Genomic DNA, 922,746 nt, shown 5'->3' with positions numbered 1-922,746 from the left:
TGATCATGGACCATGCGGTAGTCGTATTATTGGGCAGTCCAGACTGCGATACCCAGTCTTTTCATAAGACACTGTATTCGTTAACGGAGAAGCTGCAGCAAGAAATAAATAATTATCTAAAGGTGCAGGTGAGTATTGGGCTGAGCCTGCCCTTCAACGCCTTCGATAAACTAGCCATCGCCTACAGAGAAGGTCTTGAAGCACTGAAACATCGCATTAAGCTTGGCAAAGGCGTTATTATTCAATATGAGAACATTAACTCCGGCAAACATTATCTGAACTTGAACTACCCTACGCATAAAGAAAACGATCTAATGGATGCTATCAAGCTGGCTGAAACGGATAAAGCCAAGGAACTGATTCATTTGCTTTTTAAATCTATCTTTGCCCTAGAGCTTTCACCACAGGAATATCAAATCCCGTTGACCCGCTTACTCAATAACTTGCTCATTATGATGCAGGAATCGGGCATTAGCTTAAATCAGATCTATCATGCTAATGGCTCAATTTTTGAGGAATTACATGACCTTCATACCGTGGCTGAGATTGAGGATTGGTTCTGGAGCATGGTCATTTACCCGATGATCAAAATTTTTATCAGCAGGCAAAATGCCCAATACCAAAACATCTCTGAGAAAATCATTGATCTGATCCAACATGAATATGATACGGATCTAACCTTGGAAGAATGCGCTTCACGGCTGCATTACAACGCCAACTATATCAGCAGTGTCTTCCGTAAGGAGACCCAATACTATTTCAGCGAATATTTAACGATGTACCGATTTAAAATGGCAAAAAAATGGCTGCAGGAAACCGATATGCCGATCAAAGATATTGCAGCCAAATTAAGATACAACAATTCTCAAAATTTCATTCGATCTTTCCGTAAACAGGAAGGGATGACCCCTGGACAGTACCGGGATAACAATACAGGCACTAAATCCAAACCAACATTTGACGAATCTATGTAAAAATCACAAAAAAATCGTTCAAGGCCGAATCTAAAAAAAAAAAGAGTCTCTCTTTTTTTCGGAAAATATGTTAACGTGTGCATATAACCATTTAGGGAGGAATTTGAACGCAATGTTGAACTTTCGTCTAAATACTAACCGTGTAGAACAAGATGCGATTTCTCAGGAAACCTCACTACTCACCCTCTATCCGCTCGAGACGGATCACCCCCGTCCTTTTATATTGGTATTGCCTGGTGGAGGTTATCAGCACTTAGCCAAACATGAAGGAGAACCTGTAGCTCAATGGCTAAACAGTCTAGGTATTCATGCAGGTGTACTAGATTATCAGGTCGGAGATTTCAACGTCTCTTCTTTGTTAAATGATGTTGAGGAAGCTCTCAAATGGATTAGGGAAGCACCCAAAGCTTGGAATGTGATCTCAGACAAAGTAGGGATGATTGGATTCTCGGCAGGAGGACACTTAGCTTCTATCTTTTCTACCACTAGAGCAGAGAAACCAAACCTTCTTCTATTAGGTTACCCTGTAATCACTTTCCAAGAGCCCCATTCGCACAAGGGAAGCCGGCTACATTTTCTTGGAGACGACCCATCACAAGCGGAGCTTGACTCCTTTTCCTCAGAAGCCCAGGTGGATTCACTCACACCTCCAACCTTTATCTGGACAACAGCGAACGATGCCAGCGTTCCCGTGGAGAATAGTCTGTTGTTCGCCTCTGCCCTGTCTAATCAGGGAATTCCTTTTGAATTACATATCTTTGAAGAAGGGCGGCATGGTTTAGGGCTTGCAAAAGAACACCCTCATTGCCAGCAATGGCTTTCCCTTGCTGAGAATTGGTTAAGAGAACGCCAATACGTTAAAGGAGAAGAAGACCTTATGAGACAACAACTATTTATTGCAGGCGATTCCACTGCGGCCATTAAAGGCGCTGGAGAAAAACCTATGACCGGCTGGGGAGAATACCTGCAAAGTTATTTTCGGACTTCTATTCAAATCCAGAATCGTGCAATTAATGGTCGAAGCACCAAATCGTTCATAACAGACGGCCGCCTCGATGCTATCAGAAAAGACTTCCAACCCGGCGACTACCTGTTTATTCAATTTGGACATAACGATGAGAAAAAAGAGGATCCATTACGTTACACCGATCCTGAAACCGAATATCGCCATAATCTCATTCAATATATAGATGCTGCTAGGCAGCTAGGGGGGACTCCGGTTCTGTTAACCTCTGTAAGTCGCCGCCGCTTTAACGCCGATGGAGAGCTGGACCCGTTTGCTGTAGGTGCTTATCCCGAGGTAATGAGACAAGTGGCTGAAGAAACGCACACTCCGCTACTTGATATTTTCCCAGCCTCGCAAGCGCTCTATCGTTCATTAGGCGAAGAGGAATCCAAGAAGTTATTCATGCATTTGCCAGCGAAAACACATCCCAATTACCCAAATGGGGTTACGGATGATACTCATTTCTCAGATGAAGGTGCCCGGGAAATTGCTAAACTTGTGGTTCAAGCTCTTAAACAAAATACAGCCTCATCTCTATCAAACTTACAACAACTTTTATAAGGAGTGATCAAAGATGTCTCTAATTAAAGAAGTTATTACGGAATACTATCGTATCCCTTTGCCAGAAATCATGGAGGATGCTAAACATGGCTTGCATACTCATTTTGAAGTTCCCATTGTCAAAATTAGAACGGATGACGGTCGTGAAGGTGTAGGTTATACCTATACTGGCGGATTTGGCGGCAAAGCGATCTGCTCACTAATTGCTAATGAATTAACACATATCTTAGTTGGCAAAGACGCCAGCTGTGTGGAAAGTATCTGGGAGCAGATGAACTGGGGAATACATTATGTTGCTCGCGGGGGCTTGGCTAGCTTCGCCATTGCGGCATGTGACATTGCGTTATGGGATTTACGTGCAAAGAAAGCAGATGAACCTCTCTACAAACTTCTGGGTGGCGCAAGCAATGAGGTCAAATGTTATGGTGGAGCGATTGATTTAAACTTCCCATTAGAAAAGCTCCTGCGCAACAATCAAAAATACTTAGATATGGGCCTCCAGGCTGTCAAAATTAAACTAGGCCAAAAAACATTAGCTGAAGATGTGGAACGAGTGGCTGCGGTACGCCAATTGGTCGGCCCGGATGTAGCCTTTATGGTCGATGCCAATATGAGCTGGAGTGTGGAAAAAGCGATAAAAGCCGCACGTGAATTTTTGAAATACGACATTCTCTTTTTAGAAGAACCAACGATTCCGGAAGATTATGCCGGCTATGCACGGATTGCTGAAGAAACAGGAATGGCCGTTGCAGGCGGAGAGAACTTGCGCACATTAACCGAATTCCATCACATGCTGCAATATGGTCATGTTGATTTTCCTCAACCTGATGCTTCCAATATAGGCGGAATTACGGGCTGGTTAAAGGTAGCTCACTTAACACAAGCCTATAACCTTTCCGTTTCCACACATGGAATGCAGGAATTGCACGTTAGTTTGTTAGCAGCTATGCCAAATGCAGGTTATCTCGAAATGCATAGCTTCCCTATCGATCAATACACTACACGTCCGCTAGTGATTAATAAAGACAATGGGATGGCAGTTGCGCCAGAAGTAACGGGCACTGGTGTTACCTTTGACTGGGACAAATTAGCACCTCACAAACAACAATACTAATAGGAGCGATCGGTCATATGAGCATTCCCCTTCAACTAGGTGTTCGAGCACATGATTTCACACAAGTTCCATTGCAAGAGTTAATTGAGAAGATTAAGTCCTATCATTTCACTCATATCCAGTTCGCACTTAAGAAATCTTTTCCTGATAGTGCCCCTAGCCTGACGGCTATAAGCCCTGGAACAGCCAGCTATTATGGCAATGCCTTTAGACAGGCAGGTATTCAGATTGCGGTTCTGGGCTGCTATGTAAATATTGTAGACACCGATCCTCACAAACGGGCGCAAGCGTTAGCCGCGTTTAATACCCATCTGCGCTTGGCCAGAGATTTCGGCGCTAGTCTGGTAGGTACGGAAACCGGAAGCGTGGGACTTGGGTATACCATAGATAATTTTACAGAAGAAGCCTTCCAAGAGGTGGTGGCATCAGTTAAGGCCATGGTGGCGGGGGCCGAACGTTTTGGTGTGACGATAGGAATCGAAGCAGGACTTCATCATCCGCTGTACACCGCGCCCTTAACCCGCCGACTTCTGGATGAAGTCCCTTCTAACAATCTTCAGGTCATATTGGATTGCGCAAATCTAATGTCGCCTACAAATTACTTGCATCAAGAAGCTATTATTACGGAGGCTTTGAAGCTTCTAGGAAATCGAATTGCTGTCATTCATTTAAAAGACTTTATCGTCCAAGAAGGAGCCATAAAAATAGTCCCTGTAGGTCAAGGGTGGCTAGAGTTTGAGCCGATCCTTCGTTATATGAAATATGAACGTCCTCATATTCAAGGAATCCTGGAAAGCACTCCTGAGTCACATTTAGGAGAAAGCATTACCTTTTTGCAACAGATATACGAATCCTTGTAGGGCTTCATCCCATTAAAACTAATAAATCCACTGCACACCTCTTTATCTTACCTGGCGCAGTGGATTTTTATATTCTGTTTAACATCCGTTTGACCTCCATCAAATAATCGCCTGTTATGATCAGGGCATCAAGAGTACCTGGGAGGGGTTCCATGCGTCTTGCTTTATTCACGGACACATTTCTTCCGCAAACCAACGGAGTTTCACGTACGCTTCAACGATTAACCACCCATTTGAAAGAGCGCGGTATTGAACATCTGCTTTTCTCACCAAAATCTGCTCCTGAAGACAGTTATGCCGATCCCATACGTCCCATTACCAGCATCCCCTTTTTCTTATACCCTGAATGTAGACTCGCACTGCCCAATATGTCCTCTATCCAATCAGAGCTGAAAGCTTTTCGTCCCGATCTGCTTCATATGGCAACTCCGTTCAATATCGGTCTCTGCGGCCTTCGTTATGCGCGCAAACATGATCTGCCCCATGTCGCCTCCTATCATACCCATTTTGACCGCTATCTTGAATATTACCGGATGAAAAAAATCGCTCCGCTCTATTGGAAATACATGAAATGGTTTCACCGCTCCTGTGATGCCACCTTTGCACCATCCTATGAAACCCTCGATTCCCTCCAAACTCAAGGCTTTCCTCGCCTGAAGCTATGGTCCAGAGGCATCGACTGCCAGCAGTATACCCCCAAAAAACGCAACCATGCGGTCCGTGAGCGCTACGGAATTACCGCACCGTTACTGCTTCTATATGTGGGAAGGATCGCCCCTGAAAAAGATATACAGACGCTTGCTCTCGCCATGCAGCAATTGCCCGAATCTATGCAATCTCAGGTTCATTGGCTGGTCGTTGGAGACGGTCCCCTTCTGCCGGAAATGCGGGCACAGGCGCCGCATAATGTCACGTTTACAGGCTATAAACATGGTGACGAGCTTGCCCAATTATATGCCTCAGCAGATCTATTCGTCTTCCCTTCCAGTACGGAAACCTTCGGTAATGTTGTCCTTGAGGCTATGGCCTCGGGACTGCCTGTCCTCGCAGTAAATGAAGGTGGGGTGAAGGATCTGGTCAAACCCGGCCGCACAGGAATGATTGTCGAGCCCCGCTGCCCGGATGCTTTTATTCGTGAGATTTGTGCTTGTGTAGAGCACCCTCAAAAGCTAGCTGCTATGGGGCATGAAGGCCGACAGCTGGCACTCGGCCGCTCTTGGGAGAATATTTTTGATGGACTCATCCGCGATTATGAAGAGATCATTGAGAATAGGCGTTATGATCTTATACCGGCTTTACTACCATTAATATAATAATGACGATAGTAAGTACATGAACCGCCGCTTCTAGCGGAGCGATCTTGTTCATAGCGGTAGTATAACCATCAGGAATTTCTTCCCCTTCGCTGGTCATTACGAGCTGGGTTAGCTTTTTCAATCGGGGCTCAACCATTCCAATAATAATCACTTCGATCACGATAAAAAATAATAACGACAGATTTAACCACAACACCGACAAGCCCATTTTATCTATGATCATTAACAAAATACCTGTAACGATCAGGGTGATCCCACCTGTCTTAGGGAATCTGTTTATTTTCTTCATAAGACCAAATACAAAACGAAGCTGACTGCCTGTCTTGGCTGAGCTTGTCAGTATTGGCAGCACAAAAGCTGGTCCAATTCCCACTATGGATGCTATAACATGTATAACTACCACAAGCTTTGAGATCATATGCGTCAAATCCATATTTACAATCCCCCCTATCATTCGTTGTTTAGATTCATATGAGGCTGATAGGAGAATTAGTCTTGCAGAATCCTTTAAATCTTAGATAATCTTAAAAAAGCGCCTAGCCGGATATCACCGACTTAGGCGCTTTTTTAACAAATATTCAGTTATTTTACCGTAACTTTCATGATCGCACTCTCATTTACCCCTTGATCATTCAACAGTTCAGCCCGGTATTCATAGACGCCTGGAGAACGGTTAGTGATAGAAGTAGAAGCCGTTTGTGCGTTTGGGGTGCCCGCTGTTAAAGTCTGAGTATCGATCAGTATTCCGTTCTCATACAAGCGATACTCATTGCCGTTCATCCCCCACCATAAATTCATGGTCACTTTATACTCTCCATCGCCATCCCAGTTGTCATTGGACAACACCGGCTTAGCTGGTGCAGCATCCTTCACGATAACCACATGAGCAGCAGACACCGTTGTGCCAAAAGAATTGGTTAGCTCAGCCGTATAGGTGTAGGTTCCGTTTTCTTTTCCGGTAATATTAGTCACTGCAGTCTGTGCAGCTGGGGAATCATCACGTAAGGTTTGCGTGTCGATTAAGGCACCGTTCTCATATAGCTTGTAGACCGTACCATTATTGCCCCACCACATATTCATTGTGATTTGGTAATCCCCGTCCAAAAGTCCTGTATCCTGCCCATTATTATTGGATAGAACCCATTGCCCCGGAACACCTGTAGCCTTCTGAGGTCCACTTACGAACACAATCACTTGTTCTGTCGTCGAAAGTCCAGCGTTATTAATGGCTGTTGCGATGAACGTATGCGCTCCCGCAAGCCCTGTGAGTGGAATCTCATCTCCATAAACGACAGGTTTACCATCAAAAGTAATATCCAGACTGCGAATACCAGACTCTGGATCTTCCGCTACGACCTGCACCTTCAATACATCCGTTTCACTCATTTGAGCAGAAGGTAAACCAGAAATCGTAGGTGGTGTAGTATCTTCAGTTTCTCCCGGTGAGCCTACATATTGAATTTTTGGAGCCGCTGGTTGTTCCATCCCTTCACCAAGAAAGAATCCAGAGTGCGGAGGTTGATTATAGCCTACATTTTGCCAAGCTACTGCCAGGCGGTAGATCGGATCATGCATCAATGTGCGAATACGATAATCTGTCATATCCGTTGTTGTGTAGATCCGTAGTTCAGAACTGTCCGTTGCCCGCCAGATCACTTCTTCACGCCAATCCCCGAACAGATCTGCCTGCAAGCTTGGATTCGCCTTGGTGCCATTATTTGAAGAAGCACCTACAGCCGTCAATAAGTTAACCGTTGTCTGATTGGTATAGTCCCACTTATCCACTCGATTCGCATCCAGTAATTCACGTAAAAGATCACCATCCCACCAAATACCAAAATTCGTGGAGGAAGGCAGTTTTTTAGTGATTAGTTCCCCTTGCGCACTGTATAGGCCCGTAACAGGTATATGCTCCTCATTGGTGATCGTTGCAGCCCATACCTCTTCGCCAGCATATCGCGGATCAATATCTGCTGACATTCCCCGTCCAGTATCAATCCCCGTGAATACACCCCATAATATTTCTCCTGTAGCTGCATCACGCATTTCAATCCCATACTTCGAATCGGTATGCTCATGAACATCAAAGACTTCCAGCCCGGGTCTGGTAGGATCAAGGTCCCCGAAATGAATTGCATCACCATGGCCAAGCTTTGTATTATACAGCGGCAATCCGTCATCGTCGATTGCCATCGCGCCGAAGGTTATTTCGTCCTTGCCGTCGCCGTCCACATCGCCTACAGAAAGATTGTGGTTTCCTTGACCAACATAGTCTCCATATCCTTCATCATTAGAATCGAAACGCCATACTTTCTCGAGCTTGCCCTCGCGATAATTGTAAGCTGCAAGTACGGTTCTAGTATAATAACCGCGGCTAAAAATCACGCTTGGCTGCTCGCCGTCTAAATAAGCTACAGCTGCCAAAAAGCGGTCTACACGGTTACCATAGGTATCCCCCCAAGCGCCAACATCTCCACGTGGCGGATCATAATCAACGGTATCCAATGCCCGGCCTGTTGCCCCTTCGAACACCGTTAAATATTCATTGCCCAGCAGCACATAACCCGAACTGTTACGATAGTCTGCACTGGCATTGCCGATGACTTTTCCTTGACCGTCCACTGTGCCATCTGCCGTCTTGATCATAATTTCGGCACGTCCATCACTATCCAGATCATATACCAGGAATGGAGAATAGTGTGCGCCGGCACGAATATTAGGCCCTAAATTAATCCGCCATAAGCGAGTTCCATCTAATTTATAAGCGTCCATATAGACAAGTCCAGTATACCCTGCTTGAGAGTTATCCTTGCTGTTCGAAGGTGACCACAACATGATGATTTCATATACACCATCACCGTCCAAATCACCTACACTTGCATCTCCCGCACTATACGTATACGGTTGACCATCCTTGGTGTAATCATCTGCTGGCTTCTGCAAAGGGATCGATAGATATTGCTTCCGCCATACGCTGAATGGTTCCGAAGCAGATTTCTCGATTCCATTGATTACTGATGTGATTCTATATTTGGCATCCTCCGTGCCTGTAATATCGAGATAGTTCGTGTTTTGAGTAATCAACGAATCATTTAGTTTCTTATCGCCACGATACAGATTGAATCCTATCGTTTCCGGATCCAGACCTAACATCCGCCAGCTGATATACACACCTTCATCTGTCTTAACCGCTACAGGCGCACGATCCAGCGCCTCCATCTTCCGGTATAATGTTGTCACCGCTGAGGTTTCCAACGTAGCGGATAGATCAGAGATGCCGCCTGCATTTACCGAGGCTACTTTGTAATAGTAAGGAATCGTAGTCAGAATGGTCGTGTCTGTGTACGAAGCTTCGAATGATTTGCCGATCAGGATGAACTCACCGTCCGCGGATTTCGCACGATAAATGTTGAACATCCGTGCATCCGGTACCTCATTCCAAGTAAAGGTCACATCATTTTTGTTCGTAGATTGTACAGCTAGACCACTAGGTACGGGTGCTTTTGCTACGGAGGGATCAATCATAGACACTTTTAGCGCATTAGAGCCTACGGATTCCAGTCCCGTGCTGTCGACCGAAGTTACCGTATAGATATATTCCATACCAATATCCGCAGTGGTATCTGTGTAGAGCGGCTCTATTGTCTCGCCCAGCAGCTCTGCACTATTCGCAACCGTAGCCTGACGATATACACGGTATTTCAGCGCACCCTCCATACTATCCCAAGAAAGATTAGCAGTGATAGGCTCACTGTTTAAATCCAGGCTACCCAGTTTCAGATTCGTTGGGGCTAATAATAACGGTGTGATCTCCAGCCCATTGAGATGAGCGGTTGTGCCACTAAAGACAAGATTCATCTGCCCGTCTTTGACAGCAATCTGGTTATACAGCTTCTCAGCAATATTTTCCTTACCTGAGGAGACTGTTCCGTAATCTTTGCCTTCAATGGCTACATTCGTCTTGGCAGATCCAATCCAATCTCCTGTATAGGTCTTAACAGAATAATAACCATTGGGTAAATCAACTTTGAATTCATACGATCCTCCAAAATAAATCACAAAATCTCTGCGCAGATCGTCCGTCGCATTTCCCCGATCCCGATCAATCATCCCTGCACTCGAGGTCAAACCATATCCACGTTCTGGGGTATACAGGACATTCACATTCACTTCCGTATAACCCGCAGCAACGGGTGAACCAACAGGTCCAAAATCATAACGATACTGAGCGGATTTCGTAGTCAGCTTCACTTCATCTGAAGGCTCAGACTCTCCTAGCCCGTTCACTGCAGTCACTCTTACCGAGTAGCTTTGACCTTCAACCAACCCGCTTAATGTCAATGAAGGGACAGTTGAAGTTCCCGCTAATGTATAAGCAGATTCGGCTTCTGCCGCTAGCTTACGATAGATTTTATAGATATCTGTACCTTCTACTTTATTCCATTTCAATACTGCACCTGCATTACTGATACTCCCAGCTACAAGACCTTCAGGCTTCACAGGCACCGTTTCCGGCTGTTTGATGTCCTGCACAAAGCTGGAGAGTGGAATATTTAATTCCCCTATTCCTTTGGCCAGCAGACGGGCCATTTGAATGGCTCCGTATTCTTGAAAGTGAGTATCGTCTGTCGAGCCATTTGGGAAAGCACCATATATCCCTGCATCGAGGTGAAGGAATACAGAGCGTGTAGCTGCAAAACCGATAGAATTGTAAAAAGCTACACTGAGTGCGCTAAGATCGACCAAATCAACATCAAGTTCACTTGCTACCTCTTTCATAGCCTGCACATATTCTGGAAAGCTCACATTGAATTTTTCGCTCGCAGCATTATAATCTCTGCGCCCCATGGGGGTCACCAGAATCGGAGTTGCTCCTCTTTGCCTAGCTCCATTGACATATGTTTTTAAATAAACTTTGTAATCGGCTGGAGAAGCATATCGGTCTGGAACACTAATCGTTGCGTCATTATGACCAAACTGGATCAGGAAATAATCACCCGGTTGGATCTTACGCAGCACTTCATCCAGCCTTCCCTCGACAATAAATGACTTAGAGCTGCGTCCTCCGATAGCGTGATTCTTAAACGTTACTTCCTCGCTAAAGAAATCAGGAATCATTTGTCCCCAGCCTGCCTGTGGTATCCAATAAGGATCATAAGTCTGCACGGTTGAATCACCCGCAATATAAACTGTTGGCAATTCATTAGCAGGACGGTCTGGCTGCTTAGTAATCACCAGTGCATTGATATTTGGCTTAGTGCCAGAGAACACCAAGTTCATTTGTCCATCCACCAAAGCGATGTCAAAGCTCATTTCCAAATACTGGCCTGCTGTTTTGCTCGTCTGTTGAACTTTTTGAATGGATTCGACTTTGATGCCAATCTCTGTATCTCCGGCGCTGTCACCAGCGATAAGTGACACTGTATAATCGCCATTCGGTAAATCTACATTAAAAGTTGCATCCTTAGGGACCACAAAATCTGATCGCAAAGGATCTGAGGTTCCTCGGTCTACCCCAGTTACTTTCGATATATCTGTAAATCCATATTTAACCTCAGAGGAATAAGATACCCCTGCATCTACCTTAAGATAACCTTCAGCCACAGCACCCGGGCCAAAATCAAAGGAATAAACATCCCCTTCTGGCAAAGTTCCAGGAGGCGAATACACAGCGCTTTCCACCATGTTAGATAGCTCTGATTCGCCTTGGTCATTGGCTGCCTTCACCCCATAATATTGCCGTTTTGAGGTGTCCGCTGAGGCATCCGTAAATGTCGTCTTCTCTGACTGACCAATCTCATGGAATGTTCCATCTGCTGAATCAGACCTTAAGATCGTATAGCGGCTAGCTCCAGCCACACTGTTCCAATTCAGTTGAACAGAACTTACACCAACACTGACAATTGAAAGACCGGTTGGTGCTGTGGGAACCTCTACCCCCGGAATTTTGTCTACGGTCACAGATGCGCTCAAAGCAGACTCCTCACCCTTTCCATTTACTGCTGACACATTGTAAATGTAACCACTGCCTTCATTTACATCTGAATCCACGTAGCTGTTAGCAGCAGCTTGACCTATGGCTTGAAGGCTTCCACTAGGAAGAACCGTTCGATAAATATTGTAATAGACTGCTTCGGTCACGCTGCTCCACCCTAGAGATACCTCAGTGGGAGTGATATTATGAACCACTAATCCCTCAGGGGCTTTCAATGGACCTGGTACAATCTGCTGAATAATTAGTCCATTTAAATATCCGCCAACCCCTGTACCCGTAATGCCGACGGTCAGTTGACCATCTTGAACAGTCGTCCGATAGGTAGCTTGATTTACAGCTTGCTTGCTGCTTATCGACCCAGCCGTGCTACCTTCCAAAGTAATCGTAGTTTTGGTTGTACTTGTACCCGCTAGTAAATCTCCTGAGTATACAGTCACATCGTAATCCCCATTAGGAAGATCCACTAAAAAAGAATAGGACAGTCCCAATACAAAATCGTTGGTCATATCGTCTCCACCCGAGCGATTCCTCGAAGCAACCGCCTGATCTAAACCATACCCTAGCTCATTCGTATATAATTCAGATTCATGCACGCCTGTATAACCACTCATAACAGGACTTGTTGCTGTTCCAAAATCATATTGCAAGGTTATTGGGCCTGAAGCTGCACTGGCCTGTTGCCCCCCAAATGTTGTAGATGGAAGTATTGATGAACAAATGAAGATCCACGACAATAACACCATAAATATTTTATTTCCAAGTTTATTCCTCTTCATCTTCCGTGCTTCACCCGCTTTCTTATGATTGAAAGAACTTAGTACGCATCTAGCCCCGTTGTAGTAAACGCTTACAATAAGCTTCGTTGTCATTCGTTCTTCAAATATAAGTTCACTTCGTGCGCGTATCCCCTCCTCTTTGCTCAGGAAGCTGGATGGTAGCTGATTCCAGTTTCACTCATATCCAACACGATACTACCACCTAAGTGTCACTCTGAACATTTAAAAAACAGATTTTATCATACACTAAACCGTTCAATTTCTTCGCCTATAGTTATAAAAACCTACGATTTGGGAAGAAGTTAGGACAGAAGAATCAGTGAGGGGACACCCGCTTTTGAGATTACGACAACAGTTTTGCTATTCCTTCATCCTTAACCATTCGCTTCTGAGCAATCCATAGGAATAAGTATCATGCCAGATTGGCTCTCCATTACTATCGTATTTAAAATAACCCGTCTGCAAAAAATGTCCTTCTCGACGAAGCTTCAATCGTTCGAGCAGTTTCCATGAGTGTGTATTTTCGGGATCACAGTTCGCAATCACACGTCTCATTTTCAGATTATCAAAGCCATAGTTTAACAATTGATTACAAGCCTCTGTAGCATAACCTTTTCCCTGAAAATCAGGGTTAAAAACATATCCAAATTCCCAAACGCCAAAAACCTTTGGTTCGCTCGCTTGAAAATATAAGTTGCCGATCATTTTTGTCGTAGATTTAAGACAGACTGCCCAAAAAGCCCGGTCCGATGACCGTCTGAGCGCCTCAGTGCGAGATTCATCTGCATTAAACACGGAATAGGGCTCATATTTCACAACACTTTCTTGCGACAAATATTCATGAAGGTCTTTCCAATCCTCTGCTGAGAACCTTCTAATCCATAAACGTTCGGTTTCCATAATTTCCATCAGAACAACACTTCCCCAATATTAATAGTAAATATATACCATACACCCCATAATACCCCTATTCCTTTTTTATTTCATATGAGCAAAATCATTTCACAAACAGCAAATAGGCCTCCTTGGATTCCCAAGAAGGCCTATGAATGTTTCTCTATATCTTAACTCTGCTTAAACTGCCACCTGACGCAAATAATCGTTCGATATGCTTCTGAACGGTTGGGTCCGGGATCAGTGGCGGGGCTTGATGGGGTTTTACCCGAGCATCAATAATCACGTTATCACAGGACCAATGTTTATACTCAGTAGAACTGTTCACTCCATAGATATCATGAGATGGATTACTGCGGGTGAACGTCGCCCATAGGAAGTTATCGATCTTTTCACTCAAAAACTCGCTATCATCACACAAAATAATCATTGGGCAAGAAGGAAGTGACCCTTGCTCCTGAATAGCTTCACTAAGCTTGTTCATTTCCAGTGCTGCTTCAGCGTAGCTTGTGAATTTAGCACCTTGAAGGGCAACAAGACCAGGCATCACCATTCGTGCATGTTCAAATCCCTGTAATTCTTTCAGCAGGCCTGGCACCTCTGTACATAGCTCTCTTTTCTTATCCCCTACTGCTGCAAAGATCACTTTACTTCCGCTGTTTAATCCTGTGCCGGAATAATCAAGCGTATCAATCGTGGTATTGGTATAGAAATGAATATCTCTATGAAGATTAATCCGCTCTAAGATATACGTCAAGAAATCCTCGATATTATGTGTGCTGATAGGCTGATTCTCTTCTGCTGTAATAAACAAAAACTTAGCTAAACTAAGCTGACCCGTCCCTAAAATCCGGTTAGCAATGGTCAGAATTTCCGCTGGCTGCTTTACTTGCTGATAAGGCGTATAACGTTCACTGCCAATGGCGAACAACAGGGGATGAACACCCGCAGCATCGACTGCATGAACTTCTTTGACGCCCGGAATTTCTTGGCGGATAGCCCCACCTGTCAGCTCGTGAATTAACTCCCCAAACGCGGTATCCTCCTGTGGTGGCCGGCCGACAACCGTAAATGGAAAGATTGCATTTTTTCTGGCGTACACTTTATGTACTCTCATTACTGGGAAAGGGTGCACCAAGCTATAATAGCCTAAATGATCGCCAAAAGGCCCCTCCGGCTTCGTCTCACCAGGGTGAATTTCACCTGTTATCACAAAGTCCGCATCATTGCTGATACAATAACCATCCACATAGCTATAGCTGAAATGACGTCCTGAAAGTAATCCTGCAACGATCATCTCACTCATTCCCTCAGGCAAAGGCATAACCGCCGATAAGGAGTGAGCAGGTGGTCCACCGATAAAACAACTCACTTTAAGCGGTTGTCCTTGGCGGTTCGCTTTTTCCTGATGTACGCCAATGCCGCGATGAATTTGATAATGAATGCCCACTTCTTTATTTAATTCATACTCATTTCCAGTCAGCTGCACACGGTACATTCCCAGATTGGAGTTCATAATGCCCGGCTTGTCCGGATCTTCTGAATACACCTGCGGCAAGGTTACAAAAGCACCACCATCTCCCGGCCAATGTGTGATTAGCGGAAGATCAGAGATACTAATTTCCTGAAAACCGCTTGGCAGACCCCCTGGCTTTTTAATAGGCAATGCTTTTCTCGCGGATAATCCGGTACCAACATATTTAAATGGATTTTTGAGTGCTTTTACGGGATCGTTGCGAAGGGCAATTACGTTATGTGTGGAGTCCCAAGTACGCCGAAAGATAAACTTACTGCGCTCTAACGTTCCAAAAAGGTTAGATACGGCCCGAAACTTCGAGCCTTTTACATTTTCAAATAATAATGCAGGTCCGCCAGCCTCATAAACCTTTAGGTGAATCGCCGCCATCTCTAGATAAGGGTCCACTTCTTCATGAATACGAACTAAATGTCCGTGTTTCTCTAAATCATTAACACACTCTTCTAAATTGCTATATTTCATTTCATTACTCCGATCTCTAGAAGGTTATTACAAGATTACTTGGATGCTTTAATTATACCCTGTAAGATATTAAAATAAAGCGCACGCGTACCCTATGTACTAGAACCTAACGTCTTTATCTTGTATTCTCTGGTTTCGGTTCACTCCGCAATATATTTTTAGCAGGAATACCTACAGCCGAAGCGTTATCCGGCACATCCTTTACCACGACAGACATGGCCCCGATATTAACATCGTTACCAATGACAACCGGTCCAAGAATCTTGGAGCCTACTCCAATAAAAGCTCTGTCTCCAATCACTGGCTCTCCTAAGTTATTTCTCCCGCCAATAGTCACTTGATGAAAAATAGTAGCATGGCTTCCAAGCACCGCTTTAGGACTAATGATAATCCCATTTAAACCATGCGGTAAATGAAGCGCGTCACCAATTTGAGCTTGAGCGTGAAGCTCGCCATTCGCAAGAATACGGACAAAAAGCACATCCATTATCCGATACAAAAGCCACAAAGGTTTTCGCACGATGCCATTCTTCACTCGATAATACACCCAATTTCCATAACGATAAGTAAACAAGGCCATAATCGTTTGAGGATTTTTCAGATTTGCTTTCCAGTCCGTTTTGAATGATTTCATCATTTTATCGTTCTCCTTTTTAGGGGCTAGGGTATGCACTGTATTCTGGAGTAATGAAGGCAACTGTGGATAAAACATCTGGGAGGATCGCGGGCTGGAGGGTCAGTCGGTGATTGTACTTTCACCAGTGTAAGATAGATTCTGAGATTCATCAAGCAAGTGGGCAGTTCTCTCTATATAATCATCAACCGATTTAGAGGCTTGTTAAACAACAACACGCGCCGAACAAAAAGATCGGCGCGTGTTGAACAGCATATTCTCTATTAAATCAGATCCAGAACAATCACATTCACGGAATTGGCAGCTAGCTTCACAATTGCCGTGTCTTTATCAATTACGATTTCCGTTTCAACTGGTGTAACCTTCTCATCATTTTTTCTGTTCACATTAGGTGTGTGAACCAGCGAGGCGTCTCCGGTTAAGGTAATCCGTTTACCCGTAGCAGCTACTTTTAAGCCTTTTAGATCAAGCTTCGTTGCTTTTTCTACACCATCCGCATTTACAAGCTTCACATAGAGATGCTTATCATCTTTAGTTATGGAATTGTATACCTCTCTGTTATAAGCCTCAAGCTTATAATCCAGTACTTTGCTTGTTACCTTGCCATCTGTATAAGAGCAAATCAAATGTTTGCCATCTGCTCCGCCATAATTAACGGTGATGGTATATTCCGTATGATCCGCAAGCTCTTCATAGCAACTGGCTCTAAGGTTACCAGCAGCGGTACTAGAGGAATAATCGCCGAGAGTATAAGCCTCAATCCCTTGCTTGTACACCTTGACTCCTGTGGCATCGCCATTATAGCCAATTGCATATTCGATAACATCTTTATTTTCCGGTGAGATTTCTGTCAGACCTGCGCCTACATAGAAGCCATCTTCGCCAGAAGCTTTTTCAGCTACAACCTCTACTTTATAATTAGTCCACGCATCATTAAGGATATACAATCCATTCAATCCGCCATTCTGCGCTTTCAATACCAGACCTTTGGAAGGATCCATCGTATATCCGGCAGAGCCAGGAATCACTTTCCAAGCTTCATCCAGCGGCTGCGTGAAATCTTGATCCAACCATACACTGCCATCTACATTCGAAGTCACTTTCACCCGTTTCACGATCACAGCTGATTTCCCGGCAGCCACTTCAATTCCTCCATGAGGAATGAGGTCTACCTTCTCCCCGTTGCGATAAGTCGAAAATGAGGTGCCAACCACTTTGGTTCCCAGGTATTTAGCATACAGCTGCTGAACATAATAGTTCGGTGTGTACCATACGGTTTCATCATCGAACCAGATGCAATCCGGTGTCCATCTATAGGTGCCATCTGTCAGAACCTTGTTGAACAACGGTGCCGTTGCCGCCAATCTAATCACATCAGAGTTATTCTCGAAGCTGGACATAATCGCCGCCTCAGCAACAGCTCCTGCCAATGTGTTTTTATCTGTGGAAGCATATTCACCCACAAAAACCTTTGAAGTTTCAGCCTCATCCAAGCTGCCGTCTTCCTTATAGGCTCTGTAATAGTAGTTGTAACGATCAGCATTCTCTAACAAATATTCATTGGAACGGTAGTAATGCTCATCCGCAATGGTATCCATGTAGTTCTTTTGTTTTTCGTACCAGGTAACAGTCTCTTCGATGCTCGATGTACCATCCGTAAAGCTGATTTTTTCCGAGCCCTGTAAATTTCCGCTTAGGAATTTCCAACCTTGCTGGTAAGCATCATCATCTGCCTGTGCACCCACGGTAGAGAGAATAGTCAATTCATGATCAGGATAGTTCTTCACCATATACTCATCAATCACTGTTTTAAAATATTCGAAGTTGGCGAAAAACTCTGTACCCCAGTTTTCATTCCCCACACCCAAATAACGCAGATCAAACGCTGCTTCATGGCCCATCTTTTTACGCAATGCAGCCCACTCATTATTGTCAAAATCCATGCTAATCGCAAAATCAATCAGATCCGTAAAGTTCTTCACATAATAATCTCTTAACGCACCGCCAGCTGGATTCGCATAATCCGAACGAGCTTGACAGAGTACGCCGCAGGCCATAACCGGAAGTGGTGTTGCGTTCAAATCCTCGGCTAATTGGAAATACTCCATATATCCAAGACCCATGGTCATCATGTAGCCCCATACGTTATAGTTCTCTTTGCGCAATTCGATATCGTTGACGGACTCTTTCCAATCGTACACGTTCTCCCAAATGTGAGAACCTTCAGAAATACAACCCCCAGGGAAACGCAGGAAGGTAGGATGAAGATCAACGAGTGCATTCACTAAGTCTTTTCGCAATCTATAGTTTGAATTTCCTTTATAGTTAGCATGAGCTGTAGCAGAACGTTCCTCTTCACCAGCGCCCCAAACGTCATCAGGAATTAAGGAAACCATATCAATGGAGATCTCACCGTTAAAGGTTAAAGCCAGCTGACCAAGCACAGTTTCAGATCCTGTTAATACAAGCTTTGAATCGACACCATACTTCTTCCAGCTGCCGTCACCGTTTACTTCAACAACTGCAGTATCGCTGATGGCTTTACCGTCTTTGTCGAGCAATTGCAAGGTAATTGTGCCCGCTGCTTCTGCCTTCGCCCAAATCGTGAAGTTGTACTTGGCATCTTCCTGAATAAACATCGAGCAGTGCTGATTGGAATCGGCAAAACCTCTATTATTAATCGTCGCGCCATCCGCTACCGTCACATAATGCGCATTCATATCTTTATCATCGATGCCGAAGAAATCGTTTAATCCGCCTGTATTATGGACAGTCATTTGGTCTGTATCCCCAGACCATGCGTGAAGAGGTGTATAATTTCTTCCAGTGGAAGCACCATGTACACCACATACATGCGAATAGCTGTCAAAAGCAAAAGATTCGAAGGAGCGATTCTGCACTAGCTCTGCATAGATCCCACCGTCTGCTGCATTGTTAATGTCCTCATAGAATAAACCATATAGAATTTGGCTAACATCCAAAATCTCCTGATTGCCGTCAATCGTTAAGGTGTAAGGTGGCAAATCTTCCGGAAGCACAGACACAGTGAAGCACTTTTCTACTGTACTAGCTCCCTTTTTCAAATGTGCTGTAAGTGTTACGCCTTGAGCAGATTGAACTCCTTTATTCACAACGCCTTCATTAGAAATGACTTTGGTATCGCTGGATACCCAAGATACGTCAACTTTCTCGCCCATCAGCGAAGCTGGCAATTCGATATCTTTGGTAATAATCGAGCTTGGGAAGGTTAAGTATTTATCTTTTGCAAGCTTAACGATATCTTCATCCGTCAAAGATTCGCACATAATTTCAATCACTTCATCTTGAGTTAAGCCTGCTTTATATACACGGAAGTCCGAAATATAGCCGCCAAAATCAACATCTGCCGCGTACTGGGATTTCCCGATTGTATTATTGCTATAATTCAGTTGGTCTTCAAAAGTAGCAAACCATGTGCGCAGCTTAGCATATGTGCCACTCGAGGTTTGGCTGATCATTCCATCCGCAACTACTTCACCATTTACATACATCACAGGACCTGCACTGCTTAGTGTTCCACCTTTTGTGCCTGTAACTGCAAAGGAAACGTGTACCCATTCATCAGTCGCAAAGGATTTCCCTGGATCTGCAATTAAGTCTTCCCCTGCAAAACAAGTGCCCCGTAAATTGCGGGTTACAAAAAGATAAGGTCCTGTTTCACCTTTACCAAAATCAAAAATTCTTTCCCATAAGCTTGAAGCTTTGCTTACATACATCCAGGTCGAAATCGTAATTCCTGTATGGTCACTGACCTCTTTAAGCAGATCGTTAGGTAATGAAATATAGGATGTGCCATGTTCTCCCCCAGCAAGCGCAACAGCTTGTCTACCTGCTACGGATTTAATAGCCGGCAGCTTCGTACCTGAAGCGGTTCCATCATTGCCGTTCCCCGAGAAATCTTGACCTACATCCTCTGGATTATCAAACTTATAATGCGCAATTAGACTACCATTAATAAATTTGTTACCGTTGTCATTTTTCATAGAAGATCACCTGTTATCTTTATAGTAGAAATCTTAAAAACCTAACCAAATTAGTTCATTGCCGTTTATACGAAACATAATAACATATTTTATAGTCAATTAATATATTAACCAATTAATATTTATGTGAAATAAAAGAAAACAATTTTTATAATCAAATATTACCAAATCAATCATTTGTTTCATGGTAAAATATCTGTTAGTTAATAAAGGAGTGGTACAAGTTGAGCGAGGTTGCGAATGATAAGGCCAATTCTAGTGATTTATTTACGATTGATTGTAAAGATATTTTTCTGCGGGAGTATAGCGTGGAGGATTTAGAGGAGTTTCATGCACTTACTCTACAGCCTGAAATTATTGAATTCTTGCCGGATTGGAATGTTCCTAAAGAACAACGGTTGGACTGGTTAATAAACTATGAAATAAAAGAGAACCAGCAGTTTCTTCAAGCGATCTCAGCGGGCGGAGATATCGGAGAGCTTCGTCTTCGTTTAGGCATTATTTTAAAAGAGTCCGGTGAGTTCATTGGTTGGTGTTGTACAGGAATTAAGGATGAATTGCCCGTTCCCAACAGAGAGATTATGTATGCCATATCCAAGGATCATCGCGGTAAAGGCTACACTACTCAAGCTGCCAAGGGATTAATTAAGTATTTGTTTGATAATAGCTCTACCGATGTATTAAACGCCATTGCTCTGAAGCACAATATCCCGTCTAATAGAGTCATTCAAAAATGTGGTTTCGAGCTTCTTGACGAGATTACGATTGAACATGAAGACTATAATTATTACCGCCTTTCCCAGCAACAGTAGAATGAACAGGTAGGATGTAAATAGCGCCCCACACTAAAAAACCTCTGTATGGGAAATGGAGATTCGGTCCATTTACCAAAACAGAGGTTTTATTGTGAATTCATGACTGTTGCTTCATGCGAAGCATTTGATCCAAAAGCTCTTTCACATCTTTTTCTGGAAAAGCTGCAAGCAGGGTCTCTTGAAAGGTATCTTGTGCACGGAGGAGCTTGTCTTCGCCAATGGCAGTCAAGGCAGTATAGATACTTCTGCGATCAGCATCACACGCTTTTCTTTCTAAAGCGCCACAGCCTTTGGCCTCAAACCGACTAACCAGTCGGGAAACTGCACTCTGGCTTAAACCCACCATAGCTTCGAGTTTCTGCAATTTCAGTTTCTTCTCCGGCGCTTCCGACAAAAATAACAGCAAATAAAATTCTTTTAAGGATAAGCCATGTTTGACTTGTAGATTAGCTTCCAATTCATTCGTCACATTCATTTGTATATGCGTTAACGTCAACCAACTCGTTATAAGGTCATTGTTAAGAATGTCGCCCATTTTATTATTCATCTCCCGGGTGTATGGCTTTTCATGATCTTTTCCTTCTATATAATAGTACTACAATCCACAACCATACATAAAGTATAGGTTCGATACTTATACTTTATTTTATTTTAAAAAAGAGGAGAGACCGTTTCTCCAAGAAGCCGGCCCCTCCACACTTTACAATTATTTTGTTTAGACTTCACACTATTTAAATTAGTCTTTACCCATTAATTCTTGGAAACCCGAAAGAATATTGTCTGGGAATACCCGCATCTTTCTGAAGCTCGACCCCTGCTTCCAGCGTCCAGTATGGATTTCTCAACATGCCCCGGCCCACGGCAACAAGATCTGCTTCCTCATTCCCAATCACGGCATTAGCAAGTACAGGCTCATCCAATCTGCCAACAGCAATAACCGGAACATTCAAGCCATATTTGATTTCTCTGGCCAAAGGAACCTGATAAGCTGCATGCGTCCCTGGTTTCCCGGCAGCTGCGATAGGACCTTCACCACCTGCACTGATATGGAAAATATCTGCGCCTGCTTCTTTGTAAGCTTTACTAAATTCCAAGCTTTCTTTGATACCGTACCCGCCCTCAACATATTCTTGAGCGGAGATACGCATAATCAATGGCATTCCTTCCGGCATTTCACTTTTTGCTGCGCGAATGACTTCTGTACCAAACAGTGTTAAATCCTTGCCATATTCATCTGTTCTTTGATTGGTTAGAGGGGAATGGAACTGATGAATAAGGTAACCATGCGCTCCATGAAGCTCGATAACATCAAATCCCGCTTGTATCGCCCGCTTCACGCCCAACCGGAATTTCTCAACCATAGCTTTCACTTCTTCAGTTGTTAAGGCACGTGGTGTTTTGGAGTCAGCATCAAAAGGAACGTTAGAGGAGGATACAGGAACTGCTGCATCTTCTGCTTTACGTCCGGCGTGTGCAATTTGAATACCTACTTTAGCGCCATAAGAATGACAAGCTTCAACGATTCTAGCCAGTGCAGGAATTTGCTCATCAGACCAAATACCAAGATCAAAATCAGTAATCCGGCCATCAGGCTCCACGTCCGTCATTTCAATAATAATTAATCCGGTTCCGCCAACAGCGCGGCTTACGTAATGATTATAATGCCAATCCGTAGCAATTCCGTCTTTGTTAGACACTGAATACTGACACATTGGAGGCATAACCACGCGGTTCTTCAGCTTCAAATCCTTCAATTCATACGGGGTGAATAAGTCCTTCATGATATCTCTCCTCTTTATAAAAAACTAAGTATAGTATGATCAATGCTTCCAGTGAACATGAGTTTCTAAGTTCATCTTATATAAAATATTTATAAATGCATGCTCATGCATGTATATTATTATAGAATAGCGATGATGTCAACCGTGAATAATCTTCTGCTAAATGGAAACTCCGTGTATTGTTGAAACTTCTATCTTAAGGTAATATATGGATATCTATTTTTTCTTTGAAAGGATGACCTCACTCGTGGACAAAAAGCTCTTACAATCACATAGTATTTTCCCTACGTTGAATATTGAGCAAACCGCTGCCTTCTACAGCCAGTACTTAGGTTTTAAAGCTGTACCCTATTTAGATACACAAGAACCACATCTTTGTTTGTATCGTGACGATACAGAGATTATCCTTACGCAATCCCATGGACAAAAGGTCATTCCCAATCGAGAGTTGTACGGTTATGGATACGATGCCTATTTTATTACGAAGCAGCAACAAGAGTTGGAGAAGGAGTTCGAAGCCGCCGGTGTTCATATTGTTCGTTCTTTATCAAACACCGATTATAATAACAAGGAATTTGTGATCGAAGATGTGGATGGTCGCTGGATTGCTTTTGGAATCAAAAAATAAAAAAAACGGCTCTCAGCCGTTTTTTCTTGTATTTAAAAGAGTCCCCATAACTTTTTACAACTATTTTTACGGGAAGGATCCAAAACATCCGTAACCCCAATCTTATTTAACTTGTGTAGTAACTCTTCCTCGCTATGCTTGATTTTATAATCTAACTCCTCCCCATAGAGCGGAATTAACGTATAAAAGTGCACCACTTTCTCATGGCTCATTTCTAAATTAAAGAAACCGGCTTTATCTTTTACATCTGGAACCCAAACGAACATCCCTTGAAATCCTGTATCCTCACTATAAGGCTGGACGGGATTCCCGTTCACAAGCGTATGCCCCATATAAAGCCATGTATTATATTCATGCGGAAACCTAGCCATTGTTTTCAGGGCTCGAATCGGCCAATAATTCCGTTCATCCTTAAAAGCCTCATCCGACAGCTTCCAGGTAGGAGGGAGACAAATCATTAGCTCAGCATATTGATATTCTTCTGCACCTTCTGGCACCGTCATCGGTAATTCGCTCATTCCAGAGGTAATTAAAGTATAGAAGTTCCGCTCAGGCGTCGGATCAAGAATTAGAATATCTATCGACAGAACACCTGAAATAATTTCTTTAAAAACATTATCAATAACACCTATGTATTTTTCAATATGATTACATATTTTCTCATTAGACTGAGCAGAATGCATTCATAATTCCCTCCCTTATATATGTTTATCGGTATAAACAAAGGAGAGTTTATTGCTAATTTACAGAATTTCTTCTCCACTACCATGGATCTCGCAAAAATCTTTATGAACCCTACTAATTAATACCGAATAACCTTGCCCCTGATCTAAAAGATGCTCCAAAAGGAACTTACTTATAAGCTCATTTAGGCAAGTATGAATTTCACAGGTTCTTTGTTTTAAAGTCTCTCCTTCCTCATAAAGGGGCAGATCGCTAAATGACATATGTGTAGCCTTTCGTATTTTTAGAAAAGATTTATGTCCCTTCCAATTCTGAAAAAGCGCCTCTTGTCCTTTGATGAAATCATTTGCCAGTTCCTCCTGTAATATATTACTTAAGGATTTTAAGGTCGAGGCCTTTTGCCTTAATACAAGAAGCGGCACAGTATTGTTCTTCTCTTCATTCTCAATATATAAGTGCATGCTTGCATCTAATAAAATAGCAGCTTTAATTCTATCGTCTTCCATAGTTAAATCTAATGCAGTAGCACCGCCGATGGAATGGCCGATAATACCAATCTTATTCATATCAAATAAGCCCTTCACATCTTTATCCATAGAATTAAGCGTGGACAGGTGATCCAGAACGTATTGAATATCTTTTTTTCGAATGGAAATTAAGTTATGTAAATCGGTATACTCCGCAGCTTTTATTTGCCTCATAGCTTCGGATTGATTAATAAATTCTCCACTAGGGCAAACAGTAAACATAGCTTCGTACGCAGCACTGACCGTTACCACTATGAAACCTTGCTTGGCCAGCGCTTCTATATTATAAATATACATATCTCTATCTAAACCTAATGCAGGTGAGTAGATGATGACTGGATAGGAGCGTTTGGATTTGCTTTGAAAGGTCCGATCGCTGATTGAGGTAGATAATGTATTTATGATTTCCATGTTCATTCCAATATCTTGTAGAAGCTCTCTCGCCTGTTGTTGACAGGGCCCGAAAAGCTCCATATATTTCATTGCAGATGCGTTTTTATTTAATACACCCTCTGTATCCGGATAATAAATACTTATAACTATTTTCCTTCCCTCTGACTCTTCTTGGAACGTTTCCGTGCGTGTGTAATCCTTCAATAATTCAACTTTTCGAAAAACTCCCATTGCCCCACCCCATTTTTCCTAATATTCTATATTTTAATTGATTTTCCCATTTACTGAAATACAATCTCCTTAATGTCCATAATAATGTCGATTACAATGAATGGAATGAAGCTGTATGAACGGTTATAATACCTAAGTGCATAAGAAATCTCTAAAAACTTCAGGGATGTGGAAAATTTAATGGTGAATAATTCAGCATATACACTTTATTTACGTGAGGATTGGAAAAAACTAAGCGATTTCACCGCTATCCAATTATCAGAAGAAGAACTTATGGAAGTCCAAAGTATTAATGAAAAAATCTCCAGCGAGGATGTTAACGAGGTCTATCTTCCTCTGTCCAATTTGCTAAATCTGCAACTTCTATCTGCTCATAAATTTAATGAATCTATAAATCACTTTCTGAATAATGATCTAAAAAAAGGTCCATTTATCATAGGTATCGCGGGAAGTGTCGCTGTTGGTAAAAGCACTACGGCCAGACTCCTACAAAAACTCCTCTCACAATTACCTTCCCATCCAAAGGTGGATTTAGTTACGACTGATGGTTTTCTACATCCCAACGCAGAGCTGGAAAAGCGCGGTATAATGACGAAAAAGGGCTTTCCTGAAAGCTACGACACGCGTAGTTTAATTTCTTTTTTAACGGATGTGAAGTCTGGGGTGCCGCGGGTCCAAAGCCCTGTATACTCTCACTTAACTTATGATATTGTGCCAGATGAATATATTACGATTGAGAATCCGGATATTCTAATTGTTGAGGGCTTAAATGTTCTTCAGACTGCGATTACAAATAAACATAATATGCCTAACTATTTTGTATCTGATTTCTTTGATTTTTCTATTTATGTGGATGCCGATGTGAACGATATCGAGACATGGTACATTGATCGGTTTATTAAACTCAGAGATACTGCCTTCCAAGATGAACAATCTTATTTCAAAAAATATGCACAGCTGTCTCTAGAGGAATCTATTGAAATCTCAAAGCGGATCTGGAAAGAAATAAACTACGTTAATTTGCAGCAAAATATTCTGCCCACCCGAAATCGTGCGGATCTTATAATGCATAAGGACAACAATCATCACGTAGATCAAATTAAGCTGCGAAAATAAAGATTGAAGTCCTTAGCCGACCAAGTTGCTGAGATTCAGCACTTGGTTTTTTGGTGTTCACATGAAATTGGGTGAATATTCTGGGTTTAATGTCTCTGTCCTCTGATCAAGGCGAACGTATACTGTGGTACATTCGTACACAAACGTGAAGAGAGGATAAATCAAATGATCGATATCGCCTTGGCTTTTCAAGATAAGGATGGGAAATATGCTGAACATGCCGGAGTCGTTCTAGCGTCAATTTTTCATCATACGAGTTCCCCAATTCATATTCATATTTTACATGATGTTTCTTTAAGTGAAACTAATAAGCGCAGGCTTAGCGCATTAACTACAAAACATAATCATACCCTTAGCTTTTATTCAATCACTATGCCCGATGATCTAACTCAGGTGCTAGCCAATGTTAACTCCATTAATGTATGGACGCAGGCATGTATGTATCGATTGCTTCTTCCTGCACTAATACCCGTGGACAAAATCATCTATCTGGACTGCGATGTATTAGTGAATATGGACATTACTGAATTATGGCAGGTTGAACTGAATGACAAGTATTTGGCTGCAATTTGGGACCAGGGAATTAGAGAGGTTGCTCATATTGTGAGCGCTAAGGGATTAAATCCTGATCTTTATTTTAATTCCGGAGTGATTTTATTTTCTTTGCATAATATCCGCCAGAATACCAACTGGTACGAAGAAATGCTAACCTTCCTACGTACCTTTCCTGATGTCACCATGCCAGATCAGGATGTTCTGAATGCAGTTTTTGGTGGGAATTACCTCCCCCTTGATATCCGTTTTAATTCGTTCAACACAAACATTCCGGACCATGATTTCACTAACAAAATCATCCATTTTGCCGGAGATGATAAATGCTGGAATAAAGATTCCGCGGGTTCATCCCTATATCAGCAATTCCTAAAGCTAACCCCTTGGAGAATCACCAGAGCCAAAATCAGACGAAGAAAACGGAAAAGCAGCCCTTTAAAACCACACCTCACCCGAAAAAGAAACAAGCAGAAAATAAAAATTGTTCAGTTGAACTTAACCCCTATTCTTTTAGCCGATTTAAAACAAATTAGACCGATTAGACCGATTAGAAAAAGCCCCATTTGATATGGGGCGGCATTTCTTTAGTTCACTTTCGTAAAAAACCATTTCTGAGCATCACTCCCGTTATCCGTCCACTGCTGAACTGCTGCACCATCGGCTGTTGATGCTCCGGATACATCCATGGCTAATCCGCTCACTTTTGAAATAAGCTTATAATAGCCCCCTCCAACATCAATAATGCTCCATCGCTGAGCGTTGGTACCATTGTCATCCCATTGCTGCAGCTGTACACCGCTCGCGGTTGATGAGTTCGGCACATCCAACACTTTTCCACTATGCACCGCCGTAAGCTTGTAATAACCGTCGCCTGTACTCTCCACTTTAAATTTCTGATTATTGGCAGTGTAATTGGTCCATTGCTGCATTTTCGCCCCGCTTGCTGTGGATACATCCACTACGTCCAGAACCTTGCCACTAGCCTTGTCAGCTAAAGTGTAAATCCCACCACTAACGATGCTTGAGGTAGGCGCAGCCTGATACACACGTACGTAATCAACCAGCATTTGAGCTGGGAAAGCAGTTGAAGCATTTGGACTTCCCGGCCAATTTCCACCCACGGCAAGGTTTAGCAGGATGAAGAAAGGTTTCTGGAACTCCTCCGTATTTCCGGTTCCGTTCTCAATATAAAAAGCATTAAATGGGTTGCCGTCTACAAACCATCTTATATAATTCGCATCCCATTCCACGCTGTACACATGGTACTGTGAGAAATCGAGGTTACCAGACACCTGACCGTACTCGGCATGACCGTTGGCATCCCAATGTACCGTTCCATTAACAAAAGCATTATTGTTCACACGCTCCATAATGTCCGTTTCCCCAGATTTCGGCCAACCCACTGAATCAATATTCGCCCCAAGCATCCAAAATGCTGGCCAGAGTCCCTGTCCTGAAGGCAATTTGATTCTAGCTTCGATTTTTCCGTAGGTGAAGCTTTTGAGTCCCTGTGTTTTGATCCGTGCAGAGGTATAATTCATCCCCCCGTACGACTCCTTTTGTGCAGTAATCACTAAATTCCCACCCGTTACCTGCAGGTTCTGCGGACGACTGGTATAATACTGCAGCTCATTGTTTCCCCACCCCCCGCTACCCGTACCTATTTCCGCCGACCAATTATTAGTGTTCAGAGAATTCCCATCAAATTCATCGCTCCATGCCAGATTCCAGCTTGATGCCGCGCTTGAACTCCCTGTAGGTACCCAAGCAATTAAGAGGGTGAACAGCAGAAATAGACTTAACATTTTTCCTTTTCGTAACATCGTCTTTTCCTCCTACTGATTTCATTGCGCGGCGCGCTCGCACATTTGAAACCGGTTTCGAATAATGGATAAAACAAAACGTTATCCCATAAACAGCTATAACAGCCAGAGTCAGGTTAACGCCTCGCTTCATTTGATGTGTACGTCTTTTCTAAACGCAATATGCCAACATTTCGATTAAAGGGACCATTTTCCATAGTTCTGCATGCTTAATGTCCAGGTTTTCTCTGCGTATTTTACCGTCGCCATACTCTCTGAGAGCGTCCATGCGATACCAGCATACTGATCCTTATGATGGTCAAGGAATGATTTCCAATGTTGTCCCCCGTCTATCGTTATATATAACAATGTATGTTCATTTTCAGCAGGCCGAGTAATTAAGATTCCTTGATCCTTCGTAAGAAAGAGGGGAGGATAAGCATAGATTTGCGAGTTTACTAACTCATCCGGCACTGTGACAGTCTGTTCACTCCATGTAACTCCACCATCCATTGTTTTATATAAACCAACCTTTCCCTGCCAAGGCGCATTCGTTGTAATCCAGCCTTCTTTTTCGTTAACAAAAGTAATTCCCGATTTCACCCCGCTAGGAAGAGTACTTCCTGCTTGTAAGCTATCCCCAATCTCCTTCCAAGTCTCTCCCCCATCACTAGTTGTATAAAGCTCCATATCTTCACGTGACATTCCTTGAAAATGATAGACTGCTTTCCAACCTATATTTTTGTTGAGGAACACAGTATCTTCTCTGCGGTTATCTGAAGGATCAGGAGAAGGAGAAGTTTCCTGATTAGAGGTTGGATGAGGAATTGGAGTGGAATTGGAACAACCAGATGCTATCACTGCAGCAATTAGTAGTATTGAAACTAGCTATTTCATCTTGTTACCACGCCTTCGTTTATTTTTCTAAAAAAGTATAGTGGTGCTGTACATATAGCTTGGTCCGCAAACGTATTCCTTAAATGAAATTTTATCCTAAACTATCTGAAAAGTATTGACAGTTTCTTTATATAAACCAGCAACACCAAGGCCTATCGGACCGAGGAGACGTTATTGGTTCATTTTCAAGAGAATTCTTGTGTTAACGGACTGAGATGCAACTATTTGGCTAATCCTCCTACTTTTATAGGCAATAAACAGACAATAAGGGCTATACGGTCCGCGAGTTCGGTAAATGGAGCTAAAAAGCAAAGATAAGCGCTATACAGTCCGTAGATGATGTGAACGAAACCTTCAAGCAGCAGGTTATCAGCTTAAAGCTATCAGCTCAAAGTAAATATGAATGAATTCATCAAGCAAGGATCTACTCTTTGAATGTCAAAAGAAAAAGAAACGGCATTTCTGCCGTTTCTTTGGGTTATGGATGGTCAGGGCTCAGAGCCTGTTTTACTCCAATCCATGTTCTTTGCGGATGTTATACATGCCTTGAACAAGCAGTTCGGATGGATCCCGGTTCAATTGCAAATGAGTCAGCAACAGATGAAGCGGGAATGCGCATACGTTATTCCCATCGGTGATCGCTGGAAATCCAGCCTCGAAGACTGGTCCCAATTTCTCGTTCCAAGCTAGCCCGACATGCACTTTTTCTGGAGCAAATTCTTGGGTAATTTCCTTAATACAAAGCGGAACTAACACATTGTCAATGATCCCTTTTGCTTCTTCTTCACTTGCTGGTGGTTTTGGAAGTGTTTTGCCTCCCTCAATTTTCATCAGCTCAACGAAGAATGAGGCCATCCATGCTGCCGGATCCTTACCCGACTGGAATCTTGCAATTAACTCGCGCAGAAAAAATCCGCAGGAATACACCTGATCTAATTCAGTTTTCACGTGAAAAACAAAAACAGGGCCGTAGGCTTCCATGTTCAATACTTGTCCTTCAACATCTTTAAAGTGTACTCTCAATGCTACAAGGCCGTTATGGTGAACAGCCTTTAGCAGCTGCGCCATATCCTCTTCAGACATTTCTGTATTATCATTTACTTCCTCATTCTCATTTGTTATTTCATTTTCATTAGTCGTCTCATTGTTCATTTTATAATTCCCTCCCATACCTATCATACCATCTAGCGAATTGAAGGAACACTTTATAATAGAACAATTTCTACCAGATTGCAGAGAAAACAAAAAAAACGGCAGCTTTGCCGTTTCTCTGTTCGTCTCGCTGGAGCTTAAAAGCTAGATCATATCCCTTACTTTCTTCACTATTTTTCCAGTTAATTGATTAATATCGCCCTCATTTAACTTATAAGCTGAGGTATCTTTACGTGCAGGCTTGTGATCTGCTGATATCAGATCTGCGATATGCTGCTCGATGAATACAACAGGGTCTGCTCCAGTTCTTTTTCTGAGCTCCCCTGGCACCTTCGGATTTGGACCGTCAGCTCCACCATTGATTGAAAGATAACCATACTTTTGCGGATTTTTCTTCAAGTACTTTAAATAGGCACGGAGCGGTGTGGCCACTTTCCCCATCCAAACCGGTCCAAAAAATAGGATAATATCATATTTTCCTATTTGCTCAGGCTTCGGTTGAACCAACGGTATCCTGTCAAAAATCATATCAAAGGTAATCCTACCGAGTGTTCGGGGTTTAGCTTCCGAGATTCGTATATATTCAGCCGACAATGCTTTCGCCACACTCCTTGCTAATGCTTCATTATTACCTGTGAATGAATACGAAATGACTGCAATGTTCATATAAATTCTCCTTAAAATGAATTATTTCGTCTCCGCTTGCAGTAGGGCATTTTCAAGTGCCTTAAGATGTGTTTTAGAGGTAAGCGTTGCCCCGCTGATAACGTCCACCTGAAGAGACTGCGATTCAATCACATGACCAAACAAATCACCAATGCTTAGCCCACCCTTCAGTTCAGCAGGGTTCCCTGTTTTGTCCAAGGCACCTTTGAGTATTTTGATATCTGACAGCCGTCCAGCAGATATTGTGGCCTTCACCTTGGTATCTCTGGAATGATCTTTGATGCCAATGTATTCCCCCACATAGCTGCCCTCCCGCAGTTTCTGTATATCTATGGCGTGGATAGTAAGCTGCTGAACTTCATGCCTTCCCGGAGCAGATAAGAGAATACCACCTATCCAACCTATGACTGTAATCCCGCATAGAATGCTGAGAACAATAATCCATTTATTGAATTTTCGCTTTTTTCCTCTTCTCTTACTCACCTACTTGCCTCCTTCCTTTTGATTTAAAATTTGAATGAATATTTAATAATTCATTCATTTCACTAAAAAAAAAACTGCACCATAAGTGTATTAGGGGCAGTCATTCAAACCCTTCATAATTAGTTCCAGCATATTGTCCAAAAGTTGTGGAAAATACTCCAGCCCGATTTCTTCCTTGTGGGTTTCCACATTAATCATTGCGCCGAAGATCATCATAATCATTTTACTATCCATATCGCTGCGCATTTTACCATCGGCTTGCCACTGCTTAATGATTTCATGGAAGCTATCATACAAGAAGTCGTTTACCTGAATGTTGGTTTCTTCCCGGTACAACTGTTCGATTTTTGCGAAAACACTTTTGTTATACCATTCCTTAAGAATGGGGTTGGCTATCATACCTTCCAAATTAAGCACCATCATCTGCCGTATTAGTGCTAATGGGCTTTGGCTCATATCCAGCGATTGCATACAGCTTTTTTTGAGCTTTTCGTTTTCCTCTAAAAAAATATCCATAAAAAGCTTTTCCTTAGAGGGATAATAGTTGTAAAAACTTCCTACAGCTATTCCAGCCATTGTGGTAATGCCAGAAACATTCGTGTCTTTAAAGCCTTTATTGCTAAATAGCTCTTTCGCACATTGGTATATCTTTGTTTTTTTGTCTTCCACTTTTCGTCTCTCCGTGAATGAATAATTATTTTTTCATTCATATCATAGTGTTAACAGCAGAATATGTCAATGCACAAATAGATCACCAAAAGCATCAACATCCTTAGCCGAACCAATGCCGCTGTTATATTCCACCCAGCCCTTGCGCCCCTCACCATCATTGTCATTGACCAATAACGAAAATTTCAGCTTCATTCCTGGCTTCACCTGTACATCGTCGGATTTCAGTTCACGCCAGGGAATGGCTAGTTCATAGCTGGTTTTTGAATCTTTACGTTCCACCGCATACTGTAATTCTATAGCATCACCCAAATTAACCCCCTTGGGTGCCAACCAGCACCATTTGAGTAATTCGCCCGTATCTCCGCGAGCCACACCGAGTTCATGGTACTCAGAAGGCACCGTTCCATCCCCGTTGGCAATGCCAATTCCAATCTGGATGCTGTCCCCACTCCAGACGGCATCTCCTGATGCTGACTGTGCATGATGATCATCGATAACTTCTACCCCAAGGTAAAGATTGTCGGCATCCCATGCTAAGGAACCCTTGGCGCTGAGATCCTGCTCTCCTTGCCAGCCCATGATTTTGACATCCTTCACATCAAAGGGAGCTTGATTCCCCCAGTCCGACAAGTTGCCATCGATTTGGACAGGCGGACTGAGTTTCGGCAACAGAAGCACGTTAGAAGAATCAACTGCCGATTGCAATAAGGTACCTATATCATTAAAAACTTTAAGCGAACGCTGGCCTCTTGCCAGCTCAGGAATCTCAAGACGAACGCTCTTACCCGGCTCCAGATTTTCCACAGTTGAAGTATAAGTACCTCGGGTAGATCGTCCCGTCTCATAATCAGCTTCCACTGAACCGCTGAAATTGCTTGTAGATTGATTGGTAACATCCATATGGGTTTTTATCTCTTTGGCAGACTCCTCATAAAAAGTCTCGTAATACACTGCCAGCGGGTCGATTACGTTGATATTCATAGTGAAGCTTGATGCCGCTGTAGGCTCTGCACCCCGAGAGACGAACAGCGAATCGTTTCCGCGCACCAAGCTTTCCGGAACCTGTATCCACAGCGAACCTTCTTCTTCTCCACTAAGCAGCCATCCCTCTGGCAAATCGATATTAAGCGGCTCCTTCGATGCGCTGCGATAAGCTTCAGGCAGCTTAATATCAAAAGCAGAACCAGAAGCAACCGTGATCCCCGAATTTTCCGGAAGACTCGCAAGGTCCGAACTGTTCATGACATTCCACAGAAAATGTGCTGTCGTCTCCATAATTTCATCGATGTATTTTTCATTTTTATAATCATGTCCGACTCCCTCCAGCGTGAGCAGATTATGATAAATACCTTTCTCTTTCAATTGAGCGGCTAGGTCAACACTTTGCTGGTACGGCACCATTTTATCTATCGTTCCATGAATAATTAGGACAGGCGGCAGCTTGCTGTCAGCACTTCTTGTCAGTTCACCACCATAAATATCTATAATGGAAAATACAGACTTAACTAGGGAGGGATCTCTTGCTAAGGATAGATTCACAAAGTTCATGGCCAGATGACCTCCTGCTGAATCTCCGCCAATAACTATACGTTCCTTGTTCAATCCATAAGTCTCCGCATGCTCATTAATCCATTTGATCACATCGTTTATATCCTCATTCGCATCGTTAAGTGTGCGAGTGAAATTGAAAAACGGATCTTTTTTTAGCCTATAATCAATAGTGAGAACAGCATACCCCCGTTTCGCCAGGCCTTCGGAAAAATCTGCTGCATCAGACTTATCCCCTCCGGTATAACCTCCGCCATGAATAAAAATAAATACTGGCCTCTGCTTGGTTTCATCTCCAATGGGCTGGTACAAATCGAGCTTCAGCGGTTCTTCAGCATCCGTCTCGTTTTTCTTACTTGCATACAAAATATCGTGTTTCACTGTAACTTTATATGCGGGATCCAAGTACTGCACCGGAGTTTCTCTGTTATTTACAGTAACGTTAGCCATTGTTGTGTTAGTATCAACAGTACTCGTAGGCAGCACTTCCTGCACTTGCTTCTCCGAGGCGCTGTTATTTTCCCGGTGATTCAGCAGCAACCATGAACCAAATACAATAAACAGAATAAGAACAACATAAATAGGCCTTCGCTTCATTAGGACAACCTCCCAGAATGATTTTGAAACCAAAAAAGTAACGTGATGCCAATAACATCATTCTAGAATTCAAGATAGCGTTTAACAATTATGTATTCCTTCGTGAATTAGGTTTAATATTACGTACTTATAATAAAAAAAGAGGACATCCATAGGTTGGAGTGCCCTCTTATTGCGCAAGAATTAGAAAAACTCTGTCTATTCATTCTAATCTTTGCCAAAATGCTTAATTACAACATTATTAAAAATCGCGGTGCCACCTTCAGAAAACAAGGTAATGCCTTGATCATTTATTTCCGGGAAGATTTCATTAGAAAATACAATTTCACCATCATCTATAAAAACTTCAATACTTGTTCTATCCACAAGGATCTTCAGATGCACTTTTTTCTTGTTCACATCAAAGGGGGCCTTGCTTTCAAGATATCTGTCACTCTCATCAGGTTGTCCAGTGAAGGCTCTATTAACATAAGAATATTGTCCTTCAACAAACACTCCTACGTCCACGTGGCGCGTCTTATCTGCGGATTCACGAAGTCTTAAGCCTACATTGGTACTCTCTGACCAAGTTAGATCTGCATCGAGCTGGTAATTTTCGCCTGTGATATCAAGTGTTGACGAGCCGTTCACTTTTATTTGTTGCAAGGAATCCGTTGAAGTTACCATTTGATCTAATGCTTCGATGGGCTGTGATACTAACTGATACGACTGCTCTTCATCTCGTTTTAATTTTATTTGACGTACGATTGAATCCATTCCGTTAAAACCTTCGTTAAGATTGGGGGTAACATGAGGGTAATCCCAATTATTCATCCAGGCCAAAGCATATCGATGATTGTATTGATCCTTGTCCTTTCCCTCTTCAAAAGTCACAGCACCATACCAATCAAATCCATAATCTAGCCACTGTGGTTCATGATGATCCGTGATAAATTCATTCCCATTAAAATCTCCAGTCCAGTAGGCATACGTGTTGGGTTTACCTATCGAATTACCATTTGCACTGACCCCAAGAACCCATTTATAAGTGCCATCATTCGCCCGCATCATATAGAAGTCAGGACACTCCACAATTCCGATATTTTCTGTTTCGAAGCCGCTTGTGTAGTGCCAATCCTTTAAATTGTCAGACTCGTAAAAGCCCACTTTCGTACCTTCAGCTAGTGTCATCACCCATTTATGAGAATGTTGATCCCATATTACCTTCGGGTCTCTGAAATCTTCTGTGCCCGGATTTGGCAAAATAGGATCATCACTATAAGATTTAAACGTCAGCCCACGATCCGTACTGAACCATAAATATTGTTCTTGCTTCCCCGTCTCTGCAGAGGGCTGTGTTAAAATCGCCACAATAGCCCCTTCGCCAAAACCTGCTGTATTGCTATCGTCAACAACAACAGATCCTGACCAGGGATCACCATTGGGTGTTGTATATTTTGGAATCGCAACGCCTTCATCTGCCCAGCTCACCAAATCCGTTGATGTGGCATGTCTCCATTCTGTACCATTTCCATCCGGGTAATCAGCATTATAGAGATAATAATAATGATATTTACCATCAAAATAAATGGGTTTTTGCGGATCGTTTTTCCAATGCTCAGGTACAGTGAAATGATAGCTAGCCCGAGTGGTAGGTTTATGATCAGGAACGTCGGTCCCCGGCTTCTTCTTCTCTCCAGTGTCATAAGTTACTAATACTATCGTCACAATACAAATTAAACAAAGGATTAATATAGTGATTCCTATCATTTTTTTCTTATTCAAAATATACCTCGCTTTTTTCACATTGCTAATCTTAGCTTATAAAAAGAAAAGTAAACGCCAACTACATTGGCATTTACTTTGTAAATGATTAATACGGTTTGTTACCTTTAAGCGTCAATTGCCCTTGTTCCAAAATGCTGTTCGGTACAACTGAAGTCTTGGAGCCTTTAATATTCAGCACAAAGCTTGGGGCAAAAGTGGAATGATGATCCCCAAAGTAACCTCTATTCGTCATGTAACTTGTGATGACTACATTATTACCTTTCACTTGCGGAATCGCAAAGTGAGCATAAGTCCAGGTAATATCATAAGGATTAAGATCTTGATGGAGGACAAGTCCTGTACCATTTAATGGTTTATACGGTCCGGTTAAAGAATTAGATACGTACCCGAGCATATAGATGTCTTCATCATCAATGCCATCAATGAACATTTTAGAACCTCTTGAGCTTGTGAACAGATACCACTTGCCATTCAATTTAAATATGTTCGCACGTTCAATTTCATCTGTCACGGTGTTGGAGGCAAGTAGCGGCTTCATTTCTTTTTTGAATGTATAATCATTATTTAATTCAATGATACCGAGCGCACCATTCGCGGTTTCCGCAGATGTTTTGTCAGCACTGCTTAGTAATTTCTTTTTCTCCGCTTGGAAGAAGGCATTGCTATTACCATAATAAGCTTTGTTAAAGAGAGCTTCTTCACCCTGGTAACCCGTAGTTGTCCCTGTATTTGCTTCAAACACAAGATACTTGTGGCCTTTATCCTCCACATAGTGAGGATCTCTTAAGGTATGATTATCGTCGTAATCGCCTTTGCTAAAACCGGTGATATCAACACTTTGATAAATTTCACCTTGATTACCGTCATAGATGGATTTCATATCTTCTACGCCATCAATCTTAAGGGTATCCCCATCCGGGGCAGAGACATTAATTTGAGCTGTAGTTAAAGTTTGTTTCCCGTAAAATCCGCGATCTGGATCCCAAGGATGACGATTAGTGTAAAACAAGCGAACTTTGCCATCAGATGTCATGGTTGCTGAACCGGACCATTCTTCGGCTTGATTGTTTAAAACATAATCATCAGGAACAAGTTTGTCACTATCCTTAAACACTCTGCCGGCATTCTTCCAGCTGCTGATAGAGTTGTCTCCTTCTTTCTTATAGAACAAATAAATAAATGTGTCTGATCCATTATTAGGGTCGCCCGCCAGACCAAAAACAATTTGATACCCCTTATAACTGGCTACAGTTCCATCTGCATTTTGCAGCGGCCAAGTATCCCAAACATCCATTTCAATTTTGTTTCCATTCTCATCGAACTTAATGGCTGCAGGAATGTTCTCAATCGTTGAAGCATCAAATTTTGGGACTTGGAATTGTTTACTATTTTGTTGTTTGGGTAATTTCAACATGTCAGCGCGAGTGATATGAGAGAAACCATAGTCATTGTACTCCGGCTTGTTCGGCTTGTTATTTCCTTTCGCAAAGGTTTGAGTAGCTCCACCTAACATTAAAGCAGCTGTAAAGGTTAGGATTGTTGTTTGTTTAATCATTTTCTTGAAATTCATCATCTAACTCCTCTTATACTTTAAATTTGGGTTTCGATCTTCCTTTGTGCTGTTCCCCTTTTAAATTCTAATGAAGAGTAGACGTTATGAGTATGTCGTAAATTGATGCATTTACAGGGTTATATTGATTTGGTTTTATTACTTCACATGGGTATCCCACGATTTTTGAAGCTCTTGAAGCAATTGATCCCGATTAATTTGCTCTCCTACATAAGCTTGCATAAGATAGCCAAACTCCTCTCTTACTCTGGGAGGGAATTTGAACCAATTCCAAGATAAAGTTTTCTGTTCATCGACGTATCGCATAAGATCTTTTACAAGCGCTCCCGAACGGTCCGTCTCTATATTTTTAAAAGCTGAAATAAAATGAAAGCGATCCTTCATGAACTTTTTCCCTGTTTCCGAGGAAACCATCCAATTCAAAAACTTTTTGGCTTCCTTCTTCTTTTCTGGCGAAGATTCTTTATTAACAGCCCAATTATTAGATACCCCTACTGGCAACGCATTGTTTTCGGAACCATCATTAATAGGCATGGGTAAAAAACCGATATTCATATTCGGCGATATTTGATCAATTTTAGACTGAACCCAATTCCCTTGTTTAAGAATCGCCGTTCTCCCTGTTGCAAATAACTCAACTTCCGAATTATAATCTGTTGTCAAAAAATTTTCGTTACCATATTGTACGGTCAAATCCAGCATCCGAATGACATCTTTAACTTCCTTATTCTCTCGAAAAGATTGTGTTCCGTTGTTTAACCCTTGAATAAAAGCATCCGGGTCCTCCTGTTGTGCAATAGCAATATTCAACAGGAGGACAAAGAACCAATGATCGGAATACCCAACAGAAAAAGGAGTCACACCTATAGCCTTCAGCTTTTTCGCCGCCTCTTTTAATTCCGTAAACGTTGTTGGGAGAGGAGTAATCCCAGCCTTTGCGAATAAATCCTTATTATAAATAAAACCGTAGCCTTCAAAATTGATCGGCATCCCGTATATTTTCCCGTCCATCTTCATCGGTTCTAGCGCCTCGTCATAAGCCTGTTCCACCCAAGGTTGATCTGATAAATCCTCAAGATATCTACTCCATGCCTTCGCTTCTTCATAACCGCCATTTGGAAAAATATCCGGACCAACATTGGCCGCAAACCTCGCCTTTAGCTCATCAAGGTAGTTAGCTCCCCCGCCAAAGGTTAGAATTTCTACGTTAATATTCGGGTTTTCCTTTTCATATTCCTTAACCATCTGCTCGAATTCTATAGAGATTTCCACTTTAGGATTCAGTACCTCCAAAGTGACTGCCTTATCCGCTACCTTCAAATCCGCTTCCTTCAGTGGACGTGTATGCGCACCACATGAAGAAAGCGTTAGCGTAATCAACCCCACGATAATCATTTGAACCCTTTTTATTTTCATAATTCCCCCAGATGCATTCAACAATGAACTTATGTATTGGCTATCCTGACTTCCGCGTCTATTTCTCTTGCTCCCTGTGAATTACGATATTCAGCAGGCGTCATACCGACGTTTTTTTTGAACAGCTTAGAGAAATAAATCTCATCTTGATACCCTAGCTTTAAGGCAATCGAGTACATCTTTTCATCCGATTCTAGTAACCACTGTTTCGCTTGATTTATTCGTAAATGAATGACGTAGTTCGTAAGAGTCATCCCTACTTCTTGCTTAAATCTCCGCGAGATATGTTCTCGGCTCAGAAAAAAACGGGTGGATAATTTGTCCAAACTTAGCTCTTCCATATAATGCTCATCAACAAATGCGACAATATCATTCATACGCCTAACATCATCTAAATCCGCCAAACGATGGATTGCTCTAAAATTTTGTTCAGCCATAGACCTTTGTGCAGATTGAAAAGATAACGATATCTCTGCGAGCGATTGGATGGAGGGGCCACTAACCAAACGAACAGGTATATCAAAATGCTGGGTAATCCATTCCTCTATCGGGAAAAACTGTCCATGAAGGGACAGAATCACACAGACATTAGGATCATTTTGAAGTGTAAATGCATTTCCCCACTCCCGTGTAGCCAGTTCTTCGGTCAAAAGCTGAATGTATGGCTCCGAATAATGAGATTGGTAAAAATACATCATGGTGAAGTCGTATACGTCTGCCTGTGGGAGAGCCGAGGCAATTTCGCCTGCATCAAAAGCTTCACCGTTACAAGCAGCAGTAATCTCCCTGTTTAAGCGAAACATTTTTACCTCTTCATAAAATCCGGACTCCATATTGCGACGTTCTCCCTCTTCTTTTTCCCAGGCTCTCAACGCCCCTTCTAAAGTTTCATTCAGCATTTTCTCTTCAATTGGCTTCATCAAATAATCAAAGCATCCCAGCTTAAACGCTTTACGCATAAAACAATAATCGTCAAACCCTGAAATCATAATCACTTTTCCCGGGTAGTCTTTAGCAGCCAACCACTCGATTAACTCCATCCCGCTATTTTTGGGCATTTTGACATCTGTCATTATGATCTCTGGAGATTTCTGCTCAATTAACGCCTTAGCCTCGAGACCATTTCTGGCTTCCAGCACTTCGGTAATCCCGTATTGTTCCCACCGTCCCAAAAAACGGATGATTTTTCTAACATTAGACTCATCATCTACAATAAGAGCTTTCATAAACGTTACTTCTCCTTTAGGTAGAGTGGAATTACTAGCCGTACAGTGAACCCTTGTCCCTGCATCGAATCTAGTTTGATTCCCGCTGTCTGATCGAAATGAAGAACCAAGCGATCATGAATGTTTTTTAACCCGATATGTGCAAAAGAAGGATTGCCTTCGTTAACCGATGTGTAGAGATTATTTTTTAATGCCTCAAGTTCATCATCCGTCACGCTGTTTCCGTTATTTTCTACGACTAGATTCAAATATTCACCTTGTATTTCACCATAAATATGGATGTAAGCTTGTTCATAGCCCTCGTCATAACAGTGCTTAAAAAAGTTCTCAACGAGCGGCTGCAAGATCATACTAGGAACCGGAATATCAAGAATATCTTTAGGTACATCAATGGAATAGCTAAAATCAGTCTGAAAACGTTCCGCTTGAAGATTCAAATAAGCCTGGACATAATCCACTTCGCTTTGAACCGTCGCCTTCTGATCCACACGAATCGAGTACCGCATCATTTTGGATAAAGAGGTAATCAGTTGATATACTTTTGGAGATTCAGAGAGTAGGGCAACAGCAGCAATGGATTGTAAAGAATTAAATAAAAAGTGCGGATTGATCTGCGACTTTAGCGCCCTATGCTGATTTTTCCTGTTCTCTATCTCAAGCTTATACTCCCGGTCAATATGACGGTTGATCCGATTCATCATCTCCTTGATATGTCTTTCTAGAATACCGATTTCGTCCTCCCGCATATCATCGAATGGGGCATTCATATTCCTCCCCTCGATACGCTGGACTTTTTGACTAAGCAGTTTTATCGGCCGTGTAAATCCATAAGAAATGATTGTTATCATTATCAAGCCCAGTCCACCTACAACCACACCTACGATGATGTTTGTATAGGCAGTTTTCCTTACATCTTCAAATAAAAAAGAGCTCGGGGTTACCTTAGCAAAATGCCACTCTTTTATCGGTTCCTGCAATGTTCTAGTAAACACAATATCTCCTTCTGGAGAATTAGCAGCTGCCTGTGCTGGACTTATTTTCCTTTGCAGTTCATCGGGAACGGTTTTGCCTATCCATGTTTCATCACTTGCGTAAATGACATGATTCTCCGCATCGGAAAGCCATACGCTCTCTTTATTTTTCTGTAGAAAATGATTAGCGATATGAGCAATCTTGTCCAAATCAATATCTATAGTGATGACGCCCAGAAATTCCTGTGTTAGGACATCCACAATTTTGTGATGAACCGTCAAGACCATCGTTTTATCCGAAGGAGGCATAATGGAGGTATCGTTATAGTTCTCAATCGGATGCGGAGCTTCAATAAGATCATTGCTATTAGAGCTCATCAGCTTCTGAATGGAAGCTTGCTGTAATAAATCCGGATTCCTTTTACGGGAACTTAACATGGCATTATAAACTGTAAATGAGCTTTTCCCTTCATTTATGAATAAACGGATCTGACGAATTTCACTCCTCATGAGATAGAAGTTAGTCATACCCTTATTAATTTCAAGCTGCTTGTAATAAAAATCTTCTTCTAACCCTTCTTCAAACACCCTGAATAAGTCTGGATTTCGGTATAAAATATATGGAAGATTAATGATTTCATCAAAATATTGCTCTAGATCGGCTGACGCCTGCTGAATTTGCTCTTGGCTGTTCTCAAGTTCATGTCGTTCCACATTCTCTTTCGTCTGCCGATAGATCAACAACACGGATAAAAAATACGGTAGAATTATAAACACAAGCAGCAAGAATAATAAGCGCTTATGAATGCTTTTCAAATAAATACTCCTCTGTAAAAATTTCGGTTTTCAGCAAAACATCTAATATCAGGTTTTATATTTTCACAAATATCCAACACAAAATCAAAATACTTGTTGCTGAGCAACAAGTATTTTTGCCGGATCAATATATGACAAACGCCAATCGTTTATTACCCAAATTATATCCATATGAAACAACCGTAAAGAAATTTCCGCAAATTAATCAGCTATTTGAAGATTGAAATAATTCCCTGCACAATGGGCTTCCAAAGATGTGGATATTCTTGCTGAATTAACTTTCTTACCTCCTCCCCCTTGATATCGTTGAAATTATTATCTTGAGTAATAAAGGTATAAGCACCTTTTACGGTATCCCCTATAGCTATATGCCCGCTTGCATATCCACCCATTGCAATATGGGAAGCGATAGAGAGACCACCCAAGGAGAACATACCTACAGCTAAACCTCCAACAGCAAATATCCCCAATGCTATTCCACCAACGGCCATTGTACCCGCCGCAATGCCCCCAACGGCTAACAAAAGCCCTAGAGCCAGACCTGCAAAACTGATGAGTCCTAAAGCAAGCGCACCTAAACATAATCCGCCCAAAGCAACAATACCAATGGATACCGCACCAATCGCAACATTACCTATGGCAATAACCCCTTTGGCAACGTATAGCCCCCGCCCGATATGGATATGAACCAGAGGAATTCCAAAGCATGTTCTCTTACTTTTGTACTCATAATGAAACAAGGAATTCAGATCTACATATACGGGGCTTGCGACATGCTCTGCTTTGGTATCGCTTGAAGCATCCTTCACCAGATGATCCAAACTTACGTGAAATAATTCACTTAAACTAATCATCTTATCCATTTCGGGATAGGATTGACCTGATTCCCACTTAGACACGGCTTGCCGCGAAACACCAATCACCTCCGCTAAGTTCTCCTGGGACATTCCTCTCTGTTTCCTATAGCTTTGCAATTTATTTGCAAAGTCCATTCGCCATCACCTCATGCTCATCATATTATAACGTTCTGTAATTGACTACCTATCTACCCTTACATACTGTCAACCACTGGTTGCACAGCTGATTTTGCGGGCTTTTATCCTCATTAAACGTTCTTGATTTCCTATTCTCCCTGTTTCCGGGCAAGATGATAGCGTATAATATACGATATAGAATATTCATCAGAGGAGACTATAAAACCATGAAATTGAGTATGAATTGGATTACGCTTCGGGTCCGCGATCTGGAGGCTTCCCTTCATTTTTATAACCGGATACTGGGGCTACCCATTGAGCGTAGATTTGAGAGCAGTGGAAAACAGATCGTCATGTTAGGTCTGGAGGGGCAACCCAAGATCGAGCTTATTCAGGGAAGTGACCCGGCTTTGAAGCCGGAATGTGGCGTTTCTGTGGGTTTCGAAGTGGAGTCACTTGATGAAGCGATGGAGAGTTTAAAAAGCCAAGGTATCCCAGTAGCGCGCGGACCAATCGCACCCAATCCCCACCTGCGGTTCTTTTATATCCTGGACCCGGACGGGTTTGAGGTGCAGTTAGCAGAGCATAACTAACGTTTATCAAGCGTTATTACCTCAAAAAGAAATAGACCGCCCTAACCAAAGGTAGCGGTCTATTCTGCCGTAAGCCTAACCCCCACTCTTAAAGCAAGGATTTATTCAACAGCTTTAGTTGATCTTTTTTCAGTGAAAAAGTAAACCAAAGCCAATAGCGGCAGGATCACTCCGATGAGTGAGGCGAAGGTCCATCCCCCATAGGCATAAGCCCAACCACCCAAAGATGATCCAACGGCTCCACCCACGAAGAAAATCGCCATAAAGATCCCATTAAGACGTCCCCTCGCTTCACTTCCCAATGAATAAATCACACGCTGTCCGAGTACAAGATTTCCGGATACGGCCATATCCAATGTAATCGCGGAAATAAAGAGCAGGATGAGAGCAAAAGTTGAGTGGCTATGGAAAAGATGAATTAGTAAAAAAGACAAGGTGGCAATGATCATGGCCAGCCCGGTTAACCATTTGCTCCAACCTTTATCTGCCAGTCTTCCAGCAATCGGCGCGGCTACAGCCCCACCAACACCTACTAAAGCAAACCATGCGATACCTTGCTGCGACATTCCAAAATCATCCGCCAACCGCAACGGAACCACCGTCCAAAAGAGACTAAAAGCTCCAAATAAACAAGCTTGATATAAGGCACGTCGGCGCAATATAGGCGTTTGTTTTAAAAGGGTGCCTAAAGAGACAATTAATTTACTATAGCTTACCGAAGGTGCAGGTTTACGTTCAGGAAGAAATCGCGACAGCAGAATGGCTAACAACGTGATGACGACCGCTGAAAAAATAAAAACGGCTTGCCATCCCCAGATGCTGGTGATAAAGCTTGCCACGGGCCGGGCAAACATAATACCAAGTAAGAGTCCACTCATAACATTACCAACCACACGCCCACGCTGCTCTTCAGACGCTAAATAGGTGGCATAAGGCACCAGGATTTGAGCTACCACAGAACCGGTTCCTATAAACAAAGATGCTGTCAGGAACAAAGGCGCATTAGCTGCGAAAGCTGCAACCAGCAATGCACCCACTGCAACCATTAACGTGATTATCGTGAGACGCCGATTCTCAACAATGTCACTCAGCGGCACGATAAATAACAAACCTACAACATAACCGATTTGAGTTAAAGTGACGATCAAGCCTGCGGCTGTAGAAGAAAGTCCTGTCGAGACACTGATAGGTCCGACAAGGGTTTGAGCATAATAAAGATTGGCCACGATAAGCCCGCATGCCGCTGCTAACATAAACATCATCCAACTTGATATGTGGTTCTCTTTCGCCGCTTGTTCTTTTTGCATGTGAATCCTCCTCAGATGATCATAATAATTTAAATACTATACGTTCAGTTCACTAATTCATGTTTAAATAATATACTGAACGTATCGTTTTGTAAATAGGCGATGGTCATTTATTTTTCCGGATTTTTTTAGTATACTGAACGTATAGTTTATATTTTGATTGGAGACAGATTAACGAAAGGGTGATTTCAGATGGAGAGTAAACGAGGACGTCCGCGTAATGTTGAGACGGAGAAGTCTATTCTTTCCGCTTCCTATGATTTGTTATTGGAAAATGGTTTTGGAGCAGTTACGGTGGAAAAAATAGCGGATCGTGCCAAGGTCAGCAAAGCTACGATATATAAATGGTGGCCTAACAAGGCTGCCGTGGTGATGGATGGATTCCTATCCTCGGCTGCGGACAGACTGCCCGTACCTGACACAGGTTCAGTATTCGATGATATTCTCATGCATGCAACGAACTTATCCCGGTTCCTGATTAGTCGAGAGGGTAAAATCATTACGGAGATCATTGGCGAAGGACAGATGGATTCAGGCTTGGCGGAAGCTTATCGGACCCGATATTTCCAGCCTCGCCGGCTTGAGGCACGGCTGCTTATGGAACGAGGTGTTCAGCGGGGGGAATTGAAGGATAATCTCGATATTGAAGTTGTTACCGATCTTATTTACGGGCCGATATTCTACCGCTTGCTGGTGACCGGCCAACCCATAGACGATGCTTATGTGCAGCAGTTGGTGAGATACGCTTTTGAAGGAATACGGTAACTAACGGTAACTGTAAAATAGACCGCCCTCTCTCACAAGGGATCGGTCTATTTCTGATCGTAGTACTAAAAAATGTCGGACTGGCGGAAGGTTGAGATACAACGGACCGAGGTGCTCTTATTTTCTCATTATGGGGCATTTTCCCAAGCTATCGGACTCCTACGCACTTATCTAGTCTTTTCAAAGCAAAATACTGCTACTGGAGAGGAAATAAGTGCGCTACGGTCCGATCACTCGACTAATTTCACTAAATAAAGAAAATAAGAGCTATACAGTCCGCAGGATCATGAATGGGTGATTCGAACGGACATGAGGTTAGTTTCACTAATTAAATCAGTTTCCAAAGAAACCTTTCTGCTGCAAAATGTCTCGCGTATCGTTCCATAATTTATTTTCCATTACCTTATCTCCTCCCGGTTGTACGGGTACAATGGGATTGCCTGTCCCAACGTTAAAATATCCCCCACTGCTCTCTTGATACTTAGGATCGGTCATTAAACGAATAATGATCTCCGCTCCTTTACGAGGATCGCCAATACGAAAGAAATTCAATAAGTGCTTAAGCATCGAAGAAAACCAAAGTTCACGCCCGAGACCTGTAACGTTAAAACCCGGATTCAATGCACGAACACTGATTCCCGTTCCCGCCCAGCGGCGTGCAAGCTCACTGGTAAACATAATATTTAACAGTTTGGTTTTCCCATAAATCTCAGAAGATCCTCTGGAAGTAAAAGAAGCTGTATTGAGCAAATCTTCTGGCAACTTTAGCACTCCATGACGGCGTGAAGATTCTGAAGCAACATTTATGATTTTTGCACTTCCTGCTGCTCTCAAAGAACGTTCTAAGGTTTGCGTCAATAACCATATTAGTGCTCTCATTAGCGCTTCGCATGCCCTAAATGTCAGAACTGCTGCCGCTTTCGATTCATCTATACAGCCTGCTGCTTTCCATATAGTCCGTTGGCTGTACTCCTATGGACCAACAAGCGCCTCTGTGTTGGCAGAATCAACGGCTATGGATCGTAGTTCAGTCAGCCGTCTCATCAAGCAACTCGAGAATTTGGGTTATGTTAGAAGAGAAGACTCTCCTAATGATCGTCGAGCGATCCTTCTTACTCTCACTGATCTTGGACGACAAAAAACCTTTGACGCGTTACAGGATAAGGAGTTCATATTTTATGAGCGCATAGCCCAATGGGATAATCAACAGCTTGAAACCTTTATCCAAATGCTTCAGGAGTTTAATGGATTTAATGATAATTAATAAATGGGAACAAAAAAAGAAACAGCATCTTCCTGTTTCTTTAGATATGGATTGTCTGTAATTGGAGTCAGCAATTGTCACTGATGTTCATGTTCGGCATGTTCATTATTGCACTGCTCAACTACCTCAAAAAGAAATAGACCGCCCTCTCGCAAAGGAATGCGGTCTATTTCCTGACTAAACTTCCGAAGCCGCCGCCCTTAAAAGCGGCTATTGCACCGGGAGTCGTGTTTCCGCACTACTCTCTTTGCATTGTACGTTTTATCTACCCAAACTATACCACGATCAAAACCAAATAAAAAGTCACTCTTCCCCAAACAACAAAAAAACGGCATTTCTGCCGTTTCTTTAGGATGGACTCTCAGGGGCTCGAACCCTGGACAAATAGATTAAGAGTCTACTGCTCTACCAACTGAGCTAAGAGTCCATATGATGTTTGGTGGAGCCAAGGGGGATCGAACCCCTGACCTCATCGCTGCCAGCGATGCGCTCTCCCAGCTGAGCTATGGCCCCAAACTGAAATTTCAGATGTATGAAATCACACATTTTTTAATTTTAGTTTGGTCGTAATTGAGTTGTTCCGATAAACTCAAGCGTCGTAGGCGACTTCTATATAATATAAAAAATCGCCCTCTATGTCAACACTTTTTTTAAAAATCATTTTTCCACTCAAATTCCCCGCTCAAAACTCAGAGGAAACAAACCAGTACAAGCACTCCTAACAGACCCTAAGATTTGCTGTACGCCCTAACTGGACAAAACCCTATAATCCCTCTAATTCTCCCGTACTCTTGGATAGCAGCCCCTTGAGTTCCTTCATGAACATATTAATATCCTTGAACTGGCGATATACGGACGCAAAACGAACGTAAGCCACTTCATCTACTGGGTAGAGCTGCTCCATCACGAATTCACCAATCTGTTGGCTTTCCACTTCCGCAACGGCGATGCCGCGCAGAGATTTCTCAACCTCGGACACGATCTTTTCTAGACGTTCCACAGAAACCGGCCGTTTCTCACAAGCACGGATGAGACCACGGAGTATTTTATCACGACTGAATTCCTCACGGCTGCCGTCTTTTTTAATTACAATGAGTGGCGTTTCTTCAATCATTTCAAAAGTAGTGAAACGTTTGCTGCAACGCTCACATTCACGCCTACGACGGATTGACTTATTTTCATTCGCTGGTCGCGAGTCCAGCACTTTAGTATTTGTGTGATCACAGTAAGGGCATTTCATAAGCTTCATCACTTCCTATTACATAATGGTATGGGTCCCGGCACGTTATAAATCCGGCTTTTGAACGGCTTTTTTATTATTTCCAGAAATCACCGTTTTTTTCTTGTAATGATAATGGCAAGTCCGGCACATAATACAGTTACCAACAGAGGAGGTGAACAGCAATGAGCCAAAGCAACAACTCCAATAACCTTGTAGCTCCAAATTCCCGCGGTGCCTTGGAACAACTTAAATACGAAGTTGCCCAAGAACTAGGAATCACGCTTTCCCCAGATGGTTACCAAGGCAATAAAACTTCTTATGAAAATGGTTCGATCGGTGGTTACATCACTAAACGTCTTGTAACCCTGGCAGAACAACAACTGGCAGGTCAATACAAATAACCTGACCAACATAAGCTTTTTGAAGAAGTATTAAACGACCTACAGGTCGTTTAATACTTCTTTTTATACATAACACGGTAGAAATTAAAATTCTTTGTAAATGTCCGTGTACTGATCATAGTAATAATTAACGCGCTGTACATAATGCCTGGTTTCACCAATGGGAATATCTTTAATGGTTGCATCTGTCCCATCCCAGACCCCTTCGTCCAACCAGCGTTGAACTTTTCCGGGCCCAGCATTATAGGCTGCGATAATTGCTGTACGTTTACCTTCGAACTGACGGGATAAAGTTGAAAGATACCATGTACCCAGTTCAATATTAGCCGAAGGCTCATGCTTGAGTTCTTCCATAGATACGTTTGGAAGCTTGGCCTTTTCCAGCGCCCACTTCGCGGTATCCGGCATAAGCTGCATCAGCCCTAGTGCGCCTTTTTTGGATTCTCGTCCAGTTTTAAAGTTCGTTTCTACACGAATAATCGCGGTTACAAGAAACGGGTCTATCTCATAAGTGATGCTGTGCTTGCGAATCTCATCTTTAAAATGGATGGGATAAAACCACGACATCCAGTTAGTACTCAGAAACAATATTGCCGTAAAACCCACAAATAGCAGAAGCAGTACTCTTTTTTTACGTAGCCATTTCATGATAAACCCAGCCTGTCCCAAAAAACAGCAACCTGTTGCTCAGTGTACGCAAGATCGCCACTGTTGTCGATGATGTAGTCCGCTTTATTACGTTTCTGTTCAATATCCATCTGTGCATTCAATCGCGCTTCTGCTTCTTCTAAAGAGAGCCTATTACGTTCCATTAATCGAGCAATTTGCATTTCACGGGGAACGTACACTACTACAATCTCATGGAACAGGGTCTCAAGCCCTGATTCAAAAAGAAGCGGAATATCCACAATAATAAGCCGCTTCGGCTCTTCCTGCTCCATGCTGTACATACGGTCTTTGATTTCCTGCCGGATAGCAGGATGCGTCAAATTGTTCAAGGTTTGCAGGGCCACAGGATCTTGAAAGACGATTTCACCTAATTTGGCCCTATTCAGTGTTCCATCCGGAAAAAGGATCTCTTTTCCGAATTGCTTAGCAGCAGCAGCCAACACTTCATGCCCGGGAAGCATAACTTCTCTGGCGATCACATCGGCATCAACCAGCCTCGCTCCCTTGTTCACAAGCAGTGCAGACACTGTGCTTTTTCCGGATGCGATTCCTCCGGTTAAGCCTATAATCATGTACTCACCTCATAATAGCTTCAGTATTCCCATTGCAATTAATAATAACGCTGGTAATGCGGCAGCATGCTTCATCCAGTAGTTCCCGGCAAATCTAAGTCCAGTCTTCATACCCAGCAATAGAAATGTACCACTAAACAAAGCTATTGTAAGTGATGTCCATATCGGATTGAAGCCAAGCAGCGCTGCGCCAAGTCCAGCCCCAAAAGCATCCAGAGAGAGCGCAATCCCCAGTATCATCGCTTCCATCGAAGAGATGCTTCCTGAGGCATCCATATCCGCAGAAGACGGGGTACGCAAGATCTGTACTACAATTCCCAAACGGCGAAGCTCAAGTGAAAAAACAGCTGATTTCAACGGTTCATCATTCATAACAGGTTCTGTACCCGCTTCAGAATCAGCAGCTACCTCTGCCCAAGCCTGCTCGGAAAATGAGCCCTTATCTACCGTTTCAGCTTTACGTCCGCCATCTGCATCTTTCTCTTTTTGCATCAGCATCTGAACAAGCGACCAGCATCCCATTAGCACAAGTATAACCGCACCAACTATAGAAGCTGCATTCGGAGACACTACCTTGGCAAGCAAAACCCCAACCTGCATCGATACACAGATAACTACCCCCGAACAGAGCGAGATAATCAGAACGGAGAGCAGTGGTATTTTCATTTTACGCAGCCCATATGTAATTCCTACACCAAAACCATCCAAACTCAAGGCAAACGCTAGCAATAGCAGTGAAAATAATGGGCTGAGCACCCGCAATCCCTCCTGTGAAGAACCGGAAAACTGAAATTTTATCGTTTCAGCTTCCGTTCTCTATTAAGCATTCTTCACACAGTATATGGGCGGGACAAGTAGTGGGTGCCAACCTTATTATTTCAACAAATTCAGTGAACAGTCGGACGCTGGCAATTTGGACAATAATGCGTGCCACGACCGCCTACAACCGTCTTCTCAATCATCGTTCCGCAGTTACTACACGGCTGATCCTTACGACCGTAAATCAATAGCTGCTGCTGATACGTACCGCTCTCACCTTGGCCATTAACATATGACTTAACAGATGAACCTCCGGCGTTAACCGCTTCGGCCAGCGTGCTTACAATAGCATGATGCAGCTTGTCCAATTGATTGTCCGTGAGCGCTTTGGCGCTGTCTTCAGGATGGATACCCGCACGGTGCAACGACTCATCTACATAAATATTGCCGATGCCGACGATATATTCCTGATTAAGCAGCAGCGATTTAATTTTGGTGCTTTTACCGGACACGATCTGCTTAAACCTCTCCGGTGTAAAAGAAGGCTCCAGCGGCTCCTGCCCCAGCTTATTTAAAGGCGGCAGCTGAAGATCTTCTCCCATCTGAAAAAGATGCATTGTCCCAAATTGGCGAACATCCGTGTAACGCAGCTCAGTTCCATCCGTAAAATGAAAAATCACATGTGTATGCTTGTCCAGTGGGTCATCATTTGAAAAAAGTCCGTAACGGCCTTCCATCCGTAAATGTGACACAAGCACCAGACCATCCAGCACAATACGCAAAAACTTTCCTCTTCGTTCAACTTTTACAATGCTATGACCTGCCAGCAGGTGGGCAAAAGCCTGAATATCATCCGGACGCTGAATAATCCGCGCCAACCGGACGGTTACATTCTCTATCTGCTTTCCATTAACTAACTCATTAAGTGTTCTCTTGACTGTCTCTACTTCCGGTAATTCCGGCATGATGTCTTCACCTCAACTACATTATAGCTGATATGCACACCTTAAAGGGAGTCTATTTCGCCTCGTACCAGTTACTTCCAAAGCTGACCTCTGCCTTAAGCGGCACAGATAACTTTAGGGCTCCACCCATTACTTCCGGCAAAAGCGTCTTCATAAGCTCCATTTCATCCTCTGGCACCTCGAATACAAGCTCATCGTGTACTTGAAGCAGCATACGGCTCTTAAACCCACGATCAAATAACGCCTTGTCCATATGCACCATCGCCAGCTTGATTATATCCGCTGCTGTTCCCTGTATAGGTGTATTCATTGCTGTCCGCTCCGCAAAAGAGCGCAGATTAAAGTTCTTCGCATTAATCTCCGGCAGATAACGGCGACGTTCGAGCAATGTGGTCACATAACCATACTTCCGTGCCTCCACTACAATATCGTCCATATAGCGGCGTACACCCTGATAAACCTCAAAATACTGTTCAATAAATTGCGCGGCTTCCTTACGCGGAATATTCAGATTCTGCGAGAGACCGTAATCACTGATCCCGTAGACGATCCCAAAGTTAACGGCTTTTGCGGCACGGCGCATATTACTGTCCACCTGTTCTGCGGTCACACCGAACACATCCATCGCTGTCTTCGTGTGAATATCAATATCATGCAGAAAGGCTTCCTTCATCCGCTCATCGCCGGAAATATGTGCCAGCACACGCAGTTCGATCTGCGAATAGTCGGCTGCCAGGATGGACCAGCCCGGTTCGGACGGAACGAATACCTTGCGGATTTTGCGTCCTTCCTCTAGACGAATCGGGATATTTTGCAAGTTCGGGAATTGGCTGCTAAGCCGTCCTGTAGCGGCAATTGTCTGCCGATAGAATGTATGCACCTTCCCTGTGTTCGGGGAAATTTCTTTAAGCAGCCCCTCTACGTAGGTAGATTGCAGCTTTGCAATTGTGCGATATTGCAGAATCAAACGCACCACATCGTGGTATGGCGCCAGTTTCTCAAGCACTTCGGCATCCGTGGAATAACCCGTCTTCGTCTTCTTGACGACAGGCAGACCTAGCTTTACAAACAAGATTTCACCCAGCTGCTTTGGTGAGTTCAAATTAAACTCAGTGCCACAAATCTCGTATATTTCACTGACCAATTTAGAAATTTGCGCCTCGAATTCTTTTCCAAGCTCTTTAAGATCACCAGCATTGACTGCAATCCCCTGTTTCTCCATATCCGCCAAAATCCGTGACAAAGGCATTTCCAGATCCTCGAATAGCCCTGTCATTGCGGTCTCCACCAGCTCCTGCTGTTGCTTCTGTGCGATTCCAAGAACCGTTGCACTCTTTCGTGCAACGTGATTTCCTAAAACTTCAAGCTCAGGGATTTTGTATTTGGCACCTTTACCAAATACCTCTTCATCAGGAGAGAGCCGCGGCAAGCCGTATTTAGCAGTGAGATCATTTAGATTCTGATTAGCCTCCGTAGGATCAAGCAAATAAGCCGCCAGCTGCACATCATGGGCAGCACCTGCAAAAGCAATTCCCTGCCAGTGTAGAGCCAAATCAGCGCGGTGAAGATCATATCCACTTTTCGGAGCCTTTTCATCTCCTAGCCAATCACGCAGCTTCGCAGCGGCCGGTTTATGCAGTAATTCAAACGGCACATAGTAATGCCGCTCCAGAGAGGACAATCCTATTCCGATTACCTCGGCACGATGCGGATTATCTCCATTCGATTCCACATGCAGCGCCGAAATACCAGCCAGGGCTTCACTAAGCTCCTTAAGTTCTTCTTCACTTACGATCGTAATATCAAGTGCCGCAGCTTCTACTTCAGCTGCACTCTCCTCACCCTCGGTAACAGGAGCATAAGCACTAAGCGACAAACGGTCCAACAATGATTTAAATTCCAGCTTAGCAAGCGCTGGTCCGGCTGTATCCGCTGAAATTCCATTGAAGACCATGTCTTCCCACGAATGCTCAAGCGGTACTTCACGATAGATGGTCGCTAATTTTTTACTCATCACCGCATCTTCCGCATGGGTTTCCAGTTTCTCTTTCATTTTACCCTTTAGCTCACCGGTTCCAGCTAAGACACCTTCCACTGATCCAAATTGATGCAGCAGCTTCAAAGCTGTCTTCTCACCTACGCCGGGTACTCCCGGGATGTTATCACTTGCATCGCCCATCAGCCCTTTAAGATCAATGATCTGCTCAGGGGTTAGGTCATATTTCTCCCGGATTTGTTCCGGCCCATAAAGCTCAACTTCGGTGACCCCTTTGCGGATTAAGGCAACGGTCGTATGTTCAGAGGCCAGCTGCAACATATCCTTGTCTCCCGACACGATCATAACCTGCCGTCCCGCTTCATCCGCCTGGCGTGAAATGGTGCCAATAATATCATCAGCCTCATAATTGCCAATTTCAAACTGCGGTACACCTAAATTAGTCAGCAATTCCTTCAACAAAGGGAACTGCTCGGAGAGTTCCGGCGGTGTTTTTTGCCGGCCGCCCTTATAATCTTGATAACCTTCATGCCGAAAAGTAACTTTCCCTGCATCGAAAGCGACAATCATATGTGTCGGTTTATGTTCTTCGATTAAACGAAGCAGCATCGTTGTAAATCCGTACACCGCATTTGTCTGTTGCCCTGCTGTATTCGTCAGCGGGGGCATCGCAAAAAAAGCACGGTAAATAATATTGTTTCCATCTATAAGTATCAACTTGTCCATAGTGCACCTCGCCTTTTTCATGCTTACTCCTTACATCTTACCATATGCCCTGTACAAGTAGAAACGGCTTTACCAACCTAAACAGTGGGATAAGCTGATATGTTAAGGATATACAACAAGTAGCCGCCCTTTTAAAAGGGCGGCTACTTAGTTTAACTAAAGATATAACAAAAGCTGTGTAAGTGCAAATTACTGATTCAAGTCCGGACGGCTGCCTGTGACCAGATAAACAACACTCTCACCTATGTTAGTCGCATGATCGGCAATCCGTTCAATATAACGGCCTACCAGCGTTAATAACATAGCTTGGGATACAGAATCCGGTTTTGCCACCATATAACTATATAGCTCATTGATCATCGAACCATATAATTGATCGACCTGATCATCATCTTGTGCCATTCTATAAGCCAGATCCGTGTTCTCATCCAGATAAGACTGGATAGCCTCATCAATCATGGTCGTCACAATTTCCGCCATACGTGGAATGTCTACAAGCGGCTTGATCAGCTGCTGTCCATGGATGCGCATAGTTGCTTTCGCAACATCAATAGCCAAGTCACCCATACGTTCCAAATCGCTAGATATTTTGAAAGCAACGATAATGCGGCGCAAATCTTTTGCTACAGGCTGCTGTGTAATAATTAGCCGTGAGCCAATTTCCATGATTTTATCTTCCATGGCATTCAGCTGCAAATCTGCTTTAATGATTTCCTGAGCGCGCACAGTATCAAGATTCTGTAAAGCAACAATTGCTCCACCAAGAGCATCTATTACATGTTCACCCATCTGCTGCAGCAGACTGCGCAGCTCTTCCAAATCTTTATCAAATTCTTTTCTGCGAATCATAGTAAGAGCGATCCTCCTCATTAATGTATGGTCAGCTTGCCATTTTCAAGGACGAGCGCCCTTGTAGCCCGTATCAGCCGAAACGTCCAGAAATATAATCTTCGGTGCGGGAATCCTTAGGAGTCGAGAACAACACCTCTGTATCCGCCGCCTCTACAATTACACCATTCAAGAAAAACACGGTTCGACCAGATACACGTGCCGCCTGATGCATGTTATGAGTAACCATAACGATTGTATACTTACTTCTTAATTCCTGTACAAGCTCCTCTATCTTGAGCGTAGACACAGGATCAAGTGCAGACGTTGCCTCATCCATGAGCAGAATATCCGGCTGTACTGCCAAAGCTCGGGCGATACACAGCCGTTGCTGCTGTCCGCCGGACAAGCTAAGGGCAGATTTTTTCAGAAAATCTTTAACTTCCTCCCACAGCGCGGAATGACGCAGACTTTGCTCTACAATCTCATCCAGTTCGCTCTTTGAACGAATACCGTGCAGGCGAGGACCATAAGCAACATTGTCGTAAATCGACTTTGGAAAAGGATTTGGCTGTTGGAATACCATGCCCACCTGCTTACGCAGGCTTTCTACCTCTACCTCGTCACTATAAATATTTTTGCCGCCGATGTTTACAGTTCCTTCAATACGTGTACCAGGAATCATATCATTCATACGATTCAGCGTGCGCAACAGAGTGGATTTTCCGCAACCGGAAGGTCCAATAAAAGCAGTAACCTGTTTCTCCGGAATTTGCAGATTCACATTCTTCAGTGCGTGAAATGACTCATAGTAGAGATCAAGTTTCTCTATGTCAATGATGGATTTCATTAGTATTTACGTCTCCTTCTCATCATCTTCGTTCTCCATAATAAGCTTTTAATGTAAATACAGTTGGAGAGAAATGTTAACGCAATGTAAAATTGGTGAAGATGAATTAGTCCACGTGATAGTATTCCCTACAATTCGGCGTGTAATCTCACCTGAATCTTGTTTATGAACGGGATAAAGAAGAAAACTCCAGTCATGCTAAATGACCGGAGCTCTCTTTTTGTTAACAACTAATTTATAACCTACACCTCGAATGGAATCGATATGGACGGATTCTGGATCTAGCTCAAGCTTTTTACGAAGTGAACTTACGTGCACATCAACGGTGCGCTGTCCACCAATATAATCAAAGCCCCATACAGCGTTCATAAGATCATCTCTTGTCAGCACTACCCCTGGTTTACGAGCCAAATATAACAATACCTCGAACTCTTTCGGTCGCAGGTTAATGCTATGTCCACCTAAGGAAACTTCATACCGCTCAGGATAGATTTCTAGTTGTCCCAGAATGATCGTAGAAGCAGATATAGGTGTCTCTTGTGGAGCCTCCTCAGCAAGACCGGAAATCCGTCGTAAAACAGCGCTCACTCTTGCAAGCAATTCGGATACTCCAAAAGGTTTGGTTATATAATCATCAGCACCAGATTTCAGCCCTCTAACCACATCTTCTTCAGCATTTTTAGCAGTCAATACGATAATAGGTGTGCGGATACCTTGTCCACGCAATTTATCAAGGATGTCAATGCCATTCATTCCTGGCAGCATCAGATCCAATACGATCAAGTCAAAAGGTTCCCTCGTCGCACGATCATATCCTGCCGTTCCATGATCCTCTACCGTCACCTCGTAACCTTCCTGCGTTAAGTTATAGGACAGCAGCCGGGCTAGTGTCGGTTCGTCTTCAATGACAAGCAATCGTTGAGCCATAGGTTCCCCCGTCTTCCATATAGTTTGATTTTTACAAAACAGCAACAAAACCATCATATCACCGTAATGTTAACTTAGTGTAAAATTGAAAAAGTGAATTTACAAAAATCTAATCGGTCTTTTCTTCCTGCAGTAAAGGCAATTCAATCACAAAGGAACTTCCGATTCCCAAATCACTTTCAACTGAAATCACTCCATGGTGCATATCTACCAAATGCTTTACAATAGACAGCCCCAATCCGGTTCCACCGGAGCTTCTGGATCTTGCCTTATCCACCCGGTAAAAACGTTCAAAAATACGCGGAAGATCTTTTTTAGGAATCCCCATACCTGTATCGCTAACAGTAAATTGAACATTTTCGGAGCCGTCTGGTTTCAGTAGACTCTTAACGTAGACCTTTACGTTTCCGCCTTCATGTGTGTAATTAATCGCATTAGAGAACAGATTCATAAAGATTTGACGCAGCTTATCCTCATCCGCCTCAATGAATAGCTCCTCAGGAACCTCTACATTAAGACTAATGTTTTTCTTCTCAGCGACTTTACTGATGGTTCCCAGCACGGAATCAAAGAATTCAATGATATGAACCGGTGAGCAATCGAGCTGCACCCGTTTAGATTCGATTTTAGATAATTCCAGAATATCTCCAATCAAGCGATTTAAACGCTCGTTCTCATCATAAATAATTTGCAGGAAGGATCTCGCCGTCTTCTCATCTTTAACTCCGCCACCCAGTAAGGTCTCGGCAAACCCTTTGACCGCTGCAACCGGAGTCTTGAGTTCATGCGATACATTAGCTACAAATTCACTACGCATCCGCTCCAAACGGCGAATTTCCGTAACCTCTTGCAATAGGAAAAGCATACCTCTGTACGTACCATCCTGGATCATCGGAACCGCGTCCATCCGTACAATTCGCTCTCTTGGGTTATAAATACTTCGTTCTTCATGAATCGGCTCCCGGCTTAACACCCCTTCTTCAAGCAGACGGGTTAGCTCATAATGCCGTTTTAACTCTTTGTACGAATGACCCGCCATTTCACCGTTACTGACATCAAGCATTCGCTCTGAAGCTCGATTAAGCAGCGCAATCTCTTCTTCCGCATTGATCATTATGATGCCGCCCGTCATATTATCCAGCACGCTTTGCAGCAGATCCTCATTATCACGAATCGTCTTAAGCTGGTCTTGAAGACTGTCTGCCATTGCATTAATCGCTGTAGCCAGCTGTCCAACTTCATCTTTACGCTTCAAATGAACTCTGGCATCATAATCCAGATCGGTAATCCGCCGGGCGACTCTTGTGATTTGCTCCAGCGGGGAAGTCATGCTTGAAGCTACTTTATAGCTCACAATAGTTGCTGACAAGAACAAGATAATTAGACCTGCAGCCATGATCATCCAAGCATGCTTAAGACCTTGCGTTACAGCATCAAGTCCCATTGAGACCCGAATATAGCCGTCAAATCCCTGATCAGAAGTTACCTTTCCAGCCACATATAACATCTCATGCTTTAGAGTTTCGCTGTAACGGATTGCCCGTCCAGTTCCCTCTTTCGCAGCCCCTATCTCTTCTTCACGATTGGAGTGGTTGTCCATTTCCAAGGGGTTTTTCTCAGAATCGCCAATTACTTTACCCGACTTTGTAATAAACGTTATCCGAGAATCTAAAAGTTTAGAAATATGCTCCGCCTGTTCAGTGTAATACGGGATCGCATTTGAAGAATTCATATCTACAAATTCCAGTGTTCCTGAGAGCAAACTTATTTCCCGGGACATATTCTCTTCCAGAGCAGTTATATGGGAGCTCTTAAACAGATGAGCCATCGTAAATCCAGTACCAATCATGGAAATACCGATTAAGGCCATAAGTATAAACGTAAGACGAGCACGAAACGGTTTCATCTGAAATTTGCCTCTCCCTTTATCATTGTATCTTTTATCCTAACTTCATTTTCTTCAAAATACCAGTACGACTATGACCGTGACATAAGCCCCCCAGAGTAGATTATATAAAAATAACAGCCCGAGTTGATTAACTCTGGACTGTTACTTTGTATTACTTTTGTAAAAACACATGAGTTTATTCTGTACGGGTGGCAAGAAACCACTGATTACCCTGACGGTCTCTAACCCCTGCTCCTCTTTCTCCATAGGATTTATCCAGTGGTTCTTCAATAATAGAAGCCCCGGCATCCAGGCACTTGCGGTAGGTCTCATCAACATTTCTTACATAAAGATGAATGGCAAGCTGTACCGGTGAATACTTTTCATTCGCTTCGGAAATCTCAATGATGGAATCACCGATTCTGACCTCGGCATGCCTAATCCTTCCCTCATCATTTCGCAGCATATCAATAATTTTGGCATCAAAGCAGTGCACAACAAAATCTATCAATTGGTCTGCATCTTCCGCAATAAAATACGGCGTAACGTTAAGAAACCCATTTCTAATATAATGTGGTGCCATTCGTTGTCCTCCTTTAGACAGGCAAAAACGCCTTCGGCGTTCCTTAAGGATCATTTATAGTCTGGACATATAAATCCTTATAATTTGATTAAAACCCATGGAAAAGCCATTCAGAGAATCTGCCCTCCTCATGACTTATCCACCGGTTGTAACCCCATTTATTTAAACACTGGCTCCTTGAATTGAGTCAATTTAGCTGCAGAATCTTTTTCCACATCCGCATGCAGACTGTTGCCGTGAGCATCCATCGTCACAATCGCTGCAAAACCCTCCACATCGAGATGCCACATCGCCTCAGGAATACCAAATTCCATAAAATCAACAGCGTTGACCTTCTTAATACACTCAGCATAATACTGGGCGGCTCCACCAATCGCATTGAGGTATACCCCGCCGTGCTCCTGCAACGCTTTTAACGTTTTTGGACCCATACCACCTTTTCCGATGACTGCACGGATTCCAAATTTTTTGATGATATCGCCTTGATAAGGCTCTTCACGAATGCTCGTAGTTGGGCCCGCAGCTTTTACATGCCAGCCTTCCTCATCTTTCATCATCACAGGACCACAATGATAAATCACAGCCCCTTCCAGATCTACCGGAGACTCATGATCCATTAAATATTTGTGCAAAGCATCACGGCCTGTATGCATTTCACCGGATAAAATAACCACGTCTCCAACACGCAGACTACGGATATCCTCTTCACTTATCGGCGTTGTAAGACGTACTTCCCGCGACTCAGAGGCCGGGCTGTTAGCTCCCTCAGCAACTACTGCTTCAGATTCATGTGCCCCTTCATCATCTACAGATATCCCTGTACCACTCTCATACAACCAATCCTCTATATTGCCTGTGGATGGATCAACCAGCACCCCTTGGCGGCGGAAGGCCCAACAGTTATAAGCAACGGATACGAAAAAGCTAGCTGGCAGACGATTCATTACGCCAACCTTACAGCCCAGCAGCGATACTTCACCACCAAAGCCCATCGTGCCAATTCCAAGCTTGTTAGCATTCTCCATAATATAGTCTTCCAGCTTACTAAGGTCTTCTATTGGATTAACATCCTCCACTTTGCGGAACAGCTGCTTCTTAGCCAGCTCGTAGCCAGTCGTACGGTCACCGCCGATACCCACGCCAATAAAACCGGCACTACATCCTTGTCCCTGCGCCTGATATACCGCGTGTAAAATACATTTACGGATTCCGTCAAGATCCCGACCCGCTTTGCCGAGTCCTTCTAATTCTGCCGGGAGACTGTATTGAATATTTTTATTCTCGCAGCCTCCACCCTTCAGAATAAGTCTAACGTCTATTTTATCCTCTTCCCATTGTTCGAAATGAATGACTGGTGTGCCTGCACCCAAGTTATCTCCGCTATTCTCACCTGTTAATGAATCTACAGAATTGGGACGAAGTTTACCATTCTTGGTCGCTCGTACAATGGCATTATGAATATCTTTTTTCATCTCAATCTGATTGATTCCCACAGGGGTGTGAATGATAAATGTAGGCATTCCCGTATCCTGACAGATCGGAGACACTTGCTGCTCAGCCATTCCGATATTTTGCGCAATCGTGGTTAAAGCAAGACCGGACCGGGTAGCCCTGTCTTCCAGCGCGCGACCTTTTGCAACTGCCCGGCGTACATCTCCCGGCAAATTCGTGGAAGTTTCTACGATAAGGTTATAAATACTGTCTTCAAAATGCTGCATCTTCATTCAAGCTCCTCTCGGCAGTTCCAGGTTATCTAAAGTTTGATACAATTAGTATAATAATATCATACCTAGCACCGCATGAAAGGGGTTACTTTAAAATTGAGCTACCATTTTTCTGCCTATCTATATCGTCTTCAGTATATTCAGCGCTGGAGCTTGATGCGCAGCACCGCACCGGAGAACGTCGCTGAGCATTCTTTTCATGTTGCATTGCTCACACATATGCTCTGTTCCATCGGTAATGTTCATTTTGGACGTTCACTAAACGCGGAACGAGCAGCAACCATAGCTCTGTTCCATGATGCCAGCGAAGTGTTCACAGGTGACATCGCCACGCCGGTAAAATACAACAATCCTAGCTTGCTCACCAGCTTCCGCGAAATGGAGAAAGTTGCGGCTGATCGCTTAACTGGAATGATTCCATCAGAGCTGAAAAGCATCTACACTCAGCTTATACGACCGGAAGACAGCCCTCCCGATTCGGAGGACATTCTGCTGCACAGCTATGTGAAAGCCGCTGATCGGCTGGATGCTTATTTGAAATGCGTATGGGAAGTTGCTGCAGGAAACCGAGAATTTGCCGCCGCGAAGGAGCAGACAGCAGCAAAACTTCGTGGGCTTGACCTGCAGGAAGTGGATTATTTTCTGACTCATATGGCACCGAGTTTCGAAATGTCTCTCGATGAGCTCTCTGCCGGAAACTAAACACCCTCTATACAAAAAAAATGGACCTCCGCATGAATCTCGCAGGGGTCCATTAGTGATTAATAATTGATAATACAAGCGTTACGTTGTTGATTCGGTCAGGATATCCCAGTCTTTAAAAATGGGCTGCAAACCCTTCGTATATAGCATTTCCGTAATCTCCTGCACACTACGGCCATCGGATATTTCGAATTGCGGAGTTCCCCCTGCATTAGTGTGACCGCCCACCTCAGTAGTGACCCCGGCTGACATCTTAGTTATTCCTAGATGAATTAAATGATCGCGTAGAGAGGCAGGCTCTCGTGTAGATAAAGTAATGCCCGAACGGGGTAAAAATAACCGGTATGCCAAAATAATCTGCACTAGCGATCGGTCGGTAACATCACACTCCGGGTTAAATTCCCCTAAATAAGGCCGAAACCGCGGAGGTGACAGACTGATCTCGCAATCTGGATACCGATCCTGCAAATAGCGGGCATGCATGGCACTTTGGAATGCTTCTTGCCGCCAATCATACATCCCGAGCAACGTACCAATATTCACAGAACGAAAACCTGCCTGACAGCCGCGTTCAGGTGCATCCAGGCGATTCCGGTAGTTTCTTTTAGGCCCTTTAACATGCAGCTTTCTGTAAGTCTCCTGGTGGTACACCTCTTGGTATAGTGTTAATCCATCCACCCCTGCTTGAAGAAGCTCTTTATATTCTGCAGTTGATAGAGGATTTATCTCAATACTGACAGAGGAAAAAAATTCCCTGAGTACATCTACGCAATCCTTAATATATGAGACAGGATTCTCCCGGCGCGATTCACCAGTCAAAATGAGGATATGCCGCAGACCTGTAGCTGCAATCTTCTCAGCCTCCCTGCGAACCTCCTCCAAGGACAGCTTTTTGCGCGGAAAATCATAAATGGAGCTGAAGCTGCAGTAGGTACAATGATTCACACAAAAATCCGCAAGATACATCGGTGTGAACAGCTGCATCGAATAACCAAAATGTGCACGGGTCAGTCGCTGTGCAGCCAACGCCATCTCCTCTAGCAGCGGCGTTGCTGCCGGAGAGAGCAATGCCAGCAAATCATTTTCGTTCAGCTTGTCTTTTCCAAGCGCCCGCTTAACGTCATCCTCCCGGAACTCCTTCCACAGTTGCTCATAAGGATACTGCTCCAAGCGGGCCAGTGTGTCAAAAAAGCTCATGCTAATCTTCCCTCCTTTCGTGACCTATCAAATTCAGTTCAAAAATCCAGTCAACGGTGACGAAGCAAAAGCAACTTCTTCTACAGGACCGAGTCCTGCCAAATAAGCTTTGCGGCCAGCGGATATCGCCTCGCGGAACGCTTCCGCCATGACGAGCGGATTACGTGCCGTTGCAATAGCCGTATTAAGCAGAACAGCAGCGGCCCCCATCTCCATTGCTTCCGCCGCTTCCGAGGGCTTGCCAATCCCGGCGTCTACAATAATCGGCAAATTCACTTCTTCAATAAGAATACGCACAAGCTCCTTAGTGCGCAGGCCGCGATTCGTCCCGATCGGCGCACCAAGCGGCATCACAGCAGCAGCACCGGCATCTCTCAGACGTAAAGCAGCCGAAAGGTCCGGACTCATATATGGCAATACTACAAAACCCTCCGCTGCTAAAATCTCTGTAGCTCGTATGGTCTCCAGATTATCTGGAAGCAGGTATTTCTGATCATTGATCACTTCGATCTTGACCCAGTTCCCCAGTCCCGCAGCTCTTGCTAATCTTGCAATACGGACTGCCTCTTCCGCTGTACGCGCTCCTGAGGTATTAGGCAGAAGAGTCATGTGGCCGGGAATGTGGTTCATGATATTTTCTGCTCCACCTTGCGGGTCCACTCGGCGAAGCGCTACAGTAATCACCTGAGAACCAGAGCTTGCGATCACTTCGGGGATCAACGTATTCCGGCTATATTTTCCGGTTCCGATAAATAATCTACTGGTTAATTCGATGCCGCCAATATGTAACGGGTCATGCATGAAATTACCTCCCTTTGGTTCGTATAAATTTCTCAAAATTCTATACCGCTCCATCTCAACCCCCACCAACAAAGTGCACCAGTTCCAAACGATCATCCTCGCTCAGAGCAGTACTTTCATAATTCTCCTTACTGACAATTTCTCCATTCAGCTCAATGATCATCAGACGACCCGACCACTCAGGAAGACTGATCAAATCAGCTATAGTTTGAATACCACCAGAACACTCTGCGGATTTCCCGTTAATCAACAGCTTCATTCTGAATCACCCCCTTCGCCCATGCTGTTACCTCCAGGCTATGAATGAACCGCCTTATGAATAGCTTTGGCGGCCTCATAAGGATCATCCGCTCCGCAAATACCGGACATCACAGCAACTCCTGCCGCACCTTTCCTGATGATCTGCGCCGCATTAGCGGGGCTAATTCCGCCAATCGCAATTACAGGAATAGAGCTGGTCTTCACCGTTTCTGCAAGCAGCTCTAACCCACGTGCGGGCAGCCCTAACTTGCTATCCGAGGGAAATACATGACCAAACAAGCAATAATCAGCTCCCTGCTCTGAGGCATTCGCCGCTTCTTCCGGAGAATGAACCGATCTCCCCAGCCGAAGCTGAGGTGCAATTCGCCGGGCTGTAACCGGACTCAGACTGTGCCAAGCCAACTGAACCCCCGCGGCACCAGCTGCCAATGCTACATCTATCCGGTCGTTGATTATCAGTTTGGTAGCGGGCATACCGGCAGCCAACAGCTGCTGTGCCGCAGCGAGCAGTTCGCATGCAGGACATTGCTTATCTCTCAGGTGAATATAATCGACCCATGTCTGCACCGTGCCAGCTAGTTCAACAAAATGTCTCAGTTGTAGCTTGCCGTCTGATATTAGATGGATCTCAGCTTGCAACATCACGATCTCCTCTCTCACTTCCCTGTAGGTCAGTAAAAAACAAAAAAACTGCCCCCCGTAAGGAAGGCAGTCAGAATCTGTATATAGACGGCACTACAAATAGCCCGACAACAGAAATTCGTTCTCCACTTCCCTACGCTGGTCTTAACCAGATCAGGTTCAAAGGGTCCGGAAATCCATTCCGTCTCAGCCAATCGGCACCCCTAGTGACATAAATATACAATTTTAAAATGCTAACGTGGTTTATAGTAACATATTTTTTTATTGAAATACACCCATTTATTCACATTAGCTGTACTGATCTAACCGTTTACTACCTCGCCACCATTTACATGAATAACCTGTCCAGTCACATAACTGGAATCGTCAGAGGCCAGATATACATAGGCTGGTGCCAGCTCTTCTGGTTGTCCAGGCCGTTTCATAGGCTGTGTACCTCCAAACTCGCTAACCTGTTTTGCATCAAAGGTAGAGGGAATCAGCGGTGTCCAGATTGGACCTGGTGCAACACCGTTTACCCGTATGCCCTTCTCTGCCAGATTCGTGGACAAGGATCGTGTGAAGCTAAGAATAGCTCCTTTAGTTGATGAATAGTCCAGCAGCTGCGGGCTTCCGCGATAAGCGGTAATTGAAGTTGTATTTATAATTGTAGATCCTGCTTTTAAATGAGGCATAGCTGCTTTTGTTAAATAGAACATCGCAAATATATTCGTACGGAAAGTACGCTCAAGCTGCTCGGAAGTAATATCCTCGATCTTAGCTTGCGGATGTTGCTCTGCCGCGTTATTGATGAGAATATCAAGCTTTCCTAAGCCCTCCACCGTCTGTTTAATAAGATCCTTACAGAATTTCTCGTCACCGATATCACCTGGAATTAGGATACATTTGCGGCCTTCCTGCTCGACCTGACGTTTAGTTTCCTCTGCATCTGAGTGTTCATTAAGATATGAAATGACCACATCAGCGCCTTCTTTAGCAAAAAGCACAGCAACTGCACGCCCAATTCCGCTGTCTCCACCGGTAATTAACGCCGCCTTGTCTTGCAGTTTACCTGCTGCTTTATAATTTGCCGGCTCGTATTTGGGCAGCGGTGTCATTTCACTCTCAATCCCTGGCTGATGATGCTGCTCCTGTGGGGGTAAGGTTTTTGTAGCTTGTTTATTGTTGCCTGACATCTTCCCTATCTCCTCTCGTTAAGCAAATTGATAGTTAACTGATCGTCTTAGGATGGCACAACTATGCACGTTTATACGCTGGGTTTGTCATTTTCTTAAATCGCTTTACGAATCTTACTTACCACAATGAAAGTAGATATAAACAACCGTGAGAGATATACTGCTGTAAGTGGAGAGGAATTCACTGCATACAAATAGACACAGCATCGCTGCTGTGCCTTGAATTGTTCACCCTAACTATTTTAGAGAAGAAACATGATTTTCTGCATTCACTTCATGTTCCAGCACCCACATAAAGTACAGAGCTTTGGCCGCTTTCTCCCGGGTCACTATAGCTTTAGGTTCTAGTTCTGTCCCATTGACCATTTCGCCTCTGGCAATCCCCACTTCAGATCTAATGAGTCCTAATTCATATGCACTTTTCACTTTTGAAATTAAATAAGGAGAAATGTCCGCTGTATCAACAAGCTGCGTCCAGGATACAAGAGGATAGTACATCGCACCCCTAGCTCCTGGCTCCAGATTCGAATCATAGCCAGGAGCTCCTGGCACTACTGCTGTGCCGTTATAATCAGTCATGTACTTAGGTTTATTAGCAAACTTTATTTGGTAAACGTCATAGAGAATAGCACCCATCGTTTCACGTGACAGCTTACCTTTCGGATAATAGGCAAGATCTGATCTTTCCACTTTCATTAACTTAGAAATACTGCGTGTGAATTCAGCAACTGTCATCTCCGTATCCGGATTAAAATTCCCTTGACGGTCTTTGTCCATTACTCCCAGCTGGATTAATTTTTCAATTTGATTACGGTAATATGCAGCTTCCCCAGTCGTCGTATCATTCGTTATTTCCGGAAAAATCTTACCCCAGTTCCCTGTTAGTGCCGCATGCTTAACGTTCCCTTTAAGGTAAGGAGTAATGGAGGCAGCAGTAGAATCGCCAGTAGCACCTTTCTTTACAAGCTCCGTGACAATCATCCGTGAAAATTGTTTGGAGAGCGCTTCTTTAAAATGAGTCCCATCGACTTTCTTTGAAGGATGCCCGTTAGCGTAACTTCCGTCATTTGTTTTGCCTGGCGTTTCTCCGGCTTCAATTGACATGAAGAGGGATGTTATTGCTTCTACACCGATCTCGTTATAATATTTCAGACTTTCCGAGTTAAGGTCAATAAGTGTAACTCCAGATTCATCTGCGACCCGTTTAAGAATATCTACAAACTTTCTTGATTTAAAAGAATTTTCATAGATATATCCCGGACTTGCATTCCCTTTAATTCTGGACATTGGGGTTACCAGTACTGGTATCATGCCCCGGGCTTGAATCGCAGGGAGATAAACTTCTTTAAGATAATTTTCATACATTGCTTCTGTCGAACCTCTGCCGTAACGTCTGAACTCATCTGCGCTCTCATCATTGTGTCCGAATTGAATAAACACATAATCCCCAATGCTGCCATTCAGTAAAATGTCGTTCAGTCGACCTTCTGTATAGGCATTTTTAAACGAGCGTCCTCCCATGGAATAGTTAGTTACACTCAATTTATGTTGATTAAACATACTGCCAATAATCTGGCCCCAACCACTCATTGGTGCTTCGTCGAAGGTGTAGGACTTGACCGTGGAATCTCCAAGTATAAATAAATTCGGAAGAGCACCAACTGCTCTATGCTGTGGCAAAATCGGTTCCAGTATGATCTCCTCAATCCCCACAGCTGTGTTCACTTTGTTCGGTTCGATCTCAATATCTATATGGTCACGGCCGTTTACATACGTATAAGTCCACTCTTTCCCTTTGGCTACAGCCGTATGCTTGACGGGTACAAGCTTTGCAGCGTCCCAATGTCCACTTTTCAACAAGCGGCTGGTCTGCATTCCGGATACTGACACGATCCCATCCTCTGCGTCAGAAGTCGTTTTTACATATACGTTGTAGGTTCCAGGGGGAGCATCCATTCGAAACGCCATTCCGTAGTTGTTATAATTATCTTTCTCAGATTTAGGTTCAGCAAAAAAAATAGGTTCTGTGATGAAAAAACCTGTTCCATCGGATGTAATTGAGTCGGTGTGCACTTCTCTGGCGGGTAAAGCGTTGGTCTCTTGTACAAAACCATAACCTAAAGATGAGTCATACAATTGTGCACCGCGATTAGGATCATACCTAACGGATTGATATCCTGTTTTAACTTGGTTTGTAAAATTGAACTTGTATACGCTTGCAATTTGGGTTGGAGGTTGCCTCTCTGCCCCATCTTTTAATAGGGATGCCTCTGTTTTACCGTGAGTAAGAGTCAATGAAGCCATAAGTAAAGAAGATAAGATTAGTATATTCCTACACAGCTTTCCCACTTCATTACACTTCCTTCCGTTTCTCGAAATACTTACCTAGGTCCCTCCATTATCCCTGTTCTCTAAAGTGATTCAAATGATGATTTCATTCTTTTTTTTGACCTTTTGTAACGAAAACCATGGAATGATCAACGGCTCACACTGCAAAATGGTCATATGTATAGGTATCCTTGATATAATTAAGAACATCCCTATTGATCCTAAGGAGGAGAACTCCTATCGCTTACAAAGTCAGCTTTCCGAACATTATAAGTACACTGCAGCTGATCGGTGTTCATTATCGTGTAGCAGAACCTGGGTGGACATACCCTGATCATCATCACAAAATCTTCGAACTATTGTATTGCTACGACGGCAACTCCCATCAATATGTAGAAGGAAGCTCCATTGCCTTTGGTAAAGGAGATTGGTTAATTATTCCGCCTGGCTTACGTCATTATGTAGTTAATTCTGGCCTAAGCAACTATATCTACCTCTCCTTTCATTTCGATATTGACGATTTAAAGTTTCGTGATTGGTTTCAGTCTCAAGCTGTACAGAAATGGAATAACCAGCAAATGCAGCATTCGGGATTAAATCACCAACTGGAACATTTGGATGAATTTATTAAGAACAATATTCTCGCCACGACGGCCTCCACTGGATTTCCCGAGGAAATTGAAGAAATGATCCTTGTAAAAGAAAGGCTTCGTTTGCAAGCGATCATCCTGATGATTTTGACTGAACTCATTGATGTACAGCTCTCGAATTCGGAGAATTCCAACGCAGCGCGACAAGCAAACTCTTTGTACGAGGTGGAAACTGCTCATCAGATCGAAAAATATATTGCAGCCAATATTCATTTGCCGGAGCTCACGGTTAATTTGATTGCTGAGCAGCTTTGCTTAAGTCGGGTGCAGTGCCATAAGTTGTTTACAAAGGTATATAAGATATCTCCTAGGCAGTACATAACTAATCTAAGATTAAAGAAGTCAAAACATTTGCTGCTTCATACCGATTTAAAAATACAGATGATTTCTGAACAACTCGGGTTTGCTTCCCAGAGCCACTTCAGCCGACAATTCAAACGATGGACGGGTGTTTCTCCGTTAAATTACCGGCCGAAGTCTTATACGGATCCTATCAGGGATTAACGTTTTATGAAGATAAATTACCGGAACATACGAAAAACCCGCTCTCCATTACGGAGGCGGGTATAATTCGCTATAGATTAAACTATATCGTTAAACACCATGAAGAATACCATTAGTAGCAATGACACCGTAAGCAGTGCACTAAGTGTGCGCAATTTTCCAGTCTCTGCGCTAACGTCGCGGTTCTCACGAATTCCAGCTGCTGCAAGACGCAAAGGCTTGCTCATAATACCGCCAAGTGCAAACATCGCTAGCAATAACACAACAACAATAATCATCCACGCTACTGAATAATCACCTTTGGTCATCATATAACCGCCTGTAAGGAGTTGGATCACCAATCCATACTGCGCAAAACGATTAAATCCGGTTACTGCACTTAACGTTCCTTCTTTAGCCCCAGACGACAGTTTCTCTGCACGTCCTAGGATGAAGGGTAGCACAAGGTAGAAGCCAAGTGCCAAGGTTCCGATCATATGTAAGAAAAACAACACGTTCCAATCCATAACATATCTCCTCCGATTTAACTGTGATAATAGTTACATTTAATTATACCCATTATTGCTTGAGAAGAAAAGGAAACCCCCATTTTAAGTGAACAAAATGGGGGTTTCTTCATACCTCTGTCACAATCTATACAGTTAGCACAGCTGTTACGCTACGCACGGATTCAGCAGACTTATCTAAAGCCGCTTTTTCCTCAGCTGTAAGCTCGAGTTCAAAAATTTTCTCAATACCATTGGCACCAAGTAACGCCGGAACACCCATGAACAGGTTATCGTAGCCATATTCTCCTTCGAGCAAAGCGATAACCGGAATGATCCGTTTTTTGTCCTTCAAGATAGCTTCCGCCATCTGAACTAAAGAAGCCGCTGGTGCATAATAAGCACTACCATTTCCTAAGAGGTTAACAATCTCTCCGCCACCTACACGTGTACGTTGCACAATCTCATCAATACGCTCCGCAGATATCAATGTATCAATTGGAATGCCACCGACACTGGAATACCTTACGAGCGGTACCATATCATCGCCGTGTCCGCCTAATACGAAACCACGTACATCTTCAACAGATACCTTCAGCTCTTGTGCAATAAACGTGTTATAACGGGCTGTATCCAGCACTCCGGATTGTCCAATTACGCGACTCTTCGGAAAACCCAGCGCATTAAATGCCGCATAGGTCATAGCGTCAACTGGATTGCTCAGAATGATTACAATGGAATCTGGTGCTACACGTTTTATGTTCTCGCATACCGACTTCACAATACCTGCATTGGTGTTCACGAGATCATCGCGACTCATTCCAGGTTTACGGGCAATCCCTGCAGTGATGATTACAATATCTGAATCCGCAGCATCTTCATAGCTTGAGGTTCCTGTAATTTGACTGTCAAATTTCTGTACAGGACCTGCTTCCAGCATATCTAGTGCCTTCCCCTTGGTTGTGTTCTCCATTTGTGGGATATCAAGCAGCACAACGTCACCAAGCTCCTTTTGAGCAAGCATAAGAGCTGTAGTAGCCCCAGTAAAACCGGCACCTACAACTGTAATTTTATAACGTTTGATTGCCAAGGATTCTCCTCCTAGAACGGTGTCGGTATAGCTTGTATTAGCTAAACTTCAATATATTCAGTTGGTTGAGCCAGCCTATCTTAGAGGTGATTAATAATCTCGTCGGCAAATGCAGAGCATTTCAGTTCAGTTGCGCCTTCCATCAGGCGGGCAAAGTCATAAGTCACGGTTTTGTTATTAATAGCTGTTTCCATACCTTTATAAATCAGATCTGCTGCTTCCTGCCAACCCAGATGCTCCAGCAACATTACGCCGGACAGAATCACGGAACCAGGGTTCACAACATCTTTGTCTGCATATTTAGGTGCGGTGCCATGAGTGGCTTCAAAAATCGCATGTCCAGAAATATAGTTAATGTTCGCTCCAGGAGCGATACCGATACCGCCGATTTGCGCAGCAAGCGCGTCAGACAGGTAATCCCCATTCAGGTTCAAGGTAGCAATAACATCAAAATCAGTCGGACGAGTCAGAACTTGTTGCAATGCGATATCCGCAATGGCATCCTTGATGATAATTTTGCCCGCAGCTTCAGCATCCTTCTGAGCAGCATTGGCAGCAGCTTCACCTTCACGTTCTTTAATCACATCGTATTGATTCCAAGTGAAGACCTTATCTCCGAACTCTTGCTCAGCAACTTCATAACCCCAGTTTTTGAAGGCACCTTCAGTGAACTTCATGATGTTTCCTTTGTGCACAAGCGTTACGCTCTTGCGTCCGTGTTTGATCGCATATTCAATAGCAGCACGCACTAAACGTTTCGAACCTTCGGAGGATACTGGTTTGATACCAATACCAGAAGTTTCAGGGAAACGGATTTTGTTAACTCCCATCTCTTTTTGCAGGAATTCGATGACTTTCTTCACTTCAGCAGAACCTTCTTGATATTCAATCCCTGCATAAATATCCTCCGTATTCTCACGGAAAATAACCATATCCACCAGCTCAGGACGTTTAACAGGAGAAGGAACCCCTTCGAAATAACGAACTGGACGCAGACATACGTACAAATCCAACTCTTGACGCAAAGCTACGTTCAATGAACGAATACCGCCTCCGATTGGAGTCGTAAGTGGACCTTTAATAGCTACAAAATATTCACGGATTGCCTCCAAAGTATCATTTGGCAGCCATTCGCCATATGTATTGAAGGCTTTTTCGCCAGCAAAAACTTCATACCAAGCGATTTGCTTTGTGCCGCCATAAGCTTTAGTTACTGCTGCATCAAGTACGCGTTTGGAAGCCTTCCAAATATCACGGCCTGTGCCGTCACCCTCGATAAAAGGAATGATTGGATGATTAGGAACCTGCAGTTTACCATCTTTAATTGTGATTTGTTCGCCTTCTGTTGGCAGATCGAATTTTTCTAGTTTCAACATTTGAGTGTATTCCTCCTAAAGTTTTGTGGGATTTAATTTCTCATGGACAAGCCTCGAACAAAACTCTCTACGTATGAATATGCATTATTGCATATATTCTAGGGTTCATTCTACTAAACTTTAGGAGCAGCCCGCAAGGCTGCCCTTCTATCTTTCGTCTACTGGAACGTATTTCTGTTCAATCATACCTGTGTATTCTGCACGTGGCCGGATAATACGGTTATCTGTATATTGCTCCAGAATATGTGCAGTCCAGCCTGAAGTCCGGCTAATTGCAAAGATAGGAGTGAACAGCTCACGTTCAATACCCAGCTGTGTATAAACTGATGCCGAATAGAAATCAACATTCGGTTTAAGTCCCTTTTGTCCGGTAATCAATTCCTCGATATTTACGGACATATCATACAGCGTAGTATCATTTTTCATTGTGCCAAGTTCAAGTGACATTTTCATCAGGTGTTTAGCACGTGGATCACCATTTTTGTATACTCTATGGCCGAAGCCCATGATCTTCTCGCGGTTATCCAGCTTCTTACGAATATAAGGTTCAACCGCTTCCAAACTTCCGATCTCTTCAAGCATCTTCATAACGGCTTCATTCGCCCCACCGTGAAGTGGACCCTTTAGTGCGCCGATAGCGGAGGTCACGCCGGAATAAATATCGGACAAGGTTGCAACCGTAACTCTGCCTGCAAAAGTTGAAGCATTCAGCTCATGGTCCGCATGAAGCACAAGTGCGGTATCAAGCGCTTTAACAGATACACTGTCAGGCTCTTTTCCCCATAACATATACAGGAAGTTCTCGGCAATCGAGACGCCTTCTTTAGGAGCCACAGGTTCCAGACCTTTGCGAATACGCGATAGGGCCGCCACAACCGTCGGGAGCTGTGCCTGTAGTTTTACTGCTTTAATCTCGTTAGCTTCTCTGCTCATATCGTCAGCCGCTTCATCATAGAGAGCAAGGCTTGATACAGCAGTCCGCAATGCTGCCATGGTGTTGGTGTCTTTTGGATAGAGCTTCATTTGCTCGATGACTGGCTCAGGAATCCGTGCGAAAGCACTGAAATCCCGTTTGAGCGCTTCCAGCTCTGGTGTTGTTGGTAGACTGCCAAACCACAATAAATAAGCGGTTTCTTCGAAGGTAGCATTTTCTGCGAGATCATCAATATCATAACCACGGTAAGTGAGTACCCCATCCACAATAGAGCTAATGGATGAAGTTGTTGCAACGATACCTTCCAAGCCTTTGGTAGCTGTCATAGCATATCTCTCCTTTGCCAACAAGGTATAAAAAGCATTCTCGGTTTCATGTAAACATTTCCAATTTAAAGCATTGAAAAATCTAAGGAGTGCAGTTCAAGGACATATCCGGCGAGGATGTTGTCTGACTTTCGTAATCGAATCTTTATTCATCATACTGGATTTTGTCGGTTATGTGAACAATGTGGAAGCTTTGCAGCGCATCAAATGATTTTATCACAGAGATAGAAAAAAACTTCTAAACCCTTGATTCACAGTTGAGATTTTAGTTTATAGCATCCGGTTCAGCCCAATATTTATCCCGTTTCCTAGTCTTTAAATAGGTTCTATGAATATATATGAAGACGAGCTTTTATTCCCCTGCATCCGCAGGAATGAAGGAGGTGTAGATCTTCGTATGGACCGATTAGCATTAAAAAGACTGCTGCGCGGCCTGTGGGTCGTTCTGGCTACCTCTATCCTCCTGCTGGCAATCTATTTATTGCTTCCGCTGTTATACCCCCTCCTGCTCGCTTGGTTGCTCGCTTATATCATGCATCCACTAGTGTTGATTCTTAAAGGCCTTAAGCTCCCAGCGTGGCTGGCGGTGTCGCTCTCGCTGCTATTTTACATAGGCGGAACCGCACTAGTACTGACCGCGATGATTACAAGGCTAGTGAAAGAATTGATCGTGCTGCTGCAGACCTTTAATCTTCATACGGACCAATGGAGAGAGCTTCTGCTGTCCTTGAGCCAGAATGCAAGCATACAGAATATCATTAACCAGATAAATCAGTTCTACCGCGACAATCCTGACTATCACGCCACCATTGACAGCAATATCAGCAGAACAACGGAAACCGTTGGTTACGCAGTTACGCAAGTGGTGACCGGATTTTTTAATGTGATCTTAAAGCTGATCTCCGCTCTACCCAGTATGGGTACAATTCTTATCGTGGTCGTTCTCGCTGCCTTTTTTATTAGTACTAGCTGGGAAAGACATAATGCCAAACTCACAGGCTGGCTGCCAGCCCCATTCTTAAAGCCGGTATCGGGTATCTGGCGGGATCTGCGAAAAGCTCTCTTCGGCTATCTCCGGGCTCAGCTAATCCTGATCTCCATTACAGCGGTCATTGTAGTGATCGGGTTGCTGCTCTTGGGTGTAAAATCTGCTTTCGCTATTGGCTTAATGATTGGTTTTGTGGATCTGTTGCCTTATTTAGGGGTTGGAATCGTAATGATTCCGTGGGCGTTATACTCTTACATGACAGACAATCTGGCACTGGGGATCGGACTTACTATCCTATATGCCGTTATCCTTGTAACCCGCCAAGTGCTTGAGCCGAAAGTGCTCGCCAGCAGCATTGGGCTTGATCCCCTTGCTATGCTGGTCGGTATGTTTGCAGGTTTGCAGCTGTTCGGTATGCTTGGGCTGATCATCGGTCCCGTTATTCTAGTTATTCTTGTAGCCTTTAACCGAGCAGGTGTATTTCACGCATTACACAGCTATATTGTCAGCGGAAGACTAAGATAATAAACAATACCCTACAATTCTTGGAATAGCAAAACAGAGCGGGCTCCTATCAATGACAGGGGCCCGCTCTGTTTTTGTTTTGATTATGACTAGCGGCGGTAAAAGGTGAAGGTGCCGTTTTTCATCTTTTTCTCAATCCACTTCAGCAAAAATATACGATACAAAGGCCGAGTCAACGGAAACACCAAGGAGAAACCTACAATATCCGTTATGAAGCCAGGTAAGATCAGCAGTAAGCCACCGAAAAAAATGCATAGGCCATCCAGCATCGTCCGGCCAGGAACGCGTCCCTCCTGCATATGTGTTCTGCTGTCTTGCAGCACTTTATTCCCTTCGAAACGCATCATCAATAGTCCGATAACCGAGGTCGTCAACATAAGCAGCAGCGTTTTGAATGCTCCAAGTTGATCTGCTACAAAGATAAAGCCGAATAATTCCACGGCAGGAATGATAAATAATGCAGCCCACAACCATTTGCTTCTAATCATACAGAACCCCTTTCTTCCCGCAGCGCTCCTTTAATCGCGTGAAACAGCTCCGGAAGGGCTCTATCCAGCCTGGCAGGCTTCCATTCTCGATTCACCCAAACATGATTTGTCGAGCCGGTAACCAGCAGTTCCCCGGGGAGGTCCATCGACCGCAATTGTCCCAAAGTAGCCGCTGAACCCTCTAAATTCCTACCTTCTGCTTCCGAGAGCCTCCGCACCTGATACTCAAATGCGACTCTTAACGCCGAAAAGGTAGTCATTCGCGCATACACGGAGATAAGATCATCATATCGCGCCGGACTTTTAAATTGCAAATCGGCTGAGGTAACAGGCAGCAGCACTCCCTGATTCTCAAGCTCACGATAAGTAAAGCCAAGCTGACGTAACAACTCCGTACGGCCAGACTCAAACCAGTTCAAATAATTCGCATGATACACTACGCCCATCTGATCACTTTCCTGGTATCGAACACGCAGGGTAGACTCATACCACCGGCTTCGCAAGCCGTCTTGCTGTAATTCCATTTATAAATACTCCTTTCGGCATAGGCAGCAGGGAGAGCTTTAGGCCCGGGCCCCGTCTGAAGATAGCTTTGTCGTCGATAGTTTGCTTCGGGAGCTTCTGGCGACATAAAATAGCAGCATCGCTCCTGCAATTGAACTCAACATACAAGACAGGTTCATCACTTCTACGCCGCCTTGATTGAGCAAGAATCCATTTAATAAATTGCCAACAACACCGGCAAAACCCGAGAACACCATATTAAAAACACTTTGCCCAGTCGCCTGCATCTCGTTAGAGGTGATCTGAGATACATATTCAACGGCAGCAATATAAAAGAACCCGAATGACAGACCATGCAGTACCTGCACTCCAATCATTACGGATGGATAAGGGAAAGCCACCTGAATACCCCACCGCAAGACATAAATAAGTGCGCCAAGGAGCAGCGTCCGCTCGCGCCCCAGCTTTTTGATTACCTTGGAAGCAAACAGCATGGAGGGCACGTTCGTTACAGATGCGAGGAAAAGCGCAATTCCTGCATAACGAGTTGAACCTCCAACCGACTGAAACGCAATGACGAAGTAGGTTCCAAAAGCAGTCATCGTCTGGTTCACAAGAAAACTGCCACCCAAAAACGCTAGGAACACCCGATTCCCCAGCAGCTTTTTAACCCCCTGAGAAAACGATTGCCGCATCATATGATTCTCTTCTGCCTGCTTCGGCAGCGTCAATGCAATAAGAACCGCAATCAGATTAAACATAAGAAAGGGCAGCCATATCGTGGATACAGAGAAGGAAGATACGTACAATCCGCCTAAATAGGCTCCCACAGCCGCTCCAATGCTCATCATAAGCCTTATACTGCCATAAGTAGCCCCAGCCCTCTTCGCCGCTGAAATCGCGTAAGAATCGGCTATAGGCGCCTGTGTCGAGGAAAAGATTGTAGAGAGGGTATACACCAGCAGTAACACTATAAAATATTCCGAACGGTAAAAGACGGCTAATAAAGCCGGTATCGCCACACTTAGGATTAGTACCAAACGCGTCTGATTATACCGATCCGAGACAATTCCCCATATTGGCTGAATCGTGATCGCAATTAGCGTGCCTGTTGCCATTAGTATACCTATCTGCCCGCTATCAAGTCCATTGTGGACAAACAGCAGCGTTAGATATGAGCCAAATGAACCGCCGGCCAATCCTAAAAACAGATAAAAGCCACGCAGCTTCGATAATTTTTCCATTTTAAGCTACAAATCCTCTCCAGCTTCTTAATCAAGCATTGCACTCTCTTATATTTTAGCAGAACACCCGTACTTCCTATGTAATCACCGCATTTAATATAGCAGTACTATAAAGGCGGTGGACAAGTTGAATGATAAGCAAAATTCTAATCGGGTCAATCATCCATGTCTAAAAGACAAATCTAATTCGAACAAATTTCAAAGCTCCGGCTTCGGCTGGTCTTCAACAAACTGGAGCGGATATACGATCACTGGAAAAAAGGGGGCTTTTAACCGCATTGCCGGTGAATGGATCGTTCCATATGTAAAACCAACCTCTAAACCTTCCTATTCCTCTGCTTGGATTGGTATTGACGGTTTCAAGAACAGCAGCCTGATCCAAACGGGTACAGGCCATGAATTCGTAAATGGCCGTGCCCGGTATTACGCTTGGTGGGAAATCCTACCTGATGTCGAAACGGTAATTCCCCTTCCAGTGAGCCCTGGAGACCATATAAAAGCGAACATCACGAAGGTAGGCCGCAACAAATGGACGATTACGCTCCGCAATTTGAGCCGAAATTGGATTTTTCGAACATTACAGCGATATACCGGACCACAAACCTCTGGTGAATGGATTATGGAGGCTCCCGAGGTAGACGGCTCGATCGCAAAGCTGGCGCGTGTCTCCCCTACTTGCTTCTATTGCTGTCGAATTAATGGCAAAAGTCCGAGGCTCACTCTCAATATGGGAGGAATCATGGTGCAAAATAACGCTACTATCGCCGTTCCTTCTTGTCCAAACCATCGTGGGGATTCTTTTACTGTCAAACGAACATACCCCAAATAAAAATACTCGAACCTATCATTCAAGATTTGTTACTAACAGCATAAATGGATTTAACATAATCTTCAATCGAATATGTTGATAAACACGAAAAAAAGGGCTGCCTCGCTTGTAGATTTTCACTACAGTTGAGACAACCCTTTAATTAAGCTTTATGGAACCTGTTAAACAGGTGAAGCCAATCGAGAACTACTCGATTGTGCTTACTTTTACCAAGTTAGTGGAACCAGAACGTCCAAGTGGAATTCCTGCAGTAATCACAACTAGGTCACCAGTTTGAACCAGACCGGAATCCTTACCACCTTTGATTGCTGTTTCCAGCAGCTCATCTGTGGAAGATGCAACTTGTCCGAACACTGGCGTTACGCCCCAAACGAGGGACAATTGACGCATAGTTCTTTCTTGTGTTGTAACGGCAATGATTGGTGCTTTAGGACGGTATTTGGAAACAACGCGTGCAGTATGACCTGTTACAGTCGAAGAAATGATAGCCTTAGCGTTCAGATCCAAAGCAGAAATTGCAACGGATTGGCTGATTGCTTCTGTAACTGTAGTTTCTTGTGCAGTTTGTTGTTTCATGAAGATTTCATGGTGGTTCAGAGCGGATTCCGCTTTCTCAGCAATGCGGGACATTGTAAGTACGGATTCTACTGGATATTTACCAGCAGCAGTTTCTCCGGAAAGCATGATTGCATCTGTACCATCTAAAATAGCGTTTGCTACGTCACTTGCTTCAGCGCGAGTAGGACGTGGGTTGCGTTGCATGGAATCCAACATTTGTGTAGCTGTGATTACTGGTTTACCAGCAACGTTACATTTTTGAATCATCAATTTTTGAGCCAAAGGTACATCTTCAGCTGGGATTTCAACACCAAGGTCACCACGAGCAACCATCAGGCCGTCAGAAGCTTCTAAAATTTCATCAAGGTTGTCAACACCTTGTTGGTTTTCGATTTTGGAAATGATTTGGATGTGAGAAGCGTTGTTTTTCTCAAGCAGCTCACGAATTTCCTGAACGTCGCTAGCTTTGCGAACGAAGGAAGCGGCGATAAAATCGATGTCCTGTTCGATACCAAAAAGAATATCGTTGGTGTCTTTTTCCGTAATACCCGGCAAGGAGATGTTTACTCCTGGTACGTTAACGCCTTTCTTGCTCTTAATCGTACCACCGTTTACAATACGGGTCTTGATTTCTGTACCTTGAATGTCGACAACTGTCAAACCAATCAGACCGTCATCAATAAGGATTGTGGATCCTACTTGAACATCGTTAGGAAGTTCGCTGTACGTGATGGAAATACGATCTTGATTACCAAGGATCTCTTCCGTAGTCAGTGTCAGGTACTCGTCCTGAACAAGTTCAATCGGTTCTACTTCCAGCTTGCCTGTGCGAATCTCCGGTCCTTTAGTATCGAGCAGGATAGCAACTGTTTTGTTCAGTTCCTTAGATGCTTGACGGATCGTATTGATCCGAGCACCGTGCTCTTCGAAATCGCCGTGGGAGAAATTCAGACGGGCCACATTCATACCAGCCAAAATCAATTTTTTGATATTCTCCAACGATTCACTCGCAGGTCCGATCGTACATACAATTTTACTTTTCCGCATTAGGTTTTCCTCCGTTTTTTCGTTCTCTCTGTCTCACTTTTTCCAACTACAAAATCTACTACAAGGCTAACTAATAAAATAGGAACTTTGTCACATGTGCCTTTAAGTACGCCCTTATGAATATTACTGCAAACCAGACACAAAATCAATGTTGTAGGCACTTTTGGGTGTAACTTTAAGTCGAATTTTCTGTAAACATAAAAAAAATTAAAATAATCCCGTTAGTGGATCGAGATTATTTTAATTCCAATAAATTGTATATTTTACACTATATCCAAAAGACCCACTAAGTATAGCTATATGTCTTAAAGTGCAAATGATTTTGCACTTTTACACTTCTGACTTCACTTCTTCTTCAATAAAAATTTGTTCCTGCTGAGCCTCTGCAAACTCACCAATTTTACGGAATTTACGGTATCGATCATCCTTCAATTCCACTGAGTTCATCTGGGTTAGCTCCTGCAGATGCCGCCATAATGCATCCTTAATCGCCGCTGCCGTTGCTTCGTAATCCCGATGAGCGCCGCCTTTAGGCTCTGGTACGATCTCTTCTATAACTTCCATCTCAAGCAGATCAGCAGCCGTTATCTTCATGGCTTCTGCCGCTTGATCAGCCTTCGAAGCATCCTTCCACAGAATAGAGGCCGCTCCGTTAGGAGATATCGCCGAATAAATGGCATGTTCCAGCATGAGCACTCTATTTCCAACCGCCAATGCGAGGGCGCCACCGCTTCCGCCTTCACCGATGACCACACAGATTACAGGGACACCAAACTGAGACATCTCGCGTAAATTGCGGGCAATCGCTTCGGATTGACCTCTTTCCTCGGCTGTGTTGCCTGGGTATGCACCTTTCGTATCCACGAAGGTAATAATGGGACGTTTGAACTTGTCCGCTTGCTGCATCAGACGCAGCGCTTTACGGAAGCCCTCAGGGTGTGCACTGCCGAAGAATCGTAAAATATTCTCTTTGGTGTCTTTACCGCGCTGCTGGCCAATAACTGTAACCGGCAACCCATTTAGTTTACCGATGCCGCCTACAATAGCAAGATCATCCCCAAACATCCGATCACCGTGGAGTTCAATAAAATCAGTGAAGATCTGCCCCATAAGATCAAGGGAAGTCGGACGTCCTTGATGTCTAGCCAAATGCATTTTTTGCGAAGGAGAAATATTAGAATATATCTCTTCCTCCAGCACACGGTATCGTTCTTCCAGCCTAGCTACCTCGTCCGTAAAATCAATACCCTTCTCTTCGCCAAACTGCTTCAGTTCAGCAATCTTCTTGCGCATTTCTACCAGAGGCATTTCAAAAGGCAACTCTCCTGCCAACCTAAAATCCCCCTTTCACGTCATGCAGCTCCAAAATTTTAGTCAATGTAGCGCGCATTTCTTTGCGGTGCACGACCATATCAAGCAACCCATGCTGAAGATTAAATTCAGCGGTCTGGAAATCATCCGGAAGCTTCTGGCGAATGGTCTGCTCAATGACTATACGTCCTGCGAAACCAAATACCGCTCCAGGCTCTGCAATAATTATATCACCAAGGCTGGCAAAACTCGCAGATACTCCACCGGTAGTAGGATCCGTAATTATCGAGATGTAAAGACCTCCAACCTCGTTAAAACGAGCCAGCGCAGCGCTGGTCTTCGCCATTTGCATTAGACTAAGAATACTCTCCTGCATTCTCGCTCCACCTGAAGTAGAGAAAATAAGGAGTGGAAGCTGTTGCTCTGTGGCCTCTTCTATCGCACGGGTGATCTTCTCCCCTACTACAGAGCCCATGCTGCCTGAGAAAAATTCAAAATTCATCACAGCTACGATGACTGGATGGCCACCAATGGAACCCTGACCCGTAATTACGGCTTCAGTTTGTCCAGATTTCAGCTGCTGTTGCTCCACTTTGGAAGCGTAACCCGGAAATTTCAGCGGGTCGATAGAATACATTTCACTGTCAAACTCAATAAAGCCCTCAGGGTCTAATGTCATTGCAATGCGCTCCACAGCATTTAGGCGCAAGTGGTGACCACAATTAGGACATACCTTTAGGTTCTTCTCTAATTCCTTACTATACTGGATCGTTCCGCATTTATTACATTTGCTCATTAATCCTTCAGGGATTTCACGTTTGGGGCGTTCGCCTTCCGCAGGCCCGCCGCTCCGCTCCAGACGTTCTGAAGGAATAGTCGCGTACTTCCGTTTCTTCTGAAATAAATCTTTGAACACACCCGCACCTCTTCAGCCGTTTATTTGCGTTATGCAGCTTGCCGCTGTCATGACTTTTGTCTTGTAAGAAACTCAGGGATGCAGAATAAGATTAAGGACTTCCTGTACTTCCTCCAGCTCACCTGAAGGAACCAATATCTCAAACTGCTGCTTGGACATATTGATTGGACGGCATTCTACCAAAAAACCTTCTTCTGTCAGCTTACTCTTAATCATATCCGCCACTCTGGCGGTCGGCGCGATATATATTACCGTCCACATGCCCTGCAAGGCCTCCCCAATCTTAATTCCCAGCCGTATCCCGTATAATGGAATTATGATAACACAGTTTTCTTTTTTCCCGCAACAGGAGTAGGGCATAGGAAGCAAGACTGAGGAACTTGTTCAAACGAAATAAAGGGGCTCAATTATTCCTTGTCCGTGCCTAAAGGATATACTTTTGCCCCTTCATGCCGATGAGCAATTCTGGCGGAAGCGGCGGCAGCAATGCCGGCAACAAGGTCATCCAAGAATACATGAATCCTACCTTTATCATCGTTCAGTTCACCAATGATTCCAAGCTTTATTTTGTCCAAATACCCAAAACCTGTCAGTCCGATCATCCCATATACCCCTGTAATACCAAGTGCCAGAGTCTCGTCCGCTCCGTAGAGGGATTCATCAGCCTCCATTACCGCCTGCAGCGGCTGTGGAAGCAGTTTTTTCTCGGCTAATTCATCAAGAGCAACACCTGTCATTAAAGTATACTGCACTTCTCTTTTGCCCAAAACAGACTTGACGCTGGACAGACATTCATCCTTGGTTAAACCAGGATAATAAACCGATTGTAAAATATATACGATTTCAGCAATGGAGGAAAGTGATACACCTCTGCGTTCCAACAGATCTACTGCCATTTGATAGGACATGCTGCGACTCCCCTTTCCGTACAGGGATGTGCCCTGTGGTTTCCTAATGTATGCGGAAAAGGGGAGAATTGTTCTTATTTTATTCTTACCGTACCTGCACCCAGCATAACCTCGATCGCCGCGAAAAGTTCCTCGGACGGCTTAATTCGATAATTATCGCTAAGAGCTAGGAGCTTCTGATCCTGTTCATAGAACAGAAGCGTCGCAGCTGGACCGGGATGATTCTGCAGCAGCTCTTTCAGGCGCGACAGCAACGCTGCATTCTCTGAGGCCGGCGTGATCTTGATAAAGACACGCTGGCCTGAGGTCGCCGCTGTTGCTGGCGCGGCCTGTGCAGGTGTTGCAGGCGGCGTTGTGCCGCCTGCTGGCCTGGCAGCCGGACCAGTGGCGGCACCGCTGGTCCGGGAAGCAGGAGCTGCGCCGCGTGGCGGCGCTCCTGCCGAGGCCGAGCGTCCCGCGCTGTACGAGCGGGACGCGGCGGCACTGCGGCGCTGCAACAGCCCGCGGAGAGCCTCCGCAGACAGCAGCGCCACTTCCTCGGCCAGCAGCTTGAAGCCTTCGTCTTCCTGCTGAACCTTAGCGCGCAAGGCCAGCAGCGCGCCCTTGGCAATCAAGCTGCGGCTTCGCTTCCACACCTCAGGGAAGAGTACGACCTCGCAGCGCTCGATCTGATCTTCCCATTCGACGAAGGCCATCGATTTTCCTTGCTTCGTCGTAATTTCCTTAACGGATACTACCATTCCGGCCGTAACCGTCTGGCTCTCATCCGCGGCTTCACCAAGATCCATCAGCCGCTGCATGCCGGGCTCCTCAAGCAGTTCCGCGCTATCATCAAGCGGATGGCCCGAAAGATATAACCCCAGCAGCTCACGTTCCATCTCCAGCTGCTGGCCAATGGTGAACTTAGGGATATCCGGATAGCGGATTTCCCAGTTCGGTGTCTCCACCAAATCGTCGAACAGCTGGATTTGCAGTTCATCCCGCTCCTTGCGCCATTTCAGCGCAGCGTCAACCGTCTCGTCCAGCATAGCCAGCAGCTGGGCGCGATGACCCGGCAGACAGTCAAAAGCTCCCGCCTGCAGCAAAGATTCCACTACCCGCTTATTGCAGACCCGCAGGTCCACACGTCGACAGAAATCTAGCAGACTGTCGAACGGCCGCTCCTTGCGGACCGCCATAATGTTCTCCACTGCCAGCGTGCCGACGTTCTTAATGGCTGCGAGTCCAAAGCGGATATGCCCGGTTCCGGTTCCTTCGCCTGGAACCGGAGTAAACAATACGCCGCTCTCGTTCACATCCGGCGGCAACACGCCGATGCCTGTGCGGCGGCAGTCCAGCACATACTCCGCTACCTTGCGGTGAGTGCCCATTACAGCGGTCAACATAGACGCCATAAACTGCACCGGATAATGTGCCTTGAGATAGGCTGTCTGGAAAGCCAGTACTCCATAAGCCGCGGCATGAGCACGCGGGAAGCCGTAATCAGCAAAGCGCACGATCATGTCATAAACAGCATTTGCATCCGTTTCATTATACCCCTGCTGTAAGCTGCCTTGAACAAAATGGCTCCGTTCCTTATCCAGCGTCTCACGTTTTTTCTTTGAGACCGCTCGACGGAGCAGATCCGCTTCTCCTAACGAGAAGCCCGCCATCAGAGAAGCAATCTGCATGATCTGTTCCTGATACACAATGATCCCATAGGTGTCCGCTAAAATAGCCTTCAAATCAGAATGTGGATACTCTACTTCAATCTCACCGTGTTTGCCTGCTATATATTTCGGGATAAATTCCATCGGACCGGGACGATACAGCGCTAGAACCGATACAATATCTTCAAAGCCGTTAGGCTTCAGATCTTTAAGTACTCGTCTAACGCCCGCCGACTCCAGCTGGAAGACCCCTGTTGTCTCACCAGCCCCAAGCATTTCATACGTAGCTGGATCATGATCTGGGATAACACGGAAATCCGGAACACTTCCGCTCATTTCTTTAATCGAATTCATGCAGCGTTCGATAATCGACAACGTGCGCAAACCCAGAAAATCCATTTTCAACAGCCCGACGCTCTCCAAATGCTCCATAGAGTATTGGGTTAACGCCGTACTTTCGTTACCTTCCTGAAGTGGGACTGCATCGGTCAACGGACCCTTCGAGATAACAACCCCCGCTGCATGTGTCGAAGCATGGCGGGGCATGCCCTCCACCTTCATAGCCATATCCAGCAGCCCTTTTATCTTTGGATTGCTATCATACAGTGCTTTAAGATCTGGTGTACTCTCCAGCGCTCTGGCAAGGCTGATCCCTAGTTGACCAGGTATAAGCTTGGCAGCTTTGTCTACCTCGTTATAAGGCAAGTTCAGCACCCTGCCTACATCACGAACGGCAGCCCGTGCAGCCATAGTTCCGAAAGTAATAATTTGTGCCACATGTTCTTTGCCGTATTTCTCCACTACATAACCAATAACCTCATCACGCCGTTCATCACTAAAATCGATATCAATATCCGGCATGGTGATCCGTTCTGGATTTAGAAAACGTTCAAAGAGCAAGTTATATTTCAATGGGTCCACGTCAGTTATTCGCAAAGAGTATGCGGTGAGACTACCCGCGGAGGATCCCCGTCCGGGTCCCGTAGCAATTCCCTGACGATGACAATAAGCAATAAAATCCCACACAATTAGAAAATAATCGCTGAAGCCCATACTCTCGATAACGCCCAGCTCATAGGTGAGACGCTTCTCAGCCGTCTCTCTTTGCTCAGGTGTAGTCCATTGCGGTGTATCTATATATCGTTCCTCCATCCCCTTCCAGCACAGCTCACGCAAATAAGCAGCGGAATCCATGCCTTCAGGGAGCGGAGAATAGGCAGGCAGAATATGATTGCCGAAGGTCAGCTCCAAGTTACATTTTTCTGCGATGAATAAGGTATTGGCGATAGCCTGCGGCACATGCGGAAACAAGGCCGCCATTTGCTCGTTGCTTTTTAGAAACAGCTGATCTGTTCCGATCTTGAGACGTTCCTCATCATCCACCGTTTTGCCTGTTCCGATGCAGATCAGCACATCCTGAACCTCAGCATCTTCCTTCGCTAAATAATGGACATCATTCGTCACCACAAGTGGAATTTCACAGTCCTCGGCAAGGGCGATCAGCTTGGGATTGACTCTCTTTTGCTCGGAGATCCCGTGGTCTTGCAGCTCCAGATAGAAATCTTCGCCAAAAATCGCCTTATATCGCAGCGCAGCCTTGCGCGCCTCCTCATCACGTCCATGCAGCAGATGCTGCGGCACTTCTCCGCCAAGACAAGCACTAAGACAAATAATCCCCTCTGAATGAGCTGCCAGCACTTCCATATCGATCCGGGGTTTATAATGATGGCCTTCCAGATGGCCGATAGAGATCAGCTTCATCAGGTTCTTGTAGCCGGTTTCATTCTTGACGAGCAGAATCAAGTGGTAGATCGGTTGATCTTTTCGACTGCCCCGCTCACGGCGTGAACCCGCGGTTAAATAAGCTTCACAGCCAATAATCGGCTTGATTCCATTCTCTTTACACGCTTTATAAAAGGGGATGGCCCCGTACATCACTCCATGATCCGTAAGCGCCAGCGACTTCATGCCGTATTCGCTGGCCCGGCGCACGAGATCGGTAATGCGCGCCGCCCCGTCCAGTAAACTGTATTCGCTGTGCACATGCAAATGCACGAAAGGGCTCATAACCCCACTTCCTCTCTACTGCAAAAATCAAACATAAGATGAAACTATTTTATCATATTAAAGGGGGACCCGCCCATAGAATGGATTAAGAGCATAAGGACAGGCAAAGCTTGTAAATGCCTCGTCCGGGAAGGGGCCTGTATGAGCATTTTTATGAGCAAAGCTATCCTCGACTTCTTTATCGCCTTCGGCATCGTGCTTGGCGGAGCTATGCTCGGCGGAATCGGCGCCGTTGTATCCCTGCAACCGCCGACGCAAACGATGCTGGATGTGGCAGATCGGATTAAAATATGGGCACTAGCAGCCGCTGTAGGAGGTACTATGGACCCCTTACGGGTCATTGAAAGCAACATGATTGGAGGCAACCTCTCCCCCGCCATCAAACAAATCATGTATCTTGCCTTCGCTTTTCTAGGAGCCCATATGGGCAGTGAGCTAGTAAAATGGGTGTGCGGCAGGGGGTAACGCCAGTGAGAGTTCCACCATTCAGTCGTTTTCGCAGATTCACCCAGATCTCCGCTATATTCATGCTAGGGATCGTCGTAGGAGCTGTCATATACAATGCTATTTACCATGTAGGATATAACGTATTATGGCTGCATAATCAAGATCTGCGTGTACAGATCGAGCAATATCAAAAAGATATTCAGACACTCAAAAAATACAATAATACCTCAACCGTGATCAGAGAAATCAAAATTCGATCGGAGGAAAGCAAATCCAAAGAAGATACCCCACTTGACCCCGTAACTGTAAAATTAATCATAAGCCAAATGGGTTCAGATCTGGAACCGATGCGCGGCCGCAGCATGTTCGATATTGATACAGACAGCAAACTGGTTAGACTGCTGTTGGATGGTAAGCTATACATTGTGCGTGACAAGGAATACTCTGTCAAAATCCGAACCATGCTCGTCATGGAAGGCGTCCTGCAAATCTGGGTAGAAATCAGTCCTTTTAAGCGCAGCTGACAGCCATCGTGTGATACAATAATGGACAGACGTGGAAATTACTTCTTGGCTACTGCAAGACACGATAAAGGAGCTGGCTGTCCATGGTTTTATTTATCAAGTATTTATTGTTTATCCTGCTGGTGATCTTTGTAATCGGTGCCGCTGTGTTCAGCATATCCTCCCGCCGTGCCTTAAATCCCCAAGATAAAGGGCTGAAACGCTCCGTCATGAATGTGATGCTCGGTGCTATGCTCGTAACGCTGTCCTTGATATCCATGTTTTTGTTTCGCGGCTCTACCGTTAATATCATTGTTGAAGCTGCCTTTCTGCTGATTGGTGCGTTCAACATCTTCTCGGGGCTACGCAGCTATAGTTTTTACAGCCGTAGTCGCAGCCGCAGCCAGGAACAACACTAGTCGAAAGCTTAGCTGCTGTTCTGACGGAATAGAAAGAATAAAATAGACTCCCCTCTCTTTCAATGATGAGGGCAGTCTATTTAGCATGTATACGATCCTATTTACCGTATGCTATCCAGCTAGCAAACCATTTTTTAGCCATGATCAATGGATTGCAGCATCAGAACAGCTTTGGCTACCAGAGTATCCGAGTGGCTGATCTCAATTTCAAGCTTACAGGTACGGCGGCTGATTTCGAGCAGTCTCGGCATTACAATGATCGCATGCTCGATCTGTACCGGTCGGATAAAATAAGTGGACATATTATCTAGTACATAATCATTTCCTGTGATGTCCTTAGCTGCTTTAAATGCCGAGAGCGTCATAAGCGTAGACAATATCCCTTCAGAAATCGTCCCAAGATCCGTGGCCATCTGCGGCGTAATAAAGCCATGGAAGAACAATCGTCCCTCTTCGTCCCGCTCATCCGCAAAACCATTCCAAATGAGATGATCAAAAGTCTCTCCCAGCTGAGGTTGATTCCGGACATCGCGTAAGCTTTGCAGCACTTCTTTACGGGTTAGGGAGCCTACCAGTTTACGGTTACGGTCCACTATGGGCAGAAAATCCACGCCTTCCCACATCATGATCTGGGCCGCGGAGGCTAGTGAGGTTTGCAGTGCAGCCGTAACCGGACTGCGAATCATCGCTTTTTCAATGATCTGGCCTTCCGTCAATTCCTCTACATCGCGGCGACCGATAATGCCGATGACTCGGTTCCATTCATCCGTAACGGGAAAGCGCTGCTCTCCAGTTTCCTCAGAAACCTGTCGTAGCTCGCCGACGGTACTAGAGATTTTCAACGTATTCAGGCGCGGTTTGCTGTCGATAATATCCTCTACCAGCATAATTTTTTTCTTTATCAATCTATCAAAAATGGCACGGTTAATCATTGAAGCGACGGTAAACGTGTCATGTCTCGAAGAAATAATGGGAAGATCAAGCTCGTCTGCCAATGCCTTCACTTCACGGCTCGTCCCAAAGCCCCCTGTCACCAGAACCCCCGCACCCTGCTCCAGCGCTAGAGAGTGAACATCATCGCGGTTACCTACAATCAACAGACTGTCAGCGTCTATATAACGGATCATCGCATCGACCTTCATCGCCCCGATCACGTATTTATGCAGATGTTTATTTAGTCCACTTGCCCCGCCGAGCACATGCCCTTCAACAATATCAACTACATCGCCAAACGTCAGCTGCTCTGAAATGTTCCGAGGTTTCTTTTCTACACGAACTGTACCAATCCGTTCCTTCGTGATGACTATCCCGAGATTCTCAGCTTCCTTCACTGCACGGTAAGCAGTCCCTTCGCTGACTAACATTTCTTTGGCGAGCTTGCGAACAGATATTTTGGTGCCTACCTTAAGACCTTCAATATGCTGCAGCAGTTGCTCGTGTTTAGTAATCGCATCGCCTTGACCTTCCAACTGTTACACCCCCATGCTCCGATCTGTACTATACTGTACCTATTATACACGGATAGAATGGCTCAGTACAACCGATTCATAAGCTTCGAATTCGAATTTCACTCTCCTTACACAATCTACGATTAAGGTAGGTATTGCCACATAGTAAGTTTGAAAACCACCTTAAAATCGAATTTTTTGAAACTGAATATCTCTGATGCGTTTTAAGCTGACCTTAAAAATTCACTTCCTTTATTTAGCAACCTTTTCCTCTTTTTTATAGTCTGAGAATTAAAGAATGTGTAAAGGAGCATTGAAGAGATGAACAAGACCGCTTTATTACTACTTACTATTACTTTGCTTTTTATAGGACTGGTCGGCTGTGGAAATACGGGAAACGAAGTAAAACAAGCAGGCCAGATTGAGTTGGATGCAAATAATATAGTGTCTATTAACTTAATTGAAAAAAAACAGCCCATGGACACTATTTCGGATCCATCCTCGTTTGAACGTTTTGTTCAAGCCATAACTACTGCTGAATATGATAGAGGACAACTAGATATTGCTCCCAGCGATTACAGCACCACTGTGAACATGAAGGATGGCATAAGTTATGAGTTCTCTTTTTGGATCGGCGGAAGTAACAGTGGGTTACTTATTAAATCCGGACAAATGGGCCACTATCGTCTGTCAGATACCAGCAAAAAAGATCTATTGGACTTGTTTCAATCAACTTTTAAAGATAAGATTTCATCAGAAGACACTGCTAACCCACAGCCCCCAAGTGTTCAAGTTACTGTTGGCGGTGAGCGGTTCGAGGCTATTCAAGGCTCTTATTGCTGGAACGACAATGGCAAAGGCGTATGTGTGGATAAGGCTTCTTACGATGAATTGGTTTCCAAACAAAAGGTACATCCTAAAGCCATCAGCGGTGATCGGGTAGAACTCGAGTTCTCATATGCACCCAAAGAGATAGAGGTTATGGCTTCATTTCCCCGTGAGGAACGACCGGACGAAACCCTTTCTGTGGACAAAAATAGTTTTCAACTCGCAACAGGTAGCGGCAGACATCTGTATATCATCCATGCAAGATGGCCTCAGGGAAGCGCCAGTTATGTATTTGAAGTAGAATGCTCGGTCAGTAAAAAGTAATCGGTTTGTTTTTGCTCAACAATTGGCGGGATGGTCGCATGATGGTAGGATGGGAGGATCATATCCATCCTCTCTACGATCAGGAAAAAAGTTTATACTATCGACGTGAAAGGAGCTGAGCTTATGCAATTTCTTGTTATACTCGCGGTTCTCGTTCCTGCAGTGTGGTATTACGCAGCTCTCGGTAAACGGATATCTGCAGAAGAAAAGAAGGCTGGAAGAGATCTCACGAATGAGATCAATCCTTTTACGGGTGGAAAATAACATTTAGCCCCCTGCTAGCAATGCAGGAACATATTAAAGCCCACTGGCTTAGGCTAGTGGGCTTTTTCGTATGAGTGTGTCTTTTGGCGCGGCAGTCTACGTTATTTGTGTCTCTCTTTTCGCCACTTCTGTGCTTTCCGCAGCATTCTAAAGCATTTTTGCCTCTCTTCGCACCATTGCCGCGCTTTCCGCAACTTTCTGAGGCACTTATGCCTCTCTTCGCACCATTGCCGCGCTTTCCGCACATTCTAAGGCATTTCCGCCCCTTTTTGCGTCACTCCTACGCTTTCCGCAGCATTCTAAGGCATTTTTACCTCTCTTTTCGCGACTTCTACGCTTTCGGCGGCATTCTGAGGCACTTATGCCTCTCTTTGCGCCACTTCTACGCTTTCCGCAGCATTATAAGGCATTTTTGCCTCTCTTTTCTCTACTTCTGCAATTTCCGCAGCATTCTGAGGCACTTATGCCTCTCTTTTGGCTACTTGCGCGTTTTGCGCGGCATTCTACGGTATTTATACTTCTCTTTTCCCCACTTTTACGCTTTCCGCGGCATTCTAAGGCATTTTCACCTCTCTTTTCGCGACTTCTACGCTTTCGGCGGCATTCTGAGGCACTTATGCCTCTCTTCGCGCCACTTCTACGCTTTCCGCAGCATTCTAAGGCATTTTTGCTTCTCTTTGCGCCACTTCTACGCTTTGCGCAATATTCTAAGGCATTTTTGCCTCTCTTTGCACGACTGCCGCGCTTATTCGAGAGACCTGAAGCTAATCTAGCTTTTTAGTATCCGATGCCAACTCTATTATCTTTGCGAAACTCTAGTTTCTTCATTCCACTTTGTCTGCCATTGCTCCAGCTTTGCTTTTCGCACAGCTTCCAAACGTTTGGTCTTTTCTTCATCAACCCCGATAATAAAATGCAAATGTGCCGCAATGACCATAAACGCAAAAAGTGACCAGACGACTCCAAAACCAAACACCCAGCTCGGTCCATTCGCAAGCGAAAGCTTCGGCAGTGCATACAAAAGCATGGCCAACGCCAGCAACAAATAGATACCATGTTTGAACTTGTTTCTTTTTCTCATTAATAACAGCTCCTTCGTAGACAGGATATTCGATTGAATCTATATCTCTACTCTATGAACATGAGGCCCGTAATATGAGACAAGTCCATTAAAAAATATATACCTTTTCAAAATTATGTATAAAAGGTTAGCATTTATATAGCAAGAGATGCTTATATATGAGATGATGATTTCATTTAGGGAGGCGTTTTTGAATTGAATGCAGCTTATAATCATACCGAATACATAATTCGCAAAAAAGTATTTTCGATCATGGGTGCGAAACTTCATATTTTTGATAGCTCTGAGCAGCTTGTGCTCTATTCGCAAATGAAAGCGTTCAAGCTTAAAGAAGACATTGCACTTTATACGGATGAGTCCATGCAGAAGGAGCTTCTGCGCATAAAAGCCCGCAACGTGGTCGATTTTAGTGCTACTTATGATGTACACGATACAGAGTCCGGTGAGCATATTGGTGCTTTTCGACGTAAGGGTCTCAAATCTATTTTGAAGGATGAATGGATTATTCTTGACCGTCATGATCAGGAAATCGGAAAAATCAAGGAAGACAGCACCGCGATGGCTCTACTGCGCCGCTTCATCGCTATTATTCCGCAGAAATATAATATCGAGATGGATGATACTACGATCCCTGCATTCAAGCAAAATTTCAATCCATTTGTCACCAAAATTATGGCTGACTTCTCGGAGGATCGAAAAGGCAAGCTTGATCGCCGCTTAGGTTTGGCAGCTGGTATTCTTCTCTGCGCAGTCGAAGGTAAACAAGATTAGGTTGAGGTTGGGGTTGGGTTGAGATTGGGTCGAGCTTGAACTTAAGCTAGCCCTATAGTCACAGCCACAAGAAAGAGGGTGTTTCCAGAGCCACCGGCTTCGGGAACACCCTCTTTTGATTTTCATTGTTGAAATTTATTCGCCGTACAATTGAGACAAACTCTCGGTGATAATTTTATTTACATCCTCGATTACAACGCTCAGACGGCGTTCCGCATCGAACAGACGACGAATGCCAAGATTCAAGTTAAGCACCTCGAACAGCTTCTCCATCTTTTCCATTTCTTCCTGTGGAGGCATTTCTCCGCTCATCATCCGTTGTTGCAGCTCCATCTGACCTTGGCGGAAATTGTCCAGCATCGCTTTCGCTTCAGGATCTGTTTCTACGACCTTCATGGCATTTCTGATATCCGATACCTCGCTGCTCTCTTTAATGGCTTTCGCCAGTTCATGTGCTTTGTCGTGAATGCTCATTATGATTCCTCCTAAAAGTTTTGTTAGCGTACACTCCTCAGATCGTCTTCGTACAAAACTCACTTCGAAAGCTTACGCTTAAGTTTTGTTAGCGTACACTTCCTATCGTCTTCTTACAGAACTCACTTCGAAAGCTTACGCTTAGGTTTTGTTAACAGCCGCTTCCTGAATCTACTCTGCTCTAAAAACTCACTCCGAAAACATACGCTTAAGTTTTGTTAGCAGCCGCTTCCTGAATTCACGCTGCTTTAGTTTCCAATATTCGCTCATTCCATACTTGTTTCGCTTCTTGGGCCGAGCTTATGAAATGACTGGGCAAGGTTTTTAGCGGTTAGGTCAATCACCAAGGGTCATCTGTCTCCATATGATGAATGATATGTAACCCTTAGCTACCAAATTGCCGGCATCATGCTGCCTACCGGAAGGAGATCCACGATGTCCCAATTCAAGATCCCGGTCCATACGGTCAACTCGGGCATCCTGCAGGAAAACGCTATAATGCTTGGCGAAAAATCCATGAAAAGACTCAAAATCCCGTCTCACGGAACACTCCAGCTGGCATTCGGCTCTTTCCGGCAGGAGGTTACCATTATCTCAGCTCCCAAATCCGACATCCTGCGTGTAAGCGAAGGACTGGCGCGGCGGACCGGATGGAAACACCGACAAACCCTCAACGTTTCTTACAGCTCTGTAAGCCGCACCTTGCGGCTTGGACCGTTGATCGGCGTGCTCGTCAGTCGTGACCATCCAGATAATCTCGACAGGTTGTTTGGACCCATTACCATGTTCTGCCGGGAATTGACAAATGCCTGCCACACACAAGGCGCCTATGTATATTTCTTTACCCCGGAAGCGCTGGAAACACGCAGTTCTTCCATTCAGGGCTGGGTATACAACGAGGGTTGGAGAAAAATGAGTCTGCCCATTGCCGATGTAATCAACAATCGGTTAACGACGCGAAAGGTGGAGAATAAACCTAGCGTACAGCATTTTTTGGCGGATGTAAAATCACGATATGGAACGCATTTCTTCAACGAAAAATTTCTTGACAAGACAGAGGTATTTGAAGCTTTAGCGCAAGACCCTTCCCTGCAGCGGTATTTACCTGAGTCGCATGCGTTGAACGGCTTTGCCGTAATGAAGAAGATGTGCAGCCATTACCCAAGTGTATTTTTGAAACCTGTACGAGGCAGTCTCGGCAAAGGCATACTTCGTATCTCTAAAGAAGAAGGCGGAGGTTACCGTCTGTTGTCTACTACCTCCATAGGTACACGCAAGCAAAGCTACACCACTCTCGCTAAATTGTACCAGTCCATCGCTCCCAAAATGAAGACTACTCGATACCAGATTCAGCAGGGATTGCCTTTGATGGAGCTAGGAAGGCGGCCTGTAGATTTCCGGGCACTTGTTCAGAAGAATGGCAGCGGAAAATGGGGGGTTACCTCCATTGTCGCCCGCACCGCCGGAAGCAATCACTTCGTGTCTAATTTAGCTAGAGGTGGCAGTCTCAGCACTGTAAAAGAAGCGGTTAGCAAGAGCAGTCTTCCTCCGAGCGCAAAAGAAAACGTTCAGCTTCAGCTGCCCAGAGCAGCACTTGCCATTGCAAGAGGGGTCGAAACCTTTATCCCCGCTCATTTCGGAGAGCTCGGAATCGATCTGGCACTGGATCAATCAGGACGAATATGGCTCTTAGAGGTTAACTCCAAGCCCTCCAAGAACGATAATACACCGTTAAACGATCAAAAAATAAGACCGTCCGTCAAGCAAATGATTTTATATTGCCGCTACTTGGCCGGTTTATAAGGAGGACACGATGACTGAAACAGAAGTGGGGTTCCTCGGCATTATGACAGGCCGCCGCAACGGGAATCCACCGATCGCCGAGCCAGAGTTTTGCAGTCATTTATGCCGGGCAGCTCCTCTATACAACCTAAAAGTCCTCGTATTTCATCCAGACGGAGTAGCGGCAGACGGTTCCTCCATTACCGGCTATACCTGGAAAGATGGAAGCTGGCAGAATACTACTTCTTCACCGCCAGATATTGTCTATAATCGCTGCTTTTACGAAGGTCCTAAAGAAAGAAAAGAAGCTTCCGCTGCTCTCTCTACTCTTCATCGTTCCCTGCCTTGGTCTCGAGGTTTGCCAGATAAATGGGGTGTACATGAGATATTGAAGCGCGACCGGAGAGCAGCGGCAATACTGCCGGAAACTGTACTCTATACCGGTACCCGCAGGTTAAGTACAATGCTTGCTGAAAGAGAATATGGAGTCTTTCTAAAGCCCAAGGCCGGCACCCATGGCAAACGTACATTACATGCCATACTGCAGAACAGAGGCATGAGAGTTCGAGGGCGTGACGGAACAAATACACCCTTTCAATATGTTTTCGACTCACAGGCTGAAGGACTGAATTGGATTCATGAATTTATCGGCTCACGCCGCTATATTATACAGCCTTTCCTGCACCTAACGAATAGTAAGGGGCAACCGTTCGATGTGCGTGTATTGATGCAAAAGAATGGCCTTGGCCGCTGGACTCTTACCGGCATGGCCGTACGGCTGGGTAACCAAGGTTCGCTGACTTCGAACCTGCATGGCGGCGGAACAGCTGTTTCTCCCCTGCCTTTTTTGCTTGCTGAATATGGTCAGGGTGGAAAAGACATCATGCGTGAGCTTGCTGCAGAAGGTGCATACTTGCCTCCCCTACTGGAGGCTGCATGCGGCAGGCTTGGAGAACTCGGCCTTGATTTCGGTATTGATTCGAGCGGTCGGATTCATTTACTAGAAGCAAATTCCAAGCCAGGGCGCACGGTATTCCGGCTGACGGGCGACCGCCGGGCTGCTAAGCTCGCCGCCGAGAATCCACTGTCTTATGCGCGCCATCTACTGCTCACACAACGACGGATACCATCCCTATCTACGGGCAGCTCCGTTACAAACGGGAGAATGATAACAATGGTTCCTAAGGAGGATTCATAAATGAGTCTCACTTTTTGCAATGTGCATTTCACTAAGCAGCCCCAAAGAGTTGTATATGTATCAGGTGCACTGATGAAAAGCTTGAAGTTAACGGGGAAAAAAAATATACGCTTAAGGCTCGGTAAAGATGCCACCCCGACCATGATCAAGCCCATCAAGCGCGCCGGAAATCACCTATATCTCGCCTCAGGCGTAAAAAGCGCTATCAAGGTTCCGAAATCAGGTGGTGTCTATTTACGCAATCTACAGAATGACGAGGTGCAGCTAGGACCTTTAGTTGGCATATTGTCCGATGGTCCTGCTTCCTCGTCTCAGCCCTTCGGTTCTCGCACAGGGTTCATCAAGCAATTACTGCGGGAAGGCAGCAACAAATGTTATATATTTGCCTTTATGCCGCGTGACATCAACTGGCAACAGGAACAGGTCTATGGATATTTTTTGACTTCAAGCGGTAAGTTTGAACGAAAAATGGTCCCTCTACCTGATGTTGTCTATAATCGATTGCCCAGTCGGAGAGCTGAGACCTCACCCTATATCAACCAACTTCGCGAACGATTTATGCGGAAAAGAATTCCATACTTTAACTGGAGCTTTTTCAATAAATCCGATATCTATAAGCTTTTAGAAAATGATGGGGCGGCAAATCGATATGTACCTGAAACCCACAGCAATCCGTCCACGGAAAAAATGAGAGAAATGCTGGATCACCATCATTTTGTATACTATAAACCTTCTGCGGGAAGTCTGGGTCACGGCATTTACCGGCTTACCTATCTCCCGAAAAAGGGGTATTTTGCCCGCTACCGCCGCGGTGGAAAAAACGTTCTTTTACGCTTTACCACCTTTGAAGCCCTTATGCGTATGCTTCGTTCGCGTCACGGTCAAAATCTGCAAAATTATATAGTTCAGCAGGGAATACGTCTCATTGAAATAGATGGCTGCCCGATTGATTTCCGGTTCCATATGCATAAAAACGGCAGTAATCAGTGGATTGTAGTCGGCATAGGCGCTAAAAAAGCCGGCCGTGGCAGTGTCACCACTCACCTTAAAAATGGAGGAGCATTGCTTACACCTCAGCAAGCACTCGGACGTGTATTCGGCGCAAGAGCTGATGAAGTACTGCAGCGTGCAAAGACTACAGCCATCAAGCTGGCAGAATCACTAGAAGTCCAGCATCGTCATTTGCTCGGTGAAATTGGCTTTGATCTCGGAATTGATCAGGATGAAGACATCTGGATGTTCGAGGCCAACGCCAAACCAGGTCGTTCCATCTTCCGTCACCCTTCCCTGCGCGCTGAGGGCAAAGCTTCCATCGAGCACATTCTGGAGCATTGTCTATACCTCAGCAAATTCCGCAGGAGGGATGAGATGTGAGCACCCATAATCCGGAAGATACAAAACCTGTTATTGCCATACTGACAACCAGCGATAAAGTACGGCAATTTAATGGCAACCGCAGCAACTTCCGGGACATTATTCGCACAGGCAAAGAAATGGGATTTCTTGTCTACGTCGTCACTGTCCGTGACCTCAAGCTTGAGGAACGGATGGTGAACGGATATGTCCCATCGTCCAGCGGTAAAATCTGGTACAGCATTCCTGTACCTCTTCCACAAATCATTTATAACCGAATTCCCACCCGTGAGGATGAGGAAAAACCTGCTGTGGTACGTAAAATAGCTCAATGCCTGGAACATCCAGGCATTAAGCTATATAATCCATATTTTTTCAATAAATGGAGTCTCTTCGAATGGTTGAGGGGTTCGCACTCCACCTCAAAGCATGTTCCAAAAACGAGACGATTACGCAGTGCAAACACCCTTACTGCCATGCTGAACCAGCATACCAGCCTCTACCTTAAACCAGAGAATGGCAAAGCAGGAAAAGGAATTATGCGCCTAAAATATCGTGCAGATACCGCTTTGCCTTACCGGCTCCAAATTCAAAGCGGCAAAAAAAATGTGACGTACAAAGCAGCTTCCATGGACCGGCTCTGGGCAAGAATCGGAAAAGAAAAAGGAATCTCTCGTTATATTGTGCAGCAGGCTATTGAACTGGCGACTCATCGGGGAAGACCGTTTGATCTGCGGGTGCTGCTGCAAAAAAACAGCAGAGGCGGCTGGGGAGTCACCGGAATAGGTGCACGCCTCGCCGGTGCCCGAAGTATAACGACACATGTACCACGCGGCGGTAGTATTGAAGAGCCTGCCAGCATGCTGGAAAGTACATTTGGAACCGAAAGAGCAGCCATGATCCTGAAGAGTGTGCCTACAACCGCCCTTCTTATCGCTAGACAAATTGAAAGAGCTTCTGATTCTATGCTCGGAGAGATGTCGATGGATCTGGGTGTAGATGAGAATGGGGGACTCTGGTTCTTTGAGGCCAACTCCCGGCCGATGAAATTTGATGAACCCGCGATCCGCAAGCTGTCCCTAGAGCGAATCTTTCACTACGGCCAGCATTTAGCGCGCCAGTTTAAATAGAAATCATTAAAAGGATGTGACACAGCATGCAGATATCCTCCATCTATGACACAAATGCCAAACAGTGGAAATCACGGCTGGCTGGACTGCTTGAGTTTATAAGAGCGCATGGGGAGAAGCGAATCACAAACCAAGCTTGCAAAGTACTGGCCCGATTAACACCGGATCAGTTGTCAGAGCCGGGTATCTCGCTGCTTGTCGCCACCGTACGCGGTCAGAATGGGCGCCAGCTCGCAGGAGTCAGCTTCGTATCCGGATTCGGTGCAGAAGCCTGTCTTGTCGCTGTGCACCCCTTCTACCGGAATAGACATACCGGCACTGCCTTAATGGCTGCCCAGCTGAAACGCCTCGGGCATCTGCAATGCAGTGTTGCCTGCGACAATACTGCTAGCCTAAAGATGTGCTTCAATATCGGCCTTGCTGCCGACACACTTACCACTGGTCCTACCGGCAAGCCAACATTACTGCTCCGGTCACCCCATCATACCGGCAGCACTACTATTTCTCCACAAGAAGGTGAACTCCTGTGCCAGAGCCCGTCTTAGGCATTCTTACTTTATATATTAACGAAGCTAAGCAGCTTGAAGAAAAGGCCGTGTACCGGAGAATGATCGTCGAGGGCAAACGAATTGGCTTGGATGTCTTTGTGTTTACCCCCATGGATGTTCATCCCAGCAAAGAGCAGATCCATGCCCTTGTCTTTGATCCCAAGAGCGGAAAATGGTCACGCAAATGGCGTTCTTTTCCGAATATGATTTATGACCGTTGCCGTATTCAGCGCAGCTCACGCTTTCAGCAACTGCTTCGTTTCCGAGAACGCTACAATCATCTGTTATTTCTGAATCGTCCACTGCGCAACAAATGGACCATTCACCAAACATTTTCACAAAAAAGCCGTTTCCGGCAGCATATGCCAGAAACTTTACTCTATCAGTCCTCTGCCGACCTGCGCCGGATGCTGAAAACCAATTCAGTAGTCTATATCAAGCCGGCAAACGGCACAGGCGGACGTGGCATCCTCAGAATTGAGAGAATGAAGGATGGGCGTGGGGTATATGATATTCAAGGCCGTCGCCAGGATCGCCGAATCATTCCCACCCGTAAAGTCTCTTCTACTCGGCTGGATTCCATCGTACGGCAATGGTGTATCGGCGGACGTTTCCTTATCCAACAGGGGATCCCATTACGTCTGCCGGGCGGACGTTTCCATGATTACCGGATGCTCGTTCAAAAGAATGGGCAAGGTGTCTGGGAACTGACAGGTATGGCAGCACGGGTCGGTGCAGCGCGGAGTGTAACCTCCAATCTTCATGGCGGTGGTCATGCCGTTCGAGCGGAAACGCTGCTGAAGGAATGGCTGGGCAGTCAGGATAAAACCGATAAGGTCATGAAGACTGCCGAGAGGTTGGGCCTTGATGCCGCAGCCTTCTTGGAAGAAAGTTACGGAGCCTTATGTGAGCTTGCATTGGACCTCGCCATTGATCGCGAAGGTAAAATTTACGTGCTGGAGGTTAATCCCAAGCCCGCCCGTGAAGTGTTCGCAAGATCAGGTGACGGAACCACATACCGCAAAGCCCTGATTCGCCCTCTAGAATACGCGCTGTGGCTCTACAATAACAAAGGAACCCCGAGCACAGCTAAAACGACTGAGGAATAAAAATTATCATAGTAGTCATCAAAAAAAGACGCCACTAGCTCGTATTAATACGGAGCCTAAGAGGCGTCTTTTTCGATTTATTTGGCCAATGATCCCTGCAGGGAACCTGCATTGAAGTCCGGCTGTGCTTCGATATCGGTGTCACCTGCGGCTTTGGCTTTTTCAAGTGCCGCATTATAGCGAGTATTCAAGTCCTGAAGCTCTTTATCTAAATCTCCACCACCAAAAATGTATCTATTGAAGACATCAACCTTCTTTAGTCCTTCCAGACGTCCCTCACTGATAACCATCGGAGTCGCTGGATAAATCCCGTCTAACTTCGTAGGCAGAAAATCTTCAATTCCTGCAATGTCTGGTGCCTTGGCAACAGTAGCAACCGATGGGATAACCGAAACCCCATACCCTGCTTCCTGGTAAGCAATCTGCACATCATCACTGTACATCCATTCAATAAACTTCCAAGCTTCTTCCTTATGCTTCGAATCCTTGCTCATAGCCAAATAACTTCCTGCAATAACTTGGCTGACACCCTTCTGCTCCCCGTCAATGGTTGGAGGAATCGCAGCTGCCCAGCGAATTTCAGTTGGGAATTGGGTTTTGTAGACCGTCGGCTCAACGGAATGGTTGAAATACATACCGATCTTGCCTTGAGCAAATTGCGCACGCAGCGGGTCGATATCAAGCGATTCCGATCCTGGCATCATGCTTCCATCCACCTTAATCTGCCGCAGCGCCTCAGCAACCTCTTTATAGACGCTAAAATCAAATTGCCCGGTCTGGAAGTCGAAGCCCTCTGTGCCCTTAGTCTTGCTAAGTGTTGTTATTGGATAAGCGATACGCTCAAATCCGCTGGTACTTTTGAAATTACCCGCGAAGCCGTAAGCGCCTATATCTTTTCCCGCTGCCGTAATTTTCTTGGCATCCTCGACCATCTCTGCGAGTGTGGTAGGCGGCTCTGTAATGCCAGCCTTCTCGAACAAATCTACGTTATAGATGAGGCGCCAGAACTGACCGATATTGGGAAGGCTATATATTTTGCCGTCAACGGTATTTTTCTCGTTGATAAGTACGTTCTCGAACCGGCTCTTCATCTCTGGTGAAATGTAGCTATCAAAAGATTCCAGATACCCTCTTTTGACCCATGTTGGCACGTTATAAGTATCCACCCGGAGAATATCAGGCGCCTGCATGCTGGAGAAGGCAATATCCACCGACTGGGTATAGTTCTCTGCCATAACCTTCATTTCAATCTCGATATTGGGATTAAGACCTTCATACTCACTGATCTTTTGCTCAATAAAATCAGAATCATGACGATCAATGGTCCAGTAGACCAATTTTGTTTTTTCGGAGTTTGTATTGCTGCTGCTTACCTCCGTATTAGATTCGGATGATGAACAGGCGGCCAACGAGCCAGCCAGCATCAGCGAAACCCCAGCTAATATCCATTTATTTCTTTTCATCTAAAATGCCTCCCTTTTCTTTTGAAATCGCATTCATTTCTTAAGAAAATTATAATTCCACTGCCCTTTTATCAGTGAAGGAGAAAACAACTGTCAATGGGAGACGAAATCACTGTTTCCCTCCACTTTAGGCAAGCTATATTTTGCACGAAAGTCAGTCGGCGTCATTCCGGTGTATTTTTTGAACTGCTCTGTAAAATAGGGTCGATCCTCATAGCCCAAAGAGATGGCAATATCCTGAACCTGTATGCCTTCCAACACTAGCTCCTTGGCTTTGTCCATTCGTCTTCCGATAATATATTGGGCGAGTGTCATCCCCGTCTCCTTTTTAAAAAGATTGGAGAAGTAGCTAGGACTAAGATGCACCTCCCGTGCACAGTCGGCGACGGATAGATTTCGATGCAGATTTCCATTGATATGAGTGATGGCCCGATCCACAAGCATACGCGCGTCACTGCATTGGCGTTGTTGCAAATACGTACAGCCCAAACGGCAAAATTCCCGAATCTGGCGGCTAAGATCTTCAAAAGAGACTGCACTGCTCATGTCTGCAAGCTTATTTTCCAGAGTTTTAACTTCCGAATCCGTTGCTTTTTCCGAAAAAATCCGATGGATAGAATGAGCCAGTTCAAGACATAGCGTCTTAACGATGGACGGGTTAGGCGTTGCCGGTGCAGTAATCCAATCATGCCAAATATGATCCAGCTGCTCCTCTGCTTTGGACAAATTCGCCGAACGCAGACAATAAAGCAATTCTTTCTCCTTGTCATATGAGTATCTGGGTAGCGCGGCATTCACGACTGCATCTTCAACATAGGTGTACACGCTGTTCCCACCGTTCAGAAAGGTGTTCGCAAGTGCAGACAGCGCCTGCGCATAGGAAGCAGAAAGCTGCCCTACCTCCTCCACCTCTCCACCCAGTCCAATGGATACCGTCTGGTACGTATACCGATGTACATTTTCCCGGCATTTCTCTGCAAGTTGCTCCATATTCGGCTCCGCCAGAGGGTTCATCACAATAACGAACTGATTCACATTTTCCCGGAACACAATGCCCCGAGTGTATTCGGATATTGTATTTTCCAAAATATTCTGTACGGCAAAGCGGATTAATTCCACCTCGGAAACCGTAAGTTCTGATGTACGTTCCACAAAAAAATCCACTTCCGCTACCATCACGCAAAAGTTATGGTTATTCATCTCGATATTGTAAAAATCCCACTGCTGGCTCAAGTGCTGCTGCCTAGTTCCGTAACGGATGAGCAGACGCATATATTCCTGACGCAAATAAGGTAAGCTCTCGCGCAGCTTTTGTTCCATGCCCATCATCTGCTCAGCTTGACTGCGTTCCCGCTCCAACACTTCTTTGGCCTTCAACACGGATTCAAGCACTTGAACCTTGGTATACGGTTTTACAATCAGATCAAAGGCACCCAGCTTAACTGCTTCCTGGGCATAGGTGAAATCAGAATAACCCGTCAAAAAAATCAGTTTGATGCCTGGCTGCTCGGCTTGGATGCTCCGCATCATCTCTAAACCATCCTTAAAAGGCATTCGGATATCCGTCAATACAATGTCAGGACGATGCTTGCGGATCTGCTCCAGACCTTCTTCCCCGTCTGCCGCGGTGGCCGCGATCACAATCCCATGTTCCTCCCAAGGAATCCGCTGCGACAATCCGCGGACCACTGCAGGAATATCATCAACAATACATATTTTAATTGAATGGGCGCTCAGGATTTATTCCCCCTTCCACAGGAATGGATAGAACAGCTTCGGTTTCAACACGCGGACTGCTTCGAAAGACCAATCCGGCTTCTTTGCCGTAGTACAGCTGCAGTCGGCTACATATATTAGACAGAGCATAACCTCCACTGCCGTTCGGCTCCTTCAGCCAGGCATTGAGTTTCTCCGCATTCATGCCGGTTCCGTTATCGGTAACCCGGATGAGCAGTGTGTTTTTGGCTACTTCTACAGAGATCCGGATCACTCCCCCTCCCCTTAATTCCTTAAGGCCGTGCAGGATTGAGTTCTCCACCAAGGGCTGAATAATAATTTTCAATACAGGAAGCTCCAGCAGTTCCACTCCGGCATCAATTGTATAGTCAAACAACCCTTCATAACATTGCTGCTGAAGGTTTAGATACTGGCGGACATGTTCCAGTTCCTTGCCTAAGGTCGTAATTTCCTGCCCGTTGTTCAGTCCCAGCTGAAACAGTGCAGACAGCGAAATGACCATCTGTTTCACATCTTCATATTCATCCATCTCACATTTCCAGAAAATCGTGTTTAATGTGTTATATAAAAAATGAGGCTCGATCTGCGCCTGAAGCGCCTTGATCTCCGCTTTTCTCTTTTCTTTTTCTGTATCCTTGACTTCAGCAATCAACTCACCAATCCGGTCCAACATCTGGTTAAATTTGCGTCCCGCCTCCCCAATCTCATCCTGGAAAGGACTCTGGAAGCGTGCACTGAGATCCTCTTGCTCAACACGAGACATCGTCCGTTGCAGTTTCAGCAGCGGTCCCAGTAGCAAAGCGGACAGATACCTTGCAAGGAAAAGCGCGATGACGATACATGCCGCCATGATCATCAACACCAGCCATTGAATACTCCGAACAGGTTGCAGCAGTTCCTTTTTGGACAGGTAGCTGACCAACACCCAGTCTTTTGCGTACCCTGAACTGGCATAGCTGAGCAGCATTGGCCCATCCCCAGCAGAATATTCAAAATTACCCCGGTCTGCTTCCCTCAGTTTGTCCAAAAACACAGAGTCCCGAGACCATTCCGGACGTCTCCCGTCTCCGAAGACGCTTGTTCCCTCTTTATTGATCAGTAAAAAACGTGCGGAGCCAAGACTCCCGCCTCCACTTACAGTATCTTCAAGAATGTCCTCTTTTACATTAACGATCAAAAATAGATCAGGGACATAATTGTCTGTAAGCGGCTGCAAGACTAGGGAAATAACATGGTGTTTCCCGGCAAATAGCTCGTCCCGATGACTCTCCACCCAATTGGTTTCAGGTTTCTCCTTAATCCGTTGATACAGCGAAGATTCTAGAAATGGGGTCAAGGTTCTGCGCTGATTGCTGGTAGAGTAGAAATCCCCGTCCGGCGTACTGATCAAGATAGATTCAATGGAGTTTTCCGTCAACTCTACCTGCGTGAAGGGCGCTTGCAGCATAGAAAAATTGGCAAAAAAACGTTCCATATTATGAGCTTTAATATCCCGGATGGTCTGCTGATAAGCTTCGCTCAACATCATCGTGGAGGAAGCCACAATGATTTGCTTTAACTTCTGGTCCAGAACATTGATTGACTGAGTCAGCACATTTTGATTTAACTCGACAGAGTTACGCTCCATCGCCCGAGAAGCGATGGAGTAAGCCAATAAACCGGTGACAGAAATACAGAATACCGTCAGTGCGGTAAAAGATAGCCATATTCTTTTCTTCAAAGAGGTACGATAAACCCAGGCCTTCAGCATGTATTCACATCCTTCTTGAATAACTGTCCGAAGCCCGCCCCGAATTTAGCCCTTTACAGAGCCAGCTGTCATCTGCATGAACGATTTATTAGCGAAAATATAGACAACAATCATTGGCAACATGGACAGACATGCACCCGCGAGCATCAATTGAGGTTGCGCCGCATCGCCGATACCATATTTTAGCCCCGCCAATCCTACGGTGAGTGTCTGTAATTTTGGCTGTGTCATGGTAAAAACCAGCGGCAGAATATATTCGTTCCATGCTCCGCGGAAGGTCCAAAGCGCCGTGACTCCAAGGGCGGGTGTCAGAAGCGGTAAGATAACTCGAAAGTATACGCTATAGAAATTACAGCCGTCAATAAAAGCAGCCTCATCCAGATCCTTCGGAATCGCTCGTACAAAACCAATCAACATAAAAAATGCCGTGGCATGCGCACTAATCAGAATAATAATGACACCCCATAACGATTTCTGTAGATTAAGCGCTACCATAAGGTCAAATTGCGGCCGAAGCACCACAGCACCGATCGAGATGAACAGCGTGCAGGACTGAATTACAACATATATACGTTTCCCGTAAAAATCGACTCTCGCTACCGCATATGCGGCCATCGTTCCAATGAATAGAGTGCCTAAGGTGGTAAAGATACTGATAAACACACTGTTCCATGTAAAGCGGGCAAAGTTAGCCGAATTCCAAGCCTGCGCGTAGTTTCCAATCTGCCATGACTTAGGCAGCAAGGTGGTTCCTGTCGTCAACTCCAGATTGGTCTTAAGGGATCCGAAAAAAGCCAGAATAATCGGAAACAACGCAAAAGCCGCCACTATAAGTAGAAAAATCCACAGCAAGGTCCGGGACAGCACCGCTCGGGTCTTGAAGGACCGGACAGGCTGGACCGAAGTGTTCTTCGTCTCCGCATGTAATGTACTCACTGTTCATTCTCCTCTCTTTTAATAGATATCATTTAGCTTTTTAGATACATAAAAGTAGACTAAGGTAATCAGACCTACAATAACTGCTGTGGCAAAACCAACCGCACTACCGTAGCCAAATTGCTGAATGCTTGTACCTCCACTGGATACAGGGAAGAACAGCTTATACAGGTACAGGTACATAACTTCCGTCTTGCCATAAGGACCGCCTTCGGTAAGCACCATAATACTCTCGTAGCCTTTTAGGGAGGCGGTAATAGCGAGCATAATGATCATTTGCAATACAGGTCCGAGCATGGGAACGGTGATGTTCCACATTTTTCTGAAAGGTCCAGCTCCATCTATAGATGCCGCCTCATAGAGATCCTCAGGAATGTTCTGTAAACCAGCGATAAAGAGCAGCATATAGTTACCGATAGCCCCCCATATCGCAATCATAATAGCGGTTAGTAAGGCATATTTCGGCCCTAACCAATCTATCGGAGCGGAAATAATTCCAGAGCCGACCAATAGCTGGTTAACCATCCCGTTGTATGAATTAAAGATAACGTAGAATACGATGGCCATAACCGAAGCACTGATTACGGTCGGCATAAAGTAAATCGCTCTTAGCAGCTGCCGCCCTTTCAAAGCACGATTGAGGACAACCGCCAGTAAAAATGATAATGGCAAGGTGATGAGCAGCTTGCCTCCAGCGTAGATAAAGGTGTTGACCACTGACTTCCAGAATTCCTTATCCCTTAATAAGCGCTCGAAATTCTCCAGTCCGATAAACAGGGGTTCGCCGAAACCCTGGTAATCATAGAACATGTACTTCAGAGCCCAAAAGATCGGATATACTCCAAAAACCAGCGTCAGAATCAAACTGGGAGCAACGAAGGTCCAGGCGTTAATTTGACGTTTTGATAAATTCATTTATTGTTCCTCCTGTCCATTGGACTAAGCTTATGTCCTTAATGATAATTCTATCCGTTCGTAACGGTTAGGGAGAAAGCGACTGCGCTTGGGGGAGAATTTCACTTTTTCAGTTGCTTTGTCCCCTTTCCTTCATTTGTTTATCTATCCCGTCCTTCGTAAAGCCACGTTTATACTAATTAAGAGAAAGCTCACCCACGAACCATGACTACTTTACAAGGAGGTTAGAACTACCGATGATTTCAGCATATGGTGGCGGTACACGCCCCTTCGGATGTTATACCGAAGGAGAGCTTGAGGGCATACGCCTTAGAATCGAACAGCTTCCCAAGGTCCGGCAAGAGTACGAAAGACAACAACAGCTGTCTGAACAATTTGCCAGCCGAGAAGCTGCTGCGCCCCTCCATAAACTCGGGGTGTTCCGGGTAGAACCCTTTGTTTTTAAAACCCCTCCCAGAACGGCCTTCCTCAAGCTTTCTGTACAGATTCGGGGAAAGGGCACGGCGTGCATCGGGGGCTTGCGTCTGACTCATTCGCAGCTTGGCTTGCCGGTTGAACTAGCGAATGGCGGTCTAGAATCTGGGATGCTGGGGTGGAGTCAAGACCGAGAAAACGGAAGCACAGTATATCTAGAGAAATTGGCCAGCTGGCAGCAAGGTCTCCAGCCATCTGGTGTAACCCCATCTGGCGCTAGTCTGGCAGACGATTTGCAATGTATCTGCATCAGTAATGAGGAAGTGAAAGGATTGACAATCCTTCATTATGGAGAGACCATACCTGTATATGAAGGTGATCATTACAGCGTGCAGACGGCGCTCAGTCTGGAAGCTCCTCTAGGCGAAGGAATCTGCATCGGGGTCCATTTTCTAAATGCTGCGGGGCAGCCGTTAGGAACTGAGCTGCTCTCCCCGCTTTTTAATCGGCCGACACTTACCAATTGGGCCTACCTGCTGGAGGCTACGGGAGCGGACGCCAATATGTATATGATCACGGGTGAAAGTGAATTTGCGGTTCGAGCCAAGCAAAAGCTCCAGTACATGCTTGCCGATATACGGGTAGGCATGGATATTTTCCGTAGAGACGGCTGGCATGACGATGATACTTACGGCGCGGTGCATATCGGGAGGGGGCTCGCTGCTGCTTCGGTAATCTACGATCAGATTGCTGGCAGCAGTGTATTCCTCACTGGAGAAGAAACCGAACTTCTCGCTCATTTCCGCTATATCGCAGACATGATGATGGATACCCACTACTACCGGTTTGATCTAGAGACCTTCCCAGATGAAAAGGGAGGAAAACGCAGTAATTGGAATGCCGACCGGGCAACCGGACTGGGTGTATATGCCCTCCTCTTTCCCAATGAAAAACAAAGTGAGGCATATCTTGATCATGCCCTCTCTGTCATCAACTGGCAGCTGGCAGAAGTGGTTGATTCAGACGGCGCATGGCCAGAAAATATTCGCTACCATGGCGCAGTATTGCATCGCTATTTTCTCTTCTTCGTCCTATTAAAGCGTTTGAAGGGCATTGATTATTTCAAGCATGAGAAGGTAAAGGGCATGTACCGTTTCCTAATCGGAACAGTGACTGCACCAGATATTATTCAAGGCGGCTCTTCTGGCTCCCCCATCCTGCTTACACCAGCGGTCGGCGATGCCAATGTGCAGGAAAAATGGTTTCGCCTGCTTGGATATGCGGCCCCATTCTATATGGACGAAGACCCCCAGCTTGCCGGGGAAATGCTCTGGACGTGGAAGCACGGCGGAGAACCGATTGAGGATAGTGGCGCATTTCCTCTGCCTCTGGTCGCGCTGTTATATCCACAGCCCGATTTAGCAGAACAAAGGCCTGCACTCGACTCCGTACATTATCCCGATATCGGTTATGTCATCTTCCGCAACGGAGAACAGAACCTTCAGCATTATGCAATCTACGAGGCGTCTCCGCTGACTTATCACGCTCATCATGATGAAGGGCACTTCTCCATCTGGGCAGATGGTGTTCCAGTAACCCTTGATTCTGGAACGGGAGGTTATTATAACGGGGATCGGCATTGGTATGTGTCCAGCGCAGCTCATAATGTTGTTCAATTTACCGATTCATTCGGAAATTTTGCCAATGGGCCACTGCAAAGCACATGCAAGGAAGTACGCTTTTCAGAAGAGTTAGATCATGCCAGCAGTCTTATTCCAGAGGCTAACGCCAGGGAATATGAGCGGAATTTCTTGTTCATTAAAGCAGGCTTTAACGTCTACTTGATATGGGATCGAATTGAGGGAGCATCGAACAGCGTCTGGAATCTGCATACACTCAGTACTGATGCAAGTATAATGGAGCAATCCATTGATGCAGCTTGCCTGAACGGCAAGCACCTAAGCGCTTATATCGCCGAACCAGAACTTCCAGTGATTACAATGGGAGAAGGCGCTGTAGCCGGGAATTATCCGCTGGCAGAGCAGCAACATTTTCGTGTTTATGGTGGTAAAAGCGATTACGTCATTCTGCTTCATCCCCGGACAGAAGATGCTTCTTCACTACAGCTTGAACAGCTTGATTTTGAAGAGGCTATCGAAGGAGTACGCTTGTACAGAATATCCCGTACGGATGGGAAATGGTTTATCGCCGCCATCAACGGCACCAAGGAGGAACACCTTGTTACTGTTCCGGGTCTCGGACCGCTTAGGCTGCTCGGAGAACCTGAGTCAACATCCGGGCAACCTGAAGCAACCCAATTAAGAATTGAGGCAGGCAGAATTCACATCGCCATGCCCCGATAACTATATACAAGGAGGAAGATTAGAACATGAGCAATCTTGGAGTATGGGAACCAGCAGAACCGGGAGTTAAACGCTGTATCTTGAACGCTGCAGCCAGTCTGATGATGATGGAGGTTCATTTCGAAAAGGGAGCCGAGGGCTATGAGCATAGCCATCCTCACGAGCAGATGAGCTACTGTCTGCGTGGAAGCTTTGAATTTCGTATTGACGGCGAGAAGCATAAGGTAACCGCGGGGCAAAGTATTGCCATACCGCCAGATGCAAAGCACGGTGTAACCGCATTGGAAGCAGATTCTGCGCTGCTCGATGTCTTCACACCTATCCGCGAGGATCTGCTGAAACGCTAATAAATATATATCTGGCAGCAAAAAAAGGCCCAATCATTCCATTTCAGAGGGAATGATTGGGCTTCTGTTATTTTTCAGCTTGGTACCGTTCCACCTCAAGTGATGCTAATAACAATGGAGCGACGCCCATAGGCACATCCGACAATACGTCCTCAGAGATATAGTAATCGTATGAGCCATTACGGTCTTTGCTCAGACCCGCTCCATGACAGATCTGGTGCAAGTGCACACCTTGTTCATCCTCTTCAGTCAAATGCGTCAAAATGCCTTCATACCCTTGCAACATCGCCTCTATAAAAGAGGATTCCAGATAACCTAATCTTAGTCCCTTAGCCATCGCATAAACAAACATGCACGAGCCGGAAGCTTCAAGATAATTGCCTTTTCTCCCCGCTTGATCTAACACCTGGTACCAGAGGCCAGTCTCCTTGTCTTGAACCTCCAGAAGCGCGCCGCACATCCGCTGGAAAATGCCAATGATCGTCCCCCGCTGCGGATGAGTGAGCGGAAAATGCTCCAGGCAATCAACCACAGCCATCGCATACCAGCCCATCGCCCGGCTCCAAAAATGAGAGGACAATCCGGTAGAAGAGTCAGCCCATTCCTGCTCTTTGGATTCATCCCAGCCATGATAGAGCAAACCGGTCCGTGGATCACGGGTCCGCCGCTCAACCAGCAGCAGCTGATGCGCCGCTTCGTCAATCAGTTCAGGTCGTTGAAAAACCTTGCCGTATTCCGCTAGGAATGGCGATGCCATGTACAGCCCGTCCAGCCACATCTGGAAAGGGTATACCTTCTTATGCCAGAATCCCCCTTCGGAGGTGCGGGGATGTCCAATAAGCTGTGCGGCCAGCAAATGGGCTGCTTCAGCATACCGTTCTTCTCCGGTTTTCTGGTATAGCAAGAACAGGTTTTTCCCCTCGTTAATCTGGTCCAGATTGTATTCTTCCAGCCTGTAGGTACGGATGGAACCATCCTCTCCAATAAATGTGTCCATATGCCGCTCCATAAAGGAGACATACTCAGGCTGGTCGAGCTGAACACCCGCCCGGGCCATTGCCATCAGCAGCATGCCCGGAACATAAGCCCATCTTTCCAGCACATATTCATGCTCTCCCTGCTTGTTGCACCCTCCAAGAATCGTACTCGCGATTTTACTGGACAAGTGAACGGTTGTTGCTTCAGTTATAGACATCCTTATTCCTCCTTCGTTTGTCATCCATATGAAGTCTAATCTTATGCTCAAGTGAGCTGCTTGCGCAGCCAGGCAAAGGCTGGTTCACCATGAATCTCATGACCTCCGGTGAAGAAGTCCGCTTCTACCTGTCCGATATGATTCGCCGACCTGTAAATCGTCTGCAACTGGGTTAAAGCTAATTTTGTTCCGCGCGGGCCAAACAGATGATCGGCATCTCCCGATTCGAGGAACAGGCCACGAGGGGCAATGAGGCCCAGTAGGTCAGGCATCTCCGCTTCCAGCAAAATCCCTGGAATATAATTATCAAGGCAATGATTGCGTGTCAGAATACTGTCTGCGAAAGTATTGGCATACCCGCTTACGACCGCACAAGCGATTCGTTCGTCAAGTGCAGCTGTGAAGCCAGCCACCAGTCCCCCGCCGGAAATACCCATAATTCCAATTCGTTCATCCTTAACTTCTTTTCTTGTCTGCAAATAATCCAGTGCCCGCATGGTTTCGTAGATACGGTAGCCGGCCATCGTCTTCCCAACCATCAACAATGCGGATGACAGGCGGAAGCAGGAATTACGTCCAGGCTCCCCGCTTGTTAGGTCTTCTTCCAATCGTCTGTCCCCAAAGCCGAGCAGCTCCGGGGCTGCCACTACAAAGCCCTGTTTTACCAGTGAAACAGCGAAGTCTTTGTGCAGCCCGGGATCTCCCTGCCGATCCGATCCGTCCGGGTTCAAGCCTACGATCTCCCGGCTTCCATAGCCATGTCCATGAATGGCAAGAACGGCAGGAACAGGGGTAGAGAACGGCTGATCCGGGATCAGAAGATACAGCGGCATGCGCAACCCTTCATAGGTAGTTATCTCTATACGTTCACGGGTATACCCGGAGCAGACGGTTCGTTCCAGCAGAACCGGTTGCAGCTCCTCAGCTATTTCTGGAAAGCCACCTAACCGCTTCGTAAATGCTGCGCTAAGCTCATCACGCCATTGCTGAAAGGGTATGTCTTTGCTGAAAGCCGAGTTACGTTGTGCTGAACCAGCTAGTTCTTTCATGTATTGTTCCAGAGGCTCCATCCGAAGTGCTCCTTCCTTAATATCCTTCAGGATGCCAGCCATCAAGCACGGTCAGCACCCTATACTCCGCAGCTTCCTGTGGAATCAGCTGCCGCGACCATGCAGCTCTGGCTTCGGGATTGGCTCCCGGTCCACTGCTGCCATATTCTTCATAGCGGCTAGTTTCCTCCCTGTCCGGCTGCCCCCAATTATGCCAGCCTTCGCCGATAATCGAACTGTCTATGACCGTGCGGATAAAAGCCACATGTGCATAAGGGCGCCAAGGTCGGCCAAGATACACTTCACTTACACCTTGACCGCCAGTAATTTCACAATCGAGGAATACATAACCAAACGGTGCGCCTTCAGGCGTTGATGCGGCTGTAATATATCCTCTGGAACGTTTGTTATGCAGCCGGCAACGTTCAAACAAAGCCGTAGCCGCGCCAAAAATATAATCCACATCGCCTTCAATGTAACATTCGTTATAATATTGCTTTCCTTGCCCTGTATACAAAGTATCCTGATCACCCAGCAGGCGTACACGCCGGAATACAGCATGACCAGCATCAACAAAAGCAGCCACCGCCTGACCAGTGCCGGGACCTGATGCATTTCGAATGGTCAGATTTTCAGCGGTGAAATGCTCAGCGAATACATTCAGGGTACCGGATTTGAACGTGCCAATCGGCTCTCCGTCCGGACCTAAAGTGTGCGCGTTGTCTGACCAGGTAATGATGGTGGAATTCGTGTCTTCCCCCAGTAGCAGAACCGGAGGCGTTCCCTGTTTCACTGTAATTTTTTCCTCGTAAATGCCGGGTTTGATACGAATCGTCACTTCTTCCTTGTGTTCCTGTGGAATTGAATCCAACGCTGCCTGTAGACTACTGAATCCTTCGTCGACACTCTTAGAGACTGTAATTAACATCTGCGGCTCCTTTCCTATCAACCTGAGTTTATTCTATAATAACCGTAACGCTTCGTAAGAGAAGAGGAGAATTATGACTAGCCTGACTAGCCCCAATCACAAATATCATATTGAAGAAGACCGCTACAGCATCCAGCATATGAAACGTAAAGGCATCACTGCTATGCCACGTCCCCACAGCCATGACTTAGCCGAGCTGTACTATCTGATACAAGGGGAGCGGGTATACTTTGTGGACGACCGAGTCATTACGGTTCATAAGGGTGAGCTTATTCTTATCTCCGGCCGGGAGCTTCATTCCACAGCAAGCTCGGAAGTAGCCGAGTTCGAGCGGATTCTGATCAACTATGATCCTGCTCTTCTACCGCCATCCCTGCAGAATGAAGCCATCTGGTTTCATGACCGCGGGTACCGCTTGTTCAAGCTGACCCTGCGCGAGCAGGACGAAGCGGAAATCCTAATGAACCGGATGCTGGAAGAATGCCGGTTGCAGCGCCCGTATTACGAAACCAGCGTAATCGCTTTATTCTCCGAGCTGATGATTCTCCTCCAGCGTTCAGAGAGTATCTCACAAGCTGGAGGGACGAAACATCCGCTCCATCATCTAGTAACGGATGTAGCCACCTATATCCGTGATCACTACCGTGAGGCCCTTACTCTGGAAGAGACTGCGAGTAATTTTTACATTAGTCCTTCATACTTGAGCCGGGTATTTCACCGATTGACGGGTTTTCACTTTCGGGAATACATCGTTCATGTCCGCGTAAGGGAAGCCGAACGGCTGCTTGTCGGATCTACAGGCAAAATCCAGGAGATCGCCTCCGCTGTCGGATTTGAACATCTTTCCCATTTCAATAAAACATTCAAAAAATCAACCGGTCTGACCCCGCTCCAATACCGAAAAGAAGCAAGGTCACACCCACGGAAGTTCAAGACGGATTTCCATCATCCATAGAATTTTTTATCTATCTGTAATCGTCAAATCTTCGGAATGAGTGAGCGTGACGTGGCTGCATCTATGCGCTGTTATCTTCGGCATTTGCGAAGTCTGCAACCGGATACGATCCAACGTGAGCCCCGTGGCATGCCGCAGCACAATTCCCCGATCACTCACTGCGTGGAATTTTTCGATGGTTAGATCAGCAAGCGGCATCTCCGGCAGCCCGTTAACCAGTAGAGCGGTTGCCGCACCATGGCACACAATATTCTTCAGGGTAATCTTCCGAAATTGCGGAGTTTCCTCTGTAACCGAAAATAACTGCTCGTCATACCCTTCCGATCCTTCAACCCCTGCATAGAACATATGAAAGGATACAGCCTCGTGGATGATGCCGGTCATGTTGATATTCTCCATTACAATATCCTCCACCACACCGCCTCTTCCCCGGGTGCTTTTGAACCGCAGGCCGATGTCCGTGCCGATGAACAGGCAGTCACTAACTCGAACTGCATGTACACCTCCGGACATCTCGCTGCCGATCACAACGCCTCCATGTCCGTGATATACCGTGCAATTCCGGATGGTAATATACTGGCAGGGCATTCCCCACTTACGGCCTTCCTCATCCTTGCCTGACTTGAGACAGATGGCGTCATCACCCACATCAAAGCTGCTGTACTCAACTAGAGCATGCGTGCAGGATTCCAAATCAAGGCCATCCCCGTTCTGCGAATACCAAGGATTACGTACCTGAACATTTCGTACGGTAATCTGCTCGCAACCAATGGGATGAAGACACCAAGCAGGTGAATTCTGGAAGGTCGGCCCTTCCAGCAGCACCCGCCGGCAATTGCGCAGGCTAAGCAACGTCGGACGAAGATACGTACGAGCAGGCAGATAAGCCTCCATACTAGTTTCTCCCTTGTCCCACAGCTTCCGGCAGAAGTCCTCACCTTCCATGGCTTCCCGGGAAGGCCACCATACTTCGCCCTGCGGATCAAGCACTCCTCCAGATTCGATCAAACGCTCCCATTGCTTCTCGGTCATCTTAAACCGCTTCACTGGGCGCCAGCCTTCGCCACTGCCGTCGAATATTCCCTCACCGGTTATTGCCACATCGCTTAAACCTTCTCCATCGAGCGGAGCCTGACAGCGCCAGCCGGCATTCCCCTCATAATGGGAAGAAAGTAACGGATACAAGGTATGATCAGGGTCAAACTGCACCAACGCTCCCTTGTCTACATACAGATTAATTCGACTACGTAAAGTAAGGGGTCCTGTACGCCAGATGCCAGCGGGAATAACAACTTTTCCGCCTCCCGCCGCAGTGCAGGCATCCAGTGCAGCCTGAATAGCAGAGGTACATAGCGTTAATCCCCCCTCTTCTGCCCCATAATCCGTGATTGCAAAAGTCCGTTCGGGAATCTGGGGAAGCTCGGGAATCGGATACGTGTTAGTTACAAGATTGCTGCTCATTGAATTTCACCTCCTCCTATTATTCAAGTCCTTCATAGCTAAACCAGTCGAAATCGGCATAGCTTTCGCTCTTTGCGCCTTGAGAGCTTGTGTACATCCCGAGGTATGCTCCTGTGAATCCTCCGGCCAGATCGGTGCTGAGCACTCTGCCATCCGTCCGTTCACAGAAGGCTGTCCACTTGGCGGCTTCAGAAGCTCTGTAATAGAAGCTATACTCTTGTCCTCTGGCTTCCACCTTAAGCTGTACCTGATCCTGTAGATAGGGCACTGACGCCAGCAGCTGCTCGCTGCCACCCATCCGATGAATCAGCTGTAATACACGTTCGCCTGCCTCTAGCCCCAGTTCATAACGGAAGTGGTGATCCGCATTTTGGAGGAGAACAAGACCAGCTACTTCCCCTTCTGCAGCGGGACTAAACGTCATGTCAGTCGCCGCTCTGAAGCTCAAATGCTGCTGGCGTCTACCGATATAAGATGGATTGGCAATCTCCGAGAGCCGTTCTGGCTTCAGGCGAAGCCGCAGAACTCCAGACTTGTCGGTAAGACTCCAGAATTCACCCCGCGGTGTCCGCAGGAAATTCCAGATCGGTGCCAGCTCATTACCTATAAACTCATCGCGCGCAGGCAATTCCGGCCATTTTGTCTCTGGCAAATCCGGAGCCTCCGTCTCAAATTCCAGCACTCCTTTGCCAGGATTGACCACAGGCCATTCATTCTCCCAGATTACCGGTGTCAGGAAGGTTTCACGTCCCAGATTGCGGTAATAACCACCGCTGGTTCGTGAAGCCAAGCAGAACATCCACCAGTCACCATGCTGAGTCTCCACTAGCTCTCCATGACCCACATTAACAATAGGATACGCTCTGCCAAGATGGCGATGCGTCAGAATCGGATTGGCTTTATGGCCCTCATAAGGACCGGTCACACTCTTGCTTCTGGCAATCGTAATCGCATGAGTATGCCCGGTTCCGCCCTCGGCAATCAGCACGTAATACCAAGCGCCGATCTTATAAATATGCGGTCCCTCTTGCGCATGAGCTACCTTGAGTGCGCCTTGCCAAATACTCTGCTTCGGGCCGATTAGCTTCCCTTGGCTGAGATCAATCTCCTGCAGCCAGATATCCATATGCTTCGGATAAGCCTGCCCTTCCGGCGGAACACGGTTGCCGGTATAATACACCTTGCCGTCTTCATCGAAGAACAAAGAGGAGTCAATACCGGGTGCATCCTCCAGCCATACAGGGTCAGACCAGTCTCCGGCCGGATCGGTTGTTGTTACATAAAAATTATGCTGGTTCTTGTCATTGTCAATAAAAGTGGTAATCATATAGAAAACTCCCTCATGATAGCGGAGCGTCGGTGCCCAAATGCCCATGGAGGGAATCGAGTGATCCAGATTGAGCTGGGACGGGCGGTCCAGTACATGGCCAAGCTGGCGCCAATTGACCAGATCCTTGCTGTGGAAGATAGGAACGCCTGGGAAAAATTCAAAGCTTGAAGTCACAAGATAATAATCTTCACCAACACGGATAGCGGAAGGGTCAGGATAAAATCCCGGCAGCACTGGATTGCGGAATGTTCTCATTAAAAGTAATCCTCCTCAAAACAATTCAAATGTAAGCACCACCAATTATAGTTCGTATAAGTTTAACTTTCTTGTATTTTCTATGTTCTATTTCTTCATTTTTATACTTTCATGCTATATTGCCCATATTTCACTCCTTGTCAGCGAATAGCCTTTCCCTCTAGAATGGGTGTAATAGGATTTACCTGAAGGGGTGAGCAGCTTGGGAAAAAGAAAGAAATTGTACTCCCGCTTTTTTATGAGCCTAACCGCGATTTCAGTTTGCTGTATTCTAGTACTGGCTGTAGTGATCTTTTATTGGTACCGGAATATTACGATAGATAATGTCAACAAGGCGAACCAAAATGTACTGGTGAATACTGAAACCGTTTTTACAAACTATGAAGAGATCGTCCAGAACTACGCTATGGACTTCTATAGGAATCCAAACATCAACGCGCTCATGATGAATGGCGATACCAGCTGGAGCGACCAGTTGTACAGTGCCTTAAGCCAAATCCGCGGAGCATTGGTTGTGAACCAATATATGGAGAACGCCTACATCATGGGAGTGGATGAGCCTGTTGCCATGTTCGAAAACCTTCCGCTAAGCCCTGAATCCAAGCTGGAGCTATTCTCGAGAATGCGGGATAACATCATTGTTGAATCACCGTTTCTGTGGGAGGCAACCTTGAATAACGGTACCCCCATTACCCTGCTCACCGTGTTTTATAATGACCGGGCGTTTGCGGATAGCGAATATAATGGTGCGGTAGCACTGACCGTCAATTTGGGAAAGCTGCAGAATAATCTGTTTACGCAAAAAGAAGGCGAAGCCACCCGTTACGCTGTGCTTGACGGAAAAGCATCTGTGCTCATGCACAGTGCATTATCTGACATCCCTCTGGAAGAGGGCATGTTAAAGCAGGTGGTGTCCTCCACCTCAGAAAGAGGCTCTTTTGTCTATAAGGGAGGTGAAGAGCCACAGCTGATTACCTATGTATATTCTGCAGCGGACAAGCTGTGGTTTGTGTCGGAGACTTCCTACAAGGATAGCATCCGTGATATCTCCAATGCCCGTAATCTGATGACTGGCCTGTGCTTGGCCTTGATTGCCGCCGCATCTATAACCGCCAACCTGATCTCGCGGCGGATGTATAAGCCAATCGGCCGGCTCTTCGGCAATATCGCTCATCTATCTGGCAATGAAGAAGCGCTGAAAACCGGTGGCGATTTCGATACCGTAAGCCAGGAGCTCGAACAGATTGGCGTTAAGCTGGAGCAGCTAAAAAAAGAAAGCGATGATAGCGCCTTGATGCGGTGGTTGCTTTCCCCGCAGAGAACACCAGAGAACAGCGGGACACCCCTGATGAGCATAGCCGCTTCTGGGGGAGCATATTGTGTATGCGTGCTGACCGCTCTGGAGCCCGAACAACCTGAAGACTCCGACTTCCGGCATACTTTTGAGGAAAACATACAACAGATTGAACATGCCTTCTGTGAACTTGCAGCCATTCAATCCTTCCGCCCGCATCAAGGCACTGCTGTACTTATTCTGAGCGAGCTTCACAGCGGCAGCTTCGGCGATTACGCTTTGTACCGCGGCAAATGGGAAGAAACCGCCGCTCAGCTACAGCTTTCCGGAGCCTGCTGCGCCTTCGGAATCAGCGGGCTGACGGATGATTTAAACCTACTGAGGGCTAAATACAATGAGGCTGCGGACAGTCTGCAATATATTAAATTTCATGTGCAGCAGAACATCATCTTTGCCGATGATACGATCCACCTGAACAGCAGCCCAATGCCCGACAGTGCCCTTGAACCGGTACTGCAAGCCGTTAAGCAGACGGAACTCTCGAACCATATTCCGCAGGCAGTGGAGAGATTGCTGGCAGTAGCCTGCAGTTACCGCGTCGAGCCTGCCACCATCGCTTTATCGAGACTGGTCTTTGAACTCAGTCGCACGGCTGAGCTTAATGCAGACGTCCAGCATTCCGGCTTTCTAGATAATTACCAGCATATCTGGCAGATCCAAAGCTATGACAAGCTATGGAATTGGATTGTAGACAGCTGTTATACCGCCCACGAGCGTATTGCCAGCATGAGCGCTGTACAGACCAAGAGCATTGCTGGTGAAGCCATTTGTTATATCAGAGATCATTATGATGACTCCAGGCTCTCCCTTAATGCCCTTGCTGACAAGCTATCGCTAAGTCCCGCTTATCTCAGTAGACTTATTGCCGACGAAGTAAACTGCAGCTTTCCCGATTTCGTTAACCTGCTGCGTCTGGAGCAGGCGCAGATGTTATTAGTCACTGAGCTTGACTTGGATATCCGGGAAATTGCCGAGAAAGTGGGCTACAACAGCAGCACCTATTTTACAACCCAGTTCAAAAAGCGTTATGGGGTTACACCTTCTAAATGGAGAATGAATCATATTCTACAGAAACAGAATCTTCCTGATTGACCCGCTAAAAGTAAGGAACAAAGGGGATGTCCCGGCAGCATTTTCATAGCCGGAGACATCCCCTTTTTGACTTTCAATGAATAACCCTCGCGCCGGCCTATACTATAAAATCCCCCTTTAAATCAGGCTTTTGAGCACCCTAAAAACAAAAAAGTTCTGTCTTTTTCGTTTTTTTAAGCTGCCCTTTTCCGCTTTTTTTAACTTTTTTCCGTTTATTATGATAGCGTTTACATTCCGGGTGGATTTATGATTTTCATGTAAAGCGTTCTCCTAAAACAAGGGACGGAAATGACAACGCTAGTATAAAGGAGTGGACTGTTAATGATGCAAGAGGCTACATCGGAGACACAAGGAATGCCAAGTCCGGGAATCAGGACGGCCAAAGCCAAGAGCTTCCGTAAATCCCTAAGGAAGGACAGCTCGCTTTATTTGCTCGCTCTTCCGGGAATCGTCATTCTAATTCTTTTTGCTTATCTGCCGATGAGTGGTCTGATTCTCGTCTTTAAAAATTACAACTTCAACGACGGAATCTTCGGCAGCCCGTGGGCCGGCTTCTCTAATTTCGAGTTTTTCTTCTCTAGTATGGAAGATTCTCTTAGGGCTACACGCAACACGGTGATGTTAAATGCGCTGTATATGCTAACCGGCACGTTTTTTTCAGTGGCCATCGCCATTATTCTAAATGAGCTGCGCAGCAAATGGTTTATCAAAATCACGCAGAGCGTCATGTTTTTCCCGTATTTTATTTCCTGGATTATTATCGGAGCCATTCTGTTCTCCCTGCTGGATTACGACAAAGGCATTATGAACCAGTTGCTCCAGACATTCGGCTTCTCCCAGGTTGACTGGTATTCCAGCCCTTGGCTGTTCGTAATCATTCTCGTGCTAGCGAATATCTGGAAAAGCGCTGGTTACGGTGCCATCATCTATTATGCGGTGCTGCAAGGCATCGACACTTCCTATTATGAAGCTGCAAGAATCGATGGTGCCTCCAGATGGCAGATTATCACCAAAATTACGGTGCCCATGCTGATTCCGTCGATCATTCTGATGACGCTGCTGGGCATCGGGGGCATGCTGAAAGGCGATCTCAGTATGATTATGGGGGTAACGTTCCTGAATCCGTTGCTTCTGCCGACTACCGACATTATCGATGTGTATGTATACCGCACAGCCATCCGTTCCGGAGAATTCGGCTTTGCTTCAGCCATCACGCTCTATCAATCCGTCTTTGGTTTCATTCTGGTGCTGGTGGCCAACAAATTAGCCGGCTGGTATGACAAAGACAGCAAACTATTTTAGGAGACTGATAAGATGCAAACTACCGAAAACAAAGGCCTGCTCTTTTTCTTTTACATCTGTATTGCCGTATTTTCAGTAATCTGTCTAGCGCCGTTTATTCTGGCAGTATCCGGCTCATTATCTACCGAATCCAGAATCGCCGCGGAAGGCTATTCGTTCTGGCCCAGAGGCTTTACCTTTGAAACCTACGAATTCCTGTTTGGCTCGAAGGCACAGCAGATTCTGCGGGCGTATTCCATGTCGGTGATCGTTACGGTGCTGGGTACCATATCGGCCGTATTGGTGACCACCGCTTACGCTTATGTCATTTCCGTTAAAAGCTTCCGGCTCAAAAATTTCTTCGCCTTCTTCGCCTATTTTACAATGCTGTTCAGCGGAGGAACGCTGCCATGGTATCTGCTTAGCACCAAATATTATCATTTGGGCGATACGCTCATCGGCCTGTTCATCCCTTATGTGCTAAGCGTCTTTCTGATGTTTCTCATGGCTAACTATTTCCGCAGCATCCCGCATGAAATCGTGGAATCTGCGCAAATCGATGGTGCCGGACATCTGCGGATCTTCTTCAGCATTATGATTCCGCTGGGCCGCGTCGGACTGGTCACCATTTCGCTCTTTTACGCACTGCAATTCTGGAATGACTTCTATTTGCCACTAATGCTGGTAACCGATCAGGATCTCTATACGATCCAATATTTGATGTACAACATGATGGCGAACATTCAGTTCCTGGCTTCCGGCAATGCTGCTCAAGTTGGTGGAGCTATCATTGCACCGCCACTGGAGACAGCCAAAATGGCAATGACCTGTCTGACCGTTTTGCCAATCGCCATATTATATCCTTTTCTCCAGCGCTTTTTTGTCAAAGGCATTATCGTAGGTTCAGTCAAAGGCTAATTTCCAGCAAGGATGCCATATTATGTTCGGTTGCACCGGGTTTATGCTCCCCTACTTCTTGATGTACAATGGGACTTAAGGGAGCATGGCCTTTGCAATAGTGCCTCAAACATTATGATTCTATTTCAGGAGGGTTCATCATGAAAAAGAAAAAAGGTTGGTTAAGTTTGCTCCTCGCTGCGGTGTTCTTGGTAAGTGGCTGTGCTCAGGGCAACAATGAAAGCGCTCCCCCTAGTTCTGGAACTGGAAATGAAGGTACCTCTTCCTCTACGGATAGCGGTAGTAAAGACGGCAGCGCCTTGGCTCCTGCCAAATTGAAAATTGTGCTGTACGGGGATGAGTCCAACCGGATGAAGGAACTAGCGAAGACATCGTTCTACGACACTATTAAGAAAGAAATCAATGCTGAGGTTGAATTCCAGTTTCTTCCTTGGACCGAATATGGCGGCGGTAAAACTGATTTAATGCTGTCTACGGGAGAAGACTTCGCAACTTATACAGATGCCAATTACATGGTAAAATCTGTGGCAAAGGGGCTTTATGCCGACCTCACTCCGTATGCCGATGCAGCCGCTGATTTGAGTAAAAATGTGGACGAGGCCTCCTTCAAAGCCTTTCAGCTGGAAGGCAAGCAGTATGCGATCCCCGTCGGCAACAAACCGAATTCTGCGGAATTCTACAGTGCGCTAGTTAGACAGGATTTGCTTGAAGAAGCCGGCATGACACAGGTCACTTCACTGGGAGAACTAGAGCAGTTCTATGATAAGGTCCATGCCATTCATCCCGAACTGATCGGGTACGCCAACACCGATGCGCGCAGACTCCTACAATATGATTACACGGACAAAAACCTCTATTGGCAAAATGATTTTATTGCCCTGAATGAGTCTGTGAAGGATGATCAAATTATTAGCTGGTTTGAAACCGAAGAGTTCAAGAGTTATGCGAACCTAATGCACGGCTGGTATGAAAAAGGAATCATTCCGAAATATGCCGCCACCAATGTCCCACAGCTGCAGTCTGACTGGAACTCCGGAAAAGCGATGTTCTGGGCCGGCACAGCAGCACGCCCATTCGAAGGTGCGGCAACCATCTCACAAGCAGTGCCTGATGCCAAACTGGTCAATTATTTCCTCGGCAGCGGCCGTCCAAAAATCAGCCGCGGCACTTACAGCACCGCCTTTTTCGTCTCCACCGCAGCTAAAGACCCTGAACGTTACGTCATGTTCTTCAATCTGCTGCAAAAAAACCAGGAGCTGTACGACTTGTTCGCCTACGGGATAGAAGGAACAGACTATACGCTGGATGAAAAAGGGCGTTTGACCAAAATAACCACTGATTCGCTGATTCCTGACTGGCTGCTGATGAACAAAAACTTCATGCGTTTCGATAACACGGTACCGGATGAGTTTATTGCAGAATATAAAGCTTGGGACGATGGAGCCATCATTTCCAAAGGTGCCGGCTTCAACTTTGACAATACACCCGTCAAGAATGAAGAAACGAAGCTGAACGGTGTATTCACTGAATACCTCGCTCCGATCGGCAGTGGCTTCAGTGATTATGACACCGCCTTTCCCAAAGCGCTAGACAGACTAAAAGCAGCGGGAATAGACAAATATATCGCTGAATACCAAAAACAATTTTCCGAATGGTACGCTAAGCAGCAGTAAGCACCGCCGCGGCAATTATCATACAGCTCAAGAAGCGTGTCTCCATTAAGGAGCACGCTTTTTGGCCTTCGAACGCCGTGGTGAAAGCGGTATAATGGCCAACCTTGAATCAATACGACGGCGAGCAGGATAATTCAATCAAAATGATTACGTTTGGGGAATTTTCGTTGCTGATACTCTTAGAATTATTTTCAAAGTAACTTGAAGGATAAGAGGGAAACTGCTCATTGGTTAAAAGCGCAAAAATAAAAATTTAAGCGGCATTTTATACTGGAGATATACTCGTTATAGTTTAATACTATAAACATTATTCTTATTATATATTAGACCAATAAACGCCAATAGCGCTATTATGTGATTTATAATAATAACGTGGAGGGATGGTCTGATGTCTATTTATGATTTTCAAGCAAAGTCAATTCATGATGAGCCTGTTGAATTGTCCATTTATCGCGGGAAAGTTCTGCTTATTCTGAACACTGCCAGTAGGTGCAGCTATTCTCGCCAATTACCTGATCTCCAAAAAATTTACGAAATTCACCATGAGCAAGGGTTTGAAATACTTGGTTTTCCTTGTAACCAATTCAACGAGAAAGAGCCAGAAAGCAACTCGGAAGTACATAAATATTGTGAGAGCAACTTTGGAGTTAAGTTTCCATTATTTGAGAAAGCTGAGGTTAGGGGACCGTCTGCCCATCCTTTATTTCAATATCTAACACAGCAAGCACCATTTCAAGGATTCGATACTGAGACATCAGGCGGTAAATGGATGCAGGATTTTCTGCAGGAAAAGTATCCGGACATATATGCCGGAGATGGGGTTAAGTGGAATTTTTCAAAGTTTTTAATCGATAGAAACGGTCATGTATACGGTAGATACGAAACAACGACTGAACCCTTTGACATAGAGCCATTTATTAAATCACTTCTTTTAAAGTAAATGAATCCGATTGGTAATTTAACCAACAGAGAACGATAGTTTAACATAAAGGGTTTACATATTAGGCATGCAAAACATTTAGAACCCTTTATGTTATTTAAATTTCATTTCTTACTTTGATTAAATAATATAAAGTCAGAATAAATTGTATTAATAAGATAAGATATAAGCCAATAACCAGTAGTACATAAAGAATTGCCTGTCCTCCCCCCATATGATTAGTTAAGCCAACCTGTAAGGAAAAAAAAGAGCATTGTGGTACCCACACAGATAAGGAGTAATAGTTCCAATTTTTTTTCAAATAGATGTTTTATAAACCATAGATAACTTACAATACACAACAAAAGAACAGCACTATAAAAAAACAAGGAATCATAATGAGTTACAAATAGGCTCCCTCCACCAATAGAAAAGACTATACCTATAACTAAAAACCACATCCCCACTCCAATCGCAGCACTTAAAGCAATAAAAAAGAAACTCATTATCATATTTATGCTCCCTTGGCCCACTTCTCGCTTCTCGGTTTCTACATTTTTCCTCTCCATTTTTTATCGGATTACTCCCTTTATTTATGTATATCTTTGACATTAGACTGACCGCTCCTGCATCTGCATTTGGAGTATTGAAAATAAAAAGGCACCCTTCTTCAAGGATGCCTTTTTTTGATCAAGCGCTTGCTTGTAAGCTAAGCAAACTCCCCATCGTAAGTTCTTATTCACTAATCGTTGCGTTGTCGTATAAGTCAACCAATTCGTCGAAGGAGGTAATAATGACATCAGAGCCCTTCAGCTCATCCTGACGTCCGAAGCCTGCATAGGCGCAGCCGATTACGGTCTGGCCATTCCCTTTACCTGCCTGAACATCAGAAGAACGATCCCCAACCATCCAGGCACTGCTGACACCATGATTATCCAAAAGAATGCGTAGCAGCTCGGTCTTAGTCGCAGTGCCTTGACCTCCCGCACTATACAAGCCTTCGAATAACGCCTTAAGCTCATGCACCACAACGATGCTGTGAATATAATCCTCCAGCCCGTTGCTAGCCACAAACAGCTTCACTCCGCGCTCTTTAAGCGCTGTCAGTGTCTCAACCACCTGTGGATACAGTAGTGTGCCTCCGGCTTCAAGCCCTTCAATCTCCAGCTGCAGGAGCAATTCATCCGCCCGGCGGTGCACGGCTTCATCTGCTTCAGGCATAACATTCTTCCAAATGTCTGCCAGCAACATCCCTAAGCAGCCTAGAATACGTTCTTCTGGTGGTGTAGGTCCTACGTATAGTCCCTCTTCCCGTAAAATATCGAACATTTTATGATATGCAGGCAATAAAAGACTTTCAGTCTGGAACAATGTTCCATCCATATCAAATACAATCGCTTCTGGCTTGTTCAGTTTCGCATGAACCACGTTTTGTTCCGTTCCATGTACTTCGTTACTCATCTGTTGTTCCTCCCCATTCTGTTCAGCTTCAGGTAAGACATTCATCTGTGCGATATTTCCAGTACATGCCCTATGATATATGAAATCGCTTTGTAATGTCCATGCTCTTAACTTTTTCTGTTGCAGTTTATATTTCGTTATGCTATATTTCAATCTGTAATATTACAACTTGAAATATAAAGGAGAAATAACCATGTCAAATCAATTAATCATGCGCTTCCTCAAGCAGCCTGCTACCATCATTGGAATTATAACTGCACTGTTGTTCCAAGTTTTTTTCAGCTTAATTTGGATTACAGGATACGATCATGTAACGGATCGGGTAGATCAGTTGCCCATTGCAATTGTTAATGAGGATGGTCTAAATGCCCAGCCTATAGTCGATGGGATTGCAGGATCACTTCAGTTCGTAACCAAACAGGATCTCCAACTAGAAAATGCAAAAAAAGCACTTGAGCATAGAGAAATCCGTATGATTATCAATATTCCCCAAGGGTTCACTGGACAGATCAGTAATCCATCTGCAAAGACTGAACTCCACTACTTCTTAAATGAATCTAATCCGCAGATGGTCAGCAATGTGATGCAGTCGGTAGCACTTAAAGTCACGGCAGCAATGAACACTCAAAGCAGTAATTCAGCACTAAGCCACACCTTGGAAGCTATGAATCTGCCGCAAGCACAAGCGGAGATCATCAAAAGTGCTGCAAGCAGCCGCATTTCCGCCAACGTCGAAATCATTAACCCTACAACTAATTTTGCACAAACTATGGTTCCCTTAATGATCGTTACCGCCTCATTTACCGGTGCTATGTTACTCGCGATGAATCTCCATAAAGCTTCCTCCAACTTGTCTGGACAATTTAGTAAATGGAATCGCTTTGCAGCCCGATTTGTCATAATGGGTGGAACGGCTGTGCTTATCTCACTAGTGGGAACTATCATGGTTAACTCACTCGGTATCCACTCTAATCGTGGCTTTCTGCTTATGTGGCTGTTCGAGTTCACGGTAATTCTCTCCTGTATGATCCTTGCTCAGTTTAGTCTGCTGCTCCTCGGGGATGCTGGCGGCTGGCTAAATATTGCGCTTCTCTCCATGCAAATGTTAGCGTCCGGAGCAACTATTCCACGCGATGTGCTGTCACCTTTTTATAACTGGATCGGTCCCTTTTCGCCCGCTTACTATGCAGTTAATGGTATGCTCGACCTGGTTATCGGGGGTAACGGGGTATGGAAGGATATGTTCTATTTACTCTGTATTGGGGCAACAATTGCTGTATTAAGCGTACTTGTCACTTTCCTCCGTAAAGAAACTCGGATCTCACGAGAACAAGAGCCCGTGCCAGTAAATGCGTAATTATACAGTTTGCCACTCCGGCTATGCCATTTCAAATTGAGAGCGATATGCAGTTGTGATATGGTAGGAAGTGAAAGAAAGGAGCGGCAATGATTTATGAACATACAAGATGTTATTCTGGGGATTTTAAGCGAAAAACCTCATTCTGGTTACGAGATAAAACGACATTTCGAGGAATACTTCTCATTTTTCTTCGATGCCAGCTATGGCACGATCTATCCTACCCTAAGCAAGATGGAAAAGCTGAATCTGATCACTAAAGAATCTGTGCGACAGGAAGGCAAACCCGACAAAAATGTATTCACCATTACCTCTGCCGGCTTGGATCAGTTCCACGCTTATCTACAATCACCAGCCGAAAAAGATGTTCTGCGTTCTGACTTTTTTATGCACCTGTATTTTGGGGAAAAGACGGACAAAGAGAACATAGATAATCTGCTTCGGCAAGCATTGATAGAAAAGCAGGCAATGTACGACGATCTGGAACAGAAGTTGAACCAGCTAGATTACAAGTTATCTTCCTACCAGAAGTTGTGCATGGAGCTAGGCCTCGTACAATATGATGCTTTTATCAAAAAAATCCAAAGTGTGCTAGAGTCTAAATAAAACCCGCTTTCGAAAGTACACCATAAAAAAAGAACCAGTATTACATGCACATCTTGTGCTTGTAATACCGGTTCTTTTTTTTGAAATCATATGTGGTATATGGATTATGCTCTATCAAAGCTTGCAATAAGTTCATCAAGAACATCTTTGCTTACCATTTTACCTTTGAAATTGATCAGGTTTTCTGAGCTTCCGGAGAAGATACAAGTTGGCTCATATTTTCTAAGGATAATCTTTTCAGCGTCTACAAAAATCTCGAGCGGGTCTTTTATGTCGATTCCCATTGTTCTACGCAGTTCAATAGGAATTACGATACGTCCCAATTCATCCACTTTTCTTACTATGCCTGTTGCTTTCATCATCGTACATCCTCCCTTGAAGTCACATTTATAATCATTCTTGCTAAAAGCTATGTACGCTTCTATATGATAGTAATGATTACGCTACTACCTAATTCTAAAGTTCTATTCATTTCCTGTCAATTATTTTTCTACATTATATGATATTATTCGACAAAATTTCGACAATGTATGATATCTGTTGAGCACCAAGATTTGAAGCCATGTCAGAACACAAAAAAATAGGGGCTTCTCTGGAATGTCGAAATTCACCCAGAATGTAACCCTACTTGATGACAATTCTACCCTAAAATACCTTCGTTAATCTATTTGTAAATCTTGTCACTCCGCTTATCCGCAATCACAGTAAGTAGGAAATTGTCGAAAACTAGCAAGAACGCTACTCCGTCATTTACCCAGATGTTTAGTAGGTCAAACTTAAATAGGATCTATCATTGGAATAATAAATTCGCTATGAGTAGTGTGTGTATCGAATCCTCATGTAAATACAAGGCTGATGATATCACTGTAGTGTAAATACGATGAATCCGGAAGTCGACTAACGAGGGGCTAGCAAAGAAGTTATTAATGGAGAGTATTCTAAGTGTTTGATGATTTTTGTCCCCCATTAAGAGAGTAAATAAATTATAGAATTATATAGTTCTCTGATAAAGGTTTCATCAATCTGTTTAATATTGATAATACGTTCCTGGCATAAGCCATTTACAGCAAAAGTTGCTTGAAAGTAACCGTTTAATGGTTCAATGTCTATTTCAATATCCGTTTCTATTTTATCCGAAATATCATAGCCATATAAGACATATATCGCGATATCGTAAGATTTCTTATTTAGAATTAAGGAAAAATAGGAAGATGTCTGCGCTGAGTTTGTCTCAGGAACATAGTCTATTCCGTATAAAACTCCGATAGGGTGATTCGATGCAAAATAACTGTTATAGTTATTATTTTTAAATTGCCCTTTTAACCAGAGAATAACTTCAAAGTCAGTGTCAGCAGGGATGTAAATAGAAACCATTGGCTCTTCGATCAGCAACGGGGTGCTGTTAAGTGTGTAAATGTTGTGTATTTTGAATAAGCTATGCCATAACTTAATGTTAGTACACTGATTGTTAACTATCTTGTTCATATCTTTTCCTTGGTAATTGTCAATAAACACTACATTTTTATTGTATTTCGAAGCAATCCACTGTAATTCAACATAAGCATCAGGGTAAAGATCTCTGCTGATCACAACGAGAGTCTCAATATTTTCATTGTAAGCCAATAGGGCTGCATCAACAGCATCATAAACCGACTCAGCGGGAACGACAATTTCACCGTGTATGTTAACGCAAAGATTCAGATTGTCCAATTTGCATTTTCCGTTCACATAGCATACTAATATATCACTTATCCAATCAGGGTCAGCATAGCAAATAAACAAGTGTTTATCGTCCCTATAGTTATTTGCCATTTTCGACAACATGAGTTTTATTTGCTGCAAGTTAGTTAGGTGAGATTTACCAATGAGTTCACATACTTTGGCTGTAATCATGGGCGCGGCAAAGCTGTTCGAGTTGCTGCACTCTTTACCATTCAAATGATGTCTAGCAAAAGCCGTAAATTCTATACCGTCGATGATATTATCATTGAGATAAAACTCCCCTTCGTGCAGCGTGTTGCTTACCTCTCTCTTAACGCCTATAACGTTTGAAAAAGAAGCTGGATATGTAATATAATTATGATTACTTGCGGCACTTACAATAACTAAGCCTTGACCAGCAACCTTGTTTATAACTCTCTGCGTTTCTAATAAATCCGCTGAGCAATGGCTTCCCAAGCTGATATTTACAACTTGGATATCATTTTGAACGCACCATTCTAGTGCACTATACAACTTCTGGATATTTCCCCTTAAGGTAGAAGACAATATCTTCAAGCTATACATATAGATTTCCGGATAATAGTGCTTAATTATGCCTGCGCAGATGGTGCCGTGAGTTATTCTTTCGGGACTGTCTATTGTATAAGCGTCTATTGTGAAATCTTCATTGAAGATCAACTGTTGAACAACCGGTTCACCTAGCAAATATTCGTTGATACCATCATCAATCACGGCAATTTTCACTTTAGCTTCGATGTTCATCATCTCCTTTTACAGATCGACAAAAATAAAACCGCCTCATTGGTCACAAATCCATTGACCCAGGCGGTAGTCATGATTAAAAAAGTGATTAATCATTTAATTAAACAGGTTCTTTTTTCGCAGCATCGAATCCAGACTGGCTTGTAGCACACTATTTAAATACATGCTATCTTCTTCACCATTATTGGAGTTGTCAATAAATAACCCGAATTGTGATAGGCTAGAGCTGCTACTTAATTTACTCAACGAGTCTAACTGCTCCGCCTTTTTCTTTTTATCTGCCTCTACTTCTTTATTAATCTTCTCCCGCTCGGCAGGTGTTAAATAATCACCAATCACCCAAAAAGTAGCTGTTCCATCCGGATGTATAATGACGCCACTGGCATCACCGGGTTTATCATTAGCGCTGGAATCAAAATGATCCTGAATAATTGCTTCTACCCTTTTTTGCATTTGTGGATCTGTTGCCGACTGATTCAGTATATTTGGAGCAATGGTTACATTCCCTTTGCCAACACTACCAGAGTATACACTTTTCACTGCTTCATTGTTCTTTGGTATGGCTTGAACGTTGATTTTAATGTCGAATTTTTTTTCCAATTCCATCAAAACCGCTTCCGAACTCGATGTCGATAGCGCGTCTTGAAATGAAATCTCTGAACTCTTATTTTTCTGGATTACCATTGCAGCCCCCGCACGATTCAGGCTACTGAGTGAAGCTACATTCAACAACTTAAACCAACTCCCTTATTCTTTTTTCCTGTAGAATGCGGCAAACTGTATTATTAATTCGATCTAGGCTGTTGAAGCATCCATTTAATATATCGGTTTCCGGAATTTGTATTTTTAGTTTTTCCTCAATATGTACAAATAGAACCAACAAATCCCGTGGTGAGAACTGCATCGCCTCGCCCAATAAATCTTCATAGAAGTAGTTTTCATTAAGCTTGATCTTGTCCATTCCCATTACGTCGAATAATATTTCGTTTATCTGTTCACGCACTTGATCCAGATCCATAAATATCACCCTTCTTTTATACGATTTGCATATTTTCCTGTAACAATAGAGCTTCACAGCATTCTGCTAATTTCAAAGTGTCTGTCCCATTTAACGAATTAAACAGAGGAACCACTGACTCTAGCGATATTTTTGCAATTTTTTCATCAACCAACTTAGAATCAACCGTAAAAAACTTCAATTCTTTATCCTGTTTGCTTCTGCCCGTATCAAATTTATGATTTGACATATTAAAACAATCAATATCAAAACCTAATTTATGCTTTGTTGACACACATATCTTATCGAGAAACTCTCCATTAAAATCATCATAGGTCAAGTTCATAATACCGACATCCGGATGGATTGCACTAGCCGCCTCGAATGCAGTAATACCAAATCTATTGGTAAACAGATTATTATATACCATTGTCCCGCCTGGAATTCCGATAATCATTACATCAGGTCGTTCGTTCAATTCAATATATTTACAGAAGTGATTAAAAAGAAATATTTTATCTATCTCCGCTTCTTTATGATTAAACATAAAATCAGGAAAAGAATGAAATCCCATAATCTCACAGTAAGATTTTGTCCCAATTTGACTTACTTTGTACCCTTCTTTCAAGAAATAATCCCTTAGGCTAAGCTGAACATCAAATTTATTGGATTTTTCCATAAGACTCGCCACGCAGATTATCGGAACATTAATATCCAGCAGTATTTTCTCAACGAGTTCTACTTTCGTTCTGTCAATGTCAATTCCAAAAAAACTTGTGAGTTCCACATTATTTTTCAGGCATACCTTCTTTACCATTTCAACTTCATGATCAGCACATCTGTTAAGCAGAACAATATCTTTTCCCATCTCTGCGGCTTTGATAATTGTCGGGAACACCACTTTTTCAAAACTGCATTCAAATTCACAAATCATTAACACATCAAATTCATCATCTGAAAAAGAATCTTTAACTTTTATACCCACATCCTCACCATAATAGCTGTACGCTGCATCTTTTTCATTCAGTCCAAAACCTAAAGGTGCCATTAATGAAACAAGCTCATAGTTGCCCAGTAAATTGGAGAATCTGACGACCGGACCGAAATCTGCATGATATGGATAAACAATTGCTCTTTTTTTCACCATTGTCTCCCCCATTACACTTTTTCTTTATCAAAGTCGTAGCCTAACTCTCTTAGTACGCAATAATCTTTAAACAAACTCTCAGTGTTTTCTTTAACTTTATTGCAGATACTTAATTTTTTGGCAGCAGAAAACTCACTGATATCATCGGCGGCCATTGCACAAGAAGTGCAATATCTAAAGGCCCAGCACTCTTTGCATTCTTTCTCCGTTATTGTTCCAATGTTTAGTATGTTCCGGATATTATCCAATTCAAAGCCTGTATCTATATGCCCAATCCTCATTACACTAGATGCTTCACTAACTCTTTCACAGGGATACAGAGCACCGTCAGCATTCACAAACAATCGTTGTACTCCTGGAACACACGGTCCGGAATGATGGTCTTTTTTTACATCATAGAAAGAGATTCTAAGCCTGTTATGGACATTCTCCTGGATTTGATCAAAGCTTTCCATCACCAGCTTGGATACATCATTTTTCTTAAGCCTATCAAATTTATAAAGAAATAATTTGAAAACTTCGTAATTATACATCTTGATAAAACTGTCATTGATTAAGGACTCACTTTTTTTGTAGCTACTTGCTATATCACTTGCCATAACAGCAAAGTCTTTTACGGTCTCATAGTTTGAAAAAAAGTTTGTGGAACAGCTAAAATCTGAATTTGGATCAATTACTGCATTGAACATCACTTTATCAACATAGTCTGGTGTTTTGTTTTTGATATTTTCAATATTATCCATAATAGTCTGAAAACTACCTTTATTATTTACCGCAAAAACTCGGTTTCTATCATGCGCGACTTCATCGCCGTCCAGGCTGATCGTTAAATTAAAATCATTAGAAGATAAGAACTCTAAGGTTTCGTCGGTAATTAAAGTTGCATTTGTAGTAAGGTTAAACGTTAGTTCTTTGCCCGCACTTTGTTCTCTGGCATAAGCAACACAAGCTTTTATTAAGTCCATTTCCAGTAAGGGCTCTCCTCCATAAAATCCAATATTAATAATTGGAGAATCAACGGAGTGCTCAATCAAAAACTTAATTGCTTTCAAAGCAACCTCTTTTTTCATTCTCTTATTGGTATGTACTCTGTGTAAGTAGCTCCCTGAATACGCGCAATAGCTGCATCTTAAATTACAGTTTTGCGTGACCTGCAAAGTTATCGAGCCAACGCTTCTGCTTAAATTGTGCTGCAAAGAGTCGCTCATGGGATGAATCATCTCAAAATCCTGTTTCTCCGCCAAAAAACCGGAATCAAATAAGTTTTGAATCTCCGGTTCCACTTGTTCAAAGTTTGAATTTCTATAGTTCAACAAAGCCTGATAAGATCTTTCATTTAATTTAAGAAATGTATTTGCATTCGCATCGAACATATATTTTCCCGTTACCGTTTCAAATAAATGAAATACTGGCACCTGAACTCCCCCCACTCTAAAAGTGAAGCAGGACAGCTTTTTTAATAAAGCCATTTAGCCATCCTGCTCTTAGCTATACTTAAGATTGCACTTACTACCCGATTCCAATAGCAGTCATCTTCATGGAGTTACCAGTATAGGTTACTTGTTTCATGGCTGCTTTGTTTGATCCGCTGGCATTGCATGTACATGCATAACAAGGACATGCACTGCAAGCTGCATATGCCTCCAACGTTTCATAATTTGCATTTGTTCTTTTTACAAGTTGTTTCATATGCCTATTCCTCCTTTCAAATCGTATTTATCTAAATATCAATATTTGATATTTAAATCACTCGAAGGGTAAACCCATTAAACGAATTGATGCTGTTGAGTGATGAGCCGATACCTTTCATTTGTATAGGACAACTCCTCATGAAGTCCAATATCGGATACCCGACCTTTTTCTAAAAAGATTACTCTATCCACATGCTTCAGAATTTCCGGCCTATGACTGACTATAATCACTGTATTGTTACTGAGTACTGTATCTAATAGATGGTTAATTGCTTGTTCAGAGTGAAGATCAAGGTTGGAGGTCGCTTCATCAAAAATCACCATGGGCCTGCTTTTTACTAATGCTCTGGCTATCGCGATTTTTTGTTTTTGTCCACCGGACAACTTGTTCCCATTAGAACCTACGACATAATTCTTAAACTGGCTTGTATTCTTCTCTAATAATTGGGTAGCCTCAATAGCCTGTCTATACTGCTCCTCATGGGTTTCACTGTAAAGTTTTATGTTATTTTCGATGGTTGTGTCAAAAAGATATACCTCTTGACTAACGGTCGAAATTAATTCCCGATATTCATTCAAATTAATAGCCTTAATATCCACTCCATCGAATAAAATTCGTCCTGCAAGTGGTTCGTAAAACCTCTGGATTAAATTTAGGATTGTAGACTTCCCCGAACCATTCATTCCTACAATGGCCACTTTCTCATGGCTGCCAATCGTGAAATTCACATTTGACAAGATCAGTTCAGTATCATAAGCAAAGCTTACATTTTCAAACTGAATGCTCCCAAAAGGATTGAGTCGCTTCATACCAATGTTGTCGGATTCTACATCACAAGCTTCGATTTCTTCCTCGAGCAACGAATAATACCTTCGGGCAGAAGGCATTATTCCCGACAATAAGTATCCAATATTCAACATCGATGAGATAGGAGTGGTTACATAAGCGCTGTAGGTAATAAAAGCAAATATGCTTCCTACCGAAAGCTTTGAATCTAATATCATCGTCGATCCAGAAGCATATATAAGAAGAACTAGTCCTCCAATTAGAAATCTCTCCACAGTAATCCGCCAATTGTCCAATAAACTGATTCCCATATGGGAGGTTATTACTTGATTCTGCTTGTCCGCAAATTCTTTTTCTTTGAAAACGAATAAATTAAAAAGCCTTGTCTCCTTCACACCGTTCAAACTATCCTCAAACCAATGCGAATATTCTCCATCTTTCGTGATGTATTTTTCCGCAAGCATCTTTCTTTTTTTAGCAAACGATTTCAAAATAAAATATTCTATAGGGATTAAAATAAGCACAATGAGTGTAAGTTCCCAACTTATGATAAAAAGTCCAATAACTCCTCCTACCAAACTAAAACACTGACTAACAATAAAAAGCATGCTACCATCCGTTATTTGCGAAATATTCGATATATCGGTACTAACGCGATTTAAAATTTCACTGCAGTTTTTATCAGTGAAATATTTCACTTTCACTTTCATAAGTAGATCAAATGCAGCTTTATGCAAGGAGTAGATAATATTTGAAGCTATTTTTATTCTTTGTTTTTCTTTGAGCAAATCTAAAAAGCTACTAGACATTGACAAAAGAAAAATGTAGATTGCCGTTAAAATAATGGTTCTAACATCTGATTTCATAAATCCTTCATCAATAATGATTTTGTTGAACATCGGCAAAATGGAACTAATCAAAGTAGAAAATATTAAGAGCAGAAAAATAAAACATAAATTCTTTTTATGCGGTTTGAATAATCTGATAAGTTTTTTAAGGGTATTCTTATCATTCATAGAATATATCCTCTTCTACTTTCAAGCTTCGGTTTGACATTGAGAACGCTATCAATATATCATATAAAAGAATATTTGGGGTAATTTGGTAGCTAATGGTTGAAATAGGAGGCTGAATGACGTTTTGTGTCAGGTTTTTGTATCTCTGAAGATTAACAAATTTAATTATGGGGGGAATGACTTTGTTACGCATAGCCGTATGTGATGACGAGAAAAAGGAACACGAGTTGCTAAAGGAATATCTCCCAAGACTTATGAAAAGCACGGCTTACTCTTTCGAGATTCAATATTTTACCTGTGGTGAGGAATTGCTTCACTATTATAATCAACAGAGTAGTTATCCTTTTCATATACTTCTAATGGATATTGAACTGAGAGGATTAAATGGAATCGAGGTTGCAAAAAAAATCCGTGCACTTCCGGATCGAGAGGTTCAAATTATTTTTTTGACTAACTATCCGCAGTACGTAATGAACAGCTTTGATGTGCAACCCTTCCATTATTTGATTAAACCGGTAGACTATGAGTATTTTGAGGCAAAGATAATAAAGCTATGTAACTATATCATTTCTTCTGTAAATAGGTTTCTAATGATTAAAACTGAAGATGGACATATCGTGATCAAAAATTCTGACGTTATTGCGATTGTTAAAATCAAACATTCCTTGGCTAAAAACCGGCTAAAGATCATTACCTCAATGCAGCATTACATAATTTCAGGTACAATTTCAGAATATATAAGTAAACTAAACCGTCCGTTTATGCTTATTCATCGTTCCGTTATTGTTAATCTGGAACATGTCCATAAGTTTACAGCTACTTCCGTAATCATGCACAATCAAGAGCAGTTTCCTATTGGCCGTACTCAGGCAAAAGAGGTTAAAGAAGCCTACGCCTATTATATGATTGCACAATTCAAAGAACGAGGATGACGACTCTTTATCTATCAATGGTAATCATGATGTTGCTTATTCTGCTAATCAGAGAAACCATCCTTTTATTCGGTAAAATTAATGAAAATGCCAAACTGACTAAAGAAAATCTGCAATTACATAAACAGATGGATTATCAACACAACAGCTATGAAAAAACCGCACATTCCCTTACAAGCATCAAACAAGTTATCCATGATACGAACAAGCAATTGGTATATGTCCGGACTTGTATTCAGAAGAATGAGATTCAGGAATCTATCCATCATATTAATTCAATGCTCGGTCAAATTCATCAGCCTTCTCTAAAACTATCAACAGGTAATTTGGTAATTGATTCTTTAATTGGTAACGCGCTAAATATTGCTTGTGAACACAAAATTGCTATGAATTATGATATTCATATACACGCCGAAGCTATTGATATTGATCGGTTTGACTTATGTACCGTGATCGGGAACGTGCTGGATAATGCTCTAAACGCCGCTGCAAGAGTTCCCAAAAAAGAAGATAGATTTATTCTGCTGCTAATTTTCACTACTGATACTTCATTGTTTATCCAAGTCACCAACTCACGGAACGATTCTAGCACTATAGTACAGCATAATTTTAAAGAGAATCCCGCTTTTCACGGATTCGGCTTAACAAATATTCAAAGTGTCACCGAAAAATACGGAGGTCATCTGGTTACTAACGCTGAAAATAATGAATTCGAAACGATCATTGTACTGCCTTTTCTAAACATACTTTCAGCAGATACGCCAATCCTGACCGAATTAGAAAGGCAGTGAATAAACTATTTCCCTAGCAAGCTACAGCGACCGCTCCCCAAACATCAGATTGAAGGAGAGCAGGCCCGCCGCAAGCTTTACGAAGTAATCTCAAACAATCTCGCTGTTTTTCCTGGTGGGAGCGCCACCGTCAAAACCCCTGCCGATTTATCCCATTTCCAGGTTGAGCTATGCTGCTGAGGATAGGCACAGGCGATCGCTGGTTCAAGTCCCTTCAGCTCTACCATCGGCAATTGGACATTCGCAGCTTCTCCGGCAATCCGCCATACCGCGACATACCGTCGTTCGCCGCGCCGCAGGCCAAGGCTGACCCATTCGCCCTCACTGTCCGGCAGGCCGAGTGGCCAGAAGGGCGTGGCGTGTGGGATATCACTGCGAATGGTTTTGTAATAATCCAGCGCTTCTTTAACTAGACTTCTGCGGTGGGGTTCAAGCTCCGCCAAATGACCGCTCTGGTGTACACGAAGCAACAGCGCATTAACCATATTGAAGATGACTTCCTCATCGTCCCCCTCGCGCAGCGGATAAGACCAAACTGCGGACTGCTCCGGTGTCAGTGCTGCCGGAGAACCTGCGGCAATGGCCGCATACTGTACATAATCCTCCTGGTCGCTAGTAGACTGGATGCTGTGTCGGCTGAGCATCGCATAATCCATGCGCATTCCCCCGCTGGAACAGTTCTCGATAACAAGCTTCGGATAACGAACAAAGATACTGTCCAACCAAGCCAGATAAGCGCGGTTATGCTGTAGCAGCCCATCTCCGAAGCTGTCCGCATCCGTTTCTGTCCCAATGCCTGCATTGATGTTGTAATCCATTTTAATGTATCCTACACCGTACTGCTCAACCAGACGCGCAATAACACCGTTTGCATGATCAATGACTTTCGGGTTGCGGTAATCTAGCTGATAGCGGCTACGGTCCTTAACCCTTTTACCATGCCGCATGAAAAACCAGCTGTCATCAGTCTCCGCAAGCTTCGGGCTGTTGATGCCCATAACCTCCAGCTCAAGCCATAGTCCGGGAATCATCCCTTTGCTGCGGATATAGTCGAGCACATATTTAATTCCTTCCGGAAACCGTTCGCTGGAAGGCTCCCACTGGCCTACGCCATCCCACCACTCTCCGGGTGCATACCAGCCAGCATCAATACAGAAATATTCACAACCTACTTCTGCGGCAGCATCAATTAAAGGCAGTAGCTTCTCAGTCGTTGGGCTTCCCCATAGGCAATTCATATAGTCATTAAAAATAATCCGCAGCAGCTCATTATCCTCATTAGGTCTGCGGATCATCCGGCGATATACCGTAAGCTGTTCTGCCGCGCCCTGAAATCCTCCCCGCACTGCACCTACAGCTGCTGGTACTGAAGTAAACTCTTCACCGGGAGCTAGCTTCAGCCACCAATGGTTATCATGTTCTGTAGGTCCGCAGACCAGCAGGGTAAGCTGATCGTATTGATCCGTCAGCTCCCAATGCCAAGAGCCGTTATGCTCAATCTGCCAGAACAAGCTTGTCCCGCTCTCCTTATTATGCAAAACTGCCATCGGCAGAAGTTCCGCTGCTGACCAAGAGCCTGTATTGCTTGCGGCAATTCGTTTGGAGCCACGGTCTGCCAAATGATACATCCCAAGCTCAGGCAGGCGGTAGGTACGCCACTGAAGTTCACTCTGCCATCCGCTGTGAGCAAGGGTTACTTCAATCTTATCATTGCGCTCCCCGCCCCCCTCTTTGTCTACACCTGTAAGAGCAAAGGAGGAGATGTATTCCACTGCCACCTCAGCTTCTCCAGCATTCTTTAGCACTGTCCAGCTTCGAACGATTTGCACACCCTTGTAGAACTGAAAATGCTGCACTGCCTGGATTCCCGAAATCGGATCAGCCAAGCTAAACTCCAGTTTACGTCCGAGCACATTCACTGTATCGCTGTGCCCCGCATATACCATCCGAAGACCCGGATAGGATGCTCGGTGTGTACGCCCGTGATATTCGGCGCGGTCTTCACCCGATAATTGCAGCTCCAGCAGCCGGAAGCCTTGCTTGTTCTTATCCGCTATGACTGCTTCCAAAGGTGCCGCTCCAAAATGCAATAGCCGAACATCCTGATCTTCCGTAACTTCAATCGTAAGATATAGTCCATTTTCAATGATTTCAATCATTTTGCTATTCACAATAATGTACCTCCTGACTTTGTCTCAGTATCTTCTTATGATTATATAACATATAAAAAAGGGACGGTTCTCCAGTAAGTGAATCTTACCTTGGAGCCCGCCCCCTGATCTGAACCTAGTTATTCTGCCGATCCGAATTGAATCCAAGCTTTTTGAATTTCATCGATGGCTTGATCCTTAGTTTTGCTGCCGCCGATGTAAGCCTGCATGAGCTCACCAAATTTTTGGTGGAAGGTATCCAGAGAATAGTTCACGGACAGGTCGCCGGATTTCTCTGTTTTGAGGATTTCTTCCATTTCTTTTGGCATTTGCAGGTCAGGCATTGGAGCATCCTTAATTGGAGGAATAACCTTAGCTACTGTAGAGAACCAGTTCTTACCGTATTCAGAAGTATACAGCCAGTTGAAGAATTCAATAGTCTCACCAGCTACAGCAGAATCCTTATTGATACGGAGGGCTTGATCCGCACCAGTAATAATCTGGGACTGTTCAGCCTTGTCGCTGACTGGGTAACCCATAATACCCAGGTCGAAGTCCGGTGTAATTTTCTTAATGGCTTCTTCATCCCATGCGCCTTTACCCGTCATGAACGCTGTTTTGCCGGATGCAAAGTCGCTGACTTCAGCATTGCTGTCCCGTTCAAGCGGTTTGTCTGTGCCATGTTTAACAGTAGTATCAACGAAGCTGAAGAAGTTATTGTACAGCACCGGGTGATCCTTGATCGTGGTTTTTCCGGCAATAAAATCATTTACTAGTGTCTTAGCATCCGTACCTGCATCTTGGGCTGCCGCATCTACGAAGTGTTGGAAGATATGTTTCCATACCCACCACTCTTTATAGGCGTTGGCAAAAGGAGTAATGCCTTTAGCTTCAAGCTTAGTAATCGCATCGTCCATTTGGGCTGTTGTCTTAGGAACTTCTGTAATCCCAGCATCAGCCAACAGTTTCTTATTGTACATCAGGACGAATAGATTTCCTTTTACCGGAAGACCGAGCACTTTACCGTCCGAAGAACTCATGTTAGAACGCACTGCATCGGTCATCGCCGCAGCCAGTGGCTCATTAGTTAGGTCAGCACTATACTCCGCAAAGGTATCAATATCTCCGCCCGCTGTGGTCTGGAATACGTCAGGTGCACTTCCCGCAGCAATCTTCGATTTGAGCACCGTATTGTAGTCAGCCTGCATAATCTCCAGATTAATCGTCACATTCGGTTTAACTTTCTTGTACTCGGCAATATAAGCGTTAAAAGCATCAGTGTACTCGGGTGATGCGGTGAACATATTAATCGTGACCGGCTTGCCAGAATCTGTGGCAGGAGTATTCCCTGTTCCGCTATTGTTAGCGGCGTTGTTGTTTCCGCCGCAACCCGCCAGTAATCCGCCGACGAGCAGCAGACTCGCAGATAAAGCCATAAATCTTTTTAACATGATGTTGCCCCCTTTTCCTCATGCATCTAGTGGTCTTGAGACAATTCTAAAGAAAAAGAAAAAGGATAAGAATGTACATAAGTGAACTTATTAGGGTAAAAAAGTGTGTTCATGTAACCGCTTCACTCCTCCCCGTTCAATAGCAGAACCCGATATTCAGAAGGTGAACAGTCATAATAATTCCGGAACGCCTTGCTGAAATAATTTTTGTCCTTGTACCCCAACATCTCGGAAATGTCTTGGATTTTCAAGTCGGGGGTGGATAGCAGCTCCTTTGCCTTGTCCATTCTTACCTTTTGTACATACTCATGTATGCCATAACCATATTGCCCTTTAAAAAGTTTCATCAAGTATTCTCTGCTCAGGAAATATTTATCCGTGAACATCGATATTTTAATATTCTCAAAATAGTGATTATCAATGTATGCTTTAATATTTTCCAGTACGCTGGGGCGATTGCCAGCAAGGCTTTTGCTGATTTCATTGCCATAGCAATCTAGAATTCCGCTCAGCACCCGCTCAAATTCGCCAAAGGAAGCAAAATCGCTCCCGATGCCTAGCCCACGCAATCCTTTATCTTTACCGCCGCGAATACGTTCGGGGATCGCATCCAGCTCCGTCGCAATATCGTTCAGCAGAATAATAAATTCCTCTATCTGCCGGTCAGCCTCGCCCAGATTAAAACGTCCGGAAGCCTCCCATTTCTTCGTGAATTCGCTTAAAATACTTTTGGCATGATTGATATTCCCGCTCTCCAGTGCATTGCGAATCAAGGGCATGCGCCCTGTCAAGGAAGGATTATCTTTCCCCTGGGAAGTATCGTTGCTGCTATTTGTGACAATCGCTCCCTTCAGCGTCAGGAGGTCAATCCCGTCGAGAGAGGCTTTGGCAGTCTCATAGGATTGAGCAAGCGCCATGATGTCACCATAGGGCTGTCCGATTCCTCCGGCAACAACAATTCCGAACAGCTCTTTCAGCGTCGAGACTAACTTCTTCATATGATGTAAAGAGCGGAAAGTTGCGTCCTCCTCATAGCCGCCTTTCATCGTGAAGATGGCGATAAACTCGCGTTCTCCCTTATGGCTGGCGAAGCTGAAAGCCTGAAAATGCTCATCGCTATTCTCATTAATCACATTTGTGACGGCAAAATGCAGCAAATCCCGGTCCTCATGGAAGCGATTACGACGCACTTGTTCCAAATTGAGCACCCGCAGTACACCCGCAGCAAAATAGTTTCCGGTCGTATCGGCGCCGATCAACGGCAGAAAAGCCTCGTTGGACTGATTTTTGAAGCTGCGCTCAATGATCGACAGATAGATTTTCTCCTTTAGCTTCGGCAGAGACATGTTAAGCGTAATGTTCCTGTTGATGAACTCACTTTCTTTCTTGCGTTTGGCCTCCAGCACATCTATAGCTTTAAGCAAGGCCGCATTCAAATCCGCCCGGTTGACCGGCTTCAGCAAATAATCAACTACCTTAGAACGGATAGCCTGGCGGGTATATTCAAAATCATTGTAGCCGCTGATTACAATCGTCAGCAGTTCCGGGAACTCCTTCTCCACGATCTGCAGCAGCTCACTTCCGTTCAGCTCCGGCATCTTCATGTCGACCAATACGAGATCGATCTTTTGCTCACGCAGCATGGCTAGGCCCATACTTCCATCCGTAGCCTCCAGTACCTGATCGACACCTAGTCCTTTCCAGTCTCCCAGGATGTTGATCGCCTCACGCAACGGTTCCTCATCATCTATAATCAGTACTTTATACATGGTTAATCCCTCCCCGCGGTAACCGCATGTCCATCTTTGTTCCGCCAGCATCACTGGTAATGGCCAAACCCGCAGCCTCACCATACAAAAGCTTCAGCCGCGTGTTCAAATTTTTCAGTCCGATGCTTTCCGTGTCACTTTCAGCAGCGTTCTCTCCGCCTTGATCTTCCCACTGGATTTGAAGAGAACTTCTCACTTGCTCCAGCCGCTCCCCGCTAAACCCCGGCCCATCATCCGTCACTGAAATAACAGTATGGCTAGGCGTCACATGCGCTTCAATGGTAATTGTGATCGTTGTGGATACTTTTTCCAGCGCATGCTTGATGCAATTTTCTACCAAGGTCTGAATGGACAGCTTCGGAATTTCCAGCTCCAGCAAAGGGTCTTCCCACTGGTAGGCCACCTGCATTCTGTTTCCGAAACGGGCCTTCTGCAGCGCTAAATAACGTTCAATATGCTTTAATTCCTCTCTGGCATGGACCACATCTTTACCGCTAATGCAGTATCTCAGCGTCATAGCAAGATTATCGACCATATCAACAATATCATCATTGTTGTTTTTCAGCGCCTTGGTGGAAATGGCTTGCAGGGCATTATATAAGAAATGCGGATTGATCTCAGCTTCCAGTGCTTTGAGTACAGCATTTTTCTCGACAATTTTCATTTTGTACCGTTCATTGATCAGCTCATTCGTCTTTTCCACCATCTTATTGAAGTGGCGAGACAGATAGGCAATTTCATCCTTTCCTTCAACCTGTGCTTCAGCGTCAAAGCTGCCTGTACTGAACCGCTTCATCTGCAGCGACAGATTCTTTAGCGGGTTTGTTATTTTGTTCGAAATAAAGCTGACCAAGATGACCGAAACGATTAAAAATAACAGTCCTATGAAATAGTTCAATTTGCGTGTTGTTGTGGCCGCTTCATAAATTTCTTTGTAGGGAATCGGCTTAATCAGCTTCCAGCCTTCTTTTTTGCTGATGTCATAAATCACTAGATACTTCTCTTCTTTATCCGACCACGTCACGCGTCCTCCTGAGGCTGGTGTCAGCTCCTTAAGCAGTCCCGCTTGTTCACTCTGTTGATAAAACCCGGGGTCATCCACCACAAAAGGTTCATTATCGGGACTGACGTACATTAGGTGCTGCCCTTTACTGAAGGGAATATCCTTCATAATCTCGTCCGTAACCGAGGAGTTGAAATAAAGGGAGAGCACCGCCTGCGGCTCCCTGGAGACTATGGAGCGCAGCAATCGATGGTAGCCCATGAAGCTTTTATCCTTATTTATGGGGTAGTCGGAGCTATTGATCATCGAGGATTGGTTTTTTACAAAAGACTGGTAAGAACGGTTAAACGGGCTGGCCAGCGCTTTTTTATACCAGGAAAGATTCTCAATCGACGGATGCTCGGCGACCCGCACGGTAATATTGTAGTTCTCTTTGGTGACATAATAATACTTGTGCTCCTTGATCACATACAGGTAGATAGCTTCCAGATCATTGCGGGAGAAGTACAGGTTCTTCAAGTAGTCCTCCACATACATCTTCGAGGCATAATCCTCCGATTCATGCAAAATCGCATAGGTGATCTCGTCATACGATATTTGCGGCAGGGATAATTGCTCGATGCCGTCCAAATAACTCTCCAGATTCCGGCCGACAAGCAACAGATTGTTGCTCGTACTGGCGATGCTGTTATCCACCGATTCTTTTCGCAGCATGCCGTATGAAATGAATGTCAGTGAGGTCACCACCAACACAATGATAATTGTAAACAGCAAAATAAGCTTGTTCGCCAACCTGCGTGAGACAAGCTCCAGCACGGGTTCAAACCGCTTTATGATCCACTTTTTAATAATGACCGGCAACCTCCCCCACGATTTACAGGCTTAATTATAAATATTTCAGTTCACCTTTTTACCCCTAACTGTACTCTTAAATCCATTTTTGAGTATAGGGTACTGCTCTATAATACACAATATAGACTAACCGGAATGGTTATGTGTGGCAAGCCTAGTCGATATTACCACCCAACAAATCAAGAAGAGGTGCATCCATGTTAAAATCACTCGGCAAAAGATGGCGCGAGAAAACAGAATTCGGATTATTCACTCTCCCAGTCCTAATCTGTATCGCTGTAGCATTCTACATTCCGTTTGCCATGACTATCCGCTATTCGATGACCAAATGGAACGGAATTTCGAAACACCCTAAGTTTGTCGGACTTGATAATTTCAAACAAATCTTTATGGGCGACACCAACTTCGCCAATTCAGCCTGGTTCACCATAAAGTATGCGATTCTGTACATCGTTCTCGTTAACGTGCTGGCCATTCTACTCGCACTGGTTCTGGACATGAAGCTGAAGAGCACTCCTTGGCTGAGAGCCGCTTTCTTTATTCCTTATATCCTCAGTCTTGTCATTGTCGGTTTTATCTGGAAATTTATCTTTATGCAAGGTTTCAACTCACTCGGAGAAAGTACAGGCTGGTCCATATTTGGTCTAAGCTGGCTAGGGACGCCGGGACTTGCTTTCGTCTCCATACTGGCCGTCTCCATCTGGCAGTCGATTGGTTTTTATCTGGTCATTTATATTGCCGGTCTGCAATCTGTACCTGAGGATCTCAAAGAAGCAGCCACAGTTGACGGCGCTGGTCCCATGAGAAAATTCTTCAGTATTACACTGCCACTGCTCGCTCCATCCATTACGATTTCTGTGTTCATGGCACTGACCAATTCGATCAAGGTGTTCGATGTCATCTTGTCATTAACCGGGGGCGGACCTGGCGGAACTACCTACAGTATCGCTTACGATATCTACCGGGATACCTTCCAGAACAATCTGTATGGATATGGTACAGCGAAAGCGCTTATCCTGTTCCTAGCCGTCTTGGTGGTAACCATTCTCCAGTTAGCATTCTTCAAACGAAGAGAGGTTGAGGCATAATGAATACAAACCGCAAAGCAGGCCGAATTATTCTAGAGGTTGTTATGGTCATCCTCTCTCTTCTGTTTCTATATCCGTTATTTCTGACGATTATCAACTCGTTAAAAAGCTTTAGCGAAGTCATGACGGATGTCATCGCCCTGCCGAAACATCTGGTCTTCGGCAACTATTCCTACGTGTGGAAGTTTATCAACTATCCGAAGCTGTTCCTGAACAACTTTGTCATTACCGGTGTAGGTCTTCTGGGTATTGTGTTCATTTCATCCATAGCAGCCTACAAGCTGGCACGGACGAAGTCCAGACTGAGCGGGGTGATTTATTTCCTCTGCATTATGCCGATGCTGATTCCGTTCCAATCGATCATGCTGACCGTTCTGCAAACCGCTAAAACCTTAAATCTCTCTGAGAGTACTTGGGGACTTGGGTTGTTATATTGGGGTTTCGGTGCTCCACTCGCCGTGTTTATCTACCATGGATTCGTCAAGGGTATTCCGGTTGAAATTGATGAGAGTGCCACGATTGATGGAGCATCCGGCTTCCGCCTGTTCTTCAGTGTCATCTTCCCACTGCTGAAATCGGTCACAACAACCATTGTCATTATCGACGTAATGTGGATCTGGAATGACTTCCTGCTCCCGCTGCTCATGGTCAACGGCTCCCCAGATACCAAAACGCTGACACTGGCTGCCTACACCTTCGTGGGCCAATATACCTCAGATTGGCAATATGCGATGACAGCTATGGTTATGGCGGTGCTGCCATCGATCGTGGTATTCATCTTCTTGCAAAAGTACATCGTTAAGGGTGTTGTTGCGGGGGCGGTGAAGGGCTGATTATCTGATTCCAAACTTAGCTTCTGCATAAAAAGGGGGGATCCATATGGATCTCCCCCTTTTTGCAAACGCTCCAATACTCTACATACTGCTGCAGTCTGCTTTTGATGCAGACGTTCCAATACTAACTAGTAGTTTAACTGTATTTTGTACAACTATAATTCTGCAACTCGCTCGGCTGATGGATATAGCTGTATTTCGTACAACTATTCTGCTGATTTATTGCCCTCTAGGTCGATTCTCTAGTATTTAGTTGCATAGAATACACTTAAAAGCAGAATGGTCCGTTTTACATATAAAATAGGTGTATAGAATACAGTTATTTCACAAACACAACGGTGATACTTTATAGGCACTCCATACGGACTCCATAAATACTCACTGCACACTGCTGCAGTCTGCTTTTGATGCAGACATTCCAATACTAACTAGTAGTTTAACTGTATTTTGTACAACTATAATTCTGCAACTCGCTCGGCCGATGGATATAGCTGTATTTCGTACAACTATTCTGTTGATATATTGCCCTCTAGGTCGATTCTCTAGTTTTTAGTTGTATAGAATACACTTAAAAGCAAAATGGTCCGTTTTACATATAAAATAGGTGTATAGAATACAGTTATTTCACAAACACAACGGTGATACTTTATAGGCACTCCATTAGTACTTCATACGCCACATCATACGTACTCCATACATACTCCATACGTACTCCATACATACTCCATACATACTCCATACATACTCCATACATACTCCATACATACTCCATACATACTCCATACATACTCCATACGTACTCCATACATACTTCATGCCACCCCATACGGACTCCACAGTTACTCCACACATTTCGCATTCTAACGAGATCGAGCGTGATCCGTGAATAGCTAATCAGAGTTTGTATTTATTAAAGCTGCTTTTCCGTGACCCTGCCATTAGCATCTATGTTGGCATTAAAAGATAGGGTGTTCAGGAGCTTAATCGTTTTCCTATTGTAGGAATCATCCATAAAATTGGGCTGTCCGCCAATGATTTTGACAGGGGTAATCTTGCTGGTCATCTTGGAGTCCTTAATCTCAACGTTCAATAGCATAGAATTAAGTGTTTTTTCCCCACCACGTGTGGAGCGATTAAACACAAAATTCCCAAGTGAATAATAAATGGGCTTGTGCTTATAGTATTCGATGCCCATAAGGCAGTGACTGTGTGCGCCAAGGATTAAATCCGCCCCGCTATCAATCATCTGTTTAGCTAGTGTGCGAGCGTACTTTTCAGGTAAATCCTTAAACTCTTCATTCCAGTGAATATATACGATCGTGAAATCATTCTCCTTGGACATCTTCTGAATGGCGCTAAGCATAGGCTGCGAGGTGTAAGCTGAAGCGGCTCCCGGTTTGTTTTTGCCAGCATACCACGAAGGATTTGAAAGCACACGGCTAACGCCAAGGATGGCGATCTTTTTCCCTTTTACCGTCTTAGTATAAGGCTTGAACGCTTCGTCTTCATCTTTGCCAGCGCCTGTATGGCCAATCTTGTTTCGATCCAAATGGATCAGCGTGTCGAGCATAGCGTCTTTTCCATAATCCAAAATATGATTATTCGCCAAGGACACTCCATCAATCCCTGCATAGGTTAAGCCGCCCAACGTTGCTGGTTTGGATCTGAAGGCAAAGGTTTTCTCTGCCGCTTTCCCTCGGATAGACACAGGCGTCTCCAGATTGGCGAAGGCGATGTCAGCCTTTTGCAGCGTAGGTGCGACCTTTACAAACGGAAAATTCACCCCATATTTAGCAATCTGATCGCCAACAAAGCCGTCCAAAAGGATATCACCCGCAAAAGCAAGCTTTATAGGATCTGAAGATAGTGAAGCTGCACTGGAAGCAGATGTCACAGGAACTATTAGTGATAACATAATTGTAATGAGTGCTATTCTACGCAAAACCTTCGATCCTAATCTCAAAAAATACAGCCTCCTCTCATCTTTTGTTAGCTATGATCCTAGCATACTGGAAAGAGGTTACTAAATTAAGAGTAGAAAGACCTGTTATTCCTTTGCTTTTTTCAGAACGGCTCTAAAACAATTTAATCCACCCCATGCATCCGTATGCACAGCATCCGCAGGCAATTCAAAATCTGTCTCCCCCCAATACTGAAATCCAGTTTGTAGCAGCAGGTCATTCATAAGACTCAGATTTACCGTTGGATAATCAAATGTCAATACCAATAATCCTTCTTCGTTCAACGTCCGGTGAAATTCCCGTAAAGTACCGACCGTATCCTCAAAGCTCAAATGCTCCAATACCGATATGCAAAAAACAGTGTCAAAGCTTTCATCCTCATAAGGCAGATCCGTCAGATTAGCTTGAGCGAAATGCAGGTTGTTTGTTCTTCTAGCGTTAACCTGCTTCGCCGCTTTTTCCCCAATCTCACTCTCAATACATTCTTGGATAGCTTTTGGGTAAATAACCCTACTGTCCATATCGCAGGCATAGACCTCTGCACAAACCCCTGCCAAATAAAACTTCAAGGGATGAGGAATCCCACAGGCTGCATCCAGCACAACACCATGCGGAGAAATAAAGTTAATACACCACTCATATTCAAAGGGACGGCTCCACCATGATTCCGGCAGATCATAAATTAACTTCTCACGACGTGCATCTGAATTTACGAAAAAACGCGAGACAAAGGGATGGGTTGGCATGGCCAGGACTCCTTTTTCAACGGAATTTTAGGTAGTGAGAGTATATTCATGATTTGCTGATTCATTCCATAACCTTACATTGAACGAGACAAACCTAAAAAAACGGCTGCTCCCTTAGGAACAGACCGTCTTTAAATATAACTGTATAAACCTTATGCGTAGAATGAGAGAGGTTTGGCCTCAATTCCATGTCTCTCGATCAACTTATCAAGTAACGCAGACCATTCTGCATCGACCGTACATTGCTCAGGATGAGCCTCGAACCAAGCAACCGACTGCTTGATCCCTTCGGAGAAAGGCACAGTAGCCTGGAAGTCAGGCACGAAACGTTTGATTTTGCTATTATCAAAAACACTGCTTACCGCTTGATCACCGATCAAGCCATCCGCTGTCCCTGGAGGGGAAAAGGCTGTGATAAAGTCTGTGGAGATATGCACCACTTTAGGTTCCACACCTGCCGCTTGTCCGATGGCCGCATAGATCTGGTTCCAATTTAATACCTCGTCGGAAGTTATATGAATGGCCTCGCCTATCGCTTCCGGATGTCCAAGCAATCCAACGAAACCTTTGGCAAAATCCGAATTATGTGTCAGTGTCCACAAAGAGGTTCCATCTCCATGTATGACTAAAGGTAAGCCGCGGCGGATACGATCGATCAGTGACCAAGGATGCTGGCCACTTGTGAGTGCCGCAGGGATGGCTGTATTTCCATAGGTATGGGAAGGACGAACAATCGTAACCGGGAATCCGTTCGCCTTGTAAGCTTCCATCAACAGCTGCTCACACGCAATTTTATTCCTCGAATACTCCCAATAAGGATTCTCCAGCGGTGTCTCTTCTGTGATTACATAATTACGCTGCGGTTTCTGATAAGCAGAGGCTGAGCTGATAAAAATGTACTGCTTCGTTTTACCTGTGAACAGGTCAATGTCTGCCTGCACATGTTCCGGTGTAAAAGCAATCCAGTCTACCACTACATCAAATTCGTAATCTCGTAATACTAATGCGGCTTCTGCCGGATTACGAATGTCTCCTTTAATTACTTTTGCACCTTCTGGAACGAATTCATCCCGCTGTCCTCTGTTGAACAAATACAGCTCGATTCCTTGATCTACAGCCAACGGGGATACAGCCTGACTAATTAATCCCGTACCTCCGATAAATAAGACCTTCATTTTGCACGCTCCTTATAGTGAATCCGGCTCGTTATTTACTGGTTAACAAAATCTCGCCATACGTGCTTCGGCTGCCAATTTAGCAGCTTTTTGGCCTTCTCATTACTGAGTAGCGACTCGTGACCCTCCAGCGGCTGGCGGAAATCCGTCACCTCTGGATAACGTGCGGCCATTAGCTCTCTGCTAGGAACAGCCATGCTGGTCTCATCTGCACATATATTAAGAGCAACCGCTCCCAATCCATCCGTTTCGATTGCCAATTGGCAAGCTGTTGCTACATCCCGTGTATCTATATAACTCCATAGAATCCGATCGCGCTGCGCTGGATCATGAATGAAGGAAGGGAAACGTTCATACGCCGATGGATCAATAACATTTCCGATTCGTAGGGAAACGACCTGTATACCCTTTCTGCGATAGAACATCTCAGCGGTTTGCTCATTCACAACCTTAGACAGACCGTAGCTGTCTTCAGGTAACTGTGGATGCTCCTCATCCATAGGCACATACTTCGGCCCCAAAGGATTAACCGCAAAACAGATTCCGTAAGAGGATTCACTGGAAGCAATCACTGCTTTCCGAATCCCGAGACCCGCTGCAGCCTCCAAAATGTTATAGGTAGATACTACATTATTTTGAAAGGTGACCTCACTCGTCTTTATATTTGCAGCTGGGATCGCAGCCAAATGTACAACTGCATCAGCGCCTGCAAGCACACCATATACTTCACCCAAATTATTCAAATCAGCAATCATCGTTGGGCACAAAGAATCTGCGGATTTTTGCGTATCTACATTCACAACCTCATACCCTTGCTCTACAAAATGCCGGACCACCCATCTGCCCAACATCCCACTACCGCCTGTAACAACTACTTTCGCCATGAGTGTGTCTCCTTTTTTATGAAGCTAACAACTACTCCAGAATCTCCTCAATCTGCTTCAAAATCTCTTCCGAAAGCTCAATACCTGAAGCCTTAACATTCTCTTCGACCTGCTGCGGACGGCTGGCACCCACCAGCGCACTAGCTACATTAGGTTGACGCAAAATCCAAGCCAAAGCCAAATTCCCAACAGAAATATTCAGTTCCGTGGCGATCCCACTCAATTGGCGGACTTTTTCAATCTTTTCTTCTGTAATCGAATCTTTTAATCGATCCAGCTTAGCAGCACGGCTATCCTCAGGGATGTCCGTGTTATACTTTCCAGTTAACAGCCCTTGAGCCAGTGGAGAAAATACCACCTGTCCAATCCCACGGCGCTCGCCGAGCGGAATAATCTCTTTCTCAATATAACGGTTAAACATATTATAAATCGGCTGATTAACAACAATATGATCTAGCAAATAGCGGTCTGCTACAGCTAACGCATCGGTCATTTGCGCCGCCGTCCACTCACTAACACCGACATAATATACCTTGCCTTGCCGAACCAGATCATCTAGCGCACGTAAGGTCTCTTCAATTGGAGTTTCCGGATCAAAACGGTGGCAATACATAATATCCACGTATTCTACTCCGAGACGTTTCAAGCTAGCATGACACTGTTCCGTGATATGTTTGCGGGATAGTCCACGGTCGTTAGGCCCCGAGCCCATTTCCCCGTATACTTTAGTAGCTAATACATAGGACTCACGAGAGTAGTTACGTAAAGTCTCACCTAGTACTTTCTCGGCAGCACCCTTTTCATAAACATTTGCAGTATCAAAAAAATTTACGCCTAAGTCGTAAGCGGTTTCAATGGCATTAACAGCATTATCTCTTTCCACATAGCCTCCGTATGTCAGCCAGCTTCCCAAACTAATCTCACTGACTTTTAAACCGGTTCCACCTAATCTGCGATATTTCATAATAACTGCTCCTCTCCATAGTTCCGTGTTTGATTTTGGCAGGTTGCTTAGCACTCATATTCATTCTAGAATAGTTTGTATATAATAGAAAGAAGTGAAAATTAGTTTATTATATGATCTCTAGTGTAGTTACTATACTAGAGTATAGTAGCTTCACAAACAGGAGGAGATACCTTGAAGACAGCTAAATCTACTAATAATTATATCCCCAAAACCCCTGTTACTATTGAATGTAATGTTGAAAAAACACTTGAAGTATTAGGTGGAAAATGGGCCTTTCTTGTCCTCAGAGAGCTATTCGACGGCACGCAGCGTTTTGGGGCACTGCAACGAAAAATCACTAATGTTTCTCCCCGCGCACTAACCACTACGTTGCGCCATCTGGAGGAGCATGGTGTGCTTGAACGTCACGTATTTCCGACTGTTCCTGTTACGGTAGAATATTCGCTTACTCCCAAAGGTGAGGATTTACATCAAATTTTGAAGGAAATGAAGCTGTGGTCCGCGAAATGGACTTAGCTTGAGCAGATTGTGACTGATGAAAAAAGAAGCTGTCCAAAAAGTAGAGAATTCTACTTATAGGGCAGCTTCTTTTTCATAAATAGGCTATACAATGGATGGATTGTTACTTTAACCCATGGGATATGTGCGGCGTGCGATGTGCGGTGTGCGGTGTGCGATGTATGATGTACGCTTTAGTGTAATTGGGGAAAAACTCCCGAAAAATAGCCGAAATTCGCTAAAAAAGAGCATTATGAGGGAATTTCTCCCTAAAAATCGAGGTAATTCCTTTATTTTTCACCAAATCAGGTAAATCACAGGGAGGTTTTCCCTAATTATAAGTTAGATGACCAAATATCTAAGAATTATAGGGAGAAATTCCCTAATTATAGAGTCGGAATACGGATTTGGTTAACTAAAAACAACCGGAGATATCAGCGATTTCTGCGATCACGTCATAGACAAATTACCACTTGAGGTCAGCAGGCTTTGCCTTGCCTTCAATCTACTACTGAAGCAGATCGCGGATAATCAAAAACGCAGAGCAGCGAAGATCCAATAGGAGGATGAATCGCTGCTCTTTTGACCCTTGCATTTTTGAAAATGAAGGAGAAATCGTCTCTTTTCGTAGAAAATCCACATATAGAATAACCCCTCCAGCATTTTTACTATATTGATCTAATATTTATCCACAATCGCGCCGAGAACTGCCGTATTTACATAGGGTTTTCCTTTGAGGCTTTGGAGCTCTTTCGCAGTTCCAGTAACGACAACTCCCAATAGCTGTACATCACTGGCGTCCGGCGCCGCTTTATCCTTTTTCAAGTAATTCGAGATTCGCTCAAACTCTCCGTAATGCTTGCCCTTCATCTGAAGCCCATAGGTTAAGGATTGTAAAAAATCCTCTGGTTTCGGCTTAAATAACCCTTCCCATTCCCCACCGTAGCCATATACTTGTCTAGCAGATTCCGGTAAGGCATATTTATTCGGGCTGCTGTCATTCCTAATAAACTCAAGGTTCTTTTTATTGTCATACGTATCTACCCAATACCAAGTCTGTGTCAAACCCGCCGGCAGCATCTTCTCTACCTCTACCTGAGTGTAGCTTTTATCAAAAGAAACAGCCATTTCTACGAGCTTGCCAGGTTCCATTTGTTCGAGTGAAGGCAGGTCATTCAGCACTTTTTCGTTATAATTCACTCCAGGCACATAAAACATCATTTCCCGCTGACCATTTTGACTGTTATATCCTCGGTAGTATTCATAATTTTGCTGTGTCATTACCGGGTCAGGAACATTTATACTAGAGTATCCCCTATTAAGCAGAGAAAACCGGCTGCCCATATCGAAATACAGTTTTTTAGTATCCCATACGATGGGCACACCCTCAACAACTTTGTAAGTGCTCAGTTCAACTTTACCCGATAGAAACCCTAAATCAAGCTCAGTTCTCAACTCCTGAAGGTTAGGACTGCTAATCTTCATCATGATCCTCTCTTCATCCAAACCACGCATCGCCAACCAGCTTGTCAGATGGGCGTTACCCAGCATCCCGCCGAATAATACTAGAACCGTCACCACTAGAGAAATGATTGTGTTTCGAATCATTGTTTTTCGTTTTGCCTTCTTAATTACTTTTGAAAGGTTCTGATCATCCTTTTGTTCCCATGGAGCTGTCATTCCACTTCACCTCTATACTTTTTTTGAAATTGCTTGCGGGCACGAAACAATGCCGATTTCACTGTATCTGTCGTAATTCCCAGAAGCTCAGCTATCTCCTGATAGGACAGCTCCAGCTCATACTTCATAATAATGAGTTGTTTATGGAGCGGTAGAAGCTCATCCAACACTCTTTCGATGTCTTCCCGTTTCTCTTTTAACAGCACATGATCCTCTGGCAATTCCATATCCGGCACATCTACATAGTCAATAGGAATGACTATCCGCTTGCGGCGGCGGCACAGATCATAGTAGCGATTGATCGCTACTTTATATAACCATGCACTGAATTTGTTCTCATCAATGGAATTAATATACAAAAGAGCCTTATACACCGTATCCTGTACGATATCTTCAGCGTCGGCTGCAGGTGCCCCGAGACGAATCAAGTATTTTTGAATTTCTAACATTTTAGGTTGAAGTATCTGATGTAGCTGCCCGGGCTTCATCCTGCACCTCCCTTCGTATGTATAACGATAAAGTTCTCGGAATGTTAGCTTATGAGGTGAAAAAAATTATAAAACAAAAGACGGCTGCCTCAGAAAGACATGCCGTCACATTTTAAAGAATGAATAAGGTTCCAGTACAATTCCTATATATCCGTAGGATTCATTGCCTGCTGAGCTGTAGATATGAGTATGGTTTGAACTTTCAGAGATTGTTTGTCAATAATGAAGCCTATATAGAACCCACCCTCCATATTATCCATTTCAAAAGGTGACAATCGGGGCTCATACACTCCACCCTTGTTCTCAAACCAGTAACTCACTATAATCCCGTATTCGTTATCCACTGCAACGTATGTACCGTATGCCTTTAGCACATCTTCCAATGTACTTACCCCAGGTCGAATATTGTTCAATGTACCTATGTGGATTGGATCAATGCGCTCATTATCTTTGTCTATTTTCCAAGCGTTCAGCCGACCTTCGGTATCATAATGTACAGATACTTCTTTATACATTTCATTATTGAATACATCTTGACCTGTTGAATCCCCGTAATGTTCCTCTATTAACATTCTTGAACTCCCAAAATCAATAAAAAGATTACGTCCACTATCCGCTATTCCGAAATCACGATCAGTTACCGGAACCGCTATAAAATCCTTCAAGCCTGTACCCTGTTCCGGTAATGACGGTAATAGACTCCGATCCGATCGTTCTTCTGGACGAGAAATTACAGTATATATTCCCTTAAGCTTGAGCATTCTCATCCATTGTATAGCCTCTGCTCTTGTAAGCGGGAGATTTCCTTTGAAACCTACTAGCGTTGGCTCTCCGGGAAGTGGAAGTAGAGAGTTAGCCAGCAAATAAACCACGGAATCCGTGTCGTTGTAATTCATCCCTAGACCAGATACAACTAACCTTGCGGCGGCCATTCTGGTGATTGGAGCCGATCTTGCCACTGGATATTGTAGTCCAGTAACTGGATGATTCCACCACTTAGCCATTCTATACGGTGCTGCTGTCCATTCTTCGCCTATGCTAGTAGCCTTTGGATAGCCGAAAGAAAGATAAAATAATTTCAAAAATTCCGCTTCCGTAATCGGCTGATCCGGTCGAAAGCTCCCATCATCATAACCAACCATCAATTGGTTGCCCAACGCCCAGCGCACCCAAGGCTCGGACCAGTGACCTTGAATGTCAGTGAACAGTGAATATGCCGGATCCTCCTCACCGTCCTCTTCTACTTCTTCATATGTCCCTGTATTCTCGTACGTTGTCGTGTCAGCATGAACTCTATAACTCACGTTGCCGCATGTTACAATTGTCCCTGAGATAAGACCTAGTACCAATAGCTTCATTATCTTCAATTTAATAATCCCTTTCGTTCTTATCGGTAAGGGGTTCCTGCTCTCTTTGTCAGGTTTATCGTGATTAACCCTTTATCTTAACTATCGGGTAAAAAGTCTGATTCGTAAATATACTGCTCTCCTTTTTCACAAGAAAAGCCAAAAAAGATCGCTCCCCTTCATAGCGGGAACGATCTTAACCTACCTACTACTTAGACCTTTAATCGACGTTCGAAAGCTTTGGGGATAAGCATTATAGCAATTATACCTATAATTATCACCGAAAGGATTGACAAGGGTAGATGTAATATAGGGATGCCAAAAATGTTATAGGATACATATTTTTCGATTAAGGATCTGCTAACCATTACACCTGACGGCAAAAAAGAGATTATTTTGCCCAACATTCCAGGCAAAGAGAAAAGGGGAAGAATAACTAAGAATGCTGCCAGTCCAAGACTGCTTAAGCTACTCCGACACAAAGCGGATATCAGCGCTGTCAATAACAAAAGACCACATGCAGCCAGCAAGGTTACAGCATATTTCACGGCAAATCCCTGCAGCTGGGTTAAGGCATATGGAGTCTCATCAAAATAAAAGTAACTATTCAGCGGGGCATTCCAACCCACGAAGCCGAACGGTAAACAGGCCAGCAATGTGCAAATCCCGTAAAAAAGAGTAACCCAGCTAAACGTAACTATAAATCCAGCTAATAGTTTTGCCGCAACAATCTTCAACCTTCCGTATTTACTAGATAGAATAAGTGCATCCATTCTATAGTTTTCCTCGCCGGAGAACAGGGAGGCCAGTGCAAATACTAGAATAAGACCGATAAAAAGATCCCCGACGCCAGGCGAGCTCGAAAAAAATATATGTAATAAGTCCCAGTCCTCAGTTACATAAAACCCCCGTGGTTTTCCCTCCTCCAGCATGGAGAGCTTTTTAGTAACATCTCTTAGCGCATAAGATCCTGGTTCTTGCCTCTCCATTAAAACCTTCTGCTCTCTCAGCTCTGTTAAATTTCTGTTGAATTGATCTACCATATAAGCTGTACCAGCATAGTGTTGCTCCAGAATTCGTTTCATCTTCTCCTCTTTGGGCCAAGCGCTGTCTTCAGCATATTCTTCTTTGAGTCTAGGTGCGTATTTCAAAGCTAAATCTGGTTGAATCGGTCCTAGATGAGCGGCGATAGCTTCAGGCTTTTCCTTGTTTACAACCAATAGACTATCCGTACCGGATGGGTAGAAACTAACAAAACAAAAAATGGCTAATGCAATACTTCCAGCTATAGAAATCCAGACTCTGGGAATCATAATTTTACGTAATTCAAACATCACCAGACGTTTCATGTGTGTCATCCCCTCCGAAAATAATGCATATATACATCTTCTAATGAAGGATTCACCATCAGTGCATTCTCAACTGGCAAAGTCTTGCTGACTACCCGAACCACTAGTCCAGTATCTGTCTGCTGCACATTCACTACAGTTCCATTCTCTTCGATTTGAGCCAGCAACCGCCCGGGGACATGTGCCTCCCAAACCTCTCCTTGCAATTCATTGGTCAACTCCTTAATTGTTCCTTGACGAAGTAACTCTCCTCGCCCCATCAGTAGCACCTGTTTAGCTATATGATCAACATCAGAAACGATATGAGTAGACAAAATAACGATGCGCTCATTTGATATTTCAGAAATTAAATTTCGAAATCTTACGCGTTCCGAGGGGTCAAGTCCTGCTGTGGGCTCATCCAGAATGAGGATGCCCGGATTATTAAGCAATGCTTGAGCGATACCGAGTCTACGTTTCATTCCGCCGGAATACTTACCACATTTTTTATCCATTTCTCCGGATAGATTAACCATTTGAGCAAGAACCTCTATACGATCACTCGCCTCCTTCTTGGTCAACCCCTTTAGGGCAGCAACATAATACAAGAAATCGCGAGCTGAAAAATGATTGTACATCCCCAGTTCCTGCGGTAAATAACCTATCTGAGCCCGGTACTGATCCCCCATATCATCCTTGTTTTGTCCATCTAAAAGTACATTTCCACGAGTCGGATACAGAATATCTGCAACAATACGCATCAATGTCGTTTTTCCTGTTCCGTTAGGTCCTAGAAGACCATACACACCAGGTGACATAGAAAGGTTGATCGTATTTAAAATTCGCTTTTTGCCGAAATCATGTACAATATTACATAGTTTAAGCTCCAATCAGAAACCCTCCCCTGCTCAATATTCTGGATTGAAACCTCATGGCTAGGCTAAATACCACTGCCGACAGAACGCCCAGTCTCATTAACCAAAATAACTCGACCGACATCGTCCATCTCACTGCAAATTCTCCGGAAAATAAAATCATCCAAAAGAGAGGCAACATGAAGAGTACGGTCGTTAATTGTCTAAAATTACGTATCAGCGTGGATAATACTAACGCTACCGCCGCATTGTTTAGGATCGGGATGCACCATAGCAGGGTCATACGCAGCATAAACTCCGTTCCCCCTACCGGGGTTACCATAGCAGTTACACTAACGTTAATCAGTAGTGAGATCACCCCTGCCATAAGGAACCGAGCTTGCACATACCGATGCAACGGGATTCTAAAACTACGTGCGAGTTCTCCTATTCCACAGAGCGTATTCCGAGCCGTATGAGAGACGACCACCAGTAAAGGAATACAACCCACGATGGACAGAATGAACATAGGGCTAACAATCTGCATAACACTCAGCACCAAATATCCTACTACAAACAAGATCACACCAAGCACAACCTCTTTCCACCATCCCTGTGAAAAAAGAATCCTCAGCTGTTGCCGTGCAAATAGAGGAACGGGTGGTACTGGCGCAGGTAAAGCCCGCTTGGATTTTCTCCACCTGCTCATGGCTTCTTCTGCAAAACCGTCAAGGCGTGGCGGTTCAGGAATGCACCTGATATAATTCACGATCTCCTCTACAGTCTCTGCTGTCATCTCATCCTGTAAATTCAGATTGAGGTAATCTTGATGGTTACGTTTAACCCTCATTTTCCTGCTCCTTTCTTTAGGGGTTGGGATATGTCCTCTTGCTTGGAATACCTTAGTAAATCACGTAATTTAATCAGCGATCGGCTTACCCTTGACTTCACAGTAGATTCAGGTTCATCAGTTACGGCAGCTATTTCTGTAAACGTAAATTCATATTTATACCTTAACAAGAGCGCATCCCTCTGTTCCTCTGGCAGTGAGTAAATCGCGGCGTATACCTGCTTAACCTCTTCACGAAGTAATATTCCTTCAAGAAAATCTCCTTCGACTGTGATTTCATCAGATAAGCTTTGATTCAACTCTGCTTGCCGAGCACCTTTGCTGCGAAAATAGTCAATGCAGACATTTCGCGCGATCGCCATCAACCAAGCTCGGAAACTCCCCTGTTTATTTTGATAGCTGTCAAGCTTGGCCCATGCTTTTTCATACACCGTCTGTGCAAGATCCCAGGCCAATTCGTCATTATGTATTTTCCATCTGATGAATCGATAAATATCACTATAGGTATGCCGAATTAATAATTCCACCGCTGCCTCATTGCCCTGCTGCGCTTCTGTGACCCATTTGTCCTCCTCGATTTAATTCCCCTCCAATCTACCAATCTACTAAATATAACGAAATCGCCTACGAAGTAGACGCATCACATTAAAAAGACCAACCAGAAGGTTCTGGCTGGCCGAATATAAATTTTCCCTAGATTATGTCCCCGGTTCAAATTGTGAGTGAACATTTTTAGCTTGTATCTTAGTGAATTATATAACATTGATTCTATTAATTTCCATGGTGCACACTCATTACAAGTGGTCTTTTTGTGAAAATCTTCGTAAATGGTGGATTATTGTTCGATGAAACAAATGATGCTGTATATTCTTTTAATAGTTTCTAGCCCGACAATTAAGAGGGTCACAATAGCCTCAAATACATGGTAAATGTGACCCTTTTATAATAAAAACTATAATTCAACGATTAAATAAGAGAACTGAAAGCCATTCATCGTTTCGAAATCCCAACCCTCGGAATTTAATTCTTGAAAAGTAGGAATAACAAGATTATGAATTTGCTCTGAAGTCGAATTTTTAATGAACTCATCAGGCATTTGTTTTACTTCGTATCCTGCAATCCCTTGACATAGCCATTTAGGAGCAAGTGGATTAATGTCACCGATTAACCACATTGTAAACAAGTGCAGCGTGGATTTAAGAATAGTTTCATACGTATGCTTTGGCCCTGGATCTAAAGGAGAAACAATTTTCAATTTGTTTCCCTCAAAAGTGCCAATGAACCAATTAGGAGCGTCTACTTCACCAACAGCTTGATGAAAAGTTGGGAGATCATTAAATAAGTCACGGTGTACCTTCTCCATACTATCATTCGTGACGATCGTATCGCTTTTGCTAACAATAGATATCCTATCTTGAATAGACATAATTGTAATGTCACCCCATTCTTTAAGTTCACTTCTTAATTTCTCTAATGCTCGGTACAATCGTTTCTTAACCGCACTTTCTCGCATTCCAACAATCTTAGAGATCTCTAACAAGGTGCAGTCTACAAAAAAGCGCAATGAAATAAAAGCCCCAATATTCATTTTTCACAATATTCTGTGCGATTTTGAAGATCCAAGTGAATAAGCTCGAATTCCTTTAAATGTATGAATTTTTTCCAAGGCCTTTAAGAAAACTGTTGCGTTAAGTCTTCCGTGCTACCCGAATTTACTTTCAACGAAAGATATTTATGGATTCTTTCGCGATATTGATTATAAGTGATTTCAAAGCTTTGCTTGTCTCCCTGTTCATCCGGATAAACAGTGGATTTGTCATGAGCTCCAGACATTGTAAGAACCTCCTCTTGACCTTACATTTAATTAGACACCGCAGGTTGATTAAAAGCCACATGTCCGTTCAAAAAAATCCATAATAAAAAACTGTCGATTGCTAGACAATTATATAGAGCCAAGTTATAGTATTGATAATACTTTTAATAACCATTTTCAAAAGTCTAGAGGTGAATAAAATAAACCAAATCGCAAACAATTCTATTCGTGTTAAAAAGATAAATCAGGAGCTTATCAAGCAGGCCTTGAAATCGATGAAGGAAGGAACCAAATCCACGATTGCAAGTGCCACCGGATTAAGTATTGCTACCTGCGGAAATATCCTGAATGAACTTCTGGAGACTGGTGAAGTCATTGAGACTGAACTGGAGGCTTCAAATGGAGGCCGACCGGCCAGACGATTTATCTATAACGCTGATTTCTCCTATATTGCATGTATCTATGCCAAAATTGAGGATGGCCAGAAATCCATAACCTATGCGGTGACCAATTCAGTTGGTGATCGTGTGGATCATGGATGGATGGAATTAGAGTACGTAGATGCTGCAGCCATCGACCATCTGCTGGATACGCTTATCCAACAATATAACAACATCAAGGCAGTAGGGATTGGGATTCCCGGCCTTGCTCACCAAGGTGTCATTAATATCTGTGACATTAAAGAGTTAATTAATGCTCCCTTAGAATCACTACTCAGAGAAAAATACGAGCTTGAAGTCACGATTGAAAATGATATGAATCTGACCGTTTACGGGTTCTATAAACAGCAGGACTATGAAGAGGATAAAACCATTGTCGTGGTGACCTTTATCAAAGGAGCTTTTCCAGGCGCCGGGATGATGATCGACGGGCATATCCACAAAGGTAATACCAGATTTGCTGGTGAAGTCTCTTTTTTACCGTTTGGAATCTCGCGTGAACAGCAATTGAGTAGCTTGGACCACACGGATACCTTCATCCCTTTGGCGGCTCACACTATATCGTCCCTGATTGCAATTATTAATCCAGAGACCATAGCTCTCACAGGAGAGCAAGTCAAACAAGAGAATGTGCGGCCGATTTATCAACGTTGTCTGGAAGTGATTCCAGAGGAGCATATGCCTCACTTAATTGTGCTGGATCAACCTGATGATCATTACATGAACGGATTAATTGCGATCACACTGGAAAGCTTAACCTACTCGTTGCAGCTGGTTGAGAAGCGCCGGTAAAACATAAAACTAACATACACTTCAGGAGGAACTACGAATGGCAACAAACAAAGAAAACATGATTGCAGGAAAGCTATATATGGCAGGCGGTGAAGAATTAGCAAAGGATAACAAAAGATCCAGAATGCTCACTCGTTTATTTAACAATACGACGGAAGAACAAGGTGAATATAGAGTAGAACTACTCAAGCAATTATTTGAGTCTACAGGAGAGTCATTATATGTTGAACCTCCTTTCCGTTGTGATTACGGCAGTAATATTACCGTTGGCAATAACTTCTACGCTAATTTTGACTGCATTATCCTTGATGTAGCTAAAGTAACGATTGGTAACAATGTTCTCTTTGGACCTAGGGTAGGCGTATATACTGCTGGTCACCCCATAGATGCGGACGTGCGTATTAGTATGCTTGAATTCGGTACACCGATTACCATTGGAAACAACGTGTGGGTTGGTGGAAACGCAGTAATTAATCCTGGGGTAAAAATCGGCAACAATGTAATCATCGGTGCAGGTTCAGTCGTGACTAAGGATATCCCTGACAATGTAATTGCGGTGGGGAACCCATGCAAGGTATTAAGAGCAATCACCGACGACGATAAGCAACACTGGGAAAAACTTAAAGAAGAGTATTACAGAGACATTGAGCAATAAAGTAACCCGTTCTGGGAGGATCTCAATTTGAAAAAGCGCTTCGGGGGATTTAACAAGATTTACGCCATGCAATTGGCAACCATCTTTTTAGGATTTATAGTGTTTGGCATATCGGAAAATATTAAAGGACCTGCCATTCCGCGAATCCAATTCGACTTTAATCTGGACGAGAAACAGCTCGGCACCCTTTTATCCCTAAATGCATTAGGTTATTTGATCGCCTGCTCCTTTACAGCTGTATTGGTTCGGAAGTGGGGGATCAAGGCTGTCAGTATCATTGCTTTTGCATCCATGATATTCTCAGGAGTGTTAATCTATATCTCCCACAGCTATCCCTTCTTCTCAGCTTCTTATTTCCTGATGTACATCGGAAACGGAATGCTGGAGATTGGTCTTGCCATTTTGGGAGCACGCATCTTCGTAAAAAATACCGGGACGATGATGAACTTATCCCATTTTTTCTACGGATTTAGTTCAACCTTAGCTCCACTGCTGGCAACAGGACTCATGTCGGTAAGTATATTTGGCCATCCACTCGACTGGCGCGGAATGTATCTGATTATGCTAAGCTTATCTTTACTGCCTATTCTATCTGCCTTGCGCAGTACATTTCCGGGTGACGATCTTCCGCAAGAGGACCGGATCCCTTTAAAAACGTTGGTCCGCGATCCCGCTTTATGGCTGATGGTGCTTATTCTTTCCTTCGGTGTGGTGTCAGAGCTTGCAGTAGGTGGATGGCTAGTGAATTTTTTGGAAAAAGCATACTTGTGGGATACAGTTACAGCTTCTGGTATGTTGTCCACCTTTTTTCTCTGCTTCTCGCTAGCAAGGCTCCTGCTGGGGCCGGTTACAGATAAGATTGGTTTCAATCTATCGCTTATCATCTTTTCAGCCTTCTCTGCCTTATGTACGTTTGCTGCTATTTTAGGTGGGGAACAGCTCGCGTTTCTATTCGCAGCAGCAGGCATAGGTATCGCTATGATTTATCCGACCGTTATGGCATTTATCGCAAAAAGGTATCCGCATGGCAGTGACACTGCCATCACCTTTACAGTTACACTAATGGGAGTCGGTAGCGTGATTGGCAACTATGCCATAGGTGCAGTAATCGAAGGTGTAAAGCGGCTTTACGGAGCAGAAACACAAACTGGCTTGCTACGTGGACTTCAAGCTGGGTATGGTTTTATCGGCTTATGTGCAGCTATATGCGCGATATCCGGTTGTGTTTTATATCGTTATTTAAATCGCCGCCAAGAACTTATCTAGAATAGTTATCGCACTTATTTCTGCTCATCCATGCAAAAAACCTGCTGATTTTATGGCAGGTTTTTTGTTGCAAATAGCGACCAACCTCCTACCATCGGACTCAAATGTCCTTATTGGCTTCGAAATAGACAGAAATGAGGTTATTCGGACCCCAGAGTCGTTATTGAGTTGTTTTTGTGCAAAAACCGCTGTCTTCTGACTAGATAACGCCTCCTGAGTCCGAACACTCCGCCTAATGAAGCTAAATCCTGAAATAGCGACTATACAGTCCACAACAATGACCTCTGAGCTGGTGATCACCATCCCAACAATTATCGCAGACCTCGCACCAGCTCCATTATTGTTCTAACAATCTGCTCTTCACCGCTACTAACCTTTTCCGTTGCAACTTCTCCCAAAGATATATGATCGCCAACACAAACCGAGTGTGCGGAATGTCTAAACATTTCTATATCATTAGCATCGTTACCAAATGCAATAAATTGCTGCGGTTCTATGCCTAATCTCTTTAGTCCTGTCCATTTGTTCACACCTTGTGGACTTATATCCATAATATCTTCTTGTCCATGCTGGTAGATCACAATCGGCAGATTTTGCAGCTTATGTATAAGTTGTTCCCCGTTCAGACTGCTCAAAATAACTACCTTCACAATCTCATCCAGCTCTGATGGAGTTACATTTTTGGCGCGTTGTTCTGGATCTACATTTCTCCGGATGGGATGGTTCGCAGAACCCGAATATGCATAGTCCCAATGACTATCAATCAAATAAGTTGCATCAAATTCTTCAATCAAATTCAGGATGTTATCCGCAGTCTGTGGGTCAAAATGTATCGTCGAAATAACCTCCCCACCCTTTGCAATAAACGCACCATTCCCGCCAACCATAGAAAAATGATGCATATGAGCAGGCAACACAGGCAATAAATCACGAATAGGCCGGGCTGACGCAAAAATAACCTCATGTCCTTTTTCAATTAGAGAATCCAAGGCTTGTACAATAAATCCACTCAAAGGTTTGCTGCTAAAACAAATCGTCCCATCTAAATCAAAAATAAATTTCACAGTTAATAACCTCCCCTTTTTCTCTATATTAACGAGTTCAGATATAATGGAAAGGACCGATGTCCAAAAAGGAGTAAACAATGAAATCTATTCACGATCCAAATCTGATATCACATTACATTACACAATTTAATCTAGACCAAGTATTCACAACGTCAACACATGCTTTAATCCAGTTACTTGTCTATGAGCAGGATGAAATCATTTTGCGTGAGGGGGATGAGCTGGACGGAATTTATTTTCAAGTGGAGGGGCGTACCAAGGTTTCTTCTAGTGTGGGGACGGGAAAATCCTTGTTATTACGTTTCTGCTCACCCTTGTCATTATTCGGGGATATTGAATACGTGCAGGAAGTTGTGATCCAATCCCAAGTTGAAGCGGTACAACAAACCAGCCTCTTATTTATCCCGAAACAAAAGGTTGAGTCTGACCTAATGGATAACCACAGGTTTAAAGACTTGTTGCTGAAACATCTCTCCTACAAGCTTCTAACCTGCACATCCGCATCCCGAACGAACTTGCTGGGCTCTGTAGAAGAAAGGTTTGCAAGTTATTTATTGACCATTCAACTCCAACGTGAGTTTGCAAAAGAAATTCAGACACCATATATCCCAGATATAGCCTCTTTGATTGGGACTACTCCCCGCCATTTAAACCGTGTCATTCAGCGGCTCACCGACATGGAAATTTTATATAAAGTTAAGCAAGAAATTGTTGTACTCGACTGGGAGCGTCTGGATGAATTATCTAACGGAATAAGATTTGAATAGCCTAAAAACCCCTCATTTAATTGAGGATAAAATGATCGATGTCATCATAACGGATATCGATCTTTTCTCCGTTTCTTTTGACAAGATTTATATACAGAGGAGCTGCATCAACACTTCCGCCACCCACCAGCACATGGTAGTTTTCATTAATTTCATATTTACGGATGTACAAACCTGAACCAACGTCTTCAAAGGGATGACCTTCAAAATCCTTCCACGACAACGCCTCGCCTTGCTGAGCTAGATCTCGTATTTCATCCATGGATAATATCGCAGCTTTTTTATCATTACATCCTGAAAGTATAATCGTCAAAGCAAACAATAACAGCATTATCAAGTTACGCTTACTTTTCATTCTTAAACCTCCAAACTCTATAATTTGTTATTTATAGGAAAATATAAGGTAATAATAACATAGCTTAGACTAGCTTTGAATGGAGTGTGACCAGTTTCAGCTCTGAATGCTAGAAATTTAAGTTCCCCACAACCTCCTCAGTTTCTTCCTGCAAATCTATTTTAAATTTGACGTTAATTTGTTATGTATGCTCTAATATAAATGAAGGGTGGAGCTGCATGTTATCATTTTTACTAACTTTAAAACGTTTATTCTCGGGCTTATGGAAAGCGCTCAAACGTAAAAATTTCCAAGCATTATTCTTATTAGTTTTGATGACGCTGTTGTCCGGAACTATTTTTTATGTCAAACAGGAAGGTTTGTCTGTTCTGGATGCTATTTATTTCTGCGTTGCAACGCTTAGTACATTAGGTCATCCAACGTTCGTTCCTCAGACAGCACTCGGAAAAATATTTACGATTGTTTACATTATTGCAGGCACAGGGTTGTTCTTGGGAATGATCGGGTATATCGCTTATGAACTGATCAAACAAACCGATAAAGATAACAATTAAATAATGAAATCCAAACTCATGACAGTATTAAGAGCCTTGTTAGCCGAAGCTAATGAGGCTCTTTTTTTTCAATTAATCGCTTATATACTAACTTTCACCTAACTAAATCACATTTTTCATCTCATGTCACCCTTTAATTTTCGAGCAATAATTCATCGGTAAAGAAAATCGAGACCATTAATATTCATCTCTGGCGATCCTCAAATAAATAAAAAAGACCGGCTCTATTAGAGCGGTCGAAAATTTTAGAGCAAATTTGTAATAGATAAATTCACTCAAAAGAATTGCCCCCTATTACTTCATGGTGTAAAATATACTTTCGTTTAATTTGATAAAGGGGGCTTTAAATTTTAATGACTTTATTTCTTACATACGTTTTGCTCGGCTTTTCCATCGCTCTACCTGTAGGTACCATTACCATTGAAATGACCAAACAAGGCTTAAAAAATGGCTTTATGCATGGTTGGATTGTTGGCCTCGGGGGAATGACTATCGACCTCTTCCTAATTCTAGGCTTATACCTGGGTCTAGCCTCTATTCTTTCCATGCCTATCATACAAGTAATCATGTGGTTAGTTGGAGCTCTCTTCCTATGCTACGTTGGATATGACAGCATCAAGAATGCAGATCATGATATTTCCCTTGGAGGAGAGAAGACGTCCAAATCGCTGTTCTCTTCTTACAAAAATGGTTTGCTAGTGGCGATCTCACCAGGAAACCTGGTATTTTGGGTTAGTGTCTTTGGTACCGTATTGTCCGACTCCTTTGACCGTACTAATACGGGCAGCTTTTTGCTAGTGGGATTAGGTATCCTGATTGGTATCCTGCTCCATGATATTGGCCTGATGACGATTGTATCCACCACACGAAAAGCAATGAACCGGACGGCTATTAAATGGGTGACTATCAGCGCAGGTGTTGTATTAATCGGCTTTGGCGGGTATTTCTTCTATCAATTCCTGCGGAGCCTCCATATTTTTTAACGTAAAAAAGCCGTTCTCTTTTAAAAGAGAACGGCTTTAAATGTCTTTTTCACAGAAATCCTTAGAACACCCGCTTCTGATTCCGATCATCAATAATAATCTGCACCGCTTCCTTAAACCGTAATGCATGCACAATCTCCCGCTCCCGCAGGAACTTAAGGCTATCCTGCAGATCCACGTCATCCGTCATGTCAATCAGCCACTGATATGTAGCCCGGGCTTTTTCCTCAGCCGCAATGTCTTCATAAAGGTCTGCCAGCGGATCTCCCTTAGCTTGAATATAGGCTGCGGTGAATGGAACTCCGCTAGCATCCGTGTAGAACAGGGCATGATCATGCGCTACAAAATGTGGCCCTAATCCCGCTTCCTCTAATTCACATACCGAAGCATCCTTCGTCAGCTTGTAGATCATCGTGGCAATCATCTCAAGGTGAGCGAACTCTTCTGTAGAAATATCGTTCAACACACCAATAACTTTATCTGGAATCGTGTATCTTTGATTCATATAGCGTAGTGCAGCGGCGAGCTCGCCATCTGCGCCTCCGTATTGCTCACTCAAATAACGCGCCATCCGGACATCACATTTACCCACCCGTACCGGATATTGCAGTTTTTTTTCGTATATCCACATTCGGGAACTTCCCTCCTCTAGAAAAATAGTTCCTTACGGTTATACTCCTCTTACACCTGCCAAGGCCAAGGGGGTTGATTCCATTCCCATGGACATTTAGAATAAGCGCGGCCAAAATTCTGCAGCGGACCATATAACTCCTGAAAATGATTCGCTAGCTTAGTTCGTTCCAGCGTAAGCTGATTAAATTGTTCAATACTTCTCAGATCGTCAGGATGCGTATTTAGGTATAAGTTCAACTCCACTAAGGCAAAATCAAGGGTCTGCAACTGTTCAAGCAATTCATAATAACGTTGGTCGCAAGGATTTGCCTCCATAGTCTATTTCCCTCCTCCTTTGCACTTGGATTCATACGGACTAAATAGTGCTGGCCAGAGCGTTCCATACTTCAGAGCCTCCTGCAAACTAAACTGTGGTAAATCGGGCGGCTGAAAGGTGATAAATTGATTGGGTGGAACTACATACGTCTTGAACGGCACCGGTGGGCAAGGATCAAACGGGCCCCTAAAGGGGGTATACCTCCGCAGCTGTGATTCCATCTTTTTTGTACCTCCTTTGTTCCTGTTCCTTCTTTAAAGACTCTGAACATTACTCCCTTAGCTAACTTATGACAGCAGGACACAATATAAAACGTTATTCACAAAAAAAGCCCATTAGCAATTTTTTTTGTGCAATGTGCATGACAAATAAGCTGTCTCCGGAAAAGTACCGAAAACAGCTTATAACTTGGGTTTTTTAGTATTCAGCTTAGGGCTTCGCTCTTTTGAACGAATCTTCGTGGGTAATCTCAAGGATATCCAACATAAATACAAAGATAGGAATACCAAGAATAAGTCCCCAGACACCCATATAATGCTCAGAGAACAACAACACGCTAAAGGTGAAAAACATCGGCAAATTCATTTTTGTGGACATCAACTTAGGATTCAAGAAATAGCCTTCGATAAAATGCAACACCGCAATAATCGCCAGCACATATGTAACTGTTATCAGACCGCCGATGTTGTAACCAATAATTAAAAGCGGAATGAGCGAAATCAAAAAACCAACTACCGGAATGAGACTGAGCAGAAAAATCAAAATCGCTAGGGCAAATAAATACGGGAAGTTAAGCAACCACAAGCCAATAACAGTAAGACAGGTATTGAACATGGCAATGAGAATTTGCGCTTCAATTACTTTCCCAAAGGAAACGATGAATTTTCGGCTGAAATACTCCAGATCTATATAAAACCAGGCAATCCTGCTCTCTCTCATCCTAGAAGTGAAACTGACGACCCGGTTCTTCTCCAGAATAAACACAAAGCTTAAAATGGTTGATAGAACGAAAGTTGCACCCCAGTTGCTAACCTGCAGCACATAATCGATGCCTCTTTTGATATAGGACTGATAGTTAAGGTCCCTGAGCATATCATACAAATATAATGTAATCTTGTTCTGCGGAAGGTCCTCTGATTTGAGATTGGTGAGGAAGATGGCTAATTGCTTAATCTGCTCCAATACTTTAGGAAGATATCTTGCAAGGGCCAGTACAATCAATGCGATTAAAGCAAGGTATAAAATGACAATAATCACCTTACTGTTGACCTTCATGAATTTACCAATTCGTTTACTGAGCACAATCTGAAAGCTGTTCATGACAAAAGCAATCAGAAACGTCAGCAGTACCAGATTAAGCATCCCTCGAACCATGTACAGCAGCAATCCGATAAGTGCGAGAATAAAAAAGCGTCTGGTAGTACTATTCGCGTAGAATCGCTTGAATACATTCATTGATCTTGCTCCATTCAATTGCGATTAATAATGTTAAGCTTCAATGGCTATAAAAAGGAAAACTTAGCCCCCACAAAAAAGCCGATGGAAACAAAAAGGAGTGACCAGGTTAGCGCTCCTGCAGTCGTTATGAGTATATACTTTTTGAAAGACATAGCACTGATTCCAGAGATATAGCTCGATACATGCCTCAGACCTGGAATAAAATAAGCAATGAAAATCGCCCAGTTTCCGAACCGCAAAAACCATCTTTTCATACTGGCAAAACGCTTGGGTGTAAGGCCAACCCACTTGCCGAATTTAGCTACCACAGGTTGTCCTAGCCTTAAACCAATGGTATAGCTGATAAGCATTCCTGTGATGGATCCCATAAAACAAACCAATACGGAAAGTGAAAAATCCAAAACCATAACGGAGGATAAATAGCCTACAAACAGCATTAACACCTCATCAGGCACAGGAAGTCCGATAATCCCAAGTGCCATAAGGCCAAATATGGCTAAATATCCGTATTGTGAAATGAACTCTATAATCCAAGGCATGGGTGTATCACTTCCTGTTGAAGGATTTTTTAAGGGACGGAAATGGGATACGGCTGATCATCATTACGGACAGCAATGCCATTAATCCGATGACCAGTCCTGGTTTCATCCGTTCATCTAGTAAAGAAATCATCGACAGAATGACTCCAGCAGCAGTAATGGGCATCCCCACGAACCCTTTGGAAGGCGCCGACAGATTAAATCTGGCCAAACGAAGTGCGCCACAGATCAAAAAGAAAACTGCAGCTGCAGGTCCAATCCAGTGGGCATCTTCTAACCTATACAACAAGATAAGGAAGGTAGGCGCTAAACCAAATGATATAATATCCGCCAATGAGTCCAATTGTTTACCGAATTCACTAGTACATTGCAATATTCTTGCCAGTAATCCATCCAGTACATCACATATTGCCGCGAGCAATATCATTAATAAAGCTAGGCTATATCGTTCTTGAATCGTAAAATACAAGGATAGTGATCCTAGTCCCAAATTTCCGAGTGTGCACGTTGAAGGCAACCAGTTCAATTTCATACAATTTCACCCCTTTCATAGCAGTATTTCTGTTGATTCGGTTTAACCTTCAAAGGTCACTGTAAAGCTGACACCGTTCTCCGTATTTTTCACTGTATAAAGACAAGCGTGCATATCCAGTATTCGCTTCGCGATGGAAAGCCCCAGACCCGTACCGCCTGTCATTCGACTGCGGGATGGCTCAGACCGATAGAACCGTTCCCAGATCTGCTCCAGCTGATCTTCAGGGATTGATTCTCCTATATTTTGAATAGTGAATACAATAGTCTGGGCATGACTCTCAATATTGACGGTGATAGAACTTCTTTCTTCCGCATGCCTGATAGCATTGGTCATAAAATTTAGCATAACTTGTTCGATCCAGTTCACATCTGCATAGACCGGTAATTCATTCGCAGGAATAATGATGACCTCCAAATGTTTTTCACGCAGCAAGTGGACCAGCTTGTCTGTCACCTTTTCCGTCAGTTCACTTAACATAAAGGAAGATTTCCGTAGTTTAATCGTGCCCGACTCCAACCGCGCTAGATCTAGCATGTTTTTAACAAGAAACTCCATTTTATCGGCTTCCTCAATAATTACCTTAATGTAGTGATCCTGCTTGCCGGCGCTAACGCCGTCTTCCAAGCCTTCAGCAAAACCTTTGATAATACTGAGGGGTGTCTTCAATTCATGGGAGGCGTTGGCAAAAAAGTCCTGCTGCATGATCTCCATTCTTTGCTTCTGTTCCATATCCTCAACTAGCTGCTGATTGGCCTCTCTTAACTCCCCTAAAGCAGAGTCCAGACTTAGTGATAAGGTGAACATGCTGTTAGAAAGGCTGCCTAGCTCATCCTTCTGCCGAATCGATGTGTCCCCTGTAAAGTCCAGAGAAACCATCCGTTTTGCTATCTTGTTTAACTTAATTAGCGGACGCGTTACCATTTTCGAGAAAAAGAGAGAAAGCACCAGAATCAGGACAAAGCCACCCATTCCCAGATATAAAAAGAACCAACGTAAGGCATCGTTCGAATCCTTAACTTCCTGTAATGAAGTGACTGTGAATAGTAATTCAATTTCTCCGTTACTTTGCTTCAGGGGCAGAATAACCACAGAATTGCGACTCCCACTCCAGGGAGCAACCCAGTCTTGCTTCTGTATTTTCAAATTTTTAAAGTCTTCTATCTGCGCTGGTGTCAAAGGAAACCATTCCTCAAGAGCCTCAAACAATATTCCCTGGCGGGGATTCCATATTTTTAAATCAGGCAGTACAACTTCTGCAACAGTACCAGATGCATGAATCGTCCCAGTCTCTCCCGTCTCCCCTATGGTTCCGCCCCCTTTTTTTGTAATGCTTATGGGGTAGAGTATAACGGGTGAAGCACTGTCTTCATCCAGAAGTTCGCCTTCCACGCTCAACTGATCATCTACTTTAATGTTAGCTGCTCTCAGTGAATCTCCGTACTGATTCATGAATAGGGATAAAGAAACAACCATACTCTTCCCGTCATCATCGATTAGCTTTATATGAAATGGATCTTCTGAATTCATCCTTCCATCCAGCTTCAAAATAACCATTTGTGTTTTATTCCGCAGCATAAACCGGACAAGCTCCTGAGAGGTTCTAGTGCTTCCCCATGGTTCGCTAATATATCTTGCCGCAAAACTCTTAAGGTGTTTCTCCACACGGTGCTCTTTTTGCTTCTGATAGAAATTGTCAAACAACAGCAATTGGCTTAGAATTACCATGCCATAGAAGCAAAGGAAAAAGATAACGGTCATCACAAACAGTTTAAAAGTAATTCCCCGTCTTCTCATGCCTCTTCCTCGAACATGTATCCTGTGCCAATTACCGTACGAATAAAACGTGATTCATAACCCAATTTACTTCGCAGCTTTTTGATATGACTGTCCACAACTCTGGAATCTCCTTCAAATTCAATTCCCCAGATCCGACTGAGGATCGTATCCCTTGAAATAACAATCCCTTTATTTCGTATTAAAAGCCATAAAAGATCATATTCCTTAGGGGTAAGCTCCACTTCCGCATCTTCTACCTCCAACCGATGAGCCAAGGGATTGAACATCGCGGAACCAAATTTTATTATGCTAGACTCAGGCTGATGGGTGCCTTCAACCCGTTTCATAAGTGCATTTGCCCGGGCTACTAGCACCTTTGGACTAAATGGTTTTGTAACATAATCATCGGCTCCTAATTCAAAACCGTAGATTTTGTCATCATCTGTAGACTTGGCCGTTAACAAAATGATGGGTACCGCTGATTTCTCACGAACTTCACGGCACACTTCGAAGCCATTCATAGCAGGCATCATGATATCCAGAATCAGCAGATCCGGCAGCAGTGAATCAAACCAAACCAATGCATCTTTTCCATTATCCGCTTCAAGTACCTCCCAATCATTCTGTAAGAAATAATCAGATACCAGTTCACGAATACGAATTTCATCCTCAACGAGAAGAAGTTTCTTTTTCAATCTAGACCCCGCTTTCAAACAATTAATAAACATTAGCATAGACGAGCGTTATGTCCTTTATGTGTCCACAAAAAACTCCCCCTTTCATGAGCCATACAGCTCTTGCAGGAGGAGTTCATTATATCCCTGATCAACCGGAACAATACGTTATAATTTTTGATAGGTTATTCTTTATCCTCATTCAGTTCTGCTGAGGTTTCTTCGTCCTCCACACGTGGTTCCCGGTGGATATTAATTCTAGTGATACGCAATCTTGTCGATTCCTCGACTTCAAAAATAACATCTTCTACTTTGACACGTTTTCCTTTGGTTGGATTACCCTCCAGCTCCTTAAACAACCAGCCGCCGATGGAATCCACCTCATCGTCTTCAATCACAACACCCGTAAGATCGTTGACATCCTCAATCAGCATCCGGCCCTCAACAGAGATGTACTCCCCGTTATGTTCCACACTTGGACGCTCATCTTCGAACTCGTCATGCAGATCGCCTACGATTTCTTCCAGAATCTCTTCTGCTGTCAGCAAACCTGCTGTGCCGCCATATTCATCGACAACTAACGTCAGCTGAGCCTTATTCTTCTGCATAAAACGAAGAGTATGGCTGATTTCCATCGATTCCGGAACGTTAAGGATAGGCCGAACCAGAGTTGTAAGATCATTCTGCTGCTCCGGTGGAGCAAACAACAGGTCGGTAATATGAATAAAACCGATAATACGGTCCTTATCTTCCAGAGCAACCGGATAACGCGAATGTCTCGTTTCGGTAATAATCTTCATATTTTCTTCTAACGAAAGATTGCTGTAAAGCACATCCATATCTGTACGAGGCAGCATGACTTCACGTGCAAGCAGATCTGAGAATTCAAAGATATTATCCATTAGTTTCATTTCATCTTTGTCAATGACACCACTCTTGGCGCTCTGATTCATCAGAATACGTATTTCCTCTTCCGAGTGTGCTGCTTCACTTTCATTTGCAGGCTCCACACCGACCAACCGAAGCAACGCGTTGGCTGAAGCGTTCAGCACCCAGATAAAAGGCATGAACACATTATAGAAGAACATCAGGGGTGCAGATAACAACAGTGCCGAACCTTCTGTTCTTTGAATCGCGAGCGATTTAGGAGCAAGCTCCCCAAGTACAATATGTAAAAATGTAATGATCGAAAATCCAATAATCACAGATACGGTAGAAATCAGGGTATGATCGGTGATCCCCATCTGGTACATTAAAGGTTCGACCAACAGCTCAGAAATCGCGGGCTCTCCAACCCAACCTAAGCCCAGCGACGCAAGTGTTATCCCAAACTGAGTGGCGGATAAATAGGAATCCAGTCTCTTATTTACTTTCAGAGCATATCCAGCCATTTTATTACCTTCACTGACAAGTTGGGTCAGGCGGGACTGCCTGACCTTAACTAATGAAAATTCCGCTGCTACAAAAATACCGTTCAATAATACGAGCACCAGAACCAGCAAAAGATTAAGCAATAATCTCCCTACTTCAAATTCCGTATGCACCACTTAACAACGCCTCATTTCTACAGATTGATCGCTTTTCTAGTTTTGAAGTCAACTTCCGGATAATACATATCAGCCACTAACAGATTAGGTCCGCAGCAGCCTGCTGCATCGCAGTGGCAGTTCACCTTTTGGTTCAGCGGGTGTTTAGTCTGCCAATCGATAAATATATCATCCAGCTTTTGGTTCTCGATGTTGCCAAAGGCTGCGATATCAGCGAAATCTGTAACAAAAACATCGCCAGTAAACATGTTTACGTTCACTCGGTTCCGGCCATCCGGATCATTGCGAAGGGTAACATTCTTCTCGGCGCGCATTCTGCTTATCAGCTTCTGATCTTCTTCCAGGAAGCTGCAAGCAAAAAACGGAAGGGTCCCAAACAGCATCCAAATCTCCGGATCACGGGTATCCAGTAGTTTATGGATTGCCGTCCGCATTTCATTCAAGGACAACACTGGCAAAGCCGAAGCAAAACTGGAGTTGTACATAGGATGTACCTCATGCCGTTTGGCGCCCATATCGAGAATCAACTTATGAATTTCAGGCAGCTTAGTATGTGTACGGTAATTAATCATAGTTTCCGCAGAAATTAGCATACCATCCTCACTTAGCCGTCGAGAATTCTCAATCATTGCATTATATAACCGATATGCACTTTCTTTTGAAACTGCATGCCCGCTGTTGGCAAAACCAACTTCATGAAAATCGTCTCCGTTCACATAATTAAAAGAAATATGCATAACGTCCAAATACGGAAGCAGCTTTTCATATCGAGCATACGGCATCGTCAGATTAGAATTAATTTGCGATCTAATCCCCCGCTCTTTGGCATACTTTAAGAGCGGCACTATGATATTATCCACCGTTCCAGCCAAGAACATAGGCTCTCCGCCGGTAATACTAATCGTCTCCAGATGCTCTACTTCATCTAAACGGTCCAACATATTTTTAAGCGGCAGCATATCCCCTTCTCTAGAGGTTAAACTATCACCTACCGCACAGTGTTCACACCGCATATTACATAAATTGGTTACTGTGAATTCCACACTCGTTAGCACATGGCGTCCATGCTTACGTAAAGAAGTAATGGGATCCCACGGATCGTAGCTTGGCGACAGCTCCTTCGGTGAAGATGTTAATGGTCTTAAAACATTCATTTGTACTAGCTCCTTTAAATCTTATTCCTATTATTAACCCATAATCATGAAGATTGAACGGTGTCTTATCCTATATCATACCACGTTAGTCAGAAAAACTGCACTTCGGATGTCTTTCAGACTGTCCTTACAAGCTTTTTCACTGTAAAAAATAATAGCAGCGAGACGAAAAATAGGCTTCCGCGAGTTATGCGGACAAGCCTAATCTTCTCTCTTCGCTGCTATGATAAATATTTTGGCGTTCCCACAGAATCGCCTTGATCTGCGACGTCAACGATAACAACGGAGAGGGCTTTTCCTAGATCCCTTTCGAACGGTACGACTTTCTCTCCTTCAGGCCCTGTAAGCACACGTACAATCGGTCTGTGAGGCGTACTTGGGTCTATTTTGACAACAACTCCACTTTCCCCCGTACTGAGCTTCACCGTAAGACCAAGAGGATAGATAGCCACACGATCTCTAAATAACTCTAGCTGCTTCTGCTCATACAATGTACCAGAACCTACATAAAGCGCCTCAACGGCTTGATGTGGCAGCATAGCCTTTTTGTAGACCCGGTTGGAGGTCATGGCATCGTAGGAATCAGCCACGCCCAACCATTTGGCATATTCATGAATTTGAGGTCCTTTTAATCCCCGCGGATATCCGGATCCGTCAATGCGTTCATGATGCTGAAGCGCACAATGAGCCGCGAGCAGCGGGATATTCGGTTCTTCCTTGAGAATCTGATACCCGATCTCGGTGTGTGCCTGCATATGGCGAAATTCATCTTCACTGAGCTTACCGGGTTTTTGAATGATTTTTATCGGGACTTGGGTCTTGCCAATATCATGCAGCAGCGCACCCAGACCAATCACTCGAAGCTCCTCTTTGCTGTACCCATGCGCAATGCCAAGCACCAAAGTGTACAAGCAGACATTCAGGGAATGGACGTACAAGTAGTTATCAGCGGTGTGCATATCAAGCAGCATGATCATCGGATCTTCTTGTAAAGACAAATCATCCAGGATGCTATCCATGATCTTTGAGAATTTTTTATCCAGATGGTAGAATCCCTTACTTATTCCTGAAGCGCCTGTCATTTGCTGAAACTGATTACGAATCACCTTCAGTGCCTGATTACGTGTCTCATCTTGAAGCATACCTATAATTTCAACATCGTCCGTGACAGAGTCCTCTATGTAAATATAACCGATGTCAATTCTTGAAAGCCTCTTGATCAATGCATCAGTAAGCTCCACCCCATCCGCGAGGAGAGTTAGACCTTCATCATTATATATTTTTTTACCTAATTTCATGCCTGCTTGAAGCTGATTCACGGATACTAAACGCACTTAGCTCACTCCTGCCTTTAACGGTAAAATGCTATTCTGTTTTGAAATCCTTGGGTCACACGCTTTGTCTATACCGTTTATGTAGAGATCAGACAGGTGCACCATGAAGAACATCGGGTGTGTCTAGGTCTTTGCCTATGGGCATTAACGCATAATAAACAACCAGAATATAGCAGCAAGAATAAATCTGTAGATCGCGAAATGCGTCAATCTAATCTTTTGAATCAATTTCATAAACAAAATAACCACTACATAAGCCACTACAAAAGAAATCAGAAATCCAATTACAAAATAGCCAATCGTCTCACTAGTGAAGTTCTTATAAGAATCCAACATTTCATATCCGGAAGCCGCACACATAATAGGAATGGCTATAAGGAAGGAGAAATCCGCAGACGCTTTATAACTAACCCCACTTAACATCCCTCCGGAGATCGTAGATCCCGAACGGGAAAATCCTGGCCACAGCACTGAAATAATCTGATACATCCCGATAGCCAGCGCCTGTCCGTAAGAAAGATCGTCCAGCTCATGCGCTGTAATTCTAATTTTGCGTCTGTTTACCCATTCTGCGATAATCATTAGAATCCCGCCGGCGACAAGCGCCCAAAGAACAGTCGTGGCTCCAAAGAGACTTTTTATAAAATCGCGGGCAAAAAATGCCACAGCTAGTGCTGGGGCAATCCCAAGTATTACATGGATTAAGTTCAAACGAGACGCCGGCATCACACCGCCTCTTCCTGAGTTCTTACGCCCAATGCCCAGCAAATTAAGCACACGCTCGCGGTAAACAAGCGCAATCGCCAATATTGCCCCTAGCTGAATAACGATTTCATAAGTCTTCATAATCGAATCCTGCTCATCAAAGCCCAGAAGCTTCGAGGTCAAGATCATGTGTCCTGTAGAAGAAACAGGAATAAATTCAGTGATCCCTTCGACAATTGCTAAAATAATAGCTGTAATCGTGTCCATAATCTCCTCCTATTTTTCGGGAATCTAGCACTGTTTAAATGGAATCAAAAAGTATATCTTGTGAGCTGCAGGTTTACTCAGACTTGATCTCCCACCGAGTGAGCATACATTCATCAAGACTGTCCGGACGCTGCAATTCCATCCCAAGCAGGTCGCGTAAAAAATGAGGCAGCAAAAATACAGGATCCTTCCCATTGGCGATCGTCTCATAGCCTGCACGGAAAGTAAACATGTCCAGCGTACCAACATTATACTCTTTATCATCCTCCAGCGGGTTTCCTTCGACAAAAACTGCAATATTGTTATCATACGGTATCTTCTGCGGATCGTACAAGATTTTTATCCCATCTACTGCTAAGCTGCCCAGATAATCCCCGCGAAAGCCATACCCAAAAATCACCTTATTATAAAATTCTTCAGTAAGACTCTGCTCCAAAGCTATGCGAATATCTAGGCCTTTCAGCTTGATTACGCAGGTGTTAATGGGAGAAGGACATAGGGCGTGCAGCATTCCCGCTGTAACCTCCCTTTCAGGCAAAGGTCCTAGAAGCTGACCTGTGTTAACTATCGACAAACTGGTGCCTGTAAATCTACGTACAGCTTGGGCTAAAAGATTGCCGAAAGGGGATTCTCCCTGCAAATTCAAAGGAAGCTCACGATCTGTGATCGCAACGGTCTGCTGAAGAGCCTCACGACCACGCTCCAAATGAATAGTAGCGGCAGGACCTACAATCTCTTCCTTCAGTCCTGGGTCAATCGGAATACATTCACCCGCCACCAGGCTAAATCCAGGTTGTCCCTCTCTCCGCTCAAATTGAAGCCGCCCGAGGTAACGCCCGAATTTCCCGGCTCCACATACAGCTGTTCCGTTAATCATGAGCGGTTCTTCCAGCATATGATGTGTATGTCCACCTAGAATAGCATGCACACCTTCCAGCCGCTCTGCCAGAATTCGATCTGCGGGAAGCCCCAAATGAGAAAGGATGATTAGAATGTCCACCTGAGGAGCTAGAAGAAGGCATTGTTCCCGAAGGGTTGTCTCGGGATCCAGAGCATCCCAGCCCAGCAAGGAATAAAACGAAGTAAATGCCGCTGTCGCTCCAGTCACTCCTATTCTGATTCCGTCCTTCTCCAAGATGGCATGACGCTTCATCCAGTGGGGAGGTTCCCCTGTTGCAGTCTCCACAAAATTACAGCATACCACTGGACACTGTAACCCGGAGAAAATAGAGGATAACATCTCCTGTGAGAATGTTAACCCCTCATTATTACCGATGGTTACAGCATCATATCCTGTTAAATTAAGTACATCAATGTTAGCCTGACCCATAGTTCCTTCTGTCTCGACGGCTGCACGATCCATATGATCGCCAATATCCAGCAGCAGCACAGGCGCTTCTCCCGCTGCAGCTCTTTGTCTCCCGATTTCTGCTGCCAATGGACTCACCATTTCGAAATGGCTATGTATATCATTGGTATGAAGTATGGTCAGTCTTTGCGGCACATGCCCCATTAGCAACATTCCTCCTACCTGTTGAGCCGCTCTTTAATGAAGCAGCCGATGCATGATCTTATAGAGCCTAGCATAACATTTTCAGGCTCATTATGGTATATTGTAGACATTACAACATATTTCAGAGGTGAATAAGTATGCATATCACAATCCGCCTGTTCGCGGGTTTGGCTGAGATTATCGGTTCATCTTCTCTGACCTTTCATGCGACGGAGAATCCCTTAACCGCTGGGAAGTTAAAAGAACTCCTTTCAACCTCTTATCCGGATGCAGCATCCCTAATTGGAACTTCTTTGGTCGCTATTGACCGGGAATATGCACCTGATGAAGCCCTCATCACCGAGTCTGCCGAAGTTGCATTAATCCCTCCCGTTTCCGGGGGAGAGAATGGTTCTTTATATGAGAGCACTCCTGACGGCCTCTATAGCATAACGGATCTGCCATTAAATGCTGAGAAGCTTCTGGATGCCGTCCTCGATGCCAATCATGGAGCATCCCTATTATTTGTAGGAACTACACGCGAAATGACCGGAGAACAACGCACAACAGCATTAGACTATGAAGCCTATATTCCTATGGCCTTAAATAAGCTGAAAGAAATTGGTGATGAGGTACAGAATCGCTGGAATGCACGCTGCGCGATTTCCCACCGCATTGGGCTTGTTGGTCTTAAGGAAGCAAGCGTTATCATTGCTGTCTCCACCCCTCATCGCGATACCTGTTACGAGGCTAGTCGTCTGGCCATTGAACTGCTGAAACAGACCGTCCCTATCTGGAAAAAAGACATCAATGAATCAGGCCAGCACTGGGTAGGCTCTGAACAAAAGGCTGCCGATTCCCTCCACAATTAATCTTCACTCCTTTTTCATTGAAAAATCTGCACTTTGTTGATATTCTGGATAAAATCGGATAAAAGGTGGCATAGGCATTGAGAGTACACGTCTCGGATCTAAAACCTGGTAATCACCTCAACTCAGACGCTTATAGTTCAAGAGGTCTGCATGTATTACCAAAGGGATCGCTGCTCCAGATAGATGATATCGCCAAGCTGATGCAGCATGGAGTTGATTATGTTGATATCCAGACGTTAGTGGAAGAACCTGCCCCATTAAGCAGACCTTCAATTATTCAGACGGTGACCACTAGTTTTGATACCATGATTGACGGCTTTGAGAATCTTTATATGGAAGCACTATTAAAAGGAAGCTTTAACCAATCCGTGGTTAACGACATTCTTCAGCCTTCGCTTCAATCGTTGGACAAGCAAAAGGATGTAGTCTCCCTGCTGCTTCTGCTCGATCGCGAAGATAATTATACCTACAACCACTCTTTGCAGGTAGGTATGCTCTCTTATTATATTGCAATCTGGCTTGGGTATTCCAAACAAGAATGCTATGAGATTGGACGAGCTGGATATTTAATTGATATTGGAAAATGTAGAATCTCACCTGCTCTATTAAATAAGCCTGGAAAATTAACCGCGGAAGAATTCGAAGAAGTTAAACTACATACTAAGTACGGCTACGAAATTATCCGCAATTCGATGGATGACTCACATACAGCTTTGGCAGCCCTACAGCATCATGAACGTGAGGACGGCTCTGGCTATCCTAATAATCTAACCAAATCCGAGATTCATCCTTATGCGCAAATTGCTGCTGTAGCTGACATCTATAGTGCGATGACTTCCAAACGCGTCTATCAGTCCAAGCAAGAGCTTATTTCTGTCCTACGTGAACTAAATGACCTCAGCTTTGGTAAGCTGAACGGCAGAACGGTTCAAGCCTTTATACAACATTTAATGCCCAACTTTATCGGCAAGCGAGTATTGCTGAACACGGGGGACACAGGTGTGATTATCATGAACAATCCAGTTGATATTTTCCGTCCGCTGGTAAAGATCGATGGATTATTTGTCGATCTAGCCCGCGAACGTAACGTTACGATTGTGGAAATCTACATGGACTAGGGCGTTTCTTGAGGTCCTGCGTTGCTTAGCAGAAGGTTCAGAGCTGCTGTTTGTACACTAAATCCCCCGGTTTGACTACGGGGGATTTTTTAGTTGTACTTTGTGCAACAGAATCCATGTCTTGCGAGCGGAATGGTGATTTAGTTGTACTTTGTGCAACAGTATCCACTTCTAGCGAGCTGAATGGTGATTTAGTTGTATTTTGTGCAACAGAATCCACGTCTTGCGAGCTGAATGGTGATTTAGTTGTACTTTGTGCAACTAGAATTAAGGAAAATGCTCTTTATAAGCACATTTCTCGAAAATAGCTGCACAAAGTGCAATTAACAGTATTTTTATAACGAGAATGATGGTTTCTATTGTACAAACTGCAACTAAAGATTGGTTTCCAGATTACTCCTAAACATTCCTCGATTTTCACCTCTCTCACCTCTCTCACCTCTATTGTTTCCTTCTGACTTCGAAGATAGTTCCTCCTACCCTCAACATAGTAAGGCCCCTCAATTTAATTATCTGACGAAACGTTTGAATTCCTCTTCTAATGGCGAGACTAATATGTGGTTTTAAATTGCTATAGGAGGAAAAAAGCATGCTTCCTGTCCATGAACGCCTTGCCGAGTTGTTCACCCTGAGCCGTAGACGGCAGCTTACTGCTGCTGAGGAAACGGAGCAACAGCAGTGCCTGCAAATTAACGCTACCTACTGCTATGAGATGGCCCGATTACAAAATGAAATCCTATTAGCGGAACAGACAGCTGATCTACAATGGCATCAAGATATTTGTGCACAAATGTTTGAGCTGCGTGTGACGGGCAGGGTATCCAAACGCCCTAAGTAACTGAATCATAGAAATCTTACCCTGCTGCATTATGTTCTTCCGTTCTGCCGTGCTTCCGTGCTTCCGTTCTGATGTTCTTCCGTTCTGCCGTTCTTCCGTTCTTCCGTTCTTCCGTTCTTCGGTTGCCTTGTTCCGTAATACCTCTGCCATATTCCACTCTACTCTGATCCACCAAGCCCCGACCACCTTAATCACTATATCCCTATAAAAAACAGCCCACCCCGCAGTTGCCTAAGCAACTGGAATGAGCTGTTGTTGTGTTCTGTTCTGTTCTGTTCTGTTCTGTTCTGTTTTGTTTTGTTCTGTTCTATTCCGTTCTGTCGGTCTATAGGAAGCGGAATTGCGCTTCGATCAGACCGTTGTATACCCCATCACGGGATGTCAACTCATGATGGTTTCCTTCTTCTTTAATCTCTCCGTGATCGAGGACGACTATTTTATCCGCATGACGGATGGTAGAGAGTCTGTGCGCTACGATAAAGGAGGTTCGGCCTTGAAGCAGGATTTTGAGTGCCTCCTGGATCTTCAGCTCCGTCTCCGTATCAATGCTGGCAGTTGCCTCATCCAGGATTAGTATCCGCGGATTTGCCAAAAGCGCCCGGGCGAAGGAGAGCAGCTGACGTTGTCCCATCGACAACGCGCTGCCGCGCTCTTCCACCTCAGTCTCATACCCTCCGGGCAGCTTCATGATAAAGTCATGGGCATCCACGGCTTTTGCGGCATTTTCCACTTCTTCATCTGTAGCCTCCAGACGGCCAAAACGGATATTATCCCGAATCGTTCCCGAGAAAATAAAGGTATCTTGCAGTACGATTCCGATCTGCCTTCGCAGGCTGTCTAACGTAACCCCGCGGATATCTTCACCGTCTATCGTGATTCGGCCGCTCTTAATATCATAGAACCGGCCAATCAGGTTAATGATCGTACTTTTACCAGAACCTGTATGACCTACGAGCGCGATCGACTGTCCTGCTTGAACATCCAGATCAATACCTTTTAGTGCAGCCCGGCCTTTTTCATATTCAAAAATGACCTTTTCAAAGTTAATATCCCCACGAATCGTTCCCATTGGCTTAGCACCAGGATTATCTTGCACCGCCGGTTGCTCATCCAAATATTCAAAGATCCGTTCCGAGGAAGCCATTGCCACAAGCAGCTGATTGTACATCTGCCCAAGGCGATTAATCGGGTCCCAGAAATTGCTGACATAAGAACTGAATGCTACCAGCATACCTACTGTGAGTTCTCCAGATTGGATCAGATAAGCCCCCAGCCAAAAGAGGATCATTGTTCCAAAACCACCTGTGACCTCAATAATCGGACCGAACGCCTGGTTCATCGCAGAGGCTTTGTTCCAGGATTTTTTGCTGTCGGTATTCATAACATCGAAATAATTCATGTTTTCTTGTTCTTGGGTGTAGGCTTGTGTGACTCTGATTCCCTGAATCGATTCATTTAAATGAGAATTAATTCTGGAGTTCTTCATCCGCACATCCTGCCAAGCGATCCGAATCTTTTGGCGCAGCTTAGTTGAAACAAAGAACATAATCGGAACCGTAACCATTACTGCAAGACCTAGCTTCCAGTTGATCACTAGCAGAATAATGGTAATCCCCATAAGCTGCACGCAGTCAATCATCAGATTGACAACCCCGTTTGTGAACAGATCCTGCAGTGAGTTGATATCATTGGTTACCCGTACTAATACCGAACCTGCCGGACGTTTATCAAAGAAGTTAAAGGAGAGCTTCTGAATATGCTTGAACAAATCTGAGCGCAAATCATAAATCACTCTTTGGCCTATGATGTTCGTATATTTAATCCGGTACACTCCCGCAATCCATTGAATCAGATATAAGACGATTACCCCTGCTGTAAGCGAATAAAGCAGTGATAAGCTGGGATTCCCCACCTTTGGCGCAATCGCACGGTCAATCGCTAAACTTGTTAGGAACGGGACGGTCAACTTCGTGATGGTTCCCAGAATCATCATGATGGACACCAATGGAAGCATCTGCTTTGCATAAGGCTTCATGTACCCGAACAGTCTGGTGAATTGCTTCCAGTCAAAAGCCTTATCGATGACATCATCATCTTTGTATACAAAACGTTCATCCAGCTCTTGCTGCTCGGCTGCTTTATTTTTTGCTCCCGTAGCGGTCATTGGTTTGGCTTCAAGTTTCATATGCCTCACTCCTCCCCTCTTCCGGTCGCTCTGGCCAGATAATCAGCATACTGTATCCGGTATACATCCTGATAAGGACCCGGCACTTCAATTAGCTCTTTATGGGTACCACGCTGCTGTACATGACCTTCGTTCATGACGATAATCTGATCCGCATGGCGCAAGGAGGAGATCCGATGGGCAATAATAAGTGTAGTGCGCCCCTTCATGACCTCTTGGAATCCGGCTTGAATCTCGTGCTCCGTCTCCATATCGACAGCGCTGGTCGCATCATCGAGGATAAGAATCCGCGGATTCTTAAGCAGGGCTCTAGCGATGGCAATCCGTTGCTTTTGTCCACCGGAAAGACCCATTCCGCGCTCACCCACCACAGTGTCATAACCGTCTTCCATCTCCATGATGAAATCATGGGCTTTGGCAAGTTGTGCAGCTCGGATAATTTCTTCCATGCTTACATTTTTCAACCCATAGGAGATGTTGTTGCGAATTGAGGAGGAGAACAGGAAGGTTTCCTGAAAGACCGTTGCAATCTGTGAACGCAAGCTGCGAACATTGTATTCTCTGATGTCCATCCCATCCAGTGTGATGCTGCCTTCATTAACGTCATAAGCACGCATCATCAGCTGTGTAATGGTCGATTTACCAGAGCCCGTACCTCCAAGGAACCCTATAACCGCACCAGATTTGGCCTCAAAATCAATGTCTGTAACCGCAGGCATTTTGTTCCCATAAGCAAATGTGACGTGATTAAACGCTACATCTCCTTTAACCTCAGAAGGTACCAGTTCACGGGCGTTCTCTTTATCCTTCACATCAATATTCTGATTAAGTACTTCCAATACACGTTCTCCCGATGCTTTGGACTGTGTATAGTTATTAATATGGAATCCAAGACCCCAAATCGGTCCAATGATGTACCAAATTAAGCTGAAAAAAGCAACCAGTTCGCCTAGTGACATTTTCCCCTTAATAACTAACGTTCCGCCTACTCCAAGCAGAATAGCTGCACTGATCGATGCTAAAAACTCCATCGCCGGAAAAAACTTACTCCAGAGCTCAGCGGCAAAAATCTGGTTATTCTTATAACGTTCGTTGCGGTGTGAGAATTTCTCTACTTCATGAGCCTCTCTCGCAAATGATTTGACGGTGCGCACACCCGTGATATTCTCCTGTACAGCCGTTGTCAGAGAACTGAGTGCAAGACGCATCTCTTGAAAGGCCGGGTGAATCTTAGACTCGAATTTTAGCGCAATAAACGCCAGGATGGGCATCGTAATCAAAGTTACTAGAGTAAGCTGCCAATTGAGTGAGAACATCATAATCGAACCAAAAATGACCATAAAAAAGACATTCAGCAGCTGAGCAAAACCGAAACCGATAAAGTTACGAATCGCTTCCAAATCTCCGGTTAGCCGGGACATCAAATCTCCCGTTTTCGCGGTATCATAATAACGGAAAGATAGGAATTGCAGCTTCTCATAACAAGCATTACGCAGCCGGTATGCAAGAAAGTTACCTAGCCGTCCTCCAAAAAATCCATGTGCAAACTGCAGGCATGCTTTTACTATTACTACAGCTAACACGCTCAATGCGAGCACTGGCACCTCTGTAAACTTAAGTGGCACAATAACATCATCGATCAGCTTTCTTAACAAATTGGGGGTAATCAGCCCCACTGCAGTTGCAGCGGCCAAACATATAATCGAAAGAATCAGAAAATGCAGCTTCTCCCGATAATAACCGCGCAGTTGCCTGAGAACATCCATATCTCTCCTCCTTAAGGCTTACTTAGTAAGCAATTTTTTGTATAAAGCAAATGTTACATCGTAAGCTAGCTTTTTTTAGCGCTTACAATTTAGTGACTTTAAGCAGTGTATCATCCATAATTTAATGCGGCAAAGGGGAGAATTGCGCGTTTTTGCGGTTATTTCGGAAAAAAGCAGCATCTACATGATATAAAGGACCCTCGTTATCTTAAAATGCTCGTGTTTCCTCCTTAATCCTGATGAATTAAGAATCTACATAATTATTGTAATCATCGTGTAATATTAGGAGGACCTTTATTCGGTTTTTTGCATAATTATTGGAATTTATTCCGGGATACGAAGAGTTCACTTTTTCGCCGTCTTAAATTTGCTTCAGATGTAAAACTTTTACCACAATTTACCGTAATATAGTAATACAACACTTTTTACTTATATTATGGAGGGGAACTATATTGAAAAAGCAGCTTGTTTTATCTTGTATTATCGCCATTATCCTTCTTTCAGGGTGTAGCAATACAAATAACAATAACCCTACGGACGCAAACACAGCGATCAACGAATCTAAAAACTTGTTTAATTTCGGGGAAATCTCCTCAAAAACTGATACAGCACCCTCACCTGAAAAAATGCTAAGAGAAATAAGCAATTTTGTTATTGCTGACATTTGGAATGTTGGGTTTGTAGATGTTATCTCATACACTAGAAGTGGTACAAGCAGTACAGGAGCGAGCATGGACATTGACTTTACGATCGAACAGCTTGGCAAAGCCATGGAAGAGAAAAAAGAATACGATACATATATGAATGAGTTAGATACTAAGTATGATTCTATAAAAAAAATATGGGCCAAGCTTTCCCCAGAAATTGATCTTTTATATAAACAGATTCAGGAGACACCTCCAAAAGCAAACGACAACAGCTTAAAACTTGATGCAGGTAAATTTAATCAATATTCAGAGGCTTTTAGTAAAGAAGTGAATGATCTGGCAAAACAGTAACCTATACCATATAAAAACCCCCGCCAAGTGATTGGCGGGGGTTCTGTTTATAATTGGGTTTTAGCAGCGTTTCATATAATCAACCCGCTATCTGTTTGTATCTTACACACCATTCTATTCTTTCTCTCATAAAATGTAAAATCAACAATGAGAGGTTAGGTGAATTGGATGAGTATACAGTTTCTTGATATGCGGATTTCACAGGACAGTACTATGGATTCACAAAGTCTTAATTTAGTTCGTTCAAGTGCAATTTTCGGTGACATTGGACTTCAGACAGTAAATGTTACCCCTGCCAATGCAGGTTTAGTGAGAGTCACATTGAATGCTTTTGCCAGACTTAGTGTTGATGTCAGCATTATAGTTCAGAATGATGTTACTTTTAGTATTTACCGCAATAATATATTAATTTTTAGTACAACCTACCCCGGAAACATTAATAATACAACGACCCAATATGAAATGGTTGGAATAACCGCTGTCGACTATCCGCCTTCGACCGATGTGCTTACCGGCCAGATCCAATACACCATTGTAGCATCAGCAATTAGAACGGCATCTCTGGGAGCCAGATCCTTCAGTGGAATTGCCGTTGCCGGAAATGGATAATTAAAAATATTAAAGGTGTGTCCCCGGAGCATTCGGGGATTTTTTCAATTGTGCCAATAAAAAAGTATCCGCAGAAAAATATCTACGGATGCTTTGAAGAAATATATAAGCGTTAGGAGGACGGGCCTCCATTCATAAGCGCTCTTATTAACCGATTGAACCTTCCATTTCGAACTTGATCAGACGGTTCATTTCGACCGCATATTCCATCGGCAGTTCTTTTGTGAACGGCTCGATGAAGCCCATGATGATCATTTGAGTCGCTTCTGCTTCTGTGAGGCCACGGCTCATCAGGTAGAACAGTTGCTCCTCAGAAACTTTAGACACGGTTGCTTCATGCTCAAGAACGATGTTATCGTTCATGATTTCATTGTAAGGAATAGTATCCGAAGTGGACTCATTATCCAAAATCAGCGTATCACATTTAATGTTCGATTTCGCACCTTCTGCTTGACGGCCGAAGGAAGCTAGACCACGGTAAGTTACTTTACCGCCATGTTTACTGATGGATTTCGATACAATGGTGGATGTTGTATCTGGAGCCAAATGGATCATCTTGGCACCCGCATCCTGATGCTGGTCTTTACCTGCTACCGCGATGGATAGTACTGAACCTTTAGCACCACGGCCTTTAAGAACAACCGCAGGGTATTTCATGGTCAGCTTGGAACCGATGTTACCATCGACCCATTCCATAGTAGCATTCTCTTCTGCAACCGCACGTTTCGTAACGAGGTTGTAGATGTTTGGAGCCCAGTTCTGGATTGTGGTATAACGAACGCGGGCGTTCTTCATACACAAGATTTCAACAACCGCACTGTGCAGAGAGTTCGTGCTATAGATTGGAGCAGTACATCCTTCTACGTAGTGCACGAAGCTGTCTTCATCAGCAAGGATCAAAGTACGTTCGAATTGTCCCATGTTCTCAGAGTTAATACGGAAGTAAGCCTGCAAAGGAACTTCACATTTCACACCTTTAGGAACATAGATGAAGCTGCCGCCTGACCAAACTGCACTGTTAAGTGCGGCAAACTTATTATCGGTTGGAGGGATGATCGTCCCGAAATATTTTTTCAGAAGCTCTGGGTGCTCACGCAATGCAGTGTCGGTATCTGTAAAAATAACCCCTTGATCTTCAAGGCTCTTCTGCATGCTGTGATAGACTACCTCAGATTCATATTGTGCCGAAACGCCGGCGAGGAACTTCTGTTCCGCTTCCGGAATCCCCAGCTTATCAAAGGTTTCTTTGATTTCGGAAGGAACTTCTTCCCAAGTCTTCCCTTGCTTCTCTGAAGGTCTTACATAGTATTGAATATCCTCGAAGTCCAAATCATCCATATTGCCGCCCCATGTTGGCATTGGCATTTTACGGAACTGCTCCAAAGATTTCAAGCGGAAGTCAAGCATCCACTGTGGTTCATTTTTGATTGCTGAAATTTCTTTAACAATTTCGGCCGTCAAACCTTTACCAGACTGGAATATCGATTTATGCTCATCACGGAACCCGTACTGGTATTCTTCCATATCAGGCGCTTTCTTAGCCATGGTGTCAGCCTCCTTGTTCTACTGTTATTTATGTTGCTCTTCTTCGTCAATTCCTTTACGAAGTGCGTTCCAAGCCAGTGTTGCGCATTTGATCCGCGCAGGGAATTTATTCACACCCGAAAGGGCTTCAATGTCTTCGTAATCTCCAAAATCCACGTCTTCACCCTTCATCAGTAAGGAGAAGTTATCAGCCAGTTCAAGCGCACGTTCAACCGTTTGTCCTTTGATCGCCTCAGTCATCATCGAAGCCGATGACATACTGATCGAACAGCCTTCACCATTATAACGGGCATCCTTTACGATTCCATCCTCTACCTTAAGCTGAAGAGTAATCCGGTCACCACAGGTTGGGTTATTCAGTTCAATTTTTAGAGCATCATCTTCAAATGAACCGCGATTTCGAGGACTTTTATAATGATCCATAATTACGCGTCTGTATAAGTCATCCAAGTTCATAGCTGAAGTACTCCTTTGTCTTGATTAAAGCGTCCACCAGTCGATCTACATCCTGCTCGTTATTATACAGATAAAAGCTTGCACGTGCTGTAGAGCTGGCTTCCAGCCAGCGCATCAGCGGCTGACAGCAGTGATGCCCGGCGCGGATGGCAATGCCTTCCGCATCTAGCACTGTAGCGACATCATGCGGGTGAACGTCACCCAGATTAAAGGTGACAACGCCGACTTCACGATTTCGAGGACCATAAATGTTCAGACCCTCGATCTCTGACAGACGTTGCTCTGCATACGCTGCAAGAGCTTTCTCATGGCGGTGTATCTCATCCAAACCGATTTCTTGTAAGAAATCAATGGCTGCACCTAGACCAACAGCACCAGCTATGATCGGCGTACCGCCTTCAAACTTCCAAGGCAGTTCTTTCCATGTGGATTCATAAAGACCCACATCATCGATCATCTCGCCACCGAATTCGACGGGCTCCATGGCTTCGAGAAGTGCTCTCTTGCCATACAAAGCGCCAATTCCGGTGGGTGCGAGCATTTTATGACCAGATAGTGCATAGAAATCACAATCCAGATCCTGCACATCGACCTTCATATGTGGTGTGCTTTGTGCACCATCTACGACAATTACTGCACCATGACGATGAGCAATAGCCGCAAGCTCTTTAATAGGATGAGTTACTCCCATAACGTTGGATACATAAGCGATAGCAACGATTTTGGTTTTATCCGTAATCGTCTGCTCGGCAGCTTCCAACGTAACCGTTCCATCAGGTTGCAACGGTATATATTTTAATGTAGCACCTGTCTTCTTAGCGAGCTGCTGCCATGGAATCAGATTACTATGATGCTCCATTAAGGTGATGACGATTTCGTCGCCTTCACCCACAGCAGAGGGTCCGTAAGAAGAGGCCACAAGATTTAAGGCTGTAGTTGTTCCGCGTGTAAAGATAATTTCTTTAGTGCTGCGGGCGTTAATAAACTTAGCTAGCTTCTCCCGGGCTCCCTCGTAGGCATCGGTTGCTCGGCTGCCTAAAGTATGGACGCCACGGTGTACGTTGGCGTTATCCCACTCATAATACGACTTGACCGCCTCAATTACTTTCCGAGGCTTCTGTGAAGTAGCAGCACTGTCCAGATAGACCAGTGGATGTCCGTTCACATTTTGGTTCAGTATGGGAAATTGCTCCCGGATGGCGTTGCTAATCATTGCACTAACTTCCTTTCCACAAGAGATTGGAGCTGATTGCGCAGTCCCTCCAGTGGAATTTGTGACACAACAGGAGCCAAGAAGCCGTAGATGATCAGAGTCTCTGCATCATGCCGTGTAATTCCGCGGGACATTAGGTAAAAGACTTGCTCGTGATTGACCTGACCTACGGAAGCGGCATGGCCGGCTGTAACATCATCTTCATCAATAAGCAGGATCGGATTGGCGTCACCACGGGCTTTTGGACTCAGCATCAATACTTTTTCCGTTTGCTGGCCGTCCGCTCTAGTAGCACCTTTCTCAATCTTGGTGATTCCGTTGATGATAGAAGTAGCAGAATCACGCATAACTGCACGAGTGATCATGTCACTTGGTGTGCTTTTGCCAAAATGCTGAGCTTGAGTGGTGTAATTCAGTTTCTGTGATCCCGTACCTACTGCAATTACTTTAGCATCGGAGCTAGAACCGTTGCCTTTAAGCACAGACTTGGTATCACTCGCAGTATCTCCGTAGTTCATCTCACCAACGATCCATTCGATGACTCCGTCATTCTCAACAACAGCCCGGCGATAAGTTACATCTGTAGTATCTACACCAAGCTGATGCACTGTAGCATAACGAACTTTAGCGCCAGCGCCCACGAATACCTCTACCGCACCATTGTGTAGTCCAGCTTCTTCTTTATCCGATACGTAGTTGTCTACATAGGTTACGGAACTGTTAGTATCAGCTACGACCAGTATGTGTGGAACAAAAGTAGCTTCCGCATCATCCGTTAACAGCACTGCTTGAAGCGGAGTTTCAATAACAACATTCTTAGGAACATAGAGGAATACTCCACCATTCCACAATGCAGCATGAAGCGCTGCGATAGAATGTTCGTCTGGCTGAATGGCTTTATGCAAGTAACGTTGAACCAAATCTCCGTGTTCTTTAACAGCTGTCTGTAGATCTGTAAAAATAACACCCTGTTCTGCAAGCTCAGGAGCGATACGTGTATATACTGCACCGGAGTTGCGTTGAATAATCAGGCTGCCTTCCTCCTGATCCTTGATCAAGGAAGAAATAGATGCAGGTGCATCACTTAGCGAAGCAAAAGGTTCACTTGCTTTATAGCTACCATAATTATTGACATTCCAACGATCAATCCGTGTCTTCTCTAATTTAGGCAGTGTCAGAGTAGCTGCCAATTCTAGTGCCTTCAAGCGGCTTTCTTTCAGCCAACCCGGTTCGCCGCTGCTGTGCGATAATTCGCTCAAGCGTTCGGCATCCACCGGAAGAATGGTCTGTGTCGTCATAGTGGTCTCCTCCTTCCTGGCGTTTCTTACGCTTCTTGCCCTACAGTTTCATCTTCAATTCCGAGTTCTTCTTTAATCCATTCATAACCCTCTGCTTCCAGACGCTGTGCAAGCTCTGGACCACCGGATTTCACGATTCTACCTTGCATCATAACGTGAACATAATCAGGTTTGATGTAGTTCAAAAGACGTTGATAGTGGGTAATAACTAAGAAGCCGCGTTCTTCGCTCCGCATGGAGTTTACGCCTTCAGCTACAATTTTCAAAGCATCAATATCAAGACCGGAGTCAATTTCGTCCAAGATCACGATTTTTGGATCCAGCATCATCATTTGTAGAATTTCATTACGTTTCTTCTCACCACCGGAGAAGCCTTCGTTCAAGTAACGGTGTAAAAACTCAGGGTTCATATCTAGTTCTTTCATCTTTGCTTCCATTTGGCGAATAAAACGAATCAACGAGATTTCGCTTCCCTCTTCACGACGGGAATTAATGGCAGAACGCAAGAAGTCGGAGTTAGTTACTCCAGAGATTTCGCTTGGATATTGCATTGCAAGGAAAAGACCTGCACGTGCGCGTTCATCAACAGCCATCTCCAGAAGATCTTCACCATCAAGAGTTGCAGTTCCATCAGTTACTTCATATTTAGGATGACCCATTAGCGCCGAAGCCAAAGTACTTTTACCTGTACCGTTTGGTCCCATGATGGCGTGAATTTCGCCACCTTTCATTTGAAGGTTAATCCCCTTCAAAATTTCTTTTCCCTCAATCGTCGCTTTAAGACCCTCAATGACAAATTCTGCTGCCATAATATTATTCCCTCCATTGATCGATTTGCGAAATCAAAAGTTGTATTGAAACAGGATAATCCTGATTCCCAGCACAATTAGATTTTCTATCACATTATAATTATTATAAATTGAATCACAATGATTATCAATGATTCTCACTAATTTTATATCAAACCTTGTTTTTTTACAAATTTCTCTTTAGCTAATCACTTGTGACTCAGAGAAGATTTTCATTAAACATAAGACTACGCAAAAATAAGACTTCCCGCAGGAAGCCTTATTCAAACTGCTTAATGATTAGCTAAGAAACGAACGTAGCATCCATTGGTGTTTCTCCAGATCACTACGGATTTTAATGAACATATCTGAGGTTGGCTGATCCTTGGTTTCTTCGGCAAGCTCGATGCCTTCTGTCAGCTCTTCAGAGATGGTGGCGAAGTCTTCAATCAGAGACTGAACCATTCCCCGTGTATCTTCCTTACCTGTAGCTTCTTGAATTGTAGCTAATTCCAAATATTCTTTCAATGTTGCGGCCGGACTGCCTTTGATGGTTAGCAAGCGTTCTGCTACTTCATCCATGTGAAGGGTTACTTCATTATATAATTCCTCAAATTTCACATGAAGGGAGAAGAACTGTTCTCCTTTGACATACCAATGAAAGTTATGAATTTTTACGTACAGGACATTTAAGTTAGCAACCTGACGATTCATGATCTGTTCCAGTGAAGTTGTATTTACTTTATTCGATGCTTTAGCCATGAGATGATCCCTACCTTATCCATTATATTTACCGGTTACTATTTCCTTCGTCCGGTAGTAACTTGTCTATTCTTAATTTACCCTTTTACCTGTAATACGAAACAAGGAGAAGCCTTCCATAACACCTTTATTTGTTCTAGCATTAGCAAAGACACACCCGATTATGCTTAAATGTGAATACTTGCACACAAACAAAAAGGGCCTAAGCCCCGTTTGTTTGGAATTGTTAAATTTTCCGGTCAGACCATAAGAAGTAACGCTTCCGCACCCGTCATACCTGGTACGATGCCAAGACTCTCTGCTTCTATCGTTACAGACTCCAACGGGGCAGCTAAAAGCTGGGCAAGCGTCCGTACACCCACCGCACGAGCTGCGATGATATGCCGATCACTAAGTGTTTCATTGAGGAGACCGACATCCAGTGCACCGCACATAATATAACCTCGGTTCGTGCTGATGGAGAGCAGTGTAGTTTTGGGAAGCTTAACCTCTACCCCGATCAGCGTATGTTCACCTACTGTAATAGGCTCCATAGTAACCAATAGCAGCACCTCCTTTTTTTCACTATCCACGTTGTATATGTATGCTAATTTTCCTGTGGGTGTGCTGACGGTAGTCCTATGCCTAGTATAAAATGCAGTATAATAGTCCCTATTCCAGTAGTCCTGGGTATATGAATATTGCATGTTTAATGTTATAGTTAATTACATTCCTGTAACCATTCAGAGATGTTCTAAACGAAAAGCTGGGGGATTTATGGACGAGAAACTACAACGCACAGACGGCAATTATTTATTTAACGTCGACATCCTGATTAATGCCCGTACCAACCCGCTTGCACTGCAATTTCTGCTCGAAATGTTGAACAATAATGACCATATCACAGATTTCAACATTAACTCCGGTCTTGAATTAGGGAGAACCATTGACAGCTTGCTACGCTCCGCTAAACTAGCTTTGAATCAAAACTCTGCTCCTCCCATTTCATTAAAGCTGCCTCCAAAATCTACGAAGAAGCAGCTGGATACACCGATAAAAAAACAGGCAGAAACGCCTGCACAGCAAACGGCCATTGAGACGCCAGCTGATGCATACGGGAAGATTCGTCAGTATATTCAGAATAATCAATTGGTACGTTTACGAGCGAACCGGTACGGGAAACAAGTGTCCATGCCCTGTCGTATTTTAAACTTTGATGAAGCAGCCAACTCTATAAGTGTCTACCATGTGGATGAGAAGCAGGTGTACAGCTTTAATCTAAATGAAATCGACGAGTTTCTGTAAGCGCATGCGTTACAAGCCAATAAGCACCCTCCCTCTTTGGGGAACAGGTGCTTATTGGTCTTTCTTTTTTTTAACAACTAAGACGACTTTTTACGTGAAAATCCCTCTATCGCAAGGCATAACCAGCCAATTATAAAGCATACCCCACCGATAGGTGTAATCGCTCCTAGCACCTTAATTCCGGAGATACTCAGAACATACAAACTGCCAGAGAACAAAATGGTACCTGCAATTAACAATCGGCCCGCCCAACGTAATCGGGCACTTTCGCCCCATTGGCCCACAGCCAGTGCGATGAGAATTACCCCCAGCGCATGTACCAAGTGATACTGCACACCAGTCTCATATACCTTCATATAGTCTTCACTGATCACTGGTTTTAGTAGATGGGCACCGAAAGCACCAATTCCTACTGCCAGCATTGCTAGCACAGCCCCCCAGGCCATAAATTTCCGTTGCAAATGATTACACCCCCTTAATTTTAGACTCATTCTATCATAACGTAATGCCCGTTCCTATTTCCAGCAGTCATTTTTTATTTTGCCTCATTCAGGGGTTGCTTTTTTAGCATCAATATGAAAAAGTGGATATTAACAACATTTTCATTCTAATCTCTCAAGGAGTGCAAACCATGGACTTAAATTCTCTGTCAAAATCAGACGTACCTGCGGCAGAGGTGGGAAATCCCAACCCTCATCCGGATTACCCAAGCGCTGATTTATCATCTACGCATCAAAAAGTAGAACATGATCTTCAACATTCTGGACCTGGTATTGCTTCGTTCATTATCTGTCTCGTGTCGATCATCGGCTATGCAGCCATCTTTATCTCTATTATAATGAAGTCTTCTTCATTGGTTAATGAGAATTCCGAACTATTAAGCCAGTCCTCGCAATTCATAATGCTTCTAGGATTAACGGTTATTATTCTGGCTGCTCTTAATGTAATCGGTGTAGTCATCGGCATCATTGGGCTTTCCATTCGGAAACGCCGCAAGGTGTTTGGCATTATTGGCACGATAGTCAATGGTGTTATTATCTTACTCTTTATGCTGCTTATTACAACCTTCCTAGTCAATGCTGGAACGCTTTAAGCTTCTTTTAAACATGCTAACTTCATTAAAAAGGGTATCCCAACAACTTTGAGCGGGTTGTGAGGATACCTTTATTTATGTATGAATCTAAAATCTGCATTGGGGAGTCCTCATCTTCATCCGCGGCTCACGGACTCAGATGACGTTATTTACGGATTTTCGCCCTTTGGAGCATAGTTTCGGACCCCAGTGACGCTATTGCATCGAAAAAGGATCATATTGAGCGATTTTTATGGCAATAGCTGCTATGGGGTCCGATAGCGAATCAAATGTGAATAAAAGCTGCGTTTAAGAGCTGCTGGGTCCGATAATACTGATTCCGATGATGATAATTCCGATAATGCTGGATCCTATCCCTCATCCGCGGCTTGCGGACTCAGATGACGTTATTTACGTTTTTTTCGCCTTTGGAGCACAGTTTCGGACCCCAGTGACGCTATTGCATCGAAAAAGGATCCTATTGGGCGGTTTTTATGGCCATAGCTGCTATGGGGTCCGATAGCGAATCAAAAGTGGGGAAAAGCTGCGTTTAAGGGCTGCTGGGTCCGATAATGCTGAGTTTTCCCCGTCATCCGCGGCTCACGGACTCAGATGACGTTATTTACGTTTTTTTCGCCTTTGGAGCACAGTTTCGGACCCCAGTGACGCTATTGCATTAAAAAAGGATCATATTGGGCGGTTTTTATGGCAATAGCTGCTATGGGGTCCGATAGCGAATTAAATGTAGGGAAAAGCTGCGTTTAAGGGCTGCTGGGTCCGATAATGCTGAGTCCAATAGTGGGGTTACTAGATCCGTTAGTGGGGCTGCTAGATCCATAGTGGGGCTACTAGTTCCGTTAGTGTGCTGCTAGATCCAATAGTGGGGCTACTAGATCCATAGTGGTGCTGCTAGATCCATAGTGGGGCTACTAGTTCCGTTAGTGTGCTGCTAGATCCATAGTGGGGCTACTAGATCCATAGTGGGGCTGCTAGATCCAATAGTGGGGCTGCTAGATCCATAGTGGTGCTGCTAGTTCCGTTAGTGGGGCTGCTAGATCCATAGTGGTGCTACTAGTTCCGTTAGTGGGGTTGCTATATCCATAGTGGTGCTACTAGTTCCGTTAGTGGGGCTGCTAGATCCATAATGATGCAGCTAGGTATGCGGACTGTGATCGATCAAACAAAGTTTAGTGTTTTGAGCAAGAACTATGCTTAAAAAATACGAGGGTGTCCCAGCAACCACTATATGATTGCTGAGACACCCTCTATTTACAAATCAATACATTCAATTATTTTGCTAGAGCCAGCTTTGTTAGCACACGTTGCTTGACGGACGGATCGCCCTCCACTGCTTTTTCCACGTATTCAATAACTACGGAATCATCTGAATTCAAAGTATCAAGTATACTCTCCATTCCAGCTGAAATCTCAAAAGCGGTTGGGCCTTCTTTTGTCGCAATCTCAACGGAATGACTATCTATTTGTCCGATATAAACGGCCGTCATTTTTATTGTTTTACCTTCTGCTTTTGGAGTAGAACTAGGTTTAGCTGTGCTCGGATTTTCGGTTGGTGTGGCTGTACTTGGGTTCTCAGTGGGTACGGGAGTGCTTGGAGCTTCAGTAGGCTCAGCAGTGCTTGCGCTCTCGGTTGGTGTTGGAGAAGGTGTTGCAGTCGGTTCTCCTGAAGTCTGTGCCGAATTATTCCCACCGCAAGCGGTTAAGGCAAATGTTAAGGCAGCAATCGCTGCTATGGCGGGTAATGAACGTTGTTTTTTCATGTTGAGTGCCTCCTCTATGTGGCGATTATTTTCAAAGTCATCTTCATAAGTATACTCTTATAACGTTAACCACTCTATGAAAGTTTCATATGAAGTAATTTTAGATAACTTCCAGCCTCTATTAGGCATCCGTCGGATGCAGGCTACAGCGGTATTAATACAATAGTGTGAGCCTGATTTATCCCAAAGGAGTGAGCCCCTTGAAAATCGATATCGGCTGTGGATCTAATAAGGAAGCAGGTTATCTCGGGATCGATCGGATCGCGGGTCCTGTTGTAGATATTGTCTGCGATATTTGCCAAGAGATTCCTCTCCCTGACAATAGTGCTGAGTTTGTTATGGCTAGCCGTGTACTGCCTTATGTGGACAATTTATTCACAGCCATGGCGGAAATTCACAGAATTAGCATCCATAAAGCAGTTGTTTGCATTCTAGCACCCTATGCCCACAGCTTTGCCCATATGTCCAATCCTTCCTTTAAGCAGAAGTTTGACGAATATACCCCCCGGCATTTTACAGGATCCTTCTTCCAACCCCCATCCGGTCCAGTATGCCCAGCTATTCCAGACTACCCTGTACCCGCACCACCCTTCGATTATCGGTTGCTGCGGATGGAGTTATTCTATCAACACCCTTATGAAGATCCGCTTTACGAAACTGAAGAACTAGAAATACTAAAGACCCTTCAAGCAAATGTAGTGCATGAAATCATGTACCATTTTGTCGTAGTCAAGCACAATATCACTGATCAGGAGCTGGAGCTGATGAGCAGAAGTCATTATCCTGAACCTCATGTTCTTGTCGAACGAAGACTTAAATCACAAAACAGACATTTTTTTCTATAATTTTAAGATGGGACATACACTAATACCCATTTTGTATCATAGGCTAACATACAGGTATTAACTGTGCCGTCCTAACTATAGGACGGTTCACTTTTGGCCAAAATCAACCTCGAAGGAGGTGAGAATCATTCCACTAGTCGTACGGGCAACGATCAATGCGACCGGTGCTATCACATTTACCGGCAACACGCTTGGACTTAGCCGCTCCGATACGATCGGAGTGCCAGGGACACTAGACAGCATCGGTGGCTTTACTACTGTTAATACTTCATCGACATTTGGTTCCTATCCTAGCGGAACTACTAGTCTTTATACAAGCAACAGTTCAGCAGCCATACTGGTCCTACCATCTGGCAGCACAGTGCTGTATGCAGAACTGATATGGGGCGGTACCTATATTAACGGAACCGTTAACCTCAGTTCGGCCATTAACAATCCTGTCTCCCTAATAACTCCTGCTGGCACTACATTCAGCGTTACTCCCGATTCAGCAACGAGCAACGTAGTCGATTTGGGAGGTGGTGCATCAGCATATGTTCGTTCCGCCAACGTGACCAGCATTATCCAACAAGGCGGCGCCGGCACCTACACCACTGGCGGTGTAGTGGGTACGATTGTTATCCCTAGTGATTCCACGGCCAACCATGCTGGCTGGACATTAGGCGTAATCTACCAAAATACAGCCTTACCTTTTCGCAATATGTCCCTACGGGCAGGTGCAATACTTGTACAGGCAACCTCAGCCCCAGTTTCAACTACGATCACAGGCTTCGCAACACCAATTACAGGTGCGCTTGGCGGCAGAGCGTTATTCAGCGCACAGGAGGGGGATGCCAACCGTTCGGGGGATCAAGCGTTGTTTGGTCCAACCTCGGCTACACTTGTTGCTTTATCGGGACCTAATAACTTTGCCAACAACTTTTTTGCGTCACAGATTAACAATGATGCAGGTAATCTAAACACAACAGGTACCTTTGGAAACCGCAATCAAATAAACGGAAACCCAGGGACCAACATTATCGGCGGCCGTCAAGGCTGGGATATTACCAATGTTGACGTCTCCGCACGGCTAATAAACAATCAATCTTCAGCCGTATTACAATTAACCACCTCAGGCGATGCTTATGTACTCAACGGTAATGCCATACAGGTTGATATCAATGCTCCTAAAATAAACCTCACTAAAAGCGCTAATGTAGCCGGCCCCATAGTCGGTGATACGGTAACTTATACGGTGACTGTCAGTAATACAGGAACAGCGGGAGCAGCAAGTGTCGTTTTATCAGATGCGCTGCCGGCAGGATCCACTTTTGTAACTGGAAGCGTAGTCGTTGCTGGCGTCGTAAGGCCTACTTTTGATATTACAGCAGGAATCCCATTAGGCTCATTAGCTTTAAGCAGTTCAATAACGGTTACATATCAAGCCAAAGTCACTTCATTGCCGCCAAGTCCACAAAATATCGCAAATACTGCCAACGCTGCCTTTACGTTTCAAAGTGTAGCCGGAGGCCCTATCATGACGGGGGTCATTCCATCTAATACAGTAACCTTACCTGTATATTCACCCGTCCTTAACATTGTGAAATCAGCCAATACCACCAATGCTACGGTTGGAGATCAAATCACCTATACTCTTCAAATCACGAACACAGGAAATATCGGCGCGGTAACAACACTTACGGATAACATTCCTTCAGGCAGCTCTTACGTCGCAGGCAGCTTCACCGTCAATGGAAATCCTATCGCTGGTAACCCTGCCACGGGGATTGCTATCGGTACGGTTGCTGCCGGTGGCAGTTCTACTGTTCAATTTCGGGTCATTGTAAATAGTCTTCCCTCTCCGCCACAACTGGTCGATCAAGCAAGCGCCGCTTATACGTTTCAGGTTCCAGATGGGCGAACTATTGCTGGATCAGCCTCATCCAATACACTATCTATTCCAGTTAGAACACCCAATGTTACCGTAGTCAAAAGCGCAGGATTTGCTGACGTTGTTGTCGGTGATACACTACTCTACACTTCCGTAATCAGTAACAACGGCATAGCGGCAATTACCAACGTCTCACTCTCAGATACCATACCTGCGGGGACATCGCTGGTCCCCGGAAGTGTTACCGTCGCCGGTGTATCACAACCCTCAGCTAATCCTGGAACAGGGATTGCTGTCGGTACCATCGCTCCAGGAAGCTCCGTCGCCGTCACTTTTCAAGTCAACGTTATCTCATTACCAAGTCCTGCTCAGCTATTGAATAAATCTAGTGCCTCTTTTAGCTCGGGTGCTTTTACTGGCATTTCAGTCTCAAACACGACTACAACTCCCGTGTATCAGCCTGTAATCCAAATTGCAAAAAGCTCGAACGTTTCCAGTGCAACTGTAGGCGGCAATATTCTTTATACGTTAAATGTTCAGAATTCAGGGAATATCGGGGCGGCTGTAACCCTGAGCGACAATATTCCTTCAGGAAGCGCCTTTGTCTCGGGAAGTGTAACTGTTAACGGTGTTGCTAGACCTGCTGACTCTCCAATTACAGGAATTAACTTAGGCACTTTAGCTTCAGGGGCAGCTGTTCCTGTGACCTTTCTTGTCTCGGTACAATCTCTGCCTGCTCCACCTGTTCTGAATAATCAAGGCAATAGCAATTACACCTACCAACTGCCAAGTGGAAGATCATTCTCCGGGACCAGTCTATCCAATACCCTAACCATTCCGGTCTCCGCTCCAAACATTACACTAACCAAAACTGCAAATCTAACTAATGTAGCGGTTGGAGAAAATCTTACTTATTCAGTCATAGTGTCCAACCCAAGCAGCGTCACTGTCACTAACGTTGTTGTCTCTGACCCTATTCCTACGGGGGGAGCTTTTGTAGCAGGCAGTGTGACTGTCAACGGTTCGACGGTTGCAGCGGCTAACCCAAGTACAGGTATAGCAATCGGAAGTATCACCGCGGGCAGCTCTGTCACGGTGTCTTTTAGAGTGAATGTTGCTTCCTTGCCAAGTCCAGCACAGTTTACAAACAGAGCCAGCGCCTCCTTCACCTCTGGGGCGTTCACCGGTTCTTCGCTCTCAAACACGATAGTAACACCTGTATTTCAGCCCATCCTTAGTATGGTCAAAAGCGCCAATGCAGCACAGGCATCTGTAGGGGGATCTCTCTCATACTCCATCCTGATCAGCAACACCGGGAATATTGCAGCTACTCTATTAGTAACTGATATCCTGCCACCCCAAGCCGTGTTTGACACGAATAGTGTCATTATTGGAGGAACACCTTTGCCCGGATATAATCCGGCAACTGGCATTCCAGTTGGACCGCTCGCTCCTGGTGATAGTGTCACCGTAAGTTTTCTGGTCACAATCACAGCCCTGCCTCCATCACAAGTATTACTGAACTCTGCTTCAGCGACATATAGCTTTACCCTTCCAGACGGGCGTCAGCTCGGAGGAAATGTAGTATCCAATACGCTCTCTGTCCCAGTGTCCGCCCCTAACGTCAGTGTTGTAAAAAGCGTAAACGCTGCTACTGCTGTTACTGGTGATATCCTTACCTTTACCTCTGTATTGACCAATAACAGTATTGCAACAGTAAGCAATATCATTCTCAGCGATCCTCTGCCTGAGAATGTCGCTTTTATTCCCGGAACCGTAATTGTAAGTGGCACTACCCTGCCGCTAGCAGTTCCGTCCGCCGGCATTCCAATCGGTAGTTTGAGCCCTGGCGCCACAGCTACCGTAACATTCGAGGTGAGGATAACGATGCCGATACCATCACAGATTAACAATCAGTCGTCTGTCAGTTTTACATCCGGTGTATTCTCCGGTTCTTCTTCATCTAATATCACAACTACACCAGTTATTCAGCCCCAAATCTCCTTAGTAAAAAGTGCCGCTGATGGAGACGGCGATTTCGATGCTTTAGTTGTCGGTGATTCTGTCATCTACACAGTGATTGTTAGCAACACAGGTAATCTGGCTGCAAATCTTACGCTAACTGATAACATTCCAGCAGGTACAGTTTTTGTTCCTAATAGTGTCATTGTAGGTGGTATGCCTCAACCCGGATCAGCCCCTGATACAGGGATAGCTGTAGGAAATGTCGCTCCTGGTGCCAGTATTGCAGTCAGCTTCACCGTTGATATCATCTCCCTGCCAACACCTCAGCAGATTAGTAATCAGGCTTCTGCAAGCTTTACCTTTACTCCGCCTGACGGTAGACCGTTATCTGGGACTGCTGTGTCTAACACTGTAACTTTACAAGTCTCTGCTCCTAACATTGTCGTTACCAAGAGCACTACTTCAACATCAGTTGCTGTTGGTGAAACGGTCACATACAACGTCAATATAACTAATAATGGTATAGAATCTGTTACTAGCGTCTTACTCAATGATCCTACACCGGTAGGGAGTACTTTTGTAACAGGCAGCGTGTCTGTCAACGGAGTTCCATTCCCGAACTTGAATCCTGCTTCGGGGATATCTATCGGCACTCTAGCAGCTGGTGCATCAGCGCTGGTTACCTACAGTGTTACTGTTACCTCCGTCCCTCCTACAGCTTCACTCATCAATCAGGCATCCGTTACCTTCACTTCAGGCGTTATTTCAAGCTCCACTTTTTCTAATACCGTTACAGTCCCTGTGTTCCAGCCGAACATTGCCGTAGTCAAGAGTGCTAGTACAGCCAATGCCACGGTTGGCGATTCCGTTAGCTACACACTGACAGTGAGTAACACAGGAAACTATGCTGCTAATTTAACATTGACGGATAATATTCCCGCAGGTACGGCTTTTGTTCCGAATAGCGTGCTCATCAATGGACTCCCTTTAGCGCAAGCGGATCCTTCCACCGGAATTGCAGCTGGAATAATACAGCCTGGAGGAACGACCGTAGTCATTTTCACGGTTGACATCACTTCATTGCCTAGTCCTCAGCAACTGGTCAATCAAGGAACCGCAGCATACAGCTTCACCTTACCCGACGGACGTACACTTAATGGGACTGCACTCTCTAACACCGTCACTATTCCGGTCTCCTCACCTAATATTGCTGTAATTAAAACTACAACCACAACATCAACTACAGTCGGTGACACAATCACTTATTCCATAGCTTTAACTAATAACGGGATTGCCACTGTAAATAATGTGGTCTTCACAGACGCCCTTCCTGCCGGCACCACCTTTGTGACAGGCAGCGTGCTTGTGGACGGTGTGCCTCGCACAGGAGTTAGCCCAGCTACTGGAGTGACCCTAGGCAGCATAGCACCCGGTGTAACCGTAACTGTTGCTTTTACCGTAAATGTAGTTTCACTACCGCCTACTGGATTGTTAAATAATCAGTCAACAGTCAGCTTCACCTCAGGTGTTGTCTCAAATGTAGCCTTCTCAAATATCGTCACGACGCCTGTCTATCTGCCTATCCTTGCAGCAGCAAAAAGCTCCAATTCAGTCAATGCTACCGTTGGGGATACGATTACTTATACTATAAATGTGACCAACACAGGTAACTACGGAGCTTTAGCAACCCTGAGTGACACCATTCCAGCGGGTACAACGTTTATTCCAAACAGTGTACTCATTCAAGGCGCTCCTGCTCCAGGAGCAGACCCAGCTGCCGGGATCCCACTGGGGGTAATCTCCGCGAATGGAAGCCTGTCTGTAATGTTCTCAGTGCTTATCACAACATTGCCGGCAAGCCAACAGCTGCTCAATCAAGCTTCCGTCGCGTTTGCATACACACTTCCAGATGGACGGACATTTAACAATTCGATCAATTCCAATACAACAACAATCTCAGTATCCTCACCGAACGTTATCGTCACTAAATCTTCGACAGCTACCGATGCCGTTGTTGGCGATACCATCACTTATAACTTCACTGTTACCAACAGCGGAATAGCAAATATCAGTAACGTTAACCTCAGTGATCCAATACCTGCAGGCTCTAGCTTTGTCGCTGGCAGTGTGACCGTAGATGGCACTCCACGCCCTAGCGCCAATCCAGCCAACGGGATCTCGCTCGGTACACTTGCACCGGGAGCATCTTTTCAAGTCTCGTTCAACACGATTGTCAATGTGCTGCCTAATCCTACAACGCTTAGTAATCAAGCTTCCGTCAGTTTCACCTCCGGCGCATTCTCAGGATCTTCATTCTCAAATACACTTGTTATTCCGGTATATCAACCTATCATTGTAGTTGTCAAAGGGGCGGACAGAACCGCCGCAACTGTCGGAGATACGATTACTTACTCCTTAAATGTGACGAATACTGGTAACCTCATAGCAAATGTAGTTATTACCGATACCATTCCGAACGGAGCTGTCTTTGTTCCAAACAGCGTGCTCGTGAATGGGGTACCACAACCAGGATCAGATCCGGCTACTGGCTTAAGTATTGGGTCGGTAGCTCCGGGAAGTACAGTAACAGTAACCATTACGTTGCAGGTTACTATTGCTTCCCTCCCTTCGCCACAACAGTTAGTCAATCAAGCTACAGCAAATTTCACATTCACACCACCAGATGGACGTTTACTCACGGGATCCTCTGTCTCAAACGTCCTAATTATCCCTGTATCTTCACCAGACGTAAGTGTGGTTAAGAGCACTACTTCTATTGATGCGGTTGTGGGCGATATCATCACCTATACGATTGTTGTCACCAACTTAGGGATTTCACCAGTTAATAATGTCATCATGGTTGACCCTATTCCAGCTGGCAGCCAGTTCGTAACGGGAAGCATTACCGTAGATGGAGCCCCACGTCCTAGTGGCAGTCCGGCTTCGGGAATCGCAATTGGTACAATTGCTGCAGGTGCTTCTTCAACCATTACCTTCCAGGTTCAGGTAGTAGCGTTATGATTCCCGGCTCACGTACCCAACCTGTCGTAACCAATCAGTCCATGGTACTCTTCAACTCGGCAGCGGGTGTTGACGGAATTGTCTATTCCAATACCGTTAACACCCCGGTCGTGGGCCCCGTGCTTTCATTGCTGAAGAGTACAGATAAACTCCACGCCTCTTTAGGCGACACTTTGGTGTATACCATTACAGCCAGTAATAATGGAAATACAGATGCTTTTTTGACGGTGTTTGACATTCTTCCAGAAGGTGTATCCTTTATTTCCAACAGTGTGCTCAGAGACGGTGTGCCTCTTCCGGGGGCTACACCGTCTTCAGGCATCCCCCTTGGTTCTATTGCACCGCAGAATCAAGTGAGCATCGCCTTTCAAGTCGTCATCATTTCCCTGCCGTCTTCCCTAGTGCTGCAAAATAAAGCGCTAGGCCGTTTTTCTTTTTCCACACCGGAGGGAAGAATCGTTAAAGGAGATCTATTTTCAAATTCCGTACAGGTTTCTTTACGCTCCTACCAGCTCTCGACCTCCTTGTCTGCAAGTACTCCGACTTCTTTTATAGGGGATGTAGTCACTTACACCTTGCGGCTTACAAATGAAGGAAACAGCCTCTTAACTCAAATCAGTGCAACAATTTCTATTCCAGACGGGGCGGTGTTTATACCGGGGAGTGTCATCGCAGGTGGGATTTATTACCCAGAATCAGACCCGGCACAGGGGATATTACTCGGTTCCCTGGACACAGACCTAAGCGTTGATATTACTTTTCGTGTCCGAGTAACAGAGTTTTCTCCCTCGTTGGCCTTAACCAACAGCGCGGTTGTCACCTATTCAGTCGATGAGCATACAATTACGACCGAAAGTAACACTGCGGTTGTCTCACTTGTCCAAGCGGGGGTCACCATTAGTAAAAAAGTGGATCATGTTACAGCAGCTCCGGGCGATAATTTGAGATATGAGCTTACGGTAACGAACAACGGGAATCTGGCTGTAAATGCAGTCCTAACAGATGCCATACCTTCAGGTACTCTTTTCGTATGGGATAGTGTTCTCTTAAATGGAGTGTTGCAAAAAGGTGCACGACCAGCGGAAGGCATCCAGTTAGGTACTTTAAGAGGCGGTACTACAGCAGTTGTAGTTTTTCAAGTGAGTATACCTGCAGCCATTAACATTCATGAAATCGCAGCCGTACAAAACCATGGTAGTGTTCAGTATACCTTTGTGCTTCCAGACGGACGGACCGTACGGCAAACCTCTCGTTCCAATACAGTTACCACCCTAGTAGTCACACCTGTCATTTCACTCGTAGTCCATGCAAAACCAACTATCGTAGAAGCAGGAGAGCGAGTCCAATGCTGGATCTCACTAACCAATAGCGGAAATTGGCCAGCGGAAATATCTCTGAATCGTCTAACCCCGGAAAAATGTTTTCTTGATCCCAACAGCATTGTGATTGATGGAGTTCCGAACCCACAATCTTCATTTACCGGCACCTTGCCGCTGGGGATAGTTAATGCTGCATCTATGGTTAACATTCATTATTTTGTCCAGGTGAGTGAACAGGTAATGGGTCGTTTCCTTAAGGGATCCGTAAATGCTCAATTCTCTTTCAATATGGATGGACGTAACTACTCTGGCGAAAGCCAATCTAACAGCTATGTGCTGACCGTAGATGAGATCAGTGAATAAGAAATCACATATCCCTCATCCCCATGAATATACTTTAGTTACAACCCCAAAACATCCCCACAAAGTGAGGCTTTGCTTTCTATGCGTACTCAGGTACTTTGCGGGGGATCCAACTATATACTTTGTAAAAAATTCCCTCAATCAACATTCATATTCCATGGGAGGTGGTCATCCTGTCGCAATCATCCGGTCCCTTTTCCTTCGTAGTCTCAAAAGAAGACTGGTCCCTTCATCGTAAAGGTCATCAGGATCAGGAACGCCATCAGCAAAAGGTCAGAGAAGCCATCAAGGATAATTTGCCTGACCTCGTTACCGAAGAAAATATTATTTTGTCAGGCGGTAAGCAGATTGTGAAGGTTCCGATTCGCAGTCTGGATGAATACCGGATTATTTATAACTTCCGTAAACAGAAGCATGTAGGACAGGGGGACGGGGAAAGTCAGGTTGGCGATGTGCTTGGGCGCGATTCACAATCGGCACAGCCCGGTAAAGGAGAAAAAGCAGGCGATCAGCCGGGCCAAGATACCGTGGAAGCAGAGGTCAATCTGGAAGATCTGGAGGACATTCTGTTTCAGGATATGGAATTGCCTCATCTGAAGCCTAAGAATAAGGAAGAGATCGAGGTCAAATCCATTATTTTTAACGATATTCGTAAAAAAGGGATGATGTCCAACATCGATAAAAAACGTACGCTGCTGGAGAATCTCCGACGCAATGCAAGCAGCGGAAATCCCGGCATTCACAGTATCAGCCCAGATGATCTGCGCTACAAAACATGGGATGATATTAGAACACCTCATTCCAATGCGGTCATTATTGCGATGATGGATACGTCAGGTTCGATGGGTTCATTTGAAAAATACTGCGCCCGCAGCTTCTTCTTCTGGATGACCCGTTTTCTGCGCCGCCAATATGAGAAGGTAGAGATTGTTTTTCTCGCCCACCATACGGAGGCTAAGGAAGTCAGTGAGCATGATTTCTTCACCCGTGGCGAAAGCGGGGGAACGATTTGTTCCTCGGCATATCAGCGAGCGATTGAAATTATCGATAGCCGCTACCCACCTGCGCAGTACAACATTTATCCATTTCACTTCTCCGATGGTGATAATCTCACCTCCGACAACGAACGTTGCGTGAAGCTGATCGGAGAACTGCTGAAACGAAGCAATATGTTCGGCTACGGTGAGGTGAACCAATACAATCGTAGCAGTACCTTGATGTCAGCTTATCGCCATCTGAAACATGAACAATTCATGCATTACGTCATTAAAGACAAAAAAGAAGTGTATCAGGCGCTGAAGACCTTCTTTAGTCCAAAAGGTACGGTTAATTCTTAATCCCCCACTCCAAAACGCGGATGTCCCAAAAGCCAAAAATGGCTGATGGAACATCCGCGTTTTTGGCGTCTCACCTTCTTGACCAAAACAACAAACTTCGTAAATTGCGTCATCTAAGTTCGCAAGTATCAGGGGATGGGCAAATAGCGTCATCTGGGTCCGTAAGTATCAGGGAATGCGCTGGAAATCCAATTAGGGCAACTGGGGATTCTGGGAGATCGGCGCTTTCGGACACAGATGACCTTATACGTAGCTTTATCGCATATTTGACTTGCTATCGGACCCCATAGCCGCTATAGGCATGAAAAACACCAAAAACGTGCCTCATTCTGAGCAATAGCTGCACTGGAGTCCGATAATACGCTCCAAAGGCGATAAATTTGCAAATAGGGTCATCTGGGTCCGTAAGATCGAGGGATGGGCGAATAGCATCATCTGGGTCCGTAAGTATCGGGGATGCGTCAGAATAGTATGTAGGGTGAAGCTAGAATAAAAAGTGGACAGTAGTTAACAGACTGGCGATAATGAGTCCACGGAGGTGTGTTCACATGGGAGAACATCGACAACGGTATAACGAAGAATTTAAAAAACAGACAGTGCAGTTCATTCAAGAGCAAACAAAGACAGTGGGCGACTTGGCGGAAGAGCTCAACATCCCAAAAAGTACCCTGCATCAATGGATGAGCCAGTATCGAGAACTAAAGAATGAACCGGCAGCTAGCGTGGATCGAGTACGGGAACTCGAGGCACAGTTGAAGGAGATGCGTCGGCAACTTCAAGAAAAAGATAACAAGATTGCCGATGTGGAAGAGGAATTGGCGATCGTAAAAAAAGCAGTGCACATCTTCAGCAAACCAAGGAACTGAGATTCCAGTTTATTGAAAAACATCGCTCCGAGTTTCTCTTGGAGAAGATGTGCATGACCCTACATGTGTCACGGAGCGGGTACTACAAGTGGCGGACAGAAAAAACCAGTACGCATATGCTTCGTAAGGCTGCGATAATGAAGCGAATTCAGTATCATTTTGCAGACCATCAAAAGCGGTATGGGAGTCCGAAGATCACCCGCCTGTTACATCAAGAAGGTTATACCGTTACCGAACGCACGGTGAGTGTGTACATGCGACATATGAAGCTTCGCTCCATTGTCTCCAAAACGTATCGCGTACAGACCACCGACTCCAATCATGACCATCCGATTGCCCCGAATACGCTGAACCAGCAATTTAAAATACTCAAACCCAATTCAGTATGGGTTACCGACATTACTTACATTCCTTGCCGGGGAGGGCGCTTGTACCTGGCAAGTGTGATGGACCTTTGCACGCGCGAAATCGTGGGGTGGCGCTTGGAGAACCATATGGAAACTAGCTTGATTTCGGGCGCTTTACAAGATGCTTACGAAGCTAAACAACCGGAAAAGGGTCTATTACATCACTCCGATAGAGGTTCTCAATATACTTCTCATGAATACACGAAGCAGTTGAAAGCGTATGGCATGGAGTCCAGCATGAGCCGCAGAGGTAACTGTTATGATAACGCCTGTATCGAGTCGTGGCACAGCATTTTGAAAAAGGAGCTCATTTATTGTAATCCGCGATTCAAAACTAAGGAGCAAGCCTACCAGACACTTTTTCAATATATTGAATTTTACTATAACCGCAAGCGAATGCATGGCGCGCTGGGGTATCTTTCTCCAGTTCGTTTTGCTGAGCAATTGACTAGAATGTCTGTTGCGTGACTGTCCACTTTCTTGACAGAGGTCCAGGGCAACTGTAGGATTACTGGGGGGGCGGCGCTTTCGGACACAGATGACCTTATACGTAGCTTTAGCGCATATTTGGCTTGCTATCGGACCCCATAGCTACTATTAGCACGAAAAACACCAAAAAAGAGCCTCTTTCTGAGCAATAGCTGCACTGGAGTCCGATAATACGCTCAATGGCGATAAATTTGCAAATAGGGTCATCTGGGTCCGCAAGATCAGGGGATGGGCGAATAGCGTCATCTGGGTCCGCAAGTATCGGGGGATGGGCGAATAGCGTCATCTAGGTCCGCAAGTATCGGGGAATAAACGAATAGTGTCACCTAGGTCCGTAAGTATCAGGGAATGCGCTGGAAATCCAATTAGGGCAACTGAGGGATTACTGTGGGATCGGCGCTTTCGGACACAGATGACCTTATACGTAGCTTTATCGCATATTTGGCTTGCTATCGGACCCCATAGCCGCTATAGGCATGAAAAACACCAAAAAAGAGCCTCTTTCTGAGCAATAGCTGCACTGGAGTCCGATAATACGCTCCAAAGGCGATAAATTGCTAAATAGCGTCATCTAGGTCCGCAAGTATCGGGGGATGGGCGAATAGCGTCATCTAGGTCCGCAAGTATCGGGGGATGGGCAAATAGCGTCATCTAGGCCCGCAAGTATCGTGGAATGGACGAATAGCGTCATCCGGTTCCGCAAGTATCGGGGATGGGCAAATTGCTCATCTGAGTCCGTAAGTATCGAGGAATGCGTCAGTATAGTATGTAGGGCAACTGTGTGGGATTACTGTAGCCCTCGGCGCTACGATATAGATAAAAAAATAAGCCAGTGGAATTAAACTAACTTTCTTTTTTCAGTTACATAATAACTCCTACTATAAACCTAATTTCACAATTTGGATCGGTACCGATAAACTTGTACTCCCCACCCATGTCAGCTTATTTTCGTAAGCTATGACTGCTGTTTTGTTTTTCCCCCTCTTAGATTTCCATCCTAAAAAAACCTCCAATCCCAAACTATGGAATGTGGAGGTTATTTATAGTTAAAAAGCTTTCAATGCTACACCTTATTGAACCTTCTCTCTATCCTTGCCTTTATCAGACTCACCAGCATTTTTGTTCGCTGCTTCCCGGTCCTGCATCATCTCATCCACCGTCTTCACCTTCAGGCGAGCAGCGCCCTCGTTGTTAGCGTTCGTTGGGATAAGCTCTCCTGAAGCCAAACGTTCCTTGGCTTTAGCAATAGCTTCGCTGTATTGAGGCAGCCACTGTTCCCCTGCGACGAGCATCTCATCGACCATCTGCCAGATTTCTTTTGGATTACATACAGCACCAACGAGTGGATCCATCATAAATGCCTGACGTAACAGCTTATCATCGCCGTGTACAGCTGCTTCAACCGCCAGACGTTGCACTGAAATGCTCACGTTACATACGGCGGCAGGACCCAGCGGCAATTCACCTACCAATGGCATGGAGATCCCGTTCCGGTCTACATATCCCGGTGCTTCGATGATGGCATCATCTGGCAGATTAGAGATTACGCCATTGTTCACTGTATTAAAGTGCCCCCGGTACACTCGTCCCGTTTCCAATCCTTCTATAATATAAGAGCCGTGCTCTTCCCCGCGATTCTCCTTCGTATACTCCAATGCCGGGTCTTTCATCCAGTTTGGAAAATCGGTCTCGAACCAATTTCGACCTTCCGTGCAGACACGCAGATAACCGCCAGTTTCTCCGTTAATCCAGCTCCCCAGATCGATCCAATCCATAATTTCATCACTGCGTTTACGGTACCATGGCACGTACTCACTTAAGTGTCCATTGGATTCTGTACTATAGTAGCCAAAGCGACGAAGCATATCGATGCGCACTTTTTCCGTACGGCTGAATTCCGGATGTTTCTCAAAAGCCTCTAAAAGACCTTCGGTCAGATCCTTCCCCTCATGACTTGCTGAAATATACCAGGTCTGGTGATTGATGCCCGCACAGATAATATCAACTTCGGATTTCTTAAGACCATACACATCCGCAATTTGTTGGTGCCCATGCTGTACACCATGACATAGACCGATGGTCCGAACACCACCATATTTATTGCAGGCCCAGGTCAGCATAGCCATCGGATTCGAATAGTTAAGCAAAAGCACATCCGGTGCTGCCATCTCCCTAATATCACGGCAAATATTCAGCATCTCCGCAATTCCGCGTTGCCCGTACATGATGCCACCCGCACACAGAGTATCTCCCACACACTGATCGACTCCGTATTTTAAGGGAATGTCCACATCCGTAGCAAAGGCTTCAAGCCCACCCATCCGAATAGTACAAAATACGTACTTGGCATCCTTCAGTGCTTCTCTGCGATCCGTTGTCGCCTGAATTTGTATATTTAAACCATTCTCCTTAATATCACGCTGGCATAGCTCCGTGACCATCTCCAGATTGTGGCTATTAATATCCATAAATGAGACTTCGATATTTTTAAATTCCGGTACAGTTAGTAAGTCCCGCAACAATCCACGGGTAAATCCAATGCTGCCTGCCCCTATAAAAGACACTTTAAATGACATGGTTATCATCCTCCGGTAATGAATTGGTTGTTCCTGTCCATTGTAGCAAGGGACCTAAGGAAAGCGTAACCAATATCATGACCTCTTTTGAAAGAAGGTGTCAAAAATCCTAACCTATCTACTGAAAATCATACTCTTCATAACTCCAGGCGTGACGCTCAATGGAATTGCGGAATTCTACAGGCGTGCAATCGGCGTATTTTTTAAAAAGAAGGTGAAAATATTGCCTGCTGCTAATTCCTACGTAATCTGCAATTTCAGCAATCGGGATGTCGCTCTGCCCAAGCAGCATCTTCGCTTTCTCCATTCGCAGCATATTCAAGTAATCGCTGAGCGTCCGACCCGTATGGCTCTTAAAAATTCGATGCAAATATCCGGGATGCAGATTAACTGCGGCAGCGATGTCCTTAACCTGAATGTTCTGGTCATAGTTCTGATGCAGGAATTCAATGCTCCGGCGCACATAAAGCTGCGAGGGCTGTTGGCTGGTATGAAGCTGCTCTTGCCGAAGTCTGGATAACCGCAACAGAAGCTCACAAAATAATAAATCAACCATACTTCCACCCTTTCCGCCGCTCTGATCAAGCTCTAACACAAGTCCCTTTAGAACATGATAGATTTCCTCCGGATCAGGCATTACTAAACTGGAAAAAGGAAGCTGCAGCATTTCTGCGAGCGCCGTTTCTTCACGGGCTAGCTTGCCGACAGAGGGTGCAACTCCTCTATATTCCATGAACCCAAATTCCACATTTAGCATCCGACAAGGTGCCCCCTCTTCAACAATCAGCCTATGCGGAACATTCGCGTCTAAAATGATCAATTCTCCCCGCTTCAGCCGAACTCTCTCTTCTCCTCCTGAGCTTGGACGGACATCTACGATACAACTTCCTGAGATCAAATACATGATTTCCGTTGAATTATGCTGATGGTAAGACATATTGTAGTTATTCCACTGTTTATAATAGTAAGCAAAAAAATGAGGACTATAATCTCCCTCGATTAAAACCTGCTGAAAAAGACTCCCGCTGGAGCTCAGATTTAAGTTCGTCAATGGATCACTACTTTCTTCATTTATTACTTAATACAAGTGTATCTCTTTAGCCACTTCGAAGACAAGATAACGTCCGATAGCAATCAAATCAACAAAAACGAGCAACTCTCCATTATATTGGAAAATTGCCCGTCTCTATTAGAATAATATTGTCATACTTGAAAAGAAACCAAAGAGTGCTTAAGATCGGCTGCCAAGCCCTCCAGCTTTTCCGATAGGGCAACCAATTCCTCACTAACCGTGAATTGCTGAGATGACATAGAAGCTACCTCCTCCGTCGAAGCAGTGGTTTGCTGGACGATGGAGCTTACGCTGGCCATGGATTCACCGAGTTGACGCTGGAACTCAATCAGTTCGAGGACAGAAGCAGAAGATTCACTAATATGTCTCATGAAATGTTCCATTTCCTCTTTGACACTCGCGAATATCGTTGACGACTCTCTTACAGAAGAGATTTGTTCACGGAACTTAGGAGCGGCTTCATTGATATCCTTAACGGTGTTCTCGATATGTAGACCAATCTCTTCCGTGATCTTGGAGACCGATTGAATCGATTCATTCGACTGGTTAGCGAGCTGCCTGATTTCATCAGCAATCACTATGAACCCTCTACCTGCCGCACCTGCTCTAACTGCTTCTATGGTAGCATTTAGTGCCAAAATATTGGTCTGCTTATTCACAGCAATCATAGGGCTGAGTATACTGCGAATTAAATGAGTGCTTTCTCTGAGCTTAGTAGAATTATCTTGAATTCGATTGATCATCTCTACCGTAGACTCACTCTGCTCTACCAGCAGTTTCATCAGCTCTGTACCTTGATTGCTAACCTCAATGACCCGTTCTGCTGAATGGTCCATCACTGTATTTATTTCCGTCACTTCACTCATTTTGTTGCCGATAATCTCAACATTGTGATAACTGCGTTCGGCTTCAACAGCGAGGCTGGCTGACCCCGCTGCAATCTCACCGGTAGCGGTCGCAACCTCTCTGGCATGGAGGGAGATTGTACTTGATGCTTGTACTAATTGTTCCGAAGTAAGGAGGACCTCATCTGCCGAATTCCCGCTCTGCCTTGCAAGTAAGGAGATCTGCTCCATCATTTTGTTGAAGCTTTGACCCAAGCGGCCAATCTCATCTTTGCCCTTGAAATTGGTTCGTACCTGCAGGTTCCCACGCTCTCCTTCCTCCATCAAGATTGCCAGCTTACCCAGCGGGCGCCCTACCAATCGAACAAGAATATAACCAATTAGTAGTGCTATTAAGGCTGCCGCCAGCACCACAGAAAATGTGATATATAAAAGCTTGTCCGCAGACTTAGTAAAATCACTGACAGGAGCATACCCCATAAGCATCCACTTGGCAGTCGCCAGGGGCTGGTATACAACAAGCTGAGAACTTCCGTTCTCATCCTCCGCTGTAAATGAATGATTTTGCTCTTTCCCTTGTTCTTCTGAAACTTTTATGTAAGAGGGTTGACCCAGCTTGGCATGATCCGCACCATACACAATGCTGCCATCCGCACTCAAGATACGAATTTCACCGGTCATCCCAATCTGAAGGTTAGACAGCATTTCAGTCATGGCCTTCCCTTTCACTTCGATTAGCATGTAATACTCCGCTTCGGGATGTAAAAGATTACGTAGCAATCTCCCCATAGTTAAGGAGGGCTCAGTATAAGCATCAAAAAAGCCTTTCTCACGAACGGGAAACCAGACTGGCTCTCCTTTAGCTGCGGCAATTTGCTCTAATCTTGCGGAAATGCCTTCATCACTACGAATCCCACTTATACCAGCAGACTTATAAGATTCTGAGTCTACCAAGCTCTTGGATACCAGCCTGACGCCATACATCCGCTCATCAGACCCTTTTACCAAGTCTAGCTTTCTGCGAATCCGATCTTCAGCACCGGCTTTGGCCACAGTTGTAAGCTCGCCACTATTTATTTTTTCTAAATCACCCTTTAACACAGAGTCGAGTGCAAACTGCCTTGATAGTGCCTCATACTCTGCCAGCACAAAATCCAGCTTGTCCGCTGCCTGAACTACAGATTGTGTGGAGGCTGCAGCAACCTCATTCGTAATGATATTTTTAGCGGCAAAATAGGAAGTCAATCCTAGCACGGAGGATAAGAGAACTATAGAACTAAATAAAATAACGAACAGTTTAACTCCAACAGATTTAAAATATAGAGTCCAGGACTTTTTCATTAAGTTCACTCCCCATGACGAAATAAGGGTACAGCCCTCCATTTCTGTATAAAGGCTGTACCCTGATCATTTATTAGCATGAAGCGAGCGAATGGGTTTACCCCTTACTAGCTCCTGCTGTCAAGCCATCTACTAGCAGACGTTGCAAGAATACAAACAAAATCATAATTGGAATGGAGATCAAAACCGCACCCGCAGAGAACAAGGTAAAGTTAGTGTTTTGATTGGTGTTAACCATATCCCACATCCCCACTGCAACTGTCCAGTTCTCCTTAGTCCGCAGAATGAGTCTCGCAAAAATGAAGTCCACCCATGGTCCAACAAACTGAGTCAGCGCCATATATGTGATCATAGGACGTGACAAAGGTAAGATGATTCGCATAAATATTCCGAAATTGCTCGCCCCGTCAATACGAGCGGCCTCATCCAAGGAACGAGGAATCGTATCGAGGAAACCTTTGGCGATAAAGGTCCCTCCCAGCGGCGCCCCGGCCGCATAAACGATAATTAACGCAATATGTGTATCCAGCAAATTAAACTCTTTAAGCAGCATATAAATAGCGATCATACTCATAAAACCAGGGAACATACCAAGAATCAATACGGTGGATAACGCTGTTTTACGCGCTTTAAACCGGAATCTGGATACGGCATAACTGGTTAACAAAGTAAGAACTACCCCGATAAGCATCGAGAACACAGCTATTTTCAAGGTATTGGCATACCAAGTCCCAAACATATAGCTGGGTGATGTGAACAATTCTCTGTAATGTGATAAAGTGAATTGCTCGGGAATAAACGTTTTGCTGTACAATGATTTACCAGGTCGGAAAGAAGCTAAAAGAATCCAAAGGGCAGGATAGAGTGCAGCTATCGACAAAGCAATCAAGATAATATAACTACCTGCTAAGCGAATAAAGTTCGCGACTTTTCTGCTCATTGGATCATATCCTCCTCTTTAAATGACTTCGTCCGGCGGTAATTGTACAGGGAGAATGAAGCGACAATGATAAAGATAATAATCCCTATTGCCGAAGCCATGTTGTTTTTATTCTGATCTAGCGTTAATTTGTATAACCAGGTTACTAGCAAGTCCGTAGAACCGGCATATTGATAGTCACCATTTACCGGACTACCACCAGTTAATAGGAAGATCGCGTTAAAGTTGTTGATGTTACCTGCAAACTGCGTAATCAAGGTCGGTGCTGTAGAGAACAATACCATCGGCAACGTTACGATACGGAACTTCTGATAACCCGATGCTCCATCCACCTCAGCAGCTTCATACATATCCCGTGGGATAGTAGTCAGAACGCCCATGATAAGCAGCATAGAAACAGGAATACCTACCCACATATTAACGATAATTACGGTAACCTTAGCCCAGAATGGGTCAGTCAGCCACGGTAAACCATCCAATCCAAAATACCCCATGTATTGATTGATAGGCCCAAATTGACCGTTAAATAAGTTGCGCATGAGCAGAAGCGAGATTAACTGTGGCACCGCGTAAGGCACAATCAGAATTACTCTCCACATTCCTTTGAAGCGAATGCCCTTCTGACTCACCAGCAAAGCGACCAACAGTCCTCCGAAGTATGTAGTAATGGTTGAAAGAACTGCCCATATAATTGTCCATGTTAATACACCATAAAAAGTGTGGCTCCATGTCTTAAGGACCAATAAATTACGAAAGGTCTGAAATCCAACCCAGTCCACCAATTTGGCGGGTGGAAGATGATCAGGTGCGGAATAGTTCGTAAAGGCCAACAGGATCATGAAGATAATTGGCATAATCGTAAAGAATAGAACACCAATGCCCGGCAAGACTAGAAACGCTTGAGCAAACTTGTAATCCAGGATATAACGAACACTTTGTTTAAAAGTGTTTGCCTGAAGACCGTTATCACGTTTTTCTCCAATCTTGTAAGCATCTCTGATATTCAAATACCACGCGATAATCAATAGAATAAGAATAAGGATGGTGATCAAGCTTTGGATCATGATATAAATCGAGTGATCACCGGTAACCATCTTGGCGATCCCCTTCACTTTAACCAGACGACTCGGATTCTCTCCTAGTGTTACGATGCCCCATAAAGAGTTGGCAAGGTTCTCAATAAAATAAAAAACGGCTACAGCTTCTACGGCTAAATATAATATTCCTTTAACGAATTGGCGGTTATATATTTGTCCCAATCCCATAAAAATCGTCGACAGTATTGCGGCCCTCGTGCGATGTCGTTGCATTTCGCTTCCGTTCTCCTCTCCGAGTGAAAATAAGAAGCTGCCAGCCGCTAAACATGCGGCGGGCAGCTTGATTCACTGTATGCTGTTAAGACAGTGAATTATGATCCTTATTGGGATGCACTGTTATTCAAATCTTTGATTTGTTGTACAGCTTTGTCCATTGCTGCTTTTGGATCCCCATTTTTATCCCAAATTTCTGGAAGGGCAGCATTCACAGGGCTCCATACGTTACCCATTTCAGGAATAGAAGGCATCGGTTGGGAGTTCTTAGCTTGTTCTGCAAAAACAGAGACATATGGATCGCTAGAGATCTGTGGATCAAGAAGCGCCTCGTTGTTTGTAGGAACCGAACCAATCGTTTTGTTCAGTAACAGCTGAGCGTCTTTGCTTGAAGCAAAATTCGCATACAATTTAGCAGCATTCGGATATTGAGTAAACGAGTTAACTGCGAAAATTTTAATACCAGAGAATGTAATTGCTGTTTTGCCATTCACTGTAGGGATTGGAGCAATACCAAGGTTGTCACCAAGAGCTTCTTTGTATCCTCCAAGCTCCCATGGACCTGTGATATCCATAGCTACATCACCAGAGTTGAACAAGCTGCGTTTGATATCACTGTTGATATCACCACTCTTAATTGGCAATGCTTCCTTCAGTTTCACAAATTCTTTAAGTCCTGCAATTGCACCATCGTTAGCAAGACCGATATCATCTTTATCCGTACCATCCTTACCGAAGAGGTATCCGCCATCGGAAGCGATAAACATGTAGTTGAAGTACAAGTTTCCTACTTCCCACATAATCCCATATCTATTTTTCGATTTATCCGTGAATGTTTTGCTGAATGCAAGAACATCATCAAATGATTTAGGTGCTTCTTTAACAAGCGATTTATTGTAGAACAATGCATAAGTTTCTGCTGCTCTTGGGTAACCATACAATTCGCCTTCGTACGAAGATCCGATAATCGAAGCTTCAGTATTGTTAGCTTTTGTTTCTTCACCGAAGACATCGTTAGGAAGAACCAAGCTCGCGCTTGCCGCTTTACCTAAGTTATCGTGAGGGATAAGAATAACGTCTGCCGCTAATCCTGAAGGACCATCTTGAGTAAGTTTAGTTACTTGATCTGGTGGTGCCAATTCTTCAACCTTGACTGGAACGTTATATTTTGCTGTGAACTGTTTAGCAATCTCATCTGCAAAAGGTCTTTCTTCTTTACTTTCCCATACCACTAGAGTTGCGCCATCTTCAGGTACAATTTCATCTGTTGCTGCTGCATCTGTGCTCTCTGGCGCTGCAGTCTCTGTAGTAGCATTATTAGTAGCTTTTGCTGCGTTGTTGCCCCCGTTATTCGTACTGTTGTTGTTGGAACCGCATGCTGTAACGGACAGAGCCATTGAGAAAGCTGCGGTGATAACCATCATTTTTTTCAATTTCATTACTTTAACCCCTCCCAATTTTTAAAAACGTAAGATGGAAAATAGTAGTGCTGTAATCTGCGCAAACGATTTCAGAAAGGCTAAAAAAAAAGTTCTTCTTTTAGCTTGCTCCTTCTGTATCTGCATTTCACAGGTAAGAAAGCGCTTCATTCATGAGTACATCATACAACAGTAACGATTGTTTTTAAAAACGTTTGCATATACTGTATTGGGTCATTTTCCATTATTTGATATACATTATAGGCATATATCTCCATTTTTCACATGATATCTTTTAATTAGTCGATAATTCATGTGTTTATTATTGGAATATCTATTTTATTTGCCCCTAATATGCCACATTTTCTCTATTTCAAGAGATTTCTCATAAATTGCCCTTCACAATGCTCGTTTACTTTAGTGAAATTTAGTGCAATGGTTTGAACAAGAGTATTGAAAGCCCTTTTATTCCATGCTATAATCCAAAACGTTAAGAGGCTGTCCAGCATGAAGCACAACATCCCTTGTCTGCCTCCTGTTCTATATAATTAAAAGGCAATGTTACTTATCAAAGGTACAACCTCGGGCAAGCTACTTCGCGGTGGTTGTGCCTCTTTGTTATGTGCTACTCGGCTACTGATTTAGTGCATGTTGCATAAAAAACTGTGCAACCAATAACAATAGCGACATTCTACATTCCACGCGCTCTGTGGAGTATCGTCCGGGAATAGTTTATGCTTTCGAGAAAGTAGCGCTAACAAAACTTAGCGTATGCTTTCGATGCGGTTTTGCCGAAGTCTCCGAGGAAGTAACGCTAACAAAACTTTAGGAGGATTTATCATGTTACTGGAAGCAGTGTATCATCGTCCGCGGTTAAATTGGTCTTATGCCTATAATGAAAGTACGATTCACCTGCGTCTACGCGCTAAAAAAGGGGATTTAACCGAAGTGTTCGCCTTTGCTGGAGATAAATATGCTTGGGATACCACAAAAGAGCTAATTCCCATGACCCTCTTCACCTCCGATGCTATGTTTGACTATTGGGAATGTGCTTCAGTACCTCTCTACCGCCGCTTGAAATACGGTTTCTTACTTCAAAAAGATAACGAACGAATTTGGATGACCGAAAGTGACTTTCAAACGGTGCGGCCGGAAAACCCAAACAAGCTGTTCGAATTCCCTTTCATTAACCGCGTTGACGTATTCGCTCCGCCTGCCTGGGTAAAGGACGCTGTTTTTTATCAGATCTTCCCAGAACGCTTTGCAAATGGTGACCCGAGCCTTGATCCGGAAAATGTTCAGCCATGGGGCTCCGAACCAACACCAACCAATTTTTTTGGCGGCGACCTGCAAGGGGTTATTGATCATTTAGATCATCTTAACGAGCTTGGGATCACTGCTATTTATTTCACACCTATCTTTGATGCAACTACTAATCATAAATACGATACAGAAGACTATATGAAAGTCGATCCGCATTTTGGAGATATTGAGACTTTAAAAAAGCTCGTCGATAGCTGCCATAAACGTGGGATTCGTGTCCTGCTAGATGCCGTATTCAATCATTCTGGCAAAACCTTTGCTCCTTTTGTAGATGTTCAAGAAAAAGGAGAGGCTTCCGCCTTTAAAGATTGGTTCCATATTCGCAAGTTTCCGCTTCAGATTGAAAACGGTGTCCCTACTTATGACACCTTTGCTTTTGAACCGCTAATGCCAAAGCTAAACACAGAACACCCTGAAGTTAAACAATACTTACTGAAAGTCGCAGAATACTGGATCAAAGAAGTCGGGATCGATGGCTGGCGTCTGGACGTTGCCAATGAAGTGGATCATGATTTCTGGCGGGAATTCCGCAAGGTGGTTAAACGTGCTAATCCTGAGGCCTACATATTGGGGGAAATCTGGCATGAATCTGCACCTTGGCTGGAAGGCGATAAATTTGATGCCGTTATGAACTATCCTTTCACTGACGCCGTCCTTGACTTCTTTGTGCATGGCACTCTTGATGCTGAAGGATTCGCCAATTCCATTGGTAAACAGTTATCACGCTACCCGCTGCAGGCTAGTGAAGTTGCTTTTAATCTGCTGGATAGCCACGATACTCCACGACTGCTTACGCTGGCTGCTGGAGACAAAAACAAGATGCGATTAGCGGCACTGTTCCAATTCACCTTTATGGGCACTCCCTGCATCTATTACGGTGACGAGATCGGCATGGACGGTGAAGGTGACCCTGGTTGCCGCAAATGCATGGAGTGGAACCCTGAAAAGCAGGATCGAGAGCTCTTCGAGTTCTATCGTCAGCTTATTAAAATACGCAATGACCACCCTGCTCTCCGCACAGGTACATTTACCTTCCTTGAGGCAGGACAACAAGGCAGCAAGCTAGCCTATGAGCGCCGGCTGGATCTGCAGACGATTGTGGTACTAATCAACAGTGAAGAGACCGCTCAGACCTTCCGTATTGACGTAGACGAGCGGGATTGGGAGAACTTGTTTACAGGCGAAACAATGCGCACAGAACGCAGCAAGCTGATCGTGAAAATGCCAGCCTATGGATTCGCTATCCTAAAGGCAATCATCTAAAAGATTTCTTTTCTTCCCACTGCCCAGCTATACAGCATAACAAAACAGGGTATCTCGCAAGCGATAATCGCTTCGGGATACCCTGTTTTCTTTTGGAGCATACTAAAATGCTAACCGCTGCTCAAACTAAGGGGTGCCAGAATTCAGCACACCTTAGTTTAGCCTACTTGCTCAGCAGCGTATAAATAACCTGTGCGCTTTCTGCGCGGGTCATCCATGCTTTTGGAGCGAATCGATTGTTCTCTCGGCCTTGCAGGAGTCCTAAGTCTGCTGCAGTCTTCACATAGGCTTCCGCCCACTTGCTAATACTTGAAGCGTCAGTAAATGCCGTAGAGGCTGCTACAGGTTCAAGCTTCTTACCAGACTTCACTTCAAGTGCGCGGATCGCCATAACAGCCATTTCCTCACGGGTAATTGATGCATTCGGCGCAAAACTATTATTACTCCGTCCACTAACAATACCCAGCTTAGTAGCTGTGGCTACATATGAGGCATACCATGCATCTGACCTGATGTCAGTAAACAGGACCTGCCCTTCCGCTTTTAAGCCAAGTGCACGTACTAGTAGTGCTGTAAATTCCGCACGGCTAACATTACTTTTTGGATCAAACTCAGAGGTAGTGACCCCTGACACAATTTGTTTGGCGGCAAGTGATTGAATCGCCTTAAATGCCCAATAGGTTGCAGGAACATCTTTGAACGACTTATCGATTTCAAGCACAGCATACTTACTGAAATGTGTGACTTGTGCCGTGATCACCTCTCCATTCAGCTGTCCTCCCACGTACTCTAACCCGCCATTATCACTTAAATAATAGATTCCGATTAAGTCCTTGTTGAATTGCCCTTTAATCTTGAATGAGATCGTAATCGGCTCATCGAACTGCTTAATTACAATCCGAGTACCGTCTTTCATCAGCACGCTAAGTCTGAATTCAAATACATCGGAAAGAGAGCTAACATGAGCACTGTCTTTATTTAAACCGTCTACTATGGCTTTCGCAGCAGACTGCGCCAGTGGGTTCAGTTCAAGCAAGATTTGGGCACCTACCCCATCAATACCTGAAGCTAAACTTGGCATTGTACTTAAAAGCTGGCTAGGGATAGTAACTAACAGATCCCCCATTTTAAATACAAGATCATTAGTTCCTAGTATTTGTGCAGCTTGTAAAGGTAAGCGTACCTCTGTCTTACCGGCAGCAACATCAATTTGCACCTTGCCGTCTTTACCATTCTTCAAGCTATCCTCATTCACAACCTGAGTATCCGCTGGCGGCGTAGGGCTAGGGTTAACAACAACTCCAGAGGTTGGTGCCGCTGTGGCTTCTGGCGTTGGTGTTGGTGTCACCTCAGGCGACGGTGTTACTTCTGGTGTCGGCGTTGGCGTCGATGTTGGTGTCGGCGTCGGCGTCGATGTTGGTGTTGGCGTCGACGTTGGTGTCGGCGTTGGCGTCGATGTTGGTGTCGGCGTCGGCGTCGGCGTCGGCGTCGATGTTGGTGTTGGTGTTGGCGTCGACGTTGGTGTCGGCGTTGGCGTCGACGATGGTGTCGGCGTCGGCGTTGGCGTCGGCGTTGGCGTCGGCGTTGGTGTCGGCGTCGGCGTTGGTGTCGGCGTTGGTGTCGGCGTCGGCGTTGGTGTCGGCGTTGGTGTCGGTATAACATCCGATACCTCCGCCAAAATAACCGTGCCTCCATCATCTCTGCCTGGCAGATCAATATTTACCTTTTGATCTTCGGAAACCATGTATGTTTTACCGCTGTATTCATCGGTTACCGATGAATTGGCAGCAAACGGTACTGGAATCGTTACAGAATTCCCACTAGTTTTAGTATTGATTACCGTCACTACGTTCTCATCTTCATAAGATTTGTTGAAAGCTAAATAACCTGAATCATCTGAACCTGCGAGCTTCGTGCGCGCACCTTTGGAATACACTTTGGAGTACTTCGCACGGATATTCAACAGCTTTTGATAATGGTCATGTAGTGGCTTCTCTGCCGTCAATTGATCCCAAGGCATATCCTTACGGTTCTCACTGAATTGACCTTCAGACATATTTCCAGCATTGCTGCCGGAATTCCCCAGTTCTTCTCCGTAGTATATTACCGGCTGTCCTTTGGCGGTAATTTGCAGAGCTGCAGCAATCTTCAGCTTGCCTTTATCGCCTCCCACATAATCAGACAAGAAACCATTCTCATCGTGACTGCTCAGGAATTGAGCCATCATCTTCGTATTATCGATCTTTAATTCACGTTCCTGCAGATAAGCATCCACACTGTTTACCTTACCATTTGCAAAATCTCTGGCTGCATCTTTAAATCCAAAATCAAGCAGACCATCCATCTGGCTAGTTTCGAGCATTCCACCATTGTTATCAATGGTTCCACCGAAGTATTCGCCGGTCATTTTGAAGTTTGGATCAATCGCTGTCAGTGCATTTTTAAAGGCTTTCCAAGTCGTATCGTCCACGTGCTTGACTGTATCCACACGGAAATAATCAATCGTGTCTCCACGTTCCGTACGTGCGTTGTCTAACCAGCCTGTTTGCCAAGCGATAATTTTTTCACGAACGGCTGGATCTTCCGTCTTGAAATCTGGCAGGAAAGCAAGCTCACCCTTAATTGGATCTGTATCTGCGGATACACCATCCGTGCGCAGCATCCCTTCGAAACGTGCTTTATCCTCAGCTGTAATTGTCGGATAGGTATCCTCAGCTTTCAGACCGTAACCCGTATGATTGAGTACAACGTCAACCATGATCTTGATCCCTTTGTCATGCGCCTTTTCGATTAGCTCCTTGAAGGTTGCCATATCGCCAAGATGCTCGTCGAGCTTGGTAAAATCTTTTGCCCAATACCCATGGTATCCATATTGTTCGCTGCCAAAGTCAACACCTTTGTTAAAATCAATATTATCTACGATTGGCGTGATCCATAACGTGTTAATTCCTAGCTCTTGCAAATAATCGAGATTGTCGATCATCCCCCGGAAATCTCCACCATGATAAGCTTCCAGATGATCTTTATTTACATTCTCATTATTCGTTGGGTCACCGTCTTTAAACCGGTCTGTAAGCGCGAAATAAATCCGGGCCTCATCCCAATCAAAATCCAGCTTATCCCCTGTATAGGTTCTTGCTTTTACCTCAAGTGTAGCCTTTTCCTTATGTGCATTGCCGTATTGGTCTACGAGCGTAATCGGAATTTCCTTGATGCCCGCTGACACCGTGTCTTTCACAGCAACCGTTTGTTTCAAGAGTTCCGTATCCAGCTTAACTTTGCTAGGTCCTCCAAGATTGGTTAAATCCATATATGCTTCAGAGTAAGTTACTTCTTCCGAAGAGGAAGCGTTGATGCTTACAACAGCATTCTGATTGGATGTGACTGCCTCTGGACTTACGGATGCCGTAATCGTAACGACAGGTTGATGATAATCAATAACAGATTCATCATTCACCGTATTCTTTGGATCTGTAATTTCGGTAGTGACGCCGTCTTTAGTAATCAAGAAAGTATATTTATACATACCTTCTTTTAAATCAGCCAGTGTATAAGTGAACCACTCGTTAGCCGGATCATAGATCATTGGATACGAAGTGCCGTTCACTTTTACTTTAGCAGCTGTTATTGCGTCCATATTTCCAGTACGGAACAAAGCGTCGTCGCGGTATCTGAAAGTAATCGTTCCATCTTTTAAAATGGGGCCGCTAATACTTGGTTTGATATCAAGCTCTTTAACCATACTGGTTACATACACTTTAGTGAACGGTTCACCAGGGGTCAACGGTATGACACGATCGTCCGGGTAGTCTTGTTTTCCCGTGTTCCAATCCGTACCTTTGCGCAGGACAAATCCAACGCTTGTTGCATTCTCCGCAACCTCAATCAGAACGCTCGCTGTGCCATTCTTAAAGGTTGTGAAATCAATCTGGTCATTTTTAGCTCCAGTGTTCCAAACCCAGATATTCCAATCCTTATAGTCCTTATCGCTACGGGTATAAGTGAATTGAACATATCGTTTGTCAGTAACTTTAACGGTGACGGTTGTGGAAACACCCTCATAAGAGATAGTAAGGGTTGCCGTTCCTAGCCCAACCGCTTTGACTAGACCTTTATCAGTTACTGTAGCCACTTCAGGTTTATTGGAAAGGTAAGTAGCCTTCTTAGTAACATTACTTCTGCTATTGTCATCATATTTCGCAAAAACAGCGGTTTGATGCGTATTTCCTGCTGCCAGCGTGTAGCTTGCACTATCTGTTTCCAAAGAGGTCAGCTTAACTGGTGCAGCTTCCTTTTGAATAATCACAGCCGTCAAAGGCTCTAATGTAATTGAATTTGCTGTCAAAATAAAACCTGTCTGCTGCGCAGCCGGTATCGCTGTAACACCAGCTTCATCGTTGTCCACAAGCACTTGACCACCCGTCAAATCCTCAGATAAGGTCAGTTTTCTAGTTGTGCTGTCACCATTCATGAAGACATAATAGATGCCAGTACCATCTGTTGCTTTGTTGGAATAACCGATGACAAGATCGTTATCCTTCATTTCTGGAGCAGGGATCAGGTTAATGTTAGAGTCAACCAAATCCTTATCGCCCAATCGGAAGGCATCCGTTGATTTTCTTAGCTCCATCAGACCCGACGTATATTTTCTTGTCGTGTTCTGTACTGGGAACTTAGATTCATCCGTTGCTTTGGTCCAATCAAACATGTTAACTGCATCCGATGAATCGTAAGAATCATGAATGAAATAGCCAAACGATTGGTTGTTATTGTCGAACATCTCTGTGAATTTATCCTCAGGATCCGTTGTGCCCTTCCACTGCTTAGTCCGCCCATATTCCTGACCGGCATGGATGAAGGCTGTACCTTGAGAAGTTAATACGAGCATATTTCCTAATCTGATCCGCTGCTGAATTTCAAGCTCATTCTCAGCAATATCCGGATCCTTCTTGATCGATTGTGCTATGACATCATGAAGTGTCAGATTATCATGAGCTTCGATGTATGGGACGATATCACCCGGATCATCTGCTGGTGTATTCGAAGGTTGAGCTTTAATATTGTCCAGGATTGTAGCGATCGGACGTGCTCCACCGGTAATAAATCTAGGCTGACCTTCGGAACCATAACCAGACTTCAATTCATTACGGAATTCATCGGAGAAAACACCGACACTATCCGTTTTGTCCATCCAATCCTGATCTGCACCTTGACCAGCGAGAGAAGGATCAGCCGCAGCGCCGCCGAATGTTCTCCAGCCTTCACCAATAAAGAGTGCCTTCGGATTCACTGCTGCCGCGGCATCATAAGCATGCTGAACAGCATCAGCTGTCGCATCGCCCATCATATCCCAGCGCATTCCATCAATCTTATACTCTTCAAACCAGTATTTTACCGAATCAACCATAAGCTTCTCAGCCATTTTATGGTTGGTGGCTAAATTGTTGCCGAACCCCCCGATAAAGTTGCCGTTTGCATCTTGGAAGGCATAATAATTAGGTACGATGTCGTTTAAAAATTCTTTTTTAGCCATGTGAGTATACACTACGTCCAGAACGACACCCATTCCAGCTTCATGCACGGCATCAATCAAACCTTTTAATTCTTTAATCCGCTCTTCTGGATCGGCAGGATTCTGTGAATAAGCCCCGTCCGGAGAGAAATAGCTGTGAGGATCATACCCCCAGTTGTATTCATTGTTTTTTGCGGAATACTCTGGCTCTCTAGTCCCCATCTTCGTCTCATCCCCGTAATACCAAGCCATCACAGGAAGCAACTGAACATGCGTTACACCAAGAGATTTAATATAATCAAGTTTCTTTTCAAAAGCGCTATAAGAACCCCATCTTTCCCCACTCAGACTATCCTCGATCGATACATCTGACGTAAAATCTCTCACGTGGACTTCGTAGATGATGGCGTCCTCACGTTTTTCGTAGCCTTTTATATCAGCATACCCAAAGGTATCAGGGTTCGTCTGGCTTAAATCAACGATAGCCGCTTTGCCCACTGTATCCCCGCCGGCACCAGCAGCACCTGTGGTATCAACAGTGAATACCGCCATTGATTTAGCATAAGGATCAAGGACCTTATGGGTTACACCGTCATTCGTTACTTCGTATTGATAAAAGAAGCCCCTTACATCTGTTGCCGCTGTGCCTGTCAAATCAGCTGGCTTCAGCTGGACTGACCAAACCCCTTGCTCGCCGAGTGTTAAAGCAACACTACCCACTTGCACGTTAGAGTCATTCTTATCGTAAAGATTTACAACGACTCCGCTTGCTTTAGGTGCCCATAATTTCAATGTGGCTGTTTTGTCAGCATTATACGTAGCTCCAAGATCGTCTCCTGTATAATTGTACATTTCATCAAGCATTCTCCAGCCACTTGCGGCGGAGACTGTTTTACCTGAATAAGTAACGCTAAGCGGAACTTTTTCCAAATCAAAAGCTTCTGTATCCACTTCGATTGAAGTTTTGCTTGTAAGGGTTACCGCAGTAATCGGGACTGCAGCACCCTCTTTATCCTTAACTGTAATTGCTGTCTTTAAGGCAGCTGGATCCAAACCGTCAGTCAGTGTGAAGCCGAGAAGGATTTTGCTCGTCGACAACACCTCTGCGGATACTAAGCCAATTGGTGTCTCTCCAAGCGGAGAAACATAAACATTGTTGTCTCCTTCTTTAACCCATAGCTGATTGTATCGATCCAGCAGGCTAAAGGTTTTATTGTCACCGTCCTTATCACCGTTCGAAGGTTTCATCACAATAAAGCCGATTTTCTTCGCGTTCTCAATAAGTGGAACATCAACATATGCACCATAACGATCTGTTTGATCTGCCACAAAAGGAGTAGCTCCAGACGGCCAATTTTCGGATTGGGCTACGACGTCATCCCACAGCCACAGTCCGTATTGATCATGATTTGTATCAGCTCTCATATAGTGAATTCGCACTGTATTAGGAGCAAGTGCAACTGGTTCATACGGTGTTACATCATTTGAGCCTTGCTTGATCCAAATTTCATTCGTCTCAGGCGTGTTAATGGCAAAGAGTTTATCGCCTTCATCCTTAGCCTGAGTGACTCGGTTTACCACAAGGAACGAAATTTTCTTGGCTCCATCCTTCACTGGCACGTCAACATAAGCACCATAAGAATCAATTTGCCCTTCAGGAAATGGAGTTGCCCCTGTTGGCCAATTTGCGGAAGGGGATTGAACATCATCCCATGTCCATAATCCCTGATTTTCATAGTCACCAGCTGTCCGAGTGTAGTGAATACGGATGTGTCCAGCCGGAACAGGGGTAACCTCAACAGGTTCAGAAGGAATTTTATATTCTGCTGTCACACTGCCATCCAGTGGATTAAATTTAAAGGTAACCGGCAGATCTGAAGGAAGACTCAGATTATTAGCAGTTTCGGGATACAATTGATCCCCGGCTTCACCGTCTCCTGGAACAGAAACTTGGTAGGTGTAATCTCCCTTAGGAAGGGTAGCCACCGTACTGTAAACATCATCAAAATCAGGATCAGATAATGTAGTAAGTGCTTCTGCCGGCAGGTTTCCTGTCAATCTTGGTAGTTTAGCGGAAGCAATCGGTGTGTAATACGTGGAATCAGCTATTTTATGAGTCAAGTCATTATAATAAAAGGTTACGGCAGTCTCTGTTTCCAGCTTGATATGGATATTCTCCCCATCATTGGTCCCCTGAGGATTGGTGTAACTTGTGAATCCATAATTCTCATCCCATAAATCATTTAGAGTAACCTTGTAGTTATATTCTCCTGCCGGCAATGTGCCTGTAAAAGAATATAGGCCATTATCTGAATAGGTCATTTGGGTAACTACTGATGTCTCATCCCAATCCTTACCCGGCGCTTCCGCACCTGTCGATGTAAATTTAGACTGCAGATCCCCAACCAATACAACCTTCGTCGTTGCTGCTTTAACATTAACAGGATGTAGTCCAAGACCAGAGAACACGAGAGCAATGATCATAAAGATCGCAAATGCCCTCTTCCCCCATAAAGTTATTTTCATTTTTGCAAAACCTCCCATAATTATGAATTCCCTTTTTGCAAGCGGATACATGATTTCACAAACCCCTCCAATTTATGAGATTATAAATCATGCGTATTCCTTCTGAAGGTGAAGAAGGTCTATATGTAGGGCTCGTCAAGCCAATTCAACGCTGTCACCATCCTTCTATCAAAGTAAAAGCTTGATACATCATGTCAAAATTAGTGCAATCGTTTGCAAAAAGCTATGCACAAACACTAGTCCATAAAACCCGATCGTTAGTGCAACTGATTACAACCTAAAAACACCCAATGAAAACGCTTGCTGTATTTTGATTTACATACTAATGCCGAATTTACGGTATTGTCAACCAGTATTTTCTAAAATAAAAGCTCAATTTAAAGCCGCAATAAAAACGAAACTTGTTCTTCCCTTCCTTTCAGCTAAGTTCTTGCATCCTTTAAGCCATACGTTTGCATTCAGCGAATGCTCTTTTCGCAAAATTCAGACCGCATTTATACATATTAAGATCAAAATTCCCGAATCATTCATACTTTTTTGGTGAAAAGCAACAATATTACATTGAAATTTCTTGTGTTCCTTCCAAAAGTAGCAATTTCCTCCTTTTGAATGACTTTATCTATTTACAATTTAGAACTCTTAGATTAATATTACTGTGTAAAGCAAACGGTTCCATAAGGAGGTTTCAATGACAGTTACCATTAAGGATGTGGCCAAGAAAGCGGGAGTATCTCCCTCCACGGTATCCCGGGTATTGTCCAACCATCCCAGAATCAGCCTGGAAACTTCCCGCAAAGTTAAAGCTATTATGGAGGATATGGGCTATACCCCTAACATGATGGCTAAGAGCTTGGTGTCGAAAACTACTAACAGCATCTGCTTCAGTCTTCCTAAACCTGCTGAAGAGCTGTTCTCTAATCTATTTTTTATGGAATTAATTCGCGGGATCGTTACACAAGCCAGCCGTTCCGGTTATGATGTGCTGATAAGCTCCGGAGCGAACGAGAAAGAAGAACTGGAAGCCGTTTCACGACTTCTGAAGGGTCGCCGTGTTGACGGCGTTATTCTGCTTTACTCTCGTACGGATGATGCCGTTATTGATTTTCTAGAGAGCAACGATTATCCATTCGTGCTTGTTGGCCGGAGTGATAAATATGAGAATATTTTATCAGTCGATAATGATAATGTGATGGCAGCATACGATGCTACGAACCACCTCATTTCCATGGGGCATAAACGTATTGGCTTCGTAAGTGGACCACCTAATCTAATCGTTTCTCGTGACCGTCTCGCCGGATATCGTAAAGCATTGCAGAATAGCGGTTTAGAAATGCGGGATGAATGGATTGTAGAGGGTGAATTTCTACAGGATAGCGGCTACAGAGCGATGTCCTTTTTCATGAATTTGCCGAATCGACCCACTGCGCTGGTAGCGGTGGATGACATGGTATCGTTCGGAATTTTGCGTGGGTTGAACGAACTGAAATACAAGGTTCCAGACGATCTCGCCATTGTAAGCTTTAACAATATTCCATTATCTGAATTATCTAGTCCTCCGATCAGCAGTATTGATATAGGAATTTATCATCTTGGCTACACCGCATCACAAGTACTTATCCAAAATATCAAGAGTCCGGATAACGGTTCAGGTCATACCAACCGATTTGTCATTCCCCATCGTCTGATCGTGAGAGAGTCATCCATGCACTCTCAGGCAAAGCATAAAACCGAATGAATAAGTGAAGCGTTTAATCGCTTCATTTATTTTTTGAAAATCTGTACAAACGTTTGCGCTAAATCATACAATACTTAATGATCCAGTTCTTTATGGGTGATTTCTAGGATCTTAGGTTAGGATAAACTTACACATCTTAATCAAAGTTTAAACGGTTTAATAAGATTCTAATACGGCATCCGCTGGATCACGACGCTGTCAAAACTTTTAGGAGGTACTACAATGTCGGAAATTAAAGCCTGCTTGTTCGACTTGGACGGAGTAATCGTCGATACAGCCAAATACCATTATATCGCTTGGAAAGAGCTTGCAGATGGACTGGGGTTTCTTTTCACAGAACAAGATAACGAACGCCTTAAGGGAGTCAGCAGAACGGCTTCACTAAATATTTTGCTGGAAATCGGTGGACTAACGATTGCTGAAGAAGAGAAAGCTAAGCTTGCGGAACAGAAAAATAATCGTTATGTCGAATATATTGCGAAAATGGACAGTTCTGAGATTCTGCCAGGTGCGCTTGATTTCCTAAAAGAGTGCCGCGCGAATGGCATCAAAGTCGCTCTCGGTTCTGCCAGTAAAAATGCAATGACGATCTTGAATAATACCGGATTAACCCCTTACTTTGATGCAATCATCGATGGAACTCACACTAGTGCTGCTAAACCAGATCCGGAAGTGTTCCTGTTAGGAGCCAAAGCACTGGATGCCGCACCTGAACATTGTGTAGTCTTCGAAGATGCAGAAGCGGGAATTGAGGCCGCTACCCGGGCCGGTATGTTCAGTGTTGGCATTGGTTCGCCGGAAACCCTCAGTGCAGCGAATATTGTGGTTCCATCGCTCGCTCATATGAGTGTGTCCGTGCTCAAAGAATCTTTTGCATAAATATAGTGAACATAATGAACTCAAATAGTACTGATTTGAGTTGTTATGGACATTCCTACCAGAGATTAAATGAACTAATAATTAATCGTTAACTTTCTGGTGATGAAGTGACGGAGAGGAATTTTGGAACTGTAGAAGCATAGCGTTCGCCTTTATAATCAGATTTCATCCGCAAAATGTGGTTTAAATATAGAAATCTGATTATAACAGCGATCGAAAGTCCAAAGATTCATCGCAGTCACTTTTATATCACCGGAAGTTTAACAAAAGATTTGTTCATTTTATATATCCCCCTAACATATTTAAAGGAGCGGTTATCGTGAAACAATATTTAACAATTGATGAATGGTCCATTATTGAGGAATCCTTTGATCCACAGACGCAAGAAATTTCTGAAAGCGTATTTAGTCTTGGTAACGGATTTATGGGTGGCCGGGCCAATTTCGAAGAGCAATATAGCGGCAACAGCCTGCAAGGCAGCTACATGGCGGGCGTCTACTACCCTGACAAAACACGTGTTGGCTGGTGGAAAAACGGCTATCCTGAATATTTTGCCAAAGTACTTAACAGCACGAACTGGATCGGTATTAACATTGATATCGAGGGTATCCCCCTTGATCTGGCAAAGTGCACCGTTTCCGAATTCCGCCGTGTACTTAATATGAAAGAAGGAACGCTCTCCCGTAGCTTCACTGCCACTCTCGAAGATGGTAAGGAAGTTAAAGTAGAAAGTATCCGGTTCGTAAGCATGACTCGTCAAGAAATCGGCGCGATTCGCTATTCCATCATTCCTGTCAATTTCTCAGGCAAGATTACGATTACTCCTTATCTTGATGGTGATGTGAAGAACAAGGATTCCAACTATGACGAGAAATTCTGGAATGAAGTTGAGAAACAAGCGGGACCTGATCATGGACATCTCACTCTTAAGACTAAGAAACTCGACTTCCATGTCACCTCTGCTATGGCTTTTGATATCCTTGTCAATGGTGAGAAGGTAACTGCCGAAGCAGAAGCGATCGAACAAGAGAAATATGTAGCCAGCAAACTGGACGTAACCGCACAAGCGGGCAATCAAATCGTCATTTATAAATATGTAGCCAATGTTACTTCTAGGAATCACGGTCTGGGACAATTGGTCGACGCCGCCCAAACTGCTCTGCAAGCTGCTAAGGAAGCCGGATTTGTAACTCTTTTGACCGAACAAATTGAAGCTTGGAGAGAAAAATGGAAAGAAAGCGACATCATCATTGAAGGTGACGTTTCGGCTCAGCAAGCGATTCGCTTTAATATTTTCCAACTCAATCAAACCTATAATGGTGAAGATGACCGCCTGAACATTGGCCCGAAAGGCTTTACCGGTGAAAAATACGGCGGCAGCACTTACTGGGATACAGAGGCGTATTGCGTTCCCTTCTATCTCAGTACGGCGGACTCCTCCATTGCCCGCAATTTGTTGATCTACCGTTACAAGCACTTAGAGAAAGCTAAAGAAAATGCCCGTAAGCTTGGATTCAAAAAAGGTGCGCTATACCCAATGGTTACTATGAACGGTGAAGAGTGCCACAACGAGTGGGAAATTACATTTGAAGAAATTCACCGGAATGGTGCCATTGCCTACGCTATTTACAACTATGTGAACTACACCGGAGACAAAGCTTATCTGGGACAATATGGCCTTGAGGTTCTCGTGGAAATCTCCCGCTTCTGGGAAGAACGTGTTCACTATGCATCACGCAAAGACAAATACGTAATGCTCGGCGTAACGGGCCCGAATGAATATGAGAATAACGTTAATAATAACTGGTATACGAACCGTATGGCTTCGTGGACTATGGAATATACCATGGAAGCACTGGCATACTTGCAAGAAAATGAGCCTACTCGTTATGCTGAGCTAGTTGACAAACTAGGGCTGCAAGAGAGCGAAACTACAAAATGGAAAGACATCATTGCTAAGATGTATTATCCTGCGGATGAAGAGCTGGGTATCTTCTTACAACAAGATGGCTTCCTGGACAAAGAGATCATTCAAGTCAAAGATCTGGAACGTGAGCATCTGCCACTTAACCAAAAATGGTCATGGGACCGTATCCTGCGTTCTTGCTTCATTAAACAAGCAGACGTTCTGCAGGGATTATATTTCCTGGGTGACCGTTACGATCTCGATACCAAAAAACGTAACTTCGACTTTTATGAACCGATCACTGTTCATGAGTCCTCCCTTTCCCCTTGTATCCACTCCATTCTAGCCAGTGAGCTGGGATATAAGGATAAGGCCTATGAAATGTACTTGCGTACTTCAAGACTGGATCTTGATAACTATAACAATGATACAGAAGACGGCTTGCACAGCACTAGCATGGCTGGTACTTGGATGTCAATCGTACATGGTTTCGGCGGACTCCGCGTGCATGACGGCAGACTGACACTGAGCCCATCTAACCCAGGTCACTGGACCGCTTACTCTTTTAAAATCATGTTCCGCGGCTCCCGTCTGAAAGTAAGCGTTACGGATGCACAAGTTACTGTTACGAATGAAACTGATATCCCTGCTTCTATTACTATCTACGACAAAGAATATACCGTAAACGGACTAAGCAGCATCACTGCTGATAGCAATTCCGTCACAGTATAAAACTTACACCCAAGAGACCCTTGAAGCTTAATGCTTTTGGGGTCTCTTTATTTTTTAGGAAGATAACTTATATAAGGAGTGATTTTGAATGAACAGAACCTTTTGGAAAGAAGCCGTTGTCTACCAAATCTATCCCCGCAGCTTTCAAGATAGCAATGGTGACGGGATTGGAGATCTGCAGGGAATCATTTCACGTCTGGATTATTTGCAAAAGCTAGGTGTCGACGTAGTTTGGCTGTCACCTGTATATAAATCGCCAAATGACGATAACGGTTATGACATCAGCGATTATCAAGATATTATGGATGAGTTCGGCACATTGCAGGATTGGGAAGAATTACTGACTGAATTGCACGCCCGTGGCATAAAACTAATGATGGACCTTGTAATCAATCATTCCTCAGATGAGCATCCTTGGTTCGTAGAATCCCGTTCTTCAAAAGATAATCCATATCGCGATTACTACATTTGGCGTCCGGGTGGACCAGATGGTGAGCGCCCCAACAATTGGAGTTCTGTATTCAGCGGCCCGGCTTGGGAACTGGATGAAACCACTGGTGAATACTATCTGCATCTGTTTTCGCGCAAGCAACCGGATCTCAACTGGGAGAATCCGCAGCTGCGTGAGGAGTTATACAAGATGATCACCTTCTGGCTCGACAAGGGTGTGGATGGTCTACGAATGGATGTAATCAATATGATTTCTAAAGTGGAAGGTCTCCCATCCTCTCATAGAGACGGCCTTGCTCCCGGGGAACTTGCTTGGGGCGGCGAATATTATATGAATGGACCACGTGTTCATGAGTTTTTACATGAAATGAATGACAAAGTGTTATCCAACTATAACATTATGACTGTCGGCGAAACTCCTGGCGCTACAGTTGAAGATGCCATCCTTTACACGGACGAGGAACGTAAAGAGCTGCAAATGGTATTCCAGTTCGAGCATATGGATGTGGACTCGGGTCCTGACGGCAAATGGGACGTAGCCCCGTGGACGTTGTCGAAGCTGCGCGATATTCTTCATAAATGGCAAGTGGGTCTGGCGGATAAGGGTTGGAATAGTCTTTATCTTAACAATCATGACCAGCCACGTATGGTCTCAAGATTCGGGGATGACGGTAAGTATCGTGTGATCTCTGCCAAAATGCTCGCTACCTTACTGCACACGCTGAAAGGGACACCCTATATTTATCAAGGCGAAGAAATCGGGATGACTAATGTAAAATTCACAGCCATTGAACATTATAAAGACATTGAAATCCTCAATATGTATCGCGAAAAGGTTACCGAAGGCGGCGCTGATCCTAACAGCGTGCTAAACGCTATTCATATCAAAGGCCGTGATAATGCGCGCACTCCGATGCAATGGGATGATTCTGCGAATGCCGGCTTTACTGAAGGGGAGCCGTGGCTCAAAGTTAATCCGAACTACAAGGAAATTAACGTGGAGCAGGCCCTGGCGGATTCGGATTCCATCTTCTATTATTACCAAAGGCTGCTTGCTTTGCGCAAAAAAAATCCGATCATGGCTTATGGCGAATACAAGCTACTTTTGCCAGAGCATGAGGATATTTATGCCTATACGCGTACTCTGGATGACGAGAAGTGGCTGGTGCTGCTCAATTTCAATGAGGTTCCACAGACTGTTGATCTTTCCGCAGAGCTAAGTAAGGCTACGGAACTTATTATTGGAAATTACCCTGATGATGCACCCACACGGGAATTATTACGACCTTATGAAGCAAGAGTGTATCGATTGAAAGACTAACTTTGTCTATCTTCCTGAGTTATACTATTTAGGATGATTTTTTATGAGATTATCCTTCTGCCTGCTACCTGTCATTAGAGAGCACGGAATAACAGGATTTTGCAAATGCAGCCTGATAGTATGAACTTAAAGGGAGATGACGGACTTGGAATGGCTTATCCGCATGAAAGAAGCTTTAGATTATATGGAGAGCAAGATGGAGGAATCTGTGACCATTGAAGAAATCGCCAAGGTTGCTTACTCCTCCCCCTTTCATTTCCAGCGCATGTTCAATATGCTTACCGGAGTATCTATTAAAGACTATATCCGTAAGCGCAGATTAACTCTGGCTGCACAGGAGCTTGCTATTTCTAAAGTTAAAGTGCTGGATGTTGCACTGAAATACGGATATGACTCGCCCGAGTCGTTTGCCAAAGCATTCCGCAAGGCACATGGAATTACTCCTTCTGCTGCGCGGGAGTCAGGGGTACAGCTCAAGGCTTTCCCTAGACTCTCCTTCCATCTATCACTGAAGGGAGATAAAGAAATGGACTACAGAATTGAGAAAAGAGACGCCTTTAATGTTATCGGACTAGTAGAGGAAATGACAACGAAGGATGGGGAGAATCTGCGCCGCATCCCTCAGTTGTGGATAGAAGCTAATGAAAATGGTACGTCGGATAAGCTGATTGAGCTCGGTGAAGATAAGGATTTATTAGGCATCTGCTCTGACATGAACCATGATAAAGAAACCTTCTCCTATTGGATCGCTGTCGAAGCTACTCCAGAGACTGATGCACAGGGCTTTGCTTCTACAACAATTCCAGCTGCAAGTTGGGCTGTGTTCACCTCAGTAGGGCCGATGCCTGATGCGATCCAGCAGGTATGGGCACGCATTTTCCAGGAGTGGTTCCCTTCCACAGGCTACGAGCACACAGGCGGACCTGAGTTTGAGCTATATCTTCCAGGGAGACCAGACGCAGAGGCTATCGTTGTGAGATATGGATCCCTGTTACGAAAAAAGAATAGAACTAAAAAGACTATCGAAATCCCGATAGTCTTTTTTCTTGTGATTGCCTACTATTTCATTTTGAGAATTGGCATAGTCTTGGTATAATAAATAGATTATGTAGTTCTATAATGATTATTGTCATCCGAATTATCGGTGAAGGAGAATTTCATGTCTACTGTAAAAATATTTTCAGACAGCACTTCCGATTTACCTCAAAACTGGAAGGATACTTATGACATCGGCATCGTTCCTCTTTATGTTGTATTTGAAGAAGGTACCTACAAAGATGGTGAAGATATTACACCCGAGGAAGTGTATCGCCGTGTAGCCGCTAGTGGAGTATTGCCGAAAACGGCAGCACCTTCGCCAGCAGATTTCATTGCTGCATTTCAACCCGTGATTAGCAGCGGACAAGATATTGTATATATCAGTCTCTCCTCCTCACTATCCTCTACATATCAGAATGCACTTTTGGCTGCCGGGGAATTTCCTGAGGGACGCGTACAGGTTATAGATTCGCAAACCTTGTGCGGAGGCATTGCCCTCCTTGTTATGAAGGCTGTCAGAGCTGCTGAAAAGGGCCACTCTGCCGTAGAGATTGCAGCCATGCTGGAGCACAGCCGCAGCCTTGTGGAAACTGAATTCGTTGTGGATACGCTAGATTACTTATATATGGGTGGACGCTGTTCAGGCATGCAGAACTTCATCGGTAGTCTGCTCAAAATCCGTCCTGTTCTTAGACTGGTAGATGGGAGCATCATACCTACCAGCAAAATCCGTGGCAAAAAAGAAAAAGCTGTGGAACAAATGCTCCAGAACGCTTTGGTTCATGTCGATCGAATGGATAATGAGTTGCTCATCGTGGTCCATACCTTGGCGGAAGAAGATGCGCTCTATCTGGAGGCAGCACTACGAGAGAAAACTCAAGTTAATGAAATAGCAATCCTCCATGCGGGTTGTGTAATTGGCAGCCATTGTGGGCCGCATACTGTAGGTCTCATGTATATGCTTCAGGACTAATAACACACAAATCTCCGGCCATTGCTTCTTAAGCAAATGGACCGGAGATTTGTGTGTAACCCCCCTAGTTTGAAGTTACTTCCAGCTCTATATCTTCTGCTCTGCAAGGCAACATAAAACGAAACGTAGAACCTTGATTCTCTTCACTTTCTACAAAGATCGTCCCACCCATCAGCTCCACAAGCTGTTTACAAATCGCCAGTCCCAAGCCTGTGCCTCCATATTTACGGTTTATGGACGGATGCAGCTGTGAGAAAGATTGAAACAATAGATTGAGTTTGTTACCGGCAATTCCTACACCTGTATCCCGCACTGAAAACTCCAACAAAAATTCTTGTTCATCAGATAGTGGAATGTTCTTCACCGATAGGGTCACGCTCCCACGTTCCGTGAATTTCAGCGCATTGCCTACCAGATTCACGACAATCTGCCGCAAGCGGATCGGATCAGCAATGATTATGGTTGGAACGCTAGTATCCATCCACCAACGTAATGCCAGCTTCTTCTCTTCCGCTTTCGGTGCAAATAAATCAATGACGTCTGAGATCATCTCGCGGAGATCAAACTTCTCGGATTGTAGTGACATTTTACCTGCTTCCATTTTGCTGAAATCAAGAATGTCATTCAAGATCTGCAATAACGTATAACTACTGCTGCGTAAAATCTCGGCATAACCTCGCTGCTCTTCTCCAAGTTCAGTATCCAACAATAGATCAGCCATTCCGATCATCCCGTTCATCGGCGTCCGAATTTCATGGCTCATCATCATTAAGAAATCAGATTTGGCTTGCGCTGCCTGCTCTGCTGATTCTTTCGCACGAATGATTTCTCGCTCATTCGTAATATCACTGAAGGCAATAACCGCACCGGCGATCAGCCCTTCATCAATAAGAGGTGCTACCCGATAATTAACAAAAAAACTGGTGCCATCCTTACGCCAGAAGATCTCATCATCTTTCTTACGGATGATTCCATCCTCTATCGTAAGACTAATCTGGCAATCAGGTGTCGAATAACGCGAACCATCACCTTGGATATGATGGATATAATCCATAAGCTTCAAACCCATCAATTCTGTTGGTTGGTAGCCTAACATATCCGCTGCCTCACGGTTAATAAATAGAGCGCGCCCCGTTGTATCCAGCACAAAGATTCCCGCGGAGACGGAATTCAGAATGAGACTCGATTGTTGATCCTTCACAGCTACTATTGAGGTATCTTTGGAGCTGATCTCCACTTCGCCCGTGATAGGTAATTCAGTATCTAAGGTGTCCGCTAATTCATCTAGCCAGTCTTGTAACAATTTTGCATGTAAAAGAGCGCTTCCGTTAGCCACTTGAGTAATCGCGAATACCCCGGCGATCCCTTCTTCCGTTCTGATCGGTAATAGTTTAACGCCTACGCAATCTGAGCCTTTTTTGGGATTCTCTAAATCTTGTAGCTCAAAGCTTGAGGAGTTCCCCTGCAGAGCAGCCTCAAAACTAGCAATATTGCCAAGTTTTTTTCTCTTTGCTGATATCGGACTTGTATTTTGCAACTTCGCTTCTGCGCTCAAGCCTAGATGAAAAGTTCGATTGGTTCCTACGCAGCGACCTTGTCTATCCAGAACGAATATCAAATCAGGATGATGGTCATATAACGATTTATAAGCGCTCTCTTCCGAAAGCAACCGTCTCAGAATGGACGTCCAGTCTTTATCCACAGTTCACATCCCCTCAGGCTCTCTCATCCATTATCATTACCCCTAAACGAGCAATGTTCATCTAAAATTTTAAATATATTTCATATCTATTATATCAAAATTACGGAAATCAGTCGTAGATAAACGTCAAATTCCCCCTTTATAACCCAATCACGATGCTTTTTCATCGTTACAAAAGGGTTATAAAAGGGGGTGAATTCCGAATCTATTAGGCTATATCTTTATGTTCAATGTTGCGAATAGCCATATAGGCAATACCTGCTCCTAGCAAACCAAGTGAGATCGACACCGCCGCTAAATTACCTAAGCGAGCTTGATCAAATCCCCCAGAAATTAGGGAGGTAACTAACACAGCTGAGACGATGGTGGCAGGGACCGATTTTTTCTTCATTCCAAAGTACAATGGGATTAGAGCAATACCCGCTGCGTAAAAAGCGTTTGCACCTAACTTAATCAGCTCTGAAGTGATTACATGAAGGGTCAGTTCACCCGGAATAAGCCCTGCAAAGGAATTGAATCCTACTAGGATAGCGCCGACTACAATATCTGCCACGATAATGGCCACAAATGTGAAGGCGAACACTATCAATATTTTCGCAGTCATCAGCTTTTTACGTGAGATAGGATACATGAAGAGAAGAGTAATGGTGTTGTTCTTATACTCATCAATCACCAGCTTGCTAATAATAACCGAAGCGAAAATAATATAAGCAGCCTTTACAAAAACGAACACGCCCTCAAACAACTCTGCATAAGAAGCAAACGACGGTTCGCTCTCATTTTGATCAACGAATAAAACCATAATCATAAAAGCAAGAATCGCAAGATTGACGATTGCTGCACCTGTAAGAAGCGTTTTTAGCTTATTCTTCCGAATCTCCAAAGATATTAATTTAAGCAATGCCTTCACCCCCAATCAATTGCAGAAAATGATCTTCCAGCGTATGTTGTTTTTTGCTGATACTCTCAATTTCCACATCTGCTAGCACTAACGCCTTATTCAGATCACGTTGTGAGATTCCACCGTCATATATTCTAACTGTAATATGGTCCAGCACTTTGAAATTATTAAGCCCAAGCTTATGCTCCAACACATACACTGCTTTATTAATCTCATTCGTAACCACTTCGATATATTCAGTATTTTGGCCACGAATGGAATCCATCGCCACTTCTTCTACCAGAGCACCCTGCCGGATCACACCGATCGTATCAGCAATCTGCTCTATTTCCCCCAGAATATGACTAGATACAAGTAGCGTCATTCCATATTCACGGCTAAGCATCCGGAACACTTCACGCATCTCCTTGATTCCCACAGGATCTAGCCCATTAATCGGCTCATCCAAAATGAGCAGTTCAGGTTTCGTCATGAAGGCTCTGGCAATACCCAGACGCTGCTTCATCCCAAGTGAAAATTGCTTCACCGGCTTTTTATCGACACCTGTGAGCTTTACCAGCTCCAGCGCTTCACCAATCGCTTGCGGATCATAATAGCCCATGTACTCTCCGTGCAAAATCAGATTTTCTTTGGCTGTCAATTTATCATAAAACACTGGATATTCAATGATGCAGCCCATCCGCTTCAGCATTTCGTAAGAATGCTCAGTCATTTTTTCATTAAAAAATTCAATTTCTCCACTCGTAGGTTTAACTAGGTTCGTGACCATTTTCATCACGGTAGTTTTGCCAGCACCATTCGGTCCAAGAAACCCGTAAATTTCACCTTGCTTAATATTCATATTCACATTGCTGACAACTTCTTTACCTTGATAGGTTTTCGTTAAATTTCTTGTCCGAAGTATTGTAGTCAATTCCGCGCTCCCCTTTGTTTTCGTCTCGTCTTCCTTAGTTCTTATTGTACACAGCAGAATTTTCTTTTTTATTACTCGTTTCTTACGAAAATCTTAAGCTGCGCACAATTCTATTCCTTAGAAGCGTAATCTGCGAAAAGTAAGGGTAAACACTGTTCTCACATACGGCTGACTAACCAGTGTAATCGTTCCATTCATTTGCTCCGTTAATCTTTTGGTGATCGTCAGACCTAGACCGCTGCCTTGATAAGCCCGATTTCTTGAGTCTTCCAGCGTATACAGACGCTCAAATACTTTATCCTGGTGTACTTCACTGATGCCTTTTCCCCGGTCCCACACCTCTATGTATACTTTGTTCTCATCACTATAGAGCTTTAATCCTAATACGCTCCCAGCGTCGCCATAAGAAATTGCGTTCGACAACAGATTGGACAATATTCGATCAAGAGCCTCTTCATTTCCCATGAAGTAAACAGCCTCATCCGGAATCTCAATCTCCACCTCACTGCCCTTAGCGCTGAGGATATCATAGAAAGAAAGGATGTTGCGTCTGCATACTTCACCTGCCTCAACTCGTGAAAGCGCAATTTCCCGATCCCCTGATTCCAGCTTGGACAAATCAAAAAACTTGTTCATCAGCTGGATCACTTCATTGGCTTTTTGATGAATCATCTTCATCATCCGTTCCCGTTCCCCGGCCGGCAAATGCTCATCCTGTTGAATGGTCTCAATATAACCAAGCACAACCGTTAGCGGAGTCTTAAGATCATGAGAAATATTAGACAGCATATTACGCATGGATTTCTCCAGCCTAACGCGCTCAATGCTTCCTTTATGATTGATATCCAGCAGCCGGTTCAGGTCAATCAGCACGCTCTGCAGCTCCAAATTACCGCTGAACAGCAGCAATCTTTCATGTGAGCCTTCCTCCATAATGCTGCTTAACTTGTCATGCATATATCGCAAATCATTAGAAGCTTTACGCGAATTCTGATATTGCCACACAATGACGGCGAGTAAGAGCACAATGACAACACCTAGCACCGCGATCATTATAGCTGTTCTCCCAGCTTATACCCGATGCCCCATAACGTCTTAATGTATTCGGGATGGGAGGGATCGTCTTCTATTTTTTCACGCAATCTTCTCATATGTACATTAATGACGTTCTCATCCCCGAAATAATCATCCTCCCATACGCTCGCATAAATCTGCGCTTTGGTAAATACTCGGCCCGGATGCGTCACAAACAGCTTAAGAATATGAAATTCCTTCGACGTTAGCTTTACTTCTTCCCCATTCTTCAACGCAGAGAAGTTATCTAAATCTACAGTCAATCGGCCAATGGAGATCATTTGCTTCACCGGAGCTTGATCTTCCACTTGGATACTGGGAGATGCATAACCTGCACGACGGATCGCTGCCTTCACCCTAGCCGCTAGCTCAATCATAGAAAAGGGCTTCGTAATATAATCATCCGCCCCAAAGCCTAACCCAAGCGCTTTATCTACATCACTGTCTTTGGCGGACATGATCAACACTGGAACCAGACTCCCCGCACGGATAGTCTGAAGAATGTCAGTCCCGCTACGCTTCGGCAGCATAAGGTCTAACAGTACAAGATCAAATGGACCACCGGTCCGAAATGTTCTCTCCGCTACTTCACCGTCAAATACAGCTTCAATCTCATAACCTTCTTTTACCAAATAAGACCTGACCATTTCACTGATTGCTTCGTCGTCCTCAATCAGCAGCACACGCTGTGGCATGTCCAAACCTCCCCGTAGTCGAAAACCTCTTCGTTAAATTATACCAATTTCCCGGAGCTCTTACTATTTCGGTTTTTATTTCAGCTTTTATTTCAGTTTCATTAAAGGTAGCCCAGGTATTATGGCCTTAACAACTTACAAAATGAGGTGATGCTTCAATGTTGAACAAGAGAAGTAAGCAAGCCTGGAGCTTCAAACGAAAGCTGCTTATCGTGATGATCATTGTCCTCCTGCTTCTCGGCACAGTGATATATAGTCTGGCAGATCGTTACTTAATCGAACATGTCGAAGTCGTGGTTGCGGATGATGCAGCTACAACAAGCAGCTCAGGAGCTACAGCCGTTACAACTGCCGAAGTTAACGCAACCTCTGACGACTGGAATTACTCCAGCGATGATATTCAGATCCAGATCGACCAAGTGCAGTCCGGTTCCGGTTCAGACCAGATCACTTATTTTGTCGCTGATATCGTCCTCAAGGAAGCGAGCAGTCTGCGCACTGCTTTTGCCGACAACAGCTTTGGAACAAACATCACTGAGGATACCTCGGACATTGCTTCCGCGAACCATGCGATTTTTGCCATCAATGGTGATTACTATGGCTTCCGCAATGACGGAGTGATAATCCGTAACGGCACGGTGTATCGTGATGATCCTGTGCGGGATGCAATGGCGCTGTTCGATGATGGGACAATGCAAACCTATAACGAGGAAGAGATTTCTTCCTCTGAACTGCTGGCGCAAGGGGCCACCGATACCCTTTCCTTTGGTCCGATTCTGATTCAGGACGGGGAGATTGCCAGTGATTTCAGCAATGTCAAAATCGATACCAACTTCGGCAACCATTCCATCCAGAACGCGAATCCCCGCACCGCAGTTGGTATGATCGCACCAAACCATTATGTGTTTGTCGTAGTTGACGGGCGCAATGAAGGGTACAGCCGTGGGATGACCCTTACTGAGCTAGCTGATGTAATGTCCGTCCTTGGCGCCACAGAAGCCTACAATCTGGACGGCGGTGGTTCATCCACTATGTACTTCATGGGACGGGTCGTAAATAATCCGCAGGGCAAAAACAAGGAGCGGGGCGTCAGCGACATTCTTTATATCAAGGAGGATGCAACATCATGACTATACTGATCCCAGCCTATGAGCCCGATGAACGACTGCTCGATTTGATTTTACAGCTGCATAATTTCCAGCTTGAACCTATTGTTCTTGTGGATGACGGCAGCGGCCCGCACTACCGTGGAATCTTCGATATGGCCGAAGCATTCGGCTGCACTGTCCTAACCCATGAAGTCAACCTCGGAAAAGGACGTGCTCTGAAGACAGGGTTCCAGTATATTCAGGAGGCCGGTCTGCCGGATTATGTAGTCTGCGCGGATAGCGACGGCCAACATCTGCCTTATGATATTAACCGGATCGTTGAATCTCTGCGGAACCAGACTACCCCGGGAATCGTACTCGGCAGCCGCCGGTTCACCGGAACCATTCCTCTGCGCAGCCGCTTCGGCAACTCTGTAACCCGGACGGTCTTTTCCTTAACTACAGGCACTAAGATTTATGATACACAGACTGGGCTGCGCGGCTACCCCCTATCAATGCTTGATTGGCTATGCCAGATTCCCGGCGAACGGTTTGAATATGAAATGAACATGCTGCTGACTGCCCATAAAGAGGGGTACACCATTACGGAAGAGTACATCGATACCGTCTATCTGGACGATAATAAATCATCCCATTTCCGGCCTCTGATGGACTCCTTCCGGATTTATCTGCCGATACTGATGTTCAGCACTTCTTCGCTGCTGTCAGCCCTGCTCGACTTCACACTCTTATTCCTGTTTCAGAGGCTCAGCCATAACCTATTCCTGTCCGTCGCGGCCGCGAGATTGTGCAGCTCTGTCTTCAACTATTCTATGAACCGAAAATATGTCTTCACGGGCGGCAAACGCTCCAAGATTCAGGCATCGCTTCCCAAATATTTTGCGCTGGTGATCCTCGTATTGTTGTTCAACTATGGGCTACTCTATTTCTATAATGAAAAGCTGATTATTCCGCTTGTCGCCGCCAAGCTACTGACCGAGGCTTCAATCTTCCTTTTCAGCTATTGGGCGCAACGGAGGTTTGTGTACTGAGGGTTTGGGTACTCTGGGGAAGGTTACGTTCTCTCGACTGCTTATGCTTGTGTGGTGAGCTATCGGGAATTTGTGAAGCACTAATTGGACACTTGTGGAGTACTAATCGGATACTTGTGGAGTACTATGGGTACCTATGGAATACTTTTCGAACACATATGGAGCTTCTATCGGGTACCTATTGGGCACCTATCGGACACAGATGACACTAATCGCAGTATTATTCCACTTTTGGTATGCTAACGGACCCCATTGCCGCTATTGGCAAGAAAGACACCACATATGAGCCTCTTTCTGCGGGATAGCGTCTGTGGGGTCCGCAACCCTGCTCAAAAGGCTGGAAATTTGCAAATAACGTCAGCTGAGTCCGAATTCACCGAGAAGGATACCGTTGATAGAATTCGCATACAAAAAAAGCTAGTGCTTCCTTCCAATAATGTATACAAAATCACATTATCTTCACTCAGAAATTCAGAACGTCATACACTCATCTTCTCTCCCATATACTTAAATGGAACAGTCCCGGACGTTGTCGCGGAACCTTTGCAGCCTTGTCAGAATAGGTTGCAGCATAAGCCCAAGCTGGAGGGAGAGAAAGATTCATGCCAAGCGAAGAAATTAATGCGCTAGAGCGGGCCATTGCCGAGATTACGGAAATAGCCACTGGCTTCGGTTTAGATTTTTATCCCATGCGTTATGAAATATGCCCCGCAGATATTATTTATACATTCGGCGCTTATGGAATGCCTACACGATTTGGACACTGGAGTTTTGGAAAAACCTTTCATAAAATGAAATCCCAATACGATTTCGGACTGAGCAAAATATACGAGCTCGTTATTAACTCCAACCCTTGTTATGCCTTCCTGCTGGATGGAAATTCACTGATTCAGAATAAGCTGATCGTTGCCCATGTGCTAGCGCACTGTGATTTTTTCAAAAATAATATGCGTTTCTCCATGTCCAACCGAGATATGGTCGAGAGCATGTCAGCTACAGCAGATCGGATTGCCGGTTATTCTGTAACTTACGGAACTGATGCTGTGGAGAGCTTCATCGATTCAGTGCTGGCTATCCAGGAGCATATAGACCCCAGTCTGATCCAGCCACGCAAGCTGGGCAAAACTCACCTACTGGAAGCTAAGATGAAGGAGCTCAAAGACGCCCCTCCAGGCGGCTCGAAATCATCCAATCCTTATGACGAATTATGGAATTTAGATAAAAGCAATACCGGGCCACAGGAAGCACCCTCTGGAAACCGTGCTTTCCCCCCGGAGCCAGAAAAAGATATGGTCTGGTTTATCCAGCAATATTCCACTGTTTTGGAGGATTGGCAGCGTGACATTATGACGATGCTCCATGACGAAATGCTCTACTTCTGGCCGCAGATGGAGACGAAGATCATGAACGAAGGCTGGGCTTCCTACTGGCATCAGCGCATCGTTCGCGAACTAGATCTGACCGAAGAGGAAACAGTGGAATACGCAAAACTAAATTCATCCGTCGTGCAGCCCTCACGGCAAAGCCTGAATCCTTACTATCTGGGGCTGAAAATCTTTGAAGACATCGAACGCCGCTGGGACCGTGAGAAAATCTTTGAAGTACGTGAGTTGGAATCCGATACCTCCTTTATCCGCAGCTATCTGTCGAAGGAATTGGTGAACGACCTCGATCTTTATGTTTTTGAGAAAAAAGGCCCCGAATGGAAAATCACCGATAAAGCATGGGAAAATGTACGAGATCAACTGGTGCTCGCCCGGGTCAATGGCGGGTCTCCTTACTTGGTAATTGAGGACGCAGACTTCGAGAAGAATGGTGAATTATTTATAACTCATCGCTATGAAAGCATCGAGCTGGATCTGAAGTATCTGGAGCGCACACTCCCTCACATCTACTCTTTATGGGGGCGGACTGTTCATCTACAGACGGTTGTGGAAGACAAAAAGGCGCGTTTTTCATACGATGGCAAAAAGGTGCAGCGGAAGTTTATTTAAACTAAAAAAAGCGGCAGACCTAAACGGGTATTAACACCCTGGTCTGCCGCTTTTTGCTATGACTAAAATGAGGATTCAGATTCTTTTAACGACTTCGAGAAATATTTTGGAGCCTCAACAAATCCTTGCCGGGCATAAAATCTATGCGCATCAGTTCTTCTAGAATGACAATGAACCTGAATTTTATCACAGTTTCTTTTTCTAGCTAAATCAGCGCAATACTCCTCAAGCTTTCGTCCAATTCCTTTGCTCCTAATGGAATTACTCACCACAAGATAACTTATAATTGCAGTCTCTCCTACCAGACCTAATTGGGGTATGTAATGCATGGAAATACAAGCTACCACTTTATCATCTTCCTCAAAAACCAATAATTCCTCGTCCGGATGTAGGATTAGCTTTTCTATTTTTTCTTGCATGAACACTTCTGTATCCGGATATCCCAACTGTTCTAATAATTCCGCTATGTCTTTCCAGTCATCAGCTCTCGCTTCTCTAATCATCTGCCCCACTCCCCGTTATTTTCAAATTACCTTTCTAATTGACTCTATTACACTACGGAAGAACATACTCGTCAAACATAAACTGATTAGATAAAAAAACACCCCAAAATTATCATTGGTTTCCATATGGAAGTTCCAATGTTTTGGGGTGCAAATTCAATCATATACCCGATAAGATTAAGATGATAGGACTGAGCATTGTTTGAACAATTGATATATTTTATTAAGAGTCTTCCGGTAAATAAAGCCGAAGTTCATTATGGCACTAGAATATTTAATAGATTCGGGTCAGACTGACCCTTAGCAATGGTGAAGGTATAGTTAAATGGGATTTGATCTTCACCGTTAAATAAACTATTCACTTGATAAGTACCCTCTGGCAAAAACAACTTAAACTCCCCTGAGAATATAGGGGCTGTGTAAAAAGACTGAGAACCATCTTCATTATTTTTATAAACAGTTATCGATCCATATCTAAAGATTCTTCCATCTGCATTTTTTATCGTTCCGTTGTATCCTTTCGGTATTGTAATGGCTAATGGATTTGGTGTGGTCTTTCCATTATTCACTATAAATCTATAGTCAATTGAAATCCGACTTGACATATTAACAGGATAGAAACCATCGGCTTGATAAGAACCGTCAGGTAAAAATAAGCTATAATTCCCCCCGTAAATTTGAGCATAATAAATATTTAATTCTGGAGTATCTGTTCTATGCACCATAAGTGTTCCAGAAGGAACTGCTACCCCTTCCGAATTAACTATAGTCCCCTTGATTTTTGAAGGAATGACTATATCAATTTGACTTGGCTCAGTCAGCCCATTAACAATTTTGAATGTGTAATATAGTGAAATTTGCTCTTCAGTAGCATAATTATTCTGGTTTTTTATTAGATAGTCTCCATCAGGTAAATACAAAGTGAATTTACCATCTTTGATCGGCGCACTGAACCCGACAGATAAATTAGGTTCTATTCTTAAAATTAATAACGAACCATTACTTATTGAGGTACCATCTTGATATTTTATAGTTCCTTCATGCCTCTCTGGAATTACAATATCAAGCGAGCTAGGAATAGGTTTCTCATTAGATACCTTAAAGGTATAGAAAAGCGAAATAAAATCTGAAGAATTCAAATCAGATACTTTTGTGATCTGGTAATCCCCATCGTACAAATTAATACTGAATTTCCCGTCAACCAATTTAGTTTCATAACCAATAGTCATATTATCTTGAACTTTACTTATATAAAGAATACCCTCTTTAAATATTTCCTTCCCATCTGCACGTATAATAGTTCCATTTACATTATACTGTTCTGGTTGCGGTGTTGGCCCTGGCGGTGTCGGTTCCGGAGTAAAAGTCGGTACCATTGTCGGAATTGGAGACAACGTTGGCAGTGGAGTCACGTCTGGTGTTGCTGATGGCGTGACTGTCGGTGTTTCTGTTGGTGCCGCTGTTGGCGTTGCTGTTGGCGTTGCCGCTGGTGTCGCTGTTGGCGTTGCTGTTGGCGTTGCCGCTGGTGTCGCTGTTGGCGTTACTGTTCCATCTGATGTTCCCGGGGACACTGGTGAAATTGGTGTTGTTACTGCTGGTGCCTGTGTAGGTGTTGCTGCCGGTCTATTTACTCCACCAATATTCACATTCACATTTGATGGGACATCTTTTCCAGCTTCTAAATTGCGTGGAGCATGTTCCATAGTAATTCCAGATGCATTTATAACCGCTTGATCAATAGTCCCATTCCCTACCACATTCGTGCTAGCGTTCATAATCAAAGAAAGGATACTAGCCCCATTGTTTAGCTTATTTCCACTTGCATCTTTATTAAAACTAAAATTTTGAACGCTGCCTTGTGGCAATCCAATATTGATATTTTGCGCCAAAACAATTACATTCTTAAAGCTTCCAAGCAAACTCATCTGCGAGTCTTTAGGAAGCGCTTTGGATAGAGTAACTGTATGAATAGTAGCCCCACTAGAAGATTGAATTGTTGCAGGGGATTGAACTTGAATATCACTAATAACTGTAGAGCCTTCAACAACAATTCTAATAATCCCTGTCTTCTTATCAATGATCACCGAGGTTAGTCTAGCATTCTCAAAATGAACACTATGCGCTCCCCCACCGCTAACCGTAGTAACACCGTTAACAGTAACATTTTTTAAAAACACTTCTCCCTCAGCAATTCCTTCTGCTAGTAATAAGTTCCCTAAGATCGTCATGTTTTGTAGAGTTACATCAGAAGAGTTAATGATTACGTTTTGGCTTACTTTCTCTTCCCCTGTTGCAGGACCATAAGTACCCGCTATATCGTAAGAGAGGGTTCCAAATGAGGATTCACCCTTGATTGTTAACGATCCGTCCAAAATTACAACAGCCTCAGCACGAGTAGTAAACGATTCGGGATGAAAGGTGTTATCTGAATACCCCGACATAATACCCTTATCGTATACAGAGCCGATAGCTACTTTACTCCATAAAGGACTTGTTGATGTGTCGCTAAATTTATTAGCAGAATCGGAAGAAGGCAGTGCAAGTAATTTACTAACAATCACTGCAAACTCTTGACGTGTTACCTTTTTATTAGGTCCAAAGGATCCATCTGAATAACCTTGTATGTAACCAGCAGCATTTGCCGCTAAAAGACTAGAATAATACCAGTCTGAAGCTTTTACATCTTTAAAAGAACGCTCCTCCAACTCAACAAATCCAAATGACTTATTGATTAATGCAACCAATTCAGCCCTAGTAATCGAATGGTCAGGTTTAAAGCCCCCATCTGGATAACCTGATATTAGCCCCTTCTCCATCCATTTAGAAATTTGCGCTTCCGCCCAACTCCCTTGAATATCTGAAACCTTACTTGCGAAAACAGTACCTAAAGGTAATGAAGTTAAACAAACAATAAGCATGAATACAATAGCCTTTTTAGATAAAATCTTTTTAATAACCACGTTTCTCCTCCTACTTATCTACGAAATGAACTACAAACCACTTCTAATCCCTTAACTTCTAGTACAATAGTGCTAGATAATTCATAGAGATCATATCATATTGTTTTTTACATGGGTGTCTCTTTTTGTCGAGAGTAAGCAGATTTCATGTCTAAAAAATCCACCTAGGGATAGTCCTTTTAAGCATTAAAAAAAAGTCCGCAACTTAACCGTTGCGGACCTCCATCGACACCCTCATATCAACTTAATAACTGCACATGGCAAATGCTCAGGTGAACGTAACGTAAGGAAGTTTGAAAATGTAGGTCCGTAGCGTTCGCCTTTGTCAGCGACCTAAAGTCTAAACATTTCTGAAATTACAATTATCACCCCGCGGTCTTTGCCCTTATCGACTATTCAGTCAACTTTTTCACAGGAACGTAAATCTCCATCACTGTATCTGGCCGCGAATGGCAGCGTTCATCGTAAAACTCAAAATCCAGCTTAGTCTCGTCATAAACGTAACCACTGTCCTTAAACCATTCTTCGAAGATGTACTTCCAGCTGCTTTTTATGACTTGGGCAAACTCTATTTGCTCTGTATCCGTTGAAGTATCCACTGGAGGTGTTGTAAACACGGCATATTCGGCTTCTGGCACATCCATCGTCAACATATCAGCTTCTACCTTGGAGTAGTCCTCAACAATAACACCCAAAAGATAGGTGGCATTGCCGTTATCTGAAGACGGAATACATAAACCAACTTCTCCGTGTTTAGGCGGGTTTAGTATTTTATACATTTTGGACTCCAGGTTTTCACCCTCATAATGGCTCCAAAAAGAAGCAATATCCTTAGTGTACATACTACCCGCAACATTAGTTTGGATACCATAACCAGCCACCTTAAAAGCAGGCTTACGAACAAAAACAGGATTCATAATATAACCTCCGATATCAAATATTGAATTTCCTTTACTAAACCCATCCATCCGTGCCGCATATTGTGTCGGACTATAACCAAAGGTTTTGCGAAAAGCTTTAGTAAAGCCACTTTGTGTTTCAAAACCATAGTCCAGCGCAATATCAATGATCTTTTTTCCAGCAAATAATTCAATTGAGGCTAAGGATAATTTTCGGCTCCGCACATACTCCATCACAGACATTTCTTTGCACAAGCTAAACACTCGGCAAAAATGATACACCGAATATCCGACCTCCGTCGCTATTTCTTCAACCGTTATATTTTCTTTAATATGAGCTTCTATATATTCAACACATTTTTCTATATCTTTACTGTAATTCAAGTGCAGCACCAGCCTTTCCCCGTACGGTGATTTCATTATATCAACTGCGCTGGAAATGGACTGTTCCTGTTTTGCTGAGCTGCATTATTGCCTGTATAGAAAAACAGAGCAGTGATCCTCCATTTACAAAAAGATCACAACTCTGCGTATTCTTAGTCACCATCATTTTGGGTAAGCCTCGAAGTAGACAACGCTGGATCCACGTAACTACTTACTCTTCAGTTCTGTTGCTCCCAACGACTGACTAAAGGACCCAGATGACGTTAATTGCAAAAATATCGCCTTTTGAGCGGAGTTTCGGACTCCAGTGCAGCTATTAGTCAAAAACGGCTCATATTTAGGGTTTTTCCTGCTAATAGCGACCATGGGGTCCGATAGCCTGCGAAATATGCTCAAAATCTACGTTTAGAGTCACCTGTGTCCTTTAGCAACTTCTTACGCACAACAGCCAAATTAGTCAGACGGGTTGCGGCGTTTAGATTAACATTAGGAGGGTAAAAGGAGGAAGATACAACATGGAAGGGCAAAAAAAGAGTGCTCCACAGCCATTTTCATGGCTTTTGGAACACCCCGCATAAATGAACTCTTTTTTAACGGTTAAGCAGACTTCCCACGTATTTCAGCAGCTCGTTGGCGCAAATTGGGCAGTAGTGATGTCCATCAATAAGTCTGGCGCATACCTCGTTAATTCGTTTGAGCTGACTTTCATCAGGTGTTTTGGACGAGGTGGTGATTTTGACAATATCTTTGAGATCTGTGAACAGCTTTTTCTCAATCGCTTCCCGCAGGCGGTCGTGGTTGTTGTACTCGAATTTCTTCCCTTTGCGTGAATACGCGGAAATCCGGATCAGGATCTCTTCACGGAACGCTTTTTTTGCATTCTCAGAGATTCCAATTTGCTCTTCAATCGAACGCATTAACCGTTCATCCGGCTCCATTTCCTCATCCGTCAGCGGATCACGAATTTTCGACCAGTTGCAGAAAGCTTCGATATTATCTAGATAATTCTCGAAAAGTGTCTTCGCAGATTCCTCAAAGGAGTAGACAAATGCCTTTTGTACTTCACTTTTCGCTAAAATATCATATTCCTTGCGGGCAATGGAGATGAAGTTCAAATAACGCTCCCGCTCCTCTTTTGTAATCGACGGATGCTGATCCAGGCCATCCTTTATCGCCCGCAGGACATCCAGTGCGTTCATGCACTGCAGATCTCCTTTGATCAGAGCGCTGGAAATGCGGTTGATAACATAACGCGGATCAATTCCGGACATGCCCTCATCTAAATACTCCGTTTGCATCTCTTTAAGATCGGCCTCTTTATAGCCTTCGACCTCTTCGCCATCGTACATCCGCAGCTTTTTGATCAGATCCATACCTTGTTTTTTGCTTTCTTTAAGACGGGTTAGGATAGAAAAAATAGCGGCGGCACGCAGCGCATGTGGTGCAATATGCACATGACTCATATCACTCTGGGCGATCAGCTTCGCGTAGATTTTTTCCTCTTCCGAAACTCTGAGGTTATACGGAACAGGCATAACAATCATACGGGATTGGAGCGCTTCATTCTTTTTATTAGAAATAAACGACTTATACTCGGTTTCATTTGTATGAGCAATTATCATTTCGTCCGCACTTATCAACGCGAAGCGGCCAGCCTTGAAATTGCCTTCTTGCGTCAGTGACAGCAGGTTCCATAAAAACTTTTCGTCGCATTTGAGCATTTCCTGAAATTCCATCAGCCCACGGTTAGCTTTGTTCAACTCACCATCAAAACGGTAGGCACGCGGATCAGATTCCGAACCAAATTCAGTAATGGTCGAAAAATCAATACTTCCTGTCAAATCGGCGATATCCTGAGACTTCGGATCAGATGGACTAAAAGTACCAATCCCTACCCGCTCTTCTTCTGACAAAATAACACGCGTCACTTTAACCTGCTCAATGTCACCAGCATAATCATTTCTTAGACGCATCTGGCAGGATGGGCACAAGTTGCCCTCAATACGTACACCAAGTTCCTTCTCAATCTCCGGACGGAGCTCCAGCGGGATCAAATGCAGCGGGTCCTCATGCATCGGGCAGCCTTCTATTGCGTATACCGCACCCGCATCTGTCCGCGAGTACTGTTCCAAACCACGTTTAAGCAGCGTGACCAGGGTCGATTTCCCCCCACTGACAGGTCCCATCAATAACAAAATCCGTTTGCGAACATCAAGCCGACGTGCTGCAGAGTGAAAATATTCCTCGACCAACTTTTCGACTGCACGATCAAGTCCAAAAATCTCCTGTTCAAAAAACTTATACCGTTTGCGTCCGTTTATGTCCTCTACGCCGTGCGACTTAATCATGTCATAAACGCGGGAGTGAGCGGTTTTTGCGGGAGAGGGGTCTTTTCTCAACAGTTCTATATACTGCTTGAAGGTGCCGCTCCACGCCAACCGGTCGTTCTCAGCCCGATACGAAGCTATACGCTCAAAAATGTCCATTGCTCGCTGCCTCCTCTTGCGCTCCTACTTGCTCTTCTACTTGCTCTTCTACTTGCTCTCCTATAGCGTTAAAAAGTGTATTACATACCTATGCGGCAAGCGCGGAATAGTTGACCTCTTTTTTACTGTGCTATAATAGAGAATCAGAAAATGGCTTTAAAACCTTATTGGGAAACCCGAAAATAAAGGCCTACGGGAGTGACAAGATGGCGGTACGACATGAAACGGAGCTGTATGCTCCTTTGAAGATTTTTTTTGAAAAGCAGGGTTACAGCATCAAAGGTGAGGTTCGGACCTGCGATTTGGTGGGGATTCGGGAGGACATTGAGCATCCTCTGATTGTGGAGATGAAAAAATCATTCAATCTCGCCTTGCTGCTGCAAGGGGTAGAACGGTTGAAGCTCAGTCCTACCGTCTATCTCGCAGTGGAACGTGTCCGTGATAAAAAAGGAGCGGTGAACCAGCGCTGGGGCGAGCTTAGCGGATTATGCCGCCGGCTCGGTCTTGGGCTGATCACTGTTATCTTTTATAAGACCAAAGCACCGCTGGTCGAGGTGCTCGTAGAGCCAGACGAGAAGCCGCCTGCGCAGCGCAGCAATAAGCGGCGGCGCGAACGCCTGCTCTATGAGTTCCGCGAGCGCAGCGGAGACTACAACACCGGCGGCAGCACGCGCGTCAAGCTCGTGACGGCCTACCGCGAGAAAGCGCTGCGTGTCGCGCTTTCTCTGCAAGCAGCGGAGGCGGACGCCGCCGCCGCCGCAGAGAAGGCAGCTGCGAAGGCTTCGCTCGCAGCTGCCAAACGTTCAGCGGCGGGCACCGCTGAACAGGTTCCGGCGCTGAGCTCAGCGCCGGAGAGCCGTGCTGCCGGGGACGCGGCAGCACGGGAGGCAGCGGCGGCAGGCACGCGAAGCGGTGCCCCTAGCGCTGCCTCAAGCACGCTTCCAGCGGCCGTATTGGCCGCAGGAAGCGCTCCCAGCTCGGCCGGCATCACTCCGGCCGAGCTGCGGAAGCGTAGCGGCGTACCCACCGCCGCCGCTATGCTTCAGAATAACTACTACGGCTGGTTTCACCGGGTAAGCCGTGGGCGTTACACCCTAACCCCAGCCGGTCATGCGGCGCTGGTGGAATATGCCGCGATAACAAGCGGCGTACCCAATAACAGCAATCATCCCATTAATTAGCCAACCTAGCCTGGACAGTACTTCTATCGACTATTTCTTTTTAGTCGGGTCTTATTCTTTTAGCTCGGTTCTAATCATTTACTCAGACTTTAAACTTATTATTCTGATGCACACATAACATGTGTAAATAATGCCAAAAAGCATCCCAACTACGGGATGCTTTTTCGTATGTCTTATCTTATTTAAATTTCCTATCACTGTGCATTCCATGTTCTTAACTTACACTTAACATATTAGTATCTGGTGCGTACCACGCTCTTACTACACTCATATCACATTTAGATTACATTTTTAATACACTAGTATCTCATACGTGTCATGTCTTATTTCACTCATATCTCATGAGTATCTCATACGTTCCTATTCGAATTGCATTCTTACCGCGTGTTTAACTCGCTCTTCCCACGTTCGTAAATCATTATCATCACATTAGTAACTCATTCGTACCACGTTCATATCTCACTCTTACCACGTTCATGTCTCATGCGTACCTCATCCAGTTCTACTTGACTGTACTTAACTAACTTATTTACAATCTTCGAACACGAGCGCTATTTACTAAATCATTCAAAGCAAAATAAGCTTTAAAAACACCATTCCGAAAAGGGCACACTAAGTTATTAGGGAAATCCTCCCCAATATTCTTCGATTCACACGCTAAAAACTGCATTTTAGGGAATTCCTCCCTGATTTTCGCCAGATTTACCCCTAAAACGGGGAATCCCTTGATTTTTTAGGGAGAAATTCCCTAAACAGTCCATTTTAGAGTTCAAATCGACCAGTTTTAGGGAGGATTTCCCTAATTAATCTCACATCACGAACTTCATCTTGCCCGACTTGTAATTCTGTCCTTGTTTTAGCTCTAAAAGTGTCTTGTGTTTTCATCATGTCATTCATTTCAATCTTTCATTCACAACTTTCATTCCACTACCTAACTCCGTGCTGTGAACTCCTTAACCGCTTCGCTCATCAGATTCATGCCAAGCAGCAGCTCATCCCTGCCGGGATGGCTAAAGTTAAGACGAAGGTGATTGCTGACTCCATCTACACTACATAACGGACCTGGCAAAAAAGCCACTCCCTTACCCAGCGCACATTTGAGCAACGCCATAACATCCATTCCCTCTGGTGGTGCGACCCACAGGAACATGCCTCCTGATGGAAGGTCATAGGAGCTGCCCTTCCAAGCAGGCCGCTTGAGCAGTTCCACCATAAGCTTCAGACGGGTGTTATACTCTCGATTCAGCTGCGCGATATGCTCACGCAGATCAAACGCAGACACATCCAATAAATGATGCAGCAGCCGCTGATTTAATGCGCTCGACTGCCAATCGGCCATCTGCTTAGCCGCAGACATCATTCTGATCAAGACTCGGCTGCCTGCCGCCCAGCCCGTCCGCAGCGCGGGCGCAACGGTCTTGCTGAACGAACCGATATAAAGCACGTGTCCGCCATCGCTGATATTTTCCAGTGCATACAAAGACGGATATCTTTTAGCCTTGTGTTCACCCTGCTTCTGGAAGTGCAAATCCCCATAAGAATCATCTTCCACAATCAAGATGTTATATGCGATACATAAATCCAATACTGCGCGGCGTCTCTCCAAACTCCATAAAATGCCGCTTGGATTGGTAAAGCTAGGGGTTGCGAACAGCATTTTCGGCTTATGCAGCTCGATCTGGCTCCGCAAATGCTCCGGATCAAGCCCGTCCAAATCACCCTGTACAGGAATAATAACGGCCCCCTGCATCCGAAGAGTCTGCAAAAATCCTGGAGAGGTCGGATTTTCTACTAATACACGATCTCCTGGATCAATATACACCCGCGACAACAAATCAATGGCTTGCTGGCTACCCGTTGTTAGCAGAACTCCACCTTCAACAACATTTACCCCTTTTTCTTTAAGCCAATCCCCTGCAAGCCACTCCCGAAGCGGTCCGTACCCTGCAGGATCACCATATTGCAGTGCTCCCGCATCTGCTGAAATCACCGTAGATGCTGCTTCAGCAAGCAGTGACAATGGGAATAGTTCTTCCGCTGGTAATTCTTCAGCTAGCGATATCATGGAGCTTCTCCGTGTTTGGGTGCGGATACTAAGAAGCGATGACGACAACAATGTGTGTGCGCGAGCAGAAAATTCGTAAATCATGCGAAATCCCCCTTCCCTGTTACCAAGTAGAAACGGCTTCGTCATCCTCATCCAAGGATGGGATGGTTACCCATTCAACATGATATTCTTACTTCTACTCCAAGAATATTCCACCCCATACGTCATTATGTCGTAAAGCGTGGGTTAGGCGTAGATTTGCCTGTTTTGTCTTGAGAAGAGCGCGAATTTTTCAATCGCTTGTGCCCGGGTCGAAACATCGAGCTTTACATAGATTTTGCGCAAATAATTATCAATGGACCGACGGCTTACCGCAATTTCAAGCGCAATTTTATCGTAGGTAATCCCTTGAACGATTCGCTCCATGATAAACATCTCAGTCTCCGTCAGTTGCAAAACATCATCTAATCCTTTAAATGTCGAAATCGGCCAAGCTCCTTTTTCAATCCATTCCAACGGCATTGAAAGAAAACCCTCCCGTAAACCCAGGATCAGCTGTAAAAGCTGACGGGGAGAAGCTCCCTTCGAGAATATCCCGCTGGCTCCTAGTTCTACGAGGGGCTGAAGCAGTTCTCGCCCGTCTTCGTCTGTCATCACGACAAAATGTGAGTTTGGTGAGCTTTTTTTCATATTTAACAGCACACTCTCAATATTCCCCTCAGGCATATGATAATCTACTAGCACTAGCTCGGGATTTTTTTCCCTTACGATGGTAGCGCCTTCGTCCCAAGTGGAATACATTCCCAGAACCTTAAGCCCCTCTTCCTCTTCCAAAATCAATTTTGTCCCCAGCATACTTGTAGGATGACACCCCACAATGACCACCTGCCAAACCTTCATCATTAATGCCCTGACCCCCTGCTCTATATATAATCATCTAGAAAGGAAAGCGCCGCAGCGTTTCCGGTTAAAACGCAAGCAAGGCTGTATGATGACTTGTCTGTATAATCTCTAGCTGGTTACCTTGTGTACGTCTATCAGAATTCCAATCTATAGAAATTGTATCGCAGTAGTTTAATAGGATGCAATTACTTTTTCTAGTTTTCATACTCTCTTACATTTTTGCGAATCTTGTCAAAGTCTGATAGAATGGGGACTTGAAAAAAAGACCAACCCGAGGTGATAAAATGCAACCGCTAGCGGAAACGTCCCCGGTACGCTCGCGCTCTACTACTGCGAGAAACGGCCCTTCCGTAAAATGGTTTTTACTGTTCTGGATTATGATGATCGGACTCGGCGTATATGCTGTATACAGCTACACGAACCATCTGAAGCAACAGGTGCTTACCGAACTTAGTACTCAGAGCCAGCAGCAGCTTACCGTTTTGAAGACCGACTATGAAGCAAAAATTGCCGTTCTCTCTGAAGAAGTGAAGGAATTGCAGAATACAGTGCAAAGCTTTAACGAACTATTAACCTTCACTAAAGATAATGCTAGTGCCAAGACAGATAACAGCAACAAGCTATATACGCAATTGAGTGAGGTAAGCAAACAGTTAGAAGCTTTGAAGAAAGAAATGGATCTGATCAAATGATGACGCCAGTCAAAAGAGTAAACCGCTTCTTCATGCTTCTAACTGCACCGTTCATAGGCTTGGTTATTTGTATGTCGTGGTATCGACCACCGCTACAGCTAGACCTTGATGTAGGACAATTCACACCAAGCGCTGGGCCAGTGAATGAAACAGCTTCCTTAAAAAAAGAGCTGACGCTGGCAGAGGCCTCCGCAGCTTACACCATTGATGCTGTCAGCGCTAGTGCCAAGCTATATAAAGAGACTACCACTACGATGAATAAGCTGGTCGAAACAGCACAGACTCAGGCGACCCGGCCTGAACTGATCTATAACCGCAGGATTTCAGCCAAGCTTGGTATACCTTCAGAGATCGTTACTAGCGACCGTATAAGAGTTGAGTTATATCGATTGAATCCAGGAAACTACAAAGCTTATGCGTTGAAAATCAAATTGAAGGACCCGACCGCTATGAAGATGAGCTTGGCGGAGACAGCCTCCGGTGCGGAAACTACTATGCATGCCGTACAGCGTAATGGTGCAATTGCTGGTATTAATGCGGGCGGCTTTGCAGATCAATCCGGAAAACGTTATCCCTTAAGCACAACTGTAGTGGATGGAAAGTATTTATACGGTTTTGAGCCGACGTACAAGGACCTAAGTTTTGTTGGGCTGAATAAATCCGGGCAATTAATCGGCGGGAAATTCTACAGTCGCGCACAATTAGATCAGCTAGATCCGGTATTCGGCGCCACCTTTGTGCCTGTCCTCCTTAAAAACAACATCAAAACACCCATACCCGAAAAGTGGAAAACATCCCCTAATCGGGCACCACGTACCGTGATCGGCAAATATAAAGATGATCAGATCCTGCTTTTTGTAGCGGATGGATATAATGAGTATGGCAGCTCTGGTGCACAGCTGGAGGAGATTCAGAACAAATTATCGAATATGGGTCTCGTAGATGCTTATAATTTAGATGGTGGTGGCTCTTCCTCATTGATCTTTAACGGAAGAGTTATCAATAAACCATCCGATGGAAATCTAAGAGCTGTGCCAACGAATTTTCTGTTTTTTAAATAATATAGTAAATTGTCTATGTAACATATCACATTTGCGTTTATTTTTATTAAATTGCAGGTTATAATCTTGATAACGAATACATTCGCTATTGGAGGTGCCAGTATGTCGTTCTCATTAACCTTTTGGATCGTAATGTTCGTATTTGTGTTATTTACGGTCGGCATCCTTACCTCATCTTACAACGACGACAAAACAAAAGGCCTATAAAGCCGATATGTCCCTGCAGCCACTTGGTGCGGGGGCATTTTTTGTATACATAAAAAAACTGCCCCCCAAGTAGAAGAGTTCTACGAAGAGGACAGTTTTTTTATAAGCTCTTGGCTGTCAAAATTCAAAATATGTACTTCTTAGGCATGCCTTGGCAATTGAGTCATTTCCGAAAGGCATGCAGAACAAATATAACGATCTTTATATTCGCTTACACCATCCATCGATCCACAGAAAACACATTTTGGACGGTAACGCTCCAAGATGATATGGTCACCCTGTACCAAAATTTCAACCGGGTCGCCTTCATTCATCTGATACCTTTTACGCAGGGACTTAGGCAGAACAATTCTACCCAACTGATCCACTTTGCGAACTACACCAGCAGGTTTCATAACTAACGTACACCTCTCCTGTTCAAGAAAAATTATTTAGTAGCTACTACTTATTTCGGCTCTTTCAATATATTTCGTTACCTAATTGTCGAATCCTGCTGAAAAAAATAAAAAATTTGTCTTTTTTTAAATAAGATTAGGGAAATCCAATTGTCGAAGCGCCTCGTACACAATAATTGCTGCCGAATTGGATAAATTCAGAGATCTCACAGCATCACTCATTGGCATGCGCATTTTTGTTTCTTTACCTGCTTCTAGAATCTCTGCAGAAAGCCCCTTCGTTTCCTTGCCAAAAACAAAAAAATCGCCATCTTGGAACTCAAAGTCGCTGTATCTTTTCTCTGCTTTCGTCGTTGCGTAAAAGAAACGCCCCTCGCTATATTTCTCCAAAACCTCAGCAAAGGAGTCGTGATATTCAATAGTAACAGCATGCCAATAGTCTAATCCTGCTCTTTTTAATGTAGCATCGTCTGTACGGAATCCGAGTGGACGAACCAAGTGAAGATGAGTGCCGGTAGCGGCGCAAGTACGCGCAATGTTGCCAGTATTGGCCGGAATTTCCGGCTCGACTAATACGATATGGAGTGCCATTATATGGTTCCTTCCTCTCTAAAGGCTTAATAGCCAGATGTTTTACTCTAGTGCCTAACCATAGCTTCTCCAAACAAACTGAAAACCTTCCACCAAGAAGGCGGAAGGTTATAGATAGAATTCATTAACCTTGAGTTTGCCGGAAATGGTTCATGAAATCGGATAGTGCTTTTACACTTTCGTAAGGAACTGCATTGTAGATGGAAGCACGCAAGCCCCCAACACTGCGGTGACCCTTTAAGCCGACAAAACCTTCCAGTTCAGCAGCTTTGACAAACTGCTTTTCGAGTTCTTCTGATTGCATCCGGAAAGTAACGTTCATAATAGAGCGGCTGCCTTGTTCTGCAACACCACGGTAGAAACCGTCACTTCCATCGATGTGATCATATAACAGACCCGATTTTTCAAGGTTCTTGGAATGGATGCCAGCTAAGCCGCCTTGCTCCTCAATCCATTTTAATACTTCGTTCACCATATATACAGAGAAAGATGGAGGTGTATTGTAAAGAGAGTTATTCTTATAATGAGTGCTGTAACGCATGATAGTAGGAATGTTAGAAGGTGAATCTGCAAGCAATTCTTCTTTCGCGATAACTACAGTCACGCCTGAAGGTCCAAGGTTCTTTTGTGCTCCGGCATAGATCATTCCGAATTGGTTCACATCGATTGGACGGCAAAGTATATCACTGGACATATCCGCGATTAACGGAATCGAGCCTGCATCCGGAAATTCTGCATATTGCGTTCCTTCAATGGTCTCGTTGGAAGTAACATGAAGGTAAGCAGCATTCTCCGCAGCTTTGATCGAACTTAATTCAGGTATAGCCAAGAATTTCTTATCTTCGGAAGAAGCAGCAACATGAGCGCCTCCTACCAATTTGGCTTCTTTATAAGCTTTATCTGCCCAGCTACCTGTCATTACATAGCTACCTACTTGGCCTTCGGAAATCAAGTTCATAGGGATCATTGCAAACTGCGTGCTTGCTCCGCCTTGTAAGAACAATACCTTATAGCCCTTCGGATTGCCGAGGAGCGAAAGCAGACGTTCCTGCGCTTCATTATGCACGGATTCGTAAATGGCACCACGGTGCGACATCTCCATGATAGACATTCCACTTTCCCGGAAATCAACAAACTCCGCTTGTGCGCGTTCCAGTACCGTAAGCGGCAATGCTGCCGGTCCGGCATTAAAATTGTATGCTCTCTTATTCAAAACTGCTCCCCACCCTTTCTCTCCTATCAATATGGATATGGTTATGATAGCAATATTCTCCCGCACCAGCAAGTATAATTATTCACATAAAAGGTTAAGACGGTACTCATTCCGCAGTGAAAAACCGGTAAGATCGGCGCCAGCTCTTGCTTTGACGCGGTAAAAGACTAATGTTCACAAATACTTCAGGAGAGACTACATGACCTTCTCCCCACAGGGCCATACGTTCTATTGGAAAGTCCCCACTCTCTCGCACGCCTGCTCCACTAGGCTTATGAACCAACTCCCACGTGAACTCATTTTCCTGACCTTCCCAACCGCTCAACTTGCAATAAAAGGGTTTATCCGGTTCCTTTGACCAAGTAAGGGTATTCCCGGATACCTCTAGCAATTCTTTCGTATAGGAGGATTCTGGTTCTACTACCTTGAGTTCCCTCGGAAGACGCAGTTCGAAATCCTGCCCAATATTCAACCCGTCGATTCCGATGAAGTTGTGAATATATTCCTCCGTATGGAAAGGCTTTTGCCCTTTGTTATGCAGTTCATATGCAATTATTAATTGATCCCTCTGTAAAGAAATCGTTTTGGTTAGCTGCACAGCATATCCGTTGCTTTCCATCGGGTGGATCGTATAGGTGACCGCATCATTCCCTGCTTCGATATCCTTACTAAAAGAGGTTAAGGGGAACTCCTCATTGAAACTGTATAATGGGGAATTTCCTTTTTGTAACAATCCGACTCCGATTTTTGGAAACCAGCCTCCGATTGGTGCTTCATCATATCCAATTGCCCGGGAAATGCCAAACTCATTACAAAGCCCCTTGCCCCCAGTTCCTTCGCCTGGCTTCAAGCTTTCCGGCACACAAAACGTATGTTTCCCCTCTTCTAATGTCACCTGTGTAATAAATCCTGTCCAGTCAAAACGAGTGCCCTTATACTCTCCGATATCAGCGATATCGACAGTTAATATGCCATTTGACAGTCTGTAACCCATACCTAACGCGCCCTTTCGTTCATTGTTACAATGAATAAATATTCATTATTGAAAAAAACGTCTGCAGCCGCTATGAATAACGGTGCAGACGTCTTAAAATATCGTATAAAGCTACGCCAATGTCACTTCAATCAAGTGGCATTTCTCTGTCTGCAGAGAGAGCAACTCTTCACGCGGAATAATCGCACTTCCTAAGCCGCGCTGCAGCGTCACCTCGCTGCCATTCAGGGTAACAGCGTGTATTTGGTACTCCCCGTAGTTTAAGCTTCCTGTGGCTTTATAGACCACTTCAAACTCGCGATCCGCGAAGATTGTCTTAATAGAGGCTTTTCCCTCAGAATCAAACTGCTCTTTAACAAGCTTCGGTTCCAACAAAAGATCGCCTAGCTTACCTTTTACACCAAATACTTCAGTAACCATAGTTAACAGCAGCCAGCTTGCTGATCCTGTTAAATACGTATACATCCCTCTGCCTTGCTCGTTAATATACTCAGGAATTCCTGGGTATATGCGGGCTTTTGCAAAGTCAGTACTTAAGCTATACAGAGATTCTAATACTTTATGTCCTTCTTTCACATATCCGCGTTTATACAACGCATTGCCATACATGATGGTCATGTGACTGAACATAGCACCGTTCTCTTTATGTCCAAAGGCAAAGCCAAAGGCGCGACCCAGATTCTGCTGGATGCCTCCGAAACGGGAATTAAGTCTGTACCCAATTTTGTCATCCAGTAGATTACGATCCACGGCGGCAATGATATGCGGAATTTGCTCTGGCGCAGCTGCATGACCCATCAGCGGGAATACTTGACCTGTAAGCGTCATTCGAACGCCTTCTGCGAATTCCCCTTCCACTTGTTCTCCATCATTATTATAATAACCGTTAAACCAGCCTCCACCTTGTTCACTTTCCACCCACTCATTGCGGCGCAAGTGATTAAAGATCCACTCTGCTTTTTGTTCCAGATCGTCCGCTACTGTCTCTATGTCGAGTGCTGCACGAATACCGCTAACTTTGTTCGGAGCGGCAGCATAATATTGATTAAGTCTTTCATGCTTGCCTGATACAGATTCATAATCCACTTGCTCACCAAGCGAATCTAGCAATAGTTTCATTTCTTCTGCCAATTCAACTGTCTCTTGCCCTTTAGAAGTCTTTAGCGTACGCAGCACACGAGAAATATCCAATAAGTTACTTGCGTAGAATGCTGTGAAAGCTACACTCTCACCCCGGTCTGCGCCCATATCAAGACCATCATTCCAGTCTGCACCCTCCAGCAGGATATTATTGTGCTCTCCAACATTAAAGAACGGAACCAGATTTTGCAGCAGGATATGTTCCAGAATCGTACCTTTATAAACCTCACCAGAAGTTGTTCTGAGATCACTTCCTAGCGAGGTATCCCATGAAGTATCACGTTCCTTACAGCGACTCATAAAGGTATCGCGGAAATACGTCTGTTCCTGCAATAAGAAATCAAGATCACCACTCTGATCCAGATATAACATAGTAGTTAAGAACGGCCAAGCCCCATGATCCATCCACACCCGCGGGATGTTGTTACGGTCGGCAATAAATTCACCAGGCTGTTGACCGATAATAGTGGCATTACTACCATCTATTCTTACCCCAGCGTAGTTGTTCAGCAGTAAGCTCCGTACTTCAGCCGGTTCCATAATAAGGAGTGCTAGACAATCCTGCCAAAGATCCCGCCAGCCACGTCCGCCTCTTCCATAATCATGATAAGGCAAGAAGGAGTTACCATAAAGTCTTCTCAGCACGGGTTGAATCGTAACCCATTTCATCCATTGGTCAGCATCTGAATCACCGGTATGAAATTCTACCATATTCACTTTATCTGCCCAGAAGGCCTTAGTCTCCTCAAGCAAATGATCAAAAGCTTCAGATGTACCATATTTGTTCATCAAAGCATCCACGTCAATTCTCTCATTATGGATCGCCATAACTACTATATAAGAATGGCTGTCACCAGGAGACAGAGTAAGCGTCTCGTAACGAAGACCCCCGATAGCCTCATATCCCTCTCTTTGTACGCCTCCGCCCTTGCCAATCTCCGGCGTGTTGTTCAGGATAACAGCTTCTGGCCAATCCAGGCTTCCACCTTCTCCAATGAACTCCTCCTGCACCGGAAAGAACCCCGCAGGTTGACTGCCGTCACCCTCTGCACCAAATACTCCATAAGAAGTGTGATTGATGCGGTGTCCCCGCTCATCAAAGGAGAGCGCAGGCTGAACCTCAACACCATAGGGTGAAGTATAAATCCGGTTAAGCAAGGAGGTTACATGTCTATGATCGCGCAGATCATCCGCCGAACGCGCGTAAATCGGAACTACCGCTGTCGGTGTCAGCGTAATAGCCTCTGCTGCTGTATTGGTCAACGTAACCTTCATTAATTCGACTTTATCATTACCACTTGGCACAAAGCTGGTGATTTCTGCTTTAACACCCATCTCTGCGTTACAACGCGTTACGCGTTGCCACAAGAAACCAGCCTCTAGTACTGCTTCATCAGTAGACGATGTATAAAAATCGGCATTTTGCTTAGCGGAGTTCCCCACTGCCGACCAAGCTCCCTTGCCGTCTACGTATACCCAGAAGTTGCGGGAAGCCCGCGAATTATGCAAATCTTCAACAGATAATGGCGGTGTTAAAAATGAATTATGACCTGTGGTAACCTGACCATGAAGTTTTGGAGTTACTGTCGACATCATTCCCCCTTCATTCACTAAAGGGAAATATAGAAAACTGCTGCGATCCGGTTGCTGAAGCCTGAATTCCCCATCATTTCCGGTGAATTCGAAGCCATGAATTTTATTACGATCCATTCTCTCCATCCTCTCATTTACACAACTACTTAAGCTTTAACCGCACCTGCCAATGCACCGTCAACGATATACTTTTGAATGAAGGTGTATAGGATGATAAGCGGTGCAGATACGATCATGATCCCGCACGCCAACATAGGCCAGTTGTTTCCGTATTGACCGCGGAATTCTTTAAGCCCGAAGGTGATTGGATAGTTTTCTGGACTCGGTAAATACATGACCGGCCCCACGAAGTCATTCCAGATACTAATTGCTGTTAGAATAACACCTGTAGCAATTACTGGTTTCATAAGTGGCATGATGATCTGGAACAAATAACGCATATATCCAGCGCCATCCATACCTGCTGCTTCATCCATCTCCCGGCTAATTCCTTTGATGTAACCTACAAACATCATGAACACGATACCCGTTCCGCCTGTTTTAAGGAGAATGTAACCCAGCTTCGTGTCATAACCTACAAATCCTAGCTCCTGTTTCATGGTAAGCATCAACTTGAACTGTGCGACCATTGGATTCGGCAGGAACTGAGACATCAAGAAGAACAAATAAATAAACCCGCTCCACTTCACATAATTTCTCGCCACCGGGAAGGCCCCGAATAACGAAACAATTAGGGTCAGCACTGTTGCTACGGCTGTATACAGCAGACTGTTTAAGAAATAATTAGAGAAATTACCCTGTAGCCAAGCTTCTTTATAATTATCCCATTGAATACTTTTTACGAGACCGATAGGATCTAACAGATATTCTGTAAAGGACTTGAATGAAATATTGATTACAAATAACAACGGCATGATATACAAAACAAGCAACACTGCAATCAGAATATAAGAGAGAGTTTTGGCGGTTTTGGAATCCTTCATTAATATTCCACCTCTCTCTTACGCATTTGTTTCACTGCAAATACTACAAACACCAGAATCATAAGGAACTGAACCACGGAAAGCGCGGAAGGAAGTCCCATCTGTAGAGAACCACGGAACGTCTCTTTATAAACGTCATATGCCATCGTTCTTGTGTTAAAGCGACCGTCCGTAGTTGCGAGAATAATATCAAAGGTGGACATCGCACCGATAATAGACAAAATAATGTTAATCGTAAAGGATGGAGCGATAAGTGGGAATGTGATATTTTTAAAAGATTGCCACTTCGTAGTTCCGTCTATATATCCAGCCTCATACAAATCTTTGGGTACGGATTGTAGTCCCGCAAGGAAAATCAACATTGAATATCCCATATACATCCAAATTTGCGTAAATATAATATAACCGAACGCATGAGTGAAGCTTCCAAAGAACATATCTTTATAACCGAACAAAGAATCATACAGTTGGTTAACCGGACCACTCAGCGGATCGAACATCATGCCCCATACCAGTGCAACTACCGCCACACCAAGCACAACCGGTAAAAAGAATACCGCGCGATAGAAATAATCGCCTTTCAGCTTCTGATTGATAACTACGGCCATAAGCAGACCGACACCGTTCTGTACAATGGTTACAATGACCATGAAATAAATAGTACGTATAATGGAATCCCAACGCTCGCCTGAATTTCCTGAGTAAAATACATCATAATAATTGTCAAGGCCTACGAAACTCATCTTGCTTCCAGGAACGTTAGTGATATCTGTAAATGAATAGATGACCGTCATCATAGATGGGCCAAAATAGAAAATTACATACAATGATAATGGAATCATTAGCAGCAGAAGCGGTATATATCGTTTAAAACCTTTCCCGAACGGATACATTTCTCTCACCTACCCAATCCTAATTCAATAAAATGATCGGGGCCTGCACAAAACAGACCCCGAAGCTGTAAAACATGTTTGGTGTACAGTATGTTGTAGATTCTTTTTTATTTATTGGGATAGCTACTTATTTAGGTGCTGCTGCTTCCCATTCTTTTTGTTGTACGTCTGCAAGCTCTTTAGCGGTTTTAAACTCGCCGCCTGGTGCCAAATACTCAGTGTGAACGCCTTCAGCTGCAATGTGTTCACCAACGTTGTCACGGTTAATCATCATAATTTCATAAGCAAGCTCGAAATCTCCAGTCATGTATGGAGCAAGTTCTTTGTCAATAAAATCACTTTCAGTGGCAATATTGTCTTGTGTAGGCAAGAATCCTGCTGCTTTAACATATTCTGTGTAGTTTTCTGGTTCAGAGAAGAATTCCAGCCATTTCAAAGCGCCTTCTTTGTTCGGGCCTTTTTCTGCTGCATACCAAGTTACATCGTATTTACCGACAAGAGAATTATTCTTAGCAGCATCTTCTGTAGCTGGGATTGGGAAGTAACCAAATTTCACATCTGGATTTGCTGCCGCGATCGTAGGAGCATCCCAAGTTCCGTCAGCAATCATAGCTGCTTTTCCTGTTGCGAAAAACGAAGGTGCTGTTGCATAGTCGATACCCAAGAAACCGTCGATGATGTAGTTATCTTGAAGCGTCTTCATTTTCTCCAATACTTCTACAGCCTCAGCATCGTTAAATGCCGAAGTTCCCTTCCAAACGCCCTCAATCCATTGTTGTTGGTTGCCGCCACCCAAAATCTTAGCTTGCAAACCGAACACTGGCAGTTTCAATGGCCATACGTCTTTACCAGCCACTACGATTGGAACAATACTCTTGGCTTTCAATGTATCTAGAACACTAATGAACTCTGTCCAAGTTGTAGGTACAGTCAGACCGTTTTGTTCAAAAATTTCTTTATTATAGAAGAATCCTGACATTGCTACTTTACCGGTTGGGATTGCATACACTTTATCTTTATAAGTGCCGGCTTTAGCAATATCATTCGCATTGTAGTTTTTAACGAAAGCTTCGTTGCTCAGATCAGCAATCAGTCCGGAATCAATCCATTGTTGCCAGTCTGGCACTTTCGCACCTGGTGTCCAATCTTTCGGGGACAATCTCATACCGGATAGATCGGCAAGAACATCTACGTCACCAGCTGTAATTCTTGCTCTTTGTGCTTGTTTGAATTCATCATCCGGACCCGTGGTTGTGTACTCCACTTTGTATTCCGGATATTTTTCTTCAAACTTTTTATTAATTTCTGTAATGACCTTGTTAATATTCTCTTGTTTCCAGTGTAAGATCTTAATCACTTTCTTATCACCAGATGCAGGCTTGTTTGTTCCGCTGCCCGGAGTAGCCTCACCATTCGCGTTGTTATTGCTGTTTCCACATGCTGCTAATGAGAGCACTAGCGCTGAGCTCAACAATACCGCAGAAAGCTTCTTTACCATTTTGTTACCCCCCAGATAATTTGTTATGACCCTTTTAACGAAACCACATGTTAATTTCTGAAAATCACGAAACAGTAAGGACGATATCACAGAAAGCGGTTTCGGTGTTTTTATTATTACATCGTTATTTGTCTTTGTAAAGTCTTTTTTCTTTGTTCGTTTTTGAACGTTTTTTGAACCAAATATTCAAAAAAACCTTTAAAACCAAGCATAATCCTAGTTTAAGAGTAAACATTCCATTGACTATAATCTTATTGAACTATAAAATAAGTAACGAAACTATTTCGTAAATCATAAATTCAAGTCATAAAAAATAGCCTTGAGTAGATTTTAAACATATATTACGGAACATTTTTCACTATAAGGGGGACTTAATTTGGCCTACAGCATCAAAGATATAGCGAAAATTGCTGGAGTTTCTGTTTCGACAGTATCCAAAATCATTAATAACTACAGTGATATTTCGGAAGATACCAAGACAAGGGTTCAACAAATTATAAAAGAAACTGGATATACCCCCTCCAATTCAGCTAAAACATTGGCTACGAAATCATCCAATCTAATCGGAGTGATTTTTGCCGGAATGCTGAATGTCGACTTTACCCACCCTTTTTTCATTGAGGTGCTAAATTCATTCAAAAAACAAATGGGACTACTAGGTTACGACCTTATCTTTTTTTCCAATGAAAAATTCCAAAGTGGCGATACTAACGATTATCTTGCCCGTTGCCAGCATTTTAATGTAGATGGGTGTGTGCTTCTATCCGGACAGGAGCTAGAAACCTCTATCAGCGAATTAGACAACAGTGCAATTCCGTGTATCGGCGTAGATTTAAAGCTGACCGGTGACAACTCTGGTTTTATCATGTCGGATAATTTCAAAATGTCCTCCAAAGTGGTGGAACACTTTTACTTACTGGGCTATCGAGAGCTTGGCTACATCGGCAGTTCCTCAGATTCAGACATCTCCAATATGCGCGAAAGTGGTTATCGCAAAGCTCTTGAAGATTTAGGACTGCCTATTAACGAGAATTGGTTCTTAAACGGAAGTAACTTCTTTGAGGCCAGCGGGTATGAGACGATGCGTAGAATGATTGAGAATGGAAATTTACCTAGAGCGATCTTCGCGGCGTCGGATCAGCTTGCTATAGGGGCGATGCGTGCCCTTAAAGAGGCTTCTATCGCCGTTCCTGAAACTGTCGCAATTATTGGCTGTGATGATATCGAGGCCTGCAATTATACAACCCCCCTACTGACTACCATCCGCCAAAATAAAGATAAGATCGGTCGCCTAGCAGCTCTAATGCTATATGATCTAATAAACAACCAATCAGGCACGAGTTCTTTCAGCGTGGAGCCAGAGCTTATCATTAGAGAGTCCTGCGGCGCTCCTGAACGGGGGCTAGTATAGTCTTTCTTAGCATATAGTCATAGGGCACAGTAAAACCCATTACTTTTCCTGATTCATAAAAAAGAAGCTGCCCCAAGTAGAATTCACTACTTTTGAGACAGCTTCTTTTATTATAAAGATTATAATAGAGGAATCTTATAGATCGAAGTACAGGGCATATTCATGTGGATGAACACGAATTGCAACCTCTTGTGCTTCAGAACGTTTCAGAGCAATATAGTTATCGATGAAGTCCTTAGTAAATACGTCGCCTTCTGTTAGGAACTCGTAATCAGCTTCCAAAGAATCAAGCGCTTCGCTCAGGCTGCCTGGAACACTGCGGATTTTTTCTTTATCTGCATCAGACAATTCATAGATGTTCTTATCCAGAGGACCATAACCCAATTCTTGCGGGTTAATCTTGTTCTTGATTCCGTCCAGACCTGCCATCAGCATTGCGGAGAATGCCAAGTAAGGGTTAGCTGTGGAATCCGGTGTGCGGAATTCGATACGACAGCCTTTTGGTGTCACAGCTGCTACCGGGATACGAACTGCTGCAGAACGATTTCCTTTGGAGTAAACCAAGTTAACCGGTGCTTCGTAGCCAGGAACCAGACGTTTAAAGGAGTTGGTGCTTGGGTTAGTCAAAGCGATCAATGCTGGTGCATGATACAAAATACCACCGATATAATGAAGAGCCATTTCGCTCAGGTTAGCATAAGCGCCTTTTTCGTAGAACAAAGGAGTGTCTCCGTCAAAGATGGATTGATGCACGTGCATTCCGCTACCGTTATCACCGAACAGCGGTTTTGGCATGAAGGTTGCTACCTTGCCATACTGACGTGCAGTGTTTTGTACAATATATTTATAAGTCATGAGATTATCAGCAGTTTTCTTCAAGGTATCAAAACGGAAGTTAATTTCCGCTTGACCTGCAGTGGCTACTTCATGGTGATGACGTTCAATGCGTAGTCCAACTTCAGCAAGCAGACGGCACATTTCACTGCGGATATCCTGTTGGGAGTCAACTGGTGCTACAGGAACATATCCACCTTTAACGCCAACTTTAAATGCCAAGTTGCCGCCCTCTTCTTTACGACCCGTATTCCAAGCCGCTTCTTCAGAATCTACGAAGAATGAGGATCTGTTCATGCCACTTTCGTAACGAACATCGTCAAAGATAAAGAATTCTGATTCAGGCGCGAAGAATGCAGATGTACCTACTCCGCTTTTTTGCAGGAATTCTTCTGCTTTCACAGCAATACCGCGAGGATCGCGCTCATAACGTTCGCCATCAGGAGTGAAAATGTCGCACATCACGTTCAGCGTTGGATGAGCTGTAAACGGATCTATGAATACACTATTCGGATCAGGCATCATAACCATGTCTGATTCTTCAATACCACGGAAACCTTTGATGGAAGAACCGTCGAATGCTACCCCATTTACAAAAGTTTCATCTTCCACTTCAGAAGCTGGCAGAGAGATGTGGTGGGCACGACCACCTAAATCTACGAATCGAAAATCTACCCACTCGATATTGTTCTCTTTAATTGTTTGCAACACTTTTTCAACCGACATGAATTTTTCCTCCCCCAAGTTCCGAACATTAGGCCGCTCACAGTATGCAAATGTTCTTGTTTTAATTTTTTTTGCTGTCGTAATTATAAATCTCATACCTAACATCGTCAATGCTTATGTCAGGTATTTCTTTCAGCAATGTAAGATATTCTAACGCTTTCGTGAAATCTGTTATTTTCGCATATTTTCATGTCACATTTATTTTATCCAACTCCAAAAAAACCCTCTTTTCCCACTAGGTCGCGGGTTAAGAGGGCTTCCGAGGAAGCTATTAGATTTAATTTTATAGGACCGAAACCGCTTCTGGCGAAGTTGAAAACTTACGTCCAACAATTGGAGCCAGCTTTTCCAGATCCTTAAGCAGGTTATCAAACTGATCAGGGAATAACGATTGAACACCATCACCTGTCATGGAATTGTCCGGATCTGTGTGCATTTCAATAATTAGACCATTTGCGCCAGCAGCAACAGAAGCTTTGGCCATAGGCTCAACTAACTCACGACGACCGGTTCCGTGACTTGGATCAGAGATTACTGGAAGATGGCTTAAGCTTTGTAGCACAGGAATAGCCGATAGATCCAGCGTATTACGAGTGTAGGTCTCAAATGTGCGAATCCCGCGCTCACAGAGCATCACATCCTTATTACCGCCTGCCAAAATGTACTCCGCTGCATTGAGCAATTCATCGTAGGTCGCACTGAAGCCACGTTTTAGAAGAACAGGTCTGCCACAGGTCCCCAGCTTGCGCAGCAAATCAAAGTTTTGCATATTCCGTGTACCCACCTGCAGAATATCCGCATGCTCCGCACAGATATCAACATACTCTGGTGTCATAACCTCTGTAATGGTCAACAGCCCATGACGCTTTCCTGCTTCAGCCATCATAGTCAAACCTTCCACACCTACGCCTTGGAAGCTGTACGGTCCTGTACGGGGCTTAAACGCGCCTCCACGAAGTACCTGAGCACCAGACGCTTTAACAAGCCGGGCGATCTCATCAATCTGCTCTGGAGACTCAACGGCGCAAGGTCCGCCCATGATCACCAGGTTTTCTCCACCAATCTTCACACCCTTGATATCAATAATCGTATCCTCAGGATGGAAATCCCGGCTGGCCAGCTTGTAGGATTTGGAGATCTTCACGACGTTCTCTACACCCTTCATTTGCCGCAAATGCTCGGCGAGCTTAGGAGTGACGACTCCCACTAAACCTATCACCGTGTGATCTGCTCCTCTGGAGAGATGCACCTGCAAACCTTCTTTTTCGATTACGGCAATTATATCTTTAACCTGCTCTTCCGGTGTTTGATTTGATGTAATGACGATCATATTTATAACTCCCTCTCTACACTTAAAATTTATAATAATTCCGCTAAATACTATCGCGCTACGACGCGTGTTCGCTTTTAAGCTTTTATGCTTTTAATCACTAAAGCAATTTTACCTCAAAAAACGATTATAGTCAATCTATATTCTAGATTCCTATGCCGGAAGCGTTCTTTCGATAAAAAAGAGCACTTAACCTCGACTGACGAAGTTAAGCCCTCTTGTTGCAGCGTTCATAATATATAAGTTCGAGCCTAGCCCATTACATTAAGTAGTACTTGCACTCTTATTCTTAACCGGTGGCAGCAGCTTCGCCATATTCACTGTACGTTTGATCTCCCACGTCTCCGGATTAGCCGAATCATACTGATCTAAGTAGTTAATCACTTCTTTGGTGATAGGTGTAGGTGTGGACGCGCCAGAAGTGACCCCGACGATATTTACACCCTCTAGCCATTCTGTTTGGAGTTCAGACACATCAGAAATACGATGGGCAGGAACCCCAGCGATTTCTTCCGACACCTGTGCCAGACGATTGGAGTTGTTGCTTCGCGGATCACCGACAACAATCACCAGATCACATTGCCCCGCTTGTTCCGCCACAGCCTCTTGACGTACTTGGGTAGCCATACATATCTCATTATGCACTTCAGCACCTGGGAAGGTCTCTAGAAGCTTTTTCATGATGTGTTTAATATCCCACTGGCTCATAGTAGTCTGATTCGTAATGACAATACGTGAAGAAGAGATGGATAACGTAGCAATCTCATCTTCTTTTTCAATCAGATGCACATGCTCAGGGGCAATACCCACAGCACCCTCCGGTTCCGGATGGCCTTTTTTGCCGATATAAATGACCTCATAACCATCATCTACTTTTTCCTGAATAAGATCATGGGTCTTCGTGACATCAGGACAGGTGGCGTCGACCGTAGTCAGACCCTTGTCCCTAGCCATCTTGCGCACCTCAGGAGAAACCCCGTGTGCAGTGAATATGACGGTCCCACTATCCACTTTATCCAGAATATCCAGACGATTATGTCCGTCCAAAGTAATAATGCCATCATCTTCGAACGAATTCGTGACATGACTGTTATGAACAATCATACCCAGTATATAAATCGGCCGGGGAAGATCGAGATTTTGCGCAGCCTGCCGTGCCATAACCATTGCATCGACAACTCCGTAACAATATCCCCGGGGAGAGATTTTAATGACTTCCATGAGTTCACCAGCTTTCTGCTTTCATTGACCTCTGTAATAGGACACTTCTAAATTATACCCTATTCCAGCGGCGGAGCAAAGAGAAGCGGCAACCAGATGACAAAAGTGGTCCCCTCACCTTGGCGTGTAACAACCTCCACAGACCCACCATGCTCGTCAATAATCCACTTAGCAATGGATAAGCCAAGCCCAATCCCTTCCGTAATTCCACGCGATTCATCTGCACGATAGAAACGGTCAAAGATATATGGAACCTCATCTTTATCCATACCAATCCCTGTATCTGTGATCCGAATGCCAATCTGATTCTGATAGAAGAGGGTATCCAAACTCACGATGCCTGAAGGCGTGTACTTAAAGGCATTATCAATAAAAATAAAGAGCATTTGCTGTAGATAATCTTTATTCCCAACTATATATTTGCCATTTAAGACTGACATATCACCTGTAACCCACTCGGCTTGACGGGGCAGGAAAGAGGCGCGGCGCGCAATCTCATTCATCATCGGTTCCAGTGCCACGGGCTCTATATCAAAAGTACGTCCAGTATCCGCACGCGCGAGCGAGAGCATATCCGCTACCAAGCGGCTCATACGCTTAGACTCGTCTGCGATATCCTGCACCGATTCAAGCGATAGCTGGCGAATCTCAGCTTCACTCATCTTCCCTTCTCCGGGTTCCATCTCCCAAACCTTTTGCAGCAGATCAATATTTCCGCGGATCGTAGTGAGCGGTGTCCGAAGCTCGTGTGAAGCATCTGAAACGAAACGGCGCTGAGCCGCATACGAATCCTCCAGCTCTGTGTAGAACCCTTCCATACGCCCAAGCATACTGTTAACGGTCTCAATAAGTCTTCCTATCTCGTCTGGCGGCCCATCGTATTCAATCCGCGAGCTTAAATCATTCCCCGTCTGAATCCCATTCGCAGCTTCAATTACTTTGCCGATTGGACTCATGGATTTGCGCGCAAGGAACAAGCCGAAGGTAAATGCCGCGATCAGAGTAGCAAAAGAACCTACGAGTAGTATATTTTTTAAACGCTCCAAGAGCTTGTCTTCCGAATTTGACGGTGTTGCCACCTGCAGAAGGGCCACAGGACTCTTATTCAAGTCATATATCGGTATCTGATAAACCATCAAATGATATCCGCCAAGCGTAGTCTGTTTGAACCCGTGAGCTTTATCAATATCCTCCAGTTTCGGAACATCGAATTGGATATCTAGATAATGCAAGTTCTCTGACTTTTGCAGGTTCTCATTATTATAGATATAGGTTTGCACCAGAATATTAGCTTCCTCCAGTTTGTTGCCGAAGAAGGGGTTTATGCTCACACTTTGCAATGAACCGTCATACGCCCAGTTAGGATTGAGATTGGTTACAAGCTGCTCACCCTGTTTTTGTATACGATCCTTCAAGTCCCCATAAGTATTAAAATAAACAAAACCGTAAATTGCGGCTGATAAGGCCAGCAGCATAACGGCCAAAATCCCTGAATACCAAGCAGTCAGCCGCAATCTTATAGACATGTTAGTTGTCACCTCTTAGAATGTAACCGGCACCCCGGATCGTTTGAATGAGGCGTTTACCGCCATGCTCCTCCGTCTTTTGACGTAGCATAGCTATGTATACCTCAAGCACATTAGATTCACCGCTATAATCATAACCCCATATTTTATCCATGATCAGATCCCGTGAAAGCACACGTTTCGGATTTTGCATAAAAAGATGAAGCAGCTCAAATTCCTTCGCTGTTAGCTCCAGTCTTTTACCGGCGCGGGTAACCTCACGTGAATCCACATCCAGCGTAATATCTTCATAAGAAACCGCTTGCTCTCCACCTTCGTTTTGCTCACTCTTACGCCGAAGCAGCGCACGTACACGTGCAAGCAGTTCTTCCAGCGCGAAAGGTTTAACCAGATAATCGTCCGCACCCAGATCAAGCCCTTTTACACGGTGCTCAATTTCATCCTTCGCGGTAAGCATGAGAACAGGAACATTACTGCCCCCTTCCCGCAAGCGGCGACATACTTCAAAACCATCCACCTGAGGCATCATTACATCCAAAATTACCACATCCGGATCACTGCTCAAGATTGCCCGTAATCCATCCGCTCCATTCACCGCTGTTTTCACATCGTAACCTTCAAAAGCTAAACCTCTACGCAGCATAGAAATAATCTTTTCGTCATCATCAATAATTAGAATATTCGGTCGCATCAAGCAGCCCCCATTGTTCAGTTCTTTTTATATATTGTAGCAGTTTACATCACAATTAGACAAAAACGGAAGGGTCGCCCCTTCCGTGTGACTTACCGTCCGGTATTATTGCTGCTGACTTTGTTGTGTAGTCGTTGTATCAAAATCATTTTTGTTACCGATGGTAACTGAAAGATCCATGGTTTTACCGTCGCGCACAACATTTAATGTTACTTTATCACCAACTTTTAACGTTTGAATGAAAGTAATCAGATCTTGGTTGGTTGCATACTTCGTTCCATTCGCACCGGTAATGATATCGTAAGGGCGCAGGTCAGCGGTATACGCTGGGGATTTATAGATGATATCTGCAACCACAGAACCTTCTTTAATATCCGTACCCATTTGCTTAGCAACCTCATCTGTAATCGTCATAAGAGTTGCACCAATGAAAGGTACCGGCTCTTTCGGAATGGCTTGGTTGGCTTCCAGTTTATCTACGACTTCTTTAATCGTATTCACAGCGATTGCGAAACCAATACCTTGAGAATCCGTGCTGACGGCTACGTTCATCCCAATTACCTGCCCATTCATGTTGAGCAACGGCCCACCTGAGTTACCCGGGTTGATAGAAGCGTCGGTTTGCAGCAGGTTTTTGTAATTACGTGTTCCACTGCCATCTTCTTCGTTAATATCAATACTGCGTCCTTTTGCACTAAGAACACCGGAAGTTACAGTATGGTCGAAGCCTTGCGGGTTACCGATAGCAACCACTTCTGAACCTACCTTTATGCTATCCGAATCTCCCAGTGCTACTGTAGGGAAATCACTATCTCCTTCAATTTTAAGCACAGCCAAATCCAGATCTTTGCTAGAACCTAGCAGCTTCGCTTCATAAGGCTTGGTTACGCCATCCACGGTGACTTGGATTACATCGGCATTGTCAATTACGTGCTGGTTGGTCAAAATATAGCCGGATTTCTCATAAATGAAGCCTGTTCCAATTCCATAAGGGATAAGCTGTGATGAAGAATCCGAGCCTGATTTGGAATCCTGTTCATTTTGGGAAGAACCATTTCCACTGTATTGATCCCCGAAGAAAAATTGTGAGAAGGGATCACTCAGATTCGGGCTGGATGAGCTTCCATTACGCGAATTAGATTTAACTAGTGTCTCAATCTTAACAACTGCTGGTCCCACCGCATCAACAACACCTGTCACATCACGAGATCCAGTCACCAAGGATGTAGTAGAAGTAGAAGGCGCAACACCTGCACTTTCGCCCGTTGTCTTCGCCGTTCCATTCGTTCCGGAGCTAGCAACCGTTGTAGCTGTATCTCCCGTAAACCAGTTACCTCTGTCTGCCATATACATTGAGCCCGAGAGAACGACCATACCGGCTAGGAATGATATCAGCACTGTTTTTAACGAGCTTTTTGGTTTTTTATTATATTGCCAGCCGCCGCCACCTTCAGAACCGCCACCGCCATTTCCTCCGCGGCCACCACCATTGCCATCATAGCCAGTGGTGCGAAGCGATGTGTTATAAGGTAATGGCTTTACAGGCTGTGGAGGTGTAACCTCGACACGTTCTGGCTCCATCCGATTGTAGTGCTGTGCGCCGCCGTCAGCGTTATTCTCATCTTTGTTCAAAGATTTAAAAGGTCCGTAAGAATAGTAGTATGATGATGATCCTGCTTCAGATGAATTATTATTATTGCTGCTATTGTTATTATTGTCCCATTCCCGATCTGGTGCTGGTCCATTGTCGCGATTGAAGTTGTTTTTGTTATCGTCCATGTTTATCTTTCCTCCTGCTTCCTGTCGCCGTGACAAGGATTAATTTGTTTTCATGTTCTTATTTTGTACTTTAAACCTTAAGGTCACATTAAAAACAATTTAAGCGCAGATAAAAGATATAGGCAAATGGGAGGAGATTAGGCAGGAAAGTAAAAAAAGAAGCTCGGGCGCGAAAAACATCGCGGCCCGAGCTTCTAAAACCATTTCAAATAGTAATGCACCTTAGTCTACAAGTCCTACCCCTGAGCCCAGCCCTTCCGATGAGCGTAAATAGCCAACTGGGTACGGTCATCAAGCTCGCATTTCATCAAAAGATTGCTGACATGCGTCTTCACTGTCTTGATGCTGATATGCAGCTCCTCACCGATATCCTTATTGGTCTTGCCCTCAGCTATAAGCAGCAGGACTTCCTTCTCACGCTCTGTTAAACCGGAGGAATCACCTTGCACGGTGCGCTGGCGAATACCACGGGTCAGCGCCTGTGACACATCACCCGTCATGACTGGCATGCCGCGGTAAGCCCCTTGCAATGCGTAGATTAACTCTTCTGCCGACACTGTTTTGAGCACGTAGCTGACTGCACCAGCCTCTATAGCATCTACAACAAGATCATCCTCCAGGAAGCTGGTGAGGATCACGATTTTGAGGCCAGGAAATTCAGCCAGCACTGCTCTTGTGGTCTCGGCACCATTCATCACTGGCATCATCAAATCCATCAGCACGAGGTCAGGCAGACCTTCATGTCCACCAGCACGCAGCATCTCCAGCGCCTCTTGTCCATTCGCCGCCTCACCGATGACCTCGAATGTAGGCTCCAGCATTAGATAAGTTTTGAGGCCCATCCGTACCATATCATGATCATCTACGAGCAACACTTTTATGACACTCATGCTCTACTCCTCCTCGTCCTGTGTATCTGTTCCTAACGATCTATTCTGCTCTAATTCTGGGTTCCCTTGAACAAACTTAGGAATATGTACACGGATCGTCGTTCCCGCACCCTTGCGGCTAATAATCTCCACTTGCCCACCCAGTTTCTCCGCGCGTTCGCGCATGGTGGTGAGACCGTAGGAGCCTTGTTTTTGCTGCACATGTTCAAAACCTTGACCGTCATCACTAATACTCAGCACAACTTGTCTTGATCCTTCACGCAGCGATAGACTCACCAGTCTAGCCCCGGCATGCTTCACGATATTCGCCATCGCCTCTTGAATAATTAGGAACAGCTGATGTTCGATTGCTTCCGATAACTCGCCCTGAAGTTCGAGCTCCTTCATTCCTTTCAAGCCATTCTGGCGGCAATAATCGGGAAACCATTTTTCCAGCGCCTCGAACAGATTTCGACCTTCCAGCTCCACCGGACGCAGTTGTGCAATTAATGCTCTCATTTGTTTTTGTGCCATCTGAGACATTGTAATCAACTGGTCCATGACCATTTGACCTTGAGCTTCATTGACCTTCAGCACTTTAGGCAGCGAAGAAGCCGACATATGGATGGCAAAAAGCTGTTGGCTCACCGTATCATGCAGATCCCGGGCCATACGCCTTCTTTCCTCCAACACCGCACTCTCCGCTGCCTGTTCCTTCTCAATAACCTCTTGTTCACCCAATCGCTGTAGAAGCTGCATCTTATTCTCGACCGTATCCATCATGACATTAAACTCGTGATACACTCGGGCAAAAGACTGATCGTCACTTTCTGGCATCCGTACGGACAGATTTCCTTTGGCGACCTGCAGCATATTCAGATCCAGATGATCAATCCGGCGCTGAATCCGCTGGCCTGCCATATAGCCGATAACTACAGTGAACAACACAATCCCGAGACATAAGTACAGCCACATCCGATAATCCTTCACTTCGATATAACCAAGGCAAGTGCCTGCATACATCAATCCTGCGCTTACCGCTCCAGTGAGCAAAAAGTAAAACAACAGCAACCATTTGGTATTACTGAAGATTGTCCCCATCTAACCCACCGTTTTAACTTTAATGTCACCTATAAATGCACTTACATTTATACGGACTTTTTTGCCTGCTTCTTTATAATAAGGAGTCTTGCACTGTACACTGCTCATAAAACCACTGCGAGACTGATCCAGAACTTCCATATCCCCGATAAAAGAACTGCTGTTCACCGAGATGCCAAGATCCATATCATTCGGAATGTACACTTTAATGTCGCCTATAAAAGCGGAAATATTAATCCTCGTTTCGCCATAAGCAATCTGTGCATTCGTCAGATCCAGTACGGTATCGCCGATAAACTGCGAGATATTCGTGTTCTTCAGTTGGAAATGCTCGCGCCCCATGTGGACATCTCCGATAAAAGCAGAGCGATTGGTCGATTCCTTTTGATTATTTGATTCATGGAATTCCTCATGCCATTTACCATGTCTATGAGCATGACGCTCATGACGTTCCTGACGTCTGCGCTCGTGTCGTTCCTGCTTCTCTTGCCAACGTGCTTCAGCGCTGGACTTATAAGATCCTGTTTCGTCCTCATCGTCTTCTTCATCTTTTTGAAGATAGTCCTTCCAGTCGCGTTGACCAGAAGCCTTGCCAAATTTTTGCTCAAATTGTTCATCAAGTGTGGAATCCAGTGGTTTGGGCGGCTCCACATCTAGTGAGCTTTTTCCTGAAGGAAAGTGATCTGGTGGTGACGGTGGAGCTGGTGGCACAGGTGGTACTGAACCGCGTGGTTTAAAAATCACATAAAGTCCGCCGCCGATCAACATAACTGGAATGAACATTTTGAAAAAATCCCCGGCCGAAATATCGAACCAATCTAAATTCCGTCCAAGGAAAAACACTCCGATCGCCAGAAAGAAAAAGCCGCCGATAGGTGAAGAACCTTTGGATTGTCCATCCCCTGTACCTAAAAGCCGGTTCATTCCCATTAGGATCAAAATTACCGGCCAATAATTCGAAATCAGGTAACCTAAGCTGAAATCAGTGTAACCTAATTGTCTCAGTAGAAACATAGCTCCAATCCCTATCAGGATCAGGCCGCCTAAAACCTGGCTGGTGAACCTTCTTTTCATCATTCATTTCCCCTTTAAAGTAGTGGAACGCTCTCTTCTTCAATCTTATAGCCTTAGTCTACAGGAATGAAGTACTGAGAAACAGCGGCGAGAGAAGGAACTTCCCCTCAGTCTCTAGACTGAGATGAATGGGATAAAATTCTATTTACTTCATTATATATGAAAAAAGACTGTCCCTCAGTAATTAACTGAATTGGACAGTCTCTTTTTTTCAGCAGTCTTCTGCTTCAGTCAGCGCATTATTGTTGCGGTTTCTGAGCTGGTTTAGAAGTATTTCCACTTTGCTTAGTAGCGCCGTCATTCTCAACAGCAAACTCAGCATTGTATTTTTCATTTGGTGTTTTGTAATTTTCTTGTACTTTAGATTTCTTGTTATTGGCCACGGAATTCACCTCCTTTTCTCTTATGCAGCATAGAATATGCTTACTAAGAGAACATCTCGGAAGAGGCAATTGCTTTGCCCCAGTCCGTATTATGGCAAGGTGATGTCACTATTATGCATGACCAAGTGAAAATAAGTTCAATCCCTTTAAATGGATTCTTCGAGCATGGATTGCGGTACTGCTTTGTAAGTCTCAATCGCTTGGCTCAGCTTCTTCAGCATGACTTCCGTACAAGTCCCGTTACCACGCTTAATGAGTTGAACTACAACTGATTTTTTGCCCCATTCCTTATACACCTGTTTCGTAGTAGCAAAATACAGATCAATCTTCCGCCCTTTAATAGCCGAGCCTGTATCAGCAACTATGGCATATCCATAGCCCGGTATATAAAGAATACTCCCCAGCGGCAAAACCTTAGGGTCCGCAGCAATGGTTGAGACTGTATTTTTGTCTCTGCGCACTTTTACCCCTGAATAGGTAATTCCATATTCGGGATGTTTAGATGTTTTACCTGTAGATTCATAACCCGCAGTATATCCAGTCGCCATCACTTTCATTGAAGTAATGATCTGGTCTTCCGCAGGTGCGGCTACAGGAATAGAATTTGGTAACTGTTTGGAAGATCCGCTGCCACCGTTTGCTTTAGTGGTTGGAGCTTTGGTGCTCTGCGGTGCCTTCGTCGCTGCTGGTTTATTTTTTGTTGTTGCAGGTAATACAGGTGCGACGGAATGCGCCTCGTTTGACATAAGTGTGGCACGGCCAGTCGTAAGAATGACCTTATCATCTGTAGTTCTCATAAACACAGAATTAGCCTTGGTATATTGCAACTCGTTCGATAGCGTTTTGTTAATACCCGTGTGTTGTAAAGTGTCTCCTGTCCCAATGGCCCCTACTGCCTGTTGCTTAGATTCTGGAATGATTCCAGCAGCGGTCAATAGCAAAACGATGGTGACAAAAAGACACCAAAACCTCTGAAATATGCCCATTTTGTTCATGTGAAAAACCTCCCCCTTATTAGCGAAGGTTTCCCGATTCACAAAATTTTATACATGAAGATCAGAAGTTGATCCTCATTGGCATATAACAGAGGTCTTATTTAGACGTAATTTTGGTGTTGTTAATTACAAGAAACTAGGAGATCACACGATCAGCAATTTCCTGAGACAAGAGCTCAATCACTTCTTGAAGCGGCTTAGCTCCAATGTCGCCTTCCCCGCGTTTACGGATGGAAACCGTCTGAGCGTTCATCTCATTCTCGCCAACTACGAACATGTATGGCAGTTTCTCAAGCTGAGCTTCGCGAATCTTATAACCCAGCTTCTCATTGCGGAGATCTGCTTCAGCAGAGATACCACGGCGACGCAGCTTGTCTGTAACTTCCTTGGCATAATCGTCGAACGCTGTCGATACAGGAATTACTTTAACCTGCTGTGGAGATAACCAAAGCGGCAGCGAGCCCGCAAAGTTCTCTAACAGGAAGGCAACGAAACGTTCCATTGTACCCAAGATTCCGCGGTGCAGAACGACTGGACGGTGTTTTTGACCATCATCGCCGATATATTCCAGTTCAAAACGTTCAGGCAGCAAGAAGTCGATTTGTACAGTAGACAGAGTCTCTTCTTTACCTAATACAGTCTTAATTTGCACATCAAGTTTAGGACCATAGAATGCAGCTTCGCCTTCTGCTTCGTAGAACGGCAGTCCAGCTTCCTCTACAACCTCACGCAACATCCGCTGTGCAGTTTCCCACATTTCGTCATTTGCATAATATTTCTCAGTATCCTTAGGATCACGATAGGACAACCGGAAACGGTAGTCATTAATACCAAAGTCACTGTATACCTGTTTAATCAATTCGATTACACGAATGAACTCGCCTTTAATTTGGTCCAGACGGCAGAAAATATGGGAGTCATTAAGAGTCATCGAGCGTACACGGTGTAAGCCAGTCAATGCGCCTGACATTTCATAACGGTGCTGGATACCAAGCTCAGCAATACGGATCGGCAGATCACGGTAGCTGTGCATTGAGCTCTTATAAATCATCATGTGATGCGGGCAGTTCATTGGACGAAGAACAAATTCTTCATTGTCGATAGTCATCTTAGGGAACATGTCCTCTTGATAGTGCTCCCAGTGTCCTGAAGTTTTGTACAGCTCAACATTACCCAGAACTGGTGTGTATACATGCTGATAGCCAAGACTTGCTTCCAGATCTACGATATAACGCTCCAGAATACTGCGCAATTTGGCACCCTTAGGCAACCAGATTGGCAAGCCTTGTCCTACCAATTGATTAAATGTAAAGATTTCAAGCTCTTTACCGAGCTTCCGGTGATCGCGTTTCTTCGCTTCTTCAAGCAGACGAAGATGCTCATCAAGCTGAGCTTTTTTAATCCAAGCTGTGCCGTATACGCGTTGAAGCATCTTATTCTTGCTGTCGCCGCGCCAGTAAGCACCGGCTACATTCATCAATTTAAAGACTTTGATCTTAGCAGTCGACGGCACATGGGGTCCACGGCATAGGTCGAAGAATTCTCCTTGTTCATAGATAGAAATTACGCTATCTTCAGGCAATGCCTCGATCAATTCCAGCTTGTAAGGATCACCTAGCTCACCGAAAATTTCAAGTGCTTCCTTGCGGCTAACTTCTTTGCGCACGATCGGCAGGTTCTCCGAAATTATGCGGTCCATTTCCTTTTCGATTTTGAGCAAATCTTCAGGATTTAGAGGATGTTCCAGATCCATATCGTAGTAGAAGCCATCTTCAATGACCGGACCTACACCAAGCTTAACTTCTTTTGTTCCGAACAAACGTCTAACCGCTTGAGCCATCAAGTGAGCTGTACTGTGGCGCATAACCTCCAGACCTTCAGGTGAATCCAAAGTTACGATCTCTACCAGTGCGCCCTCTTCAAGGGGAGTAGATAAATCTACAACGATACCGTTCAATTTCCCCGCTGCTGCATTTTTGCGCAGGCCACTGCTAATAGAAGCTGCTACATCATCAATACTGCTACCCTCTGCGTATTCACGGACAGAACCGTCCGGAAGCTTAATACTTACTGACATTGCTAATTCCTCCTTCATATAATTAAGCCTAAGGGCCCTTTAACCTTTGCGGAACAATAATATCCACGCACACAAAAAAACGCCCGTCCCGCAAAGGGACGAGCGATTACACCCGTGGTTCCACCCAAATTCGATTCTCTCTAGCCTCCCTTGAATCCTCAAGCGGAGTGAAGATAGAATCCTTCGTAAGCATGGAGTAACGACCATGAACCGGCAGCTCTTACTATCCCATTGCAGGGAATTCAAAACCGCAGCTACAAAGGGGTAAATCGAAAGCAGGATGCCGGAGGAAATTTCAGCCTAAGTTTCCTCTCTCTGAACGGTCCAGAACAATCAACTCATATCTTCGTCAATGCTGTTAACGTGAATTATGGAGTAATTATAAATCTGTCCTCTCTGACAGTCAAGTCAGAAAAGGGTCCAAAATGATAGAAACACAGTCAGAAGACACACATAAGGACTGTTCTTGCAGCCAATACATGGATGCTGAAACAGCCCTTCTATGGTTATTCCTCTCGCCGTTTTTTTTCAGGTAAGCGGCCTGCACGCTTCAAAGACTCACGCAACAAGTATTCGATATGTCCGTTTACGCTGCGAAATTCCTCTCCCGCCCATCGTTCCAGCGCCTCATGTAAATCCGGATCAATCCGCAGTGGAAAGCTTTTCTTGGCCGCCATGATGCACCGCCTTAGTACAACGAGCCGGCGTTAATGACCGGACTCGCTCCGCGCTCCGACACGATCGCAACCATCAGATTATTAATCATCGCCGCTTTGCGTTCCTCATCAAGCTCAACCACGCCACTCTCTTTAAGCTGTTTAATCGCCATATCGACCATGCCCACGGCGCCTTCAACAATGATTTGACGAGCGGACAGAATTGCAGATGCTTGCTGACGTTGCAACATTGTACTGGCAATCTCTGTGGAATAAGCCAAGTGTGTGAGCCGCGCTTCAATGACCTCTACACCAGATATCGACAAACGTTCTTGCAGCTCGGTTGCCAATTCTTTAGCAATCTCATCTGCATTGGCCCGCAGGGACATGCCCGATTCATTGAAGTTATCATACGGGTATTTACTGGCCACATGACGCAGCGCTGTTTCACTTTGAATTTCCACAAACGCCATATATTTATCTACATCAAAAAGCGCTTTTGCAGAGTTAATTACCTTAAATACGATAACTGCAGCAATTTCAATCGGATTACCTTCCACATCATTAACCTTCAGCTTGACACTGTTAAAGTTACGTACGCGGAGGGAAACCGTCTTGCGCAAACTGAACGGAATGACTGCAAACAAGCCACTTGTCACGATAGTCCCTACATATTGCCCGAAAAAGGTAACTACAACCGACTTATTGGGCTGCACAACCGTAACACTTGTACATAATACCCCAGCTACAACGAACAGAATGACTGGCACTGCGACATACTCTTGAACCGCACCATAAATTCCCCCAGCTAAACAAACTGCAATTAAGGCGAGAACCCAAAATCCACTGACAGGACGAAGCGTTTTCTCTTTCATAAAAGCACCCCCACTAGATATTCTTTTGATATGATTATGATATCACTTTTGGATAATAATGTGAATGGGTAAAAAGAAATAAAAAAATATTTTTATGTTCACATTTATATAAAGCTTCGTTAAAAGGCGTACTCCACACCAACCCTCGTTTGTGTAGTTAACATTAGTTCATATTGTTCGTATACATCAGCTCTATCGGACACTGATGCTCTTATACGCCACATTTTCCGATTTTCCCTATGCTATCGGACCCCACAGTCGCTATTGCACTAAAAACCAGCCTATATGGGGCTCTTTTCAAGGAATAGCGTCGCTGGGGTCCGAACCCCGACTCAAGAAGCGCTGAATTTGCAATTAAGGTCCACTGGGTCCGTACGCCTAGCGGATGATATAACAAGCGAAGATTCAGATGTGTTCTGCAATAAGGCTTGCTAATGATCGTAATCCTAACCTTACAAAAAAAACGCTTGATGCTCAGTAATCCACTTAAGGATTAACAAGCATCAAGCGTTGATTAATAATTAATATATATTAGTTCTGCATTACAAAATCATTATCAATCTTCGCATTAGGATCATCGAACACCCGCAGAATATCATAACGTGTATTCCGCTGTGCTGGAACTTTGCCTGCTTCGCGAATCAGCTGAGTAATCGACTCGATGTTTACCTTGTAAGTCGCACCCGCAGAAGATACTACGTTCTCTTCAATCATTGTGCTGCCGAAATCGTTGCAGCCATATTGCAAGGAGAGCTTGCCGACCTCTGGCCCCATAGTGACCCAAGAAGATTGGAAGTTCTTAATATTATCCAACACAAGGCGGCTGATCGCTACCGTCTTCAGATATTCCTCAGGCGTTTGTCTGTCCAGCTTCAGGTTGGTATTGTCCGGCTGGAATGTCCATGAGATAAAGGCCAAGAAACCTTCAGAATCATATTTGTTGGCAATACACTCATCCTGAGCCTCACGTACACGTAGTAAGTGCAAAGCTCGTTCTTCCATACTTTCTCCAAGCCCAATCACCATTGTTGCTGTTGTATTCATACCCACTTTATGTGCTGTCTGCATTACATCCATCCACTCGCGCCACGAGCCTTTTAGCCGGCTGATTTTGCGGCGTGTACGGTCATCAAGAATTTCTGCGCCTCCGCCTGGCAAGGAATCCAGACCCGCAGCATGAATTTCACGAACCACTTGTTCCAACGGTAATCCTGATACTTCTTTCATCTTCATAATCTCCGCAGGAGAGAAGGAGTGCATTGTAATCTCAGGGAAACGTTGCTTAATTCCGCGCAGTATATCTGTATAGTAGCTAAATGGAAGGTTAGGATTAGTTCCACCTTGCATAAGAATTTCTGTACCATTAACAGCAATCGTTTCAGCAATTTTTTGATAAATCGTTTCATCTGGCAGCACATAGCCTTCATCCGAGCCTGGTCTGCGGTAAAAAGCACAAAAACGGCAGTACACATCACATACATTCGTATAGTTAATATTACGGCCAATTACAAATGTGGCTAACGGGTCCGGATGCCAGCGTTCCATAATAGTGTTTGCAGCAGCACCCATTTTCTCAATTTCGTTGCTCTCGAATAGTCGGATGGTATCTTCCAATTGGAGACGGTCACCCCGCAGGGCTTTATCCAAAATAAGATCTATCGTACTCATCGTTCGCATCCTCCTTTTAAACCCTTAGGGATATGGTAGATTCACAAAATCACAAGAAAAATAACGTTGTCGTCCTTTAGAGATAACAACCGTTTCTCGTAGTAACATAAGGATAAAGTATAGTATGTAACTTATACCTTATATTTTAATAAATGAACAGTTCATTTCCTCATCGTATCACAATCTGAACAGCTTGAAAAACTTTTTACTTTCTTAGCAAGATACCATCCAGCAGAAAGAGTCCTTACATTGCTGCCTGCACCCGGTGAATCAAAATTCCTTGAGGCTGCCGGACACAGATGACGTTATTAGTTAGTATTTAGCCTTTGGAGCATAGTTATGGACTCCAGCCACGCTATTCCTTGACAAGAGACTCATGAAGGCTGGTTTTTAGCGCAATAGCTGCTGTGGAGTCCGTTAACATTCCAAATGTGTAATAATGCTGTGTCTAAGGTCAGCTGTGTCCAATAGCAAAAAGTCCAAAAAGAAGAGCTATCCCAGCAGCCAATTCCCGGCTTATGAGACAGCTCTATTTCGTCCTGCGTCCAACACCAGCTCTAAATCAACGTTGAGATAGATCCTCGATATTTTCCAGCAATTCGGTGCCGATCTGGGTTGCCGTTACTTTTACTTCGTTTCGATTTCCGCCCGCGCAGCCTCCAAAGCATGACCAAGATCAGCAATTAGATCCTCCGCATGTTCAATGCCAACCGAGAAGCGCAGCAATCGATCATCTACACCCACCGCATTCCGAATTTCCACAGGAATATCGGCATGCGTCTGTACTGCAGGATAGGTCATTAGCGATTCAACCCCGCCGAGGCTCTCCGCGAAGGCAATAAGCCGGATATGACGAAGCAGAGGTTCTACGTATCTGGCATCTTTTAATTTGAAAGAAAAAATTCCGGTATTGCCCGAGGACTGGCGATTCTGGATTTCATATCCCGGATGATCCGGCAGGCCTGGATGGAACACTTCCGCAATCGCCGGATGCTCTTGTAGATAGCGGGCAATTGCTAGCGCATTGCTCTCGTGCCGTTCCATACGCAGGGCCAGTGTCTTCATGCCTCTCATCAGCTGATAACTGTCTGTTGGCCCAAGCACAGCGCCAATAGAGTTATGTAGAATCGCTATTTCAGAGGATAATTCAGCTCCTTTAGATACAATAAGACCAGCAAGTACATCATTGTGTCCGCCCAAATATTTGGTAGCACTATGGACTACAATGTCCGCACCTAATTCCAGAGGACGCTGGAAAAATGGAGTCAGCAGTGTATTGTCTACAATTGTGAGCAGCCCATGATGACGGGCCCAAGTAGCAACGGCTGCAATATCCGTAACCATCATCAAAGGATTCGTTGGCGTTTCAATAAATATCGCCTTCGTATTTGGAAGGCGTGAAGCCTCAAGCGCATCCAAATCATTCGTATCTACATAGGAAGCAGTGATTCCAAACTTGGACATAATTCGTTCCAACAAACGATAGGTCCCGCCGTAAAGATCCAGCGAAACGATCAAGTGATCGCCTTGCCCAAACAGGGTAAATATGGTTTGAATAGCTGCCATCCCAGAACTACAGGCAAAACCTGCATCACCAGACTCCAATTCCGCAGCCGCATTCTCCAGTACGGAACGGGTTGGACTTTTGGTACGGCTATAATCGAAACCTGTGCTCTGCCCAAGCTTCGGGTGACGGAATGCCGTAGCATTATAGATAGGAAAATTAATGGCTCCGGTAGCCGGATCTTCTTGTGAACCTATTTGTGCCAGTCTGCTTTCAATCCTAAGTTTGTCGTCCATGATAAATGCCTCCTAAATTGTAATGTAGCGCTGATCTTAATAAACAATCGGGTCGATATCGTAAGGTGTCTCTTGATATACATAGTAATTGAGCCAATTAGAGAATAATAAGTTGGCATGTGCACGCCACACTGCAGGAGGTGTTCGTTCTGGATCATCTTTAGGGAAATAGTGTTTCGGCAAGGCCATCTCCATGCCCCTCTCCAAATCACGATCATATTCCCATTTCAAGGATAATGGATCGTATTCGGAATGTCCGGTCACAAATATTTGTTTGCCGTCGGTCGTAGCTACTAGATACATACCAGCTTCTTCGGATTCCGCCAGAATCTGCAGATCTGGATTGCTCTCAATATCTTCGCGGGAGACATCGGTATGACGGGAATGCGGTACATGGAATACCTCGTCAAAGCCGCGCAGCAATTTAATGTTATTTTGGTTAATCGTATGGGAGAATACTCCAAAACATTTTTCAGGCAAAGCCACTTTACGAACACCAAAATGATGATACAACCCTGCCTGCGCCGCCCAACAGATATGCATGGTCGAGGTCACATTATCCTTGCTCCATTCAAAAATCTCTTTTAGCTCTTCCCAATAGGATACTTCCTCAAACTCCATTTGCTCTACGGGTGCTCCTGTAACAATAAGACCATCCAAACGGCGGTGGCTGATCTCGTCAAAAGTTTTGTAAAAGCTTCTCAAATGCTCAGCAGAAGTATTCTTAGAAGTATGTGAGCGTGGATGCAGCAAGGTAACGTCAACCTGTAGCGGTGAATTTCCTATTAAACGCAGCAATTGAGTCTCCGTCGTTTCTTTAGTCGGCATGAGATTCAGAATAGCAATCCTTAGTGGACGGATATCCTGATGGAAAGCCAAACTATCATCCATCACAAAAATATTTTCACCGGATAGTATTTCTTTTGCTGGTAAACTGTCGGGAATTTTAATTGGCATTGTCTTTCCACTCCTTAACTGTATTTAGGTTATGTTGTCACATCGCGGCTTTCTGAACAATAAAAAGACCTTTCTCGGAAAACGAGAAAGGTCATATCTACAGTCATATGCGCCTCTCTCATCTGCCAGAAACTTTTGGACGAGGGTTAGTCGTCAGCAAAGTTCCGCAAGAATTAGCACCGTGCGTTCACACGCCGGTTGCCGGGTTTCATAGGGCTAGTCCCTCCACCTGCTCTTGATAAGATTTAGCTGTATTCAATTAAATTTCTTTAAAATTTACTTTAAATCATGAACCTCCTTTTCGTCAAGTCCATACAATGCTGAAGTAGCCTCAAAGTAACAATAAATTTGCTTGAAAGAGGCATACTCCGTTGTTATACTAGACAAGTATTTCATACCTGAACGAAAAGAAGAGGTGAGAAGAAGAATGGAAGGCGACCCGAGCTCGCAATTAAGTGTACAGAATGAGCAACCACACAGGATAATCATCAGCTTGCCGGCGGCGGGAGCAGTTCTTCTTCATGCCCTCGAATCGTCATTCGGCCTCTTGTATTGATTGTAACGCCGGCCAAGCTGATTTTTTCTCTGTGCTTAATTAGCAGTCCCTGGTGAAGACCCGGGGATAGAAGGAGTGGAATCAGATGAAAATCCGGCTGGTGAATGCAGGGGTTTTTACACCTATTGATGAAATTGATGAAACATTGACACCCCCAACAGAAGGGTTCTATTGGATTGATGCAGATGTGGAGGATTTGGAGCTGCTTCAGCCCCTGTTCAACCTGCATGATCTCGCTGTTGAGGATTGCCTTAGTGAAGAGGATCAACGTCCAAAGATCGAAATATACGAAAGTCATTACTTTATTGTTGTAAACAGCATCCGCTTTGATGATGAGGAAATCTTCCTGCGGGCGCTCAATATATTCTTGGGCAGACATTATATTATTACTGTAACGAAACAAAAGATTCACGAGCTACGCGTCCTGAAGCCCATGTTATGGGAACAAGAGGTTAGCGAACCCGACCAATTCCTTTACCTGCTTATCGACCTTGTCGTAGATAATTATTTCTCCGTAGGTGACCGAATTGAAGCCCGGATTGAGAAGCTTGAAGAGGATATTCTAATGCATACCAAGAAATCTCATTTGAGTGAGATTATCGGTCTGCGAAGTGAGATCTTATGGTTAAAGAAGATGCTGGGACCACAGAAAGAGGTTATCAATACCCTGAATAAAAAAGACCTCCGTCTGATTGATGATCAGCTGCAGAAATACTTTAGCGACATTTATGAAAATGCAGTTAAAATATCCGAAACCTTTGAGACGTACCGCGATCTCATGGGCAACTTACGTGAGGCCTACCAATCCAGTATCGCCAACCGCGCCAATGAAATTATGAGAGTATTTACCGCGATTACAACGATATTCATGCCTTTGACCGTAATTACCGGAATCTATGGGATGAACTTTGATCATATGCCGGAATTGCATACGAAATACGGTTATTTTGCCGTTATAGGTCTAATGTTGACGTTAGGCTGTGGGATGCTGTATGTATTCCGCAAGAAAGAATGGCTATGAAAATAAACGGACGAATAGGCAAGACGAAGGCCCTTTAACCCTATGGTGTAAGGAAGCCTTCGTCTTTTTGATATGATAAAAAGCTACTAGAAACTGGTCGCCATGCCCACTTTAGTGGCTTGCTCCCGCCGGAAACGAATGCGGATCAGCCGCAGACGTTCATAATAGCTATCCAGCCCTTCTGCTGCTGAAAAATCCTCCCCATACACCTTATGCAGCACTGGCTTTAGAAAAAGATCTCCTACCTCTGCATAGGCATTCCATATCGCCTCCTGCTCATTCTGCGGCACATTTTTCAGTTCTACCTCGATCAGTTTCTCCACGCAATAACCTTCTCTTTCCAGCTCCTCTACCGCTTCAATCAGTTCGCGACGGTTCACTCCACTGTTCACCTTAAGCTGTTCTAACCCTAACCCATTCTCGATCCCTTGCAGCAGAATTCGCCGTAATCGCAGTCTTTCTAGCTGTTTCTTATATTTGACCTCTTTCTGTTTATAGAGCCAGGATACAAAAGAATCCTCCTCAATTTCTTGGTGTACCCAATTCAAAGGAAAGGAATGTTCCCTTGCAGCCGTAGAGGTTATAGCCAACCAATCCGTGCCATATTGGGCTACCTTTCCTTCCCCTACACCAGGGATCTGCAGCAGCTCCTCTGGTGTATGCGGCAAGAAAGTGCTTATCAAACGTAACAAACGATTGCTGGCAAGAATGTAAGGGGCTTTCCGTTCACTAGAAGCTCGGCTGCGGCGCCAAGCACATAACTCCTCATATATAGCTTCGTTCCCATTATATTCACTGTAATATTGCAGCCTTAGCTGCTCCTGATTACGCCCGGTAAGGCCGTCTTCTTCATGAAATACGCCATCAATCAACGGCCGATAGCCATCCCCCATCTTCACCGCCAGCTCATGCCTGTAAACACAAAGCATTTCATTCCATGAACCACCCGCGTACCACAAATGCTCCTGTGTTTCCTCACCTCCTGAAAAATCACGCCAGCCCAGGCTCCACACTCCTTCTTCCTCTCCAATCCATAGCTGAGCGAACACCTCTTGATCCACCCCAGATATTCTGGATAAGCGATTCATAAATACAATTTGCATATTCATCCCTGCCTTTCTAGTCTTCAGCAAGCACTATACCTACCGGTCTGAGCTACTTATTCGCTGATGTGAATCCCACACTGTCAGACTCGGAAAACGCAAAAAAGCACCACTCTCACGATAAACGTGAAAGAGGTGCTCCCTCATTAAATGCTATACTGTTAGATCCACAATACCATATATTTCCTAACAGTCAATATCTTTTTATACTAGTTCCTTGCCAAAGCTAAAGTTGCCAGTCCAATCGCACCTGCAAGTCCTGCATTATCTCCAAGCTGCGGTGGCACAACATAATTATCGATGTCGGTATTGAGCGCTGGATGCTGAACATAACCCTTCAGCAGCTCCTGCAGCTTGGTACGAATTAGCGGGAACAAGTGGCTTTGCTTCATGACACCACCGCCCATTACGATTTTTTCGGGAGACAGAATCAACACGTAATTCATAAGTGCATGTGCAAGATAATGAGCTTCCATATCCCAAGCTGGATGGTCAACAGGCAGCTCGCCTGCTGGTTGTCCCCAGCGTTTGCCAATCCCCGGACCTGCGGCTAACCCTTCAAGGCAATCGCCATGATAAGGGCAGTAGCCCTCAAACGTGTCCTCTGGATGTCTGCGAACAAGAATATGCCCCATCTCAGGATGAGACAATCCATGCACCATCTGACCTCCAACTACTGCTCCCGCTCCAATGCCTGTCCCAACCGTAATATAAAGGCAGCTGTCCAGACCTTTAGCCGCTCCCCATTTACTTTCCGCAAGCGCTGCACCATTCACATCCGTATCAAAACCGATCGGCACGTTAAATTGCTCAGCCATTGTACCTACCAAATTATATTGTCCCCAGTGAGGTTTTGGTGTCGTTGTTATGTAACCATAAGTAGGGCTGTCCAGCACGGGATCAATCGGTCCAAACGATCCAATACCAAAAGCTTCTACATTCTTCCCATTAAAATAGTCGATTACGAGTCCCATCGTTTCTTCCGGTGTTGTTGTCGGAAAGCTAACTCGGTCCAGAATGGTACCGTCCTCATAACCAATTCCGCATACAAACTTCGTTCCGCCTGCTTCAATCGCTCCCAATAACTTCATAGCAACTATCTCCCTTCTCCATTAAGCAATAATCCGCCATCCAGTTTGAAAATAAAAATTAATATAAAATAAAACAATCAACAGCCCTTATTATACGTTGGATGAAGCGCTATCACAATAATAAAACTCCCTTCATGCTTTTTTGCATGAAGGGAGACTATTCTTAACCCAGATCACCTAACTCAATCTGTACAATTCCCCGTTCGTCCTGCACCTCAGCGATCAAATGCATCAGGCTGCCAAATTCCAGTTCTTGAAATTTACGCGCGGCTGTTTCCCGTTGTAATTGCCATAAAGCTTCCGCCAGCTCACAGACCACAGGCACATCACAACGGATTTCAGCCAGCTCTCTTGATAGATGCAGCATATCAAGGTCGGCTTCAATTTTGGACCGTACACCTTTAGGGAGCAAGTGAAGATTCTCAATTACACCTTCAACTGTACCGTATTCCGTTAACAGCTTCAGCGCGGTTTTCTCACCAATCCCTTTTACACCAGGGTAATTATCACTTGTATCGCCCATAAAGCCCTTCAGGTCAATAACCTGTCTAGGGGTTAGACCTTTATCCTCAAGCAATTCTGCAAGGTCATAAACTTTATAGTTGGAGCGTCCTTTTTTCATAATGACGACCTTAACATTCTCATCAATAAGCTGCAGCATATCATGGTCACCCGTCAGAATGTAAACCTCAGAATTATCGCTGTAACAGGATGCTAGCGTACCAATGCAATCATCTGCTTCATAGCCGGCAAGACCGATGTTTGGCACACCTAGCTCAGCCACTACTTCTTTGACTAGATCAAATTGCGGAATTAATTCCAGCGGAGCTTCGATCCGGTTGGATTTGTATCCATCATATTTCTCGGTACGGAACGTTCCTTTACCCATATCCCAGCAGCATACGACATGAGAAGGCTCAAACGTACTTACTGCATCAAAAAAATACTGCAAAAATCCATATACCGCATTCGTCGGTAAACCTTCCTTTGTCTTGCGAATATATCCTCCATAAGAGGTCGCATAAAAGGCCCGGAACAGCAGAGCCATTCCATCTACAAGCATTACCCGGCCCGTTGTATCTGTTCTCACTTATAAACCTCTCCCTTGATCGTTGTATTGATATTAAACATTAGCCCAAGTATCGGCATATTGGTCTTCTTTGAATCCCACCGTAACTTTAACTCCATCCGTGACAATCGGACGTTTGATCAGCATCCCGTGGCTTGAGAGCAGCTCTAACTTCTCCTGTTCCGTAAGCTGGGGCAGCTTGTCCTTCAGACCTAATGATTTATATACTTCACCGCTTGTATTAAAAAACTTCTTCAGCTCAAGGCCGCTGTTCGCGAGCAGCTCACGCAGCTCGTCCACCGTAGGTGGCTGCTCTGCGATGTGCTGAAGCTCCAGCTCATGACCTTGTCCCTGCAACCATTTTACTGCGCTGCGGCAGGTGCTGCATTTGGGATATTGATATACTTTTAATTTGCTCATGCTGTGCTCCTTTAATAATCGGCTAATAATATCGTAACTATGGGGAATGTTTGGACTTTCGGCCGCTGTTGTCTACAGATTTCTTCAATTTTACCGTTAAACACGTTTGAAATCCGCAGACAAAGGCGGTCGCTATCGCTCCTACAGTTCCAATCCTCCCCTTCGCCACTCCATCGCCTGAATCATAATTTTATCACAAATTCACTGTCGGACCTTGCTCCAATATTTTCTCCAAGGCTGCCATGTCAGGTGGCAACGGGGCTTCGAAAATCATTTCTTGCAGAAGCACAGGGTGCTTGAACGTCAGACGGACTGCGTGCAGCGCCTGACGCGGTATGGAAGCATCGAGTGCTGCAACGGTCTCCAATTGCTCGCTTTGAGTTGAAGTCAATTCTGGTAGATTGTACAGCTCATGACGGTACATGCTGTCCCCAATCAGCGGACAGCCGATTGAGGTCATATGGACCCGAATCTGATGCGTACGCCCACTCTCCAGCTTTAGTTCAACTCTAGAGCCAGCTGAATACACCTGCTTAACCTCATATCGGGTTAGGGAAGGATATCCATCCGGTGTCACGATACGCCGATGTGGCTCCTCAGGATCACGATCGATAGGGCCGTCGATATCGCCGGATAACTCCGCAGGAACCCCGTGAACAAATGCAGCGTAACGCTTATCCACAGTACCGGCGATCATCTGCTCGGAAATATGCTGATGGCTGTAAGGATTTTTGGCGATCACTAACACACCGGAGGTCTCCTGATCCAGACGATGAACAGGCCGGAAACGAAAGCGTTCATTCTTCTGTGCCCAATAATAAACCACGCCATTGGCAAGCGTGTCGGTGTAATGTCCATGGGTGGGATGAACTATAATTCCCGCTGCCTTGTTAACCACTAGCAGATGTTCATCTTCAAATAAAATCTCAAATGGAATCGGCTGCGGCAAAATATCATCCGAAGTCTCCGTTTCCATGCGAATCTGCACGGTATCTCCTGCCTTTACATGCACACTAATGTATACACGTTCACCGTTTAATGTAATGCCTTGCTCCGTCTGCTTCAGGCGAGAGAGCAGCTTGCGTGAGACATCCATCCGTTTGTGCAGGATGGTCTTCAGCAGGAAGTCATCCTCTTCAGGCGGTATGATATAAGTAATGGGTGAATAATAGCTTGTCATATTAGTCTCGGAACACCTTTTTACTGCGGATGTATTCTACATCAGTAATCCCTGACCGTGTATTAGCCGTTCTAGCCAAAGCGAAAAAATAATCCGACAACCGATTGAGATAAATCACCGCTTCTGGGTTAATGTCCGCAGTTCGCCCTAAGGTAACCGCCCGGCGTTCTGCACGACGGCAAACCGTGCGGCATACATGTAGAACCGAAGCCAGCTGACTACCTCCTGGCAGGATAAATTTCTCAAGTGGCGGATTCTCCTCTTGTAGAGTATCTATCCAGCCTTCCAGCCGCTGAGCCATCTCACTTGTCACCATATATTGACCACCATCAGCAAGTCTAACAAATGCTAAATCCGTGCCGCAATCAAACAGCTCATGCTGTATTTCGAGCAATTGCTCGCGGACATCGTCGAAATTATCACTTTCCATCAGGCTTCGTGCTTGCCCTACAAAACAATTCAGCTCATCGATCGTTCCGTAGGCCTCGACGCGGACATCATCCTTGCCGACCCGGCCGCCAATCACTGAGGTCTGACCTGCATCACCCGTACGTGTATAAATCGCCATGGTTTAAGCCTCCTATCCATTCTTAAAAAACATATACTGATAGTTTAAGCTTTCTGCTATAAGGAAGGCAATAAAGATAGCAAATTAAGAGTATACACAAAAACACCATCATTAGTAAGAGTGCACAACAAAAAGAGGACCCTAGGGTCCTCTCAAGAGCATTCAGCAGCACTATTTTCCAGCTGGACGCCCCTTCATGTACTCATTTATTTTGAGGTCCAATAAACTGCTAATTTCAATCACATTATCCGAAGTGAATGATTTTTCCTGCAGGAAAAGCTGCTCCATCTTGCTGCGGAGTATTCTAATTTCATCTTCCAGAGAGAGTATGCGAGCAGAAGCATCACCCTTGGGGGGTATTTTCCCATTTCCAGAGAAACATTTCCCACCATAGGAAGGTAAGTAATAATCGGCGCTAAGCACAATCATCCCTCCCAAAAGTATTATTGAGCGCGTGCTGCAAAAGAGCATAAAAGTTAAATAAAGCAACTTCAAAGCAACGCCTTAGTTCCAGAGTAAATGAATCCTTTTAAGTTCTATTATAGGGGCTAATTACTCTCAAAGTAAAATAATACCATAGGATTGTATGATCGGCTATAGTTCAATTTTCACTAATCCGTTCTCTCACGTGTAAGCTTTGTGACAAAAGCACCAATGCGTTCTACTGCTTCGTTCAGTTGGGATACTGATGTGGCGTAGGAACAGCGTAAGTAACCTTCTCCACCTAATCCAAAGACACTTCCTGGCACAGCTGCAACCTTGTATTCAAGCAAAAGCCGCTGAGCAAATTGATCAGAAGTCAGCCCTGTCTTGCGCACGCTTGGAAAAGCGTAGAAGGCGCCCTGCGGCTCATGGCACTCCAGCCCCGCATCGCGTAGGCCCTTGACGATCAACCTCCGCCGTTGGTTATAGGAATCCACCATCCGGTCCTTCTCTTCCATCCCATTGGTCAGCGCTTCAAGTGCAGCCACCTGTCCCATAGAAGGAGCACACATCACAGTATACTGATGAATCTTAAGCATTGCAGCGATAAGATCCGGGTGACCACAAGCATACCCCATCCGCCATCCGGTCATTGCAAAAGCTTTGGAGAAGCCGCTAACCAGAATCGTACGGTCTATCATGCCTGGTAAAGAGGCAAAGCTGACGTGATTAATGCCATAAGACAACTCTGCATAAATCTCATCTGAAATCACTATAAGATCATGTTTCTCTACTACCTTAGCAATCGGCTCCCAATCTTCTCGGGTCATTACACTTCCCGTAGGGTTACTTGGGTAACATAAAATCAGAACCTTGGAGCGCGGAGTGATTTTGGCTTCCAAGCTTTCTGCAGTAAGTTTAAAGTTATTCTCACCAACCGTTTCAATACCTACAGGTATCCCTCCACCAATCGCGGTAATCGGCGAATAAGAGATGTAACAAGGCTCCGGAATCAGAATTTCATCCCCCGGTGAAATCAGCGCACGTAGTGCCAAATCGATGGCCTCGCTTCCGCCAACGGTTGCTATAATTTGATTGGCAGGATCATATTCCACAGCAAAACGGCTGTGTAAGTAATTCGCGATCCCTTCCCGCAGTTCAGGCATCCCTGCATTGGATGTATACCCTGTAAACCCTCTTTCCAGCGAATAGACGCAAGCCTCTCTGACATGCCAGGGGGTCTTGAAGTCAGGCTCTCCAACTCCCAAAGAGATGATATCCTTACTGCCTGCAGCCAGATCAAAAAACTTGCGGATACCCGAAGGTTGAATTTGCTGTACCAACGGGGCCAAATAAGAATCCATTGATTTGCTGTCTTCTCCAGTTAGCTGCGATTTATTCGTGATCATATGATTACTTCCTTTATGGAGAGATCATCAGACGGTTGTCTTCCTCATGCTCTTCGAAGATGATCCCGTCCTGTTTGTATTTTTTAAGGGTAAAATTCGTTTTGGTTGAAAGTACTGAATCAATTGGAGACAGCTTCTCAGATACAAAATTGGCCACTTCACGTAAATTCCGGCCTTCCACTTCCACCAGAAGATCATAAGCACCAGACATCAGATAAACTGATTTGACCTGTGGATACAGGTAGATTCGCTCGGCAATCCCTTCAAAACCACGCCCTCGTTCAGGCGTAATCTGCACCTCAATCAGTGCGGTTACCTTCTCATCGTCCACTTTATCCCAGTTTACAACGGCGGCATATTTTACAATGACATGATCTTTCTCCAACTGCTCAATCGCAGTCTTCACATCTTCTTCTTCCGCGCCAAGCAGCGTTGCTAAGAGTGCAGTAGATCTTCTCGCGTCTTCCTTAAGCAGTTCCAGCACTTTCCTCTTAAGCTCGTTCATTTCCTTCATGCCTTCCCTCCGGATAGTTCGCCAATGACGGTACGCTATTAATGCGTCGCCCCGCGAAAAGAGTTTAATACTAATATGACATGAAATGTGCATCTCTGCAAACAAAATAACCCCATAGGAGCTTCCATGAAAGGCAGAGTTTACATAGAACATACACAAAAAAATAGAAAAAACGCCCGTTCTACCGGATTTAACCAGTAAAAACGGGCGTTATCTCCACACACATGAAGCGATTTGCTTCATTCGCCAACCATCATGGTTACATTAAATGAGAAGGCTGATGTTGTCCGTTAGCCGGGATATGAGCATTCTGAGCGTATGCGCCAAATTGCCCGGTTTTTTGTTGAACAAATTGCCCGGTTTGCTGTTGCATTTGCTGTGCGGTTTGAAGCTGCTTGTCCACATCTTGGCGCAATGCTTTTGCAGGTGCAGGATACATATTCAGTTGAGACATATGCGTGTATAAATCACCTTGGAGTTGCAAAGTGTCCATGGTCATAGTGTTAAAAACCCTACGAACGGCTGGACATGCTGATTCTGTAGCAGCTGTAGCATATTCGCGTACGGTCCGCTTCAAATCACACAAAATGGTGTTTAGTAAATCCTCATCCGGCATAAATGCCCCAGTATTTTGCGCGTTCATTAAATAACCTCCTTAGAATTAATATTGCAATTATTGTGGGCTTGTTGGCGCGTATTGTTGATGTTGTTGGATTAACTGAGTGAGCTCAGTCATGTGTTTGGTGTGATTTTGCATATGCTGCATACAAATTTGGCGAACTTGTTGATTCTGTGTTGTCGCAGCCGTTGCTGCACATTGCTTGAGAAGCAAGTCCTCATTAGAGATGGAGTCAGCGATATATTCCAATTCCTTACCACTTAGCGCTTGCATTTGCGTTGATTGCATTTGTTGTAGTCCCTCCTTGTAGTTGATTCATACAGGCTTTAGTATGCCGCCTATGCCCGCGATTTATTTGCCGAAAGGTACTAGAGAGTTATGACAGAAATAAGAACATACCGCGAATGAGACGATAAAATGCCGCCAATACTAAATCACGGCACGAATGAAGGAGCGAACAATTCATGAATTTAAATAGTGGAAATACACCTTGGTCAAGCACTTTACAGAACCCTCCAACTTACCCCTCTCTAGAAGGTACTATTCATTGTGATTGCCTGGTTGTAGGCGCCGGAATGGGTGGGGCAATGGCCGCCTATCGCTTGTCCTTAAGTGGAGCGGATGCTGTTCTGATCGAAAAAAGACGGGTCGGGAGTGGCAGCTCACATGCTAACACTGGACTTTTGCAGATTTCCAACGATAAATCATTAACCTCATGTATGAACACCTTTGGGCAAAAGAACGGTTTGCTCTTTTATCAGTTATGCCAGGCTGGGGTAAGGAACATTCTGGACCTGCCGGACAAGCTCGATATCGATCCGCAGATCATTCCTCGCAGCAGTCTTTTGTATGCCAGCACTCCTGCGGATGTACCTGCATTGCGGGAAGAATATGAGAATCTCGTGGCTAATGGCTTCGATTCTGAATTTTGGGAAGAGGATAAGATTGCAGCTCTGTACTCTTTTTCAAAACCAGCAGGACTTTATTCACGTGGGGATGCCGAAGCGAATCCTTATCGAACGGTGCACAGCCTAATCGCCAAGGCAGCGTCGAATGGCGTCCGCGTCTTTGAACAGAGCGAAGCGAAACATTATGAGTTTACTGAGGATGGCGTGATTTGCCACACAGAAAATGGCCGGATTATTGCCAAGGATGTTATTTTTGCAATGGGTTATGAAACACAGGAATTCAAAAAAGACCGGGGCGCTGAGCTGATCAACACGTATGCAGTGATGACCAAACCTCTAAAGGAGTTTCCAAAGTGGCATGACCGTAGCCTGCTGTGGGAGACAGCCCGCCCTTATTTATATTTTCGGACAACCCCTGAAGGCAGGATTATTGCGGGAGGTAAGGATGAGCAGCTGACAGACCCCGAACGTCGTGAGGTCCGGGTGATTTCTCAAGGTCAAAAATTGCTCGAAGAGCTTGAAGCCTTATTTCCAGAAATTAAAGGCATTGAGCTGGAGTACTCTTGGGGTGCTGTGTTCGGTTCTACTCGTGATGGGCTTCCATATATCGGCCCACATCCAAAGTTCCCTCACTGTTACTTCATCGAGGGCTACGGAGGCAATGGGACGGTGTACAGTATGATCGCTGCGGAGTTGTTAACGGATACGATTGCCGGCAAACATCGGCCTGAGTTAGATTTATTCTCACTCACCCGGTCAGCCAAACCCTCTCCTTCTAAGAGTTTGGACGTGATGAAACAAAGCTGATTTTTGTAGAAAATAAAAACGGGGCTGGCCCTCCCAGCCGCTTCACTGCTTTTTGGACAACCCCGCTTTTTATTTTCCCTGCTTCAATCATAAATCCATCAGCCCATGGAGCTTACGGACTCAGTTGACGTTATTTACATGTTTTTAGCCTTTAAAGCAAGGTTTCGGACTCCAGTGATGCTATCCTTGGAAAGAGGCCCATATATAGGCGTTTTTCAGGCCAATAGCTGCACTAGAGTCCGATAGCATTCCAAATATCGGATAATGGTGCGATTAAGGTCGGTTGTGTCCGTTAGCGGGTTAATAAGCGCATCCGACAGTGATTTCATATACACACGCTTTCGACAACGGTCAAGTAAGGTCCAAAAAAAAGAAGGGGCGCCCCCAGCAGCTATTAGCTTACGGGACCGCCCCTTTTTTTATATACTTATTCTTACGCCTGAGCGTTGCTCAAATTGCGTACGAGCTGAATCCGATCTTCCTGCGCCAGACTGTGCTGAACATGGAAGCAGGAAGGACATACGTAAACATTGAGTGAGAATGGAGCGGTTAATACCGACTTACCTAATGTAGCTGGAGCAGACGGCTCAAAGCTGCTCACAGGCTGCTTACCCGCAAGGATAGTGAGCTCATGACATTGAGTACATTCCGGAGCTTCCTCCTGAATGGCTAGAATAGCTGAGACACTCTCTTCGTACTTGTTCAAGTCATAATCATCGCCGAATTGATTAAGCGTATTATAGATTGGAACTACGCTGTCTTTATCAGGCTCTCCCCAAAGATCATCGTCATTAACAACCTCTTGTTTGGGTTCCTCTACGACTTCCTCTACTTCTTCTTCGATGCCGTCAATCCCAACAGTGACCGTACGGTATCCGCTAAGCTCATTGTTACAGTGAGGACAATTCTCCTCAGGTCCAAATTCCTCGTCCCATACAATTTCAGTATGACACCAAGGGCATACAGTTGTTTCCATCTTTATAATCTCCTTCATACTTTCACTTTAAATTTAATTCATCATTAAATAAATAATACCGGCTGCTATAAAAGCAATCGCTGACAGAAACAGAACTCGGGTGAGAATCTTCATGATTTCCTCCTAAGATACCCCACAAAGAGTGGGACTGCTCAATTCAAAGCTTGTCCAGATCCATAATCCTTTGCAGGGTGTCCTTATAAGGACGAATTTAAAAAATAGCCGCACCTATTACATAAGACAACGATACCGAGATCAGCATGGCAATAAGTCCAACAGCACGGTTATCCGCAGCGATCTCCTCGTCAATAGAGAATACAGGGGTCAGAAATTCAAATAAAAAATAGGCAAGCAGCAGCAGCAAAAAACCGACGACGGACCACTTCATTGTCTCGTAAATTGAAACACCAGCTTCAATACTGAAACGCAGTACGTTGCAAATTCCGAAGATTTTGCCGCCTGTCGCCATTGCCACTGCCAGGTTTCCCTTACGTATTTCTTCCCAGCAATTATATTTCGTTACCATTTCAAAAAAAGACAGAAATACAACCAGCCCAAGAATCGCCACTGCAAAGTAGCCAAGCAAGGCACCTAGCGGATGACCCAGCAAAAGATCAATATCTTCTTGCACGCTTTCCCCTTCTTTCTGCCGGGAAATCCCGCTATTGCAGCTCAGCCACAGTTACGCCCGCGCCGCCTTCGTTATAATTCCCGAGCCGATAACTCTTCACATGCTTGTGCTTACGCAAATATTCCTGAATTCCTGTGCGCAGCACACCCGTTCCTTTACCATGAATGATGGCGATCTGGCCCAGATTACCTAAAAAGGCTTCATCGATAAAACGATCTGTCTCCATGATAGCTTCCTCCAGGTTAGTCCCGCGCAAATCCAGTTCACTGCGAATGTTCTCATCACGGGAACGTTTGACGGTTGTCGCATGGCGAAGGGCCGTTGGCGCAGCTGTTGCCTTCGAGGAGAGCAATTCCAAATCATCCAGCCTTACCTTCATCTTCATAATGCCAAACTGCACCAGCGCCTCTTTAGTACCGCTTAGCTCCACCACAAAGCCCTTTTGGTTCAAGCTGTCGACTTTCACTTCATCTCCAGGACCAATTGTACGTGGAGCTTTGGTAGTCTTGCGGGTAACAGCCTTCTTGCGCGGTGATGGCTCAGCTTCATCCAGACGTCGCCGCGCTTCAATCAGCTTATGCTCTTTAACTGAAGCTCCTTCTTCCATAGCCAAGCGGCGCAAATCACTGATAATTTCCTCAGCTTCCTTACGCGCTTTGTCCAGGATCGCGCTGGCGTCCTTCTCAGCCTTCTCGAGGCGTTTCTCACGCTGGCTTTCCAGCTTCTCAAGCTCTTGCTGTTGTCTGCTGCGCAGCTCCTCCACTTCGCGGCGGATGCCCTCTGCACGTTCATGCTCCTGTTCCGCTCCCAGCCGATTCTCTTCGAGAGAAGCAATCATATGCTCCACGCGCAGATCTTCTTCCTTCACTTCGCCGCGGGCATGTTCCAGAATCGCATGAGGCAGGCCTAGACGCTCGGCAATCGCAAAGGCGTTGCTTCGTCCGGGTACGCCGATCAACAAGCGATAGGTTGGGCTAAGGGTCTGGACATCAAATTCCATACTGGCATTGATGACTCCCTTACGCTCATAAGCGTATGCTTTCAGTTCGCTATAATGTGTTGTTGCGACCATACGGCATTCGATCCGGTGAATATGCTCCAGAATGGCAATTGCCAGCGCAGAGCCTTCTGCCGGGTCGGTTCCAGCCCCCACCTCATCAAGCAGAATAAGGCTCTTAGGAGTCATTCTACGCAGAATGGAGATAATATTAGTCATATGACTAGAGAAGGTACTCAGACTTTGTTCAATGCTCTGTTCATCGCCAATATCAGCATAAATGGCATCAAACACACACATCTGGCTGCCTTCCTCTGCTGGAATAAACAAGCCGGACATCGACATTAAGCTCAACAAGCCGATGGTTTTGAGGGTAACGGTCTTACCACCGGTATTCGGTCCGGTTACGATAATTGAGCTGTATTGATTGCCCAGCTCCACGTCCAAAGGAACCACATGCTCCGCTGGAATAAGCGGATGCCGCCCTTTGCGCAGCTTAAGATAACCGCGGTCATTCATACGCGGCTGAGTAGCCTTCATATCACGAGCAAGACGCGCCTTGGAGAAGATGAAGTCCAGTTCTCCCAGAATATCAATATCGTAGGTCATTTCTTCCGCAATGTCGGCTACAAGTGCCGTCAGCCTGTGTAAAATGATCTCGATTTCCCGTTCCTCACGCAGCCGTGTTTCACGGAGTTTATTATTCATCGCCACAATAGACTCTGGCTCGATAAATAAAGTCGCTCCTGATCCAGACTGATCATGTACGATACCACCGAAATGGGCACGGTACTCCGCTTTTACAGGAATAACAAACCGATCACCACGAATGGTCACCAGCTGATCCTGCAGCATTTTCGCTACAGAAGACGAACGAATCATCGAATCCAGCTTCTCACGAATTCTGGTCTCTCCTCCGCGCAATTCACGGCGAATGTTAGCCAGCTCAGAACTAGCTGTATCAAGTACATCAGCATTCTCGTCTATACATAAACGGATGGCATCTTCCACATGTTTTTGCTCCGATAAAACGTCGCTCAGTGAGAACAGGAGCTCAATCTTTTCTTCCTCATGCATAGCTGCCAGGAAACGTTTGACTCTGCGTGCGCCGCCAATGGTATTTCCAACGGCCAGCAGCTCAGTTGTTCCCAGCATTCCGCCGATAGAAGCACGTTTTAGTGCAGCTCGAATATCGCTTACCCCGCCGAACGAAGGAATGCCCTTCAGGCGATCCACATTAGCCGCTTCATCCGTGGCTTGAAGCAGCTTCTTCACACCTTCGAAATCGCCGGAGGGCCTTAGCTGCTCCGCAGCCAATCTTCCCATGGGGGTTTGCGTATATTGCATTAATTTATTTAAAATCTTGCGATATTCAAGCGTATGCAAAATTTTGTCGTCCAATTACAGTCACAGCTCCCTTCATAGATGTTTCCATTATACAGAATTCAGGTCAATTTCGCTATTTGGGTCTTATTTTTAAGCATAGAATCACGTAATAAGGTCACAATAAGAACTGCACATATCCTTAGCATGGGCCAAAGGAGGTTAGTACAGTGAATTTCTTAAGTCATGTTGGTCGTTTTGTGGTCGCAGCGCTTGTTCTGATGGTTGTGGGCTGGATTGTTCCACAGTTCACGGTTGGTGGGTTCTGGAGCGCTCTAATCCTTGCACTGGTGATTGCGCTACTCGGCTGGGTAGTCGAAGGAATCTTCGGCAAAAAAGCAACGCCTTTCGGTCGTGGTATCGTCGGCTTTATTGTCAGTGCGGTAGTAATCTGGGTCGCTCAATTCGTAGTCAGCGGAGTCAGCGTATCCATTCTGGGTGCCATCTTAGCAGCTCTTGTCATTGGGATTATCGACCTGTTTCTGCCGGTATCCACTCCATTTGAGGCCGCTAAGTAACAAAAGCTCTTCACAACACAGAACCCCCTATTCCGGTTCTTCTCCGGCAATAAGGGGTTCTGTGTTGTTTTTATGCAAAAGACACAATCTCCTCTTTATGACTCTCCGCACAGTTGACCACTCTGTTCTTGCCTTGCTTTTTAGCGGTATAGAGCGCTTTGTCTGTTTTACGAAAGAGAAGCTCTTTCCCATCCCCAAGCTGATAATCACAAATTCCAATGCTCACGGTGATCGGCTTGTTACCAGCCTGCAAATGTTCAATTTGAGCAATATTTTTCCGTAATTTCTCTACTGCTTCATAGGACTCCGAGAAACTTTTATCTGTAAAAATCACAGCGAACTCTTCCCCGCCATATCTAGCCGCAAAATCATTTAACTCAATCATGCCGCCTACCTTGTCCGCTATCACCTTAAGTACAAGGTCTCCAACCCTGTGTCCGTAGGTATCATTCACTTGCTTGAAGTTATCAATATCGAAAAGAGCCAGCTGTAGCTGAAGGTTGTTGCTTTCACATTGCTCCAATAATGAATCCAAATATTCATGAAAGGTTTTATGATTATAGAGTCCAGTGAGTGCGTCTATCTTCAGCAGCTTATCCGAAATAGCCCTCTCCACCATTAGATCTTGGCCCGCCTTGGTTAATCTTTCTAAATTAATACGCGCTTCACGAGCACGAATAATTACTGCAATAGCCATCAGCACAAATACCAAAAATACACACTCTACCATCAAGAATTCAAGCAGCGGTTTATGTAGGAATGGCCGTTCCAACCCAAAATATACCCCGGCATAAAACACAATACTAAATAACCCCATTATGTACAGGAGCTTACGATCAAAATAAATAAGAGCAACCATAATCGGCATCATAAGTGTCATCTGAGCACCGTCAACAAAAGGCTCTAATACAAAATACATAAGATAGGACACTAAAAACCCGCAGCTAACCACCCCATATTTAGGGGACTGTTTACTATAACGCAGCCACAGCTCCGCAGTAATCATAAGGAACACAATTAGTAAATTACAGGCTATAAATAAATGCCATAGATTCGTATCCATGGTTGTTTTTATTTGGAGTCGGTCAATATTCGACAAAAACAGCAACTGTGAGATTAATAAAAGAATGACTACCATCCAATAGCCTTGTAAGATTCTACGGTGCCAAACCTCCGTACTTAGCGCATCATTAATACTTGTAATATGTATCCCCTACTTTTATACGTTAATGTAATAGCTTTCATTATAATAAATTTTAGTTATATTTTCATCATTTTTTTGCAATTTACGACAAAGTTTGAACAGTCTGCCTGTTCACATATTTTTCACATTTAATCAAAGCGCTTACTTAAATTTTAAGTTATGATGTCTACATAATTGTCACATTTTCACTATGCTTGGACTTCTTGGGAGGGGATTTAGATTATTAAAAAATTTGCAATTCTACTTTCAATGGTGTTCGTTATAGCACTTACAGCCTGTGGGAACAACAATGATAGTGCTGCTGGCAATGCTAACACATCGGAGCCGGAAATCGAGGCAGAAACAGAACTCATAATCACAGCTACAAATTACAGCTTTGATCAGGAAGAATATCATCTAAAAAAGGGTGTTCCCGTCAAAATCATTTTTAAAAATGATGACGGTAATCACGGTATCCTTATTCCAGAGTTCGAGCTGCAGCTTAATGAAAAAAAATCCTCAAAGGTGATCGTACCCGAGGAAGCTGGAACTTTCGAAATGACCTGCTCCATTATGTGTGGCTCCGGACATAGCGGAATGAGAGCTACAATCATCGTGGAATAGATTACACATAAACAGCCGATTATTAGGGATTCCCCCTGAGATCGGCTGTTTTTTTAATTTGAGCTCATTAATAAAGAGAGCTGACCCGAAATAGATCTCTCTACTCATCAGGTCAGCTCTCTTACTTGCATCCGGCACTCAACTGTCTTGCTCGATCAGTTGAATCCATTCATTATATTCATTTTGTAGCTTGGCATATTCCTCTTTAAGGTTACGATGCTCATCTGTCAGCTTGTCAAGCTCTTCCTGACGCATTTCAAACTGGAGCTGCAACAAACGAAGCTGTCCTTGAACCATTTCATAGCTTTCACCAACTTCACCTAGCTGCTGAAGCACTTCGCTACGTTCACGATCAATAGCTTCCTGCTTCATTTCAGCCTCACCGGCTTCCTGCTGCCAAATGTCGATCTCCTCACGCAGCTTCGCTTCGAGATCCGTCCACTGCAGCTGCTGATCGGATAGTTCCTCGTACTTATGCTTCCAGGAAGCTCCGTACGCCTCTGCTTCCTTCAGCACTTCCTGTTGCTCAGCAACAGTAGCAGCAGCTTCACGACTAGCTTCAGATAACTCTTCTAAGCGTCGTGTTGCCTCTTCGCCTTCTTCCTGCAACAGTTGATATCTTTCCTGCAGGCGTTCTCCTTCTTGCAGTACATCGTCGTATTGAGCAATCAATTCCTCATAACGAACACGAAGCGCAGACAATTCCTTCTGAGCCTGCACACCTTGCTCCCGAAGTACCGCTGTTTCGCGTTCTGCATCTGTACGAAGCTGAACCTCCTGATCCAGCTGCTGTACTAATCCATCGGCTTGCCCACGTAGCGTGTCGATCTCTTTCTGGAGCAACACGGATTTCTCCTCAGACTCCAGCAGATTCATTTCCAGTTCACCAATATCTTCCATGCGTTTATCCGAAAGCTCCTGCCAGTTAGCCGCCTCTGCTGCTGATCCCGCAAGCTCTTCCTGAACACGGTGCAGATTTTCACTCGTCTCCTGTAGTGACGCTCTTAGCTCTGTAGCTTCATTCTGTGACTGTTGATAACGCTGGCGTAACTCTTCCAGCTCCTCATTCAACAGTGTGCCCAGCTCAGTAGCCGTGCGCAGCTCTTCACTGAGCTGTTCTTCACGTTTAACAATCGCTTCATATTGTCCAAGAAGCGTCTGTCTTGCATCTCGTTCACTCTTAAGACTGGCTTCAGCCGCACGTAATCTGGACTGAAGTTGCCCTGTCCCACCACGAAGCTCAGCCAGCTGTTTTTCCAGCTCTTGAATATTTTGCTTATGTCTATGCTCTTGAGTGCCTTGTGACTGCCGCAGTTCCTTATTCTTGGTTTGTTCCCGCTGCAGTGCTTCACGTTCTTCCGCCAGCTCTTTGCCTAACTTCGCTTTGGTACTCTCAAGCTCTTTACCTAAGGTCAACTTGGTATCTTCAAGCTCCTTACCTAACGTCAACTTGGTATCCTCAAGCTCCTTACCCAGCGTCAATCTGGTATCTTCGAGTTCTTTACCTAATGTAGACTTGGTAACCTCAAGCTCTTCCTCCAGTGTTGACTTGGTCACGGTCAGCTCAAGCTGCAGAGCAGACAGCGTGTCTGTCTTCTCCTTGGTCAGCGTCTCCCGGATGTTCTCCAGCTCTTGCAGATGAGCAGCCTTCTGCTCCTCCAGCTGCTGCAAACGGATGGCTTCCGCCTTCGCCAGTTCCTGCCGCTGGTGTTCACGACTAGCTGCCTGCTCTTCTTCGTAGCTTGTCCGCAGTGCTTGCAGCTCTATCTCACGCTCAAGCAATTCTTCTTCCAGCTTCTTGCGTGCAGCTTCCACAGCTTGCACTGCCTCCTGAAGCTGTTCCGCATGTACCTTGCGTTCATTCTCCTGAATCTCCAAATGCCGCTTACGTTCTTCCTCCGCAGCAGCAATCAGTCGCCCAGCCTCTTCTTTGGCCGCAGCTTCAAGTCGCTCGAATTCTTCTTGCCGCTCCCGCTGTACCTCCAGCAGGCGAGATACTTCCAATCGCAGTTCACTGCGTTCACCTGTCATCATGTTTAGTTCATTTTTGAAGTCCTGAACCTGAATAGCCTGCTCCGCCATATGTACAGCTGCAAGCACCGCTATACGCGGTGTGTCCAGTCTGGTGTGAGATTTAGAAATCGTGCGCATATGTTCATCAACATAACGGGCCACTTGTTTCATATATTCAGTACTGCTTCCGACGAGTTTATAGGAAGTTCCGTATATCTCCACGGCGACACGTGTCCGGTCCATAGCCACAGTTGTGCCCTCCTTTGTATGTGTGCGGATTCTAAGCTAGTTTCACTTCTTCTATTGTAGCTTTTTTGGTAAGCATTTGGCAAAATCCCTAATATTCAATAGATTATGGCTGATATTCTCCGCTTTGCACTCTACCTAGAAAAAGCCGCAGCGAATCTCAGTTTCTAAATGGATTCGCTGCGGCTTTACACAATTCCTGCTACTTTCTTAATTCTGCACCAAAAGTTTGTTGAAGAGATGCTAATACCTTCTCATGCACCTCTCCTACTTCCTCATCAGTCAGTGTATGTTCACTATGACGATACAGCAGTGAGATCGCGATGCTCTTCTTTCCATTCTCCAGCTTACCACCAGTATAAACGTCAAATACCTGTACGGACTGGAGCAAAGAACCTCCGTTATCGCGGATGGAAGCTAGCAGATCGCCCGCTGGTACAGCGGAATCCACGACCACAGCAATATCCCGCTCCATTCCTGGGAAACGCGGAAGCTCATTATATTGCAAACGGCTTTGCGCACTTTCATATAACGGCTGCAATAAAATTTCTGCCGCATAAGTATCCACCAGATCCAGCTGTCTTTGCAGATCCGGATGAATCTGTCCCATCGTTCCGATCTTCACACGACCCTCGTTTCCGAGTAAATATACCGACGCGGAACGCCCAGGATGATATCCTTCTGGACTATCTCCTACATAGACGATTTTATCGGTCAGCCCTAAATGAGCAAATACAGTTTCCAGCGCACCCTTCAAATCAAAGAAGTCCACAGGCTGTGCCGAAACATTCCATTGCTTCACTGTTAAGCTTCCGCTAAGCAGCAGCCCCAGCACCGGCAGTTCGCGTGGCTGACGAGTCAACTGTTCTTCATCCGTGAAGAAGACGTTGCCGATTTCAAACAATGCCAAGTCGCTTTGACGACGATTGGTATTGTAGCTGGCAATATCCAAGAGTTGTGGTAGAAGGCTGGTACGCAGTACGCTGCGTTCTTCACTCATCGGCATAGCCAGCTTCACCGCTACTGCTCCTTCTGATAACTCAGGGAACATTGTGCTTTGTTGCGGCTGGATGAAGGAGTAACCCATCATCTCTTGGTAACCGCCATGTGACAATAGGCGACGCAGTTCACGACGGAGCGCTTGCTTGTGAGTTAGTGCTCCTGGCGTTGTAATTCCTTCAATTAGAGTCGTTGGAATATTGTCATACCCGTACAGGCGGGCAATTTCTTCAATAAGATCAACATCATAGCTGATATCGCCACGTCTGGTTGGGACTTGAACTTCAATCAGCCCTTGTGCGGTATCTCCACATTTGAAATGTAGACGGCCAAACAATGTCTTCACTTCCAACAAGGACAAATCCGTTCCCAGATAACGATTCAGTTTCTCTAAGGACAAGGTGAGAACCTTCTCTTGAACAGCGTCAGTTCCTGCTTGCACGATGCCTTCATGGACCGATCCGCCAGCATAACGTGCAATCAGTACGGCTGCACGGTTCAATGCAGGAATAACTGCACTTGGATCCACTTCCTTCTCGAAACGAAGGGAGGCTTCCGAGCGAAGTCCCAATTGACGCGAGGTTTTACGAATCGTTCCTCCATCAAACTTAGCAGATTCCAGAACAAGGTTTACCGTCTCAGCAGTAACCTCTGTATCCCGTCCACCCATTACTCCGGCCAGACCTACAGCTTTTACTCCATCAGCGATAACGAGCATTTGCGGCTCTAGCTTACGCTCTTGACCGTCAAGTGTAACCAAAACTTCACCTTCATGGGCAAGACGAACGCCGAGTTCTCCACCTTGTACTTTATCTGCATCAAAAGCATGCAGCGGCTGTCCATATTCCAGCATCACATAATTGGTAATGTCCACAATATTATTAATTGGACGAACCCCAGCAGCCATCAGACGATTCTGAATCCACAGCGGTGATGGTGCAGGTTTAACACCTGCAATATAACGAACTGCATAATGGCTGCAGTATTCTTCATCTTCAATCTTGACGGAAATGGAATCCGCAGCAGGACCACTGATCTCAATCATTTCGCTTTTTGGATCAGGTAATTTAACTTCACGCCCAAGAATTGCACTTACTTCATAAGCAGCACCAATCATGCTGAGGCAATCTGAACGGTTCGGAGTCAGATCGAATTCCAGAATCTCGTCATCTAAGCCGAGGACCTTGGAAATATCCTGACCAATCTCTGTCCCTTCAGGCAGCACAAGAATACCTTCTTGTTGCTCTTTTGGAAGCAATTTATCATTCAGTCCCAATTCTTTGGCCGAACAGATCATTCCTTGCGACAGGACACCGCGCAGCTTGGCTTTTTTGATATCCAGTCCTGGCAGCTTTGCGCCAACCATTGCTACAGGTACAGTTTGACCTGCAGCTACATTTTTTGCGCCGCAAACGATTTGTAGCTCCTCATCTTGGCCCACATCCACGATACATACGTTCAGCTTGTCTGCATCAGGATGTTTTTCCTTTGATTTCACATAGCCGGTTACGATGCCGGAAATACCTTTATTGCGGCGCTCTACGCCGTCAATCTCAATGCCGGCAGCGGTAATCTTCTCCGCTAGCTGTTCGGCGGTTACTCCTTCAATCGATGTATAATCAGCCAACCATCCGGTTGATACTTTCATATCCGCTCACTTCCTTTATGTTTCAGATGTATTTATTTCACTGTCGTTCGCGCTGCTTCCTGTGGGAGAACGCTCCAAAGCCATTCTCCGCCACTATCAGCCAGCGCGCCCACAAAAACTAAACGCCCTTGAATTGCTTCACAAAACTCATGTCATTACTATAGAAATGTCGGATGTCATCGATGCCGTATTTAAGCATTGCAATCCGCTCTACACCCATTCCGAAAGCAAAGCCGCTGTACTCAGCAGGATCATAGCCACCCATTTTCAGTACATTTGGATGCACCATACCTGCGCCAAGGATTTCTAACCATCCGCTTTGCTTGCATAGTCTGCAGCCATCGCCGCCACATTTGAAGCAGCTTACATCTACTTCAACACTTGGCTCAGTGAATGGGAAAAAGCTCGGACGAAGACGAATGCCTGTATTCGGTCCAAACATCTCCTGCACAAATTGTTGCAGGGTGCCCTTCAGATCACTCATTCGAATGTTACTTCCAATGACCAAACCTTCGATTTGGTGGAACTGGAAGGAATGCGTTGCATCATCATCATCACGGCGGAATACTTTACCCGGGCAGATGATTTTTACCGGAGCTTCACCGTTCATAGCCTGCATAGTACGAATCTGTACCGGCGAGGTTTGTGTGCGCATTAACAGGTCATCCGTTAAATAGAAAGAATCCTGCATATCACGTGCCGGGTGATTCTTAGGCAAATTTAGAGCTTCAAAGTTATAATAATCGGTCTCTACTTCCGGGCCTTCAGCTACACGGTAGCCCATGCCGATAAAAATATCCTCAATCTCCTGTACGACTCTGCTAAGCGGGTGAATGCCCCCTTGCTGCATACGGCGACCCGGTAAGGTTACGTCTACTTTTTCAGCCTGCAGACGTTGCTGGGTTTCCTGCTCTTGAAAAGCCTCCTGCTTCGCGCCGATAATCTCCTCAATAGCACTGCGAACCTGATTCGCTACTTGCCCGATTACCGGACGTTCCTCAGCACTAAGTCCTCCCATACCGCGCAGAACCTCTGTAAGCTCACCTTTTTTACCGAGATACTTCACTCTTAGATCATTTAGTACCTGCGGATCCATAACCTCCTGCAGCTTAGCCAGCGCTTCAACCTTTAATGCTTCCAACTTCTCTTTCATGGCCGTGTACAGCCCCCTTCAATCATTGTCTAGTTCAACAAAAAAAGGCCTTTCCTCCCGGTAAGGGACGAAAAGACCGTGGTACCACCCTTGTTAGACAAGCTGATCTATTCCCCTTAAGAGCTTCATTCCCTCTTTTGGCTGGACAGATACCTATCTCACTTTATACAGAAATAACGGTCTGTGACCGGTATCCCCTACCCTTCCCTATTAGACAGCTTAAGGAATTCAGGGAACTGCTCCGGAGTGAACTTCGACAGCTCTGCTTCTTAGAAACGCTCTCAATCCGCGGCGTCTCCTCCCTGTAAGTCAGGCACTGTGTACTCTTCTCCATCACTGCATTTCACAATTCATGCTAATTGTCAGGTATCTCTTTACTACAAGAGATATGTCTCTTTATTATATGCAAAATCTGTCGTTTTGACAAGCTGGACAAAATTAGGCTAATTTTTATCTTCTTTTAAGCTGGCTTTAAGCTTCAGAGCCATTTTTCCAACTTTTTTTCAGCTAACATTCAGCGGGGCTTGATAATTTCCATTACTAGGAAGGCTTGCTTATCCACTCGGGTGCACCTTCGCAGACTATTAACTATCCTATTGGGAGGAAATCAAATGCATGTACGGAGAATAAAAGTAGCCGCGGTGCTGCTAAGCACAGCTGTACTTAGCCAGTTTGCAGCGTATGGAGCTCATACCGCTTGGGCCGGGACTACATCCACCAAAATAGCAACAACAGCTTCCGTATCCGCTCTGGATAAACTAGGCTCCATAGCCTTGAAGACTAACATCAGCGCAAAGCTGACGGATGTCAGCTTATTAACTCAGGATGGCGGAAATATTCTTACATACACACTCAGCTACTCTAATGGAAGCAACGCTAGCCTCAATCTGGTGGACTTTTTCTCCAAAGTAACTACTAGCGGCGGTACAGTTATTCAAGGAAGCCCTATTACCAGCAGTGCAACCATCAAATCCATTGCCGCGAAAAGCAGTCAATCTATCACCTACTATGTAAACATCGGCAAATCCACCTCTTTAAACGGGGTCAAAATTTCATTGTACGGATGGGACTTCAACACCACCGATTATCAAAAAAAGCTAGGGAACTTCACCGTACCCACAGGATATTCACAAGCTGTCGCCAGAGGGCAGAGTAAAAAGATCACCCTAAACAATCTCCCTGTAACCACCAAGGCAGAGAGCCTGCAAATTTATAAATATAACGGTAAGGTCTATGCCAAGGTTGGCGTTAGCTTCACTAATCAAGGAACCAAGGTACTCAGTGATACTGGACTTAAAGGATACCTCGCTTCCGCTGGAGGATCTGTATTTGAACTCGCACTTGATGACACCAGCACCAGCTATAAAGTACAGCCTCAGGAAAAGAAGACGATCTACTATTTGACGGAAATCCCTTCTTATATGAAGACAGACAACATGGCGCTGCAATTTGCCGGAGAAGATGCCTCATTAAAAATAGCGTTGCCGGTTGTCGCCTACAATCTCCCCGCTGCAACAACACCGGATCTTGTCGTAGCCAGCAATGTCACGAAGAAGCTTACAATCAGCAATAATACAGTCGAAACACAGTTGAAAACGGCTAACGTCTATGCTGACAATGGCAACGCAAAGTGGACACTACAGTTCCGCATCAAAAATAGCGGCAACAAAGCAGTGAATGTGCCTGCCTATGAACTTGCTATTAAAGCCGCTGAAGGGTATAGCTTTCCGGTAGATACGAAGGGTTTTGCCAGCCTAACATTGAAACCGCTTGAAGAAAAGATTATTGAACTCAGCGCAGATGTACCACTCACACTCAATCAAGGAACATTGCAGCTGCAAATGACTGAGCCGGCTGCTGAGGGCAAGATCATTTTTCCTACCGCCTATTATCAGATCCCTTACACGCTGCAAACTAACAATTGGCAGGACACGGAATACCCCATTGAGAACAGTCACGGTACATTTGTTGTCAAAATTGCAAACATTCAAAGACTCCCTTGGTCTGACAAAGACCAGATCGTGGCTAAAATCAACATCCGCAACACTAAATCAACCTCTGTTCAGCTTCCTGCGCTTACAAGTGTCGTCAAAGCTGGAGAAAGTGACATCAGCAGCACTTCCCAGGTTGTCTCAGAAAGTACGCAAACCATCCTCGGTCCAAATGAATCGGCTGCTGTGTATGTCGTAGCCAATGTTCCTTATAGCTATACTTTCAATCAATTAAAAATCACCCTGCAAGAAACTTCAGGTGAAAATAAGCTTAACTTCCTTTCTCTAAGTACTACCCAACTGGACAGCCGGGTACAGAGTGTTGCAGCTGAAAATTCTTTCCATCTTGAGCTTGAAGGTAAAAAAGCGGAATTACTTGTACGCCGGACCCTCGTGTACCCAGGTACAGATTCAAATCTCTTGTACACAGAACTAGAAATGAACAGTGAGGAATCGCGTAAATCCGAACAGGCTCAACTCGTAGCCTATTACAAAACACAAGACAATCAATATTATGAAGCCGAAGTCACCCAGTCCAAAACCTCCACCAGTCCTAACGGAAAAAGTCTGGTCACACTCTGGAGTAAGCTCCCTCTAGGTATAGATCCAGCGAACCTTGTCCTTTATATCGGGGAGGGTGTTTCAGAAGGCAAGCTTACCGCTCCTGACGGCCAATCGACGGGTTACATCAATACGGTATCACTTGGACTGAACCAGCTGGGAGTGGAGCCCAAAGGCAATCTTTTGAACGTGGAAATGTTTCCTTATACCCTATCCGTTACAAATGCAGTCGCCACCGTCACCGCTGGTAAAGATACGCTCAGCACTGTCCTAACCTACAACATGTCAGCCAGCACGCTTTATGAATCAGGCACCTACGAGCACAAACTGGTGTTGGAGCTGATTGACCCCTTAGGACAAAGCATGGAAAAAACATTAACACTTGGCACAGATCTACAATTAGGTAACTTCAAGTCGTACACCACAACCTTCACAAGCAGCCTGTACAAAACACTGGGTGGCGGCGCAATCCGGTTGAATCTATACGACGAATTCCAAGGCCATCGAAATCTGCTGGGAACACAAACCTATGTCGTCACTTATCAGGGGGCATCAACGACTTCGAACAGCAACTCTACTTCTGGCACAGATCCAGACACCAGCAATACATCCGGCAATTAATATGATGAGCTAGGGAGGATAGAAATGAAGAAGAAAAAAATAGTGTTCTGGACTCTTGGAGTAGTAGTTGTAGCCACAGCAGGAATGCTGGTGTATACATTGTTACCTGATAAGAACAGTCAAGCCGCTGAAGTGCCTATTAATACAGCTACCGTTACAAAGGGCGATATCGTAGTTAGTGTATCCGGAGCCGGCTCCGTGATTGCTACAGAAACTGGTAAAGTAAAAACGAAGGACAGCGGGACCGCAGCTGAGGTTCTTGTCAAAGAGGGCGATCTCGTGAAAAAAGGCCAGACTTTGATTACCTTTGAAGGCAATGATCTGAGTGACAATCTCAAGCAGGAGCAAACTTCACTTGCCTCGCTTGAGACCGATCTTGAGGACAAGCAGGAGCAATATAAGAAGCTGGCCGTGGCAGGTGCATCAGAAGATGAGCTAGGCAATGCCAAACGTTCGATTGAAAAGGCCAAAACCGACATTTCGGCGCAACAGGAAAAAATAGCTTCTGTCCAAGAAGATATGCTTCCTCCTGATCCGTTAACGGCTCCTATTGATGGAACTGTAACGACAGTTAATATTGCAAGCGGCGAAAAAGCCATGGACGGCTCTGAACTCATCGACATTACCGATTATGCTAATTTAAGTGTAGTTGTGCAGGTGGATGAGCTTGATATTCCTACTGTAAAGCTAGGGATGCCTGCCACTATTTCATTGGATGCTCTGCCTGATACGGAATTCAAGGGAACGGTTACGAAAATAGCTAATGAGGGCACCGCCTCAAACGGTGTTTCCCTCTTCGATGTTACCATAGGTCTAACAAGCTCCGAAGGTGCTCTTGTTGGAATGTCTGCGGAAGTTTCAGTAACCACTGCTGAGAAAAAGGATGTATTAACAGTACCTATTGAAGCTGTACAAGAAAGAAACGGAAAATACACAGTTTCTATTCCTCTAGCAGCGGGTTCAGCCGCAACTTCCAAAACTGCTGGCGAGGGCCAAGTACCAATGCCTAGCGGTGCCCCTGACGCTCGCGGCGGCGCTATGCCCAGCGGGGCTCCTGACGCCCGCGACGGCGCTATGCCCAGCGGGGCTCCTGACGCTCGCGGCGGCGCTATGCCCAGCGGGGCTCCTGATGCTCGCGGCGGCGCTATGCCCAGCGGGGCTCCTGACGCTCGCAGCGGCGCTGCCGGTGGAAGAAATCGCGGCAATAGCTCAGGACAGATGGTCACTGTCGAAGTGGGTCTCCATGATGAGAGCAGCATTGAAATTGTCAGCGGACTCCATGAAGGGGACCAGGTGATCATCCCTACCGTAATCTCTACGAAAACCGGAACAACCAGCACGGAAACGGAAACTAGAGGTGGTATGGGCGGTATGGGTGGCGCTGGCTTCGGCGGCAGTGGCTTTAGTGGGGGTGGCGGCTTCACCGGAGGTGGCGCTGGTGGTATGGGCAGCGCACCAGGTGGTGGCGGAGGTGGCGGCAGATGAGTGCTTCAGCACCTCTGATCGAAGTTCACGACATGTCCCACGGCTACACAATGGCCGGAGAAACCATGACGGTCTTAAATAGCCTTTCCTTTACAATTGATCTGGGGGAGTTCGTAGCTATTATTGGTCCCTCCGGTTCTGGTAAATCAACACTCATGAATATGCTTGGTTGCCTCGATATCTCCGATGAAGGAAGTTATCTTCTAGATGGACAAGAGGTTCGCAAGTTATCCGACAATAAGCTCGCAACGATCCGCAATGAGAAGATCGGCTTTATCTTTCAAAATTTCAACCTGCTCCCCAAGCTGTCAGCCATTGAAAATGTGGAGCTGCCATTGATTTATCGTGGCCTCCCCCATCGGGAAAGAAGACAACTAGCACAGGAAGCACTCATTAAAGTAGGGCTGGAGGATCGGATGCATCACCGCCCTTCTGAGCTTTCGGGAGGACAGCAACAGCGGGTAGCGATTGCCCGGGCTATGGCGGGATCTCCCCCTATTCTACTCGCCGATGAACCAACCGGGGCACTGGATACGCGAACAGGGCAGGAAGTCATGCAAATGATACGTGAGTTGAATAAGCAAGGACATACCATTATCCTTATCACACATGATCTGGAAATAGCTAAACAAGCGGAGCGGATTATTCGTATTCAGGATGGCAACCTCGTGGAAGATCGGAGGAATGCGGGGTGAAATTGTACCAAAGCATGCGAATGGCCCTGAAGAGCATCAACAGCAGTAAGGTTAGAGCGTTTTTAACGATGCTTGGGATTATTATTGGAGTCTCTTCGGTCATCATTCTTGTTTCTGTTGGACAAGGAACTACTTCACAGATCACAGAGCAGCTAAACGGACTAGGCACAAACCAACTCACTGTAAACATTACTGGCCGTGGGGCGACTACCTCTCTCACCTATGAGGAAGCCCTTGCTCTAGGGGATATAGAGGGTATAGCAAATGTAGCTCCTGTGATCAGCGGCAATGCTACAGCCAAGAAGAAAACGGACAACGTTAGTGTAACTGTAGAAGGAATCACCCCCTCTTATGAGGAGGTTAAGGATTTTCATGTACAGGCGGGCCGCTTCTTGCTTGATATTGATAACGAATACCGGCAAAAGGTAGCGTTGATCGGTTCAGGTACGGCCGAAGATTTATTCGGTACAGATAATCCTGTAGGGCAGAAGGTCCAGTTAAACGGGATTAGCTATAAAATCGTTGGGCTTTTAGAAACAAAAGGCTCCAGTCTAAGTGGTTCCAACGACGATATCATACTAATTCCTATAAGCACGGCAGAACGCCAATTAAAAAGCAAAGGCGTACGTTCCATCACCATTAAGACAACTTCAGCAGATACTGTAGCAGCTGCAAAAGAAAAACTGGAAAGTACGCTTGATGCTAAATTCAATTATGCGGATAATGCTTTTAGTGTGTTTGATTCTCAGGAAATGCTGGAAACTGTCAATTCCACAACAGATACACTTTCCATGGCGCTTGCAGGCATAGCAGGCATCTCACTTTTTGTCGGCGGCATCGGAATCATGAACATCATGATCGTATCTGTCAATGAAAGAACACGTGAGATTGGTATCCGTAAAGCAATTGGTGCCAAAAAATTCGATATCCTCGCTCAATTCATGATTGAATCCATCGTGCTCAGCGGTTTGGGTGGGGTGCTTGGGGTCGGCATTGGTATCGCGGGCAGTTGGCTGCTGGGGAAATACTCTGCACTTACAGTTTCCATTGCTTGGGATATGGTACTGATTTCTTTTATTTTCTCCTTACTCATCGGCGTGATTTTTGGAATGATGCCTGCGAACAAAGCCGCACGACTTCGCCCCATTCACGCACTGCGTAACGAATAATGAATGATTAGCTGTCCTATAGTCATTAAGATGACTAAGGGCAGTTTTTTTCAGCAGCTGTAAAAGGTATCATTTATGCTCGAGTTGGGTAATAGGAACCATCGGTTTGAATATAGATAATTCAATAGGCCCATACACTAAACTTTAAATTTTGTCATTTTGATTATTATCTGAGTAAAGATTGCTCTATAAGCAGCACGTCCTATATACTTGATATACTAGAAACTACCATTTACTCACACGTACACTTTCCTATGTTTTCCCACTATGTATACAACACCTCTTTTATCCCAAAAGCACCTTCAAACATCAGTGAATGTATTAAATTACGCCTGACCATAGATTGCGTTCTGCAGGTTCTACTTAAGCAGCAATAGATTTTCTTAATCATCTTATACAGGGAGAAGATGACTGTGGCAGGATTCTTTGAGTTCAAGGTAACACGCAAACTATTCTATGTCTTCGCTGCAATCTCCGTCCTTCTGGTTGGGATCAGCGTCGCCTCGCTACTCTATTTAAATTACACGATTAATAGATTGTCAGATTCTCTTTATGATGATATATATCAGAACTCTAAGCTTATACTGAGCGCCGATCGTGATCTGCATCAAGCCGCTGTAGCCTTGCAAATCGCAATGGGTCCAAACCTAACAGCCGCAGAAGATGAACAGTTCACTAAGGAATTTATAGATAATAATCTTCAAGCGGAGGAACGAATAAGTGTAGCAAGATCAAATATCAACGCTATAAAAAACCCTTACAGTGATATGAAACAAAGTGGAATTATCCTTTCCGAATTAAAAAACGAGCTCAGCTCCTTCGAAACTACCATTATCAAATGGAAAAATTCAGGGTATACGCTAATAACAGAACGGACGAAGAGCAGCTGGAACCCAGATTCATATTCTGCACTCACCCTAAACTCGCAATTCAATGAAGCTAGGGCACATCTCGATCAAGCAGAGGACTTGATTGGCAACTACGCCTTGCAAGTAACGGATGGATTTGGAGATAAAAAAAGCGCTTTGTTCTCTCTTTATTCACTCCTCTTATTTGTGTTTCTCCTAGTTATTATTTACCTTGGACGCAAAATCATCTGGCTCCAGAATGAAATGCTGGAAGAACAAACACTTTATCAGCTTATCGGTGAAACCATGTCTGATTTCATTATTTTGACGGATCCCAACGGGTTGATTCTATATGCTTCTCCCTCACACTCCAGTATTCTAGGTTATGTGCCTAAAAAAGGAGATCCGTTATCCAACTACATACGTGAACCGGAAATTGCCTGGGCTAAATTAAAAAGTGTTGTTCAGGGAACTCCGCGTATTTCTGAACTGCGCATGCGCGGAGCAGAAGGCCAATGGGTATGGCTTGAAACTAAGGTGTCACCTGTTCTCGGCAGCCGTAAATTCCCAGCACAATTTATGCTATTATCTCGGGAAATTACCCAGCGAAAACAATACGAAGAACGACTACATAAGCTAGCCTTCTATGACCATTTAACAGCGATTCCCAACAGGGCTCATTTCAAAATGTATATGGAGAACCTTATCACCCAACCCGAAGGACGGAGGCAAAATATTGCGCTTGCCCTGCTGGACTGTGATAGATTCAAGCAGCTAAATGATACCTTAGGCCATCTGGCTGGAGACGAATTTCTTCAGCTGCTCTCCCGTGAACTTCAGCATACGGTTAAAGGAATAGGTCAGGCCTTCCGGATCGGCGGAGATGAGTTCGCAGTTGTACTGCATCGATTCACTTCTCCAGAGATGCTTGATGAAACACTGCAGCGGTTACTTAAACTGTTCAACAAGTCTTGGTCTGTTGATAACGGGTCCAGCTTCCATACCTCCGCGAGTATCGGAGTCGCTTTATTTCCTGAACACGGAAGCAGTATTAATGAACTGCTGCGTGCCGCCGATTTGGCGATGTATCGCTCCAAAGACCATGGTGGCAATAAAGCCAATCTCTACTACGAGCTTGTGGACGAAGGGTTAGCTAACCAGACCATTGTAAAACCATAAGAGCAAATAAAAAGCTGTCTCAGGAAAAATCAACCCTGAAACAGCTTTTTTTGTATGGCCTCTAACTGCTTAACCGAAGATGATCTTCTGAAATTTCGTCAATCTCCTGATCACGATCCCGAACTAAGACCTTGGTTAACTCTCCATTCGTAGAACAATCAATGAAACGGTCTCCGTCCCCATCTTTTTCTTCCCAATCATTAAGCCGCAAAATATATCCGATAGTTTGGGTATCTGGCAGCACTTCGATGCGGGCTACTGCACGCCCGTTCTCCATATAACGGAAATCGCATTGTCCATCCTGGATTCCTGTATCCCAAACCCAAAGATTCCAGCCTTGGTAATTCTGATCTGGGCGTTCATAGTGTATTTCGATAATTTTAGAGCGTGGGGCTGGCTCACCACATTCATCATAAAGGACCATCATCGACAACCCTTCCACCTCTACCTCATTGCCTTCGATTCTGCGGATGGCTTCTATCCCGGCACGGGTATGGTCTACTACTACGTTCCAACTATCAGCAACCTCAGGAAGTGATACCGACATCCGGTCATTATTAGCATTGAAGACAACGGTAATATTATTCCAGAGATCACCTCCTGCATGGCTTCTAAGCAGATACGATACTATTCCGCCATCACAACGCAGAAATTCTAAGGAGCGTTCAATTTCCTGGCGGCCATGCAGACGAAATGCCGGATGTGTACGCCGCAGCTCGATCAGACCTTTATAATATTGAAATACGGGCTTAAATGCACTTTTCATATTCCAGCGGATCGAGTTGACCGCATCACCGCTGCGGTAGCTGTTATGATCTCCAAATTTACTGCGCAGGAGCTCATCTCCAGCATGCAGGAAAGGAATCCCCTGCGAGGTCAGAATAATTCCGTTAGCAAGCAAGGATCGACGTATAGTTGCATTACCGAGAATATTCTCCTGATCTACATTCACGTATGGATTGGCAAGGGCCACTGCCTCTTCCAGATCTTCGTTATCCATGTTAGCGATTACCGGAAAATCAGCTTCCTGACTCCCTCCTTGAACGATAAGCATCTTATCCCATAAATTCAAATTATCATGGGCAGTTACATAGTTCACCGATTCCACAGGCGAGTCCGTAAACTCATGAATTGCTCCTTTAATTCCGGCTGCAATAGCACCTTCTTTGCCGTATTCGCCTGTCACGAACCCTCTTCCGAAGCCATCACTATCCCCTTTGATCGCTGAACGGAAGTTATCGTTGAAGACAGCATAGCCCTTGCCCCGCTGTACACCTTTTAGCGTTTTAGTGGCCAGCGGAGAATCTCCACCCGTCCAAGGTTCACCGTAAAGCAACAGATTCGGATTCACTTCTAGCCGAAGCTCTTCGGTAATCTCCCGCATGGTAACACTGTCCATCAGTCCCATTAGATCAAACCGGAAACCATCCATATGATATTCCGAAGCCCAATAGGATAAGGAGTCCTTAATAAATTTACGGACCATCGGACGTTCTGTAGCCAGCTCATTGCCAACCCCGGAGCCATTCGACAAACGTCCCGTAAAATCGCGGCGATAGAAATAATCTGGGACAAGCGGCTCAAAGGGGCCATTCTCCACAGCATACGTATGGTTGTAAACGACATCCATAATTACCGCGATCCCGCGGCTGTGTAAGGCCTGCACCATCTCTTTAAATTCACGAATCCGCAAGCCAGGATTGGCAGGATCGGTGCTGTAAGATCCTTCAGGTACATTATAATGCTGGGGATCATACCCCCAATTGTAGTCCACATTAGTTATGGAGGAACCCCGATTGACCACCTTCAGCTCATCCACGGTCTGAAAATCAAATACCGGCATCAGATGTACATGGGTAATCCCTAATTCAGCCAGATGATCAATCCCCACTGTATTTCCTGCCGAATCCTTTAATCCAAATTCGGTAAATGCTTTGAATTTACCCTTATAATGCATACCTGAGCTCTCATGTGAGGAGAAGTCACGAACATGCAGTTCATAAATCACTGCGTCGGCAGGATGCTGTAACGGAGGCGCTACATCCTGATCCCAATGTTCTGGATTCGTATCCTGCAAATTAACGATTGCTGATCTTAAACCATTTGCAGATACCGCTGTTGCATAAGGATCTACTGCTTCCGTCACATTGCCATCTGCAAAAACAGCACGGTACATATAATATTTCCCTTTTAGATCACCTGATAACTTGGTCTGCCAGACTCCACCATTACTACGCTGCATATATACAATACGACCATTGTCCATAGCACTCTTAGGTGACTCAGTATTCAATTGATGCCCACCTGTTTCGTACAGTACAAGGGACACAGCAAGTGCCGTAGGTGCCCAGACTTTAAATACACTGTACTCCGTTGAATACCTCAAGCCTAAATCCTTGCCCTCGTAGACTTCCATCATCAATTCTGCATTTATATAATTTTTACTCATGAATTAACACCACCCTATGGCTCCCCACCTAACCTGTGGGGTTGCTTATAAGTCCATATATTACCAATTTATTTCATATTAATACTTGCACAGCGCTGCAAGTCAGCAAATGGAGTATAAACTTTCTATGGATCCTTACTATTATATGTACGACATATTTATAGGTTTGGGTTCCTTATCGACTTTATGCTCATTACTAATACTATCGGTATAGACATCTGCGCAATAAAGAAAATAAACAGTGAACAGTAAATGAGGTCGAATTATAGAAAATTAAAGGTTAAAAAACATAAAAAAGCCGACCTCCAGCCATCGGAAGTCGGCAATAGTAGTTGGAAAAACAGTAGAACGCTAAAACGGATTAATGCATGCGTAAAAAGTTACTTAGCGATACTTTGAACAAGCGCAGCGACTTCTTCAGCCGTGCCAAGCTGCAACGCTTTTGCAGCCAAATCCTTCATGTCGGCAGCCGACAATTTAGATATTTGACTACGCGCTGGCAAAATGGAAGTTGCACTCATGCTGAATTCGTCGAGACCAAGACCCAGTAGCAGCGGAATAGCTGTTGCGTCACCAGCCATTTCACCACACATCCCCGTCCATTTACCTTCTGCATGGGCTGCATCAATTACATTTTTGACCAAACGCAGGATGGCTGGATTGTAAGGCTGATACAGGTAAGATACCTGTTCATTCATACGGTCCGCAGCCATTGTATATTGAATAAGATCATTCGTACCGATACTGAAGAAATCAACTTCCTTAGCAAACTGGTCAGCCAGTACAGCAGTTGATGGAATCTCAACCATTATGCCAAGCTGAATGTTGTCTGATACTTCCTTACCTTCTTCCCGAAGCTTAGCTTTCTCTTCGAGCAAAAGATCACGTGCAGCACGGAATTCACCAAGCGTAGCTATCATAGGGAACATAATGCGAAGATCCCCGTGAACACTCGCTCTTAGTAACGCGCGTAATTGAGTACGGAAAATATCCTGACGATCCAGGCAAAGACGGATCGCACGGAAACCAAGGAAAGGATTCATTTCCTTCGGAAGGTCAAGATAAGGCAGCTCTTTATCGCCACCGATATCCAGGGTACGTACGACTACCGGCTTACCCTTCATGTTCTCAAGTACAGTACGGTAGGCGTTATATTGAATTTCCTCAGAAGGCAGCTTATCGCGACCCATGTAAAGGAACTCAGTGCGGTACAGACCTACACCTTCGCCACCATTCTCAATGACACCATTCACATCATTTGGTGTACCAATATTGGCAGCTAGCTCAACATGTTTACCGTCTGCTGATACTGTAGGTTCGTCGCGAAGTTTCTTCCATTCTGCGATTTGCAAGTCGTAAGCTTCCTGCTTGCGAGTGTACTCTGCCACTTCAGCTTCGCTAGGATTGATCAGAACGTCTCCGTTCAGACCATCGACAATCACCAAATCGCCAGAATTCACTTCTGACAGAACCGTTTTAGTTCCAACAACCGCTGGAATTTCCAAAGAACGGGCCATAATTGCAGAGTGAGAAGTCCGTCCACCGATGTTCGTTGTGAAGCCTTTAACGAACTTACGATTAAGCTGTGCTGTATCCGATGGTGTTAGATCTTGAGCAATCACGATTACTTCTTCACTGATTTCTGCAGGACTTACATAATGAATGCCCAGCAGGTGGTTCAGCAAGCGCTTGGTAACATCACGCATGTCAGCTGCACGTTCCTGCAGATAGGCACTCTTCATATTTTCGAACATCTCAATGAATTGCGTAGCCACTTCGTTTAGCGCATAGTCCGCGTTAACCGATTCCTCACGGATTTTATCAATTACAGGATTGATCAGCTCTGGGTCATCAAGAATAAGCAGATGTGATTCGAAAATCTCAGCCTTCTTCTCCCCCAGCTCTGCCAAAGTACGCTCTTTAATCGTTTGCAGCTCCACTCTTGATTTGGCGAGTGCATCATTCAACTTAGCGACTTCTGCTTCAGTATCACTGATACTTGTCTTCGTAATCGTATAATCCGGATGTTTCAGGATAAAAGCACGGGCTACTGCAATCCCTGCTGAAGCCGCGATTCCTGAAATCTTATTCATGGATTTCCCCTAGCCCTTCTTTAATCATTACTTCTTGAAGAGCGTTCAAAGCTTCTGCTTCTTCGCTTCCTTCAGTAATCAAAGACAAAGTATCTCCAGCTTCAAGACCCAATGACAATACGCCAAGAATGGATTTCAAAGTTACTTTTTTACCTTTAGCTTCTGCATATGCTTCTGTACCTTTGAATTTTGTTGCTGTATTTACCAAGGCAGTTGCTGGACGTGCGTGAATTCCATCTTCATCGACAATTCTGAATGTTTTTTGCATAATATTATCCAACTCGCTTTCTGTTATTAAAGTATTTTAAATTTATAGTGAAAGCTTCGCTTCCTTGTATGAACAAGGAAGCATCGGCCCTTGCACTTTTACTGAATCGTAATGATGTCTTGGTCTCCTATAGAAACCTTACCCGGCTTCTTCAATGTTACAGAAGAGCCTTCTGGTAAATTAGAGAAAATAACAGGTGAGATTACAGAAGGTGCATGTGCTTTTACATACTCTAAATCCACTTCCATAATCGGTTGTCCAGCCGCTACAAGATCGCCCTCTTCAACTAATACCGTGAAGCCTTGACCTTTAAGCTTAACCGTATTAACCCCAATATGAACGAGCACTTCCTTGCCTCCGTCAGACATAATACCGATGGCATGTTTGCTCGGGAACACGTTAAATACCTTACCGTAAACCGGTGAAGCAATCTTCCCATCTTCGGATAGGAACGCGAAGCCGTCGCCCGTCATTTTTTGGGAGAATACTGGATCTGGCACCTCTGTGATATCCAACAACTCACCGTTTACTGGAGATACGATATCTTCCTTGATAATCGCTTCACCAGCTTCACCTGCCTGTTGTTCTTCTTCTGGCTCTGGAGTAACCACTACTGGAGCTGCTGAAGCCGCAGGTGTCTTTCCGTTAATCACATCTTGAATCTGCGATTTAATCGTATCTGAACGTGTGCCAAAAATCGCTTGAACGTTATTACCCACTTCCAGCACACCTGATGCACCAAGTTTCTTAAGACGGTTCTTGTCTACACCTGCCTTATCTTTAACTTCAACACGAAGGCGGGTAATACAAGCATCTAGATGAGTGATGTTTTCTTTACCACCTAGAGCGGACAAAATGTTCCGCGGTAGATCATCACCGGCTCTGGAGACAGACTCCGTATTCACTTCTTCTTCTTCATTCGTATCTTCTTCACGACCCGGTGTCATAAGATTGAATTTCCGAATTACAAACCGGAAGCCGAAGTAATAAATTAAGGCAAGGACCAGACCTACCGGAATGACCAGCCACCAAGCTGTACGGTTCGGGATAATACCGAAGAGCACAAAATCGATAAAGCCACCCGAGAATGTCATGCCGATTTTAACATCCAGAATATGCATAGTCATAAAGGACAGACCTGCAAACACAGCATGTACAGCGAACAGCAACGGAGCCACGAATAGGAACGAGAATTCGAGCGGCTCAGTAATCCCTGTCAAGAACGATGTCAATGCCGCGGAAATCATCAAACTTCCGACGATCTTTTTATTCTGAGGTTTAGCTTCATGATAGATAGCCAAAGCCGCTGCTGGAAGACCAAACATCATGAATGGATATTTACCTGTAGTAAATGTCCCTGCTGTGAAGTCTACTCCATCGCGAAGCTGCTGCATGAAGATCCGTTGGTCACCACGTACCAATTCTCCAGCTTTATCAACGTAGGTACCAAATTCATACCAGAATGGAGAGTAGAAAATGTGATGCAGTCCAAAAGGAATGAGCGAACGTTCGATCGTTCCGAAGATAAACGCTGCAAGCGTTTTGTTCGTATCAATCATACTTTGTGACACATAGTTCAGACCATGTTGAATAGGTGGCCATACTATTGTCAGTAACAAACCCAAGATTAGAGCTGTTACCGCCGTCATGATCGGTACGAAACGTTTACCTGCGAAGAAACCTAGGTAAGAAGGAAGCTCAATTTTGAAGAATCGCTTGTACATGGCCGAAGCCAATATACCGACGAGTATACCTCCAAACACCCCTGTTTGCAGTGTTGGAATCCCTAATACGCTGGCATACGAGAAGTCGCCTTGGCTCAGGACGTAATCATTAACGCCAATAACTGTACCCATCGTAATGTTCATTACGAGGAAACCGATAATGGCAGCTAGACCCGCAACACCTTCCCCGCCGGCTAAACCTATCGCAACCCCCACCGCGAAGAGTAAGGCTAGATTATCAAATACAATTTGTCCTGAGTTCATCAATACGTTGGCAACAGCCTGAACAACATGGTTCTCCAGTGCTGGAACATATTGCAGGAAGTCTGGGTTTACCAGCATGTTTCCTATTCCAAGAAGCAAACCTGCCGCAGGCAGAATAGCTACTGGAAGCATCAGAGCTTTACCAACTCTTTGTAAAACACCAAACAACTTTTTAAACATTTAGGTTACTCCTTTCATTAATTTCACTAAAACAGATGCCAAAAAAGGCATGAGCAACACAGTATAGGAGTTGTAATCTAACGCTATCGTTAGATTGCCCCAAGAAGGGGGTTAACAACCAAAATACTGTAATTCACTCATGCCTGATCGAATCAGTTACACGCTCGATATTCTGTTTTGTTGATGACAGTGAACATTGTAGCATCGTTTTTTTTAAGTGGCAAGCGTTTTTTTTGAAACCATGATTTGTTACAACTTTTGCACTTTAAGGAGCTTCACCATTCTTGTCCATATCTTGTTCGTCCACTTTTTTCTGAGCAATACGCTGCAGGTGAATCGTCAAATAACTTACCTCAGCTTGATACACGGGAATTCGCACACGCTGTTCGATAATTTTTGTTAATTTCCAAGCCAACGAATACATCTCAGGATACTCCCGTTTCATGAGTCCATCCAGGGTTGAGGTCTCTTGTACCGCCTCTCCACGGCGTAATCTTTCTAGAACGAATCGCAGATGGGTTACCAGTCTTGAGTAATCAAGTGAATCACGTGGGATTCGATAGTCCAGATAATTCTCGACTAACCCAACCAGCTCTCCAATCAAGAGAGAATGTTGTCTAACCTCGGAAATTTGCCTATTACTAAGTGCGCTGACAATATGAAGAGCCACAAAACCTATCTCATCCACCGGCAATTCCACGCCCATAGCCTCATTGATCCGTCCAATCGCATATTCTGCCATCTTATATTCCTCAGGATAAATCTCCTTAGTTTCATACAAAAATGGATTATGAATTGGGATATCTTGTTCAAAACGACGGATAGCAAAGGAAATATGGTCGGTAAGTGCAATGTGAATATGCTCATTAAGCGGCTGACGGCTACAATGCATAATATGTAATACTATTTCTTGAACGACCTCAATCAACTTCTCATCCACTTGGGGAAGAAGCTGTTTATATTGTTCCTGCTCCTCCTGGCTGCGAAGAATAAACATCTTCTCCACGGAGGATAGATTAATCTGATCACGCAGCTTGCGGTTAAACCCTATCCCTTTACCGATAACTACAACCTCGGAATATTGAGGATGCTGGGCAATGATAACGTTGTTATTCAACACCTTCGCCACTGTTATGCTACTCATTTTTGACACCTCTTTTATTTCTAAACACCTAACTTACAGCAGCATACGCAATAAGAAATCGTACGATGAATACAAGCTTTGCTACCATCATAACACCAAGAATTGCATATTAGAAGAACACTCTGTGTCCTTACTAAGCTAGTAGATCAGAGTGAACAGCCTTAAAGGCTTTTATTTTACCTGAAAAAATCTTTAAACACCAGTGAAAGCGTCGATGTCTATATATACAATAATTCCCACGGGATGCCGATAAGCTATAAAGCTTCATCAAAAATCACCTGTAAACGCATGAGCTTTTTATCATGTTGTCTAATTTAGATCAAAACAGATCAAAACATAAAGATTAAGGTATGACCAGCAGCTTTGCCAGTCATACCTTAAGTAAATTAAAACCATATAAATTGCATTAAACTATTTTTCCTTTTGTTCAGGCACAGAAGTTAAAGTCTCGCTGGCTGTACTAGATGTTGCTGATGGCTGAATATAAGTTGCAGGTGTAGCTGGTACAACAGGTGCGACTGGTGCGACTGGTGTAACTGATGCTCCTTTGCTTCCGGAAGCTTTAGAGGTCAACCCCTTGATCAGTGCCTCTACATCAATCCCTGAGACGCTCTTCAACATCTCTGGAGCGGTGGACATTAGCTGAGTCACATAATTGCTGACCCGGGCTGCACCTTCCCCGTTACCGGTATCTACAACGGTAAGTTTATCAATAGATGCCAGCGGCTTCGCAATTTGGCCAGCCAAATCAGGCAGCATTTTGACGATGATATCGAGCACCGCTGCTTCGCCGAATTTCTGGAAAGCTTCCGCCAGTTTCTCTTTGGCTTCTGCTTCCGCTAGACCACGCAACCGGATAACCTCAGCATCCGCTGTACCTTTAGCCAGCTCTGCATCCGCCATCGCTTGACCTTCAAGACGCTTCTGCTCAGATGTCGCTTTAGCTTGCGTTTCAATACTATATTGCAAGGCATCTGCCTCACGCATTCTCTTCGCCTTATCGGCTTCCGCCGCTTGCTCTACTGCATAACGATCCGCTTCTGCTTTTTTCTTCACTTCAGCATCATACTGCTTCTCGCGAACTTGAATTTCTTTGGCTTGCAAATCGATTTCACGTTCCTTACGTACCAGCTCAACCTTCATCTGTTCTTCAACAACGGTCTGCTTTGCACGTGCCTCTTGAATATGATAAGCCTGATCGGCTTCCGCTTTCGCTGTATCCTGATCCCGTTTAAACGCAGCCACCTTAAGCTGGTTTTCCTTGGAGGCTTCGGCAATATTCGTATCCCGCAGCAGCTCAGCTTTTTGCCCTTGCTCTTCTGCGTTTGCCTTTTGAATTCTCGCATCCCGCACTGCTTCTGCTTCAGCGATCTCTGCATCCCGCTTCACAGCAGCTATCCGCGGTTTACCCAGTGCCTCTAGATATCCATGTTTGTCTCGCACATCCTTGATGGTAAAGGAAACAATTTGCAGACCCATTTTCTTAAGATCACGCGCCGCCACGCCTTGAACCTCTTGCGCAAAGCGGTCACGGTTACGATATACTTCCTCAACGGTCATCGAACCGAGAATGGCCCGCAGATGACCTTCAAGAACTTCTTGTGCTTCGCTCTTCAGTGCTTCAATCGGTTTGCCCATAAATTGCTCAGCAGCTGTCGCCACATCTTCCGTTGAGCTACCCACTTTAATGATCGCCACACCGTCGGCAATAACCGGAACCCCTTGTTCGGTGTATACCTCCGGGGTCGTCACATCGAGTTTATGAGAAAGAAGCGACATAAATTCAGCCTTCTGGAAGACTGGGAGTATAAAGGCCCCGCCCCCGCGTACAATCTTTATTTTACGACCAGAACCATCGTCTGAAATATGATTTTTCCCTAAGAACGACCCCGTTACGATCATCCCTTCATCGGGTCCAACCGTTTTGTAACGTGCCCAGAATGCGATACCTAGCACAAACAAAACAGCAACGACAACTGCAGGGACTAACAAATACTCAGGAATACCGAACATTAAAGATCCACTCCTCTTCTCTTTTCGAATTCTGACACCAATGCAACGCCTTCTCTAACCTCCACTACAACAACTTTAATCCCTGCCGGAAGCAGCTCATGATCAAAGCTTGCTGCCGTATGCAGGCTATTGCCGGCGCCAAACTTTACCATAATCTCACCATAACCAGTGGCGGGAACAGGAATTGTGATTTCCCCGATCTTGCCTGGCAGATCACTCATTGAGAAACCATTGGACATTTCGCTTTTTTCCATGGGCTTAACCACCCCTAGATACATAAGTACTCCCAAAAAAGCGGCGGCTAACAAAGACAAAGCAATGATCGCCCCAGCTTCCAGAGCGCTGTACCGGGTTAGAAGAATGCCCGCTCCGCCGAACACGGTTATTCCTCCTGCCAGTACGGTGGGATTCAGAAAATCTACGGATACGAAATCAAAGACCCCATGCAAGGCATCTCCGATCAGATCTCCCACCAGGACGCTGACTATGGCAAATATGACGCCTAGCGCCAAGCAGCCTAAATACAGCGTTTGCATTTTTATTTCCTCCTGTCTTCAATCAGGACTGTCATATTACATTAAACGTACAAAGTAGGTCCTTGGTTTCACAATCTTTGGATATTCACCCAAATAAGTTCCATTCAGAGGATAAGCATGCTCACATTGGCACTATTTTATTACATGTGCTGGGGCTGTCCTAAAGGCCGTTCAATAGTTGCTGAGGCGCTGATTTTTGTTGGTAACACTCTCGCGCGTATGAAGAGGCTATGCTGCTTTCGCGCCTCGGCACCTCGGCCTATCGGACTCAGCAGACCCTATTCGCCGATTTATCCGACATTTGGTATGCTATCGGACCGCATAGTCCCTATTGGCATAAAAACCAGCAAATATAAGACCCTTTCGGAGCAATAGTGTCTCTGGTGTCCGAAAGTTTGCTCAAAAGGCTGAAAATTCACAAATAACGTCAGCTGGGTCCGTAGGGTAGGCGTGTATTGGTAGAGGAATCAGTCGTGAGGAGATCTTACAAACCCTAGTTGGTTAGGTAACACTCTCGCGCGTGTGAAGAGGCTATGCTGCTTACGCACCTCGGCCCATCGGACTCAGCAGACCCTATTCGCCGATTTATCCGACAATTGGTATGCTATCGGACCGCATAGCCTCTATTGGCATTGAAACCAGCAAATATGAGGTCATTTCGAAGTAATAGTGTCTCTGGTGTCCGAAAGTTTGCTCAAAAGGCCAAAAATTCGCATATAACGTCAGCTGGGTCCGTAAGGGTAGGCCGTGTATTGGTAGAGGAATCGGTTGTGAGGGGGGATTACAAACACTAGTTGGTTGGGTAACACTCTCGCGCGTATGAAGAGGCTATGCTGCTTACGCACCTCGGCGCCTCAGCACCTCGGCCTATCGGACTCAGCAGACCCTATTCGCCGATTTTTCCGACATTTGGTATGCTATCGGACCGCTTAGTCCCTATTGGCATGAAAAACAACAAATATGAGGCTATTTCGAAGCAATAGTGTCTCTGGCGTCCGAAAACTTGCTCAAAACACTGATAATTCGCATATAACGTCAGCTGGGTCCGTAGGGTAGGCGTGTATTGGTAGAGGAATCAGTCGCATGGGGATCTTACAAACCCTAGTTGGTTAGGTAACACTCTCGCTCGTATGAAGAGGCTATGCTGCTTTCGCACCTCGGCCCATCGGCACCTCGGCCCATCGGACTCAGCAAACCCTATTCGCCGATTTATCCGACATTTGGTATGCTATCGGACCGCATAGTCCCTATTGGCATAAAAAACAACAAATATGAGGCTATTTCGAAGCAATAGTGTCTCTGGTGTCCGAAAACTTGCTCAAAAGGCTGGAAATTCGCAAATAACGTCAGCTGGGTCCGTAGGGTAGGCGTATATTGGTAGAGGAATCAGTCGTGTGGGGATCATACAAACCCTAGTTGGTTGGGTAACACTCTCGCGCGTTTGAAGAGGCTATGCTGCTTTCGCACCTCGGCCTATCGGACTCAGCAGACCCTATTCGCCGATTTATCCGACATTTGGTATGCTATCGGACCGCATAGTCCCTATTGGCATGAAAAACAACAAATATGAGGCTATTTCGAAGCAATAGTGTCTCTGGTGTCCGAAAACTTGCTCAAAAGGCTGAAAATTCGCATATAACGTCAGCTGGGTCCGTAGGGTAGGCGTGTATTGGTAGAGGAATCAGTCGTGAGAGGATCTTACAAACCCTAGTGGGTTGGGTAACACTCTCGCGCATATGAAGAGGCTATGCTGCTTTCGCCTCGGCCTATCGGACTCAGCAGACCCTATTCGCCGATTTATCCGACATTTGGTATGCTATCGGACCGCATAGTCCCTATTGGCATGAAAAACAACAAATATGAGACCATTTCGAAGCAATAGAGTCTCTGGTGTCCGAAAACTTGCTCAAAAGGCTGAAAATTCACAGATAACGTCAGCTGGGTCCGTAAGACTCTGGAGGACGGTCGAGGGATTAGATTACGGGTGCGAACAGTGATTGATGAGGTGCGATCAGCGGCAGTGGGTATCAGTCAGCGGCAGCGGAGATCTAGCCAGAGACAGCGGAGGTACGACCAGCGGCAGCGGATGTTCGGCCAGCGGCAGCGGAGGTACGGACAGCAGCAGCGGAGGTACGGACAGCAGCAGCGGAGGTACGACCAGCGGCAGCGAAGGTGCGGTCAGCAGCAGTGAAGGTGCGGTCAGCGGCAGCGGAGTTCCGCCAGCGGCAGCGGAGTTCCGCCAGCGGCAGCGGAGTTCCGCCAGCGGCAGCGGAGTTCCGCCAGCGGCAGCGGAGTTCCGCCAGCAGCAGCGGAGGTTCCGCCAGCCGCAGCGGAGTTCGGTCAACGGCAGCGAAAGCTTGGGATGAGCACGACAGAAAAGTATAGCAAGAGGAGCAAGTCACACTAGACCATAAATACAAAGAAGCGAATCCTCCATAACGGAGGATTCGCTTCTTTGACATTCTATTGTAGCTTCTGGAATAAAGACAAATGGTCTCTTTTCATAGAAGAGTTACTTACAAAGCCATTTTATAAATCTCAACTACATCTTCACGCTCAAGCTTGCGGAAATTACCAAATGCTCCGAAACGAACAGCCTTGTCAGCCATACTGCCGATCTCGCTGTCATCAATATCATAATCTCCGAGCGTCTTCGGCGCACCGATGGAATCCCAGAAATTACGCAGAGCCTCGATACCCTCCAGCCCGATTTCTTCATCAGTTTTGCCAGCAGGTTCAACTCCGAACACATTTACTGCAAGCTGACGGAAACGCGCAGGGTTTGTGCTGAGATTATATTTCATCCATTGCGGGAACAGAATCGCCAAACCTCCGCCATGCGGAATATCGTATACAGCCGACACTGCATGCTCGATATTATGAGTCGCCCAATCTCCGGCGAAACCCATGCTGACCATTCCGTTAAGCGCCATCGTACCGCAGTACATAATGGTCTCACGCAGCTCGTAGTTGTTCAGATCTTCGATAAGCTTCGGCGCGGTTTCAATTACAGTGCGCAGCAAAGTTTCACAGAACCCGTCTTGTACCGGTGTATTGCCGTCTGTATGGAAATAGTGCTCCAGTACATGTGACATGATGTCCACCATGCCATAAACGGTCTGATCACGTGGCAGAGAAAAAGTGTTCTCTGGATCAAGAATCGAGAATGCCGGGTAGGCATGCACGCTGCCCCAGCCCATTTTTTCCTTAGTAACCTCGTTTGTGATTACGGAGCCATTATTCATTTCGGAACCCGTAGCAGCCATTGTCAGCACTGTACCCAGTGGAAGCGCGTCTTGAGCCGCTGCTTTACGCTCTACAAAGTCCCACATATCACCATCATATTTCGCTCCAACAGCAACAGCTTTTGCGCAGTCCAATACGCTTCCGCCCCCTACTGCAAGAACAAGGTCAATATTATGCTCCCGGCACAGCTCTACGCCTTTATGTACTGTGGAAAGACGTGGATTGGGTTCTACTCCAGAGAGTTCAGTCACTGTAACGCCTATTGAACTCAGCTCAGCAACTACTTTATCGTACAGACCACTGCGCTTGATACTGCCGCCACCGTACATCAAAAGCACATTTTTACCGTACTTAGGCACCTCTGTCTTCAAGGCTTCAAGGGTACCCTGTCCAAAAATCAGCTTGGTAGGATTATAAAATTCAAATTTACGCATATGTGTAAACCTCCAGTAGTTAATTCATAATGTCTTACTCCTTCGTATTATAAACCTCTGGTTACCCGCATTCAAATTAGGTGGCTGGGTTTCGTCATTCCGAATAAAAAAAGATGCCCCAAGCCCATAGGCTAGAGGACATCCTTAAATCCAAATTCACTTACTACAAAGCAACGAAGCTTGTTACGAAACGGCGGAAAGCTGCTTGACCTTCTGGAGTCCGTTTGTAAACGCCAGCGTGTTCAAGAATATGCGTAAACTTGATGCCAACTTCGTTCTGCACAATCTTGAGCGCTTCCTCGTGTTGCAGTGCAGTTCCGAATCGCTCCACCAGCTCCTGAATCCAAGCCGCATGCTGCGCAAGAGAATGACTAGGGTCATTCTTCACCGCTTCTAACAGCGCTTGATCTCCTGCAAGAATACCTGCGATGGAATCGAGTTCTTCCTTCAAACGGCCCGGCAGAATCGCCAGTCCCATAACTTCGATCAAGCCGATGTTTTCTTTCTTGATATGATGCATTTCCCGGTGCGGATGAAAAATCCCTTCAGGATATTGCTCATTAGTCCGGTTATTCCGCAGCACAAGATCCATCTCGAAGCTGCCGTCCTCGGCCCGGCGGACGATAGGAGTAACGGTATTATGAGGTTGTACTTCACCGTCAACCTCACTAAAGGCTAGCACTTCAGCCTCTGGATCGCTGTAGGCTTTCCAAGCTTCATAAAGCGCATTTCCGCATTCCAATAGAACCGCAGGATCTTCTCCATTTAAACGTAATACGGACATCGGCCATTTTACGATATTAATGCTGACACCCGGATAAGAAGCATGTGTAAATGTATCTTCCTTAGGCGCTTTTTGAATCGGGAATGTGTGGCGTCCGCCCTGAAAATGGTCATGCGTCAGAATAGAGCCGCCAACAATCGGTAAGTCTGCATTGGAGCCAATAAAATAATGCGGGAATGATTCCACGAAGCTAAGCAGCCGCTTCAAGGTATCCTTGGTAAGCTTCATTGGCACATGTTCATGATGGAATACAATACAGTGCTCATTGTAGTAAACATATGGCGAGTATTGGAAGAACCATTTTTCATTATTCAGGTTAAGCGGAATGATACGCAAGTTCTGACGTGGCGGATGATTGATCCGTCCGGCATAACCTACATTCTCACGGCACAGCAGACATTTCGGATAGACTGGCGGCGGGAGCAGCCGAGCCATTGCGATTTCCTTCGGATTTTTCTCAGGCTTGGACAAATTGATCGTCATTTCAATGTCTCCGTACGGCGAATCCTGCAGCCAGTAGACATTCTTCGAGATCCGATCCATCCGAATATAGTTCGAATCAATGCTCAATTTATAAAAACGGTCTGTAGCCGCGGAGATGCCTTTTTCAGCGGTCAGACTATAGAACTCAGCATTTACATCCGAAGGACGGGCCATGAGAAGTCCCATAATCTTGGCATCCAGCAAGTCACGGTAAGTGTCACTATTCTCTGGGATCAATCCGATTTCAAAACCATAATCAATCAGTGCATCGAGTGGAGCCTGCGGCCCTTCCAATGGACTTTGATCGATGTCACCTACATGCGGCTCACTGAAACCGAACTGTTCGAGCAGCACATTACGGCTATAATCTTCATCGGATGGAGCTATAAGCTGCTGGCGCAGTGCGAACAGAACAAGCTGCTCAATCGCATGTAATGCTTTCTGGCCAGCAGGTGTAATCTTATTCTCGTTGTGCATTTTAATTCTCCTTAAGTAGGGTCTCAAGTTCAAGATAAGCTAACCTAAAGTCCCTTATTCTCCGTATCCTTGCGGATTGGCAGAGTGCCAGTTCCATGCACTTTGAATGATATCTTCCAAATCTGCATGCTGCGGGTTCCATCCAAGGACGCTACGCGCTTTGTCGGAGGAAGCTACCAGCACAGCCGGATCGCCGGCACGGCGTTCTTGAATGACTACAGGAATTTCAAGTCCAGTAACCTTCTTCGCCGTTTCAATCACCTGTTTTACCGAGAATCCAAGTCCATTGCCCAGGTTGAAAATATTGCTGCTGCTTCCGCTGCGCAGGTAAGTTACCGCACGAACATGGGCGTCAGCCAGATCGCTGACATGGATGTAGTCGCGCACACAAGTACCGTCTTCTGTAGGATAGTCATCTCCGAAAACTGCGATACTGTCACGTTGCTTCAAGGCCGTTTGCAATACCAGCGGCACCAAATGACTTTCTGGACGATGGTCTTCACCGATTTTGCCACTGGCATGTGCGCCAGCTGCATTGAAGTAACGCAATGCTACGTATTTGATGCCCAGTACTTTGTCAAACCAAGCCATCATCCGTTCCATGGTCAGCTTAGTTTCTCCATACACATTGGCTGGTTCAGTGCGGTCTGTTTCTTCAATCGGCACCTTTTCCGGTTCGCCGTAGGTTGCGGCAGTGGACGAGAATACGATCTTGTTCACGCCAGCTTTTTGCATAGCTTCTAGAAGACACTGTGTACCATATACGTTGTTGTCGTAATATTTTACAGGGTCCTTCATGCTTTCTCCGACCAAAGAGCTTGCAGCAAAATGGATAACCGCTTCAATCTCATTTTCAGCGAACAGCTTACCCAGCAGTTCTTTATCACGCAGATCACCTTCGTACAGCTTGCCACCCAGCAGTGCCTCACGATGCCCTGTTAGCAGATTGTCGAGGACCACCACTTCTTCGCCACGATCCAGCAGCTCCGCTACAGTATGAGACCCAATATACCCTGCTCCACCTGTTACTAAAATCGCCATCTGATTACACTCCCTTCAATTCTTGGACACCATTACCGATGCCGCAAACGTAGAACTCGCCAACCAAACCAGATCTTGTGGTATAGGCTTCACCAACTTCACGAATAAAACGTTCTATATCATCTTCATGTACCAAAGATACTGTACAGCCTCCGAAACCCGCGCCAGTCATACGGGAACCGAGTGTACCTGGGATGCGCCCAGCTTCTTCAACCATAATATCAAGCTCTGCACAGCTAACTTCATACAAATCGCGCAAGGATGCATGGGAATCATTCATGAACTGTCCAAACTGCTTCAGATCATTGTTTTTTAATACCTCAACGGAATCTAGCACGCGTTGGTTCTCTTCCACAACATGGCGAGCGCGGCGTCTTACAATTTCGTCTGTGATTTTATCTTGATGTGCTTCGAACTGTTCACGATTAAGCTGTGCCAGATAAGCTAGTGAAGGCACTTCTTTTTGCAAAATAGCCAATGCCTCATCACACTGCTGACGGCGTTCATTGTACTTGGAATCTACAAGCCCTCTGCGTTTGTTCGTGTTGCCGATAACCAATTTGTATGAACCTGTGATGAACGGTACCAAATTGTACTCAAGTGTGTCGCACATCAGCAGGATCGCATGATCGCGTTTGCCGTTAGCAACTGCGAACTGATCCATAATTCCGGAGTTTACACCTACGTACTGGTTCTCAGCACGCTGGGACAAAAGTGCAATCTCAACAGTGTCTGTATCGCCACCTTCGAGAGTCAGGAACGCATAAGCAGTAACGACTTCAAGGGAGGCCGAGGAGGACAAGCCTGCTCCATTCGGAATATCGCCATGGAACAGCAGATCGTACCCTTTGGATACTGGGGTGCTTTTCTTATCCAGCTCAACCATTACCCCAATCGGATAGTCAATCCATTCACCCGTTTTGGCCTTGCCAATTTCGCTATAATCAATAGAAGCTTCGTAAGGAAAATTAGTTGATGCAAAATTCACTTTGCTGTCACTACGTGGACGCACAATCAGCGTTGTACCGAATTCCAAAGCTGCGGGAAGTACATACCCGCCGTTATAATCCAAGTGCTCTCCGATGAGATTGACACGACCTGGTGCATAAAACACCTTAGCCTCTTCCCCGCTCACCCCATATTTTTCAATAAATTTGTTATTAAGTTCCTGTATGCTCATTAATGCCACTCCATCCTTTCGCTGCTTCAGCCAGTGGGAATTAGTAAAGCGTTCTTTATGTACTCATTATAATAGATTCATTCATCCTCTGATAATGCAATCATGTGTGTAATGTATGGATAAATGTGACTTCCCATAATATAATAATTACATATATTACTGTTACTCTCTAAACTATAAGCCATTAAATGACATTAACACAAGAAAGGCTGTCCCAAATGGAGCATACTTATTCCGTAGGATCCAATCCAGTGTATTACGATAAACAGAACCTTCATGTACTGTTTGCCGGCCAGAGTCAGACCCTGCCCATGCATCAAGCTGGACCCAAGATCTATGATTATTATTTGCTGCATTTCATAGAATCTGGCTCGGGCGTTTTCCGTACAGAACATCATAAATATGAGTTGGGTAAAGGGGACTGCTTCTTGATCCATCCGGGACAATTAGTCAGTTACGTCTCGGATAAAGACCAGCCCTGGTGCTATCGCTGGGCAGCTTTTACTGGCAGTGAAGCTGACGATCTGGTGCTGCAGACAGGGTTCACACCACAACAGCCTGTGGTGACTACAACAGGTGAAAGCCTCATTCCAGGTGCCCTGTCCAGCATCATGCAAGCCTTCAACGCCAACAAAGAGAGTGCCCATCTGACTTCGCTTGGCTATCTCTATCTCATTGTCGGCGAAGCAGCTGATTTGCTCTCTTCCTTCTCCCGTCTGCCCGGCGCAGAATCACAGGTTAAGCGTACTGTGAAGCAAATGATCCACTACATGGCTTCTCAATATGCGCATCCGGTCTCTATTGAACAAATGTGTGATACGTTGGGTTATAATCGAGCCTACCTGTCCCGTGTATTTAAGCAAGAGACCGGATTATCTCCGGTGACCTACTTGCTGAAGCTGCGGATTGAAAAGTCCAGACAACTGCTGCGTGAACGACCGGAGCTGTCCGTGGAACAGGTAGCAGCATCTGTGGGGCTCACCGATGCTTTATACTTCTCTCGCCAATTCAAACGGTTTTGTGCCCAGTCACCGACGGCTTACCGGATGACTACAACGAGACAAGCAGAGAAACCTGAACGTTAGTTTGCCCTTAATCCATAAATCCATAAATCCACTATACAACAACAGCCCACCTTCCTTAACGTAAGGAACCGGGCTGTTACTGTTCAATATGCTATAGTTCTGTCTTTAAAATCGTTTCAATCCGCTCTAACTCCTCCGGACTGAAATCAGGATCAGCTAAAGCAGCTATATTCTCTTCAATCTGATCCACTCTGCTTGCTCCAATCAGGGCAGAAGTAACCTTGCCACCCCGGAGTGTCCAAGCCAGTGCAAACTGAGCCAGACTCTGTCCTCGCGAAACCGCAAGCTGATTAAGTGCGCGAATCCTCCGCTGCACCTCCGGTGTAATCCGGCTCTCATTCAAGGCGGCAGACGGCTTGGCAGCTCTTGACCCTTCTGGAATACCATTCAAATATTTGTTGGTTAACAAGCCTTCAGCCAAGGGTGTAAAAGCGATGCTTCCTACACCACTATGTTCCAGTACATCCTGTAAGCCGCCCTCAATCCAACGATCGAGCATAGAATAACTAGGCTGATGGATTAAGAGCGGTGTGCCCAGGCTTTTTAGAATACTGAGGGCTTCAGCCGTCTGCTCCGCATTATAGTTGGATAGTCCTATATATAAAGCTTTGCCAGAACGTACCGCATAATCCAGCGCCTGCATGGTTTCTTCAAGCGGTGTTTCCGGGTCTGGACGATGAGAGTAATAAATATCAACATAATCTAGGCCTAGCCGCTTCAGGCTCTGATCCAGACTAGCCAGCATATATTTACGTGAACCCCATTCCCCATAAGGGCCGGGCCACATGTTATACCCTGCTTTTGTAGAAATCACTATTTCATCACGATAAGGATACATATCATTGGCAAGAACTTTACCGAACAGCTCTTCTGCTGAACCAGCTGGTGGACCATAGTTGTTGGCCAGATCAAAATGGGTAATTCCAAGATCAAAAGCACGAGTGATCATTTCTCTGCCGTTTTCGTAATTATCGATCCCACCAAAATTCTGCCATAATCCTAATGAGATTGCTGGGAGCTTGAGACCTGAGTTCCCGCAACGATTATAACGCATGTTGTCATACCGTTTATCGTCTGCTACATATACCATTGCTTATCCCTGCCTCTCATTACACGCTGTTGTGAGCCTACCTTATCTTTAAACTTCTGAGCGTAATAATAATCTGGCAAGAGAAACCAAAGGACAGCTTTTTCCTTCTAGCTTAATAGATCCTTGACACTGCCCATTACTTTTCCAATTCGATCTGTAATCAGCAGATCCGCCTGATCATCATAAGGTGTGGGATCTCCGTTCAGCAGCACCGTACGTTTGCCCCGGAAATAAGTCACCAGACTGGCCGCAGGTTGAACCGTTAGCGAGGTTCCACCAATAATAAGCATATCTGCAGAGGCAATCGCTGCTACAGAGCCCATAAGCACGGAGTGATCCAATTCTTCTTCATATAAAACCACATCCGGCTTGATAATTCCGCCACATTCCGGGCAGTGAGGAACGATCTCAGTCATTTCCAGCAGTTGATCCAGCCCGTAATACCGTGAGCAGTCCATACAATAGTTGCGATGGATCGAACCATGCAGCTCAAGGACACTACGGCTACCCGCCTGCTGGTGCAGGCCGTCAATATTTTGCGTAATCACCGCTTTCAGCTTCCCCTGCTGTTCCAACTCCGCTAGTAGCTGATGCGCACCATTCGGACGGGCCTCTGGATGAATCATTTTACTGCGGTAAAAATCAAAAAAAATGTCCGGTGAGGACATAAAAAAAGTGCGGCTCAGCATCACTTCAGGTGGATAAGGTGAATTGTGCTGAGTTTGATATAATCCAGCTGCGGAGCGGAAATCAGGAATTCCACTCTCTGTAGACGTACCCGCCCCTCCGAAAAAAACGATATTGTCACTTTCTTTGATCCAAGAAGCAAGTGTCTGCAATTGATCCATGCTAAGTAGCACATCCTTTCCTTTTATTAGCTGATCAGTAAGTGATCCGAAGCTCATTGAAACCGGAAATGATTACATCTGCATCTATAAGGTGCTCCCCATCACCACTGGCGGAAATCCCAATTGCGAGGCGAAGCCCTGCACCTTTACCTAATTGCATATCGGCATTACTGTCCCCAATAATAATCGTCTCTTCAGGCGAAAGCCCTAACTCCCGGCAGGCCAATTCAGCCATTTCAGGAGCTGGTTTTCCGTTTTTTACTCTGTCCCTAGTAACTACCGAATCAAAATAGCCTGCCACATTAAGCCATTCCAAATGCTCTCCGGTGGTCTTTGCCCCGTCGGAGGTAACCACGCCAAGCTTAAGCGATGCCGCAGAGCATTGCTCCAAAAAAGAATGAAGTCCCGCTAAAGGCTGTGCCATACGGCGTCGGCGTAATTCATACATCGCGTTTTTAGTTATGCTTTTCACACGGGTCAGCGCTTCATTCCAAGGAACTCCTGCTGCATATAGCTGCCATGCGAGTACACCGTAACTTTCTTCTTCTGTAGCCATGGTAAGCGGCCCCGCCGGGTCGTACCCTATTAACTTCCCTTGCGGATCATGTTGCGTACCCAGAACCTTGCTGCGCTCTACAATAAATCCCGCTCCCATGATCGCAAGTTGATCTTCCAGTCCGCGCAGCACAAGCTCCGCCCAATTCCCCCAGGTAGCTAATAGATCGAGTAATGTCCCGTCTTTATCAAACAATATTCCGGAGCAGGGAACGCATTCATCGTTAATGTGTAATACTGGCATGAATTGTTTCCTCCCTCTGTTGAATGACCCGTAACTACCTCAGATTTCCCAGCCAATCCAACAGGGCACTTACTGTGCGACTCTGCTGCTCTTCCTCGGATATTGTGGCTTCGCCGTCCCCCTTCTGAGGCCCGTAGCTGCCAAATTGCGCATGATTCCCACCTATAATTGAACTATAAACTGTATTATCTGGCAGATAGGAGCGCCCTTTGTTGTAGCTGTCTCTGTCAATCACTTGATCCTCAGTACCCACAACCGACAACACTGACAAAGTAGTCTCTCGTAGACTGCCCTTTTCATCTGGATAAGAGGCTAAGAAAAATACACCTTCCAGTTGGTCCGTATGCTCAATTGCGTAACGTGAGGCCATGACACCCCCAAGTGAATGTCCACCCAGCACAAAAGATTGCTTCGGATGCACACGAATAATCTCTTCTGCGGCATCCCCCTTCGTTACGGCTAAATTAAACGGCATTTTGGCGATGTAGAAGGGATGCCCTGCAGCAGCGACGCTCTTCGCAAGAGGGGAATAGGCTTCCGGTTTAACCAAAGCCCCGGGATAAAAAATAATCGAGGCGCCTTTAGTAATGGAAGGTTCGAACGAGATCCAATTATCATTCTGTTCGACGGTAACTCCGCCACTTGAAATCAGTGCAGTTTCGGCTTCTTGAGCCGGTGCATATGGCGTTAAATACTTCCATATCAGCAACCCGGCTACCACTAAAATAATCAATACAAAAATAGCGACGCGACGCTTAGTTATTCTTCTCTTCAACATGTTCCACTCCCAGATGTTAATGCATATAAAAATTATAGTGGAATCCCTCTATTCTAACAACCTTCAACACATCGCCACATTTCGCACACATGATAACGCTTTCTATTGTGACTTAATTCACAATTAAATCAAAGAAAATCTAGTATTTTAAAATTAAATTAATTTGCATACAGCATAATTTGGAGGCTAAATCATGGTAGGGGAAAACTCGCTGGAAACGCGCGGAGAAACCTTTTTTCTCAACCTGCGTTTTATGCTTATTATCACTGTTTTTGCCGGTAATGCAATTGAACCTCTGATTAACAAAATGAGCGGAATACACGGATTATATATGTGGATTTTCAGCTTTCACATGCCGCTGTTCGTACTGGTGACCGGCTATTTCGCCAGAAAAAGCCTTGCCGGAACTACCGGCCGCAAAATGCTGCTGCAAATTGGATTGCAATACCTCATATTTCAAAGCTTATATTCCGCACTCGACGTTTCCCTCTTTCATGTAAGCAACATCCAGCATTCCATTTTCGCACCCTATCTGCTCCTATGGTTTCTGGCCAGTCATGCCTGCTGGCGCCTCCTGATGCTCGGTATGAGCAGATGGTCCATAACCGCTAAGTTCCTCTTCGCTGTAACAGCGGGGGTGGCTGTCGGATATCTCCAGCTGGACGGTGTATGGTTTAGCATCAGCCGTACCTTTGTATATTTGCCTTTTTTCATTATCGGCTATCATTTCTCCTTCGAAACCTTCGTCAAGCTCTATCAGAAATATATCAAAATCTTTGCAGCAGCCGCCTCCATTCTACTCCTTGCCATCATGGCCGCATGGGGGGCAGGATTTCCCTTTGGCTGGTTATATGGCAGCATGACCTATATGCAGCTTGATGCCAATGTATGGTATGCAGGCGTATACCGTCTGGGACTGTACGGACTACAAATTGTCGCTTCACTCGCTTTCCTCGGCCTCGTACCTTACGGAGCGAGCCGCATGACCGACTGGGGGCGCCGCACGTTGTATGTTTTCCTGCTTCATGGTTTTATCATTCGTCTGGCTGCCGTTTCCGGGATTTACACCTATATTGGCAATGCTGCTGGGGCAGTAGTCCTGCTGCTCACCGCCGTATTATTCACCGTATTGCTGGCTCAGCCGTCCGTTAAACGGCTCTTTCACCCGCTGGTTGAGCCGTCCGTTGACTGGATGATCACCCTTCAGCGTGCCGCCCTACGGCGCACACTCTAGCTTTACATCCAGAACAAACAAAGCAAGGCGGTTCCTTGGATACGAAGATTCGTTTCCGAGGAACCGCCTTGCTTTGTTCATCTCCTAAGCTAAAGTTCTACTTCATCCTGATCCATGGTATATTTTACCTTCATCATAATATGTTGTTCATAATCGCCAAACTGGCGCCCGAACAGGTTAAGTCCGCCTTGATGAACTGCATCAGGGTTGATTCCAATGCGCAGCCGCAATTTGGGGCTCCGGTTAATCAGAAGATCATTTAAGGAAACATTCGACACCTTCTCCATATCAAGTGTCGTCTTTTCATGGTCAACACGCCAGGTCTTGAGAAACCCGTATTGTGTAGATCCATCCCACCACCAGTTCGGATTCAGCTTGCCCCGCCGGTCACCGAAATCACCGGGACTGGTCCACATGCCGATCTCCGATCCATTCACCCATACAGAGATGTTCGAAGGCCAGTTCTGGTCATAATTCGGAGCTTCCGAACAGATCTCCATGGATAATTCCAGCGATTCAATTTGTGCTCCGGAGGGGATATCCATAGGCAGCAAATATTCCAGAAATCCTTTGCGGAGCCAGATCAGCTGAGCGTTGACATGTTTAGGGTGATAAAAGCTCGACGGTTCATCTTCTTTGATAATAAGACCCTCGCTATTAGCCATTCCGCAAGTAGGAGATACCTCACAGTCGCTATAATGGCCGATCGGCATCTCTACTTCATAGACATGAGTTAATCCCTTTGACATCGGTTCTTTCAAATTCAAGGCAATATGAAGATCATCATAATTCCGGCTGCAAACTTTCATTGCCCCGCGTGAAGCCGGAAGCAATTCTGTATGAATTAACTCTGCTGCTTCTAATACTTTAATATTGCTTGCTACCGTCGACACTGGAAGCTTCAGCCTCTCAGCGATTTCAATAATATTTAAGTTTTTGGAGTTTAAGAGCCGAAGAATATCAACCCTAGAACGAGTTGATAAAGCATGCGTTACTGTGACTAATTTTTCCGGGTCGTTTAAGCTAAGTTCCAGCACAAATCAGCTCTCCTTGTATCCTAATAATTATCCTAATCTTACTTCTTAATGAGATGAAAAACAATTACACCTACAAGCCCTTTCACCTAGAAATGACCTCCGGAAAACCGGAAGCCATTTCATATGTCTCTTAGGTTTGTTCGATTCACAATGGCTTAATATCAATGAAATCAATTTCTCCGTAACCTTCGCCTTTGGTAAAACGAAGCTTGTTCATGCCTGCCTTCAGTTGAACCCGGGCTGTGGACAGCCCCCAATTCTCCCACCCTTTATTGGTGATATAGAATGGGCTGGCAGGTCCTGCATTGACACTAAGCTGAAAATTCGACCAATTCCCGCCAGACGTTCCATTCGCCGTTCGAGCCAAAAGAATATACTCGCCTGCGGCTGCCGCATCAACCGAAAATTCCACGTAACTATCCGGCGTATCAATATGACCCGCCTTAAGTCCAGCCGAGCCCTTGGGACTCGAAGAGGCATAGGCATCGCCGCCAAATATCCCTTTTTCCGCTTCGTAGCGGGTATGCATGGTTTCACCTGAAGGCAAAGTTATCGGAAGATTAGGGTCAACGGGAATACCCAGATTAGGTGTATGATCAGCATTCCAGCTGAATTTCTGCATCCGCACCTCGCGGTTCCAGCCAGCGTTATTGTATTTGGCGACATGGTACATGATCCAATCCTCTTGGCCGTCAGGAGACTTTGTAAACGAATGGTGTCCAGGTCCATAAAGTCCATTGCCTGAGGAAAAGATAGGCTGATTGCGTTTATTCCATGATGCCGGATTCAACAGATCACTGGAGATGTCTGCGGTGATCAGTCCCAGACAATAATCATTAGTCCAGCTTCCGCTTGCCGAGTAGACCAAACTAATGACTTCTCCATTTATAATCACCTGTGGTCCTTCATTCACATTTGGGGAATGATTCGTTTCCCAGCTATACGTTGGTCTTGAAATCTCTACGCGTTCGGAATCAATGGTCCAGGGATTACTCATATGCGCGATATAGAGATTCTGCCGCACATTAACATTCCCCTCCCAGCCGGACCAGATAAAATACAGCTCGCCGTTCACTTGCAGCACAGTACCGTCTATAGCCCACTTATTGCTTGAATCTGTGATCTGGCCTTTGTACTGCCAAGTTCCCTGCATCGGGTCTGCCGCTGTGTTCTCCATTACATGCATGCGGTGGTTTACGTTATCTCCGTCGTCCATCGCATAGTAGATATACCAAGCTCCGTTTATATAATGTAGCTCAGGCGCCCAGATGCCGCTACCGCCCGTGTTGACAACTTTAGTAGGCGCTGCATCAATAGTGGTCAACTGGGCTGACTTCCAGAGGGTAACATTGCCACCTGTTGTTTTGGTGAAATAATAGAAGCCATCTGTATGTTTATACACCCATGGGTCCGCCCCGTCCTGCATAACCACGTTGTAAAAGTCATTATGATCAGAGACAGCTAGGGTCACCTTCCCCATTGGAAGAATAAGAAGAACACTTAAGGCGACCAGACATTTTTGCCGGAAATTCACTTTCATAATCTATCACATTCCTTTCGAATGAATAGTTACGTAGCGCCTCTAATCTTCAATTGCAGCCTTACGCGCATTGATGCCGCGGATTCGCTCGGGGTCGAACTTCGGCTGTCTGTCATAAGTGTACAGTCCATTGACTTCCTGCTCCACATCGTACAGCTGGGTATAGCAGAATCCAAACATCAGCGGATGATCCAATAGAACATTCGTCAACCCCTCGTAGCGTTCGATAAACATTTGCTCTGAGGTCGGTCTGTCCCCATACCCCCATGATTTTTCATCTTTCTGCTGCGGGTTCCACCAAATTCCGCCATACTCGCTGATGAAGTAAGGTTGACCTTCATACGTTTGGCGATCCGGGAAGGTATTGAATACTTCTCCGCCACTTTTCATCGGTTCATATCTGTCCCGGAACGTCTGCGGATTCTGGTCATAGTCATGAAGATCGAAGATATCTGTAGCCACATGGAAGTTGCCGCTTGTATCAATTACTGGACGTGTTGGATCCATACGTTTTGTTACGTCGTAAACAATCTGGAGCACGGGGTTATGCTGTTTCGCACCGTCCCGGTCCCAGGTCTCATTAAAAGGGCACCAGCCGATCAGCGCGGGATGATTGAAATCACGCTGCATACCTTCGAGCCATTCCGGCAGGAAGTGAGTCAGGCTATCCGCTCCAGTAATATTCAGCCCCCAATTGGCATGCTCTCCCCAGACAAGATAACCTAATTGGTCAGCCCAATAAAGATAACGCGGTTCAAAGATCTTCTCGTGAAGCCTCGCGCCATTGAAGCCAAGCCCTATTGAGATTTCGATGTCTCTGCGCAGATCTTCATCAGTAGGAGCGGTATAGATTCCCTCCGGATAAAAACCTTGATCCAGAACTAACCGCTGAAATACGGATTTCCCATTGATCCGGAATGCCATCCCATCCAGTCGTACCGTGCGGAGTCCAAAATAAGAATGGACCACGTCACTCTCCCGTCCCTGACTATGCAAGGACAACTTCAGGTCATACAATCTGGCGTTTCCAACTTCCCACAAGTGAATCTCTGATAGCGGAATTGTAAGTTTTATAGAGGGTCCGGAAACGATCACACTGCTGTCCCCAACGGGTTTGCCGCCATAAAGAGCAGTGGCCCTAAGCGTGTCCCCCGCTGCGTTCCCTTGTACCTTCATTTCTAGGTGCACACAGCCATTGTCGGGATCAGCGACAACTTTCAGATTAGACAGATAGGTTTCAGGGACTTGCTCAAGCCATACCGTCTGCCAGATTCCTGTAGTGCGTGTATAATCACAGCCGTGCGAATGGAACTGTTCACTCTGCTTGCCCCGTGGCTGTCGTCCCGATCGAACGTCGTCTTCAGCATAGACAGTAATCACATTACTGCCCGCTAAAAGATTAGAAGTAATATCAAAGCTAAACGGAGTATATCCTCCGCGATGCGTACCTACGGATACGCCGTTCACCCAGACCTCCGCCATATAATCAACGGCGCCAAAATGAAGGATAACTCTGCCATTTGTCCAGCTCTCCGGCACGGTAAACTCCCTTTTATACCATACAGCAGCCATAAAATCTTTATATTCTACACCGGACAGCTTGCTTTCCGGACAGAAGGGCACAGTAATTGTCCCTGAGAGATTATGTTCGTTAACAGGGTATCCGCGTTCCTTCCCACTTTTGCCATGATCAATTTCGAATTGCCACTGGCCGTTCAGATTGATCCACTCTGGTCGAATAAAGTCAGGGCGGGGATATTCAGGACGCGGAAGCGTTGCTTGTTGTGTCATGGTGTAACTCCTTTTAGTAAATGTTATTTATTGGATATGCATCATAATGTTGCGGATCGCTTCAAGCGGAGCTTTGGGCTGTCTATCATAGGTGAGCAGTCCGTTGATTTCCTGCTCGACATCCGTCAGCTGGGTATAGCAATACCCTTGGATCACCGGGGAAGTGAACATCGGGTCAACCACAGCCTTGAGCTTCATCAGGAAATCCTCTTCATTCTCTGCCCCAGAATAACCCCAGCCCTCCCACTCACTTTTCTTGAAGGCAATTCCACCAAACTCGGATACGAGAATCGGCTGGCCTTGATACGAAGCTCCACCGACAAATATTTTGCGGTTGGCCGGCATCGCATTTACAGAAGATTCTACCGTGGCATATCTCTCCTCCAGCACTGCCTGATGGCTCTCATAGTCATGAATAGTCACCAAATCTGTAGTCATATGCTCCCACCCATCGTTATACACAACAGGTCTCATCTCATCCAAGGATTTCGTTAAATGATACATAGCCAATCCGTGCTGCTGCTGGCGTGTATCAATCTGGACATTGGGAACACCCCAGCTCTCATTAAGCGGAACCCAGGTCACGATACAAGGATGGTTATAGTCGCGCTCGATGATCTCCTGCCATTCCTTCGTGAAACGGCGGACATACTCCTCGGAATATTCGTAAGCATTGGCTGCCTCACTCCATACCAGCAGGCCGAGCTTATCACACCAATACAGGAACCGGGGATCTTCTGTCTTCTGATGTTTTCTCACCCCGTTAAAGCCCATTTCTTTCGTCAGCTGGGCATCACGTTTCAGCTCTTCGTCTGTAGGTGCGGTTAGTATCCCGTCAGGGAAGTATCCCTGATCCAGCACCAGTCTCTGGAAATATGGGCGGTTATTCAAGCATAGCTTGCCATTTTCAATCGACACCTTGCGCATGCCGAAATAACTCGCCACTTCGTCAATTACTTCCTCATTCCGAAGCAATTGAAATTGAATATCATACAAATTCGGATGCTCAGGGCTCCATAAACGTCCAAGACCATGATCCGCAAAATCACCCAAGCCGATAGTGCGCAGCTGCTCACCATTCATGACCATATATTGATCTTCCGCAATTACTTCACTGTCATACGATACCGTTATGCGCAGCTTGAGCGGATCAGCAGACTTAAATCCTTGCAGAAAGGTCCGAAGCCGGATTTCATTGCGGTCAATATCTGGTGTCATCATGGTTTTACTCAGATGCACTGCAGACAGCGGTTCAAGCCAGACACTCTGCCAGATTCCGGTTGTGCGGGTATAAAAGATGGCAGCAGACTGCTCCAGCCAATATTGCTTGCCACGCGGCAAGGTGACATCACGGCTGAAATCCTCTGCGCGCAGTATGATGGTATTCCTTCCTTTGAGCAGCGAAGGAGTGATATCGACCTGAAATGGTGTATGTCCGCCTTCATGCACGGCCACCAGCTGACCATTCACCCAGACTTTTGCCAAATAATCAACGGCGCCGAAATGGAGGACAATCCGCTTCCCATTCCAACCCTCAGGAACTTCAAAAGTTCTTCTATACCACACAACATCATGAAATGAAGGATCTTCAATCCCGCTCAGCTTGCTCTGAAACGCAAAGGGCACTTGAATAACCCGTGAAAATAAACCCTTTGTGTCCGTCCGATACCATTGTTCTTCCTCACCGACATCTTCATCATCAAACGTAAAATCCCATTCTCCATTTAGGCTAAGCCAATCCTTACGGGCAAATTGGGGTCTTGGATATTCTGGACGTGGAACGGATGTGCTGCTTGCTTCTGTCAACATGGTGTACTTCACTCCTATTAAATAATTTCTATATAAGATGAACTTGTTTTTTTGCCCGCTATCCTTTAATCGAACCTACGTAAACACCTTTAACAAAATATTTTTGCAAGAAAGGATATACCATTAATATAGGAAGCGTAGAAACGACGATCGCACAATACTTAACCAGCTCGCGGAAAGCCGTCTGGCTCTGGGCACTATCGATAACTACCCCGCCTGCACTGCCGATCGAGGTTGCGGTTGCATCATTAGCTACTAATATTTCCTTCATTAATAGCTGCAGTGGGAACAGCTGTCTGTCCTTCAACAACACCATCGCATTAAACCATGAGTTCCAGTTCCCCACTAAATAGTATAAAAAGATTACGGCCAGCGTAGCTTTGGACAGCGGAAGAATCACATTCGTTAAAATATGGGCCTGACTTGCCCCGTCTATGGTAGCCGCTTCTTCCAATTCCTGCGGAATGGCTTGAAAGCTAGTTCGTAGGATAATAATGTTCCATGTGCTTAAAGCACTTGGCAAAATCATGGCCCACAAATTATTGTACAGACCAATATCCTTCATTAATAAGAACCAAGGAATCAACCCGCCGCCAAAAAACATGGTGATTGTAATCAGGATCATGATGAAGTTTTTGAAATACAATCCTCGTCTGGATAATACATAAGCTCCCAGAATGGTCATGATCATGTTGACTAATGTGCCTAATCCTACATATATAATCGTGTTTTTATAGCCGTTGATCAGACTGTTATCTTTAAATACCAGCTTATAGCCATCCAAAGTGAATCCCAGCGGTTTCAGCAAAATGCCTTTATGAGCAATCAACATGCCGGGGTCGCTGACGGAGGCAAACAGGATGTGCAGGATCGGATAAAAACACACCAAGGTTAATGCGGTCAGCAGAGTATAAAGTGTGCCGTCAAATACTCTGTCACCGATGGATTTATGTTTTCGTCTTTTTTTCGCTTTACGCTGCAAATTATCTTTCATAGCTGTCCCTCTTTCTTACCATAAGCTGACCTCGGACCTGCGTTTGGCTATTGTATTGGTCATCCAGAGCAGCCCAAAGTTAACGATTGAGCTGACCAAGCCCACAGCCGTGGAATAACTAAGACTGGCTTCTCTTAAACCGCGACGATACACGTAAGAGGCAATAACATCCGCCGTATCATAAATCAGAGGATTGTACAGCAGGATAATCTTCTCGTACCCGGACGACATCAACCCGCCGATGGCAAAAATAAACAGAATGATGATAACTGGGCTAATCTGCGGCAGCGTAATATGCCACATTTTTTTAATCCGTCCCACTCCGTCAATTTCAGCAGCTTCATATAATGAAGTATCGATGGAACTCATCGCCGCAAGGTAGATGATGCTATCCCAGCCGATGCTCTGCCAAATGCCGGAGAAGGTATAAATCGGCCGGAAGAACGAAGAGTAGCCGAGCAGTGAAGAGTACTCTTTTCCGGTAATAAATTGCAGGATTTGCGTGATAATCCCTTCATCTGCGGCAAAGATATGAATGATCCCGCATACCACCACCAGGGAAATAAAGTGCGGCATATAGGTGATCGTTTGGACCACTTTTTTAAACTTAACCCCACGGATTTCATTCAGCATCAAGGACAGAATAATCGGGGCTGTAAATCCAAAGGCAATCCCCCAAACATTGAGGAGAAGGGTGTTTTTAACGACCCGCCAGAAATAAGGCCCTTGGAAAAAATCAATAAAGTGCTTAAACCCTACCCACTCGCTCTGGCCAAACCCCAGCAGGGGTTTAAAATCCTTGAAGGCGATCATAACCCCCCACATCGGCCCGTAGCAGAAAATCAGGAACCACGCTACAACAGGGACAGCCAACAGATAGACAAACCAGTTCTTTTTCAAATCCTTCTTAATCACTAACTTGGTATTTTTAGGTTTGGCGTCCTGAGGAATGGGCTTTATCGCTCTGTTTTTTCGTAATATTTCCATAAAACAACCACCTATCGTTTGTTATATCGATCTAAGGCTGCCTGATGGATACTCAAAAACTCTTCCAGTCCCATACTCTGAGCTTCTTTCAAAAATTTATCATAGGCATCTACCGGCAGGTCTCCCATTATGATTTTTGCAAAATACTCTCCGCGCAGTGTCGACAGCTGGTTTCCAAGCTCGGCTTCCCGCGAAGCTTCATCTTTGGTAAAGGAAATAGGTGGCATAGCCATACTGGTGTCCATATTTTCTGTCCAATTCTTGCGAATGTCTCCCGAGTAACTTCCTTTGGCAGCGATCAGCGGGTTGGAATGATGCTCATCCCGGATATCCGGCCAGTTGTGCATCCGGTATTTCCATAAGGTTGTCGATACGGGCTGACCTTCAGGGTCTTTAAAGATATAACTGTTCTCTGGATAATAAGGCATTCCCGTCTCATCAATCAGGTGGACCGTGCCGTATTCACCAAAGTTAATCAATTCCCAGCCCTTTTTACTGTAATTAAAATCAAGCCAAGCCATTGCCGCTTCTACATTTTTGCTTTGCGTGGTGATTGCAGCTTCGATCCCCGCTCTTTTGAAATTTTTGTACGTGGTTGCGGACTTATCTCCTTTGTTCAGAACCGGGTTCAGTGCGCCCACAAAGTCGATACCGCTCTGCTCTTTCCAATAACTCCACATCGTATCCGGAGAGTCCATCATCATCGCGGTATCTCCCGAAATGGCGCTCGCCATTCTCTGGTTAAAGTCTGCCGTTGCCCAGTCCGGGTTCAGTAATCCTTCTTTGTTCCATTGCTGCATGGTGGTCAAATATTCCTTAGCTTTCGGCTGTGCTGGCCCCCAGGCCACGTTGCCATTCTCATCAAGGAACGTCCAATCCCATACTCCATATGCGCCATTTATGATGCCGGTAAAAATCTGGCCGTAAGTAGAGCCGTAATTAAGCGGTGCTTTGTATCCGACTTCCTTTGCTTTAGTCAGGAAGGTATGCCATTCATCAATCGTATTTGGAACTTCAAGCCCTGTTTTGTCCAGCGCTTCCTGCTTAATCAATGTTCCAAACCAAGTCCACTCTGAATATGGGGCGATGCCATAGAAGCCGAGCAGCTTGCCGTCATCCGTGACCGTGGTTTTTCTTCTTGATTCATCCGAATTGCGCCACTTCGTATAGTTCGGAGCATTTTTCTCCATCAGATCTGTCAGATCGATATAAGCACCGTCATTTACGCCCGCTTCAAAACCTCCCGGATAACGTCCCGGCTCAATGATAATGTCAGGCAGTTCACCGGAGGAGATCATCAACGTGAAGGCATCCGCTTCCTGGCCGATTGGCGGCGTGATGAAGTTTACTTTGATTCCCGTTAATTGCTCCACCTGCTTCTGGACAGCATGATTGTTCATATCCGGAATATTGGAATTCGCAGGCATCCATACATCCAGAACCACATCACCTTTAACAGGATAAGCTGAGTAATCATTTGGAATGACTTCATCGAAGACGTCGCCGAGGTATGTATCATTCAAGGAATGATTAACTTCGTCGATTTGCTCTTGCGTTGGGGCTGTATTGCCGCGTATGTCTGCGCTGATATCTGTAAACTCAACCGGGTCTTTGGCTGTGCTCTCGTTCTCTTTGTTGTTGGAGACACCCTTATCAGCCCCATTGTTTGCACTGTTGCCACTACATGCTGTTACAGTCGAAATGATCAGTATTAACACAAATAAAAGACTAAAATAACGCTTTGCATTGTTCTTCATACTTAACCTCCCACTATAAAATATTTGCCACAACGCCTTAAGCAAATCCAAAGCTTGGAACCACGCTCCTTTTTGACCTGTAGATAACTCCCCTTGATTAATACAGTTTTTCTGTATCTCAGATCGAATTATAAGCATCCAAAATTCATATGTCAACGCTTTCATACAATAATTTTGTAATCTTATGAACTTTTCTCAAACAAATATATGGCTATGCCAACTACAAACCTATTAAAAAAGCGTACTAACCATCCTGTATCTTGGCGAAAAACCCCTTATAAAACAGGCGTTTTTCGTCAATTATTATCGACAGCGAATAAAAATATCTGCATTACATGAAAAGGCCATTCATTACAGTTTTTCTGTAATGAATGGCCTTTTCAGTCTTGATTTCCTGTTTTATTCTTATTCTCCCGACGGTACGTTCTGAGCAAGCGTATCCCTACAAGGAACCCCAAAATCTGGTGTCCCATCCACCTTCCACCCAAATTTCTGGATACGGGTCGCGCGCAAAGACACATCCGCTCCAGCGGAAGGAAGCGCATGATAGACTATCCAATCTTCCTTGCCATCAGGAGAATGTGTGAAGCTATTGTGCCCCGTGGCAAAAATCCCGTTCTCTGCACTTTTGCAAAATACAGGCGACATTGATTTTTCCCATGACAGCGGTTGCAAAGGATCTGCCGCTTCGTTCATGGTTAGCATCCCTAGTGCATAATCCTCAGACCAAGTCGTACTTGCCGAATAAACCATGAAAATACGATTGTGTCGCTGCAAAATTACCGGACCTTCGTTAATCGCCATGCCACCTTGCTTCTCCCATGACAGAGTTGGAGCGGTAAGCAGGTGATGCCCCCCTTCCAAGGTCCAAGGATTACTCATTCGCATAATGTAAATAGCCGACCCATAATCAGGAAAATGACCATATCCCGCATACAGAAAATACAGCTGATCCCGCAAAGACATTACTGTTCCATCCAACCCTGGGACAGGTGTCTGCAAAGCCCCTCTCCATACCCACTGTCCTTCCAGCGGGTTCGCTGCTTCATTCTCCAGCACGCAAATCCGCCGTGAATCGTCGCCTCCTCCGTCATTCGCAGTGTAGTAAATGTACCATCTGTTGTCCAAATGATGAATTTCCGGCGCCCACAGATTGTAACTGTAGCTGCCCCCCGGTTCGGGAGACCAGATCACTTTCTTGTCGCCCTCCGCAAGGCCGGTCAAGGTTCTAGATCTCGTCAGCTCCAGACATTTAGCTTTTGTGGCCATAAAGTAATAATAGCCATCGGTATGTTTGAATACCCATGGGTCTCCTGAGCTTGCTACAATTGGATTTAAAAAAGTTGTACGCTGTGACATTCCCTTTCCCTCCTTAGCTTTTCATCCCCGTAAAAACGATCCACCGCGGCGATAATAATAGACAAATCCCGATTTTCCAGCACCTCCCATAAAATAATAACTCCCATCATACTCAGCTCTCCTAAAGTTGTCTAGAGTGGTAAATAGATACATCCGAACCCTGTTCCATTTTCCAAATAAAGCACTTTCCTTTCGAAAATGAGCTTTTCCTCCACTTCCCACGCTTTGCGTCAATCGACAAACTTCACATTGTCCGGTAGAAAAAACGTGCTCTTTGTGATAGACTCACTAATAACAATGACTTCTCCGTTCATTTTAGGCGGTAACTGTTTATACCAAAACAGCGGCTTTTTTTATAGAAACGGCATCGCTTTGCTTATTGAGGAAGCAGGTCCCCGTTCTTTCTATAAACCGTATATACGCAGGTCTTTGGAGTTCATTGCGTTAATGCGACACTATATTTGATTGAAATTCATTTAGGGGGGAATGTCATTATGGCAGCCAAGAAAATGCGTTCAGACATGATTAAAAAAGGCTTTGACCGTGCTCCACACCGTAGTCTCCTGAGAGCAGCCGGAGTAAAAGAAGAAGATTTCGGAAAGCCGTTTATTGCGGTCTGCAATTCCTATATTGATATTGTTCCAGGGCATGTGCATTTGCAAGAGTTCGGTAAAATCGTTAAGGAAGCGATTCGCGAAGCTGGTGGCGTTCCTTTTGAATTCAATACGATCGGCGTAGATGACGGGATTGCTATGGGACATATCGGCATGCGTTATTCACTGCCAAGCCGCGAGATCATCGCTGACGCCTTGGAAACTGTAGTTTCCGCGCATTGGTTCGATGGCATGGTCTGCATCCCTAACTGTGATAAAATTACACCGGGCATGATGATGGGCGCACTGCGTGTTAACATCCCAACCATGTTCGTAAGCGGCGGCCCAATGAAAGCCGGCGTAGATAGTAAAGGTAAAAAGCTCTCTCTGACCTCGGTATTTGAAGGCGTTGGTGCTCACCAAGTCGGCAAAATCAACGATGCAGAGCTGCTTGAATTAGAACAATTTGGTTGTCCTACCTGTGGATCCTGTTCCGGAATGTTCACTGCCAACTCCATGAACTGCCTTGCAGAAGCACTTGGACTGGCATTGCCAGGTAACGGTACGATTCTGGCTGTTGCTGATGAGCGTAGAGAATTTGTTCGCAAATCCGCAACACAACTGATGGAATTGATTAAGCTGGATCTTAAACCAAGAGATATCGTAACTAAAGAATCCCTTGATAACGCATTTGCACTGGATATGGCAATGGGTGGTTCTACTAACACAGTGCTGCACACCCTTGCATTAGCTCAAGAAGCAGGTATCGATTATCCGCTTGAACGCATTAACGAAGTTGCAAACCGTGTTCCCTATCTGGCTAAGCTGGCTCCAGCTTCTGATATCTTTATCGAAGATGTGGACCGTGCGGGCGGCGTTAGTGCTGTATTGAATGAACTGCTGAAGAAACCAGGTGCTCTGTTCGGGGAATGTATGACCGTTACCGGCAAAACATTAGCTGAGAATGTAATCGGACACGAGATCCAAGATACTTCCGTAATTCATACTATCGACAACCCTTACTCCGAAAGAGGCGGTCTTGCCGTACTTTATGGAAACTTGGCTCCAGAGGGTTCTATCATCAAGGTTGGTGCAGTTGATGCTTCAGTAGGTGGATATCATAAAGGTCCTGCGATCTGCTTTGATTCCCAAGAAGCTGCACTGGAAGGTATCGCGAACGGTAAAGTTAAAGAAGGCCATGTAGTCGTTATCCGCTATGAAGGTCCTAAGGGCGGACCAGGAATGCCGGAAATGCTGGCGCCTACTTCACAAATCGTGGGTATGGGGCTAGGTGCTAAGGTCGGTCTGATTACAGACGGTCGTTTCTCGGGGGCTTCCCGCGGAATCAGTATCGGCCATATCTCTCCAGAAGCAGCTGAAGGCGGTCCGATCGCTTTTGTTGAGGATGGAGACATCATTGAGCTGGATCTCAACAACCGGAAGATTGAATTGCTGGTTGAAGAAGAAGTATTAGCAGTTCGTCGTACGGGTTGGAAAGAATTCGAACCTAAAGTTAAAACTGGTTACCTGGCTCGTTACTCCAAAATGGTAACCAATGCAAGTAACGGCGCAGTGCTGAAGATTTAATCCCTTTAGCAAAAAAGAATATTAAAACAAGCAAGAGCAGTCCCACCTTAGTATTTCTAATGGCGGGCTGCTCTTTTTTTAATTATCCCAATAAAAAAATGTTCCACAACCCATCGCTGGATTGTAGAACATCTCTTTACATGTCCACTGTAAAATATTTATCAATAAGATCATGAATCAATTGGTTACTGTCGCACCTGGCATTTCTACATCCGCAACCGAATCATTAAGTGACAACGATTCTTCCTGTTGCGATTTGCGTTTTTTTGCAGTTTTCGGATGATGAGGCAGCTGTTGGTTCATCTTTTTGAGCAGCTCTGAGACAGGCATCAGGATAAGCTTCGGCACAAGGACCTCGCTCCGTTCTTTAAGCCTTGCCCCACCTGCTGGATGAATCACACTTAACAGGATCCTTAAGTAAAATTTGGAGGAACGTGCGAATAAGCCATCCGGCAAATCACGTACGGTAAAGCCGAATTTCTCCGGTCCCCGGTTAATCATGCTGACTCCATAAAGCGCTTTGGCTTCCGCAAGATCCACATCTTTGGCAATGATCTCAGCAAGAATGGGCAGATCCTTTTCCATTCTGCGGATCATTCGAATCGCAAGTTGAGCGGAAGAACGTGAATGAATTCCTAATTCGAACAACTGTTTATTATCGATGTGCAGCTCAATGACTTTGTCGCCTTTACGCAGCAGTTCTCCGCCCTCGAGTTCAACCGGTTCACCCTGATATTTCCGCATCCGATAATGCAAGAAAGGATCTGACGGAGTAATCGTTTGGAGATGAAAAAGAGCTTGAAATACCTGTTCCCAAGCTAACCAAAGTCCTACAAGCACCCGTTTACCAAAAGATAAGCGCCGGATAGGTGACGTCTCAGCCATCTTAATCATCTCATCAATCCGAATGCTGCGTAGTCCCCGTTTACGGGCTTCCTCCAGAGTCTGCTCAAGAGCCACAAGCATATTCCCTGGAGCATCCGCATCTGCACCCAGCGTTGTGCCGCTATCATGCAACAACATCACTTCCCCGGGATTTAGACGGGCCAGCATCTTCTCAGTGAGTTTTTCGGCGCCGAGCTTCTCACGCCAATCACCAAACATTGCCGACCAAAGCACAATTTCAACTTGGCGTCGTTTGGAAATATCAAATAAATTGACAATACCCCAAGGTGGACGGTAATACGTACTGCGTTCGCCAATAATATTATAGATAATATCATTCGTACGTTGAATCTGCCGGCGGACGGTTGCTGGCCGCATGAGCCAGTTCGTCTTGTGAACATAATTATGAATTCCGATGAGATGTCCCTCATCATGGATACGCTGAATAAGATCAGGATAACGTTCAGCATTAGAGCCGACTACAAAAAAGGTTGCTTTTGCATCATACCTCTTCAGTAATTCCAGCAGTAATGGTGTAAATCGAGGATCAGGTCCATCATCGAAGGTCAGTGCGAATTCATTCCGCCCAGTTCCTTTACGAAAGACACGGTAACCAAAAATCCGGCTGATCATACCAGGGATAAAAGCATAAAATGATGAGATGTAAAATAACCAGAGCAGCAAAGTCTGCATATTAATTCCCCGCTTTTCCAGAGTTGACTTTGGCTCGCCTAATGTCTGCAAGCAGAACCCGTGAAACGGCCAAGTGAAGTAGAATAAAAAAACGTTACCCCCTATTTTAACACATGTATCAAAGAAATAGACGCTTTTAAAGTAAAATCATGTACAATGTAATCAACCTGGCGTATCCACTTATAAAAAAAGGGAGTTGTTTATATCTATGCTGCCGTTATACAAAAAATATTGGCGCACATTTTTTGACATCGGATTAATTGTCCTCACGGTTTATCTAATTATGTTCTCCTTTAGTAAGCTGTATCAGTTAGCTGCACCTGTATTCCTGTCTTTTTTTGTATTTTTGCTTATCGAACCCTTGGCCCGCTTCTTGAACCGCCGTGGTCTTGGTAAACCTTTTGCCTCCGCCATTTCAGTGTTGCTCTTTCTGATTGTGCTGTTAGGTACATTATTTGGTGCCGGTCTACTGATTACGATCCAGGCCCTTCACTTCCAAGAGAACCTCCCTAAATATACATATGTGGTGCAGCAGCATTTTGTGGAGACCACGACCTACCTGCAGCAAAAAATAGATAACTTGCCACCCGATATTACGAACAAGGTCAACGGGTACTTTAAAGATGCCACGGATGTTCTAACAGGATGGCTGATTACTTTTCTAAAATACATGGCCGGTATTCTAGGCTCCTTCTCCACCTTCATGGCCAATTTCGGGATAGCCATTATTTTGGCATTTTTTCTTAGCATGGAAATCAAAGATTGGCGTAAAATCGCGCATGACAAAATGCCAAAAACCTTTAAGAACGCCTTCGCCTTTTTGCAAGGCAATGTATTCAAAGCCATCGGTTCCTATTTAAAAGCACAACTTATTCTGATCAGCATTACTTTTGCCATAGTTCTAGTCGGCTTATTTATTCTGCGAACCGGCAACGAAATCACAATGGCATTAGTCTGCGCGGTATTTGATGTTTTGCCGCTTCTTGGCGTGACGACAATTTTAGTCCCTTGGATCATCTATTTGTTCATCGTGGGCAATACATCACTGGCTATTGGATTAATTATCCTCCTTGCCATTGTACTAATTGTTAGGCAGCTGCTTGAGCCGAAGATTACCGGGAATTCAATTGGCGTATCCTCAGCCTTCCTTATGCTGTCGTTCGTCATTCTGTCCACATCTGCTTTCGGTATGGCTGGTCTGATTCTGTCGCCGATTTTGCTTATTCTGATAAAAGAACTGATTCAACAAGGGTATCTTCAGAGCTGGATCTATCTCCCGCAAGAGGAATTTATCGTTTCACCCTTTGCAGCTAACGGTCCAGCTTCCAATCAGACCAGCTCTGCGCCACCACCTGAACCTCAAGCTCCAGAGGGAACCGATGATAATAAATCCAATATCTGACCGAACAGCTTAACGGCTAGATGTGAGCTGTCCGGAGCGACGTTCTCCACCGCTACCGACACAGCATATCTGGGATGATCCAGCGGCCCATAGCCGATAAACCATTGATTGTTACGCGGCATACCCTTAACAAGGGTTTGTGCCGTACCTGATTTCCCGGCAACCGGCCATTTCGTGCTCTGCAGACTTGTGCCGGTTCCATCCGTAACTACTTTACGCATCCAGGACAGCAGCTGGCGGGCTGTAGATTCTGAGATCCTCCCGGCAGTTGAAGGGGAAAGATGACCCGGCAGATCCTCTAGCTTTTGCCCATTTGCAAAGGTTACACGCTGGAGAATTCTTGGCGCTCTCACTTCCCCGCCATGCAGTAACGTCACCACCAGGTTCGCTGCCTGAAGTGGAGTCACTTGCACATCTCGCTGCCCAATGGCCGTCTGCACTCTGGCGCCTGGATCATCCGGCAGCAAAGAAGTAAAGATCGTCCCCTTCTGCTCACCGGACAGTGGCTTAAGAACTGGAAAACCAAGCGTATTCTCCGCTTGCCAGCTAATATCTCTTCCGAGCCCCAGCGCGAGTGCTGTCGCTTGAAGCTGCGCCCCACTCAAACGTTCTGCCAGCGCAGCAAATACAGTATTACAGGACACGGCGAACCCTTGCGCCAGCGTGAGGGGACCGTGTCCTTTTCCTTTTAGACAAGACAATCCATATTTCTCATATTGCCCTGAACAATAGAAAAGCTCATCCGCTGAGGTGACCCCGGCTTCTAGTGCTGCTGCTGCTGTGACGATTTTGAAAATTGATCCAGGTACGGCAGCCTGCAACGCCCGGTTATTCCACTCTCCCCCTTCAGGGGATATCTTCTCTGGGTCGTAAAAAGGTAAAGATACCATGGCTTCAATATCTCCCGTTCCGGTGTCTAACACCACCACGGCTCCTTCCTTCATTCCAGCTTTGACAGCTAACTCCTCTATTTGTTCCTGAAGCTTTTTATCAATCGTTGTATATAAAGACAGCGGATAATACGGATTACCCGGGGCTCGTACTTGAATGGGACTGCCCGGGACACGTTGCCCGCGCGCATCAACCTGAGCATATGCCTCAGTATGCCCTACACCTCGAAGCAACGGCTCCAGGGTTTTTTCTAACCCGTCCGTTCCTTTCATCGGAATTCTCAGCCCCGATGGGGAAGCCTTCCCACCAGTGTTTGGTACCGCTTCCGATAAATATCCAAGCCACTGCCGACCAGTTGCTTTCCCATCATATCTGCGAGCAAAAGGAAACACGCCTACGCCGTCGATCCCCAATGCACTCACTTCTTCCGCTTGTGCGGATGTAAGTGCGAGCGGTCCTTTTCCCACTGAGGATGGCCAAAGCAATGGTTCTTTAAGGGAAGAGCGCTTGTTTAGCAATTGCTCATAACTCACTCCAAGGATAGCTGCCAACCGGTGCATGGACTCAGCTTCTTCGTATACGACCTGCGTCACGGTATTCCTAGCCTTCGCCTCTTGAGGAAAAAACGCAGCCGTCCAAATGGTTTCCCCGGCAAGGGGTTCACTCTTTCGGTCATACAGACGCCCCCGCCCAGAGTCCAATACCGTCTCCCGTTCGCTTTGAATTTCTGCCATCTTTGCAAGTGTATATTTCGTTCCAGGGACCGTCTGTTCCTTCATAAACAGTTGAATCCACGCCAGCCTAAGGACCAACACGGCTACTACTGAACATAAAATAATCAGTCCGCCGAGTATACGTCTGTGGACATTATTGTGCAATCCCATTCCTCCTGACTGACGTTCATAGCCTTTATTATGTCCCACCCGCTGGATTATTTACACTCATGCTTAGTTAGCTAATTTATAGCCTTTTGAATAGCACAAAGACCAGTCCCAAATAATTGGAGACTGGTCTTTGTAGTTAAAAATATTTACTTAGGTTATGCAAAGTTACAAATTAAATTTGGACAGTTTTTCTTGCAACTGCCGGGACGCATGCTCAAGCTGCTCAGACAGCTCCACTAAATGATCACTCACACTTTGTTGCTCCCCGCTAAGCGAAGCCACTTCTTGAGAAGCTGCTGATGATTCTTCTGCAATGGAGCTGATATTGCCCATCGAATTTGACAGCACCTTCTGGGATTGGCTCAAGCTATCCATCGATAAAGCAACAGATTCCAAGCGTGTAATAAAATGACGCATCTGATCCTGTACAGATACGAAGATATCGCTAGTGCTCTCAACTGAAGTAACCTGCTGATTAAAAAGAGGGGCTACTTCCGAGAGAACACCTACGGTCTCGTTCATATCCTTCATAATGGTGTCTGTTATATTAGCCACCACAGCAATGGATTCTTTGGACTGATCTGCAAGCTGGCGTATTTCATCGGCCACTACCATAAATCCCCGGCCGGACTCCCCTGCCCTTGCCGCTTCTATCGTTGCATTTAGAGACAAAATATTCGTCTGCTGTGTAATATTCTGCATAACATCAAGCACCTTCATCACTGATGATGTGGTGTCTTGCAGCTCATTCACTTTCAGCACAAGCTTATTCGTCATATCGCCCGTCTTATTGGTCTTGCCAAGCAGCTCTTTTAACTCATTAAAACCTTCTTCACTAAGCACGCCGATACTATGTGCGGTATGATCCATCTCATGCGTAGCTGAGTTCACTTTGTTCATTTGCACCGAAATTTGCCCCGTAAGCTCGTTACCCTGGTCCGCCTCCAAAGCTAGGCTGCCTGAACCTCCGGCAATTTCTTCTGTTGCTGCGGCAATCTCTTTGGCTGCCATCGCTGTCTTACGCGATACTCTACTAAGTTCATCGGCAGTTTCCATTACCTTCCTCGCGGTTTCATTAGTATGGATTACCAGTTCTGTGATCCGTTCCATCATCCTATTAAAGGAACCCGATAACTGACCAATTTCATCTCGTGAGGTAATATCCGTACGTACTCCAAGATTTCCATCTGCCCCTTGAGACATTAGATCCTTAAGTCGGGTCAAGGGCTTAGATACCATTCTGTACATCCAGTAACCAATTAGAATGGCGACAATAGCAGCCACCGCAACAATAATATATGTAGTTTTTAGAATACGAAGTGCGTCTTTCGTAAGATTCTCAGCCGGAACAACACCAAGCAATCTCCAGCTGGAGCTTTCCATCGTCCCGTACACAGCCAGAATGGATTTTCCTTTCTCATCCTTCGTTGGCAATGACCCAGCCTCATGCTCCAAACCATGAAGAAGAGTCCCTCCCAGACTGAGATAAGTATCTGTTCCCACTTGCTGGGACGATGCGATCAATTCATCCTTATCCGTCAGCAATTGCATGTAAGAGCTGGGTCCGAGATCAACTTTACGAAGCTGATTTTCTAATTCACTAATTCTAATGTCACAGATAATTATGTATCCCGGGCTTTGTGTATCCCCAGCTATCGATTGTGCCAAATGAAACATACCCGAAGTATTTCCGGCTTGCCCCTGTTCTGTTCGGGGAATCCACAATGTTTGTGGTTGCTCCTCAAGCTGCTTGAACCATGAGGACTCTCTGAATTCTTTGATAAAAGCGCTGTCTTTTGATCCCGCTGACGAAGTAGGGACTTCCTGATTCATCGGGATGAGGTATACAGCTTCTACCCCCTTTGATGCGGTCAGCCAGGCATTTAGCTCGGCGCTAATCTGGTTGGACTGCAAATTACGATCCTCATTACTTGTAGTGGGATTATTCCCTTGTTTGAGTGCATCCTGAATCTCATTGTTGTAAAGAATTCTTCCTAGGCCATCCTCATAACGCAATAATTCAACATCAAACTTCTCTGCAGCTTGGACGACTGTCTGTTGATTGGCTGACAGCGCGTTATTCTCGATCGTTTGCTCAGCTACGGAATAGGAAATGTAGCCAAGTGAGAGAACGAGCACCATTGTTGAGATGAAGAAGATGAGAAAAAGCCGCACCCCAATCGATTTGGCAGGGTGCAGCTGGAAATGCGCCTTTTCTTTTTTTACTTGCGACTTCATCAATTGTTCACCACCGTTGTCTTCAGTTATGCCTGCTGGCTTATCTCTTACAAGGTCATGAACAATTCCAACGCCCGATCGGCAAGATATGGTAAATACTCATGACCGTACTCATAATAAACCATAAGCTCTTTGGACGCTAGTATTTTATTGTATGCGGCGAATTGAGTTGAAGGTGGACAAATCGTATCGGATAACCCGGTAACCCACAGTACTTTGGCCTGTATTCTTTCGGCAAGATTCTGAATATCGATATAACCGAGCCTATTAAAAATCTCATCCTCACGCAAATGATGGGGATCAAAAAACCGGAAATAATAGTTGATCTCCTCATAAGCTGAAGTGGTAATATCCAGCTCCCAAGCACGTTTATAATCTGAAAGGAAGGGATATACAGGCAGGGCTATTTTTATGCGAGGCTCTAATGCTGCACAAGCCACAGTCAGCGCTCCACCTTGAGATAGTCCAAAGGCACCTACACGTTCAGGATCAACTTCATCCATAGACATCAGAACTCGGGCAGTCTGTGCCGTATCCAAGAACACATTGCGATAATAAAGGTTATCAGGATTAGGATCATCCATCCCTCGAATGATATGTCCGCGTATCGTAGTCCCTTTTACGGTAAGGTTATCTTCGGAGAGGCCACCCTGGCCGCGACAATCCATCGCCAGGACGCTAATCCCGTGAGCAGCATATGCCACCTTCTCCATCCAATCCCCGCTGTCACAGGAGTATCCATGGAACATCACTACACCGGGACCTTTTTTATGTACGCTGTTCTTCGGTCTTACATATTTGCAATGGATTCTTGCACCGCCAACTCCGGTAAAATACAAATGAAAACATTCCGCAAGTTCACTGACAAACTCCGCTGGTTCCAGTTCATAATCCAGCGCCTGTGCATCCAGATCACGCAATGCCCGCTCCCAAAATTGCTCGAAATCATCCGGTTTTGGACTACTTCCGTTATATTCCTTTAACTGTGACAAATTCATGTCGCTTCCCAAAATATTGTTCCTCCTTAAGTTATGTAACGATATTGTTCGCTTGCTGTTCGTAACCGCGAAGCAACGTTAGAGTTACTATGCTAGATAGAATCGGAAAACCCCATATGGGTTTTCCGTTGATGTATGGATAGTTGCGATGGAATAGTGGGATGGGATAGTGAGATGGGATAGTGAGATCGGATAGTTGGGTTTTCTGCGACTGGATAGTTTAGTCGCAGCTCCGAGGCTGGATAGTTGCACTTTGTGCAGCTATTACAGTTGAATATGTGTGTTTTCCCTCCTAGTTGCACTTTGTACAACTAAAAAACGGTAAAAGGAGCTTTTGGTGGTTACTTCGCTGATATAGTTGCACGAAGTGCAATTATATCGCTTAGCACCTTAGGTATAGTTAGTTTAAGTGCACAGAGTGCAACTATTTACGTCTGAGCCATAGAGTAACTAAGCAACAGAGTAGCAGAGTAGCAGAGTAGCAGAAACGCCAACAGAGCCACATTCACCACTCACTCGCTGTTTGCCTATTACCTCCACAACTAATCATATTCCACGTACCTACTACCTTCTTATTACCTCTACAACCACTCACATTCCACTTATCCGCTACCTTCTTATTGCCTTCACAACTAATCACATTCCACGTACCTACTACCTTCTTATTACCTCCACAACCACTCACATTCCACTTGCACGCTACCTTCCTATTGCCGTCACAACACCCACATTTTCCATCTTGCCTATTAACTTCTTTATAATCGGCACAGTAACAGCTTCTGGCTGGATAGTTGTACTTTGTGCAGCTATTATAGCTGAATATGTGTTTTTTCCCTTTTAGTTGCACTTTGTACAACTAAAAAACGGTAAAAGGAGCTTTTGGTGGTTACTTGGCTGATATAGTTGCACGAAGTGCAATTATATCGCCTAGTAACCAAAGAAATGTTAGTTTAAGTGCACATAGTGCAACTATTTACGTCAGAGCCATAGAGTGACCAAGCCATAGAGTAACTAAGCAACAGAGTAGCAGAAGCGCCAACAGAGCCACATTCACCACTCACTCGCTGCTTGCCTATTACCTCCACAACTAATCATATTCCACGTACCTACTACCTTCTTATTACCTCTACAACCACTCACATTCCACTTATCCGCTATCTTCTTATTGCCTTCACAACTAATCACACTCCACGTACTTACTACCTTCTTATTACCTCTACAACCACTCACATTCCACTTACACGCTACCTTCCTATTGCCTTCACAACACCCACATTTCCACCTCGCCTATTAACTTCTTTATAATCGGCACAGTAACAGCTTCTGGCTGGATAGTTGCACTTTGTGCAGCTATTACAGCTGAAATATATTTGTTTCTAATCTTAGTTGCACTTTGTACAACTAAAAAACGGCAAAAGGAGCTTTTGGTGGTTACTTCGCTGATATAGTTGCACGAAGTGCAACTATATCGCCTAGTGACCAAAGAAATGTTAGTTTAAATGCACAAAGTGCAACTATTTACGTCAGAGCCATAGAGTGACCAAGCCACAGAGTGACTAAACAACAGAGTGATCAGAATCGCCAACAGAGCCGAATTTCCCCCTAGCCTGCTACTTATCTATTACAGGCGATAATGTGCCGTTCTGTTGTACAATCTGCAACAGAACACGGAGGTCGCACAAGGCAACCTCCGCACTGAGCACACCCAACAACATTCAACACACCAAACCCAAAACACTTCTTGCGAACTCTACGCTACGCAATTCTCCGGAACTCTAGCAAGTTCACTGAAAATATAGGTTATTAAGTCCAATTAGATTTTGCCTAAACCTGCATCATCGCCAACCTCTTCATGGGTTTCGATGACATAGTTGACGATTTCATTAACCGTTGTATAAGCAACGCCTACATAAGTATCAGCAGCGCCATAATAGATGGCGATACGGCCGGTTTCTGCATCATGCAGAGTAGCACATGGGAACAGTACGTTATTCACAAAACCTCTTTCCTCGTACCATTCTTCTGGCGTTAATACAAAGTTCTTCGAGCGATATTTTACTTTCGAGGGCTCATTGATGTCCAAAATAACCGCTCCCATACTATACACAAGACCATTGCACGTTCCAGTTACGCCATGGTAGAACATCAACCAGCCTTCAGTAGTTTCAATCGGCGCTGGTCCGCCACCAATTTTGACACTTTGCCACCAGCCTTGACCACCCTTGGTCATTACATGGCGGTGTTTTCCCCAATATACGAAGTCAGGGCTCTCACTAAGGAATACATCACCAAATGGCGTATGGCCACTGTCACTTGGACGGGACAACATCACGAAGTTGTTGTTGATTTTTCTAGGGAACAGTACGCCGTTCCGGTTGAATGGCAGGAATGGGTTTTCCAAGCTGATAAATGTTTTGAAATCTTGTGTTTTTGCTACCCCAATAGCTGCTCCGTAGAAATCTGTACACCAGATAATATAAAATGTATCTTCAACCTTCACCAGACGCGGATCGTAAGCATAACGCGGCTGATAAGGATTACCTTCTTCATCTATAAATCGGATCGGCTCATCATCGATTTTCCAATCTAAACCATCCACACTATGTCCCATACGCAGATGCGGACGAGTAGTGTTATCTTCTACACGAAATACACCAATAAAACTGCCTTCATACGCAGCAACCGCACTATTGAAAATACGGGCTACACCTTTTGCAGGATTTCTTTTGATAACCGGGTTATCATTATGTCTCCAAATCGGATTCTCGTAGCCAGCAGGCTTTTCTTGCCAAGGCATGTTCGGGATGTTAATTGCACTTGCTCCAACCAATTTTACTTCACTCATTAGTTTTCCCTCCAAATGTATGCAACTTTTCAGTATGCTATTTTATCTAGTACTGTTATTAAATTTACTGTTGAGCTCACTTTACAGAACCTTGCGAAAAACCATTGTAGATATATTTTTGCAAGGCGGTAAACACAACCAATGTAGGTATAATTGCGATCATAATCGCCGCACATATTACTTCCCACTGCGATCCATATGGACCTTTAAACTTAAAGAGTGCTGTGGAGATCGTTTGCAGATCTGTTTTCGGCATATAAAGGAAAGGGGTGTAAAAATCGTTATAAATATTAACACCCTTCACGATCACTACAGTTACAATCGCCGGCTTCAACAGTGGCAAAATAATTCTCCAATAAATCGTCCAATACGAAGCTCCGTCCAGCATCGCGGATTCATCCAGTGACTCGGAGATCGAGTCCAAAAACTGCATGAAGATATAAACAGCGATAATATCCGTGCCCAAGTACATAACGATTGGTGCCCATCTGGTATTAAATAATCCCAAGTGATTGATGATTTGGAAAGTAGCTACTTGTGTAGTTACACCTGGAATCAGGGTGGCAATCAGGAACATACTAATTAGGATCTTACTGCCTTTAAATTTGAAGCGCGATAAAATATAAGCCATCATCGAACCCGTCAACGTAGCACCCGCAATAGAAATCACAACGATAATGACAGTATTTTTAAAACCGAGCAGCATTTTTCCGTCTACAAAAGCCTTAGTGTAGTTGGAGAAATTCAACCAATTCTCTGGCAGCGTTAACGGTCCGGTAGAAGCATATTCGGCTCCGGTTTTTAATGAAGCGAAAAACACGACCACGATAGGTATCAAAGCTACAAGTGCTCCCAAAATCAAGGTGAGATATTTGAATATACTAGCAGTGGTATATTTTACAGAATGCATAGTTTATTTCTCCTCCTTGATCAGAACGCGCTGCAAAATAGTAACGATGATAACAATACCCAGCAATACCACGGCCATCGCCGATGCCAAACCAACCTTGCTGTATTTGAAAGCTACATCGACCGTCTGAATTACGAATGTACTACTTCCGTTAGATCCGCCTGTCATGACGTATGGAATTTCGAATACCCCAATGGCGCCACTAACCGCAAGAATCAAGTTCAATTGCAGAATACGTTTAATGCTTGGCAAAATAATATGCATAAACTGATGCCATCTGTTTGCACCGTCAATTTCAGCGGCCTCATAGATATCCTTACCAATAGAAGAAATAGCTCCGAGGAAAATCAGGAAGTTCATTCCCATGTATCTCCACAGTGACGCACCTGCGAGCGAGAAGTTAATCAAATTAGGATTTAGAAGCCACTTCTGCTGCAGACTGCCAAGCCCAATCAGATTGAGAATCGTATCTAACGTTCCATCTGGTTTGAAAAAGAACAGGAAGATAAAACCGATTGCTACACCGTTTAGCAAGGTCGGGAAGAACAAAATCCCTTTAAACAAGTTTTTCATGCGAACACTAAAGCTCAAGATGGTTGCAAAATACAAGGCAAGTGCCATCTGAATAAAGGTGGTAAAGAAATAATACAAACTGACCTTAAACACAGAAAAATACTCAGGTTTCGTAAAAATGGTCTTGTAGTTTTCTAAACCGACATATTCCATATTTTTGCTCAATCCATTCCAACTGGTGAAGCTGTACCGAAACATACTGATGACTGGATAATAAGCGAATGTGAGCAGCAACAATATCGGCACTAATGAGAATAAGATGATGATAGCGATTCTTTGATTTTTATAGCTCAAATTTGAAAACTTAAACACCCGATACACCTCCAGAAAAAGCATCCTCATTTATTTAAGACTCGTTTAAATGTGAAGGGGGAAATGCTTGTTAGCATATCCCCTCCCACATTCACTACCGCCTATAGCATCTAAGAAGCTTATAGTTGTTACTGTGCTGTGACTTTAGCGCGAGCGGCTTTCCACTTGTCGTTCAGGTCTTTCATGATGTCATCATAGGATTCTTTTCTGTTGCCAATCGCTGCTTCAATAATCCGTTTCTTGAAGTCTGGCTGCCAAGCACCGATCTCAGCTTGTTTGTCGATTTCATCAGACCAGCCTTCTTCACCAGCTTTAGCAGGAGCAAGAGTATCAAAGGTTACATCTGTACCTTCATATTGTTTCAGGATTTCTGGAAGCTCTGCACCGATAGCCGGGCTCATACCGCCGCCTTCAGTTGTAGGATAGTTAGATTCGTTGATGAACCAATCCACCCAAGCTCTAGCAGCTTCTTTGTTTTTACTGTGCACGCTGACACCCAGATTGTAGTCCCCAGCAAGCGGCACAAGGATTTTATCCGCATTGGTTGGGAAAGGCATAAATCCAACATCGTCTGGATTTGTAGCCAGGCCTTTGATTTGCCCAATTGCCCAAGATCCAAGCACCATAGTCCCAATTTTTCCGTTGGCCAGATCAGCTTTGGAAGATTCCCAGTCTGTTGTAGTTGGATCTTCTTCAATCAAACCTTTTTGTGCTGCATCGTACAGAATTTTGTACAATTCATAGTGTGGTTGACCCGCTACATAGTTGTCGTCGCTAGCCACTTGAGCAATGTTCACATAATCACGGTCACCAGCTACTGTAGCCAGATCCGCTTCCCATTGTGTCAATGTCCAGCCTGCTGCGTAATTTGTGTAAAGAGGAACAGCTTGTGTTTTGTCTTTAATAGTCTGCAGAGCAGTCAAGAATTGTTCAGGGGTTTTGGGAACCTCTGTAATTCCGGCATCTTTGAAGACTTGTTTGTTATAGATAATCCCGTTAAAGTTGATAGTCATCGGAATACCATAGGCAACTCCGTCTACTGCACGTTCTTCCAACCCTGTGTATTGTTTGCTCATTTCTTCAAGCTTGCCAAGGGGTTCGAAGAAATCAGGAATATCTTTTACAGCTATGCTAGTAGGTAACAAAAGAACGTCGCCATAATCACTAGTGCTCATACGAATTTTAATTTGATCTTCGTAAGTAGCGAGCGCTTCAAAGTTCACCTTTACATCAGGATATTTCTCATTAAATTTAGCCGCATACTCTTTGAATACGGTATCAACAATATCTGTTCTTTGCGTTATGACTGTGATATCCCCTTTGATATCCTTGGCTGCTGTACCATCAGCTGGAGCAGTTGCCTCTGCTGAAGAACCATTGTTTCCTGTGTTTTTAGCAGCTTCATTGTTAGTGTTGTTGTTTGAGGAACAACCGCTAAACAATCCCGCCACAAGTGTTAGTGCCATCAAGCCCATCATTGTTTTGCCTTTTTTCATGCTGTTACGACCCCTCTCTTCAATTCAACTCTAGTTTTAGGTAAATAACAAAAATAATAACTTTTATCATCACTCATAACTTGAAAGAGTAGCCATTAATACCGGATTATCTGAATTACTCTTGAAAACAAGTGATGATATCGCTTACAAACCCATTATAAATCTATTTTCGACGCAAAACGATGGTTTCAATTGCTTTTTCTGGTCTTGTATTTGTTATTTTTGTTTTACTTATAACAATTTTGTTATCTAATTTATAAAAATATCCACAAAAAAAGAGAGCTTTTCGCCCTCCTAATAAATAACTTCCTATATATGCCTAAAACTCACGTTCAATTTTCGGGAATTTACAGCCGCTTTTATAATCCTTAGGTGTCATACCACACATTTTCTTGAACAATTTATTAAAATATACCGGATCGCTATAACCCACCTTCTCGGCAATTTCATAATTTTTCAGGTCAGGATGCTCCATTAACAGTTCCTTTGCTTTAGAAATTCTAATCCGAATCAGATAGTCTGTGATCGTCTGCCCCGTCTTTAATTTGAACAAACGGCTGAGATAACTCGCATTCATGCCCACCATCTCCGCTAGGCGTTCAAGCTCGAAGTTCTGATCATACTCTCTCTCCAGAATACTTTTTGTCTGCTCAACTACATAATGTTCTCCACCATCCGCAGCTTGTGAGAAAATCTCCTCATGCTCCGTCACGGTCTTTTTCTTTACATCCTCTACTCTCTTAAGCAGTTCATATAGCTGAGTCTTATCAATCGGTTTAAGCAAATAATCCATCACCCCATGACGGATCGCTCGACGGGCATATTCAAATTCACTAAAACCGCTAAGGACAGCAATAGGGATATCCTCCATATGGTCTCTAGCCTGTTCAATCAGCTTAAAACCATCCATTCTAGGCATTTTGATATCTGTAATAAGCAGATCTATATCCTCCCGGGATAACTTTTCTAAATGTTCCCAGGCTTCCAACCCGTTGCCGTAAGATCCAATTACATGTACGTCTATTTCCATTCTGGATGTGATTTTTTCGAGCCCCCTGCGAATGACTTCCTCGTCGTCCGCAATCATAACATTTATCATTTGAGTAATTCCCTCCAGTTGTATCCGCCAGTTATTATGATTGCGCTATCATCACGAATAGTATCTCCCCATGTATTACGTCAATGTACGATTGCGCCCTTTTATAGTCTTATATTTACTATAACTAAAGTTATTCAAATTTCCCAGCTTCAACTACAAATTGTCCTTGAAATCATCTGCGAAAAAGTATATAACTAAATTAAGTTGTTATTATAAACTAACAAAACAATAATAACTATCTAACAAAATGAAGATTGCTAATTTTTCTATTTTTGTGTGTAAAGTGAGGATTCTCGATGATGTTAAACAACGAATACATTGCAGGCGTAACCTGGGGTTTCTCGGGTAGACGTGGTTCATGGACAACAGAAGAAGCTGAGTGTTCGCTGGAATTAATGTCCTCTGTCACCGGAGCGAACTGGACGGCCATTGCGCTCAGCGCGCTTCAAGCTACCGCTCATTCTACGGAAATTCCCTACTGGGAGGCTCCAACCGTTAGCGACGAAGAAGTGAAATGGGCTATCAGCAAAGCGAAGTCACTGCAGCTAAAAGTATGCCTGAAGCCGATTGTTAATTGTGCTGACGGAACTTGGCGTGCCCATATTAACTTTTTTGATAAGGATGTCCCTTGCGAGCCTAAATGGTCTGAGTGGTTCAGCTCTTATACTAAATTTATTCTGCACTATGCCGCTATCGCTGAGGAAACAGGCTGTGAAATGTTCTGTATTGGCTGTGAGCTTGTACAGACGGATAGACGCGAAGCCGAATGGCGTTCGCTTATTGCTGAGGTGCGGAAGGTCTACTCAGGTATTCTTACTTATAATTGCGATAAGTATCAGGAGGATAACGTAACCTGGTGGGATGCGCTCGATGTGATTTCTTCAAGTGGGTATTATCCAGCTAGTGATTGGGAGGCTCAGCTCGACCGGATTGAGCAAGTGGTGCACTCACAGAATAAGCCGTTCTTTTTCATGGAAGCGGGTTGCCCAAGCCGGAGCGGAAGCGCCGCGATTCCCAATGATTGGACCTTAAAGGGCGAACCAAGTCAAGAAGAACAGAGTAAATTCTATCAGGCAATGTTTCAAGGCTGTGAGCACAGAGATTGGGTTCAGGGCTTTATGCTCTGGGATTGGCCTACTCATCTTTATCCAATTGAAGAAGCAGTACAGAATGATGATTACTGTATGTACGGTAAGCAAGCCGCTGGGATCATCAACGAATATTTCACCTCAAAAATCACCAAATAATGTGAGGAGTGACTGATTACAATGATTAATTCACCAGAATTATGGTTGACCCAACTTGAGGATGAGCTGAAGGATAATATTCTTAGTTTTTGGATGAAACAGACGAAGGACGAAGTGAACGGCGGTTTTATAGGTGAAATCGACAATCAGCTGAACATTACTCCTAACGCAGAGAAAAGCCTTGTGCTTAATGCCCGGATTCTTTGGTCCTTTGCGAGCGCTTACCGGATCTACGGTAAACCGGAATATCTGGCGATGGCAGAACGTGCTTATACCTACCTGATGGAACACTTCATTGATAAAGAGTATGGCGGATTATACTGGATGGTGGATGCTGAGGGCAGACCTTCTCAAGAGAAAAAGCAGATCTATGGCCAATCCTTTGCTATCTACGCACTGGCTGAATTCTACCATGCGACCGGACGTCCAGAAGTCTTAGAGGATGCGATTCAATTATTCCAGCTAGTTGAGAAATACGGCTATGATTCTATTTATAAAGGTTATGTCGAAGCTTTATCACGGGAATGGCAAATCACTGATAACCTCAGTCTCAGCAGCAAGGATATGAATGAAAAAAAATCTATGAATACCCATCTGCATGTTCTGGAAGCGTATACCGGTCTCTATCGAGTATGGAAGTCGGAGGAACTAAAGAGCACACTAACTGAGCTAATCGAAACGATGCTGGATCATATCATTGATCAGGAAGGCCAGCATTTTCATCTTTTCTTAGATGAGGCATGGAATGTGAAATCAGATATTATCTCCTACGGACATGACATCGAAGGAAGCTGGCTGTTGGTGGAAGCCGCTGAAACCCTTGGAGAAGAGCAACTGCTGCAGCGTGTGCGAACAGTCGCTGTCTCCATGGCAGAAGCCGTTCTTGCGGAAGGTATTGATAGCGATGGAGGGATATGGAATGAAGCTGACCCAAGCGGGCTGCTGAGCAAAGATAAAGATTGGTGGCCGCAAGCTGAGGCGGTTGTTGGATTCTATAATGCTTATCAGCTGACTGGTAACAGCAAATTTAATGAGGCTGCCCAAGCCTCCTGGACTTTTATCGATAAATACATGGTGGATCACAAGCTGGGTGAATGGTACTGGGGCGTGGACGAGAACCTTCAGCCCCTGCCTCACGGATCAAAGGTTAGCGCCTGGAAATGTCCTTATCATAACAGCAGAGCCTGCTTCGAAATGATCGCACGACTGAAATCAACTATAAAGGAGACTGTCTAATGTCATCATTATTCCAAGAACGCAAACAACAATTAACAGAACGTTATGAAGCCCTGATCGCTCGCAAGAACGAAAAGCTTCCTTATGGAAACGGTATTTATGACCGATATGCTCATCCACTGCTAACTGCTGAGCATGCGCCCTTAATCTGGCGTTATGATTTTAACCCAGATACCAACCCTTATTTTGCCGAAAGAATTGGCGTCAACGGCGTCTTCAACCCGGGTGCTATTGCACTGAATGGCAAATTCTATCTTGTTGCTCGCGTGGAAGGCAATGACCGCAAATCTTTTTTCGCTGTAGCAGAAAGCGACAATGGCGTGGACGGCTTCCGCTTCTGGGATCATCCAGTTGTGCTGCCGGAGACAGAAGTTCCTGATATCAACGTCTACGACATGCGCCTCGTTAGCCATGAAGATGGCTGGATCTACGGCCTCTTCTGTACAGAACGCAAAGATCCAGAAGCTCCACATGGTGACCTTTCTAGCGCAGTAGCACAGTGTGGTATTGTTCGCACCAAAGATCTGAAGACCTGGGAACGTCTGGCGGATCTCAAAACAGGCTCTGCTCAGCAGCGTAATGTCGTGCTACACCCTGAATTTGTAGATGGAAAATACGCTTTCTACACTCGCCCACAAGATGGCTTTATCGATGCAGGTTCCGGTGGCGGTATTGGCTGGGGACTCTCGGATACAATTGAAGATGCCGTAATTACCAGCGAGACTATCATGGACGAACGCTACTACCATACCATCAAGGAAGTTAAAAATGGCCAAGGTCCAGCTCCAATCAAAACTGCAAAAGGCTGGCTGCATATTGCTCATGGTGTACGCAACACAGCTGCTGGACTCCGCTACGTGCTATATGCTTTCTTATCTGACCTGGATGAGCCAAACAAAGTTACTCATTCACCTGGCGGTCATTTCATCGCGCCAGACGGTGAAGAACGTGTCGGCGATGTCTCCAATGTCGTGTTCTGTAATGGCGTGATTGCACGTGATAACGGTGAAATCTATATTTACTACGCCTCCTCCGACACTCGTATCCATGTGGCTACAACTACCGTTGACCAAATGTTAGATTATGTGCTGAACACTCCAGAGGATCCCCTTCGTTCTTATGCTTGTGTACAGCAACGTATTGCTCTTATTGATCGTAATTTAGCATTGTAAAAAAAGTTCATAAACCCTAAAAATCAACAGAGCAGCGATTCTCCTATATTAGGAGGATCGCTGCTCTGCGTTTTGATCATTCACTGTTTGCTTCAAGCGAATATCAATCATCCAGAGTAACTTAAGGACTCAGATGACGCTATTCGCATGTATTTAGCCTTCAAAGTAAGTTTTCGGACTCCAGGGGCATTATTCCCTGAAAAGAGTCCCATTTGGGGCGTTTTCTAGGCCGATAGCTGCGCTGGAGTCCGTTAGCATTATAAATATCGGATAATACTGCATATAGGGTCTGCTGTGTCCGTTAGCGGGTTACTATGCGTATTTGATTGCGTATTTGATTGTGATTTTAATTGCATATTTGATAGTATTTGCCGTTTGCCTTTTCGACACAAAAAGCCTTTTACATGACGCACATCCATACTTTTCAGCCCATTCATGAGTAATTCCTATAGATTAAGCTCAAAATAGGTCAGTAACCCCTAACTCCAAGGAGGCTGAGATATTAATGTTCAAACGTATGGATGAAATCATGATTGAGATTCCTGAAGTTGAGAAGCCCGATCCCAATGCTGCTGCCGCTGTTCAGGAATTGCTTGGCGGAAAGTTCGGAGAAATGTCCACCCTTAACAATTACCTCTTTCAATCCTTTAATTTCCGTTCAAAAGACAAACTGAAGCCTTTTTATGATTTGGTGATGAGCATAACAGCGGAAGAGCTTGGCCATGTCGAGCTGGTTTCGCATGCCATCAACAAATGTCTTCGAGGGTCAACAAGTTATAAAGAGCCCGATTCCACCCCTCTAGGGTCCGCAAAAGATGCGCGTCTATCCTATCACTTTCTGGCTGGTGCACAAGGGGCTATGCCTTTTGATTCAACGGGGAACCCGTGGACCGGAGCAAACGTCTTTAATAGCGGCAACCTAGTGGAAGATCTGCTACATAACTTCTTCCTCGAATGCGGAGCCAGAACACATAAAATGAAGGTCTACGAAATGACAGACCATCCAGCTGCACGCGCTGTAGTCGGATTCCTTTTAGTCCGTGGTGGTGTCCACGTGGTCGCTTATGCCAAAGCCATCGAAGTGGCAACAGGTGTTAATGTAACTAAGCTCGTGCCGATTCCTTCGTTAAATAATAAATCATTCAGCGAAGCAAAAAAATATGAAGAAAAAGGCGTGCATACCAAGCTATACACCTGGAGTGAAAGTGACTTCGGCGCCATCGATCAGATTTGGAAGGGAACCCACCCAGAGGATAATCTTCCGCTTGAAGTTATTCAAGGATCCCCTAAAGGCTTTCCGATCCCCGTTGCTCCGGCAGTCGAAGAGGAATTCGCTCCCGGAATCTCCCCCGAAGACTTTAAAGAAATTGCCAAACGCCTCAAAATGGCTGGAAACATTACAGACTAATATTCATAGTGAATCTGGTGAGGAAGTTACTTACAATCTTCCTTACCCTAGATTCACTTTTTTTAATTATACAAACTGCGGAACTCCTCCTCAAGCATGGACATCAGAATCATGTTATGAAACTCTCCGTTTACATAAAGAGCATCCCGCTCCACACCGTCGCGTTGAAAACCAAGCTTCTCATAGACATGAACGGCTCTGGGGTTAAAAGTATATACACCGAGATGGATGCGATGAAGCTTCATAGTTTCAAAGCCATATCGTAGCATTTGAGTCATAGCTTCAGTCCCGTAACCCTTACCCCGATGTTCATGCCCACAAATGCCGATCCGGATATTTGCACTACGATTGTCCGGATCTATTTCATTTAGTACCACTTCTCCAATGAGCTCACCCGTGTCCTTTACTATAATCATAAGATCTACACGATCCTCGGCTGGAACACTAATCTTACGAATCCAAGCTGCCGTTTGCTCACGAGAGAAATCTCCTTGCGATCCTGTTAATTGCCCCATCTCAACATCAAGCAAAAAATTATAATAAGCCTCCAGATCGGATGCTTGCACACCACGTAGTTGAATCTGTTCGCCATCAATCTTTGGGATGGCAACTGGTTCTGTCATAACTAAATTCCCCCTTACTCAAGCAAAACTAGATTCCATGGCTTTTATATACTTTTTAAATCAACAAGGTTCTAGTCTCGCGGCTTATCCACGGAATCACGATGAACAATGTCCGCTGCGATAAGGATTTTCTCAAGCGGTGCAGAAGGATTATGAATACGGCTCAGAAGTTTCTCCACTGCGGCTCGGCCCATCGCTTCTTTAGGAACATGAACAGTTGTAAGCGGTGGAACGCCTCTTAAGGCATCCTCAATATTATCAAAGCCAGTAACCGAGATATCCTCCGGAATATTAAACCCTTCTTCCTTGAGGATGTCACTGACCGAAAGGGCTGTGGAGTCGTTAGCGCAAACCAAGGCTGTCGGGAGTGTTTTGGCTTTTTTACGCTTATTCACCCAGTTTTTAAAATCCTCCTGAAATAAGTCTTCCTCCACCCCTTCCAGAAAAAGATTCGCATCATCTTCCAAAGGCAGTCTTATTCCGCTCTCCTCCAGCGCACTCCGGAAGCCAATCCACCGGTCGCGGAAACTGCGTGAGAATCCAATATTGCCGATAAAATGCATTTGGGTATGGCCTGTGCCCATCAAATGATTCGTAAGTCGAGCCATAGAATCCACATTATTCGCAAACACGGTATCACTTGGAATTAGCGGATCTTCATGGTCAATCAACACCATCGGCAAACCAATACGGTGTACCTCAAGCAGCAAGGAAGTAGAGATTTGGCCCACACCTATCAAACCAAGGATTCCATTGGGATTCAAAATATTAACGAAATTATCCGCACGGTTCTCGGAGATAATGACCATCCCAAGCCCTTCCTGATCCAGCGCAATCGCAATACCATCCACAATTTTTCCCCAATACAAGGAATCCTGCGTCTGAGAACGAATATTCGGCATTAACACCAGCACGGATTGCTTATTCCGATCCCCGCCACCTACCGGGGGGGTGCGTTTTATGCCTTGGACAAAAGCATTTTTCTGCGTAAAATAACCCAGCTGCGATGCCGCTTGAATCACTCGTTCTCTTGTCGTCTCATTAACGCCGCCCTTACCCGAAAGTGACTTGGAGACAACGAATTTGGATACGCCGAGATGATCAGCGATTTTTTGCATGGTGACCTTTTTAGCCATATATAACCCTCCAGAGAATGTCATCAAATTTATGTAGTACTAACTTTAAGGCTGAGAAGTTTGTGGCGCTCCTGCCCGCGCTTCCTTCCATTTTGCATTTAATTCGTCAAAAGCCTTTTGTAAATCAGGCGCAGCCAGTAACTCCTGAATATAATCCCCGGACCAAAAGGACAGCTTGGCTCTATTCGCCAGCTCGATGAACGCATCACTTTGTACAGTAGCATCGAGTAGCTTAGGCTTATAAGATAAAAACTCACGGTACTGCGACATAGAGGGATTCAAGCTTCCATCTGCCGGAAGGAATCCCCAATCATCTCGATAGGAAGTCTCCTTCACAAAAAAATTCAACCACGCCATAGCAAGCTCTTTGTTCTTGGTATATTTACTAACCCCCATGAACCAATCTGGATTGATCGGCGCATAATGAGCACTGCTATTATCATACGGAAACGGGAAGAATCCAATATCATCCGGGGCAGCCCCCACATCAAGGACTTGTCCAATCGTCCAATTTCCCAGTAAATACATCCCTGCTTGACCTTTAGCTAGCTTAGTCTTCGATATCTCCCAATTGTTCGAGAATAGTTCATCTTCAACATAGCCTTTACCAATTAAGGTTCGAGCAATGGAAATTGATTTCCCCCACTCATTATCAAGCTGCCACGGGCTATCCTCATTTACCATATTATTTAGATACTCTGGATTACCTGTCATATAGTTAACCAGACTGTTTCCCCATTCACGTAAAGGCCAGACGGCTCCATAATTCATATATAGGGGGATAATACCCGCTTGTTTTAATTTCGCACAAGCTTCGTAGAATTCATCCAGCGTCTTAGGAACAGTAGCTATTCCTGCTTTTTCGAATGCCTTTTTATTATAGACAATCCCAACCGTAGTAGTCCCCGTGGACAGCCCATAACGTTTCCCGTTATACGTAGCAAAAGAGGTGAAACGCTCACTAGCGGCGGTTTCTTCATCCAGCGGTTCGAAAAAATAATCCAGCTCCTTTGACGGAAGATTCACCGGAAGCAACAGTACATCACCAGCATCTTTCGTGGACAGCCGTACCAGAATATCCGTTGCATAATTGGACAAGCCTTCAAATTCCACATTGGCTTCGGGGTATCTCTGTTTAAATTGGTCAGCGTATCCTTGAAAAGTTCCGTTCTCAATCAGATCTATTCGATTGGTCATCATGACTATGGTGCCGGACAAGTCAGACTTCACCTCGTCTCCAACTGGAGGCGGAGTGGATTCCGTCTGCTTATTGTTATTGGCACAGCTACTACTCAATAACACTAAGAGAAGTAACAGTATGGTCCGCATAGTCCATTCTAATTTCAACCCCTTCAACGGACAGCCCCCTCTTATTTCGTTACTCAGGTAAGCTAATTAATTCCTGCTCCAGTAATGGCAGCGACAAAATAACATCGGTCCCTCGTCCAAGCTCACTATATACCTGGATCCCAAATGCCGCTCCATAATGAAGACGCACTCGCTGCTGTACATTTTTCATGCCTATCCCCCCGTTAATGCTTTTCTTAGGAGGACTTTCGTTCTGCAGCCCATCATTCAATTTCTCCAAAGTCTTCTCATCCATTCCGATCCCGTCGTCTTTAATATGAAACAACAGCATTTGCTCTGTAATCTCGCAGCGGATGCTTAAATGCATTTGCGGCTTATTATCATCTAAGCCATGGTAAGCTGCATTCTCAATGATAGGCTGGAAGACCAGCTTGATAATAGAGTAATTATCTAACGACTTCGGCACATCGATATCCAGTAAAAAACGGTTAGGATAACGATAGTTCAGCAGCTCGACGTAATTACGCACATATCCAAGCTCTTGCTTCAATGTCGTATTGCCACTCAGATCACTTGTACTGTACCGTAGCAGTTTGCCCAGAATAGAGATCATATCCGCAGCTTCGACATCATCATTCAGCTCGGCGGTCATTCGGATGGACTCCAGTGTGTTATAGATAAAATGAGGATTGATTTGACTCTGCAGCGCATGAAGCTCTGCTTCCTTTTTCTGTTCTTCTATGCGGTAAATATCCTGAATTAGCTGCCTGATTCGGGCTAACATACGATTAAATTGATGCCCCAGCAGACCAATTTCGTCACGCCGTTTAACTCTGAACATCACATCCAGATCGCCGCCCTGAACTTTTTTCATCAATTGAATCATTTGAGTCAGCGATTTAGTAAGGGCAACGGAAAGAATAATCGAAATAATTAACGCCAGTACTATGATACTTAATGTAGCAGCAAGTGTTGTATTACGGGTCAGCTTCACATCACGCATCAGTACATCAACAGGAATAGAGATAATTACCTTCCAATTGGTTTTGGTAGAGCCAGAGTAAATATTCAACCGCTCTTTTCCGTTGACTGTATCATAAAAGCTTCCAGAAATGCCTCCAACTCTTTTGAACAAGTCTGAATCAGAAATATCTGTGGCCAGCAGCTTCTTGTCGCTGTCGTAGATGACCATTCCCTTCTCATCCACAATCAACGACTTCCCATGGGTGACTTTATCCAGTTCCTTAACTTGATTCTCCAAATTGCTAATATTCGCTTCAACCGCAATCAGCCCGATTGGATTTAACAAGCCATCCACGATTTTGCGAACAACGGTAAAAGCATATCGGGTGCTCTGCAGATTACTTGTATACGCTTGAGTACCGAACAATAATGCTTCTCCGCTGGAATCCTTAGTCTGCTGGCTCCAGTATTTATAGCTTTGCTCGAGATCGAGTCGTACGCCACCATCCTTCGCAGAATAATAACCATTTCCGTAAGCGTCAAAAATATAAACCGAGTTCGCACCTCGCTTAATATTGTTAATAAACGAAATGTTGCCCTCTATCCCCCGTTGAATGGACAACAGAAGATCAAAATCACCGGGCGACAAAGCAGCACTCCCAGTTGCGCCTCCCATAATCTTTTTCTGCTCATGGTAGTTGTTCGAACGTATTAAATTCTGTTTGATATCATTCACATAGGCGGGCATAGATGAAATACGCTTCATATCTTCGATATAATCGTCTACTCCATCCATCATTTGATCGATTAATTTCTCAGAATAAGCAATAGTGTTCCCCTGAATAGATTCTGAGTAGCTCTTGAAGGTAAATACACTGATGAAGGATAGCGGGAGGGTAATGATAATTAAAAAGACGAGGAGCAGCTTGCGTTCCATGCTCATGTCCCCGATAACGGACCACCAGCCAGAGATGCGTCTACCTTTCATTTGGTCCTTCTCCTTAATACTTTTTACCTAACTTGTTATTAAATTATAACAAATACCTAACAAAGTTATTATACGGTGTAGTTCTTCATTACACAACAACAAACCGCCTCTTCATGTTGAAGAAGCGGTTTTGTTAGGTAAACAATTTAGAAATTAGTGATGAATCCACTCATTTTATAGTGAATAATGACAGCTTGTCCTTCAATTGACCTGAAGCACTTTCCAGCTTGCCAGATAATGAAACGAGTTGATCACTTACATTTTGCTGTTCATTACTGAGTGAAGCTACTTCTTGGGAAGTTGCTGAAGATTGCTCAGCTACAGCGCTAACGTTCCCCATAGCCTCTGACAACACACCTTGCGAATGATTCAGACTGCTGATCGCTGTCGTCACCGATTCCAGGCTTGTTATGAATTCATCCATCTGTCCTTTTACGGACAGGAAGATATCACTTGTACTCTTCACGGAGCTTACTTGTTCTTTAAACAGTGGTGCTACTTCGGATAATACAGCTTCCGTTTCGTTCATTTCCGCCATGATCTTATCCGTAATTCCAGCAACAAGGGCAATAGATTGTTTCGATTGGTCAGCAAGCTGCCGCACTTCACCCGCAACTACCATGAAGCCCTTACCAGCTTCTCCTGCACGAGCGGCTTCTATTGTTGCATTTAACGATAAGATATTCGTCTGTTGTGTGATACTCTTCATCACATCCAACACCTTAATTACGGAGAATACTGTCTCCTTCAGGTGGTTGACACGTTCGACAAGTGCACTTGTTTTTTCTCCAGTGCGGCTAGTCTGATCCAGCAGGTCAGTTAATTGCTTAGCGCCTTGAGCACTAGCTTCACCAACCCCACGTGCTGCTTCATCCATCTCAGTGTTGGCATATATTACAGTCTGCATTTGCGTAGCAATCACATCTGTTAGCTCATTACCTCGTTCAGCTTCAAGCGCCAGACTGCCTGCCCCACCGGCAATTTCTTCCGTAGCGGCTGCGATTTCCTTCGCAGAAATAGCTGTCTTCCGTGAGGCTTCACCAAGCTCACCAGCGGTCTCCAGCACATCCCGAGCGGTTTCTGTCGTTTGCGATACAAGCTCAGTAATACGCTCCATCATCACGTTAAAGGAAGCTGATAGCTGGCCAATTTCATCTTTAGAAACATATTCTGTACGTACACTTAGATCACCACCTGCACCTTGTACCATAAGATCCTTCAAGCGTGCTAGAGGGCGAGCAATCATACGCACCATCCAGATCCCGATTACTATGGCTAGCAGAGCCGCACCAGCAGCCGCAATAAAAGTAGTCAACAGAATCGGACGTGCTTCTTTTACTAGCTCATCTGTTGGGACTACCCCTGCCAACTTCCAATCCGCCCGGATCATTGGATTAAAGACAGCAAGGATTTCTTTCCCGTTTGTATCCTTCTCATCCAAGCTTTTGTTATCCTTTTTACTTGCCTGAATAAAAGCGAACTCTGAAGGTTTACCATCGTCTTTTGAATCCGAAGAAGCTACTACGGTTCCATCAGGAGTGACAAGTTGAATTCGAGAGCCATCTCCCAGCTGTACACTTGCGAATGATTCCTCCAGCAATGTATTCTTCAACACAAGGATGACTATGTATCCTGTACCTGAGCCCAGGGTTTTGAGAGATCTTGCCATAGCAATATTTTTGTCTCCATCACCTTGAACAGCTGTCGAGAACCATATGTTCTTGGCTGCATCACCATCACCTTTAGAATAGTAGGATTCATAAGATGCAGTGTTGTCGACAATCTTCTTATACCATTCTTGTTCTCTTATGTTATCTAACTTAATGCCGCCACTGCCACTTGTAACAATGTCTTGATCAGGCGACTCCGGGATCAAAGAAACACTAAGAATATTAGAATCCGTTGTAATCTGACTGGACAACTTTTTACTTACTGCGCTTGTAGCTTCAAATTTCTCATAGGAAGATTGTGCAGTCACTAAAGACTTCAAATCTTCTTGCATCTGCGCATCAAAATAAAGCTGTAAAGCCAAGTTCTCGTACTGTTTCAAAGTAATATCTAACTTTTCTGAGGTCTGAATAATAGTCTGACGGTAGGCTTCCGATACGTTGTTCTTAATTGTCTTCTTGGCTTTTGAATAAGATAGCAGTCCAAGTGCCATTACCACAATTACAATTGCACACAAAAATATCAGGAATATCTTCACGCCAACAGATTCCATAGGATTAACTCTTTTGATCTGTCCCCGCAAATCTATCCCATTCTTCAAATTAAACTTAGGTGTCTTAACTGCCCCTTCAATCTTGCTTGTTTCCTTGTTTCCTGTGATCGCCGATTTCTTATTCTTTTTATTCATGCTAAACCTTCTCTCATTATGCTTTTCACTAATACTATCTTGATCAGGATCCCCCATCTTGATCACCTACCCGCTAATATTAGAATACGCATGAAAGCGTTAACCAATATATATATCGGCGTATTAGGTCTTTTTCCTTAGCTTTACGAGACTTTTTTTACAACTTTTAACCTATGTATGTTTAAACATAATAAATAGCTTGCTGCACCTCCTCTCTTGGAGATATTTGTTAATCCCTAATATATATAACTTATTGTTTGCTTTGTCAAAAAGAAAAACAGGGAGGCTCTTGGATGACCAAAGGCTTCCCTGTTTTTTATTAAAACTTCTTCTTACGCATCATATCAAAGTATGCAACCGGTTGATCTACCTTCATGCGAATAGGTTGCAGTGGATGACGGGCGGCATCAAGCGAATTGCCTTTCTCATCCCATATTTCGCCAACCGTTTGCTTGAAGAACGTATCGTTAGGTCCAAAGAATTCTACTTCCTGACCTGGCTTAAAGTGATTGCGCTGTTGAACTAGTGCCGTACCACTTTCAGCATCGTATTCAATTACAAGTCCGGCAAAATCATACGGAGCTGCTTTTTCTTCAGGCTCATAGATATGATCTTCATGATCCGGAGTATCATAGAAGAATCCTGTGTTTAGCGGACGGTTAGCGGCTTTATTAAGCTCATCCAGCCATTCCTGCTTCAATTCATACCCTTCCGGATCTGCCATATAAGCATCAATGGCTTTACGATATGCATTAACGACAGTAGCCACATAGTGGATTGACTTCATTCGTCCTTCGATCTTGAAGCTGTCGATACCCACTTCAATCAGTTCAGGTATACTTTCCAGCATACACAAATCCTTAGAGCCCATGGAGAAGGGATTATCTCCTTGCTGATGCAGTGGAATCTGAGTTACACCTGGAAGCAAAGGAGCTGGAGATTTCGCTTCAGCCTGCTCTTCCTCAGACACCCAAGTCCCTTCCGGACGTGCATCCTCAAACAAATCATATTTCCAGCGGCAAGACTGGCAACAGCCCCCGCGATTGGAATCACGGTCGGTGAAATGGTTGGACAATACACAACGGCCCGAATACGAGGAACACATTGCACCATGGATGAAGCTTTCGATTTCAATGTCGACATGTTTTTTAATCTCAGCGATCTCTTCCAGGCTTGTCTCACGGCCCAAAACAACACGCGGAAGCCCCTCTTCCTTCCAGAAGGACACCGCTTGCCAGTTCAACGTAGACTGCTGTGTACTCAAATGCACTTCAAGACCAGGCACTAACCGGCGTGCTGTATCTACAATGATTGGATCAGCTACGATAATAGCAGCAATCCCAGCTTCATATAAGTTACGCAGGTATTCTTCAATTCCCGCGACATCTTCATTGTGAGCATAAATGTTTGTTGCAACAAATACCTTAGCGCCATATTTCTTGGCGAATTCAACACCTTCGCGCATTTCCTCGAAGCTGAAATTATCTGCGCCGGAACGCAAGCCGTATTGTTGTCCTCCGATATAAACAGCATCCGCACCATAGTGTACTGCGAACTTCAATTTTTCCAAATTACCAGCCGGAGCGAGGAGCTCCGGTTTGTCCAGACGGTAACGTTTGCCCTTATATTGCGGCTTTGTCATGGTTCCCATTCCTGTTCTCCCCTCCATCGCCCACAAAGCTAAGTCACATGCTATAAATGCTGTACCTAATCTTCGTGGGGACCTATAACCTCTTTATTTTTATCAAACTTAATATACTTGCTCTTTATAGAAAAATCCGAAGCTTAACTCCCGTTCAGGGTCCTGCACCGTTCTGATTACATCCATCCATTCCTCATTGAAGGCATAACCTTCCGGATCAGCCGCATAAAGATCTATAGCTTTACGATAAGTCTTCACAACCGTTACATTATACGCTATCGATTTCAAGAGTCCCTCAATCTTAAGGCTGTGTATACCTGCAGCCATCAGAATATGCAGATCCTCCAAAATACAAATATCATCCGAGCTCATAATATGAGTGCCGTTCTCGTCTTCATAAATCGGGAATTTCTGGTCATCTCGTTCTTCCTCAATCAGAAATAGTCCGCGTTCCTTCCCGAGACTTCCTCCATCACTAGGACGGCCTTGATGTGACATATAGCTTTCAACAAGCTTCCGCTTGGAATGGTATATATTGGTCATTCCATGAACCTGCACCTGTGCCTCAATCTCCAAAAGCGGAACCATTTCCGTCATTTCATCCATATTCAGCTCACGGGCCAGCACAACGCGAGAAGCCCCCTTGCGTCCCCAATAATTCGCTGTCGCATAGTTGGTGGAAGTCATTTCCGCATTCCAGTGCAGCTTCATTGCTGGCGCTTCTTTCTTCACAGTGGTTAACACTGCTGGATCCCCGAATTCAACACCATCAATGCCAAGCTCACCTAAAGCCTTCACATAGGCAGGAAGCTCATCCAGCAGACGGTTGGACATCAGCCCACCCAAGCTTGCATACACTTTGCAGCCTCGCGAATGTGCCATTTCTACGACAGTCGCTGTATCCTCCAGAGAGAAATGTCCAGCAAGCCGCATCCCGAAACGGTCATCCCCAATGAGCAACGCATCTGCTCCGGCATCCAGCAGAGCAGCAGCTTCCTCCAAGGACGCTGCCGTCACCAGCAATTCCGGTTTGTTAGTCATGTTGTACCTCCTACTTGTACAGTTATTTCAACCGCACCACTCTTCATTTTAATAGTTTATTTCGATTCTTGCTTACTTTTTTCGATATTGGCTAAATGTTCCTTGTAGGTCTTAGCAAATAAATGGCCCTGTGTACCATCTTTTTTGGTCACATAGAAGTAATATTCAGAAGCTTCTGGTTCGAGTGCCGCTTGAATGGACTCCAGCCCCGGATTACTAATAGGTCCCGGAGGAAGTCCAATATTCTTATACGTATTATATGGACTATCAACTTCCAAATCTTTATACAAAAGTCTTTCCTTCTGCTTATTGAGTAAATATTGAACGGTAGCGTCGATCTCCAGCTTCTGCTCTTTCTTTAGGCGGTTATAAATAACACCAGCCACAAGCGGACGTTCACTATCCACCACAACTTCCCGCTCAACCAGCGAAGCTACGGTCAACAGTTCATGCAGAGACAATCCACGCGTTTCTAGCTTTTGCTGCCAGTTAGGAATCGTATCGAGCTTCTTCTGGAACTGATCCAAAAGCGCTTCTACAACTTCCCGGGGCGTGCTATCTTTGGCCAGTTCATAGGTTTCGGGGAATAAATATCCTTCAAGACGGTGGCGTAGATTCTTATCCTGCGGGATACCCAGAATATCAATCCCCTTCAAACCTGCACCAGTATCCATAATTTCAAGAAAAGTAGCCGCATCCTGATTCCAGGCTTCAGCGAGCTTCTTAGCGATCTGCTCAGCATTATATCCTTCGGGGATAGTAAAGACCACAGTTTCTTCCTTAACTACATCACCTGCATTTAATCTTGCAATGAGTTCATCATAGCTGTCACCGGGCTTAGCGATATAAGTACCTGCTTTGAAGCTAGAGCCTTCTTTAGTCCATTTCAAATATCCCTTAAAAAAAAGACTCTTACGGATAATGCCATTTTGCTCAAGCAGATCAGCAATCTCCGCACTTCCCATGCCCTTCTCTATCGTAAATGTTACAGCAGGACCTGCAGGCTCTACCGGCTGCATCCCGTTCCAAATGTACCATGCGCCCCCACCTCCTGCTGCTACCAGCAAAAGAATAATGATTAACACAGTACGGATTGCGGATTTCAAGTCTGGTTCCTCACTTTCCGACTATAAAGTATAAAAGTGTATTGCCTAAAATTCAATATATATTTCCTTAGATTGATGTATATAGGATATTGCTCGCATTTCAAGCAAAAAGAGCGCGGAATTCTCCGCCCTCTTCCGTGCCCATCATAAATGTAACGTACATGTTTAAGTTTTATTCAGCGCCATCTGCTGGAAAAGTCATCTCATCGTATAGCTCAGAGATGTCTTCCCACTCTTCATCGTCCATAATGCTCTCCAATTCCGGAAGTCCGTCAGAAGAGACAACGATACGCAGGATTTCATACTCCACGTCTTTGCCAGAGCCTTTCAGCACTGCATATCCGCGATCACCGACTTCAAATTCGGCGATAATATCGTAAATGGAAGATTTGCCTTGCTCATCTTCCAGTTCTACAGTTTCTCCGTAGGCTTCTTTAAGCCGTGAAGTCCATACCGCTTGATCAGCGGATATCTCAGTCATTCTCCGATCCTCCGTCCAACTCGTCGACCAGTGTGTTGAAAGTCTCTTCGACAATCGCCCACTCCTCGTCATTATCGATCATGAACAATTGAAGATCGTCGCCTTCTTCCACATAACGGAACGCGTATACCTCATCGGTTTCCTCGTCCTCGGAGTCTAGCGGAACCACCATCATATACTTAGCGTCCGAGCCATCAACCTCAAACTTCATAATGACCTCGAATTCCTCTTCATTACCTTCCTCATCGGGAATATAGATAATTTCCGGTTCTTCCTCTTGGCCAATCTGTTCGTTTGTCATATCCTCGCACCCCTCACCTTTTACTGTTAGCATCCAAAAAATTTTGCAAAATCAGGGCTGCAGCCATTTTATCCACAATCCCCTTGCGTTTCTTCCGGCTGACGTCCCCTTCAATCAGCACCCGCTCTGCGGATACCGTCGTCAGACGCTCATCCCAAAGGTGTACGGGCATATCTAACTGTTCCCGTAGCTTATCAGCGAACTCTATACAGATTTCGCCCCGGGGTCCTACTGAGCCGTTCATATTCTTCGGTAGACCAACTACAATCTCTCCAATTTCGTGCTCTGCAACAAGTTCACGAATGCGTTCGAACTCATTACCCGTACCTCGGCGCTCAATCGTTTCAAGAGCTTGTGCCGTCCAGCCAAAAACATCACTTGTGGCTACACCGATTCTACGGTCGCCGTAATCTAAACCTAACTTCTTCTTCATTTCGGATTGTCCACCCTGTGATTGACGAGATAGAATCTAACCAGCTCTTCAATCAGCTCATCACGTTCTTTTCTCCGGACCAAACTTCTCGCATTGTTATGGCGCGGAATGTAAGCCGGATCTCCGGAAAGAAGATACCCTACGATCTGATTGATCGGATGATACTCTTTCTCCACCAGTGCATCGTATACTGCTAGCAATATTTCCTGGGGAGAAGCTTCCTTTTCGTCGCCCTTCACATTGAATTTGACCGTTTTGTCCATGGAGTCCATTTGTGACACCTTCCTTCTGCAAAATCGCCTTTTGGGACGGCTTCGCAAAGTTGCTACTGTGCAGCTCGCTTGCTTCCTTTATCATAACATATTCATGCCCCAACGAGGAAATCCTGCCCGTTATTAACGCTTTTTTTGGCATTTTCTCTACAAAAATTATGATATTTTTGGCTTTTAAGCTATTGTCAAGCACAATTATTCATGAATATCTAACATCCTGCTAATAAAGAGTAGCGGTACTGATATCAAACTCTCAGTACCGCTATGTTTTCTCGTAATACGTTTAGTTAGAGAAATGGTTTCGTAATTTTAACTTAGGCTAAGGAAGCTACCAATTCTTCAGCCTTTGCCAATGCTTCGTTTAGCTTAGAAGCATCTTTACCGCCGGCTTGCGCCATATCTGGACGCCCACCGCCACTACCGCCGCAAACCGCTGCAATTTCTTTAACGAGTTTACCAGCGTGGAAACCTTTCTTCACCAGGTCTTGCGGTACAGATACTACAAAGTTCACCTTATCATCCATCGCCGCACCTAGTACAAGCACTGCATCCGGAAGCTTGGATTTCAATTCATCCGCTGTGGAACGCAAAGCATCCATATTGCCTGCTTGAACAGCAACAGCCAGGAGCTGCGTACCTGCGCCAACTGTCTTCACGCTGCTTGTAAGTTCAGCAGCAAAAGTAGCACTCAGCTTGGATTGCAAGGACTCATTCTCACGCGAAAGCTCACGCACCTGGTTATGCAGCGCTTCGATCCGTTTCGGAACGTCATTCAGAGAAGACTTAAGAAGGCCTGCTGATTGTTTGAGCAAATCTAGCTGACTTTCAGTGAACTGGTAAGCGTAACGTCCGGTAACCGCCTCGATGCGGCGCACTCCGGAACCAATGCCACTTTCGCTAAGCAGCTTGAAAATTCCGATTTGCGACGTGTTGGATACATGACAACCACCGCAAAGCTCAAGGCTGTAATCACCCACTTGAACGACACGGACGATATTACCGTATTTTTCACCAAAGAGTGCCATTGCTCCCATTGCTTTAGCTTCATCAATCGGCTTGTTCTCAATCACTACATCTAGACCGCGCCAGATTTGTGCATTTACGCGATGTTCGATATCGCTCAATTCTTCTGGAGTAATCGCTCCAAAATGGGAGAAGTCAAACCGCAAACGAGCACCTTCCACTAAAGATCCCGCTTGATTAACATGCCCGCCAAGAACTTCTTTAAGCGCTTTGTGCAATAAATGGGTAGCTGTGTGGTTCTTCACGATATCTTCACGCTCCGCACGATCCACTTCCGCGCGAACGGATTCGCCCACTTTCAATTCTCCCGCTTCCACAGTTACCAAATGTACGTGTTGGCCGTGTGGAGCTTTAAAGAGTCCTTTTACCTTAGCTGTAACTGAACCCCCAGTAAGCACACCCGTGTCACTTACTTGTCCGCCGCTCTCAGCATAGAACGGTGTTGTATCAAGAATAACTTGGCATTCTGCGCCTTCACCGGCGACATCTACCAATTCATCACCCACAACAATAGCCAGGATTTTCGACTCTGTTACCGAGTCATTATATCCAACAAATTCACTTTTAACCGTCAGGTCTGCTAGTGCGCCTCCCTGGATCTTCATGCTGCCGCCATCATGACGTGCAGCTCTCGCACGGTCACGTTGCTCCTGCATAGCCGCATCAAAACCTTCTCGGTCTACAGTTAAACCTTGCTCCGCTGCGAAATCTTCGGTCAGGTCAAATGGGAACCCATAAGTATCATATAACTTAAATGCATCGGCTCCAGCAATATTGCTGAGACCCTCTGCTTTTGCTTTAGCACTGATCTCACCCAAAATAGCCAATCCGTCAGACAATGTTTCGTGGAAACGTTCTTCTTCAGTACGAATAATCTTTGCGATATATTCGCGGTTGTCCACAACGGATGGATAGTAGACACCCATAATTTCGCCAACGGTTTCAGTCAGCTCATACAGGAATGGACGATCCAGACCCAAGGTCTTTCCGTACCGAACAGCACGGCGAAGCAAACGGCGGATAATATAACCGCGTCCTTCATTAGAAGGAAGTACTCCATCCCCGACCGCAAAAGTAACGGTACGCACATGGTCAGCGATTACTTTAAGCGCGATATCCTGCTCAACGTTATCTTTATAAGTTACACCCGCGAGCTGTGCTGTCTTTTGAATAATAGGTTGGAACAAATCAGTGTCGAAGTTGGAATCTACATCCTGTAGAATGGATGCAAAACGCTCCAAGCCAGCCCCTGTATCAATGTTTTTATTCGGAAGCGGCGTATAGCTGCCATCCTTGTTATGGTTGAATTGTGAGAACACCAGGTTCCATACTTCTAACCAGCGTTCATTTTCTCCACCTGGATACATTTCCGGATCGCTCATATCACTGCCGTAAGCTTCACCACGGTCATAAAAGATTTCCGAGCAAGGACCGCATGGGCCTTCGCCAATATCCCAGAAATTATCGTCGCCCAGCTTAATGATGCGTTCAGCAGGCAGGCCAACCTTTTCATTCCACAGCTTAAATGCCTCTTCATCCTCTGCGTACACCGTTACGGAAATACGTTCCGGGTCAAAGCCGATCCACTCTTTGCCGGTTAGGAACTCCCAAGCCCATGTGATAGCTTCTTCTTTGAAATAATCGCCGATGGAGAAGTTACCCAGCATCTCGAAAAATGTATGGTGACGGCGTGTCTTACCCACATTCTCGATATCATTGGTACGAATACATTTTTGTGAGTTAGTCAGGCGCGGATTTTCTGGAACCTCCCGGCCATCGAAGTACACTTTCAAAGGTGCCATACCCGCATTGATCCACAGAAGCGAAGGATCGTTGTGAGGAACGAGGGACGCACTTGGTTCAATCTTGTGACCTTTACTTTCAAAAAACTTAAGCCATTTGGAACGAATTTCACTTGCTTTCATCATTTACAGCTCCCGTCTCATCTTTTTACTTCGGCATTTACACCGGAAATTACAAAATACCTAAAAAATAAAAACAAAAAAACGCCCCTGAATAATTCAGGGACGATTAATATCGCGGTACCACCCTGGTTATCGCCTTGACCCCACTAATGGGACAATTGCAGACGATCGCCTTGTCGCGGCTGATAACGGGCGCCCCCGGTGAGCATTGATCTCACACTCCGAAATTAGCTTTCCACCGGCCTGTCTTCAAGGTTCTCACAGCCATTACGAAACGTTTCGTAAAGGAACCTTTTCTCTGTTCAAGCCATCCTCCGGTGTACTTCATTTTCATCAACGATTTGTCCGATTTGCATTTTAACATTTCAAGTATAGCCAGTGCCCTTGCTTCTGTCAATCTGGGGATGGGCGAATGTGAAGAATAACACATGATTTTTGTAACAGTAAACTTGGACTCAAAAAGGATATAGTGAAATCTAAGGTTAATTTGGAATATTTTGTATCAGGAGGACTGCCGTCGATGCTTCACTCCAAGGAGTTCAATCTATCATCGATTTTTGAAGCAAAGCCTACACACTACCTTTTTATAGCGAGCCTCATTTTTATTCATATTATCTTTACTCTTGCGGTTAATCTCATCCTTTTTGAGCATGGATATTTAAGTTTTATTGCCAAAAACACAAACCACTGGATCAATGAAACGTTAGCCGCCAATCTAGTTGGGCTTCTCTTAGAAGTAATTATTTTTTTGATTCTGATAGCTAAAGTTTCGCCCCGGGATTTTGGGTTAAAAATAGAAAAATTAAGAGCCGGACTGCTGGGTACCTTTCTGTTTTGGCTCGCTATAAATATAGTAGATTTGTGTATGGTACACCTGAATCACTCAGAGCTAACACTTAACAATGCTATCTTCAGCCATTCAAATTTAGTTTTCGGTGAAATTCTAGGTCAAGTCTTGGGAAATGCTTTATTGGAAGAAATCTTATTTCGCGGCTTCCTGCTCGTTCAAATCTATCTATACTTAAAAAAAATCAACAACAAAACTACACGGATGATCTCTGCAATGCTGATTTCACAATCGATCTTTGCCGCCATACATATCCCAAACCGGATTTACTCAGGATTAGTTGGAATGGAGTTTGTTTATGATTTTATCATGCTTCTAATTCTAGGAATTATATTCGCTCTACTCTATATCTTAACCCGAAATTTATTTTTCGTGATCGGCGTTCACTCATTAATGAATATTCAGATAGCGTTTTGGAACAGCAATTTCACATATACGGCAACTTTATTATGTGTCTTATTACTGACTTGTCTTTTGCTTTGTATAAAAAGGAAAACATTTCGTGCGCAGCAACGGGCGGATATGGGGCTCTGATAATTAGAACTTTAATTATTCACAAAAAGAAGTTCCCCCCTTTAAGCAGGAGGAACTTCTATCACTATTACTATAATGTCTCTATTAATTCGCACCCTCTGCAATAGCTTTATAAGCAGCTAAATCCGTATAAACTTCATCTTTAAGCGGATTGCGTTTATGCTTGATGATTTTATAGAAATGATAACCAAACACTGCAATATTAGCAGCTAAAGATAATGCACTTACTATCCACAGAGCGGTTTCACTATGAGAGGATTGTACAGAGAACTTTGACTCGCCAACAAACGCCGGGAACGACATCGTAAACATCATCCAAATCGCCAAAGTCTGTGCACGATGCTGCAGCCATGCCCCTTTTTTAAAGAAGAACGCCGGGATGGTACAAGAGATCAACAATGCTGCACCTGCATAGAAGGAATGGTCAGAAACTGCATTATATACATAGGCAAAGTTCCAAATGTCATAAGCAATGATCCAGAACCAAAGCTGGTCAGGCCACAACATATCTTTACTCTTATCTTTACTGATCACAATACCCATCCAACCAGAAATCGTAATAATGTTCAGAATACCTGCGATCCCGTTCATAATGTTCCAAGGACCACCTACCATCATTACGCCATCCACCATACCTTGCAAGCTGTACACTTGGAAATCACGAATAACTGCTTCAAGAATGTTAACTGCAAGGATAATAGCCGGGAACATTAATATATATTTATTTTTGTCCCATCCTTTAACATAACGGATAGCCATAAACCCTATACATCCTGCCAAAGCAGAATATACTTTTACCCAGTGAAACCATGTTCCAGTACTGGAGCCTTCTCCTGCCGTATTTGGCCAAACCGCTATGGTAAGAACAATAGGGACAACTATAAACAGAATGATTGAGAACCACTTGCTCTTCCGTGCGATTTCATTTACAAACATTAATCCTGCTAGTACTACTAACCACATTAACGCAGAGTACCAGGGAATCGATTCGAATAAAAACATGTTTTACTCCTCCTTATAGGTTGGTGTATGTAATCTGTGTCTCAGGTCCAATATAGCCCATCCCTCTTTAAACGATCAAATCGCTTAAAACGTTGATTTATCAGTGTTTTTTTAGTTTCATTTCAAGTTGAGTTTACACAACCCTAGCACTAGAATTCGCCAAACTTTCTACCTTTCTTCTGAGAAATCTATTAGAATACATGTCTATAGAACTATATACTGCAAACCTAACTTGAATGTAAAAAACCTTGTCGACAAATTTCTTTGTGGACAAGGTTCCTCTTTAATGTTATTCAAAAGAATCGTTCAACCAAGTGTTTCGCGTATATAATACAATTCTCAAGTGTAGGGAAGTTCATGATTTCTCCAGCTAAATAGATATTGTTTTTCCCCTGCATCTGATCAACCCGTTCATAAAATCCCTCATGTAGCGCATTAGAATCCACATGTGGGAAATGCCTCCAACGCTTCATCATATATAGTCGAATGCTCTCTCCGCCCAGCTCGCGAAGTTTATTTTCTACCGTCTCTCGCATTTCCAGATCAGTCATAGCTTCATTCTCTGCTACATAAACCGTAACTAGATCCGTAGTTCCCATATCTGCCCACCGATAGTACCATGCCATCATATGCCCTTTACGTTCAGGGTACATATTCCGGGGGATATAGCCAGAAAGCTCCGGCAACCCCTTCACTCTATACGCATATACCCTAAACCATTCATAGGTTATATTCGCTAATAAAGTTTTGTCCTCACTTGACAGGCTAACTGTATCGCCCATTTGCTCTAAAGCTGCTGTATAAATGACCTTGTCAAAATAAAAGATGTCCTGACTCGTCTCTACTCGAACCTGCCCATCTTGTTCTTGCTCCATAAAAAGCACTTCACAAGTCAGGCGTAGATCGTTTACTTGGTCGGCCATTCGTCTAATCAGCTCAGTAACACCCTTAGGCCAGGTTATCATATGAGTAATTTCAATAAACGACAACAGATTATCATAGCTTAGAAATTTCAGCACATATGCAGCGGGCACATTATGGATACCACCGAATCCAAAAGTATTAAAATAATGCATGTAGACCTGCTCAAGGACAGACAGCTTATTCTCTACACACCACTGCGAAAATGGCTGACATAAATCTGGCGGTAAGTGGAGAAAACCCGGTTCTTGGAGAGACTCATAGCGTTTTAGAATATCCGGCAATCGTTTGAATTCTTGTGTAAACGCCTCTATCTGCTCCATGGGAATCTGTGAAGTTTTTCTCCCATTATTATCAAAAAATCCACGTTCTAACAATGGTCCCCTATCCATAAGATCAAAATCTCTCATAAAATCCATCGTATGTTTATAGGTAGGCAGGCCGATTAGCGTCCCCATTTCATAACTTTTTCCTTTGTACTCAATAGAATGACACTTTCCTCCTACTCTATCCGACTTCTCCATGAGGGTAATGTTGGTATATCCTTTTTTCGCTAATTCATAAGCAGCCGTAACCCCAGAAATCCCTGCACCGATGATTCCAATTCGGTCTTTATTCTTCGTGTTTGTCATCATCCGTTATCTCCTTGTAAATAACCATAATGGCAAAGTTTCTCGTTGTCCCGTATAGGCAAGTGCGACATCCGATGGTATTTTACCTTGATTAGGTCCGTCTGTAATTTGCCTGTTGAAGTTGTAGGTTCTCAAGTATTCATGTAAGCGCTTTTCTAAAATTTCAAAGGAATCTATCGTATCATCTACCCAAGCCTGCTGGTAGAATTCTTTGGTCAACACCGCCGCAAATTGCTGCAAGGGCTGAAATATCTCTGTTTGGTCTACCGTTATAGCGACTTGATTAATATTGTTCTTATGTAAAAATTCACTATATTTATGTTTTCCTCTGTCCCAGTTCGTAATGAATTCACGGCTTTTGTTCGTAACCAGATTATCGATATGAAAATCTAATGTCTTCATCAATGGGAGAACTTTCAGATGCATAAAATCTATAAAATGAATGGTAGATTTCCGATTGTATAGCTTAACTAGACCTAGTCTGGAGTAGGCATCATAAATTACATATTGATATACCTTTCCGACCCTCGGGAAAACTCCCAAATAGCTAATACTCTGCTGACACATATACCCGGGATGAGCATTTATCGGATTCTTCATCTTATAATCTAGTATTTTCCGTTTCTCTTTAAATCCTTTAGTGTGAGTGGATTGTGCGCCATTCCTCTTCTTTGCTTTGATTTGATTGGCGTAAGCTTCACGTTCTATTCGTTTATTTAGTCCGTTTCGACGTAGTACATTATAAATACCGGATTCCCCTATTTGCATACCTTCATCTTGCAGTTCATAAAAGATGCGTTTAGGCCCATCCTCAGGAAATCTGGCGACGTACTCCAAGATCAATCTTTCCGTTCTCTTATCTACTTTATTAGGCATTACCGGCTTTCTTTTCTTCTCCCCAAGTCCATCCATTCCATGTTGTTGATAAGCTTTAGACCACTTATAATAGATCGTCCGGGAAATGCCAAACTCCTTACAGGTTTCGCTCACATTCTTGCTGATGGCCCCTTGCATGAGGATATGATATTTGTTGTTCGCATTCACCTATTTGCACCCCTCCTATCTTTATTTTATACATAGTTAACGTTTAATTCATTACTATTCTAAAAAAAATGGGAGAACGCTCAAAGCGTCTCACCATTCCGAACAAAATGCGTTATGTATTTCCCTGCGGAAATCTCCAAGCAATTTAGTCGTTGGCCATATGCACAGCCGCCATCTATCCCAATTTTATCTCCCAGTGGACTAAACCAGATTTCTTCTGAATCATGCAGATCCATCGTCGAAGTATGACCGAAAACAACCGTTTTGTTAGTGCTAACTACCGGATTCTTATAAAAGGGTTCTCTAATCCAGATAAAATCATAAGGGTCCTGCTGCTTCCAATCCTCTATTAATGGATTAATGCCTGCATGAACAAAAATATGTTCTTCCGTCTCATGATAAAGCGGCAATGTGCTCAGAAAGTCTATATGATGTCTATAGTCCCGCCTAATTTTTTCTTTTAGCTGCATATAATCCTTCCAGCCAAAATCCTTCTGCAATCCTTCGTAGCCCGCCTCGCAATAACTCATCAGTGTATGAAATCCGCCGTTAGTTAGCCAATGGGTATCCAAATTATCATCATCGCTGGTGAGCGCATCGCAAGCCATTTTATCGTGATTTCCTTTGAGAACTATCGCTCCACATTCTTGCTGCAGAGTCATCACTTGCTCCACAATTCCTTTACTGTCCAGACCTCTATCCACATAATCTCCCATTAAAATAAGCTTATCCTCCGCCGGGCGATAATTCACTTTTGATAATAGGGCATTGAATTCTACATAACTTCCGTGAATGTCACTAATTGCTAATATTCTGATGATAATCACTCCTTGCTCTAAGATGCAAAAAAAGATGTTCCCGCAGGTCTGCAGGAATATCTTTTGATGTTGGGCTTTCTATACTGAATCTATAACTAATGGCTCCTCATCCGACTGTGGAAAAAAATGACGGCTTCTGACCTCATGCACCGCTTCTTGAAAACGATCGCACAAAAAGATCAGCTGGTCGATCTCTTCCTTACCGACCTTTTGCGTGATTTCACTCAAAATGCCGGAATAGGATGCCATCTGCCTGCTATAAATCTGCTCTCCAAGCTCACTCAGACAGATATATACGACCCGACGATCTGTATCGGATGTTGTACGCACTACGTAACCTTTTTCCTCCAAAGTATTTGCCATTTGCGTGGCAGTAGGTCTACTTATCTGGAGCAGGTCACTTAATTTAGAAATCATAACTCCCCGGTGCTGTTTGTCACCTTCAGTGGCTTTCTTTTGCTTCATAACAGTGTGAATGACGTACATCATAACAAACTCTCTATACGATACTACATCAATCGAGTAGGGGCGAGCAGTCAGACGCTTTATATTTTCAAGGGCTATGATCAGCTTCTGCTCTTGATTGTCATGGGTATCCATAGGGCACCTCCAATATACCTCAATCTAATTAGATTACTTACCTATTCCCAAAAAATCAAGTCAAATTCAAATTCTCTTTAAATTAAAATTTAATAATTAACCTGTTGTGCTAATTGATGAATTTGTGTATTATACATAAATGATAGTTTGGCTACCTAATTATTACGACATGAATTTCCAAACTACAATATATAGAAGTTAAAGGAGAGGAACTGCTCTGGAGCATCTCACTCAGAAAAAGAAAGTTACAATTATGATTGCTTTAATGGCGGCTATGTTTTTCGCAGCAATCAACCAGACGATTGTGGGCACAGCAATGCCCCGAATTATTGCGATGCTTGGAGGTATTGAACATTATACCTGGGTAATTACCATCTATATGCTCACCTCAACCATCGCCACCGTACTTGTCGGTAAGTTATCCGATATTTACGGAAGAAAGCCCTTCCTGTTATCAGGGATTGTCATTTTTATTATAGGTGCTTTCCTATCCGGATTGTCGACCAACATTTTTCAAATGATCACTTATCGCGGGATTCAAGGTCTAGGCGGCGGGATTCTAATGTCGGCTACCGTAACCGCTGTAGGTGATTTGTTCGCTCCAAGAGAGAGAGCCAAGTGGACTGGAATTATGATGGCGATATTTGGTTTCTCCAGTGTAATTGGTCCTACCCTTGGCGGATTCATGGTAGATCACATGGCTTGGAAATGGATCTTCTGGATCTTCTTACCTTTCGGGATCGTGGCCTTCTTTATGATTTTGAAAATGTTCCCTAAAACCACGCGTTCTACATCTGAGTCCATCGACTACTTAGGCTCCATTTTCCTTTCCCTGACCATTGTTGCGCTCTTGCTCGGCTTTTCATGGGCAGGAACAAAATATGACTGGGGTTCTCCGGAGATTCTCGGCTTGTTTGGGGCTTCCATTCTGGGTCTGATTATCCTGATTCTGATTGAACGTAAAGCTAAAAGCCCAGTATTGCCATTATCCTTATTTAAAAATTCCATCGTATCCATCTCAATGATTGTCGGCTTCCTGATGAATGCCGGTATGATGGGCGCAATGATCTACCTGCCTTTCTTCGTGCAAGGGGTAGAGGGCGTCTCCCCAACTAAATCTGGTTTCATCAATATGCCAATGTCACTTACTATGATTGTACTAAGTACTTTAGTGGGAAGATGGATCTCCAAAACAGGAAAATATAAACGTTATGCTCTAATGGGGATGCCATTCATGGTTGTAGCCATGATATTAATGGCCTTTATGAGTAACATTGCTACGGCTGTAGTCAGCATGATTATCTTCGGGGTTGGGTTAGGACTATCAATGCCTGTATTTACTCTAACCGTACAAAATGCTGTAGCGCCTTCAATGCTAGGTGTTGCTACTGCTACAAATACTTTATTCCGTAATTTAGGTGGAACCATAGGTATTGCCATCATGGGTACCATTATGAACTCCTCATTAACGAAAAAATTAGAGGCAGCGGTGTCCTCTGGCAAAGGTCCGGATTTATCCAAACTTGATCCTGAATCCGCTAAACAGCTTTCTGCCTTTATGAATCCTCAAATGCTGCTAGATCAGCCTAAGCTTAAAGAATTGCATGCAACACTGCCAGAGCAAATCCAGCCGCTCTTCAATCAATTGATTGAGATGCTGCGGAACGCACTAAGCGATTCCCTGACAGTTGTGTTCTTAAGTGGTACGGCGCTGTTAGTTATCGCAGCACTGCTCGTTCTGTTCCTTAAAGAGATTCCATTACGTAGTGGAGAGAAAAAAATGGAGACACACGCAGAGGATAAAAACGGGAGTAAAAAACTCGAAAAATCTGTGCCTGCTGCACATTAATCACAAATAACCTTACATTAGAGATGTCCGTAAACAGCTTAGGCTGTGCGGCATCTCTTTTTTTTAAGAAGGGCTAGGATTCGTTTGGTTGATCGTTCAATTCTTCGAAGTAAACATAGACTCCGTTTAACAGCTCCATTAACGTATCCGTCTGTTCTTTGCCCATGTAATCAATCATACCTTTAAAGGTATTCCGGGATTTCGTTACAGCCATCTCAGCCAGATGCTCCCCTTTTTCCGTAAGCGTGATCTCGCTAACTCGGCGATCCTGTGCATCAGAAGTACGCACCACATATCCTTGTGCAATCAGACTATTGAGCATTTGGGTAACCGTAGGAGAGGTGACTTTCAGAAACTTGCTAATTTCCGAAACCGTCTGTCCCTTCTTCCCTTCCCGTTCTTTACCAAGCTTTAAAGAAACCAACATCCGGACCTCACTTGGCTTCAAGCCCCAAATCGTGGTTTTACGCCAATTCATTCTAGCGAATTGTTGGAAAGCCTCCATTAATCCATCCACATTCTGATATTTCTCTTCGTTCATCAGTACACCCCATAAAATCATTTAACACTAAGTATAGCCTAATATGACGTAAAAAAGAATTGATAGATGTCAGATTACCCATTTTCAAAAAATAACTAATGGGATGTATAATATAATAATCATCCTAAATTGAAAGTGGGTATCTAATTTGTCCTTTTCTTACTCTACCTATGACGCTCTAGGACTTGCTTCACTTGTCAAAGCACGTGAAATTTCACCTGGTGAGCTGGTCGAAGCCGCCTTTGCTCGGTTAGATGAGGTCAATCCGGTCATAAATGCGGTGGTGCGCACCCGTCGTGAAGCTGCTCTTAGAGAAGCCGACGAGATGCCTGTTCAGGATAACACTCGGCCGTTTGCTGGCGTTCCGTTTCTATTAAAAGATATTTCCCAATCTATCGCTGGCGAGCCCATCACTTGTGGGGCTATGCTGATGAAGAACAATGTCGCACGGTGGGATTCAAATTATGTTGCACGAATTAGGAAAGCCGGCTTTATTCCACTTGGCCATACGAATACACCCGAGTTCGGCTTAAAAAACATTACAGAGAATGTCCTCCACGGCCCTGCTCGTAATCCTTGGAATCTCGAATATTCTCCTGGAGGTTCAAGTGGCGGAGCCGCGGCGGCTGTAGCTTCTGGTATCGTTCCAGTAGCGGGAGCCAGTGATGGTGGTGGCTCCATCCGTATTCCCGCCTCATTCACAGGCCTATTCGGACTTAAACCCACGCGCGGGCGCACACCAGTAGGACCCGGAGTCGGCCGTCAATGGCAAGGGGCTTCTATTGATTTTGCCTTAACCCGGTCCGTTCGCGATAGCGCTGCTATGTTAGATCTGCTGCAGGTTGTGCAGCCAGAAGCCGCCTTCCAGACCCCGTTATACCCGGGCGTATATCTGGATGACCTGTTTAAGCCTACGCAACGTAAACTACGAATTGGATTTACGACGGCTTCCCCAGTAGGTACGCCTGTCTCTGAAGAGGCCGTAAATGCTGTTCTCAAAACCGTGAAATGGCTCGAAGCTGAAGGACATGCGGTTGAAGAAATAGAAAGTCCTGTGAATGGCACAAGACTGATGGAGAACTACTATACGATGAATGCCGGAGAGGTAGCAGCGATGTTCGTCTCCCTGGAGAGAAATATGGGACGTTCCATAACTGCTTACGATGTCGATATCATTACGTGGGTCCTTGGTGAGACCGGAAAAAATGTTTCAGCGGCCGAATTCGTACATAGTCTGGATGAATGGGACGTTGCAGCCGCCCAAATGGCGGAACTGTTTAATCATTACGACTTATATATAACACCTACGAATGCAAACTCTGCTCCCAAAATTGGTGAATTAACGCATAAACCTGCAGAGATAGCAAAGCTGCTGCACGTAAATGAATTGCCAAAAGAAGAACAGAGCCGCTTAATTTACGAGATGTTTGAGCCAAGCCTAACCTATACACCGTTCACCCAGCTCGCAAATCTGACAGGCCAGCCTGCAATGAGTGTGCCCGTCCATAAGTCAGCAAATGGCCTGCCGCTAGGCGTTCAAGTCATGGCGAACAAAGGCCGTGAAGATTTGTTGCTTCAGCTTGCTGCCCAGCTTGAACAATCCGCTCTTTGGGTCGGCATGAATGGAAATCCGCTGTTCACCTGATCAATTAAGGGTGATGCTCTCGCAGCTCAAGCTCCCCTTACTCTTTCCCGCAAATGCCATAGAAGAAAATATGGATGGCTTCCTCGATGAAGGCATCCATATCTTCCTGTTTGCTAGCTTCGTCTAGAAGTTCACCTGCATTACGCATATACATCCCCATTAGTGAAAGTATCCCTTTGGTGGATACTTTATTTGAGATTTCTCCCCGCGCTTTCCCATCCTCGACCATCTTCACCAGCACCGGCAAAATGTCATTCGCATATCGTTCCTCAATATAATGGAACATTTCTTGATCCTCAACCATAAGCTCCTTCACAGTTGCGGGAGATAAACCGCTGTAAGTTTCCCTCTCCATGGTTAGAATGTAACCAATAATCTCCTTTAGAGAATGCTCTTGATAAATGTAATCTTCAAATTCCTGAATTTCCTTCTGAACAAAGTCCTTAAAAGACTCACTAAGCAGCGCTTCCTTGCTGCCAAAATAATTATAAATCGTCACCTGAGAGACCCCTGCTTCTTTCGCAATATCAGCGATCCGTAGACGTTTCGGTTCCCAGTTCTTGAGCATCTCCATGGTAGTTTTCATAATTTTGAGTTTAATCTGTGCTGCTCTCTTCTCAAATCCATTCATAGCTTCCACCCTAACTTCGTTATTAAGTATGCATATTCAAATTTAATGAAATATTCCATTTTAATTATTTCATAATTTTATTGACTTCATTAACCACTAGGAATAATATAACATATGAAATATTTGATTCATAATAGTTCATTATTTTTACGGCGGGGGTGGCAGCATGCTGGTAGTAGAAGGCTTAACTAAACGATTTTCGAATGGCAAAGGAATCGAAGATGTAACATTTACCGTAAATAAAGGCGAGTTTTTTGGATTTCTGGGTCCTAACGGTGCGGGTAAATCGACGACCATACGGCATATCATGGGTTTTATGAAACCAGATCAAGGGCATGCGAGTATCCATGGGCTTGATGTATGGAAGGCACAAGGGACAGTCCAGAAGCATATTGGCTACTTACCCGGTGAAATCAACTTTTTTGATGGGATGACGGGTCTTTCTTTCCTTAAATTTATCTCAGCCATGCAGGGAATCAAAAATACTACCAAACGCGAGCAGCTGATTGAACGTTTGCAATTTGATGCCACCACTCCGATCCGAAAAATGTCAAAGGGAATGAAGCAAAAGGTCGGAATCGTCGCTGCTTTTATGCACAGTCCTGACGTTATTATTCTGGATGAACCTACCTCGGGTCTCGACCCGCTCATGCAAAAGGTATTTATTGATCTGGTACTGGAGGAAAAATCAGCCGGAACCACCTTTCTCATGTCCTCACACAGCTTTCAAGAAATTGAACGCACCTGTGACCGCGCCGCAATTATCAAAGACGGACGGATTATCACCGTGAAAAATATTCATGAACTGCAATCGATGCAACGGAAGCTGTTTGAGGTCATTTTTGCGAATAGTGAAGATGCAGTGAATTTTGCCGCCTCCGGCCTACAAGTGGAAGCTCACGAGGGAAATAGGGTCCGCATAGCTGTGCAGGGCAATTATGACCGATTCATCCGGGAAACTGGAAAATACAATGTCCGCAGCATCGACGTATTCACGCAGAATCTGGAGGACATCTTCATGGACTATTATGACCGCGAGGGGGTAGTGTAATGAATCTTCCGCTCTATAAGGAAATGATGCGAGTGAACCTGAAAGGAATATTGAATTACGCCTTTGGTTCTGCCTTCTATATTCTGTTTATGATCTGGCTTTATCCTGGGATTGCGGGGAGCACACAAGCAATTGATGACCTTATTAAGGCGATGCCAGAGGGTGTGGGTAAAGCCTTTGGATTAAATAGCGGATTTACCAGTGCTGAAGCTTTTATCTCCGGAGAATATTATGGACTTATACTAGTTCTGATTCTTTCCATAGTTTGTGTGCAAATGTCAACGCAGCTTATGGCTCGACTCGTGGATCGCGGCGCCATGGCTTATCTGCTCATAGCCCCAACTACACGGAGAAAAGTCGCTACCACGCAGGCACTTGTTCTCACTACAGCATTACTCTTAATTATGGGTGTAACCACCCTCGCCGGATTATTAGGTAAAGCATGGTTCCTTGGCAGTGAATATGACTTTAACAGTGGTCGCTTCGCTCAGCTGAATACCGTGGCGTTTTTATTATTTTTTGCGGTAGGCGGCCTTACCTTTCTCGTGTCCTCTGTATGTAATGACGAGAAAAAAGCGCTCGGAATTTCCGGCGCCATCGCCTTCGGATTTTTCACTCTGGATCTACTCGGTAAAATAAGCGACAAACTGGAAGGACTGCGTTTCCTAACCTTATTCTCCTTCTATCAACCCGGGGAAATCGTTCAGGGCAACGTGGAGATTATTCAGGTCTCCAGTTGGCTGCTGTTGATCGGAGTGTTCACCTTTTCCTTGGGAGTAGAGCTGTTCAGAAGACGGGATCTTCCATTATAAGAGTACCTCATTTGATCATCTTGCTTTTACGCGTTCCCGAAGCAACTATCGGACACCGTTGACCTTAAATGCAACTTTATCACAAATTTGTGTACCTAACGGACCCTAAAGTCGTTATTGGCTTGAAGAACAGCAAAAATGAACCTTTTCTAAAGGAATAGCTGCACTGGGGTCCGCAACCTTGCTCAAATGTCCAAAAATTTGCAAATAGCGTCAGCTGAGTCCTTAAGCCTCAGGAGGGTTATAACTATGACTCTTATAAAAAACAACAGAGCAGTGTTTCTCCACCTCTGGGAGAATCATTGCTCTGTTGTTTTATGCGACAAATCCCTTTTTATTTCGTATCCGGTCTAGGTACACCAAAGTTTGGCGTTCCGTCTTCATTCCACTGGATTACTTGCACACGTGCGTGACGATTCGGATCGTAAAGCGGATCACCGACAATTTCCTTATAGCTTCTAGCATGGAAAACAAGGATATCCTGTGTGCCATCCTCAGAGACAGTGAAGCTATTATGTCCCGGACCATATTGGCCGTTTTCCTCAGAAGTCGTAAACACAGGTTCAGGTGTCTTGACCCATGATTTTGGATCCATCAAATCACTATTCTCATCAGCAGTCAACAATCCCATACAATAGTTGTGATCTGTTGCACTAGCTGAGAAAGTCATGAAAATGCGTCCATTACGCTTAAGGATTGCCGCGCCTTCATTCACCAAAAATCCGATTTTTTCCCAATCGTATTCAGGAGTGGTGATGCACACCTGCTCGCCTTTTAGTGTCCAAGGATTCTCCATTTCGGAAATATAAATATTTGAATTGCCAGGGATAGCAGGATCTTTTTGTGCCCAAACGTAATATCTAACTCCTTTATGCTCAAAAGTTGTTGCATCCAAGGCAAAAGATTCCCATTTTGTTTTTATTTGACCCTTTTCCACCCATTCACCCTCTAAAGGATTTGCGGATGAGTTTTCTAGTGCAAACATGCGATGATCAAATAAACCATCTTTCGTATCAGAGGTATGTGCAGCTGCATAATACACGTACCATTTTCCATCAATATAATGAATCTCTGGCGCCCAAATATTAGCACTCATCAAACCCGTTTCATGCTTAACCCAAATGGTCTTTCCATCAGCCTCAGCCAATCCTTGAATAGATTCAGAACGGCGAAGCTCAATTCTATCGAACTCCGGAACTGAAGCTATGAAATAGTAGTACCCGTCAGTATGTTTATAGATCCAAGGATCTGCTCGTTGCTCAACTAGTGGATTTTTCACATTAAATTCTCTCACAATGACAACTCCTATATTTATCTCTTTTTTTATATTTGCAGGTCACCAAAACACACCCTTCCTTATAAGAAGTCAAGGTGTATTTAAGTTTAAGTTCATTCGATCTAACCTTTGATACCCGAATTCAGGTTGATGGATTGAACGAAGTATTTTTGTGCAAAAACGAATAGCAGCAATGTTGGAATAATCGCCATGATTGCCGAGCCCATTAATTGTCCGATCATACGATAGTTTCCGTAGATGTCTTGCAATAAGAGCAAACCAGCGGTAATTGGCATTTTGTCTACATCTGTGTACACAATAACCGGCCAGAGGAAGTCATTCCAAGATCCAGTAAAGGAGAACAATCCGCAAACAATCAATATTGGTTTAACTAACGGCAATATAATTTGCGCGAAAATTCTAAAGTCACTAGCACCATCAACTTTAGCCGATTCATCTAATTCTTTTGGGATACCGTTCATAAACTGTCTGACCAAGAAGATATTACCCATACCCGCAAGACCAGGGATAATCATAGCCCAGGAAGTATTCACCCAACCAAAGGAGTCAATGATTTTATAAGAAGGAATCAAGTTAACAACACCCGGGAAGAAGGAGATTCCCAGCAAAGTAAAGAACAATGTGTCTCTTCCTTTAAACTTAATACGGGTGTATCCAAAACCTGTAATCGAAATAACAATAACAACCAGAATGGTGTGAGATGTAGCAATAAACAATGAGTTACCTAACCAACGTAGAATTGGAGCTGTAGAGGTATTGTTTAAGATTGTAACGTAGTTCTCAAAGACCCACTCTTTAGGAAATAGTCTAAAGCCCGAGGATACTACTTCCGTTTGTGATCTAAATGAGGTGGAAATCCCGAATATAACAGGAATGATCCAAATCACACATAGGATACCTAGAAATATATAGGAAATATATTTTGAAATACTTACACTGGAGGAGCCTTTTATTTTGCCTGTTGTATTTACAACTGGATTTACTGCCTGGTTTGACATTTTAGTACACCTACCTTTTCCATTTCCTTGTTAGTCAATTAGTTTCTGCGAACCTATGAAGCATTTCGGTTCATTACAAAATATTGCAGCGCTGAGATCACCAAAATAACTAATCCCAGTAAAACTGCCATAGCTGATGCCATCCCGGCGATGGACTCACCGTTACCGAAAGCTAATTGACGAATATACATCATTAGAACGTGTGTACTTTGTCGAGGTCCGCCATCGGTCATCATTAACGGTTGGCCGAATACATTAAAGGCACCCGCAGTTGTCATAACAAAGGTATAAATTAATGGAAAACGAATAGATGGCAAGGTAATACTAGTGAATTTTTTAATAGAACCCGCACCATCGAGCTCAGCCGATTCATATAACTCTTGAGAAACGCCACTTAAGGAAGCACGATAGATAATCATGTTGCCCCCAATACCACCCCATAAAGTAATTACAATGATAATAATCCACGCATAGGGTTGATTTGCAGGCCAAGCAATTTGTGATCCAAATAGATTACCAGTGATCCCAAGTTGCTTATTAAAGATCAACAGCCAAATCAGTGCTGCCGCAGAAATTGAAATCAAGCCAGGAATATAAAGAATAGATTGAATTAAGCTCTTCATTTTAACTTTTTTATGTTCCAACGCCACCGCGACCATTAATGGAATAATAATCAGCAACGGAACAGACATAGCAACGAAAATCAATGTATTTTTTAGACCTCTGAAAAATTGAGTATGAAAGGTTGAACTGTTGTCAAAAAGAATAGCCTTATAGTTATCAAAGCCTACCCATACCGGATCACTCATTAAATTCCATTTTGTAAATGAAGCATAAATCCCATAAATCGTTGGCAATAAAATGAAGACAGCAAACAAAATGACATGCGGACCTACAAAGAAAGCAGGTGCCCAATTGATTTTCTTTTTCATAGGAATTCATTTCTCCTTTTGCACAAAGTAATGCACCATAACATGGCACATTACTTCGTACAATCTATTCTATTTTGCTTTATTTTGCTGCACTGCTGCTTTCCGCAATTTTATCTTCAACAAATTTTTGCATCGTTGCCAAAGTCTCATCAATATCAACGTTGCCACGCACGATATCCGCACAGTAAGTATCTACAGCTTCCGCAATGTATGGGTAGTATTCATAGGTGTAAATGTATAGGGATTCGATTTCTTTTTCATCAGATGTAAAGAAGGATTGCATATAGTCTTTGTACTCAGGGCTTTGGTTAACTACGTTACTTGCTACGTTTTGTCCAGCTTTTGCCCATTCCATCGAATTCGTACGAACATATTCCAAGAAGTTAGCAATACCCACTTCTTTTTCGTCTGTTCTCTTATCATTCTTCAACATAGCGAACAAGTGAGAAGAAGATCTGTTGGTGAATTTATCAGGAGTAGGAGAATAAACATTGGTCACGCCAAAGTTCAAGCCTTCAACCCCAGCATGTGCTGTAGAACTCCAAGTTCCGTCTGTCGAGAAAAGTACATTTTGAGATTGGAACATCAAGTAACCGTCTTCACCAAATGGAGTCATCAGGCCAGCATCGGCGATTTTCTTAACATTTTCAAACGCTTGTTTAAATACAGGGGTATTAACAGCCGGTTTTCCATCGACTTGGATATCCCCGCCCAAATCTTGAATTTGAGCCAAGATAACCCAGCCCAGCAAGGCATCATTAACTACGTAATCGCCTTCATCCAATTTACCTTGTAAGGAAAGCATTTCATCAATAGTAACAACGTTATCATCCAAGAAGGATTCAGCGTTATATTTTTTCAGCAAATCTTTATTGTAATACATTACGTTACTATGAATATCAAGAGGAACTGTGTATTGAGTTCCATCGATATTACCAGTGTTCCAAGCTTGTGGTAAGTAGTTTTCAGCTTTCAGTTCAGGTTGTGCTGGCAATACGGTATCTTGCATGGATTCCAGTACACCTTGTTTAACAAACCCAGGAACACGGTCAGCGTGGATAATTGCTAAATCAGGAACACCTTTGCTAGATGCCAAAACTGTAGAAATTTTTGTGTACATATCAGCCGTAATAACATGTTTTACTTTAATTTCGGGATTCGTTGCATTGTAGTTTTTAACAATTTGATCCATATAAGCACCGTCATCACCGGTCAGCGGTGTCCAGAACGTAATCGTCTTACTATCATCTTTACCACCGCATCCTGCCAAAACTGTCGATAATGTTAGAACCGTTGCTAATAAAACTCCAAATTTCTTTTTCATTACTCTCTCCCCCTGCAGCTGTAATGTTAAGATAACCATTCATGTTCACTTTCTTTGAAAACGATTAACTTGAGATTAGTATACATTCATTGTGAAAGCGTAGTCAATAACATTTAAATAAACTTAACAGAATTTTTTTTCGTTTAATTAACCTTTTGATTCATCTCTCGGAGATGAAAGCGATATTATATTTACTTCGGTTACCTTTCATGTTACTTTATATATAGATTAATAAACTTTACAGTATATGAAATAACTTTGAAAGAAGTGGGTAAAATGCAGTTGGAAATCGACAAATCCTCTCTTGTTGTTTACGAAGCTTTAGCGAGTGAAGTACGCATCAAAATTATTCAGTTGCTCTCCAAAAATAAGATGAACATCAAAGATTTGGCAGAAGAACTTAAAATAAGCAGTCCTATCGTTACCAAACACATTAAAAAACTAGAAGATGCAGGGCTCATAAAAACTGAAAAGGTGCCTGGTAAATCAGGAATGCAAAAAATCTCAATCCTTAGGGTGGATCATATTGAGATTAACTTCCCGAAAAAAATCTTTCACTCCTTTGCCTCCTACGAGACATCAGTGCCGATTGGTCATTATACCGATTATGATCTGAAACCTACTTGCGGACTTGCTACGGATAAGGAGTTTATCGGCAGAGTAGACGAACCTAAATATTTCATGGATTCTAAAAGAGTGGACGCAGAGATACTCTGGTTCACGCAAGGTTATGTGCAATATAATATCGCTAATTTCCTAAAAAAAGAGGAAACCTTACAGCAATTTGAAATTAGCTTAGAGCTTTCTTCCGAATTCCCCTTTGCTAATGACGTATGGCCTTCAGACATCACCTTTTCTTTGAATGGCTTGGAATTAGGGACTTGGACGAGCCCCGGAGACTTCGCTGATGCTAGAGGTAAATTCACACCGGAATGGTGGCCACACAATATCAATCAATACGGATTGCTAAAAACGATTAGAATTACAAACCACAATGGAACTTATATTGACGGTGACCCGCTGTCTCAGGTTTCGATTGAGGATTTAGATACGAATTGTGATCGTTGGACCTTTCGGATCGAAGTGAAGGAAGATGCAAAACACGTAGGAGGAGCAACGATTTTCGGAAAAAAATTCGGAAACCATGATCAAGATATCATTTTCAAGTTGTACTATCTGTAAATTTTTCATTTATGATCTAAGCAAAACTGGTTTTTTTGCGGGGGTGAACAACTAATTAGCTATTCTTCTTTAGCTCCCCCCCACCTGTTATGCCCTATCCCCTCTCTTTATCTTGCTGATATATCCCGCCTAGTCATCCATTCACTGTATTTCACTCTTATCCACTTCAGCAGTAATCACCAGTAGTTAAATCATTTGCCTCTATTTTGAATTTATAATTTATAAAAATATAAAAAGATTCATAAATCATTAAATTTCTGTTTGACTATTTGCTGATATCATGCTTAAAATGAGAGCATTATAAAACGTTTTCCGTATTATGGTTTAGTAATACATAAATTAAAACCATTTTCATATTCGAAAGCGTTTTTTTAGTAGCTAATTATGTAAGCGTTTTACATTTTTTTCAGTAAAGAAGGGAGGAATTGGAAAAATACGCGTGTACAAGCTCTACATCACTAGAATCGGAGGATCATACATTTGAGAAAAACTACTGGTAAACTAACCGCTTCCCTGCTTGCCCTCACTCTATTAGTGCCTGCTCCATTAATTTCTGCTGCTTCTGCAAGCGATTCCAAAGCAGTCGCATTATCCACTCAGCAACAAACTGCCGATTATTCCGGCCACTGGGCACAAAAAGATTTTCAAACCTGGGTAGATAAGGGCTTGATTCTGGGTTACGGAAACGGAATATATAAGCCAAATCAAGAAATCAACCGTGCAGAGTGGGTTACTCTGGTTAATCGGGTCTTTAATTTGCAGGAAAAAGCCGATATAGGCTTCACGGATGTTTCCACGACAGGTGCTTATTACGGAGATATCCAAAAAGCAACCGCTGCAGGATATGTAACAGGATACAGCGATGGCACCTTCCGACCCGCACAGCAAGTAAGTCGGCAAGAAGCTGCAGTAATGTTATTTAGACTGTTCCAACTCAACTCATCTGTTGGCACTTCTGCACCAAAGGATGCTGCTGATTTGCCAGAATGGAGCCAAGAAGCAGTATTGTCTTTACTTGGTGAAGGTTATCTGCAAGGCTACACTGACGGCAGCTTTAAAGGAACTCAGGCTGTAACAAGAGCGGAAGCACTGCGCATGATTGAGAAGCTTAGCGGAGAAATCACGCCTAAGAGCGGAAGCTATTCGGGGATTAACACTCGGAATATGGTTATCAGCAGCCCAGGCGTAGAGTTGAAAAACTCCACAATCTCAGGGAATCTCTACCTTACCGAAGGTATTGCTGAGGGCGATGTCACACTGAATAATGTCACTGTTAAGGGAAAAGTATTCGTTTCTGGTGGCGGTGAGAACAGTGTCGTACTAAGCGACTCCAATGCTGCTGAAATGGTAGTAGATAAGCATAACGGCAAGCTGCGAGTCGTTACTAGAGGCACAAGTGCCGTACCAAACGTACGCGTACATTCCAGTGCAATACTAGAGGAAGATGCATTAACGGGGGCAGGTTTCAGCCGGGTTATTGTTGAGAATACGCTGCCTAAGGATTCCATCCTCAAGCTGAAAGGAAGCTTTGATTCCGTTGAGCTTCAAGCGTTGGGAGAGCCTACACTCCATCTGACAGCAGGCAGTATTGCTGAAGTTACACTGAAGCAAAAAGCCAAGCTGCGTGTAGAGGCAGGTACAGAAATCAAGAATCTAATCCTTGGTTTCAACGATATCCTAACCATCCAAGGCACGGGTAAGGTTATCTTTGATAGCAAGTACAGTCAGTTAATCCATTTTGAAACACCAACTCCAACGGCTACGGCAACCACTGGTACCGGTGGATCTAACGGCGGTTCTGTTGCTACTTCGGCTCCGGAAGTTACAGCTACTCCGGCCCCAACGGCTACACCAAATCCGACGGCTACACCAAATCCGACGGCTACACCTAGTCCGACGGCTACACCTAGTCCGACGGCTACACCTAGTCCGGGAGCAACTGCACCAGCACTCACCAATGTCTCGGTACATGATCCATCGGTGGTAGTGGATAATGGAACTTATTATGTATTTGGCTCCCATATCGATGCGGCCAAATCAGATGATCTGATGAACTGGACACAGTTCACTAATGGTTATAAAACACCGGGCAACGTGATTTTTGGTGATCTGTCCAAGAATCTGGCAGAATCCTTTAAATGGGCTGGCGAGAACGATTCGGACAGTAAAGGCGGATTCTCCATCTGGGCACCGGACGTATTCTGGAATAACGATTATAAGAACGCTGATGGAACAACTGGCGCTTATATGATGTATTACAGCGCTTCTTCTACTTATATCCGTTCGGCGATTGGCTACGCCACTTCGCAAAATATCGAAGGGCCTTATACTTATGGAAATACCGTAATTTATTCCGGTTTCACCAAGGAAGAGGCTTATGACAGTGACAGTAAAGTAAATAAGAAATGGGACAATACAAATATCAAGGACCTTATCGACAATGGAACGCTGGAAGGTGTCAATCCAGATTGGTTTAATGCAGGTGGTTTGTATCAAAACAAAACCTATACAAATGCAATTGACCCAACTATTTTCTACGACAAAGACAACAAGCTTTGGATGACTTATGGTTCATGGTCAGGTGGTATATTCATTCTGGAGATTGATCCAGCTACCGGAGAACCTAAATATCCAGGCAAAGATGGAAAGACCGCTGATGGACGTATTATCGACCGCTATTTCGGAACCCATATTTCTGGCGGAATGACCAAATCGGGTGAAGGTCCGTATATCGTTTACGACAAGGAGACTGGTTACTACTTCTTGTATGTAACTTACGGTGGACTTGACTCCAAAGGCGGTTACAGCATGCGGCAGTTCCGTTCAACAAATCCGGACGGCCCTTATACGGATGCAGCAGGACAGAATGCTGTTCTAACTACCGATGGTGACAACACACCATATGGTAATAAGCTATTAGGAAACTTCATGTTTACAAATCAAAATGCAGACCCGAATTTCCAAACGTATGGTTATGTGTCCTCAGGACATAACTCGGTACAATATGATGATGAAACGGGTAAAATATTTAACTTCTTCCACACTCGTTTCCCACTCCGTGGTGAAACCCATGAACTTCGTGTGCATCAAATGTTCACTAACGAAGATGGCTGGCCAGTAACTGCCGTACATCGTTACACGGGTGAAACTATTGGGGCTGTAGCACGGGATAATGTTGTCGGCTCTTATCAGTTCGTTAACCACGGCAAGGATGTTTCAGGCATTATCAAACCTACAGTAGATATCGAGCTAAAAAGTGACGGAACGATCGTTGGAACGTTAACCGGAACTTGGGAATTGAAGGATGAGTACTTCGCTCATTTGCTCATTAACGAAACGGAAAATGGAAGCACCGTACAACATCTCTACAAAGGTGTATTTGTGAAGCAATGGGATTCCTCACGCCAACAGCATGTTATGACGTTCACCGCAATGTCAGATCAAGGGATCACTATCTGGGGCAGCCAGATGGAATCGATGAGCGTTGAGCAGATTTTGAACAATATTGCTGCAGGCTTGAGTATTGGTGACACAAGAAAAATATACGATGACATCACCCTTCCTACGGAAGGCTTGCGCGGAGCAGAAATTTCATGGTCCTCTTCCAATGAGGCTGTAATTGCTAACAATGGTAAGGTTACTCGTCCTGAACTTGGACTTGGAAACGCTACAGTTGAACTGACTGCTACAATTAAGCTAGGTGAAGTCGCAGTAACTAAGACCTTCACCGCCGTTGTTATGGAAAAAAAGAGCACGCAACTGGAAGACGGCTTAGTAGCTGCCTTTGACTTTGATGGCGACCTTGCAGAAAATGGGGATCGCACAGCTGACGGCATAGTCACCGGAAATCTGATCAACAACACTGAGGATGGAGACATCACTTTTGAGGCTGGTAAAGACGGTCAGGCAGCCAAGTTTGATGGTAAATCCGGTGTTCGTCTACCTGACGGATTAATTCAAAGTAGCGCATATTCGGTAGGGATGTGGCTGAACCCATCCGAATTAAAAGCTTTTACTCCTGTATTCTTCGGTGCTAAAACCGAAACGAACTGGTTCAGTCTCCTGCCATATGGAAACGGTGGAGCAACCACCAGACTCTGGTTCGGTAGCGATACTTGGCTAGATGCTGATACAGGCTTACAAATTCCAGTTAACCAGTGGACGCATATTGCCTTCACTTACAATGCTGGAACAGTCAATATGTACGTAAATGGTATATTGAAATCCTCCGGAAAAGGATTCACAGATATTTTCGATACAGAAAACGGTGTATTTGCTCTTGGTGTGAACTACTGGGATGCACCATACAAAGGTTTGGTTGATAAGTTCCGCGTGTATGATAGAGCATTGTCTGCGGAAGCTGTTGGCTGGCTTGTAAACGGTGAGCCTGATACGAACATTAAAGTAAGTAATATTTCATTCAGTGAAGCTGTTAAATCAGTAGCTGTAGGAAATACTTTCACCCCTCAAGTAAGTGTGCTTCCAACCAATGCCGGAAACAAGGCGCTAACTTGGAGCTCTAGCGATTCCAGCGTAGTGGCTGTTGACGCAGCGAGCGGAATAGTAACAGCACTAACTGTCGGTGGCCAAGCTGTAATTACTGCAACAGCGACTGATGGAAGCGAAGTTTCAGCCAGCTACACAGTAAATGTAACTGATGGAAAAGTAGCTCATTATGCTTTTGATGGCGACCTGGATGACTCCTTCCAATTGAACGGAAAAGGCGAAGTTACAGGAGCAAAAGTAGATAGCCCAACAGTAGGCAATATCACATACGGTAACGGTGTCCTCGGTCAAGCTGCAATATTCAACGGTACCTCCGGTATCCGTTTGCCTGATGGATTAATTGACAGCAATACCTACACCGTATCTATGTGGCTAAATCCTGAACAACTTACAGATGCAACAACTACTTTCTTCGGCGCTGCCACTAAAAATAGCTGGATTAGCTTCGTTCCTCAGAACGGTGGCGGTAAAACGTTGTTATGGTCCGGAGAAGCTTGGTATGATGCTATTTCTGCCATGAAGATTCCAGTAAATACATGGACACATGTTGCGTTTACGGTCAGCAATGGTACCGTAAAAGTTTACCTCAACGGAGTAGAGCAGTTCTCTGGTGAGGGCTTCCCGAATGTCTTTAAGAACAAGAACGGCGTTTTCGCTCTAGGCGTCAACTATTGGGATGCACCATTTAAGGGTATGATTGATGAACTGAAGATTTACAGCAGAGCGCTCAAGTCAGATGAAGTACAGGCAGAGTATAGCTCGAACGTAGATTAAGCAAGATTTGATTTGAAAAGAGAGCGGAGCCACAGGCTCCGTTCTTTTTTTAAAGTCCCATATTGTAAAAAAAGTATTTAACTAATATAATCATTAACTATACATCCGAAATAAACGTCGATTTTTATATTGTTATTAATAAATTTCTTAATCATCGGCGATTAGCCCATAAATTTTAATTGGAGGCCATTTATGAAACTTGACCTGTCGGAAGAATCCCTTCCCGTCTATGAAGCTTTAGCCAGCTCAGTACGCCTGCACATGTTGCGTTTGCTTGCCGAAAATCCTATGAATGTTAAGGAATTGGCCGCAGCAGTAAATTTGAGCAGCGCCATTATGACTATGCATGTGCGTAAGCTGGAAGCTGCCGGACTGATCCAGACGCATATGGCACCTGGTCGAAGTGGTCTGCAAAAGATCTGTACTCTAGCTGCTGAAGGAGCAGAAATCACCTTCCCAGGCAGACAGATCAATGAGCGCAAAAGTTATCGCAAGGAAATTCCGGTTGGACATTACTCCGACTTCCTGATCGAGCCAACCTGTGGTCTTGCAACTACTGAGAAAGTGATCGGCAGTTTTGATGATCCCCGCTATTTCTGGGATCTTGAGCGTATGAATGCGGGGATTCTTTGGTTCGGCAAAGGATTTATCGAATATAAAATCCCTAATTTCCTCCTCTCCAGCCAGCATCCTGAGGAACTGATTATAACCATGGAAATTGCTTCCGAAGCACCTTCCATTAATAATAATTGGCCTTCGGATATCACATTCACTCTGAACGGAGTGAAGCTTGGATTCTGGACAAGTCCCGGTGACTACGGGGATAGCCGTGGTAAATATACACCGGCCTGGTGGCCAGCACTCACGAACCAATACGGCTTGCTCAAGCAGCTGCGCATTACAGCAAAAGGTACATTTATGGATGGTTTGAAGCTCTCAGAAGTTACCCTTGATCAAGTGAATATCCGTGACAAACAGTGGTCTTTCAAGCTTTCCGTAGATGAAGATGCCGAGCATATTGGCGGGATTACTCTTTTTGGCAAAGGTTTTGGAAATTATAATGAAGATCTAATCGTTGAGTTGTTCTATACGGATAACCAAGAATAAAGCCGCATTCACCTCCCATTGGAGAGTCGAATGCGGCTCTTATTTTAGCTTAATTCTTTTCGATAAAGGGACCCCACAAGCCACCCCCCGGCAATGGACAACTACGTTCCTTAAGCTTGGCTACTACGGGGATGATGCAGCCGCAAGCGACGCAAGTTACCCCTTCGTGCAGCTTAGGGCAAGTCCCACAAAGGGCAACCCGTTCAGCGTAAACTTCATCTGGAACACAAAACTCTGGCTTAAACATGGAAGAAGACAAGATACGATTAATCTGCGTTGGCGTAACTTTATAATCCTCTCTGCATCCCTTGCATGTTGATGTTGTTGACATGGTAACACCACCTTAAGCCTTCGGCGTAATCTCCAGCACAGTTACTGACATTGGAGGCAGTTCAACATTAAGAAGATCGCCCTCCAGAGTGAAGGCAGTGAAGGCTTGCGGCACTACCGCCTCCGGTTGGCTGAAGGTATTGTGAGCATCAATTTTATCACCGGCAAGTGTTGTGCCTGTCACTTCAACCTTCTTCCCGGAAAGACCACGAAGCTCAAGTGGAACAGCAGCAGAAGCAGCATGGTTCAAGTTGCAAAGACTGACATGGATGATTCCAGAAGCAGTTACGGAAGCCGAAGCAGATACTTCAGGAATCTCACGGCCTTCAAAGCTGTAAGTGCCACTTTCCAGTGCTAAATCCAGCAACTCCGCATCCTGATGGACTTTAAACATATTAAATACATGATACGTTGGGGTCAGCACCATCTTTTCCCCTTCGGTCAATATAACTGCCTGAAGTACGTTAATCGTCTGCGCAATATTTGCCATCCGTACCCGGTCACTATGTTTATGGAAAATATTCAAGGTCACGCCTGCTACAAGAGCATCCCGAATTGAATTTTGTTGATACAGGAATCCTGGATTCGTCCCCGGCTCTACATCATACCAAGTTCCCCACTCATCTACGATAAGACCTACTCTTTTATCCGGATCATATTTATCCATAATAACGCCATGTCTGGTGATCAGCTCATCCATGCGAAGGGCTTTCTCTAATGTACTAAACCATTCACTCGTTTCAAAGCCTGTAGCTGCACCTTTATTCTCCCATGCTGGACCAGGAATTGTATAATAATGCAGGGTAATCGAGTCCATAAAGCGTGTTGCCTCACGCATCAGAACTTCCATCCAGTGATAATCATCCACGTTAGGACCACAAGCAATCCGGTGAATACGATTGTCCCCGTAATTTCGTACATACGTCTGATATTGGCGATAAAGATCTGCATAATATTCTGGACGCATATTCCCGCCGCAGCCCCAGTTCTCATTCCCCACGCCAAAATAAGTCACAGCCCAAGGCTCTTGATGACCATTCTGCTGGCGAAGCTCGGACATTGGAGATACGCCTCCAAAGGTTAAATACTCCACCCATTCGGACATCTCTTGAACGGTACCACTGCCCACATTACCGTTAATGTAAGGCTCACATTCCAGCATCTCACATAATTCCATGAATTCATGCGTACCAAAATGGTTGTTCTCAACCGTTCCGCCCCAGTGAGTGTTAATCATACGTTTACGACCTTCACGGGCTCCGATACCATCTTTCCAGTGATATTCATCCGCGAAACAGCCACCTGGCCAGCGTAGTACAGGAATTTTAATTTCCTTAAGCGCTTTCACGACATCATTACGAATACCGTTGGTGTTAGGAATAGTTGAATCTTCTCCAACCCAAATCCCTTCATAAATGCAACGGCCAAGATGCTCAGAAAAATGTCCGTAAATATTTCTGTTAATCGTCCCTTTGCGAATGTCAGTATTAAGGATCGCACGTTCTGCCATGGTTAAATACCGCCTCTCAACGTTTATATTTTTATTAACTAATTAATAATTATATAAACATTATAAGACGCTGCTTAGGTATCCGTCAATCTCCAATATGAACAAAAGCTATTCTTTATCAATAGGTTTCTTTATCCCGTCTTCATAATAGTCAAAAATCAGCTGCTGCTGCGTTCCTCTTACCCCGTAAAACACATCAGAAATTTGTTTCCCCTTACGTCTTAACTCGTTCTCCAGCCACTCTTGGGTCAGGCCATTATCCTTAAGATTATCTGCGAGCATTATTCCATCCATAATCAATTCAACGGGAAAGCTCTGAGGAACGGACAACAGCTTTAGATCTTTTCGGGTAACATATTGGTACTCTTGTTTCTTTAATACAGACACCATTCCGTTATCTTCCAGCACAGCGTATTCTACTACCTCTAGATTAAAAATTTCCTTTTCTCTCAAGGCCTGATCCAAAGAATCCAACGAATATCTTACCTTTTTCATATTTTGCTCAAGAATTTTCCCATCCTCAATAAGTACAGTGGGTGAACCTGAAATCCAGCTTCTCATTTTACGACTTTTTAAAGCGATGATAGATAGTAAAAAAGATGTAACGGTTACGACTATAAGCGCCAGGATCATGTAGGAAGAATGCAGCTGTTTATTAAACGCCAAGTTCGCGGCTATTGAGCCCAATATAATACCCGTCACGAAATCGTGGAAGGTCAAGTTAGATAACGTTTGTTTTCCCAATATTTTGGCGATCAGCAAAAGCATGATCATAGCAACAAAGGCCCTAAGCACAATGTCCATATATACCTGCATCTCTAATGCTCCCTTCCTATTCAATCCTCCATTATTCACAAACCGAGTAGAAATGAAACCTCAACGAAAGCTCTGCCCATCCAAATCTGCCAATTTCTCTAAACGCCAAAAGGGCTCTGGAATGGTTCTACTGAACCTACCCAAAGCCCTGGCTTCAAATTCTTACTTTTCAGTCTTAATTGCTAAAAGATTGTATAGAACCATTGCGCTCTCAGCTCGAGTTGCTGAGCCTCCCGGAGCGAATTGCTGGTCACTTCGACCCTGGATAAGTCCAAGGGCTTGGGCAGCAATGATCGATTCACGGGCCCATGAGGCAGCCGCACGCAAGTCACCGAATTGGATTACAGGCTTCGGTTCCACCTTTTTCCCGCTGACATATTCGTAGGCTCGCATCACCATGACCGCCATCTCTTGGCGGGAAATAGGGGCTTCTGGAGCGAAGCGAGTCTCACTCACCCCATGGACTATCCCCGCCTCTACTGCCTGCGCCACTTCCTCCGCATACCACTCATCCGCAGATACATCCGCAAATGCTGTAGATGATTTCCCTTCAAGTCCTAGCAAGCGGATCAGCATAGCTGTAAATTCTGCACGGGTCACAGAGCGGTTCGGCTCGAAATTCCGAAGTCCGACTCCTTGAATCAGATGTTTGGCCGTTAGCTCTTGTACAACCGCCGCCGCCCAATGTCCAGAAGGAACATCGTCATACGATTTGTTGTATTCCAGCACGGCATATGTGCCTAAGTGTTCGGTGCGCAGAGCCACCTTGCCCTTCAGCCAGGAACCGCCCGCATACTCTATATTTCCGGAATCCGGAAAATAATAGCCGCCGAGCAAATTCCTTTTGGCCTCAGGGTAGGCGTTAAGCTCTAATGTAACGGGCTCAACAAATTTGGAAAGTATGCTTCTTGTACCGTCACCAGCAACAATATACAGGTTAAAGAGAAGGAACTCTCCTGCCTGGTTTAGCACTGCACCAGATTTCTTCTCTGCGCTAGCTAGTATTCTCTGCGCCGCTTCCCCATTCACCTCAGAAGCCTCCAGAAAGATCTGGCTGCCGGCCAATTGCTCCGCAGGAATCAAACCCCGCAATTGTTGAAGCACCGCTGCCGGAAGGGTCACATTAAAGTTAGAAGCCTCTACCCGAAGCGGCTTCTGTTTGAGCATGTCTGCTGCCATCCCCGGCAATACTAGCATTCTCAATTTACCCTCGTAGACAATGGCTTCCGAAAGATCGTTCAACGAAGCTGCGTTTAGTTGCAGCCGCCCCGCCGTTACCTCCGGTACGGAAGGCACTTGTGGTTGCGGACTCGGAACAGTTGAAGTAGTCTCTTCCGCTTGTAGAATCTGAAGCCTCAGACTGCTCTGCCGTCCTCCGTAACTTGCAGTAATCACAGTCATGCCCGGATCAAGTGCTTGCAGCTGCCCCGTTGCCGTTACTGTGGCTACCTTCCTGTTACTGCTCTCGTAGATCACACCCTCGGTTACCGTAAGGTGGCTATCATCACTATATACCGCCGTTGTGACCACCTTACCGCTCTGCCCTATTTCCAAGGATGTCGGACCGCTTAACGAAATAGAGACGAGCTCCGGCAGTTGTCCATACACCTTTAATAAATAGGAAGCGGTCATGTTGTCATATACGGATGAAATAACCGAAACGCCCGGTCCTTTAGCTTCAATATGGCCATCTTTGCCTATACTTGTCACGTTAGGATCGCTGCTCTCATAGACTATACCTTCGGTTACTATATAACGGCTGCCATCGCTGTACACTACCGAAGTAACCGCCGTTCCGGTCTCCCCGACACCCAGGCTTTCCGGGCCGCTAATTGCCGTTGAGACTCTTTCTGTAGGCTCCATGACTGTCACCTGAAGCTGTCGGAAAGGCTCTACATTTCCAGCCTTATCCACCGAACGATAATCGATCCCGAAGGTTCCGGGGTTCTCGATATATACGCTCTGAGTAACCGTACTCCATGAACCACCATTGAGCCGGTATTCTGTCCGCTTGACTCCCCAGCCGACAGCTCCCCCATTGGATTGGTCGGTGACATCAAAAGTGATATTGACTTTGCCCTTATATGCGCCCCCTTCTCCTGTTTCTCCAAGTATGGTAGCCTTCGTGACTGGAGGTGTTGTATCTTTCGGCAAAATTTCCAGATACGCGGCATATTTGCCATTCTCATTCTTACGGCTTCTTATGTCTGTGGCGAGATTATAGCCTACCTGCCTAAGAGCCAGACTTATCACCGGATCGGAAGGGAACTCCGTGCCAACCCATGAGGTAATATCGAACTGCCGCCATTGCTCCGGTCCGGAAAAAGTCTGCAGCGCAGCTTGAGTACCGATTTTTGGAGCATTATTGTAGTTTAGCGTAGCCTCCGTCCAATCATCATCTTGGACTCCAAATACACCGATATCGGACAAAGTGCCTGCCCCGTCATTTGTCTTTCCGAACACATTCAGCTTCACAGAACCGACTTCATCGAGAAATGGACTCAGATCGAATTTTAGATAAACCCTTCTGTCTGTGTCCCCGCTGCCATTTCTGATTTGCAAGTAATTGACCGAACTATAATTGACTGCAGCTTTCGATCCTCCATTGACATACGCATCTTCAGAAACATACAGCTTCGTTATTGCCGCTTCGTCTGGTTCCGAATCGGAAGGCTCAGAAGGCTCGGCATTCGGATCAATTCTGAACTTGACAACATGGCTTTTTCCTTTGGACCCGCTGGTATGAATTGCGAGTTCAATCCTCGGCGAGGTCTGCAGTACCGTTACGGTTGGATCTTTCATCAGCTCTTCCAGCGCGGTTCTGCCGACATCCACATTCACCACAGATTGAGACTGTGTCGGATCCGAAATGGCTATCGTCAGTTCATCTCCAGACTCCTTGATAATAATGGAGGCTGGATGATTGGCGCGCACGGATTCGATCATTCCCGGTACCCAGAAGTTCATAGCCGTAAGTCCCAGCTTCTGTTCCTTGACGGCTTGCACACTATCCGTGTTGGCTATAATTTCGATGTCAGGACTACTGCTGTAGCGCGCTGTCGCCGTTTCATCCTGATTCGGTAGAAGCACATACGAATACGATTGATTCACCGGATTCGTTCCCTGAGCAATCGACAGGCTGGCATAATTTCTCGTAATCGGCTCCGTTGATCCCCCTTGATTAATATCCTTCCATGCGCCAGTCCGAGACTCACGCAGACCGTCTATCGTTGGGGCATCAGGGAAATAATAACCGATTCCCGAGCCGGGAACATTGCCTTCCAGATGTGCCCAATGCACCTGATTCATTGACTCAGACCAACCCAGCGCGGATGGCTTGGCCTCTCCGTTGACCGTAAGTACATTGTCTCCGCTCGCCTTGAGCTTACGGTTATCTACGATGGTCTCCACCTTGCGGTTATCCGTGCTTGTAATGCCTGCCCCAAGTGCTACGATTTCATCATCGAACATGAACCAGGACTTTTTACCGGACAATGTGCTGTTATCCGGATCCAGATCCATGCCGGCCGCTCCATAAAGCCCGTCTATGGATGATCCTCCCACCCATGTTTTAGATGTAGTCTTGGCTGCACCGCGACTTGCCCCATCCGATGTAACCCCAGGCAGACGATAAGCGTTCACGGTCGGCCAGAATGCATCTGCATATTGATCCAGATCCTGATTATACAGATAGGTCATGCCTTCGCCTGTATACCAGCCCTTCAGATTCTCTGTGCCCGCTTCATAGTTGGCAATTCGGGCCGAAGACATGCTGATCCCAAAGGCATATCCAGGCCGATGGTGGACAATCCGGTCCATAGCCGAAAACTGCTTATGCACAGTAAGGTCTCCTGATGGCTGCACCTCTGGATCGTCCATAAGCGTCTGGAGCAGAACAATATCGGCTACTCTTAGACCGTCGTAATAACTTTCTACTACCGTATCGGCTTCGAACCAATACTTCACCATCGATTTAAATCGGGCCGCTTGCTCCGGTGGCGCGGAAGAAGCCAGCCGCAAAATATGCGACCAAGGCACGAGCTGCCGGTTTCCCCGGGCTATCGATCTACCGAACACCATATCCATCATTAATTTTCTGTAGACGAGAGGTTCATAAGAATCCGTTACCCAGTTGTATACATTCTTCATATTGGTATCAGTCAGCGGCCAAGAGGACCCTGTCAGCAAAGTCATCATTTTCATCATATCGCCAAGCAATACAGCCCCATAACTGCCGGTATAAGCAATATTATTATGCTGGATAAAGGAGCCGTCCTCATAAAATCCGTCTCCGCGGGTCACATAGGGTAATACTTGGCTAACCGCATCCCGCCCTTGTTTGGTCTTCGCACTGTCACGATTATGAATGCCCCTCAAGACCACTGCCAGTGCTTTATCCAGCCGATTCGCGCCGGTTTCCATCAACGAGGGTTGATTGGTCCGTTTGGTTGGGTCCGGGCAGAATTTATCAATGGCTTTGGTATATTTGGTAATCTGATCGGCTGACAAATACTCGAACATTAAGGCCATCGTATCTCCCAATGCAAGCGGAATGCCGATCTCCCATTCGAACCAATTGCCTTTCTCCAGTTTGGTTTCGTTATACCAATTCGCGTATAGGAAATCTAAACCGTCCAGAATATCTGATTTCAACTGCATATTCTCGTACAATGGTGAGCCGGATGTCGAAAAGCCAATAGCCATATCCTTCAACCGGTTATAAGAGGCTGCCGTATCAAAAGCATCCGCTGTGCTGCCCGGCTTATCGCTCCATAAATAAGTACGGTTCATTTGCTTGTTCATCGTATCCCAGAATCCAGTTCGCTCCTGATTACTGATCTTATCGGATAAAGTCTTTATAGACTTGGCAATGTCCGGGTTATTCGGGTCGAAGGATTGCCCTCCGGTCAAATACTCCACCCATCTTCCACGAAGCTCGTCATATTCGTCTTTTGGAGTCTCTCCTTCAGTAATATTAAATTTCAATACATGCGTTGCCCCTATAGAATTCTTCACATCCACCGTTATAACTGTATTTCCCGAAGCTTGCAGTACATCCGTCTTGCTATCTTTGCTGAGCAGTGTCAACCCCGGTATATCCAGTTCCAGGGACAATAGGTTTTGCGACTGAGTAGGATCAGACACCGAAACGACAAGCTCCTGATCGATCTGCCGAATCATCACGGAAGCTGGATTGAGTGCCTTGATGGAATCTACTGTTCCTGGATTCCAGAAATTAGCGGCGGTTATGCCCAGCTTCTTCTCTCTGACCGCATGCACATCCTCTGTATTGCGCAGCACTTCGATATCCGGGTTGCCACTGTAATCCTCAGTACCTGAAATGTCACGATTAGGCAACAGAACATAGGAGTATGAGCCATTCGTAGGCGTATCTCCATGCTCAACTGCCAGGCTTAAATAGTTGCGTGTAATGGGAACATCGGATTGAGTGGCATTAATCTCTTTCCAACTGCCGGTTCTGGCTTCACGTTGTGCCAGTATACTTGGAGCTTCAGGGAAATAGTAGCCCACGTCGGCACCTGGCACATTACCCTCCAGATGGGCCCATTGAACGTTCTTTAACGTCGCTGACCATCCGGACTGTGACGGTTCTACAGCTCCGTTGATTAGAAGTTTGTTGTTTCCCACTTCGTTAAGCATCCGGTTATCGATAATCGTCTCAACAGACTGCGGGCCGGCAGTTGATTTAGAAATTCCCGAACCAAGCGCCACAATCTCATCATCGAACATAAACCAGGATTTCTTGCCTTGCAAATCGCTACCGGTCACTTGGGAGAGTGAGAAATCCATACCTGCTGCACCGTATAGGCCTTCCAGCGACGATCCACCCACCCAGGTTTTCGGATTCATGTAACTTTTCCATTCCACAGGCACCATCCCCTGCCCCGATCCATCCGTTGTCGTGCCAGACAAGCGGTAGGAATTGACGGTAGGCCAGAAGTCATTCCGGTATTGGGTCAGATCCTGATTGTATAAATAGGTCATCCCAATCCCCGTATACCATCCTTTCAGGTTCTCGTTGTTCCCTTTCTCAAACGCCGAGATGCGATTCGAGAACAGACTCAAGCCGAAGCCGTAACCTTCGCGTAGATGAACCACCCGGTCCATGCCGGCGAATACCTGATTCTTAATGAGAGCTCCTCTTGGATTGATCTTTCCGTCATTCATCAGCTTTTTCACAATCGTTATATCGGCAAGCGACAACCCTTCATAATAATTGCCGGATGTCATATTCGCTGAGATCCATTCTTTCGCCGCTTGCTTTATGGATACTGCAATATTCTCCGGAGCAGTTTCAGCCATCCGCAGCAAGGTGACAATCAACCCTCTTGCGCTGCCGCTTCCTTTTCTAGATATACCTCTGCCATTTACCGAATCCATAAATTGACCGTTGTAGATCACCGGCTCGTAAGTCTGAGCCACCCATTCGTAAATGTTCAGAACATTCGGGTCCGTTATTGGCCATGGAGAATCGGTCAGCAGATAAGACATATCCGCCGTCCCTTTGAGCCAGACCGAACCATATCCTCCCGTATAGGCAATATTATTATGCTGAACGAGGGAACCATCCTTATACACACCGTCACCATGGGTCGTGTACACATACTCGGAGCCAATGGAATCACGGCCCTGAATGATCTTTGCACTGTTGTTGCCAATCACACCTCTTACCGTGACCACAAGCGCTTTATCTAGTAGATTTGCTCCCGTCATCTTCGTACCCTTAACGCCAAGCACCGACCCTACTTTGGGGTCTGGACAGAAGGCATCAATAGCCGCAAGATACTGATTGATTTGCTGCGGTGTTAGATGGTCATACATGAGCACCATAAGATCATTCACAATCTGCGGCGTGCCAATCTCCCAGTCCCACCAGTTCCCATAAGCGCTTTTGCTCGGATTATAGCGGTTTGTATACATCCAATTGATTGCGCTTACAATATCATTCGCCAAAACGCTGTTGCCGTAAAGCTCCGATCCCTCCACAGAATAGGCCAATGCCATAGTCTTCAAGCGATTGTAAGCGCTTGTAATAAACTGCGAATCTGTAGTGCTCGCGGTATCACTCCACAAGGAGGTGCGGCCGGAGGATTTATCCATACTCTCCCAAAGTGCAGCAGCCGATGCAGCCTGAGCGCTAATACTAGCAGCTATATCAGGATCACTCCCATCGTATTGACCACCACTTAATCGGTCGTACCATTTCAGCCTCAGTTTATTGTAGGCCTGTATCGTGTCGGGAGCTTCGACAGTAACCAGACATTCAGCTGCAAGGCTACCATCCGGTGTGGCGATCTTGATGGTCGAAGAACCGATCCCCGTACCCATTACATTACCAAGTGCGTCCACAGTCGCAGCTTCTGGATTGCTCGAAGTCCACACTACCGTTTTATCCACCGCCGTTATAGGGGATAAAGTCGGCAGAAGTGCAACCGTGTCCCCTTTGACCATAGAAAAGGCCGTACGGTCTAGCTCAATTCCTGTAAGACCCGCATATTCCTCCAATGCGATATCATCTATCCATAGCTTTCCTTTTCCAGTCTCCAAAAAAGGCTCGATGACTAGCTTCGTCGCGTTAGCCGGCATAGTTAGAAGTACTTGCTGCATACTCCAGTCCTGTGTGCCTGTTATTTTGGGAGAGGAAGGTCCATCTCCCACTTTGGCAGTATTGTAATACTGTGTTCTAAAGTAGGCTCCCTGTCCAGTGACGTTGTCCGTCTTTAGCCAGACTTTAAGTCTGTAGGATTTACCGGGGATAACCGAAGTTACCCCCTGATTGATGGAAATCCTGCTTGTGGCAAAGGCATCGAACAGCATGGACCGGGTTCCTTCATGCGCAGTGCCAGCGTCTATCTTGATATTCGCTGTTTTATTCGTGCCTTTCCCGCTACCTGTAGGGACCCATAAGCTCCAGCCCACCGGAGCAGCGTCTGTAACCCCTGTCCAGGTTGAGTCAAGGGCTGTCGTTGTATTCTCAAAGCTTCCGTTAAGCATAAGATTTGATGCAGCCGCAGATGCCCTGCTATGCGAGGGATAAAGAACTCCCCCACAGGAAGAAAAAAGATCAACAATGAGAACTAATACTAAAAATAGACTTGGTTTACGCATTTGTTCACCCCAATCTTAGAATTGGTTAAAGCTAAAGGCATCTACAAGTTATCATCCTGCACAAAATTCAACACGGCGTCATCGACGGCCGAAGTTCTTCCCAGATCAGGAAGGTTCACAAGCTCAATCTCGCAAGTCTCCGCACGGCCATGCAGCTCCAAAAGAACCAGCTCATTGCACCCCTTGCGCAAGAGTGGACCAGGGATATATAGCGCCCGCTGCGGTCCAACGTTCCAGTAACGGCCCAGATTAAATCCGTTAATCCAGGCGACCCCTTTATTCCATCCATCGAATCGTAGAAAGGTATCGCCAATCTCCTCCGCCTCGAAGCAGCCCCGGTAGAATCCGGGCAGACCCGAAAGGGTCGCAGCTTGCTGCTTCTCCACCGGGTGCTTCTTGTACGCTAGTGAAGCCAGCTGTTCCTGTTCCAACGGCAAAGTACGAATTGTCCAGTTATATTGCAGCTGGTTATCAATCCGAACCCCGTCCAGAATCCCTTTCGGATCGCGAATGAGCGGCCCGTAATTGATTCGTCCCATGTTCTCGACGAGGATATCCAGCTGTGCTCCCCCAGCGGGGATGGAAAGTTCCAGTGGCAGCGGATTCCAGCGCTCAATCACCCCAAGCACCTGTCCATCCAGGAAGACCTGCGCCCGATCGCGCACGCCCTCGATGTAAAGCTTCTGTCTGGACCGCGGTCCCTGCACAAAAGTGCTGTACAATATAAAACCATAGGATTGTCCGAGCTTCTCCATCGGCTGTACACACACGCTGTTCACCGTCTCTGATAACTTCTCCAGATTGGAAGCCGTGAATAGTTCCGCTCTTTCCGTCAAAGCGACTTTCCCGTAAGAAATCTTCGGAATCGGCTCAGGGAGTGGACAATTCGGGGCAAATCCATGGTTGCTGAGTACCGACCGGACAGCTTCAAATTTCGCCGTCGTATCTCCCCATTCCGTGAGCGGGGCATCATAGTCATAGCTTGTAGTCGTCGGCTCGTAGGTGACGATATGATTCGCACCATTATAGAAACCAAAATTGGTTCCACCATGGAACATGTACATATTAAATGAGGAGCCCTGGGTCAGAATCTCATCCAGAACACCTGCTACATCCCCGGCATCGCGTACATGATGATCCTCCATCCAGTGATCAAACCAGCCGTTCCAGTATTCCATCACCATAAGCGGCTCTTCAGAGCGGTATTCCCGATATTTGCGGAAGGATTCCTCTGTACTGGAGCCGAAATTGACTGTCGCATGCACATCCTCCAGTGTTCCGCCGAGCAACATCTCATCGGTTGGCCCGTCGGAAGTAAAGAGCAGCACATCGATCCCTCTGCTGACCAGTCCATCACGCATATAGCCCAGGTAGCCACTGTCATTACCATAGCTGCCATATTCATTTTCTACCTGAACGGCCAGAATTGGTCCGCCATGTGTGGAGAGCAGCGGAACCAGCAGAGGAATTAGCTCATCGTAATAACGGTCTACCTTGCTTAAATAAAGAGGGTCACAGCAGCGAAGCTGGAGTTCCCCGTAAGCTAGCAACCAGCCCGGCAGGCCTCCGAACTCCCACTCCGCACAGATGAATGGACTCGGTCTGACAATAACATGAAGCCCAAGCTCCCCAGCCAGTTCGATAAAAGATACCACATCGGCCATGCCATCAAATACGAACTTCCCTTCTTTAGGTTCATGTATATTCCAGGCGATGTAGGTCTCCACGGTATTGAATCCGCAGGCTTTCAATTTCAGCAGCCGGTCTTTCCAATATTCAGGCACAACCCGAAAATAATGAATGGCTCCCGATACGATACGATAAGGCTGTCCGTCCAGCAAATAGTGTCCGTCGTTCCAGGTGAGCAGGCTCATTATCGACAACCTCCTTTATTAATATTTATTCTAACGATTCCCCGCAGTGGTAGACGGCAAGCCGTCTGATCTTGGGGCTTGCGGCAGCTTCTGACACCCGTAAGCGGATTTTCTCTGCGACAACCGGAGGGAAGGCATCGATTTTCTTATGGCCAATCGAACTGCCACGCTTCAACTCCAGCCACGCTCCGTTGCTGTACGCTTCCAGCATATATCCTTCTACTCTTTCGCCGTAAGCGATATCCTCCATAATCTCGACATGATCAATCACAGTAGCTGCTGGCAATTCCAGTTCAACAATATCTCCAGTACCTGCGGTTACCGCCAGAGCCTTGTCAAATCTGCGTCTTATCTCCTTGCCGAATTCCAGCAGCCGCTGCACATCAGCCTCCGGAAACAGCCCGCGGTTGTCAGGGGCTACATTGAGCAGCAAAGTTGCCCCATGTCCAACCGAACGATAATAAATATCCATTAGCTGCTCCACAGACAGCAGCAGATGCTCCTCCTCAGGATGCCAGAACCAGCGGTCTTTACGGATGGGCACATCGCATTCCGCAGGCACCCAGCTCGGCGTTCCGGGAAGCCAGTTCAATGAAGCTTCACTGAACATGCTACCCCGCGCAGAATTCGCAGTGTTCCAGCATGGATAAGGAGCAACGCCATCCTCATTGCCAACCCAGCGGATCGTTGGTGCCCCCATATTAAACACCATGGCGCCTGGCTGATGGCGCTTGATCAGATCCATAATCCGCTGCCAATCGTAATTGCGGCCCTCCGACCCTGCGCCGTCGAACCAAATTTCCGTAAGCGGACCATAGCCCGTAAGCAATTCCTGCAATTGCAGGGCATAGAAATCATCGTACGCTTGCGGATCTGCATAACAGGGCTCATGTCTGTCCCACGGAGACAAATAAATGCCGAAGCCAACTCCAAGTTCACGGCAAGCCTCCGCGCATTCCTTGACGACATCGCCTCGCCCTTCTTTCCATGGGCTAGAAGCCACAGAATAAGTACTTGTCGCAGTCGGCCACAAGCAGAAGCCATCATGATGTTTAGCTGTCAGTATAAAATAACGGAATCCAGCTTCTTTGGCTGTACTAACCCATTGGTGGGCATCCAAATGAAGCGGATTGAAGACCGCAGGTGAATCATTGCCTTCTCCCCACTCCTGATCGCAAAACGTATTGATGCCAAAATGGCAAAACATCCCCAGCTCCAGGTCCTGCCACTCCAGCTGTTCCCTAGAAGGCAGCGCCAATTTCTCTTCCGGCTTGTTCTGTGAAAATCTGCTTTCCATCATTGCTACACTCTCCCATATGTTTGTGTAGACCCAATATATAAATAAGGCTTTGGAAAGCCAGTTGATGACCTTCCAAAGCCTCGTCCACAACTTGTGATACTTGCTTATTCCCTGTTTATTTGATGACACCTTTTTCGTTGATAATTTTTGTTGCTTCATCAACCATCCATTGCTGCACCTTATCAATCGATTCATTTCCAAGCATAAATCTGCTGAAGCCGTCATCGATTATTTTGGTCAATTCGGACGTTGCCGTCGTCATCACCTGCGCACCATCAAGGAACTGGATTGCACTGTCAAAGAGTGTATATTTGAGTGAATCCATATCATACATATCCTCTTTGCCAGCTACCAGTTTGGTCAGCAAGGCTTCATTATCCGCTTTTTTATAACCGGAGAATTCCAGTCTGTTATCACTAACAGCCGTTGACATAAATCTCATCAGTTGGAAAGACGCCTCTTTGTTCTTCGAAGTAGCGCCCATCGCCAGCATATTGCCGCTGGTGAAGTATTTGCCCTCGTATTCTTTCGGTTCCGATCCTGCCGGAGGCACCGGTACCGGAGCAAAAGCTGTCTTGAAATCATGCGGATACTGCTCTGTATTGCCCGGATCAGCGATCGTCCAGTTACCAGCCAGAATCATAGCGGCTTCTTCATTAAAGAATTCCGTGCGGTAATTGAGCTTAGCCGCTAAAGCGTCTGCATAAGTTTTCGCAGATTTATCAGCAGACTCCATATCTTTGCGCAGCTGGAAGAAGTATTTATAGGTTGGATCCGCGAAAATGGTCGTCCCGTCATCATACACGAATGGATCTTTCATCATCGTTTGGGCCGGTGCGTTCATATACAACTCCCAGGTGTGGAAGTATGTGCCGTAACGTTTGTCTACGCCTTCACCTTTGGTCAGTTTTTTTGCATAGTCGCGGTAGTCATCCCATGTCCAGCCAAAAGTAGGTACAGGCAGACCCGCTTCATCCAGTGCATCTTTGTTCAGCATTACATAGTTGCTGCTCTTGGTATATTGCATCCCATAATAGTTGTTGTCTACCTTAGCATTCACATAATATTCATCCTCAGGAACGAGGTTATCCTTCTCATAGAATTCGTTCAGCGGGGCAAGCGCTCCCCGGGTCGCCCGTTCAAGTACGCCTCCAAGGCTTGGTACCTGAACAACGTCAATCGCTTCGCCGGATGAAATCAGGAAGTCGAGTTTCTTCAGCATCTCCACAGAATCACCGGGAACGAGTGTCACATGCTCTACCTTGATATTTGGGTTCTGATCCATAAATTCCTGCAGCATGGCATCCGTGCCTGCTGATTGGGCTTCATTGTCCCAGTTGTAATATTTGATGGCGACTTGCTTGTCCACCTTGGTGTTCCCGGCATTCGTACTGGCTTCAGCACCGCCATTCTTCTCTGAATTTCCGGAATTTCCACAGGCGCTTAACGTTAAGGAAACCGCCAGCATGGAGCCTAGTACAACGGATAATCTTTTTTTGCCCTTTGTTTTCATTTTACTTCCCCCCGCACTGAAATTTAAGTATAGTGCCTTGTTCATTTCTTATTATAGGCACCCGCTGTACAAGCCAAGTGCACAATTTTGCTGTAGTAGGATCACATTTTTGACTTTTACCCTCTTTTGCATACTCGCAAGTCAGCCCTTTACGCCCCCCAAGGAGATTCCGTTAATGACTTGCTTTTGCAGGGCAATGAACACGATGACCAATGGGATGATCGCCGAAACGGCTGCCGTCATCATAATCGCATAGTTGTTCGAATAATCATCTCGGAACAGTGTCATACCGAGTGGGATAGTGTACAGATTCTTGTTTAGCAAGAAGATCAGCGGATTCTGGTAGTCATTCCAGGTCCAGATAAATTTAATGATCGCCACGGTAGCGAGCACCGGCTTGCAGAGCGGAACAATGATAGACCAGAATATCCGCAAATGGCCTGCACCATCAATTCGCGCCGCTTCAATATATTCGTCGCTGATACCAATCATAAATTGCCGCAGCAAGAACGTGAAGTAGATGGAGAACATACTCATTAATACGATAGCAGCATGAGTATCATAGAGGCCGAACCAACGAATCAGCAGAAAACGCGGAATCAGCGTGGCCTGGTCAGGAATAATCATGAATGACAGCAGCGCCAGAAAGACCATATTCCGTCCTTTAAACTTGATTTTGGTCAAGGCATACGCCGACATAGATGAAATGATCAGTGTGATGCAGGTTGTAATAATCGCAACTTTAAAGGAGTTTAAATAGAAATGGGAGAAAGGTACCCGTCCCATCCAAACCATCTTGAAATTATACGCTACATTGATCTTCTCGGGAATCCATTGGATCGGGAAGCGCATTACATCTTTTTCATATTTGAAGGCTGCGGAAATCATCCAGATCAGCGGGATAAGAAATACAATGGACAAAGCCCCCATGATGCAGGTAGTGATCACTCTGGACATATTTTTTCTAATCAGTTGCATGTTAATCTCCCCCCTTTATTCTTCATTTCTCATTTTCCAAGTGGCTGCGGTAATCAAGCCGATGACAGCGAATAGCAGCCAGGAAATTGCAGAAGCGTAGCCCATGTTGTAGTATTTGAACCCTTCCTCATAGATCCTGAACACAAGCACGGTAGAAGAATTATTCGGGCCACCTTCGGTCAAAAAGGCGATGATGTCGAACACCTTAAACGAGCCAATCAGCATGGTAATAAGCAGGAAAAATGTGGTCGGACGCAGCATCGGAACTGTGATGGCAAAGAATTTTTTCAACGCGCTGGCGCCATCTATTTCGGCGGCTTCGTAGATTTCATCGGAAATATTCGTCAAGCCAGCCATATAGATAATTATGGTGTAGCCAAGACTCGCCCAAGAACTGATAATAGCAATGGATAACAGTGAGGTCTTTGGATCAACTAGCCATTTCGGAGGGCTGGAAATTCCAAACTCCATCAGCAACTGATTGATCGGCCCAAGAGACGGATGGAACAATGCACTCCATACGGCAGCTATCGCAATAATCGAAGAAATATAAGGAATAAAGAAAGCCACTTTAAAATAATTTTTGAGGAACACACTGTTTTGAATCAATGCCGCGAGCACCAGCGCAATCGCAATCGGTATCGGCACGGTCATAATCATATAAAAAGCATTGTTCTTCAAAGCTTGAATGATACTCGGATCATGGAACATTTTGATATAGTTATCCAATCCGATGAACTCGATTCCTTTGACTCCCGACAATAGATCCCATTTCGAGAAGCTCAAATAAAGTGAGAATCCAAGCGCAAATACATTAAGAAAAAGCATCCCGACAATTTCCGGTGCCAAAAACAGCCACCCGGTTAAAGCCTCTTTCCGTTGCGGAGTCCAGAATTTTCGCTTCTCTTGCAGAATTTTTGGCACAGGTTGTTTTGCAGCCTCCACGTTGTATCACCTCGACAATTTGATTTGTCATTATAGTAATACATCCGCCTTCCGCAAGAAGGAGTGATTATGACCCGGAATGTGCAAGATTTTGACCTTTGTCCGCCGACAACAAAAAACCGCCCTAGAGGGGCGGCGAGTCTGTTCATATCATTAACAATTGTGCTTCTCAGCGTACCGAATGTTTGGATTTATATTCGCTTGGCGTTGTTCCTACATATTTTTTGAACACTTTTGAAAAATAGGTTCTGTCCGAATATCCCAGGCCGACGGCCAGCGACTCCAGGTTCTGGCTGGAGATTTTCAGCATTTTGGTAGCGACCTTCATCTTGTGCTGATGTACATAGTCCGTAAAGGTCAGGCCAGTCATGCGCTTGAAATAACGCGAAAAATAGCTTGGATCCAGAAACAGATAACGTGCCATATCAATTGAGGTGATATTATCGCCAAGATGCTGGTCGATATACTGCTGGATAAGCTGCAGCTTGGGCTCCTGCGGAGAAGCTCCTGTCACCTGCTGCTTGCTGCCTGTAATCTGTACAAGCTTTCTTTCCACCAGTTCCATCGTATCTTCAAGTGTGCGGGTCTGCACGAGATAGACGAACAGATCCTCATCGAACATCAGGCTTGTAAACATTAACTCGATGCCGCGGAGCATAAAGGATAAATCCCGGGCGAAATCGCCTGGATGAATAGACATTGCTTTTGCAGTCCTAGCGATTTCCTGTAAAGTGCCACGGATGGCTTCAAGGTCTTTTTTAATCACGGCCCGTTCCATCTGCGGGATATAGCTGTCCAGAAATCCTTGGGGAGCAGGCTGGAAACGTGGAGAAGCGATTTGCAAAGTATCCAGAACCGTGTAATCCGCACTTGCATAGAACTCGCATTTGTCCTGAACAATCTGCCGATGGATCTGGCCAATCGCCTGTAGCTCCATTTTCTCTGTGACGGCAATAATGCCCGGTTGAATCTTAAGAAGATGGGAGCATTCAGAACACAGCCGCTGTAAATAATCGTGAAAATGAAGACTGGCATTCTGCGCCAGATTCACACGATAATTATATAAAATCACAATATTCTTTTGCTCCAAGAAAGGCGTAATCCCTTCACACGTTTCGGACAATTCCAAGGCTATATTGTAAATAGCATATAAAATAAGTGGATACTCACTCTGCTTGTATCGCTTGTCGAAGCTGGAAAAATGAATACTGACCGTGCCCAGCATAAACCACGGATACGTCCAGGATATGCCGATTTGCGCCGCATAGGCCAGTGTGGTTTCAGGCGGAGCACCGCCAATCACCCTTTGGAGCAGGTTCTGCCGGAAGAGCTGGCTGTTGTAGCCTGTCTCCCCATGGCTGATCAACCCGATCTTCGACTTAAGCAAGTGTATGGACTTGGCAAGGCTTTTCTCCAGTTGCTCTTCTGTAAGCTGGTCCTTGATTAAATAATCATCCACTTTCAGCTTTACCGCTTGCTGAGCATAATGGAAATCCTCATGACAGGTCAGGAAAATAATTCTGACCTCCGGCTTCATGCGGGTGAAGCAATCGGCTAGCTCAATCCCGTTCTTTTGCGGCAAACCAATATCCGTGATCACAATGTCAGGCTGCACTTCCTCAAACATTAATAACGCCTTGGCACTGGAATAGGTGCTGCCGACAATCTGCAAGCTATGTGCCTCCCAGTCAATCATCTGCTGAAGCACTTTGAGCATAGGAACATCATCGTCTATGAGCATCACTTTATACATCAATATCCCTCTCTCTCTGACAGATTAACCTGATGATTGCCTTGCGGCAAATACAGAGAAACGGAAACCCCACCCTGCGGCAGATTATGCAGCGACAAGCGGGTATCCTGACCATAGGTCAGCCTCAGCCTTTGAACCACGTTAATTAAACCGACCCTTTGATAAGCTTCATCCTGTTCATCGTCCTTATACAGTAACCTGCGGTTCAGGCCCGCCAGAACTTCAGCCCCTGCACCGCAGCCATTATCTTCAACTTCAATCATGATCCCATCAGGGACCGTTCGCGAGCGAACGACAATACGCGGTGCCGGGTGGTCAACCAATCCGTGGACGATTGCATTTTCTACAAGGGGCTGCAAAATTAGCTTAGGGACGATGAGCTTCTCTGTATCCTTTTCCAGATCGACCTCCAGTTCAAGAGGGATTTCGTTGCGGATCTTCATAATATCGATATAATGGCCAAGCAGTTTGCATTCTTCCCGCAAGGTAGCCGGTTCATTGACCTTCAAATAGGCCCGGAGCAGACTCATTAATGAATCGATGATCCCGCTATGCAGCTTATCTTTGGCCAAAATAAGGCTACATTTAATCGAATTCAACGTGTTGATCAAAAAGTGGGGGCGAATCTGCATAAACAGCGCCTCCAGCTCCATCACCCGCTTCTGTTCCTGCTCCAGCTCGATGTCGTGAATCAGTCCTTGCAGCTGGTCCAGCATAGTATTCAACGTCTGCCCCAGCTCAGCGATTTCATCCTTGCCCTTGACCTCCAGCCTGACATCAAGATTCCCCATCCCGAACTGGCGCACAACGCGCTGCAGCTTCATGATCGGACTATGCAATCTTTTGGCAATCAGCATGGAGGTAGCCGAAAAGACAATAAATAAGAGGAGTACCAAGCCAATGCCACTATAAAACGTCCGCGAGATCTGGCCCGACCATTCTTTCTCCGAAGCTTCATAGATCAGCTGCCAATTGGATTTGTCGATAGCTCTGGCTGTACGAACGCTTCCTCTCGCTTCCTTGCCTTCTGGAGCCAATTCTGAGTTCCCAGCGATCAAGCCTCCTCCAGAATCAAATAACGCAACCTTGCCAAATTCGACGGGTCCGAGCAATTTATTGAAATAGGATTCAGGAATTGAGATAAGCAGCACGGACACCTGCCGTTTCTCCCGGCTGTCATAGATTACTCTGGCAATATAATAGCTGCTGCTTTTACCGGAACCGCTGTCAGCCATCCCAAGCCATTGCAAGGTCTCCGGTTCGTGGATATTGACACGGCTCATCAGCTTGTCCAGGTTAGCATTGATTACAGATAAATTCTCCGTCCCAGAGGAGATCACAAAGTGTTTCCGGTTGACCAAATACATGCGAATATTATTATTCAACGGCTTAGAGTTGATGAGCGAAAACACATCTTGAATTTGCGTGAAATGTACATAATCCTGATAGCTATTTAGCCGCTCAGTATCCGCAAATGACTTCAGATTAGCGCGGAAATTGGTATCGTTTACAATAAAATGGGAAGCGAACGTCACATCATCAATAGTTTTATTTAGTTCGTCAATCATAACGTTCAGGAAGTTATCGTTGCTGAGCTGCAGCTTCTCTACCATCGTATCCCGGATGAGCACGAAGGAGATGATCGATACTGCAATCAGCGGGATAAAAATCAGCAAAAGAAATGAAACCTGGATACGTCTATAGTAAGTGAATTTGAACATGTTTTCTCCGCGCCTCTCTCATGCTCTTTTCTTTTATTCTATCAGCCCGTTGTCCAGTATTCATACATTATCTGATTACCGTGACTTTCTTTTGACCGTCTGCAGAAACCATAAGCACTACTTCTCCAAAAATTTGTACGCCTTCCACTACATAGGAATCTAAATGACTGGATGGAATCTCGTGGCTGATCACGATAATATGCTCCTCATTCCTTTCGGGGAGGATGATGCGGCAGGCCTCCGCCTGTGCAGCAGCCACCGGTTCACCCGTATGGCGGTAAATCGGCACCTGTTCGACCAGCGGACAGAACAACTCACCCGCAGACTGCGGGTACAGCACCTGCATGATCGAGACCGTTCCTTTCCCCTTTCGGGAGTACACAGCATACTGATTGGGTTCCAGCAGATTATATTCGCGGGAGATTACCCCAGCATCAACCCTGCCCTGAAGACCATCAACATGAACAGGAAGGATACAAAGATTGGCTTCCCGCTCATTTTTTGTACGGCATATTAGCGTTCCATCTTCCATCTGAACCGTTCCGGGTGCAAAATGAAAATGCTGGGAAAATGTATGCTCCTGCCGGGAACTGAAGCTGTCCACCAGAAGCCAGTAAAAAGGCTTAATAAATAGGATCCTCCTTAACGGGTAGACCGGATCATCCAAATGACGGTAGCCGTCGTGGCTGCCCTCTACATAATCAAAGTCCGGATGGCTGATCCATTGGCAGCCCGTTGGCTTCGCAATCTTAGAGAAGGACCATGTATCCGTGACTTCGGTAAATCCAATTCCGTCCACAGTGGTCGTATTATGGGCAGCGCTTTCTTTTAGCGCTTTTCTAAGTGGTGTATGATCACTATAGTTGTATCTGCCAAGATCGGTAAGCAGATCCCGCCCATAGGCATACAGATCGAAATGTAGCAGATCCGCGTGCCCATGTCCACCCCCAAGTGGTCCGCAGTGAAAATATAGGTACAAATCCTGCTCGTCCCAGCCCGTTCGCATCACATAATGACCGGAATGTGCATAAGAGCGTGACAAGTTTGGCGGTAGCTCCGCATTCAGCCGCTCGTAGCCCTCAACTCCATTTATCCCAAACAACCAGGCATTGTCATAATCCATTTGATCGTATCCGCCAAAACGGAGTACAGCATCCTGAAATAACCAGCCCGCATAAGTCAAAAGCGAACGAATATCGCTGTCATCACTATCGCCAAGCATCGGCTGCCGGTGATTCGGTTTGGCCCAATATAATGAAGCGACAGCCATTTGCTGAACCTTTTGCTGAAATTCTTCCTGAAGCTCCAGTCCGTTCAATCGGGCTAAGCGGATGCAGTCGAGGAAACATACCAAAACCTCATGGTGATAGGTAGGCGATTGCTCCCAGTGGATGCCGTCCGCCATAATCTGAATTCGCGCCGTCTCTCCCAATCTCTCCTCACTGAGCTGTCGCCAGTTATTGGCGCTAGTGAACTCAGGGAAGTAGAGCGCAGTTTGGAACAAACCACAAGTCTCCAGCACCCCCCAGTTGCTGATCTTCTTCCAGCCCGTAAACGATAAAGCTAAATATTGGCCGTGTTCATGCAGAGATATCATCACTTTGGCCAGCAGCGTCGGTGTGAGCAGCGGACTATCCTGTATATAAGACAGCGCTTTAATCCAGTTAGCACAACGAAGGCCCGCTTCAATTGTACGCCATGTCAGCGTATCATTCGTAGGCTTGTCTGGAACGGGGGTACGGTCTATCCAATCTTCAAGCTGGCAGCAAAATGCTCTCGCATAAACCTCTTTACCTGTTATCGCATACGCTTGTCCTAATGCCACCCAGTAGCGGTGGCGATTCAGCATATAAGCCCATTCTACATCCTTGTCCGGAACATGACGCCAGTCAATTTCTTCCTCAAAGGTAACCGGAATGCGGCTGCGCTCCATATCCCAGGGAAAACGAAAGAGAAACGTCTGCTCCACAACTTCATCCGCTGTCTTCATTACAGCTTCCAGCTCGTCTGCACAATAAAGCCGTACATAGTCAATAAGCTGCTTCCGGTTATCCTCTTTCCGCCAGCCCGGCGTGCTCCGTCGGGTCAAATACCGATGTAATTCAGTCAGCGCATCGTCCTGCCGCGCTTGGCTGAGCGCACTCTTCACTAGAGCTAAAGCGGGCAACTCAAGGTTGAGCAGCGCAAAGACGGCATAGGGGGAGATTTGTCTGACATCAGCGTTCATACCAGTACCCCTTGTTGCCTTTTTGCAGCCGCATCAATGCTTCAAGATAGAAATAATCTCCCCAGATCATGAAGTCATCTGGAGACAGATCGCCGCGCACATGGTAAGAACCATGCTTCAGCAGCCCCTCCGCCTCTTCACCGAGCGTGGAATAGTTCTGCACAAGCGAAGTCATCGACTGCACTAATCCCTGCTGAAAATAAGCCCGCTCCGAATCCTCCCCATCCATTAGCTCCAGCAGTTCCTGTAGTCCGGCTGCTACTATTGCCGAGGCCGAGCTATCCCGGTAAGTATCCGGAGATACCGGAGCATTAAAATCCCAGTAAGCGACATGATCCTGCGGCAAATGCTCCAGAAAATAGCGGGCCATCCGCTTGGACGTTTCCAAATACAACGGATTTTTGGTATAGCGGTAGGATAATGCAAAACCGTAAACACCCCAAGCCTGCCCGCGCGTCCAGGTCGATCCGTTAGTAAAACCCTGATGAGTGGCGCCGCCAATCGGCTCTCCGGTCTTCGGGTCGAAGAAAAACGTATGGTAAGAGCTGTCATCTCCCCGTACCAGATACCGTCTCGTTTTCTCCGCCTGCATGACCGCCACCTCCCTGTATACGGAATCACCGGTCTGTTCTTCTGCCCAATACAAAAGGGGAAGATTTAACAGACAATCAATAATGATCCGCCCGCCTTCCTGAGTATCCCCCTCCGGTCCCCAAGCCTGAATATAACCGCCTGCTGTACGCCAGCGCTTCAGCAGCAAGTCTGCCGCCTGCAATGTCAGTTGACGCGCTGATTCGTCTTTATCTATAATCCACTGGGCTTTAGAGGATAACGAATACAGGAAGCCAATGTCGTGATGATCAAGCACGGTCTTTGCCGCGAAACGGCGGCGGAAATCTTCTACGGTATGGGATGCCGCAATACGGAAGCTGTCATCCCGCGTATATTCATAACACAACCACAACATGCCGCTCCAAAATCCGTTCGTCCAGTCGTCGTTGTTATTGAGCTGATAAGTTCCATTCCTGCTGACATGAGGGAAACTGCCCCCGAACCGGTCTATGTTCTTACGTACCTTCTCTATCGCATCTTCAATCGCACTGCTCCACATAAGTTCCTTGCTCCCTTCAGGCTCTTCGTTTCTTACGTTTCATGATAAGGAGAGTGAACAGGATCTAATAGGGGCGATTTTTGCTTTGATGTGCATTATTTTGACTTTTGAATGACGTGAAGTACTGTAAGTTTACTTTCCAATCATAGGCATCAAATCAATATAGTAACAAAAGGTATAACTGTTTATGGGAAAATACGTTAAAATCAGAGAGTGACTTACATCTTTCATTCTTTTTTAGAAACGGAGTGTCCTATTAATGAAAAAGCTAGGTGCATTATTTTTATCCATTTTCATGGTTATGTCTGTCTTTACCACTGCGCATGCTGCTGAAAAGCCTGTCGGTGTATGGATTGATGGAACCGAAATAAAGTTAGGCAATTCTAACCCTGTTGTAGAAAAAGGAACGACCCTAGTTCCTATGCGTCCCCTGCTAGAGAAGCTTAATGTAAATATTGATTGGAATAAAAAAACCCAAACCGTAACAGGGACCAAAAATGGACTGGCCCTCTCACTGACCATCGGTAGCACAACCGCAACGGTAAACGGGGAGAAGAAAAAACTAGAGGTGGCTCCTAAAACCATCAACAATGTCACCTATGTTCCCGTCCGCTTTATAGGAGAAACGATCGGCTATAAGGTGGAGTGGAGTCCAGCGCTGCGCACCATCACTTTTGTGGCCGATACTCAAGCTGCCGGAAGCACCGGATTCTTATGGAAAGTGGAGAACAACGGCAACACCGTCTATCTGCTTGGTTCTATCCATGTGGCTAACGACAAAATGTACCCGCTGCGTCCGGAGATTGAAGCTGCTTTTGAAGCTTCGCAATATTTAGGTGTCGAAGTAGATATCTCTAAGATTGATCAAGCTGAGATCCAAAAGTTTATTTTGGAAAAAGGCTCTTATACAGATGGAACCAAGCTCAAGGATCATGTATCTGCAGATACCTATAACAAAGTAACTCAGCTGCTAAAAGCAAATGGTCTGGCGGAAAATGCATTCGATTCCTTCAAACCGTGGGTCGTTACCCAAGGTGTCTCAAGTCTACAGATGCAAGTTACAAGTTATACGGCGGATACCGGCATTGATTTATATTTTTTACAAAAAGCAGGCAAGCTGAACAAACCTATTATTGAACTGGAAAACACACAATTGCAGCTGAATATGTTCGACCAGTTCTCAGATGGATTGCAAGAAAAGCTTCTTGTCGACACACTCGGCAGCCTCAATCAAACGGACAATACTTCCGCAGCAGCTTCGCTGGATGCACTATCCCAAATGTGGATGCAAGGTGATGAGCAGTCGCTCGTAGCGATGACAAAAGCGGTCGCGCAAGAGCCAGAGTATTATAAAGGCCTGGTTTCGGATCGCAACGTCAACATGGTGAAGCATGTAAAAGAATATTTGAATAGTGATAAAAAAGCGACTTACCTTGTCGTCGTTGGCGCGCTGCATATGCTCGGTGACGATGGTATCGTGACCCAATTGCAAAAAGATGGCTTTAACGTCGTCAAACAATAATTGTTTTAGCTAAAATAAACAAGGCTGTCTCTTAGTCATCTACGATGATTATGGAGACAGCCTTTTATTTTCACTTTTTTTAGCTCAATCTAAGAGTAGAAGTTGGCTTAACATGTGGACAGAGCGGAGGGCCCTCCGGGATTCTGGAGAAACGCTCCCTACGAACCCAAAGCCGCTTGTTCATAAACGGGCTACTACAATTTTATTAACTGATCTACCTTAACTGGAAGTCCAGTAGCTATTGAACGATTTGCCGCAATCCCGGTCATAATAGACAACGCTCCGTCCACATGGGATGCTGCACGATTAAAGCGATCCTCCAGCGGACGTTCAAAAATATCACGCAGCATCACAGGATCTCCGCCTCCGTGCCCCCCAACTCCTTCTTCAATCTCCACTTCATAAGGTGCTGCGAAATGAGGGAAGACCGTGATCCGCTTGTCTTTTAACGCCCCTTCATCTTCCTTATTTCCTCCGGCATTTACATAAGACTGTTCGACGACCTTTACTTCCATCCGCCCCTTGGTCCCATTAAATACCACAATGAAACCCTCCCAAGGCAGATAAGCATTAAGTGAATAATTCATAATCGTCTTATTTTTGTATTTGACCATAACCGCCATCGTATCCTCAATGCTGATATTGTCACCGAACACACTTTGGTCACGCAGGTAACCATCCTCATGCTCCGTATCCAGATACATCTGCTTTAACTGCTCATTATCTTTAAGATGCAGGGCAAACGGATCATTTTCCGCCGCACTGCTACCATGAGCACGCTGATAAAACTCAGTCACCCCGCGCTTCTCCGCGTTTTCTCTGCCATAAAATCTTAGATCACCCATCGCATAAATCGTATCTGGGCGCGAACCCAGCCAGAAATTCATCAAATCGAAATGATGTGTGGATTTATGAACCAACAGACCTCCGCTGTTCCGTTTATCACGATGCCATCTGCGGAAGTAATCCGCCCCATGCTGCGTATTTAGCAGCCACTCGAAGTTGACGGAAAGCACTTCTCCAATCGCGCCGTCCATAATGAGTTCACGGATTTTGGTGTTGTGTGGGGCATAGCGGTAATTGAAGGTCACACGCAGCTTTTTCCCAGTCCGCTCAATCGCTTCAAGAATTTCCTGACATTTCTCTTCATCCACTGTCATCGGTTTCTCCGAAATAACATCGCAGCCAAGCTCCATCGCCCGGATAATGTAACGATGATGCGTGCGGTCAATACTCGTGACAATAACCGTGTCAGGTTTGGTTTCCTCAATCATACGGTCAAACTCATGAGCTTTATAGGTAGGAACCGCTTGATATTTATATTTTTCCTCCAGCAAACGGTTCGCATAATCCATTCTTGCTCCATTCACATCACAAAAGCCTACAATCTCAGAGGTTTCACGATAATTCGTGGTGATCTCACCATAAAAAAACTCCGCTCGGCCGCCGGTTCCTACGAAAGCATATTTCTTGTTGGACATCAGGATCACTCCATCACTTATTGATTTAAAAGCGTTTTCTTCTTATAGTGTATAGTATAAAATATATCTTAATCTAAGCGATTCTTAGCAGAAATAACAAAAAATTTGCAAATATTATCCTCATTATCAGAAAGGAGCAGATTTAGTATGGAACAGGAGCCTCAGCCTCCTTTTATAATTGAGCAAATAAAAAGAGCCGGTCCATTCAGCATGGATTCCGACCATTATCACGATACTTATGAAATTTATTATTTACTCGCCGGGGAACGCAGTTATTACATTAACAATCTGATCTACACCTTGCGTAAAGGTGATCTGATTTTTATTAACAAGAACGAGCTCCATCGTACCACCTCTAAAGGCTCTGCAAGCCATGAACGGATCTTAATTAACTTTGAGGAAAGCTTTCTGCAAAAGACATTGGCACATTTCGAGCTGCATTTTCCATTTATGGCTACACAAAGCTTGCTTTTGCGGCCCGGAGTACATGAGCAGGGGGTCATTGAATATCTTCTTTTCAGCATGCTAAAAGAACAAACAGAACCACGGACACAGCAATCCCCCTATCTGCAGACGCTGCTCATCCAACTATTTATTGAAATGAACAGAATACAGGAAATAAGCCGCGAGCCCATTGCCCCTGAGAACAGTGAGAAGCAGCTAAAAGTCTACGAAATTATCGATTTTTTACAAACACATTATGCTGAAAAGCTTACATTGGAGCGGCTATCTGAGACTTTTTTCATCAGCAGCACCTATCTCTGCCGAGTGTTCAAGCAGACAACTGGCTTCACCATCGTAGAATATCTAAACTACATTCGGATCAAGGAAGCCCAACGTCTCTTGCAGAGCACCAACGCTAAAGTTACGAACATCGCCGAGGATACCGGCTTTGACAGCATCGCCCACTTCGGGCGTGTGTTTAAACAAATCGTTAAACGTTCGCCTTTGCAATATCGCAAGCAAAACCGCTGATCCACAGCTAGAAATCACAACCAGTTCTCTATGTAGCCGCTCCGTCGATCACAAGCACCTTATGTGAACTGCCATGGGCATGGGGGCATCTGGGACGGGAGCATCGGGAGCATCGGGGGCATCAGGGGCATCAGGAGCATCAGGAGCATCGGGAGCACCGGGAGTATCTGAGCAACAACAATATCTCGTCACTAGATTACCTTTTCGCGCGAACAAAGTTCATGAGGCTATCGGACCCAGTGGACCTTATTCGCAGCATAATCGCTATTTTGGGATTTTATCGGACCCCATAGTCGCTATTGGCATAAAAAGCTACCTATATTAGCCGTTTTCGAAGCAATAACGTCACTGTAGTCCGAAAATGGCCCCAAAAGGCGATAAATCTGCAAATAACGTCATCTGAGTCCGCATAACTTTGTCTAGCAGGAGTAATCGGCAGTTTCGGGGGCCGGGGGCCGGGGGTTTCGGGGGTTTAGGTAGCAATGTAACGCACAACAAAGAGCAGCGATCCCCACTAATGGAGTATCGCTGCTCAGCTGGCATTTTGTGATTAATACGGTCATCTCATTCCTCATCATGCCATTCATTTTGCTTCGTTATGTGATTTCATTTCCAAATCTCGTACGAGCCTGTGAACCTCAATTCCGGCCAGCAACACGATGCCAATCCCATGTGTATCGTTTAATTGCCAGGTCAATTCATCTTTATAATACAGTTTATTAAACGAATAACCCGAACCGCGGCAGACACCGTAAACATTGCCTTGTTTGTCAATACAATGACGGGTTAAGCCGCTCCAGCCGTTGATTGCAGAGGTTACGTATGAGTCTGGTTCCAGCAGCCAACCGCAGCGTACGCCTCTAGCAAAAGCGTAAATAAACATAGAGGTACAAGAAGCCTCCGCGTAGGACTCAGGATCCGTCAACACTTGATGCCATAGGCCCCGCTCATCTTGCAGCTTAAGATAGCCTTTACTAAGCTCGCGGAAATAATCAAGCAAATCAGATCGCAACGGATGTTGCTCAGGCATAACTTCAAGCAGCTCAGTCAGCGAAAAAATCACCCAACCATTACCTCTGCCCCAAGGCACGCCATTGGGTTTATTAAACTTATAATCATACACATGATGCATAATGCCAAGCTCCGGCTGGAACAGCCGCTCCTTGTAATGTAAAAACTGCACCGCCGCATCATCAAGATAAGCCGCATTTCCGGTCATTTCATAATATTTGCTTAGAAATGGCGTGCTCATATACAGATCATCACACCACATCGTCTGCTGCATAAAATCAACTGTGCCACTGGTCCGATACAAAGCTCCGTCAGGCAGCCTGCTCTGCACTTTAGTAATGTAATTGGCAATTTCAGCAGCAGCTTCCGGTGCGCCCTGTAGTGGACGAAGCTTATGTGCTTCCAGCATCGTTGCCCCGAAGGATCCGCAGTCGTCCAGCGAATCCATCAGCGCCAGCTGATGATTGATGCCCGGAGCGCCATAACGTCCAAGGTCCCATAAGGCATATTTATGCAGCCCTGTACATTGCTCAATATGGTGTTGTGCATATTCGGCATAATGGGGGGCCTTAAGCTCTACTCCTGTTCTCAGCAATCCGTACAGGGTTACGCCTAGAGGGTAATTCCAGCGCCCAAACATAACACTCTCCAAATAAGGCCTAACCCAGCTATTCGGCTGGTCCACACGCCAAAAGGTTACTTCATCCGCTTCCCCAAATAAAGTATCCATAGAGGTCAGTTCTAAGACTTTCGGCGCTGTCCCCGAGGTGAATAGTCCAAGGTACAACCAAGGATCAGTTAATCCTTCGACTGAATAAGGTTGCACGAGACCACTCTGAACACCACCAGACCGTACGTCCAGTTCAAATCCCCAATTCCCCTCTCCACAGATGGACTCCACGACGAGATCATGTAGTCCATAACCAAGCTCCAGTTGGATATCAAGCATGCCTTTCACGTTCTGGTGCTCAGCTACAAGTTTCCCATTCACATAGATAGAGATTTCAGCCATTCCACGATAGCTACCATGCAGACGAATGTCGTCTTTCTGTAGGCTGTTAACTTCCAGCTTACACCAAGCATACGCCTTGGCTCCCAGCATTTCCCCAAATATGCGTGAACAGTTGCCAGTTGCCTGTTCCTGTGGCGACCATTGCTGTGTCGGAAACCAAACGCAGCGAGCTGTCATTTGCTCTTCAGTGAATTCAGCTTCCAGCCAAGCTGCCCAAGATGTCTGCTGGGGTCCACTATAAATCCAACCTTCACAACCGCTTAACTGCGCCGTCGGAGTAAGAAAGTGTACTGGTGCACCTTTGACACTGCCCGTTCCAAAAACCCCTCCGCAACCTGTACCTGTTGCAACATACTCCAGTACAAGATGGTTCCAGCCTTTATCCATGCCCGCCCGAAAAAACGTCCTTCTGTCCGGAAACACATCATCATTTAGATTGGAGCTAAACACCAGCCGTCCATTTATGTAAACCTTAACTGGACTATAGCAACTAACTGAGAAAGGGGCATCTACCTCATTGTCACTCCACAGCTTTCCCCATACATATACGAATTGTCCTGCCGCTAGCTCCGGCAGTCGTTCTTCCAGATTCATATCGTAACGGCAGTCGCGGAGCCGGTTGAAACCACTCTGCGAATGTACCCGGTACACCGGAGGCTGCGGGGGATAGGCACCGATAAAACGGCTGGCCACAGCGGCCAGTACATTTTCGATTTTGCCCCCATTATATTTGGCAATACAATCAGGATCAGGAAAGTATTCTGTAATATAAGTACTCACTAAGCGTATCCTCCTTCACACCGTTATTTCTCCACCGGGATACAGCGTCGAGTTGTACAATCTTTTAGGCTGAGGTAACGATTTCTCAGAGGCACAGGTACTAATATCTATCCACTCGCTTGAATATACCGTTGCGGACTCATCATTATAAATTACAACCTGTTCCCTGCCACATCCCAGAAGATCGCCGTGAACGGCATAACCTTCCTCCTTGAATTCAGCTACAACCCGCATATGTCCATCGTACAAAGCAGGATATACTCCGCCTCCCCGGCGGTACGCGAGAATATAATCCGGAGAACCCGCTTGCCAGTTGCTCACGGCTTCAACTATAGTCAGCCAACCGTCGCTTGTACGTTCTTCTTTCCAAAGTTCCTTGCCATTACAGTCTAGAAGAAACAACGCATCCTTGCCCTTCAGCCCTTTGCCGTCATCTTCGCGGATCATTCGGTCCAGCCCGGCAACCTGAAGACCAGGCAGTTCAGGCCGGAATCGGCCTAACGCCAGATGCTGTGACTCGATGGAGCCGTCATAACGCCAAAGCTCTTGTCCGTCCCGGTCATACATCACCGTTACGCTTCCGCCGACAACCAGTTCAGGATAGCCATCTCCATTCACATCGCCAACCCAAATACAGTCCGCATGGTCGTCAAGATCATGGCAGCTCCATAATAAATCACCTTTAGAATCAAGCAGATCATAACCTGCCATCACTTGATCCTGTCCATTTCCATGAAGATCGTGAACCCACGGATAATGTCCTACATTGCCTTTATGCGTCCATAATAAATTGAAATCCTGATCCATGGCCCACAGTTGATGATAACGGTCCTTCAGAATGATGTCGGAAGCATGTTCTTGCCCTGTTAGATTGGCGATGATAATGCAATCATGTGCATGTTCTGCCGGTAAGTCGTATATGGATTTAACCGTTCCTGTTGAACCTTCAAGAATATGAAACCGTCCATCCATTACACATAATACTTCCAGCGCCCCATCACCATCTAAATCATAAATTTGCGCTGGATAGTCCGAGCCTTGGCTGCCAGCGTCAGGATCGGGTGTGCCCACCTGCCACAGCAGCTTGCCACCCATATCAAAAGCAGTCAGGCATTGCACCTGATGGGGAATATAACGTACATCCTGGCGATTATCCGGCTGAACCAGCAGCATTTCCGCACGTCCATCCCCATTCAGATCGCCAATAAGCATTTTGCAGCGTGGACCGGCAGCGGAAATATCTACTTTTGCCAGCTGATAGACTAATTGTGTGTCCTTCGTTTTCATTAGAATCCTCCTGTCTTCTCTCTTCGATTAGATCTCTGGGAAACGGACGGTTTGTCCGCCTGCTACTTCTATAATCAAACCGTCGATTTCCAGCCAGACAGATAGCGCTCCCGGATTATATACAAAATCCCGAGCAGCGGAGAAAATAAGGGCTTCACAAGCCTTCATATAATGAACGAGTTCAATATTTGTCGCGTACCAGATTTCCTCTAGTCCTCCCACTGCTTCACAGAAGCTTTCCATCAGCTCCCAGTTATTATCGTTATCAAATTCATAACTATGGCCCCACACATACATCAGATATAAATACTGCCGTTTATGCAGCTTCACGAACTGCTCCGCATGCTCCAGCAAATGATCATTATGATGGCAAGTCCCCCGCCATTCCAGCCAATCCTCCGGCAGCCCAAAGCCGCCGCCAGTGGTCTGTACCACACGGGCATATTCCATGCCTAAATGAGGCAAAAACTTCTTTATCTCCTTGTTAAAGGAACCGTTAGGATAAGACATTCCCCGTATCGGCACCTGGAGCAGCGTCTCAAAACACTTTCGATCCTCCATAATCTCATGGATGATTTGCTCCTGCGGACAACGGGCCATCGTCGGATGGTGTTGCGTATGAACAGATACCTCATGTCCCTGGTACAGCTCAGTTATTTCATCTGCCGTAATACGATCACCTTCACCCAGCAGGCCAGAATTGAGATGAAATGTTCCTCTAATCCCATGGCGGTTAAATAGTCCTACCAATCTTTCGTCAGCCCGTCTGCCGTCATCATAGCTCATTGTAAGCGCCTTATGTCTGCCCTCAGGGTAACAATAATAAATAATAGACATCCATCTGAAGCCTCCTTCGCATTACTGTCCAAAAACCGTCAGATTTGAGTATTCAGCCATCAGGGGTGCCATCTGTCGGAACCCAATTTTCCCACCTGTCAGTAGCGGCCCATAGGTTTCACCATCATCTATCCATGTAAAAATCGGCAGTTCATTGATTGCAAAAGAAAGCATAGGACCACGCTTCACCACTAACATCCGGTAGGGCTCAGTCATGTCGCTTACGTCCGGAAGCGGATCGGCTGCCTGCATAACCAGATGAAAACCATAGCTTTTACGCAAATTACAGGTATGAAATTCACGTTCTTCCACCCAACGCCTGCGAAAATACGAGATATGATACGTGTCTATCTGCCCGTGATGGTATTGATCATATTCACCCGTACGACGAGCAAGCGTGGAATCAAATAAATCCTTCCCACCCTCTCCTTTGGCCGCTACAAACAAAATCGCCAACCCCGGCTCACGCAATGGGCGGAAATTCCAAGATACGGCGAGGTCTGCCGGGAACTCTTCTGGACACCAGAGAACGACATTCGCTTGTTGTCCGGCCCTTGCATGGATAGTACTCTCCAGTCTCATTCGCTGCAAAGGGAAGGAAACCGCTCCCGCTCCCTCCATCTGGAATCCAGCGATATCACTAGTTGAAGCGAGGGGATTATGGTAGATTGGTTTCCATGCTTCAGGGATCAAACCACCTATACCCGTGTCCTGCATCGGCCTAGCCATAAAACATTCCTCCCCACAATGAAGCCTTTAATTCGCGCGTTCCGGTAAAGCACTACCGATTAATTCCAAGGCAATGATCGTATTTAAAGACCACTGCGAGGCTTCATTTGTATTCATCCAATCGATCTCATTTAACTCAGTCATATAAGTGACCTGATCAGCTTCCTCCTGTAGATTCACACAACCAAACGGATTCTCCAGCAAAATCGACCAGCACCGCTCTGCCGTCGCTGGATCCTTGCGGTAATATGCTCCATATGCAGCAATGGCTACACTGAGTACAGGATGCTCAAAACGGAGTTTTCCTGAAATCAACCCTCCTGTAAATGCGTCCTTCTCTTCTTGTGGCAAATTATAAAATACGCCGAACTCAGCCAGCATATCTTCCCAGTCCGGGTCCTCCAGCATTGCCGCCAGCTCGAACCACACCTGCGGACCTCCCATGCTAATCGCTAGATGACGCCCCCAGTTATCGTCGCCCATTCCCGACAATAGGCCAGTTGCCGGATCATAACCATATGTGGGACCAGATAATAGCCGTAAATTTGCCCTTTTGATACAATCCATGCCTGATATAATCTTGTCACGATAAGCGGTATCCTCGAACCGCTCCCAGCGGGTCATCCAATTAGAGCTAAAGGCCGCCCAGTCCGGACCGACCCTAACATGAGTGGGGAATTCATCCTTCGGAAAATACGCCCGCATCGGGTCCAGAGTAACTGTTGAATAATCAGCATCCTTTACACTGTCCATAATATCGCCGACCCGCTCGTCTCCGGTCAGATAATAATAGTAGCGATGCAGACCCGCCATGGCGATACGAGCCTCTTTGCAGCCGCAGCCCCAGTGGATGACATTATGCCGCGAGCCTAGTCCGGCGTATTCGCCAAAATGATATACATCTACCTCACTCGTATGCCTGGTCATAGCTTCGGCCATACGGAACACATCCGCTCTCCCGGACCGGAGAAACGTTACCCACAACCACATATTTGGCACCAGCTCGGAATTCTGCCAGGCGCAGCCGCCAAGATCATAGTTCCATACATGTCTGACCGGATCGTAGCTGTGCATGAAATCTCCATAGTCCCAGAATCCATACCATTTGCGCTGCTCGATCTCTTCCTGGTAAAAGGAGATGATCCCGTCCAGTCGCTCTTCCAGATATGCCTTGGCTGGCGTGCTCCGATCAGGCAAACTCCAGAAACCAAAAGCACCCGCTTCATGATAATAAGTTGGTTCGCAAACCAGCAATGAAGGTTCTTCAGCTTCTGCCTGCATCCGCTGCAACAATTCAGGCCCGGGAGTCTGCGCCGTACACCAGAATGTTAGCTCGCTAGTATTAGCGATACCAAATGGAGTGGCCCGTAATTCTTCTGCACCTTCATACGAGGATTCCACATGTGTTTTCGTATCATAATGCCGCAAGTCCATAGCTGCCGCATCAGGTGACCAGAACCAGACAGTAAGCGCTGCCGCGTCAGTGGCAGTGGAACCAATCTCCATTCCTGCCGGATGCTTACGCCAGAAATTCTTCATCCCGACGGCTAGCCCTCCGCCCTCTGCCCCAACATAACCAAGTCCACCTGCCCGGCGGCCTTCTGCTGCCTTGATCCAAGCGCAGCCATCCTCTGTCCGCTTCCAGATCCCATAATGCTCGGAAGAATCTTGAACCAGCCGAAAGCTGCCCCAAGTAGCGGAGTCATCCAATAAACTAAGGAAATAGGCATCCTCTTCTGGATTAAATTTCACAGCACATCCTGCTACCTGATCGAGGAATAAATCACGGTACCTACCTTTGGTTCGCCGTGTATGCAACGTCTTAGGAGACTCGCTAAACAAGCCGCTATCTCCGGCAAAACGAACATGGCGGTTGTAAAGAGGTCCACGCATCGGCACTGTGAATTCTATTCCCAATCCTTTAATAAAATCCTGCTGTGGATTACCGTCATAATGAAACGTATGAACTAATCGAATAGACTCCAGCCCAGCATAAAAATATAAACGTAACGTATAGGGAAGCCACTCACGAGCACTGTGCGAAGCTTGGTGAAGTCCATCTAGCTTCACCACTGCGCGAACAGGTCCGTCCTGTTCAAGGATGGCACTTAACGTTCGTCCTGCGAATCGCTCCTCACGTATGCTCAGGGTGCCAGCACCCTCATCTCTCTGTTCACGTATACATACAAGCTCGCCATTACTGCATACTTCGGTTCCTTCCGTGTCCGCCGGATTTCTGCGCACAATACTGCGGATAAGACCCTTCCCCTGCTTGTTAACCGTGCAAATAATAACACCTGTATCTATAATGAAAGCTTCCTCTGTTTCCTGCACAGTGAGTCGCTCAGTCACTTCCGTAGCTGGAGTCGCTTGATTTATTGTCATTGTCACTAAGGAATCCTGCTGAATATCCGAATTTCCGCTTACTGCCGAGTGCGTGGACCATTTGACGCTCCCGTCTGGCCAAAAAGCTGCTGGCCAGCTTTGCAGCGGCACATGCTTTTCGTTCTTCGGCATACTTAAGCAGAGATTCTTTAACGATTCCCTGTCGAGCGCTCCTTTTTTCCAAGGAACCCCCCAGGTAACACCCACATCAATAGCGGGCTTTTTTAGCCAATGCAGGCCAATCGGCAGAGCCGTAGGCACAACAACCATCTCCTTCATACGTTCTTCGCCGCACGTCCTCTTTACTTTTAAAGAGCTTCATTATTATGGCTTAGCTCTCTATAGCGGCTTGGGGTTATTCCCTCTTGTTTCTTAAAAATCCGGTTAAAATAGCTATGCTGATAACCCACCTGTTCAGCTACATCGTTAATTCGCAGCGAGGTATCACGCAGCAGCTCCTTGGCTTTATCAAGCCGTAATTCGGTCAGATAATCGATGAAATTTTTCCCGGTGACCCGTTTGAATGATTTACTCAGTAAAAATGGGCTGATCCCTGTATAATCCGCACATCCATCCAGCGAAATATTATCCATATAATGCTCATTGATATACATCATGGCATGCTCAATCGTCCGTTTGATTCCGGCATCAGAACGCTCACTCAGCTCTGTCAGATACGGTGCGACTACCTTTTCCTGAAACCAGGCAAGGATAAGCTTCGGCTCATGAATTTGCGACAGTGCCGCGTACAGATTAGCCCCTTTGAACAGTTGGTTTGGATGAATGCCTGAGACCATAATGGCGTGCTGAATACTGCCTAACAAATGAAGCATGCCCTGCTGCACATCAATCACTTTTGCCCCATTGGCACACAGTGCCTCCAGAAATTCCTCCAACAGCCGGTAAGCCTCTTCCGCTTCTCCTGTTCGCAGGGCCTGAATCATTCCGCGCTCCAAAGTGAACGAATATTGCGGTTCAGGCGTACTTTGCCCCTCACGATCCAGTAGCTCCATATTAATAATCTGGTTCTCACCACCAAACTGGCGATAACTAGCGGCTTGCTTCGCAGCCTCGAACGCTAGCGGAATACCGGATATCCTTCCAACCGGTGCACTAAACGCCACTGTTACCCTCATTTTTAACATGCGATTAATCGTTCCTGTCAGTTCTTCGCTAAAGGCTTGCACCACTTCCAGCGATGGATTCGCAACGGGTTCGATAAGAAGTAATCCTGCCGTGAGATCATGGAAATTGATAATATCAGCCTGGTTGAAGTGCTCGGCAGACAGTTCTCCGATAATATTGACGGCGGCGAATGATACAAGACTTTCATCACCGTTGCGGAACTTCCCCTCCTGGCTGGAGATGCCTGTAAGCTGAATATAAAGAATAATATAATGACAATCCTCTACTTCCCACTTAAAGCGCCGCATCCGGCTTTGCAGATCCTGCTCAGAATAAGAATATAAATACCCCTGAAACAGCTGATGCAGAAAGCTTTCTTTCACATGTGGAAGCTGCTCGGAAAGAGTGTACTTCAGGGCATGGCTCTCCCCGTGCAAGTTCTGCCAATGCCGTTCAATCAGAATGAACTCATCCTCCCTACTCGCAGCCGCCGCTTGGTCAGGCAACAAAGTCTGCAGCAAACGTCCTATCGGTGAATAGATTTTACGGGAAGCAAACCAAGACAGAATCGCCGCCAGCAGCAAAGCACTAAAGCTAACTAAAAATATCAGTCTTGAAATGAAGACGACAGGTGAAGTTATGCTGGTTATCGGTGAAGCGGACACATAGAGCCAATCTGCGGAGAGTCGGGAAAACTCACCATAAGTCACTGCATATGTAGCCTTACCCCAGTCGAAGAGAAAAGAGGACTCAAGATTTGACTCATGGTTCGCGTCCCGTTCCACAATCTCATTATGCAATGCGGTAAGTAAGGGAGAATCCTCGGCACTGTCTCCAGCAGATACGTACAAATCCCCCGTCGTCTGCAGCAAAAATGTCTCGCCGCTATTATAAGGTGTCATAGTTCGTAGCATCGCAGCTACTTTCTCCGTATCCATGCGGAGCAAAAGAGCCCCGAAGGGCTTCAAGCTTCCGCCCGGAATATGATGGACAAGCGTTAATTCTTTGACATTTGGTTTATTGGGATCGAATGCCCACTGCGTCCAATAGGTGCTTTGTTCAGTATCAATCAATTTGTCATATTGACCAGAAACCATGCTGGAGTCAATCGTGCCATATTCGGGATTAAATAGTAATGGATGATCTCCTGATAGATAGAGTTCAACGTTACTCGTCATCGTGTTCGAGCCCTGCATCACTACGAGTGTCTTCGTAATATCCCAAGCCCGCTCATGATCCTGAATAAAATCAAGGCCATTCAAGCTGTAATCAAACTTGGGATCAAAAGCCCAATGTGCCAGCATCAGCTCCAGATTGGACAGCTGATCATCAATATTAGCCGCCCGCTGTTCAATCTGCCTGTTATGCATCTGCAGCAGCTCGCTCTCCAGACGTCCCCCTGCCATCCAGTAGACAAGCGCACCAATAATAAACCCCGGAATGGATGACACCACCAGCATAATGATCAGGTTTTTCCGATAATACCGGCCTTTACAGCCTGACCAGCCTTTTGTATAACGCTTCCATTTCGCCACATTTCTCATCACTATGCTCTCACCAGCCGAATCAGATAAATTTGAAGTGCAATCGAACCACATTCGTTTTGCTCCTCAGATCCTTTCCAGCCGGATAAAAGCACTAGGAAGGATCTAGTGGTCAGCCTTAGCGTATAATTCGTTCATTTCCTTTACTAAATCATCTCCACCTGTTTTTCTCCATACGTCAAATGCGGATTTCAATTCAGCTTCATCAATTTGTCCTACAATATACTTTATGCGTGCATCGTTAATTACATTGTCGAGTTGAGCACCCTTTTGCGAATATACTGTGGAAATAAAGGCCTCTGCCGGATTAACCACGATCGAAGCTTCATTTGCCTTTTGAACTTCAGTTTGTTTAAGACGCAGCGGCGTTTGTGCTACAGTCTTGGACTTATCCTCAGGAATATAGGCCAATATTTGGTTTAGACCTTCCACTTCTGACTCCACAAGTACAGTGTCTTTGGAGCGTTCAATAAAACCATCCACCATAGTGTAGTGAGTACCTTCCAAACCAAAACCTAACATCGTTTGTAATTCCGGATTATTGATTTGATCTAGAAAAGCCAGTACCCGTTTCAGTTCTTCTTCGCTCTTCACAGATGATTTTGGAATAGCCAGCATGCCCGAGAAACCAGAGGTCGGCAATGTGTGTAGCTTGCCATCCGTACCTGTTACGCCCCCGCTTACATCTACATAATGTTTATCCGGTTCGTCTTTGCCTTCTTTTTCTAGCGCAGCGTGAATTTTATCATCCACCCGGGCGCCTGTATCGACCACATCGACGATTACTCCTGCCTTATTGTTCACGATCGGATCTGTCCATTTGGCACTGTCCATTACAGCAAAGTCGGAGTTGATCAATTTCTCATTATACAGCTTCTTCATGAACTTAAGCGCTTCCAAATATTCTGGATATTCATGCTCAGGCACCAGCTTGCCATCTTGCACGCCCCATTTATTCGGTGTTCCAAACCATAACTTAATGGTATCAAAACCGCTGGCCCACTGGCCGCTCCATTTGACAAGCACCATGCCATACGTATCCTCTTTACCATTGCCGTCTGGATCTTTTTCCTTGAACGCTTTCAGCATATTGTAGAAATCATCCACCGTCTGCGGTGTTTGCAACCCCACCTTCTCCAGCCAATCCTTGCGGAAAACCATACCGTTACGGCCGAGTACACGCCCCCGATAGATCCCGTAATTCTTCCCATCAATGGCCGAGTTTTTCAGAATAACCGGGTTCGCTTGGCTTAAATTCGGATAATCCTTAAGGTAAGGCCCTACTTCCCAGAATGCACCCGATTTGGCAGCGTTCACAAAACTAGAAGCCTTAACATCCCCCACGTAGATAATGGTCGGCAGCTTCCCAGAAGCTAGCGTAATATTAAATTTATCTGCATAAGATGCATTCGGGACCCACTCAAAGTGGATTTTTGTATTGGTCTGTTTCTCCAGTTCAGCAGCAACCGGACTGCCATCCTTCGGATAATTTGTTTTGAATATCGGCAGCATGAGGGTCAGATCCAGCGGGGACTCGCTTTTCTCTTCTCCAGTATTACTACTTCCCTCACTTTTGCTGTTAGAACCTGCAGATTCATTACCTGAGCAACCTGCAACAACAGTTGTAACCATCATAGCCACAAGTAAAAGTAACAACCAGCGCTTCTTTTTTACCGAACGATTAGCTTCCATTATTATACCTCCAAATTGGAATAAGTTAAGTTTGTTATCCTTTAACAGAACCCAGCATCACCCCTTTAGCGAAATGTTTTTGCAGAAATGGGTACACACATAAAATTGGTAGAGTACCTACTACAATAACCGCCATTTTAATCGACTGCTCCGGTGGCTGCACAAAGCTTGGATCCATAGAACTCATATCGCCAGCCGCAGATTGGGATAACATTACGATCTGTCGCAGCATCACCTGCAAAGGCCATTTTGTCGGATCCGTAATATAGAGCAGTGCCGAGAAGAAATTGTTCCAATGTCCCACAGCATAGAACAACGTAAATGTAGCGAGAACCGGTTTGGATAAAGGAAGGACTATCTTCCACAACAAGCCCAGCTCAGAACAACCATCAATACGCGCCGCTTCTTCCATTTCTATAGGCAGCTCCTGAAAAAAGTTTTTGACAATAATCAGGTTAAAGGCGCTAATTGCTCCCGGTAAAATAAGAGAATTGAGCGTATCCAGCAGATGCAGCTCCCGAATGACGAGATAGGTTGGAATCATTCCTCCACCAAACAGCATCGTAAAAATAACAAGGTTGAGTACCAAATTACGGCCCATCAGATATCGTTTTGCCATCGGATAAGCCATAGTTACCGTGAAGAATAAATTAACGACAGTTCCGATTACCGTAACATAAATAGAAACCCCTATACTGCGCATAATCGTATCTGTTGAAAAGATAAATCGGTAGGCGTCAAAAGAAATCGTGGTCGGGATCAGGAATACGGCACGTTTAGTAATTTCCGCATCTGTAGCGAAGGAGCCCGAAACCACAAAGAGGAAAGGGAGAATCGCTACGATCCCGATAATCCCTAAAAATATATAATTGAATATATCAAATGCAGTTCCACCCGTACTCTTGTATTGTTTGGCCACAGCAAGCTTCTCCCTTCTCAATAAAGTCCAGATTCACCAAATTTTTTGGCGATCCAATTCGTCCCGAGCACAAGCGTCACACCGATTATTGATTTAAATAATCCAACAGCCGTGCTGTAACTAAAAGCTCCCTGGGTAATCCCCAGTGCGTATACATAGGTATCGAACACCTCACCTACTTCACGATTAAGAGCATTCATCATTAAATAAATTTGTTCAAAACCGTTATCCAAAATCGTTCCCATCCGAAGAATAAGTAAAATAACGATTGTACTGCGGATAGCAGGCAACGTAATATGCCAAATCTGCCGCCACCGGTTCGCACCATCTACTACCGCAGCCTCGTATTGCTCCACATCTACACCGGCCAGCGCTGCCAGGAATATAATCGTCCCCCAGCCGCACTCCTTCCAGATCGTCTGGAGAATAATCAATGGACGGAACCAGTCAGGATTAGCTAGAAAGTCTATTTTCCTGCCTGTAAACGTATACAAAAACTCATTTACAGTCCCGCCTTCCGTAGTTAGAAATACATAGCTCATACTGGCCACAATGACCATGGATATAAAGTGCGGAACATAAATCATCGTTTGTATCGTCTTTTTATAGAAGGAAAGCCGTATTTCGTTTAGAAGCAGTGCCAGAATAATCGGCGCCGGAAAAAAGAAAATCAAATTATAAAACGATAACAATAACGTATTGCGCAGCAGCATAAAGAAATCAGGATTCTGGAAAAAAACACGAAAATGCTCAAAACCTACCCATTCACTTTTCTGAAAACCAAGAAACGGCTGGTAATTCTTAAAAGCCAGCAGCACGCCCCACATCGGAACATATTTGAAAACAAGAAAATAAAGGACTCCAGGGAGCAGCAGAATATATAACCATTTATCACGTTTAAAACGTTTCCATCTTCTTACCCGGATATTTCGATAGGTCTGCGGCTTTGGCTGTTGTTCTGAAGTTCCCGGAACTGTTACGTGCTTCATCCTGTTCACCTCCATTTGTCATGTACAGCTCGCGATTACTGTAGCCATGGATTACTGCAATCACCCTTACTGCGACTCCTATTATGCTGCTAGTGATTTTTTCCAGCAATCGGACTTTTTTGAACGCTTTATATAAGCTAAAAATCCCATTTTATCTAAAAAGTCCAAACCGCGCAAAAGTTTACTATTGTCCGTAAGACATTAAGCACCTATGATTCCAAGTGATGATTTCCAGCAAATGTTTGCCTTAAAGGAGGAACTGAATTGAAGAACAAGCTATACTACGGTGCTGCTTGGTATCCCGAGCTATGGAGTGAAGAGGTGCTTAAGCAGGACATCCTTCTAATGAAAGAAACGGGGATTAATATCGTACGAATCGGAGAATTCATTTGGTCTGCTTTGGAGCCAGAAGAAGATAAGATTGATATCGGCCCCGTCGTGAAATATATCGAAAGGTTACATAGAAACGGAATTGACACAGTAATGTGTACGCCGACACCGACACCCCCCATCTGGCTTACTCATGGACATCCTGAGCGCTGTTATGTGGATGAAAGCGGAACGGTAATGGGACATGGAGCACGGCAGCATATCTGTACGAACAATCCTTATTTTCGTGAGCGGGCAGCCATTATTACGGAGCATATTGCCAAGGAGACCGGAGCACTGCCGGGGTTAACCGCCTGGCAGCTTGATAACGAATTCAAAGCGCATGTGGCGGAGTGTATGTGTGAGACCTGTAAAGGCTTATGGCATATCTGGTTGCAGCAGCGCTACAGCTCCATTGAAAGGTTGAATGAGGCATGGGGAACAGCCGTCTGGAGCCAAACTTATCAACGTTTTGATCAGGTGCCACAGCCAGGACCCGCACCTTTCCTCCACAATTCATCCCTGCGGACGATGTACCGCTTATTTTCAATGGAAAAGATCGCTGAATTCGCCGATGAACAGGCTGATATTATCCGCCGCCACTCCACTGCGCCAATTACCCACAACAGCAGTGTCGCTTTTCATCTAGATAATGAGCGGCTATTTCAAAATCTCGACTTTGCTGCCTACGACACCTATGCCTCACAGGAAAATATGCATGCTTATCTGCTTAACTGTGATCTGTGGCGAAATTTCAAGCCGGGAAAAGATTTCTGGATAATGGAGACCGGACCCTCGTTTGCCGCATCTTTAGTCAGTTTTGGTGTGCCCCATCCGAATGGATATCTGAAAGCAGAAGCAGTTGCCGCCTATGCGCTGGGTGCAGGTGCATTTTGCTATTGGCTCTGGCGCCAGCATACTTCCGGAAGTGAACAAACACATAGCTCGATCCTTAGTGCCTGGGGAGAACCAGCTCTAGGGTACGTTAATGTGCTGGAGGCCAATCAAGCACGGCGGGAAATTGAACAAATTATGCTCTCCACCCGGCCCCTTCGGGCAGATGTTGCGATCACCTATTCGGACAGAACCAAAGCTTATCTCGCAACTGAACCTCATCGGAAGCTAAATTATCGTAGTCTGCTGGGCGATTTCTACAAAAGAATTCTTCATATGGGCATTCACAGGGATCTGCTGCCCGAAGGCGGAGACTTAACCGGATACAAGCTGTTATTCACTCCATTCGTACATTATTTGTCCCCCGAGTATGTGCAAAGTGCCCTGGCCTTCACAGCAGCTGGCGGGATTTGGATTGTCGGTCCTCTTACCGGAGGACGAACGAAGGAGCATACCCTTCATACGAATGCCGGACTTGGGGAATTGGAGCGGTTAGCAGGCGTCAAAACTAAGTTTACCTATCCGCTGGAATCAACAGGCACGATTGGACACGCTTTTGGGGTATCTGCTCCCTTGTCCTTGTGGAGTTCTGTTTTTGAACCCGTTTCAGAGTCCGTTTCCAGTATCGGAATGGTTACGGAGGGGGTGACGCCGGGGTTGTCCTTCCTGACGGAGCAGCCTTACGGACAAGGTACTATTGTTATGCTGGGTTCAATGCCTGCCGGTGAAGAAGGCGACCTAATGTTATATAAACTCATTGATCATTATGCAGAACGTGCTGGTGTCACCCTACGCAGTAATGTCACTAAGGGAACCCTTGTCTGCCCTAGAAGCGATGACCAGGCTGCCGAAGTCTGGACCCTTGTAAATATGGATGGACACGGGGGAAGTCTCACACTCCCGCGGGACGGACATGATGTTCTCTCAGGCAAATCCGTGGCCTGCGGCCCCCTCTCCCTTGGTGCATATGAGTACCGAGTAATCCGGTTATAAATACTTATCCTTGCAGCATAAAAAGCCGCTAACTCCTTGGTCACCCAAGCGGTTAGCGGCTTCATTTCCGTTATTTCAACTTTTTATAACGCCTTTTTTAAGAATAACGTTCCCATACAACGCTTCCTCACCTGTAACTATCACTGCATAACTTTGCTTAGAACGGTTATAGAAATCAAAACGTTCCTCCTGTTTAATCGTGGCTTCAGCATCATGTTTGGCGATGATAGTCTCGTATGTGGTCCAAATGACCGGCACAGTTGGATCTCCTGCAACCACTGCCATAAAAGCCACCTGTTGCTCTGCGTAATGATCCAGAGGTAACAACTCTAAAATGGCATCCAGCAGTTCGGGAATACCGATGCCATCATATCTCAGTACCCTCGGATTCAACGAATGTCCGGGATAATTCGCATCAGCCAATACAAGCTCATCCCCATGACCCATCTCCATCAGAATGCATACCAGCTCCGGAGACAGCAGCTTAGGAATTCCTTTTAACATAAGGCACCTCTTTACTTCCCATAAAATGATCGCAACGCTACCAGCTCATCAATCCGATGCTGCGGCAATTCTCTCTCCCCGCCAATCATCCGGGTAATGAAGGTGAGCTTGGCGGTATACTCAAGCCGCTCCATATTCAGATATGCTTCCATAACATCTTCTCCCCAAGTAAGGGCTCCGTGATTCTCTAGCAGAACCGCAGTTTTTTTGCCCAGGAAAGGCATCAGTGAATCTGGAATTTCTTCCGTCGATGGTGTTCCATATTCCGCCAACGGAATATCTCCGATCATAATCACCGACTCTGGCATCATCATCTTGTCGAGCGCCTCACCTTTTATGGCAAATGCAGTAGCATACGGGGGATGTGCATGGACCACACCCTTCATCTCTGGCAGCTCATTATAAATTCTTAGATGCATTTTTGCTTCCGTTGAGGGTCTGTAGCCTTCAGCTGCTTCAAGGACTTCACCTTGCAGATTCACTTTTACAAGCATATGAGGCTCTAAATATCCCTTACTCACCGCTCTGGGGGTAGTCAGAATTACATTCTCTGATAAGCGAGCAGAAATATTCCCATCATTAGCCGCGATAAAATCTTTATTAAACAGGTTTCTCCCGATATCACAAATCTGCAAACGTAATTTTTGTTCCAAGGTATCCATAGGGTTTCTCTCCTCGTATCCTATTTTTCACAAACCTTCACCAAAGAAGGCTGATATGTCTTAAAGGCAAAAGATCTTTCCACTACCTGCTTGCCCCCGGAGATTTCCAGTTCCTCTAGGGCAGCCAGTTGAATAATTATATTGCCAATTGCACTGGCTTCCACAGGCCCTGCTACAACTTTTCTCCCCGTAATATTAGCGGTAAGCTGACAGAGCAGTTCATTCTGAATCCCACCACCGACCATATGAATGATATTGATTTTTTTGCCGGTGATCTCTTCCATTTCGTCAATCGTATGGCGATAGGACTCTGCTAAGCTCTCAAGTATGACGCGTATAATCTCAGCTTTCGTATAAGGGGCTTGCTGGCCTGTTCGTTCGCAATATTCTCTAATCCGTTGGGTCATCACACCGGGTGTACTGAACAGCTCGTCATTCGGATTAATAATTGCTGGAGCATGATTTATGGTTTCGGCTAGCTCAACCATTTGGCCTTGGCTGACGTATTTTCCCGCTTCGGCCCAATTCCTTTGCAGCTCCTGCAAAATCCATAGTCCCGTTATATTTTTGAGCAAACGATTAGATTGGCCGTAACACTGCTCATTTGTGAATCCGTATTCATAGCTTTTCTCTGTAATGACAGCTTTAGGCGTCTCCATGCCCACTAACGACCATGTACCACAGCTAATAAATGCTGCATCTTCCTTTAGAGAATAAGGAATAGAAGCTACTGCTGAAGCCGTATCATGAGAAGCACCCGCAATTACCTCCATTAAACCTACGCTAAGCTCCTCTTGAATTACCGGAAGGATAGAACCAATAACCGTTCCCGCTTGAACCCGTTGTGGCACTATACCAACCGGGATATTAAGCCTGCTGAATACTTCAGTGGAGACTTCACCAGATACAGCGTCCATTAAGCCACTTGTACTCCAAATCGTGCTTTCTGCTGCCGCGATACCAGAGAATAAATAGTGGAACAGGTCTGGCATCATTAAAATAGTATCTGCAACCTCTAGCAGAGAATCGTTATCCTGAAAATCAGCAAACAGCTGATAAACCGTATTAATCAAGCTCGGTTGAATACCTGTAATGCTAAATTGCTCCCTTGGTGGAAGCAGCGCCTCCAACCCTAGACGATGGCTTCCCATTCTCCTATCCCTATAATGATGGGGGGAATAGAGCAACATCCCTCTTTTATCAATAAAACCGTAATCGACTCCCCACGTATCCACGCTTAGAGACCTCAATTTTCCATGCGCCCTATAAGCTCTCTGGATTCCTTTTTTCATTTCGTGGAAGAGCTTCAAAACATCCCAATACAAATGCCCGCCAACATACACCGGCGTATTAGCAAACCGATGAATTTCTTCTATGCGAAGGGTGTTACCGTCATACAATCCCAACATCACTCTTCCGGAACTGGCGCCAAGATCCATAGCCAGAAGCTTAATCGTATCACCCATTTCAAGCACACCTGCTCCACAAGAAGATTTTAATATAGCGGTCCGAAATTCTGACAGGCTCTGTAATCTGCTCCTTCCAGATTCTCCGTCCCAAATAACGACCACACCCGTGGTCTGAAAATACGTGATTCCTCAACGTTATGCATACTTACTGGAATGCGTAAAATCGACGCCAGCGTAATCAGATCCGCCCCGATATGGCCATAACTGATCGCCCCATGATTCGCGCCCCAATTATTCATGACATCATATACCGATTGGAATGAACCACTGTTAGTTAGCTTAGGAGCGAACCAGGTCGTCGGCCATGTCGGATCTGTTCTTTGATCCAAAGTATGATGAACCTCTTCAGGCAGCTCTACGGTGTAACCTTCAACAAGCTGAAGAACAGGTCCAAGCCCCTTCACCAGGTTCAAACGAGCCATAGTAACCGGCATTCCGCCTTGGGTTAAATAATCGGTAGAGAAGCCGCCTCCCCGGAAATATTCTTGAGAAGCTGGCCGGAATTGTGTATTGCTTAGACAAGCCTCAGCCTCTTCGTCTGTAATCTCCCAAAAAGGTTTGATTGCAGGCTTACCCTCTATCCTTTGCTCACCTGTACCATCAAGCGCTGCCGAACCAGAGTTGATCAGATGCAGTATTCCGTGAGCTGCTTCTCCTTCCAATTGATGACCCGTCACTCGCTTCACAGCATCGGGACTCCAGAAGGTTCGGACATCCGCAAAGATTTGTGCTGTATTCGTAAGCAAATAATTGAACAGCATCGTTACCCCATTCAAGCTGTCATTCTCTGTCGCTACGAGATAAGGTGCACGTTTGCCGTTCCAGTCAAAAGAAGAATTCAACATCGTCTCCATGAAATCGCCGTTAGGGAAATGGTCCGTCCATTGTCTCTGGCCTTGGAAACCGCCAACAATTGCATTGTGGCCGTTAGCTTCCTCTTCAAAACCAAGCTCAGCGAGAACCGGATTGCCGATCATCAGGTCGCGGGCGATCAATGTCATTTTCACACAGGTCTCCCACTGCTTCTCTTTCTCTTCTGCACTGATTTGCAGATGCGGCGGATTATTATCGGCGCCAACTTGGCAGTTTTCTTTAGTCCACGCTAGCGCACGCTTAAATTCCTCTTTATCATAAATCTCTTCTTCAAAGCGCCGGACATATTCAGACATATCTATATATTCATTGCGCATGCCCAGATACTCTTGGAAAAACTGTTCATTCACAATGGAACCCGCAATCCCCATCGAAACAGAACCCATAGATAAATATGATTTCCCCTTCATTTGAGCAACTGCTAAGCCTGCTCTAGCAAACTGCAGCAATTTAGACTGCACATCCGCTGGAATCTCTTCACTGCTAGACTCTTGAACATCTTCACCATAGATACCAAACGCAGGAATTCCCTTTTGAGCATACGCCGAGAGAACAGCAGCTAGATACACAGCACCCGGCCGTTCCGTTCCGTTAAATCCCCACACGGCATGCGGAATGGATGTATCCATATCCATTGTCTCTGAGCCATAACACCAGCAAGGCGTCACGGTGATCGACACCCCTACGTTAGCCCCGGAGAATTTCTGAGCCGCAGCAGCAGCTTCTTTAACTCCACCGATCGTAGAATCGGCGATGATGCACTCTACAGGACTCCCATTCGGATACCTTAAATTCGCTTCAATAAACTTAGCCACCCGCTGAGCCATGCCCATCGTTTGCTCTTCCAGTGATTCACGAACGCCTCTTCTTCTGCCATCAATGGTTGGGCGGATACCAATTTTCGGATAGTTTTCTATCAATGCCGTTCCTCCTCAAGATCATCTTAGAGTCATCGTTAATAGATCTATTTCTCCTTCATCATAAAATCTGCAAGCGCTTTAGTCAACACAAAACAACATATTACCTAAACAAAAGTGTGGTTTTATGTGATATAATTATTATATATTGTGGTTTTATGTGAATATGTAATTATTTTTAGATTTAAACAACAATGTAGTACACTAGAAAGCAGACGATTTATATATAAAGGTGAGTGAACGAATGAAAGCATTTGAACGACGGGATCTAATTATTAAAGAGCTTTACAGACAGAAGAAGGTCCATGTCGCAGAGCTAGCGCAAAAATTCAACGTCTCGGAAGAGACCATTCGGCGGGATCTAGATAAACTGGACAAAGAAGGTCTTGCCAAAAAAAATTATGGTGGGGCCATTCTCAACGCCCATACCAATGAAGATCCTTCCTACATCAGCAGACATCAGGTCAATATTGAAGCGAAGCGAATCATAGCCGATAATGTACTGCAATTAATCAATGATGGAGACAGCTTGGTGACAGATACGAGCTCAACGGTATTTGAAGCCTTGCGTAGAATTATTGAGGAGAAAAACAATCTGACAATTATTACGAACTCTCTGGTGGTATTATCCGAATTTCAACACTCCGGTCAAAAGCTGATTTCCACAGGTGGAATTTTAGGTCCCGAGACCAGCTCCTTTGTTGGAAATACCGCTTCACAGACGATTCGAAAATATAATGTGGATGTAGCTATATTCAGCTGTAAAGCATTGTCCATGACAGGCGGGCTAAGTGATTCAAATGAAGAAGAAAGTGAACTGAAGGTGCTTATGCAGCAGCAGGCAAATAAAGTGGTTCTGCTCGTAGATCACTCCAAATTTGACCGGACTGCGTTCATTAAGTTGTTCAGCTTTGATAGAGTGGATTATATTGTTACAGATCAGAAGCCTTCTGAGGAATGGACCGATTTCTTAAATAATTACCATGTATCTCTTATCTATGCGCCCGCTGAGTGATCAGTAGGTGCATAGATAAAGAGAGATAATAACTTTATAACTTAGTTGTTTAAAAGACCACTTTCCAAGACGACCTTCAGCCATTCCCCAGCAATCAGATCATGCCCGGCAGTCGTCGGATGAACGCCATCCCACAGCCAGTAGGCTGCTTCTGCTCTCTCCGCAGCTGCATTGAAAGCATCCTGTAAAGGTACATAGACCGTATCAAATTGCTCAGACAGCTGCTTAACCACTCCCTGATAATGTGTTATCTTCGCTTCCCATTCTGCCCACTGTTCAGCTGGAGCTCCGGTATTTAAAATAAAAGGCTCACATAAAACCAGCTTCGTATGTGGCAGAACTTCACGTGTTTCTTCAAGTACGTGACGGTAAGCGCGTTCAAAACGGTCCGTAACTCCACTTGGTTCCCCTTTCATCATTCTCCAAATATCGTTAACCCCAATCAATATACTAATGATGTCAGGCTGCAAGCTAATTGCATCTTCATTCCAGCGTGCATATAAATCGGAGATTCGATCTCCACTCACTCCGCGGTTATAGAATACCAGATTCTCTTCTGCCCGCTCATTCCCTAGCTTGCCACCGATGATATACGCATAGCTATGTCCAAGAATATGATTCGGGTCTTCATCACGACCCCGATTCCCATCCGTAATGGAGTCACCCTGAAATAAGATCACTTTTGATTTTTTAGTAGCTGGATTAGTCATTGAATCTTTCATCTCCTTGATTACTAGTATATTAATCATTCAACTTGAATGTCTCCTATAATACAAGTAAAGTTATCATATAGAATACAAGGAGGAAAGAGAAAAATGAAATATAGAAGACTAGGCAATTCAGGGCTCAAAATCAGTGAGATCGGACTAGGCAGTTGGCTTACATATGGAACAGCAGCAGAGCAAAAGGCAGCCGATGCTTGTATCAGCAAAGCTTTTGAATGCGGTATCAATTTCTTTGATACGGCTAATGCATATAACCGTGGTGAAGGCGAAAAAGCGATGGGTGCTGCTCTACGCTCCTATGAAAGATCATCTTATGTGCTAAGTACAAAGGTCTTTTTCCCCATGGGAGACGATGTTAATAACCGTGGTTTGTCCCGCAAGCATATTATGGAGCAATGTGAAGCCAGCCTCCGCCGCTTAGGCACCGATTATATTGATGTATATTTTTGTCATCGCTTTGATACAGAGACCCCTGTAGAGGAGACTCTACGCGCGCTGGATGATCTGACGGCTCAAGGTAAGATTCTCTACTCCGCTGTTAGCGAATGGAGCGCAGCCCAAATCTCCAATGCTGCTGGTATCAGCCGCAGACTGAACCTGCGTCCACTGATCTCGAATCAACCTATCTATAATATGTTCGAACGTTATATTGAAGACGAGGTCCTTGAAGTATCCCAGCGTGAAGGGCTGGGCCAAGTGGTCTTCTCTCCTCTAGCGCAAGGAATTCTGACTGGCAAATATAAACCGGGGCAACAACCTCCAGCAGGAACCCGTGCAGCGGATAATTCAGTTAATGGTGTGATCTCCAGCTACCTCCGTGATGATGTGTTGTCTGTGGTTGGACAGCTGGATGAACTCGCTCACAGTTTAGACCTGAAGCTTTCGCAATTGGCATTGGCATGGATTCTACGCCAACCTGGTGTAAGTTCAGCATTAATTGGTGCCAGTAAGCCAGAACAAGTTGCAGAGAACACCAAAGCTGTAGATGCGGTACTCTCCGCAGATACTTTACAGAAGATCGAGGAGATTCTTAAGCCGGTAGCTGATTTTGCTCCTGCAAGATAACCTATTGCGCACTTGCCATATAGTACACAAAAGAGGTTGTGCCAAAAGCCATCACCATGGCTTAGGTACATCCTCTTTTTCTTTAAGAAATCAATTTAGACTCTTCGGCTTGTTCAGATGCCTTATGGATAAAAGGCTCCAGTGGTTTCTTGAGGAGTAATGCCAGCAAGAGTGCTAGCACACCGAAGATAATCAGATAAATCACATCACGAATCGCCACTTCCGGCAGAATTCCCCCAACCGCCTCCCGCATCAGACTAATTGCATAGGTAAACGGCATATACGGATTTAATATTTGAAAAAAACGCCCAGTCGTACTAATCGGAAATGTGCCGCCGGAGCTAGAGAATTGAAGCACCATGAATACGATCGCTATCCCTTTTCCCAGGTTGCCAAATACAGCGACAAGCGTAAATACAATGGTTACGAACACGATGCTGATTAACACTCCAAAAAGTACAAACCACACCTTATTCACCACATAACAGTGCAAAATAAAAATGTTGCCCAGGACAGCCACCAGCCCCTGAAGAATCCCCACCGTAAGGAAGGTCAGCAGGCGGCCAAAATACAATTGATATCTTTTGTACGTTAGCCCCCCCGTATCCACACCTGTGCGGAGAAGAGAGACAAGCAGTGTACCTCCGACCCATAAGGAAAGTACGACATAAAAAGGAGTCATTGCTGAGCCGTAATTCGGAATGGGATATAACTTATTCTCTTTTAACACTACCGGATTGGCCAAAAAATCACTTTTGCTCTTAATATCTCCTCCGAGCAGTTGCGCAATTTCCCCCAGATCAATCTCTTCTTTAATTTGGCGGATCGTGGAGGCGGCTTTTCGAATCGAGTCTTCCAGTACTGGAAGATCATTTCTCACCAAATCTGCGGCAAGCGCCACTCCTTTGTCTGCACGGGGGAGTCCTGTACGAATCAGCTCCGAGACCTGATGAACCCGCTCTTCTACAGTAGGCAGATCCTGACGCACGAAATTCGCAGCTTGCTGTATCTTTTCCCCTGCAGTAGGTAAGCTGCTCTCCAATAGCGGGAGTGTATCTCGGATGAAAGCACCAAAGCCCTGGGTCTGATCGGCAACCCCACTGGCTGCTGTGTGGACCGCTTCGCGTATAGCTGGCAAATCCTGCTGCAGACTAGCTAAGCTTGTCTGCCCGAACTCAATCGCCGACATCGTCTCTTCCAGTAGGGTACCCAGCGCGGGTATACGATCTGGCACCTGCTGCAATGCGGTGGCTGTGACATCTGCCGCCGAAGTTATTTGCTCCAGTGTATTTTTTATGGCAGGGATAGTCGACGAATCATACCCAGAGATAAGCTTCGCAATTGCCAGCTTCCCAAGACCAGACTTTAGGAACAATTGGTTAATTGCACTGGAATCAGCGTTATCCTTATTCTGAAGGTCAGCCGCCATAGCATTTACCAAGGACTTCTGACTGTTCAAAACACTGTCTACACCTTTCAATGCCGCAAGATCAGCAATAGACACTGTTTCAGGGGAAAATGTGTTCAATGCATTTAACATAGAAAGTGTGTGTTCAATTACGCTGCTTCCTGCAGCCAACTGTGCTGAGAGTAACTCCAACTGCTCACGTACAGCTTGTGGCTCGTTTTCCTCTCCCTTTAACTGTTCAGCAAGCTTGACCACTGAGCTCTCCGTTTGCTGTAGGAGATTAAGATTCTGTTTGACAGCTGCTGGAACAGCTTCAAATGCAGCACTGCTCTTCTCCAAAAATTGTTGAAGCTCCAGAACAAAATCATTTCCGGCAGTGGCAATCTTTTCTGCCTCAGGCAGTGCTGTTAAGGCAGCATTAACGATTTTATGCGCTTCCGTAAGACCTTGCGAGGCCTGAGCCATGATCTGTTCAACTTCACCATAATGGTTATCAAGTTGAACGATTAGCTGTGCCGCTTCTTCAATCTTGGGCAGCTTGTCCTGTAGCCCCCCTAAATGATCTAAGGTACTCGCGATTTGCGGCCAATGCTCAGCAATTTTCTCTAAAGCCTCACCCGCTTTTTCCACCTCTGGCAGCTTATTCTCCAATGTGGAAATACGCTCTGCTGAGGCATGAATCTGCGGCCAATTTTCCTGAATTTTTAATACACGTTTACCTGCGGTTTCAATTTCTGGTAGGCTCGCCTCTAATTTAAACAATCCTTTTTCTACCTTGCGTATAATGGGCAATTCAGATTGAAATTCCTTATCAATTTGACTTAAAACAGTAAATACCGTCTCACTAATCGTTTCCGTGAAATTCTCACTGATCTGTGTGGTGATTGAAGTGGCGCCTTTATCTGTGATTTTAGGAGCAATCGCATTTATTTTCTCATTGACGGTATATTCGATCTCTGGTTTCACAATCGTTCCTTCAAGAATTCCAGTCATTCGTTTGGAGAAATTAGCAGGGATAACAATACTGGCATAGTAATCTCCGCGTTTGACACCATTATGTGCACTCTCTGCATCTACAAAGGTCCAGCCCAAGTTTTTATTGCTCCGAAGACTTTCCATGACCTCATTGCCGATATTAAAATCCTTCTCCTGCACCTTAGTACCTTCATCTAAGCTGGTAACAGCAATTTTAATGCCAGAAGTATTGCTATAAGGATCCCATACTGACGCAACGTTCACCCAATCATACACGGAGGGCAATACCACCAAAGCGGCAACCAGCAATACGGCCACAGGAACTCTGAATAAATTACGCCAATCGTTCCTATAAATCCGTAGTATTCCGCCCATTCGCTGCTCCCCCTAATCTGCATGTTTTGATATTTTAATATGCCCGAGGAGACAAGCTTTTACTATTCATTTTAGGAAACTCATGACTTCTCATTGCTTTTTAAAAAAACTTTTAAAAAAATGCAACAAAAACTGCTCTTCTCACGTAAAGAGTAATATAAACCCGTTTAAGAAAAAACAGAGCGGGTAATAAGTTCTATACAACGTCTTACATATCTCAAGGGGGAGATTAATAATGTTTAAGAAAAAGTCAGCGTATGTGTTACCAGTTGTTGTTCTGTTGTTTCTTTCCCTCATTACTTCTGCAAGTACCATTGGAACACGGGTAGATGCGCAAGATAGTGACAAGACCCAGCATCAAACAGTTTACTTTCATACTATTGAATCCGACCATGGCAAGCTCTCCGGTACGACCGATGAAATAAACTGGTATCAGGGTGCTGATGCCGATCGAATCTTTGCTGAAAGAGATCCAGAAGCTGCAGCAGAAATAGGCGGAGCTCCAGACAGTTATTATATTGTAAATGATGTTGATACTCTGACAACTTATCCGATTGCGGATAACGCCACAGTGACGATGCAAATTTTTGATCACACTGGCAATATGGATGACTTGGATATCAACTGGAATGAGTCCATAACCTTACAGCAATTTATGGATCAATTTAATAAAACGGATGTCATCGACTTGAGCCAGTTCCCGTATCACATCACCGTTCAGGACGGCGTAATTACTTCTATCGTTCAACAATATATACCTTAAGGTGCAACATAAGAAAGAGGGTTACTCAGCAGCCATGTAAATGGCTTATAAGTAACCCTCTTTTTTTATTTCCTTAACGAATTATTGTTTAGCTGCATCCTTAACGGGAACCCCAAAATTCGGCGTACCATCTTCATTCCAATGGAAGACTTGAGCACGAGTATGACGGTTCGGATCGTACAGCGGATCGCCGGTAATTTCTTTATAATTGCGGCAGTGGTAGATGAGTACATCTTCCCCATTTTCATTTACAGTAAAGCTGTTATGACCCGGTCCATATTGTCCATTCTCTTCATTGGTCTGGAATACCGGTTCCGGCAGTTTGGTCCATGAAGTGGCATCCAGCAGGTCGCTGTCCTCATCTGCAACTAAAAGTCCCATGCAGTAATTGAAGTCCGTAGCGCTAGCCGAGAAGCTGATAAAGATACGGCCGTTACGTTTAAGCACTGCAGCTCCTTCGTTTACCTTGTACCCAATAATCTCCCAGTCATATTCAGGAGTAGCAATCATGGTCTGAGGACCGGTTAGCGTCCATGGATTACTCATTTCCGAAATATACAGGTTAGAATTCCCCTCAATATTCAGATCCTTCTGTGCCCATACATAATACAATTTTCCTTTGTGTTGAAAGGTGGTTGCATCCAATGCAAAGGATTCCCAAGCGGTTTTTACCTGGCCTTTTTCTACCCATGTTCCTTCTAAAGGATTGGCAGATTCATTCTCAAGAGCAAACATACGGTGATCGAATAATCCATCCTTCGTCTCCGTAGTACGCGCCGCCGCGAAATAAATGTACCATTTCCCGTCAATATAATGGAGCTCTGGTGCCCAAATGTTTGCACTAAGCGGACCCGTCTCATATTTACGCCAAGCTACAACCGGTTCTGCAGCAGCCAATCCCTCGATTGTTGTTGCTCTCCGAACTTCGATCCGGTCGTATTCTGGGACAGAAGCAATAAAGTAGTAATAACCATCTGTATGTTTATATACCCATGGATCAGCTCGTTGCTCCACCAATGGATTTTTATATTCTACACTCGTATTCATAATCTCTCTCCTCTATTTAAACTTTAACAATACAGAACCATGCTGTGGAAGAGTTTGAGAAATACCTTCGTTAACCACTTCCAAATCGCGGCTCTGCCATAGATCACGTATAATATTAGGAATTGAAACCTTAAGCTGCTCGAACGACACCTGAAGCGTTAAAGCTTCATCGCTAAGATTAAACAAAGCTACATAATGGTTACCTTGTTCATCCTCAGATGTCCAGATCGCATGCTCCTCATTTAGCGCCACCTGTCTGCCGCCTTTACCATAACGATGCAGATGAAGCACTTCCTTATTGGTCAATAAAGATAATGTCCAATCATCATTGTCCCGAAGTTCTCCTCCAAACATTAACGGGGAGCGGAAAATACTCCATAGTGTCATCATGGTGACCTGCTCGTCATGAGTAAACCGCGTGAACCGGTCTCCCCCGCCATCTACAGAACGAATGCCCAGATGACCTAACGGCAGCATGTCACAATCCGGCCAATGGCCCGGCTGCACATAAGGAGCCCATTTCTCACAGCGCTCAAACATCCCGCGCAGCAAATGCCAATGATCCCAGTAATCATCGGTCATTCTCCAAAGGTTAGCGTGTCCGGCTAAGTGTTCAGCCTCTTCCACTGGAGCAGGTCCAGGCGAAAGACTGAGCACCATCTCGCGACCACTGCGGTCAATAGCCTTACGGATCATAGCAACTTCTTCTTTGTGATATCCATAAATGCGTGAAGCGGCAATATCATCCACTTTCACATAATCCACACCCCAACTGGCATACAACTGGAACAGCGAGTCATAATACGCCTGACTGCCTTCTTTTGAAGCATCTACTCCATACATATCCGTATTCCATGGACAAATAGAATTTGGGTGAGCCACATCGTGTGCGGTTTGCTCAGATCCTAGAATGGCACTGGCCGCATGAGCAGCCTGACGCGGGATTCCGCGCATAATGTGTATGCCGAATTTCAAACCCAATCCATGTACATATTCAGCGAGTGGCGCAAACCCTTTGCCTCCCGCTGCGGAAGGAAACCGGTTCTCAGCAGGTTGAAGTCTGGAGTACTCATCCATAACCAGCGGTACAAAGTTGCGGTACTGCGAAGAATTTGCTCCAGGCTCATACCACTGAATATCCACAACTACATATTCCCAACCAAAGTCCTTCAAATGGGTAGCCATATATTCTGCATTGCCTCTTACTTCTTCTTCATTTACACTGGCCCCGTAACAATCCCAACTATTCCAGCCCATCGGGGGCGTAGCAGCTAACAAATTTTGTTTGATGATTTTCACGTCCTTTTCAAAAACTTAGTATTCACTCCCAGCGAGGTGCCAAGGGATAAGGGCAAGTAGAGTCCTGCAATCTTGTTCTTACCTCTACGAGACAGCCACAATAACGGCAAGTGCTACCAAATTGCAGGCCAGAGCAATCTCGGCAATGTTCAATACGCTGCAAATATTGCTCCTCCGGTGCTAAAGGTCTTTCTCTAGTGGCTATTTCTATTAAACGCTCCAGTTTTTCTGGGCTTATTCTCATGTTCTCATCACAGCTTTTGCAGCGACGGTTTTTTTCTTGGTTCTCTGACATGATGTTATTCCAGAGTCAAGACTACCACGGAAGCAGGTGGAAGCTCGCAGCTCAGCTTTTCACCTAATAAAGACGCACCCTCAAAAGCTACTGGAGTAACTGTATCCGGTGCCTCAAACGTATTGTGCGCTCCCAGCACGGAATGCGTTAAAATCTGACCTGTCACTTTGCTAAAGCTAACCTCTTCAATACCAATACTTAGCGATGCGCTGTCATTATGGCTCAGGTTACAGAGTGAAACATATACTTTGCCATTCGTATCACGAGATGCAGAAACGCTAATCTGTGGAATTGTAAGCTCCCCAAACGTATAATCAGGGCTCTCAATAGTAACTTCAAGCAGTTCATTATCCTGATGCTCTTTGTACATTTCAAATACATGATAGGTAGGCGTTAGAATCATCTTGTCGCCCTCCGTCAGGATAAGGGCTTGCAGTACATTGACCACTTGAGCCAAATTCGCCATTTGCACACGACTGCTATGCTTTTGGAAAATATTCAGCGTTACCCCTGCTACCAATGCATCTCTGAGTGTATTCTGCTGATACAGGAACCCTGGATTCGTACCAGGTTCACTTAAGAACCAAGTTCCCCACTCATCTATAATCATTCCAACCCGCTTATCCGGATCATATTTATCCATTACCGCTGAATGTTTGGTAATCAGTTCATCCATATGCAAGGTTTTTTGCATAGTCTCAAACCATTCGGCTTCATCAAAACCTAAAGCGTAACGTTTCTCTTCCCAGCTTCCAGGAATCGTATACGAATGAAGACTGAGACCATCCATAAACCGTCCAGCTTCGCGCATTAACACTTCCGTCCAATTATAATCATCAACGTTGGCGCCACCAGCGATTCTATAGATCTGATTTTCACCATAAATGCGCACATATGTCTGGTAACGTCTGTACAAATCTGCATAATATTCTGGACGCATATTGCCGCCGCAGCCCCAGTTCTCATTACCTACACCAAAATACTTCAACTTCCACGGCTCTTCACGCCCATTTTCACGACGCCAGTCCGCCATCGGTGATTCGCCTTCAAAGGTCATATATTCAACCCACTCCGACATCTCCTGAACAGTGCCACTGCCAACATTCCCGCAGATATACGGTTCACAATCCAGCAACTCACATAATTCAAAAAATTCATGCGTCCCAAAATGATTATTCTCGACGACACCGCCCCAGTGCGTATTCACCATCCGCTTACGGGTTTCTTTTGGACCAACGCCATCCTTCCAATGATACTCATCGGCAAAACAACCCCCCGGCCAACGAAGGACAGGAATATTAACATTTTTGAGTGCTGCTAGGATGTCATTGCGGAAGCCCTTGGTGTTCGGAATCGGTGAATCTTCCCCCACATAGATCCCGTCATAGATACATCTGCCCAAATGCTCAGCAAAATGACCATATAGATATTTGCTGATCTTATTACTTCCTTTACCTGCATGTAGCTTGATCGTAGTCATCTATTCTCTTCTCCATTCTTTTGCTTACCCCAGATGGAAATTCCATTTTCATTTAATCCAGTAAATACAAGGGTCTGAGTTTCTTTCTCCCAATCCCATGACGGAAGCAATTGCACCTTCTCTATCCGGCCTTCACCCTCGACAACATCATTCCAGACCAAGGTCAGGACTCTGCATCCATCAAAAGACCAGCTTCCCTTTCCATTCGCACCTTCCAGCTTAAAGTCAGAGGATAGACTTATGACGGCAGACTGAATCTGGCCATCCGCTGAGGGGTCCATTACAATCCATTCCCACTGTCCTGCGATTAGCTGTTCTGGAATATCCTGTTCCACTTCACCCGCATACCGTTCTGGAGATACAACAGGCCAACCATCCTCTGTCCACAGAATTCGACGAACCTGTAAATAGGACCAATGTTTATCGATTTCACCACGTGCATGATGAACTATATAATAGCTGCCATCCTCATGAAGAACTGAGTTATGGCCGGGAGCTATCCAACCTGGATCTTGTCCAAAGCGATAGCCACCCAGTATTTTATTGCCGACCTCATATCGGGGTTGATGCGCACTATCCGTCATATCTCGTCCGTTATAATCCACATATGGGCCGGTAATAGTATCTGCACGAGCGACACGAACGTTATAATCCTCAAACAGGGAGTCATAGGAGACGAACAAATAGTATTTTTTGAATTGCTCGTTATACACTACGTACGGTCCTTCAACTGCTCCATCTTTAATGGTGTTATCCCGTTTAGCGATCAGCGTACCAAAACCTTCTTGCTTCGGTTTGCCCGTTTCCGCATTCAGCTCAATGATATGAATTCCACCAAAAAAAGAACCATACACCATCCACATTCGCCCATCTGCATCCGTAAGCACATTGGCATCAATCGCATTCAGTGAATCTTCAGCACGCGTCTGAATCACTACACCTTCATCGGTCCAAGGTCCCTCAATAGAAGCTGAAGTTTGAAGTCCGATTAGTGATTGTCTACTTCCGAAAGATGAGGCCGAGTAATACATTCGATACTGTTCACCGTATTTCACCACATCGGGTGCCCATAAATTAGTAGCCCCTGCCCATTCCTTCGCAACTTGGGGAATTCCCGACAGCGCATAATGAACCCATTCCCAATGGATAAGATCCTGTGATTTCCGAACCATTACGCCTGGACGTAATTCTCCTCCGACTCTTATGTCGGTAGAAAAAACATAGTAACCCTCATCTGTTTTAATAATGCCTGGATCATGTGTGTTGTGAATCGTCCATAAAGACTCGATATCAATCACTGATAGATCATACATTGGCATGTTCCCCGGGGAACTTGGAAAGACAAGATCTGATGTTTTTTTTACCATTAAATTATCACCTCAGAAATAGCAACAGATTGAACAGCAATAAATATTAAATTTAAAATGAAAAAATATGTATTCGCTTACAATATAAAATAACATATATAAAAAGCCTTGTAAATATATTTCTATAAACCTTTTTATATTTATATGAAATTAAACTCGAAATAAATGAATTAGGGCGAAATAACAGCCTTTTTCTTTAGATTAATTCTTTATATGTTTAAATTTTACTAAATCAAATAAAAATCATGCCAAAAATCCCTCTTATATTCGTACATTCTACAAAATAAGGAAGTATACTTTATTTATATGCCTTATTAGTTTATAATTTTATAAAATAGTATAATTTATGACGTAATCGGAAGAAGGTATTGATAAAATGATCTATATTAAAGATTTAATGAGTGGATTAGAAATTTTTAAGGCACTAAGCTCAGAAATCAGAATTCTCATTTTAGAGCTCCTTGCCACCAATCAAGCCTTGAACCTGAATGAAATTGCCAAGAAACTGAACCTCAGCAACGGCGCCATCACCATGCATATTAAAAAGTTAGAAGAAAGCGGTCTCATTGAGATAAACACATCAGTGGGTAAGCACGGTATTCAAAAGGTCTGCTATTTAAATAAGGACAAGCTTATTGTTGACCTTCGCAGCAAGGATGTTGATAATCTTTACGAAGTAGAAATTCAAGTAGGTCATTACAGCAACTATCAGGCTGTTCCAACTTGTGGACTGGCTACCAAAGACAGCATCATCGGGGATTTCGACGAGCCGCGTTATTTTGCAGATCCGCAGCGAATTGAATCCGAAATTATTTGGATGGCTGAAGGGTTCCTCGAATATAGAATTCCGAACTACCTTAAAGCCAACCAAACGTTCCGCGAAATTCAGTTCTCGATGGAGATCGGCTCTGAAGCTCCTGGGTCTAACGATAACTATCCGTCCGACCTTTATTTCTATTTAAATGGAATTGAAATCGGATTCTGGACTAGCCCTGGCGATTTCGGAGATACCCGGGGAACATTTAACCCCGATTGGTGGCCTCCGCACCTAAACCAATACGGTATGCTGAAGCTGATCCGTATCAATAATGAAGGCAGCTTTATTGATGGCTGTCGGATTTCTGACGTGACCCTTGATGATATCCAATTGGATTACAAGAGTGAACTCACTTTCCGTATCGCAGTAACCGACAAACCTACAAACAAACGTGGACTCACGATTTACGGAAAACATTTCGGCAATTATAGCCAGGACCTACTGGCACGTGTGTTGTATGATGTACATGAAGTTGGAGAGGGCCTCCCTCGTAACGCTGTTATAATAGCAGAGTAACAACCCCGCTTAAATAAAAAGACCCTAGATTCAGCTAACGCTGATTTAGGGTCTTTTTGTGCTTCGTATATTTTTTCGATATTGAACCATAATAACTTTGTCTCCCAAACCACCGAGAAGGAGTGTTTCGAATGCGTGAAGGTCTAATTCCCGCTGTTCTTGGAACCGTCGTAACCGCTTCTAGCGCCGCTTTTCTTGGAAGCAAGTATAAGATGGCAGCAACAGGCGTACTTGGATTTGGTCTGGCTCATGTCGTATTGGGTGCCATTGATCTGTTTGAGCATCGGTAAGGATTGGAAGATGCCGGGTGGTATGAACACTGCCCGGTTTATTTTGTATTTCTTATGTTGGCGCAATTACAAGCTGCTCCAACAAATGATGTCATAAAAAAAACAGCGCTTCTCCTGATTCGGAGAAGCGCTGTTTTTGTTTGGGGCGCTGGCTGGTTGCTCCAACCTTGTCTCCATCATCTCACGTATCTCACGTGGCTTACGTGGCTTACGTGGCTTACGTGACTTACGCGGCTTACGTGACTTACGTGGCTTACGCGGCTTACGTGACTTACGCGGCTTAGCGGCTTACGTGGCTTACGTGACTTACGCGGCTTAGCGGCTTAGCGGCTTACGTGGCTTACGTGACTTAGCGGCTTACGGACCCAGATGACGTTATTTGCATATTTTTAGCTCTTGGAGCATGTTTTCGGACTCCAGTGACGCTATCCATTGGAAAAAGACCAATATTGGACGTTTTTCAAGCCAATAGCTGCAATGGAGTCCGATAGCACCCAAAATATTGGAAAATGCTGCGTATAAGGTCCGCTGGGTCCGATCGCTACTACTAATACGTATATCTGATGGTACTTGTGCATGCATGCGTGATGGGTAGTGAAAACCCACACGCTTCCGTAAAGGGTAATGCATGAGCATTCGATAGCGGGAATCCACACGCTTCCGCAATCGGTAATGCATGAGCATTCGAGAGCGGCAACCCGCACGCTTCCGCAATGGGCATATATGAGCATTCGATAGCGGGAACCTACACGCTTCCGCAAAGCGGTAATGCATGAGCATTCGATTGCGGGAACCTACACGCTTCCGCAAAGCGGCAATGCATGAGCATTCAATAGCGGCAACCTACTTGTTTCCGGCAGCGTCAACTTATGTGCTTCCAACAGCAGCATTCCACTCGCTTCCCCCAGCAATAAGCTAAAGTCAAAAAAAGGGGCTGTCCCAGCTGCTATTTTCATAGCTTATGGGACAGCCCCTCTTAACATTTTGAATAATTATTTTATAGCTACATAAAATAATCGTTCAGCATCATCTTCTGCCTCTACCCACTCGAAATCGGCGTAGATCTTCACATCACTAAACCCAGCCTTAAGCAGCTCTTCCTTCATCCAGTTAGGATCGTAGGCGCGCTGAATATGGGTCTCTTCGAATCGGCGATAGCGATCGCTATGTCCGTCTTCACGGGCAAAAATGGACAAATGATGTTCAATTTCGCGGCGTGGAACATCCATCTCACAAGTCCAAATATAAGAAACAGATGGCTCGTCCAGAATAAAGGGCTGTTCTTCTTCATAACGAATTAGTGTGTTTGGATGATGCACATCGAACAGGAAGGTTCCGCCTTGCTTTAACCCTGCATAGGTACTGGCAAAAACAGCGCTGATGTCATCCTCTTCCAACACATAATTCAGACAATCACAAAAGGAAATTACAGAATCCACCAGCTCCGGAAGCTCCCATTCCTTCATGTTTTGTCTAATCCAACGAACACTGCCTTCGCGCAAAAAACGCCGTCCCAGGGGATGATCCTCCATTTTGCGCTGTGCCACTGAGAGCATATCAGAAGATAAATCGATTCCGGTCATATGATATCCTGAACCCGCCAAAGGAATTGTAATACTTCCTGTTCCGCAGCCAAGCTCGGCTACAGTTAACGGTTTGCCGTATTTACTCCATGCGGCTTCAGCAAAGGATATCCAATCTGGATACGGCATATCTGCCATAAGCTCATCGTATACATAAGCAAATTTCCCATAGGAAGACACAATTACACCGCTTTCTATAACAACATTTTATAAATTCCGTCTATTGAATCGTAGCTTAATCCGTCGTTTCTTCTTGCCCTTCGGTTGTTCCTTCTTCATTATCCTTAGCAACAAGATACGTCCAGTTCTCTTTTTGAGTAATATGGCCTTCCTTCATCAGCTTCCCAAGTGCACGCTTGAAGGCGGATTTACTGATTCCGAACCGTTGTTTGATAATATCTGGCGGCGTAGCATCCGAATAAGGCATCGCTCCACCTGGACGAGCATTTAAGAACTCCAAAAGTGCGGCGGAATCTACATCCATCCCCACTTCTTTACGAAGACCCATAGAAAGGTTAACACGTCCATCTTCACGGATATGAGAGACACGTGCTTCAAACTGCTCACCAAGACGCAGCAGACGGCTCCGCTCCGAGGAATGGACCATACCGATAATCCCAAAGCCTAGCACACCCGCATCCACAAGTACAAAAGTACCCATTTGCAGCGGCTTATACACTCGGGCTGTTACAGTCTGCCCCATCCAAGATTCAGGTGCAGGCAGAGCTAGAGGAGCAAGCTCCTGTTCTCCGGCCAGCTTGGCACGCAGACGCCCCTGTTTATCATGCTCCATGATCGCAAACACATAGTCCCCAACCTGCGGACGCAGCTCTGGAAGCTCTGGAAGCTCACGGATAGGCAGCAGCAGCTGACGTCCAAGACCCATCTCCAAAAAGCAGCCCAGACGCGGATGAATATCAGCCACTTCCAATAACGCCATCTCGCCCAGCGTCAGAAATGGTTTTTTCATCGTTGCCGCAAGACGGTCCTCGGTATCAAAGAAAATGAAAACTTCAACTTTATCGCCGGCTTTTACCTTCTCTGTCAGCTCCGTATAATGCAGCATAACATCCTGGTCTCCAGCATTCAGAAAAAATCCGTATGGGGAAACTTCCCGCTCTACATGAAGTGTAACCGTAGTTCCTGCAATCAGGCTCATACAGTCTCCACAACCTTGGCATCGGACCACAGACGCTCGATATTGTAATATTCACGCTCATCGCGGTGGAATATATGAACGATAACATCGCCAAGATCCATCAGCACCCAGCGTGCTGAATCCATGCCTTCAATCCCTTTGATCACTCCGCCTGCTTCATGAACCACTTTACGGACTTCGGTAGCGATCGCCTGTACCTGAATATCCGAGTTACCGTGACATACGATAAAATAATCACTGATTGGTGAAACATTACGTAGATCTAGTGCCACGACGTTCATTGCTTTTTTATCTTCAACAGCCTTAAGGGCCAGTTCTAACAGCTTGCTTGGTTGTACACTCATATTTTATCCTCCAATATTCTAACTAAATCATTACGCGCCAGTACCGTTAAGGGGAAAATCACCCGGCGTTTCTCCAGTAACAAACTAATCGTAGAATCGAACCCAGCGACTAATCCTTCTTCCAAACTTACTTGTGCCTTCTCGCGTATCTTATCAACCCCGGGAAAATCACGCCCAGGCTCGATGTAGTCAGCTAGGCAGACGATCTTTTCAAGTAAACTCATGTCTTCACGGCCTGAGGTATGGAAACGAATCGCATTGATAATATCAGGATCCGTAATCCCATAGTCTTTCTCAGCTACAAAGGCGCCTACTTCCGAATGCCACATCTGCTTGTCATACACCAGAAGATCCAAATTTAATTGATTTTGTTCAATGATCTCCTTCATAATCTCAACCGGCCAATACTTGGCCACATCATGCAGAATTGCTGCTGTCTCTGCACGCTCAGGGTCAGCACCATATTGCTTCGCCAGTTGAATAGATGTCTCCATCACGCCGAGTGTATGCTTCCAGCGCTTATCAGGCATCTGTGCGGAGACCGCTTCAATCAGTGCTTCGCGGCTGTATGCCATACAATCCACTCCTTTGAACATAATCGAACACTGCCTCTGGAACCATATAACGAATAGATTTACCTGCTGCCGCCCGTTCTCTTAACATCGTTGACGAAATATCCACCAGTGGCATATCTGCAAGCAATACCTTCTTTGCTATAAAGTCTGGCAATGCATCTAGATCAAGAGGTGTTCCCGGACGACCCACACCAATAAATGTAAGCCGCTGCACCAGTTCTTCAATCTCGTTCCATTTCGGCAAATACTGGACCATATCCGCTCCAATGATGAAATAAAGATCGAAATGCGGATACTCCTCTTGCAGACGTCTTATGGTCTCATAGGTATAGGAGACGCCACCTCTGACCACTTCCCAATCTAATGTGCAAAAAGCTTCATGATTCTTCACCGCTTCCTGCACCATGGCTAGTCGGTCTTCTCCAGATACACCCGCCTCATGTTTATGAGGCGGGATATGTGAAGGCATAAACCATACCTCTTGCAGACCATAAGTATCTCTTGCGGCTTCCGCTGCCATCATATGACCGATATGAAGAGGATCAAAGGTACCTCCCATAATTCCAACTTTCAAGAGGACGACCTCCTCGGTAAGGTATACTTACAGCTATTAACGCGGCAGCTCAATGGTTTTGTTATCACGTGATTCTTTGTATAGAACGACAGTCTTACCGATCACTTGCACAAGCTCAGAACCCGATTGTTCAGCCAGAGCAGCGCCAATTTCCTTGGGATTCTCAATATTATTGCTCAGTATACTAATCTTCATAAGCTCGCGCTTCTCAATAGCTTCTTCAATATGGCGTACGAGGTGATCATTTACTCCACCTTTGCCCACTTGAAAAATAGGATCGAGATGGTGCGCCAATGAACGAAGATACCGTGTTTGTTTACCAGTTAACATAAATGAATAACTCCTTAATTAACATATATTATTACCTATTATTACCCTAACTTGATGAATCCATTTCTTACTCATTTCCACCCAAGCAATCGAGAATGGTCTGCCGCATGATTTCCGTAGGCGCAGGCTGCCCTGTCCAATACTCCAGTGCATAAGCTCCCTGATAGACAAACATACCAAGGCCTCCATGAATCGTACAGCCCCGTTCGAGTCCTTCCAACAATAGCCGCGTACGCAGCGGATTATAAATCAGATCGCTTACGACCATTCCTTTACGAAGCAGTCCAGGATCTATCGGTGTCTCATCCATATGAGGATACATACCTACGGAGGTAGTATTGATCAGCACGTCTACACCACTTAGCATTTCTGCTACTTCGTTCATGCTAATCCCGATGACATTCCCTTTGCTCCGGCACTGTGACGCCAAGTCCTCTGCCTTATCAACACTGCGATTAGCAATAATGATTGAAGAAGGCTTCTCCTGAAGTAGTGCGGCAACAATTCCTCTTGCTGCTCCACCGGCCCCGATAACCATAATCTTCACACCAGACAAATCAGAAATAGCTTCCGCTTTGAGCGAACGCACGTAACCGATCCCATCCGTATTATATCCGGTGAGCACTCCGTTATCATTAACAATCGTATTGACTGCACCAACGGCTACTGCACTCTCATCTAATACATCCAAATATTGCATCACCGCAACCTTATGCGGAATCGTCACATTCACTCCACGGAAACCAAGCGTACGGATCGCTTGCACCGCATCGCCCAGCTTCTCCGGGCGGATGTGAAGCGGTACATAAGCACCCGGAATTCCCAGCGCTTGCAGCGCTGCTTCATGCATAATTGGAGATTTGGATTGTATAATAGGATCTCCCATTACACCGAGTAGAATATTACCGCTATTGTAGCCTTCGACTGCAGTTGTAGACAATAGATTATCCTCCCTCGTTAAATCATCGAAGGGCGGGTAAGCACCTTCACACCACGCGGAACATGAATGGCCACAACTGCACCTTCAGTTCCATTAACCTTAATCCAGCCCAGACCCGAAATATACAGATCGGCTCTGCTGCCCCGGTTAATCCGGAACTCATGCCGCTGCCAAGGTGGCAGCTTGTCCATCCGGTCACTTCCCGGTGGAGACAGCATTTCACCGCGATGATCCTGATAGAGGGAATCTGCGCGTTCCAGCTTCGTGCGATGGATTTTTAAAGTACCACTAATAAAGCAAGTGAAGGATTGATGCGGGCCTTGTACGAAATCAAAACGTCCCAATCCACCGAAGAAAAGAGTCTGTCCTTCGTTCAACTGATAGACTGTCGGCTTCAAAGGATTGGCAGGCATAACTGCATCCAGATCCTGACGCTCAACTAATTCACTATAACGCCAAGGATACACAATCCCTGGAGTATCTATAATGTAGTGGCCGTCATCCAGTGGAATTTTGACCGTATCGAGTGTTGTGCCAGGGTAACGTGAAGTCGTTAACTCCTGCTCTAAATCGCTATAGTCCGAAATCAGACGATTAATAAGTGTGGATTTGCCCACATTGGTAGCACCTACTACATATACGTCGCGTTGACCGCGCAACTCCGTTACGGCTTCCAGCAAACGGTCAAAACCTTGATTGCGTTTCGCACTGCAAAGTACGATTTCAGCCGTCCGCAAGCCTTCCTCTTTACAGCGCTGCTGCATCCAGTTACGCAACTTGTTCCAGTTTGTAACCTTCGGCAGCAAGTCACATTTATTCACTGCAAGAATAACAGGGTTATTGCCAACAAACCGCTGCAGGCCGGAAATCAGACTGCCTTCGAAATCGAAGATATCGACAATATGAATAACAAGCGCATTCTTCTCTCCTACTCCACTCAGCAGGCGAAGAAATTCATCCTGATTCACCGAAACAGATGAAGCCTCATTATAATTTTTAATCCGGAAACAGCGTTGGCAAATCACCGGGTCCCGTTCAAGTGCAACCTCCGGAAGGTATCCTGGTTGATCCTTATGCTCCGTCTGAAGCTTGATGCCGCAACCGCTGCACTTCTCAGGACGCTGTGTTTCGCTTTGTTCGTTCATTACTATTTATCCTCCTCGTGCCACAATCCTTTTTTGCGAAGCCGTGTCAGAGCAACCCGCTCTACCCGGCGATTAAACCTTGTGCCGAACCCCTCGTCCTTGACGGAGATTGGCAGTACCAAAACAGTATACAGGCCAAGGCGATTGCCGCCGTATACATCAGTAAGCATTTGGTCTCCCACCACAATCGTTTGTTCAGGGGGCAGCTCCATCTGCTTCATCGCTTTGAGAAAAGGAGCATTACTCGGTTTACGAGCCTGGTGCACAAATTCAATATTAAGCGGTGTTGCAAAGCGGGACACCCGTTCCATGTTATTGTTAGATACGATGATGAGCTTAAAGCCCAGTTCCTTCACCTTTTCGAACCATAACAACAGCTCCGGAGTAGCCACAGGCGCTTTGGCACCGACCAGTGTGTTATCCAGATCCGTGATGATTCCGCGATATCCCTGTCTATACAGCTCGTCCAGAGCAATATCGAATACCGTATTCACCCGGAGTTTGGGAACTAACATTTCAAACAATACGTTCACCTCGATTTCATACAAAAAACTATAACATACTCCTTGCGCATCGCAAATAAATCTGTAGCTATACTTTCACGCAAAGTGTTATTTCTTGGATCTCATTTTTCTCCGCACCCACAAAGCTTCAGTATACACGCTCTGCCAGTCTTTGTCTTCAATAACCTCAGGGCTATATTTCGCCTTTTCGAACATTGTTAGTAGTGAGTATAGATGATCAGCCACTGCCGGCCGTTCTCCACTCCAGCGATCTACGGCTTCACGTAAAGTTTCGTGCTCTTCTTTTAGCATTCCCTTGCGATGCAAATACCTTACCCAACGCTCAGTTTCCGCCACTACTTTCTGATCTGGCGTTAAAGGCCGGCCATTGCGCAGCTGCTGCATGAAGAAGCGAAGCTTAAAGCGTCTATGCCAAACTATAAAAATCGCCCAGGACAGCAACACCACTACAGCTGCCACAACAACCCATAGACCTACATGAAACCCTTGATCTTCTTGTGCGTTATTCACAGGCGCTGGTGTAGGTTCTGCCTGCTCTTTTTGATCTTCTGGTTCGACTTCAGGGGTTTGCTCACTCTGAGTTAAAAGCGGAATATTAAATCCAGGTGTAGCTTCAACTGGAATCCAACCATAATCACCAAAATAAACTTCAGCCCAAGAGTGGGAATCCGCATTGGTAATTGTATAGTTATTATTCACTGTGCCTGATTGCTGTTGTGCCGGATTCATTGGGATTTCCGGCTGTTCCCCAGGTGCGTACCCCTTAACCCATCGTGCAGGGATGTTCAGAGAGCGCGCCATAGTAACCAGTGCCGTAGAATAATAATCACAGTAACCTTCCTTTAACTCAAACAAAAACCCTTCTACAAAATCGTTGCTTGTGACACGTGATATATCTGGATTATTGGTATATGGAAAGGTTTGTTGTAAGTATTGTTGCAAAAGCGCTGTTTTTTCATACGGCGTTTTTCCTTCAGCCGTGATTTCCTCAGCCAGCTCCCGGACTCTTTTAGGAAAATCGTTAGGCAGTTGAAGAAACATTTTCTCCAAATCGTTCCCTTTATATAGCTCCTCATACGTCTTTGTTGTCAATTCTTGAACAGGAATTACAGGAACCTCAGACGTCACCTCAAAAGTAGACGGATAAGCGAGTTTCTTCCCATCCACATCCCAGATCAGCTCGCTGTCTCGGCTTCTCCAGGAGAGTCCATCTCCAGCTTTTTCCCCATTTAAAGAATCCACCGAAGATACTGAATAAGTGCCAAATAGTACGGGAAATTCATTATTATTAAGCACGGTTACTGTTTGTTTCAGTGTTCGTGTATTTACTTTAGAACCCACACTGCTCTCTAAAGCTTCACCTACATCTACCGCTTCTAGAGGTCCCCGATTTAACCGATCTCTATCGACCCAACCTCTTCCGGAATATAATCTGCGCGTTTCTCCCCGCATATAAATACGCAAATCAGAAACCACTGTCATCACCGGTGTATAATCGAAGGTAAAGCCGCCACCTAGTTGATCATCATTCAGACTGTAGCCTGACGATGTATTGTTAGTAGGGGAGACAGAACCCATCTCAGATTTCGTGGTCCCAACTGTGCCCTTCCCAGAAGACTTCCCAATCCCATTCCATTCTTGCCAAGCGGTATAAGGATCGGTTAGGGTAGGCCTTACCCCAGGCATATTCACTCCAATTAGGATGACCAAAGAGAAGACGATGGCAATATTAATGACTATTTTCGTGGGATATTTCAGCAGATGCACCCAACCACGCGGATATTGAAGCTGGAAGCTTCTCAGATGCTGGCTGACCAGCCAGCCCATCCCCGCAAATACCGTCCAGGCTACTTCCTGCCACAAAACAATAGATGTAAAGGAATCCAAGGCAGCCAAGGCCACTATGTTCATTCCTATAAACCATAAAATACGTCTTTTTGAGGATGCCCACCAAGACGACAACAGCAGCAGGGCTGAGGCTCCGAGAGCAAACCAGATATAGGGCACCATATGAACTGCAATATCCTGCAGTCTGTCCGGGAGGGTTGTTGCCCAAGGATCAGCAACGTATATACCATAATTGATAAGTATCCGATAAACGATATAAATAATAGCTGCCGCTTCAATAAAGAGCCTTATCTGAACTTTTACAGGAATTATGATTTCAATCACAGTGATCGTTATTAATGCAGCCCACACAACAGCAGTTGTCTGTCTTAACCAGATAGGTTCCGTATAAGAGACCCACTGGTGGGCTATAATCAAAAGCCACAATAGACCTAAAGAACGGTGCCAGGAGAATTTCATCTGATTCCACCAGTTTCTCATATCAGACTTCCCCTCCTAATACTATGGGAAGCTCTTGCAGTGAGCTAATGCTGTAGCCTGTAATCCCCCGTGATCTTAGAACGTCTGTCCAATCTGTGCTGCTATTCGTTTCTGATAAATTCCCTATATGAATGTGCGACGGAGTCATCCCTCTGCTGTCAGCCCAACGTAGTGCATCCAGTACAGGCTGACCACGTTGAGGACTAATTAGCACGAAGTATGAGCCTTTAGGGAACATACGGTAACCTTTTTCCAAACGGGATATGAGTGGACCGTGCCCTTCGGCGTTAAGATCGATCAAATATTGAATCATTTTCTGACGCTCAGCAGCACCTTCAACAGGTGCAAATACCTTCGTGGTCTTATCCAAACAGCAAAGACCGATCCCAATTCGCTCTCGAATGCCGAATCCAAGTAGTGAGGCTGCGACGGAGACTGCGAGTTCAAATTGATTCGAATTCATATAAGCAGAAGCAGAGCCGTCCAGAACTAGAATGGTCTTGGGAATCGACTCATGCTCGAACTCTTTGGACTTCCACGAGCCTGTCTTTGCCGTTGCATTCCAATGAATGCGTGTTAGGCGATCGCCATATACGTAGTCGCGTACACCGTTAATTTGGGTAGTCTCACGTCGTGATTGAACAACAGAGGTCTGTGGCCCAGAAAGACGGGATTTTCTTTCATATAACTGCCACCGCGGAACATAGATTGCACGAGGCAACACCTGAAACTGGCCTTCAGCCAGAAAAGTACCTTTATGCTCAACAAGGCCAAAAATATCTTGGCTGATGATATCCGTATCTGAAAATGTATAAGTGCCCCGTTCGAGAACTGGTGTCTGAAACCGCAGTTCCCCAAGTCCTCTGAGGCTGGGAATCAGGCTTTCCTCAAATACCCAGGATTCGCCATTATGCCGTTTCAGAACTTCCCTAACAACTACATAAGGTAAAGGCAAAATCCCCGGGATTGTGACCTTCAGACCTACACGAAGATACCCACCGGCAGAGAGCAAATCTCCCTTATCCTGTTCGGCATAAAAACTGCGAACACCCTTAGCCCGCCGAACGCCTCCCAAACCTCCAGCAATCAGATATGCAATAAGTACAGAGACCATAATAAACAACATAAATGCAGTTTTACCGCCCTGAAATAGTACATATAAGAGCGTAATACTCCAAATTACAAGGATGCTGGCGAACTTAGTAGGCTGAATGCGAGCTGCCATCGTAGACAAATAACGTCTCATATTATTGCCTCATCGTAACAGGCACTTGAATGCTCTGCAGAAGCTTTTGAAGCAGTGAATCTACGCTAACATTATCTAGGCGCGACTCTGGACGCAGCAATATACGATGACCCAAGGCAAATGGAGTAAGCACCTTTACGTCATCTGGAAGCACATAATCTCTTCCCTGTAAGAAAGCATAAGCTTTACAAGCCAGCATAAACGATAACGAAGCTCGTGGACTTGCACCGAGCAATACAAGCGGATGCTCTCTTGTCTGGCGCACAATATCTAACAAGTAATTCAGTACAGGATCACTCATATAAATCTCACGAATCTCCTCCTGAATACTAGCGATCTGCTCCATACTAGTGACAGCCGTAAGCCTGTCCACTGGTTGACCTTCTTGATGGCTCAACAATAGATTTTTTTCGGTTGCTGCATCAGGATAACCAAGACTAATTCTTAGCATAAACCGATCCAACTGAGCTTCCGGCAACGTGTAGGTTCCCTCAAAATCTATCGGATTCTGGGTGGCGCACAACATAAATGGATGCGGCAGCGGATAGGTCTCCCCATCTACGGTTACATTTCGTTCCTCCATCACTTCCAGAAGGGCGGATTGTGTCTTTGTGGTGGCTCGGTTAATTTCATCGGCCAGCAGGATATTCGTCATCACTGGACCTGGGCGGAAATGAAACATCTCATCTCTCGGATGATACACAGATACACCGGTAATATCACTCGGAAGAATATCCGGATTACATTGTATCCGGCGATACTCTCCGGACATTGATCTGGAAAGTGCGCGAATAAGCTGGGTCTTTCCTGTTCCCGGTACATCCTCGATCAGAACATGACCACCGGCAAGCAGCGCTGTTAGCAGCAATTGTATTTCAAATGATTTTCCAAGTATGCAGGATTCTAGATTATTACGGACAGCATTCATGATGTGCATTGATTCTTGACGAACGGGCATATATGATCCTCCTAGGTCAGAATAAGCAGTAATATTTATATTTTACATGATTAGGGGACCCAAAGTACATTGTTGAAGCTTACGAAGTGTAAACAAACCAAAAACCCGCAGGACAAAATGTCCCGCAGGTTCTAATCTAAAGCGCTAAAATCCCATTATCCTTTAGGCCGAACAACCAATGCAGCCAGGAAAGAGAACACAATCGCTGACGAAATCCCTGCGCTCGTGATATCAAAAATCCCTGTAACTACACCGATCCAGCCATCCCTTTCCAGCTCTGTCAATGCTCCATGGACCAAAGAGTTACCGAAGCTTGTGATTGGAATGGTTGCGCCCGCACCCGCAAATTTCACAAGTGGATCATAGATGCCAAAAGCATCAGCAATCGCTCCGGCTACAACTAATGTACTCATCGTATGTGCAGGTGTCAGCTTCAATACATCAAACATCAGCTGGCCTATAACGCAAATGGCTCCTCCGATCAGAAAAGCCCATAAGTAAATCATCATTAAACTCCACCTCCACTTTCTATAGCAACAGCATGAGCCACACACGGAATGCTCTCTCCCTGCTGGTATGACAATGGGGATAATAAGGCTCCAGTTGCCACAATCAGCACCCGTTTTAGTTCACCTTTTTTAATACGCTTGAGTATATGACCATAAGTCACTACTGCGGAACACCCGCAACCACTTCCTCCGGCGATCACATACTTCTGTTTCTCCAAATCGTAGATAAGCAAACCGCAATCATCAAAGGTTGTTTGCTCCATTGGAATCCCTTCTTTAGCTAATAAGGTTTTCGCAATGGGCAAGCCTACAGATGCAAGATCACCTGTAACAATTAAGTCATAATGCCCGGGGGATAGTCCGGTATCCCGAAAATGCGCAGTGATCGTATCCGCCGCCGCCGGTGCCATCGCTGTTCCCATATTAAAAGGATCTGTCAAACCGAGATCCATTATTCGTCCAAGGGTAGCCGAGACCACTACCGGATTGTTGCCAGTCCCATCATTCTGACCTACTACAGCACAGCCCGAGCCTGTGACCGTATATTGCGCCGTTGGCGGCTTCTGTGAACCGTATTCGGTAGGATAACGAAATTGCTTCTCCACCGTACAGTTATGGCTGGATGTTCCCGCGAGCACGTATTTGCTGCCTCCGGAATCTACGATCATAGAGGCAATTGCAAGGCTCTCCATGGAAGTGGAGCAAGCACCAAAAACTCCAAGATAAGGCACACCTAATTTTCTTGCCGCGAAGGAGCTGCTGATAATTTGGTTCATCAAATCTCCGCCAACAAAAAACTCCAGCTTCTCCTTATCCAGGTTTGCATTAATCAGTGCCAATAGGGAGGCTTTTTCGAAAAGAGCCCGCTCAGCCTTTTCCCATGTTTTTTCACCCATTTCCAAGGAATCAAATATAAAATCAAAATCTGACGTTAATGGACCCTCTCCCTCTTCAGGACCCACTACAGCAGAAGAGCCTAAAATAACGGGACGGCTCGTGAACTCCCAAGTCTGACTGCCAAGCTGTTTCATGTATGTGCACCTCCGCCAACGCCTAAAAAGAGATAGACGATACCAATTATGAAAGCAGCAACGGCACCAAATACGATGACTGAACCCGCCAGCTTGAACATATTGCCGCCCACACCGAGCACAAGTCCTTCCGCACGATGTTCAAGAGCTGCTGAGCACATACTGTTCGCAAAACCAGTAACCGGAACCGCAGTTCCTGCACCGGCCCATTGCGCCAGTTTGTCATACACGCCAAAGCTGGTCAGGATTACAGAAAGTAGAATCATCGTCGCTACAGTTGGACTTGCGGCTTCTTTGGAGGTCATATCGAATATTGCCATATAAGCCTCCTGAATCCCTTGTCCAATTACACAGATTAGGCCGCCAGCAAGAAATGCTCGCACACAGTTTTTGAATACGGGCCTAGCGGGTACAAAGGGCTTGGACAATTTCTCGTAATCTTGCGGGGTCAGGGTATCAAGCTTCAGCTTGACACCCGATTTTTTCGTTTTCGCCGGCATTGAGGGCACCTCCTGAAAGTTAGGCGAAGGGGGCTGACAAGCATCATAGTAGTACTCACTTTGAGCCCCTCAAGTTGTTTCTTCGCTTAGAAGTTTTCCTTATTGTTTGCCATACCCCGCTTCGTTATGTCCCTCCAATTCAGGAAAAATACAGTAACACAACTATCAGCAGCAAGAACAGCACAAGAATAAGCACTGCTTCCTTTTCCAGAGAGTTGTGGCGCCAGTAACGTCTGCGCGCTCCGCTAACCTTTAGGTTTCTTTTGGAGTATCCTCCCTGCACCCTTCTTTTGGGTACACTACCTGCTACCCTCATTTCCTTCGCATCCTTTCTAAAGCTCCTGCCACCAGAGCCCCTATTGCATTGTATTCGCGGAGCGTTCACCGGGTGTTCATTGTCTCTTTAGCATGGACAAGTGAGCTCACAATGTTCATACTAAGTGGCAGGAAGAAATAACGTTGTCGTCCATTTTGGATCGCAACCGTTTCTCGTAGAACTATAAGGATGATGTATAACGCAAAGCTTATACGTCCTTATATTTTAATAAAGGAGTGATTTCAAATGAATCAAGAAACATTGGATCTATTCAAAACACTTACCGAATTCCCTGCAGCCCCGGGCTTTGAGCGCGAACTCCGCGCTTACGTCAAGGATGCTATGACACCTTATACCGAAGAGTTCGTGCAGGATCGTCTCGGAAGTCTGTTCGGCGTATTGCGCGGTGAGGAAAACGGGCCAAAAATTATGGTCGCTGGACATTTTGACGAAGTGGGCTTTATGGTCACCGGAATTACTAACACCGGGATGATTCGTTTTCAACCGCTAGGCGGATGGCTTGCTTCTGCTGTTGCTTCCCAGCGTCTCCAAATCATTACACCAAAAGGCACATTGACCGGTGTTGTTGGCAGCACGCCTATCCACCTACTAAGCGCAGAAGAGCGCGGCAAGACGGGCGAAATTAGCAAAATGTATATTGATATCGGTGCAGACAGCCGTGAAGAGGCAGAAAGCTTTGGCGTCAGACCAGGTCAACAAGTACTGCCGATCTGTCCGTTCACCCCGCTTGCCAACCCTAAAAAAATCATGGCTAAAGCGTGGGATAACCGTTACGGTGTAGGCCTCGCCATTGAGCTGGTTAAGTCATTACACGGCAAAAAGCTGCCTAATACTGTTTATGCTGGTGCTACTGTACAAGAGGAAGTCGGACTTCGTGGAGCACGTACAGCCGCTAATCTTCTGTCCCCAGACATTTTCTTCGGCTTGGATGCGAGCGCTGCTGCCGATATGACCGGTGATAGCCAAGCCTTTGGCCATTTGGGTAAAGGCGCTCTACTGCGCATTTATGATCCTACGATGGTTACACATCGCGGCTTAATCGAATATGTACAAGACACAGCGGATACTCACAAGATCAAATACCAGTATTTTGTCTCCCAAGGTGGAACAGATGCAGGTCAGGTTCATGTAAGTGGAATCGGCGTTCCTTCCGCAGTCATCGGAATATGCTCTCGCTACATTCATACCGCTTCATCAGTTATTCATAGCGATGACTACGAAGCTGCTAAAGAGCTGTTAGTTAAACTGGTAGAAGGCCTCGACCGCACTACACTGCAAACGATTATTGAGAACAGCTAAGTTCTTATTTTTAAAAGAGCAGCGATCCTTTTTGAAGGATTGCTGCTCTTTTTTGGGTCGGGGCTTACGGACCTGTGTCACTTGCGCCCCAGTGGTGTTTACAAACCCCGATATTACTTCTAAAAACCAATTGTGCTTATGAACCCCATTGCCCGCTGATCCCGCCATTGGTACTACGACGGACCCATGATGCTTACGAACCCACGTTGTTTATTGTTTACGCTCCCAAGTTGCTTGCTTACGGCGACACGTTGTTTATTGTTTACGCTCCCAAGTTACTTGCTTACGGCCCCATGTTGTTTATTGTTTACGCTCCCCAAGTTGCTTGCTTACGGCGACACGTGGTTTATTGCTTACGCTCCCAAGTTACTTCCGGACTCAGATGACGCTATTGCTAATTTAGAGCCTTTTGAGTAAAGTTGCGGACCTCAGTGACACTATTCCAGAGAAATGGGCTCATAATCGGTGTCATTTATGCTAATAGCGACTATGGTGTCCGATATCCCCCCAAAAGTGGCATAATTCTGCGTTTAAGATCATCTGTGTCCTATAGAGACTCCCCCTATCTCTTTTCATATAAAAAAGCCCGCCTCAACGGCGAGCTCTTTAGCTACTCTCAGACAGCTATATCAACTCATATCCAGTGGCACTTTCCACGAAGGTATCGGGAAAGCCTCATCCAGCTTCCATCTTTCTTCTTCACTCAGCGTAATTAAACCTGCAGCAGCATTCTCAATTACATGCTCACGTGAAGAAGCTTTCGGAATCGTAATGATCTCCTCCTCGCGAATCGTCCAAGCTAACATAATTTGTAGTGGGGTTGCGTTATGAATACGGGCAATTTCCTGAACTGCCTCACTCTCGATAACCCCTTTGCGGAGCGCGCCTGCTTGTGCAAGCGGAGAGTACGCCATTACGGGCATGCGGTGACTTTTCTGCCATGGCAGCAATTCAGCTTCGATGCCTCTCGACCCTAAATGATACAGCACCTGATTCATAGCACAGTGAGTTCCCCCAGCTATACTAAGCAACTCTTTCATATCGTCAACATCGAGGTTCGATACACCCCATCTTGCTATTTTACCTTGAGAGACCAGTTTCTCCATGCCTTCCACAGTCACTTCAAGCGGAATATCTCCCCGCCAGTGCAGTAAATAGAGATCCAGATGATCCGTATTCAGTCGTTGCAAGCTTTCTTCACAGCTGCGAATAAGATTCTCGTTGCCGGCATTATGTGGGTATACTTTGGATACCAGGAAAACGTCATCCCGAATACCTTTAATAGCATCACCTACTAAAAGCTCTGAGTTTCCTTCCCCATACATCTCCGCCGTATCTATCAAATCCATGCCTAATTCCACGCCTAATCTAAGAGCAGCAATTTCTTCCTCTCTACGGGAAGCATCATCACCCATATTCCAAGTTCCCTGTCCTATTCTAGGCACAGAGGTACCGTCTGGAAGCAGCATGCGGTTAGCTCGGTTCACTTTCACAATTTCAGCCAAATGCTCGATTGAATCCTTAGTCATTGTAAAAATCTCCTTACCGATAAATTGTATACTTACTTTATACGACCTTTATGACCCTTTCGAAACATCTGAATCGTGTCTAATTTATAACTTATCTTTCCTTTAGGAGAGAAAAAGCAACAAATTGATTGCTAACTACGCTATCAACTTCAGCCCCACTGCGGCTCCCAGTATCATAAAAATACAGATAACCCGCCGCCAGTCTTTGGCCTCCCCATATAAAAGCATCCCCAAAATTGCTCCACCGGATGCACCGATCCCCGTCCATACCGCATAAGCTGTGCCCATAGGCAAACTTTTCATTGCAAATGATAGAAAAAGAAAACTTCCTCCAAAACCAAGGAAGAGCAGCAAAAACGACTGCAGATTCCGGTATTTATTCAACCTGTTGATCATAGCCACTCCGAACATTTCAAACAATCCTGCAACAACCAAAAATGCCCATGCCATTTAAGACTCCCCCTTTATTTCAGTTTCTTTGATATCTTTGGTTTCGTTAGTTACCATTTTCAGACCTATAACTCCTGCCAGCAAAATAACCACCAGTACCAGCTTCATTAGCTTGAAGGGTTCACCGAATAAAACCATGTCCGCAATGACTGTTCCTGCCGTCCCCAGCCCAACAAATACAGAATATACGGTACCCACCGGTAATTTACTGCTTGCTGAAATAATGACATAGAAACTTATGATTATGGCTACAACTGTGATCAGCCACTCCCACACGCTTGAAGCATGCTTTAAACCTATGACCCACATGACTTCGAAAATCGCAGCGCCAACTACCTTCAGCCACTCTGAATTCTTTTTCATTTCAAGCCCTCCTTCAATTCTCCATAACTTATGATTGCCCACGGACAAACAAATAAGCCCGGAAGGTCATCGCCAAATGGCGATACCTCCCGGGCTTTTATCCCTCCGTGTAAACACAAACTTAATGTTCGTGCGTTTTCCCTCGGACCAGACCAGCTGTGCACCCGCTGCGGAACCCTAGAAAACAAATAAATGATTAAGTTACATCGTATGGTAGCAAATCGGGCGTATAAAAGCAACCTTTTTTCTATTACTAGCGTAATTAAATCACAGTATAAAATTCCATAAAATTATAAAATAGATATAAATTTCATTCGATTATCTAGGAAAAGAGGTTAATTCATGTTTCTTTCCAGACATTTTAACTGCGTCCCTCTAGTGGAAGGCATTTATTGCCTTGAAGCGAAGGAGCAAGGCGGAGCCATGAGTAATGCCGGTTTGATAGATATGGGTGATTACACATTAATCTTTGATACATTCAACACTCCACAAGCTGGCAAAGATCTTAGGGATGCCGCTCTGTATTATTTTAATAAACCTATCAAATACATCGTCAACAGCCATTGGCATGGAGACCACGTTAGAGGGAACCAATTCTTCTCGGATGAAGTAATCATATCCTCCAGTAGGACTAGAGAGCTCATGATAAAAACTCAACCAGACTGGCTTGCCCGAATGAAGAAACTGCTTCCTAATCTTGAAGAAGATCTTACGAAGCTTAATACATCTCTCGAGCTAGAGCTCGAACTGAACGATTCCAAACAACGAGAGCTCCTTTCGCAAATAGGTTATTTACAAGAAATCAAAGAGTCTATACTAACGCTTGAAGTAACCCTTCCCCAACAAACTTATGACCGCAAAATGACCATACATGGCTCGGCTAGGACCGTTGAACTCCTATCGGTAGGTGCTGCCCATACGGAATGCGATTCTATTCTATTTTCTCCTTCCGATTCTTTAGCTTTTGTTGGAGATATTGTCGCAGTTGATAATCATCCATTATTAGTAGACGGTAATCCGTTATCCTGGTTGGAGGCACTTACTTATGTCGAGCGCTTAGATGTGAACATAATTGTTCCCGGTCATGGGCCCGTTACTCAAAAACATTATCTACAGCAAATAAAACGGTATATAAATGATATAATCCATATTAGCGAATCATTGATACACGAAGACATGAATGTGAATGTGAACCATATAGAAATTCCCGAGCCTTATCTGGGCTGGAATTATGGGAGTATTTTTTACAGAAATCTTGAGTTTTTGACGAAAGCAGCTAGTAACTAATTTTTGGAGTTGAAAGGAGCGGCTCATTATGGTTTTTGGGATACTATTTGTAGGTGTTGCTGTATTTATTATTATACAAGCCGTAATACGTAATGGCTCGAGCTCAAACAAAAGTACCTTTGATAGAAATAGGCAAAATGATGCCGCCAACATGTCTTTTATGGCTGCCAGTCATCCGGATCTGCTGGATCCAAACCACTCTAACCACTCTAATCATTCTAACCACCACCATAATCACTACGGAGATCACTCGCATCACCATTCTGGACCTGACAGCGGGGGGCATAGCTGGGGTGGAGACGGCGGACATAGTGGCGGTGGAGACTTCGGTGGGGGTGGAGATGCTGGCGGGGGCGGTTGTGATTAATTGAAAAGAAACGAAAAGGACATCCCTGATCCTTCAGGAATGCCCTTTTTTTAATGCTCATTTATGATACTGAGAATTTTAGCTTGAGTTTGGCTTAATAACTTTTCGGCACCGTGCGGATGGAGCGTTCTAGCTTATCTTATTGATTAAATTGAAAACGGCTAAGCAGTACCTCACCATTAAAGATGAGATAAACATCGGTAATTTCAGATTCCACGGACACTTCACCAGTAAGTGTGTTCCACTGCTGCAATACGCCACCCGACGGTACAGTCACAGATCCAACCAGCTTCCCTGCTGGGCTGCCCGTTCTGATCTCAAGGGTGCCACCTTTTGCAGAGGATACCAAGGCTTCAAAAGCTCCTGCCCCTTGCTCGAACAATACATCTTTAAAAGCGATCCAAGCGCCATCTTTTACCGGATGTATGGATGCACCGCCTGCTTTGCACTCGTCCAGATATACGCCTTCGTAGTCATCGTAATTCTCTGCTTTGGTATTGATATACAGATTACGCGACGGAATAACGTCCCCTTGAACCGATAGTTGAGCGGATAATTGGATGTCAGCAGATGAACGGCCGATCAGAACCATATACTCTCCATTTTCCACGCAATATTGCTCACGGGTAACATCCCAGAATGCCAGCTCGGCAACCGGTAACGTAAACTCTAGGGTTTGCGATTGACCTGCGGTTAGGTTTACTTTTTCAAAACCCTTCAACTGTTTAATCGGACGTTTGACCCGGGAATTCAGAGCTTGCACATATAGCTGCACCACTTCGTCCCCATCAACAACGCCTGTATTCTCTACTTGAACAGAAATTTTCAGCGTCTCATTCGCTTGCAGCTCCTTAGCGCTTAGGCTTAGGTTGCTGTAGGAAATTTGGGCATAACTTAAGCCGTGTCCAAACGCATACAGTGGCTCTCCGTCAAAGTACATATATGTTCTTTTGCCTTTGATAATATCATAATCCATCAGCTCAGGCAGCTGTTCTACAGAACGAAACCAAGTCATGTTCAGCTTGCCGGAAGGACTGTAATCGCCGAAAAGAACTTCTGCCACCGCATTGCCCAGCTCTTGTCCACTATGGGAGGTATACAATACAGCCGGAATGTTCTCGTCAATCCAAGTGGAAGTTATCGGGTAACTGCCGACAATGACCACTACCGTATTCGGGTTCGCTTCATAGACAGCTTTAACCAGTCGCTCTTGCTCCTCTGGAAGCACAATATCCGGTCTGTCGATTTCTTCTTTTCCGTTAAGGAGTGGATGGTTGCCCACAAAAACCACAGCGATTTCAGCAGCCTTGGCAGCTTCTACTGCAGCCTCTATGCCGTTAGTTACGATGTTCTTTTTAAAAAGACCTGCTTGCGCATTGGCATCCTGATCTGCCACTTGCAGCGTTCCATTTTCCGGATTCACCGAGATCATTTTATCATTCCAGGTCCGCAAAGATACCGTATCTTCGCCTTCCGGAACGATGTTAATCGATTCTTTTACAAACCAGCCGTAAATTTCATCAGCAGATGCTGTGAGAGTCTCTGCTTCGCTTAAAGTTACATACTGACCGCGACTTGTCGCCTTCAGAGTATTGCTAGTCCAGCCCCAAGCTGTATGATGGAACAATTCTCCGTGCTCTGCTATGTCATGTTGTACAGCCAGTCTTCCGTCCTCCCCTGTGATTCCAATGGCTTGGCCGTTTGCGGCTGAAGTAAGAATGATCTGATCTGCGCCACTCTCAAAAGTAACGTGTTTACCAGGCAGCTTTTTGCTAACCCCCTGCAGCGGAGTCACTCCATAAGGTAAAGTGCCAGAATACCAGTCTCTAAAGGCTTCATCACCAAGCGGACCAATAATCGCCAATTTGCTCAGACTGCTTTTGTTCAATGGCAATGTGCCTTGGTCATTCTTCAACAATACTATAGATTGTTTCGCAGCTTCCAAGGAGAGTGCGGTATGTTTTTTGCTAAGTATTACGGAATCGTCGATTGCTGCGTATGGGTTCCCTTCAGCCGGATCGAACTCTCCCAGACGGAAACGAACTCTGAAAGTGTTGGCAAGCGCACGATCCAAATCTTCCTCTGCTAAGAGGCCTTGGTCTAGTGCTTCGTGAAGAACCTTGATTGTCTCTGCGGTTTCTTCTGTTACGCTGTCAATTCCATTTTTGATAGATTCAGCCATCGATTGTGCAAAAGATTCATAATACTTGTGATCCTTCACAATCCCAAAAAGATCGCCGGCATCGCTTACGATAAAGCCATCCATTTCCCATTCGCCTTTAACCACATCCATTACTGCCGGATGAAGAATAACAGGCACGCCATTCACCGAGTTATAAGCGGTCATCATGGACTGTGCGCCACCTTCTTGAAAAGCAGGCTTAAACGCTTCCAGATAATACTCCCGCATATTTCTCGGATCGATGCTCGCGGAGCAGTTCCCGCGTTCAATCTCATTATTGTTGCCGAGGAAATGCTTCAGCGTTGCTACCGCTTTCAAATAGACCGGGTGATCACCTTGGATTCCCTGCACAAGTGATGTGCTGAGGCGTCCGGTCAACTCTGGATCTTCGCCGTAAGCTTCCTCGGTTCTTCCCCAACGCGGGTCACGTTCCATATCCACCGTTGGCGCCCATAACGTCAGACCGTTAACCGTTGGATTCTTTTTGTAAAAGGCTCTGGCTTCATCTCCGATGGCCGAACCAATCTCCTTCAGCAGCTCTGGATTCCAAGTACAAGCCAGTCCGCTCGGCTGAGGAAAAGAAGTCGCTTTTCCAAGCCAAGAAATCCCGTGCGCCGCTTCCGTACCATGCTTGTAGGCCCCAACACCCAAACGCTCTATGGCAGCTTGATACTGAGGCATCAGGCTTACTTTTTCATCAAGTGTTAATCTGGAGATCAGATCCTGCACTCGCTCATTTAAAGGTAAATCAATCTGTTGAAATGGATATTTAGCTATATCTGTTCCCATCAAAATCGCTCCTTCGTCTCTTGTTGATAGCGGTTTCATTCATTCTCGAGGACAATCCTTCGAAAAAACACCCATACGTCCTATCCATCTAATCATAGAAGATTCCCCTCCTCCGCAACACCTTAACAATCTAAATAGAAATCAGGTCATAATTAGAGATTTAAGGGGCCTCTCTTTCTCCTGGCTCCCACCATTCGGATGATATCTAGAGCATTTTTGCCCTTCTTTTGCCTGACTCCCACCAATCGGATGATATTTAGGGCATTTTTGCCCTTCTTTCGCCTGACTCCCACCATTCGGATGAATATTTAGGGCATTTTTGCCTCTCTTTCGCTTGACTCCCACCATTCGGATGATATCTAGGGCATTTTTGCCTCTCTTTCGACCAATTCCCACCATTCGGATGATATCTAGGGCATTTTTGCCCTTCTTTCGCCTGACTCCCACCATTCGGATGATATCTAGGGCATTTTTGCCCATCTTTCGACTGACTCCCACCATTCGGATGATATCTAGGGCATTTTGCCCTTATTAAAATAGTAGCCTTACCATATCTGATTATCCTTAAAAGAATGCTTATACTCATACCTACAAACTCTACCACTTTCTATTGAAACCACTGGACTAAATATCCCTTTTTCACATAGTGTACCCAATCCTTTTCTAGCCGTACGCGGATGAATTCCAAGCTCCCTCACCAAATCAACAGGCCGAATGTCCCCGCTCGAACGCACCGCAATTTGCAAAATATCACGCTCCAGTCGACTAAACGCCTCCTTCTCTTCTGTCCTTAAAGCGAGGTACGGCATCAGTAATGATCTCAACAAAAAAATAGTATTCTCAGGACTCGCTTCCAGATCATCATATGGTATCGCCACTACCCGATAACCCGCGATTTGTAGATAAGTCTCTCGATTCAATTCCTGCCGATAACGCGTCCGATCTGTGTTTTGCACATGTGGGCCGTAACCTTTTACCTCAAAAGCAAACTTAACCTGCCCAGGCTTCCACGCATAATCAACAAAATAAGGCCATCCCCGCCAATCCAACACTTCATATTCAGGATGAAGATCATTAAAATGACCCATCATTGGCCACCAGACCTTCTCCGCAAACATCCGCTCACCATGCCCATGTCCCCGCTCCAATCTCCCCCGTCTTTCTCCCGTTCTTCGACTAATATGATCTTCCACCCACTTACGATGTTCTTCCGTAAACCCCATAACATTCTCCTCCTCCTTGGCATAAAAAAATCCCGCACCCAATTATGGATGCGGGACGTACTTCGTCCTATTACTCAGAAGTATAGTATTCGCCTTCTTATGCTGTCAATGACACTCTACATTCAACGATAGCACTCAAGCTAAACATGCTTACCTATTAAAAAATCACATTGGTTAAAGTATATTGCATTAAAGTAAGTTCAGCTAGAGGCAGATCACTACAGTCAGTTCAGCTTGAGTTAGATCACTACAGTAGTCCAGCTACAGTTAGATCACTATAGTTAGTTCAGCTAGAGTTAGTTCATTACAAGGTTCAGTTACAGTTAGATCAGTACAGTTCAGTTAGAATTAACTCAGCAAGAGCAATCTTGGTTAAGTAAACTACATTTGAGTTAGACGACTAGATTTAGCTCAATATAGTAGGTTTTATATAGTAGGTTTTATATAGTAGGTTCCGTTAAAGTAATCTCGGTTTGACTAAGTTCCGCTAGAATAATATTATTCGACCTACCTTTTTGAAATTGTCCGAAATCGTCTCCCATTCTCCACTATTCACTGGCTATCGACCTGTGCTTTTTCTATTTAATTGTATTTCATGCAACTATTTAACTCTTATCCCCCTAAAAGTCCATTTAGTTGTACTTTCTACAACTAAAAAAGGAAACATTAGGTAGTTAAGCGTAAATGATCAAATTTAGATGTACAAAGTGCAGTTAACTGTTACTTTTCCTAAAACTACTGAAGTTTAACTGCACAAAATGCAATTAAAACTGAGTTCGAGATGAGGCTGACTGGATTGCGACTTAGTTGCATTGACTTAGCCGCCTAGTTATAACATTGCGACTTAGTTGCATTGACTTAGCCGCCTAGCTATAACATTGCGACTTAGTTACATTGACTTAGCAGCCTAGCTACAACATTGCGACTTAGCTACATTGATTTAGCGGCCTAGCTACAACATCGCGACTTAGCTACATTGACTTAGCGGCCTAGCTACAACATCGCGACTTAGCTACATTGATTTAGCGACCTAGCCACAACATCGCGACTTAGCAACATTAATTTAGTGATCTAGCTACAACATCATAACTTAGCAACATTAATATAGCGGCTCAACTAGAGTGACATATTGCTCCCTCTTCACTGCCTTCCCTCACCTAGCAAATGTGCAGGCCGAGCCCCTAGCCCATAGGCATCAAAAGAGATCATTCCATCGTCCCCCTGACTTCGACACCCCAGCTTCAACCTGAGACGGGAAATCAATGACCTTAAATCCATTATCCATTATCCTTCACAACAACCTTTCACAGAAATGTCGGAGAGCGTTCTTTTGTTCCCTAACAAATCACCATTTACCGCATATAGCTTACGAAATCCCTGCTTATAAAGAATTCTCGCGGCTTTATTTCTTTTGTAGTAACTTCCTGCAAGAATTAGAACCGAGTCGCCCGGAGATAGACAGTGCTGCCAGACATAGGGTAACCGCCCCAGCGAAATATTTATCGAACCACGGATACTGTCCTTCTGGTAATCAACGGCATCCCTGACATCGAGCATTTTCATAGCCAATGATTGATCCGCTAATTCGCGAACCTCACGGACTTCTATATAAGTAAGTGAACGAACAGGCCAAGCATAACGCAAAAACCTCACAATACTAAAGACAATTAAAATACTCAGTAGGATCCGAACCATCATGCTCATATCATTACTCCCGTACCAAAAAATCATCCGTCCAAGCGCCTAATCCACCCGTCATGTTCACAACGTTATACCCCTTTTCACTCAGCAGCTCACAAGCCAGTCCACTACGGCCACCACTAAAGCACATCACAATTATCTCGCCATGAGAATCCAGTTCATCTGTGCGCATCAATAGCTGTCCAAGCGGAATATGTTTAGCACCCATTACATGTCCCTCCACCCATTCGGCGGGTTCGCGTATATCCAACATGGTAAGAGTTTCGCCATTCTTCAAGCGTTCCGCCACTTGCTGTGGGGTAATTTCCTTTGAAATTTTAAAAGACATCGAGCATCTCTCCTTCACCTTTATAAAAATAACTTGATTTTCATATCACTATATCATAATATTACGATATAAGGATATTGTAAAGCGAGGTGTTCGTTACCATGGACAAAAATTTCAAAGCCTATAACCAAACCGCCGAAACCTTAAAGGCTATAGCTCATCCCGTGCGCTTGTGCATCATCAAAGGACTTCTGGAAAAAGGCAGCTGCAACGTTAGCTTCATGCAGGACTGTCTCGATCTTCCACAATCTACGGTGTCCCAGCATTTACAGAAGCTTAGATCACTAGGCATCGTTGAAACCGAACGTAATGGGCTGGAGATTAACTATTCTGTTAAAGACGAAAAAATCAAACATCTGATTCAGTTATTTTTAGGGGAGGAATAAGTCATCATGAGTAAAAAAGTATTAATTGTTGGCGGTGTTGCAGGAGGCGCGTCAGCAGCCGCCCGACTTCGGAGATTAGATGAAGATGCCCATATTGTAATGTTTGAGCGTGATCCGTACATTTCTTTTGCCAATTGTGGACTTCCTTATTATATCGGTGGGTCCATTCAGGACCGCTCCAAGCTGCTGGTGCAGACACCGGAGGCGATGCATAAACGTTTTAACATCGATGTTCGGATTCAAAGTGAAGTCGTGGCTATCGACCCTGTGAACAAAAAAGTGCGAGTAGAAAGCATAGAAAAAGGCTCCTATGAAGAGAGCTATGATGCGCTTATTTTATCGCCAGGTGCTAAACCGATTCGTCCGAATCTGCCCGGTATCGAGAGTTCCCAAATACACATGTTGCGTAACATTCCCGACACTGACAAAGTCAAAGCTAAAGTCGCTGCGGAAGGCACACGTTCGGCCGTGGTGATCGGTGGTGGATTTATCGGTGTGGAAATGGCTGAGAACCTTAGAGAAGCTGGTCTGGAAGTTTCCTTAATTGAAGCAGGACCACAAATATTAGCTCCATTCGATACTGAAATGTCTTCTATTTTGGCAAAAGAACTCGACGAGCATGGTGTTAATCTTATTTTTTCCGATATGGTCCAAGGGTTTGCTGAGGTGGGAGAACAAATACAGGTGCAATTAGCAAGTGGCACTGTACTGCAAAGTGATATGGTTCTGCTGGCTATCGGCGTTTCTCCGGATACCTCTTTTCTGAAGGACAGTGGCTTAGAATTCGGTCCCCGCGGCCATATTTTAGTCAATGAGCGGATGGAGACTAATCTGGATCAAGTGTTCGCTGTAGGTGACGCGGTTGAGGTGGTTGATTTCGTAAACGGAACAAAAACCGCTATTCCACTAGCTGGTCCTGCCAATAAGCAAGGGCGGATTGCTGCGGACAACGTCAGTGGTCTCGGCACAACTTACAAAGGATCACAAGGGACTTCTATTATAAAGGTTTTTGGAGTCACAGGTGCTTCTACCGGAAATAACGAAAAAACATTACAACGTTTGGGTCTGCCGTATCACGTGATTTATATACATCCAAGCTCACACGCAACCTATTATCCGGGGGCAACCCCGATATCTATGAAACTGATTTTTGATCCAAAAGGTACGGTGCTAGGAGCACAAGCTGTAGGTTACAGTGGTGTAGACAAACGTATCGACGATATCGCTACAGTTATTCGTTTTAGAGGTACGGTCACTGATTTGACGGAGTTGGAGCTATCTTATGCCCCTCCTTATTCTTCCGCTAAAGATCCGGTGAATATGGCTGGATTTGCCGCTGAAAATATTTTGCATGATTTGACTACGGTATTCGTCCCTAAGGATTTAGAAGGTCGTGACAAAAACAATACCATTTTAGTTGACGTACGTTCGGAAATCGAACATGCTAATGGTCATATTGAAGGGTCTATTAACATTCCTGTGGATGATCTGCGTAGTCGGCTAAGCGAGCTTGACTCTAGTAAAGAAATTTGGGTGTATTGCCAAGTTGGACTCAGAGGCTACACCGCTTCCCGGATTTTACAGCAAAAAGGTTACCGTGTGAAGAATCTGACCGGCGGTTATAAAACCTATCAGATGAGCCAATTTACGCCTAAAAAAAAAGATAACTTGACGCCAAACGTTGGTACACCAGCAGCCAGTAAAGAAATCGCAGCAACGGGAGCAATGACGGAGACTGAAACTGAAACTGAAACTGGAACTGGAACTGGAACTGGGACAGAGACTGGAACTGGAACTGGCACAGTTACACCAACCGTTAACGCTACAGCTTTCACAACACCTGATTCCGTGCTTGATGCCTGCGGACTGTGCTGCCCAGGGCCGCTGATCCAAGTTAAAATGAGCATGGACCCGCTCTTGGACGGGCAAGTCCTGAAGGTCACTGCTTCCGATCCCGGATTTTATGAGGATATCAAGGCTTGGGCTCGTATGTCCAACAATACGCTTTTGCAGCTAACAAAGCTGCCTACTGGCATGATCGAAGCTTATCTGCGCAAAGGAGTTATCGAGACTTCAGCATCAGCACCAACCGGAGCAGGCGCACAAGTAATTCAAACTAGCAATGCAAGCACAATGGTTGTTTTTAGCGGGGATTTGGATAAAGCGATCGCTTCCTTCATCATTGCCAACGGAGCAGCATCCAGCGGCAAAAAAGTCACAATGTTCTTTACCTTCTGGGGCCTCAATATTATCCGCAAGGATGAGAAGGTGCCTGTGAACAAAAACTTTATCGGAAAAATGTTCGGTGCCATGATGCCACGCGGCAGCCGGAAGCTGACGCTTTCAAATATGAACATGATGGGCATGGGCTCGAAGATGATCCGCTCTCTAATGAAGAGCAAAAATATCTCTTCCTTGGAGGAATTGATTCAGATGGCTATCGACCAAGGTGTGGAAATCGTCGCCTGCCAAATGTCCATGGATCTTATGGGCATCACTCGTGAAGAACTGATTGACGGTGTCGGAATCGGCGGCGTTGGTTATTACCTCGGCCAAGCCGATCAGTCGGGTCATAATCTTTTTATCTAAATACCTTAACATCGCAAAGGGACCCCTCTATTTAAATAGAAGAGTCTCTTTTTTATATAAAAATGAACTCACGAGAATCGGTGATATAGATTTGAATAACCAAAATGCAGAAATTGGCTGGATCTGGATACAGAATCTAAAACCTGCTATCCTATTTAATAGGCATTCATCCGAACAACGACCTATTTCAGGTAAAAAAAGGAGATTAAATGAATAACCCGATACATATTCTTGTTGCTGAGGACGACAGCGACATCAACCGATTGCTGTGCAACATTATCAAGAAAAGCGGCTATATTCCCCAACCTGCTTACTCGGGAACGGAGGCACTTCTCTATCTGGAGCAACGTCAATGGAGCATGCTGCTACTGGATCTGATGCTGCCAGGCATGTCGGGTGAGGAACTACTTGAGAAGATTGCCGGGCGGGATGATATGTCGGTAATTATCATTTCTGCCAAGGGTGAGCCCCAGACCAAGGTGTCTGCCCTGCGGGCGGGGGCGGATGATTTCATTACGAAACCCTTCGACGTTGAGGAAGTCTCTGCACGGATCGATTCTCATCTGCGTTTGTATTCGCGGATTACGCAATCGGCTTTGCCTAACGTGCTCCAGCATCAGGGTCTTGTGCTTCATCGAGAGGCGATGTCGATTACGGCAAATGGTGTGGAACTGACGCTCACAGCTCTAGAGTTTGAAATTCTCTCGTTACTTTTGTCAGCCCCCAAAAAGGTGTTTACGAAAGCGAATTTGTATGAAAGAGTCTGGCACGAGCCATATTACGGGGACGATAATACGGTCAATGTCCATATGAGCAATTTGCGCAGCAAGCTAACCAAGGCCGCACCAGGAAGCGAATTTATCGAGACGGTATGGGGCATAGGTTATCGGCTCAAGCCTTAAGACATTCTTAAGATTTGGCTTTAGCTCTTCTTATGTTTTCAATTCTATACTTGGTCTATCACGAAAAGGAGGCCAAGACGAGATGTACGAGTATGTATTAAAAACAAATCAGCTATCCAAAAAGTTCAAGGGCCATACAGCGCTGGACAAAGTCAATTTGTCAATCCGTAAAGGCTCTATTTATGGTTTTATTGGACAAAATGGAGCCGGAAAATCAACATTAATCCGGATTGTGACCGGACTTGCTTTTCCGACTCAGGGGACGATCGAGCTGTTCGGAGCCAGTGAAGAGCAAGCCCTGATCCAGGCTCGTAAGCGAATCGGCTCGATTATCGAGAGTCCCGCTTTATTCCCCCATATGACTGCGAGTGAAAATTTAGAAGCAAACCGGATTCTACGTGGTATTCCCGGCAAAGATTGTGTTCCTAGAATGCTAGAGCAAGTTGGACTGCAGGGCGCCGGAAAGAAGAAAGCCAAAAATTTCTCACTTGGAATGAAGCAGCGGTTAGGTCTTGCCATCGCCTTACTGGGAGATCCAGAATTTCTGATTCTGGACGAGCCAACTAATGGGTTGGATCCGATGGGTGTCGTCGAAATGCGCGAACTGCTCAAGCGACTAAACCGTGAGCTAGGCATTACGATAATGATCTCAAGTCATATTCTAAGTGAGCTGCATTTAATGGCAAGTCATTATGGCATTATTCATCACGGTCAGTTGCTTGAACAACTCACTGCGGAGGAATTAAACGAGAAATGTCAGCAGTATTTATTTATCAAAGTGGATGATCCGGGCAAGGCAACAGCCGTCATTCAGAACGAGCTGGGTACGGCCGATTTCGAAGTGATGCAGGATGGAACCATCAAGTTGTATAGCCGTATTGAGCAGCCAGGCAAAGTATCAACAGCGTTATTCAATGCCGGCCTCGAGATCGAGAAGTTTATGCCTATGGGTGAAGACTTGGAAAGTTATTTTACAAAGCGGATTGGGGGGAACCCAAATGTATAATCTGATCAGAGTGGAGTTTTTCAAGCTCCGTAAGAATAGATCATTTTGGACTTTTCTATTGGCACTTTCCGTCCTCTCGCTTGCGTACCCTTTGCTATATTATTTTGATCATCGCTCCAATGGGGAACCTCAGATCACCGGCGCTGAATTTCTGACTACCTTTATTTCAAGCAATGCCTACATTATTAAATTCGGCGTAGCCATTCTGGCTGGATTCTTTATCTCTAACGAATATTCCACAGGGGTCATGAAGACGATCGCATCTTCGGGCAACACCAGAGGCCGGCTGTTCGCAGCAAAACTAATCGTATTCGCAGTTGGAGCCATGGCGATTTCGCTCGTCTTTCCTATTGTCAGCACAGTCGAAGTCACGCTGCTTTCGGGCTTCGGTCATCTGCCGGAAGGAAGCACTACACTTTTCATACCGCGAGCTCTCGGGCTAACGTTATTGTACACGGCTGGTTACGCAGCCATTGGGGCGCTGTTCACCGTAATCCTAACCGACAGCGGCAAAACTATCGGCTTCTCAATGATTTTCTTCCTTATGATCGATACGGTTTTGGCTAGTATAGGTTCGAAGATCTCTTTCTTTAGTAATTTGTACGATTATTCCATCTTCAAACGGGTGAGCGATATCGGTAAGCCCAGTATCGACAGCGGAGATTGGCCAGCGCTTTTACTTGTACCGTTGTTGACAATAGCCGTTTCCGGGGTACTCGGTATTCTCGTATTCCACCGAAAAGAGATCAAATAGCAAATGGGGGGTGCAGGAGAGTGTTGCTTATTCTGACAATCATATTGTTTGCGGCAGGAGCTCTCCTGCTTTTCCGTTTGTTAATGTTAAGGCGAGAGCTAGGGCGGATAACAGGGCAATTGCATACCTACAATAAGCGAGCAACCGGTAAAAAAATTGATGTGGCTCTATTCGACCAGAAGCTTGAGGCGCTTGCAGGACAAATCAATCGTCAATCTGATTTAATCGTCGAAGCGGACGCCCAGCGAAAACGTGTCGAACAAGAATTCCGTCAGGCTGTTACGAATATCTCACATGATATCCGTACACCCCTCACCTCCATCTTCGGTTATATTCAACTGTTGGAGGATGAGTCTATTACCCCTGATGAAAAACTTGAATATGTTTCCATCGTTAAAAATCGGACGAAACGGCTGCAGGCGCTGCTGAATGATTTTTTTGAGCTTTCCTTGATCGAATCGCTAGATTATCCTCTACATACGGAAAAGCTTGGGATGACGGCCCTGCTCTCGGAAATTCTGGTCGGATTTTACGATTCTTTCAACGAACGCAATATTACACCGGGTATACGACTACCTGAGGAAAATGTATCCGTATACGCCGATGAATCCGCTGTGCGGAGAGTTGTCGAAAATTTACTTGTCAATACGGTCAAACATGCGACCGGGTATGTAGAAATCCATTTCGAACGACAGCAGGAAACAGCTGACTTAACAATTGTAAACGATGCGAAGGAACTAGTCGGAAGCGATATTAACCTCTTATTTGACCGATTCTATACCGCAGACCGTACCCGATCTTCTCAAGCTTCCGGGCTGGGTCTCTCCATCGCCAAAAGTCTAATGAATAAAATGGGTGGCACGCTGACAGCCGAACTGGAGGGTGAGAAGCTGATAATGACCTGCCGTTGGAAACTAGGCGATGCTGGCATTAGCTTGGCTACTTAATTCATTTTATAGTTGGTCTAGACTAACCATTGTTCTAACCCGTTTATGGAAGGTAGCTCATTCCCGATAGCCAATGGCCTGCAGGTTTTTCCGGACTTCTTCGAACTGATCTCCCACCCGTTCAGGTTCATGGTTCTGAACAAAACTTTATCGAGAAACTATTCAATAAAAGGGTCTCTGAATTTACGAAGCAACCTCCCGGCTATGAATTATATTTAAAAACACTTATGTTTGAGCTGCTTATTTATATTTATCGCCACCAGGAAGCTCGTGCCTTGTTAATCAATACTGCCTTTAAAGTAGCCAAGATAGCTGAAAATGTTGGATTTGATAATATGACTCACTTTGGTCGGGTATTTAAGGAAATCACCAGGCTTTCTCCACTAAAATACCGCCAGACTTATAAGATAGAAAGTCCATGATGTATCTACGAAAAAGGAGCAGCTGCAATCATTTTTATTACAATATCTAAACCAAAAAGACTCCTCTATTTATATAGAAGAGTCTTTTTTTTGTTACGACAGGCTAACGGATTATGTTTAAAATCTAACTCAGCAAGTTTAGGCTTGCTTCTTCAAGCGAGGGTATAAGAAATTTATGATCGATTGGCGATGACATCACGATCAGAATCGTGTAAGTACCGTATTTGTCACATTGATTTCCGAACTCCTCGAGGGCTCGTGTAGAGTCGGTTACTACCTTCAATAAGTAGTTGTGTTCCCCACTTATACGGTAACATTCGACGACATCAGGACTTGAGCGGCAGAAATCAAGGAATGCATTACAATCCCTAGAATGAAATAACATGTAGGCAGCTGCTTGTTTCCCAATCTTTTCAGGAGAAATTATGGTGCGATATTCGCTGATGATGCCTTTTTCCTCCATACGCCTAACTCTCTCCGTAACCGCAGGTTGCGATAAACCGACACATTTGCCCAGCTCTGTCATAGAAATTCTTGCTTGATTTTGAAGATGGAAAAGAATTTGCTTATCAACATGGTCCATCAAAATCGCCTCCTTTAAATTTAAGGTTTTCTATATTAACTAGATTGTAATTAACCGTTATAAAGCTAATTTAGCTTAGTTGCCTTATGTAATCAAGATAACTTGTTATATATAATAACCCTACAATAGTAAAGTGTTCTTGACTTTAACTATTCCGAAGGGATGAAGACCGTTGAGTATATTGGATTCAAATAAAATAATTACAGAATGTTTATCAGGTCGCATCGATAGAGTAATCGATCGAACCCTCGCTGACAAGCGCTTGGTCGGTGCTGTCATTAAAGTGGCGATAGATGGGGAACTGGTTTATAGCCGTGCTGCCGGTTTTGCCGACCGCGAGCTAGGCCGACTTATGCGAGAAGATGCCTTATTCCGGCTCGCTTCAGTTACTAAACCTATCGTTTCAACGGCAGGCCTAGTATTAGTTGCGCAAGGTCGTCTACAACTGGACGACCGCGTTGATCGTTGGCTTCCAGAGTTTCAGCCGCGTTTGCAGAATGGCGAGTTCGCTTCCTTGACGATTCGTCATTTGATGACGCACACCGCGGGCCTGTCTTACCGATTTTTCCAAGAAGAGAAGGGTTCCTATCAGTCAGCAGGGGTATCAGATGGTATGGATCAGTCCGGCATCACATTGGAAGAGAACCTGCGCCGTCTTGCCTCTGTCCCCCTCCTTTATACGCCAGGTACCGAGTGGAAATATTCCATCGCGACAGATGTGCTGGGAGCAGTAATTGCAAAGGTCACAGAAACACCGCTCAGTGAGGCTGTACATTCACTCGTGACCAAGCCGCTTGGCATGAGCGACACGGGTTTTATTGCAGTCGATCGAGAACGGCTGGCCACTTCCTATGCCAATGATACTCCAGAGCCACGGCCCTTACTTGATCCTGACAGTATTGCCTTTGTGGAGGGAACGGCTGGGGTCCTGCTTGCCCCTAGCCGAGCACTTGACACTACTGCCTATCCTTCTGGAGGAGCTGGCATGGTCGGCAGCGCCGGAGATTTTTTGCAACTGCTGGAAACATTACGTAAGGGCGGAGCGCCGCTGCTACCGGAGTCACTGGTTCACGATATGACGACCAACCAGATCGGTGATCTGCCAATGGCCTTCTGGCCAGGACGAGGCTTTGGCCTAGGCATCACGGTACTAAAGGATCCTGTCGCCGCAGACACTCCAGAATCTCCGGGTACTTGGCGCATGGGTGGTACTTATGGTCATTCGTGGTTCGTAGATCCCAAGCAACGCCTCAGTGTCGTCGCTTTCACTAATACCGCATTGGAAGGCATGTCGGGTCAGTTTACTGTAGACCTTTGTGATGCCATTTATGATAGACGTAATAAATAGAGCATGAACACAAGAAGCCTGGGTCCGGAATGAACCAGCCTAGGCTCTCTGTCCAGTAGACCCTATTCGTCGTCTATATCATTGAGTTTGCTAAAATTATATAAGAGAGGGGCCTCTCTATGAGCCAAAACACATCTTCTGCCACACAAAGTGCCCCCAGCACTCCCTCTCCTGAACGTCTGCCATGGGCTGGATTACTCGCCTTAGCTATGACGGGGTTTATCTGTATTCTTACCGAAACGATTCCGGCAGGCTTGTTGCTCCAAATAGGTGAGGGGCTTGGTGTCTCCGAGGCCCTTGCCGGTCAACTTGTCACTTTGTATGCTCTTGGTTCCCTGTTGGCCGCGATTCCCTTAACTACCGTGACGCGTGGATGGCGGCGGCGACCACTGCTACTAATGTGCATCCTTGGTTTTCTCATATTCAACACCGTCACCACTTTTTCTTCCAATTATATACTTACGCTAACAGCTCGGTTCTTCGCCGGCGTATCCGCTGGAGTCTTATGGGGCATGATAGCAGGTTACGCCCGGCGCATGGTGCCGGAGTCACTCAAAGGACGAGCAATGGCGGTAGCGATGGTTGGCACACCTCTCGCTCTGGCACTCGGTGTCCCTGCTGGAACCCTTCTTGGCACCCTTGTAGGCTGGCGCTCTATCTTCGGGTTCATGTCGCTATTAGCTCTCATGCTGATCGCTTGGGTATTTTGGAAGCTACCGGACTATCCAGGAGAAGCCCCTGATAAACGGCTCCCTCTCTACAAGGTTTTTGTTATTCCGGGGGTACGGCCGGTATTGTTTGTCGTTCTGGTATGGGTACTAGCACACAACATCTTGTATACCTATATTGCCCCCTATCTTACTCAGGCCGGGCTAACCCAGCGGGTTGACTTGGTATTGCTTGTTTTCGGCATTACAGCGCTTGTTGGCATCTGGGTCATCGGTATTTTGATCGACCGCAAACTGCGTCCATTGGTTCTGATCAGCCTAGCTGCTTTTGCCTTGTCATCCATTGTACTAGGCATTAGTAGCAGCCAGCCCATAGTGATCTATTTAGTGGTTGGTGTATGGGGGTTGACGTTCGGAGGAGCAGCTACTTTGCTACAGACAGCCGTTGCCGAAACCGCTGGCGAAAGTGCAGATGTGGCCCAATCGATGCTGGTGACGGCATGGAACCTAGCTATTGGCGGTGGCGGAGTGATAGGCGGAATTCTTATTGAAACACTTGGTGTCCGCTCCTTCCCGTGGGTAATGTTTATACTATTGATTCTTGCGCTGCTAGTAGCGTGGCGCGCTAAAGATTACGGATTTCCTTCAAGGAAACGTTGAGGCATACCTATCGAGTTAATGGGTAACGGTATCCAGACAAGAAATTTACACAAATAAGGCCAGTGGTGCATATTAGATAGGACTAATATGTGCCACTGGCTTACTTCTACTTAGTAGCCAATGTATTAAATTCTTGCAGATCCTTGGCTAAATCTTCTTCCGTGTATTTCCCTTGGCCGAAACCGATCATTGCCCGCAGCGGCATATATTTCATCATCGCCATGTACATTTCCGGGTTATCATCCATCGCACCCTCTAAGCCAAAAACACTGCTGAATTTCTTCACTTTTTCCGCTGTCCGTGGATTATCCAGCAAATCACCAATAGTACTATTCCGATGATAACGCATCGTAAGCGGATTGGTCGATTCTACTCCGATACAAGTTGTCAGACGAATATCCCGCGATGATGAGCCAATAGCAATTTCAAAATCTCCACTTTCCACATGCCAATCACCAATGTTAACGTTGTAATAAGCAAAGGAGCGTTTATCTAACTCAAAGGTTACCTCCTGCTCTTCTTCAGGCTGAAGCTCTAGCTTCTGGAAGCCTTTTAGTTCCTTCAGTGGACGGATCACGCTGCTCTCCACATCACTAACATAGAGCTGAACGATTTCTTTTCCTGCGCGAGTGCCCGTATTTTTAACGGTAGCCTTAACCTGAACAGTCTCGGTGTCCTTTATGCTGCTCTTGGAAATTGTTAAATGACTGTATTGAAACTCTGTGTAGCTGAGACCAAAGCCGAAAGGAAACAGCGGTTTTATCTCTTTTTTATCATAATAACGATAACCTACGAACAAACCTTCCTTATACTCTACCTTGTCCCCTTCCCCCGGGAAATTAAGAAAGGATGGATTGTCGCTCAGCTTCATGGGGAACGTCTCTGCCAGTTTACCGCTTGGGCTGACCTCTCCAAACAATAAATCTGCTACGGCACCCCCAAACGCCTGCCCACCTAGATAACCCTCAAGGACTCCTTTTGTTTTATCAATCCAAGGCATCTCTACAGGTGAGCCATTACTGAGTACAACAACGATATTACTCTGCACCTCAGCTACCACATCGATCAGCGCTTTGTGGCTCTCTGGAAGAGACAAGTGGCTGCGATCATAACCCTCTGACTCATAATTATCCGGCAGTCCAAGGAACAACACCGCTACATCACCTTTTGCCGCTGTTTCTCTTGCCTCTTGCAGCAAAACCTCATTAATCTCATCATGCTCCAGTTCATATCCTTGGGCATATAGCAGCTCAGCAGACCCCGCAAGACCTCTCATCTCTTCAAAAGCATCATCCAATTGAGTTGGATTCACATGCGAGCTTCCCCCACCTTGATAACGCGGATTTTTAGCAAATTCCCCAATGATCGCAATAGTACCTTGTTTAGATAAGGGTAGAACTTCCTCCTCATTTCTAAGAAGCACCATGCTTTCCCTCGCCACTTTCCGTGCCAGTTGGTGATGCTCTTCAGCATTAAATGAAGTATTATCTTTACGATTGTCTACCGCTTTAAAAATAAAAGTGAGCAGCCGCTCCACCGCAAGGTTTAACGTTTCTTCAGCTAGTTCCCCACTTTGCACGGCTGCGACAATCTTGGCATCGCCAAGTCCTCCCGTTGACGGCATTTCCAGCTCCAGCCCTGCTTGCAGCGCCTTCACTCGCTCATTGACCGCACCCCAATCCGAAACTACAAATCCTTCGAAACCCCATTCATCTCTAAGAATCCGCGTTAGAAGCGTTTCACTCTCAGAAGCGTATTCACCGTTAACCCGGTTGTAAGAACACATTACGCTCCAAGGTTGACTGTTCTTAACTGCACCTTCAAAGCTAGCCAGATAAATCTCCCGCAGCGTCCGTTCATCAATAACAGCATCTACCGACATTCTCCGGTGTTCCTGATTATTGGCGGCAAAATGCTTAAGCGAGGTTCCTACTCCTTCGCTTTGCACACCTTTGATATGGTTCCCCCCCATCTCGGCAGAAAGATACGGGTCTTCCGAGAAATATTCAAAGTTACGACCGTTCAGTGGAGAGCGTTTAATATTCGTCCCCGGTCCCAACAGAACAGCAACGTTTTCTGCCTGGCACTCCTTACCAAGCGCCTTCCCCACTCGCTCAATTAGTTCCCGATCCCACGAAGAAGCCAACCCTGCTGCTGAAGGAAAACAAGTTGCGGGAACACTGTTATGAAGCCCGAGGTGATCGGCACTCTCTTTTTGCTTGCGTAAACCATGGGGTCCGTCCGTTACCATCAAAGAAGGGATTCCGAGTCGTTCAATCCCCTTGGTATGCCAGAAATCAAGCCCTGAACAGAGTCCCGCTTTCTCCTCAAGGGTCAATTGTGATATGAGTTCATGAATTTTGGTTTTCATAAAAATGCCTCCTCTGAATGTATACTATCCCCATTTTAATATACTTCATGCTTGATTTATGGCATTATTATCGTGTTTTTGGTATTCTTGTTAGGCGAGGAGGTCATAACATGTTAGATCATTTGGAGGATAAGGAAAGAGTCCAATATATCTGTAAAGTGATGTATGAGTCACAGCAAATTCCCGTGTTCCTGCTCGACGCCAATCGGGAAATTGAATTTGCTATGCCTTCCTCCTTCGAGTGCGCCCCTTGGGTTCATAACCTTAATGAGCCACTTTCTGAAATTACTAAATCTTTTAATCGTGAAAACAACTCTAATGGCAATGGACGGACTTCTACCATACCCATCGTTCGTACCACAAATTTTCTAGAGAATTACATCATTCTCCATTTACCCTCAGACAACAGTAACGAGGGAAGCATTGTGATTGGCCCTTCATTGTATGCTCAACCTACGGAGGATAATGTGGCAAGTCTGATGCGTGATCATGAAGTTCCCCTTAAGTTTCAGGAGCAATGGCTTAACTATTACCGCAGCCTGACCGTGTTAAATAAAATGAGACTATACCATACCGCTATGCTGCTATACTCGCTCGTTACTGGAAAAACCTTGACCCTTAGCGAACTGCTGCTGGACTCCCGCATTCTTGCCTATAAACAACTGCCCTCAGGCAGTTTGGATTTGGATATTTCTTATCGCCGTGAGAATACGTGGCTGCACCACGAGCCTATGCTAGAAAAAAATCTCTTTCACTATGTCAAAAAAGGCAATAAAACTGAGCTGCTACGCGTTCAAGCTTCGTTCTCCGAAGAGAGTTACGGGCTTCTCTCTAAAAGGAGCCAATTACGTAACAAAAAGAATCTGGCAATCTCTTGTATTACACTCGCTACACGTGCAGCTATAGATGGAGGGCTGTACTGGGAAATTTCTTATACCCTAAGCGACTTTCATATCCAGCATATCGAAGAACTAAAAGATATTCCCGCTGTAGATCATGCCGTTCTTTATGCCCTTTGCGATTTCGCAGACCATGTCAAAGAGAGCCGGATGGCGAAACTGTCGCGCACCGTGGCTCTCTGTCAGAACTATATTTTCAATCACCTATATGAGGAACTTTCCTTAGATAGACTGGCTGAGGTTGCAGGATTAAATAGAAGTTATCTCTCCCTATTATTTAAGAAGGAGACCGGCATCACCATCAGCGATTTTATTCAATTGGAGCGGATTGAAGAGGCAAAACGACTAATAGAAGTACCAGAGATAAGCTTATCGGACATCGCCTCACGCCTACATTTTAATGATCAGAGCTACTTTACCAAAGTGTTTAAGAAATATACCGGAATCACCCCTAAACAATTTAGAACAAATAGGGAAAACACACTTTAAGAAAAGTAGACACAACAAAAATTCTAAATGGATATGAAAATAGCAGCTGACATCACAGCTCTGTGATTGCTGCAAGAACAGTATTGTTGAAGTAATCAACATACATATTTTTAAATGGCTTCTGGTGATCCAGCTCTACGGATAAATGAACCGTCACTGTCTGATAAATCGGATCCACGCAGAGGAAAGGACCTGCCGCTCCCCAGTGTGAATAGGCATCTGCAGAGAGCAGATCTCCGCCGTCACGCTTCGTGCCATTAATCGCCCATCCGTACCCCCAGTACGCTTCAGGGAAAACTTCGTCTCTATATTGTGAGGATACGCCCGGAATTTGATTGCGGGTCATTTCTTTTACTGTTACCGGACTAAGCAATCGTACTCCGTTATAAATTCCGCCGTTAAGGAACATCTGGCCAAAAACAGCCAAATCCATAGCCGTTGAGTAAGCGCCGCCCCCCGCAGATACAGAATTCAAATTGTATTCACTGTCTACCCATTCCGCGCATGCTGCCTCAGGGGCACGTCTAACTACTCTGTTCCGCACTTCCATTGGCACACGATAATATGTATTTTCCATTCCAAGCGGTTTAAAAATAGTTTCCTTTACGAATACATCATAAGCTTGTCCACTAACACGCCGTATAATTTCACCCAATAGCTCATAACCATATCCACAGTAAGACATCACAGTACCTGGCTCATGGCTAAGTGGTGCATCATAACCGCCATTAACCTCAATTCCAGAGGTATGTGTCAACAAATGATGTACGCATACCTTTGTTTTGTTCTCCCCTGTAAATTCGGGGATGTAATCAGAAACCGGCCTGTTTAGGCCCACTTTCCCTTGTTCCACTAACATCATAATAGCGGTTGCAGTAAATAGTTTTGTGATGGAACAGAGTGGAAATATAGCATCCGCTGTTAAATCTGCTGCGTCTGCTTCAGGTCCGAATTTCCCATTCGCTTGATGGACCAGCAGCGTCCCCTTTCTCGCAGCAACAATAACTTGCGCAGGTGTGATATTGTCTTCAACCATTTGTGCGGCGGCTGTACGAATGCGCTCCACACCAAAAGCCGAGACACCCGCCTGTTCTAAAGAATTAAATACTAACCCTCTCATCGGTAGCCCTCCAATATGATTCATTTAATACATATATAAACTATTATACAAATATATTAAATAATCCTGCTAGTTTACTATTATCCTGTGACTGAATTGTTGAGTTTCTATTAGCTATTTGCTAAAAAAACTAAAGCTGACCCCGGTTTCTCCCGAAAATCAGCTTCAGCTTAGTTTTTGCTAAGTTACCGCTACCTTAAAAGCATCCACATTAAATGTTGTCCCGTTGATGGATAATGTGGCATTGTAATAACCCCGATCACCATTTGTTTTGCATTTATATTCCCCCGAACATCCGCATACGAAAAATTTAGTTTTGTTGTAACCGGGATATATATTACTAAGCTTTCGGTAAAACAGATGTCCATGATGCGTAAAAATAGCTAACACCTTATCTCTCACTTTTGTAGGAATGGATGAAAAAAACTTATTCGTCTCCGATGCGCTTAATACATGGGTTGGGTCCACCGTAATCCCACTTACTTTGAGAGGCCAATGAAAATCTATAATATAATAAAAACTATCATCTAAATTTCTCAACAAATTTATACTACCCGGAGTAAACCGTCCAAGCGCACAATTAAGCCATACATACTTGACCTTCCCCTGCGTACCCGGAAAATTCATTTGACCTTCAACAGCACCTAAATATTGTGTGAATAAGGACTGTGTGCTTGCCTCCCAATTTCCTATAGATGCTTTATAAGGAATACTCCCAAGCGTGCTTGTTACCGTATCCTTGAAATCCTTGTAGTAAGCATTCGCATTATTTCCATGATTAGCTCCCGCTTGCGTATTATCTCCTCCAAAAATAACAAATCTCTTATTCCCGTTATTCACAGCTTTAGGCAAAAGATTACTAAAAATGCTTGAGCTGTTTCCATACCCCACATGACTATCACCAATAACCGCAAAGTTAATGATTTGCGCTTTTGCTTTAAGAATTAAACTACGTTTAGGCTGCAGTCTGGAGGCAGGTCTTCTTTTCCTACTAGGTTTCACCTGTCTTTTCATCTTAGATTCACCTCTTTTAAAATGGATGAAGGATCATAGTAGTATTTATATTCGCTTGACCTTAGGGACTCTTGGACCAATGGATTCATCTAGGAGATTAGTTTCTCTTCTACTTTGTGGTCATTTATGCGGCTTGTCCCAAACGGGAGATGTTATAATTAGTCCCATAGAAGTGAAGAATATAATACCATTCATAGAATTATAGGTAACGGAGGCTTAAGATTTGAATAACGTAGTCCCAGAATGGGCGGAGTCCCATTTCCCTTTATATACCGCTGATAGTATTCAGTCGATGTATGGAACCTCAAATCTGCCAAGACTTCAGATTCATGAGCATTCAACCGTCCTACTAGCTATTGCTGCTGGTAAGGGTATGCTTGAGGTCAATCATCAGACTTATGAGCTAATGGAAGGCATTGTCGTCCTTCTCCCCGAGAATACTTACGCCTCTCTAATTACAAATCGCCAGCAGCCGCTACATGCTTATAAGCTTTCAATCCGGATTCAAGAACAGACACGAGCACTGCCCTCCAGTGCTATGACGCGGACAAGCCAACTGACATCCAATTCAAATATGCTGTTGTTTCCTCATGAACCAGCCATTGTATCTAATATGAAGGAATTGTATCTTCACCGGTTGCCAGATCGTGAAATACGTCATGTGCAGAACCAGATCCTGTTCCATCAGATCCTTCTTCAATTGCTGGAGCAGCAGGAAACAAGATTTGAAGTGAGTGAGCAGCCCTCAATGGAACGCAGTATCACATACTTAGAGAATCACTTCAGTGAAAAAATATCACGTGAGCAATTAGCTGCAATTGCGGGTGTGAGCGGTTCACATTATTCAACGCTATTTAAACAATTTACGGGCTTTACCCCTAATGAATATCTGTCCAGGTTAAGAGTTCACAGAGCGAAGGAACTACTGCTTAATAGTTCAAGCACACTAAGAGAAATTGCTTTAAAGGTGGGCTACAAGGATGAGTTCTATCTTAGTCGGCGCTTTAAGCAGCAGACCGGCGCATCTCCTTCAGGCTATAATCTTATCCCTTTCCAACGTGTAGCGGTGATGCTCACTCCCTATGCCAGTCATTTGCTGCTGCTTGGCCTGGAACCTGCAGTTACCATTTCAGAGAGCAGCGAGTATTTAAATCTTTCTGACCAGGAACCACCACAGTCTATGAAATTCATCCATACGAACAGCTCGGCTGAGCAGATAAAAGCGTTATTACTGGAAGCAAACATTGAATTGCTTATTGCAGCCACACAACATCTGGAAGAATTCGGCTTGAACGCTGAGCAGCTGCGGGCGGTCGCTCCTATTGTTGAAATCTCTTGGCAGGAACTAGGATGGAAAGACCACTTGCGCTTGATCGGCCGTGCCATTCACCGTAGCGAACGTGCTGAGCAGTGGCTGGACGATTTTGAACAAGAGGAGCTGGAAGCTCGGGCCGTGGTGCAGCAAAGCGCGGTGGCTAACGAGATTGTAACCCTTCTGGTCATTAAACCAGATGGACTACTCGTATACGGGGCAAGAAATGTTGGGTATGTGATCTATCAATCGCTAGGTCTCAAGGCTCCTGCCTTGATTGAGGATCAAATAAATAAACTCGGCGACCAGTTTCATTCCCTTGTGATTGACGTCTCTGAGCTGGAGGCTTATGCCGGTGACCGATTGTTAGTCACTGTATTTCCAGACGCAAAAGGCTCCACTGCACACAGTGAAGAAATCTTCCACTCCTCTTATTGGAACCAACTTTCTGCTGTGCAGAACAAGAAGATCCATCTGCTTAATCTGGATGAATGGGTGCCTTATAATCCAGTTTCCATTCGTTTGCAGCTTGGACGTGCGGTTGCATTATTCGAAGGCCAATAATAGTCCAAGTCTTTTTTCCAACAAAAAGGCATGGTTAGGCACATAAGTGATCCCTATAATGATTACAAATGCGAATGATTCTCATAATCAATCTATGGCACAGCCTGGGATTCATTAAATAATGGAATTATTCACGGAAACATAGTCATTAAAAGGGGAGAATTATTTAAATGAGAAAGATATTTATTCCGTTTGTACTTATTTTAGGGCTTGCCCTTAGTGCTTGTGGGGGAAATCAGGCGAAGAATGAGGTTAGTCCTACAAATAGCCCATCCTCGGCTCCTGCTGCGGAGTCAGAAAGTGCGACTTTTACTTATGAATCGGAAAATGGACCTGTTGAAGTTCCGACACATCCTCAGCGTGTCGTTGTCCTCACTCGATTTTTAACAGGTAATGTTATGGCTCTAGGTGTACCTGTTGTAGGCGTAGATGAAATGTCCAAAACCAATCCGCGCTTTGAAGAGCAATTGAAAGATGTAGAAGCTGTAAGTGATGAAAGTCTGGAGAAGATTATTGAGCTGCAGCCTGATCTGATTATCGGTCTCTCCGATATTAAGAACATCGATAAATTCAAGCAAATCGCACCAACGGTTACTTATACTTATAATAAAGTTGATTACTTAACCCAACAGCTGGAAGTCGGCAAATTAGTGAACAAAGAAAAAGAAGCCCAAGCTTGGGTAGATGACTTTAGTGCCCGCACCAAAAAAGCGGGTGAGGAAATCAGAGCGAAGATCGGCGAGGATGCAACTGTCTCTGTCATTGAAACCTTCAATAAGCAATTGTATGTATACGGGTATAACTTTGGCCGCGGAACTGAACTCCTCTATGGGGACTTCAAGCTCGGTATGCCGGATACAGTAAAGGAAGGCACCAAAACAGATGGTTACGTGGCCCTCTCAACAGAAGTGCTGAAGGATTATCTAGGCGATTACGTTATTTTCAGTAAAAATGCGGATGAAGATAATTCCTTCCAGGATACAGAAATCTACAAGAGCATCCCAGCTGTCAAAAATAATCATGTTTACGAAGCTGATGCCAAAGCATTCTATTTTAATGATCCGCTTAGCTTAGAATATCAACTGGAATTCTTTGAAAAAAACTTTCTAGGAAAATAATAAAGATGACTACGAAGCAAACTTCCATTCCATTCTTTTATAAGCTGCTTGGTAGCGTGCTGGTAATGGTTATTTGCCTCGTGATCGCGATGTTATTCGGGGCTAAAGAAACCACCCTCCATGATCTGTGGCTTGCCATCACTTCAAGTTCAACGGCAGACAATGTCCTCATTCTTCGTGAGATCAGGCTGCCGCGTGAACTGGTCGCCATGCTGATCGGCGCCGCCTTTGCCGTATCCGGGGCTATTATGCAAGGAGTTACGCGCAATCCGTTAGCCGATCCCGGCCTGCTGGGGTTAACTTCAGGAGCTAATATGGCACTGGCGCTTACCTTCGTATTTATGCCGGGGCTGAACTATTTTGGTACCATGATTGCTTGCTTCTTCGGCGCTGCTCTGGGAGCCGTTCTGGTTCTTATTCTCGGCTCCGTGCGCCAAGGTGGCTTGTCTCCGATCCGTATCGTACTCGCTGGTGCTGCGGTATCTGCATTCCTATACGCTATCGCAAGTGGTGTCAGCATTGCCTTCAAGATATCCAAAGATGTATCCATGTGGACTGCCGGTGGGCTTATCGGCACAACTTGGGGCCAGCTTCAGGCCATTGCACCTGTGATCCTCATCGGGATCGTGGTGGCATTAATATTTTCTAACCAGCTGACTATTCTTAGCTTGAGTGACGAGGTAGCGATCGGATTAGGACAAAACCTTGTTTTGGTTAAAGGGATTCTGTTCACGCTCATTATTCTGCTGACTGGCGCATCGGTCGCTCTAATTGGGGACATGGCTTTTGTAGGGCTAATGATTCCGCATATTGTCTGCAAAATAGTCGGCACCGACTACCGCTATATTCTGCCGATTTCAGTATTCACTGGGGCATCCTTCATGCTACTTGCAGATACCATTGGACGTACAATCCATGCCCCTTATGAAACGCCGATAGTTGCTGTCGTGGCTATGCTAGGACTGCCTTTCTTTTTGTTCGTTGTTCGTAAAGGAGGTCAAACACTCTCATGATTTCCTCTGCTCCAGTACGAAAACAACGTCTTATCCTGTGGGTATGCACCGGACTGATCCTGCTTACGGCTATTGCCAGTATGGGAATCGGCTACTCTTCCCTGTCTTTTGACAGGCTGCTTCCCGTTCTCTTCGGTCATGGAACCTTTAAAGAGGACTTTGTATTATTTTCTGTAAGACTGCCACGTATTCTAATTACGCTACTGGCAGGAATGGCCTTGGCCTTATCTGGGTCGATTCTGCAAAGTGTTACCCGAAACGATCTAGCAGACCCCGGTATTATTGGGATTAACTCCGGGGCAGGTGTGGCTGTCGCTGTATTTTTTCTCTATTTCCCGGTTAGCGTTGGAACCTTCATTTATGCGTTGCCGCTGGTTGCTTTTATAGGGGCTATCATTACGGCAGCATTAATTTATCTTTTTTCATATAGTCGGACTAGAGGGCTTGATCCTATTCGGCTAGTTTTGGTCGGGGTCGGATTTTCCCTAGCGCTGTCGGGAGTTATGATCGTAATCATTTCATCCGCAGATCGTGCCAAAGTTGATTTTATCGCAAAATGGATTGCCGGGAATATTTGGGGTACAGATTGGCCCTTCATCTGGGCTTTACTGCCTTGGTTATTGCTGCTAGTTCCCTTTACCCTGTACAAATCGCTGCGACTCAATCTGCTCAGTCTAAGTGAGGTATCAGCCATTGGTGTCGGTCTGAATCTGGAGCGCGAACGTATCGTCCTGATTCTTGTCGCCGTCGCAGCTGCCGCCTCCGCGGTATCCGTAACAGGTGGAATCGCTTTTATCGGATTGATGGCACCACATATTGCGAAATCGTTGGTCGGTCCGCGCAATCAGATGTTTATTCCCGTCGCAGTATTGCTGGGTGGCTGGTTGCTTCTGATCGCGGACACCGTTGGCCGCAATCTCGTCTCCCCTGATGGCATCCCGGCTGGGATCATGGTAGCGTTAATCGGCGTACCTTATTTCGCTTATTTATTGATTAAGAAATAAATAAGCATATAGAAAATCAAAAAGAGGTAACTCAGAAGCCATGAATGGCTATTGAGTTACCTCTTTTAGTTAGAACACTCATTATTAAATCTTCATATCCTTACCCGTATAGTCTACAAACATGAATTGACCTTCCGGTGTAGTCCGCTTCTCGATCAAGTCCATGATGCCCTCAGCACTTTGGGTCGGATTCGTTGGCGCCTCTGCCCCGCCCATATCCGTATGCATCCAGCCGGGATGTACGCCGAGTACTTGTACCCCGCGTTCTTTTAAATATACATGCAGCTGCTGTGAGAACATATTAAGTGCCGTTTTGGAGATGGAATAAGGATAGTCTCCGGAATAAGCATTAGTAATGCTGCCTGCTTCCGACGATATGTTGATGATCGAAAGCTCGGGTTCAATGAGTAGCGGCAAGAAATGCTTAACCACTCGCATCGGTCCATAAAGATTAATATCCATCGTGGTAAGCATATCTTGGAAATCCAGCTCTTCAATCTGTGTGTCCCTTGCAGTCAGTACTGCCGCATTATTGATAATGGCACCAAGCGTCCGGCCTTGTCCTTGCAGATTTGCAGCAAGTGCCGCGATTCCTTCTTCATCCGTCACGTCCAGCTGGGCCACAGTCAGCTTCTCCCCGTAGGTCGCAGCGAGCTGAGACAGTGCTGTTTGTTCCTGATCGGAACGGCGAACCCCGGCAATGACTCCATGTCCCCGCTTCAATGCCTCAGCCGCCAGCTCATAACCTAGTCCACGTCCGGCACCAGTAATTAGAATATTCACTATACATCCTCTCCTTTATCTTTATCTTTATCGTTCTCCAGCAGCTCCACAATCACCTTTAACTCCTTGAACGTGTCCATATAAGCATAACGCCCCCCGGTATACTCGCCCTTTTGCTGGAGTGGGAACCCTTTGCCTTCGAGCAGCATAATCTTCTCCTTCATTCCTTCAACCACAAAAGCAATATGATGAGGTCCCTCACCATGTTCATTCAAATAATCACGCCATGTACTGGGCTGCTGGTCTGGCTCAATCAGTTCAAGCTGCAGGGAGCCCATATCAAAAAAAGCCAACTTAGCCCGCGCCACCGTCGCCTCGCCATTATACCGAGTCTGCGCCTGATCTTCTGTATCTGTAACGATAATTCGCGGCTTTTCCAGTCCAAAAAACTCCGCATAAGCCGTGCTTACCTTTTCAACATCATTCACCAAAATTCCAATCTGCGTAACAAAATGATTCCCCAGCCATCCTGACATGTACCCTACCTCCCATTTGTCTGACAAGTCCACCATACCGATTCTTTGAAAAGGCTGTCAAGCCCGAAAAGAAATCGCTCCGGGCCAATGAAAATTATCCAGAGAAAGCTCAGCCGACTTCGGCGCTATCAAGGGCATTTTTGCCTCTCTTTTCTCCAAATCGCACACTTTCGGCGCTATCAAAGGCATTTTTGCCTCTCTTTCCTCCAAATCGCACACTTTCGGCGCTATCAAGGGCATTTTTGCCTCTCTTTTCTTCAAATCGCACACTTTCGGCGCTATCAAAGGCATTTTTGCCTCTCCCGATGCCGCAACTGGTTAAGAATACTCGGTTAGTAATATTACTTTTTGTTTCGGTTAATCACCAATTCGGTTATAGAATGAAAAGTTTAAATTAACAAAAGGGGTGAGGAACGATGGACCATAGAAAAAGATCACGCCTGATGCAGCAGTTTATTTTTGTCGGGCCAACTTCCTTGTTTTTCTTTATTATTGTGCTGATTCCTTTCTTTTTGGGACTCTATTATTCATTTACCAGCTGGAACGGAATCTCGCGGCATGTCGAGTGGACCGGACTACGGAACTATCTACATATTTTCACCAAGGATCCTTCCTTTCTTAATTCATTCTGGTTCACGGCGAAGTTCACTTTCTTCGGTCTAGTGCTGACCAATCTGCTTGGCTTCGCACTCGCTTATGTGTTGACGCGCAAACTGTTCACACGTAATGTCCTGAGAACTGTATTTTTTGTACCGCATGTGATTGGCGGACTTTTGCTCGGGTTTATTTGGCAGTTTATTTTTGTCAGAGGATTCTCCTCTATCGGGCAGGCCACCGGCTGGGACTTCTTTAATCTTCCCTGGCTAGGCACCGGAGGGACAGCATTCTGGGCGATTGTTATCGTATTTGTCTGGCAAAATGCGGGATATCTGATGGTGATCTACATCTCTGCTATCAACAATGTTCCCCAAAGCCTAATTGAAGCGTCCAAAGTGGATGGAGCCGGACGTTTTCAGGCCTTGCGCCATGTCACTCTTCCACTGGTCATGCCTGCTGTAACTGTCTGTCTATTTCTATCTATCTCCTGGTCCTTTAAGCTGTTTGACCTCAACCTGTCGCTGACCAAGGGTGGACCCTTTAAAGCTACCGAATCTGTAGCCTTGAATATTTACAATGAAGCCTATACCATCAGCCGGTTCGGAATGGGCTCGGCTAAAGCGATGGTTTTCTTCGTCATCGTGGCCGTAATCTCCCTACTACAGGTTAGAGCAACCAAGAAAAGAGAGGTGGAGCTGTAATGGAGACTACCGCCAAGAAATTTAATGTCCCTCTGCTTCTCATCGAAGTGATTGTAATCCTGCTGGGACTTCTATTTTTAGTGCCCTTTTACTTTTTACTGGCTAACTCAGTGAAAAGCTATAGTGAAATACTTTCTGACTCTGCTGCGCTGCCTTCCGCACTCCAGTGGAGCAACTACGCGGAAGCTTGGAAAGCTACCAATTTTCCTCGCGCCTTCCTGAACTCTTTTATCATCACGGTGATTAGTAATGTTCTGCTAGCGTTCCTCTGCTCTATGTGCGCTTACAAAATGGTCCGCAACAACAGCTTGTATAACCGTGTGCTCTATATTGCATTAGTAGCCGCCATGGTTATCCCATTTCAATCTATCATGATCCCGCTGGTGCAGGTCGTCAGCGGTTTGGGCGTCATGGATTCAACCGCCGGTTTGATTTTAGCATATCTTGGGTTTGGGGCCCCGATGACTGTTTTTCTATTCCACGGCTTCGTCAAATCGGTACCTCTCGATATCGAGGAGGCCTCAAGAGTAGATGGCAGCAGTCCTTATGGTACCTTTTTCCGGATTGTTCTTCCGCTTATGCAGCCGATTATCGTCACCGTCATCATACTGAACACCCTGTGGATCTGGAATGATTACTTGATGCCATCGCTTATTCTGCAGGATCCGGTGCTTCGCACCATTCCTATCGCCACTTATAGCTTTTTCGGACAATATACGAAGCAGTGGGATTTGGCGCTTCCAGGACTTGTACTCGGGATTACGCCCGTGGTCATCTTTTTCCTAGTGATGCAAAAATATATTATTGAAGGCATTGCCCAAGGCTCCGTGAAGGGCTAATGATACACGTGACTTTCAGCCAGAGAGGATGAATGAATATGAGAACAAAACGTGGAATTCTCCTCGCATGCTCCCTGCTGCTGGCTGCCCTGACAGCCGGTTGCGGACGCAGCAGCGACAATGCAGATGGAGTCAAAACCGTACACATCTACCAGTTCAAGGTTGAAATATCTGAAGCGCTGGCTTCGCTCAAGACCGAATTCGAGAAAGAACATCCCGATATTAAGCTTGAGGTGCAAAGCGTGGGTGGCGGGACCGATTATGGCGCCTCGCTGCGTGCCAAATTCTCTTCCGGAGATGAACCGGATATCTTTACCATCGGCGGCAACAATGAACGTGATATGTGGCTGGAATATCTGGAGGATCTGAGCGGCGAAGCTTGGGCCAAGGATGTAAAGCCACTCGCAGCAGAACAAATGACTATAGATGGCAAGCTGTATGGGATGCCGATGAATCTGGAAGGATACGGCTTTATCTATAATAAGGATCTATTTAAAAAAGCCGGAATCACTGAGAAGCCATTGACGCTAACCGCTCTACGCGAAGCCTCCGAGAAGTTAAAAGCGGCAGGCATCACACCTTTTGCGAATGGTTACCAAGAATGGTTCGTGCTTGGCAATCATAATGTAAACGTGCCTTTCTCCCAGCAGCCTGATCCAGAGGCATTCATCGCCGGACTTACAGACGGTTCCAAAACCTTCGCCGGAGACCCTATTTTCTCCAAGTGGATCGATCTACTTGACCTTACTGTTGAGTACGGCAATAAGAACCCGCTCTCAACCGACTATAATACACAAGTCACTATGCTAGCGAGCGGCGAAGCTGCGATGATGCAGCAGGGTAACTGGACACAAGGGCAGATCGACGGCATCGATCCCAATCTAAACCTTGGCATCCTGCCCATGCCCATTGACGACACTCCCGAAGACAACGACAAGCTTTATGTAGGCGTACCCAGCAATTGGGTTATCAATAAAAACTCTCCCGTTAAGGAGGAGGCCAAGGTCTTCCTGAATTGGCTCGTCACCTCCGAGACCGGAAAAAAATATATCACTAAGGAATTCCAATTCATCCCTGCGCTCGACAACATTAAGGGAACCGAAGAAGATCTTGGAGCACTAGGTGCTGAGGTGCTGGCTTATACCGATAAAGATCAAGCGCTGACTTGGAACTGGACCCGCCTGCCGAACGGGATGCCACAGGAATTATCCAGCAGCATTCAAGGGTATCTCGGCGGTAAGCTGACCAAAGAAGGGATGTTGAAGGAATTCCAAATCAACTGGGATAATCTCAGTGTGCAGTGATTTACCTGCTCTAAACACGGGCAAACAGCCGCGTAACGATGCGTGGCTGTTTGCCCGTGTTCATTTAATTCCATTCCGTTCATTAGTCGGAACCCGTTGCTAGTTCGCACGCAGCATGCTAATTTGTCTGGCAAGATACACAGGCGTATAGGGCATGTCATCTCGGAGCCAAGAAATAACCGTGCCAATTAGAGCTGCTGAACCGTACCAAACGGCAATGTCCTTTTGTATCAGCATCTTTGAATGATCAACGGCCCCCTCCTTTTTCTTCTGGTGTGCAGAAATGATTTCCGCCATCAAATTAAACAGGCGATCTGTAAAAATCGGGCTTCGTTTCGATGTGAGTATGACTTTGTAGAATTTTGCATTTTCCGCAATATGCTTAAGCAGACTCTCTAATATTCTCAGATTCTCTTCATCAACCGATTCATCATGGTTGCCATCGTTGTTCACCACTTGTAAAATATCCTCCACCATCTCATCCGCCATCTTTTCTAACATATCCGGGAGATCCCGGTAGTGCAGATAAAAAGTAACACGATTGATTTTAGCCCGCTCTGCAATACGGTTTACGGATATTTTCTCAATATCCATTTCCTCAAGCAATTCAATTACAGCATCTCTAAGCAATTGGCGCGTCCGAAGTACCCGGGGATCTGTACGTTGCGTTGTGTTATTCATCTTCTACTCTCCAATCTTTTACTTTCATATTGTAAGCTACATATTTTAGATAATTGTTGTTTTTTAAAAAGAAAAAACTACATTTTCACAAAGAATGTAAACTACTTTACATTTTTTCGCAAATTGTTGCTTGATTACATGAAAATTTCATTTATAATCTAATTCATGCATTGTAAACTATACAACACACTGTAAATTTAGTCCATGATCGACGAGTTGAAAGGATGGAGTGGAGTGAGTACAAAGAGAGAAGTAACAAGCAGTTCCGTGAAAAAGGGCCCCATCTTATTCATTATGATTTTGGGCGCCTTTCTTGCGACACTGAATCAAACGGTAATGAGTGTTGCCGTTCCGGAGTTAATGCATGATTTTAATATCTCGGCGGCTACAGCTCAGTGGCTGACAACGGGGTATATGCTGGTTAATGGTGTTCTAATTCCAATTACAGCTTATCTAATGCAACGGTTTACGACGCGGGAGCTTTTTCAAGCTTCTATGTTTATATTTTTGGCTGGAACGATCGTATCGGCCGTCGCGACAAACTTCCCTGTTCTGTTGACCGGGCGTATGATTCAGGCAGCTGGTGCCGGGATTATTATGCCACTGCTCACGAATGTCATCTTGACCCTGTTCCCTCCTGAAAAGAGAGGGGCTGCCATGGGGATGGTAGGGTTAGCCATCATTTTCGCACCTGCGATTGGACCTACTCTGGCTGGATATATTTTGGAACATTATTCTTGGGAGACAATGTTTTATGGCATGATTCCTTTGACCGTCATTGTAATCATATGCGGATTTATTTATTTAAAAAATGTATCGGAACGCATCTTTCCCAAGTTGGACATTGTTAGTGTAACTCTTTCTACCATCGGTTTTGGAACCTTGCTGTATGGCTTCAGCCGCGCTGCCAGTGCGGGTTGGTCGAGCGCAGAAGTGTTATTGTCTTTAGCAGCAGGTGTGCTTTCCCTTGGCTTGTTTACTTGGAGACAGTTGGCTTCCCAAAATCCACTGCTTGATCTCCGGGCCTTTAAATACAATATGTTCTCCTTAACAACTGTCATCAGTATCGCAGTTACAATCGTGATGTATGCGGATATGATGCTGCTACCTTTGTACCTGCAGAATGCCCGCGGTTTTACAGCGATGGAGTCCGGCTTGTTGCTACTTCCTGGTGCACTCGTAATGGGATTGTTGATGCCGGTAACCGGCAAGCTGTTCGACCGGTTCGGGGCAAAATGGCTCGCTATTATCGGTCTTCTGATTACAATTGCAACGACTCTAAGCTTTGTAAATTTAACAGACTCAACCAGCTACATGTATCTGGTATACATGTCAACAGGCCGCCGGATCGGGATGGCTTTGCTCCTCATGCCTATACAAACTCTGGGTCTAAATCAACTCCCCGCCAAGCTTAGTGCGCATGGTACAGCGATTTCGAATACCATTCGACAAGTAGCTGGCGCCGTTGGGACTTCCCTGCTCGTCACCGTAATGACAAGCCGTACTACAACGCATATGAAGGATATGCTGGCCTCTGGCAGTACACAGAACGGAACACAGGAACATATGATTATGGAAGCATCCATTCAAGGGATCAATGATTCCTATCTAGTGATTGTGGGAATTGGTATCCTCGGTCTGCTGCTATCTTTCTTTATTAAACGTGTTGGGCAAGCGCCTGACCCTGAGCAAGAACCCAAGGTGAAGCTCAAAAAAATCATTGCCAAAGAAGCTTGATATATAGAAGTTATCAGCACTGTGTAAGCCTCATAAAAAAAGAGATCAACGATGAATAACATCGTTGATCTCTTTTTCTGCTAACTTGCATAACTATTTCAGTTTAAAATAGATGGATCTTTTGTCGGACTCAAGCTTACTATCGTTTCTATAAAGAATAAGGGTGTTCTCCTTGCCTTTGATTATTGGCAGAACAACTTTACCCGAAGCTTCAAAAGAACCCGGTTTACTTGGGGTGACTTCAGGAAAATCAGCCAACAGCTTTTCGATATTTTCTCCGAGGGATCCCTCAAAATAATCACTAGAGCCACCAATATAGTATTGTCCACTGGATGTTTCTACCCCCCAAATGGTAGGTGTAAAACTTGAAAGGAACTTCCGCCCTTGGTCCTCACTACCTTTTACAAGAGTGGCGTTTTTCACCTTAAGCGTTACATCAAGCAGGACATAATCTACAGCTACATCGGGATCAGTGACATGTTCCTCAAACCCAAGAGCATGTAATTGTCCGAGAGTAGTCGACGTAACCTTATTGATAGTGAAAGTATATTGAGCAGATGTTGAATCACCCTTAGGGCTATAATTGTTATCAAGGTCCGTATAAGTAAAAGAAGTACCCAACTTCACTGCATCTGCAAACGAAGCGCCGCTGTTACTGGAAGTCGTAGCGGAAGATGATGCAGCAGGCTTTGGTGTTGCTTGCGGAGTGGGCTCGGTTGCAGGCGGAGTAGATACGGTTGCCGGCTTCGCAGTAGCTTGTGCAACAGTATTGTCCTTATCCGGGACAACGGATGTTGATGTTCCGCCGTTCGCCGATGTGATCACAACAGCTTGACGACTGTTATCCCATTTCACGGTTGCCCCCAGTGCTTCAGATACAGCCTTGGCGGATACATAGCTATGTCCCTCATAGATAATTGGGTACATTGTTCCTTCACTACTTGACAGGTTCACTTTCTGATTATCCACTTCAATGCTGATGGCCGCGTTCTGATATGCGGAAATCTTCTTCAATGTCGTGTCTGCGTAAGCGACTGCACCCACAGCCAACAGCATTGAACTAACTGTAATAATTGACATGACTTTTTTGCTTGTTACCTTTAGCATCTTACACTCTTCTTTCATGTTTATGTATATGAATCTCGAAAATTATATCACTTTATATCGAATTTTGTAAATATTGGTATTATAGGATATTCGTTCTTTATTTGTGAATACTTAAAAAAGACACATTTCCATTGCCCAACGCCACATTTCACTTCTAATCTCCTAAATAGCATGAATACTATAAATCTTTATACTCAAATCAAAAAGCAGCCCTGGGGGCTGCCTTGATCAAATGTATTAGTAAGTCTCTTAGAATCATTCTACGCCGAAGCTTCAATGATCTGTCCTGCCAAAGCAATCAAATCCTCCTTGGTCAGATGTCCACCGGTTTCCCGAATAATATAATTGACACGGGTCTTTGGATTCATCCATGCAACTGACTTGTACTCCATCTTATCAATAGGTGTGTATACCACCTCTTGGCCACTCACTTTTAGCTTCTGCGACTGTGCATTTGCTGGTTCGGATTCAACAGTCGTATCCTTAGGTCCTGCAGGTTCGGCAGCGATGGCAAGAACTCCTCTTTTACCATTTTTCTCTGTGGTCATATTATAGATGATGTTGATAGCCGTACGCTTCTCCTGCAATTTCTTTACATAGATTTTCTTATCGGACGCCTTACCCTCGGCGATCACTTGATAGTATATCTTATCCTGTTCTTTTTTCGTCATATATGGAGAAACAATTGCCCTGAAAAAATTGTAGCCTTCCGGAGGCTCTTGCAATTGCAGTGGCATGAAGGTATTGCCGGCAGCATACTTTTCCACATATTCATTATACGTATTAAACGAAAGGGAATAATATGCACCCGCAGTGGGTGATCCCTTAGCATAGGCTTGATATTCCTTGTCATTAATATACACATATCTGATTTCTCCAGGTTTAAGCTCTTCACTTAATGCTTTCTGCTGCAGATCTTTGAGATTTTTGAATTTTTTTTGTTCCTGATCTGTTTTCGCTTTGGCAGCTTCATCGATGCCCTGAGCTATATATTTGACTTCCGCCTTAATGGCGGTTTCTTCCACAGACTGAGCAACAGACTTCTCGGCGTAAGCTTCTCCTTTGAAGCCATAACCTAAACCGAACATTAGGGTCATACTGGTCATGGCAATGAGTGTTTTTCTATTATTCATTAAAATACCTCACCTTCCTGTATATGTAGTACTCTTACATAATACTTACGTTACCGGATTTGTGACATCAAATTTCTATACTTATTTCATCATGTCGGCAGCAATTCGGATAACCTCCTCTTTGGTTAAAGCAGAAGACTCCGGTGCAGCAGTCATATCGTATACTACATTTTGTTCTGGATCCGTCCAGACAAGTCTGTATCTATACCCCAACTTTATTTCAATGTTTGTAGTTTCCGTATAGATCAGTTGGGTTCCGTTAACAAGAATATTCTCTACGTTTGTAGTGTTAGTCCTTAATAAGCTTTCCACCGTTCCGGTCTTTGCCTTGATGTGTTTGGCATTAATTCTTACCATACTCTCTCCTTTTTTGTATCTCATCGACGAATATTCATAATTAATTCTGGCCGTAGGTTCTTTTTTCCACATAACCCGGTAACCGCCTTCCAGCTTTATACCATCAGTCAGGGCCAGCAGTTCATTCTCGTTGACCTCAAAATCAGGTTGTATCCATGCTTGATCAAAAACATACCCTTCTGGCAGATACTCCGGGCGTGGCAAATATGGCGCCTTATACTCCTCTGCTTTGGCTAAATAACTAGAATAATCATTAAATAGCATCGCAGGAATAACTCTGCCAAGCTGAGGACGTTCATCTCCAGCACCTTCCTTTTTTAACACGTAAGAAGCGCCCTCTCCCGGTAGTAATAATTTCTCTACAACTCTATATGCCTCTAAATTTTTTTCACTCAGCAGCTCTTCTTCTTTGGTCGCCACTCTCTGAGGAATTTTTACCTTTGAGGGAACTAACGGATTCTTAGATACTTCAATCGTCCCCCCTTCCTTCGTTGCAAGAAGCGGCTCGTACGGCAGCACTTCATATTGAAATTTGGCAGCTTGCCAGGGACTCTCCTTAAACAAGGAATAGCTTCCTCCTACCAAGACAACCAGGATCAGCACCGCTGCCCATCTCCTTACAGGCCTGCTCCACATGCGCTTACGGCATCGTTTGGCATAGGTTGCTGGCTCCATTCGATGCATAATATCTGGGATGTCCGCCTCCTGCAAGGGTGGTACAGAATTAATAGCAAAGCGATCATTCCCTAGCCCAATGGCTTGCATTACAGAATCATGAACATCAACCAGCGGAAGTTTGGCAGAATTATCCCCCTCCTTCAGAAACAACTCTTCGGAAGTCAATTCGTCCTTGCGCATAGTTGTTTCTCCTTTCTTTCAATGACTTCTCTGAGCTTGCACCTTGTCCGCTCGTATCGTTTCCTAACAGTGACCGTACTTTTACCCAGAATTTCACCAATTTCTGCAAATGATTTATCTTCAAAAATGCGTAAAATCAACAGATTACGTTCCTCCACGCTAAGCTTTGCCAGGGCAGAGGCCACGGATTCACTGAACAACTGATTTTCCACCATTTGTTCAGCGCTTTTAGTGGTTACATCCTGTCTGAGTAATTTTCGCAGCTGATTTTGAAATTTCTTCCGGCGCAATTGATTCAGGCAATGATTATAGGAAACCCTGTAGAGCCACGAGTTAAAACTTACCTGAGACTCAAAATGGCCGATGTTCTGGTAAGCCTTAATAAATATGTCCTGAACCGCATCCTCAGCTTCTTCCTTATTGTTCAACAAGCGAAAGCAGTAGAGGTAGATCCGTTGTTGGTAGAGTCTGATAATATCTGAAAAAAGGTAGACTTCTCCCGCTTGTACCCGCTTTATCTTCTCTTCAATAGAGTCCACGACTGTCTCCTTTCTACTATCAGTACAGTTATAACACTTGAGCGGTCTGTTTCGTGACATTTTTTTCCGTTTCAGTTTCAACTTAACGGAACATACACACAAAAAAATCGCTGCTCCTCTCCGCAGGGAGGTGAGCAGCGATGCTTAAAACAGAAGAACGCAAGGGATGGTTGCACACGTATTTCCACTCTTCAGACTAAATATGGCCTTGAGTCAATTCAGACTTTTTTTCTCTGCTGCCGGGACTACTACTTCCAGATACGATACAGAATGACTGCCGCTTCTGCACGGGTAAGGTTATCGTTCGGTGCAATTCTATTGTTCTTTCCGTTTACGACTCCGGATTGGATCAACAATGATGCACTGTCTTTTGCGTAGCTGGAAATGCTTGCTTCATCAAGATAAGCAGCAGCTACAACGCCGCTCGCCTTAACTTCCTTACCGGTTGCCGCCAGCGCTCGTGCTGTCAGCACCATCATATCTTGTCTGGAGATATTGCTATTGGGTCTAAACGTATCATCTTTAAAACCTGTAGCAATTCCCAATTCCTTCGCGATGACCAGTTCATCATAATAGTAGTCTGTCTTTTGGACATCGTTGAACATTATTGCACTTTTGCCCGTTCCCTTCAGTTCAAGCGCTCTTACGAGGAGAGTAATGAAATCCGCTCGTTTGATTGAATCTGCAGGTGAAAAGCTGTTCGTGGACGTTCCTTTGATGATATCGCGAGCCGCCATAATGTCTATAGATTGTTTGGCCCAAGAAAGATTCTGCAGATCTCCGAAGTTTTTCTTTACGAAGGTTACTGCATAAGTGCTGAAGTGGGTTGTTTGAAAGACAACCGTTTGGGTTGCAGCATCATATCGACTGCTCGGAACCGGCAGTACGTTGCCTTTGCCATCGATGTACCAAACGACTATAAGCTCGGGAAGGCTTAGCTCCTCCGCTGTCGGCACGTAAGGAATGGCTACCGTTACAGGTGCTTTAGGGTTATTCCAAGGAATAACTTTGTCACCTGCTACTACGCTTAGACCGATAATTGGACGGTTGCCAATCATATTGCGGGTAGCTGCTTCCAAGCTGTCCGTGGTGACTTTACTTATTCGTATAGATACTTGCTCAGCATTGTCTGTTACGTTGGACAGCATATTGCTTGGAATTTGAATTGTGGCATTTTCCGTCTTAAGCCATAGTTCAAAGTTTTCTTTCCCCGTTAGGCTTTGGGTCGGTAATTGTATATCATACCCTTTCGCGTCCGTTTGCTTTGGCACTTCAATGATAATTTGTTTCTTGCCGTTTGCCGCTACAGTAGCCTGCTCAAGCGCTTTTTTCATGTTGTCGCTGGAGATGGTACCTATAGCACGCCCGTTGTCGGACTTTACCTCCAGTTTAATCGTAACAACACCATCTTTGTTTGTAATGGCTCCAGGCTGTGGAGTTGCTACAACATTACCCGAGTTACTGCTACCCGTTGGCGCATTTGTTGGTGCTGGCGTCGCTGTTGGAACAGGTGTCGGGGTTGCCGATGGTTCCGTTGGGTTTGTTGGATCGGTTGGATCGGTTGGATCGGTTGGATCGGTTGGGTCAGTTGGATCGGTTGGGCTCGTTGGTGTCGGTGTCGGTGCTGTTGTCGGCGTTGGAGTGGGTTCCGGACCCGTAGATTTACCCTTTAGAGTAAGCACACCATAAACGGATGTGTCCATATACCCAGTTCCACTCGTATCATTCCAAGCCGCGACACTTTGACGTGAGCCCTCTTTAGCATCGTTGATCTGTACATCAAAACCAAGCTTTTTATCGTTGTCCGGAGTGATCCCTTGAAGTGGAATCTTCACTTCAACCGTATAGTTGGTTCCGGAAATCTGGGTTGCCGATTCAAAACCGGCTGCGATACTTAAAGGATTAAATGAAGTCTCGTTGTCAAAATTGATTCTGTACTGGCCGTCATCATCTTGATAGAACGTCGTTTTCCCATTATTTTGGTCCACGAAGATTTCGACCGAATCCTGTTCATGTGCATTCACACTGCTCTTATCAAGCTGTGTATCACTCACCTGGATCAGGACATATAAATTTTGATCATCCCAGAGTGCTTTTGCCACTCCACTCGCTCCTTGCCAAGCGGTTTGATACCGATTGACCGGAATCTCAGCGGTCTGGCTCCAGATCTCGTCAACTGTTCCGTCTATAACAGGTGCAGCAAATTTAGCAGTAGATTGATTAGCTTCTACTGATTCAGGCTCATGCTCTTCAATGAAGGTATCAGGATCGATAACGCCATAGTAAGCCGGCTTGGCTTGCAGATTTTTATCGAATAACAACGGATTGGATGAAGCTCTCCAGCTTGTGTTATCATCCATTCCCCAGAAGGTAACACGTTTGATAGAATTAGCGTGATCCCTGAAGATATTTAACAACTGCGCATATAGATAACCCTGCGCATTAGCAAGCTTTTCAGAGAGCTGATAGTTGGTTCCGGCCTGAATGTCCAGCTCAGTTATGCTTACTTCGACACCCAAGGAAATGAACTTTTCCAAGGAAAGCTTCACATTCTCTGGGTTCGTATTAATGCTGTAGTGCCCCTGCATACCAACACCATCGATAAGCAATTTGCCAGGGTGAGTCAGCGCGTACCTATCATTGATTTCTTTGACCATACTATAGATGGCTTGCGCTTTATTCTGATTATCTTCGTTATAATCGTTGTAATAGAGCTTAATATCCCAATCTGGATGCGCGTCCAGTACTTCTCTTGCCGCCAGGAAGGCTTGCTCTACGTAATCTGCTCCAATGGCACTTTTCCATGGGGCGGATCGCAGCGCTGTTTTCCAATCTGTTGGGTTGGATGGATTATCGCTCATCGCCTCGTTTACAACATCCCAGGAGATCACCTTGTCACCAAAATGCTCCATAACGGTTTGGATATGGGTCTGCAAATTCATAAGAGCTTCATCCCGTCCCAAGGGTATCGTGTTGTTAGCTGCGTCTGTTGTTGTATTCAGCCATGCAGGCGATTGTTGATGCCATACCAATACATGTCCATGCATCTGCATGCCCTCAGCCAGTACTTTATCTACAATTGTATCTGCCGCGGTAAACGTGAAATTACCCTTCGTAGGCTGCAACGCGTCCGGCTTCATGGCATTACCTGCCGTAGCAACATTGTGATGCATTTTCAAAAGCTCAAGTCTGACACCTTCCAGATCCTCAGCGGTTATCGCATTTCCGATCAGAAAATCATTCTGATAAGCATCCTTAATCGGTATAAGATCTTTTTCGATATCTACCGGGCCAGAGCCTACCTTTTCAAAATTAATATCATCAATATAAAAAGAGGCCGTGCTATTACTGGAGCTTTCCACATAAATGGTCAAATACTCACTGCTTACATTGTTATAACGGTAGGATCCCTCAAACTGAATCCAGCCATCGCTTGCACTGATGGTTTTAGGTGCGAGCTGCACATAATTGGCGCTGCTGCCATTGCCAACCTGCGTGGACAGCTGGAGCTGCGAGCTTGCAGGCTGGATCAGCTTGACCCATAACGAAATTTTATATTCGTAGCCTTTGTCCACATACTTCTCCACACGTAATGTCGGCCCATGCCATGTACTGGTTCTTCCCTCAACCTTCAAAGCGTATGAACCATCATCCGTATGATTCGCTTCATTAGTAACCGTAAGCGTTTCTGTACCTGCTCTGCCTTCAAAACCACCTGCCGTTTGATCCTCAAAAGTAACAGTGGCAAAAGGTAAAGCTGGGTCTCTAGGTGTTTCTGGTGTTGGAGTTGGCTCTACGGTAGCCACCTTTTCTGTGACCAGTACATCCCCAATGTAGAACGGAACCGTTTTCCCGTCATCATTGGATTGAACGCGCAGTGTCGTATCTTTGTCCGTATCCACGGTAAATTCTTTCGTCAATATGACCGCTTGGCCTGCTTCATAATTCGCATTTGCCAAAAGAGCGTAGCTGCCTATCGCTTGAAGATAAGCTTGGGCACCGCTGGGGACAATCACATCAGCGTCTACATACACGGATGCAGTTACCGTATAGGTTTTGCCGTTCTCTAGGCCCATGTCGCTGAATTTAAAATCAGCCGCGTCCCAGTTATTCGCTCTATTGCTTACATATAAAGCTGCCCCGTCAGCATTGCCCGCAAAAACCTTTCCGGTGACAGGGGTTAGGTTAGCGCTGCCTGATTGTGAGGCTAAACCTTTGCCACTCGCAAAAGTTTCGTGATAGATTTCTTTATCCGTTTCCGTCACTGCTTTTTTTGCTGTAATGAGAAGCTCCCCAATGTAGAACGGAACCGTTTTCCCGTCATCGTTGGATTGAACGCGCAGTGTCGTATCTTTGTCCGTATCCACGGTAAATTCTTTCGTCAAGGTGATTGCTTTGCCTGCTTCATAATTCACATTTGCCAAAAGGGCATAGCTGCCTATCGCTTGAAGATAAGCTTGGGCACCGCTAGGTATAGTCGCATTAGCATCCACATAGACTGATGCAGTCACCGTGTAGGTTTTGCCGTTCTCTAGGCCCATATCGCTGAATTTAAAATCAGCCGCGTCCCAGTTATTCGCTCTGTTGCTTACATATAAAGCTGCGCCGTCAGCATTGCCAGTAAAAACTTTATCATTCACAGGTGTAAGGCTAGCACTGCCTGCTTGAGCTGCAATCCCCTTGCCACTCGCAAAAGTTTCATGATATACCGTTACCCTATCTGATGATACTGTCGTATCCTGCGCCGCAGCTTCAGTAACCGGAGCGATCCAGCTTGTCGGAATAAGCAAGGCAGCTGCGAGTAAGATCGAGATTACTTGTTTAAGCATTCTACTCATTTAATGCATTCCTCCTCTAGTGATTTTCATAAAAATCAGTTAATGACCTACCTTATTAGCACCAGCCCTATATTCCCACGCTAATTTCCTTACCTGCTAAATCCTTAATTTCAACAGTGGTACAATCATCCCGAAGAGCAGTAGAACATCATCACAAATGAATCTTTTTACTTACAGATCCCCTCCTTATATGTAAACGCTTTCATGTCTACTCACACTATTTTACAGCCTCGCTGCTACGCACTACTACGCTAATATTAAAGGTGTTACCCCCCATAATTATAGGAAAACATAGCTATGATTAAAGATTCTACAAATTTAACCCAAAAAGAAAACCCCACTTACGGACCGTTGAACGTAACGGAAGGTAACGGGGAATTGGTTTGTTAGTTGTTCTGCCGCATAATTAAATGGTCTGTTTGGATAACGCTCCAAAATATTCTACAACTACCTCCCGAAATTCCAAAGCGGCCTGAGAAATGTACCGGCTCCTGTGCCACAATAAAGCTATCTCCCTTTCCAATTCGTGATTCTCTACTTGGAGGTATTGGATATCTTCCCGTGAATTCCGTGCCGTGCTTGGTATGAAAGCTAAGCCAATTTCAGCTTCCACAAGAGTGCTAAGCCTTGCGGGTTCATCTCCCTCATACACATATTTAGGCACAAATCCAACTGATTTGCATACAGAGTCTATTAAATCGCGAGTACCATAGCCACTCTTTACACCAACAAACCACTCATCCCTTAGCTCTATCAAAGTTACGCTGTTTCGATTGGCCAGCCGATGCCCCTTTGGAACAGCCACAAGAATTGGATCGATAAAGACGATTTGACATTCGATGTCATCCCCTTTTATTGGAGGTGAGGATAAGCAATAATCAACTTCTCCTCTATTAAGAAGTGTAACCATTTCCTGCGTGGTTAGCATTTGCACATGGTATTGAATATCAGGCCGCTTTTTCCGAAACTCTCGCAGGATATTGGGTAATGTGCTTGCGGTCGTCACCGCTAATTCGAGTGTGCCATGTTCAGGACTGGATAAATCGCTAAGCTCCTGTTTTCCCTGCTCCAATTCAAACAATGCCCTTTCAGCTCGGCGAAGGAACCGGCTTCCGGACTCATTCAGTCGCAGCTTTCTTCCTACCCGATCGAATAAAGGTACCCCCAGATCCTCCTCCAAACGCTGAATCGTTTTGCTTAGTGAAGATTGAGTAACGTGTAGATTTCGTGCAGCTTCAGTCATATGTTCCAACCGAGCTACCGCGAGAAAATATTGCAGTTGCAAAAGTTCCAATTCGCACCTCCGTTCATTCCCTCAAGTCAATGAGATCATAACATAAAATGCGTTGGAATGAATAATCGATTTCAAGTACGATGACATTAATAAGCTTTAGGGGGATTTAAAATGAGTGTTCGCAACAGGTGGTTAATGATTTCAGTAGGTCTGGGGATTTTATTGAACCCTTTAAATTCTTCGATGGTATCTGTGGCTATTCCAAGGCTGCAAAATGTATTCCAGCTTGACTATACAGGTGTTTCCTGGATTATTTTTTCTTTTTACATTGCAAGTAGCATCGCTCAACCTGTCATGGGAAAGGCCAGCGATTTATTCGGCCGGAGGAAAATATTTCTTACCGGGCTTGTCGTATCCTTCATTGCAGGTTTATTAGCTCCTTTCTCCCCAAACTTTGGCTGTCTCATCGTGTTCCGTATTGTGCAAGCCATTGGAACTAGCATGATGGTTGCCGTTGGAATGGCCATTGTGCGGATTCATATTACGGAGAAACAAGCGACCGCACTATCTGTTTTATCCATCTTCCTATCCGGCGCGGCAGCAATTGGTCCCTTTATTGGCGGGGTTATTATTCACTGGTGGGACTGGCCAGCTATCTTTTTCGTCAATATTCCATTCGTGGTCGCTAGCTTTCTATTATCTTGGAGGCATATCCCCAAGGACGAACCGTCAACAACCGTTACCCTGGGAATGTCCCTGCGCAAATGGTTTGATTTGATTGATGCGTCAGGAATCCTGCTCTTCACTGTGGGGCTGATTGCCGTGCTCCTTGTATTGCTTTCAGCAAAATCATCCGGACATATCTCATTAATACATGTCATTACCTTGCTAACAGGACTCGTTCTGCTAGGAGTATTCGTCCGGCATGAGCTAACAGCGGCATCACCCTTTATTCCTTTACGTACATTTGCCAAATACCCGGCAATGACTTGGGTTAATGTTGAATTCATGCTCGTTAATGTACTTTTTTACTCACTCTTTTTCGGGATCCCATCCTACTTGCAAATGGTACGTCATGTCAGTGAATTCCAAACAGGAATTCTCATGCTAACGCTGGGATTATGCTCACTGATTACTGCTCCAATAGCAGGACGCTGGATCGATAGATCAGGACCCCGGCCAGCATTGCTAGTGTCCGGGGTCCTGATGACATTGGGATCAGTGTGGCTTGTGACCTTAAATCAGACTTCACCAGTTATCAGTGTATGTGTGGCTTTAGCTGCATTCGGTATTAGCAACGGATTGAACAATGTCGGACTGCAAGCAGCCTTATTCCAAAGTTCTCCAAAAGAAATAATCGGTGTAGCCTCCGGATTATTTAATACATCGAGATACCTGGGAACCATCCTCTCTTCATTGTTAATAGGTATCATAATGGGAGGTAAGTTTAGCTTCGAGGGATTTCAAGTCCTTGGGGTTATCCTCACGGTAATTGCATTGTCTTTGGTATTCATGAGTCGGAAGCACCGTGAGTCAGGGCAATTGCAGGAATCGGCTAATTCGGGCGCTAACAAATAGGAAAGTGCAGACAAATAAGACCTGTCATCAGACGGGTCTTGTTTTGTTATTTTAATGCGTAGCCTCAGCTCTTTATGAGTTTTATTTAACTCTTCAAGGTGGGGATAAACTCGATTCATAAATAGGATAATAAATAAAGCGCCCATAGTAAACTTGTGCTCGGTGAGCCAAAAACATAATGAAGAAACCAGATTTACATATATTTTTCCGTCCAATTTCAAGCTCAAAAGACACATTTATAATGTAAAAACAGTTTCGGCAGCTCGATATTTTGAAACTTGTCCCGGCTTGAACCGTAATTTTTAAGAACAAAGACACAGCACAGCAGAGAGGAGCTATCATTAGTGGAATATTACCGCAACAATGTAGCCGACAGTTTACAGGATGTTCAGAGTTCAGCTAACGGGCTTACTTCGGCAGAAGTCGACAAACGTCTGAAAGATTATGGTTTTAACGAATTAAAAGGAAAGAAAAAAGATCCTGTTTGGAAGCTTTTTCTTGAAAACTTCAAAGACCCTATGGTAGTCGTACTGCTTATAGCCGCCATTGTCCAGATTGTTATGGGACAAGTTATGGAGTCGCTTATTATTTTCCTCGTGTTGATTCTCAATGCAGTTATAAGTGTCATCCAGACCCGTAAAGCGGAGAGTTCACTTGATGCCTTGCAGCAGATGTCAGCACCCGAGGCCAAAGTGCTGCGTGATGGAGAATTAAAAACCGTCCCGGCAAGGGAACTTGTTCGCGGTGATATCGTATGGCTGGAAGCCGGCGATTTCGTACCCGCCGATGGCCGGATTATAGAATCGGAAAGCTTAAAAATAAATGAGGGTATGCTAACCGGAGAATCCGAAGCTGTGGAAAAGCATACGAATATCATCGCGAAAGAATCTCCGCTTGGAGACCGGCGTAATATGGCGTTCAGCGGCTCACTAGTTGTATATGGCCGCGGAAGTCTGGTAGTAACGGGAACTGCACTCACTACCGAAATCGGTAAAATTGCTGAACTCATTGAAAGCGCCGAAGCCAAGCAAACGCCGCTGCAGCGCAAGCTCGAAACATTCAGCAAGCAGCTGGGGGTAGCAATTATACTCCTGTCCATTGTAATCTTTGCCATCCAGGCCGGACGTGTTTGGTTGTCGAATGATACTGTGGATACAACAGAAGCTATCCTGAATGCGTTAATGTTTGCAGTCGCTGTGGCAGTTGCTGCGATTCCCGAAGCTCTTTCCTCAATAGTAACCATTGTCCTATCCGTAGGTACTAATAAGATGGCTAAGCAACATGCGATTATTCGTAAGCTGCCCGCTGTCGAAGCCCTTGGGTCAACCAGTGTCATCTGTACAGATAAAACCGGTACCCTCACCCAGAATAAAATGACTGTTGTAGATTACTTTTTGCCAGAAGGGGACCGTGATCAATTCAATCAAGCGCCTGAAGAATGGTCTGAAGAAGCCCGGCGGCTCCTGCATATTGCTGTGCTCTGCAACGACTCTAACATTAATGAGGATGGTAAAGAGCTGGGTGATCCTACAGAGGTAGCGCTTATTGCCTTCAGCAACAGCAAGAATAAAGATTATAAGGAAATACGCGATAATTTCCCGCGCGAAGCCGAGCTACCTTTTGACTCGGATCGCAAGCTGATGACGACCTTGCATACTTTTAACGGGCAAAAAGCAATGATTACTAAAGGCGGGCCCGATGTGCTCTTTGGTCTATGCTCGCATGTACTGTTAAGTGGAAAAGAAGTGCCGATGACACCAGAAGTTCTTGAACGCTTCTTCGAAGCCAATGAGGAGTTCTCCAGCAGAGCACTACGTGTACTTGCCTATGCCTACAAAACCGTACCAAATACGGTTACTGAAGTCGGATTAGAGGATGAACAAAATCTGGTGCTCGTAGGTTTGACAGCTATGATTGATCCACCTCGGGAAGCTGTCTACGGCGCGATCGCAGAGTCTCAGAAGGCTGGCATCCGAACCATCATGATTACCGGTGATCATAAGACAACCGCACAAGCGATCGGCCGCGATATCGGTCTGATGACTGAGAATGAAATTGCCGTAACCGGCCAAGAACTCGATGCCATGTCTGACAAGGAACTTGATCAAAAACTCGAACAGATCGGTGTGTACGCCCGTGTCTCCCCGGAGAACAAGATCAGAATTGTCCGCGCGTGGCAGCGGAAAGGCAAAATAACAGCCATGACCGGTGATGGTGTAAATGACGCGCCTGCTTTGAAACAAGCAGATATCGGAGTTGCCATGGGCAGTGGAACCGATGTTGCCAAAGATGCGGCTGCCATGATTTTGACCGATGATAATTTTGTATCTATTGTCAATGCTGTATCTGTGGGCAGAACGGTATTTGACAATATCAAAAAAGCGATCGCCTATTTGTTCTCAGGTAACCTGGGTGCAATTATCGCCATCCTCTTTGCCCTTATTTTCAACTGGATTAATCCTTTCACAGCGATTCAGCTTCTATTCATCAATCTGGCGAATGATTCTCTGCCCGCCATTGCTCTCGGGATGGAAAAACCTGAACCTAATGTGATGAACAGAAAACCAAGAGAGCTCAAGGAAGGAATATTCGCAGGAGGAATGATGCAGGCCATTGTCACTCGTGGTCTACTCATAGGTATAGCTGTAATCATATCCCTGTATATCGGACTTCAGGATTCGCCTGATATGGGCGTAGCTATGGCATTCACAACCCTGATCTTGTCTCGTACGTTGCAGACCTTTGCCGCCCGTTCGAACAGTCAAACTGCTATTGAAGCTGGGCTTTTCAGCAACAAATACGTCATCGGAGCCGTTCTGGTCTGCTTTGCCTTTTACGGCATTGCAGTTCTGCCAGGGGTTAGAGAAATCTTCTCGATTCCGGCTTCATTTGGAATGTCAGAGTGGCTGGTTGCAGCAGGCTTAGCCCTCGGCTCCCTCATCCTAATGGAAATAACGAAGGTTGTTCGAAGAGCTTTTACACCCAAGTCTGTTGAACAGAATCCTGTAAATTCCTGAGTAAGCTATAATCGACCGAAAAGACAAAACAGCGATTCTCCAATGATGGAGTATCGCTGTTTTTCTGACATCTAGAGTTAAACCTAGAAAAGCTTCTATTGATTTTAATCAAAATAAAATAATTCTTCGAATTTTTTATCCAACGCAATACATAAAATCAAAGCCAATTTTGCAGTAGGGTTAAACTGTCCGGTTTCAATCGAGCTTATAGTATTTCTTGAGACACCCACCATTTCTGCCAATTGTGCTTGCGATAATTTTTGTTCTGTTCTTGCTTCGCGCAGTTTATTTTTTAAAACCAAATGTTCACTCATACTAATCACTCATTCCATAAAAGTAAATAAACAAAAAATAAACACTTATAATTAATCCTAAAATGAATTTGAGTAAATCCATCTTCTTCTTAGTTACAGAATACATTCCAAGTCCTTCAAAGCCCAAATATCCAAAAAACATAGCTATCATAGCTTTTAATGCAAAATTTGTTTCCTGACTATGATTATATAAATTGAAGACACTCAGAATGCAAAATACAATCAACATTCCAATGAATCCGCTTTTTCTGCCTTTAGCAAAAACAAATCCTTTTCCTTCGTCTCCTTTTTCATTTCGGCTTTTTTCTAATATTTCTTCCTTTTTCATAAAAATTTCTCCTTTCAGATTGAAAAGATGATGACAAGAAAACTTGTCATCATTATTATAATACGCCAAGTTTTCTTGTCAAACAAAAAAATAGCCCACTCCAATCCAAAGATTGGTAGTGAGCTATTTTCTATACCTTCATATATTCGTTATATAATTGCTCGAAAGTATTATATCGTTCGACTTTCCTGCCTACCTTGTTGTATTCCTCCAGATATTCATCCATGACCTTCAGAAACTCATTCTTAAAGACTTGAAGATGGTCAGAATCAAAATACTGCATGATATCAAACTTTTTGGTTCCCTTCCATTCTGTCATTTCATCAAGAAAACCTTGTATGCCCATTGCTGCTAGATACGCATACGATCTATCACCCGATTCTACACTTGCTATAATCTTATTGCGGTAGTTGCACCATAATTCCTCATAAGTTCCGCCAAGATTATCATAGCTTGGGACTGGCTGCACTACAAAATCCTTATACATTTTATTATATAGATCGTTGATGTTTCTAAGGGACTTATATGCTGCACTTCTGATTTCATCGATAGTCTTCGCCTCTATCACAGCCATATATGTCTTTTCAAAATCATCAGGAACATAACGGTACGTAGCTATTTCCTCCAAATATCTTTTCATTCCCCGTTTGAAATAAGTATTGTTCAAATGAGTTAGCGCATTTAACAAATTGTATAAAACTTCGCTTGAAGCATATCTTACTGCTCCTATATCTTCAGAAAGTAATGTATTCGCATATTCCTGTTTTGCTATGTCTATACACTTTTTCGCTCTACTGATACATTCTCTCCCTATAGGCATTGCCAGAGCATCGAGTGCTCTCTGTTTATATAAATTTAGCTTTTCCAAATATTCGGGTTTTGCACAGTATAACACCTGTAAATCCACCAGACATGAAATCATTGGACTCTCGAGATTGGCTTGATCTTCTATCCTTGTTTCCCATGGCGTACAATATAGATCGTATCCAATATCATCCAAAATAAAACACGAAGATATTCCCCAGCCCTGCTCTGTGTTATTAATTATGATTAGATCAAGATCGCTTTTTTCATGAAAATCCCCAGTACTAAAAGAACCTGTAAGCCCAATAATTGCAATATCATCAGAAAAATCTCTCTTAGCCCGTTCAATGACCATGCTAATAAGCTTTTCATTTTTGATTAAGATCTTTTCTTTAAGAACAGCATTCATATCCATGTCCCCTCTCCAACCTTATTAATTCTATTGTATAAGCATGTTGTTAGAGTAGGTATTCCAACTTTAATTATATTAAATCTATACCAAGCCCTTCCTCTCCTTCAAAGAAAACAAAAAACGCGCTGGCAAGAGCATAATTAGCTTCTCTCCAACGCGATTTATAGTCATTAGTGAATATTTTTCTTTTTGAAACTGCCGCCCTTAACTTCTGCAACATCGTAGACTACTACAAAGGCATTCGGGTCAATTTCACGAATAATATCTTTTATTTTACTTTCTTCCAGACGGTTAATTACACAAGTAATTTCTTTGAATTGTTCATTGGAGTAGCCGCCATAAGCATCTGTATAAGTTGCTCCACGACCCAATCGGTCACGAATAGTCTCGACCATGATTTCCGGTTGAATGGTGATGATTTTAAACGTTTTAGAGCCACTCAAACCTTCTTCAATAATATGAATGACCTTAGAAGCAATAAAATAAGCAAGCGCTGATAGAATAGCCCCTTGTAGGCCAAATACTGTTGAAACAACAATAAAGACAAACATGTTTAGAAATAAGATTAAATCACTGGTCCCAAAAGGTAATTTTCGTGAAAGTAAGACAGCTAACATATCTATCCCATCTAATGCTCCACCATTACGTAAGGCTAAACCCATACCAAAACCGATAATAATCCCGCCAACAACGGTAATTAATAAGGTATCACCTTCTATAATCGTCGGTACATGATGCATAAGACTAGTGCCAATAGCCAGTGAAGCAATACCGATAACGGAGTAAAGAGCAAAGCTTTTACCAATTTGCTTATATCCTAGCCACACAAAAGGGATATTAATTATGCCAATTAGCAGCCCTAGCGGTAAGCCAAACAGTTCAGAGCCAACGATGCTTAGACCTGTGACACCTCCATCTGAGACGTTGTTGGGTATCAATACGGATTCTAGACCATAGGCAGCTATTAGCGCCCCAATAATAATCATGAATACTTTTGAGAATATCTTGAGTTTATTTGATTTCTGTTTTCGCGTTTCAATCATTGAATTTCTCCGTTTCACATTGCTTAATTTAGTCCATAAAAATTTCCTCTAAAGGTCTTCCGTCACCTGGATTAAAATCAATCCCTAAAATCTTTGCCATCGTGGGGGCTATATCTACCATTTCGATGTCCCCTATATGATGCCCATTTCTAATCTTTTCCCCGGAGACAACCAAGTTGCATCTATAGCCGTCTTTATCAGGAGAATAGCCATGCGTGGCAAATTTAACGCCTTGTTTGTCCAAATCAACAATCGTTGGTTCATCCATACTTTCGTCGAAACAATAACCTCTCTTAGCCTCAAGCATATACTTTGTGGTTTGGCCCACATGAAAATAATCCAGTTCATCTCTAGCATACAATTTCTCTATACCTGAAGACTCATCTCTCATATTATCTCCAATAACAGCTAATGCTATTTGCTCAGCTTCTTCATCGCCCTGCCGGATATGCAAGTAAGCCGCTCCACCCCCACACTGAAAGTAAGCTCTCCACTTCATTTCGCCGTTCTCTTCATAGATCAGGCCCTTTTCCTGCAAAAGGTTGTTTAAATGCACCTTGTACCTAACATTAAACTGGCCATGGTCCCCCAAAATTAAAAAAATCGTATCATCCTTTATCCCCGCTTCATCCACTGCCTGCATAATATCGCCTAACCTTTTATCCATACGTGTGATTACCTGCATCACTTCGTCACTGTCAGTTCCATAAGCATGTTTGGCATCATCCAGATCGATCAGATGCATCATTAGAAGATTAGGTTTTTTGCGCTTAATCGTTTCTATAGCACATTTGGTCGTGAAGTCATCTAGATAGGGCTGCTCAATCCCCTTGCGGATCCGGCCATATTTCAGCTCCATATCCACGCAGTATAAGGGGCTTCCGCTTTTTAATATCTTCAGTGCCTGATTTTCGTTTTTGATGGCTCTGATTTCAGGTATATTGTATTGGATGGAGGATTTACCCGATACTGGCCATAGGATTCCGGCTGTGCTCATCTTATGCTCGCGCGCAACATCGTAAATCGTTGGCACCTTGATCGCATTTCTAAACCAGAACCAATTCTGCTCCTCTTCCTTAATAAAGGGCTGAAACGGATTGTTGTGATGGATGCCATGCTTATCCGGATATACACCGGTTGCTATGGTGGTGTGCACTACATATGTGAGCGTGGGATACACACTTTTCAATTTATGGCTGTGGGCTCCGTTTTTAATTAATTCCGCTAAGTTTGGAAGCCGGCTGGCCAATGCCCAGTGGTCTTCTGAAAAGGCATCGTAAGAGATGACGATCAAATGCTTGGCCATAGCCGTTTGTGCTTTAATTGACTTCATAGAATAAGCCCCTTAGGTTCGTCATGTTCAGGCTGCTCTTTAGGTAAAGTTATAAATACGAATAATCCAATAATAAAAAGTGGGATAATCGCTAAAATACTAAATTTAGCATTACCTGTTAAGGTTGTTGTTAAAGACATTACAGCAGGACCAACAATGGCCGCGAACTTGCCAAAAATATTGTAAAAACCAAAGAATTCATTGGAATTCTCCTTTGGAATGATCTTCGCATAATAAGACCTGCTGAGCGCCTGAATGCCTCCCTGAGCGGAACCAATTAGCGCACCTAAAATAAATATATGCCACACTGAAGTGATAAAAAAAGCCGCGATGCAGGAAAGGATATATGTAACAATCCCCACGATGATCAAAGTCCTGGCGGAGTATTTTTTGGCGAGATTACCATACAGGATTGCACAAGGAAAAGCGATGATCTGGATAACTAATAATATCCCCAGTAAGGTAAAGGTGTCAAAAGCATCCGCACCCAGAGCCGATGTGGCATAGGGCACCACCATTTTAATAATCGTATCTACCCCATCAATATAAAGAAAGTACGCAATTAAGAAAACAAATACAACTTTATGCTGTCTAACATTCCTAAAGGTGTCTCCAAGTCTTTTAAAACTGTTGATTACAGGTCTTGGTTCAGGCTCAATATAATATCTCTGCTTCACATCTCTGATCATGGGTATGGTCAACAGCCCCCACCAAAGGGCAGTAATGATAAACCCAATCTGATAACCGATCGACTTATCCATCCCCATAAACAGAATCAATAGCAGGCTGATGCCAAATGGAATGACGCTGGCGATATATCCATAAGCAAAACCTTTTGTGGATACCTTATCCATCCTTTCATCAGTGGTTATATCCACAAGAAAAGAGTCATAAAAAATATTGGCTCCGGCAAAACCTATGACAGACAGGATGTAAAACACAATCAATAACTGCCACTGCCCGCTCGCAGGTGCAACGAATGCCAACGAAGCCGTAGCCAGCACACCGATCAAAGAGAAAAATAAGAAAAAGCGCTTTTTCTTATCCTTGTAATCTGCGATCGTGCCTAAAATCGGACTAAGGATAGCCACAAGAATACTAGCAATGGAGTTAAAGTACCCTAAATCCATGCTGCTGTTAACATTTGAAAACATGCCAAATACAATAGGCAATAATGCAGTTGTAACCGCCATCGAATAGGCTGAATTACCACAGTCATATAAAATCCATGATTTTTCCTCTTTGCTAAGTTTCATCTAACAGCCACCTTTTCACCTATTTGTAACTGTTATATCATTTCAGCATAAGAGCCATGTTAAATGAATGTTAATTCCATCACAACTTCTTCATAAAAAAACGACCTTTTAAAATCGAAAGGTCGCTTACTCGCTTTTATATATGAATTTAATATTTGACGATATATTCGCAATATTCATCCCCATTAACATTACATTTTATTTCCCGGACGGAAACCCGCTTTCCACGAATTTTAGTAAGTGCTCCTTCGATAATGGCTCCCTCCAGGTCACAAACCATTTTCCCTTCCATAATAGGTAACCCTTCGCAGAAACAATCGTGTACTGCAATCGTCATCCCCTTGTCATCTTCATGGGTTATTATAGGAATCCCTATCTTCAATTGTTCGAATAACTCGAATAGTTCATTAACCGAGGTAACACCAAACTCTTCCCCAATTTTTCTTCCTATAGTCAACGTTGTACCCTTACCATTCATGGGTAACGCTTGATATAAACCAATAAGTCTAATCGTTCTGAAAAGCTCCAAAGGTACGACATTACCTAATTTTTTTCTCTTTATTTTTTTCATATCTGTAAAAGTAAATTGATCCATGCCAGTAGCCTCCAATTGCTTATGTAATTTATATTTCAAATTTAATTGATATATTGAGTATAAACGTATCCAATAATTGCTTTGTGATCTTACGCACATCCTGATTTTTTGTAGAACCATAACAAAAAAAGCAACTTCCCTGTTGGCAAGTCGCTCCTTCATTCATTAGATGCAGCAGCATCTCAAATATGATAATCATAAACCCAAGGCAAAATAACCCTCACGCTAGTTCCAACCTGAACCTCTGAATCTACCTTAATATGCCCCCCATACATTTCAATTAATTGTTTACAAATCGATAATCCAATCCCTGTCCCTTTTTGCTTGGTAGTAAAGAAAGGGTCAAATATCCGTTTTAATTTATCCTGTGGAATTCCTTCTCCGTTGTCTTTAAAGAGTAGAATAATTTCGTTTGTCTCAGCAGCTGTGGTAACAGAAATATCTATTCTGCCTCTAAAAGCTGTGAAGGAATCGATACTATTTTTCAAAATATTAAGAATTACCTGCTCTAGCTGAGAGGCGCTTCCAAACGTTAGTACTTTTTCTAAAGAGCACTCTACTGAAAGTATAATATCATCACTAAGTATGAGTTGATTCACAATGTTATTAACTCTATGTATAACCTCCATAACGTTAAATACTACGCCGTTATTTTTCGTACTGTCACCTTTTCGAGCCAGTATTAGAAAGTCCGTTACTAATCCATTCAGAGCATCAATCTCTTTGATGGTGATATCCAGATATGCACGCAATTCATCCGCTTTGATCTCCGGCTCATTTAGCCTGATATTTACAAGCTGAGCAAAACCTTTAATCGAAGCTAGCGGATTTCTTATTTCATGCGCCATTCCTGCTGCCATTTGTCCCATAACAGCAATTTTTTGTTCATGTAAATTGTCAATCTGTTGATTTTTATTAGACAAATAACCTTGTGCAAAGCCAGTAAAACGGGTCCAGTTGCATTCCATTAAACGATTATAAAAAAACAATCGGATCGCGGAATCATCTACAAACTCTTCAATGATCTTAAACATAATATTCTGAGCGGTTAAATTTAAATCCTTGCTCATATCAAGTAAAATATCAAAATGATCACCGAATATTTCTGCAGTATAAACCCCTTGCTCAGCCCCCTCTTTTTCTAGCAGGTTTAAGTATTGATCGTAACCAAAAGAATCAAAAAACAAGGCTTCTACCATACTCATTAATATCGTACTGAATGATGAATCTAACAATTCCTTATGCGTCTCTACAAACCAGGAGAATTCGATGTTTTTCATAGTCATGGAATGATAATGCCTGTTTAAAATGATTGGAACTGCTAAGATTAATGACGAACGCAATTCATTTTCTTTGTATGACATTGTCATCCTCCTTCTTTGTAGTTTGTATTCAAGATATGTGTATATTTTCCTGCTTCAAAAACACAGTAATTCACTTTGTTTTAATCATCATATTATATTCTGGACTTGACTGTTAGAGTGGCATCGAAGATAATTACAACCTCACCAAAAAACCAAAAAAACTATAATTAGGAAGATCATTGATTTTGAAAAGGGGCGGTCGTCATTAGCTGGTTAAGTGATCTCTACAAATTACAGAAGCAGGAGCTAAAGAAGGACATCGAGCCCTCTTTAGTCAATGCTATCTTTCGCATGTATGATAAATTTCCCAGGATTGGACTTAAAGAGCGGATCGGCCAGCAGGATATGTCTCTAGATATCGCTGATGCCTATATTAATGGTCGTAACGCGATGATTGAAGCTGGAGTCGGCATCGGCAAGTCCTTTGCCTACCTCATTCCCAGCCTGCTTATTAACCAAATCTCAAGGCAACCGGTTATTATTGCGACATCCTCCATACAACTTTCAGAACAAATACATAAAGATCTGAGATTCATCGGAAGTCGGCTCGGATTTACAAGGGTACGTTCGGTAGTTGGAAAAGGCATGGGGCAGTATGCTTGCCGGTATAGGGCAGCAGATCTGTTCCAAGCGGATGATTCAAACACCCCTCTGTCTGCGCTTGCTCAACAGATTGTGAATTATGAAATTGATGAGCGGGCGGATATTAAGGGCGGGGTTAGTGATGCAGTATGGTCTAACGTTTGTGTGAATGATTGCAAATTTGAACGTTGCCATTATAAAAGTACATGTACGTTTTATGAAATGAGAGCTAAAATTAATGCCAACGCGAGCGACATGGATTTTATTATCGTAAACCAGGATCTGCTCATCCGTGATTTAATTAAGAAAAAGGAAGGAACGAAGGGGTTAATCACTGAACGGCCGGCTCTGATCGTAATTGATGAAGCTCATAATCTGGAAGCGAAGGTTAGAGATGCAAGAACGCTCGAATTTACAAACCGGGGAACCTGCCGTATTCTGGATGACGCCTTACAGATTCTCTTCAAACAATCTGCCGATACGGAGCTTATGCCGCAATTTAAATTTATAAAAAGATGCGTTGGCCATATTTTTAAACAAGTAGAGGCAGACTTACTGCAAACAGCCAAGCAGGACAATGACCGTATAAAAATATCGCAGATCACAGGAATCCCCTTAAGACGAGCAGCTCAGGTTTTAAAAGATTTTAATCTCAGCCTTTCCGTCTTAACTTCACGGCATGAGCGGGAGATTGACAATATTTTCGAAGCCATGAACGGAATTATCGACCTCTTTGATGTACTCGCCGGAGTAGAGGATAACTATCTGATCTGGGCAAGCAATACCCAGCGGGAGAGTACCCTTAGTATCTGCCCTAAAGGGATAAGCCAGTTTCTGAAATATACCTTATTTAACGGGAAAACCTCTGTTATTTTAACGTCAGCAACGATGTGTCAAAACGGAGAAACGCTGGAGGAACAATACGCTTATCTCACTGAGTCCCTCGGTTACAGGGGAGATTATATGGAGCGCCAAGCTTCACCGTTTGATTATGATAACCACACCATGCTGTATATTGCCAAGGACATCCCCTACTATAACCATCAGCGGCGGGAAGATTATCTTGAAGCGGCATACAAGGAAATGATGAGGCTCTGTAATTTAACAGACGGGCGGACATTGGTTCTTTTTTCAGCTAAAGAGGATATGAAGTATATTCATAAGAAATTAAACTCTGAGAAGCTTGCATGGGCATTGCATGTTCAAAGGGAAGGTTCGTCCCAAGACGGGGTGATCGCTGACTTTCGGGGCAGTAAAGGCGTTCTACTTAGTACCGGTGTATTCTGGGAAGGTGTGAATATCGAAGGTTCCGATTTGTCGCAGTTAATCATTTTCCGTCTGCCTTTCCCTGTTCCTGCCGATCCTGTCTATGAATATAAGACTTCGATGGCAAAGAATCCCTTGAAAGAGGTTTTTGTACCGGACATGCTGCTTCGGTTAAGACAAGGAACCGGGCGCCTGATCCGCAGTGAAACTGACCTTGGTGTGCTCAGCATACTTGATTCCCGCCTGTCCATTGCCGCCAAAAAGGATTACCGGGATCAGGTACTGGAAGCCTTACCTTTTAAAAAGGTTACTGAGGATTTCAAGGTTCTGGAGAAGTTTGTGAAAGAAAAAGGGATACAGCTTAGTGATACGTAGAGAGATGAAAAAAAGCAACCCATCCACAGACAAGTCGCTTCTAAACCCTATAACGTTATCTGGCAATTAAACTACTTTATGTTTGTATACCCGCATCGCTATTAAATAAGCAACTACTAGAATGGCTATGCACCATATGATGGCTCCCCAAATATCATTGCCGACAGGCTGCCCCATCAGGAGGGAGCGAACCGCCTCTACTATAGATGTAACGGGTTGGTTTTCAGCAAAGGCGCGAACGACTGGCGGCATCGATTCGGTAGGCACAAAGGCCGAGCTGATGAAAGGAAGGAAAATAATCGGGTAGGAAAAAGCAGTCGCGCCGTCCACCGATTTTGCGGATAGTCCAGCAATTGCTGCGACCCAAGTTAGAGCCAGCGTAAACAATATCAGGATGCCGGCAACCGCCAGCCATGAGAGCACTCCTGCCGATGAACGAAACCCCATAATCAATGCAACAAGAATGATGACGCTAACTGAAATCGCATTGGATATCAGGGAGGTCAGCACATGTCCCCACAGCATGGTAGAACGTGCAATCGGCATAGAATGGAATCTCTGAAAAATCCCTTTTTGCACATCATTAAACAGGCGGTAAGCCGTATAAGTTACACCACTTGCAATAGCGATCAGTATGATCCCGGGTAATAAATAATTCACATAGTTATCCGTACCCGCCTGGATGGCCCCACCGAACACGTAAACAAACAACAGCATAAATGCAATTGGCATGATAGTTACCGTGATGATGGTATCCATACTGCGGAGAATATGGCGCATAGAGCGTCCGAGCATTACACTCATGTCACTGAAAAAGTGCTTCTTAATCATTTCCATTTACTTTCCCTCCTTTTTGCCGATGATTGCGAGGAATATTTCCTCCAGCGTCGGCTGCTTTTCAATGTACTCAACTTTTGCCGGCGGAAAACGCTTTTTTAGTTCTTCGAGTGTACCGCTCGCAATAATTTTACCTTCATGTAGAATGGCGATTTGATCAGCAAGCTGCTCTGCCTCTTCCAAATACTGCGTCGTCAAAAAGACAGTCGTACCGCCGTCGGCAAGCTCCTTAACCATCTTCCATACATCAATCCTTGCCTCAGGATCAAGTCCAGTGGTTGGTTCGTCGAGGAAAATAATCTGCGGCTTTCCAACAAGACTCATCGCGAGATCTAATCTCCGGCGCATCCCGCCTGAATAAGTGGATACCTTGCGATCCGCGGCAGCGGTCAAAGTGAAGCGTTCCAGCAGATCGTCCGCAACTTGACGCGGATGCTTCTCATGGCGGAGCCTCGCAATCATGATCAGATTTTCCCGGCCGGTCAGAATCTCATCCACGGCAGCAAATTGACCCGTCAGGCTGATGGACTGGCGTACATAATCAGGCTTTGTGGCGACATCAAATCCGTTCACTGCAGCAGTCCCGCCATCTTGATTCAGCAAAGTGGTGAGGATTTTGACAATGGTGGTCTTGCCTGCACCATTGGAGCCCAGCAGAGCAAAAACGCTGCCCTGCTCCACTTCAAAATCCACCCCCTTTAAAACTTGAAGCTGTCTGTAGGACTTTTCCAACCCAACCACTTTAATGGACTTGTTCATTGCATTCCCTCCTCAAGGTTTTGTTAGCATATCTTTATGGAATTCTCCCCGCAAAACTCACTTCGGAAGCTCAGGCTTATAGAACTGTAACCTTTGTCAAATCAGCTTCCATGCCTTTGAGCGCAGCAAAGGTCAACTTATCCATCATTGCACCATCAAAGTTGATCGTTTTGATTGCACGATAAAACTTCTTGGATAACGAAAACCCGGAGAGGAATGACACATTCTTTAACGTCGCACCTCTAAACGAAATATCGTTCAGCGCCGACTTTTCAAACTTGACCCCGATAAAGGTCTGGCCGTCAAAACATAATCCCCGCAGATCAGAGGTTTTAAATTCCACACCGTCAAAGATACAGTTCTCAAAGATTGTTTTCGTGAGATCAGTCGTACACAGCTTGACGTCGGTCAGTCTTGCACTGATAAATTTCGCCCCTGTAAGTCCTGATGAGCTAAAGTTGGTGCGAACAAGAATAGATTTGTGAAAGCTCGCATTTGCCAGTTCAATGCCGGACAGATTGCAGTCGGTCAGATTAGCGCTGTCGAACTTGGCCTCGCCTACGTCACTGCCCGCGAAAGAACTGCCAGTCAAGTCAGCGCCTGTAAAATCGGAACCCCGCAACGCGCTCACTTTAAAATCCCCTTTATGGGCGGTAACGCCTGCAAAATCACTCTTCGATAAGTTGCTCGCCCTAAAGCTCGTCACCACCTGCCGCTCAAGTGAACGGGAGAGATTGGCAACCTCCTGCACCGTCTGTTCAATGTCGCCGATGCTGTCTATCGTCATCTTAAACGCCGTTTCATCATCCTTGCCTTCAGCCTTGAGTTCACTGAACCGCTCCTGCAAATCGGAAAGGAGGTCACTCTTTAATTCAGCAACGCTTTTTATCCCGTCATAGGGTGCGAATACGCCATTTAAATACATGTTTAATTTCTCATTCATATTATCAAGTCTCCTTATAATAAGTTTTCAAGCACACGCTTTGCGTACTCCCAATTAGTCTTGTTATTGGCGTAAACAGCTTTCCCCTTCTCGGTAATCCGAAAATACTTCCGTCGTCCCCCCTGAGACTCATCCCCCCAATACCATTCAATGTCACCGTCTGCCTCAAGCCGCCGGACGCTGGAGTACATCGTAGCTTCTTTTAATTCATACTCGCCTCCGGAACGCTCAGCAATCAATTTGACGATTTCATATCCATAACGATCGGCTTCGGACAAGAGCCGTAATACCATCGTATCGGTATGCCCTCGCAGCAGATCGGATGTGATTTTGTTCTCACTCATTTCATCACCTCATAATCGCATTGTATATCATACTACTGTGACAGTCAAGGTACTTTGATCATCATGTTTATACAAAATAAAAAAATGCCGTCCTTAGTTGTCTAAGGCAGCATTTTTCTCTTTTAAGTCTGAAGTTCCAATCTACGCTAACCAGAAATAAGTTGATTTATGTCTGCTGGTAATTCACAGCTACCTGCCGGCAACCCTCACACAAAAATGCATAATAAATCCCCTCGCTGTCCTCGGCCTGTTCCATGTCCATTTGGGCAATAAACTTCATCGTCGTCGAACAGCAAGGGCACACAGGATATTCCGCATCCTGAATCCAAGCCGGATGTCCTCCAATCTGCGACGCAGGCGCCTCAAGCATCCAATACGAATTTTCATAGGTTCCCATCTGCCGTTCCGATAGCTGCATGGCATGCCATGCTATTTCTTCCCTGTCTTCATTTGCAGGCAAAAAATCAGGAACGGTATTATATTCACTCCACGAATATTGGCCATCCAGCTCCGCTTTCATAAACACGGTGCCATAACAATTACAATGCATGCAAGCTGCAACCCTTAACCGCTGGCCGGAAAGCTTCATAAATTGAACCAGTGGATTCTGCAAATCGTAATCAAACAGCACTGTCAATTTACCGCCACACCAAGGGCAGGAATGCTCACCCTCCTGCAGCGCCACTACCGCCGTATGATCCCGATCCAGCCCATTTTTTCCGTCCCTGTTTACTTCAAAATGATAACTCTCGGGGTAAAAGAGCAGCCTTTTCCCACCGTCGGGATCTAATTCCCATCCTGCTTCGTGAGCATAGGTTTCCGGAGCCACATTTAACTCCGATGTCCATCGAGGCGGATGCTGCCGCCATGTCTCGAACTGCCGTACAACCTCTTCATCGCCAATCCAGGCCAATGCAAGCAGCAAATGATTACGGTTTTCCGAGTCATGCTCTAACTGATGAATGATCATATCGCGGATCTCCTGACCCGCTTCTTTATAGAGAATACCGGGATAATACTTCCCTTTGTGAAAAAAAACCTCCAGCCCCTGTTCAATGCAAGCACTTGAAAAACATATAAGCGACAGTAAAATAGCCTCAGCCTGGTCAAAATCATCTTCTTCCATCAATTCAATGGCGTAGGATTCCAATCGCTCCCTTTCGCTTTCAGTCAGTTGACGATACAACTCTTGCGCGGTTTTGTGATAGGAGATTTCGTGTTCAAGCGGGCTCAATCTCCGCGGTTTGTGCATGATTTTAAGAATTTCAACCGGATCATTCACACCTGCGTACAAATCAATGTCTTTTCGATTTTGTTCAATATAAGCCTTTTGCTCCAGCGCAAGCTTCCTTTGATGACAGGGCATGCAGATTCCACCTGTCTTTAAAGCAGTTGCAGGAAGTATGCTTCCCTTGCAGCCTGAGGTTTGGCAGGGTATACGCTCGCTCATCGTACTCTCCTATTCTGTATAAGTTATTCTCAAAGACTATTATTAATAAGCTAAACTGCATTATAGAATTAGCTATATTATAGAATTAGCTGCATTAAATATACCACCGGATTTAGCAGCTTTAAATTCATTTCAGATTTCAATTGGATATATCTCCCACCGTCACCTTATACCGAAATAAAAAAAGGTCAACCAGATATTTCTGGTTAACCCGATAAACGAAAACTCCTCCGGATAAAGAAGAAGCGGTGCTCTTATATTAGGCTTAATCCGTAATCTTCACATTTCCAAACACAGCCTTATTCCTCGAGTCATCCCCGGGATTGCTAAGTGCTATGCCAATATACACCTTGCGGTTCATCGGAATCTGAACAGTTCCGACCGTTTGCCAGTTATTCCCGTTCGTCGAAATAGCCCCTTTGAAGGTATTTCCACTTCGGGTCAGCTTTAGCCATCTTGGAGCCGAGGCAGTCGCAGTCTGATCAACCATATTGCCCGCAGTCTCTGCACGATACTGGAAGGTGGCCCCATTTTCGGGGGTAAGCATCATATCTGCGTGCTTCGAATTATGACCCAGCGACTCCCGAATCATAATGCCGGCCTTGGCCCAGCCGTCCAATCGGCTAGTGGACTGCACTTTAACAATAATCTCCGCATCGCCCCGCACGGATTGGTATATATAATTCAGTTGATCTCCATTTCCCCAGATATCCGTAGAGCTGCTGCTGAGTGTAAATTGCTTATTGGAAGAATTGTAGGTAACGTTCCCCGGCATGGAACCAATATTTCGCGCCTTCCACCCTGCTGGTAATTGAGCCGGATAGTCTTGTTCTACCGGAGGCGTCCAGCCTGGCGTAGGCCAGGTTTCACGTTCTTTGATATTGGCTAGCTCATCTTCTGGCCAGGCCCCGTAAGCAAAGAACGACAGACGCTTCACACCTGGATAATTCTCGCGGATTCCCTTGTAAATCTCCTGATATTGATCATCTGTCCAGTCATTATCCAGCGTCGCAACAATTTCCACGTCACTGCCGCTAATCCGGTCGCTCGTATCCTTCAGGATTCCGTAGGAAGTGCTGTATACCCAATCACTGTTGAACTCCCAGTCATCAAAGTACGCCATTGGTGCAACAAAGTCGATATCATCCTTGAATTTGGCTACATTCTGCCCAACTTCAATGAATTCTGGCGGCAAAATATACACGCCGAGCTGCACATCCGGCTTCGAGGACTGTGTGATATCCTGACGGATATCGCCCACATACTGTCCGATTTGTTCGGTTCTCCATTCATTCCACTGCTCACGCTGAGGCGAATCTGTCTCGAAGTCAATGCTGAGCGGTGAATACCCGAACTGCGCCTGATACTTCAGGGCCGTGTAATCACTGACGTCCATGTTGTAATTGTCGAAGCGGATCCAATCCAGCACAACGCCATCCACATCATAATTCTCGATTACTTCCTGAATAATGGAACGCTCATACTCCTGCACTTCATGGTGAATCGGATTGACGAAGTATTCGTTGCCGTTAGAACCTGTAAACGGTGTCTGAACCCCGTCAACCAGCACCTGCATCTGCCATTCATCGTGCTCCAGGAAAGCCTGCTGATCATGGAACTGCGGAATCCAGGCATGAACCTTGATTCCTGCAGCATGGGCTGCCGTAATGACAGCCTGCAGGGCATCGAAATTCTGGTAGCCTTGGGCAATTGGTGCGATATCACTCTGATAAAATACACTTCCAGACGGAACCTCATCATCTTCATCCTGCTTCACGTTCATGCTAATAACATCGACGCCATAGCTTGTAGAGAGCGCGATGAAATTCTGGACATCCGCCATGTTCTTAAACTGGTTTACGGTCCGTACAATAACTTCCGTTTCGAAAGGGGGGTTACTCTCCTCTTCGGCCATAACAGGAACGGAACCACCGGCTATCGAAGAAACCAACACGATGCTTAACAGTGCTATGAACCTCGATCTCAACGCAAATGCCATAATCTCGCCTCCACAATTATAAGATTTTATAAATAGTCTTATTTCGTCGCGTTGATTTTCTTAACATTTTCCTGCCATTTTTCGGTTCTGAATTCAAGCAGCTTAGCAAGCCCCGCTTTTTCGGTGTTCTTTTTAGCTGTCTTTAGCGCCGACAACACCGCTTCATCCGACTTCGCCTGAACCATCTGGGCGTAAGCAAGGGTATAAATATCCCCGATATTCTGTGCGATGATGCCGATCTCCGTATCCGGAATCGGATCGGTATTTACAAACTCTGTGATATCCAACGCGGTTTTCCAGGTCACCGTGGACTGCGCCACGGTCTCCCAGGATTTCTGGTTCGCGGAAAGCAGCGCCTCGAGGCTCATTTTCGCCGTATCAATAAAGGTCGTATTTCCCGCCCAGTTAAAGTCCTCGAATTTCCGCATCGTTTCCGTACGCTCGTTAGCAGGAGTCGTCTTGTATTTCTCGTTCGGGATTGGAGCTCCGTCCGCATCCTCTTCATCCCAGTACAAGCCTTTAGGACCGAAGAAAAGCACCTTCTGCCCCTCCGGACCCGTAATCCAGTCAAAATAAGCGAAGATGGCCTCTGGATCCTTGGCCTTTTTCGTAATGACATTAACGTTCCAACCCAGCGTCTCAAAGCCGCTTACAAACACTCGTGTTTTGTCTAGTCCGGATTTATGAATCGGCCATATAATCTCATAACCGCTGTCCGGATTGTTCGCTGTCAGTGCCCGGTGTCCCTCGGCTCCATACGTAGTGATATTGGATTCGACCATGACTGCTACCCGGTTGGTATTGACCTTTTCTTTGACCGCATCCTGGGTTTGCTGCAGTGCATCCTGCGTAATCAGCCGTTCACGATACAGCTTATTAATATACAGCACCATCTCTTCGTAAGCAGGATCATCCAAGATAGATGACAGCTTGTCGCCATCCGGATATCCCATGAGTGAAATAAACTTACTGGTGGAGTTCTCCTTAAAACCACCATACATAATTTCCAGACCTGCCCCCTTCTCCCCAACCTCCAGAGGTACTACATCCGGATACTTTTCTTGCACCTTAAGCAAATATTGATACAAATCATCAAAGGTCTCCAGCGCCGGTCTGCCGAGTTCGTTATAAATATCTTTATTCACCATCCATCCGCCGTTGCCGAATTGCCCGGATGTATACCAGTTCGGGATTTGATAGATTTTCCCGTCTTCTGAACGGAGCAAATTCAGGGTGGATTCCTTCACATATTTCTTGAAGTTCGGATACTTCTCATAGTAATCATCCAGCGCAACGAGTTGTCCTGCCTGCACCAGCCGCTCCACTGAGGATCCCCGGTCAGTAAAAATGACATCCGGTAAATCACCGCCGACGATCATCGTGTTGAGCTTTTCTCCGGCCGCTCCTCCGGATTGTATGGGTTCAACAGTAACCTTACGGTTCTCCTGAATCCATTTTGTCGCCTCATTATCCCCCCAGGGTGATGTCGTAAGCCAGTCATAGTTTCCATAGAAGCTGAAGGTGACGGGCTTGATCCCGCTGCCGTCATCTGTGGCGGCCTCAGTATTCAGATTTTTCTCGCTTGTGTTTGGTGAAGTGTTAGAATTTCCTCCTCCGCTACAGGCAGCGAGAAGAAGCACCAGTGAAGTCAGCAAAAGAGATACCCATTTCATACGATTGCGCATCTTTTCCCTTCTTTCTACATAATATGGAGACTGCTATTCTTTCATCGAACCAATCATTACGCCCTTAACAAAGTACTTTTGGAGAAAAGGATACGTCAGGATAATTGGAATGGTAGCGATCATCATCGTAGCCATAGTCAGTGACTTCGTGGTAATCGTCCGATTCCGGTTCATATGATCCAGCGCGATAGCATTCGATGAGCCAATTTGGGTCATGATGTTGGAGTTCATAATCTGGCGCAGCAGGGTCTGTATAGGGAGCAAGTGATCCTTTGTAATATAGATCGCTCCCGTAAACCAGTCATTCCAATAACCTACTGCGGTGAATAAGGCAATCGTGGCCAGCACCGGGCCGGAGACCGGAATGACGATTCGGAAAAAAATGCCGTAGTTGCTGCTGCCGTCGATTTTGGCAGATTCCTCCAAACCCTCCGGCAGAGCATGGAAGAAGGTGCGGATGACAATCATGTTCCAGACACTGATGATGCCGGGGATAATCAGCACCCAAAAGGTGTCCAGCATACCCAAAGAGCGAACTAGTAAATAACTAGGGATGAGCCCCCCACTGAAGAACATCGTAATCATGAAGAACACCATATATTGTTTTCGAAAAAGCAATGTCTTCTTGGACATTCCGTAGGCTAACAGTGCCGTGAAAAAGACAGACAATGCCGTGCCGCTTAACGTTCTAAGAATGGTGATCAGAAAAGAATTCAGCAGGCGTTGATCCTGAAACACAATATAATAATTTTCCAGGGTAAAAGCTCTCGGTAACAAGGTTACACCGCCGAGCGCCGTATCGCTCCCTAGATTAAAGGAAATGACCAACGCATTCCAAAACGGGTATAGCATGAGTAACGCCAGCAGCGTCAAAAGGGTATAAATACTCCGCTGCATGATTTTGTCGCCAAGGCTTAGTCTCATTGTTCACTCCTCCTAAAAGGTTTATGGAGCATCGGAAGCATTCGCTATGAGTAGTAGTACTACCAGAGACTAACATCTGCCCGGCGAGCGATTTTGTTGGCCGTCACTAGCAGAATGACACTGATCACCGCCTTGAATAGCCCTACAGCTGTCGCATAAGAGAATCTGGCATTTAAAATCCCAACACGGTACACATAGGTGTCGATAACATCGGAGTAGGGTCGCAGAATTGGATTGGTTGCCAGCAGCAAAATGTCCTCGAAGCCCGCACTGAGCAGACTGCCGATGGCAAGAATCATAAAGATAATGATAATGGGGGTAATGCTGGGGAGTGTAATCAAGTGAATTTGCTTAAACCGGCTTGCTCCATCTATAGAAGCGGCCTCATATAGGGTTGGATCAATGCCTGCAATCGCGGCCAGGTAGACAATGCTCCCGAATCCGACCTCTTTCCACACATTTACGCTTACTAGAATCGACCAAAAGTATTTGGGTAACGCCAAGAAGTTAACTGGCTCCCCTACCAAATTGAATCGCTCCAGCAAATAGTTCACCGTTCCGTTATCAACGGATAACAGCGAAAATACAAAACCGGATACAATAACCCAGGACAGGAAATAAGGTAAATAGCTGACGGTCTGGATAATCCGTTTAAAGCCCATATTCCCGATTTCATTCAGCATCAGTGCAAGAAGAATCGGGGCAGGAAAAGAGATAATCAATTTAAGCAAGCTAATCACAAGGGTATTTCGCATCACATTCCAGAACTCCGGCGCCTCGAAGAACATTCTGAAATGCATAAATCCAACCCAGGGGCTCTTCATAATGCCGCCAAAAATATCGTATTGCTGGAATGCCATAACCACGCCATACATCGGAATGTAGCTAAAAATGAATACAAAGATAATTCCCGGCCAAACCATGGACTGCAAATCCAATTGACTGATAAATTTCTTCCATCTACGCGGTTTCTCGGCCGTGTTCATCCGCTTTTCCTCCTCTGGACGATTCTAGTGAAACAACGGCAACAACGATTTGTTCTTCTCCAGCATTTCATCCAGCAGTTGTTCAGCTACGGTGACCGAAGGCACGAGCGGATGATGAACCATAGCCTGTAGGGCTATATCCCGGTCTCCGTGCACAGCCGCCTCGATGGTGAGGCTCTCGTATTGCTTGACCGCGGCCAGCAAGCCTTTGATGGGCTGAGGAATTATACGCAGCGGAATCGGCAGCGGGCCTTGCTTGGTTACCATACAGTTCACCTCAATAGAGGCATCGTCCGGCAAGAAGTCAATCATTCCGTTATTCCTTACATTCAACGTCTGGATATCGCGGGAATCATTATAAATGGAGCGCATCAGCAGCACTGCCGCCTCCGAGTAGTAGGCTCCGCCGCGCTGTTCCAACTGCTTGGGCTTTTCCTTCAGCTCTACGTTCCGGTACAGTTCAAACAGCTCTTCCTCCACCTTCTTCACTACCTCAGCGCGCGATCCAGTCGTTGCTGCTGCTTCCTTCTGTTCCGCAAGCATCGCGTCCGTCATATAGTAATAGCTCAGGTAATAAGAGGGAATCGCTTTCAAAGCATTCAGAAACCGGTAGTCCCAGGAATCAAACGGCACATTGCTCGCCTTGTAACTCTGCGGGTAATCAATGAGCTCCTGCAGCTTGCTTTTACCGTCAATCACGATATCGGATACCCAGTGCAGATGGTTGATGCCGACAAACTCCGCGTAGATCTTCTCCATAGGAAGTCCGAAGAATTCGGAGAGCCACTTTTGAAAACCAATCGGCGAGTTGCACAAGCCTACGCTTTTTACCGATGAGTATTTGTGAACAGCTTCAGTCACCATACCGGCCGGATTCGTAAAATTCAGCAACCAGGCATCCGGAGCCAGCTCCTCAATGTCTTTGCAAATATCCAGAATGACCGGGATGGTCCGTAGACCTTTCATCATCCCTCCGGGACCTGTCGTCTCCTGGCCGATGACATTGTATTGAAGCGGAATTAATTCGTCCCATTTGCGCGCTTCCAGCATGCCTACCCGGATTTGCGTACATACAAAGTCCGCTCCGGCAATGGCCTCCCTGCGCTCAAGTGTCTGGACCACGGTAATCGGCAGTCCGGACTCAGCAATCATGCGTTTGCTCAGTTCTGCAATCGTATGCAGCTTCTCCCTTCCCTCCTCAATATCCACCAGCCATACTTCGCGAATGGGAAGCTCTTGGTGATGCAGGATGATGCCTTCAATAAGCTCAGGCGTATACGATGATCCCGCTCCGATGACAACCAGCTTCAATGTTTCCTCCATGATAGACCCTTCCTTCATCTTTTTCATTTTGGTCTTATAAAAACTAGCCTATTGTGTTCAGTACTTTCCCCTGTGATAGATTATCTAGAACCTTCTGATCTACACGCATACCGCTGCTTTCCATAGCCAGAACGACCGATCCTACAACCGGCTCCCGGGTCAAAATCCTTAAAGTGCCATTCGGAGCCGACAACTTCACTCTTCTCTCAATGGCCCGCCGGATGATGCCTGAGCGGTCTCCCTTTGTCAGCAGGCTGCCTGCAAGTACGATGTCGAAGAAGTCCTCCTCCATGCCCAAGCGATGGATGGCCGATGCCGCAGCCAAACCCAGCTCATCCCCTTGCTTGACCAGCAGCTCGGTGGCAACCTGGTCCCCTTCCTCTGCCGCTTGAAACAATAGTTCAGCAATATGGGGAGGCAGGTCTCTGAAATGATCCAGGTAATCCTCTCTTAGCTCCGAAACATTGGAATAGCCCAACAATTCCGTTAAGCGTTCGGTTAGGACCGTCTCCTTCTCTCTTCCCTCATCCGCCCGAAGGACGCTACGGAATACCTCAATACTTAAATCATAGCCACCGCCATAATCCCCGAACCGGTAGCCGAATCCACCACATTGGTATGTAGCACCCAACGGATTTTTACCACTACAGTTCACGCCTGATCCGCAAATCAGCACGATCCCATAGTTCTTCTCTGTACCTGACCGCAAGGCAATCCAGGTGTCGCAGGAAATCTCAGTTTGGGGAAGATCAAAGCTGCTGATGATCGGTCGCAAAATCCGGAAATCAGCCTCTCTGTCCGCTCCCGCTAAGCCGAACCAGGAGTAATCCAGCTGATCCTTGGTCAGCCCTGACGCCATAATTGCTTCCGATATGGCCTGCTGCAAACTGTTCACCGCCTGCTCACGGTTTATTTGATGATTTCCGATCCCACCCTTGCCAACTCCGATGACCTTCCCTTGTTCATCTGCAATCATTGCATGGGTTTTACTGCCTCCTGCATCAACTCCCAAAAAATACTTCACGGATGATTTCACTCCTAAAATTCAAGGTAATCTAACAGATGCGGTGGATTCACGAATGAGTAGCTGCGGAGCAAGCTTCGTTACAGCGGGCGGCATCACCTCCCCGTTGATCATTTTTAGTAGTAAATCAACGCCTATATTGCCCATTTGTGCCTCAGGTTGTCTGACCGTCGTTAACCGCGGGTAAAATTCACCTACGAACTGCTGATCATCAAATCCAACAATTGAGATATCGTGGGGTACTCGAATTCCCTCTTCCCGGAGAGCCTGAACCATTCCAAGAGCAATAAAATCGTCCCCGGAAAAAAAAGCTGTCGGCAGCTTATCTTCGCGGATCCATCTCTTGGCCACCTCATAGCCGCCGCTTACTGTAAAACTGCAGTATTCCGTTCCGAATGGCGTTAACCCGGCATCCTCGAGCGCTTGGACATAACCGCGCTTACGCTCCGCTACACTTAGAAATACCGAAGGGCCGCCAATATAGGCGATTTGAGTGTGCCCAAGATCGAGCAAGTGCTTTGTAGCCTCATACCCGCCTTGATAGTTATCGACCACGACGCTAGGCACATCCTCATGCTGAAACTGGTTATCCAGCAATACAAACGGAATATTTTTTCTTTTCAGTTCCTCTACATATGCCTTTTCTTCAAGTGGGGACAACAGGATAATTCCATCAACGCGATCCTTCTGAAACAGGAAATTATCGCCTTCATCCTCATTCTCGGCGATCGATAGGGCTAAAAAATACCCTTGCGCCGCCAGCTTCCGGTTCACCACGCGAATAACCCGGTCATAGAAAGAGTCGTTAAAGTTGGTAATCGACATCCCGATGACTCCCGTTTTGCCTCTCACAAGACTCCGCGCTGCTGAATTGGGTTGATAATTTAATTCCTCCATAGCTTTCAGTACTTTCTGTCTATTAGCTTCCCGTACAGAGGGTAAATTGTTAAGCACCCTGGATACGGTCACTACAGAGAGTCCCGACTTTTTGGCTACATCATGTATATTCATCTTAGCTTCCATACCTCCGTCACCCGAAAGTTTAAACGATTAAACTTTTTAGGTAAATAAAAAAACCTTACCTTTCGTGATATTTCTATGTTCTGATTGAAAATTGCACACTGAATGTCAGTTTTGCCTTTATCAAGAACACCAAAATTCTTTACAAAAGTTTTAAGGTTTTAACTAATTTACATTCTACTTACATTTCCAATATCCGTCAATACATAAAATGCAGCCAAAACAAAAAGCGACTCATCCGCAGACAAGTTGCTTTTTAGACACGCTATTCCCCCTTCCATTGCTTCTATCATCCTCAGGTTAATTGGTAATTACCCATTTTTGTCGATCAAGAGTAGGATCAAGCTCGCTAAGGGACAGTGTCGACCCATCCGCTGATACTTCCATCGCTTTCTTATGATGAGCAGAAATAATACTTACGGTCCCATCATCATTTTTGTGAAAAATCCAACGCTGATTGTTATATCCGAGATAAGGGTATAACTGAATTTTATTTTGCCCTGTGTCTAGATCAAGCGCCTGACCGGCTGTTGTACGAATAGAATAGGAACCTGCATCGTCCCCCGTCGGCACGAATACCCACTTCTGATCCGTAAAATCATTCGCATCCTTCAGTGTAACAGCTTCACCATTTGCGAGATTTGCTGTATAAAGGGATTTCTCTAGTTCTGCATTTACTAGACTGGAAGTGGTTAAATCGGCAGGTGTTTCTCCGCTCACGTTAACGTTTTGATATGAAACATTTCCGCCAAATACATGTAGTCCAAAGCGGCCTTCTGCAAATACGCCGTCCTGGAGGTCGATCACTTTCTGCCCATCCACATAAACCACGATATGCGGGCCCTTCGCTTCGATTTTCACTTTGTAGGTTTGACCCGGCTGAATGAACGTCGGAACTTTTGCTAGAATCTGACGCTCTTCAAAACGGCCGTCGATTTTATAAAACAGACGGATGGACTTCATATTCGGATCCAGATTTAAGTAGTATCCGCTGCGTCCATCTTCGCTGGCACGGAACAACATAGAGCCTGCTCCTCCGGATTTCCCTAACATCATCTCTGCTTCATAAGTAAAATCTCCTGCCTGCTTCTCTGCGATATAATTCGCGTCACTCCAGTAATTTCCACGAATCCCATTTTCACCAATGACCCAGGAGGCTGCAGATAGATCTTTAGTCCACCCACTTAAGTTCGTATGAAATTTACCCCCAGATACCTTAACTAATAAGCTAGCCGATGTCTTCCCATTTGGAGTAGAGACGGTAATGATAGACTCGCCTTCTTTTTTAGCTACAAGGGTTGCCTGGGAGTTATCCACCACGTTTAGTTCAACAACATCCTTGTTACTGGAATTCCATTTAAGCGGCTGTGCCCCATTACCGGTACCATTCTCTACCATCGCCAAAAGTATGTCGCTTTGCCCCTTGCTCAGTTCGCGATCACTTGTATCCATCATTATCTTGGTAGCTGAGCCCGTCTCCTGATTCCATACAGAGCCTAACTGATTCACCTTCAGAGATACGACTTTTACGTTGCCTCCTTTGGTGTAAAAACTCAAAGCTCTGCTGGCTGGATCCGGAAAAATGACGTCAGAGAAAACAACTTTACCGTTGTTGCCAAAAACCTCAATAGAAGACTCATCTACAAGGATACGCATCTTAACTCGCTTGTTCTCCGTTTGCATTGCCGCTTCATGTCTTGTACTAAATAGACTCGAAAAATCCGTCAAACCAGATGCAGACCGATCCACGAAAATCCGACCCTCACCAGGTTTATATCCAACAACCGTTTTTTGACTTCCCCCTACACGAACGTTAAAGCCAAATTCACTAACCTGACTACCTGCTGGAATTTCTACTTCAGCTTCAATCTCGTATGCACCAGAGGTAACCCCTTTCAATAGATTCTGAGAAGAAGGACTCACCTCTTTGTTAGCAGTAGAATACAGCTGACTACGCAGCGATTCCAACTCCTTAATCGGACTTTGAGCGAGCTGAATCCCATTTTTTGTCGTTACTAATGAGACTTCTCTTGGGATTGACAGTACGCCTTTCCAATGGCTTGTTGGAAAAGCAAACGGATAGTCCCAGTTTGTCATCCACGCCATCATTACGCTGCGATGATCTGGCATGTTCGAAAAAGACATTGAAGCGTAGAATTCTTTTCCAAAATCTGTTCGCAAAACTTTCCCTGCCGGATTATCATTAACGAATTTACCTTTCGCTGTTAAATGACCCACAAAATATTCAGCATCTGATCCGCCTGTTTTTGAATTCGCTCCTGTACTAATCATCAGAACCCATTTCTTCTGTGATGTTCCGTCTACCGAAAGCTGAAGCAAATCCGGACATTCCCATACACCGCCGCGAACATAGTCCCCGTATCCCCAACTATCTGTTAGGGTCCAATCAAGTAGATTTGTTGAAGTAAAGAAACGAATATGATCTCCACCGGATACAACCATTACCCACCTGTTATTGTCATTATCACGAATCACTTTCGGATCACGGAAATCCCAGCCTCCCGGCTCCCCTCCATTATCGCCTGGATTTCCGATAACCATTGGACGCGTCTTGGAATATTCCCAAGTACGACCTTGGTCCTTGCTGTATGCAAGACCGATACGCTGATTCCCATTCGGGCCATCGGGATTATAGGAAGTGTAGTAGGCAATTAGACCTTTACCTCCTGAATCCCCGAACAAACCTGATGCATTCGTCAAATCTGCCACAGCTGATCCAGACCAAACATGCCCATGATCATTCCACGGCAGCGCAATCGGAAGCCGCTTCCAGTTCAGCATATCTTTACTGACAGAATGTGCCCAAGTGCCTCCGTCCTGATGGAATAGATGATATTCACCTTCGAAGTAGACAAGCCCGTTCGGATCACTGGCAGAACCACGAATTGGCGTATAGTGGTATTGAGGACGATATTTTTCACTATAATAATTGCTGGCATCCGTCACATAGGTATCCTGGAAGTAAGCTGTTCCCTGTTTAACAACGATTCCTGCATATCCATCGGTATAGGTTTCATCTGTTAGATCGATTGCGGCCGGGGTGTATCCGTCTAGAAAGACCTGAATTCTGTTTCCCTTCGCCTTTATCTCTACATGATGTTTTGCTCCGGCCTGACTTGGATAGATATGCTGTGAACTTGCAATTGTTGTTCCGTTAGCTTTCGTCAGACTTACACGAACCTGATTTCCTTCCTTCGTAAGGGCTGCTTCATATCCCTTTGTTCCATCAGCCGATGAACGAAAGGCGAGCGCTGCAACAGAATCAGGACGAAGAGATAGATTTCCTTCATATACAAAATCAGCAGCTTGTTTATTATAAATTTGCTGTGACTTCATCTGGTTTACTGCCATTCCTTTTTTGCCGTTGATATTAGGCTGCCATTGTCCTTTATTTGTAACCACAGCACCCAAATTCCCTTTCAGGTCGCTTACGATAATATTTTGGAACAAAACAGAACCATTCCATACATTGAGTCCCAGCTTACCAGTACGATACGCATCATCCTGAACCTCAATCACAGGTTTATATTCATTGTCCCAATATACTTTCAGTGATGAACCCTCTGCTTTCACCTTGAGATGATAGATCTCTCCTGCCTTAACAGTAACCTTCCGCTCCTCTTTTAATTTCCCTTCACCATCACTTGCGTCTCGTAAGCGGATCATACCTGCATTCGGAACAATTTGGAGCATGTAGGAACCCCAGCCATCTTCATTAGAACGGAACAATAAGGTCGCGTCCGCTTGCATATCCTTGATCATGACATCAGCTTCATAGATAAAATCCTCTGACACCGTTTCGGAGATTGCCATTACATTTTCTTGTGGATCGGAAGTCAGTAAAATCCCTTCCACAGTATCCGCCAACTTACCTTTTCCTTTTATTTGCCAACCTGTCAAGTTTGTGTTTGTTTTGGTTACGCTTTCAAAAATAGAAAGCCCCTCCTTAGCTTGTTTACTTACCTCCTGATCAGCGGGCGCAGCCCAACCCATACCGGGATTGGCTACATATATGCCTGCGGAAGTCATAACAAATCCTGTTGCCATGAGAAAGGATAAAACTACTTTTCCCTTATTAACCATCCTCTTCACCCTCTTTTTCTATCATCAATCATTTCTTTTATTGTAAAATAAGAAGGAGGCCAATTCATTGCACTGACCTCCTCTCTATATTCTTTTACAATTGAGCAGAAATCTGACTTTCCAGTGCTGTGAGTCCAAGAGCGAGAGCACCACATAATCCCGCCTGTTGGCCTAGTCCTGGTGGAACGATATACTCATCTATGTGTTCCAAAATAGTACTTGAGCTGACATAACCGTTCAGGTTCTGTAGCACGGCCTGCCGAATAAGTGGAAACAATTGTGACTGCTGCATAACACCACCACCCAGAATGATTTTCTGAGGAGAGTTAAGCAATATAGCACCCGTAATCGACTGCGCAATATAAAATGCTTCCATTTCCCATGCAAGGTGATCTATAGGAAGTTCATGTCCCTTCTTCCCCCACCTTGCTTCAATAGCAGGACCTGCCGCCATCCCTTCTAGGCAGTCCCCATGATAGGGACATCCCCCTGGGAATTCATCTTCAGGATGGCGTCTTGTAAGAACATGACCCCCTTCAGGATGCACAAGACCATGAATAAGTTTGCCTTCTGAATACACTCCCACACCAACACCTGTGCCAACTGTATAGTACAAACAGCTGGATAACCCTTGGGCTGCGCCCCATTTGGCTTCACCAAATGCCGCTGCATTGACGTCCGTGTCCCAGCCAAAGGGAACCAAAAAGTTTCTTTTCAAAGTGCCCAGCATATCGTAATTTCCCCAACCTGGTTTTGGTGTTGTTGTAACGTAACCATACGTCGGGCTATCTGGGCGTACATCGATTGGACCAAACGATCCAATTCCGATAGCTTCTACTGGTTTGTCTTGAAAATATTGAATAACTTTGGGCAACGTCAACTCAGGATGTTCTGTCGGGAAACTGATCTGATCTTCAATGATCCCATTTTCATTCCCGATGCCACATATAAACTTCGTTCCGCCAGCTTCAATCGCTCCTATACGCATATACAAGACTCCTCTCGGTGACTAATTCTTGTCTTGCTCAGCAGAGAGAGTAAGCTCATAGATATCCAGGGAAATCAGCAAGTCATTCTCATTTTCTGCAAACACAGCAATACCTTTAGATTCTACTCCAGGGAATATAAGATCCGTAATCACTGCCTGGCCTCCATTACTAAACGCCTCAACGGAAGAGCGATCCACATAAATACGGAGATCATTTGACTCATCAAGCGCTACGAGTTTGGCTGAATGATGTCCTACGAAATGTTCATGGAAATCATGCTGGCCCGAAGCCTTCCTGTCTACATAAAGTTCCTCTGTCTCACCGTTGATACCGATCACTGTTTGTTCATCCGCACCAACTCTTACCTTGAAACCTACAGATTTACCCCGAGCGAACTCAGCTATAATCTCATAAGATTCCAAGTGAATCTCTTTAAGAAGAGTATTGATTTCTTGCACCGTTGCATTTTTTATAGAAAGGACTTGTACACGAGCTGATTCCAACTCTTGTACCGGCTTCTGCACAAGAAAGGTTCCCCCTTGTCTTGATTCGAGCTGAAGTTCTCTTGCAATTGTCATCGCGCCACGGAATTCTTCTGCTGGCGTCTTGTTAGCATACATCCAGTTGCTCATCCAGCCGATAAATAGTCTTCTTCCATCTTCCACCGGTATATCGGACCAGCTTACACCTGCATAGTTATCTCTTCCATAATCAAGCCAGCGGACTTTTATCGAATCTTCATCTGGCGTGAACACTTCTCCATCAAAATCCCCTGTAAAATACTGTGTTCTTGATCCTTCCACAAAAGCGGGATCCGCACCGATGCTCACTAGCATCACCCATTTCGTGTTCGAAGGATCGCCATCAATGGCCAGCGGGAACAAGTCCGGGCATTCCCATACCCCGTCATGAGAACCGATTCCTGCTCCGAATTCACTGTCAAAAGTCCAGTTCATCAGATCAGGAGAATGATATAGACACACCGTTTGACCACAAGCTACAATCATCACCCATTGATTAGTATCTTTATTCCAAAATACTTTCGGGTCACGGAAATCAATGAATGTATCATGTTCAAGCACCGGGTTTCCATCATATTTCGTCCAGGTTCTTCCGTTATCCTTACTATAAGCCAAGCTTTGACGCTGAATGGCTGGCTTGCCTTCCGGCATATCCAAATGGTGTGTGAAAATCGCTACTAGACCTGGTTTATCTTCAAAAAATCCAGTCGTATTATTCCAGTCAACTACGGCACTGCCGGAAAAAATCATACCTAATTCATCTGGAGCAAGAGCGATAGGCAGCTCCTCCCATGTAACAAGATCCTTGCTGACCGCATGGCCCCAGTGCATAGCGCCCATAGTCATTCCACCTGGATGGTGCTGGAAGAACAAATGATATTCATCCTCAAAATAAACCATTCCGTTTGGATCATTCATCCACTTTTCCTTAGGGGAAAAATGATACACTCCGCGGTAATTTTGTTTCGCAATCGTAGACATTATTGTTTTCTCCTTTACTCCCGAACACGGTCTTTACCGTATATTATTTATAGTTTATTATTTGCTTGCTCTGTCATAGCCACCTTGTTTAATTTCAAGCCATTCTTGCAGGCCCAGACGGTCCAATTCTTTCAAATATTCATCCCACTGCGCTTCGACTTTACCGTTTTGGTACCATTCAGTACGCATTCTAAGCACGTAGGCAAAAAGATCCGTCTCAATTGTCGTAAGGCGATCAAGTTCTTGAATGGAATGGAATACACTCGGCATTACGTTTTCTGCTTTCATTTTAGGCGCCATGATGTTCTTGATAATATCCATTCTGCCTTTGGCATCATCCGGCATGGTTGTGTATTTGCCATAATAGGAATCAAGGATAGCTAAGGGTCCACCGACACTTGTTTTCTCACGTAGTTCTACAGGAGCTGCACCCTCCAGCGGCAAATGCTTCAGCATTTCTTTTTCTTTATCAAATTCGAAAATATTCTGCTGTTTATCGTCTCCATACGTTCCCCAGTTGTTCTGTACAGATTGAATCGGATCGTAGAGTTGATCAACCCATTTTGCTGTCGTTTCTAAGTTCTTATTGGCGCTAGTGACAACCATCTTACCTCTGCCCAAACCAAGCGCGTTCGTTCTTGTTACGTTAACTTCACCATCTGGTCCAGCAAGTGGAGGCATAACCTCGTAAATGTCATTTGCTCCAGTGATGTTGGCTTTATCCCATGAGAAGTAAAGTCCGTATCTCTGATCCTTTCCTTTTGCAAGGTAAGTACTCCAGTCCTGAGTATAGGCTTCAATATCAATGAGTCCTTCTTTATACAGCTCGTTAATAAAAGAAACGGCTTCTTTGTAATCATCTTTTGCCGCCGTAAATATTACCTTCCCATCATTGCTTACAACCGCGTGGTCGGGGTTCTCCCCCAATCCGAATGAAGCAAATAGGAAAACCAGATCTTCTGCTCCAGGCTTGTTAATAAAGGACAAAGGAATTTCGTCAGCCTTACCATTGCCATTTGGATCTTTTGTCTTGAAGGCAATTAATACTTCTTTTAATTCTTCTGTTGTTGTAGGCATATCAAGGCCCAGCTTCTCAAGCCATTCCACATTGATCCAAGGCATACTGTCTACCGCCTGGATTCTTTCTTTGCCATTGCCCAGCTCTTCGATCCACGGAAAGGCATAAATATTACCGTCTGGTGCCGTAATCATACTCTTGTATTCCGGTGCTTCTTCCAGCACCTTTTTGAAGTTGGGCATATTGTTCTCGATAAGCTCATTCAGCGGAATAATGGCACCATCTTTAGCAAGCTTGAGCAGCTCATAGTCGCTATAGTCCGCATTAAAAATTGCATCAGGAAGATCGCCGCTTGCCACAGCCAAGTTTCTTTTTTCAACAAATACGTCTTTCGTGAAATTCTTCCAATTAATATGAACATTCGTCTTTTCTTCAAGACGCTTATTAATCAGTTTTTCATTTGGATCAACGGGTGCAAGTGGAGAGCTTTGCGTAATAAAGTTCAAAGTTACTTTACCGCTGGCGTCCTGTTCTTTACTAGCTGCACTTCCCCCTCCTCCTCCGCCACCGCATGCAGTAAGGAACATAAACGAAGCAAGTACAGATGCAGAAGCTACTTTCGTTGATACTCTTGATTTCTTAATTCTTTTCATAGGGTATGACCTCCAAATTAGATATGAATGAATTAATCTTTATCTATGTGCAGCCTGTTTCCTACTTAAGGGAACCGACCATAACACCTTTTTCAAAGTACTTCTGGAAGAACGGATACATAACAATAAGTGGCAAACTGGAAACAACAATGGCAGCGTACTTGATGATTTCAGACAATCGTTTCATTTCCGCCATGGCGAGTTGATCGCTGATCATGCCCGGATCTACCTGATTCTGGATCAAGATGGACCGCAACACGAGCTGCAGTGGATGAAGATTCGGATTATCTAAATAGATCATGGCGTCAAAGTAGGAATTCCACTGGCCCACAAAAGCATAAAGAGCGAGCACGAAAACAATCGGTTTGGAGAGCGGTAATACAACACTGAAGAAAATCCGCATCTCCGAAGCTCCGTCGACATTAGCGGCTTCCTTCATTTCATTCGGTACTCCTTTGAAGAAAGTTCTAGAGAGAATGATGTTCCATACATTGACTGCTCCTGGAATGATCACCGCCCATACTGTATCAAGCAGACCAAGATTCTTAACGAGCAGGTATGTAGGTATAAGCCCACCCCCAAAGAACATGGTGATAATAAACAAGGTCATGAAGAATCCTTTTCCTTTGAGCCTGTCATCAGACAGTGCGTACCCTGCACAGATTGAGACGAGAACGGTAAGCATAGCAAATGAAACAGAGTATAAAACAGAGTTACCAAAACCTCGGATCATGGCCGGATTAGAAAGAATTTTTATATACCCTTCTAATGACCAGTCCGAAAGGTTGAATGATAATCCTTTACTGAGCAGAACTGATGGATCCATAAAAGATGCAATCACTACATAAATCAAAGGAAGTACAATGATAAGTACGGCCAGTGTCAGGAAGATCGCGTTCAGCACGACGATAAAGCGATCTAATCCGGAATGTTTAATGGGCATAGCTTGTTGCTCCTTTCTTAGTAAAGACCTTCGCCCTCATTCAGTTTCTTCACGGTGAAGTTAACGGTGACGAGCAAGACGATGTTGATGATAGAGTTAAACAACCCTACTGCGGCTGAATAGGCATAATCGCCCGACTGCAAACCAATTTTATAAACGTAAGTCGGAATGATTTCTGAGGTTGGCAAGTTCATCGCCGTTTGCATGAGATAGGCTTTTTCGAAACCAATGGACATAATCCCACCAGCTGCAAGGATAAATACGATAGCCATAATTGGACGAATGGTTGGCAAATCGATATGGCGTATTCTTTGTAGAAGATTAGCGCCGTCAAGATTGGCTGCATTATGTAACTCAGGATCGACATTAGCAAGTGCTGCTACATAAATAATGGATGCCCAACCGGCTCCGGTCCAAATATCAGAAAGAATGTAGATCGAACGGAAGTACTCCGGACGAGACATGAACATGATTGGTTCACCTGTAAGCCACGTAAAAAACTGGTTAATCGGTCCCGTTGGGGACAAGAAGATAAACAACATCCCGACCACAACGACAACAGAAATAAAGTTAGGTGCATACAAGAACAACTGAATGTTCTTTTTGACGCCTGCACGGCGAATTTGATTTAACATCAACGCAAGCAGGATTGGGATTGGAAAACTCAGAATTAATCCGAAAAAACTTAATTTAAGCGTATTCATAAAGATAACTTCGAAGTTGGGGGATGACAGGAATTTCTCGAAGTTGTACAAGCCTACCCATTCACTCCCCATAATCCCTTTGATTGGGCTGAAATCTTTAAAGGCGATAATCGCACCATACATAGGACCGTATTTAAAAATCAGGGTCAGGATCACAGCTGGTGCGAGCAAAATATAAAGAAAGTAGTATTTCTTTAGATAGTCTAGTAAGGAGCTCTTATGTTTGGTCACCATTGTTCTGTGTTCAGCTTCTATTAGGTTTTGCAATGCCTTTACCTCCGTTCTTATCAATGTTTATATCTTGATGCAGTAAGGGCTTTCAATTGGCTTATGTCCTGCTGCTTTTACAATTTACCAAACACTTAATCGTTCGTCAATACATTTTGTAAAATTATTTATGTGCATATGACAAAGCATTATGTTCATAAATGATGCATATAATTTTACATAATTACAAATGCAGCCAATTTAAATAGGATTGTATACTTTAAAGTCAACATTTTCTCATGAAGATGAAAATGATAATACCTTTTTTGCACATTTATTCGCTGATAAAATGTAAACTAAATTGTGCATTTGTAAATATCATATTGCTATTTTGAGTAAACTAATATACATTAAAGAGAGTTGGAATCATGCCAAACAGTACACTATTTGTGGCGAAGGTTAAGAACAAGAATATAGAGGTGAATTACATAGATGGCCAGGGAAAAAGTAACCATACAAGACATCGCGGATGCTTTAGGAATCTCTAGAAATACAGCTTCCAAAGCCTTAAATGGAACGAATGGTATACCTGATGAAACTAGAAACAAGGTTATAAAGAAAGCGATAGAGTTAAAATATAAACAATTTGCTTTTATGGACACCGAGAGTGTTCAACCAAGAAACTCTGGAAATATCGCTTTATTAACAGAAAACTTACCTAACACTTCCCACTTTGGATCGAAACTGATCAGTGGCATGGAGAAACGAATCAGTGCAGAAGGATATAATTTATCCATGCACATTATAAGAGACATTGATCAGGAGTCCTTGTCTCTTCCAAATAATTTTGATGTCGCCAATGTAGACGGAATTATTTGTATTGAGTTGTTCAATTCCGAATATAGTAAGCTGATTACAAGTCTAGGCATTCCAACTATTTTCATCGACTGCTCTGCCGATATCTGCTACCCTGAATTCCAAGCAGATGTACTTCTCATGGAAAACGAACACAGCACATATCAACTTACAAAAAAGTTAATTGATGGCGGTTACACATCACTGGGGTTCATCGGGGACTATAATCACTGTAGGAGTTTTAATGAAAGATGGGTGGGCTTTAATCGCGCATTGATAGAATCTGGGATTCATCTCGATCTCTCACAATGTATTCTCGATGACGATCGACTATTTTTTTCGAGTCCGGAGTGGGCAGATGCTAAGCTAAGCCAAATCAATCAGCTTCCTTCTGCTTTCGTGTGTGCCAACGATTATATTGCGGTTACCTTTATGAAGTCACTCAAAAATATGCTTTCCATTCCTAATGACCTCGTCATTTGTGGTTTTGATAATGGTCCTGAATCAAGCATTGTAGAACCCCATCTCACCACTGTTCATATTTATAGTAATCAGATGGGTGTCAAAGCAGCTGAAATGCTACTTTCCCGAATTCATGATCCGAAGCAACCCTATCAGGTTTCTCATATTTATACCAAACTCATTCTAAGAGAATCTACACCTAATATCAGTTGATGGATTTAAAAAGAACCCAAGCGATAAAAAATTCCGTCGCTGGGGTTCTTTTTTTTCGTTGAATTGTTCCAATTACAATGTCCTGTATTTATAACCCCACAATTAGTTTAAGGAAGGATTGTATTCTTCATAGGATAGAACAATATGCTCTCGTTTTAGCAGACAATGCTCTATAATCGCCTTACGTTTCGCTTTCAGGACAATTTGTTCAATATCAGCAAAACTGCAACCGGAAAGACGTTCGCATGCCTCCTCCATCAACCCAGCTTCACTTTCAAAGTCATTAATTAACAGTTCGACATATTGACGCCTACTTGATTCATCCGGGTTAGCATAAATCATTTTTGTATCAAACCTTCGCCAAATAGCTCTATCCAGTTCATTTTCTAGGTTCGTCGCTGCTACAAAAATGCTATTGTCACCAAAATCATCGAGACATTGCAGCAGTGTATTCACCGCACGAGCCATTTCTTTAACCTCGTCATTACTCTCCCGTGTTCTTGCAATGGCATCAAACTCATCCAGGAAAAGAACACAAGGAGATGCTTTGGCATACTCAAATATTTTCCGGATATTACTTCCAGTCTCGCCCAAATGGCTGTGAATAATTGCATCAAGTCGAACCAGGATAAGTGGAAGCTCCAGCATTTGAGCCATATAAAATGCCGTCAGTGTTTTCCCTGTGCCCGGTGGACCATACATAACCACTTTATTGGGAATGGGAACTCGATGCTCTTCAAATCTTTCCCTCATACCTAAGATTGTGATGAATTCTTCGACAATCTTTCGATTCATATCGGGTAGGATCAGATGTCTAACCTTTTTGGCACATTCTTTGGGTGTATAATAGGTACCCATATCAATCCCTTTTGCTCTGGGTAGACGTTGATTGGTGCTGCTTTTATTCATTATTTATTGAAGCTCCTTTAAAATGGTTATTTTCAAGAAATCCAAAAGATCCTTTCTGAATCCAGTTCAACCTGCTCTAATTGCCGCTCGAAGTTCTCGTGAGGAACGATAGAGTCCGCTTGTGACCATTCATTATCCACAAATCAATTCAAATACACATTGTTTTTATTCGTAATTATTACGATTTAAAATATCATACTTTCTTTTTGTTTATAATGTCAACCAGTAGCACAAAAAAGAGCCTTTATAATTCCAAGGCTCTTTTAGGGTATATCTATTAAATCGGCCATCCAGGCAAAGCAGAAGTTCCAGCATCTTGCCTTCACATATTGTAAGTCCTGGCTAGCTTGGACTTAGCTCTGAGCCGGGTGAATTCCTTAGTTACCAGGATTACCGTCCACACTACAACCACAGAATCAATTACAAGCGAACCCCAATATACTCCGGAGACGCCTAACCATCTTGGCAAAACAAGCATCACTGGCACATAAAAAACAAGTTGTCTGGTGATGCCGATAACGGCTGCCGGCTTCCCTTTATTAATCGCAGGGAAAAAGGTCATGGCCATAAAAATGAGCGACAATAACGGCAGAACCGCCATGTTCAACCGGAAATATAACATTTCGCTGGTCTTAAAGATTTGATCCGGCAGCATTAGCCCCAGAATGGAAGCCGGCGAGATCATGGAAATTATCCAGAAAGGCAAAGTCAGCAGCATGGAAACGAGTGTGAATATTTTATAGGCTTTGATGGCGCGCTCATACTGTTCTGCTCCAAAATTTATGCCGATGACTGGCTGCAAGGCGCGCATTAATCCGAATATCGGCGTCAACAGGAAGGTGAATACACGAAAAACCACTCCATAAAATGCAATATCTGCTGTAGTCCCGTATCTCGAGAGTGCATTAAATACTACAACAGCCTGTACCAGATTCATAAAGTTCATAATGAAAGAGGACATTCCCAGACCAATTATGGATTTGATTGTGGCAGCATCCCGATAGATTGCGAAGACATTCGTTCGGAATGAGGCAAATCCTTTGCCAAAATAAATCCATCCCAGCAAGGTGTAGACCAGCATCCCGATATTTGTAGCCCAGGCAGCACCCTCTACTCCACAATTCAGCCAGGCTACCAGAATATAATTGGACAATACATCAACTGCCAGTCCAATGCCCATTACCACGGCTGCCGATTTCATTTTCCCTTCGGCACGTACAATCATGTTGGCAGCCAGTCCATAAATCCAGAAAAATGAACCAATCACCGTAATTCTAAAATAGCTGTCTCCAAGAGCCAGAGTTTCCCCTTCTCCTCCCATGATTCGCACCAGCTGTGTAGAGAAAAGCAAACCCAATACCATATAGACAAGCGTTACAAGGATGGACAGATAATTAACATTCCCCATCAAACGCTTCTGCATTTCTTTGTCCTGCCTGCCGAGGGCTAAACTTAAAGCAGAACCGGCACCCACCCCAATCAAGGAGCCCAGTCCCAAGCTGATCTGGGTTAAAGGATAAGCTACCGATACCCCAGCCAGTGCTTCCTCTCCGACAAATCTTCCCACAAATACAGCGGCAATAACCGCATTTAAGCCATAGAGGACCATTGCGATGATAGCGGGCCATGATAACTGGACCATAATATTCCAAAGATTACCGTTGAGAATAAAATGCGTCTGCTTGTCTTTGCTGTTGTTTATCTGTGTTACTGTGTTCATAATATGAATTTTCTCTCCTTCTTTTGACTGAATATGCAAAGTCGTCGTTCAAAAATTATACGGGACTCCTTGCATTAACTAGTCTATAAGACATGTTGGCTAGCAACTACCGCAAAAAGGATTGTTTCTATCTCATATAGGATTTTATCTTTGAATTAATATAAATCTCCCCGGAATAGCCCCCTCTCATTTCCATTCCTATTAAAAAACTGCAGCAGGAGTGGTCGCGGCTCCGCAAGTTTCCGGTACATGGTCAATTTTGAATGCTAGGCAATCATTTAGTCTTCCCTACTTAACTCAACAAAAAAAGCAACTTCCCAGTTGGCAAGTTGCTTTTAAAAAAACTCTTTTGTGATAAAGTAACGATGAAAAAAAACGATTGAAGTCAAAAACCGACCTAATAAGCAGCGAACGGATCCGCATTATTCGAAAGGAACTGAGCCCATGTGAATTTGAATTCAGGACTGCCTACAACACTTTCTGCTATATCACCTGGAACAAAAAACACAGTGAATCCTGCATTAGTCAAGTAGAAGTTATCCAGGTATGCATTAGAATCTTTAGTTAACTTATTGAACAGGTCAATAGAGTAGATAGAAGACTCAGTACCTTTTTGGACTTGTTCTTGAAGTGATTTCTTAATAACCTGACTGTAATTGCTATTGGATTTCAGCAAATCTCCCAGCTTCATTGTCGTACCATCCTGCAGAGAGTAAGTAAGACCTGTTTGTGAGCCGCCTCCATGAGCTCCGCCGAGGTATTGATAATTGGTAAGCAGGAAGCTAATCACTCCATTTTGATTGTAAGTCACCTTGTAGGCCAGTTCGAAATCGTATGTCGCTCCTTCCGCTGGAGCACCAGACTTAGCCAGTTGTTTTTCCGAGGCATCTAGAAACTTCTGTGCCTGAGCTTTCACCGCTTTATTAATTGCCGCTTCGGCATTTTGATTCGCAAGCTGCGATACAACTGGATATACGATATTGATGGTTACATCCTTATGGGAATTAGAAGACTGGAGTTTACCGGCAGTTATAGTCAGTTCATTCATTCCTGCATTCGTGATATTGACAGTACGGGTTTGTCCGTTCCATTGGGCCAAATATCCGAAAGGTTCAACCAAGGCTTGCACTGCAACAAAAGAAGTTCCTCCGATTACCTGAGCTTCATATCTTTGTCCCAGACCGCTTCCATTTAACTTTACAAGTGCACTGTCGATATCCAATGAATAATTTACAGTATTCTCTCCCAGGGTAAGCTCTACACTATGATTTTTGTTATCGTATTTAACAGCTGCGCCTAATGCTTGCGCTGCGTCTTTAAGCGGAATGAGTGTATTACCTAATGGGCTTAGGAAAGCCTGAGTCCCGATTGCTTTACCTTTAACCTGGACATTCACCCTGGAGGTTATTGTTGCAGTAATGGCTGCAGCATGAACTGATCCGACAGACACGGGTAAAGCCGCCGCTGTGCCAACTGCAGCCAGTGCTGCTGACAATAGAAGTACGGACATCCGCTTTTTAGTTGTGAATTTTTTAACTTGAGTTTCCATTTTTGAAGATCTCCTTTTAGTCATTTTCTTACTATCACACTATAATCCCGTCATTTCCCGGATGGTTTACAGTATTTTCAGAAAAAGATTACAATTTTTACATGGAATTCTCTAATCAATGATGCATTGAAACCATAAAGGCAAATCCAAAAAGTGTCCAGTCATTTAGCACATGCACTATAAACGATGTCCAAATGTTTTTAGTCTTAATGTATGGATAGAGCAGAACAATCCGTACAATGCCGATACCGAGAATGGCTTGTGCAATATTCCAATTATAAGTTGGTAAATGGTATGCGCCAAAAATAATGGATACTACAATCCACGCTAAGATAATCGCAGACTTTCTGTTCAGTTTAAGTTTTTTTACTCCTAAGTACAAAATGACTAAGAATGGAAGGATCGTTATTAATTCTTCTCCAAAAAGCATCGGGAGCATTGTCAGGAACGTCGTAATTGTATCGGAAAAATTACCATTGAATCCTTCACTCACTGGATTTGCACTAAAATTAAATAACTTCGTAATAATAAAACCAACACCATAGGTCACAATAAGATTTACAATGTACGTCCCAAGAATTAATATAATATCTTTAGCAACTAATTTTCTGAAAAGTAATGTCCACTGACTCCGTGCAACAAAGATAACTGCTGCTAATGGGAAAATCACATTTATAAAAGGATGTCCATAAGTACCTCCAAACCCAATAAGAAACAATGCAAAACCTGCAGCAACAGCTATCAGAAATATTAGGCTGGTTTTCAAATTTAGAGTAGGGGATTGCAGTTCACTGTAGAACGGAAAATCATCATTTTTACGCTCAAATCTAAAAAAATTACTTTTACTCATCATTAATCAAATCCTTCCTGAAAATAATGAAAAGCTATACTCTCTGAATACTAAAACCAATGATGCGGAGAATAGAAATACAGTCAGTTGTTTTTTGTACTATCACAATATACTCCCATTTTTTTCTGAAACATTTACAATTTTTTCAGAAAATAATTACAGTATTTACACAAGTTTTGAATAAACTGAAATTAATTCATCACTTAATTTTGCAAATTCATGAAAATGTATAAAAAAATGAATCTATTTCAGAAATAATTATGTTGTTTTGATAAAATAGACAGGTAATAATAGAATAAACAGTTCTCTTGTTAAAAAACTAAAAAGCGAGGTTTACCAATGTTATGGACCTGAAGCTGTTAAAAAAAATTAAAACGATAAATTTCTTCACATTCTTCTTTTTTTGGACTGTCATCTTTTTTGCTCTTGCGGATAAGCCACCACCTGCTGGTTTCTATGGGCTTATTGCCCTATTATTAGTTTATGGTATTTTACTTATTATCTATTTAAATGATTTTATTGAAAGCTTGATTAAGAAGCGAAGAGGAGTTTTTCTACTCAATTTGTTATATTTCTCCTTGGGAGGTTTTGCTTTCAGTCTAATTCTTTCAATTATTGTCATTAACCTTGTTTCAAATGTAGAAAATGAAGGATATCTAATCTCGGCATTCAGTTCAACCGTAATAGGATTGCTTAACGGGTTATGTTTTTATTTTTTCAACAAGCTGCTTGTGAAGAGGTACAATCTAATGATTGAGCAGAACCGCTCTGAATAATAAAAGAGCCGAATTAGCTAAAGAATGACGTATCGCCAAAAAGCAACTTATCCGCAGATAAGTTGCTTTTTTATCATGATTTTTAACTTCTACACTATATAAATAAAGTAACGTAAACCGACGAATCCCCTGTCCTCACAGGTATTAATCTATTCCCAGACTTTGTTTCTTAAATTCACTCTCGAAACATAACTCCGTGAGATCCCCAGCTCCTTCGCTATCTCCCGCTGTATCCGCTCTTCTCGATCTTCAGATATACTCCCTTGAGCAAATCATCCACTTCCGAATCAAAATATCGATAAGTGTAATGTTTAAAAAACTATATTTACAATTCAGAATGCTCGTGTTTCGCTTTGAGACGACTCCAGCGGCGCTGAACTTCGCTCTCAAAGCTGCGCAGAGCCGGTTCGTTCTCAGGCTTGAGCAGATGGCGGGTCTTACCCATCGTCTTCAGCCAGGCAGAGACTTCAATACGTTTGTCCTTGTTTTCCGGATTGTACGTAATGGTCGTTGTGCCTTGTTCCACTTCATACAGCGGGAAGAAGCAGGATTCCACCGCCAAGGATACAATATCCGTCCCATCCTTGTCTTCGGTCATCCAATTCAACGGGCAGGCAATCAGAATCTTGCCGTAGACCAGACCTTCATTCTGCGCGTACCATTGGGCCTTAGCTGCTTTTTTGAGCAGATCCTGCGGGTAGGCTTCACAGCCGGTGAATACATAAGGAATATTAGTGGCTGCCATGATCTGGGCAGTATCTTTATGCTGGGTGACTTTACCCTGCTGGGTCTTGCCGATGCTTGAAGTAGAAGTCCGGTGACCGAGCGGTGTTGAATAAGACTGCTGTGCACCAGTGTTCATATAACCTTCATTATCATACTCGATGATAATCATTTTATGTCCACGCAGTGCAGCACCAATGGCTGGTCCCATCCCGATATCCATACCTCCGTCGCCTGTTACCATAACGAAAGTAAAGTCATTCCTCAGGCCCAGTCCATCCAGCTCTCCGCGGCGTTTGCGTTCCCAGAACATTTCTACCACCCCGGACAACGTAGCCGCACCGTTCTGGAAAAGGTTATGGATGAACGTTGACTTGTGCGACGAATAAGGATAGCCGGTTGTTGTAACCATTGCGCATCCTGTATGGTACAGCGCAACGATATCTCCTTCAATTCCCCTGAAGAACAGCTCAAGACCCGAGAAAATTCCGCAGCCCGGGCATGTGCCGTGACCCGGAGCCAGGCGTCTTGGTTTCTTCATCAAACTGCGGATCGGGGGAATCTTCACGGCCAGCTTTCCGGTTTCTTCATTTTTAGTAACAGTAATGAGGCCCGTCTTCAACAAATCGAAATTCATCGGCTTAAGCAGGCGCTGCGGTGCCTTTTCCGGTTCACCAGGATTGTGGCCGTAGTAATCAAACGGTACTTCAACACGGTCAGCAACAACAGCATCCAACGCCAGCTGGAAGAAATGATGGCCATCTTCAGCATAGAAGTCCTTGCCGCCTAATCCGTAAATCCGGCTGATGACTTTAGTCGTTGTATTCCCGTAAGTGAACAGCGCTGCCTTGATTTCGTTAACCATGTTGCCGCCGTGTCCGCCGAAGGAATCCGCACGGTCACCAACAGTAATGGCTTTGACATTCTTCAGTGCTTCCGCGATCTGCTTCTGCGGGAACGGACGGATCATGTTCGGTGAAATCGCTCCGGCTTTGACTCCCTGCAGTCGCAACTGATCCACAACATCCTTAATGATCTCGGACGCGGAATTCATCAGGAAGACAGCCACATCGGCATCCCCCATCCGGTACTGCTCAATCACCTCATAATGGCGTCCGGTCAGATCAGCAAATTCCTGAGCGATCTCTTCGAACACTTCACCGGCATTGTACATGGCCACAGACTGCTGATAGCGATTATTGATATAATCCGGTTCATTCATGTAAGGACCAACAGTAACCGGATTGTTGCGGTCAAGGGTATCGGTTGAGCCGGCTGGCGGCTGTTCGCCTACGAATTTATGCACATCTGCGCGGTGCGCAAAAGCCTGTACGCGGCGCTTCTGGTGAGAAGTGAAATATCCGTCCGAAGCTACCATAACCGGCAGGCGGACTTTGACATGCTCAGCCAGCTTCAGTGCCATCAGATTCATGTCGTAGACCGACTGCGGGTCACGGCACATCAGAATCGGCCAGCCGGTATTGAGTGCAAAATACAAATCGGAGTGGTCCCCGTGAATGTTCAGCGGTCCGGAGATGGAGCGGCAAATCAGGTTCATAACCATGGGCATCCGCGTACCGGCTTGTACAGGCAGCTGCTCAAGCATGTACATGTAGCCTTGCGCACTGGTGGCGTTAAATACGCGTCCGCCGGCTGTAGAAGCGCCATAACAGATACCTGCCGAGCTGTGCTCACCATCTGAGGGCACGAGCATAATGTCATGCTGGCCGCTGGCTTTCATCGTATCGAGGAATTGGGCAACCTCTGTCGATGGCGAGATCGGGAAATACCCCATGACATGATAGTTGATCTGATGCGCAGCATAGGCCGCCATCTCATTGCCTGATTCATATAGGAATTTCTGTTCTACTTTGGCAGAACCTATTTCTTTTTCATAATCAATAGCCATTGTTCATTCCGCCTTTCTAACCAGATTTACGCTTGCGTGATGAGATCGAATGGATGATGCACTGTATGGCTGTCGGCATAGCCTTCCTTCTCGCGCATGCTTGAGAGTGCCGAGGTCGGGCAGGCGCCTACGCATTTCAGGCAACCCTTGCAATATTGATAATCGATGCCCCGCAGGAACATCTGTGAGCGCCCCTTGCGGTCAAGCCGTTCTTCCCACACAAAACACTGGTCAGGGCAGACGGTGTCACACTGTGCACAGTTAATGCAGGACTCATTTTCATAAGCCGGAATCATTCCGGAACGGGAAATGCTCAGGTTCTTGAGGAAGCTACTTCCCGGATTGATGATCGTACCGCCTATAGGCTGAGTTTCATAGCCAAACGGCGAAATGTCGGAACGCACATATTCAGGCATGCTGTCCCCTGCCTCCAGCTCGAAGTGCATAAACTTCACTTCATTGTAGCCGCGCTCAAAAGTCGTAATAGCCGATTGTACAGCCTGCGGATATTTTTTGCCGAGCGATTTCTCAATAACGCCCTTCATCGTTTCAGCAACCAGGAATGGGCAGAGCCGGAACAGGGCACCCAGCATCGCCATGTTTACACGGTTTTTCTCTTTCAGTGCGATGCTTGTCGCGTCGATCACAGCAATGGTTCCGGCTTTCATCTTCAGCAGCTCTTTGAGTTCTTCCGGCGTCTTGGCCGAGTTCACAAGAACAGTGCTGTCTTCATTAATCCCGCTGGTGACATTAACGGTCTTGACAAGCGCTTCGTGGAACACCCCAACCACATGGGGACGCTCTACCGGCGAAGTATCACGGATATGCGTGTTTAAATCACAGAAGCGGATGTGGGCCTTTACAGCAGAGCCCTTTTTCTCTGATCCATAAGACGAGAAGCTTACGCCGTTCAGCCCCGCTCCGACGACTCCCGCTTCTGCGAGCATTTTACCCGCCAGGTTAGCTCCCAAGCCTCCAATAGACTCCAGTCGAATTTCAAAAAATCCGAGATCGTTAATTCGTGGTAATTCAATCATAAATGAACTCCTTTCACTAGAAGACTAGTAATACTCTTGCGAGCATTAATCCCGTTCAGGTCTGGAATAAGCTAAATAATTTTTGTACTTCTTCAACCGTTCAGGCAATTCGTCAGCCTTTGGATTACGTTTTAAAGAAACTTGATATAATTCATCTGCGTGGCCAAGCTTTCCGGAGATTAGAACATGGGAATGTGCTCTATCTTCCTCGGCGATATCAAATCTTACTTTACCGTCTTCCACCTCCAGAGTCCCCCTGACCCCGCAAATTCCACATATTGCTGGGTAATTATCATCATGATTTCTGATTTCTATGAGTTTGGAATGACAGATTGGACATAAACCAGGTTCGCCAATATACTTCGCTTCCGTATCTGGATTCATGAGTGTTTCAGCCACATGACGACCGGATTGTCTTGCTCTCTTAAGTTCTTCCTCCCTGAACACAACTGCTCCAGGTAAGCCAACCCAATTGACCAGCATTTTATCTATTACATTAATTTGCATCGGCAACGTAAAAAGGTGGAGCATCGGCAATGCGAGTGTGTCCCACTCACTTCCTCCTACAGCAATAAGAGAAGCTACTCTTGTTTTAAAGCTTCTTTCATCCGGGCCTTTGCCGGTAGTAATCCCTCTTTCCTCGCGTTGCTTCTTGGCAATCATCCGGAAAGCAATGTCATGAGAAGGCCCCATCCGGTCATTCAGAATCTTCAATAATCCGTTAGGACTCTTTTCATAAATGGCTGAGCTCAAGATTAATCCGTCGCATTCCATTAATTTTTCATCAATAAATCCATAGTCATCATTCTTTATCACACAGTCTCCTGAGCCACACTTTTCAAGCAGACTCACTACACAAGCATTACAACCGGTGCAAGGTTTAATATGTAAATCATTAAGACGCACAAGTTCTACTTCGGCACCAAGCTCCTCAGCACCCATTAAAGCTTCTTTAACAAGGATTTCTGAATTGCTCATTCTTCTTCCGCAACTGATCCCTAAAATTTTCATTAGTAGCCTCCTACAATTCGAATTTGTTAAGCATATTTTCAGAAACTGATCCACGAGATCGTTTCAGCTTTTTCACAAGAACTGGAGTGACAATTGCACTGGCAACAACTGCGAATGCAATTTGTGCGCGGGCACTCTCAACATAAGGCAGATATGCCTGATCGACCTCTGCCATAAGTTGAGGTACTGTTATGGATAACCCGGCTACACAACAAATCGCCGCAGAAGCATGCCCGTCTTGTTTCAGACAGAATCGGTCAACTAACAACATGGGGATGTTATTAATCAAGGTAAAGATCAAGAACAAAATCAGCCCCAGCCCACATGAGCTGAGTGCGCTCTTGAGATCGATATTCGCCCCAAGGCAAAACCCCAGAAAAGGCACCATAAGTGAGGTCCCTGATTTGGAAAAATTACGAACAGCAGGATCAAACATACCCAGAAGAAATCCGACTACAAACGGAATTAAAGTAGCCATGATGCTTCGAGCGTCAATCCCATTTCCGGAAGAGAAACCAAGAATACAGACGGGTATGAACGGTAGCCCGATAAGGTTCAGCAGAGCAAACGCAGAAATGTCAGTGTCATCACCATAATTCTCCATCAGCGCAAGGTACATGCCGGGATTGCAACTAGTGATGCAAGCCACAAGTGCCAGGGTAGAGATTCCTCCAAACCCCGCCAAACCGAAAAGCTTCATAACAACGATCCCAAAAACAACACTGAGAACAAGTTTTACCGCAACTAGTATGCCGCCCCGCCGCAGAGTTGTCACAAGCTGTTGAGGTTTGAACTGAATACCACAGAATACTAGCAGAATTCCCACGATCGTCATCGTTCCCGCATTCGAAAATACAGCAGTGGACGGATTGCCAACCATCAAGGTTCTCGGATAAAAAGTATGCATTATTGCAGCGATTCCCATAGGAAGCAGCATCATTCCGCCTGATATTCCCTGTATTCTCTCTAATATTTTCATGTACGGCGATTCCCTTCTTCCAAGTAATCGTGTCCTTCCTCTATCTGACTGTTACTCTTGCGCATGCTTTATTCCCGGCAGCTTTGGCTAGAGGTGTCATGATCATGGTCATTAGATAGGAAACCAAATAAAGCACCGGATAATTCCCAGTAAATGAGGTGAGAAAGCCTGACAGGTTTGATGTGCCAAGCAGAGCCATCACTCCGCTGATTACAGTTACAGGAATGAAGTTTATTAGCAGACAGCCGACACATTGACCCGCCAGTAAATCCTTCTTTAGAGCAAAAAGCCCCGTAAACCAGTCGCTAATCCTCATCAAGGGAATAAAATCGTTAATAAGACAAGCCAGCGAGAAACCAACCAGGGTGAACACCCATGTTCGTCCATTAATCCCCTCATTCATCAGGGAAGCTGCAAGCGACATCGCCGCCGCAGAGGGAAGATTCAACACAAGCTTAAAATACAAAGAATATGTCTTACTCATTTTCCTGCACCCGCAGCCGATATGGCATGCTCTTTCCATTTTTCTGTTACTTACTTGAATCTGCCCACCCTGGTCAGCTGTTTGGGGACACGGATGCGACCAGATGCAGTGACAATCGCATTCTCTTCACAGACTTCCGTACACCTTCCGCATTTTTCACAAATCGCCGGATCGATCATATGGATATAGCCTGATTTCCCTTGGATTGCATTTTCCGGGCAGACATCAAGACATTCCCCGCAGCCGCTGCATAATTTCGGATCAATGACATAGGCAAGAAAATGGGTACACACCGAAGCCGGACAGGTCTTGCGTACAATATGGGCTTCAAGATCAAGACGGGAGCAGGCAACAGCAGATAACGCCGGCCCCACCATATTTCTTCCAAATGCGCAAAAAGATCCTGCTCCGATTAATTCGCCAATATCTGTTACTAAATCAAGATCCTCTTTTTTTGCGCGCCCTTCGGTAACATCAGTGAAGACTGCTTTGAGTTGCCAGCTCCCCTCACGGCAAATCACACATTTTCCACAGGATGTCTCCGCTGCAGCGCTAAGTAACCCTTTGGCGATAGTTGCCATACAGTGCTTGTCGGTAAAGATTCGGATACTGTCATAAACAGAATCATAGCTTATGAATTCCGAAGTTAAGGCCGGAGCCGATGCGAAGTGCCCGAGCATGCCACCCAGCAGCAGGGGCTTGGCTGGCGCAAGTTCAAGCTCCTCTAACAGAGCAGACACAGGGGTGCCAAGTGCAACTGCCACAACCCTGGTTCTCTCATCTGTTGTAATCATTATTAATTTCTCCTGACGGCGGGAACTGCTTACACCTTCGTAAATCCAGTACGCAGTCTCCACATCCAGCAGGAAGGTAGGTCTCCCTTGCCAGCCTTCGGCACTGAAGCTTTTCACCCATAAGTCACAACGTATTACACCATTGTCTATGGCATTGTATAATGCTGTTTCTTCCCGCAGGACAGGAGAAGCCGGTCCGTACTTCACTGATATAAGCGAGGCCGGAGCTATCTCACGCAGCGGTGCCGCCAACATCTCAGCTTGCGCCTCTGTCTCGGCATAGATCAGAATCTCACAATCCATGCAAATCTTCGCAGCCATTGCCAGCCCTGCTGCTATTCGACTCGCGACATGCGCAAGAATAAAGTCCGTGAATCCATCTAACTCCTGTGCGAGAGAGCAGATTAATACGGGTCTCCCGTCATCTGGATTGATTGCGGATAAACGTTCATCGAGAAGCACTCCTTGTTTATCCGTCAATGCAAGTGCTCTAATTCTTACTGCCGCGTCCGAAGCTGAAATTGCTAGCCTATTCTCCAAAAGCTCCTGAATAGCAGGCTCTTCAGCATTCGGGAAAGGCGACAGAAAATGGGGAGTTCGGCTGACTTCATGTGGCATCTTTATTCACCTCTGGCAACACTCGAATAATCATTCCAAAATTTTTGCGCAGCTATTTCTAGTCGCAGATCACACTGCAGACAACGTTGCGCCTCATCCGGTACTTGCGCTTCAGAATAACCCAGATCCATCGGATCAAAGCATTGGCAACGCTCCTCTGGTGCAACAATCTGTGTTTTCTTTCGCTTTCTATCACTCATGCCTTTAATTGCACCAATTCTCGGGCAAACCGCCTGCTCCGGTGAAAGATTTTCCTCAATATTGCCGTCCCCGCCGAGAAACCGGTCCATCTCTGAAGCAGCCAGGCGCGCACCTGCTATGGCACGAATAACTGAATCTGTGCCTGTTACACAGTCTCCGGCTGCGAAAATACCGGGAATGCTTGAAGCACAGCTATTCGCTTCGACAACAATGCGGCTGCCACGACCAAGGGCTAACCCACAGCCCTCTGCCAAATCAGGTCCTTGACCTACTGCAAAAATCACTGTATCAACCGGGAGTATCGTTTCGCTGCCAGGTATAAGATCAATGACACTCCTGCCATTCTCATCAAACTGGAAGCCTTTCACTTCTGCCATCCGCAGCCCGTTCACTTTACCGTCGCCGCTGCCGTTAATGGCGAGAAACGTTCGGCTGTTATGCACCAGCACTCCCTCTTCTTCAGCCCAGCGAAGCTCTTCAGGAGATGCGGTCATCTTATTTCGGCTTTCAAGGCAAGCCAGATGAACGGTTTCCGCGCCAAACCGTTTTGCGATTCCTGCACAGTCCAAGGCAACGTTTCCCCCACCCAGAATAATTACGTTCTTACCGACAGTCGGAGCCTCCCCCTCTGCCGTCTGGCGCAGAAATTCAATATTCGTATATACGCCTTCCAGCCCGGCGCCCTTCAGTGGCAGACGCGCTCCCTTATGAGCCCCTACGGCTACCAAAACAGCGTCAAATCCTTCTGAGATCAGGGAGGCAGGAAATTCAATCCGAACACCGGTCTGTAATTTCACACCCAACTCCAGGATCATGCCGATTTCTCGGTCAACGATCTCCCGGGGAAGACGATACTGTGGAATCCCGTATTGCATCATACCGCCAGCCTTTTGGCGTTCTTCATAAATAGTTACCTCATGACCTAGCTTTGCAAGGTACATGGCAGCCGTCAGACCAGCAGGACCTGCACCAATAATAGCGACCTTTTTGCCAGTGGCCGATTTTTGGAAAGAACGAGTTTTCCAACTACCGTCATCATGCTCGCAGGCATGGCGTTTCAGGTCACGTATGGCCACCGGTTCATTGAGAAAATTACGTTTACACTCCAATTCGCAGCGATGGGTGCATATGTACCCGAGCGCGTGGGGAAACGGTACTTTTTCGCGCATGACGGCAGCCGCAGCCGGATAATTTTTTTCCCGTATGAACCGCAGATATTTGGGTATATCAATATGGGCAGGACAAGCCGCCCGGCATGGAACCAGGGCATCTGTACGGGACTTTCCAGTCATCTTCTGCGTAATGGCCTCGTGTTCACGAATAGCTCCTGTGGGGCATACCTCTACACAAGCACTGCAAAAGCGGCAATCTGCATCCTGCAGGGAATTACCATCTACTACAACCTGCAACCGGCCCTGAACCTTCTCAAAGCGGATAGCTCCCACACCCCGCATCTCTTCACATGCACGCACACATCTTCCACATAGAATACAGCGGGTCATTTCATGAAGAATAATCGGGTTCCTGACATCCTCAGCAATACGGATCGGGTTGGCCCGGAGGCGGCGCCCCGTATCTCCGACAAATTGGGAAATGGATTGGAACTGGCAGTGTCCGAATTTTGGACAGCCTGTACACTCACTTGGATGTGTTTTGAACATTAAATCAACAGAAAGCTTTCGTACGTTTTCAGCGAGAGCATCCTTACTGTCAATGACCATTCCTTCTTCCGCCTTTACAGCACAGGCAGCCACGACACCCTTTTTCCCTTCCTGACGCACCATGCAGAGACGGCAGGAGGCAGTGTGACGAAGATTCTCATGGTAACAGAGGTTCGGGATATAGATACCGTTTGATAGTGCAGCTTCTAGAATCGTTCCACCTGTACGCACAGATACGGTCTTTCCGTCAATCACCAGTGTCACTTGTTCGTCCTTCATCGTTTATTCCTCTGCTCTCACATATTCAGCGGCACTTTCACCGGCAAAACGTCCCGTATTCAAGCAATAACCCATCGTGTTTCCGGGTAAAAGAAACATATAGCTGTCCCCGTAAATGGTACAGGTATCTGTACCGGCAGCGTACAGACCGGGTACAGGCAACCATTCCTTATCCAGCACTTCTGCTCTATCGTTTATTTTTATACCGCCAAGTGTGCCATACGCGCTGGGACGAAAGCATCCGGCATAGAAGGGTGCCTTCACAACAGGCTTCATATAAGTCTTGTTTTTGAAGAAGAGCTCATCACTTCTATCACACATATCGTTGTATTCATCAACTGTATCGAGCAAAGCCTCTGGAACGATCCCAAGTTTTTCAGCTAGCTCCTCAATGCTGTCTGCTTTGATAATGTCCGGATTGCCCTGAAGGATGTAATCCTCTACGACCTCATCAAAATCACTGACATCATCCGGGTCATGCACAAAGTTTATGACATCAAGACCATTGCGCTTATACCCCTTTAGAATAGTGGAATCAATAATGGAATAACCTACACGCCCTTTTTGAATAGCGATGGCGTTGCCGGTGAAGGTATTGTTCTGCATTTCTTCCTCATTAATAAAACGTTTGCCGAGTTGATTCACCATCAGGTTAGGTTGCATCAGTACGGCAGGCACACTATCCGGACCGGTATCCGAATGTGGCAGAATGTAGATCATTTCAACAGTCATATCGGTTGTCGCAGCCCCTGCCTCGCAGGCCATACGAATTCCGTCACCCTTGAGTCCGGGTATTGCAAAATTGAACATATCCTCCTTGTAGCTATAGCCGGTGCGCTCCTTAATCATCTCTGGATTATCACCTGCACCTCCCGTAGCTACAACAACAGCCTTGCATCTGAACTCAGTTTCTTCACCCTCAGGCCCTCTGCCAATAACTGCGCAGACCTTGCCCTGTCCATCTGTAAGAATACGCTGAGCAGGGGTTTCAAGATAAAACTCAACCCCATGCTCACGTGCGTATTCCATGATTGCTTTATTCATGATGGCACCGCCATTGCGGCCAATGCCACCGTTCACTGCTACGATATGCCAGGTCTGCTCAGATTTCGGAAAATATTTGTATGCGCCAGCAAACTGGACGCCCATCTCTTCTAGCCAGGTAATGGTATTGGCGGAATTTTCAAAATACCTTTTCACAAGAGTGGCATCTACGCGCCAATGCGTATATTCCATAAACATTTTGAAGGCCCGTTCTACACTGATATCTACCATCATGGATTTTTGCTGCCGCGTACCTATCCCCAGAGGTCCCATCCCCATATTTGCTGCGCCACCTACCGTACTGTTTTTCTCCAGCACTACTACCCTCGCTCCGTTCTCAGCAGCTTGCGCAGCGGCTGCCAATCCGGAAGGTCCTGCGGCAATTACAACTATTTCTGTCTCGATCCGTCTCATATAAAGTTCCTTTCCTAGAAACATTAATTTAAATACATCCTTAACCATTGCGCACTCCATTCCACCGCCTCATTTGCCAGCTCACGGAAGTTGATTGCATGGGTTTCTTTTGTATCTATGGGAAGTTCGTTATAACAGGCACTATTAAAAGCATCTTCTATATAGCCATGGTGCGCAGCTTGCATCTGCCGTATAAAGACTGGAACGCCTGCCCTGGACAAACGAATTGCATATTGTTCGCCTTCATAGCACAACGCATCACACTCGGCAAGTACTATAATGACCGGCGGCATATTAGTAATGAACCGTTCAGGCGCATGGAGCGGTGATACATAGGGTTCCTTCCGTTGCTCCTCACTTGAATATAGAAAAGTAAACGCTTTCATCAACTCTGGGGCCATATCGGACAAACAGCGCTCCTTCGCTGCCGGATCAGTTACGGCATCAAGATAGGGGTAATGCAAAATCTGGCAGCAAATAGAGTAGCGATCCTGTTCCCTTGCCTTCATTGATGCGGCTGTAGCAAGAGTCGCCCCTCCACTGAATCCCATAACTGCAAACCGTGAAGGGTCCATACTGAAGCTTTCAGCATTTTCGGCAAACCACTTCATTACTCCACAGACGTCATCTAGCGCTGCAGGGTAAGGATTCTCAGGAGCTTTGCGGTAATTTATCCCTACTACGTGACAGCCAATAAGAGTTCTGACTTCCTCGCACAGGTTATCATCCTTGGCAGCATCGCCAAGCACTAGCCCCCCGCCATGCAGCTCAAAAAGTACTGGCGAGTTTTGCCGCTGGGCACGATGCAACCAAACTTCAACACTGTGGCTTTCACCGCAAGGTATTTCCAGCCGCTCTCCATGAATATGCTGTGACAACAGGACCATTCTTTCAGATGCACGAATGGAGGGTATGATTTTAATGAAGCTTTGCAAGAAATCATCCATTTGATTTTCCTGTTTCTGTTCTGTTGAAACCTTCCCATACGGGATAACCCGTATACACTTTGGTTTCTTCTTCACCGTTCAGAGCACGCACAGTGCCTGCCGCAAGTGCCTCCATTTCAAAATCACCCCCGTACACCTTAACAGGTGCGATCCAGCCACAGTATAGCTCCACAAAACCTGTAAAATAGAGGTCATTGCTGACGCCGCCTGTGAGAATGATCCCGTCCACTTGGCCTTGAAGAACTGCTGCGCAAGCACCGACAGCTTTGCATAACTGATAAGCCATAGCATCATAAACAAGCTTCGCATAAGTATTTCCGCTAGCAATTATTTTTTTGATCTCCATGGTGTTATCTGTACCGAGATGACTGACTAGTCCTCCTGTCTTGCTGATCTTCTGGATCATTTCCTGATGGGTGTATTCACCGGAGAAGCACATATCAATAATGGGGACGGCAGGGACTGAGCCAGAACGATTCGGCGCCATAGGACCTTCTCCATTTAGTACATCATTGCCGTCTACCATTCTTCCCTTCTTATGGGCAGTAACAGATAGCCCCCCGCCCACATGCGCCACAATAAAGTTGCATTCCTCATACGGTCTGCGTAGTTCTTTCGCATACCGCATGGCGACTTCTTTCTGATTGAGCACATGTACTCTACTCTCTCGATAAATGCCCCTTATCCCTGTAAAACGGGCCAGCTCATCATATTCGTCAACATCAGGCGGGTTGACCAAATATGCAGGTGCTCCGCCAAATTCATCCGAGAATGCTTGAATAAGCTGTGCGCCGAGAATTGCCGGATGCTTGACCGTTCTTCCCTCCCGGGAATGCTTAAGAATGGCTTCATTAATCGGATAAATGCCACCAACCATGCTTTCCAGACCTCCACTGTACGCAGCGTAAGCATCCATAGCAGTAAGGCTGATTTTAGCCTTATATAACTCCGATAGAATCGTCTCGCGCCGGTAAGGAAGTTGGTCGCCAATAGTTGCAAAGGTCTTTAGAACTGCCGGGTCATGGGCAACATTCGCTTTGAATACTTGTGTGTTGTTCTCAAAAACCGCCAATTTTGTTGAAGTAGAGCCTGGGCTGAGCGTAAAAATTTTATATATCCTTTCCATGTCTTCACAGTTCCTTTCCATGCTGTGCGCGTACAATTAGCATAATAATATTGCCCATCATTTCGGAAAGCGGAGCACTGCGGGAAAAATCGCAGATCGGCTGTGCAAAGCCTTGAAGTACAGGCCCATATGCATCGGCTTTACCAAAAAGCTGTATCAGCTTGACACCTATATTCCCGGCATGCAGATTTGGAAATATAAGCACATTTGCCTTGCCAGCGACATCACTTTCACGCTTCACTTTGTTTGCAGCCACCCCTGGGGATATAGCTGCATCAAGTTGAAATTCACCATCGATCTTCAAGTCCGGCACTCTGCCATGTACAATATCGATTGCCTTGCGGATAACATCAATACTCTCATGCTCCGTGCTGCCACATGTAGAAAAGGAAAGCATAGCAATACGAGGCTCCCAGCCGAGCAGCGTTTTGACAGTATATCCAGAGGATATGGCGATGTCAGCAAGTTCGTCAGCATCGGGAGCGGCATTCACCGCACAATCAGCTATAGCAAGCAGCTGACCTTCAGGACCCTCAAAGCCCGGCACATTCACAATACCAAGACTTGAAATGCTGCTAAAGCTTTCCTGCATCCCGATAATGCTTTGAGCCGCCACTATAACCTCAGCCGTAGTATACTCGCGTCCAGCAGCTGCACAATCAGCCCTGCCGGTCTTAACCAGCAGCATCGCACAGTTTACTGGATCTTTTGCCTTGCGCAGGACCGCTTTTCTGCTCAACTCATCAAAACGTGCTGTATATTCGTCAGCGAGTTCTTCTAACTGCTGCTCATTCGAATTATTGAAGAAACTGAATGCCTCAGTCGAAATTCCAAGTTCCACCGCACGCGCACTGATACTCTCTGAATTGCCAATTAGCACAGGTTGGCCTATCTTGCGTGCGACCACCTCCGCGGCGGCTTTCAAAATCATTTCATTATCACATTCCGGGAAAACCACCCTTTTGGGATGAAGACGTGCTTTTTGCTCGAGCGTTTCCAGCAGGCTCATTTATATACTCCTTCCATCTGCAGCTATGGCAAAGGCCACCGCGTAGTCTGTATCATAAGAAAGGGAAATTTTCACTTGCGCACATGAGCTTTGCAGCGCCCGTTTGGCGATTTCCCCATGCAGTATCACATTAGGCCGCCCTTCGGCATCATTAAGGATTTCAATCTCTTTGAGACTAACTCCCTCGCCACTGATAGCTAGAGACTTGAACACCGCTTCCTTGCCGGCAAACCGCGTTACATAGTAATAAAAAGGCTCCGGACGGCTTATAGCTTGCGCGATCTCATTCGGAGTATATGTTTTTTGTATAAATGGATCTTCCTGCACCAGCGTAATGGCTCGCAGATGAGAAAAATTCACGATATCTGTCCCCACACCGATCATCGGACTTTCCTCCATATCTAACGGTAGATATATTCACCAGATTGATAACGTGGCGGAATTACCGGTACCTGAAGGAAGGATTGATATTCCCCGCCAGTGCGAATGATGTGTCTGCCCTTATTGTCTGTGTCCCACGCTAGAGGCTCGAACCACCCCTCCCGGATATAGCGGCCTGCCACCTGCACCCGCAGTTTCTCACCTTTATGCCAGATCCGGCTGGAAGGTACAATTTCGATATCCACCGGAACTACCTCTCCCCCAGTGAGCTTCAGCTCACGTTCGTGAGAAAGCACAGGCTGATAGTGGGTACTAAGCTTTGAATCAAGCTCTCTGTGCGAAACACGAATCTTACCCCATGCTCCGGGATGCGGCTCATCCAGTACATGCCAGGGAATCCAATTGCCCTCTCCATCAGCCTTCTGAATATTAATGAAAAGATCCATGTCGTCATGCCCGGCTGCTTCAACATAAAGCCGTAAAAACATATAACCGGTCAGCTCAGTATCCTCTTTAATTTCCATATCAAAGATTGCTTCTCCACTGTCCGAGTCGTAAGTTGCTTCGGATGCGGCAGAAACAGGACCTTCTTGCATGCTCATGCTGGCCGCATCCAGGTAGTAACGTGTATATTGAGTTCGCTCCAGAGGAAATCCTTTTTCCTTGCGCTGTACCTGGTAATCACAATCGAAAGCATCCATAACATCAAGCCGGACACGGGGGGTTAATTCCCAGCCATTATGAATGTCTTTCAGGTAGCGGTCATAGAAGCGCTTCAGGTCCTCAAGATTGTAAGGATCATAAGCATCTGCCCATTCAAAATCGCGATGTACGCGCAGCCATTTCTGCTTCGTCTTAATTTTACGATAGCCCTGAATTGAACCACGCAGATGAAAATGACTCCAGCCGGCGGTACAGTAACACGGAATCGTAATCTTGCTGAAATCAGGAATTTTGTCACGCCAGTAACCGTTCATTAAAGGATATTTCCGTGCCATAGCCACTTGATCATCGACACCGCCATTCCCCGTAACCGAAGCTGCGATGAATTCATTGAAGCTAAGTGCTGGGATGCCCCCTTCATAAATTGCTTCCCGGTACACATCAGTCGTGCCTTCCCACGGGGCTATACAGGCGAGATGGGGAGGTTGATAAGCTGCTACACGATACTGGGTCATGGCTACACCAGAGTTTCCTCCCATACCCACTCGACCGTTACACCAGTATTGAACACCCAGCCATTCGATAAAATCATAGCCATCCTCACAATCCTGACGACTGAACATGCTTACATCACCTTCGGAATGACCTGCACCGCGAGTATCAACGTTGGCAACGGCGTAACCCATTCGGCACCAATACATAGGGTCCGGAGACTCGAACTTTGCGAGTTTGGATACGGTCTGCGGAGGAACGCCCATAATCTGCCACTCACTCATTCCTTCTCCTGGCCTTTTCCCGAAAAAACTCCAGGAAACTAGTGCAGGAATCTTATCTATTCGGTTTTCCGGCATATATATATCACAGTAGATAGTCACCCCGTCACGCATTTTAACGGGTACGTCTTGCTGACAGATCACGCCTTCACCCGCAATGTATGTTCGTTGGTTGAAGGGAGGACAGAAACCTTGTCCCATTGCATCCATTGGATTTTCACTTGCAGAAAGATCAATATCCTGCTCTTTATCAACAGGCCGACGGGCCACACGGTAAATACTCTCAAGCTCTTCGCCCTGAAACATTTCTTTCTTTGTAAAAAATTTGTTCATTGTCCTTCTCCTTATCCGTTCTCGCAAATTTCCAGCACATAATCAACAGCCTCAGCGATGGTTTGTTTCCGGCGAAATTTCATATATGGAATTTCAACATTAAAAGCGTCCTCCAAGAAAGTAGTGATCTGCGAAAAATGCACAGATTTTGCCTGTAAATCACTCGTAAATGAAAGACTTTCCGACAATTCCTCCGGCTTCTTCCCGAATAAAGGCGAAGCTCTTTCCACCAGCTTCGCATAAATTTCTTCACGTAATTCCAATACAATCCCTCCTTGTTAAATACAGCTCATCACACATTTTCAAGCTAAAGTGTCATTTATTGCTGCATGTGATAATTTCAGTATATATAATGAGAGCGTTATCTCCCATGTGCTGCAACTTAATCGTGATCGGTTATTTCAGCAAAGTTTTGTAAAATTGCACAAAGGTTCCTAGTGCTATTGGAGGCTGTTCTCGTGAATCTTCAAAAGATCATCAGAAAACTTAGCGACTGTTGTCTTGCCTGGCCGGAAGAGGCATTACAAACCAAAGAGATTAACGAATTTGCTATCCTGCGACCCTACTCCGTATTCAAGACTGACACTGCCTATTTAGGCAAGCTTTCAGATATACCAAGGGACTTTCCAACAGACACCCCACTTTTCTGTATTCAGGATTGTGACGCATCTGTTGATTCTTATACTTGCCTTACCCTTCTGCCAAATGAACTGGATTTGCTGGATCTTTCAGAGAAAATCTCTACTATCCTTGCTCATGAGAATCGGCTTATTGAGCATATGCACACGCTTATCTCTGCACTTAACTCCAACAAAGGATTGCAGCACATGACGAATGAAGCCACCCGCATCTTTGGTAATCCGGTTATCATTGTTGATGCTGGCTATAAATTACTTGCTATGTGTCAAGCACCTATTCCCAGCCGACCTGATATTGAACAACAGAGACACTTAGGTTATGTCCTTGACCGAAATATTCAAAGCATGAAGAAATCCAATTTATACGAGCGGACCCGGATGGCTCTTTTTCCTTATTACTCTCGTGATCCCGAGACCAAGAACGGTTGGATTACAGCTTTTGTGTACGTCCACGGTATAGAATTTGCACAGGTTAGTGTTATGGAGCTTGATCGTGAATTTACTGATATTGATTTTGAACTAGTAAAATTTCTTTGCGAACTGGTTTCGGTAGAATTGCAGAAGAGTGATTTCTATAAATCCAATCAAGGAATGGTTCATAGCTTTCTGCTTACCGAACTCCTTACTGGTGATCTCTATGATGCTAATGTCATTGCAATGCGCTTGGCTCATATGGAGTGGCCGCTGTCCTCTAACTTGCGTGTGTTGACCTTAATTGACCAAAACAACGGTTTTTTTGAGGGAAAAGTTCAACTGGTCGCGCAGCATCTAAGTCAATTCCTGCCAAACAACCGTTGGATCGTTTTTCAAGGGCGCATTGTATTTCTAATCTCTCTCACCGATTCATCCCACGAAATAATTACTAAAGAAGAACGGATTCTGGAGTTTCTGCAAGTAAATAGTCTGACTGCTTCAATGAGTGATTCCTTCAGTCAATTAAATTTTTTGCGAAAATATTACAAACAATGTCTGGCTGCCATCGACTTAGGACTCCAACTTGACTTTAACAAGTCAATCTATGTGTATGAGGACTATCTCTGTGAGCATATTGGAAAAATCATATCTGAACATCATGATCTTGCTGATTTCTGTCATCCGGTTATTCAGAAGCTTATTGCTTATGACCATACCCACAAAACAAGTTTGCTGCCTACCCTTGAAGCCTATCTTCAGTATGTGGACACTCCAGCTCTTGCGGCAAAAGCACTTTTTATCCATAGAAACACTTTGTTCTATCGTATCAACAGGATCCGGGAGCTTTTCCAATTAGACTTAAGCAACGGTGATATTCGTCTCAAACTGCAATTGACATTTCATTTTCTGAACTTAAAATACGAAGTACATAAATAAAACTAATCTTCGAGGAATTTGTATGGACGTTCCAATTCAAAGAGAGGACTCGTCCCAGCAAACCTATATAACTTTATTCATAATCTGTAGAAGCTTTTACAGCACAAATAAAGGGCACCTTATACCGCCGGGCTCGGAACTTAAGCCTTAGCAGAAAGGTGCCCCCATTAATACTTCAGAGCAGATTACAGTGCGCTATCTTTAGCCATTGAAGCTAATTTTTCAGTCCTGTCAACGTGATTCCTTCTACGAAATATTTTTGACCAATCAGATAAAAAATGACACCCGGCGCAAAGGACATACACGTAGCCGCCATCGTCAGCGACCAGTCCTGCTTTAGTTGGCCTCTAAAGGCGGTTAGTCCCAAGGCTATCGTATACTTATCGCTTGAGTTTATGTAAATCATCTGTTGAAGTAGATCATTCCATAAACCGATAAAGATAAATAATGCGACGACGATCATCGCAGATTTAATGGCCGGCATAATAATGCTGAACAAAATGCGGTAATATCCAGCGCCATCGATCGTTGCTGCTTGATCAAGCTCTCTCGGTATAGACATGATAAACTGCCTGATCAAAAAGATATTAAAAGCCCCGCCACCACAGAAATAAGGCAAAATCAACGGCAGATAGCTGTCATGAATTCCTAAGCCTCTCGTCCACCCAATATATAGCGGAATAAGTGTAACCATGGCAGGTAGAAGCATCGAACCGACACAAAGAGCCCAAATCAATTTTTTGCCCCGAAAACGTAGTCTTGCAAAGGCATAACCGCATAAAGTCGCTGTAAAGGTTCCTGCCAGACAGGCGGGTACAATAATAATCATAGTATTCCATAAATATTTCCAAAACTTAAAGATCTCTAGCGTTTCTGCATAGTTTGAAAACAACCAATTTCCTGGCAGCAGTGAAGGCGGATATTGGTATATCTCGGCATTCGACATGAGCGACGTGCGAAATATCCACCAGATTGGAAAGAGCACGAGTATAGTAAAAAAAATAACAACGACAAACGAGATCAGGTTCATCCATTGATTATTACGTTTTTTGCTCTTTAATCTTCCGTATGAGGCTACACTCATTTGTCATCGCCTCCTTCATTAAAGATCCATAGGTTGGAGGTTTTGAATAATACACCAGTAAAGCCTGCAAGAATAACAAAAATAACGGCTGTTGTCGCACAAGCATACCCCAATTTATAATTTACAAAAGCTTGATCATACATCAGATAAGTTAAAAAGCGTGAAGAATTACCCGGGCCGCCATTCGTTAATGAAAGAGCCGGCGTAACAATTTGGAGATTGGCAATCAAGCTCATTAGCAAATTGTAAAAGATAATGGGCGACATGCACGGTAAAGTGATATGCAAGAATCGTTTCCATCCATTCGCACCATCCATTTCAGCCGCTTCATGGTAGACGACCGGAACATTTTGCAGCCCAGCTAAGAAAATAACAATTAAGTTACCTGACAGCCAAACCGAAATCAAGGATAGGGATGGAATGACATAGCTGGAATCCGCGATAAAAGAAACTTTGTTCAAACCCATCTCAGAGAGAATAAAGTTAAAAAATCCAAAATTAGCTTCGTATAACCAGGACCATCCTACATATATTGCGGCTGCCGGCAAAACGTACGGTACATAGAACACAGCCCGGAAAAACCCTCTAGCCGGAATTTTACGATTCAGTAGCATCGCAATAAAAAGTGAATAAATCATGCCTCCAACTACCGATAAGACGGCAAAGTAGACCGTAGCGATAATAGAATCTTTAATATAAGGATCAGTGGTAAATAGATTAATATAATTCTCGAAGCCAACAAATTTGGGGTCTGAAAGTCCCGTCCAATTCGTTAAGCTGATCCCGAGCACCCCAATAAGAGGTAGATACGTTAGAAAGATCAGCCCAATGAAGGCAGGGATCAATAATATATACGCGGCTCGTGCCTCACCTGCATGAATACGTGAACGACGTTTCGGAGATTTATTAATCATTTCCATCTCTATCTCCCCACCTGAAGATCATAATATGGCCGCCGCGTGTGTGAGCTTGGCAGCGGCCAGTCTTTTACGAACTTTACTAATTGCCTGAATGGGCTGCTTTCAACGCATCGAGATTTTTAGAAATAGCATCCTTAGCGGTCGTCTTTCCAGTCCATACATCCCCTAAAACCGACCCGAGCAAGGTGTTAAACTCCGTCGTATGATTCGTATAGAACCACGCTGCAGGCTTCACAGCAGGTGATTGCGCATAATCGACTACTGCAGATTTATATTCGTCATAAACAGGGAAGTTAGGATTTTCGACCCATTTACGGGTAAGGGTCTCATCCGTGTACCACTTCTCCAGTGTTGGCATCCAGATCCCCGAGCTAATGAGGCCCCAGTTATTTTCTTCTGAGTTGTACCATTTCAGCCATTCCATCGCTTCTTTTGGATGCTTAGTCTGGGAGAAGACGACATTGGCGCCACCCGTGTTGAGGGTAACCTTTTCCTTCATGTAAGGCAATACTGCAACGCCATAGTTCAAGCCTTCATTCTTGGCCGTATTCAGACTAGTTCCCACGTTCCACGCACCGTTAGTAGCCATGGCAACAGTTCCCGCGATGATGGTTCGTTGAATGCCATCATCAGTCTGTCCGACAGACAACGGAGCAACATGATCCTTCAAGTAAAGATCTGCAACCTTCTGAATTCCCTCTATACTGGCGTCTTCTCCAATTCTCACCTCAGTCCCATCACCCGAATAGAACCCTCCACCATTACCAAGCGCCCAGGTCTCAAGCTGCCATGGTAAGTTTTCAACGGATGCGCCAAACTGTACGATACTCTGCTCATTAAATCCACTCTCATCAGGATGTTTACCATTTTTATCAAGGGTCAGCTTCTTTGCTGTTGTTACAAATTCGTCCCATGTCCACGCTTGGTCTAAAGCGGCTGGGGGATAGGGTACATTGGCTTTGTCAAACATATCTTTGTTGTAATAGAGGAGTAAGATTTCATTGGCAGCCGCGTAGGCTACGGTTTTCCCTTGATATTTGTAGGCTAAGCTATCCAGTGGTTTGCTGTCGCTTCCTTCGTACATTGTATTTACATCATTCAGCATGCCTTGGGTAGACCACTGAACGACCCCATCTTCTCTGAGCATCCCTGTATCAGGCAATTGCTCTGCCGTAGCCATTGTATTCAGCTTAGTCATGTAGTTTTCCCAGGGAATTGCTTGTACTTCTACTTCAATTCTGTCTTGAGAAGCATTAAACTTATCCGCCACTCCCTGGGTTACATTTCCCTCTTCCGCACTTCCCCACATCGAATAGATAATCTTGACCTTCTCCTCAGGCTTGGAGGTTGCGTTCTCAGATGCTTTGGGTGCATCAGATGCCTTGGTTGCTGTGTTTGTCTCGTCTTTCGCGCAGCCAATGACACTTAACGCTAGTGCAGTTGAAAGAATACCTGCCCCGAATGCTTTACCTACTTTCATTTCCCTCTCCCCCTTCATAATTACATAGATATGTCTAACCGTTTGACCCCTTAAGTTATTGAGTTAAACGTTTAGTACCAACTTTTTTAATAATTTCAACCTTTGCTTGGAATCCGCAATTTCGGCCAGCAGATACGACTTTTAATATCGTAAATATTTTCAAAAAGTGGTATAGAGTCTTCATGAACTTGGGATGTTTTAATGAAGTAAGCGCTTTATTATTATTGTGTCATGATTTTCTTTTAGGGAAAATAGCATTTTTCAACCTGATTTTTAAAAATTCCAACCTTTAAAGAATCATCTTTTTCATAAAAACGGCAGAATCAGCTGATCCAAAATATTCACTTGCAGTAACGACAATAAGCAAAGCCGCCCTCCTACCCCACTGGTAGAAGCACTGCTCTGCCTATTTAGCATTTATACACATACACTGCTGTATGCAGCAACGCCGTTTTTCTCTTCTCGAAACATAACTGCGTGAGATCTCCAGCTCCTTAGCAAATTCCCGCTATGTTATCGAATTTCTTGAGGTTGTGGCCACGGACCGAGGTCAAGAATGAAGGCGTCTCTTATTCGTTCCCCATCGTGCTGATGTCGATGACAAACCGGTAACGGACATCTGAAGCAAGCACACGCTCCCAAGCTTCATCAATCCGGTCAGCAGAAATGACCTCGATTTCAGAAGCAATATTATGTTCAGCGCAGAAATTAAGCATTTCCTGCGTTTCACGGATTCCGCCAATCATCGATCCGGCAAACGAACGGCGGTGGCCGATCAGCGAGAATACGTTAACTGCCAATGGATCAGCGGGCGCACCGACATTGACTAATGTACCATCCAATGCCAGAAGTGAAAGATAGGCATCAATATTAATTTGTGCGCTTACTGTATTCACAATAAGATCGAATGAACCGGCAAGCTGCTTAAATGTCTCCGAATCGCTGGTCGCATAATAATGATCCGCTCCTAATTGCAATCCGTCTTCCTTCTTCTTCAGTGACTGTGATAACACAGTAACCTCAGCTCCCATGGCATGAGCAATCTTCACAGCCATGTGCCCAAGCCCGCCAAGACCCACTACAGCTACTTTTTTGCCGGGAGCGGCTCCCCAATGGCGCAGCGGTGAATAGGTGGTGATTCCTGCGCATAAAAGCGGTGCAGCCGCATCAAGCGGAATAGTGTCAGGAATCCGGACCACGAAGTCTTCTGTTACAACGATGTGCGTGGAATACCCGCCCTGTGTATAGTGACCGTGCCGGTCGATAGCTCCATAAGTGCCCGTATTTCCACTCAGGCAATACTGCTCCTCACCTTTTTGGCAATTACTGCACTCTCCACAGGAGTCAACCATACAACCTACCCCTACACGATCGCCGACTGTGTACTTTGTAACTTTGGAACCGACCTGGCTGACAATACCGGCGATCTCATGCCCTGGAACAAGTGGATACTTAACCGGTCCCCACTCCCCGCGGGCTGTATGAATATCCGAGTGGCAAATGCCAGCGTATTTAATCTCAATAAGAACATCGTGCGGCTGCAGATTCCGGCGTTCAATTGTAGTTAGCTTGAACGGGCCTTCCTGACTGAATGTAGCACGTGCATTTACTTTTATCATAGTGAAACCTCTCTTCTAGTTAATATAAAAAGCTGTAACGTCGACTTTACAAAACCTATGTTATTACTTAAAGTTAACTCTAAGTCAAGCATAAAATATAATTAAGACTGGAGATAGATGATGAAAACATACTCCATAAGTGAAGTTGCAGAATATTTTAATATGACATCACATACCCTGCGTTACTATGACAAGGAGGGACTTTTGCCTTTTATAGAAAGAACCCACAGCGGGAAACGCGTTTTCAAAGAAACGGATATGGATGCTTTAAAAGTAATTGAATGCCTGAAGTCATCCGGGATGCCAATTAAGGAAATAAAACATTTCATTGAGTGGTGCTCTGAGGGGGACTCCACCTTGCAGCAGAGATATGATATGTTCCTGGAGCGGAAAGCTTCTGTAGAAGCACAGATGGAAGAATTGAGAAAAACGATGGAAGTCATAGACCATAAATGCTTCTACTACAAGACCGCCTTGGATAGCGGCACGGAAGATGTTCATAAAAAAAATAACATCAAGAGTGCATTTACTCATTAAAAATGGACCTTCAAATTACAGTAAAGGCGGGGCAGATTGGTCTGCCCCGCCTTTCTTAATTTGGACGCTTTTTTGCCAGCAGCTTCTCCGTAAAATTCACATCAAAAAAATGAATAATGGGTCCCAAACCAAGTGCGGACACTAGAGTACCTAAGCCTATAACGCCTCCTGCCAGGAAGCAAATCAAAGCACAAAGAGCATCCGTAAACATCCGGTGCCAAAAATAAGATATTTTCGGGACGTTATCCCTCATAATCAGGGACAGGCTGTCGTAAGGAGCGACTCCCACAGCCGATGTCTGATACAGGGATACCCCAAAACTGCATACCACCACGCCAATCGCTACGACGACCACCCGCTGCCATAACAGCTGAGGTTCGCCTAACAGAGATAGCCAAGTACTATGAAAGAACGTAGCGATATACCCCAAAAAGATTGCGTTTACAAAAGTCCCGGCTCCAATATACCTTCGTCCGGTGATGAATTCGATTACAAACAATACCAGGTTCAGCAAGATCAGAAAATTTGCATATGTTATACCCACGCACTCTGCAAGTGCCATTACCATGCCGCTAAAGGGATCATTCCCCATGCCGGACAGCTTAAAAATACTAATTCCCATGCCCAGAAATACATTGCCGATAACCATAATAATCAATCGTTTTTTATCCACGTTATAAAGATAACCCTTCATATTGCCCATCCTATTTTTCATATTAAAATTGCACCTTACAACAACCACGTCATTATATCATATATTCTATTGTTTGACGGTTATCTTTATTGATAGTATTCAATGATTTGGATAAGCAGATCGGTCAGGACTATATTGTTTTGATGGGAACTGAAAAAAACAAAAGCAACCCGTCCGCAGATAAGTCGCCTTTGTAAAACTTTAGTGTTAACGGATCTAACTTATGACTTTAAGCTCAGCGCTTAGCCTTTTAAAAATGATGATAAAGCTTCATAAGAGTATATTTCATTCCACCGGGTTCTATAAGTTAATTTCAGACTTCTCTACTTCATGCCATTGAAAAAGCATTAACACAGGAGGAATATAAATTGGCTTGCCCCAGCAATAAATCAAATCAGGTGTCAAATTCGCAAGCCATAGCTCCCCATTCTCATCTAGTTGCATTCTCCACTTTCCGCTGGCAACAACTTTTTCCTGCTCCATAAGGAAACGAGCCTCATCATATGAAACTTCAATTCCTTTATTGCGCTCTATGAAATCAAGGGCAGCTTGGTAATTACGTTCTTGCTCTTCTTCTTTTTCTGCAGTAAAAGCTGAATCGTATACCTCTGAGAAATCTAAGCCCTTAAGGTCATGGAGTTCCACTAGTTGTTTAAATGCGTCCGTTACAAAAAATTGAACGATAGCTGTTTCCTTTATTTTGAACAGTCTATAATCAACACTATCAATTACATTTGTGGTGTTAAGCAAAAACAACATCAAATCAGGATGAGCCAAGGGAAGTGTTTCGTCTTCTTCCGCAACAATTGGCTATCCGTAAATATCTCGAAAAATCATTGTACTTCCCCTTATTCTTGGTGTGCATGATTCTGGGTTCTCCTCCTTTTTTTCTCTGTATGATTGTACTGACAATAAGGTACCAAAAAATCTCCATTCAAAGAGAAAATCACGCCATTTATTCCATCGGCTGGTTCGCCAATTATTGATATTATCCCAACACTACCCAAGCAATCTGTCACTTCTCATTATTTTATTTGTGTTCAAAACTCCCCGTTCTTTGCCAATGATAAGAGTAGAAGAGTCTCCATTGCCAGCCATCTAGAGGCCGACTCTATCCACCCCTTCAGCAAATGGTTCAAACAAATGTCTGGCTATCCGCCAGGCAAGTTTCGCAGCCGCAGCAGGATGATTTAATATAGAAAACGGCGCTGCATCAGTGCAGCGCCGCTGTACCATTTTCAAGTTTGATCACAGCATCCAACCAACCTCCCTGTAGGCCCTCCAAAGCGCCTGAAAAGATTGCGACTGTGCCAGGTGTCATTTCGTACAACGTGTCTAGCAGCAGGAAACGAATCTCGATATCCATGCCATAGAGAGGCTCATCCAGCAGCAGAAACCATGGATCAGCAAGCATCGCCTGAGCAATCATAAGCCGTTGCTTGTTGCCGCCTGACAACCGCTGAATGGGCGTTTTCCACTCGGCAGTAAGCCCGAGCCGTTCACTTAGCTCACGAGATCGTTCCTCAATGGTTGCCCGTGGCATCAGCTTCATCTCACCCACATAACGCAAGTATGCCTCGACATTCATATTGTCATAGTACGCTGCCTGCTGTGGCTTGTAGCCCAGATAAGGCTTGAAAGCATTGCCTGACAACGTCACGCCATGAAGCTGATAGGTAATCAGGCCGCGTACAGGCTGGTATAGACCAGCTATCGCTTTGAGCAATGCTGTTTTTCCACTGCCATTGGCGCCCTCCAGACCATACCAGCCTGGCGGCAAAGCCAGATTCACATCCCCTAGCAGCAGGTGACCATTATCTGCAAGAAGTTCAACCGCGGTAAGTTTTAGCTCAGCTCCTCGCACCACTCTTCCCTCCTATCCATATTGCTTGTAATAATGCCGATGGCGCAGCAAAATACTTGTTATAACACCCAGCGCTATTGCCAGACTAACAGCAACAAGCTTGCTTGCAAGCCAGTGTTCGGACCCGTATTCGCTGAACAATTGAAATACGCCAAGCCTCTCGCCAGTGGAAAACTGGATGACGCCCACTGCGAGCACAACCGCGGTACCAGGCCATGTCCCGAAACGAAGCATTGCAGCCAGCGCTGCAAAAGCGCTCAGGCAGATCGGCAGTAATAGATCTGTGATCAGTAAAGTAGTGTTAGATCCGAATTCACCGCTGGTACCCGTCATAACGAGTATTCCATAAAACAACAGCGCTAGAAGGAGGTCATATAGCAGTATGGTTCCTATTCTGGCTACCATAAGCTGTACGGGTGTAACAGGAAAGGTCGCCTCAAGCTCACTCATTGGCTTATGCATGGATCGGAGTGAATAGGCCACACTGGCTACAGGAAGCAACAGAATCGTAAATAAAAATACATCCGGCTTGGCAGAGCTACTGAACCATTCACTTGCTACCAGCCCCTCAACGACTGCTCCTATGCCAATCATAAGCGCTGATGTAAGCCAAAACAGCCAATGCATCGTCCTTACCTGAGCTGCCATGCGTTGCATAAGCCTTACTGGTAAAGATATAGCGACAGTTGCTTGCCGCCCAGGCCTGTCATGTCTTGCCACTCGCTTGGAAGAGGGTACAGCAACCGCCCACTCAGGCTGTGTGGCATATGTGGCGGCAAGCGCCAGCAGAGATTCCGTCTGCTGGCCGCTGGGACCATCGACGGTATAGCGATCCAGTTGGCTGAATACGGCTCCGATCTGGTCATGCTCCCATCGATCCGCTGCTGCTTCACCCTTTTCCTCTAGTTGCCGCTGCTCTTGCAATTCCCTGTGCAGTTGACTGTCGCGACTAGCCTTATCGGCGCTACCGGCTCCGGATATGTAACTCATCCTGATCCTCCCCTTTCTGCAATGTATGGGCCAGTCGCCTGAACGCCCGATACAGCTTGGACTTGACCGTTCCAAGCGGCAGTTCCAGCAACTCGGCTATTTCATCCAGCTTGAGCTCCTCATAAAAACGCAAAATAACAATTTGCCGCTCCTCCTCAGGCAAAGCGCCAAGGGCAGCAATGACTGCTTCACGCTCATATTGCTTGTCTAAAAAAGACGCTACCGTATCCTTACCGCCATCTGCCGCATCATACACTCCGGTATCCTTAGCCGCTACTTCATAACGATAAGCTCCGGACTTCCATACATCACGGCACAGGTTCGTCGCAATTCGATAAATCCATGGTCGAAACCGTTCAGGCAACCGACCAGCTTGCAAAGCCGTGAATACTCTGACAAAACACTCTTGCACCAAATCTTCTGCGAGCTGACGCTTGCTGGTCAGTCGGTATAAATACGCATAGATGGTCTGATGATACCGATAGACGAACAACTCCAGCACGGCTGTATTCCCTTGCTTGTATTGCTCGAGCAGTTGCTCATCCGTAACAACAGCCCTGCTGTTCACTTGACTCTCTCCTTTCTCGCTCAGCACTATTGCCTGCACACGAGCCAACCTCTGCCTTTCCCCAATAGAAGCATACAGCAGAAAAGCAGTATTCCAGCTGCTGCAAATAATGCGATAGCGTTATGCGATTTATCTGTGAACCGGCTCACCGGCCAGACGGCTTGAAATAAATAGTACCGATTGAGCGGCATACTGGACATAAAATACTCCAGCAGCCACACCGTTGCCCCCACTCCTAGCCCGACAGCCATATTGCGCCCTAGCAGAGTGCCCAATGCCGCCAGACCGCCAAGGAACATATTCACACTGAGGCTATGTTTAATTATGTAAGCTAGTTGTGCCGTACTTAAAACGATCGCCCAGCGGTCAATTGCCCAGAGCAACGCTGCTTCATAGATAACTAGCAATAGCGCAGCGACCGCTCCTCGCTCGGCGAACACGAGTAATTGTGAATATGGATAGCTGAAATGATGGGCAAAAGTACCCTCACTGAAATCATCGGCGAACAAGGCAGCACTCAAGGCAATCGCAAGTAAAGGCAGCACAAATATAAAAGCCACTTTGACATGATAAAAACCAGGAGAGGGCATCATCATTGGCAGCATGAGGCAACCAGCTGCTATCAGCGCCGCAATAATAGCTATAGCTAGCAAGTAGCCGCCCCATAGGATGCGCCAAGCATATTTTGCACGGGACAAAAGAATGAGGGCAACCTTCATTGTCCTCCCTCCATTTTCCTTTGCAAATAGCCTCGCAGAAGCGCTTCCATTTGTTCATCACTGTCCTCGATTAGCTGCTCTGTGCCAATACTGTCATAGACAAGCTTGATGACATCGTAGACACTTTCAATACCGTACTGGCTGTATATGGTATTCATAAGGTCATAAACCTGATTCGGTGTACCGTTCAAAAAATAGCTGCTAACAGGTTCGAACAGTCGATCTGGCAGTTTCCCTCCGACCAGCTTGAGCTCGTTATAAGCCTGAAAAAAGTTATTCAGTGTATATTGGGCGTTTAAATTTAACATTCTCGCATTTCTAATCTCTCTACGTTTGGCACTGTAATCAAGCCAGTACTGCCCCGTTCTCAGTTGGATATTCCCATTTTTCCCTCGATCAATTTCCGCCCCAAAATAACTTGACACAGACACCTTAGACAAAAAGTGGACATCGCGAGCTTCCGGACCTCCAACTGATGCATCTACCATGCCAAGGGTGCTCATACTCACCATATTCAAACTATAATACGGATAATCGGCAAGTGCCATAGTAACCGTCTGGGGAAAACTCGTTGCAGCTTCTCCATCCAACTTTTTCAAAGTACGCGCCGCTTGGGCGTAATGCCTGGCTGCGAACTGTGCTGCTTCTTCGACAGAACGGGCAGGCAATTGACCAGATGCCAACAGACGCAACGTCTTGCCGTCTGCCGTCGCTTCTGCAAGTTGCAGATCGCCCCCAAATAATGTAAGTCCGCTTGCTTCATCCAGCTCCAGGCGCGTGATGGTCGCTCCCTTCTCTCCAGCCATCTTACTAGTAATGACAGAGGCGTTGTAGAACAGTTTCAAGCCACTTGGCCCTGTGATAGCAACTTCAAAGCCCGCCATAGGGCGCGGCAGTTGTGTGTCCAGAATATCTGTAGCGTGACGCCCCCATTCGTAGTGATCGGTAAGCAATTCCGATAGCCGGCTATTGCCGATAACAGGGTACCAGCCATAGAAAGCTGGCAGGAAAATCCTGTTATCGTCGACAACAGCGATCTGCTCCCATCTATCCCTGCTAGGAGCGACGGAATAATAATGCCGCCAATCATTTAGGGTACCTCTATATGTCATCTCGATCTCCAGATGCTCCCCTGGCATAACATCCGTTGCAGGCTTGATCCAAAGTACATCTGTAGCCTCTTCCCACTCATAGGCAGCAGCAGCACCGTTCACCTTCAGTTCCTGTACATCAAAGATATGTCGCAGCATGATTGGGAATCGCTCTAGTGTTGCCGCTTGTCCATTGCTTGCTTGCATCGTCGCCTGTATTTCTAACCCATGCCGCGGCAGTAATTCCAACTTCAGCTTGTAGCTGTTAATGTGTAGATCCTGGAACTTCATTCCGACAAGCAGATCTTTAATATGCGATACCGAGAGCGGATTGCTGGTATTCCCGTTTGTGTTAAGGGTGATCCGAGACATTTCCTCAATATCCGCCTCCGAATATTTACCCGCTGCAATTCCAGCAACGAGCAGTTGCTCCAATTCACGCTGTTGCGTGATATCATTGGCTGAAGTAAGACGTTCGCGATAGAAACGTTCATTGGCATCCGCAATATCTGCCCGTTCCTGCAGGTATCCGTACATCGCACTACCTGCCCATAACAATGCTGCACCTAGAATCAGCATCGTGGGATAGACAAGCCATGCCTTGACCCGTTCCCGCCTGCGTCTACATACTACAAGTAGAACAGTCATGACCATTCCTGCTGCTAAAGCTGCAACGATGCCGCGATGCAGCCAAAATGCCGGATCATATATAAATCCCCACATACGTGAGTAAGACTTACCAATATATTTAACTAGTGAATAATCGAACCAAATCTGCGTATGAGGGGGTAATGAAAAAGAAGGGCGATCGGTCTTAAAAAATTCCGGTAAAATAATTGCCAAGCTAAGCAACAGGACGAAGCTGATCAAGTAACTGTATCGCTTGCGGATAAGGATACCTACTAAGTAGGCAATTACAGTTGCAAATAACATCGGGATGGCAAAGGAAGCCAATACAGCAGAGGTATACCATTCACGCATTCCCCATGAGATGCCATCATTTACGACCAACCATACATAAGCCCCCATCGGCACGAGCGCAGCTGCTAACGGAAGGGTTACAGCACAGAGCAAGCGTGCAGCCTCCATTTCCCATGTTCGATACGGAAAGGTAGCCATCATGGTTGCTGTCTTCCATTCTTCATCCCGCCGTGCTATCGCTGTTGCCAGCAAAGGCAAAATAATGAGGGCTACAAGGCAATACACCTCAGAAATATCCATCACGTATACTGCACGATCCAATTTGGCATCGGCGTTCTGAAACATCAAATACAGGATGCCGACCACAGTTGCCAGCATTAGATACAAGCCTGGGCCACGCAGCAGTAGCTTGCACTCTGTTTTGTAATAGCGAATCAGGCTCATTGGCTATTCCCCGCTCTCATGACCCCGATATATCCGTCCTCAAGTCCTGCCTTTGCCTGGACTGCTCCAGGTAATGGGACAGAACTGGCAAGAACACGCGCCTCATAGCCGGCTCCTGAACGCTTTGCAGTCACGATGGCTGCAGTTTCTTTGAGCTCTGCAAGCTTCTCATCACCCACTTGGACCGTCCACACTTGTCCCTGCACACGCTGGAGCAATTGTTCTTGCGTACCGTGAAATACGATGCGCCCTCCGCTCATAATCGCCATACTCTTACAGTTATTATCAATATCGGCGACGACATGTGTAGACAGTAGCACAGTACGATCTTTACCCAGCTCAGTCAGCATATCACGAAATCGCATGCGTTCTTCGGGATCAAGCCCTGCCGTAGGCTCGTCCACAATAATGAACTGCGGATCACCTAGCAGCGCCTGGGCAATACCGATGCGCTGCCGCATCCCGCCAGAATATTTGCCTATACGCACATGGCGCTTCTCCTCCAGATTGACTCGGCGCAACATTTCGGCTACTGCTTTCCTCCGGACTTTTCCATTTGTAATGCCCTTCATGGACGCGACATAATCGAGATATTCTGCGCCTGTCAACTTGCGATATACGCCAAACTCTTGTGGCAGGTAGCCAAGCAAGCCACGAATTTCACGTTCATCCCGCCCAAGCTTGCAATGTCCAATTTGTACATCCCCTGATGTTTTCGGTATTACTGTTGCCAATATTTGCATCAATGTTGATTTTCCCGCCCCATTGGGACCGAGTAAGCCGAACATACCCGTACCCAATGTCAGGTTAATTCCGTTCAGTACTTGTTTACTGCCATATTTTTTGCACAATTGCTGGATAACTACATGCATCATTACCTGCCTCCATTCGTACTTGGCCAACTACCGTGCGCACGAGTAGATTGTCGAACAGTATAACGACACTCCCTTCTAAAAGTTTAAAAAACAGGTGATTTTTTAAAATAATAGTATCCTTGCGCTGCCAATATGACATTTGTTCGATGTGTCTACTACGACAAAAAAACCTCCAACCCCGTATATGCGGCTTCGGAAGTTATTCATTAACCTGCATTTCGCAGTTACTCTAAGTACAGAATCCCAAAATCACAGCTTCTATGAAATTCTGGTTTGTTCGAATGAACTTTGCTCCATGTTCCAAAGTGCGGATAAACCGTTTCATCGCCGCACTTGTAAAAGTTTCCTCTTATCCTTTTTCCCGGCACTGCCCGAAAATCCGAAAAATAAGATTGTACCCATGCCCATGAGATCGAAAAGCTTAATTCCCAATACGCTTCCCCTTTATCATTAATCTGATCCGTGGTGGATAGGACTTGGAAAAGTGCTGGATTGATAGTGATTGGGAAGCGATCATACCGATCCGCCCCTATCTGCAAGAGAATTGCGCCATTCGCATTAAATTCGAAATTCATATAGCGCTGGTCCGAATCCGGAGAAGGCTGAAAAAAGAACTCGATGCAGCTATCCTTATACACAGGATCATTCATGTTTCTATATGTTCGTATTGGATTCTGTTCGTAAACCTTAAACTGAAGCTTCAGATCCTCCTGACTGTAATTTAATCTTGCTGTAACGACCGGGTTATATCCTTTAAGCCATTGATACTGTTTAATGATCTGGAAATCTTCTGTAACTGAAACATCCGTCTGATTTATCAGGCGGGAAATCACTAAGGTTTCTAATTTTCTTTCCATGGTTCATTCCCTTCGGTTGGAAATCCCACTAGGCTAACACAGCAAAACAACCCTATTAATTAACTTGATCATTTAGACCCGCGACTTACCGGTTTTCCAATACGCAGTCTCGATCCCCGAAATTTCGCACGGCCGTCTGCCGTTACCTGTATTGGCGGATGATGGAACTGCACACTCTATATCCCCTCGGGCGCTTCCCCCACTTCCCGATCGATGGTCAGATCCCCCCGTATCCGTTCTCCTGCAATGCGGCGAAATAGGCGTCGAAATCTACCTTCACCTCGCCGAATGGAACCTCCCGGAATATGGCTCCGGAGCTTACTAGCCCTGCAATCCGTTGATGATCCAGCGGGTGGTACCCGACGGCACCGTATACATCCCTCAGTTCGACTGACTGATGTCGGCTGCCGTACTTTGCATGGGTGTGGACAATTTATTCCTCAGCAGGTGTACACCATGCACCGGTTCATCCCCTGTTACCATCACCATGTTGGTCAACCCTTATTTCGCGCAAGGTAACGTAATTCCTTCATGGATCGCCCGGTCGGCTAAGAGAGCGATCTCCATCGCCCGGCAGGCTTCCTCCATTGCCGGTATAGGGGGCAAGTTGTTCTCCAGCATGGACAGGAAATAGTCCAGCTGGGCACCCGTAGGCTTTACGGAGAAGTCCATATTGATCTGCCGGACCGCTCCTTTCTGGTAGTCTTCGACCTCGATCAGATTCCCCAGATGCTGATCCTCTCGCGGTCGTTCGTTCTTGTATATGATGCGAATCCGGCCTGCCGGTCCGATAAATTCCTTCCGGTTATCAGTCGGAAGCCCCTTGCCCCACCCTGTCTCAAAGTAGCCGATGGAGCCGTCCGACAGACGGAGGGTCATGAGTCCGTAATTGTAAGTATACGGCGGGACATCTTCGTAGAGACGCTGCCCGATCCCATTGACGCTTACTACGTCCGCCCCTGTAGCCCAACGCATCACATCGATATAATGGACGCCGCAATCCACGATCGGCGAGACGTCCCGGAGCAGGGATAAGTGGGAAGCCCAATTTTTGGAGGGCTTCAATTGGGATAGCCGGATGACCAAAGGGAAGCCGATGGCGCCCTCCCGGATCATCTTCATAACCGCCTGGTACGTAGTGTTATGGCGAAGGATGTGACCGATCAGCACCTTGGTTTTAGCTCCACGGGCCAGCTTCATGAATTCCTGTGTTTCCCGTGCATTGCCCGCCATCGGCTTCTCGCATAGGATATGTTTCCCTGCAGCGAGACAATCTTTTGCGATCCCCAGATGGGAGGACGGGTACGTGGCGATAATGACCAGATCCACATCATCACGCTCTATCAAGACCCGGTAATCCGTGCTCCAACACTCAGCTCCGTATTGGCTTGCCACTAAGGAGGCCCTGTCCCGGTTCCAATCCGCCACGCCGATCAACCGAACCCGCACCTGTCGTGATATCGCGTCCAAGTGGAGAGAGCCCATATAACCGCAGCCTATCACGACCGCCCCGTACCTTTTCATGATGCATCCATCCTATCCTTCTCACTCGCGGAGGTTATTTTATGTTGATCCAAGCTCCTTGTTATGATACCTTGTCACCTTTATTATATAAGAATGATGGATATTTTTATTTAGCAAAGAAAGTTACTTTTTGCACGATTCCGTTATTCCTTCTAATTCTATGTAGGGGAAGGGCTCGGTTCATAGGTTCTTTCTTCTATCGCTTGCCGCAAGGTCTGCCATTTTTGTACGATGTATGCGGAACTTCAACCCTATAGATCGCCAATGCTGGGCGCACATAAAAAAGCAACTCCCTTTTTGCAAGTCGCTTTTAAAACACTCTATAGTGAATCTTAAGTTATTATCTAATATCCTCACCGCTTCGCCTTATAAAACTCATGATACAGCTTCAGAGCCAAGGATATCGATAAGTGTAATTTCATTACCTTCCTTGTCTGTCCCAATCGGATCGTGCAGAGATACGTCTTTACGTGTTTTCTTGAGCGAACGCAGGTGCAACAGGATTTCGTTTTCAATACAACGAGCAGCAAATGTGGCTAGTTTGGTTCCTTTGTTTGGACGATAGCTCTCAATAGCTTTTATCAGGCCGATGGTGCCGATGGAGATCAGATCCCCCATGTCTTCCCCAGTGTTATCGAATTTCTTGAGGTTGTGGACACGATACGATGTCAAAATCCACTTTCTTGATAGAAAAGCGTTGATAGAAGTATGAAGGTTTTACCGGATGGATGGCTCTTTTTTTGTTATTCATTGTCCTTTTTTTAATAGTCACTTCGTTTTCTTAAATTTTCACTTGATATCAACAACTTAACAGTTGAAAGACATGATATTTAACATAGTTTGAGCATGTTTACAGTCACATCCGGGAAAGAATTAGCTGTGTTACGATATATCTTATTACTCTAGAGGAGTATTAATAATGTCAACAACTTGCAAAAGAGGTGTGTAATTGAAACTTCCAACAATCCAATTCGGACATATTAAATCGAGAGTTCCTGTTATTCAAGGTGGAATGGGTGTAGGCATATCCTTAAGTGGATTAGCCGCTGCTGTAGCCAATGCAGGCGGGATCGGCACCATCTCTGGTACAGGGATTACTCCTGATGAGCTGAGAATGCATATTCGCAAAACAAGAGAACTCTCTAAAGGGAATGGCTACATCGGTGTGAATGTACTATTCGCAGTGAAGGACTTTGCCGAAAAAATGAAGATTGCTTTGGAGGAAAAGGTTGACTTTATTATTTCCGGAGCCGGAATCTCTAGAGATATTTATGCTTGGGGTAAAGAATATGGTACTCCTGTCGTAACTATTGTTTCATCCGCCAAATTAGCCCGAATTTCCGAAAGACTTGGTGCCTCCGCAGTCGTTGTAGAAGGGTTCGAAGCTGGAGGCCATTTAGGTACAGACAGATCCATGTTTGATATCCTTCCTGAAGTCTTAGAGGCCGTTTCGATTCCTGTTATTGCTGCGGGTGGAATTCTAACAGGGGATGATATCGCAAAAGCCCTTCGGATCGGCGCATCTGGTGTTCAAATGGGTACCCGTTTTGTGGCTAGCCTTGAGTGTGATGCTCCCTTAGCCTTCAAGCAAAAGTATGTAGATGCTCAGCAAGGAGATACTGTCCTAATCAAGTCTACTGTGGGTCTAGAAGGTAGAGCGATTCGGAATGAATTTACGGACCGGATCAGTGATGATGCCAAATTAAAGATAGTCAAATGCTATAATTGTCTAAAGGTTTGTTCACATCGCTTCTGTACAATGGAATCCCTGCTCACTTCCCTTAGAGGAGATGTTAAGAACGGATTGGTTTTTGCTGGGTCCAGAGTTCATGAGATTAAAGAGATTTTGTCCGTACAGCAGATTATCGACAATTTAATGGATGAGTATCAAGGGGCATTGAACCCGACAACTTAAGGTTGTTATAAGATTCAAAAGCACGATTAACCACTTAAGCAAGCTTGGGATTTCCGAGCATAAGTGGTTTTTTTATTTCGCTTGATACTCAAATTTAGTTATATTTAATAAGCTTTTGTGTTGTATTAACCAAAGATTTCCGTACCTTTCTTTTTAATTGCAACAACAGCTAAATATCTTCACAGCCAAAATGCAATAAGCCCAATCGTAAAAGATGACTGGATATATGTACTCTTCAGAGCACCACTTAACAATTTTCCCTCTCCCTTTCTCATGTATTTTTATGAGTTGGTTTAATACAAAAATTCGCTGAACTATATCTTCTCTAAAAAATTTAAATATGGTCCTTGAAGCTTTCTATGTATGCCGGTTAACGGATACTACCTTGTGATTATGAGTTTACCGCTCAGCCTTATAAAACTCCTGATAAAGCTTCATGAGCGCCCTCTTCTCTATCCTCGAAACATAACTCCGCGAGATCCCCAACTCCTTAGCAATCTCCCGCTGTGTCCTCTCTTCTCCACCTGTATCCAGCCCAAACCTACCCACCACAACTTCTTTCTCCCGGTCATCCAGAATATCTAGGTTGCGATATATCTTACTCTTCTCGATCTTCAGATCGACTTCTTTAATGACATCATCAGCTTCGGAGCCAAGAATATCGATAAGTGTAATTTCATTACCTTCTTTGTCCGTCCCAATTGGATCATGCAGAGATACATCTTTACGTGTTTTCTTCAAGGATCTTAGGTGCATCAGGATTTCGTTTTCAATACAACGTGCTGCAAATGTGGCTAGCTTTGTTCCTTTGTTTGGACGATAGCTCTCAATAGCTTTAATCATTCCGATGTTGCCAATGGAGATCAGATCCTCCATGTCCTCCCCAGTGTTATCGAATTTCTTGAGGTTATGGGCACGATGTGATGTCAAAAAATAAACCAATTACGATCGATTCTGATTCGAATTGGTTTCCTTTTGCATATTATATTTAATTTGTAGTTTCCGATTGATTTCTTGTGTACATCCTGGTAATCCATTTAAATAACACTTTACTTGATCAATCAACTCTAAGTAAGATATCAGATTATTCATACTTGTTAAATTGCGTCTAACAATATCCTCGGTTTCAATATGATAGCTAACGTTTTTCACACGTAGAGCAATACATTCAATATTTAGCCGAACATCTGCTAGTCCCATATAAAACACAATAATTTCAAAGCCTTGTTCCTTTGCATCCTCATCTGCCTTATAACGTTATCACCCGCTAAAATGGTTTCCACAATGAAATCCCACTTATTCCAGATACACTACCTGGCTATTCTTATGGCTTCTTTCCCAGCAGAAACTTTACTCTTTTCAGGATGCCCATTGGTGATCTTGCGGCTATGCATCTGGAATCATCAGTGATTCTGCTTTATGCCATGCTCCGATATAGAATCTTCCACTTTCATGAAATGAAAAAAATAATATTCTCCGTTAATTTTTAGCTGTTCCTTTTCTTTTTGATTTCGTCAAATTCACATAGAGATAAGTGAAATTCAAGGTTTTTGGTGATGCGGCCGGATGATGATACTCAATATCCTATAGACACTCCAAAACCTATCATAAATTGTAATCTATTTAACACAATAGTTTACATATACGTTACACATAATAATTAAAAGAGCCGTTTTTTCCTTTTAACAAACTCAAAATATATTAAATTTATAATATTCATTGACTGAAACAAATACTAGTGTTATATTTCCTAACATTAAATAATAAAATACATACAGGAAAAGGAGATTACGCACATGAATAAGTTCAAACGTCTACGTGAAACTAAAAGAGAGCATTCTGGTTCCTCCCGATCTGAATATTCACCAGCAAAAAAAAATTGGAGTAAAAAGCAATTTATAGCTACTTCAATTGTGTTATCTGTTATTGCTACGAGTGTAATTCCGTTCCAAACAGCTGACGCTTTAACTAGAGTTACTTCAGAAAGTGGCACAGTATGGGAGATTCACGATGTTTTTGCTCCTAGCTTAGACACAGGAAGTTTACGTACAGTTGGTGCTACACAAGTACAAGGTTTCGGCAATATCTTTGTTAAAGTGTCCTCGCCTTCAGCTCCGCTGATGAATGGTCAAATGATGCGTGGGTTTGACTTGAAATATGACGGCGTTAATAAGTTTACTTCGGCTCAATCTGTAAATCTAGGAAATGTAACTGTAACACGTGAGGTGTATGTGGATACTATTCATAATCGAACGAGATTCTTTGATACTTTCACTAATAAAAATGATGTGGCAATAAAAGTTGATGTATCATTCGGTGGCTCTTTAGGATATGGTACAACAACAAATGCTTCAGTAGTTAAGGCAACCTATTCAGGCGATCTAAAGGTAACTACAGATGATTCATGGATTATTGTAGATAGTAGCGCCAAAAACAATAAGCCGCTAGGCGTTGCAGTGGGATCTCCAAAGCCGTTTGATAATGGATTAACCGGTCTAGGTAATCAGCAACAGGATCCATTCACAATACCCTTAGCTGAGTATGGAAATGAAGCGAATTTCTATGGGTTCATTAATTCACTAAATATTGGGCCGGGCGAATCGAAATCCCTAGTAAATTATGTACAAGTTGGAGAAGCTGGTGAAGAAGGGTTGAAAAATCTGGTTGCTATGCTAGATGGACTTAATAGTCTTCTGGATGTAACAGGATTAACAAACGCACAAATTCGGTCAATTAGCAACTGGGATATATCTGCTATAGAGGGACTTGATACTGGAGATCATCTGGTTATACCAAATGCTCCTGCGCCTAAAGAATTAGTAACTTCATCGCCGTATGATGTTAAGAATAAATCCATTGCAGAAATGCAACAGGATATGATTACTGGCAAAACTACCTCTGTACAAATTACTCAAGCCTATTTAGATAGAATCAAGGTATACGATGAGGGACAATTGGGATTCCATGCATTCCTGCATGTATCTGAAACTGCGCTTAACCAAGCAAAAGCTGCTGACGATGCCCGTGCACAAGGTGTAAAAGGTGATTTATTGGGTATTCCAATTGCGATAAAAGATATTTATGATACAAAGGATATGCCTACTACCGGTGGCAGTAAAGCTCTTGAAGGCTGGCAGCCTGATTCTGATGCATTCCAAGTGAAAAAACTGCGGGAAGCTGGAGCTGTAATTATTGGTAAAGTAAATACTTCTGAGTTTGCTAACAGCGGAAGCTTTAGTGAAAGCGGCTGGCAGCAAACATGGAATGCACTCTATCCATCGAAAACATCTTTTGGCTCAAGCGGCGGGTCTGCAGTATCTGTTGCAGCTGATTTTGCAGCAGCAGCAATGGGATCGCAAACAGGGGTATCTCTATATGCACCAACTACAGGCGCTAGCTTAAAAAGCTTCCGGGGTACAGACGGTATGGCAAGTACTACAGGTGTACTGCCACTCACTTGGGGACAAGATTATGCAGGTCCCATTGCTAAAACAGTAACTGACCTAGCCATTATATTGAATGCTACAACGGGTACGGACCCACAGGATATTTTCACAGTCACTGCTGATGCAGATCATAAGCGTCCAGTGGATTGGAAGGAATCTCTGGATGTTAATGCATTGAAAGGAAAGAAAATTGGATACATTCCTGCATCCTTTGTATCTGCATATGCTGATGATGATACTGGACAGGCAGTGATGGATAAGTTCTCAGAGCTTCAAGCAGCGGGTGCGACTATGGTTGAAATGTCAGCTGTACCATCAGGCCCTAGTCGTCCTTCTGGTATTAATGGATCTACTGAAGGTTGGGCACGTTATATTGAGTTGCATAAGGACTTCCCTTATATTGATGGAGCAAGTGTACTAGCTTCAGATAAGGTGCTTATCTATAATCAAAGAGGATATAGTACTCCAACTCGTATGACTGAACAAGCTGTACAAGATTACATTAAGTATAGAACCGACTATAAGGAAGTTATTAAAAGCTGGATGGACGCGAATGGTGTTGATGCTGTTGTTTATGCAGGTTTTATTAGCGACGTATATAACAATGACGCAGCAGCTTCTCAATTAAGTTCAGACCGTAACACAGGCGTATTAACCTCTACTATGGGTCTACCTACGGTAGTTGTTCCTGTAGGAACGAATGACAGCGGATATTCTATCTCTATGCAACTGGTTGGTAGAGCATGGGACGATGCAAAAGTTTTAGGCATGAGCTACGCTCTTGAGCAACAAAGTCAAGCTAGACTACTTACAACATTTGCTCCAGCACTTCAATACGTTTCAAACTCTACTAATCCTGATCCAAACACAGATAATGGACCAACCCATCCAAATACTGGAGGAGGTACGGTGACACCTCCAGCAATAACAACGCCTATAGAAACACCGTCACCTGCAGAAACAATAATACCAGCAGATAAGCCAAAAGTTGTTAGTTTTGTAGATACAATGAATCATTGGGCAAAAACAAGCATTGACGCACTAATTGCTAAGGGATTATTGACGGGGTATTCCGATGGAACATTCCGTCCAAATTCAGGTTTGACTCGTGCGGAAGCCATCAAGGTAATTGCAACGCACATGAAACTTGAAGGACAAGAAAGTAACTTTATAGATGTATCTCCAACTCATTGGGCGAATAAGTTTATTGGTGCAGCTGCTAGATCAGGCTTGATGAACGGATATAGTGACGGAAGCTTCCGTCCAGATGAGAAGATTAGTCGTGGTGAATTAGCGGCACTAATCACTCGAGCTTTTAAGCTAACAGGTACTGGAAACACATCATTCAAAGATGTTACAAGAAATGCATGGTATTATGATTCCATTGATGCACTCGCATCCAATAATATTATTACAGGATACGCAGACAGTACATTTAAGCCTGAAAAAGATATTACTAGAGCAGAGTTTGCAACAATTGTTTCCAGATTACTAGAGACTTACTAGAGACTACTAATTAAAAGAAATTCAATTAAAAATGACAGAGTACTCGAGTAACCACGTTTACAGGAAAGGCCATCCCGAAAGGGATGGCCTTATAACTTGCCGTTACAGATAGTGCGATGAACCGTATCATAAGTAGGGCTAACCCTATCCACACAAAAAACGACTCATCCGTAGACAAGTCGCTTTTCAAGTTTTATTATTAATAGATTATTACTGTGTAATTGTCATCAGTCTCACCGCTTCGCCTTATAAAACTCATGATACAGCTTCATCAGCGCCCTTTTCTCTATCCTCGAAACATAACTCCGCGAGATCCCCAGCTCCTTAGCAATCTCTCTCTGCGTCCTCTCTTCCCCACCTGTATCCAATCCAAACCGTCCCACGACAACTTCCTTTTCTCGGTCATCCAATATATCGAGATTTCGATAAATCTTGCTCTTCTCGATCTTCAGATCGACTTCTTTAATGACATCATCAGCTTCTGAGCCAAGGACATCGATGAGAGTAATTTCATTACCTTCCTTGTCTGTCCCAATTGGATCGTGCAGAGATACATCTTTACGAGTCTTCTTCAAGGATCTTAGGTGCATCAGAATTTCGTTTTCAATACAACGTGCTGCAAATGTGGCTAGTTTGGTTCCTTTGTTTGGACGATAACTCTCAATAGCTTTAATCAGGCCGATGGTGCCGATGGAGATCAGATCCTCCATGTCTTCTCCGGTGTTATCGAATTTCTTGAGGTTGTGGACACGATACGATGTCATTTCCAAATGACGCTTACATCCAAAATACATGGTACGCTGCATTGACGATTATTAATTCCCTCTAGATTAATTAATAAATTTCTTAGTGAAATAAATTTCCTATCCCTCTAAATTGTGATACCAAATAATCAATATCACTTTGAAAATCACCTTTTTGTAGAATTTGATTTATGTAATCATTTTTTATTTTCGTACCATCAACAGCTCGGTGTAATAATTCATTCTGAATGATTGCTTCTTTATAAGAATTTTCAGTACACTCTCTAATGTCTACATCAGTAATATTAGAGCTTAAAAAATCGTCATAATATTCCACAATCACCTCCACGCCTAATGCTGAAACAATTAAATTATTAGCCATCTCAGTAGATAACAATATATCCGAGATTTCATCATAAAAAGGCCTAGTAAGTTCATCAAGCGTATCACAATCTAAGTAAGTAAAATCTTTTGTGTCTAGAGAAATACTTGTCTCGTAAATATTTCCTATCTTGCTTAAATCACAACAAATTTATTGGAGCTAATCTTTCCATTTATCGATATAATTCTCCCTTCCTTAAGAAGCACTATAATTTCATTTGTACTACTTTCACACGCATGAATTTGCAAATCGCCAAAGTCCCAATTTTCCACAGACTCAATCTCATTGATAGCTTTAAGCCCTTTTACTTGCACGACTCTGAGAAGCCAATTTAATTCAATTACGTTTTTTGTAAATATTATTGCATTAAAATTAGCACTCATCTTTTCATCTTCCACCGTTTGTTTCATTGATTGCCCTTGTCACTCTTGTGGAATCTGCACCAGGATAAAGGCTGATAAAATCACCATTTTCCTTGACTCTCAACAAACCTTCCCTTTTGTACTATTCCGTTGGCTATTGACTTCCGCCCTCAACTTATTATAGGAGTTAGAGCTATCCATCGATGCCTTTACATTTTTAGATCTAACCGTCGTTATAGATCACTTCGGTTTTCTGTGTCTGCGATACGTTATTGATCATCCCGCTGACCGTACTGGATTTGAGCGCGCCAATTTCGTCATAGCTGTATCCAAACACACTGCCGTTACGATCGGTTTTGCTGGTTAATTGCCCTAATGTATTATAGAATAAGCTTTTACTTTGAGAAGCCCCTTCCAGCTTGCTCGTCAAAAACCCAACTTTGTTATAGCTCTTGGTATTCAGCGTTTGCTCCGTTCCACCTTTAGCTTGCACCGTGACTTTCGCAAGTTGACCATCCCCATCGTACGTAAAGCGTGTGTGCTTTAATGCATCGTTGACGGAGGTTAGACGATTTAGAGCATCATAACTATATTCTCAACCACCGCCATACTCAGAATGTCAAATGCTAAATTACAAAAAATAAGCCACATAGAGTTATTACACTCGTATGTGGCTAAAGCACTACTATTCTTCTAAATAAGGTGATTCAAAACTCTCAACAAATAAACCTGAATTAATGATCTTTATTAAAGAATCATTACATTCCTTCACACTCCCTAAATACATGTAATAATCAAAACCAAAGTGAACAAACATCTCTCTAATTTGAAATTTACACCAAATCTTTTCTCTTAAAATTAATTGAGAAAGTAATTTCAACTCGTACACAGAGATATAGTCGCCATTTTTCACACTGTTATAAATACTTTTCATCTCGTCAGTGTAGATGGAATGGAATTCAGCTTTCTCCACGTCAAAGTTATATTTTTCTAGATCTACTACTTGAATTGTGTTTAAATTATTCTCATTCATTATTAAATTTATAGCCGTTATATATAATGATTCAGTTTCTAAATAATTTTCAATTAAAAAATCTCCAGATGGATACAAATTCCCGACATCACTTATTGAAGTCCATTCATTTTTTGTGTATACATCATTAATACGGTTAGCTGGGTTATATTTAGTAATCCTCCAAAAGAATTTGTACATTTCAATCTCCAATCCTATTTAATAACGCATCATAAGTACCCAAATGAGTATCTTTACTCAACCAAATATCCCTTTTTTTGAATCAATTTACATATACCTCCGATATGCAAATCAAGATCTTGGGCAATATAGAGTTTACCATTTTTATACACTAGTTTATCCTTAATTTTTACTTTCGTCTTTGTAAAACCCAAATATTCCGCTAACATATCTGTTTCTTTATTTATTAATCTTAAGGTTTTACCGCTTACTTGAGTTTTTAAAACTTTATCTTTACTTCCACCGGAAAATAGACTTAGAGCAGCGCCAAGCATAGCATCGCCCATAACTTGAAATCTTCCATAATCTCTCATTAATTGATCAATCTGCACTTCATACGTATCCTCATTTATACTTGGATCATAATATCGTGCCATTAGATAGTAAAGACCTGTCTCTTCATCGTATACTTCACCTGTATATAAAAGGAGTTAGAGATTCTTTCTATCTAGTGATGTTCCAACATTTTATTCATCTTGCACATCTATCTGATATAATAAAAAAGCAACTTCCCTGTTGGCAAGTCGCTTTTAAAATACTCTATTGTAAATATTTAACTTTTTCTAACATCCTAGCGCTTCGCCTTATAAAACTCATGATACAGCTTCATAAGTGCCCGCTTCTCAATCCGCGACACATAACTCCGCGAGATCCCAAGCTCCTTCGCAATCTCCCGCTGCGTCCGCTCTTCCCCACCTGTATCTAGCCCAAATCGCCCAACGACAACCTCTTTTTCCCTATCATCCAGAATATCAAGATTACGATAAATCTTACTCTTCTCGATCTTCAAATCCACTTCTTTAATAACATCATCAGCTTATGAGCCAAGGATATCGATAAGTGTAATTTCATTACCTTCCTTGTCTGTCCCAATCGGATCGTGCAGAGATACGTCTTTCCGTGTTTTCTTCAAGGATCTTAGGTGCATCAGAATTTCATTTTCAATACAACGAGCCGCAAATGTGGCCAGTTTTGTCCCTTTGTTCGGACGATAGCTCTCGATGGCTTTAATTAAGCCAATGGTGCCTATGGAGATTAAATCCTCCATGTCTTCCCCAGTATTATCGAATTTTTTGAGGTTGTGGACACGACACGATATAAAATCACCTTGTAATAAAATAATATCTTAGAACCCTTATTTAAAGATGTTTATAGATGATGCATGGGATATATTGTATAGTTAAAATATGCCATATGGATTTTGCGGTATAGGCCAATAGGGAGAGTGAACAGAACAGATTATGAATACACCACTAACACACTACGTACTTACAGAATGGGAATCAGACACGAATACAAACGTTCTAAATATTCATTTATATACGCTACCTGTGCGTAATGTATTTGAACAACATACAGAAAACGGAAATGCTTCTTTTGATTTAAGAAAATTAAACAGGTCGCTTGTTATCGATTTTTTCAATCACTATATTGCAAGCTGGCAACCTATTGAAAATTGGGGTGAGTACACATTCACTCAATATGAAATTCGCTCAATTAATCCCACTATCCTAGCAGAGAGAACTATCTTGGAAAGATTACTTTTAAGAACTATTGAAAGTGTTCAGCCAAAAAAAGAAATTGCTGCTGGAAGTCGGAAATTCACGTGGTTAAAAGCTGAAAAAGTCGTAGAAAATATTTCAATACATAGGGTTATACAATGTGATATTACTGTAGACTATACGGGCAAAATTACCATTGGTTTTGATTTAAATCATAGTTATCGTACAAATGCATCGGTATATGATTTAATAAAATCAAACGCAATTTTTAAAGGCGATCGAGTAATTGATATATATAACAATCTTCATTATGAGTTTGTGGAAATCTCCAATTCTACAATCAATGATGCAATTCCAGAACTTAATCAATCAGTTGTTAGTTATTTTACTAAAGAACGAAAGCAAGCTTGGAAAGTTGATAAACTTGAACAGAGTATGCCTGTTGTCTATCTAAAAGCATTTAATGGAACTCGCATTGCTTATGCACCAGCTATGCTACAAAAAGAGCTTACTTTTGAGTCACTTCCTTCTAGTGTAGTGCGCCAAACATCAGAAATTTATAAACAAAACGCAAATCAAAAAATTAAAACATTGCTGGATGAAATACAAAAAATATTAGCACGCACTGATAAAATTAAATTTAATAGACAAAAGCTCCTAGTCCAGCAAGCTGGGTATGAAATATTGGAGTTGTCAAATCCTACTCTTCAATTCGGAAAAAATGTTACTCAAACACAGCTTAAATATGGACTTGATAAGGGCGGTGTTGTAGCCTCAAAACCTTTATCCGTTAATTTACTTGTATACCCAGAACTGATAGACACAAAACTCGATGTCATAACTGACTTTAATGATAAACTGAATACGCTATCCCATAAATGGGGTGTACCATTATCAATCTTAAAAAAATCAGGAGCCTATCGGAACAAATCTATTGATTTCACAAATCCACACCAACTTGCCATCCTGCTTAAAGAGCTTACGAAAAATTCATTTCAAGAGTTGACGCTCGTGATAATCCCAGAAAAAATTTCAGGCATGTGGTATGACACGGTAAAGAAGGAGTTCGGAGGGAATTCTTCAGTACCGACTCAGTTCATAACTATGGAAACTCTTCAAAAAGCTAATGACTACATTCTAGGTAATATATTATTGGGGCTTTATTCTAAATCAGGCATTCAACCGTGGATCTTAAATTCATTCCTATCATCCGATTGTTTTATTGGACTAGATGTATCTCATGAAGCTGGCAGACACTCTACTGGTATTGTACAGATCGTAGGAAAAGACGGTAGAGTATTGTCCAGTAGGGCAAATACCTCTAATGAAGCCGGCGAAAAAATCCGCCATGAGACTATGTGCCAAATTGTGTACTCAGCGATAGATCAATATCATCAACATTACAATGAAAGACCAAAGCATATTACGTTTCATCGTGATGGATTTTGTAGAGAAGATTTAGATAGTCTAGACGAAGTGATGAATAGTTTAGGTGTAGAATATGACATGGTAGAAATTATCAAGAAAACGAATCGTCGTATGGCTCTAAACGTTGATAAGCAAGGTTGGGAAACAAAACCAGGGCTTTGCTATGTTAGAGACGATCTAGCGTATCTCATCGCTACTAATCCTCATCCTCGTGTCGGTACAGCTCAACCAATTAAAATCATCAAGAAAAAGGGATCACTACCAATCGAAACAATAATTCAAGATATTTATCATCTTTCGTTCATGCATATTGGTTCCTTATTAAAATGTCGCCTTCCCGTTACTACATATTATGCCGATTTAAGCTCTACTTTCTTTAACCGGCAATGGCTTCCGCTCGATTCTGGCAAATCGCTACATTTTGTATAACAAATAAACCTCCCACATACTGGGAGGTTTATTTGTTATTATGATAATCCAGAATCTAATACATTTAGAACAACATATTTTTTCGTTTTTACATGTTGTTATTTTATTTCTCACCAGGAAATAATACAGCAACGATCAATACATCATTATCAAACTGTTCAAAATAAATAAAAGAAATCCTTGAAACACAAGGAATTAGTCAACGAGAACTTGCACGAAGAATGAACATTCGACCGAGTACAATTAGCCATCTCTGCTCCGATAAAGTGAATGCAGCTTACTTCGACACCTTGGAACAGATTTGCCGAACACTCAACATCAGCCTAAACGAACTTCTTGTACTGGAAGATGACTAACCTTGCCGCAAACTAAAGCACAGATTATCGTTATTAAATCTGCCTAATGCCCAGCGGCAAGCCATCGAAATCAACTAATTGCTGTGAGGACATCATTTCTTTTATTGATGCCCGATGATGCTTGCTTAGTTCATCGGGTAGCATTAAGCCATTTTGTAATGCTAGTATCATGGCTCTTTTTTCCACCCTAACAGCTTCCAAATCCATAATGATGCTACAAGTATAGTAATCATTGAACTTAGGTGGATACTGAATGATACTTTCTAAAGGTATTTTCTCAACGGGTCTGTATACTAATTCCACTCTTGTTCGTTCCACCACTTCTTCAATTCCTTTCCATTTCCTCTCTAACTTTTTATCATAGTTATGGCAATAAGCATGTTGCTTTCTTTGGTCTTTTCGCCCAAAATATCGAGTTCCTTCACCCGTATTGGAAGCAATGAACAGATTGCTCATTGCTCATTGGATATGGAATATCGAAAGCCAATTCAATTCGGTTAAGGTATACTTTCTGCGAATGTTTATATAAGGTAACAAGCAAGCGTTGAAACTTAACTAAGTGGTCTGGATGAGTTTCAATTTGTAACGTGTACTTCCTTGATTTTTTCTGACACCATGGTTGATACCGCAAATAAAGATAAGCATCATCCATTGCTAGATGCCATTGGTATACATAACCTTTGTGACGTATAGTTGGTTTAATATCAAACCAATCTCGAAATGACAGTGCGAGTTGATTGTAAAAGCTCACTGTCACTCCATGATATTCAAGTGAAACTTTATCAATAGAAATTTGTATGTTGTTCATGCATTCCCCCACGGCCAAAACTTTTGACGTATTTGCCGTTTGTATTATAGTAATGAGGGAGTCGGTGGCTAGCCTTTAACACATGACCTTCCCTATGCAAGATGTTCAATTACGTCCTGTCAGTGTAATGATCGAGCCATCCATTCATTAAGTTGTGAAAAACTTTATGATTAAGTATCTTCTCGCTATGGCTATCACAGTAGCTAATTTACAGGTGCAATTGATTTGAAAAAAAAGAGGATAACGTAGATAACAAAAACAGGTCAATCATGGTGGTATCTGACCATAATCGACCCTTTTTTGTTACGAACTAGCGTTATTTAGGTTATACTTGTCAAGCAATAATGTGCGTACAACATAAATCATGAAATTCTTATAACGGTATTTCTTGGGTGAAGTGTGTTATTGGTTGAATGATGGGTTCATTCGGCACTGGGTAGCCCCACGAAAAAACAACCTTGAAAGGCACGTAGCCAATCAAGGTGTTCATTTTTTCACTTCATTCCATGATAAGGGTCATCGACATGACCGTCTAACTCATCAATTAACTCGTGAATAACTGTCCTAATCTCATTTCTCACATTACCAGTTAGTAAATTTTTCAGGTGTATATAAACCTTTACTAAACCTAGCCGTCCGATAATCAATGAGATTAGCTCAATATCATGTAACGACTCTTTATTACAAATACCAATTATCCATTCTTCAACCCTATTTCTTAATTCAGAGTCGATTAACTCATAAGTATGCCACTGTCTGTCTGCTAATTCAACTAATGACTCTAATGCAACTCCAATATCATTTTTGTTTGAACTATTCGACGAAATGAATTCCTCAAACAACTCTCTTAATTGGGTTGTGGAAATGTAATCAGGCAACGATTTATAATAATCCAACAAAATTATTACCTCCCAAAATCAACAGGTATGTGCGTGATATTACTTGGATTTCTATAGAATTTACCATCTTGACCAAGCAACTTGTTTCCAACTTTAATTTGTGCAGTCCAACCGCTTCCTGAATTGCTACTAGGAAATTTAGCAGCAGCATTCGCATCAGGAGCATGCCATTTTATTTCAATTTTTGTACCGTTAATCTCATAATTATACTTGTACCCATCTGCTATTGTTGCGGAAGGTTTAAACCCGTTGGCAGCACCGTTAGGAACCATGCTTTCCAAATTCTCTATTGGAACTTTACCATTCTTTAGCATTTGCTGAGCAGCAAATTGAGGGTTATAAGTTGTTAATGCTTTTTCAACTTCAACGGTCCCCTTAGTATTATTCCTTTGGGTATTGACTTCTGCTCTCAACTTACTAGAAGAATTAGCGCTATCCGTTGGTATTTTTAAATTTTTAGGTAAGGTCCTTGGACTTTGTGTTTTAACAAACTTAAATTCACTAACTAACCATTTTGGAACTGTATAAGCTCCTCCTCCACCAGAACCCCCAGACGATTTCCCGCCCATTTCATGCATATTTCCTGTTGGGTCAATATATTTAAGCGGGTTATTAATAACATAAGTATACAAATTCAAGCTCAGCGGATTATCAATCTGCCCCTCATACGTATCCTCATTTAAAAACTGCCCTATATTCGGGTCATAATACCGTGCACGCAGATAATAAAGTCCTGTTTCGGCATCATACACTTCGCCCGCATATTTGAAGGAGTTGGAGACTCCTTCTATCTGGCTAGTGATGTTGCCCCATACGTCATATTCATAGCTGTTCACCGGCTTACCTTTCGTATCCACAATCTGTACCACGTCACCATGGCCATTGTAAAGGTAATAGTAATCTTTTGCCGCCGTGATGTCATTCTTCACTAGCACCCGGTCTCCGCGAACAAAGTTCGCCTTATGCACAACACTACTGCCGCTTAGCTTTTCTTCCGTTATCACTTATAATATTAGAGTCTTTCATGTGCGTACACTTAAATCGGAGAAATAGTTATCGTGGGATTACGACAGTTAAGTATATTTGAATGAACCGATTCAGTTCATTCGGTACTAGGTGGTCGACAAACTATAAAAAGACCTTTGCTTAGTAGGACTAAGAAAGGTCTTTGCGTGCTTGTTATAGCTTTACATTTAGAAACTAATTCATATCAACAGAACTAGTGAAGCTAAATTAGAAAATATATGATACAAGATCATTATACATCTATTTAATGAAAAATAATTAGTCTTTGAAGCCAAGCATTACTTGTCCCTCATGAAAATACTCAATTACATAACCGGATGATGGACAAAAAATCCATGTATCTGAACCTACAGCAGTAACGTCATCGATGTTATTTAATACTTGACTTAACTCTGTATAAACGCTAGGAGCATCAGTATAATTCCAGAGTAGAAATACTTTCGAATTAAAATCCCCACTAAATTCATTCTCTATAATCGATAAAACCTCTTGAGGCTTTGAGATTTCATAGCACCTCGATATGTTATCCCAATTTATTCTTCCCCAAGATGTGACTGGAAAAAAGCTCACAAGTTGACTAAATAGTTCTTCTGTTTTTTGAATAGTTACTATCTCCGTTCCATCTCCAAGTGCTTGAATACATTCCTCAAATAAAGTCATATAGCCTCCTAAGGTTGAAGGTGCTTTAATAGCGACCTAAATGTACTTTCATTTCCTTCAAAGGGAATTACCAGTTTAGTTGCATTATTGCCTTTGCCACCACGATAGTCTTCAATATTAATGTGAGTCCCCTTATTTGGATCATAGTCTAGTCTCCATAACAACTTCCCATCAGCCGATTGTCTTCCAACAACTTGACCGTATCCTGCACTACTAGGTAATCGACCAATTACTGACTTAGAACCGGGTCCTAGATCACCAACAATATCAAGTGCTAAGTTTCTAGCCTGTTCGTAAGATTTAAGAGTGGATTCAAGAATTTTTTCTACTCCGGTACCGGTAAAATTAATAGCCCTCTCAATTTGCCTACCTTCTTTGCTCGCCAACTTAACAATAAGTCGACCACCTTTAACAAATTTTGCAATAGGTATAAAATTAGCAGCGGCGAGGGTTTTGTCAAATGAAGATGCGTTAGGGTTTAATATTGTATTAATGTCATCCACAACTAAAAAGTCTGCAACTGCGATGGAGGCTTCGATTGTCCCCGCCTTAAATTCGCTCCAACATGTTCCAGCACCAACATTCATACAATGCTGAAGCATTTTCTTGTTACTATAGCCTGTTCCAGTAGGTAACAACTGGTGACCACTGGGGTCAGAATAAATCAAAGGATTATTCTCCACATACGTATAAAGATTCAAACTCAGCGGATTATCAATCTGCCCCTCATACGTATCCTCATTTAAAAAACGCCTCATACTCGGATCATAATACCGTGCCCGTAGATAGTATAGTCCTGTCTCTTCATCATACACTTCCCCTGTGTACTTGAATGGGTTTAGTGTTTCTTCTTTTTGTGGTAATGTTGCCACACACATCGTAGGCGTAGCTATTCACTACTGCGCCACTCGTATCTACCTTCTGTACAATATCGCCGTGACCATTGTACAGATAATAGTAATCTTTACTAGTGGTCTTGTCTTTCTTCACCAAAACTCGGTCGCCTCGGACATACGTGGATTTCTACACGATATTATTCCCATTTAACCTTTCTTCCGTAATAAACTGTCCATTTAAATCATAGTTTACTTGCGTATGTGTGTTACCTTTTCTCATTATCGCACGAAGTCCGCCAGCAACAATTGAATATAAAGATCATATATTTCTTTGTATGTCATAAAACAACCCTCAGCAGTTACAAAGTTAATTTTCTGAATATGCTTTTTTATGTTCATTTAGCCCAACTACTTGAATTAACAAAAAAGCAACTCCCTTGTTGGCAAGTCACTTTTAAAACACTCTATAGTGAATCTTTAGTTATTATCTAAGATCCTACCGCTTAGCCTTATAAAACTCATGATAAAGCTTCATGAGCGTCCTCTCTTCTCCACCTGTATCCAGCCCAAACCTACCCACCACAACTTCTTTCTCTCGGTCATCCAGAATATCTAGGTTGCGATAAATCTTACTCTTCTCGATCTTCAAATCCACTTCTTTAATAACATCATCCGCTTCCGAACCAAGGATATCGATAAGTGTAATTTCATTACCTTCCTTGTCTGTCCCAATCGGATCGTGCAGAGATACGTCTTTCCGTGTTTTCTTCAAGGATCTTAGGTGCATCAGAATTTCATTTTCAATACAGCGTGCCGCAAAAGTGGCCAGCTTTGTCCCTTTGTTCGGGCGGTAGCTCTCGATAGCTTTAATCAAGCCGATCGTGCCGATGGAGATTAAATCCTCCATGTCTTCTCCGGTATTATCGAATTTTTTGAGGTTATGGACACGATATGATGTAAAAAAAAACCAACGTGATCGGTTACGATGCTAGTTGGTTTATTTGTCTCCTTTTTTTCAATTATTGCTCAATAATATGCGTCCATTCTGAAATTCATTGACATATTAACTTATTCCGCTTTTATCTGCTTCGCAAATAATCTCATCATCTGTTTTACTATTATCAATAATAACTAAATGATCTAAGAGACTTAAATGAGAAAGCAAATTCTCTATGCTTGTTACATCACGTACCTTCGAATAGGAGACAAAGTAATTATTGACGATTCAAGAAGTACTTGATTGTTAAAACTGACAAGTTAGTAAAAAAACTAAAAAATACTTTCATTACCTTCTCAATAAGTAGAAGATATTGCAACAAAATCATTCAGATGGGAGTTAGGAGCTGTAACAATTTGCTGCAGAATATCATTATACTGGACGAGCCATCTTTTAATTGTAGCGGAATCAAAAAGATATGAATCATATTCCACATTAAATACTATGCCCTCCTCACCTTCATCGACTGCGCTCATATAAAAATCAAATAATGATCTTCTAGCCCACAATCTGCGTTCCGTAACTAGGCCAGGCCAAGGAGGACTACTACCTTTTTCATACTGTGTAAAGGCAACTCCTCGGACATAGTTTCTCTCACTACGGTATAACTCAGGATATAATTCTTCCATAATTTTCACAAAAGGAAGTTCACTATGAGCAATTGCACCGTTTACTGTTTCCCTTGTTCTCAAAATTAGTTCTGATAACGCAGAATTCTGAGAAAAGTTCACTCGTAATAATACAAAGTTAACTAAACTACCAATTATACCCTCAATATCAGTGACATTTCGATTTGAAAAGGAAGTCTCTGTCACCAGGTCCTCCATACCCGTTATTGTATGCATTGCGATATTAAATCCTGTTAATAGAACAGTGTAAAGTGAGCAACTGTATGTATGACTGGTTTTTCTCAGTAATTCTGATACATTTGGATTAAGAGTAAACGATTCAACTGCACTTTTTGCACCCTCAGGTTTCCTTGGTCTGTCAGTGGGTAATTTTGTAATTCGGATATCTTTAAGCTTTTCTTTCCAATATGACAGGTAATTAGTATAACGATCACCCGACCAAATTTCTTGTTCCCACTTGGCATAATCAGCAAACTGAACTGGAAGTGGTGGTAAAGTATCTGCACTACCCTGCCCTCTAAGATGGAGCAATCCCCCCAGTTCCCTTAAAAATATATTTGCAGAGGGGCCATCCATAATGCTGTTATGAGCATTAATAAATAACGCATAACGATGATTTGAACGTAAGTAAAGCGTGAGACGCCAGAGCAGAGGCCGACTAAGATCAAATGGAGTACTCTCATCAATAAATGCCAATGCATGCATCTCTCGTTCCTGCTCATCTTCAGTTAAATGTGTTAAATTAATTATTGGCAGATGATAATCTATATCCACAGAATCTTGAATGACTTGTAATAGTTCTTCGCACTTTTCATCTTTATGTAACGATGTGCGCAGTACTTCATGTCGTTCAATTAGCTCATTTATACATCTTTCAAGTAATGAAATGTCCAAGTTGCCCTTATATTCCCATCCCACTGCTGTAGTACAGCACTCTCCTCCTTGAATCATCTCCCGCTCCCACATTCTGTTTTGAATCCACGAAGCTGGGATATGCTGACTTCGTTCAACACAGTGAATTTTAGGCAACCTCCGTTGTTTAAGAGTAGCATCTTGTACAGCTCCAGCTAACCCTTCAATTGTCGGAAATTCATATAATGTACTCTCAGGAAGTTCTATTTGAAAAAGCTCCCTCATACGTTTCATTAAACGAATGCCAAGTAGAGAATGACCTCCCAGTTCAAAAAAGTCTTGCGTTATCTCAACTCGGTCTTCGCCCAAGAGTTCACTCCAAAGCGCAGTAATGCCCAATAACACATCTGCAGGAGAAGTACTTATCGTATTTGATGTAGTCACTTTTTGTTCTGGCTTATATAGAAAGTCATCTTTTGATGTTGATTGGATGTCATTATTAGTAGTTGTTCCTACTTCATAATTAATGCACCCTTCTTCTAGCCAATAACGTTTTCTTTCAAATGGATAAGTCGGGAGTACAACCCTATGCCTATTTTGACCTTCATACAAACCTCGGACATCAATATCAATACCTTTTAGCCACAATTCCCCCAGTGCCTCAAGCAGAATTTTATAATCTTCTCTCTGGTTTAAGGGATGACGTATGGTATGGATTGCTTGCTTCTGTAATAATGGTTGTTGAGACACAAAGACAGATAAAGTACGCCCCGGTCCTACTTCAATCGGTACTCCGTTCATATCCTTTATAAGTGTTTCTACCCCCTTAGCAAAATATACTGTTTCGTATAACTGTCTAGCCCAATACGTTGGGTCAGTAGCCTCTTCATCCGTAATCCAAGTCCCTGTAAATCCAGATACATAAGGAATCTTAGGGGGGGATAGCTTTACTTCTCTAACAATGTTCTCAAATGTTTCCGCTGCAGGTTTCATCATAGCAGAATGAAAGGCATGAGAAGTATGTAGACGCCGATGTTCAATCCCATCCGTAGTCAATTGAACCTCCAATTGAGAGATAGCCTCCCCAGTGCCCGAAAAAACACAAAGTGAAGGTGCATTCACTGCAGCAACTGAGATTCTATCATTTGAATATTGCAATGCAAGAGTTTCGCTAACAGATGCAGATATCATTTCTCCGAAGGGCATTGATTGCATCAACCTGCCTCTTTGTGACACCAGATAGATAGCATCTTCTAATGTAAGAACCTCAGCCAGCACAGCAGCAGTAAATTCACCTAAGCTATGACCAATCATTGCTTGTGGATGGATACCAAATGATATAAGAAGTTGGGCCATTGCATATTCAGTAGTAAAAATTACTGCTTGGGCCATTTGCGTCTGCTGTAATTTTTCTTCAAGAATTTTGTTTGTACCTTCTGCAGGGTACATTAGTTGGCGAAGATCCTCTCCTAGTTGTATCTGAAACAGATTGGTGCACACATCTATCCACTTGCGATAATAATGCTGCGTTTCATAGAGCTGTTTACCCATATTTATATACTGGGCACCTTGTCCCGGGAATAAAAATAAGGGCACTGCAGAATTTTGACCTGAACTAATATCTTCCGGTGAGGTTGTCTTCTTCTGCGATAAATTATGAATAAGTTCCTTATTTGTCTCAGCCACCATCACTCTTCGGTAAGGAAACACCCTTCTTCCAACATGCAAGGTATATGCAATATCAGCTAAGGGCAAATCAGCTTGACCAGTAAGTGTATTTACTAGATTTTCGCTAATTCTGTCTAAGGCAGTCGGTGTTTTGGCAGATAAAAAGATTAACTGGTAAGGTCTAGAAGCTCCCGATTCTTCTCTAGAAGGCGCCTCTTCCAAAACAACGTGTACATTTGTTCCTCCAAGCCCAAACGAGCTAACTCCAGCTCTACGTGGAACTTGTTTCTCAGGCCAGGAGATTAAATTACTGTTTACATAAAAAGGGCTCTTTTCAAAATCAATCTCTGGATTTGACTTTTGAAAATGTAATGTTGGAGGAATCATTTTATTCTGCAAAACCATTGTTGCTTTTATAAGACCTGCAACCCCAGAAGCAATGTCAAGATGACCTATATTCGTTTTTACGGACCCTAATGCGCAAAAACCTTCTTTATCTGTAGACATTCGGTACGCTTTTGTAAGAGCTGTTACCTCAATCGGATCACCTAGTTTTGTACCAGTACCATGTGCTTCAACAAAGCCTATTGTTTCAGCTCCTACATTCGCTTGGGCAATCGCTTCTGCAATAACCTCAACTTGTCCCTCAATACTCGGAGCAGTGAAGCCCATTTTTTGTTCACCATCGTTATTCATTGCAGATCCCTTAATTACTGCATATATATGGTCACCATCCGCTTGGGCATCTTCTAGTCTTTTTAATAGAACCACGCCCACCCCATTTCCTGGTACTGTTCCCAGTGCCTTCTCATCGAATGCCCTACAGTGCCCATCCGGGGATGCAATCCCGCCTTGTTCATATAAGTATCCTGATTTTTCCATCGCAGGCAGCGAAACTCCTCCAGCAATTACCATGTCGTTTTGATAACACAAAAGGCTTTGACTAGCCATAGCTACAGCTACGAGTGATGTAGAGCAAGCTGTTTGTAGTGTTAGCGAAGCTCCCTTGCAACCCAATTTATAAGCTGCTCGGGTGGATAAATAATCCTTTTCATTATGTAACATAGTCTGAAAACTGCCCACAGATATTATTGCTGCTTCATTGGGATAGACATGCTTTAGAAAATACTGATTCATTCCTGCTCCTGCAAATACTCCGATACGATTCTCATATTGCTTTGAATCATAACCTGCTTTTTCTAAAACCGTCCATGCCTCTTCTAAAAAAATACGCTGTTGTGGATCCATAACCTGTGCTTCGCGGGCCGTATAACCAAAGAACGAGGCATCAAACTCATCCACCCCATTTATAAACCCACCTGCCGGTACATAATCAGTGTGATCACGGAGTTTGGGATTTTTTCTCATTATAGCATCTTCTTTTTCACTTAGAACCTGTATTCCCTCTATTCCATTACAGAGCATTTCCCAATATTCTTCAATATTTTCTGCCCCAGGAAAGCGCCCAGACATTCCAATAATTGCGATTCCTCCGGAGAAATCCTCTTCATTATCCTCAATATTAGAACCCATAATAGCTATCTCCTTCCTCTTAGCTTATTAATTGCTTCTCGTTGTTTCTGCGCCCTGCTTTTAACATTTGAAATTGTTGTATCATCCGTATTAGTGGATTCGTTCATAAATTGAGCTAAAGATTGAATTGTACTGAAACGGAATAAGTCCATCATTGATATGTTTTTATGTAATTTTTCTAATACTTTAGATCTAACTTTAATAACTAAAAGAGAATGTCCTCCAATTTCAAAGAAGTTATCCTCTATCCCAACTTCGCTTATCCGTAATATATCCTTCCATATTTGTCCAAGTTCAATTTCAAGAACTGAAGAAGGTAGTTTAATGGGATCCTTTTTTTCCTCCAAAATATTGTGTGCATTAGACAAAGACCTTTTATCAATTTTCCCATTGGGCAAGAGAGGCATCTGTGTAAGTTGGATGAAAAAACTCGGCACCATATATTCAGGTAGCACAGCACCTAAAAAACTTCTAATCTCTCTAGCTTCAAGTTGAAAGTAAGCCTCTGTTGTAAAGTATGCTACAAGCTGTTTGTCATCAGGAGAACTTCCCTTTAAGTCAAGAACAACTTCCCGTATTTTTGGGTGCAAACGAATTGCTGCTTCGATCTCTCCTAGTTCTATTCTGAAGCCACGCAACTTTACTTGATGATCTAGCCGTCCCAAATATTCAATTACCCCTTCTGTGGTAAATCTCGCTAGATCCCCAGATTTGTACAATAATTCCTCTTGTTTAAATGGATTTAAGATGAATTTTTCATTAGTTAATTCACTACGGTTATAATAACCTTTTCCTACCTGAACGCCACCAATATGCAGTTCCCCCGCAACCCCAATAGGCGTAGGGGAAAGGTAACGATCAAGAATGTAGACTTGCGTATTAGCAGCAGGTCGACCAATAGGGATGTCTGCTTTCTCCATTTCTTTATTACATTTCCAACTAGTTGCATGCACTGCAGTTTCTGTTGGACCATAAAGGTTGTACAGTTCTGTGCTAGGAAAGCATCCAAAAAAATTATTCTGCAAATCCGATGTAAGCGCCTCTCCAGCCACTAAAACGCGCTGCAAGCTTGTACAACGACTAGCCTCCGGGTCCTCCAGAAATATTGTTAACATGGACGGTACAAAGCCAATAATAGTAATCTGATTTTTCTGAATAGCTTCAATTAAATAAGATGGATCCTTATGCCCCTCGGGTACTGCTAGGTATAAGGAAGCACCAATACTAAGGGGCCAAAATATTTCAGGTATAGATACGTCAAAGCTAAACGGCGTTTTTTGTAGTAATCGGTCTTCTGCAGAGATTTTAAATTCTTCCTGCATCCACAACAACTGGTTATTAATTGCTTTATGTGTATTCATAGCTCCTTTGGGTTTACCCGTTGAACCCGAGGTATAAATCATATAAGCCAAAGAATCGATTGTTACTTCACTTTTCGGATTGAATTTAGGTTGTGTTTCAATAGCTGACCAGTCTTCATTCAGATTCAGACATTTGATAGCACCTGTAAATATTGAATGGAGTTGTTCTTTTTCTAAGAAATTCTGTGTTATTAGGAAAGCCACACCGGAGTCTTCCAACATATACGTTAAACGGTCAACAGGATAGGTTGGGTCAATAGGTACGTAAGCTGCACCAGCTTTTAGAACTCCAAGTAGTGCTACAACCATTTCAATAGATCTTTCCATACAGACCCCTACAAATTGCCCGCAATTAATCCCTTCCTTCTGGAGAAAATGTGCCAATTGATTAGCACGTTCGTTCAACTCTTGATAACTTAGCGAAGTCTCTTCAAAACAAATGGCCTGAGCATCCGGTGAACGCTGTGCTTGCTGCTCTATAAGCTCATGAAGAAGATTCTCCGGGTATGCTTTGCTTGTTTCATTCCAATGATTGAGAATTTTTTCCTTCTCATCGAGGGAAAGCATCTCAATTTCAGCAATACTTTGATTGGGATAAACCAGAATGTTTTGTAAAAGAGTAATAAAATGCTTTGCCAATCTCTGTATACTCTCCAACTTGAAGAGGTCAGTGCGATATACAAAAGAAAACTTGGGAGCTTCTAGTTCTGTAATTTCGAGAGTTAAATCAAAGTTTGCTGTACTTCTCTCATATGGATAAGTAGACCATGTTTTAAATCCCTCCCCCATAAGCTTGGCTTGAGATGATCCGGCTCCTACACTTAGCATAGCTTGAATAATAGGATTATGGGTTGTTGAACGCTCTGGTTGTAACATCTCTACCAATTTTTCAAAGGGAAGTTCCTGATGCTCATAAGCCGACAATGCCGAATCACGAATATTATGAAGCCATTCTTTGAAAGTCATTTTCTCATCAGGTATGCGCGTACGGATAACCAGCGTGTTAGCAAAAAAACCAGTAATTCCTTCCATTTCCTTCTTTGGTCGATTAAAGACTGGAAGTCCAACTAGCAAATCTTCTTGCCCAGAATATCGATAAAGCAGCAGCTTAAATAGAGCTAGAAATGCCATAACTAGGGTGACTTGTTCTTTTAGGCAAAAATCACGAAAACTTCGCAACGTACTCTCTGGTACGTTGAATTCGTAAACAGCCCCCCTACTAGTCTGGACTGTTGGTCTAGGATAATCCAGAGGGAGCTCTATTAACGCAGGAGCTCCTTCCAAATACTCTTTCCAAAACTTCATATGCTCTTTCCATTGATCTTTTTCATATTGATTTGTCTGCCAACGTGCGTAATCATAATATTGAAGAGGCATTTCCTTTGTTAATGGAATTCCATTTAAACGCGCCTCGTAGCCGGCAATTAACTCTTTCATCAAAATCCCATTCGACCAGCCATCCGTTATAATATGATGAATAGAAAGAGAAAATATCCATTCCTCAATACCCAATTGGATCACCTCGGCACGAAATAGAGGACCATTTTTTAAATCGAATAGTTGATTTACACTTTCTTTTAAAATTGAATTAAGCTTCTTTTCCCTCTCAATAATCTGCAACATAGAGATATCTGTGGAGGGAAGTACGAATTCTAGAGACTCCAGAATAACTTGAATAGGTTCTCCTTCTAATTCGATAAAAACAGTTCGTAAAATAGAATGACGGTTTATCAATTCTCTAAAGCTATCTTCCAACTTATTGACATCCAGTTGTTCTTTTATATGGTATATAATAGGAAGATGGTATCCTGATGAGTCTGGCATCCATTGTTGTAAAAACCACAGTCTTTTCTGAGCAAAAGATAGAGGAATTACTCCTGTAGGAGCGGTCGCTATAATCCCCTTTGCATCATGACTTATAGAATTCTGTAGCCATTGTTTTAGTAAACTGTTATCAGCCTTACTCTTTTGTTTGTTATCTAGCATTATATAACTCTCCTTTTAAACTACTCCTGCATTTCGCTGATTTTAGCAACTACACGTTCCTCAATTTGGTGAGCAAAATCACGTAGTTGAGAAAACGTGAATAAAGTCCCTAAGGGAAGTTCAATTGGAAATATCTCTTTAATCCGGCTAATTACCCTCGATGCCATCAATGAATCTCCGCCAATTTCAAAGAAATCATCTTCTGTCTGAATTGTTGTACTTCCAACAACTTCCTTCCAAACTTTTATAACTATTTCCTGAATTTTAAGCTGTAAATCAACTTCTCCCTCTGGTTCCGGAGAACTATATTTGGCAGCTGCTACTTCTTCAAGGATATCTTTTTCAATTGGTTTATGCTCCTTCACAATATCGATCCAAAACCGTTGATGTTCAAAGGGATAAGAAGGCAAAGCAATTCGTCGACGTTCTCCCTCTAGGTTCAGTTGAGACCAAAGAACTGTTACGCCCGATAACCACAATTCTCCTAGAACACTTAGAATTCTGCTTATAATGGTCTCTCTCTCCCCAGCGTTACTAGAATGAATTCCAATAATTTGAGGATTATATCCTTGCAAATGCACTTTAGGTAATGTTGTTAGCAAAGATTGATTGCTACCTATTTCTAGGAATAGATGATTTGGAGAATTAAATAATCCCTCAATTTCCTTGAGGCTTAATACAGAATCTTGCGTTTCATTAGAAAATCTATCCCAATAATCAGGAGCAGAAGTATTTTTCCCTATCCATCTTCCTAAATCCACAGAAAAAATCGGGGTTTTCAATTCTGTCTTCATTAAATTCTGATAAGTTTTATAATAGGGAGAATGTTCCTCAGTGTGCATATCACTTCTTTTAGCTACCATTTCTAAAGCATCTCGCAAGTCCAACACTCCTACTAGACAGGCAGCAACATACTCCCCTATACCTTGAGCAATCATAAATTCCGGATGAATGCCTAAGTCCAACCAAAACTTTCCTAGAGCATAGTTCTCTATAAAAATTGCGAGATCTAGTACTTTATTATGAATCTTTGAAGTACTTCTGTTTTCTATATCTGAAGCAAACCATAGCTTTTTGATATCGTACTCCAGCCAGGACTCTGTAAGCTTACAGCATTTATCCACTTCTTTAGTAAATAGGGGCTCCGACTTATAGAGTTCATTTACATAATGCTGATTTTGTGCATACTGTCCAGATAAAGTGAATATCACTGAAGGGGAAGTTTTCACCTCTTTGGGCTGTTCCCCACCATTAGAGTAGTTTCTTAATTGTTCTACTGCATTATTAATATCACTAGTCAACAGGACTCTACGGCATGGAAACTCAGATCTGCCAACCTGAAGTGTGTAAGCAGCATTTGCTAACTCTTCGTTTGTTTTCCCTTCTAACCATTGAGCTAAACGAAACGACATATTCTCCAGTGCTTTGAACGTTCTTGCAGATAATATAATTAAGTGCTGTGCCATAATAGATGTTGATCCTTTAGTAAATGGTGCCTGCTCTAAAATAACATGTGCATTCGTTCCCCCTACGCCTAAAGCACTTACCCCTGCTCGAAGCGGAACCGGACCATTCCAATTCTGCAAATTGCTGTTAACATAAAAGGGGCTATGGGTAAAATCAATTTTATGATTTGGTGTTTTAAAATGTAAAGTTGGTGGGAGTTGACGATTCTTAAGGGATAACACCGTTTTAATAAAACCAATGACCCCTGCCGCTGCATCCAAATGTCCTATATTGGATTTGACTGATCCCAAGGCGCAGTATTCATTTTTTTGTGCTCCATTATTTCGGAAAGCTTTTGATAGAGCACTAACTTCAATAGGATCTCCTAGCGGCGTTCCAGTTCCATGAGCTTCAATATAAGATATGCTCTCCGGTGACACTTGTGCCCTATGCAAAGCTTCACTAATTACATTAGCCTGACCCTCAACACTCGGGGCAGTAAATCCAATTTTCTTCGAACCATCGTTATTAATAGCTGAGCCTTTAATGACTGAATAAATCGTATCACCGTCTTTCAAAGCTTGAGACAACCGCTTTAGAACTACGACTCCACTCCCCATTCCCCCAATAGTTCCGAGCGCTTCATCATCGAAAGTTCGACATTGCCCAACTGGAGAGCTAATTTCGCCTTCCTTATAGAGATACCCATCCATTAGAGGAGAGCGAACTGTAACTCCACCAGCTAACGCAATCTCACAATCGTTCATAAACAAACCCTGACAAGCCATGTGAATTGCCACAAGTGAGGTGGAACAAGCTGTTTGAATGGTGACAGCAGGCCCTCTCAGGTTCAATTTATAGGCTGTACGGGTAGCTAAGGAGTCCTTATCATTGTTCATAAAAATGCTGTACATCCCCACCATATCTACGTACTGACGATTTGGCAAAAGATTATTGAGTAGATACGTGTTGAATGCAGTCCCTGCGTATATGCCAATTTTCCCTTCAAATCTAACAGGATCATACCCAGCATGTTCTAATGCCTCCCATGTATTCTCCAGAAAAATCCTATGCTGAGGATCCATTACTTCCGCTTCACGAGGTGAAACATGGAAAAATCCAGCATCAAATTGATCTGCCCCCTCTAAATATCCTCTAGCTGCAACATAGTTGGTACGGCTTACATTGGATACATCAGCACCGGCTTCAATCAGTTCCGCCTCACTAAACCAACGAATAGAATCAATTCCATCCTTTAGATTATTCCAAAATTGCTCTGCTTCTTGCGCTCCAGGAACACGGCAAGCTAAACCGATAACAGCAATATCTTCCTTTATCAACTTCTGATCATCATTTCCTGGCGAAGCATTTGAATCATTAATCCCCTTCTGTTCTTGTCCACTATGGATGCTTATAGAGGATTCGAGAGCATGCTCACTCGTTAAACGTTGAGCAATTTGCTGAACTGTGGTGTACTGAAAAAGTTCAATTAATTGAATATTTGTATTCATGCCTTTTTGTAATAATTCATGAACACGGGCCAACAATAGAGAATGTCCACCAATATCAAAAAAGTTGTCCGTACTACTTATTTTTTCTTTTCCTAATACTTGCATCCAAACGTCCGCTATGTATTTCTCTAGCTTGTTTTGAGGAGCCATAAACTCATGGGAGCTTGCGTAATCCAGAACCTCAGGTAAAGCTAAGCGATCTACTTTTCCATTTCGAGTAACTGGAAATTTTGTCATACAGATAATTCGTACTGGAACCATGTAATCAGGCAATTTTTTTTTGAGTGCTCTAATAAGCTCAGGTTCCTTTATCTCTAATTGTTGATCTACTGTTACATATGCGATAATTTTGGATTCTCCTGGTAAAGTTCCCCTTGTTACTACCACCGCTTCTTTTACTCCTGAATGCGCCGCTAGTAGCGTCTCGATCTCCCCTAACTCGATGCGCAATCCTCTAATTTTCACTTGATTATCTTTTCTAGATAGATACTCTATATTGCCATCAGCTAAAATCCTTGCAATATCCCCAGTACGATACAGTCTTTCCCACTGTCCTGAATGAACCTCAACTTCCACAAAATTATTTTCCATTAAATCAGAACGAAAAATATAGCCCTGAGATACACCTAAACCACCTATATAGAGCTCTCCTGGCACACCAATTGGCATTTTTTGTTGATTCGCATCAAGAATATATACATGAGTATTTGCAATTGGCCGACCAATAACCGGAGAACCATCATGAATTCCTTTTGGAACTACACCATAAGTAGCTACAACTGTTGTTTCAGTGGGGCCATAATGATTAACTAATTGAAAAGGTAAACTGATGTCCGGAAACCGATGAAGCTTGTCTCCTCCCGTAAGCATTGCCCTTAAATGTGTCGACTTAGGCCATGTAAAAGTAAGCAATACTTCCGCCAATGGTGTTGGTACAAAGCTGATATTAATATGGTTTTCTATCAACCATTGCTGAAGTCTCTGAGGAGACAAACGAGTTTCTTCATCAGCCAGATAAATTGTCCCACCTACCAAAAGCGTTGGCCATATTTCCCATACAGCAGCATCAAAACTGACTCCTGCCAGCTGTGAGGTTCGATCTTCTTGGGACAAACTGTATGTTTTAATATGCCAATCAATTAAATTCATTAAATTGGAGTGGGTAACCCCAACCCCCTTAGGAGTTCCCGTTGATCCTGAAGTATAAATAACATACCCAAGCTCATTAACGGGATTTTCAAGAGATACCATTTCAGAGGTCACATTTTCACTTTTCAATAACTCACCGAGGCATAGAACTTTTGAGCTAACAGGTAACCTCTCTTTTAACTCATCCTCCGTAATAACTACTGCCACCCTTGCATCTTTCAACATATATTCAAGTCTATCTGGTGGGTGGCCAGGATCTAAAGGAAGGTATGCAGCACCCGCCTTCCAGACCCCCAGCATAGCTACAAGTATTGAGATACTTCTGTTCATGCAAATTGCTATTACTCCGCCTGCACTCTCCTGCAATAGTCGTAATCGATGTGCCAATAAGTCCGCAGCTTTATTCAATTCTCTATAAGTTATAGATGAATATTGATCTACAGCTGCAATTTGAAATGGAATTTCTTGTGCTATCTGTTCAAAACAATGAAGAACACTGTGTGTTTTTGAAATTGGGACCTCTGTTTTGTTCCATAAAAGTAATTTTTCCCGTTCCTCATCAGGAAGGATGTTAAAACGAGAGAACGAAATGTTTGGACGTTTTGCCGCTTCACGCAGTAGTTCCACATAATGTGTGGCCATCCGCTTAATTGTTTCTTTATTAAACAAGTCCGTACTGTATTCAATAACTATGCTAGCCCCCTTGAGACTTTCCCGAACAACAAAGGTCATATCATATTTAGATGTTCCCTGATGTTCCATCATGAGTTTCCCTTTTACACCCGCCATAACCCAATCTTTGTCTGAACTATGTTCTGTAGTGAACATAACTTGAAACAAAGGAGATCGTCCATGGCTACGATCAGGCTTAACAGCTCGCACAACCTCTGAGAATGAAACTTCTTGATTAGAGAACGCATCAAGAGCCACATTCTTTACACGCTGAAGAACTTCTGTAAATGTGGGATCCCCCGACAAATCTGCTCGGAGTACAACAGAGTTAATTAGCAAACCAATTAAAGGCATGAGTTCAGAGCTATCTCTACAAGAAACCGGAGTACCTACTAAAATATCTTCTTGCTGGGTATAACGATGTAACAGGATATAAAAGGTGCTAAGAAGTGACATAAATAGAGTGGCCCCTTGTAACTGGCCAAACCTTCTTATGCTGTGCATTACATCATCGGGAATAGGGAATTCTAATGTAGCTCCTTTGCCTGAAACGATAAGTGGACGTTTATTATCTATCGGTAAATCAAGAATTGGAAGGTCCCCGGAGAGTCTGCTTTTCCAAAATTCTAATTGTTTATCAATTTCTGTTTTTTTTGAAAATGAGTGGCTGTCTCGGGCAAATGCTGTATACGTATAAGAAAGTTCCGGCAGAAGAGAATCCTCAGAATTCACAAACATCTCATAGTGTTGTCTCATCTCTTCCAAAAACTTGTCCATTGATACTCCGTCAAATACAATATGATGTACCAAAAATATTAGCACATACTCTTCCTCAGCGAATTTCACTAGATTGAATCGTGCTAATGGACCCTTGCTAAGATCAAACTTCCTTGAATACTCAGATTCAACAATTCTCGGAATTATTTCCTCACGAGTGTTTTCTTCCAAGCTACAGTTTAAAAAAGGAAGTTTCATCGGTGTAAAAGGCAGTATCTGCTGCTCTTCGACCCCAAACTGATTAGTTACAAACACAGTTCGGAGCGTTGCATGCCTCCGAATAATTTCATTAATACTTTTCTCCAATGCATCCAGATCTAGCGTTCCTAACAATTGAAGAACATAAGGCATGTGGTATTGAGTATGATCTGGGTATAGTTTTGAAATAAATAACAATCCTTGCTGCTGGCTAGAGAGAGGGGCGCACGAGTCATCCGAAAGCTCATGTTCTTTTTTTTGCAGTTTTTTTCTGAGTAGTTCACGTTTCTCTTCGCTAGACAAATGTATCAAATTAGTATTCATTATTCCCAACCTTCTTCTATTAAAGATAATAACAATGTATCCATTTCGTTTTCAGAGAGATGATCAACGTCGATAGTCAGGTTGTTCGAATTCAACTTAGATGAAATCTTGGTGTCAATTTGATAGGCCAATTGCTTGACTGTCGGCTTATCAAACAAAAGCCTAGTAGGGAATTCTATATCAAATGTTTCCCGTATAAGAATAGCCATACGTGCCAAGCTTAATGAGTTTGCTCCCAGCTCAAACAGATTATCCTCTATACCGATATCTTCGAAGCCCATTATTTCTTCGACGAGTCTTGCCACTGTTCGTTCGGATTCTGTTCTTGGCTCTACACGTACTGACTGTCGTTCTAGAAATTTCACATCCATTTGTTCCAATGCCTTGCGGTCAACCTTTCCGCTTGACATAAGTGGAATTTTATCAATCTGAACTATTACAGGCAGCATATACTCTGGTAGCCTGCGTTCTAAATATTGCATGAGCCTGGAAGGAACTATGTCTTCTTGACTATGTGCCGTGACAAAGGCAATTAGTCTATTGTTATGAGGGTGATGCTCTTTCACAATAACTACCGCATCCCGAACACTTGAATGAAGTCCTAGCGTCTTCTCAATTTCACCTAATTCTATTCTGAATCCTCTGATTTTCACTTGCTGATCCATTCGCCCCAGAAATTCGAGGTTTCCATCTGATAGACACCGAACCCAGTCTCCGGTTCGATATAACTTAGCTTTGCGATCCTTAGAAAAGGTATGGAATATGAACTTTTCATCAGTTAAATCTTGTCGGTGCAAATATCCTTCTGCCAACGAGGTACCCCCAACAAATAATTCTCCCGGAACTCCTATAGGGACCATTTCTCGGTTTGCATCCAGCACATAAACTTGCGTATTTGCCAACGGCTTACCTATTTTAACTATCTTATTTTTGTTGCGCTCAGAAGGCCAGTAAGTTGCATTAATAGAAATTTCAGTTGGACCATATCGATTATGAATCTCAGCAGGTAGTTTCTCTAGTAATCTTTCTAGCAGTTCATAAGGCAAAGTCTCGCCTCCACTGAACACAAATTTTAATGAAGTGCAATTAGAAAAATCAGCCTCATCTAACATAAGTTGAAGCATAGAAGGAATAAAATGAATCATGGTTACACGATGCAAAAGAATCATTCGAACCATATATTGGGTGTCTTTATGTCCCCCAGGTGTTGAGATAATAAGTTTAGCCCCTGTCATCAAAGGAAGAAAAACCTCCCATACAGACACATCAAAACTAATTGGCGTTTTGTGAAATATAGTATCTGTTTCACTGACACTATATTCTTCTTTCATCCAGTGCAACCTGTTACATATAGCTCGGTGACTTATCATTACTCCTTTAGGCTGACCAGTTGTTCCTGATGTGTACATTACATAAGCCAGACGATCAGATCCGGATTCTCTCATAGGATTTGCCTCTTGCCCCTCATGAGGTATCATTCTCTCCTCATCTAAATATAAGATAAGATTTATATTATATTTCATATCTCCTATAACTTTTCTATCTGTTAGAAGAATTTTTATCGCTGCATCTTTCAGAATATTCTCGACTCTTTCTGATGGATATGTAGGGTCAATTGGTACATAAGCTGCTCCTGATTTGACGATCGCTAACATTGCAATTACCATTTCTAACGAGCGTTCCATGTATAAGCCAATAAGAGTGTTTGATGATGCACCCATTTGTTGCAAACGGTGAGCCAATTTATTAGCTTCTACATTAAGTTCATGAAATGTCAAGTTGTTGTTATGGTTAATCACTGCAATTTGATCAGGCGTTTTGGCAACTTGTCGCTCTATCAAGTCTGCTAGGCAGAGATCAAGCGGATAATTTCGTTCTGTAGAGTTTAACAAAAGCAATTTTTTTTGTTCCCACTCTGTCAATAAGGGAAGAGTCGAAACACAAATGTCCGGTGACATAACTGCTCCTGATAAAAGCATTTGAAAATGTTCTGTCATTCTGGACACAGTCTTAAAATCATACAAATTCGTATTATAGACAAGTCTGCCTTCTAATCCCGTACTAGTCGATATTATTTCTAAGTTAAGATCAAATTTTGCAGTTTGATTGTCTATATCTTCTTGGACCCAATCTGTATTTCCGACCGTCCAAGATCTCACTTCTTCTGATTGAAGAACAAACATAACTTGAAACAAAGGATTATAGCTCATGTTACGTTCTATTCCTATTGCCTCAATAATGTGTTCAAAAGGAATATCCTGATTTGCATAAGCTTCTAGAGTTATTTCCCGTACTTGAAGAAGCAAGCTACGGAATGTTCCTTCTCTAGTAACATTTAACCTTAGAGGTAATGTATTAACAAAGAATCCAAGAACCTCTTCTAAGTCACTTCGGTTTCGATTAGCAATTGGGGCACCAATGACTATGTCTTCTTGACCTGAGTACCGATACATTACTGCGTACCAAGCTGTTAATAGCGCCATAAATAGAGTAGTATCTGTTTCCTTGCACAATCCTTGCAGTAAATTAACCAAAGGCTTCGGTATTGAGAACTTACATTGTGAGCCTGAAAAATTTTGAATAGCAGGCCTTTTATAATCTAAAGGAAGTTCTAGTTTGTCTGCTACATTTCTCAGTTTATTTTCCCAATACATTTTTTGCCCAGCAAACCGTTTTTCATGAAAGCAACGATTTTGCCACTCACTAAAATCAGAATATTGAATAACGGGTTCAGTAAACTTAATTCCTTGCTTTTGTATAAGCTGTTCATAAAATATTTTTAATTGCTTTGTGAAAATTTGCATGGACCAGCCATCTGTTATAATGTGGTGCTTCACTAATATAAACCAATTCAAGTTATCCTCTAGTTTAATGAGAGCCGCTCTAAGAAGAGGGGGATTCTCCAGATTAAAGGGTATACGCGCTTGCTCCTGTGCCCAAGACAGTGCGGAACCCTCTCTTTCGTTTTTAGAAACTTCAGTAAAATCAATTTTTTGAATCAGAAGGGGCATTGAAGGAAGTACTCGTTGAGCAGGTTCCTGACCAACTATAGGATAATATGTCCGTAAAGATTCATGTCGGTGAATCATCTCATTTAATGCTAGTTCTAATAGCTCATATTGCAAATCACCCTTAATCTTGTAAATAAAAGGGCAATTATAAGCAGGACTCTCCGGCTCCAACTGCTGTAAAAACCATAAACGTTGTTGTGCATAAGATAACGGCACATCCCCCTTCACTTGACGTGGTACAATTGGAGGCAAGATATTATCACCGGTTGCCTGATCAATCTCCACTGCAAGGTCCTTCAGTATGGACGTTTTAAATATTTGAGCCACACTCACCTCTACTGAGAATGACTCCCTAATATGCGATACTAACTGAGTAGCTAGAAGCGAATGTCCTCCTCTATGGAAAAAATGATCATTACGCCCGATACACTCTGAACGTAGAAGCAGTTCCCAAATTCCAGCTAACTTTCCTTCAGTGTCCGTGTTTGGGGCAATATATTCTTCAACCTCAGAAACATAATCCGGTTCCGGCAGAGCTCTTCGATCCACTTTTCCATTAGGTGTCAATGGGATGCTGTCCACTTTCACAATTACACCAGGAACCATGTATTCCGGCAGAGCGGCAGAAATATCCCTACGCAATTCCAACATCGTTATTTCTGTATTTCCCTCCAAGACTACATACCCTACAAGCTGCTTATCTCCAGGCGTAACTTCGAATGCTACCACTGTAGCTTGTTGTACTGTCGGGTGAGAAACCAGCGCAGCTTCTACCTCTCCTGGTTCAATACGATAGCCACGTATCTTTATTTGCTGGTCTATTCGTCCTAAAAATTCAAGTAATCCATCTTCTCTCCACCTAACTTTGTCCCCGGTACGGTACAGCCGCTCATCAGGTACAAATGGATTACTTACAAATTTCTCCTCCGTAAGCTCTTGTCTCCCCACATACTCTCTGGCTAATCCGTCGCCACCTGTATACAACTCTCCTGGCACCCCTATTGGAACCGGTTGGCCTGCTTCATCTAAAACATAAACCTGTGTATTGGAAATAGGCCGCCCGATCGATACATTTTCTCCCAGATGAGTACCATGTTGCATTGGATAACATGTTGTAAACGTAGTATTTTCTGTCGGACCATAGGCATGTACCAATATGATTTGGGGATAAGCATCCAAAACCTGTTGCACATGAGCTACCGAAAGAATATCTCCCCCAGTGAGAAGCTGCCTCACCTTGCTTAAAGCCGGTAGCTGATAGTCCACCATTTGATGGAACAATCCTGTCGTCAACCATAAGCTGGTAATCCCCTCTTGTTCGACAAACCTTCCAATCTCCTCTAATGAAGGTCGATGCGCTGGAAAAACTGCCAGCTTTCCTCCATTTAACAAGGCTCCCCAAATCTCCAAAGTAGAAGCATCAAACGCTACCGGAGCCAACAGCATCATCACTTCATCCGGTCCAAATGTTGCATAATTCGTTTCTTTTACTAACCGCACCACCCCTCTTTGAGGCACGGCCACACCTTTGGGTTTACCTGTCGAACCAGATGTAAACACTACATAGGCTAAACTATCCGATGAACTCATAGGAGCTAAATTTTCTTTGTTTTCAGCTGCGAATTCTTCCGTTGATGAATTAAATATGATTAATTGCAAATGATCTTCGTGAAGCCAAAGTTCTTCGCGCAAGTGCTCTTGAGTTAATATAATAGATAACTCAGTATCTTCTATCATTAAATTAAGACGTTCCTTAGGATAACTTGGATCTAGTGGCACATAAGCTCCACCGGCCTTAAGAACAGCCAATAGTCCAACTATAAGTTCTGCTGACCGTTCCATGCTAATGCCTACAAGGTCCCCTTCACTAACTCCTTGCTTCCGCAGATAGGCAGCTGCTTGGTTCGCTCGTTCGTTTAGCTCCACATACGACAGTACATTTCCTTCGAAAACTACAGCCGTTGCTTCTGGATCTCTCTTAACTTGCTCCTCAAATAATTCTGCAATAGTACACTCTGCTGGATAGCTGGTTTTTGTTTCGTTCCATTGCACCAATATCTGGTCTAGTTCTTCGTTATTTATGTACTTTAATTCTGATACCGGCACGTCTGGTTTCCTCAGGCAATTTTCAATTAAACTTTCAAAGTGTCCCAGCATTCGTTCTATGCTTGATTGTTTGTATAAATCCGTACAATATTCCAGTGTCCCAGTGATACCTTGCTCTGTTGATATCATTTCCATAGTCAAGGAGAATTTGGAGGTTCCTGTTCCAGTCGCAATTGGACGGAGGTGTAACTCCTTACTCTCCATCTTTTCTGCATAATCAGTTTGAAGCACAAACATCACTTGGAAAAGTGGTGCATAAGCTGGATTGCGATCCATCTCTACAATCTCTACTACCTTGTCAAAAGGAATGTCTTGATACAAATATGCCTCTAAAGTAGTTTCCTTTACTTGGCCTAATAATTTTCTGAAACTTAGTTCTTTCATTCCGTTTATTCGTAAAGCCAATGTGTTAACAAAGAAACCAATTATATTATCAGTCTCTTTTTGTGTCCGATTCGCAATAGGAGAACCAACTACCAGATCATCTTGTCCTGAATACCGATATAGTAAGACCGACCAAATTGAGAGTAGGGCCATATATAGCGTGACCCCTTCTTGTTTGGAAAACCTCTTTAAATCTTCACTTAGTTGAGAAGAAAGAGAAAATGATTTATTTTCACCTCGTATGCTTCGAGTTAGAGGCGTAGGAAAGTCTGTAGGAAATTCCAAATACGATGGTATCCCTTCAAGCTTCAACTTCCAATAATCAGCTTGCTTTTTCATTTCATCCGGTTGCAGCCAATTCCGTTGCCATTCACTATAATCTGTATATTGAAGACGTTTACCTAATATTTCAGACATCTCATTATTACAAAGAGAATCATACAAACCGAGCCATTCTTCAAGAAAAACCCCCATAGACCATCCATCAATAATCATATGATGAATGTTTAAAAAAATATAAGATCGCTCTTCCTCCAGCCGGTAATGTGTTACACGAAGTAGGGGGGCAACAGAAAGATCAAAAGGAGTCTTAGCTTGTTCATTTATCCTTTGTAACACCTCTGTTTCATATAACTCGCTATTACCAGTGTGGGTTTGATCAATCCAGTTTATCTTTTCAATTATTACTTCTACTTCAGGCAAAATCCGCTGTAGAGGTTCATGTCCTCCCATCGGAAAGATGGTCCGTAAAGATTCATGCCTCCGGATCATTTCATTCAAAGCTTGTTCCAGTAAAGATTCCTTTATTTTACCTGTAACTTCATAGGTTAAAGGAACATTATAAAGTGGACTCTCCGGCTCCAACTGCTGTAAAAACCATAAACGTTGCTGTGCATAAGATAACGGCACATCCCCTTTCACTTGACGTGGTACAATTGGAGGCAAGATATTATCACCGGTTGCCTGATCAATCTCCACTGCAAGGTCCTTCAGTATGGGCGTTTTAAATATTTGAGCCACACTCACCTCTACTGAGAATGACTCCCTGATATGAGATACTAACTGAGTAGCTAGAAGCGAATGTCCTCCTCTATGGAAAAAATGATCATTACGCCCGATACACTCTGAACGTAGAAGCAGTTCCCAAATTCCAGCTAACTTTCCTTCAGTGTCCGTGTTTGGGGCAATATATTCTTCAACCTCAGAAACATAATCCGGTTCCGGCAGAGCTCTTCGATCCACTTTTCCATTAGGTGTCAATGGGATGCTGTCCACTTTCACAATTACACCAGGAACCATGTATTCCGGCAGAGCGGCAGAAATATCCCTACGCAATTCCAACATCGTTATTTCTGTATTTCCCTCCAAGACTACATACCCTACAAGCTGCTTATCTCCAGGCGTAACTTCGAATGCTACCACTGTAGCTTGTTGTACTGTCGGGTGAGAAACCAGCGCAGCTTCTACCTCTCCTGGTTCAATACGATAGCCACGTATCTTTATTTGCTGGTCTATTCGTCCTAAAAATTCAAGTAATCCATCTTCTCTCCACCTAACTTTGTCCCCGGTACGGTACAGCCGCTCATCAGGTACAAATGGATTACTTACAAATTTCTCCTCCGTAAGCTCTTGTCTCCCCACATACTCTCTGGCTAATCCGTCGCCACCTGTATACAACTCTCCTGGCACCCCTATTGGAACCGGTTGGCCTGCTTCATCTAAAACATAAACCTGTGTATTGGAAATAGGCCGCCCAATTGGTACATTTTCTCCTAACTCAGTACCATGTTGCATTGGATAGCATGTTGTAAACGTAGTATTTTCTGTCGGACCATAGCCATTAATCAAGGTGATTTGAGAATGTGTTTCCAAGACCTGTTGCACATGAGCTACCGAAAGAATATCTCCCCCAGTAAGAAGCTGCCTCACCTTGCTTAAAGCCGGTAGCTGATAGTCCACCATTTGATGAAACAATCCTGCCGTCAACCATAAGCTGGTAATCCCCTCTTGTTCGACAAACCTTCCAATCTCCTCTAATGAAGGTCGATGCGCTGGAAAAACTGCCAGCTTTCCTCCATTTAACAAGGCTCCCCAAATCTCCAAAGTAGAAGCATCAAACGCTACCGGAGCCAACAGCATCATCACTTCATCCGGTCCAAATGTTACATAATTCGTTTCTTTTACTAACCGCACCACCCCTCTTTGAGGCACGGCCACACCTTTGGGTTTACCTGTCGAACCAGATGTAAACACTACATAGGCTAAACTATCCGATGAACTCATAGGAGCTAAATTTTCTTTGTTTTCAGCTGCGAATTCTTCCGTTGATGAATTAAATATGATTAATTGCAAATGATCTTCGTGAAGCCAAAGTTCTTCGCGCAAGTACTCTTGAGTTAATATAATAGATAACTCAGTATCTTCTATCATTAAATTAAGACGTTCCTTAGGATAACTTGGATCTAGTGGCACATAAGCTCCACCGGCCTTAAGAACAGCCAATAGTCCAACTATAAGTTCTGCTGACCGTTCCATGCTAATGCCTACAAGGTCCCCTTCACTAACTCCTTGCTTCCGCAGATAGGCAGCTGCTTGGTTCGCTCGTTCATTTAGCTCCGCATACGACAGTACATTTCCTTCGAAAACTACAGCAGTTGCTTCTGGATCTCTCTTAACTTGCTCCTCAAATAATTCTGCAATAGTACACTCTGCTGGATAGCTGGTTTTTGTTTCGTTCCATTGCACCAATATCTGGTCTAGTTCTTCGCGGTTTATGTATTTCAGTTCTGATACAGGCGTGACAGGATTGCGTACTAACTGTTCTAATAAATCTAAATAATTTTTGACCATACGCTGAAAAATAATTTCCTCGAATTGACTACACTTATAATTTATACATCCCTCAAATTGTTCTGTATTTGAGAAAAATATATTTAGTTCAATGGGCATTTCAATCTGATACAATATTTCTTCAATAGAAGCGATTCGCTTTTCAAGCGTATTGTTAGGTTTCCCCCAGAAGAAACCAGCCTGAAATTTTATTTTTTCAAATTGTTCCTGATTTTTGTATAATTGAGAAGAGATATTTGGCTTTTTATTAAAATGCTCATACAACATCTCTACCATTTGATTCCCGGTCATAACTTTCTCTACTTCTATTAATAACGGTAGAGAAACGTGATCATCATTCTTTTCTTCCATACCACATCCCACTATAAATTTTCTTTCTCCTGAATATCTATAAAGCAATATCATCCAAGCGCTTAAAAAAATGAACTTAGCTTCAATATTTAATTCTTGAGAATATTTTTCTATATTCTTTATTGTATTTTTGGGGATTTCAAAGTTTACTTTACCGTTGTCTTCTAGTAATTGATGATTAATAATGGGAGCTCTTCTGGTAGGCGCTATTAAACGAAGGTCTTGTACATCTCTTAATTTTTCTAACCCTTTTACTTCATCATGCTCTAAATCAAGAATCTCTTTAATTTTCACCATCGTTCTCCTTCTCACAGAAGTGGTTTTTTATATTTATATTACTTTGATTTTTGTAGTCATCCCTTCAAAACAGTTTTTGCTAAATTGACAGAGGAGTCTTCTGACTTATCAGCATTGCGGAGTGAAGGAAAGACGAACATGATTAATGGACTAATCACACCAAACAGTAAACCACTCACGATGAGTACGAATGACATACCTGCTCCTGGACCATTACCAACATATTCACCAAAGAGGTTAGATAAAATCCCCCCTTCTTTAAAACCTGGGATAGCAACTTTATCCGATATAAATGTCATTACAAATACTGCAACAGGAATAGTTACTTGTGCCACCAACTTCATAATACCGAATACACGTCCTTGAAATGCTGGTTCAACCTTTGATTGCCATATTCCTACAGTAAGAACCACAGCAATATTATTAAACACACCTTGTAAAAAACCGGAGATAATCCAAACTGGTAGAGAACGCCCCCATCCGCCTACAACAAACCCAAATAATCCAGAAATAGCCCATGCTAGTAGAGTAAGTGGCACACGATTTTTTGGTCCTTTCCAAATGGTCATAAATACTCCAGACACTACGTTACCGATTCCATAACCCATGAGTGCCCAACCAGCAATTTTTACACTGTTATCTGAAAAAGCAAGTAGCATTGGACGGTACAATCCTTCATATGCACCAAATGCAATATTATAGAATGTCAAAACGAGTACAAAACCAAGCAAACTCATTCTTGCAAACAAATAACGAAATCCATCTATAGTATCTGACAATATTGTTCTTTCATTTTGTTCTGTTGTTTTTTGAGACTCAGGAATCTTAATAAAAATAATCGTGCAGATAATAAACAAAAACGTAAAAATATCTATAAGGAAAATCTGCTCAATTCCGATAAATCCAAGTAACATACCTGCCAGAGCAGGCGAAAGTGTTGTAGACAAACTTGAAGCAGTTTGGTACATTCCATTTGCTCTAGATCTTTGTCCGGCAGGAACCATTAAGGTAATAATAGACATGTAAGCTGGGAATTGAACTGAGCCAACTACTCCTCTTACAATTCCATATAAAATTAATACGAAACTAGACATTACATCCAATGAATGGATTGTTAGTAGTAGCACAGTGGCTAATGAGGCTATAATATCTGTCAAAATAATCATTTTTTTTCGGTTGAATTTGTCTACGAATGCACCTGCAAATATACTTGCAACAATTACAGAGCCATATGAAGCAGTCGCAAGTATACCTGCACTGAGTGCGGATCCTGTTTTTTCATACACCCAAGCAATCAAGGCAAATTGTGTCATTTGAGTTCCAATACCAGACAACAAGCTACCTATCATTAAGATAGCGAAAGACCATAGTCCCTTTTTTGTGGTAAAACTATTTTCGTTCACACAGTCAGCTCCTTATATTCCTTATATCCCAAGGTTTTAATCGGAATATTTATTAATATATAACAATTGACAACCACATTATTTACCGAATCAAAAATCTCCCTAGAGACAGATAAGTTTTTAAAATAAACCATCAAGCAGATTCTAGGGTTTTAGCGGTAGTTCATTAGTGCTAATAACACCTACTCCGGTAGTTATTGTGGGTATCATTACTCCAAACATAAAGACCATAGTCATTATAAGTAAAGCTGCTCTCCATTTTGTTCTCATTTTCTATCCTCCTGATCATATTTGTATATTTATTACTATATAGGAATTTTTAAACTAACGACCCGCCCATAATTTACTTTAATACATATAATATTCTAAATTACCCCTGATTTTCTTTTGTGGATAATATAAAATATACTAATAAGAATATTTTTGGATGGAGGCCTTTTTACGTGTCAACAAGCTATAAAATGGATTTAAAAACCATAGGGGAGAATATTCGAATCATTCGAAAATCAAAAAAAATCTCTCAAAAAAGGTTATGCCAAGGAATTTGTTCTCAAGCACAATTAAGCAGAATTGAAAACGGGGAGTTAGAACCACAAGCAACTATGTTATATTTTATTGCTGATAGACTTGGTGTAGATATTAATCATCTATTTAGTTTGGGACAGACAGATCGTTTCGATTATGTTACCGACCTTTATGATTTAATTGAGGGGTATACAAATAAACACGAGTACCAAAATCTATATGATCTTATCCGATCAGAGAAAAACAACCCTTTATTTCAAAATAGTAGATATCAAAGATATCTTTCTTGGCATGAGGGAATATGTATATATTATCTTGATCATAATTTTGAGCACGCCTTAAGTTGTATTAAGAACTCAATAAATTCAGAGTTCATGACCGAACAAGATATTCAGATGTTAAATAGCATTGGAGTATTGTATTGCGAAGAGTACCGACTGGAAGAAGCCCTTGCATATTTTGAAAGTGGTCTTCACTATTATTATAAACTTCCTGTTCAATCTAATTACAAAATCTTGGTAAGGATTTTATACAATTACGCAGTGACGCTAACACGTTTTCAACTGTTTGAAAAATCTATTAAAGAATGCCATACAGCTGTAAATATATGCCTTAAGCATTATTCAACATTCTCATTAGGCGAATTATACTATCATATTGGCTATAACTACTCCCTTATTAAGGAAATAACCAATGCAAGATCTTATTATGAAAAATCACTTTATCTTTTTGAAATAACAGATAATACGATATTTGTTCAACATGTATTAAATAAAATAGGTGAGTTGAGTTAAATTCGATTATCTATAATATTACATATAAAGCAATTTAACTTTGTATCGCACATAAAAAGTTACCCTGAAGTATGTCAAGTCAATTACAAGTTATAAGAAACACCTAACAGCGCTTCTTATAACTTAAACAGTTTAAATGCTCTATCCTCAATTTATTTTTCAATCGATATTAATTCAGAACACGTTAACGTTTTGTTAATAATATCAATTATAGAACTCTCAAATTGGTTAATAAAAAAGTGCCCGCCTTCAAAGAAACACATCTTAGGAGCAATATTAAAATACTCATTCCAAGCGTAAACATCCTCGACATTATATTCTTCATGCAGCCCATGTAAAATAGTAGCCGAAACTGATATTTTTATCTTCGAGAAAGAATGAGTTGCGATATTTGTAAAATCAGAGCGTACAACCGGTATTAGTATTTTCAGAAAATCTTGGTCGTTTAATATTTCTTCCGGAGTCCCCCCCATAATTCTTAAGGTGTTTATTAGTTCTTGATCTGACTTAAATTTGTAATTCATTATTCTTAGGTGCGGTGCCCTAGTACCGGATAAGAAAATATGTTTCAAGTTAAATGATTTAAGCTTTTCAAACAATTCATACGCTATGTAACCGCCCATACTATGTCCAAATACCGCAAAAGGAGTATGATCATGAATACTGCTTATAATTGATTCAAATATATCATCTACCATTTGATTGAAATCGATGTAGTGACCTTCAGAAATCCGTTTCCCTCGACCTGCTAATTCTAAGGGTATAAGCTGAATATCTTCGTTTAGTGAATTTTTCCACTTCACATATGATGCCGAAGAACCCCCTGCATAGGGAATACAAAATAATTTTATCATTAGAACTTCACTGGTCCTTTATATAATTTTATTAGACATTCATAAACATTTTTAACTTTGCGTTATCATCGAACAATTAATTTTTTTATTTATTTTCCTCTCATTTAATACTATTATTTTTTTTGGAAACCTTGTTCTTACAGAGCAACAAGCAATTTTATAACCAGTATCAAATTCATATTGCTTACAATAGTAGATAGTTGAATCATAGTGAATATATGGATATTCATCATTGAATATAACAGTGAACGAATTAAAAGGTATGGATAATCCCTTACCTACTAACTTCACAAAACTTTCCTTACATGTCCACAAATCGTAAAACGAGATATTTTCATTTAGTAATTGATAATTCTCATCTTTTGTAAATAGTTGTTTGCAATCACTTTCAGTGACTCCCAAAATTTCCTCTACATCAATACCAATAGGATAATTATCTATTGCACATATTACCCATTTTCCTGAATGAGAAATGTTAAAATGAATATTTTCTCCTCCTACTAAAAATGGTTTACCAAAAAGATTTCTAGAAATTGCTTGTTCAATTAACGCCCCCCCCTTTAATTCAGATAATAATATTCGAATTATTACTTCTCCTAACAAAGATCTGGTAATGTCATCATTATTTTTATATTTTTTTATACTCAGCACCCTACTTTCTGGAATATAACCCCAAAGACTGTTAATAAAATATTTAGAAACACTCTCGATATTAATTGCGTAAATTATTATTTTGTTTCCTCCTTTAGTTAATTGATGTACGCAAGTCAAAAACTTAATTCCATAACGAATGTTAAACTTCAGCATGACTCATCGCACTTGTTTAGCATAAAATCTATAAATTCAGGTTACATCACTTCTTTCCATAAAAAAATCCATTAACTGTAAAACCACTACACAATTACTTCCCATAGCATGGATCTAGATAGACAGATTTTATGATGATAATATTAAGAATACAAGGAATAATATTTCATTAAAAGAATTAATTCCCTTTAGATTCACTTCATCATAATCAACATTTTTACATTTTATATAAATTTTCGCTATAAGACTTTTCCAAACCACAAAAATTCACTTAATAATGGGAATATTGAACTATGATTCCACTCAAATAAACAATACGGTAGTCGAATTATATTAAATACGAGGTAACTATATCTTCAGCTATAGAAAAATTGTCTTTTGAAATAATTAAATTGTGTCTGATATGGATCTTGATACTTTTCGTTACTTTCATATACGTATAGCAATTGAATATGGAACTCATAAACTTCTTTGTATTTCACAGTAAAACTCTCCTGAGCAACTAAAAGATAATTTTCAATAATGCTTTAATCAGCTATTCTCCCCTACTTGAATATACAAAAAAGCAACTCCCTGGTTGGCAAGTCGCTTTTAAAACACTCTATAGTAAATCTTTAGTTATTATCTAAGATCTCACCGCTTCGCCTTATAAAACTCATGATACAGCTTCATCAGCGCCCGCTTCTCAATCCGCGACACATAACTCCGTGAGATCCCCAGCTCCTTGGCAATCTCCCTCTACGTCCTCTCTTCTCTACCAGTATCCAGTCCAAACCGCCCAACCACAACTTCTTTCTCCCGATCATCCAAAATATCAAGGTTACGATAAATCTTACTCTTCTCAATCTTCAGATCCACTTCTTTAATAACATCATCGGCTTCCGAGCCGAGGATATCGATAAGCGTAATTTCATTACCTTCCTTGTCTGTCCCAATCGGATCGTGGAGAGATACGTCTTTACGGGTTTTCTTCAACGAGCGAAGACGCATTAAGATTTCGTTTTCAATACAACGAGCGGCAAAAGTGGCTAGCTTTGTGCCTTTGTTCGGGCGATAGCTCTCGATGGCTTTGATCAAGCCGATGATGCCGATAGAGATGAGATCCTCTATGTCTTCACCAGTATTGTCGATTTTTTTGAGGTTGTGATATGTACCAATGTAAAAAATAAACTAAGAGCAATTGGTAATGAAGCTCGTTGTTTCACTATTTACGATTGTACTTCATATATATATGTTTCTAATAACCTGTATCCATTCTTGTGATACGGGCAAATTGTAAAGGATATTGCACCAGTGAAATTGAGAAAATGAATGATCGAGAATTTAACTATGGATGACTAATTATCGGAAGTATAAGGAGTTACTAGTCTTTTTCTAATACAGTCAAAAGCAACTTTTCCATACATATTCCATCTTCCATCATTCAAATCAAGGCGTATCCTTCTGATTTGATTTCATTCGATTTTTCAAATGACCTATAAAGATCTGACCACTTTCAGAAGGATCAACTCTCTTATTAACAGCTTTATGAATTGAATCGACTTCTTTTGCAAAATAGTAGGCATTGGGCCCAAAACCCCAACTCCTTTTTAAGGGTCTATAGTACTTGATAAGAATTATCTTAGCTTCATCTTCCTCATATCCTAGAAGCTTAAGTTCACGAATAACTTCTTTAATATAGGGTCTATCCATCATATGTCTTTTTTTCGAATGTACCATACAAATTATACTCCATTCCTTTTTCTACATTTACTCATTGATCTGTTGTGTCATTTAAAGTATTCTTCTGAACACCATTTAATTTTAAATGCTCTACTTTTCTCATGGATTTTTAAGAGCTGATTTAGAACAAAAATACGTTGAACAATATCTTCAGCTATGAAAAATTGTCTCTTGTAATAATTTATTTGTGTCTGAAATGGACCTTGACACTTCTCATTATTTTCATATACGTGTAGTAGCTGAACGTGGAGATCATAAATTTCTTTGTATCTCATTGTAGCACTCCTCTAATAGCTAGAAAGTTATCAAACTCTTGTACTTATGAACTATATATTTAATTAACTTTTCCAACGCAATAATGATAATAAAAAGCAACTTTCCCGAAGAAAAGTCGCTTTTAAAACATATGGCTTCTACCGATTTTAATTAATTCACACTATCTCGAATTTAGCGCTTCGCCTTATAAAACTCATGATACAGCTTCATAAGCGCCCTTTTCTCTATCCTCGAAACATAACTCCGCGAGATCCCCAACTCCTTGGCAATCTCCCGCTGCGTCCTCTCTTCTCCACCTGTATCCAGCCCAAACCTACCCACCACAACTTCTTTCTCTCGGTCATCCAGAATATCTAGGTTGCGATAAATCTTACTCTTCTCGATCTTCAAATCCACTTCTTTAATAACATCATCCGCTTCCGAACCGAGGATATCAATGAGTGTAATTTCATTACCTTCTTTGTCAGTCCCAATTGGATCGTGCAGGGATACGTCTTTACGAGTTTTCTTCAAGGATCTTAGGTGCATCAGGATTTCGTTCTCAATACAACGGGCAGCAAAAGTGGCTAGCTTTGTCCCTTTGTTCGGGCGGTAGCTCTCGATAGCTTTAATCAAGCCGATCGTGCCGATGGAGATTAAATCCTCCATGTCTTCTCCGGTATTATCGAATTTTTTCACTATATGGGCAACGAGCCGCAAATTATGCTCAATCAACAAATTGCGGGCCTTGGCATCTCCCTCAGCCATCATCCCTAAGTATCGGCTTTCCTCCTGCTCCGAGAGCGGTTGTGGAAATGCATTATTCCTTACGTATGATACCAGCAGCGTCAGTTCTTTGATCAGCAACGCAATCGTGCTTAAGAATCCAGGCAACTTGGCGACACCTCCCGCACTTGTACAATGAAACCGATCTGTTTGCCTTACGGGTTCATGGTCATCCTTATTGTATGTGGGCGTGCGCCTAGAAGTGCCTGTACGGGGGAAATTGTACAACCACAGAAATTTATTTTTCATACGAGAAATCAGTCATACTCTACTCAATTACTTGTCTTTTTAACACAATGTTGTTAGCGGTAATTCTCACTCTCTTCTGATGTTAAATTCCGCTTCACTAGACGTAAGAACCTTAATGATGTCCTTGTCAAAAGCAACCTTCAAAATAGACTCTGGTGATTGTTCTATAATACCGCCGCAAGAATCTCCCGACGGATCACCGTATACAGCCGAAGCCAGCCAGTGGATTCCAGGCTCAAGGAAAGTCGTCAGTGTAGGCAAAACAGTCCGGGGATGAAGCAGGTTTGTGTTGGCATTAGGCCAAATTAGCTCAGCCTTTTCGTAGCCGATCAAACCCTTGACTCCGCTTATTCCCCTTGCTGTAGATACTGCCGCGGTTGTAAGGCCGATCTGCTGTTCCACCCCCGCTTCCTGACCAAGCGCGAAGCCGCCCTCTGCGGCGTCCAACGGTCGTCCGGTCTCGATCCGGTGTATCCGAATATGCCAAGGCAGCCCAGCAACGATCCAGGTCCGAACCTCCACATTAGTCCATGGCTTCCAGACAGAGTGCAGCACATTGTCCACAATTCTTGACTCCATATTCCGCCGTCTGACCCGATACAAGTTGTCCCCGCTCTCACTTAGAGCGAGCATGGAATCAAATGCCCCTTGAGACAATCCCCATTCGGAGCGGGGTACGCTGAACCCGAAGCCTGTTGAGTATACGAATTTCTCATACTTGGCAGACGTGTGGGTATGCTCATTCGTATATAGATGACCACTGTTGAAGGCAGCCACATGGCCGGAAGCAGGTTCGCGGACAATGACAAGATGCGCAGGCTTCTGGACTATAACTGCAGGAATATCCGGCAGCGGCAGTTCCTCTTCCTTCCAGAATGGATGCTCCGCGCTGAGAGCCAATGGCAGGAATGTCTTTAACGCCCAGTAGGGGGAACCGGGAGCGTTATAATTCTCCGCCATGACCAAGTTGGGGTAGGTATAACCAATCGTCAGAATGCCTCCGGCATCAAAGATCGGCTGGCTGAACCACCAGCGCAAATTGCGCAGTACTAATCCTTTGACCACACCTACAGGGAATCCTTCAACGCCTGCATAGACGAGGGCACCCCAGAAAGCAGACTGGGCAAAGCGGTAGGTTAAGCTCCTTCCATAAGGAAGGGCAGATCCGTCCGGAGCGAACCAGCCCAAGAATTCGGTGGCAAAAAGCCGGGCCCGTTCTTTGAACACCTGTGAACGTTCCGGGTCCTCCTGTTCCATCAGCTTCGCGTACAGTAACGCATAGTAATGGATGGCAAAAGGAACATAATAATCGCTATGCCCGTTAATTCCATCACTGTACCAGCCATCACCCAGATAGAAATCATCCATTCGCTTCAGATTGTTCTCTAGCTGCTCCGCGTCGTAGGGTCGGCCGATTCTGCGGAATCCGACATTAACTAGCACGTTGAAGAACAGCCAGTTGCAGTCATAGCAAGGATGGGAATTAATCTGATTCAGCCAGCTGTACAATTGCTCCTGTTCCTTCTGGGTAAGTGGTGACCAGATCTGTCCAGGAATGGCGGCTAAGGCGAAACCGAAGACCGCCATCTCTACCAGACGCTGGTCATAATCTTGAACTTCACCCCAGTATTCTTCATGGGCAGGATCCGTGCCGTGGCGTATGCCATCCAGCACAGTATCCCAAAGCCCGTTTTCTCCGCCTCCCATGAGCAGGGGCACTAAGCCCCACAATACCCGGGAGAAACCTTCCATTTCTGCAGTTGCTGCTGAATAGCTGGCTCCTGTTCCGCCGATTGCCAGCCGTGCGCCGCCTCTGCTGTAGAGCGGCCGAAGCGGTTCTGTAAGCTGTTCAAGAGCAGAGACCAGATCCTCCCGGGTCTTTAGCGGATTTTTAGCAATAGTCGTAAAAGTCTTTTCAGTCTGCATTATATGCCCCCTATTCCCAGTAGAACGGTCCGGCTTCTTTTAGCCGGGCTAGCGCTTCGACATAGAAGAAATCGCCATAGATAAGCGGAACATCTATATTCCGATCTTCAGGATAGTTACTCGTACCATGAAGCAGCAATCCTTCTTCTTCTGCATTGTCCCAAGTTCCATAATTCCGATAAAGGGATTCAGTAATTCTTATAGCCCCGTTCCGATACACATGAGCCTCCGAGTCGTCCACCTGGCTAGCCAGCAGGAGCAAGCCACTCGCTGCACAGGAACCAGCAGAGCTATCCCGAATCTCGCCAACTTCACCGGGAGCACGGAAATCCCAATGTGGAACGTGATCTTCGGGCAGACGGGTCAAGAAGAAATGCGCGACCTGCTTGGCTGCATTAAGATAACTCTGCTTGCCCGTATGATGATAGGCCAATGACAGTCCGTAGAGCGCCCAGGCTGCCCCGCGCGACCAAGCCGACTCGGGCGCATAACCTTGCCCGCCAAGCTTTTCAACCACTTCGCCCGATTCCGGGTTGAATTTGACGATGTGATAAACCGAACCATCCGGCCGGATGAAATGCTCCAGCACCGTATCCATATGCGCCTCAGCGATATGCCGATAACGTGGATCCCCTGTTACTTCGGAAGCCCAGAAAAGCAGGCTGGTATTCATGCAGCAATCGATAATGGCTACCCCGCTGTTATCCTCGCCTTCACTCCATGGATTCCAGGCCCGGATGTAGCGTCCTTTCAGATTGAAGCGGGCCGCCAGATAGTTGGCTGCCTTCAACGCCCGGACTCGTGATGCTTCTCTGCCCGTGAGCTTATAGTTCGCAACACTGGTCAACAGCCACATAAAGCCTAGATCATGGTCCAGCTTCACATAACCATCCAGCACCTCGTCAAGCCGTTCCTCACACTGCTCAGCAACCGCTTTCAAATCCTCATCACCACTCTCAGCATAGAGCTGCCAGAGCATTCCCGGCCAAAAGCCGGCTGTCCACCAGTTTGGTGCTTCAAGCACGTATTTGCCGCCTTGACTGGCATGGGGGAATTCTGCACCGATTCTCCGACTGTTCGTTCTAGTCTTCTCCAAGGCTTTGCCCCAAGCCTCGTCTACCCAAGCTTGCTTTACTAATCTACTCATCTAAATCCCGCCTTTATTCGAATTAGCCTCTACCCTCTGATAGAGGACTTTTTATAAGCTCAGGCCCATCTTTTATAGAAATTGAAAAGTGAATGCCAGTTTGCCCACCGCGCCAAGCTGAAGCACATGGAAGTCCAGACTATACCAGAGCTTCTCCATGCCAAAATGATCCCGGTACATATGCACAGTAATCTCCGGCTCAACTTTCAGCGAATCGTATGTCACTTCAACGCCGCGAGCCGTAGTCCCCGGCAGCAGCAAGGTACCCGGATGAAGGAGCTTAGGCTCACGCCAGGTGACAAACCGCTCCGTCCAGCACGCCGGAATTCCCGCATACCGGTAAGTGTCTGTAAGCTCCAGCCGTGGACATTCCTCTTTATGCCAGACGAACGAACGGATTAAGGACTGTAGTCCTGTTACCTGATAAGCCTGTGTCAGATCCAATGTCAGCTCATCATTCTCCTCCGCCGATGCATGCAGCACTGTGGAGCTGAACGCCCGACCGGCCAGCTGATACTGGCCATCAATGATCGGCAGCGAATGACCCTGCGATCCATTGCAGTCATACTGGTAACGGCCAGCCCCAAAATAATCAGCAGTATACTCTCCGCTTCCAAGATCGGATGCGTAGATCTCTCCCCGGCCGCTCAGAATGAAATGTCCCAGATCATTATGGTTATGCGGTTCAGCATTGTGCCCGCCCTTGGCGGCGAATCCGAATGAACCCGCCTCCGACACATGACGCGAGACAAGCCAAGCGGCATCAGGGAGATAATAGCTGGCGGCTCGCCAAGCTTCGTCCTCCTTGCCAGCCCTGGTCCAGATCAGATTGCGGAAAGCCGGTGCAAAGCGGCTGCAATGATCTTCAGTGTAAGGAGCGCGCAAAGCGGATGGGGGGCGTTCGACATCCGTACAGACTTCCGCCAGATAATGGGACAATCCCATATGTACTAGCACCTGAGGCACTGAATCAGAGAAATTGGCTACATGACTTCCGTCAATGAAACATTTTTGTTGGAAGCGCGCGATTTGCGCTACCTTCTCTTGGTTGAACCAGTCCAGTCTGCCTGTGCTTCTGGAGCAGAGCAGATCGCTATAATAAGTGAAATAACCAAACCCATAATTCCAGTACCCAAGGCCTTCCAGACAGGCACCGTCCTCACCGAACCCTTCCAGGTAATACAACATGGCGCGCTCTGTCCTCAGCAGAATATCCGCAAGCATGGCTGGGTCCTCCACAGACAGCAAGGCAGCAGCCCCGATTGATCCCGCACAGACCGCTGCCCAATTATGCCGCGCTGTCTCCCAATCATAAGGGCCATTTTCAAGAAATGGACGAAACAGTCTCCGCTCTACTTCATGGTGGATTCGGGATCTCAGAAGCTGCGAAAGTCGTTCCCCGAGCAAAAGTAAAACTTCACTTAAAGTAAATCCGGTCTCGGAAGAAAACAGATCAATATACCGGTTGATATCAGCTGCATTATGATCCGCTGGGAGGTGGGCCGGAAGACACCAGGTGTACTCATCGCATATAGCCCAGAGGATGTCCTCCAGCTTCTCCAGTACTTCCGGATGTTCCGGCTCCAGCAAAGCCAGAAATACATAAGTATTCAGCCTTCTTCTCCGTTCAAAATAGACCCGTTCATATTCCAGCCTCGAACCCGTACGCGAATAAATGGAAAATAACGTATACGACAGTTCAGGTATAGACTGCCCGTCCAGCCTTACCGCCTCCGCGCGGATCTCGCTGATATCTGCCTGTAGTACTCCCGATGATAACGCCCGTTTCCAAAAAGCAGCCGCATCCCCCTTTGGATAATACAAGCTCAGATCGACTGGCTTCATTTCATGCACTATTTCCAAAAGCATCTGTTTATTCATGCCTTTTTTCCTCCTTATAGGTCAGTCAGATCCGCGAAGCATCTTATTCTTCACTAATATGGCTGAATACTTTTTATTCCAAGGCATGATCTCTCATAACATCCTCACCGGCTGCAATTTTTAGTGAAGTCCATTTCATCTCTTCCCCTGACCAGAATGGATCAGAAGGGAGCAGCCCCAGCGGGAGGAATACGGAGGCGCATAAATAAAGACTGCCTGTATTGATATAGCTCTCCGCAAGCTCCGGCTGATAACCGTATACCCCCGGACGTAGCCATCCGGACTCATCAAGCGTACCCGGATATTCCATAATTCGCGTAATCACAGCTGTCAAAGCGCAGCGTACCTGTGCAGGGGGCAATGCTTCCTCCAAAAAATGCTGCAGCGCCGCCTGCGACAGCAGTTGAAACGCCCCAAAACGGTAAACGATCGAACGCCCGATAAAGGGATAGGTTCCATCCGGTGCAATGATCCGTTCGAGAACAGTAGCGTATCGCTGTGCCCGTTGCTGAATCAGCGGTTTCAATGCGGAATATTGCTCCGACTCCAGTTCAAAAAGTGCTACCACATCCATCAGCATCGGCTGAATAACAAAGCTGTTGTAATAATCCCAGTGAAAGTCCTTGCCATCCCCGTAAACTCCGTCGCCCTTATACCAATCCATGAACATATGGACCGCATAGCCAACGCGCATCCGGTCATATTCAGGATCGCCAAGTATATACAAAGCGGCTTCCACCATTGCGCTGAACAGCAGCCAGTTGCTGCCGCTTGGCGCTGTCCGGCGTGTCTGCTTCAGCGCTGTTATTACATTGCCTTTGACCCGCGCACTCAGCTTGCCGGCAAGCTGCTTTGGTGCACGCACCAGCGCATGTGCCAGGAATGCCGCATCTACCAGCGGTTGGCCTTCAGCCTTGAATTCCATATAGTCAGGTGAATTCGGATCAACAGCGGCATCAATGGCTTCCAGCATTAGCCCGGCATAACGCGCTCTAAGCTGTTCTTCCTCACCCTCAAGTCCCTCTAGCTCAAGCCAAGGGGCCATTCCACATGCCAATCTAGCAAAAGCCTCCAAATGGGCAAACTGGCTCCGGTCACTATGAAACTTTGTAGGCAACTGTTCCTTTAATTTCCGCTCAGCCAAAGCATTCAGCACAGGCCCCCCGATCAGCAGCATTGTATCCAGCCAGTATTTACGCTGTTCCTTCCCATTCATGCACAATTCCACCCTTTCAATTGCATCTAATCAGCTACAGCTACTTCTCTTGCCTACCGCCTGAATCTTGTTATATTGCGTAATCTTCTACTATAGTTTAGTGTTGTATTATTGCAATGTCTTTGCGAATAATGATGTTTTATTGCGTATATTGTGATCAATCTGAAAGGGGCAATTCCAATGAAGCATGCCCAGTATTATGAGCCGTTCGATGGAGATATTCTGGCAGGTATCGGAAATTCGCCGATCTCACCTACCAGGGATTTCCACATCCATGACCACTATGAAATTTTCCTGTTCTTGGGCGGCAAGGTGAACGGTTTTGTAGATCAGTTCAGCTATCCCCTGCAGCGGGGCAATGTCCTGTTGTTCAACAATCACGAGATTCATAAAATCATCAATTTATCTCCGGAGCCCTATGAACGGTTGACTATCCATTTCAAAGCTCCGCTTGTCTATCCCTTCTGTACCGCAACTACAAATCTGCTCGCTTGTTTCCAGAACCGCCAGCCCGGAGAGCATAATCTCGCGCAAATGGATGACCCGCTGATTGCAGAGTATACAGCCCTTGCTTCCCGCCTGATTGAGACATTAGAGAATCAGCAGTACGGGAGCGAAGTTTTGGCTCTGACCTACCTGGTTCAGATCCTCGTCCTCATCAATGAGCTGTACAGCCGCACCCGATCTACCGTGCCCAGCATCATTTCCTCACATATTCAATCAGCCATGAGCTATATCGACAACCACTTGCATCTAAATCTGTCACTGGAGCAAATCGCTGGAGAACTGAACGTCGATAAATATTATCTCAGCCATCTGTTCAAACAGCAGACAGGCGGAACCATCTACCGTTACGTCTTGCTCAAAAAAATTGCGTTATCCAAGCAGCTCTTGTCCGCCGGGAACTCCGTATCCGATACCTGCTATCTGTCCGGCTTTAACGATTATGCCAATTTCATCCGTACCTTCAAGAACATCACGGGCATTCCACCCGGAAAATATAGTAAAAGAAGCTGAGCTTTAAAACTCAAATTCAAGGATTCTTCAAAAAAGATGCAATCGCTACTGCGGTGAATAGTTGGACTTCCGGCCGCTGTTTTCCTAAGCACTCCCCCGTCTCTCCAAATCTATAAAGAACCTGGCAGCCCGCTTAATGCAGCCTGCCAGGTTCTTTGAAATGCTACTTACAAATATCCCAGCAGATTGGAGATAACTTGCGCACCTTCGGCACGGGTCATCGTCTCTTGTGGCGCGAATTGCTTATTGCCGCGTCCCTTGATCAGTCCCGCCTGTTCGGCGATGTTTGCTGCGTTCTTCGCCCAGTCATGAATCTGGGAATAATCACTGAACGATCCTACAGCAGGTTCATTGGTCTCGCTTCCCTGCAAATATTCATAAGCACGAACGATCATCACAGCCATTTCCTCGCGGGTAATGCTCTGATCCGGGGCGAACGAATCCGCACTGCGTCCGAGCACGATACCCGTTCCGCTAACAGCTGCAACGGCTTCGGCATACCAGGCTTTGGAATCCACATCACCAAATGTTGGATGGCTTCCTGCCTTAAGCCCAAGCGCGCGTGCAATCATAGCAGCGAATTGTGCCCTAGTTACATCCCCTTGCGGATTAAACTCCGTACTGGAAATGCCTTCAATAATATGCTTCGCAGCCATGGTCTTAATCACATTGCTGGCCCAGCTGTCACTGCTTACATCTGTGAACAGCTTATCGTATTCCAGGACTGCATACTGGCTGAAATGCCGTATTTCAGCAGTCCATTTACCATTAGTCAACGTTCCGCCCATGAATTCAAGCGCACCATTTGCAGAAACATAGTAGCTACCGAGCAAGCTTATATTGGCATCCGGATCTACGTTGAACGTAAGTGTCAACGGTTTATCAAAAGCAGTTACCGTTACAGCAGTGCCGTTGGCAGCAACAACCTCCAAGCTGAAGTTAATCACATCACTTGCCGCAGATAAATGTACGGAACCATTAACAGCCCGATTATTGATTAACTGTTCCACAGCATCTCTGGATACCTTCACTGCTGAGAGCTTAATTCGCGCCCCCTCCGTTTGACCTCCAGTAGCTTTTTCTTGAATGCTCTTCAGCACTTCTGGGGTCAGATCGATAGCAACCTTACTCCAAGCCAGACGTAGAGTGTTCTCTCCGATGATTCCTGATAGTCCTGCTGGAAGGAGCACGGATTCTGTAGCTTCAGTGAGCTGAACCGTTATTACTCCTCCAACCGGTGCCGTGAAATCCTTTCGATCAAGAACCTTTTCGGTCTGCAGCAGCGGTGTTGGCGTTGGGGACGGGATGACTGCTGGTGTCGGTGCTACCGTCCACACTGGTGCTTCCGTTGGCGCCGGCGTAGATGTTGGTACTGTTGTTGGCTCCGGTTCCGGCGTCGGCGTCGATGTCGGTGTTGGTGTTGATGTCGGTGTTGGTGTTGGTGTTGGTGTTGGTGTTGGCGTCACTACCGGAGGTTGCTCTGCTTCGCCCACTGTCACGGTTCTAGTCACTTCGATAGCCGCGTTGCCCGCCGCATCACTCACATTATAATGATAGGTGTAGATGCCTGCCGCCTTAGTATCCAGTGCCAGCACATTCTCCTCATTCTTCGTAATCGTTGCTATAATAAGCTCCGTAATGTCGCCGTCACGGTCATCTACCGCTGTCGCTCCGGCATCCATATAGCTTGCGCCATTTTCCAGTTGAATGGACGGTTCACCAAGCAGTGTAATCACCGGCTTCATTACATCCGGATCAAGTGCAACGACTACTTTTCTTGTCACTTCTTCAGACTTATTGCCTGCGGTATCGCTGACATTATAATGGAAGGTATAAATATCAGCTTTCGCTGTATCGAGAGCAGTCAAGCCGTATACTTCACTGCTAACTGTTGTTGTTATACGGTCTGTAATATCACCATCCTTGTCATCATAAGCAGTCGCTCCTGCATCTGTATATTCAGAACCGATGTGCAAATTCACTATTGCATCACCTAACAGAGTAATCAAAGGCTGAACAGTATCCGGTTCCGGCAGCTTGATTGTTCCGCTCACCGAACTGTCCGCTGTGGCCTCTCCCTTACTCAGTGATACCGTAAAGCTGAAGCTGCCGTTAGTCTCATCGGTTGCTTCTTGGAAGGAAGACAAGGTAATCTCACCGATCGTAACTCCGGTATCATTGAGACCGGGCAGAGCGCCTATCGTCTGCAGCAGCCAAGTCTGGACAGCTTCTTCGCTGTTTGCCACTTCCTTCTGCACGCTGTATACCGCACCTTCTATGATACTCTTAGCCTCATTTACAGCCTGCTCATTAGCAACACTGGCTTTATCTCTAGCTACAGCCACATAGCTGATCAATGCAGCCTGATTGCCTGAATACGTATTGTTTATTGAGTATTTCACAGTACCGCTCACCGGAAGCGTGAAGTCATAGTTAATCATAGCGCCATTAGGACCTGCGACGAGTCCGGTTCGGACCGGTTTGGTCACTTCTTTCCCTTCAGCGTCGATATAGCTAAGCGTAATATCCATCGTGCGGTTGGTGTTGTTCCACCAGTCCCGATGGAATGACGTAATCGTATATTTGCCTGCGTTCAAAGGGAGCAGGTATACAAGTGGATTATTTTTTGTATCCGAACCATAAACACCTGTCTGACTTTTATCAGAAGGAACTACAGCGCCACCAAGCCCCTTGAGGAGGTACTTAGTACTGGTATGCCCCCATACGCCATTGCCTGTCGAAGGCTGATCCGCCTTGTTATTAAGCAAGCTGTCACCTACAAAATCCTTGATTAACGTATACGGCGGCGTGATACCGTCCACCGATACACCAGCATCGAGGAAGTATAAGAGCCCCTCCGGTACCACTTCCACATAACAAGTTGTTTTCAGATTTCCATAAGTGCCGGTTACAGCTACCCGTTCATAAGGATTGTTGAAGCTGGCTGCATTTACATTCCACTTTACTGATACCAGCAATTTGGATCCGTCTGCCCGAGTGGCTTCCACCTTGTCTGGAAGATTCGGCAGTTTTCCAGCATAAGTAGCCAAATCCTGAGGAGCGACAAGCTCCCGTATATCTCCCGTAGTCAACTGGTTCTGGGCGGAGATCAGGCGTGCTTCAAGCTGAGTAACTCCTTCCTGATCCAATTTGTATAAAATAGGATTATCCAGTGCTCCCTGTGCATCGCTCTGTGCATCTACGAAGAGCTGCCAGTCTCTGTCCGAATATTCATCCTGTTTGTTCATTTCTTTCGCGGCTGTTACCGCCGCCTGAAGAGCAGCAGTATCTACAGTACCGGTTACTTCCCCGGAAACAACCGCCACCGCGTCGACAACCAAGGTGCCGCTTACCACCTTTATCTGCACATGGTGCTGGCCATATTTAAGCCCGCGGAGTGCGTACGTCTGGTACAGCTCCTTGGAAGCTACTGTATCAGCCAATAGAGCAATAACTTTTCCGTCCACCGTTACCTCAAGCTTCGCCGATCCGTTATTCGCTCCTAGAATATCCAGTCCGGTGCCTTCAAACGTATATTCCATTGCAGCGTCTACAGCCTGGCTGGTAGAAAGAGAACGCTGGTAAATGTACATGCCCGCTCCATTTATATGGCTCCACGACCCGGTATATATCAGTTTAGGATTCGGAGCCGCAGCCAGGTCATACATTTCAAGATTGTCTAGAAGCTCTGAATAATACGGCGTGTAGCCCTCAACCTTCTCCACCTTCAAATTATCGAAGCGGACGTGATAGTAGCCGCTGGCCAGATCTACCCGGCCGGACAATTCAGGAGTAGGGTCGGTATAGGAAGCCAGCTTCACCCCATCCAGATAGGCAGTCACTTTATCACCTGCAACCTGAACGGCAATATTATGCCATGCGTCATATGCGGTATCGAATCCGTCGATCTTCACGCCGCCGGAACCGTTCGCGGCATTTCCGCTCGCAACTGCGCTATTGTTGACCAGCAGCTGCCAGCCGCCGTCGAACCAGAATTTCAGCACATACGGTGTACCGGTTATGGAGTGGGAACTGCCACCTCCCTGATAACGGGCGCCTATCGCAGCATAATTGGCTCCGCCCTGAGTATTGTTTGTTTCGAACGATACATCAACACTGGCCTTGTAGTTCATCCACCGGTTGTCGCCGATGGCCGTTACGGGATCTCCGCTGTTCCATGTGCCGCCAAGCCCCATGGTTCCCGTGTCCAGCTGCTGCCGCAGGACATAATTGTCTGAACCGTCCGGAAGATAGGCCTCAAATGCCCCGTTGCGGTCATGGGTATAACGCGGGATAACGCTTTGGGAACCGCCGCGGGATTCGATATAGCTCTGGGTACCCTCAGATTGACCGCCTGCACCAATCTTCACAACAGTCTGCTTGGAATAGTCAAAATCATCAGCGTACAGAATGTTGTCCCCAGTACTGTGTCCTGCTCCTGTAGCATCAGTATCCAGTACGGTACGCTCGCCTTCTACAGGCAGCGGTGTATTATATTCTTCTTTGTCCTTGTTCTTCAAAGTAGACACAGTCACGGTCGAATACGGTTTAACCTTAACGGTATACACCCCGCTGCCATCAGCAGTGGCATCACCGAGATACTGCATATAATTGCTGTTGAACGCTTCTCCTGCATCAGCGGCACGGGTTTCCCATACTTCCATGGATGGATTACCCGTATAAGCCATATTGACTGTCTGCAGCTTGTAGATTTTGGAATACTCGCTATCGTTCACGATAACCGTCGAGAAATCTTTTTTATCAGGTGCTGCAAGGGTTATATAGCTAGGGGAACCGTTGCGGCCGCTGACCGGATTGGTGCCTGTCGCACCTGTAGAGCTGGCTTGAGGAACCGCTCGCCAGATCCCAGCAGTATTATCCTCGTTCTCCCAGCCTACATTCGCAAACCAGCTGTAATGCTGCAGAGTGACAAGACCCGCATCATAATGAATCCATCCCGACCACGGATCGCGCATGCTGACCAATTCCTTGAAGGAATATTGTCCGCCTTCATAAAAGGAACCAATGGCTGGCTGGTAAATAAAGTGTGTCCGGCGGGAGTTAACGAATCCTTTAATAATCGTGTTACTCATCTCCAGCGGACTGCCGACACCACCAATGCCGGTTCCTGCCACTGTAGGATCTTTCATATTGTTGTTGGGACGGAAAGAGGAATTACTGAAGGTAGACTGCGCCTCGCTGTTCCAAACCTCAATATCATATTGTTCTGCAAGTTTTTTGAAATTGCCTGCGCTGTCGTCGTCCGTGTTGTAGTGGTATCCAGCGATCGGCACAGCTTCCCGCAGAGAAGGATCACTCACCATACTGGCACCGAAGCTGCCAATCCCGACTTCATCGGATATCACAGACTTGATCCGGTTGTACAGTTCCCGCTCTTCGGTGCTGTTGAAGCCTTCGCTGTCAGTCTTGACTCTCTCAGCGTACTGTTTGGTCCACGCCAAATCTGGAGCGTGCTCGTTGATATAAGGATTAACGTAATCGGCCATATAACCGTATTCACGATAAGCGGCCAGAATGGTTTTTTTGTACCAGGTATAGATTTTGTCGTTGTTATTCGCCCAGGCCGGAGCACTCCATCTCAGGATGCTCACTTTAAGATCAGGGTTCACTGCCTTGGCATCTGCGGCAAGCTGGAAGCCGGGATGCCGGGTAACATTTGCCTCTTCATCGGCCGTACGCATAGTCGCCGGGTCAGGTCCCGTGGAGTTATTGCGGTCATTGCCCATCTCGATTTTCACATGCGTCATGAGCGGATGTTCTCCACCGAACAAGATCTGTAGCATTTCTGCATAAGCCTCTGGATACTCTGACTTATAGTCCAGCAAAAGCGCACTGGTGCTGTTAGCGCTTAGTACGCCAAATCCCTTGAATGTGAGGCCGTTGACATTGTCAGCTTGGATATCGTTGCCGTCAAGCAGAACCTTGACCATAGAAGCTGCGCTCTGTGTAGCCTCTTCGATCTGTTTCTTGATTCCGCCCTTGGCAACGGCGAACCAGCTCAAAATAGGTTTTTCGTCAGCAACATAGGCGTAAGTCAACGTCATTGGACTACTAACGTCAATGTCTCCAGGAATGGTGAATTCGCCGGAAATTAGTTTAGTCACATTAGTGTTGAACTGGTCAAACAAGATGTTCTTGGTTGCCCCGCTAGCATCCTTATACTCGATCTGAGGACGTATTACACGGGAGCGGCTGCCGTACCAATCATGGAAACCGCTGCTGAGCGTATAGGTTCCAGCTTCAAGCGCTTTTAATTTATACACGATATGATTGCTGGCAGGGTCGGCACGAAGTCCGACAGTCCATAGGGACGGATCGGTGGCTGGATCGGTAAGTCCCCCGTCTTTGGAATTCTTGACCTTGTTTACGGAATCATCAAATCCCCAGTCCGCCGTACCGCTGATATACTTCTGGTCGGGTGACTGGTTGAGCAAATCGCTGCCGCTCAGCGTGCGGACCGCTTCGTACAGCGGCGAGGAAGTAGGCCCGTTGCCTACGGAATCGCCCCCTCTGCCGCTATCCACAAAGTAAACCAACGGATTACTTGCGGGCGGAATAACTTCAACACTGGCTACGACCGGCCCCCCGTTTGCTGTACCGCTGACGGTCACGGCATCGTATGGCACGGCAAAGGTATCTGCTCCAATATTCCAGTTCACTGCTGTGCTCTGGCCTCCGATATCAATGCTGGCTGGCAGCGTTGTATCTGCAATTGTTGTAGCCCCCATATGGGCGGCAGCGTAGATAGAATTTACGGTAGCAGCAGAGGCTGCAGGCAGAGTGAATGCCGGAAACATCCCAACTACGAGCGCAGTAGTCATCGTTATTGAGAAAAGCCTTTTTCGAAAGTGCTTTCTGTTCATTCTCTTCTCCTCCTTTGATGGCCAATAATAAAAGAAAGCGTATTCATTTTATTGTTAAATGAATAATTACTAGAGTTATACAGATCCCTTTGACTTATAAAAAAACCTGGCAGCCTATGAAGCATGCAACTGCCAGGTCAAATACGGTTCTAGCCCTTAATGCCCGATGCTGCAACACCTTGTACAAAGTACTTTTGCAGAGCCAGGAAAACAATTACAACCGGAATAATGGACACCACACTCGCGGCCATAATCAGGCCATATTCGGCGGAATATTGCGAGATGAACATTCTTAGTCCGATTTGGATAGTCTTGAGTTTCGTATCTGTCAGATAAATCATTGGCCCTAGGAAGTCATTCCAGGTAGCGACAAAGGTGAAGATCGTCAATGTAGACAATGCTGGCTTGGACAACGGCAGCATGATTCGCGCCCAAATTCCATATTCGCTCAAGCCGTCAATACGGGCAGCCTCGCATAATTCATCCGGAACACCTTGATAGAACTGGCGCATCAGAAATACTCCAAATGCCGAGAATGCCTGCAGCAGTATGATTGCCAAATGCGTGTTGTTAAGTCCCATGTAACGCATCAGGATAAATTGCGGCACCATGTAAGCCTGCCAAGGGATCGCAATTGTTGCAATATATCCAAGGAATAGAATGTTTTTTCCCCGGAAATGCAGTTTGGAGAACGCGTACGCAGCAAAGCTGGAAGTCAGTAGTTGTAGAATCGTTACGATAATCGATAATTTCGCCGTATTGTAAATAAAACGGCCCAGCGGAATCCGTGTCCAGATATCCGCGAAATTCTCCCAGCGCGGATTCTGTGGAATCCACTGCATTGGGAAGGAAAACACATCTTTGTTCATCTTGAGTGAAGAAGACAACATCCATATATACGGAACCAGCATCGCCAGTACTGTCGCAAACAACAAAATATACACAAGAACCATAATGCTGATTCTAAGTCCTTTACTTTTACCAACCATATCTTTTGAATCCTCCTATTGTCCGTATTTCTTCTCGCCGCGGAACTGGACGATGGTGATGCCAAGTACCAGCAGAAACAATACAATGGCCATGGCGCTGGCATATCCGTAATCAAGCGAGCGGAACGCCGTATTATAGATTTGATACACCATAACCCTTGTAGAATCATTCAACTGGTTATCGGCGCCGGCAAATAGGTTGATAAAGATATCGTAGACTTTGAACGAATTGATGACTAGAATCATCAGAACAAAGAAAGAGGTAGGCGCCAGTTGAGGGACCGTCACATTGCGGAATCTTCTCCACGCGCCCGCACCATCAAGTTCAGCAGCCTCATACAATTCAGGGTTGATGCCCTGAAGACCTGCCAAGTAAATAACCATGTAATAACCCATATTTTTCCACACTGTAAACAGTATTACTGTGAACATCGCCCAGTGTTTATCCGCTGCCCAGCGGGGAAGATCCTCCAGCGGGATACCGGTAAGGGTATGCAGGATATTGTTGATCGGACCCATCGTAGGACTGAAGATAAAGTTCCATACGGCAGCAACGGCTACCAGGGATGCTACATAAGGGAAAAAGAATACGGTTCTCATGAAATTGCGGGCCATTATCTTCTGATTAAGCAGAATCGCCAGCGCCAGCGCGACAATCATGGTGAACGGTACTACGCCAATAGTGTAAACAATGGTATTCCATAATGCTTTGTGAAATGTTGTATCTCTGATCAACCGGGTGAAATTGTCCAGCCCGATAAACTTCATTGGATTGGCCCCGTCCCATTTCACAAAAGCAAGGATAAAGGCAAAAAACATAGGTACCAGTGTAAACAGGGCAAATCCGATAAAGTTCGGCGCAATGAAGCTGTAAGCTACCAGGTTTTCCCGGACACCTTTTGACAAATGACGTTTAGGGATCTTTTTTGTACCCAATATGGTTTCGTTCTGCATTCTTTCTCCTCCAAACCTTCTAAAACTTTCCCCACAAATCTATACTTTTTAATATAAAAGGCGGGCTTTCACCCGCCCTTAGAACCGGCTCTCTTAAGGTTAATTATTCAAGAGCTGCTGTACGCGAGCATTCATATCATCCAAACCTTCGTCAATCGAAGCATTTTTAGTCATAATATTGTCATGCGCTTCATTCAAAATAACTTCGATGTCTGCGCTCTTTTCATGCATAGGCATTTCCAGATAAGTCTTAACAGTAGTCAGTGCCGCTTTGCTGTTCTCATCCGTAGGGAAGCCCTCGATGGAAGTAATGGAATTGATAACTTCATCATTCTTAATCGCTGGAATGGTTCCGGTGGAAGCAATGACTTTAGCGCCTTCTTCACCAGTCACGAATTTCATGAAATCAAGTGCGGCTTCTTTATGTTTGGATTTCTGATTTACAGCTAGGGATGTAATTGTACCCAAGGTTGTACCGGCTTCCACACCATCCGGATGAGGGTATTTCGCAATGCCCCAGTTAGCCGATTGGGACTCGCCACTCTTCACTTTCTCAATTTGTGTAGCGATAAACCAGCTGCCCATGTTCATAGTAGCAACGGAATTATTGTAGAATACGCCAGAATAGTGCGTGCTTGAAGTCTTCAGTGTGGCGTAATCCATTACGATGCCGTCTTCCTGTTCTTTCAGGATCCGCTCATAGGTTGGTTTCAAGAAATCGTAGTTTCCGTCAACAACAGTGTTCTTGCCGTCCAGAATACCGAACAGTTGAACCGCACTACGCCAAGTATGGTAGTGAGCTCCGTACACTTTTTCAGAACCGCTGCCGGAAGTCATTTTTCTGGCCAACTCATCATATTGCTCGAATGTCATATCATTGCTTGGATATTCCACGCCTGCTTTGTCGAACAAATCTTTATTGTAGTAGAGAATCCAGAAATCGCTGCGGAAAGGAAGCGCATACACCTCATCGTTCACTTCGATTTGTTCTACAGTACCTCCATATACCGAAGGATCAATAGCGTTGCCACTCATAAAGCTTTTAAGCGGCTCCAGGTGATTCTGTTTCACAAGGTTCGAGTAGCCCGGAATATCTTTAATTGTAAGTACGTCCAGATCTGCGCCACCGGACAGTTGTGTGCTTAACATGGTCATATAGTCCGTCGACCCCAGATCGACATATTCGATCGTTACATTCGGATGCTCAGCTTTATAGGCATCGATTAGCGGCTTGTAGTAAGCAGTAGCTTCCCAATCCCACAAGGCCCATTTCAAAGTCACAGGCTCCTGGCTCGGTTCAGCGGAAGCGTTTGCAGAATTCCCCGTTGCTGGAGCTGTCGTTGCAGCAGCACCTTCGTTGTTGTTATTACCAGAACATCCAGCCAACAGACTCATGGAGAATACTGTGGCGAGGGTTATGCCATAGAATCTTTTCAGTTTCATTTAAATATCCCCTTTTCTTCTGATTGTGTAACTACGATCGGCTCTTCTGAGCTTAGTTCAAAGTTTATAGCTTTTTTCGCAAGAATGGCATGCATTATCAAACAAAGTTCATTCACTTTTCTGTGTTCTTCTTCCCTGCTCCGGTTCAAACCTGTAATTTTCTATCTAAAACATGTAAAATATTCAGCTTATGTACCTCCCCCTGTATCGGAACGCAGGAATATGCTATGGTATATGAAAACGCTTTATATGTTTTCACATTTTGTAGAGGAGTGTTAAATACGGTAAGAAAATCCACCATTAAAAGTCGCATTATTCTGCTCATGGCCGTATTCGCACTGCTGATAGCGTCGCTGTTGTCTTTTTTTAGCTATGAATTAATTACTTATTATCAGCGTAAAACAACCATCCAGGCGACCGAATTCAATCTGCAGCTGGTATCCCATATTATTGAACAGGATTTAATTGATCTGTCATCGCTGGCGATGACTTGCAGCACTAACTCTTCTACTAATACCCTGATTACAGACTACTTCAGCTCACCTAAGGCTAGCTCTAAGGAAGCAGTTAATGTATTCAACTCGATGCAGCAGGACTTCCTGAACAACCGCTCCAACAGCTATGCCCGCCGTCTGATTGTTACGGATAGCAACGGAAAGTTTCTGCAGGTGGATAAAACCGGCACCTCTGTTCCGCTTACCATACACAATATCGGTCAAATTACCGGCCTTAGCAATGATGCCGAGGAGAAATGGGACCGGGTGATCAAGGACCCGCTGTCTAATACGAACGGGATTCCATTTGTTTTTCCTATTTACGGCAAAGGGGCTTCCCGGGTTGGAACGGTGTACCTGTTAGCAAATACCACTGTTATTACCGACAAGCTGAAAGGGTACTCCCTGCCGAAGAATTCCCGGCTGCTGCTGACGCTCGGCAATCATCATTATCAGCTCATCGGCGACCAGGTCATCGCCATTGCAGAGCCGTATGAACCGGTGGCCTATACCAATGATAAACCTGTCGGTCCGCAAACTGAGCTATCCATGGTCAAGCTCGAGGACGAGAAAGAGAGCCATATCGTGGTATCTTATCCCGTACGCAGCGGAGTCATTCTGTCACAGACTTTATCCAATGACCTGTTCGCTCCCAAGACAAATATATGGATTCTGGTTATGCTCGGCGTCTGTCTCTTGGTTATTGTCTTAAGCGCTATCATTACGCTGTATCTGACCCGTACCATCAGTCTTCCGGTGGAAAAACTGAAGAAGCGGATTGATAAGATCGCCCAGGGCAATTTCCTGCTGGACCGCAATATCGAATGGAACAGCGAGCTTGGCGATGTCGGCCGGGGCATTAACCGCCTGTCCCAAGATATCGTAGCGCTTATGGACAGCCGGCTCGCTGACGAGAAACAGAAGCAGGAGCTGGAATACCGGATGCTGCAGAGTCAGATCAATCCCCATTTCCTGTACAACACACTAAATTCGATCAAATGGATGGCTACAATTCAGAATGCTACCGGCATCGCGGAAATGACCACTTCACTATCCAGACTGCTGCGCAGCATCGCCAAAGACAACCGTAGACTAATGCCGCTGAAAGATGAGCTGAGCCTGCTGGATGATTATTTTCTAATTCAGAAATACCGCTATGGCAGTACGGTCTCTATGGTAAAGGAGATTGACAACGAGGAACTGCTAACCGGCCTAATTCCACGATTCACGCTCCAGCCCCTGGTCGAGAACGCCATCTTCCATGGCATTGAGCCCAAAGGCAGAGGAGAAATTCTCATTAAGGTGACCAAAAGTGGATTCGCCGATATTCTAGTTACGATTGAAGACAATGGTGTAGGGATGAAGGAAGAAGAAATCTCCACGATTCTGTCGAATCCAGGTGATGGAAGCAAAGAAATGCCCGAGAATATTGGACTCCGCAGCGTAAATGAACGTTTGCGCCTGGCATTTGGGGATAATTACGGTCTTTCGATTGAGAGTGAGTCGGGCCAATATACCCGGATGAAGATTCTTCTGCCGTTCCTGCAAAAGGAATAGAGTAGCATATCAAGCAAGGATGTGATGGAATTGATCAAGTTGTTAATTGCTGATGACGAGGCGCTGGTCTGCATCGGCTTGCAGTCCATGCTGAAGTGGGAGCAATATAATATAGAAATTGTCGGCATTGCACACAACGGGGCTCAAGAGGAAGAAATGATTGACACCCTACGTCCTGACATCGTAATCAGCGATATAAAAATGCCAATTAAAAGCGGCTTAGAAGTTGCCAGTGCGGTACGCAAAAAACACGGCCGGCTTCCGCTGTTCATCATCTTAACAAGCTACGAGGAATTCGAATACGCGCGTGGAGCGATTGAAGTGCAAGCCACAGATTATCTAGTGAAGCTAGAACTGACACCAGAGGCACTTGATGCCTCCATTCGGAAAGCAATTTCCCAGTTGGAGGCTTTTCAAACCCTAGACAGCTATCCCATGCTTGCTCATAGAGGCAATCTACAAGCTCAACGCGATAAATTTTTCATCCGCCTGTTCAATAACTTATTCGCAAATAAAAACCAGTACCTTTTGCAGAGAGATGATTTAAACCTTGAGCTCAAGGAACCTGCTTATCTAGTCTGCACTTGCCGTATTTTGGGACCAGACAGTGTCCCGCCCCGCGGCGATAAAATGGTTGCTCTGTGCTCAAGTACCGTCCAAATGGCTAAAGATACGCTTACTTCCATAAGACCTTGTTATGTGACCAGTCTGGACTTGCGCAATTTTGCTGTAACCCTGCCCGTCAACGGGACGGATTCACGGCAATGGATGCCTGAGATTGAAATGCTATTGACCCATATGGCCTCCATACTTCATAACTACTTTAATGTAAGGATCATCGGCGCGATCGGCTTTGCGGTCGAGGATCCTTATTTGCTGCGGGAAAGCTACCTCGCTGCCCGAAAAGCGCTTCCTGCTGCGGTTAAAGCACAGTCGTTTGTGTTTTTTGCCGAAGGAGAGTCGCTGGAGCAGGATCATCTGTTGTTTGATTTCTCCGAATTGCGTACAGAGATCCGCCGTGCTTTTGAAGAAATGGATACCCAAGCTTTATACGCCATTATCTCCAAAATGATCGAAATCTTCGACGGCCGGGCCGACCTGCTGGTTCCCGCCACTGATGCCGCCTGCAACATTCTGTACATGGCCACTTCACTGCTCGCAGACGGTGAGAACATTGTGGAACAAATTTTCGAAAATGAACCGGAGGGCTACCGGGCTATCTACCAGATGCATACGATTGAAGAGATCGCTGGCTGGCTGATCCAGTTCCGGGACGGTTGCTCAGACATCCTCTCTACCCGCAGACAAAGCTACAAGGAGCAGCTCGTCAAAAATGTCCAAGAGTATATTAAACGAAATCTCGGAACTAAGCTCTCGCTCAATCAAGTGGCTGATGTCTTCAATTTCAGTCCCAACTATCTGAGCCACCTTTTCTCCAAGGTTGCCAAGGTCAACTATGTGGAATATATCACGGAGATCAAAATCACGACAGCCAAAGAAATGATGGCACGTGGGGAAGGTCGCATCTACGAAATCTCACAGAAGCTGGGATATGAGAGTGCCTTCTATTTCAGTAAAGTTTTCAAAAAGGTAACCGGAATTTCCCCCAGGGAATACATGCAGCAACTTAAAGCAGATTCACCATCTGACCGAAGCCTCGGAGTGAACAACCGTTCTTGAGATCAAGAGATTATTAAGAATAATCCCACTTCGCAAAAATAAAGCCAATAAATCTGCAAGGAGCAGGCTCTGTTCCTTGCAGATTTATTGGCTTGCCATCACCCTCAGCAGCATCCCTAAGTATCACCCTTATTCCTGCAATTTTTTTATTTTTATTTTTAAACTAGCAAAATGCTAATACTCCGGTCTTTCTGCCCTAAAAGTCTACCAAAAAACCGCTTACGAGACACTTTCCCAGCTATTAAGACTGCTGTTCCCATATTGACTTTTCAACATATAGTAATTAAAATAAACAACGCACACTAAATATAGTATAGATACGATTTTTCAGAATTTATAGCTTATCCATTCAGTTTTCATACTATTTTCAATAGTTTTTAATATTTACAGGGGGACAGACACCATGCTAGTCGCGTATGATTCAAAAACAGGAAATGTCAGACGCTTCATCAGCAAACTTAAGTTGCCGGCTGTGCAGATTGAGGAGCATATGACGATTGATGAGCCCTATGTGCTTATTACATATACCACCGGCTTTGGACAGATTCCAGAAAAGGTGTCTACTTTCTTGAAGAACAATAATGCCAATCTGAAGGGCATCGCCGCCAGCGGCAATAAGAACTGGGGCGAGCTGTTCGCGCACAGCGCGGACTTGATTGCAGATCGGTATAACGTGCCCGTTATCGGTAAATTTGAGTTATCGGGTACATTTGGCGATGTAGAACGGATTAAACAGGAGGTGAGCCGGGTTGCGGCATATTGAATTAAACAACATGTTGATGAAGAGAGACGAAAGTGGCTTCTTTCAGTTAGACAAAGATCTTGAGGCAGTAGCCGAATTTATGCGGGATGTAGAGCGCCGGAGTCTGGTTTTTGCGAATACAAAAGCCAAGGTTGATTATATGATTGAACAGGATTTCTACGAGAATTTTTACGATCAGTACAGCACGGCGGAAATTGAAGAAGTCTACCAGATTAGCCATGCCTACAACTTCAGTTTTCCATCTTATATGGCAGCTTCGAAATTCTACACGGATTACGCTGTAAAAACCAATGACCGTAAACAATATCTGGAGCATTACCCGGACCGTGTGGCGGCAGTCGCCCTTCACCTGGGACGCGGCAACGCCGATACTGCGGGGGTACTTGCCCGTTCGATGATGGAACAGCGCCTGCAACCTGCGACACCAACCTTCTTAAATGCCGGTAAGAGCCGGCGTGGTGAGCTCGTCTCCTGCTTCCTAATCGAAATGGACGACTCGCTCAATTCCATCAACTATGTGCTGAATACCTGCATGCAGTTGTCGAAGATCGGTGGCGGTGTGGCCGTTAACCTATCCAAGCTACGCTCCCGTGGTGAAACTATCAAGGGTGTTGAGGATGCTGCGAAGGGAATTATACCTGTACTCAAGCTGATGGAAGACGGCTTCTCCTATGCAGATCAGATGGGTCAACGTAAAGGATCAGGAGCAGCCTATTACAACATTTTTGGCTGGGACGTTCTGGAATTCCTTGACAGCAAGAAGATCAACGCCGACGAAAAAACAAGACTCAAAACCCTGTCCATCGGCCTGATTATTCCAAACCGCTTCTATAAGCTGGCGAAGGACAATGAAGCGCTGCATGTATTTGCTCCTTACAGTGTGTACAAAGCCTACGGCACGCATCTCGACGATATGGATCTGGATGACATGTATGATAAGCTGCTGGCCGATCCACGTGTCAAAAAGAAGAAAGCTATGAGCGCACGGGATATGCTGACCAAAATTGCCATGATCCAGCTGGAATCTGGCTATCCATATATCATGAACAAGAGCAATGCCAATGCGGCCCATGCCCTGAAAAACGTCGGACAGATCAAAATGTCCAACCTTTGTACTGAAATCTTTCAGCTGCAGGAGACCTCAGAGATTGCCGACTACGGACAGGAGAGTACAATCCGCCGCGATGTAAGCTGCAATCTGGCTTCCTTGAACATTGTTAACGTGATGGAACATGGCAAAATCCGTGAATCCGTACATGAGGGCATGATCGCCCTGACCGCTGTTAGCGATATGACCAGTATTTCCAATGCCCCAGGCGTAGCCAAAGCAAACAAGGAAATGCACTCTGTCGGTCTTGGCGTCATGAATCTGCACGGCTATCTGGCTAAGAACAACATTGCTTATGAAAGCGAGCAGGCCCGCGATTTTGCCCGGACCTTCTTTATGACTATGAATTTCCACTCGCTGGAGAAAAGCATGGAAATCGCTGCCGCCACGGGCCGATCTTTCCATGGATTTGAGGCTTCTGATTATGCTACGGGAGCTTATTTCGAGCGTTACCTGACTACCGATTACCGCCCGGTTACCCCAAGGGTACAAGAATTATTCGGAGATATTTATATCCCATCCCCAGCAGACTGGGAACATTTGCGGGATGCGGTAAAAACAAATGGCCTATACCATGCTTACCGTTTGGCGATTGCGCCAACGGCCAGCATTTCCTATATCCAAAACGCCACTTCAAGCGTTATGCCGATTGTTGAGCAGATTGAGACTCGGACTTATGCTAATTCAACTACTTATTATCCGATGCCGTACCTGCGGCCGGACAATGTGTTTTTCTATAAATCGGCTTACCAGATGGACCAGTTCAAGGTAATCGATCTGATCGCGGAAATTCAGCCCCATATCGACCAGGGTATCTCGACCGTTCTGCATGTTAACAGTGATGTTTCCACCAGAGAACTGGCCCGCTCCTACCTGTATGCGGCGCATAAAGGCTTGAAGTCGCTGTATTACACCCGGACCAAAAAGCTGTCCGTCGAGGAATGCCTCACCTGCTCGATCTAAAAGGAAGGCTATAGCCGCAGAAAAGGAGATTGCAATATTATGACCGCTATCCAAGCCGTTAACTGGAACCGTCCCGACGACGATTTCTCATTGATGTTCTGGAATCAGAACATTATGCAATTCTGGACGGACGATGAAATTCCATTATCCGATGATAAAATGTCCTGGCTCACGCTCAGTGAGCAAGAAAAGGACTCCTATATGAAGGTGCTGGGCGGCCTGACACTGCTGGATACGATTCAAGGCGGAGTAGGAATGCCGCAGATTATGGAGCATGTCGAAGGTCTTCAACGCAAAGCCGTACTGGGCTTCATGGGTATGATGGAACAAATTCACGCCAAATCGTACAGCAGTATTTTCACCACTTTATCCTCTACAGAGGAGATCGACAGTGTATTCCGCTGGGTAGAAGTGAACCCCTTCCTCCAGTTCAAAGCGGAGACCATCTCACAATATTACAAAAACATAGACTCACCAAAAGACCTGTACCTCGCCATGGCAGCCTCCGTGCTGCTCGAGAGCTACTTGTTCTACAGTGGTTTCTTCTATCCCCTATATCTGGCTGGGCAGGGCAAAATGACTTGCAGCGGTGAGATCATCGACCTTATTCTACGGGATGAGAGCATCCATGGGGTATATGTCGGTGTGCTGGCACAGGAGATCTTTGACGGGCTCCCAGAAGACGAGCAACGCGAACTTCACCATACGCTGGTAGAATTGCTTCGACTGCTGCATGAGAATGAAGAGCGTTATACCGAGCAGATCTATGCCCCTATCGGATTGGTGGACGAGGTGAAGACTTTCCTAAGATACAATGCCAATAAAGCGATGATGAATCTGGGCCATGATCCGCTATTCGACGAGGAAGAGATCAACCCGATTGTTCAGAACGGGATCAGCACCCACACCAAGCAGCATGACTTCTTCTCGAAGAAAGGCAACGGATATGTCCGGGCGCTTAATGTGGAGCCACTGAAGGATGAAGATTTTCAATTTTAAATATAGATAAAACAAAAAGTGCGGAGAAAGCTCTCCGCACTTTTTGTTAACTCTATTTATTAGATTATTGCAATTTTTTCAGTACTGTTCTAGCTTCTTCATAGGTATCGTAAGCATCAGCAAAATCTCTGCCAAAAATACGTTTCAATTGCATTTTCCAAATTGGGTTTTTAGTTACATAAGCCCATCCTGCTTGGCCAGCTGCTTTCGCCATCTCACCTGTTGGAGCCAACATTGCTGCAACTTCAGGGGAAAGTACACTTGCAGATTCAGTTACATCAGTTGTACCCGTAAATTTAGGACTAACAAGCTTCATGATATTCTCAAAATCTTTCAAGTATCCTGGAACATCCTCAGCAGAAAAATCGATAGATACTACATCGATGTGGTTTTCACTTTTGTTGTACTTAATTGTGTATGACATAATTGTATTCCTCCAAGTTTTAATAGTTATTTTTTAATAATAGAAAGTAATGTATGTAACTCCAACAGACAAAAAATTTCTGCCCAGGCTTTTCAGTAACTTCTACTTTTGGCAACTGGGTTTGGAACAAACTGCCTTGTTTAAATGATGCCATATCGTTACAATCAATAGTTAATGACATCTATTTCCTGTATCGTTTTATTGCAACATCCTTTCTAATATATTTTAACTCATACCTATTACCTATATTATTATCGACAAATTTCTTTTTTTATTTATATTAAAATACAAATTTCTACAAATTCCAACATATTCATGGTTATATTTGCCTTAATTTCATACACAATTGTGTAATTCCGTTATCGTTTAGAAACAACTAAAAAAGGCTCTGCGTGCGCCTTCCAACTCCAGTCCATTCATCCTACAGGATATTCGAACAGGAATACGCCGCAAAGCCTTCAATACTAGATGCTTATATAAGTAAATTAATCCGTCTAATTACTTAGTTGCGGAGTAGCCCCCGTCAATCACATGTGCTGTACCTGTAATAAATGAAGCCTCATCACTTAGAAGGAAACATGCAAAAGCAGCTACTTCCTCAGGCGTACCATATCTGCCCAAAGCCGTTCCAGAAGCGATAAGAGATTGAAGCATCTCTACATCATCAGACAACAGCTTTTCGTATCTGTTCATGGTTGGTGTAGGAATAGGACCAGGGCAAATAGCATTTACTCTGATATTACGGTGACCCACTTCTTTAGCAACCGATTTAGTCATGCCCACAATGGCGTGTTTACTTGCTGAATAAGCTGCATCATTTGCCATCCCAATAAAAATACCATGCAAGGAGGAACAGTTTAGAACGGAAGCACCGGATTTCATATGTGGTAATGCATAATGCAACATGTAGAATTGGCCATTAAGATTTGTCTGAATCACCTTTTGAAACAATATCGGATCATATTCTGTAACATCCGCATTATCTCCTGTAATTGCTGAGTTATTATAAAGGCAATCAATCTTTCCATAAGCTTCCAAGGTTTGATCTACGATATTTTTGCAGTCTGCTTCAACTGAAACGTCTGACCGCACAAACAGCGCTTCTCCACCTAAAGCTTTGATTTCTTCGACTGTGTTAGCGCCAGCATCTGATCGATTGGCCACTACTACAGTACCACCCTCTCTTGCTACTCTCAATGCTGTAGCTTTTCCGATTCCGGTACCAGCACCCGTAATAATAACTACTTTGTTTTCAAATCTGTTGCTACTCATTATGCGCACCACTTTCTTATGTCTTTTTCAGGAAGAGGATTTGAACCTCATAGACCCTAATGTCACCTGATACAATGCGGATTGGAACATTTTTGCAGAAAAATCGACAAAATTATCCTCTATATGACAACTTTATTGTATTTAATTGTATATAGCAATCAATATTTTAATCTACTTTTCCAACAATTGAGAATTTGGTTTTGATCGTCATAAAAAATACACCCCTTAGAATTTCATCAGATAAACCAGAAGTTTTATCCAATGTTATTCTAAGAGGTGTAATAAACCTCTACCTAACTCCACGAACTGGGACGTCGATTCGAACTTGACCTCCACCCGTCAGGGGAGAATTGCTAATATGCAGACTGCCCTGATGCTGCCTGACAATGGTGTCGGCAATGTAAAGTCCCAATCCATAGTGACTTTTGGAGGTACGGCTACTGTCCCCTTGATAAAACTGCTTAAGTGCTGATTGGAGTCCTTCACTCGTAAATCCTGATCCACTGTCTGTTACCGTTATACTCCACCGATCTTGTTTTGCCTCAACCTGCAAATAAATCACACTCTCATACGGGGAATACTCTACCGCATTAGCGAGTACATTCATCACAGCCCGATGAAGTAGCTCATCGTCAATCAACACCTCAGGGGGCAGATTATTGTCCTGGTGAAATTCTATCTGAAGACGCTTAGGGACAACCAACGCATCTAACTGCATACGAATTTGCTGGATAAAGGCATCCGTTGCAACCCATTTAGAGCGGGGAGAAATTTGTTTTCTTGTATTAGAAATCTCAATGAGTGTTGCCATGTATTGTTCGATTTGATCTGCATTTTTGGAAATATACCCTATATATTCTTGCTGATTCTCTGCTAAATCTGAGTCTATCAGCAAATCTGCATTTCCTTGAATAATCGTAAGAGGAGTCTTAATGTCGTGGGCAAGCGCAGAAATCTGCTCTTTTTTCATTTGTTCCAGATTCCATTGCTGTTCTAGTGACTTTTTCAATTCCTCTCTCAGCTGTTCCAGGGATGATAGCACCTCATCAATTTCACTGACCCCAGAATACACGACAGTAAAATCCAAATTTTTAGCTTCAATGTGATGTGCAGCTTCCTGCAAGGAAGCCATTTTTTGACTCAGTCTTCGAGCGAAAAATCCAGAAATCAGAATAACTTCCAGTAACATCAGAACTACAAAAAACAGCAATAGCGTTAATTGCGGATTAGGCAGCGTGTTATGCAGAAAATTTGAGGTGAACTGCGGTACAATTGCATATTGCAGTACGATAACCTCATGCTCCCGCTCAATCACATCGCTGCAGTTTGTACCCATGAGATTGCAACTGCTTTGATTCTTCTGCAATATATCTAGAGCGCGTTCTTTAGGAATATTTCCTGAAATATAGTTCTTTTGCTGATCCAATACCGCATATTCCGCTCCCCAAGGGATCATTTCTTCCGTAATTTGTGGCGCACGCTGCAAAACATCCCAAGACTTTGCAATGGATTGCTCGGTATGGTTTGCTGGAACAATCATTCCATACTGCATTAAGAGAGTAAATACCCCTAAACACAGAAATGCCAATAATAGAGTACACGCACCTAATGATAATAAATATTGAATGAAGACTGTACGGAGCCGTATTCGTTTCACACCCATTTGTAACCTATCCCCCAAACGGTTTCAATCGGTGAAACCTCCCTCGCACTCAGCTTACTGCGGATATTTTTCACATGTTCTGTAATAGTTGAGCTATCGCTTTCTCTGTCATAGCCATAAACCGATTCATAAATTTGTTCTTTGGAAAAAACCTGACCTTTATTTCTAGCAAGAAATTCACATATCTGATATTCACTTTTAGTGAGATTTATTTTCTCTTTATCAACAAAAATCTCCTTTGCCGAGAGATTGAATTTCACTCCCGATGCGCTTAACATATGATTTTTCTCTCGATTTTCACGCCGCAAATGAGCGTTCACCCGAGCCTTCAACTCGCCTGCACGAAAAGGCTTCACGATATAGTCGTCTGCACCTACACTAAGTCCAAACATAATATCCGTTTCCATTGATTTAGCTGTAAGAAACAGAATCGGACAGTCTACGATATCCCTGATTTGAGTACAGAGCTCAAAACCATCGATATCTGGCATCATCACGTCCAACAGAATTAAATCAAATGTCGAGTACTCGTTCAAAGGCATATGTCGTGCACTTGTTTTTACCGTAACCCTATGGTGATCTTTGCTGAGAATATTATTTACTAGCGCCAAAATATCAGGTTCATCATCTATTATTAAAATATTAGCCAGTGACCTCACTCCTATTTATTCATATGATTTCCTACCCTGAAAGTAATGAAACCATATCAAGCCTAACACTGCCATTACCATTGTACTAATAAGTATAGCAGGTACGGAATGAATAAGTTGCAGCTTCAATACTTCCGTTTCAATGAGCCCGTTGGGTTGAGCATAAAATAAGGGAAGTTGAATCATCCGCATCGACCAGGCCCACGGTATGTATAACCACACTTTATCGCCTACAATTGTTCCACCTACGATAGCTGCAATTAGCGTACCTGCACTACCCACCGTTAGAGAAAGTCCCATGCCTCCAGCATAACTTAAGATGAGATGAAAGATCATTAAGATTAGAGCAGTGCCTACTACCCAACAAGCTCCTTGCCAGAATATTAGATATTGTATCCGCTCTATATGTAAAATTTTTTTCATGCCCAGTATTAGAATTGATGTTGAACCGAATACGATCCATATCATCGCCAAGATTATGAACCCTAGTTTTCTTATATAACACTTCGGACGTGAAAGAGCACTTAATAGATTATAGAATCCCCCTGCCCCCTCCTCTAAACCACTCATTAAAGCAGAGAATAATCCTATCCCAACAGGCAACCCAAAGGCTAGTAATGAAAAATAACCATCATAGATGTGAAGCTGATCCGCACGCTGTGAAAAATACCAAAGTATCATCATCGGATATAGAACAGGAACAAGGAATATCAACCAACGAATTGCAGTGTGCTTAGTCATCAACCATTCAGCTTGTAATAGTCGGAGTATCACCATCTCTATCGCACCTCTCTTCTACTAAACCAGCAGCTAGTTAAGGTGAGGGTCACCAAAAAGAATACCAGCGACACCACAATTCCAGGTAAAATAACCGAAGAGTCTCTTAGAGCATCCTGTGCTGAAAGAGCCACACCATTGGGACGCACACCAACAATGGGACACATTAACCTTAAAGCCCAACTCCACGGAACATAAATCCATGAAGGTTGATCCGCCGCTAGTACACCCACAATCATCCCAAACAGACCTGCAAGAATAGATACTACCGCCCCAAATTGTTCGGCTAAGAATAGATAGATTGGAATCATCCCCAAAGAGGTCAACCAAACAACAATAGCGGCTGTTGTAATTTCAGATAAGGGTGCTGCACCCAAAGGAAACAAAAGACCAGATAGGTACATTACTGCAATAAGGAGCAGCGAAGACAGCAGCAAATAATATGACACTACAATTATTTTACTGAGCCAAAGTTTAGCGATACTAATTCCATGACTGCTTAAGCTACGGTACCCTCCAGCCTTACGATCCTTGTTATTCGATAGTGTAGACAACAAAGCAGATCCTATGGTCATGAATAACAGCGGCCACCAATTAAATACCATTTCCATAAAATAGTGGTCTTCCGTTTGCAGGTTCTGTTGTGTGAAAAATGAAAATAGAAGAAAAAACAGTGGCACCGCAACAATCAATTTTCGCGAAAATGTTCGTTTGAATTTAAGATTTTCGGATAACAGATAGTGGATCATCTTGTTACCTCCTGTCTGTTCCGAGTCACGACTTCCATGAACAATTTCTCCAAATCATCACCAGGATATATTGCATTCTGATACCCTAGAACACCATTACTAATGATTCCAATATGATCGGCAATTTGCTCCACCTCATGTAGAATATGACTCGATAAAATGACTGTAATCCCTTGTGCAGGAAATGAGCGTATAAGCTCACGTAATTCCTGAATCCCAATGGGATCAAGCCCATTTGTCGGTTCATCCAGAATCAAGAGTCTAGGTTGATTTAACAAGGCGATCGCAATCCCGAGACGTTGCTTCATGCCCATAGAGAATTGTCCCGCTCTTTTTTTGCCTGTTGTTGTTAAATCAACAATTTCAAGAACTTCCCGAATCCGAGAATCCGGTAAGTTTAATATTGTCGTATGTACCTTCAAATTTTGGGCAGCAGTCAAATTCCCGTAAAGTGGCGGGGACTCAATCAGCGCTCCAATGTGTAGTAAATCCTTACGTGTCCATGGATGACCGTCAAATAAAATTTGTCCTGACGTCGCTCGAAGAATCCCTGTTATCATTTTTAGGGTCGTCGATTTACCTGCGCCGTTTGGGCCTAGCATTCCATAAATCGAATTAGTTTTTACGGTTATGCTGATATCATTAACCGCACACTGCCCCCTAAAATTCTTGCATAAATTATTAGTTTGTAAAATATATTCTCCCATCCTATATCATCCTCTCATTTGCTATACGTTGATCATATATAGCAAATCTAAGGACTTTATAAGGTTTTACTGAGCTCAAATTATACGGGATTATAACGAGCATAAAAAAAAGCTCGGTTCAAATTTAACGTTGAACCGAGCCTGTTGAATTTTTATCATCATGCTCTGCGAATTGTAAATTCAAAATCCATATCTAAGGATGGATTGATTTGATATTCATCAAGAACTGGAGCTCCCCAGCTGTCATCCCCGCCTACGCCCATTTGACGTCCAGCAATGGTAACAACGGTATAGTGAACGTTCGGCAGCTCATAATGATGTGTCGCATTCTCCAGCTCCATTGCCGAGTAAGGCGAGATATTGGCTTCAACAGGGGCTGTAGCTGGTGCCGATATTATAATGCCTTGACCATAATCGTTCTTAATGGATACTTCGCGCACACCTGTGCGGTTGCCCGATTCCTGCGGCACCAAATAGGACGACACATTATCCACCGCATGATTCTGGAAGCGACACAATCTTGCTCCACACGCACGGTCGATATAATTTTCTTCCGGCCCATTTGCATACCAATTCAGCTGGTGATAATCCGCTGGCACCTTAAAGCTTAAAGCGAAGAGTGGAAGCTTTGGTAAACCCGCTGCTCCATGGTAGCTTGATTTCACCTGTATGCTTCCATCGGAGAACACTGTGTAAGTTACACGTACACGTACCTCCTCTAATACACTAAGCTTATACACGTAAGTCACGGTCGCACGATCTTTCTCCTCCACGAGCTCGAAGCTTAACGTTCTACGGGTCAAGCTTGCTGCATACCAAGGGGAAGAGTCGAAATGCATTCCTGCCCCCTTATCATTGTCTGTCATTGCTCTCCAGAAGAGTGGTGCCGGCGGTGAAGAGATCATTTCCTGTCCTGAATATTTAACAGAAATTAATGTACCCGCCTGCTTTGAGAACATTACGGAGAAGTCACGACCATGTACACCAATATTCACATCTCCTTCAACCACGCGAAAATCATTCACGACAGATGTTATTTTAGCATCTGTTAAAGACTCCTCGGCTGACGTATTGGCCACTTGAAAAACATGCTGGCCAAAAGCGATTTCATAACCGCTATTCGCCCATAATGAATCTTCCTTCAGGACAAGTGAAACATCCAAGCTATACTCGCCAGACTGATTCTTGATATCGGGTAGATCAACTTCTACATATTTTTCCTCGCCTGGATTAACCTGAGCGAATACAGTTCCACGCTGGATGACCCTACCCTCATAGTTCAGAGCGTATTGTAATTCATAAGCATCCAAGCCCACAAATAAGTTTTCATTTCTGATTGTAAAACCCTGACTGTCCGGGAGCAGCTTGACGTTCTGATACAGAAATTTCACTTCCTGCATTTTTGGCGACCATCTCCGATCCGCATACACAATTCCGTTACCGGAGAAGTTGTAATCGGTTGAACGGTCATCAAAGTCTCCTCCATAAGCCATGAAGGGCTTACCGTATCGATCATTTTTTATAATCACCTGATCCATATAATCCCAGATAAATCCACCCTGATACATTGGATACTTCTGCTCTAGCTCTGTGTATTTATGCAGTCCCCCGACGGAATTACCCATCGCATGCATGTATTCACAGCTAATATATGGCTTTAACGGATCTTCTGTTAAATACCTTTCGATATCTGCTGCTTTCGCATACATGCGGCTTTCCATATCGCTCGAATCATCATATTCACGGTTATGGAACACCCCTTCATAATGAACCAAACGAGTAGGATCCTTCTCTCGAAAATAATTGGCTACGTTCAGAATTACTTCTCCTGCAAAAGATTCGTTCCCACAGGACCAAATTAGAATGGAGGGATGGTTTTTGTCTCTCTCTACCATGGAAATCGCACGATCCATCACGATATCCTGCCATTCAGGCTTATTGCCGGGGATGTTCCAAGACGGCTCAACTGCCCCCATTTTCTGCCATGATCCATGCGACTCTAAATTCATCTCGTCAATGACATAGACTCCGTATTCATCACACAACTCATACCAGAGCGTCATATTCGGATAGTGCGAGGTCCGCACAGCGTTGATGTTCGCCTGCTTTAAGGTTTTTATGTCCCATAGCATATCTTCTTTTGTAATGCTGCGTCCAAAGCGCGGATTAAACTCATGTCGGTTGACGCCTTTAAATACAATACGTTTGCCGTTTAAGTGCATAATCTTATCTATCATTTCGAATTTCCGAAAACCAATTTTTTGCGGCACAACTTCTACAAGATCCCCGGATGCGTTGTAAACAGAGACGTAAAGGGTATACAGATTAGGAGCTTCTGCGCTCCACAGCTGCACCTTTGTTGCCGCAAGCGTAAGCGAAAGGGAATCTCCTGAAACTTCACTTTCCCCACTAGCTACAAGATTACCTGCTCTATCCTTTAGCTCAAGGAGCACTTTTGAGGCAGAATTACCTATCAATTGCATGACAGCCGTCAGCGTTCCTTGCTCAAACTTTTCATCCAAATCGGTTTGAACGTGGAGATCCCGCACATGAACATCCGGCACGGTGTATAGATACACCTCACGAAAGATTCCCGAAAAGCGCCAGAAGTCCTGATCCTCCAACCAACTCCCCGTGCTGCGCTGATAGACTTCGACCGCCAGCTTATTTTCACCTTCCGTCAAGTACGATGTTAAATCAAATTCACTCGGTGTAAAGCTATCTTCGCTATAGCCAACAAATTCCCCGTTTAGCCATATATAAAAAGCCGATTCAACTCCTTGAAAAGATATATACACCGGACGTTGCTCCCAGCCCGCAGGAACTTCAAGATATTTGACATAGCTGCCTACAGGATTGTGGTCCTCAGAGATCATTGGAGGTCTAAGATGCTCATGACCGTCCCATGGATACATCGTATTCACGTACTGTGGCTGTCCATAACCCTGAAGTTGGATATGACCGGGAACTTTAATATCCTTCCAGCCTCTGCAAGACACGTTCTCCTTATAAAAATGAACCTGTCGTTCCATGGCATTTTGGGCATAGCTAAATTTCCAGCTGCCGTTCAGGCTGTGGCGCCAGGGCATTTCTCCAAGCGCTTCGGCTTCATTTTTCGTTTGGTAATATCGATGGTCAGAATGCGCGTGCACTCTGCCTATTGCATAAATGGAAGGGTCTGATAACCATTCCAGACTTGGAGTGAGGTTTCGTTCAACCTGCTGCTTCATCTATATTTCCTCCTCTATTCATAACATGATCGCTAACTTATTTAACCGAACCTGTCATCCCAGCTACAAATTGCTTTTGCATCATGAAAAACACTAGTGCTGTCGGCAAGGTTGTAATGACAATCGCAGACATGATCAGACCATAGTCAGGGGCATAACCTGAGCCTAGATTCGAGATAAGAAGAGGCACAGTCATATTTTCTGGTGATTGCAATACGATCAAAGGCCACAGATAATTGTTCCAGCTGTTTAAAAATGTGATAATCGCTGCGGCGGCGTAAGTTGATTTCATCGTTGGCATATAAATGCGGAAGAACAAACCAAATTCCGAAAGACCATCGATGCGCCCAGCCTCCATCATATCCTTAGGAAACATTTTTGTACTTTGACGAAAGAAGAAAATTAAAAATGCTGTTGTAAATGTCGGAAGAATGACCGCCGATGCTGTATCGATGCCCAGAAAAGGCACTACACTAGATACTTTTGCGAACATTTGAAATAGAGGTACCATGATCGCCGCAAATGGAATCATCATTGAAGCAAGTAAAATATTGAATACGATATCTTTACTCCGGCTGCGGTACATTTCAAAACCATATCCAGCCGCCGATGCGACTAGCAGTGAAAGCACAGTAGTCACCACAGAGATTTTTGCAGAGTTCCAGAGAGCCTGCCACATATCCACTGAACTAAATAGATTGTTTATATTTTTCACTAAATGTGCACCCGGCAACAATGTTCCTTTGGTTACATCAACCGACTGGTTCGTGGCGCTTATAACCATCCAGATAAATGGAAAGATAGAGATCAGCGCAGCGATGATTAGAAAAACGTAAGTAAACATGCGTTTGGTTTTCATTATCTCTTATCCCCTCCTACTTTGTTCTGAATAAGCGTCAGAATGAGCACCATTACAACAATCGAATAGGAGACGGTTGCAGCGTATCCAAAGTTAGGTGTGTATTCAAAGGAAAGGTTATAAATATATTGGGAAATCGACATGGTTGCATTGCCGGGTCCACCTTTCGTGATGTTAACCACCTCGTCAAACAACTGAAGGGTACCAATGGTCGATGTGATCGTCGTGAACAAGATAATCGGCTTCAATAGGGGAATTGTAATTTTGAAAAATTGTGTAAATGCACTCGCACCATCTATATGAGCAGCCTCATATATTGATTTGTCGACATTTTGCAGTGAGGACAAATAGAAAATCATATTATAGCCAGTAAAGCGCCAAGTGATAGCGATAATGATAGTGACTTTGGCCCAGAAGGGGTCAGTAATCCATTGAATCGGTTCGCTGATTAGATGCAGATTCACCAGAAATTTATTGACGATACCTTCGGCTCCAAACATGTACTTGAAAACAACGGAGTAGGCTACAAGTGAAGTTACCGTTGGCAGAAATATGGCCGTTCTGAAAAACCCTTTAAATTTCAGTCTTTCGTCATTTAGCAGCACAGCGATAAAGAGCGCCAGCACCAGCATAACTGGGACCTGAATAATCAAGTAAATAAAAGTGTTTTTGACGGCTGTAAGGAAAGTGGTGTCGCTAAACAGCCGAATATAGTTATCAAGGCCGGTAAAATGAAGATTGTTGCCTCTACCTGTCTTGAAGGATAGAATTAAGGCTTGAATCATTGGATAGAAATAGAAAATACTGATCATAATTACCGGCACAATAACGAATAACCAACCTGTCAGATGGATCTGCCGTTGACCCTTAGAGCTTTTATGTCTTTGAGAGCTTAGCCCTGGCTTTACATTTTCCACTCCACTTCACACCCTTCTGTCTGATTTATTAGAGATGAAAGCCCCTGCTACCCATCCTTCTGTAGAAATCCAATTTACAGGAGAAGTAGAAGCAAGGGCTTAGATTGTACAGCCTAAGTGTGATTAGCGAACTTGGGTATCTGCTTGCTTCTGGGCATCTTTCAGAACAGTATCTACATCTTTTCCACCAAGATAAGATTGCACTGCTACAACCATAATGTCCTCTATTGCGTAAGTGTTCATGCCGTAGTTGACGTTAGGAATTTGCTCGGTCCATGCCGCAAAATCTGATACAACCTTTTGACCTTTGAAAAATTCATCCGCTGCTGAATAAGCTTCTCCGCTTGCCGCAGCTTTTAAAGTGCCGATAACACCAACTTTTGTATTCAACGTCTGATACAAATCAGCATCAGAAGCAAATGTTTTTGCAAGGAACTCCGCAGCGGCTTCTTTACCATCTACATTCATTACATACCAGGAGCTGCCCCCAAGGTTAGATGCATGGACGGAGCCTGCTGTTGCTGCCAGCTTAGGAAGTGGAGCTACTGCCCACTTACCGGATTGGGAAGCTTCGGCTTTAATTGAAGGGGTAATCCAGTTACCCGTCGGCACGGTTGCCACTTCACCGCTATTAAATGCGCCTACAAATTGGCTCCAGTCTGAGTTAACTTTCACGATGCCGGAATCCATCATTTCTTTGTACAATACAAGTGCCTCTTTCAAAGCAGCGTTGTCTGCAATGGTCGGAGTCTGACCGTCTTCACCCGTATACCATGCACCCGCCGATTGAATCATGACCCGGATAAGTCCAAGATCATTGGGATCCAGTGTGATCATGCTTTTGCCGGTTTTTTCTTTTACAGCTTTACCGATCTCGATATATTGCTTCCAGTCGATATCCTGTAGTGCATCCAGGCTGTAGCCTGCTTGCTCAAGATAGTCTGTCCGTACATACATTCCAGTCACACCAGAATCAAACGGAACACCGTATTGCTTGCCGTCAACACTGGTCGGGCCAATCTTATAATCCGCAAAATCAGCGGCTTTTACAACATCAGTCAATTCATAAAAGGAATCCGGATACGCTTGTAAAAAGCTTTGCGCACGGTAATCCTCGATCAATACAATGTTAGGAAGACCCTTCGTAGATCCAGAGTTCAGCCCTGTGTTCAGCTTTTGCACGATATCAGCCTGCGCGTTCTCTACGACGTTTACCGTTATGTCTGGATTGACTTTCGCATAAGCTTCTTTGGCAACATTCATGGCTGCAATGTTAAACGCTGGGTCCCAAGCCCAAACTGTGATTTCTTGTGGCTTACTGCTACCTTCGCTTCCGGAGTTGCCCGTTTCGTTTTTCGTTCCACCTGAGGAACATGCCGAAAGTAGAACCACACTAGCCAGCATCACGGATAATAATTTTTTCACTTCGTAACCCCCTTGTTAATCTGTAAAATAATAAAGATGGAAGCGTTTTCTCTGCTACAATTCCATATTATCATTTTGTATTCGCTTTCTTTGGCAGTATCTTTGTTAGCTTTGGTGTTATTATTGGATTCTATTTTCCCTCTGAGATCGACGCTGGTACTAATTTTAGATTTTTGTAAATTTTTTAGCCTTTTAACAATGGAAGCGTAATTATGATCTTCGTACCTTCATTTCGTTTGCTTGTAATGTTAATACCGTAACTCTCTCCGTACAGCAATTTGATTCTGTCATCAACATTCCGTATACCGATCCCGGAGAACAATTGGCGTTTGTGCTTCGAGGCTGGCAACTGTTCTTCTTTCAGAAAATTAGGATCAAGGTCCATCCCGTCACCATTATCTACAACTTCGCATACAAGCTGATCTTCCTGAACGGCGATCATGATTAGAATTCTTCCCTCATCTTTAAGATTGAATGCATGAAAGAACGCATTTTCGATAAAAGGCTGCAGAATTAGCTTTGGCATATGATAATCCAAGCTTTCAGGCTCCACAAAATAATTCACGCGGATCTTCTCACCGTACCTTACATGATTGATATATACATAATGCTTCAGCGATTCTAATTCCTGACTAACAGGTATAGTGGATTGAACATCACTGACAGTATTTTGCAGGAGTGAGATTAGCGAATTTATCGTGCCAGCTGCTTTTTCTTTGTTGCCCTGTTGCACCAGAAATTTGATAGAAGCCAGTGTATTGTATAAAAAATGGGGATTGATCTGCATTTGAAGAGCGGCCAGCTCCGCATTACGCTGCTGCTTCTGGGTCTCCATCAACCGATCAACATAATCATGTAGGGAATCAAGCATAAAATTAAAGGCATTGCCTAGCTCCTTAACTTCATAACTACTAGTAGCGACATCCACGTGGTTATCGAATCCCCCCTTAGGAATACTCGACATCTGTTCAACGAGTACACGCAGGGACTTCGTCATTTTCCTTGTAATTAAAAATACAATAATAAGCGAAATGGCTACGATAGCCATGATCGTCAACGACACTGCTTTGGCATTAACCATCTGCCCGGTCACAGCTTTTTTATCGATCAGATTCACCAAATAAACATCAAATTCAGGCAAGTATTCCGAGAATACTACCCGTTCATTCCCCATCACATAGACAGATTCTCCATTGTCTCCTGTGCTCTGTTCGTCAACTACTTCTTGAAGCAGCTGTTGATCGTTCAGTCCAATCAGCTCTGTCCTGTTGCTGGATACGATTTGCCCTTTTGCATTCAGCAACACAACATCATTACCTTCACTCGTAAAATTGGCATAGAAGGCCTTGAAATCGCTATCACGAATTGCAATGTACATAGTGCCATAGATACTGCCGGTCGAATGATCAAATAGAGCTTTAGAAGCCACTAACATGATCTCTTTCTTATGGGTTTGACCATCCTCTTTTTGATAAAGCTGGTACAGAATTTGCTGCGGATGAGCCACTGTCGCTTTCGTAATCGGGTGGTTCTTCAATTCTTCAGCAGTAGCAGACCAATACCAAGGGTCAGTTGAGTAACTTCTGCCATTCGCACCTACAATCATAATCCCCACATCAAAAGCACTTAGGTTGGAGCGGACTGCCCGCATGCTTTCTGTCATCTGGTAGGTTTTGATAGCGAGTGTCAATGAATCCGTCTCTCCCCCAGACAAATAGCTGCGGATGGCACCTTTCTGAGCTGTCATTGTAGCACCCGTAGCTACAACGTTGTTGTAGGACTCCAAGTTTGTCTTCATCTGATTTAGTAGTTTGCCATTCGTTATGCTGAAGGTCTTTAAGAATAAATTTTCTGACATACGGATGGTAATAGACAAAGTCAGCAGGGATACAGCAACAATGCTTATGAGGGTCACAAGAAAAAGCTTAAGAAATAGGCCCTGCTTTCTAATCTTGTTAATGATAGTTCCAATCATGGTCGCTCTACGTCCCGTCTTCGGTACTGGCTCGGAGAAATACCAGCCTGTTTCTTAAACACTTTAGTAAAATAACTCTGATCCGAATACCCCACACTAGCGCTGATATCAGAAATTGTTTTTTCCGTCGTCACGAGTAACTCCATGGCTTTCTCCAACCGGACCTTATTCAAATATTCATTAAATCCTTCACCATTCTGAGCAGTGAAATGGCTCGATAAATAAGAAGCGTTGAAATGAAACTGCCGTGCAACCCCAGTCAACGTGATGGGATCAGCGTAATGAGTCTGAATGTATTCAAGCAATCGGGTCATATTGGGATTGGTCGTTAGGTTCGTCTCACCAATCGCACGTTCAGCTTCGCGAATAAAGGCTTCAGCAACAGCGATTGCGTCTCCGGCATACATCGCTTCATCTATTTTTCGAAAGAAATCGTATTTGGATGCCTCCAAGCCTCCAGTCTCGTACTTCATTTTTCCAAGTGTGGTCGCTACGTTAAATATGAAATTCCCCAATAACGATTTGAATTCGAAAATATCGGTCCGATAATCCATCGAACGGAGATGAACATATTCCAGAAATCCAGTAAATGCCTTCTGGTATTGCTTACGTTTCAGTTGTTCCATTAATTCGCCCATATCATATTCCTGATAGGCTCTCGGAAGGCTGGGCAAATGATCGTTTTCAATTAAGCTTCGATCCGGCAAGTAGAAACTGTATCGTGTAAGCTTTAAATAATTGTCTCGATAAATCTCTCCCAGCTTATTAAAATCCGTAAAGCTTTGGCTGATAACGAAATGTGTTTCTCTCGCCCAATGATCCATTTCCGAGACCAGATATCGAAGCTCTATAACAAGCTCGTCCCACTGTTCCGGGTTTGCATTAAGCAAATAAATAACTGAATCATTGACAAACTTCAACCGAATAGACACTGTATCACCCAAAGGGAGCGTACTAAGCCCTTTTTCTATTTTCTGTGTGAAAGTTAACCTATCCCCAGAATCTTTAATATGTCTCATATCCGCTCCGAAGAAAGCGAATAGTGGGTGTGGAAACTTCGCATGAAGCAAAGCATGTTCAATCCCAGACTCATATCCGGTCATAAGCTTCTCGATAACTAGCAAAATTTGCTTTTCGCCAGGTTCCGTTCCTTGATCGGACATCTCCATCCCTACCAATTTAGCAGTGGTTTTATTTAGGATGGATAACAAATAATCAGCTTCCAGCTTTGGCTTCAGAATGTAGTCCGCTACCCCACTTTGAAATGTGGATCGGACATAATCGTATTCACTGAAACTACTTAAGACGATTACTTCAATATGAGGGTATTTCTCCTTAACAATCTTAACCAGTTTCTCTCCGCCCATTATTGGCATAACAATATCTGTAATGATGATATGTGGGCTGACCTCATCCATCATATTTAGTGCTTCAAGACCGTTAGCAGCCTCACCAACAATTCGATACCCTTCATTCTCCCAATCCAAAAGATGTTTGATTCCTTGTCTTACTAGCATCTCGTCATCAACAATCATAATTTTGAATATTGGTTTCATTTCTTCCCCCTTGTAACCGTTTTCTTTCCATTTGTTAGTATACAATACATCCAACAAGGAGCAAGCTTCTAGACAAGTAAAGCCGTAAGCTTACTTAAAAATTGTTCATTCCAAATCATATGCCCCACTGACAAATATGGTCAACCTCTCATTTTTCATCCCATGAAATATTCTTAAATTTAAGGAAAAAACTTCTAGATGATGCAACAAAAAAAGCTGCGATATTTGCAGCTTCTTTGTTAATGAAACAATAATCCAAATAAATTATTTATTGGCTTATAGATAAAAATAATAAGAAACAGCGGACTGGGGATGTTCAATTTTAACAACGAGCAGAAGGTCGCACCAAGACCCAAAATCCAAAAAATAAAATATACGCTAAGATCACGCACTCGGCGCTTTCGCATTAATTTAGGCAAATCAAGTGCCATACAACCTACAGCAATCACCGAGAATAACAGTACTAGCATCTGACTTCACTCCTTGATTTTTTCAAGAAAAGAATTATCTGTGAGACCCACGCGGTTAATAACTGCTGAGGCTTTGTAATGGATGGGCAATGATTTAAGGTAATCGTCCCCCTTTTGTTGCTGCAGCTTTGCCCAAGCTTTAGGGCTGGCATGGTAGATCGATTGTCCGAATCCCATAATATCAACATTGAAACGATCATTTACATGCTCCACAGTTTTTTGCATCCGCTCTATAATCCGCTCCTCTGTTTCCTTTTCCAAACGTTTTATAGTGCTTTCCGATTCCAAATTTTCTACACTTTGCACTTCTTCAATATTGCAAAGCGTCTTAACACTAAGGTAAATATGCGGCTCCCCATTAATGATTTTCACTTTGCGTTTAGTTGTAGCCTGGATCGCTTCGATTACAATGGGCTTTCCGTCTTCCCCTGCGATCGGGCCAGAATGTGCGGTTACCTTATCGTTGATATAATTGTAACCAATCGTTTCTCCCTCGGTTAGCCAACCGATCAACTTGTCTTTTTTGAATACAGCTACAGTATGGTATTCCAATCTTGCCTTAGGCATTGTTCGCTCTACATTGCTTTTGTCCTCTCCATCTTTGGGATCGCCTATAATTTTCACTCCGGTTAGCACAGGATTCTCGCCTTCAGACAATAAATTCTCAATAAAATCATCCAGTGTAACAGCGACTGTTTTTGCTGAATCTTTATAAGAATTATCCAAGGAACTAAATAATTTGTTCGCTGGTAATTTATCCATAGGTGTAAGGACATTCAAGACATTGCTGGCGGTTGTATCTCTGGCAACCATAACGTAGAAATCCATCCGGGGTTCCCGACTTCTTTTAAATACATCGAGTATCTCACCCACTCCGGTGCGGGCAAGCTCCTCCCCAATCACCAACACCCGGATATGACCGAGATAACTTGACCTAGAGCTATCCAGATTCAGCTTACGCAGCGCATCATAAAACGTAGGTACAGTAAATTTATATACAACCACTGGGACTCCACTGCCTCCCCCTCCTCCATTCGTTTGAGAGGAAATCGCAGATGGAATAACGACCTGCATCGAAACGGTATAACCTTTTTCTGCCTTGTCAATCCCTATCCCCAAGACAAAAGCTATCTCATTCAGCTCATTTCTTTCCCAACAGCCGCTTAGCACTAACGTAAATTGGAGAGCTATCATTAATCGAAGAACGCCTCTAACTAATTTTTTATTCATTTTGTTGGTTCCTTATCACTGGATGTGCTTTGACGAAACAGGTTCTGCGTCTTATTCTCAGCAGGCCTTGTCTTTAAAAACGGCCACGGAAAGCGAAAAATAGAGTCTTTTAAATCTTTGGAATTATACGGTCCGAGCGGACTCATATAAGGCATTCCGAAAGAACGCAGGCTCGACAAATGCAATACGATGATGAAAATACCGAAGAGAATTCCATATAATCCGATAAATCCGGCCAAAGCTATAAGCACAAAACGGATCATCCGCGCAGCAATAGACATTCCTGTCTCCGGAATAACAAAACTAGAAATGGCTGTTAGCGATACAATAATGACCATTGCGGATGAAATAAAACCCGCTGCTACCGCGGCTTGTCCTATCACCAGCGTTCCGACAATGGAAATCGCCTGACCAATATTTTTGGGTATCCGCACCCCGGCCTCCCGCAAAATTTCATAAGTCATTTCCATGATCAGCGCCTCAATAAAAGCAGGAAAAGGAACACTCTCCCGCTGGGCAGCTAAACTGATTACAAGATTGGTCGGTATCATCTCCTGGTGATAGGTAGTAATCGCAACATACAATGAAGGGGCAAGCAAAGTAATAAAAAATGAAATAAAACGAACTAATCTCAGCAATGTTCCAATATCGGCCCTTTGGTAATAATCCTCAGCTGACTGGAAAAATGCCACAAAAAATGTGGGCACCAACAGTACAAAAGGAGTTCCATCAACAAGAATGGCCACTTTTCCTTCCAAAATACCCGCTGCAATCGTATCTGGACGATCACTGTTGTATACGGTAGGAAAAGGTGTAACTGCCGTCTCTTGAATAAACTCTTCAATATATCCACTCTCGAGAATACTGTCCGTATCTATTTTATTCAGACGGCGCTTTACCTCTTGCACCAGTTCCTTATTCGCAATGTTACTTAGATACATAATGGATACGCTGGTTTGAGTCACCCTTCCGATCTGAACGGTTTCCAGCCATAAATGGCTATCTTTGATTTTTCGCCGAACCAGTGCCGTATTCGTCCGTAAATTCTCAGTGAATCCTTCCATTGGACCCCGAACAACCGACTGTGAGCTAGGCTCCCCTACATTACGATCTTCCCAGCCTGGTAAGCCGATCCGCAGAGCGCTGGATAACCCGTCAAGCAGCAGCATTATATTACCGGACAATAAATGATGAATAAATTGGCTGTAATCGTCAATGACGGCTATATCGCCGGCTATTAATATCTGTTTCTTAATCATCTCAAACTTCTGCTCGGGAGAAAGCCCCCTCAGCTGTTCGTAAGGAATGTGTTCCTGCAAGGAATACAAAATTGAATTATGCAGCACCTGAGTATCCACAAGACCATCTATGTAAACCAAAGAAATATGAGTGTTTTCTTCTATCTGCAACTCTTTTATGACTACATCAGAGCTTTCCCCCATCAATTGGTACAAATTAGCAATATTAACTTCCAACCGGCTTGATAATGTACCAATCTCCGTATCTTTCATGATGCAACCTCCACTTCTCCATAGATAGATGAGTATAGTTTGATGTTAATTATGATAATTATTCCTTCGGATTAAAAAATCGGGATGGCATAATTCTGGTAACTACAACCATACTAAAACTAGTCCAATAAATTTGAGGGGGTATATGAGTTTGGAGAAAGATCGAATTAGTACCAATCAAATGATTATACTCGGGCTATTCACATTTATTGGGGATATGGCGCTTGTGTATCCGGCGTTAATGATATCAGGAGCGAAACAAGATGCATGGATTGCTGCTTTGATTAGTATTCCCTTGGGTCTAGTGACCATAAAACTGCTACTCTGCTTAGCAGACCTTGAGCCGAACAAGAATATTATCGAGCTTAGCCTACAAATTTTAGGGAAATGGATCGGATCTGCTGTAGCCTTGTTCTATTTAGTGTTCTTCCTGATTGCCGCCGCCACTTACATAAGAGAAATTGAAGATTTCATGTGTACACAGATTTACGAGAAAACACCCGGTGGGGTTATTCGTTTCATGGCCATTTTCCTGCTGGTATATGGGGTACGACTTGGCCTAGAAACCTTGGGCCGGGCAGCTCAGCTTTTTTTCCCTTTATTTGCAGTTTTTTTAATCGGTCTGCTGCTCCTGCTGACCCCCGATGTCAAAATGGAACGTTTATACCCCATCTTGAACACACCAGTACCGGACATGCTTCATACTTTGATGTATGGTGTTTTTTATCCTTTTGGCGAATTGTGCGTGTTTCTAATGATATATCCTTATGCTCAGAAAAATGGCAAAACAAGCCGGGATATTTTCATAGCCTTGATCATCGGAGCTCTGGGCCTTAACCTCATCTTATTGTTTTCCCTTACCGTTCTAGGTGTTTACGCTTCTGAACATCAATTTTATGCCGCTTATATTCTTGCTCAAAAAATTAATATTGCTAATTCTCTGCAACGTATTGAAGCGCTTATGGCTACAGCATGGATTATCAGCACATACTTCAAAACTGCAGTTTATTACTATGCTTTAACCTTAGGTACAGCCCAATTATTTAAACTCAAAAGCCACCGTCCTCTGATCATCCCCACTGGATTTTTGTTATTCGGCATGTCACAGCTGATTGCCAAAGACATCATTTTCTATGTGAAGGAGATCCCCGCCTACTGGGTAGATTGGGATTTCACCTGTGCATTTGTTCTGCCGCTTATATTGCTAGTTGTGTATAAATTTAAGAAACGCCACGCTTCTAAGGTTTAAACGACACTAGATTGTGAATAAGTGAAATTAAGATTGTAGATACGAATCCCGCTTAATGATCTAATTACGCTCCACTAAAATAATTGGGGAATTTCTCCCTGAAATTCACAAAGTGAATATTCCGCCGCCCAACCTAATGGCATAGAATACTTTGTGTGCGTAGCCCATAGTCTATTGGCTAAAGCAAGAATCCGCTTATAGACTATTTACTAAAAAAGAAGCTGCCTCATAAGTAGTATTCACTACTTTTGAGACAGCCTCTTTGTTCATAAGTTTCTTGTATGAAGTAACTCTATTCCTTCTTATCCAAAGAAAACGACGATGGAGTTACATCACTGACAGGTTCTTTTGCCACTTCAAAAGTGGATCCGCAGGCCGGACAAAAGCGTGCCTCGATCGCCACATTCCCACCGCATGCTTTGCAATGCTTTACATCGGACAACTCAGCTATTTGCTGAAGGTTCGTCTCAATCTCCGCCTTCAATTCGAGAATACGATTGATATTAGTCTCGATTTGCTCACTTGGCAGTGGTCCTGCACCTTGAGTTACGGCTTCAAATAACAGTTTGCCCATGACCTGATACTGCTGGTCAATATCATTTTGCTTACCGTTATTTTGCAGCTTCAACCGGTTAATCTCCACCACTGTTTTTGCTTTATTCCCAGCCTCGCTTACCCCTGCTTTTACTTTGTTAAAAAAACTCATATTCAGCCCCCAATTCCGTAGTAGTCATATATAAGCATATTTCGACACCGCCAGAAGTATTCCTTTCTTTATTGTACCTAACTTCGTCCATGGTTTGTAGCCTATAACCGATTTACTAACCCTTTCCCCGCCTTCCTGCGGGAACGAACCTCGACTCAGGTCTGGTATACAAAACCGCCTTCAGGCCGTTTTTTCGCATGCAAAAAGACATTAGAATGAGTACATAAGCAAACGGGTTGCAGGATTCAATAACAATCACACCCATACGAGAGGAAGAAAACAATAAATGAAAAAATTATATCGTTCCCAAAGTGATCAGAAGATAAGTGGTTTGTGCGGAGGTCTTGCTCGTTGGTCTGGTATTGATGCTACAGTAATCCGTCTTGTTGCTGTTGCCGCAGCATTGTTCAGCTTCGGAACAGTACTTATCTTCTACGTCATCGCTAGTATCATCGTTCCTAAAGAACCTTTTAACAGCTTTTCAGATGGACATGATTTCTATTAATTAATCGTCGTTTAATACAAGCCAGCCCTAATATAGCCATAAAAAAGGAGAGATAGAACATGAGTCTATTAAAAAGAATTTCCACAATTACTAAAGCAGCCCTACACGAAGGTCTAAATAAATTAGAAAACCCGGTATTGCTGACAGGTCAGTATTTACGTGATCTTGAAAATGATATTGCTAAGGCGGAACGCAATGAGCGTGATTTACAAGTAACAGCCAGTGTGTTGGAACGCCGCAAGCAAGAATATACTCAGTTAGTAGAGCAAAGTGAAGCCGAAGCCGTTCAAGCAGTTGAGCAAGGAAATGAAGAAAGAGCTCGCCTGGCACTCATAGCCAAGTTACGGTACGTGGAACAGCTGGAAGAGTCCATAAATAGCCAAGTACAAACTAAGCAATCCCTGGCAGAGCTTGAGATCAATATCGCTAGAGCTAAAGAAGAGCGTGAACATCTCAAAGCGAAAAGAACTGAGCTTATCGCTCGCGCTCAACAAGCCACAGAAACACTCCACTCAGCTCCACGTAGTTCTACGAAAGGTCTAAATGTAGGATCAGCTTCACAAGGCTTCGAACGTATGGAAGAGAAGATTTTCGAGTGGGAAGCATTGGCGGAAAACTCCAAAAATAAATTCAATACAGGCACAGGAATAAGTCCTTCCATCGATCCTAACCTGCGTAGCGCTGTTGACATCGAAATTGAGCGAATCCGCAACCGTAAAACTAACACTGAAGTAAACACTGAGAAAAAATAAATAGACAACAAACCCCTTATTACTCAGCTATTGTGCTGAATAAGGGGTTTGTTTTTTACTTCTTTTCATCCCACGAATCCATTTTTTCGTTTCCGGATCCACGCGATAAGACTCCGTGATTTTCTGCAAAGCCTTGTTGTAAGTGAAATCATCTAAGCTGTTGTTTCTCAAATAACTCATCGTAGGCTCTGGCAATTTCACATAACAAATCGAAAGCGCCCAAGAAACCGCCATTTTTACATAATAGCCTTCATGACTGACCTTATCGAGCAATGGTAAAATCCGGCTGATATACGTTTCTTCAATAAAGAAATTAAGCAGCATTACCACAGCAAATCGGATCTCATATTCTTTATCTGATGATAAGTACGGCATTATAAACTCCCATACCCGTTCTTTATTCTTTACGGTAAACTTCAGGCCTGTGCAAAAGCTATCGCATACCGACCAGTTATCGATTCTGGGAATAAAGTCAGCGATATAACGTAGGATTTCTTCAAGATCTGTCTTCACGTAGCCAAGCACCATACCTTGCAGCATCACTTCTTCAAAATAATCTGTCTCGGCATGCTCCAAATAGGCTCTCCAATCACCCTTTGCAATGATTTTGGCAAGCTTGCGCAGTTCCGGTAGCCTGACGCCTATAACATTATCTATCGTCGGAATTAAGGCCGCAGAAAACTTTTGGTAGTCCACATCTGCCAAATTCAATAGCTGTTCTCTTATTGTTTTTTCCATAGTAGTACTCCTTACCCGTCCATTATTCAAATGAAATTTCCCATAAATATATAGAAGCCACAGAACCCAAAGGAGAATAGTTTAGCCGGTATTGTTCAAATTGATCTTTGGTAAGCTTATCAAGTCCATATAGCTTCATCATCCCCCGACGAATCGCAATATCTCCCCAGCTGACCACATCCCGTCGTTCCATAGAATGGATTAACATCATTTCTGCCGTCCACTTGCCAATGCCCTTTAACGTCATAAGTTTTTGTATAACCTCTTGATCTGATAACCCAGGCAATTCCTCCAGCTTAAAATCACCCTGAGCGACCAAATTGGAAATCTCATGGATACATAGTGCCTTTTTCATCGTCATCCCACAGCTTTGAATCTCATCCGCCGTATGTAAGGCTAACTGCTGCGGAGTGATGTCTCCGAACTGAGCCAACATTCTGTTCCAAATGGTCCGAACCGCTTTTACTGAAATAAGCTGTCCTACTATAGCATAGATAAGCGCAGCAAAAAGATCCGGTATAATTACACGTTCCACTCTGCCCATCCGTGCCATAGCTGCGCCAAGTACTGGATCCACACTTCGGAGATAATCTATGTCTTCTTGCCCATAATCAAAAAACTTAGTAACTACGCTGCTCAAAGTGTTTCCTCCCGTATCTGATAGTGATGACCCTAATCCTAATATACAATACCTATTTGGCAGTGTAAGGATTGTTGAATAGAATAGCAAGATAGCGAAACTAAAAAAGCCATAATACCTCCTAAGATAGGTGGTTATGGCCTATAGTAACGCACAGGCTTATTCATTTTCAGTAATGTATTTTTATGTTCGCAGGATTCTTTTTTCTTTCGCTGCGCTTAGCCACAAGGGGAATTCATTCAGCAGCTGATCATACAGATCTTCATCAGTCACCTTTTCAATGTGGTCCAGATGAATAAAATTGGCGTTATCCACCAAACGGCCCTTCATCGTATCAAGTTGCTTCAATACTTCAAAATCCGAGTTACCGATTCCGACAAACTGCCAGAAAATCGGTTGGACCGAAGCAGCCATAATCACATTTTTAGTGGATTTCACTACACCACCATCGTTAATAAATATGATAAATACCGGTGTAGAATCGGGTTCTTCCTCCGTATATTTTTTAATGATATCCTCCATTACTGGCGGTTCATTATTGCGGCCAAACTTATGAATGGTACGATTATTTAAAATATGTGTAAACACATATCTTCCTAATTCCTGCTCTGTCACAGGTGGCAGCCGGCTAAACTCCGTATCGTACACCCAAACATCTAACGATTGGTTATCATCAAATTTGCAGGCAACGGCTAATATACGCTCAACTACTTCTTGAACGGTTCCATTATTATAAAGATTTCTCATAGATCCTGTAATATCCAGGACAACGCCTACCCTTGCAATGACTCCTGTCAGATTCTTTTTTTCTAAGGTAATCTGAACAATTTTTTTACGTAAATCAATAGAGGACAGTACATTCTTCTCTTCATAACGGATCGTCTCTAAAGGTAGGGTTAACTCAGCTGTGGCCGCTACCTCAGGGTTCCCTTCCTCTTCTTCAATAACGAGCCCATAGTTTGTACATAACGCAGCCAATCCTCCCTCAAAGCCACTACCAATAGCACTGAATTTCCACTCTGGGCCATAGCGATATAGCTCTCCAACCACAATAGCTGTCTCCGTCGACAGGTCAGAGCCATACTCGAAAACGAATAATTCCTCACCGCTAGCAGCATCCACTAAGCGTAGATAAGGAGAGGTTACTTGCTTCATAGAGTGTCCTAATTTTTCTCCTTCATAGATCGTTAAAGTTAAAGCTATTCTAGTAATATCCTTAGGAAGTTGAGAAAATGTAATGGCGATAGCTTCTTTATCCCCTTGTTGTAAGACAGAATGAGTTACAGCTTCGTCTATAGACAACGGATTACCATAAAAGATAAAGTTCTCATCGCGTTCGCAACGGTTCTGTTCTGACAGTAAAAAAGCAGCAGAGTCTATGCCAATTCTAGTATCAGCAGTCATCCACCCAAATTTCAGCAAAAGCTTGTTCACGTTTCTCCCTTTCGTAATATCCACCTTTTGCCCCTTTATAAGCCGCACTCTATCATCTCCTTATTTTTACTGAACAGCTCATTGTGATTCACTAGATTGTATTTATCATTTTACTACTTTAATATGAAACGTATATATGATAGATAAGGAGCTTTACGAATGGACTTTATAGCAATTGACTTTGAGACCGCGAACTCCAGTCGATCCAGCGCATGTGCCTTGGGACTTGTGGAAGTTAAAGCTGGAAATATAACCGCAGAGCATTCTTGGCTAATTGACCCGCAGCAGCGGTTTGATGGCATGAACATTTCGATACACGGCATCACGCCATCAATGGTAATCGGGCAACCTACTTTTCAAGAACTGTGGCCCACCGTTGAACCGTTACTACACGGACAAATCGTCGTGGCGCATAATGCTGCTTTTGATATGAGTGTCCTGCGTTATTGTCTCGATGGAATGTCCCTGAGCTACCCAAGCTTTCAATACTTATGTACCTATTTATTAGGCAAAAAAATGCTGCCCGACCTGCCCTCCCATAAACTTAATGTAGTCTCCGAGTTTTTCGGCATTACGCTAAAACACCATGATGCCTTGGATGACGCACGCGCAGCCGCTGCAATTCTAGTAAAACTTATGGAGCAGGAGGAGCACTATGATCCTCTATTGCTCTCTGCCAGTCAAGGATATACTAGCGGAACGATGTTTGCCGGCGGGTATACCCCATTTTCCACTCGCGCGAAAAAGCCTGCTAAGAAACAAGGCACTAAACATAAACCCTCCATTTATAGCAGCCGCGCCACTTTGTCCAAATAACCAAAGAACATCAAAAACCCCCAACCAGCTGCTTTCTGCTGATTGGGGGTTTTTTTTACAGGGTATCTCTTAAATCTTCAAACGATACACAGCCTTATTCTCTAGACCTCTGATGAACGGTGTCCATTCCTCGGTCTCCGGTGTGGTATCCAAAGCATCCTCCACCATTTGCAGCTTCGCATCCATCGCATCGATATGATGCAGAGCGACTGCCTCAGCTGTCTGTGGCTGAACAGGACTACCCCATTCGCCCAAATTATGATGTGACAATACGAGATGCTGTAACGCCATAACCTTTTCCGAATTCAAATCAATATCTAAACGGATAGCCGCTTCCGTGATCCAGTTAGACGCCATCGAGATATGGCCAATCAACTTGCCCTGAACGCTGTATTCCGAGACAATCCCAAGCTGGGAGACCATCTCCTCCGGCTTCGCGATATCATGCAGAATGATTCCTGCCTTCATTAGATCTGGATTCAAGAACGGACGCTGCTTGCACAGAAAATCACCAATCTCCAGCATACGCACCATATGATAAGCAAGTCCGGCAAAATAAGCATGATGATGTGTTTTGGCTGCCGGATAATGCATCAATTTCTCTTCCACTTTACCCACACAAAAAGAGACAATCGAAGCAATTTCCGGATCTGAAATACTTGCCATAACCCCTTTAATCGTATGAATAAGGTCTACTGGACGAATTGGGGCAGAACGGATGAAATCCGTAAGTGCAACACCATCCTCATCGTTAACCAACCTGATTTTAGTAATTTTTATTTGTAATTTCTCACGATAAGTATGAGCAATCCCGCGTACCTTCACAAGCGCCATAGGAAAAAAAGTTTCTTTATCGGTTGTGCTGGCATCCCAATATTTCGCAGATAATTGTCCAGTGGAATCCCCCAGAACGATGTCAAAATAATCTTTTGGAGGAGTGCCGTTCGTTTGTTTAATTGCCAGCTCTCTTAAAAGATAAAAGCCAACAAATTCATCTTGTGGAGCGAGCTGTTTAATTTGTGTCATGTTGGAGCCTCCTATTAATAACAGGCTTTTGGCCTGCTCTCTATATTAAACTTTAGACACTCACCTCCAAAATCCCTTTAAATCACTATACGATCTATTTTCATATTTATGTACAAGCCAAGAATATTTGAAAAAGGAGGCTACTCCCCGGCCATATTCTGGCACTGGAATATCCTCCTTTTATTATAAAACGATAATTATTTACCAGCCGATTCAAGCGCTGATTTAATAGCTTCTACCGCTTTAGCGGATATTTCTTTCTCTGCATCATTTTTTCCGAAGGCTGCTGGACGGTAACCATATTTGTGCAGGCTGTATCCGGTCGATGTCGACTCGATTTCACCTTTCACTGCCAGCTCCGCGTCCGTTAACTGATTGATTGTTCTTACACTTCCGTTTTTATCCAAATAATAAACAAGCATTTTGACAGGAACACCGTACTCTACATTCACCATAACATTTACAAGCTTATCGGCACTTACACCAATGAAGATTCCATCGAAATAAGCCGCTTTATTAGCTTCTACAACCTCAGCTTTTCCGTATGCTCTATCCACCGCAGTCTTCAAAGCCACGCTGCTGCTAGTTGCACCAGACACAGCATCTACTTCCTGCACACCTTCTCTAGTCCCTGCTGCGAGGAAGCTAGCCGTCAACTGAGGAATTGCTTTTACCACCTCAGGATAAGCAGCGTTCCCTCTATCTACAAGGTTCATTCCTACACGGTACAAGGCTACATTTACGATTTTGCCGTTACGCAGGGTAACGTCCGCTCTGTTCGTTCCTTTATCATAAGCATCACCAAATGCAGTAAAGGTTCCGTCTTTATAGGTTCCTTGGACTTTGGATGCATTGTTCAAAGCATCTGTCAGTGCTGCTTTAGCTGCTGCCGACAATGCTTCTTGGCCTGTAATATCGGCCATTTGCACACCTTTTTCTAACAGCCCGGATGTGAGTGTAGCTACCCATCCTTTTTGTTCTGCACTCAGTTTATCGTCAGCAATCAGCTTGCCGTCAGCTCCAAACAGACTTACTTTAATGCCTGTTACCGCATCTGCATCAACATCAACTAGCAGCAGTACTTTAGATTGGTTATCTACTCCGGCAAATTTGCCGTCAAAATATTGACCTTCAGCAGGAACCTTCAGCGCTTTCTCAAATGCTCTTTCTACAGCTTGGTTCCAGCTGTGACTGCTTTCCGTAGCTCCGGAAATTCCGTCAACCTTTTCATCATAGTTAGCGATATATGAACCATTCGCTAGCAGCTTAGCTGTCATAGGAGCATTTGCTTTTACTACTTCCGCATAAGCTGTTGCCCCTCTGTCAATCAGGTTGTTGCCAAGTCTAAACAGCTTCACATCAACCAACTTACCGTTGCGAATCACGATGTCGGCTCTTTCAACGCCAACACTTCTTGCCGTACCATAAGAGGAATAGAATCCGTCTACATAAGCAGATGTATTGTTGATTATTGCATTCTGCTCAGCATCCCAGAAAGCGTTAATCGCTGCTTTAAAGTCGGCTTCAAGACCTGCAACAGGCTGTGCCTCTGTTCCTTTGGCCAGCAAGGCTGGAGCTATAGCTGCAACCGCTGCCGCTTGCTCAGCTGTGTAAGCTTTCTCCTCAATGAAATCACCAGCGCTGTTCATAGGATTCACTTTAACATCTGTAAGCTTGTTGGATTCGTAGGTCGCGAACACAGAATATTTACCTGTAGGATCTACGCCCATATGAACTCCATCAAAGTAAACGGCATTTGTATCTTTCACTGTCAGAGCTCTTTCAAACGCTCTATCTACAGACAATTTCCAGCCATTACTGGAGCGGGTAGCTCCCGAAACAGCATCAACTGCCGCTGCTCCATCTCTTGTTTTGCCAAGCAATCTATCCTTCATCAATCCATAAGCTTGCCATAAAGCACTATAATTGTTACGAGCATCTCTATCAATCAGCTTAGGACTGGTTCTCAAAAGCTCAATGCTAGTAATTTTACCATCTTTAATTTCGATCTTGGCACCTTCCGTGCCTTTGGAGTATGCATCGCCATAAGCTACGTAAACTCCATCTTGGTATACGTTTTCATTAACTGTAACAGGCTTTGCTGTAGCCACAGGCTTAACAGTTTCCGCCGGTACTACTGTCGCTGCTGGTGCAGCGGTTGCTTTTGGGGTTGCTACTGGTGCTGCTGTAGCTTTTGGGGTTGCTGCTGGTTTGGCTGTTGCCTTTGGTGTTGCTGTTGGTTTTGCCGTTGGCTTTGGCGTTGCTGTTGGTTTTGCCGTTGGCTTTGGTGTTGCTACCGGTTTTGCCGTTGCTTTTGGTGTTGCTGCTGGTTTTGCCGTGGGTTTTGCTGTTGGTTTTGCTGCCGGTGCATCCGCTTCTTCGGAGGCTGCCGATACTGCATCCACCTTCAAGTTTACAGCAGGCACATTAAGTGTGTAAGCAAACGGCGCTAACAATATAGCCGCGCTAACCGTTAAAGAAATTAGTTTTTTCAATGAAAATTCTCCTTTACCAAACCCCAGTGATATGTAGCTTTTTGTTAACCAAACCTTTTTCGTACGATGCCCCTTCTCTTCTTATGAAGCATAACTTCTCTCTTCATAAGAACTAATCCCCCCTCTCATGCTTATGCAGGCTCGATTTTCAATAAAAAATAGCTTGAATCTATTTCATTTCTTCCTTTTAACACAAAGCTGTATAAAAGGTGAAATAATTCACATAAGTTACTATAAAAACACTTACACCCGTTTTCCATCAATTTCTGGTTTGATACTACCAGACCTTTCTGCGGTTCTTCTGTATCGAAAATCACACACCCTATAAGAAACATCACTATTTGCGATTAAATTTAATTTATACGCGCAAAGTGATCTCAATAACTGTGCATTCAAGGCTAGCTATGCTATTTTAGAACGATCTCTTATATGGGAAAGGAGTTCTGTGCTTTGAGCAAACAGCCACCTATTGGAGTTATACTCGCCCAAATCGGCACCCCTACTGCACCAACTGCAAAAGCTGTACGGCCTTATCTGAAACGTTTTTTATCAGATCGCCGAATCATAGATTATTCTCCTCTGCTGTGGCAGCCTTTGCTGCGAGGTGTCATTCTGCGTTCACGTCCACGCCGGTCCGCTGAGCTGTACAGTCAAATATGGACAACCGAAGGATCACCATTGCTCTTTCACTCTTTAGCTCAGCAATCTGGATTACAAGAACTGCTGGGTCCACGGTATCAGGTAGAGCTTGGATTGGCTTATAGCGAACCCAGCATGGAGCAAGCGATGGCGAAATTCGACACCGCCGGAGTTACCCGAATTATCATTGTACCGCTGTTTCCGCAATATTCGTCCACGACTACCGCGTCCGTATTCGATCAGGCCAGCTTTGCAGCCTTAGGTCGCCAAAGCTCCACTGGACCTGTAACTAAACGTCTGATTCCGGCTCTAAGATTTATTGATGCCTACTATAATGAGCCCGGTTATATTTCAGCCTTGAAGTCACACCTACTGCGTCAAATGGAGATTCTGAGCAAAGAACCTGATTATTTTGTACTGACCTTCCATGGGATTCCCAAACGGTATGCGGATACCGGCGATCCCTACCCGCAGCAATGTATGGAAACCGCGCATCTTCTTGCTTCTGCTATGAATTGGGAGCCCGAACGCTGGCAGCTTAGTTTTCAATCACGTTTCGGACGAGAAGAATGGGTAGGACCCTCTACTGCGGATGTTCTGGGAGAGCTTGCCGGACGAGGAATACGTAAGCCTCTGATTTTTTCACCGGGTCTTGTGACCGATTGTCTGGAAACGCTGCATGAGCTAGCCATAGAAGGACGAGAACAATTCGAGGCTGGTGGAGGACAAGCAGAGGAATTTATGGCAATCCCCTGTTTGAATGACCATGAGGATTGGCTTGATTTTTTGGCTGAACATGTAGAAAAAAACGCCCAAGGATGGTAAATCAAAAAAACCGTCTTGTCCACAGATCATTTCTGTTGCAGACAAGACGGTTAGCTATATCAATTGTTAAGCATGAAGAATCGAAAGGATACTTATGCTGTAAGCTGCTTATATTTCGTAGTCAGTTCATGGAACCACTGCTTGTCCTGCAAGGTCAACGCAAAATCAATCAGCTCGGCAATCTCACTCGGCTGTAAATCTGCTGAGTCATTAAAGGATACTTCAGCCGTAGCCGTAGCTGCGCCATTCCCATCCTCTGCGTAATCATAAGAAAAACATAACTTAATGTCACTTTCCAGAAATTCATTACGAAGGAAATATAATACCTCACACATTAACACAGGTCTAACATGATCATCAAAGACACATTCCATAACCTTTGCCCAATATTGCTGGTTGTTGAGGTGTAACTTATCATTAGTTAAGAGATATTTCTCACCCTGAAAATCGGTGACAAATCTCAGTTCAAGCGGCTTCATCTTAAAAATAGTAGCAATTTGCTTCATGCTAATATTCAAAATATCTTGCGTTTCTAGTCTGATCATCTCTCCATGCACCTCGTCCCTCTTAGTTGGGTTATTCGAAACCTGCCATTATCTATAATTCTTTATATGCCATTAATGTAAAATTAACTCCATTAATTCACTTTAATTTTATCTAATTTAACATTATTATCGTCACCTGACTATGCTTTATTTATATTTTTTTAGGATTTCGCTCAGAAAAATGTTTCATTCTCTAAAAATCTGTTTAATATTATTGTTCATTACAAAAGGATGTATAAAGATTACGCATCATGTGAAGCTTTTGCTTTCTTATATTTAAACAAAAAAAACTGTTCTGAAGGGTCATTATGACCTCAGAACAGTTTTTTGCATTAGGATTATACTTCAGTTAATTCACTTAAACAAACAATGGCACTAACTGTATTCCCTCGGGTGAAATCCGCACGAGTCCTTTATCTGTGATACGTAACGTTGGGATAACCGCCAAAGCAAGCAGCGATAAAGTCATAAACGCGTAATTCAAAGTACAGCCGGCATCATACAACGCTTTGCTGATCGCAGCTGATTTCTCAGCAGCAATTTCAAATGGCTCTGTAGACATTAGGCCTGCAATGGCCAACGGGAATAACGTTTCTCCACTAGATGTAATTACAGCGACCCCACCCTGAGCGTCCGCCACCGCGTTCGCAGCTTTGGCCATTAGCTCATTATCATTGCCGATGACGAGTACATTATGACTATCATGAGCAACAGTCATTGCGATAGCAGCCGGTTCTTTAAAACCGATGCCTTCCACAACAGCCACTGATTTATTTCCTGTTCCTTTATGCCGTTCGAGCACAGCGATTTTACACAGACCCTCTACAGCATTTACATCCAGCTGCCCTGCCACTACAGGTACCGAAACCATACGTTCAATGGTCTCCACATGATTTTCTCTTACTTTAATAACTCTTGTAGTAAGTTCCCCTGTTTCAATTGGAGCCGCGATAATAAAATCTTCGGCGGTAGGACGCTGCGGCAAATGAACCGAAGCCAAAACTTCCTCTGGATATGTGAATTTAGCAAGCTCTGCCGTCATCACACCGTTTTCGGCAACTACTACACCCGCGGCAATCGTAAGTACCACGTGAACATCGGCCAAATTCCCGTCCAGCAGAATAATATCCGCAAAAGAACCTGGAGTAATAGATCCGATATCCTGAGACAACCCAAAACGCTCTGCTGTATTAATAGTTGCCATTTGGAAGGCTGTTACTGGCTTCACGCCTTGAGCAATCGCATGGCGAACAACGAAATCCATATGACCTTCGTCCCGTAACGATTCCGAGCTGCGGTCGTCAGTAACCAGCATCATGCGACGCGGGTCAAGTCCACGCTCTGTATGAGCGGTGATGGTCTTGGCAACATCATGCCAAGCCGAGCCCCGGCGCATTTTGGCATACATCCCCAGTCGAACGCGCTCAATCACATCGTCTGCTGTAACACACTCATGATCACCAGTTACCCCTGCCGCAGCATACACTGGCAGTCTCCAGTCGCTGGAAGGCCATGTGAAATGACCGTCAACAAATCTGCCTGCCCGCAGCGTAGCTTGAATCTCTCCAAGCATTTTCTCATCGCCGTAAACAACGCCAGGGAAATTCATCACTTCGCCCAGAGCAATCACATCTTTGCCCCAAGTAAAAGCTTCAGCAACTTCTTCAGGACCAATTGAGGCACCCGTTGTCTCGAATTCCGCACCTGCTGCAGGTACACAAGAAGCCACCTGCATGTAAGCAGCTAAAGGCGTACCCCGCATCTCATCCAGCATCAATTGAATACCCTTCAGCCCGAATACATTAGCAATCTCATGCGCATCAAAGAAACCACCTGTTGTGCCAAGCGGCAGAACAGCGCGGGAAAATTCAGTAACGGTTAGCTGGGTGCTCTCAATATGGCAGTGGCCATCGAGCAATCCCGGAGCTATATACTTGCCGTTCGCATCAATAACTTGCGTTCCTTCGCCAATCATATGTGTCACATCTTTACCAACATAAGCAATTCGTCCACCTTGAACACCAACAGACATTCCTTCTAGAATTTCACCAGAGCATACGTTGACCAGCTTTCCACCTGTAATTACCAGTGTTGCCGGTTTATCGCCTCTTGCCGTAGCCACAAGCTCAGGTACACAATCTGCTAAAGGCTTTCTTGTAAAAGTTGTCATCTTCATCTCTCCCCCGTTAGTATCCAAGTGTTGTCTTGATGTAGTGAATAGATCCGTATCATAGAGGATTGCCTAACTATTAAGCCTAGGATAATATAGTTGCGCAGGTCTGTATTTGTAAGAAAAAACGGCTCAATCATCCCTGTAGATGATAGCCGTTTACTTATTCCCAAAGATTGTCCGAACCATCCGGACATGCCCCTGTTTTTACTCTCCCGCCATCCGCTCTATTCCAACGATTATCTTACTTTTGCCTCATATACGTCAAGTGCTGCCTGAACCCCAAACCCGCAAGGCCCCTTAAATCCATGACGCTGTAATGCGGCTTCCAGCGCTCCAAGCAGCCGCAACACGTTATTCTCACGACAGCTAAAACCCATCGTACCGATGCGCCAGATCCTTCCCTTTAACGGTCCAAAAGAACTGGCAATTTCAATTCCGAACCGCCCCAGCAGCAGCGAACGGACAGCTTCCCCATCTATCCCCTCAGGGATCAGCACACAGGTAACAACAGTAAGCTTGCAGGAAGGATCCCCGTATAGTTCTAAACCCATAGCTGTTAATCCAGCTACAAGTGCTTTTTCATGGAGGATATGTCTGGCGAATCGGGCATCCAGCCCTTCTTCAAGGGTAAGCCGCAAGCCCTCCCGCAGTGCATAAAGCATTGAGGTCATCTCTGTATGATGATTGAGACGTTGTGGACTCCAGTAATCCTGAAGCATGCTGAGATCGAAATAATTGCTGCGGACAAAAGATAAGTCACCTGGCTGGACATCACTTGTTCTAATCCCGCGTTCTACTCGTTTTCGGGTCATGAGCTTAGCTTCAGCACGATCATTATACGTTATCGGTGCCATTCCGGAAGGGACGGACAGGCATTTCTGTGTACCGCCAACGACGGCATCCAACATCCAAGCATCTGTCTCGACAGGAATGCCCCCAATGGTTGCAACTGCATCAACTATGAATAAAGCATCCATCCGGCGGCAAGCTCTACCGATTTCCGCGAGTGGCTGCACACGTCCTGTAGAGGTCTCCCCATGAACCATTGCCACCACATGTGGCTTAAAAGTCTCCATAGCTGCTATCACTTCATCCGGCTCAAACACACTCCCCCATGGCTTTTCCAACACGAACACCTCAGCGCCACATCTTTCAGCAATCTCATGCAATAGATGTCCGAAGCGGCCAAAGATCGGAATCAGCACACGCTCACCCGGCAGGATCAAACTAACCATCACAGCTTCAATTCCAGAACGGGAGGTACCATCGATAGGGTAAGCCCATGAATTACGAGTAGCAAACAGCTCCCGCAGCATTTCCATCGTTTCATTCATAATAGAGGTGAACTCTGGATCAAACTGACCCAGCACCGGAAAAGACATCGCCCGCAGTACACGCGGATCTACCTCGACCGGACCCGGAGTCATAATACAGCGTTGGGACGGCGACAAATCTTCATAACGCTTCATGATGATCCTCCCTTAAAAGTTCGGCGAACTCTTTTTAATAAGCTAACTCATATAACATCGCAGTCAGAACCTCAAGCCCAGCAACGAGCTGCTCAGGGGAAGTATACTCTTCCGGAGAATGGCTGATCCCAGCTCGGCTTGGCGCAAATATCATCGCAGTAGGGCAACGCGGCGCAAACAGCTGGGCGTCATGTCCCGCTCCACTTACCATCATGCGGTACGTCTTCCCCTGTTGGCGGCAGATATTTTCCAGCATTGCAGATAGCTTCATATCCATAGGCGCAGGGACTGTATTGAGCACGGATGTAACCTCAAGAGTCACCCCACGTTTAACAGCAATTTCATTACATTCCGCAAGAAGCTTCTCACAGAAACGTTCCAGTTCGTCCTCTTCACTATGGCGGATATCTAGTGTAAAAAGAACCTCACCCGGGATCACATTTGGCGTATTCGGATACACCTCAAGCTTACCCGAGGTTGCTACAAGAGGTTCACCAGTAGTTTTAGCAGCACTTTCAAGCACGTACAGCATTTCAACCGCACTAGCCAGTGCATCCTGCCGCATAAACATCGGTGTCGTGCCTGCATGATTAGCAATACCACTGACCTTGACCACATATCGTCTCTGGCCAACAATCCCCTGAACTACGCCTATCTGAGTGTCCGTCTTCTCCAGAATAATCCCCTGCTCGATGTGCAGTTCTACAAAAGCACCAATATCATTTCTGACTCCAGTCCGCTTAGAAGCTTCCTCCTCCGTTATGTCCTGTAAGAAGCTGGATTCCGTCATTGCTGCCTGTAATGTCACTCCCTCTGCATCCATACAGGTCTCGGCCTCGCTTCCGTCATACCTTTCCGTGACATGGCCCGAACCCCAATAAGCAAGCGGAAATCGGCTCCCCTCTTCTTCACAAAAAGATACGACCTCAAGCGTCCGCTGCGGCTGGCCAAAGTTCCTCTGCAAATCTTGAAGCGCAATCATAGCCGCAGCGATTCCATAGGCACCATCATATTTTCCGCCATTGACTACAGTATCGATATGCGATCCGGTTAAAATAACCTTTTGCTGCGGATTGCATCCACTCAATCGTCCATATACATTGCCAACCTTGTCTATGGAAACTTCTAAGCCGAACCCAGCCATTTTTTCCCGCAAAAAAATCTGCGCCCGGCTCCATTCCTCCGTATATAGCAGTCTAGTAACTCCTGGCCCAGGTGTGCTGAATGCCGCCAGCTCCTCCAGCAGCTCCAGCAGTTTCTGAGTCGATGCTTGAACTCTGCAATCATTCATAGGCTGTACTGCTCCTTCCTAATTCGCAGCCACTGTCCACCTCCCTCACTGATCACTCCTTCTTCAGAGGTATAGATCACATTCCCGCGACAGATCGTAGCAACTACTTTGCAGGACAAAGTTCTTCCGATGTAGGGGCTGTGCTTGTGGCGATACAATAAATCCTCCGCAGTCAGCGTATAGGTTGTATTTGGATTCAGCAGAACTAGATCGGCATCTAGACCTAGGGCTATAGCGCCTTTACGATGCTCTATTCCAAAACGTTTTGCGGGTTGCCCTGCGAGCAGACTGGAAATTAATGTAACATCCAAACCCCGCACATTCACGCCTTCATGGAACATAAGCTCCAAACTGCTCTGCGCACCCGAGATCCCACCCCAAGCTGCAAAAAAAGATAAGTCCGGCTTCACCTTCAATTCCGTTGGACAGGGGGAATGATCCGAAGCAATCAGATCGATTTTGCCTTGGGCCAGCATCTCCCATAACTTCTCCTGCTCCACCGCACTTCGCAACGGAGGCGCACACTTCGCCACAGGGCCTAAAGCCTTCATATCATTTTCAGTGAGGACCAGATAATGTGGACAGGTTTCTGCCGAAACGTCCAGACCTCGAAGCTTAGCTTCATAGATTTTCTCAATGGCGGCGGCCGTGCTGATATGAACAAAATGCAACCGGCAGCCCGTACGTTCACTGTACAGCAGCGCCCTGGACACTGCCTCCAGCTCTGCTTCAGCAGGGCGGCAAGCCGCAAAATCACTTGCGCTGGTTCTGCCATTTCGCACTGCATCTGCGGTCAACACCGCCGTGATAGCCTCACTTTCTGCATGCAGCGCCAGAATCCCGCCCAGAGAAGCGATTCGCTGCATCCCTTGATAGAGTGTATCCTCATCCACTTCACGGAATCTGCCTTCGCCCTCCCCTCCAGGATTGGAGAGAAAGGCTTTAAACCCAGTGACGCCAGCGGCTGCCAAAACTTCTAGATCATCCAGATTGCCGGGAACGAGCCCACCCCACAGCACATAATCAACGGCAGAGTTTCCAGCCGCAGCATCTACCTTTTGACGAAGCCCAGCCTCGTTCACAGTAGGTGGATTGCCGTTAAGCGGCATATCTGCGTAGGTTGTGCAGCCGCCAGCTGCCAGCGCCGCAGAACCGCTGCGAAAGCCTTCCCAATGTCCAAACGTTGGTTCATTAAAGTGGACATGCATATCAATCATACCGGGGAGCACATAGAACCCATCTGCGTCGATGACTTTGGTTAGCGGCGCAAGCGAAAGTTCCTCTCCAAGTGCGACAATCTTACCCTCTGATACTGCAATATCCAGCTTGAGTACCTGATCGGGCAGCACTACATTCCCGTTCTTAATCACAAGTTCATAGGATTCCTTCATGAGCTGCCACCTCCTCCGGTCGTCAACTTTCTCTTAACTTCCCCGATACGTACTATATCCACCAGGTGCTACTAGCAAAGGTACATGGTAGTGTTGCATGGAGCTCTCTATATGAAAGCGAATAGGTATCTGTTCTAGAAAAAAAGGCATCTCACGTTGAGTGTCTGCTGACGCTTTGGCATCCGCTCTACGGTAGTAATCGCCAACCATAAACAGCAGCTCGTAACATCCAGACTCCATTTCGTTTCCCTCCAGCAGCGGAGCATCCAGCCTCCCGTCACTGTTCGTGACTTCTTCACACAGAAGCTTGCTCATCCCATCCGTAAGCTTCCAGAGCTGAAGCGTCAGACCTGTAGCAGGAATCCCCCGCGACAGATCCAACACATGGGTGGTAAGACGCCCGCTCATTACGCTGTCTCTCCGGCCAGATCTGCACGGCTGACAGAAAAGCCCTGAAAACCATAGGGTGGACGAGGTTCGGTGAAGACTCCACCTTTAGTTTCTTCAGGCTCAACAATGGTTTCCCAAGTCCGGTTATTGGACTCAAATGAAACGGTAGCCAGCTGTGGAAAACGGGACAATACGCGCAGCCCAATTTGATAAATCAACGATTGGATTGATGGACTGTTCAGCTCATGAAAAGCGCTATGGGCGATATCGCGAACCTGCTCCGATGCCACATATTGGCCTAGATCTCCATCCAGAGCATGCTGAACATCACTGTAGGTCCAGTTAATATTCAGAAAAATATAAAGCGGACGGTCAAAGCTCTCCGGCAATGTTGTATACTCATCACGGACGAATCCATAAAACGAGCTTCCACTCACTTTTATCAGCTGTAAATCCTTCAATCGGCATTCATGAGCGATAACCTCAGTCCCATTCTCTCCACGTTTTATAGTTAACGAAGCCGAATAAGATTCATTATTGGAGTGACGCAGTACTAAATGACTCTGTTTAAGCCCCTCAACCCCGGGCACCATCACCTGTTCAAAAGGTAACCGGTCTGCGGAAACTGAAACTGCGGTGACATGATCGTATTTATCGAGAAAACGGCTGCTTAGAAGCTGCAGTAGCCCCTCCGTTGTGCTTCCAGTGTAGTCCGCGGTATTGCGCAGGATGAAATTTTTCATAGAATCGGTAGCAACAACCATGGAATTATTCCCCTCTGAAAAAGAAGGAAGAAACGCTTCGCCCGTGACTGCGAATGTAATATTATGTGCGAATATAATGTTGTCGCATCCCGTGAAGGAAGATTCGGGAACGGGGGTAACGGCCAGCGGTTTAGCATAGGTACGATAAGTTAGCACATCACTTTTTCCATAAAACATTGTACGTCCGTTAATTGGTTCCAGCATGGCTGACACCCTCCCCGTTTATGATGAATGAATAATTAAATAATTAAATAATTAAATCACTTAGGCGAAATCTCGTAATTGTACCGACTTCAGAAAAGGCTTGAACCCATTCCTCCTGAGGGGAACGCTCTACTCGCACTCCAATGGCGCTGATAATGTCATCTTTGTTTTTGCCACGAACAGCTAGAATAAAAGGAAAATGAAATTTGTCCGTATACTTTCGATTCAGATCATTTAATAGATTGAACTCTTTCGTTGTTAACCGATCCAGTCCAGCTCCCTGCTGCTCTGAGGCAGACAAAGCCGTAACTTGAAGCCTAGTCGCCAAATCCGGGTGAGCTTTTAATAGTCCCTCCATTCGGCTCCGGTCAGCACTCAGTACGGTCTGCATCATGGTGCTATGCAAATGCTCTAAAGAATGGAACGGAATCTGCTTATAAGCCTCCTCTGCTACCCACGGTGAATGTTCAAAAATGCCGCCTAGATGCTTCACAAAATCCGTTATACTCATGGCATTTATCTCTTCCATCGTAAACCTGCCTTCAGAAACGACCATCCACTCAACCTCCAATAGCTTTGTTAACAGCTCGTAAAATGCCACCGTACCCCGTACAGCGACAAATGTTACCCGATAAAGCTTCTTCCACTTCAGCCTGAGTAGGATGCGGGTTCTCTTCCAGCAGAGCAACCACCGAGATAACCATCCCTGGTGTGCAATAACCGCATTGGAACCCCCCCTCTTCTAAAAAAGCCCGCTGAACGGGATGCAGGCCTACTTCACTAAGACCCTCAATCGTTGTAATTTCCGCACCTGAGCATTGATAGGCCATGACCAGACATGAATTCACTGGACGTCCATCCACCAGCACCATACATGCCCCGCAGCGGCCAATCTCACAAGAACGTTTTGTGCCGGTCAGCTCCAAATCTTCACGAATGACCTTTAAAAGCCGGCGGGAGGGTGGAAGCTCCGTGGATATCGCTTTACCATTGAGATTGCAATTAAAGGTGAACCTTTCTTCTGCAAAAGCTTCCTCAGACGATAAGGGGGCAAGGTTATCTTCATCTAGATTCGCATCTGAATTATGGCTCGACATGGATGTTCACCACCTTTTGTGGAATAAACGGTGTAGACTGCAGCCATTCGGGATCAATGGGAAGCTTGGTTATCCGCTTCCCTACAGCCTGAAATATGGCCGACACGACTGCCGGAGCTAAATTGACGGAACCCACCTCTCCAATGCCGCGAGGACCGTACGTGTCATGATCCGGCAAATCCTCTATCGGCTGCACCTGAATGCTGCCATTCATATCGGCAATGGTCGGCACCAAATAGGTGTCTAAATTTTTGGTGACATAGCTGCCGCCAGACATCACAGCATCCTCTGACAAGGTGAAACCGACCGCCATACTGCTGCCACCTTCGATCTGTCCAAGATAACCTTGCGGATTAGCCACCGGTCCCGCCGCTACCGCATGATATTGATCCAGTACACGAACACGTCCTGTAAGCAGATTAACTTCCACACGGACCGCGATTGCGGAATAGGTGTATAGGAAATGTGCCCCCACTCTTTTAAAGGGTGTGGTTGGATAAGTAAACTTTGTATTACAGACAATGGGTTCTGAAATACGCTGTGCCAAGTCCTTGTAAGTCAGAAGCAGACCGCCGTCTTTTAGCCAAATACCGCCAGGGCCGAGCTTCATTTCATAGTTATCCAGCTCTGGCTTTATCATCGCAGCTGCCTGCAGCACTCGAGCGGTGAAGTCTGGGCGCAGCCGTTTTAAGGCCATCCACATCATGCTGGTTGATCGGGAAGCCGTACTAGATCCGCTATCGGGCACAACATCCGTATCGCCAATAACGATGCTTAGATCCTCTGCCGCCAAGCCAAACTGTTCAATCAGCATTTGTTCCATTGTTGCGATTAACCCCTGACCAAACTCCTCGTAACCAAACACCGCCTCAATCTTGCCCTCTAGCGTCAAAGAGAGCCTGCCACCCGCCGGATCGGGAATACCATAGCCAAGTCCTGCACCATGCATAGCTATAGCAGCACCCGTTCCAGTTACGATCCAAGGTTCCACAACACCTGAATCACTGTCTGTAGATGCGGCCTCAGTCATAAGAGGCGAACCCGCCAGCGCTTCCCACACCTGAAAGGCACCATCGGTCTGAGCAATTTCCTGACCCAGCGGCCCCAGATCTCCATATTTACGCAAATTGCGGCGGCGCATTTCCCACGGATCGATCTGCAATCGCTCAGCCAACCGATCGATTTGTCCCTCCAAAGCGAAAATCGCCTGATTGCCGCCAAAACCGCGAAATTCACCAGATACACCGTTATTGGTATATACAGCAAAACCCTTCACATCCACATGATCGATGATATAGGGGCCCATCACATGTTCTGTCGCAAAGTTGAGCACCTCCGCCCCCAGTGTTGCATAAGCTCCCGTATCCGAAATAATTCTGACCTGATGTGCCCTGATGATTCCTTCGGGGTCGCAGCCAGTTTTCATGGTGATTTTCATGGGATGGCGTTTTAGTCCTGCACGTACCGATTCAGCTCTCGAATTATGCAGTCTTACCGGACGGAGTGTCCGCAAGGCGAGCAGCGCTCCATACGGTTGTACATTCAGCTCGTCTTTTCCTCCAAAGGACCCGCCGATAGGACTCGAGATGACGCGAATATCTTCTTGAGGAATAGCCAGAATTCTGGATAGCTGCAGGCGATCCATCAACCCATGTTGTGTAGCTGAATATACGGTAAGCCGTCCGTTATCCTCTGGGATAAACAGTCCACCTTCAGTCTCCATATAAGTGTGCATTTGGCGTGGTGTATAATAAGTCTCCTCTACCACATGACAGCAATCCGTAAATACCGCTTCCGGCTCCCCTTTCCGATATTCCGTATGATGAAGCACGTTTCCCTCGGCATGCAGCAGAATTGCGTCCTTTTTCATCGCCTCTTCCGGGTTCTCGAGTAAGGGTAGAAGCTCATAATCCACTTCGATAAGAGATAAGGCGTATTCCGCAATTTCGTCCGTCTCTGCCGCGACTGCCGCAATCGCATCGCCAGTGTAACGCACACGGTCACTGCAAAATACCGGTTGATGCGGCAAAGCTATGCCAAAGCCGTTAAGTCCGGGCACATCCTCATAAGTAATTACAGCGTGTACACCAGGGACTTCAACGGCCTTCTCAATGCGTATGGACAAAATACGAGCATGTGCCTGCTCACTGCGGAGCACGCGGCCGATCAACATTCCTTCTGCCCTCATGTCGGTCAAATACTGCAGCTTACCGGATACCTTGCCCTCTCCATCGGGTCGTGTACGCCAGCGGCTACCGCTGGATTCCTTATTCAGCAGCATTTTCCCTCTCTCCTTTCGTCGGGTTATTCACCTCTTAACTCCGTATATTCATAGCCTTCCACAGCTCAGATACAACCAAATTCCCAGCAGTCTTTTTCTTGTAAAGTTCTGTTGCAAAGGGATCACTATACGTCTCAAAGCTGTTCTCAACCTCTTCATATAAAGAAGCCAACAGCTCCTCTGTATACCTCACACCTTCAAGCATAACTTCAGCTCTACTTAGTCGCTGCGGCCGCCCAGAGCCCCCACCTGCGGCGATACGCACCTCACGGAAACGGAGTTCCTCATCGATTGATGCTGAGATTGCTACCGTTACAAGTGAAGGGGTGAACACTTCCCTGCGGCCAACCTTACGAAAAATTTCTAGCCTATCCGTTAACGGACTCTCTAAGCGAGTAGGTGAGATGCGAATCTCAGCCACAAGATCTGCCGCAGGTTTTATCCCGCTCCAGTGATTGTTTAGCCACTCTATCAAAGGTAGTGCCGTCATAAATTTGCCGTCAAAGGAGATTAACTCCGCGTCATAGACCAGTAACGCAGGTAGAATATCTCCGAAGCCAGAAGCGATATTGCCCCCGAGCGTGGCAAGATTACGCACCGACGGAGCCGCTATGCAACGTGCAGCCTCTTGCAGCGCAGGAGCCACGGCCTGCAAATGCTCATTACTGCGGCACTGGGAGAGTGGAACAAGAGCGCCCAGAGATAAGTGAAATTCCGTTAAGGTAATGTCGCCGAGATTTGTGATTTGCCGAAGATCAATCAGCTGTTTGGGCATATGATCCGTTCCATTTTCCCACCCTGTTCTCAGCAATGTTCCTCCTGCGACATATCGGGAACTGTCTCCAAACGCCGTTTTTCTCTCCCAAGCTTCGTGCAGGCTGTGGGGTTGAATTACTTCAGGTAGTCTTCCATCCTCTTCCCGTATAACTCCCATACACTCCGCCTCCCTTTTTGAGTACCAGATTGCCGCTTCCCTTCTCGTATAGCCTGCCTTAAAACCTTTGTTCCCGAATATAAGGAACTCCGAGCGCCTCCGGTGTACCGGATGGTTTGTTGCGATTGCGGTACCCCAGGTACATCAGGACCAGAATGGTCACAAGGTACGGAATCATTTTGAGAAAATAGGGCGGAACTGCACTGCCCAGCAATTGAATGCGGAAGCCAAGTGAATCCAATGCCCCAAAAAAGTAAGCGCAGAACAAGGCGCGCAGCGGATTCCATCTGGCAAAAATCACTAGCCCTACCGCAATCCAGCCTCGACCGGCTGTCAGCCCTTCATTCCAGGTTGGCGCATAGGCCAATACCATATCCGCTCCGGCCAGACCGATGAGAGCAGCACCGGTGATCACATAGCTGTAGCGGATAAGCTGCACACGGATCCCCATCACATCTGCGGTAGCCGGACTGTCTCCGACTGCCCGCAAATGCAGGCCCCATGAAGTGCGGTGAATTAGCAGATGCAGAGCAAGCACTAGCAGCAGGCTGAACCAGGTTAGGTAGTCCATGTTGCCGAATATTTTTCCGATGAACGGTACATTTTCCAGCCAAGCCAGATGCAGCTTAGGGGAGGTTCCCGGCAAAGGAATGCCGCTGATCGGTTTACCAAGATAAGCGCTCAACCCACTGCCGAACAAGGTCATCGCAAGACCGGACATCGTTTGATTCGCCCGCAAGGTCACACAGAGAAAAGAATGCAGCAAACCAAGCACAGCCGTTACAGCTACGGTAGCCAGCAGAGCCAGCAACAGGTTTCCGGAGCGAATATACACGATACAAGTGGTGACCGCCCCCATCAGCATCAGACCTTCAGCCCCAAGCTGTATAATGCCGGCTCGTTCATTTAGAATGCCTCCCAGCGTAGCCAGCAGCAGCGGGGTCCCTGCGGAAATAGCGGCAATAAGTAGCTGTGTTGTAAAATCCATCGTCTATCTCCCCCCTTTCAGCTGAACCCGGCTACGACGAATGCGGAAACGATAGATCATATCGCCAGCAATCAAGAAAAACAGGATGGAGCCCTGCAGCATTTCTGATATCGATGAGGGCAGCCCGATGGTTTGAACACTATATCCGCCAACAATTAAGCCACCGAATAAAATAGAAGTAACGATTAGACCGAGTGGATTCAATTTGGCCAACCAAGCCACAATAATGGCGGTGTATCCATAACCCGGTGAAATGCCCTGCATCAGCTTGTGTGTAACACCGGAGACCTCCGCCATGCCAGCGATCCCGGCGAGCCCCCCACTGATCAGCATGACGATAATAATATGGCGCTTGATAGGAATCCCCGCGTATCTGGCTGCAACAGGATTGGCCCCGATCAGCCGGAGCTCGTAACCCCACTTGGTAAAACGAATCATTAAGTAATAAATCACAACGGCGATAAGTCCAAATAACAATCCAATATGCAATCTTGTACTTCCGAGAACAGGCAGCGACTGAGCCGCAGTAAACATAGGTGATCCCGGGAAATTAAAACCTTTAGGATCTTTCCAAGGTCCGAATACCACGTAATCGAGCGCCAATAGGGCAACATAATTCAGCATTAATGAAGTGATTAGCTCATTCACTCCAAAATGCGTCCGCGGAATAGCAGTCAATAGTCCCCAAAGCGCACCCGCGGCAATCCCGAACAGCAGCATTAAGCTCAGGGACCAGAATGAAGGTAAGTCAGGAAAATAAATCGTGACCGCTGTGGCCGCCATAGCCCCAACGGTTAACTGGCCTTCTGCTCCAATATTCCATACCGAAATGCGGTAAGCCACAGCAATCCCAAGCCCACATAGGAGTAGCGGGATCGCTTTAACCATCGTTTCCGTGAGCCCATACGCAGTGCCAAATGCGCCACGGAACATTTTTTCATAGACCAGCACCGGATTCATACCATTCGCCGCAATAAATAGGGCACACAACAATAGCGCTAAAATTATAGATACAATAGGTGTCCACCAAGGAGAACGGATGCGGCTGGCATCGTATTCGAAACGTAGAGAGAATCGTTTTCCGGAGTGGGAGGGGAGGGGTTCCAGTACAGCTGCTGCGGTATTTCTTCCATTCTCCGGGCTCATACGGCGCTCTCCTCTCTATTATGAATACCAGCCATTAGTAGTCCGATGCTCTCTCGATTCGCTTCCTCATGTGTACTCTCACCAATAATTGAGCCGTTATAGATCACTAGAATCCGGTCGGACAACTGAAGCAATTCATCTAAATCCTCCGAAATTAACAACACGCCACTACCTGAACCACGCAGCTCCATAAGAAGGTCGTGAACACCAGCCGTGGCACCTACATCCAGCCCTTGTGTCGGATGAACGGCGACCATTAGCTTAGGCCGATGACTGATTTCACGTGCAAATAGCAGCTTCTGCTGATTACCACCTGACAACTGTTGTACTGGCGTCTCCAGCTCAGGTGTCTTGACGTTAAAGCGCTGGACCAGCTCCTGTGACCACAAACGGTTCTTCGCGGACTTCAAGAAACCAAATTTGGAGTGCTCCTCTGAGCGGTAAGACTTAAACAAAAGATTATCCACCGATCCGAGGCGTCCAGCTAAACCGCTCTTCATCCGGTTCTCCGGCACGTGGGAGATTCCTGAATCAATTGCCCCTCTAACCGAAGCCGATTTCACCGTCTTTCCATCAAACGTGATTTCACCACTTTTCCAGCCTCTAAGACCTGTTAACACTTCAGCCAGTTCCTTTTGTCCATTGCCAGCTACCCCAGCTACGCCTACAATCTCCCCTTTACATACGTTCAGAGAGAAGTGATCCAGTGCTTTTCGCCCGTGATCGGCATATACGTCCACATCTTTCACTTCTAATAAAGAATCCCCTTCAGTGGCTTCCCGTTCTTGACGGGTGATGGTTACTTCCTTGCCCACCATCAGACGAGCCAGCTCCAGTTCATCTGTATCTGCCGTGGTCAGTGTGGCGATCATTTTCCCTTTGCGCATGACGGAAATCCGATCGGAGGACGCCATAACCTCTTTCATTTTATGAGTAGTCATAATGACCGTTTTTCCTGCCTGCTTCATGACCCGCAGCGTTTCAAATAGCTGTTCCACCTCTCCCGGGGTCAATACAGAGGTTGGTTCATCCAGAATAATAATGTCAGCCCCGCGATACAGCGTCTTAACGATTTCAACACGCTGCTGCTCACCCACGGACAACTGCCAGATCGGGCGATCCACCGGGAAATTCAGTCCAAACCGTTCCGCTAATGCCTCGATCTCCTCGCGTTTGTTCTTCATCCACTTACGGCCGCGCCAGAAAGACGACTTTTCGCCAAGCACGATATTTTCTGCTGCTGTGAGGCTTTGCACCAGCCTAAAGTTCTGAAACACCATACCTACACCCAGCTGCGCAGCATCTTTAGGAGAACGGATCTGAGCACCTTTCCCATGAATGAAGATTTCTCCTTCATCTGCTCTGTACACCCCTGACAGCATGCTCATCACCGTGCTCTTTCCGGCCCCATTCTCCCCAAGCAACGCATGAATCTCACCCGCATTTGCCGAAAAGTCGACTTGATCACTGGCGGTTACCGAGCCGAATTTTTTCACAATCCCCCGCATTTCAACTGAAGTTCCCCGCATGGCCTGAACCCCTCCTTCCTTCAAGTTGTAGTACGGGTGGGGAAGTTTCCGCTTAACGGAACCCGCCCCACCCATAGATTGTGCACATCTTATTCCCTATTTTTAAACATTATTGCGGGATAGTTCCTTCCACACCTTTTACGAGCCAGTTCATGCCCAGCACTTCCTCCAAGGTCAGCTTCTGACCCTCCTGAACCTTCACATTCCCTTGATTATCTGAGATCGGACCTGTGAAAACCTCAAGCTCACCACTGATAATTTTGGCTTTGGCGTCTTTGACAAGCTTTTTCACATCATCTGGGATCTTGTTCCCGAAAGGAGCCAGCTCCACCATACCGTCAGCCATATCACCGGAATATTGCTCGCTCTTCCAGGTTCCATCCATAACTGCCTGCACAGCTTTTACGTAATACGGCCCCCAATTCCATACCGGATTCGTCAAATAATTGTCCGGAGCGTATTTACTCATATCCGAGTCATTTCCCCCGGCAAAAGCCCCTCGTTCAGCAGCAGCCTGCAGGGTTGCAGGTGAATCCTGATAGGCCAAAAGCACATCCGCACCCTTATCCAGCAAGCTGATTGCCGCTTGACGTTCAGTCGTCGGGTCATACCATGTATTCGTCCATACCACATTCACCTTTACATCAGGATTGACACTTTGTGCTCCAAGGGTAAAAGCATTCAAATTATAAATCACTTCGCTGATCGGAAAAGCCCCTACATAACCCAACTGATTATTTTTGGTCATTTTCCCTGCCGCTATGCCGCTCAGATAGCTGGCCTGATAGTTCTTTCCGAAGTAGGTCCCCATGTTCTCTGCGGTTTTGTAACCCGAAGCATGCAGGAACTTCACGTTGGGAAATTTGCCCGCTACATTTAATGTAAAATCCATATATCCGAAGCTCGTTGTAAACACGATGTCGTGTGATTGCGCAAGCTCTGTGATGATTCGTTCGGCGTCAGCACTTTCAGGGACATTTTCTACAAAGTCAGCTTTAATCCCCAGCTCCTTCTCCATATACAGCCGTCCTTGATCATGTTGGTACGTGTAGCCGCCATCCCCTGGAGGTCCGATATAAACAAAAGCAACCGTCGGTTTCTTTGCAGCCGGTTCTGTTGTTGCAGTTGCCTCTGTTGCCGCTGTAGTTGTCGCTGGTGCCTCCGTTGCATTTGTAGAAGTATTATTATTGCTGCCACACCCCACCAAAGCCACCGTCATTAGAACCATTAATGCAAGACAAGATGTTATGAACTGACCCCTTTTTTTCATAATTCTCCTCCTCCAAATCATCTCTCATCATGGCTGCAACCATTAATGTACTTCTACTATACTTAGAGGTGGCCTTGGCGTAAATTTATATAACATACGTTTGTATTTGAATATAAGAATCAGAACTTTTTTTGTGTGCAATGCACTAATTGGTTTTCGGAAGGTGAGTTACGTGTCATATTATATGACCAAATGTGGAAAAGGAACACTGTTTCAGATTACTTTTCAGACTATTCTTTACTTCACTTTCCATTTCTCAGAATCCATTGCTCCTGAATCTCACCAAAATCTTCTTTTGTATCTGCGTCCATGAAATAATGGGCAGACTCAGATTCCAGAACAATCCCCTTATAATCAGGTGAACGCAATATCCCCGCCGCTCCTCGATCTCCATCTAATCCCTGTAGTGCTGGAAACAACGTCTTCGAGAACAAAGCCGGGGGCATAGCCGACCCATTGCTGACGCTAGCGACATAGTCCATCTCCGGAGATTGTTCAAACGTTTGTATTAGACGATTCACTAATGCTGTAGTAATAAATGGCTGATCCGCAAGCGCCACAACTACTGCATCGGGCTGTAAAGGTAATACCGCATTAAGACCGCAGCGCAGTGAAAAAGACAATCCCAGATGTGCGGTTAAGCAAGTTTCGGTACGTCTGGAGCCTTGCGGCTCAATCGCGGGTGGCAGCCATTCCAAGTTGTCATCCGCACGCACTACCACGATTAGCGGTTCTAGATTGCAACGATCCAATTCACTAAGCGCGACGCTCCCGAGTGAGACCTCCTGCGACAATTTCAGTGAAACCTTGGACACGCCCATCCGCCTGCTCTGCCCCGCTGCCAAATATATTCCTGCTACCTTCAATACTATCCGCTCCTTTGGGCAGCTCTCGTGAGCCCACCCTTCTAATTTGAATAATTTCTGCTATAATACTGACCGCAATCTCCTCCGGACCTTCTCCTCCAATCGGCAACCCTACAGGTGCATGCAAAGATGCAGGAGCCTCAAACCCTTCCAGTAAAAGAGATATTCGCGCCTTCGAACCGATAATCCCTATATATAGAGGAGCAAGCGGAATCACACTCTCCAGGAACTGTCTATCCCGCCCAAGTTGATGACTGCAAATCAATACATAATCCTCTCGAGCTACGCCCAATCGCTGAACAACCTCCATAGGGGAACAAATTACTTGTTCAGCTCGAGGAAACTTATTGTGCAAGCTTCCTTCGCGCCAATCCGCAACCGCAACCCGAAAGCCAACTCTGCCAGCAAGTTCCGCAATAGGAACCACATCACGTCCCCCGCCAAAAATCACAAGCCGCGGTTTAGGTACGAAAGACGTATGGAATGCTGTCAATTCTGCTGGAGCGGCCATAAAGCGACCTGTCGCCAGGTTTTCTTTTTCCGAGTGGGATAATTTCAGATGTTTCTTGCTCTGCGGCAGTACAAGGTCTGGATCCAGCTCCAGCTTATAGGCAAAACCGTTCTCCACTGCTTCGCGGAACAGAATTAGCTTCTCTCCCCTAGCCAATCTGTCACTCGCCTGCACTAAAAGCTTGTAGAGCTGACCCTGCACGGGTTCAAGCACTACTTTGATTTTGCCTCCACAGCCGACAACCTCACCCCAGGACAGATCATCCGGAGACAGCATGTTGTATTCCACAATTTCGGGCAGCCCTCGTTCCCAGATTTCAGAAGTCCGCAGCTGCAGATCGTTTTCCAGACAACCTGGACTCAGGCTCCCAATCGTACCTCCTTCAAAAAACAACATCACCGCTCCGGCTTTACGATACGAGTGTCCCTCCACCTCTATCAGCGTTGCCAGCACCGCAGGCCCCTGATGGGTTTGAATATGCATGGCGATCTCATGTGTATTCACGAGGTTCCCCTCCTCCGTGTTTGCATTTCAACCCAGAACTTAGACCTTAGAACTTAGACCTTAGACTTTAAACCTTAGACCTTAGAACTCAGACCTTATTCCCGTCCGAGCATCCTCCGAAACATGAATACTAACTTCAACCTCATGAGATCATTTATTTTTTTAAAATCGACGTCCAGCAGCTCACTAAGCTTCTCGATCCGGTAGGTAGCCGTGTTTCGATGAATAAACAGTTTCTTAGCCGTTTCATTAACATGACCATCGTTCTCTAGATAAACTTCCAGCGTCCGCAGCATTTCCCTGACATACTCCGGTTCTCGGCTAAGTAACCCTCTAAGACTTCCATTACAATATTTCTCCATAACCTCTGCCGGGATTTGCCCGAGCAGCAGGTTAAGCTCAAGCTGCCGGTAATGCACAACACTCCCTTTTACTCCCCCGCCCTGAAGCATTCCCATACAATCCTTTACCTCGGCAAAAGCCTCCTTCAGCCCCTCCGGCTTCGCTTTACAACTGCTTATCGCAGCTCGCGGATAATATCCCTTATCAAACTTCATGTTGTCAAAACAAAGCTGGATTAGATCCCGAAATTGTTCAGGACGCTGACGATCTCCCGGATATATAGACAAAAGTCCTTGATCTATGATCACATGAATTCCCTTTACTTCCCGCAGCCCGGGATGTTCAAGATATTCTTCTTTTAGCCTGAGCAGCTCCCCTTGGCGTTCTTCCCCAGTCGCAGCTGTATCGGTCAATAAGAGACAAAATGGTGATTGAAGCAGCTCAATCTCCAAATCGAGAGCAGCCTGCGCCAATTCTGTGTAAGATAAATTACCACTCAAACAACGTCTCAGCAATCCGCTAAACTCCCTGTGTTCTGCCTGTTCAAAATAATCTTCGTATCCTGAATGAATATGATATGAAATAAGTTCAGCTCCCTGAACAAACAAACTTTCTTCCATTGGGAGCAATAAAGGGTCGATGGCACAAAACAATAGATATCCGGAACACTTCTCTCCTTGCAAAAGTGGCGTACGGTAGCTCACATGATCTCCCACACGAAAGCGCTGATTCCGTTTCTGCCATGGCCACCCCTCCAGCAGCTGTGAAGGATGGTATTCAGAGTTGTTGTAGATCACATCCCCCCGTGCGCTAACCACCACAAGTGAATGGCCAATCACTTCAGACACCGAGTCAAACAACGGACGGCTGCGGACAGATCTTAAGGCGAATTGCATCAGCTTTTTCTGCTTCTCCATAATGCTCTGCAGAACGTGAGTGCTGCGGCTAAGCTCGGCGCGAAACAGACCATTCATCTGATCCGAAAAAGTAAACTCGAACGGCAGCTGGATTAGAGGGAAGTTAAGACTCTCCGCTTCTGCGACCAGTTGCTCTGGTACTTCATCCCAAAACCGCCCCAGCTTAATGCCCAAGGCCGAAGATCCCCGGCGATTTAAAGTCTGCAGCAAGGCAGAGGCTTCCTCCATATTGTCCTTCATCAAGTAGGCTGTCGTTAGCAGCATCTCGCCTTCTTTGATCCAATCCGAGATATCGGGGGCATCCATCACATTAATTGACTTCACAATTCGATGTTTCCCTTTAGACCCAGCGATAAGCTTCGCCTCGGACAAAGGATAAATGGACAACGCTTCTTCAACCGTAAGATGCATGCCACCCCTCCTTATTAGGATCAATAGAACCATTTCTGATTTATAATGTTATTTTATGTAACATTATAATTAAAATGAACCGTGTTGAATAGAGGAAAGTTAAAATTTCATGATTGTATGTAAATAAACTTAACACAAAATGAACATGGATGATGAATTATGAATTATGAATGATGAATGATGAATGATGAATGATGAATTATGAATTATTGAACTTTAGCTCATATCGTTCATGTGAACTGTATAAGGGGATTGGAAAATAGTAGGTGGAGTTGAGGGAGGGCTTTCGAGCAAAAACAAGTTTTTACGGGTTCAACATGGGAGTTGATGGGAGGGTATTCTCGGGCCATTCGCATTGGCCATCGGATCGAAGTCGCAGGCACACCAGCGCTGCAAGACGGGGAATTGAGCGGTGTAGGAGAACCGTACGAGTAGAGATAATACCACCCCACTGTAGCTGTGGCGGAGGTACAAGCGCTTATAGATCTACTGCTGCTGGTAGAAGTGGAGGGCTTTTTTGCCCTTCTTTTTGGCTGTTTGGCCGAAATCGCCGAGATGAAGGGCACTGTTGCCCTTCTTTCCAGCTATCCAGCCGAAATTGCTGAGGTGAAGGGCACTTTTGCCCTTTTTTTGGCTACATAGGCGTCTTCGCCACATTCTGCGGGATTTATACCGTTCTTTTTAGCTTCTTTAGCCATTCCCCTAGATTCTGCGGGATTTATACTGTACTTTTTAGTTACTTGAGCCATTACCCCGACTTCTACGGGATTTATCCCGATCTTTTTAGTTACTTGTGCCACTTCCCAGACTTCTGCGGGATTTATACCGTTCTTTTTAGTTACTTGTGCCACTTCCCCGACTTCTACGGGATTTATACCGTTCTTTTTAGTTACTTATGCCACTTTCCTAGATTCTACGGGATTTATACCGTTCTATTTAGCTACTTGAGCCACTCTCCTAGATTCTACGGGATTTATACCGTTCTTTTTAGTTACTTGTGCCACTTCCCCGACTTCTACGGGATTTATACCGTTCTATTTAGCTACTTGAGCCACTCTCCTAGATTCTACGGGATTTATACCGTTCTTTTTAGTTACTTGTGCCACTTCCCCGACTTCTACGGGATTTATACCGTTCTTTTTAGTTACTTGAGCCATTTCCCCGACTTCTGCGGGATTTATCCCGTTCTTTTTAGTTACTTGAGCCATTTCCCCGACTTCTACGGGATTTATCCCGTTCTTTTTAGTTACTTGTGCCACTTCCCCGACTTCTACGGGATTTATACCGTTCTTTTCAGTTACTTAAGCCACTTTCCTAGATTCTACGGGATTTATACCGTTCTTTTTTAGTTACTTATGCCACTTACCTGGATTCTACGGGATTTATACCGTTCTTTTTAGCTACTTGAGCCACTCTCCTAGATTCTACGGGATTTATACTGTACTTTTTAGTTACTTGAGCCATTTCCCCGACTTCTACGGGATTTATACCGTTCTTTTCTCTCCAGCGACGTATTCACTTAAATCTACTGGTCTTATACCACATAATCGAGCGCTGAATTTATCTTTTTCACTCTACTCCCCCACTATTAAGCCAACTCCAACTACCTTAGTATTAAAAGCAACTCCACTAGGCTCCCCGGTGTCAATAAAACTAAGAGCAGGAGGGAATCACATGTGTATTCCGTTAATTTGTGAACGAATAAGTGAGTGTGGCGTTAGAGTGTAATCCTAAAGTGTATTCCAAGAGTGTACTCAAAGAGTGTACTCAAAGAGTGTATTTCTAGAGTGTATTCCAAGAGGTAATGGAGGAGTACCGGTTAATAGTAACTAGAAAAGTATCATCAAGCTATGTTGTTCAGTAGCTACGATCTGTTTAGTATCACTTTTTCAAGACCACTGCACCCAGCATCTCAGGACTGCTGCCACACTTCATTCACCCAAGAGAGTAACCGGAGATCCTGACCATGTCCGGCAATAACGGATAATCCCAGTGGCAATCCACTTGTGGAGAGCATAGGTATTGTTACCTGAGGCAAACCCGCCAACCCTGCTATGCAACTCAACATCATCGCACCGCTACGATTCTCCTCCAATTGGCGCAAATCCCCTCCACGCAGCGGCGCTGGTCCCGGAACTGTCGGAATCACAAGACAATTGTCCTCACCTAGCAGCAAGCGCATCTGATTAGAAATCTCTTTTTGCTTACATTTCGCAACACTATGATCCACTTCCGCCAAACTAGCAGCCCACGAGAATCGCGCTGCAATATCAGGTCCAAAGACTGGTTTCTCGTTCTCAATCCAAGCGCCATGAGTTTCCCAAATTTCATTCCCCTGCAATTCTCTAAAAACATCCATCCAGACCTTTAACCCCTCCAAAGCAATCTCTATCTCCATGAGATGATCTGCCCCGGATCGCAAACACCTTAATCCCTCCGATAAAATAGCTGCATTCTCCAGATTAACCAAAGCCCAGCAGTCAGTAGCAACAAATAAAGTACCCATTGTGTTTTTGTCTTCAATATTCTTTTTTACCTTGTTCTCCGGGCCGATCTCTAAAATTTTATCCGTACTCTTCTCAGCACTCTTCTCAGCACTCTTCTCAATACGTTTCTCCAAAATCGTTTCTAAACTTTCCTTCTGGCTCTTTTCTAAATTATTTTTATCAGTCTTCACCATGTCTCCCTCTAAGTTGTTCTCTAAATTTTCCAATACATTCTTCTCTATGCTCTTCCCTACAGTTTCCTCTATACTACTTTCTATTTTCTTCGCCGTCTTCACAGATGTACTCCCAGCCACAAGCAACACTTCCCCTACCTGCTGGAGCACATCCAAACGATCTGACATCCAGCCAATGGTATCAAAAGCCGGAGATAATGGAATAACACCTTGGAAATCCACAGCTCCATGCGTTGGTCGAAAGCCATATACTCCGCAATAGGAGGAAGGTACTCGAATTGAGCCACCAGTGTCCGTACCGAGCGCAAAATCAACACTACCAGAAGCTACCGCTACTGCCGAACCACTTGAAGATCCGCCCGGGATACGACCTACAGCACGCGGATTAATCGGCGTTCCAAAATGATGGTTCTCGCCGCCCAGACTATACATCAGCTCATCCGTATGGGCAGCACCACGAAGTGTAGCACCCGACAACAGTAAACGATGTACAGCCACCGCATGCTCCGTGGACGGATGGTGGCTATGCAGCCAATCAGGATTACCTGCAGAAGAGCTGTGTCCAGCTACAGCGAATACATCTTTTACTGCAAAGGTCAGTCCATCCAATATCCCGCTACCTAAACTCTCAACCGTAAGCTCAGGATCTATAAACGCACCATGCCGATTATCCAAAACCATAATTACTCCTCCTCCCTTCACCATTACTATCACAATCCCTCTAGTAGCCTTTCAGATCCCACACAATCCCGCCTACGATTCCTCCAGCAGTCTTTCGAATTCTTTACCTTTTTTCCTACGATTGCTCCAGCAGTCCCTTCGCTCCCTGATCTTTCCACCTAGGCCCCCCTCCACTCCTTTCGACCCCTCATCTTTCTTCTACGACTCCTTCATAGCCCGTTAGCCTCTTAATCCTCCCTCTTACGATTCCTTCAGAGTCCTTCCGGCCGCTCCATCATTCCTATACTTACCACCCAATCGCCGCACCATCGCAGCGCGGGTCCGTTCCCCCACTGCGGTATCCATTGTCATCTATCGAAATCACATGAGCGTGCCCCATAACCCCATCGTAGTCATCTACTTTCCGGACAATATGACCGGCTGCGGCCAAATCTGCCAGCACCTCATCAGCTACCCTACTCTCCACCTTCAGTTCTTGCGTAGGCTCTCCCCACGTTCTCCCCCACACAAAACGTGGCTCATTCACAGCTTTTTGTGGATTCATGCCATAATGCAGCATCCTTGTGAGCAGCAGAGTTTGAGTCTGTGGTTGACCTTCGCCACCTTGCGTCCCATACAAAATCACAGGTTTGCCCTCGCGGCAGGCCATCGCTGGCATCAGTGTGTGGAAGCTGCGCTTATGCGGCTCAAGCGTATTGATATGCCCGGGATCCAGCGAAAAAAACGAACCTCGATTCTGCAGCAAAATCCCCGTATCCCCAGCGATCACGCCCGAACCAAATTCAAAATACAGACTCTGAATAAAAGAGACCGCATTCCCGTCTTCATCCACAACTGCAGCATAAGCTGTATCACTGCCGATAGGCTGACTTGTCAGTTGTGTAGCTTTTTGCATCGAAATCGCAGATGCTAATTGTCCTGCATAACGTTTTTCCAGCAGCTGCTCCAAAGGTATAGCACTAAAATCCGGATCCGTAAGCACCCTATCCCGATCGTGGAAGCTTAACTTCAACGCTTCAACAAGCAGGTGATAATATTCATACGATCCATGCTCGATTGCTTCAAAATTGAAATACTCCAACATATTAAGACTCATTAGTCCTGTGAAACCTTGAGAGTTAGGCGGCACTTGGTACACCGTATGCCCGTGATAATCCGTATGAAGCGGCTCGCCCCACTCGCCCTGATGATCCGCAAAGTCATCCCGAGTCAGATACCCGCCAGATGCCAGCATAAAGTCACAGATGTCCTCCGCAATCTTCCCCTTATAAAAAGCGTCCCGCCCACCCGCCGCCAATGTCCGCAGGGTGGCCGCCAGCTGTTTTTGCTGGAATCGCGATCCAGCACAAGGAATCACGCCGCCTGGCGTGTAAATCGCTGCCGCCTCCGGCGACAGCGCAGAGCCCGCAACAGCCGTGTTATTCCGCTGATCCGGCGACAGCGGAAACCCCTCCAAAGCGTAACCAACGGCAGGCTCCAGTACTTCCGCCAGCGTAAAACGGCCATACTTACTCAGTATGGCATCCCAACTGTCTGCCATCCCCGGCACCGTAATGGCGCTGCGAATCCCCCGCCGTGGGATGAAAGCTTCCCCGGCGTAGCTGCTTCTGCGGACTCCATATCCGGAGCGCCCGCTTCCGTTATAGGCCCGAACACGCGCCTCTTGCGTGTTATAGGTCAACCAAAAGGAATCTCCGCCTAGCCCCGTCATATGCGGATATACTACAGCTAATGTCGCACTGATCGCCACCGCTGCATCAAAGGCATTCCCCCCTTTTTCCAACATACGTGCACCAGCAGCCGAAGCTAAATAATGGGGACTAACTACCATAGTTTTTGTGCCTATTACGGGTTTTTCCGCCATATCCCATCCCCCTATGTTTTACGGGTTTCACCGCCATGCCTATCCCTCTACGTTTTACGGGTTTCTCCCCTCCACCATGCCCATCCCCCTATGTTTTACGGGTTTTTCCGCCATGTCCCAACTCCTTATTTTTTTGCGGCGGGTTTCTCCATCATATTCAATCTCCTATATTCTGCGGCAGGTTCCTCTGCGAGCCCCCTATATCTTCTGGTTTAATTAGTGTCATTTAACATTACACGAAAATCCTTTGTCAATCGGTTACGCTGAAACGCAAAATAAACCTCTTCTTTTTGTGAGCTATGCACAAATAAGAGGTCATCTTTGTTTAACCTTGTAGATTCACGCCTACGAATATTATAAGATCATTTTAATTACAGGGAGCCGCATACTACCATGGCGTACTACCGTGACCTTTTGCCACCAAATCGCTACCTATCTCGAATATATATAGTCACCTTTTGCCGCCATATAGCTACCTATCTCGAATATGTCTAGTCACCTTTTGCCGCCATATAGCTACCTATCTCGGTTATGTCTTGTGGCTGCCTATCTCAGATATATCTAGCTGCATCTAACCTTAGTAATCTTAGCCACTTTTACTTAGGGGGGGCTTGTGCTTTGGAACACCGAATAAACAATTTATTTTAAAATATATTGCGATAACACGGCCTGCACCTCGTAAATATTTACGGATTTATTGAAGGTCTTCTTCACCGGAAGCGTGCTGCTGGAAATGTAGATACATAGCTCCGCATCCAGATCAAAATGCCCTGCCGTCTCCACGGAATAATGCGAGATGCTTTTGTAAGGGATCGAATGATATTCTGTTTTTTTGCCCGTCAGACCTTGTTTATCCACCAAAATAAGCCGCTTGTCCGTAAAAATGAACATATCTCTAATCAGCTTATAGGCGCGTTCAATTTTCTCCTGAGGGGCAAGAATTTGTGCGTATTCCCGCTGGACCTCCGTAAGATTCACTTGCGATGCATTGCCCATTAATCCGTCAAAAAGTGCCATATCTCTTCCTCTTTTCATCCGTTAAATTTAGCCACTTGCCCCCCACTACAGAACCATATTATTCTATTTTTCATATTCTATGCTGTGTAAAAATACTCTCTGACATCTTTTTACTTGCTTATTTTTTGATTTTTGATTACACTGTCATTAAATTTACTAAGAGAGGGGTGTGGAAGGAATGGATCACAATTGGACCAACAGTGTTATGAGTCGGCTACCTAAAGCGATAGCTGGCATTGCTCATGTAAATGGCGATAACGGGAGAAGTCTGTCCATTTGTATGAATTTAATAACACTACACAATTGTGAAATGCCTTTCCTGCCATCACCCGGACGGATCAGTTAACCGGAGAATGATAAGGCCGTGGGGAAATTTCCCTACGGTCTTTTTTTATGGTTTTTTACAGGATTTCGGAGCCATTTAGGGTACTGGCGGTGCGAAGGGCATTCTTAAAGGAGAATATATATGATCATCCAATGCCAAAATGTTCAAAAATACCACGGGGCACAACTCGTGTTGAATAGCATTACCTTCGATATCCGCCAAGGGGAAAAAATTGGCCTGATCGGCCGCAACGGTTGTGGCAAAACGACACTATTCCACCTGCTGAACGGGGAAGAACGTCCCGATGAAGGGCAAATCTCAATACGCAAAGGTAGCGTAGTAGGCCTGCTGGCTCAAATACAAGAAGTTAGCGAAAAAGAAACCGTATATGATGTTCTACAGCGCAGCTTTGTTGAACCTTTGCAATGGCAGCACCGCCTGCGGGAGCTTGAGCTGGAAATGTCCAGCTTTAACAGCGGAACGGATGAAACCCTCTGGAATCGGCTGTTAAAAGAATATGGCAGCTTGCAGGATAAGTTCGAGGCCGCCGGAGGTTACGAGATCGAATCCTCTATTCAGCGCGTAGCCTCGGGTCTCGGGATCGGAACCGGACAATACAGCCGACTGTTCGCCTCTCTTTCAGGAGGAGAAAAAACAAAAGTCGGACTTGCGGAGCTGCTGCTGCGCCGTCCAGACATCCTTCTACTGGATGAACCAACCAATCATCTCGATATGAATGCCATCGAATGGTTGGAGCAATTTTTACAGAGTTATGATGGAACAGTGCTGGCGATCTCCCATGACCGCTACTTTCTGGACGCTGTAGTCAAGAAAGTCATTGAGATTGAAGATGGCGAGGCTTTTACCTTCCACACCAACTACAGCGGCTATCAAGTGGAGAAGGAAACACGACTTTTTCAACAATTTGCTGATTATCAAGAGCAGCAGAAAAAAATAAAACAAATGCAGGAAAGCATCAAACGTCTCATTGAATTTGGCAATCGCGGGACTCCTCCTAACCCTTCCTTTTACCGGAGAGCAGCATCCATGCAAAAAGCATTGGATCGTATGGTGAAGGTTAAACGTCCTATTCTGGAGCGCAAATCGATGGATTTGCAGCTACAGCAAAATGACCGTTCCGGTAATCAGGTTGTCATTTTGGAGGATATCGGAAAAGCATATGGTCAGCGAAGCCTTTTCGCAGAGGCAAACGAAGTACTTCGCTACGGAGAGACTACGGCACTCATCGGCGGTAACGGGGCAGGTAAAAGTACACTTTTAAGAATTATTTTAGGGCAGGAAACCCCGGACAGCGGAAGCAGTACACTCGGCTCAAGAACTGTGGTCGGCTACCTCGCACAAGAGGCTGTTCCGGAAAATAACAAACAGTCTGTACTCCGCTACTTCCGCGAAGAAGCTGGACTTGAAGAAGGTGAAGCTCGCGGGCAACTTGCACGTTTCCTATTCTATGGTCCCGATGTATTCAAAGACATTACGAATCTGTCCGGTGGTGAATGGACCCGCCTGCGTTTCGCTGTACTAATGCATCACAAGCCAAACCTGCTGATTCTCGATGAGCCGACCAATCATCTGGACATAGATTCTCGTGAAGCACTCGAAGAAGCATTAGAGGAGTTTCCAGGCACAGTTCTGGCGGTATCTCATGACCGTTATTTCATCAATCGTCTATTTCACAAACTATGGTCCATTGAAGACGGGCGGTTTGGAGTGTTCAACGGAAACTATGAATATTACAAGGAAAAACAAGCTGAAAAAGCATTATTAGCTCCCTCTTTTGCGGATCAAGCTAAACCTTTCTCTGCAGAACGAACAAGTTCAGGCTCTGATAAGCCTCAATCTAACAATTCAGGGAAAGAAACCAACGCTAAATCCTCCAGTTCCCGTAGGAAAAACACCACCTTCGACTGGGAAACGGCCATTGCAGAGGTAGAGAAACGCCTTGGCGTGATCGATGCCAAGATGTTAGAGCCCCTGATCAGCAGCGATGCAGTTGAACTTGCTGAACTGCAACAAGAACGTGATGCGATACAGGAACAGTTGGATGAGCTCTATACAGGATGGATGGAGACAACTGATCTATAAATTGATCTATAAGGAGATGAGCATATGAGCAACAAAGAGAAAATTAAGTTGTTATGGAAAGAATATACCCAGCTTCATCCACAAACAGCGGATAAATATGACGCCTGGGCCTTTGGTGACAGTCCCCAGATGGCCGATAAACTGCTCGATCTGGTGATTCGTGGGATCAAGACAGGAACTGCTTCAAATTATGATATATTTGAAACTTGTGACGAGACGTTTCCGCAAGTTGGCGGGCACAGTATCGTGCTGGATGGTTCTGGTGATCCGCAGGCAATAATTATTACTACAGAGGTACAAATTATACCTTTTGATGAGGTTAGCGCTGAGTTTGCCTATACTGAAGGAGAGGGTGACCGGACGCTTAAGTCATGGCGTCATGATCATGAGCAGTTCTTCACCCGAGAATCCTTAAAATTCTTAAACAAACCCTTTGATCCAAAGATGAAAGTTGTTTGTGAGAATTTTAAAGTGGTATATACAAAGGGCTAAGATCTTCAGAAAACGCAAAAGGCTGTCTCTTCCACAAGGAAGGAACAGCCTTTTGTGTATACTATAAATTCAACAGAATTAGATCCTCATTAATTTATGGTTTAGTGCCAAAATCCCAAAATCCAGCCAATAACAGAGATCCATAACGGAATGCTGATTAAGATACCCCAAACCAGCCCAGTGGCAATATTGCCTTCTGCAGGACGCACCACATTTTCCTGTTTCAATGGAATGCTCAATTCTTCTTGTTCCATGCGATCCCCTCCTAAAATATCTTATCGTCACAGTAGAGGAAAAAATGTAGACCGCTCGACCCAAAAAATTAAAATTTTGAATTTTGGTAGATATAAAGGCTCAGCGGCCAAACCGTTGTAAGTGCTTACATATTAGGTATTAACCAAATTTCTAATAATTAAAAACTTAAATTTGCGGAAGTCATACAGTATATGCAGATTCTTAGTCCAATATTACTACTTTTTCCGGATTTCGTAAATATTCAAACATCGTCCGAATCTGCGCCTCTGTATTCCGCTCTGCTGAGAGCTCAGGCAGCTTATCTTCTGCAAAAAAAGAAACTTCGCTTGTCTCTACCCCTTCCATTGCCTCTCCGCCCACAATGCGGCATAAAATAAAGAACTTATACACGTGATAAGGCTCCGGTGGATGGTTATGAAATTTCTTATCTAATACAGCCAGTAAGCGAACTGCTTCTGCCTCAAAACCCGATTCCTCTTTGATTTCTTTCACAACAACCTCACTCGGGGACAGTCCAATGTCTCCCCAGCCACCAGGAAGCGCCCAATTCCCGTCCAACTTCTCGCGAACAAGTAGAATTTCATCCCCCCGGAATACAACACCACGGACATCAACTTTTGGAGTAGCATAACCCCCTTCACCCGCAAAGGAGAGTCTAATTCTCTCCTTGCTTTCGAAGGTATAATTAGCGAGGATATCTACACTGAGCTCCCGCAAAGCTTGATACCGTTCTATATCATAAACATCCTTAGCATAAGTTAATCCAGTCTGTGCGATGGCCTGAATTTCTTTGGCCCACGTTAACCATTTCTGCTCCATTGCTGCACCCCTTTTTCGGTACCTTGATTAGGATTACTGGCAAAGCATTAAATGACGCGAGAAGGCTCCTTTTTTAGCTTCACAACGGTCTATGATTGTAAATCCAGCTTCAGTGATCATCTCGTCCATCGGTTCAATCGCAACGATAACCACCCGATCTGCAATCCGGCGCGCATTCACTAGAATCGCGAACTGCTCCTCAGGTGTAATACTAGAATATAGATTATATGGCATATCTACAATGGCTACATCGTAATGATCAGTGATATCCGCAATATCCCCAAGCGTTACCTCACTGGTGAATCCAAAATGGGCAATATTTGTTCTCGCACCGGTAGCAATCATAGGGTTAATATCACGTCCAACCATATCGATTCCCATTGACAAGGCTTCTACCATTACAGTTCCAATACCACAGCAAGGATCTATAGCACGTATACCTTCAGGATTCGGAATAGCCATATTAACCGCGGCACGGGCAACACGTGTACTAAGCGCGATAGAATAGCTGCGTGGCTTCTTCATTTGGCGGAACCAAGTTGCCTTGTTTTTATGATAAGATCCGAAGTACCAGCGTCCACCCAGCGTAACAATGCCGTATACCAGCTCCGGATGGTTAACATCCGCTTCTCCTTCAATCCGCAACCCAATTTCCCGCTCGATCACTCTGCGCTCATCATACTCTATTTTGTCTGCAGGGCCCAGATCGTTGGTCTTCACAAAAATAACCTTAAACGTCTTGCCGTCAAGCTCCACCTGCTCCGTTTGATCATAAATCTCAGGCAGACTATCCCCTTCATACATTACATCAATCCGCTCTTTAATGAAGGGACTGCGGCTGACATCCACTTCAACCTCACTCTTAAAAAGAGCAGTCGGCACCTGCTCGCCAAAAAGACATCGCAGCTCCATCTGACACAGCGATAACTCGTCCTCTGAACAGGTGTAAGTATAAATAAATGTGTTTGTTCCACTTTCCTTATGCAATATAATCCATCCTCTATCCCAGTGAATTGTTCTGCTGTCTTGTTACTCCTGTGTGTCGTGCTGGTGGTCATAATCTATACGCGCTTTGGCGATCTTCCCATTGTTTTTGTTGACCCAGTCCACAAGCGAGGTTAAAGGTCCCAACAATGATTCTCCTATGCTCGTCAGACCATATTCCACAGTCAATGGGACTGTAGGCGTTGCTTTACGCCAAACTAACCCATCCCGTTCCAAATGGCGCAGGGTCTGGGTCAGCATCCGTTGTGATATCCCTCCAGAGCGCCTTTGCAACTCTTTGAACCGCAAAGCTTCAATACCTAAATTGACTATGATCAGCACACTCCATTTGTCTCCGACCCTGTCCAGAATCTGGCGGGTAATGGAGCAATCCTCCAGCATCGGCATGAACCGGGTGGGTTCTTCCTTTGAATGTTCCAACTGTGGTTACCTCCATGTAACTTAAGCATGTAATAGTGCCTTCTTGTCCCTCAAGCCTATTCAGCTTATCATGGTTACTGTTAGTAATCAACAACCGGAAAGGAACTAATAAATCATGAAAAAGACCATTGCCATCATGGGTGCTGGACCCGGCCTAGGACTCTCAATCGCCAAAAAATTCGGAGCCAACGGATTTCAAGTGGCATTAATCTCTCGAAATGAAGAGAAGCTGAACACCCTTGTTCAGGAACTGCAAGCACTGAATATCGAGGCTGCTGCTTTTCCTGCCGACGTATACAATAAAGAACAAGTAGCCACAGCCTTCGATAATATCAAGAAAAAATACGGCTTTATCGATGTGCTCGAATTCAGCCCGACAAGTGGAAATTACCCTCCTACTCCTGCTTCACAAGTAACCGAAGAAAATGCACAGGATGCCTTTCAGGCACTGGTTGTAGCCGCTATCCGCAGCGTAGCACAGGTATTGCCTGAGATGCTGGAGAAACGCAGCGGCGCACTGCTGTTCACAACCGGATTGTCCTCCGTCTATCCCATGCAGATGATGGGTAATGTTGGCATTGCGCTTAGCGGATTAAGAAACTACGCACTTAACCTGCATGCAGATTTGGCTCCACAAGGAATCTATGTAGGTCATTTAGCACTTGGTGTATTCATTAAACCCGGCACCGCTACAGATCCAGGACTCATCGCTGATGTTTGGTATGAGATGTATATGGACAAAAGCAAAACTGAGGATACTTTTCCCCAAGGTGTGACACCGGCTACAATCATCTGGTGAGAGGTTTGCCCCATCGCTTTTGATCCATAGTGAGTTCTCCAGTATAATGGTTCCTATAGAATGCTAAACAAGACGGTCACGCATGGCCAATAAGCTTATGCCCAGGCGCTTACAAAGCCGGTTTTGCGCAGCAAAACTTAAGGAGGTACATACTCACTATGTCATACGAAACTTATTTTTCAACCCACCGGGATGAACATCTCGAAGAACTAAAACAATGGCTCAGAATTCCAAGTATTTCTGCCTTATCTGAACATAAGGACGATGTACTGAAGGCAGCCCATTGGCTGACAGACACCCTGAAAAAAGCCGGACTTGAGAACATTGAGTTGCATCCGACAGCGGGACATCCCGTTATATATGCCGATTATCTTCATGCTCCAGGCAAACCAACCATTCTCGTGTATGGTCACTACGATGTACAACCAGTAGATCCATTAAACCTATGGACCACACCTCCATTTGAACCAGAGATTCGTGATGGCAAGCTTTATGCACGCGGAGCAACAGATGACAAAGGACAAGTATTCGTTCACCTCAAAGCCATTGAGGCGATCCTGAAACAAGAAGGTACACTTCCTGTGAATCTCAAGCTTTGCATCGAAGGTGAAGAAGAAATCGGCAGTGTGAATCTGCCTCCGTTCCTTGAGGCCAATAAAGAAAAGCTCGCTGCGGATGCGGTGTTAGTCTCCGATACATCCCTATTGGAACGCGGTCGTCCTGCCATCTGCACTGGGCTACGTGGACTAGCTTCCCTTGAAGTTGATGTAACTACCGCTTTGACAGACCTGCACTCCGGTTCTTACGGCGGCGGTGTTCCGAATGCACTGCATGCCCTAGTATCTTTGCTAAGCTCGCTTCATGACGACAAAGGACGTGTATCTGTAGACGGATTCTATGATGGTGTTCCTGAACTTTCCCCAATGCTGCGGGAAGAATTCGTGAAGCAAGGTGTGAATGAAGATAAAATCCGCGAAGGTCTTGGATTGGAATCGTTATACGGGGAAGAAGGTTATTCCTTTGTAGAACGGATTGGCGCTCGTCCTACGCTTGAGCTTAACGGCGTATACGGCGGTTTCCAAGGGGAAGGCAGTAAGACGGTTATCCCTAAAGAAGCACATGCGAAGATTACCTGCCGCCTAGTTGGCGATCAGGATCCACAGCATATCCTCGATGCCGTTGAAGCACATCTGAAGGCTAATATTCAGACCGGAGCGAAAGTGCATGTTAAGCAAATGGAGAAGGCACGTGCCTTTAACATCGATCCGTCGAATCCTATTCTGCAAACTGCAGCAGACGCATATGGCAAAGTATATGGAACCCGTGCCCTCTTCACCAAAGACGGCGGCTCCATTCCGATCATGGAGAGCTTCTCCCGTGTACTGGAAGCACCTGTCGTTCTGATGGGCTTTGGTCTCGATGATGAGAACCTGCATGCACCGGATGAGCATTTCAACCTGGAGAACTTCGACAAGGGATTACTCACCATTGTTGAGTTCCTAAAGACTGTATAAGCTCCCTACAAACAATTAAAGCCAGGTTCCCTAAATTGGGAGCCTGGCTTTTTAGTATGCGGCCAAACAAAAGAGCATCATTGCTTAGTCCATTTATAAAACCACCATACCATTGCTATCACCATTATTATTAAAAGAAAAATCAGGCTTTTAACTGAGCTACTTATTATTAAAGGTCTTAAATAAGCGATCATTACCCGTCCCCCATATAGAATGAATATAAAAGAGATATAATCACCATATCACTTAATACAAAATATTGAAATAGCAGAGAAACTCTGTGCTTAATCACCATTATTAGCCTTCATGTAATATCTCCAGCTACAAAAATAAGCAACGTTTCAATCGTCCCTGAGATATTCTCCACTTTGCCATGACCATAAGGATGAGCTTTATCCGCAGAGCGACTCGACCATCGGACCGAGAAAAAAGCAATCAACGAAGCAACTAAATCTAAGGAGGAGTGGATCGCTTCCGAGATAATTGCTACTGAACCTGTAAGTACTCCGACCATAAGCTTTAAAGAAACGATAAATGTATTGCTAAGTACAGATAGGAACGCAATCTTTGCACCATTCAAAAGTTTCACAACCTTTTCTTAAAAGTACGCTATATTAAAGTTTTTCCATTAGGCAAATAGTATAAACAAAAAAATCCCACCAACCATTAATAGGCTGATGGGATATAAAAAAACCCTTGCATCGCAAGGATTTGGAAGTTTGAAATATGGAGCGGGTGATGGGAATCGAACCCACGCTATCAGCTTGGAAGGCTGAAGTTCTACCATTGAACTACACCCGCACTAGAAAGTGAATACAAGAGTTATTGTATCATCTCTACAAGTAAAAATCAACTTTTTTTAGTTTACAGGGAAGCGCCGAGGGGTGCCTTTTTTAAAAATATCGCCTCAAACTCTGCTGGTTGAATAGGTTTGCTGAACAGAAATCCTTGAGCTTCATGACAATGCTGTTCACGCAAAAACTGCAGCTGCTCCTTGTTCTCAACACCCTCAGCCGTAACCTTCAGCTTCAAATGATGCGCCATAGAAGTGATTGTAGAGACTATAGCAGCATTGTTGCTGTCCTCCATAACCTCTGATACGAACGACCTGTCTATTTTCAATCTGTCGATCGGCATGTTCTTTAGATAATGCAGGGAGCTGTAGCCTGTACCAAAATCGTCAATACTGATGAAGACACCAAGCTCTTTCAGACGCTTCAGCTGATCAAAGGCTGTTTCTTTATCCAAGGTCATACTCTCAGTAATCTCAAGGTCGACATAACACGGATCTAATCCAATGTCGGTTAAGATGGTATGAATCCTCCCTGCTAGATTAGGCTGAAGGAATTGCCGCATAGATAGGTTGATGGAGACGCAAATCGGCACATAGCCGGCCAGCTGCCATTTTTTATTCTGCAGACAAGCTGTTTTGAGTACCCATTCCCCAATCGGAACAATGAGTCCACTCTCCTCAGCTAACGGGATAAATTCCGCCGGAGAGACCAGACCACGTTTCGGATGATTCCAGCGGAGCAGAGCTTCCATTCCTACGATCTCTTCCGTCTCCAATAAAACCTTTGGCTGATACACCAGAAAGAATTCATTGCGTTCAAGCGCTCTGCGGAGGTCATTTTCCAGCTTTAGACGTTCCTTTGCTTTCATCTGCATAGCTGGGATATACCGGCGAATCTCCACTCCCTGTTCCTTGGCATTATGTACAGCCGTATCAGCATTCTGAATTAGATGTTCCGCAGTTTCACCGTCACCGGGATAAATACTTAACCCCATACTAAGCGAAATATGGTACTCCCCCGACTCTAAGGCAATAGGTACCTCAAACAATCGATGCAGCTCCGTAGCTCGTACCAAACATTCTCCAAGACTTGCTCTCTCCATCATAAGAAAAGCGAACTCATCCGCCCCCATACTATAAAGCTCTTCAGTAGATTTGGCCTCATTCACAAGGCGCTCAGACACCAGCTTCAATAAATGGTCTCCGGCAAAATGGCCCAGGGAGTCATTTATATTCTTGAAATGATTAATATTCATAATAGCTAACGCTGAGAATTTATCGCTCGTTTTCTTCTCTCCAGCAATAATCATCTCTTCTACACGCTGCGTCAGACGACGTCTATTGGGAAGTCCCGTTAAATCATCATGATAGGCTAAATAATTGATCCGCTCCTCAGCCAACTGCTTTTCGTAAAAAGGTTCTTCAATCGTCAGACGATATACTCCGGTAAGCAGCAAGTAGTAAGCAACTCCGCTACACACCATTCCAAAAAGATCATCTATATTGCCACTACTGAATGGACTCATAAAAAAGGCTTGGCCCAGAGAGAAAAAGATAAGTGCTCGAATAATAATAAGCAGTGAGGCTGACTTTTCACTTTTTTCAGGAAATACAATAACTGCAACACCTGCCAAGTAAACAAAAAGAACTGCTAAATCAGCAATCTGCTTCAATGGATTCATCCAAGGCTTAGTTAATAACTGAGGCAACGCCGAGTGGCTAAAAATAAACAAAACAATGGAAAGCACAATCAACATGAAGGCTATTCTAAACAATTTTCTTTTTTCAGAGACAGACACGGGCTTATCTTCCCTGCTAAAAATAAACAACATTCCTAAACCGCTGATTAGTCGTGAGAGGGTTCGCAGCCACAACGATTCTTCAAAAGTTATGAATGATGAAATCAACGGGACGCCGACAAAACCCAGTGTATGCAAGAAATCAATAATACATATTCCACCAAAAAGAGCAGCGGCATATAATCTTCCTTTAGATAATCTGCTAGAGAAGAATAACCAGCCCTGTGCAAATATTGCAAATCCAAAAGCAACATTACAGCAGCCGACAATGAGATAGAGAGAAGAAATAATATCCCAATCGTCCAATCGGTTAAGCGATGTATGGAAAATTTGAATTAAAAGGAACAGCAAGGCGCCTACAGCAGCTGCTTGAATTGTCTTTTTCTCTTCTTGTCTCATAAGTCCCTCGCGTCTGAAAATAATATCTATTAATTAACATTCAAGTATAGTTATGTCCTATGTATAAATATCGGCGGGATAGGACTTTTAAGTTACATTTCTTTTATGGGCATTCAAATGGAAGGCGCGTTTATAAGTTATATATTCATAAATCTTGCATAAATATAAACCATTTTCTGCTAGCAGGCAACCAAAAAAGCACTTCCCCCTACGAAAGGGTTCAGTGCTTCTAAGAAACTCAAGTTTATTTGTTACCAAAGGTTACTTCTGGTGTTGTAAGCTTATCAAAAAAATCAACGGATTTATCCTTGTCTGCAGATGCACGAAGTGCCATTGCTGAACGTGGATGCTCATCAAGTGTACCTGTGATCATATAAGGAATGATATAGCCCCACTCCTCTTTCTCACGCAAAGGAATCATCAGGCGTTCAATAATATCAAGCACAGGGCGCAAGGAGTAACGTGTATTCTTCAAATGAGTTACTAACAGCTCTGTAGGGCAATTTCCTGCAGCTCGTCCCATTCCATAACAAGAAGCATCCAGTAACTCTACACCATTCTCAGCAGCAATCAACGTGTTGGAGAACGCCAACTGAAGATTATTGTGAGTATGTACGCCTAGACGTTTGTTTGGCAGATGTGTCTTGAACTTCTCAACCAGATAATTCATGTCATTGTGATCCAAGCTGCCGTATGAATCTACAATATATACCACATCAACAACGCTCTCACGGATCATTTCAAAAGCTTCCAACAATTCATTCTCCATAACATTAGACAAAGCCATAATGTTGATCGTTGTCTCATAGCCTAGATCATGGAAAGTTTGTACCAATTGCAGGGCTTTCTCTACATCTTTGCTGTAGCATGCCACACGAATCAAATCCAGCATACTTTCGCTGCGAGGCAAAATATCATTCTCATCCACGCGGCCGATATCAACCAAAGCAGATAGCTTGGTGTGACCTTTTTGCGGAATCACTTTACGCAGGAAATCATCGTCCAGAAAACGCCATGGTCCGGCACCCTCTGCTCCTTTGAGCAATTTTGGTGAATTTTTATAACCAATTTCCATATAATCAACACCAGCTTCATTCAAGCCGGCATATAAGTTTTGTACAAATTCCACACTAAAATCCCAGTTGTTCACTAGGCCCCCATCTCGGATGGTGCAGTCAACAATCTTACATTGATTAGTCTTCATAATTATCTCCCTTCAACTATTGCAATCATTATAACCGCGAATATAGCTTTACTATGCAATTTATATCGTATAATCATACTTTAATGAAGAATAAAATGTAAAGGAATTTCATCTTCTTCTCTTTAATGCTATTACCACATCGTGTCAGCGACAATGATCACAGTAAATAAGCCCTAAAAATGCTACATTACAAGAAAATCATTGAGATTGATTATCAGTCTCTTTTGGAGGGATAAAAATGGCTTCTACCTCTTGCTCATTACTGCGACTACAACCGGGTTCGACCGGATATATTCATAAAATAGAAGGAATCAACCCCATCCTGCGTCGTCGTCTGGCTGATCTTGGAGTGTCCGAGGGTGTGAGCATTCGCCTGAAAGGAAAAGGACCTTTTTTAGGACCTATTACCTTGGAATGCAATGGACAACTGTTCGCCATCCGCCGGAAGGAAGCTTCATTGATTGAGGTGAACGTGTCTTGAGTTCAATAGCACTTGTAGGTAACCCCAATACAGGTAAAACCTCTCTCTTCAATACATTGACCTCCTCATACGAATATGTTGGTAACTGGTCTGGGGTAACGGTAGAAAAGAAGATCGGCAGCCTGAAGAACGGCGCTGGCAAGCTCATTGATTTGCCGGGCATTTATTCCTTGCACCCACTCTCACGTGATGAGGGAGTTGCTGCCCAGTATTTAATAGAAGAATCTCCTGAAGCCTTAATTAATATCGTGGATGCTTCACAGCTGGAACGAAATCTGCTGCTCACGCTTCAATTACTTGAGTATGGCAAACCTACCTTACTCGGACTGAATATGATTGACGTCGCTAATGCACGTGGAATTCGCATCAATCATGAAGTCTTACAATCACGACTGGGTATAACTGTCCTCCCACTTGTTGCAAGAACGGGAAAAGGCTGCGCACAAGTCCTCAGTATTTTAGAGAAATCCTCTGCGATTCCCGCTGTAAAGTTCAAGTTAAACTACGGTGAGATTGTAGAGCATGCGATATCTTCTATAGAAAAGGAATTACTTCCTATCAAGGACTTACCCAATCACCGCTGGATTGCTCTACAGCTTATGGAGCAGAATCCGGTTATTCTTCATTTTCTAAAGACACGTATGGACACCACCCGCCTGCTAAACATCTGTGAATCCTGTCAGAGTGAGCTACAGATCAAAAAGCTGGCCCTGACGCTCCCCCAATGGATTCGCTCACAGCGGATGGATTATATCCACTCCATTTGTGAGGTTGTACTTGATACAACAACGCAGAAACCTCATAACTTAACAGAAAGATTAGATTCCATATTGACGCATCGTTTTCTAGGACTGCCCTTATTTATCTTCTTTATGTATGCTCTCTTTAAGACCACATTTGACTGGGTCGGCGGACCTCTATCAGATCTCCTCGATGGCCTGATCTCCGGACCGATTAGTGATGGAGCCAATTCCCTGCTACAGACGCTTGGAGCATCCAGCTTCACCCATGCCCTGATCGTCGATGGATTAATTAGCGGTGTAGGGGGCGTCCTCGTCTTTGTCCCGCAAATCTTCATTCTCTTCCTGATCATTTCCTTCTTGGAGGATTCAGGATACATGGCTCGGGTTTGCTTATTAATGGACAGCACGATGGAACGTATGGGACTAAACGGAAAAGCATTTATTCCATTCATCATTGGCTTTGGCTGCAATGTACCTGCCATAATGGCGGCGCGCAGCATCGAACAGCCCAAAGACCGAATGCTGACCACCTTGCTAATGCCGCTGATGTCCTGTTCTGCGAGACTGCCTGTTTACGCTTTATTCGCAGCTGTGTTTTTTCCGGCGCAAGAGGCCGTAGCAGTTCTGTCCATGTATGTGATGGGTATTGTGTTTGCGCTGATTCTTTGTAAGGTATTCTCTAAATATTTATTCAAAAATGAATCCTCAGTTTTCATGATCGAGCTTCCACCTTATCGTATGCCGCAGATCAAGACCTTATCGCGCAGCACTTGGGAAAAGGGCAAAGGTTTCCTGCGAAAAGCTGGAACTATTATTCTTGCAGGCTCAGCAATTATTTGGTTTATGTCTTATGCCGGTCCTGGCGGGTTTGATGTGGACATGGATCACAGCTTCCTGGCTAAGTTTGGAGGTATGATCGCACCGCTACTGGCACCGCTTGGTTTCGGAACATGGCAGGCTGGCTCTACATTGGTTCCGGGCTTTTTGGCAAAAGAGGTAGTAGTCTCTACCATGAATATCATCTATCATGCACCAGATGCTGCTGGTTTAGAAAATCAAATTTCTCAAGTCTTCACACCATTGAGTTTGATCAGCTTTATGGCCTTTATCCTGCTATATATTCCTTGTTTGGCTACTGTAGGGGTAATCAAAAAAGAAACAGCGTCTTGGAAATGGACCTTCTTCTCCATGGGCTATTCTCTCGTTCTGGCGTATATCGTATCTTTAATTATTTTTCAAGGCGGACGGTTATTAGGATGGTCGTAGACTTGTAAATTATAAGATTCTCATGATGAAAGTGGGGTACCATTATGATAAATGTTGTGATTGTCACCTTAATTTTCGGTTATTCTGGCTGGACCATCTATCGACATGTGCAAAAGGGGAAGCAGGGCGCTTGTGCAGGCTGTGATAAAGGAAAAAGCTGCTCGGCAGCATCGATGGATTCCCCTCTTTCTTGTTGTTCAACACCGGTTAACAACAAGAAGTAAGCTTGTAAAACGTGCAATAAATAGAGATTTATCGTTTAGCCTCCTTAACTAACGGGTATGTTTGTTATAAGCAACTACAGACAATACCAAGGAGGTAATTCCTATGAATACCAAAAAGACATTATTTACAACAGTCGCATTGGGAGCAGTATATTTACTGAAGAATAAGGGAACTCGCGATAAAATTATGAACGGCATTCAATCCTACACTTCCCAATCGAAGGCCAAAAAATCCAGTGGTACTGTTTAAGCTTCTGCTCTTGGATTTCAATAAAGGGGTGTTCCCTGAACCAGACTCTGGTTTAGGGAACACCCCTTGTTGTTTAGAACGGACAGCTCCCCGGATGTTTAGATCTCGCTTTCGCTCAGCAGCCACTGAATGATAGAACGAACCATGACACCTGTTGCTCCCTTAGGATTAACTCCACGTTCTTTAGAAACATATGCAGTGCCAGCAATATCTAGATGAATCCATGGCAAGCCCTCAGCAAACTCACCTACAAATAATCCGCCTGTAGTAGCTCCACCATATCTTCCAGCAGTGTTACGGATATCGGCAACCTCGCTCTTTAGCATTTCACGAAATTCCGGGTATGCCGGAAGCTGCCAGACCTTTTCCCCTGAATAGCTTGAAGCGGCCAGAAATCGCTCCAGAAACGCTTCATCATTAGTCACAGCACCTGTTGCTATATCTCCCAAAGTGGACAACACAGCACCTGTCAGCGTAGCAACATCGATAATACGTTTCGCTCCCCATTCCCGAGCATAAGTCAGAGCATCTCCCAGGACAATTCTGCCTTCAGCGTCGGTATTCAACACTTCTATCGTTCGTCCGCTCATGGAGGTAATAACATCTCCAGGCTTAAAAGCATTGGCCGATGGCATATTCTCCGCAGATGGAATAACCATAACGACATTCATTCGTGGACGTAAGCGGCCAAGCGCCTCCATTACTCCGAGTACAGCCGCTGCCCCTCCCATATCACTAATCAGCTCTTCCATACCTGGTGCTCTTTTTAAGGAGATCCCGCCGGTGTCAAAGGTAACTCCCTTCCCTACAAGCCCCACTACATTATCCCAATTCCCTGTCCCCTGATAACGGATGACGATCATTCGTGGAGGGTTTACACTTCCTTTTCCGACGGCGAGTAATCCGCCCATTCCTTTTTGCTCAATTTCCCGTTCATCCAGCACCTCAGAAGGAAAGCCATATCGCTCAGCAACCTCTATAGCGGCCACAGCAAGGTCTGAGGGGGTCAATAGATTACCAGGCATGTTGGTCAAGCTCCGCGCCAAATTCGTGGCCTCACCGAAAGCTAGCCCCTTCTGAATGCCTTGAATCCAATCCCGTTCGGCAGTATCCTCTAATTTCTCTTTTATAGTGAAAACAACTGCTGTTGGGCCTGTATAAAAAGACTGCACCTGCTTATAGGTAGCCCGACGATAGGAACCAAGCATTAGCCCCTCCGTCAGCGCATAAGCAATAGAAGTCACATCCTTCTCTACGGTAAGCTCCTGTAATTTGTCCGGCACTTCAAATATCAGCTTGAGCGCCTTCAAACGAAGTGCTGCACGGGCTGTCTGAGCCCCCATTTGCCTTAGATCCTCAGTCGTGAGAAGTTGGTCCCCCCTGCCAACCAAAATAACAACAGGACAACCAGATGAATTCTCAGCAGGTAGTACATAAGTCTGATTAAGCTTGCCTTTAAATAAACCCGCCTTTCCCAATAGGCGAATTCTGTCATCCCAGCCCTCGGAAAAGCCTCCATTTTCGACCTCAGACTCAGAAATAATAAGGATAAGGGCATCACCCTGCACATTGTTGGCAACACCACTGTTGTAATCTATATTCATTGTGATTCCCTCCATTTGTTTCCCAAAACCAACACCCATTGTAACATAAGCAAAGGCTGATCTCCGCATCTGTATTATCCGCAGGGATCAGCCTCTTATTACTTATTCTAATGGATTAATGGCAAAGAGATCACAAAATGAGTACCCTCGTTGACTCTGCTGCTAACAGAAATGCATCCGCCATGATTTTTGATGATGCGGTCACTTACGGAAAGACCCAATCCTGTACCATTCTCTTTGGTAGTAAAGAAAGGATTAAATAACCTGTCCAGTGTACGAATATCCATTCCTTTACCGTTGTCAGATATGAAAATACGGACCTCAGAGCCTTCTCTGCGGGCACCAACTTCGATTTTCCCCATCGAATCATCTTCTCGATCCGCTACAGCCTCCATTGCATTTCTAATCATATTAAGCACGACTTGCTTCATCTGTTTGACATCGCCAGAAATCACCATGTCCTCTTGAAGAGGATGAAGATTGATCTGGCAGCCTTTCATTAAAGCTTCGCTCTCTGTAAGGAGAACAACCTCCTTAAGCAATGCGGACACGGGTATCATCCCCACCTGCGGAACTGACGGCTTAGAGGAGGACAGAAATTCATGAATAATATCGTTCGCACGATCGATCTCGGCCAATATAATCTTGGCATATTCCTCTTTCCCCAGTTGATGCAAGTATGGATGAAGCAGTTGAATAAATCCCCGGATCGCGGTCAACGGATTCCGGATTTCATGGGCAATAGATGCGGATAATTTGCCTAGCATAGCCAAGCTATCGTTCTGGTAAGCCGTTTGTTCGATTAACTTATAATCCGAGATTTCCTTGACAGTGAACAAATAACAGCCTTTCATTTGCTCTCCGCAGCATAAAGTAACCTTCCAGTAACGGCCATACTCGTCTAGAAACTCATAATTTGATTTTCCTTTGTATACCATCTCTCTGTAGCTCTGCAGTACTTGTTTTTTCTTGGAACGGCTCAGTCGAATATTAGACAGCAGATGGGAAAATGTGCAGCCCACAAGAGAGTGACGGGTAAGCTCGAGCATCCCGTACATTTGCTTATTTACAAAACTTATAACTCCCTCTTCATCAAAAAGCATGATTCCGCTGTCAATATTCTCTAGAACATCCTCGTATGTAGTATCCACAGGTCCAGTTTGATAGGTTCTTCCCGGTAATAGAAGACTTTCTTGATATTGGCTAATCACGATACGAAGTTCCCCCTTTTACTGCATTTGACGAAGACGCTTAAGCGACATCAAATTACTATGTATTTGAGTGTATGACGAAGCCGCCAGAACATTCGGTAATCGTTGCACTTTTTCCAACCGGTTCAATTATATTCCAATCATATCCAAGAGAACTAGACAACGCAATCGGAGAAACTGTCGAATGGTAAAAAAATTCATAAAATGATTCCAAAGACATATGAAACATCACATCAAATTATATTTATTGCTATTTATTCGCCTAAATGATTTAAAACAATCTAAAAAGGATCACGAAAAGCTAAAAAGGATTATAAAAAGCTAAAAAGCCCCCGCGATTGCGGAGGCTTACATGGAAAAATGGGGTATGCCCAAAAAATTAGTAATAAACTTATGCCTTTTGTTGCAGGCGTAGACGGCGCTGACTCATCACAGCTAACCTTTTTTTCAATTCCCGTTCCCACTTGGTATCCTCAATCTGTTTGGCTACAGCTAGCAGGTCAAGCGCCATATCGATTTGATTGCGTACAACGGCTAGAGGATCTTCACTCTCGACGTTAATGACGTTCTCGAATATTGCAGTTTCGTCTTCCATGACATAGTCCTGAAAGTCCACGTCGGTAACACCATCTCCATGTGCATATTCCGCTAAGATCTCATATTCATTCTCGACCTTGTAGTGAACCTCCACACGATGACATACCGGACAAAAAAGCAGGGGAACATTATGGACTTGCGTGCGATAATGTTTTAGGGTCCCCTTTGTTCCTACCATACTCGCTCCACAGCAAAAGCTCATATTTGTTCGCCCTCCTTAGAAATAACCCTTTGATTGTTTATTATTGTATTACATTACCCCAATGGAGATTCCTCCACTCGAGGACATAATATAACTTTTCGCGCCTATTTTCAAATCTATTTAGATATACAAGATCTTTTGGAGCAAAAAACCCCCTTACAGAAAATTTTCTGCAAGGAGGTAGAAATCAGAATATCAAGGATCACTATGATAACGGTCTAAAATTTACAGATTCTTATCTCCCGGCTTCCAGTTCATTGGGCATAAACCACCAGATTGCAAGGCTTGCAGAACACGAAGTGTTTCTTCCACGCTGCGGCCTACATCATTGTGGTTAACGACTTGATATTTCAATTCGCCTTCAGGATCGATTATGAACAAACCACGCAATGCGATACCTTCTTCTTCAATCAGAATGCCATAGTCTTTAGAGACTTGTTTCGTAATATCAGCTGCAAGCGGGAAATTCAAACGACCCAGGCCATTAGAATCCTTAGGGGTATTGATCCAAGCTTTGTGGCTGTGGATCGAATCGATGCTTGCGCCGAGAATCGCTGTATCAAGTGCTTCAAACTGTGCTGCTGCGTCACTGAGAGCTGTGATTTCAGTTGGACATACAAATGTGAAATCAAGCGGATAGAAGAAGAATACAAGCCATTTGCCACGATAATCAGACAAGCTTACTTTACCAAAATCCTTACCATCACCTGATACGGTTTCCATAGTAAAATCGGGAGCCGGTCTACCTACTAAACGTTCCGCCATTGCTAGAATCCTCCCTCTGATTATGTAAGAAAAAGTACCATTTGTATCTCTCAATATACTGAAATATATTGAAATTTGCAGAAATCGATAATATCTTGTCTACTAAACAAATGGTATCATCGCACAAAATCAAAGTCAAGATTAGATCAATTATTTATTTATAATTATTATAAATAGAAGATTAGGCTTTGCGGATTGCTGCAACAATCAGGTCGCCCATTTCAGTTGTACTGATCGCTTTGCTCTTATCCACGGCGATATCACTTGTACGGTGCCCTGCATCCAATACTGCAGCAACTGCAGCTTCGATTGCAGCAGCAGCATCCTCATAACCAAAGGTTAAGCGGAACATAAGGGCCAGCGACAAGATTGTTGCGATCGGGTTCGCAAGCCCTTGTCCGGCAATATCAGGAGCAGAGCCGTGAACGGGCTCGTAGAGACCATAGTTGCCGTCACCCATCGAAGCCGAAGCAAGCATACCGATAGAACCTGTCAGCATAGCAGCCTCGTCGCTTAGGATATCACCAAACATGTTCTCAGTAACGATAACGTCAAAGCTAGATGGACGGCGCAGCAGCTGCATTGCGCAGTTATCAACCAGTACATGCTCTACCTCTACCTCCGGATATTCTGGAGCGATCTTATTCACAACCTCACGCCACAAACGTGAAGTTTCAAGTACATTCGCTTTATCAACACTCGCCAGTTTATTGCGGCGCTTGCCGGCAATTTCAAAAGCTTGGCGGACAATTCGTTCTACTTCCATTACGTTATATACACAGGTATCCACAGCTTCTTCACCATGTTCTCCTTGACGGCGCAATTTATCTCCGAAATAAATCCCGCCAGTCAGTTCGCGAACTACCATAAGATCTGTGCCTTCCAGGACTTCAGGCTTCAAAGTCGAAGCATCCTTAAGACAGTCAAATACGACAGCTGGACGCAGGTTTGAGAACAACCCCAGTGCTTTGCGAATTCCGAGCAGTCCGGTTTCAGGACGAAGTTCCTTTGGATTATTATCCCATTTCGGTCCACCAACAGCACCCAATAACACAGCATCTGCGCTACGACAGATTTCAAGTGTATCTTCCGGCAGCGGAGTGCCCTTCTCGTCTATAGCGATACCGCCAAATAATGCATGCTCTGTTTCAAAGGCATAACCGAATACTTCTTCTGTTACTTTCAATACTTTTTCCGCTTCTGCTACAACTTCTGGTCCAATACCGTCCCCTGCGATAACGGCGATTTTTTTAACTTCACTCATCTCAGTCACTCCTCAAGTTTTCTGCTCTAACAGACATAGTTCTTCTTTATATTGTTGTATCATACCCAGTCGTAAAGGACAAAGATATAGATTCTATTGAACTGATAGGTATAGCCTATAAACAGTGAGAATCAGACCACCACCGTAAATGCTGAGCATATTTGCTCTTAGTTCTGAAGATGTTTACAATTAATATGAAGTCATCTATCAAAGGAGTGAATGCGAAGTGCATTATACAAAGCTTGGCAAATCCGGCATGAAGGTCAGTCGCCTATGTCTAGGAACGATGAATTTTGGCCCACAGACGGATGAAAAAGAAGCCTTCCGCATCATGGACGCTGCACTGGATGCAGGTGTTAATTTTTTTGATACCGCTAACATTTACGGCTGGGGCGAAAATTCTGGCCTGACTGAAACCATTATCGGACGCTGGTTTAAACAAGGCGGCGGGCGGCGGGAAAAGGTTGTACTAGCCACCAAAGTTTATGGAGCCATGAATGATAAGCTTGATGGTCCTAATGATGAAGAAGGATTATCCTCATATATCATTCGCCGCCATCTTGAAGGGTCCCTGCAGCGTCTTCAGACCGATCATATTGAATTGTACCAGATGCATCATATAGACCGCAGTACGTCCTGGGAAGAGCTCTGGGGGGCTTTCGAGCTGGCTGTGAGTCAAGGCAAGATTGGTTATGTCGGTTCCAGTAACTTTGCAGGCTGGGATATCGCCATAGCACAACAAGAAGCAAAGGCTCGTGGTTTTCTTGGACTAGTCTCAGAGCAGCATAAATACAGTCTGACCTGTCGGCTTCCTGAACTTGAAGTTTTGCCAGCCGCTCGCCATCTGGGACTAGGTATTATTCCTTGGAGCCCACTCGATGGAGGTCTGCTCGGAAGAAATGCACTCAAAAAAATAGAGGGCAGCCGAAGTGGCGGAAATGCAGATCGTGTAGAGCAGCACAAGAGCCAGCTTGAGGCTTTTGCCAGCTTATGTATGGAGCTGGGAGAACCACAGGATAATGTCGCTCTTGCTTGGCTACTGGCTAATCCTGCTGTAACAGCTCCTATTATCGGCCCCCGCACACTGGAGCAATTCGAGAGTGCGCTGCGCAGTCTTGAGATTGTACTAGATGAAGCTGTGCTTAAACGACTAGATGAAATATTCCCTGGACCCGGCGGTGAAGCCCCTAAAGCCTATGCTTGGTAGGTAAGTTCTATCATAAAAGGAGCTGAGGCCTCAGCAGAATCCATTCGCTGAAGCCTCAGCTCCCTTTTACTCATACTTATTCAGCTGTGTCCACGGTCACACTTCCATTACTCGTGCTTAAATCCACAGTATACGTAGCTTTACCAAGCACAGCGGTACCATAGCTATCGCCGTCCCGATCCCAGGGTACATTCCCCTTCAGCGAGCCATTACTTGTATCTGCAATAATCTTCGCATCCGACACGGCCGGTAAGCCCACTATAATCTTTCCGTTACTGGATGTACATTTCCAGTTTCCGGTCACTGCTGAGTTTATAGTAATTTTGCCATTGCTGCTCTTGGCTGACAACGCCCCATCAATGTTATCCAATACTATGGCTCCATTAGAGCTCACAAGTTCAACTTCACCTTGGATATTCTGTACGGATAGTGACCCATTGCTGGTATGCGCATCCACTTCGCCGACAATATCATGAATATTTAATGCACCATTACTTGTCTCAACCTCTATACCTGACTTAAGATTCCAGGCTTCTATAGAGCCATCACTTGTCTCAACCTCAACAGCAAGGTTATTGGGTGCACTTATATTTAAATAAGGACTTTTGGTATTGAATCCAAACTGAATGTTAGAGAACCAATTATGATCGGTATCGAGCTCCATAATCAGTGTATCTCCTTCAGTACTAACCTTCCATTTCTTTTCTAATGCACTTTCAGCATCACTTTGCGATTTTCCAGGCAGCAGTAAACTTCCCTCATAATCCAAAGAGCTTCCAGCTACACCCTCAACCTTTACTTTTCCACTTGGAAGTACGATTTTGAGCGTCGTAATATTCTCTTTCACTTCCACATTCCCACTAAGCGGAGTTAGATGTGTATTACCGATCAGATTGCTGAGTGAACCTCCGGCCATTACTGTCTGAGCACCACTTGCTCCGATCAGCACAATAATTAACAGGATGGCCCAGCCGCTTACACGGCTTTTGACATCGGATTTGATAAAAAGTCTAATCAACATCTCAAGTCCGAATAAGACCAACAACGCCGGCCATAAAAAACCAAGCACCTCATAGCTGATCATATCATACTGAGCCATCACGATAATGACACCAAGGGCAATGCAGCCCAAGGCTGCTGTGAAACTTCCTATTTTCCATCTCCCCATAGTTAAATCCCCGTTTCTTATGCTCTCGTATTATTCCTTAACATCTTCAGTCCGTACGCAATCAGACCCACTGATAATAAGATCGTGCCGATGTTGATCTCAGTCAGCATATCCCAAAGGGTAGGGAAAGCTGTGATTACCAACATAAGGAACCCAGCAACAACACAGCCGATTCCCACCCAAGCTGGATTGATCTCTTCATGTGGATATCCAGGCATAGAGGACATCCCCATGGTCCAAGGGGCTCCGAAGCTGTCTGGATGAAACATCATTCGTTCGTGTTCAGCAGCCGTTATTTTCATCCAAGCCGCCTTCTGCAGGGCATCAAACAACTGATAAAACCACAGCGCCGCCAGGGCAAACGGGAAGATCAAGGGCTCGGACGGAATAAACATTATACATAAGGAGGCCCCGATCATAAACTGTAAACCCTGCTTTTTAAAGCCTAAGTACAAATGACCTACTCCAGGTATCATAGCCAGCATAAAAGTGAGCCAACGTCTCTTCTTAATCATAATACATCCTCCTAAAATTTGGGTAGCAAAACTTTAGCCAATTTAAACATCTATTGATGATCAATTATTTTATTACTATCTCCCAAAGCCACCAAACCACTGGGTTACTGAATTCGACATATGGCCGTTTATTTCGGTAATGCCATAGGCCAAATTCTCAAATACCCCAAACTGCAACAATAACAAACTGAGGCAAGCAGCCACTCCATAATGAATCCATGAGGTTTTTGGGGCAGAACGACGTCTTACATTGGTTGCCTTAGTCGCTCGTGATCTGCGCCCTGTTTCGAGCTGCTCAATATGTGTCATAACATCTGCTGCGAGATCCGGGAAGTCCATCTGCGCCTGCAACTGTTCTCTGTCAGCATCCATTTCCGACCACAGCTCCGACATTGCTTTGGCTTCCTCCAGCCACTCTGCGCAATCAGGACATGACTCTATGTGCAATCGGATACTCAGCTCCATCTCTGGAGACAGTAGGCCGTCTATATAATGTGGCATCCATTCCTTCACTATTGCACAATTCATCGCCATTCCTCCCTTTGTTTACGCATCATCTGTCTGGCTCGATAAAGCTGCGATTCGATTGTTTTCACGGAAACTCCCTTTTGCTCTGCAATCTCTTGATAGGAATTCCGCTGAAAATAGTACAGCTGGACGACCGACCGGTACGGTTCCGCCAGACTGTTCACATTCTCTCCTAATTCAGCTGATGTTTCCTGCTCAAGTACCTCATGCTCCGGAGTTTGAGACGTTACCCAATCATTTTCTGTGTAATCAGCTGCACTTCGGTACTTCCACTCCCTATCGTTGGCCCGTTTCCAGTCCAGACAGGTTCGGTAGGCAATCCGATACAGCCATGTCGAGAAGGAGGATTGTCCTCTGAAAGAGGGGAGCGCTTTATATGCTTTTATAAAAACCTCCTGGGCCATATCTTTGGCCGATTCGGCTTCTCCTGTGATTTTGACGCATACTCTGTATACCATGCCTTGGTAACGTGTCACCAAATGCCCAAAGGCTTGATGTTGACCGTTCAGCACAGCAGCAATCCATTCTGCCTCTTCCAGCTTTCTCCCCTCCTTCACCTTCATAACGTTAGACGCCAACCAATCGTTCTCCCCTGCAACCTATACATAAATTTTTTTGGTTTTTTTGAAATAGGCTGAAGAGAGGAATATATAGTTTGTTGTCGAATAATGTTTAACTACTATGACTAAAAGAAAACTCTTCTTAATTATCGCATTGTTTCTTATTGTACTCACTGGATTCCGTATCCTATGGGTAAAGATTTCTCCGCACACCACACAACCACCACTGATCAATGGTGTGTTGGATTTACGGGATAAACAATGGAATCAGGACAAACTCCTTATTTTAAATGGGCAGTGGGAGTTCTATCCGGGTATGCTGCTTCCTTCATTCAACGAACAATCTGTAACTGCTGCTCCTGCAAAATATATACAAGTCCCGGGGAACTGGAAAGATGCCCTTAGCGATAGCGATAAATCTGCTTATGGCTACGGCTCCTATCGGCTACGTGTCCTAACAGATAATCATAAGAAGCAATCCTATAGTCTTTTAATTTCCGGAGCTCGGTCCTCTTCAGAAGTGTATATCAACGGTGAACGGCTGGACAGCTCTGGCACTCCTGCTGAGAGTAAAGAACACTATATTCCGTACATACTGCCTTATTCAGTATCCTTTACAACCGATAAAAGTGAACTTGAAATTGTGATCCATGTAGCCAACTATTCCTTTTCCCAAACGGGAGGAATTTCTAAAACGATTGTATTTGGCAGCGAAAAAGCTTTAACACAGGAAAGACTGCTCTCTATTAGCCTACAGTTGCTATTATGTGTTGTTCTAATACTGCACGCTGTATATGCTGTTATTTTATATATAATTGGGCTGCGGCAAAAGATGTTGATCTATTTTTTTCTACTGGTAATATCCGCTATAACTACCGTACTCATAGATGATGACAGGCTTCTATTGCACGTATTTCCCTTGAACTATCAATGGAATTTCAAACTATTTTACATCTCTTATATTGCTGTATTTATTTTTATCCTGCAGACAAGCAAACATCTTTTGTTCGCGGATTTAAAAATAAAAAGTATTCGTATCCTAACCATCCTGTCCGTAGTAGACATCCTGTTCATATTATTTGGACCCGTTGTTCACTATTATGAATTTCACACACTGATTTTCGGCATAAATTTATTAGTTTTAGCATTAGGTGTCGTAATTCTTTTTCTGAGATCTATTGTTAAAAATTACGAAGGCTCTATTTTCCTGTTGTTATCTATGTTTGCCATCGTTAACAGCACACTTTGGGGAATGTTCAAGAATTATAACTGGGTTAACGTTACCTATTATCCTTTTGATCTAATTATCGCCTTTTTGTGCTTTGCGACTTTTGGATTTAAGCGATATCACTGGAATACCAAGGAGACAGAAAAACTGGCGCACAGCCTGCAGAGAAGTGTTACACAAAAGGATGCTTTTTTGGCTAACACCTCACATGAATTAAAAAATCCGCTGTACAGTATCATTAACATTGCCGAAACTGTCCTGGACAGCGAGCGTGACACTGTAACGCATCAAAATGCTGAGAATTTAAAACTGCTCATTACCGTTGGAAGACGTATGTCTCTTCTGGTAGACGATCTGCTGGATCAATCCCAGCTCCGTGAAAGCAATATACAATTGCAGCTCAGAGAACTTAAGATCCAATCCTTCGCAGTGGGTGTGCTTGATATGCTCAAATTCTTAACGGAAGGGAAATCTTTAACCTTAATCTCAGAAATACCAGATTCATTCCCTTCTATTGTGGCTGATGAAAAAAGACTCATTCAGATCTTGTTCAATCTGCTTCAAAATGCTGTTAAATATACGACTGTAGGCACGATAAAAATCCATGCAGATATTCATAAAAAATCGGCGCAGATTCATATTACGGATACGGGTCTTGGCATGAACGAGGAGACGTTGCTCAGAGCTTTCCAGCCCTATGAACAGGGCGATTCCAGCATGAACGAAGTTAGCGGTGGCATCGGGCTTGGATTAAGCACCAGCAAGCAGTTAGTTGAACTTCACGGCGGGAAAATAAGTGTAGTCTCTACACTTGGAGAAGGTACTACCTTTACATTCACAATGCCATTATACGATTCAACCAGCCGGGTATTGAGTTCAGAACTGCCCTCTATAACTGAATTCTCAGACACGCCATCTATGATCACTTTATCCAAATTAACCGCACCGGGTATCGTTTCATCAGACCATGGAAGGAGACCCAAGCTTCTGGCTGTAGATGATGATCCGGTTAATCTAAAAATACTTACCAACGTACTTTCCATCAAGGACTATGAAATCGTTACGGTGACCAGCGGAAACGATGCTTTACTATTGCTGGATACCGTTCAGTGGGATTTAATTATTACAGATGTAATGATGCCACAAATGTCCGGGTATGAGCTGGCGCATAGAATTCGTGAACGTTACACCATTGCTGAGCTTCCCATTCTGCTTCTGACGGCACGAGGCCAAGCGGAAGATATTTATACCGGTTTTATTTCAGGTGCAAATGACTATGTAATGAAGCCTATGAATGCAATAGAGCTGAAGGCCCGTGTACGCTCCTTAACAGATCTAAAACAGTCCGTAAACGAACGGCTTCGTGTGGAAGCTGCCTATCTTCAAGCGCAAATACAACCACATTTCTTGTTCAACACATTAAATTCAATATCCGCGCTGGCTTCTTTTGATATTAATAGAATGAGTCACCTTGTGGATGCCTTCAGCTCTTATTTGCGTTTAAGCTTCAATTTCCTGAATGCTGAGCCTATGATACCGATTGAACGAGAGCTTGAGCTTGTTCATGCCTACCTCTACATAGAGAAGGAGCGCTTTGAAGATAGGATGACCATTCTTTGGGATTATGAGGAAAGCTTGCATTTTCAGCTGCCGCCTCTGACTATACAGCCACTGGTTGAAAATGCTGTCCGGCATGGTATTTTGAGTCGCTCCCAAGGAGGAACGGTGTCCATAACCATCAAGGAACAAGCTGGCGATATTGAAATCACGATATCAGACAATGGCCAAGGCATGAAAAACGAACAACTCCAGCAGTTGCTCAGCAATCCGTCTAATGATGAAAGAGGAATCGGATTTTTAAATACACATAAACGGCTGCTGCGGGTCTACGGAAAAGGGCTGCAGATTAAAAGCTCCGAAGGGAAAGGAACTTCTGTGAGTTTTATTATTCCTTCTGACAAAAAAAATCCGCTTCGAAAACTTTCTGATTAACAGACAAACTATTGTGAACCGAAATATCAAGTAAGGATTCGACGTATTTTGGCTAAAATACTATATCTGAGTGGTGATTAATAATGATTCAGGCAATATTAGTTGACGATGAACGGCTTGCCCTTGTGAAATTAGAGTTTATGTTAAAAAAAATACCATCTTTACATATAGCCGCTTCCTATACGGACCCCTCACAGGCCATTCTAGAGGCTCCGTCTTATCATCCTGACGTTATTTTTATTGATATTGAAATGCCTGAAATTAATGGTCTTCAAGCTGCGGAGATGCTCCAAGAGGCCTGTCCAAATGCAAATATTATCTTCGTTACCGCGTATAACCATTATGCTGTGGAGGCTTTTGAGATTAATGCGCTCGATTATATTTTGAAGCCTGTGCGAAATGACCGACTATTGAAAGCTGTCCAGCGGTTAGAAGAAAGATTGTCACTTGCACCAAAACTCATAATTGCAAAAGAAGAGGTAACCATTCGTTGTCTTCAATCGCTTCGTTTTGAACGAGGCGGACAATCTCTGAATAATCTGCGTTGGAGAACCTCTAAGGCCCAAGAGTTATTTGCCTTTTTGCTCCATAATCGCAACCGCTTCGTAAGTAAAGACATGCTGATTGAACTGCTGTGGCCAGACTTCAATCTGAAAAAGGCCTCTACCCATCTCTATACAACAATTTATCAAGTCCGGCAATGCTTAAAGCAGAATGAAGTTGACCTGCATATCAGCAACCTTAGCGGGGGGGAAGGCTATACCCTTGAAACCGGATCAATGTTGATTGATGTAGATAAGTGGGAACAGGGTATCCTGGCTCTGGAAACCATCAGTGAAGTTAATTGTGCGGAGCATCAAGTTTTATTCGAGCTTTATTCTGGAGATTACTATGACGATTATGATTATTTATGGGCTGAAAGTGAGCGGCAACGTCTTCGTACCATTTGGCTGCACCATGCAATGGGCATAGCCCAATTTTATATAGAAAGCAACAGAATTGCCGAGGCCGTTACTGTCTATCAACGAGTAGTGCAGCTACAGCCTTATTTTGAACAAGGGCATTTAGGATTAATGAAGGTCTACGACAGTATTGGAGAACGTTCCGCTGTGGAAGAGCAGTACAAGCTGCTCAAGGATTTGTTCCAAAAGGAACTTAACCTTGGCCTTCCAGCCAGCGTTGAGCAATGGTACGAGCAATGGGAGCAGCTTAACCATAGAGTGCGATGAGCTAAATAACCTATCAAGACATAATAAAGACACCCGGATAAAACCGGGTGTCTTTATTATTACCTTCCTAGTTATTACGTTTGAATCGTCTTGTTAATACAAACCCTAAAAGTACTAGACTCCCACCAACCAAGTAGATCGGAAACGCGCTGTCTTCTCCTGTTTTCGGAAGCTGAGTCGGTTTATTGCTGTTATTTCCCGGCTCAGTGACTGTACCCTTTGGTACTTCCTCCACATCAATCTCTATGAGGATTTCTTCTTCATTTCCATTCTCATCTGTAACAATAATGGTGAACTTATCTTTACCAATATAGCCCGGATCAGGTGTGTAGACCCATTTGCCATCCTTAGTAATAATTACTTTACCATGTCCCGGCTCATCTCCCAGGCTTGGCACTCCCCCAAGTGGAATTTCACCTTCAATAGGAACATCTTCATTGGTAATCTCTTTCTGCACAGGTGGAGTTACCTGCGGAACAACAGGCGTACTAGTTGCCACAGGCTGGCTTGGAGTAGCTGTTGGCGTAACCGTTGGCGTTGCCGTCGACACTGGCGTTACCATCGGTGTTGGCGAAGGTGTTGCCACCACAACTGGTGTTGCCGTTGGCGTAGAAGTAACGACTACTTCCGGAGTCGGTGATGGTGTCCAGATAGGACCTGTCGGTTCCTCTGGAGTAGACGTTGGTGTTGCTGTCGGCGTCGACGTTGGTGTTGCTGTCGGCGTCGACGTTGGTGTTGCTGTCGGCGTCGACGTTGGTGTTGCTGTCGGCGTCGGCGTTGGTGTTGCTGTCGGTGTCGACGTTGGTGTTGCTGTCGGTGTCGACGTTGGTGTTGCTGTCGGTGTCGACGTTGGTGTTGCTGTCGGCGTCGACGTTGGTGTTGCTGTCGGCGTCGACGTTGGCGTTGCTGTCGGTGTCGACGTTGGTGTTGCTGTCGGCGTCGACGTTGGTGTTGCTGTCGGTGTCGACGTTGGCGTTGCTGTTGGCGTCGACGTTGGTGTTGCTGTCGGTGTCGACGTTGGCGTTGCTGTTGGCGTCGACGTTGGTGTTGCTGTTGCTGTTGGCGCTGGCGTTGGTGTTACCGTTGGTGCGGGCGTTACAGTCGGTATAGGCGTTGCTGTTGGTGTCGGAACTTTGTTTTTTACCTCAAGGCTTATCCCTGTCGTCGAAGAAATAGTCACTTCATGTGGTGTTTGATCAAGAACATAACCAGCAGGCGCTGTTTTCTCAATTAATATATATTTCCCACCTGTTAGTTTGGTAAATTCAAGTATCCCGTTTGTATCCGTAGTGCCTTCCTTAATCCAGATCTTATCGGCATCAACTACCCGATACAGATCAAAAACGGCCCCACTTAACACCTTACTCGTATTCCCGTCTTCTACTTTGGTAATCGTCAACGGTCCTCTTACGCCGCTTCCTGTGCCGGAGCCGCTAGAGAGCTTAACGATAATTTCCTCGGTGCTTACACCTGGAACTACCTTGATGTTTTTACCATCGAAACTAACCTTATTGGTTACCTTATCATTGTTTTGTGCTGTGATCAGGGAGTCATATTTCAAAATATAAGCTTCGGAAATATCCTTCAGGAAACTAAGCTTAAAGCTTTCTTTTCCGTCATTATCCGTAGTGATTTCCAGCTTATAATCTGTACCACTCACCAATTCTTGGTTGGTCGATGTTACATCCCCATTACTTGCAACTTTCGTTTTGTAGACATGGAATGTATTGGACAGCAGGATTTGATTATCGCTTGGAATATCCGTAATTACCGCTTCTTTTACAAAAGATTGGTTACGGTTGATGTAAACCGTCCAATGTATTTTATTGCCATCCTGCGCACCTTCTTTGTTAACGTATTCCCCGCCCTGAGGGATATTAACAGAAGCTTGCAGTTTAGCGGACTCTACTTTCGCACCGTCATATAACGTAGCTGTATTTTTAATTTCATTTGAATCAATCGCTTGATCCGCGAACGTTGTTTTGAAAGTGACGTAGAACGCATAATTAATCGTTTTATTAAATGTCACCTTCAGCTCACTGCCATCCAGCTCCACTTTATAGTCCGCGGAATTCACACTAGCTTGAGGAGAAGGATTTCCATCCTTTCCATACTCCCATTTATTCACTTTCACAGAATCCATATTTACAACTTGGCCAGCTGAAATGGTATCAACCAGTTGAGCTTGGTTTAACGTTTTCTGATTAAAATTAGCCCCAATGTTCCAAGTGATTTCCTTAGTTACAGCATTGTAGGAACCACTCTTCTTCCCATTGTTTTTAACCTCATCTCTTGGATTAAAGATTACGGTCGCTTCTTTATGCTTAGACTCCTGCACCCCATTAACCGTTTCTTTCCAATCGAGTGCACCTGTATTAGTGAATTGAGTTTTGCCCGGAGCCAGCCAATCATAGTTAAAGCTTGTTGTATAAGTAATTGTGTAAGGTTCATTTATCGGCGCATTAAAAGTAATCACAAATCCATCGTTTACTGCAACCGGATCATGCGCATTGTAAACAACACTATGGACGGTAGCAGTTCCGCCTTTAGTTGGTTGAACCTTTAATGTACCCGGAACAAGCTTTAATCCGGCATTGCCAAAAGTGTCCGTCACCACTAAATTTTCCATAGTCTTGCTGTCGTCGTTAATTTGGATAGTCCAATCAAGGGTCTTAGTCGCATAATTAACGTTGCTATAATATTTATGGAGAATTTGCTGCTTGATATCACTGTAACCCGTTTCTGTTTTTCCATCATAAGTAACTTTGTTCGTAATCTTGCCATCATCAAATACTCTGCCATTTGCCTTTGTCTGATATTCAATACGGTAGGCAGAATTTATATCATTGTTAAATTTCAGATCAAAACCTTTTAATCCCGTTGCAGTTGTTGGAGTTATTGTATATTCGCTTGAAGCGATTTCCGCGCTTTTAACCCCGTTACCATTACTGTCGATCGTTACAGGATAAACTTTAACCGAGTTGAGAATTAGATCTTGGGTGTTATTGAATGTATCCTTCAAAATAGCATTTGCCGCTAAAATTGTTTTTTCATTGTAATTGAAATTAACAGCCCAGGAAATCACCTGATTCGCTGCATCGTAATTGGTGGACTCTTTCGATAGTGGTTTGCCACGTCCTACTGTAACTGTAGTGCTAGCCTTTTTAGAAAATCCGTTATCTCCTGTTAAGACTGCCTCATTCAAAAAGGTTTTCGCATCTACACCAGTACCAGTAATATCCGTAGAGAAGCCAATCCGGTAAGCCTTAGTAAGCGGGTTATCCGCAAATTTCAGCTTTAACTCTCCCAAAGTGGATCCTGTCACATCATACTTGCTGCTGTCCACTAGATTGCCAAGACTCACAGTCCCATCGACCTTCACATCAAGCTCATAAACAGCAATAGATACCGTATTCAGTGATAATCCCGCAGGGAGTGTGTCTGTGACCACTGCATTTTTTACGCTTTCCAGTGCCTTATTCACATCAACCGTCCAAGCGATGCTTGTTGGGTTATAATACTGCGGCTTAGGCGAACCGTCTTTTTCTATAGTAGAGCTAACCTTCGGCTTAAAATTAAGCTCAATGGTCTGAGTACCGCCTTGTATCGGGAAAATCAGGGTTTGCTTCGTGGAGCCTGTAATTTTCTTGGAGCTCAAAAGCGACCTAACGGAGAAAGTCCCTCCCACTTTATCGTGGGTTTCGATATAAGCATTAAATGTAAATACAACGCGGTTAGTATTTTTGTCGACTGTATAAGTCCCTACAGGCTCATCGTCAAAAATAAGATCACCATTCAGATCGTTATAAAGTTCAAACTGTGTTGGAAGATCAAAGGTATAGGTGGACCCATCCTTATATCCATGCCCATCTGGAAGTGACCATGTATAGTTCAATTCCGAATAGGAATCAAGTTCATATACACTTTCTGTAACCGTATTTGTGTATTTATCATCGGTGTATACAGCAAGCGTAACACTAGTAATGAGGTCATCTCCAATTACAGTACCGTTGCCACTCGCATATGCCTGCGAATTGACTCCAAAGCCAAAGCTGTAAGCCCATTGCGTCACAAGCAAGAATACTACGAGCAATGCGCTAATTTTCTTTTTTGATAACATTATTAAAAATGCCTCCTTTGTCACTCCGTTTTTCGTGCTTTTCCTAAGCTTTATCCTTTGAATCCCGTACTCTACTCCCCCGCATTAACCTCCTTGACGCTTTCTCATGATATAAATTTGCAACCTAACAACTATTGTAAATAGTCCATCTATACATAATCTGAACAGCGTCCTATTACAGTCTTGGAGATCTTTTTATTGCAAAAAAAAACAGGGATATGCGCAATAACTCGCATATCCCTGTCGTATTTACTACTTAATGGAAAATAAAAATAACATTGTACATCTTATAGACTAGCGTGATCACGTTTGGTGTAAGTCTTACGCTTCTCCAGAAGCTTGTTCAGCGCATCAATATAAGCGCGGGCACTTGCTTCTAGAATATCGGTGCTAAGTCCACGGCCTTGTGCAGCTACTTCTCCCTGCGAAAGCACCACATGAACCTCACCCTGCGCATCTTTACCACGGGAGACCGATTTAATCGAATAATCTCCAAGGGTAACTTCCTCATTCGTGGCTTTATCAATAGCATTGTAGATGGCATCTACTGAACCATTACCTTCGGCCTCAGCTACAATCGGCTGGTCTTCCGGACCCGCAATAATAACCTTGGCGGTTGGAACAGCTTCATTACCATAAGTAACGAACATCGTTTGCAGCTTAAAGACTTCTGGCGTATCAATTAATTTCTCTTCAATCAAAGCCAAAATGTCTTCATCTGATACTTCTTTTTTCTTATCTGCCAAATCCTTAAATCTAGAAAAAGCGGTGTTCAGCTCTTCTTCGGACAAATCATACCCAAGATCACTCAACTTATCGCGGAAAGCGTGCCGTCCAGAGTGTTTGCCGAGTACCAGCTTGCTCTCTTTAAGTCCAATAGTCTCCGGTGTCATGATCTCGTAGGTAGTTTTCTCTTTTAGCATCCCGTCCTGGTGAATACCCGATTCATGAGCAAATGCGTTAGCTCCTACAATCGCTTTATTCCCTGGAACCACCATACCTGTAAGCTTGCTGACCAGACGGCTTGTGCGAGAGATCTCAGATAACGTAAGCGATGTTTTTGCACCAAAAAATTCAGCCCGTGTCTCAAGCGCTAGCGCAACTTCTTCAATCGCTGTGTTCCCGGCACGTTCACCGATACCGTTGATCGTTCCTTCGATCTGATCTGCACCATTCTGAATCGCAGCCAGCGTATTTGCTGTAGCCATACCAAGATCGTTATGACAATGGGCACTAAGCTGTACGCGTTCAATATCAGGCACATTCTCTTTTAGATATTTAAAGATAGCTCCGTACTCCGAAGGATTCAAATAACCTACAGTATCCGGGATATTAACAACATTAGCGCCTTCCCGGATAGCCATGCCGACCATTTCAGCCATGAAATCATACTCTGTACGTCCCGCGTCTTCTAATGAAAACTCGAGCTTAGGGAAATATTTTTTAGCGTATCGGATAGCAGACTGTGCAGTTTCCAGCACCTGAGCCTTATCCATCCGTAGCTTATGCTGGCGGTGAATAGGAGATGTAGCCAGAAAAATATGAATACAAGGGTCCTGCGCTCCCTGTAGTGCTTCTTTTACAGCATCAATATCTGTCTCTCTAGAACGAGAAAGGCCGATTACCGTGACGTTCTTCACAGCTCTTGCCACCGCATTAACAGAAGCTAGATCACCTGGAGAAGCTGCAGGAAAACCCGCTTCCATGCGATCAATTCCCAGCTTCTCTAACTGATAAGCGATCTCCACTTTCTCACGCGTGTTGAGGTTCACACCTGGTGACTGCTCTCCATCTCGTAGTGTCGTATCGAACACATAAATTTTCCGCATGCTAAGCACCTCCCAAAAATTGTGCTGAAACTCTCAAATGCGGCTCGCAAAGTCACGGCCGCATTTGAAGGTAATACTATTTAATCATAAGTATGATTATGATTATTTCTTAATCCAGTGCATCATTTCACGCAATTGGCTACCTACAACTTCTACTGGGTGAGCAGCTTCGTTGCGGCGAGTAGCGGTAAGGAAAGCACGTCCGGATTGGTTCTCAAGGATAAAGTCACGAGCGAATTTACCTTCTTGAATATCTGTCAGAACAGCTTTCATAGCTTTTTTAGTATCTTCAGTTACAATGCGCGGTCCAGTTACATAGTCACCGTACTCAGCAGTGTTACTGATGGAATCGCGCATGCTGGACAATCCGCCTTCGTATACCATGTCAACGATCAGCTTCAATTCGTGCAGACATTCGAAGTAAGCCATCTCAGGAGCATATCCTGCTTCTGTCAATGTTTCGAAGCCAGCTTTGATCAGTGCGGATACACCACCGCAAAGTACAGCTTGTTCACCGAACAAGTCAGTTTCGGTTTCTTCACGGAAGGAAGTTTCGATAACCCCTGCGCGTGTACAGCCGATACCTTTTGCATAAGCAAGACCGATTTCTTTAGCTTTTCCAGTTGCATCTTGTTCGATAGCAATCAAGCCAGGAACGCCAAAGCCTTCAACATAAGTACGACGAACCATGTGACCTGGAGATTTTGGTGCTACAAGCAGCACGTCTGCATCTTTAGGAGCAACGATTTGTCCAAAGTGTACGTTAAAGCCGTGGGAGAACATCAAAGCTGCGCCTTTTTTAAGGTTTGGTTCTACTTCATTTTTATATACCGAAGCCTGTGTTTCATCTGGCATTAGGATTTGCACAACATCTGCACGGGATACTGCTTCAGCTACTGGCAATACTTCAAAACCGTCATTTTTCGCAGTTTCAAAAGATTTACCTTCACGAAGACCGATGACAACTTGAAGACCACTGTCACGCAGGTTTTGTGCTTGGGCATGTCCTTGGCTACCGTACCCGATTACCGCAATTGTCTTTCCTTTTAATACACTAAGTTCTGCATCCTGTTCATAGTACGTTGTAACTGCCATTGTCAATATCCTCCTTTAATTTGAGACCCATCATAAAGAGCGGGTGCCTCAAGAGAACTGGAATCATAGAAGATCTAGCTGCTCCTCAAGCTCCCGCTCTTTAGCGGGAAGTTCATTCATATCATATCAGATTAATGCAATCAAGCAGTAATCCGTTAAAGTCGCAAAATAAAATATTTAAGAGTTACCGCGTACCATAGCCGTAATACCCGTGCGAGACAGTTCTCTGATTCCATAAGGTTTCAAAAGCTCGATCATCGCATCAATCTTCACTGTATCTCCAACTACCTGTACTAACAATGTAGTGCTGCCAATATCAACAACTGAAGCCCGGAAGGTTTCTACAACGCCCATAATTTCCGGACGCTCACTTGGATCAGCATTCACTTTAATCAGAGCCAGCTCACGAGCAACCATGGGCTTAGATCCAAGATCAACGACTTTAATTACATCAATTAACTTGTAGAGCTGCTTCTCGATTTGTTCAAGCGTATGCTGGTCTCCAAGAGTAACGATAACCATCCGGGACAATCCAACCTCTTCAGACTGGCCAACCGTTATACTCTCAATATTAAATCCGCGGCGACCGAACAAACCCGACACCCGTTGAAGCACACCCGGCTGGTCATTTACGAGTACAGAAATCGTATGTCTTGTCACTGTTATTCATCCCCCATCAGCATATGATCGATGGTTGAACCTTGAGTTACCATCGGGTAGACATTCTCGTCTTTTGGAACAACGAATTCTACCAATACTGGACCCGGTGTTTCCAGTGCTTTCTGCCATGCATCACGTGCTTCTTCCTTATTCGTCGCCCGTAGACCTTTTACACCATAGGCCTCAGCCAGCTTAACGAAGTCCGGACTGCCTGCGAGGTCTGTAAAGCTGTAACGTTTATCATAGATAAGATTCTGCCATTGGCGAACCATGCCAAGCACCTGATTGTTAATTACTACAATTTTGACTGGTATATTGTTAATCGCACATATCGCTAGCTCTTGGGAACACATTTGCATGCCGCCATCACCATTAATCGATACTACCAACCGTTCAGGATGTGCCATCTGTGCACCGATAGCTGACGGGAATCCGAAGCCCATCGTTCCAAGACCGCCTGAAGTAATCCATGAACGCGGATGATTGAACTTATAGTATTGTGCAGCCCACATTTGATGCTGACCAACATCCGTTGTAACAATCGCTTCACCTTTAGTGGTGTCATTGATCATTTCAATCACCCATTGTGGTTTAAGCTCTGTTTCTGAATCCTTATACCGAAGCGGCTGATCTAGCTTCCACTGAGCAATCTGTGTTCTCCAAGCATCAGCATTAGATGCGCGGCCAACCTCAGGATTCAGCATTTCCAATACCGTTTTCACATCGCCTACAATCGGAATATCAGGCGATACATTTTTCCCGATTTCTGCAGGATCGATATCGATATGCACGATTTTGGCTTTTGGCGCGAAGCCGTCCAGTCTGCCAGTAACACGGTCATCAAAACGTGCACCGATATTAATGAGCAAATCGCACTGTTGGATCGCATTATTCGCGGTATACGTACCATGCATACCCGGCATTCCCATCCAAAGTTCTTCTGCACTAGGGAAAGCTCCGAGACCCAGCAAGGTTGTAGTAATTGGAATCTCTGTCCGTTTCACGAATTCGAACATAGCTTCATGTGCTCCGGAGTAAATAACTCCACCACCTGCAATGATGATCGGACGTTCAGCAACCGCAATCGCACGAACCAATTTATCAAGCTGCAGTTTGTTTGGAACTGTACAAGGATTGTAGCCCCGAAGATTCACTGTTTTCACTGGTGTGAACAACGTCTTCGCTGCTGACACGTCTTTCGGAATATCGATCAACACTGGACCTTTACGACCGGTATTCGCCACATGAAAAGCTTCATGTATAACACGGGGGAGATCCTCAACATCTCTTACAAAGTAGCTATGCTTAGTGATTGGCATCGTTATCCCGGTAATGTCTGCTTCCTGGAAAGCATCTGTACCGATCAGGCTGGAGAATACGTTACCTGTGATTACAACCAATGGAGTGGAGTCCATATATGCTGTAGCAATACCTGTTACAAGATTCGTTGCTCCGGGACCTGAGGTAGCTATACATACCCCTGGTTTGCCACTTGCTCTAGCGTAACCGTCAGCTGCATGAATAGCACCTTGCTCATGACGCGTTAACACGTGATTGAAATCCGTAAAACCGTACAATGCATCATAGATGTACAGTACAGCTCCACCCGGATATCCGAATACAGTGTCTACACCTTCTAATACAAGGCTGCGGAGTAATATCTCGGAACCGGAAATGACCTCCGGCTCCATCCATTTTTCTTTTAACTGCTCAGTAGACCGTAATTCCGGTATTTGCGCGCTCATCAGTATTCCTCCTCCGATATTTAACATTCATTATGCAAATGACGGACCGTCCTTTATACATCAGCAAATGGTTCCTTATAAAACAAAAAAACCTTTCGCCTCCCACGCACAGTATTAGCGCGTGAGGGACGAAAGGTTGATCTTCCGTGGTACCACCCATGTTTGCATTACATCTCGCGATGCAACGCCTTATCAGGTATACAAAAATCCATCGATGTAGGCAAGGGCCCTAATCTCTGTAACCTGAAGTCCCTAACGCGGACTAAACGATTTCCCCTAATAATTCCACCACTCTAGCCAGTGGACCTTTCAGGAAAACAGCTCCGAGGTGAGCTCGTATATAAGGGATTTCGGTGGAGGTTGCAGCAGATCCTCACACTCTCTGAGCAAAAGAGCCCTTAAAACTTCGTCCTCATCATTGCCGATACATGTATGTTCGATAAAATGTTTAGACACATTATATGATTCCTAACATGGATAAGTCAATACCCTTATTTTTAATATTGTCACAACTCCTACTTCTACGTGCTGGGAACCCCCACCACGCTCCCGACATATGATGTACGACAATGCGTAGAAAGGGGGCGCTCTATGATCCGTTATCGTCGACCCAAGCAGGATGACGTCATTATCCTTGATTTAATCGAGCGACAGCTTGTACCATTATCTCATTTACCAAAGACTGAAATTGCCAAAATCAAAAAAGATATCCCCCGTCGTCTGGGACACGGTATCACCTTAGTCGCCTGTCCCGACTATGAGAGTGATCCAATGGGGTTTGTCCATTTCCTGCTGCATGGTGATTTACTTTATATCGATATGTTAGCCATAGCACCCGCAGCACGGCGCAAACACTTGGGGAATATGCTCATGGATCGAGCAGAACGATTTGCACTATCACGCGGATGTCATCGGGCTAAGGTATCCGTCGATTTAGGAAACACAGCAGCTCTTGCCTTTTATCAAAAATTGGGCTACAGCGTAGCCCGTTATCAATCCCTAAGCTTCTGTTACGAATTGGAGAAAAGGTTCATCTAGTTAAATCGAATTTCAACTGAACTTAAAAGAATCCGAAAGGTGGATAGGGTGTGCCTCCGTACCCGTAACCTCCATAAGGATTACCATAGCCAGGACCTCCGCCATAAGGAGCTCCACCGCCATAGCCACCACCAAAAGCATAAGGTGCTGTACCAATAGCTAGCAAATCAAACAACACTAAAGGAATGATTGCTTTGGTTTGTACTTTTTTACCACTTACGCGTTGTAATATCAGACGATTTCCGGATACACGAAGCAGTTTCCCTGTCACCTGAGTACCGTCCTTTTTTACTGCAATGATCTGCTTACCCACGAGTCTCATAACCTGCTTCTTCGTAACTGGCTTAGTCATATGATCCCCTCCTAAATGTTTTGTACGCCTCTCATTTGCATCATCTACAAAACAGTCTATTCGATGGAAAGGACCTTCGCCTGTACACTTGCCCTCCTGCCTCAATGTTTATCCTTGCTGATCCTAATAAAAAAGCCGTATTTCCGGGAAAAGACCGGAAATACGGCTTTGAAAAGTTACATTTCTATCGCTTACCAGGATCGTATGGCTGTCCTAATGCCTTAGGAGCAGAGGATCGGCCTACAGCCCCTACCAGCACGATGATAGTCAGTACATAAGGGATCATAAAGATAAACTCTTGAGGAATATTTTGTGACCACTCATACAATTGAACATAGTTGCGAATCGCTTGGGAGAATCCGAAGAATACCGCTGCACCAAAGGCGCCAAGTGGATTCCATTTCCCAAAGATCATCGCTGCAATGGCGATAAAACCTTGACCAGAGATTGTATTATGTCCAAAGGTTCCGGTTGTTGTTAAAGTGATTGTAGCTCCACCAATACCCGCCATCAATCCACTCAACATTACACCGATATATCTCATCCGATTAACTTTTACACCCAGTGTATCTGCAGCACTTGGATGCTCACCTACTGCACGCAAACGCAATCCAAATGGCGTCTTAAACAGAACCAAATAAATAACGATGACCAGTATTATGGCCAGATAAGTTGTAGGATAGGAATTAAAAATCCCTTCACCAATCACTGGGATTTTGGAGAGCCCAGGAATTGCAACCTTGCTAAACCCATCAATGATCGGAGTTTCAGCAGATCCATCAAACAGGAGCTTTACCATATAGAGCGTGCTTCCTGCAGCTAAAAAGTTAATAACCGTACCACTAATCGTCTGATCAGATTTAAAGGTTATAGATGCAACCGCATGAATTAGTGAGCCTAGCACACCAACAGCTATAGCACAGAGTACACCAACCCAAGGAGCCCATTCGCCCATTCCAGCGTCCTGAGCATAATAACCGCCTACTGCTGCCGCAAAGGCACCAAACATCATCAAACCTTCAAGTCCAATGTTTACGACACCGGAACGTTCAGAGAAGATGCCGCCAAGTGAGGCAAAAATGAGCGCTGTGGAAAAAACAAGCGTTGTATTAAGCAGTTGACCTAACGTCTGCAGATCCATCTATAACACCTTCTCTTTCTTGCGCTTGAAGTAAAAGGGCTTAAGCACCCAGCGCACAATCCCTTGTGCCGCAATAAAGAATATGATTGAACCAATAACGATACGAATAAGCTCTGGTGGAACATCTGCAGCAAAACTCATACCCGCAGAACCATAAGTCAGCGTACCGTAGAGAATCGCAGCCAGAATAACACCAAGTGGATGTGTTAAACCAAGAAGAGCAACAGCGATACCATCAAATCCATATCCTGGCGATGCCGCGAAAATAGCTTGATAATGGAATACACCAAGCACCTCTCCTGCTCCGGCCAGACCGGCGAATACACCACTTATGAACATTGCCTTCATAACGTTACGTCCAACATTCATCCCTGCATATTCGGCGGCATGTGGATTGTAACCAACTGCACGCATTTCGTAGCCCTGCTTGGTCTTCCATAAGTACACATAGAAGAATACCGCTGCAGCAAGAGCAATAGCTGTACCCCAGTGTAGACGTGCATTATCAAATATCGAATTCAAAAAGGTCATGGAAAGCGAGGCCGGAATATCCTCGGAACGATTTTGTCCTGGAAGCAACAAAAAGTTTCTAACGATATAATTCGACAGGTAAAGAGCAATCCAGTTTAACATGATTGTGGTAATAACTTCGTTAATCCCACGTTTTGCTTTCAAATAACCGGCAATCCCTGCCCATAAACCACCACAGACACCCGCAATAATTACAGCAAGCGGGACAAGCAGGAAGGATGGCAGACCTGCCATCTTAATACCCACCACTGTTGCCGCTGTCATACCAATCATTACTTGGCCATCTGCCCCGATATTAAACATCCCTGAACGGAATGCGAAAGCTACGGCTAGCCCTGTAAGCATTAATGGTGTCATTTCGCGCACAGCTTCACCAAAGTTATACAAATTACCAAACACCCGTTTGAACAGTGCGGAGTAAGCAGTTATCGGATCATAACCGCCCAGAAGCATAACTATTGCTCCCACAAGAAAACCAAGCACGATGGCAACCAGAGGAACGATGTAGCTGTCAGTTGTGAAGATTTTTTTGAACTTATTCAACTGCCTTACCTCCCCGCTGCAAGCTGCCTGCCATCATAAGACCCAGTTCCTGATCATTCGTATCTTGCGGGAACACTTCACCGACAATTTTCCCTTCATAGATAACAGCGATTCTGTCAGAGACGTTCATAATCTCGTCCAATTCAAAGGAAATAAGTAGAACAGCCTTTCCTTGATCACGCTGAGCTATGAGTTGCTTCTGAACAAATTCGATAGCCCCAACATCTAAACCGCGTGTAGGTTGTGCGGCAATTAACAATGTCGGATTTTTATCTATTTCCCGCGCAATAATCGCTTTCTGTTGATTTCCGCCGGATAAAGAACGGGCTTTGGTCTCTATTGAAGGTGTACGTACATCAAATTGCTCTATAAGCTTCGCTGCGTACTTATCAATGACATCATTTTGCAAAAAGCCATTTTTGTTGTAAGGACTCTTATAATAGGTTTCCAAAACCATATTCTCACTCATGGTGAAATCAAGCACTAATCCATGCTTGTGGCGGTCCTCAGGAATATGAGAGACATTCATCTCTGAAACCTTCCGCGGTGATAAATTAGCAATTTCATTGCCAGAAACGGTTATCGAACCCGAATCAATTTTGCGCAGACCTGTAATGGCCTGGATCAACTCACTTTGTCCATTGCCATCTACGCCAGCAATCCCGAGAATTTCCCCTGCTTTAACTTCAAAGCTAAGACCATCCAGTACGGAGACCCCGTCTTTACTCTTACTGCTGACATCCTTCAGTTTGAGTACAGATTGGCCAACCTCAGGAGCTTTCTTGTCCACTTTAAAAGTTACGCCACGCCCAACCATTTTTTCAGCTAGCTCATTAGGATTGGTCTCTGCGGTATTCACAGTATCAATTACTTTCCCACGTCTAATAATGGTGACCCGATCAGATATTTGCATGATTTCTTTAAGCTTATGCGTGATCAAAATAATGGATTTTCCCTCTGCAACAAGCCGCTTCATAATCGCCATGAGTTCCGTAATTTCTTGAGGCGTAAGTACTGCGGTCGGCTCATCAAATATGAGAATATCCGCTCCACGGTACAGGGTCTTCATAATTTCTACCCTTTGCTGCATACCTACCGAAATGTCATGAATAACGGCATTTGGATTCACTTGCAGGCCATATTGCTCCGATAGCTTCCGAACCTGTTCCGCAGCGGATTTATAGTCAATTTTAAGACCTTTTTTCGGCTCCATCCCAAGAACAATATTCTCGGTCACCGTAAAAGGCTCCACAAGCTTGAAATGCTGATGAACCATACCAATACCAAGCTCAATAGCTTTATTGGGGTTATCAATAATAACCGGTTTCCCGTCGATTTCAATACTGCCTTCATCCGGTTGATACAATCCAAATACAATGTTCATTAAAGTGGACTTGCCTGCACCATTCTCACCAAGCAATGCAAGGATTTCACCCTTTTTAAGCGTCAAGCTAATGGAATCGTTAGCAACAATACCGGGAAAGCGTTTTGTGATTTGCTTCAACTCTACGACAGGAGCCGCAGCACTCATGGAATCACCCTCATCACAGAATATATAACTACCTTATAGACACGGATGTACCGCCCTTTGTAAGGCGGTATATCTATGTTCCTCTTATCATAACCAGTGCTTTAACAAGGAATAAGGCCAGCACAACACCGGCCTTATTCTTTGATCCTTATTGTAATGCAATAAATGGAGACTAACTATTACTCGGAAGGAACAGTGATTGTTCCATCAATGATTTGTTTTTTGTATTCTTCAACTTTAGCTAGGATCTCTTCAGAAACGTTGTCCTTAGTATCAGAAATACCTACACCATTATCTTTCAGACCAAGAACGGTTGTAGTACCACCCTTGAACGTACCGTCAATTACTTCTTTAGAAACTTTAAGAACAGCTTCGTCTACACGTTTGATCATGGAAGTCAAAGTAACGTCAGTACCAAACTCGATGGATTGGTCTTTATCTACACCAATAACCCATACTTTAGTACCGCCTGCTTTGTTACGAGCTTTAGCTTCGTTGAATACGCCATTCCCTGTTTGTCCAGCAGCAGGGAAGATAATGTCGTTTCCGTCGTTATACAATGTAGCCGCAAGAGATTTACCAACGTCTGGTTTGTCATAACCACCAGCATAAGTAGGTGTTACTTTAGCTGAAGGGTTAACTGCTGCTACACCAGCTTTAAAGCCAGCTTCAAAACGTTTGATTACAGGGCTTTCCAGACCACCGATGAATGCAACTTTGTTAGTTTTTGTAGTCAGACCAGCAACCACACCAACCAAGAAGGAACCTTCATTTTCGGAGAAAGTAACGGAAGCTACGTTAGGAGCTTCAACTACGCTATCAATGATAGCCAAGTTAGCATTTGGGTTCTCAGTAGCTACTTTTTTAATTGCGTCGCCAAGATCAAAACCAATACCCCAAGTCAAGTTGTATCCATCTTTAACGAAGGAGTTAAGGTTTGGCTCATAGTCAGCATTTGATTTACTTTGCAAGTACTTAACGCCACTACCTGTTTCTTTTTCAAGAGCTTGCAATGCTTCCCATGCGGATTGGTTAAACGATTTATCGTTTACGCCACCAATGTCAGTAACCATACCAAATTTGAAATCGGATTTAGGTGCGTTTGTTCCTGCATTGGTTCCTGCATTAGTTTCACCTTTAGCGGCGTTGTTATTGTTGTTTCCACAGCCTGTCAAAACGACTGTAAGAGACAGCAACATTGCAAGAGATAGCTTTAAACCTTTTTTCATTGAATGTAATCCCCCTTAAAATATTGGATGTCTTCTGTGTTCTGCTTGGACATTCCATTAGTTCAAATTATAACTGCAATAAAATCTAAAATCCAGTGCATAAATGACCTCAGGTCAATAATAATTTGCACTTTTTAGCAAGTAACCGCTTTCCATGACATAGCATGTTACAGTTATGTCTGGTTAATGTCAGAAACCCTGATTTTACTCTGTATAGTATTCCAACACATTACAAATATTATTGCACACTTAAGTGTTTTCTATTATTATGATTCCTTAGTAATTGCACTGAAAGGAAGTTATCAGATCATGACCGAAGAAATAAATCCACAAACAACACCGGCCTTCAAATATTGCCGTGAATCCCGTGTCTTCAAAACCGGACGCGTTTTCCCTAATGATGTCAATAATCACAAAACATTATTCGGTGGCAAGCTTATGAGCGGCATTGATGAAGTAGCCTCCATTTCAGCTATGCGCCATTGTCGAACTAACGTCGTCACAGCCTCTACAGACTCTGTAGACTTCTTGAGACCCATTCGCCCTACGGACTCCGTATGCTTTGAATCCTTCGTCTCCTGGACCGGACGGACAAGCATAGAGGTGTTTGTGAAGATCATTTCAGAAAATCTATACACTGGAGAGCGCGCTGTCGCTGCTACTTCATTCCTAACCTTTGTCGCAGTCGAAGAGGATGGCACACCTACTCCGGTCCCAGCTATCATCCCAGAGACAGACGAAGAGAAGCTGATCAACGAATCTGCTAATGAACGTTCCGAGCTACGAAAAGTTCGCCGCAATATCAGCAAAAAACTCGCCGCTCAATTAAACACCATAAAGTACTGGGAATAGCTCTGCAGATGCAGAGCTTTTTCTTTTATGTAGGGAATTCCAACGCTGCTTCATCCCTATCTTACCGCACAAAAAAGCACCGCTGCATGGGCAACCCGCAGGCGGTGCTTTTCGGTTATATTACAACACTTACGCGTTGATTTTCTCTTTAGCAATACCAGCCAAGGAGTTGAATGCGTTAAGATCATTCACAGCCAGATCAGCCAGCATTTTACGGTTAACTTCTACACCAGCCAATTTCAGGCCGTATACAAGCTTGCTGTAAGAAAGACCGTTCAAACGAGCTGCTGCATTAATACGAACGATCCACAGTCTGCGGAAGTTACGTTTAGTTTGACGACGGTCGCGGTAAGCGTAAACCATCGATTTCATTACTTGTTCTTTAGCTGTTTTAAAAATACGGTGTTTAGAACCGAAATAACCTTTTGCCAATTTCAACACTTTTTTATGTTTACGACGAACTACAAATCCGCCCTTAACTCTTGCCATATTAATAAACCTCCCAAAAATGTGTAATAAACTATTTCAAGTTAGCCAATCCTTGTTTCAAACGTCTTACATCCCCAGGGGCCATTACTGGATTTCCGTTCAGAACGCGCTTAGCGCGTTTAGATTTGTGGGACAGCAAGTGGTTTTTGTGAGCTTTGTAACGTGTTACTTTACCAGTTCCGGTAATTTTGAAGCGGCCTTTCAGGCTGCTGTGTGTTTTCATCTTAGGCATGGTGTTTCCTCCTTGAATATTATGCGGCGCCAAATTGCAGATAAGCAAGTGACTCCAGATTTATTGAGCTTTAGGAGCCAAAATCATAATCATGCTGCGGCCTTCCAGCTTTGGCTGGCGCTCAACAACAGATATATCAGCCACTTCGTTCTTCACTCGTTCGAGGATTTTTTGGCCGATATTCGCGTGTGTAATCTCACGTCCGCGGAAACGTACGGAGCACTTCACTTTATCGCCCTCACCCAAGAACTTGATCACATTGCGGAACTTAGTTTGATAATCATGTTCCTCAATGTTAGCACGGAACCAGACTTCCTTGATATCAACGACCTTCTGGTTTTTACGCGCTTCCTTCTCTTTCTTCTGCGTTTCATAACGGAACTTGCCGTAATCCATGATGCGGCATACCGGCGGCTTAGCCTGTGGTGCTACATTGACTAGATCCAGATTAAGATCGATCGCCATTTGCAGCGCTTCGCGGATCGGTTTAATTCCGATTTGCTCACCTTCCGCACCAACCAACCGTACCTCTTTGGCCCGAATTTCATCATTGATCATATGTTCCTTACTGATAACTCTCCACCTCCGGATCTTTTTAACAACTATTCTCACGTAACTCCATAAAAAAGGGGTGCCGGTAACACCCGACACCCCGTGTTTGATCAACGTTCATGAACATTAACATTCATAAAGCATTGAGATCAAAACCAGCCGGCGAATATGCCAGTCAGGTGAGAAGCAGGTGCTTCTTCTTGCAATCCCTATGATTTGCGTACTTGAATACTATACACCACACTATTTGGGGTGTCAATCCTTTTATGCAGAAATTTCGTGAATTTTATACCTGCTTACTTTGTACTTCTTCAAGTCGTACTACGCGAGTATGCTTGGTATGGCTCCATTGCTTATTGTTCTGCGTGAAGAACGCATAGAACGTAATCGGATACCACGAGATCAAGTAAATCGGGAAGAATACAAGATAAGCATATACTTTCTTGAACGTAACCTTCTCTAATGCCATCGCAATACCAAAAGTCACCAGATTGGCGCCAATAGCCAGGAAGCTGAGCCAGATCGGCAAGCTGCCGTAAATGTTAGCGATATTCGGTCCGTTAAAGAACGCCATATCCACCCACATTACCGCCGTCATTAAAAAAGTGAGCAATACAATATATACATTCGCTCCATAAAGCGCGAGGTCAAACTTCGTTAAGCTGCGTTCTTTAATACTTTGCCAAAGCAATGGGAAAAAATAACGGCGAGCAACAGTGAAGTGCCCCTGCATCCAACGCAGACGCTGTCTTGAGGAGGCCTTGAAGGTTAACGGCTTCTCATCAAATACCTTTGCATCATAATTGAACTTAGGATATACACCATGTGCTGCACTACGCATCGTAAACTCCAAGTCCTCGACCAAACTTGTAGCTCCCCAGCCCATTTCTTTAAGAAGTGTGGTCTCAAAACACATTCCGGTTCCGCCAAGGAAGTTAGCCATATTTAAATTATGGCGTGAAAGTTGCCACAAACGGTTAATATACCAGTACGAAATACCATAAGCAGCTGTAATCCAGGAATCCTCTGGATTCTTGGTGTCGATATAACCTTGGATTACCCGTGCACCTGAACAAAGATCATTATTCATCTCCATCAGGAACTCAGTATGCGCCAAGTTATCGGCATCGAACATGACAACAGCATCATATTGCCGGGGCATAGCCCACAGCTCTTTAAGCATCCATTCTATTGCGTAGCCTTTACCTCTCAGATTTGCATTGGTGCGGACACAAGCGTTCATGCCGTGTTCTCTAACGATGCGAGCTGTACCGTCTGTACAATTGTCACAAATTACAAATACATCGTACAGTTCTGATGGATAATTAAGCTGCTTCAGATTCTCCATTAATGCGCCGACAACTTCTTCCTCGTTATGTGCGGCAACAAGTACGGCAAAAGATTTTTCCGGCTTATACTGCGTTTTTTTCTTTTTCCTGTGCAGTCCGAATAATGAAAACGTAAACTGATAGACTGCGATTGCTGCCAAGATCACTTGGAGCGTAACAAACAGTGCGTCTGTCATGACCTTTTGATGCCCCCTTTTTTCACTCTTGGTGTTCTTTTTTTCTCTCTAGCTTGCTTGACGTTCTTTCTGACCCTTTTGTTGCATCCCTTAACAATAGACCAAGAGTATTCTTATTCTCGGCAGACTTCACAATTTTTATATATGCTGTTTAAAAGAATTCTATGGATTCCTTTTTTTGAATCCTTATTTATCTCTTACCCTTTTAAACAGGTTTAGTCTGCTTGAATCATTGTAAAGCGTAATAGTGCTCTAAGTCAAAACTGGCAAATTTCGTGTAAACCTGAGCTTTTCCTTGAAATGAACTACCTTTAAAAAGTATGATTAAGACAGATCTAAGCTATAGAACGGATTACTGCATTAACATCTGTTAACGGTAGCCGGACTAGCGGAGGGAATTAGATATGAGACATTTATTCATGAAACTACATCTCTGGGAGCGGCATCTTTTTAAGTGGATCAACGGACGAATGCATAATCGTTTTTTGAACTTTTGGCTCTTTTACCTTACTCATTTGGGTGGAGCTACAAGCACGATTGTTATCAATATACTGGTATGGGTATTAGCTCCTGAGCCTTGGAGAACTACAGGTTTACAAGCCTTAACAGCACTAGCTGTCAGCCATATACCCGTAGCTATCGCCAAAAAACTGTACCCGCGTATGCGTCCTTATCTGGCGTTACCGGAAACCAATACTTTTCGTAATCCATTAAAGGATCATTCTTTTCCATCTGGTCATACTACAGCTATCTTTGCTTCTACGGTCCCTTATATGCTGGCGTTTCCTGCTTTGACCGTTATTCTGCTGCCGCTAGCTTGTATTGTCGGATTTTCTCGTATTTATCTTGGATTGCATTATCCATCAGATGTTATAGCTGGCGCAGTGATCGGTTCCTGCGTAGCAGCTGGTACTATAGCCTTATGGATGTAAAGCATTTATTGTTAATAACCGGGAAAACCCTTGAGAATAGGTGAATCAACATTGCGTAAAAAAAGAATCTTAATACTCTCGGAAGGTTTTGGCGCCGGACATACACAAGCAGCTTATGCGTTGTCGAGCAGTCTGCGCCAATTATCGCCTAATTTACAAACGAAGGTGCTAGAACTTGGAAATTTTTTAAACCCCAAGATGGCACCTATTATTCTGTCTGCTTACCGAAAGACGGTAACGACACAGCCAAAATTGATGGGTTATGTCTACCGTCACCAGAAATCATTCAATCGTCTTACCACGCTTGCCTTGCATCGTATATTTTATACGCATGCCAAAAATATTGTGAGACAACTGAAACCCGACGTAATTGTCTGCACACATTTTATTCCAGGTGCTGTAGTGTCCCGCCTAAAGAGATTGGATCCTACCCTAAATGTGCCGCTCGTCACCGTCATAACGGATTATGATGCGCATGCAACCTGGATTAGCCCAGAGGTAGACCTTTACCTGGTTTCAACACCTGAGGTTAAATCCAAATTGCGCAGCCGAAATATTCCTGCCACGAAAATTCAGGTAACAGGTATACCGATACACCCTAATTTTTGGAAGCATCCCGGAAAGCAGGAGATTCGAGAGCAATTCAATCTGCGGGAGATGCCAACCGTTCTTGTCATGGGCGGCGGCTGGGGAATCATGAACGACCAAGTCGTAAACGCTTGTCTGGCGGAATGGCGTGACAAGATTCAGATTGTTTTCTGTCTCGGCAATAACGAACAGCTGCTAAAGGAAATGAAAGAAGACCCGCATTATAATCATCCTAATATTTCCTTACTCGGCTTTACGCGTGAAATCCACAAGCTGATGGAGGTGTCCGATCTGCTGGTTACAAAACCGGGAGGAATGACCTGCAGTGAAGGGCTTGCAAAAGGTATTCCGATGCTCTTCCATCACCCTCTTCCCGGGCAGGAGGAGGAGAATTGCCGCTACTTTACTGCAGCCGGCTTCGGAGAACCCATCGAATCTTTAGAGGTTGTCGAAATGTGGATGGAGCGCCTCTTAAACAACTATGAGGATGTGCAAAACAAGCGCAAACTTCATCTTGAAGAAATTGCGCGCTACCATCCTTTACAATGTGCTCAGAGTATCATCGAATTATTGGAATAGTTAATTTAAAAAAGCGGCAGCCTCCAAACTACTTTACTTGGAGAGTTGCCGCTTTATTATTGAAGCATGCCATTTGGAGCAGTGCTTTGTAACTACAGCCGATATTTATCCAATCGGGTAGCCTGATACTGTTTGAGTGCTTCTGCACCTACAATTGCCTCGCAACGATGGATATTCACGCCACGTCCGACAAATTTCGTCTCATATTCTGTCATGATATGATCCTCGTTGATGATGCCATCTGCATGTAGGTCCAAAGAAATATTTTTCATCTGCAAGCCAAAGTCCGCAAAGGCATTTAATGAGAACTCAAAAAGACTGCGGGAATCTGTTTTCAGATGAATTTCACCTAGATCGCTAAGCAAACCGCGATATTTGTCAAGAAAACGCGGATGTGTCAAACGACGCCGGGCATGCTTGCTTTTAGGCCACGGATCGCTGAAATTAAGATAAATCCGCTCAAGCTCTCCCGGAGCAAATACTTCCTCAGCATAATCGATATTTGCAAGTGCCAATTTCAGGTTAGGCGGTGTTTCATGTCCTGCCGGCTCCCATACTGCTCTAGCCTTATCTCCAGCACGGCGGATCAGCTCATCATACATATCCACTCCGATAAAGTTAATATCAGGATATTTAAAGCTCATTTGGCTGATAAACTGTCCTTTGCCCATTCCGAACTCCACATGGATCGGATGATCGTTACCGAACAGCTTGGACCACTCACCTTTATAACTCCGAGGATCTAGAATGACTAAATCCGTCTGTTCTTCCAAACTTTCACGTATTCCTTTTCTTCCGCGTAAACGCATAGGTATTCCTCCGATTATCTCTTATACGATAACTGTCACTTGCAATATTGTGCCGAAATTGTCCCAAAAAGTAAAGGGATTGCGGTAAAAAAAGAAAAAGGAATTCTCTGGTTCAGCTCTTAAATGAGCTGTTCAGAGGAATTCCTTCGTTGTTGTATATTGGAATAGATTTCGTTCTTGTCTGGCAAATCAGGATTTACTTTGTGTTTGTGGCAAATGTCTTTTTTTCGAATGCGCTACGAATTTTGCGCTGCGCATCTGTCTTGATCTTAGGGTTGCCGTTAAATTCCACGCCCGTTAGTGCAAGGGCTTCATCTGGTGTTAAGTGGACTTCAATCGAATCTTTACCCTCAGCATATACCGTTTGAGAATTCATTGCTATCACCTCACGGTTATTATTATGGATCGGACGACACGAAATTATGAACTCTTGGATGAATTTCTTTATGCCACAGCAGCTTTTCACACTCTGAATATAACATACTATGTAAGCATTTTCAAGCTGAAAGCGCCTTATTTCCTGCCTATTTTTCATGCCGTTATGAAGAGTCAATGTTACGCCGAGCTCGGTTTTTTGATACAATGTATTGGATTATAAGAAACGGCTGTGCGTTCTCTGGGATAAGGACGCCATCTGTCTCAGAAAAATATAAGGATAAGGAATCTTATCCATAATTATATTTTCAGAAAGGGGCTTCTCGTGTCTAATCTTCAATACACTTCTCCTCCGCAACTTTGGGGAGATAAACGTTTTCATACTTGGAATTACGAAATGCGTGAACACATGAACACCAAGGTATTCAAAGTTATGCTTGATGCAGGCTTTACCTGTCCCAATCGTGACGGCTCCATTGCTAAGGGAGGCTGCACATTTTGCAGTGCCAGAGGTTCTGGTGATTTTGCCGGAAGCCGCCGAGATGACCTAGTCACACAATTCAATAACGTCCGTGACAGACAGCATCTGAAATGGCCAAATGCTAAATATATCGGTTACTTCCAAGCCTATACTAATACGTACGCTCCGGTCGAAGAGCTGAGAGAATATTTCGAAGTTATTTTGCAGCAGCCTGGTGTCGTTGGATTGTCTATTGCTACTCGCCCTGACTGTCTGCCGGATGATGTGGTCGAATATTTAGCAGAGCTGAACAAGCGTACGTATCTTTGGGTAGAGATGGGTCTTCAGACTATACATGACTCCACTTCTGAGCTTATTAACCGGGCGCATGATACGCAGTGTTATGTGGAGGCTGTGGAGAAGCTGCGCCGTCACAATATTCGGATCTGTACCCATATCATTCACGGTCTCCCACAGGAGACGCACGAAATGATGCTTGAAACGGTATCTGCTGTAGCTCGCATGGATGTGCAGGGAATTAAGATTCACCTTCTGCATCTCATGCGCAAAACACCAATGGTGAAGCAGTATGAAGCAGGATTGCTCCGATTCATGGAACAGGACGAGTATGTGAAGCTGATTGCTGATTCACTTGAAATTCTGCCCCCTGAGATGATTGTTCATCGCTTGACTGGAGATGCCCCACGGGATCTCTTAGTTGGACCGATGTGGAGTCTCAAGAAATGGGAAGTGCTAAATGCCATTGACGATGAGCTTGTTGCTCGTGATACTTGGCAGGGTAAGTATTGGAGGAAGGGCTAATGGGCTTTATGTCCGTTCTAAGCTTTGCTCATAAATTAATCTCTGAGCGGCTAACTTTAGGTGACCGTGCGATTGATGCAACTGTAGGTACTGGTGCTGACACGCTTTTTCTAGCCAAAACAACCGGAGCTCGTGGCGAAGTCTACGGCTTTGACATTCAAGCTGCGGCGCTGAAGCTGGCAGAAGAACGTCTCCGGCTTGCGCGGGAGGACACTTCCTCACTCTCTGCCGTTACCTTACTGGAACGCAGCCATGCCGAAATGGCAGAAGCCGTCCCGGCTAACTGGCCAGGCACCGTTGGTGCTATAATGTTCAATCTTGGCTATCTGCCTTCAGGCGATGCCGACAAGAATATCATTACTGAGCCGGATAGCTCTATTGCAGCCCTGGAAGCTTCACTCCAGCTGCTGCGTCCGGGGGGAATTATTACGGCTGTACTGTATCCTGGCCATGCAGGCGGAGATCTCGAAGCCGCCGCTGTTGAAGCTTGGGCTGCGACTGTTTCCCCTAAGGTAGCGCAGAGCATTGTATACCGCCAGCTGCAGCGCACGGACGCACCTTATGTAATTGCCCTCGAGAAGAAAAAAGGTTCCCCATCTTAAGCTTTGTAAACAATCAAACTATCTTGTAATTGGGAAGGAAGATTACGAATGACACAACCATATCCTTTAAAATTTCAACCGGAGTTTAAAGAACGTGTCTGGGGTGGCCGCGCGCTGGAGAAATTCGGCCTTAATCTACCAGAAGGTCATATTGGTGAAGGCTGGATGATTGCCGATCATGCGAATGGAACATCTTCAGTGGTTAATGGAGAATTAGCTGGACAAGGTCTGGATCAAATTCGTGAGCAATTTGGTCATGAGTGGTTCGGAAGCAAGGGAATATCAGAAGCTGGCGGAAGATTTCCACTCTTGATCAAATTGTTGGATTGCAACGACAACCTTTCCGTTCAAGTCCACCCTACGGATGATTATGTAGGATTGCCTAAAGGTGAACTGGGTAAAACAGAGATGTGGTACGTATTAGACGCTAAGCCAGATGCAAAAATCATCTACGGCCTTAAAGAAGGCGTAGACCGTGAAACATTACGCGAAGCACTGGAAAAAGGCACGGTTATGGATAGCCTTCAAGAGGTATCTGTCTCCGCTGGCGATTCCTTCTACATCCCTGCCGGAACGGTACATGCTCTATGTGCTGGTGTCGTTGTAGCGGAAATTCAACAGAATTCCGACACTACATACCGTATTTATGACTACGACCGTCCAGGTCTAGATGGAAAACCACGCGAGCTTCATATCGAGGATTCTCTGAATGTTACAGCTTATGAAGGCGCCGGCGCTACTTCGATGAAGACCGATCATGCAGTGCCTGGAGAGTGGCTGCAGCTTGCCGCTTCACCTTATTTTATTGTCGAAAAAGGGATCGTAAATGGTTCATGGGATCTCACCACTTCAGAAGACAGCTTCACTATTCTGGTTATCTGCGAAGGCAGCGGACATCTGACTTGGGAAGGCGGCTCCCAGCCTTATGCCGCAGGGGAATGTTATCTGATTCCTTCCAACCTAGGCCGTTATACTATCGAGGGTCATTCTACTGTGCTTCGCTCTTATTTACCATAAGTCGAGAACCTTTAGGAGGAATGGACCATGAAGGAAAACAGCTTTACTCTAACGGATCCCATAGGTGTAACCATCCATGTCTATGAATGGTTACCTGAGTCCGATGTGCCAGTTAGAGGAATCGTGCAAATTTCACACGGGATGTGTGAAACTGCCGCCCGCTACGCTCGTTTTGCGGAAGCTTTAACCGGGGTTGGTTATGCAGTATATGCCAATGACCACCGGGGACATGGTAGAACCGCTGGTCAAGTCAATCTGCTTGGTGATGTTGGGGAGGACGGATTTTATTGGATGCGGCGCAATCTTCTGCAGGTAGGTGCCGCAGCACTCTCCAAGCATGAAGGAAAGCCCATCATTTTATTCGCACACAGTATGGGTTCCTTTCTGGGTCAAAAACTCATGTGCGAAGAAGGCAACGAAATCTATTCAGGGTTTATCCTAAGCGGGACAAACGGTCCACGCAGTATGCTGCGTATTGGAGAATCTCTGGCAAGCGCGCAGCTTAAGCTAAAGGGTGAGCATCATCGCAGTGTACTGCTGAACAGTCTGGTATTTGGCAGCTATAACCGCGCCTTTTCCCCGGTCAGAACAACATTTGACTGGCTGAGCAGCGATACTGCGGAAGTAGATAAGTACATTTCCGATCCATTCTGCGGAGCTATTTGTACAACACGCTTTTTCCGTGGTTTCTTCCACCTCCTAAGAGAGATCCATACTGAGGAATCACTTAGCACATTGTGTACAGGTAAGCCCATTTATATATTTGGTGGGGATAAGGACCCTGTCGGTATGAACGGTCAAGGCATTCCCCGTCTTGCGGAGTTGTATAAGAAACGAGGAGTGTCAGACGTTGAGTATCGACTCTATCCAGAAGGCAGACACGAAATGCTAAATGAAGTGAATCGAGATCAAGTCACAGCCGATGTGCTCAACTGGTTAGAGCGCCACCTTCCTTCAGAGGTTGCTAAGATAAGTTAAGAAAAAACGCGGTTGTTAGTGAATTTATGAGACGAGAAATGAGACAACAAATGTGGCAACATAGAAGCGATGCTCCCGGTATTTGGGAGATCGCTTCTTTGCGGTTTGCGGTTTGCGGTTTTGCGTTTTGCGTTTTGTGTTTTGCGTTTTGCGTTTTGCGTTTTGCGTAGCTTGTCTCAGCAGACTTCTCAATCTAACAATCTCCAGTGCCTCCGCGCATCTGAACTTTAGTAAATAAACTTCCCCCACCGCTAATGGACTCAGTTGACGCTGTCTTCAGCTCAGCGCTCTCCCACACCACGTACAAACTCGTTGTCGCTAGCTACACATCATCACCATTCCCCCTCTACTTTCGGACTCAGTTGACACTAACTACACATCATTACTCTCCCCTCCACTTTCGGACTCAGTTGACACTAACTACACATCATTACTCTTCCCGCTAATTTCGGACTCGGTTAACACTAACTACACATCGTCACTCTCCCCTCCACTTTCGGGCTCAGTTGTCACTAGCTACATATCATCACCTTCCCCCGCCGCTTTCGGACCCAGATGACGCTATTTGCTAATTTTCAAACATTCGAGCTAGGTTTCGGACTCCAGTGCAGCTATTCATGTGAAACAGGTTCATATTGGGTGTTTTTCGTGCCAATAGCGACTATGCGGTCCGTTAGCATCCAAAAAACAGGATATTTCCACGTATAAGGTCCGCTGGGTCCGCCTGCGTCGGGTTACTCACCGCTTCCGGACTCAGATGATGCTATTTGCTATTTTCAGACATTCGAGCTAGGTTTCGGACTCAGCTGTCACTAACTACACATCATCACTTTCCCCCTCCACTTTCGGACTCAGTTGACACTTACTACACATCATTACTCTCCCCGCTACTTCCGGACTCAGATGGCGCTATTTTCTAATTTATAGCCTTTCGAGCTAGATATAGGACTCCAGTGCAGCTATTCATGTGAAACAGGATCATATTTGGTGTGTTTCGTGCAAATAGCGACTATGCGGTCCGTTAGCATCCAAAAAACAGGATATTTCCACGTTTAAGGTCCGCTGGGTCCGCCTACGCCGAGTCATTACACTCTCCGCTGATTTCGGACTCAGTTAACACTAACTACACATCGTCACTCTCCCCTGCCACTTTCGATCTCAGTTGTTACTAACTAAACTCATTACTCTCCCCGCTACTTCCGGACTCAGTTGACGTTATTTGCTGATTTATAGCCTTTCGAGCTAAATATCGTACTCCAGTACAGCTATTCATGTGAAACAGGTTCATATTGGGTGTTTTTCGTGCCAATAGCGACTATGCGGTCCGTTAGCATCCAAAAAACAGGATATTTCCACGTATAAGGTCTGCTGGGTCCGCCTACGCCGAGTCATTACACTCTCCGCTAATTTCGGACTCAGTTAACACTAACTACACATCGTCACTCTCCCCTGCCACTTTCGATCTCAGTTGTTACTAACTACACTCATTACTCTCCCCGCTACTTCCGGACTCAGTTGACGTTATTTGCTGATTTATAGCCTTTCGAGCTAAATATCGGACTCCAGTACAGCTATTCATGTGAAACAGGTTCATATTGGGTGTGTTTCGTGCCAATAGCGACTATGCGGTCCTTTAGCATCCAAAAAACAGGATAATTCCACGTTTAAGGTCTGCTGGGTCCGCCTGCGTCGGGTTACTCACCGCTTCCGGACTCAGATGACGCTATTTGCTAATTTATAGACTTTCGAGCTAGATATCGGACTCCAGTGCAGCTATTCATGTGAAACAGGTTCATATTGGGTGTGTTTCGTGTCAATAGCGACTATGCGGTCCGTTAGCACCTAAAAAACAGGATAATTCCACGTATTAGGTCCGCTGGATCCGCCTGCGTCGGGTTACTCACCGCTTTCGGACTCAGTTGTCACTAGCTACACATCATCATCATCTTCCTCCTCCGCTTCGGACTCAATTGACACTAACCACACATCATTACTCTCCCCGCTACTTCCGGACTCAGTTGACGCTATTTGCTGATTTATAGCCTTTCGAGCTAGGTTTCGGACTCCAGAGAAGCTATTCATGCGAAACAGGTTCATATTGGGTGTTTTTCGTGACAATAGCGACTATGCGGTCCGTTAGCATCAAAAAAACAAGATAATTCCACGTATAAGGTCCGCTGGGTCCGCCTGCGTCGGGTTACTCACCGCTTTCGGACCCAGTTGTCAATATCCCCACCATCTCTCTCCACCACCACATGCGGACTCAATCGCCACTAGCTCCACCTCATCCCCTTCCCAGCCACTTGTGAATCCAGATGACGCTATCGCCCAAGACAAAAAAATAGACCGTCCCATAAAGGAACGGTCTATCCTTCCACCCGCCTATTACAAGGGCAGTGTGTAGTACTGAGCGCGTTGGCTCTCGTTCTGCTGATACATTACGATTAGTAGCGTGCGCCCTTCCCTAATGGAAGCGGGCTCCGCTACAGCTACAGCCGAGCTTGCTGCTTGCGCAGTCTCTTCTAAACTACTATCCGCTGCTCCCTGTAATGGCGAGTCTGCCGAAGCCAAAGACTCTGGATTAGCCATATCAGCTTCACCATCCTCAAGGCCCTCATCGGCACGCATGCCGCTGATGGAATCCAGCACCGCTTCCAGCGAGAATGGCAATACTTCCAGCACAGTATACTTTTGCAGTTCTCTTTCGTTAAGTCCTGCTTCTGCTAACTGGGCAGAAATTTGACCCGGATTAGCCGCGATATCTTTCAAATAGCTCGACCAATCCGACTTATCCAGCACGAAATCCCACCAGATTTTGCGCGGCTTGTACTTGTGTCCAAGAAAATAGTCCAGCTTCATCAAGCCAGTTATAACATCCATAGACGGCGTCCCGCGATCTATCAGGAAGGACTGCAAGCGGGTAAAGAGATCTTCCAGCTGATGGCCAATCTTTTGCCAGCCTCTCTCCTCCCAATAGTCACCGAACTCCTGAAAGAAATCGAATGGCGAATCAAATACATGTCGGATCAAGTACTTGGCCGTATGGTCCATCCGGTGGCTGTTCCAGTATTTCTCCAGCACATCCTCAAGCCGCTTCAAACGGATAATGTCTGAGAAAGGCATCATATGACTGCTAAGGATTTCATAAGGTGCGTGTTCCATATACGTGTACTCATATTTAGACGCCTGCGCCCGCAGCCCCGTTCCCCGCAGCATTTTGAGGAATCCTAGCTGTAGCTCTTCCGGCTCCATAACGAATACATCATTAAACGTTTTACGGAAGGTGCTGTAATCCTCCATAGGTAATCCGGCAATCAAATCCAGATGCTGATCGATATTGCCGCTTGCCTTAATCTTCATTACGGTACGGGACAGCTTTTTGAAATTCTGGCGGCGTTTAACAAGCTCATTCGTCTCATCGTTGGTAGATTGCACCCCAATTTCAAATCTAAAAATACCCGGAGGCGCATTCTTAGATAGGAAATCCAGAACTTCCGGCCGCATGATATCTGCGGTAATTTCGAACTGAAACACGCAGCCTTGATGATTATCGATCAGGAATTGAAACATTTCCATCGCATAGTTGCGGTTGATATTAAAGGTACGATCCAGAAATTTAATGATTTTGGCGCCATTCTGTATTAAATAGAGCAGATCAGATTTCACTCGTTCAATATCATAATAACGTACGCCTACCTCAATACTAGATAAACAGAACTGGCAGTTAAATGGGCACCCGCGGCTTGTCTCAAAATAAACAATACGTTTACTCAAATCTGGAATATCCTCAGGAAAACGATGCGGCGTAGGCAGCGTATTCAGATCGCTTTTGGGACGTGGTGGATTGACAATGATCTCCTCTCCCTTGCGATAAGCGGCTCCATACACAAAGTGAAACTTACGATCATCCCTTAGCTCCTGCAGCAAATGGTGGAACGTCTCTTCCCCATCTCCATTAACTATAAAATCAATGCCAGCTTCTCTTTTCATCCAATGAAGCGGCTCATACGAAACTTCCGGTCCTCCGAGAACAATCGTAACTTCAGGCATCACTTGCTTAAGAATACCAATCAGCTTCAGCGTCTCTTCGATGTTCCAGATATAACAGGAGAAACCAATCACATCTGGCCGTTTCTGAAACAAGTCGGACACAATATTCATCACGGGATCTTTGATGGTGTACTCTGCCAAATGAATATCCTTAAATTCATGCTCACTGTACGCTTTTAGCAAGCGGATTGCGAGCGAGGTATGAATATATTTGGCGTTTAACGTGGTCAGGACGATTTTCATGCTACACGACCTTTTCTACATTTCATTTTGAAAAAACTCTAAGAATGCCTTACCGTACTTCCGGTATTTCACTTCCCCAACACCCTTTACCCTCAGCATTTCCGCTTCGGTCTGCGGGCAAACCACACTCATCTCACGCAGCGTGGCATCATTAAAAATAATGTACGACGGCACATGCTCGCGTCCTGCCAATTCACGCCGGATAAGACGCAGCTGCTCAAAGACAGTCTCATTGACGGCTGATGGCGACAGGTCATGCCCCCGGCTACGAACTCTCGTACCAGATGTTGTACCTGTCCGCGAAGGCCGTGCCACACGCTGCATCACCTCACGCTGTCCGCGCAGGACCTCAGCAGCCAGAGGCTGAAGCCGTACTACAGGGTACTGGCCTTCCGACAAGGCAAGATACCCTTCTGAGATGAGCACATTGATACTCTCTGAGATTTCCTTCTCCGTCCGGCTCGACATCGCCCCATGTGTGGGCAGCTTATCGAAGCCGTACTGCATCACCTTTTGATTGCGAGAGCCTTTCAGCACAGATGCCACCAACGCTACACCATAACGCTCCCGCATGCGGTGGATGCAGGAGAAAATCTTTTGCGCATCGACGGTCATATCCACTAGCTCTCGTTCATCCGTACATGAGCTGCAGATACCACATGGCTTGTCCCCATGCTCTTCCCCGAAATAATCCAGCTGGGCACTGCGCAAGCAGCGGGTAGTATAGCAATAATCAATCATTTGCTGAAGCTTGCGATATTCGTTAGCTTTACGGTCATTATCCTGTGGATTCTGCTCGATCAGGAACTTTTGCGTCATAATATCCTGCGCACTAAACAGCAAAATACATTCACTCGGCTCCCCGTCACGTCCAGCACGACCTGCTTCCTGAACATAAGCTTCCATATTTTTGGGCATATTGTAGTGAATTACGTACCGGACATTGGATTTATCAATCCCCATCCCAAAGGCATTCGTAGCCACCATGACCCGGATATCGTCATAGAGGAACCCTTCCTGGCTATCTGCCCGCTCCTGGTCGTTCATACCCGCATGATAGCGACCTGCCGCTATGCCCGAAGCTTGCAGCCTCTGATACAGATCATCTACTTCTTTGCGGGTTGCCGCATATACAATCCCCGGCTGGTGAGAATGCGTAGCCGCATAATCCATAACGAACTCCCGCTTGTTCTCTCCCCGCAGCACGGACATTGCCAGATTATCTCTTCCTAGCCCCGTCATGAAAATACCCGGCTCGCGCAAGCGCAGCAGCCGGACCATATCCTCCATAACCTCCGGCGTCGCCGTGGCGGTAAATGCTGCCAGGATCGGACGTTCAGGCAGCTCATCTACAAATGGAGATACCGACAGATAACTTGTCCGGAAATCATGTCCCCACTGGGATACACAGTGCGCTTCATCAACAGCCACGCAGGAAATAGACAGCTCAGCCATTTCCAGACGGAACCAGTCCAGCTCAAGTCTTTCGGGCGCAACATAGAGCAGCTTCAAATCGCCCCGCCGGGCAGCCCGAATCCGCTCATTCACTTCTTTTCCGCTTAACGTGCTATTAATAAAGGCTGCCGGAATACCCGCAGTAGTTAACGCATCCACCTGGTCTTTCATCAGCGAGATCAGTGGTGATATCACCAGTGTCAGCCCTGGCAGGAGCAGTGCAGGAACCTGATAACAGATCGATTTCCCGCCACCCGTAGGGAGGATTCCCAGTGTGTCGCGTCCTTCCAGCAAGTTCTGAACAATCTTTTTCTGGCCATCCCGAAAGTCTGGATAACCGTAATATTTTTGCAGCTCAGCCTGCGCCTGTTCAATAGTAGGTGCTTGCATCTTCATATCTCTCATAACTCCTTAGGCGTTTCTATCTTTAGTTTAGCGGTCAATGGTGTAATGAGCAACACTTCTTAACTATCATCACCCTGTTCTTCTTTTGACATATTTACATAAAAGGTCTTCTTTTAAGCCAAGCTTTAATAAGCGTGATTTCATAGAAAGGTGGAGCGACCGTGCAAAATTGGAAACAAAAATATACCTCCTTTAAACAAAAGCCTGCACGTAACGAGTCCTCTGCCCAGGACAATCGTCCAGTAAAGCCATTGGATTCCAGCCTGAAGAGCAATATAAGCTTCATTCGACAAGTCTTTGGAGAAGACAGCGACCTTATTGTCCGTAACTTCAAGGTATACGGTAGATATGATGCGGCTATTATCTTTTTTTCTTCTGTGGTGGACCAGAATCAAATTCAGAACTATGTTTTAAAGCCATTAATGAATGTTTCCTCCGACCACTCAGAAATTCCAAAAGATCTAAAGGATTTACCTGATTACATCTGGAGTATGACGGTACAAGTCACACAAGGTAACCGCACTAAGGACCTAAATACTCTAGTCTCCGTCTTGTTGGATGGAAATGTAGTTCTAATCATAGATGGAATGGATCAGGCACTTTACTTCAATCTGCGTAAAATTGAGCATCGTAGCATTGAGCAACCTCAAACTGAACAAGTTATACGCGGTTCGCGTGATGGGTTTATAGAGAATTTAGAATCCAATATCTCTTTGCTTCGCTATCGACTACAAACGCCGGATTTTCGTGTAGTAACTGCCCCTCTTGGCGTACGGACGCGCTCAAAAGTAGCTGTTTGTTATATCGAAGGAATAGCCGATCCAGGGCTAGTTCAAAAGGTGATGAAGAGATTATCAGCAATAAATGTAGACGGCATCCTTGATGCGGGGTATATCGAGCAATTTATAGAGGATCATCCCCTTTCCCCGTTTCCACAGGTTCAGCCAACCGAACGTCCGGATAAATCTATAGCCTCTTTATTAGAAGGACGAGTCATCATCCTTGTAGATGGCTCACCTTTCTGCCTCATCGTCCCGGCACTTTTCAATCAATTCTTTCAGACGATGGATGACTATACGGAACGTTTTATCGTAGGAAGCCTCCTAAGAATGATCCGCCTGATCGCATTATTATTTTCCCTTTTCTTCCCTGCCTTATATGTATCCATTATCTCTTTCAATCCTGAGCTACTGCCGACAGAGTTCGCCGTAGCAATAACAGGTGCAAGAGCTGGCGTACCCTTTCCAGCCGTATTGGAAGTTCTGATTATGGAAGTCTTCATGGAGGTGCTGCGCGAAGCAACCATTCGCCTACCGCAAATGATTGGCGGGGCTCTTTCTATTGTAGGTGTGCTTGTCATTGGTCAGGCAGCCGTAGCAGCAGGTCTGGCGAGTCCAACCACCGTAGTTGTTGTCGCTATAACGACCATAGGGTCTTTTGCCACACCCGCTTACAATGCCGCAATCTCTTCAAGAATGCTTAGATTTCCATTGATCATATTGGCAGGCTGCTTTGGCCTGTACGGAGTAATGCTGGGCACTATTGTTATTATCAACCACTTATTATTCCTGGAATCTTTTGGCGTTCCCTACATGACCCCCTTTGTCCCTACGATATGGAAGGACCTTAAGGATAGTATCGTTCGGGTACCTTTATGGTGGATGCGAAGCCGCCCAAGCTTTCTTAATACACCTGATCCTGATCTTCTTGCGAAGGATATTCCGAAAATGCATACCGATCTGATTTTTAAGGAGAAAAGTGAAGCTGATGAATAGTAACCGCCCCATAACAACGATCCAAGTCATGGCTGTAATCGTTAGTACGATTATAGGAATAGGAATCTTAAGTATTCCTCGTTATATGGCTGAAGCCGGAGACAGTGGTGCACCGCTCGTGACTGCTTCTGGTGTACCTGTTGCTTTTTTGGGTTGCTGGTTTACAGCAGCTGTCTGCCGAAAATTCCCGAACGAAACGTTGTTCGTATTCAGCCGCCGCCTTCTCGGAACTGGGCTCGCGGATATTTTCTCCATTTTTATTTCTTTGTTTTTTGCTTTCTCTGCCGGGATCACCATGCGCCAATTCGGAGAAGTATGTATTGCGGTTGTCTTTAAAAAGACACCCATCGAAGCAGTAATTCTCTTAATGCTCCTACTGGTTGCCTTATCAATCCGAAGAAATATTGTGAAATTCACTTATGTTCATGTTTTCTATTTACCTTTTATTCTATTATCTGTTATAGCAATTGCCTTGGTAGCTATGAAAAATGTTGACGTTCTAAACTTGCTACCCCTCACCGGAAATCACACCACCTTTTCAAGCTTTTCCAAAGGAACGATTACGTCTGCTGGCCTTTATCAGGGCACATTTGTCATCATCCTGCTGGTTCCTTTAATGAAAAAACCTCAACAGATCCTTAAAGCAGGCACTGTTGCGCTTTGTATCATTGGATTCATTTATGTAATGATCGTTTGGGTCACTTTAGGCATGTTTGGAGCTCAAGAAACCAAATTACTTTCCTATCCAACCTTAGAAGCAGCTCGCTCCATATCCATCGGCGCAGGACTTTTAGAACGGTTTGATGCTCTTTTTATAATAATTTGGGTGGTTTCTATATTCACTTCCATCTTTACGAACTACTACTTAGCTGCATACTCTCTGCAACAAGTGCTGCGGCACAAGGATCACCGCCTAATATCCAGCTTCTTACTTCCACTTATCATCACTTTTTCACTTTTGCCGAGAAATATATTTCAGGTCTATTCATTTGCTAGCATTACAGCGATAATCGGTTTGATTTTTTTGACCTTCTATCCTCTTTTATTATGGTTAGTCTCTCTAATCCGAAATAAAGGAGCCATTTCTCATGAATAAAAAAATTTACAAGCGTGTAGTTCTTATATTTATTCTCTCACTCATGTCTGGCTTACTCTCAGGGTGCTGGGACCAGCTTGAAATAGAAGACCGTGCATTGGTACTAGGGTTATCCATTGATTCCGTCCCTCCAGACAGCAAAATAAATGATGATCAAACCACTCATCTTAAAAGCGCAAATATTAACCTTCCCAAAATCCGTGTGACCGCCCAAATTGCGGTTCCGGGAAGAGTTCCACTCGGACCAGGCAGCGGGGGTGAAGGCGGAGGCGTGAATCAAAATCCAGTATGGGTCGTAGAAGTGTACGGGTACACCTTAGATGACGCCATGAACAATTTACAGCAGCAAATTTCTGATCCACGTTATCTAATTCATTTACGAGTGATTATTATTAGTGAGGACATCGCAAAAAAAAGCATGAATGACTTAAATGATTATTTGCGGCGAAATCCAGAAGTTCGTCGCCGGACCTGGCTGCTAGTATCCGAAGGGGAGGCTGCTAAATTTATGAATATTAATCCTCCGCTGCAGCGAGTGCCGACCCTTTACATCCTCTCCACCATGGAAAAAGCAGTAACATCAGGAAAATTCCCCGCTGATTATATAGGTGTATTCTGGTCAGCAGAATCCAAATGGGGCGAAAGTGGTTATCTGCCTTACGTCTCATTACATCAGGAAGACAATATCATGATTAAAGGCCTAGCTTACTTTAGTGGTGGAGTGATGGTCGGATCGACGATTCCGATTGAGATTGGCGCATATATGTCCATGAAGGGCATTAATCCCGGGGGATACTCCGATCTTTTTTATGCTGATGAATTCGGTCCGGTGATGCTCAAGGTCAACGACCGGTTCACGAGGGTGAAGGTTCATTTCAAAGAGGGCAAACCTCACATCACCTATAACCTCACTTTAGAGGCGGCTCTAGATGAGCATTTACGTAGTGATATCCCTATCGATTCCAGCCGTTCTTTAGAAAAGATTGAAGATATTTTTCAAAAGAGAGTGATCGGTATTTTCAACCACCTTATCGAAGAAACTCAACAAGCGCATTCCGATGTCTTTGGCATGGGTGAATATATTCGTGCATATGCTCCCTCCTACTGGAAAGCCAATATTCGTGACAAACATGACTGGGAGCAGCAGTATTCCAATCTCAGTGTTGAAGTTAAGTTGAAAACTCACATCGACAGAGTAGGTCTTAAACAAAATTAAATGACGTTTATGGGAGGCTCTACTATGCTCTATCACCAGCTAACCTACGTAATTGTTGCGCTGCTGATCTCCAGTGTTCTGTTGCTTACTGTGGATACTAAAATATATGCAGTCAATGCTATGCACCGGGAAAAAAAATATGCCCGCGTGTTAGGCTGGGTATATCTCGGTTTATTCCTGCTACTTGGATTGGCCCAGCTGTTCTATTTATGAGCATTTACAAATCAAACCAGTACGCCTGCCCTCTCCATAGTATTTCTTCACAGCCCATGGTATATTGAGGAGTACAATATTAAAGGACGGAGAATGCATCCATGAACTCAAGAAGAAATCCTAAAGAAACAGCCAAAAGAGGTACTCGTTCTCACAGCAAGCCTACTGGCAAGCTTAACCATAAAACTAAAGCACCCTCAGCACCCAAGTCTTTTACTGTAAACGAACCTTCTGAACTGTTGCCCTTCTTACTCACCCACGTCACGGGTCGAGGACGAAATGCGATTAAATCCATCCTATCGCGTGGACAAGTGTCGGTGAATGATAAGGTAGTTACACAGCATAATTTCCAACTGCATCCGGGTCAAAACGTTACTATTGATCAAGAGAAGCCTGTACAAACAGCAGAGATGATCGGACTTAAAATCGTTCATGAGGATGATGACCTGATTATTGTTCAAAAGGATGCTGGACTGCTATCTATCGCCACTGCGGAAGAAAATGAATTGACGGCTTACCGCCAGCTTATGGAGCATGTCCGTGTTAGCAATCCAAAAAATCGGATTTTTGTCGTACACCGTTTGGACAGAGATACTTCAGGCGTAATGATGTTTGCCAAAAGCGAACGGATTCAGCAGGCATTACAAACTACGTGGAAAGATACTGTGAAGGAACGTTCTTACGTAGCGCTCGTCGAAGGCGCGGTTAAAAGACCTGAAGGCAAGATAAGCTCTTGGCTCAAAGAAACCTCAACCCTTAAAATGTATTCCAGTCCTCATGAAGGCGATGGACTACATGCAATTACACATTATAAACTTATTCAGGCTAACCGCCATTTTTCCTTGCTAGAGGTTAAGCTCGAAACCGGACGAAAAAATCAGATTCGGGTGCATATGGCAGATATCGGCCACCCTATCGCAGGTGACAAGAAATATGGGGCAGAGACCAAAACGGTAGGAAGACTTGGCCTACATGCTCGAGTGCTCTCTTTTATTCATCCAACCACTGGAGAACTAATGACCTTTGAGAGCCCGATTCCGAAGACGTTCCTGAAATATACTGCGCCTGCGCCTACAAACTAAGAATTGAACGTATACCCACGACTGACGAGCCTTCCCGCTTATAGGAAGCCGTAACTTCTACACAAGATGCCCGGTCCATTTGGTCCTGGGCGTCTTTTTTTAACTTCCTATCACATCATGTTACAATATAAATAAACAAAGAAGGTGCCCTTATTGTTCCATCCTACTGTTTTCGATAATATTAAGATCGCCTTTGAGAACCAGGTTTATGACTACGATAATTTAGACGGAATACTGGTGGTTACGGATCGCTCCGACCTTCTGAATATGGCGCTGATGTCCAGAGAGTTCAGTCTCTCCTTCCAATTAACTGCAGGCAGGAAAGTAACCGCCGAAATCCTGCTCACTTCGACCACGAAAGATCTCAGCGATGAAATCATGGAGGTTCCTAATACGGATCCCGGCTGTAATCTTTCACTTCGTTTTTATATGGAAGTCGAAGATATTCCTAGCGAATGTCAGGCGATAGACAGTATTCTAAAAGCGATCTGGGGACCTGATTTCCAGCCTGTGCAATCTTTAAGCTTCATATATGGCCAGGAAAGTGAAACTTACAATAACTGCATCGAGCTGCAATTCAAAAGACAACTTACAGAAGAACAAATGGAGGACATTCCAAACCTGCTAAGCCACCTGCTGCAAAGTGCAGAAGAACTGGAATCCTTCACGGTATAATTCCTACTTTTTAACGTTCGAACTATGGGAAAAGAGGTGTGCATGAAATGAAATTCCTGCCTGCTGCCAAAAGTAAACGTTGGTTTCTCTGGATGACCGTTTATGCCATTCTGCTATGGCTTCTTTTCCCTCTGCACCGATTTGTGATGCTGGCCCAAGAAATGGATACCACACTCTTACTGCGCTTTGCTCTTTTTTCCGTAATAGTGGCAGGCATCGTCAACACTTTAGGCTGGCTCGGAGCACGTCTGCTCTGGGTATTTAGTACGGCGGGAATAATCATAGGCGCGGCATTTATGCTGGGCTACACCTACAAAGAGATGTCCGGTTGGGAGGATCTCGCAGGCTTCCTCGCATTTTCCTTATTTTCATGTGCCGGATTTGCACTGGGTTTATTAGCGGAAGGTATTCGTCTGCTGTATACGCGAGCATCGAAGTCTTGAATGGAAGAGGTGAAACGCTGTTGTCCAATTCTTTTCTAACCAAAAATGCATTGTCCCATTCTTTAAAAGAACTAATGGAGCATACACCGCTCAATAAAATTACTGTTAAACAACTAGTGGACCATTGCGGACTAAACAGACAAACCTTTTATTATCATTTTCAGGATATATTTGATTTGCTAGGTTGGATCTATAAGACTGAGGCTGTCGAAAGCCTCGCCCAGTATCGCAGCTACAGCACTTGGACGGACGGTTTTTATAGAATCTTCTGCTATATTGAGCGGAATAAATCCTTTTGCTGTAACACGCTAAATTCACTAGGCAGAAATCACCTGGATGCATATCTGTACGAGGTGACAAACGATCTCATCATGGGGGTTATAAACGAGCTGTCCTCCGGGATGGAGGTTTGCGAAGAAGACAAGCATTTTATAGCCAATTTCTATACGCTAGCCTTCACAGGCCTAATCATTCAGTGGATGAGAGAAGGCATGAAGGAACAACCGCACCATATGATTGAGAAGCTAAGTGATCTAATTGAAGGAAATTTTCTGAAAGCTTTACACAAATATGAGAACCATCCGTTGTAACCTTTGGTTGCAGCGGTTTTTTTTGTCTAAAAACTAGACAGATCACCCATAATGACAAAAATCCAGACACTCTAAAGAGTTTGATTATACCTTCAAAATAGGAGTTGGTTTACATTAAGAGTGTGATTATTTAAACAACTACTTGGAGGCGACCATTGTGAAAAAAGAGTACGGTAATAGACAGGTTTATTTTGTCGGTGGCGGAATTGCATCCCTAGCGGGCGCTGCTTACCTGGTCAGAGACTGTGATTTTCCGGGACAAAACATTCACATTATTGAAGAGATGAAGATTCTTGGTGGTAGCAATGACGGCGCAGGTGACGCTGAACATGGTTACGTTGTCCGCGGCGGCCGTATGCTCAACGATGAAGCTTATGAAAATCTCTGGGAACTATTAACAACGATTCCTTCTGTCGACCGTCCGGGGTTGTCTGTGCGGGATGAAATTATTGCTTTTGATACCGCTAATCCAACACACTCAAACGCCAGACTAGTAAATAAAGACGGCAAAGTAGAAGATGTATTGTCCATGGGTTTTGATATGGCTGATCGTCTCGCTATGGGCAAGCTGATTATTACACCAGAAGATAAAATGGGGAAAGCGCGTATCAACGACTGGTTCGCCCCTCACTTTTTCACAACTAACTTCTGGTATATGTGGGCTACTACTTTTGCATTTCAACCTTGGCACAGCGCTGTAGAGTTTAAAAGATATATGCTCCGTTTCTTCCATGAATTCCCAAGAATTCAAACACTGGAAGGCGTAACCCGCACTCCTTATAACCAATATGATTCCATCATTCTGCCTTTGCACAAATATCTTGAACCATTCGGTGTCGATTTCACACTGAAATGTACAGTGACTGATCTGCAGTTCAAAAAAGGTGACGGAATTACCGTAACCCAAATGAATGTAGTGCGCGAAGGTGTCAAAGATGTGATTGATGTAAAAGAAGATGATCTCGTGATTATCACAAACGGTTCTATGACCGAAGGCTCCAGCCTTGGTTCTATGACTTCTGCTCCACGCCTTAACGGCAAGGGAAGCTCGTGGAAATTATGGGAAAACATCGCTTCCAAGAAACCAAGTCTTGGCAATCCTTCTTCGTTCGATGATCATGTAGACGGTTCGAAATGGGAGTCCTTTACTGTAACGTTCCATGACTCCAAATTCTTCGATCTGATGGAAAATTTCACACGTAACCGTGCCGGCACAGGCGCTTTGGTCACATTCAAGGATTCGAGCTGGTTTATGTCCGTTGTACTGGCCTACCAACCGCATTTCCGCAATCAACCTGAGCATGTTAAAGTGTTCTGGGGTTACGGACTGTATCCAGACAAAGTTGGGGATTTCGTGAAAAAGAGAATGTGTGATTGTACCGGCGAAGAAATCATGCAAGAATTGATCGGTCATCTTCACTTTGAAGAACATAAGGACGAGATCATGGCTACCGCCAACTGTATTCCTTGCATGATGCCTTATATCACTTCTCAGTTCATGCCTAGACTCAATAGTGACCGACCAAAAGTTGTCCCTGAGGGTTCCACGAACCTGGCCTTTATTGGACAATTCTGTGAAATTCCAGATGACGTTGTATTCACTGAAGAATACTCCGTGAGAGCAGCGAGAATTGCGGTATATACTCTACTTGGTATCGAACGGCCTATCGAGCCAATCAACCAATATCAATACGATGTACGTACACTATTCTCAAGCTTTGTTACATCTTTCAGATAAAACAACAATCAGCAGCGAGCGCTTCCGGATATCGGGAGCGCTTGTTTTTGAGTGTGGGAAGCAACAAAAGAACAGTTTTATCGAAACACAAAAGAGCTGAGGGCTCCCTCAGCTCTTTTGTTTTACTCGAATCTAAACTTTAAATATTGCAAGATCCATCTGCGCAGCCATCATCGGTGGATACTTCAGAATTCCCCTTACCAACCACTTGTAATGTTGGCCCTGCTTGTTCCTCCGCCCACACAGTATCCAGTACCTCTGTAAATACAGGACCTGGTTGTGCACCAGATAAAGCATATTTATTGTTGAATACAAAGAAAGGTACACCGGTAATATTAAGACGGCTTCCTTCTTCAATATCGCCATTAACCTCATTCGCAAAAGCATCCGTTTCCAGCATTGCCGCAGCTTCTGCTTGATCCAGACCTACTTCAGCAGCGAGTGAAGCCAGTACACTGCGATCTCCAAGATTTAATGAATCCGTAAAGTAGGCGCGCAGCAGACGTTCGGACATTTCTGCACCTTTTCCCTTTGTGCTTGCAAAATGACTCAGTCGGTGACTGTCAAAAGTGTTGGTATGCTTCACTGTATCAAAATTAAATTCCAAGCCCACATCTTTAGCTTGCTCCGCTAGTTGTGCGTTCATTGCTTTTGCCTTTTCGACGGTCATCCCGTATTTGGTAGCCAGCAGCTCATGAATACTCTTGTCTGTACTTACCTCTGCATGTGGATCCAGTTGAAAGCTACGGAATACTACCTCCACTTGATCACGGTTCGGGAATTGGCTTAGCGCATTCTCCAACCGTCTTTTGCCAATATAACAAAAAGGACATGCATAATCGGACCAGATATCTATTCTCACGAAAAAACCTCCTAATATTATTGATAATTTGTAGCTGCTATATAAGAGTAATAACTAAATATACGTCACTTACTATTATATAGTTAAAAACTCAAAATTACAAACTTAACTTTTATTAAAATAACATTTATAGACGTGAATGTTAAAGCAAAAAGTAAACGAAAGTGGTATATACGCTCCCCTTCAGGGCAGATAGAATAAAGTTAACACCAGAAATTCCGAAGGGAGATCCCCATATGCATGATGTATCTATAGTGATACCTACCCGTAACCGTATAAACGACCTTACAGTGTGCATAGAGTCTATTAGCAAGCAGACACAGCTAGAGAATGTCTCCATCGAGCTCTGGATTGTAGATGACGGTGAGATTCCTGTAGAAAGATTAACCTATTATCGTAACATACTGAACAAATTGCCACAGGCTGAGTTTCGATATCATCGTAAGACTAATCCGGGACTCTGGCTTTCCCGTTATGAGTCACTTGGATTAGTAAATGCTGAAATTGTGCTTCATTTAGACGATGATGCAGAATTAGATGATTCCTTATATATTCGACGATTACTTGATACTTATGCAGCGGACGATTCAATTGTCGGTGTAGGCGGTGTGGCAAAAGGCATGCGCAGCAGCAAACCGGGCCGGCTGTTTGGCATGCTGACCGGACAAATGTCCGGATCCCCGGGCAGATTATCCCCAAGCATGTTTGCAGGCTCCCTATTCCTGTGGGGAGAGAAGGAGCAGGTTTTTGAGACAGATTTTTTTCACGGCTGCAATATGTCATTCCGGCGCTCAGCATTACAAGATATGAAACCCTATCCCTGGATGACAAGTTACTCCATTGCCGAAGATATTTACTTGTCCCATTTGGCTAGCCGTTATGGCAAGCTTGTCATTAACCCGGCTATGAAAATCATTCATCATGAGTCGCCGGGTTCTCGGGATAAGGCGGGCGTTGTTGCAAGAGCTACTGCCATCAATCATTATTATCTGCTCAACTTACGTAAAGCACCCCCTATGAATTATGCCGCTTTGATCTGGACGTTAACCTGTCTGACAGGCAAAGAAACTCTCAAACGAAATTTCAAAGCCGTTAGCGGTTATGCCAAGGGAATCCTTTTCGTAATGAATCCTCGTAAAAACAAATACCGTGAATACATGCTAGATTAGCTTAATAGCTACCTCTATATTCACAGCGTTGCTCCGAATCAGATTGCGGGGCTTTTTTTTCGTGCAGACGGAGTTGTACCTAAATATGCCATGAAATTAATTTCCATCAACTTCTGATCTAGGGTATGATAGTGATAATGTGTTTTAGAAACTAACTTTATGGATGGTGGAATATGTTCAAGAACAAAAAAACGACGTTGATCCTCGTTGTTATCCTCATCGTCGTCATAGCTGTCGGCGCTTGGCTAATTACTAAAAATAAGGATGACAAAGCGACGGAAACACCAGGTGGCGCAACAGCTTCAGGAAAAGGCGAAGCCAAGTCACTCTCACAGACCTTTTATATCTATGACACGGTCGTGAATATCAAAGTGTTCGGAGAAAATGTAGCCCAAAAAAATATGGATGATATCCAGCAAATGCTGGAGCGAATGGATATGGAGCTTAGCCGTACAAAAGAAGGCGGCGAGGTTTACGCAGTCAATCAAGCAGCAGGAAAAGAAGCGGTTGTCGTTTCGGAAGAGACCTTAGATGTTGTAAAACAATCGGTGCAATATGCAAAAGAAATGGACGGGCTATTCGATCCCACGATTGGTCCGCTGATCGACCTCTGGAACATCGGTAGTGGCGGGGATAAAGTCCCTGATCCAGCAGCTATCGATGCAGCCAAGAGCCTAACCAATTACAGAGACGTTGAAATTGACGAAGCTGCTAAGACCGTGAAGCTACTGAAGGAAAATATGGTACTGGATCTTGGAGGTATCGGCAAAGGGTATGCTGCTGACCGTATCGCTGATTATTTAAAAGAGCAAGGCCTTAACAGTGCAATGATCAACCTCGGCGGCAGCAGTATTATTGCGTTAGGTACGAAACCAAACGGAACGGATTGGAATATTGGCCTGCAAGACCCTGATCAAAGCCGCGGCACACAGCTAGGAACGATTAAAATCGCGGATGAGGTCATCGATGCTTCTGGTGTTTATGAACGTTATTTTATGCAAGACAATGTTCGTTACCACCATATTCTTGATCCACGCACAGGTTATCCTTCTCAGAACGGTCTCAAAAGCTTGACCATTATGAGCCCTAATGCAACAGATGCGGACGCTTTGTCCACTGGGGTATTCTTGATGGGGATCGAAGAAGGCATGAAATATCTGGAGTCGTTACCTGAAGATGTAGAGGCTTTCTTTATTACCGATGACAACAAAATCTACGCCACACCAGGCATTAAAGAAAGAATGAATCTGACTGACCCTACGTACAGCTTCGCTGATTAAATGAAATAGAGCTTGCCCCCATAAAGCCATTATTGGCTTTGGGAGGCAAGCTCTTTTGTTGTGGATAAAGGTTCTTTGGCGTAGCTGAGGGATATTCATCGCCCATTCATCGTCCAGCAGCCTGATAATCAGGGAAAACCTCCCTGAAAATCACCCGAATATGGCTATAACCGTGCTTATTTAGGTTTTATTAGGGAGGAAATCCCCAATAACCTCAATTTCGCGCTCTAACCGGTTAATTTCAGGGAGTTTTTCCCTAATTAATTCCTGATCAAGATTTTTGCAGCACCAAAGGCAACTCGCTAAATTCCTTATAATTCGTGAAAATATAACTAGGCTTATGATCCGTAGCCGGCTGTCTGCCTCTCGGATTATACCAGCAGACCTTCCAGCCAGCCGCAAGCGCTCCTACTACATCATTAGCCCAGGTATCGCCAATATAAAGTGAATGGTCTGGTGAAGTACCAGACTTCTGATTTACATGCAAAAAGAGTTGCGGATCTGGTTTGGCCAGACCTACAGCGTCAGAAATAAAAATCATCTCCTCGGGGATCATCTGATCCAGACCTAATCCGCGAATCTTTTTCATTTGATGATCTTTGGGTCCATTCGTAATGATGCCTACTTTATGACCAGCAGTAATGAACCTTTCCAATTGCTCCCGGACTCCATCTATCATTTGAATGGTGTACTGACGGCCAATGTAAGCCGCTTGTACCGCCGTGGCTTGATCACGATCAAGCTGTAAACCATACTCTGTAAAAGCAAGCTCCAATCGGCGTACCCTTGTCTCCTCCAGCGGAATTTCTCCACGTAAATACATAGGCCATAATACATCACTATGATGTCTTACTTTATAAAATAATTCCGCAAAGTCCAGACTGCTCTCATCCGGTTTAAGTACTTGACGCACCGCTTCTTTAAAAGGAATCAAATGATCATATAAGGTATCATCAAGGTCAAAAAAGATTGCCAGCTTATTACTTGTATCCACTTTAACGCCCCTTACTCGTCTTTCTCTCTAGCTTTAGAAAAAAAGGTTATAGGTATAAAAATCATCATCCCGAATGTAGCCATGCGCTTCATATAAACGCTGTGCCCCCACATTCGCCGTCATTGTTGTCAGGGACAAGCCCTTCGTATTCGTAGCGAGCGCATGAGCTCTGGCACTTTCCAGCAGCTTGGAGCCGAGCCCATGACCTCGCAGTTCCGTAGTTACATATAGATCATTCAATATCCAGAGACGCTCCATAGAGACCGATGAAAAAGAGGGATAGAGCTGAGTGAAGCCCCACGCTCGTTTCTCCTCGCCTTCTCCCCCCACCGCAATAAAGATTACCGATTCGTTCAGCTTCAATCGATCTGATAAAAAAGCACGTGCACCATCCAGATCAGAGACTGCCCCATAAAATACCCGATACTCATCAAACAATGGGATAAGCCGTTCCAAATCATCATAGATCACACGTTCAATACGATAGTTGTTCATCCTCAACGCTCACTTTCCGGCTTGGGCCGTTTTAACGTTATTGTATATTTCAGCCGTACCGTGCACCATGGAGCGAACGCCAGATCATTTGGACAATTATTCTTATTCTTTGGAATCGTAGAACACATGCCGGGCACTGACTTTACCCTCTTCGATATCCAAAATTCCGATGGAATACAGTTTCTCACGTCGTTTATCCGTTGGCGATCCTGGATTAAAGAGCAGAATCCCATTCTCTTCCCGCAATAAAGGCTGATGCGAATGACCGAATAAAATACAATCCACCTTATCGTTCGCAAAAGCAAGCAACGCATTCCCGTCCGTTCCTTTGCGGGAGTGTGGCGTATGACCATGGACCATTCCGATCCGGACTCCCTCAAGCGTTAGCAGCTTACGCTCCCCGAAACGCTCGATGATCTCTATTCCATCGTTATTCCCAGCAATCCCTTCCACTGGAGCCAATTCAGCCAACAAATCGTAGATTCCCATACTCACCCAATCTCCAAGATGTAGAATCAAGTCTACATTCCGGAATTCAGCAACAAGTGCTTTGGGCAGAGACTTAGCCATTCTTGTCATATGTGTATCTGATACCACGCCTACTTTCATATAACTCAGCTCCTAATCTATCATACTCATCTCATATTCAAATAATTGTACGATTTGCTTAAACGAGAAGCAAGTTCTGTGACTTCTCCCACACAGAAAAGCCGGGTACACCCCACTAACACAGGGCATATCCGGCTGCCATTAAGTAATTCCAAAGAAATCATTTATGCTTACTACCTTCTACAGTATTTAGCATCCCAACTCAGTTCTCTCTATCCTGCCAATTCCATAATCTTACTTCTTCAACATGAATATTACTGACCCATTTTTCTTCCTTTAACTTGAGCAACTCTTTAACCGGACCGGTTACGACAGCTCCATACAGCCTAACTCCGTTCTTCTCCAGATAACTAATGGAGTCATCCAGATCAATAAACGGAATTACCTTGTTGGCGATCGATTTATGCTCCTGCATTAAGTGCAGTGTCTTAAGGAAGTTCGCATTACGAAGTTCACCATCCCCATATGAGTCAACAGATGGAGAAACACTCGTGCGGCTAGTCCCCCCTCCAAACCAACCCCACTTTTTCTTTGACTCTTGTGTCACCTTCATATCATCGGCATGCCAGATGGGCGTACTTGGAAATCCTAAGGGATCATTTATTACTGGCTCTTGTGTCCTTGGACCTGTATCTGCTGCGAACCATAAAAGCTCAAGATTTTTATGCTGAAACTTCTTCAATAGCTCATCTGTCGTAAAAAATTGTTCAAAAGACAAATAGGCTTCTCCTACCGTACCTTCAGGGAGCTTTTCTAGTTTTTCCCACTCACTGCTGTCATCCATCCTATTTTCTGCAGACTGGCTCTCAGTGGGATAGATAAAGTAATTACCTGTCCCACTGCGTTCATATGTCCATGAATAACTATATATTCTGGGCCAGCCTAATAGAAACTTCATCGAATAATCTCCAACATTAATCCGCGCATCACCAATTTGTTTTATTATTTCACCCTGCAGATTCATACTAAAAAACGGTCCGGAATCGCTACTCAAATGGACGATTGTATTCGGCTGTGAAACAGCAATTGCGGAAGAAACGACATCACGGTAAGTCTCTCCTCTTTCTCCAGTGCCATAAAATACCGCTGTGATGATACTGCTGACGATCAAAAAAATCAAAAATGCAGAAATCACCGTCAAAGTATTTGATATACGTGCTTTCCACTTGCCACGGCGGATGATCTTTTTTTCTTTGCCGGGTCTGTTTCTTTTACCCTTTCCGAATTTTATGCTCTTCTCCTCTTCTGAAGCCGGCTTTTCTTCGCCCATCAGTTCATCCAGATAGGCCTGGTAAGCTTCCATCTTCTCTAGCTCACGTTCAACCTCATCCCTATCCTCATCAGCAAGAGTGCCTTCGCCATACCTTCTTAACTTCTCCTTAAACTCTTCACTCATGTTCATTTCTCCTCCGCTCTGCCTCACGCAGCTTCTGTCTGGCCCGAAAGATCAATATCTTATATTGGGACAAGCCCACATCCATAATGTCCGATGCTTCCCGATAACTCAGCCCATGAAAATCATGCAGCAGCAGTGCATTTCTCTGATTGTCCGGTAGCTCACCTACTGCTATCCTCATCTCTTCCCAACGTTCCTGATGAAGCAGTGTGCTTTCTGTGGTATCTGGATGAGCAAGCTTTTTGAAATAATCCTCACTCTGAACTGTACTGCGGCCTTCCTTTCGCTTGTAATCTACGAAGGCGTTATAAGCGACACGGAACAACCATGGCTTAATCTTCTCTTCTTTACAATCCTCCAAATGTAGATAAGCGCGATAAAAGGTTTCTTGCATCAAATCTTCAGCCGCATAATGATCACCACAAAGGGAGCGCAAATAGCGGTAAATATCCATCACATACATCTGATATATTTCATCCAATGACTTTCGCTTCATGCACTCCCCCCTTAACCTAACCACGTATCCCAGCCTGAAAAGTTACAGATAAATTTAGCAACTAGTATGAATATACCAGTAATTCCATGGAAAAAAGCGAAAAAAAGCCTGCTGGCAGGGAGTATTACTCCTGCCAACAGGCTTTTTAATTCACCAAGTTACTCTGCTTACAGAACAACTTCAACTTCTTTGAGCATTTCGCTAACGGATATTAAACCGCCACCGGACAAATACCAGTAGTTAGGATCCAAGTAAATGATTTTACCGTTTTTAAAGGCATTTGTGTTCTTCACTAGATCGTTTTCAACTGCTTTTTTAGCTGAGCCGGCTTCGCCGCCATCACTCTTCACAGCCGCATCTCTGTCCACTACAAACAGATAATCCGGATTCTTATCCGCTACATATTCGTAGGATACGCTTTGTCCGTGAGTGGATACTTCAATTTTATCATCAGCCTGTGCAAATCCGAACACATCATGGATAATCCCAAAACGGGAACCTGCACCGTAAGCACTGATTTTTCCTTCATTCGCAAGAATAACAAGTGCTTTTTTGCCATCAGCTGTTGCCTTCGTATTCAAAGCTTTGATGGAATCATTGATAGTCGCAAGCTCAGTTTCTACTTCTGCTTCTTTTCCAAAAATTTGACCCAGCATTTTCACGTTATTCGTAAAAGATTCCATGTAGTTTGCATTATCTACAGCCACATACAGAGTAGGTGCAATTTTGCTGAATTCTTCGTAAGAATCCTGTTGTCTGCCGGAAATGATGATCAGGTCCGGAGAAAGACTGTTTATTTTTTCGAAGTCAGGCTCTTTCAAACCCCCAACATTCTCATATTTAGCATCGTTATATTTAGAGAGATAAGCCGGTACATTACTTTGAGGCACTCCAGTCACCTCTACACCCAGTTTATCCAGCGTATCCAGTGTACCGAAGTCAAAAACAACCACTTTTTGCGGATTGCTTTTGATAGTTGTTTCGCCAAGCGCATGCTTGAAAGTAAGCTCTGTCGGTGCTGTAGTAGCTTCCGTTGTTGGTGCTGTAGTAGCTTCCGAATTGCCTGCCGCTGCTGTGTTGTTATTTGAAGTTGCTGCATTATTGGAGCCGCAAGCCGCCAAGATTACCGCAAGAAATACTGTCATAATCAGTAAAGATAAGTTCTTCTTCAATGTATTCACCCCTAATTTTTATAGTGAAGCTATTTGAATTATTCGCGTATGCGTTAAGAAGCTGGCGCCTTTCACTTCTTACGTTACGTCATAATAATATCCGCATAGTAATAGTTACCTTTTTAGAAATAGACACCGATTTTTCGGCCTCCTATAGTTTCAATAGGAATGTCCATGTCATATACCTCTTTAAGAACTGCAGAATCTATAATTTCATCCGCTGTACCCGAGGAAGCTACTCTTCCATTTTTAAGCGCAACAATGTAGTCAGAGTAACAAGATGCAAAGTTAATATCGTGGATAACGAGCACAATCGTCTTCCCCTTCTCGTCCACCAAGCGGCGAAGCACCTTCATAATTTGGACGGAATGCTTCATATCAAGGTTGTTGAGCGGTTCATCGAGCAGAATGTACTCTGTATCCTGAGCCATAACCATGGCAATATATGCCCGCTGGCGTTGTCCTCCACTGAGCTGATCAATATATTTATCCTGCATCTCTTGGAGATCCATGTAAGCAATCGCTTCGTCAACGAACGCCCGATCCTCCGGACTCAGCTTCCCCTGTGAATACGGGAATCTCCCAAAAGAAACGAGCTCCTTCACAGTGAGGCGTACGCTAATATGATTGGACTGCTTTAACACCGATATTTTACGAGCAAGCTCATTACTTTTGCAGGTACCGATTTCCTTACCTTCGATCAGCACCTCTCCTGCGTCTTTGGAGATAAGTCTGCTGATCATGGAGAGCAGTGTACTTTTACCCGCACCATTTGGTCCGATAAACGAGGTGATTGCGCCTTTTTTGATGGACAAGGACACATCATCAACGACGGTTACTCCGCCATAACGTTTGGTTAAATTTTTAACTTCTACCACGACTTATTCTCCTTTAACAGCAGATAGACGAAGTAGACGCCGCCTGCAAAATTGATAATCACACTAACCGTAGTATTGAATCCAAAAACACGTTCGACCAGGAACTGCCCGCCGACAAGCGCAACAATGCTCAGCAGAATCGTTCCAGGAATCAGATAGGCATGCTTATAGGTACGGAACAGCTGGTGTCCCACATTAGCTACCAACAAACCTAAGAAAGTAATTGGTCCGACTAGAGCCGTCGAGATCGAAACGTAGATAGATACAATAACTAGCAGCCTTTTGACCACATAGTCATAATTGATGCCCAGATTAATGGCTTCATCTTTTCCAAGCGAAATAACATCCAAATACTTAACAAATCGCAAGAAATACAACGTAGTTAGCGTCAGAACAATGGTGGAAAGAATCAATAGGTCACTGCTGACATTGTTGAAGCTGGCGAACATTTTCCCCTGTAGAATCAGGAATTCGTTCGGATCAATAAGCACTTCCATAAAAGAAGACGCGCTCTGGAACATCGTCCCCATGATCAGCCCTACCAGCAGCAGGAAATAAATATTTTGTCCTTCCCTACGGAACATTAGCTTATACAATACGCCTGAAAACAGGACCATGAGACACGCAGAGAACAAGAAGTTGATGTTTTTATTCATAAAGGTCATATTCGATGAACCTAAGGCATATACACCGAACGTCTGGATTAACATGTACAGGGAATCGAGCCCGAGAATACTTGGTGTCAAAATACGATTGTTCGTGATGCTCTGAAAAACTACGGTAGAGACAGCTATCACAGCTCCGGTAATCAGAATGGCCGCCAGCTTTCTTCCCCGGCTGGGCAGAACGTAGTCCCAATTTCCCAAAGCATGATACGTCATAAACAAGACGATGAGGGCGACAGCACTTATAGATAATATAGTTAGTTTTGTCTTCATCTCTAGTTCGCCTTTCTTCTCATCAGCAAGTAGATAAACAGACCACTACCGATGACGCCTACCGTGAGACTGATTGATATTTCATATGGATAGATAATGAGCCTGCCCAGAATATCGCAGAACAGGAGGAACACCGCTCCGAGAATGGCTGTATGCGCCAGACTTTTTTTGAGGTTATCTCCTATGTACAACGTTACAATGTTAGGTACTACCAGACCCAGAAATGGAATCGTACCTACGGTTAAAATGACAACAGAAGAGATTAACGCTACAATTACCAATCCCACGTTGACAACCGCTTTGTAATTCATGCCAAGATTAACGGAGAAATCCTCGCCCATACCGGCTACCGTAAATTTATTAGCGAAGAGATACGCCAGAATGACAAGTGGAATGCTGATATAAATTAATTCGTATTGGCCTTTGATAATCGTTGAGAAATCTCCAAGCATCCAAGACGAGATATTCTGAATCAAATCATTTTTATACGCAAAAAATGTTGTAATCGAGCTTACAATGTTGCCGAACATGAGTCCGACCAGCGGGATAAAAATACTATCCTTGAACTTGATCCGATCCAAGATTCTCATAAAAATAAAGGTGCCCAATAGTGCAAAAACAAAAGCAACCAGCAATTTCTGCATTGGCGTTGCGCCTGTGAATAACATGAGGGATACGAGAATACCAAATTTCGCGGAATCCATCGTCCCTGCCGTAGTCGGGGAGACGAATTTATTGCGTGACAGCTGTTGCATAATTAATCCGGCAATACTCATGCTGACTCCAGCGATAATCAATGCGGCTAACCGGGGAATCCGGCTTACTAGCAAGGTCTGTGCTTGAGATTCCGTAAGATGAAAGAGATCTAATGGGGATATATCTTTAACGCCTATAAACAAAGATATAAATGAAAATACTATTAGAAGTAGGGACAAATATTTTAGTTTCATGAGTTGTTCCTTATCTGTTTAATAGTTTACACATGCGATTTTATGATAATGATTTTCATTCGCAATGTTTTAAATTATACCTAAGCCCACTTTGAGGGTCAACCCTTTCATATACTTAAATTTAAAATAATTAAGACTTAGGCTTATCTGCTTAAGTTACCTAAAAAAAGACACCCTAACGGGTGCCTCTTTAATCTTTGCCATATTTTTAGCGCTAAGCTATAGGATTTATTTATATTTCTTCCAATCCTGATTACTGTTCTCCAGCAGATGTGCAAAATCATTATCCAACCGCTTCTGCTCAGCCTTGCGCTGATCTTCCACTGCCTTACGGGCAGCTTCTTTACGGTCATTTTCCTCCGCTTTCAACGCATCAGATTGCGCCTTCAGCTTTCCTAGAACATCACTGCTTAGCAGATCTTTTAACGTAGCAGGGCCATCATTCGTAGCGGCTCTTGGTGTGGTAGGCATTTTCTTTTTTTTAGCCACTGTCCATCATCCTTTCTAGTACTGAATTAAATTGGAATTTGTTTAAGTTATTGGTCTTTTCGTTTATAATGTTTACTAAGAGGTGAGCCCTATGAAGTCCAATGATTTATGTCCCCGGCTACAAAAAAGTATGGATATTATCGGCAGGCGTTGGACTGGTTTAATTATCTACCAGCTCCTTCAAGGACCCCAACGTTTCAATGTAATTGAAGCGGCATTGCCCATCAGTGGAAGACTGCTCTCCGAACGGCTCAAAGAGCTGGAACAGGAAGGGATCGTTCTTCGAGAAGTGTTCCCAGAGACCCCCGTGCGGATCCAATATTCTTTGACGGATAAAGGTCTTGCCCTGGAATCAGTCATCCGAGACTTACAGAGTTGGTCCAAAGAATGGGTCGATTGTGACACCGATAATCTAAATTCAACTCTCAAAATGTAAGCGTTTTATATGAGGCGTTAGATTTTAAGGCCGACAATGACTAAATCACGCTCTATACCGTCAAGTTCAGCCACACCAGGCAGCATTCCCCACTCTTCAAAACCAAACTTTTTCAACAAACCAAGGCTTGGATCATTATGTCCAAATACAAAGCCGACTAGATTCTTAATTCCGAGACTAGGGGCTTTCTCAATGGCCTCTGTCAGAAGAATTCTGCCCGCACCACCACCACGGAACTTTTCATTCACGTATACACTGATTTCTGCTGTTGCATTATACGCTGGACGACCATAGAAGGATTGAAAACTGAACCATGCAGCAATTTCATCTCCTTGCTTCAGTACCCATAAGGGACGGTGATGGCTATTATGCTCAAGAAACCATTTCTCCCGGTCTGCAACAGTAATGGGTTCCAGATCTGCAGTTACCATCCTCCCAGCAATCGTTGAGTTATAAATATCTACAATAGCTGCTAAGTCTGCAGATGTTGCATCTTCAATTCTGCTGTTCTCCCAATTCATCCCTTAATTCCTCCAAATGTATTAATTAACTCAGGCCGACCTGCTCCTGGCTCCATTGCCACAGCCGTTCGGCTTCTATTGTATTCTGCGCTCTGGGAGACAGTTGTTTAATCTTTCTTCGATAATAATATTGACCGGTTACCTCTCCAAGATCGGGATCTGTAGCCAAATAAATCGCTGTATCGGCACCTTGTTCAGGTGTTAAGAAAAAGTATGAGAGTAACTTAAGTACCGACTTGCCGAAACCAGTCTCCCGGTTTACACCTATATTCGTCCCCACTGCTCCTGGATGCAGGCAATTCACCGTCACCCTTGTTCCGTGAAGACGCGAAGCCAGCTCCCGCGTGAAGAGAATATTGGCTAGCTTGGATCGGGCATAGGCTTTTGCAGGATTAAAACGGCGAGCGAGAGTTGGATCTTCATAATGGAGCGCACCTATCTTGTAAGCACCAGAGGCAACCACAATGATACGGCCTTGCTCTGCTGCCTGCAACGACTCAAGTAACAGATTGGTAAGTAGAAAATGCCCCAAATGATTTACGCCAAGATCCATCTCAAAGCCGTCCTTCGTAAGCTGACGCTTAATCGTGACTACCCCGGCGTTATTGATAAGTATGTCTAGCATCGGATATTTCATAGTGAATTCCTCAGCAAAGCTGCGAATGCTCTCAAGTGAAGCCAGATCACACAACATGAGCTCGATATCCTCGGAGTGGCTCTTTTGTTTGGCGGCAGCAAGTGCTTCTTCTCCCCGCTGGCGATTACGGCAAACCATAATAACTTTAGCTCCCTTGCGAGCCAGTTCAACTGTTGTGGCCAGCCCCATACCGGAATTCGCTCCGGTAACAAGTGCGATTGTTCCTCTCATTGCAAGAATCACTCCTCTCTCAACAACCGTACCCGAATAAGCTTCAGCCTAACCTTAGGAGAAGTATATTTAAAGATATGTTACACCAACTAGTAGGGTTAAGAAAAGCTTCATGTCATGATTAGCCAACGATAGTTATAGTTCGTCAGGTGCGTCTGGTCTATTTTTGATCTATAATAGGAATATTGCAGTTCTAATCGTGAAGTTGAAAGGGGAACACCAACTATGAATAATGCTCTGACAAGCCTAGAGCAGCAAATGGCAGGCGAAGGTCTGGATGCCCTGCTCGTAACAGATCCTAAGCATGTCTACTACTTAACCGGCTTCGCCAGCGATCCGCATGAACGTTTTCTGGGTCTGCTGCTGATACGCGGAGAAGAGCCTATGCTCATTCTGCCTGCATTGGATGCAGAAGCAGCTCAAGCAGCCTCTTCGGTCACCAAAATCCTAACTCACACTGACACTGATAATCCCTATAACCTGCTAAAAGATTGTTTCGGCAGCAGTAAGCTAGGTACTCTCGGCATAGAAAAAGAACATTTCTCAGTAGCCCGTTTTGAGCACCTAACCGCTGCTGTTCCAGCTGAAAGGTTTAGTGATATTGGTCCATTGCTGCGCAGCATGCGCTCCAAAAAGACCCCGGATGAAGTTAAGCGCATGAAACATGCCGCTGAGCTAGTTGAGGAAGCCTTGCGCCGCGTTCTTACCCACGTAAAAACAGGCGTTACAGAAAACGATCTAGTAGCGGAGCTAGAATATCTAATGAAAAAGGTTGGCGCTTCCGGCCCTTCCTTCGACACTATGGTGCTTTCTGGTCCGAAAACTGCCCTGCCTCACGGTGTTCCGGGCAACCGGGTCATTCAACCCGGCGACTTCCTGATGTTTGATATCGGGGTGTATGCCGATGGTTATGCTTCTGATATTACACGTACCTTTGCTATTGAATCCGTGGACGACAAGCTAGTCACTATCTATAACACTGTGCTGGCTGCCAACGAAGCTGGGATCGCTGCCTCCAATCCTGGAGCACCTTTCGGCTCAGTCGACAAAGCTGCACGTGATGTGATTGAAGAAGCTGGATTCGGAGAATATTTCTTACACCGTGTCGGACACGGACTGGGCATGGATGTTCATGAATATCCATCACTTCACGGACAGAACGACGACATTATCGAGATCGGCAATGTGTTCACCGTTGAGCCAGGAATTTATGTGCCTGGACTAGCGGGTGTACGTATCGAAGATGATCTGATTATTACAGCTGAAGGTGCAGAGACCTTAACAAGCTTCCCTAAGGAACTGACTATTCTTCATTTGTAGAAAAGAATTACAAGCCATAGCCAAAAACACAGAGCAGCGATTCCTCCAATAAAGAGAGAATCGCCGCTCTGTGTTTTTTTAAATTCAAACCTGTGTTCCCCACATCCCGCGAACCAACTTAGCCTCTTTCACCATCCTGCCGATCAGCTCCGCGACTGTAGGAATATCTTGGATCATTCCTGTCACTTGACCTGCCCAGCCGATGCCCTCTTCTTTGATATCATCATAGATCCAGCGCTTGTTGGCTGCACCACTGATATACTCTTTTAATGCTTCATAGGTCGGTGTCACGCGCTCGATTTCAAGAATTTGATCAATGTAGTCACTACGTAACACTCGTGCGGGTGCTCCAATAGAACGTTTGATTACAACCGTATCCGACTCTGAGCTTTCTACTAAAGCTTTTTTATAAGAAGCGGCCGCATGAACACATTCCACTGTAGCAACGAAACGAGTGCCCATTTCGATTCCTTCAGCCCCAAGTGCATGAGCAGCCATCCATCCACGGCCATCTCCGATCCCTCCGGAAGCAATCACAGGAATATTAACCGCATCAACCACTTGGGGAACGAGCACCATGGTTCCAACATCGTCACGCCCTAAGTGGCCCCCTCCCTCATGCCCAACAACAATAACCGCAGAAGCCCCTAATTGTTCAGCCTTTTGGGCTTGTCTGCGTGAGGAGACGAGCACGAGTGTTTTAATATCGGTGGGCTGTAACATTTCCAGTATAGGGGCTGGATTCCCTCCAGTGAGGCTCACCACGGGAACCTGCTCTTCGATGGCGACCTGCACCCGATCTTCATAACCAATCCCATGCATGCCGATAGCAAAATTAACACCAAATGGTTTGTCCGTTAGTGTTCGTACCCGACGTATTTCTGCACGTAAGGCCTCCGCATCCGGAAGACTCATTGCTGTGACCTGACCCAGTCCACCGATATTTGAAACCGCAGCCGCAAGGTCTGCATAACCTAAATAAGCAAGTCCTCCTTGAATAATAGGATATTCTATGTGCAATAACTCCGTAATACGGGTGTTCCATTTCATCTTCATCTACACCTTTCCTATCTTTAAGCAAAGCAGAATCACGGCAATTAAAAGGGCAGCTCCCCCTACCAGATAATCTATTTGCTGAAATTGCAGTCTTTTAAAAGAAGTCCTTCCTTTACCATTCCCATAAGCACGCGCATCAATTGCATAGCTCAGCTGTTCAGCACGTTGAATCGTTGTGAAGAGCAGAGGAATAATGATCGGAATGTACGCATATATCCGTTTAGGCAGTGATAATACTGTGAGATCATAACCTCTAGCCTTTTGTGCGAGAAGGATACGATCAAGCTCCTCCTTGATGGTAGGAATAAAACGGATCGCAATCACTATCATTAAAGAGAACTGCTCTACGGGTACCCCCAATTTGGACAGAGGGGCAAGCAGCTTCTCCAGACCATAAGCTAAGTCTAGCGGTTTAGTAGTTAATGTCAGAATTGAGGCCAACAAGATGAGCAATATAATCCGCCATACAAAACGTAATCCTATCCGCAATCCCTCTTCAGTCACCTCGATAAAAAACCATGACCAGAGAATCGTCCCCTTGGTGAACACGGCATTGTAAACAAAAGTAAATAATAAAATAAATAATACCGGCCGTAGCCCTCGCCAAAAAAAATGCACAGGAACTTTAGACAGTAATAACATTCCCAATACAAAAAAGGTTGCAACAACATAACTAAGCCCCGTACCAAGCATCATAAAGCTAAGCATGAGCATCACGATACTTACAAGCTTTGTACGAGGATCTAAACGATGAAAAATCGAATGTGTCTCCACATATTGACCGACTAATACGGAATCAGCCATGCCCTTGCCCCCTCGAATGCCAAATCGGCAAAATCGCTTCGAAGATATCCTGCTCTTTACAGCTGGCAACTTCAATCTTCTGACCAGATAATTCCTCCACTAGCTTCAAGAGCTGTACGGGTTCAGGCAAGGATAGTCCAAGTTCCAGCAGTAATTCTTCCTTTTCCAGAAACAATGTTCTGGTATCATGATGCCCTTTTAACTGACCTTCATGAAAAAGCATGACCTCATCTGAGAATTCGGCAACATCACCCATCTGATGCGAAACGAAGAGGATGGTGCGATTGTCTTGTTGCTGCCATTCCTTTAGTAGCCTCAGCAAAGACACTTGGCTAGCTGGATCGAGACCCGCTGTCGGTTCATCCAATATCAGCAGCTTCGGATTTGTCATCAGTACAGAGGCAATAGCTACACGGCGCTTTTCACCACCACTTAGCTGGAATGGATTTAAGGGGAGAATCCCCTCTGGCAAACCCACTTGCGGCAAGATCATTTCAATCGCCTCTGTAATTTGCTGACGTGAAGCACCCTGCTGATTCAGAGCAAAAGCAAGCTCCTTATGCACCGTTGTTTCGAATAGCTGATGCTCCGGATATTGAAAAACGAAACCCAACTCGGGGACAACCTTTAAGCGTCCTTTAGCATCTCTGCTGGCAGGCTGCTGGTTAATCCAATAGTCTCCTTTTACGGTGGGAATCAAGCCCTTCAGCACTTTGACAAAGGTAGACTTTCCTGCGCCTGTTGGACCGATAATCGAAATCCATTTGCCTTCAGGAATAGTGCAGTTTATATTGCGCAAAGCCACATGATCGGCATAGTTCACACTTAGATTTTTTAATTGGTAGACCATTGTGATCGAATTATCCCCTTCCAATCGGCTGTTAGCGGTGCTGCTGAATGGAGCAATGTATGTACACGCACTGCGAAGGGCAGTTGTAATTGATAGTCCGCAACAGGCATGGATTCAAAAAAAGTCAGTGGATCGCCGTCAAACTCAAGTCGTCCTTGGTGCAGGAGCAATACGCGTTCTGCTGCAAGCACTTCCTCCATATGGTGGGTGATATGAATTAGGGTCAGGCCTTGACGATGCAGCTCTTGCATGATAGAAAGAACCTGCTGTCTTCCCTGGGGATCAAGCATTGAGGTAGCCTCGTCAAAAATAATGACTTGCGGGCGCATCGCCAATATAGCTGCGATAGCGACACGTTGCTTTTGACCTCCAGATAGCTGATGTGGCATAGCCTCCAGATAATCCTCCATATGAACGGCCTGTAAGGCATGATCCAATCGGCTGCGCATTTCCTCCCTCGGCACACGGATATTCTCCAAACCAAAAAGCACCTCATCCATAACGGTTGTGGTGATAAATTGATCCTCTGGATTCTGAAAAACAAAACCGATTTGCTGATGAATCTCCGCAAGATCTGTTGGTTTTGCTGTGTCCAAGCTCTTAAATTGTACAGTCCCTTTTCGCGGCAGCAGCAGTCCGTCCATGAGCTTTGCAATAGTGGATTTGCCAGAACCATTCGCCCCGACTATCGCCACAAACTCCCCTGCGTCTATCGTAAAGCTAATATCCTCCAGAAGAGGTTGTCCCTTTTTATAATAAAAACAAACTTGATCGAAGGTAAGCATTTATTCAGTCCCCTTTTGACGGTGCCAAGCAGCAAAAAATGCCTCAATGCTATTCTCGGAAAATGCAGGTGCAGGCTTCTTCCATTTTGTCACTTTTGATCCATTCACAGCAAAGATTTCACCGGTTAAATCCGCGTCGGACTCATTCAATAATGCAGTCACGAAGGAAGCAATAGCCTCCGGGTCACCTATTCTCCAAAAGTCAGGCAAAGGTTCATTACGACTGAAATATTTTTCCTTCAAATGGTCAATTATAGGTCTGGTCATATCCGTTAATGCCGCTGGAGAAATCGCATTGACCCTAATCTGGTCACGTTTCAGCTCTGCTGCGAGCGTCCACATCATGCCCAGTATTCCAGCCTTGGCTGCACTGTAATTCACCTGACCCACGGAACCTGCTAGTCCAGCAGCAGAGGTCATCAACAGGATATCCCCACCTGTTTCACGCATATGTGGTAATACTCGTTGAATGCAATAATAAGTGCCATTTAAATGCACATCCAGAACATTCTTCCACTGTTCATCCGTCATACGTTGACATTTCTGATCCTGCACAATTCCCGCGTTAGCTATCAACACCTCGATACGACCGTATCGGGCAATGACCTCACCTACCATGGCAGTGACTGCGGCGGAATCGGCTACATTAGCAGCGTACCCTAGTGCCTCTCCGCCTGCCTGGCGGATCTCGCGAACAACCTCATCAATTAAGACTTGTTTCGTACCATTTACAACCACTATATAACCTGACTTGCCAAGTTGCATGGCGATACTACGTCCGATCCCTCTTGTTGCTCCAGTAATTAAGGCTACTCTAGTCATCACTACACCTCTTTCACTGCAAAAGCTCCCGCAGCAATAACATCGCCAGCTTCTGTTGTAAGGATCACTTTCACAAAGCAATCGTCCGCTGCAAAATCAAAAATCACGACACTATCGACCTCTATTGGCTTATGAAATTTCATATCATATTGAGTGATCCACTGTGTAGGGTGCTCAGCAATATACAAAGATTGGGCTAATCCCATAAGATACATCCCATGTGCGATGGGTCGCTCCAAACCAGCCTTGGCTGCGGCCTCTGCATCTAGATGTATAGGCGCCAAATCTTGGGAAGCAGTTGCATATTGCCGGATAGCCTCAGCTGTTATGCACTTTTTTATCATGATCATCACCTACCCGAATTAACACCGTTTCTGCGGTGACTATTAGCTTACCCTCACACCTACAAACCAGCGTATGTGTGTAAAAAGTCAGTTTACCCTGTCTGCCTTCTTTTTGCACCTCGCCCGTTAACGCTAATTCACAATCCAAAATCATCCCCGCCGTAATCGGAGCCTGATATGAAAATTTCTGAGTGCCGTGAAGCAAGGGTTCACCGATGATTAACCAAGGAATATCGAAGTCTTGCCAGAAAATAATAGGCATCGTCGCAGGAGCGATCAGCTTTCCATTTATCGTCTGCACGGGTGCTTCAATACTCTGTGCATAGTCCGAAATCCATTCAGCAGTCATATGGATCTGATGTCGGACACTGTTCATTCTATAACCTCCACGAGTGTTGCCAGACCTATCCCACCGCCGATTCCCAGAGTAGCAAGCCCTCGTTGGTAAGGGGCATGTTGCATTTCAGCACATAAGCGAGTCATTAACATAGCCCCGGAAGCTCCGTATGGATGGCCTATTGCTAATGCCCCCCCGCCAAGATTGACCTTTTCCTGTGGAATTTGAAGCTCGTTCAGTGATGCCAATACTTGTGAAGCAAAAGCTTCGTTAAACTCTACGATATCTAAATCGGCAACGGTAAGCTTTTGGCGTTTTAACACCTTTTGCACAGCTGGTACAGGCCCCATACCCAAATAGTTCGGATCTACACCCGCAGCTTGCGCATCCACGACCCGCAAAATAGGGGTAAGCTTAAGCTGCTGGCACTTCTCACGAGACATCATTAATAGAAGCGCTGCGCCATCATTAATAGGACAGGCATTTCCAGCAGTGACGGTACCCTTTTCTTCAAAAATTGGCGGCAGCTTTTGCAGCTTGTCCAGACTCGTATTTGCCCGAGGACATTCGTCGGTGCTCACCCACTGCCCCTCTACCTGAAGAGGTACTATCTCCTGCTGAAACCGGTCACTTTGCTGAGCATGAACCGCCTTTTGATGGCTTTTTAAGGCATATTGATCCTGCTCTTCTCGAGAAATCCCGTATTTCCTAGCTACATTCTCTGCAGCAATTCCCATATCCGGATCGCCGTAAGAGCTAGGCGTAAAATGTGCACGGGTATACAGCTGTGGAACCCCCATTAACGTCTGTGGTTTAGCCATTTTCCATGGAGCACGGCTCGTACTTTCGACACCACCTGCTAAATAAATCTCACCAGCGCCGCTTTGAATCAGTCTTGCTGCTATATTAATTGCCTCTAGCCCAGATCCGCACTGACGATCCACGGTGACACCCGGAACCGAAACAGGCAGCCCCGCTTCAAGCGCAGCTACCCGGGCAATATTACCTCCTGGGCCCACAACATTCCCAATAATGACATCATCAATCAGTTCTTTAGGCAAGTTCGTTTCGGCTACAATATGCTGAATAAGCGGCGCCAGTAATGCCTCCGGCTCAAGTGTACTTAATAAGCCACCCATTCTGCCAACCGGTGTACGTTTTGCCATGACAATTACTGCTTCTATCATATCATCGCTCTTTTCACATAGTCTTTCATCGCTTGCCGGGCAATTTTCCCGCTACTTGTATAGATAAATTCATCCACGGTTAGCAGCTGCTTCGGCGCTTTGTAGCTCGCTAAATACTGGCGGCAATAATTCTTAATTTCTTCGACAGATAAATGCTGTTCTCCGCTCCACTTCACGAGGGCTATCAGCTGTTCTCCCCAGTAATCGTCAGGCACGCCAAGCACCATCACTTCATCTATTTCCGGAAGAAACTCCAGCACCCTCTCTATTTCTTCCGGATAAACGTTCAGCCCTCCGGATATGATTTTATTCTTCAAACGTCCCGCCATATATAAATAACCAGCTTCATCCTGATAAACATAGTCTTCTAAAACAAGCCATCCCTCTCTAAAAGCTGCTGCTGTCTCATTCGGCAATTGATGGTAGCCTAAAAATATCATATCACTACGCACATATAGCTGCCCAATCTCCCCAGGAGGGACTTCCCGGAACTGGTCATCACGAATGGAAATTTGCACCCCGGGATAAGGTTTGCCTACAGAGGTCGGATTATGCTCGGTCAGAACATTCAAATAACTAATATAGCTCGCTTCTGAAGAACCGTAGGATTCATAAAGCCGCGCTCCACCAAACACTTCCATGCCCCTTTTCTTGGACAACTCCGACCACTTTGCACCTGAGCTAATCATCGCATCAATCTGTATCTGCCCAGGTACAGCCTGCTGCATCATGGATTCGATCATTGTTGGTACGACGAACAGCACCACGCCCGGAATTTGCTGACACAACTCTAACACCTGCGTGGCACTAAATTTTTGTGTGATATGAAAGGTTGCTCCACCATATAGACTCTGCATTACGGCGAATAAGGATAGGGAATGCACAAATGGACCTGGTGCCAAAACATCCTTCATAGCGTCCAATTCAAAAGCAATATTCGAAACCTCAAAGCTTTTTAACCATGATAAATGGGTACGCATATAACCTTTGGGCAATCCGGTTGTGCCTGACGTAAAGCCAATAAATAATAATTCATTCGTCTCATCCAACTCAGCCTCCGGCTTCAGGGCAGCCAGCCACTGATCATAGGAACCTGTTCGTTCATTTGAGAAGGTCAATGTTTGGATTACTTGATCCTTGAAAACCAGATTCTTTGCGGCTTCCGGCTCGGCAAAAATCATTGTCGGCTGGCACTGCTCTATAATAACCTGCAGTTCATTAGCACTCCATTTGGGATCTAAGGGAATGGGAACACAGCCCGCATAAATCGCCCCCAAAAAAACCTCAACAAATTCAATACGATTCGTAGATAAAATCGCGATTTTGTCATGCCTCAGACCCTTTTGCTGTAAGCCATTCGCGATTCTCCGCATCGTTTTTACTAATGTGGCATAGGTATGACTTGCTTGGTCATGGGTTAAGGCAATGCTGTCGGGCTGCTGTGCTGCATGACGCAGTATAGGAACTACTAGATTCATCCTAGATCACACCTGTTCGTATTTTCTGTGACTACCGATTATATACATTCTCTTCAATCGGACTGCCCCGCAAGTCCAGCCCAAACTAAAGGATATGTGATAAGCGCCATCGCCGGCGCTCCTGTTAAACTAACCCGCTAGAATTGCTACGATAGCTTATTTTAGCTTTATATTATTTTTATGTACACATCTTTCATGTAACTATTAAGTCCATCTTACAACGAAAAAACAGCCAGCACGCATCGATTATGATCGGTACGCGCTGGCTGTATTGTTGTTTAGTCCTTCTTTTGAACGGATGATGGTGAACCCTCTTCAGCAAAAGTAAAGGTTCGGGCGATATATAAGATAGGTGTGCTTACTGCGGTTAGTAAGAACTTCGCTAGATAAGTCGTAAGCAAAATTTCAAGCCATACATTCCAGTCATACAAGCCCGCAAACGCAATGGTACAGAAAATAAGTGTATCCACAAAGGAGCTAATCATCGTACTACCGTTGGAACGAATCCACAGCTGACTTGAGGTGCTGTAATATTTCCGAATCCAAGAGTACAACCGAACATCTAGGAACTGACTAATGAAGTAAGCAGTAAGACTACCCAAAGCTAGTCGAGGCATCAGCCCAAAAATCGTCTCCAAAGAAGACTGAGCGATATCGGTCTCCTGCGGCTTAAATACTAGTACCATCTGCATAATGACTGTAGTCATAAGCAAGGTGAAGAAACCAAACCAGACCGCTTTACGTGCTTCCGCTCTTCCGTACTTCTCATTAAGTAAATCGCTGGTCATATATAAAGTGACATACATCGTATTTCCGAGTGTCATCACAATATCAAATGGCATAGCAATCGTCTTAGCTACCTGAATGTTAGCAATTACAGTAGCAATACCTACCCAGGCGTACATTCCACTTTTCCCGAACAAGCGGTAACAGAGTAGAAAAAAAGCAAAATTGACAATAACAAATAAAACTCCCCACAGCAAATTAAACATATTACTGAAATTCCTCCTAGTTTTGTTTACGCGGGATGGTTACGAACCGCGGCTTACAATATTAAATTTTCGGAACAAAACATTAATACTCTATCACAATAGCGCTTAACAATCCATAAAAATAATATTTTTATATGAAATTGGTAGTTCCATTTCTTTTTTTTCGCCAATTATCTAAAATAGTCAGCAATAATTCATTTTTTTCAGAAAAAAATGCTCTATAGGACAAAACTTTCACTATTCATCCAGAGGTTAATTCTATAGAATAGTATCAAACACCTTATTCCCGATCCATTTAGTAGAAATATGACATAACTATGGAATATATCTCGGGTCGCCAATTTCCAGCAGTTGGCATGGAGTATCTAGTGAAGACTAAAAAAGAAATGACCTCACCGTCCATAAAAAAAGGAGAGAACGATATGTTTCGTATCAAGCATTCGATCAGTCGCAAATTTACGCGTTTATTATTTGTTGTTCTGTTGCTCACGTCTCTTTTGTTAAGCACCAGCTTCTATTTTATCTCTATCAGTATCTTCAACAGCTATGTTATGCCGCAGATTAACAAAATCCTTACTGCCGCTGCTCAGGACGTATATAAGAATCTCAACGTAATGCACGCCCAGCAAACCCTAAATAAGAACGATCAGTCTGCCACCAATCTCGAGTTCTATTTTCAGGAAAAGAGGAAACAACATGGAGTGGAAACCATTTTTCTGGTCAATCTGAAGGGGAAAGAAGCTGAGATTCTATCCGCAGATCACGATGCAAAATTGCAACGGGCAGAAAGTGTCACCGTATCCTCTGCAATGCAACAAGCCTCTAAAGGAAAAACTGGACTAAGCGATACATATAGCGACGCACATGGTATACATAAAACAGCTTATATCGGTATTCCCGGAAGTACGATGGTTATCGGTGTAAGCAGTGACGTAAGCTTCATTCAAGAAAAAACAGACAGTATTCTATGGACAAGTGCCGGAATCACACTTCTGACGTTGATCATCGGCCTAACTGGTGCATGGTTCATGAGTGTGCGTATAACACGTCCAATCTCAAAACTGGCAGCTTATAGTGCCCGGCTCGCAGAGGGAGATTTCACCGAAGAATTATCAGTTAAAGGAAATGACGAAGTTGCACAGTTGTCCGTAAGCTTCCAAGCGATGACCCAACGCCTGAAAGAAATGATTGGACATGTACTGGTAACCTCTAATACTGTCGTTGCGGATTCCAACTCTTTAAAAGAACGTGTTGAGGTTCTCAATGATATGGCGGAACACTCCAGCTCATCGGTAATAGAAATCGGCAAAGGTAGTACGACTATCGCTAGCAGTGCATCAGATAACTCGAGAGCAATGGAAGAAATCAATTTAGGCATTCAAAGTATTGCCTCAGCAGCGAATGAAGTCACGGAGCAAATCAGTGAGGCTTCCGCTGAAGCAAGTGGCGGTAATGAAATTGCTCAAAGCGCTGTGCTGCAAATGCGCCAGGTTGAACGTGCTTCCCTACAGTCGCTGGATCAATTACAAATCATGAATGAGCGTTCAGTAATGATCGGAGAAGTCGTTCACAGTATTACTGAAATTACGAAACAGATCCAAATGCTGTCGCTGAATGCTTCAATTGAAGCTGCACGCGCAGGAGAGCATGGACGCGGCTTTGCTGTTGTTGCAGGAGAAGTACGCAAGCTGTCTGAACAATCCCGTAACGCAAACGAACAGATCCGTGACTTCCTACTTGGGCTTCAAGAAGATATGAGTCGCTCCGTTACCGAGATGAACCACGTGAATTCTGAGGTTGCCTCTGGAGTCGGCAAAGTAGCAGAAGCAGGTGATGCCTTTAATCACCTCCTGATTCTTATCCAAAGCATCAATCACAGCATCCAATCCGTATCTGCGGCTACACAGCAAATCTCAGCAAGTACAGAAGAAGTCAGTGCTTCCGTCGAAGAAACTGCACAAATTACATCAAGATCGCAAGAAAGTGCGGACACACTCGCTGCTAACTCAGAGCGGCAGCGCGTCGAACTGGAAGGCCATGCAGAAACCGTTAAACATCTGTATGAGCAAGCCAAGAAACTCCAAGAAGCTGTGCAGCAATTTAAGATTTAACGCTTGTAAATTAAAACCCCCGTTCACACGAAAGTGTTGAACGGGGGTTTTTAGTTTGCGATGGCTCGCTTAGACTTGGGGGCATACGCTAGGCTTGCGCGAAGCTCTCGCTTAGAATCGGCGCTTCATGTGCTGCTGGCTTGCGCGATACTCTCGTTTAGACTCGGCACGCCATTTGCTGCTGGTTTGCGCGATACTCTCGTTTAGACTCGGCACGCCATTTGCTGCTGGTTTGCGCGATACTCTCGTTTAGACTCGGCGCGTCATTTGGCGTTGGCTTGCGCAATCCTCTCGTTTAGACTCAGCACGCCATTTGCTGCTGGCTTGCGGACTCAGATGCCGCTATTACTCGAAAAACTGCCATTTGGAGACTTTTTCGGACTCGAGAGACGCTATTGCCTCATAATCAACCCAGACTCAGCCTATTTCGCTCAAATAGCGCCTCTGGTGTCCGAAAACGCTCCAAATTAACCCTTTTATCACAAATAAGGTCTCCTGAGTCCGGAGCCAAGTTACCTACAGCAAATTACTCAAAGTTCATCCGTGGCACTACCAACAGCAAATTACTCAAAGTTCATCCGTCGATGCTACTTACTGCAAATTACTCAAAGTTCATCCGTGGATGCTACCTACTGCAAATTACTCAAAGTTCATCCGTCGATGCTACTTACTGCAAATTACTCAAAGTTCCTCCGTCGATGCTACCTACTGCAAATTACTCAAAGTTCATCCGTCGATGCTACTTACTGCAAATTACTCAAAGTTCCTCCGTCGATGCTACCTACAGCAATAGACTCGGCTACATGCGCTAGCTTGCGCGAAGCTCTCACTTAGACTCAGCACGCCATTTGCTGCTGGCTTGCGGACTCAGATGCCGCTATTACTCGAAAAACTGCCATTCGGAGACTTTTTCGGACTCGAGAGACGCTATTGCCTCATAATCAACCCAGACTCAGCCTATTTTGTTCAAATAGCGCCTCTGATGTCCGAAAACGCTCCAAATTAACCCTTTTATCGCAAATAAGGTCTCCTGAGTCCGGAGCCAAGTTACTCACTTAGTAAAAACTAGGTTACTCAGCTTTCATTCCGCTTTTATGGCTAAGCAAACCTCACTCAACCTAGTGCCGCGGTGCCCAGAGGATAACCGATACACCGATCACACAAATAACAGCTCCGACCCAGTCGTATACGTCTGGTGTCTTCTTGTCTACAAGCCATCCCCATAAGACCGCGAGTACGATAAACACCCCGCCGTAAGCCGCATACACTCTACCGAAGGAAGGGAATTTCTGCAACGTAGGGATAATCCCATACGCTATCAGAATCAAAGACCCCACTAAACCGTACCAAAGTGGCCGTGATTCTCTCAACCATAACCATACTAAATATCCGCCACCGATCTCAGCAAGCCCAGCAATTATAAACAGCAGAATGGCAAATAACATGTCATCCCTCTTCCCTATCTATCTCATAAAAACGCAAAGGTTGCTCACAACAAATTGTACTCAAGGTTCACCCGTAGAGCTCCTACAACAAACCACTCAAGGTTCACCCATGGAGCTACCTATGCAAATTACTCAAGATCCACCCTTAGAGCTACCTATAGCAAACTACTCAATGTTCACCCAGGGAGCTACCTACAGCAAATTACTCAAGGTTCATCCGTAGTACCACCTACACCAAATTACTCAAGATTCCCCCGTGGAGCTCACATTAAATTGTGCTGGAGCAGCAATAACACTAGCAGCAGTACAACCTCCAGCAGCTCGTTCAGCGCGCCGTACACGTCGCCGGTGAGCCCGCCGAGCCGGCTGCTGATCCGCCGCGCAGCCGCGGTGCCGCAGGCCAAGGCCGCGACCGGCAGCAGCAGAGCTGCCGCCAGATGCAGCGGCCACGCGGCTAAGCCAGCGCCGAGCGCCAGTGGCGCAGCGGCGGCGGCCAGCGAGAGCAGCGCGGCGACTGCCAGCGCGCGCCGCTCATGCGAGGAAGCTAGGCCGGCGAAGTTCGCGGCCAGCCCCTCGTCTCCACGGGCAATGGGATAACGCACCATTGCCCGCACCATATACCAGCGGCTCCAGACCGCTGGTACCAAGAGCAGCGGCAGCTCGTAGTAGGCGAAGCCTTCGATTAGAGCTGCCAGTAAAGATGCTTTAAACAGCAGGAGCAGCACGCAGGCGAGTACGCCCATCGCACCCACACGGCTGTCCTTCATAATCTCCAGGGCTCGCTCCCGTGGCCGATAGCTGAGCAGGCCATCCGCGCTGTCCATCCAGCCATCAAGATGCAACCCGCCAGTGAGGCCTACCCACAGAATCAGAGTGAGCACAGCTGCTGGCCAAGCAGGTAAAAGCAATCCCGTCAGGGCTGCTCCAGCAGCTACACACAGCCCAATTGCTGCGCCTACCATGGGATAGAAGATTACACTGCGGCGCAGCAGTTCAGGAGAGAATCCCGGATCACCTTTTACAGGAAATCGGGATAAGAACTGAAAGGCAGCTACGGCCGCATCCCTACGCTCCCTCATAAACGATACTCCCTGCTCTTCAGCTCAATCGGAATTCCAACAGTTACTAGAAAGACCTGTTCGCATTGCCGAGCGATCAGGGCGTTCATTCGTCCCGCCAGATCACGATACAATCGGCCAAGCGCATACTCCGGAACAATCCCGTCGCCAACCTCATTAGTGACCAGAATAAGCGTCCCTTGAAAAGAACGCACACTGTCTTCAAGCCTTGTTATTTCACTCTCAACAAGCTCTTGTCTATTTTCAAAACCTTCCACGGCCAATAATGCATTGGATAACCATAAGGTCAAACAATCTACGAGCACCGCTTTTTCACCCGATAATCGCTTTAGCAGATCTGGTAAATCATACGGTTCCTCCAGCGTCTCCCAAGCGTAACCACTTTCCATTCGTTGATGCTGATGCAGAGCAATCCGTTCCTTCATTTCGTCGTCAAAGGCCTGTCCGGTTGCTACATAGAAGGCCTGATCTGCCAGTGACTGTATCAGTTTTTCTGCAAAACCACTTTTCCCGCTACGTGCGCCTCCCGTTACAAGAATGCTCATCGTTGACCAGCTCCAGAGATGCCTGCACTTTCAAAGGTTGCCATTTCGCTCAAAATGCGGCAGATCGCCTCGATTAAATGAAGGCATAATACGCCCCCTGTTCCCTCACCCAATCGCAGACCGAGGTTAAGCAGCGGTTCAAGCCCAAGCTGCTCCAGCATTAACTTGTGTCCCCGTTCTCCTGATACATGAGACGCTATCATATAAGCGATGGATTCAGGTGCAAGGGCTTTTGCCACAAGCGCTGCCGCCCCCGAAATAAAACCATCCAAAATGATAGGTGTCCGATTAGCAGCGGCACCAAGAATCAGTCCCGCCAAGCCAGCGATTTCCAGTCCGCCAACTTTAGATAATACATCCAACGGATCTGCTGAATTCGGCTGATTTACCTTTAAGGCGCGTTCCACCACTGCAATTTTATGTAGTAAACGTTCATCATCAATTCCCGTTCCTCGTCCCACAGCTACTTCAGGGGCTATTCCTTTGAGAGCACATAGAATGGCAGCACTAGCCGTAGTATTTCCAATGCCCATTTCGCCTGTTATAAAAATCTCCGTTCCGTTCTTAACCGCTTCCTGCGCAACGCTTATCCCAACAAGAAGAGCATTCATGGCATCCTCACGACTCATCGCAGGTCCCACAGCCATATTATCCGTTCCCCGGCGCACTTTACGATCAATCAGATCGACATGACTAAGATCGCCATTTATGCCGACATCAACAAACTGTACCTCTGCCCCAGCTTGACGTGCCAATACATTCACAGCCGCTCCACCGCTGAGAAAGTTATGGGCCATCTGTAGCGTGACTTCCTGTGGAAATGCGCTAACCCCTTCGCAGCACACCCCATGATCAGCAGCCATCACAACAACTGTTCGTTTGGTGAAACTAGGCTGCTCCGTACCCGAAATTCCAGCGAGCTTAACGGCCAGAGGTTCCAATTGTCCCAAACTGCCCGGAGGTTTGGTCAGAATGTTCAGCCGATGCTCCGCCTTGAGGATGGACTGATCATCAGCCGGAATGATTTGTTTAATTACGTCTTGAATATCTGAAAGCATATAATTACGACCTCCTATTAAATGTATCCGTATAACCTATTCTATCTCATATTCGCAGAAAAGCCCCCATCTATGATAGAGGGGGACTTCTAGAATTACAACTTCACTTTCATAAAATCTTCGATTCTCTCCAGCGCCTCCGTCAATTTTTGTAAGGAAGCGGCATAGGAGCAGCGAATATAACCCTCTCCGCCTGCTCCAAACACATGACCCGGAACCGCAGCGACACCGACCTCCCTGAGCAGCTGCAAAGCGAAGTCTTCTGATTTCATTCCGGTATGAGCGATGGAAGGAAAGGCATAAAATGCACCCGCAGGTTCATGGCAAGGTAGTCCAATGGATCGAAATCCACTAACCAGCAGCTTTCTCCGCTCATCGAAGCATTGCTTCATATGTTCCTTATGCTGCATTCCGTTGCGCAATGATTCAATCGCAGCAATTTGACCGAGCACGGGGGCACACATTGCAGTGTATTGATGGATTTTTAGCATCGCAGCAATTAATTCTCGATCGCCACAAGCATAACCCACTCTCCAGCCAGTCATTGCAAAAGCTTTGGAGAAGCCGCTAATCACAATCGTCCTTTCCAGCATCCCGGGAAGAGAGGCGATGCTGACATGCTGACTGTCATACGTAAGCTCGGCATAAATTTCATCTGAAATGACCAGTAGGTTATTCTCTTTTACAATCTGTGCAATAGGCAGCCAATCTTCATAAGTCATTACTGCACCTGTAGGATTAGTCGGAAAATTCACCATAAGAAGCTTCGAACGCGGAGTAATCACCTTCCGTAATGCTTCAGCAGTAAGCTTAAACCCCTGCTCGGCCGATGATTCTACCTCCACCGTAACCCCCCCGTTCAAATGGGTAATCGGCGAATATGCGATATAGCTGGGAGAAGGGACGATAATCTCATCCCCGGGTGTAATGAAAGCTCGTAATGCCAAGTCCACAGCCTCGCTGCTGCCCACCGTAACCATAATCTCATCGTTTGGCTCATAACGAAGCTTGAAACTTGTGTGCAGATAAGTAGCGATCTCCTCTCTAAGCTCCAGTAACCCGGAATTTGGCGTATACATCGTTTCCCCATTATTCAAGGCATGAATACAGGCAGCTCTTACATGCTCCGGTGTAACGAAATCTGGTTCCCCTACACCCAGCGATATAATATCCTGATTTCCCGCACTTAGGTCAAAAAAAGCCCGAATCCCCGAGGGTGCAATCTCCCGCACACGTGGAGCAATCCATTCATTATGCATGGCTGTACACCTCTTCCTTTGCACTCTTTTCCGTTAGGGAAAGGGAGATGATTTCGTCCAGCAGTCCGCTGAAGGTGTAGCCTGCCGCTTGCGCGCTTTTGGGTAAAAGACTGGCCTTCGTCATGCCTGGTAACGTATTCACCTCCAGCACATAAGGAATACCCTCTTTAAGCAGCATATCAACCCGTGCATACACGCTACATTTTAGTGCTTTATAACAGCTCAAGGCAGCCTCGCGTACCCGCTCATGCACCTCAGTAGGCAATTCAATGACCCGTTCATCTGCTCCGCCTTCTTCATACTTAGCACTGTAATCGAACCACTCGGCATTTGCTGAGGTAATTCCCAGAATAGGCAGCAGCTCTCCGTTTAGAATAGAACAGGTGATTTCTTGACCTTGAATGTAGCTTTCAATCAAAATCGACTGATCACAGGCAAAAGCCTTCTGCACTGCGCACAACAGCTCCTCGCTGCTGCTCACTTTTTCCATTCCGATACTCGAGCCGCCTGAACATGGCTTCACCATAACAGGATATCCGAGCCGTTCCACCGCTTCAGCCGAATAATCCTTTATGCTGTCCCAGCATAGCCAATCTGCTGTATTGACGCCTGCGCAGCGTATAAGCTTTTTGGAGAGATCTTTATCCATGCAAATGCTGCTAGACAAAACCCCGCTGCCCGTATACGGAATCCCCATCGTCTCCAGCGTTCCCTGAACCGTACCATCCTCGCCGTAAGCTCCATGAAGTGCAAGCAGTGCGATATCGATCCCTTTTGCCTGCTCAATAAGCTCCTCACGCTTGGTGATCACAATTGGAATAATTTCATATTTATTGGGGTCTAGATTCTTCAATATTTCTCTACCGCTATTCATGGATACCTCATATTCTGAGGATACCCCGCCCATAATTACGCCTACCTTCATCTCAAGCACCTCTTTATCCCATTAGTTGTCGAGCTGTTCTGCCAATAATCTCGATCCCCTTGCGGATATCCTCATCCGTCACTCTGGAGAAACCGATCCGTATCGTATTTTGCCCTTTACCGTCTGTGAAGAATATATCTCCTGCTGTAAAAATAACCCCTTGCTCATGACAGGCCGCCAACAGCGTCCTTGTATTAAAGCCCTCCGCGAAGGTTACAAAAAGATGTAGGCCACCGTCCCCTGACAGCGCCGTATAAGGAATACAATCCTTGCAGCATTGCAGGGTTAATTCATACTTTCGTTTGTATTCTGCTCTGGCTTTTTTCAAATACTTCTCTAAATGACCACCCAATAAATACTGATACAAAATGGATTGATCCAGCGTCGAGGTGTGAATGGTACGTGCGCGCTTGACGCTTTCGAGGGAATTGATCAACTCCTGATCCGCCAGCACCCAACCTACACGTAGTCCCGGAAATAATACCTTGGAGAAGCTGCCGAGATAAATCACGCTGTTGCCGCTGCCTGCTGCTGCGATAAGTGGAGCCACATGTGAGCCCGAATATCGTAATTCCTCGTTAAAACCATCCTCAATCACCGGGACTTGGTAGCAATTCATCAGCTTCATTAGCCGCTGTCTTTTCTCTGGAGACATTACAATTCCGGTTGGATTATGATAAGAAGGGACGAAGTATGCACAGTCAAAAGCTTGCTGTTGCAATGCTTTCTCCAGCTCCGCCAAATCAATCCCATCACGCTCCATCGAAATCCCGGTGATCTCAAAACCGTTCAGCTTCAAATTTTTGATCGCTGTATGATGCGTCGGATTCTCACAAATGACCGAACCATTTTTTTTACTCAGAGCAGACAATACAATATCGAATCCCTCAGTAAAACCATTGGTGATCAATATATCCTTGCCCTTCATTTCAACGCCCTTGTGCTCCATATACTGCTTCAAATAGTCTATTAAAGGCTTATACCCTTTGGCATAGCCGTAATTTAGCAGAACGTTGCCTTCTACCGACATCCGATCCATAAAGGATCGCTTCACATTATCCAGATCAAAAAGACTCTCATCAGGCGCTATGCTGGTGAAGGAGATCGTCCCCTTCTCCGCTCGAATCCCGCGCTTCATGATATCCAGTTCCTCTGCCAGCACCGCGTGATCATTGAGACGTGACTTCCAGTCCATCGTCCAGGAAGAGATCGTTTCACTGCCGGGCGGCGTAGCAGCAACATAACTTCCTTGCCCTTGCACGGCATAAGCAAAGCCATCATCCTCAAGCCCTGCATAAGCAGAGATTACGGAGTTGCGGCTAACCTTAAGCAATGTGCTGAGCTCTCGTGTGGAGGGCAGCTTTTGATTGCCTTGCAGACCGCCTTTTATGATTAAGTGCTTCATATAGTCTTTAATTTGTATATACACCGGCCGTCCGGCTATGAGCTTAAAATCCTTAAACATCTCTCAATCGCCCCCATGACTATCATGGCACAATCACTCGCTTAAAAAAAGAACCACAGCCATGGGATTTTAATCCGGCTGTGGTTCTATAAGAGGACAAATGCCCAAAAAATCAAGTTACAGATCTATGCTCAATCACAAGCTCCCCTTCTCCAGAAGGGATCTCAAAACCATTTAAAAACCGGGTTAATATGTCCTCCGTAATCGGAAATGCGGCATTGGCGTCAAAACGTTCACTCCGGATAAGCAGTCTCTGACGCAATTCATCCGGCTGGACCTTTAAGTGAATCAGTTCCCACACGCCACCATAACTCTCAATGAGCTGCTTGTAATCGTTCCGTCTCTGACGTTGCCAGAAGCTGAAATCGATAACAACATGATGTTTTGCCTGAAGCAGATTCACCAGCTCCCCCCGCAGCTTTATCTCCGACTCTTCCTTATAGGACTCATAATTGTCCTCTGGATAATCCACCCCGAAACGGCCGTGCGTGGCCCAAATATCTTCATCTATCGAAAGTCTGGCGAATCCCTCTTTCTCCAGCTTTTTAGCAAAGGTTGTTTTACCCGACCCCGCTACACCGCACATCATCACTACGCTGGAAGCAACACTCGTACGCTTTTGCTGAAGCAATTTTTCAATAACCAACTTTTCGGTCAGCATTATAAATGCATCTCCCTTCCAATTGATGGTATACTCATCGTTACAAAATACTTTCTCAAGGGATTGTGATAAGGATATGGTGAAATCAGTCCAGCAGACCTCCTAAAATGAAAAATGAAATAATTTTAGGAGGTCATAATAAATGATTTTTATCCCGATTGTCATTGATAACTGGAGTAGAAAACCCTATTTTGAACATTATTTAAACAATGTCAGATGCACCTACAGCATGACTGTAAATATTGATATCACCCTTCTACTGTCAGAGCTCAAGCTAAAGGGAATTAAGCTGTACCCAGCACTAATCCACATGATAACTACGGTGGTGAACCGTCATAGTGAATTCCGCACATGTTTTGATTCTGAAGGTAGATTAGGTTATTGGGATAGCTTGTCCCCTAGTTTTACAATTTTCCATGATGATGATAAGACTTTCTCAAGCATCTGGACTTCGTACGGTGAACAGTTTAATGATTTCTATAACCGTTATCTCGATGATATGAAAATGTACGGAAGCGTGAAACAATTTATCGCTAAAGCAAACGAACCACCGAACACCTTCCCTATTTCCAGCATTCCGTGGGTCAGCTTCACAAGCTTTAACCTGAATGTGTATAACGAGGGAACCTACCTACTTCCCATCTTTACGATAGGGAAATATTTTCAGCAAGACAAAAAAATACTATTACCCATCTCGGGGCAATTCCACCATGCCGTGTGTGACGGTTACCATGCCAGCATGCTGTATAATGAATTACAATCACGTGCAGATACCTATAAGGAATGGTTACCTATTACCTAATATCTAATTAACCATGTTATTCTGCTGACAGCAAACGATAGTTCAAACATAAAGGGTTCCACCTATTAGGTTTTCCTAATGACGTGGAACCCTTTTTTCATGTAATCATCCTTTTTCCAAAATATGAGCTTTATCAGCTGACCATTGTCCATGCTGCCAGAGTATTTTTAGTACCATTCCATTCCCGGGAGAAGGAGCCACTGCATTGTAGAATGTGAGACCAGGAACTAACTGTGCAAGTAAATTCCTGATTACACCCCCATGCGTCACTACCAATACTCTATTCGATGTAACCTCACTTTTTTTCTCCTTGATAGCACAGCATCCAAACGCAGCCACAGCAGCTTGACCTAAGTCCAACAGGAAACTACGCAACCGAGCATCGAATGCTGTCCACGATTCTCCTTCTGGCGGTGTAACCTTTGAAGGATCATCAATCCAACGTCTATATAGAGAGTTATCTTTCAACTGCTCATAAGTGCAGCCTTCCCAAGCTCCGAAGTTCATTTCACGAAGCCGCTGATCGTAAACAGCGTCCTGCTCTAGTGAAGGTGCTCCGAAAGCCAAGGTCTCCCGACATCTTAGCAAATCGCTACAGAACACACGCCAAAAACCACCTGATAACTCAGTCTGCAGGCAGATCTGCTGCTGAGGTTGGGATAACCGCTCACTTGCGTCAGGAAGCAATGGAAGATCCGTATGTCCCAGGTAACGATGCTCAACATTCCATTTCGTCTGCCCGTGTCGGATAAGCACTAGCTCAAGCTCTATAGAGGGAATTGCCATACCGACGCTCAGCCTCCAATCCATATCCATGCCAAAACCGCGCATAGACCTACAAATATTGAAGAGCAGAGCATCATCATCCGCGAGGTCTGGATGATATCATCCGGTTCCATCGTACGTACCGGATCACCCATATAAGCCCGAAAAGAAGCGACGCCATGATACACATTTTCGCCTCCGAGTCGGATGCCGAGTGCGCCAGCCACAGCTGATTCTGGATAACCGCTGTTAGGGCTTGGATGTAGATGTGCATCCCGCTTCACCATTTGCAGGCATCTGCGCCAATCCAGACGAAGCATCCCTGCACATAGAGCCAAAAGCAATGCCGTAATTCGTGCCGGGATAAAGTTAGCCACATCATCGAGCCGGGCAGATGCCCAGCCGAGATCACGGTATTTATCGTTCTTATAACCAACCATTGAATCGAGTGTATTGACCGCCCGATAAGCCATAGCAAGCGGTGCACCGCCAATCAGCGCGTAGAAAAGCGGAGAAATAATCGCATCGACGATGTTTTCTGCTACGGTCTCCACCGTTCCACGGACAATTTCCGGTGCATCTAGCGAAGTCGTATCACGTCCCACGATCATCCCTAACGCCTTGCGGGCAGCAGGAATATCGCCCTTCTGCAATTCCACGTACACCGCCATTCCTGCATCCTTTAGTCCCTTGGAGGCAATCGTGGTTGAAATCAACCAAACCTCGGCTATCCAGACGAGCCACGGTGAGATATATGACAGCAGCCATAGCAGGATGGCTGTCAGTGCCCAAGCACCGCCCGCCACACATAGCGGAAGCAACACCCCTGCTCTGCGTAGGCTTTGCGGGCGGGACCATAAACGACGGATCGCCCGCTCCAGAGCCGTGATTGCTTTGCCCATACCAATTACGGGATGAGGCAGGTTACGCGGATCACCTACGATCCGGTCAATTACGTAAGCCGCAAGCAACACCAAAGCGATTGTCACAAGCAATCACCTCTGAACAAGCTTCTACTTCTCCAGCTATCCATTCTCATTAGCTATCCTTCCTTGCCTGCACCGACAGCAGGCTGCCCGTCACAGCACTATATACAAGCCGGCCGATAGCGCCTCCAAGATCGGTTGCTGTGCCGGCATATACATGCTCGGCGCTGTATCGCCCGCTTTGGCTCACAGCGAGTACAATAGCATCCGTAGTCGTGCCGGTTGCGATCAGGCCATTCTCGGGATCGGTAATCCCGAGATCTGCCAGCGCGGCAGCTTTGGCTTCGACAGCTGTCTGCACAGCATTGACCATGGCCGCCGGTGTCAGGCGGCCATCAATGCAGAGCATGATGTTAATCGTACCCGGCCGATACACAGCCAGCACATTGCGTTCCACACCTGCGCGCGCAGCATTTCCTGCGGCGGCTGTAACGCAAACAAATATTCCCGCTGAACCCGTGTCCTCTTCAGTTACCGCTGCATGCTCTAGCGGCACAGCCGTCATCAGACCAGCACAGCCGGATAAAGGATAACCCCAATCGCGCAGCTTATTCTCCATATCCTGGACAGGATCACTACATTCGTAATTGCGATCAACATATAAATTGACGGCCCGCTGCAGCCGGTTCATTCCTCCGCCGTAGAACGCGCTCGATAAACCATCGGCTTCTGCTGGCAGCTCCAGCAGCAGATGCTTATCCTTCCATTGCAGAGCAAGCCCTGGCCAGACGGCCGGACGATACTCCCTGATTCCCCCTGTAAGATTAAATGGAATCTTCACTTCCACCATAGCCGATCCCGCTCCTTTCACCGCTCATTTCTTTCATTGAATACTTACAACCATCCTCGAAAGGATGCCACACCAATAGCGCTGTCAGCTCGCTCCGCACATAGAGTCATTAAAGACTACATGCACCTGTCACTTAGTCGCTAGAATCTCCGCCATCTGCAGCAAAAGGCGGGCATTATCCTCATGTCCCTTAACGGCAACTCGAATATGCTCAGCACCTAACCCTGCATACATAGCGCAGCTGCGCACTAGTATACCTACGCGGCCAAGCCTAGTCTGAAACTCAGCCGCGCTCCACGGTGATGGCAAGCCACAGAGCAGAAAGTTGGCTTCTCCCGGTGGGACATCGCAGCCCAGCTGCATAAGACCCTGCCGCAGTTTTTCGCGTTCTGCTGCAATAAGCTCACGCGTACGCTGTTCATAGTCACGTCCACTTGTAAGGCAGGCTTCCCCTGCGAGCAGCGCCAAGCCGTTCACACTCCAGGTGACCTGCTTTCCGCTCATCGCCTTCGCCAGCTTCGGATGTGAAATCGCAAACCCGAGACGCAAGCCGGGAATCGCATAAAACTTCGTCATCGACCGCACCAGAACCGTATGCGGAAACCGCTCCAGCTCCGGCAGGAGTGTATTTCGCTCTGACTCCGGGATAAAGTCAATAAAAGCTTCATCCACAGCCAAATAAGTCCCGCAGCTTTCAGCCTTCTGCGCTAACAAGCGCAGTTCCTCCACAGCATACTGAACGCCATTGGGATTATTCGGCTGTCCGAGAAATAACAGTTCCACCTGTTCCAACAGCCCGGCAATCTCCTCCACTCCAGCGCGAAAATGCTGTTCCCTTGTCCCCTGAACCGATAATACTTCAGCGCCAAATTGTACGGAAAGCTGCCGATACTCAGAGAAACAAGGCTCCACGATGCCAACCTTTTGCGGAGCTATCGCCAGCAGCAGCAAAGCCATAGATTCCGCTGCACCGTTGCCCACAGTTAACCAGCTATTATCTACGCCAAGATTTTCCGCCAGTAGGCGTTTAAAGCGTCGGTGTCCAGGGTCCGGATATGCCACCACCGTTGACAGTGCTGTTCTGAGCAGCTCCAAAACTTGCGGTGGAGGACCGAGTGGATTGATGTTGGCACTATAGTCGAGAAATGTGCCCCCAGCTTCTCCATAGAGCTCCGCTGCCGTCAACAAATCACCGCCATGCCCATATTTTTCAAGCATAATTACACTCCCTCTATCTACTTTCTCTAGCACGATATGTATGTCATTGCCACCATTATTGCCTCTTTGCCGGAAGAACGTCAATGCTTTCGCAGAAGGAATCAGCTAAATCCCCCGCTTCTCTCAAACCGACATGAATCTCAACAATGTGATCTCTTTTGTTAAAAAACCGCTTTTGGTTTAAAATGAAGGTTGTAATCAATTTTGCTGCGACGGAGGAATTCACTATGCTTTTTATTGATAACACAGGGATTACTGACGCATCCATCAATTTGGCGATTGAGGAATATGCGCTGAAGCACTTGCCGATGGACGAGAGTTACCTGCTTTTTTATATCAACAGCCCATCCATCATCATAGGGAAACACCAGAATACTATCGAAGAAATTAACCAAGAGTATGTAAAAGATAATAATATTCAGGTCGTACGTCGTCTATCCGGCGGTGGAGCTGTTTATCACGATCTTGGAAATTTGAACTTCAGCTTTATTACCAAGGATGACGGCCAATCCTTTCATAACTTTTTGAAATTCACCCAACCGGTCATCGATTACCTGCAAAGCATGGGTGTTAACGCCGAGCTAAGCGGACGGAATGACCTGCAAGTTGGTGAGCAAAAGATTTCCGGTAACGCTCAGTTCTCCACACGCGGACGTATGTTCAGCCATGGTACCTTGATGTTCAATCTTAATTTAGATGATGTACAAGCCTCTCTAAAAGTGAATCCAGAGAAGTTTAAATCAAAGAGCACCAAATCCGTACGCAGTCGTGTAGCGAATATCAAAGAGCTGCTGGGTACAGATATGACGATCGAGGAGTTCCGCGCCGGCCTGCTGCGTTCGATCTTTGGTATGGATCCTTCGGAGGTTCCTCAGTACAAGCTGCAACAAGCCGACTGGGACAAAATTAATGAGATCTCCAAGGAGCACTACCAGAACTGGGACTGGAACTACGGTCTGTCACCAAAAAGCAACGTTAAACACACGCGCAAATTCCCTGCCGGAATTATTGATATTCGGATGGATATTGAAGATTCCCTCATTAAAGACATCAAAATCTATGGTGACTTCTTCGGAGTCGGTGACGTAGTAGATGTTGAAAATGCACTTCGTGGCAAACGTTATGACGAGGCTGAGGTTAGAGAAGCATTAGCTGATCTCGATTTGAAGCATTATTTCGGTCGTATTGAGCCGGAGGATTTTATCGGATTGGTCTTCCTAGAGGAATAGGATGAATTCACTGGTCATGATTTGAATGAAAAAGAGGACTCCTGCGCATTCGCCAGAAGTCCTCTTTTGCATGAATTAATACTCTTCGCTTTATCCTTTTACAGCAGATCCAACTGTCATAGCCCGTTCTACCTGCTCACTAAAGAACAAATAGACAATAACCATTGGCAGACTCGCCATCGTCATAACCGCCCCCATGCCACCCCAGTCTGTGCTGTATTGGCCTTGGAAGAACAATAGACCCAGCGGCAGTGTTTTCATCCCCTCATCAGAGATCAGAATATAAGCCAGCAAAAATTCATTCCAGTTGTTCAGAAATTGAAAAATGGCTACTGTTGCGACAGCTGGCGTTACAACCGGCACAATAATCTGCAGAAACATCCGGTATACATTCGCGCCGTCCATACAAGCGGATTCCTCCAGCTCCCCAGGAATACCCTTCATAAAGCCGTAGAATACCAGACAAGAGAACGGCAATCCAATGGCGACATAAGGAACAATCAGCCCACCGTAGGTATTAGTCAGATGTAAGTCCCGCACGAGTATAGCAAGTGGAATCATAATTACCTGCAGCGGCATGAACATTCCGATCGTCATATACAATCTGACCCCTTCACGGAATCTCCACCGCAGCCGGGAAATTGCGAATGAGAACATCAGCGATAATATGATAATAAGTAGCGTTGAAATCGTAGAGACTACCAAGCTATTCGTAAAATATCGCGGTATATTGAACTGTGACCAAGCGGCCACATAGTTTTCAATCCGGAAATTAGTCGGAAATCCGAAAGGGTTGGTGACAAAAATCTCATCGTTATTTTTCAGAGAATAAGAAATCATCCATAATAGCGGATAGATGGAAATGATAAAATAAATCCATAAGGGAAGCTGTATGAGCAATGCTCTCACTTTTTTCATAACGTTCCTTTTCCTTTCCGGCGTACTGCCTTATGCTTCATTTCGGTCAAATGTCTTGTTGATAATAATGGTGGCCAGAAGCGACAGAAGGACAAGCACAACCGATACCGCACAGGCATAGCCGTAGTTGCTTTCCAAGAAAGCATAACGATAAATCATAAAGGTAAGCGTATAGTTGCTCGTTCCCGGTCCGCCGTTAGTCATAATCAACATTTGTACAAAAGCACCGATTCCTGAAGTAATGGCAATGATCAGACAGAATTTGAACGTCTCCTTCATCATTGGAATCGTCACCTTACGATGCGCCATCCATTTGGAGCAACCGTCAATCGTGGCAGCTTCCATGTACTGCTCAGGGACAGATTTAACCCCCGCATATAAAAGACTGAACTGGTAACCCATGAACTGCCAGGCATTAACAAAGGCAATCGCAATTATGGATGTGGTTGGAGAAGTGAGCCAGTTTTGTTGATAAGGAATATGCAAAATTTCAAAAAGCCTATTGATCAATCCGTTATTCGGATCGTAGATGGCAATCCATAGCTGACAAACAACCGTAACCGACAGAACTACGGGGATAAAATAAGCTGTTTTCAATAACTTACGCCCTTTAATTCGCGGATCGGCACAGGCAAGCGCAAGAATGGTTCCCAATCCGATCTGAAATACAGCGAGCACCAGTGCAAAAATAAGGCCGTTACGAAGGGATGTCAAAAGCAATGGATCATCAAACATCTCTACATAGTTGGACAATCCGTTAAAAGTAGCCGTACTGAGCCCGTCCCACTCGAAAAAGCTACGATAAAAGGATTGAAGCACCGGATAGATAATCACTACGCTATAAATCAACAGAGCGGGAAGCAGAAACAGCATTATGGCTTTCTTATTACCTAAGTATTTATGCATGCGGTAAGATTCCACTCCTTCCTTGCCAAGCTGCTCACCCGATATAAGGGCTCGATCCGGGTGAGCTGCAGGGCATGGACCAATTTTTATTTATTTTATTTCTCTAATTATTTATTTTCTTTGTTCAGCACTCGGTTCATGTTATCCGTGAACTGCTTAGCCGAGAATCCTTCGATCAACATATTTTGTGTATTGTCGTCCAGTGCATTTTTAATTTGAACACTGCTTACCGCATTGGCGTAACCCTTCACGTTTGGCAGCACTTCTTCAGCGATTCTTTTCATCATGGCAGGCACTTCACCGGTCATTTCTTTATCCACTTTAGTCGCTACGATCGGGCTACCCAGCTGTGTATATTTGTATTCGCTATATTTTTGTGCGATAAAACTAGCTACTTTCACTGCGGTCTCAACATTCTTGCTGCTAGGAGAAACGGCAAAGCCACCAGGACCTCCTGCACCGTTAATGTACATTTTGTTGTTCTCATAAGTCGCTTCGTCCTTAGCTGGCCAGTACATCCAATCCACTTTATCCCCAAGCTTCTCAGCACTGCTGTAGATTTCCCACTGACCGTTGACGAACATGCCAGCTTTTCCTTGGTAGAACAAAGATGAAGCTTGATCATAATTGGTATTCGTAGCATTGACGTCGAACAAGCCTGCTTCTTCCAGCTTCTTCATTTGTTCTGCTGCTGTTACATAAGGCGAAGGCAATGTTGTCGTTCCCTTCGTTTCGAGTGGGCCAAACCCTTTCGTCTCCTCACGAGTCACAAGTCCGCTATAAAAAGAAGTAGTGATCCATTTCTCCTTCGCGAAAATTGAGAGCGGTGTATACCCTGCTGTAGAAAGCTTCTTAGCCGCTTCAGCCAGCTGATCGATCGTCTTGATCGGCATCTCGATGCCTACCTCTTTAAAGATATCCTTGTTGTAAAACAACATTTGGAATTCGATTCCCGTATATGGGAATGCGTATACATGACCGTCTGGGGCAATCAGACGGGACTCATTCCCTGTGTTTAGATTCGCTTTGAAATCTTTGGTGGCTTGGTATTCATCAAGCAGCTCGACATTTTTAGATTTGGCGAAGGTTTGCAGTGTAGGCCAGTCTGTTTCATAAATATCCGGCATGTTCCCAGTCGCGGCATATGTTTTCAGCTTCTGGTAGCCATCTTGAACAGCCTCATCCAGTACAATCTCCACCTCCGGCATTTCCTTTTTCAATTCCTCTACGGCATAATCAAATGGCTTTGAAGTATCTTCGTCAAAATGCTGTGCATAAATTTTTATTTGAATTTTCTTATCGGTGTTCCCAGCGGTCGTATTGGAATCTTCAGAGGTTGAACCACCGTTTCCGGCATTGTTACCACCACAGGCTGTAAGTGAGAAAGCTAAGGATAAAACGGTTGCAACCCCCAGTGTTCTGAATAGCTTGTTGCTCATAATGAATCCCCTTTCTGATGATCTATTTAGTGGAGCTAGTTGAATCCGCTATTTGTTAGCGTTTTCATCGTCCTGTTTCTATTATATTTGAGCCTTGAAGACCCAAAAAGAGCCATATCGGGCACAATCGGTAATAAACAGGACAAAATGAAAGCGGCCTCACCAGAGAGCCGCCACCAAATTTGTTTATTAAATTTCATTATTAACGCCAATATGGCGGGAACGGGCAGCCAGCTGCTCAAATTCAGACGGCGGCATGCCATAGTGTTTTTTAAAGCATTTACTGAAATAATTCGGATCATTATAGCCCACTTTACCGGCGATTTCAGACAGTCTCACATTTCCTCCAGCAAGCAGTTCCTTGGCCTGCTTCATACGAGTATAGGTAATGAAATCAAGTACAGAGATTCCACCTTCTTTTCGAAAAACCTTCCGTAAATAGCTGGTATCTACATACACGCCATTCGCCACCTGGTCAACTGTCAGCTCACAATCGGAATAATGCTCCCGGATGTACTCTTTGGCGGCAATGAATAAATTGTACGACTTAGAGGGGCGGTGCTCACGACCTTGATCAATGACTTTACTGTACAAGCCTTTTATCCAGCTTTCAGTCTCATCCCAGTTATCCATCTCCCGTAGCCGCTGCTCTGATGAACCTGCTGGTTTCCAGAAACTTTCCGGATTGATCCCTCTTTCTCCAGCATAGGCAAGGCAAAGGGATACTATACTCATTAAAAGAGTAAAGGAATAGCTGCCTCCCCCTCTCTGGCGTCGTAGAATCTCAATTAATTTGCTTATGTCCTTCGCCGCTGCATCGCCATCCCCCATCTTTAACGCCATCAGCATGGCATCCTGAATTCCAAGATGAGTGATTTCTTTGGATGGAAAGGAGAACTCCTCTATCCCTTCAGAGGAATTCTGCTCGTCCATTTGGAGTGGAAAGAGCTTACTAGAAGCCGTCCCTTCTGCAATTATTTCCGGCTTACCAGCTTTGCGTGCACCTATTTTATGTGACTGAAGGCGCTGCTTCACCTTGATCATCATCTCGTTAAACTCTTGCTGGTTAAACGGTTTCAATAAATAATCTTGTACACCTAAGCGAATCGCTTTTTGCGCATAATCAAATTCATTGTGCCCTGTTACAAAAACAATCAGCATATCAGGAGCATTGGCCTGTAACCGGGTAACCAGCTCCATACCGTCCATATAGGGCATGCTAATGTCCACTAAAGCCAAATCAGGTTTCGTCCGTTCCGCTTCTTCCAGCGCTTCTCTGCCATTTGACGCTTCACCACAGACACTGAAATCATATTTACTCCAATCCAGCTTGGTCCGCATATAATAACGAAACAGCGGCTCGTCATCTACAACCATCACTTTATACATCTATGCTGCCCCCCTGCACTTCCGTTCCGGGAATCGTCATTTTCATAACAGTACCCTTTCCCAGTCTACTCTCCACCGATAGGCCATATGGTTCTCCAAAATACAGCTTAATCCGTTCATGAACGCTGTAAATGCCAATGGATGCCGGTTTTCCTTCTCGTGAGCGGTATTCTACAATCCGGGACACCTGCTCCTCGGACATGCCAACACCGTTATCCTCCACGGTAATGATAACTTCTCTTCCGTGTGTATAAGCCTCTATTGAGATAAGCCCCTGACTACCCTTTGTTTTTAATCCATGGTAGATTGCATTCTCTATGAGTGGCTGTAGGGACAATTTGGGTACCTTAACTCCTTCGAGAGATTTCGGGATATTAATCTCGTAACGTAATACGTCGGGGTTGCGAACCTGCATAATAGCCAAATAATCAGCTGCATTTGATACTTCCTCGGACAGTGGAATAACCTCGTTTCCTTTGCTAAGAACAACCCGATAGAAGTCTGCCAGTGCCTTGGTCGTATCCCGAGCTGCTTCATTAAGCTCCAAATCGTTGAGTACATAAATCGTATCCAGTGTGTTGTACAGAAAATGTGGTTTAATCTGGGCATGAATCAGAGCTAGTTCATATTCACGTTTCCGGCCTTGTTCGTTCGTAATCGTCCGCATCAGCTCCTGGATACGACCAACCATGGAATTGAATACGGTGGAGATCAACCCCGTCTCATCCTCTGTAGTCACTGGTGAGGTGACATTCAGATCGCCTTCCCTTACTTTACGCATCGCCTTCGTCACCTGAAGAAGCGGATTTACGATAATCTGTGACAGCTTTCCTGCAAGCAGCAGAGACAGTAACAGGCATCCTATTCCCACGAATATAGTTAACGTTATATTGCGATGAATATCAGCGGTTAACTTTTGCAGCGAAATGGTATTCACAAGCTTCCAATTCAGCTTATCATAATACGTCACTGTGACCAGCTCTCGCCCGCTCCCCCTGCCGATAATTTCCGAGACAGAGCTTCCCGTCTTCCTAAGACTGCCGTTCAGTCTGTCCTCAGGCTTCAGTAGAAGCTTTGATTTATCAGGTGTAGACACGGTCCTTTGCGTTCCGTCTACTATAAAATATTTCTTGTCCGAAGAGGTTTCTCTAGCGGTTTCCAGAAAAGCAGAGAGAGCATCTTCTTTTACGTTCACAAATAATGTACCTATTAGGTTGCCTGTTTTAAGATTGTACACGACTTTACTCAGTGTGAGCACCGGAACTGCCGGATCACTAACCAGATAATCTCTCTGCTCCATGGGAAGCCAACGGTTAACTCCGTAGCTGCCTTTTTCTTTAGCCTTCTCCAGCATATCGCTGGTGAATACCTTCTGCTCGTTAGGATTACCGTAGGCGTAAGAGGAATATATCTGCCCTTCCGTATCCACAAATACAGCAGAGTCGACATCCGGAAAAATAATCAGATCGATAGAAAGCTGGCTCTGCATTAAATTGCGAAACCGCGTCTGCTCCACTGTCGAGGATAACAACGGACGTTCAGCATACATCCGATGGATGTCGGTAGTTATAATGTTGGCACTACTCTCCGTATTTTTTACAATCGTATCTATTTGCTGCATGATGAGCTTGGATTCATCTTTAAAATTGTACTTAGCCTTTTCGATCATCGAACGGCTGAACATCTGCCCTGAGAGCAAGCCTAAAGCAAGCAATGGAAAAATGATCAACGGTATAAAAATAAGGATAATTTTATTACGAATCTGCAATCTTCCAAACCACTTCACTAAGGAATCCCCCCGCATAACAGCCGCCTCCTGTGTGTTCTAGCGGTAATTCATTATGTGCTTCAAATCCGTAAATCTCAAGGAGAAAGTATAAATACATATACAACTAGGGCGAGTGTCAGCAGGATAAAAACATTCTCTACAGCTCCACCTTTTTTCGTGCCTGTACTCATTAGCTTTAGACGCAGCTTAAATGGAATGGGCGGCAGGGGCGTAATTCCCCTTTGGGTGAGAGAGTCGGCCAATAGATGAAGCGCATAAGACATGCCGCCTGCTATCCATAGACTGCCACCATCCTGTATACCCGATGAAGCAAAATACAATAAAGTGCTCCAGCCTGCAACAGCATATAAGGTATGAGTCAATCCACGATGCGGGACAAGTGATGTAACTACGAGTATACAAGCTACTATGTAGTTCCAAGGATCATATGCCCCTCCGTATGCAAATACCGCAGTAGCGATTAGTACCATCACCAGATGCCGCAGCTTTCTTCCCGGCAGGAAAGTCACACTCCCCACAAGTAGGGCCAGTACAATATTCCAAGGGCTTTCAACGATTCCTGCAAAATAAAGATAAATCGCTGCTCCTATCAAAGCAACCTGTAGTACCCTGAGCAGAAAGTCAGGAATCGCCTTGCGTACCAGTAACGAATTCGGTTCATCAATGTCTGGCAGGAGCGAGCTTAATGCGGCGACGGCAATAACCGGGATTGTAATCTCATGGGCCATCAAACTCATAACAGATAGGGTAACCCCGGTGCTGATAATTAAATGGGATCTGCCCATCATAGTGAAACCGCTCCTTTCTAAGATGCAAAAACAAGAACAAATGTGCGGTTATCGAAGTATATCAAGACCCGGTTTTTTTGTCTACATAAAACGCTGAAATCGCTTAGTATATAAGCCTTTGCGCGATTTCTATCTTGTCCTCCCCATGAATATACGATACAATTTGGACAACTTGTCCTTGTCGTCTACATAGAGACGGCAGCTGCTGAAGAAAGGATGACCTAAGTAGTGAAGCGTTCCCGTATAGCCGATTCCAGCCTGCTATTGGTGGCGATGATGTGGGGATGTACCTTTCTGATTGTACAAAATGCTGTCAAGGTGCTGCCACCGCTCGCGTTTAATAGTATCCGCTTTATGGGCGCTGCCCTGTTGCTGGCTCTAATCACAGTTATTTTTTACCGCAAGGATTGGAAACAGCTAAGTTTCCGCATGGTACGCGATTCTCTGCTGCTTGGCCTTTTTTTGTTTATGGGCTATGGCTTTCAGACGATGGGACTTCTATATACAACAACCTCTAATACCGGCTTTATTACCGGGCTATCGGTTGTCCTAGTTCCCTTTCTGTCTCTTGCCCTATTGAAGCATGCGATTTCACGATACACTTGGTTCAGTGCGGCACTCGCCGCAATCGGGCTTTATCTGTTGACCTTCACGGGCTCTGCATTATCCTTGAATAAAGGCGATGCCTTGATTCTTCTGTGTGCCATAGCTTTTGCGTTACAGGTAGCCTATACTGGCGTTTATGCACCTCATTATCCGGCGTTGCCGCTAGCTACTCTGCAGCTTGCTTTTGTTGGGCTGTTCAGTATTGCTGCCTCGCTTATTTTTGAAGGGGCAACACCGCTCGCCCACAGCGGGGAGCTGATTAAGGACCCAGATGTGCTTTGGGCTCTGCTGATCTCCATCGGGCCAACCAGCGCTTTTGCCTTCTGGATTCAAACCGCCTGTCAGAAATATACTACCCCATCACGGGTAGCCATTATTTATGCCACAGAACCGGTATTTGCCGTTCTGACGGGTTTAGCCTTTGGCGGGGAAACACTCGGGTTGTCCGCTCTGCTCGGTTGTGGTTGTATTCTGGGGGCTATGCTTATGGCAGAGCTGAGCCCGGAACCGGGTCAGAATCAACATAAGAAGAGTTATTTTTCCAAATTACATCTATTTAGAAAGAGATAAGGAGAGAGACAAATGTACAAATTGATCGCGATTGATATTGATGACACTCTGATTAATGATGACAAGGAAGTAACACCTGCTACCCAAACTGCGCTTGAAGAGGCTGTTGCCGCAGGTGTTGTTGTAACCCTTGCTACAGGCCGTGCTTACGCTTCCGCTCAAGCCATTGCCCGTCAAACTGGACTAAACGTACCTATCATTACTTACCAGGGTGCACTCGTTAAGAACTTGCTCGATGAAAAAGTACTGTATGAGCGTTACGTCCCGCAAGATGCAGTCCGCAAGCTGTTCACTTACTGCGTGGAGCATAATCTGCATCTGCAAACTTACATTGACGACAAGCTATATGCCCGTGAAGACAACCAAAAGATCAAAGACTATACGGACTTGAATAAAACGCAATATTTTATTGAGCCTGACTGGGAAAAGCTTGTCCCGCAAAAAACACCAAAAATGCTAATTATCGATGATCCTGATTTCTTGGATGAACTGGCTCCAATCCTGCATGAATTGCTTGGTGATTCCGTGCATATTACCAAATCCAAACCACACTTCCTGGAAATCATGCATCATGAAGGAACCAAGGGCATTGCACTTGAATTCCTAGCCAAACATTACGGCTGTGAGCTTTCCGAGACTATCGCTGTAGGTGATTCTTGGAACGACCATGAGATGCTGGAAGCTGCCGGACTTGGCGTCGCTATGGAGAATGCTATTCCTGCTCTGAAAGAAATTGCTGATTTTGTGACCTTAAGCAACAATGACGATGGCGTGAAATATGCGATTGATAAATTCATTCTTAATAAAGTGAACTAAACTTCCTTAAGCAAAAGGGTGCAGCAACGCCATATTTCATGACGTTGCTGCACCCTTTTTTATTCCAACACTCAAACACCTGTAGAAGCTAATTCCACTTTCTCGGGTCCCATTCCACTCTCTTCTTCCTGCTCTAGCTGAGAATAGTACAGATCATTATATCTTCCTTCAGCAGCAAGCAGTACATCATGCGTTCCACTCTCCACAATTTCACCATTCTCCATCACGAGAATGATATCAGCGTTCTGAATCGTAGATAAACGGTGCGCGATAACGAGTGTAGTTTTGTCTCCCATTAGTTTACGAATGGCCTGCTGCACCAGTTTTTCTGATTCATTGTCAAGTGCAGCAGTAGCTTCATCCAACAGCAGAATAGGAGCGTTTCTCAGAATTGCTCTTGCAATGGAAAGCCGCTGACGTTGTCCCCCGGACAGTCGTGAGCCTTCCTCACCAATATCAGTATCCAGTCCCTCAGGCAATTCCATTACAAAATCATAGGCATTCGCTTTTCGCAAAGCTTCCAGAATTTCTTGCTCATCCGCCTCTGGATTTCCATTCCGGATATTATCACGAATGCTTCCCGTATAAAGACCTGCCTCTTGCGGCACATAGGAAAAATAACTTCTAAGCTTAGCCAGACTCATCTCGTTGATCCGCTGCCCATTGATTATTACTTCGCCTTCATCGGGTTCATACAATCCCAGCAATAGTTTGAAAAGCGTAGATTTACCTCCACCACTCGGTCCCACAACCGCCATCTGTGTTCCTTTTTGAAGCTCTAAGCTGATCTTGTTTATACTTTGTCTCTCTGCTCCCGGATACGAGAAAGAGATCGACGACATTACCATACTCTCAAATTCTGGTTGCTTTGTCTCCACTTCTGGAAGGGTCTCAACCTCCACCGGGCTATCCAACACCTCAAAGATCCGTCCCGCCGCCCCAAGTGATTGCTGCATCGAATTGATCAGTCCCGGCAATGACGAGAACGGCATCACTAAATAATTCATGAGCTGGATGAAAGCAATCATCGCACCGACCTCAAGTGATCCTTTTGCCACAAAATAACCAGCCACGACCAGCGCCAGAAGAAACGTAAAGTTTCCCAGAAAAGAAGAGAATGAGCCAGTAGCTCCCTCAATTCTTCCCCGCTTTAATTCTTCAGAAGTAATATTCTCACTATGCTCCTGATACTGCTTCATTAGTCTGCGTTCAATGCTAAAGGATTTAAACACCATACTACTGCCTAGAATGTCATGTAAAAAGGAAGTAATCTTACTCATATTAGTCTGAATCTTCACACTGTTCTCACGCATCGCTGAACCGAAGATTTTTCCCGTAAGGAACATCAAAGGCCCCATTGCAAAACAGATCAATGCCAGTAACCAGTTAATATAGAGCAAATAACCAAAAGCCGCGAGGGCTAGTAAAGGGTTACGGATTAGATCAATCATTACCTCGCCTGCAGCATTACCAACAGATTGATTATCATTAGTAAAGCGGGACAATAAATCCCCGGAATGATTACGGTCAAAATAAGACTGAGGAAGAGCTAATGCATGCCGCATCATATCCAACCGCAGCTCATTTCTGATCTTGACAGAGATTTTATTTTTGAAATATCGATCGATGAAACCGTTAATTGCACTCACTAATAAGTAGATTAATCCAAAAATAACCAGCCCTTTAAAAGCTTTCACATCGAGTCTAACCGCAGCATCCGTAATTACTGAGAGCAGCCAAGCAATCGTTAAATCCAGAACAATCCCAAATAAAGTCGTAAATAATAAAATCGTATACAAAAGCTTGTGCCTTAACATATATGTACTTAATCTTGAAAATACGCCTTTCTGCTTCAAAGAACCAGCCCTCTCACTTAAAATTCTATACCTCTAACCTTAGCGAACACCTTATTATCATGCCGTTCCCCGTCATACCCAAGACTCGCACTGCGCAGGATCCCTTCCAGTGTAAAAGCCGCACGTTCGGCTACCGCGGCACTTTTGGTGTTTCGTGCACTACAAAAGATTTCGAGACGATTCGCCCCTAATTCCCGTATGGCAAAAACTTTCTCTGATTCTTCTAATGTGGGTATTACTTGAGCAAAAGCCAGAGGCACGAATGAGCAGCCTCTCTGTTTCAAAACTCTCGGGAAAATCAAGCAGGATTGGATCCTTGGAGTCAGCCACTTCGTACTCCTCCCCTGGCGATGATAATTATTCTAAATATGTAAAAATAATACGATATGCTTTTTGATTATATAGTATAAATCGGGATCTGAATACTGAATGCAATAGAAATCACAAAAGGAACATCAACAGGCTGAAGTTGCCCGAATGATGTCCCTTTTTGATTTAGTGAATATCTCAACTAAAGCGGACCACTCCATTTATTGGCTTGAAGAGTTAATTAAACGGATTCAACAAGGCGGAATATAACAGGTTTAAATAGGATCACGAAAACTCCCTTCCAGCAAATGAAGGGAGTTTTCTTTTTATCTAAATTTCATCTAATTTCCGAAGATCCTAAGGGTATTCTCATCCCCGTTTCGGCCAGCGTAACATTTTCCGGTAAAATATATGATTTTCTCATATCCACATCATGCGACATATGGGTATAGATTGCCTTTTGAGGCTTCACAGTTTGCAGCAGCTCCGCTGCTTCCGTCATATCGTATACAGAACGAGTCGATAACTCCGCTGCTTCGTAATAGAAGCTTGTACCTAATACCAGCAAGTCAGCTCCATGCATCAGGCGTGTCTCTTCAGCTCCAAGAGAAATGGAATCTGGACAATACACCCATACATAGCCCTCCTTCTCCAGACGAAAAGCATACGAGTATCCATTCTTGCCATGGTTCACTTTCCAGGTATCAATTGTCCAGCCGTCTAGCTCTATGCCTTCATCACAAGGAATCATCTCGATCTGATTGCGCAGCCATGGATATTGCCGCTCTATTATCGGGATCACTTCTGCTGGGGCATAGAGCTGGCCCTTATATCCCATCCAGCGGCAAGAATCCGCCCATTCCGGCAGCCCACCAATATGATCAAAATGAGCGTGTGTCACCAGCAGTCTGCGCATATTCCGTACTCCCTGCGCCTCCATCTGACGCCGCCAGTCAGGCCCACAATCGATCACTAAAAAGTCACTGCCATTATCTATAAGTACAGAAGAGCGCAGGCGAATATTTTTACCCTGTTCCCTTGCCTCTGTACAGGTCTCACAACTGCAATATACCCGAGGAACCCCCATGGCATCCCCTGTACCCAAAAACACCAACGTATCCATCTGCTATCTCTCCTTCAGGTTCTCTTCAACGAAGTAATAAATCTAAATTACCCTCTCTCTATCTTAAAGAGACCCAGCAAAAAAAGCCATCCCCACCACAGATGAACTGCTGGGATGACTCTTTTGTTATACCTCTACCTTATATTCCGGCAAGTACCTGATACCAAATTCCACGCTTGGAATAAAGTGAGCTTCGCACCTCATCCCAGCCTCCTAAATAGTTAATATCAAAGAGGCCCGCCGGATCAGGGTAATCGCTTTTGTGCTCAGCATAGACTTGTTTATCCACGGGACGAAAGCCATATTTTGCAAAGATCTCTTGTGCCTGTGGAGTTATCAAAAAATCAACCAGTGCTTCTGATGCTATGCGTGTCCCATGCTCATCCGCATATTTCTCTACAACAGCCGCCGGATTCTCAATCAGAATTGTATTTTTAGGAATAATGACTTCGTATTTGACTCCCTGAGCAATCCGGGCCAGCAGTTCATTCTCATAGGTGACAATTACATCCCCCACTCCATACTCGAAGGCTGCCATAGAAGCGCGGCCACTCTTATCCAGAGACTCTACATTGGCATGGATGCTTTCCAAAAAAGCTTTGGCTGCTGCTGGATCCTTTGCCCCCTCCTGCTCCTCTGACAGCTTCAGACCAGCCCCATAGATCGCGTTGATATCCCATTGCGCACCACCAGAGGTCTTCGGGTTTGGATATAACACTTTAATCCCTGGCTTGGCTAAGTCCGCAAAATCGCGAATGCCTTTGGGATTTCCTTCGCGGGTACCAAGAGCTACTACTGAACGTGTTACCATGCCTTGTTCACCCTGCTCTTTCCATGTTGGCGCTACGAGTCCAGCCTTAACTAGCTTCTCGACATCACCTTCCATGGCTAGCAGCGTCACATCCGCTTCAAATCCACCTACAATCGCTCTCGCCTGTGTCCCTGAAGCCTCATAAGACTCCTGAAAATTAATATCCTGACCCGTATCTGCCTTCCACTTGGCAGCAAATAACGGCAAAATATCCTGCATCGCATCCTTAGCCACACTGTATGCGCCAATTACCAGCGTAACATCCCCTTGCTTCGAAGGCTCTGCCATCGTCGTAGCTGCCTTCTCATTCCCGCAACCGAATACTGTCAGCGTGAGTATGGCCAGCATTAGGGCAGCAAAACATCCGTGCAGTTGTCTGCTCCTTTTGATATTCATTGCGGCCCACATCCTTCGAGGTAATGATTTTTAATATTTCCTTGAAAGTAGCTCTATGGCTGAAACTTAAAATTCAAGTATCCAACGTTCGGTATTTGCCGTAATTACGCGGAATGTCGGCCGCTGTTGTTCCCAGATTTATTAATTTTATATCCTCAGCGGATTAAATCCGGAAACAAAGGCGGTCGCTCCGCTCCTACAGTTCCAAACTTCCACTTCATTACTTCTGGCCTTCACATCAGTTCCTCTAATCCTAGCGAATCACATTCGCTACTATCAAAAGAAATTGAAAATAATTTTATTTATTTTTAAATAAAAATCGGCATTGGATCTTCTTTCAGGTTGTTCTCCTGGATCCAGCTGCGCTCATCATTAAACAGATAAGCCCGATGTACCAGTACTGAGATTTCCTGACCCGGCTGCAAGGTTTCTTTCTCCAACGAACGGTAGGTGACCAGCTTGTGGCCATTTACTTCAACCTCAACGAGCCATTCGCTGCCGCGGAAATGCAGATGTTTCACAACACCTTTTTCCGTGGCAGAAGCCATCTTGAACTCATGCAGGTTACCCACTTCAATATATTCAGGACGAATCAGCGCTTTGGTAGGTTTTCCGTCCCCCGCACCTGTAAAGCCTTTAACCTCAGAAGCGTTCTCAATCAGCGTAGATTCGCCGATAAATGTTGCCACGAACGGTGTTTTGGGTTCCTTGTAAATATCCCACGGGGTACCCTTTTGTTCCAAACGTCCTTGATTAATGATCATAATTTCATCCGCTACTTCAATCGCTTCATCTTGGTCATGGGTTACAAAAATAGAGGTGATACCTACACGCTCAATCAGTTCACGCAGCCAAGCGCGCAGCTCCTGGCGGATCTTCGCATCAATAGCGGCAAAAGGTTCATCTAAAAGCAGCAGCTGTGGTTCAGGCGCAAGCGCACGTGCAAAAGCCACACGCTGACGTTGTCCCCCTGATAGCTGATGCGGATAACGTTTCTCGAACCCTTTTAACCCTGTAAGCTCCACAAGTTCCATAACACGATCGCGGATAGCTGTTTTGTTTGCCTTTTTAACCTTTAAGCCAAAAGCGATATTATCAAATACAGTCATATGTTTGAAGAGTGCATAGTTCTGGAAAACGAAGCCGATCCCACGTTCTTGAGGAGGAAGATTGTTCACCGTCTGACCATGAAAAATAATCTCTCCGGTATCCGGTGACTCCAGTCCCGCCAGCATACGTAGAATTGAGGTTTTCCCGCCTCCACTTGGGCCGAGCAATCCAATCAGGTGACCTTTTGTAATGGTGAAATTGACGTCCTTGACCGCATGAAAATCTCCAAAATGCTTGTTTAACCCCCGCACTTCTACATGCATATTACTGCACTTCCTTTCTTCTCTTGGTCCATTCCATCAACAGCAGCAGACCTGCGGAAAATGCAGCCAGAACTAGCGCTATTCCTCCAGCAGCCGTCACATTAAAATTCTCAACATCCTGATAGACTAAAGTTGTCGCCGTCTGGGTTTTGTTCATAATATTCCCCGAAACCACGAGCACCGCGCCGAACTCTCCAAGTGAACGTGCCACCGTAAGAATGACACCATACACAACCGCCCAACGAATCGAAGGCCAAGTTACCTTCCAAAAAATAGTCCAGCTACGAGCGCCCAATGTCGAAGCCGCTTCCTCCTGCTGTGAACCAATCTCCTGAAGCACCGGCATAACCTCACGCACCATTAAAGGAAAGGTAACAAATAAAGTGGCAATGATCATCCCGGGAATCGCATAAACGATCTTTAGTCCAATCCCCTCAAAAATCGCTCCCAAGGTACTATCGGGACCCAGCAACAGGACAATCATCAATCCTCCGATTACAGGGGATACCGCGTAAGGCAAATCCACAATACTGTTCAATAATCCTTTTAGACGCTTGCCGATCCAGTTCGCCCGAACAAGATACAGAGCCATCATAATACCGAACAATGTATTTAATAACGTAACTACTATCACAACAAGCCCAGTCATCATAAGCGCATGCAGCGCTTCGGGCCTAGTCAGAGCATTCCAGAAACCACCAAATCCTTCACTAAAAGCACCCATAGCCATTTTCCCTAATGGAGCAGCAATCAGCAGAAAAAACACTAAATAAGTAAGAGCAATCCATAATTTCCTCATGAGCGTCTCCCCCGCATCTGCAGCATATTAATCAGCCAAAGAATAAGAAAGGATAAGGTCAAGAGAATAACAGAAACCGCAGCGGCGGAGACTGGATTATCACTTTCAACTTCACCAAAAATAAAAATAGAAGATACAAGCGTACGGCCCGGAATATTACCTGCGACGAGTACCACTGCACCAAATTCCGCAAGCGCCCTTGAAAATGCGAGCATCCCACCACTGATCATCCCAGGCGCCATTGATGGAAGAATAACTTGCCAGAATACCCTTGCCCCCTTGGCACCCATTGTATATGCTGCTTCCTCTTCGGATGGGTCCAATTCCTCCAGCAAGGGCTGAACCGCTCGAATCACGAATGGAAACGTCACGAACACCATAGCAATTACGATAGCCGGTTGATGAAAAACAATTTCAAATCCAAGTGCCTCAGCTGCTTTGCCGATAAGGCTACCTGGTCCAAGCAGCAGTAGAATCATCAAACCTCCGACAGCTGTTGGCAGTGCAAAAGGTAAATCGACTAGACTGTTGAGCAGCGCTTTACCAGCAAATTGATAACGAATAAGGACCCAAGCAATCATAGTTCCTAACAAAACATTAATTAAAGTAGCGAAAATCGCCAGCTTTAAGGTTAGCAGCACCGACTTCCAAGCAATTGGATCGCTGACGCTTTCCAAAAAATTGCCAAAACCAAGAGAAAAAGAGTTGTAATAGACCCCGAGTATGGGCAACACGATCAATACTACAAAATAGAGCAAAATTGTAGTTCGGAAACCCCAAGTCCAGCCTTTGTGTCTAAGTAGCGAATTCAATGATTTTTGCCCTCCCGCCTCCGGATAACCGGTCGGTATACTAACCAAAATCCTCATTAATTATTCCTATTTATATACTTGGTTTTATATTATTACTACTTTACCAAATCCTTCTCACCGCCGTCAATTACTTTCAAGTGAATTTGGGTTAAAATATATGTATCAAAGGTACACTAAAAAATGGCACCTCACAGGAAGGGGATTGATTATGTTGCATACTCTGGAGATCACTACTACAAAGCGGGATGAATTACGTGATATTACTCGGGAAGTCATTTCTTATGTGAAAAAAAGTGGAGTTCAAGACGGATTGATTGTAGTTTATTGTCCTCATACCACTGCTGGTATTGCTATTAATGAAAATGCAGATCCTGATGTGAAGCATGATGTTCTGATGCGTTTGGATGAGGTCTACCCTTGGGAGCATCCGAAGTATCGGCATGAGGAAGGCAATACTGCCTCTCATCTTAAATCTATTACTACCGGGCCTTCCCAGACCCTGATCATCCACGAAGGTGAATTAATTCTCGGTCGTTGGCAAGGTATTTATTTCTGTGAGTTCGATGGACCTAGACGCCGGCAATGTTTCTTAAAAATAGTAGAGGGATAATAAACATACAAATGGCCGCTTCCGTTATCGCTGCGGAGCGGCCATTTAGACTATAACTAGAGTCTAGTAATACTTTCATCAAGCAGAGAAGCAGTGTTATACCAATGCACAGCTTTAAAGTGAAGATCTATAAAAAAAACAGCATTTTAAAGGCTGCGACATAAAACCTTTATATGAGCTAACGCTGCCTCTTTCACATCGTCAAACGATACTTTATCCTGGATATAATAAGAAATAAATCCGTGTGCAGACAAGAACATTGTCAACGGCACATTCTGCCAGTCCTCAGACACATATCCCTCTTCCTTCATATGACGGCGCACAATACTTGAGAATAAATCAAAACATCGTCCCTGTTCTGCTCTACAATAAGCTAGCAATTCCTCATCGCGAATCATGAACATAATTTCATATTGATAGGGATGATCTATTCCAAATCTAATAAATTCCATAATCAGCTGTTCTACCCTTGTCATTCCTTCTTCAGGCGGTTTATTCATCACTTGACTGAGTAAAGCAGCCACATGATTAAAATCCTCTACAACAATAGCGTAGAACAACTCCGCCTTTTCCTTGAAATGATAATAGAGAGAGCCGTGGCTATATCCCAAATGCTGACCAATACTTCGCATTGAAATTGCCCGATACCCTTTGGTTATAAACAGATGCCTAGCGGCCTCTAGAATCCTTTCCCTCGACAACTCCTGCTCCACTGCTCTCCTTGCCATATACTAATCCCCTTCGCTGTAGTAAATCCGCCGCCCTTCTGTTATCAGGGCTTGCCCTTGGGTTAGATCTGTTATCCATGCCATAAAAGTCTCACCCTCATCATTTCGCGGCAAACATAACAACGTTACTTTGTCGGTGAACAAAGTCTCGCCAGTCTGAATCCCTCTTCCTCGAAGTTCGTTCTCAACCTTGCCCAGCCAAGTGTACTCGATCTCTACGAATACCTCTCGTCTCAGTACACGGGTGATTACTTCTCCTGCTTCAAGCGCAAGCACTGCTCCATCCGTATAAGCTCTAATCAGCCCACCGGCACCCAGCATAATGCCTCCGAAATAACGGGTAACTACGATTGCGACATTTTTAACTCCCTGATTGCGGATTACTTCCAAAATCGGTTTGCCGGCTGTCCCACTCGGCTCCCCGTCGTCCGATTGCCTCTGGATTTCGTCTCTCTCCCCAATCACATAAGCAGAACAGTTATGCGTTGCGTTCCAATGTTTCTTCTTGATGTCCTCGATAAACAACAAAGCTTCTTCTTCATTCTCCACTGGCATAACATGACCAATGAAGCGAGATTTACGGATCACAACTTCCTTTGAGCCGGAAGAGCGGACCGTTTGATATTGTTCTAACATAATTATTCCAGTCCTTATTTACATATGATGTCTTCATATAATGTCAGGAGCAGTCCCGGTATTGGATTACCTATGGACTGCTCCTGGTGACTTACATTAGTATGAATGTTCTGTGATTAATAGCTATTGTAAAACCTACTACAATACTATTCAGTAAGTCTTGCTTCCAGCTCTGCTTTTTCTTTTTCGTAACCTGGTTTGCCAAGCAATGCGAACATGTTTTTCTTGTATGCTTCTACGCCTGGTTGGTCAAATGGGTTAACACCGAGCAAGTATCCGCTGATACCGCAGGCTTTTTCAAAGAAGTACACCAAATATCCAAAGGTGTATGGTGTTTGATCAGGAATAGTAACGATAAGGTTAGGTACTTGACCATCTGTATGTGCAAGCATTGTACCTTGGAAAGCTTTCTTATTCACGAAATCCATAGTCTTTCCTGTTAAGAAGTTCAAGCCGTCCAGATCATCCGGATCATTCTCAATCGTAACATGATGAGCTACTTGATCTACTTGGATAACCGTTTCAAAAATGTTGCGGTTACCTTCTTGGATAAATTGACCCATGGAGTGTAGATCTGTGGAGAAATCAACGGAAGAAGGATAAATTCCTTTGAAGTCCTTACCTTCACTTTCGCCAAACAATTGTTTCCACCACTCAGATACAAAGTGTAAGGAAGGCTCATAGTTGACGAGGATTTCAGTTGTTTTACCTTTACGGTATAGAGCGTTACGAACTGCAGCATATTGATAAGCTTGGTTAGTAGCTACATCTGGATTGTTGAACTCATCCGCAGCGGCAGCAGCACCTTGCATCATTTCTTCAATGTTAATGCCAGCTACAGCAATCGGCAGCAAGCCTACAGGTGTCAATACGGAGTAACGTCCGCCTACATCATCTGGAATGATGAAGGATTCATAACCTTCTTCAGTTGCCAATTTCTTAAGGGCACCTTTTTCCTTGTCTGTAGTAGCGTAAATGCGTTTACGAGCTTCTTCCTTGCCGTATTTCTTCTCCAGAGCAGCGCGGAAAATGCGGAAAGCAATCGCTGGCTCAGTAGTAGTTCCAGATTTGGAGATTACGTTCACGGAGAAGTCTTTACCTTCTACTAGATCAAGCAAATGCGTGATGTATGTAGAGCTAATGTTATTACCAGCGAAATAAACTTCTGGAGTTTTGCGTTTATCTTTAGAAAGGTTATTGTAGAAAGAATGCGATAGCGCCTCAATAGCTGCGCGTGCTCCCAGATAAGAACCTCCGATACCAATTACAATCAGTACCTCGGAATCGCTTTGGATCTTCTTAGCAGCTTGTTGAATGCGAGCGAATTCTTCCTTATCATAAGCTGTCGGCAGATCGATCCATCCAAGGTAGTCAGAGCCTACACCAGTTTTGTTATGCAACTGTTCGTGTGCTAGCTTAACTGGGGCGGCAAGGTTGTCGATTTCTTGTTGGTTAAAAAACGAAAGAGCTTTTGTGTAGTCAAAATTAATCTTCTTAGACATCGGTAATGGTAACCTCCTGTTTTATCTCTTTAAATTTAAAACCGCTTGTTACAACTTTATAATTAGGATACTTTAATTTGCCTTGACTGGCAAGGTCTTAGGGCACATAGAGGGCATTAGAACCAAGTTTTCCAAAGTTCCTTGGAAGCGTTTCCTGTATCAAAAGACATAGGTGTGCTGTGGTGCTGGACAAAGTGCCGTGATAGAATAAAGAAAACGGAAGGTGGCTATATAAATGAAACAAATCGGTTTTATCGGACTCGGAACAATGGGTGCGCCTATGGCCTCCAATTTGCTACGTGGCGGCTTTCAGGTTACGGTATACAACCGAACGGCAGCCAAGTGTAAACCTCTTGAAGCAGAAGGTGCCCAGACTGCTCTCACGCCCCGCGAAGCGGCTGAGGGTAAGGATGTTATTATTACCATGATCAGCAATGATGATTCGGTTCGTAAAGTGTTTTATGGTCAAGATGGTATTCTTGATGCTGTGAAGCCTGGTGGACTAATTATTGATTCCAGCACAATTTCACCCGGACTAGTTCGTGAGATTGCCGCTGCTGTAGAAGCGCGCGGTGGACATTTCCTAGACGCGCCAGTAACTGGAAGCAAACCAGCAGCGATTGAAGGAACCTTAGTGTTCATGGTCGGCGGTAGTGCTGAGGTCATAGAACAACATCGTGATATCTTTGATACTTTGGGTAAGAAGCTGCTACATATGGGTGCGAACGGCAGCGGCGCTGTGGCCAAGCTGGCTCACAATGCTATGGTAGGTATTCATAATGTTGCCCTAGCCGAAGGATTCGCCATTGCTGTTAAATCAGGCGTACCAGCAGACAAGTTCCTGGAACTGGTACAACTTGGTTCTGCGGGCAGCAAACAAGCTGAGCTTAAAGGCCGTAAAATCATAGAAGATGATTTCAGCAATCAATTCTCCCTGGCTCTAATGCTTAAGGATTTGAAGCTCGCCTCTGCCCACAGCGATGCAACAGGCGTTCCTTCTCCTATGCTGGGCTTGGCTAAAAGCATGTTCCAAGCTGGATTCACCCAAGGTTATGGTGAAGAAGATCTTTCTGCCGTAGTGAAATGTTACGAAGAGTGGATCGGCCAAAAGATGGGTGCAAATGTATCCAATAAATAAATCCAAGAGCTCAAAACCTACTTCATAAGAACATTTACGACCGCCTCGCACATGATATTGCGATGCGGTCTTTTCTTTATGGACAATCCCATTGTCAAACCAAATATACGAACGTTTGTTTGTGTATTTATAATACTAAATTAACAGTTGTAGTGCAAGAAAATATTGGTTGCTGTGGAGTTACTCAGAACGTTGTGGTGGTGTTGGTGGGATAGTTACTAAGAAGGTCGCGAAGTACTGGTTTGTCGCAAAAGTTACTGTGTTAGTGATGAAACGGTGGATTGGTGCTGGTGGAGTTACTGATGAGTTGCTAAATAGTCGCTTAAAAGTTACTGAGGGAGCGCTGAAATGTTGGGTAAGTGCTGGAGAAGTTACTGGATGAGTTGTTAGATAATTTCAGAAAAGTTACTGAAGGAGCGCTGAATTGTTGGATAGATACTGGAGAAGTTGTTGGATAGTCACTGGGTGAGCTGCTGGTTAGTTGCTGTTTAGTTACTGGAGGAGTCACTGGGTGAGCTGCTGGTTAGTTGCAAATTGGTTACCAAGATGATCGCTTGATGACTACGGTATATCCCGTATTTTCTGGAACCTCTCCCTCGCTCCAAACCTTAAGCTCCTTTAACTAAGTAACCTCTGCGGTACACAGCTATCTCTATTGGACTCAGCTGACCTTATTCGCAGTATAATCCCACATTTGACATGCTATCGGACTCCATAGTCGCTATTGGCATGAAAAGCGCCAATTATGAGCCTGTTTCTATGGAATAGTTGCACTGGTGTCCGAAAACCTGCTCAAAAGGCTATAAATTTGCTAATAGCGTCATCTGGGTCCTTAAGCGGTAGGATTGGTGGTGACCAGGTGCTTCAGCGGTAGGATTGGTGGTGACCAGGTGCTACAGCGGAAGGATTGGTGGTGACCCGGTACTAAATTGGTGTTGAATCCAGTGTTAACGTCATCTGGGTCCGTACGCGGTGGGGATGGTTATGACTCAGTGCTAATTTGGTGATGATCCGATTCAGCCCTAACGTCATTTGAGTCCTTAAGCCTCAAAATAGAATGATGAATACATAATTGTACATCAAGCAATATCACCAACCAACAACACAAAAAGCAGCGATCCTCCAATAACAGGAGAGCCGCTGCCTTGCTGACTTTTACGATTTTTAAATTGAATCCGGGTCGTCTCACTCATAGAAAAAAGCTACTTATAGGACAGCCCTTAGAAAAGTCTGTTTTTTATAGAACCGGGTAAGAACAGCAATAATCAGTTACTTCAAATACTTCCAACGCAAATTTAGAGTTGCCAGGAACATTGAACGTTGACGCTCCCTTAATCTCCTGCCATACCTCAGTGCCGGGAAGCAGCACTTTAAGATCGCCGGACAGAATCTCCATAATTTCAGGACCATCTGTACCAAATTCATACACACCCGGCAACATGATGCCCAGTGTCACCTTAGATCCATCTTGCAAAATTACCGTACGGCTGGTTACTTGTCCGCCATAATATACATTGGCTGCTTTTTCGATCGTTGCGTTGTTAAACTGACTCATTACTTGTTCTCCCCCTAATGATTATTCAGTTAATTACAGAAGTGCTTTCACACGGCTAACTACATTCTCTACAGTAAAGCCGTATTCTTTCATAACTCTATCGCCAGGCGCGGAAGCTCCGAAAGTAGTGATGCCTAGGATATCGCCTTGGTCACCAGTGTAACGTTCCCATCCGAAGGTTTGTGCCATTTCGATAGCAAGACGGGCTTTGACTCCTGGAAGAATTACGGAATCACGATATTCTTTGTCTTGTTTTTCGAACAGATCCCAGCTTGGCAAGCTGATTACACGAACATCGATGCCTTCTTCTGCCAAAGCAGCTTGCGCTTTAACTGCCAACTGTACTTCAGAACCAGTTGCGATAAGTTGTGCTTGTGGAGTGCCATTTTTGGAATCAGAGACAACATAACCACCACGTTTGATGTTTTCACGAACGCCATCTACGGTTCCAGCAAGAATTGGCAAGTTTTGACGAGTCAGAACCAAAGCAACCGGATTCTCCTTGTTTTCCATAGCATAAGCCCATGCTGCAGAAGTTTCGTTAGCATCAGCCGGACGAATAACAGTCAGACCTGGGATGATACGCAGGGAAGCCAATTGTTCGATTGGTTCATGCGTAGGACCATCTTCACCAACTGCAATACTGTCATGTGTCAATACATAGGTTACTGGCAATTTCATGATCGAAGCCAAACGAATTGCTGGACGCAGGTAGTCTGTGAATACGAAGAATGTTCCTCCGAATACTTTAAGACCAGTGTGCAGAGCAATACCGTTCATTGCAGCAGCCATACCAAACTCACGTACGCCGAAATAAATGTTGCGGCCATCATAAGATTCTGGTGTGAAAGATGTCAAACCATTCAAATGCGTCATAGTGGAGCTTTCCAAGTCAGCGGAACCACCCACTAGCTGAGGAACGCCAGCAGTCAGACCGTTAAGCGCACTACCGGAAGCGACACGAGTCGATACTGCTTTATCTTCAGTAGTGTAAGTTGGAAGGTTAGCATCCCAGCCTTCTGGAAGATCGCCATTGATTACTGTTTCGAATTGTGCAGCTAGCTCTGGATATGCTTTTTTGTAAGCCGCAAATTTGTCGTCCCAAGCTTTGTTAGCTGCGATTCCGTTTTTCTTCACTTCTGCAAAATGTGCACGAACTTCATCAGGCACATAGAAATCTTCTTCGTATACCCATTTGTAGAAATCTTTGGTCAGCTTAGCTTCTTCTGCTCCAAGTGGGGAACCGTGAGTACCGCCATGGCCGCCTTTACCTTGTTTGTTAGGGCTACCATAACCAATAACTGTCTTCACTTCGATCAAAGTCGGTTTGCTAGTCTCAGCTTGCGCCTCATTAATAGCTTTTTCAATAGCCGGAAGGTCATTTCCGTCTTCTACGCGCAGAACTTGCCAACCATAAGCATCAAAACGTTGAGCTACATTTTCGGAGAAAGAAAGATTCAATTTACCATCAAGGGAAATATCATTTGAATCATACAATACAACCAATTTTCCGAGTTTCAAATGACCAGCAAGAGAAGCGGACTCAGAAGAGATCCCTTCCATAAGGTCACCATCACCACAAATAGCATAAGTATAGTGGTCAACTATGTTATGTCCTTCTTTGTTGTAGGTTGCGCCCAATTGAGCTTCGGCCATAGCCATACCAACGGCCATACCAATACCTTGTCCAAGCGGACCTGTAGTTGCATCAACACCAGCTGTGTGACCAACTTCCGGGTGACCAGGAGTCAAGCTACCCCATTGACGGAATTGTTTCAATTCTTCCATAGGAAGATCATAGCCGCTAAGGTGCAGCAAGCTGTACAGAAGCATGGAACCATGTCCAGCGGACAATACAAAACGATCGCGGTTTACCCATGTTGGATGATCAGGGTTATGATTCATTGTTTTTGCAAACAGTTGGTAGCCCATTGGTGCAGAACCCATTGGCATACCTGGATGGCCGGAATTCGCTTTTTCGATAGCATCAATAGCCAAAGTACGAATTGTTGTGATAGACAGGTTATCTACTGTTGAGTTTTCTTCCTTCTGGATCGCTTGTTCTTGTTCACTCATTTAATAGTTCCTCCTCTGAAATCTCAAGAATGTCATTTTGACTCTTATTGTATCACTAGTGTGGAAGCAATTCCAATTGTTTTTAAAAACTCTTTGTTTGACAGCTTATGTTTTGCAATATCTACGCATTTATATACGCAAAAGTAACTATGTCATGAGACGGGTTTTTACTTAGCCTATGGTCTAGTTTTCTATTGCGACTAAAGTTTGTTTTACAATGCTCGAATATAAAGTAAGATGGAGTTACTCAAGTAAAATTTTCATTCATTATCCAATATCTCCAAGTGGAAAGGAATTCTGAACATGACTTCGAAAAAGGATGTTTATATTGTGCTTACCGGTACAGGTACAGCCTTCAGTGGTTTCATTAAGTGGTTTACAAAAGCTGATCTGAACCATGCTTCGATCGCCTTTGATAGTGAACTACGTGAGGTGTACAGCTTCGGAAGAAAAAAAATGCACAATCCATTCGTCGCGGGTCTGATTCAAGAAAATTTCATTCACCCTTTCTATAGCAGCGCAAATTGCTCTATTTATCAGTTACGTGTCAGTGCCACGGAATACGATGCCATGTACAATCATGTCCAAGGGATGATGAAAAATCAGGAACGTTATAAATACCATCTTTTAGGCCTGATCGGCGTACTTCTAAATGTTAAAATAGATCGAGAGAACGCTTATTTCTGCTCTCATTTTGTTGCTTCCTTATTTGAAAATACCGCAGTTCAGCCTGTGAATAAGCCTTCCTGCTTTGTTACCCCGGAGGATTTCGCTCTTTCACTCTGTTCCCATAAAATATTCAGCGGTAAGTTATCCTATTATGTGCGTAGAGCTCAAAGAGCCTCTGCACGTTCGACGAATATACCTTTACATACCCCTTCCGTTGCGACAAGAATGATGAGAATGAATGAAGAACGGACTGAAGGAGTTATATAAGTTGTTGCTCGTAAAAAAGGGCTATGCGGATCGTATTTCCGCGTAGCCCTTTTTAGATGGAAAAAGGATAAATTCGTAGATGTATCATTACTTCACACGATGGTTCCGAAAATATTCAGACCAATCGCCAGCAATCACAACAGTAACTGTATCAATTTTGGTATTGTACTCATTCTTAGCTGTGAAGGTAAAGGTCACTGGACCATCGGAAAGTTTCACAAATGCCGGATTATAAAATTCGCCTGTCCACAAGGTTTTGTCACTGTTCGTTGGATTTAGTTGCGTAGAATAACCTCCCGTCATCGTTACCTCAACAGTATCAGGTAGACCGGTTGCTATCCCTTGCAAAATAAATCGCTCACCTGCCCAAAACACATTATAGCCTCTTGGACTCTCCTCATTACCGCTCTTGTTCAAATTGTAGCCTTTACGGTTGTTATTCCATTCCTCTGTGTGCTGGACCCCACCTTTAATACTCAGTAGATTAACCATGAAATATTTACGCGCTGAGATATTACTCCAGTTATAACCATCAAAAGCTTCCACTTCCACGGCATATTTTTCGTTCTCAACCAATATTCCCGCGGGCACTTGCCACTGTTTGGCACTTGAATTTTGTTCGCCAGATTGAACCTTAACCATCCCTGTCGCCAAGTTGATAATTTGTACCTTATACCGCTGTTGTTCATCTCCATCCTCATCTTGATAATCCCACTTGATGATTGGTGTAAGCGTACTTGCGATCATGGGCTTACTTGAGTCAGTACTTGTTGGGTACGTTATCGTTACGGTCGGTTTACGGTTGGCTACAGTGATACTCAGAGATAGCTCTCGATACAGTCCTAGAGAATCCGTAACGGTTTGTTTCAAGGTAAAGACGCCATTTGAGGTGAATTTCTTCGTAAATTCAGCTTGAGTACTAGCCAATCCTTCCGTCCCGTTAGATGATTTCAAATCATACTTATGGCTGATCGTATCTCCTTTTGGAAGGTCTGGATCCGTCGCTTTGCTCTTGATATTTAGAAGATCCGTGCGATAAATCGGCTCTTTGGCAGCATCTCTGCCTGTATCCGTGATAAGTGTGAATCCGGGCTGCGGCGGATTGTCGATGATAAACGTTTTTTCGTTAGATATTTCTGACCAGCTTAATTTGGAATAAGCCCGCCCATATACGGTGAAGTATTCAAATCGATTAAATGTATGGTTAGGGAGTTGATACTGCCGCAGCTGACCTGTGGTGTCAAGGTTTTCAACTGTCTTAACTAAGAGTCCGTCTTTCGAAAAAAATTCTAAACGGTACTTCTCCTGCAGATCACTCTCTGGGTCTGTATAATTCCATTTAATTAATGGATCTCCTTGTATTTCGGCATCTATAACGGATGGATTGGTTACGGTTCCCGCCGGGGTTATCAATGTCATTGAGGGCGCTAGATTTTTAGTAACACTCACCTTCAACGTAGCTATATTAGACTTATCACCGATCTGATCGATAACCCAGTGTTCCAATGTATAGATACCGGACTCAGGAAAATTAACATCAATACTAGGAGTTCGAAGCCATTGCGTAATGCCATCACTATCCGTTACTTTCCAGAAGTATTGCAGACTAGCGATGTCGGAGGGATCTCCATCCTCATCAAAAGATGTATATTGTCGGGTATCATATTGGAATACTGCCGATGGACCATTAATAGCAGCTGTTGGAACATGATTTTTAACAGTAAATACGCGTGTTGCATTGGAACTTAAAGCTCCAATACTTGAGGGATTAGGTACATCTGTTGCCTTAAGGCGCATTTCCCATCCTTCTGATATAGCCTGCTGCGGTGAAATTCCGTTTCCAGCAATAAGATCTCGTATCGTCAAAGATTGGTTGCGGTTACTGCCAGCATAATAATAAGGACTATTGCTGAGTTTGGCGTACCATAAATAAGCAAGCGAATCTCCATCTTCATCAGGCTCTGGTGTTAGATTATCCATTGTAATTACAGTGTCTCGATATACTTCAGCTTGCATGTTAAATGCTGCTGCGGGTGGGTGATTAATCACTTGGACATTTTGGCGATACCAATCTGACCATAAACCTCGGTTGTCATGCACTTGTAAACTAATTTGATAATTACCGATCCCAAAAGCTGCGATATTAGGTGGCGTTGTAGCTCCACCCCAATGCTCCCAAACTTTGTTCCAACCGTCTTTGATAACCGTCCAGTAATACACATCTAATGGATCATTATCCGGATCAAACGATTTGTCTGTTATGGTAGTAGCTTTACGATAGGAAACAATATTAGGATCAACACTAAATAACGCTACGGGAGGTAGATTACCTGCAGCCCCCACCGTCCTTACACACCAGTCGCTCCAGACCCCCAACCCATTTTCGCCATCGACATCACGTACTCTAAGGCGTATGTCATATTGTACAGAACTCGGTAATTGAGCTGGCGGTTGACCATCTGTCCATATTTCAGAATCAGTTTTTTTATACTGCCATTGCCAAGCTATAAGTCCCTTATTAACAGCCGTGATGTGGTCCAAATCGTAGGAACTATCTGTTAGCAGAAGAGATCCCCACGCCAGTTTGGCAGCAAACAATGCAATTGGCTTTCGATGAACATGATAGGTCATTGAAGATAAATTATCTCGGCTCCATAAACGATAGACATCGAATCTGTCATCGTTTTTAGGATTATCTCGTGCTTGAAAGGTTGCGTTATAGAGTCCGCTATATGGAAAGGAGGTATACCTTTCTGAACGCCATAACCCACTATCCGAAATGATACCCATCGAATTATCGAAGAAATACGGGTTATGGTCGTATCTATAGCGTTCTTGATATTTAGAATCTCCTTCATAGTCCTTGTATGTGGTTGATAAGTCTATAGGAGTGTTAATCAATATAAAGGATTTATTCCTAAGCCTATAGGATACATTAACGACCAACGATTTCTCATCCTTATAATTATAGGGATCCACAACCTTGATAATGATATTGTGTCGTCCGGGAGGAATTCCGTCTGCCAAAACATCTATTGGGATGGAAAACCATTTATTATTCAGTGCCTGTTGGACATTGACTTGTTTATAGAACACATTAGGAATTTCAGCACTAACGACTAGATCATTATTGTCCACATCTCGAACATATCCTTCGATATTCATACCACTGAATCCTGGCTCATTCAGTAGCTGCTGCTCGCTTGGTGTAGTCACTGTGAGCGTAGGTGCTGAATTTATTACTAGAGGTATGTTATCCCAATCATAATATACGTTGTTATGCCAACCATTCATCCATTCGTTAGGTTGGTGTTGCGCATCACTTGCTCTTAGTGCGACTTTAAGGGCTTTTGGAATGCCATACTTCGCTGGATAAGCATAACTTTCATAAAAAGCGGTTGTATTTCTATCAAGGTTAAACTGAAGACTATCCGAACTTTTCACAGGTGGCATTTCTTCAATTCTCCATGAGGCATCAGTAGCATAATCAGTATTACCACTTCCATCTGTCCTGTACATATAACTGTAAATATTAAGAAATCTAGTACGCTGCGTATCATAGTACCAATTAATATCCCCTGATGTTAAAACTACAGGCGCATCAGGTACATAATCGTAGCGCAGTATTCTTGTTGTTAGATCAAAAGTAATATTGGTTAGGGTCATAGCAGGCATATTCAAACTTAAAGATCCTATATTCCCCATAGCTGGCTCCCAAGGAGTTGTTTTATTAAATCCTTCAAGACGGATATCCATAAAATTGATGATATTTGGGTCACCTGTCGCCTCTACCTTTGCACTCCCCGAATAAAATTCAGGGAATGAAAGAAGTAGTAATACAAGGGCCATAAACGTTGAAATTGTTTTTTTTAATTTCTGCATCTCTAATCCTCTCTACCATGACCAATCGACATCAGGTGCCTGATTTTTAACCGTGAAGATCCGTTCGATCACATTTTGTGTAACTTCTGAATCTATGGATTGCCGATCAGCCTGCGTCACAAACTCCTCGATGGTCGGCTGGCCAAACTCTTCAAATACAGTTAGTCTTACTTCGTATTTTCCGACTTCCTTTACCTTGAGATTCAAACGATCTAAATTCTGATTATTAAAAATAACCCATGGTTCACCCGAAAAATTTCCGTTGTTATCAGAATCGTAGCGGTATTCCCAAAGCCTTCGAGCCACCATATCTTGGTCTGGTGAGTACGACATATCATCTATTGATAGGGTCGCTTGATTACCATCTGAAGGATTGCGATACACTGTTCCAGCCATCGTAAAGTATGCAAAAGGCTTCTGGTCTGGAGCTATGTCAAAAGTTGTTTCGTTTCTCGCAGTTAGCCCTAATGTATTCTCCACATAAATGGTTGCTTTATATTTCCCTGGCTTCTTGAATAGCACATCTTTGCTATATACTCCGTTCAGCGATCCGCTATATTTAATATCAGAATTCGTTCCACCTGATACGGCTGTGATCGTGAATTTAGTCTTAGCATCTATTAATGGGTAGTGGGTCGGGCTACTAACGTAACTTTGTATGATAACCTTTCGATTTTGCTTTAATGTACCATCTACCCTGATAGATGCATCTGGTTTTGGCTCAATGACATTAACCTCAGTACTAGTACTTCCAGTCATTTTGTCGTCGTCCATTACAGTCAAAGCAAGTGTTTGTTCCCCCAAATGGTCTTTATCATACCAAAGCGTTCCCCTTGGCAAAGTGCTCAATTCTCCCTTAGCATTAGGCGTATCCCAAAAGTAATCCGTAATATAACCATCGGGGTCATACGACCCTGCTGCACTGGCTACAAACTCTTGTCCTGCTTTTACAGTTTTGGGTGCATTTATAAGAGCTACTGGAGGTTTTAACTCTCTTGGTAGTTCTGGCGGTGATGTCGGACCTGGAAAACCTCCTCCCGGAGGATCTGAAGTTGTATACACTCCTGCTTTGACTGTAAAAGATTCTTTTAACAAGTCGAACTTACTTCTTTTGGTCACGACTTCATTCTTAAATCTCACTACTATACTTAGTTCGTACTCTTGACTATAGTTACTTTTACCTGCCACTTTCTCCTTCGGAATTTCAAACTTGAAAGTTTCGTTTGCCGTTAGAGTTTTGCTATACACCTTTTTTGTCTGGAGTGAACTGTCATTACCTTTCTCTTTGGCATAAAAAATCCATTCTGAAATGTTCGAAGTATCTTTATAGGATAGAAGTTCACCTTTCAAAGCGATTTTAACTGGCACATTCTTACTATCAAACTTAATTGGGTTTGGATTAGGTTGTTCTAGAATTGCAGAACCCGTGAGTGTAGCTTCATCTGGGAGACCATATTCAAAGCTGACTGTTCCCCCGTAGCTGTAGGTGGTTACTTTAGCGTCTGCAGTGTAATAATATTCTGTAAATGCCTTATATCTTCGTCCCTCTGCTTTTCCAGTTAAACCCGTATTATCTTCAGGATCCCAAGGTACTCCTGCAGGAATCGTATAGTTCAAAATAATTCTTCCATTTTTAAACTTTGGATCTTGAGCATAAGAAGATTTCTTAAATATTTGAGGTTTAATAGTAGACTGAATAACGTCATGTGTATCGATGACCTCAGTTTTCGATCCGTTGTACCATTTTAGGTATTCTTTATCTTGATAAGGTCCTGCGGTTACTACTGATGTTGGTGGATTTTTTGAAGGATAGCCATCCGTTGCAGCTTTATCATCTGTCACCATGCTATCTTTTTTTTCATCATACTGATTTATTTGCCATCTTCTTCCGTCTGAGTATAACCAAATCGAATTGTAGATTTGAGTATAATAACGTTCTTCAAATGAGCCTCTATAACCCTGGACTTCTTTTATATATTTTTGATTTGCAACCCCTTTTAATGTAATCTTAATTTTTCCGTTCTCTAGAGAGAGGTTGTTTTTTTCGTTAGATCCACTATATTTTAAAGTATTTGTCTTAACTGATGAGCTAGATACGCCATTAGGAAGTTCCAAATAAAAGTCTTTCGCAGCATTATTTGATCCTTGTAAACCTGTAGTAATAGGAACAGCAACCGAGGTCAATTTTGTCTCGGCTGCTTCTACTGAAATGGTTGTCATTAACGAATTGATTAGCATAATGCTTAGACATGAGATGATTATTTTTTTCATTCCTACTACTCCTGTGAGTTGACTACAAATTTCTCGTCGAATCCGCCTTCATGGAACAAACGAATGACAAGATATTTAAAATCCTGATCATATAAGAAGGCTTGGTAAGTGGTTAATTGTTCCCCTGGCTTAAGAGAATAATAATAAAAAGCATCTTTATTGTTCAATTTTCCCACATTTGCCTTTGGCCAAATTGCATCTATTCTCCCACCACTTGAGGAAAGGGTTAAACTCCATTTTTCTTTTTGATCATTTAAGGATCTTTTAACAATTTTATTGCTGTTATTCTTAATCGTAATCTTTGTCCAAATGAAATGTTTCGGATTACTAACCATTCCTCCAAATGAGTCATATTTAAATTGTTTCACTAGATTTTGTGCATCTTTTGACTTGAAATCATAAATCATGAATTTCTCCAGCGTATAACTAAACCCACCCGCCGTAACCGTAACCGGCAACTCTAAATCCTTTTTCAAACCATATTTACTTAAGTTATCCCTCATAATGGGTGCTGGTGTAGCAGCAGGTTTTGCTGTAACTGATGGTGTAGCTGCGGCTATTGGTGTAACCGCTGCTGCGTTAGTAATCACGTTTTGCCCCAATACCATGCTAAGTAACATTGTTGTAGTCAAAGCTGCTCTTAAAATGTTCTTCTTCATCACTGAATCTCTCCCTTTTCTTTAATTGGCTTTTCTTACTTATTGAACTTATACTCTTGAACTGCTGGCACCCTGATGGGCTGTTGTGTTTTGGATCTAGAGATCAGAACCGGGTGTTCCGTCTCAATGACGGCAATAACCGAAGGACCTGCGATGTATTTGGTTATGCCATATTCGCTATCCTCGTATAAAAGTGGGAACGTCACACCATCGGAATCATCAATAATATCGAATTTCACAATCTTTACTTGTGTCTTAAAACGACTGCTCCCTTGGGGGAAAAGGCCGCTATCAAGGCCTAGATTGTTCTGCAGGGTTTGCTGAAAAGTATCGTACGCTTCTGTAGGATCTATAATCAGACGACCACGAGTCAATTCGGTCTCATCTAATTCCTGTGCGGCATCGTGAACAGCGATATTATTTGCGTCTTTTAACATGCTGCGCAGCTGGTCCCACTCCTGATTCTGGATCTGAAAGAACCAGGAGTAGATAAAGATCAGTAGGACAAATGCCAGCTTAATAATGTAATCCATAAATTACGCTCATCCCTTAGTCAATCGAGATACTCACTCATAATTGAGCCATGCCCATAATATCGAGTCGGCTGCGAAACCGTAGAAAAATTATAAGGAAACAGATTTATCCGCGGCGCGGTTACATACACATCAATTCGTTGCTTTCGCTCTTGAACGGTGTCTGTATTGCTAGTAATTTCTATCGATGCTTCAGAAAATCCAATCGCCTTCAGATTTGAAACTACTTCATTCCGCATAGAAGCTGTAACCATCCCCTCTGTTGCTGCTTTTTGTGTGATATAGGACGTATTAGCTTTGACCTGTAAATCTAGCAGATAATCTATGTAGGTGAAGATAGGCTGCAGGATAATAAACAGGACTAGCCACATGAACAATGCCCGGAGGACGGTCTCCTTCATTAGACACGCCTCCTTCTAATACTGTTCCACTTGCTTAGTATGTGAGATGATATCGTCCTGACTGCTGCCGATCATATGCGTAGCTACCGTGACAAACATCCCCGCAATTACAAAGCCAATGGCCAAAAACATAGCGACGGAAATAGAGTCTTTTTTCATCTGACTTATACCAAAACGTGAGTCATGGACATAGTTAATGTAGTCTGGCTGGAATCCAGCGGTTGAGTTAGAGATACCCCCGGGATCGTCGGTCTATTATCATCGGCAGCATTAATCACGTCACGCACCAAAGGAATCAAAATGGCAATTACGATGGCCACACACAAAAAACCGATAGCGATAAACAAACCTGTAGAAATAGCGTCTTTTTTCATTGTTAATTTCTCCCTTTTTATTTTAGGTTTTAAAAATAAGGTTGAATATACAATTTTTCACTGGAACATGCCGACTCCATTAAAATTTCCTTTGATTAGCAAAATGTACTGCATCGCCATGGCAACGATCATCAAAAAAGTAGCTATCGATGGAATAACATTAATAATCGTCGATAGATCACCGATGAAAGACCATTTTTTCAAATACTGATCGCTGGAGATTTTGGAGATAATCTTGCCTTGTTCACGCAAATAGTTTGCAGCTTCCGTGTCATCATCCATGCCTTCTGTCGCCAGTAAAATGGACCGGATGTCATTAATAAAGTGATGGTTATCCGGAAATTTGGCACAAAACCATTCAATCGCCCCCTCCACACCCTCATCTACTGCCCGTTCTGACAGCTCATACAAGTCCTGACGTATATATTGAAAATGTCCCGCTGTACTCCCACAAAAAGCACCAAACTGCACATATCCGCGCTTACGTAGGCGATTATTCTCATAGAGACGAATGAAGGAGATCAACTCGCCATCTTTTTGAATATTCGTCTTTTGGTGAAGCCACGCCAACACCCAACCAAGCGGAAGATAACGCATCGGACTGCTGATTACGAGAATAAGTAGAGCAATTAGAGGGTCATAGAATGAAAAAGGAACAGATCGGATGAAATCGCTGACGACTTGGCTAAATAAATAGATGATTGCCGCTGAATAACGAAATAGAGTAACTTTTCGAGCCGAAATTGATAAACCGCATTCATTCAACAATTGCTGAAATCTATCACTCTGCACGTGTTCACCCAGCGAATTCCACCGGATGCCCAGTCGGACAAGATATCGTTCCTGCTTACTGCTGCTGCTCACAAACACAAGTAATGCGACATACACGATCCCGATCACTGTAATTAGTAGTAATAATCTATCCATAGTTCATCACCTTAGTGGTAGTCCAGTTTGGGCCTGGCAAGAATAGTACTGATCACAAAAGAGATAAAAAGGCCGGAGACGATCACCATCAAAAAGGAAAGGCCTACCGTAGTTTCGAACTGCAGTTGAAAATAGACATCGGGCTTCAGCATATACATAAAGGTTCCAACCGTAGATACCAGCACCAGAAGATTCCCATATAAGCCAAGGCTGATCGCATCTCTGCTTCCTGCTTTTACAGTCAAAATCGTCTCTCTCTGCTGCTCCATAGAACGATTCAACAGCATTAGCGAGCTTTTTAAATAACGGGTTCCCTCCTTCTCGGCATAGAGCAGATCTGATATAAACTCTAAAGCGAAGGTGGTGCCAATCGCGCTGGAGAATCTCCCTGCCTCCTCAACAAGCTCCTTCTCATTACTGTAATTCGAAAATGCGGCACCTAGCAGCTTCAGAGGGCTCTTTAGTACATTTTTATCTGTAAGAAAATCCGCTGTCCGATCAAGGATCGAATCTACCGACAAATGTGTGAATTTGGTGGAGATTTTGACTACATCGAGGAGATCGTAGCTTCCATGTACCTTCCGCTGTGCATAGATGTATCTCATACGAAAATAAGGAATCGTCGCAGATATTACAGCTATAAAAAGCGGAAATCTCCACGCCCCCTGAATCGGCTGTCCTTCATTAAAAGTAATCCCCTCCAAAAAAGGATTGTTAAAACTCAACCTTCCAGGGAGCTCACTAAGTGTCAGTAGTCCTGATAAGAAAACCGCAATAAACAAAATGGCTGTACGCATAACAAAACGCATAACGCTAATACCCGGTTCATACTTCCGGTGTACGAAATACAGAAGCTTGTCCAGATGGCGGTAGAGCCACAGCCTTTTTTTAACCGAGCTAACTCTTTTTCCAAAAATGCTCATCTTATGTTTAATTCGAAAATCGAATTTCTGGACTACCTGCCGTAAATGCCTTTCGATGAGCAGTTTGGTGAGTAACCACAGTCCCCACACAATCCATAAATGAAGAACAAAACGAAAAATATAAAATAGTAAATCCATATCTGCACCTCCTCACTCATTAAGTACTATCTTAGATTTCAAGCTTTCTTTAAGCGGCTGATCCATTGGTTTTGTTGAAGCAAGTCGTCCCAGCTCTTTTTGGAGAATCCGCGTAGCTTGTGCATTTTTCTTAGTCATTTTCAGCATCAGATTTTTCGTCAGCTTGTCATTATAAGACCAACACATTTCCTCCGGCTCCCAGCGCATAAGATCATTAGCAAACACTGAATTTCTATCCTCTTCGTAAAAGATTTCTGATATTCGCGCCAGCCGCTTCTTCCCGTTCGGGACACTCTCCAAAATAAACACCAGCTCGCATGATTTCAGCGCAGAAATCAAATGCCCCTTTAGACTCCCGCCAATTCTTGTCGACACAGCAAACGCACCTTGATAAGGAATGTCCTCCGAATCCACGGTGTGGAAGGTTCCGGTGATCCCGTCGTATCCTTTTTCCCCACTCCACAAATAAAATTCCCACTCGTTATAACGCATCTCCGTCATATACAAAATATTTGGGTCATGCCGCAGCGACTCTACTCCCACCTCCATCAGTTCCTCATTCGCAGCTTGAATTGGAATAATCCGATGGCCTTTAATTTGATACGGTAAAATGGATTCCGGATGTTTCTCAATCATCACTACTCCCATGCAGGAGGAAGAGCCAAGCAGTTGCTCACCAACGATCGTATTGGCAAAGGTTGTTTTTCCTGACCCTACAGCACCCGCAATAATGGTATTGCGAAACGTGGACGATAACGCCCGAATGAACTCAACCGCCTCGGCAGGAATACATTCCGTACCCGCTTGATCCTCCAAATCCAGAAATTCCACAACCTGTCGCCGCAGTGATATCGTAGTAAAACCCTCCCAGACCCTAGGTGATACCCAAATCGCAAGCCGAATAAATCTACCTGGCCAAAGCGGATCATCCATTTTGAACTCCACCGAAGGATTATCCTTGTTCAGCTTTTTATTGGGATCACTTTTTAGCAAGGAACGCTTCAGCTGCTCCACCCGATCCAGTGAAGGCATCTCATACGGGTAAGCTATAAACTCACCTTTATGGTTATAAAAAATTTGCTTTCCAATCATTTGTAATCCGGTTGACTCGCTGTATGCACGATCAGTAAACCAACGATACGCTGGTCCAAAACCCTTCCACTCGTGATACAGGGCCTCTGCCGCCGTTCGGTACGCTTCTGGAACCTTTCCAGTAAAAGGTGTTTTTCGTAAGTACTTCTCAATCTCATTCATAAAAAAGCTAACTGCCTGCGGATCGCCAATTAATGCCTTTGCATTTAGCTCGAAGTAAGCGTCATCCTCACGTTCTAACCCTTCGTTCATCTCGGTTTTCATTTTTTGTAAAAAAGCATAAAAATCTTCCTTGCCCGGTTTGCTAGTGCGCAGCACGCTTTGTTTTAGAGAAAAGAGTGGACGACTCGCGAGAGTTTCAATCATAGAAATATCCCTTTCTTTTTGTTCTCTGGCGCTAATCCCATCGACACCAATAGAGAATGTACCTTATCATCCACATGCTGTAGCTCTTTTTTGCCTAGAGGCAAGCTTTCCTGCAAGGGCTGGTAATACGGTAGCTCCAGCAAGATTTCAGTGCCAAATCTAAGGGCTATATTTTTGGACGAAGATATTTCCTCCACATTACTGCGGTTAATGATCAGCTGGAAATCATGCGGACGCAGATCTATATGCCCCGCAAGCTCGAATAGAGGTTCTAATCTGTGTTCATGTTTAGGATGAGTGACAATCATGCGTAACGACGACTTTTGCATACCGACATACCACGCAGCACTCTCGGGAATTGAACCGAAATCAGCAATAACCACATCCGCATTTGCTCCAGCTCTAGCCAAGAAATATTCGATCTCTTCCTCCAGATAATCCTGGACACTCAAGTAGTCGTAATTCCCCGGTAGATACAAATAGCCATCCTGCCTAATCAATTGCTCGAAATCTTCATCATGAATCATCTTCCCTGTAAGCTTGGGGCGCAATTTGTCTAGACTGATCGTCGCTTTGCGGTCATACCCGGGGTCATATAAATCCAAACCAAGTACAAGAACACGTAGACCTGCCGCAGCAATTCGTCTTGCGAACAGCTTCGCCACACTTGTGCAGCCAATGCCTGGACCTGAGCCAAAAAAGCCAACCAAATTGCTCCGTTCCTCGCCATCCTCTTCCAGGATAAAACGAATCTTCTCTATCACTGCTGACGAGGTAGAACGAGGAGGAATAAAATATAGACCTAAGCTTTCACATAACATATGCACAGCTTGATAGCCCCGAATTCCCTTTTGCAGATATAAATACAGGATCGTAGAACTTGAATATTTGTGCCGCAGCCCGCTAAGCGCTTGAACAGGTACCTGGTCACTAGTAACCATTAACATATGACCTTCGGTATGCGCCGGATCGGGATACACGTTTTGTGTAATTACATTAAATCCCGCGTTTTTGATATCATTAATCGTTAACTGATCTATGCCCAGACTAAATATTTTCAAGGCAATCTCCCCCTACTCTACCCGTACGATCCACAGTTTTTTGCCCTGCTCCAAAAATTGCCCTAGCCGTTGACCCTCACTTTTCTTCAGCTTCAATTCTGGTGTCGCTACCTTGCCAGTAGAAGTGAATCGGTTATTGTTGTTGCCTTTCTCAGAATCCTGCACATCATTATTGTCTTCTGTTCGCACATAGTTCACGGTAACTCCAGATAAAAAGATCTCTTTAGCAGGATCGCTAAGCAAGCTTTGTTCTTTCACCTGTTCCTCGTTTTCTTTTTTAACTGTATTTGAACCAAGCGCCTCTCGCTGCTTCTCTCGCTCACCTTCTACAAGATAAATGTCTACCTTATCCCGGCTTCGCAACGAACCATTGATGGCATAAATAGCCTCCTTCGGAATAGGAAATATACCTTCATCCTGCAAAGGCTCTAAATCACTAACATCCACCAGTGATGCTGTCAAAATACTACCGTTAGTCAGATTCACATTCGTAATTTTGTACTCCACTTGTGCGATTTCCGTAATTACACCAGAGGGTATGTCCTTGGTCTGAACAGAATCCAGATATAAATCACTTGCTTTCAGCTCATAATTTTTAGGTAGAGACTCCCCAGCTCGCACCTTAACTTTGACCACGGTTTGGGAAAGCACGTAGGGCTTGAAATAGAGATCATAACCTAGCAATCCCCCGAATCCAGTAATCAAAATGAGACTTGCGAAAAAATAATTACGTTTTAACAAACGTCCCCGCTGTAACGCCAAACCTTCCACCTCCTTAACTACATGATTTTTGAGAACGACAAAAAGCACCTTGGCATAAATAGCCAAGCTGCTGGTAAAATGCTTTTTTACCTGATAGAGATTTAGTGAACTATTAAATTAAAGGATTCCGGTGAAAGCCCTCGGGCATAACCGTTGCTTTCACCGGAGAATACCTTTATTTAAATACTACAGTTTTATTCTGATGGACGAGAATCCGGTCCTCGATATGCCATTTCACCGCACGAGCCAGAACAACACGTTCAATGGTACGCCCAATCCGTTTCAGCTCAATAACATCATCACTGTGGCTTACCCGCTGCACATCCTGTTCAATAATCGGTCCACCATCTAGTTCTTCAGTAACATAGTGAGCGGTTGCCCCGATAATTTTCACCCCACGTTGGTACGCTTGGGCGTATGGATTGCCGCCAATAAAGGCAGGCAGGAAAGAGTGGTGAATATTAATAATCTGATGGCGATAATGCTCAATAAAGGACGGCGAGATAATCTGCATATACCGTGCCAATATAATCACATCGATATCGTCTCCGATGACCTCTAACTGGCGTTTTTCTGCTTCAGCCTTAGTATCCGCTGTGACTGGAATATGATGAAATGGAATGCCAAACGACTCGACATAAGATTTCATATCCAAATGGTTACTAACGACGAGGGCAATATCGGCATCGAGATCGCCCGCTTGCCACTGCCAGAGCAGTTCAACAAGACAATGGTCTTCTTTAGAGACGAATATGGCAAGTTTCTTCTTATGACGAACATTAAAGATCTTCCAGTCCATCTTAAAACGCTCCGCCACTCCGCCAAATTGAGAGCGAATCTCTTCCAGACGATCGCCTAATTCAGGTAGGTCAAACTCGACTCTCATAAAGAACATTCCACCATCTGGATCCATCGTATACTGATCCGACTGCACAATATTTGCGCCATGCTGATACAGAAAGTGTGATACAGCCGCCACAATTCCCGGTCCGTCAGGGCAGGAAATAAGCATACGTGCCCGGTTGGAATAATGCTCGACACCCGACGAATTGTTTCTTTTTACGTGTAATTCCATGACCCTCTTCCCATCCTCTCATCTACCTACGCAATCTGAAGTATAGCTTAAGCGTTCACGAGCACTTAATTGCCTGCTAACCAAGCAATTAAACGATGATTAATAGCTTCCTCGCTTAGTTGCGGGAACAGCTGGGCAGCGACAACTTCATCGTATAAACGCTCCAGTGGTTCACGTGGATCAGCTTTTTTAGCTTTGGCATCGTTCTTCAGCAGCTCCCAGACATTAAGTATATATTGACGGGAATCGATCTCCTGCTTGGCAAAAAATTCACGTAATGTTTCAACATCCTGCACGAATTCCGGTCCAAACCGTTCAGCTACGTTACCACGCAGCAAAGCGATCTCCACCTCATACATCGGACGTTGTGTCTTAGCATCTTTACCAATCCACGGGGTCTCCAGGATGAAAGGCAGACCTTCCAGCTTTTCATGGTGTACGATTTTGTTAATCGTATCAAAGCCAATCCAACCCGAGCCAATTGGAGTGTGACGGTCTTTGCGAGCGCCACATGGATTTTTACTGTCATTAATGTGGATTACACCAAGACGGTTCAATCCGATAGTCTCATCAAATTTGTTGAGAACACCGTCCAAATCATTAACGATATCATAGCCAGCATCATGAATGTGGCAAGTATCAAGACAGACCGATAGACGTTCATTATGTTCGACCTTTGCAATAATAGAAGCGATTTCTTCAAAACTGCGGCCGATCTCTGTTCCCTTACCAGCCATAGTTTCTAAAGCGATATGCACTTCCGTTTCGTTCGTGCCTCCAAGCACCTCATTCAGGCCATCTGCAATCCGCTGAATACCATATTCAGCATCTTTATCAGTGAACGCACCTGGATGTAATACAATATGCTTGACCTCAAGTGCATGGGTACGGCGAATTTCCTCTTGCAGGAAATCAACAGCCAGTTGATACGTATTCTCTTTATAGGAAGCGAGATTAATAATGTAAGGTGCATGGACAACAATCTCCTCTACACCATTCTCTTTCATAACCTGCTTCCCTTCGTTGGGATACATGGCATCAATCGGCTTGCGGCGCGTATTCTGCGGCGCTCCTGTATATATCATAAACGAGCTGGAACCATACTCATTTGCTTCATTTGCTGCGGTCAAAAGACCCTTGTCCGAGCAAGACACATGTGAACCTATTTTCAGCATACTTCTTCCCTCTTTCCTTCACGAATTAACCCCTATTCTACCGTGATCGGAAAAATAAATCTAGACGAGGCCAATATGCCGGGTTCTGCTTCGCAAAACTTTGGAAATAAGCTATACTTTAATATGAGAATAATTCGTGTGAGAATCCTCATTGCCAAAAGGTGGTGTATGCATGTTTATCCAATCAGGACTTGGTTTATTATCCACACCGAGCAATTGGTTTATGAACTCTATCGCTTTCTGGACATTTATGCTGCTTGGTTCCATGTGTATCGGCGGTTTTTTTATGTTCCGCAAATTCCTAAAGGTCCTGCCCAAAGCTGATGGAAAGTCAAAGCTAGACTGGCAAAATTACTGGGTGGAACGTAGCCGCCCGCTCTGGAGTGACGAAACAAAAGCCTTTTTGGACCAGCTTGTTCAACCTGTACCTGGGCCATTTCGTGATATTGCAAAGCATTCTATTGCTGCCGAGATCGGAAAGATCGCCGTCGAGAGCAATGCAAAAGAAGTTACTCGCGATCACTGCATTAAAGGTTACATAGTTGCCACACCGCGGCGCGATAACCGTTTTCTTGTCAATTTTCTCGAAAAGAATAAAATCGATTACTCTGCTTACCAGCATTTGTTTAAGTAATTTTTAATGAATTGTACGATTTAGAACGGAGGCCCTCCTTTGAAATATGTGATATGTGGCGGCACCGGTTTTATAGGTAGCGAACTAGCAAAATACTGGCTGCAAGCAGGTAATGAAGTTGCTATTGTAGGTCGGAATTTACCAAAAGACGCAACAACAATTCATCCTAAGCTGAGTTACCACACCTGGGACAGTCTAAGTTCTAATCCCGCTCCAGTGGAAAATGCAGCTGCCCTAATTAATCTCGCCGGAGCTTCCCTTAGCCAGCGCTGGAGTCCAAGTGGCAAAAAGGCGATTATGCAGTCCCGACTTGCAACCGTTTCCGCAGCAGCTAAATTAGTAGATCAAATGAAGCAAAAGCCTTCCGTAATCATTCAGGCTTCCGCCGTGGCGATTTACGGTACCTCTTTAGAGGATATTTTTAGTGAGTCCTCACCAGCCCAGGTCATGGATTTCCCTTCAGAAGTAGTTAAGACATGGGAAGAGGCTTCAGATGAAACTTACCATGGTATCCGCGTGGTCAAGCTGCGTACCGGAGTTGTGCTCGGCAATGAGAGCGGAGCATTCCCCAAAATGAAGCTGCCTTATTTATTAGGTTTTGGCGGTAACATTGGCTCCGGAAAGCAGTGGGTCTCTTGGATTCATCTGACGGATATCGTCCGTCTAATTGATTTCTGTACGCAAAATCCCACGATTAACGGACCTGTTAATGCGACTGCTCCACATCCGGTAACGAACGAAGAGTTCGGCAGGACGATTGGCAAAGTCTACAAACGGCCGCACTGGTTCCCTTTGCCAGCCTTCCTGTTAAAAACAGCAGTCGGAGAATTATCCGAAATCTTACTCAAAGGTCAGCGCGTCCTGCCCGCAGCGGCATTAAATCATGGCTTTGACTTTACCTTCCCTACACTTCAAGCCGCTTTAGAAGATTTGAAAAAACAAAAATTGTAGAGCCACATTCATCGTTAGAACTCACCTTCATACTATATGGAATGTGTAGCTTCCTTTTATAATTTTAAATGTGGTCCCCTCTGTTAGTGGATACTCTTTATACGGGACCATGGCTTCACCTTGAAAAAGCGTTCCATTTCTGGAGTCAAGATCCTTGAGAATATATCCGCTGGTGCTTCTAGATATCTCAGCGTGTACTCTAGAAGCTCCTTCTGATCTTTCCACATATTGAGCGACCTCTGCCGATCGGCCGATAATGAAGCTAGTTCGATTTAACTCGATCATTTCCGCCTCTTCACCCTCCTCACCGCTTCTTTGAAGATAAGGAATACTCTGATCCAGCTTTTCGATTTGTCGTCCTTGCTCAAGCGGTTTCTCCTGTGATAATAAAGTTGTTGGCGCTATGGCTTCTTGTGCTTTAACAGAACAATGTTCCTCTGCTAGTGATTCATGACGGGTTGCCGGAACGTTAGCTGCTGAATCTGAGAATTGCGGAGTTACCTTTGGGATTGTTGCTGGAGGACGCGTAGAAGTCACAGGGTTCCTGCCAAAATTCCACTCCAATTCTTTCCGACTCGGATTACAGTTAGTATCTTCAGAAGCCTCACTCAGACAATCCTCATCTTCTTTACCAACCTTTAGCCTTCCGCTCCAAACCATCCAGCTTAAAACAGCCAATACAATCGTCACAACTCCACAGACGGCAAGCCATAACGGCTTTGGACTATCCAAATATAGAAACTTCCACAGGAGTGCATCGCCTAATAGACACCCTAGCACTATATAGGTTCTTGAGCTTGAGGCTTGCGGATTCGTTACCTGTTCATCCTCCAAGCTTAGAGACAGGCTCTCCTCCTCTTTTATCTTAAGATTAGGATAGCTGCTGATCCAAGGAGTAGCAGTCGGCTGCTCCAATCCCTTATCTTCGCGATGCTCATATATTTTTCTTAATGGTGGAGCTGCTGCCTCTTTCACTAGATATTCTTTTACGCCTTCATGAAGCTGTCTTTCAGGTGTAACGGGCTCTCTTTCTGTCAGCAACTCTGATAAAAGAATCTTTAAGCCAGCTGGAGTAAATCCCTCTTCACTGCAATATTGCAATAGTCTTTGCACACCACTGCCAGTAAGCTCTGTGATAGATGCCATTAACACCATGATTAGTGACTTGAGTGACTCTCCAAGCTTTGAACCAGACTTATTCTCCTGAATGGGTATGTAGGTCAGGTATACTTTACCGCTCTGTAACGACCCTTCAATAAAAATGTAATCTGCATGCAAAGCATACTGTTCCGCCCGCAGCATATATAACCTGCCATCTTCCATGCCTTGGGCAATTTGCAGCAATAACCCGAAAAACGAGTTCATACTTAGCTTCTCTCCTTTGAGTAGATGACTAAGCATTTTTTTACGTAAAACAGCGTATTCCATAGTAACCTTCAAATCTATTTCTCTAAGTAACAGCCTCAAATGATGAGGAATGTCGGTGTTCATCAGCATGCGTGCCTGAATCAAATTAAGCTTCTCCGCAGGTATTCCTTCGGGTTCACCAAGGATCATATATATACCATCCTGTTGTATAAAATCACGGGTTAATCCGAACAACAAACATCACCTCCCGAACTAAAAGTATAGATAAGCGCATATGGAACCAGGAATTACTGCCAGCATGAAGGGAAATTTCAACAGTTCACTATCGTTATTTTTTAATAGAAACGGGCTCTTCCATAAAATAAATCCAGAAATTCTGCTGATGATCTTACGCGAACGACTGACCGCCTCCCGTCTCTTTAAAACAATTAACCAGCCTATTAAAGCACCAAATAGTACGGAGTACATGACGACTTGCAGCGTAAACAACATCCCTGTCCACGCTCCGATTCCAGCAAAAAGCTTAACATCCCCCGCGCCAACCGCCCCTAATAAATGCATGATCAGAAGGACTGTAAATCCTACAGCAGCTCCCCCGAAAGCCCTCAGCAGTCCATGCCAGCTATTGATCACCCCTTGTGCAAGCAGACCGGTGAGCAAGCCTGACAAGGTGATCCAGTTTGGTATTCTCATCGACTTCAAATCTGTAATCAGTGCCGCTGCTAAAAACGGTAGACATCCCCAAAATGCCCACTCTGCCATTCATTACACTCCTTTTTTCACCCTTTCATTTCACTACTGTAAACATAACCTCAACAGATCTACCGTCATCCAGTTGTATAACAAACAGCCACGAGCCCGGTGTGGTATTTACACCAATTTTCCATTCCCACTCGATATATCCATCTGCATCCGCTTGTTTCCAACCTAAATATTTGGCAGTACTGCCCCCGCTCTTATAAAAGACGGACAAGCTGGCAGAAGCATTTGGCGGTATTCTGGCACGAACCTTGCCTTGCTTATTCGCTACAGCCGGGTTCGGCTTTTCTAAGATTTCAATGAATTCTTCTGGTTGGCCAGTACCGTTCCCCTCCTTGGCTGTGCCTTCTCCCGTATCCCCGATCCAGAGACGTTCAACAGCACTTGCTTCTAAAACAATACTTTGGTTTAGAAAAGGGACTTTCATCGGCAGCTTATAACTAACCACTAGCCCAAGGTAGGGACGAGTACCTTCTTTTAGCTCCGGCACCATAACATTAGATACATGAATTCGCTCATAATCCAGTAAATCTGATGTCAGGTATGGTTTCAATAAAGGTTTGATCGCAAGATCGAGTACACTTTCACTGGTCTCTGCCTGAAGCTTCTGCAACGGTCCCTCACCACTTTCTAAAGCCGACATAACCCACTCATTTAACGGCTTGGGTAAAGACTCAGCATAACTATCGCCCCAATCAGTAAGTGACAAGCGAGGAAGAGTCCAATTCAGGCCAGCAGAATGATCACTGTCATCCCCTCCTGAATCATCACTTACTTCGCTGGATGTTCCCCATTTCTGCACCGCCAAAGCCGCAGGATACATATGAGTTGAAATAGACTTTACAGTGTCTGATGCTGTACTTTGCAAAGCTGTCGAATACAAGGTCATCTGTACGATAGAAATCAGGAACAGGACGAATAGCAGGAAGAACGGAAGAACCATCGCCGCTTCTACTACCATGCTACCTTCTTCCTTGTCCTTCCCTCTGATTCCATACCCATCCTCCATCTCCTTACCGACCTCCCGCTAATAAGAATAATCAGTTTTTACTGCCCTCAGATACTTATTCCCTTGTACCTCTCCCGGAAAAGCAGCAGTATAATTCAACATTTTAACTACACCTGGCAGAAACCATAACTGCATTTGGAGCTTAATGTCCGATGATACATAGGTGTTTCTTTCCTCTGGATTTATTCCTGTGTTCAGTTGAATCAGAGCCAGCATCCGCGATAGCTGCACTTCCCCGCCTCCATGCATTATCATGAACAGTCGCAGATGATCACGGTAAGTCAGCTGCGCCGGCATATATTTGGATAAAGGAATCGCATCCTTCTCACAAAGCTGCAACATATCCTGAATGGCATGCTGGATTCCATACAACAGTGCCGCCGCTAGAACAGCCAGTGGATTTCCCAAGGTTGCCTTTTCTATAAATCCTTCCATTGTGCGAATGGACAACCTCATCGCGAATATTTCGGCATAGGCTGCGGCCACATTCCCTGCGGGATTATGAAATCCGTATAAAATGTATTCCAGCTCCTGAGCGCGAGGATCAAGCTGATCTGTGAGCTCACTAGTGTCTTCCAGAGAATTCAGTGCCAGACTAGCTAACTTTGAAACATCAAAATGCTGAAAATAAAGCGCGGAATACTCTGTTTGAAAAAGCCTGT

752 protein-coding genes, 3 tRNA genes, 8 pseudogenes, 4 riboswitches and 2 other annotated features (2 of these 769 running past the window's edge) are annotated in these 922,746 nt (G+C 44.6%); of the genes and pseudogenes, 200 read left to right on the top strand and 563 right to left on the bottom strand.

Going from position 1 to position 922,746, the window contains the following annotated elements; translation table 11 throughout:
- From MHB37_RS09600 to MHB37_RS09580, 5 genes are all read left to right on the top strand, one after another.
- On the top strand, positions 1 to 974 hold the 3' portion of the coding sequence (locus MHB37_RS09600) for a helix-turn-helix domain-containing protein (RefSeq protein ID WP_076184310.1). 1,372 nt of this gene lie to the left of the window's left edge; 974 of the gene's 2,346 nt are visible here — the last part of the coding sequence; its start codon lies beyond the left edge, outside the window; the stop codon is at positions 972 to 974.
- A gap of 112 nt (positions 975 to 1,086) precedes the next feature.
- Positions 1,087 to 2,541: a GDSL-type esterase/lipase family protein gene (locus tag MHB37_RS09595; RefSeq protein WP_076191232.1), complete on the top strand. Its 1,455-nt coding sequence runs from the start codon at positions 1,087 to 1,089 to the stop codon at positions 2,539 to 2,541.
- Between the two features lie 13 nt (positions 2,542 to 2,554).
- Positions 2,555 to 3,655 (top strand): mandelate racemase/muconate lactonizing enzyme family protein, encoded by a 1,101-nt coding sequence (locus MHB37_RS09590; protein ID WP_076124972.1) that lies wholly within the window; start codon positions 2,555 to 2,557, stop codon positions 3,653 to 3,655.
- Between the two features lie 17 nt (positions 3,656 to 3,672).
- A complete protein-coding gene (locus MHB37_RS09585; protein ID WP_076191229.1) occupies positions 3,673 to 4,515 on the top strand; it encodes a sugar phosphate isomerase/epimerase in 843 nt (280 codons plus the stop codon).
- 152 nt (positions 4,516 to 4,667) lie between these two features.
- The gene (locus MHB37_RS09580) at positions 4,668 to 5,828 is read left to right on the top strand and encodes a glycosyltransferase family 1 protein (protein ID WP_076191227.1); all 1,161 of its coding nucleotides are present in this window, start codon (positions 4,668 to 4,670) and stop codon (positions 5,826 to 5,828) included.
- Here MHB37_RS09580 and MHB37_RS09575 read toward each other — a convergent pair.
- The 6 genes from MHB37_RS09575 to MHB37_RS09550 form a co-directional block, all read right to left on the bottom strand.
- Complete coding sequence (locus MHB37_RS09575) at positions 5,800 to 6,264, bottom strand: DUF2269 family protein (protein WP_232061246.1); 465 nt, start codon at positions 6,262 to 6,264, stop codon at positions 5,800 to 5,802. The genes MHB37_RS09580 and MHB37_RS09575 overlap by 29 nt on opposite strands.
- A 149-nt stretch (positions 6,265 to 6,413) precedes the next feature.
- Positions 6,414 to 12,602, bottom strand: a complete 6,189-nt coding sequence (locus tag MHB37_RS09570; RefSeq protein ID WP_405169176.1) for a fibronectin type III domain-containing protein — start codon at positions 12,600 to 12,602, stop codon at positions 6,414 to 6,416.
- A gap of 360 nt (positions 12,603 to 12,962) precedes the next feature.
- Entirely contained in the window at positions 12,963 to 13,511 is a 549-nt protein-coding gene (locus MHB37_RS09565; RefSeq protein WP_179086275.1) for a GNAT family N-acetyltransferase, read from the bottom strand.
- 148 nt (positions 13,512 to 13,659) lie between these two features.
- A complete protein-coding gene (locus MHB37_RS09560; RefSeq protein WP_076191224.1) occupies positions 13,660 to 15,495 on the bottom strand; it encodes a UbiD family decarboxylase in 1,836 nt (611 codons plus the stop codon).
- Between the two features lie 115 nt (positions 15,496 to 15,610).
- Positions 15,611 to 16,132, bottom strand: coding sequence for a serine O-acetyltransferase (locus MHB37_RS09555; RefSeq protein WP_036679239.1), 522 nt, complete (start codon positions 16,130 to 16,132; stop codon positions 15,611 to 15,613).
- Positions 16,133 to 16,392: 260 nt separating this feature from the next.
- Positions 16,393 to 20,151: an alpha-L-arabinofuranosidase C-terminal domain-containing protein gene (locus MHB37_RS09550; RefSeq protein ID WP_405169175.1), complete on the bottom strand. Its 3,759-nt coding sequence runs from the start codon at positions 20,149 to 20,151 to the stop codon at positions 16,393 to 16,395.
- 224 nt (positions 20,152 to 20,375) lie between these two features.
- Between MHB37_RS09550 and MHB37_RS09545 the strand changes: the two genes are divergently transcribed.
- Positions 20,376 to 20,963 carry a GNAT family N-acetyltransferase gene (locus MHB37_RS09545; RefSeq protein ID WP_405169174.1) on the top strand — a complete coding sequence of 196 codons (588 nt, stop codon included), beginning with the start codon at positions 20,376 to 20,378 and terminating at the stop codon, positions 20,961 to 20,963.
- 100 nt (positions 20,964 to 21,063) lie between these two features.
- Here the strand turns inward: MHB37_RS09545 and MHB37_RS09540 are convergent, their stop codons facing one another.
- Both MHB37_RS09540 and MHB37_RS09535 read right to left on the bottom strand, forming a co-directional pair.
- Complete coding sequence (locus MHB37_RS09540) at positions 21,064 to 21,501, bottom strand: MarR family winged helix-turn-helix transcriptional regulator (protein WP_081391857.1); 438 nt, start codon at positions 21,499 to 21,501, stop codon at positions 21,064 to 21,066.
- A 208-nt stretch (positions 21,502 to 21,709) separates the two neighbouring features.
- Complete coding sequence (locus MHB37_RS09535; protein ID WP_076124961.1) at positions 21,710 to 22,747, bottom strand: NADH:flavin oxidoreductase/NADH oxidase; 1,038 nt, start codon at positions 22,745 to 22,747, stop codon at positions 21,710 to 21,712.
- Between the two features lie 247 nt (positions 22,748 to 22,994).
- Here MHB37_RS09535 and MHB37_RS09530 point away from each other — a divergent pair, with 247 nt between their 5' ends.
- Positions 22,995 to 23,375: a VOC family protein gene (locus MHB37_RS09530; protein WP_076191215.1), complete on the top strand. Its 381-nt coding sequence runs from the start codon at positions 22,995 to 22,997 to the stop codon at positions 23,373 to 23,375.
- 32 nt (positions 23,376 to 23,407) lie between these two features.
- On the opposite strand, the gene MHB37_RS09525 is transcribed toward MHB37_RS09530, so the two are convergent.
- Both MHB37_RS09525 and MHB37_RS09520 read right to left on the bottom strand, forming a co-directional pair.
- Entirely contained in the window at positions 23,408 to 24,058 is a 651-nt protein-coding gene (locus tag MHB37_RS09525) for a suppressor of fused domain protein (RefSeq protein ID WP_405169173.1), read from the bottom strand.
- Between the two features lie 60 nt (positions 24,059 to 24,118).
- On the bottom strand, positions 24,119 to 25,210 hold the full coding sequence (locus MHB37_RS09520) for a hypothetical protein (protein WP_405169172.1): 1,092 nt from the start codon (positions 25,208 to 25,210) through the stop codon (positions 24,119 to 24,121).
- Positions 25,211 to 25,390: 180 nt separating this feature from the next.
- Between MHB37_RS09520 and coaA the strand changes: the two genes are divergently transcribed.
- On the top strand, positions 25,391 to 26,326 hold the full coding sequence (coaA, locus tag MHB37_RS09515; RefSeq protein WP_405169171.1) for a type I pantothenate kinase: 936 nt from the start codon (positions 25,391 to 25,393) through the stop codon (positions 26,324 to 26,326).
- A 165-nt stretch (positions 26,327 to 26,491) separates the two neighbouring features.
- Positions 26,492 to 27,445, top strand: coding sequence for a glycosyltransferase family 8 protein (locus MHB37_RS09510; protein ID WP_076124952.1), 954 nt, complete (start codon positions 26,492 to 26,494; stop codon positions 27,443 to 27,445).
- Between the two features lie 17 nt (positions 27,446 to 27,462).
- Here MHB37_RS09510 and MHB37_RS09505 read toward each other — a convergent pair whose 3' ends face one another.
- From MHB37_RS09505 to MHB37_RS09445, 13 genes are all read right to left on the bottom strand, one after another.
- Entirely contained in the window at positions 27,463 to 28,701 is a 1,239-nt protein-coding gene (locus MHB37_RS09505; RefSeq protein WP_036679228.1) for an RICIN domain-containing protein, read from the bottom strand.
- A gap of 177 nt (positions 28,702 to 28,878) precedes the next feature.
- Positions 28,879 to 29,436 carry a WD40/YVTN/BNR-like repeat-containing protein gene (locus MHB37_RS09500; protein ID WP_405169170.1) on the bottom strand — a complete coding sequence of 186 codons (558 nt, stop codon included), beginning with the start codon at positions 29,434 to 29,436 and terminating at the stop codon, positions 28,879 to 28,881.
- A 648-nt stretch (positions 29,437 to 30,084) separates the two neighbouring features.
- On the bottom strand, positions 30,085 to 30,729 hold the full coding sequence (locus MHB37_RS09495; RefSeq protein WP_076301288.1) for a hypothetical protein: 645 nt from the start codon (positions 30,727 to 30,729) through the stop codon (positions 30,085 to 30,087).
- Between the two features lie 144 nt (positions 30,730 to 30,873).
- Positions 30,874 to 31,395 carry a hypothetical protein gene (locus MHB37_RS09490; protein ID WP_248549310.1) on the bottom strand — a complete coding sequence of 174 codons (522 nt, stop codon included), beginning with the start codon at positions 31,393 to 31,395 and terminating at the stop codon, positions 30,874 to 30,876.
- Between the two features lie 21 nt (positions 31,396 to 31,416).
- Entirely contained in the window at positions 31,417 to 31,878 is a 462-nt protein-coding gene (locus tag MHB37_RS09485; protein ID WP_076301289.1) for an FMN-binding protein, read from the bottom strand.
- Positions 31,879 to 31,968: 90 nt separating this feature from the next.
- Entirely contained in the window at positions 31,969 to 32,547 is a 579-nt protein-coding gene (locus MHB37_RS09480; RefSeq protein WP_405169169.1) for a TetR/AcrR family transcriptional regulator, read from the bottom strand.
- Positions 32,548 to 32,613: 66 nt separating this feature from the next.
- Positions 32,614 to 34,695, bottom strand: coding sequence for an alpha/beta hydrolase fold domain-containing protein (locus MHB37_RS09475; protein ID WP_405169168.1), 2,082 nt, complete (start codon positions 34,693 to 34,695; stop codon positions 32,614 to 32,616).
- A 207-nt stretch (positions 34,696 to 34,902) separates the two neighbouring features.
- The gene (locus MHB37_RS09470; protein WP_405169167.1) at positions 34,903 to 36,459 is read right to left on the bottom strand and encodes a glycoside hydrolase family 32 protein; all 1,557 of its coding nucleotides are present in this window, start codon (positions 36,457 to 36,459) and stop codon (positions 34,903 to 34,905) included.
- Between the two features lie 88 nt (positions 36,460 to 36,547).
- The gene (locus MHB37_RS09465) at positions 36,548 to 38,032 is read right to left on the bottom strand and encodes a glycoside hydrolase family 68 protein (RefSeq protein ID WP_405169590.1); all 1,485 of its coding nucleotides are present in this window, start codon (positions 38,030 to 38,032) and stop codon (positions 36,548 to 36,550) included.
- A gap of 138 nt (positions 38,033 to 38,170) precedes the next feature.
- Positions 38,171 to 39,448, bottom strand: coding sequence for an ABC transporter substrate-binding protein (locus tag MHB37_RS09460; protein ID WP_340917602.1), 1,278 nt, complete (start codon positions 39,446 to 39,448; stop codon positions 38,171 to 38,173).
- 29 nt (positions 39,449 to 39,477) lie between these two features.
- Positions 39,478 to 40,674 (bottom strand): helix-turn-helix domain-containing protein, encoded by a 1,197-nt coding sequence (locus MHB37_RS09455; protein WP_340917599.1) that lies wholly within the window; start codon positions 40,672 to 40,674, stop codon positions 39,478 to 39,480.
- A gap of 5 nt (positions 40,675 to 40,679) precedes the next feature.
- Positions 40,680 to 42,461, bottom strand: coding sequence for a sensor histidine kinase (locus MHB37_RS09450; protein WP_405169166.1), 1,782 nt, complete (start codon positions 42,459 to 42,461; stop codon positions 40,680 to 40,682).
- Between the two features lie 209 nt (positions 42,462 to 42,670).
- On the bottom strand, positions 42,671 to 43,453 hold the full coding sequence (locus MHB37_RS09445; protein WP_036679206.1) for a helix-turn-helix domain-containing protein: 783 nt from the start codon (positions 43,451 to 43,453) through the stop codon (positions 42,671 to 42,673).
- A gap of 209 nt (positions 43,454 to 43,662) precedes the next feature.
- On the opposite strand from MHB37_RS09445, the gene MHB37_RS09440 reads away from it, so the two are divergent.
- Complete coding sequence (locus tag MHB37_RS09440; protein ID WP_051491055.1) at positions 43,663 to 44,028, top strand: VOC family protein; 366 nt, start codon at positions 43,663 to 43,665, stop codon at positions 44,026 to 44,028.
- Positions 44,029 to 44,129: 101 nt separating this feature from the next.
- Here the strand turns inward: MHB37_RS09440 and MHB37_RS09435 are convergent, their stop codons facing one another.
- Positions 44,130 to 45,335 carry an MFS transporter gene (locus MHB37_RS09435; protein ID WP_076184292.1) on the bottom strand — a complete coding sequence of 402 codons (1,206 nt, stop codon included), beginning with the start codon at positions 45,333 to 45,335 and terminating at the stop codon, positions 44,130 to 44,132.
- Between the two features lie 192 nt (positions 45,336 to 45,527).
- Between MHB37_RS09435 and MHB37_RS09430 the strand changes: the two genes are divergently transcribed.
- The gene (locus MHB37_RS09430) at positions 45,528 to 46,100 is read left to right on the top strand and encodes a TetR/AcrR family transcriptional regulator (RefSeq protein ID WP_076184291.1); all 573 of its coding nucleotides are present in this window, start codon (positions 45,528 to 45,530) and stop codon (positions 46,098 to 46,100) included.
- A gap of 333 nt (positions 46,101 to 46,433) precedes the next feature.
- Here the strand turns inward: MHB37_RS09430 and MHB37_RS09425 are convergent.
- Positions 46,434 to 46,964, bottom strand: a pseudogene (locus tag MHB37_RS09425) (short-chain dehydrogenase); the annotation flags it as partial.
- Here MHB37_RS09425 and MHB37_RS09420 point away from each other — a divergent pair.
- Together MHB37_RS09420 and MHB37_RS09415 are read left to right on the top strand one after the other, a co-directional pair.
- Positions 46,906 to 47,364 carry a MarR family winged helix-turn-helix transcriptional regulator gene (locus MHB37_RS09420; RefSeq protein WP_405169165.1) on the top strand — a complete coding sequence of 153 codons (459 nt, stop codon included), beginning with the start codon at positions 46,906 to 46,908 and terminating at the stop codon, positions 47,362 to 47,364. The pseudogene MHB37_RS09425 and the gene MHB37_RS09420 sit on opposite strands and share 59 nt — an antisense overlap.
- Positions 47,365 to 47,438: 74 nt before the next feature.
- Entirely contained in the window at positions 47,439 to 47,504 is a 66-nt protein-coding gene (locus tag MHB37_RS09415; RefSeq protein WP_367946865.1) for a putative holin-like toxin, read from the top strand.
- Positions 47,505 to 47,718: 214 nt separating this feature from the next.
- On the opposite strand, the gene MHB37_RS09410 is transcribed toward MHB37_RS09415, so the two are convergent.
- From MHB37_RS09410 to nrdR, 3 genes are all read right to left on the bottom strand, one after another.
- Positions 47,719 to 47,791: transfer RNA gene (locus MHB37_RS09410), tRNA-Lys, on the bottom strand.
- 10 nt (positions 47,792 to 47,801) lie between these two features.
- Positions 47,802 to 47,877: transfer RNA gene (locus tag MHB37_RS09405), tRNA-Ala, on the bottom strand.
- 250 nt (positions 47,878 to 48,127) lie between these two features.
- Complete coding sequence (nrdR, locus tag MHB37_RS09400; protein ID WP_036678976.1) at positions 48,128 to 48,604, bottom strand: transcriptional regulator NrdR; 477 nt, start codon at positions 48,602 to 48,604, stop codon at positions 48,128 to 48,130.
- Positions 48,605 to 48,768: 164 nt separating this feature from the next.
- Here nrdR and MHB37_RS09395 point away from each other — a divergent pair, with 164 nt between their 5' ends.
- Entirely contained in the window at positions 48,769 to 48,987 is a 219-nt protein-coding gene (locus tag MHB37_RS09395; protein WP_036678974.1) for an alpha/beta-type small acid-soluble spore protein, read from the top strand.
- 84 nt (positions 48,988 to 49,071) lie between these two features.
- On the opposite strand, the gene MHB37_RS09390 is transcribed toward MHB37_RS09395, so the two are convergent.
- From MHB37_RS09390 to MHB37_RS09340, 11 genes are all read right to left on the bottom strand, one after another.
- Positions 49,072 to 49,635 (bottom strand): lytic transglycosylase domain-containing protein, encoded by a 564-nt coding sequence (locus tag MHB37_RS09390; RefSeq protein WP_076124928.1) that lies wholly within the window; start codon positions 49,633 to 49,635, stop codon positions 49,072 to 49,074.
- Entirely contained in the window at positions 49,632 to 50,228 is a 597-nt protein-coding gene (gene coaE / locus MHB37_RS09385; RefSeq protein ID WP_076220141.1) for a dephospho-CoA kinase, read from the bottom strand. Before coaE ends, MHB37_RS09390 begins: the two co-directional genes overlap by 4 nt.
- Positions 50,229 to 50,237: 9 nt before the next feature.
- A complete protein-coding gene (locus MHB37_RS09380) occupies positions 50,238 to 50,984 on the bottom strand; it encodes a manganese efflux pump (RefSeq protein ID WP_076124925.1) in 747 nt (248 codons plus the stop codon).
- A gap of 131 nt (positions 50,985 to 51,115) precedes the next feature.
- Positions 51,116 to 51,952, bottom strand: a complete 837-nt coding sequence (mutM, locus tag MHB37_RS09375) for a DNA-formamidopyrimidine glycosylase (protein WP_076124923.1) — start codon at positions 51,950 to 51,952, stop codon at positions 51,116 to 51,118.
- A gap of 52 nt (positions 51,953 to 52,004) precedes the next feature.
- Complete coding sequence (gene polA, locus MHB37_RS09370) at positions 52,005 to 54,674, bottom strand: DNA polymerase I (protein ID WP_405169164.1); 2,670 nt, start codon at positions 54,672 to 54,674, stop codon at positions 52,005 to 52,007.
- A 189-nt stretch (positions 54,675 to 54,863) separates the two neighbouring features.
- Positions 54,864 to 55,523, bottom strand: a complete 660-nt coding sequence (gene phoU / locus MHB37_RS09365) for a phosphate signaling complex protein PhoU (RefSeq protein ID WP_036678957.1) — start codon at positions 55,521 to 55,523, stop codon at positions 54,864 to 54,866.
- 73 nt (positions 55,524 to 55,596) lie between these two features.
- The gene (gene pstB / locus MHB37_RS09360; RefSeq protein WP_036678954.1) at positions 55,597 to 56,352 is read right to left on the bottom strand and encodes a phosphate ABC transporter ATP-binding protein PstB; all 756 of its coding nucleotides are present in this window, start codon (positions 56,350 to 56,352) and stop codon (positions 55,597 to 55,599) included.
- Positions 56,353 to 56,550: 198 nt separating this feature from the next.
- Positions 56,551 to 57,279: a response regulator transcription factor gene (locus tag MHB37_RS09355; RefSeq protein WP_036678951.1), complete on the bottom strand. Its 729-nt coding sequence runs from the start codon at positions 57,277 to 57,279 to the stop codon at positions 56,551 to 56,553.
- 109 nt (positions 57,280 to 57,388) lie between these two features.
- Positions 57,389 to 59,185 carry a two-component system histidine kinase PnpS gene (pnpS, locus tag MHB37_RS09350; protein ID WP_076124920.1) on the bottom strand — a complete coding sequence of 599 codons (1,797 nt, stop codon included), beginning with the start codon at positions 59,183 to 59,185 and terminating at the stop codon, positions 57,389 to 57,391.
- Positions 59,186 to 59,363: 178 nt separating this feature from the next.
- Positions 59,364 to 59,750: a VOC family protein gene (locus MHB37_RS09345; RefSeq protein ID WP_076124919.1), complete on the bottom strand. Its 387-nt coding sequence runs from the start codon at positions 59,748 to 59,750 to the stop codon at positions 59,364 to 59,366.
- A gap of 158 nt (positions 59,751 to 59,908) precedes the next feature.
- The gene (locus MHB37_RS09340) at positions 59,909 to 61,468 is read right to left on the bottom strand and encodes a fumarate hydratase (protein WP_076191426.1); all 1,560 of its coding nucleotides are present in this window, start codon (positions 61,466 to 61,468) and stop codon (positions 59,909 to 59,911) included.
- Positions 61,469 to 61,570: 102 nt separating this feature from the next.
- On the opposite strand from MHB37_RS09340, the gene yfbR reads away from it, so the two are divergent.
- Entirely contained in the window at positions 61,571 to 62,176 is a 606-nt protein-coding gene (yfbR, locus tag MHB37_RS09335) for a 5'-deoxynucleotidase (protein ID WP_081390510.1), read from the top strand.
- An 81-nt stretch (positions 62,177 to 62,257) separates the two neighbouring features.
- Here yfbR and thiH read toward each other — a convergent pair whose 3' ends face one another.
- The 6 genes from thiH to MHB37_RS09305 all read right to left on the bottom strand — a co-directional run bounded on the left by thiH (position 62,258) and on the right by MHB37_RS09305 (position 68,601).
- Positions 62,258 to 63,373, bottom strand: a complete 1,116-nt coding sequence (gene thiH / locus MHB37_RS09330; RefSeq protein ID WP_076304385.1) for a 2-iminoacetate synthase ThiH — start codon at positions 63,371 to 63,373, stop codon at positions 62,258 to 62,260.
- Positions 63,374 to 63,406: 33 nt separating this feature from the next.
- On the bottom strand, positions 63,407 to 64,174 hold the full coding sequence (locus tag MHB37_RS09325) for a thiazole synthase (RefSeq protein WP_038569684.1): 768 nt from the start codon (positions 64,172 to 64,174) through the stop codon (positions 63,407 to 63,409).
- A gap of 55 nt (positions 64,175 to 64,229) precedes the next feature.
- Positions 64,230 to 64,433, bottom strand: a complete 204-nt coding sequence (gene thiS / locus MHB37_RS09320) for a sulfur carrier protein ThiS (RefSeq protein ID WP_038569682.1) — start codon at positions 64,431 to 64,433, stop codon at positions 64,230 to 64,232.
- 38 nt (positions 64,434 to 64,471) lie between these two features.
- On the bottom strand, positions 64,472 to 65,077 hold the full coding sequence (locus MHB37_RS09315; RefSeq protein WP_405169163.1) for a thiamine phosphate synthase: 606 nt from the start codon (positions 65,075 to 65,077) through the stop codon (positions 64,472 to 64,474).
- Between the two features lie 113 nt (positions 65,078 to 65,190).
- A riboswitch (TPP riboswitch) is annotated at positions 65,191 to 65,292 on the bottom strand.
- 87 nt (positions 65,293 to 65,379) lie between these two features.
- Positions 65,380 to 66,252 carry an SDR family oxidoreductase gene (locus tag MHB37_RS09310; protein WP_038569678.1) on the bottom strand — a complete coding sequence of 291 codons (873 nt, stop codon included), beginning with the start codon at positions 66,250 to 66,252 and terminating at the stop codon, positions 65,380 to 65,382.
- Between the two features lie 237 nt (positions 66,253 to 66,489).
- On the bottom strand, positions 66,490 to 68,601 hold the full coding sequence (locus MHB37_RS09305) for a GDSL-type esterase/lipase family protein (RefSeq protein WP_405169162.1): 2,112 nt from the start codon (positions 68,599 to 68,601) through the stop codon (positions 66,490 to 66,492).
- 194 nt (positions 68,602 to 68,795) lie between these two features.
- Here MHB37_RS09305 and MHB37_RS09300 point away from each other — a divergent pair, with 194 nt between their 5' ends.
- Complete coding sequence (locus tag MHB37_RS09300) at positions 68,796 to 69,734, top strand: AraC family transcriptional regulator (RefSeq protein ID WP_076281017.1); 939 nt, start codon at positions 68,796 to 68,798, stop codon at positions 69,732 to 69,734.
- Between the two features lie 77 nt (positions 69,735 to 69,811).
- Here MHB37_RS09300 and MHB37_RS09295 read toward each other — a convergent pair whose 3' ends face one another.
- The 4 genes from MHB37_RS09295 to citZ all read right to left on the bottom strand — a co-directional run bounded on the left by MHB37_RS09295 (position 69,812) and on the right by citZ (position 73,945).
- Positions 69,812 to 70,240 carry a hypothetical protein gene (locus MHB37_RS09295; protein ID WP_036678923.1) on the bottom strand — a complete coding sequence of 143 codons (429 nt, stop codon included), beginning with the start codon at positions 70,238 to 70,240 and terminating at the stop codon, positions 69,812 to 69,814.
- Positions 70,241 to 70,367: 127 nt separating this feature from the next.
- Positions 70,368 to 71,309 carry a malate dehydrogenase gene (gene mdh / locus MHB37_RS09290; protein WP_076100099.1) on the bottom strand — a complete coding sequence of 314 codons (942 nt, stop codon included), beginning with the start codon at positions 71,307 to 71,309 and terminating at the stop codon, positions 70,368 to 70,370.
- Positions 71,310 to 71,389: 80 nt separating this feature from the next.
- Complete coding sequence (gene icd, locus MHB37_RS09285; RefSeq protein WP_036678918.1) at positions 71,390 to 72,685, bottom strand: NADP-dependent isocitrate dehydrogenase; 1,296 nt, start codon at positions 72,683 to 72,685, stop codon at positions 71,390 to 71,392.
- Positions 72,686 to 72,832: 147 nt separating this feature from the next.
- A complete protein-coding gene (citZ, locus tag MHB37_RS09280; protein WP_036678915.1) occupies positions 72,833 to 73,945 on the bottom strand; it encodes a citrate synthase in 1,113 nt (370 codons plus the stop codon).
- Positions 73,946 to 74,342: 397 nt separating this feature from the next.
- Here citZ and ytvI point away from each other — a divergent pair, with 397 nt between their 5' ends.
- Positions 74,343 to 75,458 (top strand): sporulation integral membrane protein YtvI, encoded by a 1,116-nt coding sequence (gene ytvI / locus MHB37_RS09275; protein ID WP_076124908.1) that lies wholly within the window; start codon positions 74,343 to 74,345, stop codon positions 75,456 to 75,458.
- An 89-nt stretch (positions 75,459 to 75,547) separates the two neighbouring features.
- On the opposite strand, the gene MHB37_RS09270 is transcribed toward ytvI, so the two are convergent.
- The 3 genes from MHB37_RS09270 to MHB37_RS09260 are packed head-to-tail and all read right to left on the bottom strand — an operon-like array spanning position 75,548 to position 77,694.
- Positions 75,548 to 75,946, bottom strand: a complete 399-nt coding sequence (locus tag MHB37_RS09270) for an FxsA family protein (RefSeq protein WP_076124906.1) — start codon at positions 75,944 to 75,946, stop codon at positions 75,548 to 75,550.
- Positions 75,943 to 76,470, bottom strand: coding sequence for a thioesterase family protein (locus tag MHB37_RS09265; RefSeq protein WP_038569667.1), 528 nt, complete (start codon positions 76,468 to 76,470; stop codon positions 75,943 to 75,945). Before MHB37_RS09265 ends, MHB37_RS09270 begins: the two co-directional genes overlap by 4 nt.
- A 39-nt stretch (positions 76,471 to 76,509) precedes the next feature.
- Positions 76,510 to 77,694, bottom strand: coding sequence for an MFS transporter (locus MHB37_RS09260; RefSeq protein ID WP_076191155.1), 1,185 nt, complete (start codon positions 77,692 to 77,694; stop codon positions 76,510 to 76,512).
- 127 nt (positions 77,695 to 77,821) lie between these two features.
- On the opposite strand from MHB37_RS09260, the gene MHB37_RS09255 reads away from it, so the two are divergent.
- Complete coding sequence (locus MHB37_RS09255; RefSeq protein WP_076124905.1) at positions 77,822 to 78,523, top strand: G1 family glutamic endopeptidase; 702 nt, start codon at positions 77,822 to 77,824, stop codon at positions 78,521 to 78,523.
- Between the two features lie 186 nt (positions 78,524 to 78,709).
- On the opposite strand, the gene pyk is transcribed toward MHB37_RS09255, so the two are convergent.
- From pyk to MHB37_RS09225, 6 genes are all read right to left on the bottom strand, one after another.
- Positions 78,710 to 80,128: a pyruvate kinase gene (gene pyk / locus MHB37_RS09250; RefSeq protein ID WP_038569666.1), complete on the bottom strand. Its 1,419-nt coding sequence runs from the start codon at positions 80,126 to 80,128 to the stop codon at positions 78,710 to 78,712.
- A 330-nt stretch (positions 80,129 to 80,458) separates the two neighbouring features.
- Positions 80,459 to 81,460, bottom strand: coding sequence for an acetyl-CoA carboxylase carboxyltransferase subunit alpha (locus MHB37_RS09245; RefSeq protein ID WP_036678900.1), 1,002 nt, complete (start codon positions 81,458 to 81,460; stop codon positions 80,459 to 80,461).
- Between the two features lies 1 nt (position 81,461).
- Positions 81,462 to 82,355: an acetyl-CoA carboxylase, carboxyltransferase subunit beta gene (gene accD, locus MHB37_RS09240; protein WP_076124903.1), complete on the bottom strand. Its 894-nt coding sequence runs from the start codon at positions 82,353 to 82,355 to the stop codon at positions 81,462 to 81,464.
- A gap of 72 nt (positions 82,356 to 82,427) precedes the next feature.
- Entirely contained in the window at positions 82,428 to 82,616 is a 189-nt protein-coding gene (locus MHB37_RS09235) for a hypothetical protein (RefSeq protein WP_036678895.1), read from the bottom strand.
- Positions 82,617 to 82,762: 146 nt separating this feature from the next.
- Entirely contained in the window at positions 82,763 to 83,263 is a 501-nt protein-coding gene (locus MHB37_RS09230) for a phosphatidylglycerophosphatase A (protein ID WP_036678892.1), read from the bottom strand.
- 74 nt (positions 83,264 to 83,337) lie between these two features.
- Positions 83,338 to 86,979: a DNA polymerase III subunit alpha gene (locus MHB37_RS09225; RefSeq protein ID WP_076191152.1), complete on the bottom strand. Its 3,642-nt coding sequence runs from the start codon at positions 86,977 to 86,979 to the stop codon at positions 83,338 to 83,340.
- A gap of 141 nt (positions 86,980 to 87,120) precedes the next feature.
- On the opposite strand from MHB37_RS09225, the gene MHB37_RS09220 reads away from it, so the two are divergent.
- The 3 genes from MHB37_RS09220 (at position 87,121) to MHB37_RS09210 (ending at position 88,348) form a co-directional block, all read left to right on the top strand.
- On the top strand, positions 87,121 to 87,444 hold the full coding sequence (locus MHB37_RS09220; RefSeq protein ID WP_036678886.1) for a YtrH family sporulation protein: 324 nt from the start codon (positions 87,121 to 87,123) through the stop codon (positions 87,442 to 87,444).
- 5 nt (positions 87,445 to 87,449) lie between these two features.
- Positions 87,450 to 87,950 carry a DUF4044 domain-containing protein gene (locus MHB37_RS09215; RefSeq protein ID WP_038569663.1) on the top strand — a complete coding sequence of 167 codons (501 nt, stop codon included), beginning with the start codon at positions 87,450 to 87,452 and terminating at the stop codon, positions 87,948 to 87,950.
- Positions 87,951 to 88,033: 83 nt separating this feature from the next.
- Positions 88,034 to 88,348, top strand: a complete 315-nt coding sequence (locus MHB37_RS09210; protein ID WP_076124899.1) for a YtpI family protein — start codon at positions 88,034 to 88,036, stop codon at positions 88,346 to 88,348.
- A 134-nt stretch (positions 88,349 to 88,482) separates the two neighbouring features.
- Here the strand turns inward: MHB37_RS09210 and MHB37_RS09205 are convergent, their stop codons facing one another.
- Positions 88,483 to 89,817 (bottom strand): DRTGG domain-containing protein, encoded by a 1,335-nt coding sequence (locus MHB37_RS09205; RefSeq protein ID WP_076124897.1) that lies wholly within the window; start codon positions 89,815 to 89,817, stop codon positions 88,483 to 88,485.
- A 300-nt stretch (positions 89,818 to 90,117) separates the two neighbouring features.
- On the opposite strand from MHB37_RS09205, the gene MHB37_RS09200 reads away from it, so the two are divergent.
- Positions 90,118 to 90,948, top strand: a complete 831-nt coding sequence (locus MHB37_RS09200; protein ID WP_405169161.1) for a hypothetical protein — start codon at positions 90,118 to 90,120, stop codon at positions 90,946 to 90,948.
- A 123-nt stretch (positions 90,949 to 91,071) separates the two neighbouring features.
- Positions 91,072 to 91,212, top strand: coding sequence for a hypothetical protein (locus tag MHB37_RS09195; RefSeq protein ID WP_175617313.1), 141 nt, complete (start codon positions 91,072 to 91,074; stop codon positions 91,210 to 91,212).
- Between the two features lie 799 nt (positions 91,213 to 92,011).
- Here MHB37_RS09195 and MHB37_RS09190 read toward each other — a convergent pair.
- Entirely contained in the window at positions 92,012 to 92,293 is a 282-nt protein-coding gene (locus MHB37_RS09190; RefSeq protein WP_076202990.1) for a hypothetical protein, read from the bottom strand.
- A gap of 195 nt (positions 92,294 to 92,488) precedes the next feature.
- Between MHB37_RS09190 and MHB37_RS09185 the strand changes: the two genes are divergently transcribed.
- Positions 92,489 to 93,064 (top strand): hypothetical protein, encoded by a 576-nt coding sequence (locus MHB37_RS09185; protein WP_076124891.1) that lies wholly within the window; start codon positions 92,489 to 92,491, stop codon positions 93,062 to 93,064.
- 135 nt (positions 93,065 to 93,199) lie between these two features.
- Here MHB37_RS09185 and MHB37_RS09180 read toward each other — a convergent pair whose 3' ends face one another.
- The gene (locus tag MHB37_RS09180) at positions 93,200 to 93,538 is read right to left on the bottom strand and encodes a YlbF family regulator (protein WP_036683973.1); all 339 of its coding nucleotides are present in this window, start codon (positions 93,536 to 93,538) and stop codon (positions 93,200 to 93,202) included.
- A gap of 435 nt (positions 93,539 to 93,973) precedes the next feature.
- On the opposite strand from MHB37_RS09180, the gene MHB37_RS09175 reads away from it, so the two are divergent.
- From MHB37_RS09175 to MHB37_RS09150, 6 genes are read left to right on the top strand one after another with little or no spacing between them, the layout of a single operon-like run.
- Positions 93,974 to 95,341: a YheC/YheD family protein gene (locus MHB37_RS09175; RefSeq protein ID WP_405169160.1), complete on the top strand. Its 1,368-nt coding sequence runs from the start codon at positions 93,974 to 93,976 to the stop codon at positions 95,339 to 95,341.
- 10 nt (positions 95,342 to 95,351) lie between these two features.
- On the top strand, positions 95,352 to 96,518 hold the full coding sequence (locus MHB37_RS09170; protein WP_076124887.1) for a YheC/YheD family protein: 1,167 nt from the start codon (positions 95,352 to 95,354) through the stop codon (positions 96,516 to 96,518).
- Positions 96,519 to 97,892: a YheC/YheD family protein gene (locus MHB37_RS09165; RefSeq protein WP_036683976.1), complete on the top strand. Its 1,374-nt coding sequence runs from the start codon at positions 96,519 to 96,521 to the stop codon at positions 97,890 to 97,892.
- Complete coding sequence (locus MHB37_RS09160; RefSeq protein ID WP_036683979.1) at positions 97,889 to 99,001, top strand: YheC/YheD family protein; 1,113 nt, start codon at positions 97,889 to 97,891, stop codon at positions 98,999 to 99,001. The genes MHB37_RS09165 and MHB37_RS09160 overlap by 4 nt, the downstream gene beginning before the upstream one ends.
- A gap of 26 nt (positions 99,002 to 99,027) precedes the next feature.
- Complete coding sequence (locus tag MHB37_RS09155) at positions 99,028 to 99,546, top strand: GNAT family N-acetyltransferase (RefSeq protein WP_076124882.1); 519 nt, start codon at positions 99,028 to 99,030, stop codon at positions 99,544 to 99,546.
- Complete coding sequence (locus MHB37_RS09150) at positions 99,528 to 100,658, top strand: YheC/YheD family protein (protein ID WP_076184268.1); 1,131 nt, start codon at positions 99,528 to 99,530, stop codon at positions 100,656 to 100,658. Before MHB37_RS09155 ends, MHB37_RS09150 begins: the two co-directional genes overlap by 19 nt.
- A gap of 77 nt (positions 100,659 to 100,735) precedes the next feature.
- Here MHB37_RS09150 and MHB37_RS09145 read toward each other — a convergent pair whose 3' ends face one another.
- The 5 genes from MHB37_RS09145 to MHB37_RS09125 all read right to left on the bottom strand — a co-directional run bounded on the left by MHB37_RS09145 (position 100,736) and on the right by MHB37_RS09125 (position 107,459).
- Positions 100,736 to 102,121, bottom strand: a complete 1,386-nt coding sequence (locus MHB37_RS09145; RefSeq protein ID WP_076191140.1) for an ABC transporter substrate-binding protein — start codon at positions 102,119 to 102,121, stop codon at positions 100,736 to 100,738.
- Positions 102,122 to 102,214: 93 nt separating this feature from the next.
- Positions 102,215 to 103,831, bottom strand: coding sequence for a response regulator (locus tag MHB37_RS09140; RefSeq protein ID WP_340394384.1), 1,617 nt, complete (start codon positions 103,829 to 103,831; stop codon positions 102,215 to 102,217).
- 7 nt (positions 103,832 to 103,838) lie between these two features.
- Positions 103,839 to 105,608 (bottom strand): sensor histidine kinase, encoded by a 1,770-nt coding sequence (locus MHB37_RS09135; RefSeq protein WP_076124874.1) that lies wholly within the window; start codon positions 105,606 to 105,608, stop codon positions 103,839 to 103,841.
- 45 nt (positions 105,609 to 105,653) lie between these two features.
- A complete protein-coding gene (locus MHB37_RS09130; RefSeq protein ID WP_076125141.1) occupies positions 105,654 to 106,472 on the bottom strand; it encodes a carbohydrate ABC transporter permease in 819 nt (272 codons plus the stop codon).
- 90 nt (positions 106,473 to 106,562) lie between these two features.
- Positions 106,563 to 107,459: a carbohydrate ABC transporter permease gene (locus tag MHB37_RS09125; protein ID WP_036683990.1), complete on the bottom strand. Its 897-nt coding sequence runs from the start codon at positions 107,457 to 107,459 to the stop codon at positions 106,563 to 106,565.
- Between the two features lie 236 nt (positions 107,460 to 107,695).
- Between MHB37_RS09125 and MHB37_RS09120 the strand changes: the two genes are divergently transcribed.
- Positions 107,696 to 110,236, top strand: coding sequence for a heparinase II/III family protein (locus MHB37_RS09120; protein WP_248547630.1), 2,541 nt, complete (start codon positions 107,696 to 107,698; stop codon positions 110,234 to 110,236).
- A gap of 26 nt (positions 110,237 to 110,262) precedes the next feature.
- Positions 110,263 to 110,583, top strand: a complete 321-nt coding sequence (locus tag MHB37_RS09115; RefSeq protein ID WP_036683993.1) for a cupin domain-containing protein — start codon at positions 110,263 to 110,265, stop codon at positions 110,581 to 110,583.
- A gap of 67 nt (positions 110,584 to 110,650) precedes the next feature.
- Here the strand turns inward: MHB37_RS09115 and MHB37_RS09110 are convergent, their stop codons facing one another.
- From MHB37_RS09110 to MHB37_RS09100, 3 genes are read right to left on the bottom strand one after another with little or no spacing between them, the layout of a single operon-like run.
- Entirely contained in the window at positions 110,651 to 111,778 is a 1,128-nt protein-coding gene (locus MHB37_RS09110; RefSeq protein WP_248547631.1) for a glycoside hydrolase family 105 protein, read from the bottom strand.
- 47 nt (positions 111,779 to 111,825) lie between these two features.
- Positions 111,826 to 112,890 carry an alpha/beta hydrolase family protein gene (locus tag MHB37_RS09105; RefSeq protein WP_248547632.1) on the bottom strand — a complete coding sequence of 355 codons (1,065 nt, stop codon included), beginning with the start codon at positions 112,888 to 112,890 and terminating at the stop codon, positions 111,826 to 111,828.
- Complete coding sequence (locus MHB37_RS09100) at positions 112,865 to 113,755, bottom strand: pectinesterase family protein (protein WP_076191130.1); 891 nt, start codon at positions 113,753 to 113,755, stop codon at positions 112,865 to 112,867. Before MHB37_RS09100 ends, MHB37_RS09105 begins: the two co-directional genes overlap by 26 nt.
- Positions 113,756 to 113,828: 73 nt before the next feature.
- On the opposite strand from MHB37_RS09100, the gene MHB37_RS09095 reads away from it, so the two are divergent.
- The gene (locus MHB37_RS09095; protein WP_076179655.1) at positions 113,829 to 114,710 is read left to right on the top strand and encodes an AraC family transcriptional regulator; all 882 of its coding nucleotides are present in this window, start codon (positions 113,829 to 113,831) and stop codon (positions 114,708 to 114,710) included.
- A gap of 6 nt (positions 114,711 to 114,716) precedes the next feature.
- Here the strand turns inward: MHB37_RS09095 and MHB37_RS09090 are convergent, their stop codons facing one another.
- Positions 114,717 to 116,171, bottom strand: a complete 1,455-nt coding sequence (locus MHB37_RS09090; RefSeq protein ID WP_339190319.1) for a glycoside hydrolase family 28 protein — start codon at positions 116,169 to 116,171, stop codon at positions 114,717 to 114,719.
- 19 nt (positions 116,172 to 116,190) lie between these two features.
- The gene (locus tag MHB37_RS09085; RefSeq protein WP_076191126.1) at positions 116,191 to 117,756 is read right to left on the bottom strand and encodes a glycoside hydrolase family 43 protein; all 1,566 of its coding nucleotides are present in this window, start codon (positions 117,754 to 117,756) and stop codon (positions 116,191 to 116,193) included.
- 202 nt (positions 117,757 to 117,958) lie between these two features.
- Here MHB37_RS09085 and MHB37_RS09080 point away from each other — a divergent pair, with 202 nt between their 5' ends.
- The 5 genes from MHB37_RS09080 to MHB37_RS09060 all read left to right on the top strand — a co-directional run bounded on the left by MHB37_RS09080 (position 117,959) and on the right by MHB37_RS09060 (position 125,014).
- Complete coding sequence (locus tag MHB37_RS09080) at positions 117,959 to 120,202, top strand: AraC family transcriptional regulator (protein WP_076191124.1); 2,244 nt, start codon at positions 117,959 to 117,961, stop codon at positions 120,200 to 120,202.
- 321 nt (positions 120,203 to 120,523) lie between these two features.
- Positions 120,524 to 121,504, top strand: a complete 981-nt coding sequence (locus MHB37_RS09075) for a sugar ABC transporter permease (RefSeq protein WP_051491306.1) — start codon at positions 120,524 to 120,526, stop codon at positions 121,502 to 121,504.
- Positions 121,505 to 121,516: 12 nt separating this feature from the next.
- Complete coding sequence (locus MHB37_RS09070) at positions 121,517 to 122,401, top strand: carbohydrate ABC transporter permease (protein ID WP_405169159.1); 885 nt, start codon at positions 121,517 to 121,519, stop codon at positions 122,399 to 122,401.
- 140 nt (positions 122,402 to 122,541) lie between these two features.
- On the top strand, positions 122,542 to 124,074 hold the full coding sequence (locus MHB37_RS09065; protein ID WP_405169158.1) for a DUF3502 domain-containing protein: 1,533 nt from the start codon (positions 122,542 to 122,544) through the stop codon (positions 124,072 to 124,074).
- A 388-nt stretch (positions 124,075 to 124,462) separates the two neighbouring features.
- A complete protein-coding gene (locus tag MHB37_RS09060; RefSeq protein WP_405169157.1) occupies positions 124,463 to 125,014 on the top strand; it encodes a glutathione peroxidase in 552 nt (183 codons plus the stop codon).
- A 218-nt stretch (positions 125,015 to 125,232) separates the two neighbouring features.
- Here the strand turns inward: MHB37_RS09060 and MHB37_RS09055 are convergent, their stop codons facing one another.
- Positions 125,233 to 125,562, bottom strand: coding sequence for a hypothetical protein (locus MHB37_RS09055; protein ID WP_405169156.1), 330 nt, complete (start codon positions 125,560 to 125,562; stop codon positions 125,233 to 125,235).
- Positions 125,563 to 125,728: 166 nt separating this feature from the next.
- Positions 125,729 to 126,454, bottom strand: coding sequence for an HAD family hydrolase (locus MHB37_RS09050; RefSeq protein ID WP_405169155.1), 726 nt, complete (start codon positions 126,452 to 126,454; stop codon positions 125,729 to 125,731).
- 193 nt (positions 126,455 to 126,647) lie between these two features.
- Here MHB37_RS09050 and MHB37_RS09045 point away from each other — a divergent pair, with 193 nt between their 5' ends.
- Both MHB37_RS09045 and MHB37_RS09040 read left to right on the top strand, forming a co-directional pair.
- On the top strand, positions 126,648 to 127,811 hold the full coding sequence (locus MHB37_RS09045) for an ABC transporter permease (RefSeq protein WP_340395339.1): 1,164 nt from the start codon (positions 126,648 to 126,650) through the stop codon (positions 127,809 to 127,811).
- Between the two features lie 96 nt (positions 127,812 to 127,907).
- Entirely contained in the window at positions 127,908 to 128,417 is a 510-nt protein-coding gene (locus tag MHB37_RS09040) for a PadR family transcriptional regulator (RefSeq protein ID WP_036684013.1), read from the top strand.
- 104 nt (positions 128,418 to 128,521) lie between these two features.
- Here MHB37_RS09040 and MHB37_RS09035 read toward each other — a convergent pair whose 3' ends face one another.
- The 8 genes from MHB37_RS09035 to MHB37_RS09000 all read right to left on the bottom strand — a co-directional run bounded on the left by MHB37_RS09035 (position 128,522) and on the right by MHB37_RS09000 (position 136,539).
- Positions 128,522 to 128,779 (bottom strand): AbrB/MazE/SpoVT family DNA-binding domain-containing protein, encoded by a 258-nt coding sequence (locus tag MHB37_RS09035; protein WP_036684015.1) that lies wholly within the window; start codon positions 128,777 to 128,779, stop codon positions 128,522 to 128,524.
- A 604-nt stretch (positions 128,780 to 129,383) separates the two neighbouring features.
- Positions 129,384 to 130,904: a S8 family serine peptidase gene (locus tag MHB37_RS09030; RefSeq protein WP_081387797.1), complete on the bottom strand. Its 1,521-nt coding sequence runs from the start codon at positions 130,902 to 130,904 to the stop codon at positions 129,384 to 129,386.
- A 93-nt stretch (positions 130,905 to 130,997) separates the two neighbouring features.
- On the bottom strand, positions 130,998 to 131,633 hold the full coding sequence (locus MHB37_RS09025) for a DUF6033 family protein (protein ID WP_076184254.1): 636 nt from the start codon (positions 131,631 to 131,633) through the stop codon (positions 130,998 to 131,000).
- Between the two features lies 1 nt (position 131,634).
- On the bottom strand, positions 131,635 to 131,919 hold the full coding sequence (locus MHB37_RS09020; protein ID WP_036684022.1) for a hypothetical protein: 285 nt from the start codon (positions 131,917 to 131,919) through the stop codon (positions 131,635 to 131,637).
- 16 nt (positions 131,920 to 131,935) lie between these two features.
- The gene (locus tag MHB37_RS09015) at positions 131,936 to 133,045 is read right to left on the bottom strand and encodes a TIGR04066 family peptide maturation system protein (protein WP_076184253.1); all 1,110 of its coding nucleotides are present in this window, start codon (positions 133,043 to 133,045) and stop codon (positions 131,936 to 131,938) included.
- Between the two features lie 11 nt (positions 133,046 to 133,056).
- Entirely contained in the window at positions 133,057 to 134,514 is a 1,458-nt protein-coding gene (gene ccpM / locus MHB37_RS09010) for a Cys-rich peptide radical SAM maturase CcpM (RefSeq protein ID WP_217904434.1), read from the bottom strand.
- A gap of 40 nt (positions 134,515 to 134,554) precedes the next feature.
- Positions 134,555 to 134,734 carry a CLI_3235 family bacteriocin precursor gene (locus tag MHB37_RS09005; protein WP_036684027.1) on the bottom strand — a complete coding sequence of 60 codons (180 nt, stop codon included), beginning with the start codon at positions 134,732 to 134,734 and terminating at the stop codon, positions 134,555 to 134,557.
- A gap of 77 nt (positions 134,735 to 134,811) precedes the next feature.
- The gene (locus tag MHB37_RS09000; protein WP_076179649.1) at positions 134,812 to 136,539 is read right to left on the bottom strand and encodes an ABC transporter ATP-binding protein; all 1,728 of its coding nucleotides are present in this window, start codon (positions 136,537 to 136,539) and stop codon (positions 134,812 to 134,814) included.
- Between the two features lie 182 nt (positions 136,540 to 136,721).
- On the opposite strand from MHB37_RS09000, the gene MHB37_RS08995 reads away from it, so the two are divergent.
- Positions 136,722 to 137,471, top strand: a complete 750-nt coding sequence (locus tag MHB37_RS08995; protein WP_076184252.1) for a LytTR family DNA-binding domain-containing protein — start codon at positions 136,722 to 136,724, stop codon at positions 137,469 to 137,471.
- Positions 137,468 to 138,262, top strand: a complete 795-nt coding sequence (locus MHB37_RS08990) for a sensor histidine kinase (RefSeq protein ID WP_081387794.1) — start codon at positions 137,468 to 137,470, stop codon at positions 138,260 to 138,262. The genes MHB37_RS08995 and MHB37_RS08990 overlap by 4 nt, the downstream gene beginning before the upstream one ends.
- 77 nt (positions 138,263 to 138,339) lie before the next feature.
- Here the strand turns inward: MHB37_RS08990 and MHB37_RS08985 are convergent, their stop codons facing one another.
- From MHB37_RS08985 to MHB37_RS08970, 4 genes are all read right to left on the bottom strand, one after another.
- Positions 138,340 to 140,421, bottom strand: coding sequence for a glycoside hydrolase family 36 protein (locus tag MHB37_RS08985; protein WP_405169589.1), 2,082 nt, complete (start codon positions 140,419 to 140,421; stop codon positions 138,340 to 138,342).
- 131 nt (positions 140,422 to 140,552) lie between these two features.
- A complete protein-coding gene (locus tag MHB37_RS08980) occupies positions 140,553 to 141,863 on the bottom strand; it encodes an ABC transporter substrate-binding protein (protein ID WP_405169154.1) in 1,311 nt (436 codons plus the stop codon).
- Between the two features lie 122 nt (positions 141,864 to 141,985).
- Positions 141,986 to 143,632 (bottom strand): response regulator, encoded by a 1,647-nt coding sequence (locus MHB37_RS08975; RefSeq protein ID WP_405169153.1) that lies wholly within the window; start codon positions 143,630 to 143,632, stop codon positions 141,986 to 141,988.
- Positions 143,625 to 145,487: a sensor histidine kinase gene (locus MHB37_RS08970; RefSeq protein ID WP_405169588.1), complete on the bottom strand. Its 1,863-nt coding sequence runs from the start codon at positions 145,485 to 145,487 to the stop codon at positions 143,625 to 143,627. The genes MHB37_RS08975 and MHB37_RS08970 overlap by 8 nt, the downstream gene beginning before the upstream one ends.
- Positions 145,488 to 145,684: 197 nt before the next feature.
- Here MHB37_RS08970 and MHB37_RS08965 point away from each other — a divergent pair, with 197 nt between their 5' ends.
- A complete protein-coding gene (locus MHB37_RS08965; RefSeq protein ID WP_036684044.1) occupies positions 145,685 to 146,575 on the top strand; it encodes a carbohydrate ABC transporter permease in 891 nt (296 codons plus the stop codon).
- Positions 146,575 to 147,408, top strand: coding sequence for a carbohydrate ABC transporter permease (locus tag MHB37_RS08960; protein ID WP_036684045.1), 834 nt, complete (start codon positions 146,575 to 146,577; stop codon positions 147,406 to 147,408). The genes MHB37_RS08965 and MHB37_RS08960 overlap by 1 nt, the downstream gene beginning before the upstream one ends.
- A gap of 646 nt (positions 147,409 to 148,054) precedes the next feature.
- Here the strand turns inward: MHB37_RS08960 and MHB37_RS08955 are convergent.
- From MHB37_RS08955 to MHB37_RS08930, 6 genes are all read right to left on the bottom strand, one after another.
- Positions 148,055 to 148,213, bottom strand: coding sequence for a hypothetical protein (locus MHB37_RS08955; RefSeq protein WP_405169152.1), 159 nt, complete (start codon positions 148,211 to 148,213; stop codon positions 148,055 to 148,057).
- 105 nt (positions 148,214 to 148,318) lie between these two features.
- The gene (locus MHB37_RS08950; RefSeq protein ID WP_405169151.1) at positions 148,319 to 149,371 is read right to left on the bottom strand and encodes a CapA family protein; all 1,053 of its coding nucleotides are present in this window, start codon (positions 149,369 to 149,371) and stop codon (positions 148,319 to 148,321) included.
- 84 nt (positions 149,372 to 149,455) lie between these two features.
- Positions 149,456 to 150,115 (bottom strand): class I SAM-dependent methyltransferase, encoded by a 660-nt coding sequence (locus MHB37_RS08945; RefSeq protein ID WP_341165249.1) that lies wholly within the window; start codon positions 150,113 to 150,115, stop codon positions 149,456 to 149,458.
- Positions 150,116 to 150,267: 152 nt separating this feature from the next.
- Positions 150,268 to 151,290, bottom strand: coding sequence for an SDR family oxidoreductase (locus MHB37_RS08940; protein ID WP_076191108.1), 1,023 nt, complete (start codon positions 151,288 to 151,290; stop codon positions 150,268 to 150,270).
- A gap of 35 nt (positions 151,291 to 151,325) precedes the next feature.
- Positions 151,326 to 152,174 (bottom strand): NAD(P)-dependent oxidoreductase, encoded by an 849-nt coding sequence (locus MHB37_RS08935; protein ID WP_076187126.1) that lies wholly within the window; start codon positions 152,172 to 152,174, stop codon positions 151,326 to 151,328.
- 31 nt (positions 152,175 to 152,205) lie between these two features.
- Positions 152,206 to 153,138 (bottom strand): aldo/keto reductase family protein, encoded by a 933-nt coding sequence (locus MHB37_RS08930; RefSeq protein ID WP_038569620.1) that lies wholly within the window; start codon positions 153,136 to 153,138, stop codon positions 152,206 to 152,208.
- Between the two features lie 174 nt (positions 153,139 to 153,312).
- Between MHB37_RS08930 and MHB37_RS08925 the strand changes: the two genes are divergently transcribed.
- Positions 153,313 to 153,657: a helix-turn-helix domain-containing protein gene (locus tag MHB37_RS08925; RefSeq protein WP_036684053.1), complete on the top strand. Its 345-nt coding sequence runs from the start codon at positions 153,313 to 153,315 to the stop codon at positions 153,655 to 153,657.
- Positions 153,658 to 154,317: 660 nt separating this feature from the next.
- Here the strand turns inward: MHB37_RS08925 and MHB37_RS08920 are convergent.
- From MHB37_RS08920 to MHB37_RS08880, 9 genes are all read right to left on the bottom strand, one after another.
- Entirely contained in the window at positions 154,318 to 155,319 is a 1,002-nt protein-coding gene (locus MHB37_RS08920; protein WP_076187124.1) for an anti sigma factor C-terminal domain-containing protein, read from the bottom strand.
- Positions 155,316 to 155,807: an RNA polymerase sigma factor gene (locus MHB37_RS08915; RefSeq protein WP_076305666.1), complete on the bottom strand. Its 492-nt coding sequence runs from the start codon at positions 155,805 to 155,807 to the stop codon at positions 155,316 to 155,318. Before MHB37_RS08915 ends, MHB37_RS08920 begins: the two co-directional genes overlap by 4 nt.
- A 143-nt stretch (positions 155,808 to 155,950) precedes the next feature.
- Positions 155,951 to 157,165, bottom strand: a complete 1,215-nt coding sequence (locus MHB37_RS08910) for an S-layer homology domain-containing protein (protein WP_405169587.1) — start codon at positions 157,163 to 157,165, stop codon at positions 155,951 to 155,953.
- A gap of 200 nt (positions 157,166 to 157,365) precedes the next feature.
- Entirely contained in the window at positions 157,366 to 158,502 is a 1,137-nt protein-coding gene (locus MHB37_RS08905; protein WP_339281883.1) for a hypothetical protein, read from the bottom strand.
- 5 nt (positions 158,503 to 158,507) lie between these two features.
- Positions 158,508 to 159,371: an ABC transporter ATP-binding protein gene (locus MHB37_RS08900; protein WP_076187118.1), complete on the bottom strand. Its 864-nt coding sequence runs from the start codon at positions 159,369 to 159,371 to the stop codon at positions 158,508 to 158,510.
- The gene (locus MHB37_RS08895; RefSeq protein WP_405169150.1) at positions 159,361 to 160,185 is read right to left on the bottom strand and encodes a hypothetical protein; all 825 of its coding nucleotides are present in this window, start codon (positions 160,183 to 160,185) and stop codon (positions 159,361 to 159,363) included. The genes MHB37_RS08900 and MHB37_RS08895 overlap by 11 nt, the downstream gene beginning before the upstream one ends.
- The gene (locus MHB37_RS08890; RefSeq protein WP_076219050.1) at positions 160,182 to 160,712 is read right to left on the bottom strand and encodes an RNA polymerase sigma factor; all 531 of its coding nucleotides are present in this window, start codon (positions 160,710 to 160,712) and stop codon (positions 160,182 to 160,184) included. The genes MHB37_RS08895 and MHB37_RS08890 overlap by 4 nt, the downstream gene beginning before the upstream one ends.
- A gap of 425 nt (positions 160,713 to 161,137) precedes the next feature.
- The gene (locus tag MHB37_RS08885; RefSeq protein WP_076187112.1) at positions 161,138 to 161,773 is read right to left on the bottom strand and encodes an RNA polymerase sigma factor; all 636 of its coding nucleotides are present in this window, start codon (positions 161,771 to 161,773) and stop codon (positions 161,138 to 161,140) included.
- A gap of 83 nt (positions 161,774 to 161,856) precedes the next feature.
- Positions 161,857 to 162,018: a hypothetical protein gene (locus MHB37_RS08880; RefSeq protein ID WP_254857120.1), complete on the bottom strand. Its 162-nt coding sequence runs from the start codon at positions 162,016 to 162,018 to the stop codon at positions 161,857 to 161,859.
- A 171-nt stretch (positions 162,019 to 162,189) separates the two neighbouring features.
- Between MHB37_RS08880 and MHB37_RS08875 the strand changes: the two genes are divergently transcribed.
- The 3 genes from MHB37_RS08875 to MHB37_RS08865 all read left to right on the top strand — a co-directional run bounded on the left by MHB37_RS08875 (position 162,190) and on the right by MHB37_RS08865 (position 165,151).
- Positions 162,190 to 163,230: an ROK family protein gene (locus tag MHB37_RS08875; RefSeq protein ID WP_256716686.1), complete on the top strand. Its 1,041-nt coding sequence runs from the start codon at positions 162,190 to 162,192 to the stop codon at positions 163,228 to 163,230.
- Positions 163,231 to 163,267: 37 nt separating this feature from the next.
- A complete protein-coding gene (locus tag MHB37_RS08870; protein ID WP_076187110.1) occupies positions 163,268 to 163,885 on the top strand; it encodes a sugar O-acetyltransferase in 618 nt (205 codons plus the stop codon).
- 66 nt (positions 163,886 to 163,951) lie between these two features.
- On the top strand, positions 163,952 to 165,151 hold the full coding sequence (locus MHB37_RS08865; protein ID WP_076104606.1) for a sugar MFS transporter: 1,200 nt from the start codon (positions 163,952 to 163,954) through the stop codon (positions 165,149 to 165,151).
- 311 nt (positions 165,152 to 165,462) lie between these two features.
- On the opposite strand, the gene MHB37_RS08860 is transcribed toward MHB37_RS08865, so the two are convergent.
- On the bottom strand, positions 165,463 to 166,215 hold the full coding sequence (locus MHB37_RS08860; protein WP_076187108.1) for an HAD-IIB family hydrolase: 753 nt from the start codon (positions 166,213 to 166,215) through the stop codon (positions 165,463 to 165,465).
- Positions 166,216 to 166,295: 80 nt separating this feature from the next.
- On the opposite strand from MHB37_RS08860, the gene MHB37_RS08855 reads away from it, so the two are divergent.
- Positions 166,296 to 166,985 carry a Crp/Fnr family transcriptional regulator gene (locus MHB37_RS08855; RefSeq protein ID WP_076187106.1) on the top strand — a complete coding sequence of 230 codons (690 nt, stop codon included), beginning with the start codon at positions 166,296 to 166,298 and terminating at the stop codon, positions 166,983 to 166,985.
- A gap of 16 nt (positions 166,986 to 167,001) precedes the next feature.
- On the opposite strand, the gene MHB37_RS08850 is transcribed toward MHB37_RS08855, so the two are convergent.
- Positions 167,002 to 167,340 (bottom strand): hypothetical protein, encoded by a 339-nt coding sequence (locus MHB37_RS08850; protein ID WP_076187103.1) that lies wholly within the window; start codon positions 167,338 to 167,340, stop codon positions 167,002 to 167,004.
- 218 nt (positions 167,341 to 167,558) lie between these two features.
- Between MHB37_RS08850 and MHB37_RS08845 the strand changes: the two genes are divergently transcribed.
- Entirely contained in the window at positions 167,559 to 167,894 is a 336-nt protein-coding gene (locus tag MHB37_RS08845; RefSeq protein ID WP_076124810.1) for a potassium channel family protein, read from the top strand.
- Between the two features lie 353 nt (positions 167,895 to 168,247).
- The gene (locus MHB37_RS08840) at positions 168,248 to 168,877 is read left to right on the top strand and encodes a LysE family translocator (protein ID WP_076187101.1); all 630 of its coding nucleotides are present in this window, start codon (positions 168,248 to 168,250) and stop codon (positions 168,875 to 168,877) included.
- Between the two features lie 61 nt (positions 168,878 to 168,938).
- Here the strand turns inward: MHB37_RS08840 and MHB37_RS08835 are convergent, their stop codons facing one another.
- The 13 genes from MHB37_RS08835 to MHB37_RS08775 all read right to left on the bottom strand — a co-directional run bounded on the left by MHB37_RS08835 (position 168,939) and on the right by MHB37_RS08775 (position 181,328).
- Positions 168,939 to 169,508 (bottom strand): manganese catalase family protein, encoded by a 570-nt coding sequence (locus MHB37_RS08835; protein WP_036684067.1) that lies wholly within the window; start codon positions 169,506 to 169,508, stop codon positions 168,939 to 168,941.
- A 50-nt stretch (positions 169,509 to 169,558) separates the two neighbouring features.
- A complete protein-coding gene (locus tag MHB37_RS08830) occupies positions 169,559 to 169,825 on the bottom strand; it encodes a spore coat protein CotJB (RefSeq protein ID WP_036684069.1) in 267 nt (88 codons plus the stop codon).
- Positions 169,826 to 169,828: 3 nt separating this feature from the next.
- Positions 169,829 to 170,047, bottom strand: a complete 219-nt coding sequence (locus MHB37_RS08825) for a spore coat associated protein CotJA (protein ID WP_036684070.1) — start codon at positions 170,045 to 170,047, stop codon at positions 169,829 to 169,831.
- 208 nt (positions 170,048 to 170,255) lie between these two features.
- Positions 170,256 to 171,281 (bottom strand): AI-2E family transporter, encoded by a 1,026-nt coding sequence (locus tag MHB37_RS08820; protein ID WP_076124805.1) that lies wholly within the window; start codon positions 171,279 to 171,281, stop codon positions 170,256 to 170,258.
- Positions 171,282 to 171,328: 47 nt separating this feature from the next.
- Entirely contained in the window at positions 171,329 to 171,823 is a 495-nt protein-coding gene (locus MHB37_RS08815) for a DedA family protein (protein ID WP_076100017.1), read from the bottom strand.
- Positions 171,824 to 171,830: 7 nt separating this feature from the next.
- On the bottom strand, positions 171,831 to 172,355 hold the full coding sequence (pssA, locus tag MHB37_RS08810) for a CDP-diacylglycerol--serine O-phosphatidyltransferase (RefSeq protein ID WP_036684073.1): 525 nt from the start codon (positions 172,353 to 172,355) through the stop codon (positions 171,831 to 171,833).
- A gap of 42 nt (positions 172,356 to 172,397) precedes the next feature.
- Positions 172,398 to 174,152, bottom strand: coding sequence for a HAMP domain-containing sensor histidine kinase (locus MHB37_RS08805; protein WP_339190276.1), 1,755 nt, complete (start codon positions 174,150 to 174,152; stop codon positions 172,398 to 172,400).
- Positions 174,149 to 174,829, bottom strand: coding sequence for a response regulator transcription factor (locus MHB37_RS08800; protein ID WP_076191082.1), 681 nt, complete (start codon positions 174,827 to 174,829; stop codon positions 174,149 to 174,151). The genes MHB37_RS08805 and MHB37_RS08800 overlap by 4 nt, the downstream gene beginning before the upstream one ends.
- Before the next feature lie 164 nt (positions 174,830 to 174,993).
- Positions 174,994 to 176,352, bottom strand: coding sequence for a hemolysin family protein (locus MHB37_RS08795; protein WP_076125129.1), 1,359 nt, complete (start codon positions 176,350 to 176,352; stop codon positions 174,994 to 174,996).
- Positions 176,353 to 176,372: 20 nt separating this feature from the next.
- The gene (gene yfkAB / locus MHB37_RS08790; protein ID WP_036684078.1) at positions 176,373 to 177,509 is read right to left on the bottom strand and encodes a radical SAM/CxCxxxxC motif protein YfkAB; all 1,137 of its coding nucleotides are present in this window, start codon (positions 177,507 to 177,509) and stop codon (positions 176,373 to 176,375) included.
- A gap of 221 nt (positions 177,510 to 177,730) precedes the next feature.
- Positions 177,731 to 178,843, bottom strand: a complete 1,113-nt coding sequence (locus tag MHB37_RS08785) for an HD-GYP domain-containing protein (protein ID WP_076187093.1) — start codon at positions 178,841 to 178,843, stop codon at positions 177,731 to 177,733.
- A gap of 144 nt (positions 178,844 to 178,987) precedes the next feature.
- On the bottom strand, positions 178,988 to 179,815 hold the full coding sequence (locus tag MHB37_RS08780) for an undecaprenyl-diphosphate phosphatase (RefSeq protein WP_076124791.1): 828 nt from the start codon (positions 179,813 to 179,815) through the stop codon (positions 178,988 to 178,990).
- A gap of 73 nt (positions 179,816 to 179,888) precedes the next feature.
- On the bottom strand, positions 179,889 to 181,328 hold the full coding sequence (locus MHB37_RS08775) for a bifunctional metallophosphatase/5'-nucleotidase (protein ID WP_405169149.1): 1,440 nt from the start codon (positions 181,326 to 181,328) through the stop codon (positions 179,889 to 179,891).
- Positions 181,329 to 181,465: 137 nt separating this feature from the next.
- Here MHB37_RS08775 and MHB37_RS08770 point away from each other — a divergent pair, with 137 nt between their 5' ends.
- The 3 genes from MHB37_RS08770 to MHB37_RS08760 all read left to right on the top strand — a co-directional run bounded on the left by MHB37_RS08770 (position 181,466) and on the right by MHB37_RS08760 (position 184,135).
- Positions 181,466 to 182,179, top strand: coding sequence for a molybdenum cofactor biosynthesis protein MoaE (locus tag MHB37_RS08770; protein WP_076281049.1), 714 nt, complete (start codon positions 181,466 to 181,468; stop codon positions 182,177 to 182,179).
- A 77-nt stretch (positions 182,180 to 182,256) separates the two neighbouring features.
- Positions 182,257 to 183,297, top strand: coding sequence for an HD-GYP domain-containing protein (locus MHB37_RS08765; protein ID WP_076191074.1), 1,041 nt, complete (start codon positions 182,257 to 182,259; stop codon positions 183,295 to 183,297).
- Positions 183,298 to 183,886: 589 nt separating this feature from the next.
- Positions 183,887 to 184,135: a hypothetical protein gene (locus tag MHB37_RS08760; RefSeq protein ID WP_076124783.1), complete on the top strand. Its 249-nt coding sequence runs from the start codon at positions 183,887 to 183,889 to the stop codon at positions 184,133 to 184,135.
- A 16-nt stretch (positions 184,136 to 184,151) separates the two neighbouring features.
- Here the strand turns inward: MHB37_RS08760 and MHB37_RS08755 are convergent, their stop codons facing one another.
- The 3 genes from MHB37_RS08755 to MHB37_RS08745 form a co-directional block, all read right to left on the bottom strand.
- Positions 184,152 to 184,307 carry a hypothetical protein gene (locus tag MHB37_RS08755; protein WP_405169148.1) on the bottom strand — a complete coding sequence of 52 codons (156 nt, stop codon included), beginning with the start codon at positions 184,305 to 184,307 and terminating at the stop codon, positions 184,152 to 184,154.
- Positions 184,308 to 184,460: 153 nt separating this feature from the next.
- The gene (locus MHB37_RS08750; RefSeq protein WP_172628886.1) at positions 184,461 to 186,299 is read right to left on the bottom strand and encodes an ABC transporter ATP-binding protein; all 1,839 of its coding nucleotides are present in this window, start codon (positions 186,297 to 186,299) and stop codon (positions 184,461 to 184,463) included.
- A gap of 26 nt (positions 186,300 to 186,325) precedes the next feature.
- Complete coding sequence (locus tag MHB37_RS08745; protein ID WP_036684103.1) at positions 186,326 to 188,086, bottom strand: ABC transporter ATP-binding protein; 1,761 nt, start codon at positions 188,084 to 188,086, stop codon at positions 186,326 to 186,328.
- A 452-nt stretch (positions 188,087 to 188,538) separates the two neighbouring features.
- Between MHB37_RS08745 and MHB37_RS08740 the strand changes: the two genes are divergently transcribed.
- Together MHB37_RS08740 and MHB37_RS08735 are read left to right on the top strand one after the other, a co-directional pair.
- On the top strand, positions 188,539 to 189,084 hold the full coding sequence (locus MHB37_RS08740; protein ID WP_076191068.1) for a hypothetical protein: 546 nt from the start codon (positions 188,539 to 188,541) through the stop codon (positions 189,082 to 189,084).
- Positions 189,085 to 189,252: 168 nt separating this feature from the next.
- The gene (locus MHB37_RS08735) at positions 189,253 to 189,693 is read left to right on the top strand and encodes a hypothetical protein (protein ID WP_076124776.1); all 441 of its coding nucleotides are present in this window, start codon (positions 189,253 to 189,255) and stop codon (positions 189,691 to 189,693) included.
- A gap of 147 nt (positions 189,694 to 189,840) precedes the next feature.
- Here MHB37_RS08735 and sufB read toward each other — a convergent pair whose 3' ends face one another.
- The 7 genes from sufB to MHB37_RS08700 all read right to left on the bottom strand — a co-directional run bounded on the left by sufB (position 189,841) and on the right by MHB37_RS08700 (position 196,297).
- A complete protein-coding gene (gene sufB / locus MHB37_RS08730) occupies positions 189,841 to 191,238 on the bottom strand; it encodes a Fe-S cluster assembly protein SufB (protein WP_036684335.1) in 1,398 nt (465 codons plus the stop codon).
- Between the two features lie 24 nt (positions 191,239 to 191,262).
- On the bottom strand, positions 191,263 to 191,694 hold the full coding sequence (sufU, locus tag MHB37_RS08725; protein WP_036684339.1) for a Fe-S cluster assembly sulfur transfer protein SufU: 432 nt from the start codon (positions 191,692 to 191,694) through the stop codon (positions 191,263 to 191,265).
- Positions 191,681 to 192,907 (bottom strand): cysteine desulfurase, encoded by a 1,227-nt coding sequence (locus MHB37_RS08720; protein WP_076219340.1) that lies wholly within the window; start codon positions 192,905 to 192,907, stop codon positions 191,681 to 191,683. Before MHB37_RS08720 ends, sufU begins: the two co-directional genes overlap by 14 nt.
- Positions 192,904 to 194,205, bottom strand: a complete 1,302-nt coding sequence (gene sufD, locus MHB37_RS08715) for a Fe-S cluster assembly protein SufD (RefSeq protein WP_036684344.1) — start codon at positions 194,203 to 194,205, stop codon at positions 192,904 to 192,906. The genes MHB37_RS08720 and sufD overlap by 4 nt, the downstream gene beginning before the upstream one ends.
- Before the next feature lie 26 nt (positions 194,206 to 194,231).
- On the bottom strand, positions 194,232 to 195,014 hold the full coding sequence (sufC, locus tag MHB37_RS08710) for a Fe-S cluster assembly ATPase SufC (protein WP_036684347.1): 783 nt from the start codon (positions 195,012 to 195,014) through the stop codon (positions 194,232 to 194,234).
- Positions 195,015 to 195,293: 279 nt separating this feature from the next.
- Positions 195,294 to 195,755, bottom strand: a complete 462-nt coding sequence (locus MHB37_RS08705) for a Dps family protein (RefSeq protein WP_036684350.1) — start codon at positions 195,753 to 195,755, stop codon at positions 195,294 to 195,296.
- A 239-nt stretch (positions 195,756 to 195,994) separates the two neighbouring features.
- A complete protein-coding gene (locus MHB37_RS08700) occupies positions 195,995 to 196,297 on the bottom strand; it encodes a YunC family protein (RefSeq protein ID WP_036684352.1) in 303 nt (100 codons plus the stop codon).
- 214 nt (positions 196,298 to 196,511) lie between these two features.
- On the opposite strand from MHB37_RS08700, the gene MHB37_RS08695 reads away from it, so the two are divergent.
- On the top strand, positions 196,512 to 197,039 hold the full coding sequence (locus MHB37_RS08695; RefSeq protein WP_036684355.1) for a hypothetical protein: 528 nt from the start codon (positions 196,512 to 196,514) through the stop codon (positions 197,037 to 197,039).
- Between the two features lie 77 nt (positions 197,040 to 197,116).
- On the opposite strand, the gene MHB37_RS08690 is transcribed toward MHB37_RS08695, so the two are convergent.
- Positions 197,117 to 197,500, bottom strand: a complete 384-nt coding sequence (locus tag MHB37_RS08690; protein ID WP_076305977.1) for a DUF423 domain-containing protein — start codon at positions 197,498 to 197,500, stop codon at positions 197,117 to 197,119.
- Positions 197,501 to 197,670: 170 nt separating this feature from the next.
- Here MHB37_RS08690 and MHB37_RS08685 point away from each other — a divergent pair, with 170 nt between their 5' ends.
- Positions 197,671 to 198,132, top strand: a complete 462-nt coding sequence (locus MHB37_RS08685; RefSeq protein WP_076124771.1) for a hypothetical protein — start codon at positions 197,671 to 197,673, stop codon at positions 198,130 to 198,132.
- A 1,268-nt stretch (positions 198,133 to 199,400) separates the two neighbouring features.
- On the opposite strand, the gene MHB37_RS08680 is transcribed toward MHB37_RS08685, so the two are convergent.
- Entirely contained in the window at positions 199,401 to 199,889 is a 489-nt protein-coding gene (locus MHB37_RS08680) for a hypothetical protein (protein WP_036684361.1), read from the bottom strand.
- A 200-nt stretch (positions 199,890 to 200,089) separates the two neighbouring features.
- Here MHB37_RS08680 and MHB37_RS08675 point away from each other — a divergent pair, with 200 nt between their 5' ends.
- The 6 genes from MHB37_RS08675 (at position 200,090) to MHB37_RS08650 (ending at position 212,350) form a co-directional block, all read left to right on the top strand.
- Positions 200,090 to 200,734: a methyltransferase domain-containing protein gene (locus tag MHB37_RS08675; protein WP_076195236.1), complete on the top strand. Its 645-nt coding sequence runs from the start codon at positions 200,090 to 200,092 to the stop codon at positions 200,732 to 200,734.
- A gap of 118 nt (positions 200,735 to 200,852) precedes the next feature.
- The gene (locus tag MHB37_RS08670) at positions 200,853 to 207,590 is read left to right on the top strand and encodes a hypothetical protein (RefSeq protein WP_405169147.1); all 6,738 of its coding nucleotides are present in this window, start codon (positions 200,853 to 200,855) and stop codon (positions 207,588 to 207,590) included.
- Positions 207,587 to 209,272, top strand: coding sequence for a DUF11 domain-containing protein (locus MHB37_RS08665; RefSeq protein ID WP_076303879.1), 1,686 nt, complete (start codon positions 207,587 to 207,589; stop codon positions 209,270 to 209,272). The genes MHB37_RS08670 and MHB37_RS08665 overlap by 4 nt, the downstream gene beginning before the upstream one ends.
- A 173-nt stretch (positions 209,273 to 209,445) precedes the next feature.
- Positions 209,446 to 210,609 carry a sporulation protein YhbH gene (gene yhbH, locus MHB37_RS08660; RefSeq protein WP_036684553.1) on the top strand — a complete coding sequence of 388 codons (1,164 nt, stop codon included), beginning with the start codon at positions 209,446 to 209,448 and terminating at the stop codon, positions 210,607 to 210,609.
- A 548-nt stretch (positions 210,610 to 211,157) separates the two neighbouring features.
- Positions 211,158 to 211,475 (top strand): transposase, encoded by a 318-nt coding sequence (locus MHB37_RS08655; protein ID WP_076305695.1) that lies wholly within the window; start codon positions 211,158 to 211,160, stop codon positions 211,473 to 211,475.
- Positions 211,424 to 212,350, top strand: a complete 927-nt coding sequence (locus MHB37_RS08650) for an IS3 family transposase (RefSeq protein ID WP_405169586.1) — start codon at positions 211,424 to 211,426, stop codon at positions 212,348 to 212,350. Before MHB37_RS08655 ends, MHB37_RS08650 begins: the two co-directional genes overlap by 52 nt.
- Positions 212,351 to 213,441: 1,091 nt before the next feature.
- Here the strand turns inward: MHB37_RS08650 and MHB37_RS08645 are convergent.
- The 6 genes from MHB37_RS08645 to MHB37_RS08620 form a co-directional block, all read right to left on the bottom strand.
- The gene (locus MHB37_RS08645; RefSeq protein WP_076126474.1) at positions 213,442 to 214,947 is read right to left on the bottom strand and encodes an alpha-glucosidase/alpha-galactosidase; all 1,506 of its coding nucleotides are present in this window, start codon (positions 214,945 to 214,947) and stop codon (positions 213,442 to 213,444) included.
- Between the two features lie 118 nt (positions 214,948 to 215,065).
- Complete coding sequence (locus MHB37_RS08640) at positions 215,066 to 215,998, bottom strand: AraC family transcriptional regulator (RefSeq protein ID WP_405169146.1); 933 nt, start codon at positions 215,996 to 215,998, stop codon at positions 215,066 to 215,068.
- A gap of 152 nt (positions 215,999 to 216,150) precedes the next feature.
- Positions 216,151 to 218,205, bottom strand: a complete 2,055-nt coding sequence (locus tag MHB37_RS08635; RefSeq protein WP_081383145.1) for a methyl-accepting chemotaxis protein — start codon at positions 218,203 to 218,205, stop codon at positions 216,151 to 216,153.
- A gap of 97 nt (positions 218,206 to 218,302) precedes the next feature.
- Positions 218,303 to 219,145 (bottom strand): sugar ABC transporter permease, encoded by an 843-nt coding sequence (locus tag MHB37_RS08630; protein ID WP_076126471.1) that lies wholly within the window; start codon positions 219,143 to 219,145, stop codon positions 218,303 to 218,305.
- Positions 219,142 to 220,455: a sugar ABC transporter permease gene (locus MHB37_RS08625; protein WP_036684375.1), complete on the bottom strand. Its 1,314-nt coding sequence runs from the start codon at positions 220,453 to 220,455 to the stop codon at positions 219,142 to 219,144. The genes MHB37_RS08630 and MHB37_RS08625 overlap by 4 nt, the downstream gene beginning before the upstream one ends.
- Before the next feature lie 107 nt (positions 220,456 to 220,562).
- On the bottom strand, positions 220,563 to 221,894 hold the full coding sequence (locus MHB37_RS08620) for a maltose ABC transporter substrate-binding protein (RefSeq protein WP_076126469.1): 1,332 nt from the start codon (positions 221,892 to 221,894) through the stop codon (positions 220,563 to 220,565).
- A gap of 819 nt (positions 221,895 to 222,713) precedes the next feature.
- On the opposite strand from MHB37_RS08620, the gene MHB37_RS08615 reads away from it, so the two are divergent.
- A complete protein-coding gene (locus MHB37_RS08615) occupies positions 222,714 to 224,459 on the top strand; it encodes an alpha-glycosidase (protein ID WP_076126468.1) in 1,746 nt (581 codons plus the stop codon).
- Between the two features lie 163 nt (positions 224,460 to 224,622).
- On the opposite strand, the gene MHB37_RS08610 is transcribed toward MHB37_RS08615, so the two are convergent.
- Positions 224,623 to 232,497 (bottom strand): pullulanase, encoded by a 7,875-nt coding sequence (locus MHB37_RS08610; protein WP_405169145.1) that lies wholly within the window; start codon positions 232,495 to 232,497, stop codon positions 224,623 to 224,625.
- A gap of 688 nt (positions 232,498 to 233,185) precedes the next feature.
- On the opposite strand from MHB37_RS08610, the gene MHB37_RS08605 reads away from it, so the two are divergent.
- From MHB37_RS08605 to MHB37_RS08580, 6 genes and pseudogenes are all read left to right on the top strand, one after another.
- Positions 233,186 to 234,232: a LacI family DNA-binding transcriptional regulator gene (locus MHB37_RS08605; protein ID WP_076195090.1), complete on the top strand. Its 1,047-nt coding sequence runs from the start codon at positions 233,186 to 233,188 to the stop codon at positions 234,230 to 234,232.
- Positions 234,233 to 234,454: 222 nt separating this feature from the next.
- On the top strand, positions 234,455 to 235,111 hold the full coding sequence (pgmB, locus tag MHB37_RS08600; RefSeq protein WP_076195088.1) for a beta-phosphoglucomutase: 657 nt from the start codon (positions 234,455 to 234,457) through the stop codon (positions 235,109 to 235,111).
- A gap of 319 nt (positions 235,112 to 235,430) precedes the next feature.
- Positions 235,431 to 237,749: a glycoside hydrolase family 65 protein gene (locus MHB37_RS08595; RefSeq protein ID WP_076195086.1), complete on the top strand. Its 2,319-nt coding sequence runs from the start codon at positions 235,431 to 235,433 to the stop codon at positions 237,747 to 237,749.
- Between the two features lie 88 nt (positions 237,750 to 237,837).
- Positions 237,838 to 239,520 (top strand): alpha-glucosidase, encoded by a 1,683-nt coding sequence (locus MHB37_RS08590; protein ID WP_076195084.1) that lies wholly within the window; start codon positions 237,838 to 237,840, stop codon positions 239,518 to 239,520.
- Between the two features lie 145 nt (positions 239,521 to 239,665).
- Positions 239,666 to 240,528: pseudogene (locus MHB37_RS08585) on the top strand (GyrI-like domain-containing protein).
- A gap of 151 nt (positions 240,529 to 240,679) precedes the next feature.
- Positions 240,680 to 241,531, top strand: a complete 852-nt coding sequence (locus tag MHB37_RS08580) for a DegV family protein (protein ID WP_076126458.1) — start codon at positions 240,680 to 240,682, stop codon at positions 241,529 to 241,531.
- A 64-nt stretch (positions 241,532 to 241,595) separates the two neighbouring features.
- Here MHB37_RS08580 and MHB37_RS08575 read toward each other — a convergent pair whose 3' ends face one another.
- The 5 genes from MHB37_RS08575 to MHB37_RS08555 form a co-directional block, all read right to left on the bottom strand.
- Positions 241,596 to 243,233, bottom strand: a complete 1,638-nt coding sequence (locus tag MHB37_RS08575) for a PAS domain-containing protein (RefSeq protein ID WP_076184666.1) — start codon at positions 243,231 to 243,233, stop codon at positions 241,596 to 241,598.
- Between the two features lie 208 nt (positions 243,234 to 243,441).
- Positions 243,442 to 244,143, bottom strand: coding sequence for an ABC transporter permease (locus MHB37_RS08570; protein ID WP_256717259.1), 702 nt, complete (start codon positions 244,141 to 244,143; stop codon positions 243,442 to 243,444).
- The gene (locus MHB37_RS08565) at positions 244,127 to 245,047 is read right to left on the bottom strand and encodes an ABC transporter ATP-binding protein (RefSeq protein ID WP_076126453.1); all 921 of its coding nucleotides are present in this window, start codon (positions 245,045 to 245,047) and stop codon (positions 244,127 to 244,129) included. The genes MHB37_RS08570 and MHB37_RS08565 overlap by 17 nt, the downstream gene beginning before the upstream one ends.
- A 117-nt stretch (positions 245,048 to 245,164) precedes the next feature.
- Positions 245,165 to 246,100: a sensor histidine kinase KdpD gene (locus MHB37_RS08560; protein WP_076195080.1), complete on the bottom strand. Its 936-nt coding sequence runs from the start codon at positions 246,098 to 246,100 to the stop codon at positions 245,165 to 245,167.
- Positions 246,100 to 246,816 carry a response regulator transcription factor gene (locus MHB37_RS08555; protein WP_036684414.1) on the bottom strand — a complete coding sequence of 239 codons (717 nt, stop codon included), beginning with the start codon at positions 246,814 to 246,816 and terminating at the stop codon, positions 246,100 to 246,102. The genes MHB37_RS08560 and MHB37_RS08555 overlap by 1 nt, the downstream gene beginning before the upstream one ends.
- A 158-nt stretch (positions 246,817 to 246,974) precedes the next feature.
- On the opposite strand from MHB37_RS08555, the gene MHB37_RS08550 reads away from it, so the two are divergent.
- From MHB37_RS08550 to MHB37_RS08540, 3 genes are all read left to right on the top strand, one after another.
- Positions 246,975 to 247,946, top strand: a complete 972-nt coding sequence (locus MHB37_RS08550; RefSeq protein ID WP_405169144.1) for a phosphodiester glycosidase family protein — start codon at positions 246,975 to 246,977, stop codon at positions 247,944 to 247,946.
- On the top strand, positions 247,943 to 248,956 hold the full coding sequence (locus MHB37_RS08545; protein WP_076195076.1) for a bifunctional glycosyltransferase family 2/GtrA family protein: 1,014 nt from the start codon (positions 247,943 to 247,945) through the stop codon (positions 248,954 to 248,956). The genes MHB37_RS08550 and MHB37_RS08545 overlap by 4 nt, the downstream gene beginning before the upstream one ends.
- A 602-nt stretch (positions 248,957 to 249,558) precedes the next feature.
- Complete coding sequence (locus tag MHB37_RS08540; RefSeq protein ID WP_076206321.1) at positions 249,559 to 250,950, top strand: SpoVR family protein; 1,392 nt, start codon at positions 249,559 to 249,561, stop codon at positions 250,948 to 250,950.
- A gap of 62 nt (positions 250,951 to 251,012) precedes the next feature.
- Here the strand turns inward: MHB37_RS08540 and MHB37_RS08535 are convergent, their stop codons facing one another.
- The 4 genes from MHB37_RS08535 to MHB37_RS08520 form a co-directional block, all read right to left on the bottom strand.
- The gene (locus MHB37_RS08535) at positions 251,013 to 251,453 is read right to left on the bottom strand and encodes a GNAT family N-acetyltransferase (RefSeq protein WP_076305984.1); all 441 of its coding nucleotides are present in this window, start codon (positions 251,451 to 251,453) and stop codon (positions 251,013 to 251,015) included.
- A gap of 257 nt (positions 251,454 to 251,710) precedes the next feature.
- Positions 251,711 to 254,413: an S-layer homology domain-containing protein gene (locus MHB37_RS08530; RefSeq protein WP_405169143.1), complete on the bottom strand. Its 2,703-nt coding sequence runs from the start codon at positions 254,411 to 254,413 to the stop codon at positions 251,711 to 251,713.
- Positions 254,414 to 254,805: 392 nt separating this feature from the next.
- Complete coding sequence (locus MHB37_RS08525) at positions 254,806 to 255,732, bottom strand: AraC family transcriptional regulator (protein WP_248547664.1); 927 nt, start codon at positions 255,730 to 255,732, stop codon at positions 254,806 to 254,808.
- Positions 255,733 to 256,286: 554 nt separating this feature from the next.
- Positions 256,287 to 258,182, bottom strand: coding sequence for a PrkA family serine protein kinase (locus MHB37_RS08520; RefSeq protein WP_036684429.1), 1,896 nt, complete (start codon positions 258,180 to 258,182; stop codon positions 256,287 to 256,289).
- Positions 258,183 to 258,388: 206 nt separating this feature from the next.
- Between MHB37_RS08520 and MHB37_RS08515 the strand changes: the two genes are divergently transcribed.
- On the top strand, positions 258,389 to 259,363 hold the full coding sequence (locus MHB37_RS08515) for a DUF2161 family putative PD-(D/E)XK-type phosphodiesterase (RefSeq protein WP_405169142.1): 975 nt from the start codon (positions 258,389 to 258,391) through the stop codon (positions 259,361 to 259,363).
- 931 nt (positions 259,364 to 260,294) lie between these two features.
- Here MHB37_RS08515 and MHB37_RS08510 read toward each other — a convergent pair.
- Together MHB37_RS08510 and MHB37_RS08505 are read right to left on the bottom strand one after the other, a co-directional pair.
- On the bottom strand, positions 260,295 to 261,512 hold the full coding sequence (locus tag MHB37_RS08510; RefSeq protein ID WP_036684431.1) for a PLP-dependent aminotransferase family protein: 1,218 nt from the start codon (positions 261,510 to 261,512) through the stop codon (positions 260,295 to 260,297).
- 144 nt (positions 261,513 to 261,656) lie between these two features.
- Complete coding sequence (locus MHB37_RS08505) at positions 261,657 to 262,313, bottom strand: response regulator transcription factor (RefSeq protein WP_036684433.1); 657 nt, start codon at positions 262,311 to 262,313, stop codon at positions 261,657 to 261,659.
- A gap of 284 nt (positions 262,314 to 262,597) precedes the next feature.
- Here MHB37_RS08505 and MHB37_RS08500 point away from each other — a divergent pair, with 284 nt between their 5' ends.
- Together MHB37_RS08500 and MHB37_RS08495 are read left to right on the top strand one after the other, a co-directional pair.
- A complete protein-coding gene (locus tag MHB37_RS08500; RefSeq protein WP_036684435.1) occupies positions 262,598 to 263,005 on the top strand; it encodes a hypothetical protein in 408 nt (135 codons plus the stop codon).
- Positions 263,002 to 264,066 (top strand): phosphodiester glycosidase family protein, encoded by a 1,065-nt coding sequence (locus MHB37_RS08495; RefSeq protein ID WP_139331019.1) that lies wholly within the window; start codon positions 263,002 to 263,004, stop codon positions 264,064 to 264,066. The genes MHB37_RS08500 and MHB37_RS08495 overlap by 4 nt, the downstream gene beginning before the upstream one ends.
- A 347-nt stretch (positions 264,067 to 264,413) precedes the next feature.
- Here the strand turns inward: MHB37_RS08495 and MHB37_RS08490 are convergent, their stop codons facing one another.
- The 8 genes from MHB37_RS08490 to MHB37_RS08455 all read right to left on the bottom strand — a co-directional run bounded on the left by MHB37_RS08490 (position 264,414) and on the right by MHB37_RS08455 (position 273,573).
- A complete protein-coding gene (locus MHB37_RS08490; RefSeq protein WP_036684437.1) occupies positions 264,414 to 264,668 on the bottom strand; it encodes an AbrB/MazE/SpoVT family DNA-binding domain-containing protein in 255 nt (84 codons plus the stop codon).
- A gap of 126 nt (positions 264,669 to 264,794) precedes the next feature.
- Entirely contained in the window at positions 264,795 to 265,259 is a 465-nt protein-coding gene (gene trmL, locus MHB37_RS08485) for a tRNA (uridine(34)/cytosine(34)/5-carboxymethylaminomethyluridine(34)-2'-O)-methyltransferase TrmL (RefSeq protein ID WP_076135879.1), read from the bottom strand.
- A 124-nt stretch (positions 265,260 to 265,383) separates the two neighbouring features.
- On the bottom strand, positions 265,384 to 266,472 hold the full coding sequence (gene serC / locus MHB37_RS08480; RefSeq protein ID WP_076126439.1) for a 3-phosphoserine/phosphohydroxythreonine transaminase: 1,089 nt from the start codon (positions 266,470 to 266,472) through the stop codon (positions 265,384 to 265,386).
- Positions 266,473 to 266,578: 106 nt separating this feature from the next.
- Complete coding sequence (locus tag MHB37_RS08475) at positions 266,579 to 267,466, bottom strand: hypothetical protein (RefSeq protein ID WP_405169141.1); 888 nt, start codon at positions 267,464 to 267,466, stop codon at positions 266,579 to 266,581.
- A 111-nt stretch (positions 267,467 to 267,577) separates the two neighbouring features.
- Positions 267,578 to 270,316: a GH36-type glycosyl hydrolase domain-containing protein gene (locus MHB37_RS08470; protein ID WP_405169140.1), complete on the bottom strand. Its 2,739-nt coding sequence runs from the start codon at positions 270,314 to 270,316 to the stop codon at positions 267,578 to 267,580.
- Between the two features lie 29 nt (positions 270,317 to 270,345).
- Positions 270,346 to 271,182: a carbohydrate ABC transporter permease gene (locus MHB37_RS08465; protein WP_036684447.1), complete on the bottom strand. Its 837-nt coding sequence runs from the start codon at positions 271,180 to 271,182 to the stop codon at positions 270,346 to 270,348.
- Positions 271,182 to 272,075: a carbohydrate ABC transporter permease gene (locus MHB37_RS08460; RefSeq protein WP_076126435.1), complete on the bottom strand. Its 894-nt coding sequence runs from the start codon at positions 272,073 to 272,075 to the stop codon at positions 271,182 to 271,184. Before MHB37_RS08460 ends, MHB37_RS08465 begins: the two co-directional genes overlap by 1 nt.
- 127 nt (positions 272,076 to 272,202) lie before the next feature.
- The gene (locus MHB37_RS08455) at positions 272,203 to 273,573 is read right to left on the bottom strand and encodes an ABC transporter substrate-binding protein (protein ID WP_076126433.1); all 1,371 of its coding nucleotides are present in this window, start codon (positions 273,571 to 273,573) and stop codon (positions 272,203 to 272,205) included.
- A 376-nt stretch (positions 273,574 to 273,949) separates the two neighbouring features.
- Between MHB37_RS08455 and MHB37_RS08450 the strand changes: the two genes are divergently transcribed.
- Positions 273,950 to 274,984 (top strand): LacI family DNA-binding transcriptional regulator, encoded by a 1,035-nt coding sequence (locus MHB37_RS08450; protein ID WP_076101584.1) that lies wholly within the window; start codon positions 273,950 to 273,952, stop codon positions 274,982 to 274,984.
- Between the two features lie 135 nt (positions 274,985 to 275,119).
- On the opposite strand, the gene glnA is transcribed toward MHB37_RS08450, so the two are convergent.
- The 17 genes from glnA to metA all read right to left on the bottom strand — a co-directional run bounded on the left by glnA (position 275,120) and on the right by metA (position 295,546).
- A complete protein-coding gene (glnA, locus tag MHB37_RS08445; RefSeq protein WP_036684454.1) occupies positions 275,120 to 276,544 on the bottom strand; it encodes a type I glutamate--ammonia ligase in 1,425 nt (474 codons plus the stop codon).
- A 283-nt stretch (positions 276,545 to 276,827) separates the two neighbouring features.
- On the bottom strand, positions 276,828 to 277,874 hold the full coding sequence (gene aroF / locus MHB37_RS08440) for a 3-deoxy-7-phosphoheptulonate synthase (RefSeq protein ID WP_339247457.1): 1,047 nt from the start codon (positions 277,872 to 277,874) through the stop codon (positions 276,828 to 276,830).
- Positions 277,875 to 278,138: 264 nt separating this feature from the next.
- Positions 278,139 to 279,095 carry a 4-hydroxy-3-methylbut-2-enyl diphosphate reductase gene (locus tag MHB37_RS08435; protein WP_076126427.1) on the bottom strand — a complete coding sequence of 319 codons (957 nt, stop codon included), beginning with the start codon at positions 279,093 to 279,095 and terminating at the stop codon, positions 278,139 to 278,141.
- 59 nt (positions 279,096 to 279,154) lie between these two features.
- Positions 279,155 to 280,621, bottom strand: coding sequence for a cell wall metabolism sensor histidine kinase WalK (locus tag MHB37_RS08430; protein WP_076126425.1), 1,467 nt, complete (start codon positions 280,619 to 280,621; stop codon positions 279,155 to 279,157).
- A 1-nt stretch (position 280,622) separates the two neighbouring features.
- A complete protein-coding gene (locus MHB37_RS08425; RefSeq protein WP_076126423.1) occupies positions 280,623 to 281,312 on the bottom strand; it encodes a response regulator transcription factor in 690 nt (229 codons plus the stop codon).
- Between the two features lie 105 nt (positions 281,313 to 281,417).
- Complete coding sequence (locus MHB37_RS08420; RefSeq protein ID WP_248547671.1) at positions 281,418 to 283,091, bottom strand: S1C family serine protease; 1,674 nt, start codon at positions 283,089 to 283,091, stop codon at positions 281,418 to 281,420.
- Positions 283,092 to 283,327: 236 nt separating this feature from the next.
- Positions 283,328 to 283,981, bottom strand: coding sequence for a response regulator transcription factor (locus tag MHB37_RS08415; protein WP_036684464.1), 654 nt, complete (start codon positions 283,979 to 283,981; stop codon positions 283,328 to 283,330).
- A 3-nt stretch (positions 283,982 to 283,984) separates the two neighbouring features.
- On the bottom strand, positions 283,985 to 285,061 hold the full coding sequence (locus MHB37_RS08410) for a sensor histidine kinase (RefSeq protein ID WP_076126420.1): 1,077 nt from the start codon (positions 285,059 to 285,061) through the stop codon (positions 283,985 to 283,987).
- Complete coding sequence (gene liaF, locus MHB37_RS08405) at positions 285,062 to 286,138, bottom strand: cell wall-active antibiotics response protein LiaF (protein ID WP_305953552.1); 1,077 nt, start codon at positions 286,136 to 286,138, stop codon at positions 285,062 to 285,064. It abuts the gene before it with no gap.
- Positions 286,139 to 286,374: 236 nt separating this feature from the next.
- Positions 286,375 to 286,518: a hypothetical protein gene (locus MHB37_RS08400; protein ID WP_156113077.1), complete on the bottom strand. Its 144-nt coding sequence runs from the start codon at positions 286,516 to 286,518 to the stop codon at positions 286,375 to 286,377.
- Positions 286,519 to 286,664: 146 nt separating this feature from the next.
- Entirely contained in the window at positions 286,665 to 287,264 is a 600-nt protein-coding gene (locus MHB37_RS08395; RefSeq protein ID WP_175617330.1) for a 3D domain-containing protein, read from the bottom strand.
- Positions 287,265 to 287,649: 385 nt separating this feature from the next.
- On the bottom strand, positions 287,650 to 289,590 hold the full coding sequence (gene thrS, locus MHB37_RS08390) for a threonine--tRNA ligase (RefSeq protein WP_076135889.1): 1,941 nt from the start codon (positions 289,588 to 289,590) through the stop codon (positions 287,650 to 287,652).
- A gap of 506 nt (positions 289,591 to 290,096) precedes the next feature.
- The gene (locus tag MHB37_RS08385) at positions 290,097 to 290,267 is read right to left on the bottom strand and encodes a toxin-antitoxin system HicB family antitoxin (protein ID WP_036684471.1); all 171 of its coding nucleotides are present in this window, start codon (positions 290,265 to 290,267) and stop codon (positions 290,097 to 290,099) included.
- An 11-nt stretch (positions 290,268 to 290,278) separates the two neighbouring features.
- Positions 290,279 to 291,121, bottom strand: a complete 843-nt coding sequence (locus MHB37_RS08380; RefSeq protein ID WP_036684473.1) for an SPFH domain-containing protein — start codon at positions 291,119 to 291,121, stop codon at positions 290,279 to 290,281.
- A gap of 531 nt (positions 291,122 to 291,652) precedes the next feature.
- On the bottom strand, positions 291,653 to 292,789 hold the full coding sequence (gene mqnC / locus MHB37_RS08375; RefSeq protein ID WP_076184682.1) for a cyclic dehypoxanthinyl futalosine synthase: 1,137 nt from the start codon (positions 292,787 to 292,789) through the stop codon (positions 291,653 to 291,655).
- A gap of 627 nt (positions 292,790 to 293,416) precedes the next feature.
- Positions 293,417 to 294,589 carry a PLP-dependent transferase gene (locus tag MHB37_RS08370; protein ID WP_339247454.1) on the bottom strand — a complete coding sequence of 391 codons (1,173 nt, stop codon included), beginning with the start codon at positions 294,587 to 294,589 and terminating at the stop codon, positions 293,417 to 293,419.
- Between the two features lie 36 nt (positions 294,590 to 294,625).
- Positions 294,626 to 295,546 carry a homoserine O-succinyltransferase gene (gene metA / locus MHB37_RS08365; protein WP_076126410.1) on the bottom strand — a complete coding sequence of 307 codons (921 nt, stop codon included), beginning with the start codon at positions 295,544 to 295,546 and terminating at the stop codon, positions 294,626 to 294,628.
- A 115-nt stretch (positions 295,547 to 295,661) separates the two neighbouring features.
- Positions 295,662 to 295,791: riboswitch (SAM riboswitch) on the bottom strand.
- A gap of 396 nt (positions 295,792 to 296,187) precedes the next feature.
- Here metA and corA point away from each other — a divergent pair.
- Entirely contained in the window at positions 296,188 to 297,123 is a 936-nt protein-coding gene (gene corA / locus MHB37_RS08360; RefSeq protein ID WP_036684479.1) for a magnesium/cobalt transporter CorA, read from the top strand.
- Between the two features lie 86 nt (positions 297,124 to 297,209).
- Here corA and MHB37_RS08355 read toward each other — a convergent pair whose 3' ends face one another.
- The 11 genes from MHB37_RS08355 to MHB37_RS08305 all read right to left on the bottom strand — a co-directional run bounded on the left by MHB37_RS08355 (position 297,210) and on the right by MHB37_RS08305 (position 305,807).
- Complete coding sequence (locus tag MHB37_RS08355) at positions 297,210 to 298,226, bottom strand: HRDC domain-containing protein (protein WP_076279404.1); 1,017 nt, start codon at positions 298,224 to 298,226, stop codon at positions 297,210 to 297,212.
- A gap of 209 nt (positions 298,227 to 298,435) precedes the next feature.
- Positions 298,436 to 299,317 carry an ROK family protein gene (locus MHB37_RS08350; RefSeq protein WP_051491338.1) on the bottom strand — a complete coding sequence of 294 codons (882 nt, stop codon included), beginning with the start codon at positions 299,315 to 299,317 and terminating at the stop codon, positions 298,436 to 298,438.
- Between the two features lie 163 nt (positions 299,318 to 299,480).
- Complete coding sequence (locus tag MHB37_RS08345) at positions 299,481 to 300,380, bottom strand: 5'-3' exonuclease H3TH domain-containing protein (protein ID WP_076126491.1); 900 nt, start codon at positions 300,378 to 300,380, stop codon at positions 299,481 to 299,483.
- 60 nt (positions 300,381 to 300,440) lie between these two features.
- Complete coding sequence (locus MHB37_RS08340; RefSeq protein WP_076126405.1) at positions 300,441 to 300,806, bottom strand: arsenate reductase family protein; 366 nt, start codon at positions 300,804 to 300,806, stop codon at positions 300,441 to 300,443.
- 193 nt (positions 300,807 to 300,999) lie between these two features.
- Positions 301,000 to 301,986 carry an RluA family pseudouridine synthase gene (locus MHB37_RS08335; RefSeq protein WP_339247451.1) on the bottom strand — a complete coding sequence of 329 codons (987 nt, stop codon included), beginning with the start codon at positions 301,984 to 301,986 and terminating at the stop codon, positions 301,000 to 301,002.
- A 1-nt stretch (position 301,987) separates the two neighbouring features.
- Positions 301,988 to 302,554, bottom strand: coding sequence for a cob(I)yrinic acid a,c-diamide adenosyltransferase (locus tag MHB37_RS08330; protein WP_076126402.1), 567 nt, complete (start codon positions 302,552 to 302,554; stop codon positions 301,988 to 301,990).
- Between the two features lie 171 nt (positions 302,555 to 302,725).
- Entirely contained in the window at positions 302,726 to 302,914 is a 189-nt protein-coding gene (locus tag MHB37_RS08325) for an aspartyl-phosphate phosphatase Spo0E family protein (RefSeq protein ID WP_232061510.1), read from the bottom strand.
- 251 nt (positions 302,915 to 303,165) lie between these two features.
- A complete protein-coding gene (locus MHB37_RS08320; RefSeq protein ID WP_036683526.1) occupies positions 303,166 to 304,386 on the bottom strand; it encodes an aminotransferase class I/II-fold pyridoxal phosphate-dependent enzyme in 1,221 nt (406 codons plus the stop codon).
- Positions 304,387 to 304,399: 13 nt separating this feature from the next.
- On the bottom strand, positions 304,400 to 304,900 hold the full coding sequence (locus MHB37_RS08315) for an Lrp/AsnC family transcriptional regulator (RefSeq protein WP_036683529.1): 501 nt from the start codon (positions 304,898 to 304,900) through the stop codon (positions 304,400 to 304,402).
- Positions 304,901 to 305,159: 259 nt separating this feature from the next.
- A complete protein-coding gene (locus MHB37_RS08310) occupies positions 305,160 to 305,543 on the bottom strand; it encodes a spore coat protein (RefSeq protein ID WP_076126401.1) in 384 nt (127 codons plus the stop codon).
- 30 nt (positions 305,544 to 305,573) lie between these two features.
- Positions 305,574 to 305,807, bottom strand: coding sequence for a spore coat protein (locus MHB37_RS08305; protein WP_036683535.1), 234 nt, complete (start codon positions 305,805 to 305,807; stop codon positions 305,574 to 305,576).
- 176 nt (positions 305,808 to 305,983) lie between these two features.
- Here MHB37_RS08305 and MHB37_RS08300 point away from each other — a divergent pair, with 176 nt between their 5' ends.
- Positions 305,984 to 307,234 carry an FAD-dependent oxidoreductase gene (locus tag MHB37_RS08300; protein WP_339247446.1) on the top strand — a complete coding sequence of 417 codons (1,251 nt, stop codon included), beginning with the start codon at positions 305,984 to 305,986 and terminating at the stop codon, positions 307,232 to 307,234.
- A 433-nt stretch (positions 307,235 to 307,667) separates the two neighbouring features.
- Here MHB37_RS08300 and MHB37_RS08295 read toward each other — a convergent pair whose 3' ends face one another.
- The 3 genes from MHB37_RS08295 to MHB37_RS08285 all read right to left on the bottom strand — a co-directional run bounded on the left by MHB37_RS08295 (position 307,668) and on the right by MHB37_RS08285 (position 311,239).
- Positions 307,668 to 308,210 (bottom strand): hypothetical protein, encoded by a 543-nt coding sequence (locus MHB37_RS08295; RefSeq protein WP_341144034.1) that lies wholly within the window; start codon positions 308,208 to 308,210, stop codon positions 307,668 to 307,670.
- Between the two features lie 211 nt (positions 308,211 to 308,421).
- Positions 308,422 to 308,841: a DUF350 domain-containing protein gene (locus MHB37_RS08290; protein ID WP_036683543.1), complete on the bottom strand. Its 420-nt coding sequence runs from the start codon at positions 308,839 to 308,841 to the stop codon at positions 308,422 to 308,424.
- Positions 308,842 to 308,872: 31 nt separating this feature from the next.
- Entirely contained in the window at positions 308,873 to 311,239 is a 2,367-nt protein-coding gene (locus tag MHB37_RS08285; protein WP_076126396.1) for an endonuclease MutS2, read from the bottom strand.
- Between the two features lie 152 nt (positions 311,240 to 311,391).
- Here MHB37_RS08285 and MHB37_RS08280 point away from each other — a divergent pair, with 152 nt between their 5' ends.
- Positions 311,392 to 311,739: a phage holin family protein gene (locus MHB37_RS08280; protein ID WP_036683548.1), complete on the top strand. Its 348-nt coding sequence runs from the start codon at positions 311,392 to 311,394 to the stop codon at positions 311,737 to 311,739.
- 70 nt (positions 311,740 to 311,809) lie between these two features.
- Here MHB37_RS08280 and MHB37_RS08275 read toward each other — a convergent pair whose 3' ends face one another.
- A complete protein-coding gene (locus MHB37_RS08275; RefSeq protein WP_076126393.1) occupies positions 311,810 to 312,877 on the bottom strand; it encodes a GGDEF domain-containing protein in 1,068 nt (355 codons plus the stop codon).
- Positions 312,878 to 313,192: 315 nt separating this feature from the next.
- Here MHB37_RS08275 and MHB37_RS08270 point away from each other — a divergent pair, with 315 nt between their 5' ends.
- The gene (locus MHB37_RS08270) at positions 313,193 to 313,546 is read left to right on the top strand and encodes a cupredoxin domain-containing protein (protein ID WP_256715140.1); all 354 of its coding nucleotides are present in this window, start codon (positions 313,193 to 313,195) and stop codon (positions 313,544 to 313,546) included.
- A gap of 138 nt (positions 313,547 to 313,684) precedes the next feature.
- On the opposite strand, the gene MHB37_RS08265 is transcribed toward MHB37_RS08270, so the two are convergent.
- The 3 genes from MHB37_RS08265 to pheS all read right to left on the bottom strand — a co-directional run bounded on the left by MHB37_RS08265 (position 313,685) and on the right by pheS (position 319,605).
- Positions 313,685 to 315,802 carry a hypothetical protein gene (locus tag MHB37_RS08265; protein ID WP_405169585.1) on the bottom strand — a complete coding sequence of 706 codons (2,118 nt, stop codon included), beginning with the start codon at positions 315,800 to 315,802 and terminating at the stop codon, positions 313,685 to 313,687.
- A 205-nt stretch (positions 315,803 to 316,007) separates the two neighbouring features.
- Positions 316,008 to 318,452 carry a phenylalanine--tRNA ligase subunit beta gene (gene pheT / locus MHB37_RS08260; RefSeq protein WP_405169139.1) on the bottom strand — a complete coding sequence of 815 codons (2,445 nt, stop codon included), beginning with the start codon at positions 318,450 to 318,452 and terminating at the stop codon, positions 316,008 to 316,010.
- A gap of 118 nt (positions 318,453 to 318,570) precedes the next feature.
- A complete protein-coding gene (gene pheS / locus MHB37_RS08255; protein ID WP_076126387.1) occupies positions 318,571 to 319,605 on the bottom strand; it encodes a phenylalanine--tRNA ligase subunit alpha in 1,035 nt (344 codons plus the stop codon).
- 60 nt (positions 319,606 to 319,665) lie between these two features.
- Positions 319,666 to 319,951: a binding site (T-box leader), on the bottom strand.
- A gap of 265 nt (positions 319,952 to 320,216) precedes the next feature.
- On the opposite strand from pheS, the gene MHB37_RS08250 reads away from it, so the two are divergent.
- The 5 genes from MHB37_RS08250 to MHB37_RS08230 all read left to right on the top strand — a co-directional run bounded on the left by MHB37_RS08250 (position 320,217) and on the right by MHB37_RS08230 (position 328,154).
- Positions 320,217 to 322,778 (top strand): hypothetical protein, encoded by a 2,562-nt coding sequence (locus tag MHB37_RS08250; protein ID WP_405169138.1) that lies wholly within the window; start codon positions 320,217 to 320,219, stop codon positions 322,776 to 322,778.
- Between the two features lie 24 nt (positions 322,779 to 322,802).
- Positions 322,803 to 324,263 carry an efflux RND transporter periplasmic adaptor subunit gene (locus MHB37_RS08245; protein WP_405169137.1) on the top strand — a complete coding sequence of 487 codons (1,461 nt, stop codon included), beginning with the start codon at positions 322,803 to 322,805 and terminating at the stop codon, positions 324,261 to 324,263.
- Positions 324,260 to 324,958, top strand: coding sequence for an ABC transporter ATP-binding protein (locus MHB37_RS08240; protein ID WP_076135911.1), 699 nt, complete (start codon positions 324,260 to 324,262; stop codon positions 324,956 to 324,958). The genes MHB37_RS08245 and MHB37_RS08240 overlap by 4 nt, the downstream gene beginning before the upstream one ends.
- The gene (locus MHB37_RS08235) at positions 324,955 to 326,127 is read left to right on the top strand and encodes an ABC transporter permease (protein ID WP_405169136.1); all 1,173 of its coding nucleotides are present in this window, start codon (positions 324,955 to 324,957) and stop codon (positions 326,125 to 326,127) included. The genes MHB37_RS08240 and MHB37_RS08235 overlap by 4 nt, the downstream gene beginning before the upstream one ends.
- A 413-nt stretch (positions 326,128 to 326,540) precedes the next feature.
- Entirely contained in the window at positions 326,541 to 328,154 is a 1,614-nt protein-coding gene (locus tag MHB37_RS08230; RefSeq protein WP_076218458.1) for a sensor domain-containing diguanylate cyclase, read from the top strand.
- Positions 328,155 to 328,215: 61 nt separating this feature from the next.
- Here the strand turns inward: MHB37_RS08230 and pulA are convergent, their stop codons facing one another.
- The 7 genes from pulA to MHB37_RS08195 form a co-directional block, all read right to left on the bottom strand.
- Positions 328,216 to 330,603, bottom strand: a complete 2,388-nt coding sequence (gene pulA / locus MHB37_RS08225; RefSeq protein WP_340012151.1) for a type I pullulanase — start codon at positions 330,601 to 330,603, stop codon at positions 328,216 to 328,218.
- 380 nt (positions 330,604 to 330,983) lie between these two features.
- Positions 330,984 to 332,696, bottom strand: a complete 1,713-nt coding sequence (ptsP, locus tag MHB37_RS08220) for a phosphoenolpyruvate--protein phosphotransferase (protein ID WP_076126376.1) — start codon at positions 332,694 to 332,696, stop codon at positions 330,984 to 330,986.
- Positions 332,689 to 332,964, bottom strand: coding sequence for an HPr family phosphocarrier protein (locus MHB37_RS08215; protein WP_076126374.1), 276 nt, complete (start codon positions 332,962 to 332,964; stop codon positions 332,689 to 332,691). Before MHB37_RS08215 ends, ptsP begins: the two co-directional genes overlap by 8 nt.
- A 98-nt stretch (positions 332,965 to 333,062) precedes the next feature.
- Positions 333,063 to 335,132 carry a glucose-specific PTS transporter subunit IIBC gene (gene ptsG / locus MHB37_RS08210; RefSeq protein WP_076135917.1) on the bottom strand — a complete coding sequence of 690 codons (2,070 nt, stop codon included), beginning with the start codon at positions 335,130 to 335,132 and terminating at the stop codon, positions 333,063 to 333,065.
- Positions 335,133 to 335,397: 265 nt separating this feature from the next.
- Entirely contained in the window at positions 335,398 to 336,276 is an 879-nt protein-coding gene (gene glcT, locus MHB37_RS08205; RefSeq protein ID WP_076126370.1) for a glucose PTS transporter transcription antiterminator GlcT, read from the bottom strand.
- Between the two features lie 411 nt (positions 336,277 to 336,687).
- Positions 336,688 to 338,289, bottom strand: a complete 1,602-nt coding sequence (locus tag MHB37_RS08200; RefSeq protein ID WP_339190219.1) for a flotillin family protein — start codon at positions 338,287 to 338,289, stop codon at positions 336,688 to 336,690.
- Positions 338,289 to 338,825, bottom strand: a complete 537-nt coding sequence (locus tag MHB37_RS08195) for a protease (protein ID WP_076184696.1) — start codon at positions 338,823 to 338,825, stop codon at positions 338,289 to 338,291. Before MHB37_RS08195 ends, MHB37_RS08200 begins: the two co-directional genes overlap by 1 nt.
- A 1,997-nt stretch (positions 338,826 to 340,822) precedes the next feature.
- On the opposite strand from MHB37_RS08195, the gene MHB37_RS08190 reads away from it, so the two are divergent.
- On the top strand, positions 340,823 to 341,191 hold the full coding sequence (locus MHB37_RS08190; RefSeq protein ID WP_405169135.1) for a hypothetical protein: 369 nt from the start codon (positions 340,823 to 340,825) through the stop codon (positions 341,189 to 341,191).
- 150 nt (positions 341,192 to 341,341) lie between these two features.
- Here MHB37_RS08190 and MHB37_RS08185 read toward each other — a convergent pair whose 3' ends face one another.
- The 4 genes from MHB37_RS08185 to MHB37_RS08170 all read right to left on the bottom strand — a co-directional run bounded on the left by MHB37_RS08185 (position 341,342) and on the right by MHB37_RS08170 (position 346,470).
- The gene (locus MHB37_RS08185) at positions 341,342 to 342,505 is read right to left on the bottom strand and encodes an iron-containing alcohol dehydrogenase (protein ID WP_076126366.1); all 1,164 of its coding nucleotides are present in this window, start codon (positions 342,503 to 342,505) and stop codon (positions 341,342 to 341,344) included.
- A 163-nt stretch (positions 342,506 to 342,668) separates the two neighbouring features.
- Entirely contained in the window at positions 342,669 to 344,249 is a 1,581-nt protein-coding gene (locus MHB37_RS08180) for a UDP-glucose--hexose-1-phosphate uridylyltransferase (RefSeq protein WP_405169134.1), read from the bottom strand.
- 54 nt (positions 344,250 to 344,303) lie between these two features.
- Positions 344,304 to 345,290, bottom strand: coding sequence for a UDP-glucose 4-epimerase GalE (galE, locus tag MHB37_RS08175; RefSeq protein WP_076126362.1), 987 nt, complete (start codon positions 345,288 to 345,290; stop codon positions 344,304 to 344,306).
- 4 nt (positions 345,291 to 345,294) lie between these two features.
- Complete coding sequence (locus MHB37_RS08170; RefSeq protein WP_076126360.1) at positions 345,295 to 346,470, bottom strand: galactokinase; 1,176 nt, start codon at positions 346,468 to 346,470, stop codon at positions 345,295 to 345,297.
- Between the two features lie 218 nt (positions 346,471 to 346,688).
- Between MHB37_RS08170 and MHB37_RS08165 the strand changes: the two genes are divergently transcribed.
- Positions 346,689 to 347,555, top strand: coding sequence for an AraC family transcriptional regulator (locus tag MHB37_RS08165; RefSeq protein WP_076126358.1), 867 nt, complete (start codon positions 346,689 to 346,691; stop codon positions 347,553 to 347,555).
- 91 nt (positions 347,556 to 347,646) lie between these two features.
- Here MHB37_RS08165 and mgrA read toward each other — a convergent pair whose 3' ends face one another.
- The 4 genes from mgrA to MHB37_RS08145 form a co-directional block, all read right to left on the bottom strand.
- Entirely contained in the window at positions 347,647 to 348,645 is a 999-nt protein-coding gene (gene mgrA / locus MHB37_RS08160) for an L-glyceraldehyde 3-phosphate reductase (RefSeq protein WP_340012147.1), read from the bottom strand.
- A 107-nt stretch (positions 348,646 to 348,752) separates the two neighbouring features.
- A complete protein-coding gene (locus MHB37_RS08155; protein ID WP_076192851.1) occupies positions 348,753 to 349,493 on the bottom strand; it encodes an NAD-dependent protein deacylase in 741 nt (246 codons plus the stop codon).
- Between the two features lie 34 nt (positions 349,494 to 349,527).
- On the bottom strand, positions 349,528 to 350,292 hold the full coding sequence (locus MHB37_RS08150; RefSeq protein WP_036680986.1) for an HAD family hydrolase: 765 nt from the start codon (positions 350,290 to 350,292) through the stop codon (positions 349,528 to 349,530).
- Positions 350,293 to 350,326: 34 nt separating this feature from the next.
- A complete protein-coding gene (locus MHB37_RS08145) occupies positions 350,327 to 351,070 on the bottom strand; it encodes an alpha/beta hydrolase (RefSeq protein WP_076126350.1) in 744 nt (247 codons plus the stop codon).
- Positions 351,071 to 351,263: 193 nt separating this feature from the next.
- Here MHB37_RS08145 and MHB37_RS08140 point away from each other — a divergent pair, with 193 nt between their 5' ends.
- Entirely contained in the window at positions 351,264 to 352,304 is a 1,041-nt protein-coding gene (locus MHB37_RS08140; RefSeq protein ID WP_076308701.1) for an acyltransferase family protein, read from the top strand.
- 89 nt (positions 352,305 to 352,393) lie between these two features.
- Here MHB37_RS08140 and MHB37_RS08135 read toward each other — a convergent pair whose 3' ends face one another.
- The 8 genes from MHB37_RS08135 to MHB37_RS08100 all read right to left on the bottom strand — a co-directional run bounded on the left by MHB37_RS08135 (position 352,394) and on the right by MHB37_RS08100 (position 363,578).
- Positions 352,394 to 353,341: a transcriptional regulator gene (locus MHB37_RS08135; protein ID WP_076126345.1), complete on the bottom strand. Its 948-nt coding sequence runs from the start codon at positions 353,339 to 353,341 to the stop codon at positions 352,394 to 352,396.
- Positions 353,342 to 353,486: 145 nt separating this feature from the next.
- A complete protein-coding gene (locus tag MHB37_RS08130; RefSeq protein WP_076279753.1) occupies positions 353,487 to 354,881 on the bottom strand; it encodes a family 43 glycosylhydrolase in 1,395 nt (464 codons plus the stop codon).
- Positions 354,882 to 354,923: 42 nt separating this feature from the next.
- Positions 354,924 to 356,672, bottom strand: coding sequence for a glycoside hydrolase family 2 protein (locus MHB37_RS08125; protein WP_076308700.1), 1,749 nt, complete (start codon positions 356,670 to 356,672; stop codon positions 354,924 to 354,926).
- 27 nt (positions 356,673 to 356,699) lie between these two features.
- Positions 356,700 to 358,481, bottom strand: a complete 1,782-nt coding sequence (locus MHB37_RS08120; protein WP_341164552.1) for a sugar-binding domain-containing protein — start codon at positions 358,479 to 358,481, stop codon at positions 356,700 to 356,702.
- Positions 358,482 to 358,539: 58 nt separating this feature from the next.
- On the bottom strand, positions 358,540 to 359,475 hold the full coding sequence (locus MHB37_RS08115) for a carbohydrate ABC transporter permease (RefSeq protein WP_076126337.1): 936 nt from the start codon (positions 359,473 to 359,475) through the stop codon (positions 358,540 to 358,542).
- A 15-nt stretch (positions 359,476 to 359,490) separates the two neighbouring features.
- Positions 359,491 to 360,462, bottom strand: a complete 972-nt coding sequence (locus MHB37_RS08110) for a sugar ABC transporter permease (protein ID WP_036680973.1) — start codon at positions 360,460 to 360,462, stop codon at positions 359,491 to 359,493.
- Positions 360,463 to 360,473: 11 nt separating this feature from the next.
- A complete protein-coding gene (locus MHB37_RS08105; protein WP_341164553.1) occupies positions 360,474 to 362,219 on the bottom strand; it encodes an extracellular solute-binding protein in 1,746 nt (581 codons plus the stop codon).
- Positions 362,220 to 362,624: 405 nt separating this feature from the next.
- Positions 362,625 to 363,578: a family 43 glycosylhydrolase gene (locus MHB37_RS08100; RefSeq protein ID WP_405169133.1), complete on the bottom strand. Its 954-nt coding sequence runs from the start codon at positions 363,576 to 363,578 to the stop codon at positions 362,625 to 362,627.
- Between the two features lie 494 nt (positions 363,579 to 364,072).
- Between MHB37_RS08100 and ilvD the strand changes: the two genes are divergently transcribed.
- Entirely contained in the window at positions 364,073 to 365,758 is a 1,686-nt protein-coding gene (ilvD, locus tag MHB37_RS08095; protein WP_076134060.1) for a dihydroxy-acid dehydratase, read from the top strand.
- Positions 365,759 to 365,935: 177 nt separating this feature from the next.
- Here ilvD and MHB37_RS08090 read toward each other — a convergent pair whose 3' ends face one another.
- Entirely contained in the window at positions 365,936 to 367,336 is a 1,401-nt protein-coding gene (locus MHB37_RS08090) for a polysaccharide deacetylase family protein (RefSeq protein ID WP_076192865.1), read from the bottom strand.
- Between the two features lie 208 nt (positions 367,337 to 367,544).
- Here MHB37_RS08090 and MHB37_RS08085 point away from each other — a divergent pair, with 208 nt between their 5' ends.
- The gene (locus tag MHB37_RS08085) at positions 367,545 to 368,738 is read left to right on the top strand and encodes an AI-2E family transporter (protein ID WP_076184708.1); all 1,194 of its coding nucleotides are present in this window, start codon (positions 367,545 to 367,547) and stop codon (positions 368,736 to 368,738) included.
- Here MHB37_RS08085 and MHB37_RS08080 read toward each other — a convergent pair.
- From MHB37_RS08080 to MHB37_RS08045, 8 genes are all read right to left on the bottom strand, one after another.
- Entirely contained in the window at positions 368,696 to 370,507 is a 1,812-nt protein-coding gene (locus MHB37_RS08080; protein ID WP_405169132.1) for a peptidoglycan D,D-transpeptidase FtsI family protein, read from the bottom strand. The two genes, MHB37_RS08085 and MHB37_RS08080, sit on opposite strands and share 43 nt — an antisense overlap.
- Before the next feature lie 171 nt (positions 370,508 to 370,678).
- Positions 370,679 to 372,751, bottom strand: coding sequence for a methyl-accepting chemotaxis protein (locus tag MHB37_RS08075; protein ID WP_081387869.1), 2,073 nt, complete (start codon positions 372,749 to 372,751; stop codon positions 370,679 to 370,681).
- A gap of 47 nt (positions 372,752 to 372,798) precedes the next feature.
- Complete coding sequence (locus MHB37_RS08070; RefSeq protein ID WP_143762377.1) at positions 372,799 to 373,761, bottom strand: alpha/beta fold hydrolase; 963 nt, start codon at positions 373,759 to 373,761, stop codon at positions 372,799 to 372,801.
- A gap of 1,801 nt (positions 373,762 to 375,562) precedes the next feature.
- Positions 375,563 to 376,594 (bottom strand): glycoside hydrolase family 130 protein, encoded by a 1,032-nt coding sequence (locus tag MHB37_RS08065; RefSeq protein WP_036675546.1) that lies wholly within the window; start codon positions 376,592 to 376,594, stop codon positions 375,563 to 375,565.
- A 76-nt stretch (positions 376,595 to 376,670) separates the two neighbouring features.
- Positions 376,671 to 377,504, bottom strand: coding sequence for a carbohydrate ABC transporter permease (locus MHB37_RS08060; protein WP_076126321.1), 834 nt, complete (start codon positions 377,502 to 377,504; stop codon positions 376,671 to 376,673).
- 3 nt (positions 377,505 to 377,507) lie between these two features.
- Positions 377,508 to 378,389, bottom strand: coding sequence for a carbohydrate ABC transporter permease (locus MHB37_RS08055; RefSeq protein ID WP_036675555.1), 882 nt, complete (start codon positions 378,387 to 378,389; stop codon positions 377,508 to 377,510).
- A gap of 128 nt (positions 378,390 to 378,517) precedes the next feature.
- The gene (locus MHB37_RS08050) at positions 378,518 to 379,885 is read right to left on the bottom strand and encodes an ABC transporter substrate-binding protein (RefSeq protein WP_076134055.1); all 1,368 of its coding nucleotides are present in this window, start codon (positions 379,883 to 379,885) and stop codon (positions 378,518 to 378,520) included.
- Positions 379,886 to 380,204: 319 nt separating this feature from the next.
- Positions 380,205 to 380,984: a response regulator gene (locus MHB37_RS08045; protein ID WP_076126317.1), complete on the bottom strand. Its 780-nt coding sequence runs from the start codon at positions 380,982 to 380,984 to the stop codon at positions 380,205 to 380,207.
- Positions 380,985 to 381,280: 296 nt separating this feature from the next.
- Between MHB37_RS08045 and MHB37_RS08040 the strand changes: the two genes are divergently transcribed.
- The 4 genes from MHB37_RS08040 (at position 381,281) to MHB37_RS08025 (ending at position 386,047) form a co-directional block, all read left to right on the top strand.
- Entirely contained in the window at positions 381,281 to 382,231 is a 951-nt protein-coding gene (locus MHB37_RS08040) for a glycoside hydrolase family 113 (protein WP_076281104.1), read from the top strand.
- 21 nt (positions 382,232 to 382,252) lie between these two features.
- A complete protein-coding gene (locus MHB37_RS08035) occupies positions 382,253 to 383,467 on the top strand; it encodes an AGE family epimerase/isomerase (protein ID WP_340395236.1) in 1,215 nt (404 codons plus the stop codon).
- Positions 383,467 to 384,639 (top strand): glycosidase, encoded by a 1,173-nt coding sequence (locus MHB37_RS08030; RefSeq protein ID WP_339172473.1) that lies wholly within the window; start codon positions 383,467 to 383,469, stop codon positions 384,637 to 384,639. The genes MHB37_RS08035 and MHB37_RS08030 overlap by 1 nt, the downstream gene beginning before the upstream one ends.
- Positions 384,640 to 385,144: 505 nt before the next feature.
- Positions 385,145 to 386,047, top strand: coding sequence for a manganese catalase family protein (locus MHB37_RS08025; protein WP_076126309.1), 903 nt, complete (start codon positions 385,145 to 385,147; stop codon positions 386,045 to 386,047).
- A gap of 62 nt (positions 386,048 to 386,109) precedes the next feature.
- Here MHB37_RS08025 and MHB37_RS08020 read toward each other — a convergent pair whose 3' ends face one another.
- The 13 genes from MHB37_RS08020 to alaS form a co-directional block, all read right to left on the bottom strand.
- Positions 386,110 to 386,670 carry a GNAT family N-acetyltransferase gene (locus tag MHB37_RS08020; RefSeq protein ID WP_405169131.1) on the bottom strand — a complete coding sequence of 187 codons (561 nt, stop codon included), beginning with the start codon at positions 386,668 to 386,670 and terminating at the stop codon, positions 386,110 to 386,112.
- A 71-nt stretch (positions 386,671 to 386,741) separates the two neighbouring features.
- Positions 386,742 to 387,806, bottom strand: a complete 1,065-nt coding sequence (locus tag MHB37_RS08015) for a LacI family DNA-binding transcriptional regulator (protein ID WP_076126305.1) — start codon at positions 387,804 to 387,806, stop codon at positions 386,742 to 386,744.
- 45 nt (positions 387,807 to 387,851) lie between these two features.
- Positions 387,852 to 389,162 (bottom strand): extracellular solute-binding protein, encoded by a 1,311-nt coding sequence (locus MHB37_RS08010; protein WP_341144022.1) that lies wholly within the window; start codon positions 389,160 to 389,162, stop codon positions 387,852 to 387,854.
- Positions 389,163 to 389,184: 22 nt separating this feature from the next.
- Entirely contained in the window at positions 389,185 to 391,065 is a 1,881-nt protein-coding gene (locus MHB37_RS08005) for a sensor histidine kinase (RefSeq protein ID WP_076308693.1), read from the bottom strand.
- Between the two features lie 169 nt (positions 391,066 to 391,234).
- Positions 391,235 to 393,421 (bottom strand): methyl-accepting chemotaxis protein, encoded by a 2,187-nt coding sequence (locus MHB37_RS08000; RefSeq protein ID WP_248547696.1) that lies wholly within the window; start codon positions 393,419 to 393,421, stop codon positions 391,235 to 391,237.
- Positions 393,422 to 393,740: 319 nt separating this feature from the next.
- Positions 393,741 to 395,072 carry a U32 family peptidase gene (locus MHB37_RS07995; protein WP_036675585.1) on the bottom strand — a complete coding sequence of 444 codons (1,332 nt, stop codon included), beginning with the start codon at positions 395,070 to 395,072 and terminating at the stop codon, positions 393,741 to 393,743.
- A gap of 99 nt (positions 395,073 to 395,171) precedes the next feature.
- On the bottom strand, positions 395,172 to 396,104 hold the full coding sequence (locus MHB37_RS07990; protein ID WP_076126299.1) for a peptidase U32 family protein: 933 nt from the start codon (positions 396,102 to 396,104) through the stop codon (positions 395,172 to 395,174).
- A 56-nt stretch (positions 396,105 to 396,160) separates the two neighbouring features.
- Positions 396,161 to 397,210 (bottom strand): endolytic transglycosylase MltG, encoded by a 1,050-nt coding sequence (gene mltG, locus MHB37_RS07985; protein ID WP_405169130.1) that lies wholly within the window; start codon positions 397,208 to 397,210, stop codon positions 396,161 to 396,163.
- A 172-nt stretch (positions 397,211 to 397,382) separates the two neighbouring features.
- Positions 397,383 to 397,691, bottom strand: a complete 309-nt coding sequence (locus MHB37_RS07980; RefSeq protein WP_076104918.1) for a DUF1292 domain-containing protein — start codon at positions 397,689 to 397,691, stop codon at positions 397,383 to 397,385.
- The gene (locus tag MHB37_RS07975) at positions 397,684 to 397,992 is read right to left on the bottom strand and encodes a DUF1292 domain-containing protein (protein WP_038569507.1); all 309 of its coding nucleotides are present in this window, start codon (positions 397,990 to 397,992) and stop codon (positions 397,684 to 397,686) included. Before MHB37_RS07975 ends, MHB37_RS07980 begins: the two co-directional genes overlap by 8 nt.
- Before the next feature lie 13 nt (positions 397,993 to 398,005).
- On the bottom strand, positions 398,006 to 398,425 hold the full coding sequence (gene ruvX, locus MHB37_RS07970; RefSeq protein ID WP_076277088.1) for a Holliday junction resolvase RuvX: 420 nt from the start codon (positions 398,423 to 398,425) through the stop codon (positions 398,006 to 398,008).
- On the bottom strand, positions 398,422 to 398,697 hold the full coding sequence (locus tag MHB37_RS07965; RefSeq protein ID WP_036675601.1) for an IreB family regulatory phosphoprotein: 276 nt from the start codon (positions 398,695 to 398,697) through the stop codon (positions 398,422 to 398,424). The genes ruvX and MHB37_RS07965 overlap by 4 nt, the downstream gene beginning before the upstream one ends.
- Positions 398,698 to 399,011: 314 nt before the next feature.
- Positions 399,012 to 401,645 carry an alanine--tRNA ligase gene (alaS, locus tag MHB37_RS07960; protein WP_405169584.1) on the bottom strand — a complete coding sequence of 878 codons (2,634 nt, stop codon included), beginning with the start codon at positions 401,643 to 401,645 and terminating at the stop codon, positions 399,012 to 399,014.
- Between the two features lie 469 nt (positions 401,646 to 402,114).
- On the opposite strand from alaS, the gene MHB37_RS07955 reads away from it, so the two are divergent.
- A complete protein-coding gene (locus tag MHB37_RS07955) occupies positions 402,115 to 403,026 on the top strand; it encodes a CPBP family intramembrane glutamic endopeptidase (protein ID WP_405169129.1) in 912 nt (303 codons plus the stop codon).
- Positions 403,027 to 403,110: 84 nt separating this feature from the next.
- On the opposite strand, the gene MHB37_RS07950 is transcribed toward MHB37_RS07955, so the two are convergent.
- The 5 genes from MHB37_RS07950 to MHB37_RS07930 form a co-directional block, all read right to left on the bottom strand.
- Positions 403,111 to 404,028: a DUF5692 family protein gene (locus MHB37_RS07950; RefSeq protein ID WP_076126294.1), complete on the bottom strand. Its 918-nt coding sequence runs from the start codon at positions 404,026 to 404,028 to the stop codon at positions 403,111 to 403,113.
- A 293-nt stretch (positions 404,029 to 404,321) separates the two neighbouring features.
- Entirely contained in the window at positions 404,322 to 405,584 is a 1,263-nt protein-coding gene (locus MHB37_RS07945; protein ID WP_076184718.1) for an FAD-dependent oxidoreductase, read from the bottom strand.
- Positions 405,585 to 405,587: 3 nt separating this feature from the next.
- Positions 405,588 to 406,625, bottom strand: coding sequence for a helix-turn-helix domain-containing protein (locus MHB37_RS07940; RefSeq protein WP_076126290.1), 1,038 nt, complete (start codon positions 406,623 to 406,625; stop codon positions 405,588 to 405,590).
- Between the two features lie 80 nt (positions 406,626 to 406,705).
- On the bottom strand, positions 406,706 to 407,452 hold the full coding sequence (locus MHB37_RS07935; RefSeq protein ID WP_305953551.1) for a metallophosphoesterase family protein: 747 nt from the start codon (positions 407,450 to 407,452) through the stop codon (positions 406,706 to 406,708).
- 69 nt (positions 407,453 to 407,521) lie between these two features.
- On the bottom strand, positions 407,522 to 408,043 hold the full coding sequence (locus MHB37_RS07930) for a MarR family winged helix-turn-helix transcriptional regulator (protein WP_076126288.1): 522 nt from the start codon (positions 408,041 to 408,043) through the stop codon (positions 407,522 to 407,524).
- A gap of 253 nt (positions 408,044 to 408,296) precedes the next feature.
- Between MHB37_RS07930 and MHB37_RS07925 the strand changes: the two genes are divergently transcribed.
- Entirely contained in the window at positions 408,297 to 409,892 is a 1,596-nt protein-coding gene (locus MHB37_RS07925; RefSeq protein ID WP_248547701.1) for an MDR family MFS transporter, read from the top strand.
- 73 nt (positions 409,893 to 409,965) lie between these two features.
- On the opposite strand, the gene MHB37_RS07920 is transcribed toward MHB37_RS07925, so the two are convergent.
- Positions 409,966 to 410,433: a MarR family winged helix-turn-helix transcriptional regulator gene (locus MHB37_RS07920; protein WP_076126284.1), complete on the bottom strand. Its 468-nt coding sequence runs from the start codon at positions 410,431 to 410,433 to the stop codon at positions 409,966 to 409,968.
- Positions 410,434 to 410,581: 148 nt separating this feature from the next.
- On the opposite strand from MHB37_RS07920, the gene MHB37_RS07915 reads away from it, so the two are divergent.
- Positions 410,582 to 412,078: an amidase gene (locus tag MHB37_RS07915; RefSeq protein ID WP_405169128.1), complete on the top strand. Its 1,497-nt coding sequence runs from the start codon at positions 410,582 to 410,584 to the stop codon at positions 412,076 to 412,078.
- A 37-nt stretch (positions 412,079 to 412,115) separates the two neighbouring features.
- On the opposite strand, the gene MHB37_RS07910 is transcribed toward MHB37_RS07915, so the two are convergent.
- A complete protein-coding gene (locus MHB37_RS07910; protein ID WP_076126280.1) occupies positions 412,116 to 412,709 on the bottom strand; it encodes a TetR/AcrR family transcriptional regulator in 594 nt (197 codons plus the stop codon).
- A 166-nt stretch (positions 412,710 to 412,875) separates the two neighbouring features.
- Between MHB37_RS07910 and MHB37_RS07905 the strand changes: the two genes are divergently transcribed.
- Both MHB37_RS07905 and MHB37_RS07900 read left to right on the top strand, forming a co-directional pair.
- Complete coding sequence (locus MHB37_RS07905) at positions 412,876 to 413,760, top strand: ABC transporter ATP-binding protein (protein ID WP_405169127.1); 885 nt, start codon at positions 412,876 to 412,878, stop codon at positions 413,758 to 413,760.
- Positions 413,760 to 414,572, top strand: coding sequence for an ABC transporter permease subunit (locus MHB37_RS07900; protein ID WP_076126276.1), 813 nt, complete (start codon positions 413,760 to 413,762; stop codon positions 414,570 to 414,572). The genes MHB37_RS07905 and MHB37_RS07900 overlap by 1 nt, the downstream gene beginning before the upstream one ends.
- Positions 414,573 to 414,906: 334 nt before the next feature.
- On the opposite strand, the gene MHB37_RS07895 is transcribed toward MHB37_RS07900, so the two are convergent.
- The 4 genes from MHB37_RS07895 to MHB37_RS07880 form a co-directional block, all read right to left on the bottom strand.
- Positions 414,907 to 415,866, bottom strand: a complete 960-nt coding sequence (locus MHB37_RS07895) for a family 43 glycosylhydrolase (RefSeq protein ID WP_076126274.1) — start codon at positions 415,864 to 415,866, stop codon at positions 414,907 to 414,909.
- Between the two features lie 104 nt (positions 415,867 to 415,970).
- Positions 415,971 to 416,867, bottom strand: coding sequence for a carbohydrate ABC transporter permease (locus tag MHB37_RS07890; protein WP_036675639.1), 897 nt, complete (start codon positions 416,865 to 416,867; stop codon positions 415,971 to 415,973).
- Positions 416,868 to 416,920: 53 nt separating this feature from the next.
- Entirely contained in the window at positions 416,921 to 417,799 is an 879-nt protein-coding gene (locus MHB37_RS07885) for a carbohydrate ABC transporter permease (RefSeq protein ID WP_076138280.1), read from the bottom strand.
- Positions 417,800 to 417,878: 79 nt separating this feature from the next.
- The gene (locus tag MHB37_RS07880; protein ID WP_036675642.1) at positions 417,879 to 419,123 is read right to left on the bottom strand and encodes an extracellular solute-binding protein; all 1,245 of its coding nucleotides are present in this window, start codon (positions 419,121 to 419,123) and stop codon (positions 417,879 to 417,881) included.
- Positions 419,124 to 419,399: 276 nt separating this feature from the next.
- Here MHB37_RS07880 and MHB37_RS07875 point away from each other — a divergent pair, with 276 nt between their 5' ends.
- The 3 genes from MHB37_RS07875 (at position 419,400) to MHB37_RS07865 (ending at position 426,692) form a co-directional block, all read left to right on the top strand.
- On the top strand, positions 419,400 to 420,305 hold the full coding sequence (locus MHB37_RS07875) for a transcriptional regulator (RefSeq protein WP_076126270.1): 906 nt from the start codon (positions 419,400 to 419,402) through the stop codon (positions 420,303 to 420,305).
- Positions 420,306 to 420,785: 480 nt separating this feature from the next.
- A complete protein-coding gene (locus tag MHB37_RS07870) occupies positions 420,786 to 425,585 on the top strand; it encodes a LamG-like jellyroll fold domain-containing protein (RefSeq protein WP_405169126.1) in 4,800 nt (1,599 codons plus the stop codon).
- A gap of 192 nt (positions 425,586 to 425,777) precedes the next feature.
- On the top strand, positions 425,778 to 426,692 hold the full coding sequence (locus MHB37_RS07865) for a transcriptional regulator (protein ID WP_076100540.1): 915 nt from the start codon (positions 425,778 to 425,780) through the stop codon (positions 426,690 to 426,692).
- Positions 426,693 to 426,741: 49 nt separating this feature from the next.
- Here MHB37_RS07865 and MHB37_RS07860 read toward each other — a convergent pair whose 3' ends face one another.
- The 13 genes from MHB37_RS07860 to MHB37_RS07800 all read right to left on the bottom strand — a co-directional run bounded on the left by MHB37_RS07860 (position 426,742) and on the right by MHB37_RS07800 (position 450,900).
- On the bottom strand, positions 426,742 to 427,023 hold the full coding sequence (locus tag MHB37_RS07860; protein ID WP_076100542.1) for a DUF6171 family protein: 282 nt from the start codon (positions 427,021 to 427,023) through the stop codon (positions 426,742 to 426,744).
- Between the two features lie 12 nt (positions 427,024 to 427,035).
- The gene (locus tag MHB37_RS07855; RefSeq protein ID WP_076104908.1) at positions 427,036 to 428,532 is read right to left on the bottom strand and encodes an alpha-N-arabinofuranosidase; all 1,497 of its coding nucleotides are present in this window, start codon (positions 428,530 to 428,532) and stop codon (positions 427,036 to 427,038) included.
- Positions 428,533 to 428,640: 108 nt separating this feature from the next.
- A complete protein-coding gene (locus tag MHB37_RS07850) occupies positions 428,641 to 429,348 on the bottom strand; it encodes a DUF421 domain-containing protein (protein WP_076126261.1) in 708 nt (235 codons plus the stop codon).
- Between the two features lie 162 nt (positions 429,349 to 429,510).
- Positions 429,511 to 437,478 (bottom strand): polysaccharide lyase family 8 super-sandwich domain-containing protein, encoded by a 7,968-nt coding sequence (locus tag MHB37_RS07845; protein ID WP_405169125.1) that lies wholly within the window; start codon positions 437,476 to 437,478, stop codon positions 429,511 to 429,513.
- 41 nt (positions 437,479 to 437,519) lie between these two features.
- Positions 437,520 to 439,352: a glycoside hydrolase family 35 protein gene (locus tag MHB37_RS07840; RefSeq protein WP_405169124.1), complete on the bottom strand. Its 1,833-nt coding sequence runs from the start codon at positions 439,350 to 439,352 to the stop codon at positions 437,520 to 437,522.
- A gap of 25 nt (positions 439,353 to 439,377) precedes the next feature.
- Positions 439,378 to 440,652, bottom strand: a complete 1,275-nt coding sequence (locus tag MHB37_RS07835) for an alpha-L-fucosidase (protein WP_405169123.1) — start codon at positions 440,650 to 440,652, stop codon at positions 439,378 to 439,380.
- Between the two features lie 115 nt (positions 440,653 to 440,767).
- On the bottom strand, positions 440,768 to 442,165 hold the full coding sequence (locus MHB37_RS07830) for an ABC transporter substrate-binding protein (RefSeq protein ID WP_076100552.1): 1,398 nt from the start codon (positions 442,163 to 442,165) through the stop codon (positions 440,768 to 440,770).
- A gap of 141 nt (positions 442,166 to 442,306) precedes the next feature.
- Positions 442,307 to 443,143, bottom strand: a complete 837-nt coding sequence (locus MHB37_RS07825; protein ID WP_036675652.1) for a carbohydrate ABC transporter permease — start codon at positions 443,141 to 443,143, stop codon at positions 442,307 to 442,309.
- A 15-nt stretch (positions 443,144 to 443,158) separates the two neighbouring features.
- A complete protein-coding gene (locus tag MHB37_RS07820; RefSeq protein WP_051490863.1) occupies positions 443,159 to 444,088 on the bottom strand; it encodes a carbohydrate ABC transporter permease in 930 nt (309 codons plus the stop codon).
- Between the two features lie 169 nt (positions 444,089 to 444,257).
- The gene (locus MHB37_RS07815) at positions 444,258 to 445,841 is read right to left on the bottom strand and encodes a response regulator (RefSeq protein WP_340395226.1); all 1,584 of its coding nucleotides are present in this window, start codon (positions 445,839 to 445,841) and stop codon (positions 444,258 to 444,260) included.
- Complete coding sequence (locus MHB37_RS07810; protein ID WP_340395225.1) at positions 445,841 to 447,562, bottom strand: histidine kinase; 1,722 nt, start codon at positions 447,560 to 447,562, stop codon at positions 445,841 to 445,843. The genes MHB37_RS07815 and MHB37_RS07810 overlap by 1 nt, the downstream gene beginning before the upstream one ends.
- Before the next feature lie 67 nt (positions 447,563 to 447,629).
- Positions 447,630 to 449,789, bottom strand: coding sequence for an alginate lyase family protein (locus MHB37_RS07805; RefSeq protein ID WP_081388337.1), 2,160 nt, complete (start codon positions 449,787 to 449,789; stop codon positions 447,630 to 447,632).
- Positions 449,779 to 450,900 (bottom strand): glycoside hydrolase family 88 protein, encoded by a 1,122-nt coding sequence (locus tag MHB37_RS07800; protein WP_076303808.1) that lies wholly within the window; start codon positions 450,898 to 450,900, stop codon positions 449,779 to 449,781. Before MHB37_RS07800 ends, MHB37_RS07805 begins: the two co-directional genes overlap by 11 nt.
- A 259-nt stretch (positions 450,901 to 451,159) precedes the next feature.
- Here MHB37_RS07800 and MHB37_RS07795 point away from each other — a divergent pair, with 259 nt between their 5' ends.
- Positions 451,160 to 452,422, top strand: a complete 1,263-nt coding sequence (locus MHB37_RS07795) for a TraB/GumN family protein (protein WP_405169122.1) — start codon at positions 451,160 to 451,162, stop codon at positions 452,420 to 452,422.
- Between the two features lie 194 nt (positions 452,423 to 452,616).
- Here the strand turns inward: MHB37_RS07795 and MHB37_RS07790 are convergent, their stop codons facing one another.
- Complete coding sequence (locus tag MHB37_RS07790) at positions 452,617 to 453,903, bottom strand: Gfo/Idh/MocA family protein (RefSeq protein ID WP_076141355.1); 1,287 nt, start codon at positions 453,901 to 453,903, stop codon at positions 452,617 to 452,619.
- 147 nt (positions 453,904 to 454,050) lie between these two features.
- On the opposite strand from MHB37_RS07790, the gene MHB37_RS07785 reads away from it, so the two are divergent.
- Positions 454,051 to 454,878, top strand: coding sequence for a helix-turn-helix domain-containing protein (locus MHB37_RS07785; protein ID WP_076301920.1), 828 nt, complete (start codon positions 454,051 to 454,053; stop codon positions 454,876 to 454,878).
- 583 nt (positions 454,879 to 455,461) lie between these two features.
- Here the strand turns inward: MHB37_RS07785 and MHB37_RS07780 are convergent.
- Genes MHB37_RS07780 through MHB37_RS07740 form a run of 9 tightly spaced genes read right to left on the bottom strand, consistent with a single transcriptional unit; the run spans position 455,462 to position 469,188 of the window.
- Positions 455,462 to 457,681 (bottom strand): glycoside hydrolase family 105 protein, encoded by a 2,220-nt coding sequence (locus MHB37_RS07780; protein WP_405169121.1) that lies wholly within the window; start codon positions 457,679 to 457,681, stop codon positions 455,462 to 455,464.
- 15 nt (positions 457,682 to 457,696) lie between these two features.
- Entirely contained in the window at positions 457,697 to 458,968 is a 1,272-nt protein-coding gene (locus tag MHB37_RS07775; RefSeq protein WP_405169120.1) for a hypothetical protein, read from the bottom strand.
- A gap of 27 nt (positions 458,969 to 458,995) precedes the next feature.
- Positions 458,996 to 459,805: a polysaccharide deacetylase family protein gene (locus MHB37_RS07770; RefSeq protein WP_340393720.1), complete on the bottom strand. Its 810-nt coding sequence runs from the start codon at positions 459,803 to 459,805 to the stop codon at positions 458,996 to 458,998.
- A 21-nt stretch (positions 459,806 to 459,826) separates the two neighbouring features.
- Positions 459,827 to 460,534, bottom strand: a complete 708-nt coding sequence (locus tag MHB37_RS07765) for a DUF1961 family protein (protein WP_405169119.1) — start codon at positions 460,532 to 460,534, stop codon at positions 459,827 to 459,829.
- 27 nt (positions 460,535 to 460,561) lie between these two features.
- Positions 460,562 to 463,198: a hypothetical protein gene (locus MHB37_RS07760; RefSeq protein WP_405169118.1), complete on the bottom strand. Its 2,637-nt coding sequence runs from the start codon at positions 463,196 to 463,198 to the stop codon at positions 460,562 to 460,564.
- Positions 463,199 to 463,227: 29 nt separating this feature from the next.
- Positions 463,228 to 465,642 (bottom strand): helix-turn-helix transcriptional regulator, encoded by a 2,415-nt coding sequence (locus MHB37_RS07755; protein ID WP_405169117.1) that lies wholly within the window; start codon positions 465,640 to 465,642, stop codon positions 463,228 to 463,230.
- A gap of 51 nt (positions 465,643 to 465,693) precedes the next feature.
- On the bottom strand, positions 465,694 to 467,280 hold the full coding sequence (locus MHB37_RS07750; RefSeq protein ID WP_405169116.1) for an extracellular solute-binding protein: 1,587 nt from the start codon (positions 467,278 to 467,280) through the stop codon (positions 465,694 to 465,696).
- 34 nt (positions 467,281 to 467,314) lie between these two features.
- Positions 467,315 to 468,199, bottom strand: coding sequence for a carbohydrate ABC transporter permease (locus MHB37_RS07745; RefSeq protein WP_076130713.1), 885 nt, complete (start codon positions 468,197 to 468,199; stop codon positions 467,315 to 467,317).
- 17 nt (positions 468,200 to 468,216) lie between these two features.
- Complete coding sequence (locus MHB37_RS07740) at positions 468,217 to 469,188, bottom strand: sugar ABC transporter permease (protein ID WP_076142502.1); 972 nt, start codon at positions 469,186 to 469,188, stop codon at positions 468,217 to 468,219.
- Positions 469,189 to 469,452: 264 nt separating this feature from the next.
- Here MHB37_RS07740 and MHB37_RS07735 point away from each other — a divergent pair, with 264 nt between their 5' ends.
- Positions 469,453 to 471,444 carry a beta-galactosidase gene (locus MHB37_RS07735; protein WP_340393717.1) on the top strand — a complete coding sequence of 664 codons (1,992 nt, stop codon included), beginning with the start codon at positions 469,453 to 469,455 and terminating at the stop codon, positions 471,442 to 471,444.
- Positions 471,445 to 471,519: 75 nt separating this feature from the next.
- On the opposite strand, the gene fucU is transcribed toward MHB37_RS07735, so the two are convergent.
- From fucU to MHB37_RS07715, 4 genes are read right to left on the bottom strand one after another with little or no spacing between them, the layout of a single operon-like run.
- The gene (gene fucU, locus MHB37_RS07730) at positions 471,520 to 471,948 is read right to left on the bottom strand and encodes an L-fucose mutarotase (RefSeq protein ID WP_405169115.1); all 429 of its coding nucleotides are present in this window, start codon (positions 471,946 to 471,948) and stop codon (positions 471,520 to 471,522) included.
- 11 nt (positions 471,949 to 471,959) lie between these two features.
- Positions 471,960 to 472,610: a class II aldolase/adducin family protein gene (locus MHB37_RS07725; protein ID WP_038569477.1), complete on the bottom strand. Its 651-nt coding sequence runs from the start codon at positions 472,608 to 472,610 to the stop codon at positions 471,960 to 471,962.
- 20 nt (positions 472,611 to 472,630) lie between these two features.
- Entirely contained in the window at positions 472,631 to 474,076 is a 1,446-nt protein-coding gene (locus MHB37_RS07720; RefSeq protein WP_405169114.1) for a rhamnulokinase family protein, read from the bottom strand.
- A gap of 29 nt (positions 474,077 to 474,105) precedes the next feature.
- On the bottom strand, positions 474,106 to 475,872 hold the full coding sequence (locus MHB37_RS07715) for an L-fucose isomerase (protein ID WP_076277111.1): 1,767 nt from the start codon (positions 475,870 to 475,872) through the stop codon (positions 474,106 to 474,108).
- Between the two features lie 241 nt (positions 475,873 to 476,113).
- Between MHB37_RS07715 and MHB37_RS07710 the strand changes: the two genes are divergently transcribed.
- Complete coding sequence (locus MHB37_RS07710) at positions 476,114 to 476,884, top strand: DeoR/GlpR family DNA-binding transcription regulator (protein ID WP_076130709.1); 771 nt, start codon at positions 476,114 to 476,116, stop codon at positions 476,882 to 476,884.
- A 41-nt stretch (positions 476,885 to 476,925) separates the two neighbouring features.
- Here MHB37_RS07710 and MHB37_RS07705 read toward each other — a convergent pair whose 3' ends face one another.
- Complete coding sequence (locus MHB37_RS07705) at positions 476,926 to 477,633, bottom strand: SGNH/GDSL hydrolase family protein (RefSeq protein ID WP_405169113.1); 708 nt, start codon at positions 477,631 to 477,633, stop codon at positions 476,926 to 476,928.
- A gap of 66 nt (positions 477,634 to 477,699) precedes the next feature.
- Here MHB37_RS07705 and MHB37_RS07700 point away from each other — a divergent pair, with 66 nt between their 5' ends.
- A complete protein-coding gene (locus tag MHB37_RS07700; RefSeq protein ID WP_076130707.1) occupies positions 477,700 to 478,674 on the top strand; it encodes an aldo/keto reductase family protein in 975 nt (324 codons plus the stop codon).
- 82 nt (positions 478,675 to 478,756) lie between these two features.
- Here the strand turns inward: MHB37_RS07700 and MHB37_RS07695 are convergent, their stop codons facing one another.
- Positions 478,757 to 481,432: a YhgE/Pip family protein gene (locus MHB37_RS07695; RefSeq protein ID WP_405169112.1), complete on the bottom strand. Its 2,676-nt coding sequence runs from the start codon at positions 481,430 to 481,432 to the stop codon at positions 478,757 to 478,759.
- Between the two features lie 235 nt (positions 481,433 to 481,667).
- Between MHB37_RS07695 and MHB37_RS07690 the strand changes: the two genes are divergently transcribed.
- Positions 481,668 to 482,195 (top strand): hypothetical protein, encoded by a 528-nt coding sequence (locus MHB37_RS07690; RefSeq protein WP_076142484.1) that lies wholly within the window; start codon positions 481,668 to 481,670, stop codon positions 482,193 to 482,195.
- Positions 482,196 to 482,276: 81 nt separating this feature from the next.
- On the opposite strand, the gene MHB37_RS07685 is transcribed toward MHB37_RS07690, so the two are convergent.
- The 5 genes from MHB37_RS07685 to MHB37_RS07665 are packed head-to-tail and all read right to left on the bottom strand — an operon-like array spanning position 482,277 to position 487,635.
- Positions 482,277 to 483,242: a family 43 glycosylhydrolase gene (locus MHB37_RS07685; RefSeq protein ID WP_076125166.1), complete on the bottom strand. Its 966-nt coding sequence runs from the start codon at positions 483,240 to 483,242 to the stop codon at positions 482,277 to 482,279.
- A 12-nt stretch (positions 483,243 to 483,254) separates the two neighbouring features.
- Positions 483,255 to 484,532 (bottom strand): glycoside hydrolase family 27 protein, encoded by a 1,278-nt coding sequence (locus tag MHB37_RS07680; RefSeq protein WP_405169583.1) that lies wholly within the window; start codon positions 484,530 to 484,532, stop codon positions 483,255 to 483,257.
- Between the two features lie 31 nt (positions 484,533 to 484,563).
- Complete coding sequence (locus tag MHB37_RS07675) at positions 484,564 to 484,836, bottom strand: DUF6171 family protein (RefSeq protein ID WP_076125168.1); 273 nt, start codon at positions 484,834 to 484,836, stop codon at positions 484,564 to 484,566.
- Positions 484,837 to 484,840: 4 nt separating this feature from the next.
- Entirely contained in the window at positions 484,841 to 486,316 is a 1,476-nt protein-coding gene (locus MHB37_RS07670) for an alpha-N-arabinofuranosidase (RefSeq protein WP_405169111.1), read from the bottom strand.
- Positions 486,313 to 487,635 carry an arabinan endo-1,5-alpha-L-arabinosidase gene (locus tag MHB37_RS07665; protein ID WP_405169582.1) on the bottom strand — a complete coding sequence of 441 codons (1,323 nt, stop codon included), beginning with the start codon at positions 487,633 to 487,635 and terminating at the stop codon, positions 486,313 to 486,315. The genes MHB37_RS07670 and MHB37_RS07665 overlap by 4 nt, the downstream gene beginning before the upstream one ends.
- A 424-nt stretch (positions 487,636 to 488,059) precedes the next feature.
- Here MHB37_RS07665 and MHB37_RS07660 point away from each other — a divergent pair, with 424 nt between their 5' ends.
- Complete coding sequence (locus MHB37_RS07660) at positions 488,060 to 489,016, top strand: transcriptional regulator (RefSeq protein ID WP_036675692.1); 957 nt, start codon at positions 488,060 to 488,062, stop codon at positions 489,014 to 489,016.
- A 131-nt stretch (positions 489,017 to 489,147) separates the two neighbouring features.
- Positions 489,148 to 489,306, top strand: a complete 159-nt coding sequence (locus tag MHB37_RS07655) for a hypothetical protein (protein ID WP_036675694.1) — start codon at positions 489,148 to 489,150, stop codon at positions 489,304 to 489,306.
- 794 nt (positions 489,307 to 490,100) lie between these two features.
- Here MHB37_RS07655 and MHB37_RS07650 read toward each other — a convergent pair.
- The 16 genes from MHB37_RS07650 to spoVAC form a co-directional block, all read right to left on the bottom strand.
- Positions 490,101 to 490,262 carry a hypothetical protein gene (locus MHB37_RS07650; protein ID WP_175619003.1) on the bottom strand — a complete coding sequence of 54 codons (162 nt, stop codon included), beginning with the start codon at positions 490,260 to 490,262 and terminating at the stop codon, positions 490,101 to 490,103.
- A 36-nt stretch (positions 490,263 to 490,298) separates the two neighbouring features.
- A complete protein-coding gene (locus MHB37_RS07645; RefSeq protein ID WP_340395211.1) occupies positions 490,299 to 491,069 on the bottom strand; it encodes a class I SAM-dependent methyltransferase in 771 nt (256 codons plus the stop codon).
- 55 nt (positions 491,070 to 491,124) lie between these two features.
- Positions 491,125 to 492,048 carry a S1 RNA-binding domain-containing protein gene (locus MHB37_RS07640; RefSeq protein WP_036675697.1) on the bottom strand — a complete coding sequence of 308 codons (924 nt, stop codon included), beginning with the start codon at positions 492,046 to 492,048 and terminating at the stop codon, positions 491,125 to 491,127.
- On the bottom strand, positions 492,045 to 492,392 hold the full coding sequence (gene rsfS, locus MHB37_RS07635; RefSeq protein ID WP_036675699.1) for a ribosome silencing factor: 348 nt from the start codon (positions 492,390 to 492,392) through the stop codon (positions 492,045 to 492,047). The genes MHB37_RS07640 and rsfS overlap by 4 nt, the downstream gene beginning before the upstream one ends.
- The gene (gene yqeK, locus MHB37_RS07630; RefSeq protein ID WP_405169110.1) at positions 492,389 to 492,967 is read right to left on the bottom strand and encodes a bis(5'-nucleosyl)-tetraphosphatase (symmetrical) YqeK; all 579 of its coding nucleotides are present in this window, start codon (positions 492,965 to 492,967) and stop codon (positions 492,389 to 492,391) included. The genes rsfS and yqeK overlap by 4 nt, the downstream gene beginning before the upstream one ends.
- Complete coding sequence (locus MHB37_RS07625) at positions 492,939 to 493,541, bottom strand: nicotinate-nucleotide adenylyltransferase (protein ID WP_076125178.1); 603 nt, start codon at positions 493,539 to 493,541, stop codon at positions 492,939 to 492,941. Before MHB37_RS07625 ends, yqeK begins: the two co-directional genes overlap by 29 nt.
- A gap of 36 nt (positions 493,542 to 493,577) precedes the next feature.
- A complete protein-coding gene (gene yhbY, locus MHB37_RS07620; RefSeq protein ID WP_036675703.1) occupies positions 493,578 to 493,871 on the bottom strand; it encodes a ribosome assembly RNA-binding protein YhbY in 294 nt (97 codons plus the stop codon).
- A 67-nt stretch (positions 493,872 to 493,938) separates the two neighbouring features.
- Positions 493,939 to 494,757 carry a shikimate dehydrogenase gene (aroE, locus tag MHB37_RS07615; RefSeq protein ID WP_081386436.1) on the bottom strand — a complete coding sequence of 273 codons (819 nt, stop codon included), beginning with the start codon at positions 494,755 to 494,757 and terminating at the stop codon, positions 493,939 to 493,941.
- Positions 494,758 to 494,828: 71 nt separating this feature from the next.
- Positions 494,829 to 495,956 carry a ribosome biogenesis GTPase YqeH gene (gene yqeH / locus MHB37_RS07610; protein WP_076125182.1) on the bottom strand — a complete coding sequence of 376 codons (1,128 nt, stop codon included), beginning with the start codon at positions 495,954 to 495,956 and terminating at the stop codon, positions 494,829 to 494,831.
- 2 nt (positions 495,957 to 495,958) lie between these two features.
- The gene (locus MHB37_RS07605) at positions 495,959 to 496,480 is read right to left on the bottom strand and encodes a YqeG family HAD IIIA-type phosphatase (RefSeq protein ID WP_036675921.1); all 522 of its coding nucleotides are present in this window, start codon (positions 496,478 to 496,480) and stop codon (positions 495,959 to 495,961) included.
- A gap of 87 nt (positions 496,481 to 496,567) precedes the next feature.
- Complete coding sequence (locus MHB37_RS07600; protein ID WP_405169109.1) at positions 496,568 to 498,808, bottom strand: transglutaminase domain-containing protein; 2,241 nt, start codon at positions 498,806 to 498,808, stop codon at positions 496,568 to 496,570.
- Between the two features lies 1 nt (position 498,809).
- A complete protein-coding gene (locus tag MHB37_RS07595; protein WP_076185303.1) occupies positions 498,810 to 500,054 on the bottom strand; it encodes a DUF58 domain-containing protein in 1,245 nt (414 codons plus the stop codon).
- Between the two features lies 1 nt (position 500,055).
- Positions 500,056 to 501,012: a MoxR family ATPase gene (locus MHB37_RS07590; RefSeq protein ID WP_076125188.1), complete on the bottom strand. Its 957-nt coding sequence runs from the start codon at positions 501,010 to 501,012 to the stop codon at positions 500,056 to 500,058.
- Between the two features lie 155 nt (positions 501,013 to 501,167).
- A complete protein-coding gene (gene spoVAE / locus MHB37_RS07585; RefSeq protein ID WP_036675923.1) occupies positions 501,168 to 501,518 on the bottom strand; it encodes a stage V sporulation protein AE in 351 nt (116 codons plus the stop codon).
- Positions 501,519 to 501,520: 2 nt separating this feature from the next.
- Positions 501,521 to 502,552: a stage V sporulation protein AD gene (spoVAD, locus tag MHB37_RS07580; RefSeq protein WP_036675714.1), complete on the bottom strand. Its 1,032-nt coding sequence runs from the start codon at positions 502,550 to 502,552 to the stop codon at positions 501,521 to 501,523.
- On the bottom strand, positions 502,549 to 503,052 hold the full coding sequence (spoVAC, locus tag MHB37_RS07575) for a stage V sporulation protein AC (protein WP_076125192.1): 504 nt from the start codon (positions 503,050 to 503,052) through the stop codon (positions 502,549 to 502,551). Before spoVAC ends, spoVAD begins: the two co-directional genes overlap by 4 nt.
- Before the next feature lie 562 nt (positions 503,053 to 503,614).
- Between spoVAC and MHB37_RS07570 the strand changes: the two genes are divergently transcribed.
- Positions 503,615 to 504,688, top strand: a complete 1,074-nt coding sequence (locus tag MHB37_RS07570; RefSeq protein ID WP_076125194.1) for a M42 family metallopeptidase — start codon at positions 503,615 to 503,617, stop codon at positions 504,686 to 504,688.
- A 629-nt stretch (positions 504,689 to 505,317) separates the two neighbouring features.
- On the opposite strand, the gene MHB37_RS07565 is transcribed toward MHB37_RS07570, so the two are convergent.
- The 3 genes from MHB37_RS07565 to MHB37_RS07555 form a co-directional block, all read right to left on the bottom strand.
- The gene (locus tag MHB37_RS07565) at positions 505,318 to 506,157 is read right to left on the bottom strand and encodes an aldo/keto reductase (RefSeq protein WP_217696507.1); all 840 of its coding nucleotides are present in this window, start codon (positions 506,155 to 506,157) and stop codon (positions 505,318 to 505,320) included.
- 195 nt (positions 506,158 to 506,352) lie between these two features.
- The gene (locus MHB37_RS07560; protein WP_076125196.1) at positions 506,353 to 506,667 is read right to left on the bottom strand and encodes a multidrug efflux SMR transporter; all 315 of its coding nucleotides are present in this window, start codon (positions 506,665 to 506,667) and stop codon (positions 506,353 to 506,355) included.
- Complete coding sequence (locus tag MHB37_RS07555; protein WP_036675723.1) at positions 506,668 to 507,030, bottom strand: multidrug efflux SMR transporter; 363 nt, start codon at positions 507,028 to 507,030, stop codon at positions 506,668 to 506,670.
- An 84-nt stretch (positions 507,031 to 507,114) separates the two neighbouring features.
- A riboswitch (guanidine-I (ykkC/yxkD leader) is annotated at positions 507,115 to 507,222 on the bottom strand.
- A 150-nt stretch (positions 507,223 to 507,372) separates the two neighbouring features.
- Here MHB37_RS07555 and MHB37_RS07550 point away from each other — a divergent pair.
- Together MHB37_RS07550 and MHB37_RS07545 are read left to right on the top strand one after the other, a co-directional pair.
- On the top strand, positions 507,373 to 508,317 hold the full coding sequence (locus MHB37_RS07550) for an MBL fold metallo-hydrolase (protein ID WP_405169108.1): 945 nt from the start codon (positions 507,373 to 507,375) through the stop codon (positions 508,315 to 508,317).
- Between the two features lie 28 nt (positions 508,318 to 508,345).
- Complete coding sequence (locus tag MHB37_RS07545) at positions 508,346 to 508,684, top strand: hypothetical protein (RefSeq protein ID WP_076185308.1); 339 nt, start codon at positions 508,346 to 508,348, stop codon at positions 508,682 to 508,684.
- A gap of 139 nt (positions 508,685 to 508,823) precedes the next feature.
- Here MHB37_RS07545 and MHB37_RS07540 read toward each other — a convergent pair whose 3' ends face one another.
- The 5 genes from MHB37_RS07540 to MHB37_RS07520 form a co-directional block, all read right to left on the bottom strand.
- Positions 508,824 to 511,655, bottom strand: coding sequence for a glycoside hydrolase family 3 C-terminal domain-containing protein (locus MHB37_RS07540; RefSeq protein ID WP_405169107.1), 2,832 nt, complete (start codon positions 511,653 to 511,655; stop codon positions 508,824 to 508,826).
- 141 nt (positions 511,656 to 511,796) lie between these two features.
- Complete coding sequence (locus MHB37_RS07535; RefSeq protein WP_405169106.1) at positions 511,797 to 512,135, bottom strand: hypothetical protein; 339 nt, start codon at positions 512,133 to 512,135, stop codon at positions 511,797 to 511,799.
- A gap of 65 nt (positions 512,136 to 512,200) precedes the next feature.
- On the bottom strand, positions 512,201 to 512,878 hold the full coding sequence (locus tag MHB37_RS07530; protein WP_340393691.1) for a hypothetical protein: 678 nt from the start codon (positions 512,876 to 512,878) through the stop codon (positions 512,201 to 512,203).
- A gap of 1,284 nt (positions 512,879 to 514,162) precedes the next feature.
- Positions 514,163 to 514,582 carry a rhodanese-like domain-containing protein gene (locus MHB37_RS07525; RefSeq protein ID WP_076185312.1) on the bottom strand — a complete coding sequence of 140 codons (420 nt, stop codon included), beginning with the start codon at positions 514,580 to 514,582 and terminating at the stop codon, positions 514,163 to 514,165.
- Between the two features lie 4 nt (positions 514,583 to 514,586).
- Positions 514,587 to 514,907, bottom strand: coding sequence for a rhodanese-like domain-containing protein (locus MHB37_RS07520; protein ID WP_340395206.1), 321 nt, complete (start codon positions 514,905 to 514,907; stop codon positions 514,587 to 514,589).
- Between the two features lie 101 nt (positions 514,908 to 515,008).
- Between MHB37_RS07520 and MHB37_RS07515 the strand changes: the two genes are divergently transcribed.
- The 7 genes from MHB37_RS07515 to MHB37_RS07485 all read left to right on the top strand — a co-directional run bounded on the left by MHB37_RS07515 (position 515,009) and on the right by MHB37_RS07485 (position 521,913).
- The gene (locus MHB37_RS07515) at positions 515,009 to 515,293 is read left to right on the top strand and encodes a helix-turn-helix transcriptional regulator (protein WP_036675735.1); all 285 of its coding nucleotides are present in this window, start codon (positions 515,009 to 515,011) and stop codon (positions 515,291 to 515,293) included.
- A 6-nt stretch (positions 515,294 to 515,299) separates the two neighbouring features.
- Positions 515,300 to 517,882: an FAD-dependent oxidoreductase gene (locus MHB37_RS07510; RefSeq protein WP_405169105.1), complete on the top strand. Its 2,583-nt coding sequence runs from the start codon at positions 515,300 to 515,302 to the stop codon at positions 517,880 to 517,882.
- Between the two features lie 209 nt (positions 517,883 to 518,091).
- Positions 518,092 to 518,784, top strand: coding sequence for a response regulator transcription factor (locus tag MHB37_RS07505; RefSeq protein WP_076125214.1), 693 nt, complete (start codon positions 518,092 to 518,094; stop codon positions 518,782 to 518,784).
- An 82-nt stretch (positions 518,785 to 518,866) separates the two neighbouring features.
- Positions 518,867 to 519,790, top strand: coding sequence for an ABC transporter ATP-binding protein (locus MHB37_RS07500; RefSeq protein WP_076301939.1), 924 nt, complete (start codon positions 518,867 to 518,869; stop codon positions 519,788 to 519,790).
- Positions 519,783 to 520,544, top strand: coding sequence for an ABC transporter permease (locus tag MHB37_RS07495; RefSeq protein WP_076141190.1), 762 nt, complete (start codon positions 519,783 to 519,785; stop codon positions 520,542 to 520,544). Before MHB37_RS07500 ends, MHB37_RS07495 begins: the two co-directional genes overlap by 8 nt.
- A gap of 20 nt (positions 520,545 to 520,564) precedes the next feature.
- The gene (locus MHB37_RS07490) at positions 520,565 to 521,491 is read left to right on the top strand and encodes a sensor histidine kinase (protein WP_405169104.1); all 927 of its coding nucleotides are present in this window, start codon (positions 520,565 to 520,567) and stop codon (positions 521,489 to 521,491) included.
- Positions 521,492 to 521,718: 227 nt separating this feature from the next.
- Complete coding sequence (locus MHB37_RS07485; protein WP_179089394.1) at positions 521,719 to 521,913, top strand: helix-turn-helix domain-containing protein; 195 nt, start codon at positions 521,719 to 521,721, stop codon at positions 521,911 to 521,913.
- A 124-nt stretch (positions 521,914 to 522,037) separates the two neighbouring features.
- Here the strand turns inward: MHB37_RS07485 and MHB37_RS07480 are convergent, their stop codons facing one another.
- Positions 522,038 to 522,496 carry an Lrp/AsnC family transcriptional regulator gene (locus MHB37_RS07480; RefSeq protein ID WP_076185318.1) on the bottom strand — a complete coding sequence of 153 codons (459 nt, stop codon included), beginning with the start codon at positions 522,494 to 522,496 and terminating at the stop codon, positions 522,038 to 522,040.
- A 172-nt stretch (positions 522,497 to 522,668) separates the two neighbouring features.
- Between MHB37_RS07480 and MHB37_RS07475 the strand changes: the two genes are divergently transcribed.
- Together MHB37_RS07475 and MHB37_RS07470 are read left to right on the top strand one after the other, a co-directional pair.
- On the top strand, positions 522,669 to 523,844 hold the full coding sequence (locus MHB37_RS07475; protein ID WP_405169103.1) for a serine hydrolase domain-containing protein: 1,176 nt from the start codon (positions 522,669 to 522,671) through the stop codon (positions 523,842 to 523,844).
- 119 nt (positions 523,845 to 523,963) lie between these two features.
- Positions 523,964 to 525,172 carry an MFS transporter gene (locus MHB37_RS07470; RefSeq protein WP_405169102.1) on the top strand — a complete coding sequence of 403 codons (1,209 nt, stop codon included), beginning with the start codon at positions 523,964 to 523,966 and terminating at the stop codon, positions 525,170 to 525,172.
- A 106-nt stretch (positions 525,173 to 525,278) separates the two neighbouring features.
- Here the strand turns inward: MHB37_RS07470 and MHB37_RS07465 are convergent, their stop codons facing one another.
- Positions 525,279 to 527,543: a glycoside hydrolase family 3 C-terminal domain-containing protein gene (locus MHB37_RS07465; protein ID WP_405169101.1), complete on the bottom strand. Its 2,265-nt coding sequence runs from the start codon at positions 527,541 to 527,543 to the stop codon at positions 525,279 to 525,281.
- Positions 527,544 to 527,653: 110 nt separating this feature from the next.
- Here MHB37_RS07465 and MHB37_RS07460 point away from each other — a divergent pair, with 110 nt between their 5' ends.
- Complete coding sequence (locus tag MHB37_RS07460; RefSeq protein ID WP_076125226.1) at positions 527,654 to 528,931, top strand: AraC family transcriptional regulator; 1,278 nt, start codon at positions 527,654 to 527,656, stop codon at positions 528,929 to 528,931.
- 52 nt (positions 528,932 to 528,983) lie between these two features.
- Here MHB37_RS07460 and MHB37_RS07455 read toward each other — a convergent pair whose 3' ends face one another.
- Together MHB37_RS07455 and MHB37_RS07450 are read right to left on the bottom strand one after the other, a co-directional pair.
- Positions 528,984 to 530,051 (bottom strand): serine hydrolase, encoded by a 1,068-nt coding sequence (locus tag MHB37_RS07455; RefSeq protein WP_076193439.1) that lies wholly within the window; start codon positions 530,049 to 530,051, stop codon positions 528,984 to 528,986.
- Positions 530,052 to 530,231: 180 nt separating this feature from the next.
- The gene (locus MHB37_RS07450) at positions 530,232 to 531,065 is read right to left on the bottom strand and encodes a metallophosphoesterase (RefSeq protein ID WP_076220365.1); all 834 of its coding nucleotides are present in this window, start codon (positions 531,063 to 531,065) and stop codon (positions 530,232 to 530,234) included.
- Between the two features lie 223 nt (positions 531,066 to 531,288).
- Here MHB37_RS07450 and MHB37_RS07445 point away from each other — a divergent pair, with 223 nt between their 5' ends.
- The 4 genes from MHB37_RS07445 (at position 531,289) to MHB37_RS07430 (ending at position 536,076) form a co-directional block, all read left to right on the top strand.
- Positions 531,289 to 532,941 (top strand): helix-turn-helix domain-containing protein, encoded by a 1,653-nt coding sequence (locus tag MHB37_RS07445; RefSeq protein ID WP_076279579.1) that lies wholly within the window; start codon positions 531,289 to 531,291, stop codon positions 532,939 to 532,941.
- A 170-nt stretch (positions 532,942 to 533,111) separates the two neighbouring features.
- Positions 533,112 to 534,059, top strand: coding sequence for an iron-hydroxamate ABC transporter substrate-binding protein (locus MHB37_RS07440; RefSeq protein ID WP_405169100.1), 948 nt, complete (start codon positions 533,112 to 533,114; stop codon positions 534,057 to 534,059).
- A 5-nt stretch (positions 534,060 to 534,064) separates the two neighbouring features.
- Positions 534,065 to 535,072 (top strand): FecCD family ABC transporter permease, encoded by a 1,008-nt coding sequence (locus MHB37_RS07435; protein WP_405169099.1) that lies wholly within the window; start codon positions 534,065 to 534,067, stop codon positions 535,070 to 535,072.
- Positions 535,069 to 536,076: an iron ABC transporter permease gene (locus MHB37_RS07430; protein WP_076125241.1), complete on the top strand. Its 1,008-nt coding sequence runs from the start codon at positions 535,069 to 535,071 to the stop codon at positions 536,074 to 536,076. Before MHB37_RS07435 ends, MHB37_RS07430 begins: the two co-directional genes overlap by 4 nt.
- Positions 536,077 to 536,160: 84 nt before the next feature.
- On the opposite strand, the gene MHB37_RS07425 is transcribed toward MHB37_RS07430, so the two are convergent.
- Genes MHB37_RS07425 through MHB37_RS07415 form a run of 3 tightly spaced genes read right to left on the bottom strand, consistent with a single transcriptional unit; the run spans position 536,161 to position 537,626 of the window.
- Complete coding sequence (locus MHB37_RS07425; RefSeq protein WP_405169098.1) at positions 536,161 to 536,859, bottom strand: SDR family oxidoreductase; 699 nt, start codon at positions 536,857 to 536,859, stop codon at positions 536,161 to 536,163.
- Positions 536,859 to 537,335, bottom strand: a complete 477-nt coding sequence (locus MHB37_RS07420) for a VOC family protein (protein WP_405169097.1) — start codon at positions 537,333 to 537,335, stop codon at positions 536,859 to 536,861. The genes MHB37_RS07425 and MHB37_RS07420 overlap by 1 nt, the downstream gene beginning before the upstream one ends.
- Positions 537,336 to 537,392: 57 nt before the next feature.
- Positions 537,393 to 537,626: a hypothetical protein gene (locus MHB37_RS07415; protein WP_405169096.1), complete on the bottom strand. Its 234-nt coding sequence runs from the start codon at positions 537,624 to 537,626 to the stop codon at positions 537,393 to 537,395.
- Between the two features lie 125 nt (positions 537,627 to 537,751).
- On the opposite strand from MHB37_RS07415, the gene MHB37_RS07410 reads away from it, so the two are divergent.
- Genes MHB37_RS07410 through MHB37_RS07400 form a run of 3 tightly spaced genes read left to right on the top strand, consistent with a single transcriptional unit; the run spans position 537,752 to position 540,776 of the window.
- Positions 537,752 to 538,633, top strand: a complete 882-nt coding sequence (locus MHB37_RS07410) for a carbohydrate ABC transporter permease (protein WP_405169095.1) — start codon at positions 537,752 to 537,754, stop codon at positions 538,631 to 538,633.
- Positions 538,633 to 539,472 carry a carbohydrate ABC transporter permease gene (locus MHB37_RS07405; protein WP_076141188.1) on the top strand — a complete coding sequence of 280 codons (840 nt, stop codon included), beginning with the start codon at positions 538,633 to 538,635 and terminating at the stop codon, positions 539,470 to 539,472. The genes MHB37_RS07410 and MHB37_RS07405 overlap by 1 nt, the downstream gene beginning before the upstream one ends.
- Before the next feature lie 32 nt (positions 539,473 to 539,504).
- On the top strand, positions 539,505 to 540,776 hold the full coding sequence (locus tag MHB37_RS07400; RefSeq protein WP_405169094.1) for an ABC transporter substrate-binding protein: 1,272 nt from the start codon (positions 539,505 to 539,507) through the stop codon (positions 540,774 to 540,776).
- Positions 540,777 to 540,875: 99 nt separating this feature from the next.
- Here the strand turns inward: MHB37_RS07400 and MHB37_RS07395 are convergent, their stop codons facing one another.
- A complete protein-coding gene (locus MHB37_RS07395; RefSeq protein WP_405169093.1) occupies positions 540,876 to 541,457 on the bottom strand; it encodes a TetR/AcrR family transcriptional regulator in 582 nt (193 codons plus the stop codon).
- Between the two features lie 294 nt (positions 541,458 to 541,751).
- Here MHB37_RS07395 and MHB37_RS07390 point away from each other — a divergent pair, with 294 nt between their 5' ends.
- Positions 541,752 to 543,194: a DHA2 family efflux MFS transporter permease subunit gene (locus MHB37_RS07390; RefSeq protein WP_254857093.1), complete on the top strand. Its 1,443-nt coding sequence runs from the start codon at positions 541,752 to 541,754 to the stop codon at positions 543,192 to 543,194.
- Positions 543,195 to 543,287: 93 nt separating this feature from the next.
- On the opposite strand, the gene MHB37_RS07385 is transcribed toward MHB37_RS07390, so the two are convergent.
- The 6 genes from MHB37_RS07385 to MHB37_RS07360 all read right to left on the bottom strand — a co-directional run bounded on the left by MHB37_RS07385 (position 543,288) and on the right by MHB37_RS07360 (position 553,320).
- The gene (locus MHB37_RS07385; RefSeq protein WP_076125261.1) at positions 543,288 to 544,301 is read right to left on the bottom strand and encodes a stalk domain-containing protein; all 1,014 of its coding nucleotides are present in this window, start codon (positions 544,299 to 544,301) and stop codon (positions 543,288 to 543,290) included.
- A gap of 260 nt (positions 544,302 to 544,561) precedes the next feature.
- Entirely contained in the window at positions 544,562 to 545,434 is an 873-nt protein-coding gene (locus tag MHB37_RS07380) for a hypothetical protein (protein WP_339172300.1), read from the bottom strand.
- Positions 545,435 to 545,515: 81 nt separating this feature from the next.
- The gene (locus tag MHB37_RS07375; protein ID WP_405169092.1) at positions 545,516 to 546,649 is read right to left on the bottom strand and encodes a DUF4367 domain-containing protein; all 1,134 of its coding nucleotides are present in this window, start codon (positions 546,647 to 546,649) and stop codon (positions 545,516 to 545,518) included.
- Complete coding sequence (locus MHB37_RS07370; protein WP_076193465.1) at positions 546,631 to 547,188, bottom strand: RNA polymerase sigma factor; 558 nt, start codon at positions 547,186 to 547,188, stop codon at positions 546,631 to 546,633. The genes MHB37_RS07375 and MHB37_RS07370 overlap by 19 nt, the downstream gene beginning before the upstream one ends.
- Positions 547,189 to 547,436: 248 nt before the next feature.
- Complete coding sequence (locus tag MHB37_RS07365; protein ID WP_405169091.1) at positions 547,437 to 552,026, bottom strand: endo-1,4-beta-xylanase; 4,590 nt, start codon at positions 552,024 to 552,026, stop codon at positions 547,437 to 547,439.
- 406 nt (positions 552,027 to 552,432) lie between these two features.
- On the bottom strand, positions 552,433 to 553,320 hold the full coding sequence (locus tag MHB37_RS07360; RefSeq protein WP_341164585.1) for a LysR family transcriptional regulator: 888 nt from the start codon (positions 553,318 to 553,320) through the stop codon (positions 552,433 to 552,435).
- 111 nt (positions 553,321 to 553,431) lie between these two features.
- Between MHB37_RS07360 and MHB37_RS07355 the strand changes: the two genes are divergently transcribed.
- Positions 553,432 to 554,838, top strand: coding sequence for an MFS transporter (locus MHB37_RS07355; protein WP_405169090.1), 1,407 nt, complete (start codon positions 553,432 to 553,434; stop codon positions 554,836 to 554,838).
- Between the two features lie 344 nt (positions 554,839 to 555,182).
- A complete protein-coding gene (locus MHB37_RS07350) occupies positions 555,183 to 557,855 on the top strand; it encodes a cation-translocating P-type ATPase (RefSeq protein WP_339247244.1) in 2,673 nt (890 codons plus the stop codon).
- A gap of 104 nt (positions 557,856 to 557,959) precedes the next feature.
- On the opposite strand, the gene MHB37_RS07345 is transcribed toward MHB37_RS07350, so the two are convergent.
- From MHB37_RS07345 to MHB37_RS07310, 8 genes are all read right to left on the bottom strand, one after another.
- The gene (locus MHB37_RS07345; protein WP_076125269.1) at positions 557,960 to 558,169 is read right to left on the bottom strand and encodes a helix-turn-helix transcriptional regulator; all 210 of its coding nucleotides are present in this window, start codon (positions 558,167 to 558,169) and stop codon (positions 557,960 to 557,962) included.
- Between the two features lies 1 nt (position 558,170).
- Positions 558,171 to 558,497: a DUF6442 family protein gene (locus MHB37_RS07340; RefSeq protein WP_405169089.1), complete on the bottom strand. Its 327-nt coding sequence runs from the start codon at positions 558,495 to 558,497 to the stop codon at positions 558,171 to 558,173.
- 130 nt (positions 558,498 to 558,627) lie between these two features.
- The gene (locus MHB37_RS07335; protein ID WP_405169088.1) at positions 558,628 to 559,716 is read right to left on the bottom strand and encodes a nucleotidyltransferase domain-containing protein; all 1,089 of its coding nucleotides are present in this window, start codon (positions 559,714 to 559,716) and stop codon (positions 558,628 to 558,630) included.
- 167 nt (positions 559,717 to 559,883) lie between these two features.
- Complete coding sequence (locus MHB37_RS07330) at positions 559,884 to 560,756, bottom strand: YitT family protein (RefSeq protein WP_036675789.1); 873 nt, start codon at positions 560,754 to 560,756, stop codon at positions 559,884 to 559,886.
- A 28-nt stretch (positions 560,757 to 560,784) separates the two neighbouring features.
- On the bottom strand, positions 560,785 to 562,089 hold the full coding sequence (locus MHB37_RS07325) for an ectonucleotide pyrophosphatase/phosphodiesterase (RefSeq protein WP_339172281.1): 1,305 nt from the start codon (positions 562,087 to 562,089) through the stop codon (positions 560,785 to 560,787).
- Positions 562,086 to 563,345 carry an MFS transporter gene (locus MHB37_RS07320; RefSeq protein WP_405169087.1) on the bottom strand — a complete coding sequence of 420 codons (1,260 nt, stop codon included), beginning with the start codon at positions 563,343 to 563,345 and terminating at the stop codon, positions 562,086 to 562,088. The genes MHB37_RS07325 and MHB37_RS07320 overlap by 4 nt, the downstream gene beginning before the upstream one ends.
- A 148-nt stretch (positions 563,346 to 563,493) precedes the next feature.
- Positions 563,494 to 563,940, bottom strand: coding sequence for a V4R domain-containing protein (locus MHB37_RS07315; protein WP_076125273.1), 447 nt, complete (start codon positions 563,938 to 563,940; stop codon positions 563,494 to 563,496).
- A 182-nt stretch (positions 563,941 to 564,122) separates the two neighbouring features.
- Positions 564,123 to 565,304 carry a sensor histidine kinase gene (locus MHB37_RS07310; protein ID WP_076125275.1) on the bottom strand — a complete coding sequence of 394 codons (1,182 nt, stop codon included), beginning with the start codon at positions 565,302 to 565,304 and terminating at the stop codon, positions 564,123 to 564,125.
- A 345-nt stretch (positions 565,305 to 565,649) separates the two neighbouring features.
- Between MHB37_RS07310 and MHB37_RS07305 the strand changes: the two genes are divergently transcribed.
- Positions 565,650 to 567,527, top strand: a complete 1,878-nt coding sequence (locus MHB37_RS07305) for an ATP-dependent DNA helicase (RefSeq protein WP_405169086.1) — start codon at positions 565,650 to 565,652, stop codon at positions 567,525 to 567,527.
- A 66-nt stretch (positions 567,528 to 567,593) separates the two neighbouring features.
- Here MHB37_RS07305 and MHB37_RS07300 read toward each other — a convergent pair whose 3' ends face one another.
- The 18 genes from MHB37_RS07300 to MHB37_RS07215 all read right to left on the bottom strand — a co-directional run bounded on the left by MHB37_RS07300 (position 567,594) and on the right by MHB37_RS07215 (position 590,968).
- The gene (locus tag MHB37_RS07300) at positions 567,594 to 568,364 is read right to left on the bottom strand and encodes an ABC transporter permease (RefSeq protein WP_036675795.1); all 771 of its coding nucleotides are present in this window, start codon (positions 568,362 to 568,364) and stop codon (positions 567,594 to 567,596) included.
- Positions 568,365 to 569,123, bottom strand: a complete 759-nt coding sequence (locus MHB37_RS07295) for an ABC transporter ATP-binding protein (protein ID WP_405169085.1) — start codon at positions 569,121 to 569,123, stop codon at positions 568,365 to 568,367.
- A 76-nt stretch (positions 569,124 to 569,199) separates the two neighbouring features.
- Positions 569,200 to 570,066 carry a pentapeptide repeat-containing protein gene (locus tag MHB37_RS07290; protein WP_076125280.1) on the bottom strand — a complete coding sequence of 289 codons (867 nt, stop codon included), beginning with the start codon at positions 570,064 to 570,066 and terminating at the stop codon, positions 569,200 to 569,202.
- A 14-nt stretch (positions 570,067 to 570,080) separates the two neighbouring features.
- Entirely contained in the window at positions 570,081 to 570,410 is a 330-nt protein-coding gene (locus MHB37_RS07285) for a PadR family transcriptional regulator (RefSeq protein ID WP_036675798.1), read from the bottom strand.
- 166 nt (positions 570,411 to 570,576) lie between these two features.
- The gene (locus MHB37_RS07280) at positions 570,577 to 571,860 is read right to left on the bottom strand and encodes a DUF1963 domain-containing protein (protein WP_405169084.1); all 1,284 of its coding nucleotides are present in this window, start codon (positions 571,858 to 571,860) and stop codon (positions 570,577 to 570,579) included.
- A gap of 265 nt (positions 571,861 to 572,125) precedes the next feature.
- Positions 572,126 to 573,859: a family 10 glycosylhydrolase gene (locus MHB37_RS07275; RefSeq protein WP_405169083.1), complete on the bottom strand. Its 1,734-nt coding sequence runs from the start codon at positions 573,857 to 573,859 to the stop codon at positions 572,126 to 572,128.
- A 38-nt stretch (positions 573,860 to 573,897) separates the two neighbouring features.
- Entirely contained in the window at positions 573,898 to 575,544 is a 1,647-nt protein-coding gene (locus MHB37_RS07270; RefSeq protein ID WP_076219658.1) for an extracellular solute-binding protein, read from the bottom strand.
- 33 nt (positions 575,545 to 575,577) lie between these two features.
- Positions 575,578 to 576,468, bottom strand: coding sequence for a carbohydrate ABC transporter permease (locus tag MHB37_RS07265; protein WP_076185342.1), 891 nt, complete (start codon positions 576,466 to 576,468; stop codon positions 575,578 to 575,580).
- A gap of 59 nt (positions 576,469 to 576,527) precedes the next feature.
- Positions 576,528 to 577,454, bottom strand: a complete 927-nt coding sequence (locus MHB37_RS07260; RefSeq protein ID WP_076185343.1) for a sugar ABC transporter permease — start codon at positions 577,452 to 577,454, stop codon at positions 576,528 to 576,530.
- 24 nt (positions 577,455 to 577,478) lie between these two features.
- The gene (locus tag MHB37_RS07255) at positions 577,479 to 578,777 is read right to left on the bottom strand and encodes a 6-phospho-beta-glucosidase (RefSeq protein ID WP_076305020.1); all 1,299 of its coding nucleotides are present in this window, start codon (positions 578,775 to 578,777) and stop codon (positions 577,479 to 577,481) included.
- 43 nt (positions 578,778 to 578,820) lie between these two features.
- Positions 578,821 to 579,801 (bottom strand): N-acetylglucosamine kinase, encoded by a 981-nt coding sequence (locus MHB37_RS07250; RefSeq protein ID WP_076125294.1) that lies wholly within the window; start codon positions 579,799 to 579,801, stop codon positions 578,821 to 578,823.
- Between the two features lie 21 nt (positions 579,802 to 579,822).
- A complete protein-coding gene (locus tag MHB37_RS07245; protein WP_248547745.1) occupies positions 579,823 to 580,812 on the bottom strand; it encodes a LacI family DNA-binding transcriptional regulator in 990 nt (329 codons plus the stop codon).
- Between the two features lie 309 nt (positions 580,813 to 581,121).
- On the bottom strand, positions 581,122 to 584,925 hold the full coding sequence (locus tag MHB37_RS07240; RefSeq protein ID WP_405169082.1) for a GH32 C-terminal domain-containing protein: 3,804 nt from the start codon (positions 584,923 to 584,925) through the stop codon (positions 581,122 to 581,124).
- A 94-nt stretch (positions 584,926 to 585,019) separates the two neighbouring features.
- Positions 585,020 to 585,913 (bottom strand): ROK family protein, encoded by an 894-nt coding sequence (locus MHB37_RS07235; RefSeq protein WP_405169081.1) that lies wholly within the window; start codon positions 585,911 to 585,913, stop codon positions 585,020 to 585,022.
- Positions 585,914 to 585,934: 21 nt separating this feature from the next.
- The gene (locus MHB37_RS07230; RefSeq protein WP_405169080.1) at positions 585,935 to 587,416 is read right to left on the bottom strand and encodes a glycoside hydrolase family 32 protein; all 1,482 of its coding nucleotides are present in this window, start codon (positions 587,414 to 587,416) and stop codon (positions 585,935 to 585,937) included.
- A gap of 57 nt (positions 587,417 to 587,473) precedes the next feature.
- Positions 587,474 to 589,087 (bottom strand): ABC transporter substrate-binding protein, encoded by a 1,614-nt coding sequence (locus tag MHB37_RS07225; protein ID WP_340395188.1) that lies wholly within the window; start codon positions 589,085 to 589,087, stop codon positions 587,474 to 587,476.
- A gap of 61 nt (positions 589,088 to 589,148) precedes the next feature.
- Positions 589,149 to 590,030, bottom strand: a complete 882-nt coding sequence (locus tag MHB37_RS07220) for a carbohydrate ABC transporter permease (protein ID WP_036675818.1) — start codon at positions 590,028 to 590,030, stop codon at positions 589,149 to 589,151.
- A gap of 17 nt (positions 590,031 to 590,047) precedes the next feature.
- A complete protein-coding gene (locus tag MHB37_RS07215) occupies positions 590,048 to 590,968 on the bottom strand; it encodes a sugar ABC transporter permease (protein WP_076185370.1) in 921 nt (306 codons plus the stop codon).
- A 465-nt stretch (positions 590,969 to 591,433) separates the two neighbouring features.
- Here MHB37_RS07215 and MHB37_RS07210 point away from each other — a divergent pair, with 465 nt between their 5' ends.
- Positions 591,434 to 592,471: a LacI family DNA-binding transcriptional regulator gene (locus MHB37_RS07210; RefSeq protein ID WP_076279555.1), complete on the top strand. Its 1,038-nt coding sequence runs from the start codon at positions 591,434 to 591,436 to the stop codon at positions 592,469 to 592,471.
- A 102-nt stretch (positions 592,472 to 592,573) separates the two neighbouring features.
- On the opposite strand, the gene MHB37_RS07205 is transcribed toward MHB37_RS07210, so the two are convergent.
- The 4 genes from MHB37_RS07205 to MHB37_RS07190 form a co-directional block, all read right to left on the bottom strand.
- Positions 592,574 to 593,380, bottom strand: coding sequence for an AAA family ATPase (locus MHB37_RS07205; RefSeq protein WP_175619006.1), 807 nt, complete (start codon positions 593,378 to 593,380; stop codon positions 592,574 to 592,576).
- A gap of 322 nt (positions 593,381 to 593,702) precedes the next feature.
- Complete coding sequence (locus MHB37_RS07200; RefSeq protein WP_405169079.1) at positions 593,703 to 595,100, bottom strand: MATE family efflux transporter; 1,398 nt, start codon at positions 595,098 to 595,100, stop codon at positions 593,703 to 593,705.
- Between the two features lie 397 nt (positions 595,101 to 595,497).
- Positions 595,498 to 596,649, bottom strand: coding sequence for a PdaC/SigV domain-containing protein (locus MHB37_RS07195; RefSeq protein WP_076307099.1), 1,152 nt, complete (start codon positions 596,647 to 596,649; stop codon positions 595,498 to 595,500).
- 115 nt (positions 596,650 to 596,764) lie between these two features.
- Complete coding sequence (locus MHB37_RS07190) at positions 596,765 to 597,502, bottom strand: CPBP family intramembrane glutamic endopeptidase (protein WP_076193517.1); 738 nt, start codon at positions 597,500 to 597,502, stop codon at positions 596,765 to 596,767.
- Positions 597,503 to 597,843: 341 nt separating this feature from the next.
- On the opposite strand from MHB37_RS07190, the gene MHB37_RS07185 reads away from it, so the two are divergent.
- The gene (locus tag MHB37_RS07185) at positions 597,844 to 598,275 is read left to right on the top strand and encodes a hypothetical protein (protein WP_076125314.1); all 432 of its coding nucleotides are present in this window, start codon (positions 597,844 to 597,846) and stop codon (positions 598,273 to 598,275) included.
- Positions 598,276 to 598,600: 325 nt separating this feature from the next.
- On the opposite strand, the gene MHB37_RS07180 is transcribed toward MHB37_RS07185, so the two are convergent.
- The 14 genes from MHB37_RS07180 to MHB37_RS07115 are packed head-to-tail and all read right to left on the bottom strand — an operon-like array spanning position 598,601 to position 614,924.
- Positions 598,601 to 600,907, bottom strand: a complete 2,307-nt coding sequence (locus tag MHB37_RS07180) for a thiamine pyrophosphate-dependent enzyme (RefSeq protein ID WP_076125316.1) — start codon at positions 600,905 to 600,907, stop codon at positions 598,601 to 598,603.
- Between the two features lie 26 nt (positions 600,908 to 600,933).
- Complete coding sequence (locus tag MHB37_RS07175) at positions 600,934 to 601,944, bottom strand: 2-oxoacid:acceptor oxidoreductase family protein (protein WP_076125317.1); 1,011 nt, start codon at positions 601,942 to 601,944, stop codon at positions 600,934 to 600,936.
- 45 nt (positions 601,945 to 601,989) lie between these two features.
- Positions 601,990 to 602,955, bottom strand: a complete 966-nt coding sequence (locus MHB37_RS07170) for a flavodoxin family protein (protein WP_076125319.1) — start codon at positions 602,953 to 602,955, stop codon at positions 601,990 to 601,992.
- Positions 602,956 to 602,965: 10 nt separating this feature from the next.
- A complete protein-coding gene (locus MHB37_RS07165; protein WP_076125321.1) occupies positions 602,966 to 603,934 on the bottom strand; it encodes a 2-keto-3-deoxygluconate permease in 969 nt (322 codons plus the stop codon).
- A gap of 40 nt (positions 603,935 to 603,974) precedes the next feature.
- Complete coding sequence (locus tag MHB37_RS07160) at positions 603,975 to 604,418, bottom strand: hypothetical protein (RefSeq protein WP_076125323.1); 444 nt, start codon at positions 604,416 to 604,418, stop codon at positions 603,975 to 603,977.
- Positions 604,419 to 604,468: 50 nt separating this feature from the next.
- Complete coding sequence (locus MHB37_RS07155) at positions 604,469 to 605,830, bottom strand: NADH-ubiquinone oxidoreductase-F iron-sulfur binding region domain-containing protein (RefSeq protein ID WP_076125325.1); 1,362 nt, start codon at positions 605,828 to 605,830, stop codon at positions 604,469 to 604,471.
- Positions 605,831 to 605,832: 2 nt separating this feature from the next.
- Positions 605,833 to 607,971, bottom strand: coding sequence for an FAD-dependent oxidoreductase (locus MHB37_RS07150; RefSeq protein ID WP_081393540.1), 2,139 nt, complete (start codon positions 607,969 to 607,971; stop codon positions 605,833 to 605,835).
- A 3-nt stretch (positions 607,972 to 607,974) separates the two neighbouring features.
- The gene (locus MHB37_RS07145) at positions 607,975 to 609,489 is read right to left on the bottom strand and encodes an FAD-dependent oxidoreductase (RefSeq protein ID WP_405169078.1); all 1,515 of its coding nucleotides are present in this window, start codon (positions 609,487 to 609,489) and stop codon (positions 607,975 to 607,977) included.
- Positions 609,453 to 610,376, bottom strand: coding sequence for an alpha/beta hydrolase (locus MHB37_RS07140; RefSeq protein WP_076125327.1), 924 nt, complete (start codon positions 610,374 to 610,376; stop codon positions 609,453 to 609,455). Before MHB37_RS07140 ends, MHB37_RS07145 begins: the two co-directional genes overlap by 37 nt.
- Positions 610,369 to 611,502 carry a butyrate kinase gene (gene buk, locus MHB37_RS07135; RefSeq protein ID WP_076125329.1) on the bottom strand — a complete coding sequence of 378 codons (1,134 nt, stop codon included), beginning with the start codon at positions 611,500 to 611,502 and terminating at the stop codon, positions 610,369 to 610,371. The genes MHB37_RS07140 and buk overlap by 8 nt, the downstream gene beginning before the upstream one ends.
- 4 nt (positions 611,503 to 611,506) lie before the next feature.
- A complete protein-coding gene (locus MHB37_RS07130; protein WP_076125330.1) occupies positions 611,507 to 612,511 on the bottom strand; it encodes a phosphate acyltransferase in 1,005 nt (334 codons plus the stop codon).
- Complete coding sequence (locus MHB37_RS07125; protein WP_076125332.1) at positions 612,512 to 612,895, bottom strand: holo-ACP synthase; 384 nt, start codon at positions 612,893 to 612,895, stop codon at positions 612,512 to 612,514.
- Between the two features lie 17 nt (positions 612,896 to 612,912).
- The gene (locus tag MHB37_RS07120; protein WP_076125334.1) at positions 612,913 to 614,661 is read right to left on the bottom strand and encodes a CocE/NonD family hydrolase; all 1,749 of its coding nucleotides are present in this window, start codon (positions 614,659 to 614,661) and stop codon (positions 612,913 to 612,915) included.
- Between the two features lie 11 nt (positions 614,662 to 614,672).
- Positions 614,673 to 614,924: an acyl carrier protein gene (locus tag MHB37_RS07115; protein WP_076125336.1), complete on the bottom strand. Its 252-nt coding sequence runs from the start codon at positions 614,922 to 614,924 to the stop codon at positions 614,673 to 614,675.
- A gap of 195 nt (positions 614,925 to 615,119) precedes the next feature.
- On the opposite strand from MHB37_RS07115, the gene MHB37_RS07110 reads away from it, so the two are divergent.
- Complete coding sequence (locus MHB37_RS07110) at positions 615,120 to 616,649, top strand: CdaR family transcriptional regulator (RefSeq protein WP_076193529.1); 1,530 nt, start codon at positions 615,120 to 615,122, stop codon at positions 616,647 to 616,649.
- Positions 616,650 to 616,863: 214 nt separating this feature from the next.
- Here MHB37_RS07110 and MHB37_RS07105 read toward each other — a convergent pair whose 3' ends face one another.
- From MHB37_RS07105 to MHB37_RS07090, 4 genes are all read right to left on the bottom strand, one after another.
- Complete coding sequence (locus MHB37_RS07105; RefSeq protein WP_076125340.1) at positions 616,864 to 617,733, bottom strand: carbohydrate ABC transporter permease; 870 nt, start codon at positions 617,731 to 617,733, stop codon at positions 616,864 to 616,866.
- On the bottom strand, positions 617,730 to 618,653 hold the full coding sequence (locus MHB37_RS07100; RefSeq protein ID WP_076125342.1) for a carbohydrate ABC transporter permease: 924 nt from the start codon (positions 618,651 to 618,653) through the stop codon (positions 617,730 to 617,732). The genes MHB37_RS07105 and MHB37_RS07100 overlap by 4 nt, the downstream gene beginning before the upstream one ends.
- 79 nt (positions 618,654 to 618,732) lie before the next feature.
- Positions 618,733 to 620,133 (bottom strand): ABC transporter substrate-binding protein, encoded by a 1,401-nt coding sequence (locus MHB37_RS07095; RefSeq protein WP_405169077.1) that lies wholly within the window; start codon positions 620,131 to 620,133, stop codon positions 618,733 to 618,735.
- Positions 620,134 to 620,702: 569 nt separating this feature from the next.
- Entirely contained in the window at positions 620,703 to 621,752 is a 1,050-nt protein-coding gene (locus tag MHB37_RS07090) for an NAD(P)-dependent alcohol dehydrogenase (RefSeq protein ID WP_076125346.1), read from the bottom strand.
- A gap of 120 nt (positions 621,753 to 621,872) precedes the next feature.
- Here MHB37_RS07090 and MHB37_RS07085 point away from each other — a divergent pair, with 120 nt between their 5' ends.
- Positions 621,873 to 622,289, top strand: a complete 417-nt coding sequence (locus MHB37_RS07085) for a MerR family transcriptional regulator (RefSeq protein ID WP_076125348.1) — start codon at positions 621,873 to 621,875, stop codon at positions 622,287 to 622,289.
- A 55-nt stretch (positions 622,290 to 622,344) separates the two neighbouring features.
- Here MHB37_RS07085 and MHB37_RS07080 read toward each other — a convergent pair whose 3' ends face one another.
- From MHB37_RS07080 to MHB37_RS07025, 12 genes and pseudogenes are all read right to left on the bottom strand, one after another.
- Positions 622,345 to 623,004 carry a YitT family protein gene (locus tag MHB37_RS07080; RefSeq protein ID WP_248547753.1) on the bottom strand — a complete coding sequence of 220 codons (660 nt, stop codon included), beginning with the start codon at positions 623,002 to 623,004 and terminating at the stop codon, positions 622,345 to 622,347.
- Between the two features lie 279 nt (positions 623,005 to 623,283).
- Entirely contained in the window at positions 623,284 to 623,760 is a 477-nt protein-coding gene (locus MHB37_RS07075) for a hypothetical protein (protein WP_076125352.1), read from the bottom strand.
- A 436-nt stretch (positions 623,761 to 624,196) separates the two neighbouring features.
- Complete coding sequence (locus MHB37_RS07070) at positions 624,197 to 624,847, bottom strand: ATP-binding cassette domain-containing protein (RefSeq protein WP_076125354.1); 651 nt, start codon at positions 624,845 to 624,847, stop codon at positions 624,197 to 624,199.
- A gap of 12 nt (positions 624,848 to 624,859) precedes the next feature.
- Positions 624,860 to 625,837 carry a hypothetical protein gene (locus MHB37_RS07065; RefSeq protein WP_076125356.1) on the bottom strand — a complete coding sequence of 326 codons (978 nt, stop codon included), beginning with the start codon at positions 625,835 to 625,837 and terminating at the stop codon, positions 624,860 to 624,862.
- Positions 625,812 to 626,405 carry an RNA polymerase sigma factor gene (locus MHB37_RS07060; RefSeq protein WP_076125358.1) on the bottom strand — a complete coding sequence of 198 codons (594 nt, stop codon included), beginning with the start codon at positions 626,403 to 626,405 and terminating at the stop codon, positions 625,812 to 625,814. Before MHB37_RS07060 ends, MHB37_RS07065 begins: the two co-directional genes overlap by 26 nt.
- Before the next feature lie 26 nt (positions 626,406 to 626,431).
- Complete coding sequence (locus MHB37_RS07055) at positions 626,432 to 627,124, bottom strand: hypothetical protein (RefSeq protein WP_076125360.1); 693 nt, start codon at positions 627,122 to 627,124, stop codon at positions 626,432 to 626,434.
- On the bottom strand, positions 627,121 to 629,580 hold the full coding sequence (locus MHB37_RS07050) for a hypothetical protein (RefSeq protein ID WP_405169076.1): 2,460 nt from the start codon (positions 629,578 to 629,580) through the stop codon (positions 627,121 to 627,123). The genes MHB37_RS07055 and MHB37_RS07050 overlap by 4 nt, the downstream gene beginning before the upstream one ends.
- Positions 629,577 to 630,455 carry an ABC transporter ATP-binding protein gene (locus MHB37_RS07045; RefSeq protein WP_256715762.1) on the bottom strand — a complete coding sequence of 293 codons (879 nt, stop codon included), beginning with the start codon at positions 630,453 to 630,455 and terminating at the stop codon, positions 629,577 to 629,579. The genes MHB37_RS07050 and MHB37_RS07045 overlap by 4 nt, the downstream gene beginning before the upstream one ends.
- A 224-nt stretch (positions 630,456 to 630,679) precedes the next feature.
- Positions 630,680 to 631,312, bottom strand: coding sequence for a carbohydrate-binding family 9-like protein (locus tag MHB37_RS07040; protein ID WP_076125364.1), 633 nt, complete (start codon positions 631,310 to 631,312; stop codon positions 630,680 to 630,682).
- A 501-nt stretch (positions 631,313 to 631,813) separates the two neighbouring features.
- The gene (locus tag MHB37_RS07035; RefSeq protein ID WP_256715765.1) at positions 631,814 to 632,761 is read right to left on the bottom strand and encodes a Gfo/Idh/MocA family protein; all 948 of its coding nucleotides are present in this window, start codon (positions 632,759 to 632,761) and stop codon (positions 631,814 to 631,816) included.
- On the bottom strand, positions 632,685 to 632,843 hold the full coding sequence (locus MHB37_RS07030) for a hypothetical protein (RefSeq protein ID WP_254848792.1): 159 nt from the start codon (positions 632,841 to 632,843) through the stop codon (positions 632,685 to 632,687). Before MHB37_RS07030 ends, MHB37_RS07035 begins: the two co-directional genes overlap by 77 nt.
- 377 nt (positions 632,844 to 633,220) lie before the next feature.
- Positions 633,221 to 633,538 (bottom strand): annotated as a pseudogene (locus MHB37_RS07025) (sigma factor); the annotation flags it as partial.
- Positions 633,539 to 633,785: 247 nt separating this feature from the next.
- Here MHB37_RS07025 and MHB37_RS07020 point away from each other — a divergent pair.
- Entirely contained in the window at positions 633,786 to 634,751 is a 966-nt protein-coding gene (locus MHB37_RS07020) for a nitronate monooxygenase family protein (protein ID WP_036675848.1), read from the top strand.
- A gap of 399 nt (positions 634,752 to 635,150) precedes the next feature.
- Here the strand turns inward: MHB37_RS07020 and sigK (MHB37_RS07015) are convergent, their stop codons facing one another.
- A complete protein-coding gene (sigK, locus tag MHB37_RS07015) occupies positions 635,151 to 635,693 on the bottom strand; it encodes an RNA polymerase sporulation sigma factor SigK (protein WP_076125369.1) in 543 nt (180 codons plus the stop codon).
- Between the two features lie 854 nt (positions 635,694 to 636,547).
- On the opposite strand from sigK (MHB37_RS07015), the gene MHB37_RS07010 reads away from it, so the two are divergent.
- Positions 636,548 to 639,703 carry an amidase family protein gene (locus MHB37_RS07010; protein ID WP_405169075.1) on the top strand — a complete coding sequence of 1,052 codons (3,156 nt, stop codon included), beginning with the start codon at positions 636,548 to 636,550 and terminating at the stop codon, positions 639,701 to 639,703.
- A 233-nt stretch (positions 639,704 to 639,936) separates the two neighbouring features.
- On the opposite strand, the gene sigK (MHB37_RS07005) is transcribed toward MHB37_RS07010, so the two are convergent.
- From sigK (MHB37_RS07005) to sigK (MHB37_RS06975), 7 genes and pseudogenes are all read right to left on the bottom strand, one after another.
- On the bottom strand, positions 639,937 to 640,509 hold the full coding sequence (sigK, locus tag MHB37_RS07005; RefSeq protein ID WP_405169074.1) for an RNA polymerase sporulation sigma factor SigK: 573 nt from the start codon (positions 640,507 to 640,509) through the stop codon (positions 639,937 to 639,939).
- A 40-nt stretch (positions 640,510 to 640,549) separates the two neighbouring features.
- Positions 640,550 to 640,783, bottom strand: a complete 234-nt coding sequence (locus MHB37_RS07000) for a hypothetical protein (protein WP_076193554.1) — start codon at positions 640,781 to 640,783, stop codon at positions 640,550 to 640,552.
- Positions 640,784 to 640,962: 179 nt separating this feature from the next.
- Positions 640,963 to 641,238, bottom strand: a complete 276-nt coding sequence (locus MHB37_RS06995; RefSeq protein ID WP_076193557.1) for a hypothetical protein — start codon at positions 641,236 to 641,238, stop codon at positions 640,963 to 640,965.
- Between the two features lie 175 nt (positions 641,239 to 641,413).
- The gene (locus tag MHB37_RS06990) at positions 641,414 to 641,683 is read right to left on the bottom strand and encodes an RHS repeat domain-containing protein (RefSeq protein ID WP_340977175.1); all 270 of its coding nucleotides are present in this window, start codon (positions 641,681 to 641,683) and stop codon (positions 641,414 to 641,416) included.
- Positions 641,684 to 641,875: 192 nt separating this feature from the next.
- Positions 641,876 to 642,403 carry a hypothetical protein gene (locus MHB37_RS06985; RefSeq protein ID WP_076193563.1) on the bottom strand — a complete coding sequence of 176 codons (528 nt, stop codon included), beginning with the start codon at positions 642,401 to 642,403 and terminating at the stop codon, positions 641,876 to 641,878.
- A 53-nt stretch (positions 642,404 to 642,456) separates the two neighbouring features.
- The gene (locus MHB37_RS06980; RefSeq protein ID WP_340977176.1) at positions 642,457 to 642,774 is read right to left on the bottom strand and encodes a toxin C-terminal domain-containing protein; all 318 of its coding nucleotides are present in this window, start codon (positions 642,772 to 642,774) and stop codon (positions 642,457 to 642,459) included.
- A gap of 239 nt (positions 642,775 to 643,013) precedes the next feature.
- Positions 643,014 to 643,526, bottom strand: a pseudogene (gene sigK, locus MHB37_RS06975) (RNA polymerase sporulation sigma factor SigK); the annotation flags it as partial.
- A gap of 157 nt (positions 643,527 to 643,683) precedes the next feature.
- On the opposite strand from sigK (MHB37_RS06975), the gene MHB37_RS06970 reads away from it, so the two are divergent.
- Positions 643,684 to 645,801, top strand: coding sequence for a Piwi domain-containing protein (locus MHB37_RS06970; protein ID WP_076193568.1), 2,118 nt, complete (start codon positions 643,684 to 643,686; stop codon positions 645,799 to 645,801).
- A 167-nt stretch (positions 645,802 to 645,968) separates the two neighbouring features.
- On the top strand, positions 645,969 to 646,157 hold the full coding sequence (locus tag MHB37_RS06965) for a helix-turn-helix transcriptional regulator (protein ID WP_076193570.1): 189 nt from the start codon (positions 645,969 to 645,971) through the stop codon (positions 646,155 to 646,157).
- Between the two features lie 33 nt (positions 646,158 to 646,190).
- Here the strand turns inward: MHB37_RS06965 and MHB37_RS06960 are convergent, their stop codons facing one another.
- From MHB37_RS06960 to MHB37_RS06900, 13 genes and pseudogenes are all read right to left on the bottom strand, one after another.
- On the bottom strand, positions 646,191 to 646,613 hold the full coding sequence (locus tag MHB37_RS06960) for a hypothetical protein (RefSeq protein WP_076193573.1): 423 nt from the start codon (positions 646,611 to 646,613) through the stop codon (positions 646,191 to 646,193).
- Positions 646,579 to 646,965 (bottom strand): hypothetical protein, encoded by a 387-nt coding sequence (locus tag MHB37_RS06955; RefSeq protein ID WP_076193575.1) that lies wholly within the window; start codon positions 646,963 to 646,965, stop codon positions 646,579 to 646,581. The genes MHB37_RS06960 and MHB37_RS06955 overlap by 35 nt, the downstream gene beginning before the upstream one ends.
- Positions 646,966 to 647,459: 494 nt before the next feature.
- Positions 647,460 to 647,864, bottom strand: a complete 405-nt coding sequence (locus MHB37_RS06950; RefSeq protein ID WP_076193578.1) for a hypothetical protein — start codon at positions 647,862 to 647,864, stop codon at positions 647,460 to 647,462.
- A 5-nt stretch (positions 647,865 to 647,869) separates the two neighbouring features.
- A complete protein-coding gene (locus tag MHB37_RS06945; protein WP_256717229.1) occupies positions 647,870 to 648,793 on the bottom strand; it encodes an RHS repeat-associated core domain-containing protein in 924 nt (307 codons plus the stop codon).
- A gap of 355 nt (positions 648,794 to 649,148) precedes the next feature.
- Positions 649,149 to 649,550, bottom strand: a complete 402-nt coding sequence (locus tag MHB37_RS06940; protein WP_076193581.1) for a hypothetical protein — start codon at positions 649,548 to 649,550, stop codon at positions 649,149 to 649,151.
- Between the two features lie 8 nt (positions 649,551 to 649,558).
- Positions 649,559 to 650,365, bottom strand: coding sequence for an RHS repeat-associated core domain-containing protein (locus tag MHB37_RS06935; RefSeq protein WP_256717230.1), 807 nt, complete (start codon positions 650,363 to 650,365; stop codon positions 649,559 to 649,561).
- Entirely contained in the window at positions 650,358 to 650,540 is a 183-nt protein-coding gene (locus MHB37_RS06930; RefSeq protein WP_256716045.1) for a hypothetical protein, read from the bottom strand. Before MHB37_RS06930 ends, MHB37_RS06935 begins: the two co-directional genes overlap by 8 nt.
- Positions 650,541 to 650,882: 342 nt before the next feature.
- A pseudogene (locus tag MHB37_RS06925) lies at positions 650,883 to 651,329 on the bottom strand (sigma-70 family RNA polymerase sigma factor); the annotation flags it as partial.
- Between the two features lie 350 nt (positions 651,330 to 651,679).
- Complete coding sequence (locus tag MHB37_RS06920) at positions 651,680 to 656,065, bottom strand: type I polyketide synthase (protein WP_076195212.1); 4,386 nt, start codon at positions 656,063 to 656,065, stop codon at positions 651,680 to 651,682.
- Between the two features lie 5 nt (positions 656,066 to 656,070).
- On the bottom strand, positions 656,071 to 659,412 hold the full coding sequence (locus tag MHB37_RS06915) for a non-ribosomal peptide synthetase (RefSeq protein WP_405169073.1): 3,342 nt from the start codon (positions 659,410 to 659,412) through the stop codon (positions 656,071 to 656,073).
- Positions 659,413 to 659,432: 20 nt separating this feature from the next.
- Entirely contained in the window at positions 659,433 to 665,489 is a 6,057-nt protein-coding gene (locus MHB37_RS06910; RefSeq protein ID WP_405169072.1) for an amino acid adenylation domain-containing protein, read from the bottom strand.
- The gene (locus MHB37_RS06905; RefSeq protein WP_405132579.1) at positions 665,489 to 674,488 is read right to left on the bottom strand and encodes an amino acid adenylation domain-containing protein; all 9,000 of its coding nucleotides are present in this window, start codon (positions 674,486 to 674,488) and stop codon (positions 665,489 to 665,491) included. Before MHB37_RS06905 ends, MHB37_RS06910 begins: the two co-directional genes overlap by 1 nt.
- Positions 674,489 to 674,544: 56 nt before the next feature.
- The gene (locus tag MHB37_RS06900; RefSeq protein ID WP_076192925.1) at positions 674,545 to 675,891 is read right to left on the bottom strand and encodes an MFS transporter; all 1,347 of its coding nucleotides are present in this window, start codon (positions 675,889 to 675,891) and stop codon (positions 674,545 to 674,547) included.
- A 443-nt stretch (positions 675,892 to 676,334) separates the two neighbouring features.
- On the opposite strand from MHB37_RS06900, the gene MHB37_RS06895 reads away from it, so the two are divergent.
- Positions 676,335 to 677,210: a helix-turn-helix domain-containing protein gene (locus MHB37_RS06895; RefSeq protein ID WP_076279535.1), complete on the top strand. Its 876-nt coding sequence runs from the start codon at positions 676,335 to 676,337 to the stop codon at positions 677,208 to 677,210.
- A gap of 152 nt (positions 677,211 to 677,362) precedes the next feature.
- Here MHB37_RS06895 and MHB37_RS06890 read toward each other — a convergent pair whose 3' ends face one another.
- The 9 genes and pseudogenes from MHB37_RS06890 to MHB37_RS06850 all read right to left on the bottom strand — a co-directional run bounded on the left by MHB37_RS06890 (position 677,363) and on the right by MHB37_RS06850 (position 688,053).
- Positions 677,363 to 678,064, bottom strand: coding sequence for a thioesterase II family protein (locus MHB37_RS06890; RefSeq protein ID WP_076192929.1), 702 nt, complete (start codon positions 678,062 to 678,064; stop codon positions 677,363 to 677,365).
- A gap of 51 nt (positions 678,065 to 678,115) precedes the next feature.
- Positions 678,116 to 678,871 (bottom strand): 4'-phosphopantetheinyl transferase superfamily protein, encoded by a 756-nt coding sequence (locus MHB37_RS06885; RefSeq protein ID WP_076192931.1) that lies wholly within the window; start codon positions 678,869 to 678,871, stop codon positions 678,116 to 678,118.
- A gap of 633 nt (positions 678,872 to 679,504) precedes the next feature.
- Positions 679,505 to 680,017: pseudogene (gene sigK, locus MHB37_RS06880) on the bottom strand (RNA polymerase sporulation sigma factor SigK); the annotation flags it as partial.
- Positions 680,018 to 680,299: 282 nt separating this feature from the next.
- Entirely contained in the window at positions 680,300 to 680,590 is a 291-nt protein-coding gene (locus tag MHB37_RS06875; RefSeq protein ID WP_076192933.1) for a hypothetical protein, read from the bottom strand.
- A 450-nt stretch (positions 680,591 to 681,040) separates the two neighbouring features.
- Entirely contained in the window at positions 681,041 to 681,742 is a 702-nt protein-coding gene (sigK, locus tag MHB37_RS06870; protein WP_036675850.1) for an RNA polymerase sporulation sigma factor SigK, read from the bottom strand.
- 207 nt (positions 681,743 to 681,949) lie between these two features.
- Complete coding sequence (locus MHB37_RS06865) at positions 681,950 to 683,809, bottom strand: DUF2264 domain-containing protein (protein ID WP_405169071.1); 1,860 nt, start codon at positions 683,807 to 683,809, stop codon at positions 681,950 to 681,952.
- A gap of 10 nt (positions 683,810 to 683,819) precedes the next feature.
- Positions 683,820 to 684,956 carry a glycoside hydrolase family 88 protein gene (locus tag MHB37_RS06860; RefSeq protein WP_076279533.1) on the bottom strand — a complete coding sequence of 379 codons (1,137 nt, stop codon included), beginning with the start codon at positions 684,954 to 684,956 and terminating at the stop codon, positions 683,820 to 683,822.
- 72 nt (positions 684,957 to 685,028) lie between these two features.
- Positions 685,029 to 686,837 (bottom strand): heparinase II/III family protein, encoded by a 1,809-nt coding sequence (locus tag MHB37_RS06855; RefSeq protein ID WP_076279532.1) that lies wholly within the window; start codon positions 686,835 to 686,837, stop codon positions 685,029 to 685,031.
- Positions 686,838 to 686,910: 73 nt separating this feature from the next.
- On the bottom strand, positions 686,911 to 688,053 hold the full coding sequence (locus MHB37_RS06850; RefSeq protein ID WP_312151334.1) for a DUF2264 domain-containing protein: 1,143 nt from the start codon (positions 688,051 to 688,053) through the stop codon (positions 686,911 to 686,913).
- Positions 688,054 to 688,233: 180 nt separating this feature from the next.
- Between MHB37_RS06850 and MHB37_RS06845 the strand changes: the two genes are divergently transcribed.
- Positions 688,234 to 689,070: an AraC family transcriptional regulator gene (locus MHB37_RS06845; protein ID WP_076302157.1), complete on the top strand. Its 837-nt coding sequence runs from the start codon at positions 688,234 to 688,236 to the stop codon at positions 689,068 to 689,070.
- Between the two features lie 167 nt (positions 689,071 to 689,237).
- Here the strand turns inward: MHB37_RS06845 and MHB37_RS06840 are convergent, their stop codons facing one another.
- The 4 genes from MHB37_RS06840 to MHB37_RS06825 all read right to left on the bottom strand — a co-directional run bounded on the left by MHB37_RS06840 (position 689,238) and on the right by MHB37_RS06825 (position 699,340).
- Positions 689,238 to 695,954: an S-layer homology domain-containing protein gene (locus MHB37_RS06840; RefSeq protein ID WP_405169070.1), complete on the bottom strand. Its 6,717-nt coding sequence runs from the start codon at positions 695,952 to 695,954 to the stop codon at positions 689,238 to 689,240.
- Between the two features lie 149 nt (positions 695,955 to 696,103).
- The gene (locus MHB37_RS06835) at positions 696,104 to 696,943 is read right to left on the bottom strand and encodes a carbohydrate ABC transporter permease (RefSeq protein ID WP_081383301.1); all 840 of its coding nucleotides are present in this window, start codon (positions 696,941 to 696,943) and stop codon (positions 696,104 to 696,106) included.
- A gap of 15 nt (positions 696,944 to 696,958) precedes the next feature.
- Positions 696,959 to 697,897 carry a carbohydrate ABC transporter permease gene (locus MHB37_RS06830; protein WP_036675858.1) on the bottom strand — a complete coding sequence of 313 codons (939 nt, stop codon included), beginning with the start codon at positions 697,895 to 697,897 and terminating at the stop codon, positions 696,959 to 696,961.
- Between the two features lie 99 nt (positions 697,898 to 697,996).
- On the bottom strand, positions 697,997 to 699,340 hold the full coding sequence (locus MHB37_RS06825; RefSeq protein WP_036675860.1) for a sugar ABC transporter substrate-binding protein: 1,344 nt from the start codon (positions 699,338 to 699,340) through the stop codon (positions 697,997 to 697,999).
- 227 nt (positions 699,341 to 699,567) lie between these two features.
- Here MHB37_RS06825 and MHB37_RS06820 point away from each other — a divergent pair, with 227 nt between their 5' ends.
- The 5 genes from MHB37_RS06820 (at position 699,568) to nrdF (ending at position 706,904) form a co-directional block, all read left to right on the top strand.
- Positions 699,568 to 701,391, top strand: a complete 1,824-nt coding sequence (locus MHB37_RS06820; protein ID WP_081387872.1) for a sensor histidine kinase — start codon at positions 699,568 to 699,570, stop codon at positions 701,389 to 701,391.
- A 30-nt stretch (positions 701,392 to 701,421) separates the two neighbouring features.
- Positions 701,422 to 703,071 (top strand): helix-turn-helix domain-containing protein, encoded by a 1,650-nt coding sequence (locus MHB37_RS06815; protein ID WP_076125388.1) that lies wholly within the window; start codon positions 701,422 to 701,424, stop codon positions 703,069 to 703,071.
- Positions 703,072 to 703,474: 403 nt separating this feature from the next.
- The gene (gene nrdI / locus MHB37_RS06810) at positions 703,475 to 703,834 is read left to right on the top strand and encodes a class Ib ribonucleoside-diphosphate reductase assembly flavoprotein NrdI (RefSeq protein WP_036675861.1); all 360 of its coding nucleotides are present in this window, start codon (positions 703,475 to 703,477) and stop codon (positions 703,832 to 703,834) included.
- Positions 703,821 to 705,905: a class 1b ribonucleoside-diphosphate reductase subunit alpha gene (gene nrdE, locus MHB37_RS06805; RefSeq protein ID WP_076192945.1), complete on the top strand. Its 2,085-nt coding sequence runs from the start codon at positions 703,821 to 703,823 to the stop codon at positions 705,903 to 705,905. The genes nrdI and nrdE overlap by 14 nt, the downstream gene beginning before the upstream one ends.
- A gap of 39 nt (positions 705,906 to 705,944) precedes the next feature.
- A complete protein-coding gene (gene nrdF / locus MHB37_RS06800; RefSeq protein ID WP_405169069.1) occupies positions 705,945 to 706,904 on the top strand; it encodes a class 1b ribonucleoside-diphosphate reductase subunit beta in 960 nt (319 codons plus the stop codon).
- Between the two features lie 64 nt (positions 706,905 to 706,968).
- Here the strand turns inward: nrdF and MHB37_RS06795 are convergent, their stop codons facing one another.
- From MHB37_RS06795 to MHB37_RS06720, 16 genes are all read right to left on the bottom strand, one after another.
- The gene (locus MHB37_RS06795; protein WP_036675871.1) at positions 706,969 to 707,328 is read right to left on the bottom strand and encodes a hypothetical protein; all 360 of its coding nucleotides are present in this window, start codon (positions 707,326 to 707,328) and stop codon (positions 706,969 to 706,971) included.
- 498 nt (positions 707,329 to 707,826) lie between these two features.
- Positions 707,827 to 708,600 carry an SDR family NAD(P)-dependent oxidoreductase gene (locus MHB37_RS06790; protein WP_405169068.1) on the bottom strand — a complete coding sequence of 258 codons (774 nt, stop codon included), beginning with the start codon at positions 708,598 to 708,600 and terminating at the stop codon, positions 707,827 to 707,829.
- A gap of 289 nt (positions 708,601 to 708,889) precedes the next feature.
- Positions 708,890 to 710,152, bottom strand: a complete 1,263-nt coding sequence (locus MHB37_RS06785) for an ATP-binding protein (RefSeq protein ID WP_405169067.1) — start codon at positions 710,150 to 710,152, stop codon at positions 708,890 to 708,892.
- Between the two features lie 101 nt (positions 710,153 to 710,253).
- Positions 710,254 to 710,913, bottom strand: a complete 660-nt coding sequence (locus tag MHB37_RS06780) for a response regulator transcription factor (RefSeq protein ID WP_076305473.1) — start codon at positions 710,911 to 710,913, stop codon at positions 710,254 to 710,256.
- Between the two features lie 15 nt (positions 710,914 to 710,928).
- A complete protein-coding gene (locus MHB37_RS06775; RefSeq protein WP_076125394.1) occupies positions 710,929 to 711,690 on the bottom strand; it encodes a lantibiotic immunity ABC transporter MutG family permease subunit in 762 nt (253 codons plus the stop codon).
- 2 nt (positions 711,691 to 711,692) lie between these two features.
- Positions 711,693 to 712,439 carry a lantibiotic immunity ABC transporter MutE/EpiE family permease subunit gene (locus MHB37_RS06770; RefSeq protein WP_405169066.1) on the bottom strand — a complete coding sequence of 249 codons (747 nt, stop codon included), beginning with the start codon at positions 712,437 to 712,439 and terminating at the stop codon, positions 711,693 to 711,695.
- Positions 712,436 to 713,146, bottom strand: a complete 711-nt coding sequence (locus tag MHB37_RS06765) for a lantibiotic protection ABC transporter ATP-binding protein (protein ID WP_076185383.1) — start codon at positions 713,144 to 713,146, stop codon at positions 712,436 to 712,438. The genes MHB37_RS06770 and MHB37_RS06765 overlap by 4 nt, the downstream gene beginning before the upstream one ends.
- A gap of 158 nt (positions 713,147 to 713,304) precedes the next feature.
- Complete coding sequence (locus tag MHB37_RS06760; protein WP_405169065.1) at positions 713,305 to 716,376, bottom strand: glycoside hydrolase family 2 TIM barrel-domain containing protein; 3,072 nt, start codon at positions 716,374 to 716,376, stop codon at positions 713,305 to 713,307.
- Positions 716,377 to 716,413: 37 nt separating this feature from the next.
- Positions 716,414 to 717,235, bottom strand: a complete 822-nt coding sequence (locus tag MHB37_RS06755) for a carbohydrate ABC transporter permease (protein ID WP_076185385.1) — start codon at positions 717,233 to 717,235, stop codon at positions 716,414 to 716,416.
- The gene (locus MHB37_RS06750; RefSeq protein WP_232061505.1) at positions 717,235 to 718,047 is read right to left on the bottom strand and encodes a carbohydrate ABC transporter permease; all 813 of its coding nucleotides are present in this window, start codon (positions 718,045 to 718,047) and stop codon (positions 717,235 to 717,237) included. The genes MHB37_RS06755 and MHB37_RS06750 overlap by 1 nt, the downstream gene beginning before the upstream one ends.
- 228 nt (positions 718,048 to 718,275) lie before the next feature.
- Complete coding sequence (locus tag MHB37_RS06745; protein WP_076125404.1) at positions 718,276 to 719,577, bottom strand: ABC transporter substrate-binding protein; 1,302 nt, start codon at positions 719,575 to 719,577, stop codon at positions 718,276 to 718,278.
- Between the two features lie 184 nt (positions 719,578 to 719,761).
- A complete protein-coding gene (locus tag MHB37_RS06740; RefSeq protein ID WP_076192957.1) occupies positions 719,762 to 721,552 on the bottom strand; it encodes a sensor histidine kinase in 1,791 nt (596 codons plus the stop codon).
- On the bottom strand, positions 721,549 to 723,108 hold the full coding sequence (locus MHB37_RS06735) for a response regulator (RefSeq protein WP_076305474.1): 1,560 nt from the start codon (positions 723,106 to 723,108) through the stop codon (positions 721,549 to 721,551). Before MHB37_RS06735 ends, MHB37_RS06740 begins: the two co-directional genes overlap by 4 nt.
- Before the next feature lie 239 nt (positions 723,109 to 723,347).
- Entirely contained in the window at positions 723,348 to 723,578 is a 231-nt protein-coding gene (locus MHB37_RS06730; protein WP_076125408.1) for a hypothetical protein, read from the bottom strand.
- 6 nt (positions 723,579 to 723,584) lie between these two features.
- Entirely contained in the window at positions 723,585 to 724,808 is a 1,224-nt protein-coding gene (locus MHB37_RS06725) for a Ger(x)C family spore germination protein (RefSeq protein ID WP_076125410.1), read from the bottom strand.
- Positions 724,805 to 726,319 carry a spore germination protein gene (locus tag MHB37_RS06720; protein ID WP_076282262.1) on the bottom strand — a complete coding sequence of 505 codons (1,515 nt, stop codon included), beginning with the start codon at positions 726,317 to 726,319 and terminating at the stop codon, positions 724,805 to 724,807. The genes MHB37_RS06725 and MHB37_RS06720 overlap by 4 nt, the downstream gene beginning before the upstream one ends.
- A gap of 145 nt (positions 726,320 to 726,464) precedes the next feature.
- On the opposite strand from MHB37_RS06720, the gene MHB37_RS06715 reads away from it, so the two are divergent.
- Positions 726,465 to 727,568, top strand: a complete 1,104-nt coding sequence (locus tag MHB37_RS06715; protein WP_076125414.1) for an endospore germination permease — start codon at positions 726,465 to 726,467, stop codon at positions 727,566 to 727,568.
- 292 nt (positions 727,569 to 727,860) lie between these two features.
- Here the strand turns inward: MHB37_RS06715 and MHB37_RS06710 are convergent, their stop codons facing one another.
- Entirely contained in the window at positions 727,861 to 728,274 is a 414-nt protein-coding gene (locus MHB37_RS06710; RefSeq protein WP_076125416.1) for a zinc ribbon domain-containing protein, read from the bottom strand.
- Between the two features lie 286 nt (positions 728,275 to 728,560).
- Between MHB37_RS06710 and MHB37_RS06705 the strand changes: the two genes are divergently transcribed.
- Positions 728,561 to 728,779, top strand: a complete 219-nt coding sequence (locus MHB37_RS06705) for a PspC domain-containing protein (RefSeq protein WP_038569266.1) — start codon at positions 728,561 to 728,563, stop codon at positions 728,777 to 728,779.
- A 59-nt stretch (positions 728,780 to 728,838) separates the two neighbouring features.
- Positions 728,839 to 729,531, top strand: a complete 693-nt coding sequence (locus MHB37_RS06700; protein ID WP_076136267.1) for a PspA/IM30 family protein — start codon at positions 728,839 to 728,841, stop codon at positions 729,529 to 729,531.
- Between the two features lie 27 nt (positions 729,532 to 729,558).
- On the opposite strand, the gene MHB37_RS06695 is transcribed toward MHB37_RS06700, so the two are convergent.
- The 4 genes and pseudogenes from MHB37_RS06695 to MHB37_RS06680 form a co-directional block, all read right to left on the bottom strand.
- On the bottom strand, positions 729,559 to 730,269 hold the full coding sequence (locus MHB37_RS06695) for a DNA alkylation repair protein (RefSeq protein ID WP_076185389.1): 711 nt from the start codon (positions 730,267 to 730,269) through the stop codon (positions 729,559 to 729,561).
- A 22-nt stretch (positions 730,270 to 730,291) separates the two neighbouring features.
- Positions 730,292 to 730,909 (bottom strand): DNA-3-methyladenine glycosylase, encoded by a 618-nt coding sequence (locus tag MHB37_RS06690; RefSeq protein WP_076302163.1) that lies wholly within the window; start codon positions 730,907 to 730,909, stop codon positions 730,292 to 730,294.
- A 183-nt stretch (positions 730,910 to 731,092) separates the two neighbouring features.
- Positions 731,093 to 731,764, bottom strand: coding sequence for a VWA domain-containing protein (locus tag MHB37_RS06685; protein ID WP_256716638.1), 672 nt, complete (start codon positions 731,762 to 731,764; stop codon positions 731,093 to 731,095).
- Between the two features lie 111 nt (positions 731,765 to 731,875).
- Positions 731,876 to 732,391 (bottom strand): annotated as a pseudogene (locus MHB37_RS06680) (TerD family protein); the annotation flags it as partial.
- 111 nt (positions 732,392 to 732,502) lie between these two features.
- Between MHB37_RS06680 and MHB37_RS06675 the strand changes: the two are divergent.
- Positions 732,503 to 733,159: a 3'-5' exonuclease gene (locus MHB37_RS06675; RefSeq protein WP_076125424.1), complete on the top strand. Its 657-nt coding sequence runs from the start codon at positions 732,503 to 732,505 to the stop codon at positions 733,157 to 733,159.
- Between the two features lie 69 nt (positions 733,160 to 733,228).
- On the opposite strand, the gene MHB37_RS06670 is transcribed toward MHB37_RS06675, so the two are convergent.
- Both MHB37_RS06670 and MHB37_RS06665 read right to left on the bottom strand, forming a co-directional pair.
- On the bottom strand, positions 733,229 to 734,185 hold the full coding sequence (locus tag MHB37_RS06670; protein ID WP_036680004.1) for a 3'-5' exoribonuclease YhaM family protein: 957 nt from the start codon (positions 734,183 to 734,185) through the stop codon (positions 733,229 to 733,231).
- A gap of 197 nt (positions 734,186 to 734,382) precedes the next feature.
- Positions 734,383 to 736,680 carry an FMN-binding protein gene (locus MHB37_RS06665; protein WP_405169064.1) on the bottom strand — a complete coding sequence of 766 codons (2,298 nt, stop codon included), beginning with the start codon at positions 736,678 to 736,680 and terminating at the stop codon, positions 734,383 to 734,385.
- Between the two features lie 450 nt (positions 736,681 to 737,130).
- Between MHB37_RS06665 and hemH the strand changes: the two genes are divergently transcribed.
- Positions 737,131 to 738,144 (top strand): ferrochelatase, encoded by a 1,014-nt coding sequence (gene hemH, locus MHB37_RS06660; RefSeq protein ID WP_175617361.1) that lies wholly within the window; start codon positions 737,131 to 737,133, stop codon positions 738,142 to 738,144.
- 92 nt (positions 738,145 to 738,236) lie between these two features.
- On the opposite strand, the gene MHB37_RS06655 is transcribed toward hemH, so the two are convergent.
- From MHB37_RS06655 to MHB37_RS06545, 23 genes are all read right to left on the bottom strand, one after another.
- Positions 738,237 to 738,689 (bottom strand): IDEAL domain-containing protein, encoded by a 453-nt coding sequence (locus MHB37_RS06655; protein WP_076125508.1) that lies wholly within the window; start codon positions 738,687 to 738,689, stop codon positions 738,237 to 738,239.
- Between the two features lie 358 nt (positions 738,690 to 739,047).
- On the bottom strand, positions 739,048 to 740,859 hold the full coding sequence (locus tag MHB37_RS06650; RefSeq protein ID WP_370510813.1) for an adenine deaminase: 1,812 nt from the start codon (positions 740,857 to 740,859) through the stop codon (positions 739,048 to 739,050).
- A gap of 239 nt (positions 740,860 to 741,098) precedes the next feature.
- The gene (locus MHB37_RS06645; protein WP_076305464.1) at positions 741,099 to 742,331 is read right to left on the bottom strand and encodes an alanine--glyoxylate aminotransferase family protein; all 1,233 of its coding nucleotides are present in this window, start codon (positions 742,329 to 742,331) and stop codon (positions 741,099 to 741,101) included.
- Between the two features lie 34 nt (positions 742,332 to 742,365).
- Entirely contained in the window at positions 742,366 to 743,622 is a 1,257-nt protein-coding gene (locus tag MHB37_RS06640) for a M20 family metallo-hydrolase (protein ID WP_076305465.1), read from the bottom strand.
- Positions 743,619 to 745,013, bottom strand: a complete 1,395-nt coding sequence (locus tag MHB37_RS06635; protein ID WP_076305466.1) for an allantoinase — start codon at positions 745,011 to 745,013, stop codon at positions 743,619 to 743,621. The genes MHB37_RS06640 and MHB37_RS06635 overlap by 4 nt, the downstream gene beginning before the upstream one ends.
- Positions 745,014 to 745,046: 33 nt before the next feature.
- Positions 745,047 to 745,421: a hydroxyisourate hydrolase gene (gene uraH, locus MHB37_RS06630; RefSeq protein ID WP_076125436.1), complete on the bottom strand. Its 375-nt coding sequence runs from the start codon at positions 745,419 to 745,421 to the stop codon at positions 745,047 to 745,049.
- A complete protein-coding gene (pucL, locus tag MHB37_RS06625) occupies positions 745,421 to 746,371 on the bottom strand; it encodes a factor-independent urate hydroxylase (RefSeq protein ID WP_076305467.1) in 951 nt (316 codons plus the stop codon). The genes uraH and pucL overlap by 1 nt, the downstream gene beginning before the upstream one ends.
- A 43-nt stretch (positions 746,372 to 746,414) precedes the next feature.
- Entirely contained in the window at positions 746,415 to 746,927 is a 513-nt protein-coding gene (uraD, locus tag MHB37_RS06620) for a 2-oxo-4-hydroxy-4-carboxy-5-ureidoimidazoline decarboxylase (RefSeq protein ID WP_076125440.1), read from the bottom strand.
- Positions 746,928 to 746,931: 4 nt separating this feature from the next.
- Complete coding sequence (locus MHB37_RS06615) at positions 746,932 to 747,468, bottom strand: (2Fe-2S)-binding protein (protein WP_081391982.1); 537 nt, start codon at positions 747,466 to 747,468, stop codon at positions 746,932 to 746,934.
- The gene (pucD, locus tag MHB37_RS06610) at positions 747,455 to 749,749 is read right to left on the bottom strand and encodes a xanthine dehydrogenase subunit D (RefSeq protein ID WP_076302168.1); all 2,295 of its coding nucleotides are present in this window, start codon (positions 749,747 to 749,749) and stop codon (positions 747,455 to 747,457) included. Before pucD ends, MHB37_RS06615 begins: the two co-directional genes overlap by 14 nt.
- Positions 749,750 to 749,783: 34 nt before the next feature.
- Entirely contained in the window at positions 749,784 to 750,683 is a 900-nt protein-coding gene (locus tag MHB37_RS06605; protein WP_076125444.1) for a xanthine dehydrogenase family protein subunit M, read from the bottom strand.
- A gap of 58 nt (positions 750,684 to 750,741) precedes the next feature.
- Positions 750,742 to 751,671 carry an ABC transporter permease gene (locus tag MHB37_RS06600; RefSeq protein ID WP_042185778.1) on the bottom strand — a complete coding sequence of 310 codons (930 nt, stop codon included), beginning with the start codon at positions 751,669 to 751,671 and terminating at the stop codon, positions 750,742 to 750,744.
- A 3-nt stretch (positions 751,672 to 751,674) separates the two neighbouring features.
- Positions 751,675 to 752,817: an ABC transporter permease gene (locus MHB37_RS06595; protein ID WP_076276663.1), complete on the bottom strand. Its 1,143-nt coding sequence runs from the start codon at positions 752,815 to 752,817 to the stop codon at positions 751,675 to 751,677.
- The gene (locus tag MHB37_RS06590) at positions 752,814 to 754,346 is read right to left on the bottom strand and encodes an ABC transporter ATP-binding protein (RefSeq protein ID WP_076185401.1); all 1,533 of its coding nucleotides are present in this window, start codon (positions 754,344 to 754,346) and stop codon (positions 752,814 to 752,816) included. The genes MHB37_RS06595 and MHB37_RS06590 overlap by 4 nt, the downstream gene beginning before the upstream one ends.
- A 109-nt stretch (positions 754,347 to 754,455) precedes the next feature.
- Positions 754,456 to 755,616, bottom strand: coding sequence for a BMP family ABC transporter substrate-binding protein (locus MHB37_RS06585; RefSeq protein ID WP_405169063.1), 1,161 nt, complete (start codon positions 755,614 to 755,616; stop codon positions 754,456 to 754,458).
- Positions 755,617 to 755,858: 242 nt separating this feature from the next.
- Entirely contained in the window at positions 755,859 to 756,431 is a 573-nt protein-coding gene (locus MHB37_RS06580) for an NTP transferase domain-containing protein (protein WP_175617362.1), read from the bottom strand.
- Positions 756,373 to 757,497, bottom strand: coding sequence for an XdhC family protein (locus MHB37_RS06575; RefSeq protein WP_405169062.1), 1,125 nt, complete (start codon positions 757,495 to 757,497; stop codon positions 756,373 to 756,375). Before MHB37_RS06575 ends, MHB37_RS06580 begins: the two co-directional genes overlap by 59 nt.
- Before the next feature lie 95 nt (positions 757,498 to 757,592).
- A complete protein-coding gene (locus tag MHB37_RS06570; protein WP_405169061.1) occupies positions 757,593 to 759,167 on the bottom strand; it encodes a PucR family transcriptional regulator in 1,575 nt (524 codons plus the stop codon).
- 584 nt (positions 759,168 to 759,751) lie between these two features.
- The gene (locus MHB37_RS06565) at positions 759,752 to 760,018 is read right to left on the bottom strand and encodes a hypothetical protein (RefSeq protein WP_405169060.1); all 267 of its coding nucleotides are present in this window, start codon (positions 760,016 to 760,018) and stop codon (positions 759,752 to 759,754) included.
- A 183-nt stretch (positions 760,019 to 760,201) separates the two neighbouring features.
- On the bottom strand, positions 760,202 to 760,426 hold the full coding sequence (locus MHB37_RS06560) for a hypothetical protein (protein WP_405169059.1): 225 nt from the start codon (positions 760,424 to 760,426) through the stop codon (positions 760,202 to 760,204).
- A 653-nt stretch (positions 760,427 to 761,079) separates the two neighbouring features.
- Entirely contained in the window at positions 761,080 to 762,528 is a 1,449-nt protein-coding gene (locus MHB37_RS06555; RefSeq protein WP_405169058.1) for an amidase family protein, read from the bottom strand.
- A gap of 286 nt (positions 762,529 to 762,814) precedes the next feature.
- Positions 762,815 to 764,392: a gamma-glutamyltransferase gene (gene ggt, locus MHB37_RS06550; RefSeq protein ID WP_339189977.1), complete on the bottom strand. Its 1,578-nt coding sequence runs from the start codon at positions 764,390 to 764,392 to the stop codon at positions 762,815 to 762,817.
- Positions 764,393 to 765,031: 639 nt separating this feature from the next.
- Positions 765,032 to 765,409: a PH domain-containing protein gene (locus MHB37_RS06545; protein ID WP_036680049.1), complete on the bottom strand. Its 378-nt coding sequence runs from the start codon at positions 765,407 to 765,409 to the stop codon at positions 765,032 to 765,034.
- Positions 765,410 to 765,587: 178 nt separating this feature from the next.
- Between MHB37_RS06545 and MHB37_RS06540 the strand changes: the two genes are divergently transcribed.
- From MHB37_RS06540 to MHB37_RS06530, 3 genes are all read left to right on the top strand, one after another.
- The gene (locus MHB37_RS06540; RefSeq protein ID WP_162636617.1) at positions 765,588 to 765,755 is read left to right on the top strand and encodes a hypothetical protein; all 168 of its coding nucleotides are present in this window, start codon (positions 765,588 to 765,590) and stop codon (positions 765,753 to 765,755) included.
- Positions 765,756 to 765,875: 120 nt separating this feature from the next.
- On the top strand, positions 765,876 to 767,837 hold the full coding sequence (locus MHB37_RS06535; protein ID WP_405169057.1) for an ABC-F family ATP-binding cassette domain-containing protein: 1,962 nt from the start codon (positions 765,876 to 765,878) through the stop codon (positions 767,835 to 767,837).
- A 24-nt stretch (positions 767,838 to 767,861) separates the two neighbouring features.
- The gene (locus MHB37_RS06530) at positions 767,862 to 768,329 is read left to right on the top strand and encodes an ASCH domain-containing protein (protein WP_076185408.1); all 468 of its coding nucleotides are present in this window, start codon (positions 767,862 to 767,864) and stop codon (positions 768,327 to 768,329) included.
- Positions 768,330 to 768,430: 101 nt separating this feature from the next.
- Here the strand turns inward: MHB37_RS06530 and MHB37_RS06525 are convergent, their stop codons facing one another.
- The 4 genes from MHB37_RS06525 to MHB37_RS06510 form a co-directional block, all read right to left on the bottom strand.
- Entirely contained in the window at positions 768,431 to 768,583 is a 153-nt protein-coding gene (locus MHB37_RS06525) for a hypothetical protein (protein WP_155288093.1), read from the bottom strand.
- Positions 768,584 to 768,785: 202 nt separating this feature from the next.
- A complete protein-coding gene (locus tag MHB37_RS06520; RefSeq protein WP_405169056.1) occupies positions 768,786 to 769,403 on the bottom strand; it encodes an NUDIX hydrolase in 618 nt (205 codons plus the stop codon).
- Positions 769,404 to 769,436: 33 nt separating this feature from the next.
- Complete coding sequence (locus tag MHB37_RS06515; RefSeq protein WP_405169055.1) at positions 769,437 to 770,390, bottom strand: RNA methyltransferase; 954 nt, start codon at positions 770,388 to 770,390, stop codon at positions 769,437 to 769,439.
- Positions 770,391 to 770,432: 42 nt separating this feature from the next.
- Complete coding sequence (locus tag MHB37_RS06510) at positions 770,433 to 770,828, bottom strand: helix-turn-helix domain-containing protein (RefSeq protein ID WP_256721018.1); 396 nt, start codon at positions 770,826 to 770,828, stop codon at positions 770,433 to 770,435.
- 115 nt (positions 770,829 to 770,943) lie between these two features.
- On the opposite strand from MHB37_RS06510, the gene MHB37_RS06505 reads away from it, so the two are divergent.
- Entirely contained in the window at positions 770,944 to 771,627 is a 684-nt protein-coding gene (locus MHB37_RS06505; protein ID WP_076282243.1) for an SDR family oxidoreductase, read from the top strand.
- A 158-nt stretch (positions 771,628 to 771,785) separates the two neighbouring features.
- Entirely contained in the window at positions 771,786 to 773,141 is a 1,356-nt protein-coding gene (locus MHB37_RS06500; RefSeq protein WP_036680069.1) for a dipeptidase, read from the top strand.
- A gap of 316 nt (positions 773,142 to 773,457) precedes the next feature.
- Here MHB37_RS06500 and MHB37_RS06495 read toward each other — a convergent pair.
- The 4 genes and pseudogenes from MHB37_RS06495 to MHB37_RS06480 all read right to left on the bottom strand — a co-directional run.
- Positions 773,458 to 773,721 (bottom strand): annotated as a pseudogene (locus MHB37_RS06495) (cation diffusion facilitator family transporter); the annotation flags it as partial.
- Between the two features lie 147 nt (positions 773,722 to 773,868).
- Positions 773,869 to 773,942 (bottom strand) — tRNA-Gly (locus MHB37_RS06490).
- A 63-nt stretch (positions 773,943 to 774,005) separates the two neighbouring features.
- On the bottom strand, positions 774,006 to 776,132 hold the full coding sequence (locus tag MHB37_RS06485; RefSeq protein WP_076192986.1) for a bifunctional diguanylate cyclase/phosphodiesterase: 2,127 nt from the start codon (positions 776,130 to 776,132) through the stop codon (positions 774,006 to 774,008).
- Positions 776,133 to 776,376: 244 nt separating this feature from the next.
- Positions 776,377 to 777,336, bottom strand: a complete 960-nt coding sequence (locus MHB37_RS06480) for an aldolase catalytic domain-containing protein (RefSeq protein ID WP_405169054.1) — start codon at positions 777,334 to 777,336, stop codon at positions 776,377 to 776,379.
- 238 nt (positions 777,337 to 777,574) lie between these two features.
- Between MHB37_RS06480 and MHB37_RS06475 the strand changes: the two genes are divergently transcribed.
- The 4 genes from MHB37_RS06475 (at position 777,575) to MHB37_RS06460 (ending at position 780,300) form a co-directional block, all read left to right on the top strand.
- Entirely contained in the window at positions 777,575 to 777,817 is a 243-nt protein-coding gene (locus MHB37_RS06475; protein WP_036680093.1) for a FeoA family protein, read from the top strand.
- The gene (gene feoB / locus MHB37_RS06470; protein ID WP_405169053.1) at positions 777,814 to 779,826 is read left to right on the top strand and encodes a ferrous iron transport protein B; all 2,013 of its coding nucleotides are present in this window, start codon (positions 777,814 to 777,816) and stop codon (positions 779,824 to 779,826) included. Before MHB37_RS06475 ends, feoB begins: the two co-directional genes overlap by 4 nt.
- A 44-nt stretch (positions 779,827 to 779,870) precedes the next feature.
- The gene (locus MHB37_RS06465; protein WP_405169052.1) at positions 779,871 to 780,050 is read left to right on the top strand and encodes a FeoB-associated Cys-rich membrane protein; all 180 of its coding nucleotides are present in this window, start codon (positions 779,871 to 779,873) and stop codon (positions 780,048 to 780,050) included.
- 103 nt (positions 780,051 to 780,153) lie between these two features.
- Positions 780,154 to 780,300: a hypothetical protein gene (locus MHB37_RS06460; RefSeq protein ID WP_172628785.1), complete on the top strand. Its 147-nt coding sequence runs from the start codon at positions 780,154 to 780,156 to the stop codon at positions 780,298 to 780,300.
- A gap of 98 nt (positions 780,301 to 780,398) precedes the next feature.
- On the opposite strand, the gene MHB37_RS06455 is transcribed toward MHB37_RS06460, so the two are convergent.
- From MHB37_RS06455 to leuB, 5 genes are all read right to left on the bottom strand, one after another.
- Positions 780,399 to 781,904 carry a leucyl aminopeptidase gene (locus MHB37_RS06455; protein ID WP_405169051.1) on the bottom strand — a complete coding sequence of 502 codons (1,506 nt, stop codon included), beginning with the start codon at positions 781,902 to 781,904 and terminating at the stop codon, positions 780,399 to 780,401.
- A gap of 107 nt (positions 781,905 to 782,011) precedes the next feature.
- Positions 782,012 to 783,115 (bottom strand): ATP-binding protein, encoded by a 1,104-nt coding sequence (locus MHB37_RS06450; protein ID WP_076125474.1) that lies wholly within the window; start codon positions 783,113 to 783,115, stop codon positions 782,012 to 782,014.
- Between the two features lie 391 nt (positions 783,116 to 783,506).
- A complete protein-coding gene (locus MHB37_RS06445; protein WP_036680100.1) occupies positions 783,507 to 783,914 on the bottom strand; it encodes a hypothetical protein in 408 nt (135 codons plus the stop codon).
- A gap of 225 nt (positions 783,915 to 784,139) precedes the next feature.
- Positions 784,140 to 784,679: a peroxiredoxin gene (locus MHB37_RS06440; protein ID WP_036680102.1), complete on the bottom strand. Its 540-nt coding sequence runs from the start codon at positions 784,677 to 784,679 to the stop codon at positions 784,140 to 784,142.
- A 181-nt stretch (positions 784,680 to 784,860) separates the two neighbouring features.
- On the bottom strand, positions 784,861 to 785,943 hold the full coding sequence (gene leuB / locus MHB37_RS06435; protein ID WP_036680106.1) for a 3-isopropylmalate dehydrogenase: 1,083 nt from the start codon (positions 785,941 to 785,943) through the stop codon (positions 784,861 to 784,863).
- Positions 785,944 to 786,169: 226 nt separating this feature from the next.
- Here leuB and MHB37_RS06430 point away from each other — a divergent pair, with 226 nt between their 5' ends.
- On the top strand, positions 786,170 to 787,150 hold the full coding sequence (locus MHB37_RS06430) for an aldo/keto reductase (RefSeq protein ID WP_076218520.1): 981 nt from the start codon (positions 786,170 to 786,172) through the stop codon (positions 787,148 to 787,150).
- A gap of 76 nt (positions 787,151 to 787,226) precedes the next feature.
- On the opposite strand, the gene MHB37_RS06425 is transcribed toward MHB37_RS06430, so the two are convergent.
- The 4 genes from MHB37_RS06425 to MHB37_RS06410 all read right to left on the bottom strand — a co-directional run bounded on the left by MHB37_RS06425 (position 787,227) and on the right by MHB37_RS06410 (position 789,939).
- Entirely contained in the window at positions 787,227 to 788,318 is a 1,092-nt protein-coding gene (locus MHB37_RS06425; protein WP_076125478.1) for a DUF4097 family beta strand repeat-containing protein, read from the bottom strand.
- Between the two features lie 17 nt (positions 788,319 to 788,335).
- Positions 788,336 to 788,833 (bottom strand): hypothetical protein, encoded by a 498-nt coding sequence (locus MHB37_RS06420; RefSeq protein ID WP_076125480.1) that lies wholly within the window; start codon positions 788,831 to 788,833, stop codon positions 788,336 to 788,338.
- A gap of 75 nt (positions 788,834 to 788,908) precedes the next feature.
- Positions 788,909 to 789,361, bottom strand: a complete 453-nt coding sequence (locus MHB37_RS06415) for an anti-sigma factor (protein ID WP_038569222.1) — start codon at positions 789,359 to 789,361, stop codon at positions 788,909 to 788,911.
- The gene (locus MHB37_RS06410) at positions 789,358 to 789,939 is read right to left on the bottom strand and encodes an RNA polymerase sigma factor (RefSeq protein ID WP_076125482.1); all 582 of its coding nucleotides are present in this window, start codon (positions 789,937 to 789,939) and stop codon (positions 789,358 to 789,360) included. The genes MHB37_RS06415 and MHB37_RS06410 overlap by 4 nt, the downstream gene beginning before the upstream one ends.
- Before the next feature lie 103 nt (positions 789,940 to 790,042).
- Here MHB37_RS06410 and MHB37_RS06405 point away from each other — a divergent pair, with 103 nt between their 5' ends.
- A complete protein-coding gene (locus MHB37_RS06405) occupies positions 790,043 to 793,141 on the top strand; it encodes an ATP-binding protein (RefSeq protein ID WP_280752610.1) in 3,099 nt (1,032 codons plus the stop codon).
- Positions 793,142 to 793,224: 83 nt separating this feature from the next.
- Positions 793,225 to 794,370 carry a response regulator gene (locus MHB37_RS06400; protein ID WP_405169050.1) on the top strand — a complete coding sequence of 382 codons (1,146 nt, stop codon included), beginning with the start codon at positions 793,225 to 793,227 and terminating at the stop codon, positions 794,368 to 794,370.
- Positions 794,371 to 794,437: 67 nt separating this feature from the next.
- On the opposite strand, the gene MHB37_RS06395 is transcribed toward MHB37_RS06400, so the two are convergent.
- From MHB37_RS06395 to ilvB, 5 genes are all read right to left on the bottom strand, one after another.
- Positions 794,438 to 798,490, bottom strand: a complete 4,053-nt coding sequence (locus MHB37_RS06395) for a collagen binding domain-containing protein (protein WP_076192994.1) — start codon at positions 798,488 to 798,490, stop codon at positions 794,438 to 794,440.
- 287 nt (positions 798,491 to 798,777) lie between these two features.
- Positions 798,778 to 800,319: a 2-isopropylmalate synthase gene (locus MHB37_RS06390; protein ID WP_038569217.1), complete on the bottom strand. Its 1,542-nt coding sequence runs from the start codon at positions 800,317 to 800,319 to the stop codon at positions 798,778 to 798,780.
- A 102-nt stretch (positions 800,320 to 800,421) separates the two neighbouring features.
- Positions 800,422 to 801,414: a ketol-acid reductoisomerase gene (gene ilvC / locus MHB37_RS06385; protein ID WP_036679485.1), complete on the bottom strand. Its 993-nt coding sequence runs from the start codon at positions 801,412 to 801,414 to the stop codon at positions 800,422 to 800,424.
- Positions 801,415 to 801,591: 177 nt separating this feature from the next.
- The gene (ilvN, locus tag MHB37_RS06380; protein WP_170914191.1) at positions 801,592 to 802,080 is read right to left on the bottom strand and encodes an acetolactate synthase small subunit; all 489 of its coding nucleotides are present in this window, start codon (positions 802,078 to 802,080) and stop codon (positions 801,592 to 801,594) included.
- The gene (gene ilvB / locus MHB37_RS06375) at positions 802,077 to 803,819 is read right to left on the bottom strand and encodes a biosynthetic-type acetolactate synthase large subunit (protein ID WP_036679490.1); all 1,743 of its coding nucleotides are present in this window, start codon (positions 803,817 to 803,819) and stop codon (positions 802,077 to 802,079) included. The genes ilvN and ilvB overlap by 4 nt, the downstream gene beginning before the upstream one ends.
- A gap of 591 nt (positions 803,820 to 804,410) precedes the next feature.
- On the opposite strand from ilvB, the gene MHB37_RS06370 reads away from it, so the two are divergent.
- Positions 804,411 to 804,857 carry an N-acetyltransferase gene (locus tag MHB37_RS06370; RefSeq protein WP_036679492.1) on the top strand — a complete coding sequence of 149 codons (447 nt, stop codon included), beginning with the start codon at positions 804,411 to 804,413 and terminating at the stop codon, positions 804,855 to 804,857.
- A gap of 22 nt (positions 804,858 to 804,879) precedes the next feature.
- Here the strand turns inward: MHB37_RS06370 and MHB37_RS06365 are convergent, their stop codons facing one another.
- The 5 genes from MHB37_RS06365 to MHB37_RS06345 all read right to left on the bottom strand — a co-directional run bounded on the left by MHB37_RS06365 (position 804,880) and on the right by MHB37_RS06345 (position 810,184).
- The gene (locus tag MHB37_RS06365) at positions 804,880 to 805,209 is read right to left on the bottom strand and encodes a hypothetical protein (RefSeq protein ID WP_076128060.1); all 330 of its coding nucleotides are present in this window, start codon (positions 805,207 to 805,209) and stop codon (positions 804,880 to 804,882) included.
- A 184-nt stretch (positions 805,210 to 805,393) separates the two neighbouring features.
- Entirely contained in the window at positions 805,394 to 806,350 is a 957-nt protein-coding gene (locus MHB37_RS06360) for an ABC transporter permease (protein ID WP_036679496.1), read from the bottom strand.
- On the bottom strand, positions 806,351 to 807,424 hold the full coding sequence (locus MHB37_RS06355; RefSeq protein WP_076107269.1) for an ABC transporter permease: 1,074 nt from the start codon (positions 807,422 to 807,424) through the stop codon (positions 806,351 to 806,353).
- A complete protein-coding gene (locus MHB37_RS06350; RefSeq protein ID WP_036679500.1) occupies positions 807,417 to 808,955 on the bottom strand; it encodes an ABC transporter ATP-binding protein in 1,539 nt (512 codons plus the stop codon). Before MHB37_RS06350 ends, MHB37_RS06355 begins: the two co-directional genes overlap by 8 nt.
- 179 nt (positions 808,956 to 809,134) lie before the next feature.
- A complete protein-coding gene (locus MHB37_RS06345) occupies positions 809,135 to 810,184 on the bottom strand; it encodes a BMP family protein (RefSeq protein WP_076107271.1) in 1,050 nt (349 codons plus the stop codon).
- A gap of 309 nt (positions 810,185 to 810,493) precedes the next feature.
- Between MHB37_RS06345 and MHB37_RS06340 the strand changes: the two genes are divergently transcribed.
- Positions 810,494 to 811,036: an acyl-CoA thioesterase gene (locus tag MHB37_RS06340; protein ID WP_051491073.1), complete on the top strand. Its 543-nt coding sequence runs from the start codon at positions 810,494 to 810,496 to the stop codon at positions 811,034 to 811,036.
- Between the two features lie 129 nt (positions 811,037 to 811,165).
- On the opposite strand, the gene rplT is transcribed toward MHB37_RS06340, so the two are convergent.
- The 4 genes from rplT to MHB37_RS06320 form a co-directional block, all read right to left on the bottom strand.
- Positions 811,166 to 811,525, bottom strand: a complete 360-nt coding sequence (gene rplT / locus MHB37_RS06335) for a 50S ribosomal protein L20 (RefSeq protein WP_036679505.1) — start codon at positions 811,523 to 811,525, stop codon at positions 811,166 to 811,168.
- A 31-nt stretch (positions 811,526 to 811,556) separates the two neighbouring features.
- A complete protein-coding gene (gene rpmI, locus MHB37_RS06330; protein WP_036679507.1) occupies positions 811,557 to 811,757 on the bottom strand; it encodes a 50S ribosomal protein L35 in 201 nt (66 codons plus the stop codon).
- Between the two features lie 60 nt (positions 811,758 to 811,817).
- Positions 811,818 to 812,315, bottom strand: a complete 498-nt coding sequence (gene infC, locus MHB37_RS06325; RefSeq protein ID WP_036679510.1) for a translation initiation factor IF-3 — start codon at positions 812,313 to 812,315, stop codon at positions 811,818 to 811,820.
- Positions 812,316 to 812,372: 57 nt separating this feature from the next.
- Positions 812,373 to 812,517, bottom strand: a sequence feature (ribosomal protein L20 leader region).
- A 78-nt stretch (positions 812,518 to 812,595) separates the two neighbouring features.
- Positions 812,596 to 813,834 carry a glycosyltransferase family 2 protein gene (locus MHB37_RS06320; RefSeq protein ID WP_036679513.1) on the bottom strand — a complete coding sequence of 413 codons (1,239 nt, stop codon included), beginning with the start codon at positions 813,832 to 813,834 and terminating at the stop codon, positions 812,596 to 812,598.
- Between the two features lie 404 nt (positions 813,835 to 814,238).
- Between MHB37_RS06320 and MHB37_RS06315 the strand changes: the two genes are divergently transcribed.
- Positions 814,239 to 814,766, top strand: coding sequence for a phosphatase PAP2 family protein (locus MHB37_RS06315; RefSeq protein WP_076128062.1), 528 nt, complete (start codon positions 814,239 to 814,241; stop codon positions 814,764 to 814,766).
- Between the two features lie 51 nt (positions 814,767 to 814,817).
- Positions 814,818 to 815,933: an MGDG synthase family glycosyltransferase gene (locus MHB37_RS06310; protein ID WP_076128064.1), complete on the top strand. Its 1,116-nt coding sequence runs from the start codon at positions 814,818 to 814,820 to the stop codon at positions 815,931 to 815,933.
- Between the two features lie 92 nt (positions 815,934 to 816,025).
- Here MHB37_RS06310 and trmB read toward each other — a convergent pair whose 3' ends face one another.
- Both trmB and MHB37_RS06300 read right to left on the bottom strand, forming a co-directional pair.
- Positions 816,026 to 816,742, bottom strand: coding sequence for a tRNA (guanosine(46)-N7)-methyltransferase TrmB (gene trmB, locus MHB37_RS06305; RefSeq protein ID WP_036679523.1), 717 nt, complete (start codon positions 816,740 to 816,742; stop codon positions 816,026 to 816,028).
- Positions 816,743 to 816,938: 196 nt separating this feature from the next.
- Positions 816,939 to 817,118, bottom strand: coding sequence for a hypothetical protein (locus MHB37_RS06300; RefSeq protein WP_036679526.1), 180 nt, complete (start codon positions 817,116 to 817,118; stop codon positions 816,939 to 816,941).
- A 324-nt stretch (positions 817,119 to 817,442) separates the two neighbouring features.
- Between MHB37_RS06300 and MHB37_RS06295 the strand changes: the two genes are divergently transcribed.
- From MHB37_RS06295 to MHB37_RS06280, 4 genes are read left to right on the top strand one after another with little or no spacing between them, the layout of a single operon-like run.
- Positions 817,443 to 818,399, top strand: a complete 957-nt coding sequence (locus MHB37_RS06295) for a TIGR01212 family radical SAM protein (protein WP_076107276.1) — start codon at positions 817,443 to 817,445, stop codon at positions 818,397 to 818,399.
- On the top strand, positions 818,399 to 819,001 hold the full coding sequence (locus tag MHB37_RS06290) for a class I SAM-dependent methyltransferase (RefSeq protein ID WP_076185418.1): 603 nt from the start codon (positions 818,399 to 818,401) through the stop codon (positions 818,999 to 819,001). The genes MHB37_RS06295 and MHB37_RS06290 overlap by 1 nt, the downstream gene beginning before the upstream one ends.
- A 48-nt stretch (positions 819,002 to 819,049) precedes the next feature.
- Positions 819,050 to 820,018 (top strand): type I phosphomannose isomerase catalytic subunit, encoded by a 969-nt coding sequence (locus MHB37_RS06285; RefSeq protein ID WP_076128070.1) that lies wholly within the window; start codon positions 819,050 to 819,052, stop codon positions 820,016 to 820,018.
- A gap of 27 nt (positions 820,019 to 820,045) precedes the next feature.
- A complete protein-coding gene (locus tag MHB37_RS06280; protein WP_340393486.1) occupies positions 820,046 to 820,996 on the top strand; it encodes an alpha/beta hydrolase in 951 nt (316 codons plus the stop codon).
- A 2,223-nt stretch (positions 820,997 to 823,219) separates the two neighbouring features.
- Here MHB37_RS06280 and MHB37_RS06275 read toward each other — a convergent pair.
- The 3 genes from MHB37_RS06275 to recQ are packed head-to-tail and all read right to left on the bottom strand — an operon-like array spanning position 823,220 to position 827,140.
- Complete coding sequence (locus MHB37_RS06275) at positions 823,220 to 823,351, bottom strand: hypothetical protein (RefSeq protein WP_312150965.1); 132 nt, start codon at positions 823,349 to 823,351, stop codon at positions 823,220 to 823,222.
- Positions 823,352 to 823,381: 30 nt separating this feature from the next.
- Positions 823,382 to 825,289, bottom strand: coding sequence for a B12-binding domain-containing radical SAM protein (locus MHB37_RS06270; RefSeq protein ID WP_405169049.1), 1,908 nt, complete (start codon positions 825,287 to 825,289; stop codon positions 823,382 to 823,384).
- Positions 825,290 to 825,304: 15 nt separating this feature from the next.
- Positions 825,305 to 827,140 (bottom strand): DNA helicase RecQ, encoded by a 1,836-nt coding sequence (gene recQ / locus MHB37_RS06265; protein WP_248547826.1) that lies wholly within the window; start codon positions 827,138 to 827,140, stop codon positions 825,305 to 825,307.
- Between the two features lie 170 nt (positions 827,141 to 827,310).
- On the opposite strand from recQ, the gene MHB37_RS06260 reads away from it, so the two are divergent.
- The 9 genes from MHB37_RS06260 to MHB37_RS06220 all read left to right on the top strand — a co-directional run bounded on the left by MHB37_RS06260 (position 827,311) and on the right by MHB37_RS06220 (position 835,977).
- Positions 827,311 to 828,924, top strand: coding sequence for a spore germination protein (locus MHB37_RS06260; RefSeq protein ID WP_139330130.1), 1,614 nt, complete (start codon positions 827,311 to 827,313; stop codon positions 828,922 to 828,924).
- Positions 828,917 to 830,020: an endospore germination permease gene (locus MHB37_RS06255; protein ID WP_076128078.1), complete on the top strand. Its 1,104-nt coding sequence runs from the start codon at positions 828,917 to 828,919 to the stop codon at positions 830,018 to 830,020. The genes MHB37_RS06260 and MHB37_RS06255 overlap by 8 nt, the downstream gene beginning before the upstream one ends.
- On the top strand, positions 830,013 to 831,236 hold the full coding sequence (locus tag MHB37_RS06250; RefSeq protein WP_076193012.1) for a Ger(x)C family spore germination protein: 1,224 nt from the start codon (positions 830,013 to 830,015) through the stop codon (positions 831,234 to 831,236). Before MHB37_RS06255 ends, MHB37_RS06250 begins: the two co-directional genes overlap by 8 nt.
- 24 nt (positions 831,237 to 831,260) lie before the next feature.
- Positions 831,261 to 831,449, top strand: a complete 189-nt coding sequence (locus MHB37_RS06245; RefSeq protein ID WP_076185706.1) for a CLC_0170 family protein — start codon at positions 831,261 to 831,263, stop codon at positions 831,447 to 831,449.
- 101 nt (positions 831,450 to 831,550) lie between these two features.
- Positions 831,551 to 832,531: an RluA family pseudouridine synthase gene (locus tag MHB37_RS06240; protein ID WP_405169048.1), complete on the top strand. Its 981-nt coding sequence runs from the start codon at positions 831,551 to 831,553 to the stop codon at positions 832,529 to 832,531.
- Between the two features lie 153 nt (positions 832,532 to 832,684).
- Positions 832,685 to 833,206, top strand: coding sequence for a hypothetical protein (locus tag MHB37_RS06235; protein ID WP_076185708.1), 522 nt, complete (start codon positions 832,685 to 832,687; stop codon positions 833,204 to 833,206).
- 47 nt (positions 833,207 to 833,253) lie between these two features.
- Positions 833,254 to 833,649: a hypothetical protein gene (locus MHB37_RS06230; protein WP_405169047.1), complete on the top strand. Its 396-nt coding sequence runs from the start codon at positions 833,254 to 833,256 to the stop codon at positions 833,647 to 833,649.
- 20 nt (positions 833,650 to 833,669) lie between these two features.
- Positions 833,670 to 834,239 (top strand): TetR/AcrR family transcriptional regulator, encoded by a 570-nt coding sequence (locus MHB37_RS06225; RefSeq protein WP_036681438.1) that lies wholly within the window; start codon positions 833,670 to 833,672, stop codon positions 834,237 to 834,239.
- A gap of 157 nt (positions 834,240 to 834,396) precedes the next feature.
- Positions 834,397 to 835,977 (top strand): oleate hydratase, encoded by a 1,581-nt coding sequence (locus MHB37_RS06220; RefSeq protein ID WP_076128088.1) that lies wholly within the window; start codon positions 834,397 to 834,399, stop codon positions 835,975 to 835,977.
- A 139-nt stretch (positions 835,978 to 836,116) separates the two neighbouring features.
- On the opposite strand, the gene MHB37_RS06215 is transcribed toward MHB37_RS06220, so the two are convergent.
- Positions 836,117 to 836,839, bottom strand: a complete 723-nt coding sequence (locus MHB37_RS06215; RefSeq protein WP_076142179.1) for a DsbA family oxidoreductase — start codon at positions 836,837 to 836,839, stop codon at positions 836,117 to 836,119.
- 236 nt (positions 836,840 to 837,075) lie between these two features.
- On the opposite strand from MHB37_RS06215, the gene MHB37_RS06210 reads away from it, so the two are divergent.
- Complete coding sequence (locus MHB37_RS06210; RefSeq protein WP_340395141.1) at positions 837,076 to 838,008, top strand: glycosyltransferase family 2 protein; 933 nt, start codon at positions 837,076 to 837,078, stop codon at positions 838,006 to 838,008.
- A 173-nt stretch (positions 838,009 to 838,181) separates the two neighbouring features.
- Entirely contained in the window at positions 838,182 to 839,288 is a 1,107-nt protein-coding gene (locus MHB37_RS06205) for an FAD:protein FMN transferase (protein WP_076128094.1), read from the top strand.
- A gap of 271 nt (positions 839,289 to 839,559) precedes the next feature.
- Here the strand turns inward: MHB37_RS06205 and MHB37_RS06200 are convergent, their stop codons facing one another.
- From MHB37_RS06200 to MHB37_RS06155, 10 genes are all read right to left on the bottom strand, one after another.
- Positions 839,560 to 840,282, bottom strand: coding sequence for an HAD family hydrolase (locus MHB37_RS06200; RefSeq protein ID WP_405169046.1), 723 nt, complete (start codon positions 840,280 to 840,282; stop codon positions 839,560 to 839,562).
- Between the two features lie 33 nt (positions 840,283 to 840,315).
- Entirely contained in the window at positions 840,316 to 840,777 is a 462-nt protein-coding gene (locus MHB37_RS06195) for an N-acetyltransferase (protein WP_076142175.1), read from the bottom strand.
- Positions 840,778 to 840,879: 102 nt separating this feature from the next.
- A complete protein-coding gene (locus MHB37_RS06190) occupies positions 840,880 to 841,386 on the bottom strand; it encodes a metallophosphoesterase (RefSeq protein ID WP_076128097.1) in 507 nt (168 codons plus the stop codon).
- Positions 841,387 to 841,588: 202 nt separating this feature from the next.
- Positions 841,589 to 842,782: an anti-sigma factor gene (locus MHB37_RS06185; protein ID WP_405169045.1), complete on the bottom strand. Its 1,194-nt coding sequence runs from the start codon at positions 842,780 to 842,782 to the stop codon at positions 841,589 to 841,591.
- A complete protein-coding gene (locus MHB37_RS06180) occupies positions 842,775 to 843,278 on the bottom strand; it encodes a sigma-70 family RNA polymerase sigma factor (protein ID WP_036681849.1) in 504 nt (167 codons plus the stop codon). Before MHB37_RS06180 ends, MHB37_RS06185 begins: the two co-directional genes overlap by 8 nt.
- A gap of 167 nt (positions 843,279 to 843,445) precedes the next feature.
- Positions 843,446 to 844,450, bottom strand: a complete 1,005-nt coding sequence (locus MHB37_RS06175) for a siderophore ABC transporter substrate-binding protein (protein ID WP_282579687.1) — start codon at positions 844,448 to 844,450, stop codon at positions 843,446 to 843,448.
- A 122-nt stretch (positions 844,451 to 844,572) separates the two neighbouring features.
- On the bottom strand, positions 844,573 to 845,328 hold the full coding sequence (locus MHB37_RS06170) for an ABC transporter ATP-binding protein (RefSeq protein WP_036681845.1): 756 nt from the start codon (positions 845,326 to 845,328) through the stop codon (positions 844,573 to 844,575).
- On the bottom strand, positions 845,322 to 846,266 hold the full coding sequence (locus MHB37_RS06165) for an iron chelate uptake ABC transporter family permease subunit (protein ID WP_036681842.1): 945 nt from the start codon (positions 846,264 to 846,266) through the stop codon (positions 845,322 to 845,324). The genes MHB37_RS06170 and MHB37_RS06165 overlap by 7 nt, the downstream gene beginning before the upstream one ends.
- 2 nt (positions 846,267 to 846,268) lie before the next feature.
- Positions 846,269 to 847,216 carry an ABC transporter permease gene (locus MHB37_RS06160; protein WP_405169044.1) on the bottom strand — a complete coding sequence of 316 codons (948 nt, stop codon included), beginning with the start codon at positions 847,214 to 847,216 and terminating at the stop codon, positions 846,269 to 846,271.
- Positions 847,217 to 847,444: 228 nt separating this feature from the next.
- Entirely contained in the window at positions 847,445 to 847,705 is a 261-nt protein-coding gene (locus MHB37_RS06155; protein ID WP_036681837.1) for a YqkE family protein, read from the bottom strand.
- Between the two features lie 91 nt (positions 847,706 to 847,796).
- On the opposite strand from MHB37_RS06155, the gene MHB37_RS06150 reads away from it, so the two are divergent.
- Entirely contained in the window at positions 847,797 to 848,141 is a 345-nt protein-coding gene (locus MHB37_RS06150) for a helix-turn-helix domain-containing protein (protein ID WP_076128100.1), read from the top strand.
- Positions 848,142 to 848,158: 17 nt separating this feature from the next.
- On the opposite strand, the gene MHB37_RS06145 is transcribed toward MHB37_RS06150, so the two are convergent.
- Complete coding sequence (locus MHB37_RS06145; RefSeq protein ID WP_076185721.1) at positions 848,159 to 848,662, bottom strand: GNAT family N-acetyltransferase; 504 nt, start codon at positions 848,660 to 848,662, stop codon at positions 848,159 to 848,161.
- A gap of 25 nt (positions 848,663 to 848,687) precedes the next feature.
- On the bottom strand, positions 848,688 to 849,530 hold the full coding sequence (locus MHB37_RS06140) for an SDR family oxidoreductase (RefSeq protein ID WP_076142168.1): 843 nt from the start codon (positions 849,528 to 849,530) through the stop codon (positions 848,688 to 848,690).
- Between the two features lie 225 nt (positions 849,531 to 849,755).
- Between MHB37_RS06140 and MHB37_RS06135 the strand changes: the two genes are divergently transcribed.
- Positions 849,756 to 850,850 carry a Xaa-Pro peptidase family protein gene (locus tag MHB37_RS06135; protein WP_076128106.1) on the top strand — a complete coding sequence of 365 codons (1,095 nt, stop codon included), beginning with the start codon at positions 849,756 to 849,758 and terminating at the stop codon, positions 850,848 to 850,850.
- 84 nt (positions 850,851 to 850,934) lie between these two features.
- Here MHB37_RS06135 and MHB37_RS06130 read toward each other — a convergent pair whose 3' ends face one another.
- From MHB37_RS06130 to MHB37_RS06085, 10 genes are all read right to left on the bottom strand, one after another.
- Entirely contained in the window at positions 850,935 to 851,900 is a 966-nt protein-coding gene (locus MHB37_RS06130; protein WP_076142180.1) for a nitronate monooxygenase family protein, read from the bottom strand.
- 6 nt (positions 851,901 to 851,906) lie between these two features.
- On the bottom strand, positions 851,907 to 852,710 hold the full coding sequence (locus MHB37_RS06125; RefSeq protein WP_076142167.1) for an energy-coupling factor transporter transmembrane protein EcfT: 804 nt from the start codon (positions 852,708 to 852,710) through the stop codon (positions 851,907 to 851,909).
- The gene (locus MHB37_RS06120) at positions 852,703 to 853,560 is read right to left on the bottom strand and encodes an ATP-binding cassette domain-containing protein (protein WP_076185725.1); all 858 of its coding nucleotides are present in this window, start codon (positions 853,558 to 853,560) and stop codon (positions 852,703 to 852,705) included. The genes MHB37_RS06125 and MHB37_RS06120 overlap by 8 nt, the downstream gene beginning before the upstream one ends.
- The gene (locus tag MHB37_RS06115) at positions 853,545 to 854,345 is read right to left on the bottom strand and encodes an energy-coupling factor transporter ATPase (protein WP_076142165.1); all 801 of its coding nucleotides are present in this window, start codon (positions 854,343 to 854,345) and stop codon (positions 853,545 to 853,547) included. Before MHB37_RS06115 ends, MHB37_RS06120 begins: the two co-directional genes overlap by 16 nt.
- Positions 854,346 to 855,167, bottom strand: coding sequence for an SDR family NAD(P)-dependent oxidoreductase (locus MHB37_RS06110; protein ID WP_405169043.1), 822 nt, complete (start codon positions 855,165 to 855,167; stop codon positions 854,346 to 854,348).
- Between the two features lie 2 nt (positions 855,168 to 855,169).
- A complete protein-coding gene (locus tag MHB37_RS06105) occupies positions 855,170 to 855,511 on the bottom strand; it encodes a MaoC family dehydratase (RefSeq protein ID WP_076142163.1) in 342 nt (113 codons plus the stop codon).
- A complete protein-coding gene (locus tag MHB37_RS06100; protein ID WP_076128119.1) occupies positions 855,486 to 855,887 on the bottom strand; it encodes a MaoC family dehydratase N-terminal domain-containing protein in 402 nt (133 codons plus the stop codon). Before MHB37_RS06100 ends, MHB37_RS06105 begins: the two co-directional genes overlap by 26 nt.
- Positions 855,884 to 857,035, bottom strand: a complete 1,152-nt coding sequence (locus tag MHB37_RS06095; protein WP_076142162.1) for a thiolase family protein — start codon at positions 857,033 to 857,035, stop codon at positions 855,884 to 855,886. Before MHB37_RS06095 ends, MHB37_RS06100 begins: the two co-directional genes overlap by 4 nt.
- Positions 857,032 to 858,513: an AMP-binding protein gene (locus tag MHB37_RS06090; protein ID WP_076142161.1), complete on the bottom strand. Its 1,482-nt coding sequence runs from the start codon at positions 858,511 to 858,513 to the stop codon at positions 857,032 to 857,034. The genes MHB37_RS06095 and MHB37_RS06090 overlap by 4 nt, the downstream gene beginning before the upstream one ends.
- 278 nt (positions 858,514 to 858,791) lie before the next feature.
- Complete coding sequence (locus MHB37_RS06085) at positions 858,792 to 859,505, bottom strand: queuosine precursor transporter (RefSeq protein WP_076128125.1); 714 nt, start codon at positions 859,503 to 859,505, stop codon at positions 858,792 to 858,794.
- 10 nt (positions 859,506 to 859,515) lie between these two features.
- Positions 859,516 to 859,561, bottom strand: a riboswitch (PreQ1 riboswitch).
- A 366-nt stretch (positions 859,562 to 859,927) separates the two neighbouring features.
- Here MHB37_RS06085 and MHB37_RS06080 point away from each other — a divergent pair.
- Positions 859,928 to 861,616 carry a methyl-accepting chemotaxis protein gene (locus tag MHB37_RS06080; protein ID WP_076185737.1) on the top strand — a complete coding sequence of 563 codons (1,689 nt, stop codon included), beginning with the start codon at positions 859,928 to 859,930 and terminating at the stop codon, positions 861,614 to 861,616.
- Positions 861,617 to 862,734: 1,118 nt separating this feature from the next.
- On the opposite strand, the gene MHB37_RS06075 is transcribed toward MHB37_RS06080, so the two are convergent.
- The 8 genes from MHB37_RS06075 to MHB37_RS06040 form a co-directional block, all read right to left on the bottom strand.
- On the bottom strand, positions 862,735 to 863,061 hold the full coding sequence (locus tag MHB37_RS06075) for a YnfA family protein (protein WP_076128128.1): 327 nt from the start codon (positions 863,059 to 863,061) through the stop codon (positions 862,735 to 862,737).
- 263 nt (positions 863,062 to 863,324) lie between these two features.
- Positions 863,325 to 864,140, bottom strand: a complete 816-nt coding sequence (gene cobS, locus MHB37_RS06070) for an adenosylcobinamide-GDP ribazoletransferase (protein WP_076128130.1) — start codon at positions 864,138 to 864,140, stop codon at positions 863,325 to 863,327.
- Positions 864,137 to 864,685: a bifunctional adenosylcobinamide kinase/adenosylcobinamide-phosphate guanylyltransferase gene (cobU, locus tag MHB37_RS06065; protein ID WP_076137512.1), complete on the bottom strand. Its 549-nt coding sequence runs from the start codon at positions 864,683 to 864,685 to the stop codon at positions 864,137 to 864,139. The genes cobS and cobU overlap by 4 nt, the downstream gene beginning before the upstream one ends.
- On the bottom strand, positions 864,682 to 865,743 hold the full coding sequence (gene cobT / locus MHB37_RS06060; RefSeq protein ID WP_076137514.1) for a nicotinate-nucleotide--dimethylbenzimidazole phosphoribosyltransferase: 1,062 nt from the start codon (positions 865,741 to 865,743) through the stop codon (positions 864,682 to 864,684). The genes cobU and cobT overlap by 4 nt, the downstream gene beginning before the upstream one ends.
- Positions 865,744 to 865,838: 95 nt before the next feature.
- Positions 865,839 to 867,002, bottom strand: a complete 1,164-nt coding sequence (locus MHB37_RS06055; protein ID WP_076272034.1) for an aminotransferase class I/II-fold pyridoxal phosphate-dependent enzyme — start codon at positions 867,000 to 867,002, stop codon at positions 865,839 to 865,841.
- On the bottom strand, positions 866,995 to 867,927 hold the full coding sequence (locus MHB37_RS06050) for a D-alanine--D-alanine ligase (protein ID WP_280752596.1): 933 nt from the start codon (positions 867,925 to 867,927) through the stop codon (positions 866,995 to 866,997). The genes MHB37_RS06055 and MHB37_RS06050 overlap by 8 nt, the downstream gene beginning before the upstream one ends.
- Before the next feature lie 13 nt (positions 867,928 to 867,940).
- Positions 867,941 to 869,392, bottom strand: coding sequence for a PLP-dependent aminotransferase family protein (locus MHB37_RS06045; protein ID WP_340012043.1), 1,452 nt, complete (start codon positions 869,390 to 869,392; stop codon positions 867,941 to 867,943).
- A gap of 112 nt (positions 869,393 to 869,504) precedes the next feature.
- Entirely contained in the window at positions 869,505 to 870,053 is a 549-nt protein-coding gene (locus MHB37_RS06040) for an ATP-binding protein (protein ID WP_339281772.1), read from the bottom strand.
- A gap of 142 nt (positions 870,054 to 870,195) precedes the next feature.
- Between MHB37_RS06040 and catA the strand changes: the two genes are divergently transcribed.
- Entirely contained in the window at positions 870,196 to 870,855 is a 660-nt protein-coding gene (gene catA / locus MHB37_RS06035) for a type A chloramphenicol O-acetyltransferase (RefSeq protein ID WP_248547842.1), read from the top strand.
- Positions 870,856 to 870,960: 105 nt separating this feature from the next.
- Here the strand turns inward: catA and MHB37_RS06030 are convergent, their stop codons facing one another.
- The 4 genes from MHB37_RS06030 to cobD form a co-directional block, all read right to left on the bottom strand.
- A complete protein-coding gene (locus MHB37_RS06030) occupies positions 870,961 to 871,641 on the bottom strand; it encodes a histidine phosphatase family protein (protein WP_340012042.1) in 681 nt (226 codons plus the stop codon).
- A gap of 8 nt (positions 871,642 to 871,649) precedes the next feature.
- Entirely contained in the window at positions 871,650 to 872,609 is a 960-nt protein-coding gene (gene cbiB, locus MHB37_RS06025) for an adenosylcobinamide-phosphate synthase CbiB (RefSeq protein WP_340012041.1), read from the bottom strand.
- A 49-nt stretch (positions 872,610 to 872,658) separates the two neighbouring features.
- Positions 872,659 to 873,396 carry an adenosylcobinamide amidohydrolase gene (locus MHB37_RS06020; protein ID WP_405169042.1) on the bottom strand — a complete coding sequence of 246 codons (738 nt, stop codon included), beginning with the start codon at positions 873,394 to 873,396 and terminating at the stop codon, positions 872,659 to 872,661.
- 129 nt (positions 873,397 to 873,525) lie between these two features.
- The gene (cobD, locus tag MHB37_RS06015) at positions 873,526 to 874,614 is read right to left on the bottom strand and encodes a threonine-phosphate decarboxylase CobD (RefSeq protein WP_076280083.1); all 1,089 of its coding nucleotides are present in this window, start codon (positions 874,612 to 874,614) and stop codon (positions 873,526 to 873,528) included.
- 227 nt (positions 874,615 to 874,841) lie between these two features.
- Between cobD and MHB37_RS06010 the strand changes: the two genes are divergently transcribed.
- Complete coding sequence (locus MHB37_RS06010; RefSeq protein ID WP_076128152.1) at positions 874,842 to 875,843, top strand: lipoate--protein ligase; 1,002 nt, start codon at positions 874,842 to 874,844, stop codon at positions 875,841 to 875,843.
- Between the two features lie 90 nt (positions 875,844 to 875,933).
- Here MHB37_RS06010 and MHB37_RS06005 read toward each other — a convergent pair whose 3' ends face one another.
- From MHB37_RS06005 to MHB37_RS05980, 6 genes are all read right to left on the bottom strand, one after another.
- On the bottom strand, positions 875,934 to 876,761 hold the full coding sequence (locus MHB37_RS06005) for a carbohydrate ABC transporter permease (RefSeq protein WP_036681776.1): 828 nt from the start codon (positions 876,759 to 876,761) through the stop codon (positions 875,934 to 875,936).
- A gap of 30 nt (positions 876,762 to 876,791) precedes the next feature.
- The gene (locus MHB37_RS06000; RefSeq protein ID WP_038569153.1) at positions 876,792 to 877,667 is read right to left on the bottom strand and encodes a carbohydrate ABC transporter permease; all 876 of its coding nucleotides are present in this window, start codon (positions 877,665 to 877,667) and stop codon (positions 876,792 to 876,794) included.
- Between the two features lie 107 nt (positions 877,668 to 877,774).
- Positions 877,775 to 879,106: an ABC transporter substrate-binding protein gene (locus MHB37_RS05995; RefSeq protein WP_076128153.1), complete on the bottom strand. Its 1,332-nt coding sequence runs from the start codon at positions 879,104 to 879,106 to the stop codon at positions 877,775 to 877,777.
- Positions 879,107 to 879,295: 189 nt separating this feature from the next.
- Positions 879,296 to 880,495: a response regulator gene (locus MHB37_RS05990; RefSeq protein ID WP_076185759.1), complete on the bottom strand. Its 1,200-nt coding sequence runs from the start codon at positions 880,493 to 880,495 to the stop codon at positions 879,296 to 879,298.
- Entirely contained in the window at positions 880,488 to 882,299 is a 1,812-nt protein-coding gene (locus MHB37_RS05985) for a sensor histidine kinase (protein ID WP_076185762.1), read from the bottom strand. The genes MHB37_RS05990 and MHB37_RS05985 overlap by 8 nt, the downstream gene beginning before the upstream one ends.
- A 59-nt stretch (positions 882,300 to 882,358) precedes the next feature.
- The gene (locus MHB37_RS05980; RefSeq protein WP_076128159.1) at positions 882,359 to 883,072 is read right to left on the bottom strand and encodes a metal-dependent hydrolase; all 714 of its coding nucleotides are present in this window, start codon (positions 883,070 to 883,072) and stop codon (positions 882,359 to 882,361) included.
- 228 nt (positions 883,073 to 883,300) lie between these two features.
- On the opposite strand from MHB37_RS05980, the gene MHB37_RS05975 reads away from it, so the two are divergent.
- Both MHB37_RS05975 and MHB37_RS05970 read left to right on the top strand, forming a co-directional pair.
- Positions 883,301 to 884,248, top strand: coding sequence for a DMT family transporter (locus MHB37_RS05975; RefSeq protein WP_248547848.1), 948 nt, complete (start codon positions 883,301 to 883,303; stop codon positions 884,246 to 884,248).
- Between the two features lie 12 nt (positions 884,249 to 884,260).
- Positions 884,261 to 885,064 carry a Cof-type HAD-IIB family hydrolase gene (locus tag MHB37_RS05970; protein WP_038569149.1) on the top strand — a complete coding sequence of 268 codons (804 nt, stop codon included), beginning with the start codon at positions 884,261 to 884,263 and terminating at the stop codon, positions 885,062 to 885,064.
- Between the two features lie 71 nt (positions 885,065 to 885,135).
- Here MHB37_RS05970 and MHB37_RS05965 read toward each other — a convergent pair whose 3' ends face one another.
- From MHB37_RS05965 to cysT, 7 genes are all read right to left on the bottom strand, one after another.
- A complete protein-coding gene (locus tag MHB37_RS05965; protein ID WP_280752588.1) occupies positions 885,136 to 886,920 on the bottom strand; it encodes an ABC transporter ATP-binding protein in 1,785 nt (594 codons plus the stop codon).
- Between the two features lie 17 nt (positions 886,921 to 886,937).
- Positions 886,938 to 887,180: a GNAT family protein gene (locus tag MHB37_RS05960; RefSeq protein WP_341143931.1), complete on the bottom strand. Its 243-nt coding sequence runs from the start codon at positions 887,178 to 887,180 to the stop codon at positions 886,938 to 886,940.
- A 386-nt stretch (positions 887,181 to 887,566) separates the two neighbouring features.
- Positions 887,567 to 888,352 (bottom strand): MBL fold metallo-hydrolase, encoded by a 786-nt coding sequence (locus MHB37_RS05955; RefSeq protein WP_405169041.1) that lies wholly within the window; start codon positions 888,350 to 888,352, stop codon positions 887,567 to 887,569.
- A 139-nt stretch (positions 888,353 to 888,491) separates the two neighbouring features.
- Positions 888,492 to 889,559 carry a sulfate ABC transporter substrate-binding protein gene (locus MHB37_RS05950; RefSeq protein WP_341164633.1) on the bottom strand — a complete coding sequence of 356 codons (1,068 nt, stop codon included), beginning with the start codon at positions 889,557 to 889,559 and terminating at the stop codon, positions 888,492 to 888,494.
- 308 nt (positions 889,560 to 889,867) lie between these two features.
- A complete protein-coding gene (locus MHB37_RS05945) occupies positions 889,868 to 890,932 on the bottom strand; it encodes a sulfate/molybdate ABC transporter ATP-binding protein (RefSeq protein ID WP_076104838.1) in 1,065 nt (354 codons plus the stop codon).
- A gap of 1 nt (position 890,933) precedes the next feature.
- Positions 890,934 to 891,731, bottom strand: coding sequence for a sulfate ABC transporter permease subunit (locus MHB37_RS05940; RefSeq protein ID WP_036681745.1), 798 nt, complete (start codon positions 891,729 to 891,731; stop codon positions 890,934 to 890,936).
- Positions 891,728 to 892,543: a sulfate ABC transporter permease subunit CysT gene (gene cysT / locus MHB37_RS05935; RefSeq protein WP_405169040.1), complete on the bottom strand. Its 816-nt coding sequence runs from the start codon at positions 892,541 to 892,543 to the stop codon at positions 891,728 to 891,730. The genes MHB37_RS05940 and cysT overlap by 4 nt, the downstream gene beginning before the upstream one ends.
- 208 nt (positions 892,544 to 892,751) lie before the next feature.
- Here cysT and MHB37_RS05930 point away from each other — a divergent pair, with 208 nt between their 5' ends.
- The gene (locus MHB37_RS05930; protein ID WP_076128168.1) at positions 892,752 to 893,153 is read left to right on the top strand and encodes a secondary thiamine-phosphate synthase enzyme YjbQ; all 402 of its coding nucleotides are present in this window, start codon (positions 892,752 to 892,754) and stop codon (positions 893,151 to 893,153) included.
- A 146-nt stretch (positions 893,154 to 893,299) separates the two neighbouring features.
- Here MHB37_RS05930 and MHB37_RS05925 read toward each other — a convergent pair whose 3' ends face one another.
- The 3 genes from MHB37_RS05925 to MHB37_RS05915 all read right to left on the bottom strand — a co-directional run bounded on the left by MHB37_RS05925 (position 893,300) and on the right by MHB37_RS05915 (position 896,019).
- Complete coding sequence (locus MHB37_RS05925; protein ID WP_036681739.1) at positions 893,300 to 893,881, bottom strand: TetR/AcrR family transcriptional regulator; 582 nt, start codon at positions 893,879 to 893,881, stop codon at positions 893,300 to 893,302.
- Between the two features lie 3 nt (positions 893,882 to 893,884).
- Positions 893,885 to 894,517: a YigZ family protein gene (locus tag MHB37_RS05920; protein ID WP_076128170.1), complete on the bottom strand. Its 633-nt coding sequence runs from the start codon at positions 894,515 to 894,517 to the stop codon at positions 893,885 to 893,887.
- Positions 894,518 to 894,663: 146 nt separating this feature from the next.
- A complete protein-coding gene (locus MHB37_RS05915; RefSeq protein WP_036681734.1) occupies positions 894,664 to 896,019 on the bottom strand; it encodes a glucose-6-phosphate isomerase in 1,356 nt (451 codons plus the stop codon).
- Between the two features lie 235 nt (positions 896,020 to 896,254).
- Here MHB37_RS05915 and MHB37_RS05910 point away from each other — a divergent pair, with 235 nt between their 5' ends.
- Together MHB37_RS05910 and MHB37_RS05905 are read left to right on the top strand one after the other, a co-directional pair.
- Positions 896,255 to 897,157, top strand: a complete 903-nt coding sequence (locus tag MHB37_RS05910; RefSeq protein ID WP_405169039.1) for an NAD(P)-dependent oxidoreductase — start codon at positions 896,255 to 896,257, stop codon at positions 897,155 to 897,157.
- Positions 897,158 to 897,326: 169 nt separating this feature from the next.
- Positions 897,327 to 897,539, top strand: a complete 213-nt coding sequence (locus MHB37_RS05905) for a hypothetical protein (RefSeq protein WP_405169038.1) — start codon at positions 897,327 to 897,329, stop codon at positions 897,537 to 897,539.
- Positions 897,540 to 898,394: 855 nt separating this feature from the next.
- Here the strand turns inward: MHB37_RS05905 and MHB37_RS05900 are convergent.
- Positions 898,395 to 898,712: a pyrimidine/purine nucleoside phosphorylase gene (locus MHB37_RS05900; RefSeq protein ID WP_036681729.1), complete on the bottom strand. Its 318-nt coding sequence runs from the start codon at positions 898,710 to 898,712 to the stop codon at positions 898,395 to 898,397.
- A gap of 33 nt (positions 898,713 to 898,745) precedes the next feature.
- On the bottom strand, positions 898,746 to 900,788 hold the full coding sequence (gene tkt, locus MHB37_RS05895) for a transketolase (protein WP_076185782.1): 2,043 nt from the start codon (positions 900,786 to 900,788) through the stop codon (positions 898,746 to 898,748).
- A gap of 303 nt (positions 900,789 to 901,091) precedes the next feature.
- Between tkt and MHB37_RS05890 the strand changes: the two genes are divergently transcribed.
- A complete protein-coding gene (locus tag MHB37_RS05890; protein WP_036681725.1) occupies positions 901,092 to 901,724 on the top strand; it encodes a hypothetical protein in 633 nt (210 codons plus the stop codon).
- Positions 901,725 to 901,811: 87 nt separating this feature from the next.
- Here MHB37_RS05890 and MHB37_RS05885 read toward each other — a convergent pair whose 3' ends face one another.
- From MHB37_RS05885 to MHB37_RS05820, 14 genes are all read right to left on the bottom strand, one after another.
- Positions 901,812 to 905,606 carry a hypothetical protein gene (locus MHB37_RS05885; RefSeq protein ID WP_405169037.1) on the bottom strand — a complete coding sequence of 1,265 codons (3,795 nt, stop codon included), beginning with the start codon at positions 905,604 to 905,606 and terminating at the stop codon, positions 901,812 to 901,814.
- A 12-nt stretch (positions 905,607 to 905,618) separates the two neighbouring features.
- Positions 905,619 to 907,877 (bottom strand): PKD domain-containing protein, encoded by a 2,259-nt coding sequence (locus tag MHB37_RS05880; RefSeq protein WP_405169036.1) that lies wholly within the window; start codon positions 907,875 to 907,877, stop codon positions 905,619 to 905,621.
- Between the two features lie 5 nt (positions 907,878 to 907,882).
- Entirely contained in the window at positions 907,883 to 908,536 is a 654-nt protein-coding gene (locus tag MHB37_RS05875; RefSeq protein ID WP_405169035.1) for a hypothetical protein, read from the bottom strand.
- 35 nt (positions 908,537 to 908,571) lie between these two features.
- Entirely contained in the window at positions 908,572 to 909,069 is a 498-nt protein-coding gene (locus MHB37_RS05870) for a hypothetical protein (RefSeq protein WP_076280073.1), read from the bottom strand.
- Positions 909,070 to 909,089: 20 nt separating this feature from the next.
- Complete coding sequence (locus tag MHB37_RS05865) at positions 909,090 to 909,470, bottom strand: hypothetical protein (RefSeq protein WP_076185794.1); 381 nt, start codon at positions 909,468 to 909,470, stop codon at positions 909,090 to 909,092.
- A 15-nt stretch (positions 909,471 to 909,485) separates the two neighbouring features.
- A complete protein-coding gene (locus MHB37_RS05860) occupies positions 909,486 to 909,629 on the bottom strand; it encodes a hypothetical protein (RefSeq protein ID WP_162636675.1) in 144 nt (47 codons plus the stop codon).
- Positions 909,630 to 909,634: 5 nt separating this feature from the next.
- Entirely contained in the window at positions 909,635 to 909,844 is a 210-nt protein-coding gene (locus MHB37_RS05855; protein WP_076185797.1) for a hypothetical protein, read from the bottom strand.
- Positions 909,845 to 909,901: 57 nt separating this feature from the next.
- Positions 909,902 to 910,771, bottom strand: coding sequence for a hypothetical protein (locus MHB37_RS05850; RefSeq protein WP_036681711.1), 870 nt, complete (start codon positions 910,769 to 910,771; stop codon positions 909,902 to 909,904).
- Between the two features lie 11 nt (positions 910,772 to 910,782).
- Complete coding sequence (locus MHB37_RS05845; RefSeq protein ID WP_076128188.1) at positions 910,783 to 911,832, bottom strand: hypothetical protein; 1,050 nt, start codon at positions 911,830 to 911,832, stop codon at positions 910,783 to 910,785.
- A 12-nt stretch (positions 911,833 to 911,844) separates the two neighbouring features.
- Positions 911,845 to 913,290 carry an ATPase, T2SS/T4P/T4SS family gene (locus tag MHB37_RS05840; RefSeq protein WP_076280072.1) on the bottom strand — a complete coding sequence of 482 codons (1,446 nt, stop codon included), beginning with the start codon at positions 913,288 to 913,290 and terminating at the stop codon, positions 911,845 to 911,847.
- Entirely contained in the window at positions 913,287 to 914,351 is a 1,065-nt protein-coding gene (locus MHB37_RS05835; RefSeq protein WP_076280071.1) for a hypothetical protein, read from the bottom strand. Before MHB37_RS05835 ends, MHB37_RS05840 begins: the two co-directional genes overlap by 4 nt.
- A 12-nt stretch (positions 914,352 to 914,363) precedes the next feature.
- The gene (locus tag MHB37_RS05830; RefSeq protein WP_076280070.1) at positions 914,364 to 915,113 is read right to left on the bottom strand and encodes an SAF domain-containing protein; all 750 of its coding nucleotides are present in this window, start codon (positions 915,111 to 915,113) and stop codon (positions 914,364 to 914,366) included.
- Positions 915,114 to 915,288: 175 nt separating this feature from the next.
- Positions 915,289 to 916,188 (bottom strand): formyltetrahydrofolate deformylase, encoded by a 900-nt coding sequence (purU, locus tag MHB37_RS05825; RefSeq protein WP_036681703.1) that lies wholly within the window; start codon positions 916,186 to 916,188, stop codon positions 915,289 to 915,291.
- 65 nt (positions 916,189 to 916,253) lie between these two features.
- Positions 916,254 to 917,363 (bottom strand): deoxyribonuclease IV, encoded by a 1,110-nt coding sequence (locus tag MHB37_RS05820; protein ID WP_076280069.1) that lies wholly within the window; start codon positions 917,361 to 917,363, stop codon positions 916,254 to 916,256.
- 172 nt (positions 917,364 to 917,535) lie between these two features.
- Between MHB37_RS05820 and MHB37_RS05815 the strand changes: the two genes are divergently transcribed.
- On the top strand, positions 917,536 to 917,997 hold the full coding sequence (locus tag MHB37_RS05815) for a DUF2621 domain-containing protein (RefSeq protein WP_036681700.1): 462 nt from the start codon (positions 917,536 to 917,538) through the stop codon (positions 917,995 to 917,997).
- A gap of 39 nt (positions 917,998 to 918,036) precedes the next feature.
- Positions 918,037 to 918,948 (top strand): TIGR01777 family oxidoreductase, encoded by a 912-nt coding sequence (locus tag MHB37_RS05810; protein ID WP_405169034.1) that lies wholly within the window; start codon positions 918,037 to 918,039, stop codon positions 918,946 to 918,948.
- A 27-nt stretch (positions 918,949 to 918,975) separates the two neighbouring features.
- On the opposite strand, the gene MHB37_RS05805 is transcribed toward MHB37_RS05810, so the two are convergent.
- The 4 genes in view from MHB37_RS05805 to MHB37_RS05790 are tightly spaced (at most 25 nt apart) and all read right to left on the bottom strand, a layout consistent with a single transcriptional unit that may run on beyond the window.
- Positions 918,976 to 920,550 (bottom strand): DUF6382 domain-containing protein, encoded by a 1,575-nt coding sequence (locus MHB37_RS05805; protein ID WP_405169033.1) that lies wholly within the window; start codon positions 920,548 to 920,550, stop codon positions 918,976 to 918,978.
- Positions 920,551 to 920,568: 18 nt separating this feature from the next.
- Entirely contained in the window at positions 920,569 to 921,078 is a 510-nt protein-coding gene (locus MHB37_RS05800) for a prepilin peptidase (RefSeq protein WP_076185811.1), read from the bottom strand.
- Between the two features lie 25 nt (positions 921,079 to 921,103).
- A complete protein-coding gene (locus MHB37_RS05795) occupies positions 921,104 to 922,084 on the bottom strand; it encodes a TadE/TadG family type IV pilus assembly protein (protein ID WP_405169032.1) in 981 nt (326 codons plus the stop codon).
- 18 nt (positions 922,085 to 922,102) lie between these two features.
- Positions 922,103 to 922,746, bottom strand: the end of a protein-coding gene (locus tag MHB37_RS05790) for a hypothetical protein (protein ID WP_340950398.1). It continues 1,585 nt past the right edge of the window; 644 of the gene's 2,229 nt are visible here — the last part of the coding sequence; the start codon falls outside the window, past its right edge; the stop codon is at positions 922,103 to 922,105.

The sequence above is a fragment of the Paenibacillus sp. FSL H3-0286 genome (genome assembly GCF_045040705.1).
Taxonomy (GTDB): domain Bacteria; phylum Bacillota; class Bacilli; order Paenibacillales; family Paenibacillaceae; genus Paenibacillus_AQ; species Paenibacillus_AQ odorifer.
The sequence above is the reverse complement of the archived record's forward strand: the minus strand, read 5'-3'. Positions and strand labels throughout refer to the sequence as shown.

Coding starts and splice junctions, on each gene's coding strand:
- MHB37_RS08090 (WP_076192865.1), bottom strand. CDS start 367,336: ATGCAGACTTTGCTGCTCTGGTTATTTTACATCTCATCATTTTATGCT.
- MHB37_RS07705 (WP_405169113.1), bottom strand. CDS start 477,633: ATGATTAATATACTAGTAATCAAGGAGATGAAAGATTCAATGACTAAT.
- MHB37_RS08645 (WP_076126474.1), bottom strand. CDS start 214,947: ATGTCATTTAAAGTGTCTTTTATAGGGGCAGGCAGCATTGGATTTACC.
- cobT (WP_076137514.1), bottom strand. CDS start 865,743: ATGCTTTCAGATATTCAAGACGTAATTAAACAAATCATTCCGGCTGAT.
- MHB37_RS09220 (WP_036678886.1), top strand. CDS start 87,121: ATGAGCATTTTTATGAGCAAAGCTATCCTCGACTTCTTTATCGCCTTC.
- MHB37_RS09560 (WP_076191224.1), bottom strand. CDS start 15,495: ATGAAATATAGCAATTTAGAAGAGTGTGTTAATGATTTAGAGAAACAC.
- MHB37_RS08115 (WP_076126337.1), bottom strand. CDS start 359,475: ATGAAAGATAATTTGCAGCGTAAAGCGAAAAAAAGACGAAAACATAAA.
- MHB37_RS07690 (WP_076142484.1), top strand. CDS start 481,668: ATGTTTAAGAAAAAGTCAGCGTATGTGTTACCAGTTGTTGTTCTGTTG.
- MHB37_RS09195 (WP_175617313.1), top strand. CDS start 91,072: ATGCAATTTCTTGTTATACTCGCGGTTCTCGTTCCTGCAGTGTGGTAT.
- MHB37_RS06465 (WP_405169052.1), top strand. CDS start 779,871: ATGATAAATGTTGTGATTGTCACCTTAATTTTCGGTTATTCTGGCTGG.
- MHB37_RS07340 (WP_405169089.1), bottom strand. CDS start 558,497: ATGAAAAAGGAAGAAATATTAGAAAAAAGCCGAAATGAAAAAGGAGAC.
- MHB37_RS07450 (WP_076220365.1), bottom strand. CDS start 531,065: ATGAAAAGACAGGTGAAACCTAGTAGGAAAAGAAGACCTGCCTCCAGA.
- MHB37_RS07140 (WP_076125327.1), bottom strand. CDS start 610,376: ATGGATGATTTCTTGCAAAGCTTCATTAAAATCATACCCTCCATTCGT.
- MHB37_RS07305 (WP_405169086.1), top strand. CDS start 565,650: ATGTCTCTAGATATCGCTGATGCCTATATTAATGGTCGTAACGCGATG.
- MHB37_RS05940 (WP_036681745.1), bottom strand. CDS start 891,731: ATGAGGAAATTATGGATTGCTCTTACTTATTTAGTGTTTTTTCTGCTG.
- MHB37_RS06075 (WP_076128128.1), bottom strand. CDS start 863,061: ATGTTATTTGCCATTCTGCTGTTTATAATTGCTGGGCTTGCTGAGATC.
- MHB37_RS07105 (WP_076125340.1), bottom strand. CDS start 617,733: ATGAGTGTAGCCTCATACGGAAGATTAAAGAGCAAAAAACGTAATAAT.
- MHB37_RS09090 (WP_339190319.1), bottom strand. CDS start 116,171: ATGAGCAGCAATCTTGTAACTAACACGTATCCGATTCCCGAGCTTCCC.
- MHB37_RS07810 (WP_340395225.1), bottom strand. CDS start 447,562: ATGTTCAAATTCACTTACTATAGACGTATCCAGGTTTCATTTCTTTTG.
- MHB37_RS06405 (WP_280752610.1), top strand. CDS start 790,043: ATGACTAAAAGAAAACTCTTCTTAATTATCGCATTGTTTCTTATTGTA.
- MHB37_RS07470 (WP_405169102.1), top strand. CDS start 523,964: ATGAGCCAAAACACATCTTCTGCCACACAAAGTGCCCCCAGCACTCCC.
- MHB37_RS06770 (WP_405169066.1), bottom strand. CDS start 712,439: ATGATCCACTATCTGTTATCCGAAAATCTTAAATTCAAACGAACATTT.
- MHB37_RS06480 (WP_405169054.1), bottom strand. CDS start 777,336: ATGAAGACTAATCAATGTAAGATTGTTGACTGCACCATCCGAGATGGG.
- nrdI (WP_036675861.1), top strand. CDS start 703,475: ATGCTAGTCGCGTATGATTCAAAAACAGGAAATGTCAGACGCTTCATC.
- pssA (WP_036684073.1), bottom strand. CDS start 172,355: ATGAAATTGAACTGGTTGCCTTCAACGTGCACACTCGGAAATTTGGGA.
- MHB37_RS07650 (WP_175619003.1), bottom strand. CDS start 490,262: ATGAAAATAGCAGCTGGGACAGCCCCTTTTTTTGACTTTAGCTTATTG.
- uraD (WP_076125440.1), bottom strand. CDS start 746,927: ATGGTCGTTTCTGAAGGCAGGTTTACGATGGAAGAGATAAATGCCATG.
- MHB37_RS06445 (WP_036680100.1), bottom strand. CDS start 783,914: ATGAGCTTTTGCTGTGGAGCGAGTATGGTAGGAACAAAGGGGACCCTA.
- MHB37_RS07130 (WP_076125330.1), bottom strand. CDS start 612,511: ATGAGCCTGCTGGAAACGCTCGAGCAAAAAGCACGTCTTCATCCCAAA.
- catA (WP_248547842.1), top strand. CDS start 870,196: ATGATTTTTATCCCGATTGTCATTGATAACTGGAGTAGAAAACCCTAT.
- MHB37_RS06185 (WP_405169045.1), bottom strand. CDS start 842,782: ATGAGTGAAGAGTTTAAGGAGAAGTTAAGAAGGTATGGCGAAGGCACT.
- MHB37_RS08350 (WP_051491338.1), bottom strand. CDS start 299,317: ATGAAGTTATTGGGAGCGATTGAAGCAGGCGGAACGAAGTTTGTATGC.
- MHB37_RS08100 (WP_405169133.1), bottom strand. CDS start 363,578: ATGTCACAGCGTACAACTTTTTTAAATCCAATTGTAGCAAGCTCAGGA.
- MHB37_RS06100 (WP_076128119.1), bottom strand. CDS start 855,887: ATGAACAGTGTCCGACATCAGATCCATATGACTGCTGAATGGATTTCG.
- aroF (WP_339247457.1), bottom strand. CDS start 277,874: ATGATCGTCATTACATCAAATCAAACACCGGAAGAGCAGGTTAAAGAT.
- MHB37_RS07080 (WP_248547753.1), bottom strand. CDS start 623,004: ATGAAAAATAGGATGGGCAATATGAAGGGTTATCTTTATAACGTGGAT.
- MHB37_RS05990 (WP_076185759.1), bottom strand. CDS start 880,495: ATGTATAAAGTGATGGTTGTAGATGACGAGCCGCTGTTTCGTTATTAT.
- MHB37_RS06735 (WP_076305474.1), bottom strand. CDS start 723,108: ATGAAACCAATATTCAAAATTATGATTGTTGATGACGAGATGCTAGTA.
- galE (WP_076126362.1), bottom strand. CDS start 345,290: ATGGCGATTTTAGTAACAGGTGGAGCAGGGTATATTGGGTCTCATACT.
- spoVAD (WP_036675714.1), bottom strand. CDS start 502,552: ATGAAACAGCTTGGCAGTCAGACTTGGGAGTTCACGAGCCGTCCCGTT.
- MHB37_RS09475 (WP_405169168.1), bottom strand. CDS start 34,695: ATGAAGCGAAGGCCTATTTATGTTGTTCTTATTCTGTTTATTGTATTT.
- MHB37_RS08050 (WP_076134055.1), bottom strand. CDS start 379,885: ATGAAAAAAGGCAAAACAATGATGGGCTTGATGGCACTAACACTTGTG.
- MHB37_RS09445 (WP_036679206.1), bottom strand. CDS start 43,453: ATGGACTTTGCAAATAAATTGCAAAGCTATAGGAAACAGAGAGGAATG.
- MHB37_RS09190 (WP_076202990.1), bottom strand. CDS start 92,293: ATGAGAAAAAGAAACAAGTTCAAACATGGTATCTATTTGTTGCTGGCG.
- MHB37_RS06095 (WP_076142162.1), bottom strand. CDS start 857,035: ATGATAGAAGCAGTAATTGTCATGGCAAAACGTACACCGGTTGGCAGA.
- MHB37_RS09210 (WP_076124899.1), top strand. CDS start 88,034: ATGGTTTTATTTATCAAGTATTTATTGTTTATCCTGCTGGTGATCTTT.
- MHB37_RS07890 (WP_036675639.1), bottom strand. CDS start 416,867: ATGTCAAACCAGGCAGTAAATCCAGTTGTAAATACAACAGGCAAAATA.
- MHB37_RS07440 (WP_405169100.1), top strand. CDS start 533,112: ATGAGAAAGATATTTATTCCGTTTGTACTTATTTTAGGGCTTGCCCTT.
- MHB37_RS07420 (WP_405169097.1), bottom strand. CDS start 537,335: ATGTCAGGATGGCTGGGGAATCATTTTGTTACGCAGATTGGAATTTTG.
- MHB37_RS07535 (WP_405169106.1), bottom strand. CDS start 512,135: ATGGGCAAAAATGCCCTAGATATCATCCGAATGGTGGGAGTCAGGCGA.
- MHB37_RS08035 (WP_340395236.1), top strand. CDS start 382,253: ATGATTAATTCACCAGAATTATGGTTGACCCAACTTGAGGATGAGCTG.
- MHB37_RS05880 (WP_405169036.1), bottom strand. CDS start 907,877: ATGAAAAAAATAATCATCTCATGTCTAAGCATTATGCTAATCAATTCG.
- MHB37_RS07245 (WP_248547745.1), bottom strand. CDS start 580,812: ATGAATATACATGATGTAGCCAAAAAGTCGGGACTCTCTGTAGTGACC.
- MHB37_RS07375 (WP_405169092.1), bottom strand. CDS start 546,649: ATGCGCAAGGACGAATTGACTTCCGAAGAGTTGTTTCTGAAGGAGGGG.
- MHB37_RS07750 (WP_405169116.1), bottom strand. CDS start 467,280: ATGGAAGCTAATCGTTCGGTAAAAAAGAAGCGCTGGTTGTTACTTTTA.
- thiS (WP_038569682.1), bottom strand. CDS start 64,433: ATGAAGCTGTTGATTAACGGGAAATCCGCAGAGTGTTCTGGTGGTATT.
- MHB37_RS08605 (WP_076195090.1), top strand. CDS start 233,186: ATGACAGTTACCATTAAGGATGTGGCCAAGAAAGCGGGAGTATCTCCC.
- MHB37_RS06730 (WP_076125408.1), bottom strand. CDS start 723,578: ATGCTAGTACTGTTATTCTCGGTGATTGCTGTAGGTTGTATGGCACTT.
- MHB37_RS09590 (WP_076124972.1), top strand. CDS start 2,555: ATGTCTCTAATTAAAGAAGTTATTACGGAATACTATCGTATCCCTTTG.
- MHB37_RS09295 (WP_036678923.1), bottom strand. CDS start 70,240: ATGGATTGGAACGTGTTGTTTTTCTTACATATGATCGGAACCTTGGCA.
- MHB37_RS08420 (WP_248547671.1), bottom strand. CDS start 283,091: ATGGACGATAACAAAAACAACTTCAATCGCGACAATGGACCAGCACCA.
- MHB37_RS06595 (WP_076276663.1), bottom strand. CDS start 752,817: ATGAGCCCGGAGAATGGAAGAAATACCGCAGCAGCTGTACTGGAACCC.
- MHB37_RS09525 (WP_405169173.1), bottom strand. CDS start 24,058: ATGCATTCTGCTCAGTCTAATGAGAAAATATGTAATCATATTGAAAAA.
- ptsG (WP_076135917.1), bottom strand. CDS start 335,132: ATGTTTAAAAAGTTGTTTGGTGTTTTACAAAGAGTTGGTAAAGCTCTG.
- MHB37_RS06050 (WP_280752596.1), bottom strand. CDS start 867,927: ATGAAGGTAGGCGTAATTATGGGCGGGGTATCCTCAGAATATGAGGTA.
- yqeK (WP_405169110.1), bottom strand. CDS start 492,967: ATGGCATACAGCCGCGAAGCACTGATTGAAGCGGTCTCCGCACAGATG.
- MHB37_RS08030 (WP_339172473.1), top strand. CDS start 383,467: ATGTCATCATTATTCCAAGAACGCAAACAACAATTAACAGAACGTTAT.
- MHB37_RS08525 (WP_248547664.1), bottom strand. CDS start 255,732: ATGAAATCACCGTACGGGGAAAGGCTGGTGCTGCACTTGAATTACAGT.
- ccpM (WP_217904434.1), bottom strand. CDS start 134,514: ATGGCTTTATTAAAAAAGCTGTCCTGCTTCACTTTTAGAGTGGGGGGA.
- sufD (WP_036684344.1), bottom strand. CDS start 194,205: ATGACGACACAGACCATTCTTCCGGTGGATGCCGAACGCTTGAGCGAA.
- MHB37_RS06555 (WP_405169058.1), bottom strand. CDS start 762,528: ATGGTTTTGGATAATCGGCATGGTGCGTTTATAGATCCTGAGCTTACG.
- MHB37_RS07355 (WP_405169090.1), top strand. CDS start 553,432: ATGAGTGTTCGCAACAGGTGGTTAATGATTTCAGTAGGTCTGGGGATT.
- sufB (WP_036684335.1), bottom strand. CDS start 191,238: ATGGCTAAGAAAGCGCCTGATATGGAAGAATACCAGTACGGGTTCCGT.
- MHB37_RS06765 (WP_076185383.1), bottom strand. CDS start 713,146: ATGGGAGAATATATTTTACAAACTAATAATTTATGCAAGAATTTTAGG.
- MHB37_RS08590 (WP_076195084.1), top strand. CDS start 237,838: ATGAACAGAACCTTTTGGAAAGAAGCCGTTGTCTACCAAATCTATCCC.
- MHB37_RS07160 (WP_076125323.1), bottom strand. CDS start 604,418: ATGAGTAAGACATATTCTTTGTATTTTAAGCTTGTGTTGAATCTTCCC.
- icd (WP_036678918.1), bottom strand. CDS start 72,685: ATGTTGAAACTAGAAAAATTCGATCTGCCAACAGAAGGCGAACAAATC.
- MHB37_RS06110 (WP_405169043.1), bottom strand. CDS start 855,167: ATGACTAGAGTAGCCTTAATTACTGGAGCAACAAGAGGGATCGGACGT.
- MHB37_RS08685 (WP_076124771.1), top strand. CDS start 197,671: ATGGACTTAAATTCTCTGTCAAAATCAGACGTACCTGCGGCAGAGGTG.
- MHB37_RS09465 (WP_405169590.1), bottom strand. CDS start 38,032: ATGAATTTCAAGAAAATGATTAAACAAACAACAATCCTAACCTTTACA.
- yhbY (WP_036675703.1), bottom strand. CDS start 493,871: ATGTTAACTGGTAAACAAACACGGTATCTTCGTTCATTGGCGCACCAT.
- glcT (WP_076126370.1), bottom strand. CDS start 336,276: ATGAGTAGCATAACAGTGGCGAAGGTGTTGAATAACAACGTTATCATT.
- MHB37_RS07765 (WP_405169119.1), bottom strand. CDS start 460,534: ATGGCTAGGCCGATGCAGGACACGGGTATAGGTGGTTTGATCCCTGAA.
- MHB37_RS06135 (WP_076128106.1), top strand. CDS start 849,756: ATGAATAATGCTCTGACAAGCCTAGAGCAGCAAATGGCAGGCGAAGGT.
- MHB37_RS08335 (WP_339247451.1), bottom strand. CDS start 301,986: ATGACAAGCTATTATTCACCCATTACTTATATCATACCGCCTGAAGAG.
- MHB37_RS07170 (WP_076125319.1), bottom strand. CDS start 602,955: ATGAAAATTTTAGGGATCAGTTGCGGAAGAAGAATGAGCAATTCAGAA.
- MHB37_RS07910 (WP_076126280.1), bottom strand. CDS start 412,709: ATGAATGGATTTGAGAAGAGAGCAGCACAGATTAAACTCAAAATTATG.
- ilvB (WP_036679490.1), bottom strand. CDS start 803,819: ATGAGCGCGCAAATACCGGAATTACGGTCTACTGAGCAGTTAAAAGAA.
- MHB37_RS08880 (WP_254857120.1), bottom strand. CDS start 162,018: ATGTCTGGAGCTCATGACAAATCCACTGTTTATCCGGATGAACAGGGA.
- MHB37_RS09260 (WP_076191155.1), bottom strand. CDS start 77,694: ATGGAAAAATTATCGAAGCTGCGTGGCTTTTATCTGTTTTTAGGATTG.
- buk (WP_076125329.1), bottom strand. CDS start 611,502: ATGGAAAGGATATATAAAATTTTTACGCTCAGCCCAGGCTCTACTTCA.
- MHB37_RS09570 (WP_405169176.1), bottom strand. CDS start 12,602: ATGAAGAGGAATAAACTTGGAAATAAAATATTTATGGTGTTATTGTCG.
- MHB37_RS08195 (WP_076184696.1), bottom strand. CDS start 338,825: ATGCAAACGCTGTATTTAGGCTGCTTGGCGCTAGGCGTCATATTTGCC.
- MHB37_RS09165 (WP_036683976.1), top strand. CDS start 96,519: ATGAGTCTCACTTTTTGCAATGTGCATTTCACTAAGCAGCCCCAAAGA.
- MHB37_RS07720 (WP_405169114.1), bottom strand. CDS start 474,076: ATGGGTGATACGATTAAGCTTCTGGCTATGGATCTTGGCGCCAGTTCC.
- MHB37_RS06030 (WP_340012042.1), bottom strand. CDS start 871,641: ATGGCAATTCCCTCTATAGAGCTTGAGCTAGTGCTTATCCGACACGGG.
- MHB37_RS08980 (WP_405169154.1), bottom strand. CDS start 141,863: ATGTTAAAAAGATTTATGGCTTTATCTGCGAGTCTGCTGCTCGTCGGC.
- rpmI (WP_036679507.1), bottom strand. CDS start 811,757: ATGCCTAAGATGAAAACACACAGCAGCCTGAAAGGCCGCTTCAAAATT.
- MHB37_RS06190 (WP_076128097.1), bottom strand. CDS start 841,386: ATGAAAGTAGGCGTGGTATCAGATACACATATGACAAGAATGGCTAAG.
- MHB37_RS08145 (WP_076126350.1), bottom strand. CDS start 351,070: ATGTTGAAGAGAAGAATAACTAAGCGTCGCGTCGCTATTTTTGTATTG.
- MHB37_RS08065 (WP_036675546.1), bottom strand. CDS start 376,594: ATGAGTGAAGTAAAATTGGTTGGAGCAAGTGCAATTAACATCCCGAAC.
- MHB37_RS07320 (WP_405169087.1), bottom strand. CDS start 563,345: ATGAAACTTAGCAAAGAGGAAAAATCATGGATTTTATATGACTGTGGT.
- MHB37_RS08705 (WP_036684350.1), bottom strand. CDS start 195,755: ATGGCTAAAGCATCGAATAAAGTAAATACAACTTCACTGGAACAGATC.
- MHB37_RS09030 (WP_081387797.1), bottom strand. CDS start 130,904: ATGATGAACATCGAAGCTAAAGTGAAAATTGCCGTGATTGATGATGGT.
- MHB37_RS05860 (WP_162636675.1), bottom strand. CDS start 909,629: ATGAAAAAAGACTCTATTTCCGTCGCTATGTTTTTGGCCATTGGCTTT.
- MHB37_RS08295 (WP_341144034.1), bottom strand. CDS start 308,210: ATGGAAACAACTGTATGCCCTTGGTGTCATACTGAAATTGTATGGGAC.
- MHB37_RS06165 (WP_036681842.1), bottom strand. CDS start 846,266: ATGAAGACAAAACTAACTATATTATCTATAAGTGCTGTCGCCCTCATC.
- MHB37_RS09070 (WP_405169159.1), top strand. CDS start 121,517: ATGCAAACTACCGAAAACAAAGGCCTGCTCTTTTTCTTTTACATCTGT.
- MHB37_RS08815 (WP_076100017.1), bottom strand. CDS start 171,823: ATGCCTTGGATTATAGAGTTCATTTCACAATACGGATATTTAGCCATA.
- MHB37_RS06000 (WP_038569153.1), bottom strand. CDS start 877,667: ATGCATAAATACTTAGGTAATAAGAAAGCCATAATGCTGTTTCTGCTT.
- MHB37_RS07195 (WP_076307099.1), bottom strand. CDS start 596,649: ATGGAAACTCAAGTTAAAAAATTCACAACTAAAAAGCGGATGTCCGTA.
- MHB37_RS08355 (WP_076279404.1), bottom strand. CDS start 298,226: ATGCAAATTGTATTTATGAATCGCTTATCCAGAATATCTGGGGTGGAT.
- MHB37_RS06455 (WP_405169051.1), bottom strand. CDS start 781,904: ATGAATATAGATTACAACAGTGGTGTTGCCAACAATGTGCAGGGTGAT.
- pulA (WP_340012151.1), bottom strand. CDS start 330,603: ATGAGTAAAAATTATATAAATGCAGAATTGATGATGGAAGTCTACGAG.
- corA (WP_036684479.1), top strand. CDS start 296,188: ATGAAAATCCGGCTGGTGAATGCAGGGGTTTTTACACCTATTGATGAA.
- recQ (WP_248547826.1), bottom strand. CDS start 827,140: ATGAAGATGCAAGCACCTACTATTGAACAGGCGCAGGCTGAGCTGCAA.
- MHB37_RS09050 (WP_405169155.1), bottom strand. CDS start 126,454: ATGAGTAACGAAGTACATGGAACGGAACAAAACGTGGTTCATGCGAAA.
- pucD (WP_076302168.1), bottom strand. CDS start 749,749: ATGCTGCTGAATAAGGAATCCAGCGGTAGCCGCTGGCGTACACGACCC.
- MHB37_RS05795 (WP_405169032.1), bottom strand. CDS start 922,084: ATGGAGGATGGGTATGGAATCAGAGGGAAGGACAAGGAAGAAGGTAGC.
- MHB37_RS08185 (WP_076126366.1), bottom strand. CDS start 342,505: ATGCGTAAATTTGAATTTTATAATCCTACCAAGCTGATTTTTGGACAG.
- MHB37_RS08745 (WP_036684103.1), bottom strand. CDS start 188,086: ATGGATGTTCTCAGGCAACTGCGCGGTTATTATCGGGAGAAGCTGCAT.
- MHB37_RS08475 (WP_405169141.1), bottom strand. CDS start 267,466: ATGGGTTACAGACTGTCAAATGGCATATTAACTGTCGATATCGCTGAT.
- thiH (WP_076304385.1), bottom strand. CDS start 63,373: ATGAGCTTTTTTGACACACTGGCCCGCTTGGAGCAGTATCCTTATGAG.
- MHB37_RS08915 (WP_076305666.1), bottom strand. CDS start 155,807: ATGAAGCCCGGGCAGCTACATCAGATACTTCAACCTAAAATGTTAGAA.
- MHB37_RS07860 (WP_076100542.1), bottom strand. CDS start 427,023: ATGTCAACAACATCAACATGCAAGGGATGCAGAGAGGATTATAAAGTT.
- fucU (WP_405169115.1), bottom strand. CDS start 471,948: ATGTTAAAAGGAATTCCTAAGCTGCTGTCTCCGGAGCTGGTATGCATT.
- MHB37_RS06045 (WP_340012043.1), bottom strand. CDS start 869,392: ATGTTTAAGGATTTTAAGCTCATAGCCGGACGGCCGGTGTATATACAA.
- MHB37_RS09000 (WP_076179649.1), bottom strand. CDS start 136,539: ATGAATGATAAGAATACCCTTAAAAAACTTATCAGATTATTCAAACCG.
- MHB37_RS09325 (WP_038569684.1), bottom strand. CDS start 64,174: ATGCATGACCCGTTACATATTGGCGGCATCGAATTAACCAGTAGATTA.
- MHB37_RS07980 (WP_076104918.1), bottom strand. CDS start 397,691: ATGACTGAGATATCCGCTGATCAAGCGGTATGGACTTCACGGCTTAAA.
- MHB37_RS05900 (WP_036681729.1), bottom strand. CDS start 898,712: ATGAGTCAGTTTAACAACGCAACGATCGAAAAAGCAGCCAATGTATAT.
- MHB37_RS07235 (WP_405169081.1), bottom strand. CDS start 585,913: ATGCGTATAGGAGCGATTGAAGCTGGCGGAACGAAGTTTATATGTGGC.
- MHB37_RS06280 (WP_340393486.1), top strand. CDS start 820,046: ATGAAGGAAAACAGCTTTACTCTAACGGATCCCATAGGTGTAACCATC.
- MHB37_RS09075 (WP_051491306.1), top strand. CDS start 120,524: ATGATGCAAGAGGCTACATCGGAGACACAAGGAATGCCAAGTCCGGGA.
- MHB37_RS08665 (WP_076303879.1), top strand. CDS start 207,587: ATGATTCCCGGCTCACGTACCCAACCTGTCGTAACCAATCAGTCCATG.
- MHB37_RS08025 (WP_076126309.1), top strand. CDS start 385,145: ATGTTCAAACGTATGGATGAAATCATGATTGAGATTCCTGAAGTTGAG.
- MHB37_RS08490 (WP_036684437.1), bottom strand. CDS start 264,668: ATGAAACCTGCTGGTGTAGTTCGCAAAGTGGATCAGTTGGGTAGAATT.
- MHB37_RS07710 (WP_076130709.1), top strand. CDS start 476,114: ATGAAAGCATTTGAACGACGGGATCTAATTATTAAAGAGCTTTACAGA.
- MHB37_RS09170 (WP_076124887.1), top strand. CDS start 95,352: ATGACTGAAACAGAAGTGGGGTTCCTCGGCATTATGACAGGCCGCCGC.
- MHB37_RS09510 (WP_076124952.1), top strand. CDS start 26,492: ATGATCGATATCGCCTTGGCTTTTCAAGATAAGGATGGGAAATATGCT.
- MHB37_RS08140 (WP_076308701.1), top strand. CDS start 351,264: ATGGTAGGGGAAAACTCGCTGGAAACGCGCGGAGAAACCTTTTTTCTC.
- MHB37_RS09535 (WP_076124961.1), bottom strand. CDS start 22,747: ATGAAGGACTTATTCACCCCGTATGAATTGAAGGATTTGAAGCTGAAG.
- coaE (WP_076220141.1), bottom strand. CDS start 50,228: ATGATTATAGGCTTAACCGGAGGAATCGCATCCGGAAAAAGCACAGTG.
- MHB37_RS07275 (WP_405169083.1), bottom strand. CDS start 573,859: ATGGCATTTGCGTTGAGATCGAGGTTCATAGCACTGTTAAGCATCGTG.
- MHB37_RS07465 (WP_405169101.1), bottom strand. CDS start 527,543: ATGAAAACCAAAATTCATGAACTCATATCACAATTGACCCTTGAGGAG.
- MHB37_RS07555 (WP_036675723.1), bottom strand. CDS start 507,030: ATGAAAAAGAATTCAGAGTGGCTGAAGGTAGTTGGCGCTGCGATTTTC.
- MHB37_RS05885 (WP_405169037.1), bottom strand. CDS start 905,606: ATGCAGAAATTAAAAAAAACAATTTCAACGTTTATGGCCCTTGTATTA.
- MHB37_RS08170 (WP_076126360.1), bottom strand. CDS start 346,470: ATGAGCATACAGGAACTTAATAACAAATTTATTGAAAAATATGGGGTG.
- MHB37_RS07835 (WP_405169123.1), bottom strand. CDS start 440,652: ATGATGGAAAGCAGATTTTCACAGAACAAGCCGGAAGAGAAATTGGCG.
- MHB37_RS09455 (WP_340917599.1), bottom strand. CDS start 40,674: ATGAAAGCTCTTATTGTAGATGATGAGTCTAATGTTAGAAAAATCATC.
- MHB37_RS09125 (WP_036683990.1), bottom strand. CDS start 107,459: ATGAATTTATCAAAACGTCAAATTAACGCCTGGACCTTCGTTGCTCCC.
- MHB37_RS06090 (WP_076142161.1), bottom strand. CDS start 858,513: ATGAATCTAGTAGTTCCTATACTGCGTCATGCAGCACAGCAGCCCGAC.
- MHB37_RS06775 (WP_076125394.1), bottom strand. CDS start 711,690: ATGGTGATACTCCGACTATTACAAGCTGAATGGTTGATGACTAAGCAC.
- MHB37_RS08500 (WP_036684435.1), top strand. CDS start 262,598: ATGCAACCGCTAGCGGAAACGTCCCCGGTACGCTCGCGCTCTACTACT.
- MHB37_RS06700 (WP_076136267.1), top strand. CDS start 728,839: ATGAGTCTATTAAAAAGAATTTCCACAATTACTAAAGCAGCCCTACAC.
- MHB37_RS08315 (WP_036683529.1), bottom strand. CDS start 304,900: ATGAAGGAAATGAACGAGCTTAAGAGGAAAGTGCTGGAACTGCTTAAG.
- MHB37_RS07700 (WP_076130707.1), top strand. CDS start 477,700: ATGAAATATAGAAGACTAGGCAATTCAGGGCTCAAAATCAGTGAGATC.
- MHB37_RS06835 (WP_081383301.1), bottom strand. CDS start 696,943: ATGGTTGGTAAAAGTAAAGGACTTAGAATCAGCATTATGGTTCTTGTG.
- sigK (WP_405169074.1), bottom strand. CDS start 640,509: ATGCAGCGTACCATGTATTTTGGATGTAAGCGTCATTTGGAAATGACA.
- MHB37_RS08610 (WP_405169145.1), bottom strand. CDS start 232,497: ATGAAAATAACTTTATGGGGGAAGAGGGCATTTGCGATCTTTATGATC.
- MHB37_RS08820 (WP_076124805.1), bottom strand. CDS start 171,281: ATGAATGTATTCAAGCGATTCTACGCGAATAGTACTACCAGACGCTTT.
- MHB37_RS09180 (WP_036683973.1), bottom strand. CDS start 93,538: ATGAGCATTCACGACAAAGCACATGAACTGGCGAAAGCCATTAAAGAG.
- MHB37_RS08865 (WP_076104606.1), top strand. CDS start 163,952: ATGCAATTGGCAACCATCTTTTTAGGATTTATAGTGTTTGGCATATCG.
- MHB37_RS08510 (WP_036684431.1), bottom strand. CDS start 261,512: ATGATTTACGAATTTTCTGCTCGCGCACACACATTGTTGTCGTCATCG.
- MHB37_RS06520 (WP_405169056.1), bottom strand. CDS start 769,403: ATGGAGCAGAAATGGTTAACGTGGGCCAAAGAAATTCAGGCCATCGCA.
- MHB37_RS07880 (WP_036675642.1), bottom strand. CDS start 419,123: ATGAAAAAGAAATTTGGAGTTTTATTAGCAACGGTTCTAACATTATCG.
- MHB37_RS09315 (WP_405169163.1), bottom strand. CDS start 65,077: ATGTTGCAAGCTGAGATCCATCTAATATCAGACGGCAAGCTACAACTG.
- MHB37_RS06605 (WP_076125444.1), bottom strand. CDS start 750,683: ATGGGAGTTATACGGGAAGAGGATGGAAGACTACCTGAAGTAATTCAA.
- MHB37_RS07290 (WP_076125280.1), bottom strand. CDS start 570,066: ATGAATGAGAAATTAAACATGTATTTAAATGGCGTATTCGCACCCTAT.
- sufC (WP_036684347.1), bottom strand. CDS start 195,014: ATGGCAGCAGAATTTGTCATTGAGGGTCTTAAAGCGACGATTGAGGGA.
- MHB37_RS08845 (WP_076124810.1), top strand. CDS start 167,559: ATGTTATCATTTTTACTAACTTTAAAACGTTTATTCTCGGGCTTATGG.
- MHB37_RS07800 (WP_076303808.1), bottom strand. CDS start 450,900: ATGTGGAGCAGTGCGATTGAAGATGCGATAGAGAAGGTACGTAAGAAC.
- MHB37_RS06390 (WP_038569217.1), bottom strand. CDS start 800,319: ATGCGGAAAATTTATGTGTTCGATACGACACTACGAGATGGAGAGCAG.
- MHB37_RS08380 (WP_036684473.1), bottom strand. CDS start 291,121: ATGAAAGAGAAAACGCTTCGTCCTGTCAGTGGATTTTGGGTTCTCGCC.
- MHB37_RS07185 (WP_076125314.1), top strand. CDS start 597,844: ATGGACCTGAAGCTGTTAAAAAAAATTAAAACGATAAATTTCTTCACA.
- ilvC (WP_036679485.1), bottom strand. CDS start 801,414: ATGGCAGTTACAACGTACTATGAACAGGATGCAGAACTTAGTGTATTA.
- MHB37_RS06940 (WP_076193581.1), bottom strand. CDS start 649,550: ATGACTTTATTTGAGGAATGTATTCAAGCACTTGGAGATGGAACGGAG.
- MHB37_RS08215 (WP_076126374.1), bottom strand. CDS start 332,964: ATGCAAAAAACATTCAGAATTGTCGATGAAGATGGAATTCACGCACGT.
- MHB37_RS08550 (WP_405169144.1), top strand. CDS start 246,975: ATGTTGAACAAGAGAAGTAAGCAAGCCTGGAGCTTCAAACGAAAGCTG.
- MHB37_RS08125 (WP_076308700.1), bottom strand. CDS start 356,672: ATGACACAACAAGCAACGCTTCCGCGTCCTGAATATCCCCGCCCTGAC.
- glnA (WP_036684454.1), bottom strand. CDS start 276,544: ATGTCGGTTGAAAAAGTGTTGCAAACAATTAAAGAGAACAATATCGAG.
- MHB37_RS06245 (WP_076185706.1), top strand. CDS start 831,261: ATGCTCTATCACCAGCTAACCTACGTAATTGTTGCGCTGCTGATCTCC.
- MHB37_RS08245 (WP_405169137.1), top strand. CDS start 322,803: ATGAAGAAGAAAAAAATAGTGTTCTGGACTCTTGGAGTAGTAGTTGTA.
- MHB37_RS05870 (WP_076280073.1), bottom strand. CDS start 909,069: ATGGATTACATTATTAAGCTGGCATTTGTCCTACTGATCTTTATCTAC.
- MHB37_RS08535 (WP_076305984.1), bottom strand. CDS start 251,453: ATGATTAGAGAAGCGAGAGCTGATGACTGGAAAGACATAGCGGAATTA.
- MHB37_RS08075 (WP_081387869.1), bottom strand. CDS start 372,751: ATGAAGTCGCAAGTAAAAAAAGAAAAGGCGCATTTCCAGCTGCACCCT.
- MHB37_RS07590 (WP_076125188.1), bottom strand. CDS start 501,012: ATGCCCGTTCGTCAAGAATCAATGCACATCATGAATGCTGTCCGTAAT.
- MHB37_RS07095 (WP_405169077.1), bottom strand. CDS start 620,133: ATGAAAGTAGGTAAAGCATTCGGGGCAGGTATTCTTTCAACTGCACTA.
- MHB37_RS07270 (WP_076219658.1), bottom strand. CDS start 575,544: ATGCGCAATCGTATGAAATGGGTATCTCTTTTGCTGACTTCACTGGTG.
- MHB37_RS06650 (WP_370510813.1), bottom strand. CDS start 740,859: ATGACAACTTTTACAAGAAAGCCTTTAGCAGATTGTGTACCTGAGCTT.
- MHB37_RS07325 (WP_339172281.1), bottom strand. CDS start 562,089: ATGAAGTCAATTAAAGCACAAACGGCTATGGCCAAGCATTTGATCGTC.
- MHB37_RS06760 (WP_405169065.1), bottom strand. CDS start 716,376: ATGAAGCAGCAGGTTGAACGAAACCTCACTCCAAGTCTGGAATGGTTA.
- MHB37_RS06850 (WP_312151334.1), bottom strand. CDS start 688,053: ATGAATGGGAAGGAACAGCGTAAATACTGGCTGGATACAATGCTGCTG.
- MHB37_RS08930 (WP_038569620.1), bottom strand. CDS start 153,138: ATGAAATATCGCAGATTAGGTGGAACCGGTTTAAAAGTCAGTGAGATT.
- mgrA (WP_340012147.1), bottom strand. CDS start 348,645: ATGGTATATGTAGCAGACGATAAACGGTATGACAACATGCGTTATAAT.
- MHB37_RS06855 (WP_076279532.1), bottom strand. CDS start 686,837: ATGAATAAACAGATGCTTTTGGAAATAGTGCATGAAATGAAGCCAGTC.
- MHB37_RS07495 (WP_076141190.1), top strand. CDS start 519,783: ATGTATAATCTGATCAGAGTGGAGTTTTTCAAGCTCCGTAAGAATAGA.
- ptsP (WP_076126376.1), bottom strand. CDS start 332,696: ATGAATAAGATTTCAGGAATCGCGGCTTCAGCAGGGATTGCAGTAGCC.
- MHB37_RS05995 (WP_076128153.1), bottom strand. CDS start 879,106: ATGAGCAACAAGCTATTCAGAACACTGGGGGTTGCAACCGTTTTATCC.
- MHB37_RS06705 (WP_038569266.1), top strand. CDS start 728,561: ATGAAAAAATTATATCGTTCCCAAAGTGATCAGAAGATAAGTGGTTTG.
- MHB37_RS09015 (WP_076184253.1), bottom strand. CDS start 133,045: ATGGTGAAAAAAAGAGCAATTGTTTATCCATATCATGCAGATTTCGGT.
- MHB37_RS07050 (WP_405169076.1), bottom strand. CDS start 629,580: ATGAGCCTGATTCGCTATTACAAAACAGAGTGCAAGCTACTGCTGCGT.
- MHB37_RS09055 (WP_405169156.1), bottom strand. CDS start 125,562: ATGGAGAGGAAAAATGTAGAAACCGAGAAGCGAGAAGTGGGCCAAGGG.
- MHB37_RS06785 (WP_405169067.1), bottom strand. CDS start 710,152: ATGCAGTATGGAATGATTGTTCCAGCAAACCATACCGAGCAATCCATT.
- MHB37_RS07455 (WP_076193439.1), bottom strand. CDS start 530,051: ATGAGAGGGTTAGTATTTAATTCTTTAGAACAGGCGGGTGTCTCGGCT.
- MHB37_RS06790 (WP_405169068.1), bottom strand. CDS start 708,600: ATGAGTAGCAACAGATTTGAAAACAAAGTAGTTATTATTACGGGTGCT.
- MHB37_RS07600 (WP_405169109.1), bottom strand. CDS start 498,808: ATGAGAAACTGGTGGAATCAGATGAAATTCTCCTGGCACCGTTCTTTA.
- MHB37_RS09085 (WP_076191126.1), bottom strand. CDS start 117,756: ATGAGAACATTCCGCAATCCAGTGCTGCCGGGATTTTATCCTGACCCT.
- sufU (WP_036684339.1), bottom strand. CDS start 191,694: ATGAACTTGGATGACTTATACAGACGCGTAATTATGGATCATTATAAA.
- MHB37_RS09505 (WP_036679228.1), bottom strand. CDS start 28,701: ATGTTACGAAAAGGAAAAATGTTAAGTCTATTTCTGCTGTTCACCCTC.
- MHB37_RS09135 (WP_076124874.1), bottom strand. CDS start 105,608: ATGCTGAAGGCCTGGGTTTATCGTACCTCTTTGAAGAAAAGAATATGG.
- MHB37_RS07190 (WP_076193517.1), bottom strand. CDS start 597,502: ATGATGAGTAAAAGTAATTTTTTTAGATTTGAGCGTAAAAATGATGAT.
- MHB37_RS09005 (WP_036684027.1), bottom strand. CDS start 134,734: ATGAAACAACTTGTAAAAAGAACAAATGCAAATTATGAAACGTTGGAG.
- MHB37_RS06340 (WP_051491073.1), top strand. CDS start 810,494: ATGACCGAAGAAATAAATCCACAAACAACACCGGCCTTCAAATATTGC.
- MHB37_RS05980 (WP_076128159.1), bottom strand. CDS start 883,072: ATGATGGGCAGATCCCATTTAATTATCAGCACCGGGGTTACCCTATCT.
- MHB37_RS07400 (WP_405169094.1), top strand. CDS start 539,505: ATGAATATGAGAACAAAACGTGGAATTCTCCTCGCATGCTCCCTGCTG.
- MHB37_RS09065 (WP_405169158.1), top strand. CDS start 122,542: ATGAAAAAGAAAAAAGGTTGGTTAAGTTTGCTCCTCGCTGCGGTGTTC.
- MHB37_RS07805 (WP_081388337.1), bottom strand. CDS start 449,789: ATGAACGCTGATGTCAGACAAATCTCCCCCTATGCCGTCTTTGCGCTG.
- MHB37_RS07660 (WP_036675692.1), top strand. CDS start 488,060: ATGATCTATATTAAAGATTTAATGAGTGGATTAGAAATTTTTAAGGCA.
- MHB37_RS05840 (WP_076280072.1), bottom strand. CDS start 913,290: ATGATTGAAACTCTCGCGAGTCGTCCACTCTTTTCTCTAAAACAAAGC.
- MHB37_RS06005 (WP_036681776.1), bottom strand. CDS start 876,761: ATGAAAAAAGTGAGAGCATTGCTCATACAGCTTCCCTTATGGATTTAT.
- MHB37_RS07685 (WP_076125166.1), bottom strand. CDS start 483,242: ATGAATACGAGTGTAGAATATAAAAATCCATTGGTGGAGCAACGAGCT.
- MHB37_RS09550 (WP_405169175.1), bottom strand. CDS start 20,151: ATGAAAAATGACAACGGTAACAAATTTATTAATGGTAGTCTAATTGCG.
- MHB37_RS06670 (WP_036680004.1), bottom strand. CDS start 734,185: ATGACACAAATTAAACAGCTCGCTCCACAAGATGAATTTGTTGGCTTT.
- MHB37_RS06820 (WP_081387872.1), top strand. CDS start 699,568: ATGGTATATGAAAACGCTTTATATGTTTTCACATTTTGTAGAGGAGTG.
- MHB37_RS06955 (WP_076193575.1), bottom strand. CDS start 646,965: ATGAACAACATACAAATTTCTATTGATAAAGTTTCACTTGAATATCAT.
- MHB37_RS05850 (WP_036681711.1), bottom strand. CDS start 910,771: ATGGATAGATTATTACTACTAATTACAGTGATCGGGATCGTGTATGTC.
- MHB37_RS08955 (WP_405169152.1), bottom strand. CDS start 148,213: ATGGAGTACGTATGGAGTATGTATGGAGTATGTATGGAGTATGTATGG.
- MHB37_RS05800 (WP_076185811.1), bottom strand. CDS start 921,078: ATGGCAGAGTGGGCATTTTGGGGATGTCTACCGTTTTTAGCAGCGGCA.
- MHB37_RS08040 (WP_076281104.1), top strand. CDS start 381,281: ATGATGTTAAACAACGAATACATTGCAGGCGTAACCTGGGGTTTCTCG.
- MHB37_RS06285 (WP_076128070.1), top strand. CDS start 819,050: ATGACACAACCATATCCTTTAAAATTTCAACCGGAGTTTAAAGAACGT.
- MHB37_RS08655 (WP_076305695.1), top strand. CDS start 211,158: ATGGGAGAACATCGACAACGGTATAACGAAGAATTTAAAAAACAGACA.
- MHB37_RS08020 (WP_405169131.1), bottom strand. CDS start 386,670: ATGACAGAACCAGTTGCCATCCCAAAGATTGATGGCGAACAGATTCAA.
- MHB37_RS09235 (WP_036678895.1), bottom strand. CDS start 82,616: ATGTGGACGGTAATATATATCGCGCCGACCGCCAGAGTGGCGGATATG.
- MHB37_RS09040 (WP_036684013.1), top strand. CDS start 127,908: ATGAACATACAAGATGTTATTCTGGGGATTTTAAGCGAAAAACCTCAT.
- MHB37_RS09340 (WP_076191426.1), bottom strand. CDS start 61,468: ATGCAGCATTTTGAAGACAGTATTTATAACCTTATCGTAGAAACTTCC.
- MHB37_RS06055 (WP_076272034.1), bottom strand. CDS start 867,002: ATGCATAATGAATGGATTGCTCCACGTGTGCGGGAGATTGCACCCTCG.
- MHB37_RS09045 (WP_340395339.1), top strand. CDS start 126,648: ATGTCAAATCAATTAATCATGCGCTTCCTCAAGCAGCCTGCTACCATC.
- MHB37_RS06230 (WP_405169047.1), top strand. CDS start 833,254: ATGAAATTCCTGCCTGCTGCCAAAAGTAAACGTTGGTTTCTCTGGATG.
- liaF (WP_305953552.1), bottom strand. CDS start 286,138: ATGATGAAAAGAAGGTTCACCAGCCAGGTTTTAGGCGGCCTGATCCTG.
- MHB37_RS06545 (WP_036680049.1), bottom strand. CDS start 765,409: ATGGCACTTTTTGACGGATTAATGGGCAATGCATCGCAAGTGAATCTT.
- MHB37_RS06120 (WP_076185725.1), bottom strand. CDS start 853,560: ATGGTCTACCAATTAAAAAATCTAAGTGTGAACTATGCCGATCATGTG.
- MHB37_RS08370 (WP_339247454.1), bottom strand. CDS start 294,589: ATGGACGACAAACTTAGGATTGAAAGCAGACTGGCACAAATAGGTTCA.
- MHB37_RS08165 (WP_076126358.1), top strand. CDS start 346,689: ATGGAGCATACTTATTCCGTAGGATCCAATCCAGTGTATTACGATAAA.
- MHB37_RS06845 (WP_076302157.1), top strand. CDS start 688,234: ATGAAGCATGCCCAGTATTATGAGCCGTTCGATGGAGATATTCTGGCA.
- MHB37_RS07090 (WP_076125346.1), bottom strand. CDS start 621,752: ATGATAAAAGTAAATGCACGTGCTACATTCAGTCAGGAAGGCCCGTTC.
- MHB37_RS05950 (WP_341164633.1), bottom strand. CDS start 889,559: ATGAATATCAAAAGGAGCAGACAACTGCACGGATGTTTTGCTGCCCTA.
- MHB37_RS06600 (WP_042185778.1), bottom strand. CDS start 751,671: ATGGATTTTACAACACAGCTACTTATTGCCGCTATTTCCGCAGGGACC.
- MHB37_RS06360 (WP_036679496.1), bottom strand. CDS start 806,350: ATGGATCTGCAGACGTTAGGTCAACTGCTTAATACAACGCTTGTTTTT.
- MHB37_RS06275 (WP_312150965.1), bottom strand. CDS start 823,351: ATGGGACGGTCTATTTTTTTGTCTTGGGCGATAGCGTCATCTGGATTC.
- MHB37_RS08385 (WP_036684471.1), bottom strand. CDS start 290,267: ATGGCGGCCAAGAAAAGCTTTCCACTGCGGATTGATCCGGATTTACAT.
- MHB37_RS08105 (WP_341164553.1), bottom strand. CDS start 362,219: ATGAAGAACAATGCAAAGCGTTATTTTAGTCTTTTATTTGTGTTAATA.
- MHB37_RS07755 (WP_405169117.1), bottom strand. CDS start 465,642: ATGTGGTTCGATTGCACTTCAAATTTATCTGATTCGGCTGGTGAGAGC.
- MHB37_RS07695 (WP_405169112.1), bottom strand. CDS start 481,432: ATGGGCGGAATACTACGGATTTATAGGAACGATTGGCGTAATTTATTC.
- MHB37_RS08960 (WP_036684045.1), top strand. CDS start 146,575: ATGAATACAAACCGCAAAGCAGGCCGAATTATTCTAGAGGTTGTTATG.
- MHB37_RS07775 (WP_405169120.1), bottom strand. CDS start 458,968: ATGAAAACGAAGGACACACAATTAGTCTATCAGCTGGCAAAAGTAGAT.
- MHB37_RS05925 (WP_036681739.1), bottom strand. CDS start 893,881: ATGGCAAGGAGAGCAGTGGAGCAGGAGTTGTCGAGGGAAAGGATTCTA.
- MHB37_RS08920 (WP_076187124.1), bottom strand. CDS start 155,319: ATGACAGCTCCATGGGAACAAAAGGATGATCAGAACCTTTCAAAAGTA.
- MHB37_RS07815 (WP_340395226.1), bottom strand. CDS start 445,841: ATGTATAAAGTGATGCTCATAGACGATGATGTTCCTATGCTCAAAGTG.
- MHB37_RS07210 (WP_076279555.1), top strand. CDS start 591,434: ATGGCCAGGGAAAAAGTAACCATACAAGACATCGCGGATGCTTTAGGA.
- MHB37_RS07410 (WP_405169095.1), top strand. CDS start 537,752: ATGGACCATAGAAAAAGATCACGCCTGATGCAGCAGTTTATTTTTGTC.
- MHB37_RS07285 (WP_036675798.1), bottom strand. CDS start 570,410: ATGAGTGAGAACAAAATCACATCCGATCTGCTGCGAGGGCATACCGAT.
- MHB37_RS06640 (WP_076305465.1), bottom strand. CDS start 743,622: ATGAATGATTGCAGAGTTCAAGCATCGACTCAGAAACTGCTGGAGCTG.
- MHB37_RS07480 (WP_076185318.1), bottom strand. CDS start 522,496: ATGGACCATGTTGATAAGCAAATTCTTTTCCATCTTCAAAATCAAGCA.
- MHB37_RS07565 (WP_217696507.1), bottom strand. CDS start 506,157: ATGCTGCTTCCAGACGGTACCTCTGTGCCTAGAATAGGACAGGGAACT.
- MHB37_RS08560 (WP_076195080.1), bottom strand. CDS start 246,100: ATGATCGCGGTGCTAGGTGTTGTCATTGTGCTCTTACTCGCCGTCATT.
- pheT (WP_405169139.1), bottom strand. CDS start 318,452: ATGAAAGTATCAACCGGATGGTTGGCTGATTATACATCGATTGAAGGA.
- MHB37_RS05930 (WP_076128168.1), top strand. CDS start 892,752: ATGTTGCATACTCTGGAGATCACTACTACAAAGCGGGATGAATTACGT.
- MHB37_RS07225 (WP_340395188.1), bottom strand. CDS start 589,087: ATGAAAAGAATTAAGAAATCAAGAGTATCAACGAAAGTAGCTTCTGCA.
- MHB37_RS06530 (WP_076185408.1), top strand. CDS start 767,862: ATGAGCAACAAAGAGAAAATTAAGTTGTTATGGAAAGAATATACCCAG.
- MHB37_RS08750 (WP_172628886.1), bottom strand. CDS start 186,299: ATGACCGCTACGGGAGCAAAAAATAAAGCAGCCGAGCAGCAAGAGCTG.
- MHB37_RS07865 (WP_076100540.1), top strand. CDS start 425,778: ATGAAACTTGACCTGTCGGAAGAATCCCTTCCCGTCTATGAAGCTTTA.
- MHB37_RS08470 (WP_405169140.1), bottom strand. CDS start 270,316: ATGGATCGTAATAAAATTCATGGCTTCGAATTCACCGGAAATGATGGG.
- MHB37_RS08680 (WP_036684361.1), bottom strand. CDS start 199,889: ATGAAAAAACAACGTTCATTACCCGCCATAGCAGCGATTGCTGCCTTA.
- MHB37_RS07120 (WP_076125334.1), bottom strand. CDS start 614,661: ATGAACAAATTTTTTACAAAGAAAGAAATGTTTCAGGGCGAAGAGCTT.
- MHB37_RS06205 (WP_076128094.1), top strand. CDS start 838,182: ATGTTCAAGAACAAAAAAACGACGTTGATCCTCGTTGTTATCCTCATC.
- infC (WP_036679510.1), bottom strand. CDS start 812,315: ATGATCAATGATGAAATTCGGGCCAAAGAGGTACGGTTGGTTGGTGCG.
- MHB37_RS06825 (WP_036675860.1), bottom strand. CDS start 699,340: ATGAAACTGAAAAGATTCTATGGCATAACCCTCGCCACAGTATTCTCC.
- MHB37_RS08465 (WP_036684447.1), bottom strand. CDS start 271,182: ATGAAGGATTCCAAAACCGCCAAAACTCTCTCTTATATTCTGATTGCA.
- MHB37_RS08975 (WP_405169153.1), bottom strand. CDS start 143,632: ATGTATAAAGTACTGATTATAGATGATGAGGAACCGTTGCGTGAGGCG.
- pnpS (WP_076124920.1), bottom strand. CDS start 59,185: ATGAAACCGTTTCGTGCTCGTCTTACGTTTATACTTATGGCCTTAATC.
- MHB37_RS08155 (WP_076192851.1), bottom strand. CDS start 349,493: ATGGATCAATTGCAGACACTTGCTTCTTGGATCAAAGAAAGTGACAAT.
- MHB37_RS08615 (WP_076126468.1), top strand. CDS start 222,714: ATGTTACTGGAAGCAGTGTATCATCGTCCGCGGTTAAATTGGTCTTAT.
- MHB37_RS06250 (WP_076193012.1), top strand. CDS start 830,013: ATGAATAAAAAAATTTACAAGCGTGTAGTTCTTATATTTATTCTCTCA.
- MHB37_RS08275 (WP_076126393.1), bottom strand. CDS start 312,877: ATGGTAGTCATTCTTTTATTAATCTCACAGTTGCTGTTTTTGTCGAAT.
- MHB37_RS08515 (WP_405169142.1), top strand. CDS start 258,389: ATGGCGGTACGACATGAAACGGAGCTGTATGCTCCTTTGAAGATTTTT.
- MHB37_RS07840 (WP_405169124.1), bottom strand. CDS start 439,352: ATGAGCCTGCTCACCTGGAACGACGGACACTATTTGCTGGACGGACAG.
- MHB37_RS07900 (WP_076126276.1), top strand. CDS start 413,760: ATGAATCTTCCGCTCTATAAGGAAATGATGCGAGTGAACCTGAAAGGA.
- MHB37_RS09110 (WP_248547631.1), bottom strand. CDS start 111,778: ATGTCTATAACTGAAGCAACAACCGTTCACTTGTCCAGTAAAATCGCG.
- MHB37_RS09435 (WP_076184292.1), bottom strand. CDS start 45,335: ATGCAAAAAGAACAAGCGGCGAAAGAGAACCACATATCAAGTTGGATG.
- MHB37_RS08720 (WP_076219340.1), bottom strand. CDS start 192,907: ATGATTAGCAACGCCATCCGGGAGCAATTTCCCATACTGAACCAAAAT.
- MHB37_RS07725 (WP_038569477.1), bottom strand. CDS start 472,610: ATGGATACCTTGGAACAAAAATTACGTTTGCAGATTTGTGATATCGGG.
- MHB37_RS07045 (WP_256715762.1), bottom strand. CDS start 630,455: ATGATGCATGTAGTTATCCAGCAATTGTGCAAAAAATATGGCAGTAAA.
- MHB37_RS06180 (WP_036681849.1), bottom strand. CDS start 843,278: ATGAAGCGAAAGTCATTGGATGAAATATATCAGATGTATGTGATGGAT.
- MHB37_RS08775 (WP_405169149.1), bottom strand. CDS start 181,328: ATGGGGCATGTGCCGCAAAGACTGACCATACTTCATACCAATGATATA.
- MHB37_RS08015 (WP_076126305.1), bottom strand. CDS start 387,806: ATGGCTAAAAAGGTCACCATGCAAAAAATCGCTGATCATCTCGGCGTA.
- MHB37_RS07460 (WP_076125226.1), top strand. CDS start 527,654: ATGTTAGATCATTTGGAGGATAAGGAAAGAGTCCAATATATCTGTAAA.
- MHB37_RS05890 (WP_036681725.1), top strand. CDS start 901,092: ATGACTTCGAAAAAGGATGTTTATATTGTGCTTACCGGTACAGGTACA.
- MHB37_RS08830 (WP_036684069.1), bottom strand. CDS start 169,825: ATGGAGGCAAATCCTTGCGACCAACGTTATTATGAATTGCTTGAACAG.
- MHB37_RS09200 (WP_405169161.1), top strand. CDS start 90,118: ATGAACAAGACCGCTTTATTACTACTTACTATTACTTTGCTTTTTATA.
- MHB37_RS07905 (WP_405169127.1), top strand. CDS start 412,876: ATGCTGGTAGTAGAAGGCTTAACTAAACGATTTTCGAATGGCAAAGGA.
- MHB37_RS05955 (WP_405169041.1), bottom strand. CDS start 888,352: ATGGATACGTTGGTGTTTTTGGGTACAGGGGATGCCATGGGGGTTCCT.
- MHB37_RS07240 (WP_405169082.1), bottom strand. CDS start 584,925: ATGGTTAATAAGGGAAAAGTAGTTTTATCCTTTCTCATGGCAACAGGA.
- MHB37_RS07950 (WP_076126294.1), bottom strand. CDS start 404,028: ATGTTTTTATTCGAATCGATTCCCTGGTACTCTGCGTTAATGTGGTTA.
- pucL (WP_076305467.1), bottom strand. CDS start 746,371: ATGCTGGAACCAATTAACGGACGTACAATGTTTTATGGAAAAAGTGAT.
- MHB37_RS08200 (WP_339190219.1), bottom strand. CDS start 338,289: ATGTTCGGTATTCCTGAGTATTTGTTAGTCCCTGCAGTTGTCGTTGCT.
- MHB37_RS07215 (WP_076185370.1), bottom strand. CDS start 590,968: ATGGTGACCAAACATAAGAGCTCCTTACTAGACTATCTAAAGAAATAC.
- MHB37_RS05875 (WP_405169035.1), bottom strand. CDS start 908,536: ATGAAGAAGAACATTTTAAGAGCAGCTTTGACTACAACAATGTTACTT.
- MHB37_RS07515 (WP_036675735.1), top strand. CDS start 515,009: ATGGACAAAAATTTCAAAGCCTATAACCAAACCGCCGAAACCTTAAAG.
- MHB37_RS06710 (WP_076125416.1), bottom strand. CDS start 728,274: ATGAGTTTTTTTAACAAAGTAAAAGCAGGGGTAAGCGAGGCTGGGAAT.
- spoVAC (WP_076125192.1), bottom strand. CDS start 503,052: ATGCCGGCGAAAACGAAAAAATCGGGTGTCAAGCTGAAGCTTGATACC.
- MHB37_RS09345 (WP_076124919.1), bottom strand. CDS start 59,750: ATGGCACCACATTATATTAGAAATGGGTTTCTTAACGTTACGCCGTAT.
- MHB37_RS08895 (WP_405169150.1), bottom strand. CDS start 160,185: ATGAGGGTTAAACGTAACCATCAAGATTACCTCAATCTGAATTTACAG.
- MHB37_RS09460 (WP_340917602.1), bottom strand. CDS start 39,448: ATGAAAATAAAAAGGGTTCAAATGATTATCGTGGGGTTGATTACGCTA.
- MHB37_RS06400 (WP_405169050.1), top strand. CDS start 793,225: ATGATTCAGGCAATATTAGTTGACGATGAACGGCTTGCCCTTGTGAAA.
- MHB37_RS07855 (WP_076104908.1), bottom strand. CDS start 428,532: ATGGCAGAACGTGCGATCCTTAATACTGACATTCGCAAAGGGACGATT.
- MHB37_RS09120 (WP_248547630.1), top strand. CDS start 107,696: ATGATTTCAGCATATGGTGGCGGTACACGCCCCTTCGGATGTTATACC.
- MHB37_RS06010 (WP_076128152.1), top strand. CDS start 874,842: ATGCTTTTTATTGATAACACAGGGATTACTGACGCATCCATCAATTTG.
- MHB37_RS07640 (WP_036675697.1), bottom strand. CDS start 492,048: ATGAGCCTGATTGCAGGAACTACGGTTACACTTCATGTAGAGCGGGAA.
- MHB37_RS08855 (WP_076187106.1), top strand. CDS start 166,296: ATGAAATCTATTCACGATCCAAATCTGATATCACATTACATTACACAA.
- MHB37_RS07380 (WP_339172300.1), bottom strand. CDS start 545,434: ATGAATAATAGAAAAACACTCATTGCCATGACCAGTATGACCCTAATG.
- MHB37_RS07790 (WP_076141355.1), bottom strand. CDS start 453,903: ATGTCCAACAAGAAATATGCTTTCGTAGGAACCGGCGGCCGAGCGGAG.
- MHB37_RS09430 (WP_076184291.1), top strand. CDS start 45,528: ATGGAGAGTAAACGAGGACGTCCGCGTAATGTTGAGACGGAGAAGTCT.
- MHB37_RS07945 (WP_076184718.1), bottom strand. CDS start 405,584: ATGATGACAAACACGAAGAATAAAGACCGAATTGGAATCATCGGTGCA.
- MHB37_RS05855 (WP_076185797.1), bottom strand. CDS start 909,844: ATGAAAAAAGACGCTATTTCTACAGGTTTGTTTATCGCTATCGGTTTT.
- MHB37_RS05910 (WP_405169039.1), top strand. CDS start 896,255: ATGAAACAAATCGGTTTTATCGGACTCGGAACAATGGGTGCGCCTATG.
- MHB37_RS07165 (WP_076125321.1), bottom strand. CDS start 603,934: ATGAAAATATTAGAGAGAATACAGGGAATATCAGGCGGAATGATGCTG.
- nrdR (WP_036678976.1), bottom strand. CDS start 48,604: ATGAAATGCCCTTACTGTGATCACACAAATACTAAAGTGCTGGACTCG.
- MHB37_RS07065 (WP_076125356.1), bottom strand. CDS start 625,837: ATGAGTTACATATCCGGAGCCGGTAGCGCCGATAAGGCTAGTCGCGAC.
- MHB37_RS07085 (WP_076125348.1), top strand. CDS start 621,873: ATGAAAACATACTCCATAAGTGAAGTTGCAGAATATTTTAATATGACA.
- MHB37_RS05970 (WP_038569149.1), top strand. CDS start 884,261: ATGTACAAATTGATCGCGATTGATATTGATGACACTCTGATTAATGAT.
- MHB37_RS09230 (WP_036678892.1), bottom strand. CDS start 83,263: ATGTCCTATCAAATGGCAGTAGATCTGTTGGAACGCAGAGGTGTATCA.
- aroE (WP_081386436.1), bottom strand. CDS start 494,757: ATGGGAGATCCTATTATACAATCCAAATCTCCAATTATGCATGAAGCA.
- MHB37_RS06270 (WP_405169049.1), bottom strand. CDS start 825,289: ATGAAAATCGTCCTGACCACGTTAAACGCCAAATATATTCATACCTCG.
- MHB37_RS07150 (WP_081393540.1), bottom strand. CDS start 607,971: ATGAAGGACGAACAAGTGACACTGGTGATTGACGGAAAGACCGTATCT.
- MHB37_RS09395 (WP_036678974.1), top strand. CDS start 48,769: ATGAGCCAAAGCAACAACTCCAATAACCTTGTAGCTCCAAATTCCCGC.
- MHB37_RS06420 (WP_076125480.1), bottom strand. CDS start 788,833: ATGATTAAGAAGAGACGTTGGCTCACTTTTATGCTGGCTATGATACCT.
- MHB37_RS07665 (WP_405169582.1), bottom strand. CDS start 487,635: ATGCCAATGTATGATCTATCAGTGATTGATATCGAGTCTTTATGGACG.
- MHB37_RS09565 (WP_179086275.1), bottom strand. CDS start 13,511: ATGGAAATTATGGAAACCGAACGTTTATGGATTAGAAGGTTCTCAGCA.
- MHB37_RS06675 (WP_076125424.1), top strand. CDS start 732,503: ATGGACTTTATAGCAATTGACTTTGAGACCGCGAACTCCAGTCGATCC.
- MHB37_RS06500 (WP_036680069.1), top strand. CDS start 771,786: ATGTCATACGAAACTTATTTTTCAACCCACCGGGATGAACATCTCGAA.
- MHB37_RS08940 (WP_076191108.1), bottom strand. CDS start 151,290: ATGAAGGTCTTATTTATCGGAGGTACGGGATTAATTAGTCAGGCTGTA.
- MHB37_RS08270 (WP_256715140.1), top strand. CDS start 313,193: ATGGTGTTCGTTATAGCACTTACAGCCTGTGGGAACAACAATGATAGT.
- MHB37_RS07315 (WP_076125273.1), bottom strand. CDS start 563,940: ATGGATCAATTTACTTTTACAGATATGAAAAAAATAAAGAGAAAAAAA.
- MHB37_RS09575 (WP_232061246.1), bottom strand. CDS start 6,264: ATGGATTTGACGCATATGATCTCAAAGCTTGTGGTAGTTATACATGTT.
- ggt (WP_339189977.1), bottom strand. CDS start 764,392: ATGGCGGAAAAACCCGTAATAGGCACAAAAACTATGGTAGTTAGTCCC.
- MHB37_RS08625 (WP_036684375.1), bottom strand. CDS start 220,455: ATGCAACGACATCGCACGAGGGCCGCAATACTGTCGACGATTTTTATG.
- alaS (WP_405169584.1), bottom strand. CDS start 401,645: ATGAAAGCAAGTGAAATTCGTTCCAAATGGCTTAAGTTTTTTGAAAGT.
- tkt (WP_076185782.1), bottom strand. CDS start 900,788: ATGAGTGAACAAGAACAAGCGATCCAGAAGGAAGAAAACTCAACAGTA.
- MHB37_RS08150 (WP_036680986.1), bottom strand. CDS start 350,292: ATGCCAGTATTACACATTAACGATGAATGCGTTCCCTGCTCCGGAATA.
- MHB37_RS07395 (WP_405169093.1), bottom strand. CDS start 541,457: ATGAATAACACAACGCAACGTACAGATCCCCGGGTACTTCGGACGCGC.
- MHB37_RS07875 (WP_076126270.1), top strand. CDS start 419,400: ATGCAGTTGGAAATCGACAAATCCTCTCTTGTTGTTTACGAAGCTTTA.
- MHB37_RS07760 (WP_405169118.1), bottom strand. CDS start 463,198: ATGAAGGAGATGGTTGTTGTGCCTACGGCTCTGCCGATTGGCCTGCAT.
- MHB37_RS08265 (WP_405169585.1), bottom strand. CDS start 315,802: ATGGACCGGACACGTGTCGCCGTGGAGATATACGGAACTTCCTATAAA.
- MHB37_RS06695 (WP_076185389.1), bottom strand. CDS start 730,269: ATGGAAAAAACAATAAGAGAACAGCTATTGAATTTGGCAGATGTGGAC.
- yqeH (WP_076125182.1), bottom strand. CDS start 495,956: ATGAACGAACAAAGCGAAACACAGCGTCCTGAGAAGTGCAGCGGTTGC.
- MHB37_RS06655 (WP_076125508.1), bottom strand. CDS start 738,689: ATGATCAGACTAGAAACGCAAGATATTTTGAATATTAGCATGAAGCAA.
- MHB37_RS09035 (WP_036684015.1), bottom strand. CDS start 128,779: ATGATGAAAGCAACAGGCATAGTAAGAAAAGTGGATGAATTGGGACGT.
- MHB37_RS09495 (WP_076301288.1), bottom strand. CDS start 30,729: ATGAACAATGAGACGACTAATGAAAATGAAATAACAAATGAGAATGAG.
- MHB37_RS06970 (WP_076193568.1), top strand. CDS start 643,684: ATGAATACACCACTAACACACTACGTACTTACAGAATGGGAATCAGAC.
- MHB37_RS05915 (WP_036681734.1), bottom strand. CDS start 896,019: ATGTCTAAGAAGATTAATTTTGACTACACAAAAGCTCTTTCGTTTTTT.
- MHB37_RS05920 (WP_076128170.1), bottom strand. CDS start 894,517: ATGTTAGAACAATATCAAACGGTCCGCTCTTCCGGCTCAAAGGAAGTT.
- MHB37_RS06920 (WP_076195212.1), bottom strand. CDS start 656,065: ATGGGTTCTAATATTGAGGATAATGAAGAGGATTTCTCCGGAGGAATC.
- MHB37_RS09520 (WP_405169172.1), bottom strand. CDS start 25,210: ATGGGAGTTTTTCGAAAAGTTGAATTATTGAAGGATTACACACGCACG.
- MHB37_RS06960 (WP_076193573.1), bottom strand. CDS start 646,613: ATGAGCAATCTGTTCATTGCTTCCAATACGGGTGAAGGAACTCGATAT.
- MHB37_RS07330 (WP_036675789.1), bottom strand. CDS start 560,756: ATGATTGAAACGCGAAAACAGAAATCAAATAAACTCAAGATATTCTCA.
- MHB37_RS07930 (WP_076126288.1), bottom strand. CDS start 408,043: ATGGATACCCATGACAATCAAGAGCAGAAGCTGATCATAGCCCTTGAA.
- MHB37_RS06365 (WP_076128060.1), bottom strand. CDS start 805,209: ATGACTAAGCCAGTTACGAAGAAGCAGGTTATGAGACTCGTGGGTAAG.
- trmB (WP_036679523.1), bottom strand. CDS start 816,742: ATGCGTTTACGCGGAAGAAAAGGAATACGTGAAAGTTTGGAAGAACAG.
- MHB37_RS06300 (WP_036679526.1), bottom strand. CDS start 817,118: ATGAATTCTCAAACGGTATATGCTGAGGGTAAAGATTCGATTGAAGTC.
- MHB37_RS07505 (WP_076125214.1), top strand. CDS start 518,092: ATGAATAACCCGATACATATTCTTGTTGCTGAGGACGACAGCGACATC.
- MHB37_RS09355 (WP_036678951.1), bottom strand. CDS start 57,279: ATGGCTCAACGATTGCTTGTCATTGAAGACGAACCGACACTAGCCCGG.
- MHB37_RS06425 (WP_076125478.1), bottom strand. CDS start 788,318: ATGGGGAGATGGAAAATAGGAAGTTTCACAGCAGCCTTGGGCTGCATT.
- MHB37_RS06875 (WP_076192933.1), bottom strand. CDS start 680,590: ATGGTACATTCGAAAAAAAGACATATGATGGATAGACCCTATATTAAA.
- MHB37_RS06885 (WP_076192931.1), bottom strand. CDS start 678,871: ATGCTGAAGTTTAACATTCGTTATGGAATTAAGTTTTTGACTTGCGTA.
- MHB37_RS06725 (WP_076125410.1), bottom strand. CDS start 724,808: ATGAATAAAAAATTAGTTAGAGGCGTTCTTCGATTAATGATAGCTCTC.
- trmL (WP_076135879.1), bottom strand. CDS start 265,259: ATGGCACTCCATATCGTATTAGTCGAGCCGGAAATTCCGGCCAATACT.
- MHB37_RS08905 (WP_339281883.1), bottom strand. CDS start 158,502: ATGAAACGTCTGGTGATGTTTGAATTACGTAAAATTATGATTCCCAGA.
- MHB37_RS06905 (WP_405132579.1), bottom strand. CDS start 674,488: ATGGTGAAAATTAAAGAGATTCTTGATTTAGAGCATGATGAAGTAAAA.
- MHB37_RS07830 (WP_076100552.1), bottom strand. CDS start 442,165: ATGAAAACAAAGGGCAAAAAAAGATTATCCGTTGTACTAGGCTCCATG.
- MHB37_RS07040 (WP_076125364.1), bottom strand. CDS start 631,312: ATGGAAAGAAAATTAGAAACCTTAGTGATTTCCCGCCTGATAAATCAG.
- MHB37_RS09265 (WP_038569667.1), bottom strand. CDS start 76,470: ATGGAATTACAGCAAGACGGCTTGCGAAGCCGGTGGTATGAGTCTACC.
- MHB37_RS07385 (WP_076125261.1), bottom strand. CDS start 544,301: ATGCTAAAGGTAACAAGCAAAAAAGTCATGTCAATTATTACAGTTAGT.
- pheS (WP_076126387.1), bottom strand. CDS start 319,605: ATGAAAGAGAAGTTGGAAGCATTAAAGGTTGAAGCGCTGGCTAAGCTG.
- polA (WP_405169164.1), bottom strand. CDS start 54,674: ATGGACAAGTTGATACTTATAGATGGAAACAATATTATTTACCGTGCT.
- MHB37_RS06195 (WP_076142175.1), bottom strand. CDS start 840,777: ATGAACAACTATCGTATTGAACGTGTGATCTATGATGATTTGGAACGG.
- MHB37_RS06865 (WP_405169071.1), bottom strand. CDS start 683,809: ATGCAGACTGAAAAGACTTTTACGACTATTGCTAAAAATCCGCTAAAG.
- MHB37_RS08935 (WP_076187126.1), bottom strand. CDS start 152,174: ATGGCGAAAGTAGTTGTTACAGGCGGTAGTGGGATGTTGGGCAGATGG.
- MHB37_RS06040 (WP_339281772.1), bottom strand. CDS start 870,053: ATGCTGACCGAAAAGTTGGTTATTGAAAAATTGCTTCAGCAAAAGCGT.
- MHB37_RS07280 (WP_405169084.1), bottom strand. CDS start 571,860: ATGAGCGAGCGTATACCCTGCCAAACCTCAGGCTGCAAGGGAAGCATA.
- MHB37_RS09105 (WP_248547632.1), bottom strand. CDS start 112,890: ATGGCTGGCATCCTGAAGGATATTAAGGAAGGAGCACTTCGGATGGAG.
- ytvI (WP_076124908.1), top strand. CDS start 74,343: ATGGACCGATTAGCATTAAAAAGACTGCTGCGCGGCCTGTGGGTCGTT.
- MHB37_RS08840 (WP_076187101.1), top strand. CDS start 168,248: ATGACTTTATTTCTTACATACGTTTTGCTCGGCTTTTCCATCGCTCTA.
- MHB37_RS09270 (WP_076124906.1), bottom strand. CDS start 75,946: ATGATTAGAAGCAAATGGTTGTGGGCTGCATTATTTATCATTCCTGCC.
- MHB37_RS07145 (WP_405169078.1), bottom strand. CDS start 609,489: ATGGAGTGCGCAATGGTTAAGGATGTATTTAAATTAATGTTTCTAGGA.
- MHB37_RS07255 (WP_076305020.1), bottom strand. CDS start 578,777: ATGGAGGAAACATTGAAGCTGGTTGTCATCGGAGCGGGATCATCGTAT.
- MHB37_RS07415 (WP_405169096.1), bottom strand. CDS start 537,626: ATGCCTTTGATAGCGCCGAAAGTGTGCGATTTGAAGAAAAGAGAGGCA.
- MHB37_RS07595 (WP_076185303.1), bottom strand. CDS start 500,054: ATGAGACGTTATTTGTCTACGATGGCAGCTCGCATTCAGCCTACTAAG.
- MHB37_RS08760 (WP_076124783.1), top strand. CDS start 183,887: ATGCTTCCTGTCCATGAACGCCTTGCCGAGTTGTTCACCCTGAGCCGT.
- MHB37_RS09155 (WP_076124882.1), top strand. CDS start 99,028: ATGCAGATATCCTCCATCTATGACACAAATGCCAAACAGTGGAAATCA.
- nrdF (WP_405169069.1), top strand. CDS start 705,945: ATGACCGCTATCCAAGCCGTTAACTGGAACCGTCCCGACGACGATTTC.
- MHB37_RS07265 (WP_076185342.1), bottom strand. CDS start 576,468: ATGAGACTAAGCCTTGGCGACAAAATCATGCAGCGGAGTATTTATACC.
- MHB37_RS08000 (WP_248547696.1), bottom strand. CDS start 393,421: ATGAATAAAAAGAATAAGAAATCGGCGATCACAGGAAACAAGGAAACA.
- MHB37_RS06755 (WP_076185385.1), bottom strand. CDS start 717,235: ATGAAAACCAAACGCATGTTTACTTACGTTTTTCTAATCATCGCTGCG.
- MHB37_RS08045 (WP_076126317.1), bottom strand. CDS start 380,984: ATGATAAATGTTATGATTGCGGACGACGAGGAAGTCATTCGCAGGGGG.
- MHB37_RS06475 (WP_036680093.1), top strand. CDS start 777,575: ATGGCTTCTACCTCTTGCTCATTACTGCGACTACAACCGGGTTCGACC.
- MHB37_RS06585 (WP_405169063.1), bottom strand. CDS start 755,616: ATGAAAAAAAGGGGTCAGTTCATAACATCTTGTCTTGCATTAATGGTT.
- MHB37_RS05865 (WP_076185794.1), bottom strand. CDS start 909,470: ATGAAGGAGACCGTCCTCCGGGCATTGTTCATGTGGCTAGTCCTGTTT.
- thrS (WP_076135889.1), bottom strand. CDS start 289,590: ATGTCAGTAAGTATTAAGCTTCCGGACGGTTCTGTCCGTGAATACGCA.
- MHB37_RS09440 (WP_051491055.1), top strand. CDS start 43,663: ATGAAATTGAGTATGAATTGGATTACGCTTCGGGTCCGCGATCTGGAG.
- MHB37_RS08630 (WP_076126471.1), bottom strand. CDS start 219,145: ATGAGCAGAAAAGTCGCGAACTTTATTCGCTTAGCAGGTAGTTATATT.
- MHB37_RS07205 (WP_175619006.1), bottom strand. CDS start 593,380: ATGAATAAAAGCAGCACCAATCAACGTCTACCCAGAGCAAAAGGGATT.
- MHB37_RS08425 (WP_076126423.1), bottom strand. CDS start 281,312: ATGCGACCGAATATTCTAATTATTGATGATGACGAAAAGATTATTTCT.
- MHB37_RS09555 (WP_036679239.1), bottom strand. CDS start 16,132: ATGATGAAATCATTCAAAACGGACTGGAAAGCAAATCTGAAAAATCCT.
- MHB37_RS06915 (WP_405169073.1), bottom strand. CDS start 659,412: ATGCTAGATAACAAACAAAAGAGTAAGGCTGATAACAGTTTACTAAAA.
- ruvX (WP_076277088.1), bottom strand. CDS start 398,425: ATGAAGAAGAAGTTAGGTTTAGATTACGGCGACCGTAGAATCGGTGTA.
- MHB37_RS08060 (WP_076126321.1), bottom strand. CDS start 377,504: ATGCATTCTGTAAAATATACCACTGCTAGTATATTCAAATATCTCACC.
- citZ (WP_036678915.1), bottom strand. CDS start 73,945: ATGACAGCTACCAAAGGCTTGGAAGGTATCGTTGCAACAACTTCATCC.
- MHB37_RS08780 (WP_076124791.1), bottom strand. CDS start 179,815: ATGGACACGATTACAGCTATTATTTTAGCAATTGTCGAAGGGATCACT.
- cobS (WP_076128130.1), bottom strand. CDS start 864,140: ATGAGGGAGCGTAGGGATGCGGCCGTAGCTGCCTTTCAGTTCTTATCC.
- MHB37_RS09175 (WP_405169160.1), top strand. CDS start 93,974: ATGTCCCAATTCAAGATCCCGGTCCATACGGTCAACTCGGGCATCCTG.
- MHB37_RS07785 (WP_076301920.1), top strand. CDS start 454,051: ATGGAACAGGAGCCTCAGCCTCCTTTTATAATTGAGCAAATAAAAAGA.
- MHB37_RS06860 (WP_076279533.1), bottom strand. CDS start 684,956: ATGAGTAGATTAGTAAAGCAAGCTTGGGTAGACGAGGCTTGGGGCAAA.
- MHB37_RS09310 (WP_038569678.1), bottom strand. CDS start 66,252: ATGTCAGGCAACAATAAACAAGCTACAAAAACCTTACCCCCACAGGAG.
- MHB37_RS07500 (WP_076301939.1), top strand. CDS start 518,867: ATGTACGAGTATGTATTAAAAACAAATCAGCTATCCAAAAAGTTCAAG.
- MHB37_RS07530 (WP_340393691.1), bottom strand. CDS start 512,878: ATGGGGTTTACGGAAGAACATCGTAAGTGGGTGGAAGATCATATTAGT.
- MHB37_RS08735 (WP_076124776.1), top strand. CDS start 189,253: ATGAGTATACAGTTTCTTGATATGCGGATTTCACAGGACAGTACTATG.
- MHB37_RS06150 (WP_076128100.1), top strand. CDS start 847,797: ATGAAGTCCAATGATTTATGTCCCCGGCTACAAAAAAGTATGGATATT.
- MHB37_RS08825 (WP_036684070.1), bottom strand. CDS start 170,047: ATGGAATCACAGCTGCGGAGGTATACCCCCTTTAGGGGCCCGTTTGAT.
- MHB37_RS06255 (WP_076128078.1), top strand. CDS start 828,917: ATGAATAGTAACCGCCCCATAACAACGATCCAAGTCATGGCTGTAATC.
- MHB37_RS08555 (WP_036684414.1), bottom strand. CDS start 246,816: ATGCCACAGCGTGTGCTGCTGATTGAGGACGACGAAGCAATCAGTGAA.
- MHB37_RS09390 (WP_076124928.1), bottom strand. CDS start 49,635: ATGAAATGGCTACGTAAAAAAAGAGTACTGCTTCTGCTATTTGTGGGT.
- MHB37_RS07260 (WP_076185343.1), bottom strand. CDS start 577,454: ATGAACACGGCCGAGAAACCGCGTAGATGGAAGAAATTTATCAGTCAA.
- MHB37_RS08945 (WP_341165249.1), bottom strand. CDS start 150,115: ATGCCAACCCATCCCTTTGTCTCGCGTTTTTTCGTAAATTCAGATGCA.
- MHB37_RS08455 (WP_076126433.1), bottom strand. CDS start 273,573: ATGGTAAAGAAGCTTTCTGCGGTATTGTTGAGCTCAGCGCTAGTGCTC.
- mqnC (WP_076184682.1), bottom strand. CDS start 292,789: ATGAGTACGATAGATCTTATTTTGGATAAAGCCCTGCGGGGTGACCGT.
- MHB37_RS06370 (WP_036679492.1), top strand. CDS start 804,411: ATGATCCGTTATCGTCGACCCAAGCAGGATGACGTCATTATCCTTGAT.
- MHB37_RS06535 (WP_405169057.1), top strand. CDS start 765,876: ATGATCATCCAATGCCAAAATGTTCAAAAATACCACGGGGCACAACTC.
- MHB37_RS07885 (WP_076138280.1), bottom strand. CDS start 417,799: ATGAAAAAGAAAATCAATTGGGCACCTGCTTTCTTTGTAGGTCCGCAT.
- MHB37_RS07560 (WP_076125196.1), bottom strand. CDS start 506,667: ATGGCATGGGCATTTTTGGTTGTTGCAGGATTGTTTGAAATGTTCGGA.
- MHB37_RS06460 (WP_172628785.1), top strand. CDS start 780,154: ATGAATACCAAAAAGACATTATTTACAACAGTCGCATTGGGAGCAGTA.
- MHB37_RS06570 (WP_405169061.1), bottom strand. CDS start 759,167: ATGCATCTTACGGTTGAAGAAGCGTTGTCCATTTATCCTTTGTCCGAG.
- MHB37_RS06140 (WP_076142168.1), bottom strand. CDS start 849,530: ATGAGAGGAACAATCGCACTTGTTACCGGAGCGAATTCCGGTATGGGG.
- MHB37_RS06240 (WP_405169048.1), top strand. CDS start 831,551: ATGAACTCAAGAAGAAATCCTAAAGAAACAGCCAAAAGAGGTACTCGT.
- uraH (WP_076125436.1), bottom strand. CDS start 745,421: ATGAGCGGGCGTCTTACCACCCATGTGTTGGATCTGTCGCGGGGGATT.
- MHB37_RS08540 (WP_076206321.1), top strand. CDS start 249,559: ATGCCAAGCGAAGAAATTAATGCGCTAGAGCGGGCCATTGCCGAGATT.
- MHB37_RS08805 (WP_339190276.1), bottom strand. CDS start 174,152: ATGAGAAGACGGGGAATTACTTTTAAACTGTTTGTGATGACCGTTATC.
- MHB37_RS08410 (WP_076126420.1), bottom strand. CDS start 285,061: ATGGGGACAATCTTCAGTAATACCAAATGGTTGCTGTTGTTTTACTTT.
- MHB37_RS08345 (WP_076126491.1), bottom strand. CDS start 300,380: ATGCTTGTAGATGGAATGGCTCTGCTGTTCCGGGCCTTTTATGCGACC.
- MHB37_RS09595 (WP_076191232.1), top strand. CDS start 1,087: ATGTTGAACTTTCGTCTAAATACTAACCGTGTAGAACAAGATGCGATT.
- MHB37_RS07155 (WP_076125325.1), bottom strand. CDS start 605,830: ATGCCACATGAAGTCAGCCGAACTCCCCATTTTCTGTCGCCTTTCCCG.
- MHB37_RS07335 (WP_405169088.1), bottom strand. CDS start 559,716: ATGGATATGAATGCTGTTCTTAAAGAAAAGATCTTAATCAAAAATGAA.
- MHB37_RS07670 (WP_405169111.1), bottom strand. CDS start 486,316: ATGACTACGATCAAGCTACATGCAGGTAAAGGAAGTAATAAGATCAGC.
- MHB37_RS06795 (WP_036675871.1), bottom strand. CDS start 707,328: ATGTCATACACAATTAAGTACAACAAAAGTGAAAACCACATCGATGTA.
- MHB37_RS08435 (WP_076126427.1), bottom strand. CDS start 279,095: ATGGAAGTCATTAAAATCTCTCCCCGGGGATATTGTTACGGAGTTGTC.
- MHB37_RS07010 (WP_405169075.1), top strand. CDS start 636,548: ATGAATAAGTTCAAACGTCTACGTGAAACTAAAAGAGAGCATTCTGGT.
- MHB37_RS07795 (WP_405169122.1), top strand. CDS start 451,160: ATGAAAAAGCTAGGTGCATTATTTTTATCCATTTTCATGGTTATGTCT.
- MHB37_RS08965 (WP_036684044.1), top strand. CDS start 145,685: ATGTTAAAATCACTCGGCAAAAGATGGCGCGAGAAAACAGAATTCGGA.
- MHB37_RS06160 (WP_405169044.1), bottom strand. CDS start 847,216: ATGAAACTAAAATATTTGTCCCTACTTCTAATAGTATTTTCATTTATA.
- MHB37_RS08985 (WP_405169589.1), bottom strand. CDS start 140,421: ATGATTGAAATCATTGAAAATGGACTATATCTTACGATTGAAGTTACG.
- MHB37_RS08310 (WP_076126401.1), bottom strand. CDS start 305,543: ATGAACGCGCAAAATACTGGGGCATTTATGCCGGATGAGGATTTACTA.
- MHB37_RS06320 (WP_036679513.1), bottom strand. CDS start 813,834: ATGACAGACGCACTGTTTGTTACGCTCCAAGTGATCTTGGCAGCAATC.
- MHB37_RS05815 (WP_036681700.1), top strand. CDS start 917,536: ATGTTTATCCAATCAGGACTTGGTTTATTATCCACACCGAGCAATTGG.
- MHB37_RS06210 (WP_340395141.1), top strand. CDS start 837,076: ATGCATGATGTATCTATAGTGATACCTACCCGTAACCGTATAAACGAC.
- MHB37_RS06115 (WP_076142165.1), bottom strand. CDS start 854,345: ATGCTTACCTTCGATCAAGTTTGTTTTTATTATAAAAAGGGACAACCT.
- mutM (WP_076124923.1), bottom strand. CDS start 51,952: ATGCCGGAATTACCGGAAGTAGAGACAGTCAAGAGAACACTTAATGAG.
- MHB37_RS06080 (WP_076185737.1), top strand. CDS start 859,928: ATGTTTCGTATCAAGCATTCGATCAGTCGCAAATTTACGCGTTTATTA.
- MHB37_RS06145 (WP_076185721.1), bottom strand. CDS start 848,662: ATGAATTGGGAGAACAGCAGAATTGAAGATGCAACATCTGCAGACTTA.
- MHB37_RS07030 (WP_254848792.1), bottom strand. CDS start 632,843: ATGCATCATGAAAAGGTACGGGGCGGTCGTGATAGGCTGCGGTTATAT.
- MHB37_RS06840 (WP_405169070.1), bottom strand. CDS start 695,954: ATGAACAGAAAGCACTTTCGAAAAAGGCTTTTCTCAATAACGATGACT.
- MHB37_RS06985 (WP_076193563.1), bottom strand. CDS start 642,403: ATGTACAAATTCTTTTGGAGGATTACTAAATATAACCCAGCTAACCGT.
- MHB37_RS07230 (WP_405169080.1), bottom strand. CDS start 587,416: ATGTCTACGATTGCGAAACAAAATTACCGCGGAGTGTATCATTTTTCC.
- MHB37_RS07300 (WP_036675795.1), bottom strand. CDS start 568,364: ATGGAAATGATTAAGAAGCACTTTTTCAGTGACATGAGTGTAATGCTC.
- MHB37_RS09580 (WP_076191227.1), top strand. CDS start 4,668: ATGCGTCTTGCTTTATTCACGGACACATTTCTTCCGCAAACCAACGGA.
- MHB37_RS09585 (WP_076191229.1), top strand. CDS start 3,673: ATGAGCATTCCCCTTCAACTAGGTGTTCGAGCACATGATTTCACACAA.
- MHB37_RS06540 (WP_162636617.1), top strand. CDS start 765,588: ATGGATCACAATTGGACCAACAGTGTTATGAGTCGGCTACCTAAAGCG.
- MHB37_RS07180 (WP_076125316.1), bottom strand. CDS start 600,907: ATGGCTATTGATTATGAAAAAGAAATAGGTTCTGCCAAAGTAGAACAG.
- MHB37_RS07925 (WP_248547701.1), top strand. CDS start 408,297: ATGATTGCTTTAATGGCGGCTATGTTTTTCGCAGCAATCAACCAGACG.
- MHB37_RS07525 (WP_076185312.1), bottom strand. CDS start 514,582: ATGAGCATGATGGTTCGGATCCTACTGAGTATTTTAATTGTCTTTAGT.
- ilvD (WP_076134060.1), top strand. CDS start 364,073: ATGGCAGCCAAGAAAATGCGTTCAGACATGATTAAAAAAGGCTTTGAC.
- MHB37_RS07825 (WP_036675652.1), bottom strand. CDS start 443,143: ATGCAACTGATTAGAAAAAATATGTCCAGAGTGATCACTACCTGCATC.
- MHB37_RS05985 (WP_076185762.1), bottom strand. CDS start 882,299: ATGCGGGGGGATTCCTTAGTGAAGTGGTTTGGAAGATTGCAGATTCGT.
- MHB37_RS08415 (WP_036684464.1), bottom strand. CDS start 283,981: ATGAGTGTCATAAAAGTGTTGCTCGTAGATGATCATGATATGGTACGG.
- MHB37_RS07995 (WP_036675585.1), bottom strand. CDS start 395,072: ATGGGAACCATGACAAAGCCGCAATATAAGGGCAAACGTTACCGTCTG.
- MHB37_RS07570 (WP_076125194.1), top strand. CDS start 503,615: ATGAATCAAGAAACATTGGATCTATTCAAAACACTTACCGAATTCCCT.
- MHB37_RS08520 (WP_036684429.1), bottom strand. CDS start 258,182: ATGGACATTTTTGAGCGTATAGCTTCGTATCGGGCTGAGAACGACCGG.
- MHB37_RS08545 (WP_076195076.1), top strand. CDS start 247,943: ATGACTATACTGATCCCAGCCTATGAGCCCGATGAACGACTGCTCGAT.
- spoVAE (WP_036675923.1), bottom strand. CDS start 501,518: ATGATTTACTTATGGGCTTTTCTGATCGGAGGAGCCATTTGCGTTATA.
- MHB37_RS06105 (WP_076142163.1), bottom strand. CDS start 855,511: ATGATAAAAAAGTGCATAACAGCTGAGGCTATCCGGCAATATGCAACT.
- MHB37_RS07550 (WP_405169108.1), top strand. CDS start 507,373: ATGTTTCTTTCCAGACATTTTAACTGCGTCCCTCTAGTGGAAGGCATT.
- MHB37_RS07345 (WP_076125269.1), bottom strand. CDS start 558,169: ATGAGTGAACATTTGGTTTTAAAAAATAAACTGCGCGAAGCAAGAACA.
- pstB (WP_036678954.1), bottom strand. CDS start 56,352: ATGAAATCCATCATTGACATAGAGAAACTTGATCTCTACTATGAGTCA.
- MHB37_RS08990 (WP_081387794.1), top strand. CDS start 137,468: ATGACGACTCTTTATCTATCAATGGTAATCATGATGTTGCTTATTCTG.
- MHB37_RS08120 (WP_341164552.1), bottom strand. CDS start 358,481: ATGTTGACAGAAGCAAGCAGCACATCCGTTCCACGTCCAGAATATCCA.
- MHB37_RS06645 (WP_076305464.1), bottom strand. CDS start 742,331: ATGAAGCGTTATGAAGATTTGTCGCCGTCCCAACGCTGTATTATGACT.
- MHB37_RS06750 (WP_232061505.1), bottom strand. CDS start 718,047: ATGATCAGTATTTTCTATTTCTATCCAATGATTCAAGCCTTAATTCTA.
- MHB37_RS06350 (WP_036679500.1), bottom strand. CDS start 808,955: ATGAGTGCTGCGGCTCCTGTCGTAGAGTTGAAGCAAATCACAAAACGC.
- MHB37_RS07200 (WP_405169079.1), bottom strand. CDS start 595,100: ATGAACACAGTAACACAGATAAACAACAGCAAAGACAAGCAGACGCAT.
- MHB37_RS05820 (WP_076280069.1), bottom strand. CDS start 917,363: ATGCTGAAAATAGGTTCACATGTGTCTTGCTCGGACAAGGGTCTTTTG.
- MHB37_RS06315 (WP_076128062.1), top strand. CDS start 814,239: ATGAGACATTTATTCATGAAACTACATCTCTGGGAGCGGCATCTTTTT.
- MHB37_RS06525 (WP_155288093.1), bottom strand. CDS start 768,583: ATGGAACAAGAAGAATTGAGCATTCCATTGAAACAGGAAAATGTGGTG.
- MHB37_RS08460 (WP_076126435.1), bottom strand. CDS start 272,075: ATGTATCCGTTCGGGAAAGGTTTTAAACGATATATACCGCTTCTGCTG.
- metA (WP_076126410.1), bottom strand. CDS start 295,546: ATGCCAATTAAAATTCCCGACAGTTTACCAGCAAAAGAAATACTATCC.
- MHB37_RS08300 (WP_339247446.1), top strand. CDS start 305,984: ATGAATTTAAATAGTGGAAATACACCTTGGTCAAGCACTTTACAGAAC.
- MHB37_RS06740 (WP_076192957.1), bottom strand. CDS start 721,552: ATGATTGGAACTATCATTAACAAGATTAGAAAGCAGGGCCTATTTCTT.
- MHB37_RS06890 (WP_076192929.1), bottom strand. CDS start 678,064: ATGATAAAATTATTTTGTATTCCCTATGCAGGGGGTTCTTCGGCATCA.
- rsfS (WP_036675699.1), bottom strand. CDS start 492,392: ATGAGTGTACAACCAAGCAAGCTGTTAGAACTGGCCCTTAAGGCTGTT.
- MHB37_RS06910 (WP_405169072.1), bottom strand. CDS start 665,489: ATGAATACTAATTTGATACATTTGTCTAGCGAAGAGAAACGTGAACTA.
- MHB37_RS07100 (WP_076125342.1), bottom strand. CDS start 618,653: ATGGAAATGATTAATAAATCTCCGAAACGTCGTTCACGTATTCATGCA.
- MHB37_RS06085 (WP_076128125.1), bottom strand. CDS start 859,505: ATGTTTAATTTGCTGTGGGGAGTTTTATTTGTTATTGTCAATTTTGCT.
- purU (WP_036681703.1), bottom strand. CDS start 916,188: ATGGAATTACACGTAAAAAGAAACAATTCGTCGGGTGTCGAGCATTAT.
- MHB37_RS07675 (WP_076125168.1), bottom strand. CDS start 484,836: ATGTCAGAGAACCAAGAAAAAAACCGTCGCTGCAAAAGCTGTGATGAG.
- MHB37_RS06345 (WP_076107271.1), bottom strand. CDS start 810,184: ATGAAAAAAGGTTTAAAGCTATCTCTTGCAATGTTGCTGTCTCTTACA.
- MHB37_RS06125 (WP_076142167.1), bottom strand. CDS start 852,710: ATGGCTGATTCCGTATTAGTCGGTCAATATGTGGAGACACATTCGATT.
- MHB37_RS07055 (WP_076125360.1), bottom strand. CDS start 627,124: ATGAAGGTTGCCCTCATTCTTTTGTCCCGTGCAAAATATGCTTGGCGC.
- MHB37_RS07405 (WP_076141188.1), top strand. CDS start 538,633: ATGGAGACTACCGCCAAGAAATTTAATGTCCCTCTGCTTCTCATCGAA.
- MHB37_RS07390 (WP_254857093.1), top strand. CDS start 541,752: ATGATTTTGGGCGCCTTTCTTGCGACACTGAATCAAACGGTAATGAGT.
- MHB37_RS09100 (WP_076191130.1), bottom strand. CDS start 113,755: ATGTTAATTACAGTCTCTAAGAGTGTCGACGAAGGATTCAGTAGTCTA.
- MHB37_RS06590 (WP_076185401.1), bottom strand. CDS start 754,346: ATGCGGGGAACTTCAGTTGAAATGCGGGGGATTGTGAAAAAATTCGGC.
- leuB (WP_036680106.1), bottom strand. CDS start 785,943: ATGAGTGAAGTTAAAAAAATCGCCGTTATCGCAGGGGACGGTATTGGA.
- MHB37_RS08180 (WP_405169134.1), bottom strand. CDS start 344,249: ATGCACAACGAGAATAAGATTACACCTGCTGGCCAGAAAGCATTACAT.
- MHB37_RS08580 (WP_076126458.1), top strand. CDS start 240,680: ATGTCTACTGTAAAAATATTTTCAGACAGCACTTCCGATTTACCTCAA.
- MHB37_RS08250 (WP_405169138.1), top strand. CDS start 320,217: ATGCATGTACGGAGAATAAAAGTAGCCGCGGTGCTGCTAAGCACAGCT.
- MHB37_RS08495 (WP_139331019.1), top strand. CDS start 263,002: ATGATGACGCCAGTCAAAAGAGTAAACCGCTTCTTCATGCTTCTAACT.
- MHB37_RS08770 (WP_076281049.1), top strand. CDS start 181,466: ATGCATATCACAATCCGCCTGTTCGCGGGTTTGGCTGAGATTATCGGT.
- MHB37_RS08340 (WP_076126405.1), bottom strand. CDS start 300,806: ATGAGCAAATTAAAAGTATATCAATATCCCAAATGCAGCACCTGCCGC.
- MHB37_RS08870 (WP_076187110.1), top strand. CDS start 163,268: ATGGCAACAAACAAAGAAAACATGATTGCAGGAAAGCTATATATGGCA.
- MHB37_RS08885 (WP_076187112.1), bottom strand. CDS start 161,773: ATGAATATTGGGGCTTTTATTTCATTGCGCTTTTTTGTAGACTGCACC.
- MHB37_RS07125 (WP_076125332.1), bottom strand. CDS start 612,895: ATGATCGGTGTGGGGACAGATATCGTGAATTTTTCTCATCTGCGAGCC.
- MHB37_RS08695 (WP_036684355.1), top strand. CDS start 196,512: ATGGACGAGAAACTACAACGCACAGACGGCAATTATTTATTTAACGTC.
- MHB37_RS06715 (WP_076125414.1), top strand. CDS start 726,465: ATGAGTTTGGAGAAAGATCGAATTAGTACCAATCAAATGATTATACTC.
- yfkAB (WP_036684078.1), bottom strand. CDS start 177,509: ATGAATGTTTTAAGACCATTAACATCTTCACCGAAGGAGCTGTCGCCA.
- MHB37_RS09225 (WP_076191152.1), bottom strand. CDS start 86,979: ATGAGCCCTTTCGTGCATTTGCATGTGCACAGCGAATACAGTTTACTG.
- MHB37_RS06415 (WP_038569222.1), bottom strand. CDS start 789,361: ATGAATTGTGCAATAGTGAAGGAATGGATGCCACATTATATAGACGGC.
- MHB37_RS08240 (WP_076135911.1), top strand. CDS start 324,260: ATGAGTGCTTCAGCACCTCTGATCGAAGTTCACGACATGTCCCACGGC.
- MHB37_RS06995 (WP_076193557.1), bottom strand. CDS start 641,238: ATGAAACAAACGGTGGAAGATGAAAAGATGAGTGCTAATTTTAATGCA.
- MHB37_RS06395 (WP_076192994.1), bottom strand. CDS start 798,490: ATGTTATCAAAAAAGAAAATTAGCGCATTGCTCGTAGTATTCTTGCTT.
- MHB37_RS08305 (WP_036683535.1), bottom strand. CDS start 305,807: ATGCAATCAACGCAAATGCAAGCGCTAAGTGGTAAGGAATTGGAATAT.
- MHB37_RS08635 (WP_081383145.1), bottom strand. CDS start 218,205: ATGAAAAAGTCCTGGACTCTATATTTTAAATCTGTTGGAGTTAAACTG.
- pyk (WP_038569666.1), bottom strand. CDS start 80,128: ATGCGGAAAAGTAAAATTGTATGTACGATCGGACCTGCGAGTGAATCG.
- MHB37_RS05945 (WP_076104838.1), bottom strand. CDS start 890,932: ATGCATGTAGAAGTGCGGGGGTTAAACAAGCATTTTGGAGATTTTCAT.
- coaA (WP_405169171.1), top strand. CDS start 25,391: ATGGTGAATAATTCAGCATATACACTTTATTTACGTGAGGATTGGAAA.
- MHB37_RS09060 (WP_405169157.1), top strand. CDS start 124,463: ATGTCTATTTATGATTTTCAAGCAAAGTCAATTCATGATGAGCCTGTT.
- MHB37_RS08505 (WP_036684433.1), bottom strand. CDS start 262,313: ATGATGAAGGTTTGGCAGGTGGTCATTGTGGGGTGTCATCCTACAAGT.
- MHB37_RS07655 (WP_036675694.1), top strand. CDS start 489,148: ATGCGTGAAGGTCTAATTCCCGCTGTTCTTGGAACCGTCGTAACCGCT.
- MHB37_RS07770 (WP_340393720.1), bottom strand. CDS start 459,805: ATGTCTATTATTTATTATTGTTACCCTGAGGGCAGACATAAGGCGCTT.
- MHB37_RS08085 (WP_076184708.1), top strand. CDS start 367,545: ATGCTGCCGTTATACAAAAAATATTGGCGCACATTTTTTGACATCGGA.
- MHB37_RS06290 (WP_076185418.1), top strand. CDS start 818,399: ATGGGCTTTATGTCCGTTCTAAGCTTTGCTCATAAATTAATCTCTGAG.
- MHB37_RS06615 (WP_081391982.1), bottom strand. CDS start 747,468: ATGTCGAGCCATAATTCAGATGCGAATCTAGATGAAGATAACCTTGCC.
- cobU (WP_076137512.1), bottom strand. CDS start 864,685: ATGAGCATTCTTGTAACGGGAGGCGCACGTAGCGGGAAAAGTGGTTTT.
- MHB37_RS07435 (WP_405169099.1), top strand. CDS start 534,065: ATGACTACGAAGCAAACTTCCATTCCATTCTTTTATAAGCTGCTTGGT.
- MHB37_RS07220 (WP_036675818.1), bottom strand. CDS start 590,030: ATGCCCATTAAACATTCCGGATTAGATCGCTTTATCGTCGTGCTGAAC.
- MHB37_RS08850 (WP_076187103.1), bottom strand. CDS start 167,340: ATGAAAAGTAAGCGTAACTTGATAATGCTGTTATTGTTTGCTTTGACG.
- MHB37_RS09490 (WP_248549310.1), bottom strand. CDS start 31,395: ATGAACATTGCAGTCATTTCGTATTCATTCACAGGTAATAATGAAGCA.
- MHB37_RS07295 (WP_405169085.1), bottom strand. CDS start 569,123: ATGAACAAGTCCATTAAAGTGGTTGGGTTGGAAAAGTCCTACAGACAG.
- MHB37_RS07430 (WP_076125241.1), top strand. CDS start 535,069: ATGATTTCCTCTGCTCCAGTACGAAAACAACGTCTTATCCTGTGGGTA.
- MHB37_RS07975 (WP_038569507.1), bottom strand. CDS start 397,992: ATGACAAACGAACAGATTGGCCAAGAGGAAGAACCGGAAATTATCTAT.
- MHB37_RS06720 (WP_076282262.1), bottom strand. CDS start 726,319: ATGAAAGATACGGAGATTGGTACATTATCAAGCCGGTTGGAAGTTAAT.
- MHB37_RS06485 (WP_076192986.1), bottom strand. CDS start 776,132: ATGAGACAAGAAGAGAAAAAGACAATTCAAGCAGCTGCTGTAGGCGCC.
- pgmB (WP_076195088.1), top strand. CDS start 234,455: ATGTCGGAAATTAAAGCCTGCTTGTTCGACTTGGACGGAGTAATCGTC.
- MHB37_RS09095 (WP_076179655.1), top strand. CDS start 113,829: ATGACTAGCCTGACTAGCCCCAATCACAAATATCATATTGAAGAAGAC.
- MHB37_RS08395 (WP_175617330.1), bottom strand. CDS start 287,264: ATGTCAAACGAGGCGCATTCCGTCGCACCTGTATTACCTGCAACAACA.
- MHB37_RS07310 (WP_076125275.1), bottom strand. CDS start 565,304: ATGTCATACAAAGAAAATGAATTGCGTTCGTCATTAATCTTAGCAGTT.
- MHB37_RS06440 (WP_036680102.1), bottom strand. CDS start 784,679: ATGGCGGAACGTTTAGTAGGTAGACCGGCTCCCGATTTTACTATGGAA.
- MHB37_RS09145 (WP_076191140.1), bottom strand. CDS start 102,121: ATGAAAAGAAATAAATGGATATTAGCTGGGGTTTCGCTGATGCTGGCT.
- MHB37_RS07845 (WP_405169125.1), bottom strand. CDS start 437,478: ATGCGTAAACCAAGTCTATTTTTAGTATTAGTTCTCATTGTTGATCTT.
- MHB37_RS07510 (WP_405169105.1), top strand. CDS start 515,300: ATGAGTAAAAAAGTATTAATTGTTGGCGGTGTTGCAGGAGGCGCGTCA.
- phoU (WP_036678957.1), bottom strand. CDS start 55,523: ATGATTCGCAGAAAAGAATTTGATAAAGATTTGGAAGAGCTGCGCAGT.
- rplT (WP_036679505.1), bottom strand. CDS start 811,525: ATGGCAAGAGTTAAGGGCGGATTTGTAGTTCGTCGTAAACATAAAAAA.
- MHB37_RS09420 (WP_405169165.1), top strand. CDS start 46,906: ATGATTTTTGCACTTCCTGCTGCTCTCAAAGAACGTTCTAAGGTTTGC.
- MHB37_RS08430 (WP_076126425.1), bottom strand. CDS start 280,621: ATGTCTATAAGATTGCGGCTGACTGCTTGGTATTCAGGGATTTTGGCC.
- MHB37_RS08835 (WP_036684067.1), bottom strand. CDS start 169,508: ATGTGGATATACGAAAAAAAACTGCAATATCCGGTACGGGTGGGTAAA.
- MHB37_RS09540 (WP_081391857.1), bottom strand. CDS start 21,501: ATGGGCGACATTCTTAACAATGACCTTATAACGAGTTGGTTGACGTTA.
- MHB37_RS07920 (WP_076126284.1), bottom strand. CDS start 410,433: ATGAACGAAGAGAAATATCAGAATGTGGATGGATTAATGGAGGCTTTC.
- MHB37_RS07545 (WP_076185308.1), top strand. CDS start 508,346: ATGGTTTTTGGGATACTATTTGTAGGTGTTGCTGTATTTATTATTATA.
- MHB37_RS08620 (WP_076126469.1), bottom strand. CDS start 221,894: ATGAAATTGAAAAAAATGATGGTTATCACCGCAGCTTTCTCAATGGCT.
- MHB37_RS07365 (WP_405169091.1), bottom strand. CDS start 552,026: ATGAGTAGAATGCTTAAACAAGTAATCTCGATCTTACTCGCAGCTGCC.
- MHB37_RS06020 (WP_405169042.1), bottom strand. CDS start 873,396: ATGGTGGAAGTGAAGATTCCATTTAATCTTACAGGGGGAATCAGGGAG.
- MHB37_RS07520 (WP_340395206.1), bottom strand. CDS start 514,907: ATGTCTTTTAAAATTTCAAAGGAAATTACCCCACAGCAAGTGGCGGAA.
- MHB37_RS05845 (WP_076128188.1), bottom strand. CDS start 911,832: ATGGATTTACTATTTTATATTTTTCGTTTTGTTCTTCATTTATGGATT.
- MHB37_RS07540 (WP_405169107.1), bottom strand. CDS start 511,655: ATGGGAACAGATATAGCTAAATATCCATTTCAACAGATTGATTTACCT.
- MHB37_RS08005 (WP_076308693.1), bottom strand. CDS start 391,065: ATGAAAGGTAGACGCATCTCTGGCTGGTGGTCCGTTATCGGGGACATG.
- MHB37_RS07850 (WP_076126261.1), bottom strand. CDS start 429,348: ATGCAGGTATATATGGACATTGTGCTTAGGGCCTTTGTTGCTATGATC.
- MHB37_RS08330 (WP_076126402.1), bottom strand. CDS start 302,554: ATGGCGATTTATACACGTACGGGTGATGCAGGTCAGACCTCAGTGATT.
- MHB37_RS06130 (WP_076142180.1), bottom strand. CDS start 851,900: ATGAAATGGAACACCCGTATTACGGAGTTATTGCACATAGAATATCCT.
- MHB37_RS07175 (WP_076125317.1), bottom strand. CDS start 601,944: ATGATTGAATTACCACGAATTAACGATCTCGGATTTTTTGAAATTCGA.
- MHB37_RS08320 (WP_036683526.1), bottom strand. CDS start 304,386: ATGATCACGAATAAATCGCAGCTAACTGGAGAAGACAGCAAATCAATG.
- MHB37_RS09115 (WP_036683993.1), top strand. CDS start 110,263: ATGAGCAATCTTGGAGTATGGGAACCAGCAGAACCGGGAGTTAAACGC.
- MHB37_RS06635 (WP_076305466.1), bottom strand. CDS start 745,013: ATGAAGGAATCCTATGAACTTGTGATTAAGAACGGGAATGTAGTGCTG.
- MHB37_RS08110 (WP_036680973.1), bottom strand. CDS start 360,462: ATGGAAATATTACGAAAAAACAGAGCGATAAAGCCCATTCCTCAGGAC.
- MHB37_RS07965 (WP_036675601.1), bottom strand. CDS start 398,697: ATGGACTCCATGGACAAAACGGTCAAATTCAATGTGAAGGGCGACGAA.
- MHB37_RS09020 (WP_036684022.1), bottom strand. CDS start 131,919: ATGGATCTGGATCAAGTGCGTGAACAGATAAACGAAATATTATTCGAC.
- MHB37_RS08130 (WP_076279753.1), bottom strand. CDS start 354,881: ATGAAAGTGAATTTCCGGCAAAAATGTCTGGTCGCCTTAAGTGTTCTT.
- cobD (WP_076280083.1), bottom strand. CDS start 874,614: ATGCTTGAAAAATATGGGCATGGCGGTGATTTGTTGACGGCAGCGGAG.
- MHB37_RS07990 (WP_076126299.1), bottom strand. CDS start 396,104: ATGACTAACAAACCGGAATTGCTGGTGACGGCAGCGTCCTTGGAGGAA.
- MHB37_RS07740 (WP_076142502.1), bottom strand. CDS start 469,188: ATGAAGCACGTAACAGTTCCGGGAACTTCAGAACAACAGCCAAAGCCG.
- MHB37_RS08910 (WP_405169587.1), bottom strand. CDS start 157,165: ATGAAGCTATTGGTACTAGGTCTTATCTCAGGGACAATTGTAACATGC.
- MHB37_RS06505 (WP_076282243.1), top strand. CDS start 770,944: ATGAAAAAGACCATTGCCATCATGGGTGCTGGACCCGGCCTAGGACTC.
- MHB37_RS07485 (WP_179089394.1), top strand. CDS start 521,719: ATGTTTGAGCTGCTTATTTATATTTATCGCCACCAGGAAGCTCGTGCC.
- MHB37_RS06830 (WP_036675858.1), bottom strand. CDS start 697,897: ATGCAGAACGAAACCATATTGGGTACAAAAAAGATCCCTAAACGTCAT.